Annotated in this window: 817 protein-coding genes, 11 tRNA genes, 2 rRNA genes, 2 other RNA genes, 46 pseudogenes, 1 riboswitch and 2 other annotated features (1 of these 881 running past the window's edge); of the genes and pseudogenes, 411 read left to right on the top strand and 467 right to left on the bottom strand. The window is 57.8% G+C overall.

Annotated features, from left to right (window positions below; translation table 11 throughout):
• The first annotated feature begins 43 nt into the window (after positions 1–43).
• A complete protein-coding gene (locus AC4ANK_RS08805) occupies positions 44–637 on the top strand; it encodes a nitroreductase family protein (RefSeq protein WP_002552605.1) in 594 nt (197 codons plus the stop codon).
• Between the two features lie 65 nt (positions 638–702).
• Here the strand turns inward: AC4ANK_RS08805 and AC4ANK_RS08800 are convergent, their stop codons facing one another.
• From AC4ANK_RS08800 to AC4ANK_RS08775, 6 genes are all read right to left on the bottom strand, one after another.
• Positions 703–1,635 carry a D-2-hydroxyacid dehydrogenase gene (locus AC4ANK_RS08800; RefSeq protein ID WP_031594857.1) on the bottom strand — a complete coding sequence of 311 codons (933 nt, stop codon included), beginning with the start codon at positions 1,633–1,635 and terminating at the stop codon, positions 703–705.
• A 70-nt stretch (positions 1,636–1,705) separates the two neighbouring features.
• The gene (locus AC4ANK_RS08795) at positions 1,706–1,999 is read right to left on the bottom strand and encodes a YcgL domain-containing protein (protein WP_002552603.1); all 294 of its coding nucleotides are present in this window, start codon (positions 1,997–1,999) and stop codon (positions 1,706–1,708) included.
• The gene (gene rnd / locus AC4ANK_RS08790; protein WP_002552602.1) at positions 1,996–3,129 is read right to left on the bottom strand and encodes a ribonuclease D; all 1,134 of its coding nucleotides are present in this window, start codon (positions 3,127–3,129) and stop codon (positions 1,996–1,998) included. Before rnd ends, AC4ANK_RS08795 begins: the two co-directional genes overlap by 4 nt.
• Before the next feature lie 188 nt (positions 3,130–3,317).
• The gene (locus tag AC4ANK_RS08785; RefSeq protein ID WP_002552601.1) at positions 3,318–4,961 is read right to left on the bottom strand and encodes a phosphoethanolamine transferase; all 1,644 of its coding nucleotides are present in this window, start codon (positions 4,959–4,961) and stop codon (positions 3,318–3,320) included.
• Between the two features lie 251 nt (positions 4,962–5,212).
• Positions 5,213–6,940: an NAD-dependent malic enzyme gene (locus AC4ANK_RS08780; RefSeq protein WP_460383144.1), complete on the bottom strand. Its 1,728-nt coding sequence runs from the start codon at positions 6,938–6,940 to the stop codon at positions 5,213–5,215.
• Between the two features lie 70 nt (positions 6,941–7,010).
• The gene (locus AC4ANK_RS08775; RefSeq protein ID WP_044424202.1) at positions 7,011–7,991 is read right to left on the bottom strand and encodes an IS5 family transposase; all 981 of its coding nucleotides are present in this window, start codon (positions 7,989–7,991) and stop codon (positions 7,011–7,013) included.
• A 537-nt stretch (positions 7,992–8,528) separates the two neighbouring features.
• Between AC4ANK_RS08775 and istA (AC4ANK_RS08770) the strand changes: the two genes are divergently transcribed.
• Together istA (AC4ANK_RS08770) and istB (AC4ANK_RS08765) are read left to right on the top strand one after the other, a co-directional pair.
• The gene (gene istA / locus AC4ANK_RS08770; protein WP_054082386.1) at positions 8,529–10,043 is read left to right on the top strand and encodes an IS21 family transposase; all 1,515 of its coding nucleotides are present in this window, start codon (positions 8,529–8,531) and stop codon (positions 10,041–10,043) included.
• Between the two features lie 20 nt (positions 10,044–10,063).
• On the top strand, positions 10,064–10,819 hold the full coding sequence (istB, locus tag AC4ANK_RS08765; protein ID WP_002552598.1) for an IS21-like element ISPsy14 family helper ATPase IstB: 756 nt from the start codon (positions 10,064–10,066) through the stop codon (positions 10,817–10,819).
• 173 nt (positions 10,820–10,992) lie between these two features.
• Here istB (AC4ANK_RS08765) and gvpU read toward each other — a convergent pair whose 3' ends face one another.
• On the bottom strand, positions 10,993–11,475 hold the full coding sequence (gene gvpU, locus AC4ANK_RS08760) for a gas vesicle accessory protein GvpU (RefSeq protein WP_002552597.1): 483 nt from the start codon (positions 11,473–11,475) through the stop codon (positions 10,993–10,995).
• 268 nt (positions 11,476–11,743) lie between these two features.
• Between gvpU and AC4ANK_RS08755 the strand changes: the two genes are divergently transcribed.
• Together AC4ANK_RS08755 and AC4ANK_RS08750 are read left to right on the top strand one after the other, a co-directional pair.
• The gene (locus AC4ANK_RS08755) at positions 11,744–11,992 is read left to right on the top strand and encodes a CopG family ribbon-helix-helix protein (RefSeq protein ID WP_002552596.1); all 249 of its coding nucleotides are present in this window, start codon (positions 11,744–11,746) and stop codon (positions 11,990–11,992) included.
• Positions 11,970–12,281: a type II toxin-antitoxin system RelE/ParE family toxin gene (locus AC4ANK_RS08750; RefSeq protein WP_002552595.1), complete on the top strand. Its 312-nt coding sequence runs from the start codon at positions 11,970–11,972 to the stop codon at positions 12,279–12,281. Before AC4ANK_RS08755 ends, AC4ANK_RS08750 begins: the two co-directional genes overlap by 23 nt.
• A gap of 134 nt (positions 12,282–12,415) precedes the next feature.
• Here the strand turns inward: AC4ANK_RS08750 and AC4ANK_RS08745 are convergent.
• The 5 genes from AC4ANK_RS08745 to dapA all read right to left on the bottom strand — a co-directional run bounded on the left by AC4ANK_RS08745 (position 12,416) and on the right by dapA (position 16,110).
• Positions 12,416–12,505 (bottom strand) — tRNA-Ser (locus tag AC4ANK_RS08745).
• 91 nt (positions 12,506–12,596) lie between these two features.
• Positions 12,597–13,307: a phosphoribosylaminoimidazolesuccinocarboxamide synthase gene (gene purC, locus AC4ANK_RS08740; protein WP_460383148.1), complete on the bottom strand. Its 711-nt coding sequence runs from the start codon at positions 13,305–13,307 to the stop codon at positions 12,597–12,599.
• 28 nt (positions 13,308–13,335) lie between these two features.
• On the bottom strand, positions 13,336–14,094 hold the full coding sequence (locus AC4ANK_RS08735; RefSeq protein WP_002552593.1) for an MBL fold metallo-hydrolase: 759 nt from the start codon (positions 14,092–14,094) through the stop codon (positions 13,336–13,338).
• A complete protein-coding gene (gene bamC / locus AC4ANK_RS08730) occupies positions 14,095–15,213 on the bottom strand; it encodes an NlpB/DapX family lipoprotein (protein WP_002552592.1) in 1,119 nt (372 codons plus the stop codon).
• 18 nt (positions 15,214–15,231) lie between these two features.
• A complete protein-coding gene (dapA, locus tag AC4ANK_RS08725; protein ID WP_002552591.1) occupies positions 15,232–16,110 on the bottom strand; it encodes a 4-hydroxy-tetrahydrodipicolinate synthase in 879 nt (292 codons plus the stop codon).
• 323 nt (positions 16,111–16,433) lie between these two features.
• Between dapA and AC4ANK_RS08720 the strand changes: the two genes are divergently transcribed.
• Complete coding sequence (locus AC4ANK_RS08720) at positions 16,434–16,997, top strand: glycine cleavage system transcriptional repressor (RefSeq protein ID WP_002552590.1); 564 nt, start codon at positions 16,434–16,436, stop codon at positions 16,995–16,997.
• Positions 16,998–17,006: 9 nt separating this feature from the next.
• A complete protein-coding gene (locus AC4ANK_RS08715) occupies positions 17,007–17,480 on the top strand; it encodes a peroxiredoxin (protein ID WP_002552589.1) in 474 nt (157 codons plus the stop codon).
• A 54-nt stretch (positions 17,481–17,534) separates the two neighbouring features.
• Here the strand turns inward: AC4ANK_RS08715 and AC4ANK_RS08710 are convergent, their stop codons facing one another.
• Positions 17,535–18,605, bottom strand: coding sequence for an AI-2E family transporter (locus AC4ANK_RS08710; RefSeq protein ID WP_002552588.1), 1,071 nt, complete (start codon positions 18,603–18,605; stop codon positions 17,535–17,537).
• 34 nt (positions 18,606–18,639) lie between these two features.
• A complete protein-coding gene (locus AC4ANK_RS08705) occupies positions 18,640–18,891 on the bottom strand; it encodes a sulfurtransferase TusA family protein (protein ID WP_002552587.1) in 252 nt (83 codons plus the stop codon).
• Between the two features lie 140 nt (positions 18,892–19,031).
• Here AC4ANK_RS08705 and AC4ANK_RS08700 point away from each other — a divergent pair, with 140 nt between their 5' ends.
• Entirely contained in the window at positions 19,032–20,465 is a 1,434-nt protein-coding gene (locus tag AC4ANK_RS08700) for a M48 family metalloprotease (RefSeq protein WP_002552586.1), read from the top strand.
• 51 nt (positions 20,466–20,516) lie between these two features.
• Here the strand turns inward: AC4ANK_RS08700 and nadA are convergent, their stop codons facing one another.
• Positions 20,517–21,575, bottom strand: a complete 1,059-nt coding sequence (gene nadA / locus AC4ANK_RS08695; protein ID WP_002552585.1) for a quinolinate synthase NadA — start codon at positions 21,573–21,575, stop codon at positions 20,517–20,519.
• A gap of 419 nt (positions 21,576–21,994) precedes the next feature.
• Between nadA and AC4ANK_RS08690 the strand changes: the two genes are divergently transcribed.
• Entirely contained in the window at positions 21,995–23,569 is a 1,575-nt protein-coding gene (locus tag AC4ANK_RS08690) for a glycoside hydrolase family 28 protein (protein ID WP_460385220.1), read from the top strand.
• 177 nt (positions 23,570–23,746) lie between these two features.
• On the opposite strand, the gene AC4ANK_RS08685 is transcribed toward AC4ANK_RS08690, so the two are convergent.
• The 16 genes from AC4ANK_RS08685 to AC4ANK_RS08610 form a co-directional block, all read right to left on the bottom strand.
• A tRNA-Lys gene (locus AC4ANK_RS08685) sits at positions 23,747–23,822 on the bottom strand.
• Between the two features lie 63 nt (positions 23,823–23,885).
• Entirely contained in the window at positions 23,886–24,575 is a 690-nt protein-coding gene (gene queC, locus AC4ANK_RS08680; protein ID WP_002554648.1) for a 7-cyano-7-deazaguanine synthase QueC, read from the bottom strand.
• Position 24,576: 1 nt separating this feature from the next.
• Positions 24,577–25,224 (bottom strand): 7-carboxy-7-deazaguanine synthase QueE, encoded by a 648-nt coding sequence (gene queE, locus AC4ANK_RS08675; RefSeq protein WP_002554649.1) that lies wholly within the window; start codon positions 25,222–25,224, stop codon positions 24,577–24,579.
• Between the two features lie 171 nt (positions 25,225–25,395).
• Positions 25,396–26,214, bottom strand: a complete 819-nt coding sequence (gene ybgF / locus AC4ANK_RS08670) for a tol-pal system protein YbgF (protein WP_002554650.1) — start codon at positions 26,212–26,214, stop codon at positions 25,396–25,398.
• A gap of 6 nt (positions 26,215–26,220) precedes the next feature.
• A complete protein-coding gene (gene pal, locus AC4ANK_RS08665; protein WP_002554651.1) occupies positions 26,221–26,721 on the bottom strand; it encodes a peptidoglycan-associated lipoprotein Pal in 501 nt (166 codons plus the stop codon).
• A gap of 52 nt (positions 26,722–26,773) precedes the next feature.
• Positions 26,774–28,024: a Tol-Pal system beta propeller repeat protein TolB gene (gene tolB, locus AC4ANK_RS08660; RefSeq protein ID WP_216597196.1), complete on the bottom strand. Its 1,251-nt coding sequence runs from the start codon at positions 28,022–28,024 to the stop codon at positions 26,774–26,776.
• Positions 28,025–28,071: 47 nt separating this feature from the next.
• Positions 28,072–29,142, bottom strand: a complete 1,071-nt coding sequence (gene tolA / locus AC4ANK_RS08655) for a cell envelope integrity protein TolA (protein ID WP_005759624.1) — start codon at positions 29,140–29,142, stop codon at positions 28,072–28,074.
• A complete protein-coding gene (tolR, locus tag AC4ANK_RS08650; RefSeq protein WP_002554654.1) occupies positions 29,142–29,606 on the bottom strand; it encodes a protein TolR in 465 nt (154 codons plus the stop codon). The genes tolA and tolR overlap by 1 nt, the downstream gene beginning before the upstream one ends.
• A gap of 14 nt (positions 29,607–29,620) precedes the next feature.
• Positions 29,621–30,316: a protein TolQ gene (gene tolQ / locus AC4ANK_RS08645; protein ID WP_002554655.1), complete on the bottom strand. Its 696-nt coding sequence runs from the start codon at positions 30,314–30,316 to the stop codon at positions 29,621–29,623.
• The gene (gene ybgC / locus AC4ANK_RS08640) at positions 30,306–30,773 is read right to left on the bottom strand and encodes a tol-pal system-associated acyl-CoA thioesterase (protein WP_005733346.1); all 468 of its coding nucleotides are present in this window, start codon (positions 30,771–30,773) and stop codon (positions 30,306–30,308) included. The genes tolQ and ybgC overlap by 11 nt, the downstream gene beginning before the upstream one ends.
• A gap of 133 nt (positions 30,774–30,906) precedes the next feature.
• Positions 30,907–31,968 carry a Holliday junction branch migration DNA helicase RuvB gene (ruvB, locus tag AC4ANK_RS08635; RefSeq protein ID WP_002554657.1) on the bottom strand — a complete coding sequence of 354 codons (1,062 nt, stop codon included), beginning with the start codon at positions 31,966–31,968 and terminating at the stop codon, positions 30,907–30,909.
• Positions 31,969–32,577: a Holliday junction branch migration protein RuvA gene (gene ruvA, locus AC4ANK_RS08630; protein WP_002554658.1), complete on the bottom strand. Its 609-nt coding sequence runs from the start codon at positions 32,575–32,577 to the stop codon at positions 31,969–31,971.
• Positions 32,578–32,664: 87 nt separating this feature from the next.
• The gene (ruvC, locus tag AC4ANK_RS08625) at positions 32,665–33,189 is read right to left on the bottom strand and encodes a crossover junction endodeoxyribonuclease RuvC (RefSeq protein WP_002554659.1); all 525 of its coding nucleotides are present in this window, start codon (positions 33,187–33,189) and stop codon (positions 32,665–32,667) included.
• Between the two features lie 130 nt (positions 33,190–33,319).
• A complete protein-coding gene (locus AC4ANK_RS08620; protein WP_002554660.1) occupies positions 33,320–34,066 on the bottom strand; it encodes a YebC/PmpR family DNA-binding transcriptional regulator in 747 nt (248 codons plus the stop codon).
• A 116-nt stretch (positions 34,067–34,182) separates the two neighbouring features.
• A complete protein-coding gene (gene aspS, locus AC4ANK_RS08615) occupies positions 34,183–35,958 on the bottom strand; it encodes an aspartate--tRNA ligase (protein ID WP_002554661.1) in 1,776 nt (591 codons plus the stop codon).
• Between the two features lie 280 nt (positions 35,959–36,238).
• The gene (locus tag AC4ANK_RS08610) at positions 36,239–36,583 is read right to left on the bottom strand and encodes a ribbon-helix-helix domain-containing protein (RefSeq protein WP_002554662.1); all 345 of its coding nucleotides are present in this window, start codon (positions 36,581–36,583) and stop codon (positions 36,239–36,241) included.
• A 129-nt stretch (positions 36,584–36,712) separates the two neighbouring features.
• Between AC4ANK_RS08610 and AC4ANK_RS08605 the strand changes: the two genes are divergently transcribed.
• Entirely contained in the window at positions 36,713–36,892 is a 180-nt protein-coding gene (locus AC4ANK_RS08605) for a hypothetical protein (RefSeq protein ID WP_032074446.1), read from the top strand.
• Positions 36,893–36,932: 40 nt separating this feature from the next.
• On the opposite strand, the gene AC4ANK_RS08600 is transcribed toward AC4ANK_RS08605, so the two are convergent.
• The gene (locus tag AC4ANK_RS08600; RefSeq protein ID WP_002554663.1) at positions 36,933–37,406 is read right to left on the bottom strand and encodes a Dps family protein; all 474 of its coding nucleotides are present in this window, start codon (positions 37,404–37,406) and stop codon (positions 36,933–36,935) included.
• A gap of 457 nt (positions 37,407–37,863) precedes the next feature.
• Here AC4ANK_RS08600 and AC4ANK_RS08595 point away from each other — a divergent pair, with 457 nt between their 5' ends.
• Positions 37,864–38,472 (top strand): cold-shock protein, encoded by a 609-nt coding sequence (locus AC4ANK_RS08595; RefSeq protein ID WP_460383158.1) that lies wholly within the window; start codon positions 37,864–37,866, stop codon positions 38,470–38,472.
• Positions 38,473–38,537: 65 nt separating this feature from the next.
• Here the strand turns inward: AC4ANK_RS08595 and AC4ANK_RS08590 are convergent, their stop codons facing one another.
• On the bottom strand, positions 38,538–38,744 hold the full coding sequence (locus AC4ANK_RS08590; protein WP_002554665.1) for a SlyX family protein: 207 nt from the start codon (positions 38,742–38,744) through the stop codon (positions 38,538–38,540).
• Positions 38,741–39,172: an HIT family protein gene (locus AC4ANK_RS08585; protein ID WP_002554666.1), complete on the bottom strand. Its 432-nt coding sequence runs from the start codon at positions 39,170–39,172 to the stop codon at positions 38,741–38,743. Before AC4ANK_RS08585 ends, AC4ANK_RS08590 begins: the two co-directional genes overlap by 4 nt.
• Positions 39,173–39,594: 422 nt before the next feature.
• Between AC4ANK_RS08585 and AC4ANK_RS08580 the strand changes: the two genes are divergently transcribed.
• The 4 genes from AC4ANK_RS08580 (at position 39,595) to AC4ANK_RS08565 (ending at position 44,286) form a co-directional block, all read left to right on the top strand.
• Positions 39,595–39,840 carry a hypothetical protein gene (locus AC4ANK_RS08580; RefSeq protein WP_031595976.1) on the top strand — a complete coding sequence of 82 codons (246 nt, stop codon included), beginning with the start codon at positions 39,595–39,597 and terminating at the stop codon, positions 39,838–39,840.
• 196 nt (positions 39,841–40,036) lie between these two features.
• Positions 40,037–41,377 carry an OprD family porin gene (locus AC4ANK_RS08575; protein WP_002554667.1) on the top strand — a complete coding sequence of 447 codons (1,341 nt, stop codon included), beginning with the start codon at positions 40,037–40,039 and terminating at the stop codon, positions 41,375–41,377.
• A gap of 171 nt (positions 41,378–41,548) precedes the next feature.
• Positions 41,549–43,264 (top strand): proline--tRNA ligase, encoded by a 1,716-nt coding sequence (locus AC4ANK_RS08570; RefSeq protein WP_002554668.1) that lies wholly within the window; start codon positions 41,549–41,551, stop codon positions 43,262–43,264.
• A gap of 65 nt (positions 43,265–43,329) precedes the next feature.
• A complete protein-coding gene (locus AC4ANK_RS08565; protein ID WP_002554669.1) occupies positions 43,330–44,286 on the top strand; it encodes a hypothetical protein in 957 nt (318 codons plus the stop codon).
• 40 nt (positions 44,287–44,326) lie between these two features.
• Here the strand turns inward: AC4ANK_RS08565 and dinB are convergent, their stop codons facing one another.
• The gene (dinB, locus tag AC4ANK_RS08560) at positions 44,327–45,388 is read right to left on the bottom strand and encodes a DNA polymerase IV (RefSeq protein ID WP_002554670.1); all 1,062 of its coding nucleotides are present in this window, start codon (positions 45,386–45,388) and stop codon (positions 44,327–44,329) included.
• A 260-nt stretch (positions 45,389–45,648) separates the two neighbouring features.
• On the opposite strand from dinB, the gene AC4ANK_RS08555 reads away from it, so the two are divergent.
• From AC4ANK_RS08555 to AC4ANK_RS08540, 4 genes and pseudogenes are all read left to right on the top strand, one after another.
• A tRNA-Met gene (locus AC4ANK_RS08555) sits at positions 45,649–45,725 on the top strand.
• Positions 45,726–45,956: 231 nt separating this feature from the next.
• Positions 45,957–46,033, top strand: a tRNA-Met gene (locus AC4ANK_RS08550).
• 374 nt (positions 46,034–46,407) lie between these two features.
• Positions 46,408–49,025, top strand: a pseudogene (gene mprF, locus AC4ANK_RS08545) (bifunctional lysylphosphatidylglycerol flippase/synthetase MprF).
• Entirely contained in the window at positions 49,025–50,359 is a 1,335-nt protein-coding gene (locus AC4ANK_RS08540) for a virulence factor family protein (protein ID WP_002554672.1), read from the top strand. The pseudogene mprF and the gene AC4ANK_RS08540 overlap by 1 nt, the downstream one beginning before the upstream one ends.
• A gap of 97 nt (positions 50,360–50,456) precedes the next feature.
• Here the strand turns inward: AC4ANK_RS08540 and AC4ANK_RS08535 are convergent, their stop codons facing one another.
• Entirely contained in the window at positions 50,457–52,352 is a 1,896-nt protein-coding gene (locus AC4ANK_RS08535) for a potassium transporter Kup (protein ID WP_005733333.1), read from the bottom strand.
• A gap of 319 nt (positions 52,353–52,671) precedes the next feature.
• On the opposite strand from AC4ANK_RS08535, the gene AC4ANK_RS08530 reads away from it, so the two are divergent.
• From AC4ANK_RS08530 to tsaA, 6 genes are all read left to right on the top strand, one after another.
• A complete protein-coding gene (locus AC4ANK_RS08530) occupies positions 52,672–53,763 on the top strand; it encodes a catalase family protein (RefSeq protein ID WP_002554674.1) in 1,092 nt (363 codons plus the stop codon).
• Positions 53,764–54,158: 395 nt separating this feature from the next.
• A complete protein-coding gene (gene rimO / locus AC4ANK_RS08525) occupies positions 54,159–55,502 on the top strand; it encodes a 30S ribosomal protein S12 methylthiotransferase RimO (RefSeq protein ID WP_002554675.1) in 1,344 nt (447 codons plus the stop codon).
• Positions 55,503–55,604: 102 nt separating this feature from the next.
• On the top strand, positions 55,605–56,045 hold the full coding sequence (locus AC4ANK_RS08520; RefSeq protein ID WP_002554676.1) for a GNAT family N-acetyltransferase: 441 nt from the start codon (positions 55,605–55,607) through the stop codon (positions 56,043–56,045).
• 92 nt (positions 56,046–56,137) lie between these two features.
• Complete coding sequence (locus tag AC4ANK_RS08515; protein WP_002554677.1) at positions 56,138–56,848, top strand: rRNA pseudouridine synthase; 711 nt, start codon at positions 56,138–56,140, stop codon at positions 56,846–56,848.
• 80 nt (positions 56,849–56,928) lie between these two features.
• Positions 56,929–57,390, top strand: coding sequence for a YehS family protein (locus AC4ANK_RS08510; protein WP_002554678.1), 462 nt, complete (start codon positions 56,929–56,931; stop codon positions 57,388–57,390).
• Positions 57,391–57,403: 13 nt separating this feature from the next.
• Positions 57,404–58,096: a tRNA (N6-threonylcarbamoyladenosine(37)-N6)-methyltransferase TrmO gene (gene tsaA / locus AC4ANK_RS08505; protein ID WP_002554679.1), complete on the top strand. Its 693-nt coding sequence runs from the start codon at positions 57,404–57,406 to the stop codon at positions 58,094–58,096.
• Positions 58,097–58,175: 79 nt separating this feature from the next.
• Here tsaA and fpr read toward each other — a convergent pair whose 3' ends face one another.
• Complete coding sequence (gene fpr / locus AC4ANK_RS08500; RefSeq protein WP_002554680.1) at positions 58,176–58,955, bottom strand: ferredoxin-NADP reductase; 780 nt, start codon at positions 58,953–58,955, stop codon at positions 58,176–58,178.
• A 123-nt stretch (positions 58,956–59,078) separates the two neighbouring features.
• Between fpr and AC4ANK_RS08495 the strand changes: the two genes are divergently transcribed.
• Complete coding sequence (locus AC4ANK_RS08495) at positions 59,079–60,005, top strand: LysR family transcriptional regulator (RefSeq protein ID WP_002554681.1); 927 nt, start codon at positions 59,079–59,081, stop codon at positions 60,003–60,005.
• A 7-nt stretch (positions 60,006–60,012) separates the two neighbouring features.
• Here the strand turns inward: AC4ANK_RS08495 and AC4ANK_RS08490 are convergent, their stop codons facing one another.
• The 3 genes from AC4ANK_RS08490 to AC4ANK_RS08480 all read right to left on the bottom strand — a co-directional run bounded on the left by AC4ANK_RS08490 (position 60,013) and on the right by AC4ANK_RS08480 (position 62,065).
• A complete protein-coding gene (locus tag AC4ANK_RS08490) occupies positions 60,013–60,378 on the bottom strand; it encodes a diacylglycerol kinase (protein WP_002554682.1) in 366 nt (121 codons plus the stop codon).
• Between the two features lie 83 nt (positions 60,379–60,461).
• Positions 60,462–61,109, bottom strand: coding sequence for a response regulator transcription factor ErdR (erdR, locus tag AC4ANK_RS08485; protein WP_002554683.1), 648 nt, complete (start codon positions 61,107–61,109; stop codon positions 60,462–60,464).
• A gap of 245 nt (positions 61,110–61,354) precedes the next feature.
• On the bottom strand, positions 61,355–62,065 hold the full coding sequence (locus tag AC4ANK_RS08480) for a tRNA-uridine aminocarboxypropyltransferase (protein WP_002554684.1): 711 nt from the start codon (positions 62,063–62,065) through the stop codon (positions 61,355–61,357).
• Between the two features lie 278 nt (positions 62,066–62,343).
• On the opposite strand from AC4ANK_RS08480, the gene AC4ANK_RS08475 reads away from it, so the two are divergent.
• Complete coding sequence (locus AC4ANK_RS08475; protein WP_002554685.1) at positions 62,344–62,760, top strand: quorum-sensing-regulated virulence factor family protein; 417 nt, start codon at positions 62,344–62,346, stop codon at positions 62,758–62,760.
• A 193-nt stretch (positions 62,761–62,953) separates the two neighbouring features.
• Positions 62,954–64,075, top strand: coding sequence for an LOG family protein (locus tag AC4ANK_RS08470; RefSeq protein ID WP_002554686.1), 1,122 nt, complete (start codon positions 62,954–62,956; stop codon positions 64,073–64,075).
• 4 nt (positions 64,076–64,079) lie between these two features.
• Here AC4ANK_RS08470 and recX read toward each other — a convergent pair whose 3' ends face one another.
• The 4 genes from recX to AC4ANK_RS08450 all read right to left on the bottom strand — a co-directional run bounded on the left by recX (position 64,080) and on the right by AC4ANK_RS08450 (position 66,423).
• Positions 64,080–64,547 carry a recombination regulator RecX gene (gene recX / locus AC4ANK_RS08465; protein ID WP_002554687.1) on the bottom strand — a complete coding sequence of 156 codons (468 nt, stop codon included), beginning with the start codon at positions 64,545–64,547 and terminating at the stop codon, positions 64,080–64,082.
• Positions 64,548–64,552: 5 nt separating this feature from the next.
• On the bottom strand, positions 64,553–65,617 hold the full coding sequence (recA, locus tag AC4ANK_RS08460; RefSeq protein ID WP_002554688.1) for a recombinase RecA: 1,065 nt from the start codon (positions 65,615–65,617) through the stop codon (positions 64,553–64,555).
• A 93-nt stretch (positions 65,618–65,710) separates the two neighbouring features.
• On the bottom strand, positions 65,711–66,211 hold the full coding sequence (locus AC4ANK_RS08455) for a CinA family protein (RefSeq protein ID WP_002554689.1): 501 nt from the start codon (positions 66,209–66,211) through the stop codon (positions 65,711–65,713).
• An 83-nt stretch (positions 66,212–66,294) separates the two neighbouring features.
• Entirely contained in the window at positions 66,295–66,423 is a 129-nt protein-coding gene (locus AC4ANK_RS08450) for a hypothetical protein (protein ID WP_255872123.1), read from the bottom strand.
• A 273-nt stretch (positions 66,424–66,696) separates the two neighbouring features.
• Here AC4ANK_RS08450 and mutS point away from each other — a divergent pair, with 273 nt between their 5' ends.
• Together mutS and fdxA are read left to right on the top strand one after the other, a co-directional pair.
• A complete protein-coding gene (gene mutS / locus AC4ANK_RS08445; protein WP_460385221.1) occupies positions 66,697–69,264 on the top strand; it encodes a DNA mismatch repair protein MutS in 2,568 nt (855 codons plus the stop codon).
• Between the two features lie 249 nt (positions 69,265–69,513).
• Positions 69,514–69,837: a ferredoxin FdxA gene (fdxA, locus tag AC4ANK_RS08440; protein WP_002554692.1), complete on the top strand. Its 324-nt coding sequence runs from the start codon at positions 69,514–69,516 to the stop codon at positions 69,835–69,837.
• Between the two features lie 248 nt (positions 69,838–70,085).
• On the opposite strand, the gene AC4ANK_RS08435 is transcribed toward fdxA, so the two are convergent.
• Positions 70,086–70,397: a putative quinol monooxygenase gene (locus AC4ANK_RS08435; protein WP_002554693.1), complete on the bottom strand. Its 312-nt coding sequence runs from the start codon at positions 70,395–70,397 to the stop codon at positions 70,086–70,088.
• Positions 70,398–70,477: 80 nt separating this feature from the next.
• Here AC4ANK_RS08435 and AC4ANK_RS08430 point away from each other — a divergent pair.
• The 4 genes and pseudogenes from AC4ANK_RS08430 to xopAF form a co-directional block, all read left to right on the top strand.
• Positions 70,478–70,639 (top strand): annotated as a pseudogene (locus AC4ANK_RS08430) (IS256 family transposase); the annotation flags it as partial.
• 86 nt (positions 70,640–70,725) lie between these two features.
• Positions 70,726–71,475, top strand: coding sequence for an IS5 family transposase (locus AC4ANK_RS08425; RefSeq protein WP_460382697.1), 750 nt, complete (start codon positions 70,726–70,728; stop codon positions 71,473–71,475).
• Between the two features lie 5 nt (positions 71,476–71,480).
• Positions 71,481–72,585, top strand: a pseudogene (locus AC4ANK_RS08420) (IS256 family transposase); the annotation flags it as partial.
• A 353-nt stretch (positions 72,586–72,938) separates the two neighbouring features.
• Complete coding sequence (gene xopAF / locus AC4ANK_RS08415) at positions 72,939–73,793, top strand: XopAF/AvrXv3 family type III secretion system effector (protein WP_002552532.1); 855 nt, start codon at positions 72,939–72,941, stop codon at positions 73,791–73,793.
• Here the strand turns inward: xopAF and AC4ANK_RS08410 are convergent.
• Positions 73,794–74,186 (bottom strand): annotated as a pseudogene (locus tag AC4ANK_RS08410) (transposase); the annotation flags it as partial. It lies immediately after the preceding gene.
• A gap of 75 nt (positions 74,187–74,261) precedes the next feature.
• Positions 74,262–74,405 carry a DUF7079 family protein gene (locus AC4ANK_RS08405; protein WP_155489992.1) on the bottom strand — a complete coding sequence of 48 codons (144 nt, stop codon included), beginning with the start codon at positions 74,403–74,405 and terminating at the stop codon, positions 74,262–74,264.
• 305 nt (positions 74,406–74,710) lie between these two features.
• Between AC4ANK_RS08405 and AC4ANK_RS08400 the strand changes: the two are divergent.
• Positions 74,711–75,080: pseudogene (locus AC4ANK_RS08400) on the top strand (transposase); the annotation flags it as partial.
• Positions 75,081–75,102: 22 nt separating this feature from the next.
• Here AC4ANK_RS08400 and AC4ANK_RS08395 read toward each other — a convergent pair.
• Positions 75,103–76,325 (bottom strand): IS3-like element IS51 family transposase gene (locus AC4ANK_RS08395; protein ID WP_095178853.1). Its coding sequence is split into 2 segments (ribosomal slippage): positions 75,103–76,040 and positions 76,040–76,325, totalling 1,224 coding nucleotides; the frame shifts between segments, so codons are not numbered across the junction.
• Positions 75,931–76,047 (bottom strand) — a sequence feature (AL1L pseudoknot). It overlaps the preceding gene by 117 nt.
• Before the next feature lie 49 nt (positions 76,326–76,374).
• Here AC4ANK_RS08395 and AC4ANK_RS08390 point away from each other — a divergent pair.
• From AC4ANK_RS08390 to AC4ANK_RS08380, 3 genes and pseudogenes are all read left to right on the top strand, one after another.
• A pseudogene (locus tag AC4ANK_RS08390) lies at positions 76,375–77,184 on the top strand (IS3-like element ISPsy29 family transposase); the annotation flags it as partial.
• Between the two features lie 93 nt (positions 77,185–77,277).
• Positions 77,278–77,640, top strand: coding sequence for a hypothetical protein (locus AC4ANK_RS08385; RefSeq protein ID WP_223227283.1), 363 nt, complete (start codon positions 77,278–77,280; stop codon positions 77,638–77,640).
• Between the two features lie 42 nt (positions 77,641–77,682).
• Complete coding sequence (locus tag AC4ANK_RS08380; protein WP_223227284.1) at positions 77,683–77,916, top strand: hypothetical protein; 234 nt, start codon at positions 77,683–77,685, stop codon at positions 77,914–77,916.
• A gap of 438 nt (positions 77,917–78,354) precedes the next feature.
• On the opposite strand, the gene AC4ANK_RS08375 is transcribed toward AC4ANK_RS08380, so the two are convergent.
• The 3 genes from AC4ANK_RS08375 to istA (AC4ANK_RS08365) form a co-directional block, all read right to left on the bottom strand.
• Positions 78,355–78,639: a hypothetical protein gene (locus AC4ANK_RS08375; RefSeq protein WP_255884995.1), complete on the bottom strand. Its 285-nt coding sequence runs from the start codon at positions 78,637–78,639 to the stop codon at positions 78,355–78,357.
• A 486-nt stretch (positions 78,640–79,125) separates the two neighbouring features.
• Positions 79,126–79,935 (bottom strand): IS21-like element ISPsy4 family helper ATPase IstB, encoded by an 810-nt coding sequence (istB, locus tag AC4ANK_RS08370; RefSeq protein ID WP_460383172.1) that lies wholly within the window; start codon positions 79,933–79,935, stop codon positions 79,126–79,128.
• Entirely contained in the window at positions 79,932–80,954 is a 1,023-nt protein-coding gene (istA, locus tag AC4ANK_RS08365) for an IS21-like element ISPsy4 family transposase (protein ID WP_460383174.1), read from the bottom strand. The genes istB (AC4ANK_RS08370) and istA (AC4ANK_RS08365) overlap by 4 nt, the downstream gene beginning before the upstream one ends.
• 119 nt (positions 80,955–81,073) lie before the next feature.
• On the opposite strand from istA (AC4ANK_RS08365), the gene relB reads away from it, so the two are divergent.
• The 3 genes and pseudogenes from relB (at position 81,074) to AC4ANK_RS08350 (ending at position 82,769) form a co-directional block, all read left to right on the top strand.
• Positions 81,074–81,265, top strand: coding sequence for a type II toxin-antitoxin system RelB family antitoxin (relB, locus tag AC4ANK_RS08360; protein ID WP_031598806.1), 192 nt, complete (start codon positions 81,074–81,076; stop codon positions 81,263–81,265).
• Between the two features lie 153 nt (positions 81,266–81,418).
• Positions 81,419–81,739 (top strand): annotated as a pseudogene (locus tag AC4ANK_RS08355) (TetR/AcrR family transcriptional regulator); the annotation flags it as partial.
• A 592-nt stretch (positions 81,740–82,331) separates the two neighbouring features.
• Positions 82,332–82,769, top strand: coding sequence for a DUF3757 domain-containing protein (locus AC4ANK_RS08350; RefSeq protein ID WP_002554777.1), 438 nt, complete (start codon positions 82,332–82,334; stop codon positions 82,767–82,769).
• Between the two features lie 56 nt (positions 82,770–82,825).
• Here AC4ANK_RS08350 and AC4ANK_RS08345 read toward each other — a convergent pair whose 3' ends face one another.
• Positions 82,826–83,401: a DUF1349 domain-containing protein gene (locus tag AC4ANK_RS08345; RefSeq protein ID WP_002554778.1), complete on the bottom strand. Its 576-nt coding sequence runs from the start codon at positions 83,399–83,401 to the stop codon at positions 82,826–82,828.
• Positions 83,402–83,855: 454 nt separating this feature from the next.
• Here AC4ANK_RS08345 and AC4ANK_RS08340 point away from each other — a divergent pair.
• Together AC4ANK_RS08340 and AC4ANK_RS08335 are read left to right on the top strand one after the other, a co-directional pair.
• Positions 83,856–84,401: pseudogene (locus tag AC4ANK_RS08340) on the top strand (BRO-N domain-containing protein).
• Positions 84,402–84,476: 75 nt separating this feature from the next.
• Complete coding sequence (locus AC4ANK_RS08335) at positions 84,477–85,211, top strand: SDR family NAD(P)-dependent oxidoreductase (protein WP_002554781.1); 735 nt, start codon at positions 84,477–84,479, stop codon at positions 85,209–85,211.
• 1 nt (position 85,212) lies between these two features.
• On the opposite strand, the gene AC4ANK_RS08330 is transcribed toward AC4ANK_RS08335, so the two are convergent.
• Positions 85,213–86,091 carry a carboxylate/amino acid/amine transporter gene (locus AC4ANK_RS08330; RefSeq protein WP_002554782.1) on the bottom strand — a complete coding sequence of 293 codons (879 nt, stop codon included), beginning with the start codon at positions 86,089–86,091 and terminating at the stop codon, positions 85,213–85,215.
• A 265-nt stretch (positions 86,092–86,356) separates the two neighbouring features.
• Here AC4ANK_RS08330 and AC4ANK_RS08325 point away from each other — a divergent pair, with 265 nt between their 5' ends.
• The gene (locus AC4ANK_RS08325) at positions 86,357–91,174 is read left to right on the top strand and encodes a M10 family metallopeptidase C-terminal domain-containing protein (protein ID WP_002554783.1); all 4,818 of its coding nucleotides are present in this window, start codon (positions 86,357–86,359) and stop codon (positions 91,172–91,174) included.
• 276 nt (positions 91,175–91,450) lie between these two features.
• Here the strand turns inward: AC4ANK_RS08325 and AC4ANK_RS08320 are convergent, their stop codons facing one another.
• The gene (locus AC4ANK_RS08320; RefSeq protein ID WP_460382697.1) at positions 91,451–92,200 is read right to left on the bottom strand and encodes an IS5 family transposase; all 750 of its coding nucleotides are present in this window, start codon (positions 92,198–92,200) and stop codon (positions 91,451–91,453) included.
• Between the two features lie 136 nt (positions 92,201–92,336).
• Positions 92,337–92,651, bottom strand: coding sequence for a hypothetical protein (locus tag AC4ANK_RS08315; RefSeq protein ID WP_002554784.1), 315 nt, complete (start codon positions 92,649–92,651; stop codon positions 92,337–92,339).
• Positions 92,652–92,718: 67 nt separating this feature from the next.
• On the opposite strand from AC4ANK_RS08315, the gene AC4ANK_RS08310 reads away from it, so the two are divergent.
• The 4 genes from AC4ANK_RS08310 to AC4ANK_RS08295 all read left to right on the top strand — a co-directional run bounded on the left by AC4ANK_RS08310 (position 92,719) and on the right by AC4ANK_RS08295 (position 97,082).
• The gene (locus tag AC4ANK_RS08310; RefSeq protein ID WP_002554785.1) at positions 92,719–93,642 is read left to right on the top strand and encodes a LysR family transcriptional regulator; all 924 of its coding nucleotides are present in this window, start codon (positions 92,719–92,721) and stop codon (positions 93,640–93,642) included.
• A gap of 13 nt (positions 93,643–93,655) precedes the next feature.
• Positions 93,656–94,444 (top strand): alpha/beta fold hydrolase, encoded by a 789-nt coding sequence (locus tag AC4ANK_RS08305; protein ID WP_002554786.1) that lies wholly within the window; start codon positions 93,656–93,658, stop codon positions 94,442–94,444.
• Between the two features lie 139 nt (positions 94,445–94,583).
• Positions 94,584–95,147 carry a peptidylprolyl isomerase A gene (locus AC4ANK_RS08300; protein WP_002554787.1) on the top strand — a complete coding sequence of 188 codons (564 nt, stop codon included), beginning with the start codon at positions 94,584–94,586 and terminating at the stop codon, positions 95,145–95,147.
• 102 nt (positions 95,148–95,249) lie between these two features.
• Complete coding sequence (locus tag AC4ANK_RS08295) at positions 95,250–97,082, top strand: ABC transporter ATP-binding protein (protein WP_460383179.1); 1,833 nt, start codon at positions 95,250–95,252, stop codon at positions 97,080–97,082.
• A gap of 187 nt (positions 97,083–97,269) precedes the next feature.
• Here the strand turns inward: AC4ANK_RS08295 and AC4ANK_RS08290 are convergent, their stop codons facing one another.
• The 6 genes from AC4ANK_RS08290 to fadD2 form a co-directional block, all read right to left on the bottom strand.
• Positions 97,270–98,397 carry a GNAT family N-acetyltransferase gene (locus tag AC4ANK_RS08290; RefSeq protein ID WP_002554789.1) on the bottom strand — a complete coding sequence of 376 codons (1,128 nt, stop codon included), beginning with the start codon at positions 98,395–98,397 and terminating at the stop codon, positions 97,270–97,272.
• Between the two features lie 40 nt (positions 98,398–98,437).
• Positions 98,438–103,330, bottom strand: a complete 4,893-nt coding sequence (locus AC4ANK_RS08285; RefSeq protein WP_095178740.1) for an NEL-type E3 ubiquitin ligase domain-containing protein — start codon at positions 103,328–103,330, stop codon at positions 98,438–98,440.
• A 120-nt stretch (positions 103,331–103,450) separates the two neighbouring features.
• Positions 103,451–104,572, bottom strand: a complete 1,122-nt coding sequence (locus AC4ANK_RS08280) for a beta-ketoacyl-ACP synthase III (protein ID WP_460383182.1) — start codon at positions 104,570–104,572, stop codon at positions 103,451–103,453.
• 241 nt (positions 104,573–104,813) lie between these two features.
• Positions 104,814–108,725 (bottom strand): ATP-dependent RNA helicase HrpA, encoded by a 3,912-nt coding sequence (gene hrpA / locus AC4ANK_RS08275; RefSeq protein ID WP_002554793.1) that lies wholly within the window; start codon positions 108,723–108,725, stop codon positions 104,814–104,816.
• A gap of 367 nt (positions 108,726–109,092) precedes the next feature.
• Positions 109,093–110,784 (bottom strand): long-chain-fatty-acid--CoA ligase FadD1, encoded by a 1,692-nt coding sequence (gene fadD1 / locus AC4ANK_RS08270; protein WP_460383184.1) that lies wholly within the window; start codon positions 110,782–110,784, stop codon positions 109,093–109,095.
• 353 nt (positions 110,785–111,137) lie between these two features.
• Positions 111,138–112,826, bottom strand: a complete 1,689-nt coding sequence (gene fadD2 / locus AC4ANK_RS08265; protein WP_460383186.1) for a long-chain-fatty-acid--CoA ligase FadD2 — start codon at positions 112,824–112,826, stop codon at positions 111,138–111,140.
• Positions 112,827–113,194: 368 nt separating this feature from the next.
• Between fadD2 and AC4ANK_RS08260 the strand changes: the two genes are divergently transcribed.
• Positions 113,195–113,665 (top strand): MaoC family dehydratase, encoded by a 471-nt coding sequence (locus tag AC4ANK_RS08260; protein WP_002554796.1) that lies wholly within the window; start codon positions 113,195–113,197, stop codon positions 113,663–113,665.
• Positions 113,666–113,834: 169 nt separating this feature from the next.
• A complete protein-coding gene (locus AC4ANK_RS08255; RefSeq protein ID WP_002554797.1) occupies positions 113,835–115,409 on the top strand; it encodes a pectate lyase family protein in 1,575 nt (524 codons plus the stop codon).
• A 218-nt stretch (positions 115,410–115,627) separates the two neighbouring features.
• On the opposite strand, the gene AC4ANK_RS08250 is transcribed toward AC4ANK_RS08255, so the two are convergent.
• Together AC4ANK_RS08250 and AC4ANK_RS08245 are read right to left on the bottom strand one after the other, a co-directional pair.
• Positions 115,628–115,783 carry a hypothetical protein gene (locus AC4ANK_RS08250; RefSeq protein WP_002554798.1) on the bottom strand — a complete coding sequence of 52 codons (156 nt, stop codon included), beginning with the start codon at positions 115,781–115,783 and terminating at the stop codon, positions 115,628–115,630.
• Positions 115,784–115,883: 100 nt separating this feature from the next.
• A complete protein-coding gene (locus tag AC4ANK_RS08245; RefSeq protein WP_002554799.1) occupies positions 115,884–116,225 on the bottom strand; it encodes a hypothetical protein in 342 nt (113 codons plus the stop codon).
• Positions 116,226–116,458: 233 nt separating this feature from the next.
• Between AC4ANK_RS08245 and rapA the strand changes: the two genes are divergently transcribed.
• A complete protein-coding gene (gene rapA, locus AC4ANK_RS08240) occupies positions 116,459–119,305 on the top strand; it encodes an RNA polymerase-associated protein RapA (protein ID WP_004667845.1) in 2,847 nt (948 codons plus the stop codon).
• A 595-nt stretch (positions 119,306–119,900) separates the two neighbouring features.
• Here the strand turns inward: rapA and AC4ANK_RS08235 are convergent.
• Positions 119,901–121,275 (bottom strand): annotated as a pseudogene (locus tag AC4ANK_RS08235) (spinster family MFS transporter).
• Positions 121,276–121,507: 232 nt separating this feature from the next.
• Here AC4ANK_RS08235 and AC4ANK_RS08230 point away from each other — a divergent pair.
• Positions 121,508–123,799 (top strand): putative bifunctional diguanylate cyclase/phosphodiesterase, encoded by a 2,292-nt coding sequence (locus AC4ANK_RS08230; RefSeq protein ID WP_031595824.1) that lies wholly within the window; start codon positions 121,508–121,510, stop codon positions 123,797–123,799.
• A gap of 114 nt (positions 123,800–123,913) precedes the next feature.
• Here AC4ANK_RS08230 and AC4ANK_RS08225 read toward each other — a convergent pair whose 3' ends face one another.
• Entirely contained in the window at positions 123,914–124,219 is a 306-nt protein-coding gene (locus AC4ANK_RS08225) for a DUF2288 domain-containing protein (RefSeq protein ID WP_002554802.1), read from the bottom strand.
• A gap of 29 nt (positions 124,220–124,248) precedes the next feature.
• On the opposite strand from AC4ANK_RS08225, the pseudogene AC4ANK_RS08220 reads away from it, so the two are divergent.
• The 8 genes and pseudogenes from AC4ANK_RS08220 to AC4ANK_RS08185 form a co-directional block, all read left to right on the top strand.
• A pseudogene (locus AC4ANK_RS08220) lies at positions 124,249–124,470 on the top strand (hypothetical protein); the annotation flags it as partial.
• A gap of 76 nt (positions 124,471–124,546) precedes the next feature.
• Positions 124,547–125,671, top strand: a complete 1,125-nt coding sequence (locus AC4ANK_RS08215) for a branched-chain amino acid ABC transporter substrate-binding protein (protein WP_002554803.1) — start codon at positions 124,547–124,549, stop codon at positions 125,669–125,671.
• 227 nt (positions 125,672–125,898) lie between these two features.
• Complete coding sequence (gene livH / locus AC4ANK_RS08210; protein ID WP_002554804.1) at positions 125,899–126,822, top strand: high-affinity branched-chain amino acid ABC transporter permease LivH; 924 nt, start codon at positions 125,899–125,901, stop codon at positions 126,820–126,822.
• On the top strand, positions 126,819–128,084 hold the full coding sequence (locus AC4ANK_RS08205) for a high-affinity branched-chain amino acid ABC transporter permease LivM (protein ID WP_002554805.1): 1,266 nt from the start codon (positions 126,819–126,821) through the stop codon (positions 128,082–128,084). The genes livH and AC4ANK_RS08205 overlap by 4 nt, the downstream gene beginning before the upstream one ends.
• Positions 128,081–128,848 (top strand): high-affinity branched-chain amino acid ABC transporter ATP-binding protein LivG, encoded by a 768-nt coding sequence (livG, locus tag AC4ANK_RS08200; RefSeq protein WP_002554806.1) that lies wholly within the window; start codon positions 128,081–128,083, stop codon positions 128,846–128,848. Before AC4ANK_RS08205 ends, livG begins: the two co-directional genes overlap by 4 nt.
• On the top strand, positions 128,849–129,550 hold the full coding sequence (locus tag AC4ANK_RS08195; protein ID WP_460383191.1) for an ABC transporter ATP-binding protein: 702 nt from the start codon (positions 128,849–128,851) through the stop codon (positions 129,548–129,550).
• A 184-nt stretch (positions 129,551–129,734) separates the two neighbouring features.
• Positions 129,735–130,415, top strand: a complete 681-nt coding sequence (locus tag AC4ANK_RS08190; protein WP_002554808.1) for a COG3650 family protein — start codon at positions 129,735–129,737, stop codon at positions 130,413–130,415.
• A 96-nt stretch (positions 130,416–130,511) separates the two neighbouring features.
• On the top strand, positions 130,512–132,125 hold the full coding sequence (locus tag AC4ANK_RS08185) for an NAD(P)/FAD-dependent oxidoreductase (protein ID WP_002554809.1): 1,614 nt from the start codon (positions 130,512–130,514) through the stop codon (positions 132,123–132,125).
• A 185-nt stretch (positions 132,126–132,310) separates the two neighbouring features.
• Here the strand turns inward: AC4ANK_RS08185 and AC4ANK_RS08180 are convergent, their stop codons facing one another.
• The 5 genes from AC4ANK_RS08180 to dinG all read right to left on the bottom strand — a co-directional run bounded on the left by AC4ANK_RS08180 (position 132,311) and on the right by dinG (position 138,555).
• Positions 132,311–132,775, bottom strand: a complete 465-nt coding sequence (locus AC4ANK_RS08180; RefSeq protein WP_002554810.1) for an outer membrane lipoprotein — start codon at positions 132,773–132,775, stop codon at positions 132,311–132,313.
• Positions 132,776–132,922: 147 nt separating this feature from the next.
• Positions 132,923–133,570 (bottom strand): pyridoxamine 5'-phosphate oxidase, encoded by a 648-nt coding sequence (gene pdxH, locus AC4ANK_RS08175; protein WP_031595827.1) that lies wholly within the window; start codon positions 133,568–133,570, stop codon positions 132,923–132,925.
• 296 nt (positions 133,571–133,866) lie between these two features.
• Positions 133,867–134,997: an OmpA family protein gene (locus AC4ANK_RS08170; protein ID WP_002554811.1), complete on the bottom strand. Its 1,131-nt coding sequence runs from the start codon at positions 134,995–134,997 to the stop codon at positions 133,867–133,869.
• 153 nt (positions 134,998–135,150) lie between these two features.
• Positions 135,151–136,299 carry an EstA family serine hydrolase gene (locus AC4ANK_RS08165; protein WP_031595829.1) on the bottom strand — a complete coding sequence of 383 codons (1,149 nt, stop codon included), beginning with the start codon at positions 136,297–136,299 and terminating at the stop codon, positions 135,151–135,153.
• Between the two features lie 111 nt (positions 136,300–136,410).
• Positions 136,411–138,555 (bottom strand): ATP-dependent DNA helicase DinG, encoded by a 2,145-nt coding sequence (gene dinG / locus AC4ANK_RS08160; protein WP_002554813.1) that lies wholly within the window; start codon positions 138,553–138,555, stop codon positions 136,411–136,413.
• Between the two features lie 107 nt (positions 138,556–138,662).
• On the opposite strand from dinG, the gene AC4ANK_RS08155 reads away from it, so the two are divergent.
• The 3 genes from AC4ANK_RS08155 to AC4ANK_RS08145 all read left to right on the top strand — a co-directional run bounded on the left by AC4ANK_RS08155 (position 138,663) and on the right by AC4ANK_RS08145 (position 141,322).
• Positions 138,663–139,127, top strand: coding sequence for a CopD family protein (locus AC4ANK_RS08155; RefSeq protein WP_002554814.1), 465 nt, complete (start codon positions 138,663–138,665; stop codon positions 139,125–139,127).
• Positions 139,128–139,355: 228 nt separating this feature from the next.
• Complete coding sequence (locus tag AC4ANK_RS08150) at positions 139,356–140,264, top strand: nucleoside-specific channel-forming protein Tsx (RefSeq protein WP_369812041.1); 909 nt, start codon at positions 139,356–139,358, stop codon at positions 140,262–140,264.
• A 26-nt stretch (positions 140,265–140,290) separates the two neighbouring features.
• On the top strand, positions 140,291–141,322 hold the full coding sequence (locus AC4ANK_RS08145) for a purine-nucleoside phosphorylase (protein ID WP_005732255.1): 1,032 nt from the start codon (positions 140,291–140,293) through the stop codon (positions 141,320–141,322).
• Between the two features lie 82 nt (positions 141,323–141,404).
• Here AC4ANK_RS08145 and AC4ANK_RS08140 read toward each other — a convergent pair whose 3' ends face one another.
• Positions 141,405–142,163 carry a hypothetical protein gene (locus AC4ANK_RS08140; RefSeq protein ID WP_002554817.1) on the bottom strand — a complete coding sequence of 253 codons (759 nt, stop codon included), beginning with the start codon at positions 142,161–142,163 and terminating at the stop codon, positions 141,405–141,407.
• The gene (locus AC4ANK_RS08135) at positions 142,156–142,431 is read right to left on the bottom strand and encodes a DUF1145 domain-containing protein (protein WP_002554818.1); all 276 of its coding nucleotides are present in this window, start codon (positions 142,429–142,431) and stop codon (positions 142,156–142,158) included. The genes AC4ANK_RS08140 and AC4ANK_RS08135 overlap by 8 nt, the downstream gene beginning before the upstream one ends.
• A 217-nt stretch (positions 142,432–142,648) precedes the next feature.
• On the opposite strand from AC4ANK_RS08135, the gene AC4ANK_RS08130 reads away from it, so the two are divergent.
• Together AC4ANK_RS08130 and AC4ANK_RS08125 are read left to right on the top strand one after the other, a co-directional pair.
• Positions 142,649–143,146 (top strand): DUF6231 family protein, encoded by a 498-nt coding sequence (locus AC4ANK_RS08130; RefSeq protein WP_002554819.1) that lies wholly within the window; start codon positions 142,649–142,651, stop codon positions 143,144–143,146.
• Between the two features lie 3 nt (positions 143,147–143,149).
• Positions 143,150–143,623, top strand: coding sequence for a YchJ family protein (locus AC4ANK_RS08125; protein WP_004664098.1), 474 nt, complete (start codon positions 143,150–143,152; stop codon positions 143,621–143,623).
• Positions 143,624–144,135: 512 nt separating this feature from the next.
• Here AC4ANK_RS08125 and AC4ANK_RS08120 read toward each other — a convergent pair.
• Positions 144,136–146,571, bottom strand: coding sequence for a TonB-dependent receptor (locus tag AC4ANK_RS08120; RefSeq protein WP_002554820.1), 2,436 nt, complete (start codon positions 146,569–146,571; stop codon positions 144,136–144,138).
• Positions 146,572–146,682: 111 nt separating this feature from the next.
• The gene (locus AC4ANK_RS08115) at positions 146,683–147,246 is read right to left on the bottom strand and encodes a hypothetical protein (RefSeq protein ID WP_002554821.1); all 564 of its coding nucleotides are present in this window, start codon (positions 147,244–147,246) and stop codon (positions 146,683–146,685) included.
• 114 nt (positions 147,247–147,360) lie between these two features.
• Here AC4ANK_RS08115 and AC4ANK_RS08110 point away from each other — a divergent pair, with 114 nt between their 5' ends.
• Positions 147,361–147,852 (top strand): LEA/WHy family protein, encoded by a 492-nt coding sequence (locus AC4ANK_RS08110; protein WP_002554822.1) that lies wholly within the window; start codon positions 147,361–147,363, stop codon positions 147,850–147,852.
• Between the two features lie 9 nt (positions 147,853–147,861).
• On the opposite strand, the gene AC4ANK_RS08105 is transcribed toward AC4ANK_RS08110, so the two are convergent.
• The 3 genes from AC4ANK_RS08105 to AC4ANK_RS08095 form a co-directional block, all read right to left on the bottom strand.
• Positions 147,862–148,191 carry a hypothetical protein gene (locus AC4ANK_RS08105; protein WP_002554823.1) on the bottom strand — a complete coding sequence of 110 codons (330 nt, stop codon included), beginning with the start codon at positions 148,189–148,191 and terminating at the stop codon, positions 147,862–147,864.
• Positions 148,192–148,454: 263 nt separating this feature from the next.
• Positions 148,455–148,703: a DUF1654 domain-containing protein gene (locus tag AC4ANK_RS08100; protein WP_002554824.1), complete on the bottom strand. Its 249-nt coding sequence runs from the start codon at positions 148,701–148,703 to the stop codon at positions 148,455–148,457.
• Positions 148,704–148,831: 128 nt separating this feature from the next.
• Entirely contained in the window at positions 148,832–149,488 is a 657-nt protein-coding gene (locus tag AC4ANK_RS08095) for a LexA family protein (RefSeq protein WP_002554825.1), read from the bottom strand.
• Positions 149,489–149,648: 160 nt separating this feature from the next.
• On the opposite strand from AC4ANK_RS08095, the gene AC4ANK_RS08090 reads away from it, so the two are divergent.
• The 12 genes and pseudogenes from AC4ANK_RS08090 (at position 149,649) to pdeM (ending at position 165,592) form a co-directional block, all read left to right on the top strand.
• The gene (locus tag AC4ANK_RS08090) at positions 149,649–149,855 is read left to right on the top strand and encodes an SEC-C metal-binding domain-containing protein (protein ID WP_002554826.1); all 207 of its coding nucleotides are present in this window, start codon (positions 149,649–149,651) and stop codon (positions 149,853–149,855) included.
• Positions 149,856–150,050: 195 nt separating this feature from the next.
• Complete coding sequence (locus tag AC4ANK_RS08085) at positions 150,051–152,525, top strand: penicillin acylase family protein (protein WP_460383200.1); 2,475 nt, start codon at positions 150,051–150,053, stop codon at positions 152,523–152,525.
• A gap of 601 nt (positions 152,526–153,126) precedes the next feature.
• Complete coding sequence (locus AC4ANK_RS08080; protein ID WP_002554827.1) at positions 153,127–154,173, top strand: ligase-associated DNA damage response exonuclease; 1,047 nt, start codon at positions 153,127–153,129, stop codon at positions 154,171–154,173.
• Complete coding sequence (locus tag AC4ANK_RS08075; protein WP_002554828.1) at positions 154,170–155,873, top strand: ATP-dependent DNA ligase; 1,704 nt, start codon at positions 154,170–154,172, stop codon at positions 155,871–155,873. Before AC4ANK_RS08080 ends, AC4ANK_RS08075 begins: the two co-directional genes overlap by 4 nt.
• A gap of 343 nt (positions 155,874–156,216) precedes the next feature.
• The gene (locus AC4ANK_RS08070) at positions 156,217–156,999 is read left to right on the top strand and encodes a transporter substrate-binding domain-containing protein (protein ID WP_002554829.1); all 783 of its coding nucleotides are present in this window, start codon (positions 156,217–156,219) and stop codon (positions 156,997–156,999) included.
• An 80-nt stretch (positions 157,000–157,079) separates the two neighbouring features.
• A complete protein-coding gene (locus AC4ANK_RS08065) occupies positions 157,080–157,808 on the top strand; it encodes an ABC transporter permease (protein WP_002554830.1) in 729 nt (242 codons plus the stop codon).
• Entirely contained in the window at positions 157,805–158,515 is a 711-nt protein-coding gene (locus AC4ANK_RS08060) for an ABC transporter permease (protein WP_002554831.1), read from the top strand. The genes AC4ANK_RS08065 and AC4ANK_RS08060 overlap by 4 nt, the downstream gene beginning before the upstream one ends.
• A 12-nt stretch (positions 158,516–158,527) precedes the next feature.
• On the top strand, positions 158,528–159,646 hold the full coding sequence (locus AC4ANK_RS08055; RefSeq protein WP_002554832.1) for a succinylglutamate desuccinylase/aspartoacylase family protein: 1,119 nt from the start codon (positions 158,528–158,530) through the stop codon (positions 159,644–159,646).
• Between the two features lie 9 nt (positions 159,647–159,655).
• Positions 159,656–160,420, top strand: coding sequence for an ABC transporter ATP-binding protein (locus tag AC4ANK_RS08050; protein WP_002554833.1), 765 nt, complete (start codon positions 159,656–159,658; stop codon positions 160,418–160,420).
• Positions 160,421–160,770: 350 nt separating this feature from the next.
• A protein-coding gene (locus AC4ANK_RS08045) for an IS3 family transposase (protein WP_095077641.1) occupies positions 160,771–162,122 on the top strand; the annotation gives its coding sequence in 2 pieces (ribosomal slippage) (positions 160,771–161,230 and positions 161,230–162,122; 1,353 coding nt in all).
• 328 nt (positions 162,123–162,450) lie between these two features.
• Positions 162,451–164,943, top strand: coding sequence for a ligase-associated DNA damage response DEXH box helicase (locus tag AC4ANK_RS08040; protein ID WP_002554834.1), 2,493 nt, complete (start codon positions 162,451–162,453; stop codon positions 164,941–164,943).
• Positions 164,940–165,592 (top strand): annotated as a pseudogene (gene pdeM / locus AC4ANK_RS08035) (ligase-associated DNA damage response endonuclease PdeM). The gene AC4ANK_RS08040 and the pseudogene pdeM overlap by 4 nt, the downstream one beginning before the upstream one ends.
• A 60-nt stretch (positions 165,593–165,652) precedes the next feature.
• Here pdeM and AC4ANK_RS08030 read toward each other — a convergent pair.
• The gene (locus AC4ANK_RS08030) at positions 165,653–165,874 is read right to left on the bottom strand and encodes a hypothetical protein (protein WP_002554835.1); all 222 of its coding nucleotides are present in this window, start codon (positions 165,872–165,874) and stop codon (positions 165,653–165,655) included.
• Positions 165,875–165,986: 112 nt separating this feature from the next.
• On the bottom strand, positions 165,987–166,553 hold the full coding sequence (gene dcd / locus AC4ANK_RS08025) for a dCTP deaminase (RefSeq protein WP_002554836.1): 567 nt from the start codon (positions 166,551–166,553) through the stop codon (positions 165,987–165,989).
• 319 nt (positions 166,554–166,872) lie between these two features.
• Between dcd and AC4ANK_RS08020 the strand changes: the two genes are divergently transcribed.
• On the top strand, positions 166,873–167,082 hold the full coding sequence (locus tag AC4ANK_RS08020) for a cold-shock protein (RefSeq protein ID WP_002554837.1): 210 nt from the start codon (positions 166,873–166,875) through the stop codon (positions 167,080–167,082).
• 150 nt (positions 167,083–167,232) lie between these two features.
• On the opposite strand, the gene apbC is transcribed toward AC4ANK_RS08020, so the two are convergent.
• Positions 167,233–168,327, bottom strand: a complete 1,095-nt coding sequence (gene apbC / locus AC4ANK_RS08015; RefSeq protein ID WP_002554838.1) for an iron-sulfur cluster carrier protein ApbC — start codon at positions 168,325–168,327, stop codon at positions 167,233–167,235.
• 185 nt (positions 168,328–168,512) lie between these two features.
• On the opposite strand from apbC, the gene metG reads away from it, so the two are divergent.
• From metG to AC4ANK_RS07995, 4 genes are all read left to right on the top strand, one after another.
• Positions 168,513–170,561, top strand: a complete 2,049-nt coding sequence (gene metG, locus AC4ANK_RS08010; RefSeq protein ID WP_002554839.1) for a methionine--tRNA ligase — start codon at positions 168,513–168,515, stop codon at positions 170,559–170,561.
• Between the two features lie 129 nt (positions 170,562–170,690).
• Positions 170,691–171,563: an electron transport complex subunit RsxB gene (gene rsxB, locus AC4ANK_RS08005; RefSeq protein ID WP_002554840.1), complete on the top strand. Its 873-nt coding sequence runs from the start codon at positions 170,691–170,693 to the stop codon at positions 171,561–171,563.
• Positions 171,560–172,198 carry an endonuclease III gene (gene nth, locus AC4ANK_RS08000; RefSeq protein ID WP_002554841.1) on the top strand — a complete coding sequence of 213 codons (639 nt, stop codon included), beginning with the start codon at positions 171,560–171,562 and terminating at the stop codon, positions 172,196–172,198. The genes rsxB and nth overlap by 4 nt, the downstream gene beginning before the upstream one ends.
• A gap of 106 nt (positions 172,199–172,304) precedes the next feature.
• Positions 172,305–172,487: a PA3496 family putative envelope integrity protein gene (locus tag AC4ANK_RS07995; protein WP_002554842.1), complete on the top strand. Its 183-nt coding sequence runs from the start codon at positions 172,305–172,307 to the stop codon at positions 172,485–172,487.
• Positions 172,488–172,646: 159 nt separating this feature from the next.
• Here the strand turns inward: AC4ANK_RS07995 and AC4ANK_RS07990 are convergent, their stop codons facing one another.
• Positions 172,647–173,273 (bottom strand): response regulator transcription factor, encoded by a 627-nt coding sequence (locus tag AC4ANK_RS07990; protein ID WP_002554843.1) that lies wholly within the window; start codon positions 173,271–173,273, stop codon positions 172,647–172,649.
• A 360-nt stretch (positions 173,274–173,633) separates the two neighbouring features.
• On the opposite strand from AC4ANK_RS07990, the gene AC4ANK_RS07985 reads away from it, so the two are divergent.
• Together AC4ANK_RS07985 and AC4ANK_RS07980 are read left to right on the top strand one after the other, a co-directional pair.
• Complete coding sequence (locus AC4ANK_RS07985) at positions 173,634–173,822, top strand: hypothetical protein (protein ID WP_002554844.1); 189 nt, start codon at positions 173,634–173,636, stop codon at positions 173,820–173,822.
• Between the two features lie 746 nt (positions 173,823–174,568).
• On the top strand, positions 174,569–175,096 hold the full coding sequence (locus AC4ANK_RS07980; RefSeq protein ID WP_002554845.1) for a hypothetical protein: 528 nt from the start codon (positions 174,569–174,571) through the stop codon (positions 175,094–175,096).
• A 417-nt stretch (positions 175,097–175,513) separates the two neighbouring features.
• Here the strand turns inward: AC4ANK_RS07980 and AC4ANK_RS07975 are convergent, their stop codons facing one another.
• Entirely contained in the window at positions 175,514–176,731 is a 1,218-nt protein-coding gene (locus AC4ANK_RS07975; RefSeq protein ID WP_002554846.1) for an argininosuccinate synthase, read from the bottom strand.
• A 120-nt stretch (positions 176,732–176,851) separates the two neighbouring features.
• The gene (locus AC4ANK_RS07970; protein WP_002554847.1) at positions 176,852–177,757 is read right to left on the bottom strand and encodes a flagellar protein MotY; all 906 of its coding nucleotides are present in this window, start codon (positions 177,755–177,757) and stop codon (positions 176,852–176,854) included.
• A 149-nt stretch (positions 177,758–177,906) separates the two neighbouring features.
• Here AC4ANK_RS07970 and pyrC point away from each other — a divergent pair, with 149 nt between their 5' ends.
• The 4 genes from pyrC to bfr (AC4ANK_RS07950) all read left to right on the top strand — a co-directional run bounded on the left by pyrC (position 177,907) and on the right by bfr (AC4ANK_RS07950) (position 180,713).
• Positions 177,907–178,950 (top strand): dihydroorotase, encoded by a 1,044-nt coding sequence (pyrC, locus tag AC4ANK_RS07965; protein WP_002554848.1) that lies wholly within the window; start codon positions 177,907–177,909, stop codon positions 178,948–178,950.
• Entirely contained in the window at positions 178,947–179,624 is a 678-nt protein-coding gene (rnt, locus tag AC4ANK_RS07960; RefSeq protein ID WP_002554849.1) for a ribonuclease T, read from the top strand. Before pyrC ends, rnt begins: the two co-directional genes overlap by 4 nt.
• 198 nt (positions 179,625–179,822) lie before the next feature.
• The gene (locus AC4ANK_RS07955) at positions 179,823–180,041 is read left to right on the top strand and encodes a bacterioferritin-associated ferredoxin (RefSeq protein ID WP_002554850.1); all 219 of its coding nucleotides are present in this window, start codon (positions 179,823–179,825) and stop codon (positions 180,039–180,041) included.
• A gap of 201 nt (positions 180,042–180,242) precedes the next feature.
• The gene (gene bfr / locus AC4ANK_RS07950) at positions 180,243–180,713 is read left to right on the top strand and encodes a bacterioferritin (RefSeq protein ID WP_002554851.1); all 471 of its coding nucleotides are present in this window, start codon (positions 180,243–180,245) and stop codon (positions 180,711–180,713) included.
• A 129-nt stretch (positions 180,714–180,842) separates the two neighbouring features.
• On the opposite strand, the gene grxD is transcribed toward bfr (AC4ANK_RS07950), so the two are convergent.
• The 3 genes and pseudogenes from grxD to AC4ANK_RS07935 all read right to left on the bottom strand — a co-directional run bounded on the left by grxD (position 180,843) and on the right by AC4ANK_RS07935 (position 183,791).
• On the bottom strand, positions 180,843–181,169 hold the full coding sequence (gene grxD / locus AC4ANK_RS07945) for a Grx4 family monothiol glutaredoxin (RefSeq protein ID WP_460383211.1): 327 nt from the start codon (positions 181,167–181,169) through the stop codon (positions 180,843–180,845).
• A gap of 88 nt (positions 181,170–181,257) precedes the next feature.
• A pseudogene (locus AC4ANK_RS07940) lies at positions 181,258–183,365 on the bottom strand (molybdopterin oxidoreductase family protein).
• A gap of 132 nt (positions 183,366–183,497) precedes the next feature.
• Positions 183,498–183,791 (bottom strand): hypothetical protein, encoded by a 294-nt coding sequence (locus AC4ANK_RS07935; protein ID WP_002554854.1) that lies wholly within the window; start codon positions 183,789–183,791, stop codon positions 183,498–183,500.
• Between the two features lie 450 nt (positions 183,792–184,241).
• On the opposite strand from AC4ANK_RS07935, the gene argF reads away from it, so the two are divergent.
• A complete protein-coding gene (gene argF / locus AC4ANK_RS07930) occupies positions 184,242–185,162 on the top strand; it encodes an ornithine carbamoyltransferase (RefSeq protein ID WP_002554855.1) in 921 nt (306 codons plus the stop codon).
• On the top strand, positions 185,159–186,232 hold the full coding sequence (locus AC4ANK_RS07925) for an ABC transporter ATP-binding protein (RefSeq protein WP_002554856.1): 1,074 nt from the start codon (positions 185,159–185,161) through the stop codon (positions 186,230–186,232). Before argF ends, AC4ANK_RS07925 begins: the two co-directional genes overlap by 4 nt.
• Positions 186,233–186,240: 8 nt before the next feature.
• Here the strand turns inward: AC4ANK_RS07925 and ybaK are convergent, their stop codons facing one another.
• Positions 186,241–186,711, bottom strand: a complete 471-nt coding sequence (ybaK, locus tag AC4ANK_RS07920) for a Cys-tRNA(Pro) deacylase (RefSeq protein ID WP_002554857.1) — start codon at positions 186,709–186,711, stop codon at positions 186,241–186,243.
• Between the two features lie 340 nt (positions 186,712–187,051).
• On the opposite strand from ybaK, the gene AC4ANK_RS07915 reads away from it, so the two are divergent.
• The 10 genes from AC4ANK_RS07915 (at position 187,052) to aauR (ending at position 199,170) form a co-directional block, all read left to right on the top strand.
• Positions 187,052–187,909 (top strand): MIP/aquaporin family protein, encoded by an 858-nt coding sequence (locus AC4ANK_RS07915; RefSeq protein ID WP_002554858.1) that lies wholly within the window; start codon positions 187,052–187,054, stop codon positions 187,907–187,909.
• A gap of 60 nt (positions 187,910–187,969) precedes the next feature.
• Positions 187,970–189,475: a glycerol kinase GlpK gene (gene glpK, locus AC4ANK_RS07910; protein WP_002554859.1), complete on the top strand. Its 1,506-nt coding sequence runs from the start codon at positions 187,970–187,972 to the stop codon at positions 189,473–189,475.
• A gap of 99 nt (positions 189,476–189,574) precedes the next feature.
• Complete coding sequence (locus tag AC4ANK_RS07905; protein ID WP_031596991.1) at positions 189,575–190,330, top strand: DeoR/GlpR family transcriptional regulator; 756 nt, start codon at positions 189,575–189,577, stop codon at positions 190,328–190,330.
• Between the two features lie 440 nt (positions 190,331–190,770).
• Positions 190,771–192,309, top strand: coding sequence for a glycerol-3-phosphate dehydrogenase (gene glpD, locus AC4ANK_RS07900; protein ID WP_002554862.1), 1,539 nt, complete (start codon positions 190,771–190,773; stop codon positions 192,307–192,309).
• Between the two features lie 347 nt (positions 192,310–192,656).
• The gene (locus tag AC4ANK_RS07895; RefSeq protein ID WP_460383216.1) at positions 192,657–193,571 is read left to right on the top strand and encodes a glutamate/aspartate ABC transporter substrate-binding protein; all 915 of its coding nucleotides are present in this window, start codon (positions 192,657–192,659) and stop codon (positions 193,569–193,571) included.
• Between the two features lie 130 nt (positions 193,572–193,701).
• Positions 193,702–194,448: an amino acid ABC transporter permease gene (locus AC4ANK_RS07890; RefSeq protein ID WP_002554864.1), complete on the top strand. Its 747-nt coding sequence runs from the start codon at positions 193,702–193,704 to the stop codon at positions 194,446–194,448.
• Positions 194,445–195,113: an amino acid ABC transporter permease gene (locus AC4ANK_RS07885; protein WP_170947361.1), complete on the top strand. Its 669-nt coding sequence runs from the start codon at positions 194,445–194,447 to the stop codon at positions 195,111–195,113. Before AC4ANK_RS07890 ends, AC4ANK_RS07885 begins: the two co-directional genes overlap by 4 nt.
• Positions 195,110–195,844: an amino acid ABC transporter ATP-binding protein gene (locus AC4ANK_RS07880; RefSeq protein WP_002554866.1), complete on the top strand. Its 735-nt coding sequence runs from the start codon at positions 195,110–195,112 to the stop codon at positions 195,842–195,844. The genes AC4ANK_RS07885 and AC4ANK_RS07880 overlap by 4 nt, the downstream gene beginning before the upstream one ends.
• Before the next feature lie 55 nt (positions 195,845–195,899).
• Positions 195,900–197,831: a two-component sensor histidine kinase AauS gene (gene aauS / locus AC4ANK_RS07875; protein WP_002554867.1), complete on the top strand. Its 1,932-nt coding sequence runs from the start codon at positions 195,900–195,902 to the stop codon at positions 197,829–197,831.
• A 10-nt stretch (positions 197,832–197,841) separates the two neighbouring features.
• Entirely contained in the window at positions 197,842–199,170 is a 1,329-nt protein-coding gene (aauR, locus tag AC4ANK_RS07870) for a two-component response regulator AauR (protein ID WP_460383219.1), read from the top strand.
• A gap of 131 nt (positions 199,171–199,301) precedes the next feature.
• On the opposite strand, the gene AC4ANK_RS07865 is transcribed toward aauR, so the two are convergent.
• The 3 genes from AC4ANK_RS07865 to AC4ANK_RS07855 form a co-directional block, all read right to left on the bottom strand.
• A complete protein-coding gene (locus AC4ANK_RS07865) occupies positions 199,302–199,949 on the bottom strand; it encodes a DsbA family oxidoreductase (RefSeq protein ID WP_002554869.1) in 648 nt (215 codons plus the stop codon).
• Positions 199,950–200,030: 81 nt separating this feature from the next.
• Positions 200,031–201,023 carry an alpha/beta fold hydrolase gene (locus AC4ANK_RS07860; protein WP_080164866.1) on the bottom strand — a complete coding sequence of 331 codons (993 nt, stop codon included), beginning with the start codon at positions 201,021–201,023 and terminating at the stop codon, positions 200,031–200,033.
• A 123-nt stretch (positions 201,024–201,146) separates the two neighbouring features.
• The gene (locus AC4ANK_RS07855; protein WP_005732226.1) at positions 201,147–201,881 is read right to left on the bottom strand and encodes a 5-methyltetrahydropteroyltriglutamate--homocysteine methyltransferase; all 735 of its coding nucleotides are present in this window, start codon (positions 201,879–201,881) and stop codon (positions 201,147–201,149) included.
• A 106-nt stretch (positions 201,882–201,987) separates the two neighbouring features.
• On the opposite strand from AC4ANK_RS07855, the gene metR reads away from it, so the two are divergent.
• Positions 201,988–202,905, top strand: a complete 918-nt coding sequence (metR, locus tag AC4ANK_RS07850; RefSeq protein WP_002554872.1) for a transcriptional regulator MetR — start codon at positions 201,988–201,990, stop codon at positions 202,903–202,905.
• Between the two features lie 38 nt (positions 202,906–202,943).
• On the opposite strand, the gene AC4ANK_RS07845 is transcribed toward metR, so the two are convergent.
• The 3 genes from AC4ANK_RS07845 to AC4ANK_RS07835 form a co-directional block, all read right to left on the bottom strand.
• Complete coding sequence (locus AC4ANK_RS07845) at positions 202,944–203,354, bottom strand: NUDIX hydrolase (protein WP_002554873.1); 411 nt, start codon at positions 203,352–203,354, stop codon at positions 202,944–202,946.
• Positions 203,351–204,442 carry a D-alanine--D-alanine ligase gene (gene ddlA / locus AC4ANK_RS07840; RefSeq protein WP_002554874.1) on the bottom strand — a complete coding sequence of 364 codons (1,092 nt, stop codon included), beginning with the start codon at positions 204,440–204,442 and terminating at the stop codon, positions 203,351–203,353. Before ddlA ends, AC4ANK_RS07845 begins: the two co-directional genes overlap by 4 nt.
• Positions 204,443–204,593: 151 nt before the next feature.
• A complete protein-coding gene (locus tag AC4ANK_RS07835) occupies positions 204,594–204,875 on the bottom strand; it encodes a type B 50S ribosomal protein L31 (protein WP_002554875.1) in 282 nt (93 codons plus the stop codon).
• A 294-nt stretch (positions 204,876–205,169) separates the two neighbouring features.
• On the opposite strand from AC4ANK_RS07835, the gene AC4ANK_RS07830 reads away from it, so the two are divergent.
• Positions 205,170–206,300 carry an OpgC domain-containing protein gene (locus AC4ANK_RS07830; protein WP_002554876.1) on the top strand — a complete coding sequence of 377 codons (1,131 nt, stop codon included), beginning with the start codon at positions 205,170–205,172 and terminating at the stop codon, positions 206,298–206,300.
• A gap of 65 nt (positions 206,301–206,365) precedes the next feature.
• Here AC4ANK_RS07830 and AC4ANK_RS07825 read toward each other — a convergent pair whose 3' ends face one another.
• Together AC4ANK_RS07825 and AC4ANK_RS07820 are read right to left on the bottom strand one after the other, a co-directional pair.
• The gene (locus AC4ANK_RS07825) at positions 206,366–206,989 is read right to left on the bottom strand and encodes a hypothetical protein (protein ID WP_460237431.1); all 624 of its coding nucleotides are present in this window, start codon (positions 206,987–206,989) and stop codon (positions 206,366–206,368) included.
• Between the two features lie 150 nt (positions 206,990–207,139).
• On the bottom strand, positions 207,140–207,298 hold the full coding sequence (locus AC4ANK_RS07820; protein WP_223216150.1) for a hypothetical protein: 159 nt from the start codon (positions 207,296–207,298) through the stop codon (positions 207,140–207,142).
• 204 nt (positions 207,299–207,502) lie between these two features.
• On the opposite strand from AC4ANK_RS07820, the pseudogene AC4ANK_RS07815 reads away from it, so the two are divergent.
• Positions 207,503–208,217 (top strand): annotated as a pseudogene (locus AC4ANK_RS07815) (hypothetical protein).
• A gap of 178 nt (positions 208,218–208,395) precedes the next feature.
• Positions 208,396–209,067 (top strand): hypothetical protein, encoded by a 672-nt coding sequence (locus tag AC4ANK_RS07810; RefSeq protein WP_460383225.1) that lies wholly within the window; start codon positions 208,396–208,398, stop codon positions 209,065–209,067.
• Here the strand turns inward: AC4ANK_RS07810 and AC4ANK_RS07805 are convergent.
• Both AC4ANK_RS07805 and AC4ANK_RS07800 read right to left on the bottom strand, forming a co-directional pair.
• Positions 209,027–209,776 (bottom strand): IS5 family transposase, encoded by a 750-nt coding sequence (locus AC4ANK_RS07805; protein ID WP_460382697.1) that lies wholly within the window; start codon positions 209,774–209,776, stop codon positions 209,027–209,029. The genes AC4ANK_RS07810 and AC4ANK_RS07805 overlap by 41 nt on opposite strands.
• A gap of 218 nt (positions 209,777–209,994) precedes the next feature.
• Positions 209,995–210,903, bottom strand: a pseudogene (locus AC4ANK_RS07800) (hypothetical protein).
• Positions 210,904–211,263: 360 nt separating this feature from the next.
• Here AC4ANK_RS07800 and AC4ANK_RS07795 point away from each other — a divergent pair.
• The 3 genes from AC4ANK_RS07795 (at position 211,264) to AC4ANK_RS07785 (ending at position 215,825) form a co-directional block, all read left to right on the top strand.
• Positions 211,264–214,383, top strand: a complete 3,120-nt coding sequence (locus AC4ANK_RS07795; protein ID WP_057411623.1) for a transglycosylase domain-containing protein — start codon at positions 211,264–211,266, stop codon at positions 214,381–214,383.
• Between the two features lie 87 nt (positions 214,384–214,470).
• Positions 214,471–215,061, top strand: a complete 591-nt coding sequence (locus tag AC4ANK_RS07790; RefSeq protein ID WP_002554881.1) for a PadR family transcriptional regulator — start codon at positions 214,471–214,473, stop codon at positions 215,059–215,061.
• Positions 215,058–215,825 (top strand): siderophore-interacting protein, encoded by a 768-nt coding sequence (locus AC4ANK_RS07785; protein WP_002554882.1) that lies wholly within the window; start codon positions 215,058–215,060, stop codon positions 215,823–215,825. The genes AC4ANK_RS07790 and AC4ANK_RS07785 overlap by 4 nt, the downstream gene beginning before the upstream one ends.
• A gap of 15 nt (positions 215,826–215,840) precedes the next feature.
• Here the strand turns inward: AC4ANK_RS07785 and AC4ANK_RS07780 are convergent, their stop codons facing one another.
• Together AC4ANK_RS07780 and AC4ANK_RS07775 are read right to left on the bottom strand one after the other, a co-directional pair.
• Positions 215,841–216,497: a Pr6Pr family membrane protein gene (locus AC4ANK_RS07780; RefSeq protein WP_002554883.1), complete on the bottom strand. Its 657-nt coding sequence runs from the start codon at positions 216,495–216,497 to the stop codon at positions 215,841–215,843.
• Between the two features lie 53 nt (positions 216,498–216,550).
• A complete protein-coding gene (locus AC4ANK_RS07775) occupies positions 216,551–216,778 on the bottom strand; it encodes a VF530 family protein (RefSeq protein WP_002554884.1) in 228 nt (75 codons plus the stop codon).
• Positions 216,779–217,222: 444 nt separating this feature from the next.
• Here AC4ANK_RS07775 and AC4ANK_RS07770 point away from each other — a divergent pair, with 444 nt between their 5' ends.
• Entirely contained in the window at positions 217,223–219,640 is a 2,418-nt protein-coding gene (locus tag AC4ANK_RS07770) for a glucose/quinate/shikimate family membrane-bound PQQ-dependent dehydrogenase (RefSeq protein WP_002554885.1), read from the top strand.
• Positions 219,641–219,880: 240 nt separating this feature from the next.
• On the opposite strand, the gene AC4ANK_RS07765 is transcribed toward AC4ANK_RS07770, so the two are convergent.
• The 8 genes from AC4ANK_RS07765 to AC4ANK_RS07730 form a co-directional block, all read right to left on the bottom strand.
• Positions 219,881–221,077 (bottom strand): ABC transporter substrate-binding protein, encoded by a 1,197-nt coding sequence (locus tag AC4ANK_RS07765; protein WP_031594847.1) that lies wholly within the window; start codon positions 221,075–221,077, stop codon positions 219,881–219,883.
• A complete protein-coding gene (locus tag AC4ANK_RS07760) occupies positions 221,074–222,081 on the bottom strand; it encodes a CobW family GTP-binding protein (protein ID WP_002554887.1) in 1,008 nt (335 codons plus the stop codon). Before AC4ANK_RS07760 ends, AC4ANK_RS07765 begins: the two co-directional genes overlap by 4 nt.
• Positions 222,078–222,377, bottom strand: coding sequence for a hypothetical protein (locus AC4ANK_RS07755; protein WP_002554888.1), 300 nt, complete (start codon positions 222,375–222,377; stop codon positions 222,078–222,080). Before AC4ANK_RS07755 ends, AC4ANK_RS07760 begins: the two co-directional genes overlap by 4 nt.
• Before the next feature lie 22 nt (positions 222,378–222,399).
• On the bottom strand, positions 222,400–223,149 hold the full coding sequence (locus tag AC4ANK_RS07750; RefSeq protein ID WP_002554889.1) for an SDR family NAD(P)-dependent oxidoreductase: 750 nt from the start codon (positions 223,147–223,149) through the stop codon (positions 222,400–222,402).
• A gap of 31 nt (positions 223,150–223,180) precedes the next feature.
• On the bottom strand, positions 223,181–223,942 hold the full coding sequence (locus tag AC4ANK_RS07745; RefSeq protein WP_002554890.1) for an SDR family NAD(P)-dependent oxidoreductase: 762 nt from the start codon (positions 223,940–223,942) through the stop codon (positions 223,181–223,183).
• A 10-nt stretch (positions 223,943–223,952) separates the two neighbouring features.
• Entirely contained in the window at positions 223,953–225,293 is a 1,341-nt protein-coding gene (locus tag AC4ANK_RS07740; protein ID WP_002554891.1) for an MFS transporter, read from the bottom strand.
• 27 nt (positions 225,294–225,320) lie between these two features.
• On the bottom strand, positions 225,321–226,202 hold the full coding sequence (locus AC4ANK_RS07735; RefSeq protein ID WP_002554892.1) for a polysaccharide deacetylase family protein: 882 nt from the start codon (positions 226,200–226,202) through the stop codon (positions 225,321–225,323).
• 77 nt (positions 226,203–226,279) lie between these two features.
• Positions 226,280–227,653: an amidase gene (locus AC4ANK_RS07730; protein WP_002554893.1), complete on the bottom strand. Its 1,374-nt coding sequence runs from the start codon at positions 227,651–227,653 to the stop codon at positions 226,280–226,282.
• 347 nt (positions 227,654–228,000) lie between these two features.
• Between AC4ANK_RS07730 and AC4ANK_RS07725 the strand changes: the two genes are divergently transcribed.
• Positions 228,001–228,993: a GntR family transcriptional regulator gene (locus AC4ANK_RS07725; protein WP_369812048.1), complete on the top strand. Its 993-nt coding sequence runs from the start codon at positions 228,001–228,003 to the stop codon at positions 228,991–228,993.
• 440 nt (positions 228,994–229,433) lie between these two features.
• On the opposite strand, the gene AC4ANK_RS07720 is transcribed toward AC4ANK_RS07725, so the two are convergent.
• From AC4ANK_RS07720 to AC4ANK_RS07705, 4 genes are read right to left on the bottom strand one after another with little or no spacing between them, the layout of a single operon-like run.
• The gene (locus AC4ANK_RS07720; protein ID WP_460383231.1) at positions 229,434–229,862 is read right to left on the bottom strand and encodes a group I truncated hemoglobin; all 429 of its coding nucleotides are present in this window, start codon (positions 229,860–229,862) and stop codon (positions 229,434–229,436) included.
• Entirely contained in the window at positions 229,862–230,737 is an 876-nt protein-coding gene (locus AC4ANK_RS07715) for a DUF3034 family protein (protein WP_005746589.1), read from the bottom strand. The genes AC4ANK_RS07720 and AC4ANK_RS07715 overlap by 1 nt, the downstream gene beginning before the upstream one ends.
• Positions 230,738–230,740: 3 nt before the next feature.
• A complete protein-coding gene (locus tag AC4ANK_RS07710) occupies positions 230,741–233,095 on the bottom strand; it encodes a bifunctional diguanylate cyclase/phosphodiesterase (protein WP_010215407.1) in 2,355 nt (784 codons plus the stop codon).
• Positions 233,092–233,766, bottom strand: coding sequence for a methylamine utilization protein (locus tag AC4ANK_RS07705; RefSeq protein WP_002554898.1), 675 nt, complete (start codon positions 233,764–233,766; stop codon positions 233,092–233,094). Before AC4ANK_RS07705 ends, AC4ANK_RS07710 begins: the two co-directional genes overlap by 4 nt.
• A gap of 182 nt (positions 233,767–233,948) precedes the next feature.
• Between AC4ANK_RS07705 and lon the strand changes: the two genes are divergently transcribed.
• The 4 genes from lon to cmoB all read left to right on the top strand — a co-directional run bounded on the left by lon (position 233,949) and on the right by cmoB (position 238,889).
• Positions 233,949–236,366: an endopeptidase La gene (lon, locus tag AC4ANK_RS07700; protein WP_002554899.1), complete on the top strand. Its 2,418-nt coding sequence runs from the start codon at positions 233,949–233,951 to the stop codon at positions 236,364–236,366.
• 330 nt (positions 236,367–236,696) lie between these two features.
• Positions 236,697–237,089 carry a protease inhibitor I42 family protein gene (locus tag AC4ANK_RS07695; protein ID WP_002554900.1) on the top strand — a complete coding sequence of 131 codons (393 nt, stop codon included), beginning with the start codon at positions 236,697–236,699 and terminating at the stop codon, positions 237,087–237,089.
• Positions 237,090–237,189: 100 nt separating this feature from the next.
• A complete protein-coding gene (gene cmoA / locus AC4ANK_RS07690; protein WP_002554901.1) occupies positions 237,190–237,933 on the top strand; it encodes a carboxy-S-adenosyl-L-methionine synthase CmoA in 744 nt (247 codons plus the stop codon).
• The gene (gene cmoB / locus AC4ANK_RS07685) at positions 237,930–238,889 is read left to right on the top strand and encodes a tRNA 5-methoxyuridine(34)/uridine 5-oxyacetic acid(34) synthase CmoB (RefSeq protein ID WP_002554902.1); all 960 of its coding nucleotides are present in this window, start codon (positions 237,930–237,932) and stop codon (positions 238,887–238,889) included. Before cmoA ends, cmoB begins: the two co-directional genes overlap by 4 nt.
• An 8-nt stretch (positions 238,890–238,897) precedes the next feature.
• Here the strand turns inward: cmoB and pdxJ are convergent, their stop codons facing one another.
• From pdxJ to rpoE, 11 genes are all read right to left on the bottom strand, one after another.
• Complete coding sequence (gene pdxJ / locus AC4ANK_RS07680) at positions 238,898–239,638, bottom strand: pyridoxine 5'-phosphate synthase (RefSeq protein ID WP_002554903.1); 741 nt, start codon at positions 239,636–239,638, stop codon at positions 238,898–238,900.
• 59 nt (positions 239,639–239,697) lie between these two features.
• Positions 239,698–240,381, bottom strand: a complete 684-nt coding sequence (gene recO / locus AC4ANK_RS07675) for a DNA repair protein RecO (protein ID WP_002554904.1) — start codon at positions 240,379–240,381, stop codon at positions 239,698–239,700.
• 60 nt (positions 240,382–240,441) lie between these two features.
• The gene (gene era / locus AC4ANK_RS07670) at positions 240,442–241,344 is read right to left on the bottom strand and encodes a GTPase Era (protein ID WP_002554905.1); all 903 of its coding nucleotides are present in this window, start codon (positions 241,342–241,344) and stop codon (positions 240,442–240,444) included.
• A complete protein-coding gene (gene rnc / locus AC4ANK_RS07665) occupies positions 241,337–242,026 on the bottom strand; it encodes a ribonuclease III (protein ID WP_002554906.1) in 690 nt (229 codons plus the stop codon). Before rnc ends, era begins: the two co-directional genes overlap by 8 nt.
• Entirely contained in the window at positions 242,023–242,400 is a 378-nt protein-coding gene (locus AC4ANK_RS07660; protein ID WP_002554907.1) for a DUF4845 domain-containing protein, read from the bottom strand. Before AC4ANK_RS07660 ends, rnc begins: the two co-directional genes overlap by 4 nt.
• A gap of 116 nt (positions 242,401–242,516) precedes the next feature.
• Positions 242,517–243,371 carry a signal peptidase I gene (lepB, locus tag AC4ANK_RS07655; RefSeq protein WP_002554908.1) on the bottom strand — a complete coding sequence of 285 codons (855 nt, stop codon included), beginning with the start codon at positions 243,369–243,371 and terminating at the stop codon, positions 242,517–242,519.
• A gap of 9 nt (positions 243,372–243,380) precedes the next feature.
• A complete protein-coding gene (gene lepA / locus AC4ANK_RS07650) occupies positions 243,381–245,177 on the bottom strand; it encodes a translation elongation factor 4 (RefSeq protein ID WP_010200891.1) in 1,797 nt (598 codons plus the stop codon).
• A 171-nt stretch (positions 245,178–245,348) separates the two neighbouring features.
• On the bottom strand, positions 245,349–246,773 hold the full coding sequence (locus AC4ANK_RS07645) for a DegQ family serine endoprotease (RefSeq protein WP_223216152.1): 1,425 nt from the start codon (positions 246,771–246,773) through the stop codon (positions 245,349–245,351).
• A gap of 298 nt (positions 246,774–247,071) precedes the next feature.
• Positions 247,072–248,031, bottom strand: coding sequence for a MucB/RseB C-terminal domain-containing protein (locus AC4ANK_RS07640; protein ID WP_460383238.1), 960 nt, complete (start codon positions 248,029–248,031; stop codon positions 247,072–247,074).
• An 8-nt stretch (positions 248,032–248,039) separates the two neighbouring features.
• The gene (locus AC4ANK_RS07635) at positions 248,040–248,630 is read right to left on the bottom strand and encodes an anti sigma-E factor RseA C-terminal domain-containing protein (protein ID WP_002554911.1); all 591 of its coding nucleotides are present in this window, start codon (positions 248,628–248,630) and stop codon (positions 248,040–248,042) included.
• A gap of 33 nt (positions 248,631–248,663) precedes the next feature.
• Entirely contained in the window at positions 248,664–249,245 is a 582-nt protein-coding gene (gene rpoE, locus AC4ANK_RS07630) for an RNA polymerase sigma factor RpoE/AlgU (protein WP_002554912.1), read from the bottom strand.
• 497 nt (positions 249,246–249,742) lie between these two features.
• Between rpoE and nadB the strand changes: the two genes are divergently transcribed.
• Complete coding sequence (gene nadB / locus AC4ANK_RS07625) at positions 249,743–251,359, top strand: L-aspartate oxidase (protein ID WP_002554913.1); 1,617 nt, start codon at positions 249,743–249,745, stop codon at positions 251,357–251,359.
• Here nadB and AC4ANK_RS07620 read toward each other — a convergent pair.
• Together AC4ANK_RS07620 and AC4ANK_RS07615 are read right to left on the bottom strand one after the other, a co-directional pair.
• Positions 251,328–251,792 carry a protein YgfX gene (locus AC4ANK_RS07620; protein ID WP_002554914.1) on the bottom strand — a complete coding sequence of 155 codons (465 nt, stop codon included), beginning with the start codon at positions 251,790–251,792 and terminating at the stop codon, positions 251,328–251,330. The two genes, nadB and AC4ANK_RS07620, sit on opposite strands and share 32 nt — an antisense overlap.
• A complete protein-coding gene (locus AC4ANK_RS07615) occupies positions 251,776–252,030 on the bottom strand; it encodes an FAD assembly factor SdhE (protein WP_003378499.1) in 255 nt (84 codons plus the stop codon). The genes AC4ANK_RS07620 and AC4ANK_RS07615 overlap by 17 nt, the downstream gene beginning before the upstream one ends.
• A 154-nt stretch (positions 252,031–252,184) precedes the next feature.
• Here AC4ANK_RS07615 and ygfZ point away from each other — a divergent pair, with 154 nt between their 5' ends.
• Both ygfZ and AC4ANK_RS07605 read left to right on the top strand, forming a co-directional pair.
• Positions 252,185–253,126, top strand: a complete 942-nt coding sequence (gene ygfZ, locus AC4ANK_RS07610) for a CAF17-like 4Fe-4S cluster assembly/insertion protein YgfZ (RefSeq protein WP_044320961.1) — start codon at positions 252,185–252,187, stop codon at positions 253,124–253,126.
• Positions 253,127–253,240: 114 nt separating this feature from the next.
• Positions 253,241–254,062 carry an HDOD domain-containing protein gene (locus AC4ANK_RS07605; protein WP_002554917.1) on the top strand — a complete coding sequence of 274 codons (822 nt, stop codon included), beginning with the start codon at positions 253,241–253,243 and terminating at the stop codon, positions 254,060–254,062.
• A 2-nt stretch (positions 254,063–254,064) separates the two neighbouring features.
• Here AC4ANK_RS07605 and AC4ANK_RS07600 read toward each other — a convergent pair whose 3' ends face one another.
• Together AC4ANK_RS07600 and AC4ANK_RS07595 are read right to left on the bottom strand one after the other, a co-directional pair.
• Entirely contained in the window at positions 254,065–255,447 is a 1,383-nt protein-coding gene (locus AC4ANK_RS07600) for a sensor histidine kinase (protein ID WP_044320954.1), read from the bottom strand.
• Positions 255,440–256,111 carry a response regulator gene (locus AC4ANK_RS07595; protein ID WP_002554918.1) on the bottom strand — a complete coding sequence of 224 codons (672 nt, stop codon included), beginning with the start codon at positions 256,109–256,111 and terminating at the stop codon, positions 255,440–255,442. The genes AC4ANK_RS07600 and AC4ANK_RS07595 overlap by 8 nt, the downstream gene beginning before the upstream one ends.
• A 480-nt stretch (positions 256,112–256,591) precedes the next feature.
• Between AC4ANK_RS07595 and AC4ANK_RS07590 the strand changes: the two genes are divergently transcribed.
• The 4 genes from AC4ANK_RS07590 (at position 256,592) to AC4ANK_RS07575 (ending at position 260,636) form a co-directional block, all read left to right on the top strand.
• Positions 256,592–257,572, top strand: a complete 981-nt coding sequence (locus tag AC4ANK_RS07590; protein ID WP_002554919.1) for a Bug family tripartite tricarboxylate transporter substrate binding protein — start codon at positions 256,592–256,594, stop codon at positions 257,570–257,572.
• 62 nt (positions 257,573–257,634) lie between these two features.
• Entirely contained in the window at positions 257,635–258,093 is a 459-nt protein-coding gene (locus AC4ANK_RS07585) for a tripartite tricarboxylate transporter TctB family protein (protein ID WP_002554920.1), read from the top strand.
• Between the two features lies 1 nt (position 258,094).
• Entirely contained in the window at positions 258,095–259,609 is a 1,515-nt protein-coding gene (locus tag AC4ANK_RS07580; protein ID WP_002554921.1) for a tripartite tricarboxylate transporter permease, read from the top strand.
• On the top strand, positions 259,602–260,636 hold the full coding sequence (locus AC4ANK_RS07575; protein ID WP_002554922.1) for an AbrB family transcriptional regulator: 1,035 nt from the start codon (positions 259,602–259,604) through the stop codon (positions 260,634–260,636). The genes AC4ANK_RS07580 and AC4ANK_RS07575 overlap by 8 nt, the downstream gene beginning before the upstream one ends.
• 21 nt (positions 260,637–260,657) lie before the next feature.
• On the opposite strand, the gene ung is transcribed toward AC4ANK_RS07575, so the two are convergent.
• The 3 genes from ung to AC4ANK_RS07560 form a co-directional block, all read right to left on the bottom strand.
• Complete coding sequence (gene ung / locus AC4ANK_RS07570) at positions 260,658–261,350, bottom strand: uracil-DNA glycosylase (RefSeq protein WP_002554923.1); 693 nt, start codon at positions 261,348–261,350, stop codon at positions 260,658–260,660.
• Between the two features lie 49 nt (positions 261,351–261,399).
• The gene (locus tag AC4ANK_RS07565; RefSeq protein WP_460382697.1) at positions 261,400–262,149 is read right to left on the bottom strand and encodes an IS5 family transposase; all 750 of its coding nucleotides are present in this window, start codon (positions 262,147–262,149) and stop codon (positions 261,400–261,402) included.
• A 252-nt stretch (positions 262,150–262,401) separates the two neighbouring features.
• Complete coding sequence (locus tag AC4ANK_RS07560) at positions 262,402–262,893, bottom strand: hypothetical protein (RefSeq protein WP_002554925.1); 492 nt, start codon at positions 262,891–262,893, stop codon at positions 262,402–262,404.
• A gap of 396 nt (positions 262,894–263,289) precedes the next feature.
• A riboswitch (guanidine-I (ykkC/yxkD leader) is annotated at positions 263,290–263,392 on the top strand.
• A 63-nt stretch (positions 263,393–263,455) separates the two neighbouring features.
• On the opposite strand from AC4ANK_RS07560, the gene AC4ANK_RS07555 reads away from it, so the two are divergent.
• The 16 genes from AC4ANK_RS07555 (at position 263,456) to AC4ANK_RS07480 (ending at position 282,631) form a co-directional block, all read left to right on the top strand.
• On the top strand, positions 263,456–264,523 hold the full coding sequence (locus AC4ANK_RS07555) for a putative urea ABC transporter substrate-binding protein (protein WP_031594841.1): 1,068 nt from the start codon (positions 263,456–263,458) through the stop codon (positions 264,521–264,523).
• Between the two features lie 27 nt (positions 264,524–264,550).
• Positions 264,551–265,366 (top strand): ABC transporter permease, encoded by an 816-nt coding sequence (locus AC4ANK_RS07550; RefSeq protein WP_031594840.1) that lies wholly within the window; start codon positions 264,551–264,553, stop codon positions 265,364–265,366.
• A complete protein-coding gene (locus tag AC4ANK_RS07545) occupies positions 265,363–266,145 on the top strand; it encodes an ABC transporter ATP-binding protein (RefSeq protein ID WP_002554926.1) in 783 nt (260 codons plus the stop codon). Before AC4ANK_RS07550 ends, AC4ANK_RS07545 begins: the two co-directional genes overlap by 4 nt.
• Positions 266,142–266,867 carry an urea amidolyase associated protein UAAP1 gene (locus tag AC4ANK_RS07540; protein ID WP_002554927.1) on the top strand — a complete coding sequence of 242 codons (726 nt, stop codon included), beginning with the start codon at positions 266,142–266,144 and terminating at the stop codon, positions 266,865–266,867. Before AC4ANK_RS07545 ends, AC4ANK_RS07540 begins: the two co-directional genes overlap by 4 nt.
• A gap of 11 nt (positions 266,868–266,878) precedes the next feature.
• Complete coding sequence (locus tag AC4ANK_RS07535) at positions 266,879–267,496, top strand: urea amidolyase associated protein UAAP2 (RefSeq protein ID WP_002554928.1); 618 nt, start codon at positions 266,879–266,881, stop codon at positions 267,494–267,496.
• A gap of 109 nt (positions 267,497–267,605) precedes the next feature.
• Positions 267,606–271,280 (top strand): urea carboxylase, encoded by a 3,675-nt coding sequence (uca, locus tag AC4ANK_RS07530; protein ID WP_057446679.1) that lies wholly within the window; start codon positions 267,606–267,608, stop codon positions 271,278–271,280.
• Between the two features lie 35 nt (positions 271,281–271,315).
• Positions 271,316–273,130, top strand: a complete 1,815-nt coding sequence (atzF, locus tag AC4ANK_RS07525) for an allophanate hydrolase (RefSeq protein ID WP_031594837.1) — start codon at positions 271,316–271,318, stop codon at positions 273,128–273,130.
• A gap of 142 nt (positions 273,131–273,272) precedes the next feature.
• Positions 273,273–276,578, top strand: a complete 3,306-nt coding sequence (locus tag AC4ANK_RS07520; protein WP_460383247.1) for a dermonecrotic toxin domain-containing protein — start codon at positions 273,273–273,275, stop codon at positions 276,576–276,578.
• A 56-nt stretch (positions 276,579–276,634) separates the two neighbouring features.
• On the top strand, positions 276,635–276,859 hold the full coding sequence (locus AC4ANK_RS07515; protein ID WP_460383249.1) for a cysteine-rich CWC family protein: 225 nt from the start codon (positions 276,635–276,637) through the stop codon (positions 276,857–276,859).
• A gap of 35 nt (positions 276,860–276,894) precedes the next feature.
• On the top strand, positions 276,895–277,587 hold the full coding sequence (locus AC4ANK_RS07510; RefSeq protein WP_002554932.1) for a pseudouridine synthase: 693 nt from the start codon (positions 276,895–276,897) through the stop codon (positions 277,585–277,587).
• Between the two features lie 297 nt (positions 277,588–277,884).
• Positions 277,885–278,766 (top strand): alpha/beta fold hydrolase, encoded by an 882-nt coding sequence (locus AC4ANK_RS07505; protein ID WP_002554933.1) that lies wholly within the window; start codon positions 277,885–277,887, stop codon positions 278,764–278,766.
• Positions 278,767–278,917: 151 nt separating this feature from the next.
• A tRNA-Gly gene (locus tag AC4ANK_RS07500) sits at positions 278,918–278,991 on the top strand.
• Positions 278,992–279,509: 518 nt separating this feature from the next.
• Positions 279,510–279,803, top strand: a complete 294-nt coding sequence (locus AC4ANK_RS07495; protein WP_005745585.1) for a metal-sensing transcriptional repressor — start codon at positions 279,510–279,512, stop codon at positions 279,801–279,803.
• 8 nt (positions 279,804–279,811) lie between these two features.
• A complete protein-coding gene (locus AC4ANK_RS07490; RefSeq protein WP_460383252.1) occupies positions 279,812–280,678 on the top strand; it encodes a nickel/cobalt efflux protein RcnA in 867 nt (288 codons plus the stop codon).
• 9 nt (positions 280,679–280,687) lie between these two features.
• A complete protein-coding gene (locus AC4ANK_RS07485) occupies positions 280,688–281,128 on the top strand; it encodes a YqaA family protein (RefSeq protein WP_002554936.1) in 441 nt (146 codons plus the stop codon).
• Positions 281,129–281,278: 150 nt separating this feature from the next.
• Positions 281,279–282,631 carry a Fic family protein gene (locus AC4ANK_RS07480; protein WP_002554937.1) on the top strand — a complete coding sequence of 451 codons (1,353 nt, stop codon included), beginning with the start codon at positions 281,279–281,281 and terminating at the stop codon, positions 282,629–282,631.
• On the opposite strand, the gene AC4ANK_RS07475 is transcribed toward AC4ANK_RS07480, so the two are convergent.
• The 4 genes from AC4ANK_RS07475 to AC4ANK_RS07460 form a co-directional block, all read right to left on the bottom strand.
• A complete protein-coding gene (locus AC4ANK_RS07475) occupies positions 282,623–283,870 on the bottom strand; it encodes a polysaccharide lyase family 1 protein (protein ID WP_002554938.1) in 1,248 nt (415 codons plus the stop codon). The two genes, AC4ANK_RS07480 and AC4ANK_RS07475, sit on opposite strands and share 9 nt — an antisense overlap.
• Before the next feature lie 123 nt (positions 283,871–283,993).
• The gene (locus tag AC4ANK_RS07470; RefSeq protein WP_002554939.1) at positions 283,994–284,440 is read right to left on the bottom strand and encodes a GNAT family N-acetyltransferase; all 447 of its coding nucleotides are present in this window, start codon (positions 284,438–284,440) and stop codon (positions 283,994–283,996) included.
• 24 nt (positions 284,441–284,464) lie between these two features.
• The gene (yiaY, locus tag AC4ANK_RS07465) at positions 284,465–285,613 is read right to left on the bottom strand and encodes an L-threonine dehydrogenase (RefSeq protein WP_002554940.1); all 1,149 of its coding nucleotides are present in this window, start codon (positions 285,611–285,613) and stop codon (positions 284,465–284,467) included.
• A gap of 150 nt (positions 285,614–285,763) precedes the next feature.
• A complete protein-coding gene (locus AC4ANK_RS07460) occupies positions 285,764–286,984 on the bottom strand; it encodes a class I SAM-dependent methyltransferase (protein WP_460383256.1) in 1,221 nt (406 codons plus the stop codon).
• A gap of 296 nt (positions 286,985–287,280) precedes the next feature.
• Here AC4ANK_RS07460 and AC4ANK_RS07455 point away from each other — a divergent pair, with 296 nt between their 5' ends.
• Positions 287,281–288,501 carry an alpha-xenorhabdolysin family binary toxin subunit A gene (locus tag AC4ANK_RS07455; RefSeq protein WP_460383258.1) on the top strand — a complete coding sequence of 407 codons (1,221 nt, stop codon included), beginning with the start codon at positions 287,281–287,283 and terminating at the stop codon, positions 288,499–288,501.
• Complete coding sequence (locus AC4ANK_RS07450; protein ID WP_002554943.1) at positions 288,498–289,514, top strand: alpha-xenorhabdolysin family binary toxin subunit B; 1,017 nt, start codon at positions 288,498–288,500, stop codon at positions 289,512–289,514. Before AC4ANK_RS07455 ends, AC4ANK_RS07450 begins: the two co-directional genes overlap by 4 nt.
• Before the next feature lie 57 nt (positions 289,515–289,571).
• Here AC4ANK_RS07450 and AC4ANK_RS07445 read toward each other — a convergent pair whose 3' ends face one another.
• Both AC4ANK_RS07445 and AC4ANK_RS07440 read right to left on the bottom strand, forming a co-directional pair.
• Complete coding sequence (locus AC4ANK_RS07445) at positions 289,572–290,189, bottom strand: TPM domain-containing protein (RefSeq protein ID WP_002554944.1); 618 nt, start codon at positions 290,187–290,189, stop codon at positions 289,572–289,574.
• Positions 290,190–290,215: 26 nt separating this feature from the next.
• Positions 290,216–290,908: a TPM domain-containing protein gene (locus tag AC4ANK_RS07440; protein ID WP_031594831.1), complete on the bottom strand. Its 693-nt coding sequence runs from the start codon at positions 290,906–290,908 to the stop codon at positions 290,216–290,218.
• 321 nt (positions 290,909–291,229) lie between these two features.
• Here AC4ANK_RS07440 and bglX point away from each other — a divergent pair, with 321 nt between their 5' ends.
• The 9 genes from bglX (at position 291,230) to AC4ANK_RS07395 (ending at position 305,777) form a co-directional block, all read left to right on the top strand.
• Positions 291,230–293,527, top strand: coding sequence for a beta-glucosidase BglX (bglX, locus tag AC4ANK_RS07435; protein WP_002554946.1), 2,298 nt, complete (start codon positions 291,230–291,232; stop codon positions 293,525–293,527).
• 69 nt (positions 293,528–293,596) lie between these two features.
• Positions 293,597–295,354 carry an ATP-binding protein gene (locus AC4ANK_RS07430; protein ID WP_002554947.1) on the top strand — a complete coding sequence of 586 codons (1,758 nt, stop codon included), beginning with the start codon at positions 293,597–293,599 and terminating at the stop codon, positions 295,352–295,354.
• Between the two features lie 7 nt (positions 295,355–295,361).
• Positions 295,362–296,696 (top strand): sigma-54-dependent transcriptional regulator, encoded by a 1,335-nt coding sequence (locus AC4ANK_RS07425; RefSeq protein ID WP_044423595.1) that lies wholly within the window; start codon positions 295,362–295,364, stop codon positions 296,694–296,696.
• Positions 296,697–296,920: 224 nt separating this feature from the next.
• Positions 296,921–299,296 carry a PAS domain-containing protein gene (locus AC4ANK_RS07420; RefSeq protein WP_031594829.1) on the top strand — a complete coding sequence of 792 codons (2,376 nt, stop codon included), beginning with the start codon at positions 296,921–296,923 and terminating at the stop codon, positions 299,294–299,296.
• A gap of 131 nt (positions 299,297–299,427) precedes the next feature.
• The gene (locus tag AC4ANK_RS07415) at positions 299,428–301,122 is read left to right on the top strand and encodes a molecular chaperone HscC (RefSeq protein ID WP_005733487.1); all 1,695 of its coding nucleotides are present in this window, start codon (positions 299,428–299,430) and stop codon (positions 301,120–301,122) included.
• Between the two features lie 5 nt (positions 301,123–301,127).
• Positions 301,128–302,762, top strand: a complete 1,635-nt coding sequence (locus AC4ANK_RS07410; protein ID WP_031594828.1) for a J domain-containing protein — start codon at positions 301,128–301,130, stop codon at positions 302,760–302,762.
• A 183-nt stretch (positions 302,763–302,945) separates the two neighbouring features.
• A complete protein-coding gene (locus tag AC4ANK_RS07405) occupies positions 302,946–304,271 on the top strand; it encodes an MFS transporter (protein WP_002554952.1) in 1,326 nt (441 codons plus the stop codon).
• Positions 304,272–304,696: 425 nt separating this feature from the next.
• Positions 304,697–305,014: a hypothetical protein gene (locus AC4ANK_RS07400; protein WP_002554953.1), complete on the top strand. Its 318-nt coding sequence runs from the start codon at positions 304,697–304,699 to the stop codon at positions 305,012–305,014.
• 139 nt (positions 305,015–305,153) lie between these two features.
• Positions 305,154–305,777, top strand: a complete 624-nt coding sequence (locus AC4ANK_RS07395) for a flavin reductase family protein (protein ID WP_002554954.1) — start codon at positions 305,154–305,156, stop codon at positions 305,775–305,777.
• Here the strand turns inward: AC4ANK_RS07395 and AC4ANK_RS07390 are convergent, their stop codons facing one another.
• Positions 305,778–306,017 (bottom strand): hypothetical protein, encoded by a 240-nt coding sequence (locus tag AC4ANK_RS07390; RefSeq protein WP_002554955.1) that lies wholly within the window; start codon positions 306,015–306,017, stop codon positions 305,778–305,780.
• Between the two features lie 165 nt (positions 306,018–306,182).
• Here AC4ANK_RS07390 and AC4ANK_RS07385 point away from each other — a divergent pair, with 165 nt between their 5' ends.
• Positions 306,183–306,353, top strand: a complete 171-nt coding sequence (locus AC4ANK_RS07385; protein WP_004664028.1) for a hypothetical protein — start codon at positions 306,183–306,185, stop codon at positions 306,351–306,353.
• Between the two features lie 127 nt (positions 306,354–306,480).
• Positions 306,481–307,978 (top strand): annotated as a pseudogene (locus AC4ANK_RS07380) (MDR family MFS transporter).
• Between the two features lie 14 nt (positions 307,979–307,992).
• Here AC4ANK_RS07380 and AC4ANK_RS07375 read toward each other — a convergent pair.
• Positions 307,993–309,126 carry a DUF3396 domain-containing protein gene (locus tag AC4ANK_RS07375; protein ID WP_002554957.1) on the bottom strand — a complete coding sequence of 378 codons (1,134 nt, stop codon included), beginning with the start codon at positions 309,124–309,126 and terminating at the stop codon, positions 307,993–307,995.
• Between the two features lie 480 nt (positions 309,127–309,606).
• Positions 309,607–310,251: an auxin-lysine conjugate-binding transcriptional regulator PmeR gene (pmeR, locus tag AC4ANK_RS07370; RefSeq protein WP_002554958.1), complete on the bottom strand. Its 645-nt coding sequence runs from the start codon at positions 310,249–310,251 to the stop codon at positions 309,607–309,609.
• Between the two features lie 255 nt (positions 310,252–310,506).
• On the opposite strand from pmeR, the gene AC4ANK_RS07365 reads away from it, so the two are divergent.
• Genes AC4ANK_RS07365 through AC4ANK_RS07355 form a run of 3 tightly spaced genes read left to right on the top strand, consistent with a single transcriptional unit; the run spans position 310,507 to position 316,262 of the window.
• Positions 310,507–311,667, top strand: a complete 1,161-nt coding sequence (locus AC4ANK_RS07365; protein WP_460383266.1) for an efflux RND transporter periplasmic adaptor subunit — start codon at positions 310,507–310,509, stop codon at positions 311,665–311,667.
• A 3-nt stretch (positions 311,668–311,670) separates the two neighbouring features.
• Entirely contained in the window at positions 311,671–314,805 is a 3,135-nt protein-coding gene (locus tag AC4ANK_RS07360) for an efflux RND transporter permease subunit (RefSeq protein WP_002554960.1), read from the top strand.
• A complete protein-coding gene (locus AC4ANK_RS07355; RefSeq protein WP_002554961.1) occupies positions 314,802–316,262 on the top strand; it encodes an AdeC/AdeK/OprM family multidrug efflux complex outer membrane factor in 1,461 nt (486 codons plus the stop codon). Before AC4ANK_RS07360 ends, AC4ANK_RS07355 begins: the two co-directional genes overlap by 4 nt.
• 66 nt (positions 316,263–316,328) lie before the next feature.
• On the opposite strand, the gene AC4ANK_RS07350 is transcribed toward AC4ANK_RS07355, so the two are convergent.
• The 5 genes from AC4ANK_RS07350 to pcaR form a co-directional block, all read right to left on the bottom strand.
• Positions 316,329–317,630, bottom strand: a complete 1,302-nt coding sequence (locus tag AC4ANK_RS07350) for an MFS family transporter (protein ID WP_002554962.1) — start codon at positions 317,628–317,630, stop codon at positions 316,329–316,331.
• Positions 317,631–317,842: 212 nt separating this feature from the next.
• On the bottom strand, positions 317,843–319,045 hold the full coding sequence (gene pcaF, locus AC4ANK_RS07345) for a 3-oxoadipyl-CoA thiolase (protein ID WP_170947366.1): 1,203 nt from the start codon (positions 319,043–319,045) through the stop codon (positions 317,843–317,845).
• Complete coding sequence (locus AC4ANK_RS07340; protein WP_170947368.1) at positions 319,042–319,824, bottom strand: CoA-transferase subunit beta; 783 nt, start codon at positions 319,822–319,824, stop codon at positions 319,042–319,044. Before AC4ANK_RS07340 ends, pcaF begins: the two co-directional genes overlap by 4 nt.
• The gene (locus AC4ANK_RS07335; protein ID WP_002554965.1) at positions 319,821–320,678 is read right to left on the bottom strand and encodes a CoA transferase subunit A; all 858 of its coding nucleotides are present in this window, start codon (positions 320,676–320,678) and stop codon (positions 319,821–319,823) included. Before AC4ANK_RS07335 ends, AC4ANK_RS07340 begins: the two co-directional genes overlap by 4 nt.
• A 200-nt stretch (positions 320,679–320,878) precedes the next feature.
• Entirely contained in the window at positions 320,879–321,721 is an 843-nt protein-coding gene (gene pcaR / locus AC4ANK_RS07330) for a pca regulon transcriptional regulator PcaR (protein WP_002554966.1), read from the bottom strand.
• An 836-nt stretch (positions 321,722–322,557) separates the two neighbouring features.
• On the opposite strand from pcaR, the gene AC4ANK_RS07325 reads away from it, so the two are divergent.
• The gene (locus tag AC4ANK_RS07325) at positions 322,558–322,755 is read left to right on the top strand and encodes a hypothetical protein (protein WP_002554967.1); all 198 of its coding nucleotides are present in this window, start codon (positions 322,558–322,560) and stop codon (positions 322,753–322,755) included.
• A gap of 205 nt (positions 322,756–322,960) precedes the next feature.
• A complete protein-coding gene (locus AC4ANK_RS07320) occupies positions 322,961–324,433 on the top strand; it encodes an inorganic phosphate transporter (RefSeq protein ID WP_460383270.1) in 1,473 nt (490 codons plus the stop codon).
• Between the two features lie 49 nt (positions 324,434–324,482).
• Here the strand turns inward: AC4ANK_RS07320 and AC4ANK_RS07315 are convergent, their stop codons facing one another.
• Positions 324,483–324,683 (bottom strand): hypothetical protein, encoded by a 201-nt coding sequence (locus tag AC4ANK_RS07315; RefSeq protein WP_002554969.1) that lies wholly within the window; start codon positions 324,681–324,683, stop codon positions 324,483–324,485.
• 78 nt (positions 324,684–324,761) lie between these two features.
• Complete coding sequence (purU, locus tag AC4ANK_RS07310) at positions 324,762–325,613, bottom strand: formyltetrahydrofolate deformylase (RefSeq protein WP_002554970.1); 852 nt, start codon at positions 325,611–325,613, stop codon at positions 324,762–324,764.
• A gap of 357 nt (positions 325,614–325,970) precedes the next feature.
• Between purU and mvaT the strand changes: the two genes are divergently transcribed.
• On the top strand, positions 325,971–326,351 hold the full coding sequence (gene mvaT, locus AC4ANK_RS07305; protein WP_002554971.1) for a histone-like nucleoid-structuring protein MvaT: 381 nt from the start codon (positions 325,971–325,973) through the stop codon (positions 326,349–326,351).
• A gap of 70 nt (positions 326,352–326,421) precedes the next feature.
• Here mvaT and sbcB read toward each other — a convergent pair whose 3' ends face one another.
• The gene (sbcB, locus tag AC4ANK_RS07300; RefSeq protein ID WP_031597607.1) at positions 326,422–327,852 is read right to left on the bottom strand and encodes an exodeoxyribonuclease I; all 1,431 of its coding nucleotides are present in this window, start codon (positions 327,850–327,852) and stop codon (positions 326,422–326,424) included.
• Between the two features lie 179 nt (positions 327,853–328,031).
• Here sbcB and AC4ANK_RS07295 point away from each other — a divergent pair, with 179 nt between their 5' ends.
• From AC4ANK_RS07295 to AC4ANK_RS07280, 4 genes are read left to right on the top strand one after another with little or no spacing between them, the layout of a single operon-like run.
• On the top strand, positions 328,032–328,757 hold the full coding sequence (locus AC4ANK_RS07295) for an RDD family protein (RefSeq protein WP_002554974.1): 726 nt from the start codon (positions 328,032–328,034) through the stop codon (positions 328,755–328,757).
• Entirely contained in the window at positions 328,754–329,734 is a 981-nt protein-coding gene (locus tag AC4ANK_RS07290; RefSeq protein WP_460383274.1) for a stage II sporulation protein M, read from the top strand. The genes AC4ANK_RS07295 and AC4ANK_RS07290 overlap by 4 nt, the downstream gene beginning before the upstream one ends.
• On the top strand, positions 329,721–331,310 hold the full coding sequence (locus tag AC4ANK_RS07285; RefSeq protein WP_002554977.1) for a DUF4129 domain-containing protein: 1,590 nt from the start codon (positions 329,721–329,723) through the stop codon (positions 331,308–331,310). Before AC4ANK_RS07290 ends, AC4ANK_RS07285 begins: the two co-directional genes overlap by 14 nt.
• Positions 331,307–332,524, top strand: coding sequence for a DUF4350 domain-containing protein (locus AC4ANK_RS07280; RefSeq protein WP_002554978.1), 1,218 nt, complete (start codon positions 331,307–331,309; stop codon positions 332,522–332,524). The genes AC4ANK_RS07285 and AC4ANK_RS07280 overlap by 4 nt, the downstream gene beginning before the upstream one ends.
• Positions 332,525–332,644: 120 nt before the next feature.
• Here AC4ANK_RS07280 and AC4ANK_RS07275 read toward each other — a convergent pair whose 3' ends face one another.
• The 3 genes and pseudogenes from AC4ANK_RS07275 to AC4ANK_RS07265 all read right to left on the bottom strand — a co-directional run.
• The gene (locus AC4ANK_RS07275; protein ID WP_002554979.1) at positions 332,645–334,030 is read right to left on the bottom strand and encodes a GntP family permease; all 1,386 of its coding nucleotides are present in this window, start codon (positions 334,028–334,030) and stop codon (positions 332,645–332,647) included.
• Positions 334,031–334,561: 531 nt separating this feature from the next.
• A pseudogene (locus AC4ANK_RS07270) lies at positions 334,562–334,696 on the bottom strand (D-amino-acid oxidase); the annotation flags it as partial.
• A pseudogene (locus AC4ANK_RS07265) lies at positions 334,684–334,956 on the bottom strand (HAD family hydrolase); the annotation flags it as partial. The pseudogenes AC4ANK_RS07270 and AC4ANK_RS07265, both read right to left, overlap by 13 nt.
• A gap of 293 nt (positions 334,957–335,249) precedes the next feature.
• On the opposite strand from AC4ANK_RS07265, the gene AC4ANK_RS07260 reads away from it, so the two are divergent.
• Both AC4ANK_RS07260 and AC4ANK_RS07255 read left to right on the top strand, forming a co-directional pair.
• Positions 335,250–336,353 carry an AAA family ATPase gene (locus tag AC4ANK_RS07260; protein ID WP_044324659.1) on the top strand — a complete coding sequence of 368 codons (1,104 nt, stop codon included), beginning with the start codon at positions 335,250–335,252 and terminating at the stop codon, positions 336,351–336,353.
• Positions 336,350–337,693, top strand: a complete 1,344-nt coding sequence (locus AC4ANK_RS07255) for a DUF58 domain-containing protein (RefSeq protein ID WP_002554982.1) — start codon at positions 336,350–336,352, stop codon at positions 337,691–337,693. Before AC4ANK_RS07260 ends, AC4ANK_RS07255 begins: the two co-directional genes overlap by 4 nt.
• Positions 337,694–337,721: 28 nt before the next feature.
• On the opposite strand, the gene AC4ANK_RS07250 is transcribed toward AC4ANK_RS07255, so the two are convergent.
• Entirely contained in the window at positions 337,722–338,081 is a 360-nt protein-coding gene (locus AC4ANK_RS07250) for a PilZ domain-containing protein (RefSeq protein ID WP_002554983.1), read from the bottom strand.
• Positions 338,082–338,274: 193 nt separating this feature from the next.
• Positions 338,275–338,670, bottom strand: coding sequence for a tetratricopeptide repeat protein (locus AC4ANK_RS07245; RefSeq protein WP_002554984.1), 396 nt, complete (start codon positions 338,668–338,670; stop codon positions 338,275–338,277).
• 176 nt (positions 338,671–338,846) lie between these two features.
• Between AC4ANK_RS07245 and pyk the strand changes: the two genes are divergently transcribed.
• Complete coding sequence (gene pyk / locus AC4ANK_RS07240) at positions 338,847–340,298, top strand: pyruvate kinase (RefSeq protein WP_002554985.1); 1,452 nt, start codon at positions 338,847–338,849, stop codon at positions 340,296–340,298.
• Positions 340,299–340,418: 120 nt separating this feature from the next.
• On the opposite strand, the gene AC4ANK_RS07235 is transcribed toward pyk, so the two are convergent.
• Positions 340,419–341,357, bottom strand: coding sequence for an iron-sulfur-binding ferredoxin reductase (locus tag AC4ANK_RS07235; protein WP_002554986.1), 939 nt, complete (start codon positions 341,355–341,357; stop codon positions 340,419–340,421).
• Between the two features lie 179 nt (positions 341,358–341,536).
• Here AC4ANK_RS07235 and AC4ANK_RS07230 point away from each other — a divergent pair, with 179 nt between their 5' ends.
• From AC4ANK_RS07230 to AC4ANK_RS07205, 6 genes are all read left to right on the top strand, one after another.
• Positions 341,537–343,060, top strand: a complete 1,524-nt coding sequence (locus tag AC4ANK_RS07230) for a fumarate hydratase (RefSeq protein ID WP_002554987.1) — start codon at positions 341,537–341,539, stop codon at positions 343,058–343,060.
• A gap of 359 nt (positions 343,061–343,419) precedes the next feature.
• On the top strand, positions 343,420–343,908 hold the full coding sequence (locus AC4ANK_RS07225) for an Hcp family type VI secretion system effector (protein ID WP_002554988.1): 489 nt from the start codon (positions 343,420–343,422) through the stop codon (positions 343,906–343,908).
• Between the two features lie 51 nt (positions 343,909–343,959).
• Entirely contained in the window at positions 343,960–344,460 is a 501-nt protein-coding gene (locus AC4ANK_RS07220; protein ID WP_044423591.1) for a type VI secretion system amidase effector protein Tae4, read from the top strand.
• Entirely contained in the window at positions 344,460–344,900 is a 441-nt protein-coding gene (locus AC4ANK_RS07215) for a type VI secretion system amidase immunity protein Tai4 (protein ID WP_044423589.1), read from the top strand. The genes AC4ANK_RS07220 and AC4ANK_RS07215 overlap by 1 nt, the downstream gene beginning before the upstream one ends.
• Before the next feature lie 28 nt (positions 344,901–344,928).
• The gene (locus tag AC4ANK_RS07210; protein ID WP_002554990.1) at positions 344,929–345,369 is read left to right on the top strand and encodes a type VI secretion system amidase immunity protein Tai4; all 441 of its coding nucleotides are present in this window, start codon (positions 344,929–344,931) and stop codon (positions 345,367–345,369) included.
• A 570-nt stretch (positions 345,370–345,939) separates the two neighbouring features.
• Positions 345,940–346,173 (top strand): DUF6124 family protein, encoded by a 234-nt coding sequence (locus AC4ANK_RS07205; protein WP_002554991.1) that lies wholly within the window; start codon positions 345,940–345,942, stop codon positions 346,171–346,173.
• Positions 346,174–346,214: 41 nt separating this feature from the next.
• Here AC4ANK_RS07205 and AC4ANK_RS07200 read toward each other — a convergent pair whose 3' ends face one another.
• The 4 genes and pseudogenes from AC4ANK_RS07200 to AC4ANK_RS07185 all read right to left on the bottom strand — a co-directional run bounded on the left by AC4ANK_RS07200 (position 346,215) and on the right by AC4ANK_RS07185 (position 349,479).
• Positions 346,215–347,372, bottom strand: coding sequence for a phospholipase D-like domain-containing protein (locus AC4ANK_RS07200; RefSeq protein WP_002554992.1), 1,158 nt, complete (start codon positions 347,370–347,372; stop codon positions 346,215–346,217).
• Between the two features lies 1 nt (position 347,373).
• Complete coding sequence (locus AC4ANK_RS07195; RefSeq protein WP_002554993.1) at positions 347,374–347,955, bottom strand: YceI family protein; 582 nt, start codon at positions 347,953–347,955, stop codon at positions 347,374–347,376.
• Positions 347,956–348,036: 81 nt separating this feature from the next.
• Positions 348,037–348,375 (bottom strand): hypothetical protein, encoded by a 339-nt coding sequence (locus AC4ANK_RS07190; RefSeq protein WP_002554994.1) that lies wholly within the window; start codon positions 348,373–348,375, stop codon positions 348,037–348,039.
• Positions 348,372–349,479 (bottom strand): annotated as a pseudogene (locus tag AC4ANK_RS07185) (serine hydrolase domain-containing protein). Before AC4ANK_RS07185 ends, AC4ANK_RS07190 begins: the two are co-directional and overlap by 4 nt.
• Positions 349,480–349,792: 313 nt before the next feature.
• Here AC4ANK_RS07185 and olsB point away from each other — a divergent pair.
• Together olsB and AC4ANK_RS07175 are read left to right on the top strand one after the other, a co-directional pair.
• Positions 349,793–350,548: an L-ornithine N(alpha)-acyltransferase gene (gene olsB, locus AC4ANK_RS07180; protein ID WP_002554996.1), complete on the top strand. Its 756-nt coding sequence runs from the start codon at positions 349,793–349,795 to the stop codon at positions 350,546–350,548.
• Positions 350,548–351,384 (top strand): lysophospholipid acyltransferase family protein, encoded by an 837-nt coding sequence (locus AC4ANK_RS07175; RefSeq protein WP_002554997.1) that lies wholly within the window; start codon positions 350,548–350,550, stop codon positions 351,382–351,384. The genes olsB and AC4ANK_RS07175 overlap by 1 nt, the downstream gene beginning before the upstream one ends.
• Here AC4ANK_RS07175 and AC4ANK_RS07170 read toward each other — a convergent pair.
• Complete coding sequence (locus AC4ANK_RS07170; RefSeq protein WP_002554998.1) at positions 351,342–351,941, bottom strand: acyl carrier protein phosphodiesterase; 600 nt, start codon at positions 351,939–351,941, stop codon at positions 351,342–351,344. The two genes, AC4ANK_RS07175 and AC4ANK_RS07170, sit on opposite strands and share 43 nt — an antisense overlap.
• Positions 351,942–352,105: 164 nt before the next feature.
• On the opposite strand from AC4ANK_RS07170, the gene AC4ANK_RS07165 reads away from it, so the two are divergent.
• From AC4ANK_RS07165 to AC4ANK_RS07155, 3 genes are read left to right on the top strand one after another with little or no spacing between them, the layout of a single operon-like run.
• Positions 352,106–352,420: an ArsR/SmtB family transcription factor gene (locus AC4ANK_RS07165; protein ID WP_002554999.1), complete on the top strand. Its 315-nt coding sequence runs from the start codon at positions 352,106–352,108 to the stop codon at positions 352,418–352,420.
• A gap of 28 nt (positions 352,421–352,448) precedes the next feature.
• Positions 352,449–353,615: an MFS transporter gene (locus tag AC4ANK_RS07160; protein WP_002555000.1), complete on the top strand. Its 1,167-nt coding sequence runs from the start codon at positions 352,449–352,451 to the stop codon at positions 353,613–353,615.
• 21 nt (positions 353,616–353,636) lie between these two features.
• Positions 353,637–354,686: an alkene reductase gene (locus tag AC4ANK_RS07155; RefSeq protein WP_002555001.1), complete on the top strand. Its 1,050-nt coding sequence runs from the start codon at positions 353,637–353,639 to the stop codon at positions 354,684–354,686.
• Between the two features lie 71 nt (positions 354,687–354,757).
• Here the strand turns inward: AC4ANK_RS07155 and AC4ANK_RS07150 are convergent, their stop codons facing one another.
• The 4 genes and pseudogenes from AC4ANK_RS07150 to AC4ANK_RS07135 all read right to left on the bottom strand — a co-directional run bounded on the left by AC4ANK_RS07150 (position 354,758) and on the right by AC4ANK_RS07135 (position 358,568).
• Complete coding sequence (locus AC4ANK_RS07150) at positions 354,758–355,501, bottom strand: hypothetical protein (RefSeq protein ID WP_010205627.1); 744 nt, start codon at positions 355,499–355,501, stop codon at positions 354,758–354,760.
• A 166-nt stretch (positions 355,502–355,667) separates the two neighbouring features.
• Entirely contained in the window at positions 355,668–356,519 is an 852-nt protein-coding gene (locus tag AC4ANK_RS07145; protein ID WP_002555003.1) for a hypothetical protein, read from the bottom strand.
• Positions 356,520–356,603: 84 nt separating this feature from the next.
• Positions 356,604–357,596: an NAD-dependent epimerase/dehydratase family protein gene (locus tag AC4ANK_RS07140; protein ID WP_002555004.1), complete on the bottom strand. Its 993-nt coding sequence runs from the start codon at positions 357,594–357,596 to the stop codon at positions 356,604–356,606.
• Positions 357,597–357,670: 74 nt separating this feature from the next.
• Positions 357,671–358,568 (bottom strand): annotated as a pseudogene (locus AC4ANK_RS07135) (LysR family transcriptional regulator ArgP).
• Positions 358,569–358,662: 94 nt separating this feature from the next.
• On the opposite strand from AC4ANK_RS07135, the pseudogene AC4ANK_RS07130 reads away from it, so the two are divergent.
• The 7 genes and pseudogenes from AC4ANK_RS07130 (at position 358,663) to AC4ANK_RS07100 (ending at position 369,587) form a co-directional block, all read left to right on the top strand.
• A pseudogene (locus AC4ANK_RS07130) lies at positions 358,663–359,254 on the top strand (LysE/ArgO family amino acid transporter).
• Positions 359,255–359,446: 192 nt separating this feature from the next.
• Positions 359,447–360,028 (top strand): superoxide dismutase, encoded by a 582-nt coding sequence (locus AC4ANK_RS07125; protein ID WP_460383285.1) that lies wholly within the window; start codon positions 359,447–359,449, stop codon positions 360,026–360,028.
• A gap of 387 nt (positions 360,029–360,415) precedes the next feature.
• Positions 360,416–362,467, top strand: coding sequence for a putative bifunctional diguanylate cyclase/phosphodiesterase (locus AC4ANK_RS07120; protein WP_002555008.1), 2,052 nt, complete (start codon positions 360,416–360,418; stop codon positions 362,465–362,467).
• Positions 362,468–362,636: 169 nt separating this feature from the next.
• Positions 362,637–363,995, top strand: coding sequence for an imelysin family protein (locus AC4ANK_RS07115; protein WP_002555009.1), 1,359 nt, complete (start codon positions 362,637–362,639; stop codon positions 363,993–363,995).
• Positions 363,996–364,194: 199 nt separating this feature from the next.
• Positions 364,195–365,082 carry a DUF4123 domain-containing protein gene (locus tag AC4ANK_RS07110; RefSeq protein ID WP_031597530.1) on the top strand — a complete coding sequence of 296 codons (888 nt, stop codon included), beginning with the start codon at positions 364,195–364,197 and terminating at the stop codon, positions 365,080–365,082.
• Positions 365,079–368,545: pseudogene (locus AC4ANK_RS07105) on the top strand (toxin VasX). The gene AC4ANK_RS07110 and the pseudogene AC4ANK_RS07105 overlap by 4 nt, the downstream one beginning before the upstream one ends.
• 352 nt (positions 368,546–368,897) lie before the next feature.
• On the top strand, positions 368,898–369,587 hold the full coding sequence (locus AC4ANK_RS07100) for a DUF6708 domain-containing protein (protein ID WP_306102558.1): 690 nt from the start codon (positions 368,898–368,900) through the stop codon (positions 369,585–369,587).
• Between the two features lie 43 nt (positions 369,588–369,630).
• On the opposite strand, the gene AC4ANK_RS07095 is transcribed toward AC4ANK_RS07100, so the two are convergent.
• Positions 369,631–370,260: a pyridoxamine 5'-phosphate oxidase family protein gene (locus AC4ANK_RS07095; protein WP_002555012.1), complete on the bottom strand. Its 630-nt coding sequence runs from the start codon at positions 370,258–370,260 to the stop codon at positions 369,631–369,633.
• A 206-nt stretch (positions 370,261–370,466) separates the two neighbouring features.
• Between AC4ANK_RS07095 and AC4ANK_RS07090 the strand changes: the two genes are divergently transcribed.
• From AC4ANK_RS07090 to AC4ANK_RS07080, 3 genes are all read left to right on the top strand, one after another.
• Complete coding sequence (locus AC4ANK_RS07090; protein ID WP_002555013.1) at positions 370,467–371,894, top strand: di-heme oxidoreductase family protein; 1,428 nt, start codon at positions 370,467–370,469, stop codon at positions 371,892–371,894.
• Between the two features lie 78 nt (positions 371,895–371,972).
• Complete coding sequence (locus AC4ANK_RS07085; RefSeq protein ID WP_031594997.1) at positions 371,973–373,037, top strand: imelysin family protein; 1,065 nt, start codon at positions 371,973–371,975, stop codon at positions 373,035–373,037.
• Between the two features lie 16 nt (positions 373,038–373,053).
• Positions 373,054–374,160, top strand: a complete 1,107-nt coding sequence (locus AC4ANK_RS07080; protein WP_002555015.1) for a DUF1513 domain-containing protein — start codon at positions 373,054–373,056, stop codon at positions 374,158–374,160.
• A gap of 24 nt (positions 374,161–374,184) precedes the next feature.
• Here AC4ANK_RS07080 and AC4ANK_RS07075 read toward each other — a convergent pair whose 3' ends face one another.
• The 5 genes from AC4ANK_RS07075 to colR form a co-directional block, all read right to left on the bottom strand.
• Complete coding sequence (locus AC4ANK_RS07075) at positions 374,185–374,412, bottom strand: hypothetical protein (RefSeq protein ID WP_002555016.1); 228 nt, start codon at positions 374,410–374,412, stop codon at positions 374,185–374,187.
• Positions 374,409–375,131, bottom strand: coding sequence for a lipopolysaccharide kinase InaA family protein (locus tag AC4ANK_RS07070; protein ID WP_002555017.1), 723 nt, complete (start codon positions 375,129–375,131; stop codon positions 374,409–374,411). The genes AC4ANK_RS07075 and AC4ANK_RS07070 overlap by 4 nt, the downstream gene beginning before the upstream one ends.
• A gap of 4 nt (positions 375,132–375,135) precedes the next feature.
• Entirely contained in the window at positions 375,136–375,816 is a 681-nt protein-coding gene (locus tag AC4ANK_RS07065; protein WP_460383291.1) for a class I SAM-dependent methyltransferase, read from the bottom strand.
• A 200-nt stretch (positions 375,817–376,016) separates the two neighbouring features.
• Entirely contained in the window at positions 376,017–377,306 is a 1,290-nt protein-coding gene (locus AC4ANK_RS07060) for a sensor histidine kinase (protein WP_002555019.1), read from the bottom strand.
• Positions 377,296–377,979 carry a two-component system response regulator ColR gene (colR, locus tag AC4ANK_RS07055; RefSeq protein ID WP_002555020.1) on the bottom strand — a complete coding sequence of 228 codons (684 nt, stop codon included), beginning with the start codon at positions 377,977–377,979 and terminating at the stop codon, positions 377,296–377,298. Before colR ends, AC4ANK_RS07060 begins: the two co-directional genes overlap by 11 nt.
• 177 nt (positions 377,980–378,156) lie before the next feature.
• Between colR and AC4ANK_RS07050 the strand changes: the two genes are divergently transcribed.
• A complete protein-coding gene (locus tag AC4ANK_RS07050) occupies positions 378,157–378,897 on the top strand; it encodes a phosphatase PAP2 family protein (protein ID WP_460383294.1) in 741 nt (246 codons plus the stop codon).
• An 80-nt stretch (positions 378,898–378,977) separates the two neighbouring features.
• Here the strand turns inward: AC4ANK_RS07050 and groL are convergent, their stop codons facing one another.
• The 3 genes from groL to AC4ANK_RS07035 all read right to left on the bottom strand — a co-directional run bounded on the left by groL (position 378,978) and on the right by AC4ANK_RS07035 (position 381,713).
• Positions 378,978–380,621, bottom strand: a complete 1,644-nt coding sequence (groL, locus tag AC4ANK_RS07045; RefSeq protein WP_002555022.1) for a chaperonin GroEL — start codon at positions 380,619–380,621, stop codon at positions 378,978–378,980.
• Between the two features lie 49 nt (positions 380,622–380,670).
• The gene (locus tag AC4ANK_RS07040; RefSeq protein WP_002555023.1) at positions 380,671–380,964 is read right to left on the bottom strand and encodes a co-chaperone GroES; all 294 of its coding nucleotides are present in this window, start codon (positions 380,962–380,964) and stop codon (positions 380,671–380,673) included.
• Between the two features lie 254 nt (positions 380,965–381,218).
• A complete protein-coding gene (locus tag AC4ANK_RS07035; protein WP_002555024.1) occupies positions 381,219–381,713 on the bottom strand; it encodes an FxsA family protein in 495 nt (164 codons plus the stop codon).
• Between the two features lie 278 nt (positions 381,714–381,991).
• Between AC4ANK_RS07035 and AC4ANK_RS07030 the strand changes: the two genes are divergently transcribed.
• The gene (locus AC4ANK_RS07030; RefSeq protein WP_002555025.1) at positions 381,992–382,750 is read left to right on the top strand and encodes an SDR family oxidoreductase; all 759 of its coding nucleotides are present in this window, start codon (positions 381,992–381,994) and stop codon (positions 382,748–382,750) included.
• Between the two features lie 53 nt (positions 382,751–382,803).
• Here AC4ANK_RS07030 and AC4ANK_RS07025 read toward each other — a convergent pair whose 3' ends face one another.
• The gene (locus AC4ANK_RS07025; RefSeq protein ID WP_002555026.1) at positions 382,804–383,811 is read right to left on the bottom strand and encodes a DUF481 domain-containing protein; all 1,008 of its coding nucleotides are present in this window, start codon (positions 383,809–383,811) and stop codon (positions 382,804–382,806) included.
• A gap of 164 nt (positions 383,812–383,975) precedes the next feature.
• On the opposite strand from AC4ANK_RS07025, the gene AC4ANK_RS07020 reads away from it, so the two are divergent.
• From AC4ANK_RS07020 to AC4ANK_RS07010, 3 genes are read left to right on the top strand one after another with little or no spacing between them, the layout of a single operon-like run.
• Positions 383,976–384,332, top strand: coding sequence for an MGMT family protein (locus AC4ANK_RS07020; RefSeq protein ID WP_002555027.1), 357 nt, complete (start codon positions 383,976–383,978; stop codon positions 384,330–384,332).
• 54 nt (positions 384,333–384,386) lie between these two features.
• On the top strand, positions 384,387–385,937 hold the full coding sequence (locus tag AC4ANK_RS07015) for an AmpG family muropeptide MFS transporter (RefSeq protein ID WP_002555028.1): 1,551 nt from the start codon (positions 384,387–384,389) through the stop codon (positions 385,935–385,937).
• Between the two features lie 28 nt (positions 385,938–385,965).
• Entirely contained in the window at positions 385,966–386,298 is a 333-nt protein-coding gene (locus tag AC4ANK_RS07010) for a hypothetical protein (RefSeq protein ID WP_002555029.1), read from the top strand.
• 60 nt (positions 386,299–386,358) lie between these two features.
• Here AC4ANK_RS07010 and AC4ANK_RS07005 read toward each other — a convergent pair whose 3' ends face one another.
• Entirely contained in the window at positions 386,359–387,189 is an 831-nt protein-coding gene (locus AC4ANK_RS07005; RefSeq protein ID WP_003363993.1) for a mechanosensitive ion channel family protein, read from the bottom strand.
• A 125-nt stretch (positions 387,190–387,314) separates the two neighbouring features.
• Entirely contained in the window at positions 387,315–387,794 is a 480-nt protein-coding gene (locus tag AC4ANK_RS07000; protein WP_002555031.1) for a YajQ family cyclic di-GMP-binding protein, read from the bottom strand.
• 169 nt (positions 387,795–387,963) lie between these two features.
• Here AC4ANK_RS07000 and AC4ANK_RS06995 point away from each other — a divergent pair, with 169 nt between their 5' ends.
• Genes AC4ANK_RS06995 through AC4ANK_RS06985 form a run of 3 tightly spaced genes read left to right on the top strand, consistent with a single transcriptional unit; the run spans position 387,964 to position 391,559 of the window.
• A complete protein-coding gene (locus tag AC4ANK_RS06995; protein WP_002555032.1) occupies positions 387,964–388,884 on the top strand; it encodes a putative 2-dehydropantoate 2-reductase in 921 nt (306 codons plus the stop codon).
• 44 nt (positions 388,885–388,928) lie between these two features.
• On the top strand, positions 388,929–390,965 hold the full coding sequence (locus AC4ANK_RS06990) for a sensor histidine kinase (protein ID WP_002555033.1): 2,037 nt from the start codon (positions 388,929–388,931) through the stop codon (positions 390,963–390,965).
• A 15-nt stretch (positions 390,966–390,980) separates the two neighbouring features.
• The gene (locus tag AC4ANK_RS06985; protein ID WP_002555034.1) at positions 390,981–391,559 is read left to right on the top strand and encodes a cob(I)yrinic acid a,c-diamide adenosyltransferase; all 579 of its coding nucleotides are present in this window, start codon (positions 390,981–390,983) and stop codon (positions 391,557–391,559) included.
• Between the two features lie 182 nt (positions 391,560–391,741).
• Here the strand turns inward: AC4ANK_RS06985 and AC4ANK_RS06980 are convergent, their stop codons facing one another.
• The 4 genes from AC4ANK_RS06980 to secA form a co-directional block, all read right to left on the bottom strand.
• On the bottom strand, positions 391,742–392,692 hold the full coding sequence (locus tag AC4ANK_RS06980) for a Nudix family hydrolase (RefSeq protein WP_002555035.1): 951 nt from the start codon (positions 392,690–392,692) through the stop codon (positions 391,742–391,744).
• Between the two features lie 2 nt (positions 392,693–392,694).
• On the bottom strand, positions 392,695–393,321 hold the full coding sequence (locus AC4ANK_RS06975; RefSeq protein ID WP_002555036.1) for a glutathione S-transferase family protein: 627 nt from the start codon (positions 393,319–393,321) through the stop codon (positions 392,695–392,697).
• 57 nt (positions 393,322–393,378) lie between these two features.
• Entirely contained in the window at positions 393,379–394,596 is a 1,218-nt protein-coding gene (gene argJ / locus AC4ANK_RS06970) for a bifunctional glutamate N-acetyltransferase/amino-acid acetyltransferase ArgJ (protein ID WP_002555037.1), read from the bottom strand.
• Between the two features lie 109 nt (positions 394,597–394,705).
• A complete protein-coding gene (secA, locus tag AC4ANK_RS06965; RefSeq protein WP_002555038.1) occupies positions 394,706–397,447 on the bottom strand; it encodes a preprotein translocase subunit SecA in 2,742 nt (913 codons plus the stop codon).
• Positions 397,448–397,752: 305 nt separating this feature from the next.
• Between secA and AC4ANK_RS06960 the strand changes: the two genes are divergently transcribed.
• Positions 397,753–398,208 carry a DUF721 domain-containing protein gene (locus tag AC4ANK_RS06960; protein ID WP_002555039.1) on the top strand — a complete coding sequence of 152 codons (456 nt, stop codon included), beginning with the start codon at positions 397,753–397,755 and terminating at the stop codon, positions 398,206–398,208.
• Positions 398,209–398,325: 117 nt separating this feature from the next.
• On the opposite strand, the gene lpxC is transcribed toward AC4ANK_RS06960, so the two are convergent.
• The 18 genes from lpxC to rsmI all read right to left on the bottom strand — a co-directional run bounded on the left by lpxC (position 398,326) and on the right by rsmI (position 417,770).
• On the bottom strand, positions 398,326–399,237 hold the full coding sequence (gene lpxC / locus AC4ANK_RS06955) for a UDP-3-O-acyl-N-acetylglucosamine deacetylase (RefSeq protein WP_002555040.1): 912 nt from the start codon (positions 399,235–399,237) through the stop codon (positions 398,326–398,328).
• 112 nt (positions 399,238–399,349) lie between these two features.
• Positions 399,350–400,537, bottom strand: a complete 1,188-nt coding sequence (gene ftsZ / locus AC4ANK_RS06950) for a cell division protein FtsZ (protein ID WP_002555041.1) — start codon at positions 400,535–400,537, stop codon at positions 399,350–399,352.
• A 100-nt stretch (positions 400,538–400,637) separates the two neighbouring features.
• Positions 400,638–401,894, bottom strand: a complete 1,257-nt coding sequence (gene ftsA, locus AC4ANK_RS06945; RefSeq protein WP_002555042.1) for a cell division protein FtsA — start codon at positions 401,892–401,894, stop codon at positions 400,638–400,640.
• Between the two features lie 14 nt (positions 401,895–401,908).
• The gene (locus AC4ANK_RS06940; RefSeq protein WP_460383304.1) at positions 401,909–402,778 is read right to left on the bottom strand and encodes a cell division protein FtsQ/DivIB; all 870 of its coding nucleotides are present in this window, start codon (positions 402,776–402,778) and stop codon (positions 401,909–401,911) included.
• A gap of 3 nt (positions 402,779–402,781) precedes the next feature.
• Positions 402,782–403,741 carry a D-alanine--D-alanine ligase gene (locus AC4ANK_RS06935; protein ID WP_460383306.1) on the bottom strand — a complete coding sequence of 320 codons (960 nt, stop codon included), beginning with the start codon at positions 403,739–403,741 and terminating at the stop codon, positions 402,782–402,784.
• A complete protein-coding gene (gene murC / locus AC4ANK_RS06930; protein ID WP_002555045.1) occupies positions 403,738–405,198 on the bottom strand; it encodes a UDP-N-acetylmuramate--L-alanine ligase in 1,461 nt (486 codons plus the stop codon). The genes AC4ANK_RS06935 and murC overlap by 4 nt, the downstream gene beginning before the upstream one ends.
• Positions 405,191–406,261: an undecaprenyldiphospho-muramoylpentapeptide beta-N-acetylglucosaminyltransferase gene (gene murG, locus AC4ANK_RS06925; protein WP_002555046.1), complete on the bottom strand. Its 1,071-nt coding sequence runs from the start codon at positions 406,259–406,261 to the stop codon at positions 405,191–405,193. The genes murC and murG overlap by 8 nt, the downstream gene beginning before the upstream one ends.
• A complete protein-coding gene (gene ftsW, locus AC4ANK_RS06920; protein WP_002555047.1) occupies positions 406,251–407,465 on the bottom strand; it encodes a putative lipid II flippase FtsW in 1,215 nt (404 codons plus the stop codon). The genes murG and ftsW overlap by 11 nt, the downstream gene beginning before the upstream one ends.
• Positions 407,462–408,808: a UDP-N-acetylmuramoyl-L-alanine--D-glutamate ligase gene (murD, locus tag AC4ANK_RS06915; RefSeq protein ID WP_002555048.1), complete on the bottom strand. Its 1,347-nt coding sequence runs from the start codon at positions 408,806–408,808 to the stop codon at positions 407,462–407,464. The genes ftsW and murD overlap by 4 nt, the downstream gene beginning before the upstream one ends.
• Before the next feature lie 5 nt (positions 408,809–408,813).
• The gene (mraY, locus tag AC4ANK_RS06910; protein ID WP_002555049.1) at positions 408,814–409,896 is read right to left on the bottom strand and encodes a phospho-N-acetylmuramoyl-pentapeptide-transferase; all 1,083 of its coding nucleotides are present in this window, start codon (positions 409,894–409,896) and stop codon (positions 408,814–408,816) included.
• Positions 409,896–411,266 (bottom strand): UDP-N-acetylmuramoyl-tripeptide--D-alanyl-D-alanine ligase, encoded by a 1,371-nt coding sequence (locus AC4ANK_RS06905; RefSeq protein ID WP_002555050.1) that lies wholly within the window; start codon positions 411,264–411,266, stop codon positions 409,896–409,898. The genes mraY and AC4ANK_RS06905 overlap by 1 nt, the downstream gene beginning before the upstream one ends.
• Positions 411,259–412,722, bottom strand: a complete 1,464-nt coding sequence (locus tag AC4ANK_RS06900) for a UDP-N-acetylmuramoyl-L-alanyl-D-glutamate--2,6-diaminopimelate ligase (protein WP_002555051.1) — start codon at positions 412,720–412,722, stop codon at positions 411,259–411,261. The genes AC4ANK_RS06905 and AC4ANK_RS06900 overlap by 8 nt, the downstream gene beginning before the upstream one ends.
• A complete protein-coding gene (locus AC4ANK_RS06895; RefSeq protein ID WP_002555052.1) occupies positions 412,722–414,452 on the bottom strand; it encodes a peptidoglycan D,D-transpeptidase FtsI family protein in 1,731 nt (576 codons plus the stop codon). The genes AC4ANK_RS06900 and AC4ANK_RS06895 overlap by 1 nt, the downstream gene beginning before the upstream one ends.
• Positions 414,449–414,742 carry a cell division protein FtsL gene (ftsL, locus tag AC4ANK_RS06890; RefSeq protein ID WP_002555053.1) on the bottom strand — a complete coding sequence of 98 codons (294 nt, stop codon included), beginning with the start codon at positions 414,740–414,742 and terminating at the stop codon, positions 414,449–414,451. Before ftsL ends, AC4ANK_RS06895 begins: the two co-directional genes overlap by 4 nt.
• Positions 414,739–415,680, bottom strand: coding sequence for a 16S rRNA (cytosine(1402)-N(4))-methyltransferase RsmH (gene rsmH, locus AC4ANK_RS06885; protein WP_002555054.1), 942 nt, complete (start codon positions 415,678–415,680; stop codon positions 414,739–414,741). Before rsmH ends, ftsL begins: the two co-directional genes overlap by 4 nt.
• Positions 415,681–415,682: 2 nt before the next feature.
• Complete coding sequence (gene mraZ / locus AC4ANK_RS06880) at positions 415,683–416,138, bottom strand: division/cell wall cluster transcriptional repressor MraZ (RefSeq protein ID WP_002555055.1); 456 nt, start codon at positions 416,136–416,138, stop codon at positions 415,683–415,685.
• 307 nt (positions 416,139–416,445) lie between these two features.
• Positions 416,446–416,803: RNase P RNA component class A (rnpB, locus tag AC4ANK_RS06875), an RNA gene on the bottom strand.
• 97 nt (positions 416,804–416,900) lie between these two features.
• A complete protein-coding gene (gene rsmI, locus AC4ANK_RS06870; RefSeq protein WP_002555056.1) occupies positions 416,901–417,770 on the bottom strand; it encodes a 16S rRNA (cytidine(1402)-2'-O)-methyltransferase in 870 nt (289 codons plus the stop codon).
• A 281-nt stretch (positions 417,771–418,051) separates the two neighbouring features.
• On the opposite strand from rsmI, the gene AC4ANK_RS06865 reads away from it, so the two are divergent.
• The 4 genes from AC4ANK_RS06865 (at position 418,052) to AC4ANK_RS06850 (ending at position 421,575) form a co-directional block, all read left to right on the top strand.
• Complete coding sequence (locus AC4ANK_RS06865; RefSeq protein WP_460383311.1) at positions 418,052–419,866, top strand: penicillin-binding protein activator; 1,815 nt, start codon at positions 418,052–418,054, stop codon at positions 419,864–419,866.
• Positions 419,866–420,237 carry a YraN family protein gene (locus AC4ANK_RS06860; protein WP_005745001.1) on the top strand — a complete coding sequence of 124 codons (372 nt, stop codon included), beginning with the start codon at positions 419,866–419,868 and terminating at the stop codon, positions 420,235–420,237. Before AC4ANK_RS06865 ends, AC4ANK_RS06860 begins: the two co-directional genes overlap by 1 nt.
• 169 nt (positions 420,238–420,406) lie before the next feature.
• Entirely contained in the window at positions 420,407–421,000 is a 594-nt protein-coding gene (locus AC4ANK_RS06855) for a phosphoheptose isomerase (protein WP_002555059.1), read from the top strand.
• Complete coding sequence (locus AC4ANK_RS06850) at positions 420,997–421,575, top strand: BON domain-containing protein (protein ID WP_002555060.1); 579 nt, start codon at positions 420,997–420,999, stop codon at positions 421,573–421,575. Before AC4ANK_RS06855 ends, AC4ANK_RS06850 begins: the two co-directional genes overlap by 4 nt.
• Positions 421,576–421,635: 60 nt before the next feature.
• Here AC4ANK_RS06850 and AC4ANK_RS06845 read toward each other — a convergent pair whose 3' ends face one another.
• From AC4ANK_RS06845 to rplM, 4 genes are all read right to left on the bottom strand, one after another.
• Complete coding sequence (locus AC4ANK_RS06845) at positions 421,636–422,046, bottom strand: ClpXP protease specificity-enhancing factor (protein WP_002555061.1); 411 nt, start codon at positions 422,044–422,046, stop codon at positions 421,636–421,638.
• Positions 422,047–422,063: 17 nt separating this feature from the next.
• Complete coding sequence (locus AC4ANK_RS06840) at positions 422,064–422,681, bottom strand: glutathione S-transferase N-terminal domain-containing protein (RefSeq protein ID WP_460383314.1); 618 nt, start codon at positions 422,679–422,681, stop codon at positions 422,064–422,066.
• A gap of 281 nt (positions 422,682–422,962) precedes the next feature.
• Positions 422,963–423,355, bottom strand: coding sequence for a 30S ribosomal protein S9 (gene rpsI, locus AC4ANK_RS06835; protein ID WP_002555064.1), 393 nt, complete (start codon positions 423,353–423,355; stop codon positions 422,963–422,965).
• Positions 423,356–423,369: 14 nt separating this feature from the next.
• Positions 423,370–423,798, bottom strand: coding sequence for a 50S ribosomal protein L13 (gene rplM, locus AC4ANK_RS06830; RefSeq protein ID WP_002555065.1), 429 nt, complete (start codon positions 423,796–423,798; stop codon positions 423,370–423,372).
• Positions 423,799–424,252: 454 nt separating this feature from the next.
• On the opposite strand from rplM, the gene AC4ANK_RS06825 reads away from it, so the two are divergent.
• Positions 424,253–425,200: a GlxA family transcriptional regulator gene (locus AC4ANK_RS06825; RefSeq protein ID WP_162836990.1), complete on the top strand. Its 948-nt coding sequence runs from the start codon at positions 424,253–424,255 to the stop codon at positions 425,198–425,200.
• 58 nt (positions 425,201–425,258) lie between these two features.
• Here AC4ANK_RS06825 and zapE read toward each other — a convergent pair whose 3' ends face one another.
• The 3 genes from zapE to AC4ANK_RS06810 form a co-directional block, all read right to left on the bottom strand.
• Positions 425,259–426,353 (bottom strand): cell division protein ZapE, encoded by a 1,095-nt coding sequence (gene zapE / locus AC4ANK_RS06820; RefSeq protein ID WP_002555066.1) that lies wholly within the window; start codon positions 426,351–426,353, stop codon positions 425,259–425,261.
• A gap of 62 nt (positions 426,354–426,415) precedes the next feature.
• Positions 426,416–427,765, bottom strand: coding sequence for a tryptophan--tRNA ligase (locus AC4ANK_RS06815; protein ID WP_002555067.1), 1,350 nt, complete (start codon positions 427,763–427,765; stop codon positions 426,416–426,418).
• Between the two features lie 39 nt (positions 427,766–427,804).
• Positions 427,805–428,434, bottom strand: coding sequence for an alpha/beta hydrolase (locus AC4ANK_RS06810; protein ID WP_031595000.1), 630 nt, complete (start codon positions 428,432–428,434; stop codon positions 427,805–427,807).
• A gap of 145 nt (positions 428,435–428,579) precedes the next feature.
• Between AC4ANK_RS06810 and AC4ANK_RS06805 the strand changes: the two genes are divergently transcribed.
• A complete protein-coding gene (locus AC4ANK_RS06805; RefSeq protein WP_002555069.1) occupies positions 428,580–429,023 on the top strand; it encodes a Z-ring associated ZapG family protein in 444 nt (147 codons plus the stop codon).
• A 202-nt stretch (positions 429,024–429,225) separates the two neighbouring features.
• Here the strand turns inward: AC4ANK_RS06805 and cysN are convergent, their stop codons facing one another.
• The 3 genes from cysN to AC4ANK_RS06790 form a co-directional block, all read right to left on the bottom strand.
• Entirely contained in the window at positions 429,226–431,124 is a 1,899-nt protein-coding gene (gene cysN / locus AC4ANK_RS06800; protein ID WP_002555070.1) for a sulfate adenylyltransferase subunit CysN, read from the bottom strand.
• A gap of 10 nt (positions 431,125–431,134) precedes the next feature.
• Positions 431,135–432,052 (bottom strand): sulfate adenylyltransferase subunit CysD, encoded by a 918-nt coding sequence (gene cysD, locus AC4ANK_RS06795; RefSeq protein WP_002555071.1) that lies wholly within the window; start codon positions 432,050–432,052, stop codon positions 431,135–431,137.
• Between the two features lie 153 nt (positions 432,053–432,205).
• Positions 432,206–432,964 (bottom strand): Nif3-like dinuclear metal center hexameric protein, encoded by a 759-nt coding sequence (locus AC4ANK_RS06790; RefSeq protein ID WP_460383319.1) that lies wholly within the window; start codon positions 432,962–432,964, stop codon positions 432,206–432,208.
• 111 nt (positions 432,965–433,075) lie between these two features.
• Here AC4ANK_RS06790 and algW point away from each other — a divergent pair, with 111 nt between their 5' ends.
• Positions 433,076–434,236 carry a Do family serine endopeptidase AlgW gene (gene algW / locus AC4ANK_RS06785; RefSeq protein WP_002555073.1) on the top strand — a complete coding sequence of 387 codons (1,161 nt, stop codon included), beginning with the start codon at positions 433,076–433,078 and terminating at the stop codon, positions 434,234–434,236.
• 748 nt (positions 434,237–434,984) lie between these two features.
• On the opposite strand, the gene hisC is transcribed toward algW, so the two are convergent.
• The 10 genes from hisC to AC4ANK_RS06735 all read right to left on the bottom strand — a co-directional run bounded on the left by hisC (position 434,985) and on the right by AC4ANK_RS06735 (position 442,985).
• The gene (hisC, locus tag AC4ANK_RS06780) at positions 434,985–436,037 is read right to left on the bottom strand and encodes a histidinol-phosphate transaminase (protein ID WP_460383322.1); all 1,053 of its coding nucleotides are present in this window, start codon (positions 436,035–436,037) and stop codon (positions 434,985–434,987) included.
• On the bottom strand, positions 436,037–437,383 hold the full coding sequence (gene hisD, locus AC4ANK_RS06775) for a histidinol dehydrogenase (protein ID WP_002555076.1): 1,347 nt from the start codon (positions 437,381–437,383) through the stop codon (positions 436,037–436,039). Before hisD ends, hisC begins: the two co-directional genes overlap by 1 nt.
• A 124-nt stretch (positions 437,384–437,507) precedes the next feature.
• Entirely contained in the window at positions 437,508–438,143 is a 636-nt protein-coding gene (hisG, locus tag AC4ANK_RS06770) for an ATP phosphoribosyltransferase (RefSeq protein ID WP_002555077.1), read from the bottom strand.
• Positions 438,144–438,297: 154 nt separating this feature from the next.
• The gene (gene murA, locus AC4ANK_RS06765) at positions 438,298–439,563 is read right to left on the bottom strand and encodes a UDP-N-acetylglucosamine 1-carboxyvinyltransferase (RefSeq protein WP_002555078.1); all 1,266 of its coding nucleotides are present in this window, start codon (positions 439,561–439,563) and stop codon (positions 438,298–438,300) included.
• Positions 439,564–439,585: 22 nt separating this feature from the next.
• On the bottom strand, positions 439,586–439,825 hold the full coding sequence (locus tag AC4ANK_RS06760) for a BolA family protein (protein ID WP_002555079.1): 240 nt from the start codon (positions 439,823–439,825) through the stop codon (positions 439,586–439,588).
• A 114-nt stretch (positions 439,826–439,939) separates the two neighbouring features.
• Positions 439,940–440,245, bottom strand: a complete 306-nt coding sequence (locus tag AC4ANK_RS06755; RefSeq protein ID WP_002555080.1) for an STAS domain-containing protein — start codon at positions 440,243–440,245, stop codon at positions 439,940–439,942.
• On the bottom strand, positions 440,242–440,892 hold the full coding sequence (locus AC4ANK_RS06750; protein ID WP_002555081.1) for an MlaC/ttg2D family ABC transporter substrate-binding protein: 651 nt from the start codon (positions 440,890–440,892) through the stop codon (positions 440,242–440,244). Before AC4ANK_RS06750 ends, AC4ANK_RS06755 begins: the two co-directional genes overlap by 4 nt.
• A 19-nt stretch (positions 440,893–440,911) precedes the next feature.
• Complete coding sequence (gene mlaD, locus AC4ANK_RS06745; protein WP_002555082.1) at positions 440,912–441,379, bottom strand: outer membrane lipid asymmetry maintenance protein MlaD; 468 nt, start codon at positions 441,377–441,379, stop codon at positions 440,912–440,914.
• Positions 441,379–442,176: a lipid asymmetry maintenance ABC transporter permease subunit MlaE gene (mlaE, locus tag AC4ANK_RS06740; protein WP_002555083.1), complete on the bottom strand. Its 798-nt coding sequence runs from the start codon at positions 442,174–442,176 to the stop codon at positions 441,379–441,381. Before mlaE ends, mlaD begins: the two co-directional genes overlap by 1 nt.
• On the bottom strand, positions 442,176–442,985 hold the full coding sequence (locus tag AC4ANK_RS06735) for an ATP-binding cassette domain-containing protein (RefSeq protein ID WP_002555084.1): 810 nt from the start codon (positions 442,983–442,985) through the stop codon (positions 442,176–442,178). The genes mlaE and AC4ANK_RS06735 overlap by 1 nt, the downstream gene beginning before the upstream one ends.
• Before the next feature lie 304 nt (positions 442,986–443,289).
• Here AC4ANK_RS06735 and AC4ANK_RS06730 point away from each other — a divergent pair, with 304 nt between their 5' ends.
• From AC4ANK_RS06730 to AC4ANK_RS06685, 10 genes are all read left to right on the top strand, one after another.
• Positions 443,290–444,264: a KpsF/GutQ family sugar-phosphate isomerase gene (locus AC4ANK_RS06730; RefSeq protein ID WP_460383327.1), complete on the top strand. Its 975-nt coding sequence runs from the start codon at positions 443,290–443,292 to the stop codon at positions 444,262–444,264.
• Complete coding sequence (locus tag AC4ANK_RS06725; protein ID WP_031595003.1) at positions 444,264–444,803, top strand: KdsC family phosphatase; 540 nt, start codon at positions 444,264–444,266, stop codon at positions 444,801–444,803. The genes AC4ANK_RS06730 and AC4ANK_RS06725 overlap by 1 nt, the downstream gene beginning before the upstream one ends.
• Before the next feature lie 8 nt (positions 444,804–444,811).
• Positions 444,812–445,384, top strand: a complete 573-nt coding sequence (lptC, locus tag AC4ANK_RS06720; RefSeq protein WP_002555087.1) for an LPS export ABC transporter periplasmic protein LptC — start codon at positions 444,812–444,814, stop codon at positions 445,382–445,384.
• Positions 445,371–445,919, top strand: a complete 549-nt coding sequence (gene lptA, locus AC4ANK_RS06715) for a lipopolysaccharide transport periplasmic protein LptA (RefSeq protein WP_002555088.1) — start codon at positions 445,371–445,373, stop codon at positions 445,917–445,919. The genes lptC and lptA overlap by 14 nt, the downstream gene beginning before the upstream one ends.
• The gene (lptB, locus tag AC4ANK_RS06710) at positions 445,920–446,645 is read left to right on the top strand and encodes an LPS export ABC transporter ATP-binding protein (protein WP_002555089.1); all 726 of its coding nucleotides are present in this window, start codon (positions 445,920–445,922) and stop codon (positions 446,643–446,645) included. It begins immediately after the preceding gene.
• Positions 446,646–446,827: 182 nt separating this feature from the next.
• Entirely contained in the window at positions 446,828–448,321 is a 1,494-nt protein-coding gene (locus AC4ANK_RS06705; RefSeq protein ID WP_002555090.1) for an RNA polymerase factor sigma-54, read from the top strand.
• 75 nt (positions 448,322–448,396) lie between these two features.
• The gene (gene hpf / locus AC4ANK_RS06700; protein ID WP_002555091.1) at positions 448,397–448,705 is read left to right on the top strand and encodes a ribosome hibernation-promoting factor, HPF/YfiA family; all 309 of its coding nucleotides are present in this window, start codon (positions 448,397–448,399) and stop codon (positions 448,703–448,705) included.
• 11 nt (positions 448,706–448,716) lie between these two features.
• Entirely contained in the window at positions 448,717–449,181 is a 465-nt protein-coding gene (ptsN, locus tag AC4ANK_RS06695) for a PTS IIA-like nitrogen regulatory protein PtsN (protein WP_002555092.1), read from the top strand.
• A gap of 2 nt (positions 449,182–449,183) precedes the next feature.
• Positions 449,184–450,041 carry an RNase adapter RapZ gene (gene rapZ / locus AC4ANK_RS06690; RefSeq protein WP_002555093.1) on the top strand — a complete coding sequence of 286 codons (858 nt, stop codon included), beginning with the start codon at positions 449,184–449,186 and terminating at the stop codon, positions 450,039–450,041.
• Between the two features lie 16 nt (positions 450,042–450,057).
• The gene (locus tag AC4ANK_RS06685; RefSeq protein ID WP_460383332.1) at positions 450,058–450,330 is read left to right on the top strand and encodes an HPr family phosphocarrier protein; all 273 of its coding nucleotides are present in this window, start codon (positions 450,058–450,060) and stop codon (positions 450,328–450,330) included.
• 172 nt (positions 450,331–450,502) lie between these two features.
• Here the strand turns inward: AC4ANK_RS06685 and AC4ANK_RS06680 are convergent, their stop codons facing one another.
• From AC4ANK_RS06680 to pmbA, 7 genes are all read right to left on the bottom strand, one after another.
• On the bottom strand, positions 450,503–451,114 hold the full coding sequence (locus AC4ANK_RS06680; protein ID WP_460383334.1) for a superoxide dismutase: 612 nt from the start codon (positions 451,112–451,114) through the stop codon (positions 450,503–450,505).
• Position 451,115: 1 nt separating this feature from the next.
• Entirely contained in the window at positions 451,116–451,577 is a 462-nt protein-coding gene (locus AC4ANK_RS06675) for a DUF2753 family protein (protein ID WP_002555096.1), read from the bottom strand.
• A 34-nt stretch (positions 451,578–451,611) separates the two neighbouring features.
• Positions 451,612–452,988 (bottom strand): class II fumarate hydratase, encoded by a 1,377-nt coding sequence (locus tag AC4ANK_RS06670; protein WP_002555097.1) that lies wholly within the window; start codon positions 452,986–452,988, stop codon positions 451,612–451,614.
• Positions 452,981–453,376: a hypothetical protein gene (locus AC4ANK_RS06665; RefSeq protein ID WP_002555098.1), complete on the bottom strand. Its 396-nt coding sequence runs from the start codon at positions 453,374–453,376 to the stop codon at positions 452,981–452,983. Before AC4ANK_RS06665 ends, AC4ANK_RS06670 begins: the two co-directional genes overlap by 8 nt.
• A 562-nt stretch (positions 453,377–453,938) precedes the next feature.
• Positions 453,939–454,694 carry an IS21-like element ISPsy14 family helper ATPase IstB gene (gene istB, locus AC4ANK_RS06660; protein ID WP_460383337.1) on the bottom strand — a complete coding sequence of 252 codons (756 nt, stop codon included), beginning with the start codon at positions 454,692–454,694 and terminating at the stop codon, positions 453,939–453,941.
• Positions 454,695–454,714: 20 nt separating this feature from the next.
• Positions 454,715–456,229: an IS21 family transposase gene (istA, locus tag AC4ANK_RS06655; RefSeq protein WP_054082386.1), complete on the bottom strand. Its 1,515-nt coding sequence runs from the start codon at positions 456,227–456,229 to the stop codon at positions 454,715–454,717.
• An 818-nt stretch (positions 456,230–457,047) separates the two neighbouring features.
• On the bottom strand, positions 457,048–458,394 hold the full coding sequence (pmbA, locus tag AC4ANK_RS06650; RefSeq protein WP_002555099.1) for a metalloprotease PmbA: 1,347 nt from the start codon (positions 458,392–458,394) through the stop codon (positions 457,048–457,050).
• Positions 458,395–458,501: 107 nt separating this feature from the next.
• Here pmbA and yjgA point away from each other — a divergent pair, with 107 nt between their 5' ends.
• On the top strand, positions 458,502–459,023 hold the full coding sequence (gene yjgA / locus AC4ANK_RS06645) for a ribosome biogenesis factor YjgA (protein WP_003364101.1): 522 nt from the start codon (positions 458,502–458,504) through the stop codon (positions 459,021–459,023).
• Between the two features lie 48 nt (positions 459,024–459,071).
• Here yjgA and tldD read toward each other — a convergent pair whose 3' ends face one another.
• From tldD to mreB, 8 genes are all read right to left on the bottom strand, one after another.
• Entirely contained in the window at positions 459,072–460,511 is a 1,440-nt protein-coding gene (gene tldD, locus AC4ANK_RS06640) for a metalloprotease TldD (RefSeq protein ID WP_002555101.1), read from the bottom strand.
• 2 nt (positions 460,512–460,513) lie between these two features.
• Positions 460,514–461,359, bottom strand: a complete 846-nt coding sequence (locus tag AC4ANK_RS06635; protein WP_031596785.1) for a carbon-nitrogen hydrolase family protein — start codon at positions 461,357–461,359, stop codon at positions 460,514–460,516.
• A gap of 48 nt (positions 461,360–461,407) precedes the next feature.
• Positions 461,408–465,223 (bottom strand): YhdP family protein, encoded by a 3,816-nt coding sequence (locus AC4ANK_RS06630; RefSeq protein ID WP_460383340.1) that lies wholly within the window; start codon positions 465,221–465,223, stop codon positions 461,408–461,410.
• A gap of 181 nt (positions 465,224–465,404) precedes the next feature.
• Entirely contained in the window at positions 465,405–466,862 is a 1,458-nt protein-coding gene (gene rng / locus AC4ANK_RS06625) for a ribonuclease G (RefSeq protein ID WP_002555104.1), read from the bottom strand.
• Positions 466,859–467,461, bottom strand: coding sequence for a Maf family protein (locus AC4ANK_RS06620; RefSeq protein WP_002555105.1), 603 nt, complete (start codon positions 467,459–467,461; stop codon positions 466,859–466,861). Before AC4ANK_RS06620 ends, rng begins: the two co-directional genes overlap by 4 nt.
• 67 nt (positions 467,462–467,528) lie before the next feature.
• Positions 467,529–468,020, bottom strand: coding sequence for a rod shape-determining protein MreD (mreD, locus tag AC4ANK_RS06615; protein ID WP_002555106.1), 492 nt, complete (start codon positions 468,018–468,020; stop codon positions 467,529–467,531).
• Positions 468,013–469,080 carry a rod shape-determining protein MreC gene (gene mreC / locus AC4ANK_RS06610; protein ID WP_002555107.1) on the bottom strand — a complete coding sequence of 356 codons (1,068 nt, stop codon included), beginning with the start codon at positions 469,078–469,080 and terminating at the stop codon, positions 468,013–468,015. Before mreC ends, mreD begins: the two co-directional genes overlap by 8 nt.
• 231 nt (positions 469,081–469,311) lie before the next feature.
• Entirely contained in the window at positions 469,312–470,349 is a 1,038-nt protein-coding gene (gene mreB, locus AC4ANK_RS06605; RefSeq protein WP_002555108.1) for a rod shape-determining protein MreB, read from the bottom strand.
• 205 nt (positions 470,350–470,554) lie between these two features.
• Here mreB and gatC point away from each other — a divergent pair, with 205 nt between their 5' ends.
• From gatC to AC4ANK_RS06575, 6 genes are all read left to right on the top strand, one after another.
• Positions 470,555–470,842, top strand: coding sequence for an Asp-tRNA(Asn)/Glu-tRNA(Gln) amidotransferase subunit GatC (gene gatC / locus AC4ANK_RS06600; protein ID WP_002555109.1), 288 nt, complete (start codon positions 470,555–470,557; stop codon positions 470,840–470,842).
• Between the two features lie 14 nt (positions 470,843–470,856).
• Positions 470,857–472,308, top strand: a complete 1,452-nt coding sequence (gatA, locus tag AC4ANK_RS06595; protein WP_004666201.1) for an Asp-tRNA(Asn)/Glu-tRNA(Gln) amidotransferase subunit GatA — start codon at positions 470,857–470,859, stop codon at positions 472,306–472,308.
• 10 nt (positions 472,309–472,318) lie between these two features.
• Complete coding sequence (gene gatB / locus AC4ANK_RS06590; RefSeq protein WP_002555110.1) at positions 472,319–473,764, top strand: Asp-tRNA(Asn)/Glu-tRNA(Gln) amidotransferase subunit GatB; 1,446 nt, start codon at positions 472,319–472,321, stop codon at positions 473,762–473,764.
• A 350-nt stretch (positions 473,765–474,114) separates the two neighbouring features.
• Positions 474,115–474,483, top strand: coding sequence for a septal ring lytic transglycosylase RlpA family protein (locus tag AC4ANK_RS06585; RefSeq protein WP_002555111.1), 369 nt, complete (start codon positions 474,115–474,117; stop codon positions 474,481–474,483).
• A 77-nt stretch (positions 474,484–474,560) separates the two neighbouring features.
• Positions 474,561–475,592 carry a calcium/sodium antiporter gene (locus tag AC4ANK_RS06580; RefSeq protein WP_002555112.1) on the top strand — a complete coding sequence of 344 codons (1,032 nt, stop codon included), beginning with the start codon at positions 474,561–474,563 and terminating at the stop codon, positions 475,590–475,592.
• Between the two features lie 31 nt (positions 475,593–475,623).
• Positions 475,624–476,007, top strand: a complete 384-nt coding sequence (locus AC4ANK_RS06575) for a carboxymuconolactone decarboxylase family protein (protein WP_005733046.1) — start codon at positions 475,624–475,626, stop codon at positions 476,005–476,007.
• On the opposite strand, the pseudogene AC4ANK_RS06570 reads toward AC4ANK_RS06575, so the two are convergent.
• Positions 476,004–476,940: pseudogene (locus AC4ANK_RS06570) on the bottom strand (AEC family transporter). The gene AC4ANK_RS06575 and the pseudogene AC4ANK_RS06570 sit on opposite strands and share 4 nt — an antisense overlap.
• 105 nt (positions 476,941–477,045) lie before the next feature.
• A complete protein-coding gene (locus tag AC4ANK_RS06565; protein ID WP_002555115.1) occupies positions 477,046–478,620 on the bottom strand; it encodes an alkaline phosphatase D family protein in 1,575 nt (524 codons plus the stop codon).
• Positions 478,621–478,777: 157 nt separating this feature from the next.
• Here AC4ANK_RS06565 and AC4ANK_RS06560 point away from each other — a divergent pair.
• From AC4ANK_RS06560 to AC4ANK_RS06550, 3 genes and pseudogenes are all read left to right on the top strand, one after another.
• A pseudogene (locus tag AC4ANK_RS06560) lies at positions 478,778–479,783 on the top strand (class I SAM-dependent rRNA methyltransferase).
• 123 nt (positions 479,784–479,906) lie between these two features.
• Positions 479,907–482,879 carry a DUF748 domain-containing protein gene (locus tag AC4ANK_RS06555; protein ID WP_002555117.1) on the top strand — a complete coding sequence of 991 codons (2,973 nt, stop codon included), beginning with the start codon at positions 479,907–479,909 and terminating at the stop codon, positions 482,877–482,879.
• Entirely contained in the window at positions 482,839–483,234 is a 396-nt protein-coding gene (locus tag AC4ANK_RS06550; protein WP_044423936.1) for a DUF2845 domain-containing protein, read from the top strand. Before AC4ANK_RS06555 ends, AC4ANK_RS06550 begins: the two co-directional genes overlap by 41 nt.
• 138 nt (positions 483,235–483,372) lie before the next feature.
• Here AC4ANK_RS06550 and AC4ANK_RS06545 read toward each other — a convergent pair whose 3' ends face one another.
• The 16 genes from AC4ANK_RS06545 to rlmE all read right to left on the bottom strand — a co-directional run bounded on the left by AC4ANK_RS06545 (position 483,373) and on the right by rlmE (position 499,389).
• Positions 483,373–483,726 (bottom strand): BON domain-containing protein, encoded by a 354-nt coding sequence (locus AC4ANK_RS06545; RefSeq protein WP_002555119.1) that lies wholly within the window; start codon positions 483,724–483,726, stop codon positions 483,373–483,375.
• Positions 483,727–484,014: 288 nt separating this feature from the next.
• Positions 484,015–486,120 carry a polyribonucleotide nucleotidyltransferase gene (pnp, locus tag AC4ANK_RS06540; protein ID WP_002555120.1) on the bottom strand — a complete coding sequence of 702 codons (2,106 nt, stop codon included), beginning with the start codon at positions 486,118–486,120 and terminating at the stop codon, positions 484,015–484,017.
• Between the two features lie 175 nt (positions 486,121–486,295).
• Entirely contained in the window at positions 486,296–486,565 is a 270-nt protein-coding gene (rpsO, locus tag AC4ANK_RS06535) for a 30S ribosomal protein S15 (RefSeq protein ID WP_002555121.1), read from the bottom strand.
• 159 nt (positions 486,566–486,724) lie between these two features.
• Entirely contained in the window at positions 486,725–487,642 is a 918-nt protein-coding gene (gene truB / locus AC4ANK_RS06530; RefSeq protein ID WP_004416157.1) for a tRNA pseudouridine(55) synthase TruB, read from the bottom strand.
• Positions 487,643–487,645: 3 nt separating this feature from the next.
• Positions 487,646–488,062, bottom strand: a complete 417-nt coding sequence (gene rbfA, locus AC4ANK_RS06525; RefSeq protein WP_002555123.1) for a 30S ribosome-binding factor RbfA — start codon at positions 488,060–488,062, stop codon at positions 487,646–487,648.
• Positions 488,063–488,221: 159 nt separating this feature from the next.
• Positions 488,222–490,753, bottom strand: coding sequence for a translation initiation factor IF-2 (gene infB, locus AC4ANK_RS06520; protein ID WP_002555124.1), 2,532 nt, complete (start codon positions 490,751–490,753; stop codon positions 488,222–488,224).
• Positions 490,754–490,780: 27 nt separating this feature from the next.
• Entirely contained in the window at positions 490,781–492,262 is a 1,482-nt protein-coding gene (gene nusA / locus AC4ANK_RS06515) for a transcription termination factor NusA (protein WP_002555125.1), read from the bottom strand.
• A gap of 59 nt (positions 492,263–492,321) precedes the next feature.
• Complete coding sequence (gene rimP, locus AC4ANK_RS06510) at positions 492,322–492,780, bottom strand: ribosome maturation factor RimP (RefSeq protein ID WP_002555126.1); 459 nt, start codon at positions 492,778–492,780, stop codon at positions 492,322–492,324.
• 130 nt (positions 492,781–492,910) lie between these two features.
• A tRNA-Met gene (locus AC4ANK_RS06505) sits at positions 492,911–492,987 on the bottom strand.
• Between the two features lie 95 nt (positions 492,988–493,082).
• Positions 493,083–493,168 (bottom strand) — tRNA-Leu (locus AC4ANK_RS06500).
• Positions 493,169–493,213: 45 nt separating this feature from the next.
• A complete protein-coding gene (secG, locus tag AC4ANK_RS06495; protein ID WP_005733037.1) occupies positions 493,214–493,594 on the bottom strand; it encodes a preprotein translocase subunit SecG in 381 nt (126 codons plus the stop codon).
• 4 nt (positions 493,595–493,598) lie between these two features.
• A complete protein-coding gene (gene tpiA / locus AC4ANK_RS06490; RefSeq protein ID WP_002555128.1) occupies positions 493,599–494,354 on the bottom strand; it encodes a triose-phosphate isomerase in 756 nt (251 codons plus the stop codon).
• A gap of 66 nt (positions 494,355–494,420) precedes the next feature.
• Positions 494,421–495,764: a phosphoglucosamine mutase gene (gene glmM, locus AC4ANK_RS06485; protein ID WP_460383350.1), complete on the bottom strand. Its 1,344-nt coding sequence runs from the start codon at positions 495,762–495,764 to the stop codon at positions 494,421–494,423.
• A gap of 16 nt (positions 495,765–495,780) precedes the next feature.
• Positions 495,781–496,632 carry a dihydropteroate synthase gene (folP, locus tag AC4ANK_RS06480; RefSeq protein WP_002555130.1) on the bottom strand — a complete coding sequence of 284 codons (852 nt, stop codon included), beginning with the start codon at positions 496,630–496,632 and terminating at the stop codon, positions 495,781–495,783.
• A gap of 8 nt (positions 496,633–496,640) precedes the next feature.
• Positions 496,641–498,545 carry an ATP-dependent zinc metalloprotease FtsH gene (gene ftsH / locus AC4ANK_RS06475; protein ID WP_460385222.1) on the bottom strand — a complete coding sequence of 635 codons (1,905 nt, stop codon included), beginning with the start codon at positions 498,543–498,545 and terminating at the stop codon, positions 496,641–496,643.
• Between the two features lie 193 nt (positions 498,546–498,738).
• Complete coding sequence (gene rlmE / locus AC4ANK_RS06470) at positions 498,739–499,389, bottom strand: 23S rRNA (uridine(2552)-2'-O)-methyltransferase RlmE (RefSeq protein ID WP_002555132.1); 651 nt, start codon at positions 499,387–499,389, stop codon at positions 498,739–498,741.
• Between the two features lie 103 nt (positions 499,390–499,492).
• Here rlmE and AC4ANK_RS06465 point away from each other — a divergent pair, with 103 nt between their 5' ends.
• On the top strand, positions 499,493–499,804 hold the full coding sequence (locus tag AC4ANK_RS06465; RefSeq protein ID WP_002555133.1) for a YhbY family RNA-binding protein: 312 nt from the start codon (positions 499,493–499,495) through the stop codon (positions 499,802–499,804).
• A gap of 81 nt (positions 499,805–499,885) precedes the next feature.
• On the opposite strand, the gene greA is transcribed toward AC4ANK_RS06465, so the two are convergent.
• The 8 genes from greA to AC4ANK_RS06425 all read right to left on the bottom strand — a co-directional run bounded on the left by greA (position 499,886) and on the right by AC4ANK_RS06425 (position 510,934).
• A complete protein-coding gene (gene greA, locus AC4ANK_RS06460; protein WP_460383353.1) occupies positions 499,886–500,362 on the bottom strand; it encodes a transcription elongation factor GreA in 477 nt (158 codons plus the stop codon).
• Positions 500,359–503,580 carry a carbamoyl-phosphate synthase large subunit gene (gene carB / locus AC4ANK_RS06455; protein WP_002555135.1) on the bottom strand — a complete coding sequence of 1,074 codons (3,222 nt, stop codon included), beginning with the start codon at positions 503,578–503,580 and terminating at the stop codon, positions 500,359–500,361. The genes greA and carB overlap by 4 nt, the downstream gene beginning before the upstream one ends.
• A 136-nt stretch (positions 503,581–503,716) precedes the next feature.
• The gene (gene carA, locus AC4ANK_RS06450) at positions 503,717–504,853 is read right to left on the bottom strand and encodes a glutamine-hydrolyzing carbamoyl-phosphate synthase small subunit (protein WP_002555136.1); all 1,137 of its coding nucleotides are present in this window, start codon (positions 504,851–504,853) and stop codon (positions 503,717–503,719) included.
• 224 nt (positions 504,854–505,077) lie between these two features.
• Positions 505,078–505,881, bottom strand: a complete 804-nt coding sequence (gene dapB, locus AC4ANK_RS06445; RefSeq protein ID WP_002555137.1) for a 4-hydroxy-tetrahydrodipicolinate reductase — start codon at positions 505,879–505,881, stop codon at positions 505,078–505,080.
• Positions 505,882–505,903: 22 nt separating this feature from the next.
• On the bottom strand, positions 505,904–507,046 hold the full coding sequence (gene dnaJ, locus AC4ANK_RS06440) for a molecular chaperone DnaJ (protein WP_002555138.1): 1,143 nt from the start codon (positions 507,044–507,046) through the stop codon (positions 505,904–505,906).
• Positions 507,047–507,372: 326 nt separating this feature from the next.
• Positions 507,373–509,289, bottom strand: a complete 1,917-nt coding sequence (dnaK, locus tag AC4ANK_RS06435) for a molecular chaperone DnaK (protein ID WP_005733029.1) — start codon at positions 509,287–509,289, stop codon at positions 507,373–507,375.
• A 110-nt stretch (positions 509,290–509,399) separates the two neighbouring features.
• Positions 509,400–509,969, bottom strand: coding sequence for a nucleotide exchange factor GrpE (grpE, locus tag AC4ANK_RS06430; RefSeq protein WP_104720976.1), 570 nt, complete (start codon positions 509,967–509,969; stop codon positions 509,400–509,402).
• Between the two features lie 215 nt (positions 509,970–510,184).
• Positions 510,185–510,934, bottom strand: coding sequence for an IS5 family transposase (locus tag AC4ANK_RS06425; protein ID WP_460382697.1), 750 nt, complete (start codon positions 510,932–510,934; stop codon positions 510,185–510,187).
• Positions 510,935–511,098: 164 nt separating this feature from the next.
• Between AC4ANK_RS06425 and recN the strand changes: the two genes are divergently transcribed.
• Positions 511,099–512,772, top strand: a complete 1,674-nt coding sequence (gene recN / locus AC4ANK_RS06420) for a DNA repair protein RecN (protein WP_002555141.1) — start codon at positions 511,099–511,101, stop codon at positions 512,770–512,772.
• Positions 512,773–512,834: 62 nt separating this feature from the next.
• Here the strand turns inward: recN and fur are convergent, their stop codons facing one another.
• A complete protein-coding gene (fur, locus tag AC4ANK_RS06415) occupies positions 512,835–513,242 on the bottom strand; it encodes a ferric iron uptake transcriptional regulator (protein WP_002555142.1) in 408 nt (135 codons plus the stop codon).
• Positions 513,243–513,340: 98 nt separating this feature from the next.
• Between fur and AC4ANK_RS06410 the strand changes: the two genes are divergently transcribed.
• Positions 513,341–513,862 carry an outer membrane protein assembly factor BamE gene (locus tag AC4ANK_RS06410; RefSeq protein ID WP_002555143.1) on the top strand — a complete coding sequence of 174 codons (522 nt, stop codon included), beginning with the start codon at positions 513,341–513,343 and terminating at the stop codon, positions 513,860–513,862.
• 64 nt (positions 513,863–513,926) lie between these two features.
• Here the strand turns inward: AC4ANK_RS06410 and AC4ANK_RS06405 are convergent, their stop codons facing one another.
• From AC4ANK_RS06405 to AC4ANK_RS06395, 3 genes are read right to left on the bottom strand one after another with little or no spacing between them, the layout of a single operon-like run.
• Positions 513,927–514,241, bottom strand: a complete 315-nt coding sequence (locus AC4ANK_RS06405; RefSeq protein ID WP_002555144.1) for an RnfH family protein — start codon at positions 514,239–514,241, stop codon at positions 513,927–513,929.
• Positions 514,234–514,668, bottom strand: coding sequence for a type II toxin-antitoxin system RatA family toxin (locus AC4ANK_RS06400; RefSeq protein WP_004656689.1), 435 nt, complete (start codon positions 514,666–514,668; stop codon positions 514,234–514,236). Before AC4ANK_RS06400 ends, AC4ANK_RS06405 begins: the two co-directional genes overlap by 8 nt.
• A gap of 7 nt (positions 514,669–514,675) precedes the next feature.
• Positions 514,676–516,079 (bottom strand): sodium-dependent transporter, encoded by a 1,404-nt coding sequence (locus tag AC4ANK_RS06395; protein WP_029240803.1) that lies wholly within the window; start codon positions 516,077–516,079, stop codon positions 514,676–514,678.
• Positions 516,080–516,192: 113 nt separating this feature from the next.
• Here AC4ANK_RS06395 and smpB point away from each other — a divergent pair, with 113 nt between their 5' ends.
• The 5 genes from smpB (at position 516,193) to AC4ANK_RS06370 (ending at position 520,132) form a co-directional block, all read left to right on the top strand.
• Entirely contained in the window at positions 516,193–516,675 is a 483-nt protein-coding gene (gene smpB / locus AC4ANK_RS06390) for an SsrA-binding protein SmpB (RefSeq protein ID WP_002555146.1), read from the top strand.
• A 288-nt stretch (positions 516,676–516,963) separates the two neighbouring features.
• Entirely contained in the window at positions 516,964–517,248 is a 285-nt protein-coding gene (locus AC4ANK_RS06385) for a PA2433 domain-containing protein (protein ID WP_002555147.1), read from the top strand.
• A gap of 111 nt (positions 517,249–517,359) precedes the next feature.
• Positions 517,360–517,747: a transfer-messenger RNA gene (gene ssrA / locus AC4ANK_RS06380) on the top strand.
• A 182-nt stretch (positions 517,748–517,929) separates the two neighbouring features.
• On the top strand, positions 517,930–519,174 hold the full coding sequence (locus AC4ANK_RS06375) for an integrase domain-containing protein (RefSeq protein WP_460383360.1): 1,245 nt from the start codon (positions 517,930–517,932) through the stop codon (positions 519,172–519,174).
• Positions 519,175–519,415: 241 nt separating this feature from the next.
• A complete protein-coding gene (locus AC4ANK_RS06370; protein ID WP_460383362.1) occupies positions 519,416–520,132 on the top strand; it encodes a hypothetical protein in 717 nt (238 codons plus the stop codon).
• 42 nt (positions 520,133–520,174) lie between these two features.
• Here AC4ANK_RS06370 and AC4ANK_RS06365 read toward each other — a convergent pair whose 3' ends face one another.
• From AC4ANK_RS06365 to AC4ANK_RS06355, 3 genes are all read right to left on the bottom strand, one after another.
• Positions 520,175–521,248, bottom strand: a complete 1,074-nt coding sequence (locus AC4ANK_RS06365; protein WP_460383364.1) for a YagK/YfjJ domain-containing protein — start codon at positions 521,246–521,248, stop codon at positions 520,175–520,177.
• A 238-nt stretch (positions 521,249–521,486) separates the two neighbouring features.
• A complete protein-coding gene (locus AC4ANK_RS06360; protein WP_460383366.1) occupies positions 521,487–521,702 on the bottom strand; it encodes a helix-turn-helix transcriptional regulator in 216 nt (71 codons plus the stop codon).
• 707 nt (positions 521,703–522,409) lie between these two features.
• A complete protein-coding gene (locus AC4ANK_RS06355; RefSeq protein WP_460383368.1) occupies positions 522,410–522,655 on the bottom strand; it encodes a helix-turn-helix domain-containing protein in 246 nt (81 codons plus the stop codon).
• A 76-nt stretch (positions 522,656–522,731) separates the two neighbouring features.
• Here AC4ANK_RS06355 and AC4ANK_RS06350 point away from each other — a divergent pair, with 76 nt between their 5' ends.
• Entirely contained in the window at positions 522,732–523,079 is a 348-nt protein-coding gene (locus AC4ANK_RS06350) for a hypothetical protein (RefSeq protein ID WP_460383370.1), read from the top strand.
• 491 nt (positions 523,080–523,570) lie between these two features.
• Positions 523,571–524,539, top strand: a complete 969-nt coding sequence (locus AC4ANK_RS06345) for a DUF932 domain-containing protein (RefSeq protein ID WP_460383372.1) — start codon at positions 523,571–523,573, stop codon at positions 524,537–524,539.
• Positions 524,540–524,939: 400 nt separating this feature from the next.
• Here the strand turns inward: AC4ANK_RS06345 and AC4ANK_RS06340 are convergent, their stop codons facing one another.
• The 9 genes and pseudogenes from AC4ANK_RS06340 to AC4ANK_RS06300 form a co-directional block, all read right to left on the bottom strand.
• Entirely contained in the window at positions 524,940–526,676 is a 1,737-nt protein-coding gene (locus tag AC4ANK_RS06340; protein WP_460383374.1) for a DUF2326 domain-containing protein, read from the bottom strand.
• A complete protein-coding gene (locus AC4ANK_RS06335) occupies positions 526,667–526,927 on the bottom strand; it encodes an ABC-three component system middle component 6 (protein ID WP_460383376.1) in 261 nt (86 codons plus the stop codon). Before AC4ANK_RS06335 ends, AC4ANK_RS06340 begins: the two co-directional genes overlap by 10 nt.
• Complete coding sequence (locus AC4ANK_RS06330; protein WP_460383377.1) at positions 526,911–527,870, bottom strand: ABC-three component system protein; 960 nt, start codon at positions 527,868–527,870, stop codon at positions 526,911–526,913. Before AC4ANK_RS06330 ends, AC4ANK_RS06335 begins: the two co-directional genes overlap by 17 nt.
• Positions 527,871–528,063: 193 nt before the next feature.
• Positions 528,064–530,748, bottom strand: coding sequence for a TnsA endonuclease N-terminal domain-containing protein (locus AC4ANK_RS06325; protein WP_460383379.1), 2,685 nt, complete (start codon positions 530,746–530,748; stop codon positions 528,064–528,066).
• Positions 530,738–531,667: pseudogene (locus AC4ANK_RS06320) on the bottom strand (DNA methyltransferase); the annotation flags it as partial. The pseudogene AC4ANK_RS06320 and the gene AC4ANK_RS06325, both read right to left, overlap by 11 nt.
• Before the next feature lie 56 nt (positions 531,668–531,723).
• Entirely contained in the window at positions 531,724–532,533 is an 810-nt protein-coding gene (gene istB / locus AC4ANK_RS06315; RefSeq protein ID WP_460383172.1) for an IS21-like element ISPsy4 family helper ATPase IstB, read from the bottom strand.
• Entirely contained in the window at positions 532,530–533,552 is a 1,023-nt protein-coding gene (gene istA / locus AC4ANK_RS06310) for an IS21-like element ISPsy4 family transposase (protein WP_460383174.1), read from the bottom strand. Before istA (AC4ANK_RS06310) ends, istB (AC4ANK_RS06315) begins: the two co-directional genes overlap by 4 nt.
• 67 nt (positions 533,553–533,619) lie before the next feature.
• A complete protein-coding gene (locus AC4ANK_RS06305; RefSeq protein ID WP_460383381.1) occupies positions 533,620–534,657 on the bottom strand; it encodes a DNA methyltransferase in 1,038 nt (345 codons plus the stop codon).
• Positions 534,657–536,336 carry a RecB family exonuclease gene (locus tag AC4ANK_RS06300; protein WP_460383383.1) on the bottom strand — a complete coding sequence of 560 codons (1,680 nt, stop codon included), beginning with the start codon at positions 536,334–536,336 and terminating at the stop codon, positions 534,657–534,659. Before AC4ANK_RS06300 ends, AC4ANK_RS06305 begins: the two co-directional genes overlap by 1 nt.
• Before the next feature lie 73 nt (positions 536,337–536,409).
• Between AC4ANK_RS06300 and AC4ANK_RS06295 the strand changes: the two genes are divergently transcribed.
• Positions 536,410–537,390 carry an IS5 family transposase gene (locus AC4ANK_RS06295; protein WP_044424202.1) on the top strand — a complete coding sequence of 327 codons (981 nt, stop codon included), beginning with the start codon at positions 536,410–536,412 and terminating at the stop codon, positions 537,388–537,390.
• 66 nt (positions 537,391–537,456) lie between these two features.
• On the opposite strand, the gene AC4ANK_RS06290 is transcribed toward AC4ANK_RS06295, so the two are convergent.
• The 4 genes and pseudogenes from AC4ANK_RS06290 to AC4ANK_RS06275 form a co-directional block, all read right to left on the bottom strand.
• Positions 537,457–538,743 carry an ATP-dependent helicase gene (locus AC4ANK_RS06290; RefSeq protein ID WP_460383385.1) on the bottom strand — a complete coding sequence of 429 codons (1,287 nt, stop codon included), beginning with the start codon at positions 538,741–538,743 and terminating at the stop codon, positions 537,457–537,459.
• A 543-nt stretch (positions 538,744–539,286) separates the two neighbouring features.
• Entirely contained in the window at positions 539,287–540,738 is a 1,452-nt protein-coding gene (locus AC4ANK_RS06285; protein ID WP_057446309.1) for an amidase, read from the bottom strand.
• 61 nt (positions 540,739–540,799) lie between these two features.
• Positions 540,800–541,732, bottom strand: coding sequence for a SphA family protein (locus AC4ANK_RS06280; protein WP_002555153.1), 933 nt, complete (start codon positions 541,730–541,732; stop codon positions 540,800–540,802).
• Positions 541,733–541,800: 68 nt separating this feature from the next.
• Positions 541,801–542,792: pseudogene (locus AC4ANK_RS06275) on the bottom strand (helix-turn-helix domain-containing protein).
• Positions 542,793–543,104: 312 nt separating this feature from the next.
• On the opposite strand from AC4ANK_RS06275, the gene AC4ANK_RS06270 reads away from it, so the two are divergent.
• On the top strand, positions 543,105–544,184 hold the full coding sequence (locus tag AC4ANK_RS06270) for a GGDEF domain-containing protein (protein ID WP_002555155.1): 1,080 nt from the start codon (positions 543,105–543,107) through the stop codon (positions 544,182–544,184).
• 12 nt (positions 544,185–544,196) lie between these two features.
• Here AC4ANK_RS06270 and AC4ANK_RS06265 read toward each other — a convergent pair whose 3' ends face one another.
• On the bottom strand, positions 544,197–544,631 hold the full coding sequence (locus AC4ANK_RS06265; protein WP_002555156.1) for a GNAT family N-acetyltransferase: 435 nt from the start codon (positions 544,629–544,631) through the stop codon (positions 544,197–544,199).
• Between the two features lie 373 nt (positions 544,632–545,004).
• Between AC4ANK_RS06265 and katG the strand changes: the two genes are divergently transcribed.
• A complete protein-coding gene (katG, locus tag AC4ANK_RS06260; RefSeq protein ID WP_002555157.1) occupies positions 545,005–547,275 on the top strand; it encodes a catalase/peroxidase HPI in 2,271 nt (756 codons plus the stop codon).
• A 90-nt stretch (positions 547,276–547,365) separates the two neighbouring features.
• Here the strand turns inward: katG and AC4ANK_RS06255 are convergent.
• The 9 genes and pseudogenes from AC4ANK_RS06255 to AC4ANK_RS06215 form a co-directional block, all read right to left on the bottom strand.
• A pseudogene (locus AC4ANK_RS06255) lies at positions 547,366–547,632 on the bottom strand (methyl-accepting chemotaxis protein); the annotation flags it as partial.
• Between the two features lie 21 nt (positions 547,633–547,653).
• Positions 547,654–548,373: pseudogene (locus tag AC4ANK_RS06250) on the bottom strand (PAS domain-containing protein); the annotation flags it as partial.
• Positions 548,374–548,760: 387 nt separating this feature from the next.
• On the bottom strand, positions 548,761–549,069 hold the full coding sequence (locus AC4ANK_RS06245) for a hypothetical protein (RefSeq protein WP_002555159.1): 309 nt from the start codon (positions 549,067–549,069) through the stop codon (positions 548,761–548,763).
• Positions 549,070–549,225: 156 nt separating this feature from the next.
• Positions 549,226–550,404, bottom strand: coding sequence for a Na+/H+ antiporter NhaA (nhaA, locus tag AC4ANK_RS06240; RefSeq protein WP_031597071.1), 1,179 nt, complete (start codon positions 550,402–550,404; stop codon positions 549,226–549,228).
• A 157-nt stretch (positions 550,405–550,561) separates the two neighbouring features.
• Positions 550,562–552,076, bottom strand: coding sequence for an ABC transporter substrate-binding protein (locus tag AC4ANK_RS06235; protein WP_002555161.1), 1,515 nt, complete (start codon positions 552,074–552,076; stop codon positions 550,562–550,564).
• A gap of 51 nt (positions 552,077–552,127) precedes the next feature.
• Positions 552,128–553,108, bottom strand: coding sequence for an ABC transporter ATP-binding protein (locus AC4ANK_RS06230; protein ID WP_002555162.1), 981 nt, complete (start codon positions 553,106–553,108; stop codon positions 552,128–552,130).
• Positions 553,105–554,097, bottom strand: a complete 993-nt coding sequence (locus AC4ANK_RS06225; RefSeq protein WP_002555163.1) for an ABC transporter ATP-binding protein — start codon at positions 554,095–554,097, stop codon at positions 553,105–553,107. The genes AC4ANK_RS06230 and AC4ANK_RS06225 overlap by 4 nt, the downstream gene beginning before the upstream one ends.
• Positions 554,094–554,957, bottom strand: coding sequence for an ABC transporter permease (locus tag AC4ANK_RS06220; protein ID WP_031597072.1), 864 nt, complete (start codon positions 554,955–554,957; stop codon positions 554,094–554,096). Before AC4ANK_RS06220 ends, AC4ANK_RS06225 begins: the two co-directional genes overlap by 4 nt.
• Entirely contained in the window at positions 554,954–555,901 is a 948-nt protein-coding gene (locus tag AC4ANK_RS06215) for an ABC transporter permease (RefSeq protein WP_002555166.1), read from the bottom strand. Before AC4ANK_RS06215 ends, AC4ANK_RS06220 begins: the two co-directional genes overlap by 4 nt.
• A gap of 339 nt (positions 555,902–556,240) precedes the next feature.
• On the opposite strand from AC4ANK_RS06215, the gene AC4ANK_RS06210 reads away from it, so the two are divergent.
• The 6 genes and pseudogenes from AC4ANK_RS06210 (at position 556,241) to AC4ANK_RS06185 (ending at position 562,387) form a co-directional block, all read left to right on the top strand.
• The gene (locus AC4ANK_RS06210) at positions 556,241–557,005 is read left to right on the top strand and encodes a LuxR family transcriptional regulator (RefSeq protein ID WP_002555167.1); all 765 of its coding nucleotides are present in this window, start codon (positions 556,241–556,243) and stop codon (positions 557,003–557,005) included.
• Positions 557,006–557,099: 94 nt separating this feature from the next.
• Positions 557,100–558,023 (top strand): proline iminopeptidase-family hydrolase, encoded by a 924-nt coding sequence (locus AC4ANK_RS06205; RefSeq protein WP_002555168.1) that lies wholly within the window; start codon positions 557,100–557,102, stop codon positions 558,021–558,023.
• A 266-nt stretch (positions 558,024–558,289) separates the two neighbouring features.
• Positions 558,290–559,057, top strand: a pseudogene (locus AC4ANK_RS06200) (MCP four helix bundle domain-containing protein); the annotation flags it as partial.
• Complete coding sequence (locus AC4ANK_RS06195; RefSeq protein WP_369812046.1) at positions 559,034–559,915, top strand: methyl-accepting chemotaxis protein; 882 nt, start codon at positions 559,034–559,036, stop codon at positions 559,913–559,915. The pseudogene AC4ANK_RS06200 and the gene AC4ANK_RS06195, both read left to right, overlap by 24 nt.
• A gap of 217 nt (positions 559,916–560,132) precedes the next feature.
• Positions 560,133–560,762: a response regulator gene (locus AC4ANK_RS06190; RefSeq protein ID WP_002555170.1), complete on the top strand. Its 630-nt coding sequence runs from the start codon at positions 560,133–560,135 to the stop codon at positions 560,760–560,762.
• A gap of 46 nt (positions 560,763–560,808) precedes the next feature.
• Positions 560,809–562,387: pseudogene (locus AC4ANK_RS06185) on the top strand (hybrid sensor histidine kinase/response regulator).
• 47 nt (positions 562,388–562,434) lie between these two features.
• Here the strand turns inward: AC4ANK_RS06185 and AC4ANK_RS06180 are convergent.
• The gene (locus AC4ANK_RS06180) at positions 562,435–562,932 is read right to left on the bottom strand and encodes a hypothetical protein (RefSeq protein WP_460383393.1); all 498 of its coding nucleotides are present in this window, start codon (positions 562,930–562,932) and stop codon (positions 562,435–562,437) included.
• 249 nt (positions 562,933–563,181) lie between these two features.
• Positions 563,182–564,450: an OmpP1/FadL family transporter gene (locus AC4ANK_RS06175; RefSeq protein WP_005734217.1), complete on the bottom strand. Its 1,269-nt coding sequence runs from the start codon at positions 564,448–564,450 to the stop codon at positions 563,182–563,184.
• Positions 564,451–564,795: 345 nt separating this feature from the next.
• On the opposite strand from AC4ANK_RS06175, the gene AC4ANK_RS06170 reads away from it, so the two are divergent.
• Positions 564,796–565,296: a GAF domain-containing protein gene (locus AC4ANK_RS06170; protein WP_002555174.1), complete on the top strand. Its 501-nt coding sequence runs from the start codon at positions 564,796–564,798 to the stop codon at positions 565,294–565,296.
• Between the two features lie 13 nt (positions 565,297–565,309).
• Here the strand turns inward: AC4ANK_RS06170 and AC4ANK_RS06165 are convergent, their stop codons facing one another.
• Positions 565,310–565,765, bottom strand: coding sequence for a GNAT family N-acetyltransferase (locus AC4ANK_RS06165; RefSeq protein ID WP_002555175.1), 456 nt, complete (start codon positions 565,763–565,765; stop codon positions 565,310–565,312).
• Between the two features lie 298 nt (positions 565,766–566,063).
• Here AC4ANK_RS06165 and AC4ANK_RS06160 point away from each other — a divergent pair, with 298 nt between their 5' ends.
• The 3 genes from AC4ANK_RS06160 to AC4ANK_RS06150 all read left to right on the top strand — a co-directional run bounded on the left by AC4ANK_RS06160 (position 566,064) and on the right by AC4ANK_RS06150 (position 569,185).
• A complete protein-coding gene (locus AC4ANK_RS06160) occupies positions 566,064–567,887 on the top strand; it encodes a sensor domain-containing phosphodiesterase (RefSeq protein ID WP_002555176.1) in 1,824 nt (607 codons plus the stop codon).
• A 91-nt stretch (positions 567,888–567,978) separates the two neighbouring features.
• A complete protein-coding gene (locus tag AC4ANK_RS06155; RefSeq protein ID WP_002555177.1) occupies positions 567,979–568,764 on the top strand; it encodes a sulfite exporter TauE/SafE family protein in 786 nt (261 codons plus the stop codon).
• A gap of 220 nt (positions 568,765–568,984) precedes the next feature.
• Positions 568,985–569,185 carry a hypothetical protein gene (locus tag AC4ANK_RS06150; RefSeq protein ID WP_002555178.1) on the top strand — a complete coding sequence of 67 codons (201 nt, stop codon included), beginning with the start codon at positions 568,985–568,987 and terminating at the stop codon, positions 569,183–569,185.
• Between the two features lie 251 nt (positions 569,186–569,436).
• Here AC4ANK_RS06150 and AC4ANK_RS06145 read toward each other — a convergent pair whose 3' ends face one another.
• The 9 genes from AC4ANK_RS06145 to AC4ANK_RS06105 form a co-directional block, all read right to left on the bottom strand.
• Complete coding sequence (locus AC4ANK_RS06145) at positions 569,437–569,631, bottom strand: hypothetical protein (protein ID WP_044322962.1); 195 nt, start codon at positions 569,629–569,631, stop codon at positions 569,437–569,439.
• 189 nt (positions 569,632–569,820) lie between these two features.
• On the bottom strand, positions 569,821–570,060 hold the full coding sequence (locus AC4ANK_RS06140; protein ID WP_002555179.1) for a PLD nuclease N-terminal domain-containing protein: 240 nt from the start codon (positions 570,058–570,060) through the stop codon (positions 569,821–569,823).
• Between the two features lie 244 nt (positions 570,061–570,304).
• Positions 570,305–571,858, bottom strand: a complete 1,554-nt coding sequence (gene garD, locus AC4ANK_RS06135; protein ID WP_460383398.1) for a galactarate dehydratase — start codon at positions 571,856–571,858, stop codon at positions 570,305–570,307.
• Between the two features lie 10 nt (positions 571,859–571,868).
• Positions 571,869–573,254, bottom strand: coding sequence for an MFS transporter (locus AC4ANK_RS06130; protein WP_002555181.1), 1,386 nt, complete (start codon positions 573,252–573,254; stop codon positions 571,869–571,871).
• Positions 573,255–573,417: 163 nt separating this feature from the next.
• A complete protein-coding gene (gene kdgD, locus AC4ANK_RS06125) occupies positions 573,418–574,329 on the bottom strand; it encodes a 5-dehydro-4-deoxyglucarate dehydratase (protein WP_004656752.1) in 912 nt (303 codons plus the stop codon).
• A gap of 326 nt (positions 574,330–574,655) precedes the next feature.
• Positions 574,656–575,405, bottom strand: a complete 750-nt coding sequence (locus tag AC4ANK_RS06120) for a FadR/GntR family transcriptional regulator (RefSeq protein WP_002555183.1) — start codon at positions 575,403–575,405, stop codon at positions 574,656–574,658.
• Positions 575,406–575,503: 98 nt separating this feature from the next.
• Positions 575,504–577,237 carry an ABC transporter ATP-binding protein/permease gene (locus tag AC4ANK_RS06115; RefSeq protein WP_002555184.1) on the bottom strand — a complete coding sequence of 578 codons (1,734 nt, stop codon included), beginning with the start codon at positions 577,235–577,237 and terminating at the stop codon, positions 575,504–575,506.
• Positions 577,238–577,326: 89 nt separating this feature from the next.
• Positions 577,327–577,890, bottom strand: a complete 564-nt coding sequence (locus tag AC4ANK_RS06110; RefSeq protein ID WP_002555185.1) for a response regulator transcription factor — start codon at positions 577,888–577,890, stop codon at positions 577,327–577,329.
• Positions 577,887–579,146, bottom strand: a complete 1,260-nt coding sequence (locus tag AC4ANK_RS06105) for an ATP-binding protein (RefSeq protein WP_002555186.1) — start codon at positions 579,144–579,146, stop codon at positions 577,887–577,889. The genes AC4ANK_RS06110 and AC4ANK_RS06105 overlap by 4 nt, the downstream gene beginning before the upstream one ends.
• 192 nt (positions 579,147–579,338) lie before the next feature.
• Here AC4ANK_RS06105 and AC4ANK_RS06100 point away from each other — a divergent pair, with 192 nt between their 5' ends.
• The 10 genes from AC4ANK_RS06100 to AC4ANK_RS06055 all read left to right on the top strand — a co-directional run bounded on the left by AC4ANK_RS06100 (position 579,339) and on the right by AC4ANK_RS06055 (position 592,817).
• On the top strand, positions 579,339–580,052 hold the full coding sequence (locus tag AC4ANK_RS06100) for an SIMPL domain-containing protein (protein ID WP_002555187.1): 714 nt from the start codon (positions 579,339–579,341) through the stop codon (positions 580,050–580,052).
• 136 nt (positions 580,053–580,188) lie between these two features.
• Positions 580,189–581,796, top strand: a complete 1,608-nt coding sequence (locus AC4ANK_RS06095; protein ID WP_460383402.1) for an ABC transporter substrate-binding protein — start codon at positions 580,189–580,191, stop codon at positions 581,794–581,796.
• Positions 581,797–582,052: 256 nt separating this feature from the next.
• On the top strand, positions 582,053–583,681 hold the full coding sequence (locus tag AC4ANK_RS06090) for an ABC transporter substrate-binding protein (protein ID WP_460385223.1): 1,629 nt from the start codon (positions 582,053–582,055) through the stop codon (positions 583,679–583,681).
• 334 nt (positions 583,682–584,015) lie between these two features.
• The gene (locus AC4ANK_RS06085) at positions 584,016–585,608 is read left to right on the top strand and encodes an ABC transporter substrate-binding protein (RefSeq protein WP_002555190.1); all 1,593 of its coding nucleotides are present in this window, start codon (positions 584,016–584,018) and stop codon (positions 585,606–585,608) included.
• 155 nt (positions 585,609–585,763) lie between these two features.
• Entirely contained in the window at positions 585,764–587,179 is a 1,416-nt protein-coding gene (locus tag AC4ANK_RS06080; protein ID WP_002555191.1) for an OprD family porin, read from the top strand.
• Positions 587,180–587,261: 82 nt separating this feature from the next.
• Complete coding sequence (locus AC4ANK_RS06075; protein ID WP_460383405.1) at positions 587,262–588,857, top strand: ABC transporter substrate-binding protein; 1,596 nt, start codon at positions 587,262–587,264, stop codon at positions 588,855–588,857.
• Positions 588,858–588,931: 74 nt separating this feature from the next.
• Entirely contained in the window at positions 588,932–589,942 is a 1,011-nt protein-coding gene (locus tag AC4ANK_RS06070; protein ID WP_002555193.1) for an ABC transporter permease subunit, read from the top strand.
• A gap of 10 nt (positions 589,943–589,952) precedes the next feature.
• The gene (locus AC4ANK_RS06065; protein WP_002555194.1) at positions 589,953–590,864 is read left to right on the top strand and encodes an ABC transporter permease subunit; all 912 of its coding nucleotides are present in this window, start codon (positions 589,953–589,955) and stop codon (positions 590,862–590,864) included.
• 10 nt (positions 590,865–590,874) lie between these two features.
• A complete protein-coding gene (locus tag AC4ANK_RS06060) occupies positions 590,875–591,843 on the top strand; it encodes an ABC transporter ATP-binding protein (RefSeq protein WP_002555195.1) in 969 nt (322 codons plus the stop codon).
• Entirely contained in the window at positions 591,843–592,817 is a 975-nt protein-coding gene (locus AC4ANK_RS06055) for a peptide ABC transporter ATP-binding protein (RefSeq protein ID WP_002555196.1), read from the top strand. The genes AC4ANK_RS06060 and AC4ANK_RS06055 overlap by 1 nt, the downstream gene beginning before the upstream one ends.
• Positions 592,818–592,933: 116 nt before the next feature.
• Here the strand turns inward: AC4ANK_RS06055 and AC4ANK_RS06050 are convergent, their stop codons facing one another.
• Positions 592,934–595,456, bottom strand: coding sequence for a PepSY domain-containing protein (locus tag AC4ANK_RS06050; protein WP_002555197.1), 2,523 nt, complete (start codon positions 595,454–595,456; stop codon positions 592,934–592,936).
• A gap of 342 nt (positions 595,457–595,798) precedes the next feature.
• On the opposite strand from AC4ANK_RS06050, the gene AC4ANK_RS06045 reads away from it, so the two are divergent.
• From AC4ANK_RS06045 to AC4ANK_RS06035, 3 genes are all read left to right on the top strand, one after another.
• Positions 595,799–597,043 carry an alpha-xenorhabdolysin family binary toxin subunit A gene (locus AC4ANK_RS06045; RefSeq protein WP_031596606.1) on the top strand — a complete coding sequence of 415 codons (1,245 nt, stop codon included), beginning with the start codon at positions 595,799–595,801 and terminating at the stop codon, positions 597,041–597,043.
• 7 nt (positions 597,044–597,050) lie between these two features.
• On the top strand, positions 597,051–598,043 hold the full coding sequence (locus tag AC4ANK_RS06040; protein ID WP_031596605.1) for an alpha-xenorhabdolysin family binary toxin subunit B: 993 nt from the start codon (positions 597,051–597,053) through the stop codon (positions 598,041–598,043).
• 112 nt (positions 598,044–598,155) lie between these two features.
• A complete protein-coding gene (locus AC4ANK_RS06035; RefSeq protein ID WP_002555200.1) occupies positions 598,156–598,965 on the top strand; it encodes a hypothetical protein in 810 nt (269 codons plus the stop codon).
• Between the two features lie 62 nt (positions 598,966–599,027).
• On the opposite strand, the gene AC4ANK_RS06030 is transcribed toward AC4ANK_RS06035, so the two are convergent.
• Positions 599,028–600,191: a type III PLP-dependent enzyme gene (locus AC4ANK_RS06030; protein WP_002555201.1), complete on the bottom strand. Its 1,164-nt coding sequence runs from the start codon at positions 600,189–600,191 to the stop codon at positions 599,028–599,030.
• 427 nt (positions 600,192–600,618) lie between these two features.
• Between AC4ANK_RS06030 and AC4ANK_RS06025 the strand changes: the two genes are divergently transcribed.
• A protein-coding gene (locus AC4ANK_RS06025) for an IS3-like element IS51 family transposase (RefSeq protein WP_095178853.1) occupies positions 600,619–601,841 on the top strand; the annotation gives its coding sequence in 2 pieces (ribosomal slippage) (positions 600,619–600,904 and positions 600,904–601,841; 1,224 coding nt in all).
• Positions 600,897–601,013: a sequence feature (AL1L pseudoknot), on the top strand. Its footprint overlaps the gene before it by 117 nt.
• A gap of 46 nt (positions 601,842–601,887) precedes the next feature.
• Here AC4ANK_RS06025 and AC4ANK_RS06020 read toward each other — a convergent pair.
• The 7 genes and pseudogenes from AC4ANK_RS06020 to AC4ANK_RS05990 form a co-directional block, all read right to left on the bottom strand.
• On the bottom strand, positions 601,888–602,976 hold the full coding sequence (locus AC4ANK_RS06020; protein ID WP_223227200.1) for an RHS repeat-associated core domain-containing protein: 1,089 nt from the start codon (positions 602,974–602,976) through the stop codon (positions 601,888–601,890).
• 296 nt (positions 602,977–603,272) lie between these two features.
• A pseudogene (locus tag AC4ANK_RS06015) lies at positions 603,273–603,443 on the bottom strand (glycine/betaine ABC transporter ATP-binding protein); the annotation flags it as partial.
• A gap of 123 nt (positions 603,444–603,566) precedes the next feature.
• Complete coding sequence (locus tag AC4ANK_RS06010) at positions 603,567–603,710, bottom strand: hypothetical protein (RefSeq protein WP_223216187.1); 144 nt, start codon at positions 603,708–603,710, stop codon at positions 603,567–603,569.
• Between the two features lie 283 nt (positions 603,711–603,993).
• A complete protein-coding gene (locus AC4ANK_RS06005) occupies positions 603,994–605,163 on the bottom strand; it encodes an osmoprotectant ABC transporter ATP-binding protein OsmV (RefSeq protein WP_002555209.1) in 1,170 nt (389 codons plus the stop codon).
• Complete coding sequence (locus AC4ANK_RS06000; protein WP_002555210.1) at positions 605,160–605,813, bottom strand: ABC transporter permease; 654 nt, start codon at positions 605,811–605,813, stop codon at positions 605,160–605,162. The genes AC4ANK_RS06005 and AC4ANK_RS06000 overlap by 4 nt, the downstream gene beginning before the upstream one ends.
• 13 nt (positions 605,814–605,826) lie before the next feature.
• Complete coding sequence (locus AC4ANK_RS05995) at positions 605,827–606,720, bottom strand: glycine betaine ABC transporter substrate-binding protein (protein WP_002555211.1); 894 nt, start codon at positions 606,718–606,720, stop codon at positions 605,827–605,829.
• 14 nt (positions 606,721–606,734) lie between these two features.
• The gene (locus AC4ANK_RS05990; protein WP_002555212.1) at positions 606,735–607,448 is read right to left on the bottom strand and encodes an ABC transporter permease; all 714 of its coding nucleotides are present in this window, start codon (positions 607,446–607,448) and stop codon (positions 606,735–606,737) included.
• A gap of 344 nt (positions 607,449–607,792) precedes the next feature.
• On the opposite strand from AC4ANK_RS05990, the gene AC4ANK_RS05985 reads away from it, so the two are divergent.
• Both AC4ANK_RS05985 and AC4ANK_RS05980 read left to right on the top strand, forming a co-directional pair.
• The gene (locus AC4ANK_RS05985) at positions 607,793–609,376 is read left to right on the top strand and encodes a peptide chain release factor 3 (RefSeq protein ID WP_002555213.1); all 1,584 of its coding nucleotides are present in this window, start codon (positions 607,793–607,795) and stop codon (positions 609,374–609,376) included.
• 256 nt (positions 609,377–609,632) lie between these two features.
• Entirely contained in the window at positions 609,633–609,875 is a 243-nt protein-coding gene (locus AC4ANK_RS05980) for a PA4570 family protein (RefSeq protein WP_002555214.1), read from the top strand.
• Between the two features lie 79 nt (positions 609,876–609,954).
• Here AC4ANK_RS05980 and bamJ read toward each other — a convergent pair whose 3' ends face one another.
• Positions 609,955–610,572 (bottom strand): BamJ family beta-barrel-assembly machinery protein, encoded by a 618-nt coding sequence (gene bamJ, locus AC4ANK_RS05975; protein WP_002555215.1) that lies wholly within the window; start codon positions 610,570–610,572, stop codon positions 609,955–609,957.
• A 194-nt stretch (positions 610,573–610,766) separates the two neighbouring features.
• Here bamJ and AC4ANK_RS05970 point away from each other — a divergent pair, with 194 nt between their 5' ends.
• On the top strand, positions 610,767–611,516 hold the full coding sequence (locus tag AC4ANK_RS05970; RefSeq protein ID WP_460382697.1) for an IS5 family transposase: 750 nt from the start codon (positions 610,767–610,769) through the stop codon (positions 611,514–611,516).
• 67 nt (positions 611,517–611,583) lie between these two features.
• On the opposite strand, the gene AC4ANK_RS05965 is transcribed toward AC4ANK_RS05970, so the two are convergent.
• The 4 genes from AC4ANK_RS05965 to AC4ANK_RS05950 all read right to left on the bottom strand — a co-directional run bounded on the left by AC4ANK_RS05965 (position 611,584) and on the right by AC4ANK_RS05950 (position 615,573).
• Complete coding sequence (locus AC4ANK_RS05965) at positions 611,584–611,892, bottom strand: DUF6482 family protein (protein WP_460383413.1); 309 nt, start codon at positions 611,890–611,892, stop codon at positions 611,584–611,586.
• 108 nt (positions 611,893–612,000) lie between these two features.
• A complete protein-coding gene (locus AC4ANK_RS05960; RefSeq protein ID WP_002555217.1) occupies positions 612,001–612,489 on the bottom strand; it encodes a TIGR00645 family protein in 489 nt (162 codons plus the stop codon).
• A gap of 133 nt (positions 612,490–612,622) precedes the next feature.
• Positions 612,623–612,952, bottom strand: a complete 330-nt coding sequence (locus AC4ANK_RS05955; RefSeq protein WP_002555218.1) for a PA4575 family protein — start codon at positions 612,950–612,952, stop codon at positions 612,623–612,625.
• A 185-nt stretch (positions 612,953–613,137) separates the two neighbouring features.
• Complete coding sequence (locus tag AC4ANK_RS05950; protein WP_005733673.1) at positions 613,138–615,573, bottom strand: Lon protease family protein; 2,436 nt, start codon at positions 615,571–615,573, stop codon at positions 613,138–613,140.
• Positions 615,574–615,848: 275 nt separating this feature from the next.
• Between AC4ANK_RS05950 and AC4ANK_RS05945 the strand changes: the two genes are divergently transcribed.
• From AC4ANK_RS05945 to AC4ANK_RS05930, 4 genes are all read left to right on the top strand, one after another.
• A complete protein-coding gene (locus tag AC4ANK_RS05945; RefSeq protein ID WP_002555221.1) occupies positions 615,849–616,337 on the top strand; it encodes a DUF3015 domain-containing protein in 489 nt (162 codons plus the stop codon).
• A gap of 72 nt (positions 616,338–616,409) precedes the next feature.
• A complete protein-coding gene (locus AC4ANK_RS05940; protein ID WP_002555222.1) occupies positions 616,410–618,263 on the top strand; it encodes an Lnb N-terminal periplasmic domain-containing protein in 1,854 nt (617 codons plus the stop codon).
• 135 nt (positions 618,264–618,398) lie between these two features.
• Positions 618,399–618,752 carry a hypothetical protein gene (locus tag AC4ANK_RS05935; RefSeq protein WP_002555223.1) on the top strand — a complete coding sequence of 118 codons (354 nt, stop codon included), beginning with the start codon at positions 618,399–618,401 and terminating at the stop codon, positions 618,750–618,752.
• Between the two features lie 70 nt (positions 618,753–618,822).
• Positions 618,823–619,320, top strand: a complete 498-nt coding sequence (locus AC4ANK_RS05930) for a GreA/GreB family elongation factor (protein WP_004655509.1) — start codon at positions 618,823–618,825, stop codon at positions 619,318–619,320.
• 66 nt (positions 619,321–619,386) lie between these two features.
• Here AC4ANK_RS05930 and ettA read toward each other — a convergent pair whose 3' ends face one another.
• A complete protein-coding gene (ettA, locus tag AC4ANK_RS05925; RefSeq protein ID WP_002555225.1) occupies positions 619,387–621,078 on the bottom strand; it encodes an energy-dependent translational throttle protein EttA in 1,692 nt (563 codons plus the stop codon).
• 193 nt (positions 621,079–621,271) lie between these two features.
• On the opposite strand from ettA, the pseudogene AC4ANK_RS05920 reads away from it, so the two are divergent.
• The 3 genes and pseudogenes from AC4ANK_RS05920 to istB (AC4ANK_RS05910) all read left to right on the top strand — a co-directional run.
• Positions 621,272–622,099, top strand: a pseudogene (locus tag AC4ANK_RS05920) (site-specific integrase); the annotation flags it as partial.
• A gap of 102 nt (positions 622,100–622,201) precedes the next feature.
• Positions 622,202–623,701 (top strand): IS21-like element ISPsy20 family transposase, encoded by a 1,500-nt coding sequence (gene istA, locus AC4ANK_RS05915; protein WP_460383418.1) that lies wholly within the window; start codon positions 622,202–622,204, stop codon positions 623,699–623,701.
• Positions 623,694–624,493: pseudogene (istB, locus tag AC4ANK_RS05910) on the top strand (IS21-like element ISPsy20 family helper ATPase IstB). The gene istA (AC4ANK_RS05915) and the pseudogene istB (AC4ANK_RS05910) overlap by 8 nt, the downstream one beginning before the upstream one ends.
• Positions 624,494–624,638: 145 nt before the next feature.
• Here istB (AC4ANK_RS05910) and AC4ANK_RS05905 read toward each other — a convergent pair.
• Entirely contained in the window at positions 624,639–624,818 is a 180-nt protein-coding gene (locus AC4ANK_RS05905) for a hypothetical protein (protein ID WP_122267614.1), read from the bottom strand.
• Positions 624,808–625,662 (bottom strand): annotated as a pseudogene (locus AC4ANK_RS05900) (type I restriction endonuclease subunit R, EcoR124 family); the annotation flags it as partial. The gene AC4ANK_RS05905 and the pseudogene AC4ANK_RS05900, both read right to left, overlap by 11 nt.
• Positions 625,663–625,707: 45 nt before the next feature.
• On the opposite strand from AC4ANK_RS05900, the gene AC4ANK_RS05895 reads away from it, so the two are divergent.
• Positions 625,708–626,688 carry an IS5 family transposase gene (locus tag AC4ANK_RS05895; protein ID WP_044424202.1) on the top strand — a complete coding sequence of 327 codons (981 nt, stop codon included), beginning with the start codon at positions 625,708–625,710 and terminating at the stop codon, positions 626,686–626,688.
• 124 nt (positions 626,689–626,812) lie between these two features.
• On the opposite strand, the pseudogene AC4ANK_RS05890 reads toward AC4ANK_RS05895, so the two are convergent.
• Positions 626,813–629,017 (bottom strand): annotated as a pseudogene (locus AC4ANK_RS05890) (type I restriction endonuclease subunit R); the annotation flags it as partial.
• A gap of 74 nt (positions 629,018–629,091) precedes the next feature.
• A complete protein-coding gene (locus AC4ANK_RS05885; RefSeq protein WP_031597161.1) occupies positions 629,092–629,283 on the bottom strand; it encodes a hypothetical protein in 192 nt (63 codons plus the stop codon).
• Between the two features lie 1,898 nt (positions 629,284–631,181).
• Between AC4ANK_RS05885 and AC4ANK_RS05880 the strand changes: the two are divergent.
• Positions 631,182–634,160, top strand: a pseudogene (locus tag AC4ANK_RS05880) (sensor domain-containing protein); the annotation flags it as partial.
• A gap of 138 nt (positions 634,161–634,298) precedes the next feature.
• Positions 634,299–634,466, top strand: a complete 168-nt coding sequence (locus AC4ANK_RS05875; protein ID WP_002555228.1) for a hypothetical protein — start codon at positions 634,299–634,301, stop codon at positions 634,464–634,466.
• 313 nt (positions 634,467–634,779) lie between these two features.
• On the opposite strand, the gene AC4ANK_RS05870 is transcribed toward AC4ANK_RS05875, so the two are convergent.
• Complete coding sequence (locus tag AC4ANK_RS05870; RefSeq protein ID WP_002555229.1) at positions 634,780–637,518, bottom strand: HopW family type III effector protein; 2,739 nt, start codon at positions 637,516–637,518, stop codon at positions 634,780–634,782.
• Positions 637,519–637,860: 342 nt separating this feature from the next.
• Here AC4ANK_RS05870 and glyA point away from each other — a divergent pair, with 342 nt between their 5' ends.
• Entirely contained in the window at positions 637,861–639,114 is a 1,254-nt protein-coding gene (glyA, locus tag AC4ANK_RS05865) for a serine hydroxymethyltransferase (RefSeq protein ID WP_005733667.1), read from the top strand.
• 105 nt (positions 639,115–639,219) lie between these two features.
• On the opposite strand, the gene yjiA is transcribed toward glyA, so the two are convergent.
• The 3 genes from yjiA to AC4ANK_RS05850 all read right to left on the bottom strand — a co-directional run bounded on the left by yjiA (position 639,220) and on the right by AC4ANK_RS05850 (position 642,593).
• A complete protein-coding gene (yjiA, locus tag AC4ANK_RS05860) occupies positions 639,220–640,197 on the bottom strand; it encodes a GTPase (RefSeq protein ID WP_002555231.1) in 978 nt (325 codons plus the stop codon).
• A 95-nt stretch (positions 640,198–640,292) separates the two neighbouring features.
• The gene (locus tag AC4ANK_RS05855; protein ID WP_002555232.1) at positions 640,293–640,490 is read right to left on the bottom strand and encodes a YbdD/YjiX family protein; all 198 of its coding nucleotides are present in this window, start codon (positions 640,488–640,490) and stop codon (positions 640,293–640,295) included.
• Positions 640,491–640,517: 27 nt separating this feature from the next.
• On the bottom strand, positions 640,518–642,593 hold the full coding sequence (locus tag AC4ANK_RS05850; RefSeq protein WP_002555233.1) for a carbon starvation CstA family protein: 2,076 nt from the start codon (positions 642,591–642,593) through the stop codon (positions 640,518–640,520).
• Between the two features lie 284 nt (positions 642,594–642,877).
• On the opposite strand from AC4ANK_RS05850, the gene AC4ANK_RS05845 reads away from it, so the two are divergent.
• Positions 642,878–643,252, top strand: a complete 375-nt coding sequence (locus AC4ANK_RS05845) for a PilZ domain-containing protein (protein ID WP_002555234.1) — start codon at positions 642,878–642,880, stop codon at positions 643,250–643,252.
• Between the two features lie 14 nt (positions 643,253–643,266).
• Here the strand turns inward: AC4ANK_RS05845 and radA are convergent, their stop codons facing one another.
• Positions 643,267–644,634, bottom strand: coding sequence for a DNA repair protein RadA (gene radA, locus AC4ANK_RS05840; protein ID WP_002555235.1), 1,368 nt, complete (start codon positions 644,632–644,634; stop codon positions 643,267–643,269).
• A gap of 194 nt (positions 644,635–644,828) precedes the next feature.
• On the opposite strand from radA, the gene mscL reads away from it, so the two are divergent.
• Positions 644,829–645,275, top strand: a complete 447-nt coding sequence (mscL, locus tag AC4ANK_RS05835) for a large-conductance mechanosensitive channel protein MscL (RefSeq protein WP_002555236.1) — start codon at positions 644,829–644,831, stop codon at positions 645,273–645,275.
• 529 nt (positions 645,276–645,804) lie between these two features.
• Here the strand turns inward: mscL and AC4ANK_RS05830 are convergent.
• Complete coding sequence (locus AC4ANK_RS05830) at positions 645,805–646,581, bottom strand: ferredoxin--NADP reductase (protein ID WP_002555237.1); 777 nt, start codon at positions 646,579–646,581, stop codon at positions 645,805–645,807.
• A 336-nt stretch (positions 646,582–646,917) separates the two neighbouring features.
• Here AC4ANK_RS05830 and AC4ANK_RS05825 point away from each other — a divergent pair, with 336 nt between their 5' ends.
• Positions 646,918–647,151, top strand: coding sequence for a helix-turn-helix domain-containing protein (locus tag AC4ANK_RS05825; RefSeq protein ID WP_005745352.1), 234 nt, complete (start codon positions 646,918–646,920; stop codon positions 647,149–647,151).
• 130 nt (positions 647,152–647,281) lie between these two features.
• Positions 647,282–648,406: a methyltransferase gene (locus AC4ANK_RS05820; protein WP_002555238.1), complete on the top strand. Its 1,125-nt coding sequence runs from the start codon at positions 647,282–647,284 to the stop codon at positions 648,404–648,406.
• Positions 648,407–648,491: 85 nt separating this feature from the next.
• Here the strand turns inward: AC4ANK_RS05820 and AC4ANK_RS05815 are convergent, their stop codons facing one another.
• From AC4ANK_RS05815 to AC4ANK_RS05790, 6 genes are all read right to left on the bottom strand, one after another.
• Positions 648,492–648,659 carry a DUF2474 domain-containing protein gene (locus AC4ANK_RS05815; RefSeq protein ID WP_002555239.1) on the bottom strand — a complete coding sequence of 56 codons (168 nt, stop codon included), beginning with the start codon at positions 648,657–648,659 and terminating at the stop codon, positions 648,492–648,494.
• 21 nt (positions 648,660–648,680) lie between these two features.
• The gene (gene cydB, locus AC4ANK_RS05810) at positions 648,681–649,688 is read right to left on the bottom strand and encodes a cytochrome d ubiquinol oxidase subunit II (protein ID WP_002555240.1); all 1,008 of its coding nucleotides are present in this window, start codon (positions 649,686–649,688) and stop codon (positions 648,681–648,683) included.
• A gap of 3 nt (positions 649,689–649,691) precedes the next feature.
• Positions 649,692–651,131: a cytochrome ubiquinol oxidase subunit I gene (locus AC4ANK_RS05805; RefSeq protein ID WP_002555241.1), complete on the bottom strand. Its 1,440-nt coding sequence runs from the start codon at positions 651,129–651,131 to the stop codon at positions 649,692–649,694.
• A 406-nt stretch (positions 651,132–651,537) separates the two neighbouring features.
• Positions 651,538–653,739, bottom strand: coding sequence for a xanthine dehydrogenase family protein molybdopterin-binding subunit (locus AC4ANK_RS05800; RefSeq protein ID WP_002555242.1), 2,202 nt, complete (start codon positions 653,737–653,739; stop codon positions 651,538–651,540).
• Entirely contained in the window at positions 653,736–654,725 is a 990-nt protein-coding gene (locus AC4ANK_RS05795; protein ID WP_002555243.1) for an FAD binding domain-containing protein, read from the bottom strand. The genes AC4ANK_RS05800 and AC4ANK_RS05795 overlap by 4 nt, the downstream gene beginning before the upstream one ends.
• Positions 654,722–655,252, bottom strand: coding sequence for a (2Fe-2S)-binding protein (locus tag AC4ANK_RS05790; RefSeq protein ID WP_002555244.1), 531 nt, complete (start codon positions 655,250–655,252; stop codon positions 654,722–654,724). The genes AC4ANK_RS05795 and AC4ANK_RS05790 overlap by 4 nt, the downstream gene beginning before the upstream one ends.
• A 264-nt stretch (positions 655,253–655,516) precedes the next feature.
• Here AC4ANK_RS05790 and AC4ANK_RS05785 point away from each other — a divergent pair, with 264 nt between their 5' ends.
• The 5 genes from AC4ANK_RS05785 (at position 655,517) to AC4ANK_RS05765 (ending at position 661,468) form a co-directional block, all read left to right on the top strand.
• A complete protein-coding gene (locus tag AC4ANK_RS05785) occupies positions 655,517–656,812 on the top strand; it encodes an NCS2 family permease (RefSeq protein ID WP_002555245.1) in 1,296 nt (431 codons plus the stop codon).
• The gene (gene trmA / locus AC4ANK_RS05780) at positions 656,809–657,894 is read left to right on the top strand and encodes a tRNA (uridine(54)-C5)-methyltransferase TrmA (protein WP_460383427.1); all 1,086 of its coding nucleotides are present in this window, start codon (positions 656,809–656,811) and stop codon (positions 657,892–657,894) included. Before AC4ANK_RS05785 ends, trmA begins: the two co-directional genes overlap by 4 nt.
• A gap of 269 nt (positions 657,895–658,163) precedes the next feature.
• The gene (locus tag AC4ANK_RS05775) at positions 658,164–659,447 is read left to right on the top strand and encodes an MFS transporter (protein ID WP_002555247.1); all 1,284 of its coding nucleotides are present in this window, start codon (positions 658,164–658,166) and stop codon (positions 659,445–659,447) included.
• Between the two features lie 136 nt (positions 659,448–659,583).
• Positions 659,584–660,474, top strand: coding sequence for a KPN_02809 family neutral zinc metallopeptidase (gene ypfJ / locus AC4ANK_RS05770; RefSeq protein WP_002555248.1), 891 nt, complete (start codon positions 659,584–659,586; stop codon positions 660,472–660,474).
• A 4-nt stretch (positions 660,475–660,478) separates the two neighbouring features.
• Positions 660,479–661,468 (top strand): hypothetical protein, encoded by a 990-nt coding sequence (locus AC4ANK_RS05765; RefSeq protein ID WP_002555249.1) that lies wholly within the window; start codon positions 660,479–660,481, stop codon positions 661,466–661,468.
• 240 nt (positions 661,469–661,708) lie between these two features.
• Here AC4ANK_RS05765 and AC4ANK_RS05760 read toward each other — a convergent pair whose 3' ends face one another.
• The 3 genes from AC4ANK_RS05760 to AC4ANK_RS05750 all read right to left on the bottom strand — a co-directional run bounded on the left by AC4ANK_RS05760 (position 661,709) and on the right by AC4ANK_RS05750 (position 663,874).
• Positions 661,709–662,299, bottom strand: coding sequence for an HAD family hydrolase (locus AC4ANK_RS05760; protein WP_031596697.1), 591 nt, complete (start codon positions 662,297–662,299; stop codon positions 661,709–661,711).
• Positions 662,296–663,165, bottom strand: a complete 870-nt coding sequence (gene tesB, locus AC4ANK_RS05755) for an acyl-CoA thioesterase II (protein ID WP_005733652.1) — start codon at positions 663,163–663,165, stop codon at positions 662,296–662,298. The genes AC4ANK_RS05760 and tesB overlap by 4 nt, the downstream gene beginning before the upstream one ends.
• A gap of 139 nt (positions 663,166–663,304) precedes the next feature.
• Positions 663,305–663,874: a GNAT family N-acetyltransferase gene (locus AC4ANK_RS05750; protein WP_460383431.1), complete on the bottom strand. Its 570-nt coding sequence runs from the start codon at positions 663,872–663,874 to the stop codon at positions 663,305–663,307.
• Between the two features lie 120 nt (positions 663,875–663,994).
• Here AC4ANK_RS05750 and AC4ANK_RS05745 point away from each other — a divergent pair, with 120 nt between their 5' ends.
• Positions 663,995–664,912, top strand: coding sequence for a histone deacetylase family protein (locus tag AC4ANK_RS05745; protein ID WP_002555253.1), 918 nt, complete (start codon positions 663,995–663,997; stop codon positions 664,910–664,912).
• 106 nt (positions 664,913–665,018) lie between these two features.
• Positions 665,019–666,257 carry a TIGR03862 family flavoprotein gene (locus tag AC4ANK_RS05740; RefSeq protein ID WP_002555254.1) on the top strand — a complete coding sequence of 413 codons (1,239 nt, stop codon included), beginning with the start codon at positions 665,019–665,021 and terminating at the stop codon, positions 666,255–666,257.
• Positions 666,258–666,480: 223 nt separating this feature from the next.
• Here the strand turns inward: AC4ANK_RS05740 and rhlE1 are convergent, their stop codons facing one another.
• The gene (rhlE1, locus tag AC4ANK_RS05735; protein ID WP_002555255.1) at positions 666,481–667,809 is read right to left on the bottom strand and encodes an RNA helicase RhlE1; all 1,329 of its coding nucleotides are present in this window, start codon (positions 667,807–667,809) and stop codon (positions 666,481–666,483) included.
• Between the two features lie 62 nt (positions 667,810–667,871).
• Positions 667,872–668,786, bottom strand: a complete 915-nt coding sequence (gene yedA, locus AC4ANK_RS05730) for a drug/metabolite exporter YedA (RefSeq protein WP_031596701.1) — start codon at positions 668,784–668,786, stop codon at positions 667,872–667,874.
• Between the two features lie 167 nt (positions 668,787–668,953).
• On the opposite strand from yedA, the gene AC4ANK_RS05725 reads away from it, so the two are divergent.
• Positions 668,954–669,421: an Lrp/AsnC family transcriptional regulator gene (locus AC4ANK_RS05725; RefSeq protein WP_002555257.1), complete on the top strand. Its 468-nt coding sequence runs from the start codon at positions 668,954–668,956 to the stop codon at positions 669,419–669,421.
• Positions 669,422–669,425: 4 nt separating this feature from the next.
• Here AC4ANK_RS05725 and AC4ANK_RS05720 read toward each other — a convergent pair whose 3' ends face one another.
• From AC4ANK_RS05720 to AC4ANK_RS05710, 3 genes are all read right to left on the bottom strand, one after another.
• Positions 669,426–670,037 carry a 3'-5' exonuclease gene (locus AC4ANK_RS05720; protein WP_005745439.1) on the bottom strand — a complete coding sequence of 204 codons (612 nt, stop codon included), beginning with the start codon at positions 670,035–670,037 and terminating at the stop codon, positions 669,426–669,428.
• 21 nt (positions 670,038–670,058) lie between these two features.
• On the bottom strand, positions 670,059–670,535 hold the full coding sequence (locus tag AC4ANK_RS05715; protein ID WP_002555259.1) for an NYN domain-containing protein: 477 nt from the start codon (positions 670,533–670,535) through the stop codon (positions 670,059–670,061).
• A 270-nt stretch (positions 670,536–670,805) separates the two neighbouring features.
• Positions 670,806–671,510 carry a DUF2076 domain-containing protein gene (locus AC4ANK_RS05710; RefSeq protein WP_002555260.1) on the bottom strand — a complete coding sequence of 235 codons (705 nt, stop codon included), beginning with the start codon at positions 671,508–671,510 and terminating at the stop codon, positions 670,806–670,808.
• Positions 671,511–671,707: 197 nt separating this feature from the next.
• Here AC4ANK_RS05710 and AC4ANK_RS05705 point away from each other — a divergent pair, with 197 nt between their 5' ends.
• From AC4ANK_RS05705 to AC4ANK_RS05695, 3 genes are read left to right on the top strand one after another with little or no spacing between them, the layout of a single operon-like run.
• A complete protein-coding gene (locus AC4ANK_RS05705) occupies positions 671,708–672,370 on the top strand; it encodes a YciC family protein (RefSeq protein ID WP_002555261.1) in 663 nt (220 codons plus the stop codon).
• Between the two features lie 33 nt (positions 672,371–672,403).
• A complete protein-coding gene (locus tag AC4ANK_RS05700) occupies positions 672,404–673,546 on the top strand; it encodes an endonuclease/exonuclease/phosphatase family protein (protein ID WP_057446655.1) in 1,143 nt (380 codons plus the stop codon).
• Between the two features lie 49 nt (positions 673,547–673,595).
• Positions 673,596–673,997 carry a hypothetical protein gene (locus AC4ANK_RS05695; RefSeq protein WP_002555263.1) on the top strand — a complete coding sequence of 134 codons (402 nt, stop codon included), beginning with the start codon at positions 673,596–673,598 and terminating at the stop codon, positions 673,995–673,997.
• Between the two features lie 121 nt (positions 673,998–674,118).
• On the opposite strand, the gene AC4ANK_RS05690 is transcribed toward AC4ANK_RS05695, so the two are convergent.
• Positions 674,119–674,886 carry a hypothetical protein gene (locus AC4ANK_RS05690; protein ID WP_002555264.1) on the bottom strand — a complete coding sequence of 256 codons (768 nt, stop codon included), beginning with the start codon at positions 674,884–674,886 and terminating at the stop codon, positions 674,119–674,121.
• Positions 674,887–675,191: 305 nt separating this feature from the next.
• Between AC4ANK_RS05690 and AC4ANK_RS05685 the strand changes: the two genes are divergently transcribed.
• Positions 675,192–675,440 carry a hypothetical protein gene (locus AC4ANK_RS05685; RefSeq protein WP_005734855.1) on the top strand — a complete coding sequence of 83 codons (249 nt, stop codon included), beginning with the start codon at positions 675,192–675,194 and terminating at the stop codon, positions 675,438–675,440.
• Between the two features lie 174 nt (positions 675,441–675,614).
• On the opposite strand, the pseudogene hrpB reads toward AC4ANK_RS05685, so the two are convergent.
• Positions 675,615–677,770 (bottom strand): annotated as a pseudogene (gene hrpB / locus AC4ANK_RS05680) (ATP-dependent helicase HrpB); the annotation flags it as partial.
• Between the two features lie 65 nt (positions 677,771–677,835).
• Here hrpB and AC4ANK_RS05675 point away from each other — a divergent pair.
• Entirely contained in the window at positions 677,836–678,864 is a 1,029-nt protein-coding gene (locus tag AC4ANK_RS05675; RefSeq protein WP_460383436.1) for a hypothetical protein, read from the top strand.
• A 9-nt stretch (positions 678,865–678,873) separates the two neighbouring features.
• Here AC4ANK_RS05675 and istB (AC4ANK_RS05670) read toward each other — a convergent pair whose 3' ends face one another.
• Both istB (AC4ANK_RS05670) and istA (AC4ANK_RS05665) read right to left on the bottom strand, forming a co-directional pair.
• Positions 678,874–679,683 (bottom strand): IS21-like element ISPsy4 family helper ATPase IstB, encoded by an 810-nt coding sequence (gene istB, locus AC4ANK_RS05670; RefSeq protein ID WP_005741073.1) that lies wholly within the window; start codon positions 679,681–679,683, stop codon positions 678,874–678,876.
• Positions 679,680–680,702 (bottom strand): IS21-like element ISPsy4 family transposase, encoded by a 1,023-nt coding sequence (gene istA / locus AC4ANK_RS05665; protein WP_002551322.1) that lies wholly within the window; start codon positions 680,700–680,702, stop codon positions 679,680–679,682. Before istA (AC4ANK_RS05665) ends, istB (AC4ANK_RS05670) begins: the two co-directional genes overlap by 4 nt.
• A gap of 73 nt (positions 680,703–680,775) precedes the next feature.
• Here istA (AC4ANK_RS05665) and AC4ANK_RS05660 point away from each other — a divergent pair, with 73 nt between their 5' ends.
• From AC4ANK_RS05660 to AC4ANK_RS05645, 4 genes are all read left to right on the top strand, one after another.
• Complete coding sequence (locus AC4ANK_RS05660) at positions 680,776–682,119, top strand: hypothetical protein (RefSeq protein WP_460414683.1); 1,344 nt, start codon at positions 680,776–680,778, stop codon at positions 682,117–682,119.
• A 370-nt stretch (positions 682,120–682,489) separates the two neighbouring features.
• A complete protein-coding gene (locus AC4ANK_RS05655) occupies positions 682,490–683,239 on the top strand; it encodes an IS5 family transposase (protein ID WP_460382697.1) in 750 nt (249 codons plus the stop codon).
• A gap of 58 nt (positions 683,240–683,297) precedes the next feature.
• A complete protein-coding gene (locus AC4ANK_RS05650; protein ID WP_460383440.1) occupies positions 683,298–683,687 on the top strand; it encodes a hypothetical protein in 390 nt (129 codons plus the stop codon).
• Positions 683,688–683,788: 101 nt separating this feature from the next.
• On the top strand, positions 683,789–684,214 hold the full coding sequence (locus tag AC4ANK_RS05645) for a hypothetical protein (RefSeq protein ID WP_082301361.1): 426 nt from the start codon (positions 683,789–683,791) through the stop codon (positions 684,212–684,214).
• Between the two features lie 175 nt (positions 684,215–684,389).
• Here the strand turns inward: AC4ANK_RS05645 and AC4ANK_RS05640 are convergent, their stop codons facing one another.
• The 4 genes from AC4ANK_RS05640 to AC4ANK_RS05625 form a co-directional block, all read right to left on the bottom strand.
• Entirely contained in the window at positions 684,390–684,836 is a 447-nt protein-coding gene (locus tag AC4ANK_RS05640) for a DEAD/DEAH box helicase (protein ID WP_002555292.1), read from the bottom strand.
• A gap of 119 nt (positions 684,837–684,955) precedes the next feature.
• Positions 684,956–685,966, bottom strand: coding sequence for a J domain-containing protein (locus AC4ANK_RS05635; protein WP_002555293.1), 1,011 nt, complete (start codon positions 685,964–685,966; stop codon positions 684,956–684,958).
• A gap of 96 nt (positions 685,967–686,062) precedes the next feature.
• The gene (locus tag AC4ANK_RS05630) at positions 686,063–686,686 is read right to left on the bottom strand and encodes a glutathione S-transferase family protein (RefSeq protein ID WP_002555294.1); all 624 of its coding nucleotides are present in this window, start codon (positions 686,684–686,686) and stop codon (positions 686,063–686,065) included.
• A 15-nt stretch (positions 686,687–686,701) separates the two neighbouring features.
• Complete coding sequence (locus AC4ANK_RS05625) at positions 686,702–687,085, bottom strand: RidA family protein (RefSeq protein ID WP_002555295.1); 384 nt, start codon at positions 687,083–687,085, stop codon at positions 686,702–686,704.
• A 166-nt stretch (positions 687,086–687,251) separates the two neighbouring features.
• On the opposite strand from AC4ANK_RS05625, the gene AC4ANK_RS05620 reads away from it, so the two are divergent.
• Both AC4ANK_RS05620 and AC4ANK_RS05615 read left to right on the top strand, forming a co-directional pair.
• Positions 687,252–687,947 (top strand): tRNA (adenine(22)-N(1))-methyltransferase, encoded by a 696-nt coding sequence (locus AC4ANK_RS05620; RefSeq protein WP_002555296.1) that lies wholly within the window; start codon positions 687,252–687,254, stop codon positions 687,945–687,947.
• Positions 687,948–688,287: 340 nt separating this feature from the next.
• The gene (locus AC4ANK_RS05615) at positions 688,288–688,827 is read left to right on the top strand and encodes a DsbA family protein (RefSeq protein WP_002555297.1); all 540 of its coding nucleotides are present in this window, start codon (positions 688,288–688,290) and stop codon (positions 688,825–688,827) included.
• A gap of 9 nt (positions 688,828–688,836) precedes the next feature.
• On the opposite strand, the gene AC4ANK_RS05610 is transcribed toward AC4ANK_RS05615, so the two are convergent.
• Together AC4ANK_RS05610 and AC4ANK_RS05605 are read right to left on the bottom strand one after the other, a co-directional pair.
• A complete protein-coding gene (locus AC4ANK_RS05610) occupies positions 688,837–689,808 on the bottom strand; it encodes an alpha/beta hydrolase (RefSeq protein WP_002555298.1) in 972 nt (323 codons plus the stop codon).
• A gap of 74 nt (positions 689,809–689,882) precedes the next feature.
• Complete coding sequence (locus tag AC4ANK_RS05605) at positions 689,883–690,809, bottom strand: Gfo/Idh/MocA family protein (protein WP_002555299.1); 927 nt, start codon at positions 690,807–690,809, stop codon at positions 689,883–689,885.
• A gap of 182 nt (positions 690,810–690,991) precedes the next feature.
• Here AC4ANK_RS05605 and AC4ANK_RS05600 point away from each other — a divergent pair.
• The 5 genes and pseudogenes from AC4ANK_RS05600 (at position 690,992) to AC4ANK_RS05580 (ending at position 694,689) form a co-directional block, all read left to right on the top strand.
• A pseudogene (locus AC4ANK_RS05600) lies at positions 690,992–691,559 on the top strand (RNA 2'-phosphotransferase).
• A 443-nt stretch (positions 691,560–692,002) separates the two neighbouring features.
• Positions 692,003–692,695: an Abi family protein gene (locus AC4ANK_RS05595; RefSeq protein WP_057421046.1), complete on the top strand. Its 693-nt coding sequence runs from the start codon at positions 692,003–692,005 to the stop codon at positions 692,693–692,695.
• An 89-nt stretch (positions 692,696–692,784) separates the two neighbouring features.
• Positions 692,785–693,054: pseudogene (locus AC4ANK_RS05590) on the top strand (DUF1493 family protein); the annotation flags it as partial.
• A gap of 296 nt (positions 693,055–693,350) precedes the next feature.
• On the top strand, positions 693,351–693,770 hold the full coding sequence (locus AC4ANK_RS05585; RefSeq protein ID WP_002555302.1) for a hypothetical protein: 420 nt from the start codon (positions 693,351–693,353) through the stop codon (positions 693,768–693,770).
• A gap of 25 nt (positions 693,771–693,795) precedes the next feature.
• The gene (locus AC4ANK_RS05580; protein WP_002555303.1) at positions 693,796–694,689 is read left to right on the top strand and encodes a cation diffusion facilitator family transporter; all 894 of its coding nucleotides are present in this window, start codon (positions 693,796–693,798) and stop codon (positions 694,687–694,689) included.
• A gap of 6 nt (positions 694,690–694,695) precedes the next feature.
• On the opposite strand, the gene AC4ANK_RS05575 is transcribed toward AC4ANK_RS05580, so the two are convergent.
• A complete protein-coding gene (locus tag AC4ANK_RS05575) occupies positions 694,696–695,370 on the bottom strand; it encodes a DUF6515 family protein (protein WP_223216206.1) in 675 nt (224 codons plus the stop codon).
• Here AC4ANK_RS05575 and AC4ANK_RS05570 point away from each other — a divergent pair.
• Positions 695,362–695,910: a hypothetical protein gene (locus AC4ANK_RS05570; protein WP_369812040.1), complete on the top strand. Its 549-nt coding sequence runs from the start codon at positions 695,362–695,364 to the stop codon at positions 695,908–695,910. The genes AC4ANK_RS05575 and AC4ANK_RS05570 overlap by 9 nt on opposite strands.
• Positions 695,911–696,258: 348 nt before the next feature.
• Positions 696,259–696,738: an Lrp/AsnC family transcriptional regulator gene (locus AC4ANK_RS05565; protein WP_002555305.1), complete on the top strand. Its 480-nt coding sequence runs from the start codon at positions 696,259–696,261 to the stop codon at positions 696,736–696,738.
• Positions 696,739–696,750: 12 nt separating this feature from the next.
• On the opposite strand, the gene AC4ANK_RS05560 is transcribed toward AC4ANK_RS05565, so the two are convergent.
• From AC4ANK_RS05560 to AC4ANK_RS05545, 4 genes are all read right to left on the bottom strand, one after another.
• Positions 696,751–697,383 carry a pseudouridine synthase gene (locus AC4ANK_RS05560; protein WP_002555306.1) on the bottom strand — a complete coding sequence of 211 codons (633 nt, stop codon included), beginning with the start codon at positions 697,381–697,383 and terminating at the stop codon, positions 696,751–696,753.
• A 79-nt stretch (positions 697,384–697,462) separates the two neighbouring features.
• Positions 697,463–698,926, bottom strand: a complete 1,464-nt coding sequence (gene amn, locus AC4ANK_RS05555) for an AMP nucleosidase (RefSeq protein WP_002555307.1) — start codon at positions 698,924–698,926, stop codon at positions 697,463–697,465.
• 52 nt (positions 698,927–698,978) lie between these two features.
• The gene (locus AC4ANK_RS05550; protein ID WP_002555308.1) at positions 698,979–700,628 is read right to left on the bottom strand and encodes an acyl-CoA dehydrogenase family protein; all 1,650 of its coding nucleotides are present in this window, start codon (positions 700,626–700,628) and stop codon (positions 698,979–698,981) included.
• A 125-nt stretch (positions 700,629–700,753) separates the two neighbouring features.
• Entirely contained in the window at positions 700,754–702,748 is a 1,995-nt protein-coding gene (locus AC4ANK_RS05545; RefSeq protein ID WP_460385224.1) for a sensor histidine kinase, read from the bottom strand.
• A gap of 371 nt (positions 702,749–703,119) precedes the next feature.
• On the opposite strand from AC4ANK_RS05545, the gene AC4ANK_RS05540 reads away from it, so the two are divergent.
• The 4 genes from AC4ANK_RS05540 to AC4ANK_RS05525 all read left to right on the top strand — a co-directional run bounded on the left by AC4ANK_RS05540 (position 703,120) and on the right by AC4ANK_RS05525 (position 706,958).
• Positions 703,120–703,917 (top strand): hydroxymethylpyrimidine/phosphomethylpyrimidine kinase, encoded by a 798-nt coding sequence (locus AC4ANK_RS05540; RefSeq protein ID WP_002555310.1) that lies wholly within the window; start codon positions 703,120–703,122, stop codon positions 703,915–703,917.
• A gap of 23 nt (positions 703,918–703,940) precedes the next feature.
• On the top strand, positions 703,941–704,558 hold the full coding sequence (gene thiE, locus AC4ANK_RS05535) for a thiamine phosphate synthase (RefSeq protein WP_002555311.1): 618 nt from the start codon (positions 703,941–703,943) through the stop codon (positions 704,556–704,558).
• 271 nt (positions 704,559–704,829) lie between these two features.
• Entirely contained in the window at positions 704,830–706,113 is a 1,284-nt protein-coding gene (gene hemL / locus AC4ANK_RS05530) for a glutamate-1-semialdehyde 2,1-aminomutase (RefSeq protein WP_002555312.1), read from the top strand.
• 296 nt (positions 706,114–706,409) lie between these two features.
• A complete protein-coding gene (locus AC4ANK_RS05525) occupies positions 706,410–706,958 on the top strand; it encodes a tetratricopeptide repeat protein (RefSeq protein WP_002555313.1) in 549 nt (182 codons plus the stop codon).
• Positions 706,959–706,991: 33 nt separating this feature from the next.
• Here the strand turns inward: AC4ANK_RS05525 and AC4ANK_RS05520 are convergent, their stop codons facing one another.
• Positions 706,992–707,318 (bottom strand): DUF1820 family protein, encoded by a 327-nt coding sequence (locus tag AC4ANK_RS05520; RefSeq protein ID WP_002555314.1) that lies wholly within the window; start codon positions 707,316–707,318, stop codon positions 706,992–706,994.
• Between the two features lie 131 nt (positions 707,319–707,449).
• On the opposite strand from AC4ANK_RS05520, the gene miaB reads away from it, so the two are divergent.
• The 5 genes from miaB (at position 707,450) to lnt (ending at position 712,867) form a co-directional block, all read left to right on the top strand.
• The gene (miaB, locus tag AC4ANK_RS05515; RefSeq protein WP_002555315.1) at positions 707,450–708,778 is read left to right on the top strand and encodes a tRNA (N6-isopentenyl adenosine(37)-C2)-methylthiotransferase MiaB; all 1,329 of its coding nucleotides are present in this window, start codon (positions 707,450–707,452) and stop codon (positions 708,776–708,778) included.
• 176 nt (positions 708,779–708,954) lie between these two features.
• Entirely contained in the window at positions 708,955–709,977 is a 1,023-nt protein-coding gene (locus AC4ANK_RS05510; RefSeq protein ID WP_002555316.1) for a PhoH family protein, read from the top strand.
• The gene (ybeY, locus tag AC4ANK_RS05505) at positions 709,970–710,470 is read left to right on the top strand and encodes an rRNA maturation RNase YbeY (protein ID WP_002555317.1); all 501 of its coding nucleotides are present in this window, start codon (positions 709,970–709,972) and stop codon (positions 710,468–710,470) included. The genes AC4ANK_RS05510 and ybeY overlap by 8 nt, the downstream gene beginning before the upstream one ends.
• Before the next feature lie 5 nt (positions 710,471–710,475).
• Positions 710,476–711,318 (top strand): CorC family transporter, encoded by an 843-nt coding sequence (locus tag AC4ANK_RS05500; RefSeq protein ID WP_002555318.1) that lies wholly within the window; start codon positions 710,476–710,478, stop codon positions 711,316–711,318.
• A 28-nt stretch (positions 711,319–711,346) separates the two neighbouring features.
• Positions 711,347–712,867 carry an apolipoprotein N-acyltransferase gene (gene lnt / locus AC4ANK_RS05495; protein ID WP_031594977.1) on the top strand — a complete coding sequence of 507 codons (1,521 nt, stop codon included), beginning with the start codon at positions 711,347–711,349 and terminating at the stop codon, positions 712,865–712,867.
• A gap of 48 nt (positions 712,868–712,915) precedes the next feature.
• Here lnt and AC4ANK_RS05490 read toward each other — a convergent pair whose 3' ends face one another.
• Together AC4ANK_RS05490 and AC4ANK_RS05485 are read right to left on the bottom strand one after the other, a co-directional pair.
• Positions 712,916–713,686 carry a YdcF family protein gene (locus AC4ANK_RS05490; RefSeq protein ID WP_002555320.1) on the bottom strand — a complete coding sequence of 257 codons (771 nt, stop codon included), beginning with the start codon at positions 713,684–713,686 and terminating at the stop codon, positions 712,916–712,918.
• Positions 713,687–713,792: 106 nt separating this feature from the next.
• Positions 713,793–714,122, bottom strand: a complete 330-nt coding sequence (locus AC4ANK_RS05485; RefSeq protein WP_002555321.1) for a hypothetical protein — start codon at positions 714,120–714,122, stop codon at positions 713,793–713,795.
• Between the two features lie 311 nt (positions 714,123–714,433).
• Between AC4ANK_RS05485 and leuS the strand changes: the two genes are divergently transcribed.
• The 6 genes from leuS to AC4ANK_RS05455 all read left to right on the top strand — a co-directional run bounded on the left by leuS (position 714,434) and on the right by AC4ANK_RS05455 (position 720,887).
• Positions 714,434–717,040, top strand: coding sequence for a leucine--tRNA ligase (leuS, locus tag AC4ANK_RS05480; protein ID WP_002555322.1), 2,607 nt, complete (start codon positions 714,434–714,436; stop codon positions 717,038–717,040).
• A gap of 89 nt (positions 717,041–717,129) precedes the next feature.
• Positions 717,130–717,735 carry an LPS-assembly lipoprotein LptE gene (locus AC4ANK_RS05475; RefSeq protein WP_002555323.1) on the top strand — a complete coding sequence of 202 codons (606 nt, stop codon included), beginning with the start codon at positions 717,130–717,132 and terminating at the stop codon, positions 717,733–717,735.
• A 41-nt stretch (positions 717,736–717,776) separates the two neighbouring features.
• The gene (gene holA / locus AC4ANK_RS05470) at positions 717,777–718,814 is read left to right on the top strand and encodes a DNA polymerase III subunit delta (protein ID WP_002555324.1); all 1,038 of its coding nucleotides are present in this window, start codon (positions 717,777–717,779) and stop codon (positions 718,812–718,814) included.
• Between the two features lie 6 nt (positions 718,815–718,820).
• The gene (locus tag AC4ANK_RS05465; RefSeq protein WP_080718857.1) at positions 718,821–719,036 is read left to right on the top strand and encodes a hypothetical protein; all 216 of its coding nucleotides are present in this window, start codon (positions 718,821–718,823) and stop codon (positions 719,034–719,036) included.
• A gap of 274 nt (positions 719,037–719,310) precedes the next feature.
• Positions 719,311–719,466 (top strand): alternative ribosome rescue factor ArfA, encoded by a 156-nt coding sequence (arfA, locus tag AC4ANK_RS05460; protein WP_002555325.1) that lies wholly within the window; start codon positions 719,311–719,313, stop codon positions 719,464–719,466.
• Between the two features lie 83 nt (positions 719,467–719,549).
• Positions 719,550–720,887, top strand: a complete 1,338-nt coding sequence (locus AC4ANK_RS05455; protein ID WP_002555326.1) for a lytic murein transglycosylase — start codon at positions 719,550–719,552, stop codon at positions 720,885–720,887.
• A 120-nt stretch (positions 720,888–721,007) separates the two neighbouring features.
• Here the strand turns inward: AC4ANK_RS05455 and lipA are convergent, their stop codons facing one another.
• The 4 genes from lipA to AC4ANK_RS05435 all read right to left on the bottom strand — a co-directional run bounded on the left by lipA (position 721,008) and on the right by AC4ANK_RS05435 (position 724,193).
• Positions 721,008–722,015, bottom strand: a complete 1,008-nt coding sequence (gene lipA, locus AC4ANK_RS05450; protein WP_002555327.1) for a lipoyl synthase — start codon at positions 722,013–722,015, stop codon at positions 721,008–721,010.
• A complete protein-coding gene (gene lipB, locus AC4ANK_RS05445; RefSeq protein ID WP_460383455.1) occupies positions 722,008–722,664 on the bottom strand; it encodes a lipoyl(octanoyl) transferase LipB in 657 nt (218 codons plus the stop codon). The genes lipA and lipB overlap by 8 nt, the downstream gene beginning before the upstream one ends.
• Complete coding sequence (locus tag AC4ANK_RS05440) at positions 722,664–722,939, bottom strand: DUF493 domain-containing protein (protein WP_002555329.1); 276 nt, start codon at positions 722,937–722,939, stop codon at positions 722,664–722,666. The genes lipB and AC4ANK_RS05440 overlap by 1 nt, the downstream gene beginning before the upstream one ends.
• A 93-nt stretch (positions 722,940–723,032) precedes the next feature.
• Positions 723,033–724,193 (bottom strand): D-alanyl-D-alanine carboxypeptidase family protein, encoded by a 1,161-nt coding sequence (locus AC4ANK_RS05435; protein WP_002555330.1) that lies wholly within the window; start codon positions 724,191–724,193, stop codon positions 723,033–723,035.
• A gap of 19 nt (positions 724,194–724,212) precedes the next feature.
• On the opposite strand from AC4ANK_RS05435, the gene AC4ANK_RS05430 reads away from it, so the two are divergent.
• Positions 724,213–724,365 carry a hypothetical protein gene (locus AC4ANK_RS05430; RefSeq protein ID WP_004655649.1) on the top strand — a complete coding sequence of 51 codons (153 nt, stop codon included), beginning with the start codon at positions 724,213–724,215 and terminating at the stop codon, positions 724,363–724,365.
• A gap of 69 nt (positions 724,366–724,434) precedes the next feature.
• Here the strand turns inward: AC4ANK_RS05430 and AC4ANK_RS05425 are convergent, their stop codons facing one another.
• Genes AC4ANK_RS05425 through AC4ANK_RS05390 form a run of 8 tightly spaced genes read right to left on the bottom strand, consistent with a single transcriptional unit; the run spans position 724,435 to position 732,418 of the window.
• Positions 724,435–725,463, bottom strand: a complete 1,029-nt coding sequence (locus AC4ANK_RS05425; RefSeq protein WP_002555332.1) for a septal ring lytic transglycosylase RlpA family protein — start codon at positions 725,461–725,463, stop codon at positions 724,435–724,437.
• Positions 725,463–726,470 carry a lytic murein transglycosylase B gene (mltB, locus tag AC4ANK_RS05420; RefSeq protein WP_002555333.1) on the bottom strand — a complete coding sequence of 336 codons (1,008 nt, stop codon included), beginning with the start codon at positions 726,468–726,470 and terminating at the stop codon, positions 725,463–725,465. The genes AC4ANK_RS05425 and mltB overlap by 1 nt, the downstream gene beginning before the upstream one ends.
• A gap of 17 nt (positions 726,471–726,487) precedes the next feature.
• Positions 726,488–727,591: a rod shape-determining protein RodA gene (rodA, locus tag AC4ANK_RS05415; protein ID WP_003368803.1), complete on the bottom strand. Its 1,104-nt coding sequence runs from the start codon at positions 727,589–727,591 to the stop codon at positions 726,488–726,490.
• A 31-nt stretch (positions 727,592–727,622) separates the two neighbouring features.
• Positions 727,623–729,518, bottom strand: coding sequence for a penicillin-binding protein 2 (mrdA, locus tag AC4ANK_RS05410; protein WP_005745383.1), 1,896 nt, complete (start codon positions 729,516–729,518; stop codon positions 727,623–727,625).
• Positions 729,519–729,546: 28 nt separating this feature from the next.
• Positions 729,547–730,014, bottom strand: coding sequence for a 23S rRNA (pseudouridine(1915)-N(3))-methyltransferase RlmH (rlmH, locus tag AC4ANK_RS05405; protein ID WP_002555336.1), 468 nt, complete (start codon positions 730,012–730,014; stop codon positions 729,547–729,549).
• 9 nt (positions 730,015–730,023) lie between these two features.
• Positions 730,024–730,410, bottom strand: a complete 387-nt coding sequence (rsfS, locus tag AC4ANK_RS05400) for a ribosome silencing factor (protein ID WP_002555337.1) — start codon at positions 730,408–730,410, stop codon at positions 730,024–730,026.
• A gap of 60 nt (positions 730,411–730,470) precedes the next feature.
• Complete coding sequence (gene nadD, locus AC4ANK_RS05395) at positions 730,471–731,130, bottom strand: nicotinate-nucleotide adenylyltransferase (protein ID WP_161794688.1); 660 nt, start codon at positions 731,128–731,130, stop codon at positions 730,471–730,473.
• Positions 731,131–731,152: 22 nt separating this feature from the next.
• Positions 731,153–732,418 carry a glutamate-5-semialdehyde dehydrogenase gene (locus AC4ANK_RS05390; protein ID WP_002555339.1) on the bottom strand — a complete coding sequence of 422 codons (1,266 nt, stop codon included), beginning with the start codon at positions 732,416–732,418 and terminating at the stop codon, positions 731,153–731,155.
• Between the two features lie 527 nt (positions 732,419–732,945).
• Here AC4ANK_RS05390 and AC4ANK_RS05385 point away from each other — a divergent pair.
• From AC4ANK_RS05385 to AC4ANK_RS05375, 3 genes are all read left to right on the top strand, one after another.
• Entirely contained in the window at positions 732,946–733,617 is a 672-nt protein-coding gene (locus AC4ANK_RS05385) for a DNA-3-methyladenine glycosylase (RefSeq protein ID WP_002555340.1), read from the top strand.
• Positions 733,618–733,620: 3 nt separating this feature from the next.
• The gene (locus tag AC4ANK_RS05380) at positions 733,621–734,937 is read left to right on the top strand and encodes a bifunctional DedA family/phosphatase PAP2 family protein (protein WP_002555341.1); all 1,317 of its coding nucleotides are present in this window, start codon (positions 733,621–733,623) and stop codon (positions 734,935–734,937) included.
• 137 nt (positions 734,938–735,074) lie between these two features.
• Positions 735,075–737,108 (top strand): pilus assembly protein TadG-related protein, encoded by a 2,034-nt coding sequence (locus AC4ANK_RS05375; protein WP_002555342.1) that lies wholly within the window; start codon positions 735,075–735,077, stop codon positions 737,106–737,108.
• Here AC4ANK_RS05375 and AC4ANK_RS05370 read toward each other — a convergent pair.
• Both AC4ANK_RS05370 and AC4ANK_RS05365 read right to left on the bottom strand, forming a co-directional pair.
• On the bottom strand, positions 737,105–739,873 hold the full coding sequence (locus tag AC4ANK_RS05370; RefSeq protein ID WP_002555343.1) for a PAS domain-containing sensor histidine kinase: 2,769 nt from the start codon (positions 739,871–739,873) through the stop codon (positions 737,105–737,107). The genes AC4ANK_RS05375 and AC4ANK_RS05370 overlap by 4 nt on opposite strands.
• Positions 739,863–740,318, bottom strand: a complete 456-nt coding sequence (locus AC4ANK_RS05365; RefSeq protein WP_002555344.1) for a TadE/TadG family type IV pilus assembly protein — start codon at positions 740,316–740,318, stop codon at positions 739,863–739,865. The genes AC4ANK_RS05370 and AC4ANK_RS05365 overlap by 11 nt, the downstream gene beginning before the upstream one ends.
• A gap of 75 nt (positions 740,319–740,393) precedes the next feature.
• Here AC4ANK_RS05365 and AC4ANK_RS05360 point away from each other — a divergent pair, with 75 nt between their 5' ends.
• Together AC4ANK_RS05360 and AC4ANK_RS05355 are read left to right on the top strand one after the other, a co-directional pair.
• Positions 740,394–740,864 (top strand): prepilin peptidase, encoded by a 471-nt coding sequence (locus tag AC4ANK_RS05360; protein WP_031594980.1) that lies wholly within the window; start codon positions 740,394–740,396, stop codon positions 740,862–740,864.
• A 170-nt stretch (positions 740,865–741,034) separates the two neighbouring features.
• The gene (locus tag AC4ANK_RS05355) at positions 741,035–741,823 is read left to right on the top strand and encodes a response regulator transcription factor (RefSeq protein WP_032701664.1); all 789 of its coding nucleotides are present in this window, start codon (positions 741,035–741,037) and stop codon (positions 741,821–741,823) included.
• Between the two features lie 7 nt (positions 741,824–741,830).
• Here the strand turns inward: AC4ANK_RS05355 and AC4ANK_RS05350 are convergent, their stop codons facing one another.
• A complete protein-coding gene (locus AC4ANK_RS05350) occupies positions 741,831–743,486 on the bottom strand; it encodes a response regulator (RefSeq protein ID WP_002555347.1) in 1,656 nt (551 codons plus the stop codon).
• A 301-nt stretch (positions 743,487–743,787) separates the two neighbouring features.
• On the opposite strand from AC4ANK_RS05350, the gene AC4ANK_RS05345 reads away from it, so the two are divergent.
• The 6 genes from AC4ANK_RS05345 to AC4ANK_RS05320 all read left to right on the top strand — a co-directional run bounded on the left by AC4ANK_RS05345 (position 743,788) and on the right by AC4ANK_RS05320 (position 750,698).
• The gene (locus AC4ANK_RS05345) at positions 743,788–744,867 is read left to right on the top strand and encodes a DUF2333 family protein (RefSeq protein ID WP_002555348.1); all 1,080 of its coding nucleotides are present in this window, start codon (positions 743,788–743,790) and stop codon (positions 744,865–744,867) included.
• Positions 744,867–745,412 carry an NUDIX hydrolase gene (locus AC4ANK_RS05340; RefSeq protein WP_002555349.1) on the top strand — a complete coding sequence of 182 codons (546 nt, stop codon included), beginning with the start codon at positions 744,867–744,869 and terminating at the stop codon, positions 745,410–745,412. The genes AC4ANK_RS05345 and AC4ANK_RS05340 overlap by 1 nt, the downstream gene beginning before the upstream one ends.
• A gap of 188 nt (positions 745,413–745,600) precedes the next feature.
• Positions 745,601–745,972 (top strand): translation initiation factor Sui1, encoded by a 372-nt coding sequence (locus AC4ANK_RS05335; RefSeq protein WP_002555350.1) that lies wholly within the window; start codon positions 745,601–745,603, stop codon positions 745,970–745,972.
• Positions 745,973–746,072: 100 nt separating this feature from the next.
• On the top strand, positions 746,073–747,986 hold the full coding sequence (gene speA / locus AC4ANK_RS05330; protein WP_031594981.1) for an arginine decarboxylase: 1,914 nt from the start codon (positions 746,073–746,075) through the stop codon (positions 747,984–747,986).
• Between the two features lie 322 nt (positions 747,987–748,308).
• A complete protein-coding gene (locus tag AC4ANK_RS05325; protein WP_460383464.1) occupies positions 748,309–749,715 on the top strand; it encodes a type VI secretion system Vgr family protein in 1,407 nt (468 codons plus the stop codon).
• Between the two features lie 80 nt (positions 749,716–749,795).
• Positions 749,796–750,698, top strand: a complete 903-nt coding sequence (locus AC4ANK_RS05320) for an alpha/beta hydrolase (RefSeq protein WP_002555353.1) — start codon at positions 749,796–749,798, stop codon at positions 750,696–750,698.
• Here AC4ANK_RS05320 and AC4ANK_RS05315 read toward each other — a convergent pair.
• The gene (locus tag AC4ANK_RS05315) at positions 750,692–752,032 is read right to left on the bottom strand and encodes an MATE family efflux transporter (RefSeq protein ID WP_002555354.1); all 1,341 of its coding nucleotides are present in this window, start codon (positions 752,030–752,032) and stop codon (positions 750,692–750,694) included. The genes AC4ANK_RS05320 and AC4ANK_RS05315 overlap by 7 nt on opposite strands.
• 280 nt (positions 752,033–752,312) lie before the next feature.
• Here AC4ANK_RS05315 and AC4ANK_RS05310 point away from each other — a divergent pair, with 280 nt between their 5' ends.
• Positions 752,313–757,262, top strand: a complete 4,950-nt coding sequence (locus AC4ANK_RS05310) for an alpha-2-macroglobulin (protein ID WP_460383467.1) — start codon at positions 752,313–752,315, stop codon at positions 757,260–757,262.
• Between the two features lie 783 nt (positions 757,263–758,045).
• Here the strand turns inward: AC4ANK_RS05310 and AC4ANK_RS05305 are convergent.
• Positions 758,046–758,339, bottom strand: coding sequence for a hypothetical protein (locus tag AC4ANK_RS05305; protein WP_002555356.1), 294 nt, complete (start codon positions 758,337–758,339; stop codon positions 758,046–758,048).
• Between the two features lie 95 nt (positions 758,340–758,434).
• On the opposite strand from AC4ANK_RS05305, the gene pbpC reads away from it, so the two are divergent.
• Positions 758,435–760,783 (top strand): peptidoglycan glycosyltransferase PbpC, encoded by a 2,349-nt coding sequence (gene pbpC / locus AC4ANK_RS05300; RefSeq protein ID WP_002555357.1) that lies wholly within the window; start codon positions 758,435–758,437, stop codon positions 760,781–760,783.
• A gap of 20 nt (positions 760,784–760,803) precedes the next feature.
• Here the strand turns inward: pbpC and AC4ANK_RS05295 are convergent, their stop codons facing one another.
• Entirely contained in the window at positions 760,804–761,211 is a 408-nt protein-coding gene (locus tag AC4ANK_RS05295; protein ID WP_002555358.1) for a response regulator, read from the bottom strand.
• 96 nt (positions 761,212–761,307) lie between these two features.
• Positions 761,308–761,496, bottom strand: a complete 189-nt coding sequence (locus AC4ANK_RS05290; protein WP_002555359.1) for a Flp family type IVb pilin — start codon at positions 761,494–761,496, stop codon at positions 761,308–761,310.
• Between the two features lie 115 nt (positions 761,497–761,611).
• Between AC4ANK_RS05290 and AC4ANK_RS05285 the strand changes: the two genes are divergently transcribed.
• The 21 genes from AC4ANK_RS05285 (at position 761,612) to AC4ANK_RS05185 (ending at position 785,169) form a co-directional block, all read left to right on the top strand.
• The gene (locus AC4ANK_RS05285; protein WP_460382697.1) at positions 761,612–762,361 is read left to right on the top strand and encodes an IS5 family transposase; all 750 of its coding nucleotides are present in this window, start codon (positions 761,612–761,614) and stop codon (positions 762,359–762,361) included.
• Positions 762,362–762,677: 316 nt separating this feature from the next.
• Positions 762,678–763,637, top strand: coding sequence for a Flp pilus assembly protein CpaB (gene cpaB / locus AC4ANK_RS05280; protein WP_010195236.1), 960 nt, complete (start codon positions 762,678–762,680; stop codon positions 763,635–763,637).
• 20 nt (positions 763,638–763,657) lie between these two features.
• The gene (locus AC4ANK_RS05275; RefSeq protein WP_057425073.1) at positions 763,658–764,908 is read left to right on the top strand and encodes a type II and III secretion system protein family protein; all 1,251 of its coding nucleotides are present in this window, start codon (positions 763,658–763,660) and stop codon (positions 764,906–764,908) included.
• On the top strand, positions 764,905–766,095 hold the full coding sequence (locus tag AC4ANK_RS05270) for a CpaE/TadZ family protein (RefSeq protein WP_002555362.1): 1,191 nt from the start codon (positions 764,905–764,907) through the stop codon (positions 766,093–766,095). Before AC4ANK_RS05275 ends, AC4ANK_RS05270 begins: the two co-directional genes overlap by 4 nt.
• A complete protein-coding gene (locus AC4ANK_RS05265) occupies positions 766,095–767,351 on the top strand; it encodes a TadA family conjugal transfer-associated ATPase (protein WP_002555363.1) in 1,257 nt (418 codons plus the stop codon). Before AC4ANK_RS05270 ends, AC4ANK_RS05265 begins: the two co-directional genes overlap by 1 nt.
• Positions 767,352–767,372: 21 nt before the next feature.
• Positions 767,373–768,254, top strand: a complete 882-nt coding sequence (locus AC4ANK_RS05260) for a type II secretion system F family protein (RefSeq protein WP_122343359.1) — start codon at positions 767,373–767,375, stop codon at positions 768,252–768,254.
• Entirely contained in the window at positions 768,255–769,139 is an 885-nt protein-coding gene (locus AC4ANK_RS05255; protein WP_002555365.1) for a type II secretion system F family protein, read from the top strand.
• 36 nt (positions 769,140–769,175) lie between these two features.
• Positions 769,176–769,877: a tetratricopeptide repeat protein gene (locus tag AC4ANK_RS05250; RefSeq protein ID WP_002555366.1), complete on the top strand. Its 702-nt coding sequence runs from the start codon at positions 769,176–769,178 to the stop codon at positions 769,875–769,877.
• Positions 769,874–770,146, top strand: a complete 273-nt coding sequence (locus AC4ANK_RS05245; protein ID WP_002555367.1) for a DUF3613 domain-containing protein — start codon at positions 769,874–769,876, stop codon at positions 770,144–770,146. The genes AC4ANK_RS05250 and AC4ANK_RS05245 overlap by 4 nt, the downstream gene beginning before the upstream one ends.
• A gap of 111 nt (positions 770,147–770,257) precedes the next feature.
• Positions 770,258–772,048 (top strand): protein-disulfide reductase DsbD, encoded by a 1,791-nt coding sequence (locus AC4ANK_RS05240; protein ID WP_255884794.1) that lies wholly within the window; start codon positions 770,258–770,260, stop codon positions 772,046–772,048.
• A gap of 129 nt (positions 772,049–772,177) precedes the next feature.
• Positions 772,178–772,630, top strand: coding sequence for a type II 3-dehydroquinate dehydratase (gene aroQ, locus AC4ANK_RS05235; RefSeq protein WP_002555369.1), 453 nt, complete (start codon positions 772,178–772,180; stop codon positions 772,628–772,630).
• Between the two features lie 76 nt (positions 772,631–772,706).
• Complete coding sequence (gene accB / locus AC4ANK_RS05230) at positions 772,707–773,162, top strand: acetyl-CoA carboxylase biotin carboxyl carrier protein (protein ID WP_002555370.1); 456 nt, start codon at positions 772,707–772,709, stop codon at positions 773,160–773,162.
• Positions 773,163–773,179: 17 nt separating this feature from the next.
• Positions 773,180–774,523 carry an acetyl-CoA carboxylase biotin carboxylase subunit gene (gene accC, locus AC4ANK_RS05225; protein ID WP_002555371.1) on the top strand — a complete coding sequence of 448 codons (1,344 nt, stop codon included), beginning with the start codon at positions 773,180–773,182 and terminating at the stop codon, positions 774,521–774,523.
• A gap of 138 nt (positions 774,524–774,661) precedes the next feature.
• Positions 774,662–775,540: a 50S ribosomal protein L11 methyltransferase gene (prmA, locus tag AC4ANK_RS05220; RefSeq protein ID WP_002555372.1), complete on the top strand. Its 879-nt coding sequence runs from the start codon at positions 774,662–774,664 to the stop codon at positions 775,538–775,540.
• 24 nt (positions 775,541–775,564) lie between these two features.
• The gene (locus tag AC4ANK_RS05215) at positions 775,565–776,875 is read left to right on the top strand and encodes a DUF3426 domain-containing protein (RefSeq protein WP_002555373.1); all 1,311 of its coding nucleotides are present in this window, start codon (positions 775,565–775,567) and stop codon (positions 776,873–776,875) included.
• A gap of 317 nt (positions 776,876–777,192) precedes the next feature.
• Complete coding sequence (gene dusB / locus AC4ANK_RS05210) at positions 777,193–778,206, top strand: tRNA dihydrouridine synthase DusB (RefSeq protein ID WP_002555374.1); 1,014 nt, start codon at positions 777,193–777,195, stop codon at positions 778,204–778,206.
• Positions 778,203–778,523 carry a DNA-binding transcriptional regulator Fis gene (gene fis / locus AC4ANK_RS05205; RefSeq protein WP_002555375.1) on the top strand — a complete coding sequence of 107 codons (321 nt, stop codon included), beginning with the start codon at positions 778,203–778,205 and terminating at the stop codon, positions 778,521–778,523. The genes dusB and fis overlap by 4 nt, the downstream gene beginning before the upstream one ends.
• Positions 778,524–778,603: 80 nt before the next feature.
• Positions 778,604–780,208 carry a bifunctional phosphoribosylaminoimidazolecarboxamide formyltransferase/IMP cyclohydrolase gene (purH, locus tag AC4ANK_RS05200; RefSeq protein WP_002555376.1) on the top strand — a complete coding sequence of 535 codons (1,605 nt, stop codon included), beginning with the start codon at positions 778,604–778,606 and terminating at the stop codon, positions 780,206–780,208.
• A 117-nt stretch (positions 780,209–780,325) separates the two neighbouring features.
• On the top strand, positions 780,326–781,621 hold the full coding sequence (gene purD, locus AC4ANK_RS05195) for a phosphoribosylamine--glycine ligase (RefSeq protein ID WP_002555377.1): 1,296 nt from the start codon (positions 780,326–780,328) through the stop codon (positions 781,619–781,621).
• A gap of 89 nt (positions 781,622–781,710) precedes the next feature.
• The gene (retS, locus tag AC4ANK_RS05190) at positions 781,711–784,500 is read left to right on the top strand and encodes a hybrid sensor histidine kinase/response regulator RetS (RefSeq protein WP_002555378.1); all 2,790 of its coding nucleotides are present in this window, start codon (positions 781,711–781,713) and stop codon (positions 784,498–784,500) included.
• 72 nt (positions 784,501–784,572) lie between these two features.
• Entirely contained in the window at positions 784,573–785,169 is a 597-nt protein-coding gene (locus AC4ANK_RS05185) for a MarC family protein (RefSeq protein ID WP_004655739.1), read from the top strand.
• A gap of 6 nt (positions 785,170–785,175) precedes the next feature.
• Here AC4ANK_RS05185 and AC4ANK_RS05180 read toward each other — a convergent pair whose 3' ends face one another.
• From AC4ANK_RS05180 to cobG, 8 genes are all read right to left on the bottom strand, one after another.
• Positions 785,176–785,811 (bottom strand): hypothetical protein, encoded by a 636-nt coding sequence (locus AC4ANK_RS05180; protein WP_002555380.1) that lies wholly within the window; start codon positions 785,809–785,811, stop codon positions 785,176–785,178.
• A gap of 35 nt (positions 785,812–785,846) precedes the next feature.
• A complete protein-coding gene (locus AC4ANK_RS05175; protein ID WP_005732151.1) occupies positions 785,847–786,482 on the bottom strand; it encodes a hypothetical protein in 636 nt (211 codons plus the stop codon).
• Positions 786,475–787,173 carry a hypothetical protein gene (locus AC4ANK_RS05170; RefSeq protein ID WP_031597292.1) on the bottom strand — a complete coding sequence of 233 codons (699 nt, stop codon included), beginning with the start codon at positions 787,171–787,173 and terminating at the stop codon, positions 786,475–786,477. The genes AC4ANK_RS05175 and AC4ANK_RS05170 overlap by 8 nt, the downstream gene beginning before the upstream one ends.
• A 60-nt stretch (positions 787,174–787,233) precedes the next feature.
• Positions 787,234–788,058, bottom strand: coding sequence for a hypothetical protein (locus AC4ANK_RS05165; RefSeq protein ID WP_044423910.1), 825 nt, complete (start codon positions 788,056–788,058; stop codon positions 787,234–787,236).
• A 349-nt stretch (positions 788,059–788,407) separates the two neighbouring features.
• Positions 788,408–790,108: a precorrin-3B C(17)-methyltransferase gene (gene cobJ, locus AC4ANK_RS05160; RefSeq protein WP_002555381.1), complete on the bottom strand. Its 1,701-nt coding sequence runs from the start codon at positions 790,106–790,108 to the stop codon at positions 788,408–788,410.
• Entirely contained in the window at positions 790,108–790,842 is a 735-nt protein-coding gene (locus AC4ANK_RS05155; protein ID WP_002555382.1) for a precorrin-2 C(20)-methyltransferase, read from the bottom strand. The genes cobJ and AC4ANK_RS05155 overlap by 1 nt, the downstream gene beginning before the upstream one ends.
• Positions 790,839–791,465, bottom strand: coding sequence for a precorrin-8X methylmutase (locus tag AC4ANK_RS05150; RefSeq protein WP_002555383.1), 627 nt, complete (start codon positions 791,463–791,465; stop codon positions 790,839–790,841). Before AC4ANK_RS05150 ends, AC4ANK_RS05155 begins: the two co-directional genes overlap by 4 nt.
• The gene (gene cobG / locus AC4ANK_RS05145; RefSeq protein ID WP_002555384.1) at positions 791,462–792,802 is read right to left on the bottom strand and encodes a precorrin-3B synthase; all 1,341 of its coding nucleotides are present in this window, start codon (positions 792,800–792,802) and stop codon (positions 791,462–791,464) included. The genes AC4ANK_RS05150 and cobG overlap by 4 nt, the downstream gene beginning before the upstream one ends.
• A 125-nt stretch (positions 792,803–792,927) precedes the next feature.
• Here cobG and AC4ANK_RS05140 point away from each other — a divergent pair, with 125 nt between their 5' ends.
• The 3 genes from AC4ANK_RS05140 to AC4ANK_RS05130 are packed head-to-tail and all read left to right on the top strand — an operon-like array spanning position 792,928 to position 795,958.
• The gene (locus AC4ANK_RS05140) at positions 792,928–794,130 is read left to right on the top strand and encodes a bifunctional cobalt-precorrin-7 (C(5))-methyltransferase/cobalt-precorrin-6B (C(15))-methyltransferase (protein ID WP_002555385.1); all 1,203 of its coding nucleotides are present in this window, start codon (positions 792,928–792,930) and stop codon (positions 794,128–794,130) included.
• Positions 794,130–795,242 carry a cobalt-precorrin-5B (C(1))-methyltransferase gene (locus tag AC4ANK_RS05135; protein ID WP_002555386.1) on the top strand — a complete coding sequence of 371 codons (1,113 nt, stop codon included), beginning with the start codon at positions 794,130–794,132 and terminating at the stop codon, positions 795,240–795,242. Before AC4ANK_RS05140 ends, AC4ANK_RS05135 begins: the two co-directional genes overlap by 1 nt.
• Positions 795,239–795,958 carry a cobalt-precorrin-6A reductase gene (locus tag AC4ANK_RS05130; protein WP_002555387.1) on the top strand — a complete coding sequence of 240 codons (720 nt, stop codon included), beginning with the start codon at positions 795,239–795,241 and terminating at the stop codon, positions 795,956–795,958. The genes AC4ANK_RS05135 and AC4ANK_RS05130 overlap by 4 nt, the downstream gene beginning before the upstream one ends.
• Positions 795,959–796,108: 150 nt before the next feature.
• On the opposite strand, the gene AC4ANK_RS05125 is transcribed toward AC4ANK_RS05130, so the two are convergent.
• Positions 796,109–796,567, bottom strand: coding sequence for an REP-associated tyrosine transposase (locus AC4ANK_RS05125; RefSeq protein ID WP_002555388.1), 459 nt, complete (start codon positions 796,565–796,567; stop codon positions 796,109–796,111).
• 144 nt (positions 796,568–796,711) lie between these two features.
• Between AC4ANK_RS05125 and AC4ANK_RS05120 the strand changes: the two genes are divergently transcribed.
• From AC4ANK_RS05120 to ureC, 15 genes are all read left to right on the top strand, one after another.
• On the top strand, positions 796,712–797,173 hold the full coding sequence (locus AC4ANK_RS05120) for a copper chaperone PCu(A)C (RefSeq protein ID WP_002555389.1): 462 nt from the start codon (positions 796,712–796,714) through the stop codon (positions 797,171–797,173).
• Positions 797,174–797,186: 13 nt separating this feature from the next.
• Positions 797,187–797,621 (top strand): DUF2946 domain-containing protein, encoded by a 435-nt coding sequence (locus AC4ANK_RS05115; RefSeq protein WP_002555390.1) that lies wholly within the window; start codon positions 797,187–797,189, stop codon positions 797,619–797,621.
• An 84-nt stretch (positions 797,622–797,705) separates the two neighbouring features.
• Entirely contained in the window at positions 797,706–799,079 is a 1,374-nt protein-coding gene (locus AC4ANK_RS05110; protein WP_002555391.1) for a PepSY-associated TM helix domain-containing protein, read from the top strand.
• 247 nt (positions 799,080–799,326) lie between these two features.
• A complete protein-coding gene (locus AC4ANK_RS05105) occupies positions 799,327–802,770 on the top strand; it encodes a dermonecrotic toxin domain-containing protein (RefSeq protein WP_460383482.1) in 3,444 nt (1,147 codons plus the stop codon).
• A 250-nt stretch (positions 802,771–803,020) separates the two neighbouring features.
• Positions 803,021–804,286 (top strand): urea ABC transporter substrate-binding protein, encoded by a 1,266-nt coding sequence (gene urtA / locus AC4ANK_RS05100; RefSeq protein WP_002555394.1) that lies wholly within the window; start codon positions 803,021–803,023, stop codon positions 804,284–804,286.
• Between the two features lie 243 nt (positions 804,287–804,529).
• The gene (gene urtB, locus AC4ANK_RS05095; RefSeq protein WP_002555395.1) at positions 804,530–806,119 is read left to right on the top strand and encodes an urea ABC transporter permease subunit UrtB; all 1,590 of its coding nucleotides are present in this window, start codon (positions 804,530–804,532) and stop codon (positions 806,117–806,119) included.
• Positions 806,119–807,198, top strand: a complete 1,080-nt coding sequence (urtC, locus tag AC4ANK_RS05090) for an urea ABC transporter permease subunit UrtC (protein WP_031597722.1) — start codon at positions 806,119–806,121, stop codon at positions 807,196–807,198. The genes urtB and urtC overlap by 1 nt, the downstream gene beginning before the upstream one ends.
• Positions 807,195–808,055: an urea ABC transporter ATP-binding protein UrtD gene (gene urtD / locus AC4ANK_RS05085; RefSeq protein ID WP_002555397.1), complete on the top strand. Its 861-nt coding sequence runs from the start codon at positions 807,195–807,197 to the stop codon at positions 808,053–808,055. Before urtC ends, urtD begins: the two co-directional genes overlap by 4 nt.
• Positions 808,056–808,151: 96 nt before the next feature.
• The gene (gene urtE / locus AC4ANK_RS05080) at positions 808,152–808,850 is read left to right on the top strand and encodes an urea ABC transporter ATP-binding subunit UrtE (protein WP_002555398.1); all 699 of its coding nucleotides are present in this window, start codon (positions 808,152–808,154) and stop codon (positions 808,848–808,850) included.
• 52 nt (positions 808,851–808,902) lie between these two features.
• The gene (locus tag AC4ANK_RS05075; RefSeq protein ID WP_002555399.1) at positions 808,903–809,748 is read left to right on the top strand and encodes an urease accessory protein UreD; all 846 of its coding nucleotides are present in this window, start codon (positions 808,903–808,905) and stop codon (positions 809,746–809,748) included.
• A 303-nt stretch (positions 809,749–810,051) separates the two neighbouring features.
• Positions 810,052–810,354, top strand: a complete 303-nt coding sequence (gene ureA, locus AC4ANK_RS05070; protein ID WP_002555400.1) for an urease subunit gamma — start codon at positions 810,052–810,054, stop codon at positions 810,352–810,354.
• Between the two features lie 10 nt (positions 810,355–810,364).
• Entirely contained in the window at positions 810,365–810,907 is a 543-nt protein-coding gene (locus AC4ANK_RS05065; protein WP_002555401.1) for a GNAT family N-acetyltransferase, read from the top strand.
• Positions 810,908–810,917: 10 nt separating this feature from the next.
• Positions 810,918–811,451: a tabtoxinine-beta-lactam acetyltransferase Ttr gene (gene ttr, locus AC4ANK_RS05060; protein WP_002555402.1), complete on the top strand. Its 534-nt coding sequence runs from the start codon at positions 810,918–810,920 to the stop codon at positions 811,449–811,451.
• Positions 811,448–811,756 carry an urease subunit beta gene (locus AC4ANK_RS05055; protein ID WP_002555403.1) on the top strand — a complete coding sequence of 103 codons (309 nt, stop codon included), beginning with the start codon at positions 811,448–811,450 and terminating at the stop codon, positions 811,754–811,756. The genes ttr and AC4ANK_RS05055 overlap by 4 nt, the downstream gene beginning before the upstream one ends.
• A 331-nt stretch (positions 811,757–812,087) precedes the next feature.
• Positions 812,088–813,788 (top strand): urease subunit alpha, encoded by a 1,701-nt coding sequence (gene ureC, locus AC4ANK_RS05050; RefSeq protein WP_002555404.1) that lies wholly within the window; start codon positions 812,088–812,090, stop codon positions 813,786–813,788.
• Between the two features lie 84 nt (positions 813,789–813,872).
• Here the strand turns inward: ureC and AC4ANK_RS05045 are convergent, their stop codons facing one another.
• Both AC4ANK_RS05045 and AC4ANK_RS05040 read right to left on the bottom strand, forming a co-directional pair.
• Positions 813,873–814,127, bottom strand: coding sequence for a hypothetical protein (locus AC4ANK_RS05045; protein WP_031597719.1), 255 nt, complete (start codon positions 814,125–814,127; stop codon positions 813,873–813,875).
• A 13-nt stretch (positions 814,128–814,140) separates the two neighbouring features.
• Positions 814,141–814,524 carry a thioredoxin family protein gene (locus AC4ANK_RS05040; RefSeq protein ID WP_031597718.1) on the bottom strand — a complete coding sequence of 128 codons (384 nt, stop codon included), beginning with the start codon at positions 814,522–814,524 and terminating at the stop codon, positions 814,141–814,143.
• A 159-nt stretch (positions 814,525–814,683) separates the two neighbouring features.
• On the opposite strand from AC4ANK_RS05040, the gene AC4ANK_RS05035 reads away from it, so the two are divergent.
• Complete coding sequence (locus tag AC4ANK_RS05035; protein WP_002555406.1) at positions 814,684–815,814, top strand: sensor histidine kinase; 1,131 nt, start codon at positions 814,684–814,686, stop codon at positions 815,812–815,814.
• A gap of 75 nt (positions 815,815–815,889) precedes the next feature.
• Here AC4ANK_RS05035 and cbpA read toward each other — a convergent pair whose 3' ends face one another.
• On the bottom strand, positions 815,890–816,834 hold the full coding sequence (gene cbpA / locus AC4ANK_RS05030) for a curved DNA-binding protein (RefSeq protein ID WP_002555407.1): 945 nt from the start codon (positions 816,832–816,834) through the stop codon (positions 815,890–815,892).
• Positions 816,835–817,160: 326 nt separating this feature from the next.
• On the opposite strand from cbpA, the gene AC4ANK_RS05025 reads away from it, so the two are divergent.
• A complete protein-coding gene (locus tag AC4ANK_RS05025) occupies positions 817,161–818,426 on the top strand; it encodes an Hsp70 family protein (RefSeq protein WP_002555408.1) in 1,266 nt (421 codons plus the stop codon).
• A 139-nt stretch (positions 818,427–818,565) separates the two neighbouring features.
• On the opposite strand, the gene AC4ANK_RS05020 is transcribed toward AC4ANK_RS05025, so the two are convergent.
• Both AC4ANK_RS05020 and AC4ANK_RS05015 read right to left on the bottom strand, forming a co-directional pair.
• On the bottom strand, positions 818,566–819,576 hold the full coding sequence (locus tag AC4ANK_RS05020) for an AI-2E family transporter (RefSeq protein ID WP_002555409.1): 1,011 nt from the start codon (positions 819,574–819,576) through the stop codon (positions 818,566–818,568).
• Between the two features lie 188 nt (positions 819,577–819,764).
• Positions 819,765–820,055, bottom strand: a complete 291-nt coding sequence (locus AC4ANK_RS05015) for a PsiF family protein (RefSeq protein WP_005732120.1) — start codon at positions 820,053–820,055, stop codon at positions 819,765–819,767.
• A gap of 152 nt (positions 820,056–820,207) precedes the next feature.
• On the opposite strand from AC4ANK_RS05015, the gene AC4ANK_RS05010 reads away from it, so the two are divergent.
• A complete protein-coding gene (locus tag AC4ANK_RS05010) occupies positions 820,208–821,089 on the top strand; it encodes a DMT family transporter (protein ID WP_002555411.1) in 882 nt (293 codons plus the stop codon).
• Here the strand turns inward: AC4ANK_RS05010 and AC4ANK_RS05005 are convergent.
• Complete coding sequence (locus tag AC4ANK_RS05005; protein ID WP_002555412.1) at positions 821,086–821,319, bottom strand: hypothetical protein; 234 nt, start codon at positions 821,317–821,319, stop codon at positions 821,086–821,088. The genes AC4ANK_RS05010 and AC4ANK_RS05005 overlap by 4 nt on opposite strands.
• Positions 821,320–821,598: 279 nt before the next feature.
• On the opposite strand from AC4ANK_RS05005, the gene osmE reads away from it, so the two are divergent.
• The 5 genes from osmE (at position 821,599) to AC4ANK_RS04980 (ending at position 824,756) form a co-directional block, all read left to right on the top strand.
• Positions 821,599–821,937, top strand: a complete 339-nt coding sequence (gene osmE / locus AC4ANK_RS05000) for an osmotically-inducible lipoprotein OsmE (protein ID WP_002555413.1) — start codon at positions 821,599–821,601, stop codon at positions 821,935–821,937.
• A 194-nt stretch (positions 821,938–822,131) separates the two neighbouring features.
• Positions 822,132–822,620 carry an Hcp family type VI secretion system effector gene (locus AC4ANK_RS04995; protein ID WP_002555414.1) on the top strand — a complete coding sequence of 163 codons (489 nt, stop codon included), beginning with the start codon at positions 822,132–822,134 and terminating at the stop codon, positions 822,618–822,620.
• 9 nt (positions 822,621–822,629) lie between these two features.
• Positions 822,630–823,604, top strand: a complete 975-nt coding sequence (locus AC4ANK_RS04990) for a hypothetical protein (protein ID WP_002555415.1) — start codon at positions 822,630–822,632, stop codon at positions 823,602–823,604.
• Positions 823,601–823,978 (top strand): hypothetical protein, encoded by a 378-nt coding sequence (locus tag AC4ANK_RS04985; RefSeq protein ID WP_031598332.1) that lies wholly within the window; start codon positions 823,601–823,603, stop codon positions 823,976–823,978. Before AC4ANK_RS04990 ends, AC4ANK_RS04985 begins: the two co-directional genes overlap by 4 nt.
• A 406-nt stretch (positions 823,979–824,384) precedes the next feature.
• On the top strand, positions 824,385–824,756 hold the full coding sequence (locus tag AC4ANK_RS04980) for a hypothetical protein (RefSeq protein WP_005730426.1): 372 nt from the start codon (positions 824,385–824,387) through the stop codon (positions 824,754–824,756).
• Positions 824,757–824,855: 99 nt separating this feature from the next.
• Here AC4ANK_RS04980 and AC4ANK_RS04975 read toward each other — a convergent pair whose 3' ends face one another.
• Positions 824,856–824,942, bottom strand: coding sequence for a small membrane protein YohP (locus AC4ANK_RS04975; protein ID WP_441344152.1), 87 nt, complete (start codon positions 824,940–824,942; stop codon positions 824,856–824,858).
• 210 nt (positions 824,943–825,152) lie between these two features.
• Between AC4ANK_RS04975 and AC4ANK_RS04970 the strand changes: the two genes are divergently transcribed.
• Complete coding sequence (locus tag AC4ANK_RS04970; RefSeq protein WP_002555416.1) at positions 825,153–825,692, top strand: ferritin-like domain-containing protein; 540 nt, start codon at positions 825,153–825,155, stop codon at positions 825,690–825,692.
• 303 nt (positions 825,693–825,995) lie between these two features.
• Here AC4ANK_RS04970 and AC4ANK_RS04965 read toward each other — a convergent pair whose 3' ends face one another.
• Positions 825,996–828,062, bottom strand: coding sequence for an AsmA family protein (locus AC4ANK_RS04965; protein WP_002555417.1), 2,067 nt, complete (start codon positions 828,060–828,062; stop codon positions 825,996–825,998).
• Positions 828,063–828,285: 223 nt separating this feature from the next.
• Between AC4ANK_RS04965 and AC4ANK_RS04960 the strand changes: the two genes are divergently transcribed.
• The 5 genes from AC4ANK_RS04960 (at position 828,286) to AC4ANK_RS04940 (ending at position 831,513) form a co-directional block, all read left to right on the top strand.
• Positions 828,286–828,918, top strand: coding sequence for a TetR family transcriptional regulator (locus tag AC4ANK_RS04960; protein WP_002555418.1), 633 nt, complete (start codon positions 828,286–828,288; stop codon positions 828,916–828,918).
• A 186-nt stretch (positions 828,919–829,104) separates the two neighbouring features.
• Positions 829,105–829,605, top strand: a complete 501-nt coding sequence (gene ureE, locus AC4ANK_RS04955; protein WP_002555419.1) for an urease accessory protein UreE — start codon at positions 829,105–829,107, stop codon at positions 829,603–829,605.
• On the top strand, positions 829,602–830,276 hold the full coding sequence (locus AC4ANK_RS04950; protein ID WP_002555420.1) for an urease accessory protein UreF: 675 nt from the start codon (positions 829,602–829,604) through the stop codon (positions 830,274–830,276). Before ureE ends, AC4ANK_RS04950 begins: the two co-directional genes overlap by 4 nt.
• 21 nt (positions 830,277–830,297) lie before the next feature.
• Positions 830,298–830,915 carry an urease accessory protein UreG gene (ureG, locus tag AC4ANK_RS04945; RefSeq protein ID WP_002555421.1) on the top strand — a complete coding sequence of 206 codons (618 nt, stop codon included), beginning with the start codon at positions 830,298–830,300 and terminating at the stop codon, positions 830,913–830,915.
• Between the two features lie 25 nt (positions 830,916–830,940).
• Positions 830,941–831,513, top strand: coding sequence for a HupE/UreJ family protein (locus AC4ANK_RS04940; protein WP_002555422.1), 573 nt, complete (start codon positions 830,941–830,943; stop codon positions 831,511–831,513).
• A gap of 54 nt (positions 831,514–831,567) precedes the next feature.
• Here AC4ANK_RS04940 and AC4ANK_RS04935 read toward each other — a convergent pair whose 3' ends face one another.
• From AC4ANK_RS04935 to nrdR, 9 genes are all read right to left on the bottom strand, one after another.
• Positions 831,568–831,987 carry a hypothetical protein gene (locus AC4ANK_RS04935; protein WP_002555423.1) on the bottom strand — a complete coding sequence of 140 codons (420 nt, stop codon included), beginning with the start codon at positions 831,985–831,987 and terminating at the stop codon, positions 831,568–831,570.
• Entirely contained in the window at positions 831,984–832,601 is a 618-nt protein-coding gene (ribA, locus tag AC4ANK_RS04930; RefSeq protein ID WP_004655834.1) for a GTP cyclohydrolase II, read from the bottom strand. The genes AC4ANK_RS04935 and ribA overlap by 4 nt, the downstream gene beginning before the upstream one ends.
• A 134-nt stretch (positions 832,602–832,735) precedes the next feature.
• Entirely contained in the window at positions 832,736–833,701 is a 966-nt protein-coding gene (thiL, locus tag AC4ANK_RS04925; RefSeq protein ID WP_002555425.1) for a thiamine-phosphate kinase, read from the bottom strand.
• A gap of 16 nt (positions 833,702–833,717) precedes the next feature.
• Positions 833,718–834,215 carry a transcription antitermination factor NusB gene (gene nusB / locus AC4ANK_RS04920; protein ID WP_002555426.1) on the bottom strand — a complete coding sequence of 166 codons (498 nt, stop codon included), beginning with the start codon at positions 834,213–834,215 and terminating at the stop codon, positions 833,718–833,720.
• A complete protein-coding gene (ribH, locus tag AC4ANK_RS04915) occupies positions 834,212–834,688 on the bottom strand; it encodes a 6,7-dimethyl-8-ribityllumazine synthase (protein WP_002555427.1) in 477 nt (158 codons plus the stop codon). Before ribH ends, nusB begins: the two co-directional genes overlap by 4 nt.
• A 129-nt stretch (positions 834,689–834,817) precedes the next feature.
• Positions 834,818–835,909: a bifunctional 3,4-dihydroxy-2-butanone-4-phosphate synthase/GTP cyclohydrolase II gene (ribBA, locus tag AC4ANK_RS04910; protein ID WP_002555428.1), complete on the bottom strand. Its 1,092-nt coding sequence runs from the start codon at positions 835,907–835,909 to the stop codon at positions 834,818–834,820.
• Positions 835,910–835,925: 16 nt separating this feature from the next.
• Complete coding sequence (locus tag AC4ANK_RS04905; RefSeq protein WP_002555429.1) at positions 835,926–836,588, bottom strand: riboflavin synthase; 663 nt, start codon at positions 836,586–836,588, stop codon at positions 835,926–835,928.
• Positions 836,589–836,635: 47 nt separating this feature from the next.
• On the bottom strand, positions 836,636–837,736 hold the full coding sequence (gene ribD / locus AC4ANK_RS04900) for a bifunctional diaminohydroxyphosphoribosylaminopyrimidine deaminase/5-amino-6-(5-phosphoribosylamino)uracil reductase RibD (RefSeq protein ID WP_161795790.1): 1,101 nt from the start codon (positions 837,734–837,736) through the stop codon (positions 836,636–836,638).
• 41 nt (positions 837,737–837,777) lie between these two features.
• Positions 837,778–838,242, bottom strand: coding sequence for a transcriptional regulator NrdR (gene nrdR / locus AC4ANK_RS04895; protein ID WP_002555431.1), 465 nt, complete (start codon positions 838,240–838,242; stop codon positions 837,778–837,780).
• 176 nt (positions 838,243–838,418) lie between these two features.
• On the opposite strand from nrdR, the gene AC4ANK_RS04890 reads away from it, so the two are divergent.
• The 3 genes from AC4ANK_RS04890 (at position 838,419) to trxA (ending at position 840,664) form a co-directional block, all read left to right on the top strand.
• Positions 838,419–838,868: a hypothetical protein gene (locus tag AC4ANK_RS04890; RefSeq protein ID WP_002555432.1), complete on the top strand. Its 450-nt coding sequence runs from the start codon at positions 838,419–838,421 to the stop codon at positions 838,866–838,868.
• Positions 838,865–839,518 (top strand): class I SAM-dependent methyltransferase, encoded by a 654-nt coding sequence (locus AC4ANK_RS04885; RefSeq protein WP_057425042.1) that lies wholly within the window; start codon positions 838,865–838,867, stop codon positions 839,516–839,518. The genes AC4ANK_RS04890 and AC4ANK_RS04885 overlap by 4 nt, the downstream gene beginning before the upstream one ends.
• 273 nt (positions 839,519–839,791) lie before the next feature.
• Positions 839,792–840,664: a thioredoxin gene (trxA, locus tag AC4ANK_RS04880; protein ID WP_002555434.1), complete on the top strand. Its 873-nt coding sequence runs from the start codon at positions 839,792–839,794 to the stop codon at positions 840,662–840,664.
• A gap of 54 nt (positions 840,665–840,718) precedes the next feature.
• Here the strand turns inward: trxA and AC4ANK_RS04875 are convergent, their stop codons facing one another.
• Positions 840,719–841,072, bottom strand: a complete 354-nt coding sequence (locus AC4ANK_RS04875; RefSeq protein ID WP_002555435.1) for a hypothetical protein — start codon at positions 841,070–841,072, stop codon at positions 840,719–840,721.
• Positions 841,073–841,133: 61 nt separating this feature from the next.
• Positions 841,134–841,556: a nuclear transport factor 2 family protein gene (locus AC4ANK_RS04870; RefSeq protein WP_002555436.1), complete on the bottom strand. Its 423-nt coding sequence runs from the start codon at positions 841,554–841,556 to the stop codon at positions 841,134–841,136.
• A gap of 280 nt (positions 841,557–841,836) precedes the next feature.
• Between AC4ANK_RS04870 and AC4ANK_RS04865 the strand changes: the two genes are divergently transcribed.
• The 5 genes from AC4ANK_RS04865 (at position 841,837) to AC4ANK_RS04845 (ending at position 845,794) form a co-directional block, all read left to right on the top strand.
• Positions 841,837–842,424, top strand: a complete 588-nt coding sequence (locus tag AC4ANK_RS04865; RefSeq protein WP_002555437.1) for a DUF2796 domain-containing protein — start codon at positions 841,837–841,839, stop codon at positions 842,422–842,424.
• Positions 842,425–842,493: 69 nt separating this feature from the next.
• Positions 842,494–843,204 carry an ABC transporter ATP-binding protein gene (locus AC4ANK_RS04860; protein ID WP_002555438.1) on the top strand — a complete coding sequence of 237 codons (711 nt, stop codon included), beginning with the start codon at positions 842,494–842,496 and terminating at the stop codon, positions 843,202–843,204.
• Between the two features lies 1 nt (position 843,205).
• A complete protein-coding gene (locus tag AC4ANK_RS04855) occupies positions 843,206–844,471 on the top strand; it encodes an ABC transporter permease (protein WP_002555439.1) in 1,266 nt (421 codons plus the stop codon).
• Positions 844,472–844,479: 8 nt separating this feature from the next.
• On the top strand, positions 844,480–845,004 hold the full coding sequence (locus AC4ANK_RS04850) for a DUF3299 domain-containing protein (protein ID WP_002555440.1): 525 nt from the start codon (positions 844,480–844,482) through the stop codon (positions 845,002–845,004).
• A gap of 103 nt (positions 845,005–845,107) precedes the next feature.
• Positions 845,108–845,794: an OmpW/AlkL family protein gene (locus AC4ANK_RS04845; protein WP_002555441.1), complete on the top strand. Its 687-nt coding sequence runs from the start codon at positions 845,108–845,110 to the stop codon at positions 845,792–845,794.
• Positions 845,795–846,078: 284 nt separating this feature from the next.
• On the opposite strand, the gene AC4ANK_RS04840 is transcribed toward AC4ANK_RS04845, so the two are convergent.
• The 3 genes from AC4ANK_RS04840 to AC4ANK_RS04830 all read right to left on the bottom strand — a co-directional run bounded on the left by AC4ANK_RS04840 (position 846,079) and on the right by AC4ANK_RS04830 (position 850,342).
• A complete protein-coding gene (locus tag AC4ANK_RS04840; protein ID WP_460383500.1) occupies positions 846,079–847,008 on the bottom strand; it encodes an NAD-dependent epimerase/dehydratase family protein in 930 nt (309 codons plus the stop codon).
• Positions 847,001–847,885 (bottom strand): sugar nucleotide-binding protein, encoded by an 885-nt coding sequence (locus AC4ANK_RS04835; RefSeq protein WP_002555443.1) that lies wholly within the window; start codon positions 847,883–847,885, stop codon positions 847,001–847,003. Before AC4ANK_RS04835 ends, AC4ANK_RS04840 begins: the two co-directional genes overlap by 8 nt.
• Positions 847,886–848,038: 153 nt before the next feature.
• Complete coding sequence (locus AC4ANK_RS04830) at positions 848,039–850,342, bottom strand: mechanosensitive ion channel family protein (protein WP_005734480.1); 2,304 nt, start codon at positions 850,340–850,342, stop codon at positions 848,039–848,041.
• A 277-nt stretch (positions 850,343–850,619) separates the two neighbouring features.
• On the opposite strand from AC4ANK_RS04830, the gene AC4ANK_RS04825 reads away from it, so the two are divergent.
• Entirely contained in the window at positions 850,620–851,438 is an 819-nt protein-coding gene (locus tag AC4ANK_RS04825; RefSeq protein ID WP_005734479.1) for an alpha/beta fold hydrolase, read from the top strand.
• Positions 851,439–851,487: 49 nt separating this feature from the next.
• On the opposite strand, the gene AC4ANK_RS04820 is transcribed toward AC4ANK_RS04825, so the two are convergent.
• A complete protein-coding gene (locus tag AC4ANK_RS04820) occupies positions 851,488–852,336 on the bottom strand; it encodes an ureidoglycolate lyase (protein WP_002555446.1) in 849 nt (282 codons plus the stop codon).
• A gap of 411 nt (positions 852,337–852,747) precedes the next feature.
• Between AC4ANK_RS04820 and AC4ANK_RS04815 the strand changes: the two are divergent.
• From AC4ANK_RS04815 to AC4ANK_RS04800, 4 genes and pseudogenes are all read left to right on the top strand, one after another.
• Positions 852,748–853,122, top strand: a pseudogene (locus tag AC4ANK_RS04815) (ligand-gated channel); the annotation flags it as partial.
• A gap of 89 nt (positions 853,123–853,211) precedes the next feature.
• A complete protein-coding gene (locus tag AC4ANK_RS04810) occupies positions 853,212–853,961 on the top strand; it encodes an IS5 family transposase (RefSeq protein WP_460382697.1) in 750 nt (249 codons plus the stop codon).
• A 14-nt stretch (positions 853,962–853,975) separates the two neighbouring features.
• Positions 853,976–855,913, top strand: a pseudogene (locus AC4ANK_RS04805) (TonB-dependent receptor); the annotation flags it as partial.
• 229 nt (positions 855,914–856,142) lie between these two features.
• A complete protein-coding gene (locus AC4ANK_RS04800; protein WP_003317071.1) occupies positions 856,143–856,382 on the top strand; it encodes a hypothetical protein in 240 nt (79 codons plus the stop codon).
• Positions 856,383–856,554: 172 nt separating this feature from the next.
• On the opposite strand, the pseudogene AC4ANK_RS04795 reads toward AC4ANK_RS04800, so the two are convergent.
• Positions 856,555–856,980: pseudogene (locus tag AC4ANK_RS04795) on the bottom strand (EAL domain-containing protein); the annotation flags it as partial.
• A 61-nt stretch (positions 856,981–857,041) separates the two neighbouring features.
• Between AC4ANK_RS04795 and AC4ANK_RS04790 the strand changes: the two are divergent.
• Positions 857,042–858,022, top strand: a complete 981-nt coding sequence (locus tag AC4ANK_RS04790) for an IS5 family transposase (RefSeq protein WP_044424202.1) — start codon at positions 857,042–857,044, stop codon at positions 858,020–858,022.
• Positions 858,023–858,088: 66 nt separating this feature from the next.
• Here AC4ANK_RS04790 and AC4ANK_RS04785 read toward each other — a convergent pair whose 3' ends face one another.
• The 3 genes from AC4ANK_RS04785 to AC4ANK_RS04775 form a co-directional block, all read right to left on the bottom strand.
• Positions 858,089–860,635 carry a putative bifunctional diguanylate cyclase/phosphodiesterase gene (locus tag AC4ANK_RS04785; RefSeq protein ID WP_460383504.1) on the bottom strand — a complete coding sequence of 849 codons (2,547 nt, stop codon included), beginning with the start codon at positions 860,633–860,635 and terminating at the stop codon, positions 858,089–858,091.
• Positions 860,636–860,666: 31 nt separating this feature from the next.
• Positions 860,667–861,488 (bottom strand): phosphate/phosphite/phosphonate ABC transporter substrate-binding protein, encoded by an 822-nt coding sequence (locus AC4ANK_RS04780; RefSeq protein WP_031597931.1) that lies wholly within the window; start codon positions 861,486–861,488, stop codon positions 860,667–860,669.
• Between the two features lie 292 nt (positions 861,489–861,780).
• On the bottom strand, positions 861,781–862,911 hold the full coding sequence (locus AC4ANK_RS04775) for an ROK family transcriptional regulator (protein WP_031597933.1): 1,131 nt from the start codon (positions 862,909–862,911) through the stop codon (positions 861,781–861,783).
• Between the two features lie 165 nt (positions 862,912–863,076).
• On the opposite strand from AC4ANK_RS04775, the gene AC4ANK_RS04770 reads away from it, so the two are divergent.
• From AC4ANK_RS04770 to AC4ANK_RS04725, 10 genes and pseudogenes are all read left to right on the top strand, one after another.
• Positions 863,077–864,393, top strand: coding sequence for an extracellular solute-binding protein (locus tag AC4ANK_RS04770; RefSeq protein WP_031597936.1), 1,317 nt, complete (start codon positions 863,077–863,079; stop codon positions 864,391–864,393).
• Positions 864,390–865,283 carry a carbohydrate ABC transporter permease gene (locus AC4ANK_RS04765; protein WP_002555448.1) on the top strand — a complete coding sequence of 298 codons (894 nt, stop codon included), beginning with the start codon at positions 864,390–864,392 and terminating at the stop codon, positions 865,281–865,283. Before AC4ANK_RS04770 ends, AC4ANK_RS04765 begins: the two co-directional genes overlap by 4 nt.
• Complete coding sequence (locus tag AC4ANK_RS04760; RefSeq protein ID WP_002555449.1) at positions 865,280–866,173, top strand: ABC transporter permease subunit; 894 nt, start codon at positions 865,280–865,282, stop codon at positions 866,171–866,173. Before AC4ANK_RS04765 ends, AC4ANK_RS04760 begins: the two co-directional genes overlap by 4 nt.
• Positions 866,170–867,276, top strand: coding sequence for an ABC transporter ATP-binding protein (locus AC4ANK_RS04755; RefSeq protein WP_002555450.1), 1,107 nt, complete (start codon positions 866,170–866,172; stop codon positions 867,274–867,276). The genes AC4ANK_RS04760 and AC4ANK_RS04755 overlap by 4 nt, the downstream gene beginning before the upstream one ends.
• Positions 867,277–867,282: 6 nt before the next feature.
• Positions 867,283–868,044 (top strand): glycerophosphoryl diester phosphodiesterase, encoded by a 762-nt coding sequence (locus AC4ANK_RS04750; RefSeq protein ID WP_002555451.1) that lies wholly within the window; start codon positions 867,283–867,285, stop codon positions 868,042–868,044.
• The gene (locus AC4ANK_RS04745) at positions 868,041–868,784 is read left to right on the top strand and encodes an inositol monophosphatase family protein (protein WP_002555452.1); all 744 of its coding nucleotides are present in this window, start codon (positions 868,041–868,043) and stop codon (positions 868,782–868,784) included. The genes AC4ANK_RS04750 and AC4ANK_RS04745 overlap by 4 nt, the downstream gene beginning before the upstream one ends.
• Positions 868,784–869,896, top strand: coding sequence for an endo-1,4-beta-xylanase (locus tag AC4ANK_RS04740; protein WP_031597938.1), 1,113 nt, complete (start codon positions 868,784–868,786; stop codon positions 869,894–869,896). Before AC4ANK_RS04745 ends, AC4ANK_RS04740 begins: the two co-directional genes overlap by 1 nt.
• Before the next feature lie 706 nt (positions 869,897–870,602).
• On the top strand, positions 870,603–870,941 hold the full coding sequence (locus tag AC4ANK_RS04735; RefSeq protein ID WP_058886618.1) for a hypothetical protein: 339 nt from the start codon (positions 870,603–870,605) through the stop codon (positions 870,939–870,941).
• A gap of 40 nt (positions 870,942–870,981) precedes the next feature.
• Positions 870,982–872,133 (top strand): annotated as a pseudogene (locus tag AC4ANK_RS04730) (IS3-like element ISPsy29 family transposase).
• A 17-nt stretch (positions 872,134–872,150) separates the two neighbouring features.
• Positions 872,151–872,647 (top strand): annotated as a pseudogene (locus tag AC4ANK_RS04725) (IS5 family transposase); the annotation flags it as partial.
• 147 nt (positions 872,648–872,794) lie between these two features.
• Here AC4ANK_RS04725 and xopD read toward each other — a convergent pair.
• The gene (xopD, locus tag AC4ANK_RS04720; RefSeq protein WP_460383510.1) at positions 872,795–875,050 is read right to left on the bottom strand and encodes a Ulp1 family type III secretion system effector isopeptidase XopD; all 2,256 of its coding nucleotides are present in this window, start codon (positions 875,048–875,050) and stop codon (positions 872,795–872,797) included.
• 181 nt (positions 875,051–875,231) lie between these two features.
• Between xopD and AC4ANK_RS04715 the strand changes: the two are divergent.
• Positions 875,232–875,333 (top strand): annotated as a pseudogene (locus AC4ANK_RS04715) (helix-turn-helix domain-containing protein); the annotation flags it as partial.
• A 162-nt stretch (positions 875,334–875,495) separates the two neighbouring features.
• Here AC4ANK_RS04715 and AC4ANK_RS04710 read toward each other — a convergent pair.
• From AC4ANK_RS04710 to AC4ANK_RS04695, 4 genes are all read right to left on the bottom strand, one after another.
• Positions 875,496–876,896 (bottom strand): site-specific integrase, encoded by a 1,401-nt coding sequence (locus tag AC4ANK_RS04710; RefSeq protein ID WP_460383512.1) that lies wholly within the window; start codon positions 876,894–876,896, stop codon positions 875,496–875,498.
• A gap of 171 nt (positions 876,897–877,067) precedes the next feature.
• Entirely contained in the window at positions 877,068–878,174 is a 1,107-nt protein-coding gene (locus AC4ANK_RS04705; RefSeq protein WP_002555457.1) for a site-specific integrase, read from the bottom strand.
• 132 nt (positions 878,175–878,306) lie between these two features.
• A complete protein-coding gene (locus AC4ANK_RS04700; protein WP_002555458.1) occupies positions 878,307–878,870 on the bottom strand; it encodes a single-stranded DNA-binding protein in 564 nt (187 codons plus the stop codon).
• Positions 878,871–878,879: 9 nt separating this feature from the next.
• Complete coding sequence (locus tag AC4ANK_RS04695) at positions 878,880–880,274, bottom strand: MFS transporter (protein WP_460383515.1); 1,395 nt, start codon at positions 880,272–880,274, stop codon at positions 878,880–878,882.
• A gap of 129 nt (positions 880,275–880,403) precedes the next feature.
• On the opposite strand from AC4ANK_RS04695, the gene uvrA reads away from it, so the two are divergent.
• Entirely contained in the window at positions 880,404–883,238 is a 2,835-nt protein-coding gene (gene uvrA / locus AC4ANK_RS04690) for an excinuclease ABC subunit UvrA (RefSeq protein WP_002555460.1), read from the top strand.
• 93 nt (positions 883,239–883,331) lie between these two features.
• Here uvrA and bfr (AC4ANK_RS04685) read toward each other — a convergent pair whose 3' ends face one another.
• Positions 883,332–883,796, bottom strand: a complete 465-nt coding sequence (bfr, locus tag AC4ANK_RS04685) for a bacterioferritin (protein ID WP_002555461.1) — start codon at positions 883,794–883,796, stop codon at positions 883,332–883,334.
• A 154-nt stretch (positions 883,797–883,950) separates the two neighbouring features.
• Positions 883,951–884,829: pseudogene (locus tag AC4ANK_RS04680) on the bottom strand (catalase); the annotation flags it as partial.
• Positions 884,830–884,912: 83 nt separating this feature from the next.
• On the opposite strand from AC4ANK_RS04680, the gene istA (AC4ANK_RS04675) reads away from it, so the two are divergent.
• Both istA (AC4ANK_RS04675) and istB (AC4ANK_RS04670) read left to right on the top strand, forming a co-directional pair.
• Positions 884,913–885,935 (top strand): IS21-like element ISPsy4 family transposase, encoded by a 1,023-nt coding sequence (gene istA / locus AC4ANK_RS04675; protein WP_460383174.1) that lies wholly within the window; start codon positions 884,913–884,915, stop codon positions 885,933–885,935.
• Complete coding sequence (istB, locus tag AC4ANK_RS04670) at positions 885,932–886,741, top strand: IS21-like element ISPsy4 family helper ATPase IstB (RefSeq protein WP_460383172.1); 810 nt, start codon at positions 885,932–885,934, stop codon at positions 886,739–886,741. Before istA (AC4ANK_RS04675) ends, istB (AC4ANK_RS04670) begins: the two co-directional genes overlap by 4 nt.
• A gap of 47 nt (positions 886,742–886,788) precedes the next feature.
• On the opposite strand, the pseudogene AC4ANK_RS04665 reads toward istB (AC4ANK_RS04670), so the two are convergent.
• The 50 genes and pseudogenes from AC4ANK_RS04665 to AC4ANK_RS04420 all read right to left on the bottom strand — a co-directional run.
• Positions 886,789–887,364: pseudogene (locus AC4ANK_RS04665) on the bottom strand (catalase); the annotation flags it as partial.
• 167 nt (positions 887,365–887,531) lie between these two features.
• Positions 887,532–887,918, bottom strand: coding sequence for a 50S ribosomal protein L17 (rplQ, locus tag AC4ANK_RS04660; RefSeq protein ID WP_002555463.1), 387 nt, complete (start codon positions 887,916–887,918; stop codon positions 887,532–887,534).
• A gap of 41 nt (positions 887,919–887,959) precedes the next feature.
• A complete protein-coding gene (locus AC4ANK_RS04655; protein WP_002555464.1) occupies positions 887,960–888,961 on the bottom strand; it encodes a DNA-directed RNA polymerase subunit alpha in 1,002 nt (333 codons plus the stop codon).
• Positions 888,962–888,983: 22 nt separating this feature from the next.
• Positions 888,984–889,604 carry a 30S ribosomal protein S4 gene (gene rpsD, locus AC4ANK_RS04650; RefSeq protein ID WP_002555465.1) on the bottom strand — a complete coding sequence of 207 codons (621 nt, stop codon included), beginning with the start codon at positions 889,602–889,604 and terminating at the stop codon, positions 888,984–888,986.
• A gap of 18 nt (positions 889,605–889,622) precedes the next feature.
• Complete coding sequence (gene rpsK / locus AC4ANK_RS04645; RefSeq protein WP_002555466.1) at positions 889,623–890,012, bottom strand: 30S ribosomal protein S11; 390 nt, start codon at positions 890,010–890,012, stop codon at positions 889,623–889,625.
• A 30-nt stretch (positions 890,013–890,042) separates the two neighbouring features.
• Positions 890,043–890,399, bottom strand: coding sequence for a 30S ribosomal protein S13 (gene rpsM, locus AC4ANK_RS04640; protein WP_002555467.1), 357 nt, complete (start codon positions 890,397–890,399; stop codon positions 890,043–890,045).
• Between the two features lie 130 nt (positions 890,400–890,529).
• Positions 890,530–890,646: a 50S ribosomal protein L36 gene (gene rpmJ / locus AC4ANK_RS04635; RefSeq protein ID WP_002555468.1), complete on the bottom strand. Its 117-nt coding sequence runs from the start codon at positions 890,644–890,646 to the stop codon at positions 890,530–890,532.
• A 28-nt stretch (positions 890,647–890,674) separates the two neighbouring features.
• Complete coding sequence (gene secY, locus AC4ANK_RS04630; RefSeq protein ID WP_002555469.1) at positions 890,675–892,009, bottom strand: preprotein translocase subunit SecY; 1,335 nt, start codon at positions 892,007–892,009, stop codon at positions 890,675–890,677.
• Positions 892,010–892,444, bottom strand: a complete 435-nt coding sequence (gene rplO / locus AC4ANK_RS04625) for a 50S ribosomal protein L15 (protein ID WP_002555470.1) — start codon at positions 892,442–892,444, stop codon at positions 892,010–892,012.
• A 3-nt stretch (positions 892,445–892,447) separates the two neighbouring features.
• Positions 892,448–892,624: a 50S ribosomal protein L30 gene (rpmD, locus tag AC4ANK_RS04620; protein WP_002555471.1), complete on the bottom strand. Its 177-nt coding sequence runs from the start codon at positions 892,622–892,624 to the stop codon at positions 892,448–892,450.
• Between the two features lie 2 nt (positions 892,625–892,626).
• Positions 892,627–893,127, bottom strand: a complete 501-nt coding sequence (gene rpsE / locus AC4ANK_RS04615; RefSeq protein ID WP_003317099.1) for a 30S ribosomal protein S5 — start codon at positions 893,125–893,127, stop codon at positions 892,627–892,629.
• Between the two features lie 3 nt (positions 893,128–893,130).
• Positions 893,131–893,481 carry a 50S ribosomal protein L18 gene (rplR, locus tag AC4ANK_RS04610; RefSeq protein WP_002555473.1) on the bottom strand — a complete coding sequence of 117 codons (351 nt, stop codon included), beginning with the start codon at positions 893,479–893,481 and terminating at the stop codon, positions 893,131–893,133.
• Positions 893,482–893,491: 10 nt separating this feature from the next.
• On the bottom strand, positions 893,492–894,025 hold the full coding sequence (gene rplF / locus AC4ANK_RS04605) for a 50S ribosomal protein L6 (protein WP_002555474.1): 534 nt from the start codon (positions 894,023–894,025) through the stop codon (positions 893,492–893,494).
• A gap of 12 nt (positions 894,026–894,037) precedes the next feature.
• Complete coding sequence (rpsH, locus tag AC4ANK_RS04600) at positions 894,038–894,430, bottom strand: 30S ribosomal protein S8 (protein ID WP_002555475.1); 393 nt, start codon at positions 894,428–894,430, stop codon at positions 894,038–894,040.
• 213 nt (positions 894,431–894,643) lie between these two features.
• Positions 894,644–894,949 (bottom strand): 30S ribosomal protein S14, encoded by a 306-nt coding sequence (rpsN, locus tag AC4ANK_RS04595; RefSeq protein WP_002555476.1) that lies wholly within the window; start codon positions 894,947–894,949, stop codon positions 894,644–894,646.
• A 13-nt stretch (positions 894,950–894,962) separates the two neighbouring features.
• Positions 894,963–895,502 (bottom strand): 50S ribosomal protein L5, encoded by a 540-nt coding sequence (gene rplE, locus AC4ANK_RS04590; RefSeq protein WP_002555477.1) that lies wholly within the window; start codon positions 895,500–895,502, stop codon positions 894,963–894,965.
• Positions 895,503–895,522: 20 nt separating this feature from the next.
• A complete protein-coding gene (gene rplX, locus AC4ANK_RS04585; protein ID WP_002555478.1) occupies positions 895,523–895,837 on the bottom strand; it encodes a 50S ribosomal protein L24 in 315 nt (104 codons plus the stop codon).
• A gap of 11 nt (positions 895,838–895,848) precedes the next feature.
• A complete protein-coding gene (gene rplN, locus AC4ANK_RS04580) occupies positions 895,849–896,217 on the bottom strand; it encodes a 50S ribosomal protein L14 (RefSeq protein WP_002555479.1) in 369 nt (122 codons plus the stop codon).
• Positions 896,218–896,240: 23 nt separating this feature from the next.
• Positions 896,241–896,507 carry a 30S ribosomal protein S17 gene (rpsQ, locus tag AC4ANK_RS04575; protein WP_002555480.1) on the bottom strand — a complete coding sequence of 89 codons (267 nt, stop codon included), beginning with the start codon at positions 896,505–896,507 and terminating at the stop codon, positions 896,241–896,243.
• A gap of 2 nt (positions 896,508–896,509) precedes the next feature.
• Positions 896,510–896,701, bottom strand: a complete 192-nt coding sequence (rpmC, locus tag AC4ANK_RS04570) for a 50S ribosomal protein L29 (protein ID WP_002555481.1) — start codon at positions 896,699–896,701, stop codon at positions 896,510–896,512.
• Complete coding sequence (gene rplP / locus AC4ANK_RS04565) at positions 896,701–897,114, bottom strand: 50S ribosomal protein L16 (protein ID WP_002555482.1); 414 nt, start codon at positions 897,112–897,114, stop codon at positions 896,701–896,703. The genes rpmC and rplP overlap by 1 nt, the downstream gene beginning before the upstream one ends.
• A gap of 12 nt (positions 897,115–897,126) precedes the next feature.
• The gene (gene rpsC, locus AC4ANK_RS04560) at positions 897,127–897,813 is read right to left on the bottom strand and encodes a 30S ribosomal protein S3 (RefSeq protein WP_003176422.1); all 687 of its coding nucleotides are present in this window, start codon (positions 897,811–897,813) and stop codon (positions 897,127–897,129) included.
• Positions 897,814–897,826: 13 nt separating this feature from the next.
• The gene (gene rplV, locus AC4ANK_RS04555) at positions 897,827–898,159 is read right to left on the bottom strand and encodes a 50S ribosomal protein L22 (RefSeq protein ID WP_002555485.1); all 333 of its coding nucleotides are present in this window, start codon (positions 898,157–898,159) and stop codon (positions 897,827–897,829) included.
• A 13-nt stretch (positions 898,160–898,172) separates the two neighbouring features.
• Positions 898,173–898,448 carry a 30S ribosomal protein S19 gene (gene rpsS / locus AC4ANK_RS04550; protein WP_002555486.1) on the bottom strand — a complete coding sequence of 92 codons (276 nt, stop codon included), beginning with the start codon at positions 898,446–898,448 and terminating at the stop codon, positions 898,173–898,175.
• Between the two features lie 16 nt (positions 898,449–898,464).
• A complete protein-coding gene (rplB, locus tag AC4ANK_RS04545) occupies positions 898,465–899,289 on the bottom strand; it encodes a 50S ribosomal protein L2 (RefSeq protein WP_002555487.1) in 825 nt (274 codons plus the stop codon).
• A 14-nt stretch (positions 899,290–899,303) separates the two neighbouring features.
• Positions 899,304–899,603, bottom strand: coding sequence for a 50S ribosomal protein L23 (gene rplW, locus AC4ANK_RS04540; RefSeq protein ID WP_002555488.1), 300 nt, complete (start codon positions 899,601–899,603; stop codon positions 899,304–899,306).
• A complete protein-coding gene (gene rplD / locus AC4ANK_RS04535; protein ID WP_002555489.1) occupies positions 899,600–900,202 on the bottom strand; it encodes a 50S ribosomal protein L4 in 603 nt (200 codons plus the stop codon). The genes rplW and rplD overlap by 4 nt, the downstream gene beginning before the upstream one ends.
• 12 nt (positions 900,203–900,214) lie before the next feature.
• Positions 900,215–900,850 carry a 50S ribosomal protein L3 gene (rplC, locus tag AC4ANK_RS04530; RefSeq protein WP_002555490.1) on the bottom strand — a complete coding sequence of 212 codons (636 nt, stop codon included), beginning with the start codon at positions 900,848–900,850 and terminating at the stop codon, positions 900,215–900,217.
• 81 nt (positions 900,851–900,931) lie between these two features.
• On the bottom strand, positions 900,932–901,243 hold the full coding sequence (gene rpsJ / locus AC4ANK_RS04525) for a 30S ribosomal protein S10 (RefSeq protein WP_002555491.1): 312 nt from the start codon (positions 901,241–901,243) through the stop codon (positions 900,932–900,934).
• 141 nt (positions 901,244–901,384) lie between these two features.
• Positions 901,385–902,578: an elongation factor Tu gene (gene tuf / locus AC4ANK_RS04520; protein WP_004658287.1), complete on the bottom strand. Its 1,194-nt coding sequence runs from the start codon at positions 902,576–902,578 to the stop codon at positions 901,385–901,387.
• A gap of 31 nt (positions 902,579–902,609) precedes the next feature.
• A complete protein-coding gene (gene fusA, locus AC4ANK_RS04515; RefSeq protein WP_031596243.1) occupies positions 902,610–904,715 on the bottom strand; it encodes an elongation factor G in 2,106 nt (701 codons plus the stop codon).
• A 30-nt stretch (positions 904,716–904,745) separates the two neighbouring features.
• Positions 904,746–905,216, bottom strand: a complete 471-nt coding sequence (rpsG, locus tag AC4ANK_RS04510) for a 30S ribosomal protein S7 (protein ID WP_002555493.1) — start codon at positions 905,214–905,216, stop codon at positions 904,746–904,748.
• A gap of 122 nt (positions 905,217–905,338) precedes the next feature.
• The gene (gene rpsL, locus AC4ANK_RS04505) at positions 905,339–905,710 is read right to left on the bottom strand and encodes a 30S ribosomal protein S12 (RefSeq protein WP_002555494.1); all 372 of its coding nucleotides are present in this window, start codon (positions 905,708–905,710) and stop codon (positions 905,339–905,341) included.
• Between the two features lie 198 nt (positions 905,711–905,908).
• Positions 905,909–910,108, bottom strand: a complete 4,200-nt coding sequence (gene rpoC, locus AC4ANK_RS04500) for a DNA-directed RNA polymerase subunit beta' (RefSeq protein ID WP_002555495.1) — start codon at positions 910,106–910,108, stop codon at positions 905,909–905,911.
• Positions 910,109–910,172: 64 nt separating this feature from the next.
• The gene (gene rpoB / locus AC4ANK_RS04495; protein WP_003317110.1) at positions 910,173–914,246 is read right to left on the bottom strand and encodes a DNA-directed RNA polymerase subunit beta; all 4,074 of its coding nucleotides are present in this window, start codon (positions 914,244–914,246) and stop codon (positions 910,173–910,175) included.
• 221 nt (positions 914,247–914,467) lie between these two features.
• Positions 914,468–914,833 (bottom strand): 50S ribosomal protein L7/L12, encoded by a 366-nt coding sequence (rplL, locus tag AC4ANK_RS04490; RefSeq protein ID WP_002555497.1) that lies wholly within the window; start codon positions 914,831–914,833, stop codon positions 914,468–914,470.
• A gap of 79 nt (positions 914,834–914,912) precedes the next feature.
• Entirely contained in the window at positions 914,913–915,413 is a 501-nt protein-coding gene (gene rplJ / locus AC4ANK_RS04485; protein WP_002555498.1) for a 50S ribosomal protein L10, read from the bottom strand.
• Positions 915,414–915,614: 201 nt separating this feature from the next.
• Positions 915,615–916,310 (bottom strand): 50S ribosomal protein L1, encoded by a 696-nt coding sequence (gene rplA / locus AC4ANK_RS04480; RefSeq protein WP_002555499.1) that lies wholly within the window; start codon positions 916,308–916,310, stop codon positions 915,615–915,617.
• A complete protein-coding gene (gene rplK, locus AC4ANK_RS04475; RefSeq protein WP_002555500.1) occupies positions 916,310–916,741 on the bottom strand; it encodes a 50S ribosomal protein L11 in 432 nt (143 codons plus the stop codon). The genes rplA and rplK overlap by 1 nt, the downstream gene beginning before the upstream one ends.
• A gap of 119 nt (positions 916,742–916,860) precedes the next feature.
• Positions 916,861–917,394, bottom strand: a complete 534-nt coding sequence (gene nusG / locus AC4ANK_RS04470) for a transcription termination/antitermination protein NusG (protein WP_002555501.1) — start codon at positions 917,392–917,394, stop codon at positions 916,861–916,863.
• A 9-nt stretch (positions 917,395–917,403) separates the two neighbouring features.
• On the bottom strand, positions 917,404–917,772 hold the full coding sequence (gene secE, locus AC4ANK_RS04465) for a preprotein translocase subunit SecE (protein WP_002555502.1): 369 nt from the start codon (positions 917,770–917,772) through the stop codon (positions 917,404–917,406).
• A gap of 46 nt (positions 917,773–917,818) precedes the next feature.
• Positions 917,819–917,894: transfer RNA gene (locus AC4ANK_RS04460), tRNA-Trp, on the bottom strand.
• A gap of 165 nt (positions 917,895–918,059) precedes the next feature.
• A tRNA-Thr gene (locus AC4ANK_RS04455) sits at positions 918,060–918,135 on the bottom strand.
• A 26-nt stretch (positions 918,136–918,161) separates the two neighbouring features.
• Positions 918,162–918,235, bottom strand: a tRNA-Gly gene (locus AC4ANK_RS04450).
• A gap of 24 nt (positions 918,236–918,259) precedes the next feature.
• A tRNA-Tyr gene (locus AC4ANK_RS04445) sits at positions 918,260–918,344 on the bottom strand.
• A 142-nt stretch (positions 918,345–918,486) separates the two neighbouring features.
• Complete coding sequence (locus AC4ANK_RS04440) at positions 918,487–918,915, bottom strand: hypothetical protein (RefSeq protein WP_002555503.1); 429 nt, start codon at positions 918,913–918,915, stop codon at positions 918,487–918,489.
• 7 nt (positions 918,916–918,922) lie between these two features.
• Positions 918,923–919,672, bottom strand: coding sequence for a pantothenate kinase (locus AC4ANK_RS04435; protein ID WP_031596235.1), 750 nt, complete (start codon positions 919,670–919,672; stop codon positions 918,923–918,925).
• Complete coding sequence (gene birA / locus AC4ANK_RS04430) at positions 919,662–920,621, bottom strand: bifunctional biotin--[acetyl-CoA-carboxylase] ligase/biotin operon repressor BirA (RefSeq protein ID WP_002555505.1); 960 nt, start codon at positions 920,619–920,621, stop codon at positions 919,662–919,664. Before birA ends, AC4ANK_RS04435 begins: the two co-directional genes overlap by 11 nt.
• A gap of 145 nt (positions 920,622–920,766) precedes the next feature.
• A 5S ribosomal RNA gene (rrf, locus tag AC4ANK_RS04425) occupies positions 920,767–920,882 on the bottom strand.
• 160 nt (positions 920,883–921,042) lie between these two features.
• Positions 921,043–922,746: ribosomal RNA gene (locus AC4ANK_RS04420) — 23S ribosomal RNA — on the bottom strand; it runs 1,189 nt beyond the window's last position.

Below are 922,746 nucleotides of genomic sequence, written 5' to 3'. Positions count from 1 at the left end.
ATCAAGCCACGCTCGTTTTTCACCTTCGCTATCAAGGACTTTCATGAGCACGAACCCTCGCATCGCCGATCACCCTATCGACCCGCAATTCACCGAACGCTGGTCGCCACGTGCATTCAGTGGCGAAAGCATCGATCAGGAAACCCTGCTGAGCTTTTTCGAAGCGGCACGCTGGGCACCCTCGGCGTATAACTCGCAGCCCTGGCGCTTTCTCTATGCACGTCGCGATACGCCAAACTGGGAGCGTTATCTGGGCCTGCTGAACGAGTTCAACCGCAGCTGGGCGCAACATGCAGCAGCATTGGTGATCATTGTCTCCAAGACCACCTTCGTCGCGCCAGGCGCAACCGAAGAAAGCCCGGCCTTGTGGCACACCTTCGATACCGGCGCGGCCTGGGGTTATCTTGCGCTGCAAGCGAGCCTGAGCGGCTGGCACACCCACGGCATGGCGGGCTTCGATCAGGACCTGACCCGCAAGGAGCTGAACATTCCAGAGGATTACGCACTGCACGCTGCCGTAGCCATCGGCAAAATCGGTGACAAGTCGACGCTGCCGGAATACCTGCAAGGCCGCGAAGCGCCAAGCCCGCGCAAGCCACTGGCAGAACTGGCTGCTGAGGGTGATTTTTCGCTGTAACTGACTGTTCTCTGCAATCGATGCCGACGAGCCGACGCCTAAACGTCGGCTCGTTCGGAACGGCTTCAATAACCTCGCGAAAAATCGACCTCTCCGCGCAGTGCTTCTCCAGCCTGAAACGCCTTGAGGTTTTCAACGAAAAGCTCGGTCATGGCTACCGGCGATGTCGGTGCCGAACTGTGACCGGTCAACAGCAGACCATAGGCGGTCCAGAATGGATGGCGCTGCGGCAAAGGCTCCTGACGGCAGACGTCAATGACCGCACCGGCCAGATGGCCTTCCTTCAACGCCTCGACCAGATCTGCGTCCACAACCGCTACACCGCGCCCAACGTTAATGAACAGCGCCGTTGGCTTGAAGCTGGCGAACAGCTTCGCGTCATACAGGTCGTGGGTCTCAGGTGTGTTGGGCAGTAGATTGATGACGTAATCCATCTCGCCAAGCAGCCGCGTCATGTCAGACAGCGCTGTTACCTCGATGAACGGCGCCTGAGTGCGCGCACTGGAGGCCACGCCGTAGACGTGCACACCGAACGGCAAAAGAAACTCGGCGACACGCTGGCCGATATCACCGGCGCCCACGATCAATACCTTGCGACCAGACAGGCTCTGGCCAGTACGATTGTCCCACTTGCGCTCGACCTGACTCATCAAACGCGCCAGCACCTCACGCTCGTGACCGAGCATGTAGGTCAAAACGAATTCGGCCATGACCTGACCGAAAATCCCGACTGCACGCGTCAGGCGATATTCGCGCGACAGGCTGTCGGCTAGCAGTGGCGTGATGCCCGCCCAGGTGGATTGCAGCCACTGAGGCTTGTGCCCTTGACGCAGCAGGTTGGCCATGAGGTCCGGCTGTCCCAGCCAGACCGGGCAATCGCTGGCCATTCGCGACAGCTCGGCAGAGTCGCCCGTACTGAAGACTTCCAGATCAGGCGCAGCCTGGTGCAACAATTGGGTGTAAACGTGATAATCGTGCTCGGCAATCAGAACGCGCATGTTTCAAAAACCTTAAAAACAGGACAGGCAGCCCACGGCGATGTGGACCGCTTTACAACGTGAGCAACCATTACATCGGATCGTTGCGGCGCAGCAGCTCTTCCGGCAAATGCTCGATGTAGTCATCTTCGGCAGGGGGCATCTGCAGGTGATAGCCCTGGCTGTCGAGATTCTCCAGCACCGCATTGATGTCCTCGCGCGACAGCGCACGCTCGGGACTCAGGACCAGGTCAAATGCATGAACCGGCTTGCCAAACGCGACCAGCAGTTCAGGCGGCACGCGTTTGAGGACATCGCTTTTCAAGACGTAAAGGTACATCTCGTTTCTTTTCGGGCTGCGATAAATCGAGCAGATACGCTTCAAGACTGTTCTCCGGGGGTGGCCAGGCTGTCCAGCAGCGCCTGACCCATCAACTCGCGACGCCAGCCACGCAGCGAGTCGGGCAATTGGTAAGGACCGTCGGGGTAGCCGCTCTTGAGCAGCGCTTCTAGAGTCTTCTTGCGCAGCATCAACTCCGGGGCCATGTCCAGTTGCTCGGCGTATTGCTGACCGATTGCACGCAGACGCTTGATCGACCCGGCCGCATCAATGGGCAGTGGCTCAGGCAATGCAGGCGGCCACTCTTCTGGCGGAAGCGTGCCTGCGGTCTTTATCAGCTCAAGCAGAAACTCGCCGTCATGGCGAACGGTGCGCGGGTGCATGTCTTCGATACGCCCCAGTGCGGCGAGGTTATCCGGCTGCGTCTTGGCCAATGGCCACAGCGAGTGCTCACGCACAATGCGGTTGCGCGGCAGGTTGCGGGCGCGCGCCTCGCGCTCACGCCAGGCACACAACTCACGCAGCACCGCCAACTGGGCACGGGACAGTTTCCAGGCCAGTTTGGCCTCACGGTACACCTCGTACGGGTCAACTTCGCGGCGCAGGTTGGCGACCAGTTCGGCACCGTCATCCAGCAGCCAGGCGTATTTGTCATCGGACAAACGCGGACGCAGGATGGCGAACAGTTCGGCAAGGTGCACAGCATCTTCGGCGGCGTAACTGATCTGCGTCTCCGACAGCGGACGTTGCAGCCAGTCAGAACGGGTTTCGCCCTTGGGCAGGTCGATGTTAAGGACCTCCTGCACCAGACGCGAATAGCCCATGGAAAAACCGAGGTTCAGGTAAGCGGCTGCCAACTGGGTATCAAACAACGGCACCGGCAGGCTGCCAGTCAGACGCAGCAAAACTTCGAGGTCCTCGCTGCACGCGTGCACCACTTTGATGACGTCGGGGTTTTCAAGCAACGCGGACAGCGGCCGCCAGTCGTTGATCAGCAAAGGATCAATAAGCCAAGCGCTTTGCCCGTCGCCAATCTGCAGTAGCGCTGCTATCGGATAAAAAGTATCGACCCGCATAAACTCGGTGTCGAGCGCGACAAAAGGCAGCAACTGCCATTCTGCGCAATGCCGGGCGAGGCTGTCGTCGTCGCGAATCCAGTGAATATCGATGGCCACACGGCTCTCCCTTCAACAATGGCGCGCAGTATATATCGTGATGGGAGATTATCGCGCGTCTGTCGTCCCGGTCTGGCGTATCTTCACGCAAATGACGGACAGGAGGAACTGTTGCCTGGCAAAAGGGCCAAGGATGAGCGTCCCCACGCAAGCGTGGAAACGATCTCTATCCTGAGCAAGCACAGATTTTACTGCTTGTCAGCGGCCGCCAGCTCAGTGCGGCACCCGGAGAACATATCCAGGCTTGGGTTGTAGACCTGGGTGTCGACTTTCAACAAGCCGAGCATTGAATGAAAGAGATTGTCCTGGCTCAACGGCGCATTGCGCTGTTTGGCCAGGCACTCCGGGCTGACTGCAAAGGACTTCTGATAGGTATCGGACAACCAGATAAGCATCGGCACATGCTTTTGCTGATCAGGAGCCAGTACATACGGTGTGCCGTGCAAGAACAAGTTGTACTCGCCAAGCGACTCACCATGGTCCGACAGGTACACCATGGCAGTGTCGACCTTGTTTTGATTACTGCGCAACAGATCAATCAACGTGGCCAGTACGTGATCGGTATACAACAGTGTGTTGTCGTAGGCATTGACGATGCTGTCCCGGCTGCAATTGTTCAAGGCATTGCTTTCACACACCGGCGTAAACTTTTCAAACTCTTTAGGGTAACGCTTGAAGTATTCAGGGCCATGGCTACCCATCTGGTGCAGCACCAGAACAGTGTCCTTGTCGAGGCTGTCGATAAAACCCTGCAGGTTTTGCAACAGTATCTCGTCGCGGCATTCATGGCTGTTGCACAGCAGCGGGTCCTTGAGATTACTGACATCCTGGAAGGTCACTCGATCACAGGTCCCTTTGCAGCCGGCCTGATTATCACGCCACACCACTTCTATACCGGCACGTTTCAGGACATCCAGCAAACCTTCCTGATTACGGGCCTTGGTTGCGTTGTAGTTCTTGCGACCCATGTTGGAGAACATGCACGGCACCGACACTGCGGTTTCGGTGCCGCACGAGTAAACATCGGTAAACGCCACCAACCCGCTCTCCTTGTTCAGGTTGGGCGTGGTGTCGCGACCATAGCCAAGAATCCCGAAGTTTTCGGCACGGGCACTTTCGCCCACCACCAGTACGGTCAACGACTTACGGGCATGCGTGGCCCAGTCCGCCGACCGTTTGGCGTCCTCGCCAATCTTGACGAACGGGCGCTGTGCGGAGATCACCTGCTCGCTCAGGTAGCCAATCGAGGCACCGATGTAATTGCTTGGCACGACCATCAGGCGCAATTCGTGATGGTTGCGGAACAACGAGGACAAGCCTTGATAATTCGCCAGCGCAACGCCGCCTATTGCCACGCAACAGACCACGCCTACCACCAGCTTGCTGAACAGTTCCAGGTGCCAGCGACGGTAGCTGATCGGCAGTTTCCATAGAATCAGCGAAGGCAGTACGCCCAACAGAACGATATACAACGCCAGTTTAAAAGACAGCAGCCCTTGCACTTCCGTCACGTTGGTTTCGGCGAAGTTTCGGAACATCCCGGCGTCAATCATGACACCGTACTCGGTCATAAAATACACCACCCCGGCGCTGATCATAAACAGAGCGATCACCACAGGCTTAAACACACGGCGAAATGCCAACAGCGTCAGAACGATATTGAATACGCAGAAAATCATCAGCCCGAATGCAAAACGCATGGCCAGGCCTTTGGCATCGGAGCTGGTAATCGCGAAAAGATGCTGCCACAGATTTATATTGAAACCCAGTAACAGAAAGGCGCTGGCAAGTAAGGTAACAACCTCTGGACGAACAGTTCTGGGTGTCGGCATCGTGGTCTGCTTATCGAATTAATATGCATCGGGCATTTAGGAGCCAGATAACTCCCGATGGCGCGCACTGTAGGCAGCGCTTCATCAATTTTATGTGAAAACGGTGAGAGGATTGGGTTGAATGAAGCTTATTTCACCGTGAAGCAATACGCGCCCATAAACGTGCACTTACTCCGCCAACAAAGCGTCTGCGCAAGCAAGCAAGCAAGCAAGCAAGCAAGCGCAGACGCTGTCACTCTGGAAACGCTCGATCAGACCGAACGACGGCGATAGGCACGATAGCCCGGCAGCCAGAAATTACGCTCGATGGCTTCAAGCAGTGCCTCTTCGGAAGTTTCCAGTGCCAAGCCTTCAGCCTGGGCCTCTTTGGCAACAGCCAGCGCAATTTTACGACTCACTTGCTGAATTTCCTTGAGTGGCGGCAACACCGCATCGCCCTGCCCCGTGACCATCGGCGAACACTCGGCCAGCGCATTGGATGCCGCCATCAGCATACGGTCGGTGATGCGCGACGCCTTGCAAGCCACCACGCCGAGGCCGATGCCCGGAAAGATATAGGAGTTGTTGCACTGAGCGATGTGCACGGTGCGACCGTTGATCTCCACCGGCGCGAACGGACTGCCGGTAGCAACCAGCGCATTGCCATCCGTCCAGCGCAGGATTTCTTCCGGCGTGGCTTCTACCTTGGAAGTCGGATTGGATAGCGGCATTACCAGTGGTTTGGCGCAATGTTTGTGCAGTTCGCGAATCACTTGCTCGGTGAACAGACCACGCTGCCCGGACACGCCGATCAACACCGTGGCCCCGGCGTTCGTCACCACGTCGAGCAACTGCGGGAAGGCTTCTGTGCCAGCAGTCCAGCCAGACACATCGGCGGTCTTTTGCGCCAGGCGCTTCTGGAAATCGAGCAGGTTATCCATGCTTTCGGTCAGCAGGCCGAAGCGATCAACCATGAAGATACGTTTGCGCGCTTCGCTTTCGCTCAGGCCTTCAATTCGCATCGCTGCGATGATGTGCTCGGCGATCCCGCAGCCCGCCGAACCGGCACCGACAAACACCACTTTCTGCTGGCCAAGGGTTTCATTCTTGGCCTTGCAGGCCGCCAGCAATGTACCCACGGCAACCGACGCAGTGCCCTGAATGTCATCGTTGAAGCAGCACAGCTCATCCCGATACTTCTCAAGCAACGGCATGGCGTTGGACTGGGCAAAATCTTCGAACTGCAATAACACGTCGGGCCAGCGACGCTGCACCGCGTCGATGAACAGCGCGATAAAGTCTTCGTATTCCTTGCCTGATACCCGCTCGTGACGCCAGCCCATGTACATCGGGTCATCCAGCAGCTCACGGTTGTTGGTGCCCACATCCAGCACGATCGGCAGCGTGTAGGCAGGGCTGATTCCGCCACAGGCGGTGTACAGCGACAGTTTGCCAATCGGAATGCCCATGCCACCGATACCCTGGTCGCCCAGACCGAGAATTCGCTCGCTGTCGGTCACGACAATGATTTTGATCCGGTCCTTGGTGGCGCTACGCAGAATGTCATCGATGCGGTCGCGCTCGGGGTAGGAAATGAACAGGCCACGGTGCGTGCGGTAGATCTTGGAGAATTCCTGACACGCCTGACCCACCGTCGGGGTGTAGATAATCGGCAGCATCTCGTCCAGATGCGAGTCCAGCAGGCGGAAGAACAGGGTTTCGTTGTTGTCCTGGATCGAACGCAGGTAGATATGCTTGTCCAGATCGCTCGCGCACTGCTTGTACTGGCTGTAGACCCGGGTGACTTGCTCTTCGATAGTCTCTACGTTCTGCGGCAGGAGCCCGATCAGATTGAATTCGACCCGCTCTTGCGGGGTGAAGGCACTGCCTTTGTTCAGCAGGGGCATTTCCAGCAGTGAGGGTCCTGCATAGGAAATATACAAAGGGATGCTCCGATCAACTTGCCGCGCAGCGGTGGCAAGCCGTAATTTGCCAGGCACATAGCGCTATTTTTCTGAAAACGGTCTGATGCAGTGTGAGTCGAGCGCGTTTTTCGCTCGGTTTTCCGTGTTAAGCGCGCAACTCACCCAAACCCATTAGTCGCTTTCGAGCCATCCACAGGTTCGACAGGGCGAACAGCGTGGTCAGTTGGGCCGTGTTTTTCATCAGCCCACGAAAGCGTACTTTCACGTAACCAAACTGGCGCTTGATGACCCGAAACGGATGCTCGACCTTGGCGCGTGTCTGCGCTTTGCAGTACTCGATCTTGCGCTTGGCTTTGTACAACAGGCTGCGTTTGTTCAGCTTGGAATACGTGCTGCGCCGCGCCGCGATTTGCCAGATCACGTTACGATTTTCGTGCTCTTCACGCTTCTCGACACCGGTGTAGCCAGCGTCCGCATAGACCGCGTTTTCTTCCCCGTGGAGCAGTTCGGCGACTTGAGTGACATCGGCCACATTGGCCGCAGTGCCATGGACGTGATGAACCAGTCCAGACTCAACGTCAGCGCCGATGTGGGCCTTCATACCGAAGAAATACTGGTTACCCTTCTTTGTCTGATGCATCTCGGGATCACGCTCGCCGTCTTTGTTCTTGGTCGAGCTTGGGGCATGAATAATGGTGGCATCGACGATGGTGCCCTGGCGCAGCGACAGGCCTTTTTCCTGCAAATAACCGTTGATGACCGCGAGGATTGCAGGAGCCAGTTGATGTTTCTCCAGCAGGTGCCGGAAGTTCATGATCGTGGTGTCTTCCGGTATCGGCGCACTCAACGTCAGGCGTGCAAACTGGCGCATGGGGGTGATTTCGTAGAGCGCTTCTTCCATGGCCGGATCACTCAGGGAGAACCAGTTCTGCAGCAGGTGAATGCGCAGCATGGTTTCCAGCGGATAAGGTTTTCTGCCACCGCCGGCCTTGGGGTAGAACGGTTCGATCAGGCCCAGCAGACCTGTCCAGGGGACGACCTGATCCATCTCGGCGAGGAAGCGTTCGCGGCGTGTCTGCTTGCGCTTGCTGGCATATTCGAAATCGGAAAAGCTCATCTGGCTCATGGGAGGCTCGGATCAGGTGGTCAGGCGATTTTCGCATAACCGGGACTTGTTCGGAGATTCCAAAGGTCGCGAAGTTTTGGTCATTTTCTCTAATCGCCTTTTTCGTCTACTCATTAATTCTTTACGTCGACCGAGGCGGGCAGCCTGGCTCGTTTCTTGTTATTTTTTCTTGTCGCCAGTTCTCTATCAGGCCATGCCGAAAACCATTCGGCGTGTAAGGTCAGGGCGAACATATTACCCGGCTAAAGGCCCATTGCGACATTTTGTCGCGCAAAGAATGGCTAAGTGACGCTACTACCGGCGCAGCCTTCCTGACCAGCGGGTGCACATAGCACTGCGGATTCCACGACTATCCGGACACCCATTCCACCAACATCCGGACACTGATTCCATGCTGATCCGGACACTCATTCCACAAGCATCTGGACACCGATTCCACGGCCATCCGGACACTTTCAGGCAGGCAGCAACGCAGGACTATTCACTACTATCGACCTCTTTTTTCGAAGCGAAGAGGTCGTCGTGGAGCGTTTATCCATGCGTAAAATCCGAGAGGTACTACGCCTAAAGTTCGACGCTGGCCTGTCCGTGCGCAAGATCGCCGCCAGCTTATCCATCGGCCATTCGAGTGCAGGGGATTACCTTTGCCGGTTCGCCGCCAGTGGGCTTCAGTGGCCCATCGATATTTCTGACGCGGAGTTGAATCGACGGCTGTTTCCACCGGCAGTGCCAGTGCCGACCGACCAGCGCCCAATGCCTGACTGGGCATGGGTACACGCGGAGTTGCGCCGCCCCGGCGTCACTTTGGCCTTGCTCTGGCAGGAATATCGACTCGCTCACCCGCAAGGCTTCCAATACAGCTGGTTCTGCGAGCACTACCGCCTTTGGACCGCCAAGGTCGACGTGGTCATGCGCCAGGAGCATCGTGCTGGCGAAAAGCTGTTCGTCGATTACGCCGGGCAAACAGCGCCGGTCATCGACCGACAAACCGGCGAGATCCGTCAGGCTCAGATCTTCGTCGCCGTTCTCGGCGCGTCCAGCTACACCTTTGCCGAGGCCACCTGGTCGCAGAAACTGCCCGACTGGCTGGGCTCGCACGTCCGATGCTTTGCTTTTTTCGGCGGCACAACGCAGATCCTGGTGCCCGATAATCTGCGCAGTGGCGTGACTAAAGCGCACCGTTACGAGCCGGATATCAACCCCAGCTACCGCGATCTGGCCGAGCATTACGGCGTCGCCGTCTTGCCTGCTCGCTCGCGCAAGCCCAAGGACAAAGCCAAGGTCGAAGTCGGCGTGCAAGTGGTCGAACGCTGGATCCTGGCGGTGCTGCGCAACCGCCAGTTCTTCTCGCTTGGCGAACTCAACACAGCCATCGCGCTACTGCTGGATCGCCTCAACCACAAGCCCTTCAAAAAGCTGCCCGGCTCACGCCGGTCAGCCTTCGAGGCCATCGACCAACCGGCCCTGGAAGGCCTGCCGGAACACCCGTACGTCTATGCCGAATGGAAAAAGGTACGCGTCCATATCGACTATCACGTTGAGGTCGATGGCCACTTTTACTCGGTGCCGTACCAGCTGGTGAAGCACCAAGTCGAAGTGCGGCTCACGGCCCAGACCGTCGAGTGCTTCCACGCCAACCAGCGCGTGGCCAGCCACCTTCGCTCGCAGCACAAAGGCCGCCACACCACCCAAACCGAGCACATGCCCAAGAGCCACCGCGAGCACGCCGAATGGACACCGCAACGGCTGATCCGCTGGGCAGAGCAGACCGGGCCTAACACCGCCGGCGTCATCACCTACATCCTCGAACGCCGAATCCATCCGCAACACGGCTTCCGCGCCTGCCTGGGCATCCTGCGCCTGAGCAAACAGCACGGCGAAGCGCGGCTGGAAGCCGCGTGCCAGCGGGCGCTGGCACTGGGCGCATGCAGCTACAAAAGCCTCGAGTCGATCCTGCGCCAAGGGCTGGAGCGCCTGCCGCTGGCCCAGCAAAACCTGCCGCTGCTGCCTGACGAGCACATCAACCTGCGTGGCCCGGGCTACTACCACTGACCTGAGAAAGGAGCTTCGAAATGCTACCGAATCCAACGCTCGACAAGCTACAAACCTTGCGCCTGCACGGCATGATCAAGTCGCTGGGCGAACAACACGCAACGCCTGATATCAATGATCTGAGCTTCGACGAACGCTTCGGTCTGATGGTCGATCGCGAGCTGACCGAGCGCGAAGACGCCCGCCTGACCACCCGCCTCAAAGCCGCGCGGTTGCGCCACAACGCCTGCCTGGAAGACATCGACTACCGCAGCCCGCGTGGCCTGGATAAGGCCTTGATCCTGCAACTGGGCAGCGGCCAATGGCTGCGCGATGGCCTGAACCTGATCATCGGCGGGCCGACGGGCGTAGGTAAAACCTGGCTTGCCTGCGCGCTGGCTCACAAAGCCTGCCGCGACGGTTACAGCGTGCGCTATCTGCGTCTGCCGCGCTTGATGGAAGAACTAGGCCTGGCCCACGGCGATGGCCGCTTCGCCAAATTGATGGCCGGCTACGCCAAGACTGACCTGCTGATCCTGGACGACTGGGGCCTGGCACCGTTTACCGCCGCGCAACGGCGCGACATGCTTGAGCTGCTGGACGACCGCTACGGCAACCGCTCGACGCTGGTGACCAGCCAAATGCCAGTGGACAAATGGCATGCGTTGATCGGCGATCCGACCTTGGGCGATGCGATCCTCGACCGGCTGGTGCATAACGCTTATCGAATTGAACTGAAGGGTGAATCGATGCGCAGGCGCGCAACGAAATTGACGGCGGCAGGGGCTTCAGACTAACAATGCAAACCTGCGTCGCTGCGCTCCGACTGCCTGTCCGGATAAGCGTGGAACGAGTGTCCGGATGTTGGTGGGCTGAGTGTCCGGATGACGTGGAATTCGCACATAGCACGCTGGAGACCGTCATCAGAATGGATGAGAACGCCCCGACGAAAGCCGGGGCCTGAAAAAGGTCAGGACACGCCTGGTTTTTCAGCGATGAGCCCGATGGTGAAGCCGTCCACCGCCGAGATCCTGCCGCGCCACAACACACCTGCGTCGCAAATCGGATTACCGTCAGTGGAATAGGTCCGGCAATCCTTCAGGTGAATGAAATGGAATGCTGGCGTGTCTTCGGAAGACTCTCCCGGCTTGAAGGACAGAATCATTTCTTTCATCGTCGCGTCAGTGCCATTGGCAAACGAACTGAACGGCGCCGAAATATCATCGGCCAACTGCTCAAAATAGGTGTCGTGAGAAATCAGGTGCCCGGAAACCAGATTCCCGCCCACCGATAGCGTCACGCCCAGCTCCACCTTGGTGTTCGCGACAAACTTGACCAGCCATTGCAGCAACCAGTCGATCTGCTTGCCCTGCCACTTGAACTGGGCAATCACATCATCATGGCTCTGACTGGGAGAAGGTTGCGACTTTTGTACCTGATCTACGTCCGACATCTGATAGCTCCTCGCCTCACAAAACGTTGAACCCAAGGTATAGATCAGAAAGGGCTAAAGGGGAAACCGGGAGGGGTGAATAGTTTGGGAGTGGTGATGGGGCGGCATCGTCCCGACTTCGCTCAAGCGTTCGGGGTTGCTGTCGATTTCCAAAAAGTGAATAGCAACTCGGCGAAAAGCACACAAATTTGTTGCGCAATCAAAGCCTCAAGTATACTTTTCAGGATTCTGTATACACTGTTTACAATCACCACCCGTGGAGGCCAATATGGCATCGCCTGTTTTGTCATTCCGTGTCGAAGAAGGCTTGGTCGAAATGCTCGACCAGCTAGCGCTTGCCACGGACCGTGATCGTCAGTACCACCTGAAACGTGCTTTGTCTCGCTATGTCGAAGCAGAAGCCTGGCACCTGAAAGCCATTGACGAAGGCTTAGCCGACATTGATGCAGGAAAGACGATCAATCTGGAAACGGTTAAAGCCAAGTGGGTAGCACGTGCCGCAAATCGAGTTAAGTGAAAAAGCCGATAGCGATCTGGAAGCGATTCATGAGCATTATGCGGGGCTGATGGGCCATCAGAGAGCTGACGAAGTCGTCAGCACCATTCTGGAATCCATTGAGCAGCTCGCAACGTTTACAGGTATGGGACGCCCTTCCCAAGCCCCGGACGTACGCGAGCTGGTACTTACTCGCTACCCCTTCTTAGTGAGCTATGTGGTTCGCAGCCAGGTCGTGTTCATCGTCCGCGTGCTGCATGAACGGAACGAGCGCCTGAACACTTCAAAAATCCCGGATCAATTCAGCTAGTTCTGACCGGCCAGCTATCTTCGACTGCGGAAAAAACGGAGTCGGGGAAGGGAAAAATCTGGGAACGAGGGAGGTAGTACAGCCTGAAAACAAAAAACCCCGTGAATCAAATATTCACGGGGCTTTTCAAATAATGGCGGAGAGATAGGGATTCGAACCCTAGGTACCGGTGAAGGTACAACGGATTTCGAATCCGTCCCATTCGGCCACTCTGGCATCTCTCCAACGGCGCGCATCATAACAGCATCAACGCAGAAGGCGAAGCCCTTCTGCTGTTTTTTTTCGTGCTATCAAGCGCTTGCGTGTTTTTTCCGCTTACAGCGGCACGCCCAGACGGTTTGCGACTTCTTCGTAAGCTTCGATGACATCGCCCAGACCCTGGCGGAAGCGGTCCTTGTCCATTTTCTTGCGAGTGTCCTTGTCCCAGAGGCGGCAGCCGTCCGGGCTGAATTCGTCGCCGAGGACGATTTCACCGTGGAATACGCCGAATTCGAGTTTGAAGTCGACCAGCAGCAGGCCAGCGTCGTCGAACAGTTTGGTCAGGACTTCATTGACCTTGATCGACAACTCTTTCATGCGAACCAGTTGCTCGGCAGTGCCCCAGCCGAATGCCACAACGTGGGATTCGTTGATGAACGGGTCGCCCTTGGCGTCGTCCTTGAGGAACAGTTCGAAGGTGTAAGGATTGAGCCTGGTACCCTCTTCGATGCCCAGACGTTTGACCAGGCTGCCGGCAGCGTAGTTACGCACGACGCATTCGACCGGGATCATGTCGAGCTTCTTGACCAGGCACTCATTGTCGCCCAGCAGCTTGTCGAATTGGGTCGGAACGCCCGCTTCTTCAAGCTTTTGCATGATGAAGGCGTTGAACTTGTTGTTCACCATGCCTTTACGGTCCAGTTGTTCGATGCGCTTGCCGTCGAACGCCGAAGTGTCGTTACGGAACAGCAGGATCAAGCGGTCAGCGTCGTCGGTCTTGTAAACCGATTTGGCTTTGCCGCGGTAGAGTTCTGCACGTTTTTCCATGATGGGCTCCGCTTGCTAAGTAGTTGGGCTAGGCGATATGTCGCCAGTCGAGCCCTGAATCTTGATCGGCCAGTTGCAGCCAGTCCGGGTCGCACCCAAGGGTGTCGACAAAACATTGCCGGGCCAGATGCGGCAGGTTGTTCTTGCTGCTCAGATGCGCCAGCACCAGGTGCTGAAGGTCCTGCCATCCCAGCTCGCTCACCAGGCTGGCGGCCTGATGATTGTTCAAATGACCTGTTTCACAGCCAACGCGCTGCTTGAGAAAGACCGGATACTGGCCTCGGGCAAGCATGTCGCGACAGTGATTGGCCTCGATCATCAAGGCATCCAGGCCTTGATAACGCTGCAATACGTTGGAGCAGTAAGAGCCCAGGTCGGTCAGCAGACCGAAGCGGCGCTTGCCGTCATTGAAGACAAACTGCGTCGGTTCAAGCGCATCATGAGCGACAGACACTACATCGATGCCCAATGCGCCCACCTGCAAGCTCTCCCCGCCCGCCAGCAAACCGGCAACTTCAACCGGTTTTCGCATACCGCGCAAGGTACCGCTGCTGAGGTAGACCGGTACATTGTAGCGCCGCGACAGCAAACCCACGCCATGCACATGATCGGCATGCTCGTGGGTTACCAGAATCGCACTCAACTGGTTTGCAGCGACGCCCAGACGCGCCAGGCGCCGCTCGGTTTCCCGCAGGGAGAAACCGCAATCGACCAGTACGTATGTATCGTTGCTTGCGACCAGCGTGCCGTTGCCACGACTGCCGCTGCCGAGAACCGCGAAACGCACTTAACCCAGGTTGTCTTGAATAACGCTCAACACCCGACGCGCGATATCCGCAGGCGCAACGGTGTTGATGTTCTTCTCGACGGTCACTTGAACGTTGTCACCCACCTTGCTCAGGCGAACCTGATAACGCTCGGCACGGGCATCGATCTCTTCCTTGCTCGACTTGCTGCCAAACAGGCGACCGAAGAAACCAGGCTCGTTTTCAGGCGTTTTGGCCTTTTCGGCCAGGTTGATGTAGTACAGACCCAGGCTGCGGTTGATGTCCTCGACGCGCCAGTCACCCTGATCCAGCGCGCGGCCGACACTCGACCACGCACGGTCGAGATCGGCACCGAGGTTCAATACCGGGTTGCCGCTACCGTCTTCGCTCAAGGCAACACGGCTCGGGGTGTCGTAGTCACGTGCCGCCAACAGGGAAATAGAACCGCCCTTCTCGGCGTTGCGACCCATGCTGGCCAGCAGATCGTCGGTCAGTGCGGCATCAAGCCCCAGGTTGGTGGTACGGGTCGGGAAGGCCACATCGGCAGTGCTGCCGGCAGGACGCTCGACGCTCACCACATAGACTTCACTGGTATTGCGCTGCACGCCCGGCTCGATACGAACCCGCACGCGGGTTTCAGCGTCGGCTGAAACGCCAGCGGCGCTCAGGCGCTTGGCAACCGAAGCGGACAGTTCATCAAGACGCTGCCACGAGGAGCTGAATTCGCCAGTCTGCGGGCGCTCTTCAGCGATACGGAAACCATTGTCTTCAAAGTATTGATGAGCCACCGGCCAGACTTCGGCTGGCTGACGCTGAGCCAGAATCCAGCGCGCATCGCCGCTTTTCTGCTGGCTGAAATCGCTCGACTCGGAAGTCGTGCCCAGTGGCAGAGGACGAGGAACCGTGTATTCGCCTTCTTTCTGGGTGCTGTCAGCCACATTGCGCGGGATCGGCAGCAACGGGTCGAGGCGCTTGACGCCGGACACATCGGCAGGCACCTGCATGGGTGGGGTCTGGGTAGCCTGGAGGTAATCGCTACCGCGATCACGGAAGTAACCATCTTCGCCCCAGAGCCAACCGCAACCGCTGGTGCTGGAGATAATAAGAGCAAGTGCGGAAAGTCCGGCCAATCGCTTCATTGCGTGATACTTCCTCAATTAAACCAGGACGCCGGACTGGCGCAGGGCCTGACGCAGCGGTTCGTGACAGGCTTCGCTGAGCCAGGTAAGCGGCAGACGGATACCGGCTGGCATCTTACCCATTTCATGCAAGGCCCACTTCACGGGGATAGGGTTGGATTCGATAAACAGGGTGTTGTTGAGCGGCATGAGCTTTTCGTGAATCGCCCGCGCCGTCTCGGCATCGCCACGCATGGCCGCTGCGCACAGATCGCTCATGAGGCGCGGTGCAACGTTGGCAGTGACGGAAATATTGCCCTTGCCGCCCAGCAGCATCAACTCGACTGCCGTAGCGTCGTCACCGGAGTACACCAGAAAATCACTGCTGACGCTGTCCAGAATGTCCTTGGCGCGCTGCAGGTTGCCGGTGGCTTCCTTGATGCCGATGATGTTTTTTACCGCAGACAGACGCGCAACAGTCTCTGGCAGCATGTCGCAAGCCGTACGGCCCGGCACGTTGTAGAGGATCTGCGGGATGTCTACGGCGTTGGCGATGTGGCTGAAATGCTGAAACAGGCCTTCTTGCGTCGGCTTGTTGTAATAAGGCGTTACCAGCAGGCACGCATCGGCGCCAGCGGTCTTGGCGTTGGTGGTCAGCTCGACGGCTTCGCGCGTCGAATTGGCGCCTGTACCGGCGATGACCGGAATACGTCCTGCAACCTGGGCAACCACACGGCGGATGACCTCGATGTGTTCGCTCACATCCAGCGTCGCCGATTCACCGGTGGTGCCGACGGCAACAATGGCGTTGGTGCCCTCTTGCAAGTGGAAGTCAACCAGTTTGCTCAGGCTGTCCCAGTCCAGACGACCTTGTGCATCCATTGGTGTGACCAGTGCCACCATACTGCCCGCAATCATGCAACCGCTCCTGCCGGAAAAGAGAGCCGTAATGGTACTGGCGCTATCAGCCTTGTACAAGCGAAGTACCGCGCTCTGAGCATTCCCCTGAGCGATGGTTTTCGCTACCCTTCGTCCTTTGATCGGTACTGGTCACCTGCGCACCTCGCTCAATCGGTCGAATTTGTCGCCAGAAGCCCTGCCCCAGTGCACTCCAGCCCGTCATGGTACTTCCATGCAAGGCAGGCGCTCCGGGACCCGGGAAGGTATCTCGCGCCATCGATTGTCGAAACAGCCCCGCAAGTCCGAAAAAGTACCGACCGCTCATCGTCTAGGAATGCTGCATGTCGTCCACCCCCACAGTTCGCGAACAATTCCTTGTCATCAGTGCCCTTGGCGCAAACCCCATGGAGCTGACCAACGTCCTGTGCCGTGCCAGCCATGAAAACCGCTGCTCGGTAGTCACCTCGCGCCTTACTCGCCACGGTGAGTGCAGTGCGCTGATTCTTCAGGTGTCAGGCAGTTGGGACGCTCTGGCGCGCCTCGAAACCAGCCTGTCGAGCCTCTCCAAGAAGCATGCGTTCACCACCAGCGTGGTACGCAGCGCTACCCTGGAGAACCGCCCGGAAGCCCTGCCCTACGTGGCTTACGTCAGCTCGGCGTACCGCCCGGACATCATCAATGAGCTGTGCCAGTTCTTCATTGACCACAACGTCGAGCTGGAAAATCTGATCTGTGACACATATCAGGCTCCGCAGACCGGTGGCACCATGCTTAATGCCACATTCACGGTGACACTGCCTGCCGGGACCCAGATCAGCTGGCTGCGCGATCAATTCCTCGATTTTGCCGACGCGCTGAATCTCGACGCACTGATCGAACCCTGGCGCCCACAAGCCCCAATGTAAGGAGTTCCCATGACCGTCACAGTAGATCAACCGGTTCCCGACTTTCAGGCACCCGCGACCAGCGGACAGACCGTAGAGCTGTCCGCGCTCAAGGGTCAGCAGGTCGTGATTTATTTTTACCCGAAAGACAACACGCCCGGCTGCACCACGCAGGGTCAGGACTTTCGTGACCATATCGCGCAGTTTCAGGCGGCCAATACGGTTGTGCTCGGTGTTTCACGAGACAGCCTGAAAACCCATGAAAACTTCAAGGCCAAGCAGTCTTTCCCGTTCGAGCTGATTTCGGACAAGGACGAAGCCGTCTGCCAGCTGTTCGACGTCATCAAGCTCAAGAAGCTGTATGGCAAGGAATACCTGGGCGTTGACCGCAGCACCTTCCTGATCGACAAGGAAGGCGTACTGCGTCAGGAATGGCGCGGCGTGAAAGTGCCGGGCCATGTGGCTGAAGTACTGGCGCAGGCCGAGGCCCTGAACAAAGGCTGATATTCCGATAAGCGTTGCGGCACGCAAGGTGCCGCAACGATCCAGACTTGCTGCTTAAAGCAGTGGTGCCACAGTGGGTTCATTACGCGGCCAGGCATCGAGGACGGCCTTGAACAACGTGGCCAGCGGAATCGCAAAGAAGATCCCCCAGAATCCCCACAGCCCGCCAAACAGCAGCACGGCGCAAATGATTGCAACCGGGTGCAGGTTGACGGCCTCGGAAAACAGCAACGGCACCAGAACATTGCCATCCAGCGCCTGAATGATGCCGTGGGCAATCATCAGGTAGATGAACTGATCACCCCAGCCCCACTGGAACAATCCGATCAACGCCACCGGCACTGTGACCACCACCGCGCCAACGTAAGGCACGACCACAGATATGCCGACCAGCATCGCCAGCAGCGCTGCGTAGTTGAGCCCGAGCGCGGCGAACGCGATGTAGGTCACGCCACCACAGATGAAAATCTCGATGACCTTGCCGCGAATATAATTGGCAATCTGACGCTTCATCTCATCCGCCACCCGGTTGATCAACGCACGCTCGCGAGGCAGATAGCCGCGCGCCCAGCGGCCGATCATGTGCCGATCCTTCAGAAAGAAGAACACCAGAATCGGCACCAGCACCAGGTAGATCATCAGGTTGACCAGCAATGGCAGGCTGGAGATCGAGAAGGTCAGCGCCAACTGACCGATCTTGCCCACTTCACCACGGGCGACTTCGATCGCCAGCAACACTTGCTCGTCGGAAACCAGATGCGGGTAACGTTCGGGCAGCAACAGCAGTACAGACTGCCACTTGGCAAGCATGCCCGGTGCTTCGTTGAACAGCGTGATCAACTGGTGCCAGAGCAGTGGTACCAGCACCAGCAGGAACAGCAGCAGCACACCGATGAACAGCGTGAAGACCAAGCCGACTGCGGCCATTTCAGGCAAGCGCAGGCGCTCCAGAACACTGACCAACCCGTGCATCAGGAAGGCCAGCACCAACCCCGCAATGACCGGCGCGAGCATTCCGCCCAGGGTCAGGACAAGGGTAAACGCCAGAAACAGCAAGACCGCCAGTACCACCGCCTCCTCATCGGAGAAGTAGCGTTGCACCCAATTGCGAAGCACATTGAACATCAAACATCCTTTTCAAAAAAACGGCGGTGGCGGTTCAAGCCTTGCGTAGCCAGTAAAGATAAGTGCCAGCGTCGACCTCTTCATGCAGCAACTCATGCCCGGAAAGTCTGGCAAAGGTTCGAAAATCCCGCTGTGACCCGGCGTCAGTCGCGATCACCTTCAGCACCGCGCCGCTGGCCAGACGATTGAGTTCCATCTTGGCTTTCAGCAGAGGCAGCGGACAGTTGAGACCACTGGCATCCAGTTCGGCGTCGCACACCTCGGGGCGCACTACAGCGTCAGACATCGTTTCCCTCCAGGCGGACACATCGAATTACAAACCATGTCCGAAAAGGCATGGCGGATAAGGCGGCAAGAATACCTCACTCTGGTCAGCACGCCATTGAGCCAGCTACAGTACAGGTTCTTCTGACCAGAGCTTCGTGCATGAATTTTTTGCGTCCTACACTGCTCACCCTCGCTTGCCTGTTCGCTACGCATGGCATGGCTGATGACCTGCCTTCACTTGGCGACGCCAGCTCCTCGATTGTCTCTCCCGAACAGGAGCACCGTCTGGGCCGTGCGTGGCTGGGGTTGCTGCGCGGCCAGGTGGCGCAGCTGTCGGACCCGCAACTCAAGGACTACGTCGAGACCTCGGTGTACCGCCTGGCCGAGACCAGCCAGGTTCAGGACCGGCGTCTTGAATTTATCCTGATCAACAGCCCGCAACTCAACGCCTTTGCCGCACCCGGCGGGATCATCGGTGTCAACGGCGGCCTGTTCCTCAACGCCCAGACCGAGGGCGAATACGCGTCGGTACTGGCCCACGAGCTGGCTCACTTGTCGCAACGCCACTTCGCCAGAGGCATGGAGGCCCAGCAGCGTATGCAGGTGCCGGTAATGGCCGCGATGCTGGCGGGTATTGTCATGGCTGCCGCAGGTGCCGGTGATGCCGGTATCGCAACCATCGCCGGCTCACAGGCGGCTGCAATCCAGGAGCAACGTCGCTTTTCGCGCCAGAACGAGCAGGAGGCCGACCGTATCGGCATTCTCAATCTGGAGAAGGCCGGTTATGACCCGCGCAACATGCCCACCATGTTCGAGCGTTTAATGCGTCAGTATCGGTTTGATGCAAGGCCACCGGAGTTTCTACTGACTCACCCGGTGAGCGAATCGCGGATCGCTGACACACGCAACCGCGCCGAGCAGGCCAAGCCTGGCGGCAAGGAAGACAGCCTGCTGTATCAACTGATGCGCGCCCGCGTTGCGTTGATATACGAAGAAACACCTGGTATCGCCGCCAAGCGCTTTCGTGCGCAACTGGTTGAAAACCCGAAATCCGATCCAGCTCGCTATGGTCTGGCCATCGCACAGATCAAGGGTGGGCAACTGAACGAAGCCAGAGAAACCCTCAAGCCATTAATCGAAAAAGCGCCAAACGACATCACCTATAATCTGACGCAGATCGACCTGGACATCACCAATAACCGCTTGGCCGATGCCCAGCAACGGGTCGATCGCATGCTGACGCTGTACCCTGGCAGCTACCCGCTCAATGATGTGCGTATTGACGTGCTGCTCAAGCAGAACCGCACCGCCGAAGCCGAAAAAAGCCTTGAAGCGCTGCTCAAGACCCGCCCGGATGATCCCGACATCTGGTACGTCGTGGCGGAAACCCGTGGCCTGAACGGCAACACCATCGGCCTGCATCAGGCGCGCGCCGAATATTTCGCACTGGTCGGCGATTTCCGTCAGGCAATCCAGCAACTGGACTTTGCCAAACGCCGTGCGGCCAACAACTTCCAGTTGGCGTCACGCATTGATGCACGGCAAAAGGATCTGATTGAACAAGAGCGGATGGTCAAGGACATGATGAACTGATGTCCGAATGAGAAAGCCCGACGCAAGCGTCGGGCTTTTTCATTACGGCTGTCAGGCATTGCCCGCTTGTCGCAAGCGCGCCGCTTGGGTGAAGTCCAGCATGCGCTGCAACGGGCGTACGGCGTTGGGGATCAGCGCCGGGTCAACGAATATCTCATTGCTACCCTCGCGCAGGCACTGCAAGGTGCGCTCAAGCGTATTCATCGCCATCCACGGGCAATGTGCACAGCTTCGGCATGCAGCGCCGTTACCGGCCGTAGGCGCCTCGATGAAGATCTTGTCCGGGCACAACTGCTGCATCTTGTAAAAGATGCCCCGGTCGGTGGCCACAATGAACGTCTTGTTGGGCAAGCGCTGCGCGGCGGCAATCATCTGACTGGTGGAGCCGACAACGTCAGCCAGCTCGATCACTGCTTCCGGCGATTCCGGGTGAACCAGAATCGCAGCCTCGGGATACAAGGCTTTCATGTCTTCAAGCTGCTTGGATTTGAATTCTTCGTGGACAATGCAGGCACCGTCCCACAGCAACATATCGGCACCGGTTTCACGCTGGATATAGCGGCCCAGATGCTTGTCTGGAGCCCAGATGATTTTCTCGCCGTTGTCCATCAGGCTTTCGACGATCTCCAGCGCGCAGCCAGAGGTCACTACCCAGTCCGCACGGGCTTTGACCGCTGCAGAGGTGTTGGCATACACCACCACGGTACGCTCCGGGTGCTGATCGCAGAACGCGGAAAACTCATCGACCGGGCACCCTACGTCAAGCGAACAGGTGGCTTCGAGCGTTGGCATGAACACGCGTTTTTCCGGGTTGAGAATCTTCGCGGTTTCGCCCATGAAACGCACGCCTGCGACCAATACAGTACTGGCAGCGTGGTTATTGCTGAAGCGGGCCATTTCCAGAGAGTCGGCCACGCAACCGCCGGTTTCCTCGGCCAGGGCCTGAATGACCGGGTCGCAATAATAGTGAGCGACCAGCACGGCATCCTGCTTCTTGAGTTCGGCAGCAATGTCGGCTCGGTAACGCGCCTGCTCTGCCGGGCTCAGCGCCTTGGGCTGCTTCGCATCGAGATGAGCCTGCACCAGGAAACGTTCGGAGATCTGTGTCATGTTCGCGGGACCTGAAGGCGCTAGAGCGCGAAAGGCAAGTTTACACCCGAAATACAGGCAATAAAAAAGCCGGAAACCCTTATCAACCAAGGCCCTCCAGCTTTACGCATACATCGCCTGACAAAGGCTGCGCCATGTGCAATCAAGCATATGGCTGATATTCAGTAAATATCGGCCCGACTTCTGAAGGCGCGCCGATTCTAACGCCAAAAAACCGATTTACCAGAAGTTTCTGGCTTGCCCATAGCCGATGAGAATCGTTCTTGAAACCGTCTAGAGATCCATTAAATAGCGAAACATGACAAAGAAATAATTTGTAGCGACTTTCTATTTGACACATCTCTAAAATATCTTGGTCGACCCAACATGGTTACTCACTATCACAGGTCTCATAGATGCCAGGTCCCCTACACTTCGCCATGCACACTTTTCGGCAGACCTCCTGGATGGCCGCTTCCGCGGCTATGTCACTGACCCTCATACTGCCCGCGCAGGCGGCCAGTGAGGCAGCCGTGGTGACGCCATGGGGCACTATAAGCGAGCCAACCAGCCCACCAGTCTGTAAGCAACTTCAAGCGCACCTGACTCCCAGAGACGGCTCGCTGGACAGCGCTGACGGTTCGGCGCTCGACTCCAGGCCTGACCAGGAGAATATCCAGAATGCAATCAATGGGTGTGCTGCCGGACAAGCCGTAAAGCTTGTAAAAGGTGACGGCGACAACTCGGCATTCCTCAGCGGGCCGCTGCAATTGAAATCCGGCGTCACGCTCTGGATAGACGAGGGCGTAACGTTGTTTGCGTCACGTAACCCCAAGGACTACGACAACGGCAAAGGCACTTGCGGCGTCACTACAGTTGCCAATCAGGATGCCTGCAGTTCACTGATTTCGGCCAAAAACACCCACTCCAGCGGCGTCATAGGCAAAGGCGTTATCGATGGTCGCGGCGGCAGTCTGCTTACCGCCGGGGCGAATGCCAATCTGCGCAGCTGGTGGGACCTTGTTTATCAGAAGACCTTGTCCAACGTTTATCAACAAAAGCCGCGCCTTATACAGGTCAGTGGCGGAACGGACTTCGTTATCCAGGGGCTGACGCTGCAAAACGCTCCGGACTTCAACATTGTGACTGACGGCGTGACCGGGGTGACTGTATGGGGGATCAAGATTCTGAATCCAAGCCGGGTCTACAGCGTAGAGGGCTACCACTGCCCAAGCGGCTCGACGCCCGACCAGAAGACCCCTGGGACCTGCTTTACCCCGGAAACCGTGAAGAACACCGACGGCTTCGACCCCGGTCAATCGAACAAAGTATTGCTGGCCTATTCCTACATCAGCACAGGTGATGACAACGTAGCGATAAAGTCCAGCCGAATCTCCGGCAGTCGGGACCTGATGTTCGCGCACAATCATTTTTATTATGGCCACGGCCTGTCCATCGGCAGTGAAACCAACGGTGGCGTACACAATGTCAGCGTTGTGGATTTGGCGGCAGATGGTAGAGACAGCCAGGACGGCATCGGACTGAGAATAAAGACGAGTGCCAAGAACGGTGGAAAGGTAGACGGTATCCGTTACGAAAACGTGTGCATGCGTAACGTCAAATTCCCGCTGGTGTTCGACACCAACTACGGCAGTGCCAGCGGAACCTCGGACCCTGATCTCAGCGACATCACAGTGAAGGGCTTCCACTACCTGAACAGTCCGCGATTCGGTGGCGGCAAAATGACCTTCGCCGGCTACAGTGACAATGGCCAGAAACGGCCGATTCTGATCAAGCTGGATAACGTTGTCTTTGACGGCACTCAACCAGCCTTCACAGCGCTTACCGCCACCCACTTCACAATTGGCCCAGGGCCGGTAAGCTTCTTCAACAAACTGGTGCCTTCGATAAAAGACGACGTCACGGTGTCCGGCAGTCCAGGTGACGGTGCCCCGGTCGATTGCACGGCAGCGTTTGTGCCGATGAAATCAGTGGTGCCTTGGGCTCCGTTTTAACGGACGTTTGTTGTCGGACAGCGCTGCGGGGGCTTGGAGTTCCCCGCAGATGGCTGCCAGCTTAAGGGCACGGGATGGCGGGTCATTCCGGCGCGTGCTGATCTGGGTACCTGAATAAAAGACAGGCAAAAAAAACCTGGAAATCCGCATTTTCATGGGCCTTCCAGATTTTCGAAATGGTGGGTCGTGTGGGATTCGAACCTACGACCAATTGGTTAAAAGCCAACTGCTCTACCAACTGAGCTAACGACCCTCTGTTGTGTGGCGCGTATATTACTGATTTTTATCAGTAATTCAACACCTTTTTCAAAAAACTTTAAAAATAACGTGTCGGGTCTGCCATGCCGGCGGCTGTGAAGCCCTCGGCGCGTAGGCGACAGCTGTCGCATTTGCCACAGGCTCGGCCCTGGTCATCAGCCTGATAGCAGGAAACCGTCAGTGAGTAATCGACCCCCAAAGCAGCGCCTGCCTTGACGATGTCCGACTTGCTCAGGTTCTGCAGCGGCGCTCTGATTGTGAACCCCTGCCCTTCCACACCAGCCTTGGTCGCAAGGTTGGCCATGCGCTCGAACGACTCGACAAACTCGGGACGGCAGTCGGGATAGCCTGAATAGTCCACGGCATTGACGCCGATGAAGATATCCCGTGCACCCAGCACCTCTGCCCAGCCCAGCGCCAGCGATAGGAACACCGTGTTGCGTGCCGGTACGTAAGTTATCGGAATGCCTTCAGAGGGCGACTCCGGCACGGCGATGGAGCTATCGGTCAATGCCGAGCCGCCAATGCCGTTGAGGTTCAGGCCAATGACCTTGTGCTCGACTGCACCCAGATCGCGGGCAACGCGCGCTGCGGCATCCAGTTCGGCGCGATGACGCTGGCCGTAGTCGAAGCTCATGGTGTAGCAGGCGTAGCCTTCTGCGCGGGCCATGGCGACGACGGTTGCAGAATCCAGCCCACCGGACAGCAGGATCACGGCTCTTTTTTCGGTATTGGTCAATTCACTCATGTCAGCGCCCCGGCTCGTCATCCCAAAGAATTTTATGCAACTGCATCTGCAACCGTACCGGCAGATTGTCGGCAACGATCCAGTCCGCCAGATCACGACCTTTAAGCTCGTGGTGACTGGCAGAGAACAGGACTTCGCCCGCACGGCGTTCAAGACCGTACTGAATCAGCTTGGAGACGGCCCAGTCATAATCTTCGCGCGAGCAAATCACGAATTTTACCTGGTCATTTCTCGTCAGCAGCTCGATGTTCTCGTAACGGTTACGCGAGACTTCCTTTGACCCAGGGGTCTTGAGGTCCACAACGCGACTTACACGAGGATCGACTGCCGAGATATCCAGCGCGCCGCTGGTCTCCAGTGAGACCTCATAGCCAGCATCACAAAGACGCTTGAGCAACGGGATGGCATTGGGCTGAGCGAGCGGCTCACCGCCGGTCACACAGACATAGCGAGGACGATAGGCCGCCACTTGCCCAACGATGTCATCCAGCGTCTGGATGGTCCCACCGCTGAATGCGTAGGCACTGTCGCAATACTGACAGCGCAATGGGCAGCCGGTCAGGCGGACGAATACGGTAGGCAGGCCAGCCGTACGGGTTTCACCCTGCAACGAGTGAAAGATTTCGGTGATGCGTAATGTGTCTTGCATATCAGCCACGGGCGTAACAGCTAAACAGGCCGTCCGCCTCCGTCAGGCACTTCAAAGGACCCTGCAATCGCAGAATCCGGAAAAGCGTAGGGTGTACCGGAATTTCGGGTGCGAGATTCTAACGAAAAAAGCCGCGACTAGCGCGGCTTTCTTGATCAGCGGGTCAGAACATCAAAGACGCTGAAGATCTCGTTGCGCCAATTGTGCAGCTGAGGTGCCCGGATACTGGGCGACTACTTGCTGCAATATGCCTTTTACCTTGTCGGTGTGACCGAGACGACGCTCGACGTCAGCCAGCTTGTACAGCGAGTCAGGCACCTTGGCATGCTTCGGATACTGCTGACTGACCTTGGCGAACGCCTGACCGGCACCCTGAAGGTCACCTTTGGCCAGATTCACTTCACCCAGCCAGTATTGGGCGTTGCCCGCGTACGAGCTGTTCGGGTATTTGCGCAGGAAAGCGGTAAAGGCCTGACTGGCCTTGTCGAAATCTTTTGCCTTGATCAAATCGAAGGCCGCTTCGTAATAAAGCTTTTCCTTCGTCGGGTCAGGAGGCTCGGTGCCTGCTGCCGGTGCCTGCTGAGCCGCTGAGGCCGAAGGCGTCCCACTGGCGTCGATAGCGCCACCAGAAGGTTGAGAATTATTGGTAGCCGGAGCGGCTGCGCCACTGGCTATGCGTTGATCGAGTTCCTGATAACGCTCCAGAGCTTCCTGCTTCATGCGCTGGATATCATTCTGCTGGACCTCGACAACACCGCGCAAACGCGCGATTTCGTCCTGCATTTGCTGCAATTGCATGAACAGCTGACCTTGTGCCGAGGCAGGGGCAGTAACCCCTCCCCCGGCATAGGCGCCGGACGTGCCATAACCCGCTGGCGGATAACTGCTGCTGCCAGAGCCAGAATTGTTATCGACCACAGGTGCCGCACCCAACGCTGAAAGCGGAAGGGCGAGGGCCAAAACGGTTAGAGCACGTCGGCACGTTCGCATGTCAAATTACTTACGCAGTTCGACGCGACGGTTTTGAGCCCAGGACTGCTCGTCGTTGCCGGTAGCAACTGGACGCTCTTCGCCGTAGGAAACCAGTTCCAGCTGAGCTGGGGAAACACCTTGCAGAACCAGGTAGCGTTGAACGGCTTTCGCACGACGCTCGCCCAGTGCCATGTTGTACTCGCGAGTACCACGTTCGTCGGTGTTGCCTTCCAGAACAACGCGAGCGCCGTTAGCTTTCAGGTCTTTTGCGTGCACGTCCAGGGAGCGCATGGCTTCTGGCTTCAGGTCCGAACTGTCGTATTCGAAGTAGAAGGTAGTGATTGCGCGCAGAGCAGCTTCTTCGCTCAGGGAGCCGTCAACTGCACCAGTGTTGGCGCCGTAACCAGCGTTAGGGTCAACAGCACCGCCTGCACCGGCATTGTCGCCGCCTTTGGAAGAGCAACCTACAGCTACAGCCATGGCCAGAGCCAGCGCAGCAAATTTACCAAACTTCAGCATTTCCATCTTGAAACTCCTAATGAACCCCAGTGTGTTAAGCAAATCGTGTAGCGCCGCGTCAGTTCAGGTAAGGGGACCAGGAAGGTTCTCTGACTTCGCCTTGAGCGGTAGGAAGCGGGAGCCTTACGCGTCCATTAATGGACACGAGCATCAAGACTCCCCGGCCCTGCTGGCGGGTGGCGTAGATTACCATGGTGCCGTTGGGCGCAACAGTAGGCGACTCATCAAGGTTGCTATCTGTGAGGATTTTTACGCTACCGCGGGCCAAATCCTGCACTGCCACCTTGAAATTAGTGAAGCCGTCCTGCCGGTGAATCATTACCAGCGTCTTTTCATCCGCTGACAATTTCGGGTTGGCGTTGTAGTTACCCACGAACGTTACACGTTCGGCACCGCCGCCATTAATGTTTGTCTTGTAGATCTGTGGCTTGCCGCCACGGTCCGACGTGAAGTATAGCGTAGACCCGTCCTTTCCGAAGAAAGGTTCAGTATCAATCGAAGAATCGTTGGTGACGCGGCTCAATTGACGCGAAGCCAGATTGATCACATAGATCTCCGGATTACCGTCCTTGGACAGAACGAATGCCAGCTTGCTGCCATCCGGCGACCATGCAGGCGCGCCATTCAGGCCTTCAAAATTGGTGATCTGCTCACGGCGACCGGTATCAATGTGCTGAACAAAAATGCGCGGGCGCTTCTGTTCGAACGATACATAGGCAATACGCTTGCCGTCCGGCGCGAAACGTGGCGACAGGATTGGCTCACGCGATTGCAGCAGGGTTACTGCCCGAGCACCGTCGTAATCCGAACGCTGCAAGGTGTAACGCGTGTTGTTCTCAGAGAAACGCTCGGCCGTCACGTAAAGCATGCGGGTAGAAAACGCGCCCTTGATGCCGGTGAGCTTCTCGAACGACTGGTCGGCAATGTAATGCGCCATGTCCCGAAGCTGGTCATTGGTGCCTGACACGTTACCGGTCAGAACCTGCTGCTCGGTGGCTACGTTGAACAGCGCGTACTGGATCTGCAGACGTCCGCCGGCAGGCGTGATGTTGCCGACCATGACGTACTGGGCACCCAGCGCTTTCCAGTCACGGAAAATGACTTCACTGGCCTGGGTCGGCAAGCTGATCATGTTCTGCTTTGGAATCGGCGCGTAATAGCCGGAGTTGCGCAGATCGTTGCTGACGATTTCCGCCATGTCTTCCGGCAGTACGTTACCGCCCTGCCATCCGAATGGCACAACAGCAATCGGTGCTGCACGGTCACTGCCGCTGGTGACCAGAATGTTCTTTTCTTCTGCCGACACCATTGCGGATGCGAAACAGAGAACGACCAGCAGTCCTCGAAAAAGGTTGATCACAAGGCTAGATCTCCAGGTGTGAATGTCATCTTGAATGAACGATAGGGAGCGAAGTCAGCCGGCTTCAGACCCTGCATTTCTGTCAAACGTCCAATGTTCTTCACCGCAGCAACCGCAGAGCTGTCGAACGGCCCGTCACCACTGGACTTGGCAATCGATACTGAAGCAATCGTACCGTCCGGCAACATGCCGATCTGCAACGTTACCGACATGTTGTTACGTGCCGATGGTGGACGACTCCAGCCTTCGGAAGCCCTGACACGAATCAGGTCATCGAAACTGCCAGCCGTTTCATCGCCCCGCTCGTCAGCCAAAGCCTGTTGCCGTTCCGGTTTATCGGACAGCAAATCGGCCAGTGCCTGCGCCTTCTTGTCTTCAGCGGATTTGCGAGCTGCTTCCTGCGCCTTCTTGGCGGAATCTGCAGCAGCTTTTTTCTTCGCGTCCTCGGCAGCCTTTTTCTTGGCGTCTTCTGCGGCCTTTTTCTTGGCCTCATCAGCAGCCTGTTTCTTGGCTTCCTCGGCAGCAGCTTTCTTGGCGTCTTCCTCGGCTTTTTTCTTCGCCTCTTCTTCGGCCTTTTTCTTGGCTATATCAGCCTGCTGCTTCTCTTCAAGCTTTTTGGCGTCGGCAACCTTCTTGGCTTCATCGGCTTTCTTGGCATCGTCAGCCTTTTTGGCCTCCTCTGCTTTCTGTTCGGCCTTTTTGGCTTCGTCGGCAGCTTTCTGCTCTTCGGCTTTTTGAGCAGCCTCTTCTTTCTTTTGTTCCGCAGCTTTTACAGCTTCCTGTTTGAGCTGCTCGATCTTTTTCTGCTCCAGCTGTTCGACTTCAGTTTGTCGCGCAGCGGTTTTCTTCGCCTCACCGGCAATCTTCTGGTTGGTCTGGGTAGTGGCCTGGCTCTTGGACTTGAGCTGATAGAGCGTTGCCTGAACGATAGGCTTGGCTTCGGGCAGATCCGGAGTCATGGCAAAGCTGACGAACAGCATGCCAAAGATCAGAATATGCAATGCCACGGCCCAGACACTGGGCCAGAAGTAGCTTTCCGAGGCGGACGGCTCTCGAATCGGCTGCATCAGGGTGCCTCGGTAATCAAGCCAACATTCCCGACCCCAGCCTTCTGCAGCCCGCCCATCGTGCCCATGACCGAGCCGTAATCGACGGTCTTGTCACCACGAATGAAAACCTGCGTCTGCTTGCCTGCGTCACGACCGGCAGCGACGATCTTGGTCACTGCGGCAGTCAGTTGCGGCAGGGTCATTGCCTTGTCCATCTGTTTGTCGGTATCGACTTCGCTGCCAAGGTTCCAGTAATAGGTCTTGTCAGCCTTGATCGAAATGGTCAGGACCTGATTGTTGTTGTCTTGCGGCAAAGCCTCGCTGGAGACCTTGGGCAAGTCGACTTTCACGCCCTGGTTGATCATGGGAGCCGTCACCATGAAAATCACGAGCAACACCAGCATCACGTCGATGTAGGGCACTACGTTCATTTCGGCGACCGGCTTGCGTTTTCTGCGACGATCTCGAGCGATTAAAGCCATGGGGAATTACCTGCTCACTCTTCGCTGGTGTGCACTTTACGGTGCAGGATGGCCTGAAACTCGTCAGCGAACGTGTAGTAACGGCTGATCAAGGTCTCACTGCGCGCGGCGAAACGGTTGTAGGCAATAACGGCCGGGATGGCTGCGAACAGGCCGATGGCCGTTGCAATCAGTGCCTCGGCAATACCCGGTGCCACGGTAGCCAGCGTTGCCTGCTGGGCAGTTGCCAGACCGCGGAAGGAGTTCATGATCCCCCAGACAGTACCGAACAGACCGACATACGGGCTGGTGGAGCCCACGGTCGCCAGATACGGCAGACCTGCTTCGAGCTTTTCTTCCTCACGGGAAATAGCTACACGCATGGCGCGCGCCACACCTTCCATGACCGCATCGGGATCGACACCGGACTGCTGACGCAGGCGGGAGAATTCCTTGAAACCAGCACGAAAGATCTGCTCTACGCCAGAGTCCGGATCGGGATTGCTGCCCGCCTGACGGTACAGCTTGGACAGATCGATACCCGACCAGAAACGCTCTTCAAAGCTATCCAGTGCGCGCCGACCTGCGCGCAGCATATTGCTGCGCTGAAAAATCACGATCCACGAAGTGACCGAAGCGGCCACCAGAATCAGCATTACCAACTGAACAACAATGCTGGCATTGCTGACCAAACTCCACATGGAGGAATGGTCGACGACGTTAGCTTCCACGCTTTATCTCCTGCTCTGAATGTATGCCCGCGCCGCCCTGGTCGGCAAAGGCCGCTCGCAGAGCTTCGGGAATGGCCCGGGGTTTAAAACTATCGGCGCGTACACACGCCACCAGGAACTGCCCTTCACAGAGCAGCGTTGCATCCGACGCCCGCCTGATCTGCTGTTGAAAGCGCAGGCTGACACGGTTCAATTCGGTTACTTCTGCACTGACAAGCAACTCGTCATCCAGCCGCGCGGGCTTGTGATAACGCGCGTCACTGGAGTGCACGACAAATAAAAGGTTTTCCTGCGCCAGTTCGGACTGGGCAAAGCCCAATTCCCGCAGCCGCTCGGTACGAGCCCGCTCCATGAATTTCAGATAATTGACGTAGTAGACGATGCCGCCAGCATCGGTGTCCTCGTAATAAACGCGACAGCGATGTGCGAACGACTGAACCCCGTTTTGCGCGCGCATACTCTAGAGCTTACTCCTCAGGTTGCCAATCGGGTCAGGCAACTGTTTTTCAACGTTTTGCCACTTATTACCGGTATCGGCGGCAGGACTGGCAATGTGACCACGCCGACCGCAAATAAATTGCAAAACATTGCTATAAATCCGCCGGATCATCGACCACATCGTCCGCCACCGGCATCTCCCCCATCCTGGAGGGAATATTCAGCCCGAAATGCAGGTACGCATGACGGGTGACCACACGTCCACGCGGCGTGCGCATGATATAGCCTTGCTGGATCAAATAGGGCTCGAGCACATCCTCAATTGTGTGACGCTCCTCGCTGATGGCCGCCGCAAGGCTGTCGACACCGACAGGCCCGCCATCGAACTTCTCGATCATGGTCAGCAGCAGACGCCGGTCCTGATGATCGAAGCCATGCTCGTCGACGTCCAGCAGGTTCAGGGCCTTGTCGGCGGTCTGCCGGGTGATCTGCCCATTGCCGCGCACCTCGGCGAAATCCCGTACTCGACGCAACAAACGGTTGGCGATCCGTGGCGTACCACGGGCGCGCCTGGCGATCTCGAAAGCGCCTTGCGGCTCGATGACCAGCCCCAGAATGCCCGCCGAGCGCGACACGATCGTCGACAAGTCGGCAATATTATAAAACTCGAGCCGCTGAACGATCCCGAAACGATCACGTAACGGATTGGTCAGCATGCCCGCGCGCGTAGTCGCACCGACCAGCGTGAACGGTGGCAGATCAAGTTTGATAGAGCGCGCGGCGGGACCCTCACCGATCATGATGTCGAGCTGGAAGTCTTCCATTGCCGGATACAACACTTCTTCGACAATCGGCGACAAACGATGGATCTCATCGATGAACAACACATCGTTGGGCTCAAGGTTGGTCAGGATTGCGGCCAGATCACCGGGCCGCTCGAGCACCGGCCCGGAGGTGCTCTTGATCGAGACACCCATTTCCTGAGCGATAATATTGGCCAGCGTGGTCTTGCCCAGACCGGGCGGCCCAAAGATCAATGTGTGATCCAGCGCCTCATTGCGGCCACGGGCAGCCTGGATGAACAGTTCCATCTGCTCGCGTACGGTCGGCTGGCCGATGTAGTCCGCAAGGCTCAGTGGCCGAATCGCACGGTCCATCTGTTCATCACGATCACGGCCGCCAGCGGCGGTTATCAGACGGTCGGCGTCTATCACTTAACCCATCCCCTTCAACGCACGGCGAATCAGATCCGCACTGCTCAAATCTTTTTCCTTGATGGCGGAGACAGCCTTGCTCGCCTCCTGCGGCTTGTAACCCAGCGAAATCAGCGCGCTGACTGCGTCGGATTCGGCCGACGCCACAGGCTCGGCCTGATTCGGACCATTGGAAACCAGCGTAAAGGTGCCTGGCAAGGACTCCCAGGCCTTGAACCGATCCTTGAGCTCGACCAGCAGACGCTCGGCGGTTTTCTTGCCTACACCGGGAATACGAGTCAGCGCCGATGCGTCCTGCGCCTGAACGCAACGCACCAGCTCATCGACCTCCAGGCCCGACATCAACGCCAGCGCCAGCTTGGGGCCGACCCCGTTCAGTCGGATCAATTCACGGAACAGCTCGCGCTCGCGTTTTTCATAGAAGCCATACAGCAGATGCGCGTCCTCGCGGACCACCAAATGGGTGTGCAATGTCACTGTTTCGCCGACATGCGGCAACCGATACAGCGTCGTCATCGGCACTTCCAGCTCATAGCCGACACCATTGACATCCAACACCAGATGCGGAGGCTGTTTTTCGGCGAGAGAGCCGCGTAAACGTCCAATCACGTTTCAGATCCTTTCGTGTTGCCTGTCGCTTGCGCGAAGAAGAAATTGAACACAGTCATCGTAAAGACACAGGTCCTCGTGATTCAGTCACAGACGCAAACGGCCGCCGCGGCTGCGCGCGGTACTCAACCCGTGAGGAATCAGGCTGGAGCGCGTGTGCGCATGACACAGCGCGATAGCCAGGGCGTCGGAGGCGTCAATCTGAGGCTTCTGGGTCAGTTTGAGCAAATGCATGACCATCATCATCACCTGCTCTTTATTGGCACCGCCAGTCCCTGCCACTGCCTGCTTGACCTGAGTGGCAGTGTACTCGGCAATTTCCAGCGCCTCCTCGGCACCCGCCACAATGGCCGCGCCTCTGGCCTGCCCCAGCTTCAGGGCTGAATCGGCATTGCGCGCCATGAAAACCTTTTCGATGCCCATCGTCACCGGTCCGTAGGTCTTGATGACCTCCCGCACCCCGCGATAAACGATCTGCAAACGTTCGTGCAATTCACCACTGCCGGTACGAATGCACCCGGAAGCGACGTAGATACAACCACGCCCGGTGTCACGTACCACGCCATAGCCGGTAATTCGCGAACCGGGGTCGATACCAAGAATAAGAGTCATAACGCCTGCAGCTTGAGAAGGTGACGCAAAACAATAGGTGCAGCATAAAGGCAGAAGCCGGAGGCCGATAGCTGCGTAATGCTCACAGCTTCGCTCCCCCGGCTTCTGACTCGGTGTTACCTGTCGGCGATCAGCCCAGTTGCTCCATGACGTCGTCCGGAATTTCCGCGTTTGAATAGACGTTCTGCACGTCATCCAGGTCTTCAAGCATGTCGATCAGCTTGAGGACCTTCTCGGCGGTCTCCAGATCAAGCACTGCGCTGGTTGTCGGCAACATGACGATTTCTGCGTCGGAAGCCTTGAAACCTGCGGCCTCAAGAGCGTTACGCACGGCATAGAACCCGGAGAACGACGTAAACACATCGATCGAGCCATCGTCGTTGGTCACGACATCATCGGCGTCAGCTTCCATGGCAGCCTCGATCAGGGAATCCTCATCGACGCCGGCAGCAAAGGAAATCTGACCCTTGCGATCGAACAGATAAGCCACGGAGCCATCAGTACCGAGGTTGCCGCCACACTTGGCGAACGCATGGCGAACGGCCGCGGCGGTACGATTACGGTTGTCAGTCATGGTTTCGACCATGATTGCCACACCGCCCGGGCCGTAGCCCTCGTAACCCAGCTCCTCGACATCGTCACCGTCGGACGCGCCCACGCCTCGCGCGACCGCACGATCAATGGTGTCACGGGTCATGTTTGCACCAAGCGCCTTGTCCAGCGCCAAACGCAGACGCGGGTTGGAGCCAGGATCGCCGCCGCCCTGACGCGCAGCAACGGTCAGTTCACGAATCCACTTGGTGAAAATCTTGCCTTTCTTGGCATCCTGACGCTCTTTGCGGTGCTTGATGTTCGCCCACTTAGAATGACCTGCCATTTTTCGCTCCAGATTCTTTTTGAAACACCTTCACCTTTCGCCCTGAACAACGAGGCAAAAAGCTTCACTCAATAAGGGCAGATACAGGGCGTATCGACGATACGCCCTGCCCGGCATCACTCAGCCTTCGGCTGCTCGCGCAGACGGATATGCAGCTCGCGCAACGCTTTGGCATCGACAACGCCAGGCGCCTGGGTCATGACGTCGGCGGCGCTCTGGGTTTTCGGGAACGCAATCACTTCACGAATCGATTGCGCGCCGGTCATCAGCATCACCAGACGGTCCAGACCAAACGCCAGACCACCGTGCGGCGGAGCGCCGTATTTCAAGGCGTCGAGCAGGAAGCCGAACTTCTCCTGCTGCTCGTCTTCGGCGATACCCAGCAGACGGAAGACCGCCTGTTGCATTTCCTTGCGGTGGATACGAATCGAACCGCCGCCCAGCTCGGTACCGTTAAGCACCATGTCGTAGGCACGCGACAGCGCCGTCGCCGGATTGGCTTCCAGCTCTTCGGGCGTGCACTTGGGTGCCGTGAAGGGATGGTGCAACGCTGTGAAGCTGCCGTCGTCGTTTTCTTCGAACATCGGGAAGTCGACGACCCACATCGGTGCCCACTCGCACGTGTGCAGCTTGAGGTCGTTACCGATCTTGATACGCAGCGCGCCAAGGGCTTCGCTGACGATCTTGAACTTGTCCGCGCCGAAGAAAACGATATCGCCATCGACCGCACCCACGCGATCAAGGATGACGTTCAGGTTGTCTTCCGGGATGAACTTGACGATCGGCGACTGCAAGCCTTCCGGCCCCTTCGCGCGCTCGTTGACCTTGATGTAGGCCAGGCCCTTGGCACCATAGATGCTGACGAATTTTGTGTAGTCGTCGATCTGGCTGCGCGCCATGCTGGCAGCGCCCGGCACACGCAGTGCGGCAACACGCCCCTTGGGGTCGTTGGCCGGACCGCTGAACACCTTGAACTCGACGCCGGTAAGCTGGTCGGCAACATCCACCAGTTCCAGCGGGTTACGCAGGTCTGGCTTGTCGGAGCCGTAGCGGCGCATGGCTTCTTCGAAGGTCATGTGCGGGAAATCACCGAACTCCAGGTCCAGCACTTCCTTGAACAGCTGACGAACCATCTTCTCGGTCAGACCGATGATGTCCTCTTCATTGAGGAAACTGGTCTCGATGTCGATCTGGGTGAATTCCGGCTGACGGTCGGCACGCAGGTCTTCGTCGCGGAAGCACTTGGCGATCTGATAGTAGCGGTCAAAGCCAGCCACCATCAGCAATTGCTTGAACAACTGAGGCGACTGCGGCAGGGCGAAAAAGCTGCCCGGGTGTGTGCGACTTGGAACCAGATAGTCGCGAGCACCTTCCGGTGTGGCGCGGGTCAGGATCGGCGTCTCGACGTCGAGAAAGCCGTTGTCATCCAGATAGCGGCGGATGCTGGTGGTGATGCGCGAACGCAGACGCAGCTTCTCGGCCATTTCCGGACGGCGCAGGTCGATAAAGCGATAACGCAGGCGTGTTTCCTCGCCGACGTCGGAATATTCATTCAGCGGGAATGGCGGAGTCTCGGACTCGTTCAGCACTTCGAGTTCGTAACCCAGAACCTCGATGGCACCCGACGCCATGTTCGCGTTCACGGCACCTGCCGGACGAGCACGAACCTTGCCCACGACCTTGACCACGTACTCGCTGCGCACGCGGTCAGCGGCGGCGAAGCTGTCGGCACGATCAGGGTCGAACACGACTTGAGCCATGCCTTCACGGTCGCGGATATCGAGGAAGATAACGCCTCCGTGGTCACGACGACGGTGGACCCATCCGCAAAGGGTAATTTCCTGGCCTTCCAGACTCTCGTTCAGTTGGCCGCAATAATGGCTGCGCATCATGATGGTGTTTTCACTTCTCGTAATTCGAATTCGGTGGCGCTTTCGCTCCTGGCTTGCGCTCAGTGGTACACGGCACCGGCACAAGACTAAAGCCAGCCCTGGCCCACGCAGAGTCACGCCCGCTAGCAAGACGGAGGATTATATAGAGTTAATTGGCACCGTGCAGCCGAACGAACCTATCACGGCCGGATAAGTTCGTGACCGCCCCCAGCTCGGTCGCGCTACGAGGGAAACGCAGGCACGCCGAAGCGGGCCTGCAGGAATGAGGGTGAAGACCACTCTAAACGTGGGTATTTTCCACGTGAGCATCCTTCAGCAGATGCGCAACACAGACAACGCGAATCAGACCGCTGAAGTTTTTTACACCTCCATGACGTAAGTGAACCTCTCGATCAATGTAGGACAATACCGCATTAACAGAACACTCATTGGAACTTGCAATGCCTGACAGAATGTTCCAATACACGTTCTCCAGGCGCAGGCAGGTGGCCAGACCATTTAGCCGAACGGATTTGGAATGAGGCTGCGCCAGGGTCATGTTGAAATTTTCGACAAAGGGGTCATGGCGTATCTCCACCTCCCGATGTAAAAACTTAAGCTCTCGCTCAGCACTTCGTAACATCATAACGATCACCTTCGAATCATAAACTTTAAACATTAAAAGAAATATTCAAAAACAAATAAATACCCTGATGTATAAAACATGATTCGAGATTTTATATCCAGCCGCTCTAATACTTTATCACTGTAGGAGATGGCTACAGAAATCAGCGGAATATCGTTTAACCCTGAAGGCATAATGAAGAAGAGCAAGGAATATGGCTGGATGATATGCGTGACAACGGGCGACGACCAAGCCTTCATGTGCCTGAGCGCTCAAGCAGCGGAGGCCAAAAAGGCGAAGATCAGGCGCTGCCTGCAAGGCAACATATGAAGAACAGGCGAGTGACGCTTAGCGTCACTCGCCCCGGTCGTTATTTCGACTCAAACATCGAGCGCAACATCCAGGCAGTTTTCTCATGAACCTGCATACGCTGCGTCAACAGATCAGCCGTCGGCTCGTCGCTGACCTTGTCGAGAAGAGGAAAGATACTACGCGCAGTACGGACAACGGCCTCTTGACCCTGAACCAGACTTTTGATCATATCTTCGGCACTTGGCACGCCCTCTTCTTCCTTGATGGAAGACAGGCGAGCATACGTCGAATAAGTGCCAGGAGCAGGGAAGCCCAACGCACGAATACGCTCAGCGATAGAGTCAACTGCCAGTGCCAGTTCGTTATACTGTTCTTCAAACATCAAATGCAGCGTGCGAAACATCGGCCCGCTGACATTCCAGTGAAAGTTGTGAGTCTTGAGGTAAAGCACATAAGTATCCGACAGCAGATGCGACAGACCGTCCACGATCGATTTACGATCCTCTTCACTGATACCAATATCGATTGCCATGTTTCATGCCCTTTTAGTGAGGATTGAAAAGCAGTAAAGACCACTACTCTATCAAGAGAACCCGAATGGCGCAGCTTTCCGTTGGTCGATGCCACAAACCTGCAACGATTCATGGACGTACCAGGGTGCTTTGCGACGCGTCACCACAGGTGCCACGGACAGAAAATTCCTGCACTTCCTCAATAGTCATCAGCAAAACCAGCCTGAACGCTCTGTTTCAACCCCTGTAGCGGCACGGGCTATCAAAGCAGGGCAGGCAGGAGGGCCGTTATTGATTGCTGATTTGAGTAGCATCAGGCTTTGCTGTTAAATACACGACGTGTCGCCAACGAGTTGCCATTCAGCGCTGGCGCATAGGCTGGCCCTGCGCCCGTGCATCACGCCTCATCTTGTTCAGAAGCGTACCGGGCGTTACCAGCTATTTCTTGTAATCCTTCTTGCATGTGAGCTTTTTAAAATGTTGAAAATCGTCCATCTGGTAACGGGAGCAGCAGCCCTGTTGCTCTCTTTCATACCTAGCCTGCGTAGTGAAGCGGTCTCTCTCTACCTGCAAAACCCTGACGCCATCTGCCTGGCATTTCTCGGGCTGCTTAACCTGATACTCGCTCCGGTAATCCCTTACTGGAATCGAGGCCCACGTCATAATCTGCAAAATCTGGTCAGTGCCCTGCTTGTCATTGCGGTAATCGTACAAACGCTGACCTTGCTCGTTCCTCTGCCCGGCATCGCAGGCCAACCGGCAATTCTGGTTAGCCTGAGCATCGCCATCGTGGCCGTCGCCTTGCACTTGGGCGTCAGCTTTTACAGGTCTTACACTCCATCCTCCGCACCTCAAAACCACGACATGGGAAATCGTGATACTGGCACCGTAAAGTGGTTCAACACCTCCAAGGGCTTCGGCTTTATCTCCCGGGATTCCGGCGACGATATTTTTGTGCATTTTCGTGCCATTCGCGGTGAAGGCCATCACGTACTGGTCGAAGGCCAACGCGTCGAGTTTTCCGTGATGAACCGCGACAAAGGCCTGCAGGCCGAAGACGTTATTGCAGCCCTGCCCCGCCGCTGATTTTTTTCGGGCAACAAAAAACCGCGACCCTCCAAAGGAAGTCGCGGTTTTTTTATGGCAACAGATCAATAGTGAGGTGGCGGCGCTTCTTCCTCGAAGGTATCGAACTGACTGCCCATCTCCTCCTGACGCTTGATCATTGCTGCCATCTGCTGCTGTAGATGATCAAACTCGCGCCGCTGCTTTACCAGCACATCATTGAGTGCCTGAATTGTATCGTCCTGAAAGGCCATGCGGCTTTCCAGCTCCATGACTCGCTCTTCAAGGCTCATGACTGCTCCTCCTCAAATCGAAAATCATTCGTCAATACCGGCCTGAGCTGCCGGCAGATTGCCGAGAGCTGCTCGTCGGTGTAAGCAACTGCAGCATGCTTGCCCCACACGGGCGCAGGCCAGGCCGCATCGTCACGATTGCGCACAATTACGTGCATGTGCAACTGACTGACCACATTGCCCAAGGCAGCAATGTTGATTTTATCCGCATCGAACAGCTCTTTCAGCACCTTGGCCAGAACACTGGTCTCCTGCCATAGCTGCAACTGATCTGCAGCGCTCAACTGAAACACCTCAGTGATATCAGCCCGACGCGGTACCAGAATGAACCACGGGTAATGACTGTCATTGGAGAGCAGTAACCGGCACAGCGGAAAGTCGCCAATGGGCAAGGTGTCTTGTTGAAGACGAGAATCCAGAACGAACACGATAAAAAACTCCTGACTGCCAGGTGAATGTACCTGCCCTGTCGGTAACAGGGTGCTGCGAGGCCCGCAGGATACTAGGGTTCGCACGGCGCTTCACCTGCCCGCCCCCATGCGCACCAGAATGAGTCCGGCATAACGGTGACCGCACCGATTTGACGCTCGCTAAGGTTGTAGAACCGCCAACCATGAATTCTTTCATTGAAACGCCGCCTGACAATTGCCTGCTTCAGGTACATGAAAATGAAACAGCCCTGGCCTCACCATAGTGACCAACCAGAGCATTGCTCCAGGTTCAGGCGAACCGGGCACGCACTGCACCAAAATCACACACTGCTGTTGCGACAACAACACAACGCATTCGTTTTCTACTCAAAGGGAGCTGATTCGGGTAACGCTTTTGCGAGAAAGAACCGCCCCCAACCATGACACGTAAAATCCATCGATATTTTTACAAAATTGAAATATTCATAAAAATCATATGGATAAATCAAAAAGGCGATGCTGATTCTGATTTTTCACAAAATTTTTTCATTTTCGGAAATTTTGTGCACGCTTGTTGCTTTATGACCCATATGATCACGCCACCCCCGGCGGAAAACGAGGGTGACAGCATCAAGGGAAACAAGGCTCGCGACCTTGGGGGACGTGTTTGGCAGACTGCGTATTGATCCATTCGATCAAGCACAGATGCCACTACGGGCTAGCCTGGTGCCATGTCGTAAAGAATATGAAAGGATAGAGCTGTACCTATAGCAACCAGCGTCAGCGTGATATAGATTCCGCCGACCAAAAATAGAAAGAGCCGCCCAGATAAAAAAACAGGTGGACGGCAAAAATCTTCTAAAAACCAAAGGAGCAATCACGATGAGAGTGATGAAGTGGAGCGCAATCGCACTGGCCGTTACGGCAGCCAGCACCCAACTGGCAACAGCGGCACCTTTCGTTAGCGATCAGGCTGATGCCAAGGGCTTTGTGGAAGGCAGCACGCTTGACCTGAAGTTGCGCAATTACTATTTCAACCGTGACAACAAAAACGGCAGTAGTGATTTGAGGGACTGGACCCAAGGTCTCTGGGCGAATTTCAGTACCGGTTACACTCAAGGCACGGTCGGTGTTGGAGCTGAAGCTTTTGGCTATTTCGGCATGCAGCTCTGGGCTCCGGACGCATACTCGGGTTCCACTAACCTGGCATTCAACCGCACTACCGGCGAAAACGAAAACTCTCTTGGCAAGCTCGGCGGCGCCGTCAAGTTCCGCATCTCGAAAACAGAGCTGAAAATTGGCGACATGCAGCCCACTAGTCCTGTATTCGCAGTTGGCGGCTCTCGCTTGCTTCCGCAAACAGCAAGTGGTTTGAGCTTGCAAAGTAGTGAAATCGCTGGCCTCGATCTTGAAGCTGGCCACTTCTACTCCGGCACCAGCCAGAACGACACAAGCCATGACGGCGGGATTTTTGCCAACTATGCTGGCGTTGAGTCCAATAGCGCGGACTTCGCTGGCGGCAAATATGCAATCACCGACAGTTTGGGCGTTGCATTCTATGCGGCCAAGCTGGAAGACATCTGGGATCAATACTACGGTAACGTGAACTACGCCCTGCCACTGGGTGGAGATCAGTCTCTGGCATTTGATGCGAACATCTATCGCACCGTTGACGAAGGCAGCGCCAAAGCCGGCTCGATCAGCAACACCGCATTCTCCGGTTCCGCAGCTTACTCGTTCCTTGCTGCCCACACCGTAACTCTGGCGTTCCAGAAAATCAACGGTGACACCCCGTTCGACTACATCGGTATAGGTGACAACAACCGCGGTGGCGACTCGATCTTCCTGAACAATTCGATCCAGTACTCCGACTTCAACGGTCCAGGCGAAAAATCCTGGCAGGTCCGCTATGACCTGAACATGACTCCGTACGGCGTTCCAGGCCTGAGCTTCATGACCCGCTACATCAAGGGTACTGATATCGACGGCACCAATATTTCCGCAAATTCGGCTTATCGCAAAAACGACGGCTCACCTCTCTACGGAGCGGACGGCAAGCACCACGAAACCAACCTCGAAGCCAAATACGTAGTGCAAACCGGCCCGGCTAAGGACTTGTCCTTCCGCGTCCGTCAAGCATGGCACCGCGCCAACGCCGATCAGGGCGAAGGCGACGTCAACGAGTTCCGCCTGATTGTCGATTACCCGATCTCGATCCTGTAATCGCAGCTCAGCACTCGTTAATAGAAGAAGCCCGGCTCATGCCGGGCTTTTTCATTTGGCTCTGAAAGAACTCCCCTACCCTCTGCAAGCCTGCCCCGCCCTGTACGCGACCGGAACACCGCCGTACAATGCCAGGTCATATCCAGTCTCAGCAACCGACAACGGCCAACCATGCGCACCAGTCAATTTTTGCTCGCCACACAGAAAGAAACCCCTTCCGATGCGGTCGTGGTCAGCCATCAGCTGATGCTGCGCGCTGGCATGATCCGCAAGCTGGCATCCGGTCTTTACACCTGGCTGCCCATGGGCCTGCGCGTGCTGCGCAAGGTCGAAGCGATTGTTCGTGAAGAAATGGACGCCGCTGGCGCACTCGAAATTCTAATGCCCGGCATTCAGCCTGCAGAACTCTGGCAGGAATCCGGTCGCTGGGAACAATACGGCCCGGAGCTGATGCGCCTGGTCGACCGCCACAACCGTGAGTTCTGCCTGGGCCCGACCCACGAAGAAGTCATCACCGATCTGGCACGCAATGAGCTCAACAGCTATAAACAGCTGCCGATCAACATGTACCAGATCCAGACCAAATTCCGTGATGAGATTCGTCCACGCTTCGGCCTGATGCGCGGACGCGAATTCGTCATGAAAGACGCCTACTCGTTCCACGCTGACCACGCGTCGCTGCAGGTCACCTACGACCGCATGCACCTGGCATACAGCAACATCTTCACCCGCCTGGGCCTCAAATTCCGCCCGGTCGAAGCTGACAACGGCTCGATTGGCGGCGCAGGCTCGCACGAGTTCCATGTGCTGGCCGAATCCGGCGAAGACGATATCGTGTTCAGCGATGGCTCCGATTACGCAGCCAACATCGAAAAAGCCGAAGCAGTACCTCGTGAGAAAGCTCGTCCGGCCGCTACTGAAGAATTGCGTCTGATCGATACTCCGAACGCCAAGACCATCGCCCAACTGGTCGAAGGTTTCGATTTGCCGATCGAGAAAACCGTCAAGACGCTGGTGGTGCATGCTGCCGAAGAAGGCAAGCTGATTGCCCTGATCATCCGTGGCGATCACGAGCTCAACGAAATCAAGGCCAGCCAGCTTGAACAGGTTGCCAGCCCGTTGGTGATGGCATCCGAAGCCGAACTGCGTGATGCCATCGGTGCAGGCGCAGGCTCGCTGGGTCCGTTGAATCTGCCGCTGCCGTGCATCATCGACCGCTCGGTCGAGCTGATGAGCGACTTCAGCGTCGGCGCCAATATCGATGACAAGCACTATTTCGGCGTCAACTGGGAACGCGACCTGCCGGTTCCGACCGTCGCAGACCTGCGTAATGTTGTTGCGGGCGACCCAAGCCCGGACGGCAAAGGCACGCTGGAAATCAAGCGCGGCATCGAAGTGGGCCACATCTTCCAGCTGGGCACCAAGTACAGCGAAGCGATGAAGTGCCAGGTGCTGGGGGAAAACGGCAAGCCGGTCAATCTGGCGATGGGTTGCTACGGCATCGGCGTTTCCCGCGTGGTTGCCGCCGCAATCGAACAGAACAGCGACGAAAACGGCATTATCTGGAACGACACTCTGGCGCCTTTCCAGATCGCCTTGATCCCTCTGCGCTACGAAACAGACGCGGTTCGTGAAGCGACAGACAAACTGTACGCCGAGCTGACTGCCGCCGGCTTTGAGGTATTGCTCGATGACCGCGACAAGAAAACCAGCCCCGGCATCAAGTTCGCTGACATGGAACTGATCGGTATTCCGCATCGCATCGTAGTCAGCGACCGTGGTCTGGCCGAAGGCAATCTGGAATACAAGAGCCGTACCGAGTCGCAACCGCAAGCCATTGCAGTCGCGGATGTGCTGTCGTTCATCCAGGGCAAAGTGAACCGCTGAGTCAAAAGGCGCACCTGTTCGAAGGTGCGCCGCTCGTCACTCGCCCAATCCGCATCAGAGATCCCATGCTCAAACGAAGCACCTTAAGCCTCGGCAGCGCCGTCCTGTGCGGCTCGTTTCTCGTCGGCGGCTGTGCCAATCAGCTATCACAACGCAGTGAGCACGAGGAGCGCGTCGAACGCAAACTGCTCGAACACACACTGCAAGTCGATATCGGTGAACCCAAAACGCTGGAGTTACCGCAACGCCGCGTGCGGATTCACGAGCACAAATCGTTCGAAGTTACCGATTTTGAAGTCACCCGCCACTATGACCGCTATACGCCTTACCAGCCCTGGCGGGAGATCTACGAGATCCCCCTCGGCGCGGTCGCTGTTGTAGCAGGCGTCGGGGCGAATGTGGTCAACGTCTTTGCACTGGGCAATTTGCCGGAAAGCATGACCCGGGACTGGATTCACTACGGTGTGGCAGGTCTGAACCCGTTCATGAACGCTCCCTCTCACGGGCGCGCCCAGCAGAATCTGGCGAGCATTGACGAAGTCCAGAAAGACAAACGGATCGAGAACTCCACGCTGCCGTGGAATGAACGCCCGGTGATGGTCAAGGCCGGTAACGAAACTCATGAAATGAGCACCGACCGCAACGGCATTCTGCGCCTGAACCTGCTGGACAGTCCTTTTGCCGAACAGGACCTGAGCCGTATCACGCGCATTTATATCAACGTCGAAGACGACCAGGACAGCGCTCACGCGAATGCCAGCTTGCCGATCAGCCACTCTCTGCGCGGCAAGCTGCTGGAAGCCCACGCACTGATCTACGACGATCTGGAAGATGACGAGGTCAGCCAATGGGTGCATCGCGTCAAACGCCTTTCTGACCTGGGGCTGGAAGAAGAAGCCAGCGAGCTCGAACAGAGCCTGATTGAACTGACACGCAACGATCCGCAGTTGCAGGGTGAATTTCTCAAATCACTCGCCAGGGACGCTGGCCGTCTGGTCGCCGTTCCCGCCCAGAGCCAGTAATGTGAAAGGCTGCGGTATGTAACCGCAGCCGATCATTTCATTATTGCGAGAACAACTCCAATTGTTCATGAGCTGCGCGCAGGTCGTGCAGACGCACACCTATACCCAGAAGCCGAACAGGCTTGGCACCCCGGGCAAACGCCTGCGCCAGCAACTGTTCGTAACTGCCCAGATCCCTTCCGGCTCCGGACTGCTCCAGAGTTGTCTGAGTGAAGTCGTGAAACTTCACTTTGACGAAGGGCTTGCCGGGCCGGTACTGCCCTTCCATTCTCGCCATCCGGTTACCGAGGGTTTCCAGCAGGGCCGGCAGCTTTTCCAGGCAGGCAGCCAGATCAGGCAGATCCGTGTCGTAGGTATTTTCTACGCTGACTGACTGACGCCGACTGTCGTTCTGCACCGGACGGTCATCTATTCCGTGCGCCAGACTCCAGAGACGCTCACCGAAGCTGCCAAACTCACGGACAAGCGCAAGCTTGCTGCGGCCTCGCAGGTCGGCACAGTCGACAATGCCCAGCCGCCCCAGCTTGTCTGCAGTGACTTTCCCGACGCCGTGGAGTTTGGTAACGGGCAAAGAGGCGACGAAATCCTCGACCTGATCCGGAGTAATGACGAACAAACCGTTGGGCTTTTTCCAGTCGCTGGCGATCTTGGCCAGAAATTTGTTCGGCGCGACGCCAGCCGAAACGGTGATATGCAGCTGATTCGAGACCCGGCGCCGGATGTCCTGGGCGATGCGCGTGGCGCTGCCCGAAAAGTGCCCGGCATCCGATACGTCGAGGAACGCCTCATCCAGAGACAAAGGCTCTATAAGGTCGGTGTAATCCCGGAATATCGTATGGATTTCCCGTGACGCCTCCTTATAAGCCTCCATGCGCGGCTTGACGATGGTCAGGTCCGGGCAGAGTTTGAGTGCATGCCGGGATGACATGGCTGAACGCACCCCATACGCGCGCGCCTCATAATTACAGGTCGCAATCACCCCGCGCCGCTCTGCAGAGCCCCCCACCGCCAGCGGCTTGCCAGCGAGTTCGGGCTCGTCACGCATTTCAATGGCTGCATAAAAGCAGTCACAGTCGATATGGATGATTTTGCGCTGCGTCATGACCTGATGGGATTTTGCAATCAATGGCTGAGCAGTATCTCATTCGTACCGGCAAGTAACATCCAGTGATGCGAAAGGTCGCCGTGAAAAACAGTGAAAAGTCCCTGACGCGTGGTCGAAAAAGCTGCGCAGCCCCGCCATACAGGCGTCAGAGCCGAACAAACTCATAAGCGGCGACGCTAACCAATTGAAGAAAAAGCACTTTTTTAAAACTAACCATTGACACCTCGCCATCTCTCTGTAGAATGCCGCCACACAGACGCGGGATGGAGCAGTCTGGTAGCTCGTCGGGCTCATAACCCGAAGGTCGTCGGTTCAAATCCGGCTCCCGCAACCAAACATCAAAAAAGGCTACTCGAAAGAGTGGCCTTTTTTGTGCCTGCGTTAAAAGTACCTTCTCATGCCCTGCCACTGACACCCCTTCATTGCAGCCTGATCAGCGCTTTCACATTGAGGCGCAAAAAAGGCAGCATCATTGGCAAAGGTGCACAATCTGCTACTCATTTGCCTGCTTTCAGGATTAAGGGTTGACACTTCAGCGTTCGGCTGTAGAATGCCGCCACACAGACGCGGGATGGAGCAGTCTGGTAGCTCGTCGGGCTCATAACCCGAAGGTCGTCGGTTCAAATCCGGCTCCCGCAACCAAACATCAAGAAAGGCTACTCGAAAGAGTGGCCTTTTTTGTTTCCGGTGAAAAAACATTTCAGGCGACCGCTAACTGCCTGAGAAAAAAGACTATTTTCCAAGCCCTTTGAAACCCTATCATCACATCTGTAACGTAATGCTTTCATTGACGACAGTTTTTGCATGCGCTGCCGATAGGTGTTACTAAGCTGAATCACGACTGAACCTCGGCTGAACAGCATCGCCTGGCCGGATTCGCTATTCGCTCGTTAGACGTTGACGCGCTAACATCCTGAAATATTTTCTGCGTAGGGATTGGTAACTTGGCTGCATACCTCCATCCTGTCGCGCACGATCCAAGGAGTGATTGATGCGCGACAACATGTCCGATTCCAATGAAACCGTTGATGCAGAGCAACCCGGCAGCCCACCACGCCAGAACTGGCGGGAGCTGCTAAGCAAATACCGGCAGCCTATCGGGCTGGCGGTGATGCTGCTGTTGTTCAGCCTGGCCCTTATTGCCTGCCGCCACATGCTGGTCGAAATGGACTGGTATGCGCTGCACGACTCACTGTTCGCAGTGCCCCTGCCCGCTCTGGGCGGCGCGCTGCTCGCGGCAATCGTCGGCTATATCATCCTGATGGGCTACGAACTGTCCGCCAGTCGCTATGCCAATGTCGATCTGCCCATCAAGACGCTGCTTCTCGGCGGCTTCACCTCGTTTGCCATCGGCAATGCGGTCGGCCTGTCGATGCTGTCCGGTGGCTCGGTACGCTACAGGCTTTATTCACGCCATGGCGTAGGCGCAATCGAAATCGCCCGCATGACCGTATTCGCCAGCCTTTCGCTAGGCTGTGCGTTGCCGCCACTGGCGGCACTGGCCACGCTGAGCAACCTGTCCGGCGCGTCACTGGCGCTCAAGCTTCCAGTAGACGTACTGGCCGTCGTTGCCACGGCGGTACTGGTGGGTAGCCTGCTGCTGGCGGTCTTTGTCTACCGTCGCCGCCTGCCGGAACAGGACATCCCGCACAATATTCTGGTTCGTCTCGGTCGTCGTACCTTGCGCCTTCCAGACTTGAAGCTGACGCTGATCCAACTGGTGATTACCGCGCTGGACGTCGCTGCGGCGGCGATGGTGTTGTACCTGCTGCTGCCGCACGCGCCGCCTCTCGGTGCGTTCATCCTTATTTACCTGCTGGCTCTTGCTGCAGGCGTGCTCAGCCATGTTCCTGGCGGCGTCGGCGTGTTCGAGGCCATTCTGCTCGCAGCCTTTGCCAACGAACTGGGTGCCGCCCCGCTAGCCGCCGCGCTGCTACTTTACCGCTTGATCTACGTGATCCTGCCGCTGCTGCTGGCCTGCCTTACCCTACTGTTTACCGAAGCCCAGCGCCTGCTGCCGACCAAGCAAGCCATGCGCGTTGCCTCGGGGCTGGCGGCACCGATTCTGGCCCTACTGGTTTTCTTGTCGGGGGTGGTGCTGCTCTTCTCTGGCGCCACCCCTGAAATCGATACCCGACTGGAAAACGTCGGCTTCATGATCCCGCATCGGCTGATCGACGCGTCGCACTTCGGAGCAAGTCTTGTGGGCGTGCTGTGCCTGCTGCTTGCCCAGGGCCTGCGTCGTCGGCTGTCTGCGGCCTGGATGCTGACCTCTATTTTGCTGCTGGTCGGTGCAGTGCTGTCGATACTCAAGGGCTTCGACTGGGAAGAGGCCAGCATGCTGCTGCTGACCGCCTGCCTGCTGCTCACGTTCCGCCGTTCGTTCTACCGCCCAAGCCGCCTGCTGGAGCTGCCGTTCTCGCCGGTCTACCTGATTGCCAGCATTTGTGTAGTCGGTGCCTCGATCTGGCTGCTGCTGTTCGCCTATCAGGACGTGCCTTACAGCCATCAGTTGTGGTGGCAGTTCACACTGGATGCAGATGCCCCACGCGGCCTGCGCTCGGCCCTTGGTAGCGCGGTGCTGTTGGTGGTGGTCTCGCTGACCTGGTTGCTGCGTACTGCCAGACCGGTCATCAAACTGCCCGACGCGGCAGATCTGGACAAGGCAGCCGAGATCCTCAAGGCATCCAAACAGCCGGATGGCGGTCTGGTGCTGACCGGCGATAAGGCGATCCTGTTCCATCCGGCTGGCAATGCGTTCCTGATGTACTCGCATCGCGGCCGCAGTCTGGTAGCGCTTTACGACCCGATTGGCCCGACCCAGCAGCGTGCCGAGCTGATCTGGCAGTTCCGCGACCTGTGCGACGTGCACCATGCTCGCCCGGTGTTCTATCAGGTGCGCGCGGAAAACCTGCCGTTCTACATGGACATCGGCCTCACCGCCATCAAGCTGGGCGAGGAAGCGCGCGTTGACCTGCGACGCTTCGATATCGACGCCAAAGGCAAGGAAATGAAAGACCTGCGTTACACCTGGAACCGAGGTGGCCGCGATGGGCTTTCGCTGGAAATCTACGAGCCGGGCCAAGCGCCTATCGATGAGCTGAAAGTGATTTCCGATGCCTGGCTAACCGGCAAGAATGTCCGCGAAAAAGGCTTCTCGCTGGGCCGCTTCAGCACTGAGTACCTCAAGTACTTCCGCATTGCCATCGTGCACTTCCAGGGCAAACCAGTCGCGTTTTCCAACCTGCTGGAAACCACCAGCCCGGAACTGGCCAGCCTGGACCTGATGCGATCTCACCCGGACGCCCCCAAGCTGACCATGGAATTCATGATGGTCGGCCTGATTCTGCATTATAAAGCCCAGGGTTATGCGCGATTCAGCCTGGGAATGGTGCCTTTGTCGGGGCTGCAGCCACGACGTGGCGCGCCGATCACTCAGCGCCTGGGTTCGATGATCTTTCGTCGTGGCGAGCAACTGTACAACTTCCAGGGGCTGCGTCGCTTCAAGGACAAGTTCCAGCCCGACTGGGAACCTCGTTATATGGCCGTGCCTGCCGGACTTGATCCGCTCGTGGCACTGGCTGACACCGCCGCCCTGATTGCGGGCGGCCTGACTGGATTGGTGAAACGCTGATGATTCGACGCTCCTGGCGCCTTTTGCTTGCAGCTCTGGTAATTGTTCTTTTAGTCGTAGCACTGGGAATATGGATCTGGAACCGCCCTGCCCCGCCCGCATCGCTGGAACACTTGAACCTTGACGGTGGCGCGCCACTGACCAGCGTGACACCGGCCACCAGCATCAAGACCCGCATTGCGCTGGCCGTCACCGCTGAAGAAATGCTCACCGACAAGCAGTTGCTGGCGATCAGCAAGGACGCTTCGGCACGCATCATTCAGGTGGTATTGCCCAAGGACGACTGCGTCCTGCAACAGAAAACCTTTCAGGAAGCCCTGGCGAAGCTTGACGGCCCCGCGAAGGTTGTCGGTGGCATAGGCCCTGGCGCAACTCTGGCGTGGCGCTGGCTGGCCGAGCAGACCGACGACAAGGCGCAGGCCATTTCCGTCGGGTTTGCGCTGGAGCATGTTTCGAATCCGCCGCCTGTTCTGGAGGAAGACGAGAAACCGCCGCAGATCTGCGACGTGCCGCTGCCGCAAAAAGCTCCGCACGGACACTGGCTGGCCGCCTGGAACGACGCCCCGGATGATCCGAGTGCAGCGTTCGTGCGTGACCAGACCAATGCCGACACCAGCATCAGCGACTACGACATTCCGCTGCCTCAGGTGCTCAACACCGAGCTGCGCCACCTGTTACTCGGTGAAAACGACAGTGGCGGCCTGGGCATCCCGGTCGTCGAAGTCCCGGCCAGCCAGCCTTCCGATACCGTGACACTGTTCATGTCCGGTGACGGCGGCTGGCGCGATCTGGACAAGGTCGTGGCAGGCGACATGGCCAAGATGGGCTATCCGGTGGTGGGCATCGACGTGTTGCGCTACTACTGGGAACACAAGACACCGGAGCAGACCGCTGTCGATCTCACCGACCTGATGAACCACTACCGTCAGAAATGGGGCACCAAGCGCTTCATCCTGGCTGGCTACTCGTTCGGCGCGGACGTGATGCCCGCGATCTACAACCGCCTGGCTGCGGATGATCAGAATCGGGTCGACGCGATCATTCTGCTGGCCTTCGCCCGTACTGGCAGCTTCGAGATTCACGTCGACGGCTGGCTCGGCAACGCAGGCAAGGAAGCCACCACCGGACAGGAGATGGCCAAGCTGCCAGCCGCCAAGGTGTTCTGTGTTTATGGTGTCGAAGAGAAGAAAGACAGCGGTTGCACCGACACTACCGCAGTCGGCGAGGCCGTTCAGTTGCCTGGAGGTCACCACTTCGATGAAGACTATCCGGCACTGGCCAAGCGCCTGATCGACGCCATCAACAAGCGTCAGGGCAAGGCTACCGCTCAGTAAGCGCCGCCAGATAGAAGTCTGAACGGCATAAAAAATCCCGGCACCGTGAGGTCGCCGGGATTTTTTTATCCACGCTGCCAGCCTTGCCAGCGAACGCTTACATCTCTACTTGCGTACCCAGCTCGATCACCCGATTGAACGGCAGCTTGAAGAAGCGCAGGTTGCCGTTGGCATTCTTGAGCATGAACGCGAACAGCGCCTCACGCCAGCGCGCCATGCCATCCATCTTCGACGGAATCACCGTTTCGCGGCTGAGGAAGTACGTGGTGCGCATCGGACTGAAATCCAGCTCCGGCAGATCACACAAGGCCAGCGCAGCAGGCACATCGGGCTCATCAATAAATCCGAAGTGCAGGATCACCCGGTAAAAGCCTTCGCCATAGGATTCCACTTCAACGCGCTGAGCGGCAGGCACACGCGGTGAGTCCTCATACACCACCGTCAACAGCACCACTTGCTCGTGCAGTACCTGGTTGTGCAGCATGTTATGCAGTAGCGCATGAGGCACGGCATCCGAACGTGCGGTCAGGAACACCGCCGTGCCCTGCACGCGATGCGGCGGCTGAACGCGAATACTGCCGATGAAGATCGGCAACGGCAGGCCGCCCTCGTCAATCCGCTCCGCCAATAGTTGCTTACCGCGCTTCCAGGTGGTCATGAGGATGAACAGCACTGCACCTGCCAGAACCGGGAAGGCACCGCCCTGGAAGATCTTCGGTACGTTGGCCGCAAAGAACAGGCCATCCACCAGCAGCAGGCAGATCAGCAACGGAACAGCCAGCAACGGCGGCCATTTCCAGAGCATCAGCATCACCGTCGACACCAGAATGGTGGTGCAGAGCATGGTCCCGGTCACTGCCACGCCGTACGCAGATGCGAGCGCGCCAGACGATTCGAAGCCGATCACCAGCAGAATGACACCCGCCATCAGCGCCCAGTTGACGGCACCGATGTATATCTGGCCCTGCGCATCACTGGAGGTGTGCTGGATATGCATGCGCGGAATGTAGCCCAGCTGGATCGCCTGCAGCGTCATCGAGAACGCGCCGGAGATTACCGCCTGCGAGGCAATGATGGTCGCCATCGTCGACAGGCCAATCAATGGCAGCAACGCCCAGCCCGGTGCCAGCAAATAGAAAGGGTTGCGAACCGTTTCAGGGTTGCCCAGCACCAGCGCACCCTGGCCAAAATAGTTGAGCAGCAGTGCTGGCAGCACAAGGATGAACCAGGCACGCGAAATCGGCTTGCGACCGAAGTGCCCCATGTCGGCATACAGTGCCTCGGCACCGGTCAGGGCCAGCACCACAGCACCAAGAATGGCAACGCCAATACCCGGATGGATGATGAAGAAATTCACACCCCAGGCCGGATTGACCGCTTTGAGCACTTCCGGCGACTGCATGATGCCGTAAACGCCCAGCGCGCCGAGCACCAGAAACCAGGTCACCATCACCGGGCCGAACAGCACGCCGATGCGTGCCGTGCCGTGGCGCTGAATCAGAAACAGCCCCACCAGCACAATCAGCGCCATGGGCACGATCCAGTGATCGAGGCCATCGAAGGCCAGTTCCAGCCCTTCCATCGCCGACAATACCGAGACTGCCGGGGTAATCATGCTGTCACCGTAGAACAGCGCAGCACCGAACAACCCGAACACCACCATCATCATTTGCAGTTTGGGGTGTTTGGCCGATGCTCGACGCGCCAGCGCCATCAACGCCATGATGCCGCCCTCGCCCTGGTTGTCAGCACGCAGAACAAACGCCATGTACTTGAACGAAACAACCCAGATCAGCGACCAGAAGATCAGTGACAACACCCCGAGTATCGCGTCATGCGTGACTTCCACGCCGTAACCGCCCTGAAACACTTCCTTGAGGGTGTACAGCGGGCTTGTTCCGATATCGCCATAAACCACCCCCACTGCCGCGATCAGCAACCCGATAGGCTTGGCAGTGCCTGCGGCCTCCCCATGACTGTTTGTTTGACTCATCCACTACTCCCGGAAACCAGACATGAGGTTCAACACTGAGAACATCACAACGCGTAACAATTCAGATTCAGCCAGACATTGACATGCCTCGGCGCGATGGCGCGAAGCATAACGCAGCACTCGTTGTAATTCTTGGTGAAACGCAAACGGCGAAAATAATCAGGCCAGCGCGCCCCGTCTTTCAGGCAGTTTACGGGGAGATATTTCTCATTGAACGACGCAAATACCGGCCGGTCATTACTTAAGCCTGCCGCCTGAAAGTTCATCAAGAACCGCATCGACGTCCGGGTACCCTGATCCCTCTGACCGAGATGCCCTGATGACTACAAAAAATCTGACTGTTCACCCATTACGCTTCCAGCCCTCATTTGAAGTCGTCCCCGACGATGAAGCGCAAACCAGCAAAGAGCTGGTGGAAGCCATGCATTCCATTCTTGAAACCACTCTGCGAGACACCGGGCACGCCATTCGCAGTGTGCATGCCAAGGCACACGGGTTACTTCGCGGGCAGATTCAGGTCTATGACGACCTGCCCGAGCCGCTGGCTCAAGGCGCGTTTGCGAAACCTGGAAATTTCCCGCTCTTCATGCGGTTCTCAACCAACCCGGGGGATATTCTTGACGACAAGGTCTCAACGCCCAGGGGGCTGGCGATCAAACTTGTGGGTATCGAAGGCACGCGCTTGCCCGGCAGCGCCGACGCATCGACCCAGGATTTCGTCATGCAGAACGCCAAGGCCTTTACTGCCAGGGACCCCAAGGCTTTTTTGAAAACCTTGAAGTTATTGGCCAAAACAACTGACAAAGCGCCGGGCATGAAGAAGGCACTGTCTGCAGTCCTTCGCGGTATCGAGTCCGCTATCGAGTCTGCCGGGGGCGAGAGTGGCACACTGAGAAGTCTCGGCGGGCACCCGATGACTCATATTCTCGGCGAGACGTTCTACACCGTCGTACCTTTTCTGTACGGGCCCTACTACGCCAAGCTGAGCGTAGTCCCCATTTCCCCAGAGTTGATGGCGCTGACCGACAAGGCTGTGGACCTGAAAGACAAGCCGGATGGCCTGCGTGAGGCAGTCAAAGCGTTTTTCCTCGAAAACGATGCCAGCTGGGAGGTTCGTATCCAACTGGCCACGGACCTGGAGAAGATGCCGGTAGAGGATGCGTCGGCGATCTGGCCGGAAGACCTCAGCCCCTACGTGGCAGTCGCTCGAATCGATGTCCCCCGCCAATCCTCGTGGTCAGAGCAAAGCATTCAGGAAATCGATGAAGGCATGTCATTCAGCCCATGGCATGGTCTTGAGGCGCACCGTCCGCTGGGCGGAGTGATGCGAGTGCGCAAACCTGCCTACGAACACTCGGCGGGCTTTCGCAGTCAGCACAATGGGTGCCCGATGCACGAGCCACGGGGTTAACAGGTCAATCGGCCCGAGGTTAGATCCTTATGGCGATGGCTCCCGTTTCATCAGTGCGCATCTGATGAAACGGAACAGCCTTCAGGCAAATACGACTTCAACTCGCGGCCGAGAGCGTAGCCAGATACGTCCTGCATATCCTGAAGGTCTCAACCAATGCGCCTCCCTCCCGAACCTGACAATTGCGCACACAAAGTATGCAGGCTCGCGCAACAGCCAAGCGCTCTTTGAGCATAAATCCTCTCCTCGCCTGACATACGTCGCAATTCTCATCCAAACGCTGGTCATCGCGCCCGCTCACCGCTAGAATTGCGCACTTTTTGATCAGAGGCGCAGCAAGCGCCCAGTCAGCGCCTGCGCTTCGCGTTCGGGTGCCCTTCACGCCGAGGTTTGCCATGTCCACCGTCACCACGCCGTCCGCCCCAAAGGTCGGATTCGTTTCACTGGGTTGCCCGAAGGCACTCGTTGATTCCGAACGCATCCTGACCCAGCTGCGCATGGAAGGTTACGAAGTCGTTGCGACCTACGAGGATGCCGACGTGGTCGTGGTCAATACCTGCGGCTTCATCGACACCGCCAAGGCCGAGTCGCTGGAAGTGATCGGCGAAGCAATCAAGGAAAACGGCAAGGTCATCGTGACCGGCTGCATGGGCGTTGACGCAAATGTCATTCGCGATGTGCACCCCAGCGTGCTGTCGGTGACCGGCCCGCAGCAGTACGAACAAGTGGTCAACGCAGTGCACGATGTCGTGCCGCCCCGCAAGGACCACAATCCGCTGATCGACCTGGTGCCACCGCAAGGAGTCAAGCTGACCCCGCGCCACTACGCGTATCTGAAAATTTCCGAAGGCTGCAACCATAGCTGCAGCTTCTGCATCATCCCGTCGATGCGCGGCAAGCTGGTCAGCCGTCCGGTTGGCGATGTACTGGATGAGGCCAAGCGTCTGGTCAAATCCGGCGTGAAGGAGCTGCTGGTTATTTCCCAGGACACCAGCGCCTATGGCGTTGACGTCAAATACCGCACCGGGTTCTGGGACGGCCAGCCGGTCAAGACCCGCATGACCGAGCTGTGCCAGGCGCTGGGTTCGATGGGCGTCTGGGTTCGCCTGCATTACGTTTACCCGTACCCGCACGTCGACGAACTGATTCCGCTGATGGCGGCCGGCAAGATCCTGCCGTACCTGGACATCCCGTTCCAGCACGCCAGCCCGAAAATCCTCAAGCTGATGAAGCGGCCAGCCTTTGAAGACAAGACACTGGCACGCATCAAGAACTGGCGCGAGCAGTGTCCTGATCTGATTATCCGCTCGACATTCATCGTCGGCTTTCCCGGTGAGACCGAAGAAGACTTCCAGTACCTGCTGGACTGGCTGACCGAAGCCCAACTGGACCGCGTCGGCTGCTTCCAGTATTCGCCGGTTGAAGGTGCTCCTGCCAATCTGCTGGATGCGGCCATCGTGCCGGATGACGTCAAGCAGGACCGCTGGGATCGCTTCATGGCTCATCAACAGGCAATCAGCGCTGCGCGCCTGCAAATGAAGATCGGCAAGGAAATCGAAGTACTGATCGACGAAGTCGATGATCGTGGCGCCGTAGGCCGCTGCTTCTTCGATGCTCCGGAAATCGACGGCAACGTGTTCATCGGTCTGGAAGAGGGCAGCACCGTTCAGCCAGGCGACAAGATCATGTGCCGCGTTACCGATGCTGACGAATACGACCTGTGGGCCGAGATGCTGTAAGCACAGCCCCTTGCCGTAACCGAAAGCCCTGCCCTTGAACCGGCAGGGCTTTTTCGTCTCTGGCCGTTGTCTATGCAAGACTGGCCGAAAGGAGAACGCGAGATGCGGTTATATACCCCGGACACCAACGATTACCCGGAGATGAGCGAGGTGTGGGAGCGCTCGGTGCGCGCCACCCATGACTTTCTACCGGACGCCTACATCATCAGGCTCAAGGGGTTGCTGACACAGTATCTGGACAGCGTGACGCTGTTCTGCACCCGGGATGAGCAGCTCAACATCACGGGCTTCGCGGGCGTGAACAAAAACCGACTGGATATTCTGTTCATCGACCCGAACCATCGCGGGAAAAAGCTGGGCACGCAGCTGCTGACCCACGCAATCGAGCACTTCGACATCCGTGAACTGGACGTCAACGAGCAGAACACTCAGGCACTGGGGTTTTACCTCCGGCATGGTTTCGACGTTGTCAGCCGTTCTGAAGTCGACGGCTTGGGTCAGCCTTATCCGATGCTCAGAATGCGCCTGACCCGTCGTAACTGACATCGATTACAGCGCAAATGCAATGTTGCCGCGATTAACCAGCGTGAGGCGGTTACAATGGCGCCTTTCCCATCAGTAAACGGCTTTTCTTCATGACAGACCCCATTCGCCTTTCCAAACGCCTTATCGAGCTGGTCGGTTGCTCCCGCCGGGAGGCCGAACTGTTTATCGAGGGTGGCTGGGTTACTGTGGACGGCGTGGTCATCGAAGAGCCGCACTTCAAGGTCAGCACCCAGAAAATCGAGCTCAGCCCGGATGCCAAGGCCGACTCCCCTGAACCGGTCACGATAATCCTGCACAAACCTGCCTCGGCAAGCGCCGAAGAGGCTTTGCAGATGATCACGCCGGGCACGCTCTCGGTCGAGCACAGCTACAGCAAGCGTCCGCTCAAGGGCCACTTCATGCGCCTTGAGGCGATTTCAAGCCTGCAAGCCAATGCCAGCGGCTTGATGGTGTTCAGCCAGGACTGGAAAATCCTGCGCAAGCTCACCGATGACCGCAGCAAGATCGAGCAGGAATACGTGGTGGAAATCTCGGGCGAAATGGTTGCTCATGGCCTGAACCGGCTGAATCACGGCCTGACCTACAAAGGCAAGGAACTGCCCGCCGTAAAGGCCAGCTGGCAGAACGAGAACCGCCTGCGCTTTGCAATGAAAAACCCGCAGCCCGGCATCATTGCCCTGTTGTGTGAAGCCGTTGGCCTGAAGATCGTCGCCATTCGTCGCATCCGCATCGGCGGCGTGTCCATGGGCAAACTGCCCGAAGGCCAGTGGCGCTACATGACGACCAAGGAAAAGTTTTAACTCCCTCGGCACCCGACCTTATTACCGCGCGCATGACCATCGTCACGCGCCGCCATACGACTTATCAGGAAACACGCCTCATGATGAACAACGACGTACTGCGTAGCGTGCGCTACATGCTCGATATCAGCGACAGCAAGGTTGTCGAAATCATCGGTCTGACCGGTTTTGAAGTGTCCAAAAGCGATGTCATCGCTTTCATGAAGAAAGAGGAAGAAGAGGGCTATCTGGATTGCAGCGATGAAATCATGGCGCATTTTCTCGATGGCCTGGTTTACTTCAAACGTGGCAAGGACGAAAGCCGTCCGCCGCAGCCGATTGATCTGCCGATTACCAACAACATTGTTCTGAAGAAACTGCGCGTGGCCTTCGAACTGAAAGAAGACGACATGCATGCCATCCTGAAATCCGCAGAATTTCCGGTTTCCAAGCCAGAGCTGAGCGCACTGTTCCGCAAGGTCGGACACACCAACTACCGCGCCTGTGGCGATCAACTGCTACGCAATTTCCTCAAGGGTCTGACCCTGCGCGTGCGTGGCTGAACCGGTCGGCACCATGAGTTACAACGTCTCCCCTGTCGGCTTCGTACGCTCCTGTTTCAAGGAGAAATTCGCCATCCCCCGCCAGCCACAGCTGGCCCCGGCAGCACGTGGAGTGCTGGAGCTGGTGGCGCCTTTCGATCAGGGTGAGGCTGTTCAAGGGCTGGAAGAGGTCAGTCATGTCTGGCTGCTGTTTCTGTTCCATATGGCGCTGGAAGACAAGCCGCGCCTGAAGGTTCGCCCTCCGCGTCTGGGCGGCAACCAGTCGATGGGGGTATTTGCCACGCGCGCGACGCACCGCCCCAATGGCATCGGCCAGTCGGTGGTCAGGCTGGACAAAGTCGAAGCCGGTCGCCTGTGGCTGTCCGGCATCGACTTGCTGGATGGCACACCAGTGCTGGACATCAAGCCATACGTACCCTACGCCGATGCAATCGCCGAGGCGACCAACCACATCGCCAGCGCTGCGCCGGCCCTGATACCGGTGCAGTGGCAGGACGCCGCCCTGCTGCAGGCTCGCGAACACGCACTACGCCTGAGTGAGCCGCTGGTCGAGCTGATCGAGCAATGCCTGGCGCAGGACCCGCGCCCGGCCTATCAGCTACCGACGCCGGAACGCCGCTACGGCGCTCAATTCTGGGATCTGGACGTACGCTGGCACTACCCGCAGGCCGGTGTGATTTGCGTGCTTGAAGTCCTGCTGGCCTGAAGGGATGCCAGCGACAAATCCCGAGCAATAAAAACCCGCCTGATCCCTTCAGGGACGAGGCGGGTTTTGTAAGGCCAACTTACTTCTCGACGAATGCACGCTCGATCAGATAGTCGCCGGGCTCACGCATGCGTGGCGAAACGGTCAGACCAAAGCTGTTGAGCACTTCGCTGGTCTCGTCGAGCATGCTCGGGCTACCGCACAACATGGCGCGGTCGTCCTGTGGGTTGATCGGTGGCAAGCCGATATCGCTGAACAGTTTGCCACTGCGCATCAGATCGGTCAGGCGACCTTCGTTCTCGAACGGCTCGCGGGTGACAGTCGGGTAGTAGATCAGCTTGTCACGCAGCGCTTCACCAAAGAACTCGTTCTGCGGCAGATGCTCGGTGATGAATTCGCGATAGGCGACTTCGTTCACGTAACGCACGCCGTGGCACAGGATGACTTTCTCAAAACGCTCGTAGGTTTCAGGGTCCTGAATCACGCTCATGAACGGCGCCAGGCCAGTACCCGTGCTCAACAGGTAAAGATGTTTGCCCGGCTTGAGGTCGTCCAGCACCAGCGTACCCGTAGGCTTTTTGCTGATGATGATTTCATCGCCTTCCTTGAGGTGCTGCAACTGCGAAGTCAGGGGACCGTCCGGCACCTTGATGCTGAAAAATTCCAGATGCTCTTCCCAGTTCGGGCTGGCAATCGAGTAGGCGCGCATGAGCGGACGACCGTTTGGCTGCTGCAGACCGATCATGACGAACTGACCGTTCTCGAAACGCAAACCAGGGTCGCGGGTGCACTTGAAACTGAAGAGGGTGTCGTTCCAATGGTGGACGCTGAGGACACGCTCGTGGTTCATGTTGCTCATGTACGTGAAGACTCCTGAAAAAATAGTGCGCGCAGAAGCATTGCGCTATTGCGCGACATTCTAGTGGCAGACACAATATCTGTTAAATGAATTATCAAGATATAGGTTATCGGTTATATAGATATGCGATTTACTCTCCGCCAGCTCCAAGTGTTCGTTGCCGTCGCCCGGCAGGAAAGCGTCTCCAAAGCAGCCGTGCTGCTTTCGCTTTCGCAGTCGGCTGCCAGCACCTCCATCACCGAGCTGGAGCGCCAATCGAGCTGCCAGCTGTTTGACCGCGCCGGCAAGCGGCTAAGCCTTAATGCCACGGGCAGGCAATTACTGCCGCAGGCCGTCGCTCTGCTGGATCAGGCAAAGGAAATCGAAGACCTGCTGAACGGTAAATCAGGCTTTGGCTCGCTGGCAGTCGGGGCCACACTGACGATTGGCAATTATCTGGCGACCCTGCTGATCGGCGGCTACATGCAGCGTCACCCGGAAAGCCAGGTCAAACTGCACGTCCAGAACACCGCGCATATCGTGCAACAGGTTGCCCACTACGAGATTGATCTGGGCTTGATCGAAGGCGATTGCAGCCACCCGGACATCGAAGTGCAGTCCTGGGTCGAAGACGAACTTGTGGTGTTCTGTGCTCCACAGCATCCACTGGCCAAACGCGCCCATGTAACGCTGGAAGAACTGACCCATGAAGCCTGGATACTGCGAGAACAAGGTTCAGGCACGCGTTTGACGTTCGATCAGGCCATGCGTCACCACCGCAACGGGCTGAATGTCCGACTGGAGCTGGAACACACCGAAGCCATCAAGCGGGCAGTGGAATCCGGACTGGGCATTGGCTGCATTTCCAGACTGGCGCTACGCGACTCGTTTCGTCGCGGCAACCTGGTGGAATTGGCCACGCCTGAGCTGGATCTGGCGCGTCAGTTCTATTTCATCTGGCACAAACAGAAATATCAGACGTCAGCCATGCGCGAATTCCTCGAACTGTGCCGCGCGTTCACCGCCGGAGTGAAGCGCAGCGACGAGATCGTGCTGCCAAGCCTGTATTGAACAAGCCCTAACCCAGCAGCACAATGCCCCACACCAGAGCGATCATGCTCAAGGCGATGAACTGGGCAGCGCTGCCCATGTCCTTGGCGTTCTTGGACAACGGGTGCAGGTCCAGAGAGATTCGGTCGATGGCAGCCTCTACAGCTGAGTTGAGCAATTCTACAATCAGGGCCAGCAGGCAAACGGCGACCAGCAAGGCATGCTCGGCCTTGCTGACGTGCAGGAAAAACGATAGCGGGACCAACACTACGTTAAGCAGTACCAGCTGGCGGAAAGCGGCTTCACCTTTGAAAGCAGCTGACAGACCGTCCAGAGAATAGCCTGCGGCATTGAGGATACGTTTTAGACCGGTTTGGCCTTTGAAGGGCGACATAGAGAGGCTGCTGTGTAAAAAAGATGAGGAAAGCTAAGGCACTAAAGGTCAAAAAAGCGTGAATGCTCGCAACCTGAACACCGTTAACTGGACGAGATGGACTCAAGCTGCTGTAACAACAACGCTGCCTGAGTTCGCGTGCGCACGCCAAGCTTGCGGAAAATCGCCGTGACGTGCGCCTTGATAGTGGCTTCGGAGACGCTGAGTTCTGAGGCAATCTGCTTGTTCAGCAGCCCCTCACAGACCATCGTCAATACTCGAAACTGCTGGGGCGTGAGGCTGGCAAGGCCAGCGCTTGCAGCCTTCGCTTCATCCGAAACACTGATCACTTCATTGACCTGCGGCGGCCACCAGACGTCGCCATCGAGCACGGTGCGCACCGCCTGCTGAATGACTTCAAGGGGGCTGGATTTAGGAATGAACCCGCTGGCACCAAACTCTCTGGAACGCACCACTATCGACGCCTCTTCCTGAGCCGAAACCATCACCACCGGTATCTGCGGATATTGGCCGCGCAACAGGACCAGCCCGGAGAAGCCATAAGCCCCTGGCATGTTCAGGTCCAGCAGAACCAGATCCCAATCAGCCTTCTCTCCCAGACGGGATTCAAGCTGGGCAATGCTTTCTGCCTCGACGAGCCGCGCTTCAGGCCCCAGGCCAATGCTCAGCGCCTGATGCAGCGCACTGCGAAACAGGGGATGATCATCAGCGATCAGGATGTCGTAGGTCATGTAGTGATCCTGTTTTTATAGTGAGGGCCGACAGAATCGGCCACCCAGCAAGACTGGCGAATGCGCATCGCGACAACCCGAAAAGAGCGTCGGTGCCACACCAGACAAGATGAATCGGCTTCCAGGCGGCGCCAAGCATGCCCAGCAAGACCATGACGGTCAAGCGCGAAGCGTCATTGCCCGAGAACATGGATGGCAATTAGCCCATACAGGGCAGATCCGCAACACTGCGTGATAGAAAGCCTTCAAATAAAAGCCTTCAAATGAGTGTGGGCCGCGTCGTCAGGGTCTATCGGCTTGAGGTACTTGGCACCCAGATAATGAGCGCTGAAGACATCCAGATAAGCATCCAGTACACCACTGGCGCAGGTATCCCCGGCCAGCTCCAGACAAAGCGCGGCGACTTCGGCAGTACAGAAGTGATCGTCTCGCCTTGATCGGCGCAAACGGTAACGCGAGATCTGCTCGGGCTCCAGCGTCAACACCGGAAACCTTTCCAGATACGGGCTTTTGCGGAACATCTTGCGCGCTTCGGTCCAGGTGGCATCCAGCAGAATGAACAGCGGACGCTTGCCATCCATGCGCGACACCTTATTGACCACACGCTCCTCGGCAACGAATTCACCGGGAAAAACGATATACGGCTGCCACTGCGGATCGTCCAGCAAGGCGAGCAATTGCTCGTCGACATCTATTCGCGACCAGCCGAAGGCGTGGGTGTCCTTGATGACATCGGCGATCAGCCAGCCGGTGTTGGTCGGCTTCAAAGGCTCGGTGTCGTACATCAGCAGGCACATGCCTGACTCGGCAGTCACGGCAGGTCGCCACGCGCACAGGCAATAACTGGAGATAACCCGGCAATCCGGACAGCGCGGCGCGCGCGAACCGCGAGCAATAAAGGGCTTGGTACTGCGGGCCAGACGCTCGTCGCGCAGACGGGAAACGGCATGACTCATTACAGGACACGCCTGCGGGGGGAATACATCGACACCACAAAGACTCGGCAGGATTAAAGTGCGCGCAGTTTATCAGAGCCCCGGCACTTCAACCCGCTTTCGGTCCTCGAGCTGTTCCCGCTTCAGAGAGACCGTGTTGAAACGGGTACAGCCCCTAGGCCCGATGAAGACTCCTGCTCTATACTGCTGCGCCATTGCAACCCGCGTTATCGGCGGGCTGCCCGGAACGCACTTTGAAGTCGCTGGTCCAACGGCCAGCCACTTAATCAGGAGAGTTTATGCTGCGCCTTATCGTACCCACCCTTACGCTTTTGCTCGTTGCTCCGCTATGCGCCCAGGCGGCGTCGAAACAGGAGTTCGAACTCAGCAAGATGCTGGAAAAAGTGGCTAAGGAAAGCAGTGTCGGCACGCCAAGAGCGATCAACGAAGACATCCTCGATCAGGGCTATACCGTCAGTGGCAACGAATTGATCAACCACTTGAGCGTACGCGAAGGTCAGGCCCAGCAAATGCGCGCCAACCCGGACGTGATGCGCAACCAGTTGGGCAACAGCGTTTGCCACAACAACGGTTTCCGCCAGTTGATGACCAAGGGGGCCGTCCTCAAGTATCAGTTCACCGAGTACAAGACCAACCGCCCGGTTGCGACCCAGACCTTTCAGGCGTCGGATTGCACTGTAAAGCCGAAAAAGTAAGCCACCCCGGCACGTAGCCCCCTCCCCGCGCGCCTGTCCCTCAGGCGCGTCAGTTCAGCAACGCTCAAGACATCCTGCAATGAATCCGCCCTGGCAATGAACAGGGAATGGGTAGCCTTTCTCTGCAAACCGGGACATCATCGATTCAACACGCCCCACCGGGCCATTGATTCTGCAGGAGGATAAACCCCGAATGCCGTATGTACCTGACGATCTTCTATCCCGACACTTTCAAAGCAACGGGCTCGACCTGACCAGCAAAATTGAAGAGCACATCAACGAGGTTGCTCCTGGTACCAGAAACCTGCCGCTGTATCGCGACATGATGCTCACGGTGCTACGCATGGCCCAGGACGACCGCAATCGCTGGGACGTCAAGATAACGCTGCAAACCCTGCGCGAACTGGACAAAGCCTTTCGGGTGCTCGAGCGCTTCAAGGGCCGCCGCAAAGTCACCGTATTCGGCTCTGCTCGCACCCCTCAAGAGCACCCCCTTTACGCACAGGCCAGAGAGCTGGGCGAAAAGCTTGCCCGCTCGGACATGATGGTCATCACCGGCGCAGGTGGCGGCATCATGGCGGCAGCCCACGCAGGTGCAGGTCTGAAACACAGCCTGGGGTTCAACATTACCCTGCCCTTCGAGCAGCACGCCAACCCTACGGTGGAGGGCACGGAAAACCTGCTGCCTTTCCACTTCTTCTTCACACGCAAGTTGTTCTTCGTCAAGGAAGCCGACGCGCTGGTGCTGTGTCCAGGCGGGTTTGGAACCCTGGACGAAGCGCTGGAAGTGCTTACATTGATACAGACCGGCAAAAGCCCTCTGGTGCCCGTCGTGTTACTGGACACCCCTGGCGGCAGCTTCTGGCAAGGTGCACTGGACTTCATCAAAAACCAGTTGCAGGACAACCACTACATTCTGCCAGCCGATATGAAACTGATGAGACTGGTCTACAGCGCCGATGACGCCGTGGAAGAGATCAACCAGTTTTATGGCAACTTCCACTCCAGCCGCTGGCTGAAGAACAAGTTTGTGATCCGCATGCGCCACGCGCTCAGCGCGAAGGCTCTGGAGCACATGCAGGAAGCTTTCGCCGATCTGTGTATCAATGAAAACTTTCATCAGCACAGCTATCAGGGCGAGGAGCACGATGAAGTTCAATTCAGTCACCTGACACGACTTGCGTTTACCTTCACAGGACGCAATCAGGGCAGGCTTCGTGAACTGGTGGACTACATCAATCAACAGGAAAACTGGGAGGACGCCTCAGCGACAAGAGATGGCGCGCAGGATCAAGCGCCACAGAAAACGCTCTGATACCTCAGTCATCCCCGCCACGGCCGCTTAACAAGCGGCCGATCATATCCAGCGGATAGCCGCGATAACTCAGAAACCTTCCCTGCCTGGCTCGCTCACGAGCATCAACAGGCAAAGCACCGGCAAACTTGCGCTGCCAGAGCTCGTGAAGCTTCTCCTGCCAATCAATGCCGCACTCCCTGAGCGCCTGCTCAATGTCGGCACGTTGCAAGCCACGCTGATTCAGCTCTTCTCGAATACGAACAGGACCGTAGCCCGAACGTGCCCGGTAAGAAACGAAGCTTTCAAGGTAACGGGATTCAGAGAGCAGGCCTTCCTCGACCAGACGGTCGAGTGCTGCATCGATAAGCTCAGGGGGAGCGCCGCGCTGACGCAGTTTACGCGTCAACTCGACTCGACCGTGCTCGCGACGTGCGAGCAGGTCCATTGCAGTGCGCCTTACGGCGACGGGTGTATCGAGTACGGCAGGCATGGCTATCAGATATCGACATCTGCTTCAGACATATCATCGGCAGCCACTGCTTCACGTGAGCCAACAGCTTTGGTGTCGACGCCAGGGGTGAGCAACTTGTCGCGAATCTGCTTCTCGAGCGCTTTGCAGATTTCCGGATTGTCTGCCAGGAATTTGGCCGAGTTGGCTTTACCCTGACCGATCTTGCTGCCCTGGTAGCTGTACCAGGCGCCGGACTTCTCGACAAAACCATGCAGAACGGCCAGATCGACGATTTCACCGTTCAGGTAGATACCCTTGCCGTAAAGAATCTGGAACTCGGCCTGACGGAATGGCGGAGCCACCTTGTTCTTCACGACCTTGACGCGGGTTTCGCTGCCGACAACCTCGTCGCCTTCTTTCACTGCGCCTGTACGGCGGATGTCCAGACGTACCGAAGCGTAGAACTTCAGGGCGTTACCACCGGTAGTGGTTTCCGGGCTACCGAACATCACGCCGATCTTCATGCGGATCTGGTTGATGAAGATCACCAGGCAATTGGCGTTCTTGATGTTACCGGTGATCTTGCGCAGCGCCTGCGACATCAGACGTGCCTGCAGACCCACGTGCATATCACCCATTTCGCCTTCGATCTCTGCCTTAGGCACCAGCGCAGCAACGGAGTCGACAACGATGACGTCGATGGCGTTGGAACGTACCAGCATGTCGGTGATTTCAAGCGCCTGCTCACCGGTGTCCGGCTGCGAAACCAGCAGGTCGTCGACATTGACGCCCAGTTTGCCGGCGTATTCCGGATCAAGCGCGTGCTCGGCGTCGACAAACGCACAGGTAGCACCCATTTTCTGGGCTTGCGCGATGACCGACAACGTCAGCGTGGTTTTACCGGAAGACTCTGGACCGTAGATTTCCACGATCCGGCCTTTCGGCAGACCGCCGATGCCCAGTGCGATATCCAGACCCAGCGAGCCGGTGGAGATGGCAGGAATAGCCTGGCGATCATGGTCGCCCATGCGCATCACGGCACCTTTACCGAACTGACGCTCGATCTGACCCAAGGCCGCAGCCAAGGCTTTCTTCTTGTTGTCGTCCATTGAAGTCCTCACGTAATCAAATTCAATTAGGGCCTTGATGGCCACAACACCTGTATAAGTAGACAGTATTATTCCACAGCGATGAGCGCGCGCCTACCCCTGTTTTGGCATTTCTCCACGCGCAAGCTGTATAAGCCCTTGCAGCGCGGCTTCGACCGTCTGTCGACGGACCTGATCCCGGTCGCCATCGAACTGGCGACGCTGTGCGACAAGCGCATCATCCTTGCCCCAACACAGCCATACGGTACCGACCGGTTTATCCGGCGAACCACCGCCAGGCCCTGCAACACCGCTGACTGCGACGGCGAATCGCGCGCCGCTTTCACGCTGCGCACCTCGCACCATGGCTTCGACAACAGGCTGGCTGACCGCCCCGGCCTCTACGAACAGTGCCTCGGGCACGCCCAATTGCCGGGTCTTCTGGGCATTTGAATAAGTCACATAACCCGCTTCGAACCACGCCGAGCTGCCAGCGATGCGTGTGATCGCTTCGGCGATTCCGCCTCCCGTGCAGGATTCGGCGGTGGTCACTTGAGCGTTCATTGCGTCGAGAAGCCTGCCAAGTGTATCGGCCAGCCCGGTTATCTCGTCCACGGTGTCCTCGTTCATGCTGGAAGCCTGTAAAAGTGATTCCTGAGACAAGGCAGCCACCTTGAAGCGGGTCTGCCATTGCCGGTTTATCGCGCATCTTTCCTGCGTTCCGGCTTTTTGACCGTTTCGACCGTCGTTTCTCTCGGCCTTTTTCTGGCTTCTTCCAGCGGGATGAAGCGACCGTTGACGGAATCCCTTGCTCGTTTGTTTTTCATATAAAAGTCCTTTTTTATAGCGTGCCGCCCGGTTATCGAGTAGCAGCGATGAAAGTCTATACGCCAAATCGAGGTTGATGGCTGTCAGGAAACGCCCGGTCACCAATAAGCGGAAGGTACGCTCTAACTGCACCGCATGATTGAGCGTGATAACCTTGCGACCATCGCACATACCCGGCAGACGCCCCTCGATTCAAGGAGGGACCACCCGTCATGCCTCAAGGTTGCCTCACTCCTCTCAAGAACTTGCCTAAGCCACTGATGAATAAAGCAATTTCCGACCTGTCCTCACATACTCCGATGATGCAGCAGTACTGGAAACTCAAAAACCAGCACCTGGATCAACTGATGTTTTATCGCATGGGCGATTTCTACGAGATCTTCTACGAAGATGCGAAGAAAGCCGCCAAGTTGCTGGACATCACCCTGACCGCGCGCGGTCAGTCGGCAGGCCAGAGCATCCCCATGTGCGGGATTCCTTATCACGCCGCCGAAGGCTATCTGGCCAAACTGGTTAAGCTGGGCGAATCGGTCGTGATCTGTGAGCAGATCGGCGACCCGGCCACCAGCAAGGGCCCGGTGGATCGTCAGGTGGTCCGCATCATTACGCCCGGAACCATCAGCGACGAGGCCTTGCTCGATGAGCGCAGGGATAACCTGATTGCCGCCGTACTGGGTGACGAACGCCTGTTCGGCCTTGCCGTGCTGGACATTACCAGCGGCAACTTCAGTGTGCTGGAGATCAAGGGCTGGGAGAATCTGCTGGCCGAGCTTGAACGCATCAACCCGGTCGAGCTGTTGATTCCGGACGACTGGCCGCAAGGTCTGCCTGCCGAAAAACGCCGTGGTGCGCGACGTCGTGCGCCGTGGGATTTCGAGCGCGACTCAGCCCATAAAAGTCTGTGTCAGCAGTTTTCAACCCAGGACCTGAAGGGTTTTGGTTGCGAAAACCTGACACTCGCCATCGGTGCTGCGGGCTGCCTGCTCAGCTACGCCAAGGAAACCCAGCGTACCGCCCTGCCCCACTTGCGCAGCCTGCGCCACGAACGCCTCGACGATACGGTAATCCTCGACGCAGCCAGTCGGCGTAACCTTGAGCTGGACACCAACCTCTCCGGTGGCCGCGACAATACGCTGCAATCGGTCATGGACCGCTGCCAGACGGCGATGGGAACGCGGCTGCTGACCCGCTGGCTGAACCGGCCGTTGCGCGACCTGACAATTCTTCAGGCACGCCAGACGTCCATTACCTGCTTTCTGGAGCGCTACCGCTTCGAGAACCTGCAACCGCAGCTCAAGGAAATCGGCGATATCGAGCGGATTCTGGCGCGTATCGGCCTGCGTAATGCGCGACCACGAGACCTTGCGCGTCTGCGCGACGCCCTGAGCGCCCTGCCCGAACTGCAGCAGGCGATGACCGACCTAGAGGCCCCGCATCTGCAGCAACTTGCGCAGACCGCCAGCACCTATCCGGAACTCGCCGATCTGCTGCAGCGCGCAATCATCGACAATCCGCCTGCCGTGATCCGCGACGGCGGTGTTCTGAAAACCGGCTACGACGCGGAGCTGGATGATCTGCAATCGCTGAGTGAAAACGCCGGTCAGTTCCTGATCGATCTGGAGGCCCGCGAAAAGGCCCGTACCGGTCTTGCCAACCTGAAAGTCGGTTACAACCGCGTGCACGGCTACTTCATCGAGCTGCCGAGCAAACAGGCCGAGCAGACCCCGGCTGATTACATACGCCGCCAGACCCTCAAGGGCGCCGAGCGCTTTATCACGCCTGAACTCAAGGAATTCGAAGACAAGGCGTTGTCGGCCAAAAGCCGTGCACTGGCACGTGAAAAGATGCTCTACGAAGCGCTGCTTGAAGACCTGATCGGCCATCTAGCGCCGCTGCAGGACACGGCAGCGGCGCTGGCTGAACTGGACGTGCTGAGCAACCTTGCGGAGCGCGCGCTGAATCTGGACCTCAACTGCCCACGCTTCGTTGCCGAGCCTTGCATGCGCATTGAGCAGGGCCGTCACCCGGTCGTAGAACAGGTACTAAGCACTCCGTTTGTCGCCAACGACCTGGCGCTGGACGACAGCACGCGCATGCTGGTCATAACCGGCCCGAACATGGGCGGTAAATCGACCTATATGCGTCAGACGGCGCTGATCGTACTGCTGGCGCATATCGGCAGTTTCGTGCCCGCTGGCAGCTGCGAACTGTCGTTGGTCGACCGGATCTTCACCCGTATCGGCTCCAGCGACGACCTGGCCGGCGGGCGCTCGACGTTCATGGTGGAAATGAGCGAAACGGCAAACATCCTGCACAACGCTACCGACAAAAGCCTGGTGCTGATGGACGAAGTCGGACGCGGTACCAGCACCTTCGACGGCCTTTCTCTGGCTTGGGCAGCGGCGGAATGTCTGGCGCAACTGCGTGCTTATACACTGTTCGCGACGCACTATTTCGAGCTGACAGTGCTGCCGGAAAGCGAACCGCTGGTGACCAACGTGCACCTGAATGCTACCGAGCATAACGAGCGGATCGTCTTCCTGCACCGCGTACTGCCAGGACCAGCCAGCCAGAGCTATGGCCTGGCCGTGGCCCAGCTTGCGGGCGTTCCGGGCAAGGTAATCACGCGCGCCAAAGAGCATCTGCAGCGCCTGGAAACCACCAGCCTGCCGCACGAACAGCCTAAAGCCAAGCCCGGCAAACCCGCGGTCCCGCAGCAGAGCGATATGTTTGCAAGCCTGCCTCATCCGGTGCTCGACGAACTGTCCAAGATCAAAGTCGACGATATGACTCCGCGGCAGGCGCTGGATTTGCTATACACATTGCAAACTCGCCTGTGACGCGAAGCGTTACATACTGTTAGAATCCCGCGCGGTTTGGGACGCTCTCGGCTTTTAGCCTGGCCGAGGCGTTTTTCGAGCCGCGTGAAAATGCAGCGAACCACTGGTAGGTAGCAGGCGACGCAGTCCCACTGCCTCAAGGCCACCCACCAAAAGCACGTATTTTCATAGGGCCGGGAAACCTCCCGAACCTGGCAACCCTGTCTGGAAGGGCTCTGCCACAGCAGCCGCCTGAGGAGAAAATTAGAAATGACCTTCGTCGTCACCGACAACTGCATCAAGTGCAAGTACACCGACTGCGTAGAAGTCTGTCCGGTGGACTGCTTTTACGAAGGCCCGAATTTCCTGGTGATCCACCCGGACGAGTGCATCGACTGCGCGCTCTGCGAGCCTGAGTGCCCTGCCGTGGCCATTTACTCGGAAGACGAGATTCCTGCTGGCATGGAAAATTTCATCGAGCTCAACGCTGAGCTTGCCGAGGTCTGGCCCAACATCACCGAAAAGAAAGATGCGATGCCGGATGCGGCAGAGTGGGATGGCAAAACCGGCAAGATCGCTGATCTGGAACGCTAGATTCCAGACAGACAAAAGGCCCTCGATAGGGCCTTTTTTGTATGCGTCCGCTGAACACATGTTGCGTGATTAGGAGGATGCCCATCCAAGCTTAAGACATGCGCCTGTCAACTACGAGCTGTCTTTTTTGACAGGTGATTGTCACATCCGTTTATCTGAAAGCCTACTTCTCAAAACCCGCAATGATGAGATTGACATAGACCAGCAACAGCTCCCTTGGGCACTGTGCCCAAGGGAGCGAATTTCTATCAGCCAACTGTCTGATAGAAATTTACTCTGGCCTCGTCAAGGTAGTCGAGGATTTTGGACGGCAAACGTTCAGTCGGCTTAGCCGGACCGAAGGCTTTGTAGAGAGTCTCGAAATGGGCATGCAGATCTTCGACGCTTTCCCATTGCTCATTCAGGAAAAAGCGATTTGCATTCTCTTCGTCCCGATGCCATTGGTAGACCACTGCCTTATCATGCTGAAGGGTGAGTTTTTGCGATACGGCTGCGATGTCGCGGTAAAACTCTTCGGTTTTGCCGTCTTTGATAGTGCCGCTGAAAACCATATAAAGCATGTCGTGTCCTCGTAAGTAGGTGTTTGCGAGACTGTCAGAAATTTTGTGTTCGGGCATAACATGTAGCTAGAGGTGCATGTATGCCGACCAAAAAGAAGTCCGCCAATGCAACAGCGAGGGAGTTGCCCTCGATTCCCCAAGAGCTGATCGAGCAGTTTGTTAAAGGCCCGATGAGCGCCGAAGCCATTCAAGACGCGTCCATGGCGTTCAAGAAGGCTCTGATCGAGCGTGCGCTAGGGTCTGTTCCCGTTTCGACGTAACCCATTGATCTCTATGAGAACAGGCCCGTATTGTTGGAGTTCTCACACAACACCAATACGAGCCTGCAATGCCCCGATTAATGCTCAGTGATGAGCACTGGCCGAAGCTTCGAGAAATTTTGCTGCACGAATCGATCTACAACAAGCGAGATTTGCGCACCACGGTTGAAGGCATGCTGTACCGCATGCGTGTGGGTTGCCCTTGGCGAGACCTGCCGAAAGCGTTTGGAAACTGGAGCAAGGTCTACAAGCGGTTCAATGCCTGGTCTGCTTCAGGCAAGTGGGTCAAGGTGCTTGAGGTGCTGATGACCGATCCTGACATGGAGTGGGTTTTCATTGATGGCAGCTATGTAAAGGCTCATCAGCACAGTGCAGGTGCTGCCAGCACGCAGGACCAGGCCATCGGAAAAAGCCGAGCCGGTAACACCAGCAAGATTCACCTGGCTGTAGACGCTTGTGGGCTGCCCATTGCATTTGACGTGACCGGAGGCCAGACCAATGATTGTTCGCAGGCGGCCTCGTTGATTGCCAAGATGCCCAATGCAGAAGTGATCATTGCGGACAAGGGCTACGACACTGAAGCGATACGCGCTCAGGTCGAGCAGCAAGGCAGCAAAGTGGTGATTCCACGAAAGCGCAATTCTCTGAAAGGGAACGCAGATCTGGACAAAGGGTTATATCGCAATCGACATCTCGTAGAAAACGCCTTTGCCCGGTTGAAGCATTTCCGGGCGGCGGCTTCTCGGTTCGACAAACTCAAGAGAAACTATGAAAGCGTCATAGCAATGGCCTGCGCTTTTCTGTGGCTGCCAATGTGAAACGGGAACAGACCCTAGGCGCCGAGCTGGGTCACCACCTTGGTTACCCTCAGGGCGCGGAGCGCCCTGAGGAGTCGACCAATCAGCGTAATGGCAAAAGCAGCAAGACGGTTCTGACCGACGACGGGCCGCTTCGCCTGGATATCCCCAGAGACCGCGATGGTAGCTTCGCCCCGATCCTGATTCCCAAGCACGAACGACGTTTTACAGGCTTCGACGACAAGATAATTGCCATGTACGCCCGGGGCATGACGGTGCGTGAGATCCGCGCTTTTCTATCTAACTAACGTGTCCCATGACTTCATCAGCTCAGTCACCGATGCGGTCATGGAAGAGGTGGGCACTTGGCAGCAACGACCCTTGGAACCGATGTATCCGGTGATCTTCTTCGATGCGTTACGGGTCAAAATCCGGGACGAGGGGTTAGTGTGCAACAAGGCTATTTATCTGGCGCTGGGGGTATTACCTGATGGCACGCGCGACATTCTGGGTATATGGATCGAGAGCACCGAGGGTGCCAAGTTTTGGATGAAGGTGTTCAACGACCTCAAGACTCGTGGCGTTGAAGATGTTCTGATCGCCGTCACGGATGGCCTCAAAGGAATACCGGAGGCGTTGGGGGCGGTTTTTCCTGCCACGACGCTGCAAACCTGCATCGTGCATCTGATCCGCAACAGCTTGGACTATGCCGCTTGGGATAAACGTCGGGCACTGGCCAAAGCACTCAAGCCGATCTACCAGGCGATCAATGCAGATGTGGCTGAGCAAGAGCTTAACGCCTTTGAAGCGGGCCCCTGGGGCAAGCAGTATCCGACTGTGGTTGCTGCATGGCGTCGCGCCTGGGATCGGGTTATACCGTTTTTTGTTTTCCCGGCGGGCATCCGCAAAGTGGTTTACACGACCAATGCCATCGAGAGCATCAATGCCCAGTTACGCAAGATCATCAAGACTCGAGGGCACTTCCCGACCGATGAGGCCGCGACGAAACTGATATGGCTTGGGTTGCGCAACATCACCGCCAACTGGGGTCATGCGGCACACGACTGGAAAGTGGCAATGAATCAATTTGCGATCCTGTACGGAGACCGATTTACCAGACCGAGCTGGTAAAACAAGGGCCTGCCTGACGGCAGGCCCTAACCAGCCCGAACACAAAAAAACTGATACTCCCGGATATGGAACCGCTGAAGAGTTTTAGCCACTCAGTAGCTTTCTTTTTTGAGCTACACGCATGCGCGTATCCAAATGTTCAGCACATACGATCAAACATACCATTCAAACGTGTGCCGCCCGCTCGACATTGAGCAGTGTCGCAATCGAAATCCAAGCATCACATAACCAACGGAAAGCAAACTAGCGAATTCTATATATTAGCCATGTGGAGCGTGGCAACGACCATATTAATTTTTCGGTCATGTCGCTGCGCGCCTATCGCTTAATCCTACATCGAAGAGAGAACCGTCATGGGACTATGTATTTCAAAACACTCTGGCAGCAGCTACAGCTACAGTGATAGAGACCGCTGGGAGGAGCCCGTAAACCCTTCAAACGTCAGAGCCGTATCCAGTCATCAAACGGCATCTGCGAGCGATAGAGCCTCAGACAAGGTGGACGAACGTCCTGCAACATTTTCTCATTTTCAACTCGCGCGGTGCGGCGAAGATTATACTCTTAGTATGGTTTCTTTAGCAGCTTATCAAGCAGAAAGACGGCATCGCGGTAATTTAATAAAAGATCGTAGTCAATCCGCACTTCCCTGGGTGCAGGTATATCACTCTGAAACAGGCCTGAATTACAGTTTCCAGATTGACAGAACCACGACTGTCAAAGTGGCCGGATTCAACTACAATGTCCCCAATGATGGAAAGACTCGGCATTTATACAGCGCCGGCACGAGCCAGGTAAATATGCCTGTCATCGCAGACAACATGAGTGCGTGCATTGCTGTCGCGTGTGCGGCGGAAAACGTAGATGCCGGCACGGGTGAACGTAGGCCGGGGGCGAAAGTTCGCGTATTCCATCTGCTCCCTTTTCGTCGCGAAGACCTTATGCCAAAACAAGTTTTAGCGTCTGTGCGCGATTATCTGCGGGATATTAAGGAACAGGGGCTAACAATGCGCGCAGCCCTGCATGGAGGAAATAGAGAGGGTGATTTCTCAGTCAGCACTGCGGAGGCATTGAAAAGCCTGTTTGCTGATGAAGGAATCCCGCTTGAATTCGACGAAACTTGTGCAAACCGAACATCTGAAACACTGCTTGGCGCCGTTATTCTTAATGACAACTCGACTCAATTCATAAAGCATTTGGTCGCTTTATGACACGATACTGCAGCTGTCGGCAGCGCTTCGATTTTGCCTGAACAGTTCGTAGACGAACCCGTGTTTTTTTGGGGGTGGGGGTGGAGCCCGACGTCGCAAGCAATGGTCGTAGTAGCAAGAGCGAGGTGTCCTTTTTAAAACGGATTTCTCCCGCTCAAGACGGGCAATCCGGGCTTCCAGTTCTTGGATTTTCTGCTGCTCTGGCGTCAGGGCTTTGCTCTGCGGGATTACGCCATTGCGCTCCTGCTAGAGCTGGCTCACCCAGCCACGCAGCGCAGACTCGACAACTCCCAGCGAACGTGAGGCCTCGATGTGGCTGTAGCCTTGATCAAGCACGAGGCCTGCTGCCTCACGCTTGAATTCAGTGGAAAGGTTACGGCGTTGTTTGGTCATCAGACACCTCTATCTGGCGATATTCTCGCCTAAATGAGTGCCCGGAATCTTTAGACCACTACACTACCGGGTACCTCATTGCACCTGCGCCGGGTTGTAATCGCTCTCCCCAATCGACTTGACCACCTGATCATAGGTCGCCTGATAGACCTCGGTGCCCAAGAAAAATTGTGATAGCGCTTGCCAGACTTTCAATCGGTTTGAGTCGACGGCGTTCATCAAACCTCTTGATCGGTAGCTGTCCAAAAGCCCTCCCCCGCATTACCCTTGATCAACTCGATGGGGCATCAGTGAGTGCGGTGATTATGAAAACCAGTGATGAAGCTAAAGCCCAAGCCAAGGTCTATGGCTTTAACAGTCTATTAGCGTAGAAATTATCTGGACGGGCTGACGGGAAAGACTTTGGTTCGGTTATCCTGGTCGAACCTGAGCGCTGCATACTCAGTCGCAGATGCCACAATCTGAATCGCCCCGGGTTTTGTAGACACCTCCATGCCTTAAACTGAGGCCAATCAGGAGGTGCCATGAGCAACCCACGTTATCCCGAAGAATTCAAAATCCAAGCGGTCAATCAAGTGACCGAAAAGAAGCTGCCTGTCGCTGATGTGGCGGCGCGTCTTGGCGTGTCGACGCATAGCCTCTATGCCTGGATAAAGCGCTACAGCAAACCTCAGGCAGAACGGCAGAACGGCAGCAAGACGATGATCAGCACGCTGAACTGCGTCGTCTGCGAGCGGAACTCAAGCGGGTCACTGAAGAGCGAGACATCTTAAAAAAGGCCGCCGCGTACTTTGCCAAGGAGTGCGGCTGAAGTACGCCTTTATCAAGCAGCGCGCGGGCGACTACTCCATTCGACGGCTTTGCCTGACGCTGAAAGTGAACCGCCCCGGGTTTCTCGGAGACCCTTTTGTTTGAGTCATGCCACCTGGGCAGACTCGGTGAGTTGCTGATAATAGATTGCTTCTGCTTCGACCGGTGGAATATGACCGATTGGCTCCAGCAGGCGGCGGTGATTGAACCAGTCCACCCATTTCAGGGTTTCCAGCTCCACCGCCCCCCGTGTGGGCCAAGAGCGTCGATGAATCACTTCAGCCTTGTAAAGACCATTGATGGTCTCAGCCAAAGCATTGTCGTAAGAGTCACCGACACTCCCGACCGATGGCTCAATACCGGCTTCGACAAGACGCTCGGTATAGCGAATGGACACGTACTGCACGCCACGGTCACTGTGGTGAATGAGTCCACCCTGCTTGACTGGGCGACGGGCGTAAAGGGCTTGCTCCAGTGCATCGAGTACAAAATCGGTACGCGCTGAACTGGACACCTTCCAACCGACGATGAATCGGGCAAAGACATCAATGATGAAGGCCACGTAAACAAAACCCTGCCAGGTACTGACGTAGGTAAAGTCCGATACCCATAGGGCGTTCGGGCACTCAGCCACAAACTGACGGTTGACATGATCCTGCGGGCACGGCCTGGCTTGGTCGCTGACCGTCGTCTTGACGGGCTTGCCGCGTACCACGCCTTGCAGGCCCAGCTCTCCCATCAGACGTTGCACCGTACAGCGGGCGACTTGCAGTCCGTCACGCAGCAATTGTCGCCAGACCTTGCGCACGCCATATACCTGGAAGTGCTCATCCCAGACTCGCTGGATGTGCTCACCCAGTTCCTGGTCACGCTGCGCACGCGCTGACTGCTGGCTGGGGTCAGCCTGCTGAGCAGCGTACCGGTAGTACGTCGACGGGGCGATTGGCAACACCTTGCAAATCGGCTCGACCCCGTAAGACTGGCGGTTTTCATCAATAAACGTCTTCATCGTTTGAATGGGCGGTCGAGCTCCGCCTGGGCAAAATAGGCTGAGGCCTTACGCAAGATCTCGTTAGCTTGACGCAACTGACGGTTCTCACGCTCCAAGAGCTTGACTCGCTCACGTTCGACTGTGCTCAGCCCATCACGCTGGCCGCTGTTGCGCTCAGATTGGCGAACCCACAGCCGTAATGTCTCGGGCGTGCAGCCGATCTTGGGGGCAATGGCACTGATGGTGGCCCACTGCGACTCGTACTCAGGAAGGTGTTCGAAAACCATCCTGATGGCCCGCTCACGGACCTCTGGGGAATACTTCGGTAGTTTTTTCATCGCTCCATCCTCTCAAAGGTTGGAGTCTCCGAGAAACCCGGGGCGGTTCAAAGTCCATCCCAGTGGTTATTACGCTTGGTTGTCTGAGCCGCAATCTGCACGCGCTAAAGACGACCAGCGATTGCTCGGTTTGATCAAGCACTCGTGGCTGGAGAGCGGCGCAGTTTATGGCTATCGCAAAATCCATGACGACCTGCGCGAGGTCGGTGAAGATTGTGGTCGGCATCGTGTGGCGAGGTTGATGCGTCTTGAAGGTCTGCGCTCTCAGACAGGGTATCGACGTCGCCCTGGAAAGTACGGCGGTAAGCCAGCGGTCGCCTCACCCAATTTACTGAAGCGCGAGTTCGATGTCGTGGAACCCAACAAGGTTTGGGTCACCGACATCACCTACGTTCGTACGTATGAAGGCTGGCTGTATTTGGCGGTGGTGCTGGATCTGTTTTCTCGTCAGGTCGTTGGCTGGTCAATGAAGTCGCAGATGACCAGTGATTTGGCCATTGATGCGTTATTGATGGCGGTTTGGAGGCGAAAACCGAAACAAGAGGTGATGGTTCACTCCGACCAGGGCAGCCAGTACAGCAGCTCCGATTGGCGCAGTTTTTTGAAGGCAAACAATTTGGTTGTCAGCATGAGCCGCCGAGGCAATTGTCATGACAACGCCGTGGCTGAGAGCTTTTTCCAGCTTCTGAAACGGGAACGAATCAAGCGGAAAATCTACACCTCACGGCAAGATGCTCGTAGTGATGTGTTCGATTACATCGAGATGTTCTACAACCCAAAACGCCGCCATGGTTTCAACAATCAGCTGTCACCGGTAGAGTTTGAAAAACGTTACGCAATGAGCTTGCAAGGTGTCTAGAGAATCCGGGGCGATTCATTTCGCCAGGCAGTAAGCAAGCGTAAGCCGATTCTGGTTTTCATCCAGCAGACAGACTTTGATCCGAAGCAGGCTGTGTTCGTTAATGAGGTGTCCGACTACAAGCTGGGTTTTTTCAGAGCTTCATTCTCTGATCCCCAAGAGCTGTTGAAAGCTATCGTCCAAGGCCTGAGCAGGATGGAAAAATCCAAAAACTCACTTCCAGAGAAAGCTTTTCACGAGCGCATCATGGAGGCATCAGGCGCTCGTTCGTACAGTGGGCACTCTGCGCCAAAACTTGAGTTTGCCTTTTTGCCACAGCCCGTCGAGCAGCATGCTGTGCACGGGACTACCCAACGCCGTGATGATATTTTCCAAAGCCTTCATAATCTGGGCTTAGCGAAGTTTAAGCAGGGCTATGAAGAATGGGATGACAGGTCGTTCACGGGTTTGAAGTAGGGAGAAACGTCCTGGCGTGTTTTCGACGACGGTCTCATCCTGTTGGAAACTGATGCAAGTGTGCCGGTGGAGGGGCGTACTGCTGGTCTCTATTTCGTTTCTCCGAACAGCCTGTCCAAGCTGATTATGTCCTGCTTCGAAATGGCCGCATTCAACAGTGGCTGGTATCGCATTACGTTGAAGAACTTAGAAATGGCGAAGATAGAAGAGCCACCAGCGACTGCCTCCAACAGCTATACAATGCCGATGCGTCGTGAAAAGTTTGTCAGCGAGTGACGACTTTTCATACCTGCCACACGTCCCATGGTGGAGCAATGGACACAGGAAAGCATCGTAAGAATGGCCAGAAGCTTGGCCTATTGATCTGTGTACCCCAAACACGCGCCTCGGTCACCATGAGCCGAGGGATCCTGTTCAGCCTTCAATGTGCCATAGGCCCCCAACAGCGTTTCCGCATAACTCCAACTGCCGACAGTCATTAAGGTTACCTAGTGGTCCGCATTGACGCCATCTGGCTCTCCACCGAACCGATGGATACGCGTGCAGGTATGTCGAACGCGCTGGCTAGGTTGCCGACGTAGCGGCCAGTGAGATTGGCCAATTGCTATCGCATCGTCAGCGGATGCCTGCCTGAGTCACGTATGACTTTCGTGAGCGCTTAGCGCTAATGTCTTCTGGTCCCATAATCTCGGATCCAGCCTCAAAACGAGAACGCTATCGGCCAAGCACGCTCGCGAACCAGTTGCAGTCCTGAAACTGGGCAGTAAACTCAAGCAATTCCCGGTTGATCTGGTCCACTGTTCCAACTATCCCGCTCTCAGCCAATGAATAAGCATCCTCGAAATAGCCGCACAGGCTAAGAGCGTCAGGAAAGTCGTAATTCGATCGAAACCAGGATTGGTACATTCCCTCTGCTAAGACCTTTCCAAAATCAGGATCTACAAGTAGTTTTTCATGTGCCTTGGCGAGCACATAGGGCAACACCTCTGCGCGGCTCAAGGAGGGAGTCCCGACTCGAAGTAACTGATTTGCGGTGTCGTACCGATTCGAGTCACTCATCAGCGCGAGCTCTATCAGTTCATAGGTAGGATTTTCCCGTGCAGTGATCTGATCGTCCGCCCATTGCACAATGTCCGAAACCTCAAGAAGACGTAGCTCTAACGCTTCTCTTAGGTAAGAGATCTGGTCATCAAAGGGCTATGAATGTTGCTTGCCATGCGTTCTTTCCGACTTTCCTATAAATAACTGTATTCTAATTCAGTAGGAAAACATTGTCGTCTGCTCTCGAAAAAACGAAGGTAATGGAAACTCTAGAAATCGTGCCAATTGTAAGTTGCAGGGGGCGTCAGCGCTGCTCGGGGCTGATCCGGCGACAGAGCCGTTTCCTACAGAAAATCAGGCAGATAGGCGCAGATAATGCGCCGCTGAGCACCTAAGTGTCAACGCCAACTAAAAAGTGACCCCCTTCCGTGCTAAATCGCCAACTTAGTTTTGACCCCCCTCGGGTTCATATTTTCGAGCCGGTTCGGCCCGAGACGATTTGATTCCTGCTTTGCGCTTGTCCTTGAGTCGATAGCTTTCACCTGTCATCTGCACGATATGGGCATGATGTAACAGCCTGTCCAGCATGGCCGCTGTCAGTGTTTGATCATCCGCAAAGGTTCCGGCCCACTGGGTAAACGGCAAGTTACTCGTGAGGATCAGGCTGCCTTGCTCGTAGCGCTTGGCGACAACATTGAAGAACAGGTTGGCTTCATCACGACCAAACGGCAGGTAACCGATTTCATCGATGACCAACAACCCGGGGGCCATCACCACACGACTGAAGTATTCCTTGAGCCGTTCCTGGCGGTGCGCAGCGGTCAGTTGCAGCATCAAGTCAGCCGCAGTGACGAAGCGGGTTTTGATACCGGCCATCACTGCCCGGTAGGCCAGGGCGATGGCCAGGTGGCTCTTGCCTACACCACTAGGCCCCAGGAACACGATGTTCTCGGTACGCCCAACAAAACTCAATGCTGCCAGCTCCTGGAGCTGTGCCCGGGGGACGCCGGTGGCAAACGCGAAGTCGTATTGCTCCAGCGTTTTCACGGCGGGCAGCGCGGCAGTTTTCAGCAGGGCCTGTCGAGAGCGTTCACTTCGGGCATCGGTCTCGGCAGCCAGCAGCTTTTCGAGGAAGTCGGCAAAGCTGTCTTCGCCGCTTGCTGCTTGTTGGGCAAGGTGCGGCCAGTCCACCCCGACGCGCTCAAGCTTTAGCCCCTTGCATAGTTCTGTCAGGCGAGCATGTTGAAGGTTCATGCTCTCACCTCCAGCAGTTGCTCATAAACCGACAGCGGATGCTGCAAGCTCTCGTACGGCAGGACCCGCCCCAGGCGTAGGCCTTGGGCGGGTTGTGGGCGCAGGCTCTGTGTTGGCAGTGGTAATAGTACCTGCTGCTCTTCGGCCAGACGTACCGCTGGTTGAACACCCGTCGTGCCGTGAATCCGCTGATGAGCGACTTCGTCGAGCCATTGGCCGATATGTGCGTTGGCCGTCACCACATCCAGCGTCAGACCCGCACTCTTGAGCGTAGCGGCCAACGGGGTAATGAAACTGCCCTTCAGATACCCGTTGAAGCGCTCAACCTTGCCCTTGGTCTGGGCACGGTAAGGGCGGCAGACCTTGGGAATAAAACCAAACTCATCGGCCAGCGCAGCCAATCGGGGATGCCAACGGTGCAGGCCCTCCCCAAAAGCGTCTCGCTCGGTGATGATGGTTCCGGCGTTATCAAACAATGCCTGCTCGGGCACGCCGCCAAAGTAAGCGAACGCTTCCCGAAGCCCTGTCAGCCAGGCTTCGCTGTCCTCTCGCTCGGAGAAACGGACAAAGCTTGCTCGACTAAAACCAAGTGTCGCCACGAACGCCTTAAGCGGCTGACGGCCTCGTCGAATGGTGGTGAAGTCCACCTGCATCTGCTTGCCGGGCAGAGTTTCGAAACGTACCACCGGCTCTTCTGCCTTACGTTTGAAGGGGCGAATATAAGCCTTCAGACGACTGACGCCGCCGCTGTACCCCAATGCCGTGATCTCACGCAGCAGGACGGTCGCCGGAATCCAGTGCGGGCGCGCTGCCTCAATACGCTCATGCAGGTAGTCCTTGAAGGGGTCGATTTTGCACGGACGTGCGGGTCTCACCTTGTCACTGGGTAGCGACCGGGCCTTTCGCAGGTACTTGCGCACGGTGTTACGCGAAATACCCAGCTCACGGGCGATGAATTTGATGCCATGGCCCTGACGGGCCAATACTTTAATTTCCACAGACTGCTCCTGGGTCAACATATTGGCAGCTCAAAGCCGCCAGTTTTACCCAGGGGGTCAATTCTAGGTTGGCGTTAGGGGGTCATTTTTACAGTGGCGGTGACACCTAAGATGGATTCACAACCAATAGGAGCTGGATCATGAGCGTTCGAAGTTCTCCAATCGTGTCGGAATTTGAAACTGAGAAACAGGTCACCCGCTATGACAAGTGGTTTCGTACGCAGGTCCAAGCCTCAATCAACGATCCAACGCCCAATATTCCACACGATCAGGTCATGGCCGAGATGCATGTCTTTCTAGAGTCGAAGCAGACCCCGCCAGATGCTGGCTGAGTGGCTGTCGGCAGCGCGAATTAACCTGTAGCAAATCCTTTCCTACATTGCAGACAGAAACGTACGAGTAGCCAGCGAGCCGGGAATGGTAAAAGCAGTAGCCACTTCAGCTCTACTCCCTTACTTATAAAGCTATAAGCGAGTGCCTGGAAGCAGCTCTATCCGTCGATTTTCCGTAAATCCCTGGCGAACAGGAATAGGTTGTGCATCTCGAGCTTCATGGCCGCCGAGTTTGAAGACCTTCCTGATCAAGTGTCCAAGGAAGTGAAGGCGTTCGCAGACGTGAACATAAAGTGGCTTGCGGACGTTCTCGCTGACAGCAAATGGGGTGACACTAAAAGTTGTGAACGACGTGCTCGTGCGATCTAAACAGCCGTAGCAGGCGCTCAGCTCATCGCTAGAACGCGAGAGGATATCCAGCTGTTTGACGATTTGATTTTAAGCTATCAGGAAGCAGGATTGATTCCCGCTTGAGGATGAGGAGTAACGACTGCTCTTTGCTATTAAGCCGCGAGAGTAGTCAACACCTCTACAACCGCCCCAGTTAGGGGGCAAGCTATAACTCGCAAATTAGTGACTTCGCTTCCCGCGCAATATCACTACCCCGCAAACCAAATCCGCTGAGAACATCGCCAGGTAGAAATGTCCGATGATCAAATAATGTCGCAATTCTAAAGCCTACCGCGCTCATCCCTTCGAGCCGTCATCCCGTGCGTCGCTTGCAATACCTATGTGAACAGGGTTTCAGAAATAATAAGCCAGCCCATTATCCCCACACAAACCAACGCCATTTCCTACAAACAATTAAGGCCTGAAGGTGCAGACAATAAACACTCTAGCGCCTAAGATAAATTCATCCACACTGGATACGATCAAATATTTACTAAAATACGCACACCTTTAACAACGAAACAATAAGCAACAAAACCACTGCCACACACCAAACAGAAACATGCAACCAACTGGCGTACCTGACAACAAACACGCGCTGTGCAACTGCGTCAAATATCCGCACTAACGGCCATATAAACACATCAAGAATTAAATTCTCAATTAAAGGAATATCATGAAAAAAGTATTAATCAGCGCCGCAATTGCTACCTGCCTGCTGGGCATGTCCATGACCTCTCAAGCGGCGGAAAACTGCCCTGCCGTCGAGAAGATCGAGCAGGTCTCACCCGGTGTTTACCGGGCGAGCGGTAATGACGGCGAGTGGACCGGCGTGATGCAAGGCGTTGTGAAAAAGAAAATGCCTGCGCAGTCCTTTGACTTGGCCCTTATTATTCAAGAGGGCCCAGACACGCCTCAGATGCTGCAATACTGTACCTACAACATCGGTGGGCGCGAAGCGCTGGACATGCGCTTCATCGCTAATAAAAATAAGACTTTCACCGTAAAAACTGCAAGCGGTGCCTGGAAGAAAGAAAATGGGCCTTTTGGCCTTGTTTATAACGTGTGTGAGAAAACATCACCTGAAAACTGCAAGTTCACTGTCGTTCAGTAACACAAGATAACCCTGTCGTTCTTCAGCGGGCCTGCAATGGCTCGCTGAAGAGCAACTCACGTCAGATCATGCAAATCCTTGCCCAGTGCATGCATCACCTCGAAATGAGAGAACACCACTTCCAGCCCTCCCCGCTCCGGACTGCAGCACATCGGGCCTACTGCATAAACATCACTCGCTGGAAATGGCGCAAGGCGCAGCAGCGGCCAGCGCAGCGCGTCGCTGGAGTGCTGAATACGCATAACGCCATTGGCGACAGTGACTCGCAGCCAGAGGCCGGATGATGACCCATCAAAAGCACCCGTCGCCCAATCCGATTGCCCGCAGGTTAGAACGCTGCCCAGCATCAGGGCTCCGTCGCTGACTTCAACGCCGGTTTTGACCCAGTTGCGCTCGTCAATGCGGACCATCAAGCCCGCCTGATCGTAAAGCGTCTTGAAATCACCCTGCACATGCACTTGCGCAGTGAAATCACCTGTCACCGAAACACCCAGAAAATGACCAGTGTCGCGGCAAAAGCCATAGTGCGTCTGTTGCCAGAAATCGGTTTGCGGATCTGTGGTGACTGTCAGACGCCCTTCCGCCACGTTCCAGTGCCGGGGCTCGTTCAGCCAGATGCCTTTGTCGAACATGTTGCCTCCTGTGTGAGATTGTCGAGGGTGATGAAGGCGTTACCGGGTGGCGTGACCTCATCTAACCCATGCAGATGGGCACCCTCCAATAATAAACATCAACCGACAAGACGATATCTGAACACAACCTAAAAACTCACACATCGCAGCCGCCGCAAAAAATGCCGTTTCCTACACTTCAACCCCACACCCTTGCCACCCTACCCTCACCACGCGAACCTCCCCGCCGTTCGCTGCCAAATCAGCGGCCGGATTTGACGATCCGCTCTATCCAGGTGTGTCAGCGCCCCACCCACTGCATCAAGCCAGACTTGAGGCACGTGCTATGGCGGCTGTGCGTCGGAGACCCTCGGGTCTGCCGGTTTCCTGGATACCGGTTCGTCAACCTTCGCACAGCTGCCACCCATTCGTTTGACGACGTCTTGTGGCAGTCTCATATCCAGGAGCTGCACCCATGCTCACCGTCACCCCCTGTGCGCCACGCACACCCCACTTCGAAGCCACCCTCTTCCTCCGTCACAGCCGCATGCTGCGCGCCATTTTTACCGACGCCCAGGCATGGTTTTGCCTGGCCGACCTTGCCCGTCTGATGGGCAAGGCGTTGGACGAGCGCGCCACGCTCAAGCTTGATGCCGATCAGCGTCGCGAGGTCTGATTGCAGGCCAATGGCGAATGCCAGCGGCAGCTGATGATCAGCGAATCCGGCGTGCTGGCGTTGCTGGTTCATCATTACGTGCCGGAAAACCGCGCGCTGCGTCAGTGGCTGACGCATGAGGTGCTAACGGTGCTGCATGATCAGCAGAGCGTGACGCTGGATAACCCCAGAATGAGCCAGTTGCAGTGGCCGGGCACCTCGCTGAGCGTGCTGCACTGGCGCAGTGAAACCTGGATTCGCTTGCGAGATATGCCGACTGTGGTGAGCGAAGCAAAACCCCAGCCGAAGCGGGCAATATGGCACAGGGTCTTGAGGCGGATTAACCGCATACGTTCTGCGGCCTGACACCGGACAAACAGCGTTGACACCCCGCCCGCCAAAAAACATGATGCATCCACCCTCAAAAACCGGAACGCACTCATGGGCGACAAGAAAAAGCTGTTGCTGACTGGCGCAAGCCGGGGGATCGGTCATGCCACGGTCAAGCATTTCAATGCCGCAGGCTGGGAAGTTTTCACGGCGTCCAGGCAGAACTGGGTGGATGACTGTCCGTGGACTGAAGGTCTGCTCAATCATATCCATCTGGACTTGGAAGATATCGATAGCGTCAGCGCGAGCATGGCGGCGATCAAGGACAAGCTCGGCGGGCGTCTGGATGCGCTGGTGAACAATGCGGGGGTTTCGCCGAAGACGGCGGAAGGCGGTCGCATGGGCGTTCTGGAGTCTGATTACAGCACCTGGATCAAGGTGTTCAATGTCAACCTGTTCTCCACGGCGCTACTGGCTCGCGGGCTGTTTGACGAGTTGAAAGCGGCCAAGGGCAGCATCATCAATGTCACCTCGATTGCCGGCTCGAAGGTTCACCCTTTTGCCGGGGTCGCCTATGCCACGTCCAAGGCGGCACTGTCGGCGCTGACCCGGGAAATGGCCTTCGATTTCGGCCCGCACGGGATACGGGTCAATGCCATCGCACCGGGCGAGATCGATACGTCGATCCTGTCACCCGGCACGGCGGAAATTGTCGAGCGGCTGGTGCCGATGCACCGGCTGGGCAAGCCCGAGGAAGTCGCTTCGCTGATCTACTTCCTGTGTACGGCTGGCGCGTCCTACGTGAACGGTGCGGAGATTCACGTCAACGGCGGCCAGCACGTCTGACTCAACGTGTGCCGGAAACGCTCTCCGGCACGCGCCGCACGCCCAGGCGACTGATCCACACCGACGCCACAATCACCCCGCCGCCGATCAGCAGGCGGGTGAAGTCCTCATGCTGGTTCCAGATCAGCAGATTGATCAACAGCCCCAGCGGCAAATGCAGGTTATTCATGACTGCCAGTGTGCCGCCATTGACCATGCACGCGCCTTTATTCCACCAGTACATGCCCAGCGCCGTCGAACACAGGCCGAGGAATAGCAGTACGATCCACTGGGTCGGCGCTTCGGGCAGGTGTTGCGGGTTGCCGAACATCAGGAACGCGGGCAATACCACCGCCAGTGCACCCAGGTAGAAATAACCGAAACGTCGGTAATGCGGCAGATCGCTGGGGTGCCGCGCCACCAGATGTTTGTACAGCACTTGCCCGGCGGCGTAGGTGAAGTTGGCCAGTTGCAGTAGCAGGAAACCGCCGAGGAAGTCGCCGTCCAGACCGTCGTAACGAATCACACCCGCACCCAGCACAGCGACCATCGCCGCGAGCAAGGCCCAAGGGTTGAAGCGCCGGTTCAGCGCGTCTTCGATCAGCGTCACGTGCAGTGGCGTGAGGATGGTAAACAGCAACACTTCGGGCACGGTCAGCCCCCTGAAACTCAGGTACAGACAGACATACGTGACGCCGAATTGCAGCGCGCCGATCAGCAGCATGCCACGCATGAAGCGGGGTTCAACCTGACGCCAGCGGGTCAGCGGGATGAATACCAGACCGGCGAGCACCACGCGGATCAGCACCGCGAAATAGCTGTCGACGTGCCCGGCCAGATAGACACCGATCAGGCTGAACGAAAACGCCTGAATCAGTGTGACGATAAGTAGATAACCCATGCCTGCCCCCATTTTTGAAGGGCGCGACCATAGCGGCTGCGTCACTCACTGTCCACTCGAAGGCCGCCGCTTTTTGACGCCAACCCGTCGCCGCGCCCCGCGTTACCCGTCACAAATATGACAGTCGTATGTTTGACGCACATGTCGTCGGTTTCGGCGAAAATATAGCCTATATCACGCAACTTTTCCTTAATGGAGGGTCTTACTCCGGGGCGCTGCAATATTGACTTCATCACCTAAAATCCTCGTCGCCCGGAGTAACACCATGATATTCAACACAAAAGACTTTGGTGCAGTGGGCGACGGCGTCACGGACGATACAGCAGCCATTCAGGCCACTATTGATGCAGCTGCAGCGGCTGGCGGTGGAGAAGTTGTGCTGGCAGCCGGGACCTACATTGTGTCCGGTGGCGAGGAGCCTTCCGACGGCTGCCTGATGCTCAAAAGCAACGTGACCCTATCGGGCGCGGGCATGGGCGAGACAGTCATCAAGCTGGCGGATGGCTCGGACACCAAGGTCACCGGCATCGTGCGTTCCGCCTACGGCGAAGAAACCCACGACTTCGGCATGAAGAACCTGACGCTGGACGGTAACCGGGACGCCACCACCGGCAAGGTGGACGGCTGGTTCAACGGCTACATTCCAGGTTCTGACGGCAAGGATTCGAACGTTACGCTCGACAGCGTCGAGATCAAGGACTGCTCGGGCTACGGCTTCGACCCGCACGAGCAGACCGTCAACATGGTGATCAAAAACAGCGTATCCCATGGTAACGGCCTGGACGGCTTCGTGGCCGATTACCTGAGCGACAGCGTGTTTGAAAACAACGTTGCGTACGACAACGATCGTCACGGCTTCAACGTGGTCACCAGCACCCACGACTTCACCCTGAGCAACAACGTTGCCTATGGCAATGGCAGCACCGGCATCGTGGTGCAGCGCGGCAGTGAAAACATCCCCTCGCCTGCCAATATCACCATCACCGGCGGCGCGGTCTATGGCAACGGTGCTGAAGGCGTGCTGATCAAGCTGTCCAGTCAGGTCTCTGTCAGTGGCCTGGACATTCACGACAACGGCAGTGCCGGTGTGCGCATCTACGGCAGTTCCGGGGTGGATGTGTTTGATAACACCCTGAGCAACAACTCCCTCGGCGCCCCGGTGCCGGAGATTATCATCCAGTCTTACGACGACACTTCAGGCGTTTCCGGCAAGTATTTCAACGGCAGCGACAACCTGATCCGCGGCAACGTGATTACCGGCAGCGACAACTCCACCTACGGCGTTGCCGAGCGCAACGAAGATGGCACCGATCGCAACAGCATCGTGGGCAACACCATCAGCCACACCAGCAAAGGCCTGACGCTGGTTTATGGTGACGGCAGCTTTGCCGGTGATTCTTTTCCGCTGGTCACCGTGCAGGGTACCGACGCCAACGATGCGATCACCGGTGGCGCAGCCAATGAAATGATTCTCGGTCTGGCTGGCAAGGACACGCTCAACGGCGCTGCGGGCGACGATATTCTGGTCGGCGGTGCGGGAGCCGACAAGCTCACCGGTGGCGCGGGTGCCGACACGTTTCGCTTCGATCAGTTGACCGACAGCTACCGTACAGCGACCACCAGTTCCACCGATCTGGTCACCGACTTCGATATCAGCCAGGACCGCATCGACCTGAGCAACCTGGGCTTCACCGGGCTGGGCAGCGGCAAGGGCGGCACGCTGAACATCAGCTACAACGCCACGCTGGACCGCACTTACGTCAAATCACTCGACGCCGATGCCAGCGGCAACCGATTCGAGCTGGGCCTGAGCGGCAACCTGAAAGACACGCTCAATGCCAGCCATTTCATCTTCCAGCGGGTCATCGAAGGCACTGCGGGCGGCGATACCCTGACCGGCACCGACGGCAACGACGTGATGAACGGCAACGCCGGTACAGACCGCATCAATGGCGGTGCCGGTGCAGATCTCATCAATGGCGGGGCTGATGCCGATATTCTGACCGGTGGCGCGGGCGCGGACCTGTTCATCTACAACTCGCGCCTGGACAGCTACCGCAATTACAACGCCAGCGGCACCAAGCAGAGCGACACGATCACCGACTTCAACCCTGCCGAAGACCGCATCGATCTGTCCAGCATCGGCCTGCGCGGCCTGGGCGATGGCAGCGCCAACACCATTTACCTGTCCGTCAATGCCGACGGCAGCAAGACCTACATCAAGACCAATGCGGTCGACACCACCGGCAATCGCTTCGAGATTGCACTGGAAGGCAACCTGCTCGACAAACTGAGCGCGTCCAACTTCATCTTCTCTACAGCCTCAGCCGCCAATCAGGCCCCGGTACTTAATACACCGCTGATGGATCAGAACGTTACCGAGTTGAAGGCGTTTTCCTACGCGATACAACCGGGCAGTTTCAGTGATCCGGACAGCAACACGCTGACCTACAGCGCGACCCTGACCGATAACAGCGCCCTGCCCGACTGGTTGAAGTTCGACAGCAAGACCCTGACCTTCAGCGGCACGCCGGGCGGCACGGCATCCGGGCTTTATTCGGTATTGCTGACCGCGAGCGACGCCACCGGCGCTTCGGTGGCCGACAGTTTTGCCATCAATGTGGGCAACGTGACGCCAGGGACCCTCACCGGCACCGAAAATGCGGAAGCGCTGTATGGCACCGAAGGTGACGACACCATTCTCGGGCTGGGTGGCGACGATACGCTGCGTGGCGATACCGGTGCCGACATCATCAACGGTGGCGCTGGCCGCGACGCATTGTACGGTGGAGACGGTGCCGACACGTTCGTCTACAGCACACTCACCGACAGCTACCGCGATTACGATGCTGGCGGGCTGACGGCCACCGACACAATCTATGACTTCACCCCCGGCCAGGACAAAATAGACGTCTCTGCTCTGGGTTTCCTGGGGCTGGGCAACGGTGAAGATCACACCTTGTACATGACCCTCAACGAAGCCGGCGACAAGACCTATGTCAAATCCGCCACGCCGGATGCCGACGGCAATCGCTTCGAAATCGCCCTGAGCGGCAACCTGATCGACACCCTGACCGATGCGGACTTCGTGTTCGGCCAGCGCGAGGCTCAGGAGATTCTCTATCTGCCGATGCTTGGCCAGTCCAACGCACGCCTGCTGCGCATGACCGAAGACGACAATCAGTCCGGCACCTCGGAAATGGTCAAGGACCTGGCCCGTTACACCGATTATGACGTGCGCAGCCAGTTCACCGACGCCAACGGTGATGGCATCGACCTTGCCGTAGGCGGCAGCACCGTGGTCGGCTATTCGACCGGCACGCAGGAAGAACAGCGTGTTTCGTGGTGGCTGGTGGATACCGATCAGCCAGGCCCTGCGCTGCTGCGTGCAACCGAACTGCTCAAGTCGCAACTGACGTCACTAACGGCTATCGACAAAGTGACCACCGGGATTATCTGGGGTCAGGGTGAAGAAGCCGCGCAGGAAATAGCCCGCGCCACGGACAAGCAGGCTGCAGCCGACCTGTACAAAGCCTCGACCCTGAAGGTGTTCGATTACCTGCACGCGCAGATAGGCGACTTCACCGTGTACATGGCCGAAACCGGCCACTATCAGACCGAGGCGGCCAAGGCACGTGGCTACACCGAAGAAAAGATCAACGCTATTGTCGAGGGTGCCGGATACGTCAGAAACGCTCAGGAAGCCATCGCCAATGAGCGTGCCGACGTCAAGCTGGCAGTTGACTACACCGACCTGCCGTTGCGTTACGAGGTCAACCCGCTGGTCTACCCCGATGACGTCTGGCACCTGCACGAAGAGTCCGCCGAAATCGTCGGTCAGCGCCTGGCCGACTTCATTGCCGATGACCTGGGTTTTCGTGGCGATGCCAGCGACAACAACGACCCGACCGCCATTTTCGAGAGTGGCCAGAATGAAGGCGGCAACATCTTCGGCACCAGTGACGACGACACATTGGTGGGCAGCGCCGGCAATGACGTGCTGGATGGCGATCAGGGCGCAGATGACATGACCGGCGGGGACGGCAACGACATCTATGTAGTCGATAACGCACTCGATACCGTCACCGAGAGCAATGATTCGCCATCGCAGGTTGATACCGTGGTGTCTTCCGTCAGTTGGCAGTTGGGGGCGAACGTGGAAAACCTGCTGCTTACCGGCGTATCTGCCATCAACGGCACCGGCAATGCGCTGAAAAACGTCATCACCGGCAATGCCAGCAACAATGTTCTCGACGGCGCAGCGGGTGCCGACCTGCTGACCGGCGGCGACGGATCGGACAGTTATTACGTTGACGATGCAGCCGACCGAGTGGTCGAGACCAACGCAGATCAGCAGGTAGGCGGCATCGACACGGTGCTCAGTTCGCTGGCCAGCTACACGCTGGGGGCCAACCTGGAAAACATCGTCATCACCGGCACAGGGGCGGCGAACGCAACCGGCAATACCCTTGATAACCTGATCTACGCAGGCGCTGGCGACAACGTCATGGACGGTCGTGACGGCAATGACACGGTGTCTTATCTGTTTGCCACGGCAGGCGTTACGGTTGCGCTGAACACCAGCGCTCAACAGGCCACCGGCGGCTCCGGGTTGGACACGCTCAAGGGTACAGAGAACCTGACTGGCAGCCAGTTTGCCGACACGTTGACCGGCAACAAAAACGCCAACGTCCTGAACGGCGGCAGTGGCAATGACACCTTGTCCGGCGGCGCGGGTGAAGACGTACTGATCGGCGGGTCAGGCGCTGATACGCTGATTGGCGGCACCGGTGCAGACCGTTACGTGTTCAACAACAGCAACGAGACAGGCCTGGGCGGCCTGCGCGACATCATAAACGGCTTCAAGGCAGCCGAAGGCGACAAGCTGGACTTCACAGGCTTCGATGCCCGACCCGATGCGTTCGTGTTCATTGGCAACGCGGCGTTCAGCGCCAACAACACCGGCGAGCTTCGCTTCGCCGATGGGGTGCTGTACGGCAATCTCGATGACAACATCGGGGCGGACTTTGAAATCCAGCTGACTGGCGTGCAGAGTCTGCAAGCGGCCGATATCATCGTCTGATTGTGCCCAGCGTATTGCACAAGTCCTGAAAGCCCGGAACAAGGAGCTTTCAGGCTTCTGCCCCAAGGACGTGGGAGCGAAGCGGCGACGCTTCGCCTGTTCGCGAAGACGGTATTTCAGCCGATGCATTTTCGGCGATCATACCGGCCCTTTCGCAAACAAGTTCGCTCCCACAGTCTTCGGCCACAATTGCGTATAACGCAACGGGGGACCCCGTTATAAAATCGATTTATCGATTAAAAACTTCAAGCCCCTCGCCTAGGGTCTGTTCCCGTTTCACATTGGCAGCCACAGAAAAGCGCAGGCCATTGCTATGACGCTTTCATAGTTTCTCTTGAGTTTGTCGAACCGAGAAGCCGCCGCCCGGAAATGCTTCAACCGGGCAAAGGCGTTTTCTACGAGATGTCGATTGCGATATAACCCTTTGTCCAGATCTGCGTTCCCTTTCAGAGAATTGCGCTTTCGTGGAATCACCACTTTGCTGCCTTGCTGCTCGACCTGAGCGCGTATCGCTTCAGTGTCGTAGCCCTTGTCCGCAATGATCACTTCTGCATTGGGCATCTTGGCAATCAACGAGGCCGCCTGCGAACAATCATTGGTCTGGCCTCCGGTCACGTCAAATGCAATGGGCAGCCCACAAGCGTCTACAGCCAGGTGAATCTTGCTGGTGTTACCGGCTCGGCTTTTTCCGATGGCCTGGTCCTGCGTGCTGGCAGCACCTGCACTGTGCTGATGAGCCTTTACATAGCTGCCATCAATGAAAACCCACTCCATGTCAGGATCGGTCATCAGCACCTCAAGCACCTTGACCCACTTGCCTGAAGCAGACCAGGCATTGAACCGCTTGTAGACCTTGCTCCAGTTTCCAAACGCTTTCGGCAGGTCTCGCCAAGGGCAACCCACACGCATGCGGTACAGCATGCCTTCAACCGTGGTGCGCAAATCTCGCTTGTTGTAGATCGATTCGTGCAGCAAAATTTCTCGAAGCTTCGGCCAGTGCTCATCACTGAGCATTAATCGGGGCATTGCAGGCTCGTATTGGTGTTGTGTGAGAACTCCAACAATACGGGCCTGTTCTCATAGAGATCAATGGGTTACGTCGAAACGGGAACAGACCCTAACCCATCCATAAATTTGTTTTATCCATAAGAGCGCTCTACTCTCAGGCTGGCTGGCAGGTGAGCCTGATTCGCAACTTGATGATGCTGCGATTGAACGTGGATGAAGCGTCGACACTCTGACCTGCGCCAACCTGCATACGCCGGGTTCGCGGCGCCTCTGGCCCGTTGACGAACACCACCGAACATTTGGCGTCTACATCCCCGTAGTTGCTGACGGTGATTGACCCGATGTTGTGATAAACGTCGTGCGTCACGTAATCGATCTTCACGCCCTGATACTGCTTTTCGACCTCGATGGGGTACGCAAAAGCCGTCACAGGCAACATGACCAGCAGTACACAGCACAGTCGATTCATTCGGCGATCTCCGAAGCGGGATTGTCAGAGTAGAACAAATAGCCAGCACATTAAGAGGAATTACAGCATGAAAGCGCCCCGCGTGACTCTCGACCAGTGGCGCACATTACAAGCCGTAGTCGACCACGGTGGCTTTGCTCAGGCCGCCGAGGCGCTGCACAGGTCGCAGTCATCGGTGAGTTACACCGTGGCGCGCATGCAGGAACAACTCGGCGTGCCGCTGTTACGCATTGACGGACGCAAGGCTGTGCTGACCGACGCCGGTGGCGTACTGCTGCGCCGTTCACGGCAACTGGTCAAACAGGCCAGCCAACTGGAAGACCTCGCCCACCATATGGAACAGGGCTGGGAGGCAGAAGTGCGGCTGGTGATTGATGCGGCCTATCCTTCGGCACGCCTGGTCAGGGCGTTGACCGCGTTCATGCCGCAAAGCCGAGGCTGCCGGGTGCGGTTGCGTGAAGAAGTGCTTTCGGGTGTCGAGGAGGTGTTGCTGGAAGGCGTCGCGGACCTGGCCATCAGCGGCTACAGCATTGCCGGGCATCTGGGCACCGAGATGAGCTCCGTCGAGTTCGTCGCCGTCGCTCATCCGGACCACGCCCTGCACCAGGCCAATCGCGAACTGACCTTTCAGGACCTGGAAAGTCAGCTGCAAGTGGTGATTCGCGACTCAGGCAGACAGCAACCACGGGATTTCGGCTGGCTGGGCGCGGAGCAGCGCTGGACGGTCGGCAGCCTCGGTACAGCCGCCACCTTCGTCAGCAATGGCCTGGGTTTCGCCTGGCTGCCTCGCCACATGATCGAGCGTGAACTGCGCGAGGGGCTGCTCAAGCCGCTGCGCCTGGACAAGGGCGGCAGCCGCAACCCGACCTTCTATCTTTACTCCAGCAAGGACAGGTCGCTGGGCCCGGCCACGCAAATTCTCATCGATCTGATCCGCACGTTCGACACCGCACCACTGACCACGGCACTCACTGCTCCCCAACACGCCTGACAGGAGTAGGCACATGGCTTTTTTCGAACACGACGACTGTTCGCTGCACTATGAAGAGTATGGTCTGGGCGACCCCGTCCTGTTGTTACATGGCCTGGGTTCCAGCTGTCAGGACTGGGAATATCAGATCCCGGCACTGGCCAGTCAATACCGCGTCATCGTCATGGACATGCGTGGCCATGGTCGCTCGGACAAACCCTACGGGCGCTACAGCATTCAGGCCATGAGCAATGACGTGGAGGCGTTGATTGAACACCTTCGTCTGGGTCCGGTACACCTGATCGGCCTGTCGATGGGCGGGATGATCGGCTTTCAGTTGGCGGTCGATCAACCGCACCTGCTCACGAGCCTGTGCATCGTCAACAGCGCGCCACAGGTCAAGGTCAGAAGCGCAGGCGACCTTTGGCAATTGGCCAGACGCTGGACCCTGTCACGCATCGTCAGCATGCGTACTCTGGGCGAGGCGCTGGGCAAGCTGTTGTTTCCAAAGCCGGAGCAGGCCGACCTGCGGCGCAAGATGGCCGAGCGTTGGGGCAAGAACGACAAGCGCGCCTATCTGGCCAGTTTCGATGCCATTGTCGGCTGGGGCGTGGAAAACAAACTGGGGCGCATTACCTGCCCGACGCTGATCATCGCAGCCGAACACGATTACACACCGGTCTCGCTCAAGGAGGCTTACGTCAAACGCCTGCCCAATGCGCGGCTGCTGGTCATCAAAGACTCCCGGCATGCCACGCCACTCGACCAGCCCGAGCAATTCAATCGCACGCTGCTGGAATTCATGGCCAGCATCGGAGTCTGAAAACCTTGTGCAGCCCAATAGGTGCGCTGGCTGATGGCATGAAGCCGCGCAAACCCTCTAACACGCTGGGCAAAGAACGCCAAACGTGGTTACCTTGCCGGCCACAGTCGATATCTCTTACCGAAGGACCTGTTGCCACATGCTGAAAAAAATCGCCCTCACCGCCTGCTCCGTATTGTTCGCCGCCAACCTGATGGCTGCCCCGGATAAAGCCACGCACGTGGTACTCGATACCAGCTTCGGCCAGATTGAAATCGAACTCGCAGACACCAAGGCACCGGTCAGCACCCAGAACTTTCTGGGTTACGTCGACAGCGGCTTCTACAGCAACACCATTTTTCACCGAGTGATTCCGGGCTTCATGGTGCAAGGTGGCGGTTTCACCCAGCAACTGGTTCAGAAGCCGACCAAGGACCCGATCAAGAACGAAGCACAGAACGGTTTGCACAACGTGCGTGGCACCATTGCCATGGCCCGTACTTCGGACGTTAACTCGGCTACCAGTCAATTCTTCATCAACACCAACGACAATGCCATGCTCGACAACGGCACACGTGACTTCGGTTACGCGGTGTTCGGTAAAGTCGTCAAGGGTATGGACGTGGTCGACAACATCGTCAACGCCCGCACCACTACTTCGAAAGGCATGCAAAACGTGCCAATCGACCCGATCCTGATCAAGTCCGCCAAACGCGTCGACTAAGCAGGAAACCTGCACCGCATAAAGCCTTCGGGCTTTGTGCGGGCTGGACGGGAGAGCCTCCACTTATCAAGGAGAACCCACGTCGCGTGGGTGTGATAGCCAATGCTTTATCGTCGTTTTGAAAAACTGATCGATATCTTCAAAGACGCCCCTACCCCTGCCCCTCCCAACACCGTCTTCGCGTTTTACATGTATTACCTGCGTCAGGTATGGCCGACGTTTCTCGCGCTTCTGGTCGTGGGACTGATCGGTGCGCTGATCGAGGTGTCGCTGTTCAACTACCTGAGCCGCATCATCGACCTGGCGCAAACCACGCCGCCCAAGGATTTTTTCAGCGTTCATGGCCCGGAACTGATCTGGATGGTGGTGGTGGCCCTGCTGCTGCGCCCGATCTTCGTCGGCCTGCACGACCTGCTGGTGCATCAGACCATCAGCCCCGGCATGACCAACCTGATTCGTTGGCAAAACCACAGCTACGTGCTCAAACAGAGCGTCAACTTCTTCCAGAACGATTTCGCCGGGCGTATCGCCCAGCGCATCATGCAGACCGGCAACTCGCTGCGCGACTCGGCGGTGCAATCGGTGGATGCGCTGTGGCACGTACTGATCTACGCGATCAGCGCCATGGTACTGTTCGCCGAGGCCGACTGGCGCCTGATGATCCCGCTGGGCACCTGGATCGTGGCGTTCATACTCTCGCTGATGTACTTCGTCCCCAGGGTCAAACAACGCTCGGTGGAGTCGTCCGATGCGCGCTCCAGACTCATGGGCCGGATAGTCGACGGCTACACCAACATCACCACATTAAAACTGTTCGCGCACACCAATCATGAGCAACAGTATGCGCGTGAAGCGATGCGTGACCAGACCGAGCAAAGCCAGCTGGCTGGCCGTGTCGTCACGTCGATGGACACCACCATAACCACCATGAACGGCGTGCTGATTGTTACCACCACCGGGCTGGCCCTGTGGTTGTGGACCCAGTCGATGATCTCGGTGGGTGCCATCGCGCTGGCCACAGGCCTGGTGATTCGTATCGTCAATATGTCCGGCTGGATCATGTGGGTGGTCAATGGCATTTTCGAGAACATCGGCACCGTGCAGGACGGCCTGGAGAGCATCTCGCAGCCTGTCACGGTGAATGACCAGCCCGGCGCCCTGCCGCTGAAGATCGAAAACGGCGGCGTCCGGTTCGATGGCGTTGATTTCCATTACGGCAATGGCAACGGGATCATTCATAACCTCAATCTGGACATCAAACCGGGCGAGAAAATAGGTTTGATCGGGCCTTCAGGCGCAGGTAAGTCGACGCTGGTGAACCTGCTGCTGCGCATGTATGACGTTCAAGGCGGCAGGATCCTGATCGACGGTCAGGATATTTCTGAAATCACCCAGGAAAGCCTGCGTGCGCAGATTGGCATGATCACCCAGGACACGTCGCTGCTGCACCGTTCGATTCGCGAAAACCTGCTGTATGGCAATCCTGACGCCACTGACGAACAGCTTTGGGAATCGATCCGCAAGGCCCGTGCCGAAGAGTTCATCCCGCAGTTGTCGGACTCCGAAGGCCGCACCGGTTTTGATGCCCATGTGGGAGAGCGCGGCGTCAAGCTGTCCGGCGGTCAGCGCCAGCGAATCGCGATCACCCGTGTACTGCTCAAGGACGCACCGATCCTGATCATGGACGAAGCCACCTCTGCACTTGATTCGGAAGTTGAAGCAGCCATTCAGGAAAGCCTGGAAACCTTGATGCAAGGCAAGACCGTCATCGCCATCGCGCACCGCTTGTCGACCATCGCCCGTATGGATCGTCTGGTGGTACTGGAAAAAGGCCAGATCGCCGAAACCGGCACCCACGCCGAACTGCTGGCCCGCGGCGGGCTGTATGCGCGGTTGTGGCAGCATCAGACGGGTGGGTTTGTAGGGGTGGATTGAGTATGGGGAGATTGCTGGCCTCTTCGCGAGCAAGCTCGCTCCCACAGGATCTTCAGAGGCCAGTGATCTACCCGCTGCCATGTATACCCATGACTATCGTGCCAATGCTCCGCGTTGGCATGCATTTCGTGACGCTCCGCGTCACAAGTCTCGCGCCGATGCTCCACGCGGGAAGGCATATCCTCCGCTACTCCGTCTGCCGGTACGGCAACGCACTCCTCGCCTCATCGGCATACGCCAGTACACCGACGCGTTCCTGCTCGAGAAACTCACTGACCGCGTCTTTCAACCCTGGGTGCATCAGGTAATGCCATGACCGGGTGATCTGCGGTTCGAAGCCACGAATCAATTTATGCTCACCTTGAGCGCCGGCATCGAATCGTTGCAGACCATGGGCGATGGCGTAGTCCATGCCCTGATAGAAACAGGTCTCGAAGTGCAGTCGGTCAAACTCGGCCAGGCAACCCCAGTAGCGCCCGTAGAAACTATCGTCACCGATCAGGCTGAAAGCCATCGCCACAGGCCGTGAGCCCTGCAAGGCGATGACCACGCGGATCGATTCGGGCATACGCTCGGCCAGCAGACTGAAAAATTCGCGTGTCAGGTATGGCGCCTGCCCGCGAATTTCGTAGGTATTGGAATAGCAGGCGTAGACGAAGTCCCACAGCACTTCGCTCATCTGCGCGCCTTCGAGCCATTCAAACTCGATGCCCTGCCCCGCCACCTGTTCACGCTCCTTGCGCATCTGCTTGCGCTTGCGCGAACTCAATGCGTCCAGAAAGTCCTGAAAGTCGCGGTAACCCCGGTTATGCCAATGAAACTGACAACCAAAGCGCTGCAACCAGCCCGGTTGCGATTCAAGCAAGGCATCGGCAGCCGGGTCGGTGAAATTCACATGGGCGCTCGACAGCCCCTCGCTCTGCAGATAGGCCGGCAGCTCGCTGAGCAACTCCATGCCGCCTTGAGGCGTTGCCGACAGGATGCGTGAGCCGCCAACCGGGCTGAACGGCACCGCGACCAACAGTTTGGGGTAATAGGCGATTCCGGCGCGACGGCAGGCGTCTGCCCAGGCGTGATCGAACACATATTCGCCGTACGAGTGCCACTTCCGGTAGGCCGGCAATGCCGCAACCAGTTGATCGTTTTCGTAGTGCAGCACATGTTCGGCACGCCAACCGGAGCGTGGCCCGAGGCTGCCGCTGTCTTCCAGCGCGCTGAGAAAGGCATGCCGCAGGAACGGCTGATTGCCCGGCACCAGTGCGTCCCATTGAGCAGGGGCAACGGTGCTTAGGTTGTCGATAACGTGAACGGGCATGCAGATTCCCCGGATTGTCAGGCGTTATGGAGAGTATCCCTTATTGAGGCCCTGCGTTCACAGCGTCCGAAAGCTGTATGGAAAGTTTGATCGCACACGCCTTGATCGCACGCATGCGTTGCTTGGTGATCTGTTTTACCCGGTCAAGGTATTGTTGATCGGATTGCATATCCGGCGACAGCTCATCCAGAACGGCGAGACGCTCAGCAAAAGGGCGCTTTACCGGCTCAAACTCGTGGGCGTAGCGGATTTCCAAATAATCCATCCAGAACTCCCTGGCAATCAGTGACTCGAAAAACGCAGGAGTACTTTCACGCGCAATTATCTCGCGGTAGGCGGAATCCAGATCGGCGTCACTCACCCCCGCCAAAGTCCTGAACAGCATGGATCTGGACCGGCTGGCCAATCCAAGCCGTACCTGCAAACCCGTTCGATAGGCCAGTCGTACTTCGGCTTCATCTACCGTTTTATTGCTTTTCATCCGAAGAGCAATATCGCGACGGGCAATTTTTTCCACCTCATCGAGACGGTCGAGACTGCGGGTCATCTTGAACAGCTCCAGTGGCCGTGCGGCTTCCGGCGTGGATGACGTAATCGCGAACACCCCAACGCGAACTTCCATGTCCCCGAATATTAACGCCAGACCATCGCCACAGGTTTGAGGATGGGCGGCAAGATCAAACAATTGCCGACGCAGCTCCCCATTTTCAGCAGCCGCTTCCATCATCGTCCAGACCCGTGTCGTGAGCGCTTTACGATCGTTGAAAAAGTCTGCTGAAGTGGTCAGGTCGCTCAGCACCTGAAAAAAATCCGTAGAACCGGAACAGTCCTGCACATTATGCCAAAGCTCTGTCCGTGCAGCCAGTTGCTCACCACTCGCACTGCCAAGCCAGGTCTTAAGGGCAGGCGTTTCCTGATGCAACAAGCGGTTATGGCTGATACCCAAACGGGACTGATACCGTTGCTCACGCAGCACTCTGATCCGTTCATGCGTCTGCACACTCAGCGGATTACCATTCAAATGTATATTCAGACGATTATCGCTGAGGGAGCGATCAATAAGGGCGAGCGCCTGGGTAGTTATGTCCGAGATATGGTTGTCACGAAGGTCGAGAAGCATCAGATCAGAACTGCGCCAGTTCCACTCTGGCACCCTTTCAATACCTGTAGAACGTAAAAAAAGCATGCGCAGTGCGTTGAGCGGACTCAGCCGCGTGCTCCGCCCAAGCGAGCAAAAACTGAGGTCCAGAACTTCCAGTCGGCTCAGATTGCGCAAACCGGCGTTGCACTGGTCGGTCCAGACCAACGGGTTGTGTCTGAGTGACAACTCTCTGAGTCGAGTCATCCGCCCTATCGACTCTGGCAGGGATTGCAGCGCATTGAAATCCAGGCTCAATGAATGCAGGTTGCTGAAATGCTTAAGTAATACATCAGCCTGTGAATGGGTAAGCCGCATGTTTCGAGCGTTTAAAACCGCCACATGACTGAAGTCAGCCAATACCTGCGGCATGTTTCCTATCCGTAGACCCTCCAGATCAAGCGAATACCCCAAAAACTCACCCTGATAGTTTCTGCAGTGAGCGCTCAGGCGCCTCCAGCAATTGCGAATTCGCAACGCCGCGATTGCCCTCGGTCTAAGCAGTGACGAGGGCTCAGCTTGCAGTACCCAATTGTCCAGGCCGGTTTGCAAAGTGCTCAGTTCCTGAGCGAGGCCTTGCAGCCTTTGTCGAACAAAGTTCGTCAATTGCGAGGCAGAACCTGTGTGCTCTGCACGCAGAGCCTGAAGAAACGTCGTAACCTGCTCTTCGGAAAAATCCGGATACAGGCTTTTTACCGCAAGCTCTGGCGAGTGGCTGGGCGCACCAATCCCAAGCCTGCGGAAGAGGCCACGCAAACGTCCGCTCAGGGGGTAACCCACACGGCCATCGTGCAGTCGTTGCGGCCATTTGATGCCAGGCTTGATCGGCTGCAACTGCAGGATTTCCGCTATCCGGTCACGTCTGTCAGATGCGATACGACACAAAAGACTGCGCAGGTGCTGCTCATCCGCATTCACTGGCAATTCGATGTTGACACGCACGTCATCAGGAAGCGCGTTCAGCAGAGCACTGAAAAAGCTCTGACCAGCCTCACCTATAGACTCACCCAACTGATTGAAGGGCTGAAATACCTCTTCGGTTCTGATCAGAACCCGATGCACGACAGTCGTCTGGTCACTTTCAAGGCTCGCGATCTCATCGCCCTCCAGCGTGTCTTTCAGCAGATCGATTGAAACGTCGCCACGCCAGCCCTGCGTGTACGGCAACATGCCAAGCCCAGTCGCACAGGTGTCCGGATTACCCGACGAGCGTCGGTAGAAGCCTTCGATGGCCCTGTTTATTCGCAGTTGCTGCTGATACTCACGAGCATGCTCGGCAAGCTCAAGAGGGATACGTTTTTCCGAGATCATCCGTGCGGTGTCTGCATCGCTCGCCATCTCGATGAGTTCCAAAGCGATGCTGTCCGACACACTGCTGAAATCGCGTTGAATCAGCTTGACCAGCGGCTCACTGCTGCGGTTGTGCAGTGCATAAACCTCGTCAAGCAACGGCCCCATGTGAAGTTGCGCACAGTCGGCCAGATAACGTTTGAAACCTTGAACCTGCGAAGTTTTATCTGCACCGCTGGTTCCCGTCAGATGACTGACTTCATCGGGTGTCAGCCCTTCCAGCAATTGGCCGAGCGCCTGCGTGAGGTCTTCTGTCACGCCCACGACACTCGATGAAAATGTCATATGCGCCCCCACGTTCCAGGCGTCGATCATGGTTCCGTCTGCGTCTAACACTAACAACCCTCGGCTCTTGTGCCAGTGCGGCGACGACACCAGCAGCTTCATCCATGGCTCGATATGAGTGACAGGCACTGGCGAGGACTCTTCTGCCTTGAGGGCGTCTATGCAGGCTTGCAAGCCCCGCTCGATTTCCATGCGCTGGATGGCATCTCTCAGAAGAGCTGGAAGCGGGTGACTTTCGACATGTATCTGACGCAACAACGCCTCGTTGCTGCCCGTAATGCTCAAGACCCGCGAGATCTCTTCTTCGGTGAACGCATCACACGTCACATTAAGCCGCCTGAACGCTGTGACTTCATCCCAGCCCATGGGGTTTTCCCACTCGTGACGCCAGGCACCGGCCCCGTTGTGCTCAAGCTTAGGCGAGTAGGCGTGCTGATCCTGCGGGTGCCTGATACGCCAGTTTTTTCCGGTTGCGTCTGCTTCAACGCGGTACAGCTTGCCGTTCATTGGCAGCCACGTCTTGCTGTCGAATTCGTAAAGCCCCAGCGGATTGGCACGCAAACCGTCAGGCACCGTAACCGTATCCGCATAACCGCCAACAGTCGGCTTTCCAAGACGAACCGATCCATCCACCCTCTTCTGCACCAGGCTTTCGATAAACATCGACGGTTCCAGCCGATCGAGCGCGCCAATGACGCTGCCCACCACCACTGTCTGAGCGACGTTTTCGGCGATGTTATAAACATGTTGCATGGCCTCTTCCACTTCCCCGTGCGTCCAGTCTTCGTAGGCAACGAACGCTTCGCGGACAATCTGATAGAGAGCAACCACGGCCATGACTTCACCCAGCACAGGCACAAAGAGCCCGGCCGCATTGAGTATGTCCATGCCACTGTTTTTCAGGTTGTCGATCAGCGCATCCCTGGCTAGCTGATCAGCCTGCGCAGACGGCACCGCTATGGTCCGTGAATCAACGTAGGTTTTGGCCAGCAGGTGGTCGTAAAGCAACTCGAACGGGGGCTTGGAAAATGGCTGCGCCTGCAACACCAGGTCGGCATTGACGTCCAGCGTGTGTTCCTGGACCGGGTAGAGCCGCGATTTCAGCTTCGCAAAAAACTCCGGACTTTGGCCAAGGCTGACGAAGCGGCTGAAATAGCGCCTGTAACTGTCACTGTCGAGCGCTGCCACGAGGCTGTCGTTGAAAGCCCGGAGTGACGCGAACTGTTTGAGCGGGTGTGACGGCTCTGAAGGCATATAGACAAGACAAGGCTCACTGTCAGGGTCAGCAATATCCTGCTGAATCAGCAAAGCCCCGTGTAACAGGCAGCCCGAAAAAGCGTAGGTATCGAGCATATGCAACTGACAATAGCGCAACCCCCTGCCCCCCCATTGCGCATGGACGTCGGGCTTCACTACGCTCAACAGCATCTGGTAAGCGGCTTCGCTGATATCGCCCTTCATCATGGCAATGTGCGCAAGCACCTCGACAGAATCGCGCTCACCGTCGATAAAAACAGTGGCAACCGCTTTCGCAGCGCCTGGCGTGGAAGGCTTGAATACACTGTCCAGATGCGCCTGATACTGGCCACCAAGATCCAGTTCATGACAAAAATCAGCGAATTGCTCAAGGTCGATATCAAGACGGTCCTTGTATTCCACCTTGTACCTGCGCTGAGCACTGTCGATAAGCCAGTAACGCAGGCCTCCAGTACGAAGTATTGCCGAGTACGGATCGAAGCGGCTTCGGTTACTGGAGGCGAAGTTCTGCAAGGCGGCCTGCAACAGCGTCTGTTCAAGGGGATTCGGCTTCCAGGAACCGTCATAACGCCAAGTCATCAGTTGAAAGGCTTCGACATCCAAGGGAAGTTCGAAGCGTTCGAAAAACGCTTGCGTCAGCAGAGGCGCTGCGAATGCTTGTGCTGATAAAAGACGATTGCGAACGGGCCCAAGCGCATGCGTGGAACGCAGGGTTTTCTGATGACTGGCGTGCAGTGCCTGGCGCAAGGTCGCCGGGGCGTTCAAATACCAGTCAGGCAGGCTGCCTCTGATGAATCCGGCATTTGGATGCTCAACGTCGAATGGCGCAGAGTCGAGTTGTCGTGAGGAAGGCAGGGAACCAGGCGAGGCTGGCGTTCCAGACGTGGTGTAGGCGGTAAACATGATCGATACCCGTGATGGCTTCGTAAAAAGCCAACACAATAAAGATCCGCCGGGGTGCAGGTTACATAACGGGATATGACAGGCAGCGTCTGATATGCAGACGCTGCCCATAAAGCGCTATCAGCGCTTGCGCAGAATCACGCTGCCAATCGAGTAACCGGCACCGAACGAGCTGAGCACGGCGAGCGCGCCCTCGGGCAAGTCATCCTGATAGGTATGAAACGCAATGACCGAGCCTGCCGAGCTGGTGTTACCGTACGTGTCGAGAATCACCGGCGCTTCCTCTACGGTGGCATCACGACCCAGCAGCTTCTTGACGATCAACTGGTTCATGCTCAGGTTGGCCTGATGCAGCCAGAATCGTTTGACGTCAGTGATGTTGATACCGTTGTCCTGCAAATGCGCCGCGACCAGCTCGGCGACCATCGGGCACACCTCGCGGAACACCTTGCGGCCTTCCTGCACGAACAGCTTGTCCGGCGCATTCTGGCCCTCGTCCGAGGTACGGTTGAGGAAACCGAAATTGTTGCGGATGTTGTTGGAGAATTTGGTCAACAAACGAGTACTGACGATATCGAATTGGTAAGGCGAGGTGGCGAGATCCGCGCGCTCGACCACAACGGCTGTGGCCCCGTCGCCAAAAATGAAATGGCTGTCACGGTCACGGAAATTAAGGTGCGCGGTGCAGATTTCCGGACTGATCACCAGCAAGGCGCGGGCCTGCCCCAATTGCACGCTGTTGCAGGCTGCCTGAATGCCGAAGGTGGCCGAAGAACAGGCCACGTTCATGTCGAAACCATAGCCCGCGACACCCAGCGCTTCCTGAATCTCAATGGAAATCGCCGGATAGGCGCGCTGCAAGTTGGAGCAGGCAACGATTACACCGTCGATATCGGCAGCGGTTTTGCCTGCACGTTGCAAAGCCTGCTCGGCCGCAGCAACCCCCATCTGGCAGAGGATCGACCATTCATCATTGCCGCGCTCCGGCAGGTTGGGCTTCATGCGCTGCGGGTCGAGAATGCTTTGCTTGTCCATGACAAAGCGGCTTTTGATGCCCGATGCTTTTTCGATGAACGCGGCGCTGGATTCACTGAGTGCTTCCACTTCACCACGTTCGATAGCCGCTGCGTTGTCGCTGTTGAACTGTGCGACATAGGCATTGAAAGACTGCACCAGCTCTTCGTTGGAGATGCTGTTGGCCGGGGTAAACAGGCCTGTGCCACTGATGACGAAGTTGTGCACGGTCGTTCCTCTCTTATTGAGTTGCAGGTAAACACCTGCTCAGGCACGGTGTTCGGAGGCCCTCTGTTTTTGGGACCAACGTACCAGTGCGACTGTAAAAGCTGCCCGCAACAGAGAGCAGCATTTCATGACACGGTGAAGACAGGCGCGGAGTGTGCCACAGAGCCCGGTTTTGGCGCTATCGGGCCAATGAATATAGGCCTGATAGCGACAATTGACTGTGCTGAAGGCCGACGCAGGATCAGCCCTCCACCTGACTCCACTGCTTGCTCAACCGTTTGTCCGACACCGGCATTTTGGTGCCTAACTGCTGAGCGAACAGCGACACGCGATACTCCTCCATCCACCAGCGATACAGCGCCAGTTCCGGGTCGCGCTTGCCTTCCTGGGCGTGCTTGTCGGCACGTGTCTGGTATTGCGTCCACAGGCCTGCCAGCTCGATGCTCCACACCCGGTCTTTCTGCACCTGACCTGGCAGTTTTTCCAGACGCATCTCGATAGCCTTCAGGTAGCGCGGCAGTTCCTTGAGCCACACCGCCGGGGTTTCACGCACGAAACCGGGGTACACCAGTTTGCTCAGTTGCGCCTTGATATCGTTGAGGGCAACCGCCTGCGACAGGTCAATCTTGCCTTTGAAGCGCTTTTGCAGTCCGTGCCACAGCTTGAGAATCTCCAGCGTCAGCTTCGCCAGCCGTTCGGCGTGTTCGGTCCAGTCGGCGCGCTTGCGCTCAGCCAGCGACAACAGGCCGGCACCGTCGCGCGGCAACTTGGCTTCACCTTCCAGCACGCAACTGTCGAGGCTGGCCAGCAGGATGTCCTCTATCAACGCATCGATGCGGCCAAGCTCGCGGTGCAACAAGGCCAGCTCGGTCTGCCCCGGCAGTTTGTTACGCAGGAACTTCGCCGGTTCAGCCAGCTGTTGCAGCAACAAACGCTGCAAAGCACGGCGATGCTGATATTCAGCTTCGGCCTGCGTGGAGAACCGGCCTTCCTTGACCGCTCCGCCCTCTTCGACCAACGCGGGATAAACCGTCATCGACAACCCGGCGATGTTCTGCTGAGTCTTTTGCGCCACCGCAGCAAAGGCCTTGGCCTGCACCGGCTGCTGGCTTTTCGCGGTTTGAGGTACGGCCAGTGCGGCCTGGCTCGCCTCGGCAAAGCGCGCCGTCAGCTCGGCCAGATCACGACCCTCACCGAGAAACTTGCCGCTGCCATCGACGATTTCCAGGTTCATCTTCAGGTGGCCTTCAAGCTGCTGCGCGGCTTCAGCCCAGCCCTCTTCGCTGACCCGCACGCCGGTCATGCGCAGAAGCTCACGCCCCAGCGCCTGGGGCAATGAGCCCTCGCCGAAGGTAATACGTTGCAACGCGGCCTTGATGAAATCCGGGACCGGCACGAAGTTCTTGCGCACCGCTTTGGGCAGGTTGCGCACCAGCGCAATGCTCTTGGTCTCGAGCAAGCCCGGCACCAGCCACTCCAGGCGCTCGGCAGGCAGCGACAGCAACAGGGGCGCAGGGACGCGCAAGGTCACGCCGTCACGTGGGTGGTTGGGCTCGAAGTGGTAACTCAGCGACAGACTGAGGTCGCCCAGGTGCAAGGTATCCGGATACTGCGCGGCGGTAACTTCACTGGCCTCGCGGGCCAGCACATCCTCTTCGCGCATGATCAGCAGTTGCGGGTTCTTCTGGCTTTCAGTCTTGTACCAACTGTCGAACGTGGCCGTCTGATGAATCTCGGCCGGGATTCGCGCTTCATAGAAGCTGAACAAGGTGTCTTCGTCAGCCAGAATATCGCGACGTCGAGCCTTGGCCTCCAGCTCATCGAGCTGCTCCAGCAGGCGGGTATTGGCACTCAGGCATTTGGCCCGCGACAGGATGTCACCGCGCACCAGACCTTCGCGAATGAACAGCTCGCGCGACACCACCGGGTCAATCGGCCCGTAATGCACCGGACGGCGACCAACCACGATCAGGCCGAACAGCGTAATCTGCTCGAACGCTACGACCTGCCCGCGCTTCTTCTCCCAGTGCGGCTCGAAATGATTTTTCTTGATCAGGTGGCCAGCCAGCGGCTCGATCCAGTCCGAATCGATCTTGGCCACCATGCGCGCGTACAGCTTGGTGGTTTCCACCAGCTCAGCGGTCATCAACCACTGCGGGCGCTTCTTGCCGAGCCCGGAAGACGGGTGAATCCAGAAGCGCCGCTGCCGTGCGCCAAGGTAGTCACCCTCGTCGGCCTTTTGCCCGATCTGACTCAGCAGACCAGAAAGAATGGCCTTGTGGAATTTCGGGTAATCGGCCGGTTCCTTGTTGACCGTCAGTTGCAGATCGCGGCAGATCAGGCTCAGCTGTCGATGGGAATCACGCCACTCGCGCAGGCGCAGGTAATTCAGGAAATTGCGCCTGCACCAGTTACGCAGCGGGCTGGCCGTCAGGGTCTGGCGCTGCTCTTCAAAACCGCGCCACAGATTGACCAGCCCGGCGAAGTCCGAGTCGGCGTCTTTCCATTGCGCATGGGCCTGATCAGCCGCCTGCTGACGCTCGGGTGGACGCTCACGCACATCCTGCACGGACATGGCACTGGCCACGATCAAGACTTCCTGCAGGCTGCCCTGCTTCGCAGCTTCCAGAAGCATGCGACCCATGCGCGGATCCACTGGCAGGCGCGCCAGTTGACGGCCCAGCGGGGTCAGCTGATTTTCGCGATTGACTGCCGACAGCTCCTGCAACAGGTTGAAGCCGTCGCTGATCGCCTTGCCATCCGGCGGCTCGATGAACGGGAAATCGGTGATCTCACCCAGACGCAGGTGCAGCATCTGCAGGATGACCGCTGCCAGGTTGGTGCGCAGTATCTCGGGGTCGGTGAATTCAGGTCGACCGTTGAAATCCTCTTCGCTGTACAGACGCACGCACAAACCGGGCTCGACGCGCCCGCAACGGCCTTTGCGCTGGTTGGCGCTGGCCTGCGACACGGCTTCGATCGGCAGGCGCTGGACCTTGGCGCGATAGCTATAGCGGCTGATGCGTGCAGTACCGGTATCGATCACATAGCGGATGCCCGGCACGGTCAGCGAGGTTTCGGCCACGTTGGTGGCCAGCACCACACGACGACCCGGATGGGACTGAAAGATACGCTGCTGTTCGGCAGGCGAAAGGCGTGCGTACAGCGGCAGAATTTCGGTGTGCCTGAGCTGCGCCTTGCGCAGTACCTCGGCGGCATCGCGAATCTCGCGTTCGCCGGGCAGAAACACCAGCACGTCGCCCGGGCTCTTGCGCTCGCTACGCTCAAAGGACGCCAGCTCATCCAGCGTGGCCAGAATGGCCTGATCGACTGTCAGGTCTTCTTCGACGCTGTTGCCTTCCTCGTCCTGCTCGCTGGTCAGCGGGCGGTACCAGAGGTCGACAGGGAAGGTACGCCCGGACACTTCGATCACCGGCGCATCGTTGAAGTGCTCGGAAAAGCGCTGCAGGTCGATGGTCGCGGAGGTGATGATGACTTTCAGGTCCGGACGACGCGGCAGCAGGGTTTTCAGGTAACCCAGCAGGAAGTCGATGTTCAGGCTGCGTTCGTGGGCTTCGTCGACGATGATCGTGTCGTAGCGCTCAAGAAAGCGATCATGCTGGGTTTCGGCCAGCAGAATACCGTCGGTCATCAGTTTGATCAGCGTGTTGCTGTCGCTCTGATCTTCAAAGCGCACCTGATAACCGACCAGCGCGCCCAGCGGTGTGCCCAGCTCATCGGCCACCCGGCTGGCCACGCTGCGTGCGGCGATCCGGCGCGGCTGGGTATGGCCGATCAGACCGTGCTGGCCGCGACCGATTTCCAGGCAGATTTTCGGCAATTGGGTGGTCTTGCCGGAGCCGGTTTCACCGGCAATGATCAGCACCTGATGCTTGAGCAAGGCCTCCTTGATCTCATCGCGTTTGGCGGCGATGGGCAGGTTGTCGTCATAACGGATCGTCGGCACGCTCTCACGCCGCGCCGTCACCTGCGCACAGGAGGCTTGAACCCGCGCTACCCACTGCGCCAGCTTCGCCTCGTCAGGCTTTTTGCGCAGGTCATGCAACTGACGGCGCAGGCGATGACGTTCGCTGATCATCGCTTGGTCGAGGTTTTTCAGAAGTTGGTCGATAGAGGGCGATTCGTCGGTCATCAGGCGCGCAGGGTCTTTTTTCAAATGGCAGGTGCGGATTGTCGCAGATTGTGGCGGGTCGTGACGAATGGCCTGAATGCCAGGCTATCCATCGCGGTCATGGTTTGCCGGCAGCACTGCTCAATTACAACAAAGTATGAGGTACGAAATACCGGACGCTCCGCGTCCTTTTTGCGACGCAGAGCGTCGAGACCTGCATTCCCACGCTGGAGCGTGCGGAACGATAATCTCAACTATCGTGCGGCGCTCCGCGTTGCATGCCTTTAGGGACGCTCCACGTCCTCATTGCGACGCAGAGCGTCGAGACCTGCATTCCCACGCTGGAGCGTGCGGAACGATAATCTCAACTATCGTGCGGCGCTCCGCCCTACTTCTTCACGCCCAGCTTCTTCAATTCCTCATCACGCAGCTCGCGACGCAGGATCTTGCCGACGTTGGTAGTGGGCAGAACCTCCCGGAATTCCACGCTACGCGGCACCTTGTAGCCGGTCAGGTTGGCGCGCATGTGCTCCATGACCTGTTCCTTGGTGAGGGTAACGCCCGGTTTGGCCACGACGAAAACCTTGATGGTTTCGCCTGACTTCTCGTCCGGCACGCCGATCGCCGCGCATTGCAACACGCCCGGGAGCGTGGCCAGCACGTCTTCCAGTTCGTTGGGGTATACGTTGAAACCGGAGATCAGAATCATGTCTTTCTTGCGATCGACAATCCGGATGTAGCCATCGGGCTGGATGATTGCGATGTCACCGGTCTTGAGCCAGCCATCACTGTCGAGCATTTCATCGGTGGCTTCCTGGCGCTTCCAGTAGCCTTTCATGACCTGAGGGCCCTTGATGCACAACTCGCCGGTTTCACCGGACGCCAGCTCGTTGCCAGCATCGTCGATAACCTTGCACAGCGTCGACGGCACAGGAATACCGATAGTGCCCATCTGCACGTCTTTAGCGGGATTGACCGTAGCCACCGGGCTGGTCTCGGTCATGCCATAGCCTTCGCAGACCTGGCAGCCAGTGACCTGCTTCCAGCGTTCGGCAGCGGACTGCTGCAGGGCCATGCCGCCGGACAGGGTAACTTTCAACGCCGAAAAGTCGAGGTTGCGGAAACCCTCGTTATTGCACAGGGCCACAAACAGCGTGTTAAGGCCGACAAAGCCGCTGAACTTCCATTTCGAAAGCTCCTTGACCATGGCCGGCAGGTCACGAGGGTTGCTGATCAGGATGTTGTGATTGCCAAGCAGCATCATCGCCATGCAATGAAAGGTGAAGGCATAGATGTGATACAGCGGCAGCGGCGTGATGATGATTTCACAGCCTTCGCCCAGATTTGACGCCATCAGCGCGCGGCATTGCAGCATGTTGGCGATCAGGTTGCGGTGCGTCAGCATTGCCCCCTTGGCCACCCCGGTGGTGCCGCCGGTGTACTGCAGCACGGCAACATCGGCGCTGCCGGGCGACACGTCGGTCACTGGCTGACCACGGCCCTTGCCAAGCACATCGTTGAATTTGATGGCCTTGGGCAAGTGATAGGCCGGGACCATCTTCTTCACGTACTTGATGACGCTATTGATCAGCAAGCGCTTGAACGGCGACAGCATGTCGGCCACTTCGGTGACAATCACCTGCCTGATCTGCGTCTTGGGTACGACCTTCTCGGCCAGATGGGCCATGTTTGCCAGACACACCAGCGCCTTGGCACCGGAGTCGTTGAACTGGTGTTCCATTTCCCGCGCGGTGTACAGCGGGTTGGTGTTGACCACGATCAGCCCGGCGCGAATCGCACCGAAGACGGCAATCGGGTACTGCAATACGTTGGGTAGCTGCACGGCGATACGGTCACCCGGCTGCAGGTCGGTATGTTGCTGAATCCAGGCGGCAAACGCGCCGGACAGCTCATACAGCTCGCCGTAGGTGATGGTCTTGCCCAGGTTGCTGAACGCCGGCTTGTCGGCGAAGCGCTGGCAGGACTGCTTCAGGACCGCCTGGACGTTAGGGTACTCGTCGGGGTTGATATCGGCAGGGATACCGGACGGGTACTTGTCCTTCCAGAAGTTATCAATCATTCAGTCGGCTCCGTAGCGATAGCGAATTCTTCACATCGCCTGAAGCGATGATTTTCTTGTGCTTGGAATTATGCAGTAGACGCTTTTTCGCTTTATGACTGATCAAAAAGCGCGCCGAGAGTAGCAGCTTTGCCAAAGGCCGACTAGAGGCAGAAGCAGGCCACACAGTCACGAATACGACCAGAAACCAATAAACAGTCACTTTAAATTCATTTAATAAATTTTCATCATCACGCCGAAAGTACCGAAACAGAGCGGCCAATCAATATAATCGCCTGTTTCCGAAAAAAACTGACCCCGTTTACAGCGTTCTGCAAACGGGGCCAGGTACACACATGGAGACGATTAAAGGGTCAGGCGATGTCCCGAAGCTCGCGTCGCAGAATCTTGCCCACCGGAGTCATCGGCAATGAATCACGCAGAACGATCTGTCTGGGCACCTTGTAGCCGGTGAAATTCTCTTTGCAGAAGGCCTTGAGCTCTTCAATGCTCAGCTGCGGGTCTCGCGCCACCACGAACAGCTTCACGGCCTCCCCCGAGCGCTCGTCCGGCACGCCGATACAGGCGCAGTTGGCGACTTTCGGATGGGCCATGACCACGTCTTCGATTTCATTGGGGTAGACGTTGAAGCCGGACACGATGATCAAGTCTTTCTTGCGGTCGACGATACTGACGAACCCGTCAGCGCCAATCACGGCAATGTCACCGGTCTTGAACCAGCCTGCGGCGTCCAGGCATTCGGCCGTGGCATCAGGCTGGTTCCAGTAGCCTTTCATGACCTGCGGCCCCTTGATACACAGCTCGCCACGCTCGCCGAAAGGCAACTCGATGCCATCGTCATTAATGACTTTCATCGCGGTGCCGGGCACGGGCATGCCCACGGTTCCCAGGCGTGCCAGGGCGCCATAGGGATTGGCGCTGGCGACAGGCGACGTCTCGGTCAGGCCGTAACCTTCGACGATCGTGCAGCCGGTGATCTGCGCCCAGCGCTCGGCCGTGGCCTTGACCAGTGCAGTGCCACCGGAGTTGGTGCTTTTCAGCGCCGAGAAATCCAGATTCTTGAATTCCGGGTGGTTCATGAGCGCCACGAACAGCGTGTTGAGGCCGATCATGGCAGTGAAGCGCCACTTGCCCAGCTCCTTGATGAAGCCGCCGATATCGCGAGGGTTGGTGATCAGGATGTTGTGATTGCCGCTGATCATCATGCACATGCAGTTCGCCGTGAACGCATAGATGTGATAGAGCGGCAACGGCGCAATCATCACCTCCTTGCCCTCTTCAAACAGCGATCCGCCTTGCGGTCCTTGCTGGCGCATGCAGGCATAGACTTGCTGCATGTTGGCGACCAGATTGCCATGGGCGAGCATCGCGCCTTTGGCCAGCCCCGTGGTGCCACCGGTGTATTGCAGAACGGCAACATCCTGCAGACCTCGCGGTACGACCTGCATGCGGCTCTCGCGCCCCAGGCGCAGCGCGCGCTTGAAGCCGACGGCCTGAGGCAGATGGAATTCGGGGACCATCTTCTTGACCTTGTCGACAAGGGTATTGACCAGCCAGCCCTTGGCCGCCGACTGCATGTCGCCCATTTTTACTTCGATCAGGTATTCGATGGCCGTGTCCGGCAGCACTTCCTGCACCAGCTTGCCGAACAGGTTGAGGTAAACCAGCGCTCTGGCACCAGAGTCCTTGAATTGATGGCGCATCTCGCGTGCGGTGTACAACGGGTTGGTGTTGACCACCGTCAGACCGGCGCGCATCGCACCGAATACGGCGATCGGATATTGCAGGATATTGGGCATCTGTACGGCAATGCGATCACCCGGCACCAGTTGAGTATGCTGCTGTAGATACGCGGCGAAGGCGGCGGAGTGACGCTCGAGTTCCGCGTAAGTCAGCGTCACGCCCATGTTGCTGAACGCAGGCCGGTCGGCGAATTTCCTGCAGCAGCGCTCGAACACCTCGACGACCGATTGGTAGGTTTGCAGATCCACCTCGGCGTCGACACCCGCCGGACGCTTGTCATCCCAGAAGTCAGCTTGCATTATTTTTATCCTTTTTCCCTGCATGGGTCTGGGCGGACGTTAGCAGTTAAAGTGTCTCAGGCAAATGATCGTCCGGGCCTCATCAGCAGCATGAATCTTGTCTCTGTTCAGACTGAAATCTGTCGTCGGCGATACACTGCTCACGGCAATCGGGCTGGTAAAGATACTTGCCCGATCGCTCAGTAGCCGTATTCACATGGCGTTTGCTTATTATTTGCCTTGAATGTGATCCGGGGAGCGCCAGCAAGCGTCTGAATGATCTTGTCCGCGCATTGGCGGCGACAGGTCATCAAGTGTTACAAATCAAGGCCAGGTCGGATTGCACGAACCGGCACGCTTCAATTCATTTTTATTGTCAGGACAGCCACATGACTCAAGTCACCAACACGCCTTACGAAGCTCTTGAAGTCGGTCAGACCGCCAGCTACAGCAAGACAGTGGAAGAGCGTGACATTCAACTGTTCGCCGCCATGTCCGGAGACCACAACCCGGTCCACCTGGACGCCGAATACGCCTCCAAGACCATGTTCAAGGAGCGTATTGCCCACGGCATGTTCAGCGGCGCACTGATCAGTGCGGCGGTTGCATGCAAGTTGCCTGGCCCTGGCACCATCTATATCGGTCAGCAGATGACCTTCCAGAAGCCGGTGAAACTGGGCGATACCCTGACTGTGCGCCTGGAAATCCTGGAAAAACTGCCGAAATTCCGCGTGCGCATCGCCACCCGTGTTTTCAATCAGAACGATGAGCTGGTTGTAGACGGCGAAGCCGAGATTCTCGCCCCGCGCAAGCAGCAGACCGTCGACCTGACCGTATTGCCCGAGATCACTTTCGGCTGATACCCGGAACCGGCGCGCGCACCTGCGGCCGCGCCCGGGCTCCACTGCTGACCTGAACACAAATTCATGATGCCCTCGGAACTGTTTTGGCTGCGCTTTCCACTCAGGAAACCAGCGCTACCTTATCCGGATCACGAATCGTTCATTCCTGCAGGCAGGGCAATCACCCATGAATATGATCACCCGAAATTATTATCCCGTCTCCGGGCAGCCAACCCAGGGCATAAACCCGCAAGCCGATAACAGTCCGCCACCTCAGGTCACGTCCGGCAATGGCAGCAAGCTGGTCGACTTCGCACCGCCGCAGCAGGCAACAAGGTTGCAGTCGTCGTTCAATGGCCTTGGCTCCAGGGCGCAAACGCCCGCTACAAACGCAGCCTCGGGTGCAACTGAAAACCCCGTCGAGTTGTTGCTGAACAAGCTGGTGGAAGCCATTCGCACCATCCTCAAGGATCTGTTTTCCAGATCACAAGGGCATCAGCAGGACGGCTCGACACCGGCACCTGCGCCGTCTGAACGGGAACAGGCGCCGACCTCCCTTCAGTCTTCATCAGCCCCCTCTTCAGGGTCGCCGTCATCGTCCGGCAACACAGAAAAGCCGTTCGTGGTGAAAAACGATTATCCGACCGACAAACCGGTCTCGCTGCAAAAGAGCGCCACAGCAGCGCCGTCTGATACGGCGCGCACTTCGGCGTCAGCCCAAGGCAATACGCCAGCCGCCAATCAGTCTGCGCCCGCCAAAACGTTGCCAACCGCCACAGACAGATCTGAGACCACAGAAAAAGTGGCGCAACCCGCGCACCGAGCGGGCAACGGTCCTGGGGCCGACATGTCCGGAATGGTCGGCTTCGCCAAACAGGCGAACACCACCGGCGGTAATGGTGGCGAAGTCGTCACGGTCAATACCGTAGCGGACCTCAAGAAGTACATGGAGGACGACAAAGCCCGTACCGTCAAACTGGGGGCCAACCTGTCTGCCGACAGCAAGGTGACCATCAACTTTGGCGCCAACAAGACCCTGCTGGGTACCGACAAGGGCAACAGCCTGCACAACATCTACCTGGCCAGCGGCAAGACCGCCAGCAATGACATCTTCCAGAATCTGAACTTCGACCACGACAGCCGTTATCGCGAAAACGGTGACATGCAGATGTTCATCAGCAGCGGTCAGAAATACTGGATCGATCACAACACCTATTCAGGCACCAAGGATCAGAACGCCAAAGGCCTGGACAAACTGCTTTATGTCGGCGGGACGGCAGACAACGTCAGTCTGACCAACTCGAAACTCCAGAACAACGAATATGGCGTGATTCTCGGTCAGCCGGACGACTCCGCTCAAGCCAAGGCCGAGTACAAGGGTTACCCGCGCATGACCATCGCCAACAATGTGTTCAGCAACCTGGATGTTCGGGCACCCGGCCTGATGCGGCATGGCGACTTTGACGTTTACAACAACTCGATCGACAACTTCCATCTTGGCTTCACCGCGACGGGGGATGCGACCATCCTCTCGCAGGCCAACTATTTCGCAAAAGGCGTGGATGTTTCCAACAAGGCCAGCAACTCCGGCGCGCTGGATGACTATGGCGATGCGCACTTCAAGGACATCGGCAGCAATGTCAGCTTCACCCAGAAGTCACCGGTGACCGCCTGGACGCCCAGCTATCAGCGCGACATCAAGACCGCCGAAGCCGCCAGAGCCTATGACTTGGCCAATGCCGGCGCCAAAACCGTGAGCTGATAGCGCCCGGCGTCCGATGCAGGGCGTGGCATGCAGACGAAAAAAAGGGCGACCGAAGTCGCCCCAAGTGCCTTGCGTGCTCATTGAATGCATGCAGGCGCGTGTCCGCCCACAACGCATTCGATGGAGCAAGATTAAGGCAGCGAACATAACGGCGAGTTGATCCAGATCAGCTGTTGCTGAACCAGACTGATCAGATCAAGGGTGTGGCGGCTGGATCAGCGTTTTTTGGGCTTTTTCTTCGGTTTTTTGCTGCTCAATGGCATCGCCTGTTCGAAGGCGTTACGCACTTCATTGAGGCGCTTGTCATTCAGATCGTGGATACGCTTGGCGCGCTCGGCACCCAGGTCGATCAGTTGTGCATCGTCGCTCATGGCTTGCGGTTCTCGAACACGGGAAATCAGGGCCAATAATGCTCAATCGCAGCAGCCCTGACCAGTCCCGTGATCAGTACAGCCCTGGGCGGTGCAGCAATCAGATCTGAATATCCACCCAAAGCCCCTGGCGCGGCTCGTCGTCGATGAGCGGTACAACGGGTACGGTGTTGTCGGCGTTCAGCGAATCACCCGGGACCACCAGTCCCACGTATTCCTCGGCTTCTCCGCCGCCATGAGCCTGCTGCTGTTGCTGCTGGCGCTGTTGCTCTTCACGCAACGGCAACGCGCTGCGTTCAGTATCTTCATTGCGCAGGTCGATGGAGGTCTCGCTGGAGCTCTCCTGCACCGGCGCTACAGGTGGAATGTCCGGCATGCGTTTGGCCGGATCCAGCTGTGATGTCACAGGCACCACACTTAACGGAAGCATAGGTTGCAGCATGGTTTTACCTCCTCTTACCGGGGTTTCGGCCGTGCACGAGGCAACTTGAACCGGGCTGAAAGAGCCAGTGGTGGTTTATAAGATCTTTTTTGACCCCTCTCAGTGAAATAAGTGTCATGGAACCAAAAATTCGATAGGTTCCGGCGCTGACCATGAGTTTTTTCACGCTGCCTTTGGCCTTCGGGGCGTGTTCCGTTAACATACTCAGCTTTTTCAAGCGGGAGACAGGCAGCATGGCGCAGCAGTATCAACCGGGGCAACGCTGGATTAGTGACAGCGAAGCCGAGCTGGGTTTGGGCACCGTTCTGGCACAGGACGGCCGCTTGTTGACCGTGCTCTATCCGGCCACTGGCGAAACACGTCAGTACGCACTGCGTAATGCGCCGCTGACCCGCGTGCGTTTCTCCCCTGGCGACGTGATCACGCACTTCGAAAACTGGAAAATGACCGTTCGCGAAGTCGACGATGTCGATGGCCTGCTGGTCTACCACGGCCTGAACGCGCAGAACGAAGTGGTGACACTGCCGGAAACCCAACTGTCGAACTTCATCCAGTTCCGTCTGGCTACCGACCGTCTGTTCGCTGGCCAGATCGACCAGTTGTCCTGGTTTTCGTTGCGCTACAACACGCTGGAGCACACCAGCCGCCAATTGCAGTCCTCGCTGTGGGGCCTGGGTGGCGTGCGGGCACAGCCTATCGCCCACCAGTTGCACATCGCTCGCGAAGTCGCGGACCGTATCGCGCCGCGCGTTCTGCTGGCCGACGAAGTGGGTCTGGGCAAAACCATCGAAGCCGGTCTGGTGATCCATCGCCAACTGCTGTCGGGCCGCGCCAGCCGCGTGCTGATTCTGGTCCCGGAAAACCTCCAGCACCAGTGGCTGGTGGAAATGCGTCGCCGCTTCAACCTGCAGGTCGCGCTGTTCGACGCCGAGCGCTTCATGGAAAGCGATGCAGGCAACCCGTTCGAAGACACCCAGCTTGCACTGGTTGCCCTGGAATGGCTGGTCGAAGACGAAAAAGCCCAGGACGCCCTGTTTGCGGCAGGCTGGGACCTGATGGTAGTCGACGAAGCCCACCATCTGGTCTGGCACGAAGACAAGGCCAGCCGCGAATACTCGCTGGTCGAACAACTGGCCGAAGTCATTGCCGGCGTACTGCTGCTGACCGCGACCCCGGAACAGCTGGGTCAGGACAGCCACTTCGCCCGCCTGCGCCTGCTGGACCCGAACCGTTTCCACGACCTCAAGGCCTTCCGCGCCGAAAGCGAGAACTACCGTCCGGTGGCTCAGGCCGTTCAGGAGTTGCTCGATAAGGGCAAGCTGTCTGCCGAGGCGCAGGAAACCATTCACGGCTTCCTGGGTGCCGAGGGCGATTCCCTTCTGGCGGCCGTGAATACCGGCGACGACGAAGCCAAGGCGCGCCTGATTCGCGAACTGCTGGACCGTCACGGCACCGGCCGCGTGCTGTTCCGCAACACCCGTGCCGCCGTGCAGGGCTTCCCGGAGCGCAAGCTGCATCAATACCCGCTGCCCTGCCCTGTGGAATACCTTGAGTTGCCGGTTGGCGAACACGCCGATCTATACCCGGAAGTCAGCTTCCAGTCGCAGCCGGAAGTCAGCGAAGAAGAGCGCTGGTGGCGCTTCGACCCACGCGTCGACTGGCTGATCGACACGCTTAAAATGCTCAAGCGCGTCAAGGTGCTGGTCATCTGTGCCCACGCCGAAACCGCCATGGACCTGGAAGACGCGCTGCGCGTACGTTCCGGCATTCCGGCCACGGTCTTCCACGAGGGTATGAACATCCTTGAGCGCGACCGCGCGGCTGCTTATTTTGCGGACGAAGAATTCGGCGCTCAGGTCTTGATCTGCTCGGAAATCGGCAGCGAAGGCCGCAACTTCCAGTTCTCTCACCATCTGGTGCTGTTCGATCTGCCATCGCACCCGGACCTGCTGGAGCAGCGTATCGGACGTCTGGACCGGATCGGCCAGAAGCACACCATCGAGCTGCACGTACCTTTCCTGGAAACCAGCCCGCAGGCACGCCTGTTCCAGTGGTATCACGAGGCGCTCAATGCGTTCCTCAATACCTGCCCGACCGGCAACGCCCTGCAGCATCAGTTCGGCCCGCGCCTGCTGCCGCTGCTGGAAAGCGGTGACGACGACGAGTGGCAAAGTCTGATCGACGAAGCGCGCACCGAGCGCGAACGCCTGGAAAGCGAACTGCACACCGGTCGCGACCGCTTGTTGGAACTCAATTCCGGCGGCGCCGGCGAAGGCGAAGCGCTGGTTGAAGCCATTCTGGAACAGGACGATCAGTTCAGCCTGCCGATCTACATGGAAACCCTGTTCGACGCCTTTGGCATCGACAGCGAAGACCATTCGGAAAACGCCCTGATCCTCAAGCCAAGCGAGAAAATGCTCGACGCCAGCTTTCCGCTCGGCGACGACGAAGGCGTGACCATCACCTACGATCGCAATCAGGCGCTGTCTCGCGAAGACATGCAGTTCATCACCTGGGAGCACCCGATGGTTCAGGGCGGCATGGACCTCGTGCTGTCCGGCTCGATGGGCAACACCGCCGTGGCACTGATCAAGAACAAGGCGCTCAAGCCGGGCACTGTCCTGCTGGAACTGATCTACGTCAGCGAAGTGGTTGCTCCTCGCTCGTTGCAGCTGGGGCGCTACCTGCCTCCTGCCGCGCTGCGTTGCCTGCTCGACGCCAATGGCAACGATCTGTCGAGCCGTGTGTCGTTCAACACCCTCAATGATCAGCTCGAAAGCGTGCCTCGTGCCAGCGCCAACAAGTTCATCCAGGCGCAACGTGACCAGTTGACCCCGAGAATCAATGCAGGCGAAGAGAAAATCACCCCAAGACACGCAGAACGTGTGGCCGAAGCACAGCGTCGTCTGGCAGCAGACACTGAAGAGGAACTGGCTCGCCTGACGGCATTGCAAGCGGTCAACCCGACCGTGCGCGACAGTGAACTGGTCGCCCTGCGCAGCCAGCGCGAACAAGGCTTGGCCATGCTTGAAAAAGCAGCCCTGCGCCTGGAAGCGATCCGGGTACTGGTTGCGGGTTGAAGCCTTGATACGCTCCGCGTCCGGTCTTGAGTGTGCGGCGCGGCGCAGATTTGTGACGCGGAGCGTCACGCACGGCATTCCCACGCGGGAGCGTGCGGAACGATAATCCAACTATCGTGCGACGCTCTGCGTCGCATGCCGTTCTGGACGCTCTGCGTCCGATCTTGCGTGTGCAGTGCGGCGCAGATTTGTGACGCAGAACGTCACGCACGGCCTTCCCACGCTGGAGCGTGCGGAACGATGACCTTAACTATCGTGCGACGCTCCGCGTCGCATGCCTTTCTGGACGCTCCGCGTCCGATCTTGAGTGTGCGGCGCGGCGCAGATTTGTGACGCAGAGCGTCACGCAAGGCATTCCCACGCTGGAGCGTGCGGAACGATGACCTTAACTATCGTGCGACGCTCTGCGTCGCATGCCGTTCTGGACGCTCTGCGTCCGATCTTGCGTGTGCAGTGCGGCGCAGATTTGTGACGTAGAGCGTCACGCACGGCATTCCCACGCTGGAGCGTGCGGAACGATGACCTTAACTATCGTGCGACGCTCTGCGTCGCATGCCGTTCTGGACGCTCTACGTCCGATCTTGCATCTGCGCGATCACTGCCTGGCCACCACAATTCCCTGCGCCAACTCCTCCACCGGCTCGTCAGCCGCCATTCTCGCCTTCATCCGCTCGGCATCCCGGCTGAAACAGCGCGAAGCCTGATACAGGAACAGCAAGGTCAGAAACAGCGCTGCCGGGATCAGGTACATGGCATCGTGCAAACCGATGGCTTTAAAGCTTTCGCTCATCACCTCGACACCTGCAACGCCCATCGCAGCATGGGCAAAGTGATCAGACAGCAAACCGACCACCACCGGCCCCAGCCCTCCACCCAGCAAATAAAGCCCGGCAAAGAACAGCGCCATGGCCGTGGCCCGCAGGCGCGGTTCGATTACGTCCTGAATAGCGGTGTAAACGCAGGTATAGAAGTTGTAAGCGAACAGCCAGACTGAATACCCCCACGAACACACCGATCCCGATCTGCCCTGCATGCAGCGCATAGCCTGTGGCCAGTGCGGCGATCAACATGCTGATGGTCGCAAACAACAGCCGTCCATTGGAAAAGCGCTGGTGCAGTTTGTCGGCTATCCAGCCCCCAAGCGTCAGACCGATCAGCCCGGTTACGCCGACAATAACCCCGGTCGCCACTGCAGCTTCCTGCAAGGGCAGCAGAAAATAGCGCTGCAGCATCGGCACCATGAATGAATTGCAGGCGTAAGTCGCAAAGTTGAAGGTCAGACCGCCCAGCACCAGCCAACGAAAGGTCGGAATCGACAGCACACGGCGGATCGGCTTTTCAATCTTCGCCTCTGACATCCGCACGCTTTCAGCCGCGCCGCGCCTGGGCTCCTTGATGAAAAAGATGAACACGACCAGCAACAGACCAGGAACCGCAGCGATAAAGAACGGTGCGCGCCAGCTGTCAAACGCCTTGACCATAGCGCCGATGGTAAAGAACGCCAGTAGTAGACCCAAAGGCAGACCCAGCATGAAAAGCCCCATGGCCCGCGCACGCCGATGGGCTGGAAACAGATCACCGATCAGTGAGTTGGCAGCAGGCGCGTAGCTGGCCTCACCTATGCCGACGCCCATTCGCACCAGCAGGAAGGTCCAGAAACTGCCCACCATGCCATTGACCGCAGTCAACCCGCTCCAGACCGCCAGCCCGCAGCCCATGAGTTTCTTGCGCGACCCGTTATCGGCCATGCGCCCCAATGGCAGACCGGCGAAAGCGTAGACCAGCGTGAATGCGGTCCCCAGCAACCCCAGTTGAAAGTCACTCAAATGCCATTCCAGACGAATGGGCTCGACGATAATCGCCGGGATGGTGCGATCAAAGAAGTTGAACAGATTGGCCAGAAAAAGCAGGAACAGCACGCGCCAGGCATTGGCAGCCTGAGTAGCGTTTTCAGCCTGGAGCGTGTTCATAAGGCATCCATCCCTTGACTCTCAGTCACTTCAATCTAGAAGCAGAAGCGCTATCTGTCTGTAAACATTCGTAACTACGCACGGAACATGATGGCCTTTTATAACTATTCGTTATTGAGTCAATATCAAAATGGCCGCTCGCAGGGGTGGCAGGTTGTAAACAGCTTCTATACTCAGCTCAAATCGCCAGGTCCTGAGGCTTGGCGCTCTTGTAGTGAGAATAGGGCGCGCTATGGAGTGGCTGGGTTTGAACGTATTCGCTGGCCTCCCAGCGGACGGGCAATTATTGATCGACTGCAGTCATAACCTGTTTCTGGTAGCGCTGGCTTACGGTGTGGCTTGCGCCGCATCCTTCGCCACGCTGGATATTGCCGACCGTGTCATTCAGGTCGACGCCATCAAGAGCCGTCGCCTGTGGAAAGCACTGGGCGCGTTATGCCTGGCGGGCGGCGTGTGGGCAATGCATTTCATCAGCATGCTGGCGTTTCAGGCCCCACTGAAAATCTCTTACGACCTGACCGTCACGCTGGCTTCCCTGCTGATCGTGCTGATCACTGCACTGGTGGCCATGAGAGCCCTGACCATCCCTGAGCTGACGCTCAGGCGCTGTCTGATCAGTTCGCTGGTCATGGGGACCGGCATCAGTGTCATGCACTATCTGGGTATGTCGGCGATGCGCTCCGCTGCCACGCAGTACTACGAACCGCGGATGTTCGCGCTGTCGATCGTGGTTGCCGTCCTTTCCAGCATTGCTCTGCTGACACTGTCCCGGCATCTGCGTCAGTACAACGGCATGTTTCATCAGATGTTCCGCTACGGGGTGAGTCTTCTGCTGGGTGCGGGTTTGCTGACCATGCACCTGATGGGCATGAGGGCATTGCGACTGGTCATGCCCGAAGGCGCCACGCTGCACATCCCCGGCACCGAAAACAGCCAGCAGCTTGGGCTTACCATTGCCGCCATCACCCTGCTTATCATCGCCGGCAGCATCAGCGCGGCAATGGCCGACAAGAAACTGCAAGGCAAGGAGCATGACCTGCAACGCGTCAACGCGCTGCTCAGCCAGCTGGATCAGGCCCGCGTCTCGCTTCAGCAGGTGGCCCATTACGACCCGTTGACCAACCTGATCAACCGCCGGGGCTTCAATCAGATATTTGCCGAAAAGCTGCAGGAGCACACCTACAACAACGGCATGCTTGTAGTGATGTTTCTGGACATCGACCACTTCAAGCGCATCAACGACAGCCTGGGCCATGACGCCGGTGACGAACTGCTCAAGGTGATTGCCGAACGCATCCGCAGCGCCACCCGTGTGCAAGACGTGGTCTCCCGTTTCGGGGGCGATGAATTCTGCATACTGCTGAGCATTCCGGACTACGAGGAGGCACGACACCTGGCCTATCGGGTCATGCAAAAAATGAAGGAAACCATCGCGCTGGCAGGAAGGCGCATGGTCATGACGACCAGTATCGGTATCGCCGTGTTCCCGCGTGACGGTTCAACCTGTGATGAACTGCTCAAACACGCAGACCTCGCGCTTTACCAGTCCAAGGACAACGGGCGCAACAGGGTCAATTTCTTCAGCCCCGCGCTCAAGACCAGGGCCAGCCTGGAGCTGCATCTGGAGGAGGAACTGCGCAATGCCCTGCGCGAAGAGACCGGCCTGCAGGTCTACTATCAGCCTATCGTCGACATGCATACTGGCCACGTTGCCAAGCTGGAGGCACTGGTGCGCTGGAATCACCCGCAACACGGTTTGCTGGCTCCCGGGCGCTTCATCGGCATTGCCGAGGCCAACGGTCTGATCGCCGAGCTGGATAACTGGGTGCTGCGCCGCGCCTGTCACGACCTGCGCACACTGCGTCAGGAAGGGCTGGAACAGCTGATCATCACGGTCAACTGCTCGGCACTCACGCTGGGCCGCGACGAACTGGTCGAAGAGGTCGAGCAGGCACTGGCCGACGCCGACGTTGCACCTGGCCGACTGGAACTGGAGGTGACCGAAAATGCGTTGATGGGCAATATCAGCAATACCATTCTGATGCTCAAGCACATTCGCAGCCTGGGGGTCTCCCTGTCGATTGACGACTTCGGCACCGGCTACTCATCACTTGCCTATCTCAAGCGGCTGCCACTGGACACGCTGAAGATCGATCGATCATTCATCATTGATATTCCCCAATCCCCACAGGATATGGAAATCGTCCAGGCGATTCTCGTCATGGCTCATACCCTGCACCTGAAAGTCGTCACGGAAGGCGTGGAAACCCCGGCTCAACTTGAGTTTCTCAGCCGATTCGGCAGTGATTACGTACAAGGCTATCTGTTCAGCAAGCCTCAGCCACTGGAGCGAATCCTGCCCCTTGCCAGACAGATGAACGAGCGCGAACCGACTACCCGTTGGTCTGCCCTGCCACCACCGCACATGCACGGCCCGGACATCGACGTTTCAGAACCTGCCGATGTGTTTGCCGACCTGACCGACAATGACGAATTTGCCAGTCACAGGCCCGTCCGTACCTGACGCTACGCTTTGTAGTCACTGGTGGGCAGGTGTGGTTTTACGCTACGTCGACGCTGGGACAGTTACCTTCCAACTCACTCCAGCAAATCGTCAGACACCTAAATGGTGCGCAAATCAATCCTGCGCTCTGTTTTGAATCAGAACCCAAGGTGCCACCACTACAGCCCAGAGCGAAGGATCGGTCTCCACCAGCTCAAGCGCCTTGCTTTCCGAGACCTTTCCGACCTGTCCTTCAGCCAGCCATGCAGACACCCTCACTGCATCATTTTCGGCCACGGCCTCGGCAACTTCGATCAAATCCAGGGGCAGCTCGACCCACAACAGGGCACCCTTGGCAAAGAATGGTTGCAATTCAGTCCAGGTGATTGATGCGGTTTCGCCAAGCAGTTTGGCATAGAGGGTGCTAGGTTCTTGCGTCATGGGTTTTCACCAGAAAGAAAATCGGCGCAATGATAGCGCCGACTTTCCCATCGGCAAGCCCAGAAGCAGGTGATTTATCGCGGGAAAGTGCAGATAACCTTATGGATCTGAAGCGATTTCAGGGCCTCAGGCGGTTTGATTCTGTAACTTTCTTTCGATTAAGCGACACGCATCGGTTTGTCCCCAAACGCCCGGCTTTCCAAGCCAACGAGCGGCACTCTAAACTGTTCCGGTACAGTTGGCGGCGTGGGAGAACCGGTGATCGAATCCGGTCCTGGAGCCTTGGCCATCAGGATTATAAAAACTACAACGCAAGAGTGGAGCATCATGACTAAGGGTACCAATAAGCTTTCAAGGCTGTTTGCCGCACTGGTTATGGCGGGGGTTGCCAGCCATTCGTTCGCAGCTGACACCATCAAGATCGGCATCGCCGGCCCCAAGACCGGCCCGGTTGCCGAATACGGCACCATGCAGTTCAACGGTGCCAAAATGGCCATCGAGCAGATCAACGCCAAAGGCGGCGTGGATGGCAAAAAGCTTGAAGCCGTCGAATACGATGACGCCTGCGATCCGAAACAGGCCGTTGCGGTCGCCAACAAGGTGGTCAACGATGGCGTGAAATACGTGGTCGGTCACCTGTGCTCCAGCTCCGCCCAGCCAGCGTCCGACGTTTACGAAGACGAAGGTATCATCATGGTGACCCCGGCGGCCACCAGCCCGGAAATCACCGCACGCGGCTACAAACTGGTATTCCGCACCATCGGTCTCGACAGCGCCCAGGGCCCGGCCGCAGGCAACTACATTGCCGACGTCGCCAAGCCGAAAATCGTTGCTGTGATTCACGACAAGCAGCAGTACGGCGAAGGTATCGCGACAGCAGTCAAGCAGACGCTGGAGAAAAAAGGCGTCAAGGTTGCTCTGTTCGAAGGTATCAACGCAGGTGACAAGGACTTCTCGTCGCTGATCGCCAAGCTCAAGCAAGCCAACGTCGACTTCGTCTACTACGGCGGCTACCACCCGGAGCTGGGTCAGATCCTGCGCCAGTCCAAGGAAAAGGGCCTGAACGCGAAGTTCATGGGACCTGAAGGCGTGGGCAACGAGTCCATCTCGCAGATCGCCGGCGATGCTTCGGAAGGCCTGCTGGTCACCCTGCCAAAATCCTTCGACCAGGACCCGGCCAACCAGGCTCTGACCGAAGCCTTCAAGGCCAAGAAAGAAGACCCGAGCGGCCCGTTCGTCTACCCGTCCTACTCCGCCGTTCAGGTCATTGCTGATGGCATCGCCGCCGCCAAGTCCGAAGACACCGCCAAGGTGGCTGCTGCCATCCATGCTGGCACCTTCAAGACCCCGATGGGCGAGCTGAGCTACGACGACAAAGGCGATCTGAAGAACTTCCAGTTCGTGGTTTACGAGTGGCACTTCGGCAAACCGAAGACCGAAGCCGCCAAATAAGCTGCTTGCGTTAACCCTCAAAGCCCACTGCCAGCGCAGTGGGCTTTGTTTTACGAATCCAGGCCCGTACGCACATTTCGGCGACCCGAACTGCATGCACGAGGCCCCCTGAAAATCTTAAAACCGTCAACAGCGGTTCCCTGACAGCGCGACAGGCTACGCATCGACAGAATGCCACCCCGGCGCAGGTCAGAGAAATGCAGATCAGGTTTTTAGGAGCGCGGTAAATGCCCGAGTTATTCCACTACATGCAGCAGCTGGTCAATGGCCTGACCATTGGCAGTACGTATGCATTGATCGCCATCGGCTACACGATGGTGTACGGCATCATCGGAATGATCAACTTCGCCCATGGCGAGGTGTACATGATCGGTTCCTATGTAGCTTTCATGGCGCTCGCCGGTCTGGCGATGCTGGGTATTCACAGCCTGCCGTTGCTGATGATTGCCGGTTTCGCCGCAGCCATCGTCGTAACCAGTGCCTACGGATACAGCATCGAGCGTGTGGCCTACCGTCCGTTGCGCAACAGCAACCGTCTGATTCCACTGATTTCTGCAATCGGCATGTCGATCTTCCTGCAGAACTCGGTTCAGCTTTCTCAGGGCTCCGGCAACTTCGCCATCCCCAACCTGCTGCCCGGCAGCCTGTCGTTCGGGCCCGGTGGCGCTCAGGAAGTGCTGATCTCCTACATGCAGATCGTGGTCTTTGTCGTCACCCTGCTGGCGATGACCGGCCTGACCCTGTTCATCTCCCGCTCACGCATGGGCCGCGCCTGCCGCGCCTGTGCCGAGGACATGAAAATGGCCAACCTGCTGGGGATCAACACCAACAACATCATTGCCCTGACCTTCGTGGTCGGTGCTGCACTGGCTGCCGTCGCGGCGATGCTGCTGAGCATGCAGTACGGCGTGATCAACCCGAGCGCCGGCTTTCTGGTCGGCCTGAAAGCCTTCACTGCTGCCGTACTGGGCGGTATCGGTTCGATCCCGGGCGCTGTGCTCGGTGGCCTGGTACTGGGCGTCGCCGAAGCCTTCGGTGCCGACATTTTTGGTGATCAGTACAAGGACGTCGTGGCCTTCGGCCTGCTGGTTCTGGTGCTGCTGTTCCGACCGACCGGCATCCTGGGTCGTCCGGAGGTTGAGAAAGTATGAGCAAGTCTTTCAAACAGGCGCTGTTCAGCGCCGCACTGGTCTGGGCCGTGGCCTACCCGGTGTTCGGCCTGAAACTGGCCTTTTCCGGCGTCACCCTTCAAGTGCAGAACGCCAGCCCGCTGACCCTGACCATCATTGCCTTCTGTTCGGTCATGCTGTTCTTGCGCGTACTGTTCGCAGAACAGATCGGCAGCATGCGCCGCGGTACCGAAAAGCCGTTGATCTCGCAGAAGACCAGCGATTTCCTGACTCAGCCGAAAACCCAACGCTGGGGCCTGGCCGCATTGATCGTGCTCGCGTTCATCTGGCCATTCTTCGGGTCGCGCGGTGCGGTGGACATCGCCACGCTGATCCTGATCTACGTCATGCTCGGCCTGGGCCTGAACATCGTGGTCGGTCTGGCCGGTCTGCTGGACCTGGGCTATGTCGGTTTCTATGCAGTCGGTGCCTACAGCTACGCCTTGCTGTCCCACTACTATGGGCTCGGCTTCTGGATCTGCCTGCCGATTGCGGGCCTGATGGCGGCGCTGTTCGGGTTCTTGCTGGGGTTCCCGGTGCTACGCCTGCGCGGTGACTATCTGGCCATCGTGACGCTGGGGTTCGGCGAGATCATCCGCATCTTCCTGCGCAACCTCACCGAGCTGACCGGTGGCCCGAACGGCATCAGCAACATCGACAAGCCGACCTTCTTCGGCCTGACGTTCGAGCGCAAGGCCGCCGAGGGCATGCAGACCTTCCACGAGTTCTTCGGCCTGCCTTACAACTCGATCAACAAGGTCGTCTTCCTTTACCTGATCGCCCTGCTGCTGGCGCTGGCGGCACTGTTCGTCATCAACCGCCTGCTGCGCATGCCGATCGGCCGGGCCTGGGAGGCGCTGCGTGAAGACGAGATCGCCTGTCGTGCGCTGGGGCTGAATCCGACCGTGATCAAGCTCTCGGCGTTCACCCTTGGCGCTGCGTTCGCCGGTTTCGCAGGCAGCTTCTTTGCCGCACGTCAGGGTCTGATCACCCCGGAATCGTTCACCTTCATCGAATCGGCAATCATCCTCGCCATCGTCGTGCTCGGTGGTATGGGCTCGCAGCTTGGCGTGATCCTGGCCGCCATCGTGATGATTCTGCTGCCTGAGCTGATGCGCGAGTTCAGCGACTACCGCATGTTGATGTTTGGCGCGCTGATGGTGCTGATGATGATCTGGCGTCCTCAAGGCTTCCTGCCCATGCAACGGCCTGAAATGAAATTGAAAACGGAGCTGCCGAAATGAGCCGCCCATTACTGCAAGCCACCGGCTTGAGCATGCGTTTTGGCGGCCTGTTGGCGGTCAATGGCGTTGCCCTGACCGTCAATCAAGGGCAGGTCGTGTCGATGATCGGCCCCAACGGCGCGGGCAAGACCACCGTTTTCAATTGCCTGACCGGTTTCTACCGGCCAAGCGCAGGCACTATTCTGCTGGACGGCGAGCCCATCCAAGGCCTGGCCGGTCACCAGATTGCTCGCAAGGGCGTGGTGCGTACGTTCCAGAACGTGCGCCTGTTCAAGGAAATGACCGCTGTAGAGAACCTGCTGGTTGCCCAGCATCGGCATTTGAATACCAACTTCCTGGCCGGTTTGTTCAAAACCCCGGCGTTCCGTCGCAGCGAACGCGAAGCCATGGATTACGCCGAGCACTGGCTGGAAGCCGTCAACCTCAAGGAATTCGCTAACCGCCCTGCCGGTACACTGGCCTACGGTCAGCAACGCCGTCTGGAAATCGCCCGCTGCATGATGACGCGCCCGCGCATTCTGATGCTCGACGAACCGGCAGCCGGGCTGAACCCCAGAGAAACCGACGACCTGAAAGCCCTGATCGGCGTGTTGCGCAGCGAGCACAACGCTACGGTCCTGTTGATCGAGCACGACATGAAACTGGTGATGAGCATTTCCGACCACATTGTGGTGATCAATCAGGGCACGCCTCTGGCAGACGGAACGCCGGAACAGATTCGTGACAATCCTGATGTGATCAAAGCCTATCTGGGGGAAGCGTAAATGCTGCAGTTCGAAAACGTTTCCACTTTCTACGGCAAGATCCAGGCGCTGCACAGCGTCAACGTGGAAGTGCGTCAGGGCGAAATCGTCACCCTGATCGGCGCCAACGGCGCAGGCAAGTCCACGCTGCTGATGACCCTGTGCGGCTCACCACGCGCGCACAGCGGCAGTATTCGCTACATGGGCGAAGAGCTGGTCGGCCTGGAGTCGTCGATCATCATGCGCAAGAGTATCGCCGTAGTACCGGAAGGCCGTCGCGTGTTTGCGCGTCTGACCGTTGAAGAGAACCTGGCGATGGGCGGTTTCTTCACGGAAAAGGCTGGTTATCAGGAGCAGATGGACAAGGTCCTGCAGCTCTTTCCGCGCCTCAAGGAACGCTTCAATCAACGCGGCGGCACCATGTCCGGTGGCGAACAGCAGATGCTGGCCATCGGTCGTGCGTTGATGAGCAAGCCCAAGCTGCTGTTGCTCGACGAGCCTTCGCTGGGCTTGGCTCCGATCATCATCCAGCAGATTTTCGAGATCGTTGAACAGTTGCGTCGCGATGGTGTGACGGTGTTTCTGGTCGAACAGAACGCCAATCAGGCGCTGAAAGTCGCCGACCGCGCTTATGTACTGGAAAACGGTCGTGTGGTGATGCAAGGCACCGGTGAAGAACTGCTGGTCGATCCGAAAGTGCGAGATGCGTATCTGGGCGGGTAAGCGCTGCGAAGCGCATTAACGTTCAGAACCAGGATGGGCCACGATGATTCTCATTACCACGCTCTGCGTGGTAATGCCTTTCGTGATGCTCCCCGCGTCACACTGCGGCGCAGGTCTGGCCGTTCCCCCTTGTGATGCACCTCCAGTCTGAGTAACGTGGCGACACTTGTCTGGAGACCACACCATGTTTGCTGCCCGTTCCGTCCTCGTATTTGCCCTTCTGCCACTGTTCGCCGGGTGCCAACTGCTCGGCAAACAGACCGAGGAACCCAAGGTTTCCACTGCAGGCATGCTCCGTATGCAGGGCGACCTGACGGGCAGCAATGGCCAGTTGCTGTTCAAACCGTGCAACGAGCAGCGGCGCTATGTGGTCAAGGATCGCGGCAATACCGGCATCTTGCAGGAAGCTGCTTCACTGGCAGACAGCAAGGGCACGGTATTCGCCGATCTGCGCGGTAACTTTGCTGCGAGCAAAGCGGCCAACAGCGATGGTCAGCTGGACCTGCATCAGCTGTACCGCGTCGAGCGTCCCGGCCAGGCCTGTGAAGACGCCAATTTCAAACGTCTGACCTTGCACGTCAATGGCAATAAACCCGCCTGGAACGTCAACGTCAGTGGCAAGGGCATGGTGCTGGAGCGCGAAGGTCTTGCACCGCTTGCCTTGCCTTACGTGGAAGAGAAACTGCCCGACGGCAGCTTCAGCGTCAGCAGCGAAGCCAACAACCAGCGCATCGAGATCTGGGTGGCGCCACAACGCTGCGTTGACAGCGTCAATGGCTCGGTACAACACCTGACGGCCGAACTGCGTATCAACGGCCAGGCCCAGCGTGGCTGCGGTTATTATGGCGGTTCGCGCGACGAGTGATCAGGCAGGCTCGCCGCCAAAGGGGTTCAGCGCTTATAATCGCCGGTCTTGTAGTGCTGTCGGGCTGAACCTGCGGCCCGAAAACTGGACCCCTTAATGTTACGAATCACCGAACTCAAGCTGCCGATCGATCACCCGGAAGAAGACCTGCGCGTTGCACTCTTGCAGCGCCTGGGCATCGACAGCAGCGAACTGCTGGACTTTACCCTCTTCAAACGCAGTTACGACGCGCGCAAAAAGTCATCCGAGCTGTGCTTTATCTACACCATCGACTTTCAGGTCAGTGATGAACAGGCACTGCTGCGCAAACTGGGCGATGACCGCCACGTCGGCCCTGCACCTGATGTCAGCTATAAAGTGGTCGGTCACGCTCCCGAGGGGCTTACAGAGCGCCCGATCGTCGTGGGTTTCGGCCCATGCGGTATCTTTGCCGGGCTGCTGCTGGCGCAGATGGGCTTCAAGCCGATCATCCTTGAGCGTGGTACCGAGGTGCGCCAGCGCACCAAGGATACCTGGGCGCTGTGGCGCAAAAACGTGCTCAACCCCGAGTCCAACGTGCAGTTCGGTGAAGGCGGTGCCGGGACCTTTTCTGACGGCAAGCTTTACAGCCAGATCAAGGACCCGAAGTTTATTGGCCGCAAGGTGCTGCACGAGTTCGTGAAAGCCGGTGCGCCGGAAGAAATCCTCTACGTCAGCAAGCCGCATATCGGCACGTTCCGCCTGACCGGCGTGGTCGAGAACATGCGCCATCAGATAGAAGCGCTGGGCGGCGAAGTGCGCTTTCAGCAGCGCGTGACCGACCTGATGATCGAGGACGGCCAATTGCTGGGCGTCCAGCTCGACAGTGGCGAGCAGATCGAATCCCGGCACGTCATTCTGGCGCTGGGCCACAGTGCCCGCGACACCTTCCGCATGCTGCATGGCCGTGGCGTGTTCATGGAAGCCAAGCCGTTTTCGGTGGGTTTCCGTATCGAGCACCCGCAGTCGCTGATCGACCGCGCGCGGCTGGGCAAATACGCCGGGCACCCGAAGCTGGGCGCAGCTGACTACAAACTGGTGCACCACGCCAGCAACGGTCGCTCGGTCTACAGTTTCTGCATGTGCCCTGGTGGCACTGTCGTAGCCGCCACTTCAGAGCCGGGGCGCGTGGTCACCAATGGCATGAGCCAGTATTCGCGCAACGAGCGTAATGCCAACTCGGGCATTGTGGTCGGTATTTCTCCGGAACAGGATTTCCCCGGCAGCCCGCTGGCCGGTATCGAGTTGCAGGAACGCCTGGAGTCTCATGCGTATCTGCTCGGCGGCAGCAGTTATGAAGCGCCGGCGCAGTTGGTCGGCGACTTTATCGCTGGCAGGGCCTCGACAGCACTGGGCAGCGTTGAGCCCTCATACAAGCCGGGCGTGAAACTGGTGGACCTGGCCGACGCCCTGCCCGCCTTTGCCATTGAAGCCATTCGTGAAGCATTGCCTGCGTTCGACAAGCAGATCAAAGGCTTCTCGCTGCACGATGCGGTGCTGACCGGCATCGAAACCCGTACCTCGGCCCCGCTGCGCATTACCCGCGGACCGACCCTGCAAAGCCTGAACACCAAAGGCCTTTACCCGGCCGGTGAAGGCGCTGGCTATGCGGGCGGGATTCTCTCGGCTGGCGTAGACGGCATTCGGGTTGCCGAAGCATTGGTGCGGGACATGCTGGGGATTGAGGGCTGACCTCAGAATGACCATCGTTATACATAAGTCTTGTGGGAGCGAGCTTGCTCGCGAAGAGGCCGCGACCCCCCCAAGAAATAGGGCGTTCGATACATCGTCTTCGTGAGCATTGGCACGATATTCACGCCTGGCAATAAAAAACCCCGAGCATTGCGGCTCGGGGTTTTGCTGTGCGGTGCTGCAAATCAGTGAGTGACGCGGCTCGTGCCGTTGATACTCATGATGCGTACGCGCTCGCCGACACGGAAAATCTCGTTTTCCTGAACCTGCTGCACATAGGCACGCATGCTGCCGTCATCTTCACGCACGGTGATTTCAACACCCTGCGTACGGGTCAGGCCTTCTTCGGTCGCTGAACCCAGCAGACCACCGGCCACCGCGCCGATTACCGCAGCCACGATGCTGCCGCGACCGCCACCGATAGCGCTGCCACCTACGCCGCCGACGACCGCACCCGCAGCCCCGCCAATCGGAGTCTTGGTGCCTTCGATTTTAACCGGACGCAAGGATTCGATAGTGCCCATACGGACGGTCTGTACGGTCCTGGCCTCATCGCGGGAATAGGAATCACCGGTCAGGTTTGAGGCACAGCCGCCCAGCATCAATGCCATGGCAGTGAACGAAGCAACCAGAAGAGCGGACTTGCGCATAAGGGAATCTCCAGAGGAATCAGTGGCCATTAGACTACCTGACAAAGGTGCTGTCACGGCCCCGATCCTGCAATTTAAGTTCATTCAGGCGGCATACAGCGGCCCACCTGCATAACGCTCAGACGATGGCCCGGACGAATAATTCAATCAGGGCGCAAGGCGCTCGCGCGTCCACCTGCCGTCTACCGAACGATAGTTCAAACGGTCGTGAAGTCGACTGGAGCGACCCTGCCAAAACTCGATTCGCTCAGGCAAAAGGCGATAGCCCCCCCAGTGCTCGGGGCAGTGTGGCTGGGTGTCTGCGAAGCGTTGTTCCGTCTGTCTGATCAGACCTTCCAGCTCTTCACGATCTGCGATCACGCGACTTTGGGGTGAGGCCCAAGCCCCCAAACGGCTGCCCAGAGGACGCACCTGGTAATAAGCATCGGACTCCTGCGCGCTGACTTTCTCGACCGGGCCTTCGATACGCACCTGACGCTCCAGCGTTGGCCAGAAGAACGTCATGGCCGCGAATGGACGTGCAGCCAGTTGCTGGCCCTTGGCGCTTTCGTAGTTAGTGAAGAACGTGAAACCCTGCGTGTCCAGCCCCTTGAGCAGCAAGACACGGCAATGCGGACGTCCTTGCTCATCAACCGTTGCCAGGGTCATGGCATTGGCCTCGACAGGTGGTTGTTCGGTCTTTACAGCGTCGGCAAACCAGGTATGGAAGAGCGCGAAGGGCTCGTCCGGTGATTGCGCTTCGGTCAACCCGTCGCGGGTGTAATCACGGCGCATGTCGGCCAGGGTCTGAGTCATGGTTTCATTCCTGCGCAGATATCATGAACGTTAGCTAACTCTCGTTACGAGGCTCGGCGCTCGCCGTTATCACACATTCGTTTTTGATTCTGGCCGAAGGCCGTGGGAGCGAACTTGTTCGCGAAGACGGTGATTCAGACGATACGTTTCGGAGACTGTACCGGCCTTTTCGCGAACAAGTTCGCTCCCACGCCCTCCGGGCAGAAGCCTGAAAGCCTTGTTTTTCAGGCTATTCAGGACTTGTGCACAACGCAAAGCGCGGAGCGTGGAGACGAAAGTCGTGAGGTAACCAGGCCTCAGTTACTGGCCTGGCTGTCATCTTTCTTGGCGGGCGCCTTGGCCGGGGCCTTGGTCGCTGCCGGTTTTTTAGCTGCTGCGGTGGTCTTGGCAGGCGCGGCCTTTTTGGCAGTGCTGGCCTTGGCCGTGTCTTTCTTCGCCACGGCGGCTTTCTTGGCAGGCGCGGCAGCAGGTGCTGGCGCTACTGGCTTGACGTCCTGGGTGGCAACCATGACTGGAGCAACCGGCGGCAACGCATAACGGGCCATCAGCGCGCGCATGGTGTCCTGCGGCGTCATGAGGATTTCAACACGACGGTTGAGTGCACGGCCTTGCAGGCTGTCGTTGGCGGCACGTGGCATCACGGCACCCATCCCACGCTGGCTCAGACGATTACGCTCCAGGCCACTGAGACGGAAAATCGCGGCAACAGACTGCGCGCGTTCCTGGCTGATCTTCTGGTTGGCTTCGGTAGGCCCCGATGTGTCGGCATGACCGAGAATCAGCACGGCAGTTTTCTGATCGCCTTCGACCACCTTGGCCAGTCGCGTGATCGGGCCCAGCGTGTTGGGCAGCAGCATCGCAGGACGGTCAGGGTTGAACGAGCTGTCGACCGGTGCAGTGATTGCCAGCAGGTCTTCGCGACGCTCCAGCTGGAACGGGCTGTCCTTGATTGCAGCGCGCAGACGCGGCTCGTACTCGTCCAGCCAGGCCTGGGTCACTTTCGGATCAGGCATCGGCAGCGCTTTAGGCTCGTCCTTCTTGCCCTCGCTACCGAACGGCCACCACCACTTGCTATCGGTTTCCGACTTGGCTACCAGCGCAGGCGCAGCTGGCTTGTCGGCAGGCTTGTCGGCCACGGCATCAGGTTTGGCCTGCGCGTTATCTTTCGAGCCGAACGGCCAGTACCAAGGCGCGCTGTTTTCAGCGCCAGCGGCAGGTGCTGCTGGTGCCGCAGCGGCCTTGGCGACCGGAGCAGGTGCCGGGCTCGGTGCCGGAGCCTTTGCAGCAGCGCCTGCATCAGCAGACTCGCTGCCTGAACCGAACTGCCACCAATGGCCTCCGGTTGCAGCAGAGTCGGATTGAGGGGTTTGAGCACAGCCGGTCACAGCGATGCACAGGGCGAGAACGAGGCTTTTATTAGACGACATGGATAACCCGCAACGGTTTTGATCAGACAGAAGGACGTGACTACGCCGGTATAACATGCATAAAGATGCAGTTGGAAAAAGAAACCGTCGTACGGTTCCTGTTACAGCCATTTAACTGACAGTCGGTATGAAACAAGCACTTATGGCCGATACTTACTGCAAACAATCACGCAGGATCCCGACCATTTTCTGCGCACGCGGGTCCATCAGAATGTACGGCCCCAGGGTGTTGGTAACGAAGCCAAAAGCGACCTCGTAATCAGGATCGGCGAACCCGACCGAACCGCCTGCCCCGGGATGGCCAAACGCCTTGGGGCCAAGACCATAGGTCGCGTTGGCAACGGTCGGTTGGTCAAGCATGCAGCCTAGGCCCAGACGGGTCGAGGTCAGCAGAGTCCTGTCCTGACCGAGGCTGTGCTCACGGGTCAGCTCGTTGAGCATGTCTGCTTCAAGCAGGCTGCCATCCAGCAAACCGTTATAGAAACCGGCAAGACTGCGCGCATTGCCGTGGCCGTTGGCCGCTGGCTGCTGCATGCGGCGCCATTCGGGTTTATTGGTGCTGGTCATGATCGACGGCGGGTTGGTGAACGCCTTGGCAGTGATGGAGGCGGGCTCACGCATCGTCGCCTGCAACACGCGCTGGGCAGCGTCGTCACCGGCATTGCCTTTGCCGCGCGCGATATGGGCGACACGATGAAACTGGTCATCCGCCAGGCCCACATGAAAATCCAGCCCCAGCGGGCGAGAAATACGCGCGGCAATGGATTCCCCCGGGCCTCGACTATCGGCACGACGCAGCACCTCGCCTACCAGCCAGCCATAGGTGATTGCCGCGTAACCGTGACCCTGCCCCGGCGTCCACCAAGGTTCTTCGGCCGCCAGCGCCGCCGTCATGGTGTCCCACTGGTAAAGCGCTTCGGCAGGCAATTGCTCGCGCAGCGCAGGCAAACCGGCCTGATGGCAGAGCAGCTGACGCAAAGTGATCGATGCCTTGCCCGCCGCGGCGAATTCGGGCCAGAGCCTGGCGACGGGTTCGTCCAGCTTCAACTTGCCTTCTTCAACCAGCTGCAATACCGCCACGCTGGTAAAGGTCTTGGTGCAGGAGAACAGGTTGAGAATGGTGTCGGTGTGCCACGCCTCGGCACCGTCCTTGTCGGCCGTGCCCGCCCACAGATCGATGACGGTCTGGCCGCCGACCTGAATGCACAAGGCAGCGCCGCGCTCCTGAGGGTCGTCAAAGAGCGCCGCAAAGGCTTCACGTACTGCTTCGAATTGAAGTTCGTAATGACCCTGGATCTGCAACGGCTGACTCCTGACTGACGGTACTGGGCCTGATGACAGGCCGAATGGGCGCATATTGTTCCAGCGATCGGGCGCTTTGGGAACAGACCCGAGTCAACCGACAGCTGTTATTCAGGAAATCTCGCGGCGAAACGGCGGCAATGCGTTGAGAATCGCCTTGCCGTAACGCTGGGTGACGACACGTCGGTCCAGCAACGTGATAGTGCCGCGGTCCTCTTCGGTACGCAGCAAGCGGCCACAGGCCTGTACCAGACGCAAAGAGGCATCCGGCACGGCGATCTCCATGAACGGGTTGCCACCACGCGCTTCGATCCACTCGGCCAGAGCGGCCTCGACCGGGTCATCCGGCACCGCGAACGGAATCTTGGCGATGACCACGTGCTCGCAGTACGCACCGGGCAAGTCCACACCCTCGGCGAAGCTGGCCAGTCCGAACAGTACGCTGGACTCGCCGCTGTCGACGCGGGCCTTGTGCTTGTTGAGGGTTTCCTGTTTGGACAGGTTGCCCTGGATGAACACCTGCTTGCGCCAGTCACGGTCCAGGCCGTCGAAAACGTCCTGCATCTGCTTGCGCGACGAATACAGCACCAGCGTGCCTCGCGAACCTTCCACCAGCCCGGGCAGGTCACGAATGATCGCTGCGGTATGGGCCACCGAGTCACGCGGGTCGGCCTTGAGGTCCGGCACGCGCAGCACACCGGCATCGGCGTGATGGAACGGGCTTGGCACCACGGCGGTCACCGCCCCTTTGGGCAGGCCGGCACGCATGCGGTAACGATCAAACTTGCCCAGCGCGGTCAGGGTCGCTGAAGTCACCAGCGCCCCGTAGGCAATGTTCCACAGGTTGCGACGCAGCATTTCCGCCGCCAGGATCGGGCTGGCATTGACCTCGATATCGAACATTGCACCGCTGTCGGCCAGGGTCAGCCAGCGCGCCATGGGCGGGCTGTCTTCCGGGTCTTCGGCGGTAAAGGCGGTCCACAGTTCCCAGTTACCGTGGGCGCGGGCCAGCAGGCTGCCGAACAGCGGGTACCACTCTTCAGCCTGATGGCTGGCGATACCGATGTTGACTTCGCCATCCATGCCTTCCTTGAGCAGCTCGGTCAGGCGCGTGAACAGGTCGTCCAGGCGCGCAAAGCCCTTCTTGAGCTCGATGCCCATCTCGCGGATGTGCTCGGGGATCACGCCGCCGACAAAGCGGTGACGGGGCCGCTCGCGACCCTGCATGTCTTCGCCGGCGCGGAAATCTGCCAGTTGCTCGCAGGCACCGAACATGAACTGCTGATGCCCCTTGATCTCGCGGGCCAGTTCCGGCACCTGCTCGATCAGCTTGCCCAGATCGCCGGGCAGTGGGTGTTGGGCCAGCAGCTTGGCGAGGTTCTTGGCTGTCTGTTCAAGCCAGTCAGCGGTGGATTTCAGTCGGGTGTAATGAGCGAAGTGGCCGATGGCCTTGTCGGGCAGGTGATGGCCTTCGTCGAACACGTACAGCGTGTCACGCGGGTCTGGCAGCACGGCGCCGCCGCCCAGCGCGAGGTCAGCCAGCACCATGTCATGGTTGGTGACAATCACGTCAACCTTACCCATGCCTTCGCGCGCCTTATAGAAAGCGCACTGCTGAAAGTTCGGGCAATGCCGGTTGGTGCACTGGCTGTGATCGGTGGTCAGCCGCGCCCAGTCCTGATCGGCGAGTTCCTGAGGCCAGCTGTCGCGATCACCGTCCCACTTATTGCCCGCCAGCTTCTGCAGCATGCTGGTGAACAGCTTCTGACTGGCTTCATCGACCTCGATCTTGAAGCCTTCTTCCTCGAAAAGCTGCGCAGTCGCGTTGGTCGCGTCGCTCTCCTGCAGCAACGCGTCGAGTTTCGACAGGCACATGTAACGGCCGCGGCCCTTGGCAAGCGCGAAGGTAAAATTCAGACCGCTGTTGCGCATCAGGTCCGGCAGGTCCTTGTAGACGATCTGCTCCTGCAAGGCGACGGTCGCGGTGGCGATTACCAGCCGCTTGCCTGCCGCCTTGGCGGTGGGGATCGACGCGATGGCATACGCCACGGTCTTGCCGGTGCCCGTCCCGGCCTCGACGGCCACTACCGCAGGATCGCCCGAACGACGGCCCTCTTCATCGGTGTCAATGTCCCCCAGCACCTTGGCAACTTCAGCGATCATCAATCGCTGGCCATAGCGTGGCTTGAGGCTCTTGGCTTCGAGGAAACGCGAGTAAGCGCCCTGGATCTGGGTTTTGAGTTCGGTACTGATCATTGGCTTCGGTTCGGGGGCACGGCTAAAAAGGCTGGATAAATTTTCAGTAGTTCTGAGTGGGCGCTATCATAGCGCGCTAAATCCATCCGCGCAGAACGGAGTGTCCGATGACCGCTTTTTCTACTGTTTATACGCTGCATCTGCTGGTTGCCCTAGTGTGGGTTGGCGGGATGTTTTTCGCCTGGATGGTCTTGCGTCCAGCAGTCATTGCAGCACTTGAAGGCCCTTCTCGCTTGAAAGTGTGGGTCCAGGTGTTTCCACGCTTCTTCGTCTGGGTCTGGGCAGCCGTGGTGCTGCTGCCGATTACCGGCATCGGCATGATCCAGCTGAACTTCACCGGCTTTGGAACTGCGCCGCGCTATGTGCAGATCATGATGGGCCTGTACGTGGTGATGGTTGCGCTGTTCCTGCGTATCCATTCATTGCAGTTGCCGGAGTTGCGTCGCGCCGTGGACGCCGAACAATGGGCCGAAGGCGCAGCAGCACTCGGTCACATTCGCCGGCTGGTCGGAATCAACCTGATTATCGGCCTGGCAGTGGTGATATTGGCAGCCGCCCGTCCGGGCCTTTGAGGCAAAACGGAACATCGCGGGGCACTGGCGGTGACACCGCGCACAGCTTGCGGGCAGTTTCCTGCCCGATCGGTCATCTTCTGTGCCCGATATCCAAGCCATTCAACATCTTGAAACACTTTGGCATGGGCTGTGCAAACGTTTGCGATCAGCAGTACGCGCCCACGAAAAGGAGCTTCAATGCCACAGCCGCCATTCACTCGATCCGCAACGCCCTCAAGATTCCTCATGCCTCTGTTGTTCGCCGCCGCTGCGGCGCTGCCATGCACCAGCGTCCTGGCACAGCCCGCCGCCGAAGACTCGGCTCAAGGCGAAGCACTCAGCCCGCCCGCCTCGCCCAAGGAAGGCAAAGGCGCGTACTTTTCAGACTGGTTCAACCAGGACCTGACGCTGATCGGCAGCAAGGACATCAGCTTCGGCCCCAAGCCCAACGATGACATTTATCTGGAGTATGAGTACTTCGGCCGCAAGGGGCCGTTTGAGCTCTATGGCTATGTCGACGTACCGAAGATTCTCGGCATCGGCAATGATAATGACAAAGGCGTCTGGGACCATGGCTCGCCATTGTTCATGGAGCATGAGCCACGTATCTCCATCGACTACCTCGCCGGGCGCAGTCTGGCCGTCGGGCCGTTCAAGGAATGGTACGTCGCCTTTGACTGGATCTACGACCACGGCAGCAACTCGGCCAACCGTGCCAACACCCTGTACAGCGGCCTGGGCACTGACATCGACACCCACTCGCGGGTCAATCTGTCGGCCAACTTCTATGGCCGCTACCAGTGGGAGAACTACGGTGCCAGCAACGAATATTCTTGGGATGGCTATCGCGCCCAGCTCAAATACATCGTACCGATCAGCAAATTCGACAACGGCGCTTCGCTGACGTACATCGGCTTCACCAACTTCGATTTCGGTTCGGACCTCAAGAACGATCCGGCACGCACTGGCAACTCCACAGTAGCCACCAACGTGCTGCTTTACGCCTTCACGCACCTGCGCTTCACCCTGGTGGGTCGTTACTTCCACAACGGCGGCAACTGGCAGGACGGCAGCGAGCTGAACTTCGGCGAAGGCAACTTCCGTGCGCGCTCCGACGGCTGGGGATATTACGCAGGCGTGGGTTACCAGTTCTGAAACTGATTATGACGACAGGAGTTTTCATGAAACACATCACCCGCAACACACTTGGCGCCACACTGGCCCTGCTTAGCCCTGCCCTCTGGGCAGCCACCGCGCCGGTTACGCCAGTCACGCCCAAGGTCATGCTGGTCGCCATGTTTGCGCCCGAAGCGCAGAACTGGATCGACCGGCTGCATCTGACCAAGGAGATCCAGGTGCCCGGCCTTGCCGCCGAGTATCCTGCCATCCGCTGCAACGCTCAGGACGTCTGCCTGATGGTCACCGGCATGGGTCAGACCAATGCCGCAGCATCGACTCTGGCCCTGGCCCTGTCGCCGCAATTCGATCTGCGCAAGACCTACTTCATCGTTGCTGGCATTGCCGGCATCAACCCGCACCACGGCACGCTCGGCACCACTGCGTGGGCGCATTATCTGGTGGAGTTCGGCACGCAGTGGGAAATCGATTCGCGCGACGTGCCCAAGGACTGGCCGACCGGTTACCTGGGTATCAACACCAAAGGTCCGAACGAAAAGCCGCCGCTGGACTACAAGACTGAAGTCTTCGAGCTGAACCCCAAACTTCAGGCCAAGGCCTTCGCCCTGTCGCAAAAAGTGACGCTCAGCGAGAGCAAGGAATCTGCCGCCTGGCGTGTCAAATACCCTTACGCCCCGGCCAATCAGCCGCCGCAGGTGACGCAGTGCGATACGCTGGCGGGCAACACGTGGTTTTCCGGAACGCGTCTGAGTGAGCGGGCGGAAGTCTGGACCAAGCTGCTGACCGACGGCAAAGGCGTGTATTGCACCACCCAGCAGGAGGACAACTCGACGTACGAAGCCCTGTTACGCGCCAGCAAGGCAGGCAAGGTAGACGTCAATCGACTGGCCGTGGTGCGCGCAGGTTCCGATTTCGACCGTCCGTATCCGGGTTACAGCGAGGTGGACAACCTGCTCAAGTACGCCGATCAGGGCGCCTTCGTACCAGCACTGGAAAACCTGTACCGTACTGGTAACCCGCTGGTGCAGGCCATTGTCGGTGACTGGAAGAACTGGGAAAAAGGCGTGCCGCAGTAAGCGCGCTGCCATAATGACTGCCCGGATCATGGCCTTGCGCCTGATCCCGGGCAGTCTCTAGAAGGACGACAGCTGGTGAAGGTTACAGGCGCTGCAGAATCAAACTGCCTGCTGGCCCTGCAACGCCTGGCAGGCCAGGTTCGCCCGGTCTGCCAGGCTTGCCGCCATCCGCGCGGTAGACGATGCAGCCCTTCGAAGCGCCGCCCTTGCCTGCCTTGCCGCCTTCACCGCCCTTGCCTGCCGCGCCACCCGCAACATTCACCTTGATACGCTCGGCCGGAAAGCTTTGTGGCAGCTCGAGACGAACCTGCGCACCTGCTGCGCCGTCGTGGCCGTTGCCGCCACTATCGCCGTTGTAACCACGCCCAGCCTGGCCCCAGGTACAGCCCGGCTCTTCGCCCGTGCCGCCATCGAGCCCGGCGTAGCCTGGGCTGCCCGCGCCGCCGCGTGCATCGATCGACAGTTGTTCGGCATTCAGGCTCTGTAGACGCAGGGTCAGGTTGCGCCCCGGCAGTGCCGGCTTCTCGAAGGTACCCGGAGCGCCTCGCGCAGTGATCTGGCTGCCGGTGCCGAATTCACCATGCACCACGACGAGGTTGAACGCCTGTACACCGGGGACGATGGCAATCCGCGCTTCGTGCCCTAGCACCAGTTCGCCGATCTTCACGTCATCGATACCGGCCGGTATCAGCAGGGTGCCGTAGTCGGCCACTTCAAGGCGCTCGACCTGCAGAACGCTGCTGTTGCCAGGCAGACGCATGAGCGAGTGTGGCGCAACGATAATCGCCTGAGCCATGGCCAGAGGGCTGAACAGTGCTGCCAACAGAACGAGCTTACGCATGAGAGTGCCCTGTAGTCGAACGGCCGATGGATTGAACGTGAAAGATGCCGAACAGAATGATTTTGCCCCGGTCGCGCCAGGGATGCCTGCGACCGCGCAGGCTGCCGTTGAACAGGATCAGTTCGAGCAAGTGAGTCAAAAACAGTACGGCACCCGCCATGTCGATCATCACGCCAAACGGGCTGGGCGCTTCAATGACCGCATTGGCCAGGACTACCAGCCAGAAGCCCAGCATCAAGATTTTTCCCAGCCCCCAAAACACCTTCATCGCCTGCCCCCTTGTCATGATCCGTTACGAAAGCGCAGTCTGCGCGCGCTTTTCGTCGCCGCACAGTAGACGTGCTGTACGCCGAATATGCCAGCAGTGTATTGAAAAAGATCAAGCATAGATCGTTGTCGTCAGTCTGTGGGCGTTCGCCTGATACTGACGGCTGTTCAGAGCGGGTCCGGCAGGCTAGTCTTGTCAGTCAACCAGAGGACTTTCGATGACCGTCGGCTACTCCACCCGCACGCCGCAGCAAGCGCTGGCTGCCCTGCTCGACCGTTACGCACCCCAGCGTCTGCTGTTGATCGGCGCTCAGGCGTTCCCTGCGTTGCAAGCCTTTCAGGAAGCACACCCGCAGACCGAGGTGGCGCTGGCCGAACCCGGCCCCCTGCCCGCAAATCTGGCGGCGCAACGTTTCGACCTGGCGCTGGTGGTCGATTGCCTGGAGCACATCCCCAAGCGCACCGGTCTGGAGCTGCTGGGCGGTATCCGCAACCTTAACGCCAGCCGCATTGCGGTGCTGGCCGACTTGCAGGCCTGCGGCTGGCAGGAGACCGACTTTTTCTCGCTGGCCCTGCAATCCAGCGAACGCTTCACCCGCGACGAGCAGGTCCTCAACCTGTTCACCTACGACCTGCGCGAATACAAACAGGTGCCCGACTGGCTGAACGCGAAGTATTGGGCCAACCCGGAGAATTTTGGAAAGTATTGGTGGTGACCTATGAGTAGTGCTATTTGCCCGTGCGGCAGCGGCGATCTGTTGCTGGCCTGCTGCGGTCGCTATCACGCAGGTCAGCCTGCGCCTTGCGCGGAAAAGCTGATGCGCTCGCGGTACAGCGCCTACGTGCTGGGGCTGACTGATTATCTGGTCCAGACGACGCTGCCTGTTCAGCAAAGCGGGTTGAACCGTGAGGCCATTGCCCAGTGGAGCGCGCAGAGCACCTGGCTGGGGCTGGAGGTAGAAAGTTCGGAGGTATTTGGCGGCAAGCCCGAGCATGCTTTTGTGACCTTCACTGCCCGCTGGCACGACGGTAACGGTGAACACAGTCACAAGGAACGCTCGTCGTTCGTGCAGAATCAGGGCCGCTGGTACTTTATCGATTCCACCGTCCCGCTCAAGGCCGGCCGCAATGACGCCTGTCCGTGCGGCAGCGAACAGAAATTCAAGAAATGCTGCTCGCCTTACGTGGTTTGAGATAGTCGAGATGATCGTTCCGCACGCTCCAGCGTGGGAGTGTCGTGCGTGAGCCCTGCGCCGCACCATCAAGAGCGTTCAGAACGTCGCACGATGGTGAATATCGTTCCCACGCTCCGCGTGGTAATGCCTTTCGTGACGCTCTGCGTCACACAGTTCTGCGATTCAGTGAGATTCAGGCTCGACTTGAGTCACCTTTTCGCCCCTCGGCGACCTACTTTGATGGGGCCAAAGTAGGCAAATCCCCTCGCTCCTGTTTCCGGCCCGACTTCGTCGGGTTCCTTCGCCCTGACACTGATCCGGGGGTCGCCGCACCGGGCCATCCTTGGCCCGGTGCGGCTTGCTCGGCGTCCTGCCTCGCATCCCCCGGATCAGCGCCAGGACTCAGCCGTCACTAACGTCGCACTCTGCGTCGTCAGTACCATCGTGATCGAAAAGCACTTCCTGTGGCAGTGGCCAGCCCACGCTCTACATCACACAGCGGTCTGCCGTATCAGGTGGATCGGGTTGACTCAGAACTCCAGCTGCGCCGAGAACGCTACAGTGCGCGGGTCGCCCAGGTAGCTGCTGTTGAGCCAGTATTCCTTGTTGGTCAGGTTGCTGACATTGACCCGCAGGGTCAGGTCGTTTTCCGAGACGCGCATGCGGTAGCGGGCACCGGCGTCGAAGGTGGTAAAGGACGGCAGGTCGTTTTCGTTGCTTTGGTCGGTGTATTGCTTGCCGGTATAAAACGCTCCACCGGTTACTGCCAGCCCAGGCACAGGGTTGATGTCGTACTCGGCATAGACCTTGGCCAGTTGCTTGGCGACGTTGGTCGGTGCGTTGCCTTCATCCGCGGCGATGCCGGTTTTCTTGATCTTCGGGTCCAGCAAGGTAAAGCCGCCGACCAGTGTCAGCTCCGGAACGACTTTGCCGGTCACGCTGAACTCCAGGCCATTGTTTTCCTGACGTCCGTCCACCACGTAAATATTCGAGGCTGTGGTGTAGCCGTTGGGCTTCTCGATGTTGAACAGCGCCAGGGTAAACAGGGTTTCACCCAACGTCGCCTTGGCACCGATCTCGTATTGCTCGCTGACTTCCGGTGCGAATGCCTGGCCGGCATTGGCTGCGCCGCTCGGGGCGACACCTCCGGATTGCAGACCTTCTATATAGGTGGCGTAAGTGGTCAGCCACGGCAGTGGCTTGTAGACCAGCGAGATATTCGGCGAGGTCTTGCTTTCGTTGTATTTGGTCTCGGTCTCTGCGGAGCCGAAAGCCTTGGCGTAAACGAACTCGTTGGCGTAAGTCTTGATCTGCGTGTTGGTCACGCCAAGAATCGCCGACCATTGCTCGTTGAAGGTGATGATGTCGCCAATCAGGAAGTTGTTGCTCTCCGAGCTATTGGCTAGACGCTGGTTGCCGTGGCCAATCGAGTACGACGGTTTGCCGACCTGAGGTGTCTGGTCGAGCGGTATCGTGCCGACTGGCGAGGTGTATTGCGGACCAGGCTGACCAGGCGTGTATGGGATGTGGTCTTCGTACTGCTTCTGGCGAGATGTATTGCCCTGGTACCCCATCGTGACTTTGTGGCCGAGAAAGCCGGTATCGAATGCTGCATCCAGAAACAGCGAGCCGGTCTTTTCTTCGGTTTCGATCGGTGCGAAGGCGTATAACGGCTGCGAATACAGACCCGCGCTGTAAACCGTCGGCCCGGTGTAGGTGTTTTCCGAAGTGTACTGCTGGGCTGCAAAGGCCGCGCGCAAGGTGAATGTATCGTTCAAGCGCCATTTGGCGCGTACGCCCGCCTTGTCGGATTCATAATCGGAAAACGACCACTTCTGGCTGTAGAGTTTGTCGTTGTCCAGCGAGGCTGCGCTTGGGCGTAACGACTGATCACCAAAGTACCAATAGCTGGTCAGGCCGCGAATTTCGGTCTTTTTGTGTGAAGCGTCGAACTGCACCAGCAGGTCGTCGGAGACGTTCCAGTCCAGCGCCAGGGAAATCATTTCGCGACGACGCTTGTTCATGTCGACAGCGGTTTCGCCATCCTGAGTCAACACGTTCAGGCGATAGGCAAACTTGCCCTCACTGTCGATCGGCCCGCCGAAATCGCCATGCAGGTAGTAGTTCTCGCCACCGGCATTGCCCAGCGTGACGCTGTTATAGCGTTCGTAAGTGGGGCGCTTGATGACGTAGTTGACCAGCCCGCCTGGCGAGGCCGGGCCATACAGGAAACCGGTCAGGCCGGTGATGACTTCCAGCTGTTCCATCTCTTCAATGTAGTTGCTGCCATCAGCACCATTGGTAAAGCGCAAGCCGTCATTGGCGATGTTCAGGCTGCCCGCGCTGCTGAAACCACGAATGTTGACGGCGCTGGCATAACCGGCGCTGGTCGGCGAGTACATCTGGGTGAATGGGTTGTGCTTGATGACATCGTCCAGCGAGGTGGCCTGAATGTTTTTCAGTAGAGCCTGAGGCGTCACGCTGATGGAATAAGGCGCGTCCTGCAGTTTCATGCCGCCCAGTGCACCGACGCTGCTGATGTTCTCACTGCGATAACCGGCTGCTTCCGAACCTTCGGCGGGCGCGCTGTTGGCATTGATGTTCACATCCGACAGGTTCAAGGCGTTTTGTTCCATGACCATCAGCGTGTAGGTCCCGGCGCTGCTCTGCACCAGTTGCAGGCCGCTGCCACGCAACGCCTCACGCAAGGCTGTCGCAGCGTCGAAATTCCCCTTTACCGCCGCGCTTGTTTTGCCAGCAACCAGCGCAGGATCGAGGCTCAATGCCAGACCACCCTGGCTGGAAATCTGGTTCAGCATGGTCGCCAGAGGGCCTGCAGGCAGGTCATAGGCAACCACGCTGGCCTGCTGCGCGGCCATCAGCAGCGGGCTGACCAGAGGCGTGCACAGTGCAATCGCCACGGCCAACAGACTGGGACGCAGAAGGGTGTCTAACGAACGGGACATCGGGCAACTCCTGATGGAATATTTCTCAATGCCTGTTAGCCGAGCGAAAGTTCGAAAGTAACAGAGCTGATTGAAAATAATTCCGTTTCAGGATTCAGTTGGCCTGCGGCATTACTCCGGAATGACCTTCAGGTGAGAAGTATCGGGAGCAGCTTGTGACTCGGGCCTTTCGACATGGCCCATGTCGCTGCCCACCGGTGCCAGGCTAAATCGGGAAAGATCCAGCAGCGGCGCAGCGGGCTGAGGTTTGGCAGGCAACAGGTCGACCCCCGCTTCGGCCACCGAATAATCCGGCGCATCGACACTTTCGAAAGCAGCCATATACGCGTCACGCGGTTTGATCTGCAGACGGCCCGTACCCGACTGCGGGGTGGCCTGGGATTTACGCAACCAGGTAGGAGCGTCGGGCGGCGGTGCCAGTTCGACCTCTTCCATGGGCAGCGGGGTATTCATTTCCAGCACATGGACCCGTGCGCCTGCACGCTCCAGCGTTGCGCGGTATTTTTCAGCGGTTGCCGCGTCGAGGTTGTTTTTCAGGACCAGTCGGCGCCCGGAGAACAGAAGCTCCAGACGCTCGGCATCGGCATTGAATAGCTTGCCAAGGTTGGCCCTGACCTTCTCGGGCTGGGCTCCGGCGACCAGTTCGGCACTGAAGACAATTTCGTAGACACTCATGGAGACACCGGTAAGCACGTCAATAAAAAGTATGGCGTAGCGTCAGACAGCGCAACAAGCGCGTTACCCTTGACCGTCGAGTTGGTAGACTCAGGCGTCAAACGGAGCACATCCATGTTTTTTCAGGCGCACATTACAAGAATCATAAGCCTCGCGCTGATCATGTTCGGTCTCAGCGGATGCTCGTTACTGAGCTTTGACAGCGTCCAGGATCCAGAAGTGCATTTGCTCAAAGTCCAGGTGGTCAAGGCAAGGCTGACACAACAGGATTTCAAGCTGTATTTCGAGGTCGATAATCCCAACGACTCGGACCTGTTCGTGCGCGGCCTGAACTACAAGATCTCGCTCAATGACGTTGTGCTCGCAGACGACCAATTCAGTGATTGGTTTTTCGTCGATGCGCATAGCCGGAAAACCTTTGTGGTGCCTGTTCGTACCAACCTTTGGCGGTACGCGAAATACATCGCTCAACTGCTGAAAAAACCTGATGAGCTGATCCATTACCGGCTTGAAGGCAAGCTCAAGACCGGCATGCTGTTCAGGCACAACGTACGGATCGGCAAAACCGGCGATGTTGCACCAGAGGAGCTGATTCAACGAAAATAAGCAGGCGGCCTAACCGCCCAGCTTGCCCTTGATCAGCTCCAGCAGAAACTTCCAGATATCCGCCGCCCACAATGCCCGATTGATTGCGCTGATCAGCGCTCCACCAAACGAGCCCAGCAGAAAGCCCACGCCTGTGGTGTTGCGAGGGTCGGCCACGCCCAGATAATCACTGGCAATGCCGGTGAGAAACACCGCACAGGCCACGCCAGTGATCAAGAAAACCAGCCAGGCACGCCAGTCGAGCAAGCCTGCCTTATGCCACCAGCCTGAGATGATTGCACCCACCAGACCGGCGACCAGCCATTCGCCCCTGTCTGCCAAACCATTCAAGATATCCATCGGACCTGACTCCGCTCAAGAGATACAGCCGTTCACGAACACAGAAATTCAGACGCTGAGAGCCTGCCATTCGAATGGCAGGGAACGGGTTGATGAGGGTCATCCTGGTTGACGTTCGGGCCCGCCCTGCCCTTGATCGCTTCCTTGCGCGTATTGCGGGTCGATGCGGCGGCGGTATGTAAAGCTGGAACCAAAAAATTAAGCATGCTTAAAAATAAAGTGAAACGCTTGCCATCAAACGTGGGGCAGCACCTTATAAACGCTCAGTTATCGATATAGCGCTGCCAGCCGATCCTTACCGAACCGTCTGGCTGAGGATCGACCTCGATACCTTCGGTTTCTTCGATTTCCCGAAGCACCACGTTCCAGCTGTCCTCAGGTTCATCGTCGCGTCGGGCTACGATGACCCACTGGGTCTTTTGAACATTCGGCGCAGATACCAGCCGTTGAATACGCTTGCCGATCTGTTCATAAGACGACGCGCCTGTCGGCCCATTACGAGTGCCAGTCATGACTGCCTCCCGGAGATAACTGTATATAAATACAGTATTCCAGCTGCAAGACCTGCGCAAGCACTTCGTAGGACGCGCTCCGCTTCACGTCGCGACGGATAACGTCCGCAAGCCTTGTACAACAAGGCTCATAGCCTGGCGGTCATTCTCACCGCTACGCCAATGATGCGACAGTCGGCACCGCACTCGATCATTTTGTACGCAGGATTCAAGGGCTTCAGGTAGCGTGTGCCGCCGTCCTCGACCAGCTTCTTGAAGGTTGCCTCGTTGCTGGCGGGCAGCTTGGCGATAACGAGCCTGCCGGGCTGCACATCGGCTTCTGTATCAACCAGAATCATCATCCCCTCTGGCACGCTGATGCCGGTGGGTGCAGTCATCGAGTCGCCCTTGACCTCCAGCCAGAACGCCGGCCCCTTGGAGTCGTAATCGGAGATTTCATAGCGATCGGAAAAACCGTCGGGGTAAGGCTCGACGGCCTCCTCCCAGGAACCTGCCGACACCCAGCTGATTACCGGATAACGAAAGGACATGTTCGGCTGATCGATCAGGGCAACGTTGGCATCAAAGGGGGCGTCCTTTTCAGGCCCTTCTCCAATCGCCAGCCATTCGGCACGAAAGCCCGTGGCCCGCGCCAGTGCATAGAGGTTTTCTGGCCGCAGGCTTTTGCTTTCGCCGCTAATCCATTGAGTGACGGCAGAATTGGCAACGCCGCACTGTGCGGCAATTTCTCCTTTCTTCATGCCGCTGGCGGCAATTGCCCTGGCAATACGCTCTTGTCGGGTCATAAGGTTGGCTCTGCGCATGAGAATACAAAGACGCTGAAAAACGCCCGAAAAAAATAAGCATACTTAAATTTGCAATCATATGTGAATCGAAATATGCCGATACTGCTTCGTCCCGATTTGCTGGATAATGCGCGCCAGATTTATTTGCGGAGTAAAACCGATGAACCAGCAAGCCCATGTTCATGGCCCCGATTGCAACCACGACCATGATCACGATCATCACGACCACCAGCATGGCCATGTGCACGGTCCGAACTGCGGGCATGCCCACCAGGAGCCGGTGCGCAACACCCTGAAAGATGTAGGTCGCAACGACCCTTGCCCGTGCGGCAGCGACAAGAAATTCAAGAAGTGCCACGGCGCGTAAAGCGTTGAGCGCTCTTCTGACGGCCTGCATAAGCAGGCCGTTTTCATTTGCGCGCGTCTTCACACGCAATGGAGCGAGAGGCGTGTGGCCAGCTTCTGCAAAATCCTGAAATAAACTCGCCCTCACCGCTTGCGCGCTGACGGCCTGCTCTCTAACGTAGCGACTTTTGTACGTTACCCCTCCAGGAGCTTGCCCATGGCCTCGCCAGCCCTTCGTCATTTTCTACCCCGATTCGGCGCTGCCGCCGCTGCGGCGAGTTTCCTGAGCCTTGCCGGCTGCCAGTTGGGCGGCGGTGATCCCGAAACCGTACTGCCTGCTTCCGGGACGTTCCCGCTCAAAGGGCTGGCGCAAAACGTTTCCGTGCGCCGCAACAACATGGGCATGCCGCTGATTGAAAGCAGCACGTATCACGATGCGCTGTTCACCCTCGGATACATCCATGCCGGTGACCGCATCGGTCAGATGCTCGGCATGCGCCTGCTGGCCCAGGGCCGTTTGTCGGAAATGGCCGGGGCGGACGCGCTGGAAGTCGACCGTTTGATGCGCTCGGTCAACCTCAAGCAAAACGCCAGCGACCTGTATAACGCCGCCTCGCCTCGCTTGAAGCGCTTCTTCGACGTCTATGCGCGCGGCGTTAACGCTTACCTGTTCCGCTACCGCGACAAGCTGCCGGCCGATGTCGCCAATTCGGGCTACAAGCCGGAGTATTGGAAACCGGAAGACTCGGCGCTGATCTTCAGCCTGCTCAATTTCAGCCTGTCGGTGAACCTGCAGGAAGAGCTTTCGGCGCTGGTGCTGGCGCAGAAAGTCGGGGCAGACAAACTTGCCTGGCTGCTGCCGACCTACCCTGACGAAGAACTGCCATTTGCCGAAGCCGACAAGCTCAAGGGCCTGAACCTGAATAATCAGGTCAACGGCCTGAGCGACCTGAACAAGATCGCCTTGCAGCTCTCGGACCTGAACATGCTTGGCGTTGCAGCCTCCAGCAATTGGGCCATCGCGCCGCAACGCAGCCGAAGCGGCAAGAGCCTGCTGGCCAGCGACATGCAACTGCCTGCCGGGCTCAACTCTGCCTGGAGCTTCGTGCAGATCCGAGCGCCGAAATATCAGGTGTCCGGTGTTTCCATCGCAGGCTTGCCGTTGGTCCTGAGCGGTTTCAACGGCAAGCTGGCGTGGAGCATGAGCAACGTCAAGGGCGACAACCAGGACCTGTTTCTAGAGAAGATCAAGCGCGAAGGCAACCGCGTGTCTTATATGGCTGACGGCAAATGGCTGCCCGCCACTGCCCATCAGGAGACCTTTCTCGTCAAGGGTGGTAGCCCGCTTCGCGAAACCGTATACGAAACCCGCCACGGCGCGCTGCTCAACGCATCTGCAACGCCACCGGACAATGGCTTGAGCCTGGCGCTGCAAGTACCGAACTTCAAGGACGACAAGAGCCTGGACGCATTCTTTGATCTGTCCCGCGCACCTAACGTCGAGAAGGCCTTCGACACCAGCCGCGAGATTCGTGCGATTACCCTGAACATGATTTTCGCCGATGCCTCGAACATTGGCTGGCAGGTCACCGGCCGCTTCCCGAACCGCCGTGAAGGCCAGGGCCTGCTGCCTTCGCCGGGCTGGGATGGCAAATACGACTGGGACGGTTTCGCCGACTCGATGCTCCATCCTTACGACCAGGACCCGCGTCAGGGCTGGCTCGCGGCGGCTAACCAGCGCACGATTCCGAAAGGCTATGGCATGCAGCTTTCCAACTCGTGGGGCTACCCGGAGCGTGCCGAGCGTATCGCCGAGCTGGCCAACAGCGGCAAGCAGGACCTGCACAGCACCATCGCCATGCAGTACGACCAGACCACGACATTCGCGGCCAAACTCAAGACCATGTTTCAGGCACCGGGCATGAGCAAGCCGCTCAAACAGGCCATCGACGCCCTGCCGGAAGCGGATCGTAACAAGGCCCGTGAAGCGTTCACGCACCTGATGGCATTCGATGGCAAGCTCAGCGCAACGTCGGCTGACGCTGCGCTGTACGAGCTGTTTCTGCAGGAAAGCGCCAAACAGATTTTCCTTGATGAGCTAGGCCCGGAAACCAGTCCTGCCTGGCAGGCGCTGGTGGCCAACGCCAGCTCGTCGTATTCGCCGCAAGCCGACCATTTGCTGGGCCGTGATGACAGCCCGTACTGGGATGACATCAAAACCCCGCAGAAAGAAGACAAGCCAGCCATCCTGGCGCGCAGTCTGGTGGCTGCAGTCAACAGTGGCGACAGCCTGTTGGGCAGCGATCACAAGGCTTGGCAATGGGGCAAACTGCACCGCGACAACTGGACCTCGACCAGCCCGCTCGCCAAACAGTTGGGTGGCGGCGAGTTCAATCGCGGTGCCTCACCGGCAGGTGGTGACCACAGCACGCTGAACGTGTCCGGTTTCGAGTGGGGTAAAGGTTTCGATACACACGTGGCCCCCGGCCTGCGCATGATCGTCGACTTCAGCCTTGTCGAGCCTATGACCGGCCTGATCAGCACCGGCCAGTCCGGCAATCCGGCCAGCCCGTATTACGCCAATAGCATCGAGCCGTGGCAGAAGGGGCAATACATGTCGATCCCGCTGCAACAGCAGAACTATGAGAAGGGCTACGGCAAGCAACGCCTGACGCTGACGCCGGGCAAGTAAGCGCCGAAAGCCGGACGCGGAGCGTCCAGAACGGCGTACCCACGCGGAGCATGGGCACGATAGTGTTCTCCCGAACGCCTATCCTTCCGAATGCTCCAGCGGGAATAGCCACGAGGAGCAGGCTCCCGAACGCCTATCGTTCCCACGCTCCGCGTGGTAATGCATTTCGTGACGCTCTGCGTCACACCGTTCTGCGATTCAGTGAGATTCAGGCTCGACTTGAATCACCTTTTCGCCCCTCGGCGACCTACTTTGATGGGGCCAAAGTAGGCAAATCCACTCGCTCCTGTTTCCGGCCCGACTTCGTCGGGTTCCTTCGCCCTGACACTGATCCGGGGATCGCCGCAACGGGCCATCCATGGCCCGGTGCGGCTAGCCTGGCGTCCTGCCAGGCTACCCCCGGATCAGCGCCAGGACTCAGCCGTCACTAACGTCGCACTCTGCGTCGTCAGTGCCATCGTGATAAAAAAGCGCTTTTATGCACGATAGTGTTCTTTTGGACATTTATCGCACCTCACGCTAAGCAGCCCTCACGCAAACTCCCCGAACTTCCCGCCCTGCCCCGGCTCATAGCTAACAAGCCCATCCATACGGTTGCCTCATGGATCTTGTCGTTGCTCGTCCCGAAGGTTTGTACTGCCCACCCGGTGATTTCTATATCGACCCGTGGCGCCCGGTCGAACGGGCCGTCATCACCCATGCGCATGGCGACCACGCCCGTACCGGCAATCAGCATTATCTGTCGGCGGCAAGCGGCGAGGGCATTCTGCGTTCGCGCCTTGGCCAGGACATCAACCTGCAGACCCTGGAATACGGCGAAACCATCACCCACCATGGGGTAAAACTCAGCCTGCACCCGGCCGGGCATGTGTTGGGGTCGGCGCAGGTGCGGCTGGAGTACCAAGGCGAAGTCTGGGTGGCTTCCGGGGATTACAAAGTCGAACCCGACGGCACCTGCGCGGCGTTCGAACCGGTGCGCTGTCACACCTTTATCACCGAATCGACCTTCGGCCTGCCGATCTATCGCTGGGCACCGCAGTCGCAGATTTTCGAAGGCATCAACCAGTGGTGGCGTGGCAATGCGGCCCAAGGCAAGGCCAGCGTGCTGTTCGCCTACTCGTTCGGTAAGGCGCAACGCATTCTGCATGGCATTGATTCGCAGATCGGGCCGATTCTGGTGCATGGCGCTGTCGAGCCGTTGAACCGGGTCTATCGCGAAGGCGGCATTCGTATTCCGGAAACCCAATACGCTGGCGATTTCAAAAAGACTGATCCGGCCCTGCGTCAGGCATTGATTCTCGCCCCGCCCTCGGCCGGTGGCAGCAGTTGGATGAAGCGCTTCGGCGAATACAGCGATGCGTTTGCCAGCGGCTGGATGATGCTGCGCGGCACGCGACGTCGGCGTGGCGTGGATCGCGGCTTTGTGCTATCCGATCACGCTGACTGGCCAGGCTTGCTGTGGGCCATCGAACAGACTGGTGCCGAGCGGGTCATGGTCACCCACGGTTCGGTCGGCATATTAGTGCGCTATCTGCGCGAACTGGGGCTGGATGCGCAAGGCTTCAGCACCGAATACGGCGATGAAGAAGACAGCAATCCAACGACGGCAGAGCCTGAGGCGGTAACTGCGGGGGAGGCTCAGTCATGAAAGCCTTCGCGGAACTCTACGCAAAACTGGACGCAACCACATCGAGCAACGCCAAACTCGCCGCGATGCGTGATTATTTCGAGAAAGCGGCTGCAGAGGATGCTGCCTGGGCTGTGTACTTCCTGTCCGGTGGACGCCCCAGGCAACTGGTGCCGACCCGCGTGTTGCGCGAGCAGGCAATGACTCTGGCGAATCTGCCGGAGTGGCTGTTCGAAGAAAGCTATCAGGCGGTCGGCGATCTGGCGGAGACCTTGTCGCTGTTGCTGCCCCAGGCCGATCACAGCAATGACGAGGGCCTGGCCACCTGGATGGAAGACAAGCTGCTGCCGTTGCGCGGCCTGCCGCCCGAAGAGCTGGCAGAACGCCTGCCGATGTTCTGGTTGCAACTGGACCGCAGCAGCCTGATGGTCTGTATAAAACTGATTACCGGCAGTTTCCGGGTTGGCGTATCGAAACTGCTGGTAACGCGCGCACTGGCTGCGCTGGCGGACATCGACAGCAAGCGCGTCGCCCAAAGGCTGGTGGGCTATACCGACCTGTCGCATCGGCCCAGCGCACAGCGCTACCTGAAACTGATCGCGCCCGAATCCGAAGATGAGCACGCACAACGTGGCGGTCAGCCCTATCCGTTTTTTCTTGCCCATTCTCTGCAACAGCCCGCCGACCAGTTCGAGGAGTTGCTCGGGGCGGCCGAGAACTGGCAGGTGGAGTGGAAGTGGGACGGTATTCGCGCACAACTGGTCAAACGTGACGGACGCTTATGGATCTGGTCGCGTGGCGAAGAGCTGGTCACCGACCGTTTTCCCGAGCTGCACAGCCTGGCGCAGTGCCTGCCTGACGGCACGGTGATAGACGGCGAAATCGTCGTCTGGAAAGCTCCCGACCCAAGCCCCGATGGCAGCGCTGAATTTGCGTTGAACGGTGATGCCACCACAGCATCACCTTCGGTTCAGCCCTTCGCCCTGTTGCAACAGAGGATTGGCCGCAAGACACTCGGCAAGAAGATCCTCGCCGACGTTCCCGTGGTAGTGCTGGCCTATGACCTGCTTGAATGGCAAGGCGATGACTGGCGCAGCCGGCCGCAACATGAACGTCGCACGCAACTGGAAACCTTGATCGAAAGCGTCCAGAGCGAGGTGCTGATGCCCTCCCCGGTACTCACTGGCAAGGATTGGCTTGATCTGGCGACGCAACGTGAAGCCTCTCGCAGTCTGGGCGTCGAGGGCATGATGCTCAAGGCCCGCGACTCGCTGTACGGCGTCGGTCGCACCAAGGACATGGGCGTGTGGTGGAAATGGAAAATCGACCCGTTCAGCGTCGATGCCGTGCTGATCTACGCGCAACGCGGCCACGGCCGACGTGCCAGTCTGTACAGCGACTACACCTTTGCGGTGTGGGACGGCCCGCCCGACGCCAGTGAGCGCACGCTGGTGCCATTCGCCAAAGCCTACTCAGGGCTGACCGACGAGGAAATGCGTAAGGTCGACGCCATCGTTCGTAAAACCACCGTGGAAAAATTTGGGCCGGTGAGCAGCGTCACGCCGACGCTGGTATTCGAACTGGGCTTTGAAGGCATTGCCTTGTCAAAGCGCCACAAGAGCGGCATTGCGGTGCGCTTCCCGCGCATGTTGCGCTGGCGGCAGGACAAGCCGGTGGCCGAAGCCGACAGCCTGGCGTCATTACAGGACCTGCTGAACTGACGCACCGAAAAAGTGCGCGTAAATTGACGCGCACCTTTTTGAAACACTGCCTGCCACCAGGGTTTGCCTGCCCGCAACAACCGTTCTCTTTCGTTACCATTCTGCCGCTCGCCGCGAGCCTAATGGGGGTGTGGTTTAAGTCACAGAGAACAACATCCCGCCCATAAACATGCCAAGGCGGCAGATTGCCAGCCATTTATACGAAATAGCGACAACGCCTTACATTTCAAACGCACGTTCATCGCTCTGGTTCGGAAATTGCTACCTTCTGCCAGTCTGGCACTTGCCGGTAGCAAGCTTCGCGTGTTCCCAACGCCCCATTTAAGGTTTTAAGGACTGAACAATGAAAAAAGCATGGCTGACTCTTTCTGCACTGGCTCTGTGCCTCGCCGCCGGTAATACGATGGCCAAGGAATACAAGGAACTGCGCTTCGGCGTTGATCCGTCCTATGCGCCGTTTGAATCCAAAGCCGCCGACGGCAGCCTGGTCGGCTTCGATATCGATCTGGGCAACGCGATCTGCAAAGAGCTGAAGGTCACCTGCAAATGGGTTGAAAGCGATTTCGACGGCATGATTCCCGGCCTCAAGGCACGCAAGTTCGACGGCGTGATCTCCTCGATGACCGTGACCCCTGCTCGCGAAAAAGTCATCGACTTCTCCAACGAACTGTTCTCCGGCCCTACTTCGCTGGTGTTCAAGAAAGGTGCAGGCTTTACCGCCGACCCGGCCAGCCTGAAAGGCAAGACCGTTGGCTATGAGCAAGGCACTATCCAGGAAGCCTACGCCAAGGCCGTACTGGACAAGGCCGGTGTATCCACCAAGGCCTACGCCAACCAGGATCAGGTTTACGCCGACCTGACTTCCGGTCGTCTGGACGCTTCGATCCAGGACATGCTGCAAGCCGAACTGGGTTTCCTGAAATCGCCAGCCGGTGCTGATTACGAAGTCAGCAAGCCTATCGACAGCGAATTGCTGCCAGCCAAAACCGCCATCGGCATCGCCAAGGGCAACAAAGAGCTGAAAGCGCTGCTGGATAAAGGCATCAAAGCGATGCACGACGACGGCACCTACGCCGAAATCCAGAAAAAGCATTTTGGCGACCTGAACCTGTACAGCGGCAAATAACACCCCGACGCCCATCGATTTCGGCGATGATTCGCCGCCCAATCGATGGGCGTCTCTGTTTTTGAAAGCAAGGCCTATCCATGCTCGATGCACTCATGCAAAACCTGGGACTCTCGGCGTTCAGCCTGAAGGGCTTTGGCCCGCTGTTGCTGGAAGGCACCTGGATGACCATCAAACTGGCTGTGCTGTCCCTCGCACTGAGCATCCTGCTCGGGCTGATCGGGGCAAGTGCCAAACTGTCGAGCTCGGCGCTGCTGCGCGTGCCGGCACAAATTTATACAACACTGATCCGCGGTATCCCGGATCTGGTGTTGATGCTGTTGATTTTCTACAGCCTGCAAACATGGCTGACCATGCTCACCGACGCGATGGAATGGGAATACATCGAGATCAACCCGTTTGGCGCGGGTGTCATCACTTTGGGCTTCATTTATGGGGCATATTTCACCGAGACGTTTCGCGGCGCGATTCTGTCCGTGCCTCGCGGTCAGGTGGAAGCAGCGACGGCCTATGGACTGAAACGCGGCCAGCGATTTCGCTACGTTGTGTTCCCGCAAATGATGCGTTACGCACTGCCGGGGATCGGCAATAACTGGCAGGTACTGCTCAAGGCTACGGCGCTGGTATCGATCATCGGCCTGGCTGATCTGGTCAAGGCCTCGCAGGACGCCGGCAAAAGTACCTATCAGTTGTTCTACTTTCTGGTGTTGGCGGCATTGATCTACCTGCTGATCACCAGCGCCTCGAACTTCGCCCTGCGTTGGGCTGAACGGCACTATGCCGCAGGCAGCCGGGAGGCACAGCGATGATCGAATTGTTACAGGAATACTGGAAACCCTTCCTTTATACAGACGGCGTAAATATCACTGGGCTGGCCATGACCATGTGGCTGCTCAGCGCCTCTATCGCCATCGGCTTCTGCGTGTCGATCCCGCTGTCGATTGCACGGGTGTCGAAAAACCGCTGGGTACGCTGGCCAGTGCAGTTCTACACCTACCTGTTTCGCGGCACGCCTCTCTATATACAGTTGCTGATTTGCTACACCGGCATTTACAGCATTGCTGCGGTGCGTGAACAGCCGATGCTGGATGCGTTTTTTCGCGATGCGATGAACTGCACAATCCTGGCCTTCACCCTGAACACCTGTGCGTACACCACAGAGATCTTTGCCGGTGCGATCCGCAGCATGGCCCACGGCGAAGTCGAAGCGGCCAAAGCCTACGGTCTGACCGGCTGGAAGCTTTACGCCTACGTGATCATGCCGTCGGTGCTGCGCCGGTCGCTGCCGTACTACAGCAATGAAGTGATCCTGATGCTGCACTCGACCACGGTGGCCTTTACCGCCACGGTGCCGGACATATTGAAAGTGGCGCGGGATGCCAACTCTGCCACTTTCATGACCTTCCAGTCCTTCGGTATCGCCGCCGTCATGTACCTGACCGTGACGTTCATTCTGGTCGGGCTGTTCCGCCTTGCCGAACGCCGCTGGCTGGCCTTTCTCGGCCCGGCCCATTAATCAGGACTGAACATGCACCATCACACCCATGACTTGCTGTCGCCAGTGCCAGGCACTGCCCGGCAGGTCCACAGCTTTCACTACGGCCCGCAAAACGGTTCCGGCAAGGTTTATATCCAGGCTTCGCTGCATGCGGACGAACTGCCGGGCATGCTGGTTGCCTGGTACCTGAAGCAGCGTCTGGCAGAACTGGAAAGTGCTGGTCGCCTGCTGGGTGAAGTCGTCGTGGTGCCGGTCGCCAACCCGATTGGTCTGGAACAGGTCCTGATGGACACACCTTTGGGCCGCTACGAGCTGGAAAGCGGCCAGAATTTCAATCGCTGGTTCAGCGACCTTGGCGCGCAGGTCGGCGATGATATCGAAGCCCGGCTGACTGCTGATGCAGAGCACAACGTCGCACTGGTGCGGGACAGCCTGAGAGCGGCGCTGGATGCCGTACCCGCAACCAGCCAATTGCAATCGCTGCGCCTGACCCTGCAGCGCCTGGCTTGCGATGCCGACATGGTGCTGGACCTGCACTGTGATTTCGAATCGGTCGAGCATCTGTACACTACGCCCGAAGCCTGGCCGAAAGTCGAGCCGCTGTCGCGCTACCTGGGCGCGCAAGCCAGCCTGCTGGCGACCGACTCGGGTGGTCAGTCGTTCGACGAATGCTTCACGCTGGTCTGGTGGCAATTGCAGCAACGCTTCGGTGAGCGCTTTCCGATTCCCATGGGCAGTTTCTCAGTGACGCTCGAGCTACGCGGGCAAGGCGATGTGAACCATGCCCTCGCCAGCCGTGACTGTCAGGCCATCATTCATTACCTGATCGACGCGGGCATCATCGACGGCGAACGCCAGCCTCTGCCCGAACTGCTCTACCCCGCTACGCCATTGGCAGCGGTCGAACCGGTGACCACGCCGGTCGGCGGCCTGCTGGTGTTCTGCGCGATGCCCGGCGAACACGTCGAGGCCGGCCAACTGATTGCCGAGGTCATCGACCCGATCAGCGACACCGTGGCCTGCATCCATGCCTTGAATGCGGGGCTGCTGTACGCGCGCTCGCTGCGCCGCATGGCGACTGCCGGCATGGTCATTGCGCACATCGCCGGCACCCAGGCCTATCGCAGCGGCTATCTACTTTCTCCTTGAGGACCTGTCATGTACAAACTGACCATCGATGGCCTGCACAAAAGCTATGGCGACAACAAAGTGCTCAAAGGCGTATCGCTCAAGGCCAGCAGCGGTGACGTGATCTGCCTGATCGGCGCCAGTGGCTCCGGCAAGAGCACCTTTCTGCGCTGCATCAACTTTCTCGAACAGCCCAATGACGGGGCAATGAGCCTGGATGGCAAGCAAGTGCGCATGGTCAGCGACAAGGACGGCATGCGCGTTGCCGACGCGGATGAACTGCAGCGCATCCGCACGCGGCTGGCGATGGTGTTTCAGCACTTCAACCTGTGGGCGCACATGACCGTGCTGGAAAACATCACCATGGCCCCGCGCCGCGTACTGGGCGTGCCCAAGGCCGAAGCCGAGGCCCGCGCGCGCAAATACCTGGAAAAGGTCGGTCTGCCGGAGCGTGTTGCCGATCAGTACCCGGCGTTCCTGTCGGGCGGCCAGCAACAGCGCGTGGCCATTGCCCGTGCGCTGGCAATGGAGCCGGAAATCATGCTGTTCGACGAACCTACCTCGGCACTGGACCCGGAACTGGTCGGTGAAGTGCTGAAGGTCATTCAGGGCCTGGCCGAGGAAGGCCGAACCATGATTCTGGTGACACACGAGATGGGCTTTGCGCGCAAGGTTGCGAGCCAGGTGGTGTTCCTGCACCAAGGCCAGATCGAAGAATCCGGCCACCCGGACGAGGTGCTTAACAATCCGAAAAGCGAGCGCTTGCAGCAGTTTTTGAGTGGAAATCTGAAGTAGCGCTTTTTGTGTATGAAGCCGGAAACGCCTGGTAACCGGAACTGAAATATCCACGACTATAGCCCCCACTCCAGCGTGGGGATGCAGTGCTAGAGGCTCTGCGTCGCCAAGAGGACGCGGAGCGTCCGGAAAGGCATGCGACGCGGTGCGGCGCACGATATTGAGATCATCGTTCCTACGCTCCAGCGTGGGAATGCAGGTCTCGACGCTCTGCGTCGCCATGAGGACGCAGAGCGTCCGGAAACGCATGCGACGCGCAGCGCCGCACGATATGGAGATCATCGTTCCTACGCTCCAGTGAACTGCCCCCAAGAAGTTGGACACCAATCCGACCTCACGGGGGTGTTCAAATGGGTAAGTATTCAGAGCAGTTCAAGCTCACTGTCGTCAAAGCGTATCTTGAAGACAACATGGGCTTTCGTATGGTAGCCCGCCAGTTCTCGATCGATTTCAGCCTGCTTCGACGCTGGGTCGCTAACTACAAGAGTCATGGTCACACCGGCCATCGCAAGCCTGGTCTTCGATACAGCGAAGCTTTCAAGCGCTCAGTGCTTGAGCACAGGCGTGAACACAAGCTATCGCTCCGTCAGGCCGCTGCGCATTTTGGTATCGGGGATCCCGGCCAAATAGTCATTTGGGAAAAGCGGCATTACAGTAGCGGTACAGCCCCGTATGTTCCTGCCAGAAGAAAGCCTGTCGCCATGCCAAAGAAGCCTTATCCCGCCAAACCAGTAACCGCCGACGATACGCAGAAGACGCGCGACCAGTTGATGAGCGAGCTTGAATATCTGCGCATGGAGAACGCTTACCTAAAAAAGTTGGAAGAGCTGAAGGAGCAGAAACGACGGCAACCGAAAAAGCCCTGAGCATCAAGCAACTGAGGGGCCGGTTCCCGCTTTGCGCTCTGCTGAGGCTGGCGGGCTTGGCACGCAGCACGTTTTACTATCAGGTTCAGGTGCAATCCAGACCCGATCCCTATGCTGCTTTGAAACAGTTAGTCGAAAGCATTTACCACGAGGAGAAAGGCCTTTATGGCGCTCGGCGTATCACGGCGGTCATTCGCACTGCAGGTATTTTGGTCAACAAGAAGGTTGTAGAACGACTGATGGCAGAACTGGGCCTGCGATCAGTGGTGCGCCCCAAAAAATACCGCTCCTATAAGGGCGTAATCGGAACCATTGCGCCGAATTTGCTGGAGCGCAATTTCAGCGCGCAACGCCCGAACCAGAAGTGGGTGACCGATGTGACTGAGTTCAAGGTAGGCAATCGAAAGCTGTATCTCTCACCCGTGATGGACTTGTACAACGGTGAAATCGTGGCGTATGAAGTGTCGACAAGGCCGAGCTTTGAGCTGGTCACCAGCATGCTGGACAAGGCGCTTCAGCAGTTGCAGGACGAGCCGAAGCTTGTGATGCACTCGGACCAGGGCTGGCAGTATCAACACGCGCAGTATCGCCATAAGCTATCGGTACGAGGCGTCAAACAAAGCATGTCCCGTAAGGGCAACTGCCTGGACAATGCGGCAATGGAAAGCTTTTTCGGTACACTGAAATCCGAGTTTTTCTACCTGAAACAGTTTGAAAGCATCGATGAGTTGAAAGCAGGTCTGGATGAGTACATCCACTACTACAACCATGACCGCATCAAGCTGAAGCTCAACGGCCAAAGCCCCGTAAAATACAGGGCTCAGGCGGCAAGCTAAAACCGTCCAACTTTTGGGGGGCAGTTCACCAGCGTGGGAATGCAGGTTTCGACGCTCTGCGTCGCCAGGAGTACGCGGAGTGTCCGGAAAGGCATGCGACGCGCAGCGCCGCACGATATTAAGATCATCGTTCCGCACGCTCCAGCGTGGGAATGCAGGTCTCGACGCTCTGCGTCGCCATGAGGACGCAGAGCGTCCGGAAACGCATGCGACGCGCAGCGCCGCACGATCGTTGAGATTCCGCATGCTCCAGCCATATAACCATTTAAAACTATTACCCTTTCTTCGCTGTCTCTGACTTAACGCCACTCAGAGCACACGCAAACGGATGAGCAGACCCACCGATTTCGCTCGACGATGGTTTCTCGCCCGCGGCTGGAAGCCGTTCGCTTTTCAGAAGGAGGTTTGGGCGGCGGTGAAGAAAGGTGAGTCCGGCCTGCTGCATGCCAGTACCGGCTCGGGCAAGACCTACGCCGTATGGTTCGCCGCGCTCAACCGCTTCGCCAAAGCCAATACGCTCACCGCTGACAACAAACCTCGTAAACGTAAACCGCTCGCTGAACCGCTGAGTGTCCTGTGGATCACGCCCATGCGCGCCTTGGCCGCCGATACCGCCAGAGCCCTTGAAGCACCATTGGCCGAATTGGATATCCCGTGGTCGGTGGGCTTGCGCACCGGCGATACCAGCGGCAGCGAACGCGCCCGCCAGAGCCGGCGGCTGCCCTCAGCGCTGATCACCACCCCAGAGAGCCTGACACTGCTGCTGACCCGTGCCGACGCTCAGGTCGCCTTGTCGACACTGAAGATGGTGGTGGTGGACGAATGGCACGAGCTGATCGGCAACAAGCGCGGCGTGCAGTTGCAACTGGCCCTGGCGCGCCTGAGGCGCTGGAATCCGCAACTGATCGTATGGGGCATTTCCGCGACGCTGGGTAATCAGCAACATGCGCAGCAGGTGCTGATCGGCGACGGCGGCGTGACCGTGCAAGGCAAGATCGTCAAGGACTTACAGGTCGATACGCTGCTGCCGCCGTCCATCGAACGCTTCCCGTGGGCCGGGCATATGGGCTTGCGCATGTTGCCGCAGGTCGTCACCGAGGTGGAAAGCAGCGCGAGCTGTCTGGTGTTCACCAACACTCGGGCACAATCGGAAATCTGGTATCAGGCGCTACTGGAAGCCCGCCCCGACTGGGCAGGATTGATTGCCCTGCATCACGGGTCGCTGGCGCGAGAGGTCCGAGACTGGGTCGAGCGCGCGTTAAAAGAAGGCGCACTCAAGGCTGTGGTGTGCACCTCCAGTCTGGACCTGGGCGTGGACTTTCTACCGGTGGAGCGCGTTTTGCAAATCGGCTCACCCAAAGGTGTCGCGCGCCTGATGCAGCGCGCCGGACGCTCAGGCCATGCGCCGGGCCGCCCTTCGCGTGTCACGCTGGTGCCGACCCACAGCCTGGAACTGGTCGAAGCAGCCGCCGCCCACGACGCCGTCGCCGCGCGGATGATCGAGCCACGCGAATCGCCGCAGCAGCCGCTGGACGTTCTGGTCCAGCATCTGGTCAGCATCGCACTGGGCGGTGGCTTCCTGCCCGATGAACTGCTGACCGAAGTGCGCAGCGCCTGGGCCTATCGAGACCTCAGCGACGAGCAATGGCAATGGGCGCTGGCCTTTGTGCGCAACGGCGGTCACTCACTGACGGCCTACCCCGATTACCGCCGCGCCGAACCGGATGAACAGGGTGTCTGGCGTGTACCCGATGCGCGTCTTGCCAGGCGACACCGCATGAGCGTCGGCACCATCGTCAGCGAAGCTACCGTTAACCTGAAGTACTGGAAAAAAGGCGGCGGTGGCGGCTCGTTGGGCAGTGTTGAAGAAGGTTTCATCGCCCGGCTCAAGCCTGGTGACGGCTTTCTGTTCGGCGGGCGCTTGCTGGAGCTGGTCCGAGTGGAAAACATGACGGCCTACGTCAAGCGGGCTGCTGGCAAGAAAGCCGCAGTGCCACGCTGGAACGGTGGGCGAATGCCCCTGTCCAGCGAACTGGCAGACGCCGTGGTGGAGAAGTTCGATGCGGCGGCGCGGGGTGAATTCACCAGCCCTGAAATGCAAGCCATCAAACCCTTGCTGGAAGTGCAGCAACAATGGTCCGGGCTACCGCAACGTGACACGCTGCTGGCTGAAACCCTTAAATCCCGTGAAGGCTGGCACCTGTTCCTCTACCCGTTCGCCGGCCGTCATGTGCATTTGGGGCTGGGCAGCCTTCTGGCCTGGCGCCTGAGCCAACATCGGCCGCTGACCTTTTCCATCGCCGTCAACGACTATGGGCTGGAACTGCTCAGCGCCAGCGAGATTGACTGGGCTCAGGCGTTGCGGGCTGACCTGTTCAGCGAGACGGATCTTTTGGCCGACATTATTGCCAGCCTGAATGCGGGCGAACTGGCACTGCGGCGCTTTCGCGAAATCGCTCGCATCTCGGGGCTGGTGTTTTCCGGCTACCCGGGAGCGGCGAAAAGCAATCGACAGCTTCAGGCATCGAGCGGGCTTTTTTTTGAGGTATTCAAGCAATACGATGCTGACAACATGCTGCTGACCCAGGCCGAACAGGAAGTGCTACGCCAGGAGCTGGATCTGCAGCGTCTGGAGCTGACATTACGCCAGATCAACAGTCGCAGGCTGGACCTGCATGCGATAAAACGCGCAACCCCGCTGGCGTTTCCACTGCTGGTCGAGCGCTTTCGCGAAAGTCTCAGTTCGGAAAAACTCGCTGACCGCATTGCGCGCATGGTCCGCGACCTGGAGAAAGCCGCAGGTCCGGAGCATGAGCAATGAAGCCGTACGTCGCGATAACACTGGCGGGAGAAGAGCTGTGGCTGTTGGCCGACAAGGCCGTCTACTACCCCGCAGAACGATCCTTGCTGATTGCCGATGCGCATTTTGGCAAGGCAGCGGCCTACCGCAAGCTGGGTCAACCAGTGCCACATGGCACCACCCAAGCCAATCTGCGGCGACTGGACAGCCTGCTCGATGCGTATGCCTGCGATCATCTGATTTTTTTGGGCGACTTTCTGCACGCGCCGGAATCACACGCAGCGGGCACGCTCGCGGCACTGGAACAATGGCGGGGCGAACACCCGGCGTTGCGCATCACCCTGATCCGCGGTAACCATGACAAACGGGCGGGCGACCCACCCATCTGGGCATAGATGTAGTCCCCGAACCCCTGACGCTGGGGCCCTTTGCCTTGCAACACGAGCCTGACCCACACCCTCAATTGCACGTACTGGCCGGGCACGTTCACCCTGTTTACCGGCTGCACGGGCGTGGCAGGCAAAGCTTGCGACTGGCGTGCTTCTACCTGGGCCAACGCGTCAGCCTGCTGCCAGCGTTCGGTGAGTTTACGGGCGGGTTTCAGATTCGTCCGGCGCAGGACTGCTCAGTCTATGTGACAGGCGGTGATGCCGTGTGGCGAGTGGTATAGCGTCGCTGGCCGCCGCATACGAGGCCCTGCCCCTCAAAAGGAGAAGCAGGGAGCTGGTAATCAGGCAACCGGCGCAGGTGGCGGCTCGTCAGGAACGGTAGGTCCACCTGGCTCAGTGGGCTCCGGATAGGGAGTATCTGGCCCTGGATCACCCGGAATGCCACCACCGACCACATTAAGCTCGGGAAGCAGATCCGAATGAGCCATCAATGACCAGGCAAGCAACCCGATCTCGTTAAGCGGAGATTGAACCTGTTCAGAGATTTTGAAAGTAGTCTTCATAGGGCACTCCAGATCAAAGGCCGTCGCACATATCGATTATGCGAAAGCATGTGAGCAGATAGAGTGCGAAATAGAGTATTAATTCAATTCCACTAATCACCTGACCGGCAAATCAGGTACGTGGCAGGGTGACGCCACGCTGGCCCTGGTATTTGCCGCCTCGATCCTTGTAGGACACTTCACATTCCTCATCGGACTCGAGGAACAGCATCTGTGCCACGCCTTCGTTGGCGTAGATCTTGGCCGGCAATGTCGTGGTGTTGGAGAACTCCAGCGTCACATGGCCTTCCCACTCTGGTTCAAGCGGCGTGACGTTGACGATAATGCCGCAGCGCGCATAGGTGCTTTTGCCCAGGCAGATGGTCAGAACGTTACGCGGAATGCGGAAATATTCGACGGTGCGTGCCAGCGCGAACGAGTTGGGGGGGATGATGCATACGTCGCTCTTGATATCGACGAAGCTTTTTTCATCAAAGTTTTTCGGATCGACAGTGGCCGAATTGATGTTGGTAAACACCTTGAATTCGTCTGCGCAACGCACGTCGTAGCCGTAGCTGGACACGCCGAAGGAGATCACCCTGTCAGCTCCTTCGCCACGTACCTGGCGCTCCACAAAGGGCTCGATCATCCCGTGTTCCTGCGCCATGCGGCGAATCCACTTGTCCGATTTGATGCTCATGGCGGTGTCCTGAATAGCGAGGTAAAAAAGATATCCGGCATCTTACCGGGCCGGGGCCGACGGTTCAAAGGCAACAGATAGCGAGTTTGTGTGACGAGCCGGGCTCTTTCGCTGCGAATGGAAATAATCATCAACAGACCATTGGCACGTTCGGAAAAAAGGGTTAAGGTGGCGTCACTGTGTTGCTTGTGTCACTGAGAATCTCTACACGATGTTGAATTTCGATCCAACCATCTCCATGAATTTTCCAGCTCTTTGCACTCAGTCTCGGCCAGGGCTCTTCCTACGCCGCAGTTAACTTTGTCCAAGGAGATATACTATGTCTAATCGCCAAACTGGTACCGTTAAGTGGTTCAACGATGAAAAAGGCTTCGGCTTCATCACTCCACAATCCGGTGACGACCTGTTCGTGCACTTCAAAGCTATCCAATCCGACGGCTTCAAAAGCCTGAAAGAAGGCCAACAGGTTTCTTTCATCGCTACCCGCGGTCAGAAAGGCATGCAAGCTGAAGAAGTTCAAGTTATCTAACTTGTCCTGATTCGCTTAAAAACCCCGCCCTTAAAAGCGGGGTTTTTTATTGCCTGTCGTTTGAGCATTTGCGTACCCATCAAGCCATGCATAAGCCTGACCGAGAGACGTCAATTGGCTGCGCCTCCCCGCCAGAGCACCGCTACAGAATCAATCGTCGCTGACAGAAATGGTCGGCATCGCCGGGCTTGCAGCTTCCTGCAAGACGATTCGTGCGCCCACGTGACGTGCCAGCTCTTGATACACCATCGCAATCTGACTTTCCGGCTCGGCAATAGCGGTAGGCTTGCCGCCATCTGCCTGCTCGCGAATCAGTATCGACAACGGCAGTGATGCCAGCAGCTCGACATTGTACTGCGACGCCAGCTTCTCACCGCCGCCCTCACCAAACAGATGCTCCGCATGGCCGCAATTGGAGCAGATGTGTACCGCCATGTTTTCCACAACGCCCAGCACCGGGATGTTGACCTTGCGGAACATCTCGACACCCTTCTTCGCATCCAGCAAGGCCAGATCCTGAGGCGTGGTGACAATCACAGCACCGGCAACCGGGACCTTCTGCGCCAGCGTCAACTGGATATCGCCCGTGCCGGGCGGCATGTCGATAACCAGATAGTCCAGATCATTCCAGGCAGTCTGCGTGACCAGTTGCAGCAACGCCCCTGACACCATAGGCCCGCGCCAGACCATAGGCGTGTTGTCATCGGTCAGAAACGCCATCGACATCACGTCAATGCCATGAGCCTGGACCGGCACGAACCACTTCTGGTCCTTGATCTTCGGCCGCGTGCCTTCAGCAATACCGAACATCACACCCTGACTCGGCCCATAGATATCAGCATCGAGAATACCGACCCGTGCGCCCTCGCGAGACAGTGCCAATGCCAGATTGGCCGCCGTGGTGGACTTGCCGACACCGCCCTTGCCCGACGCAACGGCCACGATGTTTTTCACATTGGCCAGACCGGGGATCTGGCTCTGTGCCTTGTGCGCGCTGATCACGCTTTTAATGGCAACCGTGGCCGAGCTGACGCCGTCCAGGTTCTCGATGGCGGTTTTCAGCACTTGCGCCCAGCCGTTCCTGAACAGGTCGGCGGCATAGCCCAGTTCGAGTTGCACGCTGACCTGTGCACCCTGGATATCGATGGACCGCACGCAACCGGCACTGACCGGGTCCTGATTCAGATAAGGGTCGGTGTACTGGCGAAGAATCGTCTCCACCGCTGCGCGATTGACTGCGCTCATGGGCTTACTCCGTAAAAGACTGAGTGAAACAGCCGACTATCGTACCTGTTCTGTCCGTAGCCGACATGATTTCACTGAACCCTGCCCAACCACTCAGGAGTATTCCCACAACCGAGCGGGGTGAAAAAAATCGCTCAGACCTTTATAGTGGCCGGTCTCCGTTTCACTTCAAGTAGCCGAGCCCCATGTCCGAGCCACGCAAGATTCTCGTTACCAGCGCCCTGCCCTATGCCAATGGTCCCGTTCACCTTGGCCACATGCTCGAGTACATCCAGACCGACATGTGGGTGCGTTTTCAGAAGCACCGCGGCAACCAATGCATTTATGTCTGCGCGGACGACGCTCACGGTTCGGCAATCATGCTGCGCGCTGAAAAAGAAGGCATTACGCCAGAACAGCTCATCGACAACGTCAAGGCCGAACACAGCGCCGACTTCGCCGACTTCCTGGTGGATTTCGATAATTTCCACTCGACGCACTCGGACGAAAACCGCGAGCTGTCGAGCATGATCTACACGCGCCTGCGCGACGCAGGTCATATAGCAACCCGTTCGGTGACCCAGTATTTCGACCCGGAAAAGAAAATGTTCCTGGCCGACCGCTTCATCAAAGGCACCTGCCCGAAATGTGCGGCTGAAGATCAGTACGGCGACAACTGTGAAAAGTGCGGCGCAACCTATGCCCCGACCGACCTGAAAAACCCCAAGTCGGCAATTTCCGGGACCACACCGGTACTCAAGGACTCGAAGCACTTCTTCTTCGACCTGCCTGCATTCGACGCGATGCTGAAAAGCTGGACGCGCAGCGGAACCCTGCAGGACGCTGTCGCAAACAAGATCGCCGAATGGCTGGACAGCGGCCTGCAACAGTGGGACATCTCCCGCGATGCGCCGTATTTCGGCTTTGAAATCCCCGATGAGCCAGGCAAATACTTTTACGTATGGCTGGATGCGCCGATCGGCTACATGGCCAGCTTCAAGAACCTGTGTGCACGTCGTCCGGACCTGGACTTCGACGCGTACTGGGGCAAGGGTGCGACCACCGAGCTCTATCACTTCATCGGCAAGGACATCGTCAATTTCCACGCCCTGTTCTGGCCAGCCATGCTGGAAGGTGCAGGGTTGCGCACACCGACCGGCATCAACGTTCACGGCTACCTGACCGTAAACGGACAGAAAATGTCGAAGTCACGTGGCACCTTTATCAAGGCACGCACCTACCTCCACCATCTGCCACCCGAGTACCTGCGCTATTACTACGCGTCGAAACTGGGTCGTGGCGTCGACGACCTGGATTTGAACCTCGAAGACTTCGTGCAAAAGGTCAACTCTGACCTGATCGGCAAGGTCGTGAACATCGCCAGCCGTTGTGCCGGGTTTATTCACAAAGGCAACGCCGGTGTGATGGGCGAGGCCAATGCAGCGCCCGAATTGACCGATGCATTCCTGGCGGCCGCGCCGAGCATTGCCGACGCCTACGAAGCCCGAGATTTCGCCCGTGCCATGCGTGAAACCATGGCTCTGGCGGATCGCGCCAACGCCTATATCGCGGAAAAAGCGCCGTGGGCGCTGGCCAAACAGGAAGGCAAACAGGATGAAGTCCAGGCAGTCTGCTCGCTGGGTATCAATCTGTTCCGCCAACTGGTCATTTTCCTCAAACCGGTATTGCCGAATCTGGCCGCCGACGCAGAGAAGTTTCTCAACGTCGAACCATTGACCTGGGAAGACCACAAGACCTTGCTGGCCAATCATCAGCTCAACCCGTTCTCGGCACTGATGACCCGCATAGATCCACTCAAGGTAGAAGCCATGGCTGCTGCCTCCAAGGAAGACCTGACCGCTACCGACACTACCGCGAGCAGTGCGCCCGCCGGTAATGGCGAACTCGCCAAAGACCCGCTGTCGGCGGAAATCGACTTTGACGCTTTTGCCGCTGTAGACCTGCGCGTTGCCCTGATTCTCAAGGCCGAACATGTGGAGGGTGCCGACAAGTTGCTGCGCCTGACTCTGGACATCGGCGACGAGCAACGTAATGTCTTTTCCGGCATCAAAAGCGCCTATCCGACCCCGTCCGAGCTCGAAGGCCGTCTGACCATGATGATCGCCAACCTCAAGCCAAGGAAAATGCGTTTCGGCATTTCCGAAGGCATGGTGATGGCGGCAGGCCCTGGCGGCGAGGAGATCTATCTGCTCAGCCCGGACAGTGGTGCAAAACCCGGCCAGCGCATCAAGTAAACCCGGACAAGGCCCGGTATCCAGCCATCAGGCGGATACCGGGCCTTTGCGCATTCGCAAACCTCCCGATCTGTCCGATAATGCTGCACCCTCGATAGACAGAACACCTGTTGGTCACCTGGCAAGATCATGACTGAATTGATTCGCCTGCTTCCCGACGTGGACCTTATCCGCAGCATCGACGCCCTTCTGCCGCAGACTCAGTGCGGCAAGTGCGGCCACCCCGGCTGCAAGCCCTACGCAGAGGGCATTGCCGGCGGCGAAGCCATCAACAAATGCCCACCGGGCGGGGACGAAACAATAGCCCAGCTGGCAGAGCTGCTTGCGGTTCCGGTTCTGAGGCTGGATATGGAACGCGGTGCAGCCCCTGCGCAGGTTGCGTTCATTCGCGAAGCAGAGTGCATTGGCTGCACCAAATGCATTCAGGCCTGCCCCGTGGACGCCATTGTCGGCGCTGCAAAGTTGATGCACACCGTGATTGTCGATGAGTGCACTGGCTGCGATCTGTGCGTTGCGCCATGCCCGGTAGACTGCATTGAAATGCATCCGCTGCCGATGGCGAGTGTCACGCCCATCATAGGCGGCCTGGCACCCACCCCTGATCTGCAAAAAGCTCGTCTGCGCAAGCGTACCCACGCCCGGCTGCGTTTCGAAGCACGCAATGCACGCTTGTACCGCGAGCAACAAACCCGGCTGGCCGAGCGTATCGCCCGGTCACAGCGCGCTGAACCAAGTCGTGACGCTTTACAGTCCGCCGCCAGACACGCCCAGAACGACAAGCCTGCCACGCCGGACGAGGCCCTGAAAAAAGCCCGGATTGCCGTGGCCATGAGTCGTGCGCAGCTCAACAAGTCGCTCAAGGCTTTCGGCCATCCGCCGATTGCCGAGCAGGCCGCCAGGCTCGTGGAGTTGCAACGCGAATATGAAGCAGCCGAACAGGCACTTGCAGCGCTTCTGCAAGCACCCGTACAGACTCATCCTGAGGAAAATCTCCGCCCATGAATGCTGCAAAACGTCAGGAAATCTTTCGCAGGCTGCATGAGGACAATCCGGACCCGAAAACCGAACTGGCCTACACCACGCCTTTTGAGTTGTTGATAGCCGTTATCCTTTCTGCCCAGGCCACTGACGTGAGCGTCAACAAGGCCACGGCGAAGCTGTACCCGGTCGCCAACACGCCACAAGCCATATATGACCTAGGCGTTGAAGGGCTGTCCGAGTACATCAAGACAATTGGCCTCTACAACAGCAAAGCCAAAAACGTAATTGAAACCTGCCGGATGCTGGTGGAGTTGCATAACAGCGAAGTACCGCAGACCCGAGAAGCGCTCGAGGCCTTACCGGGCGTAGGACGCAAGACTGCCAATGTCGTGCTCAACACCGCTTTCCGTCAGGTCGCAATGGCTGTAGACACTCACATCTTTCGCGTCAGCAACCGTACGGGCATCGCACCAGGGAAAAATGTGGTGGAGGTCGAGAAGCAATTGATGAAATTTGTGCCCAAGAACTATCTGCTCGATGCGCACCACTGGCTGATCCTGCACGGACGCTACGTTTGCCAGGCACGCAAGCCCAGATGCGGCAGTTGCCGTATAGAAGACCTGTGCGATTACAAGGAGAAAACGTCCGACGATTGAGCCAGCCCGGTAATTGCTGCTCTGTCGATTGAAAAAATCTTTTTTACCCGCTTGTGGATTGTCGATATAAGAAGCGCCAGAGAGCCCAAGCCCTGGAGTCGACTTCATGAGCACTGACAACGAGCAACTGGACGTGGACGATGACCTTGTTGCCGTCGATACGGACGAAACCGAAACTGCGACCGTAGAGCCGGCAAAGACCAATCTGAGCAAACGACGCACCATCGACAACCTGCTTGAAGAGCGGCGCTTGCAGAAACAACTGGCCGATTACGATTTCGACTTCTAGACAAGCGCAAAACCTCGCACCGGCTTCCTGGAACCTAACGTTCTACTCTGGCATTTGAAGCCTCTCGCAGAAGAGGCTTCAATACGTGAGATGGCTGCTCGTCACTCGCTCCATACACGTGGACATCAGGCACACGCCCTTCTCAAACAGGCCGGCTACTCAGACCAGCCCGTTACGCTGGGCGAGCTCGATCAGGTCGACCAGTGAATGCGCGTTGAGCTTGAGCAGCAAACGCGTTTTGTAGGTACTGACGGTTTTATTGCTCAGAAACATACCGTCTGCAATTTCCTTGTTGGTCTTGCCTCTGGCCAGTTGTTGCAGAACCATCATCTCCCTGCCGGAAAGTCGGTCAACCATGTCCGACTCGCTCGCGTTGCCCATACTGGAGCGAACAGTATGCAATGCCTGATTGGGAAAGTAGCTGTACCCCGAGAGTACCGCCTTGATAGCGCTGAGCAGCTCGGTCAGGTCCTGTTGCTTGCAGACATATCCGGCGGCCCCTGCCTGCATGCAGCGCATGGAAAAGTGGCCGGGTGCCTGAGACGTCAGAATCAGGACCTTGAACGGCAATGTCATGGCTGACAGGCGGGCAATGACTTCCAGCCCGTCGAGCTTGGGGATACCAATATCAAGAATGACGATATCAGGAAGGTGCTCACGAGCCAGTTGCAGCGCATCCACACCGTTGTCAGTCTCCGCGATGACCTCATAGCCATGACGCTCCATCAGCATGCGTACAGCAAGGCGAATGACGGGATGATCATCCACGATCAGCACTTTATTCATGGGCAGTACATTTTTCGCTATTCGAATTTTCAGAGCCAGCACAATAACTTAGTCGTTTACTGCTTTGCATGGCGCTCACCCTTGTGGACTGACAGCCAAAGACCATTCCTACAATTACAGCAGAAACTTCCTACAAAACTCGGCAGGAACGTACATTTTTTATTAATTTTCACAGAGCCTTCCTTTTCGGAATCTGGTGATTTTTTATTGCTGGCGGCTACGGCATAAGCATCGCAGCGCCAGTCAGTAAATGCATGCAGCAAAACCCGGCCAAACTTTTACGTTCAAAAATGACCTTGCTGCATCTGTTAAAAGTATCGCCACACTATTTTTGCATCACCGTCAGAACACGCCTGACACATGGCTTATCGCCAGCAAAAACAGCTGAAAACCCTTGAGCTGAATCATTTGAAGGCAGGCCACTACCTGTACGCCAGGAAAATGCAGGACTGCCATCAGTTTTCATCGATCTTTGTCTCGCCGCTCGCACATCGATATAGGGCGCTGGCAGGCATTACAGCCTTTATCCAGATAGCCAGCCAACTATAGAGGCCTTGCATCCGGATGCCTTACCCGAAACCCCATGATGGAAAATCAGTGAATACACACCACGCATTACATACGTAAACGGGGATTAAAAATTACACATCTATTACGGAATTTCGTACAAATATTTATTTAAGGACACACCCTACAGGCCTGAAAGAAAAGTCCTACAACAGAAGCGCACAACATAAACGCGGCCTGCCATATTGGGCCACTGTCGACAAACGCTAAATAATGGTAATCCACCAACCTTTGCACTGTCGCAAAATCTTACACACACCATAGCATAACCCTACATCATTCAAGACCATAAGTAGCTCTTTCGGCAAGTAGCAAATACCATTTTTTATTTCAGGTCCAGACACAGGGAATCGAATAGGAAACGTACTACAAAATTCACGGACGCAACATTACAACACGTAAGACTTTATAAAGAACGACACATCAATTCTGGAGACACGCCATTTTTCACTTGCAAATTTTATTATCAGTCGTTACTTTTTTAACAGAAACTTTATTATTTACTGCCATTAACTATGTGCAGCCCTATGAAACCCTATCATTAGGTAATACAGCTTTGCAGTTCATGAGCGGCGCGTTTACACGAACTCGGTGTATCACGCGAACCGGCTGAATTCAGGTGTTACGTACACGGCTCATCAGGCGAGCTGCTGCGTGACAAACACTGAGTGCCTGGCAACTCTTTTGAATGGGCTCTGTGTATAACCATGTTCAAAAAGGGACACACCATGAATACTAGATATGCGCGCACGCGCTCATCAATACCCACCGCCTCTGAGTTAATCACCGCTGTGGAAAACTTTGTTGCCAAAGGCGGTATTATTGCAGTCATACCCGATGGAGAGGTGGCAGGCGCATCAAACCCTTCCTCAACTGATACAGCGCCAACCCTGCCAGACGGGCCTGAACACGCTGGCAAGCTTGAACAACTCAAATACCTGGCCGCCAAGGGCGCAGGCTTCACAGCGCTGCAATATTCATTACGCATGAATAAAAAAGACGTTCGCCAACTGGCCACCGAAAACGGTGTGACGATCGCTGTCAGTCAGCCCATGCTCACCACCCGCAGGGACGCCCGTCATGACACGACGGATATCGACGACGTGGTGGCCGGCCACGCCATGCATTACTCGGCGCTGGGCTATACCGCAGCCGAGATTGCCCAGGTACTGGACCTGAGCCTTCGCCAGGTATGGAATATCGGCAAAGCCTATCGATTCGAGTTCAGGCAGCAACGCGATAGCGACACGCCCTGAGGCCAGACTCTAAAACAGGTACCGAGTGCATAAGTTTCGACTGCCACGCAGAAAGCACCAGGCCCCCTGCTTTTAACTTCGACAGCTACTGTAGGAAAAAACCAAAAGCACACCTGCGCTTTTCGCCATGAACGGTAAGAACGGATTTAATGAGTACATAGGCGGTGGTATATGATCGCCTGCACCCGGCTAAAGAATTCTTACATGACTTGCCGAAGGAAATACGCTGTCAATATCAAACGCGCACTGCAACACCGAAAACACATTGAGTGTCCGGCAGGACGGTTTCGAAACACTTATGAACAATGAGTAACTTGTCAGGGAGACTGAATTTGAGAAATGGCTACAGGCGTGACGGGGAACCCGGGTTTAAAGTGCAGCCCCGCGAGGGCTGCACTCATCGAACAACCAGCAGTATCAGAACAGCTTGCGGCCTTTATTCGCAGCAATACGCATACGCAAGGCATTGAGCTTTATGAAGCCTGCCGCATCAGCCTGATCATAGGCGCCTGCGTCATCTTCAAAGGTAGCAATATTGGCATCGAACAACGAATCGTCCGACTTGCGACCGGTGACGATCACATTGCCCTTATAAAGCTTCAGACGTACAACACCGTTCACATGGGCCTGAGACGCGTCGATCATCTGCTGCAGCATAAGACGCTCCGGGCTCCACCAGTAACCGGTGTAGATCAGGCTGGCGTACTTGGCCATCAGTTCGTCCTTGAGGTGGGCGACTTCACGGTCCAGGGTGATCGATTCAATGGCGCGGTGAGCGCGCAGCATGATGGTGCCGCCAGGTGTCTCGTAGCAGCCACGGGACTTCATGCCCACGTAGCGGTTTTCAACGATATCCAGACGTCCGATGCCGTTTTCGCCACCGATGCGGTTCAGGGTCGCCAACACAGTGGCAGGCGTCATCTCAACGCCGTCCAGCGCAACGATGTCGCCATTGCGGTAGGTCAGCTCCAGATAAGTTGCAACGTTCGGCGCGTCCTCAGGGGACTTGGTCCAGCGCCACATGTCTTCTTCGTGCTCGGTCCAGGTGTCTTCCAGCACGCCGCCCTCATAGGAGATGTGCAGCAGGTTGGCATCCATCGAGTACGGGGATTTCTTCTTGCCGTGGCGCTCGATCGGAATGTTGTGCTTCTCGGCGTAGTCCATCAGCTTTTCACGAGAGAGCAGGTCCCATTCACGCCACGGAGCAATCACTTTGACCCCTGGCTTGAGCGCATAGGCGCCCAGCTCGAAACGCACCTGATCGTTGCCTTTGCCGGTGGCACCATGGGAAATGGCATCAGCGCCGGTTTCGTTGGCGATCTCGATCAGGCGCTTGGCGATCAGCGGGCGAGCGATGGAAGTGCCCAGCAGGTACTCGCCTTCATAGACGGTGTTGGCACGGAACATCGGGAACACGAAATAACGCACGAACTCTTCGCGCAGGTCATCGATGTAGATTTCTTTCACGCCCATGGCCTGAGCCTTGGCGCGCGCCGGCTCGACTTCTTCACCCTGACCCAGGTCAGCGGTAAAGGTCACCACTTCGCAGTTGTACGTATCTTGCAGCCACTTGAGGATTACCGAAGTATCCAGGCCACCGGAATACGCGAGAACTACCTTGTTTACGTCCGCCATGCCATCACTCCACCGGGTTGTACGGAAAACCGCTGATTCTACCGTTCAAACCAGCAAATTTACAGGGGCGCGACAGCTTGTGACGACAAGGCGACGTTTGGCAGGAGCGTTATGCAGCCCTCAGGACGTGTGCGCTGCACTGACCGCAGAGGCTACAGGTACCGGACGCTCATCGGGCGCAACACGCTCCAGATGCACGTTCACGCGGCGGTTGCGCGCACGATTGGCCTCATTGGTGTTGGGCACCAGCGGGTAGCGTTCGCCGTGAAAACGCAGGGTGATTTGCTGCTCGGGGATACCCTGAGCCTTGAAGTAGTCCATGACCGCCAGCGCACGGCGGCGGGAAAGGTCACGGTTGGTGAGTCGATTGCCACTGTTATCCGAATGGCCGTCAAGCTCGATACGGTTAACCGTCGGGTCGGCCTTCAGATAGGCCACCATGTTGTCCAGACGCGCCTTGGCACGGGCATCCAGCTCAATACCGCCACCGGGAAATCCTACTTCAGCCTGTTTGACCTGATCGAAGTTCATCGGCAGAAGTTTGGCTGTGCACGCCTGGTAATCGCTGAACGCCTTGCTGAACTTGACCGGCAGCAGGCGCACTTCCATCTGGCCACCGTCACGGGTGTAGTGACGGATAAGCGGGCTGCGACCGTCCATCAGACCACTGATCAGGCGCCCGGCCTGTACTTGGGAAGTATTGAAGGGTATGTCGCCATTGCTGACGCGCACCGAACCCAGATTGATATCACCGCGCCCCGGCTGCCACGGTGCTGCGGCGGCCAGCAGCGTTGCGGAACCGTTGCCCAGCATGTTGTATGAAGCCTTGAGGCGAAACGTCGCCTGCTCACCGGCACGGCGCACGAACTCACCGGCACCGAAGTCGGTGATCGGCTGAGTCAGGCGGCATTCGAACTGATCGCCTTCGACCTTCCACTCGATGCTCTCCAGACGTGTCTGGAAACTGATAGCCATCGCCGGGAGGCTGGCAAACATGCTGAGCAGGGCTAAATATCGCTGGCGCACGGGAGGCTCCACTGAAAATAAACGCGAAACAAAAAATGACTGACTGACAAGGGGGCTATCGGTAACTTCGTGCAAAACTTGATAGCGGATGCCTGAGAGAGTCTTTTCCGGTAGCATTCCCAGCGAGTTTGACCCGCCTGGAATCCCCAATGTCTGACCGCCTGACCCTCCTGCGTCCCGACGACTGGCACATTCACCTCCGTGACGGAGCTGTCTTGCCTCATACCGTTGCTGACGTAGCGCGAACTTTTGGCCGCGCAATCATCATGCCCAACCTCGTGCCTCCGGTGCGCAACGCGCAGCAAGCCGATGCCTATCGTCAGCGCATTCTGGCTGCACGCCCGGCCGGTAGCCGCTTCGAGCCGTTGATGGTGCTGTACCTCACCGACCAGACCACGCCTGAAGACATCCGTACCGCGAAAGCCAGTGGCTTCGTGCACGCCGCCAAGCTGTATCCGGCCGGTGCAACCACCAACTCCGATTCCGGTGTCACCAGCATCGACAAGATCTTCCCTGCCCTCGAAGCCATGGCTGAAGTCGGCATGCTCCTGCTGGTACACGGGGAAGTGACGCGCGGCGAGATCGACGTATTCGATCGCGAAAAGGTCTTCATCGATGAGCACCTGCGTCGTGTAGTCGAACGCTTCCCGACGCTAAAAGTGGTGTTTGAACACATCACCACCGGTGAAGCGGTGCAGTTCGTCAATGAAGCATCAGCCAATGTCGCGGCCACCATCACCGCGCATCACCTGCTGTACAACCGTAATCACATGCTGGTTGGCGGCATTCGCCCGCACTTCTATTGCCTGCCCATTCTCAAGCGCAATACGCATCAGGCCTCCCTGCTCGACGCCGCCACCAGTGGCAGCGGCAAGTTCTTCCTGGGTACCGACTCGGCACCGCACGCCCAACACGCCAAGGAAAACGCTTGCGGTTGCGCCGGTTGCTACACCGCCTACGCGGCCATCGAATTGTATGCAGAAGCTTTCGAGCAGCGTAACGCTCTGGACAAACTGGAAGGCTTCGCCAGCCTTCACGGTCCGGCGTTCTATGGCCTGCCCGCCAATCAGGACACCATCACGCTGGTGCGTGACGAGTGGACCGCCCCTGCCAGCCTGCCGTTTGGCGAGTTGACCGTTATCCCGCTGCGCGCTGGTGAAAAACTGCGCTGGCGTCTGGAGGAACACGCGTGAGTGAAGATCATTTTGACGACGAACACGAAGGCCACGGCGGTGGCGGCGGTTCTCGTCACCCGATGGCAGCACGCTTTCGCGGCTACCTGCCCGTGGTCGTCGACGTAGAAACCGGCGGTTTCAACTCAGCCACCGACGCACTGCTGGAAATTGCTGCCGTGACCATCGGCATGGATGAAAGAGGCTTCGTGTTCCCGGAACACACCTATTTCTTCCGCGTAGAGCCGTTCGAAGGTGCCAACATCGAAGCCGCTGCGCTGGAGTTTACCGGTATCAAGCTGGATCACCCGTTGCGCATGGCGGTCAGCGAAGAAACCGCAATGAACGACATCTTCCGCGGCGTGCGCAAGGCTCTCAAGGCCAATGGCTGCAAACGCGCCGTGCTGGTCGGCCACAACGCCAGCTTCGACCTCGGCTTCGTCAATGCCGCTGTCGCGCGAATGGACATGAAGCGCAACCCGTTTCACCCGTTCTCAAGCTTCGACACCGCTACCCTCGCAGGCCTGGCCTACGGTCAGACCGTGCTGGCCAAGGCCTGCCAGGCTGCCGGAATCGACTTCGACGGCCGCGAGGCCCACTCGGCTCGCTACGACACCGAGAAGACTGCAGAGCTGTTCTGCGGCATCGTCAACCGCTGGAAGGAAATGGGCGGCTGGGAAGACTTCGACGACTAAGGTCGGCACGCCAGTGAACGGACCGGCTTCGCGCCGGTTTTTTCATGCCTGTCTGGAACGGGATATCTGGATACGCTGACTCTGAAAACAACCACTCATCGTTGTACCTGAATCGAACCCAAAACAGTTTTGACAAGCATTCTCATTAACATTAAGCTCCTCGGCACCAAGCAATAAACCAGCGACGGTCAATAGCTTATGTATGTTTGTCTTTGCCAAGGTGTCACAGACGGTCAAATCCGGGATGCAATTCTGGAAGGCTGCTGCAGTTATCGTGAAGTCCGTGAAACGCTGGGTGTTGCGAGTAAATGCGGAAAATGCGCCTGCCTTGCGAAGGAAGTGGTGCGTGACACGCTGACAGAACTGCAAACCACTCAGGCATCGCTGGCCTATCCAGCAGAATTTTCAGCCGCCTGAATACCCCTCTTTTAAAGAACCGGGCACCCTGCCCGGTTTTTTTATGCCTGTAATTCAAGCGCTTAGCGTCAAGATGCGGAACTCAAACATTCTTATTCCTATTTAAATTCACTTATTATTCAACAACTTAGGTTTGACAGGCGTTTAAGCGCGGCTCACACTCGGCGCTTATATACACAAGCCACCGGCAGGACCTCGAACATGAAAGGCGACATTACAGTCATCCAGCATCTCAACAAGATCCTCGGAAACGAGCTGGTCGCCATCAATCAGTATTTCCTGCATGCGCGCATGTATGAAGACTGGGGTCTGAAAAAGCTCGGCGGCCATGAGTACAAAGAATCCATCCATGCGATGAAGTATGCCGACAAGCTGATCAAGCGCACGCTGTTCCTTGAAGGGCTGCCAAACCTGCAGGATCTGGGCAAGATCCTGATTGGCGAGCACACCAAGGAAATGCTGGAGTGCGACCTGAAGATCGAGCAAAAAGGTCTGGCCGATCTGAAAGCCGCGATCGCTCACTTTGAGACAGTTGGTGACTTCGGCAGCCGTGAGCTGCTGGAAGACATCCTCGAGCCCAAGGAAGAGCAAATCGACTGGCTCGAGACCCAGCTGGGTCTGATCGTCAAGGTCGGTATCGAGAACTACCTGCAGTCGCAGATGGGCGACTGATTTACCGGTTGCGTTGCAATGAAAAAGCCCGCCTCAATCGAGAGCGGGCTTTTTCTTGTGCGTAAAACCAATGCTTGAGCGCAGGGCACGATAATCTCGACGATCGTGCCCACGCTGCAGCGCAACGCTTTACTCGGCTTTGGCGGCCGATGCTTCCTTGACCAGAGTTTGCAGCGAACCATCAGCCATCATTTCGGTGATGATGTCGCTACCGCCGACCAGTTCGCCAGCCACCCACAATTGCGGGAAAGTCGGCCAGTTGGCGTACTTTGGCAGGTTGGCGCGAATTTTAGGGTTTTGCAGAATGTCGACGTAGGCAAATTTTTCGCCACACGCCATCAATGCCTGGGAAGCCTTGGCCGAAAAGCCGCATTGAGGGGCATTCGGAGCGCCTTTCATGTAAAGCAGAATGGTGTTGTTGGCAATCTGCTCTTTGATCGTTTCGATGATATCCATGGAGCACCTCGGCTGAAATATCCGACTCAGTTGTCGGCACGGTGGCGCATTGTAACGAAATCCCGAGCATGACGCTCTGTCTTGAGCCTTAACAGGCAGCCACCTGTACCGGCACACCGTTCAACGCCGCATTGCCGGAGAGTACGTCGAGTTGCCGTTCGTCGGTCAGGTCATTGGCGCTCACCCCTGGCTGACTCCGGGCAATATCCATTTTCACCCCCGCACGCGAATGCCCCCAGCCATGCGGCAGGCTGACCACTCCGGGCATCATGTCCAGACTGCCCAACACCTGCACCTCGATCGTCCCGACCCGGGAGCTGACCCGAACCTGCTGGCCATCGCTCAAACCACGACAGGCAAGATCGTCAGGGTGCATCAGCAATTGATGCCGGGGCTTGCCTTTTACCAGCCTGTGATAGTTGTGCATCCACGAATTATTGCTGCGCACGTGCCGACGACCAATCAGCAACAATGCTCCGGAATCGGGAGCGGGATCGGCAGCGAAGCGCGTCAGGTCGGCCATGATGACCTCTGGGGCCGCCTGAATCCGCCCATTGGCGGTTTTCAGGCGCTCGGTGAGGTTAGGCTTCAACGCGCCCAGATCAAGCCCATGCAGGTGACTGGCCAGCGTTTCCAGTGACAGTTTGTGCGGCGATGCATCGCCATAGAAGCCTGCGCGCAACCCGCGATCAATCATCTGCGCGGGTGGCAGGGTCGGTTTGAGTTCACGCTGCGCCTGGGCTGCAAATGATCTGGCCAGACCGACAAAGATCTCCCAGTCATGCAGCGCATCTTCGGGCTTGTCGAAAATGGCCTGATTGAAGCGAGTGACGTTGCGCACTGCGAGGGTATTGAAGGTGGTGTCGTAGTGATCGTTTTCCAACGCTGAGGTGGACGGCAGGATCAAGTCGGCGTGGCGGGTAGTTTCGTTGATGTACAGATCAATGCTGAGCATGAACTCCAGACCTTCGAGCGCCTGTTCCAACTGACGGCCATTGGGGGTGGACAGAACCGGGTTACCCGCGACAGTCACCAGCGCGCGAACCTGCCCTTCCCCGTCCACGAGCATTTCCTCGGCGAGCGCTGAAACCGGCAACTCGCCGCCGTACTCAGGCAGGCCGGACACCCGGCTTTGCCATAGATTGAAATGGCCGCCCGAAGTCGAACTGACGAGGTCAACTGCGGGCTCCGTACACAGCGTTCCGCCCACGCGATCCAGGTTGCCGGTCACCAGATTGATCAGTTGCGCCAACCAGTGACACAGCGTGCCGAAGGCCTGGGTCGACACCCCATTCGGCCATAACAGACCGCCTTGTCGGCTGCAGCAAAATCCCGCGCCAGTTGCCGGATCTGCTCGGCAGCAATGCCGCAGCGTGGGCTCATGGCCTGCGCAGTGAAACCTGCAATGGCGTATCGCACCTGATCCAGGCCATCGATAGGCAAGTGACTCTCGCGAGTCAGGCCTTCTTCAAACAGAGTATTGAGCAGCCCGAACAGCAGCGCTGCATCACCGCCCGGACGCACGAACAGGTGCTGGTCGGCGATGGCCGCCGTCTCACTGCGGCGCGGGTCGATGACCACGAGTTTACCGCCGCGCTGCTGGATGGCTTTCAGACGCTTCTCAACATCCGGCACGGTCATGATGCTGCCGTTGGACGCCAATGGGTTGCCACCCAGGATCAGCATGAAGTCGGTGTGATCGATATCCGGAATCGGCAACAGCATGCCGTGGCCATACATCAGAAAACTGGTGAGGTGATGCGGCAACTGGTCAACCGAGGTCGCCGAGAAGCGATTACGAGTCTTGAGCAGCCCGAGAAAGTAATTGCTGTGGGTCATCAGCCCATAGTTGTGCACACTGGGGTTACCCTGATAAACCGCTACCGTGTTCTGCCCATGGCGCTGTTGAATGGCGTAAAGCCGCTCTGCCACCATATCGAACGCGGCCTGCCAGGCAATCGGCCGCCATTGATCACCACTGCGCAGCATCGGCTGACGCAAGCGGTCGGGGTCGTTCTGGATGTCTTGCAGGGCAACAGCCTTGGGGCAGATGTGGCCACGGCTGAAAGTGTCCAGCGGGTCACCCTTGATCGAGGTGATGCGCGGGGCAGAATCCGGCTCGGTAACGGTCTCGATGGCAAGACCGCAAATGGCCTCGCACAGGTGGCAGGCGCGGTAGTGTTCAGTCCGGGTCATCACAGCCTCAGATCTTGTCGTGGCAATCCGGTTGATTGCCTGACAAGCACTATGGCCGCTACCAATACCCCGCGCCACTGACGTTTGTCATGTGAATCGGGGAGCATCAGGCGCGCCGATGAGTAGACCGTATCAGCCGCCGATAGGCGTGACGACCTTGCGCTGCAGCTGGATTTCAGTGACGGTTTCGACCTGCTCCTGAGCCAGGTGAACACCGGTCAGGTCACCGATCAGGCGCCAATGCTCGTCGAGCCCTGAGCTGATGGTCGCCATGCGATCAATCATGCGCCGCCCCGCATTACGCGTGACTTCGTCCTCGCTGCGCAGCAACTCAAAGGACATCGAGGTCATTGAGGCGGTCAGATGGGTAAGCGTGCGGGCGGTCAGCCCGAGTAACTCCGTTAGTTGACGCTCTTTTGAGTCCATTCCCCACCCCTCGATCAGTAATGTATCGGCAACGATTTATAACCTACGCCCGGCATTAAAGAAACGGTCCTTGTTTCCAGCCCGTGAAGCGGGTCGCATTCAGCGCACCCGCGCAAACCCGGACTGTTGCAGGATTGGTACTAATTGCCAAGCGCTATTTGAGCAGTGTACAAATGCTGCCTTCGGAAAAAGCAGAGATGGCTATTGGCCTCATCAGCTTAGCCAGTTTTTAACTCGTCAACAAAGAATAACAGTGCCCCCTGAAAGGGAGCGCCAGTGACATAGGTGTTTCAGAAAACAGCATGCTATTGGTAAGACGCGACATTTTTTTATACTATCGCGCCTTTCTTATTCGTCGCCTCGTGCGGCTTCCGCCGCAGGTCTCGCCCGTTTTCCCGATAAAAACCGGCTTTGATAACCTGCGGTCTGTTGCAAAAAAGGTAGTTAATCATGAACGCCAGGCACTTTCTCTCGATGATGGATTACACCCCAGATGAACTCCTGGGCTTGATCCGTCGTGGCGTAGAGCTCAAAGACCTGCGAAATCGCGGTGAGCTTTTTGAACCGCTGAAGAACCGGGTATTGGGGATGATTTTCGAGAAATCCTCGACACGTACCCGTCTTTCTTTTGAAGCAGGGATGATTCAGTTGGGTGGCCAGGCCATCTTTTTGTCCCATCGCGACACCCAATTGGGCCGTGGCGAGCCAATTGCCGACAGCGCAAAAGTGATGTCACGCATGCTCGATGCGGTAATGATCCGTACCTACGCGCACAGTAATCTGACCGAATTCGCCGCCAATTCCCGCGTTCCGGTTATCAATGGTCTGTCGGATGACCTGCACCCATGCCAGTTGCTGGCCGACATGCAAACCTTTCTGGAGCATCGCGGCTCGATCAAAGGCAAGACCGTCGCCTGGATCGGCGATGGCAACAACATGTGCAATAGCTATATAGAAGCGGCCATTCAGTTCGACTTCCAGTTGCGCGTGGCCTGCCCTGCCGGTTACGAGCCGAACCCCGAGTTCCTGGCGCTGGCAGGTGAGCGAGTGACCATTGTTCGCGACCCGAAAGCAGCAGTCGCCGGTGCACACCTGGTCAGCACCGACGTGTGGACCTCCATGGGTCAGGAAGAGGAAACCGCTCGGCGCATGGCGTTGTTCGCACCGTTTCAGGTAACGCGCGCCTTGCTCGACCTGGCCGACAAGGACGTACTGTTCATGCACTGTCTGCCTGCCCACCGTGGCGAAGAAATCAGTGTAGATCTGCTGGATGATTCGCGTTCGGTCGCATGGGATCAGGCAGAGAATCGCCTGCACGCACAGAAAGCGTTGCTGGAGTTTCTCGTCGCGCCGTCTCACCAGCGCGCATGAGCCATTTGCTGCTGAACCTGCGCAATCTGGCGTGCGGCTATCAGAATCAGCGCGTGGTGCAGGAGTTGAATCTGCACCTTAACGCGGGCGATATCGGCTGCCTGCTGGGATCATCGGGCTGCGGCAAGACCACCACACTGCGTGCGATTGCCGGTTTCGAGCCGATACATGCAGGGGAGATAACCCTGGCGGGCGAAGTCATTTCCCGTCCGGGCTGGACTCTGGCACCGGAGAAGCGTCGCATCGGCATGGTGTTTCAGGATTACGCGCTGTTCCCGCACCTGAGCGTCGCCGAGAACATCGCATTCGGCATTCGCAACCACCCGCGGCTGGATCAGGTAGTCGCCGAGTTGCTTGAACTGGTCAACCTCGGCGCCCTGGGCAAACGCTACCCTCACGAGTTGTCCGGTGGGCAGCAGCAACGAGTGGCCCTGGCCAGGGCGCTGGCACCGGAGCCACAACTGTTGTTGCTCGATGAACCCTTCTCCAACCTGGATGGCGAGTTGCGTAGACGTCTGAGCCATGAGGTGCGCGATATTCTCAAGGCGCGTGGCACCAGTGCCATTCTGGTGACCCATGATCAGGAAGAGGCTTTTGCGGTCAGCGATCATGTCGGCGTATTCAAGGAGGGTCGCCTGGAGCAGTGGGATACGCCTTACAACCTGTATCACGAACCTCGCACACCCTTTGTTGCCAGCTTCATTGGACAGGGGTATTTCATTCGCGGGCAGATGATAGACCCCGAATCGGTGCGCACCGAACTGGGTGTTCTGCGTGGCAACCGGGCATATCCGGGCGTCAGCGGCAGCGCCGTGGATGTCTTGCTGCGACCTGACGATATCGTCTACGCGCCGCAAAGCGACCTGAAAGCGCGGGTAATCGGTCGAACATTTCAGGGCGCATCGACGCTGTATCGCCTGCAGCTGTCTACCGGCAGCCAACTTGAAGCCATTTTCCCCAGTCATGCCGATCACAGCCAGGGCGAGGAAGTCGGTATTCGGGTGGCAGCTGACCATCTGGTGCTGTTTGCAGCGCCAGGCAGCGTCGCGGCGCATACGGTCAATCACTGAGCCCCAGCTTATTCCCTGCCAATCGGTGCGAACCGAGCCTGCGTATGCTCGGCCAGCACGGCTGCCGAAAGCTCAACCTCCAGCCCCCTCCTCCCGGCGCTGACGTAAATACTCTCAAAACCCTGCGCTGTGCCGTCAATGAACGTACGCAGGCGCTTCTTCTGGCCCAGTGGGCTGATGCCACCCAACAGGTAGCCCGTTGAGCGCTGCGCCGCCGCGGGGTCAGCCATTTCGGTTTTTTTCGCCCCGGCGGCCTGTGCCAGAGCCTTCAGATCAAGCGTTCCGACGACCGGCACTACGGCGACCAGTAACTCGCCCTTTTCGGTACTGGCCAACAATGTCTTGAAAACCCGCGCGGGCTCCAGCCCCAGCTTTTCCGCTGCTTCCAGCCCATATGACGCTGCTTTGGGATCGTGTTCGTAACTGTGGATACGATGTTCGGCGCGAAGTTTTTTCAGTAAATCCAGTGCAGGGGTCATGCAACGCTCCTTAGGCTTCCGACTGCCTGCCACTTTAAGCCAAGTAAAGTGAACATGCCTTGATTCACGCCACCTGCAACACTGATGGCTTTTTGGTAACAGCCATAAAATCCCGGTATAAAGCGGCTGTGCGGGCTCGTATCCACTCCATGACCGTTCGGTTCCGACCTTTGACAGCGTTGTTTCTTGTCTATATTTTTTCGTTTACGAATATTATCGAAAGCGGTTTTTCGGTATAACTCGCACCAGCGATCAGAAATGGGGTTTTTCTGATACGCACGAATAACGAGCACCCACGCCTGTCTCAGGGTGCCGAGACAAAAACAAAAATGAGGTATCCATGACCATCGCACTAAAACAACCGACACTCACCGGGCAATGTGTAGCTGAATTTCTTGGCACAGCCCTGATGATTTTTTTCGGCACAGGATGCGTTGCTGCGCTCAAGGTCGCGGGAGCCACTTTCGGCTTGTGGGAAATCTGCATCATCTGGGGCATGGCCGTCAGCATGGGGATCTACCTCAGCGCCGGTATTTCAGGTGCCCACCTCAACCCGGCCGTCAGCATCGCGCTGAGTCTGTTTGCCGGTTTCGAAAAACGCAAATTGCCTTTTTATATCTCGGCGCAAATCGCAGGCGCGTTCTGCGGAGCTGGCTTGGTATACCTGTTGTACATCAGTCTTTTTTTCGACTTCGAACATGCGCACCACATCATTCGCGGCAGCGAACAGAGCCTTGAACTGGCGTCGGTGTTCTCGACCTATCCAAACCCTGCCATTTCCGTGGGGCAGGCATTTCTGGTCGAAGTGGTCATCACCACTATTCTGATGGGCGTCATCATGGCTCTGGGTGATGACAGCAACGGTTTGCCGCGCGGCCCGCTGGCACCCTTGCTGATAGGCCTGCTGGTGGCCGTGATCGGCAGCTCGATGGGCCCGCTGACCGGTTTTGCCATGAACCCGGCGCGCGACTTCGGTCCAAAGCTGATGACGTTCTTCGCTGGCTGGGGTGAAATAGCCTTCACCGGTGGTCGTGACATTCCTTATTTCCTGGTTCCGATTTTTGCGTCCATCCTGGGTGCCTGCCTTGGTGCTGCTGGCTATCGCGCGCTGATTGCGCGTCATCTGCCGAGCGCCGATCCTGTTGAAAACGAAAAAAATGCTCCAGTGGTTCGCGGCAAAGTTCAGGCTTCATCTTGAATTTCACTCAATTTGAATCTCACCCAACTGAATCCCACCCAACAATGCAAGGCAATCGACATGACTGACACACAGAACAAGAACTACATCATTGCTCTTGACCAGGGCACCACCAGCTCGCGCGCCATTATTTTCGACCGCGATGCCAACGTGGTGAGCACTGCCCAAAGCGAATTCGTACAGCACTATCCGCAGGCAGGCTGGGTAGAGCATGACCCGATGGAAATCTTCGCCACTCAGACTGCGTGCATGACCAAGGCGCTGGCGCAGGCTGATCTGCACCATAACCAGATCGCCGCCATCGGTATCACCAACCAGCGTGAAACCACGGTCATCTGGGAGCGCGACACCGGCCGCCCGATCTACAACGCAATCGTCTGGCAGTGCCGCCGCAGCACCGAGATCTGCCAGCAGCTCAAGCGCGACGGTCTTGAGGAGTACATCAAGGACACCACAGGTCTGGTGATTGACCCGTACTTCTCCGGCTCCAAGGTCAAGTGGATTCTGGACAACGTCGAAGGCAGCCGCGAGCGCGCCCGCAAAGGCGAGCTGATGTTCGGCACCATCGATACCTGGCTGATCTGGAAATTCACCGGCGGCAAGGTTCACGTCACCGACTACACCAACGCCTCGCGGACCATGCTGTTCAACATCCATACGCTGGAATGGGATCAGCGCATGCTCGATGTGCTGGATATCCCGCGTGAGATCCTGCCAGAAGTCAAAGGCTCCTCCGAGGTCTACGGCCACAGTAAGAGCGGCATCCCGATTGCCGGTATCGCAGGCGACCAACAGGCGGCGCTGTTCGGCCAAATGTGTGTCGAACCCGGCCAGGCCAAGAACACCTACGGCACCGGCTGCTTCCTGCTGATGAACACCGGCAAGAAAGCGGTGAAATCGGCGCATGGCATGCTGACTACCATTGGCTGCGGGCCTCGCGGTGAAGTGGCTTACGCACTGGAAGGTGCCGTGTTCAACGGTGGCTCGACCGTGCAGTGGCTGCGCGACGAACTCAAACTCATCAACGACGCGCTGGACACCGAATACTTTGCCAGCAAGGTAAAGGACAGCAACGGCGTGTATCTGGTGCCCGCGTTCACCGGTCTGGGTGCGCCCTACTGGGACCCGTATGCACGAGGCGCACTGTTCGGCCTGACCCGTGGCGTGAAGGTTGATCACATCATCCGTGCAGCGCTGGAATCCATCGCTTATCAGACCCGCGACGTACTTGATGCGATGCAGCAGGACTCCGGCGAACGCCTCAAGTCACTGCGTGTAGATGGCGGTGCGGTAGCCAACAACTTCCTGATGCAGTTCCAGGCGGACATTCTCGGCACCCACGTCGAACGCCCGCAAATGCGTGAAACAACAGCCTTGGGCGCCGCGTTCCTGGCCGGTCTGGCGATCGGGTTCTGGAGCAGCCTGGACGAGTTGCGCAACAAGGCGGTGATCGAGCGCGTGTTCGAACCTTCCTGCGAAGAGGCCCACCGCGAGAAACTCTACGCGGGCTGGCAAAAAGCTGTCGCGCGCACCCGTGACTGGGAACCGCACGAAAACGAAGAGTGATACCCGCTGTTGTGCGGAGGGGACAGGATTCCGGCTGACAGGTCACACTTGCCTGCGGCATGATGGGCGCCATTTGCAGAGGGCGCTCAAGGAAAAACAATGAACCTGCCTCCCCGCCAACAACAGATCCTCGAACTGGTCCGTGACCGTGGTTACGTCAGCATTGAGGAAATGGCGACGCTGTTCGTCGTGACCCCACAAACCATCCGCCGTGATATCAATCAACTGGCGGAAATGAATCTGCTGCGTCGCTACCACGGCGGCGCGGCCTATGACTCCAGCATCGAAAACACCGCCTACGCCATGCGTGCGGATCAGATGCGCGACGAAAAACAACGGATCGCCGAGGCCATCGCCTCGCAGATCCCGGACAACGCCTCGTTGTTCATCAATATCGGCACCACCACCGAATCCATCGCACGCGCCCTGCTCAACCACAACAACCTGAAAATCATCACCAATAACCTGCATGTGGCATCGATCCTCAGTACCAAGGATGATTTCGAGGTCCTGATAGCTGGCGGCAATGTGCGTCGTGACGGCGGCGTCGTGGGCCAGGGAAGTATCGACTTCATTACCCAGTTCAAGGTGGACTTCGCGCTGGTCGGCATCAGCGGTATTGATGAAGACGGCAGCCTGCTGGATTTCGATTATCAGGAAGTACGGGTTTCCCAGGCGATCATCGCCAACGCACGCAAAGTGCTGCTGGCGGCTGACTCCAGCAAGTTCGGGCGTAATGCGATGGTCCGCTTGGGGCCAATCACCCTCATCGACTGCCTGGTAACCGACCAGCCCCCTGTGCCCGCGCTGCAGCAGTTGCTGAATCAGCACAAAATTCGTCTGGAAGTAGTGTGATTGTCAGGAACGAGTGGTTTCCGCGATTACACATGCCGTTCTGGACACTCTGCGCCCTATCCTGAATATGAGGCACGGCGCAGATGTGTAACGCAGAGCGCCGAATATCGTGCGACGCTCCGCGTCGCATGCCTTTCTGGACGCTCTGCGTCCTCGTGCGGCCAGAGCGTCGCGATCTGCATTCCCGCTGGAGCCTGAGACACGAGAGGTGTCTAGGCTGGCACGTGCAGAACGAAAAGCATCAGAAAATACGATCATCCCGCGCATAACATCCCGCCCTACAATGTTCATTTTTGTTCTTTTCCTGACTCCACCATCAGTATTTTCAATCGATACGTGCTGGCAAGGGCAATTTTATTGAGCTATTATTTTCGAAAGTGAACATTAATGTTCAGATTCGCCTTTCGAGCTTTGCTCACGAATTGTCCAGGAGGCCACCAATGCCCCACACTACCGTGCCAACCCAACCCCTCTCCGAGGTTTACGACATCGCCGTTATTGGCGGTGGCATCAATGGTGTCGGTATTGCGGCGGATGCCTCCGGTCGCGGCCTGTCGGTTTTTCTTTGCGAGAAGGACGACCTGGCCAGCCACACGTCCTCGGCCAGCAGCAAGCTGATTCATGGCGGCCTGCGCTATCTTGAGCACTACGAATTCCGTCTGGTCCGCGAGGCGCTCGCAGAGCGCGAAGTGCTGCTTGCCAAAGCGCCGCACATCGTCAAACCCATGCGTTTTGTCTTGCCTCACCGCCCGCACCTGCGTCCAGCGTGGATGATTCGTGCCGGCATGTTCCTGTATGACAACCTCGGCAAGCGCGAAAAGCTGCCCGCTTCGAAAACCATTCGTTTTGGTGCGGACAGCCCGCTCAACTCGAGCATCACCCGTGGCTTCGAATACTCCGATTGCTGGGTCGACGACGCTCGTCTGGTGGTGCTCAACGCCATGGCCGCGCGTGAAAACGGCGCGCACATTCATACTCAGACTCGCTGTGTCAGCGCCCGCCGTATCAAGGGCATGTGGCACCTGCATCTTGAGCGCAGCGACGGCAGCCTGTTCTCGATCCACGCCAAGGCATTGGTCAATGCGGCAGGCCCGTGGGTGGCCAAGTTCATCCGTGAAGACCTCAAGCTCGATTCGGCTTACGGCATCCGCCTGATTCAAGGCAGCCACCTGATCGTGCCGAAACTGTACGAGGGTGAGCACGCGTTCATTCTGCAGAACGAAGACAAGCGCATCGTGTTCACGATTCCGTACCTGGAGCACTTCACCATCGTCGGCACCACCGACCGTGAGTATCAGGGCGATCCGAACAAGGTGGACATCACCGAAGGCGAGATGGATTACGTGCTGAAAGTGGCCAACGACCACTTCAAGAAACAGTTGAGTCGCGCAGACGTGCTCCACACATTCTCTGGCGTGCGCCCGCTGTGCAACGACGAGTCCGATAATCCGTCTGCCATTACCCGTGATTACACGCTTTCGTTGTCAGGCGGCGCGGACGAGGCGCCAATTCTGTCGGTGTTCGGCGGCAAGCTGACCACCTACCGCAAACTGGCCGAATCGGCGATGACGCAATTGGCACCGTTCTTCAAGCAGATGAAACCGAGCTGGACGGCCAAGGCAGCACTGCCAGGCGGCGAAGACATGACCACGCCAGAAGCCCTGGCAGCAGAAATGACTCGCCGCTTCAGTTGGCTGCCCGCGCCTATCGCCAAACGCTGGGCGATTACCTACGGCAGCCGCAGCTGGCGTTTGCTGGAAGGCGCGCAGGGTCTGGAAGACCTCGGCCAGCATCTGGGTGCAGGTCTGTACACCCGAGAGGTCGATTACCTGTGCGACCAGGAATGGGCTACCAGCATCGAAGACATCCTGTGGCGCCGTACCAAGCTTGGCTTGTTCACCACGCCTGAAGAACAGGCCGCTGTGCGCAGCTATCTGGAAACCGTTGTGCGCAACAAGGCCGCTATCGAGGCTGCCTGATAGCTCGCATACCACCTGTTCGCCCATCGCGCGGCGAACAGGTTTGTTCCTCTGCACCGCCCTCCCCTGAATACCCGGTTGCATTCGGTTTTCCGAACATTTCGCTCTGCCTGATTCGGCTTCCCGGACGCTTCGATTCCGGGCGTCGCGTTCAATCACGAATAAAATCTTTTAAATTCATAGCCTTGATTGATTCAAGCTGCTTGGCACGATTCATGCTATACACTCTGAACCGAGCGTTTCGACAGGGCGTGTGTCTGGATCAGGACGCCGTTGAAGCATTCGCCAAGAAGCGGGCTGCCTCCCATTGCGGCCCCATCAATAAAAATGAAATCAAGGATTCATCAATGCGCATCGTTCCCCACCTGTTGGGCGTAACAATCACTGTCGCTCTGATCAGCACCCCGGTTTTCGCCGCCGAACTTACCGGCACCCTGAAGAAAATCAAGGAATCCGGCACCATCACGCTGGGCCACCGTGACGCGTCCATTCCGTTTTCCTACATCGCAGACGCTTCTGGCGTACCGATGGGCTACTCGCATGACATCCAGCTGAAAATCGTCGAAGCCATCAAGAAAGACCTCGACATACCTGACCCCAAGGTCAAGTACAACCTGGTAACGTCTCAGACCCGTATTCCGCTGGTTCAGAACGGCACCGTCGACGTTGAATGTGGTTCGACCACCAACAATGTCGAGCGTCAGCAGCAGGTCGACTTCTCCATCGGCATCTTCGAAGTCGGCACGCGCCTGCTGTCGAAAAAAGACTCCAGCTACAAGGACTTCGATGACCTGAAAGGCAAGAACGTAGTGACCACCGCGGGCACAACGTCCGAGCGCATCCTCAAGGCGATGAACGCCGACAAGCAGATGGGCATGAACGTGATCTCGGCCAAGGACCACGGCGAATCCTTCCAGATGCTTGAGTCTGGCCGTGCGGTCGCATTCATGATGGACGACGCGCTGCTGGCCGGCGAGATGGCCAAGGCCAAGAAGCCGGATGACTGGGCAGTGACCGGTACTGCGCAATCCTACGAAATCTACGGCTGCATGGTCCGCAAGGGCGATGCCCCGTTCAAGAAGGCAGTGGATGACGCCATTATTGCCACCTACAAGTCTGGCGATATCAACGCCATCTACAGCAAGTGGTTCATGTCCCCCGTCCCGCCTAAAGGGCTGAATCTGAATTTCCCGATGAGCGACAAGCTCAAGGAACTGATTCAGAACCCGACCGACAAGGCCGCAGAAGACAAGAAAGCCTGAGCAACCGGTTCAGCCAGCCTGAACTGATCGCATCCCGAGCAGGCAAAACCTGTTCGGGACCGGCTCCTCACTCTCGAAGTCCGACAGTGCGTACATCTCGATATAAATAGAAAAATAGGGGGAGACCCTGATGAATTACAACTGGGACTGGGGCGTGTTCTTCAAGTCCACCGGCGTCGGCAGCGAGACCTATCTGGACTGGTTCATATCCGGCCTGGGCTGGACCATCGCCATTGCTGTCGTTGCCTGGATCATTGCCCTGATACTGGGTTCGGTACTGGGCGTCATGCGCACCGTACCAAGCCGTCTGGTATCGGGTATTGCCACGGTATACGTGGAAATTTTCCGTAATGTGCCACTGCTGGTACAGCTGTTCATCTGGTACTTTCTGGTGCCCGACCTGCTGCCGGAAAACCTGCAGGAGTGGTACAAGCAGGACCTCAACCCGACTACCTCCGCGTTCCTGAGCGTGGTGGTCTGCCTGGGTCTGTTTACCGCTGCACGGGTCTGCGAACAGGTGCGTACCGGCATTGAAGCACTGCCAAAGGGCCAGGAATCGGCCGCGCGTGCAATGGGCTTCAAGCTGCCGCAGATCTACTGGAACGTGCTGTTGCCACAGGCTTACCGGCTCATCATTCCGCCGCTCACTTCCGAATTCCTGAACGTGTTCAAGAACTCGTCGGTAGCATCGCTGATCGGCCTCATGGAGCTGCTCGCGCAGACCAAACAGACCGCCGAGTTTTCCGCCAACCTGTTTGAAGCCTTTACGCTCGCCACCCTCATCTACTTCACGCTGAACATGAGCCTGATGCTGCTGATGCGCATGATCGAGAAGAAAGTCGCTGTACCCGGACTCATCTCGCTGGGGGGCAAATAATGGACTTCACTGGAATCGTTCCGGCCATTCCCGGCCTGTGGAACGGCATGGTCATGACCCTCAAGCTGATGGCAATGGGTGTTGTCGGCGGCCTGGTGCTTGGCACTTTGCTGGCGTTGATGCGCCTGTCATCAAACAAGCTGCTGGCCAATGTGGCTGGCGCTTACGTGAACTACTTCCGTTCGATCCCGCTGCTGCTGGTGATCACCTGGTTCTACCTCGCAGTGCCATTCGTGTTGCGCTGGATTACCGGTGAAGACACGCCCATCGGGGCCTTCGCTTCCTGTGTCGTGGCCTTCATGATGTTCGAAGCCGCGTACTTTTGCGAAATCGTCCGTGCCGGCGTGCAGTCGATTTCCAAAGGACAGATGGGCGCAGCCCAGGCGCTGGGCATGAATTACTCGCAGATGATGCGACTGATCATCCTGCCCCAGGCGTTTCGCAAGATGACGCCGCTGTTGCTGCAACAGAGCATCATTCTGTTCCAGGACACCTCTCTGGTGTACACCGTGGGCCTTGTGGACTTTCTCAATGCATCGCGCTCCAGTGGCGACATTATCGGGCGCGCCAACGAGTTCCTGATCATTGCCGGTCTGGTGTATTTCACGATCAGCTTTGCCGCCTCGCTGCTGGTGAAGCGTCTGCAAAAAAGGTTTGCCGTATGATTTCCATCAAAAACGTCAACAAATGGTATGGCGACTTTCAGGTGCTGACCGATTGCAGCACCGAGGTCAGCAAAGGTGAAGTGGTTGTGGTGTGCGGGCCCTCCGGTTCCGGCAAGTCGACCCTGATCAAATGCGTGAATGCGCTGGAACCGTTTCAAAAAGGCGACATTGTCGTCGACGGCACATCGATTTCCGACTCGAAGACCAATCTGCCAAAACTGCGCTCGCGGGTCGGCATGGTGTTTCAGCACTTCGAACTGTTCCCGCACCTGAGCATTGTCGAAAACCTGACCATCGCGCAGATCAAGGTACTGGGTCGCAGCAAGGCCGAAGCGACCGAAAAAGGCCTGAAACTGCTGGACCGCGTCGGCCTGTCCGAGCATGCGCACAAGCATCCCGGGCAGCTTTCCGGTGGTCAGCAACAGCGTGTTGCCATCGCTCGCGCCCTGGCGATGGACCCGGTGGTCATGCTGTTTGACGAACCGACGTCTGCGCTGGACCCCGAAATGGTCAACGAAGTGCTCGACGTGATGGTGCAACTGGCGCACGAAGGCATGACCATGATGTGCGTGACCCACGAAATGGGCTTCGCTCGCAAGGTCGCCAATCGGGTGATTTTCATGGACAAGGGACAGATTGTCGAAGACTGCGAAAAAGAAGAGTTTTTCGGTGACGTCAGCGCACGTTCGGAACGCGCTCAGCAATTTCTCGCCAAGATTCTCCAGCACTAGGTAATGCCGGCTGCCCGCGCATTCGCGGGCAGCTGTTCGGCTCAGGACGACTGTGATGAAATGCGACCCCACTCTGTATCGCGCCGCGCCGCCATCACTCGCCGTGAAACCTCGTCTGATACGCCAACTGTTTTTACCGCCACTGATCCTCATGCTGATGATCGGACTGGGCTATATCGCCTACCTGATCAGCGAACACAGCGGTATCAAGAGCCTGCGCGAGACCGGTGAGCGCCAGCTGGAGCTGCATGCCCGCACGGTCGAGAGTGAAATCAGCAAATACACCTATTTACCCAGCGTGCTGGAGCTTGAATCCAGCGTGTCGCAGTTGCTCAACGAACCGAGTCCCGAGCTTCAGCAGCAGGTCAACCGCTATCTGGAAGGGATGAATCGACGCAGCCGCAGCCGTGCCATTTATGTGATGGACACCACCGGTCGGGTGCTGGCCACCAGCAACTGGCGTGATTCCGACAGTTATCAGGGTGAAGACCTGTCCTTCCGCGCCTACTTTCAGGACGCCGTGCGCGGCCTGCCCGGCCGTTTTTACGGGATTGGCACCACCACGGGCGAATCGGGTTACTACCTGGCCCACGGGTTGGAAGACAAAGGCCGGATCATCGGCGTCGCCGTGATCAAAGTACGCCTTGAAGCACTGGAAGAACGCTGGCAGCGTGCGCGCCTGGAGGCGTTTGTCAGCGACGAGAACGGCATCATCATCCTCTCGAGCGACCCGGCTCGGCGCCTGAAGTCAGTACGACCGCTCACCCCGCAGGTCAAGGAACGCCTGGCCCGTAGCCTGCAATATTACTGGTGGCCGCTTAACGAACTGGTGCCACTGGAGCGGGAAACCCTCTCCGAAGGCGTCGAAAAGCTTGTTTTCCCGGCCAACGTCAGTGTCGATCGGGAACACAAGCAGGTCAGTTATCTGGCCCAGAGCCGTCCGCTGAGCGATACCGCCTGGCACCTGACGCTGCTTACTCCACTGGAAGACCTACGCCGTGAAGCGGCCAATCAGGGCATGCTGGTAGCTGTGGCCTGCGCGCTAGTGACCTTTCTGCTGATTGCCTGGAACGAGCGGCGCAAGGTGATCTCGACCCGACTGGCGGCCAGAGAGGCGCTGCAGGCTGCGAACAATGAGCTGGAACGCAAGATCGCCGAGCGTACCGAACACCTGCGAGCCAGCAACGAACGCCTCAAGGCGCAGATTCGCGAACGAAGACAGGCTGAAGACACCCTGCGCAGAGCCCAGGACGAGTTGGTGCAAGCTGGCAAGCTGGCGGCCATCGGCCAGATGTCGACCAGCATCGCTCATGAATTGAACCAGCCTCTGGCGGCATTGCGCACCTTGTCCGGCAATACCGTGCGTTTTCTTGAGCGAGGCGCGCTGGACACCGCCAGTGCCAACCTGCGCACCATCAATGATCTGGTCGACCGCATGGGCCGCATTACCGCCAGCCTGCGCGCATTCGCCCGACGCGGCGACGATCAGGGCCAGGCGCAACTGAGCAAGGCCGTCGAGGCGGCGGCGCAGTTGCTGGGCGTACGCCTGGAGCAGTCTGGCCTGACGTTACACCGAGACTTCGTCGACGCCACCCTGAGCATCGACCAGACCCGCCTGGAACAGATCCTGGTCAATCTGATCGGCAATGCGCTGGACGCCATGTTCAACCAGCCAGCGCCCGAGTTGTGGCTCACCGGGTCAATTGAAGACGGGCGTTATCGCTTGCGGGTACGTGATAACGGGCACGGCATCGATACCAAAACCCGCAAGCACCTGTTCGAACCTTTCTTCACCACCAAACCCGGCGAACAAGGCCTGGGACTGGGCCTGACCCTGTCGGCGAGCCTCGCCGCCGCAGCCGGGGGCAGCCTGAGCGCAGAGCACCCAGGTGACGGCGGCACAACATTTTTCCTGAGCCTGCCATTTGTCCCCGATGCCCCGACCGACAATCGCCCGAGCGGCCCCGGCCCAGGTGGACTGACATGAGACGACACCCATGAGCATCAACAGCGACCTGACCGTGCTGATCGTCGAAGACGACCCGCATGTGTTGCTCGGCTGCCAGCAGGCGCTGGCGCTGGAAGACATTGCCAGCGAAGGCGTATCAAGCGCCGAAGACGCCCTCAAGCGCATCGGTGACAATTTTGCCGGTATCGTCATCAGCGACATTCGTTTGCCGGGTATCGACGGGCTGGAATTATTGAGCCGCCTCAAGGCGCGTGACAACAGCCTGCCGGTGGTGCTGATCACCGGCCACGGCGACATCACCATGGCCGTCAACGCAATGCGCGATGGTGCTTACGATTTCATGGAGAAACCCTTTTCTCCCGAGCGTCTGGTCGACGTCACCCGGCGCGCGCTGGAGCAGCGCGGGCTGGCCCGTGAAGTCTGGGCGTTGCGCAAGCAACTTGCCGAACGCGATTCGCTGGAAGGCCGGATCATCGGCCGCTCCCCCGCCATGCAAAACCTGCGCGCATTGATTACCAACGTCGCCGATACGTCGGCCAATGTGCTGATCGAAGGCGAGACCGGCACCGGCAAGGAGCTAGTCGCGCGCTGCCTGCACGACTTCAGCCGACGCAAGGACAGTCAGTTCGTGGCACTCAATTGCGGCGGGCTGGCAGAAAGCCTGTTCGAGTCGGAAATTTTCGGTCACGAAGCCAATGCATTTACCGGCGCGGGCAAGCGGCGCATCGGCAAGATCGAACACGCCCACAATGGCACGCTGTTTCTCGATGAAGTGGAAAGCATGCCGGTCAACCTGCAGATCAAACTGTTGCGCGTCCTCCAGGAACGAACTCTGGAGCGGCTTGGTTCGAACCAAAGTGTTGCAGTGGATTGCCGGGTCATTGCGGCGACCAAATCCGACCTCAATGCACTGAGCAAGACCAGTCAGTTCCGCAGCGACCTGTATTACCGTCTGAACGTCGTCACGCTGGAGCTGCCGCCATTGCGTGAGCGCCGCGAAGACATTCTGCAACTGTTCGAACACTTCCTGCAGTTGTCGTCATTGCGCTTCGACCGTGAGCCGCCGACGCTGGACAGACAGACCAGTTCAAGCCTGATGAGCCACGACTGGCCGGGTAACGTGAGGGAGCTGCGCAACGTAGCCGAGCGGTTTGCCTTGGGTCTGCCGGCGTTCAAACAGGCAGGCACGGTCAGTGAAAATCAAAGCCTGGGGTTTGCCGAAGCGGTTGAGGCCTTCGAACGATCCCTGCTCAGCGAGGCCCTGCAACGCAGCGGCGGCAACCTCAGCCAGGCCAGTCAGGAACTGGGCATGGCCAAGACCACCTTGTTCGACAAGGTCAAGAAATACGGGCTTTGAGCACTGTGTCCAATCTTGAGTGTGCGGTATCGCGCATATCTGTGACGCAGAGCGTCACCCACTGCATTCCCACGCTGGAGCGTGCGGAACGATAGGCGTCCGCACGACACCGACCCTGCACAGGCAGTACCTTACTTCGACTCGCTGAGCATCTGCCGGATCGCGCTGACGAACACTTCAACCGGCTGCCCGCCCGATACCGCGTACTGGTCGTTGAAGACCATGGTCGGCACGGAGGTGATACCGCGGGATGTCCAGAGTTGCTCGGCTTCGCGGACCTCTGCGGTGTACTCGCCGCTGTCGAGGATGGCCTGAGCACGCAAACGGTCCAGGCCGACCTTCTGCGCTACGTCTGCCAGGGTCTGGTGGCTGGACGGATCTTTCAGGTCACTGAAATAGGCTTCGAACAGCGCCTGCTTCAATGCGTACTGCTTGCCTTGTTGTTCGGCCCAGTGTAACAGGCGATGAGCATCGAACGTGTTGTAGATACGTCGCTCGCCCTTGGCAAAGGTGAAGCCCAGCTCGGCACCGCGCTCACGAATCGTCTCGTGAATGCTTTCGATCTGTTCTGGCGTAGAGCCATATTTTTCGGCGATGTGCTCTTTGATGTCCTGCCCTTCGGCAGGCATGTTCGGGTTCAACTCGAAAGGCTGGAAGTGGATGTGCGCTTGCACTTCATCCCCCAGCGCCTCCAGCGCCTGATCCAGCGCGCGCAGGCCGATGACACACCAGGGGCAGGAAACATCGGAGATGAAATCGATCTTCAGTGCAGTCGTCATGTCGGCCCTTTTCAGTCAGCAGATTCAATAAGCAAGGGCCATACGATACACCTCTGTCAGTGCCTGACAACCGGGCAGGCTTTACAGTTGGGCAAGGCTGCGACCGTCTTCATGCTGGGCTTTCAGGTACGGCAGCACAGCCCCGAGCAACGGTGCCTTGAAGGCTTCCTGAAAACGGTGAGCCAGCCCCGGAATCAGGCGCAACTGGCTGCCCTGAATGTGCGCGGCCACATGCACACCATGCATGACCGGCAACAATGGATCAGCCGTGCCATGCACGACCAGCACCGGCAGGCGCAGACGGTTCAGCAACTCCACCCGGCTCGGCTCGGCCAGAATCGCCATGATCTGACGCTTGACGCCCTCGGGATTGAAGGCCCGGTCGTAGGACACCGCAGCCTGATGCAGCAATTGCTGGCGATCATCCTTGACCTGCGGGCTGCCCAGCGCTGCAAGCAGATCGGCCTGCTGCTCGATGGCCATTTCCCGGTTGGGTGCGCCGCGCCGCGCCAGCAGTTGCATCAACGCCGCACTGGGCATAGGCAAGCCCTGCGCACCGGAGCTGGTCATGATCAGCGTCAGGCTTTCGACCCGCGACGGGGCCAGATCGGCCAGGTGCTGGGCAATCATGCCGCCCATGCTCGCGCCAAGAACGTGAAACTGGCGAATCTGCAAGGCGTCCATCAGGCCCAAGGCATCATCGGCCATATCGGTCAGCGAATACGGCGCAGAGACCGGCAGGCCCAGCTTGTAGCGCAGCACTTCAAAGGTCAGGTTGGCCTCGGCTGGCTGTTGCACCCAGGTAGACAGACCGACGTCGCGATTGTCGTAGCGAATCACCCGGTAGCCCTGCTGACACAGCGCAACCACAACCTCGTCCGGCCAATGAATCAACTGCCCGCCAAGGCCCATTACCAACAGCAAGGCAGGGTCGGACTCACTGCCGATGCTTTGATAGGCAATTCGTACCTCTTTAAGGTCAGCATGCTGTACAGGAACATCGACATCACAACGATCGGCCGCAAAAGACGGCAAGCCGCACAGAAGCGCGGCCAGAAAAATTAAAACCCGCATGAAAAACACCAAAAAACAGATCCCCAGTAGGCCGCGAGTCTGATGATGTTTCCCCAAGCGCGCTGCCACACTTGCGTGACAGTTTGATGAATGGCGCTGAGCGGTCGTTAATCGGGTGTTGCGTTACGCGGCGAACTGATCCGCCACCATCAGGTTTTTTCCAAAACGGGCGCGCGCTTCGAGGAGTGACTCCTGGTGCCAGCCCGAATGCGTGTCGCACTCGCCCAAGGACAGGACCTTGTAAACCGGCAGACGATCAAACACCGGAGCCAGCAGCTCCGGTTCGGTCACGCTGTCCAGATGCAACCCTGCAACCGGCAACAAGGCCGCGATACCCAGGTTGGGCCGCAGGTCACCGTGATAAAGACCAATGAGCTTCTTCAACGGCGAATACTGAAGAATGTGATAGGCACGTTCGAAGGCGTTGCTCCATGCCAGCGGCAGGTCGAGCGCCAGGATCGGTTCGTCGATCTGAATCCACTCGACACCGCGCGCCGCCAGACGCCCGAAGATCTCGCCATACACCGGCAGCAGATGCTCCAGCAGGTCGAGCCGATCTACCTGGTCACCCTGAACGTCACTTAGCCAGAGCAGTGTCAGAGGACCGATCAATGCGGGCTTGCGGCCTTGCTCGCACGCTTCAGCGACGCTCGCCAGCAGCGGTGCCCAATCAGGCTGAAAACGCTGGTCGCGTTTCAGGTGTGGCACCTGCTGCGGGTAACGCGCCATCAACCAGCTGCGCAGTTCGGCGTCAGTTGTCGCAACACCCTGATCCTGTTTCCAGAAAGCCTGCAGAGCGTGCTGCAATTCACGGTCTGCGCCAATGTGAAAATAGTCAGGGTGTTGAGTCAGGGCCACGATGCGTCCTCCATAAAAGATGGGTCTATTGTCGACAGCTGACACAACATGAGACAAACTCATTTTTTTCGTGTTGATCACAAATACTGCTCATGGAGCACTGACGGTGCTTGAAATACGCCACCTCAAAACCCTGCACGCCCTGCGCGAGGCCGACAGCCTTGTGGAGGCCGCCGAACGCCTGCATCTGACGCAGTCGGCGCTGTCCCATCAGTTCAAGGAACTGGAAGAGCGCATGGGCATGCCGCTGTTTGTGCGCAAGACCAAACCGGTACGGTTTACCAGCGCCGGTCTGCGCCTGCTGCAATTGGCCGATTCCATGCTGCCGCAACTGCGCAGTGCCGAGCGTGACATCGCCCGTCTGGCAGGCGGCACCGCGGGAAGGCTGCACATGGCAATCGAATGCCACAGCTGTTTTCAATGGCTGATGCCGACCATCGACCAGTTCCGCGATGCCTGGCCCGAGGTCGAACTGGACCTGTCTTCCGGCTTCTCGTTTGCACCATTGCCCGCGCTGGCGCGTGGTGACCTGGACTTGGTGGTGACGTCCGACCCGCTGGAATTGCCCGGCATCACCTACGTGCCGCTGTTCACCTATGAAGCGATGCTGGCGGTGGCCAATCAACACGCGCTGGCGGGCCGGCCGTACATTGTTCCAGAAGACCTGCTCAGCGAAACGCTGATCACCTACCCGGTGGAGCGCGACCGACTGGACATCTTTACCCGTTTTCTGGAGCCCGCCGATATCGAGCCTGCACAGGTACGAACCTCGGAATTGACGGTGATGATGATGCAACTGGTCGCCAGCGGACGCGGGGTCTGTGGGATGCCGCACTGGGCGCTGCATGAATACAGCTCACGCGGTTATGTGAAGGCCAAGCGCCTGGGTGAGAAAGGGCTGTTCGCAACGCTGTATGCCGGTATTCGCGCCGACATGCTCGACGCACCGTACATGCGCGATTTCCTGCTGACCGCCAAGGACACCTCGTTTTCGACGCTGGACGGGGTTAGCGTGGTTCGCTGACAGTATAGTCCTGCGCCAAGGCACAGGACGACACGGGTTCAGTTCGCTCGGGTTTGCCGCTGGCGGTACAACGGCAGGATCAGGTCGCGTGTCAGCGGAGCCAGATGCACATCCGCAAGACTGTCTGCGCCGACCCAGAGCACTTCTTCGATCTCGGCGGCGGGCAGAACCTGGGCATCAGTTCTGACCTCGTAAAGCTGACAACACACCTCAAAACCCGGCTCATTGGCAGCCGGTGCAACGAACTCGCCGAGAAACAGCGCCTGCTGCGGATCGATGATCAGCCCGAGTTCTTCTTCAAGCTCCCTGGCCAGCGCCCGCGGTGCCGGTTCGCCAGGTTCGATCTTGCCGCCCGGTTGCATGAATGCCTGAGTGCCGCGCTTGCGCACCAGCAGGGTCCGGCCGTCTGTGCCGATCAGCAGCGCCGCCGCGATGCGGATTATCTTCATGCAAAGATTTCCGTTTTCAGCAAACGTGCCTGATCAGCGCGCTCAAGGGCCAGCACGATCAGGCGATGGATCAGTTCGGCGTAGGTCAGACCGCTGGCCTGCCAGAGCTTGGGGTACATGCTAATGGAAGTGAAGCCAGGCAGCGTGTTGACCTCATTGATGATGATGTCACGCGTGTCGGTAACGAAGAAATCGACCCGCGAAAGCCCTGCGCAACCCAGCACCTTGTAAGCCTGCAACGCGACTTCACGCACCTGATCACTCAGATCGGCAGGAAACTCGGCGGGTATCGCGATGCGCGCCTGATCACCATTCAGGTACTTGGTGTCGTAGGCGTAGAACTCGTCGTTGGCAATCACTTCGCCACAGACACTGACCTGCGCATCGAAGTTACCCAGTACCGCGCACTCCACTTCCCGGCCGACGATGCCCTGCTCGATCAGCAGCTTGTGGTCAAATTCGAAACCCAATGCCAGCGCAGCCACGAAGCCAGCCTCGTCAGACACTTTGCTGACGCCCACCGACGAGCCTTGATTGGCCGGCTTGACGAACATCGGCAGGCCCAATTGCGTGGCTGCATCGGCGAACGACAGGGTTTCCGCACGGCTGAGCACCATGAACGGCGCGACAGCAATGCCTGCATCGCGCAGCAGACGCTTGGTCACGTCTTTGTCCATACACGCCGCCGAGGCGAGTACGTCAGCGCCGACAAACGGAACGGCCAGCATGCGCAGCACGCCTTGCAACGCACCGTCCTCACCAAACGCGCCGTGGATCAGCGGAAATACCACGTCAATGGCTGCCAGTGGCTTGCCTGTCTCGACCTCGACAAACTGGCCACCAGTGCTGCCAGGCAACAGCGACAACTGCTTGCCGGATGCGCTCAGTTTGATCCGCGCAGGATCATTGGCATTGAGCAGGTAGTCGCCCTCGTCGAAGCGCAACCAGCGGCCCAGCTTGTCGACGCCGATCAGGGTCAGCGTATAGCGTTCACGATCAATCGCATTGATCACGTTGCGTGCCGACTGCAACGAAACCTCATGCTCGCTGGATTGCCCACCGAAAACGATGGCGACTGACTTTTTCAAAGCGGTTACTCCTGTTTTTCAGGCCGCGAAGATAAAAGCAATGTTGGCTGTTAGTCCAGCAGATGATTGGCCATACGCCTGGAATTCAGGCAAAAAAAACCCGGTGGTGGGCAATCCATGCGAAATGCCCATCACCGGGAGGTCAGACAGCTCATTGAGCCGCTGCGGTTTCTTTCTTGCCGCCAGAGCCGAAGGTGGCGAAACGCTTGTTGAAACCCGCGATCCGGCCCTCGTTGGTGGTCTTGCGCTGCTGCCCGGTATACATCGGGTGCGAGGCGCTGGACACGTCTAGCGCGACATAAGGATAGGTGTTGCCGTCGGTGTGCTGCTGCGTACGGTCTGTGTCTACGGTCGAGCCGATCAGGAAGTAGACGTCGGCAGCGGTGTCGTGGAACAGCACAGTACGGTAAGCGGGATGGATGTCGGGTTTCATGGTTAGCTCTCCGGTGAGTTGACTGCAATCGTTATACAGTAACATAACAGAAGATGAGAATGATTGCTGTTGATTGCTATCATTGGCGAGCTTGATCGAACGCGCGCGTGCAGCAGCTGTCGTCCTGCAACCGCCAGAACCAGCGCGCCAGAGACATTCTGTAATAGCGTGCTTTTGCAATCGGGCCGAATTAACGGCACCCTGCCGCGCCGCCGAACGTCACTGGTCGCTGGCCTGGAACCTGAGCCTCTGTGGCCGATCTTTACTCATTAGCACTTTCAAGAGTCCACCGTTATGACTAACGGACGCGATCATCGAATCGACTTCTTTCGCGGCCTGGCGCTGATCTTCATATTCTGGGATCACGTGCCGGACAACCCGCTCGCGCAGTTGACCGTACGCAACTTCGGCTTCAGCGACGCAGCGGAAATCTTTGTCTTTCTTGCCGGTTACGCATCGATCATGGCCTATGGACGCATCGCCCGGCGCGACGGCATGCTGGTGGCTGGCGTGCGGATCCTGCGCCGCACCTGGGTGCTGTATGTGGTGCATATCTTTCTGCTGACCCTGCTGATGGGCATAGTCTTCGTCGCCAACAACCATGTCGAGACGCGCGACATGGTCCAGCAGATGGGCCTTGAATACTTCGTCGGCAACCCGCAACAGGCATTGGCCGATGAACTGTTGCTGCGTTTCAAGCCCAACCTGACCGACCCGTTGCCGCTGTATATCGTGCTGTTGCTGACCTTGCCGCTGACCTTGCCATTGATGCTGCGCAAACTGGAACTGGCGGTCGGCCTGTCGATTGCCCTGTACCTGATGGTGCCGTTGCTCGGCTGGAACCTGCGTGCCTATGAAGGCGGTGGCGTGTGGTATTTCAATCCGGTGGCCTGGCAGTTGCTGTTCATTCTCGGCGGTGCCTGTGCATTGCGCAGCGAAACAGCCACACCCGCCGTACACTCTCCGTTGCGCCAACAACCGCTGTTCCTGATGGCCGCCGTCTACGTGTTGATCGCCGGGATGCTGACCTTCAGCGAAAAATGGCCCGGCCTGCACAGCGCACTGGTCTCGACCCTGCACCTCGACGCCTTGTACCCAATCAGCAAAACCGACCTGGCACCCGCGCGCCTGCTGCACTTCCTTGCACTGGTCTACGTCGTCGCCCGACTGCTGCCGACCTCAAGCACCTGGCTCGAAAACTGGCCCGCCCGCCAGACCTGCCGCATGGGCCGTTATTCGCTGGAAGTCTTCTGCCTGGGCGTATTGCTCGCGCCACTGGCAGACATGGCAAATGCACTGGCAGGTGATACATGGCCTATGCAGGTGACTACCGCGATTGTCGGGCTCGGCTTGATGATGCTGATGGCCAATGGGCTGGAGTTGAATAAGCGGCTGGGGAGATATAAGGCCGCCATAGCGGTGTAAAGGAAGGAGCATTGCAAATGCAAAGACTGGCAAAACGCATTTGCCAGTCTTCTTTACACATTTACTTACGGGGTACTTTTGATCAGTCTCTGATGACAGATATGTCCGACTTGCCCTTTATCAGGATGAGGTGTGTCAAGGCCAGTATTTAAAGCATAAGGATTATCCACCACCCAACTACCTTCAAAATATTGGGTGCGCCAAATATGTGTCCATCTGTCTTTCTCTGCAAAAACATCCGCATCGTTACCACCGACGCAGCGGCCAATATCTACCACTGTGCGGACTTTACCGGATGCGTCAGTCTTCACAAGGCCAGTGGGACGGGACTTATCGGACTTCGGCAGATCAATTGAGTATGACGCAATGCCCCCTTCCAGGGGCGTCCCTGTCGAATCAGTCATATCGATCTCCAGAACAACGTTGCTTATTCCTTGAGCAGATAACGGCCCCAGGGTAGACGCATCCGGAGGTATTCTTGACATACCATATGGCTGATCTCGCAGGCGAGCATAGGTGACCTTTGGAAATGAACCCAGTATCAGGCCACAGGTAGAACCTTGTACAAAAGTACTGGACTCGTTATGAGAAACCCGAACAATTACATCCTGCCCAAGAGTCAAAGAAGGGAGCACCATTTTCTGACCACTGGCGAGCATATTCCATTTAGCGCCATCGTGAATTTCCAACTGAGCAGATCCGGACAGATGCCCTTGAATCAAAACCTTTTGCCCGCGCAATGCTGTGAAGCCGTAATAGTGGCTGTCCGCTGCGCTTACCAATGAATCCTTGATAATATTAAATTTGTCAGGCAGCTCAGTAAATTTAGGTTCTACAGCCTATTCCGTTCTAACCTCGCCAGATCCCTCTAAAACTTCCGCCTCACTTGCCTGCTCATTTAAAATATTCCGCCCCACTTCGTGTGCTATCGCTTGCGGGTGTAAAGCGCATGCCAACAACGAAAATGCCAAAATCTTTGCTGCCTTGAGATTATTCATGTGACGCTCCTAATATTAATAAAACACCTAAAACAGGACGTAATAGAAATCCAACCTCAAGGTCAATAGCAAAACGAAAAATAAAGAAACTTCCTACAAAACAATTGCCACCCCAGCAACCTGGGAATATTCCTACACTCTTCTCAGCGCAAGTTTTCCCTGTTCGTGCCGTTAGTAAATTGACTACAGAAAATCAGGTGCACAATGAATATCGGCCCTAACTACATCTCCGCACAAGAATGGCAAACCCTGTTTGATAAAAAAAACGAGATAGCCTCGCCCCTTTTGAACAAGCTCCCTACAGAGCCAGAACAAAAAAAAACCGCGTGACCCGAACGCTGAATTCTATACAACCGAAGAGACACCTTGGTTTTCCAGCTACAAAAATTCGGCGGCAGGACGCGCTATTTTAGAGAACATGTCTGAAAAGGAAGCAAAAGATATCCGAGGCAGGTATCTGGAAAACTACATTAAGGATTTTGACCAAACCATATGCCGTATGTACGACAATTTCCACGATTTCAAGCAGCAGCTTTTTTACCTCAATACAGAGCTGTCAAAAAAGCATTTCGGCTTCACGCTGGGCTTTAATCAGGACATTCAGGTGACCGACCCGGACGAGGTTCTCACCCCGGCAGAGTTCACGTACCTGACCGAGAAGCTGAACGAACGTCAACAACTGAAAGAGGATCTGCGTGCGCACGCAAAAATTGTGATGACGCTACTCGACCATTACACGGAAAAATTCGGTAACCAGCACACCCTCAATCTGGAGAGTTACAGCAAAGTCATCGACTACGGACAGATCTTCAGCCGCAACCATATTGGCAATTTCATGGACACGATTATTTACCAGATCGAGCGCTATGCGCCGAAGCGTGAGGAAGAACCAAAACCTCTGGTTGATGTGCACGTTTGATGAATGCAAATACAGGCCGTTGATATTTCGCTCGGAATAACCAGTGACATGCAGTTGGTTCGTGACGCAGATCACACAAAGCCTGTGACCAGGAATTTTCCCACAGCTTTATCAGCCCAAGTATCCAGCCCATTCACCGATAACAAGAAAGATACAGTCATTCAGCAAGGAGCAGAAAATGTACATTAGCACTATTACTTCCGACTTTTTACTTCCTCCGTCGCGCCCCTTGACCCACCTCCAAACAAAACCCCTCCCACGATCGCCTGAGGATAAACCGGCACTGAGTAAAAAAGAAGAGTTTGCAAATGCTTTCTACACGCGTGAGGAAGAGCCGTGGCTGCAATTCACCTCCAACCATCCCGACGAGAAAGACCCGACTAAAAAAGTCATTCGCCCAATGACAAAAGAGCTTTATCTAGAGCACCTTAATGTGGATGCATTGCTCATGTCGGAATTACAATCCTGTTTCTACCAGGAGTTCAGAGCGGAGCTTATAGATTTGCGGCCCGACCTGACGGGTAAAAATTTCAGCTATACGATAGGCGATGATGCCGAGCTTAAAATAATAGACTTGGACGATAAGTTAGGCACCAATGAAATCAAGTATTTATCAGATGCCATCAACCAAAAAACCCACCTCAAGGATGCTGCGATCACGCATGCCAAAATCCTCATGACGCTGGCTGACCATGACACAGACACATTCAAAGGAACCTATAAACTTGACCTGCTAAATTTTCAAAACATCATTGATCTTGGAAAAATAGCACTCAGCAAAAAAGATGACCCTAGGGTCTGTTCCCGTTTCACATTGGCAGCCACAGAAAAGCGCAGGCCATTGCTATGACGCTTTCATAGTTTCTCTTGAGTTTGTCGAACCGAGAAGCCGCCGCCCGGAAATGCTTCAACCGGGCAAAGGCGTTTTCTACGAGATGTCGATTGCGATATAACCCTTTGTCCAGATCTGCGTTCCCTTTCAGAGAATTGCGCTTTCGTGGAATCACCACTTTGCTGCCTTGCTGCTCGACCTGAGCGCGTATCGCTTCAGTGTCGTAGCCCTTGTCCGCAATGATCACTTCTGCATTGGGCATCTTGGCAATCAACGAGGCCGCCTGCGAACAATCATTGGTCTGGCCTCCGGTCACGTCAAATGCAATGGGCAGCCCACAAGCGTCTACAGCCAGGTGAATCTTGCTGGTGTTACCGGCTCGGCTTTTTCCGATGGCCTGGTCCTGCGTGCTGGCAGCACCTGCACTGTGCTGATGAGCCTTTACATAACTGCCATCAATGAAAACCCACTCCATGTCAGGATCGGTCATCAGCACCTCAAGCACCTTGACCCACTTGCCTGAAGCAGACCAGGCATTGAACCGCTTGTAGACCTTGCTCCAGTTTCCAAACGCTTTCGGCAGGTCTCGCCAAGGGCAACCCACACGCATGCGGTACAGCATGCCTTCAACCGTGGTGCGCAAATCTCGCTTGTTGTAGATCGATTCGTGCAGCAAAATTTCTCGAAGCTTCGGCCAGTGCTCATCACTGAGCATTAATCGGGGCATTGCAGGCTCGTATTGGTGTTGTGTGAGAACTCCAACAATACGGGCCTGTTCTCATAGAGATCAATGGGTTACGTCGAAACGGGAACAGACCCTAGTGAAATCTGGATAAGTCAGATCAAAGAAAAAGCAGAAAAAGATTCGACACACTTGATCGATACAAGGGCCTGACGGTCAGAAAACGCTCTGTAGCGCCTACGGCAGACAGAGCGTTTTTTAAATCAGTTCCTTGACCAGTTGATCAGCCAGCGATTGCAAATCAGCCCCAAGTTGTACACATGAGGTTTATCCGCCAATTGTTCAGCGAGCCTATTATTAGCCCAATACTTTTTTGGCCCGTAGCGAGTACTCCAGGTTTCTCGCCCGTTTTCACTTAAGTGAGTGAAGTTATCAGCGAGCAAACCACCCTCGCAGCGTTTAAACGTTACCCGCTGCATTATTTTCCCCGAACTGTCCGAGGTGTATTGTCCGTTAGCCTGGTGATGTTTGATACTGAGCTCGAAATCAAATACACCGCCCTCCAGCGGAAAAGCCTTGCTGTCGGTAAACGTAACCTCGAGCATTGCCTCTGTGAGCGCTTGTGTCGCCAGAAAAGCGGGTTTGGTGAAACCATACGGAATCAACCCTGAAGCCCTCTTCGTGGTGTAAGTCATAACGCATATGAGGAAACGAGCCAAACACCACGCTGTAATCAGTGGTATCAAACCTGGCACCGTCAGTCGCGACAATACGTATATTGAGACTTGTGAACCAGGATTAAGCCCTTCGATTCTCTGCGCCGATGAATGACGCTTGGGCTGCCACCGGCCGCCATCAACCTGATACTCCAACCTCCATTTCTGGTCGTAATCCGAATCCGGCGTTGTAATCAGTACATTCTGGCCGCGCGCAGCGGTGAAATTATACTGATGAACTGCCGAGGTATTCTCCAGAATATGACTGATCTGATGAATCTTGTCCGACAGCACCACAGGATTCGAATGGCTTGGGTTTTGTACAGCCCGTTCCTGCAACATTGGTTGTTGACTGACGACAGGAGCTCCTTCTACTTGACCCATGGCGTGATAAGACATTGCCGAGAGCAATCCAGACACAAACGCACGACCTGCCTTGTTTTTCTTGTTTTTCATTTTGTTGATCTCGATAGGGATTAACTAATCAGGGCATCATTGCCACTGACAAAACCGGACGTAATCACCTGTTTAATTCGAGATCAAGCGTTGGAAACAATTATCGGAAACGTCCTACAAATAACCAATAATATTTTATAAGTCCAACGCCTGGATTTATAAAGAATGCTTTTCAGGCGCTTATCTATGACTGATATTTTTTCAGTCAAACCCTGTGCTTAGACGAAAAAGCATACAAGCCATGCCAGTCCAGGCATCGCCTCAGCCAATCTCGAAAACCACCACACAATTCCCCCCACATTCCCATCCAGCGTCTAAGCTTGGGTCAGGTGCGTTGAAAGGATGACCGGACAATCGACTATGGGCGTATTTCGGCATTCCGATAGCAAGCATGAAGCGCTGTCAGCTGACCGCCAGGATGACCCACGCGCGCCAAAGCGTCCGCGTCGCAAGCGATACGGGTGGTGGGTGTTTTGGGTGATTGTGGTGCTGGCCTGCATTGCGCTGGGTGTTGCAATAACGGTGGAGAGCCGCAGTTCAAGGCTGCAGGCGCGGGAGTTCAGCCGCTTTGCCGCGAGCCTGAGTTATTCGATGCAGCCTGGGCCGAGTCATGATGTGGTGTATCCAGGTGACGGGCCGTTCGACAGGCGCCTGGGCTATTCGTCGCTGGATGAGTTCCTGCAGCGTCTGCTCAAGCGCGATTATGTGATTACTCGCCAGACCCGTTTCTCACCAGAGCTGATGCGCTACGTTCAGCATGGCTTCTTCGTGCCTTACGAGGAAAAGACCCAGGCTGGCCTGTCGATCACTGATTGCCGAAACGAACCGTTGTATGAGTTCAGATACCCGCAGCAGTTTTATCCGACCTTTACCGCTATTCCGCCACTGCTGGTGAACAGCCTGCTGTTTATCGAAAACCGCGACTTGCTGGACCCGCAGCAACCCTTGGCCAACCCGGCAGTGGACTGGCCACGCTTCGTGAAGGCCGCGTGGTCGCAACTGGCGAAGATGTTCGCCCTCCCCGGCCAGTCGGCTGGCGGCAGTACGCTTGCCACTCAACTGGAAAAATATCGCCATTCACCCGACGGGCTGACGCTGTCGGGTTCAGAGAAGTTGCGGCAGATGATTTCCGCCAGCGTTCGCGCTTATCAACCGGGCACCGAGACCCTCGCGGTACGCCAGCGGGTGGTCCGTGATTATCTGAACAGTGTGCCGTTGTCCGCGGTGCCGGGGCACGGTGAAGTGCATGGGCTGGCCGAAGGGTTGCGGGTGTGGTTCGGTGCGGATTTTGCCAAAACCAATGACTTACTGGCCTCCAGCCCCACAGACAAACAGCGGCTGGCCGACAAGGCGCTCGCCCTGCGCGAAGTGCTGTCACTGGTCATTGCCCAGCGTCGTCCGTCGCACTATCTGGCCAAGGGCCGCCTAGAACTGGCGGACCTGACCGACAGCCATCTACGTCTGCTGGCCCAGGCCAATGTCATTGATCAACCGCTGGCCGATGCCGCGTTGGCAGCCCAGGTCACCTACCGCGACTGGGCGCAGCAGCCGACCATTCAGCCTATCGAAACCAATAAAGGCATCAGTGTCGCGCGCACTCGTTTGTCGAACCTGCTCAATCGCCCGCTTTACGACCTGGACCGTCTTGATCTGTCGGCCACCAGTACCCTGCATGGCGAATTGCAGCGCAGCGTCAGCCAGTACCTGCGTGACCTGGCCAACCCTGAGTTCGCTGCAAAAACCGGCTTGATGGGAGAGCGGCTGCTGACCCCGGCCAGTACCACCCAGGTACGCTATAGCTTCACGCTGTTCGAACGCGGCGTGGATGGCTCGCGGGTCAGGGTGCAGACCGACAGCACTGATCAGCCGTTCGACATCAACGAAGGCAGCAAGCTGGAACTGGGTTCGACCGCGAAGATGCGTGTGCTGACCACTTACCTGGAGATCATCGCCGAGCTGCACGGGCGGTATGGGAATCTGAGTACCGCGCAACTGCGCAAGGTGCCTGTCGAAGAACCTGACCGGCTGACTCGCTGGGCGGTGGATTACCTGCTGATTAGCAAGGACCGTGATCTGGCGAAAATGCTCTCGGCCGCGCTGGATCGCACCTATTCGGCCAGCCCGGCAGAGGCGTTCTTCACCGGTGGCGGCATGCACCGTTTCAATAACTTCAGGCGCGAAGACAACGAGCGGATTCCCACCCTGCGCGAGTCGCTGCGTGAGTCGATCAACCTGCCGTTCATTCGCCTGATGCGCGATGTGGTGCGCTACAGCACGTATCAGGCGCCCAACAACAGCGCCGAGTTGCTCAAGGATGACGACAACCCGCGCCGTCAGGAATACCTCGCGCAGTTTGCCGACCGCGAGGGCACGGTGTTCCTGCTGCGCTTCTGGAAACGCTACAAGGAAAAGACCACTCAGGAACGCCTCGATACTTTTCTGGACGGTATCCATCCCACGGCCATCCGCTTGGCTGCCGTGCATCGCTACTTGCTGCCTGGGGCTGATCAAGCGACGTTCAACGCGTTCATCCGTGCGCATCTGGATGAGCCGAAAGCAACCTCAAAGCTGACCGACAAGCGTCTTGCCGACTTGTACAAGGGCTATGGGCCGGGCACTTACGACTTGCCCGATCAAGGCTACATCGCCCGCGTCCACCCGCTGGAACTGTGGCTGGTGGGCTACCTGCTCAAACACCCTGAAGCACAATTCAAGGACGCGGTGGCCGCCAGTCGTTACGAGCGTCAGGAAGTCTACGGCTGGCTGTTCAAGAGTCGCCACAAAAGCGCTCGCGACAGCCGCGTACGGACCATGATGGAGGTCGAAGCGTTTCTGGATATCGAACAGCGCTGGCAGCGCGTGGGCTATCCGTTCGACCATCTGGTGCCATCGCTGGCAACGGCTATCGGCAGCTCGGGTGATCGCCCGGCGGCGCTGGCCGAGCTGATCGGCATTATCCAGAACGACGGCATCCGTTTGCCGCCCGTGCGTATCGACAGTCTGCATTTTGCCGCTGGTACACCTTACGACACCGAACTGACCATCAACCCGGAGCTGGGCCAGCGCGTGCTGCCAGCAGAAGTTGCCGCGGCAATGCGCGAAGCCTTGTCGCAGGTGGTGGATGGCGGCACCGCCAAGCGTGTACAAGGCACCTTCAAGATGCAGGACGGCAGCGTGCTGGCGATGGGCGGCAAGACTGGCACGGGTGATAACAGGATCGAGAGCATCGGCGCAGGCGGACGCATTCTCAGTTCCAGGGCGATCAATCGCACGGCGACCTTTGTGTTTTATATCGGCGACAACCACTTTGGCGCATTGACCGCGTTCGTACCGGGACGCGCCGCCGAAGGCTTTCGCTTCACCTCGGCGTTGCCGGTGCAGGTACTCAAAGGTATGGCTCCGATCCTGACCCCGTACTTGGAGAACCACGGACAGGCGATGTGCAATGCCCCGCTTGCCGACCCGCCCAAGGGTGTTTGACCGGCAATGACCGCTCGTCTGCCAGCTCTGTGATTACAATAAGATATATCTTAAGGTATATCTAACTTGTAACCAGAGATCAAAAACATGCGTGAAGATAAACACCCTCCCCACCACCGTCCGCCGCATCCTCGTGAACCAGGTGAAGATCGCGACGGTTTTGAAAAACGCCCAGGCCGTGAACGCGGTGGACGTGGCCCTCGGGTTTTCGCCCCTGGCGATCTGAAATTACTGCTGTTGGCACTGATCGCCGAACAGCCCGCACACGGCTATGACCTGATCCGCAAGATCGAAGGTCTGTTCGAGGGTGCGTACTGCCCCAGCCCCGGCGTTATCTACCCCACCCTGACGTTTCTTGAAGAAAGCGAAATGGTGGTCGGCGATGCCCAGGCTGGCAAGAAGCTCTACACCATCACCGATGCGGGTCGCCAATCCCTGGAAGATCAGGCCGTGGCGCTGGAAGGTGTGCGCATGCGCATCGATGTCAGCAAGCGCTCACTGCGCGGCCACGATCGTCCGCCGGAAATCCACGAAGCGGTGCACAACCTGCGCCACGCACTGCAGATGCACCACGGTCGCTGGACCCCGGAAGAAATTCTGCGGGTCAGCGAGTTGCTCAACAGCACGGCCAAGGCTGTCGTCGATGGGCCTCAACCTACCTCGGAGGAGTCGGCATGAATTCGCCCCAGTCAATCCATCGCGTCATGCATGAAATCAAGCGTCGCAAACTAAAAGTGTTGCGAGTCACAGAGCTGACGCCGCTGATGCGCCGCATTACCTTGCAGGGCCCGGAACTGGCAGGCTTCATCAGTCTAGGCACAGACGACCACGTTAAACTGTTTTTCCCGCAGACAGCGCAAGAACAGGCTGCCCTGGAAGACCTGGCCGCTACCAGCGACAAGGACGCACCACGTCCACCGATGCGCGATTACACCCCGCGTCGCTATGACGAAAGCAGCGGTGAGCTGGATATCGACTTCGTTCTGCACGGCGAAGGCCCGGCTGCCACCTGGGCGGCTCAGGCTGAACCGGGGCAATTTCTGCACATCGCAGGGCCAAAGGGTTCAATGGTAGTGCCGGACATGTTCGACAGCTACCTGCTGATCGGCGATGAAACGGCGATTCCCGCCATCGCTCGACGCCTGGAGTCGCTGCCCGCCAACCGTGCTGCGCTGGTGGTGGTCGAAGTGGCCAACCCGCAGGAACAGCAGGTGTTCGACAGCGCCGCACAGGTCGACGTGATCTGGATCGTACGCGGCGAGCAGAGCCTGGTGGATGTCACGCGTCGCCTGGAGATGCCCGAGGGCAAGCTGTACGCGTGGGTCGCGACCGAATCCGCGCTGTCACGCAAGCTGCGCCGTGTGCTGCTCGATGAGTTCGGCCTGCAAGAGGATTTCGTCAAGGCCGCTGGCTACTGGAAGCTGGACGGCACTGAAGAATAGGCAAGCCTGGGCGACTCACATCGTGCGACGAGCCGCCCATCTGTCGACCCCAAGCAGCAACAGTGCAACCAGCAAGAACCCGAGCAGCACGCCCAGCGCGTTGATGAATGCCTTTGGAAAACCGATCGTGCCGACATCGATGAATGGATACAGGTAGTCACCAAGCATGTGGCCACGCAGCAGGACGTAGGCGAAGTAGATGATCGGATAGATCGCCCACAGCGGTACATGGCGCAAGCGCAACGCGCCTTTGGGCACGTACAGCCACCAGTACAGTACGAACGCCAGCGGCATTATGTCGTGCAGCAACTCATCGGCCACCCACTGCCAGCCTTGCGGGTGCCACAGATGGCGCAACAGAATGTTGTAAGCGATGCCCACCAGCGCAATGCTCACCGCAATGCCGCCGCATACCACCGGGTGCCGGAAAAAACGGTGGCCTGCCGACTGCCGCGCCGTCAGGGCACAACTCAGCGCGACAGCTGCCAGGGTGTTGGTCAGTACGGTAAAGAAACTTAAAAACCGCACCAGCCCGCCCAGCAGACTGGCGTGATCGGCATAACGGCCAATGAAGATCAGGTACAGCTGGATGACCAGCCCCGACCAGCCGAGGCAGGCTGCAACAAGGGTGTAATAGCGCTGTCCCTGCGCAGTTGAGTGTTCGCGGTGCATCAATCGTTATCCTTGAGTTCCAGCGTCCATGCCGGGCTTTTCTGGCGGGCCTGTTACCAGCCTTTGCCGCGATGCAACTTCACATACAACGCTTCAACCTTTTCACGCGCCCAGGGCGTCTTGCGCAGAAAAGTCAGACTGGATTTGATGCTCGGATCGCTTTTGAAACAGCGAATGTCGATGCGCTCGGCCATGCCGGACCATTCGTAATGTTCGACCAGAGCCCTGAGAATCTGCTCCAGCGTGACGCCGTGCAGCGGATCGGAATTGGGTGTTGTCATGATGAGCCTTGAAGCTGATGAAGAGGGATAGCAGCCTGAACAGCTTCCTGGAGCGCGCAGGTCTTCCCGAAAAGTCTGCCATTGTAAGCGCCGCGCTTTCATAAAACACAGTCGACTTGAGCCACTGTTGCCGACCTTGCAATGATCCATGTCAGGTTTATCGCTTTTAGAAAAATCGTTAGCGTCCTATCATTGCGCGTTTAAGGACTTCAGGTTTCCTTTCTGAAGAGGCTCCGCTGAATAAACACCTATGCACGAATTCGGGCGGCAATGGTCTACGAATCAATGACCGGGCCGCGCTGAATGGCCAACCGTGTTCTGTGTGATGTTGAATTCGACCGTCGGTGATTCGTTTCAATAAACAGCCTCAAGGAATGCTGCCAGGGTCGGCGGCGTACATGAAAACAAGATATCAACTACTTATTTCTCGCGGAGATTCGCATTATGAGCACTGACAGTGCTTCAAATAGAAATCGCCTGTTGCCGACCCTGCTCGGGCTGGTGATCCTGTTGATGGGGCTGGCCTTGCTGGTCGGTGGTGCCCGACTGCTGCAACTGGATGGCTCGTTGTATTACCTGTTGGCCGGTATCGGCTTCGCCGTGACCGGCGTGTTGCTGATCACTGGTCGCGCGGCTGCGCTGGGCCTTTATGCACTGCTGCTGTTCGCGAGCACTGTATGGTCGTTGTGGGAAGTCGGTCTCGACTGGTGGCAATTGGTACCACGCCTGGCGCTGTGGTTCGCACTGGGCATCGTCCTGCTGCTGCCGTGGTTCCGCAAGCCACTGCTGCGCAATGGCCCGGCGCGCCTGGGCACTGGCGCACTGAGCGTTGCTGTCGTGCTGGCCGGTCTGACCGCGCTGGCGAGCCAGTTCACCAACCCTGGCCGTATCGAAGGCCAGTTGGACCGCGAAACTGCCGGCACCACCAACACCGCTCCGGCCATGCCTGACGGCGACTGGCAGTCCTACGGCCGTACCGCATTCGGTGACCGCTACTCGCCTCTGGCGCAGATCACCCCGGAAAACGTCAACAAACTGGAACCGGCCTGGACCTTCCGCACTGGCGACATCCCTGGGCCGAACGACCCGGGTGAAACCACTGCCGAGAACACACCGCTCAAGGTGAACGGCATGCTCTACGTGTGCACGCCGCACAGCCAGGTGATCGCACTTGATCCGGATTCGGGTAAGGAAATCTGGCGCTTTGACCCGAAACTCAGCACCCAGAATGCGAAAAACTTCAAAGGCTGGGCGCACATGACCTGCCGTGGCGTCACTTATCATGACGACGCAGCCTATGCAGCCAGTGCCCCGGCACAAAGCCCGGCAGCACCGGCCGCAGCCAGCGCCACTTCAAATGCATGCCCACGCAGAATCTTCCTGCCGACTGCCGACACCCGTCTGATCGCGCTGAACGCCGATACCGGCAAAATGTGTGAGGACTTCGGCAACAAGGGTTCGGTTGACCTGACTGCCAACATGGGTACGTTTGCTCCGGGCGGCTATTACTCCACGTCGCCACCGGCAGTGACCAAAGACCTGGTGATCATCGGCGGCCACGTTACCGATAACGTCTCTATGGACGAACCGTCCGGCGTGATCCGTGCCTACGACGTGCACACTGGCCGTCTGGTCTGGAACTGGGACAGCGGCAACCCGGATGAGACTGCGCCGATTGCCGAAGGCAAGATCTACACGCGCAACTCGCCGAACATGTGGTCCATGTTCAGCGTCGATGAAAAGCTCGGCATGATCTACCTGCCGATGGGTAACCAGACGCCTGACCAATGGGGCGGCGATCGTACGCCGGATTCCGAGAAATACAGCGCGGGCCTGGTTGCACTGGACATCGCGACGGGTCGCGTACGTTGGAATTACCAATTCACCCACCATGACCTGTGGGACATGGACGTGGGTGGTCAACCGACCCTGCTGGACATGAAAACGGCTGATGGCGTGAAGCCGGCGGTATTGGCATCGACCAAGCAGGGCAGCATCTACGTGCTGGACCGCAGCACCGGTCAGCCCATTGTGCCGATCAACGAAATACCGGTTCCGCAAGGCGCTGTTGCAGGCGATCACACCTCGCCGACCCAGCCCAAGTCCGACCTGAACTTCATGCCGCCGCCGCTTAAAGAGCGCGACATGTGGGGCGTGACGCCATTTGACCAGATGATGTGCCGAATCGACTTCAAGTCGCTGCGCTACGACGGCCCGTTCACGCCGCCATCGCTGCAGGGTTCGATTGTTTATCCAGGTAACTTCGGTGTGTTCGACTGGGGCGGTATTTCCGTCGACCCGGTTCGTCAGATTGCCTTCGTCAACCCGAGCTACATGGCGTTCCGTTCAAAGCTGGTGCCTGCTGCCGAAGTCGAAGGCGGCCCTGGCCGCAAGAGCGAAACCGAAGGCGTGCAGCCGAACAAGGGCGCACCTTATGGCGTGATCCTGGAAGCACTGCTGTCGCCAATGGGCCTGCCGTGCCAGGCACCGGCGTGGGGTTACGTGGCGGCGGTCGATCTGACCACCCACAAAACCATCTGGATGCACAAAAACGGTACCGTGCGTGACAGTTCGCCAATCCCGATCCCGCTGACCATGGGCGTTCCAAGCCTGGGTGGCCCGATCACAACGGCGAGCGGTCTGGCCTTCCTGAGCGGTACGCTTGACCAATACCTGCGCGCCTACGATGTACGTAACGGCAAACAGCTGTGGGAAGGTCGCCTGCCAGCAGGCGCCCAAACCACACCGATGACCTACACCCGCAAGGACGGTCAGCAATACGTGCTGGTCGTGGCGGGCGGTCACGGTTCATTGGGCACCAAACAGGGTGACTACGTGATGGCATTCAAACTGCCGAAGTGATGCATTAGTGCGGTAAATGGAAAGCGGCTATCGAGAGGTAGCCGCTTTTTTTGTTGCTACTGAAACCTTGTCTCGGCTGCATTTGCTACCGGACAAGGCTGTAGATCTATGACGCGGAGCGTCACGAAATGCATGCCAACGCAGAGCATTGGCACGATGGTGCTCTGACGATTATCGTTCCGCACGCTCCAGCGTGGGAATGCCGTTCTGGACGCTCTGCGTCCGCTTTTGAATGCGTGCCTAACGCGCTTTGGCGCTGCTTTTGCCACTGGCGCGCAGGATATCGTTCCAGCGGCGGACCAGGTAGTTGTGTTCGTTCATGACCGAGTTCCACACTGCAATGTGGCCCATGCGTTCCTCGTAGGAACCGCCGTCGCGGATCTCTCCGGCGTCGATCAGTGGCAGGCCGTCGCTGCCGAGCAGTTGCTCGCGGGCGGGCAGACCGGCGTACCAGTAATCCCATTCTGCGGCACTCAGATGATCACGACTGCGCGCCGGATTGCCGATGTAATACCCCTGCCGCGCCATCACTGCGCCCGGCCAGCCGGACAGCCACCAGTTCAGGTAGGCGTAGGCTGCATCCAGCACCGGGCCTTTGGCGTGGCGCGATAAAGACAGCCCGCCGAACCAGCCGCGATAACCCTCTTTGGGCACTGCCACGCGGTACTTCACACCCGCGCGGTGCAACCTGACCAGGGTCGGTGACCAGAGGCTCTGAATGTCGATGGTCGGGCTGAGCATCAGTTCGGCGGCTTCTTCGTCGTCTGACCAGAACGCGCCAAAATGCCCTTGCTGCTGTTTACGCACCAGCACGTGGGCCAGCACGTCGATTTCTTCGATGCTCATGTTGCCGATGTCCTTGAACGCCGCCAGCCCCGCGCCCTGCACGGCCAGTGCGGCATCCAGTGCGCCGATAGCAGCGTCGCTCTGCAAGGCGATGCGCCCACCCCACACAGGGTCGAGCAACCAGCCCCAACTTTCGTCAGCAGGACTCAGCCCATCCGGCAAACGCTCGGGGCGATAGGCGAAACTGTCGGCGTTGTGAGTCAGCGGCAACATACTGATGCGCTCAGTCACCGCACTGCCCAAGCTGCCATCGTGCTGCACGAACAGACGTTCGCTGGGCACACTGCCGCTGCCCGGTTGATCGGTGGGTCTTAGTCGCCCCTGTTTGGGCAGGTCGTTGATTTCGTGCCAAAGCGCGATGCGCCGCGTATCGATGGGTTGAATGGCCCGCGCAGGCCAGACGAAATCAACGTTATGAAACCACTGATCGTAAAGGTCGTAGCTGTCGGGCTGCATGACCGCGATGCGTTGCGCGGTCTGCACGTCATGGATCTGATAGATCAGCTTGATGCCCAGTTCCTGCTCGGCCCGCTCACGCAAGGACTCCAGCAAGGTCACGGACGTACCCAGCACACGCAAGGTAATGGTCATGCCGCAGACTCGCTGAGTGATGGCGCGAAGCTGCCGGAAAACACTTCGAATGAACGACGCAGCAACTCGGGATCAAGACCGCGCAGGATGAACACCAGCCGGGAAGTACGATCCTCTCCTGGCCAGGCTACAAGATGCACCGGCGCATGCAGGCAATGCTGCACACCATGAATCACGATGGGAGCCTGGTTGTCGTTCACGTTGAGCAGTCCTTTGACACGGAGGATTCGGTCACCGTGGCATCTTAACAGCATCGACAGCCACACCCCGAAACCGACCCAGTCCAGAGGCCGCTCGAACGTCAGGCAACAGACCTGCGCATCACCATGCCGCGCGGAAGTCGACAGCACCCGATGCAGTTGCCAATGCGTCACTTCAGCGGCCGGTTCGTCGCTGCGCATGCCCTCGCCCAGCAACAGTTGATCGCCACTGTGGATCTGCGCAGTATCCCGCAGCGGTGCAGAGAAATTCAGCGCTTGCAGGTGCTGACGAAGCGCATCCAGTGCGGGCTGATCGACCAGATCGGTCTTGCTCAACAACAGCCGGTCCGCCGCCGCGATCTGAGCCAGCCACTCCGGATGCAGACGCTCTTGCAGTGTTGCGTGGCAGGCGTCCACCAACGTGACGATCAGGCCGATATGAAAACGCCCGCGCAGTTGCGGGTCATTGCTCAGCGTGGTGAGAATCGGTGCGGGATCCGCAAGGCCGGTGGTCTCCAGGATCACCCGGCGAAACGCTGGAATCTCGCCACGATTACGTCGCTCCAGAAGGCCGAGCAACGCATCTTTCAGCTCCCCCCTGACGGTGCAGCAGACACAACCGCTGGGCAGCAGAACGGTATCCGGAGCAACCTCTTCAACCAGCAGATGATCGATACCGACATCGCCGAATTCGTTGATCAACAGCGCAGTTTCGCCCATGTCTTCATCGGCCAGCAGGCGTTTGAGCAACGTGGTCTTGCCGCTGCCGAGAAAGCCGGTAATCACATTGAGAGCAAGGCTCATGATGACCTCTGCAGATGGTCGAGCAAACGGGAATCCAGCGGGTCGAGCGGGCGACCAATCAGTAACTCGGCTTTCTGCCAGAGCTGCTCCAGGCCGGTCGCCAGTTCCTGCTTGCCGGTGGCCCCCAGCAGAAGGTAGGAAACGCCCTGAAAGTCCTCGACCTTAAGGCGAAAAGGAGCCACCACCTTGTTGATCGCGGCGATACGCCGCAAACGCTCACGCCGCCAGGGCAGTTCGGCAGCCAGTGGGTCGCTCCAGTGCACATCTTCGCCCAACAGCCCGCACAATCCACACATCAGGTGTTCTCCAGCAGTTTGCTCATGGCATGACGTCGCCGGAATTGGGGCCTAGCGTCTGGCCGACGAACAGGTTGCCACCCGGCTCGCTGGCCAAGAGCACCGCCACCGGCGCAACTTCCTCGGCCAGACCGAAACGCCCCAGCGGCAACTCGGCAGCCTTGGCGGTTTTCCACGCGCTGCTGATCCCGGCGACCAGCGGTGTTTCGATAGGGCCGGGAGCGATGGCATTGACCAGCACGTTGTCCTTGGCGACTTCCAGCGCAAGGGATTTGCTGAAACCGATCACCCCGGCCTTGGCAGCAGCGTAATGGGTCAACTCGGCACCGCCTTTGATGCCCAGTTGCGAGGCAACATTGATGATGCGTCCCCAACGCTGGGCAATCATGTGCGGCAAGGCGCGCTGGCTGGCCACAAATACGCTGGTCAGGTCGACGCGCAGCATGTCATTCCACATCTGGATGCTCAGGTCGACGCAACGTGCCTGGGTCAGCATGCCGGCGTTATTGACCAGAATGTCGATGCCGCCAAAATGCTCGACACAGGCATCGACACTGGCCTGCGCCCCCTCGACGCTGCCGACGTCGGCCACGCATTCGTGCACCTGCGCGCCGAGCTGACGGCAGTGTTCGGCAACCTTGGCCAGAGTGACCGGATCACGATCGCCCAGCACCAGATGCGCACCTTCACTCGCGTAGGCAAGCGCGATGGCAGCACCAATGCCGCTGCCTGCACCGGTGATCACCGCACGTTTTTGTTTGAGCTGTTGCATGGGTCGGGTTCCTTGGTTGAATTTGCGCGATCTACCCCGGCCAGCGCACGGTCAGGCCGCCGTCGATCACGATGCTTTGCCCGGTCAGGTAACTGGCTTCGTCGCTGCACAGAAAACGTACCAGCGCAGCGACTTCGTCCGCTCGGCCTACTCTACCCAGCGGAATGGCCTTGGCCGCCTGCGCCAGACCCTCAGGGCCCAGCGAGTTCTTGCTGTCCAGCGACTGTGGCGTTTCGATCAAACCGGGAATCACCGCATTGCAGCGGATGCCCTTGGGCGCCAGTTCCACTGCCAGCGAGCGACACAGCCCTAGCACACCCGCCTTGGCGGCGGCGTAATGGGAATGGTCCTGCCAGCCGTAGACACCACCGGCAATCGATGAGATCGCCACCAGCGAACCGCCCTCGCCCATATGCCGGGCGGCGGCGCGGAAAGTACGCATCACCCCGGTCAGGTCCACGTCGAGCATTTCGTCCCAGCGTTCGTCGGTCATTTCCAGCAAGGGCGCACGACGCAACAGTCCGGCATTGGCCACTGCGTAATCGATTCGGCCATAGGCCTTGATCGCAGCCGCAGCCAGATCGTCGACCGACTCGGTGCTGGTCACGTCCAGCGGCAGCATCAGGCATTCGCCACCCGCCGCCTCCACCAGCCTGCGGGTTTCATTCGGATCATGCGGGTCAGCCGGATAGAATCCGCCTGCCACCGCCACACCGTGCCGGGCAAAAGCCACTGCCAGTGCCTGGCCGATGCCGCTGGCGGCACCGGTTACTACTGCAACTTTACGAATCATGTGTTGCTCCTCATTTCACGGTTTCAGGTCGCACATGCCTGGCCGCAAACATCAGTGCACCCGACAGGAAGCAAGGCAGCGCGCCGAAATACAACGCCGAGGTCTGCCAGTCTCCGCCTGCACTCAATACCGACGTGGCACCGAAGCCTGCGACCACAGCACCGAGCGGGCCCATGGCGTGGATGATTGCGCCGCCCGTTGCACGAATGCTGGTCGGGAAGCTTTCGCTGATGAAGAACAAGGCCGCCGAGTAAGGGCCGATCAGAAAGAACAGCCCAAGGCTGTACAAGCCAACGACCGTCACCATGTTGCTAGGCCCGTAGAGCATGCCGGCGAACGCCAGACCACCCAGCATCCAGCCAAGACCGATCACGTTACGACGACCGATTCGGTCGCCCATCCAGCCGTGACACAGGTAACCGCAATAACCCACCAGGTTGGACAGCACCAGAATGATCAGCGAGTTCTCGAACGAGATGTGGTGAACGCTGACGATCACCGTTGTGCCCAGCACACTGAACACCTGAATCGCCGCCCAGTTGAGCAGGATCGCAGCACCGATCACCAGCGTGGCGCGGCACGAAGAACCGCGGAAGGCCGCGCCGATACCGGCCTTGCTGTGCTCGTCGTAATCGACCCCGTAGGTTTGCGCCACAGCCTGTGCCTGGCTCACGTCGCCCTTCTTGCGCAACTGAGTAATACGTTGATGGATCTGAAACTGCGGGCTCTCTTTGAGCTTGCGCGCCAGGATCGCGATGACGATGGCCGGGATGGCCGCGAACACGAAGCAACCCTGCCAGCCAATGATCGGCAGCAGCACGGCGGTCAGCCCTGCTGCGATCAAAGCGCCGACCGGCCAGCCGCCCTGCACCAGGCTGTAGATGAAGCCACGGCGCTTGGCCAGACGCGGGTCGTCGGATGCCGCGTAGATTTCGCTCAGGTAGGTCGCGTTGACCGTTTCTTCGGCATAACCCAGACCGCCCAGCGCACGAATCAGGATCAGTGGCGACTTGCCCCATGATCCGCCGATGGCCGTGAGCGCCGAGCAGATCGCCGAACCGCTCACGGTGAAAATGATACCCACGCGCCGTCCCAGGCGATCTACCAGCGGACCGATGGCCAGTGCCACCACCGCTGTGCCGACCGCGACCCAGGTCGCAATTTCGGCCTGTTCGACCTCACTCCAGCTGAAGTGCCGACCGATTTCCGGTAACAGCGTGCCAAACAGAATGAAGTCATATACCGCAAACACCCACGCGAAAAACGCAATCCATGTGGCGAACCGTACTTGCTCCGGAGTCAATTGCTCAGGTTTCCAGCCGGTCAGGTCGAGCTTGTTGTAAATGGACATGAGTGACGCCTCGGACAGGGCAATGTATCAACGGGTACGGGGGTTACGACGCACGAAGTCGTCGGCAATCTCGTCGAAAGTGACGAACTTGACGCCTGCATGGCTTTGAATGTGCTCGATCAAGCGCTCCAGCATCAGCAGCACTTGCGGGCGACCAGACACGTCCGGGTGAATGGTCATGGTGAATACGGCGTGTTCATGCTCGCGATAGACCCAGTCGAACTGGTCGCGCCACATTTCTTCCAGGTGCCGAGGGTTGACGAAACCGTGGCTGTTGGGTGCCTTCTTGATGAACATCATTGGCGGCAGATCGTCCAGGTACCAGTTGGCCGGAATTTCCACCAGATCGGTTTCTTCGCCACGTACCAGCGGCTTCATCCAGGTATCCGGATGCTGGCTGTAATCGATTTTGGTCCACTTGTCGCCCACCCGAACGTAGTAAGGGTGGAAGTCGTTGTGCATCAGGCTGTGGTCGTACTTGATGCCTTTCTTGAGCAGCAGCTCGTTGGTGACGTTGCTGAACTCCCACCATGGCGCGACATAGCCGGTCGGGCGCTTGCCGGTCATTTGCGTGATCAGGTCGATGGACTTGTCGAGGACGATCTCTTCCTGCTCCGGGGTCATCGCAATCGGGTTTTCATGGCTGTAACCATGCACACCGATTTCATGCCCGGCATCCGCCACGGCTTTCATCTGCTCGGGGAAGGTCTCCATGGAGTGCCCCGGAATGAACCAGGTGGTGCGCAGACCGTAACGCTCGAACAGCTTGAGCAGACGCGGAGCGCCGACTTCACCGGCGAACAGGCCGCGGGAAATGTCGTCCGGCGAATCCTCGCCGCCATAGGAGCCCAGCCAGCCAGCAACGGCATCCACATCCACACCAAACGCACACAGAATTTCTTTGGCCATCGTTGTTCTCCCACGGGTTAATCAGATCGGCTTCGCGCTGTACGGCACGCGGGCCGGTTTCAAAATTCACAGGTTGTTCAAGGGGCTGCGATCAGTGCTTCCACGGCCAGCGCTGCGCGTAGCAACCGTGCGTCTTCCCCCGCCGGAGCGCTAAGCAACACTGCGGTGGGCAGGCCCGAGGCATCACTGCCGCTGGGCAGCGACACGCCGGGCATGTTCAGCAGGCTGCCTGGCATGGTCAGGCGCAGCGTGGCGAGGTTGGTTTGAATGAACAGCTCTTCGTCGTTCAACAGGGGCACGAGCGGCGGCGCCACATGAGCAACAGTTGGAGTAATCAGCAGCGCGCCATCGAGTTCGAGGGTCAATTGCTCCTGCAAACGTTCGCGCGCGGCGTACAGATTGACCAGCAGGCTGGCGGGCATGTGCCGTGCGGCCTCCAGACGCTTGCGCACTCTGGGGTCGAGCTGGCTGGCGGCGTCGCTGTCGAGCAACGGCTGATGCAGCGCGAATGCCTCGGCTGCACCAAGCCAGCCCTGTTGCTGGGTTAACAGCAACGTGGCCTGAAATGCCTGGCAAGGCTTGACCTCGATCAGCGCACCGCTTGCACGCAAGGCTTCAACAGCACGCAACAGGTTGTCGCGAACGGCCGGCGTGACGCGTTCGTCTTCCAGCACCGCCTGATCGAGCAGGAAACGTTGACCGGCCAGGCTGCGTGGTATCAACGATGAAGGTTTGCTGCGCGCACAGAGCAGATCGTCGATCACTAGAGCGTCGCGCACACTGCGGGTCAGTGGCCCGACGCTGTCCAGCGTCAGCGCCAGCGGGAAAACGCCGTCGCGGCTATAGCGGCGGCTGGTGCTGCGAAACCCCACCAGACCGTTGAGCGCTGCCGGCACACGAATAGAACCGGCGGTATCGGTGCCCATGGCGATCGGTACGGTTCTGTTGGCGACGGCGACTGCCGAACCCGAAGACGAACCGCCAGGAATACGTGGCGAGCCGTCGCTGTTGGGGTTGATCGGCGTACCGAAATGCGGGTTCAGGCCCAGCCCTGAATAAGCGAATTCACTGAGATTGGTCTTGCCCAGGCTGACCATCCCGGACCGTGCCAGCAGCCCGACACTCGGCGCATCCAGCAGCGCGGGGGACAGGTTGTTGCGCACCGCAGCACCGGCGGTTGTGACGCTGCCTGCCACGTCGAAAAGATCCTTCCAGGCGATGGGCACGCCGTCGAAGGGGCTCAATGGCTGCCCTTGCTGCCAGCGGGCCGCAGACGCTTCGGCTTCCCTGCGTGCCCGTTCGATACTCATGGAAATGAACACATGATCGGCGCGTGCCGCCTGTTGCAGCGCCTTGTCCAGAGCCTGCACAGGGTCACTGCGCCCTTGGGCAAAATCCTCGGCCAGTGCGCAGGCATCACCGGTAACGCTGTGACTCCCGGTATCGGTCATGGACATCACACCCTCAAAAATGTACTTATTAATAAAATGTACATTTAAAAAAGGCAGATTCCATGCCAATCTGCATGTCGCGACGCCCTGACCCGATCAAGCTGACGGCCCTTTCGCGCTGGAAACGCCGTACTAGAAACCTTTCTGCAAAGGCATCAATCAGTTGCGATAAGGCGTCGTGGGCGAACAGGATCGTCATAAAGAAATAATGTATCTTTTACAAAAGGTACATTTCAGTGCAAAAAAGTAACGGTGGCCCCATGAGCGAGCATCAGGACGTGGCCCAGGGTGACAACGGCGCATCTGTGCGAGAATTGCCCGTCAACCGCCAGAAGTGTATGAAACCGATGTCAGAAGAGGACACGCGCACCGCGTCGCGTTACGCCACGATCCGTGAGGTGTTGCGTAACGCAATCGTCTCGGGTGCGGCTGCCAATGGACTGGTGCTGCTTGAAGCACCGTTGGCAGAACTGTTCGGCACCAGCCGGGTGCCGGTGCGCAAGGCGCTCAATCTGCTGCATGAAGAAGGCTTGATCAGCCGTTTCGATGGCCGGGGTTACCTGGTCAATCCTGACGCCGGGGAAGTCGAGCCGTTGCGGTTGAGCCTGAGCCACAAGCAGTTCGGGCTGGACAGCAGCGAAGAGCTGGTCGACACCCGCCCACTCGGCGAACGTATTCATGACGAGATCGGCGCGGCGCTGTCGGCCTGTATCGCCTTTGGTCATTATCGGCTGGATGAACAAAGCGCCGCGCAGCACTACGGAGTGAGCCGCGCAGTGGTTCGTGAGGCGCTGATGCGTCTGCGGGATCGCGGCCTGGTGGAAAAAGAGCCTTACTCGCAATGGCTGGCGGGGCCGTTGACGGCCCGGGAAATCACCGAAGACTACGAACTGCGCGCCTGCCTTGAGCCCGAAGCCCTGCGCCAGACCGCGCCGCAGCTGAGTCGCGAAACTCTGGAGGCCATGCTGGCCAGAGTCATTCAGGCGCAAAATGCCGAACAGTGCAGCCTGGAGGAAATAGAGCGCCTTGAGGACGACCTGCATCAGCAGTGTCTGAGCGGCCTGCAAAACCGCAAGATCGCTACTCTGATCAGTCAGGCGCAGAGCCCGATGATCATCAACCGGATTTTCTACCGGTTGCTGGAAATTGGCGCGGATGAAGCGATGCTGGCCGAGCACCGGCTGATCATTGAGTTGCTGCTGCACGGTGCTTTCGACGCCGCGGCCTTGAACCTCAAGGAGCACCTGCAACGCGCCCGACAGCGCATGCTCCAGCGCCTGAAAGTGCTATCGGTACTGCCGGAGCAGGAAGTGCCGGGGTACCTGACGCGGTTGAGTTGAGATGGGGCAAAGTTGGAGTTAACGCGACAGAGACTATCGTTACCACGCTCCAGCGTGGCAACGCAGTTCTGGACGCTCTGTGTCCGATCCTGAACACGCGGCGCGGCGTCGATTTGTGACGCGGAGCGTCACGAACGGCATGCCAACGCGGAGCATTGGCACGATAGTGTTCTCGCGCAAGTGCTCTCCCTGAAGATTATCGTTCCGCACGCTCCAGCGTGGGAACGCTGTTCTGGATGCTCGGCGTCCAATCCGGAGCGCGCGGCGCGACGGCGATTTGTGACGCTGAGCGTCACCAACGGCATGCCAACGCGGAGCATTGGCACGATAGTGTTCTCGCGTAAGCGCTCTCCCTGAAGATTATCGTTCCGCACGCTCCAGCGTGGGAACGCCGTTCTGGACGCGGAGCGTTGGCACGATAGTCAGAGTGCATTTAAAGATTACTTGCCAACCACGTCGCCACGCATTGGCGCCAACCGGGCGATCAAACGGTTCTGGACCGGAACCGGGACGTTCTCGGTGTCCATCGCTGCGATCAGGTTTTCAACCAGCGCGTTGAAATCGCTGGGGGTAAGGTTCTGGCCCTTGTGCGACTCGGCCATGCTGTCACCGGTGTAGCGGCACGGGCCGCCCGCTTCGACACAGAGTTGCTCGACCAGTTTGTCGCGCAGACGCACGATGTCGACTTTCTTGAAGTGCTCGACAATCCGGTCATCCCTGGCCACGTTCATGAGCATGCCTTCGACGATGCGCTGGATGCCGGCACGCTGGCCAAGGCCTCGATAAAGACTGTCATCCTTGGGGGGCTGTTGCTGTTGGGCGCAACCGGCCAGCACCGTCAGCATCAGACAGATCAGCAAGCGTCTCATCAGAAACTCCCCTGCACAGACAGATAAGTGCCGTTCTGGTTATCCAGCGTGGCGATTTCGCCCAGACGGGCGTAGGCCAATACAACGGACAGATGCTTGTTGGGGAAATAACCGAGAAACACATCTGCCCAGTCGCTCTCGCCAGCAAACGAAAGATTATCCGGCTTTTCGCGATATTCGACGCCAAGCGCCCAGCGCGGATTGAACAGCACCGCTACCGAGCCCTCCTTGAGCAGACTGCGACTGTCACGCCGGTCCCCGCCAAACCCTAGCAGACCGGTTTCGTTGGCGCGGCTATAACGCATGCCACCGTTGACCACGACGTTGTAGCCAAACGCCGCGCCCATGAACAGCCGACTGGCCGTCAGATACCCTTCGACATCCGAATCACGCTTGGCCCCCACCAGACTCGGGATCAGGAAATCGTTCTGATGCTTGTACTGCACGCCCAGGGAAACCTGCGGCAGGCTTTCATAGATCAGGTCGCCGAACAGGCGCACTTTGACGCCGAACACGTCCTGGCTGAGGTTGTCGTCCGGCAGGCTGAGCCTGTGCTGCAGGTTGCTGATATCGAAACGTTGGTGAGCATAGGAAAACTCGACGCGGTTGCCATAGGCGACGGCGAGGCCTGCCACATCAAGGTTGTAGTCCGGCAGATTGATGTGCGTGGCGAAGGCTGTCGCCCCCCACTCGCCTTGCTCGCTGTAACCGGTGATCACCGCCCATGGGGTGATACCGCCACCGGCGCTGCCCTCAATACTGGTTGCGCCACCCGTGGCGATAAGTCGGCCGTTGTCGCCCAGCGCGAGCGTCGGGGCAACCCCTGCCACACCCGCCAAAAGATAACCCAACAGTAATGATGTCTTGTAGGACATGGATTAATTCACCATAAGACTGGGTGATGCCTGATACGTAGCAATCCATGCCTCGAATGCTGACGCCGTCAGCGGCCGACTGATCAGGTAACCCTGGGCCGTATCGCAATGCCAACGCCGGAGCAGGTCCAGACTGTGTTGGTACTCGACACCCTCTGCCACCACCTTGAGTCCGAGGTTATGGCTCATTTCGATGGTCGACCGCACGATCACCGCGTCTTCGCTGGTTTCATCCAGGTTGCGCACGAAAGACTGGTCGATTTTCAACTCCTGCACTGGCAGACGCTTCAAGTGGGCCAGTGACGAGTAACCGGTGCCGAAGTCATCGACCGACAGGCTGATACCGCAGTCGCGTAGACGATGCAGAACCACCAGGGCTTTCTCCGGCTCGCTCATGACCGCGCTCTCGGTTATCTCGAATACCAGTTGTTCGGCAGGCACCGCGTATTGCTTGAGCAGTTTCATGACATAACCGGCCAGATCGTCGCCCAGCAGGTCGTCGGCGGAAATGTTGACCGATACCTGCAGCACCAGACCGCGCTGGCGCCATTCGGCCAACTGACGCATTGCCTCTTCGATAACCCAGTTGGTCAGCAGGTTGATACTGCCGGTGCGCTCGGCGAGCACAATGAATTCGGCTGGCGAAACATTGCCAAAGCGCGGGTGAGTCCAGCGCAGCAGGGCTTCGGCCTGACGAACATAGCCCTGACGGATATCCAGTTTGGGTTGGTAATGGAGCATCAGTTCGCCATTCTGCGGAGCCTTGCGCAGGTCGCGGATCAGACATATCTGACGCTGGTGAGCGAGGTCACGTCCGTCCTGGTAGATCTGCAGGCGACCGGGAATGAACGCTGCGTCCTTGCGTGCAATCGCCGCACGGTTGACCAGTTCCTGAGCCGAATCACCGTGTTCCGGATAAACCGTGATGCCTATGCAGCACTCAAGCATCAGATCATGGTTGTCGATACGTTGCGGCTCGCTGAGCAAGCGCTGCACGGCGTCGGCCATGCCCACCGCGCCGTCACTGGCAGTGTTGTCCAGCAACAGCAAGAACTCGTTGGCACTCAGCCGTGCCACCGTGTCGCCAGACCGCAAATTGCCCTGCAAACGCTGCCCCAACTGGCGTAACAGTTGCTCAACGCCTTCGGCACCCGCACTTTCGTTGATCGTGGCCAGGTTCTCGATGCCTAGGTACAGCAAGGCGACCGTGCGATTTGCCGCAATCAAACTGCCAAGACGTTCCATCACCAACGCTCGATTGGGCAGGCCGGTCAGGTTGTCGTGCAGAGCGTTGTGAGCCAACTGGCCTTCGCGCACGGCGATACCCTGTTGCATGGTGTTGATCGCGTCGGCGAGCATGCCCAATTCGTCACTGCGCACCAGGGTTACCGGCGTTTTATAGTCGCCATCGCCAATACGTTTGGCCGCAATAGCCAACTCCTGCACCGGCAGCGACACGCTGCGGGCCAGCGCCAGCGTACCAAGCAGCGACGCCAGCAATGCGATCATGGAAATCCAGAAAATCTTTTCATTCAGCGGTGCAAACGCTTGATAAGCCTTGTCCAGCGGGCTCTGCAACAGCGCGATCACTTGTCCGTCGTCGCCATTGCTGCTTTTGGCCAGCATCAGCGTTTGACTGAGAAAGTTGAGGTTCGCTTGCTCGGTCAGCAGCATCTGCCCTTCAGAGGAACTGCGCATCAGCTCGATCAGACCAGCGTACAAGGCTTTCGGCTGGGTGCTGATCAGTTCCCCGGACTGGCCGTTTTCCACCGTGAGAAACGACACTTCCAGCCCACTGAGAGAACGCAGCTCTTCGGCAATGCCACTGTCGATGGTGAAGCCCATCACTACGCGGCCTATCGGCAACGGCGCAAGCACGGTACTTTCCACCAGCAAATGAGGTATTCCGCCACCCGGAATAATAAGCACTGACTGACCGGCAAGCTTGGCGTTGCGCAACGCCTGGTCATAGACAAACCTGGACCCCTCCGGCACCGCTGTCTCGGTACTGGCAACCACCACGCCATCCATGCCCAGCAGGAACATATCGCTGGCGTTGATGCGTTTGCCATGATTGAGCAGTACCGATCGAATGGTCGATGAATCGGCACTCGCTACAGCATCACGAAACCCGAAGTCGGCCGCCAACAGTTGCACGGCGTCACGCAGACGCTTGCCGCGCAGATCAATCAGCCGCTCGAACACACGGCTACCCACTTCCAGCTGCGCCTGGGCCTGAGTGCGCACCGCGTCGTCGGTCGCAACCTTGACGGCGAGATAGACCGCACTCACGACAATCAGCAACAGGACAATCAGAACCCCGGCAATGCGTGCCTGAAAGCTGGCTCTAAATTTCATTCATGTGCGGCCTTGTGAAAAGCGTCGCCGAAACCGCCGGGGGCCGGCTTGCCGGGTTTATCCTCGGCCTTCACTTCGACCGCGAGGTTGAAACGCTGGGTGAGGCCCGATGCGGGCACATCGAATTCACCGCCCGATACAGGCTGCATGTCTTCAATTTGCGGATGCCAGAGCGTGGCAGCGTAGTGTCCGGCTGGCACCTGATCGAGTTTGAGCAGGCCATTGCTGTCCGTCACGCCGAACCAGGGTTCGTCCGTGACATAGATGTAGCCGACCATCCAGTCATGGATGTTGCAGCCCAGCACTACCACACCAGGCTTGTCGAACAACAGCGGTTCCGAGGGGGTGCCTTCGTAAAGTCGCAACTCGAAACGCTTGGCCGGGGAAAAGGAATAAACCTGATGGCGGATGTTGTCGCTGTTGGGAAACTTGACCTGCGTGCCGGTATGTACAGCCAGCACATGGGGTGCAAACTCCTGGTCGCGCTGGTCCATGGCAGCCTTGAGCACAGCGGGCGACGGATCAGCCGGGCCTTTGAGCGTCACGACTGCATCTGCAAGGGGCTTGCCCTGCTTGTCGAATACCTGTGCGGTAAAGGCAGAAGCCGATGCATTAGCAGCCGATGCCATCCATAGTCCAGCCAGTAATGCCGAAATAAATACGTTGGTCATACCTGATTCAACCCATAACGGCAGCGCCGTAAATGAAATAAGCCAGCGCTGGCCAGCACGGACTGGACCAACAACTAATAAATGACAGTTTTGCACACGCTTTACAGACTATCGACCAAGACTATTGAAACCTGAGGGCTGCTGCCCCATCTAAGAAGCATGTTCAACTTCTCAGGTGCCCCATGAGCGACCAGCAGACAGACTCGCCAGATTTGCCCGATGACGCAGACGAGCACAACGTGTCTCTGAGTTCCGACAGCACCTCGCTTGCCTTGCCCGGCCAGAACCTGCCCGACAAGGTTTACATCATCCCGATCCACAACCGTCCGTTCTTTCCGGCGCAGGTCTTGCCGGTTATCGTCAATGAAGAACCGTGGGCCGAAACGCTGGAACTGGTCAGCAAGTCCGAGCACCATTCGCTGGCGTTGTTCTTTATGGACACTCCTCAGGAAGACCCGCGCCACTTCAAGACCGATGCGCTTCCCGAGTACGGCACTCTGGTCAAGGTTCACCACGCCAGCCGCGAAAATGGCCGGTTGCAGTTTGTGGCGCAAGGCTTGAGCCGTGTGCGCATTCGTACCTGGCTCAAGCATTACCGCCCACCGTATCTGGTGGAAGTTGAATACCCGCAGCAACCCAACGATCCGACCGACGAGGTGAAGGCTTACGGCATGGCTTTGATCAACGCGATCAAAGAGCTGCTGCCGCTCAACCCGCTGTACAGCGAAGAGCTGAAGAATTACCTCAACCGCTTCAGCCCCAATGATCCTTCGCCGCTCACCGACTTCGCCGCGGCCCTTACCTCGGCCACCGGCGTCGAGCTGCAAGAGGTACTCGACTGCGTGCCGATGCTCAGGCGCATGGAGAAAGTCCTGCCGATGCTGCGCAAGGAAGTCGAGGTCGCCCGCCTGCAGAAGGAAATTTCTGCCGAGGTCAATCGCAAGATCGGCGAGCATCAGCGTCAGTTCTTCCTCAAGGAGCAGCTCAAGGTTATTCAGCAGGAGCTGGGGCTGAGCAAGGACGACCGTAGTGCCGACATCGAACAGTTCGAACAGCGACTGGAAGGCAAGACCCTGCCACCGCAGGCGCGCAAGAAGTTCGACGAAGAAATAGGCAAGCTCAAGGTGCTGGAAACCGGCTCGCCGGAATACGCCGTGACACGTAATTATCTGGACTGGACCAGTTCGTTGCCGTGGGGTGTCTACGGCGAAGACAAGCTGGACCTCAAGCACGCTCGTAAAGTGCTCGATCAACACCATGCCGGCCTGGATGACATCAAGGCGCGCATTCTCGAGTTTCTTGCAGTGGGTGCCTATAAAGGCGAGATCAGCGGCTCGATCGTCCTGCTGGTGGGCCCACCGGGTGTCGGCAAGACCAGCGTCGGGCGCTCGATTGCCGAGTCGCTGGGGCGACCATTCTATCGACTGAGCGTGGGCGGCATGCGCGACGAGGCCGAAATCAAGGGCCACCGCCGTACCTACATCGGCGCCCAGCCAGGCAAGCTGGTGCAGGCGCTGAAGGATGTAGAAGTCATGAACCCGGTCATCATGCTCGATGAAATCGACAAGATGGGCCAAAGCTACCAGGGCGACCCGGCGTCTGCGCTGCTGGAAACCCTGGACCCGGAACAGAACGTCGAATTCCTCGATCACTACCTGGACCTGCGTCTGGACCTTTCCAAAGTCCTGTTCGTGTGCACCGCCAACACCCTGGACTCAATCCCCGGCCCGCTCCTTGACCGCATGGAAGTGATTCGCCTGTCCGGCTATATCACTGAAGAGAAGCTTGCGATTGCCAAACGCCACCTGTGGCCAAAGCAATTGGAGAAAGCCGGTGTTGCCAAAAGCAAGCTGAGCATCAGCGACAGCGCCCTGCGCGCCGTCATCGAAGGCTACGCTCGCGAAGCCGGTGTGCGGCATCTGGAAAAACAACTGGGCAAGCTGGTGCGCAAAGCGGTGGTCAAACTGCTGGATACGCCTGACTCGGTGATCAAGATCGGCCCGAAAGACCTTGAAGCGTCATTGGGCATGCCGGTGTTTCGCAGCGAACAGGTGCTGTCGGGCACCGGTGTGATCACAGGCCTGGCCTGGACCAGTATGGGCGGCGCGACGTTACCGATTGAAGCAACGCGCATTCACACCCTGAATCGCGGCTTCAAACTGACCGGGCAACTGGGCGATGTCATGAAAGAGTCGGCTGAAATTGCCTACAGCTACGTCAGCGCCAACCTGTCGAAGTTTGGCGGCGACGCGAAGTTCTTCGATGAGGCGTTTGTACACGTACACGTTCCCGAAGGTGCAACCCCGAAAGATGGCCCTAGCGCGGGCGTTACCATGGCCAGTGCCCTGCTGTCCCTGGCGCGTAACCAGCCGCCGAAAAAAGGCGTGGCCATGACCGGCGAACTGACGCTGACGGGGCACGTATTGCCTATCGGCGGGGTGCGCGAGAAAGTCATTGCCGCGCGACGTCAGAAGATTCACGAACTGATCCTTCCGGAACCTAACCGTGGCAACTTCGAAGAACTGCCGGACTATCTCAAGGAAGGCATCACCGTTCACTTTGCCAAACGCTTTGCAGATGTGGTGAAGGTGTTGTTTTAAAGATTGATGCGGGGGCACGTCTCACACTGACTCGCTCCCGCGCCCTTCGGGCAGAATCAAAAGCGGACGTGTGTTTAACGCTGAATGATCTGACCCACAATGGGGCTTCTGCCCGCAGGGCGTGGGAGCGGACTTGTCCGCAAAGAGGATGCTTCAGACGACGTATTTTCGGCGATCATAGTGGCTCTTTCGCGGACAAGCCCGCTCCCACGGCTTTGACTATCTGATCTGATCAACTGATTCCGATCCTGAGCGGTATACCTGCCGTACTCCCCCCTAAAACCCTGATCGGTTATCCTTGCGTCTCGTCTCGCAAAACCGGAACTTGCCATGACCCCTGCCCGCTTCCTTGCACCGTTGAGCCTTGCGCTGCTGACGGCGTGTGCGCAAACACCGAAAAACATCGTGTCCATCGAGGCTGAAAACGACTGCCCACTGACGCTCCAGAGCGGACAGACGCTGATCCTCACCCTGCCCAGCAACCCGACAACCGGCTTTCGCTGGCTGACCCAAAACCCGGCGCAGAACATCCTGCGCAGCCTCGGGCCGGAGGTGTATGCCAACGCCGAGAGCAAGGAGATGGTCGGCAGCGGCGGGCAGTCAGTCTGGCGCTACAAGGCAACCGACGCAGGGACCGGGCGACTGGTGATGACCTACCAGCAGCCGTGGGCTCCGGAAGTGGCGCCGGAGCAGACTTTCGAATGCGCAATCACGGTGAACTGACCGTTTGCCCGCGGCTTGTCCGAAGGCACGCGCTGCACCATGCATCACGGCGACAACTTGGCTAGAATGCCCGCTTTTCAAAGCCTTCGCCGGAACCGCCGTGAGCAAAGAAACCGACCGCATTTTCGCCCAGCCACTGGCCCAGGTGCCTGACTTCGCCTTCAACGAAGACGTGGTGCGGGTCTTCCCGGACATGATCAAACGCTCGGTGCCCGGCTATCCGACGATTGTCGAAAACCTCGGCGTACTTGCCGCGCAGTTCGCCCAGCCGGATACCGTACTTTACGACCTTGGCAGTTCGCTGGGTGCCGTGACTCAAGCCTTGCGTCGCCATGTACGCAGCGAAGGCTGTGAAGTCATTGCGATAGATAACTCCAGTGCGATGGTCGAGCGCTGCCGTGAGTACCTCAATGCGCAGAACTCCATGTTTCAGGAGCTGTTGCCGGTGCAGGTCATCGAAGGTGACATTCTGGCGCTGGAGTTCAAGTCCGCGTCGGTGGTCGCGCTTAACTTCACCCTGCAATTCATCGCCCCCGAGCAGCGCCTGACATTGCTCGGGCGCATTCGTGATGCGCTGGTGCCAGGCGGCGCGTTGATCCTTTCGGAGAAACTGCGTTTTGATGACGAACAGGAGCATGCGCTGCTGACGGATCTGCACATCGCTTTCAAGCGCGCCAACGGCTACAGCGATCTGGAAATTGCCCAGAAGCGCAGTGCCATCGAAAACGTGATGAAGCCCGACAGCCTGGAAGAACATCGCCAACGTCTGCTCGCCGCCGGTTTTTCCAAGGTGGTGCCCTGGTTTCAATGCCTTAACTTCACCTCGTTGATTGCCCTGCCATGATTGATCTCGCTCCTCTTGTCCGCCGTCTGGCGGGAACCCCTCTGGCTGATTGGGCAAACGGCTTGCAAGCCCAGCTTGATACGAAAATGGCCAAGGGTCATGGTGACTTGCAGCGCTGGCAAAGTGCGCTGGATGCGCTTCCAGACCTGCAACCCGAGCGAATCGATCTGCTCGATAGCTTTACCCTGCAAGCCGAGTGCAACGGCGAAACCCGAACCGTGCTGCGCAAGGCGTTATTAGGCCTGTCGCCTTGGCGCAAAGGGCCGTTCAATGTGTTCGGCGTACATATCGACACCGAATGGCGCTCGGACTGGAAGTGGTCACGGGTATCGCCGCATCTGGACCTGAAGGGCAAACGGGTTCTGGATGTTGGTTGCGGCAACGGCTATTACCAGTGGCGCATGCTCGGTGCCGGGGCTGACAGCGTGATTGGTGTTGACCCCAACTGGCTGTTCTTCTGCCAGTTTCAGGCCATGCAGCGCTACCTGCCTGACCTTCCTGCCTGGCATCTGCCCTTCGCACTTGAGGACTTGCCAGCCAACCTGGAAGGCTTCGATACGGTGTTCTCAATGGGTGTTCTGTATCACCGCAAATCGCCCATAGATCATTTGCTGGCGTTGAAAGATTGCCTGGTAAAAGGCGGCGAGCTGGTGATGGAAACTCTGGTAGTGCCGGGCGATGTTCATCAGGTGCTGGTGCCGGAAGACCGTTACGCACAGATGCGCAACGTCTGGTTCCTGCCGTCGGTCCCCGCGCTGGAGCTGTGGATGCGCCGCGCAGGCTTCACCGATGTGCGCTGCGTCGACGTCAGCCATACGACGATCGAGGAACAGCGCAGCACCGAATGGATGCGCTTCCAGTCACTGAGCGACTATCTGGACCCTGCCGATCACAGCAAGACCGTCGAAGGCTTGCCTGCGCCGATGCGCGCTGTGATTGTGGGGCGCAAGCCCTGAGGGATTAGTTATCTGGCCGCCGCCACGATCAACGCTTTCATCTCGGCCACTGCCGACTTGAAGCCGACGAACAGAGCATGAGCCACCAGCGCGTGGCCGATGTTCAGTTCGTTGATGCCCTTGATCGCTGCGACCGCTTCGACGTTGTGATAATGCAGGCCGTGACCGGCGTTGACGATCAGGCCCTGGGCGAGACCAAATGCTACGCCGTCGGCGACCCGCTGCAGTTCTTCGGCGACTTCAGTCGGGGTCTGAGCATCGGCATAGCGACCGGTATGCAGTTCAATGGCTGGCGCACCGACGCGCTTTGAAGCGGCGATCTGGCGCTCATCGGCGTCGATAAACAACGAGACCTCGCAGCCGATTTTCGCCAGCCGCTCGACCGCTGCCTTGATCCGCGCTTCCTGGCCCGCGACGTCCAGCCCGCCTTCGGTAGTCAGCTCCTGACGTGTCTCCGGCACCAGGCAGATATGCGCAGGACGAATGCGCTCGGCAAATGCGAGCATTTCCTCGGTCACGCCCATCTCGAAGTTCATGCGAGTCTGCAGCACGTCCTTGAGCAGCAGGACGTCGCGCTCCTGAATATGCCGACGGTCTTCACGCAGGTGAACGGTGATGCCGTCGGCACCTGCCTCTTCGGCGTCCAGGGCAGCCTTGACCGGGTCCGGGTAGCGCGTGCCACGGGCCTGACGCAAGGTGGCTACATGGTCGATGTTCACGCCGAGAAGGATGCGAGTGCTTTGGGTCACGGTTGTCTCCAGAAAAATGGGCGAGCTGGTCGAAGCAGGCTGTAGAGAATAAAGCCTGATCAAGGCTTGCGAAACAGTTCACGACTGACAAGTGGGCGGCCGCCCAGATGCACAGCCAGCGCCTGACGCATCAGACGCTTGGCAGCAGACAACGCACCGGGGACGCTCCAGTCCGCCTCGGACATGGCCAGCAATTCTGCGCCTTGAAACAGGCCGGGCTGAAGCAGGTAAACACGCTCAAGCCCGGCATCCACTTGCAGGCGGTACATGCCATCAATTGCCAGCGGCTCGCCGTTGATGTCGGCGTCCATGGCAAAGCCGTAGCCCAGATCATCCAGCAACCGCCATTCGAACGAACGCAGCAACGGTTCCAGCGGACGGCCCAGTGCGAGGGCCAGCAATGTGGCGGCGTAATGTTCGAATACAGCTGGATGCGGATCTTCGGCAGGCAACAGGCGAATCAGCAGTTCGTTGAGGTACATGCCGCTGAACAGCGCCTCGCCGGTCATCCAGGTAGCAACGCCTGCGCTTTCCATGCGGCCGACATTCTTTAGTTCGCCACGCCCTCGAAACTCGACTTCAAGGGGCACGAACGGACGCGCCAGCGAGCCTGCCTTGCCTTTGGCACTGCGCAGCACGGCACGTAGCCGCCCTTGGGGCGTGAGGAAATCGACCAGCGCGCTGTTTTCGCGATACGCACGGCTGTGGAGCACATAAGCAGGTTGGCCGGTGGGCGCGCTCATCAGGCTGGCTCGAAAGAGAAGTGTTCGCCCAACCGCAGACGGGTCAGGCGAAAGGGCAGCTTAGAGGTCGCCGTAGCCGAGCGAGCGAAGGGCGCGCTCGTCATCGGACCAGCCACCTTTGACCTTGACCCACAGGTTAAGCATGACTTTGGAGTCGAACAGCAGCTCCATGTCGCGACGCGCATCACTGCCGATGCGCTTGATACGGTCGCCCTTGTCGCCAATAATGATTCTCTTCTGCCCGTCACGCTCGACAAGAATCAGCGCATGGATATGCAGGGTGCGGCCCTGCTGCTTGAACTCTTCGATCTCGACGGTGATCTGGTATGGAAGCTCGGCACCCAACTGACGCATGATCTTCTCGCGAACCAGCTCGGCAGCCAGAAAGCGGCTGCTGCGATCAGTGATCTGATCTTCCGGGAAGAAGTGATCATTCTCGGGCAGGTGCGAGGCAATCAGGCTTTCCAGCGCTTCCAGGTTGTGGCCATGCTGCGCGGAGATAGGCACGATGGACGCATTCGGCAGTTGGCCTTGCAGCCACTCCAGGTGCGGCATCAGATCGCTCTTGTCTTCAATGCGATCGGTTTTGTTGATCGCCAGAATGACCGGGCCTTGCACGTACTGAACACGCTCCAGAACCATCTGGTCTTCGTCGGTCCAGCGGGTGCGATCCACGACGAAGATCACCACGTCGACGTCTTTCAACGCAGCCGAAGCAGTCTTGTTCATGTAGCGGTTGAGCGCTTTCTCGCCATTCTTGTGCATGCCGGGAGTGTCGACATAGATCGCCTGCACGGCACCCTCGGTCTTGATCCCGAGCATGTTGTGACGCGTGGTCTGCGGCTTGCGCGAGGTGATCGCCAGCTTTTGACCCAGAATATGGTTGAGCAGCGTGGACTTGCCTACGTTGGGACGGCCGACAATGGCAACATAGCCACAGCGTGTTGCGGTTGTATCATTCATGACCGTTCTCCACGCCCAGGGCAATAAGTGCTGCTGCTGCGGCTACCTGTTCGGCAATCCGGCGGCTGACACCCTGTCCTCGGCTTTTTTCATTCAATAGGTTGATCTCGCATTCGACGAAAAACGTCCGGCAATGCGGTTCACCCTGGATATCCACCACCTCGTAACGCGGCAGTTCGCAGGCCCGCGACTGGAGAAATTCCTGCAGTCGGGTCTTGGGGTCCTTGTTGGTGTCTACCAGCGTCAGGCTGTCGAACTCGGTTGTCAGCCAGGCCAGAACGCGCTCGCGCGCAGCCTCCATGCCAGCGTCCAGATAGATCGCCCCGATCAGCGCTTCAAGGGCGTCGGCGAGAATCGACTCGCGACGGAAACCACCGCTTTTCAGCTCGCCGGAACCCAGGCGAAGGTACTCGCCCAGATCGAAACCACGGGCCAGCAACGCAAGGGTTTCACCCTTCACCAGGCGCGCACGCAAGCGCGACAGCTGGCCTTCGCGGGCCTGAGGGAAGCGTTCGAACAACGCCTCACCCGCCACGAAGTTGAGAATGGCATCACCGAGAAATTCCAGACGCTCGTTGTTGCGACCGGCAAAACTGCGATGGGTCAGGGCCAGGACCATCAGTTCCTGATCCTTGAAGGTATAGCCGAGCTGACGCTCAAGGCGGCTCAAGGATACGCTCACGGTTTACCCACACTGAATTGCTTGTCGAACTTCATCACCAGATCGATGTTCTGGAACCACGGTTCACGCTGCTCATAGTTCAAATGAGCTTTGAACGCATTGTTCTCCACCGTCACTTTCAACGCCTTGTTCAAATCTATATCCCGAATGCTGTTGACCTGCATGTTCTTACCGACATAACCGTAGAAATCGTCGACCGTGGTAATGTCCAGGGCCTGATTGGTGTCGACCGTTTCGATGATTTTCTTCATCGTCATGTAGTCGAGGTAATGCGGGACCAGCTTGAAGGCCGTGCTCGTCGCGAACGCGACAAGCGCCAGCACCAACAGCCATCCCACTAGCGAAAAACCTTTTTGAGAAGTAGAGAACGTCATGTTCGACTTCAACCTCGAGAGTTCACTGCCTGCCCGACCGGGTCGACTCAGGGTTCAGAGGCGTTTCCAGTCAGCCCAAATGACATACGGCGCTGCTCCAGGCAGCGCCGCATCGATTACTTGATCAACCCTACGCGTGCAAAATTAGGGAAGTGGCTCAATTTCGGTTCCGGCCAGCTCATCCAGACGGCGAACGCCTTGCCTACGATGTTCTTGTCCGGGACCATGCCCAGTTCGTCCTTGGGAATATTGGGATCATCCCAGTAACGGCTGTCATTCGAGTTGTCGCGGTTGTCGCCCATCATGAAGTAGTGCGCAGCAGGCACTGTCCATTCACTGTCAGGCGGCGCGCGGTATCGGCTCATTTCCTGACGGATCTGATGTTCGACTGCGCCCAGTTGTTCTTCGTACAGTTCTGCACTGCCCAGTGTACCGGGCTCGGTGCCGATCAGTTTCTTGGCAACCAGCTCACCGTTGATGAACAACCGCTTGTCGCTGGTATAGCGAATGCGATCACCCGGCAGACCGACGACACGCTTGATGTAGTTGACGCTTGGGTCGCTTGGGTAGCGGAACACCATCACATCGCCACGCTGCGGATCACCGAGCTGGATGACCTTCTGATCCAGTACCGGCAGGCGGATGCCATACGCGAACTTGTTGACCAGAATGAAATCACCCACATCCAGCGTCGGCTTCATGGAGCCCGAAGGAATCTGGAACGGCTCTACCAGAAACGAACGAAGCACCAGCACGATAAACAACACCGGAAAGAACGATTTGCCGTACTCAACCAGCAAAGGCTCTTTGTTCAAGCGCTCTACGACAGCAATGTCAGGTTCGCCGACGCTTCCCTGATAGTTCGAAATGGCAGCCCGGCGACGAGGCGCCAGGATGACCAGATCAATCAGTGCAAGCACGCCACAGACGAACACAGCGATGACCAACAACAGCGGAAAATTTAGTGACATAGGACCTGACTATTCCAACCTGAGCACTGCGAGGAAGGCTTCCTGTGGAATTTCCACGTTACCGACCTGCTTCATGCGTTTCTTACCGGCCTTTTGCTTCTCCAGCAATTTACGCTTGCGGCTGACGTCGCCGCCGTAGCATTTGGCCAGTACGTTCTTTCTAAGCGCCTTGACGGTTGTCCGGGCCACGATCTGACCGCCAATGGCGGCCTGAATTGCCACGTCGAACATTTGTCGAGGGATCAGCTCTTTCATCTTCTCGGTCAACGCACGCCCTTTGTAATGAGCGTTGTCGCGGTGAACGATCAATGCCAGGGCATCGACCTTCTCGGCGTTGATCAGAACGTCGAGCTTGACCAGGTTGGCCGACTGGTAACGATCAAAATGATAATCCAGCGAAGCATAACCGCGGCTGACAGACTTGAGACGATCGAAGAAGTCCAGAACCACTTCGTTCATCGGCAAATCGTAGCTCACCTGAACCTGGGTGCCGAGGAACAGCATGTCGTGCTGTACGCCACGTTTTTCGATGCACAACGTAATGACGTTGCCCAGGTGCTCCTGCGGCACAAGAATATTTGCGCGAACGATAGGCTCGCGCATGTCTTCGATGGACGACAGGTCAGGCAGTTTGGACGGGTTATCGACATAAATTGTTTCGCCGGTCTTCAGCAACAGCTCGAAGATTACGGTTGGCGCAGTGGTGATCAGGTCGAGATTGTATTCACGCTCAAGACGCTCCTGGATGATCTCCATGTGGAGCATGCCGAGGAAGCCACAACGGAAGCCGAAGCCCAGTGCATCGGAGCTTTCAGGCAGGTATTGCAGCGAAGAGTCATTCAGCGTCAGTTTTTGCAGGGCTTCACGGAAGTCTTCGAAATCGTCGGAGCTGACCGGGAAAAGGCCGGCGTATACCTGAGGCTGGATACGCTTGAAGCCGGGCAGCACGTCTACATCGGGCGTGGTGCTCAGGGTCAGGGTGTCACCAACCGGCGCTCCGTGAATGTCCTTGATACCGGCAATGATAAAGCCCACTTCGCCGGCTTTCAGATCAACGGTTGCCGTGTGCTTGGGGTTGAACACCCCAACGCTGTCGACCAGATGCAGCTTGCCGGTGGACTTGACGAGGATCTTGTCGCCTTTCTTGACGCGACCGTGGCGCACGCGCACCAGAGACACGACGCCCAGGTAATTGTCGAACCAGGAATCGATGATCAACGCTTGCAGCGGATCTTCGATGTTGCCGGTCGGTGCGGGAATGGTTGCTACCAGACGCTCGAGGACCTCGTCCACGCCCATACCGCTCTTGGCGCTGCACGCCACGGCATCGGTGGCGTCGATACCGATGATCTTCTCGATCTCTTCCTTGACGCGGTCCGGATCGGCCTGCGGCAAGTCCATCTTGTTCAATACCGGCATGACCTCTAGGCCCTGCTCGATGGCGGTGTAGCAGTTGGCGACCGATTGAGCCTCGACGCCCTGCCCTGCATCGACCACCAGCAACGCACCTTCGCACGCGGCCAACGAACGGCTGACTTCATAGGTGAAGTCGACGTGCCCCGGGGTGTCAATGAAGTTCAACTGGTAGGTGATACCGTCTTTGGCCTTGTAATACAGGGTAACGCTATGGGCCTTGATGGTGATCCCGCGCTCGCGCTCAAGATCCATGGAGTCGAGCACCTGGGCTTCCATTTCGCGCTCGGACAGGCCGCCGCACATTTGAATGAAGCGGTCGGCCAGCGTCGACTTGCCATGGTCAATGTGGGCGATGATGGAGAAATTGCGGATATGACTCAAATCACTCACGGATCAACACTCAAAAAGGTTGCAGGCAGATTGCCCGCCGAAAAATAGCCGGGAATTGTACCTGAACTAAGCAAGAGGCGTCACGCTTACAGGTACCCGGATAGGCGCAAGGTAAACAAACAGGTACAAAAAAGGGTGGCCGCAGCCACCCTTCCCGGTCAAACCGCCCTGTTACTCGGACAGCTTGAAGGTGATGAACGTCGCACGGCCCTGACGCAGAACACGCATCGAAACAGAGCGATCCTTGGGCAGGCTTTTCGCCACCTCAGTGAACTGCTTACTGGACGTAATCGCCTGGTTGTTCAGATGAGTGATCACATCACCCGGCTGCAGGCCAATCAGCGAAGCCGGACCACCTGTGACTTCCTTGATGGCCACACCGCCCTTGAGGTCCAGGGATTTCTTCTGCTCGGCAGTCAGTTCGATCACCGACACGCCCAGACGGTTGCTGCTGCGTTCGGCGCCCGTGCCAGCAACATCGCCCATTTCCTGACCTTCGTCAGGCAGCGCGCCAACAGTGACCGTCAGCTTCTGACGCTTGCCGTCGCGAATCACTTCTAGTTCGGCTTTGCTACCGTCTTTGAGGTTGCCTATCAAGTGCGGCAGGTCAGCCGACATGATGATTGGCTGGCCGTTGGCACTCAGAATCACGTCACCGACCTGCAGGCCACCCTTGGCAGCCGGGCCATCTTCAAGCACCTGAGCAACCAGCGCACCGGCAGGCTTGTCCAGACCAAACGATTCGGCAAGGTCCTTGTTCACTTCCTGAATAACCACACCCAGCCAGCCACGGCTGACTTTGCCGCTGGCCTTGAGCTGGTTGGCCACATCCATGGCGACGTCAATCGGAATCGCGAACGACAACCCCATGAAACCACCGGAGCGGGTAAATATCTGCGAGTTGATCCCGACTACCTCACCCGCCATGTTGAACAGCGGGCCACCCGAATTACCCGGGTTGATGGCAACGTCCGTCTGAATGAACGGCACATATGTGTCGTTTGGCAGACTACGACCCTTGGCGCTGACAATGCCTTTGGTCACGGAGTGATCGAAGCCGAATGGCGAGCCGATCGCCAGCACCCACTCACCCACCTTGAGCGTGTTGGAGTTGCCCAGTTTCGCTGTAGGGAGGTCCTTGCCGTCAATTTTCAGAACCGCAACGTCGGTGCGCGAGTCGGTACCGATCAGCTTGGCTTTCAACTCGCTGCGATCAGAAAGGCGCACAAGAATCTCGTCGGCACCGTCGATCACATGATTATTGGTCAGAATGTAACCATCGGGGGAAATGATAAAGCCCGAGCCCAGTGACTGGGCTTCGCGCTGACGATCACCCTTGCCGGCTCCCGGCGGACGCGACCCTGGCGGCATGCTGCGCTCGAGAAATTCGCGCAGCATGGGCGGCAAGCCTTCCAGGTCAGGCATCTGCTGATTGGCTATGGCGCGATCAGGCAGTTTCTGGCGCGTACTGATATTCACCACTGCTGGCGAGGCCTGCTCGACCAGCCCGGTAAAATCCGGCAGGTTCTCGGCTTGAGCCGTAGCAACCTGGCCGAGCATGAGCACAGCGGCAATCAGTGAAAAGTAGGACTTCATGCGTGGTATCGACATATAGCTCCCGTTGGTAACGAGCAAAAAATTAAGCAGTACAAGCAACTGACTCAAAGACCTCAAGCAGCGATGCTCATCTCTGGATCAGCGACATGGCCTCTGGAAACGACAAAAGGCCAAAGCTGCGAGGCTTTGACCTATAGAAAAAAACCAGAGTTTTTGCAACGTGCAAACCTCACCAAACATTTCAGTACCTGCGCCCAGGCCAGGTTGAATGCGCCCTGGCGACTCTTGAAACCCAGGATGAAAATTTTTACATCCTGGAATTCGTGACTTCAAATGTTTATTTTTTGGCTGGAGATTCGTCGTTACGCATCGACAAGGCTATACGCTCGGCGGTGCCCATCGGTATTTCTCCGACGACCGTCACCATCATGTCGCCCTGCAGTGTTGTGAGACGACGCGAGACCGCCACTGTCGGGCCTAGCTGTGTGCGAATATCCGAAGATGCGCCGCCTTTCACTGCCTCGATGAACACTGAAAAACGCGCCAGACCGTCGCCATACATCAGATGGGTAACGGAGGATTGCGTGGAGGAGTCCTTGCGCACACCACTGCTGCTGACTTCGAAACCAGGCGGCAGCCAATCAGAATGCCATGCCACAGAACTTATGGACGGCTCAGGCTTGGCTTTCAACACAGACACGGGCTTGCAGTCGACGCTAGTGTTGAGCATTTGCTCGGACAGAACGCCGGCGGTATCGAGATCGGTAAACTGGAAACGTTCGAGCAGTTGCCCCTTCTCGCTCAACAGAAGCGACTTGAGCACAAGACCGGTTTCGTTATCCAGGTGAAGTTCAAGGCCGTATCGATGCTGGTCCTTGGGGGACAGCGCAACGATAGTTGCCTGACGACCGGCCACTCTGGATTTTCCGACAATTTTTATGTCGTACCAGGCGGAAAGTCTTTTGACATCGAATGCGCGGGCAGATGAGTCGGCCGGATTGGCCACACCCGCTTCAAGCGTGCCGCTGACGCACTGTGTAAGCCCGTCAACACGCAGAACTTCCTGAGCAGAGCCATCAAGCTGCAACAAACGCTCCTGAACATGCCCATCCGCTATGCGGTGCCAGATTCGATGGGTAGAAAAACTACCATTGCGTTCGTATACAAAGGTGCCTTGATAGCTCTGCTGCTGATCAACCTTGGCAAGACGATTGATTGCGTCTTGCGCATCATCAGCCTGTACCGGGAGGGCAAGCCATCCACCAAGCAGTAATGGCAGTAGAGGGACGGCTCGCATGATCCTCCTTAACGGTTTTCCAGACTCGCAGCACGTGCGTAAGGCAGCGCGCTTTCAGTACCTTTCAACGCTGCTTCCTGGGCGTGCTGACGCAGGTAGCCAGGCAGACGTTGATCACCTTGACCAGCACCCTGCAACACGCCGTTGGCCATAGGGCCAGGCGCCTGCTCGGTACTTTCAGTGTAGCCAGCCAGTACGGCAGGGCCTTTCACTTGTGGAACAGTCAGGTTGGCAGGCTGTTGGGTCTGCTGTGCCAGTTGTGCACCGGCGATATCGTCCTGGTTGTACAGGCGGACACCGGCCAGAACGGCTACGGTAACCGACGCTGCAACAGCCAGACGACCCAGCGTGCGCCAAGGTCCACGTGCTGCTTTGAGCGGGCTGACTTCATCGGCGATCGCGGCAGATACAGCAGCCGAAATATCCAGATGCGGGATCAGCAGCTCTTCGTGCATAGCTGCACGAGCAACTTGGTAACGCGACCAGGTAGCGCGAGTATCGGCATCGTCAATGGCATTCAATACCCGACGTAATTCCAGTTCGTCCGCTTCGTTATCCAGTACCGCGGACAGCGATTCCTGCAGGGCTTCACGACTCATGGCGGGTTCCTCTCTTGGGCTATCGCCGCTGTCTCAGGATTCCTGCAACAACGGCTGCAGGGCTTTATCGATGGCTTCCCGAGCGCGGAAGATCCGAGAGCGCACGGTACCAACAGGACACTGCATGACGCTCGCAATGTCTTCATAACTCAGACCATCGAATTCACGTAAAGTTAGCGCCGTACGTAAATCTTCCGGGAGAAGCTGGATGGTCCGATGGACGGTGCCCTCGATCTCATCTCTCAACAATGCACGTTCCGGCGACTCGATGTCCTTGAGGCCATGATCGCCGTCGTAGAACTCCGCGTCTTCAGACCTTACATCGCTATCCGGTGGACGCCGACCTCGCGACACCAAATAGTTTTTCGCCGTGTTAATGGCGATGCGATACAGCCAGGTATAAAAAGCACTGTCACCGCGAAAGTTTCCGAGAGCACGGTAAGCCTTGATAAAGGCTTCCTGTGCAACGTCCTGAGCCTCATGGGTGTCGTGCACGAATCGCACGATCAACCCTAGAATTTTGTGCTGATACTTCAGCACCAACAGATCAAATGCTCGCGTATCGCCACGCTGTACGCGCTCGACAAGCTGCTGATCCTCTTCCTGGGTTAGCATGAACACTCCTCGTTAAGCATGAAGGAGTGCTGCAACTGACATTGTTCAGGCTCGCAAACATAGACTCGGGCTTTTCGCAAAAGTTCTCCCCCTTCAAGCAAGTTTCCTGCGGGCCATCGTAAAGCCTGCACGAAAAACGCAGCGCGACACGGTCGGCTGCGTGAATAGTCTTGTCGCCGGTTTCGCAGCTGATGATCACTTATCTAACCCTGCGAAAACGACGCTGTTCCTGTGTAGGCAACCTGCTATTGAGCATGGATCCTGGCAAAAAGTTCCATTGGCACAATCACAGGCGTGAGCCGCAGACTGCACAAAGCTCTTTGAAATCAGTGCACTGGAGCATTTCCAGTAACAGATAACAGGGAAAACAATATGCATGACATCCGGGACTGGAGCACAATCCATACCCGCTGTGGTCTCACATTGCCATGTAGGCGTGGCTATTGTGCCGTTACCCCAATACTTATACTAGTGGTCGCCAAGGGCAGAATTCGTAGATGAGTCAACATTTTCAGCATGACGTACTGGTAATTGGCAGTGGCGCTGCCGGATTGAGCCTGGCACTGACGCTTCCCGGACACCTGAGCATCGCAGTGCTGAGCAAAGGCGATCTGGCCAATGGCTCGACATTCTGGGCCCAGGGCGGTGTGGCAGCAGTACTGGATGACACCGATACCGTGCAGTCTCATGTTGAAGACACGCTGAATGCCGGCGGCGGCCTTTGCAACGAAGAAGCAGTGCGTTTCACCGTCGAGCACAGCCGCGAGGCCATTCAGTGGCTGATCGATCAGGGCGTGCCTTTCACTCGGGGCGATGACGCAGATACCGACGAAAGCGGCTTTGAATTCCACCTGACACGCGAAGGCGGTCACAGCCACAGGCGGATCATCCACGCCGCCGATGCCACAGGCGCAGCGATCTTTCGTACCCTGCTTGAACAAGCCCGTAAACGGCCGAATATCGAACTGCTCGAACAGCGCGCCGCCATCGACCTGATCACCGAACGCCGTCTCGGGCTGGAAGGCCAGCGCTGCCTGGGCGCTTATGTACTCAATCGCAACAGCGGTGAAGTGGACACCTACGGCGCGCGCTTTACCATCCTCGCGTCAGGTGGCGCTGCCAAGGTTTATCTGTACACCAGCAACCCCGACGGTGCCTGCGGCGATGGCATCGCCATGGCCTGGCGTTCCGGTTGCCGGGTGGCGAATCTGGAATTCAACCAGTTTCACCCCACCTGCCTGTATCACCCCCAGGCCAAGAGTTTTCTGATCACCGAAGCACTTCGCGGTGAAGGCGCTTACCTCAAGTTGCCCAGCGGCGAACGTTTTATGCCACGGTTCGACGAACGGGCAGAACTGGCCCCTCGCGATATTGTTGCCCGTGCGATAGACCACGAAATGAAGCGACTGGGTATCGACTGCGTTTATCTGGACATCAGCCACAAACCGGAAGCCTTCATCAAGACCCACTTTCCAACCGTCTACGAGCGCTGCCTGGAATTCTCCATCGACATCACTCGTCAGCCGATTCCGGTGGTCCCGGCGGCGCATTACACCTGTGGTGGTGTCATGGTAGACAGCAAGGGCCACACCGACGTGCCTGGCCTGTACGCCATCGGCGAGACCAGCTTCACCGGCCTGCACGGTGCCAACCGCATGGCCAGCAACTCACTGCTGGAGTGCTTCGTGTATGCACGCTCGGCAGCGGCAGACATCGAGCAGCAACTGGCCGACGTACAGATGCCCACCGACCTTCCGGCGTGGGACGCCAGCCAGGTCACTGATTCGGACGAAGACGTGATCATCGCGCACAACTGGGATGAACTGAGACGATTCATGTGGGACTACGTCGGCATTGTGCGTACCAACAAGCGCCTGCAACGCGCTCAGCACCGTGTGCGTTTGTTGCTGGATGAGATCGACGAGTTCTACAGCAACTACAAGGTCAGCCGTGACCTGATCGAGTTACGCAACCTGGCGCAGGTGGCGGAACTGATGATCTGTTCGGCCATGCAGCGCAAGGAAAGCCGTGGCCTGCATTACACGCTGGACTATCCCGACATGTTGCCGGAGGCGCTGGACACTATTCTGGTACCGCCCACTTACGTCGGCTGAACTTCAGGCGCACACGCAGACGCCGGTGCGTGTCCGGCGTGAGCGCATCAAGCGGGATGCAGCAGCTTTTTATCGAGCGGCCCGGCCGGCCTGCGACAATCGGGCGAAAACGCAGAATCACGACCAACGGTAACGCGAGGCTGTCCGGACATAACTGCACGGGCTGCCAGCCGTCGCGTTGATTCCACAATCGCCAGCCTTGATGATCGCGCTTCAGCGCAGTGAAGGCTGCCGGATGACTGAGCAGGATCGAGCGCGGCAACGTCCAGGCAGCATGCATCAGACAGAACAGCACACCCAGTGCCAACGCCAACGAAGCGATGTTCAGCCAGGACAACGCGATCAGCGCCAGCAGCTGAACGGCGAGATACGCCGTCAATAGCAGGCGCGAGGCCTGCCAGTGACATTCAAATCGATCACTTGGGCTGGACACGATCCAGAATCATGCGAACCATACGTTGCAATTCAGCATCCTCGGACTCGGCGCGCTGCATGAACCAGCCGAACATGTCCTGATCTTCACAAGTGAGCAAACGGCGATACAGATCGCGGTCCACGTCATTCAAATGCGGATAGACCTCCCGGACAAACGGCACCAGCAGCACGTCCAGTTCAAGCATGCCACGGCGGCTGTGCCAGTAAAGGCGGTTGAGTTCGACGTCTTCGACCATGGAGCGCTCCTCAAAGTAGGCGGCAAGTATACAGCCGTGAGCCGGGCACGCGAATCTTGCAATGGTCGCAGCAGTTTTCACGTACCCCGGTATGCATAACCTCGACTCGGCACTATGATGTGCCCCCGGACTTTTTTCCCAATCTGCGATGACCATGACCCAAAAAGCTTTTTTCTGCACGCTATCCCATGAGGGCGTTCTCGCCGTTCGCGGCGTGGATGCCAGCAAGTTTCTTCAGGGTCAGCTGACGTGCAACCTCAATTATCTGAATGAAGACAAGTCCAGCCTCGGTGCCCGCTGCACGCAGAAGGGCCGGATGCAGTCGAGTTTTCGCATCGTTTTCGAAGGCGACGGTTGCCTGCTGGCGATGGCCAGCGAGCTGATCGAGCCGCAACTGCTGGACTTGCGTAAATACGCAGTGTTCTCCAAATCGAAACTGACTGACGAAAGCGCAGAATGGGTGCGCTTCGGCCTGCAGGATGGCGACAGTGCCCTGGTCGGCCTGGGCCTGGACCTGGCGCAGGAAACCGATGCGGTGGTACGAGCCAATGAGCTCATCGCAATCCGCGCCTCCCCGGGCCGCGCCGAACTCTGGGTACGCGCCGGGCAGGCAGACAGCGTCAAATCGCAGCTGGCTTCGCAGTTGAGCGAAGGTCCGCTCAATGACTGGTTGCTGGGTCAGATACGGGCCGGCATCGGCCAGGTATTCGGTAGCACCCGCGAGGAGTTCATCCCGCAGATGATCAACCTGCAGGCGGTCGGCGGCGTCAGCTTCAAGAAGGGCTGCTACACCGGCCAGGAAATCGTTGCGCGCATGCAATACCTGGGCAAACTCAAACGCAGGCTCTACCGCCTGACGCTGAGCAGCGAAGAAATCCCCGAGCCGGGTACGGCACTGTTTTCGCCGGTACACGCCAGCGCGGTGGGCAACGTGGTCATCGCCGCACAGTCCGGCCAAAATGTTGAACTGCTCGCCGTATTGCAGGGCGATGCGGCAGAAAATGGCCATATAAATCTTGGCTCGCCAGAAGGCGCAGCGCTGCAAATGAGTGATCTGCCCTACATACTGGACAGCAAACTCGAAACTCAGCGCTAAGCCAGACGAACACATTCAGGTTCCTAGTGTCTTTAGAGCGTTCCAGTGCACATGCTGGCGCTCTGCGGAGCGCGCGGAAAACTCTGGACACCCCCAACGGCTGCGAGATGCAACATGAGCAAGATGGCTGACGAGGTGCAGAGAAACTTGATCAAGGCCATCGACAGAGATGCCTTGTTTCTGCCTACCCTGCCGGAAGTAGCACTGAGAATTCGCCTTGCCGCCGAAGACACCGAAATCAGCATTTCGGCCCTGAGCAAGGTCATCGGTAGCGATACAGCCCTTTCCGCACGCCTGATAAAGGTCGCGAACAGCCCTCTGCTGCGCCCGAATTTTGAAGTCAGCGACGTCACCACCGCGGTTCGGCGCCTGGGCGTCAATTACACCTGTAACTTGGCTATCGGCCTGGTGGTCGAGCAGATGTTCCACGCGAAGTCTCCCGTCATCGAGCAGAAGATGCGCGATATCTGGAAGCAGAGCCTGCAGGTTGCCGGCATCAGTTACACACTGTGTCAGAACTACACGAATCTCAAACCCGACCAGGCCACACTCGCCGGGCTGATCCACTTGATCGGGATTCTGCCGATCCTGACGTATGCCGAAGACCATTACGAGCTGCTGGCCGATCCGATCAGCCTCAACCACGTGATCGACAGCATTCACCCGGTCATTGGCGAACGCCTGCTGCGCTCATGGGACTTTCCCGAGCCGCTGGCCTGCGTGCCGATTCAGTTCCAGAACTTCGCGCGCGTATCGAAAAGTCCGGACTACACAGATCTGGTGCAGATCGCCACAGTGCATATCCACAGGAACACCGACCACCCCTTCAGCCTCATCGAGATGGTCGACCTGCCTGCGTTCAGCCAACTGAGGCTTGCCAGGGCTGAAGGCATGCTGAGCGCCCAGATGGACGAAGCGAAGAGCATGCTTTACTAGGATCAGGGCGCACTGAAACTGACCCGAACCTTCAAACCCCGCTCGGCACCATCGTGCAAGGTGATTCTGGCCAGATGCGCACGGCATATCTCTCCCACAATAGCCAGACCGAGCCCGGCACCGCTGCCCTGCTGACTGCGACGGTAGAAACGCTCGAAAACCCGCTCCCGCTCATCTGCCGGAATGCCAGGGCCATCATCCTCGACCTCCAGAACACCCGGCGCATACACCCGCAACACCACGTTACCGCCCGGTGAAGTGTGAGCCAGCGCATTGTCGATCAGGTTGCTCAACAGTTCGTTCAGCAACGTCGGCTCGCCACGCAGCCAGACCGGCTCGTCAGCCTCCAGCGCCAGCGCGACGCCGCGTGAATGAGCCAACGGCGCCATGGCCATGCCCAGCTCTCTTGCCAGCTGGCTGAGGTCCAGTTGTTGCGCGACACCTTCGGCAATGGCCCGCGCGCCGTTTTCAATCCGCGCCAGTGACAGCAACTGATTGGCCAGATGCGTGAGCCGATCCGTGCCAAGTGCGGCTGATTCCAGCGTACTGCGCCAATGTTGCGGGTCGCGCTCACGCAGGCCCAGCTCAACCCGCGCCTTGAGCGCGGCCAGCGGCGTGCGCAGTTCATGGGCAGCATCGGCGATGAACTGCGCCTGGCGCTCGAACTGCAGGCGCAGCCGCTCGGTAAAGTGGTTCAGCGCCCCTACCAGCGGACGTAGTTCATGCTGCACCTCAACCATTGGCAATGAGCGCAGATCATCCGGCTGACGCTCTTCTACTGCGGTGCGCAAGCGCTCCAGCGGTCGCAGTGCCGCACTGACCGTGAACCAGACCAGCAGCAGTGCGCCCCCACCGAGCATGCCCAGACGCAGCAACGTGTCGGCCATCAGGCTGCGCGCCATGCCCTTGCGCGCCTCCTGGGTTTCGGCAACACGAATTTCAGCCGTGCCGTTCATGCCTGGATCAGTCACCGGCTTGAGCAGGCTGACCACACGCACATCCTGCCCTTGATAAATCCCGTTATAAAACTTCGCCAGCGCAGGGTAATCGTCGGTACGCAAAGTGCCCGGTGGCGGCGAAGGCAGATTTTCATAACCGGAAATCAGCTTCTGATGGATGTCATTGACCTGATAATAGATTCGTCCTTCGCTGTCGTAGGCAAAGGTATCCAGCGCCACATAGGGAATATCGGCGCTCAGCGTGCCATCACGCTGGGTCAGGCCGGCAGCGATGGTTCTTGCTGACGCCAGCAACGTGCGGTCGTAGGCGGTATCGGCCACTTCGCGGCCATTCCAGTAAGCGCTCATGCCGCTGGCCAGCATCAACACCACCAGCAGCAACGCCAGGTTCCACAATAACCGCCAGCGCAGGCTGTCGTTAATCATCGCGGCTTTCAAGCAGATACCCCAGACCCCGAAAGGTCACGATAGCCACAGAATGCCCGTCGAGCTTCTTGCGCAGGCGATGGACGTAGATTTCGATGGCGTCAGGGCTGGCCTCCTCGTCGAGGCCGAAAACCTGCGCGGCCAGTTGCTCCTTGCTCATCACCCGACCTGGCCGGGCGATAAGCGCTTCCAGCACCGCCTGTTCGCGAGACGTCAGGGCCAGCAGCTCCTCGCCGAGCGTGAAACGCCGGGTGTCCAGATCATAGGCCAGTACGCCGCAGCGCTGTTGCCGCTCGCCACCCAGCACGCTGCGACGCAGCAATGCCTTGACCCTGGCCTCCAGCTCGGACAGCTCGAAAGGCTTGGCCAGGTAGTCGTCGGCCCCCAGGTTCAGGCCATGAACGCGATCCTTGACGTCGCTGCGCGCGGTCAGCATCAACACCGGAAGGTTTTTGCTGCGCGCCCGCAGACGCGCCAGCACTTCAAAGCCGTCCATACGCGGCAAGCCGACGTCGAGAATGGCGACGGCGTATTCCTCGCTGCTCAACGCCAGGTCGGCGGCAACGCCATCATGCAGTACATCAACGGTCAAACCTGCGCTTTTGAGCGCCTGCGCGACACTTTCAGCCAATTGCAGATGATCTTCCACAAGAAGAACACGCATCGCCGTCTCCTGATTGTCACTGTTGTTATCGATCTGGGCATCGAGGCTTGTGGCGGTGGAGTTTACAGGCAGGCCGCCGCCTGTGAAGGACAGAAACGATTCGCGGCCCTTCAATTGCGACATGAAAGGTAGCTGAAAGGTTTGCGAAAGGTTCGTCATTTAGGATCGCCAGACGACCCGGCAAAAGGGTACGTACAAAACAGGCGCCCGGATGCGTCTGGACAATAAAAACAATAAATCGCTAAACGGAGTCACGTCATGTCTATGCCAGCCCAGGCTTGCCAGTCCATTGAGCACAGCCCGTCGCGGTTTTCCCCGCACCCGTCGCGCCCCTGCTCCACCTTCCTGCAAAACATCAGCGCCCACCGCTGTACCGATGGCACTTGCGTGTCAGCCAACAGGTCTCGTGGTGCGCGAGACAAAAGCATCTGCTGAACAGCTTCTCTCTTCCAAAAACAAAAATATCTCTGGAGACTGAACATGAAATCCCCTCTGCGTCAGATAGCCGCCACCGCCGCCTGCATGCTGGTTGCCAGCCAGTTGTTTGCTGCCGAGCCAAAGCGTCCGGAATGCATTGCACCCGCCTCACCAGGTGGCGGATTCGACTTGACCTGCAAGCTGGTGCAAAGCGCGCTGATCAACGAAAAGATTCTGACCTCGCCCATGCGCGTGACCTACATGCCTGGGGGCGTCGGCGCAGTGGCCTACAACGCAGTTGTAGCTCAGCGCCCCGCAGATGCTGGCACGCTGGTCGCGTGGTCCAGCGGCTCGCTGCTCAATCTGGCGCAGGGCAAATTCGGCCGTTTCGATGAAAACGCAGTACGCTGGCTCGCCGCCGTGGGCACAAGCTATGGCGCCATTGCAGTGAAGAGCGACTCGCCATACAAGAACCTCGACGATCTGGTCAAAGCGCTCAAGGCCGACCCGAGCAAGGTAGTCATCGGCTCAGGCGGCACCGTAGGCAGCCAGGACTGGATGCAGACCGCATTGATCGCCAAGGCTGCAGACATCAACCCGCGCGCCTTGCGTTATGTCGCGCTGGAGGGCGGTGGGGAAATCGCTACTGCCCTGCTTGGCGGCCACATTCAGGTGGGCAGTACCGACATCTCCGACTCCATGCCGCACATTTTGAGTGGCGACATGCGCCTGCTCGCCGTATTCGCCGAGAAGCGCATCGACGAACCCGAAATGAAAGACATCCCCACCGCCAAGGAGCAGGGCTACGACATCGTCTGGCCTGTGGTGCGTGGCTTCTACCTCGGGCCGAAGGTCAGCGACGAAGACTACAACTGGTGGAAAGCCTCGTTCGACAAGATCCTGGCCTCTGAAGACTTCGCCAAGCTGCGTGATCAGCGCGAGCTGTTCCCCTTCGCCATGACCGGCTCGGAGCTGGACACCTACGTAAAGAAGCAGGTTGCCGACTACAAACTGCTGGCCAAGGAGTTCGGCCTGATTCAGTAATTGAACTCAATTGACTGACGTTAAGTTGCGCCCGCACAGCGGGCGCGACTCAGGAGCTTCTCATGGTCATACAACGCATTTTTGCTGCCGTAATGCTACTGGCATGCGCAGGTCTGGCCCTTATGGCCTGGCCTTATCAAGCGCCGTTCTCCTATGAACCAGTCGGACCACGCGCTTTCCCGCTGCTGATGCTCGGGTTGATGGGTGCCGCCCTGCTGTACCTGCTGATTCGGCCCACACCCATTGTCCACACCGAGGAAGAACCGGCACTGGACCGTGAAACCCTGATCAAGATTGGCGCATGCATCATTCTGCTGCTGATATTCGCCGGGCTGTTCGAACCCCTGGGCTTCATCCTCAGCAGCATCCTGATCGGCATTCCCATGGCACGCCTGTATGGCGGACGCTGGCTGCCGAGCGTGGTGGTGGTGATTCTGATGAGCGTCGGCCTTTACCTGTTATTCGACAAGGCCATGGACGTTCCCTTGCCTTTAGGCCTGCTCAGCGTTCTGGAGAACTGATATGGATACTTTCAGCTACCTGGGCCAGGGGTTCGGCGTCGCCCTCACCCCTTACAACCTGATCACCGCACTGTCCGGCACATTGATTGGTACCGTCGTCGGCCTGCTGCCGGGGCTTGGGCCTATCAACGGGGTGGCGCTGCTGATCCCCATTGCCTTTGCGCTGGGCCTGCCGCCTGAATCGGCACTGATTCTGTTAGCGGCCGTGTACCTGGGCTGTGAATACGGCGGACGTATCAGTTCGATCCTGCTGAACATTCCGGGCGAAGCGTCCACCGTCATGACCACGCTGGACGGCTATCCAATGGCACGCCAGGGGCTGGCCGGCGTCGCTCTGTCGCTGTCAGCATGGAGTTCGTTCATCGGTGCATTCATCGCCACTTGCGGCATGGTGCTGTTCGCGCCGTTGCTCGCCAAGTGGGCGATTGCCTTCGGTCCGGCGGAATATTTCGTACTGATGGTGTTCGCCATCGTCTGCCTGGGCGGCATGGCCGGTGACAGGCCATTGAAGACATTCATTGCCGCGCTGATCGGGCTTTTCCTGTCTGCGGTAGGCATTGATGCCAACAGCGGGGTGTACCGTTTTACGGGCGACAACATTCATCTGACCGACGGCATTCAGTTCGTGGTGCTGGTCCTGGGTCTGTTTTCAATCAGTGAAATCCTGTTGCTGCTGGAAAAGACTCATCGCGGCCAAGAGGCGGTCAAGGCCACTGGGCGCATGATGTTCAACGTCAAGGAAGCCGCTGCAGTGTTCGTGGTGAACATTCGCTGTGGTCTGCTGGGCTTCATTCTTGGCGTACTGCCGGGTGCCGGTGCGACACTGGCCAGCGCAGTCGCTTACATGACGGAAAAACGTATCGCCGGCCCTGGCGGCAAGTTTGGCCAGGGCGACATGCGCGGTCTGGCAGCTCCCGAGACCGCCATCGGGGCAACCGCTTGCGGCGCATTGGTGCCGATGCTGACGCTGGGTGTTCCGGGCTCGGGCACCACGGCGGTGATGATCGGCGCGTTGTCGCTGTACAACATCACGCCCGGTCCGATGCTGTTCCAACAGCAACCGGACATCGTATGGGGCCTGATCGCTTCGTTGTTCATCGCCAACATCATGCTGGTGATCCTCAACATCCCGATGATCCGTATCTTCACGCGCATCCTCGCCGTGCCGAACTGGGCGCTGGTCCCGGTGATTGCGATCATCACCGGGATCGGCGTGTATGCAGTGCACGCTACCACCTTCGACCTGTTCCTGATGGTCGGCATCGGCATCTTCGGTTACATCCTGCGCAAGCTGGATTTCCCGCTGTCGCCGATTCTGCTCGGTTTCATCCTCGGTGGTCTGATGGAGCAGAACCTGCGACGCGCCCTGTCGATCTCCAACGGCGAACTGGGGATTCTCTGGGCCAGCCCGATCACCCTCGGGGTCTGGGTGGTGACCGTGTTCATGCTGCTGTTTCCGCTGATCCGTATCTGGCGCAAGCGCGCAAAACAGCAGGCTGCCGCAACGCATGGCTGATTCGTCACTGCGTCAATGGTGGGCAACGCCGCTGGTCGGCCTGCTCGGCAGCTACCTCGCCAGCCAGGTTGGCTGGCCGCTGCCGTGGATGGTTGGCTCGTTGCTGGCAATCATCCTGGTGCGCTGCCTGACACCCTGGCAACTGGCGCAGATTCCGGGTGGCCGTAAATGCGGGCAACTGATCATCGGTATCGGCATCGGTTTGCATTTCACGCCAGTGGTTATCGAGCAGGTGCTCGCGCATTTCGGGCTGATTTTCATCGGCGCGCTGGTCACCAGTCTGTCGTGTCTGGTTGGCGTCTGGCTGATGCTGCGCACCGGAGAAGATCGCCCTACGGCGTTCTTTTCGAGCATGCCGGGCGGTTCCGGGGAGATGGTCAACCTTGGCGCACGTAACGGTGCAACGCTAAGCAGCGTCGCAGCCGCGCAAAGTCTTCGGGTGCTGGCAGTAGTATTGTGCGTGCCGGCGATCTTCAAATACCTGCTGGGTGACGGTACGCCTTCACTGCATGCCACGGCGGTCGATTGGCGCTGGCTGGCATTCCTGCTGCCGGTCGGCGCAGCTCTGGCCTGGCTGTGGCAACGTCTCAAGCAACCCAACCCGTGGCTGTTCGGCCCTCTGTTGCTCAGTGCCGTAGTGAGCGTGGTCTGGGACCTGAAAATCGGCTTGCCCAACGGTGCCAGCCAGCTGGGTCAGCTACTGATCGGCAGCGGGCTGGGTTGTCATTTCAATCGGGCATTCTTTCGGCGTGCGCCATCGTTCCTCGCGCGCACGCTGTTGGGCACCGCGCTGACCATGTTGATTGCCGCACTGGCTGCGCTGGGGCTGAGCGCCCTCACCCACCTGGATCTGCGCTCACTGACGCTGGGCATGATGCCCGGTGGCATTGCCGAAATGAGCCTGACAGCAGAAGTGCTGCAACTGTCGGTCCCCCTGGTGACGGCCATGCAGGTCATGCGCCTGCTGTTCGTGCTGTTTCTTGCTGAGCCGCTGTACCGGCGCTGGGACAAGCGGTTCGCTGACTGAGCCCAATCAGAAGCACTTTGATCAGAGAACGGGCAAGCGCCAGTCGATTGGCTCGATGCCGTTTTGCTCAAGGTACTTGTTGGCACGCCCGAAATGCCCGTTACCCAGGAAGCCTTTGTAGGCTGACAACGGCGAAGGATGGACGGAGGTCAGCACCAGGTGCTTGGTCGCATCGACCAGTTTCTGCTTACTCTGCGCATGAGCGCCCCACAGCAGGAACACCAGATGCGGCTGATGCTCGCTGACCACTTGAATGATCCGGTCCGTGAAGTGCTGCCAGCCTTTTCCCGCATGCGAAGCTGCGTTGGCGCGCTCGACGGTAAGAGTCGTGTTAAGCAACAGCACGCCCTGATCAGCCCATGATTGCAGGCAGCCGTGATTGGGAATGTCGATATTCAGGTCGCGTTTGAGTTCTTTATAGATATTGACCAGTGACGGCGGCGTCGGCACGCCTGGCTGCACCGAGAAACACAGACCGTGAGCCTGATTCGGACCGTGATACGGGTCCTGACCGAGGATCACCACTTTCACATTGTTGAGCGGCGTCGAATTCAGCGCATTGAAAATCAGCGGCCCAGGCGGATAGATCTCTTTACCCGCGGCATGCTCCTGGCGCAGAAACTCGCGCAACTGCGCCATATAGGGCTGCTCGAATTCATCGCGCAGCGCTTCCTTCCAGCTGGGCTCAAGCTTGATGCGGTCGTCGCTAGTCATGGTTACATCCGGTAAAAACAATGCGCGGACACTAGGGTCTGTTCCCGTTTCACATTGGCAGCCACAGAAAAGCGCAGGCCATTGCTATGACGCTTTCATAGTTTCTCTTGAGTTTGTCGAACCGAGAAGCCGCCGCCCGGAAATGCTTCAACCGGGCAAAGGCGTTTTCTACGAGATGTCGATTGCGATATAACCCTTTGTCCAGATCTGCGTTCCCTTTCAGAGAATTGCGCTTTCGTGGAATCACCACTTTGCTGCCTTGCTGCTCGACCTGAGCGCGTATCGCTTCAGTGTCGTAGCCCTTGTCCGCAATGATCACTTCTGCATTGGGCATCTTGGCAATCAACGAGGCCGCCTGCGAACAATCATTGGTCTGGCCTCCGGTCACGTCAAATGCAATGGGCAGCCCACAAGCGTCTACAGCCAGGTGAATCTTGCTGGTGTTACCGGCTCGGCTTTTTCCGATGGCCTGGTCCTGCGTGCTGGCAGCACCTGCACTGTGCTGATGAGCCTTTACATAACTGCCATCAATGAAAACCCACTCCATGTCAGGATCGGTCATCAGCACCTCAAGCACCTTGACCCACTTGCCTGAAGCAGACCAGGCATTGAACCGCTTGTAGACCTTGCTCCAGTTTCCAAACGCTTTCGGCAGGTCTCGCCAAGGGCAACCCACACGCATGCGGTACAGCATGCCTTCAACCGTGGTGCGCAAATCTCGCTTGTTGTAGATCGATTCGTGCAGCAAAATTTCTCGAAGCTTCGGCCAGTGCTCATCACTGAGCATTAATCGGGGCATTGCAGGCTCGTATTGGTGTTGTGTGAGAACTCCAACAATACGGGCCTGTTCTCATAGAGATCAATGGGTTACGTCGAAACGGGAACAGACCCTAGGAAAGCCCGGCAGCAAAGTCAATGCCGGTTTCTACATGCGCCTTTACGATCGGACGCAGAGCGTCCAGAAAGAAGTGCCGACGCGGAGCGTCGGCACGATAGTCAGTTCGCAGCAGCCAGCTCACCGCTCTGGCATGGCAGTGAGCGCAGGTTTCAGCTACCGATGCCCGCCCCGACCATCACCGCGCCCGCCTCGTCCATGATCACGGCCATCGCGTCCGCCTCGACCGCCATGGTCCTCCCAGCCGCGGTTGCCTCGGTCGCCGCGGAAGCCGTCATTGCGTCCGAAACCACCATTGCCTCGAAAGCCGTCATTACGCCCAAAACCGCCATTGCCGCGAAAGCCGTCGTTTCTCCAGCCATAACCCGGTGGGCGTCCCGGCTGGTAGTAGCGTGGCACTGGCGGCGGCGCGTAATAACGCGGTGCCGGGGCGTAGTAGCGTGGTTGGGTGTAATAGCGTGGCTGAGGCGCTACATAGATGCGCTGCTCCTGATAGTAGGTGGAGCGGTAGCCATTGTCGTACGCGTAAGCGCCACCGACGACGGTTGTCGGCTGCGTGTACACATCGGATTCGTAGTAACCAGGGCCTGCGTAGCAACCGGCAAGGAAAAGGGTCAGCAACGTGATAAGCAAGGGTCTTCGATACATGGCGGCCTCCTGGACCGCGATTGGGCACGAATCAGCGACGCTGATCGGCGTCCGCCAAAGCAGTTGACGGACAGAAGTTCAGACACCGAAAAGGGAATCTAGTGCGTTGGCGCAGCGTGTAAACCCTAGTAAAGATGATGGCCATCCTTCACTCAAGGGCTCTAAAGCCGGGGCATGCAGGCATGTTTCGACTTCCTGCAAAGATGCTACAAAACATTTCAAAGCACCCATGCATCAACACAGTGCGGTTACGCACCAGCACAAGGCAGTTTCCCTCGGGGCTGACCTGCGATGGTCCGGGCAGGCCTTGAAAAACAAAGGCCTTGGCGAGTTGGCACAAGTCTCGCTTGATGAATGGCGTGCAGGAGTCAACACAGGTTCGCGGCACCACAATTTGCAATAGCCGACTAGGGTTCCGGCTTGCCGACAGGCAAGTGGCTGGTCCGAGAGTTGGCGACCTCCAGTAGAGGTTACACGGCGGGACAAAAGCCCGGGAGACAGGGACACCAGTGGTGTCACGTTGCTCCTGGCCGCCTTTTTTCACTACTGGAGATTTCTCAACATGCAAAAGTCTCGTCTCTTCGGTCTGCTCACGGCAGGCCTGCTTGCTGCGTTGAGCCTCTCGGCGAATGCCGCCCAAAAAGATCACTTCAATGTCTGCTGGACCATCTACGCAGGCTGGATGCCGTGGGAATACGCAGGTAGCCAGGGCATCGTCGACAAGTGGGCGAAAAAATACGGCATCAAGATCGATGTCACCCAGCTCAATGACTACGTCGAATCCATCAACCAGTACACCGCTGGCCAGTTCGATGGCTGCACCATGACCAACATGGACGCACTGACCATTCCGGCTGCGGGCGGTGTGGAAAGCACGGCACTGATCGTCAGCGATTTCTCCAATGGCAACGACGGCATCGTGCTCAAGGGCGAGGGCAAAAAAGTCGCCGACCTGAAAGGCATGGACGTCAACCTGGTCGAACTGTCGGTGTCTCACTACCTGCTGGCCCGGGCGCTGGACAGCGTCAAGCTCAGCGAAAAAGACCTGAAGGTCGTCAACACCTCGGATGCCGATATCTCGGCTGCCTTCAATACCGATGATGTGCAGGCCGTTACCACCTGGAACCCGATGCTGTCGGACATTAAAGCCAAACCCGGCGTGACCGAAGTGTTCAACTCCAGCCAGATTCCTGGCGAGATCATGGACATGATGGTCGTCAACACTCAGACCCTGAAGGACAACCCGGCGCTGGGCAAAGCCCTGACCGGTGCCTGGTTTGAAGTGGTCGCGCTGATGAACGCCAAAAACGCCCAGAGCAAGGCAGCGCTGGAACACATGGCCAAGGCATCGGGCACCGATCTGGCCGGCTTCCAGGCGCAACTGGACACCACCAAGCTGTTTGCCACACCCAAGGAAGCGCTTGAGTTCGCGACCAGCAAACAGCTGCCGGACACCCAGCGCAAGGTGGCTGACTTCTCGTTCGCCCATGGTTTGCTCGGTGAAGGCGCACGCGATGCCAACGCGGTCGGCATGTCGTTCGCCAATGGCGTGATGCTCGGCGACAAGGGCAATCTCAAGCTGCACTTTGACCCCAGCTACGTGCAGATGGCCGTCGACGGCAAGCTGTAAATCACGTTCAGTAGAAAGGTCATTGCCATGCGTTTGATAAACCGCCATCCGGACCGTGCCGGTCGCCTGATTCTGGTGATCCTGCCGTTCGCCCTGTTGCTGTTCGCCTACTTCATGGGCTCGGCCACCCGGCTTGCGGAAAACCCCACCGACAAACTGCTGCCCAGCGCCGTACAGATGGCCGATGCGGTCAAACGCATGGCGTTCACCGCCGATACCCGCAGCGGCGACTACCTGCTGTGGCAGGACACGGCATCGAGTCTGCACCGTCTGGCCATCGGCCTTGGGATCAGCGCGCTGTTGGGACTGTGCCTGGGCATTGCGGCGGGCATCCTGCCGCTGTTCGGTGCGCCGCTGTCGCCCTTGCTGACGGTAATGTCGATGGTGCCGCCGCTGGCGATCCTGCCGATTCTGTTCATCGTCTTTGGTCTGGGCGAGCTGTCGAAAGTGATGCTGATCGTGATCGGCATCACGCCGATTCTGGCCCGGGATCTGGAACAGCGTGCCCGGGAAATTCCGGTCGAGCTGCTGATCAAGGCGCAGACCCTCGGCGCCTCGACCTGGACACTGATCCTGCGGGTGATCCTGCCGCAATTGCTGCCACGCCTGTTGATCGCCCTGCGCCTGGTGCTGGGTTCGGCATGGCTGTTCCTGATCGCCGCCGAGGCGATTGCCTCGACTGACGGTCTGGGCTACCGGATCTTCCTGGTGCGGCGCTATCTGGCGATGGACGTGATTCTGCCGTATGTGGTGTGGATCACCCTGCTTGCCTGGCTGATGGACTGGGGCCTCAAAGCCCTGACCCGACGCGCCTTTCCCTTGTACGAAGGGGCGCGGGCATGAGCTTTATCTGTGTGCGCAATGTCTGGCAACAATACGATGATCAGGTGGTGCTTGAAGGCCTGAATCTGGACGTGGCCGAAGGTGAGTTCTGCACGCTGGTCGGCGCATCGGGCTGCGGCAAGTCGACTTTTCTGCGCCTGCTGCTGGGTCAGGAAACTCCGAGCCGTGGACTGATCACGCTGGACGGCAAGGCCCTGCGCAATGAGCCAGACGCCTGCCGTGGCGTGGTGTTTCAGCGCTATTCAGTGTTCCCGCACCTGTCGGTGCTGGACAACGTGGCGCTGGGTCTGGAACTGCCCCGCTCGGCGTGGCTGGGCCGACTGTTCGGCCAGGCAAAAAGCGAGGCACGCGAGCACGCCGCGCAACTGCTTGGCAAGGTTGGCCTGGGGCATGCGCTGGATAAGTACCCCACGCAATTGTCCGGCGGCATGCAGCAGCGTCTGGCCATTGCTCAGGCGCTGATCATGAAACCCCGCGTGCTGCTGCTGGACGAGCCCTTCGGCGCGCTCGACCCCGGCATTCGCAAAGACATGCACCACTTGCTGCTGGACCTGTGGCGCGAAACGAAGCTGACCGTGTTCATGGTCACTCACGACCTGTCCGAAGGTTTCAACCTCGGCACCCGCCTGCTGGTGTTCGACAAGGTCCGCCACGACCCGCACGAACCCGGCGCGTATGGCGCGCGCATCACTTACGACATTCCCCTCAACAGCGAACGCCGCGCCGAACGCGCAGCCATCGATTCGCTGCTCAACGTTTCAGAGGAGCCCGTTCAATGACTGACTCAATCACGCTGTACCCGGTTTTCGCCGAAGAGATGCTGCCCGGTGGCGGCCATCGTTCGTTCATCCTCAAGCGCGGCGAACTGCTGCGCCTGACCGACCTGCACGGCAACGCCAACGTCAGCCTGACCCTGCTCAACGCTCACGAAAAAACCGAGCGGCTGAACCTGCCCGACAGCCTCAAATGCCAGCACACCGCCAGGTTAAGCAACGGCCATTGCCTGTATTCGGACATGGGCCGAGTGCTGGCGGCCATCGTCACTGACACCTGCGGCTGGAGCGACAGCATCGGCGGCGTGCTCAATGCGCAGGAAGTCGCTGAAAAATACGGCCAGGGCCGTTATCAGGAATTGCGCAACGGCTTCTTCCGCAATGGCGTCGACAACCTGCTGGTCGAGCTGGGCAAATGGGGGCTGGGGCTGTCCGACCTGTTGATGACCCTCAACCTGTTCAGCCGTGTCGATGTCGACGAGACAGGAACCCTGCACTTCGCGCCGAACAACTCCAAGGCCGGTGACTACATCGAACTCTACGCACCAATGGACACGCTGGTGGTACTGACCGCGCTGCAACACCCGATGGACCCCAACCCGGAATATGCCCCGCAACCGCTCAGACTCAGCTGGATGAAGGCCGACGCCAGCGTTGCCGAGCACTGCCGTACATCGCGCCCGGAAAACGAGCGCGGCTTCATCAACACCGACCGCCTGTTCGCCTGAGGAGCCCTGTCATGAATTCACACACTCACCTTTGCTGCGACGCAACCATACCGGCAGGCGAGCCGTTCCTGGCCGAAGTCAAGGCCGGGCAGACCGTGCGCATCCTCGATCTGCAAGGCAACCAGGCCGTCGACACGCTGTTTTTCAGCCTGAGCAACCCGCGTGAGCGCTACGATGTGCAGCGCACCCTGCGCCGCCAGAACAGCGTGTACCTGACCACCGGCAGCGTGCTGTTTTCCAACCTCGGCCAGCCGATGCTGACCATTGTCGATGACACCTGCGGTCGCCACGACACACTCGGTGGCGCGTGCGCGCAAGAGAGCAACACCGTGCGCTACGCCCTGGAAAAGCGCTACATGCACAGCTGCCGCGACAACTACCTGCGCGCCTGTGTGCATGACGGCCGCCTGAGCAAGGCCGACATCGGCCCCAACATCAATTTCTTCATGAACGTACCGGTGACAGCCGAAGGCGGCCTGACCTTCGAAGACGGTATTTCCGCGCCCGGCAAATACGTCGAGCTGCGCGCTGAAATGGACGTGATCGTGCTGATTTCCAACTGTCCGCAGCTCAACAACCCCTGCAATGGCTACAACCCTACGCCTGCGCAGCTGTTGATTCGCGACTGACCCGGCACCTGCCCTCAGCAACGGACGACCGTTGCGTAGATTGATCAATAGCGGGACGGCCCGCTTCCCATCACGAAACCGAGCGCGACTGGGTTTCCGGGGTTATGCCATGTTCGACAAACTGCTGATCGCCAACCGTGGCGCCATTGCCTGCCGCATCCTGCGGACCCTGCGTACCTTGCAGGTCAAGGGCGTGGCGGTGTATTCCGAAGCCGACGCTGCCAGCCTGCACCTGATGCAGGCCGACGAAGCCCACAGCCTGGGCGAAGGTGGCGCAGCCGGAACCTATCTGGCGGTGGACAAGATCCTCGCCATTGCCAAAGCCAGCGGCGCCAAAGCCATTCATCCCGGCTACGGGTTCCTCTCCGAAAACGCCGCGTTCGCTCAAGCCTGCGAAGACGCCGGTATCGCCTTCGTCGGGCCAACGCCCGAGCAACTGCGCGTATTCGGCCTCAAGCACACTGCTCGCGCACTGGCCAGACAGCATGGCGTGCCCATGCTCGAAGGCACCGAACTGCTCGACAGCCTGGAATCAGCCATCGCAGCGGCGCGTGATATCGGCTATCCGGTCATGCTCAAGAGCACTGCAGGCGGTGGCGGCATTGGCATGCGAGTGTGCCGCAGCGCTGAAGAGCTGGCACATTCGTTCGAGGCGGTAAAGCGCCTCGGCCAGAACAATTTCAGCGACGCGGGTGTGTTCATCGAGAAATACATTCAGCGTGCCCGCCATCTGGAAGTGCAGGTGTTTGGTGATGGTCAGGGCGAGGTGCTTGCGCTCGGCGTACGTGACTGCTCGGTGCAACGCCGCAACCAGAAAGTGCTGGAAGAAACCCCGGCCCCCAACCTGCCCGACGGCATGGCCGAGGAACTTTGCGCGGCAGCCATCAAACTCGCCAGAGCGGTCAATTACCGCAGCGCAGGCACCGTCGAATTCGTCTTCGACAGTGAGGATCAGCGCTTCTATTTTCTGGAAGTAAATACTCGTCTGCAGGTCGAACACGGCGTCACCGAGCAGGTGTGGGGGGTAGATCTGGTCAGCTGGATGGTACAACTGGCTGCCGGAGACCTGCCGCCACTGGAGCAATTGCAGGCCGGCCTGAAACCGTCCGGCCATGCCATTCAGGCACGGCTGTATGCTGAAGATCCGGGCCGTGACTTCCAGCCCTGCCCCGGCCTGCTGACGGCGGTGAATTTTCCGCCTGCCGATGGCCATGCAATGCGCATCGACACCTGGGTTGAAGCGGGCTGCGAGATACCGCCGTACTTTGACCCGATGATTGCCAAGCTGATCAGTTGGGCGCAGACCCGCGAGCAGGCCAGCACCGGGCTGATCGATGCGCTGAACGAAACGCGCCTGTACGGGGTCGAGACCAATCGCGACTACCTGCGCCAGATCATTGCCGACACGCCGTTCGCCAGCGGCCAGCCGTGGACCCGCTGCCTGGAAGGTCTGGTGTATCACGCTGACACCTTCGAAGTGTTGAGCGGCGGCACGCAGACCAGCGTTCAGGATTATCCGGGGCGGCTGGGTTACTGGGCGGTCGGTGTACCGCCATCCGGGCCGATGGACAGCCGCGCGTTGCGCCAGGGCAATGGCCTGCTGGGCAATGCCGAAGGATGCGCTGCGCTGGAAATCACCATGAGCGGGCCGTTGCTGCGCTTTAATACCGATGCCGTGATTGCCGTGACCGGTGCGCAGATCCCGATCACGCTCGATGGCGACCCCCGCGCCATGAACGCCGCGCTGCTGGTGTGCGCAGGCTCGACCCTTGCGCTGGGCACCATTGCAGGTGCCGGCGTACGCAGCTACCTGTGCGTACGTGGCGGGCTGGACGTGCCGGATTATCTGGGCAGCAAAAGCACCTTTACCCTCGGCCAGTTCGGCGGGCATGGCGGGCGGGCGTTGCGGGCCGGTGATGTGTTGCACATTGCGCCATTGGTGGATCGTAGCGCGGGCCAGCGGATTGCCGATGACGCACTTGAGGCGCTGCCTGACATTCGCCGTATAAGGATCATTTACGGCCCCCATGCTGCGCCGGAATACTTTACCGAAGCGTACATAGAGACGTTTTTTGCAACCGACTGGGAAGTGCATTTCAACTCCAGCCGTACCGGCGTGCGCCTGATCGGCCCGAAACCCGAATGGGTGCGCGCTGACGGTGGCGAGGCAGGTCTGCACCCGTCCAATATTCACGATAACCCCTATGCGATCGGCGCGGTGGATTTCACCGGCGATATGCCCGTGATCCTAGGTCCGGACGGACCGAGCCTGGGTGGGTTCGTATGCCCGGTGACTATTATCGAAGCGGACTTGTGGCAGCTGGGGCAGTTGAAGGCTGGCGACAGGGTCCGATTCACTCCGGTAAGCGTCGAGGCGTGTCATGCAGAACGGTGTAGGAGCGAACTTGTTCGCGAAGGCTATATTCCAGACGCAGAAAATACATCGACTGTACCGCCCTCTTCGCGGACAAGTCCGCTCCCACAAGGCATCGCAAACTCCCGTGGGAGCGAAGCTGTGCGCATAGAGGATTTGCCCTCCCCGGTCATTCTCGACATAGGTCAGGACGATAAACGCTTGGTCGCACGCCTGTCCGGCGATACCCACCTGCTGCTGGAAATCGGTGCGCCAGAGCTGGATCTGGTGCTGCGTCTGCGCGGCCATGCCTTGATGCTGGCGCTGGAGGCCAAGCAACTGGGGGGCGTGATTGACCTGACGCCAGGTATTCGCTCGCTGCAAGTCCATTACCGCCCCGAACAACTGCCCCTCCGACAACTGCTCGACATCGTCGCTGGAGAGTGGGACGCAGTGTGCGCAGCGAAAGACCTGCAAGTGGCGTCGCGCATCGTTCATCTGCCGTTGTCCTGGGATGATCCGGCCTGTCAGCTGGCCATCGAGAAGTACATGACCACCGTGCGCAAGGACGCACCGTGGTGCCCGAGCAATCTGGAATTTATCCGGCGCATCAACGACCTGCCCAATCTTGACGAGGTGCAGCGTACGGTGTACGACGCCAGTTATCTGGTCATGGGGCTGGGCGATGTGTACCTCGGCGCACCGGTCGCCACGCCTCTGGACCCGCGTCATCGATTAGTGACCACCAAGTACAACCCGGCGCGCACCTGGACCGCCGAGAATTCGGTCGGCATCGGCGGTGCCTACATGTGCGTGTACGGCATGGAAGGCCCCGGCGGCTATCAATTCGTCGGCCGCACGCTGCAGATGTGGAATCGCTACCGCAACGTTGCCGCCTTCGAAGGCAAGCCATGGCTGCTGCGCTTTTTCGACCAGATCCGCTTCTACCCGGTCAGCGCCAACGAATTGCTACGCATCCGTCGCGATTTCCCGCTGGGCCGCTTCGATCTGAACATCGAACACAGCACCTTGAACATGGCTGACTACCAGGCCTTCCTGACCCGCGAAGCCGAAGGCATCACGGCATTCCGTGCTCAGCAACAGTCCGCGTTCAACGCCGAACGCGAACGCTGGATCGCCAACGGCCAGGCCAACTTTCAGAGCGATGAAGGCGTCGCGCCAAACACCGAAGAGTTGCCACTGCAAACGGGCCAACAAGGCGTCGACAGCCACATCGCTGGCAATCTCTGGCAGGTCCAGGTGCAACCCGGCGAGCGTGTCGAAGCGGGTGATGTGCTGGTGATTCTGGAGTCCATGAAAATGGAAATCCCCCTGCTCGCGCCAGTCGCAGGTGTGGTGCAGGAAGTCAGGGTGCAACCCGGCTCGGCAGTACGCGCAGGGCAGCGGGTGGTGGTGCTGGCAGCAGACTGAACCGATCAACTTTTCACTTTCAATGGAATTGCGTCATGAACGACTCAGCACTGCCCAACGACCTGCGCCTGGATACCGTACGCACTGCTTACCTATCCGGCCAGATTTCCCCACGCCAGCTGATTCTGGCGCTACGGGAAAAAGCCGCAACGCTCAATGCGGATTACCACCTGTTCATTCACCTGCTCAGCCCGGCTGAACTGGAGCCCTATCTGGCCGCACTGGAAAATCGCGATATTCAAAGCCTGCCACTCTATGGCGTGCCCTTCGCGATCAAGGACAACATTGATCTGGCCGCCATTGCGACCACCGCTGCCTGCCCGGCGTACGCCTACACGCCAGCGCGCTCGGCGACCATCGTCGAGCAATTGATCGCGCTGGGGGCGGTGCCCATGGGCAAGACCAATCTGGACCAGTTCGCCACCGGCCTGAATGGCAGCCGCTCGCCCTATGGCGCCTGCCCCAACAGTGTCTTGAAAGAGTACCCGTCCGGCGGCTCAAGCTCAGGTTCGTCACTGGCCGTAGCGCTGGAGGTCAGTAGCTTCTCGCTGGGCACTGACACGGCGGGTTCGGGCCGTGTGCCCGCAGCGTTGAACAATCTGGTGGGGCTGAAAGCCAGCAAGGGGCTGATTTCCACCGCTGGTGTCGTACCCGCTTGCCGCACGCAGGATTGCGTGTCGATCTTTACTGCCACAGCAAGGGAAGCCAGCCAGTTGCTGGGGCTGGTTGCCACGCTTGATCCGCACGATGAATACAGCCGACGCAACCCGCAGTGGAATGACCTTTCGGCATTCGGCGCACCTCGACCGTTTCGCTTCGGCGTACCACGCGCTGAAGACCTGGAATTCTTTGGCTGTAACGAAGGACCGAGGCTGTTCAGCGCGGCCATCGCCCATCTCACTGCGCTGGGCGGCGAAGCTGTCACGGTAGACCTGTCACCGTTTCTCGAAGCGGCGCGGTTGTTGTACGAGGGGCCGTGGGTGGCCGAACGCTACAGCGTCGCCGGGCAGTTAATGGAAGAACACCCTGACGCGGTATTGCCGGTGATCCGCGACGTGCTGGCCAAGGCACCCCGGGTCAGCGGGGTCGATACGTTTCGGGCGCAATACCGTCTGCAGGCGCTCAAGGTGATTTGCGATCGGGCGCTTGAAGGGCTGGATTGTGTGGTAACGCCGAGCATCGGCCGCCCGGTAACTTCAGCAGAACTGGCTGCCGAGCCAGTGCTGCGCAATTCGGAGCTGGGCTATTACACGAACTTCGTCAACCTGCTCGACTACGCCGCCATCGCCGTACCCAGTGCCTTCATGAGCAACGGTCTGCCGTGGGGCATTACGTTGTTCGGACGGGCATTCACCGATCAGTACCTGCTCAGTCTGGCCGATGCTTTCCAGCGGCACACCGCCCTGCCTTTGATCGGCGGTGCAGCACCTCGATTGCCCGCGCCGAAGACCTTAGCAGGTAACGATATGGCCCGGCTGGTGGTCTGCGGCGCGCACCTGGACGGACTGGCGTTGAACTGGCAGCTCAAGCGACGCGGTGCCCGTTTGCTGGAGTGCACACACAGCTCAGCCGACTATAAATTGTTCGCGCTGGCCGGTGGCCCGCCTTTTCGTCCAGGCATGGTACGGGTGGCCGAAGACGGTGTGGCCATTGAGGTGGAAGTCTGGGAGTTGCCCAGTGTCGAGCTGGGTTCGTTTCTGACCGGCATTCCGGCACCGCTGGGCCTGGGGAAGGTGCAACTGGCCGATGGCCGCTGGGAGACCGGGTTTATCTGTGAAGCCTACGGCCTGACAGGTGCTCGCGACATCAGCCATCTCGGCGGCTGGCGTGCACACTTGCAACAGATGTAAGCGAAAAGGCGGCATGCTCTGACGTGCCGCCCTTTCTGAAACAGCTCTGTTACTCCAAAGGCTCTGCCACTACTACATAGTTATGTCATGTTCGGACGGTCTTGCCGACATAGTACGCATCCACTCACTTCGACCAGCCGTCATGAACCACATCTGGAGTCCGCTTCGCCAGGACACCCTCTTTCACGCCTCATCGTTTCTGCTGGAACAGCCAAGCGTTCTGCTGCCCGAGCACAGCAACAGCCGACACGATACGCTCAATGCCTGGGCGCCCTTGGCCCTGCCTGCGCTCCGGTTTCCACCCCGTGAACAACCACTGCCACCGCTGGCCGAAAAGCACGCTACGCAAGATAAGACCGCACGCATCGAACGCACGCTCGAAGCACTGCGCAAAAGCCCGGGTTTCCAGCTGATCGCCAACTCGGCGTTGCTCCTTGAAGCGTGCCAGCTGGATATGGACTTCCCGCCGACTCGAAAACACTATGTCCACCAACAACTCGTCATGCTGCTCGAACAAAAGACCGGCAAGACGCTGGACCCGGACACGCTGCGGATCACGTTCAGCACGCAGACCCTGCCCGCCCTGAACGACGAGGGGCATGAGCGTTACAGCATTGACATGTCGCTGACCAACGTAGCACTGGCGGTCTTCGATCCAGAACAGTTCATGGCCCTGTATCGCAGTGAAATCATCGACACGCCCTTGTCCGAGGAAGCCCCGTCACTGAGCGCAAGGCAGATGCTCAAGTGGCTCAGCGAGACACCGCTGGATCGCGACTACAGCATGGCTCTGGAGGCTTTCAGGACACGACACACAGTCACCTGCCGCACCTTGTCGCGGTTGGGTTTTCTGGATGGGCTGGCTCACCGGTTCTTCCACGGGCACATCAGCCGCGACGGCTATTTCCTGACGCTGGACGCTCTGGGGCTCAGTGATTTCCCTGCCGACGTAGCGACACTGGAACAGAGCGGCCGCGGTGAGAAATCCGAGGTTCGAATCTTGTCACTCAACGGCAAAACGGTGCCGGGAATTTTTCAGGTCAGGTCGAAAACCACCTCCCACTGTTTCATTCACATACTGAGTGCCAAGGGCAACGTCATCGAATACATCAGCGATGATCCGGACCAGATGACCAACAGGCTGCTGGCGGCCCTGAATGCCTCGAGGCTCTATGGCTACGCGTTGCATGCGCTTGATCAGGACGCAGGCATAGTTGCCAGCGCGCCGCTGCTCGCAGAAGACGTTTTTACCGAACTGACCCAGGCATCATTTGCCGAGACACAGCTCAACAGCCAGAACATCGACCTGCTCAAGACGGTATCGCGCAGCCTCAAGCTGGCCGGGGCGGTAGACCTCTGGCAGGCCAACCCTGCTCTTCTGGAACCCATCCCCTCGGCTTCCAGAATGGCTGCGCAGGTCATGGAGACTTATCTGCTGGAACATCACGGTCTGACGCTCAACCCTGACCACGTGTTCATCGCCTATCAATCCGGTAACTCTATCAGCCCGCTGGGCGGAGCCCGCAATCCACCCACGCATGTTCACACGCCCGATGAAAAACCGATCAGCCTGAGCGAAGCGCTGGTGATCAACTACCGGGTGGATGCTCCTCAGGGCTACATTGATCACGACGGTATTACAGATGTCTTTCTCGACACCACCGGCCAGGGCGTACGCGCTCAGGGCCAGAGTTTGGCGATCACGCCGCAGGCACTTGAAGACTATATCAAGGCATTCGATTTTCTGAACTGGATGACCAAACGTATTCAAGAATTCTGGGGGCAGCAAAAAGAAGCCATCGAACAGGCACTCAAATCAGCCTTCATCCATCAGGCGCTGATCAGCCTGAAGCGCGGCAGCCTCAAACGCAGCGGTTTCGATCAAGTCGTTGAAGCGCTCGCCCCTTCTGCGCCCAATCACTGGCTGGTACTTGGCTTCTTCGTTCAGGGCTCGCTGATCGACGGCATGGAACATCAATACACCGGGCTGTTGATACTTGAGCAACCCGGTAAACCGAAGATGCTCTATCAGCCTGGGTATCCCGAAGCCTTTATCGAGTTTACGGACGGCGATGCACTTGAACGCTATCTGAACCTGAAGACCGCCCAACCGGACTGGCGTGAAGCCGTGATGCGCTACATTCCCGTGCGCCATCACCAACGTCTGGACTACCTGTTCAAGCTATGGGGCGGCGTTCAGGCACCCGGTCCGCCCGTCTCCATCCTGCGCCCGTGGGCGGATGCGCTGTACAACCCTGACACTCGAAAAGCCCTGCACCACTCATTGTGTGAAAAAAAACTGGAGGGCTCGCCGTTCGGTTATCTGCATCAACTCCTGAAACAGAATTCGCTGGCTGATGCAGAAGAGCAGATCGCGACCTCCGCACAGGTTTCGCTGGCGTACTGGACAGACCGTCTACACCATTTACAGCGTTTGCTGGTGCCCATGTCTCTGTTGCTGACACCGGCGTTTTTAGCGTCGCTGGCAGCGGATGTCGGCCTTACTGCACTGAGCGTTGCCTCCGCGAATTTGCCGGGCAGTCGTTACGCAGAAAAGAATCAGGCGCTGCAGGCAACATTATCGCTGGGCTTGTTACAGCTTGGGCCGCAGACACCGAGACTACTGCGCACACTGACCAAAATCGTCAAACCTGCCGGTCATACAGCGGGGGCGTCTTTAGTGTTGTCCGGTGGCTCACGAGGCTCCAGTCATTTAGGCGCGCGGCCATTAAAACCGCGCCATACACGACTGGAAAAATTCTTTCATACCGACGCCCTGCTAAAACGCTGGACCATCACCAGCATAGTGTCGCCCGGTTTGGTGCCGGTGCATGCCTGGAAGCTGGTCCGCCGCTTCCTGCTCTGGACGTCGGACAGAGGTCAGGCGCGGACACTGGTGGTCAGCACCCACGGGTACTACACCCCGTGGACTGCGACGGTGAAGATCCCCAACGGCACGGAGATCCGCACCTATGCGCCGCATGGTTATGAATTGGTCGACCCCAAATTGCACCGTATCGTCAACAAGAATGCCCGGCCGTTTGCCATTTCCAATACAAAGGAAAATATCCTGATGTATCCAGTAGCCGCGCATGAGCCATTGCTGATGACGGACAAGATAATCGCGGGCACTTCACTGCCCGGCAGGCTGAAGAACTACAGCCTGTCCAAGTTCCAGACAGCCAGTTACGAAACCTATGACGATATTGCACGGGTGGTAGGCAACTCGAACGCATCGCCCCTCAAGGGCTGGTTACCGCCAACGCCAATGGATGTACTGACGGTACGCAACCGCTTCGGCAAGGCGCCCCCTTCGTTGAGCGACCTGTTCCACAGCCTGTCGACACAGGGCATTCATTACGACAGGGTGCTGCTGGTGCACTGCCGATGCGCAGCAATATCTGCACTGTTGCGCCGCGCACCGGTTTATCATCCCCCTGCAACATAGCCAATTGGCAGAAGCGCCTGAACCAACTGCCCCGATCATCGAGCAAGACAATCGCCATGAACGACACCCGCCTTTGCCCTCTGTGCGGTTTCAGCAACCAGTGCAGCCTGGCTGACCCGCTTACGGCAGATCAGGCCTGCTGGTGCTTTTCGGAAAGCATCGACCCGGCTTTGCTTGAAGCCCTGCCTGCGGACATCCGCGATAAGGCGTGTCTGTGTCCGCGTTGCGCCGGGATCCAGGAGGCCGCATCCGACCAGTCTGCCGACCGGATCAACAAGTAAGATGCGCCCCCCATCCCCTATCAGCCGCTGTTGCTATGCGCCTTGATCGCTTCCTCAGTAACCTGCCAAGCCTCAATCGCAAAAGCGTGCGCCTGGCGCTGGCCAGCGGGCGGGTGCAGGTAGACGGGCAAACAACCAGCGACCCGCACCACGAAGTGCGCGAGTTCAGTCGCGTAGCGCTCGACGGGGAAATACTGCAAGCCGGCAAAGCTGCCCGCTATTTCATGCTGCACAAACCTGAAGGCTGCGTCAGCGCGACAGTTGATACACAGCACCCGACAGTCCTCGACTTGCTGGACGAGCCTGACAGACACGAGCTGCATATCGCCGGGCGGCTGGACTTCAACACCACTGGCCTGATGCTGATTACCAACGATGGTCAATGGTCACGACGCCTCACCCAGCCGCAGACCAAAATGCCCAAAGTGTATTACGTCGAGACCGAACAACCGATCGACGAACGCTACGCAGCCACATTCGCTGCCGGTATGTATTTTTCATTTGAGAACATCACCACGCAACCGGCGCAATTAACCCTGCTGGGGCCACGTAGCGCACGCCTGACTATTGTCGAAGGTCGTTATCACCAGGTGAAACGGATGTTCGGTCACTTCAATAACAAAGTGCTGCGCCTGCACCGGGAGAATATTGGCGCGCTGGCGCTGGACCCTGCCCTGGCACCCGGCGGCTACCGGGCGTTGCACGCTGCGGAAATCAGCCTGTTCTGAAAAGTCACAACCGTTTGGCGGATTACGCAAACAAGGTACGAATGACACTTGCGGGTTAACGGATCGACTGCTTGACTGGGATTGTCAATCCTTATGCGACTGATGAGTCAATCCATTATTCCAAGAAACACTTTGTCGTATCGAGCCGCTGGTTCGCGACACATTGCCCGCCAATAACAATACCTGTCGAACAGCTTATCGGATCGACATGGGCCTTTAATCGGCTATCGCCTGCCTGTCACGAAACTCGTGCAACGTCATGTGCACGTCTACCTGTTTACGCCAGGAGTTACACCTATGTCGCCAGAAAAAGCAGTGCTGGACATACAAGGACAGTTTCGGGTTTATACCGAGTTCTATCACACCGATGCCGCCGCAAAGACCATCATTCTGGTCAACGGCTCACTGGCCACCACCGCGTCATTTGCTCAGACCGTCCGCAACCTTTACCCCACCTTCAACGTGGTGCTGTATGACCAGCCTTACTCGGGCAGGTCCAAGCCACATAACGTGCACGGCGCACCGCTGACCCGGGAAGAGGAAGGTCAGCTGTTGCTGGAACTGATCGACCATTTCAACGCCGAGCACGTTCTGTCCTTCTCCTGGGGCGGCGCAGCTACGCTGGTTGCGCTGGCGCATCAACCAAGACGCATCGAAAGCGCAGTCATCAGCTCGTTCTCACCGGTCATCAACGGCCCAATGCGCGAGTACCTGGACAAAGGCCTCGACTACCTCGGCGCACATAGCCGTTACGACATGGGGCATTTGATCAACAACACTATCGGCAAGCACCTGCCGGCTCTGTTCAAGCGCGTCAACTATCGCCATGTCAGCAGCCTGGACGGTCATGAATATGACCAGATGCACCATCACTTCAGTCAGGTACTGGAGCTTGACCCGGACAACTACCTGACAGCAGGGCAGCGCATCAAGGTGCCGGTGCTTTTCATCAATGGTGCCTGGGACGAGTACACCTCCGCGAACGACGCCGCGCAGTTCTCCCGATACCTGCAGAACTGCAGCTTCAACACCATCGAAGCCACAGGCCACTTTCTGGACATGGAACACAAGGCCGCCTGCCGCGACTCGAAACAGGCGCTAATGAACTTCCTGCAACCGGCACAAGCGTCATCCAGCGTCTACAACCGGGTTCAGGGCCACCATGCTTTCGCCTTCTGAAACCCGTGAGCGCCTCTCCGTCAGCCCACACGCATGTGCAGCTGGCGGGGGGGGGGGGTGATCAGGAGGGAAATCGCTGCGCGGTGAAATTAGCGCTTCAAATCAAGGCAGGGTTCTGGTACAAAGTCAGCCGCTCAGAGCAGCTCCCAGAGCGGGTATAGTTTAGTGGTAAAACGAAAGCTTCCCAAGCTTTAGTTGAGGGTTCGATTCCCTCTACCCGCTCCATATTTTTCCTAACTCGTTAATTCTCCTCAAATCTCCGAATGGCACGTAGCGTGACAACCTCTACCGCTGTCCGAGCGGGATCTACGCTCCTTCGCATAGCTGCTCATGTTCGGTATCGCTTCTATCTTCAGTCAGACTGATATCCATACATCAACGCATTCCAGCCACCTGATCGCCGAAAAAGCGATAGTACGCAGCGTCAGGAATGACGACTTACCAAGCTTGGGTACATGCTAACGACTTGGCAGGAAGCACGTGCTCGTGCCAGCTGAAGCTTCAGAACCCTGGAAACTGAATTCAACTACTTGACTGTTTTTTGAAGATGGCCTGCGAAGGTTAACAGGCCACTATCCGTTGCCCCTAAGCCATCAAGTTCAGAGGGGCCTGAGAGTAACCAACATCCCGCCAGTCCCATCCTCAATCAACCAAATAGCACCGTCAGGCGCAACACCTTTGACCTTATCCCCCCGGGGAGGATAAGGTGTCAGCCTGGATCATTCACCCAACAGGCTCAAGCGATGAGTGAGCACGAACATCCGTATGACCATACGCACCAGTCACACGAGGCGATCATCAAACGTCTCAAGCGTGCAGACGGCCACTTGCGAAGCATCATCACCATGATCGAAGACGGCCGCGAATGCGTGGACATTGCTCAACAGCTTCATGCCGTCGAGAAAGCGATATGTCAGGCGAAACGCACGCTGATCCAGGATCATATCGATCACTGCCTTGAAAACACCATGGGGGCTCTTGCCAAAGGCGAGCGAGCGCCACTTGAAGCCTTCAAGCAAATCACTAAATACCTGTAAGGCCTCACATGCCCGACTTTGCCGATTTATTGCAGCGAGGCGGTGCCAACGCTTGGCTGTACTTCCCCAGCGCCGTCCTTTTAGGGGCATTGCACGGCTTGGAGCCGGGGCACTCCAAAACCATGATGGCGGCATTCATCGTGGCCATTCGGGGATCGGTGAAGCAGGCTGTCATGCTCGCGCTGGCGGCAACGCTATCCCATACTGCTGTTGTCTGGTTGGTCGCTATCGGCGGCATGTATCTGGGTCAGGGCCTGGATGCCGAAACGACCGAGCCCTACTTTCAGCTTGCGTCCTCAGCGCTGATCATCGCCATTGCGCTGTGGATGTTGTGGCGCACATGGCGCGGCGAGCAGCTGTTTAATGGCCACAGCGATCACCACGACCACGAAATACACCATCACAGCCATGACCATGACCATGACCAGGAACACCACCACGGCCTTAGCCATGATCACAGCAATCCGCACAGATTCACGCTGGCTGCCGAGGGTTATCAGGATGCTCATGAGAAGGCCCATGCCGAAGACATTCGCAAGCGGTTCACCTATCGTGAGGTCAGCAACGGTCAGATCCTGATGTTCGGTTTGACCGGTGGGCTCATCCCTTGCCCAGCTGCAATCACTGTTTTGCTGTTGTGCCTGCAAGTGAAGCAAGTCACGCTAGGGGCCGCGATGGTGCTTTGTTTCAGCATTGGTTTGGCAATCACTTTGATGACTGTCGGAGCCGCTGCCGCTATCGGCGCTCGCAAAGCATCAAACCGTTTTCCCTGGCTCAATGCAGCTGCCCGACGAGCCCCGTATCTTTCCAGCGTATTGATCATTTGCGTCGGCGTGTACGTGGGTGTCCACGGCTGGAACGGATTGTATTCGTGAGATGACATCGTGTTCGAGCTGACCAGCTATCTGGGCCTCTTTGCCGTGGCATTTGGTGCCGCAACGCTTCTGCCGCTGCAATCTGAAGCGGTATTGGCTGGCATGCTCCTTTCGGAACATTACGTGACGGCACTTCTGTTGCTGACTGCAACTACGGGCAATGTTCTGGGGTCGGTCGTGAACTGGTATCTGGGGCGCTCGGTTGAACGCTTTCGGCACAAGCGCTGGTTCCCCATCAGCGAGCGACACCTCGACAAAGCTCAAATCATTTACAGACGCCATGGACGCTGGGCATTGTTGCTAAGTTGGGTGCCTATCATCGGTGACCCGATCACCATGATCGCCGGTGTCCTGCGTGAGCCGCTTTGGAGCTTTCTGCTGGTTGTCACTTTTGCAAAAGCTTTACGCTATTTGACGCTGACAGCGCTCACGCTGGGGTGGGCGGTATAGAGGAGATCGGCGGTGGTGACTCGAATAGTGGGTAGACACTCCAGATAGAGTGCCCGGTTTCGCTTTGATACTTATTTCAATTTTGCAAAAAATTGAAATAAACCCCCAACCTCCGTACTCTCCATCTCAAATTCCTGGAAATTTGAAATCATGGTCAAGTCGCCGCCTGCGCTCATCCAGAATCCGTTCGCCATGATTATCAGCGACCACGCCGATCAGGCAGACGCCTATCTTGAGCTTGCGCAGCCCTTCGATGCGCAGGGACGTTATCTGCATTTCGATAAACTGCGTTTCAGATTTCCGAAATCGCTGGATGCAGCTCTGGCCTGGTCGGTCGTCAGGCAAGCCAGAAATCGCCAGCTAGTCACGGCCATATCTCTGGGTGAACCATCTCGGCCCTGCGGCTTTCTCTATACGCCTGCAATGCAAATGGCTGTCTCTGCCGGTGACCAGAATACGACCACAGCGGCGCTGGAATGGATGTGCTCCAGAATTGGAGAGTCCAGGCAACTGACGTACCTGCTTAACGATCTGGTCGAAGACGAGGCGATCAGCAGCAGCCAGCTTGAGGGGGCTGCAACGACTACCAAAGCAGCAAAGGAGTTGCTGAAAAGAAAGCGTAGCGCCCGGACTCCCGACGAAAAGATGATCATCGGTAATTTCCGGATGATGCAACATGCGTGGGAATGCCGGGACCAGGAACTGTCGCTTGAGCTGATAACCGACCTGCATCAGGTGGGTGTCGAAGGGATAGAAGACGAGCGTTATTATCCAGGCGAATTACGGTCAGTGGATGACGTTGTTGTCGAGGATGGAAACGGAAACATTGTTCATCAGCCACCGCCCGCTCAAGGCATTCAGAAACGGCTTCTGTCGGTTATTGCGTGGGCGAATAGCGAGCACTCGGACCTGGACAGTCCAACCTACATTCATCCGTTGATAAAAGCGGTCATCCTCCATTTCGTGATTGGTTATGAGCACCCATTTCACGATGGCAACGGTCGAGTCGCCAGGTCGTTATTTTATTGGTACCTGTTCAAATGTGGTTTTGGCGGATTCAGGTATATCGCCATCAGCACGCTTCTGAAAATCGCTCCGATCAAGTATGGAAAAAGCTACCTGTACACCGAAACGGATGACATGGACCTGACGTACTTCATCGACTATCAATGCCAGGTCATTGCACGGGCCATCAAAGAGTTTACGAGAAATCACGAAGCGAACGTGGCTGCAATTGATCGCTTCAACGCGTTCCTTTACGAGTCGGGGCTGTACACGAAGCTGTCCGACAAACAACGAATCATCTTCAACGTGGCCAACTCATCAGACATAAAGTCTTTCACCGTGACCGATGTCAAAAACAAGCTGGGGTGTGCTTACAATACAGCGGCAACTGTACTGAATGGTTTGGTGGACCTGAAACTGTTTCACAAAATGAAGACCGGCAGTGAGTCGGTTTATTCGATGATCGATACGACTCAACTATTGAAATCATCATCGTAAACCAACACCTACCTTCCCCACGCCTGCGTCTTCCGGCACGCGCGCCCTGGCCTCTTGCGCCGAAACCGGCGCCACCAGAAACTGCCGATAATCCCTGAAAGCCTCCAGCACAGATGTGTCCTGAGGACGATAGTCATCGCCACTCATCTGCTGCTGATTCGCCACACATGCTCTTCCAATAACACTCATACATACATCGTTTGCGCCAGCTGAACCCGGCCCAAACAAAGCAAACGCGGTACCCGGCTGATCCGTATCGTTGAACAGTGGATGAGCTACGTTTTCAAAATCGTTTCCTTCCACCAGCAACTGTGAGGATGAAGTCCGCGACATGATTGCGCCCTGGTAGGTCATGCGCTGAAAAACGTTATTGACCAGTTGAGCGCGGACTTGCGCATTATTCATGCCTCCGGAGTGCGGCGCTCTTCCCGAGGCGTCGTGTATGTAGTTTTTTGACAGCGTCAGCGTGTCCTGACTGCCGAGGAACAGCCAGACCCAGTAATGATGGCCATCGCAGGTCGACGAGTAAGGCGTGCGACCATCGAACTCATTGCTGGAAATGGTGACGTGTGAAGCAGTGCCCCAGCCTGTCACGATCATTTGTCTGCCGATACGGGCGAAGGTGTTGTGGTCAATCCACACGCCATCGGCTTTGTTCAGAGTGAGCGCATCTCCGCCCCATACGACACTCGGGTTGATGTCTGAAAGCGTCAGGTTACGGACAATCACGTTATGCGCGCCGTCACCGATGAACAGTCCTGCACCTTGGATACCGGCCTTTTTGCCCACGCCTATCAGGGTCTTGTTCGATCCGACTTTCAGTGGCTTCAGCCCTGCATTGTCGTAGGTCACCATGACCGGTGGCCTGGATTGGCAGAAGTTGTTGGGACCATTGAGAGCAAGCTGCTCGCCGCCATGCGGACACTGCTTGACCATGCAGCCCGGTTCGGTGGTTTCGGCGCTGCCTTTGGCAACGAGACTCCCGCGAAAGTCGAACAGGTGCTCCAGCACAATGACCCGCGGGGTTTCATCGGTACAGGCACCGCGCGAGTCGTAAGACGCGCACAGTGCAGACCGAAGCTGGTCAAGCGTTGAAGGGTGTACTGCCGCGGCGGCTCCGCCACCCGTAACCCCTTTGGCAAAACCTTCCGGCAAGTCCGCTGCCTCCAGGTATTGCGCACCCGACAGCATCAGGAACAAAGCAGAAACGCATTGCAAAAGAGCACCCCAAAGCCTCATTTGTTGAACTTCCAGTCCTATTCGCGAAGGGTCGCGAAAACAGTCTGAATGCTAAACGCAGAGCGGCCTGCCTTACTCGTATTCTGTAGCCTTGGTCAGGCTCTGTTCAGCCGCGAGCATCCCTCACGAAAACGCGAGCTCCATTCTGATACTGTCGATTCCAGGACCATGCCCGTCCACTTCGACAGAGGTCACGACAAACCCCAGATTCAAGTAGAAGCCCTGAACGTGCTGGCTGGTATCGATGTGGGAACGTGTAACGCCCGGTAATGACCTTACGACATCAAGTCTCGCCTGGGTCAGAAACCTCCCCAGGCCGCTACCGTGTTGCTCACCGTGGACCATGCCCCATGTAAGCTCGGCCACTGACGGGTCTGACAGCACGAGGTATCCTCCGCAAGCCAGAACATCGCCATCACGCTCGACAACGAAGTACTGACCCAACGGTGCCATCAGGAAGCTGGCAAATTGCTTGCGCTCCGCAGGATCAAAGTAACGCGGTACGTTGCTGTCGAAAATATCCAGACAGATATTCCGGGCCGAAAGTGTGTAGGGTAAGAGCGTTGCCATTTTTAGCCTGTCTGTTGCGGTTAATCACATTGCCTGACGAAATATCTCCTTAATCTGCTCAAGATCGGCACGACGCGGATTGGTCAGACCGCACGCATCTTTCAGGGCATTGGTGGCCAGGATCGGGAAATCCTCTTCCTTGACGCCAAGCACCGCCAGCCCCGCCGGGATTTCCACGGCAGCCGACAGTGCGCGAATGGCCTCGATTGCCGCCTGAGCACCTTCTTGCGGAGAAAGACCACGAATATTGCAGCCCATCGCATGCGCAACATCAGTCAGGCGCGCAGCGCTGACGCTGGCGTTGAAACGCTGAACATGAGGCAACAATACGGCGTTGCACACACCGTGCGGCAAATCATAGAAGCCGCCCAGTTGATGCGCCATGGCGTGTACATAGCCCAATGATGCGTTGTTGAACGCCATGCCGGCCAGAAACTGTGCGTATGCCATGTTCTCGCGTGCAGTAATGTTCGCTCCATTGGTGAAGGCATCGCGCAGATTGTTGGCAATCAGTGCCATGGCCTGCAACGCGCAGGCATCCGTGATCGGATTGGCAGCCGTCGAGACATAGGCCTCTATCGCGTGAGTCAAGGCATCCATACCGGTGGCGGCGGTCAGTGACTTGGGCATGGCAATCATCATGTTCGGGTCGTTTACGGATAACAGTGGCGTTACGTTACGGTCAATGATGGCCATTTTTACGTGGCGCGCTTCGTCGGTAATGATGCAGAAGCGGGTCATTTCGCTGGCGGTTCCGGCGGTGGTGTTGATCGCGATCAGCGGCAACTGCGGTTTTGCCGAACGGTCGACGCCTTCATAGTCGCTGATATGCCCACCGTTACTGGCGCACAGGGCAATGCCCTTGGCGCAGTCGTGAGGTGAACCGCCGCCCAGAGAAATCACGAAATCGCACTGGCGTTCCCGCAGCAAGGCCAGACCGTTCTCGACGTTGGCGATGGTCGGGTTGGGTTTGGCACCGTCATATACCACCGAGTCGATGCCCTGCTCCACCAACAGCCCCGCGACCTGACTGGCCACACCGGCCTTGGCCAGCCCTGCGTCGGTCACGATCAGCGCCTTGAGAAATCCGTATTTGCGAATGGCGAGCATGGCTTCATCAATGCAGCCAGTGCCGATGATGTTCACTGCGGGGATGAAAAAGGTGCTGATCATGACGGACCCTCGTGGGTAGCTCGGATGCTTGGGTGATAGCCCAAGCATCCGCCGTGTGCGAGGCACAACCATTGACCTGGCGCAATGAAGCAGCCTGATAGCAGACCGTTGGTCGAAGACTCTTCGGTCTACGTGTGCAGGGTGGCTGTTTCAGCCGATGAAGCCGTCCGCCCTCAGCAGCGTTTCAAGGCACTGCTCGCTGATGCCGTAAAACGTCTTCAGCTCCTGGATACGCGCGATCAACAGGTCCGGGTTGACCGGTTCGGCGCACTTGACCGCCAGTATCATCTTGTTCTTGTTGGTGTGCTCCAGAGAGATGAACTCAAAGACCTTGGTTTCGTAACCGCACGCTTCCAGGAACAAGGCACGCAGGCTGTCCGTGACCATTTCTGCCTGCTGGCCCATATGCAGGCCGTATTGCAACATCGGTTTCAGCAAGGCCGGGCTCTGGATCTGCAGGCGAATCTGTTTGTGGCAGCACGGCGAGCACATGATGATCGAGGCGCCGGAACGAATGCCCATATGAATGGCGTAGTCGGTTGCGATGTCACAGGCATGCAGCGCGATCATCACATCCAGCGCGCTGGGCGCGACAGTACGCACATCGCCGTGCTGGAACGTCAGGCCGGGGTGTTCAAGACCCGCCGCAGCGTTGTTGCACAAGGTGACCATGTCCTCACGCAGCTCGACACCGGTCACCTGCCCTTGCGCCTGCAAGGTATTGCACAGGTAGCCATGGATCGCGAAGGTCAGGTAGCCCTTGCCTGAGCCGAAGTCTGCCACCTTGATCGGCTGATCTAGCTTGAGTGGCGATGAACTCAAGGCATGGGAAAACACTTCGATGAACTTGTTGATCTGCTTCCACTTGCGCGACATCGCAGGGATCAGTTCATGCTGCCGATTGGTGACACCCAAGTCGGCCAGGAACGGGCGGCTCAGCTCCAGATAGCGCTTTTTCTCACGATCATGCCCGGCCGAAGGAGCTTCACGCTCCTGCTGAGCCTTGCTTTTGAACAGCGTGCTCTTGCCCTTCTTGCTGAACTCCAGCTGCACCTCGTCGGTCAGCGACAGCAGGTGCGCGTTCTTGAACGATTCAGGTATCAGGCTGGCAATAGCGCCCACCGCTTCTGCAAGCGGAAAATTCTTGGTGATATCGCGGGTCTTGTAGCGATACACAAAGGTAAGGCATGGCTGTTCCTTGACGGTCAGCGGTTTAATGATGACCCGCTGTAATTCGGCCTCGCTGCCCACATATTTGGCCAGCACCAGCTTGATCAGCGAGTTTTGCGACAGGCTGGTGTCCAGCAGGCCGAGAAACTGCGCGCGGTGATCGGTCGCAGTGTTGGATGACGTGGGGGTAATGACTGACATTGAAAATGTGCCTCAAACGTCCCGGCCGGGACTCGAAAAATCAGACCGGCATTTTAGGCGCGTCGACGCGTCAAGGGCACCCCTATTTTTCAAAGACTACACACACTGTTTGCACGGCCCTACACACCAAAGAGAAACACACACAAACCGTAAAACAATCCCTGCCGAAAATCACGAGCCATTACTTGTAGCGCGCAAAAACACCTTTATAGTCGCCATCACTGATGACAGACGATCAGATCTCACTCCTGGAGCTTTTTGCTCTAACAGAATAACTTGTACAAGGAACGTGCAGTATGTTGAGTCAAGCAGCACTCTTGGAAAACGAAGATATCGCACGGGTTACTTTAAAACCCGTAGAGTACTTGAGCGTCATACTCGATGATGAAAAAATCGGAGGCCGGAGCGCGGCACTTATTTTGACCAGGGAAGACATCCTCAGTCTTAAGCGTTACGAGCGTCACGCCCTGAACATTCCCACCTCGCTTAATCGTGTCGAACAGCAATTGGGTTTTACAAGAAGTTACATTCCCGGACTTGAGCCTAAAGATATGCTGGTGACTTACCAGGCCATCAATAATCATGGCAAGAGCTGGCTCAGTATCGAGGATGGCATCAAACGCAGCGGGTTCGCCATTGAATTGTTTGCCACCCAATTCTCGAGACAGGGCGAACAGATCATCAACTACATCGAAAAAATGGATTTTGCCAGACAACTGGACCTGACCGTTGCCGATTTAAACATTGAAGAGGTCCGTAACACTGCGCCGGTACCACTGGGTGAAACCGATCAGAGGGTGTGTATCACGCTGGCAGAGTTTCTGAAGAAAACGGCGTCACAAATAAAAAACCATCAGCACGCTGCGCAAACCCTGGCGGACCACATCGATACGTTCAGCACCGTCCTGAGCGTCCAGCTAATTCCCGGCATCAATGACAAGGTGAAACTGGCAAATTGTTCTGATCTGGACCAGCAGATCCAGGATCTGGAAAAAGATATCGAACAACTGACGACGGAAATCGAGCAGAAAAACAACGAGTATAAAACCGCCCTGTATAATATTGCCTGGGGTCTTTTCGGCGGGGCCATCGGGGTCGCTATCACGGGGGGCATTTTTGGCGCCCAAGCGGAGGAAATCCGAAAAGAAAAAAATCGAATGGTGGCTTCCAAGAACCAGAAAGTTCAAAAACTCAAAGAAAAATCTCCTTTGTCAGCCGCCGTGCGCAGCCTGCAAATACTGTTTGAAGACATGAATATTCGTATGATGGACGCTCACCAGAGCGCCACCCATTTGAAAGACCTCTGGACCATGCTGGCGGCGTATATCGACCGTTCTGCCAGTGAACTTTCAGCGATCACGACTGATCAGGCGCTGATGATTTTCGCTATGCAGTTTCAAGGGGTAGTCACACCTTGGCGGGAAATAAGAGGCATGGCAAATCAGTTACTCAAGATATTTGATAGTGCACTGGATCAGTTTCAACGCGAACAGCAATCCGGCAAGAGAGGACAATGATCATGAGCACTGAAACCCTGAGTGAGCCGTTGGTCCTCACCCCTCCTGACAATAAAGTCATGACAGCCGCCCGCCAGAATATTCTTGCGCAGGTGAGCACTTCGAAGCTGAACTTTCTGCCGGCCATGAAAGAAAAAATGCTGCCGCTTCAAGACGTATTGATTAGCGCAGACAAGGTCTATCGCCAGGAACTGGCCAATATCACCGTGCAGTTGAATACTGTAAACCTGAAACCGATCGATCAGAAACAACAACTGATTGAGGCCGACGCAACGCTCAGCGACAAACAGAAACAACAAGCGATCAACCTGCTGAACGGGCAGCGCATTCGCCAGGTATCGAATATCACAGCAGCGGTACGCCGCAGCGCGGCGGCCATTGCCGAGCACAGCGACAATGTGGCGCAGATAAACCTGACGCTGGAAAGCAATCGTTTGCTGGAAACACTCCAGCAACAGATCGACAGCATCACCCAACGATCAGCCACGTTAGAAAGCGCAATGGCTTTAATCGCTGAAGACCGACGCCTGCTTGACGCAACGATCAGTACGCTTGAAAAGTACAACATTGCCGACCTGTTCAAGGAACTACTGCCTACCCAGGAGGAGCTACAGCTCATCATCACACCATCGCCAGAACTTGCGCTGGTCTCCGCAGGGATTGCCAGACTCGAAAAACTACTCGACAAGATCAGCAGCGCCCTGACTTACCTTGATCTTACTCGAGAACGCGACAGGCTGAGGTCGCGCTATAACGCCCTGCTCGACGACTCCCGCATGTCTACCCAGGAAACAAAGGTAATCAAGGAAAAACTCGACGAGTTGACAGGGCTCGCTGGCGTCGCTCAGAGCAAAGCACTTTGGGTACAAGAAGCGAAAAAGGTTTATCAATCGCTCTATCATTTTCTTGATCAGATAACATCGCCAGGTGATGCTTCGGCGTTGATCAGCCAGCATGTCGAACAACTGAAGACCTACATAAAATCGTTTTATGACGTAAAACGTATCGTCTGACCCGGACGATTTTCAAGCAAGGCAGATGTCGATAAAATCGACATCTGCCTTTTGCCGTTACCCCAACACCACCAGCCGATTCGGCAGCTCATTCCTGCCGTACGTCACTGGAACGTGATCGGCAAGCAACTCGCCACAGGCATGGATACAGCCAAGAAACCCCTGCAAGGTCTGCCCGTCTCTGACCTGCTGGGTAAATACGTCGACCATCGCCTTCCAGGTATCGTCATGCAGACGACTGGCAATGCCATGGTCAACCAGAATTTCGACATACCGTTCGGCCTCACTGACAAAAACCAGAATGCCGGTTCCGTCATGGGTCTTGTGCAGGTTTTGTTCAAGAAACTGCCGACGTGCCAGATTTCCGGCTCTCCAGCGCCGAACCGAAAGCGGCACCAGCAAGGCCGACACGTTCGACACGCGGCAGACCAGCGCCACAACAATGAACGTACTCATTTGCGCCAGCATCAGTTCGTCCGCGCTCAACCACTGAACGCAGTAATTGACCGTGCCCGGCAGCAGCAGGCCGATCAACCCGGCCCAGATCAGCGGCATGTACGCGTAGTCGTCGGCACGAGCAGCCAGTACCGTAACCAGTTCGGCATCGGTGCGCTGCTCGACGCGATCAATCGCTTCGGCGACCTGCCGCTGTTCATCTCTGTTCAATAACGCCATGCTTCCCTCATTGACCAATCGATCCGCTACCAGTTGCCCGAAGCCCCGCCACCGCCAAAGCGACCGCCATTGCGGTCAGCGGCCCTGTCACGTGCAGGCCGGGCAACGGCCCCGCGTTTGATACTGATGATCACGATGCCCAGCACGATGAGGGTCAGAACAATCGCGATCAGCCAGACCTGATCGTCACTGGCCTGCTCTTCATATTCGGACATCTGTCTCGTCGGTTCGGGATAATCCGGTATCTGACCGCCCAAAGCCGCGATAACCGCCCGTGTACCGCGCTCGATGCCGACCGCAAAACGATTGTCGTCAAACTCGGGCGTCATCAACATATCGATGATCAAGGAGGCCTGGGCTTCATTGAAACGATCCTTCAGGGCAGCACCGACTTCCATGAATACCTTGCGCTTGTCACGGTAAACCACCAGCAGAACGCTGTCGTCTTCGCCGTGCGGCCCAAGGCTCCAGGCGTCACCGAGTCGGGCTCCGAACTCTTCGATGCTTGTACCTTGCAGATCGGCCAGGGTCACCACTACAACGCGCTCGCCGGTGGCTTGCTCGTGGGCACGCAGAAGTCTGGCCAGACGAACTGTGGTCTGACTGTCGAGCATTTGTGCAGCATCGACCACACTGCCGGTCATTGGCGGAAAAACCAGCGCGGTTGGCTCCGCCTCGGCACGCAACCCACCTCCCAATAGCATCACCACGTACAACATCCATTGTGAAACAGACTTCAAAATCAGACCTCCGGTGCTTTTTTTGAAACTATTGAAACGACACGCCTTAGCCAAAACACAAGTTCCCCGGCATAATCCATCGCCAACGCCTGATGCGGTCAATAATTGATCGAACAGGGTTTGTACAAAAATCAATCAAACCACCATTTTCGTACACACCTTGGGGGGACTTCGTACAGTGAAGCGGATGGCAACTATCCTTGCGCCCTGTACGAACCATAACGCCAAAGGTCCATAACCCAAAAACTGGCTGTCGGACATTAAACGCGAGTTGCTGACAAAAGCCTTGAGAAATCATTCATGAATAAGCTGTGTTTATTAGGTTTGCTGGTCGGGATGGCCAGTCAGTCGGTGATGGCCCAAAGCGCCGCCGCCACGGACAATACAACGCTTCAAGCCAAGAATGCCTTCATCGGCAAACTCATGAAACAAATGACCCTGGACGAAAAGATCGGCCAGTTGCGTTTGATCAGCATCAGCGCCGACATGCCACAGCCGCAAATTCTCAAGGAAATTGCTGCCGGAAGAATCGGCGGCACGTTCAACTCCGTTACCCGTTCGGAAAATCGTCCGCTGCAGGAAGCTGCTGTCGCCAAAAGCCGTCTGAAAATTCCGATGTTTTTTGCCTACGACGTGGTTCACGGTCATCGTACGATTTTCCCGATCAGCCTGGGCATGGCCGCCAGCTGGGACATGGACGCCGTCGCACTGATGGGCCGGGTTTCGGCTAAAGAGGCAAGTGCTGACAGTATCGACATGACATTCGCGCCCATGGTCGATATTTCCCGCGATCCACGCTGGGGCCGCAGCTCCGAAGGCTTTGGCGAGGACACCTACCTGGTGTCACGCATTTCCGATGTGATGGTCCGGTCTTTCCAGGGCAAGAACATCGCAGCCAATGACAGCATCATGGCTGCCGTCAAGCACTTCGCTCTGTATGGCGCGGTCGAAGGCGGACGCGACTACAACACCGTGGACATGAGCATGACGCGCATGTATCAGGACTACCTGCCGCCCTACAAGGCTGGCATCGATGCAGGAGCTGGCGGCGTGATGGTTGCGCTCAACTCGATCAATGGTGTCCCGTCGACCGCCAACAAATGGCTGATGCAGGATCTGCTGCGCAAGGACTGGGGCTTCAAGGGCGTGACCATCAGCGACCATGGCGCGATCAAGGAACTGATCGACCACGGCGTGGCCAAGGACTTTCGCGAGGCCGCCAAGCTGGCGATCAAGGCTGGTGTCGATCTGAGCATGAACGACGTGGCCTATGGCGAGCAGTTGCCCGGACTGGTCAAGGACGGCGAGGTTTCCATGAAGGAAATCGACAGCGCCGTGCGTGAAGTACTGGGGGCCAAGTACGACATGGGCCTGTTCGCCGCTCCTTACGGCCGAATCGGCGTCGCTGCCGATGACCCGGCAGACACCTATTCCGATGACCGCCTGCACCGTGCCGAGGCTCGCGATGTTGCGCGCAAGACACTGGTGCTGCTGAAGAACCAGAACGAAACGCTGCCGTTGAAGAAACAAGGCACCATCGCGGTTATTGGTGGATTGGCTCAAAGCCACCTCGACATGCTCGGCAGCTGGTCGGCAGCGGGCCGTGCCAATCAGTCGGTCACTGTGTATGAAGGACTGGCCAACGCGGTCGGCGACAAGGCCAAACTGGTTTACGCCCGTGGTGCCAACGTCAGTGACAACGAGCACATCCTCAACTATCTGAACTTCATCGAGAAGGAGGTCGAGGTCGACCCGCGTCCAGCGCAGGAAATGATCGACGAAGCGGTCAAGGTCGCCGAGCAGGCTGATGTGATTGTTGCCGTGGTAGGCGAGTCGCGCGGTATGTCCCATGAGTCGGCCAGCCGCAGCAGCCTGAACATTCCGGGCAAGCAGCGTGACCTGATCAAGGCACTCAAGGCCACGGGTAAACCACTGGTGCTGGTGTTGATGAATGGCCGTCCCCTGGTACTGGTCGACGAGCAGGAACAGGCCGATGCCATGCTCGAAACCTGGTTCCCGGGCACCGAAGGCGGCAACGCGGTGGCGGATGTACTGTTCGGCGACTACAACCCGTCGGGCAAGCTGGCCATGTCGTTCCCGCGCTCGATCGGTCAACTGCCGGTCTACTATGCACACTTGAATACCGGCCGTCCGTATCGTGAAGACAAGCCGGGCAACTATACCTCGCACTATTTCGAGGAGCCCAATGGCCCGCTGTTTCCGTTCGGTTACGGTCTGAGCTATACGCAGTTCGACGTCTCGGACATCAAGCTGTCTGACGCCAGCATGACGCGCAAAGGCAAGCTCACTGCCAGCGTAACCGTGAAAAACACCGGCAAGGTTGCAGGCGCGACCGTGGTGCAGTTGTATCTGCATGATGTGGCTGCGTCGATCAGTCGCCCGGTGAAAGAACTGAAGAACTTCGAAAAAGTGATGCTTGAGCCTGGCGAGGAAAAAGTCGTTAACTTCACGCTCAGTGAAAACGACCTCAAGTTCTACAATAGCGAGCTCAAGTACGCTGCGGAACCTGGTGAATTCAAGGTCATGATCGGCCTGGACTCGCAGACCGTGAAAGAAGCGACCTTCAATCTGTTGTAACGCTCGTCCATGGCGCGTTCGCAGGCATCGATCTGCAAACGCGCCAGCGGAGTCCGATCAGGCCGCAACATGACGCTCAAGCATCGTTACTGGCGCATTACCCTGTACATGCTGCTGATCATGGCCGGTGCGGTGCTGTGCGCCGGGCTTGCGATGCATCAGGCCCAGCGTCACGCGCTATCAGAAGATGCGGTGCGTGCCGAGGGGCAACTGGCACTGTATGCCAATACCCTGCATACCCTGATCGAACGTTATCGCGCCCTGCCCTCTGTTCTGGCACTGGACCCGGAGATACGTGCGGCGTTGAGCGGTCCGGTAGCCGCTGACGTGCAGAACGCGCTCAATCTCAAGCTGGAAAAAATCAACAATACGGCGCATTCATCGACGCTTGAATTGCTCGACCTGCACGGTCTGGCGATCAGCGCGAGCAATTGGCGCGCACCCAACAGCTATGTCGGCCACAACTACGGCTTTCGCCCCTACTTTCTGCAAACACGGGCTCAGGGTACCGGGCGCTTTTACGCGGTCGGTGTGACCACCGGAATCCCTGGGTACTTCTTGTCCAGTGCGGTGGTGAACGATACGGGTGCCTTCATCGGTGCGATGGTCGTGAAGCTGGAGTTTCCAGACCTTGAGCAGGAGTGGGGCCAAGGTGACGACCTGCTATTGGTCAGCGACGAAAAAGGCATCGTTTTCATTGCCAATCAATCGGGCTGGCGCTATCGGGAACTGCTGCCTATTTCTGTAGAGGACCGTGCCGACCTGCTGCGCACTCGCCAATACGACAAGAAGGTACTTTCCCCGCTGCGCAGTCGGGTCATGGACAGCTTCGGCAAAAACAGTCATTTGAGCCGTGTAGAAGGCCCGGATGGCACCACGGATTATCTCTGGCAGTCGCTGCCGCTGCCCGATGAAAACTGGACCTTGCACCTGTTGCGCAAGCCACCTACGTCCAGCGAGGACATTCGCAATGCGGGCATCGCCGCAGCGGGTATCTGGCTGGCACTGGTATTTCTGGCGCTGTTTCTCTATCAGCGCTGGCGACTGGCGCGATTACGGGAGCGCAACCGGGACGAACTGGAGCGTCTGGTGCAAGAGCGCACCCGTGATCTGCAAACCGCGCAGGACGGTCTGGTGCAGTCGGCCAAACTGGCGGCACTGGGGCAGATGTCGGCAGCGCTGGCCCACGAAATCAACCAGCCGCTGACTGCCCAGCGCATGCAACTGGCGACCGTGCGACTGCTGCTGGATCAGGGCCGAATCGATGAAGCCTGCAAAGCGCTGGTTCCAGTCGATCAACAACTGACACGTATGGCCGCCTTGACCAGCCACCTGAAGACCTTTGCCCGCAAGAGCCCCAGCGGTTTGCGCGAAAGACTGGACCTGGCCACGGTAGTCGATCAGGCCTTGCTGTTGCTCGACCCACGCCTGCGCGAGGAGCACATCGACTGCGTGCTGCATCTGTCACGTCCCGCCTGGGTGCGTGGCGATGCCATACGTCTGGAGCAGGTGCTGATAAACCTGCTGCGCAATGCACTGGACGCCATGCGCGAGCGCCCGTCCAGGCGCCTTGAAGTGCGTATCGACGCCATCGACAAGCAATGGCGGCTCAGCGTCAAAGACAACGGAACGGGGATCGCCGAAGAAAACCTGGCCAGTATTTTCGATCCGTTTTTCACCACCAAACCTGTGGGCGATGGTCTGGGCCTTGGCCTGGCCGTGTCGTACGCCATCATTCACGAACTGGGCGGGCAACTTACGGCGCAAAACCATGCCGAAGGTGCTGTGTTCTGGTTCAGCCTGCCCAATGACTTTCTGGAGGCCTGAACCCGGCATGTTGAACTCGGTCATCGTGGTAGACGACGAGGCACCCATTCGGCAAGCCGTCGAGCAATGGCTGACGCTGTCGGGGTTTGAGGTGCAAGTCTTCGCCCGTGCCGAGGAGTGCCTGGCACAGCTGCCGGAACATTTCCCCGGTGTGGTGCTGACCGACGTACGCATGCCGGGCATGAGCGGTCTGGAACTGCTGAGCCGACTGCAAGGCATGGACCCGGACCTGCCGGTCATCCTCCTCACCGGCCATGGTGATGTGCCGATGGCTGTAGAGGCGATGCGCGAAGGTGCCTATGATTTTCTGGAAAAGCCCTTCAGCCCTGAAACGCTGATCAGCAACCTGCGGCGCGCGCTGGAGAAACGCCAACTGGTGCTGGAAAACCGCCGTCTGCATGAACAGGCCGATGCCAGAACCCGACTGGACGCCACGCTGCTCGGCGTGTCGCCCAGCCTGCAGACCTTACGCCGTCAGGTGCTTGAGCTCGCGCAACTGCCGGTCAATGTAATCATTCGGGGGGAAACCGGCAGCGGTAAGGAACTGGTCGCTCGCTGCCTGCACGACTTCGGGCCGCGCGCCGGCAAACCTTTTGTTGCGCTTAATTGCGCGGCCATCCCGGAACATCTGTTCGAAGCCGAGTTGTTCGGGCACGAAAGCGGCGCGTTTACCGGTGCACAGGGTAAACGTATCGGCAGACTGGAGTATGCCGACGGCGGCACCGTGTTTCTTGACGAAATAGAGAGCATGCCCATGGCGCAACAGGTCAAGCTGCTACGCGTTCTGCAAGACAAGCGCCTTGAACGGTTGGGCTCGAATCAGAGTATTGATGTCAACTTGCGGATCATTGCTGCGACCAAACCGGACCTGCTTGAAGAGGCCCGCGCCGGGCGCTTCCGTGAAGATCTGGCCTATCGCCTGAACGTTGCCGAGCTGCGCCTGCCGCCGTTGCGCGAACGCCTTGAAGACATCGCGCAACTGTTCAGCCACTTCGCCCGAGCAGCCGCCGAGCGTATGGGCCGCGAATCGCCCGCCCTGAGCGCCGCACGCCTGAGTCAGTTGCTCAGCCATGACTGGCCTGGCAACGTACGCGAGCTGGCCAATTCGGCTGAGCGGCAGGCGCTGGGCCTGGAACTCACCTCGCCGCAGCCCGATACTCAATTGCAGGGACACTCTCTGGCAGCACGCCAGGAAGCCTTCGAAGCACAATGCCTGCGCGCTTCGCTGGCCCGTCACAAAGGTGATATCAAGGCTGTGCTCAACGAGCTGCAACTGCCGCGACGGACGCTGAACGAGAAAATGCAGCGCCATGCTCTGGTACGGGAAATGTTCCTGAACTGATGGCTGCGCATATCCTGTATGGCTTCTTCCGGCGATAACCGAACATTTCCCGCGCTGCCGGGTCTGCATACTGTCCCGGCTATGTAAGGCCGTGATGGCTGGATAGTTTAAAGGCATAATGACATCATTCCCGCCTGGCTATTCAAGCTCACATTGGCAGTCCGAAAGTTGGGGCATTTTCTACCGTGAATACTCCCCTCGACCTCCCACTGGGAGGCGGCGATATGGGCCGACTTATCCGAGAGACAGACTGGTCGACGTCTGCGCTGGGACCGAAGCAAGCATGGCCTGCAGCGTTACTGTCATCAATGAACCTGATGCTCAGTTGCCCTGACAGCATGTACCTGCTTTGGGGGGCGGACTTTGTCCTGTTCTTCAATGACGCCTATTCCCAGGTTTTGCCCGTTGCAGCAGAGCAGGCACAAGGACAACCCATTGCCTCGGTGTGGGGTGATGCCTGGGAGGCCGTGCGCCCGCTGGCTGAGCAGGCGCTTGGTGGGCACAGCCGCCGGTCTGACGATATTCAGCGCACCATTGTGCGCAACGGCAGGCCCGAGCAAACCTGGTGGTCCCTTTCCTATTCGCCGCTCTACGGCGATAACGGCCTGATCGAGGGCGTGTTCTGCCGGGTCAATGAAACCACCTCCCAAGTCATTGCCCAGGTCCGGCAAAATGAAAACGAAGCGTTTACCGACCGTGTTCTGTCGAGCATCAATGATTGCATCAAGGTGCTGGACCTCGATTCGCGCCTGACCTTCATGAGCGAAGGCGGCCAGCAGATCATGGAAGTCAGCGATTTCAATGCGATTCGCGGCTGCCCCTGGCCCGATTTCTGGCAGGACCAAGGCAATCTGGACGCCATCGCGGCGGTCGAAGCGGCCCGCGCGGGTCAGAACGCCAGTTTCATGGGATCGGCGAAAACTCTGACGGGCACAGTCAAGTGGTGGCATGTGCAAGTCAGCCCGATTTTCGGCAAGGACGGCAAGCCGGAGAAAATCCTGTGTGTGTCCCGTGACATGACACAGCTCCGAGACGCTGAACAAGCGCTGATGTCTCTCAACGAAACGCTCGAGCAGCGCGTGATTGAGCGCACCCGTGATCGTGATCGCATCTGGCGCCTGTCGACTGACCTGATGCTGGTGGCGCAGTTCGACGGCATTATCTCGGCAGTCAATCCGGCCTGGACTCAAGCTCTCGGCTGGTCGGCAGAACAACTGCTCGACAGCCAGTTCCTGGGGCTGGTGCACCCCGAAGACGTGGACAGTACGCTGGCCGCCATGAGCGGACTGGAAAATGGCCAGACCATTCCTCACTTCAAGAATCGCTATCGCCACCTGGATGGTTCGTACCGGACCATCTCGTGGACTGCCGTACCGGACAAACAATTCATCCATGCCGTCGGCCGTGACATTCAGGCCGAAGAAGAAGCCAATGAAGCGTTGCGGCTGTCCCAGGACGCCTTGCATCAAGCGCAGAAACTGGAGGCTATCGGCCAACTCACTGGCGGTGTGGCGCACGACTTCAATAACCTGTTGACGGTGATCCGCTCCTGCAGCGACCTGTTGAAGGCACCTAACCTTGAAGAGCATCGCCGTGTGAAGTACGTCGAGGCGATTTCCAGTACGGTAGACCGGGCGGCTCGCTTGACCGGTCAGTTGCTGGCCTTTGCCCGCCGTCAGGCCTTGCAGCCGGAAGTGTTCGATGTCTGCAAGAGCGTAGCGCGTATTGGCGAGATGATGGATACGCTCACCGGCGCACGCATTCAGGTGAACATCGACCTGCCTGCCGAGCCGTGCTTTATCTTCGCCGATGGCAGCCAGTTCGACACTGCGCTGGTCAACATGGTGGTTAACGCCCGCGATGCAATGTCGGGCGCAGGCCGACTCAGCATAAAAGTTGAATGCGCTGCCTGCCCCACTGCCGATCAGCCCGCCTCACTCAGCGATGGCGATTATGTGACGGTGTCGCTGACCGATACCGGCGCGGGTATCGCCAAAGAAAAACTGGGCCTGATCTTTGAACCGTTCTACACCACCAAAAGCGTGGGACAGGGTACAGGGCTGGGGTTGTCGCAGGTATTCGGCTTCGCCAAACAATCGGGCGGCGAAGTGCTGGTTGAAAGCGAACTGGGCAGAGGCAGCTGCTTCAGGCTGTGCCTGCCGAGTGCAAAAAATCACGAAGTCGTCGCGCAAGACAAGCATTACGCGCCCATCGCGTTGCCCGGTCTGTGCGTTTTGATGGTCGAGGACAATCAGGACATCGGCACTTTTACCCGACCGATGCTTGAGCAGCTTGGCTTTCAGGTGCTATGGGTCAAAAGTGCCGCCGAGGCGCTGCATGAATTGTCCGGTAACCCGGAAAACTTTCATGTGGTGTTCTCGGATATCGCGATGCCCGGCATGAGCGGGCTGGAACTGTCTGCCGAAATCGAGGCGCGTTACCCCTGGATGCCGGTCGTCCTCACCACCGGTTACAGCACTGAATTTGCGACGATCGCCAAGGACGAGGCACACCGCTTCGACCTGTTGCAAAAGCCCTATTCCAGAGAAGATCTGGCGGCGATCCTGCACAGGGCGGTGAGCCGTACCGGGGAACAATAATCCCGAAAAGGCATCCTGAGGCAGGACGCAACCAGGTATTCCCGACGCATAAAACGAAGACAACACCGGTTGCCTTGATTCAGAATCACGCAAAACATTGCAACAATCCTTGAGCAGGGAGCATTTTTGAGATGATCGTCGGTATTGACCTGGGCACCACCAACAGCCTGGTGGCTGTCTGGCGCGACGGCAGCAGCGAGCTGGTTACCAATGCGTTGGGAGAGACGCTGACTCCAAGCGTTGTCGGACTGGACGACGAAGGGCAGATTCTGGTCGGCAAGGCGGCGCGCGAACGTCTGCAAACTCACCCGGAAAAAACCACGGCGCTATTCAAACGTTATATGGGCAGCGCTCAGGAGATTCGCCTGGGATCTGCCACCTATCGTCCGGAAGAGTTGTCCTCGCTGGTACTCAAGAGTCTTAAAGCCGACGTCGAGCGCGCGTTTGGCGAGCCTGTCACCGAGGCGGTGATCAGCGTTCCGGCGTACTTCAGTGACGCTCAGCGTAAAGCGACGCGCATTGCCGGTGAGCTGGCCGGCCTCAAGGTCGAGAAGCTCATCAACGAGCCGACAGCAGCAGCCCTGGCCTATGGACTTCATCAGAAGGAAGGCGAAACCTCGTTTCTGGTCTTCGACCTGGGTGGCGGCACGTTCGACATCTCGATCCTCGAACTCTTCGACGGCGTGATGGAAGTGCGTGCCAGCGCGGGCGACAACTTTCTGGGGGGTGAAGATTTTGACCGCCTGCTGGTCGAGCACTTTCTGACCCTGCACCGAGATGAGCAGGACTTCCCCGGCAAGGAACTGGTAACGCCTTCGCTACGACGTGAAGCCGAGCGCGTGCGCAAGGCGCTGGGCCAGGAAAACAGTGTCGATTTCGTGCTGCGCCATGCCGACCGCGAATGGCGCAAGACAATCACGCAAGAGCAGATGAATGATCTGTTTGCGCCTCTGCTGGCCCGCCTGCGCGCGCCTATCGAGCGAGCCTTGCGCGATGCGAAAATTCGCGTCGCAGATCTGGACGAAATCCTGCTGGTGGGCGGCACTACACGTATGCCGCTGATCCGCAAACTGGCCGCGGGGATGTTCGGCCGTTTTCCGGCCATCACACTCAACCCGGATGAGGTTGTCGCGCAGGGTGCTGCAATTCAGGCAGCACTCAAGCAGCGCGATGCGGCGCTGGAAGAAGTCGTTTTGACCGACGTGTGCCCCTACACCCTGGGTATCGAAACCACACAATACGTGTTCAACGGCTATCAGTCCGGGCATTACCTTCCGATCATCGAACGCAACAGCGTGGTACCGGTCAGCCGGGTGCGTACCGTAAACACGGTTGCCGATAATCAGGAGCACGTTCTGCTGCGGATTTTTCAAGGTGAAAGCCGCCTGGTCAAAGACAACATCGCGCTGGGCGAGCTGAATATTCCCGTGCCGAAAGCCAAGGCTGGCGAGGTCGAACTGGACGTGCGTTTCACATACGACAACAACGGCCTGCTGGAGGCCGACGTGCGGATCCAGATGACCGGCGAAAATCACAAGCTGGTTATCGAGAACAACCCCGGAGTCATGACACCCGCCGAAATCCGTGAACGACTCAAGGTGCTGGAAGCACTCAAGGTTCATCCTCGCGAACAACAGGTCAACACTCACCTGACAGCACGTCTGGAACGGCTCTATCAGGAGTATCTGGGCGAGGCACGTGAAACCATCGGAGTCTGGGCTGCACAATTCCAGCGCGTGCTGGAAACCCAGGATGACCGGCAGATCAATGAACTGCGCAAACAGCTTGAACAGGAAGCAGACCGTTTCGAACGAGGTGAATGGTGACGGCAATGGATTGCTGGAGCGTACTGGATCTGGGCCATGATGCCGACGAGCGCAGCATCAAGCGCCAATACGCCAGGCTGTTGAAAACCACGCGTCCCGACGACGACCCGGCTGCCTTTCAGGCGCTGCGCGATGCTTACGAGCAGGCGCTGGACTGGGCAAGAAATCGTGCCGAAGACGATGGTGAGGGCAGTGACGTCTGGTCAAATGCTGGCCATCCCCTCGAATCGCTGCCCCTTGATGAGCCTGTATTGGTAGTCCGACCGGACCATCGACAGGTACACCCGGCATTCGACATGGCCGAGCCTCCTGCCCGACCGGCAGTAGAGTTGAGCTGGTATGAGCAAGCCAGTCAGACCACACCGGAAAACCTGCACTCACAACGTCAGATAGCCCAGGATCAAGGCTGCGATGAGCTCTTCCAGCAACATCTGGCCCGGCGTTGCCTGCTGGACCCGGAGGACAATCAGGCGCTGATCAAGGCCGCCGTCGAACAACTGCATTGGCTGACACCCTGGCAAAAAGTACAGCTCAGGACTCATCAGGCGCATCGGCTGACTCAGGCACTGCTGGACAGCTCGCTTGAGTCATTTCATGCCATGCTCGAAAACAACGAGGAACGTGCCTTTCTCGATACGCTCAAGGCACTCCGGCAGCAGCCATGGCTGACATCATTTGATCGCCAGGAGCAACTTGAACAGTGGACCATGACACTGCTGCTCAACAACCATGACTGGCCCCCTGCCCTGTTCGAACGCGTGAGCAGCCTTTTTGCCTGGGATCAGAAACATGACGTGTATGCAGGGCCGCTTTCCCTGTGGATGAATCTGGTCCAGCGTTGTGAAAAGAAGGCATTCGTCGCACGTCAGCAGAAACTGCTCGAAGCCTCACAAGACAGTCCCGAGACCATGGCTGCGCGTCTTCTTCTGCAACCACCACCCCTGGATGAAAGGCTGCGACTGGCAAGGCACGGTAATCAAGAGCTGTGGCAAGCCTGCGAAAAACTGGCGTCCGACCTCACTCACCGATTCCCGGATGCCATACAAGAATTCCCGGACGCCGACGTACAATCCTGGCGTAAATTGCCTGAGCAGGTGTCATCCAATTTCAATCTCAGGGCCTATTTTTTCGGCGTATTGACGATCTTCACGACGGCATCACTGGACCCTTCCGGCAGCAACGCCACTTGGTACGAAATAGCTGGCCTTGCGCTGACCGCGCCGATTTTCCTCTTGCTTGTCATCCATATATTCATGTCGTTCTGGCGCCCTTTCGCTGAGCGTATCAAGCCGGTGGATACGCGCTGGAGTGCGCGCTTGCTGCCCGATTACCTGAGCTGGCCCGGTTATCAGGCGCTGGCGCTGCGCCACGGTATTCCGATCGTCACGCTAGGCTATATCTGTGTACAGAAAGGGCCCGTACTGGCAGCGCTGTATGGCGCTGTCCTGCTGCTATGGATCGTGCTGTCGCCCTACCGGATTTCAGGTTTTCAGGACGCCATCTCCATCAGAACCGGAGGCTGGGATAGCGTAAAAGCCTTCTGCGTCAGAAATACCTTCAAGGCAATCATGATCGTTCTGGGTCTGATGCTCGCTTTCGTCGTGGGCGTGATTGTGTTCGGGCCGGCACGCGGTCACTAACCTCGCTTGAGCACCCATCGGCAAGAATCCGCTTATCTATTTTGTACAGATAAGCGGATTCTCGCTCATCAAAATCTCGCAACCGCTCTAGAACAGGCTCTCATGGTGTGGCACAGCTCCTGCTATGTCACAGGCAGGGCAGCCAATGCCTCCTTCCAAAAATAATGAAAAACAAGGAACACCATGGAAACTTCCAATCCCGCCTCCCGTGGGTCGGCTGCTACTGCTGCCGGCCAAAAAACCACTTCCAGCCGTTTAAAATCCATTTTCAGCGGCTCGGTCGGTAACATGGTCGAGTGGTACGACTGGTACGTCTACGCCGCTTTCTCGCTGTACTTCGCCAAAGCGTTCTTCCCCAAGGGCGACACCACCGCACAGTTACTCAACACGGCCGCGATTTTTGCCGTCGGCTTTCTGATGCGGCCTATCGGTGGCTGGCTGATGGGGCTTTACGCTGACTACAAGGGGCGCAAGGCTGCGCTGATGGCATCGGTGCTGCTGATGTGTTTCGGCTCGCTGATCATTGCCCTGACCCCGGGCTATGAGAGCATCGGCGTCGGTGCCCCGATCCTGCTGGTGTTCGCCCGACTACTGCAGGGCCTGTCTGTCGGGGGTGAATATGGCACCTCAGCTACCTACCTCAGCGAAATGGCCACCAAGGAACGTCGCGGCTTCTTTTCCAGCTTCCAGTACGTCACGCTGATTTCCGGCCAACTCATCGCGCTGGGCGTGTTGATCGTGCTGCAGCAGACGCTGACCACCGAGCAACTGTATGCCTGGGGCTGGCGTATCCCGTTTGTCATCGGTGCCCTGTGTGCAGTCGTCGCGCTGTTTCTGCGTCGTGGCATGGAAGAAACCGAGTCGTTCACCCGCAAGAAAAAGGAAAAGGCCAAGGAAAGCCTGATGCGCACATTGATGCGTCATCCCAAGGAACTGATGACCGTAGTCGGTCTGACGATGGGCGGGACCCTGGCTTTCTATACCTACACCACGTATATGCAGAAGTATCTGGTCAACACCGTCGGCATGAGCATCACCGACTCGACCTCGATATCAGCCGCGACGCTGTTTCTGTTCATGCTGTTGCAGCCGGTGATTGGCGCCCTGTCCGACAAGGTCGGGCGGCGTCCGATCCTGATTGCGTTTGGCGTACTGGGAACGCTGTGTACCGTACCGATCCTGACCACGCTGCATACCATTCAGACCTGGTGGGGCGCGTTCTTCCTGATCATGGCGGCGCTGATCATCGTCAGCGGTTACACATCGATCAACGCAGTGGTCAAGGCCGAGCTGTTTCCGACCGAGATCCGTGCGCTGGGTGTCGGCCTTCCATACGCACTGACGGTGTCGATTTTCGGTGGTACTGCGGAATACATCGCACTGTGGTTCAAGAGCATCGGCATGGAAACCGGCTACTACTGGTACGTAACCGCTTGCATCGCCTGTTCGCTGCTGGTGTATGTCTTCATGAAAGACACGCGCAAACATTCGCGGATCGAGACAGATTGATCACTCTTCATTAACCCGCTTGAGTGGCATGCCAACGCCTGAGTTGGCGTGCCGTTTCCACACCGGTGTGAGGAACATCAATATCGGTTACATCGATACAACTGCCATCAATGCCCCCTGGAGCGACATGAGCACTTGCTACAAAGTGTTTCAATACAGTGCACACTTTCGAGACCAATCAGCGATAAGACATTGAAAAAATTACACTTCCATTTTGTCAAGAGGCTTTATTACAAGATTTTTCAAAATATGCACTTCAATAATGCAATATCGCCCACAAAGCCCGAAATCAGAGCATTACAGCCAACTATCATTTTCAGCGATGGTCGCTAGCAATCCGATTAACTTCTTAATAATCCGCTGGCGCGTAGCATTGCCTCCATACCGGGATGACAACTCACCCGACACTCATTGGAGACATCATCATGAAAACCACTAAATTGATCTTCGGCCTGGCTTTCTCTGTTCTGGCTTCCAGCGCCTTTGCACTTCCAGTCACAACTGTTCAAAGCGATATGTCCCGCTCGACCATCGTTGCTGAAGGCGGCACCAAACACACTAACGTCGGTTCAATTCGCGTAGCTGCTGACGGCGCAGACCGTGTCGGTCCAAATCGTCAGGCTGCCGATGGTGCAGACCACGTCGGTGCCAACCGTCTGGCCTCTGATGGCGCGGACCGTGTCGGTGCAAACCGTCAGGCCGCTGATGGCGCAGACCACGTCGGCGCCAATCGTCTGGGCTGATAGTCCACGCAACACCCCAAGCCCGGCCGATGTCGGGCTTCTTCATGTCTGGCGCAGGCTAAAATACACGCTACTCTGGCATCCTCTGCAAATGCGCAGCACTATGTCCGCACCCTATAGAGCCCATCAGGAATCAAGCATGTCAGACGCTATTCACTCCTACGAGCCGTCCAAGGGTCACGGCCTGCCGCATGACCCGTTCAACGCGATTGTAGGCCCACGCCCGATCGGCTGGATTTCATCGCAGGATGCCAACGGCAAATTGAATCTGGCACCCTACAGTTTCTTCAATGCTTTCAACTACGTGCCCCCCATCATTGGGTTCTGTAGCGTTGGTCGCAAGGACAGTCTGAATAACATCGAGCAGACCGGTGAGTTTGTCTGGAATCTTGCGACCCGCTCGCTGGCCGAAGCCATGAACCAGAGCTGTGCCCCGGTAGCGCCGGATGTCAGCGAGTTCGAACTGGCCAACCTCACGCCGCTGGCCTCTCATATCGTCTCGGTCCCACGTGTGCTTGAGACGCCGGTGTCGTTTGAATGCAAAGTCACGCAGATCATTCAATTGCAACGCGCCGACCAGGAACTGGTGCCCAGCTGGCTGATTCTGGGCGAAGTGGTAGCCGTACACATCGAGAAATTCCTGCTCAAGGACGGTGTTTATGACACCGCAGCCGCCGAGCCGATCCTGCGTGGCGGCGGTCCTGCAGATTACTTCCAGCTTGGGCCGGAAGCGCTGTTCAAGATGTTTCGCCCAGGCGCCTGATCAGGAATCGCCCCATACAGGCTCGCCCTCGGCATCAATGTCGATCAGCCGCTGCAGCTCCTGTACAGCGGCCAGGTCGGCATCATCGGCGGTCTTGAATTTCTGATCCGGCAGCAGCGCATGAAAGCGCGGCGCTCCGCCTGCACCCAGCGCCTTGATGGCAATTGCCGCGTTGTACCCCTGCTCGGAAGGAATGACTGCCGACACCACTTCAAACCCGTTGTATTCCTTGCGTGCCATGCGTATGGACCCTGCTCATAAATCAAAGCGCGAATTCTAACGCGTCTTCCAGGGCATTCGTCACGCAGCAAACGCAGATGATGACTACCGACGCAAACTCCAACCTTGTCCTACACTTTAATCAGTTCTTTCAAACTGCTCTGTAGCCGAGGTAAGGAGTGCGTCATGAAAGTCAGAACAAGAAAATGCATGGTTGTCGTCGGTGCTCTAGCGGTCCTGGCGGTATACACCGCAGGGGCCTATCGTAACGAGCTGGCTCGTCAGGCCCCACAGGTCGCCAGTTGCACGTTTGGCCATTGCGTGCCGACCGACGCAACCTTCAGCGCCTTGCGATGACGCTTGTGTAGCGTGAATTGCGTCATCGTTCAGCAAAGGCAGCTATCGATTAGCAAGCTATCGGATTAGACTGGTCAGACTCTCCCGCCTCACTTGCGGCGGGTCAACACTGCCATCAGGTTTTGCCTTGACCAGTCTTACTCAAACGCCTCCGGCCATTCGCAGCATTCTGTTCGCGTTGATGATGGCGGTATTGCTCAGCGCTCTGGATCAGACCATCGTTGCTGTTTCGATGCCTGCCATTTCCGCCCAGTTCAGGGACATCGATCTGCTGGCGTGGGTCATTTCCGCGTATATGGTTTCACTGACCGTAGCAGTGCCGATCTACGGCAAGCTGGGCGATCTTTACGGACGGCGTAAACTGATGCTGTTCGGCTTGGGGCTTTTCACCCTCGCCTCGCTGTTCTGTGGCATGGCGCAGAGCATGGAACAACTGGTGCTGGCGCGCGTCCTTCAAGGCATCGGTGCAGGCGGTATGGTTTCGGTAAGCCAGGCAATCATCGCCGACATTGTTCCGCCTCGTGAGCGGGGCCGCTACCAAGGCTACTTCAGCAGCATGTACGCCGTGGCCAGCGTCGCAGGCCCGGTCTTGGGCGGCTTGATGACCGAATACCTGTCCTGGCGCTGGGTGTTCCTGATTAATCTGCCCTTGGGAGCAGCCGCGCTGATCGTCGCATATCGAACCCTGGTCGGCCTGCCAGTGCCGCAGCGCAAACCGATTATCGACTACCTGGGTACGGTGCTGATGATCATCGGCCTGACCGCGCTGCTGCTGGGAATTACCGAAATTGGGCAGGGGCATGGTCTGGGCGATTTCGAGGTTCAGTTGTTACTGGGCACCGCCCTGCTGACGCTGGGCATTTTCGTCTGGTACGAACGCCGTGCCGCCGAGCCCCTGTTGCCCATGCACCTGTTCACCAATAAAAGTGCCGTGCTTTGCTGGTGCACGGTGTTCTTTACCAGTTTTCAGGCTATTTCCCTGATTGTCCTGATGCCGTTGCGTTACCAGACCGTCACCGGTGGCGGTGCAGACAGTGCCGCCCTGCACCTGCTTCCGCTGGCGATCGGCATGCCGATGGGTGCCTATTTCGCCGGGCGACGCACCGCGCAAACCGGGCGCTACAAACCGCTTATTCTGACCGGGGCGTTGCTGATGCCCATCGCGATTCTGGGCATGGCCTTCACGCCTCCCCAATCGCTGATAGCGATGAGCCTGTTCATGGTCCTTACCGGCATCGCCACCGGCATGCAGTTCCCCACCTCATTGGTCGGCACCCAAAACTCGGTTCAGCCAAGGGATATGGGCGTGGCCACCAGCACAACCAATCTGTTCCGCTCGCTGGGGGGTGCAGTAGGCGTGGCATTGATGTCGGCGCTGCTACTGGCTATGTTGCAGCATACCGGTGTCGGCCTGCTCGGCTCGGGAGCACTGGGTGGCGAAGGCAGCTCCGGTAATGTCCTGCTCGACAGCCTTAATGCAGCAACCGGACCGGCACTGGAAACACTGCGAGCCGAACTGGCGCTGACCTTCAGAAACCTGCTGATCACCAGTGCGGCCATTTCGCTGCTCGGCCTTGCCGGCAGCAGTAGCAATGCCCAATACGCTATTGCGAGGCCGGGATTAGCTCGACGCGCTGAATCAGGAAGGCATGCCGGCCCAAAACCACTGGGTTTTCTTGCTTTTTATATGGTTGAACGCCGGCATGAGTTCACCTTCGTCGAAATGTCGACGAGAGCCAAACTGTGCGCTGCTGAACCAGCAGCCTGATCGAGGGCATGCCTGCCCCGCATCAACTGGCGGCAGCGGTTTTTCATCAAATCGCGCATACCATTGCGCAGTGGTTTCCTCGGTAAAGCCGATACCGGGAGCAAGGTAGGGATGAAGGTTGCCGGTGTCCTGCAGGCGAACCGGTTTGATCATCCGGTTGACCGTCACATAGGGTTGCGGCGGTGGCAGGCCTCGACCACCCAATTCAGGCACCGCACCCGCCCGAATGATCAACCCGTTGCGATAGCTATGGAACACGATGTCGCTGTGCGCGCTCATCTCGCCCCGCAATCTGTCGCTCCCTCCCAGCTGCCTGACAAACCCTTCGCCCAGCACCGTGTACCAACTGACGCCCTTTATACGGTCCAGCAAACGCAGGCTTTCAATGTGCGGACCGGGATCGACCATCAACCCTATGTAGTCCTGAGCCAGTCGATACCCCCAGGGTAAATACTGATGACCATCGCAAGGCAGTACACAGGCGAGCCCGCCAAAGCCATGCTCGGCCTGCACTTCGCTGCTTAGATAGCGGATCCAGGCCTCGTAGTTCTTCAAACCGTCGGGCTCGGTCAGGCAGGACCAGGGCAATACCATTTTCAGACAAGAGCGATCGTTATCGGCCTGCCCCTGCGGGGTGTTCATGACAAACAGGCTGTACATGGCGACCTCGGCCTGGGTCGCACTGGCGATAGACCAGATGAACTGCTCGTCCGGGAGGCTTTCGACAACCTGACGCCGGGTCGATGCAAAACCCGATGCGCTCAAGCGACGCATACGCTTGAACAGCTGCCATTTGAGTTTCGGCTTGAACGCGTCATAGAAGCGCGAAAAGCAGGCTTCGACCCGACGCTTCATCTCCAGCGTGTGGCCATTGCGGAAATACAGCGTGGTGATCAACCCAAGTCGAATGACGGGCGTCCCCAATTCAGAATCCATGGCGACCCGTTCGGATTGCTGCGCGACTCCGGCCAGTAGCCTCACAGCATCAGTTGTAGTGTCCGACATGCTCCGCCCTCCCTTTGATCGAGAGACGCGGATTTACGCTAACGCCTGCATGCCCTTTGCATGTTTCGATCACGCCCGACACAGACCTGCGCTCATGCAAGTCACGGCCCTGTCCACGCTCGTACACTTCAGCGGATCTGGCGATGACTTCAAGGCACATAGGCGCAAGATTCGGCAAAAACATGCAACCTTCCTCTCTTCTGATCTTTCCGGAAGCGAAGAGTGAAGGGAGTTTTCCCGCGGGGCAATACTCGGAAATTACTTTGGGAAATCAGCTACATGTATCAGGAAATGTCCTACCTGCCTCCTACAATATTTTGTCGGATCAAGGTCTGATCGGCGGCAACCGGCGGGGGCAATCGATGAGGACGGGTAAACAGTCAGTAAACACACTGTATAAAAAGCAAGAATTGGAGTTAGGCTTTGTGGGAAAGACAACGGCCCGACCGAACCGGCAGGCGCTAAGACCTGTCATCTCCGTCAGGAAGCCTTGCTGATTCTTAGCGTAGGGCTGAAGCGCAGCATGTCCAGACACACATCAACCAGTTGCTCGGCCTCTGCCGGCAATGAAAAGCTGTCTGGAACCAGCAGCCATTGATAAATGATGCCGTTTACGTAAGAAAACAGGGCGACTGCGGCACGGGCCGTGTCGAGATCTTTTGGAAGTTGCCCCTGACGTACGGCATTGTTCAGCCCCAGGGTGATCCGGTCGTGGCACTGTATGGCGTTGTCCTGGCGCTGACGACGAAAATCACACATCTCGTCAGTAAACTCGCATTTGTGAAACAGGATTTCATTGATGCGACGGGTTTTCGGGTCCAGTGCGAGCTCATGAAACAAATGAATCAAAAGATTTCTCATACAGCCCAGTGGGTCTTCTTCCTCTTCGCTCTGACTGGCCTGCGCCATTTCATCGAGTGGTTCCTGAAGACTGTCGAGCATTGCCTGGACCAGATCGGCCTTATTGTTGAAGTGCCAGTAAATGGCTCCTCGCGTCACACCAGCAAGGGTTGCGATGTCAGCCAGCGTGGTGCGGGCGACGCCTCGCTCATAAAAAGCCTGCTCGGCAGCCTCCAGAATCTGGCTGCGAGTGATCTGAGCTTCCTCTTTGGTGCGACGAACCATGGCAATAAAACCTCAAAAAATTTACCTCAGGCATACGTCTGGTGGCAGGCCTGGAGATATGACCGGGCGGCATTTGTCTCGCCTTGTCCCGAATTGGCTGTCGGCACTGTGAATAGTGGCCGAATGCGCACAGCGGGTGTTTACAAACAGCCGCGAATGTAAGTATATTCCTTAGCATGCTACTTATCTAGCCGAAATATTTTTTAACACTTCAACGTACTGTTGAGACAACAGGCTCCTGCCCCGAGGATCTTCATGCAATTCAAGCCAGCTGTTACCGTTCTGGTCACTGCCGTCGCCCTGGCAACCCTGCTCAGTGGCTGTAGCAAGAAGGAACAGGCGGCCCCGCCTGCGCAAACCCCTCAGGTCGGCGTCGTTACCCTCAAAGCACAGCCCTATACCCTGACCACCGAGCTGCCAGGCCGGACCACCGCATTCCGCGTCGCCGAGGTACGCCCTCAGGTCAACGGCATCATTCTCAAACGTCTGTTTACCGAAGGTGGCGACGTCAAAGCCGGTCAGCAGCTCTATCAGATCGACCCGGCTGTCTATGAGGCCAATGCCAACAGCGCCAAGGCGACCCTGCAGTCTGCCAAGTCGATGTCTGATCGCTACAAGCAACTGGTCAGCGAGCAAGCGGTAAGCCGTCAGGAATATGACACCGCCCAGGCATCGACGCAGGAAGCTCAGGCCGCCTTGCAGACCGCCCAGATCAACCTGCGCTACACCAAGGTGCTGGCACCTATTTCAGGTCGTATCGGCCGCTCCGCAGTGACCGAAGGCGCACTGGTCAGCAGCGCCCAGACCGAAGCAATGGCAACCATCCAGCAGCTCGACCCGATCTACGTGGATGTGGTTCAGTCGTCTGCCGACATGCTCAAGCTGTGCAATGACCTGGAAAGCGGCAAGCTGCAGAAAGCCGGCGACAACGCGGCCAAGGTCAAGCTGACGCTGGAAGACAACAGCGTCTATGGCCAGGAAGGCAAGCTGGAATTCTCCGAAGTATCGGTTGACCAGACCACAGGCTCGGTCACCTTGCGCGCCGTATTCCCGAACCCGGAACATCGCTTGTTGCCTGGCATGTTCGTCCACGCGCAATTGCAGGCTGGCGTCAGTGCGAAAGCCATTCTGGCACCGCAGCAAGGCGTGACCCGCGACCTGAAAGGCACGCCGACCGCCATGATCGTCAACCAGGACAACAAGGTTGAAATGCGTACGCTGGTGGCCAACCGCACCGTGGGCAGCGACTGGCTGATCGAAGACGGCCTGAAAGAAGGTGATCGGGTCATTACCGAAGGCTTGCAGTACGTCAAACCAGGCGCCGAAGTGAAAGTCGCCGAAGCGACCAACGTCAAAGGAGCAAACCCGGCACCTGCCCCGGCCACTGATAAAGCCGCAGGCAGCAAAGGGGAGTAACCCATGTCGAAATTCTTTATTGATCGACCCATTTTTGCCTGGGTTATTGCCCTCGTGATCATGCTGGTCGGTGCGCTGTCGATTTCCAGCCTGCCGATCAACCAGTACCCGAGCATCGCACCGCCAGCCATCGGTATCCAGGTCACCTATCCGGGCGCCTCCGCTCAGACGGTGCAGGACACTGTGGTGCAGGTGATCGAGCAACAGCTCAACGGTATCGACAACCTGCGTTATGTGAGCTCGGAAAGTAACTCCGACGGCAGCATGACCATTACCGCGACCTTCAATCAGGGTACCAACCCTGATACGGCGCAGGTTCAGGTGCAGAACAAGCTCAACCTCGCGACCCCGCTGTTGCCACAGGAAGTGCAGCAACAGGGTATCCGCGTGACCAAGGCAGTGAAGAACTTCCTGATGGTTATCGGCCTGGTGTCCGAAGACGGCAGCATGGGCAAGGAAGACCTGGCCAACTACATCGTGTCGAACATGCAGGACCCGATTTCCCGGACCTCCGGTGTGGGTGACTTCCAGGTGTTCGGTTCGCAGTACGCCATGCGTATCTGGCTGGACCCGGCAAAGCTGAACAACTTCCAGCTGACTCCGGTGGACGTGAAAAACGCGATCACCGCGCAGAACGTCCAGGTATCGTCCGGCCAGTTGGGTGGCCTGCCGTCCATCAGCGGCCAGCAGCTGAACGCCACGATCATCGGCAAGACGCGTCTGCAGACCGCCGAGCAGTTCGGCAACATCTTCCTCAAGGTCAACACCGACGGTTCGCAGGTTCGCCTCAAGGACGTCGCGACTGTCGGCCTGGGCGCAGAGAACTACAGCACCGACTCGCAGTTCGACGGTAAACCGGCATCGGGTCTGGCAATCAAACTCGCGACCGGTGCCAACGCACTGGACACCGCCAAGGCTATTCGCGCGACCGTTTCGTCGCTGGAGCCGTTCTTCCCGCCAGGCATGAAAGTCGTGTACCCGTATGACACCACGCCAGTGGTCAGCGAATCGATCAATGGTGTGGTGCACACCCTGATCGAAGCGATCGTGCTGGTGTTCCTGGTGATGTACCTGTTCCTGCAGAACTTCCGCGCCACGGTCATCACGACCATGACCGTACCGGTAGTATTGCTGGGTACGTTCGGCATCCTCGCGGCATTCGGCTTCACCATCAACACCCTGACCATGTTCGGTATGGTGCTGGCCATCGGCTTGCTGGTGGACGATGCGATTGTGGTGGTAGAAAACGTCGAGCGGGTCATGGAGGAGGAAAAGCTCTCCCCGCGCGACGCCACGATCAAATCCATGACCCAGATCCAGGGGGCGCTGGTCGGTATTGCGCTGGTGCTGTCGGCGGTTCTGCTGCCCATGGCGTTCTTCGGCGGCTCTACCGGGGTGATCTACAAACAGTTCTCGATCACCATCGTCTCGGCCATGGCCCTGTCGGTGGTTGTCGCCCTGATCTTCACCCCGGCGCTGTGCGCCACCATGCTCAAGCCTATCGACGAGAAGACCCACGGCCAGCCAAAACGTGGTTTCTTCGGCTGGTTCAACCGCACCTTTGACCGCAGCGTTCTGAGCTACGAACGTGGCGTCGGCAACATGCTCAAGCACAAATGGCCGGCGTATCTGGGCTATATCCTGATCTGCGCAGGCATGGTCTGGATGTTCATGCGTATCCCGGCCGCGTTCCTTCCGGAAGAAGATCAGGGCGTCATCTTTGCCCAGATCCAGACCCCGGCAGGCTCCTCTACCGAGCGTACGCAGGAAGTCATCGACAACATGCGTGAATACCTGCTGACCAAGGAAAGCGGTGCAGTGAAGTCGGTGTTCTCGGTAAACGGCTTCAACTTTGCGGGCCGCGGTCAAAGCTCGGCGATTGCGTTCGTCATGCTCAAGCCGTGGGAAGAACGTGATTCCAACAACAGCGTCTTCGAACTGGCCAAGCGCGCTCAGGGCTATTTCTTCAGCCTGCGCGACGCAATGGTGTTCGCGGTCGTTCCACCGTCTGTTCTCGAGCTGGGTAACGCCACAGGTTTCGACGTTTACCTGCAGGATCAGGGCGGCGTGGGTCACGACAAACTGATGGAGGCGCGTAACCAGTTCCTCGGCATGGCAGCGCAGAGCAAGATTCTCGCAGGCGTGCGTCCGAACGGGCTGAATGACGAACCGCAATACCAGTTGATCATCGACGACGAACGCGCCAGTGCGCTGGGCATTACCCTGTCGGACATCAACAACACACTGTCCATCGCGTTGGGCGGCAGCTACGTCAATGACTTCATCGACCGTGGCCGTGTGAAGAAGGTGTACATCCAGGGCGATGCGGGTGCCCGTATGACGCCTGAAGACCTCAAGAAGTGGTACGTGCGCAACAGCTCGGGTGAAATGGTGCCGTTCTCGGCCTTCGCCAGCGGCAAATGGACCTACGGCTCACCGAAACTGTCGCGCTACAACGGCGTGGCAGCAGAGGAAGTGCTCGGTACTCCTGCCCCGGGTTACAGCAGCGGCGAGGCGATGGCCGAGGTAGAAGCCCTGGCCAAGAAACTGCCGCAAGGTATCGGCATTTCGTGGACCGGTCTGTCCTACGAGGAACGTTTGTCCGGCTCGCAGGCCCCTGCCCTCTACGCGCTGTCGTTGCTGGTGGTGTTCCTGTGTCTGGCGGCGCTGTATGAAAGCTGGTCGATCCCGATCGCGGTCATCCTCGTGGTGCCGCTGGGGGTTATCGGTGCACTGATGGCAACCAGCCTGCGTGGCCTGTCCAACGACGTGTTCTTCCAAGTGGGCTTGCTGGTGACGGTGGGTCTGGCGGCGAAGAACGCCATTCTGATCGTCGAGTTCGCCAAAGAGCTGCACGAACAGGGCAAGAGCCTGGTCGACTCGGCAATCGAGGCGTGCCGCATGCGTCTGCGCCCGATTATCATGACGTCCATGGCGTTTATCCTCGGCGTTGTGCCGCTGGCAATCTCCACGGGCGCAGGTTCAGGTAGTCAACATTCGATCGGTACTGGTGTAATTGGCGGTATGATCACCGCCGTTATCCTGGCGATCTTCTGGGTGCCCCTGTTCTTTGTCTCGGTTTCAGGGCTCTTCAAGAGCAAGAAGAAACATATTTCACACGATGAGGCTGGCCAATGAGCAAGTCATTGATCTCTCTTGCAGTTACCGCGTTCATTCTCGGCGGCTGCTCTTTGATCCCCGAGTACAAGCAGCCGGAAGCACCGGTCGCCGCTCAATATCCGCAAGGGCCGGCGTACTCGCCGGTCGAAGGCGCCAAAATGGCTGCCGCGGAGCAAGGCTGGCGGCACTTCTTCAATGATCCGGCGCTGCAACAGCTGATTCAGACTGCACTGCTCAACAACCGCGACCTGCGGGTCGCGGCCCTGAACATTGACGCTTACCGTGCCCAGTACCGTATTCAGCGCTCGGACCTGTTCCCTGCTGTTTCGGCGACAGGTAGCGGTACTCGTCAACGCGTGCCAGCCGACCAGTCGCAAACCGGTCAAGCAGGCATCACCAGCAGCTATTCGGCAACGCTGGGTGTCAGCTCGTACGAGCTGGACCTCTTTGGCCGGGTGCGCAGCCTCAGCGAGCAGGCGCTGGAGACTTACTTCTCCAGCGAAGAAGCGCGTCGCAGCACCCAGATCAGTCTGGTGGCCAGCGTCGCCAATGCCTACATGACCTGGCAGGCCGACAAGGAACTGCTCAAGCTGACGCAGGACACCCTCAAGACCTACGAAGAAAGCTATCGCCTGACCTCGCGCAGCAATGAAGTCGGTGTTTCCTCGGCCCTGGACCTGAGCCAGTCACGCACCGCCGTCGAAAGCGCGCGTGCCAAACTGGCTCAGTACGAGCGTCTGGTTGCACAGGATCAGAACAGTCTGGTTCTGCTGCTCGGCACCAGCCTGCCTGACAACCTGCCGGCCAGCCACTTGCTGGATTCCGACATGCTGACCGAAATGCCGTCTGGCCTGCCGTCCGACCTGCTGCAGCGTCGTCCGGACATTCTGGAGGCCGAGCATACGCTCAAGGCAGCCAACGCCAACATTGGCGCAGCACGCGCAGCGTTCTTCCCCAGCATCAGCCTGACGGCCAGTGCCGGAACCAGCAGCAGCGAGCTGTCCGGCCTGTTCAAGGGCGGATCGGGTGCATGGCTGTTCCAGCCAAGCATCAACATCCCGATCTTCAACGCCGGCAACCTGCGCGCCAGCCTGGACTACTCGAAGATCCAGAAAGAAATCAGCGTCGCCAACTACGAGAAGGCGATTCAAACCGCCTTCCAGGAAGTGTCTGACGGCCTGGCTTCACGCAAGACCTACGACGAGCAGCTCCAGGCGCAACGTGACTTCGTCGCGGCCAACCAGGACTACTACCGTCTGGCCGAGCGTCGCTACCGGATCGGTATCGACAGCAACCTGACCTTCCTCGACGCCCAGCGCTCGTTGTTCAGCGCGCAACAAACGCTGATCACCGATCGTCTGTCGCAGCTGACCAGCGAGGTCAATCTGTACAAGGCCCTAGGCGGCGGCTGGTACGAAAGGACCGGGCAGACCGAAACCATCTCCAAAGAGAAGCCTTCGGTTCAGCTGTTCTGATTTAAAGCGGCACACAAAAAAACCACCTGATCAGGTGGTTTTTTTGTGGCCGAAACAAGCCTGCGATCAATGATCCTGATGCAGGTACTTGGGCTCTTTGGGCAGGCGCAGACTGAACAGAAAGGCCACAGCCATCATTACGGTCACGTACCAGTAGAAGCTGTTTTCCATCCCGGCACTTTTGAGTTTCAGTGCGACAAATTCGGCAGAACCGCCGAACACTGCGTTGGCAACCGCATAAGCCAGCCCGACACCCAGTGCGCGGACCTGAGGCGGAAACATCTCGGCTTTGACCAGCCCGCTTATCGAGGTGTAAAAGCTGACAATTGCCAACGCCAGGGTAATCAGCGCAAAGGCAATGAACGGGTTGGTGGTGGTTTTCAGGGTAATCAGAATCGGCACCGTGCACAGTGTACCCAGCGCGCCGAACCACAACATCGAATTACGACGACCGATGCGGTCCGCCAGCATGCCGAAAAACGGCTGCATGCACATGTACAGAAACAGCGCGCCGGTCATGATGTAGCTGGCGGTCTTGGCTTCCATGCCTCCGGTGTTGACCAGGTATTTCTGCATGTAGGTCGTGAAGGTGTAGAAAATCAGCGACCCCCCGGCGGTGTAGCCCAGCACGGTGATGAAGGCCGCTGCGTGATGCTTGAACAGTGCGGCAATACTGCCTGCGTCTTTGTCCTGACGGCTTTCGGCGGTAGTGGTTTCATTGAGTGTGCGACGCAGCAACAAGGCAATGACAGCGGCGGCCGCACCGATCACGAACGGGATACGCCAGCCGTAGTCACGCAGCTCTTCGGTGGTCAGAAACTGCTGGAGGATGACCACTGTCAATACGGCAAGCAACTGACCGCCGATCAGGGTGACGTACTGGAACGAGGCATAAAAACCGCGCTGCCCGCGCAAGGCCACTTCACTCATGTAAGTGGCCGTGGTGCCATATTCACCGCCCACCGACAGGCCTTGAAGCAAGCGCGCCATGAGCAGCAAGGCCGGTGCCCAGGCACCGATCGAAGCGTAGGTTGGCAAGCAAGCGATGATCAGCGATCCCGCGCACATCATGGTGACCGATATCAGCATGGAGTTCTTGCGGCCATGCTTGTCCGCCACACGGCCAAACAACCAGCCGCCAATCGGGCGCATCAGAAAACCAGCAGCAAACACGCCTGCGGTGTTGAGCAACTGTACCGTCGGATCATCGGAAGGAAAAAAGGCAGGTGCGAAATAGATCGCGCAGAAGGCGTAGATATAAAAGTCGAACCATTCGACCAGGTTGCCGGATGAAGCACCGACAATGGCGAAAATTCTTTTGCTTCGCTCCTCGCCGGTGTAATGCGGTGCTTTTGATGTTGTAGTCATTATTTTCCCCAAGCAGAACTGTCCATAAGAAACAATCTGTAACACCGTCTTTAATCGAGCACAATAAGTCAGAGCAATTCAGCCACCAGGAAAAATCGGCAGGGTTGAACATCCAGTGCCCGGACGAACAACAACCCGGATCATCGGCCCGCCTTTTCGTGGAGGCAGACAAACGATCCGGGTTGCTGGACAACAGGTTGAAACGGGAGCGCTTACCGCTCGATGGCCAGCGCAAGGCCCTGCCCTACGCCGACGCACATGGTTGCCAGGCCTTTGCGCCCCCCGGTTTTTTCCAGGTGGTGCAACGCCGTCAGCACCAGCCGCGCGCCGCTCATGCCCAGTGGATGGCCGAGCGCAATAGCCCCGCCGTTCGGGTTGACCTGCGGTGCGTCATCCGCCAGGCCCAGTTCGCGCAGAACTGCCAGACCCTGGCTGGCGAAGGCTTCGTTGAGCTCGATGACGTCGAAATCAGTCACCGCCAGACCCAGCCGCTCGACCAGCTTGCGTACCGCAGGCACCGGGCCGATGCCCATCACCCGAGGCGCAACCGCCGCGCTGGCCATGCCCAACACACGGGCGCGTGGCGTCAGGCCGTGCTTTTTAACAGCGTCGGCCGAAGCCAGAATCAATGCAGCAGCCCCGTCGTTGACCCCGGAGGCATTACCTGCGGTGACAGTTTTGTCCGCGCCGTTGACCGGCTTGAGTTTGCTCAGGGTTTCCAGGCTGGTATCGCTGCGCGGATGCTCATCCTTGTCGACGATGGTTTCGCCTTTTTTGTGCGCAACCCGTACCGGCACAATCTCTTCCTCGAAAAAGCCCGCAGCCTGGGCAACGGCAGTGCGCTGCTGGCTGCGCAGGGCGAAAGCGTCCTGATCGGCTCGAGAAATCCTGAAGTCGGTTGCAACGTTGTCGCCTGTCTCGGGCATTGAGTCCACGCCGTACTGTGCTTTCATCGCCGGATTGATGAAGCGCCAGCCAATGGTGGTGTCTTCCAACTTCATGTTGCGCGAGAACGCTGCATCAGCCTTGCCCATCACGAACGGTGCACGGGACATCGATTCGACGCCACCGGCAATCGCCAGCTCGATCTCGCCGGAAGCGATGGCACGGAACGCGGTGCCGATGGCGTCCATCCCGGAAGCACACAGGCGATTGAGAGTCACCCCCGGCACGCTCTCCGGCAGCCCCGCCAACAGCGCAGCCATGCGCGCAACGTTGCGGTTGTCCTCACCGGCCTGGTTGGCACAGCCGAAGAACACTTCGTCGATCTCTTCCCAGTTGACTGATGGGTTGCGCTCCATCAGTGCCTTGATCGGCACCGCGGCCAGGTCGTCGGCACGCACCGAAGACAGCCCCCCGCCAAAGCGACCGATGGGTGTGCGAATCGCATCGCAAATAAATACTTCACGCATCACGCTTCTCCTGCAACCTGACCATGAGCGGCGGCAGTCCGGGCTTCCAGATCACGCAGCGCCGTCAGCTCGACCTCGGTAGGCTCTTCGGAAACGACCACTGTGTCGGCAAAGCGGATCTCCCAGCCCGTGGCAGCAATCACCTGCTCGCGGGTCACGCCAGGGTGCAGCGTGGTCACAACGAACTCGTTGGTGTCAGCTTCCGGCTCCATGATGCACAGGTCGGTAATGATCCCCACCGGGCCGGCACCGGGCAGCCCCAGGCGCTTGCGAGAATCGCCGCCCTCGCCGTGGCCGACCGAGGTAATGAAGTCCAGCTTGTTGACGAACGAACGCGCCGACTGCTTGAGAATGATCAGCACTGACTTGGCCGAACCGGCGATTTCCGGCGCGCCACCGGCACCCGGCAAGCGCACTTTGGGATGATGATAATCACCGACAACGGTGGTGTTGATGTTGCCGAAACGGTCCACCTGCGCTGCGCCGAGAAAGCCGACGTCGACGCGCCCGCCCTGGAGCCAGTAACGAAAGATTTCGCTGGTGGATACCACCGTGTCGGCGGTTTCCGCCAACTCGCCATCGCCAATCGACAGCGGCAACACGGTAGGTTTGGCACCAATCGGGCCGGACTCGTAGATCAGCACCACGTCGGGCGCTGATGTCAGACGCGCCAGGTTCGCAGCCTTGGAGGGCAGACCGATGCCAACGAAGCACACCGAGCCATTACGCAGACGACGGGCTGCTGCAACGGTCATCATTTCACTGGTGGAGTAAGTCATTATTTGGCCTCCGAAGCGCGAGCCAGCTTGCTCTGGAATTCACTGAAATCTGCGGTGCCGTGGATATATTCGTCAATCCACGCGGTGAAGGTTTCACGGTCCCGGGCAATCGGGTCCCAGGCCTGGTAGAACGGGTTGTCACGCTCGTAATAGCCGTGCGCATAGGAGGGGTGAGCACCACCGGGCACCAGGCACACGGCGCTCAATGCCCAGGTCGGCAGTACACAGGAATTCATCGGCGCTTGCAGGTCATCGACAATTTCTTCCACCGTCACAATGCATCGCTTCGCAGCCAGCGCGGCCTCTTTCTGCGCGCCGAGAATCCCCCACAGCAGCACGTTGCCTTTGCGGTCGGCTTTCTGCGCATGGATAACAGTCACATCCGGGCGTACCGATGGCACAGCCGCCAGCACCTCACCGGTAAACGGGCAGGTTACCGTCTTGATCAGCGGGTTGACCTTGGGCAGGTCGGACCCGGCGTAGGCGCGCAGCACTGCGAACGGCAGGCCCGACGCACCAGCCACGTAGGCGTTGGCGAGGTCGGCATGGCTGTGCTCTTCGATTTCCATCGCGCGCGGCCATTGCTTTTCAACCGCATCACGCAGACGGTGTAGAGAACCGACGCCGGGGTTGCCGCCCCACGAAAAAATCAGACGCTTCGCACAACCGGCACCGATCAACTGGTCGTAGATCAGGTCAGGCGTCATGCGCACAAGGGTCAGGTCTTTTTTACCCTGACGGATAATTTCATGACCAGCGGCCGTGGGGATCAAATGCGTGAAGCCTTCCAACGCAACGATGTCGCCATCGTTGACCAGTTGCTTCACCGCATCGCGTAGAGAAAGAATGTCTGCCATGAGGTGCTCCGAACCCAACATCACGTTCAATGAACAGCGCGAAGACCTGCGCCGGAATGAAAATGAGGTTATGCCTGAGCAGACAGGCAGACAATCCGATAATCGACTAACCGTTCGGTAACCGAACAAATTCAGCTAACTAACAATCGCTCACGAGCTCGGATAACCAGGCCCGTTTAACCATACCCAGGCAAACAAGGTCAGGTAAACAGCTGCGTACTCAGGTCGCGACTGGCATCGAGCATGATCGGCAAAAAGCGCTGTTCCAGCTCGCTGCGTGCCACACGCCCGGCGCTGGTACTGACATTCAGCGCAGCCAGCACCTGGCCCGACGCATCATAGACCGGCACGGCAATCGAGCGCAGCCCCTGCTCCAGCTCCTGATCGACAATACACCAGCCTTGTTGACGAACCAGTTGCAGACGCTCGAGCAGCGCTTCCGGCGTGCGAATGGTACGACTGGTCTTGGGCTGCAGATCGACATGATCAAGGTATTCATGCAACGACACATCATCCAGCGCGGCCAGCAGAATTCGGCCCATGGACGTGCAATATGCCGGAAGGCGGCCGCCCACCGAGAGGTCGACCGAGATCAATCGCTGCGTGGTCGCCGAGCGCGCGATATAAAGGATGTCGTCACCTTCCAGCGTGGCCATGTTGCATGCCTCGTGCAACTGATCGCTCATACGGTCCAGATACGGCTGCGAAGAGGTCGCCAGAGGCGTCGATGACAGATAGGCGTGGCCCAGGGTCAGCACTTTGGGCAGCAGCGAGTACGTACGGCCATCGGTGGTCGCGTAACCCAGCTTGATCAACGTGTGCAGACAACGACGTACCGCAGCGCGGGGGATTTCCGTCCGGTGGCTGATCTGTGCAATGGTCAGGTGCCGCTTGCGCTCCTGAAAAGCATGAATAACGGCAAGCCCGCGCGCCAGCGAAGTCATGAAATCCGGGTCGCCGGTCAGCGCCTGAATGCGCTTTGCGGGTGACGCCACGATGGGCGGTGCCAATGAGGCAAAAGATTTACGCAGTTCATCGTTCATTGACACACCCTCTGTAACTCCCTTCAGCCCCTGTGGAGCGCAGGTTTCAGGTCTATTGGAAGCAGTGAAGACAGTCTCTGCCTGTGCGATTATCGAACAGGTGGCCGATAATCGCAATTGACCCGCCGTAAATATACTTATACCTTTACCTCTGCCACGAAGTGACTTCTTGGAAATTACTGGTCAGGTACCCACTGAGAAGTCCAAGGCAGCGGCCTTGCTCACCAAGCAAGGCCGTTTTCATTGCGGCAGCGCCTGCTGCGCATGAACACGCCCCGCCTGTCGAACCCCCGCATCACAACTCCAGATATCGTGCATATAAAACTCTCTGAATTCCATCGTCAGGGTTTTGTCACCAGGTGTGTAAAATTTGTTTTATAAAAGTTCCGTCATATAAATGGCTCACTAAAACTTCGGAACAATCGTACAAAAAAACCAGACCTGTGAACTTATTCAACCTCTGTTGTTGACGTAACAGAACTTCTTGGAGATAGTATCCATCAGTGGGTTGGCAACACCCTCGCAAACGATTGATCCGTTCACCCGATTTCTGCCTCGATTATCCCGTCGAAGCGCTGTCACGGTGCACCATCGCCGCGCGATCAAAGGGAAGCCTGCCAGCGCAAGCCTTGCGCTTGAAATCACACACATGTCGCTACGACAGCTGTTTCTCTGGTGTACGTAGCCGCAGGCAATAACAGGATGCTCCGCAACCTCTTCGGGTAATGGCCCGAGCAGGTCTCTGGCTGTATCTGGTATACAGTCCGAATGGCGTGAACATACTTGCATTGTTTTGCGTCATCACCAGAACTCAATCGACTCGATCAGGTATTACAGTGACTAAAGATGAACTGCGCGCGGAACTTGAGCGCCAGGAACAACGTTACAAGGATGTCTACGGCGGTGAAATCACCACCTACGCCGCGCAACCGGAACCGGAACGCAAGCCTTGGCGCAAAAGAGCCAGCCTGCTGGACCAGGCGTTCAAGCAAGAATTGCAAAAAATGGAAGAAGGCCTGAAAGAAGAGCCGTGACATCGTGGGTCTCATGATCCCCGACTGCTCATCTCTGCCTTCCTGCCCCTGGAATTACCCGCCTTACAGCCTCATTGAGTATTCAACGGGGCGGCGCTCATGCGTCTTTTTTTTGGTTTGAGGCGACACCTCGCAGTGACGACAAGTCGTTCGGTATTTTTTCTGTCATAATCGCGCCCCCTTCAGACCCGGTCAGAAAACCTACATGATCGATTTATTCAGCGGGCTTGATGCCTGGGTGCTTGTGAGCCTTTTGCTCGCCCTGGCTTTTGTCCTCACCTTCGAGTTCATCAACGGCTTTCATGACACCGCCAACGCGGTGGCGACAGTCATTTACACCAAAGCCATGCCGCCTCATCTGGCCGTGTTCTTCTCTGGTGTATTCAACTTCCTCGGCGTGCTGCTGGGCGGTGTGGGTGTTGCCTACGCAATCGTCCATCTGCTGCCGGTCGAACTGCTCATCAACGTCAACACCGGACATGGCCTGGCCATGGTGTTCTCGCTGCTGGCGGCGGCCATTACCTGGAACCTCGGTACCTGGTACTTCGGCATCCCGGCCTCCAGCTCGCACACCTTGATCGGTTCGATACTCGGTGTCGGTCTGGCCAATGCACTGATCAACGGCACCCCGTTGGCCGACGGCGTCAACTGGCAGAAAGCGATCGACATTGGCGCTTCGCTGGTGTTCTCGCCGCTGGCCGGCTTCATCGTTGCAGGCCTGGTGCTGGTTGCGCTGAAATGGTGGCGCCCGCAGTCGAAGATGCATAAAACCCCGGACCAGCGTCGCAAGCTGGACGACAAAAAGCACCCGCCATTCTGGAACCGCCTGGTGCTGGTCATTTCCGCAATGGCGGTCAGCTTCGTACATGGTTCGAACGACGGCCAGAAAGGCATCGGCCTGATCATGCTGGTGTTGATCGGCATCGTGCCCAGCCAGTTTGTACTGGACCTGACCAGCACGACCTACCAGATCGAACGTACCCGCGATGCGACCCAGCATCTGAGCCAGTTTTATCAACGCAACAGCAGCACGCTGGGCGAATATCTGGCCATGGGCAAAGCTGAAAAAGGCGACTTGCCGTCCAGCTCTGCCTGTAATCCGAAGCAGACCGAACCCACCATCGACGCGTTGCTCGACCGCCTCAAAGGCGTATCCGACTACCACTCGCTGGCCCCTGAAAGCCGTATCGAAGTGCGCCGCTATCTCTTGTGCCTGGACGACACGGCCCGCAAGGTCGGCAAACTTCCAGACCTGTCGGCGCGTGAAAAGTCCGATCTGGAGAAACTTCGCAAAGACCTGACCACCACCACAGAATACGCACCGTTCTGGGTAATTCTGGCGGTCGCACTGGCACTGGGCATCGGTACCATGGTTGGCTGGAAACGTGTGGTACTGACGATCGGCGAGAAGATCGGCAAACAGGGCATGACTTACGCACAGGGCATGTCGGCGCAAATCACCACCGCCTGCGCAATCGGCCTGGCTAACGTGTTCAGTCTGCCGGTTTCCACCACCCACATCCTGTCATCAGGCGTTGCCGGGACCATGGTCGCCAACAAGAGCAGCCTGCAAGGCGGAACGGTTCGCACCATCCTGCTGGCCTGGGTGCTGACCCTGCCTGCAACGGTCGCCTTGTCCGCAGCGCTGTTCTGGCTGGCCTCCAAGGCACTGTCCTGACTCAGAGCCCTTCAGGTGGTGCAGCCTTGCACTGCCTGAAGGGCTTGATTCACCCCTCTCCCTCCACACCTTTCTCGACAAGCCTTTCAGCGGGCATTTCCGATTGCTGCAACTCACGCCATAGCGCTGCTGCACCGTCGAAATCGGCACCGTTTTCCGGAGTCAGGGCGGCGGGGTCATAGCGGCTGAGACAGCCCTCGCCAAGCGTGGCGGGAGCGGTGGATGTGGCTTTTTCGAAAGGATCGGTCATTGGCTGTCACCCTGAGCGTTGCACCATTGCCGACGAGCCAGGTCGGGAGCGCGACAGGCGCACTCCCGAAAAGATAGATCAGTCGAAGACGACTGTCTTGTTGTCGTGTACCAGAACACGGTCTTCCAGATGAGCGCGCAGGCCGCGGGCCAATACCATCTTTTCCACGTCGCGACCGAAGCGCACCATGTTTTCGATGCTGTCGCGATGGCTGACGCGCACCACATCCTGCTCGATGATCGGGCCGGCATCGAGCTCTTCGGTCACATAGTGACAGGTCGCGCCAATCAGCTTGACGCCACGCAACGACGCCTGATGATAAGGCTTGGCGCCGACGAAGGATGGCAGGAAGCTGTGGTGAATGTTGATCACCTGATGGGCATATTCACGGCACAGCTGTGGCGGCAGAATTTGCATGTAACGCGCAAGGACCACAACGTCCGCCTGATGATGCCCGACCAGACGCGAGACTTCGGCAAATGCAGGCTCCTTGTCTTTCGGGTCCACCGGGACATGGTAATAAGGAATGTCATGCCACTCGACCATGCTGCGCAGGTCCTGATGGTTTGAAATCACACAGGCTATGTCACAGTCGAGTTCGTCGCTGTGCCAACGGTGCAGCAGATCGGCCAGACAGTGCGATTCGCGGCTTGCCATGAGCACGACGCGCTTCTTCTGCGCCGAGTCGGTGATGCGCCAGTCCATCGAAAACTCTTCCGCGATCAGCGTGAACGCTTCACGGAACCCGTCCAGGTCAAAAGGCAGGGTGTCGGCACGTATTTCGTGACGCATGAAAAACCAGCCGCTGAGATTGTCCGAATGATGACTCGCTTCGGTGATCCAGCCGTTATGGGACGCCAGAAAGTTACTGACTTTGGCAACGATGCCTACACGGTCCGGGCAAGCAATCACCAGACGAAAAGTGCGCATTGGGGGAAACTCCAGAACTTCGCAAAGCCGCTATTCTAGCGGCTGCGCAGCAAAACTGCAGTATCTTTGCTGCCTGAATGTGCAGGCAGAAAAGGACACCGCCCAGGCAAAAGATTGCACCGTGCCAGTATCGACTTTTACCACCCGCGACGCCTAACAAAACCTATATAAAGAAGGGCTTTATAGCGAGGATCTTTTGAAGGGGGCTCGGCGCTTGCCTAGTTCAGACGTCTGTAGGACGCGTGTATATTGCTAAATAATTCAAATAAAACTTTTATTTAATGTTTACTTGCTCATTTACAGTGACTATTATTGCCCCACTGTATCCCTGCAACCTACACAACATAAGGTCTCCTCATGTCCCTGATCAACGAATACCGCGCCACAGAAGAAGCCATCAAAGAACTGCAAGCCCGTTTGAAGAACCTGTCGCAAGACGACAAACTGCAAACCGAGCTGGAATTCGAAGGTAAACTGCGTACGCTGATGGGCGAATATCAAAAGTCGCTGCGTGACATCATTGCCCTGCTGGATCCGGATGCCAAGGTAAACAAAGCCCCCCGTGGCGGCGCTGTTAAACCTGCCGGTACCAAACGCGCCCGCAAGGTCAAGCAATACAAGAACCCGCACAACGGTGAAGTCATCGAAACCAAAGGTGGCAACCACAAGACATTGAAAGAGTGGAAAGCCAAGTGGGGCAGTGACGACGTCGAAAGCTGGGCCACTCTGCTGGGCTAAGCTTCAAACGGTCGCGCTTCATTGCGATTGCAAAAACGCCAGCCTGCTGGCGTTTTTTATTGTCCGTTATTTATACACCCAGACGTTTACTCAGCGCCTGCGCGTAATCCTGCCATTGGCGCAATACCTCCAACTGCTCTGGCGCGGCACTAAGAGAGCATTCAGCCAGCGCAGTCGCAAGGTCCTTCAGGGTATTGGGCGCCCCCCGTTCCGGGTCGCTCAGCCGCTGCTGACAGAAGTCCTGCCACCGCTGTTGCTCTTCACTGCTCAAGGTGTCAGGAAAGTTACGAGCGCGGTACCTGAATAACAATTCAGGCAAGCGGGCGTCATCAAACGGCCACGCGTCACGTGCCAGTTGTTCGGGCTCGGCTTGCCGAACTTGCTCGCACAGTCGACGATCACGGTCACCGATAAAACCGTCATATAACTGCTGTTCTGGATCCTCACTTGCAGCAAAATCTTCCTTGCCATAAAGGACGCTCAGTTTATCCTGCCAAACTTCCCGGCTTTCACTCAACTGCGTTGCGCGTGCCTGGTAGCCCGCCATGTCCAGTTGCAGCCGCTGCTGATCTTCGCTGCGTAGCACCCCCAGGGGGGCTATCACCGGGCAACGGTTTATATGCAGTAATTTGAGAGGCACCGGCAATTCGCCTTCCCCCAGCGCTTCATGCCGGGTATATAAACGCTGCTTGAGTATTTCAGCGTCGTCTTGCAACAACGGTGAAGGGTCAAGGTGCAGGTCACAGACGATCAGCGCGTTGCGGTTATGCGGGTGCCATGCCAGCGGAAGCACCACGCCAAGGTAATTGCGTGCCGCAGAAAAACGTCCCGATATATGCACCAGTGGCTGCATCAGACGAACCTGCTCCTGGACTTTCTGTTTACTGCGTAATGCGAACAGGTAGTCATAAAGCTTCGGCTGTTTTTCACGAATCAGGCGCGCCAGGGCAATAGTTGCACGCACGTCGGATAACGCATCATGCGCCTGTCCATGATCAATGCCGTTGGCAGCAGTCAGTCGTTCCAGCTTGAGTGTGACGCGACCGTCCTGTTCGGGCCAGACAATGCCGTCGGGGCGTAATGCATAGGCCGCGCGCACGACATCAATCAGATCCCAGCGGCTGTTACCACCCTGCCACTCGCGTGCATAAGGGTCGAAGAAGTTGCGATAAAAACTGTAACGCGTGACTTCATCGTCAAAACGCAAGGTGTTGTAACCCGCACCACATGTCCCTGGCGCAGATAGTTCGGCATGTACGCGGGTCATGAAATCCGCCTCGCACAAGCCTTTTTCCGCCAGCGTGGCCGGCGTTATTCCGGTAATCATACAGGCAACGGGATGGGGCAGAATGTCGTCACTTAGCTGGCAATGAAGATTGACCGGCGGCGCGATTTCATTGAGTTCGGTATCGGTGCGGATGCCGGCCATCTGCAGCGCACGGTCATTGCGCGGGTTGATGCCGGTGGTTTCGTAGTCGTACCAGAAAATGCTGGAAGTCACGGGCTGATCCTGAACAAAAGACCCGCGAAGTGTAGGGCGTGACAGGTGTCATTGCCTAATCGGGTAATATCCGGCGTACCGGGAAATGTTTTCTTACAGCCCGCGTCTTGAATGGTCGGTTGCTTAGCTCCGCTGCGATAGCTAGCATCAGTTTTCGTTTTCAGGCGCGTCCTCCGACAATGTCATCCCTTCCCGCTTCGCCAAGGAATGCAGCGCTGCCCACGCCACTGGACACCCGCATTGAAATCGAGACGCCGGAAGGCATCGATATGGTTCTTCGCCCTGCCGGACTGGTTTCCCGCGCATTGGCGTTCGGAATCGACTTCGCCATTCGCGCAGCCGTTATCGGCGTGTTCTTTTTACTCTTGCAGTGGTTTGACAAGCTCGGCATGGGCCTGGCCGCCATCGTGTTTTTTCTGGTCAACTGGTGGTACATGGTGCTGTTTGAAGTGCTGAGTCAGGGGCGCACTCCCGGAAAGCGGGTCCTCGGCCTGCGGGTGGTGCACGATGACGGCACGCCGATAGACTGGTCCGCGTCGTTGATACGCAACCTACTGCGTTTCGTCGACATGCTCCCGCTGGGCTACGGGCTAGGTGCAATCAGTTGTCTGAGCCATCCATTGTTCAAACGGCTGGGTGATCTCGCAGCCGGGACGCTGGTTATCTATAGCGACCAGCCTGTAACGCGCCCCACCCTGCCAGAGGCAGAACCGGTGATTGTGCCGTTCGCCCTGCATCTGGACGAACAACGGGCAGTGCTCGGTCTGGCGGAACGACAAGGTGAACTGTCCATTGCCCGCACCCGGGAGCTGGCCGCAATTCTTGCTGAACCCTTGCACATCCCCGCTGATCAGGCGGTCGCTCATGTAAACGGCATCGCCCGCAACCTGCTGGGGCCGAAATGAAGCAGAGCCTCTTTGAAACCCGCCATAAAGATGAGTGGCAACGTTTTGGTCAGCGCCTTGATGCGCTGGAAAACGGCAAGGCCGATGTCAATGCTTGCGAAACATTCCCCTGTGATTATCGACGCGTCTGCCACCACCTGGCGCTGGCACAGGAGCGTGGCTACAGCAGCCACCTGGTCGACCCCCTGCATCAACTGGCCATGCGTGGCCATCAACAACTTTACCGCCACCGCAGCGCGATGGGCGCTCGTCTGCTGGGCTTTGTACTCGGAGGTTTTCCGCGACTGGTGCGCGCCGAGTGGCGTTTCGTCCTGGTCGCCAGCCTGTTGTTCTTCGGCAGCCTGATCGGCATGGGGTTGTTGGTCTACGGTTTTCCGCAACTGATCTACAGCATCGTCAGTCCTGAGCAACTGGCCGACATGCAGAGCATGTATGACCCATCGGCCAGCCGGATCGGACAACCCGCCGAAAGAGCTTCCGACGCAGACTGGATGATGTTCGGCTACTACATCATGAACAATATCGGTATTGCCTTTCAAACCTACGCCAGCGGTTTGCTGTTCGGGCTCGGCAGCCTGTTTTTTCTGCTGTTCAATGGGTTGATGACAGGCGCAATTGCCGGTCATCTGACCGACATAGGCTTTGGGCAGACATTCTGGACATTCGTCATCGGTCACAGTGCTTTCGAGCTGACCGCCATCGCCATGGCCGGGGCGGCGGGTCTGAAGCTGGGATGGGCTTTGCTGGCCCCAGGAAGACTGACGCGCAGTACCGCGCTGCGCATTGCGGCCAGGACCAGTGTGCAACTGATCGGCGGGGTCATTCTGTTCCTGCTTATTGCGGCATTCATTGAGGCTTACTGGTCATCGATGACCTGGCCCGGACCGCTGCTCAAGTACCTTGCAGGTGCCGCCCTATGGTTGCTGGTCGCCGCGTATCTGACCCTGGCAGGACGTACCCCTCATGCGCCTGACTGAGTCAAACGTCGCCATACGTCCTCGATCCCCTTGGGAAGCCATAGACCTGGGCGTGCTGTTGGCGGGTCGGCACCGCGGTCTGCTGATGAGCAGTTGGGCAATCGTCACCCTGCCCGTTTTTTGCCTGCTCAGCGCACTGCTATGGGACTATCCCACGGCCGCCATTCTGCTGTTCTGGTGGCTCAAGCCTGCGTTCGAACGCTTGTCGCTGCTCATCCTGTCGCAGTCACTGTTCGGGACAACGCCTACGCTCGGGCAAGCCCTCAAGGCGTGGCCCGCCACTTTGAAAAGCCAGCTGTTGCCAAGCCTGTTGTGGCGAAGACTCAGCCTGAGTCGCAGCTTTCAGTTGCCGGTGCAGCAACTGGAGCATCTGGCAGGTACGGAGCGCGCCCTGCGCATCAGCCTGCTCAGCCAGAAAGACCTGCGCGCCGCACGGCTGCTTACCATCGTCGGCGCACACCTGGAATACTCATTGTGGATAGGCCTGCTGATTATGCTTTACGCGTTTATTCCGCAGCAGATCCAGATCGACTGGCACTGGATGAGTCTGCTCGAAGTTGAAAACCAGTGGCTATGGATCGACCACCTGACCAACCTCTTTTATGCCCTGGCGCTGGTACTCTGGGAACCCATCTATGTTGCGTGCGGCTTCACCCTGTATCTCAATCGCCGTACGGTCCTTGAGGCGTGGGATATAGAGCTGGTTTTCAGACGCCTGCGTCAGCGCCTGATCGGCAGTGCCTATGTGTTGTTGATCGGCGTCGGACTGGCGCTTTCGACAGCACCAGCAACGGTCTGGGCAGAACAACAGAGCTACAGCTGCCCGCTGCCCGATAGCAGCGCGACAGAACCGCCCGCCACCCTCGCAGCACCGGACACGCCGCGCCTGATCCGTCAGACACTGACCAGCGAAGCAGCCCGCAGCGAAATACACGGCATCCTGCAACAGCCGCCCTTCAAGAACCCCAAAACCGAGACAGGCTGGCACTTCCCTGAACAACAGAAAAGCCAGTCTGTGGTTCGGGACACTCACGACCAGGGCTGGCTGATTACCTGGCTCAATCGGCTTCTTCGGGCCGCAAGCGCCCTGGCCAGCCTGATTGAAGTGCTGCTCTGGGGCGTGGTTATCGGCCTGACCGGGCTGGTGCTTTGGTATTACAAAGACTGGTTCAAAACCTTTGCAAGCAGGGCGCCCGGCAGAACAAAAATCGCCCGCCCGGCTCCCCGGCAGCTACTGGGCCTGCAAGTGAATGCCGAAAGCCTCCCTGAAGATGTCGCCGGCCGGGCCGAACAGCTTTGGAGCAGCCAGCCCCGTGAAGCCCTGAGCCTGTTGTACCGCGCACTGCTCAGTCGCTTGCTGAACGACTATCGACTGCCGTTGAAAAGCGCCGATACCGAAGCTCAGGTATTGGCGCACATCGCTGCGCTGAACCAGCCGCTGCTCAGTGAATTCAGTCATGACCTGACCATGCACTGGCAGAACCTTGCCTACGGGCATCGACTGCCACCGGCCCATGCCCGGCAGCAACTCTGCGATGGCTGGCGTCGCCTGTTCAACCCGGCGGTGCAGGCATGAGCCGCCGTAGCGGAATACTGATCGGGCTACTGGCCCTTTTACTGCTGGCAGGCGCAGGGCTTTACCTGAGCCGTCACCTGGAGCGCTACGAGAAAACCGTGGATCAGGGCCCCTCGCCACAGGCAAAGGCCAATCCCTGGCTTGCGGCCGAATACTTCCTGCGTGGCCTCTCTATCCCGGTAAACACCACTGACACGCTGGCCCGACTTCCCGACCCGAGTCAAAGTACCCAGACGCTGCTATTGCTCAATGACCGGGAAGACATGACACCTGCACAAACCGAACGGCTGCTGAACTGGGCCGAAGCGGGCGGGCACCTGCTGGTAGTGGCCGAGCAACTCTGGAATGAGAAAAAAGGTCGCAGCGGCGATCTGTTGCTGGACAGGTTGCAGGTTCATCAATACCTCACTACGGACATCAATGCGCAGGAACAACAGCTGAACGACGCTCAGCCGCCACTGCCCATCCCGTTGATAACGCCCTCCGCCAAACGCAAAAAAGAGCCCTGGCCGGAATTGACCCGCCTGTATCTGGAAAACGAAAGTGCCCCGGCATACATGAGCTTCGATCCGGCGTTCCATCTGGAAGATCCGCAAGACCATGCACAGTCGTGGGCCAACAGCGCCGATGCCACACACCTGCTGCAAATAAACCGTGGTAACGGATTGATCACGATTGTGACTGACGCCAACCTGTGGAAAACCCGCTCGATCGGCAACTATGACAATGCCTGGCTGCTCTGGTATCTGACCCAGGGCAGTGAAGTGACCCTGGTGCTGCAAACCGAACACGACAACCTGCTGACCCTGCTGCTGCGCAACTACCCTCAGGCACTGCTGACGCTGGCGTTGCTGATTGGCCTGGGCCTCTGGCACATCGGCCTGCGCGAAGGCCCGATGCGACGGCCCGCCCCCCTTGCACGTCGCCAACTGACCGAGCACCTGCGTGCCAGCGCCGAGTTCCTGCGCAGACGCAGCGGGCAACAAACGCTGATAAAGAGCCTGCAACAAGACATCCTGCGCCGCGCCCGCCAGCTTCATCCAGGCTTCGAGCGGCTGGCTGTCGCAGAACAATGGCAGGTGCTTTCGCGCCTGACGCGGCAGCCCACCAGCGCCATCAGCGACGCTCTGCGCCCTCGCCCGCCGCAACGCGTCTCACACAGTGAATTCACCCGTCAGGTAGCCCACCTGCAAACGCTCAGGAATGCCCTATGATCCTGCACTGGCGAATCGTTGGATATCTGCGATATTGAAATCAAACCTTTAGAAGCTCACGGGTACGTAGTGTTGGATACCTCATTTGGGCAGGCTTCGGCGCTGCGAATGAATCCCGACTCAACTTACTGTAATAACCGCATTCAAGATCAACACCACAACCAATCCGACCACCGCCACAATGGATTGAACCACCGAGATAGTCTTCGTCGCCTCCCCCATTGTCATGCCAAAGGACTCCTTCACCATCCAGAAGCCTGCATGATTCGCATAGTTGAAAAACAGCGAACCGCAGCCGATTGACAATGCCAGCAAGGGCAAGTTGAGGGTGGGATCAGCACCCGCAAGCGGTGCCAAGAGGCCTGCAGCCCCTACGATACCCACAGTTGCGGAGCCAGTAGAGACCGAGAGTAACATCGCAATCAGCCAACCCAGGATTAACGGAGGGAAGGCAGACTGCTGGGTCAGGTGCACGATAGCATCGCCTACCTTGGCACTGGTTAGCATCTCCTGAAATGCCCCGCCTCCTGCGATGATCATGATGATGGAGGCAATAGGCTTGAGGCTTTTACCCAGTGAATCACGCACCTTTTCGGCGTCGCCACCGCGCGCCAGTACCAGGCTTGCGCCGGCGAAAAGCACGCCTAAGAGCATGGATATCAAAGGGTTGCCCACGAAACTGGCCATTTGCAGGATCGCATTGCCCTTTGGTAGCACCATCTCGGCGACGGCATTGATCAGCATCAGGATCGCCGGTAGCAAGGCTGCCAGTACGCCGAGCAAAACGCCGGGACGGGGTTGATTGTCGGTTTTTTCGGCCAGAGTGAACTGATCGAGTAATGCCTGATCAGGCCTGGTGCTCATGCGCTTCGAAATGAACGCGCCATAAAGTGGACCGCCCAAAATCATTGCTGGAATAGCGGCGAGAAAACCGTAGAGCATTGTGGGCCCCACTGAGGTTTTGAGTGCAGCGATGGCCGTCAACGGGCCAGGGTGCGGCGGTACCATGCCATGCATGGCGGCGAGCGCCGAAATCACTGGAACACCCACATACACATACGCCGAGCCTTTGAAGCGAGCCTGGCTTTCCAGCTTTCGCGCCACACTGAATATCAGCGGCAGCATAATTACCAAACCCACCTCGAAAAACATGGGTATGCCAACTACAAACGCAACCATCATCATTGCCCAAGGTATCAGGCGATCCGGGGTGCGCTTGAGGATGACCTCGGCCAGCTGCTCCGTGACGCCAGCATCAGCCAGGATTTTGCCTAGCATCGCGCCAAGCGCGATCACAATCCCAACTGCCCCTAGTGTCTTTCCGGCACCGGCGATCAAGTGAGCGACGATACTTTCTGGCTGCATTTGGGTAGCAAAGCCCACACCAACAGAAACTACCATCAGGGCCAAAAGCGGGTGCATCTTGAGGCGCGACACGATCAGTGCCACCAATACCACGACGCTGACAAGCGCGGTCATTAGAAGCTGTATATCTAAGGTAGTCATGAAAATATCTCAGTTGGGCTGGCGCTGAGGCTGCACTCAGCATTTGAAAAACCGGTTCGAGACGTAACGCTCGACGGAGCACGCAAAAAACCAGACAGCGTATGGGTGCCTTCACGTGCAACACCCGTTTCAGGAAAGGCAAACACTTCGCAACCTGCTGCCATGTCACTGCTGTCAGGTAGTTCAGTCAGGAGGTCAACATGGAAATGGGCATGAGAGCGACGCCACTCTAGCGGGATGTCGGCGTAGTCACGGGCCAGGGTGCCAGTGATTGGTTGCAATCTGCTGGGCCAACTGGTCATGAAGACGTTGATACAGCGGCAAACGGGCATCGTTGGACAGAGCATTCATTGACCTATTCGCCTTGTTATATAGTCATATATATGAATTGCAGCAAAGTATTTCCCCAATGACAAAAACTTGTCAAGACTGATCTTCTTTCATAAGCAAGATCAGGTCGTAACTGCAGACAGAGGGCAGATGCAAGCTGCGTTCAGGGACGCCAGCTAATCTGCGGAGCAATGCAGTCGATCAGAAGTCCGCCACTTTACTCCAGGCTGATTTCCGGAGTCGGCCCGGGTGAGACGGTCGCGGATCAACGATAGGGGGTGCGCAGCTGACAATATCGGCAATCAAGTGACCCGCGCCGGGGCTTAAAGACCGACCAATCCTGGCAATCCGCCAATGTCCGGGATCTGGTGGTAGCCGAAGGCGACATCCGCCGGCTGCTCATGGCCGCGGGCGACGAAGGCTTTGTGCTTGATTTTCATGTCATGGGCCGACATCAAGTCATAACGGAAGCTTGAAGATACGTGCAGCACATCTTCAGGTGCGCAGCCAAGGCTATCGAGCATGAACTCAGACGCTGCCAGGCGCGGTTTATAGGCTTGAGCCTGTTGAGCGGTGAACACTTTGTGGAACGGCGCTACTCCTGAATAAAGCCGGAGGGGCACTGCCTGTGAGTGCCCGATCCTGGTCGATTGCTGTCTTTACGTAACAGGCACGCAAACGCACCTGCCTTTCAGACAGAAAAGGCATCCTTGCGTAGATATCTATCTTTGGTGCAGACGGCAGCTATGTCAGCGCAATTGAATGGCATGCACCAATACGCCGCATGCCCTGAGCGGTTACCATGGAAATAATGCTCGGCAAGAGAAAAAACATTCAGTCGCTGCGCAAAAAAATTACGAAAAAGCCAAATCAGGTAAGTAATTGATTTATGGACGATAAATCTAATATAAAAGTTAGTGACGCTCCAGAAGTCGCGAGCGATCAAACGCCCGAAACATCAGGCAGCACCGGGCCCTTTATCGAGCCTGCCATCGAACCGGCCAGCCCGACGAGCGCCGCGAGCACTCAGTTGCAGCAGCGGCAACGCGCCAGCCAGCTGGCTCAGGCGTTGCGTAACGAGTTGCAAAAGGCTGTGATTGGCCAAAACGCAGTGATCGAGGACGTGCTGACCGCCCTGATCGGCGGCGGGCATGTGCTGCTGGAAGGCGTACCGGGGCTGGGTAAGACGTTGCTGGTCCGGGCGCTTGCCAGTTGCATAGGCTGTGAGTTCGCGCGCATTCAATTTACGCCGGACCTGATGCCCAGCGATGTCACCGGTCATGCCGTGTACGACATGCAGACCGAGCAGTTCAAGCTGCGCAAGGGGCCGCTGTTCACCAACCTGCTGCTGGCCGACGAAATAAACAGGGCACCGGCCAAGACGCAGGCCGCGCTGCTCGAAGCCATGCAGGAGCGACAAGTAACCCTCGAAGGTCGGGCGCTGCCCATCCCGCAGCCGTTCATGGTGCTGGCAACCCAGAACCCCATCGAACAGGAAGGCACTTACCCACTGCCGGAAGCCGAACTGGATCGTTTCATGCTCAAGCTGCGCATGGACTATCCCGAAGCGCTGGAAGAGCTGAACATGGTGCGCCAGGTCACCCGCTCGACCCGTGCCGACATGCTGGATGTGCGACCGCTGCGGGTCATCATGCAGGCTCGGGAGGTTCAGGCACTGCAACGCATTGCCAGCGAGCTGCCCATTGATGAACAGGTGCTGGACTACGCCGTGCGCGTGGCGCGCAGTACGCGCACCTGGCCAGGTCTTAGCCAGGGCGCAGGGCCGCGCGCTTCAATTGCACTGGTGCGTGGCGGGCGGGCCAGAGCATTGTTGCGCGGCGGTGAGTTCGTTACTCCGGACGACATCAAAGGCTGCGCGCTGGCTGTGTTGCGACACAGGGTCAGGCTGTCACCGGAACTGGACATCGAGGGCCTTTCGGTGGATCAGGTGCTTCGGCAGATCCTTGACCAGGTCTCGGCACCGCGCCTGTGAAACAGGTTCTGAAACCGTCGGTTCTGATGCTGCGCTGGCTCGGTGGGTTCATGTGCGTTGCGTTGCTGACAGGAACGCTCCATGCGCTGGGCATCGAGTATCCGGCAAAAATCGACGAGCTTTATCGGGCAGCGCTGCTGGCTTTCGCGGGTGTCAGCCTGCTCGATGCATTCTGGCTGCTCAGGCGTCCCTCGCCACGCGTGCAGCGTGAGCTTGCGGGCAGCCTGGCGCTGGATCGATGGAACGAGGCGCGGCTCGACCTCCAACACAACGGCACCAAGCCAGTCACCATGCAGGTGTTCGATCATGTGCCGCATGGCCTGGAACATGAAAACCTGCCGCAGTCCATCATCCTGCTGGCACGCGGCCAAGGCAGCATCGGTTACCGTCTGCACCCCTCGAGCCGGGGCCATTTTACCTTTGAGCAGTGCGAAATCAGCCTGCCGGGGCCTTTGGGTTTGTGGACGGCACGCCGCTATCTTCCGGTACACAGCACGACCCGCGTCTACCCGGACTTCGCCCGGCTTTACGGTGGGCAACTGCTGGCGGTGGACAACTGGCTGAGCCAACTGGGGGTGCGCCAGTTGCAACGTCGCGGGGCAGGAATGGAATTCAATCAGTTGCGCGAGTTTCGTGAAGGCGACAGCTTGCGCCAGATAGACTGGAAAGCTACCGCCCGCCAGCGCTCCCCCATTGCTCGCGAGTATCAGGACGAGCGGGATCAACAGATCGTTTTCATGCTCGATTGCGGACGTCGAATGCGCAGCCAGGACGGTGATTTGTCTCACTTCGATCACGCGCTGAATGCCTGCCTGCTATTGAGTTATGTCGCACTGCGTCAGGGTGACTCGGTTGGCCTTGCGACGTTTGCGGGTGAGCAGGACCGCTATCTGGCCCCCGTAAAAGGGCCGGGGCAGCTCAACCTGTTGCTCAACTCGGTCTATGACCTGCAGACCACCCGGCGACCCGCTGACTACAGCGCCGCCGTTCGCCAATTGATGGTGCGCCATAAAAGACGTTCACTGGTGGTACTGATCACCAACCTGCGCGATGAAGACGATGAGGAACTGGTGGCTGCTGCAAGACAGCTTGGCAAGCAGCACCGGGTGCTGATTGCCAGCCTCAGGGAGGAAGTGCTCGATAGTCTGCGTCAGGCCCCCGTACAAACCTATGATCAAGCGCTGGATTATTGCGGAACCCTGAATTTCCTCAACGCTCGCGCTTCGCTACACGACCGCTTGAGTGCTCAAGGCATTGCAATAATGGATGCTCGACCAAGGGAGCTGGGGCCGCAGCTGGTCAGCCGTTATCTGGGCTGGAAAAAGGCAGGTACGCTATAAGCGAAACCTTGCGAGTCAGCCAGCAGCCTCAGGCTGAGGCTTCATAAAAGGGGTAGAAACAGAAATACTCCCGCAAGAGCTGGACGAACGCCAGGTATTCTGTCGAGACCTGAGACAACTCGAAACCGGAGTCGTAGCTCCCTGGCGTCTCGTCTTCGTGGCTCCAGAGGCACTTGGCGCTAAGATCTATTGATTGCCCGATATTGCCATTCGGCATTTTCAGACACAGATCGAACCTGGCCCCTACCAGAACGGGCAGTTCGCTGATCAGCATCAGCCCTTCCCCGGACACATTCCCCAGACACCCCATCAGCCTGCCAGTATGACGATTGAAGACCTGCAGGTAATCCTGCAATTGGTGCCGTTCTATTTTCCGCTCTTTATACATGGCAGGCTGCCTTCCAAGACCACTGTTGCGATCACGTAACACCGTTCGCTGGCTGCGGACTTCAAAAACGAGGCACTGCGCGATAACCGCCTCGGTCTAGAGCTCTGCAGCTCATCCACTATGTGATCACAGCCTAGCTCAGAATTTTTCAAAATCCACCCGAACACGGCGCCTGCCATTCAAATGAGGGTAACTATTTTGATACGGGAGCGTTTCGAACAGGTGCAGGGATCGGTCTGGCAGGCTGAGCCTTGGGGTAGAGACCCGTTTGTGCGAGCGTATCGAGCCTGGCCCGTGCACGGAACGCGTATTCGCTCTCTGGATACTGAGTCATCAGGAATTGATAGGTCTGCGCAGCGTCGACATACAGTTTCTGCCGCTCCAGGCACTGGCCACGCAGCATCGACACTTCCGGCTGAACATAACGGCGCGAACGGCTTTGACGCTCGACCTTGGAAAGATCCAGCATGACCCGGTCACAATCACCTTCCTGATAGGCACGGTAAGCGTGATCGAGGTTGGAATTCATCGCCCAGCGGGTGCAACCGCTGAGCGCAGTCAGTAATACAACAATCGTTACAATACGCATGGGACTCTCCTGTTCTCTGCCCTGTATCGGCGTCACAGCCTGTTTCTTCAAGTAAATCGCACACCGACCGTCAGCCGATTGCCCTCCCTGACAGCAACACGGTAGTGCAAAGGAACAATGACTAAAGACCCAGACAGGAGTAGCCTCTCGCTGCGCTTCAATTAAGGAGTTTGTGCATGACCGTTCGCCGCACCAAAATCGTCGCCACACTTGGCCCTGCCAGCAACTCGCCGGAAGTCATCGAACAACTGATCCTTTCGGGTCTGGACGTTGCTCGTCTGAACTTCTCTCACGGTACTCCGGATGAGCACAAGGCACGCGCCAAACTGATCCGCGAAATCGCCGCCAGACACGGGCGCTTCGTCGCTCTGCTGGGCGACCTGCAGGGTCCTAAAATTCGTATCGCAAAGTTCACCGACAAGCGAATCGAGCTGAAGGTCGGTGACAAGTTCACCTTCTCCACCGCTCATCCGCTGACCAGTGGCAACCAGCAAATCGTGGGTATCGACTACCCGGATCTGGTCAAGGATTGCGGCGTAGGCGACGAGCTGCTGCTCGACGACGGTCGCGTAGTCATGCGCGTCGACACCCAGACGGCTGACGAACTGCATTGCACCGTGCTGATCGGCGGTCCGCTGTCCGATCACAAGGGCATCAACCGTCGCGGCGGTGGCCTGACGGCTCCGGCACTGACCGAGAAAGACAAGCAGGACATCAAGCTCGCTGCCGAAATGGACCTGGATTACCTGGCCGTTTCCTTCCCGCGCGATGCCGCCGACATGGAATACGCTCGCCAGTTGCGCGACGAATCCGGCGGTACAGCCTGGCTGGTGGCCAAGATCGAACGCGCCGAAGCCGTTGCCAACGACGAAGTGCTCGATGAGCTGATTCGCGCCAGTGACGCTGTCATGGTTGCGCGTGGCGACCTGGGCGTTGAAATCGGTGATGCCGAGCTGGTTGGCGTACAGAAACGCATCATTCTGCACGCACGTCGCCACAACAAGGCGGTGATCGTTGCCACGCAAATGATGGAGTCGATGATCTCAAGCCCCATGCCGACGCGTGCCGAAGTGTCCGACGTGGCCAACGCCGTGCTCGACTACACCGACGCCGTCATGCTGTCGGCGGAAAGTGCTGCAGGCTCCTACCCGATCGAAGCGGTTCAGGCGATGGCGCGTATCTGCATCGGCGCTGAAAAGCACCCGACCGGCAAGACTTCCAGCCACCGTATCGGCCACTCGTTCACCCGTTGTGACGAAAGCATCGCGCTGGCGGCCATGTACACCGCCAACCACTTCCCGGGTGTGAAGGCGATCATCGCACTGACCGAAAGCGGCTATACCCCGCTGATCATGTCGCGCATCCGCTCCTCGGTGCCGATCTACGCGTTCTCTCCGCACCGTGGTACTCAAGCGCGTGCAGCGATGTTCCGTGGCGTCTACACCGTGCCGTTCGACCCGGCAGCCCTGCCACCGGGTCAGGTCAGCCAGGCCGCAGTCGACGAACTGCTCAAGCGTGGTCTGGTCGAGCAAGGTGACTGGGTCATCCTCACCAAGGGCGACAGCTACCACACCATCGGTGGCACCAACGGCATGAAGATTCTGCACGTCGGCGACCCATTGGTCTGATAGCAGAACGCTGCAAGCCAAGGCCCCGTCTCGCAAGAGTCGGGGCCTTTTTGCATTGTGTATGCCTGACGAATCTTTGTGATTAATCGTGCCGAACGAGAGCTGTGACTAACATGCACCTTATTCCCGCGCCACAAACACATCCGCCAGCAATTGATTACGCGGCAGACCTGCCAGATACAGCCGCTTGGCAAATATCTCCACGCTCTCGGCACTGCCACACAACAACGCCATCGCATGCCGCGACAACAGGCGCAGCTCGGCCAGGGTCGTCTCCAGCGCCTGCACGGTAATCAGTTGAACAAGCAACTGTGGATAACGCTCAGCCAGGGCTTGCAGCTCATTGGCCAGATAGTGCTGCTGGCTGTCATGGGCCAGATGAATCAAGCGGATGGTGCCCTGATGCTCCTGACGCAACGCCTCACGCAATACGCCCCACAACGGGCCCAGCCCGGTACCGGCAGCCAGCAAGAGCAGAGGTTTTTCCTGCCAGTCAGGGTCATAGCGCAGTGCCCCTCCGCGCAGTTCGCCGAGCCTCAACGTGTCACCGACCCGCAGCTGTCGGGCGACATCGCGGAAGGCCCCGGGCTGGTGGCAGTCGATATGAAATTCCAGAAACGGGTCCTCGCCCGGAAGGCTCGCCAGCGAATAAGGCCGGGCGACACCGCTGTCAGTCCACAACACCTGGTGTTGCCCGGCGCTATAGCGCAGAGGTCGCGCAGGCTCCAGACGCAAACGCAGCACGGTCGGGCAGAGCCAGTCGCAGCCCACTACTGTCGCAGGCAGGCCGTCACGCTGCGGGTCAAACACCTCGACAGCCAGGTCACCGACCAGTCGGCACTGGCAGGCGAGCCGCCAACCCTGCTGGCGCTTTTCAGCGGGCAAGGCGTCGGGCAACGCGTCCTCAGGCTCACCTTTGACACAGCGCACCAGGCACGCATGGCAACTGCCGGCACGGCAGCTATAGGGAACCGGCACACCGGCATGGTTCAGGGCGTCGAGCAGATTGCTGGCCGATGCCACCGACCAGCTACGCTCACCAACATGCAATTGAGGCATTCAGGCGGCCTGTGCAGAAAATAACGGCGATTGTACAGACTGGCCTGTCGGGCGGGTTATACTGCCGCGCCTTTTTGCGCCCGCTACGGCTAACCTGACAGCTCTGGTTCAAGCCGCAGTTCCAGACTGCCGCCGATAGCGTAATTGAATGTTCCCGTCCTTACAGAGGAGCGCGCCGCATGACCGTGATCAAGCAAGACGACCTGATTCAGAGCGTTGCAGACGCACTGCAGTTCATTTCCTACTACCACCCCGTGGATTTCATCCAGGCCATGCACGAGGCGTATCTGCGTGAAGAGTCGCCTGCCGCTCGCGACTCCATCGCCCAGATCCTGATCAACTCGCGTATGTGCGCGACCGGTCATCGCCCGATCTGCCAGGACACCGGCATCGTCACCGTTTTCGTACGCGTGGGTATGGATGTTCGCTGGGATGGCGCCACCATGGGCCTGGACGACATGATCAACGAAGGCGTGCGTCGCGCTTACAACCTGCCTGAAAACGTGCTGCGTGCCTCGATCCTCGCCGACCCGGCAGGCGCTCGCAAAAACACCAAGGACAACACCCCGGCTGTTATCCACTACTCCATCGTCCCAGGTAATACCGTGGAAGTGGACGTCGCGGCGAAAGGCGGCGGTTCGGAAAACAAATCGAAGATGGCGATGCTCAACCCGTCCGATTCGATCGTCGACTGGGTCCTGAAAACCGTGCCGACCATGGGCGCAGGCTGGTGCCCACCGGGCATGCTCGGCATCGGCATCGGCGGCACCGCGGAAAAGGCAGCGGTCATGGCCAAGGAAGTGTTGATGGAGTCCATCGACATTCATGAGCTGAAGGCCCGTGGCCCGCAGAACCGCATCGAAGAGATGCGTCTGGAACTGTTCGAAAAGGTCAACCAGCTGGGCATAGGTGCTCAGGGCCTGGGTGGTCTGACCACCGTGCTCGACGTCAAGATCATGGATTACCCGACCCATGCTGCGTCGCTGCCGGTGTGCATGATCCCTAACTGCGCGGCCACCCGCCACGCGCACTTCGTACTCGACGGCAGCGGCCCTGCCTCGCTGGAAGCGCCGTCGCTGGACGCCTACCCGGAAATCGTCTGGGAAGCCGGCCCATCGGCCCGCCGCGTCAACCTCGACACCCTGACCCCGGAAGAAGTGCAAAGCTGGAAGCCGGGCGAAACCGTGCTGCTCAATGGCAAGATGCTTACCGGACGCGACGCCGCGCACAAGCGCATGGTCGAAATGCTCAACAAGGGCGAAAGCCTGCCGGTCGACCTCAAGGGTCGTTTCATCTACTACGTCGGCCCGGTTGATCCGGTACGCGAAGAAGTCGTTGGCCCGGCAGGCCCGACCACGGCCACGCGGATGGACAAGTTCACCCGTCAGATCCTCGACCAGACCGGCCTGCTGGGCATGATCGGCAAATCCGAACGCGGCCCGACCGCCATCGAAGCGATCCGTGACCACAAAGCCGTGTATCTGATGGCCGTCGGCGGCGCTGCATACCTCGTGGCTCAGGCGATCAAGAAATCCCGAGTCGTGGCTTTTGCCGAGCTGGGTATGGAAGCGATCTACGAGTTCGAGGTCAAGGACATGCCGGTTACCGTTGCCGTAGACAGCACCGGCGAATCCGTGCACATCACAGGCCCGCAGATCTGGCAGAAGAAGATCAGCGACAGTCTGGCGGTGGAAGTGCAGTAAATTCTGATCTGCAAGACAATAAAAACCCGGCGCAAGCCGGGTTTTTATGCGGATTAACTTACTGTCCCTGCGATCTTCCAGTGCGATCCGGAATAGACCGTTCAGCCTGTGGCCAATATAACAAGGCAACTTATCCCCGATAAACAATACGACTCACTGGTAATATACATCGCACCCTGCGATCAGTCCGTAATACATTTCAGACAATAAACCGAGACAGTTCGCTACTCCCCAGAGGTTCAATACCCCTTCCCCTCCCTGAAAGACAGATTATTCTTCTGCTGGCTGTAAACCATTGAGCGCATGAAAAATAAATGTACTTCTCAGGCATACCGCCTGATAAACAGGGAGATTTCAAAATGGCTTTTGACGCCTATATCAAGATAGAAGGCATTCCAGGCGAAGCGCTGGATGACCGCTACAAGGACTGTATCGAGATCACCGGGTATGGCTTCGGCATGCATCAAAGTACTTCCGCCACGGCGAGTTCTTCCGGTGGAGCATCGTCCGGAAGGACTTCCTTGAGTGATTTCTCGTTCACCAAATCACTGGACAAATCGAGCTGCAAGCTCATGGAAACCTTGTGCGCGGGCAGACACCTGAAAGAAGTTGTTTTGTCACTGCATCGTGCAGGCGGAGAAAAGGTCAAATACTTTGAAGTGCTGCTGGAAGAAGTCATCATTTCCAACTACACCCAGCATGCCAATGATGGCATACCCAGTGAAACGATCAGCTTGAATTACGGGAAAATAAAAACCACCTACACACAGCAAAAAAGATCGGATGGTGCGGGTGGAGGAAATGTCTCGGGTGGCTGGAACCGTATCAACAACAAGGTCTATTCCTGATTTTTTTGAACGCTCATGCATTGAACCTTACAGAACGATCAGGGAAAGACTATGGCACGGCCATTTTTTACTGCCGCGTGGGCGGCTTCGCAACATATTTATGATCCGGTGGCACCGAAAAAAAGAGTGGCGGAGGTGATTGGAGGGTTTGTGGCGCAGAATATAAATAATCCTGATGCGTTGGCAAGATGGAAAAATACCTGCGCCGTAAGAATGAGCTACATTCTAAATTACACAGGAGCAAAAATCCCAAAAACACCAGACCAGACAGTATCCGGAGAAGATCAAAATCAATATTTTTTCCGCATTAATGATCTTAAAAACTTCCTGATGAGAAACTGGGGAAAACCAGAAATCGTCAAATACCCGCCTTCTGATAGCGGACCATTGGCCAGCAAAAAAGGCATCATAGTATTTGAAATATCAGGCTGGTCGGACGCTCGAGGACATGCGACTTTGTTTGACGGCAGTATCTGCTACGACCATTGCTATTTCAACGAACCTGGCGTCAACTATCGGACAGACCAAGCAAATTTCTGGAGCCTCACGTAATGCAGTCGTTTCGTGCAGCCATCCTAATTTCTTTTACCCTCGCCACACCTAATATCTTTGCATCTGCCATGTCACCGTCACTGTCACCAGAGGGAATGTATCGAACCCATGCACAAAACTACAAAGACCTTGTTCTTGCAACCTGCATTGCAAGCGCTTATAGATATAATGAAAACGTCGGAATAGATGCTGGCAGCAGTATAACCGCGCTACGCGACTGGGCCCATTATGACTGGGAAAAAAGCCCCGAAAAGCTTGGAGAACTCGTGGGCAAATATCTCGCCAGAGACTATACAAACCCGCTGGTCGAGTCCGAGGTAAGAGGCGTGAGATTCGACTTCCTTAAGTGCCTTGACCTTTACCATAGCAAAAAGCTGGATGTACTGACAAAAAACGTGGTAATCGATCCTACGCACACCGACATACAAGACTATAAATAATACCAAGCAACACAAGGAGCAAAGTGCCATGAGGCTATTTCTTGCAGCCACGAAAATATTCGTCGTGCTAGCAACATCCAATTGTTTTGCCTATACACCAACATCATCGCCTGAAGGAATGTACAGAACCTTTGAAAAAAACTACAAGGACATGGCCCTCGCCACCTGCATAACCACCGCTTATAAATATGATGTGAACGTCGGCATTGACGCGGGCAGTAGTGTCAGCGCGATGCGTGACTGGACCTACTATAACATGGAAAAAAGCCCCCTTGCGGTCAAGGCATTGGTTGAAAAATACCTCGCCAGAGACTACACAAACCCTTTGGCCGAATCCCAGATAAAGGGAATAAAATTCGACCTGCTGAAATGCCTGGACATGTATCACAGCAAGGAACTGGACGCGTTGACGAAAAAGGTCGTGACTCACCCGAATCAGACCTACATGCAGAATATCAAAAAGCCTTAACTACTCCCTCCGCGCTTCAAGCCTGTCCAGCAAACGCTGCACAGGCTATTTTCATTGCAAGTACTCTACTCCGCACATTATCTGTAGGGCGGAGACACACCATGCTGACTCAATGTAATCCGATAGCTTTTTAACGTCTCCCCCTCGGTGATGTACTGCTTGCTGAGATACTGATAAACAGCGCCAGTCACTTCCCCGCCTATACGGCGAACATCCTCAGAAAACCTTTTTCGATAACTCTTGTAAGAATTAGCCGCAGGACACCTCCCTTCCATTTGAAGGAAATTTCCGAGAAAATCCCGGCCTCTTGCGCTTGGCTATTCAGGTCTCTAGCCTTCAACGGTCGCTGTCCAATCAGCGATCAGGTTTGGTAGACCTGAGTGACCTGTGCGCAATGCGCCACCTTCTACAGGGCGCATTCTTACGGCCTGCGTTTATGGTGGCCGTGCGCTTGGCGTTTTCGGACGCACCGGCTTGCCTGGTCACCGGTCTACCAACCTGCGTACGGCCGCCACCCTGATCGTTTGGTAGCGAACAGGGCGGCTCCTTCAATGATCAGGAGTTGCAAACATGCCCCATAAAATCGTCCCCGACCCGCCCACCGCCCTGTTCACCGTCAACGCATCCGTCAGCCAGGAAGAGGCGCTCAACTACGCTTCGGACTTGCTGCGCTGCATCATTACGACAGCGTATGAATCCGGCGACAGCACCCAAGGCACCAGCCGCGATCTGGCGTTTTCGGTATTGCACATGGCCGAGATGGCCAAAGCCATGGTTGACCGCTCACTGGAATGCATCGTTTGACCAGATGACAACCCGGGGCCACGCTCGGCCCCGCGTACACCTCAATTACGCTGATCCAGCAGGTTCACCACCAGCCGGTCGATCCAGCCCCACAAGCGCTGTTTGACGCGTCGCCACAGCGGTCTGGCCTTCCAGTCTGCCAGTGTGGTTTCGGCGCTCAGGGCGAAGTCTTTTTCGAAACTGGCGACCACATCGCGGGTCAGCCCTGGGTCCAGGGCTTCGAGGTTGGCTTCAAGGTTGAAGCGCAGGTTCCAGTGGTCGAAGTTACACGAACCGATGCTCACCCAGTCGTCGATCAGGACCATTTTCAAGTGCAGAAAACACGGCTGGTATTCGAAGACCTTGACCCCGGCCCGCAGCAAGCGCGGGTAGTAACGGTGACCGGCGTAGCGTACCGACGGGTGATCGGTGCGTGGCCCGGTCAGCAGCAAACGTACATCGACGCCGCGCGAGGCTGCCCTGCGCAAGGCGCGGCGAACTTTCCAGGTGGGCAGAAAGTAAGGGGTTGCCAGCCAGATGCGCTTTTGCCCGGTGTTCAGCGTGCGCACCAGCGATTGCAGAATGTCGCGGTGCTGGCGAGAGTCGGCGTACGCCACACGGCCAAGGCCTTCACCGGCTACCGGGGCGGTGGGCAGATGATCCAGACCGAAGTTTTCTTTCGGACGCCAGGCGAAACGTCGGGCATTGGCGTGAAACTGCCGGTTGAACAACGCTTGCCAGTCAAGAACCAGCGGCCCGGTGATTTCCACCATCACTTCGTGCCATTGGCTGACATCCTTGTCTGGCTCCCAGAATTCATCGGTTACACCCGTACCGCCGACCACCGCCAGCGTCTTGTCGACCACCAGTAATTTGCGATGGTCGCGGTAGAAGTTGCGCACGCCGCGTCGCCAGTGAATAGGGTTGTAGAAACGCAGAATCACACCGGCATCGGTCAGTTGCTTGCGCAGGCCGGCGTCGAAGGCTTTTGAACCGAAGTCGTCGAACAGGCAGCGCACGATCACACCACGCCTGCCAGCCTCGACCAGCGCCCGCACGATGGCATCGGCGCAGCCCCCGGCTTCGACCAGGTACAGCTCCAGGTCAACCTGCTGCTCGGCCCGGTCAATGGCTGCAATCATGCGTGGGAAGAACGCAGGACCGTCGATCAGCAATTGAAAGCGGTTGTTTTCACGCCACGGAAAAATCGCACCGTTCATATCAGCGCGCCGTGAAGATCAGGACAGCCCCGACCGGGACTGACAGACTGACCGCCGACAAGCCTGCCGCGCTGCGCAGGGCATTGAAGTCCGAAACCATATCGAAGTCCTGAGCATGAATCACCAGCGGTTCGAGCGTCACAACCTGAAAGCGGCGCTCGTCTAGGCGCGTCGCCAGCAGTTCGGCGTTATAGCTGTGACTCTTGCCGCGCAGGCTGACGGTCAGTGGTAAACGCAATTCCAGTTGCGCGCCGGGGGCAAGGTTATTGATCGGGCGCATGTCGAGCTGGGCATTGATCTGCGCAGCGGGAAACTTGCGTACCTGAAACACCTGCTCCCGCAGGCGCTCGTCACGCAGGGGAATACCGGTGCTAATGGACTCCGTTTCGACTTCCACCTCAGCCAGCCCTTTGGGGTCGACCTTGCCATGCAGCACAAGGAAGCGATGCACCTCGGCAATATCGGCATTTTTGGTTGACGTGAACGAGAGCCGCGACGACTCATTATCCAGATACCAGTTCGCATGGGCAGGTAACGCCACTGCGGCCAGCATGACCAGCAGCAGGCGATTCATAGTGAGCATGCAGACTCCAGACGTGCAATTGAGGGCTACCTTATCCGCCTGTCTGACCTCTGGCAAACCACGACGTTCGGCAGCAATCCATCAAGGCTCGGACGGCAACAGTCGGCAGCCTTGCCGCTCACCCTGCCACGACGCACTGCTGGTTCGCCCAAGGCCGTTGGCAATGACCTTTTTCTGGCTGCTGTCGTCGATCAGCGTGCCAGGCACGTACTGTTTGACGTAGCCCAGGCAATACGCCTCGGGGTTGTTCATGACGTACCTGCACGAGCAGTATTCCTTGGCGGTGTAGGCACTGATGATGGTGGGGAATGCCTGCAGGTTAACGCGGTACTGCCAGGCAAGTACCGCGAGCGCAGCAAGGATCAGCAACAGCAGGCTGCTGAAGGGTCGACGCAGGATGAACATTCGACGACTGCTCATTGCCCGCCCTCCTTGCCAAAGGCTGCCTGTATGCGCTTGAGCATCTGATTGTGGTCGTAACTACCGTCGCGGTCATCGGCATAGCGCACGATCACCAGCTTCCGGTCAGGGATCACGTACAGCGCCTGCCCCCAATGGCCCAGTGCGGCAAAGGTATCAGGGGGCGCATCCGGCCACGGCCCCCTGCCGCCATCGGCAGTTCGATTGAGCCACCATTGGCCGCCAGGGACTTCGACATTGGCATCTATCTGCTCGCCTGCAAACGGCGTCAGCACGCAGTTCATCCATTCCTTGTTGAGCAACTGCCGAGCCTGCCATTGCCCGCCGCGCTGCATCAGCAAGCCGATGCGTGCCAGGTCGCGGGCGGTCATGTAGGCATAGGACGACCCTACAAATGTACCCACGCCATCGGTTTCCCAGACGGCACTGCGGATGCCAAGCGGGTCAAACAGTGCGGTCCACGGATAATCCGCATACGCCTGTGGCCCGACGATATTTTTCAACGCAGCAGCCAGAACCGTGCTGTCGCCGCTGGAATACAGGTACGCCTTGCCGGGGGATCTGGCTGCGTGGTGCTCGGCGGTGAAGCGCGCCATGTCGTCACGCCCACGGGTGTAGAGCATGGCGACTACGGAAGAGTTAAGCGGTGCATATTCGTAATCTTCCTGCCAATTCAGCCCCGAAGCCCAGTGCATCAGGTCTTTGATGGCGATATCGGGGTGCGCCTTGAACGGCGGGTAGAACTTCGCCACTGGATCATTGAGTTGAAAGCGCCCGTCGGTAAACGCCACGCCCAACACTGTCGCCATCACGCTCTTGCTGATCGACCAGGTCAGGTGCGGGGTTTGCGCTGTGGTCACACCGCCGTAGCGCTCATACACAACTTCGCCATCACGAATCACCAGCAGCGCATCGGTGCGAATGCCCTTGCGTGTGGCGTCGTCACCGGGGCGGGAAGGCGTAGGCCTCGAGTTCTTCGATTGCCGCAGATCGCGGCGCAGGCTGAGATGACCATTGCTCTGTCGGCCATGTTTGAGCAACGACGCCCTGGGCACTGAAGCCCAGGATCAAAACCAGACACAGGCGGAAAAATCTACGCGGCATGACAGAGCCTCTACAGAGTAATCCGCATACCGTATCAGGGCTTCGTGACAGTCAGCCATCACCCCGGGACAGGACGCAGAGCGTCCAGAACGGCATACCCACGCGGAGCATGGGCACGATAGTGGTCCTTCGTACGCCGCTCGCTCCTCCCGCTCCACCAGCGTGGAAATGCCCACAGCGTTGCCCGTCACACAACCATCACCAAAGCTTCACAGGCATGACACGCCATCTCCCTAGCCTGCAAGTACGGCAAAGCGCCTGGACAAATCAGTCAACCAGCCAAACTCTGCATGGCTGGCTCATGGAGATTCGTATGACCCAGATCGCCCGCATTCGTGACAACACTTCTGAACGTCGTCTTCAGGCCGAGCGCCTGATTGGAGCGAGCGCCTTGCAGGAAGCACAGGCGTTGCGTTTCAGTGTGTTCAGCGAAGAATTCAACGCCCGTCTCAACGGTGCTGAACAAGGCCTGGATATCGACGATTACGATGTTCACTGCTCGCACATTGGTGTGCGTGACCTGAACACCGGGCGTCTGGTTGCCACTACCCGGCTGCTCGACCACAATGCCGCCAGCACGCTGGGGCGTTTCTACAGTGAAGAAGAATTCAGCCTGCACGGTCTGGTTCATCTGCAGGGTCCGATTCTTGAGCTGGGCCGTACCTGCGTAGACCCGGCCTACCGCAACGGTGGCACCATCGCGGTGTTGTGGAGCGAGCTGGCCGAGGTGCTGAACGAAGGCGGCTACAGCTACCTGATGGGCTGCGCGAGCATCCCGATGCACGACGGCGGCATTCAGGCGCACGCGATCATGCAACGCCTGCGCGAGCGCTACCTGTGCAACGAACACTTGCGCGCCGAGCCGAAAAACCCGCTGCCGACGCTCGATATCCCGAGCAATGTGATCTGCGAGATGCCGCCACTGCTCAAGGCTTACATGCGCCTGGGTGCCAAGATCTGTGGCGAACCTTGCTGGGACGAAGATTTCCAGGTCGCCGACGTCTTCATCCTGCTCAAGCGCGACGATCTGTGCCCGCGTTACGCCCGCCACTTCAAGGCGGCCGTGTGATGAGCCGGGCACGCGGCTATGCCCGCGTAGTCCGGGTGCTGCTGGTCGTGGCGCTCGGCTTGACGATTGCCGGAGCGTTCGCGGTTCTGGAACGCACCAGAATCGGTGGGTCGATGGAGCGCAGGCAGCGCTGGAGCCGTTGGTTCATGGCGCGCCTGACCAATGCCCTGCCGTTTCGCGTCACCGTGACAGGTCAGTTGCCAACCCAGCCCATGCTGTGGGTCAGTAACCATGTGTCGTGGACCGACATCGCCCTGCTGGGCATGCTGGCACCGCTGTCGTTTCTGTCGAAGGCCGAAGTCCGGACCTGGCCGGTAGCGGGCTGGCTGGCACTGAAGGCAGGTACGCTGTTCATTCGTCGCGGGTCGGGCGACAGCCGTCTGATTCAAAAGCAGATGTGCAATCACCTGCAACAAGGCAATGCACTGCTGATCTTCCCGGAAGGCACCACCGCCGATGGCAGAAGCCTGCGCACCTTCCACGGCCGTCTGCTGTCCAGTGCCATTGAAGCCGGCGTGCCGATCCAGCCAGTGGCCATCGGTTACTCGCGTGACGGTAAACCGGACCCGATTGCCCCGTTCATTGGCGACGACGATTTGCTGTCCCATTTGCGCCGGTTGTTCGCCAATGAGCAGAGCGATGTGCACATCCACCTGCTGACCCCGATTCCGACGGCGGATCAGGAGCGCGCTGCACTGGCGTTCAAGGCCCAGCAAGCCGTTCAGGTGGCGCTGTTCGGTGAACCTGTCACGGGGGAGTCAGTGATCGGTAAACAAGTATCCGGCGAGCCTGCTCAGCCGAGCGAAGTGGCTTCGCGCTCGGCCAGGGCAGCCTGAGCAAAATCCTCCAATAGCGGATAGAACTCGGCGAAATCCGCACTCAAGGGCTGGTAAAGCGCCTGCAGTTCCTGCATGCCGCCTGCCAGCCCTTCGGGCCGTGACAAGCGTCGCGATATCCCGCTCAGCACTTGCCCCAGCACGTCGAAATTCCGATACGAACCCAGCCAGTCCTGCGCGGCCATGCGCGGCGCGATCAATGCGAGCCGCTCGGGCAATTGCGGCTCGGCGGCCAGCGTGCCATAGACTTTGCCAGTGAATACGTCCAGCGGCAGATCGGCATAGCAATGCCAGTCGCGAGCCAGACAATGATCGAAAAAGACGTCGAGCATAATGCCTGCATAGCGTCGCCGCTGGGATGGAAAGCGGGCAATGGAAGCCTTGATCAGCGGGTGGCTGTCAGTGAAAGCGTCAATGCTGCGATGCAGCCGAATGGCCGCTTCAAGCTCTGCAGGAAAACGTCCCGACAGCGGACCTTTGACGAAGTCGCCATACAGGCTGCCAAGCAATTGAGCAGGCCGATGCCCGCCGAGATGAAGATGTGCCAGATAGTTCATGCCTGCAAGCCTACGCCGCTTTCAAGGCCGAGGTCTATATATCGATATAACCCGATATAGCGATTTTGCCAGTCCTAAGCACAAAATCATATTTGTATATCGCGAAATACAGATATAAGGTTCGCCCTATCGCGATATATCACTACACCGCCTGTGAGAACGACATGCCTATCGACCTCGACGACATAATAAAAGCCCTGGCCCATCCGGTCCGCCGAGAAATCCTGACCTGGTTGAAGGACCCCCGCGCGAGCTTTCCTGCTCAGCAATACTCGATTGAACACGGCGTGTGCGCCGGACAGATCGATCAGCGTGCAGGATTGTCCCAATCCACTGTCTCGGCCCATCTGGCGACCTTGCAACGCGCTGGCCTGATCAGCAGCAAGAAGGTTGGCCAATGGCATTTCTTCAGACGCAACGAAGAAGTCATACAGGCATTCGTTCAGGCGCTGGTTGAAGAGCTGAACAACCCGACCTGATTTTCCAACGTTTACCAGGAACTGCCCCGTGCCTCTTTCGCTACTTATTCTGGCCCTGAGCGCCTTTGCCATCGGCACCACCGAATTCGTCATCATGGGCCTGCTGCCCGATGTGGCGGCTGACCTTGGTGTATCCATCCCCGGCGCAGGCTGGCTGGTCACCGGCTATGCGCTGGGCGTGGCCGTCGGCGCTCCGTTCATGGCCATGGCCACGGCAAAACTGCCACGCAAGGCTGCGCTGGTCACGCTGATGGGCATTTTCATCATCGGCAACCTGCTCTGCGCACTGGCCAGTGACTACAACGTATTGATGTTCGCCCGCGTGGTTACAGCGCTGTGTCATGGTGCGTTCTTCGGCATCGGTTCAGTAGTTGCTGCTGGGCTGGTGCCTGCCAATCGCCGCGCTTCGGCAGTAGCGTTGATGTTCACCGGTCTGACCCTAGCCAACGTGCTGGGCGTGCCTTTGGGTACTGCATTGGGTCAATACGCAGGCTGGCGCTCGACCTTCTGGGCGGTAACAGTCATCGGCGTGATTGCGCTGATCGGCCTGATCCGCTTTCTGCCGACCAATCGCAATGAAGAAAAGCTCGACATGCGCGCCGAACTGGCCGCACCGAAAGGTGCCGGTATCTGGCTGTCGCTGACCATGACCGCGCTGTTTTCAGCGTCCATGTTCACCCTGTTCACCTACATTGCCCCGCTGCTCGGCGAAGTCACCGGCGTATCGCCCAAGGGCGTGACCTGGACCCTGCTGTTGATAGGCCTGGGCCTGACCGCAGGTAACGTGATTGGCGGCAAGATGGCCGACCGCCGTGTGTCATCCACGCTGATTGCCGTGTTCGTCTCGATGGCGGTGATCTCAACCGCTCTCAGCTGGACCAGCGCCGCGCTGATCCCGACTGAAATCACCCTGTTCCTCTGGGCGGTCGCTGCCTTTGCCGCCGTCCCGGCTCTGCAGATCAACGTGGTGACCTTCGGCAAAGCCGCGCCCAACCTGGTTTCAACCCTGAACATCGGCGCTTTCAACGTGGGCAACGCGCTTGGTGCCTGGGTCGGTGGCAGCGTCATCGCCCACGGCCTGGGCCTGACCAGCGTACCGCTGGCCGCTGCCATGCTGGCAGTGCTCGCGCTGCTGATCACACTGATTACTTTTCGTCAGACCGGCAACCCCGATCTGGCACCTGCTACACATTGATCAATCACGAGGATTCGACACATGACGACTATCTTTGACCCGATCACCATTGGCGATCTGCAACTGCCAAACCGCATCATCATGGCGCCACTGACGCGCTGCCGCGCCGACGAAGGTCGCGTGCCCAATGCATTGATGTCCGAGTATTACGTGCAGCGTGCTTCTGCAGGCCTGATCCTGACTGAAGCCACATCGGTCACGCCGATGGGTGTTGGTTACCCGGACACACCCGGCATCTGGTCCAACGACCAAGTACGCGGCTGGAGCAACATCACCAAGGCCGTGCATACCGCTGGTGGCCGGATTGTGCTGCAGCTGTGGCACGTTGGCCGCATCTCCCACCCGGCGTACCTGAACGGCGAAACTCCGGTGGCCCCTAGCGCTATCGCAGCTGAAGGCCACGTCAGCCTGATGCGCCCGATCACCCCGCTACCGACCCCGCGCGCGCTGGAACTGGCAGAAATCGGTGACATCGTCGAGGCCTATCGCGTCGGTGCGGAAAACGCCAAGGCTGCGGGCTTCGACGGCGTGGAAGTACACGGTGCCAACGGCTACCTGCTGGAACAGTTCCTGCTGACCGGCTCCAACCAGCGCACTGACGAGTACGGCGGTTCGGTAGAAAACCGTGCTCGTCTGCTGCTGGAAGTGACTGATGCGGTCATTGAGGTGTGGGGCGCTGGTCGCGTAGGCGTACACCTTTCGCCTCGCTTCGACATGCACGACATGAGCGATGCTAACCGCACTGAAACCTTCAGCTACGTGGCCAAAGAGCTTGGCAAGCGCGGTATCGCGTTCATCTGTGCCCGTGAGCGTGACGCCGAAGACAGCCTCGGCCCGCAGTTGAAGAAGGATTTCGGAGGCGTCTACATCGCCAATGAAAAATTCACCAAGGACACCGCAAATACCTGGCTGGCAGAAGGCAAGGCCGACGCTATCGCATTTGGTGTGCCTTATATTGCCAACCCGGACCTGCCTGAGCGTCTGGCCAGCGATGCGCCTCTGAATGAAGCGCATCCCGAAACGTTCTACGGCAAAGGGCCGGTCGGCTATATCGACTACCCACGCCTGTAACACGGCGCTGCAACAGCAAAAAACCCTGACTCGTAAGAGCCAGGGTTTTTTATCGTCCGTACTTATTACTGTTACAGTTTAGCCTCAGGCCCGACTGTACCTAGCACATTGCCTTCGGCATCAGTGATAGTCCCGTCCGGTAACTTCCAGCGACCGTCGGGGTAGTTGACAGAGCCATCTGCCATAACCCAGGTGCCGTCCTTGTGTTGAACATCGCCGCCGGGGTGCTCGACCGAACCGTCGGCATGCACGGTGGTGCCATCCAGGTGTTGAACAGTGCCATCCGTGTGCTTCAAGGACTGGCCATCTGCCGCCGCAACACTTCCATTCGGATAACTGACCGTACCATCGGGGTTGAAGACACTGTTTAGCGGGTGGACCAGTTGTAAAACACCGGTGACCGTGCTTGTGACTGCCAGCAGCTTGTCCAGGCGCGAAGGTGCCTCAGGGGCCGGCGGTAACTTTTGCGCAACGGGTGCTTTGATAACAGGTTTGACGGGCGGTTTTACAGGTGGCCTCACTGGCTTTTTCACCTTGACCGGGGGTTTCACGGGCGGTCTCACGGGCGGCTTCACCGGACCTGCCCCCTTGACCGGAGGTTTTACAGGCGGCTTTACAGGCGGTTTGACAGGTGGTTTTACAGGCGGTTTGACCTTCACCGGTGGCTTGACCTGCTGGCGTACCAAATCTTCCGGATAATCCGGTACGTCGGCGTAAGTGGGCAACGGCGTCCTGGAAACTTCGTCTACTCCCTGGTCTGAGTCTTCAGCCGGGATGTTATTTTCGGTCGTTTCTTGCGGGGCATCGGTGTACATCTCATTGATTCCATTCATTGTTGAAACTCCAATTTAGTTAACAGCCAAGCAAGCGTAAGCCTTCCTTCTATTGGCAAGTACATATCTATTTAACGAGTACAAAAAAAAATGTCAGGAAATTTGCCAGCGGCTATCTGCTATGGACAGCCGCCGGCAAGTCTTGCCTTCAACGACGCGCGTTGAGCTGTTGCGACAGATTCTGGATCTGGCTGGTGAGGGTATTGATATTGCGGGTGACCTGAGCACGAAACGCGTCGAACTCGGCTGTATTGGCCTCTGCTGAAGGGGCCGGTCGGTTTTCCTGTTCGCTTTTGAGGACCATCAGGTCCTGCTCCAGGCGCTCGACAGCAGCCGACGGGTTGCCCTGTTTCTTCAATGTCGCAACATCGGCTGCCACGCTTTTGATTTGCGCATCCAGCTTGCCCTGATCGACCTGTGCGGTTTTCAGATCGGGCAGCGCGGCTTTCAGCGTGGTCAGCTCAGCAACGACGCTTTTGAGCTGCTCCTGCAACTGCGCGCTTTCACTGTGCTGCTGGGCGGTTTGCGCGGCCATCTGCTCCAGGCGCTTGTCGAGACTGCCCTGCTGGCCTTCAACGCCCTCGCGCTGTTTGTCCTGATCTTCCAGTTGCGCTTCCAGCAGCTTGATGCGCTGCTTGAGCGCCTCGCCATCGCTGGACAGCGCCTCGGTCGCAACGACTTTGCCGGAAATATCCTGCAGGCGTCCCGCCGCTTCTTCGCTGATGCGCGCAAAGCTCTCCTGAGTGGCCACCAATTGCTGTTCCATGAGGGAGACCTGCTGAAAGCTCCACCAGCCCAGACCGCAAAAGGCAATGAACAGCGCGCCGACCAACGCCCATAGCGGTCCGGTGCTCGGGCCCTTTACCTTGACCACCGGTGTGGTACGCGAATAGACCGTGGTGCGTTCGCGTGCACCATTGCCCGGCGCGAAGTCGTCATCGTCGTCCTTGGCGCTCAGGCTGGGAACGTCATCGACGTCGTCGTATGGATCGTTGCGCATGAATAACCCTTCAGGAAGCTGTTAAACCAAAGTCGGGCAGTATAACAACAGCGCGTAACCAATCTCACTATGCCACTACCGCATTCAGATTGCGTGCTGTGCCTGCCACCAGCCACAGAATTCATCCAGCGCTGTCCACAGGCTGACCTGAGGCTGATAATCCAGATAATGCCTGGCGCGGCTGATATCAAGCGTAAAATCCCTGTTCATGACCTGCATGCCCATTCTTGACAGGGTAGGTTCAGGTCGGCCCGGCCACAGCAGGCAGGCACCCTCGTTGATTGCTGCGGCACTGTAGGCCAGTCCGTATGAACGATAACGGGTGACTTGAGGCAGATGCATCTGGCGCATCACATAATTGATTGCGTCCCACAGCGGGACCGGCGTGCCGTTGCTGATGTTGTAGGCCTTGCCCAGCGCCGAGCCGGTTGCCAGCAAGCTGCTCAGCATGGCTTCGTTGAGGTTGTGCATACTGGTGAAATCCATCACGTTCAAACCGTTGCCGACAATCGACAGACGCTTCTTGCGCTGCATGTGCAGCAAACGCGGGAAAATACTGTTGTCGCCCGCGCCAGTGACAAAGCGCGGCCGCAGGGCGATCACTTCCAGACCGAACTCTTCGGCACCAAAGACCTTTTGCTCGGCCAGGTATTTGGTCGCCGCATAGTGATTATGGAAACGCTTGGGCACCTGCTCTTCCTTGATGCCGCGGTGCGATTTTCCATCAAAGTAGATCGAGGGCGACGAAAGATGAACCAACCTTCGCACCCTTTGTTTCAGGCAGCCCTCGACGATGTTTTCGGTAAGCTGCACGTTGCCCTGCATGAAATCCTGGCGGCGTCCCCACAGGCCGACGGAGCCTGCGCAGTGCACCACCGCTTCCACGTCATCGCACAGCGCCCGCACCAGATAAGGGTCAGCGAGGTCGCCCTGGATGAACTCGGCGCCACGCCTGACCAGGTGCTCGACACCTTCGGCACGACGGCCATTGATCCGCACGCTCATGCCCTGCTCAAGGGCAAAACGCGCAAAGCGTCCGCCGATGAAGCCGCTCGCGCCGGTGACCAGAATCTTCATTTACCGCTCCGTTAACGCATCTGCAGAAAAGGGAAAACCCTGCCTGCATGGATTACACATGATCATGTTGACGATCATTCCTCGCTCAGCGGCACCAGCCAATCGGCCGAATGTTGCGCAAGATGTTCGGTAAGCTGCGTCAAGAGCTGCCCGCCATTGCGCCAATGGTGCCAGTACAACGGCACATCGATGCAGCGCTCCGGCAGCAATTCAAGCAGGGTGCCGCTGCGCAATTGGTCGCGCACCTGCAACTCGGGCGCCAGGCCCCAGCCCATCCCGGCCTCGATCATACGTATGAAACCTTCGGACGACGGGCACAAATGATGCTCGAAGCCGTCCTGAACGCCAAGAAGTGCCAGATAACGATGCTGCAAAAGGTCGTCCGGCCCGTACACCAGTGCTGCCGATCTGGCCAGATTTGCCGGGCTCACGCCGTGCGGAAAATGGCGGGCGATGAATGAAGGACTGGCCAGCGCCCGATAGCGCATGGCCCCCAGCAACTGGCTGCGCGCCCCGGCCACCGGACGCTCGCTGCCACACAGGCAGGCCGCGACCTCGCCTGCACGCATGCGCTTGAGCCCTACGTCCTGATCTTCGACAACCAGATCCAGCAACAGTCGGTGTTCCGTGCAAAACGCGCCGATGGCCGGTGCCCACCAGGTCGCCAGACTGTCGGCATTCAAGGCGATTCGCAGACGCTCGGGCATGCCCTCTTCATCCAGCGCCGGCACCTGACTCTGCAAGTCGCGCTCCAGCAAACGGACCTGCTGTACATGATTGAGCAGGCGGCGTCCGATGTCGGTCGGGCTCGGTGGCGTCGCGCGCACCAGCACCGGCAGACCAATGCGTGCCTCCAGCAATTTGATGCGCTGCGAAACCGCAGATTGACAGCCCCAGCACCTGAGCGGCACGCTCGAAACCGGCTTGCTCGATCACAGCCGCCAATGCAGATAACAATTTGTAGTCGAACATCAGTTTTCCTAATGAGCGATGAGTATTATTTGTTTTCCTTATAGCGCTCACCCTCTGAGAATGGCTACCTGAATCTGCTCAATGGAACATCCTCATGTGGCAAAGCTACCTCAATGGGCTGCTGATCGCGGCAGGCCTGATCATGGCTATCGGTACTCAAAATGCTTTTGTGCTGGCTCAGGGCCTGCGTCGTGAACATCATGTGGCCGTGGCGGTGCTGTGCATTGTCTGCGACGTCATTCTGGTGGCGGCAGGCGTCTTCGGACTGGCCAATGTGCTGGCGCAGAATCCGACGCTGCTGGCGGTGGCGCGCTGGGGCGGCGTGATATTCCTGAGCTGGTATGGCCTGCAGGCATTACGCCGCGCCTGCTCACGGCAGAGCCTGGAACACAGCGCAGCGGTTGGCAGAAAATCACTGCGCACCGTGTTGCTCAGCGCATTGGCCGTTACCTTGCTCAACCCGCATGTCTATCTGGACACCGTGCTGCTGATTGGCTCGCTCGGGGCACAACAGGACGTGCCGGGGGCGTACTGCCAGCGCCTCGCTGCTGTGGTTCTCAAGCCTGGCACTAGGTGCGGCATGGCTCGCGCCCTGGCTGGCCCGCCCCGCCACATGGCGCATGCTGGACGTGATGATCGCCGTGATGATGTTCAGCGTGGCCTTTCAGTTGATCCGCTCAGCCTGACGGGTTTCATGACCTCGAGGTCAAACGCGTTGGAACCTCTATCCCACACAGTTGTTGCGTGGTTAAGCCGCAGACCCGGTGCTATGATCCGGGGTCTGCGCCGCAAAAGAGTAAAACTCCCGGTGCATGCTGTATCTGGCCGCCCGTGATCGGCCGTGCGACTACCGCAATTGACCTGAAAGGAGATAAACCATGGCTTTTGAATTGCCGCCACTGCCCTACGCCAAAGACGCTCTGGTGCCGCACATTTCTGCGGAGACTCTGGAATATCACCACGACAAGCACCACAACACCTACGTCGTGAACCTGAACAACCTGGTGCCAGGCACCGAGTTCGAAGGCAAGACCCTGGAAGAGATCATCAAGACCTCCTCGGGCGGTATCTTCAACAACGCCGCTCAGGTCTGGAACCACACGTTCTACTGGGAATGCCTGGCCCCTAACGCTGGCGGCGAGCCTACCGGCGCTCTGGCCGAGGCGATCAACACTGCATTCGGTTCCTTCGACAAGTTCAAGGAAGAGTTCAGCAAAACCTCCATCGGCACATTCGGCTCCGGCTGGGGCTGGCTGGTGAAGAAGGCTGACGGCTCTCTGGCTCTGGCCAGCACCATCGGTGCCGGCAACCCGCTGACCAGCGGCGACACCCCGCTGCTGACCTGCGATGTGTGGGAACACGCCTACTACATCGACTACCGCAATCTGCGTCCTAAGTACGTAGAAGCGTTCTGGAACCTGGTGGACTGGGACTTCGTGGCCAAGCAATTCGAAGCCTGATTCCAGCCTCATCGAAAAACCCGGCCTCGCGCCGGGTTTTTTATGCTCCAGGTTTACACCTGTAGTCTTTCCAGATTCGTGTTTAATAAACGGCGTCAGACTTCGACCTGCCAGTCAGGTGAACAGCAAATGTTTTTTCGCCTGCCGCTGTTACTTTGTGTATTGTCAGAAACGCTAGCTGACTCGCATCACGACGTAATTCTTTACAGTGTTCTGCTCAAGTTACCCACCTGGCCACCCGACACACGCAGGTGGCTTGGGCCAGTAGGTGCAAGGAACGCGAAGATCAGCCAGACGCACCGTTTCTGACCACGTCACGACGGGCGGATCTGGCTTTTCGAGGGTCATGGGGCGATATGTCCTCCGACACGAACTAAGGAACGGCCATTGAAGCTGGAACTCAAGAATAGCCTTTCGGTAAAGTTGCTGCGCGTCGTACTGCTTTCGGCGCTGCTGGTAGGCGTCGTACTAAGCTGTGCGCAAATCGTTTTCGACGCCTACAAGACGCGTCAGGCCGTGGCGAACGATGCCGAACGAATTCTCGGAATGTTCCGCGATCCCTCCACGCAGGCCGTTTACAGCCTGGACCGCGAAATGGGCATGCAGGTCATCGAAGGCCTGTTTCAGGACGACGCGGTACGCATGGCATCGATAGGACACCCCAACGAAAGCCTGCTCGCAGAAAAAGACCGCCCGCTGAAAAGCTCTCCAACCCGCTGGCTGACAGACCTTATCCTCGGCCAGGAGCGCAGCTTCACCACGCAACTGGTCGGTCGCAGCCCCTACAGCGAGTATTACGGCGACCTGCGTATCACGCTGGACACTGCCAATTACGGCGAAAGCTTTCTGGTCAATGCCGCAATCATCTTCATCGCTGGTGTATTGCGTGCATTGGCAATGGGGCTGGTGTTGTACCTGGTCTATCACTGGTTGCTGACCAGGCCACTGTCGAAAATCATCGAACATCTGATCGCGATCAACCCCGACCGCCCCAGCGAACACCAATTGCCACTGCTCAAAGGCCACGAGAAAAACGAACTGGGGATTTGGGTCAATACCGCCAACCAGCTGCTGGCCTCCATCGAGCGCCACACTTATCTGCGCCACGAGGCGGAGAACAATCTGCAGCGCATGGCGCAATACGATTTCCTGACCGGCCTGCCCAACCGGCTTCAGTTGCAGATCGGTCTGGACAGAATTCTCGAAGATGCGGGGCGTCAGCAGCACCGGGTCGCGATTCTCTGCGTTGGCCTGGATGACTTCAAAGGTATCAACGAACAGTTCAGCTATCAGGCAGGCGATCAACTGTTACTCGCGCTGGCTGACCGGCTACGCGCCCACAGCGGGCGACTCGGCGCTCTGGCGCGATTGGGCGGCGATCAGTTTGCACTGGTGCAGGCCAAAATCGAGCAACCCTATGAGGCAGCAGAGCTGGCGCAGAATATTCTGGATGAGCTGGAGGCCCCGTTTATAGTCGGTGAACAGCAGATCCGCTTACGAGCGACCATTGGCATCACGCTATTTCCCGAAGACGGCGACAACACCGAGAAACTGCTGCAAAAAGCTGAACAGACCATGACGCTGGCCAAAGCCCGCTCGCGTAACCGGTATCAGTTCTACATCGCCAGCGTCGACAGCGAAATGCGCCGCCGTCGTGAACTCGAAAAAGATCTGCGCGAAGCCTTGCCGGGCAATCAGTTGTACCTGGTCTATCAGCCGCAGATCAGCTATCGCGATCACCGCATCGTCGGCGTGGAAGCCTTGATCCGCTGGCAACATCCAGAGCATGGTCTGGTGCCGCCGGATGTATTCATCCCGTTGGCCGAGCAGAATGGCACCATCATCGCCATCGGCGAATGGGTGCTTGATCAGGCCTGCCGCCAGTTACGCGAATGGCTTGATCAAGGCTTCACCGACTTGCGCATGGCGGTCAACCTGTCGACCGTGCAACTGCACCACGCGGAACTGCCGCGCGTGGTCAACAACCTGTTGCAGATCTACCGCCTGCCACCGCGTAGCCTGGAACTGGAAGTGACCGAAACCGGCCTGATGGAAGATATCAATACCGCCGCCCAGCACCTGCTGAGCCTGCGACGCTCCGGCGCCTTGATCGCCATCGATGATTTCGGTACCGGTTACTCTTCACTGAGTTATCTGAAAAGCCTGCCGCTGGACAAGATCAAGATCGACCGGAGTTTCGTTCAGGACCTGATTGACGACGACGATGACGCCACCATCGTGCGGGCCATTATCCAGCTGGGTAAAAGCCTTGGCATGCAGGTCATCGCCGAGGGTGTGGAGACGCTCGAGCAGGAAGCCTATATCGTCACCCAGGGCTGTCACGAAGGCCAGGGCTACCTGTACAGCAAGCCGCTGCCCGGTCGGGAATTGCTGGCCTACCTGAAACAGTCGAGAGAGCATAACGCCGCCAGCCTTTGAACGGCAGTGCTCTTTCGAGCCATCTTGAAACCGACTGTTACAACCTGCTGAATACCTGAACACGACCGCAAAGGCGTTTTGCCTTTACATCGAATGCAAATCTTTCGCATCATGTCGCAGATTTTCTGGGCGCACCCCGCCATCAACTTTATCGACGCAGGATTCCGTCATGATTCGTATGCCTCTGGCAACCGCTAGTCTGTTGGCCATCGCTATCTCTCTCGCCGGTTGTGGCGAAGGCAAGGACAAGGCTGCCGCCCCGGCACCCGCGCCAGCCGCTGCTCCTGCGACTCCCGCGGCGACGCCTGCTGCCCCTGCTCCGGCCGCAGCCTCCCAGACTGACGACGCGGCGGCCAAGGCTGTGGTCGCGAATTACGCCAACATGGTGTCTGCGGTGTTCGACGACGCCGAAGCTGGTGCGAAAAAACTGAGCACCGCCGTCGACGCATTCCTGGCAAAACCCAACGATGAAACTTTGAAAGCCGCACGGGATGCGTGGGTAGCTGCGCGTGTGCCTTACATGCAGAGCGAAGTCTTCCGCTTCGGCAACACCATCATCGACGACTGGGAAGGACAGGTTAACGCCTGGCCCCTGGACGAAGGCCTGATCGACTATGTCGCCAAGGATTACCAGCACGCGCTGGGCAACCCTGGCGCGACTGCCAATATCATCGCCAACACCGAAATTCAGGTCGGCGAAGACAAGGTCGACGTGAAGGAAATCACCTCCGAAAAACTTGCCAGCCTGAACGAGCTGGGCGGCTCCGAAGCGAACGTTGCTACCGGCTACCACGCCATTGAATTTCTGCTGTGGGGCCAGGACCTGAACGGCACCGGTCCTGGTGCCGGGGCTCGTCCAGCCAGTGACTACCTTGAAGGCGCCGGTGCGACCGGCGGCCACAACGACCGCCGCCGCGCCTACCTCAAGGCCGTTACCGATCTGCTGGTCAGCGATCTGGAAGAAATGTCCGGCAACTGGAAGGCCGGCGTTGCCGACAACTACCGTGCCACGCTGGAAGCCGAATCCGGCGAAAGCGGTCTGCGCAAAATGCTCTTCGGCATGGGCAGCCTGTCGCTAGGTGAACTGGCGGGCGAGCGTATGAAAGTCGCACTGGAAGCCAACTCCAGCGAAGACGAACACGACTGCTTCAGCGACAACACGCACAACTCGCACTTCTACAACGGCAAGGGTATTCGCAACGTTTACCTGGGCGAATATACGCGCACCGATGGCAGCAAAGTCAGCGGCCCGAGCCTTTCGTCTCTGGTTGCCAAGGTAGACCCTGCCACCGACGCCACCTTGCGCGCCGATCTGGACGACACCCAGGCCAAGCTACAGGTCATCGTTGATCACGCCAACAAGGGTGAGCACTTCGACCAGTTGATCGCTGCCGGCAACACGGCAGGCAATCAAGTGGTGCGTGACGCCATTGCTGCGCTGGTCAAACAGACGGGGGCTATCGAACAGGCCGCTGGCAAGCTCGGCATCACCGACCTGAACCCGGACAACGCTGATCACGAGTTCTGACAGGTACTGTTTGCGGTAACAACCAATGCCGGTCAGTTCGCTGACCGGCATTTTTTATGCCTGACCGATATGCGCATCAGGTCTGGCCAGCGATATTTCGGCGATCTTTGTAGGGCCTTTCCCAAAGTCATTTCTGCGTATTGAAAACGTTTCCCATACCGCCGAATATCCGCGCCCCTTGCCCCATCAAAGCGCGCACATGTTTGAATTTGAATCAGGCCCTGGCGGTCTGTCATGGTCGAAAAACGCTTATCTGCTGCTCAACGCCATCAATCTCCCACAGTTGAGAAGAAAGCTTTTCGAGTGGAATCCAGCGCCGATCTGCGCGCTGCTTTTTCTGCAAACCCGCTTCAGCGAATTACTGGATCACTCGCCCGCCCTGGTTCAGATCGACGGCCCACACGACCCGACTTTTTCAAATTTTTTGACTTGCGCGCGCGAAGAATGGGGTCTGCTGCTGTTCAGCGACGCCGACCACAAGACAGTGGCTGATCACCTGCGCTGGCTGGTGTTCGTTGATAAACCAACAGGCAGGGCCTGCCACTTGAACCTTTCCGACCCGCCTGTCGCCAACGCGCTGTTCGGGCTTCATCCGGAGCACACCGACAATAGGCTGTTTGGCCCTATCGACAGCGTTTATGCAGTAGATGTCATTACTGAACACTGGGTCCAGCACGAGCGCCGTGGGGAGCCAGCCGGTCATGACAAAACTGTTCTGTATCGGATGAACGACCGGCAGATGGAGGCCATGAATGACGTCGCGTTTCGCCTGATCGTGATCAGTCTTGACCAGCACTTGCGCACATTTTTTCCGGCCTACCTCACATCCACGGGTTTGAAGTCGCGATACAGCCATGTGCATGCGCTGGCCGTCACAGCCTATGAAGCAGGCTTCAACAGCGAAGCGGATATTTTCCACTACGCCAACGTCACCTGCTTTCTGGCTACCCAGCCGGTCGAGTCGCATCTCGATATCAGATCGCTGATGAATGAAAAGTCCTCATTGACGCCATCCCGGCGTATTCAACAGGCCAACTGGCTGGCAGTGAAACGCAGTCGCGAACCGCACGGAGCAACCCGGCCATGAGTCGCAAGACACTTTCCCCTGTGGACAAAGCCTATTGGGAGTCCAGAGCAAAAAGCCATATTGATGCCCGCAACAGTACGAGCAACTGCCCGTTGATGGGCACCAAAGTCCAGCTATTGCCACTGCGTTACGGCCGCGTGGAACGGCTTCATAACCTGCCGGATACCTCGGGTTACAGAGACTTGAAACGACCGCTCGGCTTGCGCCTGGTGCGTGACGGCTATCTGTATGTGATTGATGAAAGCAGTGGTTACCTGCATGAGTATCGCCTAGACAACGGCGTGCCGACCAAACTGCTCTGGCAGGACCGGGAAGTCGCTCAGGATGTCAGGCAGACCACAATTGGCGAGCACACCCTGATCTTTGCCCGCGATACAACATTGCATGTTGCCTATGCCGAACTGCAATGGACCGCCGCCAAATGCACCCATGTGCTGGCCAGCGCTGCAGACCGTTTCTATTTCATGCAAAAAGTGAATCTGGCTGCAGCCGATTGCCAGCAAGGCGGTGTCCACCTTCGCGTCGAACAGCAGGTCAGAGAGCAACTTGCCGAGCTCGCCGAGTTGCCGGCACAGCAATGCACTACACCCGAGATGCCCGAAGGAGAACGCCAGGACTATGTCTGGGAGCATCTGCCACTGTTTCGCGAGGCGCACATCGGCGAGTTGAAAAATACACTCAACCCGTTCTACGAACTGAATCACCTGTATCTGGTGCTCGACGACAGCATCGGCATTCTGCGTGACCTTGCGCAGGAGCAGGACGAGGTAGTGGGCTGGCTCAACCAGTGGCGTGAGCGCAACAACAATGAAATGCGTTACATCACCGCCAGCTACATTGACACACTGATGAGCGTTGGCGAAAACACTGCCCGGCAGACAAGCCCTGCTCGAAACTGCTGAAGAACACAACGCCCGAACAACGCACGCGCATTTACGATTACCTGAATGCGCGCAATGACTGGCATCGGGAACACCATCAAGGGCCTGTGCCAGCCACTACTTCAGCGGGGCAGTATTCCGCCATGCGCGGGGGTGCGCACGCCGAGCGGCCGCAAACCAGGTTTGCCAGACTCGACGTGGAAAACAAGCACTCACAGATGGTGCTCATACTTGGCAAACCACTCCATGAAGAACTGAAAGACGACATTGAAGCGCTGGAAGAGAACAGCCAAGGCACGCTAAATGGTGTGGGCCTCGGCTCACGAGGTATTTACGACCTTGTTCGTCACCAGGAAATGCAAGCCTATCTGACTCAGGAGCGCTCGCACCTTCAACGCTGGACGCAGCGCCTGGACGATATCACCCATGATCGCGTGCGCCTGTTCACTCAAGGGGAGCTCTTTCGAAGTGCCTGGTACTTCGACCCAGACCATCCCGACCAGTTGAAAAGCGCCTTGGCGATGGAGCTCAACTGCACCCGCGACCTGTGCCGCACCGACGAAAGCCTGCGCAGGGTCAGCGACTACTTTCACGACAACCCCCACTACATTCTGCCGGTGTTCTACGGGCGTCTGGACATGGACTTTCTGCGCGCCAAATCAGGCAGCCTGCTCAAGTGGCTGGATGATATTCACAACTTCAGCGACGGACTGGCCGATGCGCAAAGGCGCGTCGCTGATATCAGCCACATCATGGGCAATCACTGGACCAACAGTCTGAACCTGGCCCCCGCCGCCCTACCCTTTCATCAAGCCGTCAATGCCAGTTACATCCCGGCCGTCGCCCTGCACCTGGAGCGCTGGCTGATTGAAATGCAAAAGCAGTTGAACAGCCCGCAGCTACGCCAACACCTGGATAACTTCAGCAAGGCAAGCAATCGAGCACAACGACTGGGCATGCTGGTGGCGCTGCAACAGGAAGCCGTCACCCTGAGAGTTGCAAACGAAACCGACGTGACAAAATTTCGCGACAACTTCGTGCGCTTGAATCAGCTGCTTGCTACCGAAGACGACCTCATCAGAGAGCGCAACCGCCTCACCAAACTTATCAACCGCCGCACACTGACAGCGGATCAACATCAAGGTCTGCTTTACGAAAGGCAATACACCAACAAACGGCTGCTGCAGACCCGCAACACGCGCGACGCGCTGCGCCGAGACCTGGAAAAAGCCATTACCCCGACCGGTAACCCGCACAACGGCGCGATTGGCGTTCGACTGGATATCACTGACCCGCAACTGCACGCGCTCAATGCCGAAATTGACAGGCTGCGTGCTGGTGCGTTTGGGGGGTATGCGACTCAGGGGGCGGCTGCAGCGGCGTTGAAGGGTAGTTTCTTTCCTTTACTGGCGGTGTATTTACAGGTTGGGAATCTGGGGGAGGCTTGGAGTGTTTGGAAAGCATCAAAGGGAAATAGATCTGTAAAAGAAAACTTTATATGGGCAAGTACACTATCTTCAGTTGCCTCAGCCTCTATTTCAGTATTCCAAGCTGTATATCTAGCGATGACCAGCGAAGCTTTTAAGGCAATAACCGAAAACAGTTCCGAAACAAGAGGTATGCTGTTCGGAGTTCGTATGGGACAGTGGGGCATGGGGTTAGGAGCTATCATTGCCCCCTTAAGCCTCGTAGGTGCCGCAGGAACAACTTGGAATAACGTTGAAAAGTGGAAGAGCGGTTTGATAAGCGGCAACTCTGGAGAAAAGTCAGGTGCTTTCACCGCAATGAGCGGCGATATTGGAGGAACCGGAATTAGTGCTGTGTTGACAGGGCATGCAGGCAAAGAGCTGATAGGCTTTCTAAAAGACATTTACCCTGAAACCGGAGATGCCAGGAAGAAGGCCGCAAGCATTGCTTGGGCAACCCGTGGATCACGCTTTCTGCAGCTTTCGATGCGACTTACTCCATGGGGACTTATTTTCACAGCCCTGCAACTTGGCGGTGAAGCACTTTACAACTACTCGAACCTGGACGAAGAGCAGCGATGGCTACTCCATTGTCTATGGGGTAACGAGCCCCTGGGTTGGGACTGGAGCACGCACTCACAAAAACTTGCCGAGACTACTCTGCTGCCCACGGTTCTCGATCAAGGCATTAGCAGGTGCCAGCTGGATGGACAAGCTGTACGCAGCCTGCATCTGATATTACCGGGACTTACCGAGTCCAGCTTTGACGACACTTCCTTGCGCTGGTTGGCCGAGTTAATAGAAGCCCCCCATAGGCAGGATGTCAGCAAAGGACTTCGCCAAGGACTGTCCGTTGCCTCTGCATCACCTTTGACACTGGCGCTGGAGATCCCCGAGGACTGGCAGGGACATAACGTACTGCTGTTATTGCGGCTCGCCGTCAAACCGGCATTAGCCAACACTTACCTGAAAGCGGATCAGGGATACCTGAATTACCGTATTCCACTGAGCATGGGCTCACTAAGCAAACCCATCCATGCATCGTCAAGCGTTACCGACGAGGGTATGACATTACCTGTTTTACCTATCGAGAGAGACCATCTTTTTGAATTCTAGCAAATACGAGCAATCTCCATGTGCAGGCGATACAGAGCATGAGGCCGACACAGAAGTCTTCTACCTTGCACCACGTCCCTTGCCTACCGGGGTATCGGCGTCAAACTTACAGAACATCGACAGAATGGCTGCCGACACTTATCTAGACTTCCATTTGACCTCTGCGTCACTGGAGTTCGCAGTGCGCTGCTACACGGCTTCAGTAGCAAGCATTATCATGATGTTCCTTTTGACCGGCATTGGTACAGGCATTGCCGAATATTTTATTTCCAACACCCCCATTCTTGAAACAGCAATACCTTTCATTTTTCCCAATTGGGCTCTGTGGCTGTTTGTGTTCCTTCTGGCATCAATGTATGGCTACTTTTTCTTCAAGGCAGTGTACCAACTCACCAGCACGCCCCCCATCCGCTTCAACCGTCAGCGCCGCGAGGTGGCCTATGTCGCCAAGCATGGCCAACCGCCCCGGTTTATCCCTTGGGAAGAAATAATTGCCTGCGTCAGCAGCACAGTTGCAACGCAATACGGCACTCAGCAGAAATTCGCTCTGATGATCGGCTTCGTAGACGCCTCGGACGGCCAGGTGATGTGGCTCACGTTGCCTACTTCCACGCTTGGTATGGCAGTCAGCGAGTGGGAAGCGATCCGCGCCTACATGGAAGAAGGCCCGAGCGCCCTGCGAAAGTCCATGATGGGCACTGACCTAGAGGAAGGCACTGTGGAGTTTTTCCACATGTGTCGCCGTGACTACCTGCTTGACCACGGCTGCTTGCGCTACCTGTTCGGCTTTCTGCTGATCCAGTTTTTCAGCGGCTGGACTTTGCCCTGCCACGTCGCCAGTTGGGTCAAGCGACTGCCGAAAACGGCATTTCCAAAAGCAGTACAAGACTGGTCCAAACCCCTACCCCGCGAACAATGGCAAGCCCCCAGCGCCGAACTGATCGCGCAAAGCGAAGAAGTTCGCAAAATCCTGCGCAAGGGCATGAGTATCTTTGACTACTTTCTTGAGAAGGAAAGAAATCAGAACAAAACCGGTAGCTGATCGAGCCATGACCACAAGAAGCGCAATACGGTATCAGCCATGATCAATACAACGTATCCGCAATGCGTCCCGGCAAAGCCTTGTCATAGGCGTCACCGTCGATCTGCTCGGCCGAAACCGCTTTTAGTATTTGCCCGGCAGTCGGCAGCGTGCTGCGTTCGATATGCCGGGTTGCATCCCATAAACCGGACCTGATGGTTGCCCTGCTGCATTGGAAGTACACGCTGGTCACGAAGATGCGCAGCACTGACCTGGGCAGTTGGCCGTTCACCTCGAAACGCGACAACAGTTCGGGCTGAACCGATATCTGCGCTGTTCCGTTGACCCGCAAGGTCTCACCTACTCCTGGTACGAGGAACAGCAACGCGACGCGTGGGTCGCTGATGATATTGCGCAGGGTATCGATGCGGTTGTTGCCGCGCCGGTCAGGCAGATAAAGCGTCTTGCTGTCCTCGATATGCACGAAGCCCGCCTGATCACCACGCGGGGACGCATCAAGGCCGTCAGGCCCGGCAGAGGCCAGCACAACAAAGGGTGCCGACTCGATGAAGGGCCGGTAAACCGCGTGAATATGGTCAACTTCCTTGATCATGGAAGGAGGAGCAATCGGGCCATAGAGCGCTTCCAGCGTCTCGATTGTGGTCACGAGCGCGCTGTTTTCCGGGTTATCCATTGATGTGGCCTCTGCTGGGCATGTTGTCTGTGTGTGCTGTCAACTTCGACATGTGCAGCATAGGCAAAAATGCCGGGACCGGACCAGCCTCAGAGATTCGTAACAACGCATTACGTCAGAGCGGGCAAACGATAATCCCTCTTATTCAAACCGCACGAGGCTGATAAGCTTGCACGCCCCGATTTTCGCCTCGTTGCAGGATGTGTATGAGTACGCGGCTCCGTCTATCCCTCGCCTTGCTTACGACTCTGGCCGTGAGTGCATGCGATGACGCCCCGCGTTTCACTCATGCCGAGCCGGGAGAAGCCTTGTCCGGAGGCAGTGCGACGGTCAGGAAGAGCGATCAAAATGCCTTTTCCATGCCCTCGGCCAACTTGTCGCCCGTGCGGCGGCTGGACTTCAGTGTCGGCAACAGTTTTTTCCGCAGTCCGTGGGTGATTGCGCCATCGACCACGACCGCTCGCGACGGGCTTGGGCCGTTGTTCAACACCAACGCTTGCCAGAACTGCCACATCAAGGACGGTCGTGGTCATCCGCCAGAAACTGGCGACAGCAACGCCGTGTCGATGCTGGTCAGGCTGTCGATTCCTGATGACCCGGCCTACGCCGATCTTGTGCAGCGCAATGGCGTGCTGCCTGAGCCGACTTACGGTGGGCAGTTGCAGGACATGTCGAACCCCGGCGTGGCCCCCGAGGGCAAGGTGCGGGTCGAGTACGATGCGCTGGCGGTCGAGTTTCGCGATGGCACCTCAGTCGAGCTGCGCCAGCCGACCCTCCGAATCACCCAGTTGGGTTACGGACCAATGCACCCCGATACCCACATCTCGGCGCGCATAGCCCCGCCGATGATCGGGCTGGGGTTGCTTGAGGCGATTGCCGATGAAGCAATTCTTGCCAATGCCGACCCGGATGACAAGAACGCCGATGGCATATCGGGACGCCCAAACTGGGTCTGGGACGATGCACAGCAAAAAGTCGTCATGGGCCGATTCGGCTGGAAAGCCGGGCAACCCAACCTGAATCAGCAGAACGTGCACGCTTTTTCCGGCGACATGGGGCTGACTACCAGCCTGCGCCGCTTTGATGACTGCACGCCAGCCCAGACCGACTGCCTGGCAGCGCCCAACGGCAATGGCCCGAACGGCGAGCCGGAGGTCAGCGACAACATCCTGCGTCTGGTGGAGTTCTACACACGCAACCTGGGGGTTCCGGCACGCCGCAAGGTCGATGACCCTCGGGTGCTGGCGGGCAAGAATCTGTTTTTTCAGGCGGGTTGCCAGCAATGCCACACGCCCTCGTTCAAGACTCGTAGCGACGCCGTCGAACCTGAGCTGGCCAATCAGGATATTCGCCCTTACAGCGATTTGCTGCTGCACGACATGGGCGAAGGGCTGGCCGATAACCGTACCGAGTTCCAGGCCACTGGCCGCGAGTGGCGCACGCCCCCACTGTGGGGGCTGGGCCTGACCGGAACGGTGAGCGGGCACACCCAACTGTTGCACGATGGTCGCGCCCGCAATGTACTTGAGGCGATACTGTGGCATGGCGGCGAAGCCCAGGCAGCGCAGCGGCAGGTTCTTGCATTTGACGCGCAACAGCGTGAAGCGCTGTTGGCGTTTCTGAATTCGTTATGATTGCTCCCATTCCAGAATCGTCTCGTTCAACATTATTTTTTCAAAATCATCTTTCGAAAATAAAATAAGGAGCCGGACATGTTCCGACCCAAGTTGTTGCTGACCAGCCTTGCGGCGCTTGCATTGGGTGCCTGCTCGCCATCCGACCCTCAGGCGGTCACGTCCGCAGCCATTGCCAGACAGGTAATCCTGCCGACCTACAGCCGTTGGGTCGATGCTGATCGTCAGTTGGCAACCAGCGCACTGGCGTTCTGTCAGGGCAAGACTGATCTGGCCACAGCACGCGCCGACTTTCTCAAGGCGCAGAAGACCTGGGCCGAGCTGCAACCGCTGCTGATCGGCCCTCTGGCCGAGGGCAATCGCGCCTGGCAAATACAGTTCTGGCCAGACAAGAAGAACCTGGTTGGCCGGCAGGTCGAGCAACTGGTGACGGCACAGCCGCAGATCACTGCTCAGGAGCTGTCCAAGGCCAGCGTCGTGGTGCAAGGTTTGTCCGCTTACGAATACATTCTGTTCGACGCGGAAATCGACATGGCCAATACCGAACAGAAAGCCCGCTACTGCCCGCTGCTGATGGCAATCGGCGAGCGTCAAAAGCAGCTTGCCGAGGAAATCCTCAGCAGCTGGAACAGTACCGACGGCATGCTTGCGCAACTGAGCAAATTCCCCAACCAGCGCTACGCCGATTCTCATGAAGCCATCGCCGAACTGCTGCGGGTTCAGGTCACGGCCCTCGACAGTCTGAAGAAGAAACTGGGCACGCCACTGGGTCGCCAGAGCAAGGGCCAGCCGCAACCCTTCCAGGCAGATGCATGGCGCAGCAAATCGTCGCTCAGCAGCCTGGAAGCCAGCCTGATCAGCGCCGAAACGGTCTGGACCGGTGTCGACAACAAGGGCCTGCGCAGCTTGCTGCCAGCCGAGCAGAAACCGCTGGCTGACAAAATCGATGCGGCCTACGCTACCAGCCGCAAATTACTGTCGGAACTCAAGCCGCCACTCGCCGACCTGCTGGCCACCGAAACAGGACGTCAGCAACTCAATGCGTTCTACGACAGCCTCAATGCGGTGCACCGCCTGCACGAAGGCGAGCTGGCCAAGGCATTGGGCATACAGTTGGGCTTCAACGCCAACGACGGCGATTGATCAAGAGGTACACGTGATGTTGCGACGTCAGGCCATGGCCCTCGGCAGTCTCTTGCTCAGCGCTTTCACGCTGGGCGGCTGGACGCTGTTCAGGCAAAAAGACGCACCCCCTCTGCTGCTCTCCGCTCGCGACGATGGCGAAGGCAAACACTACGCGGTGGGTTTCCATCTCGACGGAACGCAGGTATTTGCCACCCAGGTGGGCCAGCGCTGCCACGACATCATCAATCATCCCGACCTGCCGATTGCAGTGTTCATCGCACGTCGTCCAGGTACTGAAAGCTATCTGATCGATTTGCGCGATGGCCGCTTGCTGCAAACCATCGCTTCGCAGCCGAATCGACACTTCTATGGTCATGCGGTGATTCACCGCGATGGCGAATGGCTATATGCGACGGAAAACGACACCCTTGACCCAGGCCGAGGGCTACTGGGCGTCTATCGATTCGTTGATCAGCGACTGGTGCACTCGGCTGAAATTCCTACGCACGGTATCGGTCCGCATCAGGTTTCGTGGATGCCGGATGGCGAAACGCTGGTAGTCGCGAACGGCGGTATTCGCACCGAAGCGGAAAGCCGGGTAGAGATGAACCTGAATGCCATGCAGCCCAGCCTGGTGATCATGCAGCGTGACGGTACATTGCTGAGCAAGGAGACTCTTTCCCAGCAGATGAACAGCGTGCGTCACATGGGCATCGCCAGCGACGGCACCATCGTGGCAGGCCAGCAGTTCATGGGCGACAGCCACGAAGTAGCCGAGTTGCTGGCAATCAAACGGCCGGGGCAGCCCTTTCAGGCCTTTCCGGTGGCAGAAGAACAACTGCGGGCGATGGCTCATTACACTGCAAGCGTTGCAGTGCACAGTGATCTGCGCCTGGTAGCCCTGACAGCGCCGCGTGGCAACCGGTTCTTTATCTGGGATCTGGACAGCGGTGCATTGAAGCTGGATGCGCCGCTACCGGACTGCGCAGGCGTGGGTGCGGTAGCCGATGGGTTTGTCGTGACTTCGGGCCAAGGGCGTTGCCGCTTCTATGATTGTCGCAAAGCGCAACTGCTGGCCAAACCGCTGGACCTGCCAGCAGGGCTGTGGGACAACCACCTTCATCTGGCTCAAGCAGGATAGTCAGAAGTCAGGCAGCAAAGCGCCTCAGTTCCTGACCCCAGCCCCTTGCGCCAGGCTGTACATGAACAGCAACAGGTCATGATCAGGCTGCACGCTCACCAGACTCTTGGCCACACGCGGCAACGGGCAATATCCCTCGCCGTGCTGTGTCGTGAGTATCTGGGTAGACGGTTGTTCAAGCGCTGCCACTGCGACGGTGGCAATTGCCAATGCACCGAAGATAAACAGACCTCTTGCCATTTCTAGCTTCATGACTCTAAACCTTTGATAGAGCTGCCAAACGCTGCTTGATAAAAGTAGATCAACTTTTGCCAGTCTGCAGCGCTGAATGACGAATGGCGTCGTAGCTGTTTCATATCATGCTGGGCCGCCCCTTGCGCTGTCAGGCGGCGCCGGCCTTTTTCGAGGTCCAGCAAGGCAACCTCGACTTTGGCATCCGGCCCCTCACCGGTCACACGTACAAATATGTGCTTGATATACAGGCAGCTATGCTGCCAGCGGCCAAGGTGCATGCGGGCCAGGGTGGCCGCCACTTCCTTGAGCACGAGCTCATAGAACAGCTCGCCATGCCGCTCGCGTCCTCCGCCAGCCTGCCACTTTTCTATCTCTTCGAAACCTTCCAGCGCAACCGTGACCAGCAATGCCCGCCAGGCATTGTCCTCGCCACGCTCGGCACCACAAAACACCACTTCCGGCACGACTACGCCAAGCTTGCGCAGACCTTCAAGCGCTTCACGCTCACGCAATACAGTCGGTCGCCCCAAAGGGTGCAGCAAACTGCGGTATATATGCCCTGTCTGACGCTTGGCATAAAGCGTTTGCCCGTTGTCCATCGTGAGCCGCTGTACACCACTTTCTCCACCTCGACGGGAATTGGGTTCTTCAACCCATTCGCCGTGCTGACTCCAGAAATGGTTGAACTCATCCTGCACCGAGTTCACAACTGGCTCTTTCAAGGACTGCAAACCCATCTGTTTACCTTTTACGTAAGACGTAGACACGCCACATGGCGTACATCGGCAGAAAATCCATCCGGTTCTGGATACGAAATCCTGCCTGTTCAAATTCGGATTCTGCGGTAGCAACCGGTAACACAAAACGATTCTGGTAACTTTCCTGCCCGTTTTTCTGCAGGCGCTGTTTCTCAAGGCGTGCACGCTTCCATGCTTTGAAATTGCCATCGACCCACAATGAGACAATCACACTGTCACGGGTTACGCGCTGGAACTCACGCAATAGAGCCATCCGGTCGCTTGATTGGCCGACATGGTGCAGCAGGCGCATGCAGAAGATGCTGTCTACTGCGTTATCAGGCAGGTCGATGTCAAAGGCAGATGTCTGCAAAGGTTGTACCCTTTTTACAACTTCTGCCGGCTGTGATGCACAAGCGGTACTGAGCATGTCTGCGGAGTTGTCAGCACCGATGATCGAGCGGTTCGGTTTCTCGGCCAACAATGGCCAGAAACGCCCCGCACCGCAAGGCAGGTCCAGCACCAGGCCAGGGTCACCGGCTAGGTGAAGCGCTTTTCTCGCCAGTTGTTCATCGCGATGATGCGACAACTTGCGCCAAAGACCGTCCTGATGCTTTTCAAGGTACTGACGAGCATGCGACTTTTCGTACTTGCGGGAAAACTCGAGTTCTATACGGTCGCTCATGGGAGCCGCTCCTGACGTTGATGCGGGCCAAACTAAAGGCACCGCTGTCACTGTCAGGTCATCTGAATGTGAAAATATTGTTACCTTTGTACTTCAGATGTTTCGAGATTTTACAGAGAGTTAAACGCCAAGTGTGACTCATCGACGAAGTGCGGTCGATTTACCGCCACACACTGAGGTGGATTTGCTCAAAATGAACGTCAGGTTTTGTTCAGGTTCAGTGTCACTTCGAACCGGCAACCGTGCGGCTCCATGGGCGTGAGATCGACGCTCCATCCCTGGTTGGCGCAGATGCGCTGCACCAGTGACAAACCAAGGCCCAGGCCTTCCCCGCGCTGCTCATTGCCACGCACAAATGGCTCGAACATGGCCTCGCGTTTTTCCTCTGGAATACCGACGCCACTGTCTTCCACGGTGAAACTTTCGGCGTGCAGGGTCAGCGCAATGAATCCGTAATCGGTGTAGTGCAGCGCGTTGCGCAGCAAGTTGCCCATCACGGCATGGAGGAAGGTCGCGTTGTAACGAATTTCGGACAGCTGGTCATCGGCAGGTGGCGTGTAGGTCAGTTGCAGCCCCTTGCCTTCTATTGGATCACGCCATTGAGAGATCAACTGTTCAGCCACCCCGACCAGCGTGGCCTTGGGCGTCATGGCCGGATCCTCACGCTGTGTGCGGGCGAGCATGAGGAACGTTTGCACCAGATCACGCATCTCCTCGCAGGCGCGGCCAATACGCTCGACCTGACGACGCCCTCGCAGGTCGAGCGCAGGGTTTTCCAGCAGCAGCTCGCAGGAGCTGGCCAGCACCATCAACGGGGTGCGCAACTCATGACTCACGTCACTGGTGAACATGCGTTCACGAATCAACGCTTGCCTCAGACGCCCCAGCGTTGCATCGAACGCCACCGCCAGCTCGCCGACCTCATCAGCGGCGTAGTCAGGCGCCAGTGGCGGTGCCAGCCCCAGCAACTGGTCACGGTGACGAACCTGCCTGGCCAAACGCACTACCGGCGCCATCACCCGGCGGGCCAATACCCAGCCGAGAAATACCGCCAGTGCCAACGCCAGAACAAAACCAACCAGCACGACCGCGAACAGGACCCGCTCACGCTCTTCAAAATCGCTCTGATCCTGAAGCAGAGCGTAATGCCGACCGTCCACCACCTCGATCATGGCGTGGTACGACAGTGGCCCACGGAAGACCTCATGAAAACCGGGTTCAAGGTGCCGAAGGTCTTTGGGCAGATCGAAATCGCCCGGACCGTTGCTGAAGTAGAACAACTGATCGGGCTTGGGCCGGTGGCTCCAGTCACTGACACTGTCCATCAGCATCAGGCGATTAAGATCGCCGCCGAGGCCGGCAGAAATCAGTTTTTCTTCGACCAGATGGACCGTGGAGATGATTCCGATGGCGAAAGACCCGGCGACCAGTGCGCTCATCAATGCAAAGGCAATTATGATCCGTTGGGCAAGACTCTGTTTAAACTCCATCCCGGCCCTCGGCCAAGCGATAGCCCACACCGTGCACGGTCTGCAACAGCGGTTTGCCGAACGGTTTGTCGATCACCTGACGCAACTGATGCACATGGCTGCGCAGGCTGTCGCTGTCCGGGCAGTCGTCGCCCCACAGAGCCTCTTCCAGAATCTCGCGGCGCAATACATGCGGGCTTTTCTGCATCAGGACGGCGAGCAGTTTGAGCCCGACCGGGTTGAGCTTGAGCATCCGGCCTTCACGCGTAACCTCAAGGGTGTCGAGGTCATAGACCAGATCGGCCACCTGCAAGGTACGCCGTCCGCCGCCCTGGGCACGGCGCAACACCGCTTCGATGCGCGCGGCCAGTTCGGACAGGGCGAACGGCTTGAGCAGGTAGTCATCAGCGCCAGAGCGGAAGCCTTGCAGACGGTCGTCCAGTTGATCGCGTGCGGTCAGCATGATGACCGGGGTATCACGACGGGCATCTTCGCGCAGACGCTTGCACAGCGTGTAGCCGTCGATGCCCGGCAGCATGATGTCGAGGACAATCAGGTCATAGTGCTCGGTGGCTGCCAGGTGCAGTCCTGAGAGGCCATCCTGAGCGCAGTCGACGGTATAGCCTTTCATGCCCAGGTAATCGGCCATGTTCGCCAGGATGTCGCGGTTGTCTTCAACCAGAAGAATTCGCATAACGCACTCTCATATGCAGTTTGGGCTGGCGCAGCTTAAGACGAAGTGAGCTTCAGGGCCAGCGCCGATATGGTATGACGATTTTTTCACCTATGATTTACAAAGCACATGACACACTTTGAGACAAACCGTCGCACACAATGAACGCGGCATGCCTTTCACCGATCTGGATTCGATATGTCGAAAACCGTCGCCCCACCCTACTCTCGCCCAATCAATCCGTGGATTTATCTGGGTATCCCCGCTGTTGTCGCGCTGATCCTCGTACTCCTTGAGCTGACTTCGCTGGACATGGACATCGCCAGGCTTGCCTTCGATCCCGTCAGTGGGCAATTCATTGGCAGGCACAGCTATTTTCTGGAAGACGTCCTTCACGACCGCGCCAAACAACTGGTGATGGTTTTCGGCGTACTGGCCATGATCGGCTTTGCTGCGTCGTTCAAGGTAGAACGTCTGATCCCCTGGCGCAGAGAACTGGGTTGTCTGGTGTTGTCCATGGCGCTTTCAACCGCCTTCGTGACGCCAGTAAAAGTGATAACCTCGGTGCAATGCCCCTGGAGCCTCACCGAGTTCGGCGGCCAGGAAACCTACAGCGAATTGTTGAGCCCGCGCCCTGCCACCGACAAGCCAGGGCGTTGCTGGCCAGGTGGTCATGCAGCCACCGGTTTTACCCTGTTTGCCCTGTTCTTCGCCTTGCGCGACCGCCGCCCGAGAATGGCGAAAATGGGGCTGGCCCTGGCCTTCGGTTTGGGAACAGTGTTCTCTATCGGCCGAATGCTGCAAGGCGCGCACTTCTTTTCCCATAACATCTGGACTGCAGTGTTTTGCTGGTTGATCTGTCTGGGGGTTTACTACTTTGTACTTTACCGCCCCGAACCCAAGGGCCTCGATAACAGCAAAGTACAACCGACGCACTGATTGATCCGGAACAGCAAGACAAAAAAACCCCGCACAAGGCGGGGTTCTTTATGGGTGTGGCTTTTCGGGGTAAAGCCGGCTTACATCATGCCGCCCATACCACCCATGCCGCCCATGTCCGGCATGCCGCCGCCTGCTGGCTTGTCTTCAGGCACGTCAGCGATCATCGCTTCGGTGGTGATCATCAAGCTGGCGATGGAGGACGCCGCCTGCAGAGCAGAGCGAGTCACTTTGGCCGGGTCCAGGATACCCATTTCAATCATGTCGCCGTATTCGCCGGAAGCAGCGTTGTAACCGAAGTTACCCGAACCCTGCTTGACCTTGTCGACAACAACGCTTGGCTCGTCACCGGAGTTGGCAACGATCTGGCGCAGAGGTGCTTCAACGGCGCGACGCAGCAGAGCAATACCGACGTCCTGATCAGCGTTGTCGCCTTTCAGACCTTCGATAGCTTGCAGGGAGCGAACCAGTGCTACGCCACCGCCAGGTACCACGCCTTCTTCGACGGCTGCGCGGGTTGCGTGCAGGGCGTCTTCAACGCGGGCTTTCTTCTCTTTCATTTCAACTTCGGAACCGGCACCGACCTTGATCACTGCAACGCCGCCAGACAGCTTGGCCAGACGCTCTTGCAGTTTTTCCTTGTCGTAGTCCGAGCTGGTGTCGCCGATTTGCTGACGGATCTGGGAGATACGCGAGTCGATATCGGTTTTGACGCCAGCACCATCGATGATGGTGGTGTTTTCTTTGTTCAGGATGACGCGCTTGGCATTACCCAGGTGTTCCAGGGTAGTGGTTTCCAGGCTCAGGCCGATCTCTTCGGAGATAACGGTACCGCCGGTCAGAACAGCGATGTCCTGCAGCATGGCCTTGCGACGATCGCCGAAACCTGGAGCCTTGACAGCTGCAACTTTCACGATACCGCGCATGTTGTTGACAACCAGAGTTGCCAGCGCTTCGCCTTCAACGTCTTCAGCGACGATCAGCAGAGGACGGCCAGCCTTGGCGACTGCTTCCAGAACCGGCAGCATTTCGCGAATGTTGGAGATCTTCTTGTCGACCAGCAACAGCAGCGGGCTGTCCAGCTCGGCAACCATGGTGTCTGGCTTGTTGATGAAGTACGGAGACAGGTAACCGCGGTCAAACTGCATGCCTTCTACAACAGACAGCTCGTTTTCCAGGCCCGAACCTTCTTCAACGGTGATAACGCCGTCTTTGGTCACTTTTTCCATGGCTTCGGCAATGATGTCGCCGATGGAGTGATCAGAGTTGGCCGAAATGGTGCCGACCTGAGCAATTGCCTTGGTGTCGGTGCAAGGCTTGGACAGCTTCTTCAGCTCTGCAACGATGGCGATGGTCGCCTTGTCGATGCCGCGCTTGAGGTCCATCGGGTTCATGCCGGCAGCGACAGCCTTCAGGCCTTCGTTGACGATAGCCTGAGCCAGAACGGTAGCGGTGGTAGTACCGTCACCGGCGTCATCGTTGGCACGGGAGGCAACGTCTTTGACCAGCTGCGCGCCCATGTTTTCGAAACGGTCTTTAAGCTCGATTTCCTTGGCAACCGACACACCGTCTTTGGTGATCAGCGGAGCGCCAAAGCTTTTCTCGATGATAACGTTACGGCCTTTAGGGCCCAGGGTCGCTTTAACTGCGTCAGCCAGGACGTTTACACCGGCGAGCATTTTTTTGCGGCCAGAATCGCCGAATTTAACTTCTTTAGCAGCCATGATCATTATTCCTTGAATACTTTGTAGTAACGGAAATCAGCGGGAGCACTCAGCCTTCGACGACAGCAAGAATCTCGTTCTCGCTCATCACCAGCAGGTCTTCGCCGTCTCCTTTCACTGTGTTGCTGCCGGAATAAGGGCCGAACACAACCTTGTCACCCACTTTCACAGCCAGCGCACGTACTTCGCCGTTGTCCAGCACGCGGCCGGTACCCACAGCAACGATCTCGCCGCGGTTAGGCTTTTCAGCAGCCGAACCTGGCAGAACGATACCGCCGGCAGTTTTCGTTTCTTCTTCACTGCGACGGATTACGACGCGGTCATGCAGAGGACGAAGCTTCATTGTCGATCTCCTGATTATGTTTGTTTGATCGTCCGGTGAGTGCACCGGCCGGTTTAAATCCGGACTTGCCGGTTACGGTTCGACGCGCGAACCGCAGAATACGGTCTGGCCTTCATGCCAGAAACCTTGCGGTGACCCATACATAAGGGCGAGCAAAGTGATTACAAGTCTTGGGCAAAAAAATTTTACAGCCCAATTGCCACCCCAAAACGAGCGCGGCACCCGAAGGTGCCGCGCTGCCGGGGGTGTAACGGCTACTTGTCGCGATGTTCGAACTCGCCTTCGATCACATCCGGCTCGCGGGTCGGCTGGTGAATGGCATTCGGGCGATGGCTGGCAGGTCCCTGATTGGCCTGAGTCTGCAGATCATCGGCGAAGGCGCGCTGACGCATAGCCTGATCCTCTGCACGGCGACGAACCTTGTTGATCAGCAAACGACGAGTAATCGGCAGCAGACAGATCACACCCAGAATGTCACTGATGAAGCCGGGCAACAGCAGTAGACCGCCACCGACGGCGACCATCAGGCCTTCAAGCATTTCCTGGGCAGGCAGCTCGCCACGCGCCAGGCTTTCGCGCGCACGCAGCGCCGTGGCAAAACCGGCTACCCGCATGACGAACAAGCCGAGCATGGACGTCGCGACGACCAGCAAGAAGGTCCAGAGAAAGCCGATGGACATCCCGACACGAACCAGCAGAAACAGCTCAAGTACCGGGAATAATAAAAACAGCAGCAAAAAAACACGCATCAAATGAGTTCCTCAAGGGAAGAATGCCTTCCGAGTAGACCGTATGTGATGTCAGAAGGTCGTTAATTCAAGCTCCCTGCGCTTGGGTAACAGCTCAATTATGCGCATAAGTCAGCTGAACCTGGGCTTCACAAACGTGTATCGGTGTATTTCAGGGCTGGGTGGCAGAGGCGAGACGAACGGGCGAAAACAGCCTATAACGTGCTCTGGCTATGGCATAAGCACTCGCATCAAGCCAGTGATGCCATGGAAACGATCAACTGTGATTGGGCACGCACATGGAATTGAAAGACAAGCTGATAATTATCACCGGCGGATGCCAGGGGCTAGGCAGAGCCATGGCCGAATATCTGGCTGGCAAGGGCGCGAACCTGGCACTGCTGGACCTGAATCAGGACAAACTTGATCAGGCCGTCGTAGCCTGTGAGGCGCTCGGGGTCAAGGCTCGCGCCTATCTATGCAATGTCGCCAATGAAGAACAGGTCGTCGACACGGTCAATAAGGTCGCCGAGGATTTCGGGGCCATTCATGGCCTGGTCAACAACGCCGGTATTTTGCGTGACGGCCTGCTGGTCAAGGTCAAGGATGGCGTGATGACCAAACTGAGCCTGGCGCAATGGCAATCGGTGATTGACGTCAATCTGACCGGCGTATTCCTCTGCACGCGCGAGGTGGCGGCGAAAATGATCGAGCAGAAGAGCCAGGGCGCGATCATCAATATCTCGTCGATTTCACGGGCGGGGAATATCGGACAAACCAACTACTCGGCAGCCAAGGCCGGCGTTGCCGCCGCGACCGTTACCTGGGCAAGGGAACTGGCACGCTACGGAATCCGCGTGGCGGGCGTGGCACCTGGGTTCATTGAAACCGAAATGACCGGCAGCATGCGCCCCGAAGCACTTGAGAAAATGACCTCGGCCATCCCGCTCAAGCGTATGGGCAAGCCCGACGAAATCGCCCACTCGGTGGCTTACATTCTTGAAAACGATTATTTCAGTGGCCGCATACTGGAGCTGGACGGCGCGATGAGAATCTAGTCAACGCATCCTGGCAGAACGATGCACACGGTGTGCATCGCTCGCCACATTGTTTACCAGCTCACACCGAAACCGGCGGTGTAGCGGGTCTTGTCCACGTCGCCGTTATCCGAGCCACTGATGATGTTTTTCTCGGCTTTCAGGTTAAGCGACGCCCAGTCGGTAACCTTGTAGCGCAGCCCGGCTTCGACATCCATGGAGTAATCGGCAACGCCGCTTAACGGTTTGCCCAGCTCGCCGTTGCTAAAGAACTCGAACTTCTTGCCGATCAGGTAGCGGTTGTAATCCCAGGTACCTGCGACCGAATAGAAGTTTTCCTTCTGGCCATTGGAGAATTCGAAATCTGTGCGGTTAAGCAGCGCACCGACCTTGAAGGCTCCCAGCTCGTCATCCCACAGCTGGTAACCAGGACCTGTACCGACAACACGCTGACGCGACAGGTCTTCGATCTTGTCGCGCTTGTAGGTGACACGAGCATCCCAGAAGAATTTCTCGGTCAGGAAGCGATCCAGCGAGTATTCGGCGCTCCAGTTGTCGGTGCCGACCACATCATCGGTCGTTTCGCGGTTGTAATCGCCTTTGGCGTTATGGCGCCATTGGCCGTGACGCGCCGAAGTCTTGAAGGCAATGTTGTAGTCATTGGTGTCGTTTTCTGCCTGCTGGAAATCCAGCGCCGCATCGATATTGCCTTTCCAGACAAGATCAGTGATAACCGGCTTGGGCTTGATGATCTGATGAATGCTTGCCAGTTCGACGGTCTTGGGTGCATCGCCATTAGCCAGCACGACCTTGCCATCATCGGCAGCCTGCAACGACTTGGAGACTTCGCCTGTGTGCTCATCCTGCTTTACCAGCAGTGGCTGATCGCTTTGCAGGGTTTTGACCTGCTTCCAGTCCAACGGAATAGCGCCGCCGTATTCGGTCTGCAATAGCAGCTTGCCACCGTCGAACACTTTGATTGTGCCAGTCAGCCTATCACCGTTCTTCAACCAGACAGTGTCGGCAAGCAATGGAGTGGAAACAGTAGTAATTGCGAGGCACAGCAGGGTTCTGGACAACATAAGCGGTAATCAGGCTCTGTTTGGCGGGAAGGCGGGCATCATCCTGCAGAAAAACATCAAGGCGATCTCAATCCATGGAGCGCCGGACACGGTGGTAACAGACAGCAGCGATCGACCAAAGTTCCGCGAACGACAATCAATATCGTTTTATACAGGATAAACGCGTGACCGACCCGGACTTGACACTTCTTTACCCTGGCGAGCCGTCAGCTGCCGAAATGCGACGTACGGCCCTCTACCTGACGATGGCGCAAATACCGGAGGGCAAAGTGGTCGCCTACGGTCAACTGGCTGAACTGGCAGGGCTGGGCAAAGCTGCGCGCTGGGTGGGCCGTACATTGAGTCAGTTGCCGGACGGCTCTTCCCTGCCCTGGCATCGGGTGTTGGGGGCCGGCGGTCGGCTCAGCCTGCCCGCTGGCAGTGTGTCCGGTGACGAACAGCGAGCCCGTTTACGCGCCGAGGGCGTTACCATTCGGAATAATCGGGTGGATATGCAGCGCCATGGCTGGCGTCCCCTATAGCACAGCGGTTAGAGTGCGCCCTTTGTTTTCGTAACCTGAGGCAGATTCCAGCCCATGCCCCGTAAAACCTGGCGCGCCGCGCTCGCCGCATATGCCAGCCCGTCGACATTAGTGTTACTGCTGCTCGGATTCGCTGCGGGCATGCCTTATATGCTGGTCTTTTCGACCTTATCCGTGTGGTTGCGCGAAGCCGGTGTTGCTCGCGAGACCATCGGCTATGCGAGCCTGATCGGTCTTGCCTACGCCTTTAAATGGGTCTGGTCGCCCTTACTCGACCAATGGCGCCTGCCGTTTCTGGGCAAGCTGGGGCGGCGGCGCTCCTGGTTGGTGCTTGCACAGAGCCTGGTGATTCTCGGCCTGATCGGTATGGGTTTCTGCGATCCGCAGAAGCATTTGTCCTGGCTGATCGCAATTGCCGTAGTAGTGGCCTTCGCCTCCGCAACGCAAGACATCGCCATCGACGCCTATCGCCTTGAAATCGCCCAGGACACCCAGCAGGCCGCCCTCGCCGCCAGCTATATGTCCGGCTATCGGGTGGCCGCACTGTTGGCGACCGCGGGCGCGCTGTACTTCGCTGAAGGTTTCGGCTCAACAGGCTTTGCCTACAAGCATTCGGCGTGGACCGGCACCTATGTGCTGTTTGGCCTGCTGATGCTGCCAGCGCTGGTCACTACGCTGATCATGCGCGAGCCACCCGTACCGTTGCGCACCCAACTGTCGGCAGCGCGCTATGGTTTTACCCACCAGTTGGCCTCGGTGTTCGTGCTCATTGTGCTGCTGGTTTCAGTACCGGCAATGTTTACCCAGCTTTACAACACCGACTTCGCCAGCGTGCTGTTCAACGGCACCAGCTGGATGGACCTGTTGCTGGAAGACCGGGCTTTCCTGCGCGCCATTCTCTACACGCTTCTGACCTTCGCCTGTCTGTCGTCAATGGGTCGTCGCGGGCTGGCACCGGTGCTTACGCCGATCAACGACTTCATCATGCGTTATCGCTGGCAGGCCCTGCTGTTACTGGGCCTGATTGCGACCTATCGAATGTCGGACACGGTGATGGGCGTCATGGCCAACGTGTTCTACATCGACCAGGGCTTCACCAAGGACCAGATCGCCAGTGTCAGCAAGATCTTCGGCCTGATCATGACCCTGCTGGGCGCTGGTGCCGGTGGTCTGCTGATCGTACGCTTCGGTATCATGCCGATCCTGTTCATCGGCGGCTTCACCTCGGCAGCGACCAACATCCTGTTCCTGTTGCTGGCGGACATGGGCCCGAACGTGAAGATGCTGATCCTGACCATCTCACTGGACAACCTCAGCTCAGGGCTGGCGACATCAGCGTTTGTCGCCTACCTGTCGAGCCTCACCAACCTTAAGTTTTCCGCCACTCAATACGCACTGCTCAGCTCAATCATGCTGCTGTTGCCGCGTTTGCTGGGCGGTTATTCCGGCGTGGTGGTGGAGAAATTCGGTTATCACAATTTCTTCCTGATCACCGCTTTACTGGGCATTCCAACGCTGGTGATGATCATCCTGCAATGGAGCCGCGAGATACGCACCGCGAAGGCCGAGGCACCGACAGCAGTTTCAGAGATTGAGAAGCCCTGATCGCCGGATCACTCATCAAGGAAAAAAAGTGGACACCGAAAACCAAACACGCCCTTTCAACCCCATCCCACTGATTCTTATCAGCCTGGGGATCTGGCTACCCATCATCGGCACTCTGCTGACATATTATCTGTCGCGAGACGCTGATGGCCTGTCCGGATCAATGGCCTTGGGCAGTGCGGTAGTCCTACTCGCGCAGGTGGAAATCTTCGCGATCATCTTTCTGCTGATTTATGCGTTCGCCGTAAAGCCATGGAGACTGTCCAGAAAGATACGCACAGTGTTCTCCATCAACGCAGTAGCCGCCACTGTCGCGGGCATCGGCATTATCATCACGCTGGCCAATATAAGCCTGCAGTAATCGCCGAATAAAAAAGCCCCGACTCTCACGAGCCAGGGCTTTGTCTTACCGCACAAACCACTATTCCTGAACCACCCGAACAATCCGTTGCGGCAATGGAATCTCGATGCCTGCGTCCTTCAAGCGGTCGCGCGCTTCGATGTTGAACATCGACGTCACGTCGCCCATATCGCCACTGCTGGTCCAGACACGCAGGGACAAGGTAATTGCGTTCTCCCCCAGCGCTGCCACCACGGCCTGTGGGGCCGGGTCCTTGAGTACGCGTGGGTCGTCTGCCATGTCCAGCAGGACCTGCAATGCTTTTCTCAAATCCGCATCGTGGCTGACGCCGATATCGAAGGTGATCTTGCGGGTTGGCTGACGGTTGGTGTTGGTGATGATGCCGTTGGACAGGTTGCCGTTGGGAATGATCACCGTACGGTTGTCGCCGGTGCGCAGCACGGTGTGGAAGATCTGGATGTTGTCGACAGTTCCCGACACACCCTGGGCTTCGATCCAGTCACCGATGCGAAACGGACGGAACAACAGAATCAGCACACCACCCGCGAAGTTCGCCAGGCTGCCTTGTAATGCCAGACCAATCGCCAGGCCGGCAGCACCGATAGCGGCCACGAACGAGGTAGTTTCGACGCCGATCATCGACGCGACGCTGACCACCAGCAGGATTTTCAGAATGATGTTCGCCAGGTTGCTGACGAAGCCCTGCAAGGCCAGGTCGGCGTGTCGCAAGGCCAGCAACGCGCCCAGTTTTCCGGTCAGCCGGTTGATCAGCCACCAGCCCACACACAGCGTTACGACTGCCAGCAGCAAGCGGCTGCCGTACTCCATGATCATCGGAATCCAGGCCTGTGACGCTTGCCACAGATGACCGACTTCTGCGTTTAAATCCATCGTTATCTCCTTACCCGCCATGAACTGCCATCGAAACCACGGCGGCCTGCCGTCATTTCAATGCTCAAGGCGATTCGGACTGGCCGGGGGACGCAGGGTTCCCCGGCTTTCAGTGCAAATAAATATTAGTCGCGGAAGTTGTTGAATTGCAGCGGCATGCCCGAATCATAGGCACGCAGCGCTGCGATCGCTTCTTGCAGGTCGTCGCGCTTCTTGCCGGTAACCCGCACTTGCTCGCCCTGAATGGCGGCCTGGACCTTGAGTTTGGCCTCTTTGATATGGGCGACGATTTTTTTCGCCAGTTCCTTGTCGATGCCTTCGCGCAGGGTGACTTCCTGCTTCATCAGTTTACCCGAAGCGTAGGCATCCTTGATCTCGAGGCATTTTGCGTCGATCTTGCGTTTGACCAGCGCCAGCTTGAGGATTTCGATCATGGCCTCCAGCTGAAAGTCTGCTTCTGCGGTCAGCGTGACAGTCAGTTCCTTGAACTCGAAAGTACCTTTGCCTTTGAGGTCGTAGCGACGGTCCAGCTCTTTGATGGCATTGTCGACGGCATTCGTGACTTCGTGTTTATCCAATTCGGACACTACGTCGAACGAGGGCATGTATGTTCTCCAGATAAACGGCGTGCGCACGATTCGGGCACGCGTGACTTGACGGTTTGAAAGAACGCTCATTATAACGAGACTTTTCCTGCATTCACTGTGAGCCTTTCATGCACATCCTTGTTTTCACCTTCAGCAGACCGCTTCAACGCCTTAACGTGCCTCACTGATGGGGGTGACATGGCATGTTCTCGGCGCGGGAAGTCTGGGCACTCTGTGGGCGGCGCGACTGGCGCGCGCAGGTCTGCCGGTGCGGTTGATTCTTCGCAATGCTGAACGGCTGGCGGCGTATAACACCAGTGGCGGTAGCGTGACACTGGTCGAAAACGATATCGCCTACACGTACTCGGCCGAAGCACAGACCGCCGAACATCACCAACCCATCGAGCGGCTGCTGGTCGCCTGCAAGGCCTACGACGCTGAGCAGGCTGTTGCGCAGTTGGCACCGCATCTGGCGGCACATGCCGACGTCATCCTGCTACAAAACGGCCTGGGCAGTCAGGACGCTGTGGCTGCAAGAATCCCCCACATCCGCTGCGTGTTCGCCTCCAGCACTGAAGGCGCGTTTCTGGAGTCGGACTGGCGTGTCAGGTTCGCTGGCCACGGCTTCAACTGGCTTGGCGATGTATCGAACCCGACGGCACCCGCACTTCTGCAGGACTTGCACGCCAGTGGCATTCCCCACGAATGGACACCGGACATCCTGACGCGGCTGTGGCGCAAGCTGGCCCTGAACTGCGCGATCAACCCGCTGACGGTCCTGCACGACTGCCGTAATGGTGGCCTGCTCGAGCACGCCTGCGAGGTCGCAACACTGTGCGCCGAGCTGAGCGATTTGCTGGGCCGCTGCGGCCAGCCAGCGGCAGCGCATGACTTGCATGCTGAAGTGCTGCGGGTCATTCATGCGACCGCCGCCAATTACTCATCCATGTATCAGGACGTGCTTCACGGGCGACGCACCGAAATCAGCTACCTGCTGGGTTACACGTGTGCGGCAGCCATGCGTCATCGCTGTCCGGCAGCACACCTGCAGCAATTGCAGACACGTCTGACAGCCCATCTGGCACACAAGGGTTTGCGTACTGACTAGCGCGCGCTACCCTGCTCGCATCACACGTCACTGCGACCTTCCCAATGCCTTTGCGCCAACGCCTGGAAAACCTGCCGGTAGGTCAGAAACTGCTGGCCGCCCTGCTGGTCCTGATGACCACCGTGCTGCTGGTTGCGAACCTGACCTTCATCAGCGCGGCTTATTACATCTCTCAGGAAGCGATGGCCCCGCAGGCCCTGCAGACCATTGGCCGTCTGATCAGCAGCGCCAATCTCAACGAGCGCGCCTTGAACTCGCCTGCCGATGCGCGTGCCTTGCTCAAGGAACTCAAAAGCTACGGCCCGCTACGTGCAGCGGCCATATACGACAACGACGGAGAGCGACTTGAGCAGATGCAACAGGGCGAGGGCCTGCAACTGCCCAGGCACTACAAGGACCTCGAAAGCTGGCGGCTTACCGAGTTTCGCAGCACGCAGGTCATTACCGTACCGAAAGGCGACGAACCGCCCGGGCACATGTTACTGGTTGCCAGCAGCGAGCTGCCTCCCGCGTTCTACACCGGCACACTGACCGCGAGTCTGGGCATTCTGGTGTTCAGCGTGTTGCTGTGGCTGGTGGTGGCCCGGCAGATCCGGCGCTTGATCACAGAGCCCATTTATCAGTTGGAAGAACTGTCGCGGCAGGTCACCCGCGAAGAAAACTACGCACTGCGCGCAGAGCCCGGCAACGAGGATGAAATCGGCAGTCTGGCCGAGGCATTCAATACCATGCTGTCGCGTATCGAAGCGCGTGAGCAACAACTCAAGCGCGCTCGAGATGACTCCCAGGAAGCTTACGATCAAGCACAGGGGCTGGCCGAGGAAACCCGCCACACCAACCGCAAACTGGAACTGGAAGTCCAGGTGCGCAGCAAGATCGAGAAGAAGCTCACCGGCTTTCAGAACTACCTCAACAGCATCATTGATTCGATGCCCTCGGCGATGATCGCGCTGGACGAGCAGCTGTACGTCACCCAGTGGAATCAGGAGGCGACAGCGCTGTCCGGAACCACGCTGGACGAAGCGTTGAACCAGCCGATCTTTCTGGCCTTCGAGCCGATGCGCTCGTTTCTGCCGCAAATCAAGCACACCGTCGAGCGCCACAGCGTGACCAAGATCGAGCGCGTGACCTGGATCAAAAACGACGAGTCGCGCCACTATGCGCTGACGTTCTACCCGCTGACCGGCGATGCCGGGCGTGGCGTGGTGATCCGTATCGATGACATCACCCAGCGTATATCGCTGGAAGAAATGATGGTGCAGTCGGAGAAGATGTTGTCTGTCGGCGGTCTGGCAGCGGGCATGGCCCACGAGATCAACAACCCGTTGGGCGCCATTCTGCACAATGTGCAGAACATCAGGCGGCGTCTGTCCCCGGAACTGCCGAAGAACATTGAGCAGGCCGAAGCCGACGGTATCAATCTGGCGCAGGTCAATCATTACCTGGAAAGCCGCGAAGTACCAAAACTGCTCGATGGCATCCAGCAAGCGGGTGCCAGGGCAGCAAAGATTGTCAGCCACATGCTCAATTTCAGCCGCTTGAGCAGTCGTCAGCTGTCAGCCTGCGACTTACCGGCATTGATCGATCAGGCAGTGGAAATTGCCAGCAACGATTTTGACCTTACCGTCGGTTTCGACTTCAAGGGCCAGCACATCATCCGTCAGTTCGACCCGGAACTGGGTCCGGTACCGTGCATCGCCAACGAACTGGAGCAGGTGCTGCTGAACCTGCTGAAGAACGCCGCCCAGGCCATTCACCAGCGCCCGGAGAGCGAGGAGCCTGGACGCATCATCCTGCGTACCCGTCTCAACCCGCCCTGGGCCGAAATTCAGGTGGAGGACAACGGCATCGGCATGTCCGAAAACGTCCGAAAACGTACTTTCGAACCGTTCTTTACCACCAAGGAAATCGGCCAGGGCACCGGGCTGGGTCTGTCGGTGTCGTATTTCATTGTTACCAATAATCATAAAGGCCAGATGGAGGTGCATTCCTCTCTCGGCACAGGCACCTGCTTTACGCTGCGTCTACCGCTGGTGGCCAACCAGGTAAGCGTTCAGCAGCAGGTTATTTCCAAGTCTTGATCAGGAATCGCAGCAATGGGCTTTCGTTTGTCGAAGATTTACACACGCACCGGTGATGCCGGAGAGACCGGTCTGGGCGACGGTCGACGGGTGTCCAAGGATCATCCGCGCGTCGAGGCCATTGGCGAGGTCGATACGCTCAACAGCCAGCTCGGCCTGTTGCTGGCCGGGCTGATCGATGAGGCCAAAAGCGTGCCGGCTCTCAACGAAGTGATCGAGGTGCTCGCGCCTTGCCAGCATCGGCTGTTCGATCTGGGGGGCGAACTGGCAATGCCGACTTACAAAGCGCTGAAGGACGCTGAGGTTGAGCGGCTGGAAGCGGCAATCGATGTGTGGAATGAAGAGCTGGGGCCGTTGGAAAATTTCATCTTGCCAGGCGGATCATCACTGATCGCTCAAGCGCACATCTGCCGCAGCCTGGCGCGCAGTGCCGAACGCCGTTGCCAGCATTTGAATGCGGTCGAGCCACTGGAAGGCGCCGGGCTGGCGTATATCAACAGGCTGTCGGATTTGTTGTTCGTCGCAGCTCGGTTGATCGCCAGAAGACAGGGCATCGCGGAAATACTCTGGCAGCCCGCGCCCAAGCCGGTTTGATGAGCATCCGAATGGCTGCGCGGCGCAGATTTGTGACGCGGAGCGTTTTCACGTTGAAGCGTAGGGGCATTTGTGGGGAGCGGACCGGGCGACGCTTCGCGGACAAGTCCGCTCCCACGGCCTTCGGCCATAGTCAAAAGCGGACGTGTATAACGATGAGTGCTCTGGGTCAGCTGTGCGACTCAGACGATTTCGTCAGGCCAGAACGCGCGGATCCCGGCCACGCCCTGTGCGCCGCTTTCCCAGGCCTGCTGACGCTCGGAAGGGCCAACGCCGCCCAGCAGAAAAACCGGTTTGTTAAAGCCTGCAATCAGTTGCGCCGCCTGCTGCCAGCCCAGCGGCTGTGCATCGGGATGAGTCAGGGTGGGCTGAACCGGTGACAGGGTGACGAAATCCACGCCCATCTGCTCTGCCAGGGCCAGCTCTTCGGCGTTATGGCACGACGCCGCCAGCCAGCGGTTCTCAGGGAACGGACGTCCACGACTGGCGTACTTGCGCAGTTGCTCCGCCGTCAGGTGCCAACCGGCGGACGGAAAGTCGCCCAGCCACTCCAGAGGCCCTTTGAGCATGAGCTGCGCCTTGCCGGCACACAGCCCGGCCGCATCCACGGCCAGGTCACGGTACTTGGGGTCGTAACCACCCGGCGCACGCAACTGGACCAGTTTGATGCCGCCTGCGATGGCTTTCTGCATACCGCGCAACAGCTCGATATTGTCCAGCCCGTCAGGCGTGATCAGATACTCGCCGGGCAAACGTGCCGCTGCAACAATTGGCTGGTTGGCGGCCGGAAAGTCGTAGTCAGGCAGCTCTCGCGGAGCCGCCCAGACCAGTGGCTGCCCTTCAGCACCATGCGGCTCGCCGGTAAATGCCGAAACTTCCCAGACATCCAGCAATACCTGCTTGTCCGCATAATCGTGACCGACCTTGATCAACGGACGCGCTGCCGTGACCTGAATCCCCAACTCTTCCTGAAGCTCACGTGCGAGTGCGGCCTGAACGGTCTCACCCTCTTCGACCTTGCCACCGGGAAACTCCCAGAGGCCACCTTGATGCTGAGTGTCGGCACGTCGGGCAATCAATACACTGCCGTCAGCGCCACGAATGACGGCGGCAGCCACATGAACTCGTTTCACGATCAGGACTCCTGCAGGCCTGCCTGCTGCCAGCGCTTGAAGGCGGGCCACTGGTAGATGGTTTCGATATACGCCAGTGCCTCTGCTGGCAACTGGACGTGATAGCCGCGCAGACGAATAGCCACCGGTGCGAAGAACGCATCAGCAATGCTCGGCTTGCCAAACAGAAAAGGACCACTTTCGGCAGCAGCAGCGCGACATTCGGCCCACAGCTCGACGATACGGTCGATATCGTTCTGGGTATCAACGGTGATCACTTCCAGCGCCTTATCCTGACGCAGGTCCATTGGCATGTTCGAGCGCAGATTGACGAAACCGCTGTGCATCTGCGCACACGCCGAACGGGCCTGGGCACGGGCAGCGATATCACGCGGCCACAGCTCGACGTCCGGGAAGCGCTCGACCAGATATTCACAGATCGCCAGCGAATCGATGATCGTGCCGTGCTCACACTGAAGCGCAGGCACCTTGCCGGTCGGCGAATACTTGAGAATATTCTCGCGGGTGTCCGGCAGGTTCAGGCGGATGACCTGATCGGTGAACGCAGCACCGGTCATTTCCAGCACCAGCCAGGGACGCAGCGACCAGGAGGAATAGCGTTTGTCGCCGATAATCAGATGCAGGCTCATGGTTCAGCTCCATTGAGCCCGGCGCGAGGGCAGGATGCCCGCGCGCCGGGCATTGAATCAAGTGCGATATTCCGCGTTGATCTTCACGTATTCGTGAGAAAGGTCGGTGGTCCAGATGGTTTCGCTGCAATCACCGCGACCCAGCTCGATACGAATGGTGATCTCTTCTTCAGCCATTACCGCCGAGCCCTGCTCTTCGGTGTAGGTCGTGGCGCGGCAGCCCTGGCTGGCAATGCATACGCCGCCGAGGAATACGTCGATCTTGCTCACGTCCAGGTCCGGCACGCCAGCGCGGCCGACAGCCGCCAGAATACGTCCCCAGTTCGGATCGGAGGCGAACAGCGCGGTCTTGATCAGCGGCGAGTGGGCCACGGCATAACCGACATCCAGGCACTCCTGATGATTGCCGCCACCGTTGACTTCTACCGTCACGAACTTGGTCGCACCTTCGCCATCACGCACGATGGCCTGAGCGACATCCATGCACACGTCGAACACGGCTTTCTTCAACGCGTCGAACAACGGGCCCTTGGCCTCGGTGATCTCGGGCAGATCAGCCTGACCGGTGGCAATCAGCATGCAGCAATCGTTGGTCGAGGTATCGCCATCGATAGTGATGCGATTGAAGGATTTGTTGGCTCCGTCGCGAATCAGGTCCTGCAGTACGCTCTGCGACACTTTGGCGTCGGTAGCGATGTAGCCAAGCATGGTCGCCATGTTCGGGCGAATCATGCCTGCGCCTTTGCTGATGCCGGTTACTGTAATGGTTACGCCATCGTGGGTGAACTGACGGCTCGCGCCTTTGGGCAGGGTGTCGGTGGTCATGATGCCGGTCGCCGCAGCGGCCCAGTTATCCACAGACAGATCATCAAGCGCGGCTTGCAGCGCGCCTTCGATTTTTTCCACAGGCAACGGCTCGCCGATCACGCCCGTTGAGTAAGGCAGCACTGCTGATGCATCGACGCCGGTCAGTTGCGCCAGCTTTTCGCAAGTACGTCGCGCAGAAACCAGACCTGGTTCGCCCGTGCCCGCGTTGGCATTGCCGGTGTTGGTCAGCAAATAACGCACCGTCCCCTGAACACGCTGTTTGGCCAGAATGACCGGCGCGGCGCAGAACGCATTCAAGGTGAATACACCGGCAACGCTGGAGCCTTCGGCACAGCGCATGACCACAACATCCTTGCGCCCCGGGCGTTTGATGCCGGCAGAAGAAATGCCAAGTTCAAAACCGGGAACCGGGTGCAACGCAGGCAAAGGACCAAGACCAACAGCCATCGGGGTGCTCCTCAAGGAGTATGGCGCCGTCCGCATCGGTACGGCGATCAATGAAAAAACGCCGCGACGGGCAAGCCGGTCGCGGCGCAGGTATTACACAGTCAAAGGCTTAGTTGATCTGGCCGTGACAGTGTTTGAATTTCTTGCCCGAACCACACCAGCACAGCTCGTTGCGACCCAGCTTCTGGTCGTTGCGAACCGGCTCGGATGCGACGGCCACAGGCGCTTCGCCACCCTCTTCATCCGGCAGCGGCTGGTCGATGCCCGGCGCAGGAGCGTGTTCGAACTGCATACGACTGGCCAGTTCTTCGGCTTCCTGACGCAGGCGCGCCTCTTCTTCCTCTGGATCTTCGCGACGAACCTGAACATGCGAAAGCACACGGATGGTGTCGCGCTTGATCGAATCCAGCAGCTCCTGAAACAGCGTGAAGGACTCGCGCTTGTATTCCTGCTTCGGGTTCTTCTGAGCGTAGCCGCGCAGGTGGATACCGTGACGCAGGTGGTCCATGGTCGACAGGTGATCTTTCCACAGGTCGTCCAGCACGCGCAGGAGGATCTGCTTCTCGAAGGAACGCAGGGCTTCGGCGCTGGCCTGGTCTTCCTTCTCGTTGTACGCCACCAGCAACTGCGCCATGATTTTTTCGCGCAGGCTGTCTTCGTGCAGGTTGTCGTCTTCGTCCAGCCACTGCTTGACGGGCAGTTTGACGGCAAAGTCGGTGTTCAGCGCGGCTTCCAGACCGGCAACGTTCCACTGCTCCGGCAGGGATTGCGGCGGAATATGCTGACTGATGAGATTGTTGAGCACTTCCTCACGGAAGTCAGCGATGGTCTCACCAATGTTCTCGGCAGCCAGCAGCGTGTTACGCATGTGATAGATCACTTTGCGCTGCTCGTTGGCCACGTCATCGAACTCGAGCAATTGCTTGCGGATGTCGAAGTTGCGACCTTCCACTTTGCGCTGCGCTTTTTCGATGGCGTTGGTCACCATGCGGTGCTCGATAGCCTCACCGGACTGCATGCCCAGCGCCTTCATGAAATTCTTCACGCGGTCCGAGGCGAAGATACGCATCAGGCTGTCTTCGAGCGACAGGTAGAAACGGCTGGAACCGGTGTCACCCTGGCGGCCGGCACGGCCACGCAGCTGGTTGTCGATACGGCGCGATTCGTGGCGCTCGGAGGCAATAACGTGCAAGCCACCCGCTTCGATCACCTGCTGATGGCGTTTCTGCCAGTCAGCCTTGATCTGTGCGATCTGCTCAGGGGTCGGATCTTCCAGATTGGCGACCTCTACTTCCCAGTTACCGCCCAACAGGATGTCGGTACCGCGACCCGCCATGTTGGTAGCAATGGTCAAAGCACCCGGACGACCGGCCTGCGCGATGATTTCTGCTTCTTTTTCGTGGAACTTGGCGTTCAGAACCTTGTGATCGATGCCTTCCTGCTTGAGCAGGTTGGACATGTGTTCGGAGGTTTCGATGGTCGCCGTACCTACCAGCACCGGACGGTTCTCTGCAATGCAGGCCTTGATGTCGGTAACGATGGCTGCGTACTTCTCTTCCGCCGTCAGATAGACAAGGTCGTTGAAGTCTTTACGCGCCAACGGCTTGTTCGGCGGGATGACCATGACGGCCAGGTTGTAGATCTGGTGGAATTCGAACGCTTCGGTGTCAGCCGTACCGGTCATGCCGGACAGTTTGTTGTACAGACGGAAGTAGTTCTGGAACGTGGTCGATGCCAGGGTCTGGCTTTCGGCCTGAATGTTCAGGTTTTCCTTGGCTTCGATGGCCTGATGCAGGCCCTCGGACAAGCGACGGCCCGGCATGGTGCGGCCGGTATGCTCGTCGACCAGCAGAACCTGGCCGTCTGCAACGATGTACTCGACGTTGCGGTTGAACAGTTTGTGCGCACGCAGACCGGCATAAACGTGAGTCAGCAGGCCCAGGTTGTGCGCCGAGTACAGGCTCTCGCCTTCAGCCAGCAAACCGACTTCGGTGAGCATTTCCTCGATGAACTGGTGACCGGCTTCGTTCAGCTCAACCTGACGGGTTTTCTCGTCAACGGTGAAGTGGCCCGGTTTGGTGACTTCGCCTTCCACTTCCTCGATATGCTGCTCGAGCTTGGGGATCAGGCGGTTGATTTCGGTGTACAGCTTGGAGCTGTCTTCGGCCTGACCAGAGATGATCAGCGGCGTACGCGCTTCGTCGATCAGAATCGAGTCGACTTCGTCGATTACGGCGAAATTGAGTTCGCGCTGGAACTTGTCGTCCATGCTGAACGCCATGTTGTCGCGCAGGTAATCGAAACCGTATTCGTTGTTGGTGCCGTAAGTGATATCGGCAGCGTAGGCGGCGCGCTTCTCTTCCGGCGGCTGGAATGGCGTGACAATGCCTACGGTCAGGCCGAGGAATTCGTACAGCGGACGCATCCAGTTGGCATCGCGGCGAGCGAGGTAATCGTTCACGGTAACCACGTGAACGCCCTTGCCGGACAATGCGTTGAGGTAGACAGCCAGCGTACCGACCAGGGTTTTACCTTCACCGGTACGCATTTCCGCGATCTGACCTTCGTGCAGGGTCATACCGCCGATCAACTGAACGTCGAAGTGGCGCATGCCCATGACACGCTTGCCCGCTTCACGAGCGACAGCAAAGGCTTCAGGGAGCAATTGATCGAGGGTCTCGCCTTTGGCTATGCGGGCCTTGAACTCTTCGGTCTTGGCGCGCAGTTGCTCGTCCGAAAGGGCCACCATTTGCTCTTCGAAGGCATTGACGATCTGTACCGTCTTGAGCATGCGTTTTACTTCACGCTCGTTCTTGCTTCCAAAAAGTTTTTTCAACAAAGGCGCAAACATATCGACAGGATCTTCCACACATAGGAATGGAGGGCGGCCCCGTGAGTCGCCCGTGCAGCCCAGATGGCCGCATGCGAACGAGCATTCTACCCGGAAACGATGGTGAGGAAAGTGGCGTTATTCCACGATGCTGGCACAGCGCTGTGACGGGGCAGGTTTACAATGGGGCCATTTTCAAGCACTTCAACCCGTTATCCGGGGAAGTTACTCATTGATTTGCATATGAAAGCACGGAAATGCCCTGAAAAGCAGCCGTCAGAACGCTTTCTGTTAAGATGTTCATCTTGTTACCCAGGCATCCCTCCATGGCCTTTCGTCCTCTGAACGCCCGCCCGCCCGCGGTTTTGCTGCGTGAAGCCAAGCCCCTGAAGGCTATATTTCGTCACGCCGAGCGACTCAGCCACTTGCAGCGCCTGCTCGAAAGCCAGCTGCAACCAGCGGCCCGGGAGCATTGTCGCGTGGCATCGTGGCGCGAAGGTACCTTGTTGCTGATCGTGACAGACGGTCACTGGGCCACGCGCCTGCGCTACCAGCAGAAACGCCTGCACCGGCAAATGATGGCCTTCGACGAATTCATCAACCTGACCCGCATTGTGTTCAAGGTGCAGCCGCCTGAAGCGCCACGCGGAGCTGCCACGCACACCATCGACCTGTCTTCGATTGCCGCCGAGAACATTCAGGCCACCGCCGATGGCATCACTGATCCCAAGCTGCGGGCAGCACTTGAGCGGCTTGCCAGCCATGCCAAGGACAAGAAATAACGTCTGAGTGATTTTCGCCAGATCCTCTGCGCAACTGGCTTTGCCCAATGAAGCCGATAAAAAAAGGCCACCCGAGGGCAGCCTTTAAAGAACAAAAGGAAAGAGAGTAAAGCTTGCCTACACGGCCGCGACAGGGCGCATGTAGGAAATAGGTGCCGTACTGGCATCCTCGAAAGTCACCACTTCCCAAGCGTCTTTCTGCTCGATCAACGTGCGCAGGAGACGATTGTTCAGTGCATGCCCCGATTTGAAGCCACGGAACTCACCGATCAGGCTATTGCCCAGCAGGTAAAGGTCACCGATGGCGTCGAGGATTTTGTGTTTGACGAATTCGTCCTCGTAACGCAGGCCGTCTTCGTTCAGTACGCCGTCCTTGTCGACCACGATGGCGTTTTCCACACTGCCGCCGAGTGCGAGGTTGTGCTTGCGCAGGTACTCGATGTCACTCATGAACCCGAAGGTCCGGGCACGGCTGACTTCCTTCACGAAGGAAGTGCTGGAAAAGTCCACGCTTGCACTCTGGGTGCGATCACGGAAGACGGGGTGATCGAAATCGATCTCGAAACTGACCTTGAACCCTTCGAAAGGCACGAAAGTAGCGCGTTTACCGCCCTCCTCCACTGTGACTTCACGCAGGATGCGGATGAATTTCTTCGGCGCGTCCTGTTCTTCCAGGCCAGCCGATTGAATCAGGAATACGAAAGGGCCTGCGCTGCCGTCCATGATAGGAACTTCGGAGGCAGAGAGCTCGACGTAGGCGTTATCGATGCCAAGGCCAGCCATGGCCGAGAGCAGGTGTTCTACCGTGTCAACTTTGACATCACCATTGACCAGAGTGGTCGACAGAGTGGTGTCGCCGACGTTTTCCGCACGCGCAGGGATCTGCACGACGGGGTCAAGGTCAGCTCGGCAAAACACAATGCCGGTATTCACAGGTGCGGGCTTGAGGGTCAGGTAAACCTTCTCCCCGGAGTGCAGGCCTACACCTGTGGCACGGATAATATTTTTCAGGGTGCGTTGTTTAATCATGGCATGGGCCGCTTCAGCGCAAGTTGCGAACTGGTATCAACAAAGGCTGGCGATGATAGCAGACCATGCCTTTGCTGAACACCAATCACCCTAATACCCCTGATACATTTCATCAATCGGCCTGACGACGCAGGAAAGCCGGGATATCCAGGTAATCCAGATCATCGTTAGGGTTCATCTTCGCCGCTGCCGTAGCGCCTGCGTGTGCCTGATTGCGCATCACGGTAGGACGGTCCAGATCGCGGTAGTTGACAGAAGGTGCTTCCTGGCGCGACGCCTGCTGGGCAGGAGCCTGCTGGGTGGTCTGCAGCGTGTTGTCGATGACCTTGACCGGCTTCTCGATTTTCGCGCCCAGGCCGGTGGCAACCACAGTCACGTGCAACTCGTCACGCATGTCCGGATCGATAACCGTACCGACCTTGACCATCGCGTGCTCGGAAGCGAACGCTTCGATGATGCTACCCACGTCCGAGTACTCACCCAGCGACAGGTCAGGACCGGCAGTGATGTTGACCAGGATGCCGCGAGCGCCCTGCAGGTTGACGTCTTCGAGCAACGGGTTGCGAATGGCCGCTTCGGTGGCTTCACGCGCACGGTTAGGACCGCTGGCGCAGCCAGTACCCATCATCGCCATGCCCATTTCGCTCATCACGGTGCGGACGTCGGCGAAGTCGACGTTGATCATGCCCGGACGCTTGATGATGTCGGAGATACCGCGAACGGCACCGGCCAGTACATCGTCAGCCTTGGCGAAAGCCGACAGCAGGCTGGCGTCCTTGCCCAGGATGGTCAGCAGCTTCTCGTTGGGGATGGTGATCAACGAGTCGACGCTTTCGGACAGCATGCGGATGCCTTCATCGGCGATCTGCATACGCTTGCGACCTTCGAACGGGAACGGACGGGTCACGACTGCGACCGTCAGAATGCCCATTTCCTTGGCCACTTCAGCAATGATCGGTGCTGCACCGGTACCGGTACCGCCGCCCATGCCAGTGGTGATGAAAACCATGTTGGTGCCCTGCAGAACTTCTGCAATGCGCTCACGATCTTCCAGTGCGGCCTGACGACCGACTTCAGGGTTGGCGCCAGCGCCAAGGCCCTTGGTCACGCCGGTGCCCAGCTGCAGAATGGTCCGCGCGCCGATGTTTTTCAGCGCCTGAGCATCGGTGTTGGCGCAGATGAATTCCACGCCTTCGATGTTGCTCTTGACCATGTGATTGACAGCGTTTCCGCCACCACCGCCTACACCGATAACTTTGATAACCGGGCTTTGCGGGACGTTGTCTACGAGTTCGAACATTTCTCTCTCCTTCCGCTTTCTAGTTAGTTTTGCCTACTGCCTGCCGATATTGCTTTTGAAGCCCTGAATCTGAAGCTGTGAAACTTTTAAACGTTGAAACTTAGAAATTGCCCTGCACCCAACGCTTGATACGCTCAAGCACCGGTGCCTTGGTTTCGTCGCTGTAACTGCTGTTGCCGACCATCCCGGACAGCGAAATGCCGTCCGACTGTTTTTGCAGCCCGTACATCAACAGGCCTACGCCGGTCGAGTAGATCGGGTTGCGCACGACATCAGCGAGCCCTTTGACGCTGTGCGGCACGCCAAGGCGCACCGGCATGTGGAAGATTTCCTCGGCCAGTTCGACCGCACCTTCCATTTTCGCTGTGCCCCCGGTCAGCACGATGCCAGCCGGGATCAGGTCTTCGTAACCGCTGCGGCGCAGCTCGGCCTGGATCAGGGTGAACAGCTCGTCGTAACGAGGCTCTACCACTTCGGCCAGGGCCTGACGCGACAGCTCGCGAGGTGGACGGTCGCCCACACTCGGTACTTTGATGGTTTCACCGGCACCGGCCAGTTTGGCCAGGGCGCAGGCGTAGCGAATCTTGATTTCTTCGGCGTACTGGGTCGGGGTACGCAACGCCATGGCGATGTCGTTGGTGACCTGATCGCCCGCAATCGGGATAACCGCCGTGTGACGAATGGCGCCTTCGGTGAAGATCGCGATGTCGGTCGTACCGCCACCGATATCCACCAGGCACACGCCCAGCTCTTTCTCGTCATCGGTCAGTACGGAATACGCCGACGCCAGTTGTTCAAGAATGATGTCGTCGACTTCCAGACCGCAGCGACGCACGCACTTCTCGATGTTCTGCGCGGCATTCACTGCGCAGGTCACGACGTGAACCTTGGCTTCCAGACGTACACCGGACATGCCCAAAGGCTCACGCACGCCTTCCTGGTTATCGATCACGTAATCCTGAGGGAGGGTGTGCAGCACGCGCTGGTCGGCAGGAATGGCCACCGCCTGAGCAGCATCGAGCACACGCTCCAGGTCCGCAGAACTGACTTCGCGATCACGAATCGCCACGATGCCGTGCGAGTTCAGGCTGCGAATATGGCTGCCTGCAACGCCGACAAATGCCGAGTGAATACGGCAACCCGCCATCAGCTGCGCTTCTTCGATTGCGCGCTGGATCGACTGCACGGTCGACTCGATATTCACTACCACGCCCTTCTTCAGGCCGCGGGAGGGATGGGTACCGATACCCACGATTTCCAGCGAGCCATCGGCCGCGACTTCGCCTACCAGTGCCACCACCTTGGAGGTACCGATATCCAGCCCGACGATCATTTTGCCGCTTTGCACGTTTGCCATGGTCCTGCCTCTTATCAATTCTTCGCGACGGCGGGTTTGTCCGTCGTTGCCGCTGCCTGTTCGCGCCAACCGACCGCAAGGCCGTTGGAGTAACGCAAGTCGACGCGCGCGATATTCGTGATTTGTTCTTTCAGCGTTTTGTCGTAAATCGCGATGAAACGGCGCATTTTTTCGACGAGGTGGTCGCGTCCAAGCAACAATTCGATTCCCGGGCCAGCACTACCGGCGCCTGTCGTCAGGAACCAGCTGCCGCGCTCGCGCAGCTCCAGGCGCACGATGGAGAAGCCCAGCGGGCGCAACATCTGACTCAACACCTGATACTGCTGCATCACCTGCTGCTGGGCCCGCTGCGGGCCAAACAACTGGGGAAGATGTTCGTAATTGGACAGTTCACGCGGCGTGAAAGCCTGCCCCTGGTTATTCAACAGCGCTTCATCACCCCAACGGGCAACCGGCAACTGCTCCTCAAGACGAATCACAACCTGATCCGGCCATACACGACGAACTTCGGCGTGGGCGATCCAGGGCATCTGCTCAAGCTCGGTGCGCATGCCGGTCAGATCGATCTTGAAAAAGCTCGACGCCACATAAGGCGCAATCCGCTGTTGCACAGCCTGCTGGCTGATGTAACTCAAATCGCCCTGCACATTGATGCGGGTAATCGGACGGTCGGCGTACGGCAGCAGACGTTGCGCTGCCTCATAAGTGCCGAAGCCCAGAACCACCAGCAACACAGGCCAGAGCAAACGCTTCAGAAAACTGAAGTTGGCCTTGGGCAGGCGCGCCGACAAGGGCTCCTTGGCCACCATACGGCTGGCGCCGCGCGGCACCGGCTTGTTGCGGCTGGGAGCAGGTGGCTGAGGACGTGTCGACGCGCCGTACATGCCTTACCCTCTCGCCTGAACACTGTCGGCCAGAATCGCCAACACCAGTTGTTGAAAATCCAGACCTGCAGCACGCGCAGCCATTGGCACCAGACTGTGATCGGTCATGCCGGGCACGGTATTCACTTCCAGTAACCAGAACTTGCCTTGTGCGTCCTGCATGACATCCGTGCGCGCCCACCCTGCAATACCGATGGCGTCGCAAGCGCGTGCTGCAAGTTGTTTGAGTTCCTGTTCCTGCGCATCGCCAAGCCCGCAAGGGATCCGGTACTGAGTATCGGACGCCAGGTACTTGGCATCGTAATCATAAAAACTGTGAGGAGTGCCCAGGCCAATGGGAGGCAACACCTGGCCACGCAGAAACGCCACAGTGAACTCAGGTCCCTGAATCCACTGTTCGACTAATACTTGCGAATCGTAGGTACTGGCGGCTTTCCAGGCGGCGATCAATTCATCGACGCTGTTCACCTTTGCCATACCGATACTTGAACCTTCATGGGCCGGTTTGACGATCAAAGGGAAGCCCAGTTCCGTCGCTGCGCAAATACAATCGCTCTCGTTTCCAAGAACAGCATGCAAGGGCGTTGCAAGGCCGAGACTCTGCCAGACCTGCTTGGTGCGCAACTTGTCCATCGCCAGCGCGGAAGCCAGTACACCACTGCCGGTATAAGGGATTTCCAGGCATTCCAACAGGCCTTGCATGCTGCCGTCTTCGCCGCCTCGCCCGTGCAGAACAATGAAGGCACGGTCGATCTTTTCACTGACCAGTCGCTGCAGGAAGTCATCGCCCACATCAATGCCGAACGCATCCACGCCAGCATCGAGCAGTGCCTTGAGCACGGCATTACCCGAGTTCAGGGAGACTGCACGCTCGGCACTCTTGCCACCAAAGAGCACGGCGACACGGCCGAAGCTTTTCGGCTCGAGTGTCGAGCGCAGGGACGGCTGGGCGACGGCTGTCATTTCAGCTTCCCTTCGGTGGGGGCCACTTTGGCACCGGCGAACAGTGGGCTTTTCAGCAGCTGTGGCGCAAGACCAGCGATGTCGCCAGCGCCCTGACACAACAGGATGTCGCCGGCACGCAACAGCGGCTTGACCAGCGGCGCCAGCTCGACACCACGCTCGATGTAGATCGGGTCCAGCTGGCCACGCTGACGAATGCTGTGGCACAGGTTGCGGCTGTCCGCACCAGGAATCGGTTCTTCACCGGCCGGGTAGACTTCCATCAGCAGCAGCACATTGGCGTCTGCCAGCACCTGGACGAAATCGTCGTACAGGTCACGGGTGCGGCTGAAACGGTGTGGCTGGTAAACCATCACCAGACGACGGTCAGGCCAGCCGCCACGCACAGCGTTGATAACGGCAGCGACTTCGCGCGGATGGTGACCGTAGTCATCGACCAGCATCACGTTGCCGCCGTCAACCGGCAGCTCGCCGTAGACCTGGAAGCGCCGACCGACGCCCTGGAACCCGGAAAGGCCCTGAACGATGGCCTCGTCGCTGACGCCCTCGTCGGTGGCGATAGCGATGGTCGCCAGCGAGTTGAGTACGTTGTGATTGCCGGGCATGTTCACCGACACATCCAGCGGCTCGCGGTCGCGGCGCAGTACGGTGAAGAATGTCAGCATGCCGTCCTGACGCACATTGATTGCACGTATATCGGCAGACTCGCTGAAGCCATAGGTCAGCGTCGGACGCTTGACCAGCGGCAGAATTTCACGCACCACCGGATCGTCGATGCACATCACCGCCAGCCCGTAGAACGGCAGGTTGTGCAGGAACTCGACAAAGGTCTTCTTCAGTTTGTTGAAGTCGCCTTCGTAGGTCGCCATGTGATCGGCGTCGATATTGGTGACCACAGCGACCAGAGGCTGCAGGTGCAGGAAGCTGGCGTCGCTCTCATCGGCTTCGGCGATCAGGTAGCGGCTGGTGCCCAGCTGCGCATTGGTGCCCGCCGCGTTGAGACGGCCGCCAATCACGAAGGTCGGGTCCAGGCCGCCGGCAGCGAATACCGAAGCGATCAGGCTGGTGGTGGTGGTCTTGCCGTGCGTACCGGCAACAGCGATGCCGTGGCGATAACGCATCAGCTCGGCGAGCATCTCGGCACGCGGTACGACCGGAATGCGGCGCTCCAGCGCGGTGGCCACTTCCGGGTTGGAGGTGTTGACGGCACTGGACACTACCAGCACGTCGGCACCGATGGTGTTCTCGGCACGATGGCCGATAAAAATCTGTGCGCCGAACGATTCCAGGCGCTCGGTCACGGCCGAGCCCTTCAGGTCGGAGCCCGAGACTTCGTAACCCAGGTTCAACAACACCTCGGCGATCCCGCACATGCCGACACCGCCGATACCGACGAAGTGGACACGACGGATACGGCGCATTTCAGGTTGTGGCATGGCGCGTTGATTCTCAACCATGGGCCACCTCCACGCAGACGTTGACGACGGTGTTGGTTGCATCAGGCTTGGCCAGGCTACGTGCAGTGCGGGCCATGCTGTTCAATTGTTCGGGTTGCATCAAAACCTCTTTCAGGCGTGCTGCCATCTCGGCGGCGCCAGTTATCGCTTGCGGCATGACGAAGGCTGCGCCTTCGCGAGCCAGATAGTCAGCGTTACGTGACTGATGGTCATCAATCGCGTGGGGCAGCGGTATCAGCAACGACGGCAGACCGGCGGCGGCCAGTTCGCTGATGGTCAATGCGCCTGCGCGGCAGACCACCAGATCGGCCCAGCTATAGGCTTGGGCCATGTTCTGGATGAACGGCGCAACCTGCGCCTCGACGCCCACGTTGCGATAACGCTCGGCGGTGACTGCGTCGTGATTCTTGCCCGACTGATGAAACACTTCGGGCTGGATGTCCTGAGGCAACCGGGCCAGCGCCTCAGGCAGCAATTTGTTCAACGGCTCCGCGCCCAGGCTGCCGCCCAGTACCAGCAGACGAGCCTTGCGTCCGGCCAGCGCCTGACGCGGTGTTTCCAGAAACAGTTCGACACGCACCGGGTTGCCGGTGGTGCGGCGTTTGGACGAGGCCGCAAAGGTGTTCGGGAACGCCTCGCACACGCGGCTGGCGAACGACGCCAGGCTGCGATTGGCTGTACCGGCGACGGCATTCTGCTCGTGAATGATCAAAGGTACGCCTGCCAGCTTCGCCGCCAGACCGCCAGGGCCGGTGACGTAGCCACCGAAGCCAACCACGCAGACCGGCTTCACCTGACGCACAACCTTGCGCGCCTGCATCAGGGCCTTGAGCAACATGAAAGGCGCCTTGAGCAGCGACAGCCGGCCTTTGCCACGCAGCCCGGTGACATTGATCAGGTGCAACGTCAGACCGGCCTGCGGGACCAGTTCGTTTTCGATTCCGCGTGGAGTGCCCAGCCAGTGGACCTTGTAGCCACGTGCCTGAAACTCGCGCGCACAAGCCAGCGCCGGGAATACATGCCCGCCGGTGCCGCCAGCCATGATCAGCACATTAGCGTCCATGGGGCGTCTCCTCGGCGAAGTCGCTTTCCTTGAACTCGGCTTCTTCACTGCCCATGTTGTTGCGCGATTCCCACTCGATGCGCAGCAGCAGGCCAAGACTCGCGCAGCAGATCACCAGCGAGCTGCCGCCGTAGCTGAGGAATGGCAGAGTCAGACCCTTGGTCGGCAGCAGACCGACGTTCACACCGATGTTGATCAGGAACTGGCCGATCCACAGGAACGATAGACCGTAGGCCACATAGGCACCGAAGAACTGCTTGGCACGCTCGGCCCACATACCTATGTACATACCGCGAATACTGACAAACAGAAACAGTGCGACGGTGATCAGCGAACCCACCACGCCCAGCTCTTCTGCAAGCACCGAGAACACGAAGTCGGTGTGCGCTTCCGGCAGATAGAACTGCTTCTGCACGCTGTTGCCCAGCCCGACACCGAACCACTCGCCACGACCGAAGGCGATCAGCGCCTGGGTCAATTGATAACCGGAACCGAACTGGTCAGCCCACGGGTCGGTAAAGTTGGTAAGACGCGCCATCCGGTAGGGCTGGGCCTGGACCAGAACAACGACCGACGCCACAGCCAGAACCACCATCAGCGAGAAGCGGAACAGACCGACACCACCGAGAAACAGCATGGCTGCGGCCGAGCCCATCATTACCACGGTCGCACCGAAGTCAGGCTCCATGAGCAGCAGACCTGCCATCGGCAAAAGCACAATGAACGGCTTGAAAAAGCCCATCCAGCTTTCGCGAACTTCCTGCTGCTGACGAATCAGATAGCCCGCAAGAAAGATCACCACAAACACCTTGGCGATTTCCGACGGCTGCACGTTGAACGCGCCGAAGCCGATCCAGCGCATCGAACCGTTTACCTCGCGCCCGATTCCCGGCACCAGTACCAGCAGCAACAGGCCGAACGCGCCAAGCAGCATCATCCAGCCCAGGCGTTGCCAGGTGGCGACCGGAATCATCATGGTCACGCCGCAGGCACCCAGACCGATCAGCAGATAAACCAGGTGACGGGTCATCATGTACAGCGTGTTGCCCGACTGAACTGCAGCAACTTCCGACGAGGCGGAAGTAATCATTACCAGCCCAAGGCCCAGCAGCGCCAGGCAGCCGACCAGCATCGGGAAGTCGAGGTCAATGCCGCGCCCGCTGATCAGTGGCGATGGATAAGGCTTGATCACACCGAAGATCATGACAAGCACTCCACTGCCTGCGCGAACACACGTCCGCGCTCTTCATAATTCTTGAACATGTCCAGGCTGGCGCATGCAGGCGAAAGCAATACCGCATCGCCCCGCTGCGCCAGCTTTGCACTGTGCTCGACAGCAGCCTGGACGGTGTCGACACGCACCAGAGGAACGGCATCACCCAATGCCTGGGCAATCAGCTCGGCGTCGCGGCCCAGTAACACCGCAGCGCGGCAATGCTCAGCGACTGGCGCACGCAATGCGCTGAAGTCAGCGCCTTTGCCATCGCCGCCAGCGATCAGCACCAGCTTGCCGTCGATATCCGAACCCAGACCTTCGATGGCAGCCAGTGCGGCACCGACGTTGGTGGCCTTGGAGTCGTTGTAGTAATGAACGCCGCCATGCTCACGCAGCCACTGGCAGCGATGCTCCAGGCCGGTGAATTCGCGCAGGCTTGCAAGCATCGCATCGGACGGCAGGCCAACCGCATGCCCAAGCGCCAATGCAGCAAGGGCGTTGGCCTGATTGTGAGCACCACGAACTTTCAGCTCACGTACCGGCATCAGGTTTTCGAACTGGAACGCCAGGTATTTTTCGCCGTTTTCTTCACGCAGACCAAAGCCGTGGAAATCAGGCTTGTTGAGACCAAACGTCCAGCAAGGCAGGCCTTCACCGATCAGCGGACGTGACAGCGCATCCTGACGATTGACCACCACTTGCCGCGCGCCACGGAAAATCCGGTGCTTGGCCAGGTGATAAGCCGGCAGGCCGCTGTAGCGGTCCATATGGTCTTCGCTGATGTTCAGCACGGTTGCCACTTCAGCATTGAGCTGGTCGGTGGTTTCGAGCTGAAAGCTGGACAGCTCCATTACGTACAGTTCGACATCGTCGCTGAGCAGGTCCAGCGCCGGAGTACCGAGGTTGCCCCCGACCGCAACGCGTTTGCCTGCAGCGACGGCCATTTCACCCACCAGCGTTGTCACGGTGCTTTTCGCATTCGAACCGGTGATGGCGATGACCGGTGCCTTCGCGTAACGCGCGAACAGCTCGATGTCACCGGACAGCTTGACGCCACGCGCGTGCGCCTGCTGGAGGGCCGGTGTGGCCAGCGCCAGACCGGGGCTGACATACAACTCGTCGGCACGGCAGAGGAAATCCACGTCCAGCTCGCCACAACGCACTTCCACCTGCGGATAGTCACGACGCAAGGTCGCCAGCTCAGGAGGATTCTCCCGCGTGTCGGCCACGGCAAAGGACACGCCCCGGTTCGCCAGGAAGCGAACCAGGGACATGCCACTTTTGCCAAGCCCCACAACAATGCGGAAGCGGTCGGAGACGATCAGGGACACTCGTTCTACCTCAGTTTCAGTGTGGCAAGGCCAATGAGCACCAGAATCACGGTGATGATCCAGAAACGGACGATCACGCGTGGCTCGGGCCAGCCTTTGAGTTCAAAGTGGTGGTGAATCGGCGCCATGCGGAACACGCGGCGACCGGTGAGTTTGAAAGACGCAACCTGAATGACCACTGAAAGGGTTTCCATCACGAACACGCCGCCCATGATGAACAGGACAATTTCCTGACGCACGATCACAGCCATGGTGCCCAGCGCAGCGCCCAGCGCCAGCGCACCGACGTCACCCATGAACACCTGAGCCGGATAGGTGTTGAACCAGAGAAAACCCAGTCCCGCGCCAATCAGTGCACCAGAGAAGACAATCAGCTCACCTGCCCCCGGTACGTAGGGAATCAGCAGGTATTCAGCAAACTTCACGTTACCCGACAGGTAGCAAAATATGCCCAGCGCACCGCCCACCATCACCGTCGGCATGATCGCCAGACCGTCCAGGCCGTCAGTCAGGTTGACTGCGTTGCTGGAGCCGACGATCACGAAATAGGTCAGCACGATGAAACCGATACCCAACGGAATGCGCACATCCTTGAGCATCGGCACGATCAGCGTGGTTTCGGTAGCCGACGGTGCAGTCGTATAAAGGAAGATCGCTGCACAGAGGCCGAATACCGACTGCCAGAAATACTTCCAGCGGCTCGGCAGGCCACGCGAGTTCTTTTCGATCACTTTGCGGTAGTCATCGACCCAGCCGATGGCCCCGAACAGCAGTGTCACCAGCAACACAACCCAAACGTAACGATTGCTCAGGTCAGCCCACAACAGCGTACTGATGCCAATGGACGAGAGGATCAGCGCGCCGCCCATGGTCGGCGTACCCGATTTGGACAAGTGCGACTGCGGACCGTCGTTGCGGACAGACTGGCCGATCTGGCGCATCTGCAAGGTACGAATCATCCAGGGGCCCAGGCACAGCGACAGTGTCAGCGCAGTGAGCACACCAAGGATCCCGCGCAAGGACAGGTACTGAAAGACCGCGAAGCCTTTGTAGAACTGTTGTAAGAACTCGGCCAACAGCAGCAGCATTAATGTTTCTCCAGGCTAGAACCGCACAAGGCAGCCACGACGTTTTCCATCGCAGCGCTACGCGAGCCCTTGATCAGTAAAGTGGTATTAGGGTCCTGCTCGGCGCCCAGCGCCGCGATCAGCTCTGCCTGACTGGCAAAGTGGTACGCATGTTCACCAAAGGCGCTGACGGCATGAGTCATCAACGGGCCGACGGCATACAGCGCCGAGACCTTGCCAGCGGCATAGGCCCCTACGTCGCGATGGCCTTGTTCGGCCCACTCGCCCAGCTCGCCGATATCGCCCAGCACCAGCACGGTACGACCGGTAAAACCGGTAAGGATGTCGACGGCTGCGTTGATCGAGGCAGGGTTGGCGTTATAGGTGTCATCAATGACGCGCGTGCCGTTGCTGGCGATTTGCACAACCGCACGGCCCTTGACCGGCTGCACGTTGTTCAAGCCCGCGACAATGCCTTCCAGCGTCACGCCCAGTGCGCAGGCTGCAGCCGCGGCCGCCAGGGCGTTGGTCACGTTAAGCGCGCCCAACAGATTCAACTGAACCTGGGCGACGCCGAGCGGGCTGTTGATGGTGAAGCCCGGGCAGCCGCGGGCATCATTACTAAGGTCGCTGGCGTGCAGATCCGCCGCAGGGTCAGCCAGTGCGAAGGTCAGAATGTTGCGATTGCCGGCACGCTTGCGCCAGACAGGGAAAGCCTTGTCCTCCAGATTCAGCACCGCGGTGCCGCTGGCATTGAGTCCTTCCAGAATCTCGCCCTTGGCCTCGACAATTTTGTCCGGCCCGCCAAACTCGCCGACATGGGCGGTTCCAGCGTTGGTAATGATGGCAACGTGTGGCTTGGTCAGGCTCACGGTGAAGGCAATTTCGCCCACCCGCGATGCGCCCAGTTCGATGACCGCCGCACTGTGCTCGGGAGCCAGCTCCAGTAACGTCAATGGCACGCCCAGCTCGTTGTTCAGATTGCCACGAGTGGCCAGCACAGTGCCGCGCGTACGCAGGATGCTCGCGAGCATTTCCTTGACCGTGGTCTTGCCGCTGGAACCGGTCATCGCTGCAACCGGCTTGTCGATGAACGCATTGCGGTTCATTGCGCCCAATTGCGCGAGCGCCTTGCGGGTATCGAGCACGACCAGTTGCGGCAGGCTTGCGCCCTGCACTTCGCGCTCGACCAGAGCACCGACCGCACCTTTGGCAGCCACCTGCTCAAGGTACTCATGGCCGTCGAAGCGCGGCCCGGTCAGGGCCACGAACAGCTGGCCCGGCTGGATACCACGGCTGTCGGTGCTCACACCGTCAAAGCTGCAGTCGCCAGCGACCAGACGGGCGTCAAGTGGCACGACCAGTTCGCTGAATGTCATTGACTTAATCATTCGCAGGCCCCCACGCAGCAAGCGCCTTGGCAGCTTCTTGCAGGTCAGAGAACGGATGGCGCTGACCGTCGATCTCCTGATAATCCTCATGCCCTTTACCGGCCAGGACTACGACATCATCGGCATTGGCGCTGGCGATCAACTCGGCAATGGCCTGGCCGCGACCTTCGATGAAGCGCACCTTGTCAGCAGCAGCGAAGCCAGGGCGGATATCGTCAAAAATAATGGCTGGCGATTCGGAGCGCGGGTTGTCGTCGGTGACCCACACACCGTCGGCCAGGCGTTCGACCACTTCAGCCATCAGCGAACGCTTGCCGCGATCACGATCACCGCCGCAGCCGAACAGGCACAACAGGCGGCCTTTGGCGTGCGGGCGCAGTGCCTCGAGGACTTTTTCCAGCGCATCCGGAGTATGCGCGTAGTCGACGACCACCAGCGGCTTGTCGGCACCGCCCAGACGTTGCATGCGCCCGACCGGGCCTTCGAGTTTCGGCAACACCTTGAGAATTTCGTCCAGCGCGTAATCCAGGCCCAGCAAAGCGCCGACCGCAGACAGCACGTTGCTCAGGTTGAAGCGACCCAGCAGGCTGCTGCGCAGGAAGTGCTCGCCCTGAGGCGTGACCAGCGTAGCGCGCACGCCATCGTCATCGAATTTCGCATCGCGGCAATACAGGTAGGCCGAGCTGTCCAGCTGGCTATAGGTGATCAACCGCGACTCTTGCTTGATACCGGCCAGTTCACGACCGAAAGCATCATCCAGATTGATTACCCGGCATTTCAGGTTGGACCACGCAAACAGCTTGGCCTTGGCGGCAGCGTACGCTTCCATGGTGCCGTGATAATCCAGATGATCACGGGACAGATTGGTCAGCACCGCCACATCAAACGCCAGCGCCGTCGCCCGCCCTTGATCCAGCCCATGAGACGACACTTCCATTGCCACTGCGCGCGCACCGGCCTTTTTCAGGTCGGTCAGCGTCGCCTGAACGGCTATCGGGTCGGGCGTGGTATGACGGCCGCTTTGCAACGCGCCGTAGAAGCCTGTGCCCAGCGTGCCGACGATGCCGCAGTGCTGACCCAGTGCATCAAGCGCCTGGGCAACCAGTTGAGTGACGCTGGTCTTGCCGTTGGTGCCGGTAACGCCTACCAGATTCAGGCTGCGGCTCGGATCGCCGTAGAAGCGGCCGGCAATATCGGACAACTGCGCGGCGAGCCCCTTGACCGGGATCAGCGGCACGTCGGTGATCGGCAGAACGGTCGAGCCTTCTACTTCGTAAGCCACAGCCGCAGCGCCACGCTTGAGCGCGTCGGCAATATGCGCACGGCCATCGACCTTGATACCCGGCACGGCCAGAAACAGATCACCCGGACGGACATTGCGGCTGTCGAGAGTCAACTCGCGAATCAAGGGGTCGCGATCGGTGTGAGCGAAAATCTTGCTCAGATTAAAGGCCATCAACCACGCCCTCCTTTGGCTGCCGGTGCTGCATTGACTTGTTCCGGTGGGGCAAGGTTGTCAGGCGTGACGTTCATCAGACGCAACGTACCGGACATGACCTTGCTGAATACCGGAGCCGAAACCAGACCACCGTAGTAACCGCCCTTGCTCGGCTCGTCGATGACCACGACGATGGCATAACGTGGGTTACTCATCGGGCCGAAACCGGCGAACAGGGAACGATAGGAGTTCTCTGCGTAGCCCTTGGTGCCGATGGACGTCTTACGCGCCGTACCACTCTTGCCGCCGACGTGATAGGACGGCACACGGGCGCGATACACACCGCGCGGGTCTTCGATAACCTGCTGCAACATGCCCTGCAAAGTCTTGGCGGTTTTCTCGGGAATGGCCTGGGTCGATTCCGGCTCTTTATCCGTTTTCAAAATGGTCAGTGGCACGATGCGGCCGTTATTGGCCAGCGCGCCATAGGCGTGTACCAATTGCAAAGCGGTAACTGACAGACCGTAGCCATAGGACAGCGTGGCGGTCTCGGCCTTGCGCCACTCGCGATAGTTGGGCAGGTTGCCAACGCGCTCGCCAGGGAAGCCGAGGCCGGTGTACTGACCAAAACCAACGCGTTGCATGGCACGGAAGATCGCTTCGCCGCCCACATCGAACGCGACCTTGCTCATGCCAACGTTACTGGAGTTGATCAGGATGCCGGTCAGATCGAGGATCGGGCCCTCGGTCTTGGTCACGTCACGAATCGTGTACTTACCGATCTGCAGTGTGCCTGGATAAACCTCGACCTTATCGGTGGGCTTCCAGCGGCCACTGTCCAGCGCTGCAGTCATGGAGATCGGTTTCATGGTCGAGCCCGGCTCGAACACGTCAATGATTGCCCGGTTGCGCATGGCAGCAGGCACCATAGTGCGGCGATTGTTCGGGTTATAGGTCGGCTGATTGACCATCGCCAGAACTTCACCGGTCTTGACGTCCATGATCACCATGCTGCCTGCCTTGGCCTCGTTTTCCACGATGGCGTTGCGCAGTTCACGGGTTGCCAGGTATTGCAGACGCAGGTCAATAGACAAAGCCAAGGTCTTTCCGGCCTTGGCATTCTTGCTCACCTGAACATCCTTGATCAGTCGGCCGCGCCGGTCCTTGATAACCTGACGCTTGCCGGGCACTCCCGCAAGCCAGTCGTCATAAGCCAACTCGACACCTTCGCGACCGTGGTCATCAAGGTCGGTAAAACCAACCATGTGCGCGGTAACATCCCCTGCCGGGTAGAAACGGCGGAATTCTTCGATGCCGTAAACGCCAGGGACTTTCAGATCCAGTGCTGCCTGGCCCTGCTCCGGCGTCATGCCACGAACAAGGTAGATAAATTCCTTGGTGGATTGCGATTCCAGGCGATCAGTCAACGCTTTCAGATCCTGCCCGGTAGCCGCTGCGAGCATCGGCCACTTGGACTTGTCCTGCTGCATTTCGCGCGGGTTGGCCCACAGCGTCGTCACCGGAGTACTCACGGCAAGCGGCTCGCCGTTGCGGTCGGTGATCAGGCCACGGTGAGCCGGAATCGGGATATGCCGCAGGCTGCGGGCATCGCCCTGCTCCTTGAGAAAGGTGTGGTCGATAACCTGCAGGTCAACGATGCGCCAGCAAATGGCGAGCACAAGGGACACCAGCAGCCCCACGACCACGCGAAAACGCCACGGATAAAGCGCGCCTTCAAGTTTCATCATGGCGCCACCATCCGCACTTCGGCAGCGCTTGGAATGCGCATTTTCAGCTGTTCGGTGGCCAGATTCTCGATGCGGCTGTGTGCAGTCCAGGTGCTCTGCTCAAGGATCAGCCGGCCCCACTCTGCCTGCGCCTTGTCGCGCACGCTCATTTCCGAGTACAGCGAGTTGAGCAGTTGACGATTCCAATGTGCGCTATAGGAAACGCCAATCGCTGAAATCAGGACAGCAATGAACAGCAGCAGCATAATGAAGCTGCCGCCGGGCAAAGGTTTCAGAAACAGACGGCTCACCTGAGCTTCTCCGCTACGCGCATGACAGCGCTGCGCGAACGCGGGTTGGCTTTGGTTTCGGTATCCGAGGCGAATTGAGCCTTGCCGTGAATTTTGATTTTCGGTTCGAACGGTTTGAACTGGATCGGCAGATTGCGTGGCATGTTGTCGGCTTCGCCCTTGGCGAGCTTGCGCATGAACAATTTGACGATACGGTCTTCCAGCGAGTGAAAACTGATGACGACGAGGCGACCACCGACTTCAAGGGCATCCAGTGCGGCTTCAAGACCGGCTTCCAGATCACCCAGCTCGTTGTTCACGTGAATACGCAGCCCTTGAAAGGCTCGCGTTGCAGGATTCTTGCCCTTCTCCCAGGCAGGGTTGGCGACCTTGAGCACTTCTGCCAGATCAGCGGTACGCTCGAAAGGCTGGACTTCACGGCGCGCGACGACGGCATTAGCCATGCGCTTGGCAAACCGCTCTTCGCCGTATTCCTTGAATACGCGGGCAATTTCTTCAGCGGGTGCAGTCGCGATGAACTCGGCAGCGCTCACGCCACGGGTTGGGTCCATGCGCATGTCCAGCGGGCCGTCGTTCATGAAACTGAAGCCGCGCTCGGGGTCATCCAGCTGCGGGGACGAAACGCCCAGATCCAGCAGAATACCGCTGACCTTGCCCGCCAAACCGCGTTCCTGAGCCTCGGATCCCAATTCGGCAAAGCTGCGCTGCACAATGACAAAGCGGCCGTCTTCGGCCGCTAGCGCTTGCCCTGTGGCAATCGCTTGAGGGTCCTTGTCGAACCCAAGAAGCCGACCATCAGGGCCAAGCTGGCTCAATATCAGACGACTATGCCCGCCACGTCCGAACGTGCCGTCCAGATAGCAGCCATCGGCACGCACCGCGAGAGCCTCCACGGCTTCTTCAAGCAGCACGGTGATGTGGGTAAAGCCGCTGTTCATAGTCACAGGATCAAATCACGTAATTCGTCGGGCATAGCGCCAGGTTTTTGAATGGCAGCCAGGTCAGCATCAGCAAGAGCGTTCCAGGCGTCCTCGTCCCACAGTTGAAACTTGTTGAGCTGGCCCACCAGCATTACGCGCTTATCCAGCCTGGCGTATTCGCGCAAGCGTGGCGGCACCAGAAAACGCCCGCTGCCATCGAGTTCCAGATCGACAGCATTACCAATCAAAAGCCTTTGCAGACGACGGTTCTCTTCACGAAACGTCGCCAGATCACGAAGTTTTGCCTCTATCAGCTCCCATTCGGAAAGCGGGTACAGGCAAAGACAGGGATCAACGGCATCAATGGTCACGATAAGTTGCCCGGCACTACGCGAATCCAACTCGTCACGGTACCGGCTCGGCATAGCGAGACGGCCCTTGGCATCGAGATTGATCGCGTTGGCACCACGGAACACAGGCGCATTCTCCGAATTTTAGCTTTTTGCGCTGAAAAAACCCACTTCGTGCCACTTTCTGCCACTTGTGCACACTATAGGAACGCGCCCACCACACCGTCAAGGCACGGTCTTAAGGAAAACCCTTACATTTCGGAGATTTAGGAGAGGCATTGGGTATAAAAGGGTAATTTTACGAACGATCTGACAGATAAATCCCACACAACTCAAATCGTTGCGATTCAAAGTTAATGTGATTTATGAGCTGTAAGATTTTTTTGGTATTACGAGAGGGTTTTGCTGCTTGAAACGAAGGGTGAGAAAAAAGGTGGAGAGTCGATCTGTAAGCCGGGTTCTGTCGAGAACAGTCATTCCTCTACGACGGCCATCACTGGACGTCTTTAGCAACCTACCCGGTTCCAGCGCGGGCCACGCCTAGGAACCCTATTTGGTCTTGCTCCGAGTGGGGTTTACCTTGCCACGAACTGTTACCAGACGTGCGGTGCGCTCTTACCGCACCTTTTCACCCTTACCGGCACCGAAGTGCTTAGGCGGTTATTTTCTGTGGCACTTTCCGTAGGCTCACGCCTCCCAGGCGTTACCTGGCACTCCGCCCTATGGAGCCCGGACTTTCCTCCCCCCCCTGTTGCGGAACAACAAGAGGCAGCGACTGTCCAATCGACTCTCCGCCGCCAAGGTTAGCGGCACATGCCTTCAAGAACAAGCTTTAATAGCACGTGGGGCGCACTTGTCCCCGTTACCCCCCCCTTTAAAGGCAACCCATCATTCCTTCTGTTTCTCCAGTGCCACCTGATAAAGCAGGTTCTTGCGCACGCCGGTTATTTCGGCTGCCAAGGTTGCGGCGCGCTTGAGAGGCATCTCTGCAAGCAGTAAATCCAGTATGCGGCGCGCCTCCTCACCAATGACATCCTCGTCCTCGGGTGGCGTCCAGCCGGCTATCAGCACCACGCATTCGCCACGCTGCTGATTACTGTCAGCCTCGACAAAAGCCCGCAGCTCACCCAAAGGCAGACCCTTGAGCGTTTCAAAGGTTTTGGTTATTTCACGTGCCAGCAAGGCCTGACGGTCGGCACCGAAGACTTGCTCCATGTCTTGCAGACACTCAAGAATCCGGTGCGGCGCTTCATAATAAATAAGCGTGCGCGGCTCTTCCTTTACTCGCTCAAGCTTTGCCTTGCGCCCTGCAGCCTTGGCGGGAAGAAAGCCCTCGAAAATGAATCGGTCCGAAGGCAGCCCGGCCGCAGAAAGAGCGGCGATCAGGGCGCAAGCGCCCGGCACGGGCACAACCGGTACACCTACAGCACGCGCCTGACGTACAAGGTGATAACCGGGATCAGAAATCAGCGGCGTGCCCGCGTCGGAAATCAGCGCCACATCATCGCCAGCCAGCAGACGCGTTATGAACCGACTACCCTCATCACGTTCGTTATGCTCGTGACAGGCGGCCAACGGAGTGGATATCCCGAAGTGCTGCATCAGCCGTGCAGAATGGCGCGTGTCTTCAGCCGCAATCAGCGCGACTTCACGCAACACCTTCAATGCCCGCACGCTCATGTCGTCCAGATTGCCGATAGGAGTCGCCACTACATAAAGCGAGCCCGGAGTGGAATTCGAAACAACCGGAACAGTCAAAACGCAAACCTCACAGGTTAAAGCTGATACTTGGAAAGAATGCATTGTACAGGCTGAAGCACGGCCGAGCGGTTCGCGCATCAGGGATGCCGATAAAAAAGGAATAAATACATGATCAAGGCCGGACACAACACAACGCAGCCCCCTCGAATTGAACGATTTGGCCGCCAGATGCCCCTAACGCGACCAATATCACGGCTTTAAACACCTTCGACATCGCACCCCGGCCAGCGCTTGGGTACAATTCCCCGTTAATTCGCTCGAGTTTCAGGAACATACCAATGATCGCTTGTCTGCGGCTGCTCTCTGCCCTCTGCCTCGCTGCCCTTCTCGCAGCCTGTGCCAGCTCGCCCTCGTCCAGCCTTGGCGAGCTGCCTCAAACCCCTGACGCCAGCATCGAGCAGTTGCTTGATCAGGCCGCCACAGCCAAAACACCCGAGCAGGCTGCAACGCTGCGCTTGAGTGCAGCCGACCTGGCCGCCCGCCAGAATGACGCAGGACGCGCTGCGCAGATCCTCGGACAGGTGCAAATCGATCAACTCAAACCCGGACTGCAGGTTTTCGCCAGCACATTGTCCGCAGAGCTGGCGATGGGCCGCAATCAGCCCAAGGCAGCACTGACCGCACTGAACCACCCAAGCATGCAACGCCTGGGCGAACTGTCGGTCGAGCAGCAGGTTCGCACCCACATGGTCAAGGCGCGCGCCCTGGAGGCCGATGGCCAGGCCCTGGCGGCCGTCAATGAGCGAGTATTCGCCGGCCCTCTGCTGCAAGGCGCAGAGGCCAGCGCCAACAATGATGCAATCTGGACGCTGGTCTCCGCTCTGCCGGCCGAGCAGCTGCAAAGTACCGCCAGCGGCGATATGGGCGGCTGGCTGAATCTGGCCCGCTCGATCAAAGGCGCAGGCACACTTGAGCAGCAACAGGCGGCCATCGACAACTGGAAAGCCCAGAACCCGAAACACCCGGCAGCGCTGCAACTGCCTACCGCCCTCGCCCAACTGCGCGCCCTGACCAGCGAGCCGATTACCAAAATCGCTCTGCTGCTGCCGCAGGACGGTCAACTGGCCGCAGTTGCCAAAGCGTTGCGCGAAGGTTTCATGGCCGCGCACTTCCAGGCACAACAAGCAGGACAGAATCCACCCGCCATCCAGGTGTTCGACAGCTCGCGCGTTACCTCGATGGATGAGCTCTACCGTCAGGCCCAGGCCGCTGGCGTACAGCTGGTCGTAGGTCCGCTGGAAAAGAACCTCGTCAAACAACTGAACAGCCGCCAGCAGCTTCCGATCACTACCCTGGCGCTGAACTACAGCGACACCAGCAACGAAGGCCCCGCTCAGCTGTATCAGTTTGGTCTGGCTGCCGAAGACGAAGCCCGCGAAGTTGCCCGTCGCGCCTGGGCCGATGGCAAGCGCAGCGCCGTAGCAATGGTGCCGAAAGGCGAATGGGGCGACCGCGTACTGGATGCCTTCCGCAAGAGCTGGCAGGCCAAGGGCGGTACGCTGATCGCAGCCGAGCACGTTGACCAGCCCGTAGAACTGGCACAACAGGTCGCCGATCTGTTCCAGTTACGCAACAGTGAAGGCCGCGCCCAGCGCCTGCAGAGCACTGCCGGTACTCAGGTAGCCGCGCAGCCAAGCCGTCGCCAGGACATTGACTTCATGTTCCTCGCCGCGACGCCGCAACAAGCGCAGCAGATCAAGCCAACCATGGTTTTCCAGTACGCAGGCGATGTTCCGGTCTACGCCACCTCGCACCTGTTCACCAACAGCAACGATCATGCGCAGTACATGGACCTCAACGGTGTGCGCTTCTGCGAGACGCCGTGGCTGTTGAACGCTGAAGACCCACTGCGCCAGCAAGTCACCGCGCAATGGCCACAAGCTGCTGGCAGCCTTGGCCGCCTGTACGCAATGGGCATCGACGCCTACCGCCTGGCCCCACGCCTTGCGCAACTCAAGGCGATGCCTGACAGCCGTATCGATGGCCTGTCGGGCAGCCTGAGCATCAACCCTGGCCGTCGCGTCGAGCGCCAGCTGCCATGGGCGGAGTTCGTCGACGGCAAGATCCAACGCCTGCCGGACACAGCGCCTTGATGCCACGCAGCAGCCGCCAACAAGCAGGGCGCGAGGCTGAAGCCTTCGCCCTGCAGTTTTTGCAACAACAGGGGCTGCACCTGATTGAACAAAACTGGTTATGCAAACGCGGCGAGCTTGATCTAGTCATGCTTGACGGCGATACAGTAGTATTCGTCGAAGTTCGCTACCGGCGCCATTCAGGCTGGGGTGGAGCCACGGAAAGCGTTGATTTTCGCAAGCAGGCAAAACTTGTCACTGCCGCACAGCTTTTTCTGCAGCAAGCAACAGACTGGGCCAGTCACCCCTGCCGTTTCGACGTGATCGCCATTGAAGGCCAGCCTGGCAACGCTGCACCGCTGAACTGGATCAAGAGTGCTTTTGACAGCTGACCTTGCGCTCGAGCAAAGCAGCTCCGCCGTGCTGATGATCTGCAATAGCTTCTACGCTCACCGATTTCGCTATTTGTTTTGCCGGCTGCACACCTTGTGTGCCGGATAGCTCCCGGGAGAACCCGGCGCATCCGTCCCGCCGCCGTACGCTCTAATTAAGGTCACATTGATGGACATGCAATCCCGAATTCGCCGGCTGTTCCAGGCCAGCATCGAAACCAAGCAACAGTCGATGGAAGTCCTTGCACCCTATATCGAGCAAGCCAGTCAGGTCATGGTCAATGCCCTGCTCAACGAGGGCAAGATGCTCGCGTGTGGCAACGGCGGGTCGGCTGGCGATGCACAGCACTTTTCCTCGGAACTGCTCAACCGTTTCGAGCGCGAGCGGCCGAGCCTTCCAGCCATCGCCCTGACAACCGACAGCTCGACGATCACCTCGATCGCCAACGATTACAGCTACAACGAAATCTTTTCCAAGCAGATCCGCGCACTGGGCCAGCCAGGTGATGTGCTGCTGGCCATTTCCACCAGCGGTAACTCGGCAAATATTATTCAGGCCATCCAGGCCGCACATGATCGCGAAATGATTGTCGTAGCATTGACGGGACGCGACGGTGGCGGCATGGCTTCCCTGCTATTGCCCGAGGACGTGGAGATCCGCGTACCTGCCAATGTCACGGCACGCATACAAGAAGTCCATCTGCTGGCGATCCATTGCCTTTGCGATTTGATCGACAGCCAACTGTTCGGGAGTGAAGAATGACCCCTAATCGTCTCAGCCTATTGGTTCTGACACTGTGCCTGAGCGTCACCGGATGCAGCTCGGTGATCACGGCCACTCGCGACAAGCCGATCGAAGATGATCGCGGCACCCGCACCTTCGGCAGCAAGATCGATGACTCGCTGATCGAGACCAAGGCAGCCGTCAACATTTCCAAAGCCAACCCTGATCTCGCAGAAGGCTCGCACATCGTTGTGACCAGCTTCAACGGCATCGTGCTGCTGGCTGGCCAGACACCCCGCGCCGACCTCAAGGCAATTGCCGAACAGGCCGCCAGCTCGGTCCAGCGCGTCAAGAAGGTCAACAACGAGTTGCAGGTCATGGCGCCCTCTTCGCTGCTGGCGCGTAACAACGATGCCTGGCTGACCACCAAGATCAAGAGCCAGATGATTGCCGACGCATCCATCCCCGGCTCGCGCATCAAGGTGGTGACCGAGAACGGTATTGTGTTCCTGCTGGGTCTGGTGACTCAGGATGAAGCCAATCGCGCCACCAACCTGGTACAGGGCGTTTCCGGCGTGCAGAAGATCGTCAAACTGTTTGAGTACATCGACTGACGGGTAACTGGCAGGCGAAAAAAAGGCGATCCGGAGATCGCCTTTTTTATTGCGCATTTTTTACTTCACGACCTTCAGACTCGGCCGGCCACTCGGGCGCGGTGGCTCGCTGTCGGGCGGAGTATCATCTTCGATCTCGATTTCCTCACCATCGTCCATGGAAGGCTCCAGATCGAAAACCATACCCTGACCGTTCTCAAGGGCATAAATGCCCAGGATGGCAGCTACAGGCACATAAAGCGTGTGTGGCACACCGCCGAAGCGGCCTTCGAAGCTGACGGCCTCGTTATCCATATGCAGATGACGCACCGCACTTGGCGAAACATTCAGGACAATCTGCCCGTCATTGGCAAACCCTTGCGGGACCTGCACCGAGGGGTAATCCGCATTGACCAGCACGTGCGGGGTGCAATCGTTATCGACGATCCACTCATAGAGAGCGCGAACAAGATAAGGGCGACTGGAGTTCATTAACGGCTCCTTAAGCCTTAGCGCATTTCACGTTCGGCAGCAGACAGACTCGCCTGAAAAGCCTCACGCGCAAATTGGCGCTCCATATAATCAAGCAACGGCTTGGCAGGCCGCGGCAATTCAATACCCAAAATTGGCAAACGCCAGAGTATGGGGAGTAGACAGCAGTCAACAAGACTTAGCTCGTCGCTCATGAAAAAAGCTTTTTCCGCGAACAACGGTGAAACCCCGGTCAGACTTTCACGAAGCTCCTTGCGCGCCTGAACACGAGCAGGCTCTTTGCTGCGCGTATCAAGGATCAGGTCCACAAGGCCACACCAGTCTCGCTGGATGCGATGGATCAGCAGACGGCTGTTGGCGCGGGCCACGGGATAGACAGGCAGCAAGGGCGGATGCGGATAGCGCTCATCCAGGTATTCCATCACCACCGTCGACTCGTACAACGCCAGGTCACGATCAACAAGAGTCGGCAAGCTGCCATACGGATTTACTTCAATCAGCTGCGGCGGATGACGAACTGCCACAACCTCAATGATTTCGGCGCTGACACCCTTCTCGGCGAGCACAATACGCACACGATGAGAATAGTGGTCGGCGGGGTCGGAGTAGCAGGCCAACCGGTTGGTCACGCCCATGGCGATCCTCCTCGCTTGTTAAAATTTATCGGACAGACGAACGAATACGCCTTAAGGGCGCATCCGATAATGAACGCAACAGGACAGGTGTTCGTCGCGGGCCACAAGATAGCTCATTTACGCGATGTAAATTCTGTAATCTTCGCCGACAGGCTTATAAATCTCGCAATATCGACGTGACACGCCAAGCTTGAAAACACCTCGATCGCAAAAATCACACCCATAAAAAAACGCCCAGCCCCGCGAGGGGATGGACGTTCTTTCTTTGAACGAAGAACGAATTAACGCTTCGAGTACTGCGGACGCTTACGCGCTTTACGCAGACCGACTTTCTTACGTTCAACTTCACGAGCATCGCGAGTCACGAAGCCTGCTTTACGCAGAGCGCCACGCAGAGTCTCGTCGTATTGCATCAGAGCGCGAGTGATACCGTGGCGGATTGCGCCAGCCTGACCACTTACACCGCCACCGATAACGGTGACGTAGATGTCGAACTTTTCAACTGTCTCGGTCAGTTCCAGCGGCTGACGAACTACCATGCGGGCAGTTTCGCGGCCGAAGAAATTGTCCAGGGAGCGGTTGTTGATCGAGATGTTACCAGTACCCGGACGCAGGAAAACGCGAGCGGTTGCGGTCTTGCGACGGCCAGTGCCGTAATTTTGAGTCGCCGACATAATGAACTATTCCGTTAAAACTTCAGTTCTTGGGGCTGCTGAGCAGTATGAGGGTGTACAGCGCCCGCATAGACTTTCAGCTTACGATACATGTCGCGACCCAGCGGGTTCTTAGGCAGCATGCCTTTGACCGCGGTCTCGATCACGCGCTCAGGAGCTTTGGCGATCAGCTTTTCGAAGTTGATCGACTTGATCCCGCCCGGAAAACCGGAGTGTGAGTAGTAGATCTTGTCGGTAGTTTTGGCACCAGTAACGCGGATCTGCTCGGCATTGATCACGACGATGTAGTCGCCGGTATCAACGTGCGGAGTGTATTCCGGTTTGTGCTTGCCACGCAGACGGCTCGCGATTTCGGTGGCCAGACGACCCAGGGTCTGACCAGCAGCGTCGACGACGAACCAGTCGCGCTTAACTGTTTCCGGTTTAGCAGTAAAAGTTTTCATTCTTTATAGCCTCAGGGGCCGCCCTGAAAATTAGACGGCGGATCTTACTGAATAGTGCGTACTTTGACAAGTCAAAGGCAGCCGGAAACAGACGCTATCGGGGGCTCGGGTCAGCGCGTCCGTTATACGGCAAGATTCTTCGGCAGACGGCGCATCACTTCCACTGCAAAGAGCTGGCGGATTATACAGACTGTAAAAATAACCTCAACCGGATTTTTTGTTCACATTCTGTTTATTGCCTGCGAGGCGTGGATTGGCGGATATTTACCCGCTTAGCACAAAGCCATCATGCGCACCTCTCGCAGAGATCCTGGCATGAGGAGGCTGGACACACCCGACAAAAAATAAGACGATCCAGCCGTTGCTTGACCATTTACCCATAATAAGAATAACGATTATGCCGATCCAACACGCTACTCTGCTGCGCCGCGTAAGCATTCTGACCACCGACAAGATGTTTGCCTCGACGGTCATGCAGGCCAAAGACTTCTTCCACTTAGCCAGCCTGCGCTACAGCAAACAACTGGGCCAGGGCCTGGTGCCCGCTTTCGAAACCCGCCTCGTCAGCCCGGACGGACTCTCCGTCAGCAGCTTCAGCGACGTCACATTGCCAGTCGACGGCGTGCTGTGCCAAAGCGACATCATCGTTATCCCGGCCTTTTGGGATGATTTTGAAACCCTGTGCGAACGCTACCCGCAGATCCTGCCCTGGCTGCGTGAGCAACACGCCAACGGTGCCGTACTCTGCGCCGAAGCCACCGGGGTCTACTGGCTTGCCGAGGCAGGATTGCTCGACGGCAAGGAAGCGACTACCTACTGGCGCTTCTTCGGTGCATTTGCCGAACGCTACCCCAAGGTGCTGCTCAACCAGGAAAAGCACCTGACTGACGCCGATAACGTGTACTGCGCAGGGGGCACGACGTCAGCGTGCGACCTCTACATCTACCTGATCGAGCGGTTCTGCGGTGCCAACGTCGCGCAGGCCGTGGCCCGCGATATTCTTTACGAGGTACGCCGCACCTACTCACCGGGCCGCATAGGCTTTGGCGGGCAGAAACTGCATCAGGACGTGGTGATTCTGCAGATTCAGCACTGGCTGGAAGAGCACTTTGCCGACAAGTTCCGCTTTGAAGATGTGGCCCGAGAGCACGGTATGAGCATTCGCAATTTCATGCGCCGCTTTCAGACCGCAACCGGTGACAAGCCGCTGCATTACCTGCAACGGCTGCGGATCGAAACGGCAAAGGGATTGCTGTCAGGGTCTCGCAAAAGCATCAAGACCATCAGCTACGAGGTGGGCTATGACGACGCCAGCTTCTTCGCCCGGCTGTTTCGCCAACACACCGAGCTGTCACCCAACCAGTACCGGCAGCAGTTCGAGAGCCAGAAGGAAAAGCTGTGAGCTGCAGCATGGGCGAGCTTCAAGCGTGCAGCTTGAAACTTGCCGCTTGCAGTCGCTGCTAGGGCTTGTGCGCCCGCGAGAGGAATTCGTGGGATTGCATTTCCAGCAGACGGCTCAGGGTGCGTTGAAACTCGAACATCAACCGGCCACCGGTGTACAGGTCCTTCAACTCAACCTCGGCTGAAATGATCAGCTTGACGTTGCGATCGTAGAACTCGTCGACCATGTTGATAAAACGTCGGGCGATGTCATCGGTAGAAACGTCCATCTGCTCGACGCCACTGATCAGCACAGCATGAAAGATCTTGCCCAGCTCGATGTAGTCGTTCTGGCTGCGTGGCCCGTCGCACAGCTCGCGGAAGTCGAACCAGGCCACATCATCACAGGTACGCAGAGCACGGATCTCGCGGTTTTCGATCATCAACACATCGTTTTCGATGGTTTCGGCGCAATCCGGGGTCAGGGCCTTGAAGCTTTTGCGCAGGCTTTCCTGCGCAACTTCGTTAAGCGGGAAGTGAAACAGCTCAGCCTGTTCCAGGTGACGCAGACGGTAATCGACGCCGCTGTCGACGTTGACGATGTCGGTGTTCTGTTTGATCAGCGCAATTGCAGGCAGGAAACGCGCGCGTTGCAGGCCGTCCTTGTACAAACCGTCCGGAACGATATTGGAGGTTGCCACCAGCGTTACGCCATTTTTGAACAGTTCTTCCATCAGCGTGCCCAGAATCATGGCATCGGTGATGTCGGAAACAAAGAACTCGTCGAAACAGATAACCCGTGCCTCGTCGGAAAAACGCTTGGCGATGATCGTCAGCGGATTTCGCTCGCCCTTGAGGGTCTTCATCTCTTCGTGCACGCGCTTCATGAAGCGGTGGAAGTGCGTACGGACCTTGTCCTGAAACGGCAGCGCGTCAAAGAACGTGTCGACCAGGTAGGTCTTGCCACGGCCCACGCCACCCCAGAAGTACAACCCCTTGACCAGGGTCGGCTCTTTCTTGCCGAACAGCTTGCCGAACAGGCCGGGCTTGCTGTCGTGAGCGGCAACCAGATCGTCATACAGGCGCTGCAAATGGCGCACAGCGTTTTCCTGCGCGGCATCGTGAAAGAAGTCCGGGCGTTTCAGATCAGATTGATATCGTTCTAGGGGCGTCATAATTCGTTAGCAAGGCAACAAAAACGGGTCGTCACTGTAGCGACGACCCCGGGGATTGGCAATCAGTCCTGTTGAGGAGCAAGTGCCAGCTTAAGGGTTTGAATCGCGTTGTCGCGCGCAATGGCATCGGCGAACTCCGGGCTATCGGCTACACACTCGCCGTCCAGCCACAGCGTGAAACCATTGGCTTCACTGCGCAGATCCAGCTCACCGCCCTGCTGCAACTGCTTGCTGGCGATGCCGGCCGCCTTGCCGTCGGCAAAATTGCGCGACAACAGCAGCTGCTCGCCATCGGCGGCCAGCAGGCGGAAACGGAAGCTGCCGTCGTCTTCACGGAAACTGACGAAACGCGCGCCCTTGGTGGCCTTTTTCTTGCCGGTATCGGCGTTTTGCACCGTGGCGCGGAACGAGCGCAGGCCCACCGCCTCACGCAGTTCCTCCAGAAACGGCGTGGCAACCCGGCGTGCCTTCTGCGCGCCGGCGAGCAGGATATCTTCGAGATCGGCAGGACGCTCGATCAGCCTCAGATATTTTTCACGGGGCTCACTCAATTGCGCATCCAGCAAGGTGAACAGACGATTCTTCGCTTCGCCCCAGCCCAGCCCCTGCAATAGATCGGAACGGAATTCAGCGCACTGCTCTGCCGTCGAAAACGCTTGATACAGGGTGAACAGGTGCGAGGTGTCCGGATCCTTCGCTTCACCCGGCGCGCGCGAGTCGGTGACGATGCGCGATATGGCGCTTTTCATCTCCTTGGCGCTGCTGAACAACGGAATGGTGTTGTCGTAGCTTTTCGACATCTTGCGCCCGTCCAGACCGGGTAGCGTGGCGACGCTCTCTTCGATCAAGGCCTCGGGCATGACAAAGAATTCCTTGCCATTGCCAAACAGGTGGTTGAACCGCTGGCCGATGTCGCGGGCCATTTCAACGTGCTGGATCTGGTCGCGCCCCACAGGAACCTGATGCGCATTGAACATCAGAATGTCAGCGGCCATCAGTACCGGATAGCTGTACAGCCCCATGGTGATGCCCGCATCCGGGTCCTCGCCACCTTCGACGTTCTTGTCCACTGATGCCTTGTAGGCGTGCGCGCGGTTAAGCAGGCCCTTGGCCGCCACGCAGGTAAGCAGCCAGGTCAGTTCCGGGATCTCTGGAATGTCCGACTGGCGATAGAAGGTCACACGATCAACGTCCAGGCCAGCTGCCAGCCAGGTCGCAGCGATTTCCAGACGCGAGCGCTGAATGCGCAGCGGGTCATCGCATTTGATCAACGCGTGGTAGTCGGCCAGAAAGTAGAACGAGTCGAAATCGCTCTGACGGCTGGCGACAATGGCCGGGCGAATCGCGCCCGCGTAGTTACCCAGATGGGGAGTGCCGGTGGTCGTGATACCGGTCAGGATACGAGTGGTCATGGCAGGTCGCTTATCTAAAGGATGCAATACGGGCTGCAATCAGTTGGAAAGTCGCGGCAGAAGCAGATCTTTCAGATCGGTCAGCTTGCCGTGAAAAAAGTGTCCGCATTCTGCCACTTTCAGCAGCTCATGGGGGCGTTGCAGCGCGACCGACCACGCATAGACCGTTTCAGGATCGATCACTTCATCGTCTTCTGGCTGAATGATCGTCAGCGGACAACCTTGCGGCAAGACGCTTTGATCCTTGAGCCGCGAGGCCGCTGCAGCAATCAGAAACAAATGCGTCAGTTTTTCGCCCTGCCCTTCAAGGCGACCACCCAGGTTGGCGGCAACGTAGCCACCGAAAGAAAAACCGAACAGCGTCATGGGCAGATCAGGATGTTGCGCACGCAGCCACTTGGCGGCAGCCTGGGCATCATCGATCTCACCTGGCCCGGCGACCGACGTACCGGCACTGGCACCGACACCGCGATAATTGAAGCGTAAGGTGATCAGACCTTGATCCCTTGCGGTACGCTGCAACGTCGAGACGACTTTATTGAGCATCGTTCCGCCCTGTATCGGGTTAGGATGGCAGATCAGTGCAAGGCCTCGGGCGTCAGGTACATCCTGATACAGCGCTTCGAGCTGGCCTTCTGGGCCATCGATAAATAATGGGGTTTCACGCATGAGCAAAACAGAACTCCGTGACCTCGAAATGGGTCGACTCGTCTAGCTGATTGTCTGCGGCTTGCATATCAACGATACGTCGCGGGTATACAGCGCCGGTTCCAGCCGTTAACGTAAAGCAAAGCCGTTTATAGAGGAAGGACTCGTGGAACACTCGCTCTTAGTCTGGTTGTTGCCGACGCTCGCCCTGGTGGCCGGTGTCGTCATTGGTTTTCTGGTAGCACGCCTGCTGCCCAACACCGTTCCGAACAGCACCCAGCGCCAGCTGGATGACATTCAGGAGCGTTTCGACACCTATCAGAACGAGGTAGTCACGCACTTCAACAGCACGGCCAATCTGGTACAGAAGCTTTCGCAGAGCTATCAGGATGTTCAGGAACACCTTGCCGAGGGCGCCAACCGTCTGGCTCTCGACGAGCTGACCCGCCAACGCTTGCTGGCCGCCCTGCACCCTGAGGCCAATCATGCGCACCGCGATCATCGCGACCGCCTGACCCCTCCGCGCGACACCGAGACACCCAAGGACTACGCCCCCAAGTCGCCCAACACGCCTGGAATGCTGGATGAGCATTACGGCCTGAAAAGGTAAGGATTCACAGCCACACAAAAGCCCGCTACAGAGAACATCTGCAGCGGGCTTTTTTGTGCCCTACCCCTTCGCGAGCAATGCGGATTGCCACGCCGGTCGCTCCCACAAGATCGTGCGTGCGCACCATTGTGGGAGCGAGCTTGCTCGCGAAGAGGCCAATGCAGGCGCTGAAAACCATTGGGCTTTCACGCCTGCATGCGTATCAGATCACGCTGCGGCTGCGCAGCAGATCCAGCACCTGTTTAACGCTTTCTTCCAGGTTGAGTGTCTGCGTATCGATCACCAGATCGGCATTCAGCGGCACGTCATACGGAAAGGACTCGCCAGGAATGTTGTCGCCATCAGCGGCATACAGGCCTTGCGGGTCACGCTCGCGGCAGACTGCTGGCGACGCCTGAACATAGACGGTCAGCAGACGATCCTTGCCGATCAGCGCCTTGGCGCGCTCACGGCCCTCGGCATCCGGCGCCACAAAGGCAGCCAGGGTCAGCAGGCCCGCTTCGTTGAACTGGCGCGCCACGTGGGCGGCACGGCTCCAGTTCTCGGTACGCCCGGCACGGTCCTGTGGCAAGCCCTTGTTCAGGTCATGACGCAGGTTCTGACCGTCCAGCACATAGACCGCACGGCCCATGTCGAACAACTTACGCTCGACCGCATACGCCAACGTACTTTTGCCTGCGCCGGACAGGCCGCTGAACAATACGGTAGCCGGCTGCTGGCCGAAACGCTGCGCACGCTCTTCAGTCGAGACGTGGGCCAGCTCGCCATGATGCTGCGAGCCACCGCCTGAAACCGGCTTGGCAATGATCATGCCCGCTGCCACAGTGCCATTGGTCAGACGATCGATGACGATGAACGAGCCAGTGGTGGGGTTTCTGTCATAGCCGTCCAGCGCGATGGGCGCATCGAGGCTGACTTTGACGCGTCCGATCTCGTTCAACTGCAACGAGCTGGCAGGGCCTTCCTGCAGCGTGTTCACATCGACCCGATGAGTAATGCTGGCAATAGAGCCAGGCACATAGCTGGTAGCGCGCTTGATGTCGTACTTCTTGCCCGGCAGCATGGGCTCTTCGGCCATCCACACCAGCATCGCGTCGAACGCATCGCTGACCTGTGGGACGTTGTCGGCATGCACCAGCAGATCACCGCGGGAAATGTCGATCTCGTCTTCCATGGTCAGCGTCACGGCCTGCCCCGGACCGGCCTGCTCCAGCTCGCCTTCAAAAGTGACGATGGACTTCACACGGCTGCTCTTGCCCGACGGCAGCACGACGATCTCGTCGCCCTTGTGCACGATACCGCTGGCCAGCGTACCGGCGAAACCGCGGAAGTTCAGGTTTGGACGGTTGACGTACTGCACCGGGAAACGCAGGTCCGCATAGTTGCGGTCGCTGGCGATTTCGACGGTCTCGAGAATTTCCATCAGCGACTGGCCGGTGTACCAGGGCGAACGCTCGCTCTTGTTCACCACGTTGTCGCCCTTGAGCGCTGACATTGGAACAAACGCCATGGTGGTCGGCTTGAACGCGATACCCTCGGCGAACTTCAGGTAATCGGCCTTGATCGACTCGAACACGCCCTCATCGAAGCCGTTGAGGTCCATCTTGTTGATGGCGACGACGATGTGCTTGATACCCAGCAGAGAGGCGATATAGCTGTGACGACGGGTCTGGGTCTGCACGCCATAGCGCGCGTCCACCAGAATGATCGCCAGGTCACAGGTCGAAGCGCCGGTGGCCATGTTACGGGTGTACTGCTCATGGCCCGGTGTATCGGCAATGATGAACTTTCGCTTGGCCGTGGAGAAATAGCGATAGGCAACATCGATAGTGATGCCCTGCTCCCGCTCGGCCTGCAGACCATCCACCAGCAACGCCAGATCGACGTCATCGCCAGTGGTGCCGGACTTCTTCGAGTCCCGGGTGATGGCTTCAAGGTGATCTTCATAGATCATCTTCGAGTCATGCAGCAGACGCCCGATCAGCGTGCTCTTGCCGTCATCGACGTTGCCACAGGTAAGAAAGCGCAGCATTTCCTTGCGTTCGTGCTGGCCCAGGTAGGCGAGGATGTCCTCGCTGATCAAATCAGATTGATGCGACATGTGACACCCCTTAGAAATAACCCTGACGTTTCTTTTCTTCCATCGAGCCAGCGCCGTCATGGTCAATGACCCGGCCCTGGCGCTCGGAAGTTCGCGTCAGCAACATTTCCTGAATGATGTCGGTCAGGCTGGTCGCTTCGGACTCGACAGCACCGGTCAGCGGGTAGCAGCCGAGGGTGCGGAAACGGACCTTTTTCTTGACGATGCGCGACTTCTCTTCATCGGTGAGATGCTCGAGGATGCGCTCGTCGTCGATCATGATCAGCGTACCGTTCTTCTCGATCACGTCGCGCTCGGCGGCGAAGTACAGCGGCACGATAGGGATGCCTTCAAGGTAGATGTACTGCCAGATGTCCAGCTCGGTCCAGTTGGAGAGCGGGAACACCCGGATAGACTCGCCTTTGTTGACGTTGCCGTTATAGACATTCCACAGCTCGGGGCGCTGGTTTTTAGGGTCCCAGCGATGTTTGCTGTCGCGGAACGAATAGACGCGTTCCTTGGCCCGGGACTTTTCTTCGTCGCGCCGGGCACCGCCGAAAGCGGCATCGAAACCATGCTTGTCGAGCGCCTGCTTCAGGCCCTCGGTCTTCATGATGTCGGTATGTTTGGCGCTTCCGTGGGTGAAGGGGTTGATGCCCTGCGCCACACCATCGGGGTTGATGTGAGTGATCAGGTCCAGGCCCATTTCCTCGACCATCTTGTCGCGAAAACGATACATCTCCTGGAATTTCCAGCGAGTATCGACGTGCATGACCGGGAATGGCAATTTACCGGGGAAGAATGCCTTGCGCGCCAGGTGCAGCATCACGGCCGAATCCTTGCCGATCGAGTACAGCATCACCGGGTTATCGAACTCGGCGGCGACCTCGCGGATAATGTGGATGCTTTCCGCCTCCAGCTGTTTCAGATGCGTCAGTTTGTCAACCATGGCTACTCACGGATTGCGTTCGTTATGGACCGGGAAACCCCGGGGCGGCCTGCGGGCCGTATTCGAGCCGAGCACTTTAACATGCGTGATATCGCTAATCAGCGATGCAGCTAGATCGAAACGATCTATGCATATGCCCTGCTGTTTGATCGTTCAAATCGGGTTCGGGCAGTCGATGAAGATATGCTCGAGTGCAAAGCGTCGGGCCAGGTAGTCACCCAGGGCCTGAACGCCATATCGCTCGGTGGCGTGATGACCGGCCGCGATGAAGCTGATGTCGTTCTCCCGTGCGCTGTGGAATGTCTGCTCCGACGCTTCGCCACTCAGGAACAGATCGACGCCTTCCAGCACTGCCTGATCAATGTAGTTCTGACCACCGCCCGTGCACCAGCCGACACGGCGAATCATCTGACTGCCTTCGATAAGCAATGGCTCACGCCCCAGCGCATCCTGCACGCGACGGGCAAAATCCCGCGGCGTCATGGGTTCGGACAACGAACCGATCAAGCCGACCACTCGCGAATTTTCGGGGTCCAGCGGGCCTTCGACAGTGATGTCCAACTGACGTGCCAGCTGCACGTTATTGCCCACTTCAGGGTGCACGTCCAGCGGCAGGTGGTAGGCAAGCAGGCTGATGTCGTGCTTGAGCAGAGTTTTCAGGCGACGCTGCTTCATGCCGACAACACAGCGGTTTTCGCCTTTCCAGAAATAACCGTGATGGACCAGAATCAGATCAGCCTGAGCCTCTACGGCAGCGTCCAGCAATGCCTGGCTGGCCGTCACGCCGCTGACGATGCGCATCACTTGAGGCCGACCCTCGACCTGAAGGCCATTAGGGCAATAATCCTGAATCCGGGCACTGTTCAGATAGCGGTCGGCTTCTTCGACCAGGGTGCTCAGGGCAACAGCCATAAAAGACTCCTAAATATGCAGTTCAGAGCTGCGTTGTACTCGTATAATGCCCGCCATTATGGCGCACCCGTGGCAAAACTTTCTGCGCCTGCAACCATCAGGACTTGTTAAATGTTCAAGGCACTGCGTTTTTTCGGCTGGCCATTGCTGGCTGGCGTGCTTATCGCCATGCTGATTATTCAGCGCTATCCGCAGTGGGTCGGCCTGCCGAGCCTGGATGTCAATCTGCAACAGGCTCCGCAGACCACCAACGTCATGCAAGGTCCGTCGTCCTATGCCGATGCGGTCATTGCCGCAGCGCCCGCGGTGGTCAACCTCTACACCACCAAGATGGTCAACAAGGGCAACAACCCGCTTTTCGAAGACCCGCAGTTCCGGCGCTTCTTCGGCGACAACACGCCCAAGCAGAAGCGCATGGAGTCGAGCCTTGGCTCTGGCGTCATGATGAGCCCCGAAGGCTACATACTGACCAATAACCACGTCACCACAGGCGCGGACCAGATCGTGGTGGCGCTAAAAGACGGCCGCGAAACCATTGCCCGGGTCATCGGCAATGACCCGGAAACCGACCTGGCGGTGCTCAAGATCGATTTGAAAAACCTGCCCGCGATTACCATCGCGCGCTCTGACAGCATTCGCATCGGCGACGTTGCACTGGCGATCGGCAACCCGTTCGGGGTCGGTCAGACCGTGACCATGGGGATCATCAGTGCCACCGGGCGCAATCAATTGGGCCTCAACACTTATGAAGACTTCATTCAGACCGATGCGGCCATCAACCCGGGTAACTCGGGCGGTGCGCTGGTAGACGCCAGCGGCAATCTGATCGGTATCAATACCGCGATTTTTTCCAAGTCCGGCGGCTCCCAGGGCATCGGCTTCGCTATTCCGACCAAATTGGCAATGGATGTCATGAAGTCGATCATCGAGCACGGCCAGGTCATTCGTGGCTGGCTGGGCATCGAAGTTCAACCGCTGACCCAGGAACTGGCCGAATCCTTCGGGCTGAAGGATCGTCCAGGTATCGTTGTGGCCGGCATCTTCCGCGACGGACCGGCGCAGAAAGCCGGCCTGCAACTGGGCGACGTGATCCTGAGCATCAATGGCGAACCTGCCGGCGACGGTCGTCGCTCGATGAACCAGGTGGCGCGCACCAAACCCAAGGACAAGATTGCTATCGACGTGATGCGCAACGGCAAGGAGATGCGCCTGAGCGCCGAGGTCGGCCTGCGCCCACCACCCGCCCCGACACCCGCCGCAGCGCCGGAGTGATGCGCCATTACCTGAAAGTGCGGTACAGCACAGATCTGTGACGCCGGGAATAAAGGGCATCCGGGCTTCTGCCCGAAGGGCGTGGGGGGGCGAGCTTGCTCGCGAAGAAAGTGTTTCAATCGATGCATTTTCGGCGCTAGTGCAGGCCCTTTCGCGAGCAAGCTCGCTCCCACAGATCCGAGTGTTTTCAAACCATGCGAGACACTCACACAGGTCCTGGGTGTTTTCAAGCCATGTGAAACACTTACACAGGTCAGGGGTGTTTCAAGCCATGTGGATGCTCTGCGGCAGCGATGATCTGGTGGGAGCGAGCTTGCTCGCGAATACGGTGTTTCAGTCGATGCATTTTCGGCGCTTGTGCAGGCCCTTTCGCGAGCAAGCTCGCTCCCACAGATCCGGAGTGTTTTCAAACCATGCGAGACACTCACACAGGTCCTGGGTGTTTTCAAGCCATGTGAAACACTTACACAGGTCAGGGGTGTTTCAAGCCATGTGGATGCTCTGCGGCAGCGATGATCTGGTGGGAGCGAGCTTGCTCGCGAAGGCGGATTACCTGATCAATGGAGTTTCAGCGGCTGCACGGGCTTCTTCGCGAGCAAGCTCGCTCCCGCAGACCCGGAATGTTTTCGAGCCATTTGGATTACTCACATAGGTCGGCGGTGTTTCCAGGCCATGCGGATGCTCTGCGGCATCGATGATCCTGTGGCAGCGCAAGGTCAGCCCGTTTTCGGGCTGACCGATCCGCGTCTCAGATATCGCTCAACCCTTCCAGCAACGCCTGATGCTGCTCTGGCGTGCCGATGCTGATGCGCAGGAACTGGGCGATTCGCTGCTGTTTGAAGTGGCGAACGATGACGCCCTGCTCGCGCAGTTTCGCAGCCAGGGCTGCAGCATCGTGTTGCGGGTGGCGGGCGAAGATGAAGTTGGCTGCCGATGGCAGCACTTCAAAGCCTTTGCCCTGCAACTGTTCGACCAGCGCCTCGCGGCTTTCGATGACCTTGTTGCGCGTCGACTCGAAGTGCTCGCGATCCTCGAAAGCTGCCGCACCACCCACATTGGCCATACGGTCCAGCGGATAGGAGTTGAAGCTGTTCTTGACCCTCTCCAGCGCTTCGATCAGATCAGGATGCCCCACCGCCAGGCCGACACGCAGACCGGCCAGCGAGCGCGACTTTGACAAGGTCTGAGTGACCAGCAGGTTCGGGTAGCGATCAACCAGCGTGATCGCGGTCTCGCCACCAAAGTCGATGTACGCTTCGTCAACGACGACCACTGAATCCGGGCTGGCCTTGATAATCTGCTCGACCTTGTCCAGACCGAGCAGGCAACCGGTCGGTGCATTCGGGTTAGGGAAAATGATCCCGGCATTGGGTCTGGCGTAGTCTTCGGCACGAATCTGGAACTGATCGTCCAGCGCGATCAGTTCGTAATCGATCCCGTACAGACCGCAGTAGACCGGATAGAAGCTGTAGCTGATGTCCGGAAACAGCAGCGAAGCATCGTGCTGAAACAAAGCGTGGAAAATGTGCGCCAGCACTTCATCCGAGCCATTGCCCAGGAACACCTGATTGGGCTGCACCTTGTAGTAATCGGCGACAGCGTGCTTGAGCAGGTCGCTGTTGGGGTCCGGGTACAGACGCAAGTCGTCGGTCAGCGCGGCACGCATGGCCTCGACAGCCTTGGGCGACGGGCCATACGGGTTTTCATTGGTATTGAGCTTGACCAGCCGGGTCAACTTCGGCTGCTCGCCCGGCACATAAGGCACCAGATCGCTGACGAAAGGACTCCAGAATTTGCTCATTATTTGCCGTCCTCTGTATTGCCTGCTTTCCAGTCGGGATCAGTAATTCGATATTCAGCACTGCGGGCATGGCCGCTAAGGGATTCGCCACGAGCCAGCACCGACGCTGTCTTACCCAGCTCGGACGCACCCTGCGGCGAGCAGTAGATGATAGACGAGCGCTTCTGAAAATCGTACACGCCCAGCGGCGAGGAAAAACGTGCCGTGCCGGAGGTCGGCAGTACGTGGTTGGGACCTGCGCAATAGTCGCCCAGTGCTTCGGAGGTGTGGCGCCCCATGAAGATCGCACCCGCATGGCGGATCTGTGGCAGCCAGGCTTCCGGATCGGCGACGGACAATTCAAGGTGCTCAGGCGCAATGCGATTGGCAACTTCGATGGCTTGCGCCATGTCTGCCACTTTTATCAATGCGCCGCGACCGTTGATCGACGTTTCGACGATAGCCGCGCGCTCCATGGTTGGCAGCAGACGCGTGATACTGGCGGCAACCTTGTCGAGAAAATCGGCATCCGGGCTGACCAGAATGGCCTGGGCATCTTCATCGTGCTCGGCCTGGGAGAACAGGTCCATGGCAATCCAGTCAGGATCGGTCTGGCCGTCACACGCCACAAGAATCTCGGAAGGACCGGCGATCATGTCGATCCCGACCTGACCGAATACGTGGCGCTTGGCGGTGGCCACATAAATATTCCCGGGGCCGACAACCTTATCGACCTTTGGCACGCTTTCAGTGCCGTAGGCCAGCGCTGCCACAGCTTGCGCACCGCCGATGGTGAACACCCGGTCGACACCCGCAATACAGGCAGCGGCCAGCACCAGTTCGTTGATTTCACCACGCGGTGTCGGCACGACCATGACCACCTCGGTCACGCCCGCCACTTTGGCCGGAATGGCATTCATCAATACCGAAGACGGGTACGAGGCTTTGCCACCGGGCACATACAGGCCTGCGCGGTCCAGCGGCGTAACCTTCTGGCCCAGCACCGTGCCATCGGCCTCGGTATAGCTCCAGGAATCCTGTTTCTGTTTCTCGTGGTAGCTGCGCACACGCTCGGCGGCTTTTTCCAGCGCCTCGCGCTGGACCGGCGTGATGCGGGTCAATGCCAGTTCCAAGCGCTCGCGAGGCAGAATCAGGTCGGCCATCGACGCGACCTGCAGCCCGTCAAACTTCTGGGTGAACTCGACCAACGCCTCGTCGCCGCGCTCACGTACCGCCTTGATGATGTCGAGCACGCGCTGGTTGACCGAGTCGTCAGACACGCTTTCCCAGCTCAGCAGGTGATCCAGATGTCGTGCGAAATCCGGGTCAGCAGCGTCGAGTCGGCGAATTGCAGTGGGCGTGGTCATAGCGGGGGCCTCAATAATTGGCGGATGCTCAGGAGCCTAAAGCTACCAAGCTATCCGCGCAGGCACCTGAGAAATTTGGCTATGACACGGATAGCTGGACGCAACTCAACGTTGCGTGAATGAATCAGCTACGGTGTCGCGACTCCACTGCCTTGCGCAGGGTGTCGATGAGGGCCTGAATGCGTGCGTGCTGCATCTTCATGGAAGCCTTGTTGACTACCAGACGCGAGCTGATGGTAGCGATCAGTTCCTGAGGCTCAAGGCCATTGGCTCGCAAGGTATTACCGGTGTCGACTACGTCGATGATCTTGTCTGCCAGACCGATCAGCGGTGCCAGCTCCATGGAACCGTACAGCTTGATGATATCGACCTGACGACCCTGTTCGGCGTAGTAACGCTTGGCAACGTTGACGAACTTGGTCGCCACGCGCAGACGGCCCTTGGGCTCGACCGCACCGATGGCACCGGCAGTCATCAGCTTGCACTTGGCAATCTGCAGGTCCAGAGGCTCGTAAAGGCCCTGGCCGGTATATTCCATCAACACATCCTTGCCCGCGACGCCCAGATCGGCGGCACCATGCTCGACATAGGTCGGCACATCGGTGGCACGCACGATCAGCAGGCGCACATCGGCCTGAGTCGTGGGGATGATGAGCTTGCGGCTCTTGTCCGGATTCTCGGTCGGCACGATGCCCGCTTCAGCGAGAAGCGGCAGGGTGTCGTCAAGAATGCGGCCCTTGGACAGTGCGATGGTCAACATGGGAAACGTAAGTCCTTATCAGGAAACTTTTGTCACGACGCAAGCGGCGCATGACAACCCTCAAGCGTGTTCGGCCTGAAGTGAAACGAATCAGAAATCACACCCGCGACAGAACAGGCGGCCCCGATGCCAGTGGCATCAGGGCCACGCGCTACTAGCCCGGAACGCGGCGGATCTTGGCGCCCAGCATTTGCAGCTTCTCTTCGATGCACTCGTAACCACGATCGATGTGGTAGATGCGGTCGATCAGCGTGTCGCCCTGGGCAACCAGCGCAGAGATCACCAGACTGGCCGATGCACGCAGGTCGGTCGCCATGACTGGCGCGCCCTTGAGCACTTCGGTGCCGGTGACAATGGCAGTGTTGCCTTCAACCTGGATCTGAGCGCCCATGCGGTGCATTTCATACACGTGCATGAAGCGGTTTTCAAAGATGGTCTCGATGACCGCACCCGTACCTTCGGCAATCGCATTGAGCGAGATGAACTGCGCCTGCATGTCGGTCGGAAACGCAGGATACGGCGCGGTACGCACGTTGACAGCCTTTGGACGCTTGCCGTGCATGTTCAGCTCGATCCAGTCTTCACCGGTCGTGACTTCGGCACCGGCTTCCTGAAGCTTGAGCAGCACCGCTTCAAGGATGGTCGGATCAGTGTCCTTGACCTTGACGCGACCACCGGTAACGGCAGCGGCTACCAGATAGGTGCCGGTCTCGATACGGTCAGGCATGACCTTGTAGGTGGCCGGGCCCAGACGCTTGACGCCATCGATAGTGATGGTGTCGGTGCCTGCGCCGTGAATTTTTGCGCCCATCGCGATCAGGAAGTTGGCCAGATCGACAACCTCGGGCTCGCGAGCAGCGTTCTGCAGAACGCTGCGGCCGTTGGCGAGGCTGGCGGCCATCATGATGTTTTCAGTACCGGTCACACTCACGGTATCGAAGAAGAAGTTGGCACCACGCAGGCCACCCTCGGGTGCCTTGGCCTTGATGTAGCCACCCTCGACATCGATGATCGCGCCCATGGCCTCAAGACCGCGGATATGCAGATCAACCGGACGCGAACCAATGGCGCAGCCGCCTGGCAGCGCCACTTCGGCCTCGCCGAAGCGAGCGACCATCGGGCCCAATACCAGAATCGACGCACGCATGGTTTTCACCAGTTCGTACGGGGCGACCAGAGTCTTGATGGTGCGCGGGTCGATCTCGACGCTGAGCTTTTCATCGATCACAGGCTCGATGCCCATGCGACCGAACAGCTCGATCATGGTGGTGATGTCGTGCAGGTGGGGCAGGTTCTGAACAGTAACCGGCCCGTCAGCCAGCAATGTGGCGGCAAGGATCGGCAAGGCAGAGTTCTTTGCCCCGGAGATGCGAATTTCGCCATCAAGACGAACGCCGCCGGTAATAATCAATTTATCCATTAGAGTCTCGACACCAATTGGCTCAGGAACGCTCGGCCCATGCAGCGCGGCTGAAAAATTTCATGGTCACCGCGTGGATGCTGCCATCGGCAATCCAGGGGTTCAGATGGGTATAAATCTGTTGCTGACGCTTGACCGGACTCAGGCCGGCCAACTCGTCGCTGATAATATTCAGCTGGAAGTTGCAGCCTTCGCCTTCGACTTCCACTTTGATTTCCGGCAGCTTTCCTTCAAGGAAGCTTTTAACTTCTACGGCCTGCATGCTTAACCTCGATCGGCGCTGTACGCGCGCGGGCCGACCATCATACAAAAAAGCCCATGTTATGCGAAGCCCGACAAGCAGGTCCCGGATAAAGGGCTTTTTCGATGACGCCTGTCAGTGGGTGTCCAGTAGCTCGGTCAGACCTGATACACGGGCTATCTGACGCATGTCTTCAGGCATCGAGCGGACAGTGATCGACTTGCCTGCCTCCTGTGCATCACGCATGAAAGCCAGCAGCAAGGCGAGGCCTACACTGCTGGATTTCTCGACGCCCGAGCAATCAAGTGTCAGATCGGCCAGATCACCCGACTTGATCAGCGCCGCACCCTGCTTGCGCAGCTGTGGCCCGGTGCGGTAATCCAGCACACCAATCAGCCTGAGCTCGCCAGGCCCGACGAGGCGGACGGCGGACTCTGTCATTGTGCAGGCTTCTGCGCAGCGTCTACGGTGGACTTGGTCTTGGCCACTTCGCCAGCCCAGTTGTTGATGGTGGTATCCAGGTTGTTGCCGTTGCGCTGCATGGCATCGGCGAACTGATCACGGAACAGCTTGCCGATATTGATACCGTTGATGACAACGTTACGCACTTTCCACTCGCCGTTCAGCTTGACCAGCGTGTAGGAAACCGGATAGATCGCGCCGTTATTGCCTTTGACCTGCATGTCAACGCTGGTGCGGTCATCGCCTTCGTCCTTGGCAGGTGCGACGGTGATGCCCTGGTTGTTGAATTCAAGCAAGGCATTGCCGTAGAACTGCATCAGGCTGCGCTTGAAGTTTTCCTCGAAACGCTTCACCTGTTCAGGGCTCGCCTTGCGGGAGTACTTCACGGTCATGATGCTTTTGGAAATGCCATCGGCATCCACGACAGGACCGACAATGCGGTTCAGTGCATCGTAGAAGGCACTCGGATTCGACTTGTACTGCTCACGGTTGGTCGCCAGGTCACTCAACAGCTCCTTGGTGGTACGTTCCACCAGATCGTGAGCTGAGGGCGTTGCCGCAGCGTTGGCCAGCATCGGCAAGGTGGCCAGCAATATCAACAGACCACGGCGCAGGATAGAGATCATTTAAAGCTCCTTACTTGGCTTACTTGGCGTCTTTGCTTACGGTATTGAGCAGGAATTTCCCGATCAGGTCTTCCAGCACAAGCGACGACTGCGTGTCATGAATGGTTGCACCGTCTTTGAGCAGCTTGTCATCGCCACCGACGCTGAGACCAATGTACTTCTCACCCAGCAGGCCAGCAGTCAGGATCGACGCCGTGGAATCGGAAGGCAGGTTATCGACCTTCTTTTGAATCTCCAGCGTGACGCGACCGGTGAAGGTGTCGTGATCCAGATCGATCGCCGTCACCTTGCCGATCGTGACGCCAGCCATGCTTACCTTGGCTCTGACAGTCAAACCGGCAATATTGTCGAAGTAGGCATAAAGTTTATAAGTGTCGGTGCTCGCGCTCGTGCTCAGACCACTGACTCGCAGGGCCAGCAGGAGCAGAGCCAGTATCCCCGCCAGCAGGAACAGACCGACTCCGGTTTCGATGGCACGGTTTTGCATCAGAAATCTCCAAACATCAATGCGGTCAAAATAAAGTCCAGTCCCAGCACGGCCAACGAGGCGTAAACGACGGTTCTGGTCGTCGCGCGGCTGATCCCCTCGGAAGTAGGATCGCAATCGTACCCCTGGAAAACGGCAATCCATGTCACCACGAAGGCAAATACGACGCTTTTGATCACCCCATTGAGCACATCGTTCGTGAAAGAAACGCTGTTCTGCATGTTCGACCAGAAAGAACCGTCATAGACGCCCAGCCAATCGATCGCTACCCAGGAAGCGCCCCAGATACCGACCACACTGAAAATCATCGCCAGAATCGGCATCGAGATGAAACCTGCCCACAGGCGTGGCGCAACGATGTACTTGAGTGGATCGACACCGATCATCTCAAGGCTCGACAACTGCTCGGTGGATTTCATGTTGCCGATCTCGGCGGTCAGCGCAGAACCTGCACGCCCGGCGAACAGCAGGGCTGTAACCACAGGCCCCAGCTCACGCAGCAGGGTCAGTGCGACCATCTGGCCAACGGCCTGCTCGGAGCCGTACTTGGTCAGAATGCTGAAGCCCTGCAGCGCCAGCACCATGCCGATGAACATGCCGGACACCACGATGATGACCAGCGACATGACACCGACCGAATACAGCTGCCTTACCAGCAGTTGAAAACTGCTGCCCGCACCGCCGCGGCCAAGCAGGGCGTTTACCAGAAACAGACCGGAACGGCCCAGAACAGTAACAATATCAATGGCCGAACGCCCTAACAGGCGTACCCGGTCCATCAGTGACTTATTGCGCATCAGCGCTTCCCCAATAGATCTTCGCGAAAATCCAGCGCCGGATAGTGGAACGGTACAGGGCCATCAGGCTCGCCGGTCATGAATTGACGAATGCGTGGGTTGTCCGAGGACATCAGTTCTTCAGGCGTGCCCTGCCCCAGCACCTGCCCGTCACCCACTACATAGAGATAGTCGGCAATGCTCGCTGTCTCGCTGAGGTCATGGGACACCACGATACTGGTGATGCCCAATGCGTCGTTGAGCAAGCGGATCAGGCGTACCAGCACGCCCATCGCAATCGGGTCCTGCCCTACGAAGGGCTCGTCATACATGAGAATCTGCGGATCGAGAGCGATGGCCCGGGCCAGCGCGACACGACGCTTCATACCACCCGACAGTTCGTCGGGCATCAGTTCGACCGCACCGCGCAGGCCCACAGCCTGAAGCTTGAGCAGCACGATGTCGCGGATCATTTCTTCCGGCAGTTCAGTGTGCACGCGCAAGGGAAAAGCGACGTTTTCGAAAACGTCCAGATCGGTAAACAGTGCTCCGCTCTGAAACAACACGCCCATCTGCTTGCGAGCATCGAACAGATCACTGCGCGACAGCTCAGGCAGGTTCTGACCATTGACCCACACCTGCCCTTCGCTTGGACGCAACTGAGCCCCCATCAAGCGCAGCAAGGTAGTCTTGCCACAACCGGACGGCCCCATGATCCCGGTGACCTTGCCCCGCGGAATACGAATATCAACGTTATTGAAAATGCTGCGCGTACCGCGTTTGAAAGACACACCTTTCAACTCGACCGCATAGGCGTCATCAGGACTCATCTAAACTCCTTGCGATACAGCCTCCGCCCTCAGCCGTCGGTTCTTGGAGGCCGACCAGCTGTCCAGGCGCGCCGAACAGGCCGCGAACTATACCACCGCCGCCACCCGCCCCCAAGAAGAGAACCGAGCGGTTCAGGTAATCGTTGAATTATTCTGTACCACAATGTTATGGCATCAGGCGTGGATACAGACCCTCAAGTGCGTAGGAAATTCGTTTAAAAACAACACAACGACGATCAGACGTGAGGGAATCGTTCATTACCGCTATAATCGCCGCCTTTCAGCAGGCTGACCCTTTCCAGACATGAACCAATCCAGTGACCTGATCCAATCGGCGCAACGCACCATTCGCCTTGAGATAGAAGCCATACAAGGCTTGCTTGAACGTCTTGACGGCGATTTCGTGCGCGCGTGCGAAATGATCCTCGCCAGCAAGGGCCGAGTTGTTGTGGTCGGCATGGGCAAGTCCGGACACATCGGCAACAAGATTGCCGCCACACTGGCGAGCACGGGCACTACCTCTTTTTTCGTGCATCCAGCTGAAGCCAGTCATGGCGACATGGGCATGATCACCCGCGATGACATTATCCTGGCCCTGTCGAACTCCGGCAGCACCCACGAGATCGTGACCCTGCTGCCACTGATCAAGCGTCTGGGCATAAAGATGATCAGCCTGACCGGCGACCCCGAGTCCATTCTGGCCAAGGCTGCCGACATCAATCTCAACGCTCATGTCGTGCACGAGGCCTGCCCGCTCAATCTGGCACCGACCTCTTCGACCACCGCCGCACTGGTCATGGGCGACGCGCTGGCCGTGGCGCTGCTGGACGCACGGGGTTTCACCGCTGAAGACTTTGCATTCTCCCATCCGGGTGGCGCGCTGGGCCGTCGCCTGTTGCTCAAGGTCGAGAATGTCATGCACTGCGGCGACGCACTGCCCAGCGTTCAACGCGGCACGCTGCTCAGGGATGCGCTGCTGGAAATGACCCGCAAGGGCCTGGGCATGACCGCGATTGTCGAAGCTGACGGCACACTGGCCGGTATCTTCACCGACGGCGATTTGCGCAGAACGCTGGACCGCCCCGTCGATATTCGCCAGACCATCATTGATGAAGTCATGACCCTTCACGGCAAGACGGCCCATGCAGAAATGCTGGCCGCCGAAGCGCTGAAAATCATGGAGGACAACAAAATCAGTGCGCTTGTTGTCGTAGACCAGTACGACCGGCCGGTTGGCGCGTTCAACTTGCAGGATCTTTTGCGCGCAGGCGTCATGTAATGGAAACCGAAACGATGACCCAGGACCTCATGCAACGCGGCAAGGCTATCAAGCTGGCCGTTTTCGACGTCGATGGCGTACTGACCGACGGCCGCCTTTACTTCATGGAAGATGGCCGCGAGATCAAGACATTCAACACTCTCGACGGCCAAGGCATAAAAATGCTGATAGCCTCAGGCGTCACAACAGCCATTATCAGCGGCCGCAAGACTGCGATAGTCGAGCGCCGGGCAAAGAGCCTGGGCATTGAACACCTGTTTCAGGGACGTGAAGACAAGTTGGTAGTACTGGACAAACTGCTCGCAGAACTCCAGCTTGGTTACGAACAAGTCGCCTATCTGGGTGATGATCTGCCAGACTTGCCAGTCATCAGGCGCGTCGGTCTGGGCATGGCGGTTGCCAATGCCGCGAGTTTTGTACGCGAGCATGCACATGGAATAACCAGAGCGCGGGGCGGCGAAGGTGCGGCACGCGAATTCTGCGAACTGATTCTGAGTGCGCAAGGCAACCTTGAAGCGGCTCACTCCGTCTATTTATAGAAGCCATTATGTTCACTAAAAAAATTCGCAAGTTCCTGCTGCTCGGGGTACTGGCGCTGCTGCTGGCAGCGGTCGGTTACTGGAACATCAGCCCGGAAAGTTTTATGGATCAGCCGGTGTCGACCGTTGACGACACGGTCATCGACTACTATGCGATCAATGCCCACAGCGTGCAGTACCTGCCCGATGGCACGCTTCAGTACGACATGACCTCCGACAAGGTCGAGCACGTGAAAGCCACTGACGTGACCCTGTTGACCACGCCCGACCTGCACATGTACCGCGGTGGCGAGTTTCCATGGCACGTACAGAGCAAGAAAGGCGAAGTTTCGTCCGGCGGCGACCAGGTCGAGCTGATCGATTCCGTTCGTGTCGAGCGTACCGATGAAAAACAACGTACGACTATTATCACTACCAGTCGAATGACCGTATTCCCTCAGAAGCAATATGCGCAGACCGAGCAAGACGTTAGAATCGACGGCGCCGGCGGTGTGACTACGGCCAAGGGAATGAAAGCATATTTGAAAGACAGCAGGATGGACCTGCTGTCCAACGTAAGAGGACAGTATGAGGCTCGTTAAAACTCTTCCTTTATTGCTCGGCCTGGGCGCAGCACTGGGAAGCGCGAGCGCCTGGTCCCTGCCAACCGACCGCGATCAGCCGATCCACATCCAGTCTGACGATGCTCAGCTCGATGACAAGAAAGGCGTAGCAACCTACAAGGGCAACGTCATCATCACCCAGGGCTCGATGAAGATCACCGGTAACACTGTGACGATCACGCGTAATGCCCAGGGCGAAGTGGATGTGTTCACCTCTGTCGGCAATCTGGCCTATTACGAGCAGAAGCCTGCCGTAGACAAACCGATTGTGCAGGCCTATGCCGTCACTATTCAGTACTACGCCGGGCAGGACCGTATCGTCCTCATCGACAAGGCCAAGGTCATCAATGATGGCAATACTTCCGAAGGCGAGAAAATCGTTTATGACACGGTCAGACAGGTCGTCAGCGCCGGTCGGGCCAATGGCGGTGCCAAGGTGACCACACCACGTCCGCGTATCGACATGGTCATCCAGCCGAAAAAGAAAACCGACCAACCTCAGAAGGCCCAGTAAATGGCGACGCTCAAAGCCCAGCATCTGGCTAAAAGCTACAAAAGCCGGCAGGTCGTGCGCGATGTGAGCATTTCCATCGACAGCGGCCAGATCGTCGGCCTGCTGGGCCCCAACGGTGCCGGCAAGACCACCTGCTTCTACATGATCGTAGGTCTGGTCCAGGCTGATCAGGGTCGCGTGCTGATTGACGATCTGGATGTCAGCCATCAACCCATGCACGGTCGCGCCCGAGCCGGCATCGGCTACCTGCCGCAGGAAGCCTCGATTTTCCGCAAGCTTTCAGTGTCCGACAACATCATGGCGATTCTCGAGACCCGCAAGGAACTCGATGCCGGAGCACGCCGCAAGGAGCTCGAAAGCCTCTTGCAGGAGTTTCACATCACCCACATTCGCGACAACCTGGGCATGAGCCTGTCGGGCGGCGAGCGCCGCCGCGTGGAAATTGCCCGCGCCCTGGCCACTGCGCCGAAATTCATCCTGCTGGATGAACCTTTCGCAGGCGTAGACCCTATTTCGGTAGGTGATATCAAGCAGATCATTCACCACCTCAAGGCCAAGGGTATCGGCGTACTGATCACCGACCACAACGTCCGTGAAACGCTGGACATCTGCGAAACTGCCTACATCGTCAACGATGGACAGCTGATCGCAGAAGGCGATTCCGAGACCATTCTGGCGAATCAACTGGTGAAAGAGGTCTACCTCGGCCACGAATTCCGCCTTTAATCGACTGCCCTTTGCGCTTAGCGGCCGATTGATGCCAGTGCAGTGTGTTGACAATATTTTATTTGTCATACCACTCTAGGCAAAGGTACAGGTTTCAGGCATATAATTTGCTTAAGTTGGCGCTCCGGCGCCTGTAGTAGATGGCGCATGAGCGCCGGCGAATAAGGTGTTTAGCCCCTGCCATGAAACCATCGCTAGTCTTGAGAATGGGCCAGCAGCTGACGATGACACCGCAGCTGCAACAGGCAATCCGCTTACTCCAGCTTTCCACACTGGACCTCCAGCAGGAGATCCAGGAGGCGCTGGAATCGAACCCCATGCTGGAACGGCAGGAAGAAGGCGACGACTTCGACAACTCCGACCCGCTTGCCGACAACATCGAACAAAAGCCCAACCCCGACGTTCAGGAACCGACCTACCAGGAATCCGCGCCTACCGTGGATAACCTTGAAGACGGCGAATGGAACGAGCGCATTCCCAACGAACTGCCCGTCGATACCGCATGGGAAGACATCTACCAGACCAGCGCCAGCAGCCTGCCAAGCAACGATGATGACGAGTGGGACTTCACCACACGCACATCTGCAGGCGAAAGCCTGCAAAGCCACCTGCTGTGGCAATTGAACGTCGCCCCGATGTCCGACAAGGACCGCCTGGTGGCGGTTACGCTGATCGACTGCATCAACAACCAGGGCTATCTGGACGAAACCCTCGAGGAGATTCTCGAGTCTTTCGATCCCGAGCTGGACATCGAACTCGACGAAATCGAAGCCGTACTGCACCGCATCCAGCAGTTTGAGCCGGCAGGCATCGGCGCCCGAAACCTGAGCGAATGCCTGCTCCTGCAGCTTCGCCAGTTGCCAGCCAAAACACCTTGGCTGATGGAAGCGCAACGGTTGGTCACCGACTACATCGACCTGCTGGGAAGTCGCGATTACGGCCAGTTGATGCGGCGCATGAAGCTCAAGGAAGACGAGCTGCGCCAGGTCATCGAGCTGGTCCAGAGCCTCAACCCGCGCCCTGGCTCACAAATCGAATCCACAGAAGCCGAGTACGTCATTCCCGATGTAATCGTGCGCAAGGACAACGAGCGCTGGCTGGTCGAGCTCAATCAGGAGTCCGTACCGCGCCTGCGCGTCAATCCGCAATACGCAGGTTTTGTACGCCGGGCCGATACCAGCGCAGACAACACCTTCATGCGCAATCAGTTGCAAGAGGCGCGCTGGTTCATCAAGAGCCTGCAAAGCCGCAACGAGACACTGATGAAGGTCGCCACCCAGATCGTCGAACATCAGCGCGGCTTTCTTGAGTACGGCGACGAGGCGATGAAGCCGCTTGTCCTGCACGACATTGCCGAGGCAGTGGGCATGCATGAATCGACCATCTCGCGCGTGACCACCCAGAAGTTCATGCACACGCCACGCGGCATTTACGAGCTGAAATACTTCTTCTCGAGCCATGTGAGCACTTCCGAGGGCGGTGAATGCTCGTCCACGGCAATTCGCGCAATCATCAAAAAACTGGTTGCGGCGGAAAATCAGAAAAAGCCGTTGAGTGATAGCAAGATCGCTGGTTTACTGGAGGCACAAGGCATTCAAGTAGCCCGTCGCACAGTCGCCAAGTACCGCGAGTCACTCGGGATAGCGCCTTCCAGTGAGCGTAAGCGGCTGATGTGATGCAGGCCCAGCCACAGCGTCCCAGAGACAGGCGCCATGCCTGCCTCTTTATGCACTGGCAAAGGAGAAAGCTGTATGCAAGTCAACATCAGTGGACACCAACTGGAAGTGACCAAACCCCTTCGTGAATACGTTGAGCTCAAGCTCAAAAAGCTCGAGGGGCATTTTGACAAGATTACCAACGTGCAGGTCACGATGACGGTCGAAAAGCTCAAGCAGAAGATCGAAGCCACGTTGCACATCCATGGTGGAGAGGTCGTTGCCAATGCTGAACATGACGACATGTATGCTGCCATCGACCTGCTCACTGACAAGCTAGACCGACAATTGCTCAAGCATAAGGAAAAGCAGCAAAGCATCCTCAAAGGTGCGGCCGCTCGCTAACGCCCATTTAAATGATCCGAATCGAAAATATCCTGACCCCCGGCCGCTCCCTTGTGAACGTGCCGGGTGGCAGTAAAAAGCGTGTACTCGAAGAAATTGCCAACCTGATCGGTCGTGAAGTACCGGGCATGGTTCCGGACACAGTATTCGCAAGTCTTGTTGCCCGCGAAAAACTGGGTTCAACCGGTTTCGGCAACGGTATTGCCATCCCTCATTGCCGCCTTGCTGACTGCAGCGAGCCTGTCAGTGCAGTCATTCACCTCGCTACCCCCGTGGATTTCGACGCCATCGATGGCGCGCCGGTTGACCTGCTGTTTGTATTGCTGGTCCCGCAAGCCGCTACTGATGAGCACCTGGAGTTATTGCGCCAGATCGCCAGCATGCTTGATGACAAAGATGTGCGTAAGCGCCTGCGCAGTGCCAAAAGTGCCGAAGCGCTTTATCAAGTGGTGCTGGACGTGCAGAACGGAAACTGAACATGCGCATGATCATCGTCAGCGGCCGTTCCGGCTCGGGTAAAAGTACAGCCCTCGACGTGCTGGAAGACAACGGTTTTTACTGTGTCGACAACCTGCCTGCCGGACTGCTGCCGGAACTGGCCGAGCGAGCGCTGATCAATACTGAACTGGCCGAGCCCTTGCTGGCGGTGTCCATCGATGCGCGAAACCTGCCCAGTCACCTGACCCGCTTTCCGCAAATGCTGGATGAAGTCCGCTCACGCAACATCCAGTGCGACGTGCTTTACCTTGATGCGGATGAAGCAACCCTTCTCAAACGCTTCTCGGAAACCAGGCGTCGTCATCCTTTGAGCACGGCAGATCGTTCGCTTGCCGAGGCGATACGCGACGAGACAACGCTGCTGGGCCCGATCATCGATCTGGCCGACCTGAAAATCAACACCACCCACCTGAACCTCTATCAGTTGCGCGACGCACTCAAGCTTCGCCTGCTGAACAAGCCCGAGCCAGGCACTGCGTTTCTGATCGAATCCTTTGGTTTCAAGCGTGGCATGCCCGTCGACGCAGATCTGGTATTCGATGTGCGCTGCCTGCCCAACCCGTACTGGAAGCCTGAACTGCGCGACCATTCCGGGCTTGAACAACCGGTTATCGACTACCTGTCGGTGCAACCCGATGTTGAAGAGATGTTTCAGGACATCTTCGCTTATCTGAACAAATGGTTGCCCCGGTTTGCAGCCAGCAACCGTTCTTACGTTACCATTGCCATTGGCTGCACCGGCGGACATCACCGCTCCGTCTACCTGACCGAACGGCTCGGCCAGGTCTTGCAACAATCACTCAAGAACGTTCAGGTTCGCCACCGCGACCTTAGCTGAAAGGATTTTCACTGCGATGCCCGCTCGTCAAATCACCATCATCAACAAATTGGGCCTGCATGCCCGCGCTGCCGCCAAATTCGTCAGCGTCGCAGGCAAGTTCCCTTGCACGATCAGGGTTGGCCGCTCTGAGCAGACCATGGTCGATGGTAAAAGCATCATGGCCGTGATGATGCTGGCGGCAGGCAAAGGCACCGAAATCCATCTGAAAACCGAAGGCGAATTCGAGCAGGAAGCGCTCGATGGCCTGGTTGAACTGATCAACAACAAGTTTGATGAGGGCGAGTAAGCCCTCAAATACGCCCCTTCCAAGGTCACCAGCAGTGCATCCGCAACCAAGCAATCAGTAACGACATACCTGCCAACAGCAGCCCGGTGCCTACGACGAGCCGCAACAACCGCACACCGCTGAGAGCGAATATTCCTGAGCGCATAAGCTGCCTTGAGCCCGGTTACGGGAGTCAGGCCAGAGCGGCCTGATAACGTCGAGACACTTCATACCAATTGATCACGTTGTAGAACGCGTTGATGTATTCGGGGCGACGGTTCTGATAGCGCAGGTAGTAAGCGTGCTCCCATACATCCAGACCCAGAATCGGCGTATTGCCATTCATCAACGGGCTGTCCTGATTACCGCTGCTTTCAACCACCAGCTTTTTGTCGGGGGTGACGCTCAGCCATGCCCAGCCGCTGCCGAAACGGGTCAATGCGGCTTTGGTAAACGCTTCCTTGAATCTGTCGTAGCCACCCAGCTGCTCGTCGATGGCCAAAGCGACAGGGCCTTTGGGCAAACCGCCTCCGCCTGGCACCATCACCTCCCAGAACAACGAATGATTCGCGTGACCGCCACCCTGGTTGATGACCGCCGGACGCAGGTTTTCAGGCAACTGCTTGATGCTGGCCACCAGCTTCTCGATGGACCAGTCAGCAAACTCGGTGCCTTCGATCGCAGCATTAAGGTTGTTGATGTAGGTCTGGTGATGCTTGGTGTAATGGATCTCCATGGTTTGCGCATCGATGTGCGGCTCCAGGGCATCGTATGCGTAAGGCAGTGCAGGCAAGGTATAAGGCATTTCAATGTGCTCCGTAGAAAAGTCCGGAAGTGGCTGCCGAGTGGCGCTGCAACGATGAGCGCGTGTGCTCGCTGCTGCTGTTCAACAACCGATGAGTGCGCGGGTATTCGCCGTGTTCACTGATAAAGCTCAGCAACTCGGCGTAGGTTTTGCTGCTGTGGCGCAAGGCTGCCTCACGGAGCGCCGGAGGAAGACGCTGATCCTGCATGGTCCGCAACAGATGTTGATGAATGGCACACAGGTATTCAGCGCTTTCCTCAGGCTGATCGAGGCTCAGGTGCAGGTCCGCCAGGTTGTGGTGAGAAATCACACAGGCCGCGACGGCCTCGTCGACATCCGCCCAACGCTCGAACAACACTTGCGCCAACGCCAGCGCCTGAAGGTAAAGCTCGCGGGCTTCGACCCACTCGCCCAGATTGAAACAGCGATTGGCCTGCTCGATAGTGCGTTTCCAATGCTGCATGGTCATACCTCCAGGGGACGTTGGCTGGCTGGAATCAAATACCGCCAGCGGTGAGTTTTTCAGGGTTGAGCAACACTTCCAGTTCGCTACGTTGCAAATCAGTGTGCTCAAGGGCGACGTCAATGACCGGACGGCCCTGCTTGTAAGCGGTCTTGGCGATTTCGGCGGCTTTCTGATAGCCAATGATCGGGTTGAGGGCCGTCACCAGAATCGGATTACGCGACAGCGCTTCCTTGAGCTTGGATTCATTGACCTTGAAGCTCGCAATCGCTTTGTCAGCCAGCAGCCGACTGGAATTGGCCAGCAGCTCGATGCTGCTGAGCAGGTTCTGGGCGATGATCGGTAGCATCACGTTAAGTTCGAAGTTGCCGGACTGCCCCGCCACGGTAATCGTCGCGTCGTTGCCGATCACTTGCGCGGCAACCATGGCGGTGGCTTCCGGAATGACCGGGTTGACCTTACCCGGCATGATCGATGAGCCCGGCTGCAATGCCTCCAGCTCGATCTCACCCAGCCCTGCCAGTGGCCCCGAATTCATCCAGCGCAGGTCGTTGGCAATTTTCATCAGCGATACCGCCGTGGCCTTGAGCTGGCCGGATACCGCGACCGCGGTGTCCTGCGAACCGATCAACGCGAACAGGTTCTTGCCAGGTGCGAATTGCACACCGGTCAACGTGCTCAACTGACGACTGAAACGAGCCGAAAACTCAGGATGCGCGTTGATCCCGGTACCGACTGCGGTGCCGCCCTGTGCTAGTGACTGAAGGCTCGGCTGGAGACCTTGCAGATGCTCGACGTTGGCGCGAATCTGCTGTGACCAACCGTTGAGCACCTGGCTCATGCGCACGGGCATGGCGTCCATCAGATGCGTACGACCAGTCTTGACGAAGGCATGGACCTGCTCGGCTTTGTGTTCGGTCACTTGCACCAGATGGGCCAGCGCAGGCAGCAGTTGTTCGTGCAGAGCCAGTGCAGCGCTCACATGAATCGTGGTCGGGATAATGTCGTTGCTGCTCTGCCCGCAGTTGACGTGGTCATTGGGGTTGACCTCTTCGCCCAGCACACGCGTGGCCAGCGTGGCGATCACCTCGTTGGCGTTCATGTTGGTACTGGTGCCGGAACCGGTCTGAAAGATATCCACCGGAAAATGCGCCATGTAGTCACTGGCCAGCAGGTCTTTCACGGCACTGACAATCGCCCTGCTCTGCCCCTCGCTGATCTGCTCCAGCTCCAGGTTCGCCTGCGCTGCAGCCGCCTTGGCCAGCAACAGGGCACGAATGAATTGGCGGGGCATGCGTTGATGGCTGATCGGAAAGTTTTCCACCGCACGCTGAGTCTGCGCGCCGTAAAGGGCCTCGACCGGGACCTGTAGCTGGCCCATGCTGTCGCGTTCGATACGGGTATTACTCATCGCAATGTCCTTGCACCAGTTCAGAGAGGGAAATCGAGGGCTGTAGCACGCAGGTCGCCAGTTGATGAACACAGGCTTGCCAGCGCTGACGCCGCGCAGGCGTGGAGGCGATTGCCTGTAAATCACGCAGCGGACGCCAGGCCTGATCCAGACACAGGCAGCGCCAGTGCCACGGCAATGCCGTATCGCGTGCGGTGTCTATCAAAAGACGGAAAGTGGTTTCGGCAATCATGGGCTGGGGCGCGGCGGTAAAACGCGCCAGATAGCGCCCTTCGGCGAGGTAATGCTCGATCAGCCGAGGCTCGTCGGGCTCAAGGGCGCAACGAATCCGCAGACTCAATCCACGCCAGTTTTCCAGATAAGACAGCTCGTGCAGAACGGACCCCATGACCACAGCTCATCTTAATAATGATATTCATTATTAAATGATATAAAGAATCATTACAAGCGCGATCTTGAGCGAGTGCGTCATACACAGGTGCTGAGATGCCCGCTTTGCTGCCGGTTCCCGGCAGTTCGCGGACGAGTCCGCTCCTACAAAACCTGGATATCGCGGACCAGCGTAGGGCTGCTTCGGCCCGGAGGGCGTGGGAGCGGACTTGTCCGCGATAGGCTGCAAAGCGGCCTTAAAACAGGCCACCTTGGCTGTATCTGGTGCACCGAGGCGCTTGGTTTTGCTGCCGGTTCCCGGCAGTTCGCGGACGAGTCCGCTCCTACAAAACCTGGATATCGCGGACCAGCGTAGGGCTGCTTCGGCCCGGAGGGCGTGGGAGCGGACTTGTCCGCGATGGGCTGCAAAGCGGCCCTAAAACAGGCCACCTTGGCTGTATCTGGTGCACCGAGGCGTGCGAATTCCACGTCATCCGGACACTCAGCCCACCAACATCCGGACACTCGTTCCACGCTTATCCGGACAGGCAGTCGGAGCGCAGCGACGCAGGTTTGCATTGTTAGTCTGAAGCCCCTGCCGCCGTCAATTTCGTTGCGCGCCTGCGCATCGATTCACCCTTCAGTTCAATTCGATAAGCGCTATGCACCAGCCGGTCGAGGATCGCATCGCCCAAGGTCGGATCGCCGATCAACGCATGCCATTTGTCCACTGGCATTTGGCTGGTCACCAGCGTCGAGCGGTTGCCGTAGCGGTCGTCCAGCAGCTCAAGCATGTCGCGCCGTTGCGCGGCGGTAAACGGTGCCAGGCCCCAGTCGTCCAGGATCAGCAGGTCAGTCTTGGCGTAGCCGGCCATCAATTTGGCGAAGCGGCCATCGCCGTGGGCCAGGCCTAGTTCTTCCATCAAGCGCGGCAGACGCAGATAGCGCACGCTGTAACCGTCGCGGCAGGCTTTGTGAGCCAGCGCGCAGGCAAGCCAGGTTTTACCTACGCCCGTCGGCCCGCCGATGATCAGGTTCAGGCCATCGCGCAGCCATTGGCCGCTGCCCAGTTGCAGGATCAAGGCCTTATCCAGGCCACGCGGGCTGCGGTAGTCGATGTCTTCCAGGCAGGCGTTGTGGCGCAACCGCGCGGCTTTGAGGCGGGTGGTCAGGCGGGCGTCTTCGCGCTCGGTCAGCTCGCGATCGACCATCAGACCGAAGCGTTCGTCGAAGCTCAGATCATTGATATCAGGCGTTGCGTGTTGTTCGCCCAGCGACTTGATCATGCCGTGCAGGCGCAAGGTTTGTAGCTTGTCGAGCGTTGGATTCGGTAGCATTTCGAAGCTCCTTTCTCAGGTCAGTGGTAGTAGCCCGGGCCACGCAGGTTGATGTGCTCGTCAGGCAGCAGCGGCAGGTTTTGCTGGGCCAGCGGCAGGCGCTCCAGCCCTTGGCGCAGGATCGACTCGAGGCTTTTGTAGCTGCATGCGCCCAGTGCCAGCGCCCGCTGGCACGCGGCTTCCAGCCGCGCTTCGCCGTGCTGTTTGCTCAGGCGCAGGATGCCCAGGCAGGCGCGGAAGCCGTGTTGCGGATGGATTCGGCGTTCGAGGATGTAGGTGATGACGCCGGCGGTGTTAGGCCCGGTCTGCTCTGCCCAGCGGATCAGCCGTTGCGGTGTCCATTCGGCGTGCTCGCGGTGGCTCTTGGGCATGTGCTCGGTTTGGGTGGTGTGGCGGCCTTTGTGCTGCGAGCGAAGGTGGCTGGCCACGCGCTGGTTGGCGTGGAAGCACTCGACGGTCTGGGCCGTGAGCCGCACTTCGACTTGGTGCTTCACCAGCTGGTACGGCACCGAGTAAAAGTGGCCATCGACCTCAACGTGATAGTCGATATGGACGCGTACCTTTTTCCATTCGGCATAGACGTACGGGTGTTCCGGCAGGCCTTCCAGGGCCGGTTGGTCGATGGCCTCGAAGGCTGACCGGCGTGAGCCGGGCAGCTTTTTGAAGGGCTTGTGGTTGAGGCGATCCAGCAGTAGCGCGATGGCTGTGTTGAGTTCGCCAAGCGAGAAGAACTGGCGGTTGCGCAGCACCGCCAGGATCCAGCGTTCGACCACTTGCACGCCGACTTCGACCTTGGCTTTGTCCTTGGGCTTGCGCGAGCGAGCAGGCAAGACGGCGACGCCGTAATGCTCGGCCAGATCGCGGTAGCTGGGGTTGATATCCGGCTCGTAACGGTGCGCTTTAGTCACGCCACTGCGCAGATTATCGGGCACCAGGATCTGCGTTGTGCCGCCGAAAAAAGCAAAGCATCGGACGTGCGAGCCCAGCCAGTCGGGCAGTTTCTGCGACCAGGTGGCCTCGGCAAAGGTGTAGCTGGACGCGCCGAGAACGGCGACGAAGATCTGAGCCTGACGGATCTCGCCGGTTTGTCGGTCGATGACCGGCGCTGTTTGCCCGGCGTAATCGACGAACAGCTTTTCGCCAGCACGATGCTCCTGGCGCATGACCACGTCGACCTTGGCGGTCCAAAGGCGGTAGTGCTCGCAGAACCAGCTGTATTGGAAGCCTTGCGGGTGAGCGAGTCGATATTCCTGCCAGAGCAAGGCCAAAGTGACGCCGGGGCGGCGCAACTCCGCGTGTACCCATGCCCAGTCAGGCATTGGGCGCTGGTCGGTCGGCACTGGCACTGCCGGTGGAAACAGCCGTCGATTCAACTCCGCGTCAGAAATATCGATGGGCCACTGAAGCCCACTGGCGGCGAACCGGCAAAGGTAATCCCCTGCACTCGAATGGCCGATGGATAAGCTGGCGGCGATCTTGCGCACGGACAGGCCAGCGTCGAACTTTAGGCGTAGTACCTCTCGGATTTTACGCATGGATAAACGCTCCACGACGACCTCTTCGCTTCGAAAAAAGAGGTCGATAGTAGTGAATAGTCCTGCGTTGCTGCCTGCCTGAAAGTGTCCGGATGGCCGTGGAATCGGTGTCCAGATGCTTGTGGAATGAGTGTCCGGATCAGCATGGAATCAGTGTCCGGATGTTGGTGGAATGGGTGTCCGGATAGTCGTGGAATCCGCAACCGAGGCGCTTGGTTTTGCTGCCGGTTCCCGGCAGTTCGCGGACGAGTCCGCTCCTACAAAACCTGAATATCGCGGACCAGCGTAGGGCTACTTCGGCCCGGAGGGCGTGGGAACGGACTTGTCCGCGAAGGGCTGCAAAGCGGCCCTAAAACAGGCCACCTTGGCTATATCTGGTGCACCGAGGCGCTTGGTTTTGCTGCCGGTTCCCGGCAGTTCGCGGACGAGTCCGCTCCTACAAAACCTGAATATCGCGGACCAGCGAAGCGTCGCTTCGGCCCGGAGGGCGTGGGAGCGGACTTGTCCGCGAAGGGCTGCAAAGCGGCCCTAAAACAGGCCACCTTGGCTGTATCTGGTGCACCTAGGCGCTTGGTTTTGCTGCCGGTTCCCGGCAGTTCGGACGAGTCCGCTCCTACAAAACCTGGATATCGCGGACCAGCGTAGGGCTGCTTCGGCCCGGAGGGCGTGGATGGGCTGCAAAGCGGCCCTAAAACAGGCTACCTTGGCTGTATCTGGTGCACCGAGGCGCTTGGTTTTGCTGCCGGTTCCCGGCAGTTCGCGGACGAGCCCGCTCCTACAAAACCTGGATATCACGGACCAGTGAAGCGTCGCTAGGCTCAGCTACCCGCTACGGTCATACGCTCGATCAGCACCGAGCCGGTACGGATGTTGCTGCGCAGTTCAAGATCGCTACCAACGGCGACGATCTGCTTGAACATGTCACGCATGTTGCCGGCAATCGTCACTTCCTGAACCGGAAATTGTATTTCCCCGTTCTCGACCCAGAAACCTGCTGCGCCCCGCGAATAGTCACCGGTAACCATGTTCAGGCCGCTGCCCATCAATTCGGTTACCAGCAAGCCACGGCCCATACGTCGAATCAGCGCGGCCTGATCTTCCGAACCATGGGTGACGAACAGGTTATGCACCCCGCCCGCATTGGCAGTGCTCGGCATGCCCAGCTTGCGACCGGAATAAGTGCTCAGCACATAGGAAACCAGATCGCCGCCTTCCACGAACGGTTTGGCAAACGTCGCCAGACCGTCGCTGTCGAACGCCGAACTGCCCATTGCGTGCTTCAAGTGCGGACGCTCATCAATGGTCATCCACTCCGGGAACAGCCGCTGACCCAGGGCCCCCTCCAGAAATGACGATTTACGGTACAGGTTGCCACCGGAAATGGCACCGAGAAAGCTGCCGAACAGGCCACCTGCCAGTTCTGCGGCAAACAGCACCGGCACTTCACAGGTCGGCACAGGACGCGCACCCAGACGGCTCGCCGCACGCAACGCAGCCTTGCGACCAATGCTCTGGGCATCAGCCAGCAGCTCACCCTGGCGATTGACGTCGTACCAGTAATCACGCTGCATCTGGCCTTCGCCCTCGGCGATCATCACGCAACTGAGGCTGTGCCGCGTTGATGCATAACCGCCGATGAAGCCGTTGCTGTTGCCATACACACGGCAGCCCTGATGGGTATTGAGCGTGGTGCCATCGGCGTTCTTGATCCGGCTGTCGGCGTCGAAGGCCGCGGCTTCGCAGATCAGCGCTTTCTCGATGGCCTGCTCGGGCGTTATATCCCAGGTGTGATAAAGATCGAAATCCATGATCTCTTTGGCCATCAGCGCAGCATCAGCCAGCCCGGAGCTTTCGTCTTCGGAGGTGTGCTCGGCAATCGCCAATGCAGCGGCAACGGTTTCACGAATGGCATCGGCACCTGTGGCCGAGGTGCTGGCCGAGCCCTTGCGCTGCCCGACATACAGGGTGATACCGAAACCCTGGTCGCGGTTGAACTCTACGGTTTCAACTTCACGCTGACGGACCGATGTCGACAGTCCCTGATCCACCGACACTGCGACTTCGCAGGCGCTGGCGCCCTGACGCCGGGCTTCGGCGATAATCTGCTCGACCTGTTCCTGCAGTTCGGGCAAGGCTTGCGGACCGACGCTTTGGGTTGCACTCATGACTTTCTCCATCAAATTCTTCTTTCAGCACAGGCCGAATACCGACCGGGCCGGACAAGCGGCCCACGACTGGTTATCATGGCGGCGTTTCTTTGCGGACTGCCCCCATGGTTGATTCTTACGACGACTCCCTCGACGGGGAGAAAAGCAAAACCCAGGTCAAACGAGAGCTGCATGCTCTGGTCGACCTCGGCGAGCGACTGACAACACTCAAAGCCGATGTGCTGGCCAAGTTGCCGCTGACCGACGCTTTGCGCAAGGCCCTGGCCGAAGCGCCCAAGCACACGGCGAACATCGCGCGAAAGCGGCATATTCTGTTCATTGGCAAGCTGATGCGCGATCAGGACCAGGAAGCCATTCTGGTGTTGCTGGACCAACTCGATGCCTCCACTCGCCAATACAACGAACGTTTTCACAATCTGGAGCGCTGGCGTGATCGCCTGATCGCGGGTGATGACGCCGACCTCGAGAAATTCGTTGTCGAATACCCCGATGCCGACCGTCAGCAGCTGCGCTCGCTGATTCGTCAGGCGCAACACGAAGTTGCACGTAACAAACCGCCGGCCACCAGCCGCAAAATCTTCAAATACATCCGTGAGCTGGACGAACTTCAACGCGGTCTGCGTTGATTTCAACCGCGGGGCCGGCAGCAGCAAGCGGCCAGCCCCGACTCACCTTCAGCTACCCGTACCACCCACTGTGATCGCATCGATTTTCAGCGTGGGCTGACCCACACCGACCGGCAGAGACTGGCCGTCCTTCCCGCACGTCCCCACGCCGCTATCGAGCGACAGGTCGTTGCCCACCATCGATACCCTGCTCATGGCTTCCGGCCCGTTACCGATCAAGGTCGCACCCTTGACCGGCGCAGTGATTTTGCCGTCCTCGATCAAATAAGCCTCGCTGGTCGAAAACACGAATTTGCCGCTGGTGATATCCACCTGACCGCCACCCAGATTGGCGCAGTAAATACCGCGCTTCACCGAGGCGATGATTTCCTGCGGGTCGCTCTGCCCGCCCAGCATGTAGGTATTGGTCATACGTGGCATCGGCAGGTGAGCGTAGGACTCTCGACGACCGTTACCAGTCCGTGCGACACCCATCAAGCGGGCATTGAGCTTGTCCTGCATGTAGCCCTTGAGCACGCCGTTCTCAATCAGTGTGGTGCACTCGGTCGGTGTGCCTTCGTCATCGACACTCAGCGAGCCGCGACGCCCTGCAAGGGTACCGTCGTCAACAATCGTGCAAAGTTTCGATGCAACCATCTCGCCCATGCGCCCGCTGTAAGCCGAACTGCCCTTGCGATTGAAGTCACCTTCAAGGCCGTGACCAACCGCCTCGTGCAGCAGCACGCCTGACCAACCGGAACCCAGCACCACCGGCAATGTGCCTGCCGGAGCAGGAATCGCTTCCAGGTTGACCAGCGCCTGACGCAGCGCTTCACGCGCGTAGCCCATGGCACGATCATCGGTCAGAAAATAACGGTAGTCCGTACGCCCGCCACCGCCATGCCCGCCCCGCTCGCGGCGGCCGTTCTGCTCGACGATGACACTGACGTTGAAGCGCACCAGCGGACGCACATCGGCGGCCAGACTGCCATCGGCTGCGGCCACCAGAATGCGCTCCCAGACACCGGCCATGCTCACAGACACCTGCTGGATACGCGAGTCCAGCGCGCGCGTCGCGACGTCAATGCGTTTGAGCAGTTCGACCTTCTCGGCGCGGCTCAGCACTTCCAGAGGATTATCCGGGGCGTACAACTGGGCCACATCCTGCGAGGTAAAAGCCTGCACCCGGCCATTCTGCCCAGCGCGGGAGATGGAACGGGCAGCACGGGCAGCGGTGCGCAGTGCGTCCTCAGTGATGGCATTGCTGTAAGCGAAACCAGTCTTTTCGCCCGATTGAGCGCGCACGCCCACGCCTTGATCGAGATTGAAACTGCCTTCCTTGACGATGCCGTCTTCGAGCGACCAGGACTCGGAGATCATGCCCTGAAAATACAGATCAGCCGCGTCGATACCCGGCCCGGCAAGCTCTCCGAGCACCGATTGCAGGCTGTCGAGGCTCAGGCCACCAGGGGCCAGAAGGTGTTCGCTGACTGAGGACAGATCACTCATATTCACTCCGAAGCAGGCCGCATGGCGTCCTGCGAAAAAAAGCGCCGGTGACTGGACACCGGCATCCGCGCCCGTATGGACGCCTGTTCTTCACTGTCGCGCCTGGCCAGCAGCACGGCTTCACCCTGTGCCTGCTCGGCCAGTACGCGGCCCCATGGATCAACGATGGCCGCGTGCCCGTAAGTCTCGCGAGGCCCCGGATGGACCCCGCCCTGTGCCGCCGCCAGCACGTAACACTGGGTTTCGATGGCGCGCGCCCGGATCAGAATGTCCCAGTGCGCAGCACCCGTTACCGCAGTAAAAGCTGACGGCGCGGTAATCAGTTCAGCACCGGCCTCCCGCAGCGCGGTGTACAGCTCGGGGAAGCGCAAGTCATAACAGACTGTCAGCCCCACGCGCCCTACAGGTGTATCGGCCACCACCACATTGTTTCCGTGAGCATAGTCATCGGATTCACGGTAGCGGCCCCGATTGTCAGCAACATCCACATCAAACAGATGCAGCTTGTCATACCGGGCCACCTGCTCACCGTGTTCATCGATCAGCAACGAACACGCCGTCACCTTGCCATCGGGTCGCTCATCCGGCGGCAGTGGCAAGGTTCCGGCAACAATCCATAACTTGAGGTCGCGAGCGGCCAGTTTCAACCATGGCAGGATCGGCCCGTGCCCATGAGCTTCGGCACGACCGATGTCGGCCACGTCACGCCGCCCCATGGCAACAAAGTTTTCGGGCAGCACCGCGAGCCGCGCGCCACCTTCGGCTGCCTGCTCCAGCAAGCGGCGAGCGCTGACCAGATTAGCCTGGACATCGCTTTGGCTGACCATCTGAATCACAGCAAAGGACATGGCGACCCGCTCCTTGATGACCTGGCCACCACTGTACTCCATGCGGCGCTATTGGGGCTTTTCAAATGGCTTGTCGAACGTGATCTTCGGCTCTTTCCAGGGCCCTTCGACCTTGTATTGCACGCTGGCGAAGCGGGCAACCCTGTCGCCCAGCAGCTTGTCGACCAGGAACAGCGCGCCGCCAATGGCGGGCGCACCGACAATCAGTGCCGCGATCGGCAGGTTGTTGGTCACCGGCAAGGTCACCAGCAGCTTCGCATCAACGCGGTCGCGGACCATGTCCAGCGTACCGATGAGCTCAAGATTACTCGACGGCCCGGTCAGGGTAATCGGGTTGCGCGTCACATAAACACCGTCGCTGGCGACCAGCAGCCCTTTGACCCGGTCGTAACTGAGCCCTTTGCCCAGCAGGTCGGAGAAGTCCAGGCGCAAGCGACGGCCGATGGAGTTGAAATTCAACAATCCAAACACCCGCAGCGCCTGAGCACCGCCTTCTACCTCGACAAACTGGCCTCTGTTCAACGTCGCATCCAGGCTGCCGGAATAGCGCTTGAGGCCCACCCAGGCAGGCGAACCCGGCCAGCGTCCGTCGACATTCATTTCGAAACTTTCACTGGTGACCGTCGGCGCGAAGTTCCAGGCCTTGAGCACGTCTGCCAGATTCTTGCCTGCCACACGCCCCTTGAACGAGCTGCTGCTGGACCCCGGAGTGCCCTCCCAGGCACCATCGCCCTCGAGCAAAATACCTTTGAGCCCCAGACTCAGGTCGGACATGCGCATACCGGTCGCCGTCGGGCGGGTTTTCAGCGACCAGGCACCCAGTAACTGGTCGCCCTGAAACAGCTGGGCAATCTTCACGTCCAGCGCAGGAATATTGTGCGGGTCGATATCCGCCAGAGGGTCAGGCGCGTTCTCGACGACCGCCGCATTCGGATCAGAGGCAGGCAGTCGCACGTAGAGCATGTTAATACCGATCGGCGCGGACTTCGCGTCGGGCAGCACGGCAGTGCCCTTGGCCAGCGCGCTGTCCAGCGACAAGGCCCAAGCCGCAGCATTGCGCTGCAATTGAACACGTACGTTATCCAGCGTGGTGCCCATCGCCGTCAGCTTGCCGATCTGCAGGTCGACGCTGTTGAGCAGTTGTTTTGCGCTGCCGCCCGGATCATTGCCGGTATATCGTCCAGCCAGCTCCTGCCAGGGCGCTACGTCCAGCTCAGACAATTCGCCACGAATCCGCAGCCCTTTGGCGTCCGGCACTATCGCCCCGCCGCGCCCGAGATAAAGCTCGCCGCGACCGTCGGCAAACTTGCCATTCGGTGCGGCAAAAGCAAAGTTGGCCTGATCGTTATACGCCGCGCCAAGCCTGCGCTCCGCGCCTTGCAGGGTCATGCGGAACTCGCTGAGACGCTCCTCCTCGGCAATCTTGCCAAACGGTGCAGGCAGATCGATTGCCACGCCTTTGAGCGTGGAATTGATCACCAGCGGGCTGTCCTTGCTGTCCAGAGTCAATTGCAGCTGATACGGCAAGTCACCCGACACCGGCAGTGGCTGGGTAACGCTCAGCCAGTCGGTCAGCCGCTTCACGGTGATCTGCCCGTTTGCCACAATGCGTGTCACGTTGTCGCCTGGCTTGCCTTCGGCAGCGATTTCTGCGGTCACGGGACGATCAAATGCCTGCGCCTTGATGCCCTTGCCGCTCAGCCCTTTGGCGCTGTCAAAGCGGAAATCGCCCTTGAGGCGAGTCAATTCCAGCACCGGGTCAGCCAGTTTCAAACGCGCATTGTCGGTACTGAAATCCACCACAACCTTTGGCTCGACGCCCTTGGCCAGCGGAATATCCAGCTTCAGCTTGCCATCCAGCGGACCATCGCCGGTCCAGCCGGCAAACGTGCTGGCCGTGCCGATAGGCGCTTGCTGGAGAATCTTAAGGCCATCGATCAGATTGCCGGAGAAACTGCCATCGACCAGCAGGTGGCTGTCCTGACCTGCCGGGACGTGGGGAATATTGACCAGCACGTTGCTTATTTTGGTATCGAGCAACTGCCCTTTGCTTGCCTTGACTCGCACGCCGCTGTTTTCGACGTAAACCTTGCCGTCGACTCCGGTCAACGAAGGCCAGCCCGGCTGGAACGCCAGCGTTGCGTTGCTGACATCGAAAAACAGGCTGATGACGCGTGCGGTGTCGGGCGAACTCTTGTTCAGCGACCCTTGATACTGAAAGAAACCCTGCTTGACCGCACCACTCACCACGGCGGTGCGCAGCCAGTGATCAAGCTCGGGACTGAGGGCTGTAGGCAAATACTTGCTGGTGTAACGACCATCGCCGTCGACCATGCCGACCCGCAGGTCCATGTAGTCTTCCTGCTCATGGCTGAGATGAATCCTGATCAGAAAGTCTGCCGCGATCTTGCCTTCGTCGCCGAGCACTTTGATATACGGCGCGATCAGGGTGAATGCCTGATCATCGAGCTTCCAGGTCAGACGGGCATTGGCCTTCTGGTAGCGCCAGGGCTTGGCGAAGATAGGGTCCAGATGAAGCATAAAGTCATTGGTGTCGAGCCGCAGTTCGCCCTGGCCCAGATCGCCGCTGATGGCCCCGGTGACATTTCCGGCCGCCGGGGCCCCGCGATAGGCGTTGAACCCCACTTTGTCCAGATTGGCGGCAAAGCTCAGGCGCTTGTCGCCGGCTGCCTGTGGCCGGTAATCCAGCAACACGTTACGCAGCCCGCCTGTCACCTTGAGACCGTCGACCACTGCCATGGCTTTCTCCGGCAACGGTGCGAGGGAATCAATAAGCGGCGTGAGCGGCGTCAGGTCCAGGCGATCGGCCTGCACATGCCAGAGTTCTTCGCTGTCGGGCGTCGCAGCGGTTTGCGTGAGTTGTAGGCGGCTTTCCCAGCGCTTGTCGCCCAGGCTCATCGCCAGTGAATCGAGGTTCAGGTCGAAACCTGTGTCAGTGCGCGCAAACCAGGCGTTGAGCGCGAGGTTGTCGACAGTCGAGGGTTTGCGACCGGCATAAACGCCTTTGACATGCGGCGCATTAAGCCGCGCAGTCGCGCTTTGCACAGTGCCCTTGCCCCAGCTCATCCACAGCTCGCCACCGGCCTGCAGCTTCGACAGTGTCCATTCCCGGGTGAGGCTTTTTGGCAACCACCTGGCCCAGTCGCTTTGCGGCAGGCTGGCGTAGACATCTGCCTCGCCGTCCTTCCACTGACTGGCCTGGATACGTGAACGCACATTCAGGGCAAACGGCTGGCCATCCGGCAGCGTCAGGCGTGCATCAAGGCGCTGGTGATAACTGCCTGTGGCCAGACTGAGGTTTACATAGGTCAGGGTCAGCGGCGCGGCGTCAAACGGTTGCACAGTGACCTGGCTGTCGAGCAGCGACAAGTGCGAGACCATCTGCATCTGCTCAAGCACTTGCCCGGGGTCGAACGGGCTGTCGTTGCGCACTGGCAAGCCCTGTACCGACCAGTTGCCCTCCTTGTCCTGCCTGAGCATGAACTGCAGGCCGTCCACCTCGAGATGAGCGATGCGCACTTGACGCGCCAGCAGGCTTTCCCAGAGGTCGGGAACAACCCTTACACGATCAAGACGCACAGCACTGGAACCCTCTCCGACCATGACGTCGTGAGCCAGAAAAACCGGGGCAAACCGGCTCCAGCTACCTTCCAGACTGCCAATGCTCAACGGCATGCCAAGCGCGCTGCTGGCCCTGGTTTCCACATCCACACGGTATTCGGCAACCAGCGGCGTGAGCTGACGCCCGAGGCTTACGTACAACGCCGCGAGCACCAAAACCAGTGCGCACAGGCTCAAACCCCAACGAGTCAGGGTTGCAACAAGGCGAGGAAGACGACCCATATCAGGATGCCCTCCGCTGCGGGATACAAGCAGCGGAATCGGCGAATCGATTCCGGCTCAGGTGTGCAGGTGCGTTCAGGTACAGGTTTTGCTCATTTCCCACGCATCATTCTCGATAAAACGGCATACCTGCCGGAAACCCGAAGGGCACTTGTCATCATATTTCAAACGATCAGCACCCTCAGAGCAGCACCACGTCGTATTGTTCCTGCGAGTACATGGTTTCTACCTGAAAACGGATGGTCCGGCCAATGAAGCTCTCCAGTTCAGCCACGTTGCCCGACTCCTCGTCGAGCAAGCGATCGACCACGCGCTGATTGGCCAGAACCCGATAACCCACCGCCTGATAGGCTCGGGCTTCTCGCAGGATCTCGCGAAAGATTTCATAGCAAATGGTCTCGGGGGTTTTCAGCTTGCCCCGACCCGCGCAGCAATGGCAGGGCTCGCAGAGCACTTGCTCAAGACTTTCACGGGTGCGCTTGCGGGTCATCTGCACCAGGCCAAGCTCGGTGATACCGATGATATTGGTCTTGGCGTGATCGCGTTCCAGCTGTTTCTCCAGCGTGCGTAACACCTGACGCTGATGCTCACCGTCTTCCATGTCGATGAAATCGATAATGATGATGCCGCCCAGATTGCGCAGGCGCAGCTGCCGGGCAATGGCTGTAGCGGCTTCCAGGTTGGTTTTGAAGATGGTTTCTTCAAGGTTGCGATGCCCCACAAACGCGCCGGTATTGACGTCGATGGTGCTCATCGCCTCGGCCGGATCGACCACCAGATAACCACCGGACTTGAGCGGCACCTTGCGTTCGAGAGCTTTCTGGATTTCATCCTCGACCCCATAGAGGTCGAAGATCGGCCGTTCGCCCGGATAATGCTCCAGCCTGTCGGCAATCTCCGGCATCAATTCGGCCACGAACTGGGTGGTCTTCTGAAAGGTTTCCCGCGAGTCGATGCGGATTTTTTCGATACGCGGGCTGACCAGGTCACGCAAGGTACGCAGGGCCAGGCCCAGGTCCTCGTAAATCACCGTGGGCGGGCTGACGGTCTTGATCTGCTCGCCGAGCTGATCCCAGAGCCTGCGCAGATAGCGGATATCCATGAGGATTTCATCAGCACCGGCACCCTCGGCCGCGGTACGCAGAATAAAGCCTCCGGCCTCTTTGATACCTTCCAGGGCGACACAATCGCTGACAACTTTTTTCAGTCGTTCACGCTCTGCCTCGTCCTCGATTTTCAGGGAAATGCCTACATGCGCAGTGCGCGGCATGTACACCAGATACCGTGACGGAATGGAGAGCTGGGTAGTCAGCCGCGCGCCTTTGCTGCCGATGGGGTCCTTGGTGACTTGCACCACAAGGCTCTGGCCGTCATGCACCAGCGACGCAATGCTCTCGACGGCAGGCCCTTCACGCATGGATATTTCCGAGGCATGAATGAATGCAGCGCGGTCCAGACCGATATCGATGAACGCCGCCTGCATGCCGGGAAGCACCCGCACTACCTTGCCTTTGTAGATATTGCCGACGATGCCGCGGCGCTGGGTACGCTCGACGTGCACCTCTTGCAGAACACCGTTTTCTACCACTGCCACCCGTGATTCCATCGGGGTGATGTTGATCAGGATCTCTTCACTCATGACTCGTCACCTTCCAGGCATTGCCAGCAGGGTATGCCGAAATGGCCAAGCAGTTCTGCGGTTTCACACAGAGGCAGACCAACCACCCCAGAATAGCTGCCTTGCAGGCCCTCGACGAAAATCGCCGCCAGCCCTTGAATGGCATAGCCTCCGGCCTTGTCGGCAGGCTCGCCACTGGCCCAGTAGGCTTGGGCCTCGTGGGGTTGAATCGGGCGAAAGCGCACGCGACTGGTCACAATACGGGTTTCACTGCGATGCCGATCACTCAGCGCGACGGCGGTCATCACTTCGTGCTCGCGCCCGGACAGGGCCGTCAGCATGGCCAGAGCATCCGCCTCATCGGCCGGCTTGCCGAGAATGCGCCCATCAAGCACCACCGCCGTGTCAGCGCCCATCACGCAGGCCTGTTGTTCGGCCGCCAGCACAGACAGCCCGGCCTGGGCCTTGCCGAGCGCAAGACGCTCGACATAGGCAGCCGGGGTTTCGTGGTCGAAGGGAGTTTCGTCAATCTGAGCGTTCAGTACGGTAAAGGACACACCGATCTGAGTCAGAAGTTCGCGGCGGCGCGGCGAGCCAGAAGCCAGATAAAGCGAGGGCATAAGGACATCTCCGTGTCTGTTCGGGTGAGCGCCAGGGACGCAGCGGGGCGTCGCGCTCACCTTGCGCTTAATTGATTTTCAAACGTTTGCGCAATCCACGCAGGCCATAGCTGATCCAGGGCCACAACAGGGCACTAACCAGCGCGGGTAGAACCAGCGCCAGCGTAGGCTGACGGTTGCCGGTCAATGCACTCAGCCAGAGCTGCGCAAGCTGCGCCAGACCGAATACGACCAACAGCACCAGACATTGCTGCCACATGGGGAACATACGCATACGCTGCTGCAGGGACATCACCAGAAACGTGATCAGGCTGAGGATCAGCGCATTCTGGCCAAGCAATGTGCCATACAGCACATCTTCCATCAGCCCCAGTATCCACGCAGTGGTCATACCATATTTGTGCGGCAGCGCCAGAACCCAGAAGGTCAGCAACAGGGCCAGCCACAAGGGCCGGAAGATTTCCATGAATTGCGGCAGCGGCGAAACGCTCAGCAACAGACCGATCGCAAACGTCAGCCAGACCACCCAGCCATTGCGCCCGGAAACATGACTAACCATCGATAGGCTCCCGAGCAGTGGAAGGTCTTGAAGCAGGCGGCTGTGAAGCAGCAGGCCGGGCGGCAGGCCTTGCCGGTGTCACAGGCGCTGCAGCCGGCGCAGGCGTTGTCGATTGCGCAGCAGGCTTGTGCGTTGCAGTGCTGCCCGGGAATACCGGAACAGTTGCTTGCGGCCACATCGGGAAAGCAGGTGTCGGCGGCGGCAGGGTCGCCATCACTGAAGGCTCGATACCCTTGTCGATGGATTCCTGCGCTTGCGCCGCGTCGGCAGCCCGCTCTTCCGGCGAACGACCGTCCGAGAACACCAGCAGCAGATAACGGCTGCGATTCAATGCGGCGGTTGGCACGGCACGCACGATTGCGAACGGCTGGCCGGAGTCGTGAATCACTTCCTTGACCGTAGCCACCGGGTAGCCAGCCGGGAAGCGCTGCCCCAGGCCGGAACTGACCAGCAGATCACCCTCTTTGATGTCGGCAGTATCTGCCACATGCCGAAGCTCAAGCCGTTCAGGGTTGCCGGTGCCGCTGGCGATAGCACGCAGGCCGTTGCGATTCACCTGCACCGGAATGCTGTGGGTCGTATCAGTCAGCAGCAGGACCCGCGAGGTGTACGGCATCAGCTCGACAACCTGGCCCATCAGGCCACGCGCATCGAGCACCGGCTGGCCCAGCACAACGCCGTCGCGCTCGCCCTTGTTGATGATGATGCGATGGGTGAAGGGGTTCGGGTCCATGCCGATCAACTCGGCGACCTCGACCTTTTCGTTGACCAGCGCAGAAGAGTTCAGCAACTCACGCAAACGAACGTTCTGCTCGGTCAGTGCCGCCAGCTTTTGCAAGCGACCTTGCAGGAGCAACGCTTCGGTCTTGAGTTTTTCGTTTTCGGCGATCAGCTCTGTGCGGCTGCCGAACTGACTGGCAACGCCTTGATACAAACGTTGTGGCAGATCAACGATCCAGTAGGACTGCATGAGCACCATCGACATCTGGCTGCGCACGGGCTTGAGGATCGTAAAGCGGGCGTCGACAACCATCAACGCAACCGACAGAACGGCCAGCACCAGCAGACGTACGCCCAGCGAAGGGCCTTTTGCGAAAAGCGGTTTAATAGGCCGCTCCTCCGGGGCATGCGATCGTTGGATCGAACTTCGATTGGCAATTATTCATGCGGTATGTAACCGGCCTGGACAAATGAAAGAGATAGGCACCCTGTTTCGGTGTCAGCACGATGCATACAGGTAGCACATACGCCACCTGCATACAAAAGACTCCGTGAAAGGCACTCCGGCGAATTACTCGCTGGAGAGCAGATCCATGGTGTGCTTATCCATCATTTCCAGCGCACGGCCACCGCCGCGGGCTACGCAGGTCAGCGGGTCTTCGGCAACGATCACCGGCAGACCTGTTTCCTGAGCCAGCAATTTGTCCAGATCACGCAGCAATGCACCGCCACCGGTCAGGACCAGACCACGCTCGGCGATGTCCGAGGCCAGTTCCGGAGGCGACTGCTCCAGAGCGCTCTTGACCGCCTGAACGATGGTCGCCAATGACTCTTGAAGCGCTTCAAGCACTTCGTTGGAGTTCAGGGTGAACGCACGTGGCACGCCTTCAGCCAGGTTGCGGCCGCGGACGTCGACTTCACGCACTTCACCGCCCGGGTAGGCCGTACCGATTTCCTGCTTGATGCGCTCGGCGGTGGATTCGCCGATCAGGCTGCCGTAGTTACGACGCACATAGGTGATGATCGCTTCATCGAAACGGTCGCCGCCTACACGTACGGATTCGGCATACACCACACCGTTCAGGGAAATCAGCGCGATCTCGGTGGTGCCGCCGCCGATGTCGACAACCATCGAACCGCGAGCTTCTTCCACCGGCAGACCGGCACCGATTGCAGCGGCCATTGGCTCTTCGATTAGGAATACTTCGCGTGCACCTGCACCCAGGGCAGATTCGCGAATGGCACGACGCTCAACCTGGGTGGATTTGCACGGAACGCAGATCAGCACACGAGGACTGGGCTGCAGAAAGCTGTTTTCGTGGACCTTGTTGATGAAGTACTGCAACATTTTTTCGCAGACGCTGAAGTCGGCGATAACGCCGTCTTTCATTGGACGAATGGCTGCGATGTTGCCTGGAGTACGGCCCAGCATGCGCTTGGCTTCGGTACCGACGGCCACGACACTCTTCTGGTTGCCGTGAGTACGAATTGCAACGACAGAGGGTTCATTCAGAACGATACCGCGCTCACGCACGTAGATAAGGGTGTTGGCAGTGCCCAGGTCGATGGATAGATCACTGGAAAACATGCCACGCAGTTTCTTGAACATGGGAAAGGGACCCTAGGGAACGCGTGGTAAAAAAAGTGCGGCAAACTCTAACAACGACAGGGATTTTGGGCAAGGAGCCAATATGCTAAATTGGCGGTTTTCCGAACATGACCCTCGACGTTAGCGGCTTGAGACAGTAATAACGCGATAGTGTTCCGCAATTGGCAACAAAGCAAATCCATAAGCATTCCACTGGAGATACCCCATGGCGCTTGAACGCTCCGACGTGGAAAAGATCGCTCATCTGGCCCGACTGGGTCTCAATGACGCCGATATCCCGCGTACCACCGAAGCACTTAACAGCATTCTCGGACTGGTCGATCAGATGCAAGCGGTCGACACCACTGGCATCGAACCTCTGGCCCATCCGCTGGAAGCCACCCAGCGCCTGCGCGAAGACGCCGTCACCGAGCGAAATCGTCGTGACACTTACCAAGCCATCGCACCAGCGGTCCAAGACGGCCTCTATCTGGTTCCGAAAGTCATCGAGTAAGGGAAAGCGCCTGCATGCATCAAATGACTCTGGCCGAGATCGCTCGCGGACTCGCCGAAAAAAAGTTTTCTTCTGAAGAGCTGACCCGCGTTCTGCTGTCGCGTATCGCGACGCTCGACCCGCAGCTCAACAGCTTCATCAGCCTCACCGAAGACCTGGCCATCACTCAGGCCCAGGCGGCAGACGCTCGGCGCGCCGCCGGTGAGAACGGCCCGCTGCTCGGCGCCCCGCTGGCGCACAAGGACCTGTTCTGCACCCAGGGCATTCGTACCAGTTGCGGCTCCCGGATGCTCGACAACTTCAAGGCGCCGTACGACGCCACGGTTGTGTCGAAACTGGCTTCGGCAGGCACGGTAACGCTGGGCAAGACCAACATGGACGAATTCGCCATGGGTTCGGCCAACGAATCCAGCCATTACGGCGCGGTGAAAAACCCGTGGAATCTGCAATGCGTGCCCGGTGGCTCTTCCGGTGGTTCGGCAGCGGCGGTTGCTGCACGCCTGCTGCCTGCCGCAACCGGCACCGACACCGGCGGCTCGATTCGCCAGCCTGCGGCACTGACCAACCTCACCGGCCTCAAGCCTACCTACGGCCGTGTTTCGCGCTGGGGCATGATCGCCTACGCTTCAAGCCTCGATCAGGCAGGGCCAATGGCGCGCACCGCCGAAGATTGCGCACTGCTGCTGCAAGGCATGGCCGGCTTCGACCCGCAGGACTCGACCAGCATCGACGAGCCGGTTCCGGACTACTCCGCCAGCCTCAATACCTCGCTCAAGGGGCTGCGTATTGGCGTACCGAAAGAGTATTTCAGCGCAGGCCTGGACCCGCGTATCGCGCAATTGGTGCATGAAAGCGTCAAGGAGCTGGAAAAACTCGGTGCGGTCGTCAAGGAAGTCAGCCTGCCAAACCTGCAACACGCAATCCCGGCCTACTACGTCATCGCGCCGGCTGAGGCCTCGTCCAACCTGTCGCGCTTCGACGGCGTGCGTTTCGGCTACCGCTGCGAAGACCCGAAAGACCTGACCGACCTTTACAAGCGTTCCCGCGCTGAAGGCTTTGGCCCGGAAGTCCAGCGCCGCATCATGGTGGGCGCCTATGCGCTGTCGGCGGGCTACTACGACGCTTATTACCTGCAAGCGCAGAAGATCCGTCGCCTGATCAAGAACGATTTCATGAGTGCATTTGCCGAAGTCGACGTAATCCTCGGCCCGACCACGCCCAACCCGGCCTGGAAAATCGGCGCCAAGACCAACGATCCGATTGCCGAATACCTGGAAGACTTCTACACCATCACCGCCAACCTGGCGGGCCTGCCCGGCTTGTCCATGCCCGCAGGCTTTGTCGATGGCCTGCCGGTCGGCGTGCAGTTGCTCGCTCCGTATTTCCAGGAAGGCCGTCTCTTGAATGTGGCGCATCAGTATCAGCAAGTCACCGACTGGCACACTCGCGCACCTGAAGGCTTCTGAGGAGAAACACATGCAATGGGAAGTCGTCATCGGGCTGGAGATTCATACCCAGCTTTCGACCCAATCAAAGATTTTTTCCGGTAGCGCCACCACGTTCGGCTCCGAGCCCAACACCCAGGCCAGCCTCGTCGATCTGGGCATGCCCGGCGTTCTGCCGGTGCTGAACAAGGAAGCCGTGCGCATGGCCGTCAAGTTCGGCCTGGCGGTGGATGCCGAAATCGGCCAGCACAACGTGTTTGCCCGCAAGAACTACTTCTACCCCGACCTGCCCAAGGGCTACCAGATCAGCCAGATGGAGCTGCCGATTGTCGGCAAGGGCCACCTGGACATCACTCTGGAAGACGGCACAGTCAAGCGCATCGGCATCACCCGCGCGCACCTCGAGGAAGATGCAGGCAAAAGCCTGCACGAAGACTTCCAGGGCATGACCGGTATCGACCTGAACCGTGCCGGCACGCCGCTGCTGGAAATCGTTTCCGAGCCGGACATGCGCAGTGCCAAGGAAGCCGTGGCCTATGTAAAAGCCATTCATGCGATTGTCCGTTATCTGGGCATCTGTGACGGCAATATGGCCGAAGGCTCGTTGCGTTGCGACTGCAACGTGTCGATTCGCCCGAAGGGCCAGGTCGAGTTCGGCACACGTTGCGAGATCAAGAACGTCAACTCGTTCCGCTTCATCGAGAAGGCGATCAACAGCGAGATCCAGCGCCAGATCGATCTGATCGAAGACGGTGGCAAGGTTATCCAGCAGACCCGCCTGTACGATCCGAACACCAACGAAACCCGCGCCATGCGCAGCAAGGAGGAAGCCAACGACTACCGTTACTTCCCCGACCCGGACCTGTTGCCGGTGATCATCGAGGATTCGTTCCTCGAAGAAACCCGCGCCACATTGCCGGAACTGCCGCCGCAGAAGCGCGAACGTTTCCAGAGCCAGTTCGGCCTGTCGACCTACGATGCCAGTGTGCTGGCCTCCAGCCGCGAGCAGGCCGACTACTTCGAGCAGGTGGTCAGCATCAGCGGTGACGCCAAGCTGGCCGCCAACTGGGTCATGGTCGAACTGGGCAGCCTGCTGAACAAACAGGGCCTGGAAATCGAACAGTCGCCGGTCAGTGCCGAGCAACTGGGCGGCATGCTCAAGCGCATCACCGACAACACCATTTCCGGCAAGATCGCGAAAATGGTTTTCGAGGCGATGGCCAATGGCGAAGGCAGTGCCGATGAAGTCATCGACAAGCGCGGCCTGAAGCAGGTAACCGACAGCGGTGCCATCGAATCGATGCTCGACGAGATGCTGGCTGCCAATGCGGAGCAGGTCGAACAATATCGCGCCGCCGATGAAGCCAAGCGCGGCAAGATGTTCGGTTTCTTCGTCGGTCAGGCAATGAAAGCCTCCAAAGGCAAGGCCAACCCGCAGCAGGTCAACGAGTTGCTGAAGGCCAAGCTGGAGGGCTGATACCGAGCACGCGGTGCAACACCAAGTTGTGACGCGGAGCGTCACGAAATGCATGCCAACGCGGAGCATTGGCACGATAGGTGTTCTCGCGCGCACCTATCGTTCTTCACGCTCCAGCGTGGGAGCGCCGTTCTGGAAGCTTTGCGTCCACTGTTGGGTACGCGGTGCAACACGCGCACCTATCGTTCCTCACGCTCCGCGTGGGAATGCAGTTCTGGACGCTCTGCGTCCGCTGTTGCGTGCGCGCTGCGACACCGAGTTGCGACGCGGAGCGTCAGGAAATGCATGCCAGCATGGAGGATTGGCATGAGAGTCAACCACACCTACTCCGGCACTCAGGAACCCAACCCATGCGCCGCCTTATTTTTGCCTGCAGCCTGCTGACGTTACTGGCAGGCTGCGCCAATCACATCATCGACCCTCACGGTTATGACGAGACCGGCACAGCCGCTTATTACGGTGCCCGCCATCATGGCAATCGCACAGCCAGTGGCGAACCCTTCAATCAGAACGCGCTGACTGCCGCACACAGGCAGTTGCCATTCGGCACGCGCGTCAAGGTCACTAACCTGGACAACGACAGGTCAGTGGTCGTACGCATCAATGATCGCGGCCCTCACACGCGTGGTCGATTGATCGATGTCTCTCGCGAAGCAGCCGAACAACTGGGTATGCTACGTAGCGGCACCGCGCCAGTGCGTGTTCAGGCCCTTGATTAGCCTTAATCCCGTTCAACACTAACAAGGACATTCGTATTCTCCAGCTATCGGCCCTGCCCGCCCCCGCGCTCATTCAAATGTTCAGCGGCCTGCTATTGCTGCTGATAGGGGCAGAACTTTCAGTGCGTGCGGCAGTGCATCTGGCGGCGATTTTCAAGGTCAGGCCATTGCTCATTGGCCTGACCGTGGTGGCGATGGGCACCAGCGCGCCGCAAATGGCGGTAAGCCTGCAAGCTGCGTTTGCCGATAACACCGACATCGCCGTAGGCAGCGTCATCGGTGGCAACATCTTCAATGTCCTGGTGATTCTTGGCCTATGCGCGCTGATCATCCCGTTACGCGTTGCCCGCCAGGTGCTGCACATCGATATTCCGCTGATGATCGGTGCCTGCCTGCTGGCCATCGGCCTGTCATGGAACGGCGAATTCAGCAAATTTGACGGTGCACTGCTGCTTGCAGGTTTGCTGGTCTGCCTGATTGTCATCATCCGCCAGGGCGGTCACACGCCGCGCCACGGCCATGCCGAAACAACAGAGAAACCACGCACCTTCACGCGCATCCTCATGCTTGCCGCAGGCTTGCTGCTGCTGACCGCTGGCGGGCACTTGCTGGTTGACGCGTCGGTCGTGATCGCCATCCATCTGGGGCTTTCCGAGCGCATCGTCGGCCTGACCATCATCGCCATCGGCACCTCACTGCCGGCCCTGATGACCTCGCTGATCGCGGCGTTTCGTGGCGAACGGGATATTGCAGTGGGGAATGTGATCGGCAGCAATCTGTTCAACCTGCTGGGGGTATTGGGAGTGACTGCACTGTTCGCCCCGGTGCCGCTGACGATCTCGCCGAATGCAATGGTGTTCGACCTGCCGATCATGCTCGGTGTTTCGCTGCTTTGTGTGCCGCTGTTCTATTCCGGCTACCGGATAGACCGCATGGAAGGGGTGTTTCTGCTGTCGCTGTACCTAACGTACGGGCTGCATATTCTGGCGATCAGCACTGGAATGGCACTGGCCGAAAGGCTCGAGACAAAAATGCTTACTCTGGTTCTGCCTGTGCTCGGCGTTGTTGTTGCCTGGGGCACGATCCGCGCCTGGCGACGCCAGCACTGACCTCAATCCGCATCGATACAAGGGGAATGCCATGACAGACAAGACAATCAGCGAAGGCGAGCAGATCCGTCGTCAGGTAATGGGCGATGTCTACGTCGACCGTGCGCTGGGTAACGCAACCGAGTTCAGCCAGCCGCTGCAGGACTTCGTCAACGAGCACGCCTGGGGCAGCGTCTGGAGTCGTGAGGGTTTGCCGCTGAAAACCCGCAGCCTGATCACCCTGGCCACCCTCACCGCCCTGAAATGCCCGCAAGAGCTAAAGGGCCATGTTCGTGGAGCACTGAACAACGGTTGCACGGTGGAGGAAATTCGCGAGGCGCTGCTGCACTGCGCGGTCTATGCCGGCGTGCCAGCAGCCATCGACGCGTTCCGTGCAGCACAGGAAGTCATCGACAGCTACGTCAAGCCGGACTAGATCCAGCCGCCCCATTGCAGAATGAAAATTCCCACGTTGGTGGTGACCGCTGCGGCCAGTGTGGTGATGACGATGATCGCGGCGGCCAGTTCGTAGTTGCCGTTGGCGGTGCGCGCCATGATGTAGCTGGCAGCGGCCGTCGGGCTCGCGAAGTAAAGGAACAGAATGCCCAGTTCCGCGCCGCGAAAACCGACCAGCCAGGCGGCCAGCGTGCAGAGCAGCGGCAGCGTGATCATTTTCATGACGCTGGCACTGATCGCCAGACTGCCACTTTTACGCAGCGAGGCCAGCGACAGCGTGCCGCCGATGCAGATCAGCGCCAGCGGCAGGGTCATTTGCGCCAGATAACTGCCGGACGTCTCCAGCCACCTGGGCAGGCCTATGCTGAAGTAAGCGAAAGGCGATGCGATGATGACGCTGATGATCAGCGGGTTGGCCAGCACACTTTTGAACACGCTCCAGGGGTCGGACTTGATCACCGGGCTGTAAACCGCCAGCACAATTGTCGACAACGTGTTGTAGAAGACGATGACCAGCGCGGCCAGAATCGCCCCCAACGAAATGCCATAAGGGCCGTACATGCTCGCCGCCAGCGCCAGGCCGATTACCCCGTTGTTGCCACGGAACGCGCCCTGAACGTAAACGCCACGCTCTTCTTGCGGGCAGCGCCAGATCGCCCAGCCCCAGGCGAATGCGAAACTCAGTAGCGTCGCGACACTGGATGAGCAGTCCGGGTTGCAGAGCCGCGCGCAAATCAGCGTGAATGATGCCCAGAAACAGCAGCGCAGGCATCGTGACGTTGAACACCAGCCCGGAAGCCGCGACGATAAACCCGTCGTTGATAGCACCGATGCGTTTGAGCAATACGCCCAGAAACAGCATGGCAAACACCGGGGCGGTGATGTTCAGGGTTTGGAGAAAAATAGCCAGCATGCAACACACCCGGTCCCGTCGTTAGGTAGCTCATGATAGGCCACACATGACAAGCATGTTGCAAGGAATTTCCGAAAGGGTTACCTGAACAACCCCGATTCTCTGTCAGACAATGCGGCTAATCTCCACGGTCGGCTGCAATTTGCGCTCGAACACTGAAACGCCATCAAGATCGCGCAGGGCAACAGACATCTCGCCGGTCTGCCCGTCGATATTCACTTCGCCAAAGAACTGATAACCCGCAAAAGGCGAGGTGTTCTGTGCAGGGGGCGCCTTCTGGAACACCAGTTCCGGACCGAACGTCTTGTCCAGTACATTGGGACCGAAGCTGCCCGCATTCAGCGGCCCGGCGACGAATTCCCAGAACGGGTCGAAGTCCTGAAACACGGCACGATCCGGCTGGTAATGATGCGCGGCGCAATAATGGACATCGGCCGTCAGCCAGACACAGTCGCGAATCTTCTGCGCGCGCAGGTACGCCAGCAATTCGGCAACCTCCAGCTCGCGGCCAAGCGCCGGTCCGTCATTGCCGTTGGCGATGGCTTCCCAGCGCGCCACACCGGGGCTCACCTCGCCATCCGGTACGCCAAGGCCGATGGGCATGTCAGCAGCAATGACCTTCCATTGCGCGCGCGACGCATTGAGTTCGCGCTTGAGCCAGTCAAGTTGCTCACGACCAAGAAATGCGGTGGTCGGACCCGGTTTTTCGGCCAGATTGGCATCATTGCCGTCGCGGTAGCTGCGCATATCGAGGACAAAAACGTCGAGCATCGGACCGTAGGGAATCTTGCGATAAATGCGTCCGCCATTTTCGGCTTGCTGCAAGCGCAGCGGCGCGTACTCCAGATAAGCCTGGCGGGCACGCGAGGACAGCAGCTGGATATCCTTGACCTTGTAACGCTCATCAAGCTGCTTGCTGGGCGACCAGTTGTTGGTGACTTCGTGGTCATCCCATTGCCAGATCTGCGGCACTTCTGCGTTGAAGCGGCGCAGATTTTCATCCATCAGGTTATAGCGGTAATTGCCTCGGTACTCGTCGAGGGTCTCCGCCACCTTGCTTTTCGCTTCGGTGGTCAGGTTGCGCCAGATCCGCCCGCCTTCCGTGGTGATCTGCTCGGGCACTGGCCCGTCGGCGTAAATGGTGTCACCGCTGTGGATAAAAAAGTCCGGCAAGCGCAAGCGCATCGCCTCATAGATACGCATGCCACCAACGTCAGGGTTGATACCGAAGCCCTGCCCCACCGTGTCGCCACTCCAGACGAAGCGGATGTCACGACGCTGTTGGGGCGTGCTGCGCAGATGGCCGAACCAGGGCTCGCTGGCGACACCGCTCTGAGCATCCTCGAACGAGACGCGGTAGAAAATCGCCTGATCGACCGGCAGCCCGCTCAACTCGACCCGCGCGGTGAAGTCGGTACGCGGATCGGCGAGCGCCGAGACCACGCGCCGTGGCTGAGTAAACATACTGCGTGTGTCCCATTCGACCACCATCCGTGAAGGCCGGTCGCTGCGGCTCCAGACCATGGCCTTGTCGCCGAGCACATCTCCGGACTGCACACCATCGACCATTTTCGGGCGGTCCTGCACCGAAGCGATCACCGCAGGCGCAAGCCCCGGCAACAGCAAACCGGCCCCCACGGCCTGGATGACACGGCGACGCTTGAGATCGAACTGGCTCACGGTTATCCCCTCGCTGACAGGCAAAAAAGTACCGTAGCAGGGGAATGTTGGCGCTGTATGACAACACAGGGCCGGAATAACGCACCTGACGCCAAAAACCTTCAGCGCCCGCTAGCTGTTAAACTCCCGCGCCTTATTCCAGCCCGAGGCGCTTAGCATGTCTTCCTTGAATCAGGCGCTCAGCGTCGCCCTCGATAATCGTCAATCGTTGCTGGGCGAACTGCATCAGCAGGGCACGGACTGCTATCGGCTGTTTCACGGAAGTCAGGAAGGCGCCAGCGGGCTGACCATCGACCGCTACGGCCCGCAGTTGCTGGTACAAAGCTTCCACACCCGCCTGGATCGCGATGCATTGCTTGCGCTGCACGAGCAAGTCAACACACGACTGGGCCTGGAAACGCTGCTGGTCTATAACGATCGCTCGCAAGGCAACTCACGCGTGGATCGCCAGGATACGGTCTACAAGGCTGACGAAGCGGCGCTGGCCGACCATATCGGGCATGAGTGGGGGCTCAACTATCGGGTCCGTGGCCGACATGCAGGCCAGGACCCGTTGTTGTTTCTGGACCTGCGCAACACGCGTGGCTGGGTCAAACAGCACAGCGCCGACAAAAGCGTGCTGAACCTGTTCGCCTATACTTGCGGCGTCGGTCTCAGCGCTGCGGCCGGTGGCGCGAGCGAGGTGTGCAATCTGGACTTCGCCGAGGGTAATCTGGCCGTGGGTCGAGAGAATGGTGCGCTTAACCCGCAACTGCCACCCATGCAGTTCATCCAGTCGGATTATTTTCCGGCAATCCGCCAACTGGCGGGGCTGCCGATTGCAGCGCGGCGTAGCCAACAATTGCCCAGCTACATGAAGCTGCAACAGCGCCAGTATGATCTGGTCCTGCTTGACCCACCTGCCTGGGCCAAAAGTGCGTTCGGCACCGTTGACCTGTTGCGCGACTATCAAAGCCTGCTCAAGCCGGCGCTGTTGACGACGGCAGACGGCGGCGTGCTGATCTGCTGCAACAACCTTGCGAAGGTCAGCATGCAGGACTGGCGTGAGCAGTGCCACCAAGGCTGGACGCCCGGTACGCGACTGCCAGGAGATGCTTCCTGCCAAGGACTTCCCGTCTCTGGATAATCAGCCACCCCTGAAAACGCTGATCCTGCAACTCTGATCCGGCGGCTGGTATCGCAAAGCACTATCGGAAAGTTCCTACGAGCGGCGACGGCAGTGCCTTGGGAACCGAACAGGCATGCCATACTCCAAGGGCTTCCAAAAGAGAGAGACGCCGCTGCCCATGTCCAGAGGATTGAAACGCACACTTGGCTCCTTGCTGACTGTGATCGTGCTCTACAGCTTGCTGGGGTTCTTCATTCTTCCCGGTGTCGCTCTGCGGATCGCCAATCAGCAATTGGCCAATTACGCCACCGTGCCGGCGAAGCTTGAACGCCTGGAATTCAATCCCTACACGCTGGAGCTGACGCTCTGGGGCCTGAACATCGGCACACCGGGCAAGGAACAGGTCGCGTTTGAAAAGCTTTATGCCAACCTGCAAATCGACAGCCTGTGGACACGGGCCCTGCACCTGCAACGCATCGAGCTGATCAAACCCAAGACCGAGCTGTTGTTCGACAAGCAAGGCAAGCTCAATCTGGCGCAACTGTTCAAGCTGCCAGCCAGCGAACCTGCCAAGGACGAACCACCCGGCAAGCCGTTCCCGCTGCGTATCGACGAAATAAAACTGGCCGATGGCTATGTTCACTTTCAGGATATGCGCCCAAGCCAGCCCATCGAATTTCTCTACGACACACTCAATTTCGAACTCAAGAACCTCAGCACATTACCCGAAGACAATGCCGACATGACGCTGGTCGCGGCAGGTCCGGATGGCGGGCAGATCGACTGGGTCGGGCGTATCAGCCTGATACCGATCACCTCGGAAGGGACGCTGAAAGTCACCGACAGCAAGATGAAGCTGTGGTGGCCTTACGTGCGTGATGCGTTGCCGCTGGCGCTTGAGGACGGCGTGCTGAATTTCAGCACGGCATACACACTCAATCTGGCCAAGGAAACCGAGCTGAAGTTGACCAATGTGTCGGCCAGTGTCGCGCCCTTCGCGTTGAACACGCCAGACGGTCGCCCTCTGGTACGCCTGCAACGCCTGGACGTGAGCGAAACATCAGTCGATCTGGCAAAGCAGCTGGTGACCGTAGGCAAGATCCGCAGCCAGAAACTGGAAACCTGGGCAGCGCGCGAAGCCGACGGGCAACTGGACTGGCAAAAGCTGTTTGCCAGCCAGCTGGGCAAGCCAGCGGCACCGCAAACACCGGCCGTGGACGACAAGGCGGCTGAACCGGCACCCACGACCGACGCCTCTGCCAAAGCCAGCGCCAAGCCCGCCACGCAAAGCACACCATGGCAGGTGCTGCTGCGAGATGTGCAGTTGCGCAATTACATGGTCCATCTGGCAGATCGCGTACCTCAAGAGCCTGTTGCTCTGGATGTTGGCCCGCTGAATCTGGACATCCAGAATTTCGACAGCCTTAACAAATCCCCCTTCACGCTCAAGCTTGATACCGGGCTGGGCAAACAGGGCAACCTCACTGCAGCCGGCGATGTGAACCTCAACCCGGTCAGTGCACAACTTAACGTAACTACCCGCGACATCGACCTGCGCCTCGCCCAAGCCTACATCAGCCCGTTCATTCGTCTGGAAATGCGCAGCGGCATGCTGGGCAGCGATCTGGCGGTCAACCTGAAAAGCACCGAACCGCTGGCGTTCAGCGTTACCGGCAAAGCACAGGTCAATCAGCTTCACACACTCGACACGCTCAAACAGCGCGACTTCCTGAAGTGGCAGCAACTGCAACTCGAAGGGCTGGACTACCAGCACGGCACGGGCCTTTCGATTGCCAAAGTCAACATGGATCAGCCTTACGCACGCTTCATGATAAATGAAGACCGGACCACCAATGTCGACGATCTGCTGATTCCGCAGCCTGATGACAAGACCGCATCGCAGCCAAAAACAGCCAGAACACAGCCCAAGGCCAAGGCAGATAACCCTCTGGCGATTTACGTCGGCGAAGTGAATATCATGGATGGCTCGGCAAACTTTGCCGACATGACCCTGACCCCCAACTTTGCCACCGCCGTGCAGCAGCTCAATGGTCGTATCGGCACCATCGACAACCGCAAGGCGACACCGGCACCCGTGGACATCCAGGGCAAGGTCGATCGCTACGCGCCTGTGACCATCAAAGGCAGCCTCAACCCTTTCGACCCGATGGCCAGCCTGGATATCACCACCAGCTTCAAGCGTGTCGAGCTGACCAATCTGACCCCTTATTCCGGCAAGTTCGCCGGTTTCAGAATCCGCAAGGGCAGGCTCAATCTCGATCTGCACTACTTGATCACCAAAGGTCAGCTCAAGGCGCAGAACAAGGTGCTGGTTGAACAGTTGCAACTGGGTGAGCGTGTCGACAGCCCGGATGCGCTGGACCTGCCTATCCGTCTGGCGGTCGCGCTGCTCAAGGATACGCAGGGACGAATTTCCCTGGAGCTGCCGATCGAGGGCGATCTGAACAACCCGCAGTTCAGCGTGATGCCAATTGTCTGGCAAACCCTGCGCAATCTTGTGCTGCGTGCTGCGCAGGCTCCGTTCAAGATGCTCGGCGGGCTGGTCGCCGGTGGAAGCTCCGAGGATCTCGGCAGCGTGAGTTTCGCGCCGGGCTCCAGTGATTTGTCGGCCGAGGCGCAAAGCGCCCTGGACAAGCTCTCGGTGGCGCTCAAGGAGCGCCCGGACCTGAAGCTGGAGATCGAAGGCACCAGCGCTGCAAGCAGTGACGGTCCTCTGATTGCCCAACAGCGGCTGGAGCGGGAATACCAGTACACCTATTACAAGATCCTCCAGCGACGCGGCGACAAGGTTCCAGCCAGAGCCGGTTTGATACAGGTCCCTGAGGATGAAAAAGCTCCTATGCTTGAAGGTATCTACCGCACACGCCTGAAACAGCAACCGCCTGCCGAATGGGCAAACCTGGGCAAGGAACAACGTGCAAACCAGATGCGTGCCGCCGTGCTCAAGTTCTGGAGCAGCAATGAGGTATTGCTGCGTGAGCTGGGCCAGGGCAGAGCCAGCAGCATCAAGGACTACCTGGTAGACAAGGGCAAGCTGGAAGACGCTCGTGTGTACTTCGTCGATGCCCGCCTGGGTCAGGCCCAGCCAGATGGTAAAGTCATCAGCCCCCTCCACCTCGACAGTGAATGAAGCCTTGGCACGTACCCGAATCAAACTGCTGATCAACCTGACCCTTGCCGCTATGGCCGGGTCAGTTACTGCCTCTTCATATGCCACGTCAACGCTGCGCTGCGGCAACCAGCTGGTCAGCACGGGGGACCGGGCATTCGAAGTGCAGCAGAAATGCGGAGAGTCCGTAAGCCAGGAAGTGCTGGGCACTCAGGAGACCTTCAATAGTAACTACCGAAGGTCCGAAGCCGTGAGAATCGAGGAATGGATCTACGGACCTGATAAATGGATCTACGGACCTGATAACGGCATGTATCAGTACCTGCGCTTCGAAGGGGGTCGCCTGGTGAGGATTGAAAGCAAGCGTCGCACCTGACTCTCCCAAGCGTCTGTTTGTCACCGCCATAGAAAAGGCCCCGACTCTTCAGTCGGGGCCTTTAATGGCTACATCCTTGCAGCCTCGCATGAACTTTCCATCAATCAATGACTGCGGCTGTTCATGGGCAGTATTCGATTACTCGGCTTTCAGGCCAGCAGCCGATACGTCTTTAACACCTTTGATTTTCTTGGTGATAGCGACGGCGGTGTTTTTCTGAGCTTCGGTAACTTTTACCATGGAGGACAGGGAAACCACACCTTTGTTGGTCTCAACCTTGATGTCCGAACCTGGGATGCCTTTCTCGGTCAGCAGGTCAGCTTTGACCTTGGTGGTGATCCAAGTGTCAGAAGTATCTTCTTTGACTTCTTGAGTAGTGGTGTTGGCTGCCAGAACCATTGGCGCTTGGGCCGAGGTCTGTGCGAAAGCAGCGTTGGCCATGGTCAGAGTCAGGGCAGTAGCGGTAGCAGCGGCAATAGCGAACTTCTTCATACGATAACTCCTGTTTTTCTCGAAATCTGCACCAGCGTGTGGTGGCAGGGTTAACAGGTATATCGCAAGCGGTGTGCCAAAAACCAAATATACTAAAAATCCTTTAAAATCATATAGTTGAGTTTTTTCATTTTTAGCCGGGTCGTGCAGTTTGCCCGTTCCTCACTTATTGTGCTTGCAAGATGCATGTTTATACCGAGCAGTTTGCATGCCCCGCTTGTAACCCTCTAATTGCGCTCATAAAAAAAGGACTCCGAAGAGTCCCTTTTCACATGCCGCTCAGATCAATCAGACGCCCGACGCTTTCGCTGCCGCTACGTCTTTGATCGACAGCTTGATACGACCGCGGTTGTCCACGTCCAGTACCAGCACTTCGACTTCCTGACCTTCCTTGAGGATATCGGTCACTTTCTCTACGCGAGCATCGCTCAGCATCGAGATGTGAACCAGACCGTCCTTGCCCGGCAGGATGTTGACGAATGCACCGAAATCGACGATGCGCTCAACCTTACCGACGTAGATCTTGCCGATCTCGGCTTCTGCGGTAATGCTCAGAACGCGCTGACGTGCTGCCTCAGCCGCTTCCTTGGACTCGCCGAAGATCTTGATCGAGCCGTCGTCTTCGATGTCGATCGAAGCCTTGGTCTCTTCGCAGATAGCACGGATGGTTGCACCACCCTTGCCAATCACGTCACGGATCTTGTCGGTGTCGATCTTCATCGCGATCATGGTCGGAGCGTTGGCCGACAGTTCGTTACGCGACTGACCGATGATCTGGTTCATCTGACCGAGGATGTTCAGGCGAGCTTCCAGGGCCTGACCCAAGGCGATCTCCATGATTTCTTCGGTGATGCCTTTGATCTTGATGTCCATCTGCAGCGCGGTAACACCTTTGGAGGTACCGGCTACCTTGAAGTCCATGTCGCCCAGGTGATCTTCGTCACCCAGGATGTCGGTCAGAATGGCGAACTTCTCGCCTTCCTTGACCAGACCCATGGCGATACCGGCAACCGGTGCCTTCATCGGAACACCAGCGTCCATCAGTGCCAGGGAAGCGCCGCAGACCGAAGCCATGGAGCTGGAACCGTTGGACTCGGTGATTTCCGACACGACACGGATGGTGTACGGGAACACGTCGGCGCCTGGCAGCATGGCCTGAACGCTGCGACGGGCCAGACGGCCGTGACCGATTTCACGACGGCCCGCGCCGCCCATGCGACCACACTCGCCCACAGAGAACGGAGGGAAGTTGTAGTGCAGCATGAAGGGGTCTTTTTTCTCGCCTTCAAGGGTGTCGAGCAGCTGTGCGTCGCGCGCGGTACCCAGCGTTGCAACAACCAGCGCCTGAGTTTCGCCACGGGTGAACAGTGCCGAACCGTGAGTCTTCGGCAGAACGCCGACTTCGATATTCAGAGGGCGAACGGTACGAGTATCGCGACCATCGATACGCGGCTTGCCGTTGACGATGTTTTCGCGAACGGTGCGGTATTCGATTTCACCGAAAGCAGCTTTGACTTCGCTGGCAGACGGGCTGCCTTCTTCAACAGCCAGCTTGGCAACGACCTGATCTTTCAGCTCGCCCAGACGCGCATAGCGGTCGGCTTTGACAGTGATGGTGTAAGCCTGGGAGATCGCGTCGCCGAACTCGGCACGGATAGCGCCCAGCAGTGCGGTGGCTTCAGGCTTTGGCTGCCAGTCCCAGACAGGCTTGGCGGCTTCTGCAGCCAGTTCCTTGATGGCGTTGATCACCACCTGGAATTCGTCATGGGCGAACAGCACAGCGCCCAGCATCTGGTCTTCGGTCAGCTCTTTGGCTTCGGATTCAACCATCAGAACGGCTTCGGAAGTACCGGCTACGACCATGTCCAGGCTCGAAGCCTGCAGTTGCTCGTAAGTCGGGTTCAGCAGGTAGCCGGTGCTTTCGTGGAAAGCAACGCGCGCAGCACCGACCGGACCGTCGAACGGAATACCGGAGATGGCCAGTGCAGCCGAAGTACCGATCATCGCAGCGATGTCCGGATCGATTTTCTTGCTGGTGGAGACGACGGTGCAGACAACCTGCACTTCGTTCATGAAGCCTTCTGGAAACAACGGGCGGATCGGACGGTCGATCAGGCGCGAGGTCAGGGTTTCTTTCTCGGAAGGACGGCCTTCACGCTTGAAGAAACCACCAGGAATCTTGCCGGCAGCGTAGGTTTTTTCCTGATAGTGCACGGACAGAGGGAAGAAGCCTTTGCCAGCGTCAGCCTGTTTGGCGCCGACCACAGTCACGAGTACGCTGACGTCGTCGTCAACGGTGACCAATACTGCGCCAGAGGCTTGACGGGCGATACGGCCTGTCTCGAGGGTTACGGTCGATTGACCGAACTGAAACTTTTTGATTACCGGGTTCACGGTTTCCTACCTTTCTTTGTGGCTCTTGGGGAACTGGTTTCTTGCGAATTCTTGGGCAGCGTGGGGAATCGGCCCCTTCCACAGTCCAGATAAAACTTGAGGCTGGGAGCCTGCCAGAACCACCGGGAAAACCCGACGGATCGTGACAGACAACCAACCTCTAGCAACGTCGTTATTAGCGACGCAGACCCAGACGACCGATCAGGGCGCTGTAACGGCTAACGTCCTTACCTTTCAGGTAATCCAGCAGCTTGCGACGCTGGTTTACCATACGGATCAGACCACGACGCGAGTGATGGTCCTTACCGTTGGCCTTGAAGTGGCCTTGCAGTTTGTTGATGTTGGCGGTCAGCAGTGCAACTTGCACTTCTGGCGAACCAGTATCACCAACAGCTTGCTGGTAGTCGGTTACGATCTGAGCTTTTTCTTCAACGCTGAGTGCCATGTGGGCAATCCTTTTGTTCAAGGAAGCGCTTCCGGAGAAACGTTTCCAACAGGCCGAGGACAGATCCTCGTATTAAAAAAGGAGGTATGACCGTGCCTGTTGACAGCCATCCTCGTTCCACCCCGCTCGCAGGCTAGCCTGCGGACGGACTGGTTCCGGTCACTCTGACCGAATCAATCGACGCGGCGCAATACGCCCGTCTTCGGCGACTTCACCGATACCGATGAAGCGACCTTCGTGATCCTGCACGCGAACCATACCGAATTTCGGTGCGTCCGGCGCGCGCACTGGCTGCCCGTGCAACCAGTAAAACGAACTGTGCTCCGAAAACTTCAGCAGCGGCCAGTCCAGCAGACCGCTGTCCGATGGCATCAGGAAGCGGTCAACCGCCTCATTGCCGCCGTCGGCATGCACTTGCTCCAGCTCTTCCAGCGTAACCGTCTGAGCCAGCGTGAAAGGCCCCGCCTGGGTACGGCGCAGCTCTGCGACGTAAGCACCACAACCGAGCTTTTCACCAATATCCTCGACCAGCGTACGGATATAGGTGCCTTTACTGCAATCGACGGACAGACGTGCTGTGTCGCCTTCGCAAGCAAGTAATTCCAGGCGCGCAATAGTAACAGAACGGGGCTCGCGCTCCACTACTTCCCCTGCACGTGCCAGCTTGTAAAGTGGCTGGCCATCACGCTTGAGGGCCGAGTACATGGGAGGTATCTGGCTGATTTGCCCACGAAAATGCGGCAACACTGCTTCAATATCGTCGCGACCAACGGTCACCGGACGCGTGAGCAAAACCTCGCCCTCAGAGTCGGCGGTCGTGGTGGTCTTGCCCAACTGCGCCAGAGTCTCGTAGGACTTGTCCGAATCGAGCAGGTACTGGGAAAACTTGGTCGCTTCGCCAAAGCACAACGGCAAAACACCCGTTGCCAGAGGATCAAGACTGCCCGTATGCCCGGCTTTCTCGGCATTGAGCAGCCAGCGAACCTTTTGCAAAGCGGCGTTGGAAGTGAAACCCAGTGGCTTGTCGAGCAGGATGATCCCGCTGACATTGCGGCGTATACGCTTGACCTGAGCCACCCTTTATTCCTCGGTACTTTCAGGCTTTGCATCTGGCGATGCCGAGCCTTCCTGATGCTGACCGTCTTGCGCTACCGCACGCTCGATCAGTGCCGAGAGATGCGCACCACGCACGACGCTTTCGTCGTAGTGGAAATGCAGTTGAGGCACGCTGCGCAGCTTCATTTCGCGTGCCAGCTGCATGCGCAGGAAGCCTGCGGCAGAGTTGAGCACCTTGATGGTCTGTGCGATCTCTTCCGCGCTGTCCTGGCCCATGACGGTCATGAAAATCTTCGCATGACCCACGTCACGGCTGACGTCTACGGCGGTGATAGTGACCAGACCCACGCGTGGGTCCTTGATTTCGCGACGGATCAGTTGCGCCAGTTCGCGCTGCATCTGATCGCCAATACGTTGGGTACGGCTGTATTCTTTTGCCATGCTTGTTACCTGTTACTGATCCGGGACCAAACCCTGACAGTCTGAAAGCGGCAAACGCCCGGCCTGACAATTGCCAGACCGGGCGTTGCGTTTAGAGCCCATGGGGGAAGCAGGGCATTTGCATGCGAAGCTCCCACCATGACTCCTGAAGCTCGCGATTTAGAGGCTGCGAGCCACTTGGACCTTCTCGAAGACTTCGATCTTGTCACCGACCTTGACGTCGTTGTAGCTCTTGACGCCGATACCGCATTCCATGCCTGCACGTACTTCGGCAGCGTCGTCCTTGAAGCGGCGCAGGGATTCCAGCTCGCCTTCAAAGATAACGATGTCTTCGCGCAGAACACGAATCGGACGGTTACGGTAGACAGTGCCTTCCAGAACCATACAGCCTGCGATCGCGCCGAATTTCGGCGAACGGAACACATCGCGGACTTCGGCGATACCCAGGATATTCTCCCGAACGTCGCTGCCAAGCATACCGGTGAGGGCTTTCTTGACGTCTTCGATGATGTCGTAGATCACGTTGTAGTAACGCATATCCAGACCTTCCTGCTCGACAATCTTGCGCGCGCCAGCATCGGCACGCACGTTGAAGCCAAACAGTACAGCGTTGGAGGCCAGTGCCAGGTTGGCGTCGCTCTCGGTGATACCACCGACACCGCCACCGACTACGCGCACTTGCACTTCGTCGTTACCCAGGCCGCCCAGGGCGCCCTGCAATGCTTCCAGAGAACCGCGGACGTCGGATTTGAGGACGATGTTAAGCGTCTTCTTCTCTTCCTGACCCATGTTCTCGAAGATGTTCTCCAGCTTGCCGGCATGAGCGCGAGCCAGTTTGACCTCGCGGAACTTGCCTTGGCGGAACAGAGCGACTTCGCGGGCTTTCTTCTCGTCAGCCAGCACCGACATCTCGTCGCCAGCATCCGGAGTACCGTCAAGACCCAGGATTTCGACCGGGATCGAAGGACCTGCTTCTTTGACCGGCTTGCCGTTCTCGTCAAGCATGGCGCGGATGCGGCCGAAGTTCGAACCGACCAGAACCATGTCGCCCTGACGCAGCGTACCGTCCTGAACCAGAACAGTAGCGACCGGACCACGGCCCTTGTCCAGACGGGACTCGACAACAACGCCACGACCCGGGGCCGAAGGAGTTGCCTTGAGTTCCAGAACTTCGGCTTGCAGCAGAACAGCTTCCAACAGCTCGTCGACGCCAGTACCCATTTTCGCGGATACCGAAACGAAAGGCGTATCACCGCCCCACTCTTCGGACGTCACGCCATGGACCGACAGCTCGCTGCGGATACGATCGAGGTCAGCACCAGGCTTGTCGATCTTGTTCACCGCAACAACCAGCGGAACGCCAGCCGCAACAGCATGCTGAACAGCTTCGATGGTCTGCGGCATAACGCCGTCGTCAGCTGCAACCACCAGAATCACGATATCCGTTGCCTTGGCACCACGAGCACGCATGGCGGTAAACGCGGCGTGACCAGGGGTGTCGAGGAACGTGACCATGCCGCGTTCGGTTTCAACGTGGTAGGCACCGATGTGCTGGGTGATGCCGCCAGCTTCGCCAGCTGCAACCTTGGCACGACGGATGTAGTCGAGCAGCGAGGTCTTACCGTGGTCGACGTGGCCCATTACGGTCACAACCGGTGCACGGGAGAACGACTCACCTTCGAACTTCAGCGATTCGGCCAGGGAATCTTCCAGGGCGTTGTCGCTGACCAGCGTGACCTTGTGGCCCAGCTCTTCGGCGATCAACTGGGCAGTTTCCTGATCCAGTACCTGGTTGATGGTCACCGGAGTGCCCATCTTGAACATGAACTTGATGACTTCAGCAGCCTTGACCGACATCTGTGCCGACAATTCGCCGACAGTGATGGTCTCGCCGATGGCAACGTCACGGATCACAGGGCCGGTAGGGCTCTGGAAACCATGTGCATTGCGCTTCTTCAGCTTGGACTTGCCGCGACCACCACGACGGAAGCTGTCGCTTTCTTCGTCGGTAGTACGAGGAGCAACGCGAGGGGCCGGAGCCTTCTCCTTGACCGAAGCGCGATGCGGAGCGTTTTTACGCTCCCCGTCGCCGCCGCGGGCATTGCGGTCGTCAGCACGAGGCTTGTCAGGGCGACGCTGTTCGTCACGCTTGCGAGCGTCAGCAGACGGCGCTGCGCTGGCAGGTGCCGGAGCAGCCGCTGCTGGTGCTGGCGCTTCACGCACAGGCTCAGCTGCAGCAACAGGTTGCGCGGGTGCCGAAGCAGGCTGGCCGGCGGCAGGCTGATTGCGCGCATCTTCTTCAGCGCGACGCTTGGCTTCTTCTTCAGCCTTTTGACGAGCGGCATTTTCTACCGCACGGCGTTCGTCCATCTCGCGCTTGCGCTCGGCTTCGATCTCTTCCGGGCTACGCTGCACAAAGACTTTCTTTTTGCGCACTTCAACGCTGATGCTTTTGCTGCCAGCAACGCGCAGGGTGCTGGTGGTCTTGCGCTGCAAGGTAATCTTGCGAGGCTCTTCCACCTTGGTCTTGTGACCGCTTTTCAGGTGCGTCAACAAGGCTTGTTTTTCGTTATCGGTCACAACTTGCTCGGCGGCGGTGTGCGGCAGACCTGCCTCACGCATCTGCTGTAACAGGCGCTCTACCGGTGTGTCGACCACTTTGGCCAGTTCTTTCACCGTGACTTGCGTCATGCACTTCTCTCCTCAGGCCGCGCCCAATTACTCGAACCAGTGGGCTCGGGCGGCCATGATCAACTTGCCGGCACGATCATCGTCAATGCCGTCGATGTCGAGCAGGTCATCTATAGACTGCTCGGCCAGGTCTTCGCGGGTAATTACGCCGCGCACCGCCAGTTCCATCGCCAAATCCTTGTCCATACCCTCAAGCGAGAGCAGGTCTTCGGCCGGATGGGCGTCTGCCAGCTTTTCCTCTGTAGCGATGGCTTTAGTCAACAAACGATCCTTGGCACGAGCGCGAAGCTCGTTGACGATTTCTTCGTCAAAGCCGTCGATGTTGAGCATTTCTTCCAACGGTACGTAGGCAATCTCTTCCAGGCTGGTGAAGCCTTCATCAACCAGCACCTGTGCCAATTCTTCATCGACTTCGAGTTCTTCGATGAAATTGCGCAGGATGTCACCGGTTTCAGCTTGCTGCTTGGCCTGGATGTCCGATTCGGTCATTACGTTCAGGGTCCAGCCAGTCAGCTGACTTGCCAGACGCACGTTCTGACCGCCACGACCAATAGCCTGGGCCAGGTTGTCCGCTCCCACTGCGATGTCCATTGCATGCGCGTCTTCATCTACGATGATTGCCGCTACTTCTGCAGGAGACATTGCATTGATCACGAACTGCGCCGGGTTATCGTCCCAAAGAACGATATCCACACGCTCGCCACCCAGCTCGCCGGAAACAGCCTGAACTCGCGAACCGCGCATGCCGATACAGGCACCTTGCGGATCGATTCGTTTATCCTTGGAGCGAACAGCGATTTTCGCACGAGAACCCGGGTCACGGGAGGCAGCCATCACCTCGATGAGACCTTCGGCAATTTCCGGCACTTCAATGCGGAAAAGCTCGATCAGCATTTCTGGCGCAGTACGCGACAGGATCAGCTGAGGACCACGGTTTTCGGTACGAATTTCCTTCAGCAAAGCACGGACGCGAACACCGACACGGAAAGTTTCCCGGGAAATGATGTCTTCACGAGCCAGCAAGGCTTCGGCATTGTTACCCAGGTCAACGATGACATTGTCACGTGTAACCTTTTTAACAGTACCAGAAATGATTTCACCCAGACGCTCACGGTAGGCATCGACTACCTGAGCACGCTCGGCTTCACGAACTTTCTGCACAATGACTTGCTTGGCGGTCTGTGCGGCGATACGACCGAATTCGATGGAATCGATTTTCTCTTCGATCAGGTCGCCCGCAACGGCACCTGGCTTCTTGACTTGAGCCTGGTCTACGGCCAATTCGTACGCAGGATCGTCCAGATCTTCGTCTTCGACAACTGTCCAGCGACGGAAAGTCTCGTAGTTGCCTGTCTGGCGATTGATCTCTACACGCAGTTCTACTTCATCTTCAAAACGTTTCTTGGTAGCGGTGGCAAGAGCCAGCTCCAGCGCTTCAAAAATTACACTTGCCGGAACGCCCTTTTCATTGGACACCGACTCAACAACCAGCAGTACTTCTTTGCTCATCGTACGCCTCGCCTTTCGCAAGCCATTGGATCCGCGGGATCCGCAGTAACCGGCACGTCTCAGTCAAACGTGGGAATAATGTTGGCCTTGTCGATCATGTCGATCGGCAACAGGAATTCATGGTCTTCAACCTGCACCACGACATCCTGCTCCTCCACCCCGCGGAGAAGGCCTTGAAAGTTGCGTCGCCCTTCGAAAGGTGAACGCAGCTTTATTTTCACTTGTTCCCCGGCGTACGAAGCAAACTGCTCAATAGTGAACAGCGGGCGCTCCATGCCAGGAGACGATACTTCAAGGGTGTATTCAGTGCTGATCGGATCTTCTACGTCCAATACACCGCTGATCTGGCGACTTACGATTGCGCAGTCGTCGACCAGCACACCACCTTCCTTGTCAATATAAATGCGCAGCACCGAATGCTTGCCCTGGGAACTGAAATCGATCCCCCAGCATTGATAGCCAAGGGCCACGACCACCGGGGCCAACAAGTCCTGCAACTGTTCTAGCTTGCTCGACACCTGAACCCCCTCGTGCATGCTTTAGAAATAAAAAAATGGGCAAAAGCCCATCCCTGAAAACGCCGCTGAACATCGACGTCATGTACTGTCCAGCTAACAAAAAGCCCCTTAAAAGGGGCTCCGCTAAAACTGGTTGCGGGGGCTGGATTTGAACCAACGACCTTCGGGTTATGAGCCCGACGAGCTACCAAACTGCTCCACCCCGCGACAAAGCTGGGGCGGAAGTATACGACCGATCCATTGCTGGGTCAATCCAACATCCACCTACAAGAAAGCCCGCTAATGCGGGCTCCCTTGTTAATTGGTACCGAGAAGGGGACTCGAACCCCTACACCCATTGGGCACAACCACCTCAAGGTTGCGTGTCTACCAATTCCACCACCTCGGCATTACAACTCTTTGGCGACCTCACGAAACATCGCCGAATTCTTTTTTACTTCTTCTCTGGGGCTTGAGGTACGTCAGCTGGAACAACGGCTGGCTTTTGCCCTTCGAGAACCGGTACATCATCTGCTGCCGGCTTTTGCTTCACTTCCAGTGCTGCGGGATCTGGCAAACCTACTTGAGTCAGCTGTTGAGCTTTCTCTTTAGCAAAGTAACCTAACCCCAAGCTGGTTATGAAAAAACATGCTGCAAGTATAGCAGTAAACTTACTGAGAAAGGTAGAGGTTCCTTGACCTCCGAAGACAGTATTTGATGCACCTGCTCCGAACGACGCACCGGCGTCAGCACCTTTACCCTGTTGCAGCAATACCAGAGCAACAACGCCCAGAGCGCCCAACAGGTGAAAAACGATTACGACTGTTTCCAGCATTTTTTCAGTTTCCCGCGGCGCGACAGATCGCACCGAACTCATCTGCATTCAGGGAAGCTCCACCAATGAGCCCCCCATCGATATCCGGCATGCTGAAGAGCTCGACCGCATTGGCCGCCTTCACGCTGCCGCCATAGAGAAGTCGCACGCCTTGTGCGACTTCGGCATTCTCTTTTGCCAGCTGCGCACGGATTGCTGCGTGCACTTCCTGCGCCTCTTGAGGCGAAGCAGTCAATCCGGTGCCAATGGCCCAGACCGGCTCGTAGGCAATTACGGCATTGATCAGTGCGCTGACGCCAAACTCGGCGATGACACTGTCCAGCTGACGCCCGACAACTTCAAGCGTCTGCCCTGCCTTGCGCTCTTCAAGCGTTTCGCCTATGCAAAGCACAGGTGTCAGCCCGCTTGCCTGGATCGCCGCAAACTTCTTGTTAAGCACATCATCCTGCTCGCCAATCAGCTGACGACGTTCGGAGTGCCCGACAAGTACCAGTTTGCAACCTGCATCAGCCAGCTGACTCGACGCGATCTCACCGGTCAGCGCGCCCTGCTCAGCCTGAATGGCTGCATCCTGCGCACCGACAATGATCGATGTTGCCTGAAGCCCTTCGATCACCTGATTGGTAAACAGACTTGCAGGCATTACGGCGATATCGACGCTGCCTGGCAACACCTGCTTGCCCAGACCCTCGATCAGCTCAGCGACGCTGGCGCGGGTACCGTGCATTTTCCAGTTACCAGCTACCATTGGGCGACGCATGCTACACCTCGTGGGTCAAAGTGGGCGCAGATGTTACCCAACACTTCCGACACTGGCAAGCCGAAATCAGGCGCAAACTTCAGCAACCAGTTTTGCGAGCTCTTCGGCGTACGATCTGACCTGGGTTTCATCCTCACCTTCGACCATCACGCGCACCAAAGGCTCTGTGCCCGACTTGCGCAGCAGTACCCTGCCCCGTCCGGCCATCTGCTCGGTAACACGCGCACAGGCTTGCTGGACCGACGGGTGCGAAACGGGATCTACACCTGAACCTGCAAAGCGCACATTGATCAGGATCTGCGGGCATTTGCGCAGCTTCAAGCGCGCTTCGGCGAGACTGATGCCGCTGCGACGCAGGGCCAGTATTACCTGCAACGAAGCAATGATCGCATCACCGGTGGTGGCGTGCTGGAAGCACACGATGTGGCCAGAGTTTTCACCGCCGATCTGCCAGTTGCGCTCAAGCAACTCGGCGATCACATAACGGTCACCGACGTTGGCGCGAACAAACGGGATGTTCTGTTCGGCCAGGGCCAGTTCAAGCCCGAGATTACTCATCAACGTGCCGACGACACCACCCTGCAAGCGTCCACGTTCATGCAGATCACGGGCAATGATGTAAAGCAGCTCGTCGCCATCGACGATGGTCCCGGTATGGTCAACCATCAACACGCGATCGCCGTCACCGTCGAAGCCGATGCCCATGTCGGCATGCTCTGCGACCACTGCCGCCTGCAAGGCTTCCATGTGAGTGGAGCCGCAATTCTTGTTGATATTGAGCCCGTCAGGCTGCGCAGAAAGTACGACAACCTGCGCTCCGAGCTCACGAAAGACGTTGGGCGCTACCTTGTAGGTCGCACCATGCGCGCAGTCGATAACCACCTTGAGGCCGGCGAAATCGGTGCTGGTCGGCACGCTGCTTTTGCAGAATTCGATGTAACGCCCTGCGGCATCGTTGATTCGCGAAACCTTGCCAAGATTCTCGGACTCCGCCACGGTCATCGGCGCATCGAGCAGCTCTTCGATCATCATTTCGATCTCGTCAGGCAGTTTGGTGCCCTGACCAGAGAAGAACTTGATGCCGTTGTCATAGTGCGGATTATGCGAAGCACTGATCACGATGCCTGCTTCGGCATGAAACGTACGCGTCAGGTAGGCAATGGCTGGTGTCGGCATAGGCCCCAGCAGTAGCACGTCAGCACCGGCCGCAGAGAGCCCGGCTTCAAGGGCGGATTCGAACATGTAGCCAGAGATGCGCGTGTCCTTGCCGACGAGAATCCGGCAGGCGCCCATCCTGCGAAAGGCCATGCCTGCAGCCCAACCCAGTTTCAGCATGAACTCGGGCGTAATCGGAAATTGCCCTACACGACCACGAATGCCGTCGGTTGCGAAATATTTTCTGGTAGTCATGGATGCCCCACTGTTGTTATTCAGCTGCCTGGACAGCTGCGATCATGCGCACCACGTCAGCCGTTTCGGCGACATCGTGCACACGTAGAATTCGGGCCCCCTTGGTCATAGCCAAAGCAGCCAGGGCCAGCCCGCCGGATAGACGCTGATCTACGGGTCGCCCCAGCACAGCACCGATCATACTCTTGCGCGAAACGCCCACCAGCAAAGGTTGACCGAGCGCATGCAGCGCTTCCATGTGCTTGAACAGGCTCAGATTGTGCTCCAGTGTCTTGGCAAAGCCAAAGCCCGGATCAAGAATGATCTTTTGCTGATCGATCCCCGCCGTAGCACACTGATTCATGCGCTCGAGCAGGAAAGCGCCCACTTCGCCCACAAGGTCGTCGTAATGCGGATCATCCTGCATGGTTCCGGGCTCACCCAGCATGTGCATGAGACACACCGGCAAACCAGTGCTTGCAGCCGCCTCAAGCGCGCCTGGCCGCTGAAGCGAGCGGACGTCATTGATAAGCCCGGCACCCAGGCCAGCCGTCGCCAGCATGACCTCAGGCGTGGAGGTGTCCACAGAGATGATCACATCCAGCTCGCGCGCGATGACCTCAACCACCGGCGCCACACGCTCGACCTCTTCTGACGCAGACACCGGACGCGCACCCGGGCGCGTCGACTCGCCGCCGACGTCGATCAGTGTGGCACCGGCCTGCACCATTGCTTCGGCATGACGCAAGGCAGCATCAAGCTGGCTGTAGCGGCCGCCATCGGAAAAGGAGTCCGGGGTTGCGTTGAGGATACCCATCACGTGTGTATGGGCCAAATCAAGAACCCGGTTGCCGCAAGGCAACCGGGTTGGGTACAGCGCAGATGTCATGTCAGACCTTAGTGCTCGGCAGCAGGGCCGCCAATCGGAGTTTCCGGACGAGGGTCAGGTGTGATCGGAGTACCGTTGGTACCCGAACCACCGCCCCAGTCACGCGGTTCACGAGGCACGCGACCGGTCATGATGTCGTCGATCTGATCGGCATCAATGGTTTCATACTTCATCAGCGCATCGGCCATCGCTTCAAGCTTGTCACGATTGTCCGTGAGCAACTGCTTGGCAGTGCCGTAGCAGTGATCGATGATGCTGCGCACTTCGGAGTCGATGAGCTTGGCAGTATCGCCGGAAACACTGGAGTTCTGGCTGCTGCCGCGCCCCAGGTAACCCGCATCTTCGTCTTCCGAATACATCAGCGGGCCGAGCTTTTCAGACAAGCCCCATTTGGTGACCATGTTCCGGGCAATCTGACTGGCACGCATGATGTCATTGGATGCACCGGTCGTAACGCCATCGAAGCCCAGGGTCATTTCTTCCGCGATACGACCACCGTAAAGCGAGCAGATCTGGCTGATCAGCGCGCGCTTGGACAGGCTGTAACGGTCTTCTTCAGGAAGAAACATGGTTACACCCAGGGCGCGACCGCGAGGAATGATCGAGACCTTGTAGACCGGATCATGCTCAGGCACCAGGCGCCCTACGATAGCGTGACCCGCCTCGTGGTAAGCCGTGTTGCGCTTTTCCTTTTCGGACATGACCATCGATTTGCGCTCGGCGCCCATCATGATCTTGTCCTTGGCCAGTTCGAACTCTTTCATCTCTACGACGCGCTTGCCGGAGCGAGCAGCGAACAGCGACGCTTCGTTGACCAGGTTAGCCAGATCGGCACCGGAGAAGCCCGGTGTACCGCGAGCGATAACGCCTGCATTGACGTCTTCGCCCATTGGAACCTTGCGCATGTGAACCTTGAGGATCTGCTCGCGGCCACGAATGTCCGGCAGACCTACAACCACCTGACGGTCGAAACGGCCCGGACGCAGCAGCGCCGGGTCGAGCACGTCAGGACGGTTGGTAGCGGCAATGACGATGATGCCGTCATTCATTTCAAAACCGTCCATCTCGACCAGCAACTGGTTGAGAGTTTGCTCTCGCTCGTCGTGACCACCACCCATGCCAGCGCCACGATGGCGACCGACCGCATCGATTTCGTCGATGAAGATGATGCAAGGAGCATGTTTTTTGGCCTGTTCGAACATATCACGGACGCGGCTTGCACCGACGCCCACGAACATCTCGACGAAATCAGAACCGGAAATGGTGAAGAACGGCACTTTCGCCTCGCCGGCAATGGCCTTGGCGATCAGCGTCTTACCGGTACCCGGAGGACCGACCATCAGAACGCCACGCGGGATACGGCCACCCAGACGCTGGAACTTGCCCGGATCACGAAGAAACTCGACAAGCTCGCCGACTTCTTCCTTGGCTTCGTCACAACCGGCAACATCGGCCAGGGTGGTCTTGACCTGATCTTCGGACAGCAGACGCGCCTTGCTCTTGCCGAAGCTCATCGGGCCGCCCTTGCCGCCCGCCCCGCCCTGCATCTGGCGCATGAAGAACATGAACACCGCAATGATCACCAGGATGGGGAAGCTGGCCACCAGTAACTGAGTCCAGATGCTCTGCTGCTCAGGCTGCTTGCCTTCAATCACGACGTTGTTGCTGACCAGATCACCGATCAGACCGTTGTCCGGGATGTTCGGGCGGATGGTCTTGAAGGTGTCGCCATCACTGCGCTTGCCCGTAATGACGTAGCCGTCGACAGAGACCTTCTCGACCTTGCCATCCTTGACCTGCTGGATGAACTCGGAATAGTTGAGGTTCTGCGTCTCGTTAGGGCTGGAGAAGTTGTTCATCACCGTCACCAGGACAGCCGCGATGATCAACCACAGGATCAAATTCTTTGCCATATCGTTCAATTAGCTACCCTCTGAAGCAAGCTCCACGCAGCAAGCGTGCCTCGCATGATATTCACCGGCCTAACTTACTACAGAACCTACAGATACGGCAGACACCGTCTGTAACCCTTTGTGAAACTTTGACAACACAATGTTCAGTCATGCTGCATCGGTAACGCCATTTGAAAAAAGCTATCGTGCCCCTTCAAAAACGCTCGATGCTGGCTGCCCCGTCGATTCCACGAAAGCCGCGAGCCAGCAGGTATTGCTCGCGTGACCTGTCGCGGGATGACGAAGGTTTGCGCATCTGCACCTTGTCAAACAGCTTGCGAATATCCTTGTGGTAGATATCGAAGCCTTCACCCTGGAAGACCTTGATCAGAAAATCGCCACCGGGACGTAGTACCCGACCGGCCAGATCGAGCGCCAATTCACAGAGAAACATCGCACGCGGCATATCTACAGCGCTCAATCCACTCATATTGGGGGCCATATCGGAAATCACAAGGTCTACCTGCGTATTACCGACTGCCTCAAGGATCTGCTCGAGAATCTTGTCCTCGGTAAAATCCCCCTGAATGAAGGTCACATCCGGGATGCTGTCCATTTCAAGAATGTCGGAAGCAATCAGACGACCTTGACCGCCGATCAGACGACTGGTCACCTGCGACCAGCCTCCCGGCGCAGCACCGAGGTCGATAACGGTCATGCCCGGACGGATGAGCTTGTCCTTTTCCTGAATCTCGAGCAGCTTGTAGCTGGCACGCGAACGGTAGCCGTCCTTCTGCGCCATTTTGACGTACTTGTCGTCGAAGTGTTCTTTGAGCCAGTTATGGCTTGTCTTGGAACGGGCCACGGGGCACCTCAAAAATAAACGAGTCGTGATTAACTGGGCGGTCCCGGACTCGCTCGGGTAAACTGGCCGCCGCTTTTAAAAGATCAGACGCAGAGGTCAGATTATGCCGCTCACTCCAGAGCAGAAGAAACAATACAAATCCATTGGCCACCATCTGAAACCGGTGTTGATCGTGGCTGACAATGGTTTGACTGAAGGTGTACTTGCAGAGCTTGAACGCGCATTGAGCGATCACGAGCTGATCAAGATCAAGCTCAACATCCTTGATCGCGAGAGCCGCCTGGGCGCCGTTGCAGAACTGTGCAAGGCCGGTTCGGCGGATCTTGTACAGGTCATCGGCAAAATGGCGCTGATCTACCGCAAGAACCCAAAGGTAAACAAGCAGCTCTCCAACGTCCACCGCGCGCACGGATAAAAACAGAAGTCAGGGCCGCCAAAAGGCGTGCCCTGACTCTTTTTTGCTGCTGACTGCGCCCGCCAAAGCGGGCGACAGGCATCAGATGTGACGCACTTCGATGATTTCGTATTCGATAACGTCGCTAGGCGTTTTCACGACGACGACATCGCCCTCTTCCTTGGCAATCAAGGCGCGAGCAATGGGCGAACCCACTGAAATCTTGCCCTTCTTGATATCCGCCTCGTCCTCACCAACGATCTGGTAGACAACGCTTTCGTCGGTTTCGACGTTGGCGATTTCGACTGTCGTGCCGAAAATCACCTTGCCAGTGTGCGGAATAGTCGTAACGTCGATCACCACAGCGTTCTGCATGCGGCCTTCAATATCACGAATACGCGCCTCGACCATACCTTGCTGCTCGCGGGCAGCGTGGTATTCAGCGTTTTCCTTGAGGTCGCCCAGTTCGCGCGCAGTACCGATGTCCTGGCTCAACTTGGGACGGATCACCTTGGTCAGGTGAGTCAGCTCTTCTTCCAGGGCGCGAGCGCCCTGAACGGTCATTGGGTATTTGATCATGCCTTCAATCCTGCATGGAGATCCTGCAAGCGACGTACGGTCTTCTCGGGACCGAATTTGAGCGCTTCACAGATCGCTTCGCCTGCTGCAATGGTAGTGGTGCAGTAGATCTTGTGCTGCAAGGCGTTGCGACGGATGGAGTAGGAATCTGCGATCGACTGACGACCTTCGGTGGTGTTGATGATCAGGGTGACTTCGTCATTCTTGATCATATCGACCACGTGTGGACGCCCTTCGGTCACCTTGTTCACACGACGTACTTTCAGGCCTGCCGCTTCGATCAGCTTGGCAGTACCTGCGGTAGCAACGATTTCGAAACCCAGATTGATCAGGTCACGGGCGACTGCTTCAACCAGAGGCTTGTCATCGTCACGCACACTGATGAAAGCAGTACCGCCAGTCGGCAGCACTTCGCTCGCGCCCATCTGAGCCTTGGCGAACGCTTCACCGAAGGTATCGCCCACGCCCATCACTTCGCCGGTCGATTTCATTTCCGGGCCGAGGATCGGGTCAACGCCAGGGAATTTGGCAAACGGGAACACTGCCTCCTTCACGCTGTAGAAGTTCGGGATAATTTCCTTGGTGAAGTTCAGCTCTTTCAGGGTTTTACCTGCCATCACGCGGGCAGCGACCATCGCCAGGGAAACACCGATGCACTTGGAAACGAACGGCACGGTACGCGATGCGCGCGGGTTGACTTCAATGACGTAGATGTCTTCGCCCTGAAGCGCCAGCTGCACGTTCATCAGGCCGACAACGCCCAGCTCCAGAGCCATTTTCTTGACCTGTTCGCGCATCTCGTCCTGGATGTGTGCAGGCAGCGAGTACGGCGGCAGCGAGCATGCGGAGTCACCGGAGTGAACGCCCGCCTGCTCGATGTGCTGCATGATCGCGCCGATCACCACGTCAGTCCCGTCGCAGACCGCATCGACGTCCATCTCGATGGCACAGTTCAGGAAATGGTCCAGCAGCACCGGGCTGTCGTTGGACACCTGAACTGCTTCGCGCAGGTAACGCTTGAGTTCGTCTTCCTGATAAACGATTTCCATCGCGCGGCCGCCCAGTACATAGGACGGGCGCACCACCAGCGGATAACCGATCTTCGCCGCAGCACGAATGGCTTCGTCTTCGCTACGCACAGTAGCGTTTGGCGGCTGACGCAGGTTGAGGCGCTCGACCATCTGCTGGAAGCGCTCACGGTCTTCGGCACGGTCAATGGCGTCAGGGCTGGTGCCGATAATCGGCACACCGGCTGCTTCAAGGGCACGTGCCAGTTTCAGCGGCGTCTGGCCACCGTACTGGACGATCACACCTTTCGGCTTCTCGACCCGCACGATTTCCAGCACGTCTTCCAGGGTGACAGGCTCGAAGTACAGGCGGTCAGAGGTGTCGTAATCGGTGGAAACGGTTTCCGGGTTGCAGTTGACCATGATGGTCTCGTACCCGTCTTCACGCAGCGCCAGGGCGGCGTGTACACAGCAGTAGTCGAACTCGATACCCTGGCCGATACGGTTAGGGCCACCGCCGAGGATCATGATCTTGTCGCGCGTCGAAGGGTTGGCTTCGCACTCTTCTTCGTACGTCGAGTACAGATACGCGGTGTCGGTTGCGAACTCGGCAGCGCAGGTGTCGACGCGCTTGTAGACCGGGAACACGTCCAGCTTGTGACGATGCGTACGCAGGTTCTTTTCGGTGACGCCGACCAGCTTGGCCAGGCGCGCATCGGAGAAGCCCTTGCGCTTGAGGCGGAACATCAAGTCACGATCGATTGCCGACAGGCCCAGCGTCTTGACCTTCTCTTCGTCCTTGACCAGATCTTCGATCTGCACCAGGAACCAAGAGTCAATCATGTTCATGGCGAAGATTTCTTCAACCGTCATGCCTGCGCGGAAGGCGTCGGCGACGTACCAGATACGCTCTGCACCCGGCACAGTCAGCTCGCGCTTGAGCGTGCTCATGCTTTCAGGGTGGCTCAGATCCAGCTTCGGATCGAGACCGCAAACGCCGACTTCCAGGCCGCGCAAGGCTTTCTGCAGGGACTCCTGGAAAGTGCGGCCGATGGCCATGACTTCACCGACCGACTTCATCTGAGTGGTCAGACGCGCATCCGCCTTGGCGAACTTCTCGAAGGCAAAGCGCGGTAGCTTGGTGACGACGTAGTCGATCGACGGTTCGAACGAAGCCGGGGTCTTGCCGCCGGTGATTTCGTTCGACAACTCGTCAAGGGTGTAGCCCACTGCCAGCTTGGCGGCAACGCGTGCAATCGGGAAGCCGGTCGCCTTGGAGGCCAGCGCCGAGGAACGCGATACGCGCGGGTTCATCTCGATCACGACCATACGGCCGGTGTCCGGGCAGATGCCGAACTGAACGTTGGAACCACCGGTTTCAACGCCGATCTCGCGCAGCACTGCCAGCGAGGCGTTACGCAGGATCTGGTATTCCTTGTCGGTCAGGGTCTGTGCCGGAGCAACGGTGATGGAGTCGCCGGTGTGCACGCCCATCGGGTCGAAGTTTTCAATCGAGCAGACGATGATGCAGTTGTCCTTTTTGTCGCGGACAACTTCCATTTCGTACTCTTTCCAGCCGATCAGCGATTCGTCGATCAGCAGCTCTTTGGTCGGCGACAGGTCCAGACCGCGAGCGCAGATTTCTTCGAACTCTTCACGGTTGTACGCGATACCGCCGCCCGTGCCGCCCATGGTGAACGATGGACGAATGATGCACGGGAAGCCGAGCTTTTCGAGAACCGCGTTGGCTTCTTCCATGCTGTGCGCGATACCGGAACGCGGGCACGCCAGGCCGATAGACTTCATGGCCTTGTCGAAACGCGAGCGGTCTTCAGCCTTGTCGATGGTATCGGCGTTGGCACCGATCATCTCCACGCCGAACTTCTCCAGAACGCCTTCGCGCTCCAGATCCAGTGCGCAGTTCAGAGCTGTCTGGCCGCCCATGGTCGGCAGCAGTGCGTCAGGACGCTCTTTTTCGATGATCTTGGCAACGGTCTGCCACTTGATCGGCTCGATGTAGGTCGCGTCGGCCATGGCCGGGTCGGTCATGATGGTGGCCGGGTTGGAGTTCACCAGGATGACGCGGTAACCCTCTTCGCGCAGTGCCTTGCAGGCCTGGGCGCCGGAGTAGTCGAATTCACAGGCCTGGCCGATCACGATAGGGCCGGCGCCGAGAATCAGGATGCTTTTAATATCTGTACGTTTTGGCATGGGTTGTCACTCAAATCCGCAGGTCAGTCGGCAAGCCGTCTTGAACATTTCTTTGAGGTGGCCTGGGCGGCAGCAACCGGACACTTGATCCGGGGCCGCCCAGGGCACCTGCGTATTACAGTCTCAAGGCAACCGGTCAGCGTCGCTTGGCCATGGCTTCGATAAAGCGATCAAACAGAGGCGCGACGTCATTCGGGCCCGGGCTCGCCTCAGGGTGACCCTGGAAGCTGAATGCGCTCTTGTCGGTCAGCTCGATACCCTGAAGGGTGCCGTCGAACAACGACTTGTGAATGGCGCGAACATTGCCCGGCAGCGTGGCCTCATCAACAGCAAAACCGTGGTTCTGGCTGGTGATCATGACCACACCGGTGTCCAGATCCTGAACAGGGTGGTTTGCACCGTGGTGGCCATGGCCCATTTTCACGGTCTTGGCACCGGCAGCCAAGGCCAGAAGCTGGTGACCCAGGCAGATACCGAATACCGGCACTTCGGTTTGCAGCACTTCCCTGATCGCCTTGATGGCGTAGTCGCACGGCTCGGGGTCGCCAGGGCCGTTGGACAGGAAAACACCGTCGGGTTTGTAGGCAAGCACATCGCTGGCAGGCGTTTGCGCAGGCACCACAGTCACCCGGCAACCGCGCTCGACCAGCATGCGCAGAATGTTGACCTTGACGCCGTAGTCGTAAGCGACCACATGATAGGGCAGCTCGGAAGCGGCGATTTCAGGGTGGCTGTCGGTCTTCAGGTTCCAGACGCTGGAACGCCACTCGTAGGTGTCCTTGTTACTGACTTCCTTTGCCAGGTCCATGCCCTTGAGGCCGGGGAACCCGCGAGCAGCAGCGATGGCTGCTTCTTCGGAAATGTTGTCGCCAGCCATGATGCAGCCGTTCTGGGCGCCTTTCTCACGCAGGATGCGGGTCAGGCGACGCGTATCGATGCCGGCGATGGCAACGACATTATTGGCTTTCAGGTAATCACCGAGGGACAGCTTGTTACGCCAGTTGCTGGCGACCAGCGGCAGGTCACGGATGACCAGGCCAGCGGACCAGACACGATCGGACTCTGCGTCTTCAGGCGTGGTACCGGTATTGCCGATGTGCGGGTAAGTCAGGGTAACGATTTGCTGGGCGTAGGAAGGATCGGTAAGAATTTCCTGATAGCCTGTCATTGCGGTGTTGAACACCACCTCACCAACGGTCTGACCGTCGGCTCCAATGGCTTCGCCGCGAAAAATGCTGCCATCAGCAAGGGCGAGTATGGCTGGCTTAGTCAAGAAGACCTCCCGTAAATAAAACCTGAAAGGGCGATCGCAGGCTGCAAAAAAGCGGAATGACGTAGTTACGTCACCCCGCTTTCTTATGGAATCATCTGCGCGCTTTGCTTTTTTTAGTGGACACACTAAAGCTGTAGCTTACAGAAAAGGCCCTTTTTGGTCTACCACCAATGAGCCTGAAATGCGGGAAAATGCGACAGGGCCACGAATGGCACTGTATGAAATCAATGCAGACCCAGTACATCCTGCATGTCGTAAAGCCCTGGCGCCTTGCCGTCGAGCCACATTGCAGCCCGCACGGCACCCTTGGCAAAGGTCATGCGACTGGATGCCTTGTGGGTGATCTCGACCCGCTCGCCGTCTGCTGCGAACAGCACGGTATGGTCGCCGACAACGTCACCGGCACGAATGGTCGCAAACCCGATGGTCTGACGATCACGCGCGCCGGTCTGGCCTTCACGGCCGTAGACAGCGACTTTTTCCAGGTCGCGACCCAGCGCACTGGCAACCACTTCACCCATGCGCAAGGCGGTGCCGGACGGCGCATCGACCTTGTGCCGGTGGTGCGCCTCGGTGATTTCGATATCGACCTCATCACCCAGAACACGCGCGGCGGTGTCCAGCAACTTCAAGCAAAGGTTTACACCAACGCTGAAGTTGGCAGCGAACACAATCGGGATGTCTTTACCCGCTTCGACCAGACGCTGCTTCTCTTCGGCACTGAAGCCAGTCGTGCCGATAATCATGGCCTTGCCGGCCTTACGGCAGAACGCTAGATTTTTCAGCGTTACCGAAGGGTGGGTGAAGTCGATCAACACGTCGAACTCATCCGCCACTTTTGCCAGGTCGCCCGACAACGGCACACCGATACGCCCCAGCGCAGCCAGCTCGCCTGCATCCGCACCCACCAGCGTGCTGTCAGGACGATCGATAGCGGCGGTCAACCCGGCACCCGGTGCCTGCTGAACCGCCTCGATCAAAGTCTTGCCCATGCGCCCGGCGGCGCCCACTACAGCAATACGTCGCATGCCCTGCTCCCGTTGATAAGCCTTACAGATCGCCGAAGAAACGCTTCACACCCTCGAACCAGCCACTGGCCTTGGGAGAGTGGGACTCGTCGTTTTCAAGCGAAGTGCGGAACTCTTCAAGCAGCTCGCGCTGACGCTTGCTCAGGTTGACCGGAGTTTCGACCGCTACACGGCACATCAAGTCACCAGCACCGCCGCCACGTACCGGAGCGACACCCTTGCCACGCAAGCGGAACTGCTTGCCGGTCTGGGTACCTTCGGGGATTTTCAGTTTGACGCGACCATCAAGGGTCGGTACTTCAAGCTCGCCACCCAGCGCGGCATCGGTAAAGCTGATCGGCACTTCGCAGAACAGGTGCTTGCCGTCACGCTGGAAGATCGCGTGTTCGCGCACATTGATCACGACATACAGGTCGCCGGTCGGCCCACCCTGAGTACCCGCTTCGCCTTCGCCAGACAGACGAATGCGGTCACCGGTATCGACACCTGGCGGCACCTTGACCGAAAGCGTCTTGGACTCTTCGACACGACCTTCACCGTGGCACGAATCGCACGGGTCGGAAATAATCTTGCCGTGGCCATGGCAGCGTGGGCAGGTTTGCTGCACAGAGAAGAAACCCTGCTGCATGCGAACCTGACCGATACCACCGCAGGTAGGGCAGGTAACGGGCGACGAGCCTTTCTTGGCACCGCTGCCATCGCACGGCTTGCAGTTGACCAGTGTCGGAACGCGGATATTCACGTTAGTACCGCGAACCGCTTCTTCCAGATTCAGCTCCAGCGTATAGCGCAGATCGCTGCCGCGCTGGGCACCGCCACGCCCACCGCCGCCACCGCCGCGGCCACCGCCAAAGAAATCACTGAACACATCACCGAAGATGTCGGAGAAATTGGCACCACCGGCACCACCACCAAAACCGCCGCCGCCACCCATGCTCGGGTCGACACCAGCATGGCCATACTGATCGTACGCAGCGCGCTTGCTGGCATCGGACAGCACTTCGTAGGCCTCGTTGGCCTCTTTGAACAGCTCTTCCGAGGCTTTGTCATCAGGGTTACGGTCGGGGTGATGCTTCATCGCCAGACGGCGATAAGCCTTTTTCAGGTCCGCCTCGCTGGAGCCTCGCTCCACTCCCAACACTTCGTAATAATCACGCTTTGCCATAGTTCTTCCGCACTCTTGAGGACGTTCGGCAAGACCCTCCTGAACCCTGCCAAACTCGTTGAGCCCCATACAGGCCCTGGACCCAACTCACGTCAATTCAACGATCCTGGTCTTCGTTCAACAACCAGATAGGTCTGGCCGAGAAAGCGGCAGAATGATTCGCTACGCAGGAGCGTAGCGATCTTGCCACATGGCTTGCGGAGCAAATCCGCACGCCGAAATTTTGCTTGTTCCAGACACGCCAACGCGGGAGCAAGCTCCCGCGCGGCGACATCCTACCAGTCAGCGCTCGAAAGAGGTCAACCGGCGTTCAAGTGAGCCTGCGCTTACTTGTGGTCTTTCACTTCTTCGAACTCGGCATCGACAACGTCATCAGCCTTGGCATTTTCTTCAGCAGGCTTGGCCGCTGCTTCAGGGTTTTCGGCCTGCTCGGCGTACATCTTCTGAGCGATTGGCGCGGAAACCTTCGACAGCTCTTCAACCTTGGCTTCGATAGCAGCCTTGTCGTCGCCCTTGATAGCGGCTTCCAGAGCAACCAGTGCAGCCTCGACAGCCGTTTTCTCTTCAGCAGTGACCTTGTCTCCTGCATCAGCGATCATCTTGCGAGTCGAGTGGACCAGCGCATCACCCTGGTTACGGGCAGAGGCCAGCTCTTCGAACTTGCGATCTTCTTCGGAGTTGACTTCAGCATCGCGGACCATTTGCTGAATTTCTTCCTCGGACAGACCGGAGTTGGCCTTGATCACGATGGACTGCTGCTTGCCGGTCGCCTTGTCTTTCGCGCCAACATGCAGAATGCCGTTTGCGTCGATGTCGAAGGTTACTTCGATCTGTGGCACGCCACGTGGAGCAGGTGGAATCTCGGCCAGGTCGAACTTGCCCAAGGACTTGTTCTGACCGGCTTGCTTGCGCTCACCCTGCAGTACGTGGATGGTTACCGCGTTCTGGTTGTCATCGGCAGTCGAGAACACCTGGGATTTCTTGGTAGGAATCGTGGTGTTTTTCTCGATCAGCGCAGTCATCACGCCGCCCATGGTTTCGATACCCAGAGTCAGCGGGCTGACGTCGAGCAGCAGAACGTCTTTGACATCACCGGCCAATACAGCGCCCTGGATAGCAGCACCCATTGCAACGGCTTCGTCAGGGTTGACGTCTTTACGTGCTTCTTTACCGAAGAACTCGGTTACCAGCTTCTGCACCAGCGGCATACGGGTCTGACCACCGACCAGAATCACGTCGTTGATCTTGCTTCTGTCGATGCCAGCATCTTTAAGCGCCATTTCGCAAGGAGCGATGGTGCGCTGAACCAAGTCCTCAACCAGCGATTCCAGCTTGGAGCGCGAAATTTTCACGACCAGGTGCTTTGGACCGGTTGCATCTGCAGTGATGTACGGCAGGTTGACTTCGGTCTGCGTGCTGGAAGAAAGCTCGATCTTGGCTTTCTCGGCAGCTTCTTTCAGACGCTGCATGGCCAGCGGGTCACCCTTGAGGTTCATGCCGCTTTCTTTCTTGAATTCGTCGACGAAGTAGTCGATCAGACGAATGTCAAAGTCTTCACCGCCCAGGAACGTGTCGCCGTTGGTGGCCAACACTTCGAACTGGTGCTCGCCATCAACTTCGGCAATCTCGATGACCGAGACGTCGAACGTACCGCCACCCAGGTCATAAACGATGACAGTGTGATCGCCCTTGGCCTTGTCCATACCGTAAGCCAGAGCGGCCGCGGTTGGTTCGTTGATGATGCGCTTGACGTCCAGACCGGCAATACGGCCGGCGTCCTTGGTTGCCTGACGCTGACTGTCGTTGAAGTAGGCCGGAACGGTGATGACCGCTTCGGTAACCGCTTCACCGAGGTAGTCTTCGGCGGTCTTTTTCATTTTCTTCAGGATTTCAGCGGAAATCTGAGGAGGCGCCATTTTCTGGCCATTCACTTCAACCCAGGCATCACCGTTGTCAGCCTTGACGATCTTGTAAGGGACCATCTGGATGTCTTTCTGAACGACATCCTCTTCGAACTTACGACCAATCAGACGCTTTACCGCATACAGCGTGTTGTGCGGATTGGTAACGGCCTGACGCTTGGCGGACTGACCAACCAGGATCTCACCGTCATTGGCATAAGCAATGATCGAAGGTGTAGTACGAGTACCTTCTGCGTTCTCGATAACCTTGACGTTACCGTTTTCCAGAATGGAGACGCAGGAGTTGGTAGTCCCCAGGTCGATACCGATAATTCTGCCCATCTTGACTCTCCCGAAACTTGCAAAACTTGGATTTGGTTGCCGCCAGTGCGTTTACACCGTGCGGTAGCTCTTAAACGCTTGACCTTTAAATGGGGGCCTTACAGCTGATTTCAAGCCTGCTCGTTGATTGACGGCGTTGCAGGCGACGGTGCCTTGCTGACCACGACCATGGCCGGGCGCAACAGGCGACCATTAAGCTGATAACCCTTCTGGAATACCTTGAGCACAGTATTAGGCTCGACGTCGGCACTTTCCTGCATGGCCATCGCCTGGTGCTGGTCGGCACTGAACGGTTGACCATGTGGATCAATGGCTTCCAGCTGATAACGCTTGAGGGTGTCCTGAAACATCTTCAAGGTCAGCTCGATGCCTTCACGCATCGGGCGAATGCTTTCATCGTCCGGATTGGACAGATCAAGGCCTCGCTCCAGACTGTCGATGATCGGCAACAGATCACCGGCAAATTTTTCCAGCGCAAACTTGTGCGCCTTTTCAACATCCTGCTCGGCACGGCGGCGGACATTCTGCAGATCCGCAGCCACGCGAAGGGATTGGTCCTGCGCAGCAGCCAGTTGCTCTTCGAGCACCTGCACACGGGTTGTCAGTTCTTCACCCGCGCCCGCCTCGGCAGCCTGATCCTGATCCTGAGCCTGCGCATCCAGATTCTGTTCGTCAGCCATACATGTTCTCCTCTAAAAACGTCCGCGATCCCGATTCGCGCTTCTGCCCATCTATATGGGATCGGATTTTCCGGCTTCAAGGGTTTCATGTGATCGAGATACGCATTCCCTGACAAATAATGCGGATTCCGGACGAGCGAAAAATTGCGGGTCGACACAAGAGCGACTAAAAACCACTGCAAACCGATCAAATCGAGCTAGGGTCTGTTCCCGTTTCACATTGGCAGCCACAGAAAAGCGCAGGCCATTGCTATGACGCTTTCATAGTTTCTCTTGAGTTTGTCGAACCGAGAAGCCGCCGCCCGGAAATGCTTCAACCGGGCAAAGGCGTTTTCTACGAGATGTCGATTGCGATATAACCCTTTGTCCAGATCTGCGTTCCCTTTCAGAGAATTGCGCTTTCGTGGAATCACCACTTTGCTGCCTTGCTGCTCGACCTGAGCGCGTATCGCTTCAGTGTCGTAGCCCTTGTCCGCAATGATCACTTCTGCATTGGGCATCTTGGCAATCAACGAGGCCGCCTGCGAACAATCATTGGTCTGGCCTCCGGTCACGTCAAATGCAATGGGCAGCCCACAAGCGTCTACAGCCAGGTGAATCTTGCTGGTGTTACCGGCTCGGCTTTTTCCGATGGCCTGGTCCTGCGTGCTGGCAGCACCTGCACTGTGCTGATGAGCCTTTACATAACTGCCATCAATGAAAACCCACTCCATGTCAGGATCGGTCATCAGCACCTCAAGCACCTTGACCCACTTGCCTGAAGCAGACCAGGCATTGAACCGCTTGTAGACCTTGCTCCAGTTTCCAAACGCTTTCGGCAGGTCTCGCCAAGGGCAACCCACACGCATGCGGTACAGCATGCCTTCAACCGTGGTGCGCAAATCTCGCTTGTTGTAGATCGATTCGTGCAGCAAAATTTCTCGAAGCTTCGGCCAGTGCTCATCACTGAGCATTAATCGGGGCATTGCAGGCTCGTATTGGTGTTGTGTGAGAACTCCAACAATACGGGCCTGTTCTCATAGAGATCAATGGGTTACGTCGAAACGGGAACAGACCCTAAGCGAAGGCATTGTCAGCAACAAATAAAACACTGTATAAATAACCAGACAAACAGCCCGGGAGCCGCTCAATGCTGGTGCACCTTTCCGTACACAATTACGCCATTGTCGAACACCTAGACCTTGAACTGGATCGAGGCATGAGCGTCATCACCGGCGAAACCGGCGCTGGCAAGTCGATCATGCTCGACGCCCTGGGTCTGACCCTGGGCGACCGTGCCGACAGCGGCGTGGTCCGGCCGGGTGCCGACAAGGCCGATATCCTGGCCACATTCGACCTGGGCGACATTCCCGAGGCACAGACCTGGCTCAAAGAGCGCGACCTGGACAACGACGGCCCCTGCATCCTGCGCCGGGTCATTACCGCCGAAGGTCGGTCACGCTCGTACATCAATGGCTCGCCCTGCCCTCAGGGAGATTTGAAGGCACTGGGTGAACTGCTCATTGATATCCACAGCCAGCATGAGCACCAGTCGCTGCTCAAGACCGACACCCACCGACGCCTGCTGGACGAATACGCTGGCGCTACCGAGCTGGCCCGTCAGGTCCATCTCGCCGCACAGCGCTGGCGGCAGACGCGACAAGAGCTGGAGCGCCTTTCCAATTCAGGGGACGAGCAGCGCGCACGCCATCAACTGCTCAGCTATCAGCTCGAAGAGCTGGAAAGCCTGAGCCTGGGCGAAAACGAGCTTGAACAGCTCGAGCAGGAACACAAAGACCTGACCAACGCCGAAAGCCTGCTGAGCATTTGCCGACAAGTGGTCGAGCAGTGCAGTGAAAGCGATTCCGGCAACGTGCTCAATGCCCTGACTGCCAGCCTGCATCGGCTGGGCAGCGTCGACCATTCGCCGTCCGCACTGAGCGAGGCCACTGGTTTGCTGTCCAGCGCGCAGATACAGGTAGAAGAAGCGGTAGGCGAACTGAACCGTTTTCTGGATCACTTCGATGCCGACCCGGCCAGACTGCAACAGCTTGAAGAGCGTCTTGATGCAATCTATACACTGGCGCGCAAGCACCGCATTCAGCCAGGTGAAGTGGCCACGCTGCAGCAAAAGCTGCTGGATGAAATAGAAACACTGAATGCCAATGATGAATCCATCGAACGCCTGGAGCACGAAGTGCAGGCATTTGCCCGGCACTATCAGGAGAAGGCCCGCGAACTGAGCGACCTGCGCCGCAATTCGGCAACTACACTGGCCAGCGCCGTAGAGCAGGAAATTCATCGACTGGGCATGCCCGGCGGTCGTTTCCAGATCGACCTCAAAGCTAACGCCAACGTAGAACCGTCGCCTCATGGGCTTGAGCAGGTAGAGCTACTGGTCAGCGCCAACCCCGGCCAACCACTGAAAGCGCTGGCCAAAGTCGCGTCGGGTGGCGAGCTGTCGCGTATCAGCCTTGCGATTCAGGTCATTACTGCACAAACCTCGCGGGTGCCGACGCTGGTATTCGACGAAGTCGATGTGGGCATTGGCGGGCCGACCGCCGAGATCGTGGGGCAATTGCTGCGTCGTCTGGGCGAGCGCGGGCAAGTCATGACCGTCACCCACCTGCCGCAGGTTGCCGCGCAGGGCCATCAGCATCTGTTTGTGCACAAGGTCCGCGACAACGACGCCACGCGTACGGCGGTTTCCAAACTCAGCAAGACCGAGCGCATAGAAGAAGTGGCCCGAATGCTGGGGGGCATCGACCTGACCAAGGAGTCTCTGGCGCACGCCAAAAAGATGGTCGTTACCGCTAAAAGCTGAACCGCAGAAAGCACAAAGGCGACCCGGGGTCGCCTTTGGTGCTGGTTTTTACGCCGTCTGGCTTACGCCTTCTTGTTGCGGACGTAGAGCACCAGATTGTGGTCAACCAGGTCAAAGCCGTGTCTTTCGACAATAGCCTTTTGAAGCTTCTCGATTTCTTCGTCGAAGAACTCGATTACCTCACCTGATTCCACGTTGACCATGTGGTCGTGATGGCCGCCATCAGCCAGCTCAAACACAGCATGACCGCCGTCGAAATTGTGGCGCACCACTAATCCAGCGGCTTCAAACTGGGTCAGAACACGGTAAACCGTGGCCAGGCCGACGTCCTCGCTTGCCTCCATAAGCGCCTTGTAGACATCCTCGGCACTCATGTGGCGCTGCTCGGCAGAATCGAGCATTTGGAGTATTTTAACCCTTGGTAGGGTTACCTTTAGTCCTGCTTTACGTAGTTCGCTATTTTCAACCATGGTCAGCTTTCTCGCAGACGCTGCTTCGCAGCTTCTCTTAATGCAGGTATGATCGGGGTTTACGTTGTCCCAGCCAAGATAGTGGAAGTCGCCCACCGATGCAAAACACCAAGCTCTTGCTAACCAGTTTCACCTTCGTGGGACTGCTCGCACTCGCCGGTTGTTCATTCCCCGGGGTTTACAAAATCGACATCCAGCAGGGTAATGTCGTCACGCAGGACATGATAGACCAGTTACGCCCCGGAATGACCCGACGGCAAGTACGGTTTATCATGGGCAACCCCCTGTTGACCGACACTTTCCACTCCGATCGGTGGGATTACCTGTACAGCCTGCAGCCAGGTGGCGGTGAACGCCAGCAGGAGCGTGTCAGCCTTATATTCAACGGCAATGACCAGCTTGTAAGCCTGTCTGGCGACTTCATGCCCGGTGTCAGCCGCGATGAAGCCATTCTCGGCAAAGGCAGCGATACCACTGTCCCGGCAGAGAATCAGCCGGTGCAGAAGCCTGAAGAGCCGGCCAAGCCAGGTTCGTTGCTGGACAAGATCCAGAAAGACGTGGACAGCGTCGAGACCGTACCTGTCCCGACCCAAGAGCCTCTGGACACCAACTCTCGTTAGTCCTCAGCGCTCAACAAAAAGCCCGGCATGCCGGGCTTTTTTGTGCCTTTCGTTCAGTCAGCGTTCAGCCGGGAAGCGTCCGTTTCTCCCGTGCCCTGGCGGCACGCAGACGCCTGATCTCCATGGGATCGGCCAACAGCGGACGATAGATCTCGATTCGCTCACCCGCCTCCAGCACCCGCGTGGAAGGATCAGCCACAACCTTGCCGAAGATGCCAACGGCACACTGCGCCAGATCAAGCTCGGGAAACTCCCTGTCCATGCCACTGAGAGCCAGTGCCTGACGCACCGAAGAGCCTGCCGGAACATCCAGCGTCATTAACACCTGACGCTGCACAGAGGCGTACACCACCTCAATCTGAATCACTGCTTCAGCCATGCAGCTCTTTCGCTCGCTGACAGAACGCATCCACCAGCGTATTGGCCGCCTGATTGAACAGCGGCCCGAGGGTGGCGCGAACGATAGAGCCGGCATAATCGAAGGACAGATCCAGGCTGATCTTGCAGGCCTTCTCGCCCAGCGGCTTGAATGTCCAGACGCCATGAAACTGCTCGAATGGCCCCTCAACCAGGTCCATCACGATCGACTCGCCTGGGGTAAGCGTGTTGCGCGTCATGAACTTCTGGCTCAGACCGCCCTTGGCAATTTCCAGGCTGGCGCGCATCTGCGCTTCGCTGGACTCCAGCACGGTAGCGGAAGAGCACCACGGCAGAAACTCGGGATAACGAGCCACATCATTGACCAGGTCATAAAGGAACCCGGCCGGGTACGGCAGTAAAGCAGAGCGTTGTATATGCGTAGTCATGTGAGCGTCATTTCCAGAGCTGAGCGGCAAACACCACAAGAATGCCGAGCGGCGCCACGTAGCGCATCAAAAAAAACGTCAGGTTGAAGAGCAACGGACTGCGAATCGACAACTCGTCACGCACCGTCTCACGGCTCATCACCCAACCAGCGAATACCACAAAACACAACCCACCCAACGGCAACATGATCCGCGAAGTGAAGAAATCAATGACTCCAAAGAAGTCCAGGCCAGTCGATGCGCCCCACTGGTAGAGGTGGAATACACCTCCATCGTTCACGAAAAACTTGGCTTTTTGCCAGATATTGAACGAGAACACCGTTCCCAGCCCTACAAACCAGCAGGTAAATGCCAGCCAGAACGTCACCCAGGCGCGGCGAATACGGGTGCGCTCAACCAGATAGGCAACCATGGGTTCAAGCAGCGAAATCGCCGAGCTCCAGGCCGCTACAGCCACCAGCACGAAGAACACGACGCCCATCAACTGCCCGAATGCCACGTTGCCGAACGCGTATGGCAACGTTACAAACATCAGGCCCGGCCCCTCACTCGGGTTCAGGCCAGCAGCAAAAACGATAGGGAACAGCGCAAGGCCCGCCAGCAGCGAAACAAAGGTGTCGAGCAACGCGATACCGACGACCGTGGTGCTGATAGACGCGCCCTTGGTCATGTAAGCGCCGTAGACCATGATCGAGCCGACACCGACGCTCAGGGAAAAGAACGCATGCCCCATCGCGGGCAGCAAGCCGTCCAACACCTTGTCGGGATTGAAGTCGAACATGAAATGCACGCCTTCCATGAAGTGCCCGGTGGTCAGGCTATAGCCCAACAGCGCCAGCATCAGCAGGAACAGCATCGGCATCATGATGCGCAGGCTCTTCTCCAGACCGGCCTCGACACCCTTGCCGATCACCACCGCCGAAAGCAGCATGAAAATGGTGTGCCACAGAATAAGACGCCATGGGTCGGCAATCACCGCGCCGAAATAGGCACCGACCTGATCCGGCGAAACACCCTGAAAATCGCCGCGCCCCATGTCGATGATGTAATCCAGCGACCAGCCGCCCACCACACTATAAAAGGAGAGAATCAGCAAAGCCGTGATCATTCCGGCAAAAGCCCCCCATGACCACCGCGCCGAATGCCCCGCCTCCAGCGCCAGCGTCTTGAGCGCATTCGCAGGACTGAGTCGGGAACGACGGCCAATCAGCGTCTCGGCGATCATCACCGGAATGCCGATCAGCGCGATGCACGCCAGAAACACCAGTACAAATGCACCGCCGCCATAGGCACCGACCATGTACGGAAATTTCCATATGCTGCCCAGCCCCACGGCAGAACCTGTGGCAGCCAGGATGAACACCCAGCGGCTTGCCCAGCTACCGTGGACTGAAACCTTGTCCGTCGACATTATCGAAACGCCCAGCCAAAAAAGATCGCGCATTGTCCGGGATTCAACCTTTGTGCTCAAGCACGCGCTTTCCCATAGCCGACATTGATGCAACTCCCTATAATGCGCCCCCTATGGCTAAGCTCAAGAAAAACCCTACAGGGACCATCGCGCAAAATAAAAAGGCGCGTCACGATTACTTCATCGAACACAAGTTCGAGGCCGGTCTGGTCCTGGCTGGCTGGGAAGTAAAAAGCCTGCGTGCCACCAAGGTACAGCTGGTCGACAGTTACGTGCTGCTCAAGGATGGCGAGGCCTGGCTGATGGGTTGCCACATCACGCCTCTCAAGACTGCCAGCACGCACGTCATCGCTGACCCGACACGCACCCGAAAACTGCTGCTGAACAAGCGCGAGCTCGAAAAGCTCACCAGCTCGGTTCAACAGAAAGGCTATGCCTGCGTGGCCCTTTCCGTTTACTGGAAGGAGCACTTGATCAAGTGCGAAATCGCGCTGGGTAAAGGTAAAAAGGAATACGACAAGCGCCACACCGAGCGTGAACGCGACTCGGACCGTGAGCTGCAGCGTGCCGTGCGTTCCAAGGGCAAGGACGACTAACTCCTTGCCTGTGCCGAATGCCTTGAACGGGCATTTGGCACCGCGCACCTTCAATCCATCCGCCTCTCATCCACCCCGCACAATCACAACCCCAACGCGAAGATCGCCCCACTTTGGTGCCTTAACCGCCCAATGTGGCTTTTTCGCATCTGTCTGAAAATAAAATAGAACGCCTGCGCTACAGCACAGTCAATCCTTTAGGCCCTGAACATGAACGGGCTTTCAAACCCTCGGGCGACGGCCTCAACGACCGGCCATACCGAGTCCACAGGTTATAAGGAGAGACACATGATGCGTACCGCCCTCACTGGATTGTTCCTCAGCGCCGCCCTGTTGGCTTCGCCGGTTTTTGCCGCCGATGATTTGTGCGCTGCAAACATCAAAACGATCGAAAATGCTCAGGTTTCTTCCGGCACCAACCTGAGCCCGGAAAACAAGACAATGCTAGAAACCACTGAGAAAAACGCCAAAGCGGCTCAAGCTCAGAACGACGAGAAAAAATGCGTCGAAATCACCACCAAGGTGATCACCTCGCTGAAAAACACCGGCTCAGGCAGCGAAGGCACCAAGTAACCCCCCTCGATCAGGCCCGCCACCCGGCTAGCCTGATCGATTGCAGCAAACGGGTCGACGTGACACGCCAATCGGCGTACACTGCGGCCCAGCGATTGCGAAAGCAGTCTCGGGGCCGATTTGGATTCGACGCCGGTGATGAAACTTTAGGTGCATGCCGAGTTGGTAACAGAACTCGTAAATCCACTGTTGCAACTTTCTATAGTTGCCAATGACGAAAACTACGGTGCTCAACTAGCTGCGTAAGCAGCCTAGCCGCACTTCTGGTAGCTTCGGCTCCAGCAATCATCAGGGGATGTCTGTAAACCCAAAATGATTGTCATATAGAACAGAATCGCCGTGCAGTACGCTGTGGACGAATCGGCTAAAACTTACACAGCTCGCCCAAAGCACCCTGCCCGTCGGGTCGCTGAGGGTTAACTTAATAGACACGGCTACGCATGTAGTACCGACAGCGGAGTACTGGCGGACGGGGGTTCAAATCCCCCCGGCTCCACCACTTTTACATCTAAAGACGTCCAAGGGCGTCTTTTTTTGTGCCTGAAATCCAGTAAATACAGGAGTTTAAGGTCCAAAGGGGTCCGATGGTGTCTGAGCTCATCCTACAATTCGTGTATTCCACGTGGTATTCCAAGCCCACGACTGCTATTTTTTGGAATACACGCAGTATCGGAGATTCTCATGGGTGCCCAAGCTACGCGGCTTTCAGATGTCAAAGTCAAAGCAGCGAAACCAAAGGAAAAAGACTACATCCTCACCGACGGCGACGGCCTTCAGATGAGAGTGAGAGCCAATGGCTCAAAGCTGTGGAATTTTAACTACATTCACCCAGTAACCAAAAAGCGGATCAATATGGGGCTGGGTACGTTTCCGGAGGTGAGTTTGGCCCAAGCCAGGAAACGGACGGTCGAGGCCAGGGAGCTGGTGGCGCAGGGGCTCGATCCGAAAGCGAAGCGTGACGAAGATCGTCAAACATTAAGAGCGACTACGGAACATACCTTTAAAAACGTAGCAACTGCATGGTTCGAGCTTAAGAAAGACTCGGTTACTACTGCTTATGCTGAAGACATCTGGCGGTCGCTCACGCTGCACCTCTTTCCCGACTTGGCCGCTACCCCGATCTCAGGGATCACTGCTCCGGCGGTCATCAAATTGCTTAGGCCACTTGAGACCAAAGGCAGCCTTGAAACCGTGAAGCGACTGAGCCAGCGCCTGAACGAAATCATGACTTATGGGGTGAATTCCGGCTTGATTCACTCGAACCCCCTCAGCGGGATTCGCTCCGTATTTAAGAAACCAAAAAAGAAAAACATGGCGGCACTTGCGCCCGATGAGCTGAAAGAACTCATGGTTACAGTTGCCAATGCCAGCATAAAAAGGACTACTCGCTGTCTGATCGAATGGCAGCTTCACACCATGACTCGTCCGGCGGAGGCAGCTACAGCACGCTGGGAAGACATCGACGTAGAGAAGAAGATCTGGACAATACCGCCAGAGCGAATGAAAAAGCGGCGCACACACATCATCCCGCTCACGGAACAGACTCTGGGGCTCCTGCACGCGATAAAGCCGCTTAGTGGGCACCGCGAGTATGTCTTCCCGGCTGATCGCAATCCCCGTACCCACTGCAACAGCCAAACAGCGAACATGGCTCTGAAGCGTATGGGGTTCGAAGGCCGTCTGGTTAGCCACGGCATGCGCTCGATGGCCAGTACCATCCTCAACGAACACGGGTGGGATGCTGAACTAATCGAGGTCGCGCTGGCTCACGTGGACAAAGATGAGGTGCGCAGCGCCTATAACCGGGCTGATTACATCGAACGCCGAAGGCCAATGATGAAATGGTGGAGCGAGCATATTCAGGAAGCTGCTATCGGAAGCCTTTCGATGTCCGCGATCAATGACAATCTGGATATAGCCCGGTAACGCAGTAACTTCGGCGGTGCATTACATCAATTGCGCGGGACTTTCCAGGCATAGTTGCCGGTCTTAAATTGGGACTAGGCGCGTAAATCCCCATCATTCTCACCAAGGTTGTAAGATAGCGCTAGCGTATGACGAGCGAGACCAGACTGAAGTTGTCTATTCGCTAACCGCCGTCATTAATAAACGACGCTTAATCATGTATAACTAGGCTAGGCTAGGCTCTTAACGAAGTGGACCAATAATGACCGAACTTAACAAGCTTCCACGTGACAGCTTTTTCCCAAACATTCCTAGAGGACTAGCAGATACCATCCAGTGGCAATATGAAAAGCTACAAGAAGTAAGCCTCGCCATTAATGACCCTGAGAATCTCGATAAGTACCTAGACAAGCTTACTCAAGAAATCGAGAGTGGTGTTTTCACTCAAGATACCTTAGCAGACATAAATGCTGATGCAATATTTTCTAAAAATATAATAGTCCGTTATCAAGCTCTGTTTAAAAAATCTTCCGTCGCATTCATATATGCGAAAAAGAAGGTTCATAAAGTTCAAGAGACGGCGGTGTGGCCGCTGCTATGCAACGTTAGCTACCTGATAGCAACAGCGGAATCAGCCGCAGGTATAGTTCATCAGGAACAAGAAGCTCAACGAGTCTTAAAAAATGGAGAACCGGGTAGGCAAAAAGGCGGCAAAGCAACTAGCGAATTATATCGTCCGATTCGTGATCGCATGATTGAACTGCTGAGAGATCGTAAGCCTATTGGAGGATGGCGCACTAAGAAGCAAGCTGTCGAGGCAATCCATGAAGATTTAAAAGCATTTATATCGAACGCTCCCGAGCTAAAGGTCGTAATTTCTGACGTTTATGAGACAGCAGACAAGTGGCTAAAAAGCACAGGAAACCCGGAAATAATTGAGGCTTACAAAGCGAATGCTGCACCTGCAAAAGTAAAATGAGAGATCAGAAATAAGAATGGCGCCCTAATTAGGGCGCCATTTTTATTTCTCTCTTGGACGACCGCGATTAGATTTAACTTTAGGGATTTCAGCTCCTTTCCCGAAAGCCCTTCCTTTCCCAGGTATCGCAGACCGAATATAGTAGTCAGCCTTGACCAGATAACTCGCTGCTTTTTTTAAATTGGCCATTAGCTCTGGAGAGCTGTGTGGTATTTCTCCTATCCCACATTCCCGATAGCCACTCTTGTTCGCATTACAGTTCCAAAATCTCCCTTTCCCTCCTGTAACTACATCTTCCCAATGACGACCAATTCGCCATCCGGCGTTAATATCTCCACGAACCTTAGAGGCATCTAGAAATATCAGCATGTGGTAGTGAAACGTGTTCATCAAACCGTACTCGAGCTTCCAAACGAATCCGACGAAAGAGCCTTTATATAAACGCTTCCTCAAGTCACTAATTAAAACCTCTCGATGCCTGACCGCCTCTTCGTACTTTATAGGTGCATCACTATCAAGACCATGCTCTCGCCCATACTCCAAATCGACGCGAATTACACGGAGTTTAGATTTGTGGTAAAACAGCTTATCTATAAAAGCATTAAGACTTGCTTGGTTCTTATTTGAGTTCCTAGCGTGATGCCGAATTTCCTTCACAAACGCCTGCGCTTTAGCTGCCTGGCGAACATTATCAACAAATTGATTCAGCTTTACCGCAGAGCTCTCTGATTCTTCCTCGCTAATAGGATGAAGCAGTTTATTTTCCTCTAGGAGATTCAGTTCAAGAGCCTGGACTTGCTTTTTGAAGATTCCAAAGTACGGATTCAGTTCGCTATATGGAAATAGGGTGTCGAATTTGTCATAGTCAATGCTTATTGCTGCTTTAATAGAGGCCGCCAACGACTTGACTTTACGGTCCTGCTTAATTCCTTTCTTGGACGTATTGAACAACGTGCCACTTGAACCAGCTATCAGCTTTGTTGCTGCAACAACATTCGCTAGGTCCCCGATCGCATTTATAGCATTCGATAAGTCTTGGGACGTTTTATCAGAAGTAACCGACTCTAACAGGAGGTCGTCAATATGGGAATTCAGGATTTCTTCTGGGGTTAGCATTTTCTTGTTTCAATGTAATGATCGGATAAGAAGCCATCACCCCTTTGAAGGGTGAGCACTCCACGACATCAAAACCATACACCTTCAGGTGCTTATCCCTACAGGGTAATAACATAAGATCCTAAATTCGAAATATGAATAATCGTACCAACAAGCAATATTCCGCCAGCAAGACACAAACAATTCAACATAGCTATAAAAAATCAAAACTAAAGTTAGTACCTAGCGCCCTCCAACGCTACTGGCTAAAACGTTGCTTCAACCATTCAGTGATAGCAGATTCAAACCAGCCAATAGCAGATGCGCCTAACTTCACAGGACGGGGAAACGTGCTATCGAAGCGAGGTGAATTTGGGTCCATGCGATCGTAGATCGTGGAGCGACTAAGGCCAATCCGGTCCTGGACCTGACGCAGGCGCAGTATCTTCAAAACGTCGCCAGTGGCAGCTTTCATGTCTGTCTCCTATAGGCCGCAAGTTGGGTGTGTTTCCAGCTTATGCGACTGTCCTACCGGAGCGTAGCCAAGCGCTGCCGTGTATTTTTTTACCGCAGCGAACCAATCGCGCAGCCCAACCTGGAGCGCTGTCATCCATCGGTGTCGACGTGGCCTCTGCCAGAGCACTCCAGCTCGCAAAATTGGTTCCTACCTCCCCTAAAGTTAGATCCTTAGCCCGCCAACCTGGGCCTACGCTGGTAATCCCAGCTGAGAAGCCAGCCTAGAAAAAATTGGACATATATCACCCATCTGAGAGCTGGCAATTTCATTTGAATTAGCAAACCACCGCTTTCACGACCAATCAAAACATCACCTAAGGGTATAAAAAATGATTTGTTCAAGCTGCGATTCCACTCACGTGAAAACGAAGAACTACGGGAAAAAGGTAGGGGGTGCTGTAGGGGGCGTCACGGGCGCCGTTGGAGGCTTGACCGGCGCAATGAGCGGTGCCGAAGCAGGAGCGCTTATCGGCTCATTCGCGGGTCCTATCGGACTGACGTTAGGGTCAGTAGCTGGCGCTATCTTTGGCGGGCTGTTGGGCGGGGCAGCGGGCGGGGTCGCAGGAGCGAAGTTGGGCCAGGCCGTCGACGAAGAAGTGCTTGATAACTTCGAATGCTTGGATTGCGGCTTCTGCTTCAGCAGCCGTGTATAGCCCAATTCAGAGCCTACAGTCCTGCATCGTTCAGCAAATCCGAAGGCTTGCAGGCCAAGGATTCTGCGATCTTAACGATATTCAGGAACGTGACGTTCCTTTCCCCTCGTTCAATCTTCCCCATGTGGGACCGGTCAATCCCCGCAAGATCGGCGAGCGCCTCTTGAGAGAGGCACAGGACGTTGCGTCGAGCACGCACCGCTACCCCGAACCGGGCCAGGTTAGCATCTTCGTCGCGCGCACCGGAGACTCTTGTCATGGCGACGATGGTGTAGATATGATGCCTATACGGCCACGGTATTTACGACCCATTTTGAGCCGTCTTAAGGAGTAATGTGAAAAAGGTACTTTCTTTTATCGTGATAGGTTTCCTCGCGGCGAGTGGTGCAAATGCCTCAAGCCATGTTGGCCAATGCGTATTCCCGAAAACCAAAATCCTACCCAACGGCAATCTGTCGTTTGTACATGCCATCGACATCTCTGATCAGCCGTCACCACAGGCAGCTATCAAGCCGCTTGTTTCAATGGAGGCTTATCAAATCAGCGCTGAAGAGAAAGGCTTTATTAAGCTCGTTACGGTTCCGGACTATTCGCTGGCCGACCCACAGGTCAACGCTGGAAAAATCGTAGGGTGGGGAAAGATTCGTGACTTTGACTTCCAAGCACAACGTAATTGCAACTAACACGTACGACCGCCGCACTTATCAGACTTCTTTTGGGTCTAGACCAATCTCGGAGAGACGATGAGACCTATATTCGGTCCTTTGCTATTGACCACGCTAATGTCCATATCGGCTTGCTCAAAAGCGGATAAACTACCACTCGAAATATCTGTTGGCGAAATGCAAGGCGTCCCAACGATAGTGGTCACCTCAGTCGCTGACAAAGTAAAATTGCTGGGATACACAATAAACAGGGGCAATTGCATCGGCAGATCTGTTTATCAAATGCCGGTAGACATTCTGTTCGGCGGCGAGTTAAAAATATTTGCTAATGGCGGCTGCAATATTCGGGAAGTTACTCTAACCACAGATACTGGCGAGTTTACGTATTCGAATTAACACTTAAATACGACCCGCTCCAGCCCCCAATAATTGTACCAAGCGGCGCGGTAATTACTCACAAGAGGCCAGACTATATGTCTGGCCTTTTTTATGTCTGTCGGGAGAAAATAATGTCGCACCTAATTGCAAATATGGCGTACACCGGAGCTACCCCATGGCACGGCCTTGGAAACAGACTATCCGAAAAACAACCTATTGAAGTATGGCAGCGTGAAGCAGGCATGGACTGGAAAATTCAGGACAGTCCAGTCCATTTCAAGTCCAACAGCGTCGGTGTTGTAGGGTCGATTCATACCTACCCTGAACAGAAAGTACTTTACCGCTCAGACACTAAGGCGCCGTTGTCAGTGGTTTCTCAGCGCTACCAGGTCGTGCAGCCGCGTGAGGTATTGGAGTTTTACAGGGATCTTACCGAAGTCTCAGGCTACGAATTGGAAACTGCTGGAGTGCTAAAAGGCGGTCGTAAGTTCTGGGCTTTGGCCCGTACTGGACAAGGTGCGACATTGAAGGGTACCGACCAGGTGAATTGTTATTTGCTTCTAGCCACCTCCTGTGATGGTACCTTGGCTACAACCGCAACGCCTACCACCGTGCGTGTAGTTTGCAATAACACCCTGGCCATCGCCCTAGATAGTAGCCCTTCTGCAATCAAAGTCCCGCATAATACTCGCTTCGATCCGCAGGCAGTAAAGAAGCAACTGGGCGTCGCAGTCTCTCAGTGGGACGAGTTCATGTACCGCATGCAAGCATTGGCGGAACGCAAGGTGCAATGGCATGAGGCTATCGGCTTTTTCATGAATGTGCTTTGTGGCACTGCACCAGAAAAAACCATACCAGAAGTGATACCTAATGAGCGTGCTCTTCGTAGAGTACAGAACCTCTACGAGGGTGCTGGAAGAGGTGCAACCATGCCTTCCGCTAACGGTACGGCTTGGGGTCTTCTGAATGCGGTGACGGAATATATTGACCACGAACGCCGAGCTAGAAGCACTGAGTATCGGATAGACTCTGCATGGTTCGGACAAGGGGCGTCCCTCAAGCAACGAGCGCTTTCCGCTGCATTACAACTGGTGGCGTGATGAAGACAATAAACTTTTCAGCAATCTCACAATAAACGACAAAGGCATTTGCAATCAGAAGCAAAGTTCGCAACAAAAACATCAAGTGTGGTGCTTCCGGATGAGCTCTCTTCCGGAAGCCATCGCCTTTACTACAAATACCAAACAATTAAAGGCAGAGTACGGGCCACCATGATCATTATTTTTCATCAAATCCGCCTCGGATGGATGATCCATCGCCATGCACGAATTTTACCGGTTTATTCAACGCCAAAAAACGCTGCTTAACCCTATCACTCAGCACCGCTCAAACCAAAACCTAACAATAACAGACACTTAGAGCTGTAGCCCTGATACGATAAATACCATTAGGGCGGTCGCTATTTTTTTAAACACAATCATCCTAAGGACAGACAAAAAATTACTGATAATGCATATCCACCTGAAGCCCTAAAAGCTTACCCTCAGGGCCATCATCGCTTAGTTTCAGAACAATACTTTCAGAAAGCTCTTGCTTTTGTTGCTCGGACAGTTCTGGAAGGATTGTATCAATCTGGTCTTCATTGACAGTCGCTATATATTGGAAGCCATATTGTTTAGATAGCTGCATCGCCACCTGAAACAGAACTGCACGCTGCCTTGGATCGATATCACTAAAGAGACGGCTATCATGCCAAATAAACCGTACATTGTGATTTGCTCGTAATATCGCTACAGTTAAGTCATAGCAAAAAAGCTTAACGGCATTTATACCATCTGATCCATCAGCTTCAATACGGACATCAAAATCGTAGCGAATCTTATTGTCCCCAGAATTGTTATTCAAAACAATTCCAGCGGGAGCTTCCGGATAAAACCGTTTTGCGAGCTTCGAAAATACCGAGAGTTTTTCACGGCGCTCAACATCAGTATCATCAAGATATGTATTTGTTTTTATATTTTGTTCGGCCAACGATATTTTGACCTGAGCAGCTTCCTCTCTACTCTGATGTAGCAGTTGTTGATAGTCCATTAGCTTATGTAGTTTTGCTTTAACATCCGATAGCTGAGCGCTGACTGCAGCATATTGATCTAACGCTCGTTTATCTGAAAGATAAGAGAGCTTCTGATCAAGACCTAGACTTTTTACCTTAATGTCAGAATCAATACTACTCAACTCTAACTCTATACGGCTTCGCTCTTGGCTGAGGCGGGCGACGCGGTTTTTTATAATACTTTTATGGAACGCTTCGACTTCCGCAAGGCTTTTTAAAGCTTCAGGCTTGAATGCACTGAGCAGCTCCCCATAGACGCTCTTGATAGTCTCGAGTGGGATATCATTTCGAGTTTCCAAGCTTCGAATTATATTTTTTATCGCGTTCTCTGCAATCACCCGCCGATTCTTAAGCTCCCTTAACTCAGCTGCGAGTTGGTTCGCCCATTTTTCAATATCGTAAAAGTCATCCGCAACGGTGAATTTTTCTAAATCACTAGAGAGTCTTGCAACTTGCTCTTCGAGGAAACCAGACTGCAATGACGCATCTTTGTTACCGGTGTAATACTCTTTGATAAATGGGTCTGCCTTGAAATTCTTCTCAAAAAGCTCAAGCTGCGTCTGCCGAGATCTAAGCTGGAATTTTTTCTCAATCAGAGAAACGTCTACACCTAATAGAAAAAGATTCCTCAAAAGGACAGTATAGGGTTCCCTATCAGAAGTCGTAATTCTAGGGTCATTGTAATCAGACTTTGCACGTCTAATAAAACGTGAAACAAGCGCTCTAAACGTGAGCTGGCTACTGCTGATGGAGTCCGAAAACTGGAACGTATTCCTGGCCAAAAAATCCGTGTAGCTTTTTAACTTTAGAGCCTTACCATCAATGTAAACTTCTCCTTGCTTACTAGTTGACCTGACAATCTGTACCTGACGCTCCCCCAACAATGTAATCAGGGTGAATTCCCACCCGGGCAAGTGCTCCTTGAACGCCTTGCTTGTACTTCCTCCTAGGCAGAAATGAATTATTTCTACAAGAAGCGATTTGCCTACTCCGTTATAAGACTTTGTATCATCATCTAGATGCAGAGGATCCCTACGCGAGCCGACCACTAAAGACGCACCGGCTTCATTAAACTTTACGCGCTTGAAGCTAGAGCGATTAGCATACAGCTCAATTAAGCGCATATAGAAACATCCACTTCCCGCCGTTCAAGCTCACCATATTCATTAATACTCACTACTCCAATGGCATATAGAGCATCAATCGCGAGAACTAAATTTTCGAAATTTTGATAAGACGGATAGTTTTTTGAATCTCGCTCAAACACTCGCCACACTTGATCAACAGTCATAGGTTCGGATAGCTTCGCCAGTACAAATGACCCAAGACCGAGAAGCGACTCAGCAAAAGTGATGTGTTTAGCTGGCAAAAACATTTTTTGGCTCCTCGAAAATATCACACGTTTCGAAATATTTAGACATAAGCACCAGCGCTGCATCCTTTCTCAGTCGGTCAACCGAAGGGGAAGGATGGTGCGGTGCTATCTTCTCTAAGATGTAGGCGAATCGCAAGTCACCAGCGGAGCTTCCGGCGGACGCGGAGGGAACGGAAATAACGCTCTCAGCATAGTACGCTGCCAATGAGTCTCGTAAAGTCTGCTTTGCAAAATCACTGTTTTTAGAAAAATAATCGTCTATCTGCCAGACTTCCCGCTGCTTAGCTCTAAGCCAATCGCCATTATGCTCCAGATCATTAAAAACAATTTTCTCGTCAAAGTCTGGGCTTATCAGCTTCGAATTCCTGCTGAAGGGTGAAGGAGTTTCAAGTATGTGTTTAATTACGCCAGCTAAGACTGTGTAGTCTAGGTAGTCGGAGCTATCAATATTTGGAATGCCTCCAACAACCATAAAAATCATATCTTCATCTAGCTTGATGAATTCATCTTCTAGATGGCTACTCAAGAAACATTCAGCTACAGCTAGCCCATGAACGACCTTAAGATTCGCTAGAACCTTTTCGATCTCTAATATGGTGCCGCCATACTTATCATTGAGAACAAAAAAGTACTCTCTTGGCACGCAAAATCCCCCCCAATATGGAAGTAATTTTTTCGCGAAATCGGTATGAACTTTTTTGATCGCCGCAGACTTACTAGCTTTTACATTTTCTGGCGCGAATACCTGATAATACCGCCCTATATCAGGCTCATAGGCATCATTCCCACGATCTCCCTGGTTACCGTATGGTTTTACCTTTCGGAAACGAGGCCTTGCATACCCCATGATCTGACCGAAAAGGTTCTCATACTCAAAACCGTCCGAGCGATAAACTTTCAGCTGAAACATAGTCCTAGCAAGCTGCTTACGCTGGGGGGTCATATGCCGTGCCTTGCTAGATGATGAGGTTTTAGAATAGAACGCAGCTCATTTTTCTTACGCTGCGGCATCCACTGATTATCACACTGACCGTCGCGCAAGGACAGCCTGATACCTGCACCATGGGAGAAAACGCTGACCTAGGACCTCGTATGGTAGCTCTAGGTCAGCGTATCTGCTTGTTAGCCGTCTGTGACTACAGCAACGCCCTGAAGTGGCGCTTGTCCGCATCCGATGACTTCAGAATGCGGTATTCCATTCCGCTAGCGACTGCGATCTGCTGGGCGAAATCTTTCTTCGCCTGCACCACGGCGTCCTCGATTTGGTAGTCAGCCTTTACCTCGACGATCACGTATTTAAGGCTGCCGTCCGGCTCCTCTCGCTGAAAGATAAAATCCGGGTAGTAGCTGCGGACCGTACGCGAATCGGGATCGATGTACTGAATGAAAAAATCGGATTGCCCGTGGGTCAGCATCCCGGTGAAGTAGAGCTTCTTCACACGCTGCTCACGTAAGAGGTCCCAAAATAGCCAGTTTTCCGACCCAGAGTCGAAGCAATAAGTATCGAGGTGGAAGCTTTTGGCACGTTCGACTTCGCTAATTTTTGGATCCTCACGCCGCACGATCTTATCCTTAGCTGCAGTCATTTCGTAGTAGCCACTGATCGGCACTTTAATTAGATCAATCTCCCGCTCCTCCGTTTCCTGGGTTTCATCCAGATCGTAAAGTAGTCGAAACAGACGGGGAATGATTTCGTCATAAAGAAGCTCGTTGAAATGGTTGGTCATAACTACCAACTCGTCAGTGCCTTCTTTGGTCGAGCCTAGCAGTTCCTCGATCTCCAACGGGCTACGATTTAGATAACGCGACACCTCAGCTACCAGAGTGATGGACGAGAAAGTGCGCTTCTCGCGGCGTACCGTCAGGTCAAAGGTGCGGCTACCCGACGCACGAGCAGCATCGGCGGCAGTCAAACCATCCTGCTGCGTCTCGATCAACCGGTACTTTTCAATGAGTGTATTCCAGCCTTCCTTATCGCCACGATCTAGGCCCAATGCTTGACCGGGGATTAATTTTTTCTCCCTAACTTGAAACTGCTTTCGAACGCGCACCAGTTTTATTTTTACCGGCGGTTCAGTCACGCGCACTTCTACCCTCTCTTTGTCACTACCTGTCTTTTGCAACTCATCGGCGCTGATTCGGAAATTCTGCTGCAACTCGTCATTCAGGATGTTTAGGTTTTCTTTAGATAAGAAAACATGTCCGGTGTGCTGAGCTTCGCCAATAGAGCGCAAACAGCGCATCGTCGCTTGCAATACAAACACCTTCGACTTAGGTGCCCGAAATAGTCCTACACCAAATAACGAACGACAGTTCCAACCCTCCCGCCCTTTATTCACTAAAAGGATAAACTGCTTTTCGGAGCTTTCAGTATCGAGCCGGTTAAACTCGCGAATATCGTCGTTGTTAGTTAGCTTATTGTCACCAACGTTGATCAGAATACGCGAAGTCGGAATACCGTGTTTCAGCAACGCGCGTTCGACAGCAGGCTTTAACTCGCTAGTCAGCTCATCGACGGTCGCTGCAAAAAAGGCCAGCTTAGGCAATAGGCCCTCTGGGCGGAGATCAACTGTCTCCCTAAGGAAAGCTTCTATGGCGATGCCTACAAACTCGTCCGTGCGAGTATTCGCATAGCCATGCAGCATCACTTTCTTGAGGTAGCCTTTGTCGACGGCCTCTTTCAGACCATACGCGTATACCACCTCGGGAAGTACCTCGTTCCCGACGTAAGGAGTACCAGTATAGTTGTAACAAGCAACGACCCTCGTGCCTGCTGCATTAAGGCTGGCTGCGAGTATGTCAATAGTAGTGCGCAGGCTGGTGTCGGCTTCTTTGGCCCCAACACCCATATCCTTAGCGAGCGCCTTGCCAAAGGCGTGGTGTGCCTCATCCACATAAATCCCGAGTTGCTCCAGTCGACGTAGCTTCTCAAAACGCTGGTTAGTGGTGAGTTCGCCTTCTTCCTCAGGCTGATCAAAATTGTATAAGTCTGCAGCATCAGCGTAAACACCCGTAGCAGCCAGAGTTTCACCGGTTTTGCCAAACAACTTATCGACAGAGTTCTTTTCCTTGTGCTTGCGCTTAAGGATAATCTTTTGCGTATTCGAGACAATTATGTTGAATCGCGAACGGTCCAGAGTATCTAGAGATGAGCCGGCCTCTTCAAGATAGTGGAATCGCAAATGCATGGTCAGGAAATTTACATATTCTGGCGGTACCACTCGAGTGAGGTCGAAGGACTCAATCTCCTTCAAAGATTGAAGAACAGTCTTATCCGGTGCAAACACTAGAGCGTTGTGGCAATAGCGCGCATCTTTTTCAAACTTGTTACCCAGCAAAAACTCATAAAAGATGCAGGTCGCCATCAAAATTGTTTTGCCAGTACCCATCGTCAGCGCGAATATATAATTCGGGTAGACACGGGAGTTCTTCCGCATTGCCGTGAAAACGGACTTATACTGATCTTGAGTAATCTTGTCGAAAAGTCCCACTTGTCCTGAGTTACCGGTCGCAACCCCGCCCTCTGTGCGATCTGCAAAACGGCCTTGCTTTTGGAACCACTGTTGAAAAATTTCCTCGACCTTGGCGTTACCTAAGAATTCCTTGAGGAAAACGTAGATTTCTAGTGCCTCGAACTGTGGCTGTCGCAAAAAAGCTTTAGGATTTCTTTCCGGATTATTAAAATCGAGAAACTTACGAGTGAGCTCTTTATAGTTCTGGCGGACGACACCGCGGTTGGCTTGGTAGAACTGCCATAGAAACTGAAAGAAAGCGAAGTCTAATGACGCGCTCACAGTCTTAACTGCACGCTTAACCGCCATGACTGATGCTCCCTTCCCAAGACTCCGAAAGTAGATCGGTGATCTTCACGCGAATGGTGCCTGCGTCCTCCGGCACTTTATAAGACCCCTTAACTAGCTCGTTCTTGCCCGGAACGTCTACCACCGTTGGCTGCAACACCGCACCGTCGTAGTTCCAGTCAATTAGTACTGACTCTGCCAGCTCTTTCCAATCGACCACAGACTCTTTCTGCAGCGAGAGCTTCTGCAACAGATTCATTGGATAGAACTTCTCAAGGATCAGTTCCCCCCCTTTTAAGGCGATCTGTGCCTGCGAATCACGTTTGAACTCTAGGTTAGCCTTATCACGTAGTATATCCACCACCTCCACTTCGATCTTGAAGGGCTTTGCGGCTATTTCTAGTTGAGCGGCTAAGTCCCGCTCGTGCCCCATGCAGACGAGCGTTATTTTCTCGACCGGTCGATTCGGACTTTCGTTTTGCTTTCGCTCCCAGGCTTTGTAATCGAATCCCGCAATTAGCTCATTCAAATCCGCACGAGTGGCGATACGGTTGACGGGCATGATCTTGACCATAAACCCGTCTTTTTCACCGTCGAAAACGGTACTGAACTGCAACTTCTGCACCTCCAATGCCTCGATCAGAAGTTCTTTGGCCTGAACTGGATTTCGGAAGATGTCGTAGTGATTGACGTTATAGGTCTCAAACCCTGTGAAATATTTAGTTTCGGGATCAAGCGACTTCTGACGCAGGCCATTAGCAACAGTGATGAGACGTTTGGTTGTTGTCTGAATGGATCCTAAATTAATGTCTACCCCAATAAATCGACGTCCAAGCTTCATAGCTGCAGCTTGGGTCGTACCTGACCCCATGAAACAGTCAAGTACCAAGTCACCGGGATTCGAAGCAGCCCGAACAATCCGCTCAACTAATGATTCAGGCTTCTGTGTGTCAACGCCAACTAAAAAGTGACCCCCTTCCGTGCTAAATCGCCAACTTAGTTTTGACCCCCCTCGGGTTCATATTTTCGAGCCGGTTCGGCCCGAGACGATTTGATTCCTGCTTTGCGCTTGTCCTTGAGTCGATAGCTTTCACCTGTCATCTGCACGATATGGGCATGATGTAACAGCCTGTCCAGCATGGCCGCTGTCAGTGTTTGATCATCCGCAAAGGTTCCGGCCCACTGGGTAAACGGCAAGTTACTCGTGAGGATCAGGCTGCCTTGCTCGTAGCGCTTGGCGACAACATTGAAGAACAGGTTGGCTTCATCACGACCAAACGGCAGGTAACCGATTTCATCGATGACCAACAACCCGGGGGCCATCACCACACGACTGAAGTATTCCTTGAGCCGTTCCTGGCGGTGCGCAGCGGTCAGTTGCAGCATCAAGTCAGCCGCAGTGACGAAGCGGGTTTTGATACCGGCCATCACTGCCCGGTAGGCCAGGGCGATGGCCAGGTGGCTCTTGCCTACACCACTAGGCCCCAGGAACACGATGTTCTCGGTACGCCCAACAAAACTCAATGCTGCCAGCTCCTGGAGCTGTGCCCGGGGGACGCCGGTGGCAAACGCGAAGTCGTATTGCTCCAGCGTTTTCACGGCGGGCAGCGCGGCAGTTTTCAGCAGGGCCTGTCGAGAGCGTTCACTTCGGGCATCGGTCTCGGCAGCCAGCAGCTTTTCGAGGAAGTCGGCAAAGCTGTCTTCGCCGCTTGCTGCTTGTTGGGCAAGGTGCGGCCAGTCCACCCCGACGCGCTCAAGCTTTAGCCCCTTGCATAGTTCTGTCAGGCGAGCATGTTGAAGGTTCATGCTCTCACCTCCAGCAGTTGCTCATAAACCGACAGCGGATGCTGCAAGCTCTCGTACGGCAGGACCCGCCCCAGGCGTAGGCCTTGGGCGGGTTGTGGGCGCAGGCTCTGTGTTGGCAGTGGTAATAGTACCTGCTGCTCTTCGGCCAGACGTACCGCTGGTTGAACACCCGTCGTGCCGTGAATCCGCTGATGAGCGACTTCGTCGAGCCATTGGCCGATATGTGCGTTGGCCGTCACCACATCCAGCGTCAGACCCGCACTCTTGAGCGTAGCGGCCAACGGGGTAATGAAACTGCCCTTCAGATACCCGTTGAAGCGCTCAACCTTGCCCTTGGTCTGGGCACGGTAAGGGCGGCAGACCTTGGGAATAAAACCAAACTCATCGGCCAGCGCAGCCAATCGGGGATGCCAACGGTGCAGGCCCTCCCCAAAAGCGTCTCGCTCGGTGATGATGGTTCCGGCGTTATCAAACAATGCCTGCTCGGGCACGCCGCCAAAGTAAGCGAACGCCTCCCGAAGCCCTGTCAGCCAGGCTTCGCTGTCCTCTCGCTCGGAGAAACGGACAAAGCTTGCTCGACTAAAACCAAGTGTCGCCACGAACGCCTTAAGCGGCTGACGGCCTCGTCGAATGGTGGTGAAGTCCACCTGCATCTGCTTGCCGGGCAGAGTTTCGAAACGTACCACCGGCTCTTCTGCCTTACGTTTGAAGGGGCGAATATAAGCCTTCAGACGACTGACGCCGCCGCTGTACCCCAATGCCGTGATCTCACGCAGCAGGACGGTCGCCGGAATCCAGTGCGGGCGCGCTGCCTCAATACGCTCATGCAGGTAGTCCTTGAAGGGGTCGATTTTGCACGGACGTGCGGGTCTCACCTTGTCACTGGGTAGCGACCGGGCCTTTCGCAGGTACTTGCGCACGGTGTTACGCGAAATACCCAGCTCACGGGCGATGAATTTGATGCCATGGCCCTGACGGGCCAATACTTTAATTTCCACAGACTGCTCCTGGGTCAACATATTGGCAGCTCAAAGCCGCCAGTTTTACCCAGGGGGTCAATTCTAGGTTGGCGTTAGGGGGTCATTTTTACAGTGGCGGTGACATCTGTGTTGGGTATCCCACTGCCTCGACAGCTAAGTTGTGCAGCTTGTTGATATCTATCCATAGATCCTGAATTACCGTCCCTTCATGCTCGCTCTCATAGCGCTTAAGACGAGGAACCCCCCCCGACTTCGGATAATGGATGCGCCCCTCACGGTCATAAGCTTCCATTTTGGCCTTGGTCGTTGCCCATGTACGCCCTGCTGATGGCCAGACACCCTTCCACTCATATACCAGGTTTCCCCCGTCGCCGTGACGGGGCGCATCCATCGGGAGCCGGTTGTATCGCTCATTTCGCTCCGTATCGAACGAATCGAAAAATGTTTCGACGTACTCCTTATCAATTTTTTGAAGTACTTTGTTCCACGTGCGATCCGGAGACTTGGAAAAGTAATAAATAGTGTCGTGAATGCTTCCGCATCGCCCCGGATCGTTATGCGCAAAAGCCTTGCGCCAAATTATCTCGTTTACGAAGCGCTCCTTGCCGAAGATTTCCTCGAGGATGCAGCGTACAAAATGGGTTACTCCGGTTCCAACATGAACGAAAATTGCTCCCGTTTCTGAAAGAAGCTCCCGCAATAGAACCAGCCGCTCATAGAGAAATTGGAGATACTCATCGTTGTTCCAAATGTCAGTGTATTGCTTTTCCTCGAATGAGGACTGGTCGCCGACGGCCTTCTCGGACTTCAGTTGAATTGATTTTTTGTAATCTGCTTTTGAGTCGAAAGGCGGGTCGATATAGATCAGATCCACCTTGCCTCGGTATTCCTTGAGCAGATGACTCATCACCTGAAGGTTATCGCCCCAGTAAACCTTGTTGCGCCACCCGTCTACCTCTTCGCCGTGAATTTCTTTCAACTGCGCAGGGTAGTACTGAGTAGAAGAGAACGGGCGTTTACCGCGCCAGTTGAGCATCGGATAGCCCTTGATAGGCTCGAACTGATACTTCTCGACGTTGATGGATCCGTCATCAGGTGCAGACATCTGCAAACTCTGCTGCTCTGGAGTAATATTTTTAGTCACTAGTCGTTGTTCCTGAATTTCCAATTCTTGGTGTCGCAGTAGGCGCGCATGTCACAGCTCTGGCAGAGCTTGGCAGGACGCATAGCGATGCGGTAGTCCTGATGCTCGATGCGCGCAACGATGTCGTCGAACTGCGCGATGGTCTTTCCAATGGAGCGGTCGTCCTTGCTGAAAGAAACGTAGGGGTTGCCTCCGTCCTCACCTGTGTAATAGAGATGCATCCGACTCACCTTCTGGCCGGTGCGCTCCTCCACCAGGTGGGCATAGACCTCCAACTGGTGCCGGTACTGCTGGAGGCGGCTCCGATCCTTTTCCATGTCGGGCTTTTTCTCCGACTTGAAATCGATAATTTCAACCGTGTCATGCTCTCCCCGAATGAGGTCGACGCTGCCTTTAAGGATGTAATTATCCTTCACTAGCGAAATCTCGACCTCGGCCTCCTTGATGCGATCCCAATTTCCGCTTTCACGCTCGAAGTAGCGCATCACATGCAACAATGCCGCCTGCTGCGAGCTAGGGGCCAGGTATACGCGTTCCTTCTTCGAAATCTGGGCATAATTTCCCGAGAACCAGGAGGCAACGCGCTCTCGAGATAACGTACTTTCTTCGCCACGCAAAACAGTTTTGTGGATGTCTTCGATAGTTTGATGGACAAGTGTACCGAACAGCATCGGGCTTTCACGGATTGGCGCGAACTCCAGTTCCTTGAAGAAGCGATACTGTTCGGCGCAGTTTTCGAACACGGTGATGTGAGAGGTGAACGAGTACTCGCGCTTGAGACTAATCTGCTTGACCTCCTCGTAGCTGAGGGACTCGAGATCAACATCACGCCAGCTTGGCAGCTCGTAGAACAACCGCTCGAAATATTTGGACGGAGATTTACCGTGCCCTTGCTTTTCTTGAGTCGCCAACACCAGCAGATTCTGCGCGCGGGAGAATGCGGTATAAAACAGCCTCCAAAAATCAAAGTTTTTGATGTGATCGAGAGGTTCAAAACGTTTCTTCGAGAGGTAACCTCCGTCTTCTAGCAGCACATCTAGCGCGCTGTATTGCTTCCGTGGCACCGCCTCCAGGGATCCGCAGATCACCACAGGGAACTCCAGCCCCTTGGATTGATGAATAGTGAGGAAAGATACGCAGCCCTTAGGCGCGTACTCTGTCTCGTCCTCATACTCGCCAATACCTCCATCCACCAGAAAGCGTAGAAACTGGTTGAACAAGTCACGGATGTTCTTCTCCAGCCATTCCGGGTTGAGCACACTGACGAAATGTAGGTACTCAAACTTCATGAGCAGCTTGGAAAATGTACCGAGGTTGCGCGCTGAGCGGCCTTTATCCACCCCTCGAACTGCATCTTCGGAGAGAAAGTGTGCAAATAGGGGGAACTGGAGCAGCTGATAAAACAGGCCAGAGAATGCATAGTCGGTGTTCTGGGTCAACGCCGCATGGCGTTTGGCCAACGGGCGAGCCCAATCCAACAGAGGCTTATTCTCCGGCTTTCGCAGTTCCGTGATAAAGGCTGCGAAACACTGTCGATCGTAGTATTCCCAGATTGGTAGAGTGATACCTTCTGCCCACGCCCGCACCTTGGGGAACTGCGGAAACAGAAAGATCAGCGCGCCGATCATTAGGCGGATTTCTTCACGCGCGAAAAACATGTTTGAGCGCGGCGAGAACACGGGCACACCTTGGGAATCTCCGAACAAGTCCCGGTTATGCGAAAATCGCCTGACCACCTGATCCGAGCCTCCCATGAGCCAGATGAGCTTTTCCGATTTCGAATATGCCAGCAAGCGCAAGCAGACACGCCGCGAACGCTTCCTCGCCGAGATGGATCAGGTCGTCCCCTGGACAGGTCTGCTGGGCCTGATCGAACCGTTCTACCCCAAGGCCGGCGGTGGCAGAAAACCTTATCCGCTGGAAACCATGCTGCGCATTCACCTGCTGCAGAACTGGTTCTCCCTGAGTGATCCGGCCATGGAAGAAGCGCTCTACGAAATCACCCCCATGCGCCAGTTTGCACGCCTGACGTTGAGTGCGCCGATACCGGAAGACACCACGATCATGAACTTCCGGCACCTGCTGGAGAAACATCAACTGGCTCCTGCAATCCTCGCGGTCATCAACGGTTATTTGCAGGAAAAAGGCCTGTCGCTGCGCCAGGGCACCATCGTCGATGCCACCATTATTCATGCCCCAAGCTCGACCAAGAACAAAGACGGCGAGCGTGATCCCGAGATGCATCAGACAAAGAAGGGTAACCAGTATTTCTTCGGTATGAAGGCCCACATCGGCGCTGACGTTGAGTCTGGACTGGTTCATCACGTCCATGGCACTGCGGCCAATGTGGCCGATGTCACTCAAGTCGCCGAACTGCTCCACGGGGAAGAAAACGCGGTCTATGCGGACGCTGGCTACACCGGTGTCGAGAAGCGTGAAGAGCACGAAAATCGTAACGTGATCTGGCAAATCGCGGCGCGGCGCAGCACGTATTCCAAGCTGAACAAACGCAGCCTGTTGTACAAAGCCAAGCGCAAGATCGAGTACTGCAAAGCGCAGACACGCGCCAAGGTCGAGCATCCGTTTCGGGTCATCAAGCGCCAGTTTGGTTACGTGAAAGTACGCTTTCGTGGGCTGATGAAAAACACGGCCCAACTGACCACGCTGTTCGCCCTGTCGAACCTGTGGATGGCTCGAAAGCGACTAATGGGTTTGGGTGAGTTGCGCGCTTAACACGGAAAACCGAGCGAAAAACGCGCTCGACTCACACTGCATCAGACCGTTTTCAGAAAAATAGCGCTATGTGCCTGGCAAATTACGGCTTGCCACCGCTGCGCGGCAAGTTGATCGGAGCATCCCTTGGGTTTCGAGAAAGCGCGCGAGCGCGACCGCCTTTTCGCTCTTCACCGAGCGAAATAGAAAAGCGATCTGATTCCAGTCCGTCAGCTTGCCCGTAGCCTTCATGTTGTTTAGGAAGGACAACATTTCGGCGTGCCAATTGTGGTTTTCGTCATTGCCGTCAGCGGCAGCAAGTCGTACCACCGTAGGCACGTCGGGGAAGTCGTCCTCACGGGGAACGATTTGCTTGGCGAAGCGGAAGGTATGCGTGCCGTCGTCCCACGTCTGCTCGCGCATCCACTCGTTGTAAAAGCGGATGATGTCTGGATGCGAGCGGTAGTTGACAGTAAGGGCAACCTGCTTGCATTGCCCCTCATCAAAGAGCGACGGAAACTCTAGGATGTTGCGAATGGTCGCCCCACGAAAGCGATACAGACCTTGATCATCATCACCCACAACGCATAGGTTGCGCTTCTCACCCGCCAGTATCAGGAGGATACGCTCCTGAATGGTGTTGGTGTCCTGGTACTCGTCCACCATCAGGTAAGTCAGTTTCTTGCGCAATTGCGCCGCCACTTCCGGATGCTTTTCAAGCAATTGCAGCGCCTCGAACTGGATACCAGAGAAGTCGAGAGAGTTGTTTGCATGCAACAGCTCCTGATACTTGAGGAAGCACGTGACCAGCGCACGGATCTCCACTTCAGAAGCCGCCGACAGCGTCGTGAGGTCGAGGGCTTCTTCGCCGACTTTGTTAAGCCACTTGAGCAGGCTCTCTGACTGTGCCCAGCGGCCCGATTGATCGATCCCCATGATGAGATGAGAGTCAGCCAGCACACGGAAATCCTTGATGTGCTGGTAGATAAAGTATTGCTGATCGAACTGATCGAGTAGCGTGAAGCTGCGTTTGAGCCGTGTGAACTCGCGGAAGTCCTCTAATATCCGTAGACAGACAGAATGGAAGGTACCGAGGTACATTTCATTCAAATTGAAACGGATGCCGAGTTCGGCGAGACGATTCGAGATACGAGTGGTCAGTTCCCGCGCAGCTTTGTCAGTGAAGGTCACTACGAGTAAAGACTCTGGTGATACCCCTTTTTGTGTGATCAGGTAGACAATGCGTTCTACTAGAGTGAAGGTCTTACCAGATCCCGGACCGGCAATGATGAGCACCGGGCCATCGGTGGCCAGGATCGCTTCAAGTTGCTGTGGATTCGCTTTGCTTTGAAGGTGGGTCTCGCCGGAGGTCATTCCGTTTCCTCGTTATCTACCGCCCCCGTAACGGGACGACTTTCAGCCCACCAATCTAGGTCCTTGGGAGGAGGCACCTGAATCACCTAGGTACAGACCCCTCAGATTACCATCCGCAGCAATACGATAAATAGGGCTGACCATCCAGAGACTATTTCTCAAGCACGATCATGACTGGTAGAGCCGCAAGGGTGGGCTAGGTGTACATAGGTGTGAATGGGTATCGAAAGGGGCATATGCTTCGATCGGACCAGGTGAATGGCATCGGAATAGATGATCAAGGCTCAGGGCGTCACTAAAGGACTCAGTATTCCAAAGGGTATTCCAAAGAAAATATTAAAAAATATAAATCCACTAAATTCAACAAGTTATAAGCGCGGTTCAGATTACCCCGGCCCAAATTGCAGATGAAATCGCCTAGGGACGTCTTGTCCTATGCTCCTTGATCCGGCGCCCCGTGCCCTCCTGAAACCGGCCAGCATTGCGGATCGCTCCGCCGCCGACTCCAGAGCGCGCACGCCACACAGCCCAACCACCCCCACCTCAAACCCCACACCCACTAACCCCCGGCACCCGCCCCCGCCAAGGCCTCACCCGCTCCAACTGCCCAGCCAACCCCAACAACACCCCCTCCTCCCCAAACCGCCCAGCAAAATGCGCCCCCATCGGTAGCCCCGCCGCACTCCAGGACAACGGCACCGACATCGCCGGTTGGCCGCTCGCATTAAACAACGCTGCAAAAGGCGAATACCGATGCGACCGCTCGATCATGTCCTCAAGACTCAGGCTCTCGTCGGGCACGACCAGCTCACCAATGCGTGCCGGCTCGCGTGTCAGTACTGGCGAGAGGATCACGTCGTAATCCTGCATGAATGTCGCCAGTTGGCGGCCCAGGGCGTGTATCCATTCGACGGCGGCGGCGTATTGCGCGCCGCTGACGCCGCCTTTGTCGCGCAGGATGATGCGTGTGCGCGCTTCCAGCTCGGAGTCTTGCACGTCAAAGCCACGCATGCGGCCCAGCATATCGACGTGGTTGCGGGTGTTCGCGCCGATGATGGTGAAGACGTGGTCGAGGAATTCCGGCAACACCACTGGCAGGCTGACGGGTTCGATGCGGTGCCCGAGTGACTCGCATAACTGCGCGACATCTCGTACGGCGGCCAGGCTCTCGGCGGAGGTTGGCCAGGTGCCTGATTGTTCGATGAGCGCGATGCGCAGGGTTCCGGGGTCGCGGTGGACGGCGCTTACGTAAGGCAGGCTCTGAACCGGGCCTGCGTAAGGCGCGCCGAGGTCCATGCCTGCTGTGGCGTCGAGCAAGGCTGCGCTGTCGCGTACGGTCAGGGTGATGGCGTGCGCGGTGCTCAGGCCTGCCCAGCCCTCGCCGACCATCGGGCCGGAAGGCATGAGGCCGCGGCTGGGCTTGAAGCCGAATACGCCGCAGCAGGATGCAGGCACTCTCAACGAACCACCGCCGTCGTTGCCGTGGGCAAAGGGCACTACCCGCGCGGCCACCAGCGCGGCAGCTCCGCCACTTGAACCTCCGGCGCTGTGCTCGAGGCTCCACGGGTTGCGGGTCGCGCCGAAGCGTGTGGACTCGGTGGAATAGGATGTGCCGAACTCCGGTGCAGTGGTCGTCCCGGCAAGCACGCAACCGGCACGCCTCAGGCGGCTGACAACTTCGGCTTCAAAGGGGGCACGGAACTCGCCCATGGCCAGGGAGCCATTGCTCATCCCCGCGCCATTGACCGGGGTAAACAGGTCCTTGATCAGCGTTGGCACACCTGCGAAAACGCCTTGGCTTTTTGCCGCATCCAGCGCCGCGCTGCGGGCTGAGTCATACAGTCGCTCGGCGACGGCGTTGAGTTGCGGTTCAACGTGCTCGATGCGTTGAATCACCCCCTCCAGCAAATCGATCGGCTGGACCTCGCCGCGCCGGACCCACTCGGCCAGGCCGGTGGCGTCTTCATCGTTCAACAACGTTTGAATGTCTTTCATAGGAAGGTTCCTGATGGCCTGAATTCGAATTGAAACAAGATCGCCGAGCTTGCAACCATTTTTAGAAACTGTGGCCTACCCGTAACGCCACGGTGTAACCCTCGGTGCGGTTGCGTGCGCCGAATTCCTTGTAAATGTGAAACCACGCCGCAGGCATGCCGGGCGTGAAGTAACTGATCGCTGGGCCGGCTGCGACCACTCGGGCGCGGTTGCCGGCTTCCAGTCCTGGCGCATCGTCATCGGAGAATTGCCGATAATAGAACCCGCCCAGCCCCAGCGTGAAAGGACCTGCGTGCTGGCCCACGGCAAACTCGTGACGGTATTCGACGCCGCTCTTGTAGTCGGTCGCCGGGTTGCGGGTGTTGATGTCAGTCTGAAAGCTGCTGGACACTTCAAAACCGCTGTCGCTGATGTAGGTCGCGTTGACGGTGGGAGAAAACGTCCAGTGATTCAGCCCCGGCGAAATAGGACGATTCTTGTCGTAGTCGCCGGTAGGTGTCTGAATCTGCATCTGTGCGTTCACGAACAGGTTGGGGGAAAGGTCCCATTGCAGTATGAGCGGTGACACCGAAATGTCGGCCATCCTGAACGGATCCGCCTTCAGGTCCAGCGGGCCGCCAGGCGTCTGGACCCGGAACGAGGCATCCATCTGGAAGAAAGGCACCGCCACGCTGTAGCCATAGCGCGCACCCAGTATTCTGTAATCGGTCATGCGAAAGTACGCAACGCCGATGGACAGAACGTCCAGGGAAAAATTGTTGTCCAGCGAGCGACCGTGGCGGTCTTTCTGCACATTGGTCGAATAGAACGCCACGCGCATTCCCAGCGTACCCACGGGGGTCGACGGAGGCAGGATGCCTGCACCGAAATCGTAAACACCGAAGGAGGTAGTCGGTGCTCCGTTTTCAGTTGCCTGAACCGTGGCAGCAAGGCTCATCAAGCCGAGCGTCAAGAAAGTGAAGCGTCTGATATTGGAATTATTGTTATGACTCATCGCATGCCCCTGACCACGAAGGTGATGGGGTCATGCTATTGAGTCATGCTTTATGCCGTTATCCGTTTTCAGCAAAGATGTTTGCGCTGCAAGGTCTGCGAGGGTGTTTCCCCGAACAGTGTCCGGTAGTCACTGGAAAACCGGCTCAGGTGCCAGAACCCCCAGCGCGCGGCGACCGTCTGCACGAGTTCGATCCGGCTGCTTTCGCGCAACTCGCGCCGCGCTGCGTTGAGGCGCAACGTGCGCAGAAAAGCCACCGGGTTGATGCCCAGCGTCTCCTGAAAACAGTACTGAAGTTTGCGGCGACTGGTGCCAATGTGGTTGCACACATCCAGAATCGACAGCGGTTCATCCAGATGCGCCAAGGCATAATCGCGGGCCCGATCGACCATTCTCTTGCGCGCCGTGGGATTTAGCGGCGGCGCCTGATCAGGTGCCACAAGTTCCAGCACCTGCAACATTACGGCATCCCGAATGCCACGCCGGATCGACTCGTACTCAAGCTTCTGCAGGCACGCCTGCTCTCCATTCAACAGGTTATCGAACAGCGCAGTGAACCTCGTTCGGACCATTGAATCGGTCAAACGGTAACACTTGGGAAGATCGGTAATTTCAAAACGGCTGCCCTGACGTTCCAGTGCGTGAGCCAGGGCACTCTCTTCAATCGCAATGCCCAGTGCATCCAATTGCAGCGGCGTACTCAATTCCGGAAGATTCTCGCCGTGCGCGACGATCATGCTCGACTCTGGAAGCGTGTGCCCGGCACAGAACGCAGGACCGTTGGCACTCAACGGCAAGGCGAAAATAATCGCCCCCTTCCAGGCTGTACCACTCTTGACCAAGGCCTGATTAGAGCGGTCGCGGACCAGTTGCAGCCAGTCCGAACGGAATTCCGTCAGCTCGCCTTCAAAGCCACCGGGCGTCACTTGGTCGTAACGAACCTGCCAGCCGCTGAGGTTGCGACCGTGCTCGTCGATGTCACAGTTTGAAAACGCCGCAGGTGAGGTGGCGGTGCCGCGTCAATCGAAGCCTTGTTTGTCTCCACATAACGACTACTCATCGGCCTTGCCCCTTAATACGTCTCAAGGTCATTCGGCTAAGTGAAGGCAAGTTTCATTCCGGCAGCAAGGAGTTTGGGTGATTAATACAGCGAAGCTACCAAACTGCTTTCAAGCTTAATAAAAACTATACTCGCTTCAAATAGAAAGCGTCCCGTTGAGTCATGGTGTAGGCCCACTCGCTGTCACAGCAAGACAAGCGGCCATCGCTCTCGAGTACTGATCACGTATACTGGCAATATATCATCACGCATCTCGACCAAGGCATGTGCCGTCGATTACGCTTCAGCTGGCATAAGTATGGAAAACAGCACATGCCACAAAGAAGAAACCTGAAAGACTCTATTTTCATACCCTTGAAGCTGTCTCAGCTGATCGGCCTTTTCAGTTGGATTATCAGCTGGTATGTGAATCCGTCTATTGAGCAATTACTGGATATATTTATTTATTGCGCTCTGGCGGGGGCGACGCTGTCAATCATTGTCACTTCCAACAGCAGAAGCATGACGACGTGGCGCCTGTTCGGCATTATCTACATGACCTCACTTACCGTTCTGTTCAAGGTACAGATCGAACGCATGGGCGTAGAGGCGTCGATGTGGGGATTGGTTGTCACTTCCCTGCTCATCACGGGAATGAGCGTATTCTTCGTCAAGTTTATTGACTACGTCGCTGCGGCTGCTCTGATCTGGTTGATCATGTGGCAAACGGACCTGACGGCAGTCGGCGTCGACCATGCGCCTTTGTCTTATGTTTTCCTGATCAGCTCGACCTTGTTGGGCGGCTCCCTGAATGCAACCTTCCTGAGCCTGGTCATGCAGACCATGGCGGCGAGTGATCGCTACCAGAAGCTGTCCGAAACCGACACGCTGACGAACGCCCCAAATCGCCGTGCTCTGGTCACCAGCCTGGACAACGCACTGACGTCAGATGATAAGTCCTCGCTGTGGTTCGCCATGCTGGATCTGGATAACTTTAAAAGCATCAACGACAACCATGGCCACGACGTGGGTGACAATGTCCTTATATGTTTCGCAACACTCATAAAAAGCACAACGGGGCTGGTCAGCTTTGGTCGCCTGGGGGGAGAAGAGTTTGGCGTGATGTTATCCGCAGCAAACGCAGCAGACGCCATAGCGGCAATGGATCATTTATTGATGCACGCCCAAAAAGACCAAGCAGCGAAAATGCCCTATTCATTCAGTGCAGGTATTGCGAGTTTGGCTCGGGCAAAAAACGTCAATGACCTGTTAAAAGAAGCCGATGAAAATTTGTATCTCGCCAAACGGAGCGGCAGACAATGTATTGCCTTTGAAGGCAGGATAGTTTCCGCGACCGCTGGAAGTGTGGAAAAGCAGAACCAAGGGGTGAAATCGGTTAATACCCATGCATAGCGCTCGGTTCTCTCAAGCATTCTCGCCGCCCTGCCGAACCATCGAATAGCGGTCAATATCTTCTCGCAATGTCCACCCCTGCCCCGACCAATATCGGCCAGCCGCCTCGTTAACCTTCAGCACATCCAGATGACACTTATAAATTCCCAGCGCTTCCAGACACTGAAGGCAGCGCTCGACCAACTCGTGAGCTATCCCCTGTCGACGATACTCCGGCAGCACAATCAAATGGTGTAGATAACCCCGGCGGCCGTCATGCCCACACATGACACAGCCGCACACAGCCCCCTCCGCCTCGGCAACGAAGCTCATATCGGGGTTTCTGTCGAGGTAGCGTGCCGTCGATTCACGCGAATCGGCATCTCGCAGAGAGATGCCCGGTGTATTGCGCATCAGTTCGATGACCGATTCGTAATCCTTGATTGTCATGCGGCGAATCGTGATCACTGGCTATGCCCGGCCTGTTATTCCAATGGCGGAGCAGATTAACAGGGCATTTCGCTGATCAGATGACAGCGCTGCCAGAGTTTGCCTATCAACCCATAACGTTCTTTCTATTAGAAATATCCACAAAGAAGGCTAATCTGCAAGAGCATCGGCGAAGGCCGTGCGGCTTTACCCTGATAAGGAGATAAGAATGAGCTCAAGTTTTCTGTGCACGTTGTGGGCTCGTATCGCAGCAATCCAATGATCGCTACTGGCCTGATCGTTGATCGAGCGGCCGGTACGAACCCAGTGCTATGGAGTTCCGTCATCACTGTCTGAAGCCCCGCGAGTGGGCTGGATGGCCGGATGCAAATGACAAAAAGGTGTATCAAGCATGTCAACTGAATCGAAATGCCCCTTCAACCACGCTGCTGGCGGCGGCACCACCAACCGTGACTGGTGGCCCAAGCAGCTGAATCTGAAGATTCTGCATCAGCATTCCTCACTCTCCGACCCGATGGGCGAGAGCTTTGATTATGCCAAGGAGTTCAAGAGCCTTGACTTCGAAGCGGTCAAACAAGACCTGCGCGACGTCATGACCCGGTCGCAGGACTGGTGGCCGGCCGACTTTGGCCATTATGGTCCGCTGTTCGTTCGCATGGCCTGGCACAGCGCCGGTACTTACCGTACAGGCGATGGCCGTGGCGGTGCAGGTGCTGGTCAGCAACGTTTTGCGCCGCTCAACAGCTGGCCTGACAACGTCAGCCTGGACAAGGCACGTCGCCTGATCTGGCCAGTCAAGCAGAAGTATGGCCGCAAGATCTCCTGGGCCGACCTGATTGTGCTTACCGGCAACGTCGCGCTGGAGTCGATGGGCTTCAAGACGTTCGGTTTTTCCGGTGGTCGCCCGGATGTCTGGGAACCGGAAGAAGATGTGTACTGGGGCTCCGAGACCACCTGGCTGGGTGGCGAAGAACGCTACGGCGCACAGAAGAAAATGCAGCAGCCGGGCGACGGCACGCTGGTCGCCGAGCCGGAGAACCATGCCAACGAAGAAAGCCGCACCGCGAGCGGTGAGCGCAATCTGGAAAACCCGCTTGCCGCTGTGCAGATGGGCTTGATCTACGTGAACCCGGAAGGGCCTGAAGGCGTGCCGGACCCGGTCGCTTCGGCGAAGGATATCCGTGAAACCTTCGGTCGCATGGCGATGAACGATGAAGAAACCGTAGCGCTGATCGCCGGTGGTCACGCCTTCGGCAAGACCCATGGCGCAGGCCCTGCCGACAACGTCGGTCCGGAGCCGGAAGCAGCCGGTCTTGAAGAGCAGGGGCTTGGCTGGAGAAACAAATTCGGCAGCGGCAAGGGTGGCGACACCATCACCAGCGGCCTGGAAGTGACCTGGACTTCGACTCCGACCAAATGGAGCAACGAGTACCTGGAAAACCTCTTTGGCTTCGAGTGGGAGCTGACCAAGAGCCCGGCAGGCGCGCATCAGTGGACGCCGAAGAACGGCGCAGGCGCGGGCAAGATTCCGGATGCCCACGATCCATCCAAACGTCATGCGCCAAGCATGCTGACCTCTGACCTGGCGCTGCGCTTCGATCCAGCTTACGAGCAGATCTCCCGTCGCTTCCTGAACAACCCTGAGCAACTGGCCGACGCGTTCGCCCGCGCCTGGTTCAAGCTGACTCACCGTGACATGGGCCCGCTCGCGCGCTACCTCGGCCCGGAAACACCGGCCGAAGAGCTGCTGTGGCAAGACCCTATTCCGAATGTTGATCATGCGTTGGTGGATGATCAGGATGTTGCCGCGCTCAAAGGCAAGATTCTGGCTTCGGGGCTTTCTGTCTCGCAGCTGGTTTCAACCGCATGGGCAGCCGCTTCTACTTTCCGTGGCTCTGACAAGCGCGGCGGTGCCAATGGCGGCCGTCTGCGTCTTGCTCCGCAAAAGGACTGGGCGGTTAACCAGCCTGCACAACTGGCGGGCGTACTGAAGACGCTTGAGGGGATTCAGAGCGAGTTCAACGCCGCTCAGTCGAGTGGCAAGCAGGTTTCCATTGCGGACCTGATCGTCCTGGCCGGTAGTGCAGGTGTCGAGCAGGCTGCGAAGAACGCTGGTCATCACGTCACGGTGCCGTTCACACCAGGCCGTGCCGATGCATCGCAGGAGCAGACGGATGTCGAGTCGTTCAGCTTCCTTGAGCCGATCGCCGATGGCTTCCGCAACTATCAGAAGGCGCACTACAAGGTCTCGGCAGAATCGCTGCTGGTCGACAAGGCGCAACTGCTGACCCTGACGGCACCGGAAATGGCTGTGCTGTTGGGCGGCCTGCGGGTCTTGAATATTAACGTTGGACAGAGCAAGCACGGCGTCTTCACCGACAAGCCTGAAACCCTGAGCAACGACTTCTTCAAGAACCTGCTGGACATGGCCGTTGAGTGGAGAGCGACTTCAGGTGCCAACGACACCTTTGAAGCACGTGACCGCAAAACCGGCGCAGTCAAATGGACCGGCACCCGTGTCGATCTGGTATTTGGCTCACATGCCCAACTGCGTGCGATTTCCGAGGTGTACGGCAGTTCGGACGCTAACGAGAAGTTCGTCAAAGACTTCGTGGCCGCATGGACCAAGGTGATGAACCTGGACCGCTTCGACCTGGCTTGATGTGTTTGATGTGCTGAGTTGAAAAAACGCCTCCCTTGCGGAGGCGTTTTTTTTACGGCTATCAAAAAGCGAAGGCTGGTTTTATCAGCGACTCATCATGCTTGCCGCCTGCTCCGTCGCTTCAGTCGTTCGAGTCGCCAGCTTGCGCACTTCGTCAGCTACCACCGCAAAGCCCCGTCCAGCTTCCCCGGCACGTGCAGCTTCAATCGCGGCATTGAGCGCCAGAAGGTTGGTTTGGCTGGCAATGCTCTGGATAGTGCCGACTATCTGGGTCAGTTGAGTGATGTTCTCTTCCAGGTTTTTCTGATGCTGTGCTTCGGTGTCGCGAAGAGCATCCTGCTCATGCTTCAAATGCACATCCACCAACGCACCGACCACCCTCAGCGGAATACCTTCGGGATTGCGACGAGTCTGGCCGCGTGCACGGAACCAGCGGTACTCGCCGGTTTTCATCTTCAGGCGGTACTCGATATCGAACGGCGTCTTGCCAGTCCGGTCATTCAAGTGCGCACCGAATGCCGTCAGACTGCGCTCCTTGTCGTCAGGGTGCAGCCGTGATGCCCAGCTATCCAGTACGTCAGGAAACTCTTCGACTGTTTCGAAACCCAAAAGCCGCCTGAACTGTGGAGACCACCAGAACGGGTTTCTCGCATTGACCGGGTCGCCAGCAATGACCTCCATGTCCCAGAGCCCGTCGGAGAGCATCTCCCGGGCCAGTTCGAATCGGGTAATGATCACATCGTGTTCCAGATCACGTTCAAGCTCATCGTGAATATCACGAAGCGAGCCGGCGACACGCAGCGGCGTTCCGCGTGCGTCTCTTAACGTTTCGCCTTGGGCATAGAACCAGCGATAAGTGCCGTTCTTCATCGCCAGACGATTCTTGACTCGGTACGGCGTGTTACCCGAGCGATCATTCAGATGCTTGGCAAATGCGTCGAGCGTGGCTTGTTTATCCTGCGGATGAAGCCGGTCTGCCCAGCTCGCCAGTACGTTAGGGAAATCTCGCTCGTCGTTAAAACCGAGAAGCGTGCGAAGTTGCTGCGACCACCAGAATCGATTGTTCGGGTTGACCGGATCGCCTGCTACGACCTCCATATCCCAGAGGCCCTCGCTCGACGCACGGTTGACCAGATCAAAGCGGGTCTCATAAGCGGCGGCCGAGGCAGAGGCTTCACCCAGAAGGTGGCGGGCGGTTTCCAGTTCCTGCTCAAGATCGGCGATACGTTGCTCGTCGAGACCACGCTGGGCACTCAGCGAACTCCAGCACTCAAGTACGCTGTTCTCTTCAGCGCAGCCTCTTACCACCGGCTCGCCAGCCCCCTTGAGAGAGGCAATAAGTTGTTGAAGGGCTTTTCTGTCACGACGTGGTCGGAATAAGTGAAACATGCACAGGGCTCTCAAAATAAAGTCAGATTTGCCGAGTCCCTGGCATGTCACTTCTTTATCGACATGCCGTGCGGTTTCTGAATCGTCAGATTGCAATCAGGTAATGGTCACTTGTTCCAGAATCAACTTCACGGCTTGCTGATAGGTTTGCGCCCCGGCCATCAACTCCGCTACCCAGCCGCAACCGGACTTCTCCAGATGAACTCGCCAATCACCGGGCCAGTTCTCAAGCCCGGCCAGGTTCAGAAATATACAGCCACCCCGCTCAGCATGCCCGCCGGTAATTGACTGTTCAAAACAGAACGGTTTATCGGCTCCGGATGTGTCGACACTGAATAGGTACACATCGTGTTTCGGGTCCTCAAGCGAAGGCGCGCAATTGAGCTGACTGATCAGCTTCAACATTTTTCAATCTACTCCTGGCTATATGATTGACTGTGACGTCCATTACTTCGGGAATGCAGTTCGCGACGGTTTACGTCGCGAAGAGGACGCAGAGCGTCCAGACCGGCATGCCGACGCGGAGCGTCGCACGATAGTTGAGATTATCGTCCCCTACGCTCACCCCCTCGCTCCAAACCTGCGCAACACCACAACCCCAAGCAGCGCCGATAACACCGACCCGATCAGTACGCCCACCTTGACCTCATCCACCAGCTCCGGTGCGCCCGGGAAGGCCAGTGCGCCGATGAACAGGCTCATGGTGAAACCAATACCGCACAGCGCCGCAACGCCATAAAGCTGGCCCCAGTTGCTGCCGTCCGGCAAGCGGGCCAGGCCCGCGCGGATGGCCAGTGCAGCGAGGGCGAAGATGCCGACCTGTTTGCCGATCAGCAGCCCCAGCGCGACGCCCAACGGCACCGGGTCCAGCAGTTTGTCGACAGTGATGCCTGACAGTGAAACGCCGGCATTGGCGAATCCAAAAACCGGTACGACGGCAAAGGCCACCCACGGGTGCAGTTTTTCTTCCAGATGCAGCAGCGGCGAGCTGGCTTCTTCATCGGGTTTGCCGAGCGGAATGCACAGTGCCAGCGCTACGCCCGCCAAGGTGGCGTGAATACCGGACTGGAGCATGAAGAACCACAGCAGCGCGCCGACAATCAGGTAAGGCAGCAGCTTTTTAACGCCCAAGCGGTTCAGCGCAACGAGCACGGCGATGGAGCCAAGTGCGGCCAGCAGCATGGGAATGGACAGATCGCTGGTGTAGAACAGCGCGATGATCAGCACAGCGCCGAGGTCATCGAGAATTGCCAGTGCCGACAGGAATATCTTCAGCGACAACGGCACACGCTTGCCCAGCAATGACAGCACACCCAGGGCGAATGCGATGTCGGTCGCTGCCGGAATGGCCCAGCCGCCAATGGTGTCTGACTGGCCCCAATTGAATGCCACGTAGATCAACGCCGGAACCACCATGCCGCCCAGCGCCGCGAAGCCCGGCAAGGCGCGCTGGCTCCAGGACGCCAGCTGGCCGGCCAGCATTTCGCGCTTGATCTCCAGGCCCACCAGCATGAAGAAGATTGCCATAAGGCCATCGTTGATCCAGTGCGCTACCGACATCCCGGCGAGCACGGTATGCAGCGCTGCAAAGTAGCTGTCGGCCAGCGGCGAGTTGGCGACGATCAGAGCTGCAAGCGCAGCTGCCATCAGGATCAGACCGCCAGCGGCCTCAGCGGCGAAAAAGCGCTTGATGAACGCCAGCGCGCTCGGGGATTCGGTACGGGGGGTGGGGTTGTGCATGCAGGGCTCCGCAGGGTACAGCGCAAAAAGGCCGCAACCTTACCACTCGCAGAGCCTGCCACAGCGCAGGTAAACCTGAGGATACAAATTAACGCGCATGCCCATCATGGCTTGAGGAATCAGGGCTCCTGTCTGCCAGACAACAGCCCTGCCCGCTTCACTTCTTGACGGTTTCTTCAAGCGTGAACCGGCCCAACGGGTTCTGGCCGAAGTGCTCGATGTTCTTGCGTGAAACACTGATGTAAGGGCTGTAGTACAGGTCGATCCAGTTGACGTCGGCTTTGGCCATTTTCTGCAGGTCGATGTACATCTGCTCACGCTTTTTGGGGTCCATTTCAACCCGTGCAGCAGCAACCAGCTCCTTGACCTTCTCGTTCTTGTAACGGGTCATGTAGTTGTTGTTGGTGTCATGGCCAAGCACGAAGGTGGTTTTCTGATCCGGGTCGAGGATGTCGTTGGTCCAATACATCACGGAGATGTCGTAGTCACCGGCAATCAGCATGTCCCAGCTCTGGCTCGGGTCGACTTTCTGTAGCGTGGTGGTTACGCCAACCTTGGCCAGCTGCTGTTGCAGCATGACCGCAATTTGCTCGTCGACTTCGTTGCCAGCATTGACTACATAGTTGAGCTTCAGGTCTGACGCACCGGCATCCGCCAGCATCTGTTTGGCCTTGACCGGGTCATACGGGCGTTGCAGGTTATCGGCGTAGTGATACAGCGCGCCCTTGGGAATGTAGGAATTGGCTACTGTGCCCAGCCCGAAGGTGGCGGCCTCGACCAGCGATTTCTTGTCGATAGCCATGTCCAGTGCCTGGCGTACCTCAGGCTTGGCCAATGCGCCGTGCTCATGGTTGAGCAACAAATGATCTTCACGGGTGGACGGGTCAAGGTGAACCACCAGATCAGGGTTCTTTTTCAGGTTTTCGACACGGGAGAACGGCACATAGATCGCTGCATCCAGTTCGCCCTTCTGGACCATCAGCATACGGGTGTTGTCATCCGGCACCGAGATCCACTCGACACCATCCAGGCTGACGCTCGGCGCTTCCCAGAAGTCGGGGTTCTTCGCCAGGATCACCCGATCACCGCGCCGCCATTCTTTCACTGTGAAGGCTCCCGAACCGACAGGCTTTTCGGCGTAAGCCTCTTCGCCCAGGGTCTTCATGGCCTTCTCGGAGAGAATCGACACGTTGGGCAGCGCCAGTTGCGAGAGAAACGAGGCCGATGGATTCTTCAGGGTGATGACCAGCGTACGCGGATCTGTTGCGACGGCTTTGTCGATAATCTTGTAGGAATCGCTCCACAGCGAGCCCTTGTCGTCGCGAATTCGCAGCAGGCTGAATACAGCGTCGCTGGCGGTCAGCTCCGAGCCATCAGAGAATTTGGCCGGGCGTATCTTGAGTGTATAGGTCAGCCCGTCGGGCGAAATCGACCAGCTTTCGGCCAGTCCTGGCACCAGCTTTGTACCCTTGTCGTCAACCCGGATCAGCACATCGTAGACGTTGGAAAATACCCAGTTGTCGATGTTTTGCGCGCTTTTGATCGGGTCGAAGGTAGTGCCGTCCTCACGACGGCCGATGGTCAGCACGCCCGCGGCTTCCGCCACTCCCGCTGCCAGGGAACAGGCCGCCAGCATGGCGACGGTCAGCATTTTCATTGGTCGAGCTTTCATACAAATGAACTCCTTGCCGGTGTCGGGACAGATGTTTGTTGTAGGTCTGGATCAAAAAACGGGTGCATCAAGTACACAGTCGTAGCGCTGCTCGCCGACATGCCGGGTGGGTGGCGCGACGCTGGAGCAGGTCGGTCTGGCAAACCGGCAACGCGGATGAAAGGCGCAGCCAGCGGGTAAATTCAGGGGGCTGGGGGGCTCGCCCTGCAAGGGTTCACCGGGCAGCGGACGATCCGGATCAATCTCCGGAATAGCCTGGATCAGCGCCGCGGTATACGGATGACGCGGTTTGAGAAAGACCTCTTCGACCGGGCCCTCTTCAACGATTTTGCCCAGGTACATCACCGCCACCCGGTCACACAGGCGGCGCACGATGGCGAGATCGTGAGCAATGAACAGAATTGCCAGGTTCATGCGCTGGCGTAGTTCCAGCAGCAGGTTAATGATCTGCCCCTGAATCGACACGTCCAGCGCCGCCACACACTCGTCGGCGATGATCAGCCGCGGCTCGATGGCCAGTGCGCGGGCAATGCCGACACGCTGACATTGCCCGCCGCTCAAGGCACCCGGTTTGCGTTCGGCAAATTCGGGGCGCAGACCGACCATGTCGAGCAACTCGATGACCCGCGCCGGAATCTCGGATGCGCTGACCTTGCGTTGCACTTTCAGCACCTCGGCCAATGTGGCACCGACGGTCATGCGCGGGTTGAGCGAGGAAGACGGGTCCTGAAAGATCATTGCTGTTTCACTGCGCAAACGCTGCAGACTGATACCGCTACCCTGGGCCATGTCGACGTCATCGAAGACGATCTGCCCGGAAGTAATGTCGTTCAGACGCAGAATGGCGCGCCCCAGCGTGCTCTTGCCGCTGCCAGACTCACCCACCAGCCCCAGCGTTTCACCCTCACAAATGCTCAGCGACACACCGTTGACGGCATGCACCCAACGCTTATTGAGACCCATGAAGCCTGATCCGGGGGCCGGGAAGCGCACCACCAGATCGTTGACGCTCAACAGCCTGTAGCCGCTCATGATACGGCCCCTCGGGAATCTGCCAGCGGATAGTGACAGGCCGCTTCATGGGCAACCCCCATCGACCGCATCAGGGGGAGCGTCTCGACGCAGCCTGCGCCCGCATGACCGCAGCGCGCATGAAAACGGCAGCCAGCGGGCAGCGCATCGAGCAATGGCGGCTGTCCGGGAATGGTGCGCAGCAGGCCACTGCCCGCGCTGCTGGCAGGCTGGCAGTCGATCAGGCCGCGGGTGTAAGGATGACGGGCGCGGGCCAGCACGTCGCGCTTGCTGCCGTGTTCACACAAGCGACCGGCGTACATCACCGCGATGGAGTCGCAGGTTTGCGCTACAACGCCCAGGTCGTGGGTAATCATGATCAACGACAGCCCGTGACGGTCACGCAGGTCCAGTAACAGCCGCAGGATTTGCGCCTGCACCGTCACGTCCAGCGCGGTGGTCGGTTCGTCAGCGATCAGCACCTGCGGCCCGCAGCCCAGCGCCACGGCAATCATGGCGCGCTGGCGCATGCCGCCGGAAAACTCATGGGGAAAGTTATCCACACGCGAAGCCGGGTCGGGAATGCCGACCTGACGCAGCAGATCAATCGCCTGCGCCCGAGCCTCACGTTTCGAAGCCCCTTGGTGCAGACGAAAGCCTTCGGCAATCTGCTCGCCGATACGCATCAGCGGGTCCAGATGACTGCTGGGGTTCTGGAAGATCATGCCGATCCGCCGCCCGCGCATGGCACGCATGCCGGCTGCATCGAGTTTCAGCAGGTCGACATCATTGAGCAGCACCGAACCACCGCGCACGTGCAGGTCCGGCGATGGCATCAGTTGCATCAATGCCCGGCAAGCCATGGTCTTGCCAGAGCCACTTTCGCCGACCAGCCCGAGAATCTCGCCCTGCTGCAGATCGAACGACAACCGGTCGACCAGCGTTACCTCGCGCCCCCGACTGTTCGCAATCACGCTCATCTCGCTGACTTTCAGCACCGGCGTACTCATTGCCGCTCTCCGAGGGTTTCGGCAACGCCGTCCGCCAGCAGGCTGAAACCCATGGCCAGCGTCACGATGGCCAGCCCCGGAAAGGTGCAGATCCACCACGCAGACGTCAGAAACGCCTGCCCCTCGGCGACCATCGTGCCCCACTCAGCCAACGGTGGTTGCACGCCCAGGCCCAGGTAGCTGACCGAAGCGCCACTGAGCAACACCAGCACCGCATCGGACATGGAAAACACAATCGAGCCGAACATCGCGTTGGGCAGCAGATGGCGAAACAGAATACGCAGGTGACCAAACCCCAGGCTCTTGGCCGCCAGGGCGAAATCGCTTTCCTTGAGGACCAGAATCTGTGAACGGATCAGCCGCGCATAAGACACCCAGCCCACCAGCGCCATGGCGATGTAGAAACTGCTCAGGCCAGGGCCGAGAATCGCAATGATCGCCAGCATCAGCACCAGAAACGGAAAGGCCAGAACGATATCGATCACGCGCATGCACAGGTTGTCGAAGCGACCGCCTATATAGCCCGACAATGCGCCTACAAACGTGCCGATGATGAACGGGAAAACCACCCCGAGCACACAGATCTGCAGGTCGATGCGTGCCGACCAGATGACTCTGGACAGAATGTCGCGACCAAAATTGTCGGTGCCGAACGGATGCGCGAGGTGCGGCGCGAGCATGCGCAGTTCGGTGTTCTGGTAAATCGGGTCATAGGGTGCCAGCCACGGCGCGAAGAGTGCCAGCAGCAGCCACACGCCAAGCAATGAGGCACCCAGCAGCATCGCCAGTCGGCCGTTGCGCAAGCGCAGGCGAAGCCGCGAACGCCAGTGTGGGCGCAGATGGACGTGGGCGATGGTCATTTGATGTTCACCCGCGGGTCTATCGCGACAGTGGCCACATCAGCGAGAAAGTTGACGATTACCGTGGCACAGGCGAGCACCATGGCTACCCCCTGCACCACCATGTAATCGCGACTGAAGATGCCGCGCACCAGCAGCTGGCCGATGCCGGGGATGGCAAACAGGCTTTCGATAACGACAGTGCCGCTGATCAGCCAGCCGATGTTCACTGCCAGCAGGTTGATTGACGGCACCAGCGAGTTGGGCAATACGTGACGGCGAAACACTGCGCCCTCACTGACGCCACGTGCCCGCGCCGCAGTGACATGATCAGCCAGCAGTTCCATGAGCATGCTGGCGCGCAGGTTGCGAATCAGCACTGCGGACAGAGCCAGGGCAATGGTCAGGCATGGCAGCACCATGTGGTGGGCCTTGTCCAGCCAGTCACTGCCGTAACCTGACACCGGAAACCAGCCAAGCTGCACACTGAACAGCAGAATCAGCATGATGCCCAGCCAGAATGCCGGCATGCCCAACCCCGTGGTGGTGAAGACACGAATCAGGTTATCGCCCCAACTGCCCTTGTTGCGTGCAGCGACCGTGGCCAAAGGCACGGCGATCAGCAGAGCCAGCAGGACGCTGCCACACACCAGAAATACGGTAGGCTCCAGCCGGGTAACGATCAGTTTGAGCACATCGATCTTGTACAGCAGCGATTTACCCATATCGCCCTGCAAGAGGTTTTTCATGAAGTACACATACTGCGTCCACAAGGGTTCATCCAGCCCGTATTGGGCGCGGATGTTGGCCAGTGCCTGCGGTGTGGAACGTGCGCCCAGCAGAATGCGCGCCGGGTCACCGGGGATCGAGCGCACCAGAATAAAGGTCACCAGACTGATGCCGAACAGCACCGGCAGCAACTGCAACGGACGCTGGAGAATAAAACGATAACGACCCAGATTCATCAGACGCCCCGATGCTGTGACAGAGAATTCAGCAGGACCGGAAAGTACGCCGCCACCCCTTTCACGCAAAAGGGCAGAGCGAAGTTGTAGTCGAACATTGACCATCCGTCGACTTTGATTGTTTTGCGCTCATCCGCCTTGCTCGCATACCCCATCGCACCTCACCTTTGCGGACGTCGCTCATGGCCTCAACCCTATCGCGCAGCGCCATGGCAAACAGCTAGCAATTCTTATAGGTTTTACACGACTGACAGCCGGTTGGACGCAGGCGTGGCACTGTCCTTGCTAATTGCTATATTAAGCCCCCTACACCGGCTCTATGACAAAGGAGGTCAAGCCATGCATATCAGGTTGTCGGATTTCAATTCGCGTCTGCAATCGGCATCTACAGTGGATCAGCAAATGGATTGCGCACTGTTACTGGCCTCGGATCTAGGATTCGATGCAGTGATTTACGATTACAGCCCGGTGCCTGTGTCCCATGATGGAGCACTGATCACACCTTCGTTGCTTTCATTGCGCAACACCCCGGCAGATTGGCACGCACTCTGGTGCAGCCAGGGGTACTACCAGATCGACCCGGTGCAACACCTGGCCGTGGCCAGCGTTTCGCCTTTTGTATGGTCATACCAGCCCAAGGCTGAAACGGTGCTGCAAACCTTTATCACCGACATGCACAAGCCGGTGGTGCGCTATCTGCATGACTCACACATGACGTGTGGCGTGACAGTGCCTATCCACATGCCCAAGGGCGGTTTTGCCACCCTGACAGGCCTGTGTTCCGACAGCAGCGACGCTGCACTGGAAGATGCCCGGCAGAGCCTGGCCGAGTTCGGTCTGCTGGCTCAGGCCTTTCAGGAAGTCGCCTACCCGCTGTTTGACCAGAAGATGCGCTCCTGTAATGCGATCAAGCTCACCCGCCGTGAGCGTGAATGCCTGAGCTGGTCTGCCGAAGGGCTGACGGCCAGGGAAATCGCCGATCAGCTCAACCGTTCGGTCGCCACGGTGACGCTGCATCTGAATTCGGCCATGCAGAAACTGGGTGCCAAAAACCGTGTGCAGGCAGTCGTGCGTGCCGTTCACTACCGTTTACTCGACCAATGACCGGTTCATCAGCCAAAACCTATCATTTTCTATAGTTTTAAGATGCCACGCGCAGCGCTATGGTGCCCCGAACTATCCAGCAGGGACAGGCGACATGGCAGACATGACGATCAAGGAAGGTTTTGCGCCGTTCGGCGACTATCAGACGTGGTATCGCGTCACCGGCAACTTGCAAGGCCCGCGTACACCGTTGGTCATTCTGCACGGCGGCCCCGGCTGTACCCATGATTACGTGGACTCGTTCAAGGACCTCGCCAGTACCAGTCAGGCGGTGATCCATTACGACCAGTTGGGTAACGGAAAGTCGACTCGCCTGCCCCATGAGAGTCGCGAATTCTGGACAGTCGATCTGTTCCTGAGAGAGCTGAACAACCTGCTTGCCCACTTGGGCATCGAAGGCAATTACGCGTTATTGGGCCAGTCGTGGGGCGGCATGCTGGCTTCGGAGCATTCGGTGCTCCAGCCCAAAGGGCTGAAAGCGCTGATTGTCGCCAACTCCCCGGCAGATATGCAGACCTGGGTAAGCGAGGCCAACCGACTGCGCGAGGACTTGCCTGAAGCTGTGCAAGCTGCGTTGCTCAAGCACGAACAGGCAGGAACGTTGACTGACCCTGAGTACCTTGAAGCATCGCGGGCATTTTATGACCGTCATGTATGCCGCATCACACCCTGGCCGGACGAGGTGAAACGCACCTTTGACCAGATCGACGCGGACCCGACCGTGTATCACGCCATGAATGGCCCTACCGAGTTTCACGTTATCGGCACCCTGAAAAACTGGACCATTGTCGACAGGCTGGAACACATCAAGGTCCCGACATTGGTGATTTCGGGGTTTTACGACGAAGCCACCCCACTCGTGGTGAAACCCTACGTGGAGAACATCCCTGACGTTCGCTGGTCGGTGTTCAGAGAGTCCAGCCACATGCCCCATGTGGAAGAAAGAATGGCGTGCATGGGCTGCGTAGCAGGTTTTCTGGATAAGTTATCTGTGGCCGCTACCGTGTCAGCGGCTTAGTCCTGCAGTCCCGACTGAACACAGACCTCAACCCCCTACAACTAGAGTTAATACTTTAGAAATAGTGAACTGTGTAAACCGTTAACATTATTCACTCTGTGACGGGGACTTTTAGCGCCTGATGCTTAACAGAACCCACATGGCATTATGTCCATCATGAAATAACTTTCATCGCGATTAATTAAAGCTCCTCAGGCGTCAGCAGAAAAACAGATATCGGAAAGGAACGTATTGCCCTTCCGCCTGTTTTGCCGCTGGAGGCAACCATGAACATCAGATCGCTGAATATTTCACGCAGGGCATCCCTGTTTTTTGGCGTGATTACCTTGCTGCTGATTGGCCTCGGAGGATTCTCCTACGTGCAGATCGACCATCTGCGCACGGCCGAGCAGAACATCGAAGAAAACTCGTTGCCCAGCATTCAGGTCGTCGACGACATTCAGATCGCCCTGCTTCACGCTCGTCTGGAAAGCATCAGGATGCTCGCCAGTACGGATCCTGCCGTGCATAGCACAGCAGAAGCCAAAGCCCGGGAAGCGATAGCGGCGCTCCGGTCGAACAGCGAGTTTTATCGGAAAAATCTGATTTCGGGCGAAGCCGACCGTGCGCAATTCGAAGACGCCAACAGCAAGATGGGGGCCTACATCGACGGCGTGAAACAGATCATCGCCATGGACAGCTCCGATCATGAAAAAGCTGTTTCCTTTGCTAACGCAGAACAGGTTCAGCGCGCCAATGCCTATCAGGAAAAACTCACCACCCTGCGTGGGCACAACGCTGAAGAAGCCGTGAGCTCCGGAAAAGATGCAACCGACGTGTACAACCACAGCGTCAATGTATTGCTGACCGTTGTTATTGCAGCGTCCCTTCTGACTGTGGTTCTGGCGATTACCCTGACACGCAGTATTGTCGATCCGCTCAACGCTTCCCTCAAACTGGCAGAAGACATCGCCGCAGGCGACCTGACCCGGCAACTGGGCATTACCGGCAGCGACGAAGCATCACGCTTGATGACGGCCCTCAACACCATGTCGGGGAACCTGCGTACCACCATTCATGAGATTTCCGGCGCATCCGCCCAATTAAGTACCGCTGCCGTCGAGATGACGTCAATCACCGAAAGCGCCGACCGTACACTGCAGCAACAGAACAGCGAAATCGAACAGGCCGCCACTGCTGTAAACGAAATGAGTGCTGCCGTAGAAGAGGTCGCTCGTAATGCTACGTCTACCTCCCAGGCCGCCCAACAATCCAGCCTCTCTGCCGATCTGGGCAACCAGCGCGTGACCGAAACCCTGACCGCCATGCACAACCTGACCGGCCTGGTCGAGGGCTCCTCTGCACAAGTCACTGCCCTGGCCGGCCAGGCACAGGACATCAGCAAAGTGTTGGGCGTGATTCGCGGAATTGCCGAGCAGACCAACCTGCTGGCATTGAACGCAGCCATCGAAGCCGCGCGTGCCGGTGAACAAGGCCGGGGGTTTGCCGTGGTGGCTGATGAAGTACGCGCGCTGGCGCACCGCACACAAACGTCCACTCAGGAAGTCGAACAGATGATCTCGGCGATTCAGGCCGGTTCTTCGGCCACAGTCGAGTCCATGCAGAAGAGCACTCAGGAAGTCCACAGTACTCGCAAGACAGCAGAAGACGCCGGGCAATCGCTGCGCCAGATCACCGACTCGGTACTGGAGATCAATAATCGTAACCTGCAGATCGCTGCGGCATCGGAACAACAGGCGCATGTAGCACGTGATGTAGACAGAAGTCTGATCAGCATCCGTGATCTGGCCGTACAGAGCAGCGAAGGCACCCGGCAAACACTGATTGCCAGTACCGAACTTTCGCAGTTGGCAGTCAACTTGAATGATCTTGTACTGCGCTTCAAGACATGATGCGAAACGGGATCCATAACTATCAGGCATGGCGACAGGACAGCGGATTCGTCTGTTGCACCTTTTCATAGCGCTAGTGCCATTTCTGGCAAAAAAAACAATAACAAAATGCCAGCACTCGACTGCCATTAAAGTTGCATTTCATGTGTTTCATTAACGATACAAATACCTTCTATCAGGTATGATGCGCGCTACTTTAATACGGGAAGTATGAGGTATGCCGTGCAGAATCATTGTGGCCGACGATCACCCGCTGTTTCGTGAGGGCATGCTGCGTACTATCGAGCGGCTGATACCCGAAGCGATTATTGAAGAAGCAGCCAATCTGGATGAAGTACTCACCCTCGCACGCCGGGGTGATGAGGTCGACACACTGGTGCTAGACCTGCGCTTTCCGGGGCTCACTTCGATGCAGACCATCGGCAGCCTGCGCAGCGAGTTCAAACGCACTTCAATCATTGTCGTCTCGATGGTCGATGATCTGGACACCATTTCACAGGTCATGTCTCAGGGTGCGGATGGCTTCATTGGCAAAAATATAGACCCCCTGGAAATTGCCGAATCCATCATCGCCATCCGCGATGGCGAAGTGGTGGTCAAGTACAAGCCCGAAGGTTCGTTACTGAGCGATCTGGACTCTGGCGCAATCAGCCATCTGACCGTGCGTCAAAGAGAAGTACTGGGGCTTGTGGCGTCGGGAAAAACCAACAAGGAAATCGCCAGGGATCTGGGTATTTCACCCTTTACCGTGCGTATTCATGTCTCCAGCCTGCTCAAGGCGCTTGGTGTGCCCACCCGATCGGCTGTCGCTGCACAGTTTTCCAGCCTGGCCGGCAAACAGCACTGAGACGGTAGCCGTCATGTCATTACTGCCCCCACGAATAGATCTGGAAATGACTCAGGCGCTGCTGCGCATGGCGGTCATTGCCTTACGCACTGATCGCGTATGGGATGGGTGAAATGTCAGAGAACAAGCTATTTGTGATCCTGGCTTATTGCATGGGCTTCGGCGTCGTCACGGTGGGGCTGATCATACGCATTGCCCAGCGCCCGGGTGCCTCCGGCAGACGACGTCTGTTTGCCCTGGTGACCGATAATCTGGCGGGAATCGTAACGATCTCGGTTGGCGGCGAGGCCATGTTGCCGGTGTACTCGGTAATGCTGAGCATGACGGTCGGCTACGGCATGCGCTATGGGCGCAACTACCTGCTGCTGGCAACCGGCTTTTCCATGATTTCGTTGATGATCATCATCGTGCTCACGCCGTTTCTGCGTGAACACCATGCTGTGGCCGTCATGATGATCCTGACCATGCTGGTCCTGCCGCTGTTTGTCTATTTTCTGCTTGGCCGACTGCACATGGCCCTTGAAGAAACCCAGGCGGCCAATCAGGCCAAGTCAAGGTTTCTGGCACAGGCCAGCCACGACCTGCGCCAGCCGATCCACTCCATCAGCCTGTTTACCGCCTGCCTGCGCGATGCGCCTTTGGGCGATAACGAACAACGTCTGGTAAATAACATCGACCGGGCATTGAGTGCGGTAGAACAACTGTTTCGTTCGTTGCTGGACATCTACACCCTCAACCAGGGCGAAGTCGCACCGCGCCCCGAATCAGTCGACCTGGATGCACTGCTCAACGGGCTGGCCGCGCAGAACAGCGAGGCTGCTACCTGGGCTGGCGTGGATATTCGCGTACACAGCGGCAACCATCACGTCTGGACCGACCCGGCATTGCTGCGCACGCTGTTGCAGAACCTTGTCTCCAATGCTTTCAAATACGCGCCGGGCAAACCGATTCTGATTGGCTGTCGCCGGCAAAAAAGCACAGTCAGCATTGGTGTTTATGATCGGGGTCGCGGCATACCCGCAGAGCACTTGCCGCACTTGTGCAACGAGTTCTATCGCGTCCGCGAGAAGCGTGACCGCGACATTGAAGGTGTTGGCCTGGGGCTGAGTATCGTCAGCCGTATCGCCAGGCTCATGAATCTGCGGGTCAATATCAGTTCAGTGCCCGAGCGCGGCACTGCGGTAACCGTCAGCGGCCTGAAAGCCGTGGCCGCCAGCCAGCCGGTGAACAACATCGAAATCAACTGGAATACCCGCCTGCTTTCCGGTCTGCGCGTCATGCTGATCGAAGACAATCGCAACGTGCTTGAAGCCACCGCCATGTTGCTACGCAGATGGGGCTGCGAGGTACAGACCTTCAGCAGCATCCCCGAGATCAGTGTCGACTGTGATCTGGTAGTCACTGACTTCGATCTGGATCGTACGGCCTCGGGCGCCGACTGCATTGCCTACCTGAGCGGGCTGCAGGGAAGACGCATACCCGCCATCGTGATTACCGGCCATGAGCTTTAGCACGTCCGGCAGACGCTGAACGATCCGGATATCCCCGTTCTTTCAAAACCGGTGAGGCCGGTCGAACTGCGCTCGCTGCTGCTGAGTTTCAAGGCCGGTTCGGCGGTGTACTGACAGTCGTTGGAATGTGTTGCTTGCAGACGTTGGGCAGCGAGCTGTGGTCAATCAGTTGTGAAGCGCTCAACCACATTGCCCTTGAACTTGATGAAGATACGCGTAATCGACGCTTTTCTTCCGGTAGCTTGCGTGCCGCTCAGTGTGCTTGCGTCGCCCATTATTTCCTGTGCATCGCCCATACGCGATTGCCCTTGAAGCAAGGTGGATGCTGCGTCTCCAGAACCATATCGGTTAGAGTACTTGACCGCCATCTTGGTCAATGAGTTAAGACCTGATTCGTTACGGTCGTAGTACCACTCAGAGCTGTTATCGGACACATTGTCCTGCGCCGAATAAGGCGCACCAAACGCCTGGCGAATCTGTTCCTTGGTCGACTTGCGGGCAATGATGTTGGCTTTTATATGGTCAGGCGCATATTTGTAATAACCGGTCAGGGTATCGAGCGGGTTGCCGCCACCGGTCGAACAGGCCGTCATGGTTGCTGTGACCAGCGTAATCGCCGCCAACCCCCTTATGTTTGCCAAATGGCGAGAAATACCCATGCGCGCTCCCTCTGAAAACAAAGTCTGTTGTGAGTGATCCGTTTACACCACTGCAAGACCTGTTACGGTCGCGCACGCGCGGCCGGCGACGTTATAAAAACGTCGTCTGCCATCGACAAGTCAGGGTGTTATTCAGCGCGTTAGCTTAAGTGGCCGACCCAGGGCCAGCCATAGTACGGATGTACTAGTAACAGTACGGATGTACTAGTAACAGTACGGATGTACTGCCTCTGCAGATTTACAACTTTCTCAGAAACGGTAAGTCGCCCCCACGCCCAAAAAGCTGGCGCGGTTCTGATAGCGCGCGCTGTAACTGGCCAGCGCATTGGCACGGCTGACATCAACGCTTTCTTCTTTAAGATAGGCGTAGGCAACATCAAGGGTCAGTTCTTTGCTGACGTCATAACCCGCCCCCACACTGAAGATCGTACGGTCGCCGGTCGGTGTGCGTGGCGAGCGATTGGTATTGCTGGTCGGTGACTGATCCAGACGGATGCCGGTACGCAACGACCAGTGTGAATCCAGTCGATACGATGTGCCGAGCGCATAGGCCCAGGTATCGTGCCAGTCCAGCCCGCCAGCGATAGCGCCAGACAAGGACGCAGCAAGTATCCCTCCACGCGCAGGGCTGATGTTCTCGGTGCTGAAACTCAGGTCCTTCATGCGGCTCCAGCGCGTCCAGGTCGTCCCCGCATAAAGTGTCCAGGCATCGGTGAGCTTCTGGGTGACTGACAGCTCGTAGGATTCAGGAGTATCGACCTGTAGCGAGCAGTCATAGCGATTGCTGCTCAGCAACTGGGCTGGCGTACCGGCACCTGTGGCAACCTCGGTGTGGCAATCCAGGTCGTAGCGCACTTTGGAGTGGTAGGTCAAACCAGCCTGCGTGGTATCAGTCAGGCTGGCCAGAACGCCGATATTGAAGCCCAGCGCGACATCCTTGCCCTTCACCTTCACATTACTGTCGGCGATGGCCGGGTTAAGCGTCAGGTCCGACTCCAGCGAGCCGGAAAACTGATTGATGGTCGGCCCGAAGCCCACCGATACCCTGTCATTGAAGGCATAACTCAATGTCGGTTGCAGGGTCAGAACTTTTGCATCGCTCTTGCTGGCAAAGGCGCGCCCTTGAAAACCGCGTTCGTAATCCGTCGCCAGGCCGAACGGCACGTACGCGCCAAGGCCGATGGCCCAGTGTTCATTCAGCCTGCGAGTATAAAAACCGAACGGGATGGCCTTGAATGGCACCATGTCGCCATCGTTGCTGCCGCTCGAACGTCCACTCGCGTGGCTGATATCCGTCGATGCATCGATAAAGGTAGCGCCACCGGTGACCTGCTGGCCGGCCAGACGCGCCATGCCTGCAGGGTTGCCGTATACCGTGCCGGCATCTTCGGCGGCAGAGGCCCGGCCCGCAAACGCTGTGCCCATGCCGCTTATACCTTGCTCGTTAAGCGCAAAGCCACCTGCATACAAGTGCGTGGAAATCATGGCAACCGTGAAGCCCAGGGTCGTCTTGTGCATGGTGTTCAATGCTCGCAGTAAAGGGGGTCCGGTCAACCCGTTTGAAGGGGAAACTGCCTGCATACACCTGCAAAGTGTTTTCAGGCATTCCATGCGCTGGCAAACCTGCGATTTTATCAACGCAAAAATAGGATCCCTATAGTACACATGTACTAGTACACACCTCCTGGATAAGTCCTTAACGTTGACAAGGGCATTAAACTCGTTAAATAGTTGGAGGCGAGGAACACAATATTTTATGTAAGCCACGATCAGGTATGGCACGATCACTTCCTGCACAAGATCGGCAGCGCCAGGCGTACTGCCAAGGCTGCATCAGTGCTTTTATGACCAGGGTGACGCATTTTGAACAACAAATTGACTTCAGCAGAGCTGGCAGTCATCAGTGAGATCGAGGCCACTTCCAGCCTGTTAAGGCTGGTGACCCGGCTGACCGGCCTGAGATTCGCGGCAATTGCCAAAGTAACCGAAACCAGCTGGACGGCATGTGCCGTGTACGACGAGATCAAGTTCGGACTGGAGGCCGGTCACGAGCTCAAACTGGAAACCACGCTGTGCAATGAGTTACGCCAGCACAAGCGTCCTATCGTAATCAACGAAGTTGCCACGGATGCGGTCTACGCAGAGCACCCCATCCCGAAACTCTACGGTTTTCAGAGCTATTTCTCGTTGCCGATCATTTTCCCCAACGGAGACTTTTTCGGCACGCTGTGCGGTCTGGACAACCTGCCGACGCCACTCGACGACGCCGATACGCTAGATACCCTGAAAGTCTTCTGCACGTTGATCGCCAGCACGCTGTACGCGCACTACCAACTGCAGGAAATGCAGGAAGTCACTGCTTAAGGCATGGAATGCCTCAGGTGCGCAATTGCCGTTCCATGATCAATGTGCGCTCCTCCCCTTCCTGATGCTCTCGCACCAACCTGAAACCCAGCGCCTTGTAAAACTCCTGCGCAGTCAAGGATGACGGCACAATCAGCAGCCCTATATCAATCTCCAGGGCGACACGTTCCAGCTTTGCCATCAACAAACGCCCGACGCCCCGACGATGCCAGTCAGGGTCGACAAACACCGAGCGCACAACCTGACCCTCCAGGCTGGCAGTTCCGACAACCACCTCCCCCGCCACCGCCACAAACATCCGACGTTGCTGCATGAGCCGCTCAATGGCAGACGGGCTGAAACTCAATTGCACGCGCTCGATCACCCTGACCGGGTAATCCCTGGCATTGCTGGTGCGCAAGGCAGCCAGCACCACTCGACTGATGGCGTCAGCGTCTGCTCTCCGTGCGGGTCGAACCTTGATGTCCATTTTTCGTACCTGGGCAGATAAACCGCACATGAAGAGCACAGTGAAAGCCGGCTTCGTTGATACCGAGCCATGACCGTTTTGCTGATGTGCAACCAAACGACGAATGGCATTTTTTGTAACACTCTGCATACAAACGAGCAGGCCCTTTATCTTATGGGGCTGCGCGACCGATAACGCTTAAAAAGTAGCCGTCTGCGGCCGATTAACCTGTACTTCGCCTGTAATTGAATTTTTTTCATCTGTTAAAGTCGGCTCCGTGATGTCATATAGTCATCACCGAACACCCATCGAGAATTTTATGAACGCCAGTGCCCCCATTCCGCTGAATGAAACGCAACGTCTGTTGCGCATCAGGGAGCTGTGCGTACTTGAAAACACCTCTGACGACGTGTTCGATGAAATCGTGGCGATGACCGCCGATTTCTTCCAGACGCCGATTGCGTTGATCTCGATTGTCGATGAACACCGTCAGTGGTTTCGCGCCAGAGTGGGTTTGAATGCCCAGGAAACGCCACGCAACGTCTCCTTCTGTGCTTACACGATCCTTTCCGACTCGCTGTTTGAAATTCCGGATGCGACCCTCGACGACCGGTTCATGAACAATAGCCTGGTGACCGGCCACCCCGATATTCGCTACTACGCGGGTGCCCCGCTGATTACCGATGACGGCATCGCTCTGGGCAGCCTGTGCGTGATCGACACCAAGCCGCGTGAACCGATGAGCGAGCATCAGACGCAGATGCTCAAGCGTTTCGCCTCATTGGTCATGAAACGCATAGTCGGCTTGCGTCTCAGTTGCTTCATTGACCAGCCGACCGGCTTGTATAACCGCTCACGTCTGCAGGAAGACATCCATCAGGCACTGGCATCGAGCGTTGATTATCAGTTGGTCGTGGTGGACATGATCACCTCCGCGTTCCTGAACGACATTGTCAAGGCTCTGGGCTACAGCTTCTCTCAGGACCTGGTGACAGAAATCAAGAGCCGCCTGGAGCATCTGCTGCCGCCAACCTGTTCGCTGTACAAGGTCAGCCCTACCCGCTTCGGCTTTCTGCTGCCCGGAGAAAGAGCGCCTGATCATCTGTTTCGTACCATTCTCGAAGACTTCGAGACACCGGTAGAATGCCGGGGCATCCCGGTGCAGATGCAGGTGGGTCTGGGGGTTGTCACCCTGAACCGCGACCCGACCGAAGAGCAGGACTGGATGCGCATGGTCATCAGCGCTGCCGATGATGCCCGCGACCGGAATCTGGGCTGGGCGATGTATGAGCCGCACTTCGATGCCGCCCAGCAACGTGCTTTCAAACTGCTCAGTTCGTTGACCAGCGCAGTCCACTCGCATGATCAACTGCGCCTGGTCTACCAGCCGCGCATCGACCTCGCCTCTGGCTTGTGCACCTCGGTAGAAGCCTTGCTGCGCTGGAACCACCCGACGCTCGGTCCCATCGGACCTGCCGAATTCGTGCCGCTGGCCGAGAAAACCGCACTCATGCGTCCGCTGAGTCTGTGGGTGCTGACAAGCGCAATCGAGCAGGCCGCGCGCTGGCAGCAACAAGGCTTCGATTTCCGTATTGCGATCAACGTCACCCCGGAAGACCTTACCGGTCCGGCTTTCACTGACCGGATGATTCGCCTGCTGGGTCAGCACAAGATCGACCCCACACGCTTTGAGCTGGAGTTCACCGAGGGCGCGTTGATGCACAACCCGGCCGAAGTGCGTCACCAACTGGAACGCATGCGTCAGATGGGCATGGATGTGGCGATCGATGACTTTGGTACGGGCTACAGCAACTGGAACTACCTGCGGCAATTGCCCGCGACCACCGTCAAGCTCGATCAGTCGCTGATTCGCAATCTGGCTTCCGACAAGACCGATCAGCGTCTGGTCAAGGCACTGATCGGTCTTGCCAAGAAGCTGGGTTATTGCGTGGTGGCCGAAGGCATCGAAACAGACGACATTCGCCGTCTGGTCAAGCAATGGGGTTGTGACGAGGGTCAGGGCTATCTGATTTCCAAGCCTATGGAAGCCGAAGCCGTACTGAACTGGCTAGGCCCTGACCGCCGCCTGCAAACGGTCACTGAAGCCGCCGAAGCCGCCGTCATCCGCGACAAACGGTTATAACCTTAGAACACTTCTTCATAACCGTTTGCAACACAAGCCGTTATGCTGCCCGCCACTTTTTGCCTGATGCGTTTGCTTGAATGGGTTGGTTATGGAAGCGGGTGGTCTGGGGTTTGTAGTTGCAGGGTTGGTAGTCGGTTTTATCGTTGGCATGACCGGGGTCGGCGGCGGCTCGCTGATGACGCCCATTCTGTTGTGGTTCGGCATCAACCCGGCCACAGCGGTCGGCACGGACCTTCTGTATGCGGCGATTACCAAATCCGGCGGGGTTCTGGTACATCGCAAGAATGACAACATCGACTGGAAAGTCACCGGTCTGCTGACCCTGGGCAGCGTCCCTGCCGTGCTCCTGACGCTGTGGTTCCTGAGCACGCTGCACACCGCACCTGAGGCCCTGAACGCGATCATCAAGCAGGCGCTGGGCTTTGTGCTGCTGCTCACTGCCCTGGCCGTTCTGCTCAAGAAAAAGCTGCTGGCCTTCGCTCATGGTCGCGGGGACGGGCATTCGTTTTTCAGCGGTACGAGCCTGACTGTATTAACGGTCATCACCGGTTTGATCCTCGGCACCATGGTCGCACTGACCTCCATTGGTGCGGGCGCGCTGGGTACCGTGGCGTTGTTCATCCTCTATCCATTGCTGCCGACCCGGCGTCTGGTGGGTACGGAAATCGCCCACGCCGTCCCTCTCACGCTGGTTGCAGGTCTGGGCCACGCGAGCATGGGCAACATGAACTGGGAATTGCTGGGCTGGCTGCTGATGGGCTCATTGCCGGGCATTTACCTGGGCAGCCACATGGCGGGCCGCGTTTCCGACGACCTGCTGCGGCCTTTCCTGGCCATCATGCTGGGCATGATCGGCTTCAAGCTGGTGTTCTGATCGGCGCCTATCCATCAGCCTGTCACATTTCTGAGTCAGGCTTGCCCACGAACACAGTCTCGAAAGCCGCAGAGCCGGTTTGCCTGCAGGCCGTGCGCACTCATCGGGAATTGTAATTTTTTGTAGCGAGACACCGATTTTCGGCGCAGGATTTCGTGCGTCAGCTTCAGCGCCGATGACCCGGCACAGACTTACCCTCACTTGAAAGGAGATGCCAACAATGCTCATCCGAATTGAAGAAGGTGTATATGGCGACGCTTGGGTTGTAATACTGGACGACTATCCGGTCAAATGCCGGAGCTGGCAGGAAGCCAGAGAATTTGCCGACCGCATGAAATCCAGAATCGACGCGCCTCATTCGCTGCCGCACATGACACGCCGCGCAGCCGCCGAAATAAGCGTTCAGGCGGCCGCCCGCTAGACCGACTCCATCCCCGCGAATCACTCGACACAGCGTTGCCACGCAACCGGCGACGCTGTTTCACCCCGTCACGACGCCGCTTGAATTATCGAACTACTTCTCGTTTCCATGACATCCGTTTCACATCCTCTTCACGTCCGCCTGCGTAAATTGACCCTACTCCTTTGATGAATCCCATTTGGCCCACCCCGTTGTGGGCCATTTTTTTGCCTGTAGAAAAGTACCAGCACTCCTCCATGGATCAGGCCGGGTTATTCGCTTCGCACTGTTTGCGACGAAGAAGCAGTCAGTACCGGACTGCTCAGGACACCAGCACTCAGCTCCGCCAAGCGATCATTGCCTGTACCGTTGGCCATGTTGTTGCTCCAATTCGCTGTCGTCGTTGCCACCCAGCCCAGCACAAACAATGCAACCGCCTGCAACGCCCACCTGGTAATGATCGACATGTGCTCTCTCCTTGTTCGGGTCTGGATGGCGAGCATGTAAACACCCCACCATGACAGAAGAATTGCAGAGATTTTTATTTTTGCCAGCCACAAGCCCGTCTTTGTGAAAAGAATGTTTGCGAAACGGGAATGAGCGGTCTGCAAGAGAAATACCCACACCCGCAGGTGGGGTATTTCCGAAAGGCGGGGTCAGTACTTGGTGCTTTGCTGCTCAGGCCTGGCAGGCGTGTCCACATGGCGCGGACCAGCGACCAGCAGGGCCAATACGCCAGCAATCGGCACGGCAACAACAACGATGATCCACATCAGCTTGTTGCTGGATTGTGTCTTGCTCTTGCGAATACGCATGACTGCCCAAATGTCCGAAATCACGATCAGAGCAGTCAGCGCTGCAAACAGCCACAAATGATTTTCCGATATCCAACCCATTTGAAATCTCCTGCACCATCAACGAAGGCAGCCAGACCGGCTGCCCTACTGTAGAAGAGGCCGGAAAGCGGCCTAAAGTTCAGAGAATCTTTCGGATTGTGCCCGGGTGCTCAGCTCAGAGGCAAGAGCGTCCAGAACGGCACACACAAGCAGAGCATGAGCACGATAGGCGTATTCCTCTGCACATCGTTCCTCACGCTCCAGCGTGGGAATGCCGTTCGTGACGCTCCGCGTCACACTCCCGTCAGGTAATCGGTGCCGGGTTGAACAGCGTGATGTCGTTGTGCAGCCGGTAGTGCTCGGTCCAGGTCTTTTTCTTGCCGCTGGCCACCTCCAGATAGAAGTGGAAAAGCTCCCAGCCCAGGTCCTCGATGCTTGCGCGTCCAGTCGCAATGCGTCCGGCGTCTATGTCGATCAGGTCAGGCCAGCGCTGAGCCAGTTCGGTGCGGGTCGAGACCTTCACCACCGGTGCCATCGCCAAACCATACGGCGTACCGCGTCCGGTAGTGAACACATGCAGGTTCATGCCGGCCGCCAATTGCAACGTACCGCAGACGAAGTCACTGGCAGGCGTAGCGCAGAAGATCAGCCCCTTGCCGTTGACCCGCTCACCAGGGCCGAGCACGCCATTGATGGCGCTGCTGCCTGATTTGACGATAGACCCTAGAGACTTCTCGACAATGTTCGACAACCCGCCTTTCTTGTTGCCCGGCGTAGTGTTGGCGCTGCGATCTGCCTCGCCTTTGGCCAGGTAACGGTCGTACCAGTCCATTTCCCGCACCAGAGCCTGCGCGACCTCCTGATCCTGCGCGCGGGATGTCAGCAAATAGATGGCGTCGCGCACTTCGGTTACTTCGGAAAACATCACCGTCGCACCAGCACGCAGCAACAGATCCGAGGCGTAGCCCAGCGCAGGGTTGGCGGTGATGCCGGAAAACGCATCACTGCCGCCGCACTGCATGCCAAGGATCAACTCCGAGGCAGGTACTGTTTCACGACGACGCAGGTTCAGCTTCTGTAGACGCGTCTCGGCCAGCTCCATGATCTGTTCGATCATTTCGTTGAAGCCGTGACTGGAGTCCTGAAGCCGATACAGCCAGGGCTCGCTGAGGTCCACCGAGCTGTCGCCCTCATGCATGACCTGCCCGGCCTGCAACTTCTCGCAGCCCAGGCTGATCACCAGCGCCTCGCCACCCAGGTTCGGGTTGCGTGCCAGATTGCGCACAGTACGAATCGGAATATAGGCATCGGTGGCAGTGATTGCCACGCCGCAGCCGTAGCTGTGAGTCAGGGCCACGACGTCATCGACGTTCGGGTATCTGGGCAACAGCTCGTCGCGGATGCGCTTGACCGCGTGGTCGAGCACACCGGTCACGCACTGCACGGTGGTGGTGATACCCAGAATGTTGCGGGTACCCACGGTGCCGTCAGCGTTGCGATAGCCTTCGAAGGTATAACCCTCCAGCGGGGCCTGTTTCTCGGGCACCGCGTCGGACATCGGCAGGCTGTCGAGCGCAGGTGCCGAGGGCATGCGCAGTTGGTCTTCCCTGACCCAGCTGCCACGCGGTATCGGTTGCAGCGCATAGCCAATGGTGTGGCCGTAACGAATCACGGCCTCGCCCACGGCGAGGTCAACAGTACTGACCTTGTGGCTCTGCGGGACGTTATCGACAGTCACCAGGCCGTTGTCGAATTCGGTTCCGGCCGGCACGCCCTTGTCGTTGACCACGGCCACGACGTTATCCAGCGGATGCAGCCGGATATAGCGCGGCGAATCGGCATGTTGAATCAGGTTCATCACGGTTTCCTCAGGATTTCGCTTCGGAAAGGTCGCTGACCGAGTCGTTCAGCAATGGCCCCTTGGCAGGCGGCTCTTTCAATTCCACACGCTTGATTTCACCCACGATGAAAATGTAACTGATTACCGCCAGCAGCGCGTTGGCGCCCACGAACACCAGTGCCCATTTGAACGAGCCGGTGCTGCTGATGATGTAACCAATCACGATCGGAGTGGTGATCGATGCAATGTTACCGAAGGTGTTGAACAGACCACCGCTCAAACCGGCAATCTGCTTGGGTGAAACATCGGACATAACAGCCCAGCCCAGTGCACCGACGCCTTTGCCGAAGAATGCCAGGGCCATGAAGCCTACCACCACCCATTCGATATCAACGTAGTTGCAGGTCACGATCGAGGTGGACAGCAGCAGGCCACCGATGATCGGCGCCTTGCGGGCGAAGGTCAGCGAGTGGCCCTTGCGCAGCAGGTAGTCGGAAATGATGCCGCCCAATACCCCGCCGATGAAGCCGCAGATAGCCGGCAACGAGGCAATGATGCCCGCCTTGAGGATGGTCATGCCGCGCTCCTGAACCAGGTACACCGGGAACCAGGTCAGGAAGAAGTAGGTGATGCCGTTGATGCAGTATTGGCTGAGGTAGATACCCAGCATCATGCGGTTGGTCAGCAACTGGCGAATGTAATCCCACTTGGGGCCGCTGCTGGCTGTTTTTTGCGCGCCTTTACCCTTGTCCTGATCCAGATCGACCAGCGCGCCATTGCTGGAAATGTGCTCCAGTTCGGCCTCGTTGATCATCGGGTGGTTGCGCGGGCCGTAGATGACCTTCATCCAGATCATCGAGAACAGGATACCGACTGCGCCCATGACCACGAATACGTGCTGCCAGCCGTAGGTGTAGACGATCCAGCCCATCAGCGGAGCGAACAGAACGGTGGCGAAGTATTGCGCCGAGTTGAAGATCGCCGAGGCCGTGCCGCGCTCGGCGGTCGGGAACCAGGCGGCGACGATGCGGGCGTTGCCCGGGAAGGAAGGCGCTTCAGCCAACCCGACCAGAAAGCGCAGCATGAACAGCGCGACGATGGCGGTGGAAATACCGAACTCACCCACATAGCCTTGCAGCAGGGTGAATAGCGACCAGGTGAAAATGCTCATGGCGTAGACTTTCTTCGACCCGAAACGGTCGAGCAGCCAGCCACCGGGGATCTGACCGGCCACGTAGGCCCAGCCAAATGCAGAAAAGATATAGCCCAGAGTGACCGGAGTAATGCCAAGGTCTTTCTGGATGCTGGAACCAGCGATAGCGATGGTGGCACGGTCGGCGTAGTTGATCGTGGTGACCAGAAACAGCATCAACAGAATCAAATAGCGGACGTGCGTCGGCTTGGACTTTTGCATGGTAGAGCTCCCACTGATTATTTTTTTACGCGGGTAAAGCTGTTTTTGGGTGTTGCATTACAGGCCCCTTGGCAGTGTCGCGGCGACGACAGCTACCACCTGTAAGGGTCATGCATTCCAACGACAAAACCGCTGATCGCTCAGCGGTTTTGTCCTGGGGGTGTTACTGCTTGCCTTGTTTGTCCATCAGCGCGGCGAGCATGTCGCACTCGTCCGGAGTCAGGTCAGTCAATGGCGCACGCACCGGGCCTGCGTCGTAGCCGGCGATTTTTGCGCCCGCCTTGACGATACTCACGGCGTAACCGGCCTTGCGATTGCGGATTTCCAGATACGGCAGGAAGAAATCGTCGATGTACTTGCCGACCGCCTCGTGATCGTCACGGGCAATGGCGTGGTAGAAGTCCATCGCCAGCTTCGGCACGAAGTTGAAGACCGCAGACGAGTAGACCGGCACGCCCAGCGCCTTGTAGGCAGCGGCATAGACTTCAGCGGTCGGCAGGCCGCCCAGGTACGAGAAGCGGTCGCCGAGACGGCGGCGGATCGAAACCATCAGCTCGATATCACCCAGACCGTCCTTGTAACCGATCAGGTTCGGGCAACGCTCGGCCAGTTGCTCCAGCAGGGTTGGGGTCAGGCGGCAGACGTTACGGTTGTAGACCACCACACCGATCTTCACCGCCTTGCACACCGCTTCAACGTGGGCGGCAACGCCGTCCTGACTGGCTTCGGTCAGGTAATGCGGCAGCAGCAGCAGACCTTTGGCGCCCAGACGCTCGGCTTCCTGAGCGTACTCGATGGCCTGACGGGTCGGACCGCCTACACCGGCCAGAATTGGCACGCTGGTGGCGCAGGTGTCGACGGCAGTCTTGATGATTTCGGAATATTCGCTGGCAGCCAGGGAGAAAAACTCACCTGTGCCGCCCGCAGCGAACAGAGCGCTGGCGCCGTACGGAGCCAGCCACTCGAGGCGTTTGATGTAGCCCGCGCGATGGAAGTCGCCCTGAGCGTTGAAATCGGTAACCGGGAAAGACAGCAGACCGGATGAGAGGATGGACTTCAGTTCTTGTGGATTCATTATTCGAACACCCTGGAGGACATAATTGTTAGAGGATCACCGGGTCAGCGCCGATGTCGTAAGTCATCGTACAACTGATAATAAAATCACTCAACAGGGATTTTCGGGTTTTTTCAGAGGGAGAGCACCGGGGCCGTTTTTGGCTCACGCGATGCCGCGTAGATTTGTGACGCAGAGCGTCACGGCAGGCCTTCCCACGCTGGAGCGTGAGGAACGATAAGCCTGACTATTGTGCGAGAGCGTGCGGATAACCTCAATCCACCTAACCTATCGTGCGACGCTCTGCGTCGCATGCCGTTCTGGACGCTCTGCGTCCTCTTTAATCGTCAGGCCCGCTGCGACTCGGCTTCTTCGTGGGCGTGGCGCAGGCGTTCGCGGCTGTTGGTCAGATGCAGGCGCATGGCGGCGCGAGCCGCATCGGAGTCCTGACGGGCGATGGCGTCGAAAATTTCTTCGTGCTCGCGGCTCAGGCGGTCCATGTAGTGCTGCTGATCATCATGGGCCAGACGCGCAGAGTTCAACCGTGTGCGCGGGATGATGCTGGTGCCCAAGTGGGTCATGATGTCCGTGAAATAGCGATTGCCGGTCGATAGCGCAATCTGCAGGTGGAACTGGAAGTCAGACGCCACCGCATCCGTGGCGTGTGCGGCACTTTCATTGAGCGCGTCCAGCGCCGAACGCATCGCCGCCAACTGCTCGTCACTGCGCCGCTGGGCTGCCAGCCCGGCCGACTCGACTTCCAGGCTGATACGCAATTCGAGAATAGCCAGCACATCACGCAGAGTGACAATGGTGGCCGGATCGATACGGAACCCACTGGGGCTTGGCGTATCGAGAACGAAGGTGCCGATGCCGTGGCGGGTCTCGACCAGACCGGACGCTTGCAGGCGCGAAATCGCCTCGCGTACCACGGTGCGGCTAACGCCCTGCTCTTCCATGATTGCGGATTCGGTAGGCAGTTTGTCGCCACGCTTGAGCTGACCGCTGCGAATTCGCTCGGACAGCTCAGTCACCAACTCCTGCGCGAGGCTGCGGTGTTTTCTACGGGCGCGGGGCGGAGCGCTTTGATTTTCCATCCAACATCGATCTCTGGACTGCTAAACATGGGCTAATCATAGCTCAGCGGTTGTATGATCACACCCTCAAAAGCGCCACCCGCCCAACAGCACTAACCTCAAACCGCTGCTGGTGTCGGTTGCTCGAGCAGTTTTGCGCCCTCGATACGCACATGCCGACCATGAAAGCGTTTGAGGCTGCTGCGATGTCCGATACTGACCAGCGTCAAACCGGGCAGGCCATCAATGATTGCGCGGTGCATGGCAGCCTCGTCATCCTCATCCATGGCCGAGGTGGCCTCATCCATATACAGCCAGCTTGGCGCGACCAGCAAGGCGCGAGCAAACGCCACTCGCTGCTGCTCGCCGGGCGACAGAAAGCGTTGCCAGTGATTGCTTTCATCCAGTCGCGGTATCAGGCGCTCCAGACGACACTGGTTCAGCACCTCTGCAAAGCGTTCTGCCGGGTAGCGTTGCGCAGGTTGTGGATAACTCATTGCCTCACGCAAGGTGCCGATGGGCAGATAAGGCCGTTGCGGCAGGAACAGCGCCGTCCCTGTGGGCAAGCAAATCTGGCCCGAACCGTGCGGCCATAGACCACCGAAAGCCTTCAGCAACGAGCTTTTGCCACTGCCCGAGCGACCACTGAGCATCACTCGCTCTCCCGGACCGATATGCAGATTGGCATCGCTCAACAGTTGACGCCCCCCTGCGAGGCTCAATTCCAGGCCACGCAGGTCCAGTGTGTCGTTAGCGTGAACCCTTTCAATGGCCGGTTGCTGCGCTTCATGATCAGTCATGGCCTGAAGGAAGCTCAGCAGGCGGTCACAGGTGGCGCGCCATGAGGCCAGCGTGCTGTAGGCGCTGATGAACCAACTGAAGTTCTCCTGCACATTACCGAATGCCGAATTGATCTGCATCAGATCACCCAACTCGATCTTGCCCGAAAAATACCGCGGCGCAGCCACGATGAAAGGAAAGATCAGGGCAATCTGCGAATAACCCGATGTGAAGAACGTCAGTCGCTTCTGGACTTTCATGGATGCCCGGAAGTTATTCCAGATCATCATGAAGCGCCCGCTGAGGCGCTGGTTTTCATTACGCTCGCCCTCGGACAAGGCAATACTTTCGGCGTTTTCCCGTACACGCACCAGAGCAAAACGCAGGTCCGCCTCAAAGCGCTCCTGTTGGTTGTTCAATGGGATCAGCCGCTTGCCGATCCAGTGCGTTAACAGGCTGCCGATAAGCGCGTAAAGCAGGGCCGCCCAGAACATATAGCCGGGTATGGTGACCCCGAACAGTTCGATGCTGCCCGACACGCCCCAGAGAATGACCGAGAACGAGACAAGACTGACGACCGCACTCATCAAGCCAAGCCCCAGACTGAGGGTGCTGGTGGTGAACTCGTTGAGGTCTTCGGACAGACGCTGGTCGGGGTTGTCGGTATACCCGCCCTGCTCCAGGTGGTAGTAGTTCTTGTCTGCCAGCCAGCGGGCGAAGTGCTGTTCAGTCAGCCAGCGACGCCAGCGGATAGTCAGCAACTGGGTCAGGTACAGACGATAAACCGCTGCCAGAATGGCGATCGCGGCGATACCGCTGAAGTACAGGATCAGGTGGGTGAAGGCAGCCAGGTCCTTATTCTCCAGCGCGTTGTAAAAATCCCGATACCAGCTGTTGAAGAAGACCGACACTTGTACGCTGAACAGCGACAGCGCAATCACCGAAACCAGCAACAGCCAGGCGGTGACCTTTTCCTCACTGCGCCAATACGGCGTTATCAGCTTCCAGACGCGGTGTAGAAACGCCCCTTTCACAGTGTCGTTGACGGCAGAATATTCAGCATTGCGATTCATGTAGGTCAGGCTCGCTCTCTTTGAAAGTACGATGCCTGATCACAATGAAGCAAAAAAACGCCTATACGACCACTATGAAAAAACCTTCATTAACGCCGCACAGGGCGCTTCTGCAACTTGCGTTGCAAGGTCCGGCGATGCATGCCCAGCGCCCGGGCTGTGGCGGAAATATTGCCCTCGTGCTCGGTCAGCACGCGCTGGATGTGCTCCCACTGCAAGCGATCCACCGACATCGGATTCTCGGGGACCAGCGTGTCGAGGTTGGCGTGTTCGGACAGCAGAGCCGCCAGCACATCATCGGCATCAGCCGGTTTGCACAGGTAATTGCACGCGCCGCGCTTGATGGCTTCGACCGCCGTGGCAATGCTCGAATAACCGGTGAGGATCACCACACGCATGTCCGGGTCCATTTCCAGCAGCTTGGGCAGCAGCACCAGACCTGAATCGCCATCCATTTTCAGGTCCAGCGCGGCGTATTCAGGAATGTCCTGCTGCGCCAGCGCCAGGCCTTCCTCGGCTGAACCTGCGGTGCTCACGCGAAAACCACGACGGCTCATGGCCCTCGCCATTACACGGGTGAACGTCGCGTCGTCATCGACCAGCAACAGGTGCGGCAGCTCTTCGCCTTCAACCTGGATGTCTTCGTCACTCATGCTTCTTCTCCTCGCGTATCTCGGGGCAGGCGCAGCTCGGTGAGCGTACCGCCTTCTTCATGACTGTAGAGCTTTACCGAGCCACCCGCACGGGTGACGCTGGCCTTGCTCAGAAACAGACCCAGGCCGAAACCTTTGCCCTTGGTAGTAAAGAACGGCTTGCCGATCTGTTCGGCAATTGCCAGCGGCACACCTGCGCCGTGGTCGCGAATACTGATACAGACTTCTGTGCTGTCCCAGTTCAGGTTGACTTCAAGGCCATCGGGGCAGGCGTCGGCCGCGTTGTTGAGCAGGTTGAGCAGCGCCTGGGTAAGGTCCGGTGGCGGGGCCAGCATCGGCACCTCGCCCTTGCCCAACTGGTAAAAGCGGTAGCTCACTTCCGGGCGCATCAAATGCCAACGGTTGAGGGATTCGTCCAGCCAGCGGGTGGCAGGCTGCTGTTCAACGGCCATGCGCCGGTTGGCTTCGGCGGCACGCACCAGTTGCTGAAGGGTCTGTTTGCACTGCTTGACCTGCTCCTGCAACACCGACAGGTCGTCCTGCAAAGCAGGGTCACCGTGGTCCTGGCGCATTTCCTTGAGCAGCACGCTCATGGTCGCCAGTGGAGTGCCCAGTTCATGGGCCGCGCCTGCGGCCTGAGTCGCGACGGCAAGCAGCTGTTGATCGCGCAAGCCCTCCTCCCGGCGCTCGGCGCGCAACTGCTCCTGGCGACGCAGCTCTTCGGCCATCTTTGCCGCGAAAAAGGTGATGACGGAAGCCGCCAGCGCAAAACTCAGCCACATGCCGTAGACCTGCATGTTTTCCCGGGCAATGGAATCGGTTTCCAGCGGGTAGGAACGCACCATCAGCAAGGTGTACATGCTCAGCGCAAAGCCGGACAGAATCAGCGAGTAACGCCACGGCAGCGTGGCGGCGGCAATGGTCAGCGGCACCAGATAATAAGACACGAACGGGTTGGCCGAGCCGCCCGAGTAATACAGCAGCGCGCTGTGAATCAGCAGGTCCAGCGCCAGTTGCAGCGCATATTCAAGCTCGGTGAGCGGCAGCGAGGTGCGCAGACGAATGACGGTCAGCCCGCAGAGCACCAGCGAACAGCCCAGGGTGATCGACAGTTGCAGCCACGGCAGTGGCAGAAAGTCGAACAGCCAGGCCATACCTACCGAGCCGGCTTGCGCGGCCAGCACCAGAATACGGATGAATGTCAGGCGCCACAGGTTTTGACGTGTGGCCGAAAGCATTTGAACGGGGGCGAGCATGAGCTCTCCTGATGAGTGCTCCAGGCGGATCGCAGCGAGTATAACCAAGCGAGAGGCAAAACTGGAAAAGTGCGTCAACGCACCGCACACCAGAGCAGTCCGGCATCGCAGGAACCGGGCCAAAGCGCTACAGTCAGAACACTTTGCGCCGAGCGACACGTGTCGCAGGCCGTTTGATAACAAGGAGCTCTCATGTTCAATCTTCGCCCTGCTGCCACGCTCGTCGCGCTGGCCGCCGCCCTGTCCAGCCTGCCGGCCCTGGCTGAAGAAGCCCGGTACAACCAGATTTCCTTGCGCGCCGAGGTCAATCAGGAAGTCCAGCGCGACCTGATGCTGGTTACCCTTTATACCGAAGCACAGGACAGCGACCCGGCCAAACTGGCAGCTCAGATCACTGAAACCCTGAACAAGGCTCTGGGCCAGGCGCGGCAGGTCAAGGATGTGAAGATCCGTCAGGGCAGCCGCAACAGCTATCCGGTTTACGACGACAAAGGGCAGAAGATCACCGGCTGGCGTGAACGCGCCGAGCTGCGTCTGGAAAGTGCGGACTTTGCGATACTTTCGAAGCTGACCGGCGAGCTGCTGACGGATCTGAAAATGGGCGGCATGGACTTCTCGATCTCGCCATCGACCCGCAAGGCCAGCGAAGACGCCCTGCTCAAGGACGCCGTGACTGCGTTCAAGGCCCGAGCGCAACTGGTCACAGAAGCCTTGGGCGGCACGGGTTACAAGCTGGTTAACCTGAACCTGAACACCTCGGGCTACCCGCAGCCGTATCTGCGCGCACCGGTGATGATGATGGCAAAATCCTCGCGGGAAGACTCAGCGCCAACACCCGATGTCGAAGCGGGCACCAGCCAGGTCAGCGTTGCAGCCGATGGCGTGATTGAAGTCGCGATTCCCTGAGAAACGGTCATCATTTATTCCGAGCCCGGAAACCGGAGCTCAATCAGCACAACTATCGCTCCCATGCTCTGCGTGGGAATGCAGTTACCGACGCTCTGCGTCCAATATTGAGAACGCAGCACTACGCGAGGGATCCATGGGACACACACTCTTCAAACCGCTGCTGCTGACCTCCGCTCTGCTGGCCTGCGCACCTCTGGCCCAGGCGGCCAGCACACTGGTGTATTGCTCTGAAGCCAGCCCGGCCGGTTTCGACCCCAGTCAGTACACCAGCGGCACCGACTTCGATGCCTCGGCCGAAACCGTCTTCAACCGCCTGACCCAATTCAAGCGTGGCGGCACGGAAGTGGAGCCAGGCCTGGCTACTCGCTGGGACGTCTCGCCGGATGGCCTGACCTACACGTTTCACCTGCGCGACGGCGTGAAGTTCCACACCACGGACTATTTCACTCCTACTCGCGCATTCAACGCGGACGACGTGCTGTTCACGTTCAACCGCCTGCTCGACGCCAACCATCCGTTCCGCAAGGCCTACCCGTCCGAATCGCCCTACTTCACTGACATGGGCCTGAACACAACGATCAAGAGCGTCGAGAAAGTCGACCCACTGACCGTCAAGTTCACCCTGAACAACATTGACGCTGCGTTCGTGCAGAACCTGGCCATGAGCTTCGCGTCGATCCAGTCCGCCGAGTACGCAGACAAATTGCTCAAGGAAGGCAAGGCCGAGGAGTTGAACCAGAAGCCGATCGGCACTGGCCCGTTCGTCTTCAAACGCTACCAGAAAGACTCGCAGATCCGTTACGCGGGCAACACCGAGTACTGGAAGCCCGAGGACGTGAAGATCGACAATCTGATCTTCTCGATCAGCAGCGATGCCGCAGTGCGCATGCAGAAGCTCAAGGCTGGCGAATGTCAGGTCAGCGGCTATCCGCGTCCGCAGGACATCGAAGAAATGAAAAAGGACCCGAAACTCAAGGTCCTCAGCCAGCCGGGCTTCAACCTGGGGTTCCTCGCCTACAACGTCACCCATGCGCCGCTTGATCAGCTCAAGGTGCGCCAGGCGCTGGACATGGCTATCGATAAACCGGCGATTATCAAAGCGGTTTACCAGAGCGCCGGTCAACTGGCCGAAAACGCCTTGCCGCCGGGTCAGTGGAGCTATGACCCGACGATCAAGGATGCCCCTCACGATCTGACCAAGGCAAAGCAACTGCTCAAGGAAGCAGGCGTGGCACCGGGCACGAAAATCGACCTGTGGGCCATGACCGTACAGCGCGCCTCGAACCCCAATGCGCGCATGTCTGCACAGATGATTCAGTCCGACTGGGAAAAGATCGGCATCAAGGCCAACATCGTCAGCTACGAGTGGGGCGAATACATCAAGCGCGCCAAGGCAGGCGAGCATGACGCGATGATCTACGGCTGGACCGGTGACAACGGCGACCCTGACAACTGGCTAGGTGTGCTGTACAGCTGTGCAGCCGTCAAAGGCAGCAACTACGCCAAGTGGTGTGACCCGGCCTACGACAAGCTGGTGCAGCAGGCCAAGCTGACCAGTAACCGCGACGAGCGCACCAAGCTCTATCAGCAGGCCCAGCACATTCTCAAGCAGCAGGTACCGATCACACCTATTGCCAACTCGAAGGTGTTTCAGCCGATGCGCCAGGAAGTGCAGGACTTCAAGATCAGCCCATTCGGTCTGACACCCTTCTATGGTGTCAGCCTGGGAACAGTGAAGTAACAACATGGCTCCAACCGGGTGCATTTTTCTCACCCGGTTGCGCCTTAACGGTGCGTAAAACGTTTCAAAAAACGACACGCAAACGATCAACAGGGTCGAAAATTACACTTTCGCGACATTCCTGTACGATCGTGCCACTCTTTGTCGCTTCTTTGGCGTCACTGTCTTGCTTTGGGTATGGCCCCTGCATAAGTATCGGATGGATCGGCTCACGAGGTCGTTCCCTCTAATCAAAATGACAACAACTGAGGCAACCATGCTCAAACACGCGGTCATTCCGTTTCTGGTCGGCGCCAGCCTGCTCGCCAGTGCTCCTTTCGCTCACGCAGCTTCGAATCTGGTGTTCTGCTCCGAGGGCAGCCCTGCCGGATTCGATCCGGGTCAATACACCACAGGTACTGACTTCGACGCCGCAGCAGAGACCATTTTCAACCGCCTGAGCCAGTTTGAACGCGGCGGCACCTCCGTGGTGCCCGGCCTGGCAACCAAGTGGGACATCTCTGATGATGGCCTGATGTACACCTTCCACCTTCGCGAAGGCGTCAAGTTTCACACCACGCCCTACTTCAAGCCGACCCGTGAATTCAATGCCGATGACGTGCTGTTCACGTTCAATCGCATGATCGACAAGGACATGCCTTACCGCAAAGCGTATCCGACCGAATTCCCGTACTTCACTGATATGGGTATGGACACCAACATCACCAAGATCGAAAAAGTCGACGACCACACCGTCAAGTTCACTCTTGGCAAAGTCGACGCTGCGTTCATCCAGGACATGGCAATGAGCTTCGCGTCCATCCAGTCCGCAGAGTACGCCGCCAAGCTGCTCAAGGAAGGCAAGCCGGAGCTGATCAACCAGCAGCCTATCGGCACCGGTCCGTTTGTGTTCAAGAGCTACCAGAAAGACTCCAATATTCGTTACACCGGCAACAAGGACTATTGGAAGCCTGAAGACGTCAAGGTCGACAACCTGATCTTCGCCATCACCACCGATGCCTCGGTGCGCATGCAGAAGCTCAAGAAAAACGAATGCCAGATCACCGCTTACCCACGTCCTGCCGACCTTGAGCCACTCAAGGCCGACAAAAACCTGAAGATGCCTGATCAGGCTGGCTTCAACCTGGGTTACATCGCCTACAACGTGATGCCTGAGATCAAGGGCGAAGACCATCCAAATCCCCTGGCTCAGTTGAAAGTGCGCCAAGCGCTGGACATGGCGGTCAACAAGCAGCAGATCATCGACTCGGTTTACCAGGGTGCAGGTCAATTGGCGGTCAACGCCATGCCGCCGACCCAGTGGTCCTATGACACCACCATCAAGGATGCCAAGTACGATCCCGAGAAAGCTCGCGAGCTGCTCAAGGAAGCGGGCATCAAGGAAGGCACCGAAATCACCCTGTGGGCGATGCCGGTTCAGCGTCCTTACAACCCCAACGCCAAACTGATGGCCGAAATGCTCCAGAACGACTGGAAGAAGATCGGTATCAACGCCAAGATCGTCAGCTATGAATGGGGCGAGTACATCAAGCGGGCCAAGAATGGCGAGAACGGCGCCATGCTGATTGGCTGGAGCGGCGACAACGGTGACCCCGACAACTGGCTCGGCACCCTGTTCGGCTGTGACGCCCTGAACGGCAACAACTTTGCCAAATGGTGTGACAAGCCGTTCGACACGCTGATCCATCAGGCCAAGGAAACGTCCGATCAGGCCAAGCGCACCGAGCTGTACAAACAGGCGCAACACCTCCTGAAAGACGCAGTGCCGATGACGCCTATTGCGCACTCGACTGTCTACCAGCCCATGCGCACTAGCGTACAGGACTTCAAGATCAGCCCGTTTGGCTTGAATTCCTTCTACGGCGTGAGCGTAACCGGGAAATAAAACCGGCGGCAGGCTGCGCCGCCCAACCGGCGCAGCCTGCCGTTCTACCTGAACATGAGCCCCGAGCAGTTGGTTGAAAAAGTGTCGATATTGGCACTCTTCGACTATCACTAAGATATTTCCTACGCACTTTGCTGCCTGCGAGCCTATATACCGCGCGTCTTTGGCGAATTACCGTCCTGAGGTCGCGGCAACTGGCAGGAAGCCAGCCGCTTCGTGGCCGTTGTAACCCAATGTGTGCGGACAGGTTGTTCGGAAATCTTTTTCGGGTCAGCGCCTTCGGGCCAGTTAGACATTCGAGCCTCGGCTCGTCCTTTGAAGGATAGGGATCATCATGCGTAAAACTCTTGCGATGACGTCGTGCCTGGGACTGTTGGCACTGGCCCCGTTTGCCCAGGCGGCAAGCAATCTGGTGTTTTGCTCCGAAGCGAGTCCGGCTGGCTTCGACGGTGCTCAATACACCTCATCCACCGATAACGATGCATCCGAGCCGATCTATAATCGACTCACCGAATTCAAGCAGGGCGATACCAGCGTGGTTCCGGGGCTGGCTACTTCATGGGATGTTTCGCAAGACGGTCTGACCTACACGTTTCATCTGCGCGAAGGCGTGAAGTTTCACAGCAACAAGAACTTCAAGCCCAGCCGTGATTTCAATGCCGACGACGTGCTGTTCACCTTCAACCGCATGCTCAACCCCGACCATCCGTTTCGCAAAGCCTACCCGACCGAGTTCCCCTACTTCACCAGTATGGGCCTGAACAAAAAGATCAAATCCATCGACAAGACCGACCCGCTGACCGTGGTGTTCACCCTCAATACGGTCGATGCAGCGTTCATCCAGAACATCGCGATGAACTTCGCCGGGATCCTCTCCGCCGAATACGCCGAACAACTGATGGCCAAGGGTGATGTGCGCGACATCAACCAGCAACCGATTGGCACGGGGCCTTTCGTGTTCCAGCGCTATCAGAAAGACTCGCAGATTCGTTACAAGGGCAACAAGGAGTTCTGGGACCCGAGCCGGGTGAAGATCGACCAGTTGATTTTCGCCATCGTGACCGACGCCTCTGCCCGCATGCAGAAGCTCAAGGCCAACGAGTGCCAGGTCTCGGTCAACCCGCGTCCGGCAGACCTTGCCAGCCTCAAGGAAGACAAAAGCCTGCAGATCATCGAGAAGCCAGGCTTCAACCTCGGTTACATCTCCTACAACGTACGCCACGAGCCGCTAGGCAAGCTGGAAGTGCGCCAGGCGCTGGACATGGCCGTCAACAAGCAAGCAATCATCAACGCGGTATATCAGGGCGCAGGACAACTGGCAGTCAATGCCATGCCGCCAACCCAGTGGTCCTACGATGACAGTATCAAGGACGCGCCTTACGACCCGGAAAAAGCGAAAACCCTGCTCCGCGCGGCTGGCGTCAAGGAAGGCACCGAACTGACCCTCTGGGCCATGCCGGTCCAGCGTCCTTACAACCCCAACGCCAAGCTGATGGCCGAGATGCTGCAGGCCGACTGGGCCAAGGTCGGCATCAAAGTCCGGATCGTCAGTTACGAATGGGGTGAATACCTCAAGCGCACCAAGAATGGCGAACACGATATCTCGCTGATCGGCTGGACCGGCGACAACGGTGACCCGGACAACTGGCTGGGCACGCTGTACAGCTGCGCCGCCATTGGCGGTAACAACTACTCGATGTGGTGCGACGAAAAATACGACCAGCTGGTCAAGGCCGCCGTCGCTGTCACCGACCGCGAGCAGCGCACCGACCTGTACAAACAGGCGCAACGCTACCTCAAGGAACAGGTGCCGATCACCCCGATTGCCCACTCGACGGTCAATCAGCCGTTGCGCGCCGAGGTCAGAGACTTCCACGTCAGCCCGTTTGGTCGCAACAACTTTTCAGGCGTCAGCATCGCCGACTGATCAGCAACCACGCATGCCCTCGCCGTCTTGTGTAACGGCGAGAGCCAGCACTTGCGCGTTTATACCGATAACAACGCAGGGCCCAAGGCCCTGCACCACCAAAAGCCAGGCTTAAGAACTGGCATATAAAAAAGTGATAAAGGGAGCTGCACATCGTGAAAACAACAAGTACTGCGTTATTGGCCTTATCTCTCTCGTCGTTCGGCGCATTGGTTCAGGCAGAACCAGCCAGCCAGACGTTCATACCGACCGAGCTGAGCTCCAAGAACGCACAGGCTGACGCCAACGGCTTTATCGAAGATCAACACCTGACCGGCACGACCCGCAACTGGTACGCCAACGAACTGAAGCGTCGTGGCGAGGTTTTCCGCTACAACGACAACGGCGTCGCTGAGCAGACCTCGCGTCGTATCAACTGGCAGCAGGGCACCATCGTCAACTACACCTCGGGCTACACGCAGGGTGTTGTAGGTTTCGCCACCGAGCTGGCACTGTACAACGCCATTGCGCTGGACCGTGACACCGATGACTTTGCCGGCAACTCCAACCGTACCCTGGCACACAGTGACGGTGATGCAGTGGGTCAGTGGAGCAAGATGGGCCTGGGCAACGTGAAGGCGCGGGTTTCCAACACCGTCCTGACCATGGGTCGCCAATCGGTGAACACCCCGGTCATCGCCTTCATTGGCAACCGCGCACTGCCTTCCAGCTTCCAGGGTGTTGCCGTACAGAGCGACGAGCTCAACAACCTGTCGTTTCAAGCCGGTAGCTTCGACCGCGTATCGCCACGTATGGAACAGAGTCTGGACAAGTTCCGCTCCGAGTACGGTGATCGCAGCCAGACCGCCGACCGCCTGGACATGTTCGGCGCTGACTACAAGCCGACCGACAGCCTGACTACCAGCTTTTATGCATCGAATCTGGAAGATTTCTGGCACCAGTACTACTTCGGCTTCACCCACGAACTGGGTGACAGCAAGGCACTGGCGCTCAGCACCAACCTGAACTACTACAAGACCAAGGACTCCGGTCAAAGCAAACAGGGCCCTATCGACAACGATACCTACAGCCTGTCGTTCACCGGTACGCATAACGCTCACAGCATCAGCCTTGCCTATCAGCAAGTGTCTGGCGATGAGTATTTCGACTATGCGCACGACACCAACGCAATCTTCCTGGCCAACTCCCTGCTCTCGGACTTCAACGGCCCGAACGAGAAATCCCTGCAGATCGCCTACGTACTGAACATGGCCGAATATGGCGTGCCGGGCCTGAAGTTCAACATTTACCAGGCGCGCGGCTGGGACATCGACGGTACCAAATATAAAGGCAACGTCTACGGCGACGTCCAGACAATCAATGGCGTTCGGACAGCGAGCGGCGTAAACGCAATGGACGGCGAGACTCACTACGAATACGGTATCGGTACGTCGTACTCCGTGCAGTCCGGCCCGCTCAAGGCCACTGCCATCCGCGCCACTTACACCACGCACCGCGCCAGCGAGAATCAGGCTGATGGCAACATCAACGAATTCCGTCTGGTGACCACCGTTCCGTTCAACATTCTTTGATTCGCTGAAAACCGTTCTGGTGCAAGGCAACAGCCTTGCGCCAGAACATCACCATCGGCGTCAACTCTATGGAGGGTTCACAATGAAACTGTTATCGCTACGCAACTCGATCGCCCTGGCCCTGCTCAGCGTCGCCGTCAGTGTTTCGGCAAAACCCCTGGTGGTCTGCACCGAAGCCAGCCCCGAAGGCTTCGACATGGTGCAATACACAACAGCCGTGACGGCCGACGCCGTGGCTGAAACCGTATTCAATCGCCTGGCGGATTTCAAACCCGGTACCACGGAAGTGATTCCTGCGCTGGCTGAATCCTGGGACATCAGCGAAGACGGTCTGACCTACACTTTCCACCTGCGCAAAGGCGTCAAGTTCCACACCACAGACTATTTCAAACCGACCCGCGACATGAACGCCGACGATGTGCTCTGGAGTTTCCAGCGTCAGCTGGACCCGAAACACCCGTGGCATGACAAGTCGAGCGTTGGCTTCCCCTACTTTGAAAGCATGGGCTTCAAAGAGCTGCTGAAAAGCGTCGAGAAAACTGACGACTACACCGTCAAATTCACCCTGACCCGCCGCGAAGCACCATTCCTGGCCGACCTGGCCATGGCGTTCGCCTCTATCTACCCGGCAGAATATGCCGACCAGTTGTTGAAAGCCGACAAGACCAACGATCTAAACAGCAAGCCAATCGGCACCGGCCCATTCATCTTCCAGCGCTATGCCAAGGATGCGCAGGTACGCTTCAAGGCCAATCCGGACTACTTCCGCGGCAAACCGCCTGCCGAAGCATTGATTCTGGCCATCGCCACCAACAACAACGTGCGCCTGCAGAAACTCAAGGCCAACGAATGTCAGATCGCGCTGTACCCAAAGCCGGACGACGTGCCGAGCATCAAGAAAGACCCGAATCTGAAAATCGATGAAATGGAGGCCATGACCACCGGCTATATTGCGATCAACACCACGCACAAATATTTGAGCGATGTGCGGGTACGCAAAGCCATTGACATGACGTTCGACAAGAACGCTTATGTCAACGCGGTGTTCGGCAAGGGTAATGCGCTGGTAGCAGTCAACCCGTATCCGCCGACCCTGCTGGGTTACAACAACAGCCTGAAGAATCCGCCGGTCGACCTCGACAAGGCACGCGCCTTGCTGAAGGAAGCAGGCGTGCCGGAAGGCACCACGTTTACCCTGTTCACCCGCAACGGCGGTGGCCCGACCAACCCTAACCCGATGCTCGGCGCGCAAATGATGCAGTCCGACCTGGCAAAGATCGGCATCAAGATCGACATTCGTGTCATGGAATGGGGCGAAATGCTCAAACGCGCCAAGAACGGCGAACATGACATGGTGTCTGCCGGCTGGGCAGGCGACAATGGCGACCCGGACAACTTCCTGACCCCGATGCTTAGTTGTGAAGCGGCGAAAAACGGCGAGAACTATGCACGCTGGTGCAATGCCGAATTCCAGACGCTGATCGACAAGGCCCGCGAAACAGTGAACCCGCAGGAGCGTGCGACGCTCTATGAGCAAGCTCAGGCAATATTCAACAAGGACCAGCCGTGGATCAGTATGGCTCACACCAGAATGTTCACGGCCATGCGTAAAAATGTGGAGGGCTACCAAATCAGCCCGCTCACAACCAACAACTTCGCCACTACCCAGGTGAAGTAGAAAAATAATCCGGCGAGCTCATAACCCGAGACTCGCCGGAGCACGCCTAACCGGCTGATGAGGTACACACCAAGATGTTTAGTTTTATCGCCCGCCGAGTGGGGTTGCTGATACCCACTTTCTTCGGCATCACCTTATTGACCTTCGCCCTGATTCGCCTGATTCCGGGCGACCCGGTCGAAGTCATGATGGGTGAGCGCCGGGTCGATCCGGAAATGCACGCTCAGGCCATGGAACGTCTTGGTCTGAATAAGCCACTGTATGCCCAGTACATCGATTACATCGGCAAGCTCGCCCACGGCGACCTCGGTGAATCGCTGCGTACGCGCACCAGTGTCTGGAGCGAATTCACCTCGCTGTTCCCGGCAACCCTTGAGTTGTCGCTGGCGGCACTGATTTTTGCGGGTATTCTCGGGTTGCTGGCCGGGGTCATCGCCGCACTCAAGCGAGGGTCCCTGTTCGACCATGGGGTCATGGGGATTTCCCTGGCGGGCTACTCCATGCCGATCTTCTGGTGGGGCCTGATCCTTATCATGTTCTTCTCGGTATCACTGGGCTGGACGCCGGTATCCGGGCGGATCGACCTGCTGTACGACATTCCGCCGGTCACCGGCTTCATGCTGATCGACACCTTGCTCAGTGACGAACAAGGCGCGTTTCTCGATGCTTTGCATCACCTGATTCTTCCGGCCATCGTGCTGGGCACCATCCCGCTGGCGGTAATCGCCCGGATGACCCGCTCTTCGATGCTCGAAGTACTGCGTGAAGACTACGTGCGTACTGCACGGGCCAAAGGCCTGTCGCCAGCACGCGTGGTATTCGTTCACGGCCTGCGCAATGCGCTGATTCCAGTGCTGACCGTATTCGGCCTGCAAATCGGCACATTGCTGGCCGGTGCGGTACTGACCGAAACGATCTTCTCTTGGCCCGGTATCGGCAAGTGGCTGATCGAAGCCATCGGTGCCCGGGATTATCCGGTCGTGCAAAACGGCATTCTGCTGATCGCCTGTCTGGTGATCCTGGTCAACTTCGTGGTGGATATCCTCTACGGCTTTGCCAACCCACGCATCCGTCATCAGCGCTGAGATCATCGATATGAGCACCCCTACTCCTGCGGTAGCAGTCGATCAAAGCCTGCTTTACCCATCCCCGTACAAAGAATTCTGGCAAGCGTTCTCGAAAAACAAAGGCGCGGTTGCCGGCCTGCTGTTCATGATCCTGATCGTGTTCTGCGCCCTGTTCGCCCCATGGGTTGCGCCCCATGACCCGAGCGAGCAATACCGTGACTTCCTGCTGACACCTCCGGTGTGGCTTGAAGGCGGTCAATGGCAATTCATCCTCGGCACCGACGAACTGGGCCGCGATCTGCTGTCGCGTCTGATCCAGGGTTCGCGCCTGTCGCTGCTGATCGGTCTGGCATCGGTGGTCATGTCGCTGATCCCGGGCATCCTGCTGGGCTTGCTGGCGGGCTTCTTCCCGCGCGTGCTGGGCCCTTCGGTCATGCGCCTGATGGACATCATGCTGGCCCTGCCATCGCTGCTGCTGGCTGTAGCCATCGTGGCAATTCTCGGCCCTGGCCTGATCAACACCGTGATCGCCATCGCCATCGTGTCGCTGCCGTCCTACGTACGTCTGACCCGCGCTGCGGTAATGGGCGAGCTGAACCGTGACTACGTGACGGCTGCGCGTCTGGCCGGTGCCACCCTGCCACGCCTGATGTTCATCACCGTGCTGCCCAACTGCATGGCACCGCTGATCGTTCAGGCAACGCTGAGTTTTTCCTCGGCCATTCTCGACGCCGCAGCGCTGGGCTTCCTGGGCCTTGGCGTACAGCCACCGACGCCTGAGTGGGGCACCATGCTCGCCTCGGCGCGCGACTACATCGAACGTGCCTGGTGGGTCGTAAGCCTGCCCGGTCTGACCATTTTGCTCAGCGTGCTGGCAATCAACCTGATGGGCGACGGTCTGCGCGATGCGCTGGACCCGAAACTCAAGAACGCCGCCTGAGGAGATTCGCATGTCACTTCTTGAAATCAAGAATCTCAACGTCCGCTTCGGCGACGCCAAGGCCGTACCTGTTGTGGACGGCCTGTCCCTGAGCGTCGAAAAAGGCGAAGTATTGGCCATCGTTGGCGAATCGGGGTCCGGTAAATCCGTGACCATGATGGCGCTGATGGGGCTGATCGATTCACCCGGCATCATCACCGCCGACGCGCTCAACTTCGACGGCAAGGACCTGCTCAAGCTGAACGCACGGCAGCGTCGTCGCATCATCGGCAAAGACCTGGCGATGGTTTTCCAGGACCCGATGACCGCGCTGAACCCCAGTTACACCGTGGGCTTCCAGATCGAGGAAGTGCTGCGCCAGCACCTGAACATGTCGGGCAAGGCGGCACGCCAGCGCGCGCTGGAACTGCTGGAAAAGGTCGAAATCCCTGGTGCGGCTGCACGCCTGAATGCCTACCCGCATCAACTGTCGGGCGGCATGAGTCAGCGTGTAGCAATTGCCATGGCCATCGCCGGCGAACCGAAACTGCTGATCGCCGACGAACCGACCACCGCGCTGGACGTGACCATTCAGGCGCAGATCATGGAGCTGTTGCTGAGCCTGCAAAAAGAGCAGGACATGGCGCTGGTGCTGATCACTCACGACCTGGCGGTAGTGGCTGAAACCGCCCAGCGCGTCTGTGTGATGTATGCCGGTCAGGCCGTCGAAGTCGGTCAGGTGCCTGGTCTGTTCGAGGTCCCTGCCCACCCGTACAGCGAAGCCTTGCTGGCTGCTATTCCCGAGCACAGCATGGGCGCCGAACGCCTCGCCACGCTGCCGGGCATGGTTCCGGGTCGCTATGACCGGCCACAGGGTTGCCTGCTTTCACCGCGCTGCCCGTATGTGCGCGACAACTGCCGGACCGAACGTCCTGGCCTGGACCCCAAGGCCCATAGTCTGGCGCGCTGCTTCTATCCCTTGAATCAGGAGGTGGCGTAATGAGCGTCGTACTTACCGCCCGCGACCTTACCCGTCACTACGAAGTCTCCCGAGGCCTGTTCAAAGGCACAGCGCTGGTGCGCGCGCTTAACGGTGTGTCCTTCGAACTGGAAGCCGGCAAGACCCTGGCTGTGGTCGGCGAGTCCGGCTGTGGCAAGTCGACACTGGCCCGCGCGCTGACACTGATTGAAGAACCTTCATCGGGTTCGCTGAAAATCGCTGGCCAGGAAGTGGCCGGTGCCAGCAAGTCCGAGCGCAAGCAGTTGCGCAAAGACGTGCAGATGGTATTCCAGAGCCCTTACGCGTCGCTCAACCCACGCCAGAAAGTCGGTGACCAGCTCGGCGAGCCGCTGTTGATCAACACCAAACTGTCGGCGGCAGAACGTCGGGAAAAAGTGCAGGCGATGATGGCTCAGGTCGGTTTGCGCCCCGAGCACTATCAGCGCTACCCGCATATGTTTTCCGGCGGTCAGCGTCAGCGTATCGCGCTGGCCCGGGCGATGATGCTACAGCCCAAAGTGCTGGTCGCGGACGAACCGACTTCGGCGCTGGACGTGTCGATTCAGGCACAGGTGCTGAACCTGTTCATGGATTTGCAGCAGGAATTCAACACCGCCTACGTGTTCATCTCCCACAACCTTTCGGTGGTGCGTCATGTCGCCGATACGGTATTGGTGATGTACCTGGGGCGGCCAGCGGAAATGGGTCCCAAGGAAGAGATCTACAACCGTCCGCTGCACCCTTACACTCAGGCACTGTTGTCAGCGACCCCGACCATCCACCCGGACCCGCTCAAACCGAAGATCAAGATCGTCGGCGAGCTGCCCAACCCGCTCAACCCGCCAAGCGGCTGCGCCTTCCACAAGCGCTGCCCTTACGCGACGGAACGTTGCGCAACAGACGTACCGGAGCTTCGTCTGGTGGATAACCGTCAGGTGGCCTGCCACTATGCCGAGCAATTTGTAGCGGCATAGGCTGAAGCTAGAAGCTAGAAGCTAGAAGACTATCGTGCCCACGCTCCAGCGTGGGCACGCAGTTCTGGACGCTCCGCGTCCGATCTTTCTCAAAGACTTCCGTATCGGCACGCCGATCAATACACATCCCGCCGATAACGTCCTTGCTCGATCAGCTCACTGACTCTCTGCTCTCCCAGCACATCCTTCAAAACCTGATCCACCCCCGCCGCCATACCGATCAGGCTGCCACAAATATAGATCGCGGCACCGTCGTCCAGCCATTTTTGCAGTTCATCAGCCGCATCACGCAAGCGATCCTGCACGTAGATTTTCTCAGCCTGGTCACGTGAGAAGGCAAGATCCAGTCGATTCAGATGACCAGCCTCCAGCCAGTCCTCCAGTTCGTTACCACAATGAAAATCGTGGGCGCGGTTACGTTCGCCGAATAGCAGCCAGTTGCGCATCTGCCCTTGAGCGATGCGAGACTTGAGCAGACTGCGCAAACCGGCCAGCCCCGTACCATTGCCCAGCAAGATCAGCGGGACGGAATCGACAGGCAAATGAAAACTGCTGTTGCGGCGCAAACGCAGACTGATCGCGCTGTCGAGGTCGGCATGAGTGGTCAGCCAGCCGGAGCCCAGCCCCAGACTGCCGTCAGGATGAACCTCCTGACGCACGATGAGTTGCAGACGTCCGTCTTCCGGAATCGAAGCGATCGAATATTCACGAGCAGATACCGGCGCCAGCGCGTCGATCAGCGCCTGCGCGTGCAGGCCCACCAGATGCGCACGATTGTGCGGCAGTTGGCGGGTTGCCAGCGCCTGACTGAGCGGCTCCTGCAAGCCATTCACGGTTACCGGCGTGGCAGGATCGACACCCAGCCCGGCGAGAAAGGGTTCAATGACCTGCGCCGCATTGCGCGGCATCACCTCGACCAGATCCCCCGCCTGCCAGCTCGCTGACGTCGACGCTGTCAGGTCCAGCAGGTAAACCTTCGAACCACTGCTGCCCGGGTTCAAATGCTCGCGCCGCGCCAGCGTCCAGTTCTCGAACACCGGTGCCTGCCAGTGCGTTGAAGGCACGGAGCCAGTCAATTGTCCCAACTGCTGCTGCCAGTGTTGCAGGGCTGCTGGATCAGCGCTGTCCACTTCAACAGGCGGGAACAACGTGCGCCCGCCACGCTCAGCCAACCAGCCATGCAAACGATGGGCAAAACCGCAGAAATGCGGGTATTGACGATCGCCCAGGGCCAGAACGGCGTAATCGAGCTGCTTCAGTTCCAACGGACGACCCAGCAACTTACGCTCGAAACCCCGCGCGCTATCGGGCGCCTCGCCCTCACCAAAGGTGCTGACGACGAACAGCGCCTTACGACTCTGACTGAAATCCTCTTCGGTCAAATCGCCCAGCCGCTTCACGCGCACAGACACTCCTGAAGCCTGCAACTGGCCAGCAGCCTGCCAGGCCAACTGCTCGGCAAAACCGCTCTGGCTGGCGAAACCAATCAGCCAGGAAGCAGCATCATCTGCCCCTTCACTCTGAACCTCGCCGCGCGCACTTCTTACAGCACGCTGCTTGCGACGTCGATCCAGGTACAACAACCAGCCAGTGATAAAGAACAGCGGCATCATCAACGATGCTGCCGTCATGATGAGCCGGCCGACGAGGCCGAAATAGCTACCAACATGCAGCGCATAGTTGCTGGCCAGCAATTGCGCGCCGAAACTGCGCTCTGCATAGCGTGAAACCGAGCTGACCTGACCGTTGGCCGGGTCAAGCGTGATGCTGCTCAAAGCCCGTGGATGAGGTGAGTCCTTGAGCAGGTAGAACACCGTGGCCGGTTGGCCGCCAGAAGCAGGCAAACGCAAGTTATAAGCACGTAGTTCAGGCCCGGCGGTTTTCTGCACACTGTCCCAGATGGCAGCATAATCAACCAGCAACGGCGCGGATTGGCTGGAAGGGGCCACAGGGGCTTTGCGCTGAACAGGCAGCGAATCTCCCAGCAGCCTGTTCAGACCATTGCTCACCCAGTCATAAGACCAGTTAAGGCCCGTGATCGCGAACAGCAGGTAGAACAACAGGCACCAGGTACCAAACACCGAATGCAGGTCCCAGTTGAAACTGCGGCCCTTTTTAGCCCAGTCCATCATCAGCCAGACACGCCAGTTCAGCGCGTTGCGAGGCCAACGCAGGTAGAGCCCGGACAGGCAGAAGAACACCAGAACCAGCGTGCAGGCCGCAGTGATCTGCTTACCCACCTCACCGGCAGCCAGATAACGATGCAGTTGCAGGACAAAGTCGAAAAAGCCCTCACCCATCGCCTCGCCTTTCAGCTCGCCTGTATAGGGATCGAAATTGCGTTTGGGACCGCGCCGTTCGCCCGGCTTCGGGGTGAAATACACCTGAGCGGCACGATTGCCCAGCGTATCGACACGCAGCATAGCGACGGTCAGCCCGGTCGCTGCCTCCAGCCTGTGAACAAGCTCAATAGGCGGCAAGGTAGCCGTACGCTCATGCACGAGCAGAACGTCTGGGTTCAGAACATCAAGAATTTCGTCTTCGAACGAATACAGCGCGCCGGTAATCCCCATGAGGGTCAGCACCAGACCTGCCGTGACCCCAAAGAACCAGTGCAGTTGAAACAGAACTTTCTTCAACGCCGACGCTCTCCCCTCTGCAGGCTGCGGCGCGCAGTATGCTCCAACCGCGACGCATTCTCATCTTAAAATCGAGGTAACGTGGGTTTCCCTGTTCATTCGTGCCGCTGACGGGAACAAAACATCTTTATTAAAAGCATTGAATTTATACATGTACCACCTCTGTAAAAAAGGGCAGCCGCCCACGGCAGACTGGCTGTAAAGAGTCATTTATCTTACATCTTTAATCCATGTTTATGCTTTGACGCCCTCACCCTTAAACACTAACCTTTTTCAACACGAGAACATTAACGTGTTGAGGAGATCAACATCTGTTCTCCCAGTGGAAATAAGGACATACCCATGAACCCAATGTTTTACAACGTCATGCAGGCGTTACCTTTATCCGGAGACCTGAAGGCGGATGAGGCGATAAAAACGGCCGAACTGTTCAGTACGATGTCGTCTGCCAATGATAAGCACGTCACCCGTGCACCCGGTTTGATTCTGACCAAAGAGCAGATTATCAATCTCAAGAAATATGAATTGGCGGGCCTCGCCCTGCCCGTTGAGCTGGAGGACGTCATTGTTTATCTCGGCTATTCAAAAGGCGCCGGTGCAGGGCTTGAACCTGAAGACTTCATGAAAAGTTTCAACCTTATCCACCGGCATGCGCGTCGCTGGAGTCCTCTGCGCACCGACCTTCTGGGCATCGGCAGCAAACTGAAGGTCTTCGCAGGCAAGATGCTGGTGTACGGCCAGAGCATGGAGGAGATCAACGGCGACGTCAGGGCCGGGAAAATCGTTGACCATCATCAGATCAAGACACTGGAGGATGTAACACGCTTGAGTCTTGAACTGGGCAAGGACTTCCCGGGCATCGAGCTGGATGAAAACGATAAGGAGATCACCCAGGAAATCGGCTCCCACCTCACCGATATACTGGACTTGATTGCAGCCAATCTGGCCGATGCCCAAACCATCAAGAAGGAACTGGATCAGTTTGGCCTGGACCTGTCGCTGCATGTCGGGCCCGAGATACAGCGCAAAATGGTTGCCATCGACAACAGTTCACTGCCGGCCGACGTGGCGAAGCTGAACCTGGATATCGAACAGCGCGCAAAGGATATCGATGAAAAGAACAAAGAATACAAGGCGGTGGTACAACAATCGTTGAATTCGGTCAGTAGCTTGAACATTGTGGGCTTGGCATTGGGCATTTATTTCGGCGTAGAAGCTGAAAATGTCAGGGCCGCACGCAATGAATTAATGGCGCAACAAACCGCCGACATAGACACCTTGCAAGACAAGAACACTATTCTGGGCTCATTGAGCAGGGTAAAGTTTAACTTGCAGAACCTGGCAACGATTGTGGTCGATGCCGACGTGGCGACTAAAAACCTGATTACCGTATGGAACAAACTGTTTTTGTTTATTGAGGCGTCTGCGGTATCGGCGTCCGAGATAAACGATGCCTTGTCCTTACGGCAATTTATGAATCACTTCAGACAAGTCGTTCACCCCTGGAAGACCATCGAAGTCGACTCGGACGCCTTGCTTAATGTGTTTAAGGAAGCGGATGAAGAATATAAACGGATTTATGGATAACTCGACAATGAAAAATACGTTCACGCCCAATGACACAGCCTTCACTGGTCAAGTACCCGACCGCGATATCATGACTCGCAGTCTTCACCTCATGCGTAACAGCCTGATAAAGGCAGACCTTCTGTTTGCCAAGACCCAATACCTGCCCAACCTTTATGAAAAGCTCACACGCCTGAACACCCTGGCCGTCACTGAACAACATCACCTCGGAGAACACGCTGAACGGCTGATCATCGATATCGAGTCGAAGACCGCCCTGCTGAGGCAGTACGCTCAACCCTCCGCCACTCCCATCGATGCCGAAGAGCTGAAAGATATCGACGTTCAGTGTCAGCGCCTCGTGAACAATGCCACTGCCACAGCCCAGCAACTGGCCAGTGCTCTGAGTGGCATGACACAAGGTATTGATCGACAGCAGACCGCTGAGTTTGGGCAGAGTCTGCAAGGTGACATGGCAAACGCAGGCACCAGACTCGACGTTTTACACACCACCCTGGCGAAGTTGAACGAAGAGCGTCAAGTGCTGAGTACCGCTATTGACGCCTTGGAAAGCAAGGGCGCGACGAGTATTGCCAAGGACACGTTGATCACTGCAGACAAGGTGCTTAGCCTGGGAATGCAGCCCCCTGAACTCGCAGTGATCATGCTGGCGCTCGAGCAAATGAAGGCGACCCTGGAAAAGGGTGAGGCGGGAATCAACCTCATCGCGATGATCAAACGCCGTGATGGTTTTCGCGAGCGCATCAATGCCCTGTCCCAGCAACTGGCAGGCATGGACAAGGAAAAAATGGCGCTCGCACAGCGCATTGAGCTGATTGAATGCTTCAACGCTTTTGACGAACAGCGCGCCGCTTATGTCGAGCAATACCAGAAAATCAAAAACACTCTGGACAGCTTTCTGGTCGTCAACACCAAGGGTGCATCCGATGACAGGCAACGCAGCATGCGCCTGATCGAATCCGGCCAACAGTTGATCGGCTACTTGAACCGCATTCGCTGACGCCACCGCAGGCCACGTTGCAAGGGTAATGGCCTGTACGCCCTTGCAACCTGCGTTTATGCAGCTGCCGTTAAACGGCAGCCAAACAGCTATCAATTCTCAAGGGCCCAGCATGACAGGACAACTCTTGTACCAGAGCGACTTCAAGGACCTCACCACTTACCTGCAGGTTTTGCAGAGGCTTCCGGCATTGACCCGCTCGTTCAAGGTCCATCTTGATCAGGTGCCGTTGGCCAGACACAGCACCTATCCCATTCCCGAACTACGCAATGTGCTTGAAAGGGCCAATAGGGATTGGTCTGGCTGGTCGGCGCTTCTGCCCAAGCTGATGGCGATGCACAGACGACTCGACGCCATGACGGCAGAGCTCACACAGTTTTCCGGAAGTGCAACGCAGGACTACAAGCTGGCCGAGCACCTGAGGGGCTCCGCAGGCGATCGGCTGATAGCGTTCGAGAGCGAGTTCGATAATGAGGAACAGACAGTACAGAAACTGACCCTGGGTATCTGCACCATTCTGCCGCGACTTATCGACTTCCTGAACGACGCCATCTCGCGTTATAGCCGCAAGTTCGGTCTGAAGCCGGGCGACCCTCACAGGGAAAACCTGGCAAACGCCCTGCCCCTGTCATTCGGTACGCAGGATGCGATCGACGCGCAAGAGCGACTGTTTCGTGCACAAGGTTATGCGTACAGAGCGTTGGGCTGGTACATCCGCGCTTACACGGCCGCCAGAAATCTGGGAGCCTACCTGTTGCGAATGTGGGCACTGCTCTGGGCCTGTGTAGGCAGCATTATCGGCGTACGCAAAGCTGAAACACCTTTGCGTCGCCGCCTGGAGACGGGACTGCTACTGGTCAACGTGCGGGAAATCCAACGCCTTTCAAAAGCGTTCGACACTGGGCAGGATCTGGCTGTCTGAACCCTGGATGAAACGCAAAAAAAACCCGCGATCACTCGCGGGTTTTCATATCAGGACAACGCTTACAGATAGAACGACTTCAATGGCGGAAAGCCGTTGAATTCCACTGCGCTGTAGCTGGTGGTGTAGGCACCAGTCGACAACCAGTACATACGGTCACCGATGGCCAGGTTGAGTGGCAGACCGTACTTGTAGTTCTCGTACATGATGTCGGCGCTGTCGCAGGTCGGACCGGCAATGACCACTTCTTCCATTTCGCCCTTCTTCTCGGTCCAGATCGGAAACTTGATAGCTTCGTCCATGGTTTCGATCAGGCCGGAGAATTTACCCACATCGGTGTACACCCAGCGCTCGACAGCGGTGCGCGACTTGCGCGCGACCAGCACGACTTCGCTGACCAGAATACCGGCATTGGAGATCAACGAACGGCCTGGCTCGAGAATGATTTCCGGCAGGTCATCGCCGAAGTCTTCCTTCAGGAAGCGGATGATCTCTTCAGCGTAGGTTTCCAGGCTGTTGGTGCGGGTGATGTAGTTGGCCGGGAAGCCGCCGCCCATGTTGATCAGCTTCAGAACGATGCCGTCTTCTTCTTTCAAACGCTCGAAGATCACTTTGACCTTGGCGATGGCAGCGTCCCAGACGCTGATGTCGCGCTGCTGCGAGCCGACGTGGAACGAGATGCCGTAAGGCACCAGACCCAGGTCGCGAGCGAGGATCAGCAGGTCCATGGCCATGTCGGTCTGGCAGCCGAACTTGCGCGACAGCGGCCAGTCGGCGGTGGTCGAGCCTTCGGTCAGAATACGCACGTAGACTTTCGCACCCGGCGCAGCCTTGGCAATGTTGCGCAGATCCGCTTCCGAGTCGGTGGCAAACAGACGCACGCCCTTCTCGTAGAAATAGCGAATGTCCTTGGATTTCTTGATGGTGTTGCCGTAGCTGATGCGCTCCGGACCAACGCCACAGCTCATGACCTTGTCCAGCTCGTAGATCGACGCGATGTCGAAACTGGAACCCTTGTCCTTGAGCAGATTGATGACTTCGACGGCCGGGTTGGCTTTGACAGCGTAATAGACCTTGGCAAACTCGAAGCCCGCACGCAGGTCGTCGTAGGCTTTACTGATGATGGCGGTATCAATGACCACGAACGGAGTTTCTTGCTTGTCAGCGAACGCCTTCATTTTCTTGAAGGTTTCGGCTGAATAGTAGTCTTCGACATTGATCGACATGCTGCTGGAACTCCTGATGGCAAGCGGTATTGGTAAATGGGTGCAAATGAACGCCCTCCGTATCCCCACTTTGGTTCGCCTACTTCCCAAGGCATGTCGCCGAAAGCAAAAAGGCCCTGAAGGGCTGCCTTCCTGGCCTTGCTGTCTCGTCGTCAGTACTTGAGCCGGATGGATCGTTTCCAGCATGGACGTTCGGCGCGAACTTTAGGACCTGAGGGGCCGGATATCAACAAAAAATGTCGCGTTTTTGCACAGAGCGCTTGAGTTGCCTTCCCAAGGACCTGTTTAACCGACCTGCATGACAGGCAGATGTTCCTCACGGCGCGATAAACCGGTAAAGCCTTTTCGCTTGCAAGGGTCTATCAAGAAATCAGTAGTGAACCGCCCCGGGTTTCTCGGAGACTCCAACCTTTGAGAGGATGGAGCGATGAAAAAACTACCGAAGTATTCCCCAGAGGTCCGTGAGCGGGCCATCAGGATGGTTTTCGAACACCTTCCTGAGTACGAGTCGCAGTGGGCCACCATCAGTGCCATTGCCCCCAAGATCGGCTGCACGCCCGAGACATTACGGCTGTGGGTTCGCCAATCTGAGCGCAACAGCGGCCAGCGTGATGGGCTGAGCACAGTCGAACGTGAGCGAGTCAAGCTCTTGGAGCGTGAGAACCGTCAGTTGCGTCAAGCTAACGAGATCTTGCGTAAGGCCTCAGCCTATTTTGCCCAGGCGGAGCTCGACCGCCCATTCAAACGATGAAGACGTTTATTGATGAAAACCGCCAGTCTTACGGGGTCGAGCCGATTTGCAAGGTGTTGCCAATCGCCCCGTCGACGTACTACCGGTACGCTGCTCAGCAGGCTGACCCCAGCCAGCAGTCAGCGCGTGCGCAGCGTGACCAGGAACTGGGTGAGCACATCCAGCGAGTCTGGGATGAGCACTTCCAGGTATATGGCGTGCGCAAGGTCTGGCGACAATTGCTGCGTGACGGACTGCAAGTCGCCCGCTGTACGGTGCAACGTCTGATGGGAGAGCTGGGCCTGCAAGGCGTGGTACGCGGCAAGCCCGTCAAGACGACGGTCAGCGACCAAGCCAGGCCGTGCCCGCAGGATCATGTCAACCGTCAGTTTGTGGCTGAGTGCCCGAACGCCCTATGGGTATCGGACTTTACCTACGTCAGTACCTGGCAGGGTTTTGTTTACGTGGCCTTCATCATTGATGTCTTTGCCCGATTCATCGTCGGTTGGAAGGTGTCCAGTTCAGCGCGTACCGATTTTGTACTCGATGCACTGGAGCAAGCCCTTTACGCCCGTCGCCCAGTCAAGCAGGGTGGACTCATTCACCACAGTGACCGTGGCGTGCAGTACGTGTCCATTCGCTATACCGAGCGTCTTGTCGAAGCCGGTATTGAGCCATCGGTCGGGAGTGTCGGTGACTCTTACGACAATGCTTTGGCTGAGACCATCAATGGTCTTTACAAGGCTGAAGTGATTCATCGACGCTCTTGGCCCACACGGGGGGCGGTGGAGCTGGAAACCCTGAAATGGGTGGACTGGTTCAATCACCGCCGCCTGCTGGAGCCAATCGGTCATATTCCACCGGTCGAAGCAGAAGCAATCTATTATCAGCAACTCACCGAGTCTGCCCAGGTGGCATGACTCAAACAAAAGGGTCTCCGAGAAACCCGGGGCGGTTCAGTAGCGCTCAGACTCCACCGCCACTCATCGCCAGAACTTGCGCAACCTGAAGCCGAATTTCAGCGTTTTCTGGAGGTGTTTGATAGCCGACTCTCTGAAGAGGCGATTTCCCGGACCATATCCGACTTGTGGTCCATACAAATCGAGGCTCTCTTATCAGATTGGCCTGCACATAGGAAAACGGAATACCTTGGCGACTTAGGAACATCGGCGCAATACCCGTCACCTCACCGTGATGGATTTCGTCGAGCTTTTTCAACCACGGTTGAAAAGCCAGGTCGGGGATATTCAGTCCATTGAACTGACGCGCTGAAGCAGCCATCACCACGCTTTCGAAGTCCTTGGAAGTGCGTGCCAGGTTTGCGGCGTCAGAACCGGGCAAAGCACCCGCAATCGTTTCTTTTATGTGCGGTGGCATGTCGGCAAGAACGGCATCTGGTTTGCGAAAAATACCCTTGGACGGCTTATTTCTGATCGCAGGCACTCCGCGCTTTCTGGAACCTCCTAACGCTTGGCTCGCTATACTTCTCATCAGCCGCGTACCTGGTGCCCGGTGGAGTAACTTACTAATGGCGACAAACATATGCCCGCCAGGGTCGCTCCGGTTCACCGGGTCACCCGCACAATAGCCATAGGCATTAAGCCCGCCTTCGCCAAAAGGGCTGAAGCTATCGGGGCTGTTGAAGCGCATCAAGACCGGATTGTAGGCCCGGTAACCGTTGCCAAACAGGTAGTGACCGGTAACTGTGTCAATCTGCTCTCCATTGAAGCCCGGTACCTCTGGGTTTCTCGCAGCTTTTTCACTGTAACCATAAGGTGTGTAGGCAATAGCCGTTCTCTGCTCGATACCGCCCGCATGCAATACATTTTGTTGCTGATCTGCAGCATCCAAAACAACAAGGCGCTTTCCATTGGCAAGGGTCTGCTGCGCCAGAGGCATTCCTCTCACGCGAAAAAGTGTGCGCTGCTCGCCATCAAGCACTTCGGTTGTCAACTGCTGGCCGCCATAGAACCGCTGCCTCATCGCCTGAGCCAGAGGAGTCAGACTCGCAAGGCGATCCAAAGGGTCATACCTGTATCGACAAAGCTCGTTCATCATCAGTACCTCGCTGCGCTTCGGCCAGAAGAAACTAAATCAACCGCTGCCCAAAGTGCTACTGACAGAAATGCCAGTAGCCTGCACAGGCAGAAACGCAGCGAGAGCAGCACGAACTTTACGTCAACGACCTCCATTCATCCGGGATCACTGACGGTAAGGCGTGCCCTTCCAGCTTGAACAAACGGAGAGGCAGGATCAGTAGCAAGAAATTTGATGAAGACGGCCACTGCAACGTGGAGAAACGGGTGGCAACGGCTACCGCCAGTCACGAAGACTGGCGGTAATGCCAAAAATCAGGAAGCAACCTGATCCGCAGGCGAAACAATACTGGTCTTCATCCCACGCGAACGGCCCGAACTCAGGTAAGCCGCAATGGACTCTTGCGTCACTTCACCCAGGAACACGTTCTCGGCGTCCAGCACAGGCAGCCAGGCGCGGTTGAACTCGTACATGCGCGACAACAGCGCGAATCTTCACTCTTCAGATTGCCTGAACAGCCCACATAAAAAAGCCCTGACCTGATTAAGAAAGGGCTTGAAATGAAGCCGTTTATGACGCCTACGGCCAGCGAAGAAAATGCCGTGCCTTTAATTACCCAAATCGTTCTCGTAGTCGGTTAAAAATTCGTCCCAGCTTATTTCATCGTTACCATCTGAGTTGATCTTGGCAAGTAAGGCCTTAAAGTCTTCTGGGGTAAGGTATTTCTCCATCGTTGAACTAAACTCTGCCACTGTTACCTTTTTGTCGCCATTCGTATCGTACCTGTCAAAGTCTTCGCGCGCGCGCTAACTGCTTTTCCGTCAGCTTAGTCATTGCCCATTCCTCCAATCAACATGAATTAGCACATGCAGCAACATCATTGAAAACTTACTGCGTCAAGCAACGATACGCTCACAGCCACTGCACGACTACTGACAGACCTGATAGTTGACATTACCGGTGAGGCCTGAAGGGATGACACTGTCCAATCAAGCTAGCCCAGGCCATTGCAGCACTGGACTAGCTTTTTTCAAATTAAACCTGTGCGTCTGCCGCAGCCGTTTCAGCCGGCGAAACAATACTGGTCTTCATACCACGCGAACGGCCCGAGCTCAGGTAAGCCGCAATGGACTCTTGCGTCACTTCACCCAGGAACACGTTCTCGGCGTCCAGCACCGGCAGCCAGGCGCGGTTGAACTCGTACATGCGCGACAGCAGGATGCGCAAGTGCTCGTCGTAAGCGGCGGTTGCGTTGAACTCACGCAGGAACTGCGCGCACGTGCCCTGCTGGCGATGCAGGTCACGGCGACGTACGTAGCCCATTGCCTTGTTCTCGCTGTCTGTGACAACGATGTAGCGACGGTCATTTTCGTCCATCACGTCCAGCGCATCGGCCACCGGGGTTTCCGGGCTGACCGACGGCGCGTTGTCGGCTGCATCTTCGGCCTTGACCAGCAGCAGGCGCTTGAGGGTGCTGTCCTGGCCGACGAAGCTGCTGACGAAGTCGTCAGCCGGATGTGCGAGCAAGGTGTCCGGGTGATCGATCTGCAGCAGTTTACCGCCACGGAAGATGGCGATCTTGTCGCCCAGCTTGATGGCTTCATCAATGTCGTGGCTGACCATGATCACGGTCTTGTTCAGCGCGCGCTGCATCTCGAAGAACTCGTTCTGGATCATCTCGCGGTTGATCGGGTCGACCGCACCGAACGGTTCGTCCATCAACAGCAAGGGTGCTTCTGCAGCCAGTGCACGGATCACGCCGATACGCTGTTGCTGACCACCGGACAATTCACGCGGGTAGCGATGCAGGTACTGCTTGGGCTCCAGCTTGATCATGCTCATCAGTTCACGGGCACGGTCATGGCAACGCTGCTTGTCCCAGCCGAGCAGCTTGGGCACCACCACGATGTTTTCTTCGATGGTCATGTTCGGGAACAGACCGATCTGCTGAATCACGTAGCCGATGTTGCGACGCAGGGTCACTTCGTCCAGATCAGTGGTGTCTTCACCATTGATCAGCACTTTGCCGGAGGTCGGCATGATCAGGCGGTTGATCATTTTCAGCGTGGTGCTCTTGCCGCAGCCCGAAGGGCCAAGGAAGACGCAGATTTCGCCTTCGTTGACCGTGAGGCTGACCGAATCGACAGCCTTCACTTCTTTGCCGTTGCTCTGGAAAGTCTTGGAGAGGTTCTGGAGTTCGATCATTTCAGTAATCCTTTTGGAGTCAGCGTGCGTTGCAGCCATTGCAGGAGAAGGTCGGCGATGATGGCCAGAATGCTGACCAGTACCGCGCCGACGATCAGCATCGACATATTGCTGCGGCTGATTGAAGCGAGAATGAGTACACCCAGACCACCGGCACCGATGGTCGCGGCGATGGTCATGACACCGATATTCATCACCACGGCGGTGCGCACACCGGCGAGGATTACGGGTACGGCGATAGGCAGTTCAACCATGCGCAGGCGCTGGCCGAAGGTCATGCCGATGCCTTTGGCGGCCTCGCGGATACCCGGTTCTACGCCAGTCAGGGCCAGGTAGGTGTTACGCATGATCGGCAGCAGCGAATAGAGAAACACTGCGGTAATAGCCGGCATCGGGCCAAGGCCCTGGCCGAATTTGGAGTAGAACGGCAGCAACAGGCCGAACAAGGCAATCGATGGCACGGTCAGCAGCACGGTGGCGCTGGCTTGCAGCGGGCCGGCAAGTGCCGGAAAACGGGTCATCAGTACGCCCAGCGGGACGCCGACCAGAATGGCCAGGGTCACGGCAATGCCGACCAGGGTGATGTGCTGCGTGGTCAGATGCAGCACCTGAGCCCAGTCGATCTGGGAGAAAACGTTGAAAAAACTCATGTCGTCTCCGTCCTTAGTTAAGTGGGTGCTGACGCAGGAAATCTGCGGCAACTTTGGATGGACTCTCGTGACCAACATCAATGCGGGCGTTGAGGTCGATCATGGTCTGGGTGTCCAGCAGATCAGCCAAAGGCTTGAGCAACGGGGCAATATCCGGGTGCTTGTCCAAGTAATCCTGACGGATCACCGGCGCGGCGGTGTAGTCCGGGAAGTAACGTTTGTCGTCTTCCAGCACCTTGAGCTTGAAGGCGTTCAAGCGACCGTCAGTGGTGTACACCAGGCCCGCAAACACCTGGCCGTTCCGAAGCGCGGTGTAAACCAGCCCCGCGTCCATCTGGCGGGTGTTCTCACGACCGAGATTCATGTCGTAATGCTTGACCATGCCGAGCAGACCGTCGGAACGGTTGGCGAACTCAGTGTCCAGCGCTACGAGATGCCCCTCTTTGGCTTCGTCTTTGAGGACTTTGGTCAGGTCGGTCATGGTGTTGACCTGTGGGTACTTGTCAGCGATTTTCTGCGGCAACGCCAAGGCATAGGTGTTGCTAAATTTCGACGGGGAAAGCCAGACCAAGCCTTTTTTCGCGTCGAGTTCTTTCACCCGAGCGTAGGTTTGTTCGCTGTCGAGCTTTTCATCAACGTGGTTGTAATTCACCAGCGATACGCCGGTGTACTCCCAGATCAGATCCAGTTGAGCACTTTCCTGCGCGCTACGCGCCAGGCTGCTGCCCAGGCCGCCGGTGACTTGAACGTCATAACCCTTTGTACGCAGGTATTGCGCAGTGAGTTCAGACAGGATGGTTTGCTCGGTGAACACACGAGCGCCGACGCGCAACAACGGCTTTTCCGCTGCCTGGGCAAATGCCGGAAACAGCAAGGCAAAGCCTAAAAACAAGCATATTCTTTTCATGATAATTCCTTCGCTCAGCGAGCCAGACCGCGTTCCAGCCATAGACGACTCGCCAGTATCACCAGCCCGTCAAGCAGCAGCGCCAGCAGAGCGGTACACGCCGCACCCAGCACCAGTTGCGGCTGGTTGTTCAAGGCGATGCCGGGGAAAATCAGGCTGCCCAGGCTGTTGGCACCGATGAGGAACGCCAATGGCGCGGTCCCGACATTGATCGCCAGCGCGACACGCACACCACCGATGATGATCGGCACGGCGTTAGGCAACTCGACACGCCACAGCACCTGACGCGGGGTCATGCCGATGCCGACCGCAGCTTCCTTGAGTGAACCCTGAACGTTTTTCAGGCCTTCATAGGTGTTACGCACGATGGGCAGCAAAGAGGCGAGGAACAGCGCGAAGATCGCAGGCCCGCTGCCGATCCCGAGTATCCCGAGGGCAATGGCCAGAACGGCGAGAGGAGGAACGGTGTTGCCAATGTTGAAGATCTGCATGAAACGTTCGGCGCGGCCAACCATGCTCGGTCGGCTGAGGGCGATGCCTGCGGGGATACCGACCACCAGGGCCGCCAACATTGAAACCAGAACCAGAATCAGGTGAGCCTGAAGGTAGAACAGCAGGTCATCCTGGTATTGCTTGATAGTACTGATGCCGATCCAGTGGATCAGCAGGGCCAGGAGTGCGATCACAACCGCACCTCCCAATAGCCCCTTGCCATAGCGATTAGCCACAGGCGGACTCCTTATTTCAGTCGGCGAACGCGTTGACCAGGGCGTCCGCAAAGGACACCGGCAATAACGTTCGCGAAGAGCAGCGGGTGGGTCGCCGGTAAGGGTTTAACCTCGGCGAAAACACAAGCCATAAGCGCAGCTTCGTCAAGCCAACATGCTGATGAATCAGCCCCTTGCGTTGGCTTCGTTGCGAGCCTTGACGGGGGAGTGGACGTCTCCACGACCTGAAAGGTTCCCACACGAGACATTATCTGGCCATCGTTTATTGTCTGAACGGTTCGGTTATTGCCGCGAGTTGAGCTATAATCTGCGCCCTTTTTCAATACCGTCTCAGGCGATTTCCCATGACCCAACAGGCCGCCGAAGTCGCGAAACGCCGCACTTTCGCCATTATTTCCCACCCGGATGCGGGTAAAACCACCATCACGGAAAAACTCCTGCTGATGGGCAAGGCCATTTCTATCGCCGGTACGGTCAAGTCGCGTAAATCCGACCGTCATGCCACATCCGACTGGATGGAAATGGAGAAACAACGCGGTATTTCCATCACCACATCCGTGATGCAGTTTCCGTATCGCGAGCACATGATCAACCTGCTCGACACACCGGGTCACGAAGACTTCTCCGAAGACACCTACCGCACCTTGACAGCCGTTGACTCGGCGCTGATGGTCCTCGACGGCGGTAAAGGCGTCGAGCCACGCACCATTGCGCTGATGGATGTCTGCCGCCTGCGCGACACGCCTATCGTCAGTTTCATCAACAAGCTCGACCGCGACATCCGCGACCCTATCGAGCTGCTTGATGAAATCGAAGCCGTACTCAAGATCAAGGCTGCGCCGATCACCTGGCCGATTGGTTGCTACCGGGACTTCAAGGGTGTCTATCACCTGGCCGACGACTACATCATTGTGTATACAGCAGGTCATGGCCACGAGCGTACGGAAACCAAAATCATCGAGAAGCTCGATTCGGACGAAGCCCGCGCCCATCTGGGTGACGAGTACGACCGCTTTGTCGAGCAACTGGAACTGGTGCAGGGTGCCTGCCACGAGTTCAACCAGCAGGAATTCATCGACGGCCAGCTGACCCCGGTGTTTTTCGGCACCGCGCTGGGCAACTTCGGCGTCGACCATGTACTCGATGCCGTGGTGAACTGGGCTCCCAAGCCACTGGCACGCGTGGCCAACGAGCGCACCGTCGAACCGGCCGAAGAGAAATTCAGCGGTTTCGTGTTCAAGATCCAGGCGAACATGGACCCCAAGCACCGCGACCGTATCGCGTTCATGCGTATCTGTTCTGGCCGTTACGACAAGGGAATGAAAATGCGCCACGTGCGCCTGGGCAAGGACGTGCGGATCGGTGATGCGCTGACGTTCTTCTCGTCGGAGCGTGAGCAACTGGAAGAAGCCTATGCCGGTGACATCATCGGTTTGCACAACCACGGCACCATCCAGATCGGCGACACCTTCACCGAAGGCGAAGCACTGGGCTTCACCGGTATTCCGCACTTCGCACCGGAGTTGTTCCGCCGCGTGCGCCTGAAGGACCCGCTCAAATCCAAGCAACTGCGTCAGGGCCTTCAGCAGCTGGCCGAAGAAGGCGCCACGCAGGTGTTCTTCCCGCAGCGCAGCAACGACATCATCCTCGGCGCCGTCGGTGTGCTGCAGTTCGATGTGGTCGCCAGCCGTCTGAAGGAAGAATACAAGGTCGAGTGCGCCTACGAGCCGATCACCGTGTGGTCTGCCCGCTGGATCGACTGCGCCGACAAGAAGAAGCTCGAAGAGTTTGAGAACAAGGCTGTGGAAAACCTGGCAGTGGACGGCGGCGGTCACCTGACCTACCTCGCCCCTACCCGCGTGAACCTGGCACTGATGGAAGAACGCTGGCCCGACGTGAAATTCCGCGCCACCCGCGAGCATCACTGATAATCCAGACTATCGTGCGACGCAGAGCGTGGGGAACGGCATTCCCACGCTGGAGCGTGAGGGACGATAAGCTTAATGGCGACTATCGTGCGACGCTCTGCGTCGCATGCCGTTCTGGACGCTCTGCGTCCAACCCTTCCTGAACATCCACTGACCTGGATCAACCATTCAGCGCAAAATGAGAATTAATCTCAATAGAGCCTTGCTATTATCCCAATAAGAATTATTCTCATCTGACTTGCACAGGAGATGAGACATGACCTATTTGATCGATGCATGGCTGGACAGGCCCCACCCTTACCTGAGAATTCTCCACCGCGAGACGGGGGAAGTGTGTGCCGTACTGGAAGAGGAAGCGCTGGAGGAGTTACGCGATCAGGGCGATCTGGATGTGTGCAGTTTGAGTTCCAGCGAGCCATTGGTGCTCAAGGAACTGGTGAGAAACCTGTTTCTGTTCTGCTATGCGCGGGCGTTGCGCCCGATGGGTGAGTTGCACTGAGCATGGAGCATCAGCACAACCCCGCCGCTGAACGAATCAGCGCGATTCGTTCAGCGACCCTCTGGATCGACTGGGTCGATTACAGAACGTCGAGCAGTTCCACGTCAAACACCAGCACGCTGTGCGGTGCGATGCTGCCTACGCCCTGAGCGCCGTAAGCCAGCTCGCTCGGTACGTGCAGACGCCATTTGCTGCCAGCGTTCATCAGTTGCAGCGCCTCGGTCCAGCCAGCAATCACGCCGCTGACCGGAAATTCCGCAGGCTCGCCACGATCATAGGAGCTGTCAAAGACGTTACCGTCGATCAGCGTACCGTGATAGTGCACGCGCACCTGATCTTCACGGGTTGGCTTGGCCCCAGCGCCAGCGGTCAGCACTTCGAATTGCAGACCCGAGGCCAGCGTGGTCACGCCTTCGCGCTTGGCATTTTCAGCCAGGTAAGCCTTGCCGGCACCCGCAGCCTGTTCAGCCTTGGCGGCCGCTTCGGCCTGCATGATTTCACGGATGACCTTGAAGCTGGCGGACATCTCTTCCTGACCCACACGGCTTGGCTGACCGCCAAATGCATCACGCAGGCCTGCCACGATGGCTTCCAGGTTGACACCCGGTGGCGGGTTGTCGCGCAACTGATCGCCCAACTGACGGCCAATGCCGTAGCTGACGCGGGTTTCGTCGGTGGACAGATTGACTTCGGACATGACACTGCTCCGCAGAGGGGCACGCAGTCGGTATCGCGCAAAACCTGAACGGCAATCACGCTATACGCTGATGCGCCCCGAACCAAAAGGCCGAGCAGCCTAGGGTCTGTTCCCGTTTCGACGTAACCCATTGATCTCTATGAGAACAGGCCCGTATTGTTGGAGTTCTCACACAACACCAATACGAGCCTGCAATGCCCCGATTAATGCTCAGTGATGAGCACTGGCCGAAGCTTCGAGAAATTTTGCTGCACGAATCGATCTACAACAAGCGAGATTTGCGCACCACGGTTGAAGGCATGCTGTACCGCATGCGTGTGGGTTGCCCTTGGCGAGACCTGCCGAAAGCGTTTGGAAACTGGAGCAAGGTCTACAAGCGGTTCAATGCCTGGTCTGCTTCAGGCAAGTGGGTCAAGGTGCTTGAGGTGCTGATGACCGATCCTGACATGGAGTGGGTTTTCATTGATGGCAGCTATGTAAAGGCTCATCAGCACAGTGCAGGTGCTGCCAGCACGCAGGACCAGGCCATCGGAAAAAGCCGAGCCGGTAACACCAGCAAGATTCACCTGGCTGTAGACGCTTGTGGGCTGCCCATTGCATTTGACGTGACCGGAGGCCAGACCAATGATTGTTCGCAGGCGGCCTCGTTGATTGCCAAGATGCCCAATGCAGAAGTGATCATTGCGGACAAGGGCTACGACACTGAAGCGATACGCGCTCAGGTCGAGCAGCAAGGCAGCAAAGTGGTGATTCCACGAAAGCGCAATTCTCTGAAAGGGAACGCAGATCTGGACAAAGGGTTATATCGCAATCGACATCTCGTAGAAAACGCCTTTGCCCGGTTGAAGCATTTCCGGGCGGCGGCTTCTCGGTTCGACAAACTCAAGAGAAACTATGAAAGCGTCATAGCAATGGCCTGCGCTTTTCTGTGGCTGCCAATGTGAAACGGGAACAGACCCTAGCACAATTGCCGCTACAGCCCCTACCGCAGCAGCAATACGCGGCTGGCGATCAGGACCAGGAGGAATGAAACGAGATCGGCAGGCGCATTTCAGAGCGGTCATGGACCGGCATGCCGCACAGCTCGTCATGGACCACACAATGGACCAGGTAAAAAGGCAGCACCGGTATGTCCTTGAGCAAATCCCGCGCATGCTCCACCGAGCGAAGATGCAGGGTCTTGCCTGCCGGGTCCTTGAGCATCACCGAAGTGCCATTCATGCGCACATCCAGCAGATAGATGCCGCCTTCGATGGAGATCAGGTTCAGCTCATCGACCCGCCCGGCCTGGGCGTGTTCGATAAATTCCTGATAATTCATGATCGAACCTCCTGCGCAAATGCCTGATGCATCGGAACGGACGTTTTACAACACACAGCGCCGACATGCCAGAAACGATAACGCCCGCCCCTTTCATCGCGCGTCGCCTTAGTGCTTGGTGACCTTGTCCAGATAGCCCATCGCAAACGCGGATATCACGAAGGTCATGTGGATAATCACGTACCACATCAGGTATTCAGGCTTGATGTTGGTGGCATCCATGAATACCCGCAGCAGGTGGATGGAGGAGATTGCCACAATGGAGGCCGCCACTTTCATCTTCAGCGAAGACGAATCCATGGTGCCCAGCCAGTTGAGCTTTTCCTTGTCCTCATCGATGTCCAGCTGCGATACGAAGTTCTCGTAGCCGGAAATCATCACCATCACCAGCAAACCACCCACCAGCGCCATGTCGATCAGCGACAGCAGCACCAGAATCAGATCAGCTTCGGCCAGCGAGAAAATGTTGGGGATGACGTGAAAGATTTCCTGGAAGAATTTCACACACAACGCCAGCAGCCCAAGGGAAAGACCGAAATAGATCGGCGCCAGCAGCCAGCGCGATGCGTACATGGCATTTTCAAAAAAACGTTCCATTGATACTCGCAAGGTGTTTTGAAGGAGCGGGCGAGTATATCAGCGGTAACGCGCTGCTCTGGAGATGCGACAAAATATCGCACAGCGCACATATATGCACTGTCAGGAGACCGGCATGCGTAGCGCAGACTGGCTAGAAAAGCGATGAGCGCTCACACACCATCATGCCACTGTTGATGCGTCGCAGTTCGGCTTGAATATGCAAGGTCCATATCGGTACATCATCGGCGCATTGATAACCATGCAGCGATAGGCTCTCGATAATGCTCGTCAATACCGCCTGCGCCGCTGGCAGGCCGTTGAACGGTCCTTGGGATTTGATCGCAGAGGGCTGTTCTTCAGCCATGCCGGCTGCGAAGAGCACCATCCATTGTCCACCATCGTGGGGAAGAGGCCGAATGACACATTCGATGCGGGTCATCAGCCCCATGCATTCTCGGGTAAGGCAAAGGCTACGCTGCATGATGCGCTCCTGATCAGCAACAGTATTCATCCGTCTGGCAAAGCAGGATGTGCGCCAATCCGATTGGCCACTGCGGTCATGATCAAGATTAGAAGAAAACCGTCCCGCGGGAAATATCCCTGATGAACGGATCGCTGGTGAACGCAATACCGGGCGGCGTCAGCACCGCCCGGCTAGCGCCGTTGTCAGACCTTCAGTTCAGGTTGTAACTGGGCTGGCTCCTTCTCCAGCTCTTCCTTGAGGTCTTCGTCGCTGAGCATTTCCGCGATGTCGCGCAAGCGCTCGACCACACGTGCATTCACGCTGCCTTCCGGAAACTCGCCATTCTCGTCAGGCGCACCGGCAGGCTCGCCGACCAGCAGGCTCAAGGCCTCATCGGCCTGACGTACCGCATAGATATGGAATTGCCCGTCACGCACGGCCTGTACCACACGCTCATCCAGCATCAGCGTGGTGACGTTGGCGTGCGGAATGATAGCGCCCTGCTCGCCCGTCAGCCCACGAGCCTCACAAAGACGGAAGAAGCCTTCGATTTTCTCGTTGACCCCGCCCACCGCCTGCACTTCGCCGAACTGGTTGATGGAACCGGTGATTGCGAAGCACTGCTTGAGCGGTGTGCGCGACAACGCTGAAATCAGCGTACAGGCCTCGCCCAGCGACGCACTGTCGCCGTCCACGTAACCGTAGGATTGCTCAAGCGCAATACTGGCTGATATCGCCAGCGGGAATTCCTGAGCGTAACGGCTACCCAGGTAACCGGTGAGAATCATCACGCCCTTGGAGTGGATCGGCTGGCCAAGATTGACCTCGCGCTCGATGTCGACAATCCCGCTGCCACCCGGATAGACCGTGGCGGAAATACGCGCAGGCACGCCAAACGCCGAATCACCGACTTCCAGAACCGTCAAGCCGTTGCATTTGCCGACCGCGGCACCGTCAGTGTCGATGAGGATCACACCCGCCATCATGTCATCGAGAATCCGCGCGGAAACCCGCCCAGTGCGCGTGGCCTTGGCCTTCAACGCTCGCTCGATATGCCCGGCGTCGGTCTTGTCGTCACTGGCCAGCTGGCGGATGAAGTCTGCCTCGCTGACCAACTGGAACAGATCGCCGATACGCGCCGACAAACGCCCCTGGTGTTCAGCCAGTCGAGCGCTGTAGGTTGCCAGTCGCGCCACCGCATCGGCGGTCAAAGGTGCCATGCCCTCTTCTGACGTTCGGGTTTTCAGCAACTGAGCGAATTGCTCGAGCGTTTCATCGACCATCGGAATTTCTTCGTCGAAATCGACCAGTACCCGAAACATTTCCTGAAAGTCAGGATCGAGGTCTTGCAGGGTGTAATACAGCGAGCGCGAACCAATGATGATGATCTTGACGTTCCACGGAATAACCTGCGGCGTCAGGCTCACGGTTGCCACGCGCCCCAGCTCGCCCAGCGGTGATTCCATCTTCAGCTTGCGCGACTGCAAGGTGCGCTTCAGCGCGTCCCAGACGAACGGCTCGCCGAGCATTTTTTCGGCTTCCAGAATCAGAAAGCCGCCATTGGCGCGATGCAGCGCACCGGGCCGCAACTGGCGATACGTGGTGTACAGCGCGCCCTGATCAGTGCTGTATTCAATACGCCCGAACAGGTTGTCATACGTAGGATGCTGCTCGAAAACCACCGGCGCGCCGCCGTCGCGGGTATTGCCGACCACCAGGCTCGGGCTGTACTGCTCTTCCAGTAACTTGCGTGCCTGAGCGTCGGTCTTGGCATCGTCGACCAGTTGCTCGACCAAGGTCTTGAGCAGGTACACCTGCATCGCTTGAAGGTACGCACAGACCGCAGCGTTCTCGGCGTATTTTTCCGAGAGCGGTGCCAACAGTGGCTGCAAGGTCAGCGTGATGGTTTCTTCGTTCAACTGACGAAGCTGGTTGTTCGACTCACGCTTCCACTGCGGCAGGCTGGCCAGCTCTTCGTTGAGGCGTTCCTCAAGGGCGGAGATATCTTCGTGAAAACGCTCCCGATCAGCCTCGGGCAACTGCGAAAACTCGGCCTCGTCCAGCGCCTTGCCATCGGCCATCGGCGTGAAGGCGATGTTGGAGCTGTCGCGATACAGCGCGATGTCCTTTTCCAGCGACAGGCGCTCGATCACATCCAGTGCGCGGTCGTAGCGCTGATTGAACGCACGGTCGATCGAGCTTTTCTTCTGCTGATAGGACGGGTGCTCGAAAACCGCCGGAAAGGTCACCAACAGGTTATCGATCAGGCCACCGATGTCGGCCGTGAATTCATGCGCAGTGCCCGGTGGCAGTTCCAGCGCCTTGGGCTCGCGGGGCTCATCGAAATTATTGACGTAAACCCAGTCCGAAGGCGTCTTCATCCGCTTGCCTTCAGCCTTGAGGTAGCGTTTGACGAACGAAAAGCGGCCAGTGCCGGGTTCACCCATGACAAATACGTTGTAACCGGGGCGCGGCATGGCAACGCCGAACTGCAAGGCCTCTACGGCACGCTCCTGGCCTAGTACACCGCGAAAGGGTTCAAGCTCGTTAGTGGTCGCAAAGCTGAACTGCTCAGCGGAAAACGGACGGGTCAGCGCATGTGGCGCCAGGCGTAGGTTGGCTGCGACAGAATCGGGCATCAGTAATCCTTACATCAGGCGGGGCAGATGTCGGCATTCTGGCGCTCGCCGTACAAGACTTGCAAGGCAGGAAAAACCGAAAGGCGGCTACAGGCTCAAAGCAATTGCCCGCGGCCCGGAAAATTTCTATTTTCGGCAATAATCTGTAATAGCTCACGGAACCCTTGGAACCCGCCTAAGCTCCAAACTGCACAGGTGGTTGCTGGTTGGCCGTCTGTCTTGATGTGACTACTCAAGAAACTCGACCCTTGGCTGAACTAAAAAGAGAAAAAGCTATGAAACGGATTCTTCTTGGAACGCTCTTCGCCGCTGTATCCATCAACGCTATGGCTCAAGCGCCAGGCGGTCCGGACTGCGGCTGGGGCAACATGCTGTTTGAAGGTCAACGCGGCACTCCAGCTCACTTCCTGGCCTCAACCACCAACGGCACCTCGGGTAACGCCACCTTCGGCATGACCTCCGGTACCAACGGCTGCTCGACCAACGGCGCACTGACTTACGGCGGTAAATCCTGGCTTGCCATGAACGGCATGATGGATGAACTTTCCAAGGACATGGCGATGGGTCAGGGCGAAGCACTGACTACCTACGCTGTGGTATTGGGCGTTGCACCAGAAGATCGTGAGCACTTCGCTGCGGTCACTCACGAGCACTTCTCGCAAATCTTCAGCAAGGCCGACGCCACCGCTGAAGACGTTCACACCAACACCGTCAACGTTCTGAAAAACGATCCGACTCTGGCCAAGTACGCTACCCAGGCTTAAAGTCGTTCGCCCGCCTTTTCATCGCAAAAGGCGGGATCACCTTTCCTGACTTCTCTTGACTAGTTGCCCTCTATGCTCAAACGTCTTGTCTCGCTGGCGCTGTTTGTCTGTGCCCCCTTGTCTGCGGCACCTCATGCTACCGCTGACCGTTTGCAGCAATTGGCCAATGAGCCGTTCTGGATTTCACTGGGTCACTACGAGGCAGGCAAGCTCGGCGGTTGGCGCAGCTATGTGACAGACCCGAAATTCTTTCTCGCTGCGGACGGTGCACACGACCCGAAGGCGGAATTGAGCGCGACACTTGACGCCATATACGCCCCCGTAACCAACGAACAGACCCACGCCCAGTGTATATACCCAGCACGCACCCGCTGGCTGCGCGACCAGTTGCAACTGACTGACCTGCCGACGCCGGACTGCAAAGAGTTCAAGGCTTGGTACAAGGATGTGGCACCGGACAGCACCGTACTGATTTTTCCGGCCGCGTACCTCAATAGCCCCTCGTCGATGTTCGGCCACACGTTACTGCGCATCGATCCGGCCAGCGCGAAAACCAACAACACCACGTTACTCAGCTATGCGATCAACTTCGGTGCCTACATTGAAGGCATGGACAACAGCATTCTGTATGCCTGGAAAGGCTTGGCTGGCGGCTACCCTGGATTGTTTGCGCTGGTGCCCTATCAGGAAAAGCTCTCGGAATACCGCAGCCTGGAAAACCGTGACCTGTGGGAATACCGTCTGAACCTTACCCCGGAAGAAACCGGGCGCATGGTTGAACATGTCTGGGAATTGAAACAGATTCGCTTCAGCTATTTCTTCTTCGACGAAAACTGCTCGTACCGTCTGCTGGAATTGCTGCAGGTCGCACGACCCGGGCTGAATCTCACCGAGCAATTCGGCCTGACTGCGATCCCGACCGATACGGTCAAGGCGATCAAAGCCGCAGGGCTGGTTGAAAAGATCGACTATCGCCCTTCTCGCGAGCGGGAATTGCTGAGCCGCGCCGAGCCCCTTGATGCCGACGAACAACAGTGGGTGCTGAAAGTCAGCGCCGATCAGAAACAACTGCAAAACAGCGAGTACCTCGCCCAGCCGAAAGAACGACGCGCGTTGATTCAGGACGCGGCCTACCGTCTGGAGCGCTACCGCGCCAACGGGCTTGAACGCGACACGCAGCGCTCGCAACGCAGTTTCGAGTTGCTGCAGGCGATCAATCAGAACCCGCCGCCACAGCTGGACATCCCGCGCCCCGGCCTGCCGGAAGAAGGCCACGAATCACGTACCTGGCAACTGGGTGCGGGCACACGCGGTGACAAAGCGTTCGCCGAATATGGCCTGCGCATGGCCTATCACGACCTGAACGACAACGCTTACGGCTTTCCGCTGGGTGCGCAGATCGAGATTCTTCAGCTCAAGGTGCGCCAATACGAAGGTAACGACTGGCAAGTTCAGCAGTTGGACCTGGCCACCATTCGCTCCCTGACCCCGCGTACCGAGCTGCTGAAACCCTGGTCATGGCAAGTCACCGGCGGGCTGGAACGGGTACTTGGCAAACATGGCGATGAAAACCTTGTCAGCCACGTCAACGGTGGTGGTGGCGGTACCTGGCAATTGGGCGACGAAGTGCTGGGCTTTGCGCTGGGCACCGTGCGCGTCGAGCACAACAACGACTTCGCCGAATTCATCTCTCCCGCTGCTGGTTTCAACACTGGCTTACTGTGGCGCAACCCGCTGGGCAACCTGAGCCTGGAAGCCAAGGGCGACTACTTCACCAACGGCGAAGTACGCCGCAGCGTCAGCCTCAATCAGCAGTGGGAGCTGTCGCGCAACCTCGGCCTGCGCCTGAGTGCCCAACGCGAGTTCAGCCAGATGAGCTCGCCGCAGAACGAAGTGATGCTTGAGGTGAAGTGGTATCACTACTGACAGGATGAGTGCAAAAACTGCGGGCGGCGCTGGCTCAAAATAAAGGCACGCTGCCATCACTTATTCCCTACATCGCTTTTACAAATAACTCACAAATTACCTTCTAGACTCCTCTCATAAGTAGAGGGAACCACCATGAAGCGGTATTGGGTGTTGTTGTCGCTGGCCATCGTGCTGGCAGGTTGTCAGTCCACCCGTGACCAGATGTTGGCCGAGGGTTATCCGCCGGGTTTTGCAGACGGTTATCAGGATGGTTGCAGCAGTGGCAGGGACGCAGCAGGTGCCAGCACCGGTCAATTCAGAAAAAACGTACCCCGCTATCTGAAGGACAAGCTCTACGCCCAAGGCTGGACTGACGGTTTTCGCCAGTGTCAGGCCTCGCAGGATAACCGCGACCGACTCGACCCCGGCCAGGTCTTCAACGATCGTGATCGTGCCTGGGAGCGGGAAAAGACCCGCAGTGCAGCCAAGGCCTATCGCCCAAACTGACGCACGCGGGAAGATCGACGAAACCAATGATGCCCTCTTGTGGCCCAAAGCTCATTAGGGAGGACACCTCATGAGCCGCGCATTTGTAAACGAAGACAACGCTGCCGCCGATGCCGAGCAACCGGTAGAGCGGCTGGTCAGCGCACAGACCAATTACGTCACCGCCGAGGGCCTGAAGTTGCTCAAGAAGCACGTCAGCAGCCTGCAGGCGCAGCACAGTGCGCAAACTGCATTGGGAGACGCCGCCGATAAACAGCGCCAGGCTGACCTTGAACGCGACCTGCGTTACTACACCCAGCGCCTGCAAAGTGCGCAGGTTGTAACGACGGCCGTGTCGACCGAAAAGGTACAAATTGGCAGTTGGGTCACGTTCGCGGATGAAGAAGACAACCGCCAGCGCGTGCATCTGGTCGGGGAGGATCAGGCGGATGCCGCCAAAGGGCTGATCAACTGGGGCTCGCCACTGGGACGTGCATTGATCGGTGCGCAGAAAGGCGATGAAGTGGTGTGGGAGCGGCCGGCGGGAAATCAGTCGATTGAAATACTGCTGATCGAGCCGGATGCTTAAAGCGTGCTGATGAACAATAACGGCAGCGCCGTTCCCGATCAGGAACGGCGCGTGCCTAAACGCTGATCAGGCCAGCTTCTTGTGACGCACACGATGCGGCTGGGCAGCGGCTTCGCCCAGACGTTTCTTGCGATCCGCTTCATACTCGGTGTAGTTACCCTCGAAGAAGATCGCTTGCGAATCGTCTTCGTACGCCAGGATATGCGTCGCCACACGGTCAAGGAACCACCGATCGTGGGAGATCACAATGGCGGCACCCGGGAAGTCCAGCAGCGCTTCCTCCAGCGAACGAAGGGTTTCAACGTCAAGGTCGTTTGACGGTTCGTCGAGCAGCAGCACGTTGCCGCCCTCTTTCAGGGTCAGCGCCAGATGCAGACGGCCACGCTCACCACCGGACAGGTCCTTGACGAACTTCTGCTGATCGCCACCCTTGAAGTTGAAGCGGCCAACGTAGGTGCGCGACGGGATCTCATAGTTGCCGATACGGATCACATCGGAACCATCGGACACCGCCTGAAACACCGATTTGCTGCCGTCCAGGTCATCACGGCTCTGGTCCACGCAGGCCAGCTGTACGGTTTCACCGACTTCGATGCTGCCCGAATCCGGCTGTTCCTTGCCCATCAGCATACGGAACAGGGTCGATTTACCGGCACCGTTACCACCGATCACGCCAACGATGGCGCCTTTAGGCATGGAGAACGACAGGTTGTCGATCAACACACGGTCGCCGTAGCCCTTGGTAACGTTCTTGAACTCGATGACCTTGTCGCCCAGACGCGGACCGGCCGGGATATAGATCTCGTTGGTCTCGCTGCGCTTCTGGAATTCCTGCGACTGCATTTCTTCGAAGCGTTGCAGACGCGCCTTGGATTTGGACTGACGCGCCTTGGCGCCCTTGCGGACCCATTCCAGCTCGTCTTTCATGGCCTTTTCGTGGGCGGTCTGTTGCTTGGACTCCTGAGCCAGACGGTCGGACTTGGCTTCAAGCCAGCCGGAATAATTACCCTCGTAAGGAATACCCGCACCGCGGTCGAGTTCCAGAATCCAGCCGGCTACGTTATCCAGGAAGTAACGGTCGTGCGTGATCGCAACCACGGTGCCCGGGAAGTCGTGCAGGAAATGCTCCAGCCAGGCGACAGAGTCGGCATCCAGGTGGTTGGTCGGTTCGTCGAGCAGCAGCATGTCTGGTGCCGAGAGCAACAGGCGGCACAGCGCAACACGGCGTTTTTCACCACCCGACAGGACCGAAACCTTCGCATCCCAGGCGGGCAGACGCAGTGCGTCGGCGGCTACTTCCAGCTGGCGTTCCAGGTTATGACCGTCGCTGGCCTGCAGGATCGCTTCAAGCTTGGCCTGCTCGGCTGCCAGCTTGTCGAAATCAGCGTCCGGCTCGGCATATTCGGCGTAAACCTGATCAAGACGCGCCTGGGCGTCCTTGATGACGCTGACCGCCTCTTCAACCACTTCACGGACCGTCTTGTTCGGGTCAAGTTGTGGCTCTTGCGGCAGATAACCCACATTAAGCTCGGGCATCGGACGTGCTTCGCCGTCAAACTCGGTGTCGACGCCAGCCATGATTTTCAACAGCGTGGACTTGCCCGAACCGTTGAGACCCAACACGCCGATCTTGGCGCCGGGGAAGAAAGACAGAGAGATGTTTTTCAGGATTTCACGCTTCGGCGGCACAACTTTGCTCAGCCGATGCATGGTGTAGACGTAAGAGCCTGTTTTGCCTGCTTTGTCACTTTTTGACATGGTTTGATTCGCCTTTAATCCTGTTTTTCAGTGCTTTAATGGTAGCGATAACGCTTAAATCCGGGGGAAGTGAAACGTTAGGTTTTGCGCTGACCAGCCTATATCCCTGACCATACCAAAAAAGTCAGGTTTGCGTTGACCTCACTCCATTCATGTCTACACTTAGAAAAGCTACGTTTTATGAGGGAGCGACATGGGTTTCCAGGTCATAGAGCAGGTGGTGAATGCTGCGCGAAGAAAGCTGCTGGTGCAAGACTACATCCCGGTCTACTACCCAAACTTATACGTCACCATGGAGCACTCTGGCAGAGCCCTCGATACGACCAAGAAGTACCTTGAGCATCTGGCCGTGCTTGAGGAGTTTCTGTTTTTTTCCTCCATTGATCTGATTTGTCACCTCGAACAGCGCCCTCATAGCCAATACCTGACAGACAATGAGCTTTCTAGGTTTGTGTCGGACGCAGGGTTTAGCAAAGAAACCTTGGCCATGAAGTATGCGGGGATACGTTTACATCCGACTGCATACAAATCCGTTGGCAAAGTCCATGCGCAGCAGCGAATTGAAGCGGTACGCGACTATCTGGCCTTCCTCTATGACAAGTTGGGTGATCACTCAACACGATATGAGGCAGTTGACGATCTGAAGAAGCGCATCAACCGCAAGATCAAAGCGGCCAGACCTGCGTGGAAAAAAATGCGAACGGACAAGATGAAGGGGCTTACGAGCAAGGAGCGAACTCGATTGCTGGAAATCATGCATCCGGATAGCGCCGAGAACCCCTTTTCAGATGAAGCCATCAGGCGGCGTAACTACATCATTTTGCTGCTGGGTCTCGACATGGGGCTGCGCCGCTCCGAGATGCTGCTGATCAAGACCAGCGATATTCACTGGCACAGTCGTCAACTAGCGATTGTTAACCTGGAGGATGAGAGCCTAGATCCACGAACGATGGCCCCGCAATTCAAAACCAACGAGCGCATGCTGGTGATGACCGATGACCTGTATGATGTTGCCGCTGACCGAAAACTGACCCAGTAGAGGCTGTTCTGCCGACTGAAAACTGACCCAGGTGTTCAACTGCTTCTGCTCACTTTTTGAGCAGGAGAACACAGGGTGATCAGCATGGAAATGTTGGGAAAAATCCGGCGGATGTACTTCCGCGACAAGCTCTCGCTGCATCAGATAGCCAAGCGTACCGGGCTGTCGAGAAACACCATCCGAAAATGGGTCAGAGCGCCCGAAGCCAATCAACCAGCGTACCAACGGTGCGCATCCTTCAATAAGCTCAACCCTTTTCACGAGACCTTAGAGCAGGCGCTCAAGGCTGATTCGTTCCGGCCAAAACACAACCGTAGGAGCGCCAAGGCACTTTTTGAGCAGATCAAGGCCGAGGGTTATGACGGCGGTTACAGCCAGCTCACGGCGTTTGTCCGCTCTTGGCGGTGCGAGCAAGGCAAGTTTGTACGCGCTTTTGTACCGCTGACTTTTGCCCTCGGTGAGGCCTTTCAGTTTGACTGGAGCGAAGAAGGCCTGCTGATCGGTGGCCTGTTTCGACGTATCCAGGTCTCCCATATGAAGCTGTGCGCAAGTCGCGCGTTCTGGTTGGTTGCGTACCCCAGTCAAGGCCACGAGATGCTGTTTGATGCCCATACACGTTCGTTTGGAGCGTTGGGTGGCGTGCCACGTCGCGGCATCTACGACAACATGAAAACGGCTGTCGACAAGGTTAACAAAGGCAAAGGCCGCACGGTCAATGCCCGGTTTTCCGTGATGTGCGCGCACTATCTGTTCGATCCGGACTTCTGCAACGTGGCCTCTGGCTGGGAGAAAGGCATCGTCGAAAAGAACGTGCAAGACAGCCGGAGGCGAATCTGGCTCGATGCTCAAAATTGCATGTTCCATACCTTCGAGGAGCTGAACGTCTGGCTCGGCCAACGCTGTCGTACGCTCTGGGCTGAACTTGTACATCCGCAGTACAACGGTTTGACGGTGGCAGAAGTCCTGGAGCTGGAGCAGGCTGAAATGATGCCGATGCCGACGGCCTTTGATGGCTACGTGGAACGCACCGTCCGTGTCTCTAGCACCTGCCTGATCAGCGTGGCGCGCAATCGTTATTCGGTGCCTTGCGAGCGTGTGGGTCAATGGGTCAGCAGCCGTTTGTACCCTTCGCGAATCGTGGTCATTGCCGACGAAACGGTGATCGCCAGTCACGAGCGCCTCTTTGATCGAGATCAGATCGGTTTTGACTGGCAGCACTACATCCCACTCATCGAACGCAAGCCTGGTGCACTGCGCAATGGCGCTCCATTTGCTGATCTGCCAAAACCGTTACAGCTTCTTAAACGCGGACTGAGGCGTCACACCAACGGTGATCGAATCATGATGCAGGCACTGGCTGCTGTGCCCATCGCCGGTCTCGAACCAGTGCTGGTGGCGGTGGAGCTGGTACTTGAATCGGGAAGTCTGAGCGCCGATCACATCCTCAATGTCGTTGCCCGCCTGACCTCCACCGCACCACCTCCCTGTGTAGAAACCAGCCTGCAACTCAAAGTGGCGCCGGTTGCCAATACAGCACGCTACGACCGGCTCCGTACGACCGATGAGGAGAATCGCAATGCGTGACCTAATGACTGAACTCAAAGAACTGCGCCTGCACGGCATGGCCAGTGCTTGGGAAGAACTGGTCTCTCAAGGAACAGCGTCGACGGCTTCATCGAAATGGCTGCTGGAACATCTGCTTCAGCAGGAACATGCGGATCGCGCGGTGCGCTCGGTGAATCATCAGATGAACATGGCAAAACTCCCCATGCACCGTGACTTAGCTGGCTTTGACTTCAGCGCTTCCAGCGCTGATGCCCGGCTGGTCAGCGATCTATCCAGCTTGGCGTTCACTGAAACCGCGCAGAATGTCGTGTTCATCGGCGGCCCTGGCACCGGGAAAACACACCTGGCCAGTGCCTTGGCTGTATCCGGAATCACGGCCTACAACAAACGCGTGCGCTTCTTTTCCACGGTGGATCTGGTGAATCTGCTGGAGCGTGAGAAGTACGATGGCAAGGCAGGGCGAATCGCCCAGGCACTGCTGCGCACAGACCTGGTGATACTGGATGAACTCGGATATTTGCCCTTCAGCCAAAGCGGTGGCGCCCTGTTATTTCACCTGCTGTCCAAACTGTACGAACACACCAGCGTGGTCATCACCACCAACCTGAGCTTCTCGGAATGGTCGAGTGTGTTTGGCGACGCCAAGATGACCACCGCGTTGCTGGATCGGCTGACACACCACTGCCACATCGTCGAAACGGGCAACGAGTCCTACCGCCTACAACACAGCACATTGGCTGCCCAGACATCAAAACACGCGAACGAAAGCGAAAGGACGGAAATGATATCGAGGACGATGAGCCATTTTGATCCGCACCATAAATGCCCTGCTGCATGCGGTGGGGCTTGATGCGTCTTCAATCGGAACACTGCTGCTAAGCTTATCCACAATTGCTGGGGCAAAAATCAGCAATCCGTCCTGGGTCAATTTTCAATCGGCAGGGTGGGTCAGTTTTCAATCAGCGCCAACATGTTCACCTTTGACATTCTTTTTAGTGGAGCGCGCGGCCAATTTTCTAAGCGGCTCAACCTTCCAGTCTCCCGCGTCTAGAAATTCAGAAAACCGGAGCCGCGGCACCAGAGTCGGCTTTTCGTTGCTCTTTAAGCCCATTTCGGTCGTGTCCTTATTGCTCATATGCATTCAAACCCGAAATTTCCCGCCCTTGGGCGAGTTTTTGCAGCAGTGGCGTCAAGTCTTCCATCAACGCCAACTCTTTTTGCGTGCGCGCTTTCCAACCTAGGCCTAGAGGAACCATTAGCTCGCTCAGGGCATCGCCGTCAAAGATGCAGCGGCGCACCACGTCATTGACAAAAGTTTGCAGCACGTCGGAAGCCAGCCCATGCTTGGCGGCGATGTTGGCAAGTTCGCGAGTGTTCTTCTCGACCTTGAAGTGCTCGTAACCGGTCCGGATTTGTTTGTCTTCCAAAGCCTCACCCACGGGCAGGCCACGGATGTATTCGGCAATGTCCTCACGCTCATCGATGAACTTAGAGTCCGATTGGATGAGACCGATAAGCTGCTCTCGATTCATTGTGAGTTTGCCGGGCACTTGCTGCGTCATGCGGGCAATCAAGCTCATGATGTAGTCGTAGTCGATAACGGCGGACGCAAACAGCACAAACTCGAAATCGAGCTGCTGCACCTCTGGTGGGATCTGGTCGCCTGACTTGTCCTGCTGTTCCTTCAATCGTTTGGCAGTTTCCAGGTATACGCCTTTGAACCCCTGCATTTTGTCGGGCGGTAAGACCTGGGCGATCTCCTGTTTTTGCTCTTCGCTTAGGTCAGTGTACTGATCAAGCTGGGTCTTTAGGCGCTGCAATTCCTTAAAAAGGTTGACGAATTGGCTACGTGCAGCATCGCCTTTGAGGTTGACCACTTCCTCCGGTGCGTGGGATAGGCCCTGCGATTGCATGAAGTCGGCCAGCTTTTGGTTGGCGTCTTGTAAGCTTTCGATGACCTTAGGGAATCTCCGAACAAGTCCCGGTTATGCGAAAATCGCCTGACCACCTGATCCGAGCCTCCCATGAGCCAGATGAGCTTTTCCGATTTCGAATATGCCAGCAAGCGCAAGCAGACACGCCGCGAACGCTTCCTCGCCGAGATGGATCAGGTCGTCCCCTGGACAGGTCTGCTGGGCCTGATCGAACCGTTCTACCCCAAGGCCGGCGGTGGCAGAAAACCTTATCCGCTGGAAACCATGCTGCGCATTCACCTGCTGCAGAACTGGTTCTCCCTGAGTGATCCGGCCATGGAAGAAGCGCTCTACGAAATCACCCCCATGCGCCAGTTTGCACGCCTGACGTTGAGTGCGCCGATACCGGAAGACACCACGATCATGAACTTCCGGCACCTGCTGGAGAAACATCAACTGGCTCCTGCAATCCTCGCGGTCATCAACGGTTATTTGCAGGAAAAAGGCCTGTCGCTGCGCCAGGGCACCATCGTCGATGCCACCATTATTCATGCCCCAAGCTCGACCAAGAACAAAGACGGCGAGCGTGATCCCGAGATGCATCAGACAAAGAAGGGTAACCAGTATTTCTTCGGTATGAAGGCCCACATCGGCGCTGACGTTGAGTCTGGACTGGTTCATCACGTCCATGGCACTGCGGCCAATGTGGCCGATGTCACTCAAGTCGCCGAACTGCTCCACGGGGAAGAAAACGCGGTCTATGCGGACGCTGGCTACACCGGTGTCGAGAAGCGTGAAGAGCACGAAAATCGTAACGTGATCTGGCAAATCGCGGCGCGGCGCAGCACGTATTCCAAGCTGAACAAACGCAGCCTGTTGTACAAAGCCAAGCGCAAGATCGAGTACTGCAAAGCGCAGACACGCGCCAAGGTCGAGCATCCGTTTCGGGTCATCAAGCGCCAGTTTGGTTACGTGAAAGTACGCTTTCGTGGGCTGATGAAAAACACGGCCCAACTGACCACGCTGTTCGCCCTGTCGAACCTGTGGATGGCTCGAAAGCGACTAATGGGTTTGGGTGAGTTGCGCGCTTAACACGGAAAACCGAGCGAAAAACGCGCTCGACTCACACTGCATCAGACCGTTTTCAGAAAAATAGCGCTATGTGCCTGGCAAATTACGGCTTGCCACCGCTGCGCGGCAAGTTGATCGGAGCATCCTTAGGCGCCGGATCTACCAGCCAAATCTCGCGCGGGTTGTCGATCTTCTCACCTGAGAACATCGCGATGGCTTGGTTCACCGGATCTTGCTGCTGGCGGAAGTCGAGGATGTTGCCGTAGGGCTTGCTGTCATTTAATACGCGATTAGTGCGTGAGAAGGCTTGGATCAGTCCGTGGTACTTGAGGTTCTTGTCCACATACAAGCTGTTCAGGTATTTGGAGTCAAACCCGGTGAGCAGCATATCCACAACAAGAGTGATATCGATCTTCTGGTTGTGGGGAAGATCGGCGTTAGTGTATTGCTGATCTTTGATACGCTTTTGCACATCCTGATAATACAGGTCGAACTCACCGATGCGGTGGTTAGTGCCGAAGAGCATGTTGTAGTCATCAATGATAACCTTGAGCGCCGCCTTTTTACCTTCCGGGTCTTGCTGGTTGTCGACTTTTTCCTGCGCCAAATCTTCCTGCAGTTGCTTGACGTCGGCGGCATTTTTCTGGCTTGGGCTGTCGCCGTCCTTGGACAACGCTTGCGCTGGCGGCGAGAATACGCAGGCGATGTTCAGTGGCACGAAGGAATCGTCCTCTTCCTGTTTCTGGGCTTGGAGGGTCTTGAATGCTTCGAAGTATTCGATGGCGTCGTTGATGTTGGCCGTGGCTAATAGAGCGTTGAACTTGCGCCCATTTGTGGCCGCGTCGTGCTTGGCAAGGATGGTTTCAATGACTTTTGACTTGGGTAGACCTTCGCCCGGCTTGGGCGGGTTCTTGCCCTCAGGCTTGAAATAATCAATGTGAAACTTGAGGACGTTCCGGTCGTCGATGGCGTGGGTGATGGTGTACTGATGCAGGCAGCGCTCGAACAGGTCGTCTGTTGTACGAAGGCTGGCCTGTTGACCCTCGATTTGCTGGTAGCTGGCGTTCTTATCAAAGATGGGCGTTCCCGTGAAGCCAAATAGTTGGGCCTTAGGGAAGAATTCCTTGATCGACTTGTGGTTCTCGCCAAACTGTGAGCGGTGGCATTCGTCGAAGATGAACGCTACACGTTGTTCGCGTAGCGGTTCTAAGCGCTGCTTGTAAGTCTCTTTTCCCTGTTTTTCTTTTTGCCTATTGCGCTTGCTATTTTCATCCAGAGCGAGCCCCAGCTTCTGAATGGTGGTGACTATCACCTTATCGGCGTAATCGTCAGATATTAGGCGACGCACCAACGATTCAGTGTTGGTGTTCTCTTCGACGCAGCCTTCCTGGAAACGGTTGAACTCCTCGCGAGTTTGACGATCTAGGTCTTTGCGATCTACCACGAAAACGCATTTGTCGATGTCCGGGTTGTCCTTCAATAGAGTGGCTGCTTTGAACGAGGTAAGCGTCTTACCACTCCCGGTGGTGTGCCAGATGTAGCCATTGCCGCAGTTCTGGTTAATGCAGTCCACAATAGCCTTGACGGCGTAAATTTGGTAAGGCCGCATCATCAACAGCTTCTGCTCACTGGCCACCAACACCATGTAACGGCTGACCATTTGGCCCAAGATACACTTGGCCAAGAACTTCTCAGCAAAGTGGTCCAGTTGCGTGATTTTTTTGTTGTTATCGCTGGCGAACTGGTAAACGGGCAAGAAGCGCTCGTCAGCGTTGAAGCTGAAGTGACGCGCATTGTTGTTGGCGAAGTACCAGGTGTCAGTGCGATTGCTGACAATGAACAGCTGAATGAAGCACAGCAGCGTCTTACCATAGCCGTTGCCAAGGTCGCTCTTGTAACTTACGATCTGCTGCATAGCCCGCCGCGGGCTAACGGCTAAGGTTTTCAGCTCGATTTGCACCACGGGCACACCGTTGATAAGCAGGATCACGTCATAACGATGATGGCTGTTATCGGTGTTCATCCGCAACTGGTTGACTACCTCGAAGTCGTTCTTACACCAATCGCGAATGTTGACGAGGGTGTAGTTTAGCGGCGTGCCATCGTCGCGTTCGAAGCTGTTGATGTTTCGCAGCGTCTGGGCGGCGCCGTAGACGTCGGGCGTGATGACGCTGTCGAGCAGGCGCTGAAACTCGCTGTCGGTCAAATGCACCCGGTTGAGTGTTTCGAACTTTTCTCGGAAGTTTTTTTCAAGCGCAGAGCGGTCACGTATGTCGGGACGTAGTGTGTACTTGAGATCGGCCAGCTTGACGATTAAATCCTGCTCGATCTGGTTCTCAGTGGCGCTCATGCATTATTCCTATCATCAATGTCATGGGGTCTTGCATTTTTGATAGGGCTGTTACTTCGGTAGCAACTGCCATCTCAATCGACTTCCTTGCGTCTATCATCCACGGGGCGCTCTAGCCTTACCTCATGTTCCTTCGCGTAATCCAATACAAGAATTTCGATCATGGAAGCAACCGAGCGTCTCTCACGCTCAGCAGCCATTCGTAGCAGTTGCTTGATCTCGGCAGAGGTTCGTATAGAAAGTGTTTCGTCTTTCAGGCGTGACATGGTGGCGCCCCTGAGAATGATGTAACGCAAATGTACTGCGTTTTACAGTGCCTGACTAGTGATAACCTGCGCCTCCGAGGTTCAGGAGACCGAATTCGTTTCTCGACACCGGGAGGTGTTGCCACGTATTGGATGCGGATATCACGTCGTTTTTTGATGAGATCGACCATGAATGGATGCTTATGTTTCTGTGACACCGAATTGCAGATCGGCGCCTGCTTGGACTTATCTGCAAATGGCTTCAGGCGGGAATAATGGAGGAAGGCCGTAGGGTGGCTGCGGCCATGAGTCTAACCTAGACGTCCGTCATCACTTCACCTGCACCGCTAGAATTTTCTCTATAGCGTCGCGGGCTTGTGGATGCCCTGAGAAGTAATGAGCCTCTTCTATAAGAAGAATTTTATTTGCTGCTTCATCACAGGACATCTGCGGGCGGTACCTGGCAAGAAGTGATCAAAGGAAGACTTCGAAAAAGTTAAGTTTTGATGCCTAAATTTGACCCAAAATCAGCAAAAGCTAACGAAAAGCTCTGCCCTGACACAGGATTGAGAGGAAAAACATACTGTATAGGCTGGAAACCCAGTAACCATGAGGGCTCAACTGCAAATCGCAAAACATGACTAAAAACTAATAAGGTAGATAGCTCTATTGAGCCATGAAATGAAAACCTAGCGTCTGTGATGAGGACCGATTTAGAACGCGAGCTTAAAGCTCCGGCCGGAAAAAAGCTTTTATTTGTCCGCAAGACTTGCCGCGAGACCGTTCCGAGCCTTGAATGAACCCAGGCAGAAACAGATCGGGGCCGTGCTGACACATATAAAGCCTGGTCGATATTGCAAAAAGTGGAGTCACTCATGCAGGAGTCGGTGGATACCACGCGTTGCGCAAAGCTACCCGAATGCAGCGTGCAGGGCAAACGATCCGGCCCAATGGGGCTGGCACTCTGCCACAAGTAAAGGCATGCTAGCCGCCCTCTTTGGGCGGCCCGCTCATTTTACATAAAGCATCGCTGCTTCAGTCCAGCAGTCAGGAACAACGATTTGCCCACTTCAACGCCTCTGCCGTCATCCAGTGTCGCTACAGACAGTGCGACCAGGCCTTTGCGCGGCTCAGTGAAAGGTATATTGGCCGCGCTGGTGTTGGTGGTGCTTGCACTGCTGTTCTGGCAATTGATCGAGCAGTTTCATCAGACTCAGGAACGCCAGCGTCAGCGCAGCCTGGAGTACAGCATCCAGCTTTCCGACCGGATGAGTCTGAACATGGCACTCAAGGCGCAAATCGCCATGAACCTGCTGGACGAGGCGCAATCCTCCGGAGACCGGCTGGAGCAGCCGACGGCACTGGCAAGCCTCCGTACTGCCCTGCCCGCGCTGCGCAGCGCCGCGCGGCTGAACCCGACGGGTGACATTGTCGGTGACAGCGCCGAGGCATCCCGCGACGGAGAGTTTCTCCGACAGGCCATGAAAAAGGCCCAAGGCCACCCCTATTTCTACACCGTCACCGAAGACGTCAAACAGATTTATATACTGATTCGCCAAGGCGGTGGCGTTAGCGGCGATTACTGGGCGCTACGCATGGCACCCGACGCCTTGAAGGACCTGGCAAGCCAGCCAACTCAGGACTTTCAACATATCTGGCGCCTGGAGCAACGCAAGACCCAGCGGGTTCTCCTCCGTGAACCGGCGCCCTCCAACGAGGCGGACAGCGGTCTTTCCGATACCGTTCTGCTTCAGCCACTGAGTAACAGCGACTGGCAACTGCGTGGCCTGTTCGATACCTACAAGGCCCGCAGCGAGCTGCTTGCGCCTCTGATCGGCAAGTGTCTGATCGGCCTGCTGCTGTCGATCCTGCCATTGATCGCGCTGATGAGCCTGCGCAAACGCCAGCGCCAGATGCTGCAAAGCCGCCGCCGCTATCGCGATATCTTCGAGGGTGCGGGCGTTGCGATCTGCGTCATGGACATGTCGGGTCTGCAAGAGCAACTGGAAGCACTCGAAGTCAGAACGGACGAAGACTTCGAACTTCTGCTCAAAAGCCAGCCAGCCTCGCTGAAAAGACTGTTGCAGCAGTTGCGAATCAACGAACTCAACGAAGTTGCTCTGGGCCTGCTGGAAATCGAACACAGTGAACAGGCGTGGCAGCCGTTGATCGAGGGCGAATCGCGCTCGCGCCCCGGCATCGGCGTTCAGGTTATTCAGGCTGTTCTCGCCGGGCTGCCCAGGCTGGAACTGGAAATATGCCTGACACGCGCGAGCGGCCAGGACCAGCATCTATGGCTGGTCATGCGCCTGCCCGAGTCACGTAGCGACTTCGATGCCGTTATTCTCAGCATCGGCGATATCACCAGCCGCAAACAGATCGAGCTGTCCTTGCTGGACCGCGAGAGCTTTTGGTCCGACGTGGTGCGAACCGTGCCGGACCACCTGTACGTTCAGGACGTACTCAGCCAGCGAGTGATCTACAGCAACCACCATTTCGGCTACACGCTGGGCTACAGCAAATCCGAGCTGCGCGCCATGGGCGAGTTCTTCTGGGAAATCCTGCTGCACCCTGACGACGCCAGAAGCTATCAGGACATGCGCCTGCGCCAGCGCCATCACGGCCATAACGAGTTACTGCAATGCGTGCTGCGCTTTCGGGATCGCGAGAACAACTGGCGCTGCTTCGATGTGCGCGAACAGGCGCTGGCCTGGGACGCAGAAAACCTGGTCACCCGCATCATCGGCATCGCCAAGGACATTACCGAGCAGGTCGCGTCCAGCCAGTCGCTGCGTGACAGCGAACAGCGTTACCGGATGCTCGCTGAAAGCATCAGCGATGTGATCTTTTCCACGGATGGCCAGTTGGCAGTCAATTACGTCAGCCCCTCGGTGGAACGCGCACTGGGATACAGCGCCGAGTGGATTCTCCAGAACGGCTGGTCCGCCGTCATTGCCAACCCTCAACAAGTGATCGGTTTCGATGCGCTCATCAGCCGCATCGGCAAGGTGCTGCACAAACCTCAGGAACTCGCCAGATTGCGCGAAGAAGTGACGACCAGAATGTTTCTGTTCGACTGCCTGCGTGCAGACGGTCGCAAGATCCCGGTGGAATTGCGGGTGGTTCTGGTGTGGGACGAAAACGGCAATTTCGAGGGCATCTTCGGGGTCGGCCGGGACATCAGCCAGCAGCGTCGGGCAGAAAAAGACCTGCGCATGGCCGCCACCGTATTTGAACACTCGACATCGGCGATCCTCATTACCGACCCTGCCGGCTACATCGTTCAGGCCAACGAGGCGTTCACCCGCGTCAGCGGCTATGAAGTTGCCCAGGTGCTCGACCAGCTACCGGGCATGCTCACGGTGGAATCGGAACAGGAAAACCACCTGCGCTACATCCTCAAACAATTGAACGGCCAAGGCACCTGGGAAGGTGAAATCAGGCTCAAGCGCCGTAACGGCGAACACTACCCGGCCTGGGTCGGCATTACCGCAGTGCTCGACGATGAAGGCGATCTGGCGAGTTATGTGTGCTTTTTCAGCGATATCAGCGAGCGCAAGGCCAGTGAAGACCGTATCCACCGTCTGGCCTACTACGACGCCCTGACTCACCTGCCCAATCGCACCCTGTTTCAGGACCGCCTGCATTCGGCGCTGCAACACGCCGAGCGCCAACAGGCCTGGGTGGTGCTGATGTTTCTCGACCTGGACCGCTTCAAACCGATCAATGACTCTCTGGGCCATGCCGCTGGCGACCGGATGCTTCAGGAAATGGCCACGCGGCTACTCGCCTGCGTGTCTTCCGATGACACCGTGGCGCGTATGGGCGGGGATGAGTTCACCCTGTTGCTGCAGCCGGACACCTCGCGCGAAGCCGCACTGACTCGCGCCATTCACGTGGCCGAGCGGATTCTGACCAGTCTGGTTACGCCGTTTGTGCTTGAAGGCCGCGAGTTCTTTGTCACTGCCAGCATCGGCATCGCACTCAGTCCGCAGGACGGCAAGGAACTGAGCCAGTTGATGAAGAACGCCGACACGGCGATGTACCACGCCAAAGAACGTGGCAAGAACAACTTCCAGTTCTATCAGGCGGACATGAACGCGACCGCTCTGGAGCGTCTGGAGCTGGAAAGCGACTTGCGGCACGCCCTGGAACAGCAGGAGTTCACCCTCTATTACCAGCCGCAGTTCAGTGGTGACGGCAAACGCCTGACGGGCGCGGAGGCCCTGCTGCGCTGGCGCCATCCACGTCGAGGGCTGGTGCCGCCGAACGACTTCATCCCGGTGCTCGAAGAGCTTGGGCTGGTGGTGGAAGTCGGCGACTGGGTGCTCACCGAAGCCTGTCGCCAGCTCAAGCACTGGCATCAGGCGAAAGTTCGCGTACCCAAAGTGTCGGTGAACATCTCGGCGCGGCAATTCTCGGACGGCCAGCTGGGTAAACGCATCGCCCACATACTGGAGCAGACCGGCCTGTCGCCTGCCTGTCTTGAGCTGGAACTGACCGAAAGCATCCTGATGCGCGAGGTCAACGAGGCCATGCAGATCCTCGACGGCCTGAAAAACCTTGGCTTGAGCATCGCCGTCGATGACTTCGGCACCGGTTACTCGTCGCTGAACTACCTCAAACAGTTCCCGATTGACGTGCTGAAGATCGACCGCACCTTCGTTGATGGCCTGCCCTCAGGCGAACAGGACGCCCAGATCGCCCGCGCCATCATCGCCATGGCCCACAGCCTGAACCTCTCGGTCATCGCCGAAGGCGTAGAAACCCACGAGCAACTGGAGTTTCTTCGCGAACACGACTGCGACGAAGTCCAGGGCTACCTGTTCGGCCGCCCGATGCCAGCAAGCCAGTTCGAAGCGCAATTCAGCAATGATGCGCTGTTCATGCTGGATTGAGGGCCAGCCTTGCGACCCGGCCATCGTCCATTTGAACGATAGCCGAACCCTTGAACATGAGTAGACTTGAGCCACTGCCTCGCACAGCTTCAATGACAGCGAGCGCTCTACCCATAACAAAGAACACAAGGGGGTAGCATGATCAGCGATACAACGTCCCTGGACAGTGTTTCCTGTCAGGTCGTCGAAGTCTTGAACAAGGTGATTCTCGAGCTTCAGACCGAGGTCAGCAGCGCGTCGATCTCTACATTCCATCAACAGGCGCTTGAGCGGGTGCGCGCACTGGTGCAGTTCGACAAGGCCTGATGGGGAATATCACCATGGCCGGCAGAACCAGAGGCCCTGGCTGCACTGCAACACACTGCGGCCTTGCTGGAGGCGCTCGGGCATATTGGACAGCCGATTCGCTGCCGCTGGGTTCTCACTTTGCCGCGCGGTTTGGCGACGAACTGACCTTGCTGAGCCTTGCCGGGCAACTGGAGCGCGCCCAGCCGTGGGCCGCACGCAGGCCGCAGTTAAACGCTTACGCGGTTGATGCGAAGGGATTATTGGCGGTGATGGTGGTAAGCCAGGCAAGACCACCGCCTGCGTTGCTGGCGGCGGTCTACCGGCTCCAGGCTTATGGCTCGCCAGCCGCTTGCGGTGCAGGCGCCGGGTGCGACCAGGTCAGGTACCGGAAGCGGTCGTAGAGACCCGCCACTACCTGCCCGCCTGCAATCCTGCCCGGAATTGCCGTTTGCAGGGTGCCGATCGCGCTCCCCAAACGCGAGGTGCTGACGTAATCTCCGGCCCAGGACGCTGCCGCCCTGCCAGCCTGATGCGCCGCCTTGCCTTTGTCAGTCAGGTAGCTCAACCCCTTGCCGGCTGCTGCGCCAGCCACTTCTCCAACCATACCGGGAAGTGTGAGGTTGGCTGCGGTCAGGACCGCAGCACCGGAGGCGTAGCCTTTGATCCCCTTGTCGAGAAAATTCCAGACTTTGTTGACGCCCAGAAACCCCGTCATCACCAGATTCAGACCGACGATTTCCTTGAAGACCTGAACCGCCTTTTGCATATCGACTTCAGGGTTCATGGCCAGTTTGAGCATCTCCGATACGCACCAGACGCCATCCGCCGCGTAATCGGCTTTGCCGACCATGCTTTTCATCAACATCACCAGCGCCGCACCGATACTCGCCGTCAAGGCCACCAGGCCCAGCTTGGTGTAGAAGTCAGGGTCCGCCTTGCGCTCCCCCTCGGCCAGTTGCAGCCCTGCGCGCAGGGCATCGGCGACTTCGAACCTGGCCTGGAACTCGCTGCTTTTGGTGCCCAGGTATGTCAGGCTCGAGTTCATGATGTCGGTGATGCTTTTGTCTTGCTTGTACAATTCGGTCGCCACTTTCATCTGCTGGGCAAAATGCTCGCTGACGTCGAAATGCTTGACCACGGCCAGATGGTCTTCCTCCGGGATGCGGGCGTTCCCGGTGTCTTGCCTGGCAAGCTTGCTCTTGGCGAGCTTGAAGGCAGCGACGATCGATTCACGGTTGAATACGCCCAGCGTGGCTGCGCCCGATGCCACGGCCGTTGCGATACCGAAGCCGACCTGCTCCAGCAGGTGTTCGTTCCTGGCAAAGGTGGGCTGCGCCACGATGGCGTTGGCCAGCACGGTGACGAAGTAGCGGTTCAGGCCATGATCGACATTGGTCCGCGCGTTGGTCAGCTCGTTCATCATCAGGCCAGCCATGAACACCGCGTTCTTGGTGAAGTGGGCAACCAGCGATGAGCTGTAGGAGTTGTCCTTGCTGACGAACGCCACGGCCAGTGGCAAGGGTGCCAGCGCGAGCAGCATCGCCGGGCTTGCAAGGACGCGACTCTTGAGCGAGGCGCCGTTTTTGAGCGTGCCCAGTTCGGCATTCATGCTTTTGTTGAGGCTGAGCAACTCGTCTTTCACATCAGAGGGCAGCCCCGAGCGGCTCAACACTGCTGGCAACTGTTCGTTGTGAGCGCGCCAGGCGTCGAGTTGCCCCTGAGCATTGGCCTGAACGATTGCGCCCAACATGTCACGCTCGGCTTCGCTCAGCGCAGACGATGGCTTTTCAAGCAGCGTCTGCACAACGTCGGACGTCGTGGTAGCGGCACTTGGCAAATCACCAAGACGGGCCAGTTGCTCCTCGCTCAACACCAGCGAACCGTTGGCCAGCGCCAACCGCAGTTTTTCATCGAAACCCATGCCGCACCTGGCCTCAATGTCTTCTTCAGGGGCGAAGGGCAGCGGGGTATTGCTGACGATATCGCGTTGTTCTTGCGTGAGATGCAGCACATGCTTGTTCAGGAAGGCATGCATCTGATCGGGCGACAGGTGTGGCGCCGGGGTGCGCATCAAAGCCAGCAACGCCTTGTCATCCATCGGCGCGAGCGCCCCGTAGGCATCAAACTTGCGCACCAGATTGCCGCCGGCCTTGAGCAAGGCCTGGCGTGTGGTCAGCCTGGGCTCGGCAGGCTCGTGGCCAGGTGCAGGTGCCTCGCCTGGCTCGATGGAGATTTCCTCCAGCCTCGGCAAAAGATCGTGTTCGCGCAATAGCTGCAGCAGCGCCCCCGCTACTTCCGCCAGCTCGCGCAATTCATTGCAGGCTGGCGCGTCCTGGCAATTTTCGGTCAATGCCTGCAATGCGCCCGGCAACATCTCCAGATCATTGAGCGTGTCGGCATGTGAGCGCAGCAGACTGACGACCGCGTCGGGTTGACGCTGGAGGCTGTCATTCAAATCCGCCGTACGCTGCTTGGCCGTGCGAACGAAATGACTGAAGAGCGTGTAAGACGAAACAACGGGGGGCTCTGCGCCCAGCGTCTCGGGATCCAGATGAGTCAACGTCAGCAGATCCGGAATCGCCCGGGCCAGGGCGGACGGTCGGGCAGCCAAATGAGCGACGGATTGGTGCAGCCGCGCCGTCCTGAGCCCTTCACAGGCCTGCGACAGCGAGTCGTGAGATGCGTGAGCAGCCGGCATATCGGCCAGCCGGTGAGTACAACGGTCAAGCAGTTCTCTCAGCGCCGACACCTGATCCTCGCTTGCCAGTTGATGCCAGCCCTGCTCGGTCGTGCCGACCTCGGCGACGCTCTGACAGAGTTGAGCAACGGTGTGCCAGGACGGATGCTGTTTATCCAGCTCACGCTGAAGAGCAGACAACAGACGCACAGAGTCCTGCTCTGGCGCAGCCGAGGTGCGACCAAATGCCACGGCCAGCTCGCCGGAGGCAAAAAACGCTACGGTACGAGCCTGCTGCGGAGTTTGCTCACTAACGCCGGTTGCATCGCCGGACGCAGGAGCAACCTCCGGCAATGAGGAATGAGAGGAGCGCGTGATCTGAGAGGGCATCATGGCGTTTTTACCTACTGTCGGTGGATATGGGCAACAGACCGACTGAGTGTCGTCCGGCCCGGAACGGTTCCGGCAGTTGAAGGGAAATAGATGCGTGATCGCTGAAAATTCGAGTGGATGTGCCCGGTTCACGCCGCCGATGACTAAATCGATCTCGACCCTCTCATGTGGGCGAGCACCCCACAGAAAGAGCCTTGCGCCTGCGGCATGTCCATGATTTCAGGCCTTGTCGAAACCCGCGTGAACGGCGTCACTGGTCAAGATGACTGCCTTTCATATGCCAGATAAAACCCGATGGGGTAGAATACCCGCCTTTTCCGCCATGCCCCCTTGAGGACTGCCATGTTCAGCCGTGATTTGACTATCGCCAAGTACGACGCCGATCTGTTTGCCGCCATGGAGCAAGAAGCTCTGCGTCAGGAAGAACACATCGAGCTGATTGCCTCGGAAAACTACACCAGTCCGGCCGTCATGGAAGCTCAGGGCTCGGCCCTGACCAACAAGTACGCCGAAGGCTATCCAGGCAAGCGCTACTACGGTGGTTGCGAGTACGTCGACGTTATCGAACAACTGGCCATCGACCGCGCCAAGGAGCTGTTCGGCGCTGATTACGCCAACGTCCAGCCACATGCGGGTTCGCAAGCCAACTCGGCGGTCTACCTGGCCCTGCTGCAAGGCGGCGACACCATTCTGGGCATGAGCCTGGCTCACGGTGGTCACCTGACCCACGGCGCCAGTGTTTCGTCCTCGGGCAAGCTGTACAACGCCGTTCAGTACGGTATCGATGCCAACGGCATGATCGACTACGACGAAGTCGAGCGCCTGGCTGTCGAGCACAAGCCAAAAATGATCGTCGCCGGTTTCTCTGCCTACTCGCAGATCCTCGACTTCCCGCGCTTCCGTGCAATCGCTGACAAGGTCGGTGCCTACCTGTTCGTCGACATGGCTCACGTAGCCGGTCTGGTCGCCGCAGGCGTCTACCCGAACCCGGTGCCATTCGCCGACGTCGTGACCACCACCACACACAAGACCCTGCGCGGTCCACGTGGCGGCCTGATCCTGGCGCGCGCCAACGCCGAAATCGAGAAGAAGCTGAACTCCGCGGTATTCCCTGGCTCTCAGGGCGGTCCGCTGGAGCACGTCATCGCAGCCAAGGCCGTGTGCTTCAAGGAAGCGCTGCAGCCTGAGTTCAAGACCTACCAGCAACAAGTGGTCAAGAACGCCAAGGCAATGGCCGGTGTGTTCATCGAGCGCGGCTTCGACGTGGTTTCCGGTGGTACTGAAAACCACCTGTTCCTGCTGTCGCTGATCAAGCAGGACATCTCCGGTAAAGACGCCGACGCCGCCCTGGGTCGCGCCTTCATCACCGTCAACAAGAACTCCGTACCGAACGACCCACGCTCCCCGTTCGTCACCTCCGGCCTGCGCTTCGGCACCCCGGCAGTGACCACTCGCGGCTTCAAGGAAGCTGAGTGCAAGGAACTCGCGGGCTGGATCTGCGACATCCTGGCTGACCTGAACAACGAAGCCGTGATCGAAGCCGTTCGCGAGAAGGTCAAGGCCATCTGCGCGAAGCTGCCAGTTTACGGCGCTTGATAAGCCTGGTTTAAACGCAGTACCAAAAGCCCCGGTTCGTGAGAGCCGGGGCTTTTTGTTGGGCAGATCACTCTATGGGCAGAAGCTCAGCCGCTGCCTGACCTCTCAGCCGCATACCCTCTCGAACCCCGCCCGGATCTTCTCCTCCGGCAATTCATCGGCAATAAACACAATCACACTCTCACGCTGCTCGCCTTCGGCCCACTCGGTATCCCAGTCGAAGCCATACAGTTTAAGCACCCCTTGAAACACCATCTTGCGCGGTTCGTCTTCGATGTTGAGCACGCCCTTGTAGCGCAGCAGTTGCTTGCCGTGGTCCTCCAGCAGTTCGTTCATGAACTCGCTGAGGCGGTCCAGGTTTAGCGGTTTTTCGCTGCGCAGGACGAGGCTGGTGATGCGGTCGCCTGAATTGCCGACAGGGGCCAGTGGGCGCAGGATCATACCGCCGCCGAGGTCGGCGTTGAGGTTGAAGCCGCGCACATCGAGCAGTTCGGCAAGGTCGATGTTGCCATGTTCGACGATGCGGATCGGGGCGCGGCGGTTGATGCGGGTCAGCCGTGCGCTGAGGGCATCGAAGGTTGCGTCGTCGACCAGATCACGCTTGCTCACCAGCAATCGGTCGGCAAAGCCGATTTGCGCCTGGGCGATGGTTTGCGCCAAGTGGGTATCGGCGTGTGCAGCATCGACCAGGGTGATGATGCCATCGAGGATATAGCGCTCGCGCAGCTCTTCATCGATGAAGAAGGTCTGCGCGACGGGTGCAGGATCGGCCAGGCCGGTGCACTCGATCACCAGCCGGTCGAAAGCGATTTCGCCACTGTCCAGGCGCTCCAGCAACAGGTAGAGCGCCTTGGTCAGGTCGGTGTGGATGGTGCAGCACACGCAGCCATTGGACAGGGTCATGATCTGTACGGGATCAGTGCCGAGCAACTGGCTGTCGATACCTGCATCGCTGAATTCGTTTTCAATCACGGCGATTTTCAGGCCGTGCTCGGCCTTGAGCAGGTGGCGCAGCAAAGTGGTTTTGCCTGCCCCCAGAAAACCGGTCAGCACGGTCACGGGGATGGGTTGCAACTCAGTCATAAGGCTCCTGGCGTGATGCATTCAGCTGAAATGAAAACGCGCCACAGGTGATGGCCTGCGGCGCGTCGGATCAAACAATAACGCAGTTCAGAGGATCAGCAGCACTTCGGACCGCCCTTGCCGCCGTAACGTGCCTCTTGCCGCTCCCGGAAGAACTGCTCGTAGGTCATCATCGGCTTGTCCGGGTGGGTGTTCTGCATGTGCTCTACGTACGTGTCGTAGTCAGGCATGCCCACCATCAGACGCGCGGCCTGACCGAGGTATTTCCCGAGGCGACTCAGGTCATTGAACATGGGCAAATCCTCTGTGGGTAACCATCATCACACCTGCGACGCTGGCGGCATGGCCTGGTAAGGAGCTTCCTTGTCGGTACGCGCCTTGGTGGTCCACGCCGCACGGCCTACTTTAAGGGCGTAGAACAGAATGCTGAACACCACGAACAGGAACAGCACGGTCAGCCCGGCATTGGTGTAAGCGTTGAAGATCACATGCTGCATCTGGTCCATGGTCTTGGCCGGGGCCAGGATCTGGCCGGCATCCGCCGCCGCGCTGTATTTCTTGGCCAGGGCCAGAAAGCCCACCGCAGGATTGGCGTCGAACAGCTTGATCAGACCAGCCGTCACGGTGCAGATCAGCAGCCAGGTGGCAGGCAGCATGGTCACCCACACATAGCGCTGACGCTTCATCTTGATCAGCACGACGCTGGCCAGCATCAGGGCAATACCGGCGAGCATCTGGTTGGAGATGCCGAACAGCGGCCACAGGGTATTGATGCCGCCCAGCGGGTCGATTACGCCTTGGTACAGAAGATAGCCCCACAGCGCCACGCAACCACCGGTGCCGATGGCGTTGGCCGTCCACGACTCGGTGCGTTTCAAAGCCGGAACGAAACTGCCCAGCAGATCCTGCAGCATGAAGCGTCCGGCTCGTGTACCGGCGTCGACTGCGGTCAGAATGAACAGCGCCTCGAACAGAATCGCGAAGTGGTACCAGAACGCCATGGTGTTTTCACCCGGCAGCACCTGATGGAGGATCTGCGCGATACCAACCGCCAGCGTCGGCGCACCACCGGCACGCGCCAGCACAGTGTTTTCACCGATGTCTTTCGCAACAGCAGTCAATTGCTCCGGCGTGATGGCAAAGCCCCAGCTGGAGACAGTCTGCGCGACAGTCACCACGTCACTGCCAACCACCGCAGCCGGGCTGTTCATAGCGAAGTACACGCCTGGCTCGATCACCGAGGCGGCAACCATTGCCATGATGGCCACGAACGACTCCATCAGCATGCCGCCGTAACCGATGTAACGAGCGTTCTTTTCGTTATCCAGCAGCTTGGGCGTGGTGCCCGAAGAGATCAGCGCGTGGAAACCCGATACCGCACCGCAAGCGATAGTGATGAACAGGAACGGGAACAGTGCGCCCTTCCAGACCGGGCCTGTGCCGTTGGTGAACTGGGTCAGGGCCGGCATTTTCAGCTCGGGAGCCAGAATCAGGATGCCGATTGCCAGTGCCAGAATGGTGCCGATTTTCAGGAAGGTCGACAGGTAGTCACGTGGCGCAAGCAGCAGCCAGACCGGCAGCATTGCTGCTACAAAACCATAGCCCACCAACATCCAGGTGATCTGCACGCCGGTGAAGGTGAACATCGGCCCCCAGGTCGGATCGGCCGCTACCATGCCGCCGACCCAGATCGAACCGAGTAGCAGAATGACACCGATAATGGAGATTTCACCGATACGACCCGGGCGGATGTAGCGCATATAGATGCCCATGAACATCGCGATCGGGATCGTCGCCATGACCGTGAACATGCCCCACGGGCTCTCGGCCAAGGCCTTGACCACGATCAGCGCCAGCACCGCCAGGATGATGATCATGATCAGGAAACAGCCGAACAGGGCGATGGTGCCGGGAATACGGCCCATTTCCTCGCGAACCATGTCGCCCAGCGAGCGACCGTTACGGCGCGTGGAGAGGAACAGGATCATGAAATCCTGTACCGCACCGGCCAGCACCACACCGGCGATCAGCCAGAGCGTACCGGGCAGATAACCCATTTGCGCGGCCAGTACCGGGCCGACCAGCGGGCCTGCACCGGCGATGGCAGCAAAGTGATGACCGAAAAGGATGTGTTTGTTGGTCGGCACGTAGTCCAGACCATCGTTGTTGACCACCGCCGGTGTCGCGCGCAGCGGATCGAGCTGCATGACATGGGTGGCAATGAACAGACTGTAGTAACGATAGGCAACCAGATAGATAGCCACCGCAGCGACCACTATCCACAAAGCGTTGATCGCTTCTCCGCGACGCAAGGCCACGACCCCAAGGGCACATGCCCCGACAATTGCAACGATGAGCCAGGGAACATGGCGCATCAGACTATTATTATTTTTCATTTTTTATTCCAGCAGAGTTGACTAGAAGGCAAGCAGTCCGAGTTTAGCGCCGGATCAGCGAAAGACCACCCCCAACCATGGTCTAGAGCGAAATTTGATCAATTGCGGCAGATACCCGGCATAGAGGGCTGGAATGGCCTCGACAGATGGTTGCCGGATCACAAAACAGTGATGCGGAACTGTTCTGTAATGGCTTTCAGGTCTATCGTGCAGGAACAACAGAATTGATCAGATAACGACCTGCCCGCTGACCTCCGGTGGCGGTCAACAAGAGAGTTCATTCGATGACCGACTCACCTGCAGATCGCCGTCGTTTCAAGCGCATTGCCTTCGACGCCAAAACCGATTTGAAGCAAGGCGATCAGACCTGGAAGGTTCAACTGGTCGATCTTTCCCTGAAAGGGTTGCTCATCGAGCGGCCTGATCCGTGGAACAGTGATCAGACGCAGCCCTTTGAAGTCGACATCATTCTAAGCAACGACGCCCACGTAAAAATGGGTGTCAAAATCACCCATGACAACAGCCGCCAATTGGGATTCGTTTGCCGGCACATAGGGCTGGAGTCAATCAGCCACCTGAAGCGGCTGGTCGAATTGAACCTCGCAGACCCCGAGGAACTGGATCGGGAACTGGCAGCCTTGATCGAACTGCAGGGATAATCCTCGGGGCGAGGTTATTCGAACAACGCATCCAGTGCCTGCTCCAGACGCGTGACGGCAATGATCTGCAAACCGGGTGGCGCTTCCTTCGGCGCATTGCCTTTAGGTACGATGGCCCGCTTGAAGCCATGCTTGGCGGCTTCCTTGAGGCGCTCCTGGCCGCTGGGCACCGGCCTGACCTCACCCGACAGCCCCACTTCGCCAAACACCAGCAAGTCATGCGGCAGCGGACGATTGCGCAGGCTGGACATCACCGCAGCCATCAAGGCCAGGTCGGATGCGGTTTCCAGCACTTTCACACCGCCCACTACGTTGAGAAACACGTCCTGATCGTGAGTCGGAATACCGCCATGTCGATGCAGGACCGCCAGGAGCATGGCCAGACGGTTCTGGTCCAGACCCAGCGTTACACGACGCGGGTTGGACATGTGGCTGTCGTCCACCAGCGCCTGAACCTCCACCAGCATCGGCCGCGTGCCTTCCCAGGTGGCCATGACCACACTGCCCGGCACTTCTTCCTGAGCACGGGTGAGAAAAATCGCCGACGGGTTGGAGACTTCTTTCAGGCCCTTGTCGGTCATGCCGAACACGCCCAGTTCGTTCACCGCGCCGAAGCGATTCTTCACCGCCCGCAGCAGACGCAGACGGCCATCCGACTCGCCCTCGAAATACAATACGGTGTCGACCATGTGCTCAAGCACACGCGGGCCGGCAAGCGCGCCCTCTTTAGTGACGTGACCAACCAGAAAGATCGCCGTGCCGCTCTGTTTGGCGTAGCGCACCAGCAAGGCCGCGCTTTCGCGAACCTGCGACACGCCGCCCGGTGCTGACTGCAACTGTTCGGTGAAAATCGTCTGGATCGAATCGATCACCATGACCTTGGGCTTCTCGACCTTGGCAGTGGCAATGATGGTTTCGATACAGGTTTCAGTCATGACGCGCAGCTTGTCCTGCGGCAGCCCTAGGCGTCGGGCACGCATGGCCACCTGCTGCTGGGATTCCTCGCCGGTGACATACAGCGCGGGCATGCGCTGGGCGATATTGCACAGTGTCTGCAACAGAATTGTCGACTTGCCGATGCCGGGGTCGCCGCCAATCAGCACCACCGAGCCGTCAACCAGCCCGCCGCCCAGCACTCGGTCGAGCTCGGTGGAGTTGGTGGAGAAGCGCGGAATCTCTTCGACACTGACTTCTGCCAGGGTTCTGATTTGCGCCTGTGAACCGGTCCAGCCGGTACGCCCGGTGGGCGGCGCAGCAGCGCCACTCTCAATCATCGTTTCGACCAGTGTGTTCCAGGCACCGCATTCGCTGCACTGGCCCGCCCACTTGGGAAATGTCGCGCCGCACTCGGTGCAGCCGTACAAGCGTTTGGCCTTGGCCATGACAACCCCAGTCGTAAAAAACGCCCATGATAACGCAGGTTGCGCCAGCAGTTACCTGCGCAGCGAACCATGACTTTCAAAACCGGATAAAACTTACACAAGCCGCTCCGGTCGATTGAACGTAGAACGGACGACAACTGTAAGGCTGGACTACACTCTCCCGGATCACTTTTATCTGTAACAAGGAATTACCCATGAGCGTACTTAGCGAGTTCAAGGCCTTCGCGGTCAAAGGTAACGTGGTCGATATGGCCGTCGGTATCATCATTGGCGCGGCATTCGGCAAGATCGTTTCGTCGTTCGTCGGCGATGTGATCATGCCACCGTTAGGCTTGCTGATCGGCGGCGTGGACTTCAGTGACCTGGCCATCACCCTGCGCCCTGCGCAAGGTACGGCACCGGCAGTGCTGCTGGCTTATGGCAAGTTCATCCAGACGGTTATCGACTTTATTATCGTCGCGTTCGCGATCTTCATGGGCGTCAAGGCCATCAACCGCCTCAAGCGCGAAGAAGCCAAGGCACCGACCCTGCCACCAACGCCTTCCAAGCAGGAAGTGCTGCTGAGCGAGATTCGTGACCTGCTCAAGGAACAGAACAAACCGGCCGCGCCAGTCACTGTAGACCCTACGCGTCCGCTTTGATCGAATAAGGCCTGGACCTGCTGACTATCGTCCCCACGCTCCGCGTGGGGATGCATTTCCAGACGCTCTGCGTCCAGCCTTTAGCGCGGGGAGAGTCATTACTTGATTCTCGTTCCCACGCTCCGCGTGGTAATGCATTTCGTGACGCTCCGCGTCACACAGTTCTGCGATTCAGTGAGATTCAGGCTCGACTCGAGTCACCTTTTCGCCCCTCGGCGAGTTACTTTGATGGGGCCAAAGTAACCAAAGCCCCTCGCTCCTGTTTCCGGCCCGACTTCGTCGGGTTCCTTCGCCCTGTCACTAATCCGGGGGTCGCCGCAACGGGCCATCCATGGCCCGGTGCGGCTAGCCTGGCGTCCTGCCAGGCTACCCCCGGATCAGCGCCAGGACTCAGCCGTCACTAACGTCGCACTCTGCGTCGTCAGTGCCATCGTGATAAAAAAGCGCGTCTATAAGCACTGAATACGTGCAAGACATAACATCGTGCCGCATCAATGAGGTATGACGCAGAGCGTTCTGCCTTCCCCACTTACCAATACGTCTCCACCGCAACCTGCCCCGGCTTGCGTGACAGGCTCAGGCGCATGTCACGCTGTTTGAGCAGTGCACGTGTGTCGTCGATCATCTGCGGGTTGCCGCACAGCATTACCCGGGAATGCTCAGGTGTCAGTGCGATGCCTGCCGCGCGCTCAAGCTCGCCGTTTTCAATCAACTGCGTAATGCGGCCACTTAGTGCGCCCGGATGCTGTTCGCGGGTCACAGTCGGTAGAAACAGGAACTTGTCTGCGTATTCAGCCAGATATTCACGCTGCATCAGTTCGCCAATCAACTGCTGATAGGCCAGTTCGCGGGACTCACGAACGCTGTACACCAGAATCACCCGCTCGAACTTCTCCCAGACCTCGAAATCCTGAAGGATCGACAGAAACGGCGCGACACCTGTACCTGTGGATAACAGCCAGAGGTCACGGCCATCGACAAAACGGTCCAGGGTCAAATAACCAAACGCCAGTTTTTCCACCATCAATTCGTCGCCTTCGCGCAGACGACTCAGTTCGCTGGTGAATTCGCCATCCGGCACCACGATGGAAAAAAACTCCAGAAACTCGTCGTGCGGTGAAGACACCATCGAGTAGGCCCGCCATACGGTGGTGCCGTCGGCCTTGGTCACACCGAGGCGCGCAAACTGTCCTGCCCGAAAGCGAAAACCAGGGTCGCGCGTGGTGCGCAGGGTGAACAGGTTGCTGGTCAGCGGCGTGACACGCTGCAGTGTCTGTCGGGTGAATTTGTCGTCACTGACGGTCATGGTGTGCTTTGAACTCCTGAATATGAAAAGCAGAACCCAGTGTCCCGCAAAGCGGGTCCGATAAACACCGGCTGTTTGTGGTGAATTACCCGGTCAGCAGCGCTGCGGCTTAGAGTATTTGGTTCTTGAGTCCGCAAATACCTGACCGAACCTCTACAGGGCAAATTGCCGCGACCTCTCTTGCACAGGGGTTCCAGCCAAAAGGCCGATAACACGCTGCCAAGTGCCATCAGCCCATCCGTCCGGGTAATGCGCGCAGGCGCAGTTTGCGGTGTTTTTGTTCCTAGACTGGATAAACGAACAGCAAGGTCTGGACACGTACTGCAAGGAGGCTACATGAACACAATGGAAATAAAATTTTCACAGCCCTCGCCAGCAAAAAACCTGACTCAGAGAGAAATTGAAGTCCTCAAGTGGTCCGCCGAAGGCAAGACAGCTGGCGATATCGCAATGATTCTCTGCCTGAAGGAGCGCACCATCCACTTTCACATTGCCAGCGCCATTCAGAAAATGGGCGTTTGCAACAAGACGGCTGCTGCCGTACAGGCCGCACTGAGCGGGATGTTCTGATAAAGCACGCAGCCGAACCGCAATCAAACAGGTATGAAAACGAAAAAATACGTAAAATCGTCTGCCTCGGCGAGCCCACCTGTCTTCGGGCTCACTGACATACTTTCGATTGCACAGAGTTCTCCCGCCAATGCCCCTGCTCATCAGTCCTTTCGCTGAACTTGATCTCATTCGCCAACCCGAGCAACAGGATGAGCCGTTGCAGGCATTCGATGCTGCTGACGAGTACCTGCTCAATCATGTTGCAGAAACCGGACTGAGCCTGCAAAGCCGGGTGCTGGTGCTCAATGACAGTTTCGGCGCACTGGCGGCGAGTCTGGCGTCTCATGCCACGGTGGTCAGCAGCACCGACTCTTTCCTGGCTGCAAAAGGTCTGGAAAAGAACCTGGCACGCAATGGCATGAGCTATGACGCGGTACCACACATCCCGGCCAGCGAGCCCTTGAACGGGCCATTCGACTGGGTGCTGATCCGGGTGCCGAAGACCCTGGCGCTGCTGGAAGAACAACTGATACGCCTGCAGGGTCAACTGGCACCGGGGGCTCGCGTGGTCGCGGCAGCCATGGTCAAGCATTTGCCACGTTCGGCTGGCGACCTGCTGGAGGAATACGTAGGGCCGGTGCAGGCCTCACTGGCGGTGAAAAAAGCCCGGCTGCTGTTCGCCACGCCGCAGCCCATGGAAGTGCGGACTTCGCCCTACCCGACCCGTTACCGTCTGGACGAGCCGGCCATCGAACTGCTCAACCACGCCAATGTATTTTGCCGCGACGGGCTGGACATCGGTACCCGGGCATTCCTGCCTTATCTGCCGAAAAACCTCGGCACCGCAAGGGTCGCCGACCTGGGATGCGGCAACGGCGTGCTGGCTATTGCCAGCGCGCTGGACAACCCGCAGGCGCACTACACGCTGGTCGACGAGTCGTTCATGGCCGTGCAATCGGCCACCGAGAACTGGCGCGCAACGCTGGGCGAACGTGCGGTGGCAGTTCGGGCAGCCGACGGGCTGGACACTCAGGAGCCCGACTCGCTGGATGTGGTGCTGTGCAACCCGCCCTTCCATCAGCAACAGGTGGTGGGAGATTTTCTTGCCTGGCGCATGTTCCTCCAGGCGCGTGCCGCACTGGTTAACGGCGGCGCGCTGTATATCGTCGGCAACCGTCACCTGGGTTATCACACCAAGCTGTCGCGCCTGTTCCGCGGTGTCGAGCAAGTGGCGGCCACGCCGAAATTCGTGATCCTGAAAGCACGCAAGTAATCCACGGCGCAAAAAAAGACCCTCTTGCCAGCGGGTGGCAAGAGGGTCGCAAAACGTGTCCGCAGACACGAACGGGAATTAGCAATCAGTGTGTCGTCAGGCCCGCTGCGCTCATGAACATGCGCATCAGGCTGGCTACGATAAACAGCGCAAATACGCTGCCCGCCCAGATCCCGACCAGCCAGGCCAGGCGTTGCCAGAGCGGTTTGCTCAGTGCCGGATCAGGATCGTGCATGGAATTTTTACCAGACATCGTCAATCTCCTCGGTTCGAACTAGTGATAACCGTCTGCAGCCGTCACCTTGCCGCGGAACACGTAGTAGCTCCAGAAGGTGTAGCCCAGGATGAACGGAATGATGAACAGTGTGCCCACCAGCATGAAGCCCTGGCTCTGCGGCGGCGCGGCGGCTGCCCAGATCGATACCGAAGGCGGAATGATGTTTGGCCACAGGCTGATGCCAAGCCCGCTGTAACCCAGAAATATCAGCAACAGGGTCAGCAGGAACGGCGTGTAGTGGGCATTGCGGGCGACAGCCTTGAACAAACCGTACATGGTCACCAGCACCAGAACCGGCACGGGCATGAACCACAGTAGATTGGGCATGCTGAACCAGCGATGGGCAATGTCCGCGTGAGCCAGCGGCGTCCACAGGCTGACCACCGCCATGACCGCCAGCACAGCCAGTGCCAGAGGGCGGGCCAGATCATGCATCGCCTTCTGCAGCGAACCTTCGGTTTTCATGATCAGCCAGGTACAGCCCAGCAGCGCATAGGCGACAATCAGGGCCAGGCCGCAGAACATCGGAAACGGCGCGAGCCAGTCCAGTGAACCGCCAGCGAACTGACGATTGACCACCGGAATTCCTTCGATGTAGGCGCCCAGCGCCACGCCCTGAAAGAAGGTTGCAGCCAGCGAACCGCCAATGAACGCCTTGTCCCAGAGGTGGCGTTTCTGTTCGGTCGCCTTGAAGCGAAACTCGAACGCCACGCCGCGAAAGATCAGGCCCATGAGCATGAACATCAGCGGCAGGTACAGCGCAGACAAGACCACCGAGTAGGCCAGCGGGAATGCACCGAACAGTGCCGCACCGCCCAGCACCAGCCAGGTCTCGTTGCCGTCCCAGACCGGCGCGACGGTATTCATCATCACGTCACGGTCGGAACTGTCTTTCATGAACGGGAAGAGAATCCCGATGCCCAGATCGAAGCCGTCCATCACCACGTACATCATGATGCCGAAGACGATGATGATGGCCCAGATCAGCGGAAGATCGATACCCATGGCTTAAATCCCCTTGCCGAGACGGTCAGGATGGTCGCCATCTTCTTCGCCTTCAACAGCAGCGGAGAGCGGACGGGCCGGAGTGCGTTGTTGGCCGGGACCACCGTGAGGCACATGTTCGACATAGGCTTTTGGCCCCTTGCGAACCAGGCGCATCATGTAGCCAAGACCTGCACCGAACAGCACGAAATACACGACCACGAACAGCACCAGAGTGATGCTCATCTGCGCCACGCTGTGGCCGGACGATGCATCGGCGGTGCGCATCAGGCCATACACGACCCACGGCTGACGACCGATTTCGGTAGTAAACCAGCCGGCGAGAATCGCGATAAGGCCAGACGGCCCCATCCACAGCGCCAGGTACAGGAACGGACGCGAGTTATACAGCGTGCCGCGCTTGCGCAGCCACAGGCTCCACAGGCCGGTGAAGATCATCAGCATGCCGAGGGCGACCATGACCCGGAACGACCAGAATACGATTGTCGAATTAGGGCGATCCTCAGGCTTGAACTCCTTGAGCGCCGGCACCTGCTTGTCGAGGCTGTGGGTCAGGATCAGGCTGCCCAGGTACGGAATTTCCACCGCGTACTTGGTACGCTCTTCCTTCATGTCGGGAATGCCGAACAGGATCAGCGGGGTCGGTTCGTCACCGACGTTTTCCCAGTGGCCTTCAATGGCGGCGATCTTCGCCGGCTGATGCTTGAGCGTATTCAGACCGTGGAAGTCACCGACCACTGCCTGAATAGGTGCAACCAGCAAGGCCATCCACATGGCCATCGAAAGCATTTTGCGTACGGCGGGTGTATCGCGACCGCGCAACAGGTGCCAGGCAGCCGATGAACCGACGAAGAACGCAGTGGCCACGAATGCGGCAATCGCCATGTGCGTCAGGCGGTACGGGAACGAGGGGTTGAACACCACTGCGAACCAGTCGGTCGGAATGACACGGCCGTCGATGATCTCGAAACCTTGCGGCGTCTGCATCCAGCTGTTGGACGACAGAATCCAGAACGTGGAGATCAGCGTACCAATGGCAACCATCACCGTGGAAAAGAAGTGCAGCTTACGGCCGACACGGTTCCAGCCGAACAGCATGACGCCGAGGAAACCCGCTTCAAGGAAGAAGGCGGTCAGTACCTCGTAGGTCAGCAGCGGGCCGGTAACAGCACCTGCAAAATCGGAGAAGCGGCTCCAGTTGGTGCCGAATTGATAGGCCATGACCAGCCCGGAGACCACGCCCATGCCGAAGTTGACGGCAAAGATCTTCGACCAGAAGTGGTACAGGTCACGGTAGATGTCATCGCGGGTCTTCAGCCACAGACCTTCGAGCACAGCCAGGTAACTTGCCAGACCAATAGTGATGGCAGGAAACAGGATGTGAAACGAAATGGTGAATGCGAACTGAATTCGGGCGAGATCTATAGCCTCTAAACCGAACATAATATGTTCCTCTCTCAGATGAAACCTGCTGCTGGCTGTGAGCCAACAACGATTGCTCCCACGGTAATGAGTGCTTATGTTTCTTTATTCTGGCGTTTCCGATGGCGAAAACGCTGGCCGAAGCACTGATCACTGCCTGAACGCAATGATGCAGATCAATCGACCATGAAAGAGTAGTCCTGTTCAGCCGCTAAAGTCGTGTGGTCTATTGTCGCGTGGCGAGTTGTCTCACCGGTAGAGCACTTGCAGACGCCCACCGCTCCTCACGCTCTAGCGTGAGAATGCCGTTCGTAAAGCTCCGCGTCACACCTGCGCCGCACCACCTACGCAAGAGGACGCAGAGCGTCCAGAACCGCATGCCAACGCAGGGCGTTGGCACGATAAGCAGTTGGATTTGCGCGCGCGATTACAACAACTTGTCCAGCGTGATCGGAAACTCGCGGATCCGCTTGCCGGTGGCGTGGTAGATCGCGTTGGCAATCGCTGCCGGTACGCCCACGATGCCGATCTCGCCGACGCCTTTGGAACCCAGCGCGTTGACGATCTCGTCGTGTTCTTCGACAAAAAGCACGTCAATGTCGCCGATATCAGCGTTAACCGGAATATGGTACTCGGCCAGGCTGTGGTTCATCGGGCGACCCAAGGTGTGATCAAGCATCGCCTCTTCCTGAAGCGCCATGCCCATCCCCCAAACAACACCGCCCAGAATCTGGCTACGCGCCATCTTCGGGTTAACCACCCGGCCCGCTGCCACGGCACTGACCACGCGATTGACCTTGATCGTACCCAGGTCCTCGTCGACCAGCACTTCGACGAATACCGCCGAGTGCGTCGCCGCTGCGTAGGCTTCACGCTTCTTGTCCGGCTCGGCATCAACTTGCACTTCAATCGCACCACTGGCTTGAAAGGCAGCCAGCTCTGCCATCGACAGCGCCTGCTCGCCCACATACAGCTTGCCCGCTTCGAAACGCACCTCATCCGGCGTGGCAGATGCGAACTGCGGATGAAGCCCTTTGGCAACTTCCAGCACCTGACGCTGCAGGGCCTGACACGCCTGCTGCACCGCTGTACCCACTGAAGACACAGTAAACGAGCCGCCCTGCAAAGGCGCGGTCGGCAACGAAGAGTCACCCAGTAGAAAGGTGACATTCTGCACATCGATGCCCGAGGCTTCAGCAGCGATCTGCGTCATCACAGTGTACGTACCCGTACCGATGTCAGTCGTGGCACTGCTGACTACTAAACTGCCATCAGCCTCAAGACGCGCCTTGGCGCTGGCTTTCATCTGCATGGCTTCCCAGACACCGCCCGCCATGCCCCAGCCGACCAGTTGGCGACCTTGACGCATGCTGCGCGGCTCGGGGTTGCGACTTTCCCAACCAAAACGCTCGGCGCCCTGGCGATAGCACTCGCGCAGCTCTTTGCTGGAGTAAGGTTTGTCTTCATTACCGTTGCGTTCGGCGTAATTGGTCAGGCGCAGGCGCACAGGGTCGATGGCCAGCGCACAGGCCAGCTCGTCCATGGCGCACTCCAGACCGATCATGCCCAATGCAGCGCCCGGCGCACGCATATCCAACGGCGTAAACACGTCCAGCGGCACCAGCTTGTAGGTCAGTTGCACGTTATCGCAGTGATAGAGCATGCCGCTCCACTCAACAACATGCTCGCTGAAGTCCTCGAATCGCGAAGTCTGGCCGATGGCTTCATGCCCAATGGCCAGCAGACGACCGTTGGCAGCCGCCCCCAGACGCAAGCGCTGCACGGTGCGCGGGCGATAGCCGAAGGTGAACATCTGTTGTCGGGTCAGGGTCAGGCGCACCGAGCGCTTCAGATGCAACGCCGCCATCACCGCCAATGGCAGCTGATATTGCGGGCGCAGGCCTGAACCGAAGGCACCGCCGACGAAGGCTGCCAGCACGCGGATCTTGTCCTTTTCCAGACCGAAGACCTTATGCAGGTAGTCCTGACAGTTCTGCGTGCCCTGGGTCTTGTCGTGAATCTGCAGGCTGCCGTCAGCCTGATACAGGACGGTGGAAGCATGCGGTTCCATCGGGTTGTGGTATTCGCTGGGCGTGCTGTAGGTCACGTCAACGCTGAGCGCAGAACTGGCCAGCTCACCCTCGAAGTTGCCACGCGGCGGCGGCAGTTCGGCAGGCGCGTCATGGGCAGTGTCGAGCATGACCTGCAAATCGGTCTCGTGAGCCTGCTGTTCATATTCGATACGCACCAGCGAACCGGCGTGCCGTGCCAGCTCCAGCGTATCGGCAACGACCAGCGCAAGCGGCTGGCCGCTGTACATAACGTTGTCGTTGTAAAAAGGCCGAAACGGCGAACCGTCGGCCGAGTCAGCGTCTTCGTAGTTTTCGTCGTAGCTGGCCACTGAAGGACGATTGGTATGGTCGATGACGGCGACGACACCCGCGACTTTCAACGCCTCGCTGGTATCGATGCTGACGACGCGACCGTTGGCGATGGTGCTGGAGACCACGCTGGCATACAGCAGCCCTTCTTCAGGGTACTCACCGGCGTAGCGCGCGCCGCCTGTCACTTTCAGTCGGCCGTCGACGCGGTCTACCGGCTTGCCCATTGGCGAAAATGGCTGGTTCATCGGGCGCTTCCTCCTGTTGCGGCATCGCTCAAGGCGCGAATGATCGCGCGGCGGGCCAGCCTGACTTTGAAACCGTTGTGCTCCAGAGGCCTGGCATCTTCAAGCATGGCGTCTGCCACAGCGGCGAAGTGCTCGCGAGTGACCGGTTTACCGATCAACAATGCCTCGACCGCTTTGTCGCGCCACGGCTTGTGCGCGACGCCACCCAGCGCCAGACGCACGTCGCGTACCACGTCACCGTCCAGATCAATGGCAGCAGCGACCGATATCAGGGCAAACGCATAGGATGCGCGATCACGAATCTTCAGATAAGCGTTGTGACTGGCAAAGCCCTGTGCAGGCAGCTCGACCGCGATGATCAACTCATCATCGGCCAATTGGTTGTCGCGTTGCGGCGCATCACCCGGCAGGCGGTGGAAATCCGCGAACTCGATGGTGCGGCGACCGGCACGTCCTTCGACATGCACCACAGCCTCCAGCGCAGCAAGGGCCACGCACATGTCGGATGGATGCGTGGCGACACATTCGTCACTGGCACCGAGGATTGCGTGAATACGGTTCAGACCTTCACGCGCCGGGCAGCCGCTGCCCGGTTCACGCTTGTTGCACGGCACACCGGTGTCATAGAAGTAATAGCAACGGGTCCGTTGCAACAGGTTGCCGCCAGTGCTGGCCATATTGCGCAACTGTGGCGAGGCACCGGCCAGGACGGCTTTGCTCAGCAACGGGTACCGTGCCTCGATCAACGGGTGATACGCCAGGTCGGCATTACTCACCAGGGCGCCGATCATCAGTCCGCCAGAAGCCGTTTCGCTGACCTTCCTTAATGGCAGGCCGGTGATATCGATCAAATGTTCAGGCGTTGCGACGTTTTCTTTCATCAGGTCGAGCAGGTTGGTGCCGCCAGCAATGAAACGCGTGGCAGGCCCGCTCAGGTTGACCGCTGCGGTGATGTCGGTCGGCTTGCTGTAGGTAAACGGATTCATGCGTTCACCTCCGGCTTCGGCGCTGCATTGTGAAACTGTGGCAAGGCCTCTTCGACCGCCGCAAGAATATTGCTGTACGCACCGCAGCGGCACAGGTTACCGCTCATCAGTTCCTGGATCTCGGCACGCGTGCTGGCGCGCCCCTCGTTGGCCAGCCCGACAGCCGAGCAGATCTGCCCGGGCGTGCAATAGCCACACTGGAACGCATCGTTCTTGATGAACGCCTGCTGCATTGGATGCAACTGATCGCCGTCGGCAAGACCTTCAATGGTGGTCAGTTCGGCGCCGTCGCACATGATCGCCAACGTCAGGCAGGCATTGATGCGCGTACCGTCACGCAGTACGGTACATGCACCACACTGGCCGTGGTCGCAGCCTTTCTTGGTGCCGACCAGGTCGAGCTGATCACGCAGCAGATCCAGCAGGGTGGTCCAGGGCAGCACGTCCAGCTGGCGCTGCTGCCCGTTCAGGGTAAGAGAAATCGCGTGGGTCGCGAAATCCTTCGGGTTCGGGGTCGTTGCACTCATGGAAACCTCACGGTAGGCGTTCGCTTAGCGCATTTTTATGCGTCTTAAGGGGTCGGACTTCGTGAGGTTTGCAACGTTCAGGCTTTCTTGATGAGCGCACTTGTCATCGAAAGGCCCTTATCCACAGGCAGCCATCCTGACCCGCTGCTGGTATGATGCGCGGCTTTTTCCGACCCGCAGAAATCAAACGGGCTGCCTCGCAGTCTGTGCTTTGCTGTTGGAGTCGATCATTCACGACGCGCGCCGCGTCACGGAGAGCCAGACATGCTGGAAAGGCTGTTTCAACTCAAGGCACACAACACCAACGTGCGGACCGAGATTCTCGCGGGCGTCACGACTTTCCTGGCGATGGCCTACATCCTGTTCGTCAACCCGAGCATCCTCGGCGAAACCGGCATGGACAAGGGCGCGGTATTCGTCGCCACCTGCCTGGCAGCCGCCATCGGCTCGACGGTGATGGGGCTGATCGCCAACTACCCGATCGCCCTCGCACCGGGCATGGGCCTGAACGCCTTCTTTACCTACACCGTGGTCCTGCACATGGGTCACAGCTGGCAGGTCGCGCTGGGTGCAGTGTTCATCTCGGCGGTGATGTTCTTCATTCTGTCGATCTTTCGCATCCGTGAATGGATCATCAACAGCATCCCTCTGCCCCTGCGTTCGGCCATTGCCGCTGGTATCGGCCTGTTTCTGGCACTGATCGCCCTGCATAACGCCGGAATCGTGGTCAGCAACCCGGCCACCATCATTGGCATGGGCGACCTCAAGCAGCCTGCTCCGGTGCTGGCTACCCTGGGCTTCTTTCTGATCGTGGCGCTGGACCACCTCAAAGTGCGCGGCGCGGTGCTGATCGGCATCCTCGCGGTCACCCTGGTGTCCATCGTGCTGGGCTTCACGCCGTTTGGAGGTGTGGTGTCGATGCCGCCTTCGCTGGCACCGACCTTCATGCAGCTGGACATCATGGGCGCGCTGGACGTTGGTCTGGTGAGCATCATCTTCGCCTTCCTGTTCGTCGATATTTTCGATAACTCCGGCACCCTGATCGGCGTGGCCAAACGCGCCGGGCTGATGGGCAAGGACGGGCACATGCCGAAAATGGGCCGTGCGCTGATCGCCGACAGTACTGCCGCGATGGCCGGTTCCCTGCTGGGCACCTCGACCACCACCAGCTACATCGAGTCGGCTGCGGGCGTCAGCGCGGGTGGCCGCACCGGTCTTACCGCCGTAGTGGTCGCCGTGCTGTTCCTGCTGGCGCTGTTCTTCGCCCCGCTGGCCGGCAGCGTGCCCGCCTTTGCCACCGCACCGGCGCTGCTGTTCGTCGCCGTGCTGATGGCGTCCGGCATGGCTGAAATCGACTGGGACGACATCACCGTCGCAGCGCCGGTGGTGATTACCGCTCTGGCGATGCCGTTCACCTACTCCATTGCCAACGGCATTGCCTTTGGTTTCATTTCCTGGACAGCGATCAAGCTGTTGTCAGGACGCTGGCGCGAGCTGAATTCCGCGCTGGTGATCCTGTCGATCCTGTTCGTGATCAAGCTGGGCTGGCTCAACGCATGAGTGTTCCTTTCGACCCTGCGAGCTACGACCGTCAGCTCGAAGAAAAAACCGTTCGCCTGCGCGAGTTGCTGGCGCCGTTCGATGCACCTGAGCCGCAGGTGTTTGATTCACCGCGCGAGTACTATCGGCTGCGCGCCGAATTTCGCCTGTGGCGCGAAGACCAAAAGCGTTATTACGCGATGTTCGCGCCGGGCGACAACAGGACACCGATCCTGCTGGAAGGCCTGCCGATCGCCAGCGAGCGCATCAACGCGCTGATGCCGGTGCTGCGCGAGCGCTGGGAAGCCAGCCCGACGTTGAATCACAAGCTGTTTCAGGTGGACTTCCTGACCACGCTGGCGGGTGATGCGATGATCACCATGTGCTATCACCGCCCGCTGGACGCTGAATGGCAAGCCGCTGCCGAGCAATTGGCGGCTGAGCTGAACGTGAGCCTGATCGGTCGTTCCAAGGGCCAGAAGCTGATCATCGGCCAGGACTACGTGACCGAGAAGCTCGACGTGGCTGGCCACACCTTCAGCTACCGCCAACCGGAAGGCGCTTTCACCCAGCCCAACGGCACGGTGAACGGCAAGATGCTCAACTGGGCCTTTGATGCGCTGGGCGAGCGGCAAGACGACCTGCTGGAGTTGTACTGCGGCAATGGCAACTTCACCCTGCCGCTGGCCACCCGCGTGCGCAAGGTGCTGGCGACCGAAATCAGCAAGACCTCGGTCAACGCGGCGCTGAGCAACCTGGATGACAACGGCGTGGACAACGTCACGCTGGTGCGCCTGTCAGCCGAAGAACTGACCGAAGCCCTTAATGAAGTGCGCCCGTTCCGCCGTCTGCACGGTGTGGACCTGAAGAGCTACGACTTCGGCAGCGTCTTCGTCGACCCGCCACGCGCCGGCATGGACCCGGACACCTGCGAACTGACGCGCCGCTTCGAGCGCATTTTGTACATCTCCTGCAACCCGGAAACCCTGGCCGCCAACATCGGCCAGTTGCACGACACCCACCGGGTCGAGCGCTGCGCCCTGTTCGACCAGTTTCCGTACACCCACCACATGGAATCGGGTGTACTGCTGGTTCGCCGTTGAAGCTCCCCGGACGCCACTATCGTGCGACGCGGAGCGTCACCCAAGGCATTCCCAAGCTGGAACGTGAGGAACGATTATCTCGACTATCGTGCGGCGCTCTGCGTCGCATGCCGTTCCGGACGCTCCGCGTCCTATCCTGTACATGCGGCGCGGCGCAGATTCTTTCATACCCGTCACGGCGAAACTGTCAGAATATTTATTAGCTTCCTATCGATACGCTAAGGTATAAACCGAAAACGTGAATTAGCCGCTTCAATGGGATCCCTTTCTTGAGCTCTGAGTCTTCCGCCTCCCCTGCCCCGGTCAAGTTGTCCAGCCAGCCCGGTTTCGTCAGTTTTATCCTCTCGCGCCTGATGGCTGTGTTTGCCATGCAGATTCAGGCAGTGGTGGTCGCCTGGCAGGTCTATGACATGACCCGCGAGCCAATGGCACTGGCGTATGTCGGCCTTGCTCAGTTTATTCCCATGTTGCTGCTGTTGATGCCTGCCGGGGACCTGATCGACCGCTACAACCGCAAGGTCATCCTGATGATCAGTTGGGGCGTGCAGGCGTTCTGCGGCACCATTCTGTTTGTGTTTTCGGCCCTCAAGCTGCAAGACCTGCGGCTTATCTACGCCGCGCTGATGCTATACGGCTGCGCCCGCGCCTTCACCGGCCCGGCCCTGCAAAGCCTGCTGCCACAGATTGTCCCGCGTGACCAACTGCCTTCGGCCATTGCCACCAACAGTGTGATCATGCGCTGTTCGACCGTTGGCGGCCCGCTGATCGGCGGCTATCTGTATTGGCTGGGCGGCGCAGAACTGACGTATTCAGTCTGCGTGGCAGCATTCATAGCTGGCATCCTGTTTCTGGCCCCTGTAGCGACGCCCTTTGCCGGCAAGCCAGTGGAACTTGGCTCCAGCGCCTGGGGCCGGTTCACCGCGGGAATTGCCTTCATCCGCTCGCGACCGATCATCCTCGGCACCATTTCGCTGGACCTGTTCGCCGTGCTGCTCGGCGGCGTGGTGGCGCTGCTGCCGATTTACGCCCATGAAGTGCTGAATCTGGGCCCCCAAGGGCTGGGCATGCTGCGTGCGTCGATGAGCCTGGGCGAGCTGGGCGTCGGTATTTACCTGAGCATGCACCCGCTGCAGCGCAACGTCGGCATGACCATGTTTATTGCCGTCGGCCTGTTCGGCGTAGCGAATCTGGTGTTTGCACTGTCGACACTGTTCTGGCTGTCGTGCCCGGCCCTGCTGGTCGCGGGCGCGGCGGACATGGTCAGCGTGTTCATTCGCTCTGCGCTGGTGCAGTTTTCGACGCCGGACAACATGCGCGGCCGGGTCAATGCCGTGAACATGCTGTTTATCGGTTCATCCAATGAGCTGGGCGAGTTTCGCGCAGGCACCAGCGCCTCGCTGGTCGGCGCCATACCTGCGGCAATCATGGGTGGCGTCTGCACATTGGGCGTGGTCGGCGCATGGATGACGTGCTTCAAATCACTGCGGCAGGTCGACCGTTTTGCCGATGCGTCGCCGCCTGACATGTTGCAGGCGCAGCCCGTGAAAAGCTAGACACGGACTTCCCGAACCAATCGGCTCTCTCGCACCTCTATACCCTCGCATCCTGCACACGCTGGCCGGACCGCCAGACTGGCGCAGACCTGTATCAGCAGCGACACTCATTGCACGAAAAGAAGAGGGATCCGACATGCTCTGGAAAAAAGGCCGACGTAGCGACAACGTAGTCGATGCGCGCGATGGCGGCAGCAGTGGCGGCGGCGGTGGCATGCGCATCGGTGGCAAGGGGCTGGGCCTGGGCGGCATTGTGATCATCGTTGCCATCGGCCTGCTGACCGGTCAGGACCCGATGCAGATTCTCGGGCAACTGACCGGGCAAGGCACCGAGCAAAGCGCTCCACCCAGCGCGCAAACGCGTCAGGCGCCACCGGCCAACGACCAGCAAGCCGAATTCGTGCGCAGCATCCTCGGCGATACCGAAGACACCTGGCGTGCTGTGTTTGCTCAGAACGGTCGCGAGTACAAGGACCCGACGCTGGTGCTGTTCAGCGGCCAGGTCAACTCGGCTTGCGGTCGCGCCACCTCGGCGACCGGCCCGTTCTACTGCCCGGCTGACCAGCAGGTCTATCTGGACATGGACTTCTTCCGCGAAATGGCCCAACGCTTTTCCGCCGCTGGAGACTTCGCCCAGGCTTACGTGATTGCCCACGAAGTCGGGCACCATGTGCAGACCCTGCTGGGCATTTCTGCCAAGGTCGACAAGGCTCGTCAGGCCGGGCAAAAAATGGAAGGTGCCAACGGTTTACTGGTCCGCCAGGAGCTTCAGGCGGACTGCTTTGCAGGTGTTTGGGCGTACAACGCACAAAATCGTTTGAACTGGCTTGAGCCGGGTGATATTGAAGAGGCATTGAATGCGGCCAACGCTATCGGCGATGATCGCTTGCAACAGCAAAGCAGTGGTCGAGTCGCTCCGGACTCCTTTACTCATGGGACGTCTGCCCAGCGTGTACGCTGGTTCAAGGCAGGCTTTGCCCAAGGCCAAATCAATCAATGCGATACATTCGCCGCCAAGAGTCTCTGAACACATGATTAAACCGCTTCTGGTCCTGTTGTTGAGCACTGCCTTCGCGAGCCTCGGGGCGCATGCCGAGGATCAAGCGGTTACGTCTATCAGTCCGGATCGCCTGGCCATCAATGGTGCAGAGGCGACACTGGGGCTTAGCCAGGAATGGGTACACCCCAAGCCGAAGATCGAGCGCGCGGTGATCGTGCTGCACGGCCGCCTGCGTAATGCGCAAACCTACCTGCGCAGCATCGAACGTGCTGCCAATCAATCCAAAGAGCGCAGCAAGACCTTGCTGATCGCCCCGCAATTTCTGGATGAGAAGGACATTGTCGCGCATCACCTGCCGGAGTCGATTCTGCGCTGGCGCCAGAACAGCTGGATGGAAGGCGCAACCGCCACCAATCCCAAGCCCGTCAGTTCGTTTCTGGTCCTGGACCATATCCTCAAGCGTCTGAGCGACAGCAAGCTGTTCCCGAATCTCAAAGAAGTGGTCATTGCCGGGCATTCCGGTGGTGCCCAGGTGGTGCAGCGCTACGCGATGATCGGCGGCAAGGAAGATGCTCTGCTGCAGCGGGAAGGCGTGAAGCTGCGTTATGTGATTGCCAACCCGTCGTCCTATGCCTATTTCGACGCAGAGCGGCCTGAACCGGTAACGGCGCAGAGCTGCCCTGATTTCGACGAGTGGAAATACGGTCTGAACAAGATGCCGTTCTATTCGGGAAAGGAAAAGCCGGCTGACATCGAGAAGAATTACGTGAAGCGCGACATCACTTACCTGATGGGCGAGCTGGACACCGACCGCAACCACCCGGCGCTGGACAAGACCTGTGCCGCCGAAGCGCAAGGTCCCTACCGCCTGATTCGCGGACAGAACTACTTCAACTATCTGCAGAAGCGTCACCCGGAAGGGCTGAACCAGCGTCTGGTGATCGTGCCGAAAGTCGGCCACAACGGCGACGGGATCTTCACTTCACCGGAAGGCCAGGCGGTGCTGTTCAAGCCGTTTTGAGTGATAGGGATATAACTATCGTCCCCACGCTCCGCGTTCAACGCTACATACAAGTCCGCTTTTGATTCTGGCCGGAGGCCGTGGGAGCGAACTTGTTCGCGAAAGGGTCAACATAATCGTCGAAAATGCATCGACTGAAATACCGTCTTCGCGAGCAATGCGGATCGCCGCCCCGGTCGCTCCCACAAACACTTGTGGATAACGGTGAGCGCTCCGCATTGGCACGGTAGGCAGCCCAGATCACCCCAACATCCCGCGCAGCACTGTGCAATCCTCCGCATGCCAGTCAGTCAGCTCCGGCCAGGGGTTGTCCTTCAGGTTGACCAGAACAGTCTTGGCGCCCGCCGCACGGCCGCAGTTCAGGTCATGCATGTAGTCGCCGATCATGACCATCTTCTCCGGCTCGACACTCCAGCGAGCGGCCAGCGTCAGCAAACCCGCCGGATCCGGCTTGGGGGTCGCTTCGTCGCGGCCCAGTACATCCTCGACAGCAAAGCAGTCAGCGAGGCCGATGGCTTTCAAGGTGATGTACGCGAGCTCTTGAGCGTTGCGGGTCAGTATTCCCAACCGATAGCCGCGCGCCGACAACTCACGAACCAGCTCGACCGCGCCCTCGGCAGGCTGCGAAGCCAGCGCCAGATCGCGCTCGTGCTCAAGCAGCCAGGCGTGTTTGGCCGCCGATTCCTCAGCGGGCAACGCGGCAAGATGCCACAGAATGTCGTCGTCCTGAAGGATGCCCAGTTCACGCTTGATTGCCGGGAAGTCGTGGACCGGGATGGTCAGGGTGCCATCCATGTCAAACACCCAGTGCTGTATGCCGTCGAGTGTCATGCCCAATCCTTGCGATGGCGGATCAGCCCTTCCTGGCTGACCGATGCAACCAGTTGCCCGGCGCGGTTGAAGATACTGCCGCGTGAGAAACCGCGGGAGTTGCCTGCCCAGGGACTGTCCATTGCATAGAGCAGCCAGTCATCGGTGCGCAGGTCGTTGTGGAACCACAGCGAGTGATCGAGGCTGGCGACCTGCATATCGCGCTGCCAGACCGTCTTGCCATGCGGCCGTAACGAAGTGGTCAGCAGGTTGAAGTCGGAGGCATAAGCCAGCATGTAACGATGCAGCGCCTGCATGTCCGACAGGCTGCCATCGGCGCGAAACCACACGTACTTCACCGGCTCGCCTGGCTTGGGATCGTACGGGTCTTCGGATGTCACGGGGCGGAACTGAATCGGTTTGGGGCGCAGAAACTTGTCGTGCATCGCTTCGGGGATCAGGTGTGCTCGGCCCGTCAGCAGCTCTAGCTCGGACGGCAGGTTTTCCGGACCGACAATCTGCGGCATCGACGCCTGGTGCTCAAAGCCCTCTTCGTCGTACTGAAAAGAGGCGCTGCACGTGAAAATCGGCTTGCCCTTCTGAATGGCAGTCACACGGCGCGTGCTGAAACTGCCGCCGTCGCGCACGCGGTCCACTTGATAGACCACCGGCAGGCCTGCATCGCCAGGGCGCAGAAAATAGCCGTGCAGCGAGTGAACGTGGCGATCCTCTTCGACGGTCTGACTGGCGGCAGACAACGACTGCCCCAGCACCTGACCGCCAAACAGCTGGCGAAAACCCAGGTCCTGGCTGCGGCCGCGAAAAAGATTCTCTTCAATGGCTTCCAGCGTCAGCAACTCAACCAGATCATCCAGCACTTGGCTCATTCTCACTCCTCTTGCACATCGACTCTGCACTTTTACGGCAACGGCAGTCGCTGCATTTTCCGACAGGCCTCTGGCCCATCCCACTGGAATGGAATGATACAGATTTAAGATGGTTGGCTTAATTCAATCTACACCCTGATCAAGGCTTCAGCGTCCTGAGCCACTGCTCATGGCTGATCCGGTACAGCACGTGCGGCTTGAGCGGATGGCCGTCATCCAGATTGGGATGATCGAAGTTGCCGGACTCATCCTGCTGCATACCGATTGCCTGCATAACTTTTTGCGACGGCTGATTATTGACCGCGGTAAACGACACGATCTCCTTCAAATTCAGGCGCTCGAAACCACAGCCCAGCGCGGTCCATGCCGCCTCGCTGGCAAAGCCCAGGCCCCAGTGGTCATAAGCCAGCCGCCAGCCGATTTCCACGGCCGGCGTAAAAGGTGCCTTGAAACCCACAACATGCAGACCGGTAAAACCGATGAATTCGCCGGTATCCTTACGCTCCAGCGCCCAAAACCCGAAGCCCAATTCGGCAAAATGACCACGTAACCGTCCGATCATGGCGGCGCTTTCAAGACGGCTCAGCGGTTCGGGGAAATAACGCATCACGCTCGGGTCCGCGCACATCTCGGCGAATGCTGGCAAGTCATCGTCGCGCCACTGCCGCATCAGCAGCCGGGCGCTGTCTAGCTTGAGTATCGGTTCCATCGATTCCCCCGTGTAACGAGACATGAGTGGGCGTCAGTGTAGTTATCCACTACGCCAGACAACTGGGCGTGCGCATGCTTTGCTGGCACTATCGGGCTTCGACCTGTCAACGGACGCAAAATGTCCCTACCGCTTATCTACCATGAAGACTACAGCCCGGACTTCCCGGCAGATCACCGCTTCCCGATGGACAAGTTCCGTCTGTTACGTGACTACCTGGTCGACAGCGGCCTGACCAGTGACGTTCAATTAATGCGTCCCGAGTTATGCCCGGCGGACATTCTGGCGCTGGCTCATGACCCGTCCTACATCAGCCGCTACCTTAATGGCGACCTGTCCCGTGAAGACCAGCGGCGTCTGGGCCTGCCCTGGAGCGAGGCGCTGGCACGTCGCACGGTTCGTGCCGTGGGTGGTTCGTTACTGACTGCCGAGCAGGCCTTGAAGCACGGTATGGCTTGCCACTTGGCGGGCGGCACCCATCATGCGCACTATGATTACCCGGCCGGTTTCTGCATTTTCAACGACCTGGCAGTGATCAGTCAGTACCTGTTGCAAAGCGGCCGCGTGGACAAGGTGCTGATCTTCGACTGCGATGTGCATCAAGGCGACGGTACCGCACGTATTCTGGCCGATACCGAAGACGCCATTACCGTCTCGCTGCACTGCGAAAAGAATTTCCCGGCACGCAAGGCGCAGAGCGACTGGGATATCCCGCTGCCGATGGGGATGGGCGACGCCGATTACCTCAACGTGGTCGACGATCTGCTCAACTACCTCTTGCCGTTCTACAAGCCGGATCTTGTGCTGTATGACGCAGGAGTGGACGTTCACAAGGATGATGCGCTGGGCTATCTGCAACTGACCGATCAGGGCGTGGCCAATCGCGACGAAGCCGTGTTGCGTCATTGCCTGAGCCGCGACATTCCGGTCATGGGCGTGATCGGCGGCGGCTACAGCAAGGACCGTCAGGCGCTGGCAAGACGCCACGGGATCCTGCATCACAGTGCGCAACGGGTCTGGGACGACATGGGCTTATGACAACGCGTTGCGCCTCATCGCAATTGCAGCCAATGAGTTGCACCACATCTGAAAACAACGCTCGGGTAGAATGCCCGCATCTTCTGCTATCAATACTTCACTGACCATGACCGACCTCGCCTCTCCTGCTTCCCGAACCGTCGCCATTATCGGAGGCGGCCCTGCGGGGTTGATGGCAGCAGAGGTGTTGAGCCAGGCAGGGCTGAACGTCGATCTGTATGACACCATGCCCTCAGTAGGGCGCAAGTTTCTGCTGGCCGGGGTTGGCGGCATGAACATAACGCACTCCGAGCCCTACCCGGCTTTTTTGTCGCGCTACGCTGAACGTTCGCCGATGATCGCGCCTTTTTTGCGTAGTTTTAGTGCCGATCAGCTGTGCCAGTGGATTCATGCGCTGGGTATCGAGACGTTTGTCGGCAGCTCGGGCCGTGTTTTCCCCACTGACATGAAAGCCGCCCCGCTACTACGCGCCTGGCTCAAGCGGCTGCGTGATGCGGGCGTCACGATCCATACCCGTCACCGCTGGCTGGGATGGAACCCCGATGGCAGCCTGCGCATTGCCTGCGCTGATGGAGAAAAGGCGCTCAACCCTGCGGCCACGTTGTTGGCACTGGGCGGTGCCAGTTGGGCCCGGCTGGGGTCTGACGGGGCCTGGCTGCCATGGCTGCAAGCAAGGCAGGTCGAGGTTGCACCTCTGCAGGCCGCCAACTGTGGTTTCGAAGTGAGCGCCTGGAGCGACCTGCTGCGCGACAAGTTTGCCGGTGCACCATTGAAAAATATCGCCATGGGTCTGCATGGCCATGCCCTGCGCCTGGGCGAATGCGTGCTGACCGGGACGGGCGTGGAAGGCAGTCTGGTGTATGCACTGTCGGCGCAGATTCGTGAACAGATCAACCTTCGCGGCTCGGCGACAGTGGACATTGACCTGCTGCCCGGCAAAACGCTGACAGACATTCAAAAAGCCCTGAGCAAACCACGTGGCTCGCGCTCGATGTCCAAGCACCTGCACAGCCAATTGGGCCTGGACGGCGCAAAGGCAGCGCTTTTACGCGAGCTTGCGCCTCGTGAAGCGTTTGCCGATCCGCTGTTGTTGAGTGAAGCCATCAAGGCGTTGCCACTGCCCCTGATCAAACCACGCCCCATCGATGAGGCCATCAGCACCGCCGGTGGCGTGACCTTCGAAGCCATGGACGAGCGTCTGATGCTCAGGCAATTGCCCGGCGTGTTCTGCGCAGGCGAAATGCTCGACTGGGAAGCCCCTACAGGCGGCTACCTGCTGACCGCCTGCTTCGCCAGTGGCCGCGCTGCGGGGCTGGGGATGGTGGAGTGGCTGAACTCACAGTGATTCCTGTGCGTATGCTCTGCACTCAGCGTTATACATAAACCCTTTCTGTGGGAATTTGTTCGCGAAGGCTATATTCCAAACGCAGCAAATTCGTCGACTGCGCTGCCCTCTTCGCGAACAAGTTCGCTCCCACAAAGCCCACGGATAACCTGTGGGAGCTTGCTCACGTTATACATAAATCCTTCTGTGGGAGCGTCGCCCGGCTCGCGCCCACATGCGTATATCAAGGCTTCTTCTTGCGCGGGCCGGTGTTGAAGACCGGCACTTTACGTATGGGTTTGACCGCTGGCGCAGGCTCTGACTCGCCGCTGTCGACCCATTTGCCCAGGTTACGTTTGCTGCCCGAGACCTTGGGCTTTTTCGGTTTCTTGGGTTTTTTCAGGATCTGGCCGCTGGCATCTGTAGTCGGCACCCGGTGCTCAGGCTCAAAGTCCTGTTCTTCCTTGCGCTCAAGCGTCTGGCGGGTCAGCACTTCGATGGCCGACAGCAGTTCGACTTCATCGGCACACACCAGCGAGATCGCCTCGCCCGTCAGGCCCGCCCGGCCGGTGCGGCCAATACGGTGGATGTAATCCTCGGCCACAATCGGCAGGTCCAGATTGACGACCGTCGGCAGATCATCGATATCCAGACCACGAGCCGCCACGTCGGTGGCAACCAGAATCTTCACTTCATTGCTCTTGAAACGATCCAGCGCACGCTGGCGAGTAGCCTGCGGCTTGTCGCCGTGAATGCCATCAGCGTTCAGACCCAGACCCTGCAAACGGTCCACTAGTTGATCAACGCCAACCCGGGTCTTGGCGAACACCAGCACCTGGCCCCAGCGATGCTTTTTCATCAGATGGATGAACAGATCAGCCTTGCGCTTCTTGTCCACGGTCACAACCCATTGCTTGACCGATGACGCCGCCACGTTGCGCGGGCTGACCTCGATGGTCAGCGGGTCATTGAGCATCTGCGCGGCCAGCAGACGAATTTCGTCGGAAAAGGTCGCGGAGAACAGCAAGGTCTGGCGCTGCTTGGGCAGTACCGCGTAGATGCCACGCAATTCCTCGGCGAAGCCCAGATCAAGCATGCGGTCGGCTTCATCAAGGATAAGAGTCTGCAACTGCGAGAACTTGACTGCATTCTGACGATGCAGGTCGAGCAGACGTCCCGGTGTCGCAACCAGCACGTCCACGCCCTTGCGCAGCTTCATCATTTGCGGGTTGATGCTCACGCCACCGTAGGCTGCGTAAGTGCTCAACGGCAGGTGCTCGGCATACTGACGAATGCTTTCGTGAACCTGATCGGCCAGTTCGCGGGTCGGGGCCAATACCAGCGCGCGAACGCAATTAGGCGCGACTTTCGGCCCTTCCATGGTCAGGCGCTGCAACAGCGGCAAGGCAAAACCTGCGGTCTTGCCGGTGCCGGTCTGGGCAGCTGCCATCAGATCGCGGCCTGCCAGTACCGGAGGAATTGCCTGGGTCTGTACAGGCGTCGGAGTCTGGTAACCGAGCGCTTCAAGAGCGCGCAGCAAGGGTTCGATCAGGCCGAGAGAGGCGAATGTCATGGAAATACCGTAGGAAAAATTCAACGCAAGGCGCGCAGTTTAACCTGTCCGGCCCGCCTCGGTTAGCTTGTGCGTGTCGATCCGACCTTTCGTACCGCCGACCTGCGCCATTGCGGCAGGCCAATCAGCACGACAGCGCTGATAATCACCACCATGGCCAGGCACTCTTCAATACCGATAGTCTCTCCCGCAAACACCACGCCAAGCATCACCGCCACTGCCGGGTTGACGTAGGCATAGCTGGTTGCGGCTGCCGGGCGCACGTTCTTGAGCAGGTACATATACGCGCTGAACGCGACGATAGAGCCAAACACCACCAGATACAGCAGCGCGCCCCAGCCCGCCGCAGTCGGCATATGCGCAAGACGCTCGCCGCTCAAAGCGCTACCGATCAGCAGCGTCGCTCCGGCAGTGATCATTTCCGCCGCACTGGCCATCGGTCCTTTGGGCAACGGCATATGCTTGCTCAATACAGAGCCGAACGCCCACGACGCAGCGGCAAAGAGCACCAGCGCAGCGCCATAAGGGCTGGCTTGCAGATTGGAGCCGAGATTCAGCAGGCCGATACCGATCAGGCCCAGCACGATGCCCGCCCACTCCAGATTAGTGGTGCGATTGCCCCAGAACAGGCCGAACAGCAAGGTAAACAGCGGCATGGTCGCCACCGCCAGCGCCGCGACGCCTGATGCAACGCCTGCGTGCTCGGCCAGCGTCACACCGCCGTTACCGCATGCCAATAGCAGGAAGCCAATCACAAACGCCGCCTTCCACTCGCGCCAGGTCGGTGCTGGCACGCCGCGATAACGCAGGAAACCGTACATCAGGCACCCGGCAATCAGAAAACGCACGCCAGCCATCATCAGCGGCGGCCATGACTCTACGCCAATACGGATGACCAGATAGGTAGAGCCCCAGATCAGGTACAAGGCCAGAAAAGCACCAATGAGCAACGGCGAAACACGAACGGACTGAGGCATGGCAAGGCTCTGGGATCATTGTTATGGTGGACCTATTGTATGAAGGCCAGATGCGGATATTAAGCAGACAAACCTGTTTAAACCGCACTGAAACTTACGATTCAATGCTTGTAAGGTCTGCTTTCCTTTTATTTTAAAATGACCCATCGCACAGCACGAGGCACGTCATGACGCTGGATAAATACGATCGGATTCTGCTCGATGAGCTGCTGAAAAATGGCCGGGCGTCTTTTGCGCAGCTGGCGAAACTGGTCAACCTGTCCGCGCCCGCCGTGGCCGAGCGGGTCGCCAAGCTTGAGGCCAGCGGCGTGATCACTGGTTATGAGGCGAAGGTCGATCTGTCAAAGGTCGGCTTGCCGATTCAATGCCTGATCGAGTTGCGCATGGGCAGTCACGGCAATCAGCAGGCGTACAAGGAGCTGTGGCAGGTCCCTGAACTGATCCAGTGTTACCGGGTGACGGGCGACCCGTGCGTGATCATGAGGGCTGCGGTGGATTCGATGCCGCACCTGGAAGACCTGATCAATCGGATCGCCAGGTTTGGCTTCAGCAAAACCTCAATCGTGCTGTCGACAGCAGTGGAGCGCAGCCTGCCGGCCGATTATCTGACCAGCAACGGCAAGCAGGAACACTAAAAGATCAGAAGCCGCGCTGACGCTTGAGTGTTTCGCCGATCTTGGCGGCGGGGACTTTCTGCAGCGAGCAGAGCATCTGGTGGGAGATTGCGGCGATACCGTGGGTGTTGCGCAGTTCGTTGGTCAGATACGCCGTGAGGTTAGCGGCCATTTCCGCATCCGCCATCGCCCGGTGAGCCTTGCCGGTATTGGGCAGGCGCGCGTAGCTGGTCAGCGTGCCAAGCTTGTGATTCGGTGCGCCAGGCATCAGGCGTCGGGCCAGCAGCATCGAACAGGCGAAGCTCTGTTCGCGCTTGCGCTGAATGCGCGACAGTTCGTAGTCCCAGAACTTCTGGTCGAACGAGGCGTTGTGCGCGACCAGCGGCGTGGCGCCGACGAAATCCGCTACATCGCCCATCACCCGCTCGGCGCTGGGGGCGGTACGAATCATGTTGTTGCTGATGCCGGTCAACCCTTCGATAAACGCAGGAATACGCACCCCGGCATTCATCAGGCTCTGAAAGCGCTCGACGATACGCCCCTGCTCCATGATGACCACGGCAATCTCGGTTGCCCGGCAGCTATGGCCCGGGGAGATGCCGGTGGTTTCAAAGTCGATGACTGCAATACGTTCCAACACTGGCCTGGCCCTGTAAATTCATTTCAACAACAACGCGCCTTCGATCGGCACGTAACGGCTGGCGGCGCGGATCAACGAGTTCGCAGTCAGCCCCGGCACGCCATAGGCCACCGCCTCAACACCATGTTTGCTGATCACACGTTCGAGCAACATGTCGAAATCGCCATCACCCGACGCCAGCACGACTTCGTCCACTTGCGGCGCGAAATCCATGATATCGATGGTGATGCCGACATCCCAGTCCCCTTTCGCCGAACCGTCGCTGCGCTGGATGTACGGCTTGAGCCTGACGGTAAACCCCAGATTGCGCAGGATCTGCTGGAACTGCTGTTGTTTGCTGTCGCCACGATCGATGGCGTAGGCAAACGCGTGAACAATCTCGCCGCGCTTGCTGATATCCGCCCACAAGGCGGCGTAATTGAAATGACAGCCATGCGCCTGGCGCACGGTGTAATACAGGTTCTGCACGTCGGCGAACACCGCGATCTTCTTCACCGCAATTCCTCATGGCGGGCAACACGCCCACTGGTTACAGCGATCCGGAATGTGAATCGGCGCCCAGTATGCCAGCTTGGGAACGGAATTGAGCTTCAACTATCGTGCGACGCTCCGCGTCGCACGCATTTCTGGACGCTCCACGCCCGATCTTGAATGGGCGGCGCGGCACAGACCTGTGACGCGGAGCGTCACCCAAGGCATTCCCTCACAGGAGAGTGCGGAACGATAATTGTCTGTTCTGGAGCGCGAGAAGCGCTCACTGCGTCCTCAAACAAACGAATCATCATCAGAAAACATGTCGCCGCCATCGTCAAAGCTGTCATCGGCCGTGTACTGCTGATCCGGCTGTCCCCAACCGCCCTGATCATTGAACGAGCCGGTGTCCTGAGCCTGTGGCGCGTCGTGAATGACCTCGACGATCTCCTGCGGCTGGCTGTGGTGGCTGAACATGCTGCTGATGCCCTCTGCCAGCAGCACACCGCCCGCCACACCGGCAGCGGTCTTCAACGCACCGCCGAGAAAGCCACTGCCCGCAGCCGGAGCAGGCGCGGCATAACCGCCCTGCGGCGCTGCGGGCGCAGGGGCTGGATTGAAACCGGCACCGTCGCGCCAGCCACCACCCGACGTCTGGCCCGGCTGAGCCTGAGGCGCTCGCGAGACGCTGCTGCCGAAAATACTCGACAGAAACCCGCCGCTGGCCGGCGCTGACGAAGATTGCCCCTTGGCCTGCTGAAGCTCAGCCTGCAACTGCTGGATCTGCTCGTCGCGCTGTTTCACCTGCTGATTGAGCTGATTGACCGCAGCTTCCTGCACCAGAATCGCCTGCGTCATGTAATACGGCGCAGCGGGCTGGCGAGTCAGATGCTCCTTGATGCGCGCCTCGGCCGCAGCATCTCGCGGAGCGGATGCCGTCTCGGCGTCTTTCAGTTTCGAGAAAAGACCATCAATCAGGGTTTGCTCTTCGCTGTTCATGACCACCTCACTGAGTTGCCACTGGAATTCTTTCCTGCCGCACCGGCAGGACCATGCTCAGAAAATGGGGCCTCATCCACCCGCTTCAATGACATGAAGAAAAAGATAAGAAGATCTCGGCCCACCACCACTGCGCTTGGTTCGGCAGGGGCCATGGGCTAAAGTGTGCGCCTGCTTTTAGCCTGCGATCTATCTACATGAACCCGTTGACCGTCATCCAGGATTCGCTCTATTTCTTTCGGCGCAATCTGGGCAGCATTATGCTGCTGTGCCTGCCTGTCGTGATACTCGAGGTGCTGGCCAAACAAGCGCTGAGCAACGCCATGCCCGCCGACACGTCGCCTGCCTACGAATTGGTCATCGGGCTGTTTTTCTACCCTATCTATACAGCGGCACTGATCCTGTTTCTCGACGCACGCAGCCGTGGCGAAGACGTCTACACCCGCGACCTGCTGGCCATGGCGTTGCGCCTGTGGCCCACCTTCGCCGTGCTCTCGGCAATGAGCACTCTCCTGATCATGTTCGGCCTTTCGCTGTTCGTGGTCCCCGGCCTCTGGGTCATGATCAAGCTGGCGTTCTGTGAATACCTGCTGGTCCTGCGCAAGCTCACGCCGTTCATGGCCATGCGCGAAAGCATGCTGATGACCACCGGGCACTTCACCCGCATTCTGGTGTGCGTACTGAGCGTCTACATTCCCCTGTGGCTGCTTGAGGGCGCCAGCCTGTACCTGTTTCCGGAACCGCAAAGCGCAGCGGTTTCCGTGATCACCGACAGCATCGGCAGCTTCCTGCAACTGTTCACCACCATTGTGACGTTCCGCCTGTTCATGCTGATCAGCGAGCCCGCGCACAGGGCCTGAACCAACAGCTGACGCCAGACGCACCGATTCGGTATGCTAAATACCGAATCCCTCACCGAGCGCCAGGCGCTCCAAGTCGAGCCGATGCCACGTCTACTGCTACGTCTGACCCTGTACAGCCTGCTGCTGGTCGCCGTATTGCTGGTAATGGTTTACCAACTGACGTGGCGCCCTCCAGCTCGCGAGTTACTCCCGGCCAGCTGCAATCCTGCGGTTCAAGCGCCCAAGCTGGTGCCGGGGCAAGCCCTCAAAGTCATGACCTGGAACATCCAGTACCTGGCGGGCAAGCGCTATGTGTTCTGGTACGACATGGCCGACGGCAGCGGCCCGGACGAACGCCCGACCCATGAAGACCTTTCCTATAACCTGGATGAAGTGGCGCGGGTCATCCGTGACGAACAGCCTGACATCGTGCTGCTGCAAGGGGTCGACGATGGTGCCAAAAACTCCGATTACGAAGACCAACTGGCATTGATCAAAGAGCGAGTGGCGGACCTCTACCCCTGCAGCACGCAGGCGTTCTACTGGAAATCGGAGTTTGTACCCAACCCGCATATCTGGGGCAGCGTCGGCAGAAAACTGGCGACCCTCAGCCGCTTCCACATCGACAGTGCCGAACGCGTGCAACTGCCGGTGCCAGACGCCAACATCATCAGCCGTCAGTTCCAGCCCAAGGATGCCTTGCTGGTCAGCTACCTGCCCCTGCGTGACGGCGGCAAACTGGCCGTCATCAACACCAGCCTGACCACCGCCAGACACACCGGCGACACCGCACAAAAACAGATCGTCGCCACTGAAAAGCAGTTGGACAAACTGGAAAGCGGCGGCACACCATGGCTGATCGGCGGCGACTTCAACCTGCTGCCGCTGGGCCAATACCAGCGCCTCCCCGAAGAACAGCGCCTCGGCTACGCCGCCGACAGCGAGCTGCACGAGCTGTGGGAGAAATACCCGATGATCCCCGACAACGCCGAATCCAGCGGCATAGACCGCGGCAAATGGCTGACGCACTTCCCCAACGACAGCCGCATCAACGGGCCGGACCGGACGGTGGATTACCTGTTTTACAGCCCGAGTTTGAAGCGGGTCAGTGCGAGGGTACGGCGGGACGATACTTTGTTGATCTCTGATCATTTGCCGGTGATTGGGCGGTTTTTGTTGCCGGTTTTGCCTTGAGGGGTTCCTGCTCTGTAATCAGATAGTTTTCTAAAATAAGGATATTGAGTTGAAAAAACTTAACGTTGCTAAAACTATTTTGGGGGGCGCTGCAGCACTTTGCTTCATAACTCCCCTCTGGGCTAAAGATGGAAACGAAGCACTGGCGGCGGTAATCGATCAGCAAAAGACACAGCTTCCCATCATGCTGGACCTTATGACCCGAATAGACACGATTGCCTATGCTGATCACACCGTCCTCTACAACCTCACGATCAATGGTTACAACGGAAGGCCTGGCGAAAAAGTCTACTACGACAGCTACCTGACTCAGCAAATCCAAGGCAGCTTGTGTAAGCAGACAGCCTATCTATTGGTGCTGGAGCTGGGTAACAAAATCACTTATTCGTACTCCAGCTCGACAGGCGAGTTCATTACATCGATCACGCTTTCACGCAAAGACTGCGAGTAAAGCAACAGGTGCGTCTTTGTGCTCGCCCTGAAAAAAGACAGGACGCTCATGAGCGTCGGGTTGTAGATATGGGCCTGCGTTATAGCACGCACCTGATAATTGAAGCGTATCCCCCGCTACGTCAGTCCGCGCCGCTCCACATCGCATCAAGCGCCCGCTCAAGCGTAGGTGTCTTGATCTCGATGCCATCGCCGTACGCCGCCGTGCCACGAGCGCAGTCGATAATCACCGTGATTCCAGCACCGGTGAGCCGTCCGGGGTATTTGCGCAGGGTCAACTCAACACATGAGCAATCCAGCCAGCGTGCCTGATCGGCTGACCAGCCATTGTCTTCGAAAGCAAACACGCGGATGTCGCGCCTGATGTCGATTATCTCGGGTGGGTAAATCCATTGCGTGGCAAGTGCCTCGTAAGGCGTCGTCTGGACACGATAGCGAGCACTTGGGGACAGGGCGATCACTTCAATGCGCTCTCCGCGCATGGTGTCGCCTTCATGCTCGGAGCTGGCAAATATGGGCTCATAACCTTTCCCGGTGAACGTAAAGAATTTCGTTTTTCCATCAGCCTTCAACTGGGCCAGAGCTGCGCTCACCAACGGGAGAGACCTATCGTCAGGCTCAAGCGCTCGGTCATATCCGTCAAACTCGATACCCATAAAGTTGGCTTCATCAGCATCATCCGTGTAGCAGCGCGCGGCGAGGGACAGAGTGCCCTCCGTGAAGTAGTACATGTCGTACTCATAGTAATAGTCGTAGAAGCCGTCCTTATCCTGCTCGCTGGCGTCGATATGGTGATACCGCTCCATGCGGATTGAACCCGGGCCTTGGGATGTCCACTCGGGTTTGAGCTCGCCGTCACGGTGGTACTCACGTGAAAAGATGTTTTTCATCCAGCGCTTGATAAGGGATTTGAAAACAAATCTGGCAGTGTTCAATGTCCTTCCCTGGTTACCCGGTTGCTCGGAAACTTTCCGTGATCGATTCCTGAGTATTCGCGTGATTGAAAATACCTGAGCCGAGTGCGAATGGCAGCCCTATAGCCCGCAATAAGCTGGCGAGTCGCCGAGCATCTGAATGTCGTCCTTCAGCAACTGAAAGGGTCAAAACAGTTTGAACCGTTTTCAGACGCGCTCGCCTAATGATTAGCCTGTGGATACTCCCACAGGCTACGTGCCAATACCGGCATACCCAAAGGGTGATCAACGTGGCTAAAGACGACAAGAAAAGCAAAGGCGAAGCCTCAAAAGCCAGCAAGGATCTGAAAGACAAGAAAGCATCACCGGCCAAGAAATCTGAAGCGGCCTCGACGCTTTCCAAGTCTTCCGAAAAGAAGGACAAGAAAAAAGACGCCGAGCCAAAGAAAGCTGCCAAAAAAGCTGATAGCAAGCCAGACAAAGCCAAGAAGTCAGACAAGGCGGAAAAGCCGGTTAAAAAGAAAAAGTGATGTTTGCTGCCTGCCAGGGCGTTGCGCCCTGGTGTTCTCCGGGTCTGTTGCGTTGGGTATCCAATATCTGATCAGGTGTTTCAGACTGGGTACTTGAGCAGCAAGAGTGCGCCGCTATCCCATCGATCCCCCTCGTCTTTAGCTCACAAATAGCCTGCTGAATGCTGCGCGACTTTACGTCCCCCTCGGCTTAACCCTAGCCGTAGCCTCCGCCACCAATGGATCATCCGGCCAGTAATGCTTCGGATACCGCCCCTTCAAATCCTTCTTCACCTCAATATAGGTAGACCGCCAAAAGTTGGCCAGATCCTGCGTCACCTGCACCGGACGGCGTGCTGGAGACAGCAAATGCAGTTTCAACACCTGCCGCCCATTGGCAATGCGCGGGGTGTCAGATAACCCAAACAACTCTTGCAGCCGCACCGACAGAATCGGCGGGTGTTCGCTGTAGTCGATACGGATATTCGAGCCAGACGGCACCTGGATGGTCTGCGGGGCCTGCGCTTCCAGTTGTTGCGGCATTGGCCACGGGAGGAGGTTGCGCAGGATGGAGGACAGGTCGAGCTGGCTGAAATGGCTGAGCCGGGTGACTTTGCCCAGGTAGGGCATCAGCCAGTTTTCGAGTGTCGCCAGCAGTTGCGCGTCACTCAGGTCGGGCCATTCGCTTGCTGCGCTTTTGTCGATGTCCAGGTTGCGTAGCAGCGCGACACGCTCCTGCCACTGGCGCAGTTCGGGTGTCCACGGCAGCAGTTCCAGGCCTTTGCGACGCACCAGCGCCAGCAATGCCTGGCTGCGGGCTGCGTCATCGAGGCCGGTCAGCGGTTCGCGGCTGATAATAAGCTCGCCCGCCTTGCGCTGCCGTTCTGCGCGGAACACGCCTTCGCGCTCATCCCAGTCTATCTGGTCCACCGTGATGACCTGCTCGGCCAGCACAGAGTCGAACAGCGCTGGATCGAATTCGGCAGCGAGGTAGATGCGTTCCTCACGCTGCCCCTGACGGCTGCCTAAATCCGCGATGACCAGCCAAGGCTGCTTCATCAGTGCGTCGGCCTCGGCGAAAAGTGCCGCGCGACCGTTGGCCAAGCGATATTCAGCACCACCCGGACGACGTTGCTGTGCCACGCGATCCGGGTAGGCCAGCGCCAGTAGAGCGCCCAGCCAGCGAGAGTGATCGGGATCGCTGACCGGGCTTTTTACGGTGCCGCGCAGATTTGCCGTGCTAGCTGTTTAGCTCGCTGCACGCCGCCCTGTGCGCCACGCGCAGCACGCTCGGTGCCCGCCAGCAAGGTCAGGCGGCTGTGCAGATCGGCCCCGCCGCCGCGCAGAATATCGCGCTCGCCCAACAGTGCGGCCACGTCACACGCCAGTTCGCCCAAGCCCAATGCATGACCGCGTAGCAACAGGTGCGCGATGCGCGGATGGGCCGACAGCTCGGCCATCGCCTGACCGTGGGGCGTCAGCGCTGGCGGTTGGCCCGGCTGATTGCTCAGCGCCTCAAGCCGCACCAGCAAATCCTGCGCCTGTGCATAAGCCGCCGCTGGCGGGACATCGAGCCAAGCCAGTTGCGCAGGCATGACGCCCCAGCGCGCCAGTTGCAGCGCAAGCCCGGCGAGATCCGCCTGAAGAATTTCTGCCGCGCCGTAGGCGGCCAGTTGATCGTGTTGCGCTTCTGACCACAGCCGGTAACACACACCCGGCTCCAGCCGCCCTGCCCGTCCGGCACGCTGGGTGGCGCTGGCACGGGAGATACGCTGGGTTTCCAGACGCGTCATGCCGCTGCCCGGATCGAAACGCGGCACCCGCGCCAACCCGGCATCGATCACCACACGCACGCCGTCGATGGTCAGGCTGGTCTCTGCGATATTGGTCGCCAGCACCACTTTGCGCGTGCCCTTGGGCGCCGGTTCGATAGCAGCGCGTTGCGCATTCAGATCAAGCTCGCCATGTAAAGGGCAAAGCAGGATGTCGGCGCGTTCGCCCAGCGCTTCTGCCAGTTGCTGGTTGACCCGACGAATCTCGGCCTGCCCCGGCAGAAATACCAGCAGGCTGCCGGACTCGCTGCCCAGCGCATCCAGTACCGTCTGCACGACACGCGGCTCGATGAATTCACCCGGCTGAAAAGGACGCCCCCACTGCATCGTCACCGGAAACATCCGCCCGTCGCTGCGCACAACCGGCGCATCGTCCAGCAACGTCGCCAGCCGCTCGCCTTCCAGCGTGGCCGACATCAGCAGAACCTTCAGCGGCTGATCGTCACGAAACAGCTCACGACCATTGAGGCTCAGGGCCAATGCCAGATCAGCATCCAGACTGCGCTCTAACATTTTGTCACTTGCACTGACTTGTCAAATCAATGAGAATATAGATATCACAAGGGCTATGGACACGCAATACCGTGGATAAAAAATTGACAATCATCAAAGGAATGCTTGCCTTGGTGAACTATCCGTTCACCACCCTCCCGGAGGACGTCGTAGCCCTGATGACACGCACCTACGCTCCGATCGCCATGGACGGGATGAGCCAATTGATCAAGCTGTTCGATGCGTACTGCAACGTCACCACGGCGGAAATCACGTACCTGGGGATGTCTTCGCCCAGCTTCGAAGGCACAATTCGCGGCTTCTTGGGAGCCTTGTCAGATGACACCTTTATTGGTGTGAGCCGTGGCCTTCGAACGAGTTATGCAAAGGAATTCGTTCGGTTGATCCACGAGATGGCGAAAGACGTTCCTCTGCTTCCGACCTTTGAAGGTAAAGATGGCTGGCCTATGCCCAATGCAAAATACTGGGCAATTGCCAAAGAAAATCTCGATCCGTCAGCGGTTAGGTTTTGGAACGGCTGGCCCGTAGAAAGCGCCGACGGCAAGACTATCTACATGTCCTGTGCCAATCTTTGGATCTCTCATGGGCCGGAGTTTACGGAGCAGGTGTACAAAGCCCTTTGCCAGTGGGCGATCAAGATGCGGCGCCCAAGATGCAGTGAGTTCAGTGCATTCCTAAATTTTGTATCAGAGCGGGCCAATAGCTGGCCTGTGGAAACATTCCGAGATCCTATTCAAATCAAACACCTGTTCTTGGATTTCATGGTTTGGTACTTCAAAGACCAGCTGGCCGAAGGCAACGATCTTGCGACGGCTACAAAGTCATATGCTGCTTTCATCAACCTGATCAGTTCTACCATGCTGGCTGGGGGATCGTGGGTGAAGCCGTTCACGGGAAGTTTGCCAAAACCAAAAGTTATCAATGTTGCCGGTGTGGACACGAATAAAAAGAAGAATAGCAAAGGTGAGATCATCAAGGCGAAACTCATTACCGAGATTCCGTATGAAGTAACCGATACACAAGCTATCGAACTATTGTTTAAGCTCATCAAAGCTGACAATTGTCAACGCCAACTAAAAAGTGACCCCCTTCCGTGCTAAATCGCCAACTTAGTTTTGACCCCCCTCGGGTTCATATTTTCGAGCCGGTTCGGCCCGAGAAGATTTGGTTCCTGCTTTGCGCTTGTCCTTGAGTCGATAGCTTTCACCTGTCATCTGCACGATATGGGCATGATGTAACAGCCTGTCCAGCATGGCCGCTGTCAGTGTTTGATCATCCGCAAAGGTTCCGGCCCACTGGGTAAACGGCAAGTTACTCGTGAGGATCAGGCTGCCTTGCTCGTAGCGCTTGGCGACAACATTGAAGAACAGGTTGGCTTCATCACGACCAAACGGCAGGTAGCCGATTTCATCGATGACCAACAACCCAGGGGCCATCACCACACGACTGAAGTATTCCTTGAGCCGTTCCTGGCGGTGCGCAGCGGTCAGTTGCAGCATCAAGTCAGCCGCCGTGACGAAGCGGGTTTTGATACCGGCCATCACTGCCCGGTAGGCCAGGGCGATAGCCAGGTGGCTCTTGCCTACACCACTAGGCCCCAGGAACACGATGTTCTCGGCACGTCCAACAAAACTCAGTGCTGCCAGCTCCTGGAGCTGTGCCCGGGGGACGCCGGTGGCAAACGCGAAGTCGTATTGCTCCAGCGTTTTCACAGCGGGCAGCGCGGCAGTTTTCAGCAGGGCCTGTCGAGAGCGTTCACTTCGGGCATCGGTCTCGGCAGCCAGCAGCTTTTCGAGGAAGTCGGCAAAGCTGTCTTCGCCGCTTGCTGCTTGTTGGGCCAGGTGCGGCCAGTCCACCCCGACGCGCTCAAGCTTTAGCCCCTTGCATAGTTCTGTCAGGCGAGCATGTTGAAGGTTCATGCTCTCACCTCCAGCAGTTGCTCATAAACCGACAGCGGATGCTGCAAGCTCTCGTACGGCAGGACCCGTCCCAGGCGTAGGCCTTGGGCGGGTTGTGGGCGCAGGCTCTGTGTTGGCAGTGGTAATAGTACCTGCTGCTCTTGGGCCAGACGTACCGCCGGTTGAACACCCGTCGTGCCGTGAATCCGCTGATGAGCGACTTCGTCGAGCCATTGGCCGATATGTGCGTTGGCCGTCACCACATCCAGCGTCAGACCCGCACTCTTGAGCGTAGCGGCCAACGGGGTAATGAAACTGCCCTTCAGATACCCGTTGAAGCGCTCAACCTTGCCCTTGGTCTGGGCACGGTAAGGGCGGCAGACCTTGGGAATAAAACCAAACTCATCGGCCAGCGCAGCCAATCGGGGATGCCAACGGTGCTGGCCCTCCCCAAAAGCATCTCGCTCGGTGATGATGGTTCCGGCGTTATCAAACAATGCCTGCTCGGGCACGCCGCCAAAGTAAGCGAACGCCTCCCGAAGCCCTGTCAGCCAGGCTTCGCTGTCCTCTCGCTCGGAGAAACGGACAAAGCTTGCTCGACTAAAACCAAGTGTCGCCACGAACGCCTTAAGCGGCTGACGGCCTCGTCGAATGGTGGTGAAGTCCACCTGTATCTGCTTGCCGGGCAGTGTCTCGAAACGTACCACCGGCTCTTCTGCCTTACGTTTGAAGGGGCGAATATAAGCCTTCAGACGACTGACGCCGCCGCTGTACCCCAATGCCGTGATCTCACGCAGCAGGACGGTCGCCGGAATCCAGTGTGGGCGCGCCGCCTCAATACGCTCGTGCAGGTAGTCCTTGAAGGGGTCGATTTTGCACGGACGTGCGGGTCTCACCTTGTCACTGGGTAGCGACCGGGCCTTTCGCAGGTACTTGCGCACGGTGTTACGCGAAATACCCAGCTCACGGGCGATGAATTTGATGCCATGGCCCTGACGGGCCAACACTTTAATTTCCACAGACTGCTCCTGGGTCAACATATTGGCAGCTCAAAGCCGCCAGTTTTACCCAGGGGGGTCAATTCTAGGTTGGCGTTAGGGGGTCATTTTTACAGTGGCGGTGACAGACAATGATATTTTGTACCGCTGGGCAAATGCTCAGGCCTGGAAAACCTCGAACAACCGAAAAGCCAGAGAACGCCTAGCCAAGTCCGGAAGTTCTGACAAGGTTATCTATGCCACACATTCTCAACCCCATGATCTCAACCCTGCCGACGTGTGTGCAGCTTTCCAAGAACATGGCTTTGACTACGTCAAACGAGACTTCTCAAAGCGGTTTGGGAAAAATGTCAACCGCGAATTCTTGAATGGCTTTCTAAATGTTCCAACACCTGATGATCTGTATCCATTCAAGCTACTCCTGGTACATGCTTACCCTTGTATCACGCAATCGTTCATCGATAACTTGGAGCTATATAACGAGCAGGGCGTACTCCATGGCTTTGTGAAGCTAGAGGGCTATTATCAGCTCACTGGCTACAAAGACCGAAGAGGCGGGAAACTCAGTGAGATCAAGGTCAAGCTGACGCCTCGGGACGCGGTGCGTGTGCGGCAGGTGATCAGGGCGACACAGCCCCTGAGAGATTACCTCAGAGACCAGGACGACGACGCATGGCGATATCTTTTCATAGCCTGCTCTCGCGGCCTGACGCACCCCACGAAAATGGCAGCGACGAACTGGAGTTCAGGCACTTTGGCAACCCGCTATCAACACCTTTTCGACGAATTCTCCCCCTACCTGAACCGCCCGAGGGAGGAGGTGGAGGACTACATCTGCCGGATCTCGATTACGTCACTAAGGGCGACCAGAGCGGTTCTCACCTACATCGAGAGCAACAGCATCACGGACACAGCGAAGGCACTCGGGCATTCCGACGTGTCGCTCGATCTGCTTGAGCGCTATCTACCTGAGCCGATCCTGGCTTTTTTCCAAACAAGATGGATCCGAGTCTTTCAGAGAGGAATAATTTGCATGGCCATGAAAGACAGTAAGTATTTGCTGAAAGTCTCGAATTTTCAAACCTTCGATGAGCTTCATACCTTTCTGGAGAACAATGCATTGAAGGACATTCCAGAAAGCATGCGTGACCCAGAGGCCCTGAAGAATCCAAAGCTCTCAAGATCGTCCCCCCAGGACAAAGAAGCAGCAGATCGGGTCGTCATCTCGCTCGACGTCGGGATCTTGACCGCGTTGCTCTCCATTGAGGAAGCCGTTCGGATGTCTACCCGCCGCGATGAGATCAATGCTAAGGCGCTGTACTGGGCAAAACTGACCAGCCTTCTTGTCAACGATATCGCAGACGGGAACGAGTTTGACCTGCAGGACTACTTGGCAACCGCGCGCGGTCAAGTCGACGCAGCACAAATGGAGGCCATCATTTATGCTACTGCCGCCTGAACTCGCTTTCTTGGCCCCCCTGCTCCGATCACCTCGTGAGGAGTATAAGTCAGCAGCTTGGCTGATCAGTGACTTCGACAGCACAATATGGCAGTACTCTTTTGAGTACAAAAAGGCCCCAAAGGAGCTGGACTGGAATGTCCCTTTGTCCGATGGCAGCTCGCTTCTCGACGAAAAAAACAGAGACACGCTGTTGGGGTTTAAGTACTTCCTTACCTGTAGCACTCGCAACGAAAGTGATACTGGCGAAACTAATGATCTCAAAGGGCAACAGGCTAGGGTCTGTTCCCGTTTCGACGTAACCCATTGATCTCTATGAGAACAGGCCCGTATTGTTGGAGTTCTCACACAACACCAATACGAGCCTGCAATGCCCCGATTAATGCTCAGTGATGAGCACTGGCCGAAGCTTCGAGAAATTTTGCTGCACGAATCGATCTACAACAAGCGAGATTTGCGCACCACGGTTGAAGGCATGCTGTACCGCATGCGTGTGGGTTGCCCTTGGCGAGACCTGCCGAAAGCGTTTGGAAACTGGAGCAAGGTCTACAAGCGGTTCAATGCCTGGTCTGCTTCAGGCAAGTGGGTCAAGGTGCTTGAGGTGCTGATGACCGATCCTGACATGGAGTGGGTTTTCATTGATGGCAGTTATGTAAAGGCTCATCAGCACAGTGCAGGTGCTGCCAGCACGCAGGACCAGGCCATCGGAAAAAGCCGAGCCGGTAACACCAGCAAGATTCACCTGGCTGTAGACGCTTGTGGGCTGCCCATTGCATTTGACGTGACCGGAGGCCAGACCAATGATTGTTCGCAGGCGGCCTCGTTGATTGCCAAGATGCCCAATGCAGAAGTGATCATTGCGGACAAGGGCTACGACACTGAAGCGATACGCGCTCAGGTCGAGCAGCAAGGCAGCAAAGTGGTGATTCCACGAAAGCGCAATTCTCTGAAAGGGAACGCAGATCTGGACAAAGGGTTATATCGCAATCGACATCTCGTAGAAAACGCCTTTGCCCGGTTGAAGCATTTCCGGGCGGCGGCTTCTCGGTTCGACAAACTCAAGAGAAACTATGAAAGCGTCATAGCAATGGCCTGCGCTTTTCTGTGGCTGCCAATGTGAAACGGGAACAGACCCTAGCGAAAAGGGTAGAATATGGCTCTCGGGAGATGATCGCGAGATGCTCGAAGACTTCGGCCACTACGTTATCAACGGTAGCGAATATCTTTTGGCCTTGGCAGCAAAACTAGGAACCGGTGGCCGTGGCGGAGAAGACTACCGGCTGCGGTTACGTACCATTGGAATTCCGACCATCCTGGAAGTGGACATCCCGATTGACTTGGTTCCGCCCCTGCAGCAGTTAGAGGTAGCAAGAATGCTATTGTCCGAATGGGGGCAGCTTCGGACAAAGACACCACTCGGGATGTCATCTACCCCCTGCTACGTGGTGCGCTCGGATATTCCAAGCGAATGCATCAAGGCACATTACCACCCAGCGAGGATCAGAGACTTCCACCATTATGTACCCACCTATATCAACAAGATCGTGCGATGTGAGCACTGCCTGTGAGCCGAAATCTGACCCGGCATCTATACAAGTAAGTGGGTGGAAGCAAACCTACACAAGCCCTTGCTTAATTACAATTCAATAAGCTTTAAGATATACACGCAATGGATATTGATTTTATAACAGAAGCAGAACGAAAAAGGATGATCGCTGCAGGTTATGCCAGTACAAAACACATTTCACTGGCGTGCGCCTATGTGACTCCACAACATTTGGAGCAAGCAATTGAGCCATTAACATTCAGCTTCTTTGAAGATCACTGTGACGAACGCGCTGCCATTGATTTTTCACAAATCCCAACGCTACACCGAGTAACGCTTTATCGGGCTTTGGAGAACGCGGATGAAGTTCAAGGAATAGGTTTCGGCTTTCCTGGCATGCGGGGGCCAGGGGAGCATAAAGATCAGATCGTACCTATCAATGGCTGTGCGCTACTGCAGCTAGCACGTCACCTGTTGTCCAAGGTTCCTGCCCACGCATTTCCGAAAGGCGAGATTGATACTAAGTTCTCCATTGATCTCGGATTGTGAACGCACCATACATGTGGTCTTTGGCTTTCTTGGAGCTGCTGACGCACATGCCCACTTGGAACCTTCCGCTCACTTTGGCTCGGCGGCGGTTTCGGGGACGTGGCACCTACCGGGGGTGGGGCTAACTACCAGAATGGTCGGACAGGAGGGTTAGCTTCTCGGTTGGCTGATGGAATTAGGCAAAGGCACGGGGCTGTACGATTTGACAAAATACAGGTTTTTTCGGTGCAGGTGACAAAACGTGAAACTCATCGAAAATCAGCAACCCGACGCCTTCCAGCGCAGGGTCGTCCTGCAAACGACGCGTGAGAATCCCCTCAGTCACCACTTCAATACGCGTCTTCGGACCGACCCGGCTTTCCAGACGAATCCGATAACCCACCGTCTCGCCGACCTTCTCGCCCAGCTCACTGGCCAACCGCTCGGCGGCTGCTCTTGCCGCCAGTCGCCGAGGCTCCAGCATCAGAATGGTCTGCCCGGCCAGCCAGGTTTCCTCAAGCAGCGCGAGCGGCACACGCGTGGTCTTGCCCGCGCCGGGAGGGGCTTCGAGTACGGCTTCATGGCGCGTGGTCAGGGCCTGGCGCAGGGCTGGCAGGACGGCATCGATGGGTAACGAGATCATGGGGGCTCCCGGAGAGATGCGGGGAGTATACCGGGGTGGGGTTGGGGAATCAGGCGGCGTGTTTTAGCTGAACGGCAGTCGCCAGAAAGACTGCCGCAAGCATGCCAGACGTCGAAAAATCAGACCTGGACTTCGTCACCTTTCTCATCAATAAGGCCATTGTCGTATTTCTTGCGCAATTCTGGATCGGACAAAATCTTGAACGCATTTGAAATCACTTTGAAACGCTCAGTCGCCTCAGCCTCCTTACCGACATTCTTATCAGGATGATTCTTCAGCGAGGCTTTCCTGTAGGCCGTTTTGACTGCGGAGAGGTCTGCCGTCATGTCCGAGAGGCCCAAGTGTTCGTACAACGGCTTGACGGGTGGCTTGGCGGGGACGGAATCGCCCACCTTCGAGGAAGCGTCAGCGGCTGGTGTGTTGTGGGGCCGTTGCGTTGACGGCCGCTCAGCGCCTGCATTGGGCTTTGCTTTCGGTGGCGGCGGTGTGCTGTTGGCCTGCGGGCGAGTGCGTGGAGGCGTTTGCGGATGTGCTTGCTGTTGGGCGCTTTCAGGTCTCCAGGATGGGCCCGGTGTGGGTCGTCGTACGCGATCGGTGTTCGACTGACGAATCTCGTTGATCAACTGGTCAGCGATGTCGTTCATCAGCTTGTTCAGCTTCAGGTTGCTGGAGAAGAACGCGTGGTGCGCCTCACAGTTGTCCTTGCCCTGCGCGGGCTCAGGCTTGGCCATCGCGTCGGCCAGCTTCTTGCCCAGAGAGAACAACATCTTGCCTTGGCTGTCGCTGACGCCCAAAAAGCTCATCACGTTATGCATCGACTTGTCGCGCTCCCAGACAACGCTGGCTACGTCGAAGGCAGCTCGTGCCAGATTGAATCGGCCTCCGCCTTCGTGAGTCTCGACATTGGTCACCGGTTCCTTGCCGCGCAATGCGTCCAGGATTACCGCGAGGCCTTTCTGCTGACGCTCGTTGAGCCGGCCTTTCTGCTCCAGCAATGAGCTGTTGACCTGCAACGCCACTTTGCCAGCGATATGGCTAACGACGTTCATCGCGCGATCTATCGTTGGCTTTGTCGAATCGCTGAGCGCTACACGCGCCAACGAAGATGCAATGCTGGTGAGGTTGATCATATGCTTTCCCGGAAACTCATTGTCGTCTTGGTGGCAAGCAACAGGATCTGGTTCCACGGGCGAGTCAATATTCGATGCAGGGCTCGGGTATAAGGCTCACGGCGTTCCGTTTCGGCCGTGCAAGCGGTAGCCGGGACGTTCGCTCAGTCGTTCGTAATAGGCCTTCACTGCCGGGAAGTCCGGATGACTTAACGGGGTTTCAAACCAGCGATTTACTGAAAGGCCCATCGGGATGTCTGCCAGCGAAAACTCGCTGCCGCTAACGTACGCCCCGGTAGCATCAAGCTGTCGATCCAGGATCGCCATGTGTCGGGTCCATTGACGGCATCCGGCAGCCAGCGCGTCAGGGTCTTGATGGGCGACGCTGTGCCTGACCAGCGACATGAAGGCATAACCCCAGGATTTGTTGAGATCTGTGGCCTGCCAGTCGATCCATTGATCCACTCTGGCTCTGGCTATTGCGTCCGCTGGATAGAGATGCACGGCGTTGCTGCGGTTCGCCAGGTACCTGATGATCGTGTTCGACTCCCACAGAACGAAGCCATCGTCCTCAATGACTGGAACCATCGCATTAGGGTTGAGTGCCATGAATTCAGGCGTGTTGGTTTCCCTGAAACCAGAGCCCCAGTCCTGCCGTTTGAACGGGATGTCCAACTCTGCACAGGTCCAGAGCACTTTGCGGACATTGATCGATGAGGCTTTGCCCAGTATCTGTAGCATTCCATCTCCTTATGGTCAGCCCGCCTTGGCCGCCATCGCCGTTACTTCCACGCGCATACCTTCAACCGCCAGCGATGCCACGCCCACTGCTGCGCGCACTGGCCACGGTTTTTTGAAGAAGCGTTTGTACACTTCGTTGAAAGCGGCGCGATCTGCCATGTCGGTCAGGTAGATGGTCAGGTGCATGACGCGGTCCATCGAGCTGCCGGCTCGTTCCAATGCATCTTTCAGGGCCCGCAGGGTGCATTCGCTCTGCTCGGTGATGCCGCCCAGCTCCAGGCTGCCGTCCGGATGGGTCGGGATCTGGGTGCTGACCAGCACGCCGTTGAAGTCGGCGACGTCCGAGGAGATGGAGTCCGCATCGGGATCGGGGGTGAAGATGATGTCTGCGTTTGCCATAAGATCTCTGTTTTGCAAGGGACGGAAAACGCCAAGCCTACGCGAGCGTCAGTTAGGGGTCGAGTCGCGGGCTATGTCGCGGAAAGTTGAAATACGCTGCATTGCTCTACAGAATCGCGCCCGGACCCGGCCGTGCTGCCGGACGCTTGTGCTGAAAGGGTTGCCGTTGAACGAACAGAGATTGTCCATGCGCCTGGAGCGTGTGGCGACGCACGTACCCGCCGGTGCGCGGCTGGCTGATATCGGCTCGGATCACGGTTATCTGCCGGTGGCGCTGCTGAACCGTGGTGCCATCTCGGCGGCGGTGGCTGGCGAGGTGGCGTTGACGCCGTTCCACGCAGCCGAACGCACCGTGCGCGAGAACGAACTGGAGCAACAGGTCTGCGTGCGTCTGGCCGATGGTCTGGCGGCGATTGAGGCGGAAGACGGGATAACGGCGGTCAGCATGTGCGGCATGGGTGGCGAGACGATCCGCGACATCCTTGAACGTGGCAAAGCGCGCCTGAGCGGTCAGGAACGTCTGATCCTGCAACCCAATGGTGGTGAGCAGCCGTTGCGCCTTTGGCTGATGGAGCATGATTACCGCATCGTCAGCGAAGAAGTGCTGCGGGAAAACCGTTTCGACTACGAAATCATCGTCGCCGAGCGCACCGGGCCCGTGACCTACACCGCCGAGGAACTGTATTTCGGCCCGCTGCAGATGCAGGCGCGCAGCCCGGCATTTCTGCTCAAGTGGCAGCGTTTATTGGGCAAAAAACAGAAAACGCTGAACAACTTCGAAAGGGCACAGAAAGGCGTGAGCGAAGAAAAATGGCGGGAGGTTGCGCAGCAGATTCGCTGGATCAGCGCATTGCTGGCCTGAAAATCGAACTCGTGCACGAACTTGCTCTCAAATCCGCATGATCCACAGTTCAGGCTTTATGGCGCCTTCATCTGGTGGCGTCAAAGTTGCAATGTGACGCGGAGCGTCACGAACTGCATTCCCACGCGGAGCGTGAGGAACGAGAGGTGTCCGGGAGATTACTTCTCGCTACCATGCCCGGCGCAAGGCAAATCAGCCGGGCGCGCCTTGTTTATCTCGCGCCAATGCTCTGCGTGAGGAACGAGAGGTGTTCGCGAGAACGCTTCTGGTGACCATGCTCGGCGCAATGCAATCAGCCCGGCGCGTTTTCTGCACAACCATCGACGGGAGCAACACGACCATGTATTCAGACGTACTTTCCTGGGGCCACGGGCCTCGTCTGTTCGAAGTCTTCCTTGAGCCAACCTGCCCTTTTTCAGTGAAGGCATTCTTCAAGCTCGATGAACTGCTGGCTCAGGCCGGAGAAGACAAAATCACTGTCAAAATCCGCCTGCAATCCCAGCCCTGGCACATGTTTTCGGGCGTTATCGTGCGCTGCATACTCGCGGCTGCAACGCTGGAAGGCGGCAAGGAAAGCGCCAAGGCCGTCATGACAGCGGTTGCCTCGCACCGTGAAGAGTTCGAGTTTGAACATCACGCAAGCGGCCCGAACATGGACGCGACGCCCAATGACATCATCGTGCGTATCGAGCGTTACAGCGGCCTTGCGCTGGCTGACGCATTCGCCAATCCCGAGCTTGAGCACGCCGTGAAATGGCACGCTAAATACGCCCGCCAGAACGGCATACACGTGTCGCCGACCTTCATGATCGACGGTCTTGTGCAGCCGGGCTTGAGCAGTGGCGACCCAGTATCGAAGTGGGTCACGGAGATAGGCTGAGAGGCGAGCTCAACCCAGCGCGTCGATCCGCTCATTGATCCATTCACGGCTGCGCACCAGAGCCTTGCGCGCCAAGGTAGTCGGGAAGTGGATGAAGCCGTGCGGCGACTCGGGCATGAGGTGCATTTCGACCTCTGCCGAGTCGGCCCAGCGCTCGGCCATTTGCAGTGTGTCATCCAGCAGCGGGTCGATCTCTCCAACGAACATCAGTGCAGGCGGAAGGCCAGTCAAATCGCCATACAAAGGCGATAGTGGCGGCTCGCGGCGTTTATCGTCGCTTCGGTCGGGGGTAAGCAAACGCATTGCACCGACCATGCCCGGCCCGTCCAGCACCAGCGTCTCCGGCCCTGCGGTACGCACGCTCTTGGTGCCCGTCAGGTCGTAGACGCCGTAGTACAGGACCGTACCCACTATTCGCTCGAGCAGATCAGGTCGGCTTTTCAATTTCAGAAGCGTGGCTGCGGCAAGATGCCCGCCAGCGGATTCGCCGACCACGATAACCGGCAGGCCGGCAAACTCCTCGCAGTCTTTGCCCAACAGCCAGCAGGCGGCAGAAAAGCAATCTTCCATCAGGCCTTCAATGGGGGTTGTCACCGCCAGCCGGTAATCGACCGAAACCACTGCAACATTGCAGGCGTTGACCATGCCGACGTTGAGCTCATCGTTCATCTGGGCGTTGCCAATCACCCATCCGCCACCGTGAATATCGAACACCACGCCTCTGGGTTTGCCTTTGGGCCTGATGATACGCACGGGGACCGGTACGTTATCCGTGCTGACCGTTCTTTTTTCAATCTGCAGCCCATGCCCTCCCGGTTTGAAAGCGCTGCCAATCTGAGCCGCACGCAATAACGCCTGAATCAACCGGGGTGTAACACGATTGCGAATCTGGAAACGCGGCATTCGCGCGAGGGTTTTATTAAACCGTCGCACTTCTGACAACTCCTGCTCACTGCAAGGCCAAGGCTGTTTTTTGTCCAATTTCTGCTCTCTTGTCAGGCTGACGTGTGCGGGGGCCGACAAAGCGCTTGCCCCCACCTGTACCTGAGAGGCTCTTAGTCGTAGAACGGTTCAACGGATGCCCGACTGCCCACGAAAAAACTGTCCGCGACCAGCCGCAACGGTTGCAGGTCCAAATCACTGGCCTTGTTGCCGATCAACTGTTGGAAGTGTTGATACACCGCCGCGTACTCGCCTTCCTCCGAAACCGTCTGGCGCACGCCATCGATACTCAACAGTGCGCCGCCGTTATCCAGGCGCAAGGTGCCTTCGGCGCAACGAATCTCGATGCTCCAGAGTTCGTCATGACCGTGATCGAAGTCGAACTCGGCATGAATATCGAGGTGGCGCGTGTCGGACATCTTGATAGAAGCGGCAATTGGCGACTGGCAGTTGCTCGGCACGCGCAGTTCGGCAGATTCGACGAACAATGGAAGTGGCAGCAGGTGAGTCACTATCGACAGGGCGTTGATACCCGGATCGAACACACCCAGGCCACCGGGCTGCCAGATCCACGCCTGCCCAGGGTGCCATTTGCGCACATCTTCCCTCCAGTCGATCTGGACACTTTGCAGAGTACGGGTGGACAACCACTCACGCGCCGCTTCGATACCCTGCGCGTAACGCGAATGCCAGGCGAACAGACCACTGACGCCCTGCTCCGACACGTGCTCCACCAACGCCATCGCCTCACCCAGCGTCGCACATGGCGGTTTCTCGACCAGCACGTGTTTGCCTGCCGCCAACGCCTCTTGCACCAGAGCAAAGCGGCCTTGCGGGGGCGTACAGAACGCAATAGCGTCAACCTGCACTCCACTCTCGAGCAACTCGCCCAGCGACTTGAAGTTCTCCACCCCGGCACACGGCTGCCCTTGCGTAGCGACAGCCACCAGCTCAAATGCGGGGTTGGCGTGGATGGCAGGGACGTGTTGATCCTGCGCAATCTTGCCGTAGCCCACCAGACCGAGACGAATCGGTTGCATACATGACTCCTGAGTTTTTGTAATTATCGTGGGCACAGTAAACCAGATGTTAATAGTGGGCGGTAAGGGGACACTGGCAAAGCGGGAGTGTTTTCGGTCAAAGACCGTCTGATGAGAGCATGGAAGCCGTTTAACGTTTGTCTTTAGACTTGGCGCACACCCAAATGAAAAAGTGCACGTCCTTGAACAAAAAGCAACGTGACGAAATCAGCAAATTGCTCAGCTACCTGCTGCGCCACGCCCCCGAATCAATGGGCCTGACCTTGGACCGCGACGGCTGGAGTGATGTCGATGATCTGATCCGGAAAGCAAACGCGCATGGCCATGCTTTCGACCGCCAGGCATTGAATGAAGTGGTTGAGACCAACGAGAAAAAACGCTTCACGCTATCCGAAGATGACCAGCGCATTCGTGCAGCACAGGGCCACAGCACCGTTCAGGTTCAAGTGCAGCACGCCGAAAAGGAACCGCCAGCTACGCTTTATCATGGCACCGCAAGTCGCTTCATGACCTCCATCGAGACACAGGGGCTGATCGCAGGCAGTCGACATCATGTTCATCTGACTGAGGATCCAGATGACCGCAATGAGCGTCGGCAAACGATACGGGCAACCGGTGCTTCTTGCCGTTGACGCGAAGGGTATGTTTGAAGCCGGGGTACGGTTTTTTCAGGCAGATAACGGGATTTGGTTGGTGAAAGCGGTGAGTCGAGATTCACTCACAGTCCTGCATTTGCCCATACCTGAATAGCCGCGCAGTACAGGTGATTGTGAGCAGGCAAGAACCAGAGCCGAGCGTCGGAAACGATACCCGCCGTTACCAAACTGCGAAAACGAGGAGGCCCCGCAAGCGGGGCCACAACTTAACCTAGTCTCATCACCGTTTCTTGTGGCACGGGAGTGGAGTTTCCAGGGCAGCGACGTAAATTTACCACACTACGAGACAACGTCAACTCCCAAGATAGGATTTGAAAGCGCCTGACCTACCTATCGCGATCAGAACGAGCACCTTAGGCTGCTTGCCCAACTCCAGCACACGCCAAGACAGGGCTCACTTCGCTTTCTCGCTCGCGCCTCGATAATTTTCCAGATACAGCTATGGGCTTCTAAGAGAAATCCTTGACGTGTACCCTTTCGGTTTTGGCCCAAGGAATGCCTACCGGCCATCATTACACTCAGGAGCAGTGAGTCGCTATGGTTTGGCAAACGCTGGAGGCGAAGCTTTCTACGCCAAGGATGTCCCGCTACCTGAAAGGCAACCGAGGCAAGGACCGAGCCGCAGAGGCTTACGTCCACAATATGAAAATTGCCGAGTCTCTCGTTTCAGTTTTTCATGTTCTTGAGGTAGCTGTGCGTAACGGAATTCAGAAAGAAATGGCCTTGGAGTACGGCCGGGATGACTGGTACGAAGAATGGAATGGTACTGGCAATGCAAATTTCCAGAAACTTTATGACAAGATTTCAGAGGCCAAGAATGAGCTTCGTAATCGAAGGGTTGAGCTTACGCCAGACAACATCGTAGCCGAGCTAAGCTTCGGCTTCTGGACGTCTCTATTCAACCGGGCGACCATCATCAACCTGTCAAAACCGCTAATGCGGGTTTTCTATTTCTGCCCTAAAAGCATGCGACAACCCGACAACATTCGCACTCGCCTGAACAAGGGACGTGACCTGCGGAACCGTTGCTTCCACCATGAGCCGCTTTTGTGGCAACCGCTCTATGAACTGCATAGAGATGTATCTGAAGTCATCAAGTGGATCGAACCTGGATTACATGCATGGATAAAGATCCACGATCGAGTACCTGCCACACTCGGCGACTGGATAAAGTGGCGAGACTCACCGGAGCCAGCTCAAGCTGAGAGCATTATCGGCAGCAACGAATAAGCAGAGTGTAAGCGGCATTCCAAGAAGTGCTTATCCAGCAGCTGATCTGAAAATCGCTTGGTAGATGTTACCAAACGGAATGATGACATTTCATGGAGGACTTCTTTGATCACTTCAATGTGGGTCAGGGCGATTACGACCACTGTCGATACTTCAAACCGGAAGGTACAGATATTTTTATGCTGTTCCGAGCCAAAGACAGGCGCGCCAAAACGCCTCTGACACTGGGAATTCTGTACGAAGCGACCAGAATGAAGGTATGGAATTGCCAGACGCTAGAGGAAATGACGTTTAGCTCAATGCCTACTTACGGTCGTACCGAAGATACACCGGTTAAAATATTTGAGATCAAAACCCGGCAACCTGCGTCCTTATACAGTATGGGTTGCTTGCGGATGCCGAGCCTTGGCACGACGAAAGGCGCTCTCCCGGACACCTCTCGTTCCCATGCCACCTAGCTCATATTCATACACAAGTCCCCATGACGCCGGGAAACGTGGCTCAAGCCAATATGATGACCGTTACTACGCGTGGTAACGCAGAGCTGCAGCACGAAATCAACATTCATCAACCGCAGAACCACGCCATCACTCAATAGTCTTAGCCTTGCAGCCATTGCCTTGTATAGTTGCCCTCTTCATCTCAGGAGCTTTCCATGCGCATTCCTTCTCGCTTGATCGGTGGCGTTCTGGTCGCCACGTTGCTGACTCAGATTTCTGCCTGCGGCAGTATTTTCTATCCTGACCGTCGCGGTCAGATTGATGGCAAGGTTGACCCGGCCATTGCGGCGCTGGATGCTTTTGCGCTGCTGTTCTATATCGTTCCCGGGGTGATTGCGTTTGCAGTGGACTTCGCGACGGGCGCGATCTATTACGCACCCGGCGAGCATGCGCAGATCGATCCGCAGAAGCTGCAAAAGGCGATCAAGGCTGACGGCAGCGTCGACAACACCAAGCTGCAAGCCATCATTGAAACCGAGCTGGGCCGTTCCCTGCCACTGAACGACCCACGCCTGATTCAGCACAAAGGCAGCGTGGAACAACTGGCAGCCTTGGGCCTGGTCCCGGCAGCCTGATATCGATACGGTTCAAGGAAGCGTCATGAGCACCACTGCCGAACATTCCCGACTGCTGCGTCTGGCGACGCGGGCCTCGCTGGCGGTTGCCGTGACGCTGATCCTGGCCAAGGGCGTTGCCTGGTGGCTCAGTGGTTCAGTGAGCCTGTTGGCCGGCCTTACCGATTCGTTGCTTGATGGCGCGGCCTCGTTCCTCAATCTGCTGGCGGTGCATTACGCGTTGCGCCCAGCCGATGAGGATCATCGCTATGGTCATGGCAAGGCGGAAGCGCTGTCGGGTATGGCGCAGGCGCTGTTCATCACCGTCAGTGGCGTGCTGATCGCTGTTCAGGCGGTCGAACGCATCCAGAACCCGGAGCCGCTGGGCGCGCCGCTGTTGGGTATGGTGGTGATGGTGATTTCCATCGCACTGACGCTCGCACTGCTCACCTTGCAATACCGGGTGATCAAGGCGACAGGCTCGGCGGCCATCCGTGCCGACTCGCTGCACTACCGTTCCGACTTGCTGCTGAACGCCAGTATTCTGGTGGCGCTGACCCTTGCCTATTTCGGCTGGCAACAGCTGGACGCGTATTTTGGTCTGGGCATCGCGCTGTACATCTTGTGGAGCGCTTTGCAGATCGCCCGCGAGACAGTGTCGGTGTTGATGGATGAAGAATTGCCCGCCGATGTCAGCACGCGCATGCTGGCGCTGGCGTGCGACGTGCCTGGCGTGCTTGGGGCGCATGATCTGCGTACACGGATATCCGGCAATCACTGGTTTGTGCAGCTACATCTGGAGTTGCCGGGCACACTGACCCTGTCGGTCGCCCATGCGCTCTGCGACAAGGTCGCCGATGCTATTCACGAGCAATTCCCGAAGGCCGAAGTGCTGGTGCACGCCGACCCTCAGGAAGTCGTCAAGCAGGCCAATGTCTGATCAGCGTCAATTGACGCTGACGTTGTAGCCACGCCCTGCCAGACAGTCACCCATCGAGCGACGATAGGCATCCACCAAGTCCGGCGGCGGCTGGCCGCTGACATTGGCCGGGTCGAAGCCGCTCTGCTGCGCGGCCTGCAAATAGCACTGATAGTGATCCAGTTCGACCTGTTGCGGACTCTGGCCATTGGCAGGGTAGGCAACCGGGTCGTAGCCATTGACCTGCTGTCCAGCAGGGGCCTGATACACCGCCTCGTTCTGCGGCGGGTTGACCACTACGTAGTCCTGACTGTCAGGCTGGTAGGCATAATAAGTACCGGCTGCCAGAAACAGCAGACTGCTGCCGATCCACACTTCCTGCGAGTAGGACGGTAGTCTGCTGACACGTACCCCGTAAGGCGGTGTCACCACGACATAACGCGGGCCTTGCGGGCGATACCAGTAACCACCCGAGTAGTAATAGTCCTGACCACGATAGGGAATACGCGAGTAGCCACCCGGTACGCGATCTATCGCATAGCCAGGCCGATATTGCGGGCCTGGCCCCCAGCCATTGCCACGCCCGTCGGGACGCCCTTCCCAACGGTCATTGAGGCGACCGTTACCGGCCTGCCAGTTGCGGTTGTTGCCACGCGGGATGTCCTGATAGTAGCCCTGACGCGGCTGCTGGGTTTGCCACACCTCTCCAGGACCACCCTGGATCGGCAGGTTGTTCTGGCTTTGGCGCAACTGCTGGCGCTGCTGGTTTTGCTGCTGCTGAATCTGACGCTGCTGATCACGTTGTTGCTGATCGATCTGCTGTTGCTGCTGACGCTCGACGTTGCGCTGCTGGATCTGCTGTTGCTGGATCTGCTGCTGTTGCTGGCGCTCAACCTGACGCTGCTGGTTCTGCTGTTCCTGAATCTGACGTTGCTGATTGATCTGCTGCTGGTTGATCTGTTGTTGCTGCTGACGCTCGACCTGGCGCTGCTGATTCTGCTGCTGTTGGATCTGACGCTGCTGATTATTCTGTTCCTGGAAGCGCTGCTGTTGTTGCTGACGCTGCTGCCCGTTTTCGCCAGAGCTGTTGTACAACTGATTGCGCGGCGAATCATCACGTTCGTCGGCCAATGCCTGAGCGCTGATGCTCAGACACAACAGACTCACACCCGCAAACTGCCAGATGCCAGATTTCATGCTTTCCTCACTAGAGCGCGGGTTGACGTCATTAAGACTGTTTAAGCGTAGCGCCGTTCTGCGCACTTTATCAGCAGACAAAGAAAAGGGGACCAAATGGCCCCCTTGAGATACTTCGCCCTGGCGCAACGCTTTTGACGTTGGCTCACCTCATGCCGTCTTCTGGACAGTATGTAGCCCGGGGGCCTGGCACACCCTGTTGGGTGGGAGGCCGCGACTGGCCTGATTCGGCGAGTCGCGCTGGACGCTGTGTCCGGGCAGTGATTCTGGTTAAAAGAATAGGCCTGAGGCTAAGGCAGAGGATTGCTAATATTGCGGATTAAAACATTACTTGCGCAATTTTTGACTTCAGATGAATAATCCAGCGCAATTGAATTGATAAAGGGGTGCATCGTGAGCAAGCTCGACAGATACGACCTGAGCATTTTGGCTGAATTGCAACGTGACGCACGCATATCCAACCAGGAATTGGCCGAACGCATCGGTCTGTCACCCTCACCCTGCTCGCGCCGGGTCAAGCAACTGGAGGACGACGGTTACATCGTGCGCCAGGTGGCCCTGCTGGATCGCAAGAAACTTGGCCTGAACCTCACCGCCTACGTGCTGATCGGCATGGACCGGCATACGCCCGAGCGATTCGAGAATTTCGAGCAGCAAATCCGTAACCTGCCTCAGGTTCTGGAATGCAGCCTGGTGACCGGCATGGACGCAGACTACCAACTGAAAGTGGTGGTGCCGGACATGGATCACTACCAGAAACTGCTACTGGGCCATCTGACGCGGATCGAGGGCGTGACCAGCGTCAAGTCCAGCTTTGTGCTCAATCAGGTGCTGGCCAGCACCGAAATGCCGCTGACTCACTTGCGCAACTAAGCCCGCTCGACCTCACAGCTTTGCGGCGACTTCCCGGTATTGGCCCTGATCCAGCCCATCCAGCGTCCAGTCGCCAATTCTGACCCGCACCAGCCGCAGGGTCGGCAAGCCGACGGCAGCAGTCATGCGCCGCACCTGCCGATTACGCCCTTCCTTGATCACCAGTTCCAGCCAGCTGGTCGGCACGCTCTTGCGAAAGCGCACAGGCGGGTTGCGCGGCCACAGTTGCGGTTCATCGAGCTGCCGCGCCTCGGCGGGCAAGGTCGGGCCGTCGTTGAGCTGGACACCGTCGCGCAACTGCTGCAACTGCTCATCGGTCGGCTCACCCTCGACCTGCACCCAGTAGGTCTTGGCCAGTTTGTGTTTCGGGTCGGCGATGCGCGCCTGCAACTGGCCGTCGTTGGTCAGCAGCAACAAGCCTTCACTGTCGCGATCCAGTCGTCCGGCCGGATAAATGCCGGGGATCTTGATGAAGTCCTTGAGCGTGGCGCGCCCTCCTTCGTCACTGAATTGAGTCAGCACATCGAATGGCTTGTTGAAGAGGAACAGCTTCGGCTCGGCCGTTGGCGCTTTGGCGACACGCCGGGCAGCGCCTGCCGGGTTGGAGGCAGGACGGCGGGAAACGGGGCGTTGGGTGCGGGACATGGGAATTAGGCAATCAAAAAACAGAAAGGGCCACTTTAGTGGCCCTTCGTGCAAATACCAATCTATTAACGGAATGCTATTAACGGAATGGCGGCTCGTCGAAGCTGCGCAGTTTGCGCGAGTGCAGCGAGTTCAGCTCGGTGCGCAGCAGGTCCAGCGCGGCGATACCGATCTTCAGGTGCTGGCTGACCGCACGTTCGTAGAACGCATTGGCCGAACCCGGCAGCTTGATTTCACTGTGCAACGGCTTGTCGGATACGCACAGCAACGTGCCGTAAGGCACCCGCAGGCGATAACCCTGAGCGGCGATGGTGCCACTTTCCATGTCGACCGCCACGGCACGCGACAGGTTGATCAATGGACGTTCCTGAGCCCAGCGCAGCTCCCAGTTACGGTCGTCATAGGTCAACACCGTGCCGGTGCGCAGGCGCTTCTTGAGCTCTTCGCCGCGTTCGCCGGTGATCTGCGCCGCCGATTCCTGTAAGGCCAGTTGCACTTCGGCGAGCGCCGGAATCGGGATATGCGGCGGCAACACGCGGTCGAGAATGCCGTCGCGACGCATATAGGCGTGGGCCAGTACGTAATCGCCGATGGTCTGCGACTGACGCAGGCCGCCGCAGTGACCAATCATCAGCCAGCAATGCGGACGCAGGACTGCCAGGTGATCGGTGATGTTCTTGGCGTTGGACGGGCCGACGCCGATGTTGACCAGTGTCACGCCATGGCCGTCTTCGGCGATCAGATGGTAGGCCGGCATCTGATAGCGGTGCCAGACCACGCTGGCGACGATGGCCTGGGCTTCATCCAGGCTCATGCTCTTGTCGACCACCACATTGCCCGGTAGAACCATACGCACGAAACGCGGGTCTTCGCGGAGTTTTTCCAGCCCGTGCAGGATGAACTGGTCGACATAGCGGTGGTAGTTGGTCAGCAGAATCCACGGCTGCACATGACGCCAGTCGCTGCCGGTGTAATGCACCAGACGGCGCAACGAGAAATCCACCCGTGCAGCGTCGAACAGCGCCAATGGCAGCGGGTCGACATTGGCCCAGTCATAAAGGCCGTCGGCAATACCATCGGTGGCAGCCGACAGGTCGGTGCTGGGGAATACCCGCGCCAGCGCCGCTGCGGTAACACCAGTGCCGGCCAGCTCATCGCCCTGCTCGACCACGTAAGGATAAGGAATGCTCTGCTCGCTCATGCCGACTTCAACCGTCACGGTGAAATCTTTCATCAGCGGGACAAGTTGTTCGAGCAGGTACTTCTTGAAGGCCTTGGGCTGCGTGACGGTAACGCTGTAAGTACCCGGCAACTGCACCTTGGCGTAGGCACGAGTGGTTACCGGCACTTCGCCCTTGCATTGGTAGACCAGGCGCAGTTCCGGGTAGCTGAATTGCGCTCGCTCCTCGGCAGTGGGCTCGACGCGGTCTTTCAAATAGCGCTTGAGCGCCTGGCTCAGCGCGCTGGTCGCGCGCTCATGCAGCTCGGCGAGCCGCTCTACGGCCTGCTCGGCGGTGTCGACAACAACAAAGGCTTGGGTCACGATTCATGTCCTGTCTGATCTTGCAGACGTGCATCGTAACGGGTTCGCGTGCTCATGCCACCTGTGGCGAGGACCTGAGCAGCAATGTTTCGACATCGACACCACGCGGCAATGTGCCATACACCCGCCCGCCAGAGGCTATTCGCCCCGCGATAAAGCCATCGCTGACAGCGGCATTGCCCGCTTCCAGCAATAGCTTGCCCTGCAAGGCGACGGCAATGTTCTCGGTCAGTTGGCGGGCGCGGTACTGAATATCGCTCGTGTCCTGAAACGCACCTTTCAATGCAGCTATATGCGCCGCCAGATGCCGATCGCCGTGCCCGTCGCCCAGTTCGTCGAACAGCGCATCGAGCGCGCCTGGTTCTTTGGACAGGGTTCGCAGCACATCCAGGCATTGCACATTGCCCGAGCCTTCCCACGTGGAGTTGACCGGGGCTTCGCGGTAAAGCCGGGGCAGAATGCTGTCCTCAACATAACCGGCACCGCCCAGGCATTCGGCGGCTTCGTTGATCATGGCCGGAGCCCGCTTGCAGATCCAGTATTTACCCACTGCCGTGACCAGACGGACAAAGCGTTTTTCGTGATCATCATCGAGATGGTCCAGCGCACGGCCCATGCGCAGGGTCAGGGCCAGCGCAGCCTCGCTTTCCAGCGCCAGGTCCGCCAGAACGTTCTGCATCAACGGTTGCTCGGCCAGCAGCCGGCCGCTGACCGCACGATACGCGCAATGATGCGCGGCCTGCGTCAGCGCCTGACGCATCAAGGCGCTGGAGCCAATCATGCAGTCGAAACGGGTCATGGCGACCATTTCAATGATGGTCGGTACGCCGCGCCCTTCCTCACCGATCATCCACGCCAACGCGCCGCGAAACTCGACTTCGCTCGATGCGTTGGACCAGTTGCCGAGCTTGTTTTTCAGGCGCTGGATATAGAACTCGTTGCGGGTGTCGTCCGGTCGGTGGCGCGGCAGCAGAAAACAGCTGAGGCCCTTATCGGTCTGCGCCAGGGTCAGAAACGCGTCGCACATCGGTGCCGAGCAGAACCACTTGTGTCCGACCAGCTCATAAGCCTGGCCGGGGCCACCCGCGCCTACCGGGAACGCGCGCGTGGTATTGGCGCGCACGTCGGTGCCGCCCTGTTTTTCGGTCATGGCCATGCCGATGGTTGCGCCACGCTTGTGCGCAATGCCCACGTTACGTGAGTCGTACTCAGTCGACAGCACCTTGGGCAGCCATATTTCAGCCAGATCCGGTTGCAGCCTGAGCGCAGGAACACTGGCGAACGTCATGGTCAGCGGGCAGCCGCTGCCCGGTTCTGCCTGCGTATGCAGATAGCTCATGGCAGCGCGCGCCACATGAGCACCGGGTTGCGGATCGGTCCATGGCAACGACGGGATGCCATGCTCGATGGCCGTGCTCATCAACTGATGGTACGCCGGGTGAAATTCGATCAGATCGATGCGGTGCCCGTAACGGTCATGGCTGGCGAATGCAGGCTTGTTCTGATTGGCCAGAAAGCCAGCCTCCATCAGCGGGCCGCCTGCAAGGGCACCGTAAGCGTCTATGCGCGGTTGCGCCCAGCCCGCACCGAAGCGGCTGCTCCACTCCTGAAGCGGCACGTCGATACGGTAGAGGTTCGCCCCGTCCAGCGGTGGCGGTTGATTGGTGACTTCGTGGGTTTCGGCGAATTGATTCAGGTTCATGAGTCATCTCCTGCCTGTGTGCACGCGCAACATGCAGACAGTGAATCACGCGCCCGACACTTGCAAAAGTGCCGTAGCCGCCGAAATCTCGGCGCTTTTACCTGATGCGCGTATCAAATGACGCTTTATATACCCCACTGGGCCTTGAGTTCTGGGGCTCTGCGCACCGCGCCCGGTACGGCCATCAGCATCGGGACGTTCAAGGTAAAGCAACTGCCCTTGCCTGGCTCGGAACGATGACTCAGCTCGCCACCCTGCAACTCGACCAGTTTCCGGCAAATCGCCAGACCGATGCCCAGCCCGCCGTATTCGCGGGTCATGGAGCCGTCGACCTGAAAGAAGTGTTGATACAGTTGGGCTTCGTCCAGTCGGCTGAAACCGATGCCGCTGTCCATCACTTCAACCCGCAGGTGCATGCGCTCCAGATCCTGCGGGTGCCCGCTGAAGCGCACTTGCACCGCGCCCTTACGGGTGAATTTGATCGCGTTGTCCACCAGGCACTCAATGCACTGGTAGAGCTTGTCGATGTCGCCACGCAGGCACGGCGGCAGCTTATCGTCCAGATCAAGCGTCAAAATCAGCCCCTTGGACTGAGCGGCGCCCAGGAAGCGATTGCGTAGCCTGTCGGCGAGGTCTTCGGGCGAAAAGGCATTGCAGTCGGCATACAGCACACCGGCCTGAAGTTCGGTGAGGGTCAGAATGCCGTTGATCATACTCATCATGTCCCGCGCGGAACTGGCAGCCGTTTGCCGATACATCTCCAGCTCGTCATCCATATCGAGTGTCTGCATCACTTCCAGCGACCCGATCACACCGTTCATCGGCGTGCGCAGCTCATGGGTAAGCGTGGCAAGGAACTCATCTTTCAGCCGGTTGCTGTTGGCCAGTTGCTGGTTGAGACGCTCCAGATCCTGACCTGCCGCCAGCAGCGTTCGCGCCTGCTGGCATCGGGCATGGTTGATACGGTCGGCAAGCGCCATGGAGAGGAATGCCATTTCCAGCACCGTGCCGATGTGCGAGGCGTACATGGTCAGGAAGGTGTTGGGCAAATAGCCCAGCAGCATCAGCCCGAAGATCAACCCGCTGACCATGAAGACCGACCAGGCCAGCACAAAATAGCGCCCTACCCGCTCGCCTTTCATGATGGCGACAATGCCCGCCAGGTAGATCGTCACGGCCCCTGTCATGACCAGTTGAGTGGCCCCGCGCAGGGCTGGCCCGTAGCCCAGGAACAAGGCCATGCCCATCACCAGCACAGCAGCGCCGATGACTATCAGCAGCAAGCGGTCCAGCCAGCGCGCCAACTGTGCCGTACCCAGAAAACTGCGGGAAAACTGGCACGCGAACAGCGTGGCCAGCGCCATCAGAAAGGGCGTCGACGCATTTGCCCACCAGGGGCTGTCAGGCCACAGGTATTCAATTGCGACGCCGTTGATCGACATCTGGTAAAGCCCGAACGAGGCGACATACAGCAGGTAGTACAGGTAATCCACCTCACGGACGCTGAGGTAGATGAACAGGTTGTAGACCAGCATGCCCAGCAGCACGCCGTAGATCAGCCCGAAAACGTAAACCTTGGTGGGCTGCGCCTCGAGGTAGGCGTGAGTAGACCAGAGATTGAGCGGAGCCTGAACCGACCCTTCGCTGCGTATGCGCATATACAGGGTTCGCGTCTGACCCGCTGGCAGGTCCAGCTGGAAAAGGTAGTTGTTCTGAGCGAACTGACGGCTGGAGAACGGCAACATGTCGCCGGTCTGCCAGACCCGCCCGGGATTCCCGTCGGCATCCGGGACATAGAAATCAACGTGGTCCATTGGCGGATAGGCCAGTTCCAGCAACCAGTCGTTATGGATGCTGGCGTCTATCGGGCGATAGGTCAGCTCGACTTTCAGCCAGAAGGCGGAACGCGAATACCCGGCGTTGAAGGTCCCGGCAGGCACGGACTGAAAGGCACCGGCGTGAGCGGCGGCGCTGACGCTTTCAATGGTCGCATCGCCGGTCGGGTCTTCGAATACCTGAATGGCACGACCCAACGGCAGAAAACGAGTGTTTTCATCAAACTCGACTGCATGACTCTGCAACGGCAGCCAAAGAGCCAGAATGATCAACAGATAGCGCATTGAAGCCCCAAGGTAGGTCGTCGCGTTCAATCCATCCATTGATTACGACGTCCCGCAATTTTCTGTCCTTGAAACAGGCTAATGATTCAAACAGACCATTGAACGTTGGGATGACCTGGCTGGCATCGGTATAAAAAACGATGCAAACCGTCGGTAATCGGTCTGACCACACAAGCATAGCCGCTAATAGCGTAAAGACAGTATCGCGATAAAAATCAAGGCAATAGCTCTACATCGGCTATTTCAGGCCAAACATGAGTATTTTTTGCAGGTTTGTCGAATCTGCGACAGTCGCCGACGGACCATCACCAGCAAGAAAAACCTGGCACCCCGAGCGGCCCGCGAAAGGTTTAGTGATAAGCTCGCGCACCATGAATATCTATAGCTCCCGCCCCGTTGTCCTTTGCCTCTCCGGCCACGACCCTAGTGGCGGTGCCGGTATGCAGGCCGATATAGAAGCCCTGCTCGCCCAGGGCTGTCACGCCGCTCCGGCGATTACTGCGCTCACCGTGCAAGACACTGTAGATGTCAGTGATTTTCGCGTGCTCGATCGCGAATGGGTCATGGCACAGGCCAATGCCGTCCTCAACGATTCGAACGTAGCCGCCGTCAAGCTGGGCATGCTCGGTTCGCTGGGGATGGTCGACACTGTCGTCGACCTGCTCCTTGCTCACCCGCATTTGCCAATGGTCTGCGACCCGGTGCTGCGTGCTGGCGGCGGCGGACGGCTGGGCAAGGACGAAGTCGGCTACGCCATGCGCGAACGGCTGCTGCCTTTGTCGACCATCGCGACCCCCAATCTTCCGGAAGCACGCATTCTTGCCGAGCTGCCTGAGGGTACTGCGGACGAGTGCGCCGACAAGCTACTGCTGTTTTGTGAATACCTGTTAATCACTGGCGGTCATGGTGACGAACAGCAAATCCATAATCGTCTTTATGTGCGTGGCGGCCAGACCCACACTTTCATTTGCGAACGCCTGCCCGGCAGCTACCACGGTTCAGGCTGCACACTGGCCAGCGCACTGGCCGGGCGTATTGCCCAGGGAGAAGAACTGGTCAGCGCGGTAAGATCGGCGCTGGACTACACCTGGCGAACGCTCAGGGACGCCGAACAGCTGGGCCGCGGGCAATTTGTGCCTCGTCGGTTGCCGCTGGATTTTTGCTCGTAACACATCGCCATGAGGCTCGATTCATGAAACTACGTGGCCTGTATGCCATTACCGACAGCCAGTTGCTGTCCGGCAAATTTCTCTCGTACGTCGAAGCTGCGCTGGATGGCGGCGTGACGCTGCTGCAATACCGCGACAAGACCAGTGACGAGTCCCGCCGTCTGCGCGAAGCGACCGAGCTGCTCAAACTCTGCGAGCGCTACAAGACGCGACTTATCATCAACGACGACGCCGAACTGGCGGCGCGTCTGGGCGTGGGTGTGCATTTGGGCCAGACCGACGGCTCGTTGCCGGATGCGCGTGCCCTGCTGGGGCACAAGGCGATTGTCGGTGCCACCTGTCACGGCAGCCTGGAACTGGCCGAGCAGGCAAAGGCTGATGGCGCGACGTACGTAGCATTTGGCAGGTTCTTCAACTCCCTGACCAAGCCCGGCGCCCCCGCAGTACCGCTGGACCTGATTGCTCAGGTGCGTGCCAGGGTTCACTTGCCGATTGCCGTGATCGGCGGCATCACCCTGGAAAACGCCCCGCAACTGGTCGAACATGGAGCAGACCTGCTCGCCGTGGTACACGGCCTGTTCGGCGCTGAAAACGCCCAGGAAGTCACTCGCCGGGCAAAAGCCTTCATGGCGTTGTTGTAAAGCAGAATTGCTGTGGGAGTGACCGGGGCGGCAATCCGCATTGCTCGCGAAGGCGATGGTTCAAAATGCTCTGTTTTCGGGGCCTGCACCGCCCCCTTCGCGAGCAAGCTCGCTCCCACGAGTACGTGGATCCTTCTTCATTTGATATAGTGCGCGTTCCTGCGCCTTCTCTGGCTCATGCCACTCAATAAAGCAGCCTGCTCTAAAGCTGCCCGCCTCGGCTGACCCCAGCGTAGACACGAATTCCCCGTTTCAAAGCAGAGACCCGATCATGTCCCGTTCCGAAACACTGTTCGCCAACGCCCAAAAACACATCCCCGGTGGCGTCAATTCGCCGGTTCGTGCTTTCAAAAGCGTGGGTGGCACGCCGCTGTTCTTCAAGCACGCTGCGGGCGCTTACGTGACTGACGAAGACGACAAACGCTATGTTGATTACGTTGGCTCCTGGGGGCCGATGATTCTTGGCCATAGCCACCCGGAAGTGCTCGATGCCGTGCGCAGCCAGCTGGAACACGGCCTGTCTTACGGCGCACCGACGGCCATGGAAACCGAAATGGCCGATCTGGTCTGCGCACTGGTGCCGTCCATGGAAATGGTCCGCATGGTGAGCTCCGGCACTGAAGCGACCATGAGCGCGATCCGTCTGGCCCGAGGCTTTACCGGCCGCGACAGCATCATCAAGTTCGAGGGCTGCTACCACGGTCACTCCGACAGCCTGCTGGTCAAGGCCGGCTCCGGTGCCCTTACCCTGGGCGTACCCAGTTCGCCTGGCGTACCGGCAGCGTTTGCGAAACACACTCTGACCGTGCCCTTCAACAACCTCGACGCCGTGCGTGACCTGTTGGCTGAAGTGGGTCAGGAAGTGGCGTGCATCATCGTCGAGCCCGTTGCTGGCAACATGAACTGCGTGCCGCCCGCGCCTGGCTACCTGCAAGGTCTGCGCGACCTGTGCGACGAGCACGGCGTGGTGCTGATTTTCGATGAAGTGATGACCGGTTTCCGCGTAGCCCTCGGTGGCGCACAGGCTTACTACGGCGTGACGCCCGACCTGAGCACCTTCGGCAAGATCATCGGTGGCGGTATGCCGGTCGGCTGCTTTGGCGGCAAACGCGAAATCATGTCGCACATCGCACCGCTTGGTCCGGTCTATCAGGCGGGCACCCTGTCGGGTAACCCGTTGGCGATGGCCGCTGGCCTGACTACCCTGCGCCTGATCAGCCGCCCGGGCTTTCACGATGAATTGAGCGACTACACCCGTCGCCTGCTTGAAGGCCTGCAACAGCGCGCCGATGCAGCAGGTATTGCGTTCGTGACAACCCAGGCGGGTGGCATGTTCGGCCTGTACTTCAGTGAAGCGCGTGAAATCGTAACGTTTGAAGACGTGATGACCAGCGATGCCGAGCGTTTCAAACGTTTCTTCCACTTGATGCTGGAGGGCGGCGTGTACCTCGCGCCGAGCGCATTCGAAGCCGGCTTCACCTCCATCGCCCACGGCGATGCCGAGTTGAAACTGACACTAGATGCCGCGGAAAAAGCGTTTGCTGCGCTGAAATAAGCTCGTCAGACTCACCCGCGCCGGGTGTCATTGAACCGGCGCGAGTGATGCCTGTGAATGAAACGGAACGCTAAGTACGTATTTTGCTTCTACAATGCAGTGCGGATGCTGCAAACACAGGTCACTGGAAGTGTTGTTTCAGGTAATGCCCCCCTAAAGAAGGGCGTTTTCAACGCCGTGCAGCAGAAAATCCGTAAAGACTTTGTAAGGTTGGCTCTGCTTATTTCATAATGCGCAGCCAGCACGTTTAGCTGGTCGGGCATGCCCGCACCTTTTTCAGAGGTAAGTCGACTCCCATGAACCGCACCGGCCGCACCCTTGTATTGGGCTGCCTGTTGCTTGTCTATCCCCTGCTGGCGACTGCTGGCGGCAACTCGTTGTTAATCCCGGCGATGGGTCGTTGCACCCTCAATACCCAGCCAGAGAACCTGCCCGCTGCGCTTGAAGCGTGCCAGCAGGCCGCCAAGGGTGGGGATGCGCAGGCGCAGTACGAGTTGGGTGAGTTCTATTACGAGGGCAGAAATGCACCTCGCGATTTGCCGCAGGCGCTGAATTACTTCGAGCAGGCCTCCTTGCAGGGCCATGCCCAGGCGCAGTATCAACTGGGCTTGATGTTCAGCCGTGGTGAAGGGGTGCAGGCCAATAATATTCAGGCTTATATCGTGCTGAAGATGGCAGCAGTCAATGGCTCGGAAGAGGCGCTGGATGCCGCCGACGAGGTATCGGCAAAGATGCAGCGCGACGAACTGGAAGTTGCCACCCAGGTGCTGGGGCAGATCTTCCGCAAATACCTGCTTGAACTGCAAACCGCCGAAGGGCGCAGCCCATTCTCTCCGCTGCCCTGACCAGCAATAGCTCAGGGCACTTGCGATTCAGACTTACTTTTCCGGCATCGGCATGGGAAACGGCATTACGTTGCTGCTGCCGCGCGCTTCGCTGATCTTCGGCACGCCCATGCGCTCGACTTCGTCGATGCGCACAATCGAATGCATCGGCACGAAACTGCGCACCACGCCTTCAAACTGAGCCTTGAGTTTCTCTTCGCTCGGGTCCACCACAACCGTCGTGCGTTCGCCGAAAACGAATTCTTCAACTTCCAGAAAGCCCCACAGATCACTTTGATAGATCTGCTTGGCGTACATCTCGAACACCTGTCCCTGGTTGAGGAAAATCACCTTGTAGATTGGAGCTTCGCGTTTGGTCATAACGGGCGGGTAACGATCGGAGATGGAAAAAGGGGCACGGACTATAGCATGTCCATCGGACAGCCAACGCTAGGAACCCAAGCCCTTCATCCTTATAATGCTCGGTTCACTGATACGGTTGATGATCACGCATGACCAAGAAGCTTTATATCGAAACCCACGGTTGCCAGATGAACGAGTACGACAGCTCGCGCATGGTCGATCTGCTGGGCGAACATCAGGCCCTGGAAGTCACCGCTCGCGCGGAAGACGCCGACGTGATCCTGCTCAATACCTGCTCGATTCGCGAGCGCGCCCAGGACCGGGTGTACTCCCAGCTTGGCCGCTGGCGTGAATTGAAGCTGGCCAATCCCGAGATGGTGATCGCTGTCGGTGGCTGCGTAGCCAGCCAGGAAGGCGCAGCCATTCGTGATCGCGCGCCCTATGTGGACGTGGTGTTCGGCCCCCAGACCTTACATCGCCTGCCGGAAATGATCGACGCAGCGCGTATCACCCGCTTGCCGCAGGTCGATGTCTCGTTCCCGGAAATCGAAAAATTCGACCATTTGCCAGAGCCGCGCGTCGATGGCCCGAGCGCTTATGTGTCGGTGATGGAAGGCTGCAGCAAATACTGCACGTTCTGCGTGGTGCCCTATACCCGTGGCGAGGAAGTCAGCCGGCCATTTGACGATGTGCTGAGCGAAGTCATCCACCTCGCCGAAAACGGCGTGCGTGAAGTCACCCTGCTGGGGCAGAACGTCAACGGCTATCGCGGAACCACCCACGACGGGCGGGTTGCAGATCTGGCGGACCTGATCAGGGTGGTTGCCGCGGTCGATGGCATCGACCGCATTCGCTACACCACCTCGCACCCGCTGGAGTTTTCCGACAGCCTGATTCAGGCCCATGCGGAGGTGCCGGAGCTGGTCAAACACCTGCACTTGCCGGTGCAGTCGGGTTCCGACCGCATTCTGGCGGCCATGAAGCGCAACCACACCACGCTGGAATACAAGTCCCGCTTGCGCAAGCTCAGGGCGGCCGTGCCGGGCATCAGTATCAGTTCCGACTTCATCGTTGGCTTCCCCGGCGAGACCGAAAAAGATTTCGACAACACCATGAAGCTGATTGAAGACGTGGGTTTCGACTTCTCGTTCTCGTTCGTCTACAGCCCGCGCCCGGGTACGCCTGCCGCAGATCTGAAAGACGACACGCCAGAAGCGCTCAAGAAAGAGCGCCTGGCCGCGCTGCAACACCGCCTGAACCAGCAGGGTTTCGAGATCAGCCGGCAGATGGTGGGCAGCATCCAGCGCATTCTGGTAACCGACTATTCGAAGAAAGACCCTGGCGAACTGCAGGGCCGCACCGAGAACAACCGGATTGTGAATTTTCGCTGCAACAATCCGAAACTGATCGGGCAGTTTGCCGACGTACACATTGATGATGCGCAGCCTCACTCTCTGCGTGGCTCGCTGCTACAGTAAACCTTGAATGTCGCCGCAGAAACGAATCGCCGAATGAATTCGGTTCTGCGCGGTCCCTACCATTGAGCACGGTGAATCCCTGGCGCGGCCTTTAACAAGGCAAAGCTTTCACACAATCAGCGCCAGGGGTATTCTTCAATACATCTCAATTGCCGCCGGACGGCCATTAAACGACCTTGAACGCACCCATAGAACCTCATCGTTTCACCCTCGAGTCTTTCGAGGCCCATCGTTTCGCCAACCTGTGCGGGCAACTCGACGAGCACTTGCGCCTGATCGAGCAACGCCTGGACATCGAGATCCGCAATCGCGGCAATCAATTCGAGCTCATTGGCGATTCAAAACAAAATCACTCCGCCGAGAATCTTCTGCGCCGCCTGTACCGGGAAACCAAGGGTACCGAGCTGACGCCGGACATGGTCCACCTGTTCCTTCAGGAATCAGGCGTGGACGGCCTCGACAACCACCCTGCCGCCGAAGTCGGCGTCTCGCTGCGCACCAAAAAGGGCATGATTCGCCCGCGCGGCCTGAATCAGCAGCGTTACGTCAAGGAAGTCCTCAGCAACGACATCAACTTCGGCATCGGCCCTGCGGGTACTGGCAAGACGTACCTGGCGGTTGCCTGCGCAGTCGATGCGCTGGAACGCGAGCAGATTCGTCGCATCCTGCTGGTGCGTCCGGCGGTCGAAGCGGGCGAGAAACTGGGCTTCTTGCCCGGCGATCTGGCCCAGAAGATCGACCCGTACCTGCGCCCGCTGTATGACGCGCTGTACGAGATGCTCGGTTTCGAATACGTCGCCAAGCTGATCGAGAAGCAGGTCATTGAAGTGGCACCGCTGGCTTACATGCGCGGACGTACCCTTAATAACAGCTTCATCATTCTCGACGAAAGTCAGAACACCACTGTCGAGCAGATGAAGATGTTCCTGACCCGTATCGGCTTCGGCTCTACCGCCGTGATCACCGGCGACATCACCCAGGTCGACCTGCCCAAGGGCACCCGGTCGGGGCTGACGCATGTCATTGATGTGCTCAAGGACGTGCCGGGCATCAGCTTCACGCATTTCAAACCCAAGGATGTGGTTCGCCACCCGCTGGTGCAGCGCATTGTCGAGGCCTATGAGCGCTTCGACGATCAGCTCAGCGACGGTTCGTCGGGCAACAACAGTTACCCACGGGACAAGAACCGCGATGCTTGAGCTGGACCTGCAGATTGCAAGCGAAACAAGCGCCCCCGACGAAGCCCGATTCCGCCTCTGGTGTGAAATGGGCCTGCGCCAGCGCAGTGCCGATTCCGAGCTGACCATCCGCCTCGTCGACGAAAACGAAGGGCGCGAGCTCAATCACACTTGGCGACATAAAAATTACGCTACAAATGTGCTTTCATTCCCGGCGGATGTTCCAGACGACATGCTGGACATCCCGTTGCTGGGCGACCTGGTCATCTGCGTCCCGGTGGTCAACCGCGAAGCTGCTGAACAAGGCAAGTCCGTCGACGCGCACTGGGCACATATGGTCATTCATGGCTGCCTTCATCTGCTGGGTTACGACCACATCGATGATGAAGAAGCCGAAGAAATGGAAGCACTGGAACGAACGTTGCTTGAGGAGCTGGGCTACCCCGACCCTTACGCAGAAGATGAAAGTGCCGACCACCCCCATTCAGACACACCAAGCAAGGACCACGAGTAAGGGCTATGAGCGAAGACCGATCGAGCAACGGGCAAAAGTCATGGTTGGGTAAACTGACCCAGGCCTTTGTCCATGAGCCGAAAAACCGCCAGGAGCTGCTTGAGCTGCTGCGCGAAGCCCACCAGAACAAACTGCTGGACAGCGAAGCGCTGGCCATCGTCGAGGGCGCCATTCAAGTGGCTGACCTGCAAGTGCGCGACATCATGGTGCCGCGCTCGCAGATGATCAGCATCAAGGCGACCCAGACACCCCGTGAGTTCCTGCCTGCGGTCATCGATGCTGCGCACTCGCGCTACCCGGTGATCGGCGAGAGCCACGATGACGTGCTCGGTGTGCTGCTGGCCAAGGATCTGCTGCCTCTGATCCTTAAAGCCGACGGCGACAGCGACGACGTCAAGAAGCTGCTGCGTCCCGCTACGTTCGTGCCCGAATCCAAGCGCCTCAACGTGCTGTTGCGCGAGTTTCGCGCCAACCACAATCACATGGCCATCGTCATTGACGAATACGGTGGTGTGGCAGGTTTGGTGACTATCGAAGACGTGCTGGAACAGATCGTCGGCGATATCGAAGATGAGCATGACGTCGAGGAAGACAGCTATATCAAGCCACTGCCCAGCGGTGACTTTCTGGTCAAGGCCCTCACGCCGGTCGAGAATTTCAACGAATTCTTCGACAGTGCGTTCTCCGATGACGAGTTCGACACCGTGGGCGGTCTGGTGATGAATGCCTTCGGCCATCTGCCCAAGCGCAACGAAATCACTGAAATCGGTGCGTATCGTTTCCGCATCCTGAGCGCTGACAGCCGTCGCATTCATTTGCTGCGCGTGACTCCCATTTCACGTCCGTAACCACTTGATGCTGTTTTAAGGAATCTACATGCGCTGGATAACCCGCCCCGGCTGGCCCGGTAACCTGCTGGCCCTGGCGGCTGGCGGGCTCACGACCCTGGCCCTGGCGCCCTTCGACTTCTGGCCGCTGGTGCTGGTGTCAGTGGCCCTCTTCTATCTGGGGCTGCGCGAGCTGAATCCGCGCCAGGCGCTGGCTCGTGGCTGGTGTTACGGCTTTGGCCTGTACGGCGCGGGCACCAGCTGGATCTACGTCAGCATCCATACCTACGGTGGTGCTTCGGTACTGCTGGCCGGGCTGCTGATGCTGCTGTTCATCGCCGCAATTGCCCTGTTTTTCGCCCTGCCCGCCTGGGTCTGGGCGCGCTGGCTACGGCGCAACGAAGCGCCGCTGGCCGATGCACTTGCGTTTGCAGCACTATGGCTGTGGCAGGAGGCATTTCGCGGCTGGTTCCTTACCGGCTTCCCGTGGCTTTATTCCGGTTACATCCAGCTTGACGGACCACTTGCCGGGCTCGCCCCGGTCGGTGGTGTATGGCTAATCTCGTTCTCGCTGGGCCTGACTGCCGCACTGTTGTGCAACCTGCACCGCTTGCGGGCACGCAAATCGTTCCTGGCGACGGGTGTGGTGCTGTTGCTGGCACCCTGGATCGCAGGCCTGGCACTCAAGGACCATGCCTGGACATCACCGTCCGGCCCGCCGCTGAAAGTCGCGGCGATGCAGGGCAACATTGAACAAAGCATGAAGTGGGACCCGCAAAAGCTCAATGATCAGCTCGCACTGTACCGGGACATGACCTTCCGTTCACAGCAGGCTGACCTGATCGTCTGGCCGGAAACCGCCGTGCCGGTGCTCAAGGAAAGCGCAGAAGGCTACCTGGCGATGATGGGCAAGTTCGCTTCGGACCGCGGCGCAGCGCTGATCACCGGCGTGCCAGTGCGTGAGCCGACCGGGCGCGGCGAGTATCGCTATTACAACGGCATCACGGTTACCGGCCAAGGCGATGGCACCTACTACAAGCAAAAGCTCGTGCCGTTCGGTGAATACGTGCCGCTGCAGGACCTGTTGCGCGGGTTGATTTCCTTCTTCGACCTGCCGATGTCGGACTTCGCCCGCGGCCCGAACGACCAGGCGCTGTTGCAGGCCAAGGGTTATCACATCGCGCCGTTCATCTGCTACGAAGTGGTTTATCCAGAGTTCGCCGCAGGCCTGTCGGCGCAAAGCGACCTGTTGCTGACGGTCAGCAATGACACTTGGTTCGGTACCTCGATCGGTCCGCTGCAACACTTGCAGATGGCCCAGATGCGCGCCCTTGAAGCGGGCCGCTGGATGATCCGCGCCACCAACAACGGCGTGACCGCGCTGATCGACCCGTTTGGCAGGATTACGGTACAGATTCCGCAGTTCGAACGCGGCGTGTTGTACGGCGAAGTGGTACCGATGCACGAACTCACGCCCTACCTGCGCTGGCGCTCATGGCCACTGGCAATTGTCTGCCTGCTGCTGTTTGGCTGGGCGTTGATGGCGGCACGGATTGCCAAAACCGTCTGAGTGCACGAAACCGGTATCGCCTGTTTTCAGGCGATACCGGCTAAAGAGTCAGTGGCTGGGCGGATAAATCCACGGATAAACCAGCAAGCCTGCCGCTTCATTAAGCAACACGCCGCTTTGCGTGAACACACGACTTTCAGGCAGCCAGCCTCCAAAGGGGCGAGCGTTGTCGACACCGAGAAAGCCGACCGGCGCACTCACCACGATAAAACCAGCCTTCTCGAAACTCCAGCGCGCTCGTTGCATATGCCAGGCTTGCGTGACCAGCACCACGCGCTTGATGCCTAGCGGTTGAAGAACCGCAGCGGTCATTGTCGCGTTTTCCCATGTCGTTCGGCTCAGCCCTTCCTGCCAGCGTGCCGTCACACCAAAATCATCGTGCAGCGACTGCGCAATGATCGACGCCTCGCTGGGCGGCTGATCAAAGTGCAAGCCGCCGGTGGTCAGTATTGGCAGCCCGGACGTTTTCGACAACCGCGCCGCCAGACGCAATCGCTCCAGCCCCAGACCAGTCGGTGTATCTGTGCCCCACGTCGGAGAATTGCGCTCACGGCCATTGCCCAGTACCACGATGGCGTCCGCCTGCTGCGCCAGTGTCGCCCACTGCTGCTGCGGCAAGGGCGGGACCCGCTCCATTTTACGGGCAGCGAATTCCACCGCTACCGGCAGGCTCATCAACCACAGCCCGCCAAGACCGACCGCAAAAAATGCCGCTGCCAGGCTCGGACGGGAACGACGCAACCACCAGCCAAGAATGAGCAGAACAAACAGGATACCGGGCGGCAACAGGAGGGTTTTGAGCAGGTAGCGCAAAGGCATCGGGACATCTCCATGGATGTCCGCAGCCTAGAATGTTTGAAGCCAGGCGACAACGCCTGAAGTAAGCAGGCCCTTCGCCTGCGCGCAGAAGCGAGATTTTAAATACTTAACTGTTGCGACCCAACCGTGCCAGGCCCTTGCCTCGTCGCCTGTCTTTCAGCCAGATGATAGTCGCTGACGCTCTGGACGGCCTGCCGAGATCCGGCTGGAAGACCAGCTGCTCCCTGACAGCGACGTCCGCAGCCCTCAGGCCTTTTTCCAGATAGGCTTCGATCAGCTGGAGTTCGGCACTGCTCAAGCCCTTGAGTTCAAGCTCGGCTGGCGACTCGTTTCGGAGCCGGACCGAGGTACTCGCCGTCTCGAGCGCAAGCCCGAGGCGGTCGATCAGACGCTCATACAGTTCGGACAGGCTTACTACATGCTGCAACTCGGTCATCCGCTCACCTCATCGAAGATAATCATCACCCTCGAAATTGAGCTTAGCGCTGCTGTGCAAACCGGCATGGAACTGCGACCAACGGGCAGATAGGGCTTTCAGCCGGGCTTTGAGCCCTGCGAGGCGCAATCAGGGTTTCCCTCGATAGACAGCCCTCATGTATGCTACTGCGCTTCCTGTAATTCCACTTCCGTGCTCTTGAGCCCGAACGCACCGCACAGACAGTTGCAATTGTCCGCCACGCGGTGCCGACCTGACTCGGCGAAGCAATGAAGAGGTCAAGGGTCACTAATCTTTAGTAAAAAGTAGCCATGCACGAACTCTATCAGCCCCGCGAAATCGAAGCCGCTGCCCAGACATTCTGGGATGAGCAAAAGTCTTTTGAAGTCAGTGAACAGCCAGGCAAGGACACTTTCTATTGCCTGTCGATGTTTCCTTACCCGAGCGGCAAGCTGCACATGGGTCATGTGCGCAACTACACCATTGGTGACGTGATCTCCCGTTACCAGCGCATGCTGGGCAAGAATGTCCTGCAGCCACTGGGCTGGGACGCGTTCGGCATGCCGGCCGAAAACGCCGCCATCGACAACAACGTTGCGCCGGCCAAGTGGACCTACGAAAACATCGCCTACATGAAGAACCAGCTCAAGAGCCTGGGTCTGGCGGTCGACTGGTCGCGCGAAGTCACCACCTGCAAGCCTGATTACTACCGCTGGGAACAATGGCTGTTCACTCGCCTGTTCGAAAAAGGCGTGATCTACCGCAAGAACGGCACCGTCAACTGGGACCCTGTCGACCAGACCGTACTGGCCAACGAGCAGGTCATCGACGGCCGCGGCTGGCGTTCCGGCGCGCTGATCGAAAAGCGCGAAATCCCGATGTACTACTTCAAGATCACCGCCTACGCAGACGAGCTGCTGGAAAGCCTCGACGAGCTGCCGGGCTGGCCTGAACAGGTCAAGACCATGCAGCGCAACTGGATCGGCAGGTCGCGCGGCATGGAAGTGCAATTTCCGTACGATCAGGCCTCGATCGGCGAAGCCGGTGCACTGAAAGTCTTCACCACTCGCCCTGACACCCTGATGGGCGCGACCTACGTCGCCGTTGCCGCTGAACACCCGCTGGCGACCCTGGCCGCGCAAGGCAACCCTAGGCTGCAAGCGTTCATCGATGAGTGCAAAGGCGGCAGCGTTGCCGAAGCTGACGTTGCCACTCAGGAAAAGAAAGGCCAGCCGACTTCGCTGTTCGTCGAGCACCCGCTGACCGGCGAAAAACTGCCGGTGTGGGTCGCCAATTACGTGTTGATGCATTATGGCGATGGCGCAGTCATGGCCGTGCCGGCACACGATGAGCGTGATTTCGAGTTTGCCACCCAGTACGGTCTGCCGATCAAGCCCGTAGTACGCACCAGCGCCGGCGACCAGACGCCTGCCCCATGGCAGCCGGCCTACGGCGAGCATGGCGAGCTGATCAATTCCGGCGAGTTCACCGGCCTGAATTTCCAGGCCGCATTCGATGCCATCGAAGCGGCACTGGTGAAAAAATCCCTCGGTCAGTCGCGCACCCAGTTCCGCCTGCGTGACTGGGGCATCAGCCGCCAGCGTTATTGGGGTTGCCCGATCCCTATCGTGCATTGCGATACCTGTGGCGACGTGCCGGTTCCTGAAGACCAGTTGCCGGTTGTCCTGCCTGAAGACGTAGTGCCTGATGGTGCTGGCTCGCCACTGGCGCGCATGCCCGAGTTCTACGAATGCAGTTGCCCGAAATGCGGCGCACCGGCCAAGCGTGAAACCGACACCATGGACACCTTCGTCGAGTCCTCGTGGTACTACGCTCGCTATGCGTCGCCGCATTACGAGGGTGGTCTGGTCGAGCCGAATGCTGCCAACCACTGGTTGCCGGTGGACCAGTACATCGGCGGCATCGAACACGCCATTTTGCACCTGCTCTATGCGCGCTTCTTCCACAAGTTGATGCGTGACGAAGGCCTGGTGACCTCGAACGAGCCGTTCAAGAACCTGCTGACCCAGGGCATGGTCAACGCCGAAACCTACTTCCGCATGGAAACCAGCGGCAAGAAGACCTGGATCAACCCGGCCGACGTGACTCTCGAAAGAGACGCCAAGGCCAAGGTTATCAGCGCGAAGCTGACCAGCGATGGCCTGCCGGTGGAAATCGGCGGCACTGAAAAGATGTCGAAGTCGAAGAAAAACGGCATCGACCCGCAAACCATGATCGATCAGTACGGTGCCGATACCTGCCGTCTGTTCATGATGTTCGCCTCCCCGCCCGACATGAGCCTGGAGTGGTCCGACTCGGGCGTCGAAGGCTCGCATCGCTTCCTGCGCCGCGTGTGGCGTCTGGCTCAGGCGCATGTCGCTCAAGGCGCATCGACCGGTCTGGACATTGCGGCACTGACGGATGACCAGAAAACCATCCGCCGCTCGATTCACCAGGCGATCAGACAGGCGAGCCAGGATATTGGCCAGAACCAGAAATTCAATACCGCCGTCGCACAAGTGATGACGCTGATGAACGTCCTGGAAAAAGCCCCGCAGGTCACCCCGCAGGATCGCGCGCTGCTGCAGGAGGGTTTGGAAACGGTCACCCTGCTGCTGGCACCGATCACGCCGCACATCAGCCACGAGCTGTGGACGCAACTGGGCCACAATGAGCCGGTCATCGACGCTGGCTGGCCTGCATTCGATGCAAATGCGCTGGTTCAGGACAGCCTGCAACTGGTGATTCAGGTCAACGGCAAGCTGCGCGGCCATATCGAAATGCCCGCCAGCGCCAGCCGCGAAGAAGTCGAAGCGGCCGCACGTATCAACGAGAACGTATTGCGCTTCACTGATGGCCTGACCATTCGCAAGGTGATCGTCGTGCCTGGCAAGCTGGTCAACATCGTCGCAAGCTGATTGGATCGGGCGCCAGGCAAACGCCGGGCGCCGAACATATTTCCAGGGTACGCACTGGCGGCCCAAACGGATTCAAGGGGAGCATCAAGATGATCAAACGCAATTTGCTGGTGATGGGCCTGGCTGTTCTGTTGAGTGCCTGTGGCTTCCAGCTGCGTGGCACCGGCACCACCGAGCTGGCGATCAAGGAGCTGGATGTCAGCGCGCGTAACGCCTATGGCGAAACCGTGACTCAACTTACTCGCCTGCTGACCAGTTCCGGCGTAAAGGTCTACACCGGCGCGCCTTACAAGCTCATGCTGACCAACGAAGCCGAAACCCAGCGCACCGTCAGCTACTCGGGCTCGGGCCGCTCGGCTGAATACCAGCTGACCACCACCCTGACCTATGAAGTGCATGGCGACAGAGATCGCTTCCTGCTCGGCGACAAGGTCAGCACGGACCGCTCCTACGTTCACGATGGCAACAATCTGACCGGTTCCGATCAGGAAGCCGCCCAGGTTCGTCAGGAAATGCGCAACGACCTGATCCAGAAATTGATGGCGCGCTTGCAGCAGATGACGCCGGCACGCCTGGAACAGCTGCAGGCCAAGGCTGACGCAGTTGCCAAGGCTGAAGCCGACGCACAGGAAGCCGCTCAGCGGATCCGTGACGAGACGCCTCAGCAGTCGCCCGTCGAAGTACCGGCCAGGTAAGTGTCCGGGGCCAGTCATCTGGCCCCGACATGCTCTGACTCATGAAACTCGCCCCCGCCCAACTGGGTAAACACCTGCAAGGTGCTCTTGCGCCTGTCTACGTGATCAGCGGTGATGACCCGCTGCTCTGCCAGGAAGCTGCTGACGCCGTGCGCGCCGCTGCGCGCCAGCAAGGCTTCGATGAGCGGCAGGTATTCAGCGCTGACGCCAGTTTCGACTGGGGTACGTTGCTTCAGGCCGGCGCCAGCATGTCACTGTTCGCCGAGCGCCGTCTTCTGGAACTGCGTTTGCCCTCCGGCAAACCCGGTGACAAAGGCGCTGCGGCGCTCATGGAATACTGCGCAAGGCCGGCCGAAGACACCCTGCTACTGATCAGCCTGCCCAAGCTCGATGGCAGTGCGCAGAAAACCAAATGGGGTAAGGCACTGGTCGAGGGTGCGCAAACCCAGTTCGTGCAGATCTGGCCGGTAGACATTGGCCAACTGCCGCAATGGATTCGCCAGCGCCTCTCTCAGGCAGGGCTTGCTGCGACCCAGGACGCTGTCGAATTGATCGCTGCCCGGGTCGAAGGCAACCTGCTGGCAGCCGCGCAGGAAATCGAAAAGCTCAAGTTGATGGCCGAAGAAGGCCAGATCACCGTCGAGACAGTACAGGCGGCCGTGGCCGACAGTGCACGCTTCGATGTATTCGGTCTGACCGATGCAGTGCTCAACGGCGAAGCAGCCCATGCGTTGCGCATGCTGGAAGGCCTGCGCGGCGAAGGGGTCGAAACCCCAGTGATCCTTTGGGCGCTGACTCGCGAACTGCGTGCACTGGCCAACATGTCCCAGCAGTTCAGTCAGGGCGTGCCACTCGACAAAGTGTTCAGCTCGGCCCGCCCGCCGATCTGGGACAAGCGCAAGCCACTGATGAGCAAAGCCCTGCAACGCCATTCGGCAAAACGCTGGAGCCAGTTGCTGATGGACGCACAGCGCATCGACGCACAGATCAAGGGGCAGGCGCCAGGCTCGCCGTGGAGCAGCCTCAGCCGACTGGCGCTATTGATGGCAGGTCAACGGCTGGCACTGCCTGCGGAGTGAGCTGTCATGTCCGAGCTTGTTCAAGAGTTACTCGAAGTAATCCTTCGTGCGATCTGCTATCCCGTTGGCTGGCCCATCGTGCGACTGTTGTCACGCGGTAGATATCCATCCAGAGGGTCGTGGTTTTCAAACACCGCAGAAGCAAACTGGACGGTAGCAACAGGGCTCGCAATTCTGGTGATCACCATGATGGCGTTGCTTCATCAATTCGATATGCCCTGATCGGCCTGCATTTCACACCCTCGTTATTACACAGCGGCCAAGCGCGCTTTTCAGCACCATACACATATCTCGTGGGAGCGAGCTTGCTCGCGAAGAGGTCAGTGCAGCCCCTGAAACTCGAGCGTTCGGACGATTGCCTTCGTGAGCAAGCTCGCTCCCACAGGTATTGCATTCAAGTCCGCCTCCCGCGTCATAGCACACGACTATTAGACACAAGCGCCGTTCTGCCCGATTATTTGCATCGCTTTACAACACCCATCAGGAGCACCCCGCCATGAGCAAGCCAAAGCGGCCGAACAAGGCCAAATCCATCATCGCCCAGCCATTGTTCCGCAGTCGTCAGGAACAACCCGCCAAGGGCAAAGGCAGCTACCGCCGCGAAGCCTTCCAGTCTAAAAGCTGGGAGGCTTCCTGCTTTATGGCGGCATGATATCGAGCAACATCTCCGGGGCGCTTTCAACCGCTTAGCCGTGTTATGGTCTGCACCTAACGGTAATACCCTTGGACTCAAGCATGCCTTCTCGTTTTACCCATCGCCCGCAGCTGCGCCAACTCATCGCTGCCTCCAGCCTTGTTGCCTTGGTAGCCTGCGCAGAAAAACCCACTGCAGCCGATGCCACGCCTCTTCAATCCAGCAAAGCACAGACAAACGCTCCTGCCGTAGCCCCTACGCCTGCGCTGGTCGTTGATGACAGCCTCACGATTCAACCCGCCGTCAGCTTCAGCGAATGGCAGGCCGGTTTTCGTGTTCAGGCGTTAAAGGCAGGTATCCGGGCGGATGTATTCGATCAGGCATTCGCCGGTGTCACTCCCGACATGAGCGTGGTCAAGGCCGACCGCAGCCAGCCTGAGTTCACCCGTCCGATCTGGGAATATCTGGACGGTGCCATCTCCGCCGCACGCGTGCGCAAGGGGCAGGCGCTGCTTTCGCAGTACGCTGACGACCTGCAGAAGATCGAGCAGCAGTATGGTGTGGATCGTCAGGCGCTGGTCGCGGTATGGGGCATGGAAAGTAATTTCGGGTCGTTCCAGGGCACGCAATCCGTCATTCGCTCGCTGGCTACGCTGGCCTATGAAGGTCGCCGTCCCGGTTTTGCACAGAGCCAGTTGCTGGCCGCGCTGGAAATCATCCAGCATGGCGACATCACACCGGACAAGATGCTGGGTTCGTGGGCCGGTGCGATGGGCCAGACCCAGTTCATTCCGACCACCTATAACACTCATGCCGTCGACTTTGACGGCGATGGCCGCCGTGACATCTGGAACACTCCCGCCGATGCCCTGGCCTCCACTGCGCATTACCTGCAAAGCTCTGGCTGGCAACGCGGTCAGCCCTGGGGCTTTGAAGTGGTACTCGGCTCCGGGTTTGATTACTCGCTGGCAGATTCGACCACTCGCAAGAGCCTCGCTGAATGGCAACAACTGGGCCTGAAACAGCCGGACGGCTCGGCGATTCCAGTCGCAGCCAGCCAGCAGCAAGCCGCCTTGTTGTTGCCAGCCGGTTATCGCGGGCCAGCCTTTCTGGTGCTGGATAACTTCCGAGCCATTCTCAAGTACAACAACTCCACCTCGTACGCACTGGCGATCAGCCTGCTTTCTGACCGGTTCAAAGGGGCCGGGTACGTAGTAGGTGCATGGCCACGCGGGGACACTCCGCTGAGCCGCTCTGAACGCATTGAACTGCAAACCCTGCTCTCGGCACGTCAATATGACGCAGGCGCACCAGACGGCATTATCGGTGCAAATACGCGCAAGGCCATTCGTAGCGCGCAGCAGTCATTCGGCTGGCCGGCAGATGGTTACCCGACGCATGAATTGCTGGAGGCCCTGCGCAAGCCTGTAGGGCAATAATCGGGAGGACGCAGAGCGTCCAGAACAGCATGCCCACGCGGAGCGTTGGCACGATAATCAACCGCAAACAAAAAGGGCCAGGTATCGCTACCTGGCCCTTCTTGTTTTTGCGGCGTGCTGTCAGAGCATTGCCTTGGCGATCTTGGCTTGCTCGTCGGCATGATACGAAGAGCGTACCAGCGGCCCGGATGCGACGTTCTTGAAGCCCATCTTGTAACCTTCCTCGGCAAACCAGGCAAAGGTGTCAGGGTGGACAAAGCGCTGCACCGGAAGGTGGTTGCGCGATGGCTGCAGGTACTGACCCAGCGTCAGCATGTCGATGTCGTGCTCGCGCATGCGCTGCATGACTTCGATAACCTCTTCGTCGGTCTCGCCCAGGCCCAGCATCAGCCCTGATTTGGTCGGTACATGCGGGACCATCTGTTTGAAGCGCTGCAGCAGGGTCAACGACCACTGGTAGTCCGAACCCGGACGCGCAGCCTTGTACAGACGCGGAACGGTTTCCAGATTGTGGTTGAACACATCCGGTGGCTCGGCAGCGGTGATTTCCAGCGCTACGTCCATGCGGCCACGGTAGTCGGGCACCAGTGTTTCAAGCTGTACGCCCGGCGACAGCAGGCGGATTTCGCGGATGCAGTCGGCAAAGTGCTGAGCACCGCCGTCACGCAAGTCGTCACGGTCCACCGAGGTGATCACTACGTACTTCAGACGCAGGTCGGCAATTGCGATGGCGAGGCTCTTCGGTTCGTTGACGTCGAGCGGCTTCGGACGACCATGGCCCACGTCGCAGAATGGGCAGCGACGGGTGCAGATGTCGCCCATGATCATGAACGTTGCGGTGCCACCGGAGAAGCATTCGCCCAGGTTCGGGCAGGACGCCTCTTCACAGACACTGTGCAGCTTGTGCTTGCGCAGCAATTGCTTGATACGGTCGACTTCCGGAGAAACCGGGATGCGCACACGAATCCAGTCGGGTTTCTTCGGCAGATCTACCGTTGGAATGATCTTGACCGGGATGCGCGCAACCTTTTCCGCTCCGCGAAGCTTAACGCCCGCTTCGACTTTCGGACGGGCCACTCGCTCGGAAACATCCAGCGTCGGGATCAGGGTTTGCACGGTGTCAGTCATAATGGTTTATTCCGCCCGTAAGGGTCGCCTGCTCAGCGTAGTCGAGGTGTTTGACGAGCTGCGCACGCAGTCGGGCACTTACCTCGGAAAATTCTATCTGCCCTGCCTGATCGCTCAGTTGGGTCATGGCCAACCCGGCGTATCCGCAAGGGTTGATGCGGCGGAACGGCTCCAGGTCCATGTCGACGTTCAACGCCAGACCATGAAACGAGCAGCCGTTGCGAATGCGCAGACCGAGCGACGCGATTTTCGCGCCGTCGACGTATACACCCGGTGCATCGGCCTTGGCGGCTGCCTTGACGCCGTAGTCGGCGAGCAAGGCGATAAGGGTATTCTCGATCCGTGTTACCAGATCGCGAACACCGAAACCAAGGCGCCTGACGTCCAGCATCAGGTAAGCCACCAGTTGGCCCGGGCCATGATAAGTCACTTGGCCGCCACGATCGACCTGTACGACAGGAATATTGCCCGGCAGCAGCAAATGTTCGGCCTTGCCGGACTGTCCCTGGGTGAAAACCGGGGGGTGCTGGACCAGCCAGACCTCATCGGCAGCCTCGCGGCCACGCCCATCGGTAAAGCGCTGCATGGCGTGCCAGGCGGTTTCGTAATCGATCAGGCCCAGATCACGAAAACCCAGCACAACCGTCATCAGAGCACCATGTGCACGAAACCCGTAGCGCGAAGGGCACTATTGATATCGCGCAATTGATCTTCGCCTGTAGCGACGATGTGCAACTGGACGGTGGTGTATTTGCCGTTGCTGCTCTGACGCTCGGCGAGTGTCTTGAGGTCGACCTGAGCGTACTTGTGCAGGACTTCCATAACAGCAGCAGTAAAGCCCACGCTGGTGTCACCGATCACCTTGATCGGATAGTCATCGCAGGGGAATTCGATTTTGTGCGACTTGATGTCGGTATCAGTCATGGCAGTAAAGGTCTCACAAGCCGTGACGACGGACACGCGGCCCGCTCAGATCATGAGCAGGCCGCGAGAAGGTCGGCAGTAGTTACTGGAGGGTCAGTTGAACAAGCCGTAGAAGAACAGGCGGATGCTATCCCACACGCGGCGGAAAATGCCACCTTCCTCAACTGCATCAAGCGCAATCAGGTTAGCGGTATGAACCACCTGATCGTCTTTCTTGACCTCGACCTTACCGATCACGTCGCCCTTGGCGATTGGCGCAACCAGTTGCGGGTTCATGGTCATGCTGGCGGACAGCTTCTTCATGTCGCCTTTTGGCATGGTCATGCTCAGATCTTCAGCCAGACCGGCCTTGACCTGACGCTCAGTGCCTTTCCAGACGGTTGCCTGAGCCAGCTCGGTGCCCTTCTGATAGAAGTTCTGGGTTTCGAAGAAACGGAAGCCATAGGTCAGCAGCTTCTGGGTTTCAGCCGCACGGGCCTGCTCGCTGTTGGTGCCGAACACTACTGCGATCAGACGCATGCCGTCACGTACAGCCGAAGACACCATGCAGTAGCCGGCCTCGTCGGTGTGGCCGGTCTTCAGACCGTCAACGGTCTTGTCGCGCCACAGCAGCAGGTTGCGGTTAGGCTGCTTGATGCCGTTCCAGAAGAACTCTTTCTGCGAGTAGATCGCATAGTGAGCCGGGTCTTCGTGAATGATTGCACGCGCCAGGATCGCCATGTCGTGAGCCGACGAGTAGTGCTCGGGGTTCGGCAGACCGGTCGGGTTCATGAAGTGGCTGTTGGTCATGCCCAGATCGCCGGCGGTCTTGTTCATCATGTCGGCAAATGCATCTTCGCTGCCGGCAATGTGCTCGGAGATCGCGACGCTGGCGTCGTTACCCGATTGAATAATGATGCCGTGCAGCAGGTCGCTGACCGTCACCTGGCTGCCCACCTTGATGAACATCCGCGAACCGCCTGTGCGCCAGGCATTTTCACTGATGGTCACCGGATCGTTCTCGCCGATCTGGCCGCGACGAATTTCCAGGGTCGCGATGTAGGCAGTCATCAGCTTGGTCAGACTGGCAGGTGCCAGACGCTGGTCACCGTTGTTCTCGACCAGAACGTTGCCGCTGGTGGCATCCATCAGTACGTAGGACTTGGCTGCCAGTTGCGGCGCAGCAGGCGTCATCTGCTCTGCCGCCCAGACGGTCGGGGTGATAATCAGTGGAACAAGCAGGCACAAACGTTTTGCAAAGGTGGTGATGTTCATCCGTCTCTCGAGAATCCTAATGGGCAAACATGCCCTTGCGGGCAAAACTGAACAGACCGGCGAGGCGAAAACGCCTCGGTACGGCTCGTGGCGCCAGGCTGTAACCCTGGCTGACAAAGTCGCCTGTTCGACACACGACCTTGTGGGCAGTTACCTGCAACGCTGGCCCTGATGGCAAAGCTGCGCTGCCTGCGACTGCATATCGTCCTCCGTTGTTGCTGGAAAACGATTGTCGAAAAACTTATTGATCCGATGTCACTACGCTTGGCTGACCCAGATTGGCCGACCTGACGCTGTTTTGCAGTTGCTGGGCTTCACCCGGCGTGTCGATCGGTCCCATCCGGACCCGATAGAGCGTTTGCTGATTGCGAGCTATCGAGCTGACGAACACCGGCGCTCGAACCATCCCGCTCAGTTTCGACCTCAGGAGCTCCGCAGCGTCCGGGTTGGCGAAGGCTCCCACCTGGAGAAACAGCCCAGCGGCTTGTCCTGAAGCGTTTTTTTTTGCGTCAACCTGCAACGGCACGACAGGTGCGGCATGTTGCTGCGGTGGCGGCGTGTATTGCTCGACGGTTCCGGTCGATGTCGACAGCGCGGGCGGCGTGGCCTGAGCCATCACTTGCGGCTGATTGAGCATCAGCGGTGCCGGACGGCCACGTTGCGCCCACCATTCCTGCGGGTCGATACCTTCGACCTTCACCCGGGCGGTGCCGGTTTCGGCATAGCCCAGCTTTTTGGCGGCGGCGTAGGACAAGTCGATAATGCGGTCCGAATAGAACGGCCCGCGGTCGTTGACGCGCAGAATCACCGTGCGGTTGTTGTCCAGGTTGGTCACTTTGACATAGCTGGGCAGCGGCAGGGTCTTGTGCGCGGCGCTCATGCCATACAGGTCATACACCTCGCCGTTGGCGGTGTTCTGGCCATGAAACTTGGTGCCATACCAGGAAGCGGTGCCCGAAGCGACGTAACGCTTTGAATCGCTCATCGGGAAATAGGTCTTGCCCAGCACCGTATACGGGTTCGCCTTGTAGGCACCGGTATGCAGGGTCGGCGTTGCATCGGGGATGCGCGAGACATCCACGTCCCACCACGGCGCGCCGTCCTTGTGGGCACGGTTAATGTCCAGCCCCGGCATCGAGCGCACAGCGGCACCGCCTTTTGGCGACTGCGACGAGGTTGTGCGTGACGGCGACGAGCAACTGGCAACCAGCACTGCCAGGCCGGTCAGCGCCAGAAGCTTGAATGTTTGCAGAATCGGCAATGCCCGCATTACTTGACGCCTCGAGCTTGAACCAACGATTCAGACAGCTGATACACGGCCATGGCGTACATCACACTGCGGTTATAACGGGTGATAGCATAAAAATTGTTCAAACCCAGCCAGTATTCAGGACCATTGTCGCCTTCAAGACGGAACGCCGTTACCGGCATATCGTCGCGCAGCGCATCATGACTCGCCCAGCCCAGCTGTCGCAACTCCCCGACCGACATTACCGGATCAAGCGCAGGGCTCAACCCTTCGTCAACCCGGTCGCCACGTGCGGTCGCGCGGCTGACTACCGGCTGACCGGCTACCCAGCCATGACGCTTGAAATAACTGGCAACGCTGCCGATGGCATCGTCCGGGTCGGTCCAGATGTTGATATGGCCGTCGCCGTCGAAATCCACTGCATATGCGCGGAAACTGCTCGGCATGAACTGCGGCAGGCCCATTGCTCCGGCGTACGAGCCTTTGAGAGTCAAGGGGTCAACCTGTTGTTCGCGAGCCAGCAGCAGAAACTCACGCAATTCCTTGCGGAAGAACTGTGCGCGTGGCGGGTAATCGAAACCGAGCGTCGACAATGCATCGATCACCCGGTAATTGCCGGTGTTGCGGCCGAAAAAGGTTTCCACGCCAATGATCGAAACGATGATCTGCGCCGGTACACCATATTCCTGCTCGGCGCGGGCCAATGCGGCCTCGTGCTGACGCCAGAAATCGACACCGCGGGCGATGCGCGTATCGGTGATGAACATCGGCCGATACTCTTTCCACTGCTTGACCCGTTCGGCCGGGCGGGAAATGGCATCGAGAATGGCCTGCTTGCGCTCCACCTCACGAAACAGGCTCATCAACTGCTCACCGGCAAAACCGTGATCGCGGGTCAGCTCACCGACGAATTCCGCTACCTGGGGCGAACCCTCATAGTCGCCGGCCAGCGCCTCTTGCACCGATCCAAGGATGCCTACCAGACCGACCACCGGAGCATATCGAGCCCAGTTACGCATTGCTTGCATTGAATAGTTCACCTTAATCAAACTTGAGCAATCCATTTACGGTGTGTATGGATCGACATCAAAACCCCAAACGCTGACAGTAGGGTCACCAGCGAAGTTCCGCCGTAGCTAATGAAGGGCAATGGCACCCCCACCACTGGCAGCAGGCCACTGACCATACCGATGTTGACGAAAACGTAAACAAAAAACGTCATGGTCAACGCTCCGGCCAGCAGTTTGCCGAATAATGTCTGCGCCTGTGCAGTGATCACAAGCCCGCGGCCGATCAGCAGCATATAGATGATCAGCAGCGCGCAGATGCCTACCAGACCGAACTCTTCACCCAGCACCGCGATGATGAAGTCGGTGTGGCTTTCCGGCAGAAAGTCCAGGTGAGACTGAGTGCCCAGCAGCCAGCCTTTGCCGAAAACGCCGCCCGAACCGATGGCTGCCTTTGACTGAATGATGTTCCAGCCGGTGCCCAGCGGATCGCTTTCCGGGTCAAGGAAGGTCAGCACGCGCTGTTTCTGGTAGTCGTGCATAAAGAAGAACCACATGGCCACCGCCGCAGGCACAGCGGCCGCCAGCACACTGATAATCCAGCGCCAGCGCAGGCCGGCCATGAACAGCACAAAGGCACCTGAGGCCAGAATCAGCAGTGACGTCCCCAGGTCAGGCTGGCGAACGATCAGAATGAACGGCACACCGACCAGGGCGAGACTGACCGCTACATGCTTCAAATGCGGGGGCAGCGTGCGCTTGGACAGATACCAGGCGATGGTCGCCGGCATGATGATCTTGAGAAACTCCGAAGGCTGGAAGCGGATCACCCCGGGAATGTTAATCCAGCGCGTCGCCCCCATGGCGTTGTGACCCATGACATCCACCACTACCAGCAGCAGGACGCCGATGACATACAGTACCGGCACCCAGCGCGCCATGAAGCGCGGCTCCAACTGGGCGATCACCACCATCGCCACCAGACCGATACCAAACGAGCTGGCCTGCTTGATGAGCAGGTCCCAGTTCTTGCCGCTGGCCGAGTACAGGACAAACAGGCTGCCAGCCGCCAGGGTCAGCAACAGGATCAACAACGGGCCATCGATATGAATGCGCTGCAGAAACGTGGCACGGCGGCGCATCACGTCTTCGCTGGACAGGATGCGGTCGAAATTACTCTTCACGGGCCGCAGCCTCCAGATTCAGGGAACCGGCATACTCAGGCTTGAGATGGCCGTTTTCGTCGAGCAGCCAGGCGTCCATCACCTGACGCACAACGGGTGCAGCAACGCCGGAACCGGACTCGCCGTTCTCGACCATCACTGCAACAACGATTTTTGGATTGTCGGCCGGTGCAAAGCCGACAAACAGAGCGTGGTCACGGTGACGCTCCTGAACCTTGGTGCGGTCGTATTTCTCGCCCTGCTTGATGGCGACAACCTGAGCCGTACCGCTCTTGCCCGCGATCCGGTATTGCGCACCGATGGCAGCCTTGCGCGCCGTACCACGCGCGCCATGCATCACTTCCTGCATACCGTGGTTGACTCGCCCCCAGTTGGCCGGATCACGCAGTACGATGTTCGGCATCGGGTTTTCATCCACAGGTGCCTTGCCTTCGATGGTTCTTGCCAGATGCGGACGGTTCCACACACCTTTGTTGGCCACCAGTGCGGTCGCCTGGGCCAGTTGCAACGGCGTTGCCTGCATGTAGCCCTGCCCAATGCCGAGAATCAGGGTTTCGCCAGGGAACCAGGCCTGGCGACGGGTCGCACGCTTCCATTCACGGGACGGCATCAGACCGGGGGATTCCTCGAACATATCCAGCGACACTTTCTGCCCGATGCCGAACTTGTTCATGTAGGTGGAAAGCCGATCAATGCCCAATTTGTGCGCCAGATCGTAGAAGTACGTGTCATTGGAACGCATGATCGCGGTGTCCAGATCCACCCAGCCATCGCCGGTGCGGTTCCAGTTACGGTACTTGTGATCGTAATTGGGCAGCTGGTAATACCCTGGGTCGAACACTCTTGAGCCGGGCGTTACCGCACCGGCGTCCAGCCCGGCAATCGCCACGGCAGGCTTGATGGTCGAACCGGGCGGGTAAAGGCCGCGCAGAATGCGGTTGAACAGCGGCCGGTCGATGGAATCGCGCAGCTCGGCGTAGGCCTTGAAGCTGATACCGGTGACAAACAGGTTCGGATCGAAACTCGGCGCGCTGACCATCGCCAGCACTTCTCCGGTGGCCGGGTCCAGCGCGACTACCGCGCCACGACGCCCACCCAGTGCGGCCTCGGCAGCTTCCTGAAGGTTGATGTCCAGACTAAGAACGATGTCCTTTCCAGGGATCGGGTCGGTGCGTTTGAGCACGCGCAGCACGCGGCCACGGGCGTTGGTCTCGACCTCTTCGTAGCCGACCTGACCATGCAGATCGGGTTCGTAAAATCGCTCGATACCGGTCTTGCCGATATGGTGCGTGCCGCTGTAATTGATCGGATCGAGGCTCTTGAGCTCTTTTTCGTTGATCCGCCCCATGTAACCGACCGAGTGAGCAAAATGCGGCCCTTGCGGGTAGTGCCTGACCAGTTGCGCAACCACTTCGACACCCGGCAGGCGGAACTGGTTGACCGCAATCAGGGCGATCTGCTCTTCGCTCAGCTCGAACAGGATAGGCACCGGCTCGAACGGCCGACGCCCCTGCTTCATACGCTTTTCGAAGATGATGCGATCATCCGGGGTGAGCTGGAGGATCTCGACAATGGTGTCGAGCACACTGGACCACTCGCCGGCACGCTCACGGGTCATGCTGAGACTGAAACTGGGCCGGTTGTCCGCAACCACCACGCCATTACGGTCGTATATCAGCCCACGGCTGGGCGGAATCGGCTGAACGTGAACGCGGTTGTTTTCGGAAAGTGTGGAGTGATACTCGTACTGGATGACCTGCAGGTAATACAACCGGGCAATCAGCACGCACACCAGCAACACCACCGCCACGGCACCGAACACGACCCTGCCGCGCACCAGGCGTGCGTCCTTTTCGTGGTCTTTGAGGCGGATCGGTTGAGACATTTAGGCCGTATTCACAGTAAAGACGATGCTACTTGTGATAAGGGTGCCCGGACAGGACTGTCCAGGCGCGATACATCTGTTCGCCGATCAGAATGCGCACCAGTGGATGCGGCAGGGTCAGCGGCGACAGGGACCAGCGTTGTTCACTGCGGGCACAGACTTCAGGTGCCAGCCCCTCGGGGCCGCCGACCATCAGGTTGACCGTGCGTGCATCGAGACGCCAGCGATCGAGTTCGACCGCCAGCTGTTCGGTGCTCCACGGTTTGCCATGCACTTCAAGCGTGACAATCCGCTCGCCCGGCTGCACTTTCGCCAGCATCGCCTCGCCTTCCTGACGGATAAAGCGCGCAACATCAGCGTTCTTGCCCCGGGTATTGAGCGGGATTTCCACCAGTTCAAGCGCAAGCTCGGAGGGCATCCGCTTGGCGTACTCGTGCCAACCTTCTTCCACCCACTTGGGCATGCGCGACCCCACAGCAATCAGACGCAAACGCACATCAAGGCCTTATTCGTTGCCTGGAGTGTGGTGCGCAGCGCTGGCGGCACGGCTTTGTTCAGCGCCCTGCCACAAGCGTTCCAGGTCGTAGAACTGGCGTGCCGCAGCGGTCATTACGTGAACGATCACATCGCCCAGGTCCAACAGAACCCAGTCGCTGTCGCCCTTGCCTTCTTCGCTCAGGGACTTCAGGCCGGCTGCCTTGACCTTGTCACGGACGTTATCGACCAGTGCATTCAACTGACGGTTGGACGTACCGGTGCAGATCAGCATGTAGTCAGCGATGCTGGTCTTGTCACGCACATCGATGGTCAGGATGTCTGCACCCTTGACTTCTTCAAGGGCTGCAATCGCAACATTGATGACTTCTTCACTGCTCATTTTTTGCTTTGTCATATAAAACTCATTCAGCTCGTATGTGTGGGACCGTTCAAACGCTTATCGATCAAAGCAGTTTCAGGACGACCCATCAGTGTTCGGCGCGCGGTAAAGTCCGCGTGCGTCGATATAGGCCAGTACCGCGTCTGGCACCAGAAAACGTACCGACTTACCGCTGGCCAGCAGTTGACGGATCTGGGTGGCAGACACCGATAAAGGCGTCTGCCAGACGAATGTAATGTGTCCACCCGGCCCTTTCAGGGCCTTGGGGTCGCTGACCGCGCGTGCCGCCAGCAGATTGCGCATGGCATCCGGCGACTCGCTGTCCGCGTCCGGGCGTTGCAGCACCACGATATGGCAGTGCTCCAGCAGTTCTTCCCACCTGTGCCAGGTCGGCAGCCCACAAAAGGCATCCCAACCCAGCAACAGGAACAGCTGGTCCTGAGGCGCCAGTTCGGCGCGCATCGATTCCAGTGTGTCGAGGGTATACGACGGTTTGTCCCGCTTCAGTTCACGGTCATCCACCGTCAAGGGCGACACACCCGCAACCGCGCTCTGAACCATCGCCAGACGGTCCTCGGCGGTGACACTCGGCATGTCACGATGCGGAGGCCTGGCGCTGGGCGTCAGGCGCAACTCATCGAGTTCCAGCAGTTCGGCCACTTCGAGCGCACCGCGCAAGTGACCGATATGAACCGGGTCAAACGTACCCCCAAGCATACCGATACGTCTGGGCAGCGCTGTCGTGGGGTTGTTCAAGTCAGGCTTGTCCGCGCAATTGACCATCACCGATCACGATGTACTTCTCGCAGGTCAACCCTTCAAGCCCGACTGGACCGCGGGCGTGCAGCTTATCAGTAGAAATGCCGATCTCGGCACCCAATCCGTATTCGAACCCGTCCGCAAAGCTGGTCGGTGCATTGACCATGACCGAACTGGAATCGACCTCGGCCATGAACCGGCGAATCTGACTTTGATGGTCGGAAACGATGGCATCGCTGTGATGCGAACCATAATGGTTGATGTGCTCGATGGCTTCGTCCAGCCCTGAAACGACGCGAATCGACAGGATTGCAGCCAGGTATTCGGTGTGCCAGTCGTCTTCGGTGGCCGGAATTACGTCGATCAGGTCACGGGTGCGCTCGCAACCGCGCAACTCGACGCCCTTCTCGCGAAACTGCGCGGCCATGGCAGGCAGGAAATCGGCGGCGATGGTTTGATCGACCAGCAGGGTTTCCATCGCGCCGCAGATACCGTAGCGGTACGTCTTGGCATTGAAGGCAATCTTCTGCGCCTTGGCCAGATCGGCGTGGGCACTGACATACACATGGCAGATGCCGTCCAGATGCTTGATGACCGGCACGCGCGCATCGCGGCTGACCCGCTCGATCAGGCCCTTGCCGCCACGCGGAACGATGACGTCAACGTACTCGGGCATGGTGATCAATGCGCCAACCGCTGCACGGTCGGTGGTTTCAACCACCTGCACCACAGCAGCAGGCAGCCCGGCCTCGGCCAGACCACGCTCGATGCAGGCGGCAATGGCACGATTGGAATGAATGGCTTCGGAACCGCCGCGCAGGATAGTCGCGTTACCGGACTTCAGGCACAGACTGGCCGCATCGATGGTCACATTCGGACGCGACTCGTAGATGATTCCCACAACACCCAGCGGCACACGCATCTTGCCGACCTGAATACCCGAAGGCCGATAGCTCATGTCGCGGATCGCACCGACCGGGTCTGCCAGACCTGCTACCTGACGCAACCCGACGATCATGCTGTCGATACGCGCGGGGGTCAGGGCCAGTCGTTCCAGCATTGCCGGCTCAAGGCCATTGGCCTGACCATTGGCCAGGTCCAGCGCATTGGCGGCAGACAGCTCGGCGCGCGCTTCATCCAGAGCAGCGGCAGTGGCTTGCAGGGCGCGGTTCTTCTGCGCAGTGCTGGCACGACCGATCACTCGCGAGGCTTCGCGGGCGGCGCGACCCAGGCGGGTCATGTAGTCAAGAACGGACTCAGTCATGGTCTCAGAGGTCTTGGCAAAGAGGAAAGCGGCTGATTATAGCTGTCGTGCCGCACGAACGACAGCGCAGACAGGCGGATGGTCGATATCAGTGCGCAGATTTATTGCGCAGACCGATGCCTATCCCCCTCAGCCCTCATCGTTACATACAAAGTCCGCTTTTGATTCTGGCCGAAAGCCGTAGGAGCGGACTTGTCCGCGAAAGGGCCGTGACATCCGCAAGAGATGTATCGCCCGAAATAAAGCTTTCGCGAACAAGTTCGCTCCCACGCCCTGTGGGCAGAAGCCTGAACACCCCCATTTTCCGGGCTCGTCAGGACTCGTGCATAACGATGAGCGCTCAGCCTGCGCGCCCTCTCGACCAGCGTCGCAATGAGACGCACGCACAAAACGCTCTTATGGGTTAACCGGTTTGTCATGCCTCAGTCACTTTCAGAAACAACAAAGCCGCTAATCCAGACACATTCAGCTGCAATTAAAGTTGCGCTTGTTATTATCGGGCACCTTCTCAACGTACCTGCCTGACTATGCCTGCTGCTCTTCCGGATCATTTCTTCCATCGCGATGCCCAGTTGCTGGCCCGCGATCTGCTGGGCAAGATCATTCGGCATAAAGTGGGCGAGCTGTGGCTGGCCGCCCGCATCATCGAAACAGAAGCGTACTACTGCGCTGAAAAAGGCAGCCATGCTTCGCTGGGCTATACCGAAAAGCGCAAAGCGCTGTTCCTCGACGGCGGGCACATCTATATGTACTACGCGCGCGGCGGTGACTCGCTGAATTTCAGCGCCGAGGGGCCGGGCAATGCAGTGCTGATCAAATCGGCATTTCCCTGGACCGACGCAACCAGCGACGAAAACGCCCTGGCGCAGATGCAGTTGAACAACCCCGACGCCAGCGGGGCAATCCGCCCGCCGCAACGGCTCTGCGCTGGCCAGACGCTACTGTGCAAGGCACTTGGCCTGAAAGTACCGGAGTGGGACGCCAGACGCTTCGACCCACAGAGGTTGCTGGTCGAAGACATCGGCCAGGCACCCGAGCGCATTATCCAGACCACCCGTCTGGGCATTCCTGCCGGGCGCGATGAGCACTTGATGTATCGCTTCGTGGATGCCGGTTACGCCCGTTTCTGCACACGGAACCCTCTCAGACGCGGTCAGGTCGAAGGCCGCGACTACTTATTTCTCGATCAAGGAAACTGACCGATGGGCGATCTGCTCAATGGCATGACCGGCTGGCTGACAGCGAATCCTTCCTGGGTGGCTGTCGCGATTTTTTTGGTGGCCTTCACTGAATGCGTCGCGATCGTCGGGATCGTCGTGCCGGGCACGGTCATCATGTTTGCCATCGCCGCCTTGGCGGGCAGCGGCATACTGCCGTTGAGCGAAGTGCTGTTACTGGGTTTTCTCGGCGGGCTGTTGGGGGACGCAGTGTCGTACTTCATAGGCCGACGCTTTCATCAGAATATCCGTCAGTTGCCCGGCTTGCGCACGCACCCGGAGTGGATGGAAGGTGCGGAAAAATACTTCCACCGTTACGGCATCGCCAGTTTGCTGGTCGGGCGCTTCATCGGACCGCTACGCCCGATGCTGCCAATGATTGCCGGCATGTGCGACATGCCGCTCCCGCGCTTTGCGGCCGTCAGTGTACTGGCCGCGGCAGGCTGGTCGATTGCCTACCTGATGCCGGGCTGGGCGGCGGGCGCGGCCATTCGCCTGCCGCTGCCGGAAGGCTTCTGGCCTGAGGCGGCAGTGGTCGGTGCCGGTCTGGCGATTCTGTTCGGGCTGAGTATTCAGAGCAGCATTCGCCAGAAGCGCTATGCAACCAAACTTATTTCCGTGCTCAGCCTGACGCTGGTCGCGGCGCTGTTCATCGGCTGGCCCTATCTGGCGGACTTCGACAACGGCCTGATGACGCTCATTCAGGAGCATCGCAGCGAGGCCGCACAGAACATCGTGATCTTCGTCACCAGCATCGGCGACTTCAAGGCCCAGTTGCTGGCGGCCTCCCTGCTGATCATCGTGCTGGCCGTTGCCAGACAATGGCGTCACGCAGCTTTTGCCCTGACCGCAACACTGGGTACCGCGATTGCCAATGGCACCCTGAAAACGTTCTTCGCCCGCGCTCGCCCGGACGTTCTGGTAGAGCCGCTGACCACTTACAGCATGCCCAGTGGCCATAGTTCTGCGGCCTTTGCGCTGTTCATGACGCTGGCGGTGCTGGCCGGACGCGGCCAGCCCGTGCGCCTGCTCCTGAGCTGGATGCTGGTCGGTGGCATTCCGGCACTGGCCATCGCGCTTTCCAGGGTTTACCTCGGCGTTCACTGGCCAACCGACATCCTCGCTGGAATGCTCCTGGCGTTCTGTGTCTGCGCCGCCAGCCTGGCGTTCATTCAGCGCAACGCCCCCTTGCCCGCCATGTCGGTCCGGGTATGGTGGCTCATCGTCCCGGCAATGACCGCGCTGCTCGGCATTTTTGCGGTGCGCGCCCTCTCGCACGCAGTACTGCGTTACCAGTACTGATCGGCATACCTGATCGCGCCCGTACAAATCGGGTGCGACACTTCTCAAATCTGGCACCTTGCCAGTGCTCTTTCGAGGCGTTGACTACACTCCCCTGAAGCAGGTGAGTGAGCAACGGCGTGGCCGAAGGAGTGCTGATGTCCCCACTGGATGGTTATACGGCAATGCCCGCCCGGCAACGCGGCGCCATAGGCATGATGGCCGCGCTCACATTGGGATTGGCGCTGCTGTGCACACTGATAGTGGTCGACAGCGGCAGGCTGTATCTGGAGAAACGCTCGTTGCAGCGGGTTGCGGACATCGCCGCCCTGGAAGCTGCGGGGCGCAGGGGAACGTGCAGCGGGGCGGCCACCGCCCCCGGTTTCGCCACACAAAGTGCCACGCGTAACGGCTTTACCCCGAATACCGGAGGTCGAACGCTAACCATCCTCTGCGGCACCCTTACAGTGGGCCTGCAGAGCCAGCGCGTATTTGTCGCGGACTCCACCCAGGCACTGGCCATTCAAGTGGTCGCGGCGCATCCGGTGCCACGAAGTATTGCTGCCGGTATTGTTGCCCTGTTCGAAAAAACTCCCTCCCCTGCGAACATCACGATCAGCGCCACAGCCGTGGCTGCCAGTGCCGCGCCACTGGCGGCACTCACCATTCGCAGTGCGGCCGTAACAATGGACAGCACTCGGGCGGCCATTCTGAACCCACTCATCGGCAGCCTGCTCGGTGGCACACTCAACCTGAGCGTAGCGAACTGGCAGGGCCTCGCCAGCACCGACCTCAGCCTGTTGAGCTATCTGAACCGACTCAAGACCGACCTTAACCTGACTGCGGTCGGTTACAGCGAGGTGCTCAACACATCGGTTTCTGTCAGCCAGTTGATCCAGAGTGCTATCCATGTGCTCGACCCCGGCGCGACCTTGAACGGTACGGCCACCATTGCGGGCCTGCAGGCCTTGAAACTGGCGGCTGGCGCAACCACTGTGTTGCTCGGCGACGTGCTGTCGATACAGGGCAGTTCGGACCTCGCTGCATTGAATACCAACCTGCGCCTTCTGGACCTGGTTCAAGGCCTTGCGCAACTGGCCAACGACAAGACCGGCATATCGACAGCTGCGCAGATAAATGTAGGCACCCTGGCACAGGTCACCACACGATTTCAGGTCGTTGAGCCGCCTCAGTTATCGGCCATCGGCGACCCGAGCAAGATCGACCCGCTCAATCCCAAAATCGGTGCCAACCGGATCTACGTGCGCACCGCGCAGATGCGCGCGCTGGTGTCGATCAATCTGCCGGTGCTGGGCACCATCACGTCATTGGCCAACACTGCGGGCTCTGTGGTCGGCAGCCTGACACCGATCCTCAATAGCGCGTTGAGCCTGAACATCGCGGGCCTGGTGACATCAGCCACCTGCGCCGCAGGGCTAAACAGTTGTATGGTCACCGATTTCAAGTTTCTGACCTCGGACTCTTCTGCCAGCGCCGGCCCCAGGATAGATCTGAGCCTGTCGCTGGCCAGCGCCGACACCTATGTCACCGGCTACACCTGTACCAGCAACACCAGCAAAACCTTGAGTGTCAAAACAGATGCAGGATTGCTCAGCGCCAAGGTTGGCTGGATTGACAGCACGGCAGCGTTTCCTGCCAGCACTGACCCCTCGGCAATCACCGTACTGCCTCTACCGGTGCTGGATATAGGCACCAAGACCTGCCAGAAGATAGCGGGACTGTTGGGCAACTGCACCGCCCGCACCCCCTTCGGCGGTGGCGGCATAGGTCTCACGTTCGACACGGTAAGCCAGTCGCCGCTGGGCAGCTCAACGGTCGTCAGTACAACCTTCAGCTCGCCCAATCTGCCGGAAATCAACAGCGCGCCCTATTTCCTGACAAGCGTTGCGCACACCAAACCCAGTACGTTGCTGAACGGCACGGTTTCCAGCGTAAAGGTGAATGTCTATAAACCTGCGACCAGCAATGTGCTAGGCAACGTCATTACTGGAGCAGCTGCAACGCTGAACAGCCTGACCGTTGCGCTGGACGCTATTGTGGAGAACACGCTGACCGGCTTGCTGACATCAGTCGTCGACCCGCTGTTCGAGTCACTTGGCCTGAATCTGGGTGCCACCGATGTGGGTGCCAATTTAAGCTGCAACATCGGTCAGGCGACACTGATTATCTAACCGGCGTTGAATATCGGCAGCTCGATCTGGAAACGAGCGCCCTCCCCGACGTTGCCGACGCTGAGCTGGCCGCCCATCTGGTCGACGATGCCGTAGCTGACAGACAAGCCCAGTCCGGTGCCGACACCGACAGGCTTGGTGGTGAAGAACGGCTCGAAAATGCGCTCCAGCAAACGCGGATCAATCCCCCCGCCGTTGTCCTGAACCGCCAGCCGGATGATATTTTCGTCCCGCTCGGCCTCGACGCTGATCCACGGTTCGAAATCCCGGTCTTTTTCCCGACGTGACAACAACGCATCACGGGCGTTGACCATCAGGTTGATCAGCACCTGCTCAAGCTGATCGACATGCCCGCGAACCTGCACGTCTTCGATCATGGTGCCGACCCGCAACTGCACACCCTTGCCTTTCATGCCTTCGGCCAGCATCGAGAGGGTGCCTTCCACCGCCTGCGCCGGATCGAACAGCTGCTCCTCCACTTCAGAGCGCCGACCGAATACCCTCATATGGTCCACCACGCGGGCAGCACGCTGTACCTGCGCGTCGATACGGTTGAGCTTTTCGGTGAGGTATTCGATGTCCACGTCCCCGCGCCCAAGACGCTTGAGGACGTTGACCACCGCCATGCGCATGACATTGAGGGGCTGATTTATCTCATGGGCGAGGCCTGTGGACATTTCGCCAAGCGTGGCCATTTTCGCGCTCTGGTTCAATTGCATCCTGGAGCGGCGCACATCCGTGTTATCACGGCCGACGGCCTGAACCTCGACCAGCGTGCCGTGCTCGTCGAATATTCCCCGGTCGGCCCAGACCCACCAGGCATACTCACGGCCGGGCAGCTCGATACAGATTTCTTCGGTGCTCACCGGCGCTTGCGGGGTGAGCTGACCAATGCGCCGAATGAACGCCTCGCGCTGCTCGTCCGAAAGCCAGTCCCCCAGATTGATCCCGGTCAGTTGTTCCGGCGTGCATTCCATGTAATTGGCCAGTGGACGGTTGCCGAAACTCAGTACCAGATCCGGAGAATAGCGGCAGATCATGGCCGGTGAGTCTTCGACCAGAATGCGGTATCGCTCTTCGCTCTGGCGCACGTGCTCGGCCGCCAGAGTGGCTTCGGTCACGTCCAGCCACAGGCCGACCGCCTCCACGGGCATGCCGAGGTCGTCACGCAACAATCGCGCTTCGTCCAGCAACCAATGGTAGTGGCCGTTCTTGTTGCGCAACCTGTAACGCCGACTGACAACGCCTCCGCGCAACAGCTGCCGGTTACGCTCGAACCAGATGTCGCGGTCTTCGGGGTGAATGTATTCCGCCAGCTGGCCATCTACGCAGTCAGCCAGCGTCCAGCCCAGCAAGGGCGTGAGACTGTCACTGAAAAAGGTTGGCTCAAGGTTGCCGTGATCGTAGCGCTGCACGTAAATCACGGCCGGCGAGCTGGCAATGAGGTTATCCAGCCGGGCGTGAGCGGCCGCTGCTTCGGTTTCCTGATTCTTGATATCACTGACATCGAGCATGAAACCCAACACTCGCTGAACCTGACCACTGATCAGCGCCTGGCCCTGAATACGGTACCAGAGGGTTTCCTGGGCGGAATCGCTCTGTGCCAGACGCACGCAAATCAGCAGCGGCGTGCCTTTGTCACGTAACTGCGCCAGACGACTGGAAAGCTCTTGTCGATCAGCCGGATGAATCAACGCCAGCCAGTCTTGACGCGACAGACTTTCGACCCGGTCACCCAGACGCAGACTGCGCGCCAGTTGCGGTGCCAGCAGGATTTCGTCACGAGCAGGCATCAGCTCCCACCAACCGGTGCCCAGCAGATCCTGAAGCACCGCCAGGCGCTCTACATGGTGACGGTTGTGCTGCTCGGACAAGCGAAAAAGCACCGGCCCGGCCAGCGCCGAACACAGGTTGAGCCACTCGCGCTCACCAAGATCCGGAGCCTGCTGTTGCGGGTTATAGAAACCGAACATCAGCCATGCTTTAGCAACGTTGTCACGGCTGTGGGGGATCAGAAAACCGTCCGCGTTGCCGAAGGCACTCTGCAACGGCCCTTGGTCGACGCCGCCGCCAAACCTGAGTTGATGGGTGATATTGGCATCGAATCGATCCAGCGCATTGCCCAGTCGCTGCCCAACCTGCCATAACTCCGGTGCGGTGTGGGCGCTGTACTGGCAGTAGACACGCCAGCCAGCGCCGCTGACTTCCGGCAATACCAGCGCCAGACAGGGAACGCGCCATAGCTGCGCCAGTTCCTCGAGTTGCTCGGTCACCACGGCAGTCAGCCGGTCTACGTTGCACACGCGCACACGTTCGGCCATTTGCCCGGCAAAGCGCAGGCATTGCTGGCGGCTGCGGGCGGCACTGGCCTCCTCCATCAAGTCGCTGATATCCAGCAGCTGCAACAGCCAGCCCTTGCCATGCGCCTGCACCCAGCCACGGGCGTGCAAGGTATGCGCATCGGCACTCTTGAAGTCCAGGTCCAGCATGTGCCCCAGCCAGTCATGCGGCACGCCTTCAATGACCAGCGCGCTGTTTGGCAGCAACAGATTCATCAACCGCTGCGCAGCTGACAGCGGAGCGGCAATGCCCAACCGCGCAAGCAACTGCGGGCTGATGCTCTGTATCCGTCCTTCGTCATCGAGCAGCACATAAAGGTCGACCCCGACCGGGCCCGGCTCGCGTGACACGGGCACAGCCTGGGATACCGGCGGCGCTTCACCACGGCCCAGCCAACGGCTCAGACGATTTTTTTCAAGGGGCAAGTTGCAGACTCGCTTGTGCAGTAAGGTTGGTCGGCAAGCGCGGAACCTCGCCGATGCCAGGGATCGTCAATAAAGGGAGTACCTGGGTCAATCGGGTCTTGGGGTACTGGATGGTCACCGTCAGAACACCGGCGGTGTAGGTCACGTTGGTATAACTGGCGTTGAAACCCAGCGCAGGCGGCATCCATGACAGCTGATTCATGACGACACTCTGCGCTTGGCTGACCAACAGAGTGTTATAGCCACTCACTGTCGGGCTAAGGGCGACACTTCGGCGCACGGCTTCACTGGCCGCCGCATTGAAAGACTGCATCATAAGCAACGGCAGGCTATAACTCACCACGCCATAGAACACGGCAAAGAAAACAACGAACACCGCAGCGAACTCAATAGCGGCGGCACCTTGCTGCCGATGAGGCAAGGCATGCTGCAGAACGGTTTTCATATCAACGTCTACCCTGACATTTACGGCTTCAACAGAGCATAGATTCTTTCAGGAAAACAGGATGTTTTTTGCTTGATGAAATTATTTCTTCTGCTTGTCTGGTTTGTAATTTGCGCCGAACAGGATGCGCGACGCAAGCACATTTCAAACGGGCTGACACTGGGCGCAACAGCACTGGCGGCCGCCTGGCTGGCAGGCACCGGAACGAGCTGGCTAGGCGCCCCGCCACTGGAAGCCGCGCTGGCACTGGCGCTGGCACTGGGCTTGACGTTGCCTGGTTATGCGCTCGGCAAGCTGGGCGCCGGAGACGTCAAGCTGATGGCCGCACTCGCGCTCGCCTCCGACAGCGTCTATTTACTGTGCACGTTTATCGGCGCAGGCATCGCCGCGCTGACCTGGGTGTTGCTCGCCAGGAAAGTGCAGCATCATATAAACCAACGAGTTGCGCGGCGTTACGCCTATATGTTCCCTGACGCGCCAGATAAATATCCTTTTTCACCTTTTTTATTGGCGGGCTTGCTGCTGACAGTAGCGTTGCTCCATTAGTCGACTCTCGGCCAATTGAAAGTTTAATGCTATGTACATAGTCGGAAAGTACGACTACGGTTAACACATCGCTGTGGCGTACTGTCATTGAACTACCCGAAACGGGTCATACAACGCTTAATCATGTTTTGCTGAATGGATAAAGGTTCCGGTCTGCCGGCCTTAACAGCATGGAGTTGCATGTGGATAACTACCCGGTCACGAAAGTTCTGGTGGTCGACGACCAGCCTCTTATTGTTGAAGAACTCTGTGAGTTTCTGGAGAGCAACGGCTATGCGTGCGTGCGCTGTCATTCAAGCCTTGAGGCCATCGAGCATTTCAGCAGCGACAGCGCTATTGGCATCGTACTTTGCGACCTGGAAATGCCAGGCATGAATGGGATCGAGATGGTCGAAGCCATGAAGATGGCTGGCGGCAAGACGCATCTGTTCGAGGCCATCATGCTGACCGGACAAGCCGAGAAAAAGGACGTCATCAAGGCTCTGCGAGCCGGCATCGCCGATTACTACCAGAAGCCGGTCAACCTTGAAGAGTTGCTTGAGGGTGTCCAGTTGCAGGTGGAAGCGCTGCACGAACGGCAGAAAAACCGTCAGCAATTGGGCCTGCTCAACGAGAAACTTCAGTTTCTGGCCGCATCCATAGACGACCTCTATCAAAATCTGGATAACGTTCAGAACAGGGCGCAGTCCGAGCGCAAAACCAGCCTCGAGAGTGATGCACAGATGCCCGTATCGCTGGCCAAATTGTCACCCCGCCAGCTTGACGTCGCGCGCCTGGTCAGCAAGGGGCTGACCAATTACCAGATTGCCTGCGAACTGGGCATTACCGAAAACACTGTCAAACTCTACGTGTCCCAAGTGCTGCGCTTGACCCACATGCATAACCGCACCCAACTGGCCTTGGCATTTTCACCCGGCAAATCGGCAGAGCGGCAAAAGCTGATCGAAAGCCAGGACTGAAACCGAATCAGGCCTCGATTTCCGTCAACACGACGTTATAGGGCACATCCACCAGGGCCGAATGCACCTGATTGCGGCCCGCGTGCTTGGCGCAGTACAACGCAGTATCCGCCTGTGACGCAAGGCTCAGACTGTCGTCATTAGCCCCCAGAGAAACGACCCCGGCGCTGAAAGTGCAAAACAGATCGGTCGGCTGCGCGGGGTAATGGATCTCCGCAAAGCGATGGCGGATCTCATCAAGCACTTTATGGGCACTTTGAATGTCGGTATCGGGCATGACGATGGCAAACTCCTCACCACCGTAACGACCGATGAAGTCGGTCTTGCGCAGGCGCTGCTTGAGAAACAGCGCCAGGCTTTTGATGACGCGATCTCCCATAGGGTGACCGTGGCTGTCGTTGACCTTCTTGAAGTGGTCGATATCGAGCATGGCAAAACACAGCGGCTTACCCTCGCGTCGCGAGCGAAAGCTGCAATCTTCCAGCAGTTGCAGGATGTGCGTGTGATTGTAGAGCCCGGTCAGGCTGTCACGAACCATGCGCGCCTTGAGGCTGCGGGCTCTGGCGGCGCGATTGCGAACCGTGGTGATCAGGTGGCGTGGCTTGATCGGCTTGGTGAGGAAGTCATCGCCGCCCTCGCTCATGGCGTCAAGCTGCTTGTCCTGATCATCCTCGGCCGACAGGTAAATGATCGGCACGCTGACATAGCGGTCATTATGGCGAATGACCTTGGCCAGCTCAGTCCCGGTGCAACCAGGCATGTACATGTCGAGAATGATCAGGTCCGGCTGAAACTCCGCCAGTTCGGACATTGCCTGAATCGGGTCGAGCAGAACCCGCGTAACAATTCCGGCTGCATTCAGAATGCGTTCGGTGTGCATTGCCTGAGCGCGGGAATCGTCGATGATCAGCACTTTATAGGGTTCGTATTGAGCGACGCAGGTCAAGACTTCGATTTTTTCCAGCAGACTCGACGCTTCCAGCGCGCCGGTCAAAAACTCTTCGCCACCGGCCCGCACTGCTGCGAGGCGGGTGGGCGTATCGGTTTCGTTAAGGCTGAAAAACAACAGCGGAAGCTTCTGCTCCAGGCCTTCCTGAGCCTGTGAAGCCAGCTTCAGACCCTGACCGGCCCCGCTGAAATCGACATCCATGACAATCGCCGCCGGATGCCGTTGCGCCATTGCGCGCTGAAACTCGGCAACACTGTGCAACGACAGAGCTGCCAGACCGAAAAACTCCAGCTGCTTGGCCAGACGCTCGGCCCGCTCATGGTCCTGAAGCACCACATAGACCGGCTTGCGCAGCGGAGGCAGCGACGTTTGCTCAAGCTGGTCGCCATGCCGCAGCCCGGTGCGGGAGAGACGTTGCATCAGACGATTGAGGTCAGTGATGACGCGGCTGTTGAGGCGACCGCGATTGGCTTCGACAGCCTCAAGTGCCTGGTTGATGTCATGCGCCAGTGAAATGTGTTCAACCTGCTCGAAGCGCTCGGCAAAGCGCAGTAAACGCAACGTCGACTCCTTGAGCTCAGCCATGTCGCCAGCCGACCACTCGGCTTTCTGCAGACGTTGCCACGTCTCCAGAATCTGGCGTGCCTGGTGGATGACCCTTTGGGCAAAATGATGCTTCAGGCGATCTCGGCTAGGGTCTTCTGGCTCGGTCATATTGAGACTACTGTGGTTTTACTGAGCGATACGGCTGATGGCGCTATGCTAGCACCTCCGTTACAACAGAACAGTGCCGTAAGTCACTTATTTGACAACATTTTGATGGCGCTTAGCCATTACTCAAAATCAATCGACTGATAAAGCCTGGCTATAGGCCTTGAGTTGCAACCTGGAAGTTGAAAGCAATTCGCTTTTGGCTTGAAGCTCGAAGCTTGCAGCTGCCCCGATCGCACCTTAGGGTAAGGTTGCGGTCGAACCCCACGTGAAGCATTCAACTCAAGATCGAAAGGACCCTACCATGCTGGATTGGAAGAACCGCGCAGGCAGCGCGGGTGAGCGCACCGCTGACACTTCATCGGTCAAACGCCGCGGTTACCTGGGTAACCTGTTCTATAGCCGCGCTCTGGGCGCCTTGATCTTGATTTACCTGCTGGTTGCACTGGTAGTCGGCTGGTACTGGAGCAAAGAGCCTGCACTGTTCCCTGTACAACAGAACGCTCAAGCCGCCGCCGAGCGCGAAGGCAAGCCAATGGTTATCGGCTACACGACGGTTGAAACGCTCAAGACCGTGGCTGGCACCCTGCTCAACAAGCGCGGTGGATATCTGTCCAACGACCGCATGCCACCGGGCTTGTGGCTGGACAACATTCCAAGCTGGGAATACGGCGTACTGGTGCAGGTGCGTGACTTGAGTCGTGCGCTGCGCAAAGACTTTGCCCGTTCCCAGTCTCAATCTGCCGAAGATGGCGATCTGGCTCGCGCCGAGCCGCTGTTCAACTTCAACAATCGCAGCTGGATCCTGCCTTCCAGCGAGTCGCAATACGCCGAAGGTATCAACTCTCTGAGTCGCTACCAGGCACGTTTGTCCGACCCGAACCAGAAAGGCGCGCTGTTCTATGCCCGCGCCGACAACCTGAACAACTGGCTGGGTGATGTCGGCACCCGCCTGGGCTCGCTGTCGCAACGCCTTTCGGCCAGTGTCGGTCGGGTCAAACTCAACAGCACGCTGAAAACCGAGGCCGCTGTTTCGGTCAAGCCTGGCGAAGTACCGCAGGTAGACGAGGAAATCGTCGAGACCCCGTGGCTGGAAGTGGACAACGTGTTCTATGAAGCGCGCGGTCAGGCCTGGGCTCTGTCGCATCTGCTGCGCGCCATCGAGGTCGACTTCGCCGATGTACTGGCCAAGAAGAATGCGACCGTCAGCGTGCGTCAGATCATTCGTGAGCTGGAAGCGTCCCAGGAACCGCTGTGGAGCCCGATGATTCTGAATGGCAGCCCGTTCGGTGTGTTCGCCAACCACTCGCTGGTCATGGCCAACTACATCTCGCGTGCCAACGCCGCGGTCATCGACCTGCGCCAGTTGCTGAATCAAGGCTGATGTCTATTCCCGCCAACGAGGCCGCGCACCGTGCCGCCTCGGATGCCGAGCAGATCGCCTGGGTCGACGAGCAGGACCGACTGCTCGGCTCGCGGGTCCGCGCCGACTTGCGCGAGCGCGGACTGATCGGGCGCGGCACTTATATCCTGCTGTTCAACAGTGCCGGTGAGCTTTGCGTGCATCGGCGCACACTGAGCAAAGCGATTTATCCCGGTTATTGGGATGTCGCCGCAGGCGGAATGGTGCAGGCGGATGAAAGCTATGACGAGTCCGCTGCCCGGGAACTGGAAGAGGAGCTGGGCGTCAGTGGCGTACCGTTGCAGGCCCACGAACGGTTTTTCTTCGATCAGCCGGGCAACCGGCTCTGGTGCGCCGTGTTTTCAGCCGTGTGGGACGGGCCCTTGAGATTGCAGCCCGAAGAAGTGCTGGAAGCGCGCTTCATGCCCATCGCCGACGTTCTGCATCAGGCTGAAAAAATCCCTTACTGCCCGGACTCGCTCGCGGCGCTGAAACGCTACCTGCAGCAGATAGAGAATGCTCAGTAAGCCAGTGTTCAGAAATTGGCGTATCCAGCCCCTTAGCAACCGGTCTGTTTGCCGTTACACTGCGCGACCTTTTCAAACTGGACCGGCCCTGCCGTTTCAGTAGCGCTGCCCCTGCCAGAGTGGGGCTTCGCGGTCGATGGTTCGTGTGAGCCCGACCCATCTTCAGTCCTCAACAAGAGGATTTTTGCGTGGCTAAAAAAGCCGCTTCTCTCGCCGCCCTTGGTGGCCTGGTGTTTTCAACCGACGCAGGGCGTCACTGCCCGGATTGTCGTCAGCCCGTTGCCGACTGCACCTGCAAACAGACCGCCATCCCCGAAGGGGACGGTATTGCCCGCGTGCGCCGGGAAAGCAAAGGCCGCGGCGGCAAGACCGTGACTACCATCAGTGGTGTCCCGCTGGCAGAAGAGCCGCTCAAAGAACTCGCCAAGGCCCTCAAGCAGCGCTGTGGCACAGGCGGATCGCTCAAGGACGGCGTAATCGAGATTCAGGGCGATCACGTCGAACTGCTATTGGCAGAGCTGATCAAAAAAGGCTTCAAGGCTAAAAAGTCCGGCGGCTGAATCCGCGTAGCGGGCAGCGAATCAAATCGTCATTTCAACTCATTACACTGCGCCCAGCTGGCTATTGGCTGGCGCAACGACTTCTTTATAGGGGACTTCGATGTCCGTACGACGCACACGCAAAGACGATGGCAGCCAATGGACAGTTGCGGACAGCCGCAGCGTTTATGGTATTCGCCATTGGGGCGCGGGTTATTTTGCAATCAACGAAGCAGGTCGCGTTGAAGTCCGTCCCAATGGGCCGGACAGCTCGCCCATCGACCTTTACGAACAGGTCGACAACCTGCGCAAGAGCGGCCTGTCGCTGCCCTTGCTGGTGCGCTTCCCCGACATTCTGCAAGACCGTGTGCGTCAACTGACCGGTGCATTCGACAGCAACATCGCGCGCCTGGAATACCAGAGCCAATACACCGCGCTGTACCCGATCAAGGTCAACCAGCAGGAAGCGGTGGTGGAAAACATCATCGCCACGCAGAACGTCTCCATCGGTCTGGAAGCGGGTTCCAAACCGGAGCTGATGGCCGTGCTGGCATTGGCGCCCAAAGGCGGCACCATCGTCTGCAACGGTTACAAGGACCGTGAGTTCATACGTCTGGCGCTGATGGGCCAGAAGCTGGGCCACAACGTATTCATCGTCATCGAGAAAGAATCCGAAGTCGAGCTGGTGATCGAAGAAGCCGCCGAGCTGAAAGTCGCCCCTCAGGTAGGCCTGCGCGTGCGTCTGTCTTCCCTGGCGTCGAGCAAATGGGCGGACACCGGCGGCGAGAAATCCAAGTTCGGTCTGTCGGCCGCACAATTGCTGTCGGTGGTCGAGCGCTTCCGCAAGGCCGGGCTCGATCAGGGCATCCGCCTGCTGCACTTCCACATGGGCTCGCAGATCGCCAACCTGGCTGATTACCAGCACGGCTTCAAAGAGGCTATCCGCTATTACGGCGAACTGCGCAAACTCGGCCTGCCGGTGGATTACATCGATGTCGGCGGCGGTCTGGGCGTCGACTACGACGGCACCCACTCACGCAACGCCAGCTCGATCAACTACGACATGGACGATTACGCAGGTGTGGTGGTCGGCATGCTCAAGGAGTTCTGCGATGCGCAAAGCCTGCCGCACCCGCATATCTTCTCGGAAAGCGGCCGCTCGCTGACCGCCCACCACGCCATGCTGGTGGTCCAGGTGACCGACGTCGAGAAGCATAACGACGAAGTGCCGGAAATCTCCGACAAGGAAAGCCTGCCGGAAACCGTGCAGTGGCTGGTGGACCTGCTGGGTCCGACCGACATAGAAATGGTCACCGAAACCTACTGGCGTGCCACGCACTACATGAGCGACATCGCTACCCAGTACGCCGATGGCAAAATCAGCCTGGCGGAGAAAGCACTCGGCGAACAATGCTACTTCGCCGTCTGCCGCCGCCTGTACAACTCGCTGAAGGCACGTCAACGCTCACACCGTCAGGTGCTCGACGAACTCAACGACAAGCTGGCCGACAAGTACATCTGCAACTTCTCGGTGTTCCAGAGCCTGCCCGATACCTGGGCCATCGGCCAGGTGCTGCCGATTCTGCCCTTGCACCGTCTGGACGAAGAGCCGGTGCGCCGCGCCGTGCTTCAGGACCTGACCTGCGATTCCGACGGCAAGATCAAGCAGTACGTCGATGAGCAGAGCATCGAGACCAGCATGCCGGTGCACTCGTTGAACGGAGGCGAAGACTATCTGCTGGGGATCTTCCTGGTAGGCGCCTATCAGGAAATTCTGGGGGACATGCACAACCTGTTCGGTGATACCGACTCGGTGAACATCTACCAGAACCCGGACGGCAGCGTTTACCACGCGGGCATCGAAACCCACGACACCATCGAAGACATGCTGCGCTACGTGCATTTGTCGCCGGAAGAACTGATGACCCATTACCGGGACAAGGTCGCCAGCGCCAAGATTACCCCGCGCGAGCGTACCTACTTCCTCGACGCCCTGCGCCTGGGGCTGACACGCTCTTCGTACCTGTCGTCCTGATTCCAGGATTTGCGATGGGGCCTGCAATTGGGGCCCCATCTACTGTGACTGTGGTGCCAATGCTGTGCACTCATCGTTACAGGCAAGTTCTGATAAGCCAGGAGAACGAGGCCAAACGCCTTGTTTCGGGGTGCGTTCCGGCCTCTTCGCGAGCAAGCTCGCTCCTACGAGACTTATGCGTTGGCGCGATGGTCATGCGCACATCGTAAGCCGCTACCAACATTCCCTGTAGGCAACGTCCTGTTCTACCTGCAGCCCTCTACCCTGCCCGTTTTCTACGCCAGAATTCGCGGTCGCATTCCCGGTAGAGAAGCACTCCATCATGCCCGACCCCACCAGCGCGCCGCTCTTTCGTCTGGAAATTGCCCGCCTGCAGCGCTGCTTCACTGTCATATCGTTCAGCGCAAGCGAGGCGATCAGCCAGCCTTTTACATTTGAACTGGACATTCTTGGCGACGGCCTGGATCTGGACCTGACCGGCCTGATGTACAAACCTGCCTCGCTGAGCTTCGGAAGCCGGAAGAACTTTCACGGTCAGATTCAAGGCGCGACACGCAAGCATTACCAACCCGGCCCGGCGTGTTACACGCTGATAATGGGGCCTCGACTGGCCTGTCTCGGGTTACGCCACCAGTCGCGCATCTTTCAGCACATGACCGCCACCCGGATCATCACCCATGTGCTCGAAGAACATGGCCTGAAGAACTGTTTCCGTTTTGACCTGCCGACCGAGTGCCGCGAACGCGACTGTTGCGTGCAGTATCAGGAATCCGACCTGCAACTGGTCCAGCGCCTGTGCGCAGAAGAAGGCATTCACTACCACTTTGTCCATTCACGGCATCGCCACGAACTGGTATTCGGCGCCAACCTGCACGGGTTTGCGCGCAGCCCTGTCGCACGCTGGCGTCAATTCGCGCAACAGTCCGGGGTGACCCGGTTTGCCGTCACCGAGCATGCAACGGATCTGCCCGGCAGCCGCGCAGCCCAGCACGCGACAGGCGAGAGTACCTTGCCGTTCGTGACTTGCGCAGAACTGCTGCCGCTGGCCGACCATCCCGAGAAGAACTGGAACCACATGTGGCTGATCACCGAAGTCCGGCATCGCTTTGGCATCGTTGATGGCAATGACCGCGGGGCATCGGAACGCTACTCGAACCAGTTCAAGGCCATACCATGGGAAGTCGGCTTCAGAACGCCTGCCCCGGCACCGTGCGCGCCCACTGCGCATCTTCAGCGAGGCTGGATCATCGGCATCAGCGGCGAACCGGCAAGGCTTGATGCGGCAGGCCGGGTGCGCGTCTGGCTGGAATGGGAGTGGCAGCACCCGAATGATCCAGGCAGTGGCTGCTGGCTGCATCTGGCGCCGGGGCTGGATATCGAATGTCGCGCCGGTATGTCAGTGGCGGTGAGCTTTTCTGAGGATGACACACACCCACCACTGATCATCGGCGGTCTGCCGGCGCAGGAGGCGCGTCGCGAGAATGATCCAGCGCCTGTCGAAAACGTTCAAATGCACCTCGACCGGCAAATGTTCATTGGCGCTGACCGACTGCTGCAACTGGCAGACGGGGTCTGCCTATACCTTGGTGAAGGCAGCAAAGTCACACTGGATGCGGGGTCCAGCACGGTGCAGATCGACGATGATGGCCTGACACTGAGCAGCCCGCGCATCAGCTTTGCCAGCAAGGCGAATGGCCGTTCTTCGGGTGATCCGGACGCTATTGAATGACGTAGCAGTAACTATGCGGCACTGGGGCGAAGCGCGACGGTCTCAGGCATATCCGACTTATCTGCCAGAGCCCTTCCCTTATGATACGAGTGATTTTCCTGACACTGATGACGGGTGCCGTACTGGCAGCATTGTCCGGTTGCTCGCCCTTGAAGCTGCTCAACACGTTGAATCCGACCGGCCCTGTCGATCATGTCTACGGGGTGGCCTACGGGCAGGATCCACGCAACACGCTGGACGTTTACACCCCACAGACTAAACCGGCCAATGCGCCAGTCGTGGTGTTTTTCTATGGCGGCAGCTGGAACACCGGTTCGAAAGCCAATTACGCCTTCGTCGGCGAAGCATTGGCTGCGCGTGGCATGGTCGTCGTGATTGCCGACTACAGGCTCTATCCGCAGGTGCGCTACCCAAGCTTTCTGGAAGATTCAGCCAAGGCGCTGGCCTGGGCGCACAAGCATGCAAAAACCTACGGTGGCGATCCTGACCGCTTGTACGTGATGGGCCACAGTGCAGGTGCCTATAACGCTGCGATGCTGGCGCTCGACCCCCGCTGGCTGGCCCGTGAAGGCTTGTCGCCGTCCATTCTCAGCGGCTGGATCGGGCTGGCCGGGCCGTACGACTTTCTGCCTATCGAGAACGCCGATGTGAAACCGGTGTTCTTTTTCCCCGACTCACCGCCTGACTCGCAACCCATCAACCACGTCAGTTCCAGCGCGCCCCCTGCGTTGCTGATGGCCTCGAATACGGACTCGCTGGTCAACCCCAAACGCAACACCGGTGGCCTGGCGCGGGCATTGCGCGAGGCGGGTGTGCCGGTACGCGACCTGTATTTCTCGCGCACCAATCACGGCACGCTGGTCGGCGCATTTGCCAAGCTGTTAAGCGGCCTGGCACCGGTGGTCGACGAGGTCGACATGTTCGTCAATCACACCCCGCAAAGGCTCGCGGAAAAGAACCGTGCGGTCTTGAAGACTCAGTGAACGAACCAGCCGTCCCGGCGCGTCAATCGCCAGGCAATGGCGCCAAGGCTCAGGCCGCGCAGCAGGGTAAAAGCCAGAAACGTCAGCCATAGCGCGTGATTGCCGTGGCTGGAAGCCAGATAAGCCAGCGGCGCGATGCCTGCTGCGCTGAACAGCATCGCGTTGCGCATTTCACGCGCACGGGTGGCACCGATGAACAGCCCGTCCAGCAGGTAACTCCAGACGGCCAGCAGTGGCATCAGCGCCAGATATGGCAGATAGGTCATGGCCGTGGCGCGAACCTCAGGAATATCGGTCTGCACGCTGACGAACCCATGCCCGCCCACCAGAAACAACAGCGCAAATGCCACGCTGGCAATCAGTGACCAGCCTCCCGCGACCACCAGCGAGCGCCGCAGCGTATCCCGGTCACGCGCACCAATGGCATGGCCGCACAGAGCCTCGACTGCATGCGCCAGCCCGTCCAGTGCATGGGCAGTCAACAGCAGGCCGTTGAGCAACAATGCGTTGGCGGCAACCGTTGCGTCACCCAGACGAGCGCCCTGCACTGTGATCAGGAACATCACCGATTGCAGCGCCAGTGTGCGCAGAAAGATGTCTCGATTGACCGCCAGCAAGGGCCTCCATTTGCTCCACAGCCTCAGGGCTGACCAGACGATCTGCCCCGGCCAGGCGCGCAAGGTCTTGCGGGCCAGCAGCAGACCGAGCACTACGCCGGTCCACTCTGCCAGCACCGAGGCACGCGCCGAACCGACCACGCCCCAGTCCAGGCCGATGACGAACCACAGGTTGAGCGCGATATTGACCAGATTGGTGATGAGCAGAATGGCCAGTGGCGCTCTGGCGTTCTGCGCGCCGAGAAACCAGCCGACCAGCGCATAACTGGCCAGCGCCGCAGGCAGGCCGAACAGCCGGGTGTGGAAGAAATCCAGGGTCATTTGCTGCAGATCGGCAGACGGCTGCATCATCGCCAGCGCCAGATGGCTGAACGGCAAGGCGATCACACCCAGCAACAACGCCAGCCCGACGGCCAGCAACAGCCCCTGCAACAGGATCCGGCGCAGCGCAGCACTGTCATTGCGCCCTGCCGCCTGCGCGGCAAAACCGGTGGTGCCCATGCGTAGAAAACCCATGGCCCAGGCAAGGAAAGTGTAAAGCGTCGACCCGACCGCGACGGAACCCAACTGATGTGCGTGCGGCAGATGACCGATCACTGCGCTGTCGACCAGCGCTACCAGCGGAACGGAAATATTCGACAGAATCATCGGCGCAGCCAGCGCCCAGACACGACGATGGGTTGAGCGATGACGCCAATCGTTGAGCAACGTGGACATGAGAACTCCCGGCAAGGCGAGCATTGTAGCCAGAGCGCCAAGGCTTTGCTGTGCAGATGATGGTGGCCCGGTCGTGAATGTGCGGCGCGGCGAACATTTGTGACGCGGAGCGTCACCCAAGGCATTCCCACGCTGGAGCGTGAGGAACGATAGCCAGGCTCTACGTCCTGCGCTGGCGTGTGAGGAATGCCAGGGACTACCTGTTCAATCTGACAGTAATACTTGTCATCACGACTGTTATATAGTCGCACCCTCTCTACCGTTGCCGATGAGTGCCACCATGTTCAACAAAGGATTGTTTCTGGCTTGCGCGCTTGCGTTGCTGAGCGCCTGTGATTCCTCCTCCCCGGATAAACCGGCGCCAGCCGCGGCAGCAACGACCCAGGCAGCGGTTACCGATACAAAGCCCAAACCCGCAGTCGACCTCGCCGCGCTGAGCAAGCGCTACGCAGGGCGCGAACTGACCGTCATCGACGTGTCGGAAATCCAGATCGACGGCGCAAGCGCCCTGTCGGTGAGCTTTTCCGTGCCGCTCGACCCGGAGCAGAAGTTCGGCGAAAAACTTCATCTGGTGGACAGCAAGAACGGCAAGGTCGACGGTGCCTGGGAGCTGTCGGACAACCTCATGGAACTGCGCCTGCGCCACCTTGAGCTGCAGCGCAAACTGGTGCTGACCGTCGATGCCGGTCTGCAGGCCGTCAACAAGGCCACGCTCGCGGCCGAATACATCAGCCGTCTGGAAACCCGTGACCTGCAAGCCACCGTCGGCTTCGCCAGCCGTGGTAGCCTGTTGCCGACGCGGCTGGCCGAGGGCTTGCCGGTCATCGCCCTGAACGTCGACAAGGTGGATGTCGAATTCTTTCGCGTCAAACCCGACTCGATGCCCAACTTCCTCGCCCAGTGGGACGGCGCGTCGAGCCTGTCCAGCTACAGCTCCGAAGAGCTGTTGCCTATGGCCGAACTGGTCTACAGCGGTCGTTTCGACCTCAAGCCTGCGCGCAATACCCGTGAAACCCTGCTGCTACCGATTGCCGGTATCAAACCTCTGCAACAGCCGGGTGTTTATCTGGCAGTCATGCGCGCGTCGGGGACCTACAGCTACTCGCAGCCGGCTACCCTGTTCACCCTCAGTGATATCGGTCTGTCGATACACCGTTACAGCAACCGTCTGGACGTCTTCACTCAAGCGATCGAGGGCGGCAAGGCCCTGAGCGATGTGAGCGTCGATGTGTACGACGACAGCGGCAAGGTTGTCGCCCAGGGCAAGACCGACAGCGACGGCCACACTCAACTGCCGCTGCCAGCCAAGGCGGCGGTGGTACTGGCGCACAAGGACGAACAGACCAGCATGCTGCGTTTGAACAGTTCGGCGCTGGACCTGGCCGAGTTCGACATCTCCGGCCCGCAGGCTCACCCGCTGCAATTCTTTATTTTCGGCCCGCGTGACCTGTATCGCCCCGGTGAAACCGTGCTGCTCAACGGCCTGCTGCGTGACAGCGACGGCAAGAACGTCAAGCCACAATCCATCACCGTCGAAGTGCGCCGCCCTGATGATCAGGTCAGCCGCAAGTTCGTCTGGGAAGCCGACAGCAGTGGGTTCTACCAGTATCAATTGCAACTCGCCGATGAAGCGCCGACCGGTCGCTGGCAACTGGTGTTCGACCTGGGCGACGGCAAACCGCAGCTTTACGAATTCAAGGTTGAAGACTTCCTGCCCGAGCGCCTGGCTCTGGAACTCAAGGGCAGCGACACGCCGGTTGCGCCTGCTGACAACCCCGAGTTCGATATCACTGGTCGCTACCTGTACGGCGCGCCCGCCTCGGGCAATACCCTGACCGGTCAGGTCTACGTACGTCCGCTGCGCGAAGCCGTGCCGAAACTGCCGGGCTATCAGTTCGGTTCGATCACCGAAGAAGACCTCAAGCATGACCTGGAGCTGGAGCCGGTTACGCTTGACGCCGAAGGCCACTCGACGCTTGCCGTGCAGAGCGAATGGGCGCAAGCCAAATCGCCACTGCAACTGATTCTGCAAGCCAGCCTGCAAGAGTCCGGCGGGCGTCCGATCACCCGTCGTCTGGTGCAGCCGATCTGGCCTGCCGAGCACTTGCCCGGCGTGCGTGCGTTGTTCGGCAGCAGTACAGGCAGCGATGACTACGACGACGAAGCCGACAAGGGCGAGGCGCAGACCAACGGCGACGGCCCGGCCGAATTTGAAATCGTGATGGCCGATGCCGCTGGCAACAAACTGGCCGCTGATAATGTAAAAGTCAGGTTGATTCGTGAGCGCCGCGACTACTACTGGAATTATTCGGCCAACGATGGCTGGAGCTACCACTTCAACGAGAAATTCCTCAACCTGAACGAGGAGACCCTCAACATCACCAAGGACTCGACAGCCAAAATCAGCTTCCCGGTCGAGTGGGGCCCTTACCGTGTCGAAGTGGAAGACCCGTCCACCGGTATGGTCAGCAGCCTGCGCTTCTGGGCGGGCTATCGTTGGCAGGACAACACCGATGGCGGCGCGGTCAGGCCGGATCAGGTCAAGCTGGCGCTGGACAAACCGGCCTACAACGACGGCGACACCGCCACGGTGACCGTCACGCCACCCGCTGCGGGCAAGGGCTACCTGCTGGTCGAGTCCAGCGAAGGTCCATTGTGGTGGAAGGAAATCGACGTGCCGGCCGAGGGCAAATCGTATGAAATCCCGCTGGACAAAAAGTGGGCGCGCCACGATCTGTACGTCACCGCTCTGGTCATACGCCCCGGCGAGCGCAAGGCCAACGTTACACCGAAGCGCGCTGTAGGTGTGCTGCACCTGCCGCTGGACCGTGCGCAACGCAAACTGGCGCTGACGGTCACCGCACCGGAGAAAATGCGCCCCAAACAGCCGCTTAAACTCAAGATTGTCGCCAAAAATGCCGATGGCAGCGTGCCAAGGCAGGTGCAAGTGCTGGTGTCGGCAGTGGACGTCGGCATTCTCAATATCACCCGCTACGCCACGCCCGACCCGTTTGCCAGCCTGTTTGGCCGCAAGCAGTATGGCGCGGACCAACTGGACATCTACGGCCAGTTGATCGAAGCCGGTCAGGGACGTCTGGCCAGCATGGCGTTCGGTGGCGATGCGCTGGCCAAAGGCGGCAAGCGTCCGGACACCAGCGTGACCATCGTGGCACTGCAAAGCGCGCCGGTTACCCTGAACGACGCGGGTGAAGGTGAAGCGAGTGTCGACATTCCAGACTTCAACGGCGAACTGCGGGTCATGGCTCAGGCCTGGACCGACGACCGCTACGGCATGGCCGAGGCGAAAACCGTGGTGGCTGCGCCGATCATCGCCGAGCTGTCGACGCCGCGCTTCCTCGCAGGTGGCGACCAGACCAGCGTCGCGCTTGACGTCTCCAACCTGTCGGGCAAAGCGCAAAAGCTGGACGTGAAGATCAGCGCTGAAGGCCAGTTGAGCATTCCTGGCGGCGATCAGATCAAGCCCTTGCAACTCAAAGAGGGTCAGCGCGTCACCCTTAAAGTGCCGGTACTGGCGCGGGGTGGACTGGGTCAGGGCAAAATCAAAGTGCTGATCGAAGGTCTGGACCTGCCCGGTGAAACCCTGCCCGCCTTCACTCGCGAGTGGAACATCGGTGTACGCCCAGCCTACCCGGCGATGCTCAGGCATTATCGCGCCACTCTCAACGAGCAAAGCTGGAGCCTGCCGGACGGTGCACTTGAAGCCTTCGAGCCTGCCGGTCGCGAAGCCATGCTGTCGCTGTCGAGCCGCCCACCGCTGAACATCGGTGAGCAGATTCGGGCACTGAAAGCCTACCCTTACGGTTGTCTGGAGCAGACCGCCAGCGGCCTGTATCCATCGCTGTATGCCGACGCGGCGACCCTCAAGCGTCTGGGCCTGACCGGCGAACCGGATGCCGAACGCAAGCGCAAGGTCGAAATCGGCATCGAGCGCCTGCTGGGCATGCAACGTTACAACGGCAGCTTTGGCCTTTGGGGTTCGGACAGCGACGAGGAATACTGGCTGACTGCCTATGTCACCGACTTCCTGCTGCGCGCCCGCGATCAGGGCTTTGCCGTACCACCGGACGCGCTGAAGAAAGCCAGTGAACGCCTGCTGCGCTATTTGCAGGATGCCGGGCAGATTCAGGTCAATTACAGCCAGAACGCCGAACATACGCGCTTCGCCGTGCAAGCCTATGCGGGGCTGGTGCTGTCACGCAGCCAACAGGCTCCGCTGGCGGCCTTGCGCAGCCTGTTCGACCGACGCAGTGACGCCCGCTCCGGGCTGCCGCTGGTGCAACTGGCGGTCGCGCTGGAAAAGATGGGCGACAAACCGCGTGCCGATCTGGCCCTGAGCGCCGGCCTGGCAGTCAGCCGCAAAAATGAATGGCTGGCCGACTACGGCAGCTCGCTGCGTGATCAGGCGCTGATTCTGGCCTTGCTGGAAGAAAATGATCTCGCCAGGGAAAGGCGTGACGAGCGCCTGTTTGCCTTGGCCGATGAAGTGGCCGCCAATCGCTACCTGTCCACTCAGGAAAGCAACTCGCTGTTCCTTGCCGGTCGTAACCTGCTGGGTAAAGCGGAGAAGGACTGGACCGCCAGCCTCGCCAGCGGCACTCAAACCCGCGAGCTAAGCAACAAACAGCCGGGCCTCAAGCTGGACGGTGGGCTGCTGGCTTCGCCGCTTTCAGTACACAATCAAGGCAGCGAACCGCTCTATCAGCAACTGACCGTTTCCGGTTATCCAACCCAGACGCCTGCAGCCGGTGGCGAAAACCTGAGCATTCGTCGCGAATACCTGAGCCTGAGCGGCGCGCCACTGAACGTCGGAGCCCTGAAAACCGGGCAACTGGTGCTGGTGCATCTGGAGATTGGTGCCAAACAGCGCGTACCTGATGCGTTGGTGGTGGACTTGCTGCCTGCGGGCCTGGAGCTGGAAAACCAGAACCTGGCGCAAAGCTCGGCAAGCCTGGAAGACGCCAGTGAAGAAGTGAAGACGATCCGCGAGTCGATGGAAAACGCCGGGATCAAGCATCAGGAATACCGCGGTGATCGTTACGTGGCGGCGCTGGATATCGACGGCAGCAGCACCGTGCACCTGCTCTACCTGGCCCGCGCAGTCACGCCGGGAACATACCGCGTGCCGCCGCCGCAGGTCGAATCGATGTACCGCCCGAACTGGCAGGCACTGGGTGATGCACCCGCGCAGATGGTGGTAAAGGGCAAATGATCGCTGACTGATTGTTTGGTTGGTTGGAATGCGTACCTGTGGGAGCGACCGGGGCGGCGATCCGCATTGTTCGCGAAAGGGCCGGTACATCCGCTGAAGATGTATCTTCAGGAATAAAGCCTTCGCGAACAAGTTCGCTCCCACAAGGAGTGCGCGTTATCTCAAAAGATTCCGGTCGCTCCCAAATATGGATGCGCAGTGGTGGTGAAGGGCAAATGCTTGACTGGAATGCGTACCCGTGGGAGCGATCGGGGCGGCGATCCGCATTGTTCGCGAAGGGGACGATACATCCACTGAGGATGTATCGTCAGGAATAGAGCCTTCGCGAACAAGTTCGCTCCCACAAGGAGTGCGCGTTATCTCAAAAGATTCCGGTCGCTCCCAAATATGGATGCGCAGTGGTGGTGAAGGGCAAATGCTTGACTGGAATGCGTACCCGTGGGAGCGACCGGGGCGGCGATCCGCATTGTTCGCGAAGGGGACGATACATCCACTGAGGATGTATCTTCAGGAATAGAGCCTTCGCGAACAAGTTCGCTCCCACAAGGAGTGCGCGTTATCTCAAAAGATTTCGGTCGCTCCCAAATATGGATGCGCAGTGGTGGTGAAGGGCAAATGCTTGACTGGAATGCGTACCCGTGGGAGCGACCGGGGCGGCGATCCGCATTGTTCGCGAAGGGGACGATACATCCACTGAGGATGTATCTTCAGGAATAGAGCCTTCGCGAACAAGTTCGCTCCCACAAGGGCACGCGCTTACGGCGTGGAGGCGGAGTTAGCGCATCAATGAATGATCCAGCTCAGCAACCACAGGCCCAGCGCCAGCCAGATGATCCCGAGGATGATCGAGGCGCGCATGAATGCCCGGACAGCCGAGTAAAGCAGCATCAGGCCGATGATCAGTGCGACGATGCTGATCAGTGAAGTGTCCATGCCCAGCGTGCGGGACAGGCCATCGACAAAATTTCCTCCAGCATGGGTAAACCCGTTGAACAACCACGCCAGACCGTCGACGAAGAAGCGAATCACCGCGCCGATGGCCTGCCCGAGCCATTCAAAAAAGCCTTCTACCTGCATATGTACGTCCTGATTGGGGTCGTGAAGAAAATGATCTGTCCGCTTTGGCCGTCGCAAGGCGTGTCAGGTTCCGTGGATCATAAAGGCTCTTTGTGTTGAAACCTGAATTTCTTCTGCGTCTGCGGCAAAAACTCAAGTGGCTGGCAGGCGCGATCATGCTGCTGATCGCCCTGCTTTGGCTGGCGGATCGCCTGTGGCCGTTGCCACTGCCCAAAGACGATCTGGCCCGCGTCGTGCTGGCCGAGGACGGCACACCGCTGTGGCGCTTTGCCGATGCCAATGGCGTGTGGCGCTATCCGGTCAGCAACGAGCAGGTTTCGCCTTATTACCTTGAAGCCCTGCTGACCTACGAAGACCGCTGGTTCTACAGCCATCCTGGCGTGAACCCGCTGGCGCTGGTGCGCGCCACCTGGCAAAACCTCAGTGGCGCGCGCGTGGTCTCCGGTGGCAGTACGCTGTCAATGCAGGTGGCGCGGCTACTCGACCCGCACTCGCGAACCTTATCCGGCAAGTTTCGCCAGTTGTGGCGCACCTTGCAGCTTGAGTGGCACCTGTCCAAGGATGAAATCCTCAGCCTGTACCTCAATCGCGCGCCATTTGGCGGCACGTTGCAAGGGGTGGCGGCCGCCAGTTGGGCATATCTGGGCAAATCCCCACACAATCTGACTCGCGCCGAGGCTGCATTGCTCGCGGTGCTGCCACAGGCGCCCAGTCGGCTGCGGCCGGACCGTCATCCACAACGGGCGCAAGGTGCCCGCGACAAGGTCCTAAGGCGTCTCGCCGAGTTTCAGGTATGGCCGCAAGCCAGCGTGGACGAGGCTCTGGAAGAGCCGTTATGGCTGGCACCGCGACAGGAGCCCAGCCTTGCGCCGCTGCTGGCCCGACGCCTTAATCGCCCCAACAGCCCGCCGCTGATCCGCACCACGCTGGATGCCTCACTGCAACGGCGCATGGAAGACCTGCTGATGGGCTGGCGCGCGCGCCTTCCGGAACGGACCTCGGCAGCGATTCTGGTGGTCGAGGCAGAAAACATGGCCGTGCGCGCTTATGTGGGTTCAGTGGACATCAACGACGCCAAACGTTTCGGGCATGTGGACATGGTGACGGCGCTGCGTTCGCCCGGCTCCACCCTCAAGCCATTCCTGTACGGCATGGCATTGGATGCCGGACTGATTCACTCCGAATCACTGATGCAGGACGTACCGCGTCGCTACGGTGACTACCGGCCGGGCAACTTCTCAACCGGTTTCGGCGGACCTGTGGCGGCCAGTTCGGCGCTGTCGATGTCGCTCAACCTGCCTGCCGTGCAGTTACTGGAGGTTTATGGGCCGAAACGCTTCGCCGCCGAACTGCGCAATGGCGGCGTACCGCTGACCCTGCCGCCGCTGGCCGAGCCGAATCTGGCGCTGATTCTGGGAAGTGCGGGCAGTCGGCTGGAGGATTTGGTGACGGGATACAGCGCCTTCGCTCGTGGCGGGCGAAGCGCCGATGTTCGATTGCAACCGCAGGACCGATTGCGCGAACGGCAGATGATGTCGCCAGGGGCCGCGTGGATCATCCGGCGCATCCTCAGCGGCCAGTCGCGTCCGGACATAGACCCGCGCGCCGAGCTGGTGCAGCGCCCGCAACTGGCCTGGAAGACCGGCACCAGCTATGGCTTCCGCGATGCGTGGGCGATTGGTGTGGGGCCGCGTTTTCTGGTCGGTGTATGGATCGGTCGCCCGGACGGCACACCGGTGCCGGGGCAGTTCGGGCTGGCGTCGGCAGCGCCACTGATGCTTCAGGTTCATGATGTGCTGGTCAATCGCGACAGCCAGCGCGGGATCGCTGCGCCGGTGCAACCGGTGCCGCTGAATGTCGGCGTGGCAGCGATCTGCTGGCCGCTGGGGCAACCGATGAGCAAAAGCGACCCGAACTGCCGTCGACAGCGCTTCGCCTGGACACTGGACGGCACCACGCCGCCAACCTTGCAGGCGGCCGATCAACCGCTCGGCCTGGGCTTGCAGGAACGTGTCTGGATCAACGCCAAGGGGTTACGCGTGGCGGCCGGTTGCCCCGACGCTCAAGCGCAGGACATCGCGCTTTGGCCTGCCCCTCTGGAACCCTGGCTGCCCAGGGCCGAACGACGCGAAGCCCGCCTGCCACCCGCCGACCCGGACTGTCCACCACAGAACCTCAACCAGGCACCGCCGCTTAGCATCGTCGGCGTGCGCGAAGGCGACAACCTGCGCCTGCCAGCGAGCAGCCGTCAGGCGCTGCGCCTGAGACTCTCGGCCCTGGGCGGCAGCGGACATCGCTGGTGGTTCATTGACGGCGTGCCACTGGCGGACACCGACACCCGGCAAGACTTCACCCCGACCCTTAGCAAACCGGGCCGTTATCAATTAAGCGTGCTGGACGAAAGCGGCCAGACCGCGAGGGTTGAATTCAGCGTGGTGGAGTGAAGGTTACGAAAACGCTGTGGTCACTGAACCTGAAAGATTTTCGGCTCGGGGAACAGGTTGTTGAGCGTTTCCAGCAAACGAACGTGGTAGATGGGTTTGCGGAACAGGTCCAGCACGTGCAGGCGCAACAGATCGCTGACGTCGTCCATGTCGGCGTGCCCAGAGGTCACGATGACAGGCAGGTGTTGACGCGACGTGTGCTCGCGCAGGTGGCGGATCAACTGGATACCGCTTTCCTCCGGCATCCGCAGATCGGTAATCACCAGCGCGATGTCCGGATGGGCTGTCAGCTGGTGCAGGGCCATTTTCACGGACGACGCCGTGAAACAGCAGAACCCCTCGCCTTCGAGCAGTTCTGCAAGCTCCTCGTTCGCGTCCTCTTCGTCATCAACCAACAGCAGCTGTTGGCGGGTAGGATGGACAGCCATTTTGACACCTTTAAACGTGAATAAATGCGATCAGGATATCCAGATTACTCCTGTTGAAAAAGGCTATCTACTGACATATCTCCATCTGTGCTCAACTCACAACGCATTCTGAATAGTTGTAAACATTGCAGTGATCCTGCCGCTTATCGTGGGAACAAAAGCAACGATAGCCACTGCAACCATCGCTGCGATCAAGGCGTACTCTATACCCGAAGCGGCTTCACGGTCTTTGATAAAGGATTTAACCCGGATATAGGTACCTACGTATAGCCGTGTAAGGGACATCTCATTTCTCCTTGTGCCTTCTAGGGTCTGTTCCCGTTTCGACGTAACCCATTGATCTCTATGAGAACAGGCCCGTATTGTTGGAGTTCTCACACAACACCAATACGAGCCTGCAATGCCCCGATTAATGCTCAGTGATGAGCACTGGCCGAAGCTTCGAGAAATTTTGCTGCACGAATCGATCTACAACAAGCGAGATTTGCGCACCACGGTTGAAGGCATGCTGTACCGCATGCGTGTGGGTTGCCCTTGGCGAGACCTGCCGAAAGCGTTTGGAAACTGGAGCAAGGTCTACAAGCGGTTCAATGCCTGGTCTGCTTCAGGCAAGTGGGTCAAGGTGCTTGAGGTGCTGATGACCGATCCTGACATGGAGTGGGTTTTCATTGATGGCAGCTATGTAAAGGCTCATCAGCACAGTGCAGGTGCTGCCAGCACGCAGGACCAGGCCATCGGAAAAAGCCGAGCCGGTAACACCAGCAAGATTCACCTGGCTGTAGACGCTTGTGGGCTGCCCATTGCATTTGACGTGACCGGAGGCCAGACCAATGATTGTTCGCAGGCGGCCTCGTTGATTGCCAAGATGCCCAATGCAGAAGTGATCATTGCGGACAAGGGCTACGACACTGAAGCGATACGCGCTCAGGTCGAGCAGCAAGGCAGCAAAGTGGTGATTCCACGAAAGCGCAATTCTCTGAAAGGGAACGCAGATCTGGACAAAGGGTTATATCGCAATCGACATCTCGTAGAAAACGCCTTTGCCCGGTTGAAGCATTTCCGGGCGGCGGCTTCTCGGTTCGACAAACTCAAGAGAAACTATGAAAGCGTCATAGCAATGGCCTGCGCTTTTCTGTGGCTGCCAATGTGAAACGGGAACAGACCCTAGGCGCGAACATGCGTGTCACATGCGAAACTGTCTGCCTGCACAGCATTGTCTCCAATCCGTAAACCCACAATCTCAACAAAGCATTAACCGGAAAGTTATAAGACTGGCCATCCCCTGCGTCTGGCGTGGTCAAACGCTATGTTGTTCACGCAACAGCATTTTTATACCAAAGCACAATGGCATTCTGAGTGCCATGAGCTAACGTCACATAACGGACGGGAACGTCGTCCGCCGCGCCACATTGCGAAGTTGTCGCACCGGTTTGAAGTTGTCCTGCAATGACAAAGGGAACGTTGCCATGAGCAGTCGCATTACCACGGTGCTTGCTGTCCTGTTTTTGCTGGGAGCGTTGATTGCCGGTTATCTGGGAATCGCCGTCAGCAAACCGGCCGAGGCACCTGCAGTTGTCACGCCGCCCACGGTGCCTGACGCCACCGAAATATCGACCCAGACGCCCCCGACTCCGCCCGTCGAGGATGCGCTGCGCCACAACGTAGTGGTTTTGGCCCGGGACGTACCGGCCTATACCCCCATCACGGCTGAAGACCTGACCGTAGAGCGCCTCAAGGTCGCGCCGCCTGGAAGTTTCGAGCACATCGACAAACTGGTGGGCCGCAGCACTTGGCGAACACTGACGGCCGGAACCTGGCTTAGCGAGAACAGTTTTGAAGCAGGCGGCACACTGGCGCGGATGATTCGCCCTCATGAACGAGCGCTGGCGTTGCAGGTTGACGAGGTGATTGGCGCATCCGGGCAGCTCAGCCCAGGCGACTATGTGGATGTGCTGCTTTACCTGCCCGAGGACACCAGCAACCTGAATCGCTCTAGCCAGGTTGTCGTACCCGCCCTGCGAGTTCTCGGGGTTGGCGGGCTGCTCGGCCCGGATCGCAACGGCAAGCCGGTGCAGGACATCAACGCTGACGAACGCCTTAAACAGGAACAGCTGCGGATCAACGCGCGAACCGTCACCGTCGCGGTACCGGAAGCGTTGCTGGCACGGCTGATGCTTGCGTCGCAAACCGGTGTCCTGCGTCTGGCCGTGCGCAGCGCCGACGAGGGCAACCTTCAGAATTACTGGGCGAGCGAAGCCGGTAGCCGTGATGCCGCCGAACGACTGGACTCTGCCAACCGCCAACTGGTCAGCTTCAGACAATTGAGCCTGGGCCCGGCCAACTCGCCGACACAGGGCGCAGCCACTCGCACGCCTCGCGCAGTCGAGGTCATACGCGGTAACCAGATCACGCAACAAACTCCCTGATTGAGCAAGGATTGCATTTGATGAGCTGTTGTTCCGTGCCAGTAACAAAACCCCGGCTGCTGGCGTTAGCCTTCGCGGCGCTGTCTGCACAATCAGCCTGGGCCGCTTCCGGCAGTTGTGCAGGACTTGCTGCAATGCCAGCGGCGGTGGAAATCGATCAGGGCATTCAGCAGGAAGTGCGCTCACCTGTGGCCATCACCCGCATTGCCGTCGGCGCCCCGAAAATTGCCGATGTGCATGTCAACGGTACGGATGGTTTTCTGTTGACGGGCGTTGCGCAGGGCACGACCAGCCTGATGGTCTGGACCGCCTGCGCCACCGCCCCGCGCCAGAGCATGGTATTCGTACGCGGCCGGGCCACGGCATCGATGATAGAGAGCGTCACTGCGCCATCTGCTGATGCGGAGTTACCCAGCCAGGTGCAGACCGACATCCGCTTTATCGAAGTCAGCCGCACCAAACTCAAGGAGGCCAGTACCTCGATATTCGGCAAGGGCTCGAACAACTTTCTGTTCGGCGCGCCTGGCACGGTTCCCGGCGTAAACGTCACCCCCGGTACGGTGAGTGGCACAAGGCCGAGCATTCCGCTGAACAACAGCAATTTCAATATTGTCTGGGGCGGCGGCAGCAGCAAAGTGCTGGCCATGCTCAACGCCATGGAAAACAGCGGCTACGCCTACACCCTGGCCCGCCCCAGCCTTGTTGCGCTCAATGGGCAAAGTGCAAGCTTTCTGGCAGGGGGCGAGTTCCCGGTGCCTGTGCCCAATGGCGAGGGCAATGGTATTTCCATCGAGTACAAGGAGTTTGGCGTACGCCTGACCCTGACGCCGACAGTAGTGGGCCGTGACCGAATCCTGCTAAAAGTTGCCCCCGAAGTCAGCGAACTGGATTTCTCTGCCGGTATCACCATCGCCGGCACAAACGTGCCGGCGCTTAACATACGGCGTACCGACACCAGTATCGCGCTTGCCGACGGAGAAAGCTTTGTGGTCAGTGGGCTGATCAGCTCCAGTAACGTCGGCTCCGTAGGCAAGTTTCCCGGCTTGGGTGACATTCCCATTCTCGGCGCGTTTTTCCGCAATTCGCAAATCCAGCGCGATGAACGCGAACTGCTGATGATCGTCACCCCGCACCTGGTTCAACCGCTGGCCGCCAACGCGCAATTGCCCTCGCTGCCGGGTGAGGGGCTGCGCACCTACGATCCAAGCTTTCCGCGCCTGTATTTTCTGGAAAACGGCGACTTTGACCGTCGCGACGGGTTATCCAAATGAGCCAGAGCCTGAGCCAGACCTTCCTGGCAATCACCCGTAACAACACTGATCTGGAATGGCTGCAAAGTGCCTTGGGCTCACTGGGCCAAGTGGTCAGCGCAGGCACCGGCAGCCTCGACGATCTGCTCGCGCTGGTGGACGTGACCTTTGCCAGTGTGGTGTTCGTCGGGCTGGACCGTGAGCATCTGATGACCCAGAGCGCCCTGATCGAGAGCGCGCTGGAAGCCAAGCCGATGCTGGCCATCGTCGCGCTTGGCGATGGTATGGATAACCAGCTGGTGCTCAACGCCATGCGTGCCGGGGCGCGGGATTTCGTCGCTTACGGCTCTCGTTCGAGTGAGGTCGCCGGCCTGGTCAGACGCTTGAGCAAGCGCTTGCCTGCCGTGACGCCCAACCCGAACATGAGCGGCCTGTCAGTGCTGTATGGCGCGCAAGGCGATGACGACGGAGCCTTGATCGCGACGCACCTGGCGATGGTGGTGCACAAGACCGGGCAACGCACGCTGCTGCTGGACCTCGGCCTGCCGCGCGGCGACAGCCTGCTGATGCTCGGCCTTGAATCCACATTCAGCTTTGGCGATGCCCTGCGCCACTTGCGCAGGCTCGATGCAACGCTGATCGACAGTGCGTTCACCACCAGTGAAAGCGGTCTGCGCATTCTGGCGTACAGCGAAGCCGACGATCATCTGGAGCAGTCCAGCGCAGCGGAGCTTTATATGCTGCTCAGCGCCCTGCGCCAGCATTTTCAACATGTGGTCGTGAACCTCGTGGGCCAGCCGGACAGCGAGGCACTGCGCTCGCTGGTCAGCCATTGCGATCAGTTGCTGTGGTACGCCGACCAGAGCGTACTGGGCTGTCGACGCAACCTGACGGTGCTTAATAACTGGCGTGAGAAAGGCATGAGAATGCAACACGCCAGCCTGCTGATTGATCGCTATCAGCGCTCGGTCGCACCCAATTCGGAAACCGTGGCCAAGACCTTCGGCCTGCCGGTGCAGGCCGTATTGCCGCTGGCACCAGAGCTGCGCCTCAACGCCAAAAACCAGGGAGTGACGCTGTTCGAGCTGGCCTCACGCGACGCGTTGTGTTCCGGGCTGCGTCGGCTTGGCGAGCATCTGGCACGCAATGCCGAGGCTCACGATAAACCCGATCAGGGCTGGCTCGCTCGACTGTGGGGGAACAGGTAATGGCGGAAAAACTGTTTGGCGTCTCGTCCCGTGGCAGCGGGCAAGCCGATGACGGCCAAGGCCTGAAACTGGTGTTGCACCGTTACATCATCGACGGCATCGAAGAAAGCGGCAAAAACCTGCTCGAAGGCTCACGACCGGCACTGGCGCAATTTGTCATCGACAAGGTGGCCGAATACGTTGCGCGACTGCGGCTGGCTATTTCGCGCTATGAAATGGAGCGACTGGCCGAAGAGCTGGTCGATGAGCTGACCGGTTTCGGCCCGCTTGAAGTGTTGCTGCGCGACACGTCGGTCACGGAAATTCTGGTCAACGGGCCGGGCAAGGTATTTGTCGAACGTGATGGCGTGCTGCACCACACCGACCTGCGCTTTATCGACTCGCACCACGTCGAGCGCGTGATGCAGCGCATCCTCGCGCCACTCGGGCGGCGCCTGGATGAATCTTCGCCTATGGTCGATGCGCGTCTGCCCGACGGCAGCCGGGTCAATGCCATCATCCCGCCGATTGCGCTGGATGGCCCTTGCCTGTCGATCCGGAAATTTCGCAAGGACATGCTCAAGAGCGCAGATCTGGTGGCCATGCAAACCATCGATCAGTCCATTTTCGAATTTTTTCAGGAAGCGGTCGGCAAACGCTGCAACATCCTCGTCAGCGGCGGTACCGGCACAGGCAAGACCACCATGCTCAACGTGCTGAGCCAGTTGATCGACAGCAACCAGCGCCTGGTCACTATCGAGGACGTTGCCGAGCTGCAGCTCAGCCACCCGCACGTGGTGCGTCTGGAAACCCGCCCGCCCAATGCCGAGGGGCATGGCGAGGTGCGCGCCAGCGACCTGATTCGCAACTCGCTGCGGATGCGCCCGGACCGCATCATCCTCGGCGAGATCCGTGGTGTCGAAGTGCTCGATGTATTGACGGCGATGAACACCGGCCACGACGGTTCCATGAGTACCGTTCACGCCAACAATGCTCAGGATGCTCTGCTGCGTCTGGAAACGCTGGTTGGCCTGACCGGGCGACTGATACCGGAAAAAACCCTGCGCCAGATGGTCTGCGCGGCGCTGGATGTGATTATCCAGCTGGCGCGCCTGCCTGATGGCCGACGCTGTGTCAGCGAAGTGGTGGAGGTAGTCGGCATACGCGATGACATCTATGTCACCAATACATTGTTCCGCCTTGATCGCCGCACCGGGGTCGGCTTCATGCGCGAAGCTGCACACGCCGCAGGCGACAAGCTGCGGCCAGGCTACTGACGTGCTCAGGGAGGCGGCGCAATGAATGCATCACTGGTACTCGGCCTGATCTCCTTGCTGCTGACTGCGTCCATTCGCATGTTCTACCTCGCGCTCAATCAGGGCGCCAGTGAACGGGTCAGGCAGCGTCTGACCGCCGGACAGGTTCAGCCTGTGGTTGAAAAGGCTGGATGGACCTACCTGGATCGGGCCTTTTTGCGTGCAGGGTTGGGTCGACCGACCGAGCGCATGGGCCTGGCTTTGTCGCTCTATGCCTTGTTGATTCTGATCGGCTACGGACTGGGCGGCGGCATCGGCGCGGTCAGCGCGCTGCTGGCGGTGCCGCTGACCCTGCGCCTGTTTGTGTCGTGGCGCTATGAGGTGCGTGTGCGCCGCATGATCCAGCAATTGCCGCAACTGCTCGACCATACCGTACGCAGCCTCAAATCAGGCAGAACCCTCGCCGACGCGGTGCTGCACGGCATCGAAGCAACGGATCAGCCACTCAAGGACGGCATGAGCCGTATCGAGCGGAACGTGCAACTGGGCGTCAGCCTGCCGGATGCCGCGAGGGATTTCGCCGAGCTGTATGAACGCGACGAGTTTCATCTGTTTGCCCTTGGCTTGCGGGTCAATCATCGATATGGCGGCAATGCCAGCGAGCTGATGGAAAACCTGATCAAGCTGATTCGTGACCGGGAACAGGCCGGTCGCCAATTGCGCGCAATGACCGGTGAAACCCGCATGACAGCGCTAGTGCTGGCGCTGCTGCCAGTCGGCATGGCCGGCTACTTTCTGACCGTGAACCCCAGCTATCTGTTGCATATGTGGAACGATGACAGCGGGAAGATCATGTTGAGCATGGCCTTCGTCCTGCAGGCAACAGGGTGTGTGGTGCTGTGGCGCATGTTGAGGAGCATTTAGATGGAACTGTTACTCGCTGCCGTGATGCTCGCCGCTGCCGCATTTCTGCTGCTGTCCGGCATGGCTCGGCAACGCCGTAACGAACGCTTGGTGGCAAGACGATTGAGGGGCCAGGTGATTCGCGAAAGCCGCATCGGCAGCCTGTTGCGGTTGCTCGGCGATACCCGCATTGGCCAGCGCAGCATCAGCCTGGACTCGGAAACCCAGATGTTGCTCAATCGAATCGGCTGGCGGCGCGCCAGCAAACGCTCATTGTTTGCCGCATGCCAGGTCGGCGTTCCGGTCGGCCTGATGGTCGTGGTCATTGTGGCCCAACTGCTGCTTTTCAAAGGCGTCGAGCAGCCGCTCATAGCGCCGGTATTTGCCTTGGGAATCGGTTATCTGCTGCCCAAACGAATTCTCGCGGCCGTCGCTCAGCGCCGCCAGAAACAGGTGGTGGTGGAAATTTCTACGTTTATCCCGTTGCTGCGCATCCTGTTCGAGTCCGGCATGGCCGTCGAGCAGGCGCTACGCGTGCTGAGTCTTGAAGGTAAAGACTTGCTGCCGGTGCTCTCCGAGGAAATTCGTGTGGTGCTGGTGCGGGTCGACTCCGGCCTGGAACTGGGCGAAGAACTGCGAAAAACCGCGGCCTTGCTGGCCGTCGACGAATTGAGTGACACATGTGTGATCCTCAATCAGTTGATTCATCAGGGCGGCGGCGCATTGAAGTCTCTGCTCACGCTCAAGCAACTGATTGACGACCGACGCCTGACCCGCCTGCAGGAATATATTTCCAAACTGTCGGCAAAGATGTCGGTGGTCATGATGGTGTTTCTGTTTCCAGCCCTGCTGATCGTGTTGGCGGGCCCTGGATTTATCGCCATAAGTCGCGCACTGGGCAGTTGAATCCAGTGTTACCCGTGCACGAAAGGACGCATTGCAATGAAACCAGTGATCGCACTACTCGGGCTGCTGTTGCTGAACGGATGTACCAGTGATGGCAGCGCGCTCTGGACACAAGCCACGGCTCAGTCCGGCCAATGCCCCAAACTGACATCGGATCAGGAGTTCTCCCTGAATCTGGCTCAGAGCATGGCAGATGAGGGACGCTTGCATGCCAGCCTCGCCAATCTGGAAAGCCTGCCGGACAGCCTGGGCGAGGTTCGCCTGCGCAAGGCACGGGTATTGCGGCTGTTGGGCAGCAACGAAGCCGAGCCGCTGTATCGCAGCCTGCTGGGCACCTGTCGGGCAGCCGAGGGTGAGCATGGGCTGGGACAACTGGCTGCGGCGCGTGGCGACAATGCGCTGGCTCAGCAACATCTGCTCATGGCCAGCAAACTGCAACCGACTGACGAAAAAATCCGCAACGACCTGGGGGTTGTCTATCTCAATCAGTTGAAACTGGAACAGGCGCGCTTCCAGTTCCTCACCGCCATGGAGCTCAAACAGTCCGATCCGCTGGCGGCAATCAATCTGGCCACCTTGCTGATCTACCAGAACAAATGGAAGCAAGCAGCCGAACTGGCCTCTCGAGCCGGACTGACGCCCGAGCAGATCACCGAGGCTCAGGCGCGTGCCGAAAAAATCGGAAAAACCCGCGCCACGCCACTCGCGTCCGCCAGTACAACAGGAGCACAACCATGAAAGGCGCACTCGTCGGCAGCATTTTCACCCTTTTTATCGTCAGCAGCGCCTGGGCTGCGAGCGACGAGCAATCACCTTACGCGCAGAAACAGACTGAAACCTGGCTGCAACTGCAAGCCAGCGGCAAGGCTGCATCGCCGACGCTACAAATCAATACCGCCGCCGAGCGTGACCTGAGCCTGCAACGCTGGCTGGAAACCTATAAGTACAAAATCCCCGAGTACTACGAACAGGAGGCTAGCGGCAAGTTTTCAGCGGGTAGCAAGTAGCCTCGCGGGGTGGTTCTGTCACCTGAATGACACTGCACCTTACAAACCTCCTGTCAGCAGGCCGCGAAACACTCCGCTATCATGCGCGGACTTTCGAGATTCGAGACTGCCATGCGCCGTTTGTTATACCTGATGTTATTGATCCTGGCCCTGCCCGCCTTCGGTGCCGGTCTACTGGACAGCCGCCCATCGTCAACCCTGGGCGGCGGCTCGCTGGATAACAGCAAGGACTTCCTACCCGTGCGGCAGGCTTTTCAGTTGAGCCTGATCGAAACCACGCCAGAATCGATCAAGCTAAGGCTGGTCGCCACCGATGGCTATTATCTGTATCGCCATCGTTTCCAGTTTCGCACCGAGCCTGCTGATATAGGCCTGGGTGAAGCACAACTGCCCAAGGGCGAACAGAAACACGACGAATACTTTGGCGATGTCGAGGTCTATCACGGCATTCTCGACATCGACCTGCCACGCAAACCCGGTGAACAACGCCCCTTCAGGCTCGCTGTCACCTATCAGGGCTGCGCCGACAAGGGCCTGTGCTACCCGCCTGAAACCGAGCGTTTGAACATTGGCGATGTGGCCACCAGCCCTGCCGTCTCGGCATCCGCCACTACAGCAGCCACCTCAGCCGCCTGGAGCTGGAAAGAACTGGCGCTGTTTTTCCTCGCAGGCGTAGGTCTGACCTTTACCCCCTGTGTACTGCCGATGCTGCCGATTCTGTCCGGCGTGGTGCTGCGCGGCAAGGTTGGCGGCCTGCGCGGCCTGAGCCTGTCACTGGCTTACGTACTGCCGATGGCGGCCTGTTTTGCCTTGCTTGGCGCGCTGATGGGTATGTTTGGCGCGAGCCTGAACCTGCAGGCACGCCTGCAATCGGCCTGGGTTCTGGTGCCGTTTTCAGCGTTTTTCGTGATCTTTGCCATCGCCATGTTTGGCGCTTTCGAACTGCGTCTGCCGCAGTCGATCAGTTCTCGTCTGGACCGTATCGCCGGCAAGACCGAAGGCGGATCACTATGGGGCGCAGCCGTGCTGGGCGTGGTTTCCAGCCTGCTGGTCTCCCCCTGTGTTTCCGCCCCTCTGGCCGGTGCGCTGCTGTATATCAGCGCCAGCGGCGACGCCGTTGGTGGCGGGCTGAAACTATTTGCGCTGGGCCTGGGCATGGGCGCGCCATTGCTGTTGATAGCCACCGGTGGTGCTGCATGGCTGCCGAAAAGCGGGCCTTGGCTGGTCACGGTGAAAAATGCAATCGGTGTACTGCTGCTGGCGCTGGCCATCGGTTTGCTGAGCCGCGTTTTGCCGGGCCAGATCACCTTGTTGCTGGTCGGCCTGCTGTCTGCGGGTGTTGCGCTGTTTCTCGGCGCACTGGAGTTCACTGAAAAGACCACTCGGCAAAAGCTCGCTCAACTGCTCGGTCTGGCGCTGTTGGTTTATGCGCTGGCCAGCTGGTATGGCGCGCTGTCCGGACAAACCGACCCGCTGCGTCCGCTGGGGCGCGAATACGCCACGGCAAACAACCCAACAGTCACATCAAGCTCGAACCAGTGGCAAAACATCACCACCTCAGCCGAACTGGACCGCGTGATGCAGGAAGCGCGAAACGCAGGCAAACCGCTGTTGCTCGACTGGTACGCTGACTGGTGCATCAGTTGCAAGGTCATCGAGCACGAAGTTCTGCCCGATCCTGGGGTCGTTGCCGGATTATCGGGTTACAGCCTGGTTCGCTTCGACATGACAGACAGCAATGCAGAGCAACGCGCCCTGCTCGACCGCTACAAGCTGTTCGGTCCTCCCGCGCTGCTGTTTTTCGCTAAAAACGGCGAAGAGCTGCAAAATGTGCGAGTCGTCGGCGAAATCGACGCCGCAGGCCTGATTGAACGCTTGAACAGGGCAAATGACCAAAACTAAACGGTGAGTCACAAACTTTGCGCGAATATCGCTCATCGTGCTGGCTACTGTTGTTAACTGGACAGTCCACTGCCCTTCCGGCATAGTCGCCGGGCGTAAACCGCTCGCAGACAATAAAAGGAACACGCAATGGCGACTATCCTGGTCCTTCACGGGCCCAACCTGAACCTGCTGGGCACTCGGGAACCCGGGGTCTACGGCACCATCACCCTGCCCCAGATCAATCAGGACCTGGAGCAACGCGCGCGCGATGCCGGTCACCACCTGATGTATCTGCAAAGCAATGCCGAGTATGAACTGATCGACCGTATTCACGCCGCGCGCGGTGAGGGTGTGGACTTTATTTTGATCAATCCGGCTGCTTTTACGCACACAAGCGTTGCAATACGTGACGCGCTGATGGGAGTGAGCATCCCATTCATCGAAGTGCATTTATCAAACGTGCACAAACGCGAACCTTTCCGCCATCACTCCTACTTTTCAGATGTCGCTGTAGGAGTGATCTGCGGCCTGGGAGCCAGCGGATACCGCCTGGCCCTGGAAGCCGCCCTGGAACAACTGGCCGCCAGTGCCAAGCCATGACGAGTCCAGCCTGACGCTGACCACATCGCTTGAAACGGCCGACAAATTGCCCTTACAGAACCTTGGGAGTTGATTAATGGATATTCGCAAAGTCAAGAAGCTGATCGAATTGCTGGAAGAGTCCGGCATCGACGAGCTGGAAATTCGTGAAGGCGAAGAATCCGTACGGATCAGCCGTCACAGCAAGACTCCAGCGCAGCCTTACTACGCGCCAGCCCCGGTTGCTGCGCCTGTCGCCGCACCGGCTCCAGCAGCCGCTCCGGCCGCAGCAGAAGCACCATCGGCTCCGAAACTGAACGGCTTTGTGGTCAAGTCGCCAATGGTCGGTACGTTCTACCGCACCCCGGCACCTACTTCGCCTGCATTCGTCGAAGTGGGTCAGACCGTCAAGAAAGGCGACACCATCTGCATCGTTGAAGCGATGAAAATGATGAACCACATCCAGGCAGAAGCCAGCGGCGTGATCGAATCCATCCTGGTAGAAAACGGTCAGCCGGTTGAGTTTGACCAGCCGCTGTTCACAATCGTTTGACCCGGGGAGAGCCTGCGATGTTGGAAAAAGTTCTAATCGCCAACCGCGGCGAAATTGCCTTGCGCATCTTGCGTGCCTGTAAAGAACTGGGCATCAAGACCGTCGCTGTACACTCCACGGCAGATCGCGAGTTGATGCACCTGGGCCTGGCAGACGAAACCGTCTGCATTGGTCCGGCACCGGCCAATCTGTCCTACCTGAACATTCCGGCGATCATCTCGGCTGCCGAAGTGACCGGTGCCACGGCGATCCACCCTGGCTACGGCTTCCTCGCTGAAAACGCCGATTTCGCCGAACAGGTCGAAAAATCGGGTTTTGCCTTCATCGGCCCGAAAGCAGACACCATCCGCCTGATGGGCGACAAGGTTTCTGCCAAGGACGCCATGAAGCTGGCCAACGTGCCAACCGTTCCGGGCTCCGACGGCCCGCTGCCGGAAGACGAAGCAACCGCTCTGCGCATTGGTCGTGAAGTGGGTTACCCGGTGATCATCAAGGCCGCCGGTGGCGGTGGTGGTCGCGGCATGCGTGTGGTTCATCGCGAAGAAGACCTGATCGAAGCCGCCTCCCAGACCCGCGCCGAAGCTGCGGCCTGGTTCAGCAACCCGATGGTCTACCTGGAAAAATACCTGACTAACCCGCGTCACGTGGAAGTCCAGGTCATTTCCGACGGCCAGGGCCAGGCGATTCATCTGGGCGACCGCGACTGCTCGCTGCAGCGCCGTCACCAGAAGGTTCTGGAAGAAGCACCGGCACCGTTCATCGACGAACAGGCGCGTGCGGATGTTCTGGCTGCCTGCGTCAAGGCGTGTATCGATATCGGCTATCGCGGCGCGGGTACTTTCGAGTTCCTGTACGAGAACGGTCGTTTCTACTTCATCGAGATGAACACCCGTGTTCAGGTGGAGCACCCGGTATCCGAAATGGTCACCGGTATCGACATCGTCAAGGAGATGCTCAGCATCGCCGCCGGCAACAAACTGTCGTACACCCAGGATGACGTGGTCATCAAAGGGCATGCGCTGGAATGCCGGATCAACGCCGAAGACCCGAAAACCTTCGTTCCAAGCCCAGGTCTGGTCAAGCACTTCCACGCACCGGGCGGCAACGGTGTGCGGGTCGATTCGCACCTGTACAGCGGCTACAAGGTTCCGTCCAACTACGACTCGCTGATCGGCAAAGTGATCACCTGGGGCGCGACCCGCGAAGAAGCCATGGCACGCATGCGCAATGCCCTGGACGAAATCGTGGTCGACGGAATCAAGACCAATATCCCGCTGCACCGTGATCTGACCCGTGATGAAGGCTTCTGCGAAGGCGGAGTCAACATCCACTACCTGGAGCACAAACTGGCCAATCAATAAGCCAGTGTGTTTCAGAACGACAAAGCCGCAGCGATGCGGCTTTGTTGTTTGCAGCGCATAGCAGTAAACTTGCCCGCTTCCTGCGGCCGTGCCGGCCGTGCAAGCCGCACTTAATTTCCGAATCGAAGGTAATCCGCCATGCCTTGGCTGCAAGTCCGTCTCGCCATCAGCCCAGAACAAGCCGAAACCTACGAAGACGCCCTTCTTGAAGTCGGCGCCGTGTCCGTGACATTCATGGACGCCGAAGACCAGCCGATTTTCGAGCCTGAACTCAACACCACGCCGCTATGGACACACACCCATTTGCTGGCGCTGTTCGAAGCCGACACCAATGCCGAAATGGCCTTGGCACACCTGAGCCTGCTGACCGGCGAAGAACTGCCCGAGCACAGCGCCGAAGTCATCGAAGATCAGGACTGGGAGCGCAGCTGGATGGATAACTTCCAGCCAATGTGTTTCGGCAAGCGCCTGTGGATCGTGCCAAGCTGGCATGCTGCACCGCAACCGGATGCCGTGAACCTGCTGCTTGATCCTGGCCTGGCATTCGGCACCGGCACCCATCCGACCACCGCACTGTGCCTTGAATGGCTGGACGGCCAGGACCTCAAAGGCTGCAACGTGCTGGATTTCGGTTGCGGCTCGGGCATTCTGGCCATCGCCGCTCTGCTGCTGGGTGCCGAACAGGCCGTGGGCACTGACATCGACGTGCAGGCACTGGAAGCCTCTCGTGACAATGCCGTACGCAATAACATCGCTGCCGAGCGCTTCCCGCTGTACCTGCCCGAGGACTTGCCACATCAGCAAGCCGATGTGCTGGTCGCCAACATTCTGGCTGGCCCGCTGGTTTCCCTGGCACCGCAACTGGCATCGCTGGTCAGGACCGGCGGTCGCCTGGCGCTGTCAGGCATCCTGGCCGAACAGGGTGAGGAAGTCGCTGCGGCCTATGCTGACAGCTTTGATCTGGACCCGATCGCAAACCGAGATGGCTGGGTACGCATCACGGGACGCCGCCGTTAACCGCCGCTTCAACCGGACAGCCGCATGACCGACAGTTTTGTCACCCAGTGCCCGCACTGCCAGACCAGTTTCAGAGTCAGCCACGCTCAACTGAGCGTGGCCCGCGGCGTGGTGCGATGTGGCGCCTGCCTGCAGGTTTTCAACGCAGCCCGGCAGTTGCTGGAGCAGCGCGCCATAGTCGACTCCGAAAAGGAGGCCCTGAGCGCCGCACCGGTGGTCATAGCGCCGCCCCAACCAGAGCCTGCGTCGACGCCTGAACCCGAATTGAAGCCTGAACCGGAAAAGGCCCATGAAGACGATGACCCCTGGCAGGTCAGCGAGCTGGATCTGGACAATCTGAACCTGGACGAAGAACTGGCTCGCCTCGAACAGCGCGAGACCCGACGACCCGACACCTTCGCCCGCCCGGCCAGCGACAACGGCACTGACGATGAGAACCTGACGGCGAAGCGTGACAATCGCCAGACCGACGAGGCTGCCTGGGTCGGCACGCTGCACAACGACGATGTCGAACGTCTGCCCGAGCTGCACGCCGAGGTCATCCCCGCCCCGGATCCGCCCGAAGACCCGGAGGCTTTGCCCGACGACAAAAGGACCGAGCCCTCGCTGTCACTGGACAAGCACCTGGACGATGACGAACCCGTCGTGCTTGTTACCACACCGCGCAAGGCCCTGCCTGCCGAAAAAGTGCAACGCTGGTCAGCCGTGGATGACGACGAAGATCATGACGACGACGAACCAGAACCTGAACCACGTGGCAGACGCAGCCGTAACGAACCTGCAGTGCGCGAGCAGGCACTGCTTGACCTGACTGACGACCCTTTGCAACTGGACTGGCAGCCGCCCAAACCGCGCTGGGGCCGACGCTTTGCGTGGGGCCTGTTGATCGTACTGGCTTTGGCGGGTCTGGTAGGTCAATACGTCTGGTACCATTTCGATCAACTGGCGCGCCAGGATCAGTATCGCCCGTGGTTCCAGCAGATTTGCCCGCAAATTGGCTGCAAGGTGCCGACCAAGGTGGACATATCCCAGCTCAAGAGCAGCAACCTGGTGGTACGCAGCCATCCTGAGTTTCAGGGGGCTCTGGTGGTAGACGCGATCATCTACAACCGTGCCTCGTTTTCCCAGCCGTTCCCGCTGCTGGAGCTGCGTTTTTCCGATACCGGCGGTCAGTTGATTGCCAGTCGTCGGTTCAAGCCCGGTGAATACCTGAGCGGCGAAATGGCCGGCAAGGAAGAGATGCCACCGCAAACGCCGATCCATATCGCGCTGGATATCCTTGATCCAGGCGCCAAGGCCGTGAATTACAGCCTGAACTTCCGTTCGCCGGAATGACAGGCCTACTGCCATAACGTCGGCTTTACTTGATCCAATACAGGCTCGTTAGGCCAGGGAACGCTGCATGATCGCAGAATTTACAGCGCCAGATGCCGTGTAATCGTTCTCTGCAAGCGCTACAACCAGCTGTTCAGATTTTATCCAATTCAGCCTTTATCCAGTCATCGAGAGCGGGTATCATGCCAACCCTTTTTCAAACTCTCGGTTCGATCTGACGGTGGCGCAAGCGGCTGGCGGGACGGGCCGTTGCAGACCGGGTGAAACGGTTTTTTACACGGCCTGCGGATGATTTGGCCTCCACAACAGGTAAGGCTATGTCGGCAGTACGCATCGGCCCATATACAGTGCAAAACGGCTTGGTCCTAGCCCCGATGGCGGGCGTCACCGACCAGCCTTTCCGTCAGCTGTGCCGACAACTCGGTGCCGGCCTGGTGGTTTCGGAGATGGTCACCAGTGACATGAGCCTGTGGAACAGCCGCAAATCGCGTCTGCGCATGATCCACGAAGGTGATCCCGAGCCGCGCTCGGTACAGATCGCCGGCGGTGATCCGCAGATGCTGGCAGACGCAGCACGTGCCAATGTCGAACTGGGTGCCCAGATCATCGACATCAACATGGGTTGCCCGGCCAAGAAGGTCTGTAACAAGGCAGCAGGTTCGGCGCTGTTGAAAGACGAGCAACTGGTGAACGACATCCTGCAAGCCGTCGTGGCTGCGGTCGATGTGCCGGTTACGCTGAAGATCCGCACCGGATGGGATCGCGACAACCGGAACGGCCTGACAGTGGCGAAAATCGCCGAGCAGGCCGGTATTCAGGCACTGGCGGTACACGGGCGAACCCGTGCCGACCTTTACACCGGCGAAGCCGAGTACGACACCATTGCCATGATCAAACAGGCAGTGTCGATACCGGTGTTTGCCAACGGCGACATCGATTCACCCGAAAAAGCCCGGCGCGTGCTACAGGCCACCGGCGCAGACGGGTTACTGATTGGCAGGGCCGCCCAAGGGCGTCCCTGGATTTTTCGCGAGATAGAACACTTCCTGCGTACCGGAGAAAAACTCCCGGCTCCGCAGTCGAGTGAAGTGGAACGTATTCTGCTTGAGCATCTGGCAGCGCTCCACGTTTTCTATGGAGATGTGATGGGCGTGCGTATTGCACGCAAACACGTCAGTTGGTATCTCGCAACCCTGCCGGGCGCCAGAGAGTTTCGCGCCCACTTCAATCGTTTGGAAGATACGGAAGCACAGTGCGCCAACGTCCGGGAGTTCTTCAGCCAAGGCTGCAAGGGCCCGGATAACGAGAATGATAAAGAGGTGGCCGCATGACGATGATGACCGAGACTTTAGTGAGTGGAACAACACCCGTGAGCGACAACGTCAATTTGAAACAGCACCTCAACACGCCGAGCGAAGAGGGTCAGACCCTGCGCGGAAGTGTCGAGAAGGCGCTGCACAATTATTTCGCCCACCTCGAAGGCGCATCCGTCACTGACGTCTACAACCTGGTGTTGTCGGAAGTCGAGGCTCCGCTTCTGGAAAGCGTGATGAACTACGTCAAGGGCAACCAGACGAAGGCTTCCGAGCTGCTGGGACTGAACCGCGGCACGCTGCGCAAGAAACTCAAACAGTACGATCTGCTTTAAAGCATTCAAAACAGAAAAGGCGACCTTGCACCGCGGTCGCTTTTTTTTGCTGACTTCTTTTGCTTTTGATGGAAATCGAGATGACCGACCAGACTACCCGCCTGCCTATCCGTCGCGCCCTGATCAGCGTATCCGACAAGACAGGAATCCTTGAGTTTGCCCGCGAGCTTGAAGCGCTGGGCGTCGAGATTCTTTCCACTGGCGGTACATTCAAACTGCTCAAGGACAACGGTGTCGCGGCAGTCGAAGTGGCTGACTATACCGGCTTCGCTGAAATGATGGATGGCCGGGTCAAGACTCTGCACCCCATGATCCACGGCGGCATTCTGGGTCGTCGCGGCATCGACGACGCCATCATGACCGAGCACGGCATCAAGCCGATCGATCTGGTTGCAGTCAACCTGTATCCGTTTGAAGCCACTGTATCCAAGCCGGGCTGCGACCTGCCGACCGCCATCGAAAACATCGATATCGGCGGCCCGACCATGGTCCGTTCCGCTGCGAAGAACCATAAAGATGTTGCAATCGTGGTCAACGCCAGTGACTACGGTCAGGTATTGGAAAGCCTCAAGGCTGGCGGCCTGACCTACGCACAGCGCTTCGACCTGATGCTCAAGGCGTTCGAGCACACCGCCGCCTACGACGGTATGATCGCCAACTACGTGGGCGGCGTCGACCAGACTGCCGAAACCCTGAGCACCGAAGGCCGCAGTCAGTTCCCGCGCACCTTCAACACCCAGTTCGTCAAGGCCCAGGAAATGCGCTACGGCGAGAACCCGCACCAGAGCGCGGCGTTTTACGTTGAAGCCAAACCTGCCGAGGTCGGCATTGCCACGGCCACCCAGTTGCAAGGCAAGGAACTGTCGTTCAACAACGTCGCCGATACCGACGCCGCGCTGGAATGCGTCAAGAGCTTCGTCAAACCGGCCTGCGTGATCGTCAAACACGCCAACCCATGCGGTGTCGCGGTCTGCCCGGATGATGAAGGCGGCATTCGTCAGGCGTACGAGCTGGCCTATGCCACCGACTCCGAATCGGCATTTGGCGGCATCATCGCCTTCAACCGCGAGCTGGACGCAGCAACGGCCAAGGCCATCGTCGAGCGCCAGTTCGTCGAAGTGATCATCGCGCCAAGCGTCAGCGCCGAAGCGCGTGCCATCGTGGCCAGCAAAGCCAATGTGCGCCTGCTGACCAGCGGCCAGTGGAGCGAGCGTCTGCCTGCCTGGGACTACAAACGCGTCAATGGCGGCTTGCTGGTACAGAGCCGCGATATCGGCATGATCACTCAGGCAGACCTCAAGGTCGTTACCCAGCGTGCCCCTACCGAACACGAAATGCACGACCTGATCTTTGCCTGGAAAGTCGCCAAGTACGTCAAGTCCAACGCCATCGTCTACGCCCGCAACCGCCAGACCGTCGGCGTCGGCGCAGGCCAGATGAGCCGCGTGAACTCGGCACGCATCGCCGCCATCAAGGCCGAACATGCTGGGCTGCAGGTACAGGGCGCAGTCATGGCCTCCGATGCGTTCTTCCCGTTCCGTGACGGTATCGACAACGCGGCCAAGGTCGGCATCACTGCCGTCATCCAGCCCGGCGGCTCGATGCGTGACAACGAAGTGATTGCAGCAGCAGATGAAGCAGGCATCGCGATGGTCTTCACCGGCATGCGCCATTTCAGGCACTAATCAGAAAAACGGCCGCACTGGCGCAGGCGTCTGCTGCGCCAGTGCGGTCTCGTACGGAGGTTGGGTCGCCTCAGGCACACCGCGTACTCCAGAATCAGCGTCATCGAGGTTTTTGAAATGAATGTTTTGATCATTGGCAGCGGCGGTCGTGAACACGCCCTGGCATGGAAAGTCGCTCAGGACCCACGTGTGCAGAAGGTGTTTGTCGCACCCGGCAACGCGGGCACGGCCATCGAAGCCAAATGCGAGAACGTGGCTATCGACGTTCTGGCACTGGAGCAACTGGCGGATTTCGCTGAAAAGAACGTTTCACTGACCATCGTCGGTCCTGAAGTGCCGCTGGTTGCAGGCGTTGTCGACCTGTTCCGCAGCCGTGGTCTGGACTGCTTCGGTCCGACCGCCGGCGCTGCGCAGCTTGAGGGTTCCAAGGCATTTACCAAGGACTTCCTGGCGCGCCACAAGATCCCTACTGCCGACTATCAGAACTTCACCGAGATCGAGCCTGCCCTGGCCTATCTGCGTGAAAAAGGCGCTCCGATAGTCATCAAGGCCGACGGCCTTGCAGCAGGCAAGGGCGTGATCGTCGCCATGACCCTGGCAGAAGCCGAAGATGCCGTGCGTGACATGCTCGCTGGCAACGCCTTTGGCGAAGCCGGCTCCCGCGTCGTTATCGAAGAGTTTCTCGATGGCGAAGAAGCCAGCTTCATTGTCATGGTCGACGGCAAGAATGTGCTGCCCATGGCCACCAGCCAGGATCACAAGCGCGTCGGCGACGGCGACACCGGCCCGAACACCGGTGGCATGGGGGCCTACTCCCCTGCCCCGGTGGTCACCGCCGAAGTTCATCAACGTGTCATGGATCTGGTTATCTGGCCGACCGTCAGGGGGATGGCTGATGAAGGCAATGTTTACACCGGATTCCTCTATGCTGGTCTGATGATCGACAAAGCTGGCAACCCGAAGGTCATCGAATTCAATTGCCGCTTCGGCGACCCGGAAACCCAGCCGGTCATGCTGCGCCTGCAATCAAGTCTGGTACTGCTGGTTGAAGCAGCGCTGGCGCAGGCGCTGGACAAGATCGAAGCACAGTGGGACCCCCGTCCAAGCCTGGGGATCGTCCTGGCCACTGGTGGCTACCCCGGCGATTACGCCAAAGGCGCAGTTATCGAAGGCCTGGAGGCTGCTGCACAGTTGGAAGGCAAGATATTCCACGCAGGCACTGCCTTGCAGGATGATCGTGTCGTGACCAGCGGCGGTCGTGTACTGTGTGCTACGGCACTGGGTGACAGTGTTGGCAATGCGCAGCAAAATGCCTATGCGTTGGCTGCCAAGGTTGATTGCCAAGGATGTTTCTATCGCAAGGACATTGGCTACCGTGCCATTGCCCGAGAGCGTGGCGAAGAGCTGGAATAATCGATCAGGCCTGCCTCTTCAATCAGAGGCAGGCCGATTGAACCGGCATTCGCGGTTTACCAGGCATTCACTCACGAAGGGATTTCATTGTGCGCTGGCTCAGGATTGCCATAGCCTCAATCGCTGGACTGCTGACCCTGCTGTTCATGCTTTCGGCACAGGCCGAGCATGGCGCAGGTTGGTCGACGCTGCTCGACGAAAAGGCTCACCTGACGCTGGATGAAATTCGTTCGGCGCGCTATCAGAATCAATTCAGTCCTACCGAGCTGGAACGAGTCACTGCAGCGGAACGTGACAGTGCGGTATGGCTGCATTACCGCATGCTGCCTACCCAGCACGAGCAGCTTCTGCGCATCTTCGCTCCGGACCTCGCCAGCGCGGACATGTATGTCATGGATGGCGATCAACAGATTGATCACCTGCGCACCGGCAACGAGGTGCCCAAGGAAGATCAGCGTCTGCCTTCGAACGATTTCCTGCTGCCGATCCCGCAGAGTTCGAACACGCTGGATATCTACCTGAAGCTGGTCTCCACCCAGAAAATGCGCCCCAGCATTACCCTGGAGCCGGCCATCAAAAGCGCCGCCGACGAGACCGAGCCGTTCCTGTTCGGGCTGCTTTTCGGTGCGCTGTCGATGCTCATTGTGCAGAACCTGACGCGCTACGGGCATACACGTTCGCGTAGCAATCTATGGCTCGCCGCCTGTGAAGCACTGCTCGGGCTCAGTGCCCTGTTGCTGCTTAACCTGCTGCGACCGATTGACCCGTGGAATATCGCACAGACTCCCAGTGCGCACATTGCGCTGTTGCTGGCGGCTGTCGCAGGCCTGATCTACACCTACTGCTTCTTCGTCCATCGCAACGCCCGCAAACTGGATCGTCTATTGCTGGGCAACGCCGTGCTCATGGGCATCGGTACTGTGCTGGTACTGCTGGACGACAGACTGCCGATCAATATTCTGACTTTCGGCCTGGTCTCGTTGACGACGTTGAGCATTCTGGCGGTGTCGATGTGGCACTGGCAGAAAGGCTATCGTTCGGCGCGTCTGTTTGTCCTCGGGATGATCATTTTCAACATTGGTTACATGGTGGTTCTTCCGGGCCTGCTGTGGCTGAGTCTGGTGCCGCCACAGTGGCTGATACTCGCGCTGCTCAGCGTGTTCTGCATCAGCGGTCTGTCGATGAGCCTGGCCCTTAGCGAACGCCATCGCAGCATCACCGAAGACCGTTTCAGCCTCAGCCGTGATCAGGCTGCGAGTACCGCCGAAATCAACGCCAAAGCCGAATTTCTGGCCAAGATCAGTCACGAGATTCGCACCCCCATGAATGGCGTGCTGGGCATGACCGAACTGCTGCTCGGTACGCCGCTGTCAGTCAAGCAGCGCGACTATGTGCAGACCATTCACAGTGCCGGTAACGAACTGCTGACGCTGATCAACGAGATTCTGGACATCACCAAGCTCGAGTCAGGGCAGATAGAACTGGACGATGTGCAGTTCGACATCGGCGCGCTGGTCGAGGACTGCCTGAACATCTTCCGCGCCAAGGCCGAGCAGCAGCAGGTCGAGCTGATCAGCCAGATCCAGCCCCAGGTGCCACGGGTTATCAATGGTGACCCGACTCGCCTGCGCCAGACGCTGTTGAGCCTTCTGGAAAATGCCCTGAAGAAGACTGACGAAGGTGAAATTCTTCTGGCCGTCGCCCTTGAGTCTTCGAAAAACGGAAAGACGCGTTTGCGTATTTCGGTGCAGGACAGCGGTGAATCGCTTTCCGACGAAGAACGTGAAGAGTTGCTGCACGCCGAACTGCACAGCCGGAACTTCCTGGCCAGCAGCAGGCTCGGTGGTCACCTGGGGCTGGTCATCGCCCGCCAGTTGATCATCCTGATGGACGGTGAATTCGGTATTCAGAACAGCGGCACCCAGGGCAACACGTTATGGCTGAACCTGCCGCTGGACGCAAAGCTGCTGGAGCAGCCGACCATCGATCTGGACAGCCCGCTGAAAGATGCCAGAGTGCTGGTGGTTGACGACAACGATACCTGCCGCAAGGTGCTGGTCCAGCAATGCAGCGCCTGGGGTCTGAATGTCAGTGCAGTGGCGTCCGGCAAGGAGGCACTGGCCTTGCTGCGGACCAAGGCGCATCTGCGCGACTATTTCGATGTGGTCCTGCTCGACCAGAACATGCCCGGCATGACCGGCATGCAACTGGCCGCCAAGATCAAGGAAGACCCAAGTCTGAATCATGACATTCTGTTGATCATGCTTACCGGTATCAGCAATGCCCCAAGCAAGATCATTGCTCGCAACTCCGGTATCAAGCGCATTCTGGCCAAACCGGTGGCGGGCTACACGCTCAAGACGACGCTGGCAGATGAACTGACCCAGTTGAACAAGGGAGTTGCTGCACAAAAGCCTGGCCCGGTCATCAATACGCCGGTCAGCGTACCGGGCGACTTCCGGATTCTGGTAGCCGAAGACAACAGCATTTCGACCAAAGTGATCCGCGGCATGCTCGGCAAGCTCAACCTGAATCCCGATACGGCGAGCAACGGCGAAGAAGCGCTGCGTGCCATGAAGGCGCAGCGTTATGACCTGGTACTGATGGACTGTGAAATGCCGATACTCGACGGTTTCTCGGCAACCGAGCAATTGCGTGCCTGGGAAGTCGGCAATCAGCGGGTGCGCACACCGGTCGTTGCACTGACTGCGCACATTCTCACTGAGCACAAGGATCGTGCACGCCAGGCAGGTATGGATGGTCACATGGCCAAACCTATCGAGCTGTCGCAACTGCGCGAACTGGTCGAACACTGGGTAGCACACCGCGACAAGGCTCGCGGACTGCCTTCGGACGGTGAGCAGTATCGAAGAAACTGACAGCAACGGGAAAGGCACACAGTGGCCTGATAGACTGGCGCTGCCATCCACCTGCTGCTGTGAGTCGAAGCCATGCTTCACGTGTTGTTCAGCGTCTATCTGAAAATGCTGGTGCTTTACAGCCCGTTTTTCGTTCTTTCCTGCTTCATCAGCCTGACCCGCGGTCACTCGCGCAAGGAACAGCGGCGTCTGGCCTGGAAGGTAGCGCTGGCGACACTGATTTCCAGCATCTTGCTGTATCTGTTCGGTAGAGTGATTTTCGATGTATTCGGAATCACGGTCGATGCCTTCAGGATTGGGGCTGGCAGCGTGCTGTTCATATCCGCGCTGGGTATGGCCCAAGGCAAATCGGCCGTCCAGACCGATAATATCCAGCAGGATGTGACCATTGTTCCGCTGACCATTCCCCTTACCGTCGGCCCCGGCACCATTGGTGCGCTACTGGTCATGGGCGTCAGTCAGCCTCATTGGGATGACAAACTCACTGCCATCCTGAGTATTGCACTGGCCAGCCTCACGGTTGGCGTGGTGCTTTACCTCTCCAACCGTATCGAACGTATCCTGGGCGATCAGGGTTTGCAGATTGTCAGCCGCCTGATGGGGTTGTTCGTCTGTGCGTTGGCGGCACAAATCATCTTTACCGGTATAAGGGGCTATCTGCTGCCCTGATACAACTCAGATACGTGCAGCCCGCACCAGCCCTTGCGCCCTGCCGTCCAGATACCGCGTTACATCATTACGATGTGCGGCGTAAATCTTGCGGTCAAAGGTGTAACTGCCGCCCTTGACGTGAAACAGCAGCCGTCGGCTACCTGCCGCGTGCTCGTCCACGCTCAGATGCAGACTGCACAGCAACAGAAGTACCCGATCAGGTTCATACTTCTCGCAGGGCACTACCTGGAAGCTGCCCAGACGGCCTTGTTCAAAGCCGTTTTTAAAGTAAGACTCTGCCGCCTGATTCACTCCCAATGCTGCGACAGCGCGCTGCACCATGCCGCCAAGGCGCTTGCGGTCCGCTGGACTGCTGACCTTGAAGGTCGCCTGTAACAAATCATCGACATTGCTTACGACCAGTGAGTCGCCCAGAACCACGCCTTTTTGCTGTATGCCACGTGTCTTGAGCCGGCTGCGGTAGTAATGCATCCAACTGCTCCACTGCGTCTTGAAATCAAACTGCTTACCTGCGAACAACTGCGCATCCAGAAGTACATCCTGAATGTCCGTGCGCTCCTCACTTGTAAGCCCCGGAAGAAACGTCACCATACTGGGGATATCGCCCAGATACGCCGCATTGCCTGTGCCTGCTTTCATTTGAGTAACTCCCTTCCATGGGAACTTGACCGTCGTTATAAATTGATGATTTCAGCGGCAGCACGATCAGCCAGCATGTCCTGAACAGTCTGGCGAAAAGGTTCGAAGCTCTTGCGACTGAACCGAAACGCAGTACCAACAGCATGTACTTGCATTTCTCCGCCAAGAATCTGCCAGAAATAAAGCGCTGGCCTCGACGCAACGGTGGTCATCTGCAGGCTGCACAACAGGATCATCACCTCGTCTTCGCTGTGCATTGCACAAGGCATGAGTTGAAAGCTTTCAGAACGTCCAGACGTAAACCAGCTGCTGAAAAATGTCTTCGCATGGTTACTGCTCAGCAGCCTGTCGAGTGAGCTGCGATAGAGCCGGCGAAGCTCGACGGAGTTATTGACCATTGGAAGCTGCAATTTGCCAATGTCCCTGAAACTGTGAATTCTCAAGCGCACGTCGTTAATCACCGCACTGCGCCGTCCACCCGTTGCAAGAATGGCTTGCTGGTAAGCGTCCAGCCATGAACGCCAGGCCATGCGCGGGGAATGCTGGTCATCGGCGACAAGTTTCGCGTGATGCAGACAGTCCTGTACGTCCTGACGCAAACCGGGCTCGACGTTACGGGCGAACGACAGGAGATTGGCCCCTGCCAGCAGGGTCTCATCCAGATCAGACATAAGGCGTTTCCCCAAGCGACATGATCATGCCGGGACGCCTGCTCGACAACGCCTTGTCGATGTCATCGCGAAACTGCGAATAGACCTGTTCAATCAATTGCATTTTATAAACGGTCACAGCGATGTTGCCGTAGACACTTTGCGGTTCGAGTACTTCGAAAAGAAAACCGGATGGCAACGGCTGACGTGTGGCGAACTGAAGCTGCGCCAGCGTCAGGTTGTGCTGATCGTCGAAGAACCCCAGTTGCAGGACTACGCCGACCTGCAATTTTCCCGCATGATTCAAACCGCTCTGTACCGTCTGGCTACGCAGCAACTGAAGCGCCGTGTTATGAGCCGATTGCTTGCACACTTTACGCATCAATGTTTCTGCGTCCTGCAGGGTCTGCGCTGACACTGACGGTGCAAGGGCACGCTCGAGGCAACTCCATACGGTTCGGACAGCATCTACCGGCAAAGGCTCGCTGACGTGTTCGCTGGCATTCAGCACCCAGCCGAAACGCAGAGCCGCAGCAAGGCGGCTTTCATTCCATTTTCCGAACTCGGCGAACCTGGGGTGCTGCTTCGATGCTGCCAACTGCACATACAGCATCGAGTCCAGCACATCGTTTTTCGGCGCGACCTGCTGCGACGTGGGGAAAAACAGCAAACAGCCGGCATTGACGACTGCGGCATCCAATTCCTGCTTCATGGGAGAAATTCCTTTTTATCCCGAAAGCGGAGGCAACCCGTGCCTCCGCAAATAACCCGATCAGATTTCAAACTCTTCGATCGCGCTCTTGGCGTTGTCGCTCAGCTTTTGCTGGATCAGGTCGCGATGGCGCGAATACAGGCTCGTGTTGAGCACCAGGTTGTCCTCGCCTTTCCAGGTTTCAACGTTTGTGTCCTGCCACTCCCAGAACAGGACATTGGTGACATCACTGTCGGTCTGGAAGCTGACCGCGCCCATGGACAGAGTCACGGTCTTGTCATCGGACTCGATGCACGAGGCAATACGGAAACTGCCTCCGCGGTGGGTTTTTGTCTGGCCTTCAAACAGGCGCAGAGGCTCTTTTTTAGCTTTCAGTGCAGCGATGGCACCCGCAGCGACCTTGAGCATCAGCAGCGATGCAGGCCCAGGCAAAGCGGCAGCCGCAACAGCCGAGCCAAGGATCTCAAGGCCGACTTCGTCCATGGTGAAACGCTGCTGGGTAGCACGATAGCGGGCATAGTTCCAATGGGTGGAAAGCCAGCCAACCTTCGAGAGTACTTCGTTGAATTTGTCGTACCACTGATCACCCTGGGTTTCAGGGCTGAACGCCTTGTTGGCCACAAGGGTGGCAAACAGAAAGGAGTCCATGACGTCTTGCTTGCTCTGCCGCGAAACGCCCTCGGCAAATGCCAGCAGACTGCTTGCAACCACAGCACCCTTGGCAGCTTCATCGCCTGGGTCAAAGTCAGTCTCGTCACTGGCCAGAAGCAATTCAGGCTTTATGGCTGCTGCGTGGGCGATGGACGAAGCAGGGCATTCAGCCAGCTCACAAGCGGCAATGTAATCAAGGTTGTCGGTCATGCTCATCGTATTGTCCTGTTTCATTTCATTTAGTCCTTTAATTCGTGAGTCCTTGTGGACAGATACGAGACTAATCAAATAAATCAGGCCGTTTTTCCGGCACTTTCGAGCGGTCTATTGATGGCTTTTTCAACTGCCGCGGCAACACTCGATGGCGCGCGCAAAACTCAAGCTGTGCTCAGCCCTCGGTAAACAGCGGGCGAAAGAAAAATCCGTGGCAGGACAGAGAAAAAAGCCACAAGCCTGGCAACTTGAAGAACATCCGTTCGCGCAAGCAGCCAGGCCGAAAACTCGGCCTGACTGCCTGTTGATACGCAGAGGTTTCAGCACTTTCCCACAGTAAATTCGATACAGGTACGACAAGCCTATGGGCTCAGGCTGTAGGTTTCGCGCCATACCAGCGGGGCGTGTAGACCCAATTGCCGCCTTCGTTGCGAGGAAAGGTGCAGGTCAGGGAAGAGCCGATCAGCACCATGGTTCGCATGTCCACCTGCTCCGGCGTCAGCTCACCCAGCGTAATGACGCGCAGTGTCTGGCCAGGACGACCGATGTCGCGCCCAAGCGTGACGGGCGTTTCAGGAGTGCGGTGCTGGCGAACTATCTCCAGCGCACGCCCCAGTTGCCAGGGTCGTGAACGGGAAATCGGGTTGTAGAAGGCCAGCGCAAGGTCTGCCTGACAGGCAAGGTCCAGACGCTTTTCGATGATCTCCCAAGGCTTGAGGTTATCGGACAGCGACAACACACAGAAATCATGCCCCAACGGCGCACCAGCCTGAGCGGCGGTTGCCAGAGAAGCCGAGACACCCGGGAGAATCTCCAGCTCGACCGAGTGCCAGTGCGGGTTGCCGGACTCGTGCAGCGCTTCAAGCACTGCCGAGGCCATGGCGAACACGCCCGGATCACCGGACGACACCACAACCACCGAACGACCTTGCGCGGCCAGTTCGAAGGCATGCCGGGCACGCAGCATTTCTTCGCGATTGTCGGTGCAATGCAGTACCTGATCGGCACGAAACGGCCCGGCCATGCGCACGTAGGTTTCGTAACCCAGCACATCATTGGCGCGTGCCAGTTCAGCCTTGACGGCAGGCACCATAAGGTCCTCTGCGCCGGGGCCCAGGCCGATGACTGCAAGCCGGCCACGCCCACGGCCGATGTTCTGCACATCCAGCGGTTGAGTCGCGACGGCAATCGCCATGTCGTCGACGCTGAGTGGCGGCAACCGTTGCGGCACGCAGCGGGAGGCCATTTCGCTGGCCGCCCCAGCCTTGTCGAAGCGCACCGGGACGCCCAGCTCGCTGGCTGCCTGATGCAACTGCGCATTGGCCATCTGCTCTTCGCTGGCCAGCAGGCAAGCCAGGGATTGCTCGGCAATGCTTGCGTCGTGCAACGCCGAGCGGACCCGCATAGCCAGTTCAGCGGTTATTTCGCTGACGGCGACCAGTACACTGCGCGGGTAGATCAGTAATTCATGGGGAGCGGGCTCACGTAGGGCGCAGCCGACATGAATCGTCAGCTCAGCCTGCGGGTCTTCGGGCAGTTGCGCTCGCTCCAGCCAGGGAGCCTCGCCTTCAATGCGCACCGGTTCGCCGGAGAGCAAGTCGGAAACAAAACGCTTGCCCAGCTCCAGGTCGCCCAGTGCATAGCCGCTGGGCGGGTTGAGCAGGCAGGTGCCGAAGCGCAATTCGCCGCTGGTGGTGATTGCCGGTGCAACGCCAAGCCCGTTGGCAATGCTGCGCGCCATGACATTGACCCCGCCCAGGCCACCAAGCAGTGGCACCACTGCACTACCGTCCTCAGCTACGGCGAGTACCGGCGGCTCGACGCCCTTCTCCAACAGCAGCGGGGCCAGGGTGCGAATCACTATGCCAGCGGCACACAGGGCGATAATAGGGGTGTTTTGCTGATACAACTGACGCAGCGTGCTACCGAATTCGCTGTAGGTAATGTCAGCGTTCTGCACACGCTCGGCCAGGCCATGAATCTGCGCATCGGGAAACAGCTGCTGAATGCGCCGCGCGGTAGCCAGGCTGCCATTGCCGAGAATGACGATGGCTGGAATGTTGAGAGTCATCAGCCTTGCCACCTGTCACCCGGAACGATAATCAGCGAAAAATACGGCGAAGACATCGGGTCTACCTGATCCAGCGGGACGATTTTCTGGTTGGCCATGGTTGCGCGCTCGACATACAGCGCACGCCCGGCCATGCCCAGTTCGGTCAGCACTTCACGGACCTTGTGGAAGTTGCGTCCCAGTTTCATGATCACTGCTGCATCGGCATCAGCCAGCTTGCGTTTCAGGTCCTCGTGGGACAGCACGCCGGACAGCACCGACAGGCTCTGGTTGCGATACACCAGCGGCGCGCCCAGTACCGAAGCGCCACCGAGCATCGAACACACACCCGGAATCACTTGCGCCTCGTAGCGCTCGGCCAGGCGGTCGTGCAGGTACATGTAGGAACCGTAGAAGAACGGGTCGCCTTCGCAGATCACCGCGACATCGCGCCCGGCGTTCAGGTGCGCCGCAATGTGCAGGCTGGACTCGTCGTAGAAGTCGCTGATGACTTTTTCGTAGGACAGCGGCGCTGGCAAGGCTTCGGTGGTGACCGGGTAGACCAGTGGCATCAACGTTTGAACGTCCTGCAAGTGCGCTTCGATAATGCCGAATGCGTTGCCCTTTTTACCCTTGGCCACGAAGTACGCCACCACAGGCGACTCCCGCAGCAGGCGCAGCGCCTTGACGGTAATCAGCTCCGGGTCGCCGGGGCCGACGCCCAGGCCAATCAATCGACCGCGTGCCTGCATCATTCGATCTCCGTGGCCAGTGCATTGACAGCGGCCACGGCCATGGCGCTGCCGCCACGACGACCCTGCATGATCACAAATGGCACGCCACGGCTGTCTGCGGCAAGCATGGCCTTGGACTCGGCAGCGCCGACAAAGCCAACCGGAAAGCCGAGAATCAGCGCTGGTTTCGGCGCGCCTGCATCGAGCATTTCGAGCAGATAGAACAGCGCAGTCGGCGCATTGCCGATGACCACTACGCTGCCTTCCAGGTACGGACGCCACAGCTCCAGCGCCACCGCAGAGCGCGTATTGCCCAGTTCGAGCGCCATTTCCCGCACGCCTTCATCGTGCAATGTGCAGATGATCTGGTTGTTGGCGGGCAGCCGGGTACGGGTGATGCCTTCTGAGACCATGCGTGCGTCGCAGAGGATCGGTGCACCGGCGGCCAGGGCATTGCGCCCGGCCGTACCGGCACCCGGCGAGAAGCGCAGGTCTTCAATGACTTCGACCATCCCGCAGGCATGGATCACGCGCACGGCGAGTTTTTCCAGGTCGGCGGGGATCGTGTCCAGGCGCGCTTCGGCGCGAATGATCGAGAAGGAGTTGCGATATATCTCCTGACCATCGCGGATGTAATCAATCATGCAATGTTGCTCCGTGAGTCGGCGTTCAACTGCGCACCGACTGCTTCAATAGTAAGGTCACGCGCGCGCAGCACACCGAAACCGGCATGCGCTGCGTCGCGAAAATAAAGGTCGTAACGGCCGGGCGAAACGGCCAGCAAGGTTACCGGCGCTACGTGAGCAGCAGCGCAGGAACGCGTGCAACCGCTTAAATGAACGGCCTGACTGGCAACAAGGCCGGTAGCCAGTTGCAGCGCATCAGCCTTGGTATCGGCCAGCCCTTTTGCACAGCCGGCAGAACCGGTACACGCCACCATCTGCGCCAGTGGCTGTTCGGCCGAACAGATCAGACCCGCGGCCTGCAACGCCGTCATCACTGTTGCAGCGCGCTCGACCGGCACATTGGGCAACAGCAGGCTCTGCCAGGGCGTCAGGCGCAAAGTGCCGTCGCCCTGCTCTTCTGCCAGTTGCGCGACGATGGCGAGCGTGGCGGCATCAAGACGCCCCAGCGGAACCACCGCCCCCACCGCAACCCGCGCAGGCTCGGCCTGTGGATAAATACCGATATGCCGATTGCCCTGAATGGCCGGGCGCTGCCAGCCGGTGACGGCTTGATCCACCCGCAACGCGCAGTCCAGCCGGGTAGAAAGCTCGCGCAACACATCGTCGGTCGACACCTCGGCCAGCAGATGCCGCATCCGGGTGTGCTCCGGGCGGGCCAGATCGAGGAACAATTCCAGCAACCCGACAACCAGCGTTTCTCCAGCCGCCAGCGGCACAGCGGCCAGCGGTCGATCATTGGCCGGGCAACCGGCCAGCCCGAACGCCAGCAGCACTTCGCCGTCGAGGTTCAGCGCCGACAGCCACACATCATGCGCGTGTTCGAGCATCACCAGCGCTTCACCAGCATCCAGCGACAACGCAAATTTGGGTGACAGCTCATGGAAGCGCGGGTGATTTTCCAGCGCATCGAGAACCTGCGCCGCCAACGGTCGGGCATCGAACAGCATGCGCGAATCCAGCCCCGCGGTCGGGCTGAGCATCAGGTTGCGCACATCGTCACTGGCAGGGTTGGCCGGGCCGAGTCCTGCCGCCATCAATGCCTTGATCAACCCATCGTGATCAGCGCCGATGCCGCGAATTTGCAGGTTGGCGCGGTTGGTGGCTTCGATAACGCCCTGTGCATAAGTCTGCGCAGCCTCTGCAACCGCTATTGCCTGCACACTGCTGATGACCCCGCCCGCCAGCTTGATCCGGCAGATCCCGCCGTCCAGTGCCGGGACGATACGCAGCAACCCCGGACAGGCCGAGGGGCGTAGCGTTGCAGAGGATGTGCGAGCGGACTGCGGCTCGTTCAATGGATCACCCGGTATGAACTGGACGTGGATTAGAGCACTTGTACCCCGTCGGGCGCGGTATTATGCCTGCTTTGTCCGCAGGCATGAAAAGGCGCTCTGTCGGAAGTTCGGATTGAGGTAGGTACATGTCGCCGTGGCTGACAGTCGTGGGAATCGGAGAAGACGGTTACAAGGGCCTGGGCAAGAACGCCCGGCACGCTCTGCTGCACGCTGATCAGGTGTTCGGCGGTCCGCGCCAGCTGGCATTGCTGCCGCCGTGCATTCGCGCCGAGCGGCGTGCATGGCCGAGTCCATTTTCGCTGAACCCGGTGTTGGAACAGCGCGGTGCCGAAATCTGCGTACTGGCCAGTGGCGATCCGATGCTGTTCGGCGTCGGCGCCAGCCTGGCACGCGTAGTCGCCATCGACGAAATGCGTATTCTGCCCGCCCCTTCTTCTTACTCTCTGGCCGCCGCTCGTCTGGGCTGGCCGTTGCAGGAAGTCGTTACCTTGTCAGTGGTTGCCCGTCCGGTAGCCGCATTGAACGCTCATTTCCATCATGGCGTACGTCTGCTGGTGCTGAGCAATGATGGCAGCAGCCCCGCAGTGATTGCCGGTTTGCTGCGCGAACGAGGCTTTGGCCCTAGCCGCATGACGGTCCTGGAGCACCTGGGAGGTGAAGCCGAACGGCGCGTCGAGGGGCTGGCCAGTGAATGGGGCAATCCCGAGATCGCTGCGCTGAACCTGGTTGCCGTCGATTGTCGCGCCGACGCCAGCGCCATTCGCCTGAGTACAGTGGCCGGTTTGCCAGACAGCGCTTTCGAGCATGACGGCCAGTTGACCAAACGCGACGTGCGGGCGATCACCCTTGCCCGCCTTGCTCCGGTGCCGGGTGAACTGCTTTGGGACGTCGGCGCGGGCTGCGGCTCCATCGGCATCGAATGGATGCGCGCGCACCCAACCTGCCGGGCGATGGCCATAGAAGCGGACGAAGGCCGTCAGCAACTGATCGAATTCAATCGCGATGCGTTGGGCGTGCCGGGCCTGCAATTGGTCCGTGGCAGCGCGCCACAGGCGCTGAGCGGTCTGGAGCGTCCGGATGCGATTTTCATCGGCGGTGGCGTGACCCGTATCGGCGTGCTGGAAACCTGCTGGGAGCAGTTGCGCTCCGGCGGGCGGCTGGTCGCCAATGCAGTAACCCTGCAAAGCGAGGCTGCACTCATGGCCTGGCGCGAGCGGCATGGCGGCGAACTGACGCGTATTCACGTCGCCCATGCTCAGCCTCTTGGCGAGTTCGATACGTGGCGTCAGGCCTTGCCGATCACTCTGCTGGATGTAGTCAAACCCTGATGCGCGAAGAAACCGCCGAACAGCCTGCTCCGCTGCGCAGTGGCCTGACCACCGGCAGCTGCGCCACAGCAACCAGCCTCGCGGCAGCGCGGCTGTTGCTCAGCGGGCAAATCAGCGATGCGGTAGAGATTGTGTTGCCCAAGGGCAAACAGGTGCAGATGCGCCTGGAATTCTGCCGCCTTGTGGATAACTTCGCCGAAGCCGGAACACTCAAGGATGCCGGGGACGATCCCGACGTTACTCACGGCGCGCTAGTGTTTGCGCGCGTCAGGCTGGAAATGGCACCCGGCGTGCGCTTCGTGGCAGGCGCAGGTGTAGGCAGCGTGACCCGCCCCGGCCTGGTGTTGGCGGTGGGCGAGCCCGCCATCAACCCGGTGCCTCGACGCATGATGACCGAACACTTGCTGCAGCTGGCGGAAGAACTCGGCTACAGCGGTGGTTTCGAGGTTACGATTGGCGTCGAGGGCGGCGAAGCGCTGGCGCTCAAAACCATGAATCCGCGCCTCGGTATTCTCGGCGGACTGTCGATTCTCGGCACCAGCGGGATTGTCCGGCCCTTCTCCTGCGCGGCTTACATCGCGTCGATCCATCAGGGCATCGACGTCGCCACCACCAACGGCTATCGGCATATTGCCGCCTGCACCGGCAACGCCAGCGAAGACACCATGCGCCGCGTGTACAACATCCCGGATATCGCCCTGATCGAAATGGGCGATTTCGTCGGTGCAGTGCTCAAGCACCTGCGCAAGGTGCCTGTGGATAAGTTGAGCCTGTGCGGTGGCTTCGGCAAGATCAGCAAACTGGCCGCAGGCCACATGGATCTGCACAGCCGCCATTCGAGCATCGACCTGCCGCAACTGGCGCTGTGGGCGGCGGATGTCGGCGCGGACGCAGACCTGCAACAACGTGTTCGCGATGCCAATACCAGCCAGCAGGCGCTGGCGATGTGCGCAACGGCGGGCGTGCCGCTGGGCGATGAGGTGTGTCGTCATGCGCTGGCTTTTGCCCGCAGCGTGGTGCCTGCACAGGTTCAGGTCGAAGTGTTCGCCATAGACCGTCAGGGCGGTATCGTCGGTCAGGCGGGCGTTGCGTTATCGAAGGAACACACATGAAACGAATTCTGCTGTTGGGCGGCATTACCGAAGCGCTGGCGATTGCACGCAGGCTCGGGCCTGAGCATATCTATAGCCTGGCAGGTGTGGGTCGAGTGCCGGCAGATCTGGCCTGTCAGTTGAAAGTTGGCGGCTATGGCGGCGCAGAGGGCATGGCGCAGTACATTCGTGACCAGGGCGTCGATTTGCTGCTGGACGCAACCCATCCGTATGCTGCGCAAATCAGCCGCAACGCTGCTTGTGCGGCCCGGCTGACTGGAATTCCCTGCTGGGCCTTGCGCCGCACTGCCTGGCAGGCTGGTGCGGGTGATGACTGGGGCGAAGTGGCCGACTGGTCAGAACTGGTCACGGCACTGGCGCCCTTCAAGCGCCCACTGTTCACCTTGGGGCGCGAGCCTTTGCAGCATCTGCACGAGATTCCGGAGCATCAATTCTGGACGCTTCGGGCATTGGACAGCTACCCCGGCAATGACCACTGCGAAGTGATCGGCGCGCGCGGCCCGTTTGCCCTGGAAGACGAACGTCAGCTGTTTGAACAACGCGATATTGATGTGCTGATCAGCAAAAACAGTGGCAGCAGCTCCACCGAACCCAAGCTTGAAGTCGCCCGCGAGCGCGGCCTGCCCGTCCTGATCCTGAAACGCCCGGAGTTGCCTGAGGTGGATCGGATTTTGTGGAGTGTGGATGAGGTGCTGGAGGCGTTGGGGCTGGAGTGAATGAACCGTCTTCAGTCCTCATGAAAATCGTGAAACAAGCCGACCAGTGGGAGTGAGCTTGCTCACGAAGAGGCCGGTATAGCCGCTGAAAATCAATTGATCCGTTAATCCGCCTTCGCGAGCAAGCTCGCTCCCACAGGGTCGTTATTTTCAAAGCCAAATTGCGTCCCATAAGGGATAATCACGCACGCTTTTGACCAAGCCGGCTCGAACAGGATTGGCAACAATATAACGGGCGAAATTTAAAAGGCTTTCTTCAGTGCGGATGCCTACGTCGTGGTATCCGCTTTGCCAAAAAGGTCCACTGCAGCCGCTGGCTCTGTTTATGGTGATCGCGCTTTTCGATTTGACGCGCTGTACAACTCTGGATAACGAGTGGCTATTCAACTGCAGCAGCCAGTGAATATGGTCCGGCATGACGACCCACGCTAATGAATCGGCCAGTTGCTGCTCCTGGACTTGCCGAAGCTCATCGACGAAGAGACGCCCCATGCGCCAGTCAGAAAAAGCAGGTTTTCTCTGGAGTGTTTTCGCGGTGACCAGATAAATCTGGCCTGTACCGGAGATCCGTCCGATGCGCAAACGATGCGACTTTGCCCTCTCACTCATCCCATCACCTTATGGCTGCGTGCTTGGGAGCGACTCTACAAAGCGCGCACACTTAGCGTGTGCTTAAAGGTTTACCTGAGTGTTTCGTATGTCCAGTCGAGCTGCCCTTCACTCTTTTTCTAAAACCTCCGGAGAACCCCCTCAATGCTCAAAAACGCACTCCTGCTGGCCGCATTACTGCTGCCAGCCTGCTTTGCCCAGGCCCATGAGTACAAGGCTGGGCCGTTGCTGATTGGCCATCCCTGGTCAATGGAGCTGCCGCCCAATGCGCCGACGGTCGCGGCGTATTTCACTGTCGAGAACAAGGGCGACAGCGCAGATCGTCTGATCAGCGTCGACAGCCCCATCGCCGGGCAAGCGCAGTTGCATGAACATATACACGCCGACGGGCTGATGAAGATGCAGCACGTTCAGGCGGTCGACATCCCGGCCGGTGCGAAGGTGAGTTTCGCGCCGATGGCCTGGCACGTGATGCTGCTGGACCTGAAAGACCGTTCGAAGCTGGTCACCGGCCAACGCTTCCCGATGACCCTGCATTTTGAAAAGGCGGGAGATGTCGAGGTGCAGGTCGTGGTACAAAAGCAGGCTCCGGAACACCAGCACTGAGTCGTTTTACAAAGTGAGCACATTGCGCCGCGTTCGCGACAGATCAGCCACCCGTAACAAACGGGGCGCATGGCTGAGTCTGTTCGCCATGTTGATGATCTTTATCGGTCCACTGGTTTCCCAGTCGATGCCGATGGATCATCACGTCGGCATGTCGATGTCCATGCCAGCCAGTATGGATATGTCGGCAGACAGCCACGCCCATCACGGCGGCGAGCATTCCATGCCTGCCGATGCGGGCATGAGCGATCACGCGCTGTGGGCAAAATGCGGCTATTGCACACTGCTATTCAGTTGCCCGGCGCTGCCCCATGTGCTGGAACTGGTCGCAGCCCCGCCGCCAAGGCCGGGTGATTTCTTTGCCTCGCAGCCGCTGCCGGGGCATGCACACAAGGCTATATTCCCCAATGCCCGAAGCCGGGCACCGCCAGCGCTCACCACGGCATAACCCGAAAAAAAGATTCCACGACGGCGCGCAGCTCAAGGCTGCGCGCCATTCGTGCTGTGTTATCCCTATTGGGGAGCGTTGAACGTGTCCAAACCTGATGTCTCTTTTTACAACCTTGCCTGGCGATGGCATTTCTATGCAGGGCTGTTCGTCGCGCCGTTCATGATCCTGTTATCGCTGACCGGCATCATTTACCTGTTCAAGCCGCAACTGGACAACCTGATGTACCACGACCTGCTCAGCGTGGCACCGGCCGAGCACCGCCTCACTGCCGACGAGCTGCAACAGCGGGTAAAGAGTGCTTACCCACAGGCAGCCATTGGCAAGTATTTCCCGCCGTTAAACGCCGAGGGCAGTGCGCAGTTTGTGATCAGCGAGCAGGGCCGCGAGGTGAATGTCTTCATTGACCCCTATCGCGGCGAGGTTCTTGGCACCCAGGACGCCAAAAAGAACCTGCAGGCGATTGCCCGCGCACTGCATGGCGAGCTGATGATCGGTACGCTGGGTGACCGGCTTGTCGAGCTGGCGGCTGGCTGGGGGATTGTGCTGGTGGTCTCCGGCCTTTATCTATGGTGGCCCCGAGGCCGCTCGGCCGCCGGCGTGTTCTGGCCACGCCTGACCGCCAAGGGGCGCGTGCTGTGGCGTGATCTGCACGCGGTGACCGGTTTCTGGGGCGCGTTTTTGCTGTTGTTCATGCTGTTGAGCGGCATGACCTGGACCGGGCTATGGGGCAAACAATACGCTGCGGTATGGAACACCTTCCCGGCAGCCATGTGGACTGACGTGCCCAAGTCCGACAAGCAGGCTGGCGAGTTGAACAATGCCAGCGTGCAGACCGTGCCATGGGCCATGGAAAATACGCCGATGCCGGTTTCAACCGGCGAGCACGCCGAGCACATGGACCACATGCATATGTCCAGCGCACCGGCAGCGCCAACCGTGTCATTGCAGCGAGTTGTCGACATTGCACGCGCCAGAGAGATCGTACCGGGCTACAGCATCACCCAGCCTAAAACAGCTGATGGCGTGTTCACCGTGTCGGTGTTCGCCGACGACCCGCGCGATGACGCGACGCTGCATATCGATCAATACACCGGCAAGGTGCTGGCCGACGTGCGCTACGTTGATTACAGCGCAGTGTCCAAGGCCACCGAGCTGGGCGTGATGCTGCATGAAGGTAAATTTTTCGGCTGGATCAATCAGTTGCTGATCCTGCTGGTCTGCCTGATGGTACTGCTCAGCTCGGTCAGTGGGTTGGTGATCTGGTGGAAGCGCCGACCTCGGAGCGGGCTGGGTGTACCGCCATTGCGCCACGACCTGCCACGCTGGAAAACCGCGACAGTGGTCATGATTGCCCTGGGCGTCATATTCCCTCTGGTGGGTATTTCGATGCTGATTGTCTGGGTGCTTGATCGAATAGTGCTTTCACGCTTTGCCAAAACAGCGGCAACAGCTTAGATTGCTCGCTGCGGGGCCTGAAACCATTGAGTGGCGTTGTGATGAATTCCTCCTCATACCCGGTTTCAGGTCCCGCCCTGCTTTGAACCTTCCATGCCCCCGAAACTTCCTACCGACCAGATCGCCAATGCTGCCTTCACCGACCTGCGCTGGCCGATAGCCGTGCGCCGTCAGCCCTGACTACATGAAATGAACCGCCCGGCCAATGCCTTAAGCGGATCATCCATCATGCAGGCGAATCGGCACCATGAACCTACCGCTCATAACATCAGCACCACCTCCACAACGTTCGCTTGCCAGCGACACGTATCCACCTGGTTTCAGCAAAGCAACCCAGGAGCTGGCCAGTACCCTGCTCTCCCCCCTCAAACCCGAGCTGGATGTGCAGACAACATGGCTGACCTACCTTGACAGCAAAGAAATACCGGACAAGGGAGCCAATATTCACAGTGTTCCGCTGATCCCCAGTCTGATCGAGCACTTCACCGGCCTTCTGAACTGGACCGACCATGATGTGCAAGGCCTTTACCCGACTCCGTCGTCCACTTCGCAAACACCAGCCATCCAACCGCTGGGCCGCGCAGCTATCGCGACTTTCTATACCCAGGTCAGCCAGCAACTGGAACAGTTCTATAGCCAGAAACTTGCGGACTACTGGAGCATTGCAACATCGGATGGCGAAACCAAGGGACACCAGTTTGTCGCCGAGCAGATCGAGTGCATGAAATCTGAATGCGCGGTGCAGATTGCCCTCGAAAAAATGACGACCGGGCACTACAGCCTGCTGTCGGCAGCATTGGCAGCCTGCGCCCCTGACCCCGACGGAAATACTGCCGAGCTGCAGCCACACAGCGTTTATGGACTTTCGGCAAGCGCTGGTGATAGCCCTCCGCTTTCGCTTTACGGGGCGTTTGTAATCGCAAGACGTCTTCGTGATGAACCTGTGCAGATCGATCAGGAGGAGCTTGAAGATGTGCTGCTGTTCACCCCGCATGACGGGCTGGAAGCATTTGCATCCTTGACACAAATGAACGAAGCCCTTGCTCGACGAGGGGCTGAACCTGATTACAGACGACGTCTGCTGGCTGATTCCGAGGCTGACCAACCAGTCCAGGCTGCACCTGACAGCAACATCTTGCAGTGGCAATACACTTTGCTGGAAGGCAACTTTCTAAGCCTGTTGCATACACGCCAGATCACCAGACAGCAATCTATGTTCGCTCAGGCCGTACAGCTTGCCCGCACCCAACGAATGGATGCGGTTTGTTTCGAGCAATCGATAGTGCAACTGCTGGGATCAGAAGTTTACTTCGACCACCATTGGCGCCTGGACCGGCTCGATAACGATCTGGTGGAAAGCCAGATGCCTGCATGGTGGAAAACCATGAAGCAGTCGCAGCGCATTGAATGGCATGAGCAGGCGCAGCGGTTTGGCCAATCGGTTGTGAATATTCGCAAAAACAGCAAGGACCACTTCGGTCAGCCGGATAACGACAGCCGCACTTACTTCACGCGCTATATCGACAAGCAGCTCGAGGACGTATTGAAACGAGCCTCAGTGGAGGTAGCAGCGCAGCACATTATTGTTTCACTGACCTATACAACCGGCACTGAAGTGCTGGATATTCCCGGCGCGCCTATGATGCCCGCAACCGAGACCGCGAAGACTTCGCTATGGCAGTTGGCACACACCCATGCCTACCGGGCCAAAGCTAAGGATGCATTGCTGATCCAGGCTATGGATAGTGAAGGCGCAGTCATCAGGAAACTGGACAAAGCCACCATCAAGGAATTGGTTACAACCATTGAGGCCCCCCAACACCTCAGCGAGTACCTCGACCTAAATCTGAAAACATCGGCGTATGCGCAACAACTCAAGCAGTCACGAAAAGTCATGCTGGAAGCTCAGATGAAGATGATGCTGCTGGAGATCGAACAACTGGCGTTTGCGCCAGCGGGTCGAGAGTGGATCAAAGCAGTGCTGGATTCGCCAGCACCGCAAGGGCGCCGAACCATCAAAGATGAAGCCATCGAAGTCAGGTTTTTCACTGTCAATCAATTCAAGATGACCAATGTCATGCTGATCGCTCCCGCGGGGAAATTCGATAAGGGACCGCTTGTACTGTGCACACTGAATGCTTCCGACGGCATCGTTTTCCGCTGGTTCAACAGCATGTTTCATCTCACCACCACCTTTCTGGAAGAAGTCTCGTTTCAGCAGTACCTGCTTAAGCAAATACCGCTGTCCAGGCGTCTGGAGACGCTGCGTGCCATGCAGTACGAGAAAGAGGCAAAGCACTGGCGCCCGCCACAGGTACTTACTCAATTTTCGCTGATACCGATCCCTTCAAGGCTGCTGCATCCAGTCGTTTTTATCCGCCAGAGCAAAGATATTTACGAGGAAATTCACGAGACCAGGATCACTCAGTTGATCAGCGAAGCCAAGCGGCATATGAGCCAGGAAACCAATCAGGGGCAAGCCGGCCGAAGCTTCGATCTGATCGCCGGTATCGCAATTCTGTTTCTGCCTGAACCGATCATGATGCCTGTTGCGCTGGGCGTGGGCCTGTATAAAACCTGGAACGCCTTTTCGAAAATAGACGAAGGCGACCACGAAGGAGCCGCCGAGGAGTTTCTGAGCGCCATTGGCTATCTTGCCACTGCTCTCATTGGCCATGTGGCGCTAGCCCTTAAACCGGTAACGCATGCCTCCGGAGCAGCAAGAAGTCCGCACCTGATTCGCAGGGTGGGTCGCGATGGGCAGATGCAGATTGGCTATCTCCTGTCGCATTCCAAAGCCCCACGTTTTGCAGACTCTAAATTAATCGTCGCTATGGACCCTCACCGCTTCACTGCCATCGAGATAGAGGGCCAGACCTGCTTCATAAGCCGTCGTGCCAACATGTTCGGCCACTCGCGCCTTTATCGGCCGAACCCCATGGATGCAACGCAGTTGGTGCATGAGCAGGAATTTGCCTTGCGTACTACCAGCGGTGCCTGGAAAACCGTGGGAAAACAAATACCGCGGCTGAGTCAGCCAGCCATCCGCAATGCCCAAGCACACCTGACCAGCCTGACAACTGCCTGGCCTGCGTCCCTGGAAGAAGCAAGCAGCGCTGAACGTTTGAAGTTCGAGGCCGATTACCTCGCCCTGAGTAAAGCGTCCAACGCAGAAAGCTTTTCGGAAATAGCAGCTTATACAGAGGGAGGTTCGGCAGCCATCAATCCTGTATTGCGAAACGGTATGCGCAACGCCACCACAAGCAGGTTTCTCCGCCAGTTCTACAAACTCAAGCCATGGCATGGCACTGCCTTTGGCTCCACGTATGTATCCAGCGAAGGAGTGGCATGTCTGGAACGCGAGATAGGTGCGGTGTTTACAGATAATGGCGTGCAGTCCGCATCGGTATCGCGAGCCAATGCCTCCAGATGGAGCCAGGATGGATTTGTGAGCAGTAACGCTAACTCGGAAAATCACCCGGTATTCTTTATCTTCGCGCCTAATGTGCCCAAGAAGAACATGTTTACCGGCTTTCTCGGTGATCACGTCGCCATCCCGCCTGGAACTCGCGTGCAACTGGGTGCGACAACACGGGTCAACGGCCAGCTGTTCGCCTGGTTCGATGCTCCCGAGCGACTCGTTGACCAGACCTACGATCTTTACACCGGAGCACAGGAGTTCTGGGTATGAGGCGCTTGGCCGTTTGAACACAACGGCAGTAGAGACAATGCTGGTATTTCATGGTCCGCACCATTGCAGCGCATAGCGCACGCCCTCTTCCTGCCCCCGTTCCAGGTTGGTGCGCATACCCTTTACTGCGCGACACATTCGTTCCATTTTGCGACGCGCTTAGGTTGGCCCAGACCTTGCTAACGGTTGAAAGAGCAACGTAATGCACCGCCGCAGACCTATCAAAAAAATGAACCAAGGGAGCTAGTCAATGAAGCGTCGCAGCCTGATCAAAGCCTTTACCCTGTCCGCATCGATCGCCGCCATGGGGTTGACCTGGACCGTTCAGGCTGCCGAAACCATCAAGGTCGGTATTCTGCATTCGTTGTCCGGGACCATGGCGATCTCCGAGACCTCGCTCAAAGACATGGCCTTGATGACCATTGACGAGATCAACGCCAAAGGCGGCGTCAACGGCAAGATGCTCGAAGCAGTGGTTGTCGACCCGGCTTCCAACTGGCCACTGTTCGCCGAAAAAGGCCGCCAATTGCTGACCCAGGACAAGGTGGCGGTGGTCTTTGGTTGCTGGACATCGGTATCGCGCAAATCGGTACTGCCGGTCTTTGAGGAACTCAACGGCTTGCTGTTCTACCCCGTGCAGTACGAAGGCGAAGAGATGTCGCCCAACGTGTTCTACACCGGTGCCGCGCCTAACCAACAGGCGATCCCTGCGGTCGAGTATGTAATGAGTGAAGAAGGCGGTTCGGCCAAGCGCTTCTTCCTGCTCGGCACCGACTATGTCTACCCACGTACCACCAACAAGATTCTGCGTGCATTCCTGCACTCCAAGGGTGTAGCGGATAAAGACATCGAAGAGGTCTACACCCCGTTCGGTCACTCCGACTATCAAACCATCGTGGCCAACATCAAGAAGTTCTCTGCAGGTGGCAAGACAGCGGTTATCTCCACCGTTAACGGCGACTCCAATGTGCCGTTCTACAAAGAACTGGCCAACCAGGGCCTGAAAGCCACCGACGTACCGGTTGTAGCGTTTTCGGTAGGCGAAGAAGAACTACGCGGCATCGACACCAAACCACTGGTAGGCCACCTCGCCGCCTGGAACTACTTCCAGTCGGTGGAAAACCCGGTCAACAAGAAGTTCGTCGCTGACTGGACTGCCTACGCCAAAAAGAAAAACCTGCCAGGCGCTGACAAAGCGGTGACCAACGACCCGATGGAAGCTACCTACGTCGGTATTCACATGTGGGCACAGGCAGTCGAGAAAGCCAAAACCACTGACGTGGACAAGGTACGCGAGGCAATGGCCGGACAAACCTTCGCAGCACCGTCGGGATTCACCCTGACCATGGACAAAACCAACCACCACTTGCACAAGCCGGTAATGATTGGCGAAGTGGAGGACAACGGTCAGTTCAACGTCGTCTGGCAGACCAAAGAGCCGATCCGCGCCCAGCCATGGAGCCCCTACATTCCTGGCAACGACAAAAAGCCTGATCATCCCGTGAAGAGCAACTGATGTGACGGGGCTGAGAGCACAACAACTCTCGCCCCTACGCTCCAGCGCTAGTCGTACGCACACGTTCGCTCGGCCTCAGGGTGGAAAGCATTTTTTGTAGGAGCGGACTTGTCCGCGAAGGCGGCTGTTCAAACGATACATCTTCAGTGAATGTAACGGCCCTTTCGTGAACAAGTTCACTCCCACGGCCTTCGGCCAGAATCAAGAGCAGACGGCGCCACACTCAATCAAGGCCATATTGATATGCCTTCCTACTTCTACCGTTTCATCCTCGCTATCAGCCTGCTGCTGCCCCTTGCAGCTCAGGCCAGCGATGCCAGTGATTTTGTCGCAGCCAGTTCTGCACAACAGGCCGAGCTGCTGGAGGCCTGGGCAGCCAAGCCGACAGCGGAACGCGTTGAACTGCTTGAAGCTCTGCGCGATGGCCGTGTTGCCGCCGACAGCAGCAAGCGCGCCTGGATCGAAAACAACGATCAATACGTGCCGGCCGATGCACAAGCCCCTGCAGCAGCCGACGCCCCAACTCCTGACGAACCGCGCAAACTGCGCCTGAACAACCGGCTGCGTGGTCTGATTGAAACAGCGCTGGCCAGCCACCAACTGCTGGCAGCCGATACGCAACTGCGCATGGCAGCAGCCCTGCAATTGCAAAAAAGCGCTCGCCCTGCACAACTGGAGCTGCTGACCGAACGTGTCGCCAGCGAAACCGATTCCAGCGTCAAAAGCGCGCTGGCCCTGGCGCTGGCCAACCTGCAAATGGTCGACTCCATCCCGACAGTACGTCTGGCTGCCGTGCGACTGCTGGGTGAAACCGGTGACCCGCTGGCGCGTACCCGTCTTGAATCATTGCTGGCGCCCGGCGTGGAAACCGACGCTTCGGTACGCGTGGCGGCTGAAACCAGCCTGGCACAGGTGAAGCGCAAGCTGATGATCGGCGAAATCCTCGGTCAGGCGTTCAGCGGCATGTCGCTGGGGTCGATCCTGCTGCTGGCGGCGCTGGGCCTGGCGATCACCTTCGGCCTGCTTGGGGTGATCAACATGGCCCATGGCGAGATGCTGATGCTGGGCGCCTATTCAACCTATGTCGTGCAACTGATGCTGCAGCGCTATGCGCCGGGCGCCATCGAATACTATCCGCTGATCGCACTGCCGGTGGCGTTCTTTGTCACCGCCGTGATCGGCATGGCCCTGGAACGTACGGTCATCCGTCACTTGTATGGCCGTCCACTGGAAACCCTGCTCGCCACCTGGGGCATTAGCCTGATGCTGATTCAAGCCGTACGTCTGGCCTTCGGCGCGCAGAACGTTGAAGTCGCCAACCCGCAATGGCTGTCAGGCGGCATTCAGGTGTTGCCTAACCTGGTATTGCCTTACAACCGCATCGTGATCATCGCCTTCGCCCTGTTCGTGGTCGTGTTGACCTGGCTGCTGTTGAACAAGACCCGACTGGGTCTGAACGTGCGCGCCGTCACCCAGAACCGCAACATGGCTGCCTGCTGCGGTGTGCCGACCGGGCGCATCGACATGATGGCATTCGGTCTGGGCTCGGGCATTGCAGGTCTGGGCGGCGTCGCCCTGAGCCAGATCGGCAACGTCGGCCCCGACCTTGGCCAAAGCTACATCATCGACTCATTCCTGGTGGTGGTGCTCGGCGGTGTCGGACAACTGGCCGGTAGCGTGATGGCGGCCTTCGGGCTGGGCATTGCCAACAAGATTCTCGAACCGCAAATCGGCGCTGTATTGGGCAAGATCCTGATACTGGCGCTGATCATTCTGTTTATCCAGAAACGTCCGCAAGGCCTCTTCGCATTGAAAGGACGGGTGATCGACTGATGAGCCAGCCATTGATGGTAACTGCCGCACAAAAAGTCGGCCCCAAAGGCACGTTGACCGCAGGCATTGTGATACTGGCTGTGCTGCTGGCACTGCCGTTGCTGTCGTTGTTGCCTGCCGATAACAGCTTTCAGGTCTCGGCCTACACCTTGACCCTGGTGGGCAAAATCCTCTGCTACGCCATTGTCGCCCTGGCGCTGGATCTGGTCTGGGGCTACGCCGGGCTATTGTCGCTGGGCCACGGCCTGTTCTTCGCACTGGGCGGCTATGCCATGGGCATGTACCTGATGCGCCAGGCCGCAGGTGATGGTTTGCCTGCGTTCATGACGTTCCTGTCGTGGACCGAACTGCCGTGGTACTGGGCAGGCACCGACAATTTCCTCTGGGCGCTGTGTCTGGTGGTCCTCGCACCTGGGCTGCTGGCGCTGGTGTTCGGCTTCTTCGCCTTCCGCTCGCGGATCAAAGGCGTGTATTTCTCGATCATGACCCAGGCCCTGACGTTTGCCGGCATGCTGCTGTTCTTTCGCAACGAGACCGGCTTTGGCGGCAACAACGGGTTTACCAACTTTCGCAGCATTCTGGGTTTCAGCATCAGTTCCCAAGGAACCAGAGCAACGCTGTTCCTAGCGACAGTCTTATTGCTGATTGCCAGCCTGTACATCGGCTGGCGCCTGGCGCAGAGCAAGTTCGGCCGGGTTCTGACGGCGTTGCGTGATGCGGAAAACCGCCTGATGTTCTGCGGTTACGATCCGCGCGGCTTCAAGCTGTTTGTCTGGGTCTTGAGTGCCATACTGTGCGGCCTGGCCGGGGCCCTGTATGTGCCGCAGGTCGGCATCATCAACCCCAGCGAAATGTCGCCGACCAACTCTATCGAAGCAGCAGTGTGGGTAGCATTGGGCGGCCGTGGCACGTTGATCGGCCCATTGCTGGGCGCGGGTCTGGTGAACGGCATGAAAAGCTGGTTCACCGTGGCTTTCCCGGAATACTGGCTGTTCTTTCTCGGCGCGCTGTTCATCATCGTCACGCTGTACCTGCCCAAAGGCGTGATCGGCTTGCTGAAGAAAAGGAGCGAGCAATGAAAACCACTCCTACCCCGTCGTTCATGCTTGAACCGGTTCTGGCACCCAACTCTGATGCAGGCACCAGCCGCGATGCGGTAGGCCTTGGCAAAAGCGCTGGTAAAGGGCTGAACACACGACACGGCACGATCCTGACGCTGGAAGACATCAGCGTCAGCTTCGACGGTTTCAAGGCACTGAACGATCTGAATCTGTACATCGGCGTGGGCGAGCTGCGCTGCATCATCGGCCCCAACGGCGCTGGCAAGACCACGCTGATGGACGTCATCACCGGCAAGACCCGCCCCAGCCACGGCAAGGCCTGGTTCGGCGAAACGCTGGACCTGACGCAGATGAGCGAAGTGCAGATTGCTCAGGCCGGAATTGGCCGAAAGTTCCAGAAGCCGACGGTGTTCGAAGCCTTGAGCGTGTTCGAGAACCTTGAACTGGCTCAAAAGACCGACAAATCGGTATGGGCCAGTTTGCGTGCGCGGTTGAGCGGCGAACAGCAGGACCGGATACGCGAAGTCCTGGAAACCATTCGCCTGACCACCTCCATGCACCGCCCGGCGGGCTTGCTGTCTCACGGCCAGAAGCAGTTTCTGGAGATCGGTATGCTGCTGGTTCAGGACCCGCAATTGCTGCTGCTCGACGAGCCGGTGGCGGGCATGACCGACGCCGAAACCGAATTCACCGCCGAGCTGTTCAAGGGCCTGGCCGGCAAACACTCACTGATGGTGGTCGAGCATGACATGGGCTTCGTCGGCTCGATTGCCGACCACGTCACCGTGCTGCACCAAGGCAGCGTATTGGGCGAAGGCTCGCTGAACGACGTGCAGGCCGACGAACGCGTAATCGAAGTGTATTTAGGGCGCTGACGCAACGAACTGATCGGCGCGCGGCACGGAAATACCTATCCAGACGCCCCGCGTCCCAACATTACGATTACGCTGCAACCGACGAGAACATTCACCATGCTCCAGGTCGAAAAGCTTCATCAGTATTACGGTGGCAGCCACATTCTTCGTGGTCTGTCGTTTGATGTGAAGGTCGGTGAAGTCACCTGCCTGCTGGGCCGCAATGGCGTAGGCAAGACCACGCTGTTGCGTGTGCTGATGGGCTTGTTGCCGTCGAAGGAAGGCTCGGTGCAATGGGAAGGCAAGGCCATCACCCAGTTCAAGACGCATCAGCGGGTGCATGCCGGGATTGCTTATGTGCCGCAAGGCCGGGAAATATTCGGCCGGCTGACGGTCGAGGAAAACCTGTTGATGGGCCTGTCACGCTTTCCGGGCTCCGAAGCCAAGGAAGTGCCGGCATTTATCTACGAGCTGTTCCCGGTGCTGCTGCAGATGAAACATCGGCGTGGCGGCGATCTGTCCGGTGGTCAGCAGCAGCAATTGGCGATAGGCCGGGCATTGGCGAGTCGTCCACGCTTACTGATTCTCGACGAACCCACCGAAGGTATTCAGCCCTCGGTGATCAAGGAAATCGGCGCAGTGATCAAAAAACTGGCCGAGCGCGGCGACATGGCGATTCTGCTGGTCGAGCAGTTCTACGACTTCGCGGCGGAACTGGCCGATCAATACCTGGTGATGTCGCGGGGAGAAATCGTCCAGCAGGGCCGTGGCGAGAACATGGAGACCGAAGGGGTTCGCGGTCTGGTGACTATTTAATTAATGCGCCAATCCGTTATCGTGCTGCACTCGACAAGCCAATGAAGACACCATGAATCTGCCTGCCAACACCGCCCTTTTTACCCCCAGCTGGCATGCCGAGCTGGAATTGGGTTATGGCCGTTTCGATGACTGCACACGCCCGACCCAACGTCGCCACAAAGGGCCGCTGCGGGTGCAAAAGCATCTGTATGCCGAAGGACCGCAGGTGTGCCAGCACATCATCGTTCACCCACCGGGCGGTATCGCCGGGGGAGACCGGCTGGACATTTCAGCCACGGTCGGTGCCGATGCCTGGGCACAACTGACCAGCCCCGGCGCAGCGAAATGGTATCGCGCCGCCAGCCCGGCCTTTCAGCAACTTGAACTGCACGTCCACCCCGGCGCGACACTGGAATGGCTGCCGCAGGAAACCATCGTCTTCAGCAATGCCCAGGCAGAACTTACCACCCGCATAGAACTACACGGTGACGCGAAGCTATGCTACTGGGATGTAGTAGCACTGGGCCGTCCGGCCAGCGGCGAGCGTTTCGAGCAGGGACATTTTCAGTCGCATCTGGATATCCGCCGCGACGGCACATTGCTCTGGCACGAACGGCAACGCATTATCGGTGGCGACGGGCTGCTGGACTCGCCCATCGGCCTGGACGGCAAAACGGTATTCGCCACCCTGCTGCTGACCGGTGAAGTGAGCAGCGATCTGCTTGAGGCCTGTCGCTCGCTGTCGATGCCCAACCCGGTACGCGGTGATCTGACCCAATTGCCGGGCCTTGTAGTGGCTCGCTGCTTGGCAGACGAAGCATTGCACGCGCGCGCCTGGCTGATACAAATCTGGAAATACCTGCGCCCTGCCCTGCTGGGACGCGAGGCGGTAACGCCAAGAATCTGGAACACCTGATTGATGACTGGACGCTCTGCATTCCAGGCTACACCCTCGGCGCTGATACACTCAGCGTGATACATAAGTCCTGAAAAGCCCGAAAATCGGGGGCTTTTAGCGCTTCTGCCCGCAGGGCGTGGGAGCGAACGTGTTCGCGAAGACAATGTTTTAGGCGCTGCATTTTCGGCGACTACACCGGCCCCTTCTCGAACAAGTTCGCTCCCACGGCCTTCGGCCAGACCCCAAAACAGACTTATACATAACGATGAGGGCTCAAGCCTGGGAACGATCAACCACCGAATTTGAACAAACGGAAGCCCCATGGACCTGACACCACGCGAAAAAGACAAGCTGCTGATATTCACTGCCGGACTGGTTGCCGAACGGCGTCTGGCGCGCGGCGTGAAGCTCAATTACCCGGAAGCCATGGCCTACATCTCTGCGGCGCTGCTTGAAGGTGCGCGTGACGGGCAGACCGTCGCTGACCTCATGCACTACGGCACGACCCTGCTGACCCGCGATCAGGTCATGGAAGGCATTGCGGAGATGATCCCGGAGATTCAGGTGGAAGCCACCTTCCCGGACGGCACCAAACTGGTCACCGTGCATCAGCCGATTGCCTGAGGGAGTGATCATGCAAGACGTGATTCGCGATGCCCTGCCGGTCGATCTGCCAGGCATTCTGGCCATCTACAACGACGCAGTGCTCAACACCACGGCTATCTGGAATGAACAACCGGTCGACCTGGCCAACCGCCAGGTCTGGTACGCAGCTCGCCAGAGTCAGGCGTATCCAATTCTGGTGGCCGTCGACCACGCAGGCGAGGTGCTGGGCTACTCATCGTTTGGCGACTGGCGCCCCTTCGAAGGGTTTCGCCATACGGTGGAGCATTCGGTCTATGTTCGCGCAGACCAGCGCGGCAAGGGGCTGGGGCCGCGCCTGATGGCATCGCTGATCGAACGAGCCAGAGACTGTGAGAAACACATGATGGTAGCCGCCATCGAAAGCGGCAACGCGGCCTCCATCGCCCTGCATGAACGCCTCGGCTTCAAGACTACCGGACAGATGCCGCAAGTCGGCACCAAGTTCGGCCGCTGGCTGGACCTGACCTTCATGCAACTGGATTTGTCGCCCGGTGTTCCGGCACCCGCGTCACAAGCACCCAAGCCCTTCTAGAGAGCACGCCATGAACCATGCACAACTGCGACGTGTTACCGCTGAAAGCTTCGCCCATTATCGCCATGGTCTGGCGCAGTTGCTGTTTGAAACGGTTCACGGCGGCGCATCGGTGGGGTTCATGGCTGATCTGGATATGCAGCAGGCGTACGCTTGGTGCGATGGCCTGAAGGCCGATATCGCCGCAGGCAGTCTGCTGCTGTGGGTGGTGGCCGAAGACGATAATGTGCTGGCCAGCGCGCAGTTGTCACTGTGCCAGAAGCCCAATGGCCTGAACCGCGCCGAAGTGCAGAAACTGATGGTGCTGCCCAGCGCCCGAGGTCGTGGTCTGGGCAGGCAACTGATGGACGAAGTCGAGCAGGTTGCAGTAAAACACAAACGCGGGCTGCTGCACCTGGACACCGAAGCGGGCTCGGTGGCTGAAGCGTTCTATAGCGCGCTGGCCTACACCCGCGTCGGCGAACTGCCAGGCTACTGCGCCACACCGGACGGTCGCCTTCATCCGACCGCCATTTATTTCAAAACCTTGGGGCAACCGACATGATCCCTGGTCAATACCAGATCCAGCCCGGCGATATCGAACTCAACGCCGGACGCCGTACCCTCAGCCTGACGGTTGCCAACAGCGGCGACCGGCCGATTCAGGTGGGCTCGCATTTCCACTTTTTCGAAACCAATGACGCACTGACCTTTGATCGCGCCGCCAGCCGCGGCATGCGCCTGAATATCCCGGCCGGCACCGCCGTGCGCTTCGAGCCGGGCCAGTCCCGTGAAGTCGAGCTGGTGGACCTGGCCGGATTGCGCAAGGTCTACGGCTTTGCCGGACGGGTAATGGGCGATCTGGATTGAAGCCTTTTTGAATACCGTTCCTACGCTCCGCGTTCATCGTTACATACAAGTCTGCTTTTGATTCTGGCCGAAGGCCGTAGGAGCGAACTTGTTCGCGAAGAGGCCGGTACAGCCTCCAGAAACAGGGCGTTCAGACTAACGTCTTCGTGAGCAATGCGGATCGCCGCAACGGTCATGCAGGCATCCAATCGGGACGTGTGTATGACGATGGGCACTCGGCACGAGGATCAAAAGCTTTGACGACTAACGACTTGCAGCTCGCCGCTGGTCGCTTTGAAAAACTTACAGTTTGCGGCCTGCAGCTTGCCGCTCTGAATCCGAGGTACGAAAGATGAAGATAAGCCGACAAGCCTACGCAGACATGTTCGGCCCCACCGTCGGCGACAAGGTTCGCCTGGCCGACACCGAGCTGTGGATCGAGGTCGAGAAGGACTTCACCACCTATGGCGAAGAAGTGAAGTTCGGCGGTGGCAAGGTCATCCGTGACGGCATGGGCCAAGGCCAGCTAATGGCCGCCGATGTGGTCGACACGCTGATCACCAACGCCCTGATCATCGACCATTGGGGCATCGTCAAGGCTGACGTCGGCATCAAGAATGGACGCATCGCAGCCATCGGCAAGGCCGGTAACCCGGACATCCAGCCAGACGTGACCATTGCGGTCGGCGCGGCCACCGAAGTCATTGCCGGTGAAGGCATGATCCTCACCGCTGGCGGCGTCGACACGCACATCCACTTCATCTGCCCACAACAGATCGAAGAAGCGCTGATGAGCGGCGTGACTACCATGATCGGCGGCGGCACCGGCCCTGCCACTGGCACTAACGCCACCACGGTCACGCCCGGTCCGTGGCACATGGCGCGCATGCTCCAGGCTTCGGATTCGTTTCCGATGAACATTGGCTTCACCGGCAAGGGCAACGTCAGCCTGCCCGGCCCGCTGATCGAGCAGGTCAAGGCGGGCGCTATCGGTCTGAAGCTGCACGAGGACTGGGGCACCACACCCGCAGCCATCGACAACTGCCTGAGCGTTGCCGATGAATACGACGTGCAGGTCGCGATTCACAGCGACACGCTGAATGAGTCAGGTTTCGTCGAAACCACCCTCGCCGCGTTCAAGAACCGCACCATCCACACCTACCACACTGAAGGTGCAGGTGGCGGCCACGCGCCGGATATCATCAAGGCCTGTGGTTCTCCGAACGTGCTGCCCAGCTCGACCAACCCGACCCGGCCTTTTACCCGTAACACCATCGACGAACACCTGGACATGCTCATGGTCTGCCACCACCTGGACCCGAGCATCGCCGAAGACGTGGCATTCGCGGAAAGCCGTATACGCCGGGAAACCATCGCCGCCGAGGACATTCTTCACGACCTGGGTGCCTTTTCGATGCTCAGTTCCGACAGCCAGGCCATGGGCCGGGTTGGTGAGGTGATCATGCGCACCTGGCAAACCGCCGACAAGATGAAGAAGCAGCGGGGCCCCCTGCCGCAGGACGGTCCCGGCAACGACAACTTCCGCGCCAAGCGCTACATCGCCAAATACACCATCAACCCGGCGATCACCCACGGCATCAGCCATGAGGTGGGCTCCATCGAAGTCGGCAAGTGGGCGGACCTGGTGCTGTGGCGTCCGGCATTCTTCGGCGTCAAACCGACCCTGATCCTCAAGGGCGGCGCCATTGCCGCCAGCCTGATGGGCGACGCCAACGCTTCGATCCCGACACCGCAACCGGTTCACTACCGCCCCATGTTCGCCAGCTACGGCAGCTCGCTGCATGCCACCAGCCTGACCTTTATCAGCCAGGCGGCATTCGACGCAGGCGTACCGGAGTCACTGGGCCTGAAGAAGCAGATCGGCGTAGTCAAAGGCTGTCGCACCGTGCAGAAGAAAGACCTAATCCACAACGACTACCTGCCGGACATCGAAGTTGACCCACAGACCTATCAGGTCAAGGCCGACGGCGTGTTGCTATGGTGCGAACCGGCCGATGTGCTGCCGATGGCACAACGGTATTTTCTGTTCTAGCAAAGCGCTCGAAAGTGGGGGCTCTTGTTGAGCCCCTGCTGCTCGACGTACAAACTGGATTGACGTACAAACTGGATTAAAGCCCTAAGGCTCAAGACGCTCCAGGAATGTCTCTTTAGAGTTCAGTATCTGCAACGACTGCAGCGAGTCGTTGATGGCGTCGAACATGCCCAGATCCTGTTCAGTCGGTTTACCCTGCAACACCCGATGCAGAGCAAGAAAAACGCTGAGTTTGCCTCCCGACATATAGTTCCGTTTGCTTACTTTTGCATCTGCCAGTATCTCCCCCGCCAGCGCGATCTGCTCTTCGACGAACGCTGCAAACTCTGTCTTCAACATGCTGAATCTCCGGTTATGAGGTGAGTAGCAACTCATCCAGCACTTGCACCATCCGCTCCCTGGTTTGCTGCCCTACAAGGTCTTCCCGTACTCTTTTGCCATCCTTGAAAAAAACCATCGTCGGACCGTGATTTATCTCGTACTCGTTCGAAGTCACGGGGTTCAAAGAGTCTTTGAGATCCGAATCCAGCTCGATCTCTACTCTGATCAGGCTTACCTTTTCGGCGTATTTCTCTTCCAGCGCATCAAAAATGGCATCCATTCTGGCGCTGGCGTTTTGATCACCTCGTTTACTGACTTTTCCTTTCGTCGAGAACTCCACCGCCACAAGCCTGTGGCAGCTGGCATCGACAACCTCTTTCTGGAAGGTTGAATCGGTAGCAGTGATGACACTCATGTTCAGGCCCCTCATTCAATTAATCGCTGATTGAACATAGGCCTGCAAAAAAAGGGAGTCTACTGACAGAAATGACAGTAAACGCCCTGTTTGTCGTGTCATGTAAAAGCGATAATATGCGCCATCTTCCGTCACGCTCCTCCAACAAGGTAGTCGGCCATGCGCCTTTCCGAGTTCATCGTTGTTCATGTGGATCGCATTGTCGATGAATGGGAAGACTTCGCCAGGACTCTGAAACCTGCCGCCGACTCGATGAGCAAGCTGGAGCTGCGCGATCACGCCAAATCGATTCTGCTCGCAGCTGCACGGGACATGAAAACTGTGCAGAGCAAAAGCGAGGAGATTGCCAAGGCCAGAGGCGAAGAGCTGAACAAGACGCCAAGCCTGGACGAAGCAGCCAGCAGCCATGGCGAGTTGCGTCATGAGGTCGGCTTTGATCTGGTGCAGATGACGTCGGAATTTCGCCATCTGCGCGCCAGCGTCATCCGCCTCTGGGTAGAAAGCCTGGCAGCGCCGCAACTGGCCGATTTTCAGGACGTGATTCGTTTCAACGAAGCCATCGACGAGGCGCTTGCCGAATCCACCGCTGCCTATGCGGAACGGGTTGGCCGTTCACGGGATATATTTCTTGCCATTCTGGGTCACGATCTGCGCGCGCCGCTGCAGGCCGTCAGCATGTCGACGGAATTGCTGGCACGCAAGATAGCGCTGGACGAAAAGACCCAGTCCTATGTTTCACGTATCCAGACCAGCACCCGCCATATGGGCTCGATGGTCAGCGATCTGCTGGAATTCGTGCGCAGTCGCTTGGGCGCCGGGCTACCGGTTGAACGCAAATACATGGATTTGGCCAGTGCTTGCCGTGAAGCCATCGAGGAAGCCTGCGCCGGGCGACCGGACTCTGTTCCGGTGCTGAACATCGAAGGCAACACCAAGGGGCACTGGGACGCCGGGCGGATCAGCCAGATGCTACAGAACCTGATCGGCAACGCCCTGCAGCACGGTGCGGCCAGTCACGAGATAACGGTCAGTGTTACGGGTGCCGAGAAAGCGGTGATATTGGTGGTACACAACGAAGGCAAGCCGATTGCCGAAGACGCTATCGGGACGATCTTCGATCCGCTGGTGCGCAGCACCGAGGAAAACAGCGAAACACGCGGTACATCGACCAGCCTGGGTCTTGGCCTGTTCATCGTCAAGGAAGTGGTCAACGCCCACGGTGGCAGCATCACTGTGACCTCGACCATTGGTGAGGGCACGACCTTCAATGTGGTGCTGCCGAAAAACTGAGCGAGGCTGATTGCCTGCTGATGCGGGTGGCGCATCAGCCCATTCAGAAAAGACAGAATCGCAAGACCGCTATGCTCAACCCTTCCACTGCGCGCGAGGATCGAACGACGAACTGTCTGCCAGTTTCTGCCAGAGTGCCCGGGTTGCCTCGTCGGTGTGCTTGGGCACGACGATTTTCAGCTGGGCGTAAAGGTCGCCCCGCTCGCCACTCTTGTTCATCAAGCCGTTACCCTTGATCCGCAGACGCTGACCGTTCTGACTGTCCGGGCGGATGGTCAGGTTGATCCTGCTGTTCAGCGTCGGTACCGCCACCTTGGTGCCCAGCACTGCTTCCCAGGGTGCCAGTGGAACGGTGATGACCAGATCATGGCCCTCGACCTCGAACAGAGGGTGCGGTGCAAGGCGAATGATCAGGTACAGATCGCCATTGGCACCCCCGCCCACTCCAGGCGCGCCCTGGCCCTTGAGACGAATGCGCTCGCCGTCAACGACGCCCGCTGGAATCTTCACATTCAGGGTCTTGGTGATATCGCTCATGCGCTGCCCGTTGGGGCTGTGCTGCGGCACCTTGAAACTGACCTGCTTGGATTCACCCGACAAGGTCTCCTCAAGGAAGACTGCCAGCTCCATCTCAACGTCCTGCCCGGTACGCCCGGGGTTGCGGGTACGGCCGCCCTGCTGTGGCCGGCCGCCGAAAATGGAGCTGAAAAACTCTGAAAAGTCTGCCGTTTCCTCGAATCCTCCAGCGCCTGCGCCAGCCCGGCTTTGCCAGCCTGGCGGAGTCTGGAACGGACGACCCTGCCGACCGTACTTGCGCAGCTCATCGTACTCGGCGCGCTTGTCAGGGCTGCTGAGCACTTCATAGGCTTCGGACGCTTCCTTGAATTTGTCTTCAGCGCCTGCTTCCTTGCTGACGTCAGGGTGATACTTGCGCGCCAGTTTGCGATAGGCGGTCTTGATCGCCTTGTCGTCCGCAGTCGGCTCAACGTCAAGTATCTTGTAGTAGTCTTTGAAATCCATGTAACGATCACCCATCCGAATTATCCGGCAAAGCCAGATACGCTGGCGTCACGCGCCCAGCTCCCTCTATTTACGAGGTATCTGGATTACCTAACGTCGAAAATTTATAGATAGCCGGCCGTCTTTGCAGACGGGTCGATCACTCGACAACATCGTGTTCGACAGCCAGGTCTACCGAGAATCCCTTCAAGATTGGGGGTAACGGGCTTCAGTTCAAGCCTTGACGGTAAATACAGTCAGGTAAATATAAGCGACGTGTCGCGCTACGCAATTGGCGCGCGCTGACATAAACTGCGCGGCCGTTTTTTGACTGGAACGTAAAAGACATGAATGACCAATCCCCGGCCCGTGCCTGCGGCATCGATTTCGGCACGTCCAACTCCACAGTCGGCTGGCAACGACCCGGCGTGGAATCGTTGATCGCGCTGGAGGACGACAAGATTACTCTACCGTCGGTGGTGTTCTTCAATATGGAGGAGCGCCGCCCGGTGTATGGCCGTTTGGCGCTGCACGAGTATCTGGAAGGTTATGAAGGCCGCCTGATGCGCTCGCTCAAGAGCCTGCTGGGCTCAAAGCTGATCAAGCATGACACCAGCGTGCTGGGCACGGCGATGCCGTTCAAGGATTTGCTGGCGCTGTTTATCGGCGAGCTGAAAAAACGCGCCGAGCACACGGCCGGACGCGAGTTCGAGCAAGTGGTACTGGGCCGCCCGGTGCATTTCGTCGATGACGATGCACAGGCCGATCAGGAAGCCGAAGACACTCTGGCCGAAGTGGCCCGCAAGATCGGCTTCAAGGACGTATCGTTCCAGTTCGAACCTATTGCTGCGGCATTCGACTACGAATCCACCATCAAAGACGAAGAGCTGGTACTGATTGTCGACATCGGCGGCGGTACGTCGGACTTCTCGCTGGTGCGCCTGTCACCCGAGCGACGCCAGCACGATGATCGCCAACAGGACATTCTTGCCACGGGCGGCGTGCACATTGGCGGCACCGACTTCGACAAGCAGCTGAGCCTGCAAGGCGTGATGCCGCTGTTCGGTTACGGCAGCCGTATGAAAAGCGGTGCCTACATGCCGACCAGCCACCATATGAACCTGGCGACCTGGCACACCATCAATGCGGTGTACTCGCAAAAGTCGCAGCTGGCGCTGGGCAGCATGCGTTATGACATTGAAGACACGGGTGGCATCGACCGCCTGTTCAAGCTGATCGAACAGCGCGCCGGGCACTGGCTGGCCATGGAAGTGGAAGAAACCAAAATCCAGCTGACCCACGCTGAAAACCGCCATCTGCCAATGGACCGGGTGGAAGCAGGATTGAGTGTGGACCTGAGCCGGGTGATGTTCGAGGCGGCAATCGACGCTCAGCTTGAGCGCGTGCGCAACAGCGTGACGAACTTGCTCAGCGACGCGGGCGTGAGTGTCGAACAGGTCAACACGGTGTTCTTCACCGGCGGCTCCAGCGGCATCCCCGCCCTGCGCAACAGCGTCTCGGCCATGCTGCCCAACGCCCGCCACGTCGAAGGCAACATCTTCGGCAGCATCGGCAGCGGCCTGGCGATTGAAGCGAAGAAGCGCTACGGCTAGTGGTATGACTCGGAGCGCAGGCACGGTAGTTAAAGAACTATCGTTCCTCACGCTGCAGCGTGGGAATGCCGTTCGTGACGCCCTGCGTCACAGATTCCAGCCGCAACGCAGACTCTAGCCAGTCAGATATCCACGCGCCCTAGACCAACCCTTCCTTCTGCAGTTCGCTCTTCAAATACGCATAGTAAATCGGCCCTGCCACCACACCCGGCAGGCCGAATGCGGCTTCGAACAGCAGCATCGCCAGCAGCAACTCCCACGACTTGGCATTGATCTGTCCGCCGACGATGCGTGCATTGAGGAAATACTCGACCTTGTGAATCACGATCAGGTAACCCAGCGCAGCCAGCGCTACCCAGATCGAGATCGACATGCCGACAATGAAAATGAGCGTATTCGACATCAGGTTACCCACCACCGGCAACAGGCCGAGCAGGAAGGTCATGATGATCAGGGTCTTGGTCAGCGGCAGGTGAATCCCGCACAACGGGAGGACGATGGCCAGGAATACCGAAGTAAACGCCGTATTGAGCAGGGAAATCTTGATCTGGGCGAAAACGATGTTGCGAAATGCGCGACTGACCAGATACAGACGATCGAACAGTGCGGCCGCCAGCGGCTTGCGCGCATGGACATCGGAAATACGCTGCAAGGCGATGATTGCCCCCAGCACCATGCCGATCAGCATGGTAACGAACATGTGTGCTGCGCCCTTGCCGATCAACTGCAACTCGCCGACGTGCTTCTGCAGCCACTGCCCAAGAGAGACCTGAAACTCCGCCGCACTGGCAGGCAGATAGGCATCAATGAACGGCGGCAGCTGACCGCGCGCGCGATCCACCAGGGTCATGAACTTGTCCAGCGAGGCCCCGGGGTTTTCGGCTTCGTGCAGCACAAAGCTGATGACACCGGCAAAAATCAGTGTCAGCAGGCTGACCACCACAGTACCCAGTAGCGCTACCGCCAGCCAGCGGGCGCGTTCGCCAGAGATCAGACGCTGCAACTTGGGGGTCAGCATGTTGACCAGTTCGAACACCAACAGTCCGGCCAGCAGGCTGGGCAGCAACTTGAATGGCAACACCAATAACAGACCGCCAAATACAAGAATCCAGCTGGCTATTAACACCTGACGCGCAGAAAACGTTGGCATAGACCCTCAACGGGCAACACAAGGAAGGTGGGCAGTCTGCCAGCCTTCTCAGTCGAGAACCAGTGATCCGAAAGCCGGAAAAAGTGCGGCGCAATCATCTGCCCGATGATCGGCTCGATAACGGCGCCAAAGTGCAGTGTTTACTGCACCCGCGCGCCTTGTCTGTAGCGATGGCTCTGGCTGGAAAATTATTTCTTCTTGAGACAATCGCTCATGAAACTCTTGCGAGCGTCGCCCTTGAGTGCCTGAGTACTGGCGGTCGCATTGCAGGTCTTCATCTTGTCCTGCTGGGTAGCTGCCGGCGTTGGTGCCGCTTTCAGGCAAGTGCTCATGAACGCCTTGCGCTCATCGCCCTTAAGCGATTTGGCGCTGGCGTCGGCATTACAAGTGGTCATTTTGTTCTGCTGCGCAGTCGCCGCGAACCCCTGAGCAGACAGCATCAAGCCAACGAGCAATAAAGGAATACCGAGCTTCTTCATCGATCCACTCTCCAGAACCACCGCACCGGACGGCGCAGGCTGTGATTCAGTGTAGTCAGATGTTCCGACCCATGACGGGGCACACTGCATCGCCGCTGGCATTCTCGACCAACAGGCGGATAATTACGCCTCGCTTTAACGATGATTCCCTCATGCAATACGCTTTTCCACTGATTACAGTCCTTATCTGGGCGATCAATACGGCCGTCACCAAGGCGTCTGCCGGAGTGATCTTTCCGGCTGAAATAGGCTTTTATCGCTGGGCGCTGGCAGGCTTGCTGTTCACACCCTTCATGCTCAGGCCTGTCTGGGCAAATCGCGCCGCGATCAAACCGGTGCTGGGTAAAATTTTCATTCTTGCCGTGCTCGGCACTGCGATGTATCAAAGCCTGGCGTATTTCGCTGCAAGCCTGACGACCGCCACCAACATGGGGATCATTCAGTCGCTGGTGCCCATGATGGCGCTGGGGCTGTCGATAGCCTGCCTGGGCAATCGCCTGACCCGTGGCGCACTGCTGGGCGCTGTGCTGTCATTCGTGGGAGTGGTAGTGGTGGTGTCGGCGGGCAATCCCGCTGGGCTGATCGATCATGGCGTCAATCGGGGCGATGCGATGGTGCTGGTGGCCGCAGCGTCGTACGCGGTCTACAGCACGCTGCTGAAGAAGTGGCAATTGTGCCTGCCGCCCCTGCAATTGCTTTACGTACAGATTCTGCTGGCGCTTATCGTGTTGCTGCCGCCTTTTATCCTGTCGGCAAAAACCGGCTTGAATGCCAGCAACATTCCGATGGTGCTGTATGCAGCCATTCCGACTTCCATGCTTGCGCCATGGTTGTGGATGACCTCGATCATGCGTCTGGGGCCCAGCCGCACAACGCTGTTCTTCAACCTGATGCCGATCGCCACGGCATTGATCGCCGCGGCGACGCTGGGCGAACAACTTGCGCTCTATCACCTGTTCGGCGGAGCGCTGACCCTGTGCGGCGTCATCCTTGCAGAACGCTGGACGACCCCGCTGCGGTCAAAGACGAGTTAGGCAGTCGCGCTGCCCTCACTGCCCTCCACACTATGAATCGACACATCGGTGATTCCGGCGGCGTGAGCCATGCCGGCTTCACCGACTGAAAGATCGTCCAGCTCGACATGGTGCTTGAGCGCCAGCTCGTGTACCACTTCGATGATGGGCACATCCAGATTCTCGATGACGTCTACGTGGTGCTCGCCCAGCAAGGTGTACTCGATTTCATACAGTTCTTTATCGCTCATCGCATCTTCCTGGCCGTCACTGAGGAGCGGCTGATTAACGAACTACGGTCCGACAACCGATGACCGAGCCCAGGGCCGGACCCTAATGTCCGACCGTGCCATCAGATTGACCTCGCGGTTTCGGGAACGTGCTGGCGAATATTCAAAGGGCCACCTCGCGGTCAGGGATTGTCGCGAGAGGTACTGCCGTATCGCCATCTTTTTTTCGAACTCTTAGCCCGGTTTCCTGCTCAAAGCGCTACCGGGCCAAGACCGGCTCTGACATGTGGAGCAATGACGATGTACAAGAAAATCTTCGCGGCGACTTTTGTATTGGCGACGATGGCCGGCTGCAGTAACACAACCGTGCAGAACCCGGTGGATTACGTCACTTATCGCAACGAACCGCTGGTCAAGCAGGTTGAGAACGGCATGACGCGCCAGCAGGTCCTGACCATCGGCGGCGAGCCGTCGAGCACCATCGAGCGTAAGGTCAACCCAGGCACCTGCAACAATTACGTCCTGGCCAAAGATGGCCACAAACAGGTTTACCACGTCAGCTTCAACAGCGACGGTCGCGTGACCAACAAAGGTTTCATGACCTGCGAACAACGCGAGAAAAACGAAAAAGCGATGTAACGGAAATAACTTACAGACGCCCGACGCGCAATGCGCCGGGCATTTCTATTTTGATGTTTAAGTATTAAACCCGTCATTAGACATTGCGTTTCAAACCACCGCTTGCGCCTTGAAACCCATGTACAAATTTGCTGTCATAGCCACTCATCTTAAAATCACTACACCGCATCACTAATGACCAAGGAAAGGTTCATATGGCTTTCGACGCTTTTATTCAGATCGCAGACATCCCGGGCGAGGCGCTGGACGAGAAGTACAGCAAGTGGATCGAAATCACCGGCTATAACTTTGGCGTCAACCAAAGCACCTCTGCCACCGCCAGTTCCTCGGGCGGCGCTTCATCCGGTCGCACCACCATGACCAACTTCACGTTTACCAAATACCTCGACAGCGCCAGTTGCAAGCTCATGGAAGCCAGCTGCGCAGGCCAGCACCTCAAGGAAGTGAAGCTGGTACTCTGCCGCGCAGGCACCGACAAGCTCAAATACTACGAAGTGGTTCTCGAGGAAGTCATCATCGCCGACTACACCCAGAGCGCAAGCGCGGGCATCCCCATCGAAATCGTACAGCTCAATTACGGCCGCATCAAAACCACCTACACCCTGCAGAAACGTGTCGATGGCACAGCAGGCGGTAACGTGACTGGCGGCTGGGACCGGATCAACAATAAAAAGTACTCGTGAGGCACGACCATGGCCGAAGCACGATCCTTCATCAACTCCAGAACACAGACCTTCGATTCTTTGAACGCCAACCTTGCGCTGCCAAAGAATGCCAAAGCCAAATTCGTCGCCCTCAATTCCCACATCTCGGGCGGCGTCGTACTGGCCGGTGAGCTGGTCATCGTCGGCGACGCGTCCACGTCCTCGTCTACCGCCCAGGAAGCCTTCCTGATGGCCAAGGCTGCGGAAGTGCATACAGCGTTGCTGGTGAATGGCGTGGAGGGAGATGACTTTTTTCTTGAGAATTTTGAGTTGCTCAAGCAGACGATTTCTTATACGTCCATGGGGATAGGCGCCACGAGTGATGGCTGGGCCAAGCATATGGACGAGATCAAGAAAGCCCTTCAACAGATCGAAAAACTTTATCGGGAACACATGGGCTCCGGCACGATGACCCAACGAGACGCTTTCTACGCCAAACGAACTGAGTTGTTCATGAAGCTTGATAAGCTGCTGAACAATTTTCTGGCGTATGGATCCGGACTGCGCAACGAAGGCTCGATCAAACGACTGCTTGGACTTTCGACTAATAGCTACATGCACACAGGAGAAATCGCGGGATACGCTGACAAGGTATCTGGCGTGGCCAAAGCCTCCAAATGGATCAAGAGAGGAACGTATATAGGGACTGCGCTTGAGGTGGGCGCCACAGGGCTTTCGATTCATAAGGCCTGTACGGTAGGCCGCGAGGAGCAATGTCAAAGGGCGAAATATGTGGAGGGGAGCTCATTACTGTTTAGTATCGGAGGCTCCACTGTTAGCGGGGCTGGGGGTGGGTACATAGCTGGCGGTATATGTCTTGTGGCGCTAGGTATCACAACAGGGCCTGGGGCACTGGCTTGCACTATAATCGGGGGTGCAGCTGGAGGATGGGTAGGCGGAGAAGGAGGCCAATGGGTCGGCGAGCGAATTGGAGAGTACATTTATGAGGCAGTTTCAAAATGACAAATATCCCAGTAGGCTTGATCGGTATACTCATAATGGTACCTATGATACTCAACCTTTTCGCCACCGCTATCATTGCGCATAAGTACGTTGAGATCATTGAGGAGCAGCTACCAAACTGCTCTTCCGTACAGACCATTAGAGAGGCATGGTCGGGTGGAGGCCTGCTCGGAAAGGTTATGCGCGGCGGCGTTATTTCAGTAGTGCTAATGTTACCAAAACTAAGCGCCAGAAGAGGAATCATTGATGCCTCGGAGGTTGAACGCCTTCCAGCACGTTACAAAAACCTCTTGATCATTCCGACAACCATAACCTTTATTTTATTCACAGCGATGATGGCGCTCAGAATCGCCGGACACTACCTAGGACTTTAAGGTACTAGACGAGATCAAAAATTGACCAGTATCGAGTCAGGATTAGCAGACATTATTATCTTTACAATTATGGCGCTCAGCTTGCCCTCTATTATTTATGTAGCGCACATTTACACAGGTGGAATCGAATCACAGCTACCAAAATCCTCATTCGTCTCATCAAACCGAAAAGTACTGTACGCAGGTGGCTTACCCGGCAAACTTAAAGGCTGACTGATGCAGATGAGTTGAACAAATTCACTGGCCATCTCAAGAGGAGATTACTAATACCCGGACAATTCCATTGGCGTGCGCCGCAGCGCCGAGTCATCTTCTAGCGCACTGATTAAGCTTCAGGGCATTGTAATTCTCACATCATCTAAAGTTCAGAGTCGCAAAAAATCAGCTCAAACAGGGAGCCAACGTATTGAACACTGTAGAGCCTGGCATCATAGCCGGCATCATCATGGCTTCAGTATTTCTAAATTTGATTACAATGGCATATACAGCACATCGGTACATCGACACTGTCGAGTCACACCTATCGAACTGTCAGTTTGTAAATGATTATAAGCGACTGTATGCAGGTGATGATTTACGCAGCAAAGTACAGCGCCTTTGGATGGCTGCATTGGTTTTATCGACGCCGGGCCTGCTTATCAGAAGGAAACTCGTCGATCCTCAGGATCTTAAAAACTTTCCTGCGGAGCTCAAAGTGCGCATTCTGGCGGCGTGGATGATCGGCATGCTAGCCATGACGGCATCCGTGATATTTTATTTCTGGACCAAATACCTCTAACGAGCAGCGTCTGACGCCCAGTCCATTTCTAAAAAATCATTACCGCGCCCCAAAGAATCCTTCAGAGCGCAGTGACCACGCCAACCAGCAGGTTGACGCTTAGAAAACCAGCTTGAACAGGGCGATGACCACGACCAGGCCGATCAGAAAGATGATGCCGACGGTGCTTCCGAGAAACTTAAGCATTGTGTATCTCCACGATTTATTTGGGTCTCATGGTTGGGACCGCAGCGTTCTGCACTCGTTTCTTATATTTTTACATTCAGTCACAACCGTCCGCACCGGCGAAAATCCGATAAAACTTTTCCCCTCCTCCAGCACTCACAACCTTTGCTGATCCTGCCGGGCAACACACAGAGCGGGACAGCAAAACCTGATGAACCCTGGAGATAAATGATGATTTCTGCACCGCAATCACAGCTTTCCGATGTAAATACTCTGCGCCAGCGTGCGCGCCAGAACGTTGAGAATGGTGCTGTGACTGAAGGTTACAGCGCTGACCGCGAAACCGTGCTGCGCCTGCTCAATGAGTCACTGGCGACCGAGCTGGTCTGTGTGCTGCGCTACAAACGCCACTACTACATGGCGTCCGGCCTCAAGGCGAGCGTGGCGGCAGCCGAGTTTCTGGAGCACGCTGAACAGAAAGCACAGCACGCCGACAAGCTGGCCGAGCGCATCGTGCAGCTGGGCGGCGAGCCGGAATTCAACCCGGACCTCCTGTCGAAGAACTCCCACGCACAATACGTTGCGGGCAACACGCTGAAGGAAATGGTGTACGAAGATCTGGTTGCCGAGCGCATCGCGGTCGACAGCTATCGCGAGATCATTCAGTACATCGGTGACAGCGATCCGACCACCCGCCGCATCTTTGAAGAGATCCTTGCTCAGGAAGAAGAACACGCCGACGACATGTCGGACATCCTCGAAGGCCTGTAACAAGCGGCGACAAATGAAAAGCCAGGACCTGTGTCCTGGCTTTTTTGTGGACAACTGGAATGCGTGATCGACGCACGACTATCGTTCCCTGTGCTCCCTTTGCATGCCGATCGTGACGCTCTGCGTCACAAGCCTGCATCGCACCGCGCATCAAGACCGGACGCGGAGCGTCCAGAGCGGCATGCGACGCGGAGCGTCGCACGATAGTTGAGATTATCGTTCCGCTCGCTCCAGCGTCGGAATGCATTGCGTGACGCTCTGCGTCACAGATCTGCATCGCACCGCTGATCCTTGAGTGTGCAATCACTTCACCGTCTTCGGCGCCTTGCCGGTGCGCATCTGCTCCAGTAGCGGGCCGCATTGGTTCGGTGCGCTATCGCCGGTCGCGACCAGCGCCAGCAGACCGGCCACCGGGCCTACGGTTGCACCGAGCAGAACCATACCGGCGCCGCGTAGCAGTAACGGGCCAGACTGCACGCCTGCATTGGGCTTGGCGAACGGGCCGTTGACGTACAGTGGCGAGCGTAACGAGAACACGCGGAAGCCCTTGGACTCCGGGTTGATCTGCAGGTCCAGTTGCTCAGTCTTCATGTTTGCGGTGCCATTGATGTAGATGATGGCGTTCTCGGTATCGAAGACGAACAGCCGACTGGTCGCCAAGCCGTCCTTGATGCCGAAATCAGAAGCCGCGCAATTGATCTTCACGTCCTTGTCGCCAAACAGCTTGCCCACCACGTAGTTGCCCACGTTGAGCCCGGCAATTTCCATCAGGCCACGGCTGATCGCGCCGTCGTTGACCAGCATTTTCATTTCACCGTTGGCGGTGCCGAGCAAAGCGGCAATCGAGTTGCCTCCGCCACTGATGTCGGCATCGCCATTCAGCTCACCGAAGCTGGTTTTCATCGGTTCAAAGGTCGGGAACAGCTGCTTGAGCTTGAAGTTGCGCGCCGACAGCTTCGCCCTGCCCTGCAACGGCTTGTTGCGGCCGTCGAGGCGGATATCCGCATCCAGCTTGCCGCCTGCCACTCCAAAGCGCAGCGGCTCCAGGCTCAATTGACCATCGTTGAGAATCAGATGGGTATACAGGTCGGTGAACGGTAAGTCCGGGCTTTGCACAATGCGCTTGCCGGTGAACTCCACGTCGGCATCCATCGCGCGCCAGCGGTCGGTCTGAAATTCTTCTACGGGCAGGACTTTGCCCGATGGCTGCTTGCTCTCGCCACCGCGCTTTTTCTGAGCGGCATTCGAGTCCGCACCAATCAGCGGCGCGAGGTCGCTGAACAACAACTGATTGGACACCAGCACGCCGCTCAGCTTCGGCCGTGGCTGGCTGGCGACGTAACCCAGATCGCCGTGGATATCGCTGTTGCCGATCTTGCCGTTGAAGCCTTCGTAACGAAAGTTGGCTCCTGCCGGGTCATGCAGTTTGGCGATCAGGCGGCCATCGGTGGAGTAAGCCGGAGAGTCCGGCAGGGTCACGCCGGTCAGCGGGTACAGATTGCTCAGGCTCGCGCCGGAAAGTTTGAGGCGCAGATCCAGCGCACCCAGGTTCTGTGGGTCGGTCAGGGTCCCGGCGATGACCGCGTGGGTATCACCGACCTTCACATCGGCCTGCACCGGGAAAGGCTGACTGGCATCCTTGAGTGCGAGAAGGCCACCCACCTTGCCGGTGCCGCTCAGTTTCTGACCATGGTACTGGCCTGTTACAGCCAGACCAAACGCATAGTCCTGAGGTACTGCGCCCTTTTTCTGGGCCTTTTGCGCTTCCTTGCTGCCAACGATTTCGCTGAACGGGATCGGCTTGCCGAGCAGGTCAATCACCACATCCAGATTGGCATTCAGTGTCTGGTCATTGAAACTCACCAGCCCCTTGTCGAACTTGATGGCCCCGATATCCACCACCCACTTGGAAGGTTCAGCGTTCGGGTCGGATTTGGGCAGATCGAACACCCAGTTGGCGCGACCATCGGCCAGCCGCTCAAGCTTTGCCTCTGGACCGGTCAAATCGATACGCGGGATGACCACTTGCTGAGCCAGCAGCGGCAACAGCGAAAGACGAAACTCAACGTGCTTGAGAGTGACCATCTGCGGAGTTTTCGACCACTCGGGATTACCCAGTGTCAGGTCATCGGCCACGAAGTGCGGCGACGGCACCCAGGCACGCCAGCCGCCGAGTTCGGGCTCGCGCGTCCAGCGCACATCCAGGTCACCATTGATGGCGAACGGGCGATGCAGCGCTTCGCTGACTTTCTCATTGAGGGTGGGTTTGATGCGGTTCCAGTCGAACGTGACAAGCACAATGACCAGTATGGCCAGCACCACCAATAACGTGGCACCTGTCCAGGCGAAAATCTTGCGGCTGCGCGTCATGCGTGACTCTCCAGAAAACAGCGCCCCGACCCTGGCGCGCTGAATACGACATGAATGTTCGACTGACAAACGCGCCGAGGGTTTGATTTGAATACGAAATCGCACCAAAGGCCAGCACCCGCGCTGCAGCGCACGTAAAAGAGTCTGAATGAAAACCCTTTCGACGCAGGTAAAGCGCATTTGCTAAAGTGCAGCCCAGCCTAATCCAAGAATCGTTTGAGCCATGCTGCCCCGCGCCGAACAGAAACAACAGACCCGAAGAGCCTTGCTTGATGCTGCCCATCAGTTGATGGAAAGCGGGCGCGGCTTCGGCAGCCTGAGCCTGCGGGAAGTGGCGCGCACGGCGGGCATCGTGCCGACCGGGTTTTATCGCCACTTCGAAGACATGGACCAGTTGGGCCTGGCGCTGGTGAGTGAGGTCGGCCAGACCTTCCGCGAAACCATCCGGCTGGTGCGCCACAATGAATTCGCCATGGGCGGGCTGATTCGCGCGTCGGTGAAGATATTTCTAGAGCGTGTAGCGGCCAATCGCTCGCAGTTTCTGTTTCTGGCCCGTGAACAGTATGGCGGCTCTCTTAAAGTGCGTCAGGCGCTGGGGGCTTTGCGCGAGGGCATCAGCGCCGACCTGACGGCCGACCTGGCAAAAATGCCCAAATGGCAGCACCTGAACGCTGACGCGCTGTCGATCATCGCCGACCTTGTGGTCAAAAGCGTGTTCGCCATGCTGCCGGAACTGATCGACCCTCCACCCGCTTCGCTTGCACCGCACCTGACACCTCAGGCCAAGATTACCCAGCAACTGCGCTTCATCTTTATCGGCGCACGGCACTGGCGTGGGCTCGGTAGTCACGATTGAGCGTCAGTTGAAGCCAGCTAGAGCACCAAAACAGGTCGCTTTTTTCGTTGCGCACCATTAGTGATCAAGGCAAGGCCGTGCACAATTAAAAAGTAAGGCATTTCCGCCAGCGATTTCCTACAGCCTGCCCTGTTGGCAAGCCCCTTGCTCTGATTTGAAGCATCGCAATTGGCTGGAAGCTATCTAATGCTGGTGATTCACAACCGAATCGAACCTCAGGCCGAATGGGCCGCCGAGCTGCATTTGAATTTCGAGGCACGCAGCAAGAGTCGCCTGCGCTGCTTCAGTGCGGAAAACGAAGACGTCGGCCTGTTTCTGCAACGCGGTCAATCGCCCCTGCGCGATGGCGAGTTTCTACAGGCCGAAGATGGCCGCGTGGTACGTGTCTGCGCTCGCCCGGAAAAGCTGATGCACGTTACTTGCAGCAGCACCTTCGAACTGACCCGCGCGGCCTATCATCTCGGCAATCGTCACGTAGCCCTGCAGGTCGGCGACGGCTGGTTGCGCCTGCTCGATGACTACGTGCTCAAGGCTATGCTCGATCAACTCGGTGCCACCGTCGAAACCATCGAAGCGCCGTTCCAGCCGGAACATGGTGCCTATGGCGGCGGGCATCACCACTCGCGTGCAGGCGAAGAGGATTTCAACTATCCGCCGCGCATGCACCAGTTCGGCGTGCGCAAGTGAACAGCGCCTGGGCGCTTTTGCGTCTGGCCAGCCCGCAGCTGCCGATTGGCGGCTACAGCTATTCACAAGGGCTGGAAATGGCCGTGGAGCAGTCCATCGTGGTGGACCCGCAGACTGCAGGGCGCTGGATAAGCGATCAGCTGTTGCTCAATCTCGCTCGCTTTGAGGCACCCTTGCTGCTGGCCCATTGTGAAGCAGCGTCAGCCGGTGACTGGGGCCAACTGCTGCAAGTCAGCGAGCAACACCGCGCCAGCCGCGAAACGCGCGAGCTGCATCAGGAAAGCCGGCAGATGGGTTATTCCTTGCAACAACTGCTCAATGGCCTGCCTGAGCTGGATCGCGATGCGCGCCACTTTCTTGAACAGACTGCAGAGCCGCACCTGGCCCTGGGCTGGGCGCTGGCCGCACGTGCCTGGCAGATCAGCCCGCAAGACGCGCTGGCCGCATGGCTGTGGAGCTGGCTGGAAAACCAGCTGGCCGTGCTGATGAAAACCCTGCCACTCGGCCAGCAAGCTGCGCAACGCCTGACCAGCGAGCTGTTGCCGTTACTGCAGCAAGCGCAGGTCAATGCCACCCGACAAGATACCCACCATGCCGGCAGCGCAGCCTTCGGCCTGTCCCTGGCGAGCATGGCGCATGAACGTCAATACAGCCGGTTATTCCGGTCCTGATCAGTATTTATGGAGAACTCAATGAACAGCCAACCTCTGCGCGTCGGCATCGGTGGCCCGGTAGGGTCCGGCAAGACAGCCCTGACCCTGGCGCTGTGCCTGGCATTGCGCGACCGCTATAACCTGGCGGTCGTGACCAACGATATCTATACCCGCGAAGACGCTGACTTTCTGGTGCGCAACGAGGCACTGGCCCCTGAGCGCATCATCGGCGTTGAAACCGGTGGTTGCCCGCATACCGCAATTCGTGAAGACGCGTCGATCAACCTGGAGGCGGTTGACCAGCTCAATCGCCGCTTTGAGGGCCTGGACCTGATCATTGTCGAATCCGGTGGCGATAACCTTTCCGCAACGTTCAGCCCGGAGCTTTCCGACCTGACGATTTACGTGATCGACGTATCGGCAGGCGACAAACTGCCTCGCAAAGGTGGCCCGGGTATCTGCAAGTCCGATCTGCTGGTAATCAACAAGATAGACCTCGCACCGCTGGTGGGCGCGTCACTGGAAATGATGGACAGCGACACGCGCAGGATGCGTGGCGAAAAGCCGTTCGTGTTCAGCAACCAGAAAACCGGTCAGGGTCTGGAACAGATCATTGCCTTCATTGAACGCCAGGGTCTGCTCACTGCAGGCGCCTGAATTCACAACCAAAAGGAACCCGTCGATGAACTACAAAAAAGCCCTTGGCGCCCTCGCGCTGCTGCTGATCCCGACCCTGGCGCTGGCCCACCCCGGTCATGGCGATAACGGTCTGATAGCGGGTATCAGCCACCCGATTGGCGGTCTGGATCATTTGCTGGCAATGCTTGCCGTCGGCTTGTGGGCCGCACAACAGCAAGGTTCCGCACGCTGGGCGCTGCCCTGCACTTTCGTCGGCACCATGCTGATCGGCGGCGTGCTGGGCTTTGAAGGTCTGAACCTGCCAGCACTGGAAAGCGGCATTGCCGCGTCGGTACTGGCGCTGGGTCTGGCTGTGGCACTGGCAGTGCGTCCGCCCTTGGCACTGGCCGTTGCAGCGACAGCACTGTTTGCGTTGTTCCACGGTGTGGCGCATGGCCTTGAGCTTCCGGACATGTCCAGCCCATGGGCTTACGCAGCAGGCTTCGTGGCAGCGACTGCAGCCTTGCATGCGGCAGGTTATGCCGTGGTTCGCGTATTGCCTCAGGCGGCAGCACCGCTGGTGCGCATCGCAGGTGCAGCTTCTGCGGCAACGGGTGTGTGGTTGCTGGCGGGCTGATCGGATTTCCGGCTGGTCGTACCCACTTCGTCTGGAAAAATCAGCCAGGGTCGATCAGCGGGAAAGCGCAGGAATGCGGTATAGGTAGAGCAGGACTGCGCTGGCAAACGCCAGCAGGCAGACCGGCAAAGGGTGCAAGCCGAACAGCACTGCGATGGCGGCGATCCACGCGGGCAGCCCGGCAGCGAGAAAGGCCATACGGCGGACAGCAGCGAGTTTGAGCCATGCTGCCGGCTCTTCCGGCGTGTCGAGTGCAGCCTGGGTAGCCGTCAGCGCACGCTTGTAAGCCCCGAACGGCTTCAGGCTGACGAACATCGAGCCTATCCCGGCAATGAACAGCGGTATCGCCAACACAGGAATGAGCGGCTCGCTGGCACCGAAAAACACACAGACCACCAGCAATGGTGCCAGGGTCAGACCCAGTTGACGCCACCACGCCATTTCCAGCTTTTGACGCACCTCGCTGCGTGTCACGCGGGGCCGACCTCGCTTTGATGCTCGTTACCCATCATGTGTCCCAACTTGCCCGCCTTGGTCGCCAGATAAAGGCGGTTGTGCGGGTTTTGTCCGGTGTGCAACGGCACACGCTCGGCGACCGTGATGCCCATGTCGGTCAAGGCCTTGACCTTGCGCGGGTTATTGGTCATCAGACGCAACGATTGAACGCCCAAGTGCTGAAGCATCGGCAGGCAGATCGCGTAATCGCGCTGGTCGGCAGCAAAGCCCAGACGCTCATTGGCCTCTACTGTGTCAGCGCCGCCATCCTGCAGCTCGTAGGCGCGGATCTTGTTCATCAGGCCGATACCGCGCCCTTCCTGACGCAGATACAGCAATACGCCGCGCCCTTCGGTAGCAATGGCGCGCAGGGCGGCTTCAAGTTGTGAACCGCAATCGCAACGCTGACTGAACAGGGCGTCGCCTGTCAGGCATTCGGAATGCACGCGGCCAAGAACCGGCGCACCGTCCGCCACATCGCCCAGACTCAGGACGACATGTTCACGGCCGGTTGCCGACTCGATAAAGCCGTGCATGGCAAACTCTGCAAAGGGGGTGGGCAGTTTGGAAGCGGCGACAAATACGACGGGCACCGTGTGCTCCTGATCAGTATGAAGACTGGAAATTCGCAAGATTCGCATTGTAACAGCAGGTTCCTGCGGACGCTCAGGCTGAATTCTCGGGCATTTAGATCATAAAGTTCGATAGATAGACGCAGTGCATCGCTTCACTGCGCGCTGTCGAAATGCTGGTAGCCACGCGTATCGGGCGTGACATCCAGCCCTGCGCCGTCGACAACAACGACACCTTGGCCCTTTTCTACCCGGCCAATCACATGCACCGGCCAGCCTTCATCCAGCAAGCTGGCAAGGTGTCCGGACGGCAGCGTGAAAGCCAGGATGTAATCGTCGCCACCGCTGAGCGCAGCCTGCCGGGCAGACGGCAGATCGAACAACGTCAGCAACTGATCAGACATCGGCAGCCTGTCACGCTCGACGACCAGCCGGACGCCTGATGCACGGGCAATGTGTCCGCAATCAGCCAGCAGCCCATCGGAGATGTCCAGCGCCGACGTCGCCCTGCCCCGCAATGCCTGCCCCAGCGCTAGCTGAGGTTGCGGCGACCAGTAGCGGGCCAGCAACGCCTCGGCAATCGAAGCCTCGGCGCTGCGTTGCTTCAATACCAGCGGCAACGCGCCTGCACCATCACCCAGCGCGCCGCCAACGCAGAGCAAATCGCCGGCGCAAGCGCCGCTGCGCGTCAGGGCCGAGCCGGCTGGAACAGCGCCGAACACCGTCAGCGTAAGGCTCAAGGGCCCGCGTGTGGTATCGCCGCCGATCAAACGCAGCGAACAGCCCAGCGCCATGTGATTGAGGCCGCGGGCAAATGCCTGCAGCCAGTCGGCATCGACCTGCGGGAGGGTCAAGGCAAGGGTAAACGCGACAGGACGAGCGCCCATGGCCGCCAGATCGCTGGCAGATACCGCCAGCGCGCGCTGGCCAAGCAGAAAGGGGTCGCAGACATCAGGAAAATGCACCCCGGCAACCAGGGTATCGGTCGAGATCGCCAACTGCTCGCCGGGCGCTAACGCCAGCAGCGCGCAGTCGTCGCCGATCCCCAGGGCAACTTCCTCGCCCACCTGCGCACAGGGCGCGGCGGCGAAGTAATTGCGGATCAGCTCGAACTCTCCCATAAAGGTCAGGCGCGAATCAGCGCTTGTGGGCCTTCACTTCGACTTCACGCAGGCGCGGCGCCAGCTTGTCCAGCACACCATTGACGAACTTGTGGCCGTCAGTAGAACCGTAGACTTTGGCCAGCTCGATGCCTTCGTTGATTACAACGCGGTAAGGCACGTCGATGCGCTTGAGCAGCTCGAAGGTCGACAGGCGCAGGACGGCCAGTTCAACCGGGTCGAGTTCTTCGATGGTCAGGTCGAGGCAAGGCGAGAGCGCGGTGTCGATCTCGGTCTTGTTGGTGGCCACACCGTGCAGCAGTTCACGGAAGTAGGCGCCGTCGACATTGCTGAAATCGTTGTCTACACGAAACTGTGCTTCGATCTCGTTCAACGCATGGCCAGCCATGTGCCACTGATAAAGGGCCTGAGTAGCCATCTGCCGCGCTTCGCGACGTTTGGCACTTTTGCCCTTGGCAGCTTCCGGCGATTTGGCGTCGCGCGGGTTGAACTGGTCGGTATCGTCGGAAATCACTTGGCCTCCAGCTGCGACAGCAGGCTTACCATTTCAATGGCGGACAGAGCAGCTTCAGCGCCCTTGTTACCGGCCTTGGTGCCGGAACGCTCGATGGCCTGCTCGATGGAGTCGACGGTCAGTACGCCGAAAGCGACCGGAACGCCGAACTCCATGGACACCTGAGACAAGCCTTTGACGCACTCGCCTGCAACGTATTCAAAGTGCGGAGTACCGCCACGGATCACCGCACCCAGCGCGACGATGGCCGCAAATTCGCTGCGCTGGGCAACTTTCTGCACGACCAGCGGAATTTCGAACGCACCCGGCGCACGGATGATGGTGATGTCGCTTTCGCTGACACCGTGGCGTACCAGCGCATCAACGGCACCGCTAACCAGGCTTTCCACGACGAAGCTGTTGAAACGGCCCACTACCAAGGCGTAGCGGCCTTGTGGGGCGATGAAGGTACCTTCGATGGTCTTCAAGGTCATTCGGTGAGTCTCGTATTAAAGAGCAAGCCCGCCTTGGGGCGGACTTTGAGGGATATTAGGCCACGAATCGCAACTGTCAGGCCAAAAGCTGCGAAAAACCGTCTTTCGCACGCCCCGACCTGCCGGTATTTATTCGGAGGACACGTATTCTACAACTTCCAGATCGAAACCGGATATCGCATTGAACTTCATCGGTGAACTCATCAGGCGCATTTTGCGCACGCCGAGGTCACGAAGGATCTGCGAACCGGCACCCACCGTGCTGTAAGTGGTCGGCGTCTTGATCGGTTGCTGCCCTGCGGTTTCGCGGATATGTGCCAGCAATACATCGCCATCCAAGGGGTGACCAAGCAACAGCACAACACCGCTGCCCGCCTCGGAAACCGCTCGCATGGCGGCGCGCAGGCTCCAGCGGCCGGGCTGTTTGACCATCAGCAGGTCGCGCAGCGGGTCCATGTTGTGCACGCGAACCAGCGTGGGTTCTTCTGCGCAGATCTTGCCCAGGGTCAGCGCCAGATGCACGTCGCCCTCGACCGAATCGCGGTAGGTCACCAGGTTGAAACTGCCCAGTTCGCTGTCCATCGGCTGCTCGGCAATCCGCTGAACGGTACGTTCATGGATCATCCGGTAGTGAATCAGGTCGGCAATGGTGCCGATCTTGATGTCGTGTTGCCGGGCAAATTCTTCAAGTTCGACGCGACGCGACATGGTGCCGTCGTCGTTCATGACTTCGCAGATCAGCCCCGTCGGTTCGAAGCCTGCCATGCGCGCCAGGTCGCAGGCCGCTTCGGTATGACCGGCGCGAGCCAGGGTGCCGCCAGCCTGAGCCATCAGCGGGAAGATGTGCCCAGGACTGACGATGTCTTCTGCTTTGGCTTCTTTGGCAGCGGCGGCCTGAACGGTGCGTGCCCTGTCGGCTGCGGAGATACCGGTGGTCACGCCTTCCGCGGCTTCAATGGAGACGGTGAACTTGGTGCCGAAGCCGGAGCCGTTACGCGGTGCCATCAGCGGCAGTTTGAGAGTTTCGCAGCGCTCGCGGGTCATCGGCATGCAGATCAGGCCACGGGCGAAACGCGCCATGAAGTTGATGTGCTCGGGCTGCACACATTCGGCGGCCATGATCAGGTCGCCTTCGTTCTCACGGTCTTCGTCATCCATGAGGATGACCATCTTGCCCTGGCGAATGTCTTCAACCAGTTCTTCGATAGTATTGAGCGCCACGCGGCACCCCCTTGATTCAGGATTTGAGGTAGCCGTTCTCGGCCAGAAAGCTTTCGGTGATCGTGCCGTGGCCCGGCTCGGCGGCCTTGTCGCCCAGCAGCAGGCGCTCCAGGTAACGTGCCAGCAGGTCTACTTCCAGGTTGACCTTACGGCCAGGCTGGTAGTCGGCCATGATGGTTTCGCTGAGGGTGTGCGGCACGATGGTCAGTTCGAACTCGGCACCATTGACCGAGTTGACCGTCAGGCTGGTGCCGTCGACCGTGATCGAGCCTTTATGGGCGATGTATTTGGCCAGCTCGCGCGGAGCACGCACCGTAAACTGAATGGCGCGGGCGTTATCGGCACGGGAAACAATTTCGCCCACGCCGTCGACATGGCCGCTGACCAGATGGCCGCCCAGACGCGTAGTCGGGGTCAGGGCCTTTTCCAGGTTGACCCGGCTGCCGCTCTTCAGATCGACGAAGGCAGTTACGGTCAGGGTTTCACGACTGACGTCAGCCCAGAAGCCGTCGCCGGGCAATTCGACGGCGGTCAGGCATACGCCATTGACGGCAATGCTGTCGCCAAGCTTGACGTCGCTCAGGTCGAGCTTGCCGGTCTCCACGTGAACGCGGACGTCGCCGCCCTTGGGAGTCAGGGCGCGGATGCTGCCGATGGATTCGATAATGCCGGTAAACATGGGTCCTCCGGGAGAACAAGGGCTGCGCGCAAGGCGAAAGCCGGGAATTATACGCCGGGTGCGCGCACAGGGAGAGCGATGACTCGCCAGTCATTACCGACGGCACGCATTTGCACGATGTTCAGCTCCAGCGCTTCGCTCATCTGCGCCAGCGGCAGGTCGAGCAGCGGCCGGGCCGATGAGCCGAGAAACTTGCCGGCAATGAATATCTGAAACTCGTCGACCAGCCCGAGACGCGCAAAGGCACCCGCCAGCCGCGGACCGGCTTCGACCAGCACTTCATTGACGCCACGCGTGGCCAGTTCGCCCATCAACTTGCGCAGGTCCACATGACCGGCGCTGTCAGCCAGTGCCAGCATTTCGTGGCCTTCTTCCTGATAGCGACCTCGCGCCGACGCCGCAGCACAGGTCACGACCAGCGCACTGCCCGCCTGAAAGAACGGCGCGTCCAGCGGCACGCGCAGACGACCGTCAATCAATACCCGCAGGGGCGGACGCGCAGCGGCCAGCGCGGTCAATTCTGCATTGAGACCCAACTCATCGGGGCGCACGGTGAGGCGGGCCTTGTCGGCCAGCACCGTATCGGCTCCGGTCAGCACTACGCTCGACTGCGCGCGCAGACGCTGAACGGCGGAACGCGCCTCGGGACCGGTGATCCACTGGCTTTCGCCGCTGGCCATAGCGGTTCGGCCATCCAGGCTCATGGCCATCTTCACGCGTATGTAGGGCTGTCCGGTTTCCATGCGCTTGAGAAAGCCTTTGTTCAGCGCTCGCGCTTCGCTTTCCAGCACGCCGCATTGAACGCCGATACCAGCATTCATCAGGCGCAACAGGCCACGACCGGACACGTCAGGGTTGGGGTCCTGCATGGCCGCGACGACCCGCGCCAGCCCGGCGTTGACCAGCGCATCGGCACAGGGCGGCGTGCGCCCCTGGTGGCTGCACGGTTCAAGGGTGACATAGGCGGTCGCGCCTCTGGCAAGTTCGCCGGCCTGGCGCAGGGCATGCACTTCGGCATGCGGCTCGCCAGCCCGTACATGCCAGCCCTCACCGACGATCTGGCCGTCACGCACAATAACGCAGCCGACGCGCGGGTTGGGGTGCGTGGAGTAGAGCCCGTTACGCGCCAGCTCCAGCGCACGCGCCATGTAATGAACGTCGAGAGCCGCCTGTTCAGTCAGCAATGCACTTATTCCTTACCCGGCTCGCGGGCCAGACGGTCGATTTCTTCACGAAATTCGTTGAGGTCCTGAAAGCGGCGGTACACCGAGGCGAAGCGGATGTAGGCCACTTCATCGAGCTTTTGCAGCTCGGCCATGACCAGTTCGCCAACCACCAGCGATTTGACTTCGCGCTCGCCGGTCGCTCGCAGCTTGTGCTTGATGTGCACCAGTGCCGCCTCAAGGCGCTCGACACTCACCGGACGCTTTTCAAGCGCACGTTGCATACCGGCGCGCAGTTTTTCTTCATCGAAAGGCTGACGACTGCCATCCTGTTTGATCAGACGCGGCAAAACCAGCTCGGCAGTTTCGAACGTCGTGAAGCGCTCGCCGCAGGCCAGACACTCGCGTCGGCGGCGTACTTGCTCGCCTTCGGCGACGAGGCGGGAGTCGATGACTTTGGTGTCATTGGCACCGCAGAAGGGACAGTGCATGGTGGCTGGCAACGAAAGAATGAGGAGCGCCATGTTAGCGCATCCTGCTGGCAAGACAAGGCTGAGGGTTTACGGTATATAGACGCGCATTAAAGCGATGTGAAATTGCCTGCGCTCGGTAATACTGCATGCATGGCGTCACTCAGCCTTTCGATTTTTGTCTTGTGGAGCTCTTGATGACGTTACGCCCCGTTATTCTACTCGGCCTCATTGGCTTGCTGGCCGCGTGCAGCAGCAATGACGCGCCAAAACCGGCTGCGGCACCGCCCGTCGCCCCGGCAATCAAAGTGCCTGCCGGGCCCGGCCCGCTGCAACCGTACCAACGTGAACTCAGCGGGCAACTGCTCGGCGTACCTGCCGGGGCCGAGGTCGAACTGGCGATGCTGGTGATCGACGAGCGCGGTCGTCCACAGAAGCTGCTGACCAACACCTTGCTGAAGGGCAACGGCCAGTCATTGCCGTTCCAGTTACGCTTCAACCCGGAAGCCTTTCCGGTAGGCGGGCGTGTCGAACTGCGCGGCCGTGCCAGTCAGTCGGGGCAATTGATACTGCACCTGCCGTCGATGCGCATCGACCAGCCCACCACTCAGGCACTGGGGCAATTGCAATTCGTCAAGGCGCCATGACTGCTCCGCGACACCTTCAGGACGCGCTGAGCGAACTGCTCGGCGACGCCCGGCTGGTTGTCACAACGTTGCCGGGCACTGAGCTGAAACTGTGGCTGATCGACGATGCCAACATGGACCGTGCCTTCAGCCCGGATGAAACGCGCCGCATTCTGGAAGAGCCACCGTACTGGAGCTTCTGCTGGGCCAGCGGCCTGGCTCTGGCGCGCTTTCTGGCCGAAAACCCGTACTGGGTAGAAGGCAAGCGGGTACTGGATTTCGGTGCTGGTTCGGGCGTGGCAGGTATTGCCGCGCTGAGGGCCGGGGCACTTGAGGTGGTGGCCTGTGATCTCGACCCGTTGGCGATCGCTGCCTGCCGGGCCAATGCCGAACTCAACCAGGTGCAGTTAAGCTACTCGACGGATTTTTTCGCCGAAGCGGATCGCTTTGATCTGATTCTGGTTACCGACGTGCTGTACGACCGCGCCAACCTGCCGCTGCTGGATCAATTTCTGTCCCGGGGCCGCGAAGCACTGGTGGCAGACTCCCGCGTGCGCGACTTCAAGCACGCTGCTTACCAGCGCCTGACGATGCTGCATGCGCACACCCTGCCGGACCTGGCTGAACCCCACGAGTTTCGGGATGTGAGTCTGTATCATGCGGCGCGGTGAGCGCTAAATAACAGCTCGGGAGCGCTCAGCTAAACGGTCTCTGTAGGAGCGAACTTGTTCGCGAAGGAGGTCGTTCGAACGATAACTTTCCAGAGCGTTTTCCGTCCCTTTCGCGAACATGTTCGCTCCCACGGCCTTCGGCGAGAATCACAAGCAGATGTGTGGATAGCGCTGAGCGTGCGGGGCAAGGACGATGCCCCACCGCCGACGCCGCTTTCAGCATTGCCCTGCGGGCTTTATAGTTGGCGGCATTCAGATTCTTCGAGACGTGCAATGAGCCAGGAAACTGCTTACATCTTCGACGCAACCGCCGCGAACTTTGATCAACTGGTGATCGACAAATCGTTCGACCAGCCCGTACTGGTCGATTTCTGGGCCGAGTGGTGTGCGCCCTGCAAGGTCTTGATGCCCCTGCTGCAGCAAATCACCGAGAGTTATCAGGGCGAATTGCTGCTGGCCAAGGTCAATTGCGACATCGAGCAGGACATTGTTGCGCGCTTCGGTATTCGTAGCCTGCCGACCGTGGTGCTGTTCAAGGACGGCCAGCCGGTGGATGGTTTTGCCGGAGCCCAGCCTGAATCGGAAATCCGCAAGATTCTCGAACAGCATGTCGTCATGCCGCCTCCGCCGGCCGCCGATCCACTCAAGCAAGCGCAAGAGCTGTTTGCCGAAAGCCGTTTTGCCGAAGCCGAAGCACTGCTCAAGGTGCTGTTGGGCGAAGACAACACCAATGCCGCAGCACTGATTCTGTATGCGCGCTGCCTGGCAGAACGTGGCGAACTGAGCGAGGCAAAGGCAGTGCTGGACGCCGTTACCGGTGATGCACACAAAGCCGAGCTGGCGGGTGCCAAGGCGCAACTGACGTTCCTGGCACAAGCGGCCACCCTGCCGGATGTGGCCGAACTGAAAAGTCGTCTGGCGCAAAACCCTCAGGATGACGAAGCGGTGCATCAACTGGCGATTCAGCAATTGTCGCGTCAACAGTACGAAGCCGCGCTGGATGGCCTGCTCAAACTGTTCATTCGCAATCGCAATTACGCCGAGGGCCTGCCGCACAAGACGCTGCTGCAAGTGTTCGACCTGCTGGGCAATGAGCATCCACTGGTGACCGCATACCGTCGCAAGCTGTTCGCCGCGCTGTATTAAGCCAGCTTGCCACCGGCACCGCACGGGTGCCGGTGACTGAACAACCAGGTCAGATCACGTCGCGTCGACCCAGCTGTACAGCGGCGCATCCCCGCCGCTCTCGACCTTCACGTTCGCAGAGTGACGCAGGCGCACCAGCAAATGCTTGCCTGCCGCGGTACTGCTGGCCAGCCCTTCCAGTTGCCCCAGCAGATCCGGCCCACTCATCTGCCCGGCCTTTTGCAACAACTCCTGTGCGACCTGCCACAGCCTGTCGTCCTGGTTGAGCGGCTTGCTCTCGACCACGGCGGCCGATAAGTCGGGAGCTGCCGCCTTGAGCTGCGCGCCCAGTTGCGCCCAGTCGCCTTCGTCCAGCTCAAGAGTCAAATCCACCGGCCACTGGCCTACGGTTCCACGAATACGCAACATGATGTGTACCTGCTGACAGTCAGGCATACATGCTCCCACAGGCTGGCGCGCATGCCCATGATCAACCGTAACGCCACTGGCTGATGACCGGCTCTTTGCCGTTCATGAAGTTGCCAAGCGCCCGCACGTCATAGACATTTTCCCAATGCTCGACAATTTTGCCATCACGAAACCGCCACAGGCCGCAAAACGGCATGATGATCTTCCGGCCCTCGCAACTGGCGCGCATCTCTCCCAGCACCGAGCCATAGTGCTCGTTGGCAATGATGTCGTGGACATCCATGTAGAGGGTCTGACGTGTGCGCCTGATCAGATTGATTTCGTGGGAAAGCACTGCGTCCTTGCCAATGGCTATGGACAAGCCAACACCAGCGCCCTGATCGGCTTTGTGCAGCACAATGTCAGCGTCGGCGAATTCGGTAATTCGAGTTGGATCCTTGTACACCGCACGCAGGATTTCTCTATTCGGATGGAGCTTGTTCATGAGTATCTTCCCTGATGTCACACTCGGCTGGCGATGAAAACCCTCCCGGCGCATCCGGCGCAGGTACAGCGATTTTCATTTTTCAGAGTAGGACCTGATGACGCAAAGGCTGAGACTACTTCAGCATAAGCACGGGCCAGGGTATTCCAGATAACGCCGCCAGATAACGGTCCATGAAGACCGGATAGTCCAGTGCTTGAACAAAAACACGTCCACGCACACCGGCACTTGTTATAAGATCACATAACAAATTTCATCAATATTGTCCCCGGAGTCCGCTATGCGCCGTTTGCTACTCGCCTTGCCTTTCGCCCTGTTGCCACTCGTTGCTGCCCACGCAGCCGAAGTACATGACCATGATCACGGCGATGAACACGGCAGTCTGGGAGCCCACGAGCATGGCGTAGGACGTCTGGATGTGGTGCTGGAAGGCAAGACGCTGGAATTTGAATTCGACAGCCCGGCCATGAATATCGTCGGTTTCGAGCACGTTGCAACTTCGGATGAAGACAAGGCCAAAGTCGCCAAGGCGCGCGAGTTGCTACTCAAGCCCAACGCGCTGTTCAGCATCGCCGATGCTGCCAATTGCTCGGCCACCTCGGTGAAACTGGAAAGCCCGCTGTTCGGCGACAAGGATGACGATCACGATGAGCACGCCAAGGGCGGCGATGCCGATCATCATGAGCACAGCGAAATTCACGGCCACTACAAGTTCGTCTGTGACGCACCGGCCGTTCTGAAGAGGCTCGACCTGTCACAAATCTTCAAAACCTTTCCCGACACCAAGAAGCTTCAGGTACAACTGATCTCGCCAGGCGGCCAATCGGGCGCAGAAGTGATCGCAGCCAACCCAACGCTGAAATTCTGATCGCACTCTGCGGTACAACGACCGGGCCTGGCCCGGTCTTTTAATTTCCAACCTAGCGTGAGTCAGCCCATGACCCAAGCACTGATCGAGCTATCGAACCTGAGCTTCAACTGGCCAGGCCATCCGCAGTTACTGGACATCCCCGAATTTCGCCTGCAAACCGGCGAAACCCTGTTCCTCAAAGGCCCCAGCGGCAGCGGCAAAACCACTTTGCTGGGCCTGCTGGGCGGCGTGCAAAAACCTGTCAGCGGCAGCATTCGCCTGTTGAATCAGGACCTGTCGACACTGTCGGCGGCAGCACGTGATCGCTTCCGAGTCGATCACACCGGCTACATCTTTCAGCAGTTCAATTTGTTGCCGTTTCTGTCGGTGCGAGAAAACATCGAGCTGCCCTGCCATTTTTCCAGCGTCCGCGCCGAGCGTGCGAAGCAACGCCACGGCAGCGTCGAAAAAGCGACCACCACCCTGCTCGCCCACCTGGGCCTGAAAGACCCGGCGATGCTGACACGACGTGCCGACTCACTGTCCATCGGCCAGCAACAACGCGTGGCCGCGGCCCGTGCGCTGATCGGTCAACCTGAACTGGTGATCGCCGACGAACCCACTTCGGCGCTGGACGCCGACTCTCGCGAAGCGTTCATTCGCCTGCTGTTCGCCGAATGCCGCGAGGCCGGGGCCAGCCTGCTGTTTGTCAGTCATGACCAGAGCCTGGCACCGCTGTTTGATCGCAACCTGTCGCTCAGCGACCTGAATCGCGCCGCCGTCGCCGTGGAGATTTGAGATGTATCTGTTTCGTCTGGCCATGGCCAGCCTGGCCAACCGCCGTTTCACCGCGTTTCTCACTGCCTTCGCCATTGCGCTGTCGGTGTGCCTGCTACTGGCCGTAGAGCGGGTGCGCACCGAAGCCCGCTCCAGCTTCGCCAGCACCATCAGCGGTACCGACCTGATCGTCGGTGCGCGCTCCGGCTCGATCAACCTGTTGCTGTACTCGGTGTTCCGCATCGGTAATGCCACCAACAACATTCGCTGGGACAGCTTTGAGCATTTTGCCCAGAGCAAACAGGTGAAATGGGCGATCCCGATTTCGCTGGGCGACTCCCATCGTGGCTATCGGGTAATGGGCACCAACGAAGCGTATTTCGAGCATTATCAGTTCGGTCGCCAACAACATCTGGAAATGGCCGAAGGACGCGAATTCAAGACCGATCCCTTTGAGGTAGTGCTGGGCTCGGAGGTCGCCAAGGCGCTGCATTATAAATTGGGCGACAAGCTTGTACTGGCGCACGGTGTGGCAGCGATCAGTCTGGTCAAGCATGACGACAAGCCGTTCACCGTGGTCGGCATACTCAAGCCGACCGGTACACCGGTGGACCGCACGCTGCATATCAGCCTGGGCGGCATGGAAGCCATTCATATCGACTGGCACAACGGCGCACCGGCGCGAGGCAACGAGCGTATCTCTGCCGATCAGGCACGCAATATGGATCTGACGCCGACTGCGATCACCGCCTTCATGCTGGGTTTGAACAGCAAGATCTCAACCTTCAGCCTGCAACGCGAAATCAACGAATACCGTGGCGAACCCATGCTGGCGATTCTGCCCGGCGTGGCGCTGCAAGAGCTGTGGAGCCTGATGGGCACCGCTGAAAAGGCACTGTTCGTAATTTCGCTGTTCGTGGTGCTAACCGGTCTGATCGGCATGCTGACCGCGATTCTCACCAGCCTCAATGAACGACGCCGGGAGATGGCCATCCTGCGCTCGGTCGGCGCACGGCCCTGGCATATCGCAAGTCTGCTTATACTTGAAGCCTTCGCCCTGGCACTTGCGGGTGTCATCAGCGGCCTCGCACTGCTCTATATCGGCATCTTCGTGGCCAGAGACTACGTGCTCGACAACTACGGTCTGTACCTGTCGTCTATGCCACCTGGCCAATATGAATGGACCCTGCTCGGTGCCATTCTCGGTTGCGCGCTGTTGATGGGAACCGTGCCAGCCTGGCGAGCCTACAGGCAGTCACTGGCCGATGGACTGTCGATTCGTTTATGAGGACCTTCATGATGCGGCGCATGCTACTCACTCTGCTGCTTTCGGTTTCCACTCAACTGTGGGCCGCCGAGCCGCGTGAACTGACCTGGAATGACATGATTCCACCCGATGCACCCGTGGTGAAGCCGGTAACGGCTCCGATACACGATATGTCCAAGCTGTCCGATGCACTGGCCATGGAGGCAGCGCCTGCGGCCCATCAACTGGCTCCGCATGCGCCAGTGGTCAAGGCACTGGATGGAAAGCTGGTGCGTTTACCGGGCTACATCGTGCCACTTGAGGTCAGTGAGGAAGGCAGAGTGACGGAGTTTTTGCTGGTGCCGTATTTCGGTGCCTGCATCCATGTGCCGCCGCCGCCAGCGAACCAGATCGTGCATGTCACGAGTGAGCTGGGTGTGAAGGTCGATGAGCTGTATCAGCCGTACTGGATCGAAGGACCGATGCAGGCCAAATCGTCTACCAGCGAACTGGCAGAAGCGGGTTATCAGATGCAGGCAGACAAGATACTTGTCTACGAGTTGCCGGATTCATAAGGATGACGAGGTTCCCAGCGATTTCATTGAGCTGAGTCAAAGTCGCCGCTCGACAGCGCTTTAACATTATGCCCATAAATTTTGACTGATCTCTGGAGCCTCCATGAACAAGCACTTGCTACGCGCGTCTGTTGTCGCGCTTGCCATCGCCGCCCCGGTCGCGGCACATGCCTACGAGCCTGGCGACTTCATCGTTCGCGCCGGTGTTGCGCACGTCCAGCCCAATGAAGACAGCGGCGAAGTCCGTCTGGACGGTGCCAAGGTCTCCGGCACCAAAGCCACTGTCGATGGCGAAAACCAGCTCGGTCTGACCTTCGCTTACATGCTGACCCAGCATGTCGGCATCGAGCTGCTGGCTGCTACACCGTTCAGCCACACCGTTTCAGTAAAAGGCCTGGGGCCAGGCCTGGACGGCAAGCTGGCTGATATCAAGCAACTGCCGCCGACGCTGTCGTTGCAGTACTACCCGATGGAACCTTCGTCGAAATTTCAACCGTATGCGGGCGTGGGTATCAACTACACCACCTTCTTCGATACCGACCTGACCGGCAATCGCAAGGATCAGGGTTTCAGCAACCTCAAGCTCAAGGACTCGGTTGGTCTGGCTGCTCAGTTGGGCATGGACTATATGATCACTGACAACGTACTGGTCAACGCCTCGGTCTGGTACGTCGACATCGATACCAAAGCGACTGTGGACGGCCCTTCTGCCCTGGCCGTCGGCAAGACCAAGGTCGACGTGAATATCGACCCGTGGGTATACATGGTGGGCGTGGGTTACAAGTTCTGACCTGCACACCTTCAAGCGCCACACACACAAAGGCACCCTTATCGGGTGCCTTTGTGTTTTGTGGTTTGAACTCTGCGTGCTGGATTCCTGATTATCGTGCCGTTATTTAACCCGCGCCCGGACTCCTGGCTATCGTGCCGATGCTCCGCGTCGGCATGCAGTTCGTGACGCTCTGCGTCACAAATAGGCGCTGCACCGCACGCTCAAGAGCGGACGCAGAGCGTCCAGAAATGCATCACCACGCAGAGCTTGGGGACGATCAGCACTTACAGTCGATGCGGGGCTCATTGCCCCATCAGCAACTCAAGCCCACGAACCAGTGGTGTCGGCTCATCAATGCTGAAGTGCTCCAGCAGACGCTGGTTACTGGCCCGTGAATGCTTGATGTCGCCCGAGCGCGGTGCCTGATAGCTCACTTCCGGCTGTTTCCCGACCACTTGCGAGAGCGCCGACAGCAGCTCGTTAAGCGAAGTGGTCTTGTTCAGGCCGACGTTTATCGCACCTTCGATGGCGTTTTCCCGTGACAGGGCCTGCAGCAGCAGCTTGAGCAGGTCGCCCACGTAGAAGAAATCGCGCGTTTGCTCGCCGTCGCCAAACACGCTGATCGGCAGGCGTTTCTGGATGCGTTCGGCAAAGATGCTGATCACGCCCGAATACGGCGACGACGGATCCTGGCGCGGGCCGAAGATGTTGAAGAAGCGAAAGATCACCGGCTCCAAACCATGCTGACGGCGGTAGAAATCCAGGTAGAACTCGCTGGCCAGCTTGTCCGATGCGTACGGAGTCAGCGGTGCTTTGGTGGTGTCTTCGGTGATCGCTTCGCCTTCGCCGTTGTTGCCGTATACCGCCGCGCTGGACGCGAAGATCACGCGTTTGATGCCCGCTTCGCGCATGGCCTCACAGACATTCAGTGTGCCGATGAAGTTGCTTTGATGGGTGCGTAACGGGTCGTCAACTGACGCCTGAACCGAGGCCACCGCTGCCAGGTGCACCACGGCCTTACAGCCTTGCGCAGCGCGCTTGACCAGCTCGGCATCGGCTACGTCGCCTTCGATCAGTTCAACCCGCGGGTTGTCGAGCGGCAGATTGCTGCGCTTGCCCGCCGAGAGGTTGTCGAGGATACGCACGCAATGCCCGTCGGCAAGCAATGCATCGGTCAGGTGCGAGCCAATGAAACCCGCACCTCCCGTAATCAGAACAGGGGCGTCAGACATGTCGATAATACCGGTCCAGCAGGCTTGGCAAGCCGGCCCGCCAGGCGCGGGGCTTGATGCCGAAAGTGTGGAGAATTTTCTTGCAGGCCAGCACCGCGTGCTGCGGTTCCTCGGCTGCATCGGGACGCGCGGCGTGAGCCTGTGCGGTGGGCGATTCAATGGCCAGCGGGTGCAGCAGACGTGCTTCGGTGAGCACCGCCTGACCCAGCGCCAGTGGCGTGGTCGCTTCGTGCCCGGCGTAGTGGTACGTGCCCCACAGCGGCGCTTCGCAATCGAGTTGCTTGACGATTGAAATAATCACCCGCGCCGCATCATCGACCGGCGTCGGGTTGCCGCGTCGATCATCGGCCAGCAGCAGCTCTCCGGGTTCTTTGGCGCGCGAAAGAAAGCGGCCAAGCACGCCATCAGCGCTGTCATCCAGCAACCAGCCAAAACGCACAAGCACATGTTGCGGACAGGTGGCGCGCACGCTTTGCTCGATACGCCACAGCGCCTGACCGCGCAGACCCAAGGGCACTGGCTCGTCTTTTTCGCTGTAGGCAGTCGCGCGCGAGCCATCGAACACACGATAACTGGAAGGCTGGACCAGCGTGATGTTGTGGTGCTGACACAGTTCGGCCAGACGCTCGACAGAGCGCTCCTGGTGGGTCAGGCGCGCTGCGCTCACGGTCTCCGCCTGAAACCAGTCGAAGTAGTAAGCAAGGTTTATCAGGGCATCGGGGCGGGTGTCATCAAGCAGTTGCGTGAGGCTCGCCACGTCCCAGCCGTCTTGCGGTGGACGTGGTGCGAGGAAACCAATGTCTTCCTCGGCACCCAGACGAATCAGCGCCTGCCCGAGGGCATTCCCGCCGCCCAACAGCATAAGGCGCATTCGCATAGAGTCAGCAGGCTCGGTATCAGATAATCAAACGAACAATTGAAAAACGCCTGCAAACATAACACGTTGCCTGCCAACCCCCAACAGTTGCGCAGCCTGGCGGGACAATGACGCCGCCACAATGCGTTGCAGCGTCTCATGCCGCCCGATTGATTACTGAGCTGCCGGACCCGGCGGGCTGTTGCCCTTGGGCAAACCAAGCGGTGCAGGTGTCGGCGCAGAAGGTGTCGCAGCGGCAGGGTCCGAGGGCGCAGGAGGCCCCTCGGCTTCGACACCAGCCTGCGGGTTGTTGAAGCCCGGCCCCATGACCATCTGTGGATAAGTCTGCGCGAAACGCACGTTCGGGTTTTTATCCACAAGACGCTTGAGGCGCTCGTTGAAGGCGCGCCCCACTGCGTACTGACCACCGGAAGAGGTGCGGAATTGCGCGGTCAACACCATGCCGTTCAGGTTCATGCTGTCGACGCCGAACACCTCCAGCGGTCCTTGCAGGTTGTGCTTGAGCAGAATGTCATCGCTGATCGACTGCCCGGTTTCGCGGATCAGCGCCAGCGCATCATCAATATCCGAGTCATAAGTGAACTGCACCGAGAAGAACGCATAAGCGAACTGCCGCGACTGGTTGGTGACCGCCTTGATCTGCCCGAACGGCACGGAATGGACAAAACCCTTGCCGTCACGCAGGCGCACGGTACGGATGGTCAGGCTTTCCACCGATCCGGAGTGGCCAGTACTGAGCACTACCCAATCGCCCACCGAGAAAGTGTCTTCGATGATGATGAACAGACCGGTGATCACGTCCTGCACCAGTTGTTGCGAACCGAAACCGATGGCCAGACCGACAACCCCGGCACCCGCCAGCAGCGGTGCAACGTTGATGCCCAGGTTGGCCATGGTGGTGATCGCGCAGATCACCACCAGAATGATTTTCACCGCGTTGCGCAGCAGCGGCAGAATGGTCTTGATTCGCGTGCTCGGCTGGCGGCCACTGCGATGGTTCGCTGGTGGTTTGAGAGCTTCCTGAATGGCCGTGTCGAGCACCACCCACAGCAGCCAGGTGACCACAAAGATCAGGCCGATACTGCTCAGCGAATCGCTGATCACGCGACCCAGCGTGTTGCGCTGGGCAAACTCGAACATCGAGAAGCCCCAGATACGCCCCAGTATCTCGATGAACCCGATGGCAAGCGCAATGCGCAGCACCGCGTACACCAGGCTCAGCAGACGCGCCTTGTACACATGCCCGCCGCGCCCCAGGGACTCGGTCGGTTTGAACAGGTGCTGGAACACTGTGCTCAAAAATACCGTGGCGATCAGCAGAATGGTGGTGAACAACGCACAACGCAGCGCTTCCTGACTGTCTTCACCGGCTCCGATCAGGTTGATCGCCGAGACCAGAATCATCAGCAGGATTGGCAAGTGCCACAGGTTGGAGAAGATTTTCAGCGACTGCTGCAGTGCTGGCCGTTGCAGGCGGCTGCTCAAGGAACGGTTACGAATCAGGTGCGCCACCGGGCGGCGCACCTTGATGATCAGCATGCAGAACACCACCGACGCAAACAGCCCGGTGAACACCGCAACGCTGGTGGTGACGTTGCTGCCCAGTTGGCGGGCGATCTGCGGGCTGGTCAGTGCATCGCTCAGCGCCGCCAGAAAACCGACCACAAACAGTGGCCTCGGCGCGTAGCGGCGAATCATGCGTACCGCGGCGCGCTTGTGCCCGGAGTTGAACATCACAATCACGCAGAGCAGCACCGAGGTCGACACGATGCCACTGCTGGTCGCATAGGCGAAGCACAGCGCCAGCGCACGGCCCACTGAAGACGGCATGAAGTGGCTGACGTAGAGAGTCAATGGCAGACAGACGATGGCTGGCAAGGTGAACGGCAACACGTATTTGAGCAGCGCCTGACTGCGCTCGCGCACCCGCATGAACGGCGTCCGGCACAAGCGCACCGCCAGAAAACGACCCAACGAGGTCAGAACGGCAAACGAGCCGATCCAGACAAACGACAAGGCGAGGAAGTCCCCGGCAACACTCCACGGAGAACGTGTAGTGCGCTTGTTGACCAGCTTCTCCAGCTCGTCGGCTGCACGGTCGGCGCGCAGCTGCCAGGCGTCGAAGAGGTTGTCGTCAAGATTGAGCTTTTCCTGGACGTCATCAATGCTGGAACTGATGGCACCGAGCAACCCGCCCTGCACCAGAAGCTCCGGGGCCTCTGCCGCCGCTGGCTCGCCGCCGTCTGCCGGTTTCGCATCCGCCTTTTCAGCGGCCTTGTCATCCGCTTTCGCTGCAGGTTTGTCAGCTGCTTTGCCATCGGCCTTTTCGGCCGCCTTGTCGTCGGTCGGCACCGCAGCGCCCATTGGCAAAGCAGGTACATCGGCTGCCTGGAGATTGAAACTGCCTGCGAATAGCAGCAGACCCGACAGGATCAAGATTTTCAGCTGAGACGCCACGCAGTTCTCTCCTTCAATGGACAAATACAACCATGCACAGGCCAAAGCGCGCTTTGATCCCAAGGAACTGATTCCCTTATGCCCGGCAAGTTCGGTTCCGGCAGGGAAATACGATGAGCCGATGTTTCAAAAAATTGCGCCAGAACAGTACGCTCATTCTTCCCGACTGAACTATGCAAAGCGCCAACTGCCGGAATTATCGGCGGCTGCCGAAGGCATGCATGAGCCTGTGCACCAGAGCGCTTGCCCGATCAACCCGACATCGAGAGGAATCTGCATGAGCACGTTCAACGCAAAAGATGGCACCGAGATCTATTACAAGGACTGGGGCGAGGGTAAGCCGGTACTGTTCAGCCACGGCTGGCCGCTGGATGCGGATATGTGGGAATACCAGATGGAATACCTCAGCAGCCGGGGCTATCGCACCATTGCCTTCGACCGCCGAGGCTTCGGTCGTTCCAGCCAGCCGTGGACCGGTTATGACTACGACACCTTCGCTGACGATATCGCCGAGCTGATCGAGCATCTTGATCTGCACGACGTGACGCTGGTGGGCTTTTCCATGGGCGGCGGAGATGTGACGCGCTATATCGCAAAATATGGTAGCGAGCGAGTTGCCAAACTGGCCTTGCTGGGCTCGGTCACACCGTTTTTCCTCAAGACTGACGACAATCCGGAAGGCGTCGACAAATCAGTGTTCGATGGCATCAAGGAGGGTCTGCTCAAAGACCGCGCGCAATTCATCAGTGATTTCGCCACGCCGTTCTACGGCCTGAACAAAGGACAGAAGGTTTCCGAGGGCGTACAGGCCCAGACCTTGAATATCGCCCTGCTCGCCTCGCTCAAAGGCACGCTGGATTGCGTGACGGCGTTCTCCGCAACCGACTTCCGTGCGGACATGGCGAAAATCGATGTGCCGACCCTGGTGATTCATGGCGATGGTGATCAGGTTGTGCCGTTCGAAGCATCAGGCAAGCGCGCCGCCGAGCTGATCAAGGGTGCAGAGTTGAAGGTCTATCCCGGCGCGCCGCACGGCTTTGCCGTGACCCATGCCGAGGCACTCAACAAAGACCTGCTGGCGTTTGTGCAGGGCTGATATTTTTATGTAACAGGGAGTCGGTTGCCGACTCCCCGCAGGCAGCGAATCAGTCGGCCTGAACGGTCAACTGATTCTGCTCGCCCAGCCCCGCAATCCCCAGGCGCATGCGTTGCCCTGCGCGCAGGAAGACAGGCTCTGGCTTGACGCCCAGGCCCACACCCGGCGGCGTACCCGTGGAGATGACATCACCCGGTTGCAGGCTCATGCAACGGCTCAGGTAGGCGATCAGTTGCGGCACGTTGAAAATCAGCGTGCGCGTATTGCCATTCTGATAACGATGACCGTCAACCTCCAGCCACAGGTCGAGTGAGTGAGGGTCGGTAACCTCGTCGCGGGTCACCAGCCAAGGGCCTATCGGACCAAAGGTATCGAAGCCTTTACCCTTGTCCCAGGTTCCGCCGCGCTCAAGCTGCCACTCGCGCTCCGACACATCATTGACTACGCAATATCCGGCAACGTGCTCCATGGCAACGGCTTCGTCGATATAACGCCCGCCCTTGCCGATGATCACGCCCAGCTCGACCTCCCAGTCAGTCTTGAGCGAACCGCGAGGAATTTCGACGTTATCGTCCGGGCCGCAAATTGCGCTGGTCCACTTGTTGAATATGATGGGTTCCTTGGGCACTTCCATCCGCGATTCGGCTGCGTGGTCGGCGTAGTTCAGGCCTATGCAGATAAACTTGCCGACCTGCCCGACGCACGCCCCGATGCGCGGTCGGCCCGCCACCAAAGGCAGGCTTTCGGGATCAAGCGCGGCCAGGCTGGCAAGGCCTGCCGGGCTCAACACCTCGCCAGCGATGTCCGTGACATGCGCGGACAGATCGCGGATCTGGTAGGCAGCATCAAGCAGGCCTGGCTTTTCCTGGCCCTTTTCACCGTAACGAAGCAATTTCATCGAGTTCTCCCGTTTCAGTCCAAGGTGCAAACCGCGGATTCAGAGGGTGATGCCCTGTTGCCCGGCCTTCGGAAATACGTATTCACGATTGGGCTGAACCCACTGAGTCTGGACAGATAGCATCGCAACGGACGCCTTGCCTAATGAAATTTACGACCAACTGCCAACGCGCCGAGTCGGCATTGACCGGCAGAAAAATCGGGATAACGCGCCACTGGTCATAATTAATACACACAGTGAGTATTAATATCACCCCCAGTTCAAACGAGCCCTTTCGTTGAAACGAGCCCCTCGAAAACACGACGGACTCGTACGTCTTGAAGGGCGAACTGGACTCATGTCAACGCTAACACCGTCCTGCAGATTCCCCGTCGCAAGCGCGGCGCCCTGACGCCCCAGGAAAACCTTTTCATGAACAATCGATCGATACCGCGTGCTTCTCGATTCCCGATAACGGGCCTTGCGTTGCTGGTTTCATTGAATTCACTGTGCCTGATCAGCCCGTTCATTCAGGCCGATGACGATGTGCCCACCTCAGTGACGGCGCCCGCCAGCGACGACACCGCTGCCGTGACACTGGGCACGGTGTCAGTGATTGGCCAGGGCGAAACCCGGCAGGTGCAACGCGTCACGCAAAAGGACGTAAGCGCTTATTCCGCAGGCACCAGCCCGTTGAAAGTTCTGCAACGACTACCGGGTGTCAACTTCCAGTCCGGCGACCCGCTGGGTCGTGAAGAAGGCAGCCAGCGCATCAGCCTGCGCGGTTTTGACATGCACCACCTAGGGTCTGTTCCCGTTTCGACGTAACCCATTGATCTCTATGAGAACAGGCCCGTATTGTTGGAGTTCTCACACAACACCAATACGAGCCTGCAATGCCCCGATTAATGCTCAGTGATGAGCACTGGCCGAAGCTTCGAGAAATTTTGCTGCACGAATCGATCTACAACAAGCGAGATTTGCGCACCACGGTTGAAGGCATGCTGTACCGCATGCGTGTGGGTTGCCCTTGGCGAGACCTGCCGAAAGCGTTTGGAAACTGGAGCAAGGTCTACAAGCGGTTCAATGCCTGGTCTGCTTCAGGCAAGTGGGTCAAGGTGCTTGAGGTGCTGATGACCGATCCTGACATGGAGTGGGTTTTCATTGATGGCAGCTATGTAAAGGCTCATCAGCACAGTGCAGGTGCTGCCAGCACGCAGGACCAGGCCATCGGAAAAAGCCGAGCCGGTAACACCAGCAAGATTCACCTGGCTGTAGACGCTTGTGGGCTGCCCATTGCATTTGACGTGACCGGAGGCCAGACCAATGATTGTTCGCAGGCGGCCTCGTTGATTGCCAAGATGCCCAATGCAGAAGTGATCATTGCGGACAAGGGCTACGACACTGAAGCGATACGCGCTCAGGTCGAGCAGCAAGGCAGCAAAGTGGTGATTCCACGAAAGCGCAATTCTCTGAAAGGGAACGCAGATCTGGACAAAGGGTTATATCGCAATCGACATCTCGTAGAAAACGCCTTTGCCCGGTTGAAGCATTTCCGGGCGGCGGCTTCTCGGTTCGACAAACTCAAGAGAAACTATGAAAGCGTCATAGCAATGGCCTGCGCTTTTCTGTGGCTGCCAATGTGAAACGGGAACAGACCCTAGGCTACACCCTGGACGGCGTCACGCTTGGCAACATGAGCTTCGGCAACTTCAACGGTCTGAGCATCACCCGGGCGATCATCGCGGAAAACATCGCCGCCAGCGAAGTGGCTCCAGGCATCGGTTCGCTGGGCACGGCATCGAACAGTGACTTGGGCGGCACCATCCAGTTCACCAGTTCCAATCCGGACAAGGAATTCGGCGCGCGACTGTCACAGACCCTGGGCAGTTACGACACCTCGCGCACTTTCATGCGCGTCGACACAGGCGAATACAACGGTCTGTCCGCTTATGTGTCGGGAGAAAAGTACGACGCCGATGCCTGGAAAGGTCACGACAACCCGCAAAAATCCGACGCTGTGAACGCCAAGGTCAATTACAACTTCGGCGAAAACCGCGTGAGCTTTTTCCACAGCACCTCGTCTCACGACGAAGCCAATCTGCCCAGTCTGTCGAAGAGCATCATCCAGCGCCTGGGCTACAACTGGAGTTACTACACGCCGGACTGGACCCGCGCGGTCAATGCGGCCAACGGCATCTACACCGGCGGCGTAACCAGCGCAGGCGATGCGACCTACAACGCCAGTAGCCTGCGCGACGACGAACTGGACATCCTCAACGGCAATTTCTCGCTCACCGATGATCTGGTGCTGGACGCGACGGTCTATCACCACCATGACTCGGGCCGGGGCAATTCGTACTATCCGTTCATCTTTACCAGCGGCTCGACCACTGTCCCCAGCAACTCGATTCGCAGCACGGTGTATGGCATTGATCGAACCGGCTTCCAGAGTTCGCTGACCTACTTCCTGAGCCAGCATGAAATTCAGGGCGGGTTCTGGATTCAATCGAACAAGAACGACATCGCCCGTTACCTGTTCGATACCACCAATGCGACTCCGCAAAACCATATCGTCAAAACCAATGGCCTGAGGCAGGCGGCGACAGTACTGGACCAGAGCTACAACGACCTGACCCGACAGTTTTTCCTGCGCGACACCTATACCCTGCTCGATGACCGTCTCAAGCTTGAGTTCGGCGCAAAGAACACTGTCACCACCTCCACTGCCGAAGGTAAAGGCGGCGGTTATGCCAGCGGTTCGCTGGAAGCGCGGGACAGGTTTTTGCCGCAAGTGGGCGCAACCTACACACTCAATGACAGCGATGAAGTGTTCACGTCTTATTCGGAAAACATGGCGGCCTTTCCGAGTGGCGGTTACAGCCCGTTCTTCACCACGCAGACCGCAGTGGATGCGCAGAACGGCTTCAAGGACCTCAAACCCGAAACCTCGAAAACCGCTGAACTGGGCGTGCGCCGCAGCACAAAGCTGTATTCGGCATCCGCGGCGGTCTACAACACCAAATTCGACAATCGCCTGGTGGCCATCACCAACTGTACCGGCATCGTCATCTGCCAGAACGGCGTTGCCAACGTCGGCTCTGTCACCAGTCGGGGCCTGGAACTGTCATTCGGCCTGACGCCCGACGAGCACTGGCGCTGGTCCAACTCCATGTCCTACAACCACAGCACTTATGACGACGACTATGCCAGCGGCGGCAGCACCGTTCATGTGAAAGGCAAAACCGTCGTCGATACGCCCAAGCTGATGTATTCCAGCAACCTGGACTGGAATTGGGAGCACTGGAATGCCGGCATGCAGGGCAACTACATCAGCAAGCGCTATTACACTTACACCAACGACTCCAGTGTCAGCGGCTACTGGGTAGCGAACGCCAACCTCGGTTACGACTTCGGCAAACTCGGCGCCGTCAAAGACACCACCGTCTCGCTGAACATGGTCAACCTGTTCGACAAGCGTTACATCTCCACCCTCAACACCGACGCCAGCGCAGCGACCGACCCGGCGGGCAATTTGCAGATTCTGCAGGTGGGCACGCCACGCAGCGCGTTTGTAACACTGGGCGTGAAACTTTGATTGATGCTGACTGAAAGCGGGCGAAGGATCGCCCCATCTGCCACTTACATTGAATTACGTCGCCCGGCTTGCTCTTGGAGACAGGCTCTTGTGGGAGCGAGCTTGCTCGCGAAGGCAATGTACCTGTCTCTGCAAGACCGCGTGGGTTGCCAACCTCAATGGCGACGAATACCCCATCGTGCTGCATACTCCCCTGACATACAGCGCCTGACCTTCATCTGGACACCCCATGACACCCAACGCAGAACTCTATAACCCGTCCACCGAATATGCCGACAAGCTGATTTCGCGCATCGGACAAACACCTTCGTGGATCGCAAAACGCATTGGTGTGACTGACAAGCGCATTCGCTACATTCTGGATGGGGAAAGGACCGTCAAAGGCGAAACCACGCCGATTCAGATGACCTATACCGAGCAGTTTGCACTGGAGTGTCTTGTGGCAGAGGCTATAGCGCTGAGGATGTAGGACCCGCTGGCTATCAAGCATTGCCCTTGAATCTGAGGTTCCTGATAATCACGCCCTCAAATAACTCAGGCAAGGAAATGCAGTGAAAGGAAATCTAGTATTGGTGGCGTTGCTTGCCCAAGCTTGAGTGCGGTGAAGTCTTTGCTACGAATAACTCTCATGCTCGCGGTTCTCAAGCAGGTATGTCCAACAGTTTCAGACTACGTGACGATTTAATCATAGAAGCACACTCTTCAATGATGACAGGCTTACTAAAAAGATAACCCTGCATTTGATCGCAGCCATACGTCACAAGCAGCGCTAACTGGTCGACTGTTTCGACGCCTTCTGCAATGACTTTAAGACCCAATTCGTGCGCCAACACGATGACCGCTCTGGTGATAGCGGCGTCCTCATGATTGCTCGTTATATCTTTTATGAACGCCCTGTCAATTTTGAGGGCGTCAAGAGGGAATCGTTTCAAGTAAGCCAAACTCGAATAGCCCGTTCCGAAATCATCGACCGAAAGGCTTATACCATACGATTTTATATCTCGAAGTATGTTAACCGCCGACTCGGGATCGATCATCAGCATTGACTCGGTCAATTCGAATTCTAAGGAATCTCCGAACAAGTCCCGGTTATGCGAAAATCGCCTGACCACCTGATCCGAGCCTCCCATGAGCCAGATGAGCTTTTCCGATTTCGAATATGCCAGCAAGCGCAAGCAGACACGCCGCGAACGCTTCCTCGCCGAGATGGATCAGGTCGTCCCCTGGACAGGTCTGCTGGGCCTGATCGAACCGTTCTACCCCAAGGCCGGCGGTGGCAGAAAACCTTATCCGCTGGAAACCATGCTGCGCATTCACCTGCTGCAGAACTGGTTCTCCCTGAGTGATCCGGCCATGGAAGAAGCGCTCTACGAAATCACCCCCATGCGCCAGTTTGCACGCCTGACGTTGAGTGCGCCGATACCGGAAGACACCACGATCATGAACTTCCGGCACCTGCTGGAGAAACATCAACTGGCTCCTGCAATCCTCGCGGTCATCAACGGTTATTTGCAGGAAAAAGGCCTGTCGCTGCGCCAGGGCACCATCGTCGATGCCACCATTATTCATGCCCCAAGCTCGACCAAGAACAAAGACGGCGAGCGTGATCCCGAGATGCATCAGACAAAGAAGGGTAACCAGTATTTCTTCGGTATGAAGGCCCACATCGGCGCTGACGTTGAGTCTGGACTGGTTCATCACGTCCATGGCACTGCGGCCAATGTGGCCGATGTCACTCAAGTCGCCGAACTGCTCCACGGGGAAGAAAACGCGGTCTATGCGGACGCTGGCTACACCGGTGTCGAGAAGCGTGAAGAGCACGAAAATCGTAACGTGATCTGGCAAATCGCGGCGCGGCGCAGCACGTATTCCAAGCTGAACAAACGCAGCCTGTTGTACAAAGCCAAGCGCAAGATCGAGTACTGCAAAGCGCAGACACGCGCCAAGGTCGAGCATCCGTTTCGGGTCATCAAGCGCCAGTTTGGTTACGTGAAAGTACGCTTTCGTGGGCTGATGAAAAACACGGCCCAACTGACCACGCTGTTCGCCCTGTCGAACCTGTGGATGGCTCGAAAGCGACTAATGGGTTTGGGTGAGTTGCGCGCTTAACACGGAAAACCGAGCGAAAAACGCGCTCGACTCACACTGCATCAGACCGTTTTCAGAAAAATAGCGCTATGTGCCTGGCAAATTACGGCTTGCCACCGCTGCGCGGCAAGTTGATCGGAGCATCCCTAAAAGAGCGGGGTTGATACCGTACCCCTCAACAATGTGCTTGATGGTCTCAGCCAGGCCTTTTACCTGAAGCTGCCTGACGGACAGATTGATGGCGATCGGTACCTGCATGACATTATTTTCTTCCCAGCTTTTTATGGTTTCACAGACGTTGCGGATAACCCACTCGCCGACAGGAATTATCAGGCCAGTGTCCTCAAGAATAGGGATAAACTCAGCCGGAGAAACCATACCCTGCTCCGGGTGATTCCACCGCAGCAAAGCCTCCAAACCACTTATCCTGCCATCGGTGAGGCTGACCTTTGGCTGAAAATGTAGAATAAACTCATCACGATCAAGCGCACCCCGCAATAGCGTTTCAGTTTGCAAGCGCCGAACCAAACTTTCATTCATTGTGGCGTTGTAAAACTTGTAGTTATTACGGCCACTTTTTTTCGCATGGTACATGGCGGTATCCGCATTCTTCAGGATAACGCCAGTGTCACGCCCATCAAACGGATAATTGGCAATACCGACACTCGCTGAAACAAATACATCCTGACCGCCCAGATTGAATGGTTTCCCCAACGCTTCAACAACATGGTTCGCAAGGGCTTTTATAAGGCTTTCGGAATAAACATGATGGGTAACGACGATAGAAAACTCGTCGCCTCCCAGCCGCGCAACCACACTGTTTTCATCAATGCAGTCTTTCAAGCGTCGACCCGCCTGTATAAGCAATTGGTCGCCCACTGAATGCCCCAGGGTGTCATTCACTGCTTTGAATCTGTCCAAATCGATGAATATGACGCTGACTGCATCTGGCACTGACGTTTTCCGACTGATTATCTCGCGCAGATAATTGCTAAGAAACCAGCGATTAGGCAGATGGGTGAGCGAATCATTTTCGGCCAGATAGATTAGCTTTTTCTTGGCGTCATACCGCTCAAGCGCGGCGGCCAACAGGTTAGCAAGTGTTTGAAGGTAGCTCACATCTTCACGTGTAAAGGAGTAGTCAGTGCTGGCATACACCCCAAGAACGCCCTTGAAAACCTCCCTGCAGGATATCTCAATCTCTAGACCACTTCTAATACCGCAAGCCTCCACTGTTTCACCCGGCAGCAGCGTGTACCTGTTATCAGGTGTATCAGAATTAATGACACACCCGGTGGAAGAAGCTGTACCGTTCAAAAAATCATTGTGATAACCACTGCGGACTTCCACGTGGTTCAAGCCAACCTCCGCGTTGAGGATGACCCCATGACTCACTCGATCAACGACTAATAAAGCCGCCTTGCTCAATGTTAATCCTTGCGCAGCAGTCAGTGCTGCCAGCTCACCCAGCGCACTGACGTTTTCTTCTGTCAATGCCTGCTGACCAAACAAGGCGATAAGGTTTTGCCTTCTGGAGTTATCCAGAATCGCGACCTCAAACTCCTTTCGAACAGTAATATCGATATCGATGCAAATATATTTTTCAACGCCGCCCATGTCATCGAGAATAGGTATTATGGTGCGTCGATGCCATGCGTCCTTACCGGTACGCCCCGAAAGCCTGACCTCACCGTTCCACACCTCATTTTCAGGTACCCATCGCCACGGCTCAGAGGCTGAAGACATGCCGGTCCAGACTTCATCGATCTTCAGCTCTAAAAGCTCAGCTCGCGAATGCTGCGAGCTTTTTACGAATCGTTCGTTAACGTAGGTGATACGTCCGGAGGCCGAAACTTCGCAAACGATTGAAACTTCATCAAGGGCATTTTTATGCTGCACCAAGGTATTCATCAGCGAGTCGATACGCAGGCCAAAGTGATTGCGCATACTGGCGGCAGTGCGGTTTACCGCTTTTATAGCCTCCTGTATTTCCATGGGGGCATCAGCGACCAACATAGCTTCAGCGGCCACTGCGCCTGAAGCGATTTCTGCCTCATACGAATGAAGTTTGCCCAGATGGGCAAGCGAACGCTTGATCATGAACCCCATTAAAATCAGACTGATCAGTAAAAAAAATATTGCAAACAGTGTCGCCTGAATCACCAGGCTATAGAGTTCGGTAGCAATTCTCTCGGCATTAAAAGACAGACGCATCACGCCATAATCTTTCCCGCCGACCGTAATCGGGCGATTGACATCGAATAATCTCGCAGCGACTTCGGACTCTATCCACGCAGGGCCCCTTCCAACAGGCGCACTGGCTGCCTGCAGGCGAATGACGCCACCCGACAGGTCAATGAACACGGCCGACTTGAACGGCGAGCGAGCCAAGGTTTTTTCGAGGGTCCTTTTGATGGTGTCGTAATCACCGATGACAACACTTTCCTCTACAGCTTGCGCGGCAACCTCAATGAGCATGTTAGCGGTGTCTTGTATCTCTTCAATATGCTGAAGCAGCTGGTTTTTATAAAACAGCCCCAGCCCTGACGTCAAAAAAGTCAGTATCAGAATGGACAACATCGCCAGTATTCGCGACGTCAGTGATTTGGGCAGCAGGCTTTTAAAGAAATTCATTAACAGCCTCTCCAGCTAAAGTTGAAATTATTTACTTAAGGTTTGCTGGCAAACTGTTATAAAAATCACGATAGGACGCATAATCCGCTTCCGTCGCAGGAATGAAGGTAATCGGTGCCGGTGCATGGACCAGCTCGGTCGCCTCACGAAGAACCCTGCTACCGTCGGGATCGTTTTGCATATTAAAAAATGCGTTGGCTACCGCATCACGTTCTTTTTTAGAAACCCGAGGGGATGCCATGAGGGCCAGGTCATTGAACGAGGCCGAACTCCACAGCACGCGGAACGACTTGCCTTCTCTCTCAGTGTAGCCACTTACAAGCTGTGAGTTGGCCCCCATCGCTTGAGCCTTGCCACTAAAGAGTTGGCTGAAAGCGCCATCCATGTTTCCGGCAAACACGGTAGACGTACTGATCCCTTTCTTTACCAATTCCGAGTTTGTGACTTTATAAGCGATGAACGCTTCCGGTCCCGGATACACAACTTCCTTGCCTTCTAGCTCCGAAAGGCTATGAATGGGCGAGTCGGCAGGTACCACGATCTGCCCCTCGAGGGCAGGCGCGTCACGGCGACCAAACACCGTCCAGCCCATCTTGTCGCGTTCCGGGCTAAAAAGATGGTTAGTAAAAGCGAAATCAACTTCTTGCGCGAGCACATAACTTGTTGTATCAGAGGATGTCCGCCCTAATTTCAGCGTGAGATTCACGCCGCTTTTGTCGGACACATACTTTATGATTGGATTCCAAAAACTGGCTGAAAGATTAAGATTGTACTGATTGACAGGCGAAAAATTGTAAACCTTAAGTTCTTCAGACGCGGCCACATTTGACAAGGAAAACGACAGGACAACCATTATAGCTTTGCAGCCCAGGCATAACTTCACTTGTCAACTCCACATGCAGACTAACGTCTTACCCAACGGTGATGAGCAATAACTTAAGCTCAGTAATACAGTATGATCGGCCGACAACCTTGAATCTTAAGCACCGACTGCATGAAGAAATATTAATCGGCCAGCCCATACACCTGCCTGCCGCGGCTGCGCGATAGTCTTGAACTGTACAGGCCGAGGTGGCTTCTTCTGCATGACCATTGCCTTGGCCGCAACGTGCAGTACCCAGCAATGAGCTATTGCTGACGACAGATCAAACAAAAAACCGCTCTTTCAACGGCACCAGTGCCGCACCGATAGCCGCCGCATCGCCATTGGTCTCACTCAGCAATAACTGAGGCCGAGGCGGTGGCGCGTTGTAGCGGTGGGCTCCCCAGAAAGTCGTTGCCGCAATCAGGCGTCTGCCCAGCTCTGGCGGTAATTGCCCGCCAAACACTACCGCCTGTGGATCGAACAGGCCCGCCAGTGCGTTAACCAGACGATCCAGGGTTGGTTTGACGCGTGCCAGCCAGGTGTCCACGCCGGGCCAGTCAGGGTCGAAGCGCAGGCGCAGGTCTTCGATTGAATCTACCTGTACGCCGTTCTGATGCAATTCATCCAGCAGGTAACGCAAGGCCGGACGGTTTATCGACTCTTCGTCGTTGTAGAGGGTGATCTCGCCCGCGTTGCCGTGGCTGCCGAAATACGGTTTGCCGTTGATCACCACGCCTGCGCCGAAACCGAAGTTGAACGACAGGTAGATGAAGTTGCTGGCCCAGGCCCCCACGCCCACCAGGCTTTCACCGATGGCCGCAGTGGTGGCGTTGTTTTCCAGCCAGACCGGCATGCCGAAGCGCTCTTCGAGTATCGGTTGCAAGTCAATCAATGACCAATCGCGCAGCGGTTCGGGTGCGTTGATCTGGCGGTTCTCAAGAAAAAAACCGGCGATGGCGAAGCCCATGCCAATCACTCGTTGCGCCTCGATGCCATTGCGCTGAAGCATGCGTTCGATGGTCTGATCAAACGAATCCAGCGTGCTGTTGCGGCTCAACGGCGGCGTACGCAAGGTGACCTGTTCCAGCACATTGCAGCCCAGATCGGCGATGCAGACCACTGCCGAATCGGTATTGATCGATACGCCGATGACATACACCGCCTCGTTGACCAGCTCAATGCGCGGGCTGGGCTGACCACGGCCGTTCTTCACTCGCTCGCCGCTGCGCAGCAGGCCTCGGCTGATCAGTTCTTCGATCAGGCGGTGCACCGACTGCTGAGCCAGGTCCATCTCGGTCGAAACCGTGGCGCGGGTGATCACACCTCGACGGCGAAGGATATCCAGCAATTTGCGTTCATTCAGGCTCAGCGGTTGGTGCGCATGAAGTGGCGTATCGAGGTCGAGGGGCATGGAATCTACAAATCAGGGGAGGATTAAAACAGTGGGCGTGTAAAGCAGTGTATCGCCCGCCACCCATTGCACACTTCCATCATGAAAATTTAATAAAAGTCGCGCAGGTCACAAATACTACACACAAGCTGTATTAAATGGCACTGAGTTCTCGTGGGTGTCCTCATGCCTTTCATCAGTAAGACGCTTTCCATGCTGGCGCTGCTGCCGTTCGCTGCTCAGGTCTTCGCCGCCCCCGCCGAGTTCTGGTATAGCCACGGCGGCGCGGCCGGAAGTGCCATCGCAGATTTGTGCAGAAGCTTCAATGCGCAGCGTGAGGATGGGGATCGCCTGCACTGTATCCGCCAGGGCAGTTATGAGCAGACGCTGCAGAAGACCGTCGCAGCGTACCGCGCAGGCATAGGCCCGGCGCTGGTCGAAATTTACGACGTGGCCACGCCTGACATGCTGCTGGGCGGTGCCACTCTGCCTGTCGAGGCCATCATGGCCGGTCATCAAAGGGCCTATTCCGACGACACCTTTCTGCCAGCCTTGCGCCGCTATTACTCCGATGATCACGGCGCTCTGGCGGCCCAGCCTTTTGCGGCGTCCACCGCCGTGCTCTACACGCACCGAAATGCCCTGGCCGCGGCAGGTATCAGCGAGCCCCCCGCCACTTGGGAAGCATTTGCTACCGCCTTGCGGGCCTTAAAGAAAAACGGCCACGCATGCCCTGTCGTCAGCGAATTTTCGCCGTGGATCTGGCTGGAGCAGACCAGTGCAGCGCAAGGCACCGAAGTTGCGGTTCGCGCCGCTGGCACCGAACGCTATCAGTTCGACAAAGGTGCCCACCTGCGCTTGATGAACGACCTGGCGCAATGGACCGCCGAAGGTCTGGTGGTGCACGAGGATTCGACCCGCAGCGGCCAACAGGCGCTGGCTTTCGCCACCGACGACTGCGCCATGCTGATCGACTCCACCGGTGCCTGGAATATCGTGCACAGCACGCTCAAATCCGATATCGATGTCACAGCACTGCCGATTTACGCCAACACCCAACGTCGTACCAACGCTCCCGGAGGTTCCTCGCTGTGGGTGATGCGTGGGCATGCAGCTCGGGATTACAGGCTGGTCTCGGAGTTTCTGGCGTTCGTACTGCAACCGGATAATCAGTTGGTGTTCAGTGCCCGGACCGGCTACCTGCCAGTTACTCAGGCGGCAGCGGCACGGTTGCAATCCGCAGGCAGAGAGCCGTCGGCCGTAATGGTCGGGCTTGCGGCACTTCACGACATTGACGGCCAGCCTTCTAAGCCTTTGCGCTGCGGCTTTATCACGCTGATGCGTCTTGTTTGGTCGCAGGAAATGGAAAACGCGCTCGCCGGTCGCCAGAGCGTTGAACACGCCCTGCGTCAGACAACGCTGCGTGCCAACGAATTGCTCAGTCTGTTTCAGCAGATGCATCAGGCCCAGGCCAGCAACGAGTCAGACGAGGCAACGCCATGAAGCCTCGTGCGCATTTTCCGCAACCGCGCCTGGCGCAGCTGTTTGCCCTGCCCCAATTGCTGGCACTCGGGTTGTTCTTTTATTGGCCTGCAGTCCAGGCAATCTGGTGGTCGTTTCATCTGGTGCCGCCCTTCGGCGGTAACGAAATCTTTGTCGGCCTGAGCAACTATTGGCGAGTGTTGAAAGACCCTGGTGTGCTCGCGTCGCTAGGCTCGACGCTGGTGTTCAGCCTGTCGAGCGTTGTGCTTTCGATCCTCATCGCACTGGTGCTTGCGCTGTGCCTTGAACTGAAACTGCGCGGCAACGCAGTGTTTCGCAATCTGCTGATCTGGCCCTACGCGGTATCGGGCGCCACCATCGGCATTGTCTTTCACGTGCTGGCCAATCCGGTGATGGGTATTTTCGCCTGGCTTAACGCGATTGCCCCCGGCACCTGGGCACCCTACGCCAGCCCGATGCAGAGCATGTTGTTGCTGATCGTGGCGTATGCGTGGTGCCTGGTGCCGTTCAACTTCGTGATGCTGGTCGCCAGCTTGAAGTCCGTCCCCGATGGCTACCTCGCCGCCGCCGCACTGGATGGAGCAGGCCCGTTGCGACGCATGCTCGACATACAGCTGCCGCTGATTGCGCCCTATCTGCTGTTCATGTTTGTCATCGACCTGCTGGAAAGCCTGTCGAACAGCTTCGGACTGGTCGACACCCTCACCCACGGCGGGCCCGGCGATACCACCAATGTGCTGGCCTACAAGATTTACACCGACGGTTTCATGGGCCTGGATCTGGCAGGTTCGTCGACACTGTCAGTGCTCATGTTGCTTGCAGTCGTAGCGCTGAGCATCGCTCAGTTCAAACTCTTGTCCCGCTTCCAGCGCCGTGGGGTGAAAGCATGATCGAGCGTCACCGTTTGCTCGATACGGGCGCTTATCTGCTACTGACGCTCGGTTTGGTGTTCGCGCTGGGGCCGCTGTACGTCGCAGTCTGCTCGGCAACTGTGAGCAACCCACAACTGTTCGCCCACGGCCTTGCGCTGATACCCGGCGACCAACTGCTGGAGAACCTGCAACAAGTCACCCGACGCCTCGACCTGCTGCGCTTGCTGGGCAATAGCCTGCTGGTCGCCACGCTCGTGGTAATCGGCAAGCTGACACTTTCGGCGCTGACAGCATTTGCCGTGGTGTACTTTCGCAGCCGCTACACCTCGGTGATCTTCTTTGCCGTGCTGGGCGCTCTGCTGCTGCCGCTGGAAGTACGCATCATCCCCACGTATGCGGTGGCCAGCGACCTGCTCGGACCGCTACGCAACCTGTTGCAATGGCTGGGCATCCAGTGGCTGCCGGTGCCGACCATCAACCTGCTCGACAGCTACACCGGGCTCGCCTTGCCGCTGATTGCCTCAGCCACCGGCACCTTTCTGTTCCGGCAGTTTTACCAGACGCTGCCCGCCGAACTGGTCGAGGCTGCACGTATGGATGGTGCCGGGCCCTGGCGTTTTTTTGTCGACATTCTGCTGCCGCTGTCGAAGACCAACTTCGCGGCACTCGGCACGCTGGTGTTCATCGGCGCGTGGAAAGACTACCTGTGGCCGCTGGTCGCGACCAATCGCGAGGACATGCGCACGCTGGTGCTGGGCGTCGCCAGCTTTCTGCCGACCGATGCAACCCAGGTCCCCGAATGGAACCTGCTGATGGCCGCCGCCGTGGTCAGTATGCTACCCCCCATCCTCGTCATTGCGCTCATGCAGCGATGGTTTGTCAAAGGCCTGATCGGAGTCGGTAAATGAACGCGCTCACCCCTATTGCCTGCGCGCCGGATATCGTCCTCAAGGGCCTGCACAAAACCTATGGCTCAGGGCACATCCTTCATGGGCTCGATCTGGTTTTCAAGGCGGGCGAGCTTAACGTCATCCTCGGCCCATCCGGGTGTGGCAAGTCCACGTTGCTGCGCATGGTCGCCGGGCTGGAGGACGTCAGCAAAGGGCAGATTCTGATGGGTGGCCGCGACGTGACGCGTCTGCCGCCCAAAGAACGCGGCTGCGCCATGGTGTTTCAGAACTACGCGCTCTACCCGCACATGAGCGTCGCCGACAACATCGGTTACGCGCTGAAGCTGGCACGCATCTCACGCAAGGAGCGCGAACAGCGTATTCGCGAGTGTGCCAGTTCGCTGGGGCTGGAGGAGTTGCTGCAACGCAAGCCCGGAGAGCTTTCCGGCGGTCAGCGTCAGCGCGTTGCGATCGGTCGGGCGCTGATCCGCAAACCGCCGGTGCTGCTATTCGATGAACCGCTGTGCAATCTGGACAGCGCGCTGCGCCATGAAATGCGCCTGTTGATTCGTAATCTGCACCAGCAGACCGGTGCGACGATTCTGTATGTCACCCATGATCAGACCGAGGCCATGACCCTCGCCGAGCGTGTGGTGATTCTCAACAAGGGCCATGTCGAGCAGATCGGCACGCCCACCGACATCTACGATCAACCCGCCAGCATATTCGTCGCCAGCTTCATCGGCACCCCGCCCATGAACCTGCTGCCTGTGCACTGCCTGGACGACAATGTTCTGATACTGGCCGACGGACAACGCCTGCCCATCAAACTCGGCATTGCCAGCAACCGGACAGGCAAATGGCTGATGGGCCTGCGCCCCGAGACCGTCGTGCTCGCCCAGACAGGCGTCACCGCCACCGTGGAGTCCTCCGAAAATCTCGGCAGCCACAGCCTGCTGTATTGCCAGTTGGCCGGAACACGCTGTGTTGTAAGTCTCGCCGAACGGCAGCATCTGATGCCCGGCACCCAGATTCGACTCACCATCCATCCCGCGCCCTTGCTGTTCGATATCGAGAGTGGCCAACGCCAGCTCGTTTCCTTCTCCCAAACCACCAAGTGACCCGCCATGCTCAAACCTGCGCCCCTCGTCCGCTCGTCCCTGATTGCCCATCGTGGTGCCAAGGCTTACGTGCCGGAAAATACCCTGCTGGCCCTGGAGAAAGCCGCCGAGTGCGGCGCCGAGTGGGTCGAGATCGACGTGAAGCTGACCCGCGATGGCCAGCCTGTCGTGATTCACGACGACTTGCTGGACCGCACCACCAACGGGCGCGGCGCTGTCGTGCTTCACGAACTTGAGGCCATCCGCAAACTGGACGCAGGCAGCTGGTTCGCGCCTGAATTCGCGGGCCTGCAGATCCCGACCTTCGAAGAGATCGTGGCCTGCGCGCTGCGCCTCAATCTGGGTTTGCAAGTCGAACTCAAACCGACCATTGGCGACGATATCGAGACGGCGGAAGTGGTGATGCCAATCCTCAAAAGCCTGTGGCCCGCCGACAATGATCGGTTGTTCGTCTCCAGCTTTTCGGTGCGCTCGCTAACTGCCGCCCGCCGCTTGTGGAACGACGTACCACTGGCCATCGCCTCGGTGGTCGCGCCTGCTGACCCGGTCGCTTTGCTGGCCGAATATGACTGCCGAATACTTCACGTACTTGACGACATGCTCGATGACCATCACCTTGTTCGCCTGAAAAGCAGCGGCGTCGAATTCGCCGTGGCTACCATCAACAGCCCGAAACGCGCGCGTTACCTGCTGGAACACGGCGCGCAGTCGATTCTCAGTGATTACCCGGACCTGTTGAACCTGCCGAACGGAGGCTGTCTGCAATGAACAACCGACTCAGCGTCGCCATGCAAGCTGTAGAAAAGGCCACTGGCCTGGCCATGGCGTATTTTAACGACCGCCACACCCTCGACATCACCACCAAAAGCGCGCAAGACCTCGTCTCTCGTGCCGACTTTGAAGTGGAACAACTGCTGCGTGCAGAACTGAGCAAACACTTCCCCGACGATACAATCCTCGGCGAAGAAATGGGCGGCGAATTCATCACCGACGGCTGGGTCATCGACCCCATTGACGGCACCGGCAACTACCTGCGCGGCACCCCATTGTGGGGAATCGCGGTGGCGTACATGTCGGCAGGTGAACCCGAAATCGGCGTCGTCGCCTACCCGGCATTGGGCTACACCCTCGCAGCCCGCACGGGCGATGGCTTGCTGCGCAACGGCGTCCCTTTTGTCCGCCCTCGACCACCCGAGCACCTGCGCATCGCCGGCGTCGGCGAAAACACCCGCTGGGACGCCGAAGAGATGGGCAAACTGCACCTGAGCCTGCGCCGACAGGGCTGGGGCCTGGCAGGCTATCGCTGCGCAACCATAGGCCTGGCGTTCGCCGCGTTGGGGCAAACGGATGGGTACATGGAGAAATTCACCAGCCTGTGGGACATCGCGGCAGGCGCAGTGATTTGTCGAGAAGCTGGATTGCTGTGCACGATTGAAGGCGAGCAGAAGCAAGGGTCAATGACTGTGATGGTCGGGCGTGAGGAGTTGATGGAGATTTTTGGTGCGTAATGCGCCGGGCTAATCGACGCAGTTTTCTGACTGCGTTTGTCCGGCTGCTGGCGTGCCTGCCCTTCGTCAACAGCAGGCTGCTGGCGGCAGAAACCTTTCCCGCATTGCGCCAGCCTGCAGCCGAGAAAGGTATCCGGTTCGGCTTTGCGGTTGATCCGGCAAAGCTGAATGACGATGCGGCCTATCGGCAACTGGTCGCCCGTCAGGCCAGCATCGTAGCGCCAGAAAACGCCTTGAAGTGGCAGACCGTCCACCCCGAACCAGAGCGTTACAACTTCGCACCCGCCGACGCAATCGCGGGGTTTGCGAAAGCGCATGAACAGCGTATGCGCGGCCACACTTTCTGCTGGCATCGCTCTTTACCCGACTGGGTTCACCAAACCGTCACCCCGAAGAACGCCGAAGCGGTGCTGACGGCGCACATCAGTACCGTCGCCAGCCATTATCGCGGTCTCATCAGCGCATGGGACGTCGTCAACGAAGCCATCCAGTTGGAGGATGGCCAGCCTGACGGGCTGCGCAATTCATTCTGGTATCAGATGCTCGGGCCTCGCTATCTGGACATAGCCTTCAAGGCTGCGCACAAGGCCGACCCGGACGCCCTGCTCTGCTACAACGATTACGGCCTGGAAAAGGATACCCATTACGGCGAAAGCAAACGCACTGCCGTGCTCGCCCTGCTGCGCGGGCTCAAGCAGCGCGGCATTCCGATACACGGCCTTGGCATTCAGTCCCATCTGCGTGCAGGCGACACATTTGGTCCGGGCCTTTCCCTTTTTATTCTTGCAGTGCGTGATATGGGGTTGTCGATCCACATCACGGAACTGGACGTCGACGACAGCCTCTTCACGGGGTCCATCGCAGATCGTGATGGATCAGTTGCAGCGACTTATAAGCGGTATCTCGACGTGGTGCTTGCCACGCGCTCGGTATCTACCGTTGTTACGTGGGGTGTTTGGGACAGCCCGCATGTTGCAGGCGCCACGGCCAGCAACGGGCCGTTGGCACAGCGGGCATTAGCGTTTGGCCCGCGAGGTGAGGTGAAGCCGGCGAGCTGGGTGATCGCGCATTGTTTCGAAAACGCGCAAACACAGAAGGATGCGCGGTTTTAGGCGTCAAGGCAGCAGTGCTGCCATAGTGGTTCAGCGCTTTCTGATACCTGAAAACGACGAAGCCCCCGATAAACGGGGGCTCCGGGTCTGGACCTGAACAGCAGGGTCCAGCGATATCCTAGAACGGTTCTACTCACTAAAAAACTGTCAACAACGCAGATTTCCTTTTAGATCAGGCCTGTAGAGTTCAGCAGCGTGACAGCTTTCAAAAAACCGTAAACACAGCGAGACTTGAGGCACGAGTTGTTTACATATTCCTGATTCAGTTCGTCGCCCGCTAGCCCGCAACCGGACCGCGACTGCCAAGTCTGGGCGGTCCTAGACGACACAAAAACGCGCTCACGCTCACCCGGTTAATGACCTTTTCAACTGCAGGAGCAGGCCATGGGATTCCCGGGCGCACATTTGTCGCAATGGGTTTCCCAAGCGAGGTAGAATTCCTCCACCATCTTTTGGCATCCAGTGGTAGTTGGAAAACCACCCCAACAACGCAACCCTACGAATTGCGTTCAGCAAACGCTGATCTGGCCAAGCGTTGAAATCCACTCGAAAGCGTTAGAGCGCGAATCCGTGAGTAGTCTGGTGCCCTCCTCGGAGCCTAGAAAACCAAGCGCCAGGGCCCAGAAATGCAATCAAAGCGGAGTATGGCAGCTACGCCCATAATGATATCATCGCGACACTAGGCACCAACCGAAGGGATTTCACGTTGAGCGAGTTAGCAGAGCCAAACAGCGCAATTTCATCATGGAGTGGTTTCGTATATCAGGGTAAAGTTGCCCTCTACTACTCTTTAAAATTACTCACTGAAGGCGTAAGAGACTTCGAGCTACAGTTAGACAGCACCGACGACTTCGCAATATATAAAGACGGAAAACTTCTGAGCGCCCACCAAGTTAAAGCAAAAGTTGGCTCAACCAGAGGCAGCTACACCAGCGCACTAAAAAAGTCTGCAGAAGTTGATGACCATAGAAAAGCTGGAACCAATCGATACATACACGTGTCCGTGAAGATAGACGACACCTCTGAATCGCCCCGGGTTTTGTAGACACCTCCATGCCTTAAACTGAGGCCAATCAGGAGGTGCCATGAGCAACCCACGTTATCCCGAAGAATTCAAAATCCAAGCGGTCAATCAAGTGACCGAAAAGAAGCTGCCTGTCGCTGATGTGGCGGGCGCGTCTTGGCGTGTCGACGCATAGCCTCTATGCCTGGATAAAGCGCTACAGCAAACCTCAGGCAGAACGGCAGCAAGACGATGATCAGCACGCTGAACTGCGTCGTCTGCGAGCGGAACTCAAGCGGGTCACTGAAGAGCGAGACATCTTAAAAAAGGCCGCCGCGTACTTTGCCGAGGAGTGCGGCTGAAGTACGCCTTTATCAAGCAGCGCGCGGGCGACTACTCCATTCGACGGCTTTGCCTGACGCTGAAAGTCCATCCCAGTGGTTATTACGCTTGGTTGTCTGAGCCGCAATCTGCACGCGCTAAAGACGACCAGCGATTGCTCGGTTTGATCAAGCACTCGTGGCTGGAGAGCGGCGGAGTTTATGGCTATCGCAAAATCCATGACGACCTGCGCGAGGTCGGTGAAGATTGTGGTCGGCATCGTGTGGCGAGGTTGATGCGTCTTGAAGGTCTGCGCTCTCAGACAGGGTATCGACGTCGCCCTGGAAAGTACGGCGGTAAGCCAGCGGTCGCCTCACCCAATTTACTGAAGCGCGAGTTCGATGTCGTGGAACCCAACAAGGTTTGGGTCACCGACATCACCTACATTCGTACGTATGAAGGCTGGCTGTATTTGGCGGTGGTGCTGGATCTGTTTTCTCGTCAGGTCGTTGGCTGGTCAATGAAGTCGCAGATGACCAGTGATTTGGCCATTGATGCGTTATTGATGGCGGTTTGGAGGCGAAAACCGAAACAAGAGGTGATGGTTCACTCCGACCAGGGCAGCCAGTACAGCAGCTCCGATTGGCGCAGTTTTTTGAAGGCAAACAATTTGGTTGCCAGCATGAGCCGCCGAGGCAATTATCATGACAACGCCGTGGCTGAGAGCTTTTTCCAGCTTCTGAAACGGGAACGAATCAAGCGGAAAATCTACACCTCACGGCAAGATGCTCGTAGTGATGTGTTCGATTACATCGAGATGTTCTACAACCCAAAACGCCGCCATGGTTTCAACAATCAGCTGTCACCGGTAGAGTTTGAAAAACGTTACGCAATGAGCTTGCAAGGTGTCTAGAGAATCCGGGGCGATTCATGGAGTGGGTCTTCATTGATGGCAGCTATGCCAAGGCTCATCAGCACAGCGCAGGTGCTGCCAGCACGCAGGACCAGGCCATCGGAAAAAGCCGAGCCGGTACACCAGCAAGATTCACCTGGCTGTAGACGCTTGTGGGCTGCCTATTGCATTTGACGTGACCACAGGCCAGCCCAATGATTGTTCGCAGGCGGCCTCGTTGATTGCCAAGGTGCCCGATGCAGAAGTGATCATTGCGGACAAGGGCTACGACACTGAAGCGATACGCGCTCAGGTCGAGCAGCAAGGCAGCAAAGTGGTGATTCCACGAAAGCGCAATTCTCTGAAAGGGAACGCAGATCTGGACAAAGGGTTATATCGCAATCGACATCTCGTAGAAAACGCCTTCGCCCGGTTGAAGCATTTCCGGGCGGTGGCTTCTCAATTTGACAAACTCAAGAGAAACTATGAAAGCGTCATAGCAATGGCCTGCGCTTTTCTGTGGCTACCAATGTGAAACGGGAACAGACCCTAGGTCAATCGTCCGCGTTGGAACTCAACGTAAAACCGGGAGCATACAAGGGGACGCCTGAGAAAACGGATTTTAAAGTACTTTAAGCTGATTTCAGTCGTCGTAATGGTCGAAATCTTCCTCCACAGCGCACTATTCGGTTCGTTTCAATATCTCGACGACATGATCCCGATTTGGTCTAACTCCTTTGAGGTCCATACCTTCAGGTTGAAATATCTGGCCGCTAACCGTCCTGCGCGCTAATGCCTCAATTCCAGTGAGAACATGGTCAGCGCACGAGTATGTGTCTCTCTGCCGAGCAATCGGCATGCCCATTGGGGCATTTGCTACACCCATACTCATTGCTATTCGTCTTGCCAAGAAGTACTGAGATGTATTAGTGGCGAGATGGGCTGTCTCGGGGGAAACCATTGAGTCATAGTGAAAGGCTTGTCCTGTTTGTCTATTGACGCAAAGCAGCGACCAGTGCTGATTATTATTATTTACAGGCATTAGCAGAATCGGTGGCGTATTGCGGCCTGTGAGATGAGGAAGAACTTCATTGCGTAGCCGTTGGTCTCCTTCTACCAAAAGTCGAACTTGTTGAGGATCAACGAAATTCAGTAGAGCCGCCCGAGGGTGACCTTGCAATTCTGCCTCAACGTATCTAGTGTATCTAACGATGTCACTGTCCCAAAGCCAAGGATCGTTAGCCAAACGTTGGATAATGTCAATGGTAGCCCTAGACGATGAACTGTCCACATCTAAAACTTCATGCTGTTGAGAGGGACCTGTGACGTCCTGGTAAGATAAGGAATTGATTGAAGAAAGATCGCCAAATATAGAGTCCGACATTTCTGTATCAGGCTGCTGTAAAGGCCCGGTTATTGCCTGCGGCGTATCTGGATCCCAGCCCCAACCTGACCAATCTGAATTTGGCAACGTAACAGATGAGTGCTCAAGTTGGGCTGACCACGAGTCTTGAGGTACCAGGGGCCAACCACTCAAAGGTGTGGGCGGAAACATTGAAGAATAGGAGGATTTCGCTGGTGAATCAGGGTACTGGTTTACGGATCCCCCCGAAGCGGATGGCTCCGCTCCACCTTGGCTTTCAAGCCAAGACGGATGCAGGCTCAATTGGCTGAAGCCGGTAAAGCCGGAGACATGGTGGATGGAATCAGTCTGGGAGTCGGCCACCATTTGCCGAGCTCGACGTAGTGTTGTTCTCATAGTCCTGGCAAAGCTCGCGCTCTTTGCATGCGTATAGAGATCCAATTCGATATCCAAGCCTTCGTCCCTGTTTTGAAGACGGGACGCCAAGGATATCGGCGCGTGCCTTTCCTGTTGCAGCCAAGCACTAAACGAACGCAATGAGCTTGCCTGCACGGAGGCGCCATCTTCTTTACCGCGACGGTTAACCTTCCCGCCATATCCCTGCTTTCTCAACCAAACTGCAAATCGCTCACTGAGTAGCCGATCGGCCTCTGGAAGCACACGGGTGTTTCTCTTGACGGCATACACCTTAACTCCTGTAAGGTCAAAGTGTCGCAGATGCTTCAGTGCCGGAACCAGCTTGTCAGGGCCCGTTGCTTCTTTGGTGTACATTCTAGCCAGGGCTGTCAAATGGCCCGAGTGCAGGCTATCCTCTTCGCACAACCCTTGTTCGCCCCTTTCACCGAGCCATGTGCTAAAGCGTTTCAAGTGATCTAAGTAACCTTTAGAGGTCACATCATCTTCGGGAAAAGCCTCACTGATTAGCCATTCATCTTCATTTGTAATTTGAATAGACTCCCGATCGAAGCCCTGGATAGTCACCGCTCCACTTTTGTTAGTGACCGACTCCCTAAGATAGTTCAATACCGTTAATGGAAAATGCCATTTTTGCGTCCGCGCTACAAATTCTTTTAGGTCCTCCGCTAGTCCATCATCAAACAGCCGGGCATGCAAACCAGGCTTGCCGGCCATCCTGAGCCAAGTGCTAAACTTAGTCAGGGTTTTTTTGTAAATTAGCACGGTGTTCTCGTTACTCTCACCAGCGTCGGCGCTTATATGAAACCTTGCGATGAGTTCCTCATCCTCCGGATATGGATTTTTTCTGCCGCCATTTCTAAACGATATATTTTCAAGGTGTTCGGGAACAGAATGCATCCCTGCTATTATCTCTGGCGTTTTTGAATGCACGTGCTGAGCATAAGCCTGTATTTCTGCTTGTTCAACTAGATGTCGGCCGCGGTATTCTTCTTGCTGAATGAGGTGCCGATGACTTTTCTGCCGGTCCTGTGACTCTATACCCTCGGCATGAACTGTCAAAGTGCTATCGAGTGGAGGGAGTTCTTCAGTCCCGATTTGCGCCTCTTGGAGTCTCCGGTATGCATCTAGATTGTTGCTCCAGTTGTTAAAGTTCCACATTGGATTATCCTTAAAGTCAAAGGTTTTAGCAAAAACCGTTCAGATTTAAACTATCACATACCGCATTTCATGCCAATGAGATACCACTAAAACCCGGTAATTGAATTATAGTTCTCTACTCAAAAGGAAAGGCGGCCGCAAAAACTGAGTGCAACACCCCTACCTCAGGTAAGGTGCGGCAATGTCTTATACCGAACTCAGCATAGAAGAACGCGTCGCCATTCAAATCGGACAATACCGAGATCTCAGTCAGCGAGAGATTGCTCGTCTGCTGGGGCGTAGTTGTAACGACCTGCAATCGAAATGGCCTCGACCTGCCCCCATCCGCTTCGACCTGCAATCGAGCACAGCCGAGCAGGATTAATTGCGACTGAAGGCTGTCGACTGTGGCAACTATCGAGCTTAAATTCCTATCTTTTCGACACAACCTGACAAATCTATAGAATTAATCCTCAGGAAAAAGAACTTCGTCTGGTTTTATACGTAAGTGCCCCATAAAACCACACGGTCCGTCGCGACCACAGTTTCCCATTGGCTTCATAGTTTCGTCGAAGCGGGGGTCGACAATGCGGCTCGTTGGGTCATCGCCACGGGTTGCCGCTGACTCGCTAATAATGACGGCGCCCGCAAAGGCGTGGGCGAGCGGAGCCATTCGAAGCGCCACGGCACGATCAATCCGCTCGATGATTTCCGGCGTAGCCTTTACATAGATTCCGACATTTTGAGTGTCGCTGTGGTCGAGCAATTCAGCGATGATCAGCTCGCCATGGCCTTCTCTTGCCGCAGACGTTGCCACTGTATGTCGTAGCCGTTTCGAGGTAATTTTGATGTGCTCGCCGGTTCGCTCCGAATACACCCGCAAAGCCTCAAAAACCGATCTGACTCTGTTACCGATTTCCTTAGGTGAAGTGTGTTGCTGAAAACCTGGACGAACTTTTTTTGTCGTCTTCTTTTGGGGAAACAGCGGCGCTTGCGATGGCCCAATGGTGAACTCGTCGCCATCCCCGAATCGTGTGCGCACACTACTCGCGTAGTCTATGAGCATTTTTCCGATGCTGGGGGTGATCAGTCGCTCCTTGAACTGCTCCCGTCGGGCCTCCGCCCGCCCCTGCTTAACCCTAGGCACACGAAGTACATACTCGGTAGCCCCATCAGCCTTCGTAATTTCCCTGACATCGCCTACCTTCAACATTGCGTATTGGATGTTCCTCTGTCCCAAGAGCAAACAAAGCCAGGCCAAAAGATAGTCATCCAGAGCAATCGTCCTGGCGGCAAAGGCATCGTTCAGTGCCACTTGCGTGGCCGAGCGCTCAATTTCAGTAAGCGGTCCTTTGAGCGGGTCCATCGTCAGGACTGCAGTGCCCTTGCGGTTCCCTTTGAGGCGAATACTTTTCAGAAAGTGCACGGCAGATTTCGTCACGCCAAGGACGCCCAAACCCTCCCATTTCTTGAAAAAGGCGCTCAAGGCTCCCAACTTCCACTCGGTTTCCTTTGTTAGGGAAGCTCGAAAGCTAGCGAGCGGCGGCGCATCGATGATGCTGACCGGCCGACCCTGAGCAGCAGATATCGATTCCAGCAATCGCCTAAAATGGTCAAACAGGCTTACAACCGTCATCGCCTCCGCGTTTTCGGCATACCACATCAAGGGAAATTTCGCAGCTGCGATTAACTCATCTGTCGCACATTCCCTTAGCCTCTCGAAATTCACACTGATTGAGTAGAGACCATCATGGAACGTCCAGCGCTTGGTTCTCGGATCGAAAACTGCTCCGCTGAGCGCCTTCACGGTGTGTGGCAGGGTCAGACTACCCAACGGTTGGCTGGTAATCGCTGGTTTTTCAGGCATCACTCAGTACACCCTCAACTTGCTTAGTTTGCATCGCCAAAGACACTTGCTGAGCTTTCAGCCGGACGTGCCGACGGGTGTAATTGACAGAGGTCTTCGAGGTCGGTGCCCACCCCATCAAGAACGAACGCATGCGCTCCTCTTCGGCTTCGGAGACCTTCGCTATGTCCATTATCTCCGAGAAGCGATCATTCCACGTGTGGCGAAGACATGCGGAGTCACAGCATCGAACTCGCCATTAAATGCATTCCGAAGTTCGGCGAAGATCGCATTTACGGCACTGAGCGACAGAGGCGCACCTGTGCCCATGGCGATGAACAGGAATGGGTGAAGTCTTGCGCCCTCAGTGGTTCGGCGTGTGTTCGTTATGTATTCGTACGTCAGTTTGCAAAGGCCGGGGGACAACGGAATCTTTCGATCACGGGTCTTGACCAGTGGCTGGTCCTTTCGAGGGTCTTCCGGATCGTCTGCTCGCCTGACCACCGTCAGCTCCTCCGACTGAAAGTTAATGTCGGGAATCTTTACGTTCAACACTTCGCCGCGACGAAGGCCAAGCTCATAGAACCACCGCACCAGCAGAGCGTTTCGAATGCATGTGCCTTCTCCTTTCCAAGGATTCTCCGGCGATGTTGGCGACGTAATATTGAGAAGTCGCTCCGCCACCTGTGGCTGAAGCCCTTCCCGCTGCCCGACGGTATTCCGGCCTTTATGACGTGGCAGCCGCGCGTCCAGAGCATCTTTGCAGGACGTCCATTCATTCCAAAGCCGCTCACCCTCAGCCGCACCCGAGTGATAGCGAGCCATGTGGTATCTCACCAGCCAATCAAGATAGTCGCGGATGACCCGAATACGGTTAGCTGCGGTATGGCCCGCCACCTCAGTTGGTGCAGGTTGTCGTTGAACAAGGCGCACACTTTCCCCGGAGATTCTTCGAACGGATTTCTGGGAAGGAGGAATTGAATTTCGCTTCAGTTGATCAGCGACAGGCCGCTTGCAGTGCCGGACAAGTTCGTCGAGCTCGCTTAGACGAAAAACTCTGCTCTGTCGGATCCGCTGCTCAATATCAATCCCACTCGAGTCGAGGAATAGCTGCAATACCATGATCGACCGCAAGACTTGGTCAATCGTATTGCTCGCTCTGTTGGTAGCCCGAATCTCGCTGAGCACGTAAACAGACGGCTCGAATAGGGGAGCACCCGTGGCCATTGCAATCAGCACCGGTAAGCGCTCCCCGGAAGTCAACACGAGTGTCTTTACCGCGTAGGGATTGAGGGCCATTTGTTTACACCTTCTAAAGGTAAACGCTTAACAAATGTAGCTCTTATCCCGCAAAAATCTGTAAACAATAAAAAAGCGAAGCCAAATCAATGGCTTCGCTTCACATGTTTACTGTTCTGAAGAACCTACACTTCAGAACGGAATATCATCATCAAAGCTATCAAAGTCAGCAGCTGGCTGCGGCGCTTGTTGTTGCGGCGCCGGGCGCGAGTCGCGCTGTGGCGGCTGCTGGTTGTAGTTCTGCTGAGGTGCAGACTGCTGCGGCGCCGATTGCTGAGGGCGCGACTGCTGTGGACGCGGTGCGGACTGGTTGTAGTTGCCGCCGCCCTGACCTTGTTGGGAGTCGCCTTGTGGACGGCCGCCCAGCAGTTGCATGGTGCCCTGCATGTCGACGACGATTTCAGTGGTGTAACGCTTGATGCCGTCTTTTTCCCATTCGCGGGTCTGCAGCTTGCCTTCGATGTACACCTGCGAACCCTTGCGCAGGTATTCGCCAGCGATTTCGGCGACCTTGCCGAACATCGATACGCGGTGCCATTCGGTCTTTTCGACTTTCTGACCGCTCTGCTTGTCAGTCCATTGTTCGCTGGTTGCCAGACTCAGGTTGGTCACGGCGTTACCGTTAGGCAAGTAGCGAACTTCGGGATCCTGGCCGCATGTACCGACCAATATGACTTTGTTAACCCCACGGGCCATAACGTTCTCCTAGGCTTCGCACGCTTCTGACGCTGGATTGACCAGCTTTTCGAGAGAGGCACGATCCAATAATTTTGTGTCGAGTTTTATGTAGATGGCTGCCTCTTCCGCAACCACCACTGCATCTGTCACGCCTGCTACGGACATTAAACGCTCTGCCAGGCCTGCTTCACGCTGCGCCTGCGGCGACAACGGCAGACGTAGGCTGGTCACGTAAGGCGGTTCTCGCATGGTCACTGCGAAGGCGAGCCAGACGGCGGCCATGGCTGCACCACCCAGGAACACCACATCGAGCCCACCGTGCTGGAACAACCAGCCGCCCAGTATCCCACCTGCGGCCGAACCAAGAAACTGGCTGGTGGAATAAACTCCCATTGCCGTGCCTTTTCCGTCGGCCGGTGAAACCTTGCTGATCAGCGACGGCAACGACGCTTCCAGCAGGTTGAACGCAGTGAAGAATACCACTGTCCCGATGACCAGTGCCCGCAACGTGTCGCCGTAGGCCCAGAAGAATAGCTCAGCCAGCATTAAAACTGTGACGGCGCCCAGCAGAACGCGCTTCATTTGACGTTTCTTCTCGCCATAGATGATGAACGGGATCATCGCGAAGAAGGAAACCAGCAAGGCGGTCAGGTAGACCCACCAGTGCTCTTCCTTGGGCAAACCGGCTTTTTCGACCAGCGCCAGCGGCAACGCCACGAAGCTCGACATGAGCATGGCGTGCAACACGAAGATACCCAAATCCAGGCGTAGCAGGTCGGGATGACGCAAGGTCGCCCCAAGGGCCTGTCTGGCAACGCCGGATTCGCGGTGCATCAACGGGCCATTGGCCTTGGGCACCACAAACGCGACGATCAGAAGACCAAGCAAGGCCATACCGCCTGTGGCCAGGAACAATCCCGAAAGACCGAACATGCCGGTGATCACCGGGCCGACCACCATGGCGATGGCGAACGACAGACCAATGGTCATGCCGATCATGGCCATGGCCTTGGTGCGATGCTGTTCGCGGGTCAGGTCAGAGAGCAAGGCCATGACCGCGGCGGAAATCGCGCCGGCACCCTGCAGGATGCGCCCGGCGATGATTCCCCAGATCGAATCGGCATTTGCCGCCACCACGCTGCCAATCGCAAAAATGATCAGCCCAAGGTAAATAACCGGTCGCCGTCCGATACGGTCGGAAATGATCCCGAACGGAATCTGCAGCACTGCCTGGGTCAGGCCATAAGCGCCAATCGCCAGACCGATCAGTGCAGGGCTCGCGCCCGCCAGGTCCATGCCATAGGTTGCCAGAACCGGCAAAACCATGAACATGCCAAGCATGCGGAACGCGAACACCAGGGCCAGACCGCCTGCTGCGCGGGTCTCGCCGCTACTCATACGCTCGCTGTGGGTATCGTGCATGGAATAACCTCGTGTGAACCGGCGGCGATTCTACCAGTCCCATCGTGGTACAGCACATACGCGACGCTTTGCCGCGTAATGGCTCGGAGCCTTATACTCCGTCGTTTATGCCCGCCAAGCGAGGCCGCAGTGGACAAGATCCTGATACGTGGGGCACGAACCCACAACCTGAAAAATATTGACCTGACACTTCCCCGCGACAAACTGATCGTTATCACCGGGCTCTCCGGCTCAGGCAAGTCTTCACTGGCTTTCGATACGCTGTACGCCGAAGGGCAACGCCGTTATGTCGAGTCGCTGTCTGCCTACGCCCGGCAGTTCCTGTCGATGATGGAAAAACCGGACGTCGACACGATCGAAGGTCTGTCGCCGGCGATTTCCATCGAGCAGAAGTCTACTTCGCATAACCCGCGCTCGACCGTGGGGACGATCACCGAAATCTACGACTACCTGCGTCTTTTGTATGCGCGCGTCGGCCAGCCTCGCTGCCCGGACCACGATATCCCGCTGGAAGCGCAGACCGTCAGCCAGATGGTCGATCTCGTGTTGACCCAGCCCGAAGGCAGCAAGTTGATGCTGCTTGCGCCGGTTATCCGTGAGCGCAAGGGTGAACATCTGTCGGTCTTTGAAGAGCTGCGCGCGCAAGGTTTTGTTCGCGCGCGGGTCAACGGCAAGCTGTGTGAGCTGGATGAGCTGCCGAAGCTGGACAAGCAGAAGAAGCACTCGATTGATGTGGTAGTGGACCGTTTCAAGGTCCGCGCCGATCTGCAGCAGCGCCTGGCGGAATCCTTTGAAACCGCCTTGAAGCTGGCCGACGGCATTGCGCTGGTCGCGCCCATGGACGATGAACCGGGCGAAGAAGTGATTTTCTCTGCCCGCTTCGCCTGCCCGATCTGTGGCCATGCGATCAGCGAGCTGGAGCCGAAGCTGTTCTCCTTCAACAACCCGGCCGGCGCATGCCCGACCTGCGACGGTCTGGGCGTAAAGCAGTTCTTTGATATCAAGCGGCTGGTAAATGCCGAGTTGACGCTTGCCGAAGGCGCGATACGAGGCTGGGACAGGCGTAACGTCTATTACTTCCAGATGCTGGGGTCGCTATCCAAGCACTACGGTTTCAGTCTGGAAGTGCCGTTCAAAGAAATCCCGGCCGACATGCAGAAAGTTCTGCTCAACGGCAGCGGCTCGCAGAGTGTCGACTTCCGCTATCTGAACGACCGCGGCGATATCGTCAAGCGCGCGCACCCGTTCGAAGGCATCGTGCCGAATCTGGAACGTCGCTACCGGGAAACCGAATCAGCGACTGTGCGTGAAGAGCTGGCCAAGTTTCTGGGCACGCAGCCCTGCCCTGATTGCCGAGGTACCCGCTTGCGTCGTGAGGCGCGCCATGTGTGGGTAGGTGAAAAGACCTTGCCTGCGGTGACCAATCTGCCGATTGGCGATGCCACGCATTACTTCGAAACGCTCAAGCTGACCGGACGGCGCGGCGAAATTGCCGACAAGATTCTCAAGGAAATCCGTGAGCGTCTGCAGTTTCTGGTCAACGTGGGCTTGGATTACCTGACACTGGATCGCAGCGCGGACACCCTGTCCGGCGGTGAGGCTCAGCGTATCCGCCTGGCCAGCCAGATCGGTGCGGGCCTGGTCGGGGTGATGTACATCCTCGATGAGCCGTCCATTGGCCTGCACCAGCGCGATAACGATCGTTTGCTGGGCACGCTCAAGCACCTGCGCGACATAGGCAACACCGTGATTGTGGTCGAGCACGATGAAGATGCGATTCGCCTGGCCGACTATGTGGTCGACATCGGCCCGGGCGCGGGTGTGCATGGTGGTCATATCGTTGCCGAAGGTACGCCGGACGAAGTGATGTCGCATCCCGACTCACTGACCGGCAAGTACCTGTCGGGCCGTGTGAAGATTGCTGTACCCGCCAAGCGCACGCCGCGTAACAAGAAGCTGTCGCTGACGCTCAAAGGTGCGCGTGGCAACAACCTGCAGAACGTCAATCTCGATATTCCGATTGGTCTGCTGACCTGCGTGACGGGTGTTTCCGGGTCGGGCAAGTCGACGCTGATCAACAACACACTGTTTCCGCTGAGCGCTACGGCGTTGAACGGTGCCACGACGCTTGAGGCGGCCGCCCACGATAGCATCAATGGCCTGCAGCATCTGGACAAGGTCGTCGACATTGACCAGAGCCCTATTGGTCGTACGCCGCGCTCCAACCCGGCGACCTATACCGGGCTGTTCACGCCGATTCGTGAACTGTTTGCCGGTGTACCGGAATCGCGTTCACGGGGCTACGGTCCGGGACGGTTCTCGTTCAACGTCAAGGGCGGACGCTGCGAGGCGTGCCAGGGCGACGGGCTGATCAAGGTTGAGATGCACTTTCTGCCGGACATCTACGTGCCCTGCGATGTGTGTAAGAGCAAGCGTTACAACCGCGAAACGCTTGAGATCAAGTACAAAGGCAAGAACGTACACGAAGTGCTGGAGATGACCATCGAGGAAGCGCGTGAGTTCTTCGACGCCGTTCCTGCACTGGCGCGCAAGCTGCAAACCCTGATGGATGTAGGACTTTCCTATATCAAGCTGGGGCAATCGGCGACAACCCTGTCAGGCGGCGAGGCGCAGCGGGTCAAGCTGTCGCGTGAGCTGTCCAAGCGTGACACTGGCAAAACGCTGTACATCCTCGACGAGCCGACCACGGGCCTGCACTTCGCGGATATTCAGCAGTTGCTGGATGTATTGCATCGCCTACGCGACCACGGCAACACAGTGGTGGTGATCGAGCACAACCTGGATGTCATCAAGACGGCGGACTGGCTGGTGGACCTGGGGCCGGAAGGCGGTTCAAGAGGCGGGCAGATCATTGCGACCGGCACACCTGAACAGGTCGCCGAGATGGAGCAGTCGTACACCGGGCATTACCTGAAGCCTCTGTTGATCAGAGACAGGGCTTAACCGGCGTTGCGAAAACGGGTCTGGCTTCGGTCAGACCCAGGTACAAAAAAGCTCCTGTCACGTAAGTGCAGGAGCTTTTTTATGGCTATCGAATCAGAACTGCGATTGCAGGTAGTTCTGCAGGCCAATGGACTTGATCAAGCCCATCTGCTGTTCAAGCCAATAAGTGTGGTCTTCTTCCGTATCGGCCAGTTGCACACGCAGGATTTCACGGGTCACGTAGTCACCGTGCAGCTCACAAAGCTCGATGCCCTTGCACAGCGCAGCACGAACCTTGTATTCCAGACGCAGATCGCTGGCGAGCATCTCAGGCACTGTGGTGCCGACATCCAAGTCATCCGGACGCATGCGTGGCGTGCCTTCAAGCATCAGGATACGACGCATCAGCGCATCAGCGTGTTGTGCCTCTTCTTCCATCTCGTGGTTGATACGCTCATAGAGCTTCGAAAAGCCCCAGTCTTCGTACATGCGCGAGTGAACGAAATATTGGTCACGAGCCGCCAGTTCGCCCGTGAGCAACGTGTTGAGATAATCGATTACTTCGGGGTGGCCTTGCATCGCACCAGACTCCTGCTTCAAAGCCGATAGTTTGAACCAAGCGCCGCGCAAGGTCACTGAGAAAAACGCAATAAACCGACGAAAAGTGGCGAAATTACGCCGTTAAGAAGCGAAAAACCGCCCAAATGAGGGCGGTTCTGTTTCTCACTTCGACTCAGCCCAGTTTTATACCCAGAGCGTTGGCAATGCCTTCCCCGTAGGCCGGGTCAGCCTTGTAGAAATGCTGCAACTGACGCTGCACGATGTCACTGGAAACACCACCCATCGCGCCGGCAATGTTACTGATCAGCAGCGCTTTTTGATCAGCGCTCATCAGGTTGAACAACTTGCCCGTCTGACTGTAGTAATCGCCGTCCACGCGATGATCATGACGAACTGCGGCACCGCTCAAAGTCAGCATAGGCTCTGCATAGCGTGGATCTTCTTTCGGTGCATCCGAATAGCTGTTTGGCTCATAGTTCGGAGCCGCCCCGCCATTGGTACCGAAGGCCATCGACCCGTCGCGCTGGTAGCTATGCACTGGGTTCCTCGGTGCATTGATCGGCAATTGCTGGTGATTGGTACCTACGCGATAACGATGTGCATCAGCGTACGCAAACACGCGTCCTTGCAACATGCGGTCCGGCGACAAACCAACACCGGGCACCATGTTGCTGGGACCAAACGCTGCTTGCTCAACCTCGGCAAAGTAGTTGAGCGGGTTACGGTTCAGCTCCAGTTCACCGACTTCAATCAGCGGATATTCTTTCTGCGACCAGGTCTTGGTCACGTCGAACGGGTTCTCGTGGTGGTTCGCAGCCTGGGCTTCGCTCATCAGTTGAATGCAAACCTGCCACTTGGGGAAGTCGCCCCTCTCGATAGCAGTGAACAGGTCGCGCTGGGCGTAATCGGGATCAGTGCCCGCAATGCGCGCAGCCTCGGCTGGCGTGAGGTTCTTGATGCCCTGCCGGGTCTTGTAGTGCCACTTCACCCAATGACGCTCACCTGCAGCGCTGATCAGGCTGTACGTATGGCTACCAAAGCCGTGCATGTGTCACCGCCACTGTAAAAATGACCCCCTAACGCCAACCTAGAATTGACCCCCCTGGGTAAAACTGGCGGCTTTGAGCTGCCAATATGTTGACCCAGGAGCAGTCTGTGGAAATTAAAGTATTGGCCCGTCAGGGCCATGGCATCAAATTCATCGCCCGTGAGCTGGGTATTTCGCGTAACACCGTGCGCAAGTACCTGCGAAAGGCCCGGTCGCTACCCAGTGACAAGGTGAGACCCGCACGTCCGTGCAAAATCGACCCCTTCAAGGACTACCTGCATGAGCGTATTGAGGCAGCGCGCCCGCACTGGATTCCGGCGACCGTCCTGCTGCGTGAGATCACGGCATTGGGGTACAGCGGCGGCGTCAGTCGTCTGAAGGCTTATATTCGCCCCTTCAAACGTAAGGCAGAAGAGCCGGTGGTACGTTTCGAAACTCTGCCCGGCAAGCAGATGCAGGTGGACTTCACCACCATTCGACGAGGCCGTCAGCCGCTTAAGGCGTTCGTGGCGACACTTGGTTTTAGTCGAGCAAGCTTTGTCCGTTTCTCCGAGCGAGAGGACAGCGAAGCCTGGCTGACAGGGCTTCGGGAGGCGTTCGCTTACTTTGGCGGCGTGCCCGAGCAGGCATTGTTTGATAACGCCGGAACCATCATCACCGAGCGAGACGCTTTTGGGGAGGGCCTGCACCGTTGGCATCCCCGATTGGCTGCGCTGGCCGATGAGTTTGGTTTTATTCCCAAGGTCTGCCGCCCTTACCGTGCCCAGACCAAGGGCAAGGTTGAGCGCTTCAACGGGTATCTGAAGGGCAGTTTCATTACCCCGTTGGCCGCTACGCTCAAGAGTGCGGGTCTGACGCTGGATGTGGTGACGGCCAACGCACATATCGGCCAATGGCTCGACGAAGTCGCTCATCAGCGGATTCACGGCACGACGGGTGTTCAACCAGCGGTACGTCTGGCCGAAGAGCAGCAGGTACTATTACCACTGCCAACACAGAGCCTGCGCCCACAACCCGCCCAAGGCCTACGCCTGGGGCGGGTCCTGCCGTACGAGAGCTTGCAGCATCCGCTGTCGGTTTATGAGCAACTGCTGGAGGTGAGAGCATGAACCTTCAACATGCTCGCCTGACAGAACTATGCAAGGGGCTAAAGCTTGAGCGCGTCGGGGTGGACTGGCCGCACCTTGCCCAACAAGCAGCAAGCGGCGAAGACAGCTTTGCCGACTTCCTCGAAAAGCTGCTGGCTGCCGAGACCGATGCCCGAAGTGAACGCTCTCGACAGGCCCTGCTGAAAACTGCCGCGCTGCCCGCCGTGAAAACGCTGGAGCAATACGACTTCGCGTTTGCCACCGGCGTCCCCCGGGCACAGCTCCAGGAGCTGGCAGCATTGAGTTTTGTTGGGCGTACCGAGAACATCGTGTTCCTGGGGCCTAGTGGTGTAGGCAAGAGCCACCTGGCCATCGCCCTGGCCTACCGGGCAGTGATGGCCGGTATCAAAACCCGCTTCGTCACTGCGGCTGACTTGATGCTGCAACTGACCGCTGCGCACCGCCAGGAACGGCTCAAGGAATACTTCAGTCGTGTGGTGATGGCCCCCGGGTTGTTGGTCATCGATGAAATCGGTTACCTGCCGTTTGGTCGTGATGAAGCCAACCTGTTCTTCAATGTTGTCGCCAAGCGCTACGAGCAAGGCAGCCTGATCCTCACGAGTAACTTGCCGTTTACCCAGTGGGCCGGAACCTTTGCGGATGATCAAACACTGACAGCGGCCATGCTGGACAGGCTGTTACATCATGCCCATATCGTGCAGATGACAGGTGAAAGCTATCGACTCAAGGACAAGCGCAAAGCAGGAATCAAATCGTCTCGGGCCGAACCGGCTCGAAAATATGAACCCGAGGGGGGTCAAAACTAAGTTGGCGATTTAGCACGGAAGGGGGTCACTTTTTAGTTGGCGTTGACATGCATGTGACGATAGCCGTCCGGGATGCCTCGGTCCGAGAACAGAATAGTGACCTGGTGCAGCGCCTCAGGCGAGTGCGACCAGAAATCCCACATCATTTGCGGACTTTTCAGGTTGGTTTGCGGAAGACGTTTCTGCGTGTGGATGAAGTCAGGAAATTTCAGCGGGTCACGGATAAAGAACACTGGCGTGTTGTTACCCACGATGTCCCAGTTACCTTCCTCGGTGTAAAACTTGATTGCAAAGCCGCGCGGGTCACATTCGGTATCCGCCGAGCCACGCTCACCACCTACAGTGGAGAAACGTAGAAAAATCGGGGTCTGCTTGCCGATCGTATCGAACAGCTTGGCGCTGCTGTATTGGCTGATATCACGGGTAACGGTGAATGTGCCATGAGCACCCGATCCTTTGGCGTGTACACGACGTTCCGGAATATTCTCACGGTTGAAGTGAGCAAGCTTTTCGATCAGGTGGAAATCGTCGAGCAGTAAAGGACCACGTGGGCCTGCCGAGCGGGAGTTCTGGTTGTCGGCGACTGGTGCACCGCTGGCGGTCGTAAGGGTCTTCTGGCTCATGTAAGTCTTCCTCTGGCGTGTATAGCCGGTTAATTGGCTTGAGAGGAAGTATTGTGGAAAACTATTGCAGCATCGAATTCATTAAGCCATGACTATCGATAGGTTTTTTTAATCCCAGACAACAAAAAACCGGGCGCAAGGCCCGGTCTCTTGTTCAAACTGATGTCTTATTCAGCGGCTTCTACAGAGCCACCGACAGGACGATCAACCAACTCGACGTACGCCATTGGCGCGTTGTCGCCAGCGCGGAAACCGCACTTGAGGATACGCAGGTAGCCGCCCTGACGGGTTGCATAGCGCTTGCCCAGATCGTTGAACAGCTTGCCGACGATTTCTTTCGAACGAGTACGGTCGAAAGCCAGACGACGGTTAGCAACGCTGTCTTCCTTGGCCAGGGTGATCAGCGGCTCGGCAACGCGACGCAGTTCCTTGGCTTTCGGCAGGGTAGTTTTGATCAGCTCGTGCTCGAACAGCGACACCGCCATGTTTTGAAACATGGCTTTACGGTGAGAGCTGGTACGGCTCAGGTGACGTCCACTTTTACGATGACGCATGGTTCATTCCTTACCAAACTCGCGTTCGGTGATTACGACGATCAGGCCGTAGCCTTGTCGTCCTTCTTAAGACTTGCCGGCGGCCAGTTGTCGAGGCGCATGCCGAGGGAGAGACCACGAGAAGCCAGAACGTCCTTGATCTCGGTCAAGGATTTCTTGCCCAGGTTCGGAGTCTTCAACAGCTCTACTTCGGTGCGCTGAATCAGATCGCCGATGTAGTAGATGTTCTCCGCCTTAAGGCAGTTGGCCGAACGCACGGTCAGTTCCAAATCGTCAACCGGACGAAGCAGGATCGGATCGATCTCGTCTTCCTGTTCGATTACCACTGGTTCGCTGTCGCCTTTGAGGTCCACGAACGCAGCCAGCTGCTGTTGCAGGATGGTTGCAGCGCGACGGATAGCCTCTTCAGGGTCCAGAGTACCGTTGGTTTCCAGATCAATAACCAGCTTGTCCAGGTTAGTACGCTGCTCGACACGGGCGTTTTCCACCACGTATGCGATACGGCGAACCGGGCTGAACGAAGAATCAAGCTGCAAGCGACCAATGCTGCGGCTTTCGTCTTCATCGCTTTGACGCGAGTCTGCCGGCTCATAACCACGACCACGAGCTACGGTGAGCTTCATGTTCAAGACGCCGTTAGACGCCAGGTTAGCGATTACGTGATCGGGGTTAACGATCTCGACATCATGATCCAGCTGAATATCGGCAGCGGTAACCACCCCCGAACCCTTCTTCGACAAGGTCAGCGTAACTTCGTCTCGACCGTGCAGCTTGATAGCCAGACCTTTAAGGTTCAACAGGATTTCAATGACGTCTTCCTGTACACCTTCGATGGCGCTGTACTCATGGAGTACACCGTCAATCTCGGCCTCGACTACTGCACAGCCGGGCATGGAGGACAACAAAATGCGGCGAAGCGCGTTGCCCAGGGTATGGCCGAAACCACGCTCGAGAGGCTCGAGAGTGATCTTGGCGCGGGTTGGACTGACAACCTGCACATCAATATGGCGGGGTGTCAGGAACTCATTTACCGAAATCTGCATGGATGCACCTATTTTCTAGCCCTTACTTGGAGTAGAGCTCGACAATCAGGCTTTCGTTGATGTCGGCGGATAGATCACTGCGAGCTGGAACGTTCTTGAAAACGCCCGATTTCTTCTCAGTGTCTACTTCTACCCATTCTACGCGGCCACGTTGGGCACACAGATCGAGAGCCTGGACAATACGCAGCTGATTCTTAGCTTTTTCGCGGATAGCAACAACGTCGCCAGCACGAACCTGATAAGAAGGAACGTTAACGGTTTTGCCGTTTACGCTGACCGACTTGTGCGAAACCAATTGACGGGATTCGGCACGCGTCGAGCCGAAGCCCATGCGGTATACAACGTTGTCCAGACGGCATTCGAGCAGTTGCAGCAGGTTCTCGCCTGTTGCACCTTTCTTGCCGGCGGCTTCTTTGTAGTAGCCGCTGAACTGACGCTCGAGAACGCCGTAGATACGACGGACTTTTTGCTTTTCACGCAGCTGAGTACCGTAATCGGACTGGCGACCGCGGCGTTGGCCGTGGATACCTGGAGCTGCTTCGATGTTGCACTTGGATTCGATAGCGCGAACGCCGCTCTTCAGAAAGAGATCGGTGCCTTCACGACGAGCAAGTTTGCATTTTGGACCAATGTAACGAGCCATTTCTTACAGTCTCCTGGATTACACGCGGCGCTTCTTCGGCGGACGGCACCCGTTGTGCGGGATTGGCGTCACGTCGGTGATGCTGGCGATCTTATAGCCACAGCCGTTCAATGCACGGACAGCGGATTCACGACCTGGGCCTGGACCCTTGACATTGACGTCGAGGTTCTTCAGACCGTACTCCAGCGCAGCTTGACCAGCACGCTCAGCAGCTACTTGAGCAGCGAACGGGGTGGACTTGCGCGAACCACGGAAACCCGAACCGCCGGAGGTAGCCCACGAAAGAGCGTTACCTTGACGATCGGTAATGGTGACGATTGTGTTGTTAAACGACGCGTGGATGTGGGCGATGCCATCAACCACTGTCTTTTTAACTTTTTTACGAGGACGAGCAGCAGGTTTTGCCATGACTAAATTCCTGTCGTTGCGCTGGTGCGATTACTTGCGGATCGGCTTACGCGGACCTTTGCGAGTACGCGCGTTGGTCTTGGTACGCTGACCGCGTACTGGAAGACCACGACGATGACGCAGACCGCGGTAGCAGCCCAGGTCCATCAAGCGCTTGATTTTCATGTTGATTTCGCGACGCAGGTCACCTTCAGTGGTGAACTTCGCCACTTCGCCACGCAGCTGTTCAATCTGCTCGTCGCTCAGATCTTTGATTTTCACCGCCGGGTTTACACCGGTGGTTGCACAAATTTTCTGTGCAGTGGTGCGACCAACACCATAGATGTAGGTCAGCGAGATAACAGTATGCTTGTTATCTGGAATGTTAACGCCTGCAATACGGGCCATTCAGTGGGACTCCAATTGACAGCTACCTACGCCCCGGAAGCCAAGAAATAGGGCGCGAGATAATATCGCTGTAGTAACAAATAATCAACCCAGCAGCGCACTAGCTGCTGGGCTTAAGCACAAATCACAATCAGCCTTGGCGCTGCTTATGACGTGGTTCCGCGCTGCAAATTACTCGAACCACACCTTCGCGGCGAATAATCTTGCAGTTACGGCACAGCTTTTTCACCGATGCACGAACTTTCATCACCAACTCCTCGAACCTTAGGGGTGCTTCAGCGCAGCATACCGCCGCTGCCACCGTAGCCCTTCAGGTTGGCTTTCTTCATCAGGGATTCATACTGGTGCGAAACGAGGTGAGATTGCACTTGCGACATAAAGTCCATCACAACCACGACCACGATCAGCAACGAGGTCCCGCCAAGGTAGAACGGTACGTTTGCCGCAACCACCAGAAACTGGGGAAGCAGACACACGGCCGTCATATATAGAGCACCGAACATGGTCAAGCGAGTCAAAACGCCATCAATATAGCGCGCCGACTGCTCGCCTGGACGAATACCCGGAATAAAGGCACCGGACTTCTTCAGGTTTTCCGCTACGTCTTTCGGATTGAACATCAACGCCGTATAGAAGAAGCAGAAGAAAATAATCCCTGCACTAAACAGCAGAATATTCAACGGCTGACCAGGAGCGATCGACTGCGAGATGTCCTGCAACCAGCCCAGACCTTCAGACTGACCAAACCAGGACCCCAACGAAGCCGGAAACAGCAAAATGCTGCTCGCGAAAATGGCTGGAATAACGCCAGCCATGTTCACTTTCAGCGGCAAGTGGCTTGTCTGTGCAGCGAAGACCTTGCGGCCCTGCTGACGCTTGGCGTAGTGAACAGCGATACGACGCTGACCACGCTCAATAAACACCACGAAACCGATGATCGCTACCGCCAGCAAACCGATAGCGACCAGAGCGAAGATGTTGATATCACCCTGACGCGCAGACTCGAAAGACTGCCCAATTGCTCTCGGAAGACCAGCGACGATACCTGCGAAGATCAACATCGAGATACCGTTGCCGACACCGCGCTCGGTAATCTGCTCGCCCAGCCACATCATGAACATCGCACCTGCCACGAAGGTAGTTACGGCCACAAAGTGGAAACCCAGGTCCCCAGAAAACGCGACGCCCTGACTCGCCAGACCAACGGACATGCCGATAGCTTGAACAAGAGCCAGGACAACGGTGCCATAGCGGGTGTACTGGCTTATCTTGCGACGGCCAGCTTCACCTTCCTTCTTCAACTGCTCCAGTTGCGGGCTGACGGCGGTCATCAACTGCATGATGATCGATGCCGAAATGTACGGCATGATCCCCAGCGCAAAGATGCTCATCCGTTCCAGCGCGCCACCGGAAAACATGTTGAACAAGCTAAGAATGGTCCCCTCATTCTGTCGAAACAGTTCTGCGAGTCGGTCAGGGTTAATACCTGGAACCGGGATGTGTGCGCCTATTCGGTAGACGATAATCGCCAGGAACAGAAAACGCAGACGAGCCCAGAGTTCAGACATACCGCCTTTGCCGAGCGCAGAGAGAGCACCTTGCTTAGCCATTTATTCCTCGAACTTGCCGCCAGCTGCTTCGATAGCCGCACGCGCACCTTTGGTGGCGGCGATACCCTTGATAGTGACAGCGCGAGTAACTTCGCCCGACAGCATGATTTTCACACGCTGAACGTTCTGGTTAATCACGTTGGCATCTTTCAGGGACTGCACAGTTACGATGTCGCCTTCCACTTTAGCCAGCTCGGACAGACGCACTTCTGCGCGGTCCATGGCTTTCAGGGAAACGAAACCGAATTTTGGCAGGCGACGATGCAGCGGCTGTTGGCCGCCCTCAAAGCCCGGAGCAATAGTGCCACCGGAGCGGGAGCTTTGACCTTTGTGGCCACGGCCACCGGTCTTGCCCAAACCGCTACCGATACCACGGCCCGGACGATGCTTTTCGCGACGGGAACCCGGCGCTGGACTCAGATCATTGAGTTTCATCGATTAACCCTCGACTCGCAGCATGTAGTAAGCCTTGTTGATCATCCCGCGATTTTCGGGAGTATCCAGGACTTCTACAGTGTGACCGATGCGACGCAGACCCAAACCCTTAATGCACAATCTGTGATTAGGGATGCGGCCGGTCATGCTTTTGATCAGCGTTACTTTAACGGTAGCCATGATCAGATGATCTCCTCAACACGCTTGCCACGTTTGGCAGCGATGGACTCAGGAGACTGCATGCCCTTCAAACCCTTGAAAGTGGCGTGAACCACGTTTACCGGGTTAGTCGAACCGTAGCACTTGGCCAATACGTTCTGGACACCAGCAACTTCCAGCACTGCGCGCATAGCGCCGCCAGCGATGATACCGGTACCTTCAGAAGCAGGCTGCATGTACACCTTCGAGGCGCCATGAGCAGACTTCATTGCGTACTGCAGGGTAGTGCCGTTCAGATCAACCTGAATCATGTTGCGACGAGCAGCTTCCATCGCCTTCTGGATCGCAGCAGGCACTTCACGTGACTTGCCACGGCCGAAGCCAACGCGCCCTTTACCATCACCCACTACGGTCAACGCAGTGAAAGTGAAGATACGGCCGCCTTTTACGGTTTTGGCCACGCGGTTAACTTGAACCAGCTTCTCGATGTAGCCTTCGTCGCGTTTTTGGTCGTGATTTGACATAACTTAGAACTCCAGCCCGCCTTCACGAGCAGCATCAGCCAGCGCTTTGACACGGCCGTGGTACTTGAAGCCAGAACGGTCGAAAGCGACTTGCGATACACCCGCGGCTTTCGCGCGCTCGGCGACCAGCTTGCCAACCTTAGTGGCCGCGTCGATGTTGCCAGTGGCGCCATCACGCAGTTCTTTGTCCAAAGTCGAGGCGCTTGCCAGGACTTTGCTGCCGTCGGCCGAGATGACCTGGGCATAAATGTGCTGCGAAGAGCGGTGCACGCAGAGACGCACGACTTCTAGCTCGTGCATTTTCAGGCGTGCTTTGCGAGCGCGACGCAGTCGGGTAACTTTTTTGACGGTCATTTGCTATGCCCTACTTCTTCTTGGCTTCTTTACGGCGGACGACTTCGTCTGCGTAACGCACACCTTTGCCTTTGTAAGGCTCAGGACGGCGGAAGTCGCGGATCTCAGCGGCCACTTGACCAACCAACTGCTTATCGATACCGCGAATCAGGATATCGGTCTGGCTGGGGGTCTCAGCGGTGATGCCATTCGGCAATTCGTAGTCCACTGGGTGCGAGAAGCCAAGTGCAAGGTTCAGTACCGTGCCTTTTGCTTGCGCCTTGTAACCAACACCGACCAGCTGGAGCTTGCGCTCGAAGCCTTGGCTCACGCCTTGGACCATGTTGTTTACCAGTGCACGAGTGGTGCCTGCCATTGCGCGGGTTTGTTGATCGCCATTGCGAGCAGCGAAACGCAGCTCACCAGCTTCTTCAACAATCTCAACGGACGAATGGATGTTCAGTTCTAGAGTGCCCTTGGCACCCTTCACCGAAAGCAGCTGGCCGACGAGTTTGACTTCGACGCCGGATGGCAGCTTAACGGGGTTCTTAGCGACGCGTGACATGCTTATCCCCCCTTAGAACACAGTGCAAAGCACTTCGCCACCGACACCGGCAGCGCGCGCAGCACGATCCGTCATCACACCTTTACTGGTGGAGACGATAGACACACCAAGACCGCCACGAACTTTCGGCAGATCATCGGAGGACTTGTACTGACGCAAGCCTGGGCGGCTGACGCGCTTAACCTCTTCGATGACCGGACGGCCTTCGAAGTACTTAAGCTCGATGGACAGCGAGGATTTAACTTCGCTGCTGATCTGATAACCCGCAATGTAGCCTTCGTCCTTCAGGACTTTTGCTACAGCAACCTTCAACGTGGAAGATGGCATGCTTACGACGGGCTTTTCAGCCATCTGGGCATTACGGATACGAGTTAGCATGTCCGCTAACGGGTCCTGCATACTCATGGGCTAGACGCTCCTAAAACAAAATAATTAGCCTTGCGGCTACAGCTTGATCGCCGAGAACTTCCGGGCAAGTAAAAACACGGGCTCAGGCGAGCCGACAATTCTAGTCCTACCCCGGAAATGAATCAAGCCCCAAAAGGGGCTTGATTCAAATTCAGGCACCATCCCGACCGGTGACTTGCGTAGCCGGCGGGAGGGCGCGAGAGGTGCGCCTTACCAGCTGGCTTTAACCAGACCTGGAACGTCGCCACGCATTGCTGCTTCACGCAGCTTGTTACGGCCGAGGCCGAACTTGCGGTAGACGCCGTGTGGACGACCAGTGATGCGGCAACGGTTACGCATGCGCGCAGCGCTTGCGTCACGTGGTTGCTTCTGCAGGGCTACGGTCGCTTCCCAACGTGCTTCTGGACTTGCGTTCAGATCAACGATGATAGCTTTCAGCTCTGCACGCTTCTTGGCGTACTTGGCAACGGTAAGCTGACGCTTCAGCTCACGGTTTTTCATGCTCTTCTTGGCCATTTTCCTACTCCAATCAGTTGCGGAACGGGAATTTGAAAGCACGCAGCAATGCGCGGCCTTCGTCATCGTTCTTGGCAGTGGTGGTCAGGGTAATGTCCAGACCGCGGAGAGCATCGATCTTGTCGTAGTCGATTTCCGGGAAAATGATCTGCTCTTTCACGCCCATGCTGTAGTTACCACGACCATCGAAGGACTTGGCATTCAGGCCGCGGAAGTCGCGAACCCGAGGCAGGGAGATCGACAGCAGACGATCCAGGAATTCATACATACGATCGCGGCGCAGAGTCACTTTGACGCCGATCGGCCAACCTTCGCGGACTTTAAAGCCAGCGATGGATTTCCGAGCGTAAGTCACAACGACTTTTTGACCGGTGATCTTTTCCAGGTCAGCAACAGCGTGCTCGATGACTTTTTTGTCGCCGATCGCTTCGCCCAGACCCATGTTCAGGGTGATTTTGGTAACGCGCGGAACTTCCATCACGTTCGAAAGCTTAAGTTCTTCCTTAAGTTTCGGAGCGATTTCCTTCCGGTAAATCTCTTTTAGTCGTGCCATGGTCTTCTACCTAGCAGTGTTCAAGCATCAACCGCTTTTTGGGTCGACTTGAAGACACGAATTTTCTTGCCGTCTTCAACTTTGAAACCAACGCGGTCAGCCTTGTTGGTTGCGCCGTTGAAAATGGCGACGTTGGAAGCGTGCAGTGGCGCTTCTTTCTCGACGATACCGCCCTGTACGCCCGACATCGGGTTTGGCTTGGTATGACGCTTCACCAGGTTGATCCCACCAACGACCAGACGGTCGTCAGCGAGAACCTTGAGCACCTTACCGCGCTTACCTTTGTCTTTGCCGGCGATCACGATGATCTCGTCGTCACGACGAATCTTTTGCATGTCGGATCTCCTTAAAGCACTTCAGGGGCGAGCGAGACGATCTTCATGAACTTCTCAGTACGAAGTTCACGGGTCACTGGCCCAAAGATACGGGTACCGATCGGCTCTTGCTTGTTGTTCAACAGAACAGCAGCGTTGCCGTCAAAGCGGATGATGGAGCCGTCTGCACGACGAACACCGTGGCGAGTGCGGACTACAACTGCAGTCATCACCTGGCCTTTTTTCACCTTACCGCGCGGAATTGCTTCCTTGACGGTCACTTTGATGATGTCACCGATACCAGCGTAACGACGATGGGAGCCACCCAGCACCTTGATGCACATAACGCGGCGTGCGCCGCTGTTATCGGCCACATCGAGCATGGATTGAGTCTGAATCATATAATTTCTCCGACCCCTAGCCCTTAGACTTCCACAGCGCGTTCGAGGATATCAACCAACGCCCAAGACTTGGTCTTGGCTACCGGACGAGTTTCACGAATCGTGACCTTGTCGCCGATATGGCATTGGTTGGTTTCGTCGTGCGCGTGCAGCTTAGTCGAACGCTTAACGTATTTACCGTAGATCGGGTGCTTTACGCGACGCTCGATCAGAACGGTGATGGTCTTGTCCATCTTGTCGCTGACAACACGGCCAGTCAGCGTACGGACAGTTTTTTCGGCTTCAGCCATGATTACTTACCTGCCTGCTGGTTGAGCACAGTTTTCACGCGAGCGATGTCACGCTTAACTTGCGAGAGCAGATGAGACTGCCCCAACTGGCCAGTTGCTTTCTGCATACGCAGATTGAACTGGTCGCGCAGCAGGCCGAGCAGTTGCTCGTTCAACTGCTGTGCTGATTTTTCACGAAGTTCATTCGCTTTCATCACATCACCGTCCGCTTAACAAAGGAGGTGGCGAGCGGCAGCTTTGCAGCAGCCAGGGCGAAAGCCTCACGCGCCAGCTCTTCAGTAACACCCTCGATTTCATACAGGACTTTGCCTGGCTGAATCTGGGCAACCCAGTACTCCACGTTACCCTTACCTTTACCCATCCGAACTTCGAGTGGCTTTTTGGTAACAGGCTTGTCCGGGAACACACGGATCCAGATCTTGCCGCCACGTTTAACGTGACGGGTCAGAGCACGACGCGCTGACTCGATCTGACGAGCGGTGAGACGACCACGAGCAACAGACTTCAGCGCGAACTCGCCGAAGCTGACTTTGCTACCGCGCAGTGCCAGACCACGGTTGTGGCCGGTCATCTGCTTGCGGAACTTCGTACGCTTTGGTTGCAACATTTGGCGTACCCCTTACTTAGCAGCTTTTTTACGAGGCGCTGGTGCTTGTGGTTTCAGTTCTTCTTGGCGACCACCAATTACTTCGCCTTTGAAGATCCAAACCTTTACACCGATCACACCGTAAGTGGTGTGAGCTTCGTAGTTGGCATAGTCGATGTCGGCACGCAGGGTGTGCAGTGGCACACGACCTTCGCGATACCATTCAGTACGTGCGATTTCAGCACCGCCGAGACGACCGCTCACTTGGATTTTGATGCCTTTGGCACCAATGCGCATGGCGTTCTGAACAGCGCGCTTCATAGCGCGACGGAACATTACACGACGCTCCAGCTGCTGAGCTACGCTCTGCGCAACCAGCATACCGTCGAGCTCCGGCTTACGGATCTCTTCGATATTGATGTGCACAGGCACACCCATTTGCTTGGTCAGGTCCTGACGCAGTTTCTCAACATCTTCACCTTTCTTCCCGATAACGATACCTGGACGAGCGGTGTGGATGGTGATACGTGCTGTCTGAGCCGGACGATGGATATCGATACGGCTGACGGACGCGCTTTTTAATTTGTCTTGGAGGTACTCACGCACTTTCAGATCAGCGAACAAATAGTCCGCATAAGTCCGACCGTCTGCGTACCAGACGGAGGTGTGCTCCTTGACGATTCCCAGGCGAATGCCAATGGGATGTACTTTCTGACCCATCTCTTCGACTCCGTTACTTGTCAGCAACCTTGACAGTGATATGGCAAGACCGCTTGACGATGCGATCAGCACGGCCTTTAGCACGTGGCATGATGCGCTTCAGCGAACGCCCTTCGTTGACGAAAACGGTGGAGACCTTAAGGTCATCAACGTCTGCGCCTTCGTTATGCTCGGCGTTGGCTACAGCCGACTCCAGCACTTTCTTCAGGATCTCGGCGGCTTTCTTACTGCTGAAAGCCAACAGGTTGAGCGCTTCGCCCACCTTCTTCCCGCGGATCTGGTCGGCGACCAAGCGGGCTTTCTGGGCGGAGATTCGAGCGCCCGACAACTTAGCGGCTACTTCCATCGTTCCTTACCCCTTAACGCTTGGCTTTCTTGTCTGCCACGTGCCCACGATATGTGCGGGTACCGGCAAACTCGCCTAGTTTATGGCCGACCATGTCTTCGTTCACGAGAACTGGAACATGTTGACGACCGTTATGCACTGCAATGGTCAGACCGACCATTTGTGGCAGGATCATCGAACGACGCGACCAGGTTTTAACTGGTTTGCGATCGTTCTTTTCCGCCGCCACTTCGATCTTCTTCAGTAGGTGAAGATCAATAAAAGGACCTTTTTTCAGAGAACGTGGCACTGTCGTATCCCTCTATTTACTTGCGACGACGGACGATCATTTTGTCGGTACGCTTATTACCACGAGTCTTCGCGCCCTTAGTCGGGAAGCCCCACAGCGATACCGGATGACGACCACCAGAGGTACGACCTTCACCACCACCATGTGGGTGGTCAACCGGGTTCATGGCAACACCACGAACGGTTGGGCGAACGCCACGCCAGCGTTTGGCACCCGCTTTACCCAGCGAACGAAGGCTGTGCTCGGAGTTCGAGACTTCGCCCAGCGTTGCACGGCACTCAGACAGTACTTTACGCATTTCACCGGAGCGAAGACGCAGGGTTACGTACACACCTTCACGAGCGATCAGCTGTGCCGAGGCACCAGCGGAACGAGCGATCTGTGCGCCTTTACCTGGCTTCAGTTCGATGCCGTGTACGGTGCTACCAACTGGAATGTTGCGCAGTTGAAGAGCGTTGCCCGGCTTGATTGGTGCCAGAGCACCTGCAATCAGCTGGTCGCCAGCACTCACGCCTTTAGGGGCGATGATGTAGCGGCGCTCGCCGTCTGCGTAAAGCAGCAGAGCAATGTGAGCAGTACGGTTTGGATCGTATTCGATACGCTCGACGGTGGCAGCGATGCCATCCTTGTCGTTGCGACGGAAGTCGACCAGACGATAATGCTGCTTATGGCCACCACCGATATGACGGGTAGTAATACGACCATTGTTGTTACGACCACCAGACTTCGATTTTTTCTCGAGCAGCGGTGCGTGAGGAGCGCCTTTATGCAGCTCCTGGTTGACCACCTTGACCACAAAACGGCGGCCAGGGGAAGTCGGTTTGCATTTAACGATTGCCATGATGCACCCCTTCCTTACTCAGCACTGCTGCTGAAATCGAGATCTTGGCCTGGCTGAAGGGAGATAACTGCCTTCTTCCAGTCATTACGCTTGCCCAGACCGCGAGCAGTGCGCTTGCTCTTACCCAGAACGTTCAGGGTAGTAACACGCTCTACTTTCACGCTGAACAGGCTTTCGACGGCCTTCTTGATTTCCAGCTTGGTTGCGTCAGTAGCAACCTTGAAAACGAACTGACCTTTTTTGTCTGCAAGAACCGTAGCCTTTTCGGAAACGTGCGGACCAAGCAGAACTTTAAATACGCGTTCCTGGTTCATCCCAGCAGCTCCTCGAATTTCTTCACGGCCGACACGGTGATCAACACCTTGTCGTATGCGATCAGACTAACTGGATCGGAACCTTGAACATCACGTACATCAACGTGTGGCAGGTTACGAGCAGCCAGGTACAGATTCTGGTCAACAGCGTCAGACACGATCAGGACGTCAGTCAGGCCCATGCCAGTCAGCTTGTTAAGCAGATCTTTGGTTTTCGGTGCTTCAACAGCGAAGTCCTGAACCACGACCAGACGATCAGTACGAACCAGTTCAGCAAGGATGGAGCGCAAAGCAGCGCGATACATCTTCTTGTTGAGCTTCTGAGTGTGATCCTGAGGACGAGCTGCGAAAGTGGTACCGCCGCCACGCCAGATTGGGCTACGGATAGTACCGGCACGAGCACGGCCAGTACCTTTCTGACGCCAAGGGCGCTTACCGCCACCACGAACGTCGGAACGGGTCTTTTGCTGCTTGCTGCCCTGACGACCGCCAGCCATGTAGGCCACGACTGCCTGGTGAACCAGCGTCTCGTTGAATTCGCCGCCAAATGTCAGTTCGGAAACTTCGATTGCCTGAGCGTCATTTACATTTAATTGCATGTCAGCTTCCCCTTAACCGCGAGCCTTGGCTGCCGGACGTACAACCAGGTTGCCGCCAGTAGCGCCAGGAACAGCACCCTTGACCAACAACAGATTGCGTTCAGCGTCCACGCGCACTACTTCCAGGGACTGCACGGTCACGCGCTCAGCGCCCATATGACCGGACATTTTTTTGCCCTTGAATACACGACCAGGAGTCTGGCACTGGCCGATAGAGCCTGGGACGCGGTGGGAGACGGAGTTACCGTGGGTATTGTCTTGACCACGGAAATTCCAACGCTTGATCGTACCCTGGAAGCCTTTACCCTTGGACTGACCGGTTACATCAACCAGTTGACCAGCGGCGAAGATTTCAGCGTTGATCTGATCGCCAGCCTGGTAGTCGCCTTCTTCAAGACGGAATTCCATGACGGTACGACCGGCGGCAACGTTCGCCTTAGCGAAGTGGCCAGCCTGAGCGGCTGTAACACGCGAAGCACGACGCTCGCCGACAGTGACTTGCACTGCACGATAGCCATCGGTTTCTTCGGTTTTGAACTGAGTGACGCGATTCGGCTCGATCTCAATGACCGTGACCGGAATGGAGACACCTTCTTCGGTGAAAATACGGGTCATACCGCATTTACGACCGACTACACCAATAGTCATGTTGTAAACCTCATGAGTGTACGGGGCTTTCACCCGCTATGGCCGCCCATTTCAGAGCGTTACACGACTAAGACCCAAGTCTTAGCCGAGGCTGATCTGAACTTCCACACCGGCCGCAAGATCAAGCTTCATAAGCGCATCAACGGTTTTTTCCGTTGGCTGAACAATGTCCAGAACACGCTTGTGAGTACGGATCTCATACTGGTCGCGCGCGTCTTTGTTGACGTGCGGAGAAACCAGAACGGTGAACCGCTCTTTACGAGTCGGCAGTGGAATCGGACCACGCACCTGTGCACCAGTACGTTTCGCGGTTTCCACGATTTCCTGGGTTGATTGGTCGATCAGGCGATGGTCAAAAGCCTTCAACCTGATACGGATTTGCTGGTTTTGCATTGGATTCAGACTCCAGATTGCTGTTCCCACCGAGCGCAATACGCCCGTTAAAAGGAGGCGCAATTCTATAGACGACCTCACTAGGTGTCAACCCAATAAAAAAGCCCCCGCGTTGCGGGGGCTCTTTTTGGGAATCAACGCTTACGCGATGATTTTGGCCACGACGCCAGCGCCGACGGTACGACCGCCTTCACGGATTGCGAAACGCAGACCGTCTTCCATTGCGATTGGCTTGATCAGGGTAACGGAAACTTTAACGTTATCACCTGGCATAACCATTTCTACGCCTTCCGGCAGTTCGCAGCTACCAGTTACGTCGGTAGTACGGAAGTAGAACTGTGGACGGTAGCCTTTGAAGAACGGAGTGTGACGACCGCCTTCTTCTTTGCTCAGAACGTAGATTTCAGCTTCGAACTGAGTGTGCGGCTTGACGGTGCCTGGCTTGACCAGAACCTGGCCACGCTCAACGTCGTCACGCTTGGTACCACGCAGCAGAACGCCGCAGTTCTCGCCAGCACGACCTTCGTCGAGCAGTTTGCGGAACATTTCAACACCGGTGCAGGTGGTGACGGTAGTGTCACGCAGACCAACGATTTCCAGTGGATCCTGAACCTTGACGATACCGCGCTCAACACGACCAGTCACAACAGTACCGCGACCGGAGATCGAGAACACGTCTTCGATTGGCATCAGGAATGGCTTGTCGGTCAGACGAACTGGCTCTGGGATGTAGCTGTCCAGTGTTTCAACCAGTTTACGAACGGCAGTGGTGCCCATTTCGTTGTCGTCTTTGCCTTCCAGAGCCATACGAGCAGAACCGATGATGATCGGAGTGTCGTCGCCCGGGAAATCGTAAGTGCTCAGCAGATCGCGCACTTCCATCTCAACCAGTTCCAGCAGCTCAGCGTCGTCTACCAGGTCAGCCTTGTTCAGGAAGACCACGATGTACGGAACGCCTACCTGACGGGACAGCAGGATGTGCTCACGAGTTTGTGGCATCGGACCATCAGCAGCCGAACAAACCAGGATAGCGCCGTCCATCTGGGCAGCACCGGTGATCATGTTCTTCACGTAGTCAGCGTGACCTGGGCAGTCAACGTGAGCGTAGTGACGGGTCAGCGAGTTGTATTCAACGTGCGCAGTGTTGATGGTGATACCACGAGCTTTTTCTTCCGGTGCGCTGTCGATCTTGTCGAAGTCAACACGAGCCGAACCGAAAACTTCGGAGCAGACGCGAGTCAGAGCAGCGGTCAGCGTGGTTTTACCGTGGTCAACGTGACCAATGGTGCCAACGTTGACGTGCGGGAGGGAACGATCAAATTTTTCTTTAGCCACGACAAATAACTCCTAGCCTAAAGGCGCTGAATCAGCCTTGTTTTTTGGTTACAGTTTCGACGATGTGCGACGGAGCTGTATTGTATTTTTTGAATTCCATAGAGTAGCTTGCGCGACCTTGGGACATGGAGCGAACGTCGGTCGCATAACCGAACATCTCACCCAACGGAACCTCGGCACGAATTACTTTGCCGGACACCGTATCTTCCATACCCAGGATCATGCCGCGACGACGGTTAAGGTCGCCCATCACGTCACCCATATAGTCTTCAGGCGTAACAACCTCTACCGCCATGATCGGCTCAAGCAACTCACCACCGCCCTTCTGGGCCAGTTGCTTGGTCGCCATGGAAGCAGCCACCTTAAACGCCATCTCGTTCGAGTCGACGTCATGGTAGGAACCATCAAACACGGTAGCCTTCAGGCCGATCAGCGGATAGCCGGCAACAACGCCGTTCTTCATCTGCTCTTCGATACCCTTCTGGATAGCCGGGATGTATTCCTTGGGAACAACACCACCTACCACTTCGTTTACGAATTGCAGACCTTCCTGACCTTCGTCAGCAGGTGCAAAACGGATCCAGCAGTGACCGAACTGGCCACGACCGCCGGATTGACGAACGAACTTGCCTTCGATTTCACAATTCTTCGTGATGCGCTCACGATAGGAAACCTGAGGCTTGCCGATGTTGGCTTCGACGTTGAACTCACGGCGCATCCGGTCAACCAGGATGTCCAGGTGCAGCTCGCCCATGCCAGAGATGATCGTTTGACCAGTCTCTTCATCAGTCTTGACGCGGAAAGAAGGGTCTTCCTGAGCAAGTTTGCCCAGAGCGATACCCATTTTTTCCTGGTCATCCTTGGTTTTTGGCTCAACGGCAACCGAAATAACCGGCTCCGGGAAGTCCATGCGAACCAGGATGATTGGCTTGTCAGCGTTGCACAAGGTTTCACCAGTGGTGACGTCCTTCATGCCGATCAAGGCCGCGATGTCACCAGCGCGAACTTCCTTGATTTCTTCGCGGGCGTTTGCGTGCATTTGCACCATACGACCCACACGCTCTTTCTTGCCTTTCACCGAGTTGATCACGCCGTCGCCGGATGCCAACACGCCCGAGTAAACGCGGACGAAAGTCAAGGTACCCACGAATGGGTCGGTAGCGATCTTGAACGCCAAAGCCGAGAACGGCTCGTTGTCGTCTGCATGACGCTCCATCAGGACTTCTTCGTTATCAGGATCGGAACCCTTGATAGCTGGAATGTCGGTCGGAGCCGGCAGGTAGTCGATCACGGCGTCGAGAACCAGGGGAACACCCTTGTTCTTGAAGGAAGAACCGCAAACAGCAAGAACGATCTCACCAGCGATAGTACGCTGACGCAGAGCGGCCTTGATTTCCTCGTTGGTGAGCTCTTCACCTTCGAGGTATTTGTTCATCAGCTCTTCGCTGGCTTCGGCAGCAGCCTCAACCATGTTGCTGCGCCACTCGTCAGCCAGTTCCTGCAGTTCAACAGGGATAGGCTCACGACGTGGAACCATACCCTTGTCGGCATCGTTCCAGTAAACAGCTTCCATGGACATCAGATCGATCTGACCCTGGAAGTTGTCTTCGGCACCAATGGCCAACTGGATCGGCACCGGGGTGTGGCCCAGACGCTGCTTGATCTGAGCGATTACGCGCAGAAAGTTTGCACCAGCACGGTCCATCTTGTTCACGTAAACGATACGTGGAACACCGTACTTGTTGGCCTGACGCCATACGGTTTCGGACTGCGGCTCTACGCCGGAAGTGCCACAGAACACAACGACCGCGCCGTCGAGTACACGCAGGGAACGCTCAACTTCAATGGTGAAGTCAACGTGGCCCGGGGTGTCAATAACGTTGAAACGGTATTGGTCTTTGTGTTGCTTCTCGGAACCCTGCCAGAAGGCAGTAATAGCAGCAGAAGTAATGGTAATACCACGCTCCTGCTCCTGAACCATCCAGTCCGTGGTCGCGGCGCCGTCATGCACCTCGCCCATTTTGTGGCTTTTGCCGGTGTAAAAAAGGACGCGCTCGGTGGTGGTAGTTTTACCAGCATCCACGTGAGCAACGATACCAATGTTACGGTAGCGGCCAATCGGAGTAGTACGAGCCATAAAGCCCTCGCAAAATTAGTGACGCTGAAATTAGAAGCGGTAGTGCGAGAAAGCCTTGTTGGCCTCAGCCATACGGTGCACGTCTTCACGCTTCTTGACCGCAGCACCTTTACCTTCGGCGGCGTCCAGCAGTTCGCCAGCCAAACGCAGCGCCATTGACTTCTCACCGCGCTTGCGCGCGAAGTCTACCAGCCAACGCATTGCCAGAGCATTACGACGGGACGGACGAACTTCGACAGGAACCTGGTAAGTAGCACCGCCTACACGGCGCGACTTTACTTCGACCAGCGGAGCGATGGCGTCGAGAGCTTTCTCGAAGATTTCCAGGGGGTCGCTGTTCTTGCGTTCTTTAACCTTTTCCAGCGCGCCATAAACGATACGCTCGGCAACGGCTTTCTTGCCGCTTTCCATAACGTGGTTCATGAACTTGGCCAGGATCTGGCTGCCGTATTTTGGATCGTCAAGCACTTCGCGCTTGGCTGCTACGCGTCTTCTTGGCATGGATAAGCCCTCAAACGGTCTTCAGGTTAGCTCGGGACCACCATCCCGCAAGGGATGCGCCCGACCTTACTCTTATCGACTCAGAAAAATAGAAATCTGCAATTTCACACAGAAGCCAAAAACTATTTAGGCTTCTTGGTACCGTATTTCGAGCGACCCTGGTTACGGCCTTTAACGCCGGAAGTATCCAGAGAACCACGAACGGTGTGATAACGAACACCTGGCAAGTCTTTTACACGACCGCCACGGATCAGTACCACGCTGTGCTCTTGCAGGTTGTGACCTTCACCACCGATGTACGAGGAAACCTCGAAACCGTTGGTCAGGCGCACACGGCAGACTTTACGCAATGCCGAGTTAGGTTTTTTCGGCGTGGTGGTATACACACGAGTGCACACACCGCGACGTTGCGGGCAGTTCTGCAGCGCAGGCACGTCGGATTTCTCGACGATACGCTTACGCGGCTGACGTACCAGCTGGTTGATAGTTGCCATCTACTAGCTCCACTGTTGTCTTGCGACGCTATTGTCTTACAAGAAAAGCAAATGACAGGGCACAAGCCCCGCCAAATTTAGGGGTACAAGAGTCTAAAGAGGATCCCGCCCCCAGTCAAGACAAAGCCCCGACATCCTCAAGAGGCAAACAACACGAAAACGTGCTGTCTGCCAGATGAAAATGCCGAGGCTTTAGTCTCAATTACCGCTGGAGTTCAACGCTTCAGTCAGAGCGGCTTCTACTTCGCTCGCGCTGACACGGGTCGGTTTGTCCATTTCACGACGACGCTTGCGCTCGCTGTGATAAGCCAGACCGGTACCGGCCGGGATCAGACGACCCACAACCACGTTTTCCTTCAGGCCGCGCAGATAATCGCGCTTGCCAGTCACAGCCGCCTCGGTCAGCACGCGGGTTGTCTCCTGGAAGGAGGCCGCGGAGATGAACGACTCGGTGGACAGCGATGCCTTGGTGATACCCAGCAACACGCGAGTGAACTTGGAGACAAACTTGTCTTCCGTGCTCAGACGCTCGTTTTCTACCAGTACGTGAGTCAATTCCATCTGGTCGCCCTTGATGAAACTGGAATCGCCAGACTCGGCAATTTCAACCTTGCGCAACATCTGACGCAGAATCGTCTCGATGTGCTTGTCGTTGATCTTCACGCCTTGCAGGCGGTATACATCCTGAATCTCGTTGACGATGTACTTGGCCAGCGCACTCACACCCAGCAGACGCAGGATGTCGTGTGGATCGCTAGGACCGTCGGAGATAACTTCGCCGCGGTTCACTTGTTCGCCTTCGAAGACGTTCAGGTGACGCCACTTCGGAATCAGCTCTTCGTACGGATCGCTACCGTCGTTCGGGGTAATGACCAGACGGCGCTTGCCCTTGGTCTCTTTACCGAATGCGATGGTACCGCTGACTTCTGCAAGGATCGACGCCTCTTTCGGACGACGGGCTTCGAACAGGTCGGCAACACGCGGCAGACCACCGGTGATGTCACGAGTCTTCGAAGTTTCCTGCGGAATACGTGCGATAACATCACCGATCGCGATCTGCGCACCGTCAGCCACACCGACCAGGGCGTTTGCCGGCAGGAAGTACTGAGCAGGTACGTCAGTACCCGGCAACAGCAGATCCTTGCCATCCAGACCGACCATCTTCACAGCAGGACGGATGTCCTTGCCGGCAGCCGGACGGTCTTTGGCGTCAAGCACTTCAATGTTGGTCATACCGGTCAATTCGTCTGTCTGACGCTTGATCGTGATGCCTTCTTCCATGCCGACGTAGGTAACAGTACCTTTCATCTCGGTAACGATTGGGTGAGTGTGCGGATCCCACTTGGCCACGATCGAACCAGCGTCGACCTTGTCGCCTTCCTTCACCGAAATCACTGCACCGTATGGCAGCTTGTAACGCTCACGCTCGCGACCGAAGTCATCAGCGATGGCCAGTTCACCGGAGCGGGATACCGCAACCAGGTGACCGTCAACACGCTCAACGTGCTTCAGGTTGTGAAGACGGACAGTACCGCCATTCTTCACCTGAACGCTGTCGGCTGCCGAGGTCCGGCTTGCCGCACCACCAATGTGGAACGTACGCATTGTCAGCTGGGTACCCGGCTCACCGATCGACTGTGCAGCGATTACGCCGACAGCTTCACCGATGTTAACCTGGTGACCGCGAGCCAGGTCGCGACCGTAGCACTTGGCACAGATGCCGTAGCGCGTTTCACAGCTGATTGGCGAGCGAACGATCACTTCGTCGATGCTGTTCAGCTCGATGAACTCGACCCACTTCTCGTCTACCAGTGTACCAGCAGGAACGATGACGTCTTCTGTGCCCGGCTTGAACACGTCACGGGCGATAACCCGACCCAGTACGCGCTCACCCAGCGGCTCTACAACGTCACCGCCTTCAATGTGCGGAGTCATCAGCAGACCGTGCTCGGTACCGCAATCCACCTCGGTAACGACCAGATCCTGAGCAACGTCTACCAGACGGCGAGTCAGATAACCGGAGTTAGCGGTTTTCAGTGCGGTATCCGCAAGACCCTTACGAGCACCGTGAGTGGAGATGAAGTACTGAAGTACGCTCAAACCTTCACGGAAGTTCGCAGTAATCGGCGTTTCGATGATGGAGCCGTCAGGCTTGGCCATCAGACCACGCATACCAGCCAACTGACGAATCTGGGCAGCAGAACCACGCGCACCGGAGTCAGCCATCATGTACATCGAGTTGAAGGATTCCTGGTCAACTTCGACGCCATGACGATCGATGACCTTCTCTTTCGAGAGGTTCGACATCATTGCCTTGGACACTTCGTCGTTGGCCTTGGACCAGAGGTCGATCACCTTGTTGTACTTCTCGCCCTGGGTTACCAGGCCGGAGGCGTACTGACTTTCGATCTCTTTAACTTCTTCGGTGGCCGCGTCGATGATGCGAGCTTTTTCATCCGGGATAACGAAGTCGTTAACGCCGATGGAAACACCCGAAATGGTCGAGTAGGCAAAACCGGTGTACATCAACTGGTCAGCGAAGATCACGGTCTCTTTCAAACCAACCACGCGGTAGCACTGGTTGATCAGCTTGGAGATCGCCTTCTTCTTCATAGGCTGGTTGACGACGTCGTAGGACAGGCCGGCCGGAACCACCTGGAACAGCAGCGCACGGCCGACAGTGGTGTCGACGATACGGGTGTTCTTGACGCTGCCACCGTCACGGTCGTTGACCGTTTCGTGGATACGAACCTTGACCTTGGCATGCAGAGCCGCTTCGCCGGCGCGGAATACGCGGTCGACTTCCTGCAGGTCCGCAAACACACGACCTTCGCCCTTGGCGTTGATCGCTTCACGAGTCATGTAATACAGACCCAGTACAACGTCCTGCGAAGGAACGATGATTGGCTCACCGTTGGCTGGCGACAGAATGTTGTTGGTCGACATCATCAGTGCACGCGCTTCGAGCTGGGCTTCCAGCGTCAAAGGTACGTGAACGGCCATCTGGTCGCCGTCGAAGTCGGCGTTGTACGCAGCACAGACCAGCGGGTGCAGCTGAATAGCCTTACCTTCGATCAGTACTGGTTCAAACGCCTGGATGCCCAGACGGTGAAGCGTTGGCGCGCGGTTCAGAAGCACCGGGTGTTCGCGAATTACTTCAGCAAGAACGTCCCAGACCTCTGGCAGCTCGCGCTCGACCATCTTCTTGGCAGCTTTGATAGTCGTGGCCAGGCCACGCATTTCCAGCTTGCCGAAGATGAACGGCTTGAACAGCTCGAGAGCCATTTTTTTCGGCAGACCGCACTGGTGCAGACGCAGGGTCGGACCTACGGTAATTACCGAACGGCCCGAGTAGTCAACGCGCTTACCGAGCAAGTTCTGACGGAAACGACCCTGCTTACCCTTGATCATGTCAGCCAGGGACTTCAGAGGACGCTTGTTCGAACCCGTGATCGCACGACCGCGACGACCGTTGTCGAGCAGCGCATCGACCGCTTCCTGCAGCATGCGCTTTTCGTTGCGCACGATGATGTCGGGAGCAGACAGATCCAGCAGACGCTTCAGACGGTTGTTACGGTTGATCACTCGACGATACAGATCGTTGAGGTCGGACGTCGCGAAACGGCCACCGTCAAGCGGAACCAGAGGACGCAGATCTGGCGGTAGAACCGGCAGAACGGTCAGCACCATCCACTCAGGGAGGTTGCCGGAACCCTGGAAGGCTTCCATCAATTTCAGACGCTTGGACAGCTTCTTGATTTTGGTTTCGGAATTGGTTTGCGGAATTTCTTCACGCAGACGGCCAATTTCGTGCTCCAGATCAATAGCGTGCAGCAGTTCGCGGACAGCCTCGGCACCCATGCGGGCGTCGAAGTCATCACCGAACTCTTCGAGGGCTTCGAAGTATTGCTCGTCGTTCAGCAGCTGACCTTTTTCAAGGGTAGTCATGCCTGGATCGATAACGACATAGCTCTCGAAGTAGAGAACACGTTCGATATCACGCAGGGTCATGTCCATCAGCAAACCGATACGGGACGGCAGCGATTTTAGGAACCAGATGTGAGCAACCGGCGAAGCCAGCTCGATGTGAGCCATGCGCTCGCGACGAACCTTGGCCAGTGCTACTTCAACACCGCATTTTTCGCAGATGACACCACGGTGCTTCAGGCGCTTGTACTTACCGCACAGGCACTCGTAATCTTTTACCGGGCCAAAGATCTTGGCGCAGAACAGACCGTCACGCTCAGGCTTGAACGTACGGTAGTTGATGGTTTCCGGCTTTTTAACTTCACCAAACGACCAAGAGCGGATCATCTCAGGCGATGCAAGTCCGATACGGATTGCGTCGAACTCTTCGACTTGACCCTGGTTTTTCAGCAAATTCAGTAGGTCTTTCAAGGCTTTTCCTCCTGGCGGAGCAGGGAGCAGGCAATACCGCCCTGCCCCCGATTCGCGTCACGTGTTATTCGGTTTCCAGATCGATATCGATACCGAGCGAACGGATTTCTTTGATCAACACGTTGAAAGACTCGGGCATGCCCGGCTCCATACGGTGATCGCCGTCCACGATGTTTTTGTACATCTTGGTACGACCGTTCACATCGTCCGACTTCACTGTGAGCATTTCCTGCAGAGTGTACGCCGCGCCGTATGCTTCCAGCGCCCACACTTCCATCTCCCCGAAACGCTGACCACCGAACTGTGCCTTACCACCCAGCGGCTGCTGGGTAACCAGGCTGTACGAACCAGTGGAACGCGCGTGCATCTTGTCGTCCACCAAGTGGTTCAGCTTCAGCATGTACATGTAGCCAACCGTTACAGCACGTTCAAACTTGTTGCCGGTACGACCGTCGAACAGCTGCATCTGGCCGCTTTCCGGCATATCTGCCAGCTTGAGCATTGCCTTGATTTCGCTTTCCTTGGCACCGTCGAAAACCGGGGTAGCCATCGGTACGCCGTTACGCAGGTTCTTCGCGAGGTCCAGAATCTCGTTGTCGGTGAGGTCTTCCAGAGACTCCTGACGACCGCCGATTTCGTTATAGATCTCGTTGAGGAACTTACGCAGCTCAGCAACTTTACGCTGCTCTTCAAGCATGCGGTTGATCTTCTCGCCCAGACCTTTGGCCGCGAGGCCCAGGTGAGTTTCGAGAATCTGACCAACGTTCATACGCGAAGGTACGCCCAGCGGGTTGAGGACGATATCGACCGGCGTGCCATTGGCATCGTGCGGCATGTCTTCAACCGGCATGATCACGGAGACCACACCCTTGTTACCGTGACGACCGGCCATCTTGTCGCCCGGCTGGATGCGACGACGGATTGCCAGGTAGACCTTGACGATTTTCAGAACGCCTGGAGCCAGGTCATCGCCTTGCTGCAGTTTGCGTTTCTTGTCTTCGAACTTGTCATCCAGAAGACGGCGACGATCAACGATGTAGGCCTGAGCTTTCTCAAGCTGCTCATTCAGAGCATCTTCAGCCATGCGCAGTTTGAACCACTGACCATGCTCAAGACCATCGAGCACTTCGTTGGTGATCTCCTGGCCCTTTTTGAGGCCAGCGCCGCCTTCAGCTACACGGCCCACCAGCGCAGAGCGCAGACGTTCGAAAGTAGCGCCTTCGACAATACGGAACTCTTCGTTCAGATCCTTGCGGATCTCGTCGAGTTGCGACTTCTCGATGGACAGGGCACGCGCATCACGCTCGACGCCATCACGGGTGAAGACCTGAACGTCAATGACAGTACCCTTGGTGCCGGTCGGCACGCGCAGGGAAGTATCTTTAACGTCGCTTGCTTTCTCACCGAAAATCGCGCGCAACAGTTTTTCTTCCGGAGTCAGCTGGGTCTCGCCTTTCGGAGTGACCTTGCCCACCAGGATGTCACCAGCGCCAACTTCGGCACCTACATAAACGATACCGGCTTCGTCCAGCTTGTTCAGAGCCGCTTCACCCACGTTCGGGATGTCGGCGGTGATCTCTTCAGGCCCAAGCTTGGTGTCACGAGCCACACAGGTCAGTTCCTGAATGTGGATCGTTGTGAAGCGGTCTTCTTGAACTACACGCTCGGAGAGGCAGATGGAGTCTTCGAAGTTGAAACCGTTCCAGGCCATGAACGCGATGCGCATGTTCTGACCCAGAGCCAGCTCACCCATATCGGTAGACGGACCGTCAGCCATGATGTCGCTACGCTGAACACGGTCACCCTTGCTCACCAGAGGACGCTGGTTGATGCAGGTGTTCTGGTTCGAACGGGTGTATTTGGTCAGGTTGTAGATGTCTACACCTGCTTCACCTGTTTCTACTTCGTCATCAGCAACGCGAACAACGATACGGCTGGCGTCGACAGAGTCGATCACGCCGCCACGACGAGCCACGACGCAAACGCCGGAGTCGCGGGCAACGTTGCGCTCCATGCCAGTACCTACCAGCGGCTTGTCGGCACGCAGGGTCGGTACAGCCTGACGCTGCATGTTCGAACCCATCAATGCGCGGTTGGCGTCATCGTGCTCGAGGAACGGGATCAGCGATGCGGCTACCGACACAACCTGCTTGGGCGAAACGTCCATCAGGGTGACATCGGCTGGTGCCTTGACGGTGAATTCGTTCAAGTGACGCACAGCAACCAGCTCGTCGATCAGCTCTTGCTTGTCGTTCATTGCAGCCGAAGCCTGAGCAATGACGTGGTCCGCTTCTTCGATCGCCGAAAGGAAGACGATTTCTTCGGTGACCAGACCTTCCTTGACCACACGGTACGGGCTCTCGAGGAAGCCGTACTGGTTGGTGCGGGCATAGGCCGCCAGGGAGTTGATCAGACCGATGTTCGGACCTTCAGGCGTCTCGATCGGGCAAACACGGCCGTAGTGAGTCGGGTGAACGTCTCGAACTTCAAAGCCGGCGCGCTCACGCGTCAGACCGCCAGGGCCGAGCGCGGAAACACGACGCTTGTGCGTGATCTCGGACAGCGGGTTGTTCTGGTCCATGAACTGGGACAGCTGGCTGGAACCGAAGAACTCCTTGACCGCCGCCGCAACAGGTTTGGCGTTGATCAGGTCCTGAGGCATCAAGCCTTCGCTTTCTGCCATGGACAGACGTTCTTTGACAGCGCGCTCGACACGGACCAGACCTACACGGAACTGGTTCTCGGCCATCTCGCCAACGCAACGAACGCGACGGTTACCGAGGTGGTCGATGTCATCGACGATGCCTTTGCCGTTACGGATATCAACGAGGGTCTTGAGGACCGCTACGATGTCTTCCTTGCACAACACACCCGAACCTTCGATTTCGGTACGACCGATACGACGATTGAACTTCATCCGGCCTACAGCAGACAGGTCATAACGCTCAGGACTGAAGAACAGGTTGTTGAACAGCGTTTCGGCTGCATCCTTGGTTGGCGGCTCGCCAGGACGCATCATGCGATAGATCTCGACCAGCGCTTCCAGCTGGTTGCTGGTGGAGTCGATCTTCAGCGTGTCAGAGACGAACGGACCGCAGTCGATATCGTTGGTGTACAACGTCTCGATGCGAACAACCTGAGCCTTGGCGATCTTGGCCAGGATTTCAGTGTTCAGCTCAGTGTTGCACTCGGCAATGATCTCACCGGTTGCCGGATGCACGATGACCTTGGCAGTGGTACGACCCAGGACATAGTCCAGAGGTACTTCCAGCTCTTTGATCCCGGCTTTTTCCAGCTGGTTGATGTGACGAGCGGTAATACGGCGACCCTGCTCGACAATGACCTTGCCCTTGTCGTCCAGAATATCCAGAACGGCAATTTCACCACGCAGGCGCTGAGGCACCAGCTCCAGACTCAGGTTTTCGCCGCGCACATGGAATACGTTGGTGGTGTAGAAAGCATCAAGCACTTGCTCGGTGGTATAACCCAGAGCGCGCAGAAGTACGGATGCAGGCAGCTTGCGACGACGGTCGATACGGACGAATACGCAGTCTTTCGGATCGAACTCGAAGTCCAGCCACGAACCGCGGTAAGGAATGATACGAGCGGAGTAAAGCAGCTTACCGGAGCTGTGCGTCTTGCCACGGTCGTGGTCGAAGAATACGCCAGGCGAGCGGTGAAGCTGAGACACGATAACGCGCTCGGTGCCATTGATTACAAAGGTACCGTTTTCAGTCATCAGGGGGATTTCACCCATGTAGACTTCTTGCTCTTTGATGTCCTTGATCGCTTTGTTCGACGATTCTTTGTCGAAAATGATCAGACGGACCTTGACCCGCAAAGGTACTGCGTAAGTCACACCGCGCAGCACGCATTCCTTGACATCAAATGCCGGTTCGCCCAAGCGATAACCTACATACTCCAGCGCAGCATTGCCGGAGTAGCTGATGATCGGGAAAACGGATTTGAAGGCTGCATGCAGACCGACGTCGCGGAACTGATCTTTGGTCGCTCCCGCCTGCAGGAATTCGCGATACGAATCCAGCTGGATGGCCAAGAGATACGGCACATCCATTACGTCCGGCAACTTGCTAAAGTCCTTGCGGATACGTTTTTTCTCAGTATATGAGTAAGCCATCAGCGTTCCCCAGCTTGGTCACCTGCTTGTTTGGCTCCCTCCCGACGGAAGCAGCCAGAAAATCTTGCAAACCCCTTGGTTTGCGCCACCGCCATCGGTGGATACAGCACATTACAAACGTTGACAGCGCCAATCGTCTATAACGGAAAAAGGCCGGTGGCAAAAGCCACCAGCCATCAGCCTTTCGCTAATCGCGTGGGCTGGACACTCAAAGTCGATGCTTATTTCAGCTCGACTTTAGCGCCTGCTTCTTCCAGAGTAGCTTTGGCTTTGTCAGCTGCGTCTTTGGCAACAGCTTCCAGAACCATTGCTGGCGCGCCGTCAACGACTGCCTTGGCTTCTTTCAGGCCCAGACCGGTCAGTTCACGTACTGCCTTGATCACGTTAACTTTCTTCTCGCCAGCTTCCAGCAGCATGACGTTGAATTCAGTTTGTTCTTCAACAACAGCAGCAGCAACAGCTGGACCAGCCGAACCGGCAGCAGCGGTAACGCCGAACTTCTCTTCGAACGCCTTGATCAGCTCTACAACCTGCAGAACGGACATTTCAGCTACGGCGTTAAGGATATCGTCTTGAGAGATGGACATGACTCAATTTCCTGAATTGGGGGACGGCCTACGCGACCATCAAAATAAACAAAAATACGCGAAAAGATCTGACTCAGCCTTAGGCTGCAGCTGCTTCTTTTTGGTCGCGAACAGCCGCCAGAGTACGAGCCAACTTGCTGGTAGCGCCTTGAATCACGCTCATCAGCTGAGAAATTGCTTCGTTACGGGTCGGCAGGCTTGCCAGTACATCGATCTGATTAGCTGCGAGGAACTTGCCCTCGAACGCAGCTGCCTTGATCTCGAACTTGTCCTGACCTTTGGCGAATTCCTTGAACAGACGGGCAGCAGCGCCAGGATGTTCGTTGGAGAACGCAATCAAGGTCGGGCCAGTGAACACGTCGTTGAGGACACTGAATTCAGTGTCAGCAACAGCGCGCTTGAGCAGGGTGTTACGTACAACACGTACGTAAACGCCAGCTTCACGAGCCTCTTTACGGAGTCCGGTCATAGCGCCGACCGTCACACCACGGGCATCAGCCACGACAGCGGACAGACCAGCTTTGGCAGCCTCGTTGACTTCAGCGACGATGGCCTTCTTGTCTTCGAGTTTAATTGCCACGGGTTTAACTCCTGCTTGTTACCGTTTCATCCGACCGGAGTCAGATGTCGTTTTGGTGTCTGATTCGGTAAGGAACCGGGAGCACCATCTGCGTAGGCTTGAGGTTTAAGACTTGCGTCGCCTACGGTCTTGGATAGCCCCCGCCAGGCAGGGACCCCAATCTTTCAAACGGTACGGCGTCAAAACCGCACCGCTTCTGTCTTACGCTTCCAACGAACCCTGGTCGATGACCAGGCCGGGGCCCATAGTGGTGCTCAGGGTGATGCGCTTGACGTAAATACCTTTCGAAGAAGCAGGCTTGATACGCTTAAGGTCAGCGATCAGGGCTTCAACGTTTTCCTTCAGCTTGACAGCGTCGAAACCGACCTTGCCAACGGAAGTGTGGATGATGCCGTTTTTGTCGGTGCGATAACGAACCTGACCAGCCTTGGCGTTCTTGACGGCGTTAGCCACGTCAGGAGTAACGGTGCCGACTTTCGGGTTAGGCATCAGACCACGAGGACCGAGAACCTGACCCAACTGCCCCACAACGCGCATTGCGTCCGGGGAAGCGATAACGACGTCATAGTTCAGATCGCCCGCTTTCATTTCAGCAGCCAGATCGTCCATACCAACGCGATCAGCACCGGCAGCCAGAGCAGCTTCAGCAGCAGGGCCCTGGGTGAACACTGCAACGCGTACAGTTTTACCAGTGCCGTGCGGCAGTACGGTAGCGCTACGAACAACCTGGTCGGACTTACGAGGATCGACACCCAGGTTAACAGCAACGTCTACAGACTCGCTGAACTTGACGGTCGACAGCTCGGTCAGCAGGGCTGCGGCGTCTACGAAATTGTAAGACTTACCAGCTTCGATCTTGCTGGCGATTGCCTTTTGACGCTTGGTCAGCTTAGCCATTACACACCCTCCACGTTAAGGCCCATGCTACGAGCGGAACCGGCGATAGTACGCACGGCCGCTTCCATGTCAGCTGCAGTCAGATCCGCGTTTTTTGCTTTAGCGATATCTTCCAGCTGAGCACGAGTCACGGTGCCAACTTTAACGGTGTTCGGGCGAGCCGAGCCGCTGGTCAAGCCTGCAGCTTTCTTCAGCAGAACCGATGCAGGGGTACTTTTTGTTTCGAAAGTGAAGCTACGGTCGCTGTATACAGTGATGATCACTGGAGTCGGCAAGCCCGGCTCAATACCCTGAGTACGGGCGTTGAACGCTTTGCAGAATTCCATGATGTTCACACCGTGCTGACCCAGAGCAGGACCAACTGGCGGGCTTGGGTTAGCCTGAGCGGCTTTCACTTGCAGCTTGATGTATGCGGTTATCTTCTTGGCCATGAGGCACTCCAATTACGGGTTCAAGCGCCAATAAAGGCTCCCCAGTTACTTACGCGTATATCCCAGTGACGAAAAAACCCCACAGCCTTGGGCTGCGGGGGTATGGGATTCCAGCTCAGTTATGCCTTTTCGACCTGACTGAACTCTAGCTCTACCGGGGTAGAGCGTCCGAAAATGAGCACCGCCACTTGAATCCGGCTCTTTTCGTAGTTAACTTCTTCAACCGTGCCATTGAAATCGGCGAACGGACCGTCGGTGACACGAACAACCTCACCCGGCTCGAACAGCGTTTTCGGCTTCGGCTTGTCGCTACCATCAGCAACGCGACGCAGAATTGCTTCTGCCTCTTTGTCAGTGATCGGAGCAGGCTTATCTGCGGTACCGCCGATGAAGCCCATGACACGCGGGGTGTCCTTGACCAAGTGCCAAGTACCCTCATTCATGTCCATCTGAACAAGCACATAACCTGGAAAGAACTTGCGTTCGCTTTTGCGTTTCTGGCCATTACGCATTTCAACCACTTCTTCAGTGGGAACCAGAATTTCGCCGAAGCCATCTTCCATGCCTGCCAGCTTCACACGCTCGATCAACGAGCGCATGACATGCTTCTCGTAACCCGAGTAAGCATGCACTACGTACCAACGCTTAGCCACGGGACACCCTTAGCCAACTATCAAGGAAACAAGCCAGCCGAGCAGGGAATCAAGCCCCCACAACAGCAACGCCATAACCAGCACAACTGCCACAACGATCAACGTGGTTTGAGTGGTTTCTTGGCGAGTAGGCCATACGACTTTACGAATCTCAGCGCGAGCTTCTTTCGCCAAAACGAAGAAGGCTTTACCCTTACCGGTCTGCAGCGCGACAAATGCAGCTGCAGCAGCAATCACAAGGAGAGCAAGAACGCGGTACAGGATCGGCTCAGCAGAATAATACTGATTACCGACAACACCCACGACAACCAAAACGACTACCAGGAGCCACTTCAGCATATCAAAGCGAGAGTCTGATGCTTCAGCCTTGGGATTCATCTACGGAGATCCTGTGAAAAGAAAGCCAGATTACATCTAGGAAATCTGGCAGGTCAGGAGGGAATCGAACCCCCAACCTACGGTTTTGGAGACCGTCGCTCTGCCAATTGAGCTACTGACCTAAAAGCAAAATCAGGCCGACCATTATGCGGACCTGACGAGAGTTTTTCAACACCTTATTCAGGGAGCGCCTTACAGGTGACGCACTCCGAACAAGCTTCAAGCGGATCACGCACAGCGCAACCACCTAAAACAAAGGCAGATATTTTCATATCTGCCTTTAGCAATGGAGCTCTTGAGCGGATTTGAACCGCTGACCTCACCCTTACCAAGGGTGTGCTCTACCAACTGAGCTACAAGAGCAAAACACAATGCATGAACCACAAACCTGGAGCGGGTAGCGGGAATCGAACCCGCATCATCAGCTTGGAAGGCTGAGGTTCTACCACTAAACTATACCCGCGCAATTTGCAGATCGCGCCAAATCTGGTGGAGGGGGAAGGATTCGAACCTTCGAAGTCGTAGACGTCAGATTTACAGTCTGATCCCTTTGGCCGCTCGGGAACCCCTCCTAAGCGAGGCAGAATTCTCAACTCATGCCGCCCTTCTGTCAACCTTTTTCTCAGTAAAAACCTGAGGTTACATGCGTTGACTACTACCACCCCGTTCGCGAGACTTTCACCTCGCTGCGAAGCGGGCGCCATTCTATGTAAACTACTCAGCAGTTGCAATGCCCTCGCACGACATTATTTGATTTTTTAATTGCGGGAAATCCTGACTCAATTGATTGATCACACCTACCTCCACAAGACGTCGGCTTTCCGGGGCAATCCTTAACCAGTAGGCCGTCGCCCCATTCGTTTGCAGCGACTGAAATTGAGACTGGATATCCAGACTGTTCAAGCGCTGCTCCACCAGGCGAGCATCCTCTTGCCTCGCAAAGCCACCGACATACAGGCACTTCGTGTCGGCATCATGCGACATGCGCCCCGCATCCGACTCACTAAGCAGGCGAATATCCTGCTGGGGAGCGCGATGCAACGACAATGGCATGACCTCTTTAGCCCTAAGCGGAGCCTCCTGCTGATGCCAGAGGTAATAAAAGGCATTAAGCATCAACAGCAGAAGAAATAACCAACGCATAGAGACCTCAACGCAAAGGGCAAGCCAGAGCCAGACCCACGAAGACCAGATCAGGAACAATACGAGCCCCCGGCAGTACATCCGCAACCAGCGCAGCATCCCCGCCAGTCACAAAAATAGCAAAATCGTTGCCCCAGTACCCCTGCGCTATCTCAATCTGAGTCAATGCAAACCCACGAAGCATCAACGAGCAGCCGCGCTCTACAGCCTCTGCAGTCGCACGCCCGGGAACAAGACGGGCAAGGGCTTTTTCAGCCTCTGTGTTGTCATATCTGATGCGACGGGTATGGGTACGCAACTGATTGCGCATCAAGGGCATTCCAGGACAGATAAAGCCACCGAGATGCGCACCACCGGCGTCGACAAAATCAGACGTCACAGCAGTTCCCAGGTCAATCACCAGGCACGCGCTTCTGGCGAGATGGTAAGCACCTACGAAAGCCAGCCAGCGGTCCAGCCCCAGACGCGCGAAGTCGTCATAGCCATTTGTCACGCCAGCAAGCTCTTGAGCAGGTTCCGCGCAGACAGGCGCAACGGAAAAGGTGTCAGCCAGCAAAGAGACAAGCCTCGCCGTTTCTTCGGCACTACGCACACTCACCAGACGGCAGTCAGTGAATGATGTGTCAGGCAGACTACTCAAGTGCATCAGCAAGGCAGCATCGGAGTCCACAACGCCGCCGCTAATCACTGCCGCATCGTTCTTCGCCGTTATCCGCCACTTGATGAAGCTGTTGCCACAGTCGAGCTCAAGAATCATCTCGCAACCTCAGGCTGAGCTCGCCACCACTAAAGCTCTTTTCTACCCCATTCACTTCCAAACGCAACGCTCCAAGCGAGTCGACCCCCAACACTAGCCCTTCAACTGCCTCAGCGCCTGAAAGCAATCTGACAGCAGCTCCCTGCCATAAATGTCCGCGCTCCCACTCACCCTGAAAAGCCACGAAGCCTTCTTTGCGATGAACTGCCAGAAGAGACTCAAGCTGACTGCTTATAAGGGCTGCAATCCGATTCCGATCAGCAAGGCTGCCCGTTTCGAGTCGAATCGACGTCCATAGTTGATCCACTTCGCTCGATGACCGCATGTTCACGTTCACCCCTATTCCGATGATCACATGACAAACGTCTGCCGGATCCCCAACAAGCTCGAGCAAAATGCCAGCAATCTTCTGTCTTCCGACCAGCACATCATTAGGCCATTTCAGGCCCGCGCCTTGAACCCCAATGTCGCGCAGTACGTTCATCACAGCCAATCCGACCAAAAGGCTGAGACCTTCCAGCTGACGCATTCCACCATCAATGCGCAGGACCAGACTGTAATAAAGGTTCTCGGCAAATGGACTTACCCACTTTCGCCCCCGCCTCCCCCTTCCCGAGGTTTGCTGCTCGGCCACTACCAGTAAAGGCATGGGAGCCCCGTGAGCAATCAGACGCGTGGCCTCTGCATTGGTTGAGTCGATAGTGTCGTAAGTGCGTACAGACCAGCTGGCGGGGAATCCGCACTGAGCTATGCCAGCGGGGCTTAAAAGCGAAATAGGCGTTGCCAGTCGATAACCCCGTCCGCGCACTTTATGCACCTCTATGCCTAGGTCAGCTTCAAGCTGCTGAAGCTGCTTCCAGACCGCACTGCGGCTTATGCCGAGGGCATTGCCTAATACCTGTCCAGAATGAAATGCACCATCGGCAAGAAGCTTTAACAAGGTCAGCATTTGGAGTCGCCCGGCAATGAGGCACGCATAATAGCCACGCAGAGGCATGCTGCATAGAAACGAAAACGTATTTTCATGGCAGTTTTTGTGCAGCAGAAAAACAAAAACCCTCAACGCGTAAGCGATGAGGGTTTCTGGAATTTAATCTTGACGATGACCTACTCTCACATGGGGAAACCCCACACTACCATCGGCGATACATCGTTTCACTGCTGAGTTCGGGATGGGATCAGGTGGTTCCAATGTTCTATGGTCGTCAAGAAATTCGGGTACCGAATCGTGCCATGCGGCGCGCTTCAGCAAATCGGGTATGTGATAGCTCGGTGCGGTTGTGACGCAAACCTTCGGTTCATGTCATCTTCACAGTCACCGCAATCTGATGCTCCTGTCAGGAAGTCCACTCAAATTGCTTGGGTGTTATATGGTCAAGCCTCACGGGCAATTAGTATTGGTTAGCTCAACGCCTCACAGCGCTTACACACCCAACCTATCAACGTCGTAGTCTTCGACGGCCCTTTAGGGAACTCAAGGTTCCAGTGAGATCTCATCTTGAGGCAAGTTTCCCGCTTAGATGCTTTCAGCGGTTATCTTTTCCGAACATAGCTACCCGGCAATGCCACTGGCGTGACAACCGGAACACCAGAGGTTCGTCCACTCCGGTCCTCTCGTACTAGGAGCAGCCCCTCTCAAATCTCAAACGTCCACGGCAGATAGGGACCGAACTGTCTCACGACGTTCTAAACCCAGCTCGCGTACCACTTTAAATGGCGAACAGCCATACCCTTGGGACCGGCTTCAGCCCCAGGATGTGATGAGCCGACATCGAGGTGCCAAACACCGCCGTCGATATGAACTCTTGGGCGGTATCAGCCTGTTATCCCCGGAGTACCTTTTATCCGTTGAGCGATGGCCCTTCCATACAGAACCACCGGATCACTAAGACCTACTTTCGTACCTGCTCGACGTGTCTGTCTCGCAGTCAAGCGCGCTTTTGCCTTTATACTCTACGACCGATTTCCGACCGGTCTGAGCGCACCTTCGTACTCCTCCGTTACTCTTTAGGAGGAGACCGCCCCAGTCAAACTACCCACCATACACTGTCCTCGATCCGGATAACGGACCTGAGTTAGAACCTCAAAGTTGCCAGGGTGGTATTTCAAGGTTGGCTCCACGCAGACTGGCGTCCACGCTTCAAAGCCTCCCACCTATCCTACACAAGCAAATTCAAAGTCCAGTGCAAAGCTATAGTAAAGGTTCACGGGGTCTTTCCGTCTAGCCGCGGATACACTGCATCTTCACAGCGATTTCAATTTCACTGAGTCTCGGGTGGAGACAGCGCCGCCATCGTTACGCCATTCGTGCAGGTCGGAACTTACCCGACAAGGAATTTCGCTACCTTAGGACCGTTATAGTTACGGCCGCCGTTTACCGGGGCTTCGATCAAGAGCTTCGCTTGCGCTAACCCCATCAATTAACCTTCCGGCACCGGGCAGGCGTCACACCCTATACGTCCACTTTCGTGTTTGCAGAGTGCTGTGTTTTTAATAAACAGTCGCAGCGGCCTGGTATCTTCGACCGGCGTGGGCTTACGCAGTAAATGCTTCACCCTCACCGGCGCACCTTCTCCCGAAGTTACGGTGCCATTTTGCCTAGTTCCTTCACCCGAGTTCTCTCAAGCGCCTTGGTATTCTCTACCCAACCACCTGTGTCGGTTTGGGGTACGGTTCCTGGTTACCTGAAGCTTAGAAGCTTTTCTTGGAAGCATGGCATCAACCACTTCGTGTTCTAAAGAACACTCGTCATCAGCTCTCGGCCTTGAGATCCCGGATTTACCTAAGATCTCAGCCTACCACCTTAAACCTGGACAACCAACGCCAGGCTGGCCTAGCCTTCTCCGTCCCTCCATCGCAATAACCAGAAGTACAGGAATATTAACCTGTTTTCCATCGACTACGCTTTTCAGCCTCGCCTTAGGGACCGACTAACCCTGCGTCGATTAACGTTGCGCAGGAAACCTTGGTCTTTCGGCGTGGGTGTTTTTCACACCCATTGTCGTTACTCATGTCAGCATTCGCACTTCTGATACCTCCAGCAAGCTTCTCAACTCACCTTCACAGGCTTACAG

The sequence above is a fragment of the Pseudomonas sp. Pmew2 genome, assembly GCF_058129885.1.
The sequence above is the reverse complement of the archived record's forward strand: the minus strand, read 5'-3'. Positions and strand labels throughout refer to the sequence as shown.

Excerpts from the sequence above, each read along its gene's own strand:
- AC4ANK_RS08805 (WP_002552605.1), top strand. The coding sequence starts at position 44 with ATGAGCACGAACCCTCGCATCGCCGATCACCCTATCGACCCGCAATTC.
- AC4ANK_RS08800 (WP_031594857.1), bottom strand. The coding sequence starts at position 1,635 with ATGCGCGTTCTGATTGCCGAGCACGATTATCACGTTTACACCCAATTG.
- AC4ANK_RS08785 (WP_002552601.1), bottom strand. The coding sequence starts at position 4,961 with ATGCCGACACCCAGAACTGTTCGTCCAGAGGTTGTTACCTTACTTGCC.
- AC4ANK_RS08775 (WP_044424202.1), bottom strand. The coding sequence starts at position 7,991 with ATGAGCCAGATGAGCTTTTCCGATTTCGAATATGCCAGCAAGCGCAAG.
- istA (WP_054082386.1), top strand. The coding sequence starts at position 8,529 with ATGCGTAAAATCCGAGAGGTACTACGCCTAAAGTTCGACGCTGGCCTG.
- istB (WP_002552598.1), top strand. The coding sequence starts at position 10,064 with ATGCTACCGAATCCAACGCTCGACAAGCTACAAACCTTGCGCCTGCAC.
- gvpU (WP_002552597.1), bottom strand. The coding sequence starts at position 11,475 with ATGTCGGACGTAGATCAGGTACAAAAGTCGCAACCTTCTCCCAGTCAG.
- AC4ANK_RS08755 (WP_002552596.1), top strand. The coding sequence starts at position 11,744 with ATGGCATCGCCTGTTTTGTCATTCCGTGTCGAAGAAGGCTTGGTCGAA.
- purC (WP_460383148.1), bottom strand. The coding sequence starts at position 13,307 with ATGGAAAAACGTGCAGAACTCTACCGCGGCAAAGCCAAATCGGTTTAC.
- bamC (WP_002552592.1), bottom strand. The coding sequence starts at position 15,213 with ATGAAGCGATTGGCCGGACTTTCCGCACTTGCTCTTATTATCTCCAGC.
- dapA (WP_002552591.1), bottom strand. The coding sequence starts at position 16,110 with ATGATTGCGGGCAGTATGGTGGCACTGGTCACACCAATGGATGCACAA.
- AC4ANK_RS08720 (WP_002552590.1), top strand. The coding sequence starts at position 16,434 with ATGTCGTCCACCCCCACAGTTCGCGAACAATTCCTTGTCATCAGTGCC.
- AC4ANK_RS08715 (WP_002552589.1), top strand. The coding sequence starts at position 17,007 with ATGACCGTCACAGTAGATCAACCGGTTCCCGACTTTCAGGCACCCGCG.
- AC4ANK_RS08710 (WP_002552588.1), bottom strand. The coding sequence starts at position 18,605 with ATGTTCAATGTGCTTCGCAATTGGGTGCAACGCTACTTCTCCGATGAG.
- AC4ANK_RS08705 (WP_002552587.1), bottom strand. The coding sequence starts at position 18,891 with ATGTCTGACGCTGTAGTGCGCCCCGAGGTGTGCGACGCCGAACTGGAT.
- AC4ANK_RS08700 (WP_002552586.1), top strand. The coding sequence starts at position 19,032 with ATGAATTTTTTGCGTCCTACACTGCTCACCCTCGCTTGCCTGTTCGCT.
- nadA (WP_002552585.1), bottom strand. The coding sequence starts at position 21,575 with ATGACACAGATCTCCGAACGTTTCCTGGTGCAGGCTCATCTCGATGCG.
- AC4ANK_RS08690 (WP_460385220.1), top strand. The coding sequence starts at position 21,995 with ATGCACACTTTTCGGCAGACCTCCTGGATGGCCGCTTCCGCGGCTATG.
- queC (WP_002554648.1), bottom strand. The coding sequence starts at position 24,575 with ATGAGTGAATTGACCAATACCGAAAAAAGAGCCGTGATCCTGCTGTCC.
- queE (WP_002554649.1), bottom strand. The coding sequence starts at position 25,224 with ATGCAAGACACATTACGCATCACCGAAATCTTTCACTCGTTGCAGGGT.
- ybgF (WP_002554650.1), bottom strand. The coding sequence starts at position 26,214 with ATGCGAACGTGCCGACGTGCTCTAACCGTTTTGGCCCTCGCCCTTCCG.
- pal (WP_002554651.1), bottom strand. The coding sequence starts at position 26,721 with ATGGAAATGCTGAAGTTTGGTAAATTTGCTGCGCTGGCTCTGGCCATG.
- tolB (WP_216597196.1), bottom strand. The coding sequence starts at position 28,024 with ATGGTGTCGGCAGAAGAAAAGAACATTCTGGTCACCAGCGGCAGTGAC.
- tolA (WP_005759624.1), bottom strand. The coding sequence starts at position 29,142 with ATGCAGCCGATTCGAGAGCCGTCCGCCTCGGAAAGCTACTTCTGGCCC.
- tolR (WP_002554654.1), bottom strand. The coding sequence starts at position 29,606 with ATGGCTTTAATCGCTCGAGATCGTCGCAGAAAACGCAAGCCGGTCGCC.
- ybgC (WP_005733346.1), bottom strand. The coding sequence starts at position 30,773 with ATGCGCGCGCAAAACGGGGTTCAGTCGTTCGCACATCGCTGTCGCGTT.
- ruvC (WP_002554659.1), bottom strand. The coding sequence starts at position 33,189 with ATGACTCTTATTCTTGGTATCGACCCCGGTTCGCGAATTACCGGCTAT.
- AC4ANK_RS08620 (WP_002554660.1), bottom strand. The coding sequence starts at position 34,066 with ATGGCAGGTCATTCTAAGTGGGCGAACATCAAGCACCGCAAAGAGCGT.
- aspS (WP_002554661.1), bottom strand. The coding sequence starts at position 35,958 with ATGATGCGCAGCCATTATTGCGGCCAACTGAACGAGAGTCTGGAAGGC.
- AC4ANK_RS08610 (WP_002554662.1), bottom strand. The coding sequence starts at position 36,583 with ATGATGTTACGAAGTGCTGAGCGAGAGCTTAAGTTTTTACATCGGGAG.
- AC4ANK_RS08605 (WP_032074446.1), top strand. The coding sequence starts at position 36,713 with ATGGCTACAGAAATCAGCGGAATATCGTTTAACCCTGAAGGCATAATG.
- AC4ANK_RS08600 (WP_002554663.1), bottom strand. The coding sequence starts at position 37,406 with ATGGCAATCGATATTGGTATCAGTGAAGAGGATCGTAAATCGATCGTG.
- AC4ANK_RS08595 (WP_460383158.1), top strand. The coding sequence starts at position 37,864 with ATGTTGAAAATCGTCCATCTGGTAACGGGAGCAGCAGCCCTGTTGCTC.
- AC4ANK_RS08590 (WP_002554665.1), bottom strand. The coding sequence starts at position 38,744 with ATGAGCCTTGAAGAGCGAGTCATGGAGCTGGAAAGCCGCATGGCCTTT.
- AC4ANK_RS08580 (WP_031595976.1), top strand. The coding sequence starts at position 39,595 with ATGACACGTAAAATCCATCGATATTTTTACAAAATTGAAATATTCATA.
- AC4ANK_RS08575 (WP_002554667.1), top strand. The coding sequence starts at position 40,037 with ATGAGAGTGATGAAGTGGAGCGCAATCGCACTGGCCGTTACGGCAGCC.
- AC4ANK_RS08570 (WP_002554668.1), top strand. The coding sequence starts at position 41,549 with ATGCGCACCAGTCAATTTTTGCTCGCCACACAGAAAGAAACCCCTTCC.
- AC4ANK_RS08565 (WP_002554669.1), top strand. The coding sequence starts at position 43,330 with ATGCTCAAACGAAGCACCTTAAGCCTCGGCAGCGCCGTCCTGTGCGGC.
- dinB (WP_002554670.1), bottom strand. The coding sequence starts at position 45,388 with ATGACGCAGCGCAAAATCATCCATATCGACTGTGACTGCTTTTATGCA.
- AC4ANK_RS08540 (WP_002554672.1), top strand. The coding sequence starts at position 49,025 with ATGATTCGACGCTCCTGGCGCCTTTTGCTTGCAGCTCTGGTAATTGTT.
- AC4ANK_RS08535 (WP_005733333.1), bottom strand. The coding sequence starts at position 52,352 with ATGAGTCAAACAAACAGTCATGGGGAGGCCGCAGGCACTGCCAAGCCT.
- AC4ANK_RS08530 (WP_002554674.1), top strand. The coding sequence starts at position 52,672 with ATGACTACAAAAAATCTGACTGTTCACCCATTACGCTTCCAGCCCTCA.
- rimO (WP_002554675.1), top strand. The coding sequence starts at position 54,159 with ATGTCCACCGTCACCACGCCGTCCGCCCCAAAGGTCGGATTCGTTTCA.
- AC4ANK_RS08520 (WP_002554676.1), top strand. The coding sequence starts at position 55,605 with ATGCGGTTATATACCCCGGACACCAACGATTACCCGGAGATGAGCGAG.
- AC4ANK_RS08515 (WP_002554677.1), top strand. The coding sequence starts at position 56,138 with ATGACAGACCCCATTCGCCTTTCCAAACGCCTTATCGAGCTGGTCGGT.
- AC4ANK_RS08510 (WP_002554678.1), top strand. The coding sequence starts at position 56,929 with ATGATGAACAACGACGTACTGCGTAGCGTGCGCTACATGCTCGATATC.
- tsaA (WP_002554679.1), top strand. The coding sequence starts at position 57,404 with ATGAGTTACAACGTCTCCCCTGTCGGCTTCGTACGCTCCTGTTTCAAG.
- fpr (WP_002554680.1), bottom strand. The coding sequence starts at position 58,955 with ATGAGCAACATGAACCACGAGCGTGTCCTCAGCGTCCACCATTGGAAC.
- AC4ANK_RS08495 (WP_002554681.1), top strand. The coding sequence starts at position 59,079 with ATGCGATTTACTCTCCGCCAGCTCCAAGTGTTCGTTGCCGTCGCCCGG.
- AC4ANK_RS08490 (WP_002554682.1), bottom strand. The coding sequence starts at position 60,378 with ATGTCGCCCTTCAAAGGCCAAACCGGTCTAAAACGTATCCTCAATGCC.
- erdR (WP_002554683.1), bottom strand. The coding sequence starts at position 61,109 with ATGACCTACGACATCCTGATCGCTGATGATCATCCCCTGTTTCGCAGT.
- AC4ANK_RS08480 (WP_002554684.1), bottom strand. The coding sequence starts at position 62,065 with ATGAGTCATGCCGTTTCCCGTCTGCGCGACGAGCGTCTGGCCCGCAGT.
- AC4ANK_RS08475 (WP_002554685.1), top strand. The coding sequence starts at position 62,344 with ATGCTGCGCCTTATCGTACCCACCCTTACGCTTTTGCTCGTTGCTCCG.
- AC4ANK_RS08470 (WP_002554686.1), top strand. The coding sequence starts at position 62,954 with ATGCCGTATGTACCTGACGATCTTCTATCCCGACACTTTCAAAGCAAC.
- recX (WP_002554687.1), bottom strand. The coding sequence starts at position 64,547 with ATGCCTGCCGTACTCGATACACCCGTCGCCGTAAGGCGCACTGCAATG.
- recA (WP_002554688.1), bottom strand. The coding sequence starts at position 65,617 with ATGGACGACAACAAGAAGAAAGCCTTGGCTGCGGCCTTGGGTCAGATC.
- AC4ANK_RS08450 (WP_255872123.1), bottom strand. The coding sequence starts at position 66,423 with ATGAAAAACAAACGAGCAAGGGATTCCGTCAACGGTCGCTTCATCCCG.
- fdxA (WP_002554692.1), top strand. The coding sequence starts at position 69,514 with ATGACCTTCGTCGTCACCGACAACTGCATCAAGTGCAAGTACACCGAC.
- AC4ANK_RS08435 (WP_002554693.1), bottom strand. The coding sequence starts at position 70,397 with ATGCTTTATATGGTTTTCAGCGGCACTATCAAAGACGGCAAAACCGAA.
- AC4ANK_RS08425 (WP_460382697.1), top strand. The coding sequence starts at position 70,726 with ATGCCCCGATTAATGCTCAGTGATGAGCACTGGCCGAAGCTTCGAGAA.
- xopAF (WP_002552532.1), top strand. The coding sequence starts at position 72,939 with ATGGGACTATGTATTTCAAAACACTCTGGCAGCAGCTACAGCTACAGT.
- AC4ANK_RS08405 (WP_155489992.1), bottom strand. The coding sequence starts at position 74,405 with ATGAACGCCGTCGACTCAAACCGATTGAAAGTCTGGCAAGCGCTATCA.
- istB (WP_460383172.1), bottom strand. The coding sequence starts at position 79,935 with ATGAACCTTCAACATGCTCGCCTGACAGAACTATGCAAGGGGCTAAAG.
- istA (WP_460383174.1), bottom strand. The coding sequence starts at position 80,954 with ATGTTGACCCAGGAGCAGTCTGTGGAAATTAAAGTATTGGCCCGTCAG.
- relB (WP_031598806.1), top strand. The coding sequence starts at position 81,074 with ATGAGCGTTCGAAGTTCTCCAATCGTGTCGGAATTTGAAACTGAGAAA.
- AC4ANK_RS08350 (WP_002554777.1), top strand. The coding sequence starts at position 82,332 with ATGAAAAAAGTATTAATCAGCGCCGCAATTGCTACCTGCCTGCTGGGC.
- AC4ANK_RS08345 (WP_002554778.1), bottom strand. The coding sequence starts at position 83,401 with ATGTTCGACAAAGGCATCTGGCTGAACGAGCCCCGGCACTGGAACGTG.
- AC4ANK_RS08335 (WP_002554781.1), top strand. The coding sequence starts at position 84,477 with ATGGGCGACAAGAAAAAGCTGTTGCTGACTGGCGCAAGCCGGGGGATC.
- AC4ANK_RS08330 (WP_002554782.1), bottom strand. The coding sequence starts at position 86,091 with ATGGGTTATCTACTTATCGTCACACTGATTCAGGCGTTTTCGTTCAGC.
- AC4ANK_RS08325 (WP_002554783.1), top strand. The coding sequence starts at position 86,357 with ATGATATTCAACACAAAAGACTTTGGTGCAGTGGGCGACGGCGTCACG.
- AC4ANK_RS08320 (WP_460382697.1), bottom strand. The coding sequence starts at position 92,200 with ATGCCCCGATTAATGCTCAGTGATGAGCACTGGCCGAAGCTTCGAGAA.
- AC4ANK_RS08315 (WP_002554784.1), bottom strand. The coding sequence starts at position 92,651 with ATGAATCGACTGTGCTGTGTACTGCTGGTCATGTTGCCTGTGACGGCT.
- AC4ANK_RS08310 (WP_002554785.1), top strand. The coding sequence starts at position 92,719 with ATGAAAGCGCCCCGCGTGACTCTCGACCAGTGGCGCACATTACAAGCC.
- AC4ANK_RS08305 (WP_002554786.1), top strand. The coding sequence starts at position 93,656 with ATGGCTTTTTTCGAACACGACGACTGTTCGCTGCACTATGAAGAGTAT.
- AC4ANK_RS08300 (WP_002554787.1), top strand. The coding sequence starts at position 94,584 with ATGCTGAAAAAAATCGCCCTCACCGCCTGCTCCGTATTGTTCGCCGCC.
- AC4ANK_RS08295 (WP_460383179.1), top strand. The coding sequence starts at position 95,250 with ATGCTTTATCGTCGTTTTGAAAAACTGATCGATATCTTCAAAGACGCC.
- AC4ANK_RS08290 (WP_002554789.1), bottom strand. The coding sequence starts at position 98,397 with ATGCCCGTTCACGTTATCGACAACCTAAGCACCGTTGCCCCTGCTCAA.
- AC4ANK_RS08285 (WP_095178740.1), bottom strand. The coding sequence starts at position 103,330 with ATGTTTACCGCCTACACCACGTCTGGAACGCCAGCCTCGCCTGGTTCC.
- hrpA (WP_002554793.1), bottom strand. The coding sequence starts at position 108,725 with ATGACCGACGAATCGCCCTCTATCGACCAACTTCTGAAAAACCTCGAC.
- fadD1 (WP_460383184.1), bottom strand. The coding sequence starts at position 110,784 with ATGATTGATAACTTCTGGAAGGACAAGTACCCGTCCGGTATCCCTGCC.
- fadD2 (WP_460383186.1), bottom strand. The coding sequence starts at position 112,826 with ATGCAAGCTGACTTCTGGGATGACAAGCGTCCGGCGGGTGTCGACGCC.
- AC4ANK_RS08260 (WP_002554796.1), top strand. The coding sequence starts at position 113,195 with ATGACTCAAGTCACCAACACGCCTTACGAAGCTCTTGAAGTCGGTCAG.
- AC4ANK_RS08255 (WP_002554797.1), top strand. The coding sequence starts at position 113,835 with ATGAATATGATCACCCGAAATTATTATCCCGTCTCCGGGCAGCCAACC.
- AC4ANK_RS08250 (WP_002554798.1), bottom strand. The coding sequence starts at position 115,783 with ATGAGCGACGATGCACAACTGATCGACCTGGGTGCCGAGCGCGCCAAG.
- AC4ANK_RS08245 (WP_002554799.1), bottom strand. The coding sequence starts at position 116,225 with ATGCTGCAACCTATGCTTCCGTTAAGTGTGGTGCCTGTGACATCACAG.
- rapA (WP_004667845.1), top strand. The coding sequence starts at position 116,459 with ATGGCGCAGCAGTATCAACCGGGGCAACGCTGGATTAGTGACAGCGAA.
- AC4ANK_RS08230 (WP_031595824.1), top strand. The coding sequence starts at position 121,508 with ATGGAGTGGCTGGGTTTGAACGTATTCGCTGGCCTCCCAGCGGACGGG.
- AC4ANK_RS08225 (WP_002554802.1), bottom strand. The coding sequence starts at position 124,219 with ATGACGCAAGAACCTAGCACCCTCTATGCCAAACTGCTTGGCGAAACC.
- AC4ANK_RS08215 (WP_002554803.1), top strand. The coding sequence starts at position 124,547 with ATGACTAAGGGTACCAATAAGCTTTCAAGGCTGTTTGCCGCACTGGTT.
- livH (WP_002554804.1), top strand. The coding sequence starts at position 125,899 with ATGCCCGAGTTATTCCACTACATGCAGCAGCTGGTCAATGGCCTGACC.
- AC4ANK_RS08205 (WP_002554805.1), top strand. The coding sequence starts at position 126,819 with ATGAGCAAGTCTTTCAAACAGGCGCTGTTCAGCGCCGCACTGGTCTGG.
- livG (WP_002554806.1), top strand. The coding sequence starts at position 128,081 with ATGAGCCGCCCATTACTGCAAGCCACCGGCTTGAGCATGCGTTTTGGC.
- AC4ANK_RS08195 (WP_460383191.1), top strand. The coding sequence starts at position 128,849 with ATGCTGCAGTTCGAAAACGTTTCCACTTTCTACGGCAAGATCCAGGCG.
- AC4ANK_RS08190 (WP_002554808.1), top strand. The coding sequence starts at position 129,735 with ATGTTTGCTGCCCGTTCCGTCCTCGTATTTGCCCTTCTGCCACTGTTC.
- AC4ANK_RS08185 (WP_002554809.1), top strand. The coding sequence starts at position 130,512 with ATGTTACGAATCACCGAACTCAAGCTGCCGATCGATCACCCGGAAGAA.
- AC4ANK_RS08180 (WP_002554810.1), bottom strand. The coding sequence starts at position 132,775 with ATGCGCAAGTCCGCTCTTCTGGTTGCTTCGTTCACTGCCATGGCATTG.
- pdxH (WP_031595827.1), bottom strand. The coding sequence starts at position 133,570 with ATGACTCAGACCCTGGCCGACATGCGCCGTGATTACACCCGCGACGGG.
- AC4ANK_RS08170 (WP_002554811.1), bottom strand. The coding sequence starts at position 134,997 with ATGTCGTCTAATAAAAGCCTCGTTCTCGCCCTGTGCATCGCTGTGACC.
- dinG (WP_002554813.1), bottom strand. The coding sequence starts at position 138,555 with ATGATCAGTACCGAACTCAAAACCCAGATCCAGGGCGCTTACTCGCGT.
- AC4ANK_RS08155 (WP_002554814.1), top strand. The coding sequence starts at position 138,663 with ATGACCGCTTTTTCTACTGTTTATACGCTGCATCTGCTGGTTGCCCTA.
- AC4ANK_RS08150 (WP_369812041.1), top strand. The coding sequence starts at position 139,356 with ATGCCTCTGTTGTTCGCCGCCGCTGCGGCGCTGCCATGCACCAGCGTC.
- AC4ANK_RS08145 (WP_005732255.1), top strand. The coding sequence starts at position 140,291 with ATGAAACACATCACCCGCAACACACTTGGCGCCACACTGGCCCTGCTT.
- AC4ANK_RS08140 (WP_002554817.1), bottom strand. The coding sequence starts at position 142,163 with ATGCGTAAGCTCGTTCTGTTGGCAGCACTGTTCAGCCCTCTGGCCATG.
- AC4ANK_RS08135 (WP_002554818.1), bottom strand. The coding sequence starts at position 142,431 with ATGAAGGTGTTTTGGGGGCTGGGAAAAATCTTGATGCTGGGCTTCTGG.
- AC4ANK_RS08130 (WP_002554819.1), top strand. The coding sequence starts at position 142,649 with ATGACCGTCGGCTACTCCACCCGCACGCCGCAGCAAGCGCTGGCTGCC.
- AC4ANK_RS08125 (WP_004664098.1), top strand. The coding sequence starts at position 143,150 with ATGAGTAGTGCTATTTGCCCGTGCGGCAGCGGCGATCTGTTGCTGGCC.
- AC4ANK_RS08120 (WP_002554820.1), bottom strand. The coding sequence starts at position 146,571 with ATGTCCCGTTCGTTAGACACCCTTCTGCGTCCCAGTCTGTTGGCCGTG.
- AC4ANK_RS08115 (WP_002554821.1), bottom strand. The coding sequence starts at position 147,246 with ATGAGTGTCTACGAAATTGTCTTCAGTGCCGAACTGGTCGCCGGAGCC.
- AC4ANK_RS08110 (WP_002554822.1), top strand. The coding sequence starts at position 147,361 with ATGTTTTTTCAGGCGCACATTACAAGAATCATAAGCCTCGCGCTGATC.
- AC4ANK_RS08105 (WP_002554823.1), bottom strand. The coding sequence starts at position 148,191 with ATGGATATCTTGAATGGTTTGGCAGACAGGGGCGAATGGCTGGTCGCC.
- AC4ANK_RS08100 (WP_002554824.1), bottom strand. The coding sequence starts at position 148,703 with ATGACTGGCACTCGTAATGGGCCGACAGGCGCGTCGTCTTATGAACAG.
- AC4ANK_RS08095 (WP_002554825.1), bottom strand. The coding sequence starts at position 149,488 with ATGACCCGACAAGAGCGTATTGCCAGGGCAATTGCCGCCAGCGGCATG.
- AC4ANK_RS08090 (WP_002554826.1), top strand. The coding sequence starts at position 149,649 with ATGAACCAGCAAGCCCATGTTCATGGCCCCGATTGCAACCACGACCAT.
- AC4ANK_RS08085 (WP_460383200.1), top strand. The coding sequence starts at position 150,051 with ATGGCCTCGCCAGCCCTTCGTCATTTTCTACCCCGATTCGGCGCTGCC.
- AC4ANK_RS08080 (WP_002554827.1), top strand. The coding sequence starts at position 153,127 with ATGGATCTTGTCGTTGCTCGTCCCGAAGGTTTGTACTGCCCACCCGGT.
- AC4ANK_RS08075 (WP_002554828.1), top strand. The coding sequence starts at position 154,170 with ATGAAAGCCTTCGCGGAACTCTACGCAAAACTGGACGCAACCACATCG.
- AC4ANK_RS08070 (WP_002554829.1), top strand. The coding sequence starts at position 156,217 with ATGAAAAAAGCATGGCTGACTCTTTCTGCACTGGCTCTGTGCCTCGCC.
- AC4ANK_RS08065 (WP_002554830.1), top strand. The coding sequence starts at position 157,080 with ATGCTCGATGCACTCATGCAAAACCTGGGACTCTCGGCGTTCAGCCTG.
- AC4ANK_RS08060 (WP_002554831.1), top strand. The coding sequence starts at position 157,805 with ATGATCGAATTGTTACAGGAATACTGGAAACCCTTCCTTTATACAGAC.
- AC4ANK_RS08055 (WP_002554832.1), top strand. The coding sequence starts at position 158,528 with ATGCACCATCACACCCATGACTTGCTGTCGCCAGTGCCAGGCACTGCC.
- AC4ANK_RS08050 (WP_002554833.1), top strand. The coding sequence starts at position 159,656 with ATGTACAAACTGACCATCGATGGCCTGCACAAAAGCTATGGCGACAAC.
- AC4ANK_RS08040 (WP_002554834.1), top strand. The coding sequence starts at position 162,451 with ATGAGCAGACCCACCGATTTCGCTCGACGATGGTTTCTCGCCCGCGGC.
- AC4ANK_RS08030 (WP_002554835.1), bottom strand. The coding sequence starts at position 165,874 with ATGAAGACTACTTTCAAAATCTCTGAACAGGTTCAATCTCCGCTTAAC.
- dcd (WP_002554836.1), bottom strand. The coding sequence starts at position 166,553 with ATGAGCATCAAATCGGACAAGTGGATTCGCCGCATGGCGCAGGAACAC.
- AC4ANK_RS08020 (WP_002554837.1), top strand. The coding sequence starts at position 166,873 with ATGTCTAATCGCCAAACTGGTACCGTTAAGTGGTTCAACGATGAAAAA.
- apbC (WP_002554838.1), bottom strand. The coding sequence starts at position 168,327 with ATGAGCGCAGTCAATCGCGCAGCGGTGGAGACGATTCTTCGCCAGTAC.
- metG (WP_002554839.1), top strand. The coding sequence starts at position 168,513 with ATGTCCGAGCCACGCAAGATTCTCGTTACCAGCGCCCTGCCCTATGCC.
- rsxB (WP_002554840.1), top strand. The coding sequence starts at position 170,691 with ATGACTGAATTGATTCGCCTGCTTCCCGACGTGGACCTTATCCGCAGC.
- nth (WP_002554841.1), top strand. The coding sequence starts at position 171,560 with ATGAATGCTGCAAAACGTCAGGAAATCTTTCGCAGGCTGCATGAGGAC.
- AC4ANK_RS07995 (WP_002554842.1), top strand. The coding sequence starts at position 172,305 with ATGAGCACTGACAACGAGCAACTGGACGTGGACGATGACCTTGTTGCC.
- AC4ANK_RS07990 (WP_002554843.1), bottom strand. The coding sequence starts at position 173,273 with ATGAATAAAGTGCTGATCGTGGATGATCATCCCGTCATTCGCCTTGCT.
- AC4ANK_RS07985 (WP_002554844.1), top strand. The coding sequence starts at position 173,634 with ATGGCTTATCGCCAGCAAAAACAGCTGAAAACCCTTGAGCTGAATCAT.
- AC4ANK_RS07980 (WP_002554845.1), top strand. The coding sequence starts at position 174,569 with ATGAATACTAGATATGCGCGCACGCGCTCATCAATACCCACCGCCTCT.
- AC4ANK_RS07975 (WP_002554846.1), bottom strand. The coding sequence starts at position 176,731 with ATGGCGGACGTAAACAAGGTAGTTCTCGCGTATTCCGGTGGCCTGGAT.
- pyrC (WP_002554848.1), top strand. The coding sequence starts at position 177,907 with ATGTCTGACCGCCTGACCCTCCTGCGTCCCGACGACTGGCACATTCAC.
- AC4ANK_RS07955 (WP_002554850.1), top strand. The coding sequence starts at position 179,823 with ATGTATGTTTGTCTTTGCCAAGGTGTCACAGACGGTCAAATCCGGGAT.
- bfr (WP_002554851.1), top strand. The coding sequence starts at position 180,243 with ATGAAAGGCGACATTACAGTCATCCAGCATCTCAACAAGATCCTCGGA.
- grxD (WP_460383211.1), bottom strand. The coding sequence starts at position 181,169 with ATGGATATCATCGAAACGATCAAAGAGCAGATTGCCAACAACACCATT.
- AC4ANK_RS07935 (WP_002554854.1), bottom strand. The coding sequence starts at position 183,791 with ATGGACTCAAAAGAGCGTCAACTAACGGAGTTACTCGGGCTGACCGCC.
- argF (WP_002554855.1), top strand. The coding sequence starts at position 184,242 with ATGAACGCCAGGCACTTTCTCTCGATGATGGATTACACCCCAGATGAA.
- AC4ANK_RS07925 (WP_002554856.1), top strand. The coding sequence starts at position 185,159 with ATGAGCCATTTGCTGCTGAACCTGCGCAATCTGGCGTGCGGCTATCAG.
- ybaK (WP_002554857.1), bottom strand. The coding sequence starts at position 186,711 with ATGACCCCTGCACTGGATTTACTGAAAAAACTTCGCGCCGAACATCGT.
- AC4ANK_RS07915 (WP_002554858.1), top strand. The coding sequence starts at position 187,052 with ATGACCATCGCACTAAAACAACCGACACTCACCGGGCAATGTGTAGCT.
- glpK (WP_002554859.1), top strand. The coding sequence starts at position 187,970 with ATGACTGACACACAGAACAAGAACTACATCATTGCTCTTGACCAGGGC.
- AC4ANK_RS07905 (WP_031596991.1), top strand. The coding sequence starts at position 189,575 with ATGAACCTGCCTCCCCGCCAACAACAGATCCTCGAACTGGTCCGTGAC.
- glpD (WP_002554862.1), top strand. The coding sequence starts at position 190,771 with ATGCCCCACACTACCGTGCCAACCCAACCCCTCTCCGAGGTTTACGAC.
- AC4ANK_RS07895 (WP_460383216.1), top strand. The coding sequence starts at position 192,657 with ATGCGCATCGTTCCCCACCTGTTGGGCGTAACAATCACTGTCGCTCTG.
- AC4ANK_RS07890 (WP_002554864.1), top strand. The coding sequence starts at position 193,702 with ATGAATTACAACTGGGACTGGGGCGTGTTCTTCAAGTCCACCGGCGTC.
- AC4ANK_RS07880 (WP_002554866.1), top strand. The coding sequence starts at position 195,110 with ATGATTTCCATCAAAAACGTCAACAAATGGTATGGCGACTTTCAGGTG.
- aauS (WP_002554867.1), top strand. The coding sequence starts at position 195,900 with ATGAAATGCGACCCCACTCTGTATCGCGCCGCGCCGCCATCACTCGCC.
- aauR (WP_460383219.1), top strand. The coding sequence starts at position 197,842 with ATGAGCATCAACAGCGACCTGACCGTGCTGATCGTCGAAGACGACCCG.
- AC4ANK_RS07865 (WP_002554869.1), bottom strand. The coding sequence starts at position 199,949 with ATGACGACTGCACTGAAGATCGATTTCATCTCCGATGTTTCCTGCCCC.
- AC4ANK_RS07860 (WP_080164866.1), bottom strand. The coding sequence starts at position 201,023 with ATGCGGGTTTTAATTTTTCTGGCCGCGCTTCTGTGCGGCTTGCCGTCT.
- AC4ANK_RS07845 (WP_002554873.1), bottom strand. The coding sequence starts at position 203,354 with ATGAAGATAATCCGCATCGCGGCGGCGCTGCTGATCGGCACAGACGGC.
- AC4ANK_RS07835 (WP_002554875.1), bottom strand. The coding sequence starts at position 204,875 with ATGAAACCCGACATCCATCCCGCTTACCGTACTGTGCTGTTCCACGAC.
- AC4ANK_RS07830 (WP_002554876.1), top strand. The coding sequence starts at position 205,170 with ATGACTAACGGACGCGATCATCGAATCGACTTCTTTCGCGGCCTGGCG.
- AC4ANK_RS07820 (WP_223216150.1), bottom strand. The coding sequence starts at position 207,298 with ATGAATAATCTCAAGGCAGCAAAGATTTTGGCATTTTCGTTGTTGGCA.
- AC4ANK_RS07810 (WP_460383225.1), top strand. The coding sequence starts at position 208,396 with ATGTACATTAGCACTATTACTTCCGACTTTTTACTTCCTCCGTCGCGC.
- AC4ANK_RS07805 (WP_460382697.1), bottom strand. The coding sequence starts at position 209,776 with ATGCCCCGATTAATGCTCAGTGATGAGCACTGGCCGAAGCTTCGAGAA.
- AC4ANK_RS07795 (WP_057411623.1), top strand. The coding sequence starts at position 211,264 with ATGGGCGTATTTCGGCATTCCGATAGCAAGCATGAAGCGCTGTCAGCT.
- AC4ANK_RS07790 (WP_002554881.1), top strand. The coding sequence starts at position 214,471 with ATGCGTGAAGATAAACACCCTCCCCACCACCGTCCGCCGCATCCTCGT.
- AC4ANK_RS07785 (WP_002554882.1), top strand. The coding sequence starts at position 215,058 with ATGAATTCGCCCCAGTCAATCCATCGCGTCATGCATGAAATCAAGCGT.
- AC4ANK_RS07780 (WP_002554883.1), bottom strand. The coding sequence starts at position 216,497 with ATGCACCGCGAACACTCAACTGCGCAGGGACAGCGCTATTACACCCTT.
- AC4ANK_RS07775 (WP_002554884.1), bottom strand. The coding sequence starts at position 216,778 with ATGACAACACCCAATTCCGATCCGCTGCACGGCGTCACGCTGGAGCAG.
- AC4ANK_RS07770 (WP_002554885.1), top strand. The coding sequence starts at position 217,223 with ATGAGCACTGACAGTGCTTCAAATAGAAATCGCCTGTTGCCGACCCTG.
- AC4ANK_RS07765 (WP_031594847.1), bottom strand. The coding sequence starts at position 221,077 with ATGACCATTACCTTGCGTGTGCTGGGTACGTCCGTGACCTTGCTGGAG.
- AC4ANK_RS07760 (WP_002554887.1), bottom strand. The coding sequence starts at position 222,081 with ATGAGCCTTGCTCTCAATGTGATTACCGGCTTTCTCGGCAGCGGCAAG.
- AC4ANK_RS07755 (WP_002554888.1), bottom strand. The coding sequence starts at position 222,377 with ATGTGTGGATTGTGCGGGCTGTTGGGCGAAGATGTGCACTGGAGCGAC.
- AC4ANK_RS07750 (WP_002554889.1), bottom strand. The coding sequence starts at position 223,149 with ATGCAACAGCTCAAACAAAAACGTGCGGTGATCACCGGTGCAGGCAGC.
- AC4ANK_RS07745 (WP_002554890.1), bottom strand. The coding sequence starts at position 223,942 with ATGATTCGTAAAGTTGCAGTAGTAACCGGTGCCGCCAGCGGCATCGGC.
- AC4ANK_RS07740 (WP_002554891.1), bottom strand. The coding sequence starts at position 225,293 with ATGTCCATTTACAACAAGCTCGACCTGACCGGCTGGAAACCTGAGCAA.
- AC4ANK_RS07735 (WP_002554892.1), bottom strand. The coding sequence starts at position 226,202 with ATGGCCAAAGAAATTCTGTGTGCGTTTGGTGTGGATGTGGATGCCGTT.
- AC4ANK_RS07730 (WP_002554893.1), bottom strand. The coding sequence starts at position 227,653 with ATGACCGATACCGGGAGTCACAGCGTTACCGGTGATGCCTGCGCACTG.
- AC4ANK_RS07725 (WP_369812048.1), top strand. The coding sequence starts at position 228,001 with ATGTCAGAAGAGGACACGCGCACCGCGTCGCGTTACGCCACGATCCGT.
- AC4ANK_RS07720 (WP_460383231.1), bottom strand. The coding sequence starts at position 229,862 with ATGAGACGCTTGCTGATCTGTCTGATGCTGACGGTGCTGGCCGGTTGC.
- AC4ANK_RS07715 (WP_005746589.1), bottom strand. The coding sequence starts at position 230,737 with ATGTCCTACAAGACATCATTACTGTTGGGTTATCTTTTGGCGGGTGTG.
- AC4ANK_RS07710 (WP_010215407.1), bottom strand. The coding sequence starts at position 233,095 with ATGAAATTTAGAGCCAGCTTTCAGGCACGCATTGCCGGGGTTCTGATT.
- AC4ANK_RS07705 (WP_002554898.1), bottom strand. The coding sequence starts at position 233,766 with ATGACCAACGTATTTATTTCGGCATTACTGGCTGGACTATGGATGGCA.
- lon (WP_002554899.1), top strand. The coding sequence starts at position 233,949 with ATGAGCGACCAGCAGACAGACTCGCCAGATTTGCCCGATGACGCAGAC.
- AC4ANK_RS07695 (WP_002554900.1), top strand. The coding sequence starts at position 236,697 with ATGACCCCTGCCCGCTTCCTTGCACCGTTGAGCCTTGCGCTGCTGACG.
- cmoB (WP_002554902.1), top strand. The coding sequence starts at position 237,930 with ATGATTGATCTCGCTCCTCTTGTCCGCCGTCTGGCGGGAACCCCTCTG.
- recO (WP_002554904.1), bottom strand. The coding sequence starts at position 240,381 with ATGAGCGCGCCCACCGGCCAACCTGCTTATGTGCTCCACAGCCGTGCG.
- era (WP_002554905.1), bottom strand. The coding sequence starts at position 241,344 with ATGAATGATACAACCGCAACACGCTGTGGCTATGTTGCCATTGTCGGC.
- AC4ANK_RS07660 (WP_002554907.1), bottom strand. The coding sequence starts at position 242,400 with ATGACGTTCTCTACTTCTCAAAAAGGTTTTTCGCTAGTGGGATGGCTG.
- lepB (WP_002554908.1), bottom strand. The coding sequence starts at position 243,371 with ATGTCACTAAATTTTCCGCTGTTGTTGGTCATCGCTGTGTTCGTCTGT.
- AC4ANK_RS07645 (WP_223216152.1), bottom strand. The coding sequence starts at position 246,773 with ATGAAGTCCTACTTTTCACTGATTGCCGCTGTGCTCATGCTCGGCCAG.
- AC4ANK_RS07640 (WP_460383238.1), bottom strand. The coding sequence starts at position 248,031 with ATGCGAGCCGTCCCTCTACTGCCATTACTGCTTGGTGGATGGCTTGCC.
- AC4ANK_RS07635 (WP_002554911.1), bottom strand. The coding sequence starts at position 248,630 with ATGAGTCGTGAAGCCCTGCAGGAATCGCTGTCCGCGGTACTGGATAAC.
- rpoE (WP_002554912.1), bottom strand. The coding sequence starts at position 249,245 with ATGCTAACCCAGGAAGAGGATCAGCAGCTTGTCGAGCGCGTACAGCGT.
- nadB (WP_002554913.1), top strand. The coding sequence starts at position 249,743 with ATGAGTCAACATTTTCAGCATGACGTACTGGTAATTGGCAGTGGCGCT.
- AC4ANK_RS07615 (WP_003378499.1), bottom strand. The coding sequence starts at position 252,030 with ATGGTCGAAGACGTCGAACTCAACCGCCTTTACTGGCACAGCCGCCGT.
- ygfZ (WP_044320961.1), top strand. The coding sequence starts at position 252,185 with ATGACCCAAAAAGCTTTTTTCTGCACGCTATCCCATGAGGGCGTTCTC.
- AC4ANK_RS07605 (WP_002554917.1), top strand. The coding sequence starts at position 253,241 with ATGAGCAAGATGGCTGACGAGGTGCAGAGAAACTTGATCAAGGCCATC.
- AC4ANK_RS07600 (WP_044320954.1), bottom strand. The coding sequence starts at position 255,447 with ATGATTAACGACAGCCTGCGCTGGCGGTTATTGTGGAACCTGGCGTTG.
- AC4ANK_RS07595 (WP_002554918.1), bottom strand. The coding sequence starts at position 256,111 with ATGCGTGTTCTTCTTGTGGAAGATCATCTGCAATTGGCTGAAAGTGTC.
- AC4ANK_RS07590 (WP_002554919.1), top strand. The coding sequence starts at position 256,592 with ATGAAATCCCCTCTGCGTCAGATAGCCGCCACCGCCGCCTGCATGCTG.
- AC4ANK_RS07585 (WP_002554920.1), top strand. The coding sequence starts at position 257,635 with ATGGTCATACAACGCATTTTTGCTGCCGTAATGCTACTGGCATGCGCA.
- AC4ANK_RS07580 (WP_002554921.1), top strand. The coding sequence starts at position 258,095 with ATGGATACTTTCAGCTACCTGGGCCAGGGGTTCGGCGTCGCCCTCACC.
- AC4ANK_RS07575 (WP_002554922.1), top strand. The coding sequence starts at position 259,602 with ATGGCTGATTCGTCACTGCGTCAATGGTGGGCAACGCCGCTGGTCGGC.
- ung (WP_002554923.1), bottom strand. The coding sequence starts at position 261,350 with ATGACTAGCGACGACCGCATCAAGCTTGAGCCCAGCTGGAAGGAAGCG.
- AC4ANK_RS07565 (WP_460382697.1), bottom strand. The coding sequence starts at position 262,149 with ATGCCCCGATTAATGCTCAGTGATGAGCACTGGCCGAAGCTTCGAGAA.
- AC4ANK_RS07560 (WP_002554925.1), bottom strand. The coding sequence starts at position 262,893 with ATGTATCGAAGACCCTTGCTTATCACGTTGCTGACCCTTTTCCTTGCC.
- AC4ANK_RS07555 (WP_031594841.1), top strand. The coding sequence starts at position 263,456 with ATGCAAAAGTCTCGTCTCTTCGGTCTGCTCACGGCAGGCCTGCTTGCT.
- AC4ANK_RS07550 (WP_031594840.1), top strand. The coding sequence starts at position 264,551 with ATGCGTTTGATAAACCGCCATCCGGACCGTGCCGGTCGCCTGATTCTG.
- AC4ANK_RS07545 (WP_002554926.1), top strand. The coding sequence starts at position 265,363 with ATGAGCTTTATCTGTGTGCGCAATGTCTGGCAACAATACGATGATCAG.
- AC4ANK_RS07540 (WP_002554927.1), top strand. The coding sequence starts at position 266,142 with ATGACTGACTCAATCACGCTGTACCCGGTTTTCGCCGAAGAGATGCTG.
- AC4ANK_RS07535 (WP_002554928.1), top strand. The coding sequence starts at position 266,879 with ATGAATTCACACACTCACCTTTGCTGCGACGCAACCATACCGGCAGGC.
- uca (WP_057446679.1), top strand. The coding sequence starts at position 267,606 with ATGTTCGACAAACTGCTGATCGCCAACCGTGGCGCCATTGCCTGCCGC.
- atzF (WP_031594837.1), top strand. The coding sequence starts at position 271,316 with ATGAACGACTCAGCACTGCCCAACGACCTGCGCCTGGATACCGTACGC.
- AC4ANK_RS07520 (WP_460383247.1), top strand. The coding sequence starts at position 273,273 with ATGAACCACATCTGGAGTCCGCTTCGCCAGGACACCCTCTTTCACGCC.
- AC4ANK_RS07515 (WP_460383249.1), top strand. The coding sequence starts at position 276,635 with ATGAACGACACCCGCCTTTGCCCTCTGTGCGGTTTCAGCAACCAGTGC.
- AC4ANK_RS07510 (WP_002554932.1), top strand. The coding sequence starts at position 276,895 with ATGCGCCTTGATCGCTTCCTCAGTAACCTGCCAAGCCTCAATCGCAAA.
- AC4ANK_RS07505 (WP_002554933.1), top strand. The coding sequence starts at position 277,885 with ATGTCGCCAGAAAAAGCAGTGCTGGACATACAAGGACAGTTTCGGGTT.
- AC4ANK_RS07495 (WP_005745585.1), top strand. The coding sequence starts at position 279,510 with ATGAGTGAGCACGAACATCCGTATGACCATACGCACCAGTCACACGAG.
- AC4ANK_RS07490 (WP_460383252.1), top strand. The coding sequence starts at position 279,812 with ATGCCCGACTTTGCCGATTTATTGCAGCGAGGCGGTGCCAACGCTTGG.
- AC4ANK_RS07480 (WP_002554937.1), top strand. The coding sequence starts at position 281,279 with ATGGTCAAGTCGCCGCCTGCGCTCATCCAGAATCCGTTCGCCATGATT.
- AC4ANK_RS07475 (WP_002554938.1), bottom strand. The coding sequence starts at position 283,870 with ATGAGGCTTTGGGGTGCTCTTTTGCAATGCGTTTCTGCTTTGTTCCTG.
- AC4ANK_RS07470 (WP_002554939.1), bottom strand. The coding sequence starts at position 284,440 with ATGGCAACGCTCTTACCCTACACACTTTCGGCCCGGAATATCTGTCTG.
- yiaY (WP_002554940.1), bottom strand. The coding sequence starts at position 285,613 with ATGATCAGCACCTTTTTCATCCCCGCAGTGAACATCATCGGCACTGGC.
- AC4ANK_RS07460 (WP_460383256.1), bottom strand. The coding sequence starts at position 286,984 with ATGTCAGTCATTACCCCCACGTCATCCAACACTGCGACCGATCACCGC.
- AC4ANK_RS07455 (WP_460383258.1), top strand. The coding sequence starts at position 287,281 with ATGTTGAGTCAAGCAGCACTCTTGGAAAACGAAGATATCGCACGGGTT.
- AC4ANK_RS07450 (WP_002554943.1), top strand. The coding sequence starts at position 288,498 with ATGATCATGAGCACTGAAACCCTGAGTGAGCCGTTGGTCCTCACCCCT.
- AC4ANK_RS07445 (WP_002554944.1), bottom strand. The coding sequence starts at position 290,189 with ATGGCGTTATTGAACAGAGATGAACAGCGGCAGGTCGCCGAAGCGATT.
- AC4ANK_RS07440 (WP_031594831.1), bottom strand. The coding sequence starts at position 290,908 with ATGTTGTACGTGGTGATGCTATTGGGAGGTGGGTTGCGTGCCGAGGCG.
- bglX (WP_002554946.1), top strand. The coding sequence starts at position 291,230 with ATGAATAAGCTGTGTTTATTAGGTTTGCTGGTCGGGATGGCCAGTCAG.
- AC4ANK_RS07430 (WP_002554947.1), top strand. The coding sequence starts at position 293,597 with ATGACGCTCAAGCATCGTTACTGGCGCATTACCCTGTACATGCTGCTG.
- AC4ANK_RS07425 (WP_044423595.1), top strand. The coding sequence starts at position 295,362 with ATGTTGAACTCGGTCATCGTGGTAGACGACGAGGCACCCATTCGGCAA.
- AC4ANK_RS07420 (WP_031594829.1), top strand. The coding sequence starts at position 296,921 with ATGGGCCGACTTATCCGAGAGACAGACTGGTCGACGTCTGCGCTGGGA.
- AC4ANK_RS07415 (WP_005733487.1), top strand. The coding sequence starts at position 299,428 with ATGATCGTCGGTATTGACCTGGGCACCACCAACAGCCTGGTGGCTGTC.
- AC4ANK_RS07410 (WP_031594828.1), top strand. The coding sequence starts at position 301,128 with ATGGATTGCTGGAGCGTACTGGATCTGGGCCATGATGCCGACGAGCGC.
- AC4ANK_RS07405 (WP_002554952.1), top strand. The coding sequence starts at position 302,946 with ATGGAAACTTCCAATCCCGCCTCCCGTGGGTCGGCTGCTACTGCTGCC.
- AC4ANK_RS07400 (WP_002554953.1), top strand. The coding sequence starts at position 304,697 with ATGAAAACCACTAAATTGATCTTCGGCCTGGCTTTCTCTGTTCTGGCT.
- AC4ANK_RS07395 (WP_002554954.1), top strand. The coding sequence starts at position 305,154 with ATGTCAGACGCTATTCACTCCTACGAGCCGTCCAAGGGTCACGGCCTG.
- AC4ANK_RS07390 (WP_002554955.1), bottom strand. The coding sequence starts at position 306,017 with ATGGCACGCAAGGAATACAACGGGTTTGAAGTGGTGTCGGCAGTCATT.
- AC4ANK_RS07385 (WP_004664028.1), top strand. The coding sequence starts at position 306,183 with ATGAAAGTCAGAACAAGAAAATGCATGGTTGTCGTCGGTGCTCTAGCG.
- AC4ANK_RS07375 (WP_002554957.1), bottom strand. The coding sequence starts at position 309,126 with ATGTCGGACACTACAACTGATGCTGTGAGGCTACTGGCCGGAGTCGCG.
- pmeR (WP_002554958.1), bottom strand. The coding sequence starts at position 310,251 with ATGGTTCGTCGCACCAAAGAGGAAGCTCAGATCACTCGCAGCCAGATT.
- AC4ANK_RS07365 (WP_460383266.1), top strand. The coding sequence starts at position 310,507 with ATGCAATTCAAGCCAGCTGTTACCGTTCTGGTCACTGCCGTCGCCCTG.
- AC4ANK_RS07360 (WP_002554960.1), top strand. The coding sequence starts at position 311,671 with ATGTCGAAATTCTTTATTGATCGACCCATTTTTGCCTGGGTTATTGCC.
- AC4ANK_RS07355 (WP_002554961.1), top strand. The coding sequence starts at position 314,802 with ATGAGCAAGTCATTGATCTCTCTTGCAGTTACCGCGTTCATTCTCGGC.
- AC4ANK_RS07350 (WP_002554962.1), bottom strand. The coding sequence starts at position 317,630 with ATGACTACAACATCAAAAGCACCGCATTACACCGGCGAGGAGCGAAGC.
- AC4ANK_RS07335 (WP_002554965.1), bottom strand. The coding sequence starts at position 320,678 with ATGGCAGACATTCTTTCTCTACGCGATGCGGTGAAGCAACTGGTCAAC.
- pcaR (WP_002554966.1), bottom strand. The coding sequence starts at position 321,721 with ATGAACGATGAACTGCGTAAATCTTTTGCCTCATTGGCACCGCCCATC.
- AC4ANK_RS07320 (WP_460383270.1), top strand. The coding sequence starts at position 322,961 with ATGATCGATTTATTCAGCGGGCTTGATGCCTGGGTGCTTGTGAGCCTT.
- AC4ANK_RS07315 (WP_002554969.1), bottom strand. The coding sequence starts at position 324,683 with ATGACCGATCCTTTCGAAAAAGCCACATCCACCGCTCCCGCCACGCTT.
- purU (WP_002554970.1), bottom strand. The coding sequence starts at position 325,613 with ATGCGCACTTTTCGTCTGGTGATTGCTTGCCCGGACCGTGTAGGCATC.
- mvaT (WP_002554971.1), top strand. The coding sequence starts at position 325,971 with ATGTCCCTGATCAACGAATACCGCGCCACAGAAGAAGCCATCAAAGAA.
- AC4ANK_RS07295 (WP_002554974.1), top strand. The coding sequence starts at position 328,032 with ATGTCATCCCTTCCCGCTTCGCCAAGGAATGCAGCGCTGCCCACGCCA.
- AC4ANK_RS07290 (WP_460383274.1), top strand. The coding sequence starts at position 328,754 with ATGAAGCAGAGCCTCTTTGAAACCCGCCATAAAGATGAGTGGCAACGT.
- AC4ANK_RS07285 (WP_002554977.1), top strand. The coding sequence starts at position 329,721 with ATGCGCCTGACTGAGTCAAACGTCGCCATACGTCCTCGATCCCCTTGG.
- AC4ANK_RS07280 (WP_002554978.1), top strand. The coding sequence starts at position 331,307 with ATGAGCCGCCGTAGCGGAATACTGATCGGGCTACTGGCCCTTTTACTG.
- AC4ANK_RS07275 (WP_002554979.1), bottom strand. The coding sequence starts at position 334,030 with ATGACTACCTTAGATATACAGCTTCTAATGACCGCGCTTGTCAGCGTC.
- AC4ANK_RS07260 (WP_044324659.1), top strand. The coding sequence starts at position 335,250 with ATGGACGATAAATCTAATATAAAAGTTAGTGACGCTCCAGAAGTCGCG.
- AC4ANK_RS07250 (WP_002554983.1), bottom strand. The coding sequence starts at position 338,081 with ATGTATAAAGAGCGGAAAATAGAACGGCACCAATTGCAGGATTACCTG.
- AC4ANK_RS07245 (WP_002554984.1), bottom strand. The coding sequence starts at position 338,670 with ATGCGTATTGTAACGATTGTTGTATTACTGACTGCGCTCAGCGGTTGC.
- pyk (WP_002554985.1), top strand. The coding sequence starts at position 338,847 with ATGACCGTTCGCCGCACCAAAATCGTCGCCACACTTGGCCCTGCCAGC.
- AC4ANK_RS07235 (WP_002554986.1), bottom strand. The coding sequence starts at position 341,357 with ATGCCTCAATTGCATGTTGGTGAGCGTAGCTGGTCGGTGGCATCGGCC.
- AC4ANK_RS07230 (WP_002554987.1), top strand. The coding sequence starts at position 341,537 with ATGACCGTGATCAAGCAAGACGACCTGATTCAGAGCGTTGCAGACGCA.
- AC4ANK_RS07225 (WP_002554988.1), top strand. The coding sequence starts at position 343,420 with ATGGCTTTTGACGCCTATATCAAGATAGAAGGCATTCCAGGCGAAGCG.
- AC4ANK_RS07220 (WP_044423591.1), top strand. The coding sequence starts at position 343,960 with ATGGCACGGCCATTTTTTACTGCCGCGTGGGCGGCTTCGCAACATATT.
- AC4ANK_RS07215 (WP_044423589.1), top strand. The coding sequence starts at position 344,460 with ATGCAGTCGTTTCGTGCAGCCATCCTAATTTCTTTTACCCTCGCCACA.
- AC4ANK_RS07210 (WP_002554990.1), top strand. The coding sequence starts at position 344,929 with ATGAGGCTATTTCTTGCAGCCACGAAAATATTCGTCGTGCTAGCAACA.
- AC4ANK_RS07205 (WP_002554991.1), top strand. The coding sequence starts at position 345,940 with ATGCCCCATAAAATCGTCCCCGACCCGCCCACCGCCCTGTTCACCGTC.
- AC4ANK_RS07200 (WP_002554992.1), bottom strand. The coding sequence starts at position 347,372 with ATGAACGGTGCGATTTTTCCGTGGCGTGAAAACAACCGCTTTCAATTG.
- AC4ANK_RS07195 (WP_002554993.1), bottom strand. The coding sequence starts at position 347,955 with ATGCTCACTATGAATCGCCTGCTGCTGGTCATGCTGGCCGCAGTGGCG.
- AC4ANK_RS07190 (WP_002554994.1), bottom strand. The coding sequence starts at position 348,375 with ATGAGCAGTCGTCGAATGTTCATCCTGCGTCGACCCTTCAGCAGCCTG.
- olsB (WP_002554996.1), top strand. The coding sequence starts at position 349,793 with ATGACCCAGATCGCCCGCATTCGTGACAACACTTCTGAACGTCGTCTT.
- AC4ANK_RS07175 (WP_002554997.1), top strand. The coding sequence starts at position 350,548 with ATGAGCCGGGCACGCGGCTATGCCCGCGTAGTCCGGGTGCTGCTGGTC.
- AC4ANK_RS07170 (WP_002554998.1), bottom strand. The coding sequence starts at position 351,941 with ATGAACTATCTGGCACATCTTCATCTCGGCGGGCATCGGCCTGCTCAA.
- AC4ANK_RS07165 (WP_002554999.1), top strand. The coding sequence starts at position 352,106 with ATGCCTATCGACCTCGACGACATAATAAAAGCCCTGGCCCATCCGGTC.
- AC4ANK_RS07155 (WP_002555001.1), top strand. The coding sequence starts at position 353,637 with ATGACGACTATCTTTGACCCGATCACCATTGGCGATCTGCAACTGCCA.
- AC4ANK_RS07150 (WP_010205627.1), bottom strand. The coding sequence starts at position 355,501 with ATGTACACCGATGCCCCGCAAGAAACGACCGAAAATAACATCCCGGCT.
- AC4ANK_RS07145 (WP_002555003.1), bottom strand. The coding sequence starts at position 356,519 with ATGCGCAACGATCCATACGACGACGTCGATGACGTTCCCAGCCTGAGC.
- AC4ANK_RS07140 (WP_002555004.1), bottom strand. The coding sequence starts at position 357,596 with ATGAAGATTCTGGTCACCGGCGCGAGCGGCTTCATCGGCGGACGCTTT.
- AC4ANK_RS07125 (WP_460383285.1), top strand. The coding sequence starts at position 359,447 with ATGGCTTTTGAATTGCCGCCACTGCCCTACGCCAAAGACGCTCTGGTG.
- AC4ANK_RS07115 (WP_002555009.1), top strand. The coding sequence starts at position 362,637 with ATGATTCGTATGCCTCTGGCAACCGCTAGTCTGTTGGCCATCGCTATC.
- AC4ANK_RS07110 (WP_031597530.1), top strand. The coding sequence starts at position 364,195 with ATGTTTGAATTTGAATCAGGCCCTGGCGGTCTGTCATGGTCGAAAAAC.
- AC4ANK_RS07100 (WP_306102558.1), top strand. The coding sequence starts at position 368,898 with ATGTATGGCTACTTTTTCTTCAAGGCAGTGTACCAACTCACCAGCACG.
- AC4ANK_RS07095 (WP_002555012.1), bottom strand. The coding sequence starts at position 370,260 with ATGGATAACCCGGAAAACAGCGCGCTCGTGACCACAATCGAGACGCTG.
- AC4ANK_RS07090 (WP_002555013.1), top strand. The coding sequence starts at position 370,467 with ATGAGTACGCGGCTCCGTCTATCCCTCGCCTTGCTTACGACTCTGGCC.
- AC4ANK_RS07085 (WP_031594997.1), top strand. The coding sequence starts at position 371,973 with ATGTTCCGACCCAAGTTGTTGCTGACCAGCCTTGCGGCGCTTGCATTG.
- AC4ANK_RS07080 (WP_002555015.1), top strand. The coding sequence starts at position 373,054 with ATGTTGCGACGTCAGGCCATGGCCCTCGGCAGTCTCTTGCTCAGCGCT.
- AC4ANK_RS07075 (WP_002555016.1), bottom strand. The coding sequence starts at position 374,412 with ATGAAGCTAGAAATGGCAAGAGGTCTGTTTATCTTCGGTGCATTGGCA.
- AC4ANK_RS07070 (WP_002555017.1), bottom strand. The coding sequence starts at position 375,131 with ATGGGTTTGCAGTCCTTGAAAGAGCCAGTTGTGAACTCGGTGCAGGAT.
- AC4ANK_RS07065 (WP_460383291.1), bottom strand. The coding sequence starts at position 375,816 with ATGAGCGACCGTATAGAACTCGAGTTTTCCCGCAAGTACGAAAAGTCG.
- AC4ANK_RS07060 (WP_002555019.1), bottom strand. The coding sequence starts at position 377,306 with ATGGAGTTTAAACAGAGTCTTGCCCAACGGATCATAATTGCCTTTGCA.
- colR (WP_002555020.1), bottom strand. The coding sequence starts at position 377,979 with ATGCGAATTCTTCTGGTTGAAGACAACCGCGACATCCTGGCGAACATG.
- AC4ANK_RS07050 (WP_460383294.1), top strand. The coding sequence starts at position 378,157 with ATGTCGAAAACCGTCGCCCCACCCTACTCTCGCCCAATCAATCCGTGG.
- groL (WP_002555022.1), bottom strand. The coding sequence starts at position 380,621 with ATGGCTGCTAAAGAAGTTAAATTCGGCGATTCTGGCCGCAAAAAAATG.
- AC4ANK_RS07040 (WP_002555023.1), bottom strand. The coding sequence starts at position 380,964 with ATGAAGCTTCGTCCTCTGCATGACCGCGTCGTAATCCGTCGCAGTGAA.
- AC4ANK_RS07035 (WP_002555024.1), bottom strand. The coding sequence starts at position 381,713 with ATGCGTGTTTTTTTGCTGCTGTTTTTATTATTCCCGGTACTTGAGCTG.
- AC4ANK_RS07030 (WP_002555025.1), top strand. The coding sequence starts at position 381,992 with ATGGAATTGAAAGACAAGCTGATAATTATCACCGGCGGATGCCAGGGG.
- AC4ANK_RS07025 (WP_002555026.1), bottom strand. The coding sequence starts at position 383,811 with ATGTTGTCCAGAACCCTGCTGTGCCTCGCAATTACTACTGTTTCCACT.
- AC4ANK_RS07015 (WP_002555028.1), top strand. The coding sequence starts at position 384,387 with ATGCCCCGTAAAACCTGGCGCGCCGCGCTCGCCGCATATGCCAGCCCG.
- AC4ANK_RS07005 (WP_003363993.1), bottom strand. The coding sequence starts at position 387,189 with ATGGATTTAAACGCAGAAGTCGGTCATCTGTGGCAAGCGTCACAGGCC.
- AC4ANK_RS07000 (WP_002555031.1), bottom strand. The coding sequence starts at position 387,794 with ATGCCCTCGTTCGACGTAGTGTCCGAATTGGATAAACACGAAGTCACG.
- AC4ANK_RS06995 (WP_002555032.1), top strand. The coding sequence starts at position 387,964 with ATGGGGGTGACATGGCATGTTCTCGGCGCGGGAAGTCTGGGCACTCTG.
- AC4ANK_RS06990 (WP_002555033.1), top strand. The coding sequence starts at position 388,929 with ATGCCTTTGCGCCAACGCCTGGAAAACCTGCCGGTAGGTCAGAAACTG.
- AC4ANK_RS06985 (WP_002555034.1), top strand. The coding sequence starts at position 390,981 with ATGGGCTTTCGTTTGTCGAAGATTTACACACGCACCGGTGATGCCGGA.
- AC4ANK_RS06975 (WP_002555036.1), bottom strand. The coding sequence starts at position 393,321 with ATGAGCCTGCATCTGATTATCGGCGACAAACGCTATTCCTCCTGGTCG.
- argJ (WP_002555037.1), bottom strand. The coding sequence starts at position 394,596 with ATGGCTGTTGGTCTTGGTCCTTTGCCTGCGTTGCACCCGGTTCCCGGT.
- secA (WP_002555038.1), bottom strand. The coding sequence starts at position 397,447 with ATGTTTGCGCCTTTGTTGAAAAAACTTTTTGGAAGCAAGAACGAGCGT.
- AC4ANK_RS06960 (WP_002555039.1), top strand. The coding sequence starts at position 397,753 with ATGGCCTTTCGTCCTCTGAACGCCCGCCCGCCCGCGGTTTTGCTGCGT.
- lpxC (WP_002555040.1), bottom strand. The coding sequence starts at position 399,237 with ATGATTAAACAACGCACCCTGAAAAATATTATCCGTGCCACAGGTGTA.
- ftsZ (WP_002555041.1), bottom strand. The coding sequence starts at position 400,537 with ATGTTCGAACTCGTAGACAACGTCCCGCAAAGCCCGGTTATCAAAGTT.
- ftsA (WP_002555042.1), bottom strand. The coding sequence starts at position 401,894 with ATGGCAAACGTGCAAAGCGGCAAAATGATCGTCGGGCTGGATATCGGT.
- AC4ANK_RS06940 (WP_460383304.1), bottom strand. The coding sequence starts at position 402,778 with ATGTACGGCGCGTCGACACGTCCTCAGCCACCTGCTCCCAGCCGCAAC.
- AC4ANK_RS06935 (WP_460383306.1), bottom strand. The coding sequence starts at position 403,741 with ATGACAGCCGTCGCCCAGCCGTCCCTGCGCTCGACACTCGAGCCGAAA.
- murC (WP_002555045.1), bottom strand. The coding sequence starts at position 405,198 with ATGGTTGAGAATCAACGCGCCATGCCACAACCTGAAATGCGCCGTATC.
- murG (WP_002555046.1), bottom strand. The coding sequence starts at position 406,261 with ATGGACGCTAATGTGCTGATCATGGCTGGCGGCACCGGCGGGCATGTA.
- ftsW (WP_002555047.1), bottom strand. The coding sequence starts at position 407,465 with ATGATCTTCGGTGTGATCAAGCCTTATCCATCGCCACTGATCAGCGGG.
- mraY (WP_002555049.1), bottom strand. The coding sequence starts at position 409,896 with ATGCTGCTGCTGTTGGCCGAGTTCTTACAACAGTTCTACAAAGGCTTC.
- AC4ANK_RS06905 (WP_002555050.1), bottom strand. The coding sequence starts at position 411,266 with ATGATTAAGTCAATGACATTCAGCGAACTGGTCGTGCCACTTGACGCC.
- AC4ANK_RS06900 (WP_002555051.1), bottom strand. The coding sequence starts at position 412,722 with ATGGCCTTTAATCTGAGCAAGATTTTCGCTCACACCGATCGCGACCCC.
- AC4ANK_RS06895 (WP_002555052.1), bottom strand. The coding sequence starts at position 414,452 with ATGATGAAACTTGAAGGCGCGCTTTATCCGTGGCGTTTTCGCGTGGTC.
- rsmH (WP_002555054.1), bottom strand. The coding sequence starts at position 415,680 with ATGAACAGCGGCTTTACCCACATCACCGTGCTGCTTGAAGAAGCCGTG.
- AC4ANK_RS06865 (WP_460383311.1), top strand. The coding sequence starts at position 418,052 with ATGATCGCTTGTCTGCGGCTGCTCTCTGCCCTCTGCCTCGCTGCCCTT.
- AC4ANK_RS06860 (WP_005745001.1), top strand. The coding sequence starts at position 419,866 with ATGCCACGCAGCAGCCGCCAACAAGCAGGGCGCGAGGCTGAAGCCTTC.
- AC4ANK_RS06855 (WP_002555059.1), top strand. The coding sequence starts at position 420,407 with ATGGACATGCAATCCCGAATTCGCCGGCTGTTCCAGGCCAGCATCGAA.
- AC4ANK_RS06850 (WP_002555060.1), top strand. The coding sequence starts at position 420,997 with ATGACCCCTAATCGTCTCAGCCTATTGGTTCTGACACTGTGCCTGAGC.
- AC4ANK_RS06845 (WP_002555061.1), bottom strand. The coding sequence starts at position 422,046 with ATGAACTCCAGTCGCCCTTATCTTGTTCGCGCTCTCTATGAGTGGATC.
- AC4ANK_RS06840 (WP_460383314.1), bottom strand. The coding sequence starts at position 422,681 with ATGGGCGTGACCAACCGGTTGGCCTGCTACTCCGACCCCGCCGACCAC.
- rpsI (WP_002555064.1), bottom strand. The coding sequence starts at position 423,355 with ATGTCGGCGACTCAAAATTACGGCACTGGCCGTCGCAAGACCGCAACC.
- rplM (WP_002555065.1), bottom strand. The coding sequence starts at position 423,798 with ATGAAAACTTTTACTGCTAAACCGGAAACAGTTAAGCGCGACTGGTTC.
- AC4ANK_RS06825 (WP_162836990.1), top strand. The coding sequence starts at position 424,253 with ATGTTTGCCTCGACGGTCATGCAGGCCAAAGACTTCTTCCACTTAGCC.
- zapE (WP_002555066.1), bottom strand. The coding sequence starts at position 426,353 with ATGACGCCCCTAGAACGATATCAATCTGATCTGAAACGCCCGGACTTC.
- AC4ANK_RS06815 (WP_002555067.1), bottom strand. The coding sequence starts at position 427,765 with ATGACCACTCGTATCCTGACCGGTATCACGACCACCGGCACTCCCCAT.
- AC4ANK_RS06810 (WP_031595000.1), bottom strand. The coding sequence starts at position 428,434 with ATGCGTGAAACCCCATTATTTATCGATGGCCCAGAAGGCCAGCTCGAA.
- cysN (WP_002555070.1), bottom strand. The coding sequence starts at position 431,124 with ATGTCGCATCAATCTGATTTGATCAGCGAGGACATCCTCGCCTACCTG.
- cysD (WP_002555071.1), bottom strand. The coding sequence starts at position 432,052 with ATGGTTGACAAACTGACGCATCTGAAACAGCTGGAGGCGGAAAGCATC.
- AC4ANK_RS06790 (WP_460383319.1), bottom strand. The coding sequence starts at position 432,964 with ATGGCTGTTGCCCTGAGCACCCTGGTCGAAGAAGCCGACCGCTATCTG.
- algW (WP_002555073.1), top strand. The coding sequence starts at position 433,076 with ATGTTCAAGGCACTGCGTTTTTTCGGCTGGCCATTGCTGGCTGGCGTG.
- hisC (WP_460383322.1), bottom strand. The coding sequence starts at position 436,037 with ATGAGCAAATTCTGGAGTCCTTTCGTCAGCGATCTGGTGCCTTATGTG.
- hisD (WP_002555076.1), bottom strand. The coding sequence starts at position 437,383 with ATGACCACGCCCACTGCAATTCGCCGACTCGACGCTGCTGACCCGGAT.
- hisG (WP_002555077.1), bottom strand. The coding sequence starts at position 438,143 with ATGTTGACCATCGCACTGTCCAAGGGCCGCATTCTTGACGACACCCTG.
- murA (WP_002555078.1), bottom strand. The coding sequence starts at position 439,563 with ATGGATAAATTGATTATTACCGGCGGCGTTCGTCTTGATGGCGAAATT.
- AC4ANK_RS06760 (WP_002555079.1), bottom strand. The coding sequence starts at position 439,825 with ATGCAGGCCGTAGAAGTTAAAAGCTTCCTTGAAGGAAAGCTGCCGGAA.
- AC4ANK_RS06755 (WP_002555080.1), bottom strand. The coding sequence starts at position 440,245 with ATGACAGAGTCCGCCGTCCGCCTCGTCGGGCCTGGCGAGCTCAGGCTG.
- AC4ANK_RS06750 (WP_002555081.1), bottom strand. The coding sequence starts at position 440,892 with ATGATCTCTATCCTGCGCCGTGGTCTGTTGATATTGCTGGCCACCTTG.
- mlaD (WP_002555082.1), bottom strand. The coding sequence starts at position 441,379 with ATGCAAAACCGTGCCATCGAAACCGGAGTCGGTCTGTTCCTGCTGGCG.
- mlaE (WP_002555083.1), bottom strand. The coding sequence starts at position 442,176 with ATGCGCAATAAGTCACTGATGGACCGGGTACGCCTGTTAGGGCGTTCG.
- AC4ANK_RS06735 (WP_002555084.1), bottom strand. The coding sequence starts at position 442,985 with ATGAGTCCTGATGACGCCTATGCGGTCGAGTTGAAAGGTGTGTCTTTC.
- AC4ANK_RS06730 (WP_460383327.1), top strand. The coding sequence starts at position 443,290 with ATGAACCAATCCAGTGACCTGATCCAATCGGCGCAACGCACCATTCGC.
- AC4ANK_RS06725 (WP_031595003.1), top strand. The coding sequence starts at position 444,264 with ATGGAAACCGAAACGATGACCCAGGACCTCATGCAACGCGGCAAGGCT.
- lptC (WP_002555087.1), top strand. The coding sequence starts at position 444,812 with ATGTTCACTAAAAAAATTCGCAAGTTCCTGCTGCTCGGGGTACTGGCG.
- lptA (WP_002555088.1), top strand. The coding sequence starts at position 445,371 with ATGAGGCTCGTTAAAACTCTTCCTTTATTGCTCGGCCTGGGCGCAGCA.
- lptB (WP_002555089.1), top strand. The coding sequence starts at position 445,920 with ATGGCGACGCTCAAAGCCCAGCATCTGGCTAAAAGCTACAAAAGCCGG.
- AC4ANK_RS06705 (WP_002555090.1), top strand. The coding sequence starts at position 446,828 with ATGAAACCATCGCTAGTCTTGAGAATGGGCCAGCAGCTGACGATGACA.
- hpf (WP_002555091.1), top strand. The coding sequence starts at position 448,397 with ATGCAAGTCAACATCAGTGGACACCAACTGGAAGTGACCAAACCCCTT.
- ptsN (WP_002555092.1), top strand. The coding sequence starts at position 448,717 with ATGATCCGAATCGAAAATATCCTGACCCCCGGCCGCTCCCTTGTGAAC.
- rapZ (WP_002555093.1), top strand. The coding sequence starts at position 449,184 with ATGCGCATGATCATCGTCAGCGGCCGTTCCGGCTCGGGTAAAAGTACA.
- AC4ANK_RS06685 (WP_460383332.1), top strand. The coding sequence starts at position 450,058 with ATGCCCGCTCGTCAAATCACCATCATCAACAAATTGGGCCTGCATGCC.
- AC4ANK_RS06680 (WP_460383334.1), bottom strand. The coding sequence starts at position 451,114 with ATGCCTTATACCTTGCCTGCACTGCCTTACGCATACGATGCCCTGGAG.
- AC4ANK_RS06675 (WP_002555096.1), bottom strand. The coding sequence starts at position 451,577 with ATGCAGCATTGGAAACGCACTATCGAGCAGGCCAATCGCTGTTTCAAT.
- AC4ANK_RS06670 (WP_002555097.1), bottom strand. The coding sequence starts at position 452,988 with ATGAGTAATACCCGTATCGAACGCGACAGCATGGGCCAGCTACAGGTC.
- AC4ANK_RS06665 (WP_002555098.1), bottom strand. The coding sequence starts at position 453,376 with ATGGGGTCCGTTCTGCACGAGCTGTCTTATCTGGAAAACTGGCGTGGA.
- istB (WP_460383337.1), bottom strand. The coding sequence starts at position 454,694 with ATGCTACCGAATCCAACGCTCGACAAGCTACAAACCTTGCGCCTGCAC.
- istA (WP_054082386.1), bottom strand. The coding sequence starts at position 456,229 with ATGCGTAAAATCCGAGAGGTACTACGCCTAAAGTTCGACGCTGGCCTG.
- pmbA (WP_002555099.1), bottom strand. The coding sequence starts at position 458,394 with ATGAGTGCAACCCAAAGCGTCGGTCCGCAAGCCTTGCCCGAACTGCAG.
- yjgA (WP_003364101.1), top strand. The coding sequence starts at position 458,502 with ATGGTTGATTCTTACGACGACTCCCTCGACGGGGAGAAAAGCAAAACC.
- tldD (WP_002555101.1), bottom strand. The coding sequence starts at position 460,511 with ATGAGTGATCTGTCCTCAGTCAGCGAACACCTTCTGGCCCCTGGTGGC.
- AC4ANK_RS06635 (WP_031596785.1), bottom strand. The coding sequence starts at position 461,359 with ATGTCCTTTGCTGTGATTCAGATGGTCAGCCAAAGCGATGTCCAGGCT.
- AC4ANK_RS06630 (WP_460383340.1), bottom strand. The coding sequence starts at position 465,223 with ATGGGTCGTCTTCCTCGCCTTGTTGCAACCCTGACTCGTTGGGGTTTG.
- rng (WP_002555104.1), bottom strand. The coding sequence starts at position 466,862 with ATGAGTGAAGAGATCCTGATCAACATCACCCCGATGGAATCACGGGTG.
- AC4ANK_RS06620 (WP_002555105.1), bottom strand. The coding sequence starts at position 467,461 with ATGCCCTCGCTTTATCTGGCTTCTGGCTCGCCGCGCCGCCGCGAACTT.
- mreD (WP_002555106.1), bottom strand. The coding sequence starts at position 468,020 with ATGGTTAGTCATGTTTCCGGGCGCAATGGCTGGGTGGTCTGGCTGACG.
- mreB (WP_002555108.1), bottom strand. The coding sequence starts at position 470,349 with ATGTTCAAGAAACTGCGTGGCATGTTTTCCAGTGATCTATCCATCGAC.
- gatC (WP_002555109.1), top strand. The coding sequence starts at position 470,555 with ATGGCGCTTGAACGCTCCGACGTGGAAAAGATCGCTCATCTGGCCCGA.
- gatA (WP_004666201.1), top strand. The coding sequence starts at position 470,857 with ATGCATCAAATGACTCTGGCCGAGATCGCTCGCGGACTCGCCGAAAAA.
- gatB (WP_002555110.1), top strand. The coding sequence starts at position 472,319 with ATGCAATGGGAAGTCGTCATCGGGCTGGAGATTCATACCCAGCTTTCG.
- AC4ANK_RS06585 (WP_002555111.1), top strand. The coding sequence starts at position 474,115 with ATGCGCCGCCTTATTTTTGCCTGCAGCCTGCTGACGTTACTGGCAGGC.
- AC4ANK_RS06580 (WP_002555112.1), top strand. The coding sequence starts at position 474,561 with ATGTTCAGCGGCCTGCTATTGCTGCTGATAGGGGCAGAACTTTCAGTG.
- AC4ANK_RS06575 (WP_005733046.1), top strand. The coding sequence starts at position 475,624 with ATGACAGACAAGACAATCAGCGAAGGCGAGCAGATCCGTCGTCAGGTA.
- AC4ANK_RS06555 (WP_002555117.1), top strand. The coding sequence starts at position 479,907 with ATGTCCAGAGGATTGAAACGCACACTTGGCTCCTTGCTGACTGTGATC.
- AC4ANK_RS06550 (WP_044423936.1), top strand. The coding sequence starts at position 482,839 with ATGGTAAAGTCATCAGCCCCCTCCACCTCGACAGTGAATGAAGCCTTG.
- AC4ANK_RS06545 (WP_002555119.1), bottom strand. The coding sequence starts at position 483,726 with ATGAAGAAGTTCGCTATTGCCGCTGCTACCGCTACTGCCCTGACTCTG.
- rpsO (WP_002555121.1), bottom strand. The coding sequence starts at position 486,565 with ATGGCACTCAGCGTTGAAGAAAAAGCTCAGATCGTAACCGACTACCAG.
- rbfA (WP_002555123.1), bottom strand. The coding sequence starts at position 488,062 with ATGGCAAAAGAATACAGCCGTACCCAACGTATTGGCGATCAGATGCAG.
- infB (WP_002555124.1), bottom strand. The coding sequence starts at position 490,753 with ATGACGCAAGTCACGGTGAAAGAACTGGCCAAAGTGGTCGACACACCG.
- nusA (WP_002555125.1), bottom strand. The coding sequence starts at position 492,262 with ATGAGCAAAGAAGTACTGCTGGTTGTTGAGTCGGTGTCCAATGAAAAG.
- secG (WP_005733037.1), bottom strand. The coding sequence starts at position 493,594 with ATGCTGGAAACAGTCGTAATCGTTTTTCACCTGTTGGGCGCTCTGGGC.
- tpiA (WP_002555128.1), bottom strand. The coding sequence starts at position 494,354 with ATGCGTCGCCCAATGGTAGCTGGTAACTGGAAAATGCACGGTACCCGC.
- glmM (WP_460383350.1), bottom strand. The coding sequence starts at position 495,764 with ATGACTACCAGAAAATATTTCGCAACCGACGGCATTCGTGGTCGTGTA.
- folP (WP_002555130.1), bottom strand. The coding sequence starts at position 496,632 with ATGACATCTGCGCTGTACCCAACCCGGTTGCCTTGCGGCAACCGGGTT.
- ftsH (WP_460385222.1), bottom strand. The coding sequence starts at position 498,545 with ATGGCAAAGAATTTGATCCTGTGGTTGATCATCGCGGCTGTCCTGGTG.
- AC4ANK_RS06465 (WP_002555133.1), top strand. The coding sequence starts at position 499,493 with ATGCCGCTCACTCCAGAGCAGAAGAAACAATACAAATCCATTGGCCAC.
- greA (WP_460383353.1), bottom strand. The coding sequence starts at position 500,362 with ATGATCAAATACCCAATGACCGTTCAGGGCGCTCGCGCCCTGGAAGAA.
- carB (WP_002555135.1), bottom strand. The coding sequence starts at position 503,580 with ATGCCAAAACGTACAGATATTAAAAGCATCCTGATTCTCGGCGCCGGC.
- dapB (WP_002555137.1), bottom strand. The coding sequence starts at position 505,881 with ATGCGACGTATTGCTGTAGTGGGCGCCGCCGGGCGCATGGGCAAGACT.
- dnaJ (WP_002555138.1), bottom strand. The coding sequence starts at position 507,046 with ATGGCAAAGCGTGATTATTACGAAGTGTTGGGAGTGGAGCGAGGCTCC.
- dnaK (WP_005733029.1), bottom strand. The coding sequence starts at position 509,289 with ATGGGCAGAATTATCGGTATCGACCTGGGGACTACCAACTCCTGCGTC.
- grpE (WP_104720976.1), bottom strand. The coding sequence starts at position 509,969 with ATGGCTGACGAACAGAATCTGGATGCGCAGGCTCAGGATCAGGATCAG.
- AC4ANK_RS06425 (WP_460382697.1), bottom strand. The coding sequence starts at position 510,934 with ATGCCCCGATTAATGCTCAGTGATGAGCACTGGCCGAAGCTTCGAGAA.
- recN (WP_002555141.1), top strand. The coding sequence starts at position 511,099 with ATGCTGGTGCACCTTTCCGTACACAATTACGCCATTGTCGAACACCTA.
- fur (WP_002555142.1), bottom strand. The coding sequence starts at position 513,242 with ATGGTTGAAAATAGCGAACTACGTAAAGCAGGACTAAAGGTAACCCTA.
- AC4ANK_RS06410 (WP_002555143.1), top strand. The coding sequence starts at position 513,341 with ATGCAAAACACCAAGCTCTTGCTAACCAGTTTCACCTTCGTGGGACTG.
- AC4ANK_RS06405 (WP_002555144.1), bottom strand. The coding sequence starts at position 514,241 with ATGGCTGAAGCAGTGATTCAGATTGAGGTGGTGTACGCCTCTGTGCAG.
- AC4ANK_RS06400 (WP_004656689.1), bottom strand. The coding sequence starts at position 514,668 with ATGACTACGCATATACAACGCTCTGCTTTACTGCCGTACCCGGCCGGG.
- AC4ANK_RS06395 (WP_029240803.1), bottom strand. The coding sequence starts at position 516,079 with ATGTCGACGGACAAGGTTTCAGTCCACGGTAGCTGGGCAAGCCGCTGG.
- smpB (WP_002555146.1), top strand. The coding sequence starts at position 516,193 with ATGGCTAAGCTCAAGAAAAACCCTACAGGGACCATCGCGCAAAATAAA.
- AC4ANK_RS06385 (WP_002555147.1), top strand. The coding sequence starts at position 516,964 with ATGATGCGTACCGCCCTCACTGGATTGTTCCTCAGCGCCGCCCTGTTG.
- AC4ANK_RS06375 (WP_460383360.1), top strand. The coding sequence starts at position 517,930 with ATGGGTGCCCAAGCTACGCGGCTTTCAGATGTCAAAGTCAAAGCAGCG.
- AC4ANK_RS06370 (WP_460383362.1), top strand. The coding sequence starts at position 519,416 with ATGACCGAACTTAACAAGCTTCCACGTGACAGCTTTTTCCCAAACATT.
- AC4ANK_RS06365 (WP_460383364.1), bottom strand. The coding sequence starts at position 521,248 with ATGCTAACCCCAGAAGAAATCCTGAATTCCCATATTGACGACCTCCTG.
- AC4ANK_RS06360 (WP_460383366.1), bottom strand. The coding sequence starts at position 521,702 with ATGAAAGCTGCCACTGGCGACGTTTTGAAGATACTGCGCCTGCGTCAG.
- AC4ANK_RS06355 (WP_460383368.1), bottom strand. The coding sequence starts at position 522,655 with ATGACAAGAGTCTCCGGTGCGCGCGACGAAGATGCTAACCTGGCCCGG.
- AC4ANK_RS06345 (WP_460383372.1), top strand. The coding sequence starts at position 523,571 with ATGTCGCACCTAATTGCAAATATGGCGTACACCGGAGCTACCCCATGG.
- AC4ANK_RS06340 (WP_460383374.1), bottom strand. The coding sequence starts at position 526,676 with ATGCGCTTAATTGAGCTGTATGCTAATCGCTCTAGCTTCAAGCGCGTA.
- AC4ANK_RS06335 (WP_460383376.1), bottom strand. The coding sequence starts at position 526,927 with ATGTTTTTGCCAGCTAAACACATCACTTTTGCTGAGTCGCTTCTCGGT.
- AC4ANK_RS06330 (WP_460383377.1), bottom strand. The coding sequence starts at position 527,870 with ATGACCCCCCAGCGTAAGCAGCTTGCTAGGACTATGTTTCAGCTGAAA.
- AC4ANK_RS06325 (WP_460383379.1), bottom strand. The coding sequence starts at position 530,748 with ATGGCGGTTAAGCGTGCAGTTAAGACTGTGAGCGCGTCATTAGACTTC.
- istB (WP_460383172.1), bottom strand. The coding sequence starts at position 532,533 with ATGAACCTTCAACATGCTCGCCTGACAGAACTATGCAAGGGGCTAAAG.
- istA (WP_460383174.1), bottom strand. The coding sequence starts at position 533,552 with ATGTTGACCCAGGAGCAGTCTGTGGAAATTAAAGTATTGGCCCGTCAG.
- AC4ANK_RS06295 (WP_044424202.1), top strand. The coding sequence starts at position 536,410 with ATGAGCCAGATGAGCTTTTCCGATTTCGAATATGCCAGCAAGCGCAAG.
- AC4ANK_RS06290 (WP_460383385.1), bottom strand. The coding sequence starts at position 538,743 with ATGACCTCCGGCGAGACCCACCTTCAAAGCAAAGCGAATCCACAGCAA.
- AC4ANK_RS06285 (WP_057446309.1), bottom strand. The coding sequence starts at position 540,738 with ATGAAAGACATTCAAACGTTGTTGAACGATGAAGACGCCACCGGCCTG.
- AC4ANK_RS06280 (WP_002555153.1), bottom strand. The coding sequence starts at position 541,732 with ATGAGTCATAACAATAATTCCAATATCAGACGCTTCACTTTCTTGACG.
- AC4ANK_RS06270 (WP_002555155.1), top strand. The coding sequence starts at position 543,105 with ATGCCACAAAGAAGAAACCTGAAAGACTCTATTTTCATACCCTTGAAG.
- katG (WP_002555157.1), top strand. The coding sequence starts at position 545,005 with ATGTCAACTGAATCGAAATGCCCCTTCAACCACGCTGCTGGCGGCGGC.
- AC4ANK_RS06245 (WP_002555159.1), bottom strand. The coding sequence starts at position 549,069 with ATGTTGAAGCTGATCAGTCAGCTCAATTGCGCGCCTTCGCTTGAGGAC.
- nhaA (WP_031597071.1), bottom strand. The coding sequence starts at position 550,404 with ATGCACAACCCCACCCCCCGTACCGAATCCCCGAGCGCGCTGGCGTTC.
- AC4ANK_RS06235 (WP_002555161.1), bottom strand. The coding sequence starts at position 552,076 with ATGAAAGCTCGACCAATGAAAATGCTGACCGTCGCCATGCTGGCGGCC.
- AC4ANK_RS06230 (WP_002555162.1), bottom strand. The coding sequence starts at position 553,108 with ATGAGCGGCTACAGGCTGTTGAGCGTCAACGATCTGGTGGTGCGCTTC.
- AC4ANK_RS06225 (WP_002555163.1), bottom strand. The coding sequence starts at position 554,097 with ATGAGTACGCCGGTGCTGAAAGTCAGCGAGATGAGCGTGATTGCGAAC.
- AC4ANK_RS06220 (WP_031597072.1), bottom strand. The coding sequence starts at position 554,957 with ATGACCATCGCCCACGTCCATCTGCGCCCACACTGGCGTTCGCGGCTT.
- AC4ANK_RS06215 (WP_002555166.1), bottom strand. The coding sequence starts at position 555,901 with ATGAATCTGGGTCGTTATCGTTTTATTCTCCAGCGTCCGTTGCAGTTG.
- AC4ANK_RS06210 (WP_002555167.1), top strand. The coding sequence starts at position 556,241 with ATGCATATCAGGTTGTCGGATTTCAATTCGCGTCTGCAATCGGCATCT.
- AC4ANK_RS06205 (WP_002555168.1), top strand. The coding sequence starts at position 557,100 with ATGGCAGACATGACGATCAAGGAAGGTTTTGCGCCGTTCGGCGACTAT.
- AC4ANK_RS06195 (WP_369812046.1), top strand. The coding sequence starts at position 559,034 with ATGACGGCCCTCAACACCATGTCGGGGAACCTGCGTACCACCATTCAT.
- AC4ANK_RS06190 (WP_002555170.1), top strand. The coding sequence starts at position 560,133 with ATGCCGTGCAGAATCATTGTGGCCGACGATCACCCGCTGTTTCGTGAG.
- AC4ANK_RS06180 (WP_460383393.1), bottom strand. The coding sequence starts at position 562,932 with ATGGGTATTTCTCGCCATTTGGCAAACATAAGGGGGTTGGCGGCGATT.
- AC4ANK_RS06175 (WP_005734217.1), bottom strand. The coding sequence starts at position 564,450 with ATGCACAAGACGACCCTGGGCTTCACGGTTGCCATGATTTCCACGCAC.
- AC4ANK_RS06165 (WP_002555175.1), bottom strand. The coding sequence starts at position 565,765 with ATGGACATCAAGGTTCGACCCGCACGGAGAGCAGACGCTGACGCCATC.
- AC4ANK_RS06160 (WP_002555176.1), top strand. The coding sequence starts at position 566,064 with ATGAACGCCAGTGCCCCCATTCCGCTGAATGAAACGCAACGTCTGTTG.
- AC4ANK_RS06155 (WP_002555177.1), top strand. The coding sequence starts at position 567,979 with ATGGAAGCGGGTGGTCTGGGGTTTGTAGTTGCAGGGTTGGTAGTCGGT.
- AC4ANK_RS06150 (WP_002555178.1), top strand. The coding sequence starts at position 568,985 with ATGCTCATCCGAATTGAAGAAGGTGTATATGGCGACGCTTGGGTTGTA.
- AC4ANK_RS06145 (WP_044322962.1), bottom strand. The coding sequence starts at position 569,631 with ATGTCGATCATTACCAGGTGGGCGTTGCAGGCGGTTGCATTGTTTGTG.
- AC4ANK_RS06140 (WP_002555179.1), bottom strand. The coding sequence starts at position 570,060 with ATGGGTTGGATATCGGAAAATCATTTGTGGCTGTTTGCAGCGCTGACT.
- garD (WP_460383398.1), bottom strand. The coding sequence starts at position 571,858 with ATGAACCTGATTCAACATGCCGATTCGCCGCGCTATATCCGGCTGCAT.
- AC4ANK_RS06130 (WP_002555181.1), bottom strand. The coding sequence starts at position 573,254 with ATGCAAAAGTCCAAGCCGACGCACGTCCGCTATTTGATTCTGTTGATG.
- kdgD (WP_004656752.1), bottom strand. The coding sequence starts at position 574,329 with ATGAATCCACAAGAACTGAAGTCCATCCTCTCATCCGGTCTGCTGTCT.
- AC4ANK_RS06120 (WP_002555183.1), bottom strand. The coding sequence starts at position 575,405 with ATGGAAAATCAAAGCGCTCCGCCCCGCGCCCGTAGAAAACACCGCAGC.
- AC4ANK_RS06115 (WP_002555184.1), bottom strand. The coding sequence starts at position 577,237 with ATGAATCGCAATGCTGAATATTCTGCCGTCAACGACACTGTGAAAGGG.
- AC4ANK_RS06110 (WP_002555185.1), bottom strand. The coding sequence starts at position 577,890 with ATGAGTGACGAAGACATCCAGGTTGAAGGCGAAGAGCTGCCGCACCTG.
- AC4ANK_RS06105 (WP_002555186.1), bottom strand. The coding sequence starts at position 579,146 with ATGCTCGCCCCCGTTCAAATGCTTTCGGCCACACGTCAAAACCTGTGG.
- AC4ANK_RS06100 (WP_002555187.1), top strand. The coding sequence starts at position 579,339 with ATGTTCAATCTTCGCCCTGCTGCCACGCTCGTCGCGCTGGCCGCCGCC.
- AC4ANK_RS06095 (WP_460383402.1), top strand. The coding sequence starts at position 580,189 with ATGGGACACACACTCTTCAAACCGCTGCTGCTGACCTCCGCTCTGCTG.
- AC4ANK_RS06090 (WP_460385223.1), top strand. The coding sequence starts at position 582,053 with ATGCTCAAACACGCGGTCATTCCGTTTCTGGTCGGCGCCAGCCTGCTC.
- AC4ANK_RS06085 (WP_002555190.1), top strand. The coding sequence starts at position 584,016 with ATGCGTAAAACTCTTGCGATGACGTCGTGCCTGGGACTGTTGGCACTG.
- AC4ANK_RS06075 (WP_460383405.1), top strand. The coding sequence starts at position 587,262 with ATGAAACTGTTATCGCTACGCAACTCGATCGCCCTGGCCCTGCTCAGC.
- AC4ANK_RS06070 (WP_002555193.1), top strand. The coding sequence starts at position 588,932 with ATGTTTAGTTTTATCGCCCGCCGAGTGGGGTTGCTGATACCCACTTTC.
- AC4ANK_RS06065 (WP_002555194.1), top strand. The coding sequence starts at position 589,953 with ATGAGCACCCCTACTCCTGCGGTAGCAGTCGATCAAAGCCTGCTTTAC.
- AC4ANK_RS06060 (WP_002555195.1), top strand. The coding sequence starts at position 590,875 with ATGTCACTTCTTGAAATCAAGAATCTCAACGTCCGCTTCGGCGACGCC.
- AC4ANK_RS06055 (WP_002555196.1), top strand. The coding sequence starts at position 591,843 with ATGAGCGTCGTACTTACCGCCCGCGACCTTACCCGTCACTACGAAGTC.
- AC4ANK_RS06045 (WP_031596606.1), top strand. The coding sequence starts at position 595,799 with ATGAACCCAATGTTTTACAACGTCATGCAGGCGTTACCTTTATCCGGA.
- AC4ANK_RS06040 (WP_031596605.1), top strand. The coding sequence starts at position 597,051 with ATGAAAAATACGTTCACGCCCAATGACACAGCCTTCACTGGTCAAGTA.
- AC4ANK_RS06035 (WP_002555200.1), top strand. The coding sequence starts at position 598,156 with ATGACAGGACAACTCTTGTACCAGAGCGACTTCAAGGACCTCACCACT.
- AC4ANK_RS06030 (WP_002555201.1), bottom strand. The coding sequence starts at position 600,191 with ATGTCGATCAATGTCGAAGACTACTATTCAGCCGAAACCTTCAAGAAA.
- AC4ANK_RS06020 (WP_223227200.1), bottom strand. The coding sequence starts at position 602,976 with ATGAACGAGCTTTGTCGATACAGGTATGACCCTTTGGATCGCCTTGCG.
- AC4ANK_RS06005 (WP_002555209.1), bottom strand. The coding sequence starts at position 605,163 with ATGATCGAACTCCAGAACCTCTCCAAGACTTTCCAGAGCAACGGCAAA.
- AC4ANK_RS06000 (WP_002555210.1), bottom strand. The coding sequence starts at position 605,813 with ATGAGTTTTTTCAACGTTTTCTCCCAGATCGACTGGGCTCAGGTGCTG.
- AC4ANK_RS05995 (WP_002555211.1), bottom strand. The coding sequence starts at position 606,720 with ATGAAAAGAATATGCTTGTTTTTAGGCTTTGCCTTGCTGTTTCCGGCA.
- AC4ANK_RS05985 (WP_002555213.1), top strand. The coding sequence starts at position 607,793 with ATGACCCAACAGGCCGCCGAAGTCGCGAAACGCCGCACTTTCGCCATT.
- AC4ANK_RS05980 (WP_002555214.1), top strand. The coding sequence starts at position 609,633 with ATGACCTATTTGATCGATGCATGGCTGGACAGGCCCCACCCTTACCTG.
- bamJ (WP_002555215.1), bottom strand. The coding sequence starts at position 610,572 with ATGTCCGAAGTCAATCTGTCCACCGACGAAACCCGCGTCAGCTACGGC.
- AC4ANK_RS05970 (WP_460382697.1), top strand. The coding sequence starts at position 610,767 with ATGCCCCGATTAATGCTCAGTGATGAGCACTGGCCGAAGCTTCGAGAA.
- AC4ANK_RS05965 (WP_460383413.1), bottom strand. The coding sequence starts at position 611,892 with ATGAATTATCAGGAATTTATCGAACACGCCCAGGCCGGGCGGGTCGAT.
- AC4ANK_RS05960 (WP_002555217.1), bottom strand. The coding sequence starts at position 612,489 with ATGGAACGTTTTTTTGAAAATGCCATGTACGCATCGCGCTGGCTGCTG.
- AC4ANK_RS05955 (WP_002555218.1), bottom strand. The coding sequence starts at position 612,952 with ATGCAGCGTAGCCTTTGCCTTACCCGAGAATGCATGGGGCTGATGACC.
- AC4ANK_RS05950 (WP_005733673.1), bottom strand. The coding sequence starts at position 615,573 with ATGCCCGATTCTGTCGCAGCCAACCTACGCCTGGCGCCACATGCGCTG.
- AC4ANK_RS05945 (WP_002555221.1), top strand. The coding sequence starts at position 615,849 with ATGAAACGGATTCTTCTTGGAACGCTCTTCGCCGCTGTATCCATCAAC.
- AC4ANK_RS05940 (WP_002555222.1), top strand. The coding sequence starts at position 616,410 with ATGCTCAAACGTCTTGTCTCGCTGGCGCTGTTTGTCTGTGCCCCCTTG.
- AC4ANK_RS05935 (WP_002555223.1), top strand. The coding sequence starts at position 618,399 with ATGAAGCGGTATTGGGTGTTGTTGTCGCTGGCCATCGTGCTGGCAGGT.
- AC4ANK_RS05930 (WP_004655509.1), top strand. The coding sequence starts at position 618,823 with ATGAGCCGCGCATTTGTAAACGAAGACAACGCTGCCGCCGATGCCGAG.
- ettA (WP_002555225.1), bottom strand. The coding sequence starts at position 621,078 with ATGTCAAAAAGTGACAAAGCAGGCAAAACAGGCTCTTACGTCTACACC.
- istA (WP_460383418.1), top strand. The coding sequence starts at position 622,202 with ATGGAAATGTTGGGAAAAATCCGGCGGATGTACTTCCGCGACAAGCTC.
- AC4ANK_RS05905 (WP_122267614.1), bottom strand. The coding sequence starts at position 624,818 with ATGAGCAATAAGGACACGACCGAAATGGGCTTAAAGAGCAACGAAAAG.
- AC4ANK_RS05895 (WP_044424202.1), top strand. The coding sequence starts at position 625,708 with ATGAGCCAGATGAGCTTTTCCGATTTCGAATATGCCAGCAAGCGCAAG.
- AC4ANK_RS05885 (WP_031597161.1), bottom strand. The coding sequence starts at position 629,283 with ATGTCACGCCTGAAAGACGAAACACTTTCTATACGAACCTCTGCCGAG.
- AC4ANK_RS05875 (WP_002555228.1), top strand. The coding sequence starts at position 634,299 with ATGATCAGCGATACAACGTCCCTGGACAGTGTTTCCTGTCAGGTCGTC.
- AC4ANK_RS05870 (WP_002555229.1), bottom strand. The coding sequence starts at position 637,518 with ATGATGCCCTCTCAGATCACGCGCTCCTCTCATTCCTCATTGCCGGAG.
- glyA (WP_005733667.1), top strand. The coding sequence starts at position 637,861 with ATGTTCAGCCGTGATTTGACTATCGCCAAGTACGACGCCGATCTGTTT.
- yjiA (WP_002555231.1), bottom strand. The coding sequence starts at position 640,197 with ATGACTGAGTTGCAACCCATCCCCGTGACCGTGCTGACCGGTTTTCTG.
- AC4ANK_RS05855 (WP_002555232.1), bottom strand. The coding sequence starts at position 640,490 with ATGTTCAATGACCTGAGTCGCCTCGGGAAATACCTCGGTCAGGCCGCG.
- AC4ANK_RS05850 (WP_002555233.1), bottom strand. The coding sequence starts at position 642,593 with ATGAAAAATAATAATAGTCTGATGCGCCATGTTCCCTGGCTCATCGTT.
- AC4ANK_RS05845 (WP_002555234.1), top strand. The coding sequence starts at position 642,878 with ATGACCGACTCACCTGCAGATCGCCGTCGTTTCAAGCGCATTGCCTTC.
- radA (WP_002555235.1), bottom strand. The coding sequence starts at position 644,634 with ATGGCCAAGGCCAAACGCTTGTACGGCTGCACCGAGTGCGGCGCGACA.
- mscL (WP_002555236.1), top strand. The coding sequence starts at position 644,829 with ATGAGCGTACTTAGCGAGTTCAAGGCCTTCGCGGTCAAAGGTAACGTG.
- AC4ANK_RS05830 (WP_002555237.1), bottom strand. The coding sequence starts at position 646,581 with ATGACCGTCAGTGACGACAAATTCACCCGACAGACACTGCAGCGTGTC.
- AC4ANK_RS05825 (WP_005745352.1), top strand. The coding sequence starts at position 646,918 with ATGAACACAATGGAAATAAAATTTTCACAGCCCTCGCCAGCAAAAAAC.
- AC4ANK_RS05820 (WP_002555238.1), top strand. The coding sequence starts at position 647,282 with ATGCCCCTGCTCATCAGTCCTTTCGCTGAACTTGATCTCATTCGCCAA.
- AC4ANK_RS05815 (WP_002555239.1), bottom strand. The coding sequence starts at position 648,659 with ATGTCTGGTAAAAATTCCATGCACGATCCTGATCCGGCACTGAGCAAA.
- cydB (WP_002555240.1), bottom strand. The coding sequence starts at position 649,688 with ATGGGTATCGATCTTCCGCTGATCTGGGCCATCATCATCGTCTTCGGC.
- AC4ANK_RS05805 (WP_002555241.1), bottom strand. The coding sequence starts at position 651,131 with ATGTTCGGTTTAGAGGCTATAGATCTCGCCCGAATTCAGTTCGCATTC.
- AC4ANK_RS05800 (WP_002555242.1), bottom strand. The coding sequence starts at position 653,739 with ATGAACCAGCCATTTTCGCCAATGGGCAAGCCGGTAGACCGCGTCGAC.
- AC4ANK_RS05795 (WP_002555243.1), bottom strand. The coding sequence starts at position 654,725 with ATGAATCCGTTTACCTACAGCAAGCCGACCGACATCACCGCAGCGGTC.
- AC4ANK_RS05790 (WP_002555244.1), bottom strand. The coding sequence starts at position 655,252 with ATGAGTGCAACGACCCCGAACCCGAAGGATTTCGCGACCCACGCGATT.
- AC4ANK_RS05785 (WP_002555245.1), top strand. The coding sequence starts at position 655,517 with ATGCTGGAAAGGCTGTTTCAACTCAAGGCACACAACACCAACGTGCGG.
- trmA (WP_460383427.1), top strand. The coding sequence starts at position 656,809 with ATGAGTGTTCCTTTCGACCCTGCGAGCTACGACCGTCAGCTCGAAGAA.
- ypfJ (WP_002555248.1), top strand. The coding sequence starts at position 659,584 with ATGCTCTGGAAAAAAGGCCGACGTAGCGACAACGTAGTCGATGCGCGC.
- AC4ANK_RS05765 (WP_002555249.1), top strand. The coding sequence starts at position 660,479 with ATGATTAAACCGCTTCTGGTCCTGTTGTTGAGCACTGCCTTCGCGAGC.
- AC4ANK_RS05760 (WP_031596697.1), bottom strand. The coding sequence starts at position 662,299 with ATGACACTCGACGGCATACAGCACTGGGTGTTTGACATGGATGGCACC.
- tesB (WP_005733652.1), bottom strand. The coding sequence starts at position 663,165 with ATGAGCCAAGTGCTGGATGATCTGGTTGAGTTGCTGACGCTGGAAGCC.
- AC4ANK_RS05750 (WP_460383431.1), bottom strand. The coding sequence starts at position 663,874 with ATGGAACCGATACTCAAGCTAGACAGCGCCCGGCTGCTGATGCGGCAG.
- AC4ANK_RS05745 (WP_002555253.1), top strand. The coding sequence starts at position 663,995 with ATGTCCCTACCGCTTATCTACCATGAAGACTACAGCCCGGACTTCCCG.
- AC4ANK_RS05740 (WP_002555254.1), top strand. The coding sequence starts at position 665,019 with ATGACCGACCTCGCCTCTCCTGCTTCCCGAACCGTCGCCATTATCGGA.
- rhlE1 (WP_002555255.1), bottom strand. The coding sequence starts at position 667,809 with ATGACATTCGCCTCTCTCGGCCTGATCGAACCCTTGCTGCGCGCTCTT.
- yedA (WP_031596701.1), bottom strand. The coding sequence starts at position 668,786 with ATGCCTCAGTCCGTTCGTGTTTCGCCGTTGCTCATTGGTGCTTTTCTG.
- AC4ANK_RS05725 (WP_002555257.1), top strand. The coding sequence starts at position 668,954 with ATGACGCTGGATAAATACGATCGGATTCTGCTCGATGAGCTGCTGAAA.
- AC4ANK_RS05710 (WP_002555260.1), bottom strand. The coding sequence starts at position 671,510 with ATGAACAGCGAAGAGCAAACCCTGATTGATGGTCTTTTCTCGAAACTG.
- AC4ANK_RS05705 (WP_002555261.1), top strand. The coding sequence starts at position 671,708 with ATGAACCCGTTGACCGTCATCCAGGATTCGCTCTATTTCTTTCGGCGC.
- AC4ANK_RS05700 (WP_057446655.1), top strand. The coding sequence starts at position 672,404 with ATGCTAAATACCGAATCCCTCACCGAGCGCCAGGCGCTCCAAGTCGAG.
- AC4ANK_RS05690 (WP_002555264.1), bottom strand. The coding sequence starts at position 674,886 with ATGAAAAACATCTTTTCACGTGAGTACCACCGTGACGGCGAGCTCAAA.
- istB (WP_005741073.1), bottom strand. The coding sequence starts at position 679,683 with ATGAACCTTCAACATGCTCGCCTGACAGAACTATGCAAGGGGCTAAAG.
- istA (WP_002551322.1), bottom strand. The coding sequence starts at position 680,702 with ATGTTGACCCAGGAGCAGTCTGTGGAAATTAAAGTGTTGGCCCGTCAG.
- AC4ANK_RS05655 (WP_460382697.1), top strand. The coding sequence starts at position 682,490 with ATGCCCCGATTAATGCTCAGTGATGAGCACTGGCCGAAGCTTCGAGAA.
- AC4ANK_RS05650 (WP_460383440.1), top strand. The coding sequence starts at position 683,298 with ATGCTCGAAGACTTCGGCCACTACGTTATCAACGGTAGCGAATATCTT.
- AC4ANK_RS05645 (WP_082301361.1), top strand. The coding sequence starts at position 683,789 with ATGGATATTGATTTTATAACAGAAGCAGAACGAAAAAGGATGATCGCT.
- AC4ANK_RS05640 (WP_002555292.1), bottom strand. The coding sequence starts at position 684,836 with ATGATCTCGTTACCCATCGATGCCGTCCTGCCAGCCCTGCGCCAGGCC.
- AC4ANK_RS05635 (WP_002555293.1), bottom strand. The coding sequence starts at position 685,966 with ATGATCAACCTCACCAGCATTGCATCTTCGTTGGCGCGTGTAGCGCTC.
- AC4ANK_RS05630 (WP_002555294.1), bottom strand. The coding sequence starts at position 686,686 with ATGCTACAGATACTGGGCAAAGCCTCATCGATCAATGTCCGCAAAGTG.
- AC4ANK_RS05625 (WP_002555295.1), bottom strand. The coding sequence starts at position 687,085 with ATGGCAAACGCAGACATCATCTTCACCCCCGATCCCGATGCGGACTCC.
- AC4ANK_RS05615 (WP_002555297.1), top strand. The coding sequence starts at position 688,288 with ATGTATTCAGACGTACTTTCCTGGGGCCACGGGCCTCGTCTGTTCGAA.
- AC4ANK_RS05605 (WP_002555299.1), bottom strand. The coding sequence starts at position 690,809 with ATGCAACCGATTCGTCTCGGTCTGGTGGGCTACGGCAAGATTGCGCAG.
- AC4ANK_RS05595 (WP_057421046.1), top strand. The coding sequence starts at position 692,003 with ATGGTTTGGCAAACGCTGGAGGCGAAGCTTTCTACGCCAAGGATGTCC.
- AC4ANK_RS05585 (WP_002555302.1), top strand. The coding sequence starts at position 693,351 with ATGCGCATTCCTTCTCGCTTGATCGGTGGCGTTCTGGTCGCCACGTTG.
- AC4ANK_RS05580 (WP_002555303.1), top strand. The coding sequence starts at position 693,796 with ATGAGCACCACTGCCGAACATTCCCGACTGCTGCGTCTGGCGACGCGG.
- AC4ANK_RS05560 (WP_002555306.1), bottom strand. The coding sequence starts at position 697,383 with ATGTCCCGCACCCAACGCCCCGTTTCCCGCCGTCCTGCCTCCAACCCG.
- AC4ANK_RS05550 (WP_002555308.1), bottom strand. The coding sequence starts at position 700,628 with ATGAACCTGAATCAATTCGCCGAAACCCACGAAGTCACCAATCAACCG.
- AC4ANK_RS05545 (WP_460385224.1), bottom strand. The coding sequence starts at position 702,748 with ATGCGCTATCTGTTGATCATTCTGGCTCTTTGGCTGCCGTTGCAGAGT.
- AC4ANK_RS05540 (WP_002555310.1), top strand. The coding sequence starts at position 703,120 with ATGAATATCTATAGCTCCCGCCCCGTTGTCCTTTGCCTCTCCGGCCAC.
- thiE (WP_002555311.1), top strand. The coding sequence starts at position 703,941 with ATGAAACTACGTGGCCTGTATGCCATTACCGACAGCCAGTTGCTGTCC.
- hemL (WP_002555312.1), top strand. The coding sequence starts at position 704,830 with ATGTCCCGTTCCGAAACACTGTTCGCCAACGCCCAAAAACACATCCCC.
- AC4ANK_RS05525 (WP_002555313.1), top strand. The coding sequence starts at position 706,410 with ATGAACCGCACCGGCCGCACCCTTGTATTGGGCTGCCTGTTGCTTGTC.
- AC4ANK_RS05520 (WP_002555314.1), bottom strand. The coding sequence starts at position 707,318 with ATGACCAAACGCGAAGCTCCAATCTACAAGGTGATTTTCCTCAACCAG.
- miaB (WP_002555315.1), top strand. The coding sequence starts at position 707,450 with ATGACCAAGAAGCTTTATATCGAAACCCACGGTTGCCAGATGAACGAG.
- ybeY (WP_002555317.1), top strand. The coding sequence starts at position 709,970 with ATGCTTGAGCTGGACCTGCAGATTGCAAGCGAAACAAGCGCCCCCGAC.
- AC4ANK_RS05500 (WP_002555318.1), top strand. The coding sequence starts at position 710,476 with ATGAGCGAAGACCGATCGAGCAACGGGCAAAAGTCATGGTTGGGTAAA.
- lnt (WP_031594977.1), top strand. The coding sequence starts at position 711,347 with ATGCGCTGGATAACCCGCCCCGGCTGGCCCGGTAACCTGCTGGCCCTG.
- AC4ANK_RS05490 (WP_002555320.1), bottom strand. The coding sequence starts at position 713,686 with ATGCCTTTGCGCTACCTGCTCAAAACCCTCCTGTTGCCGCCCGGTATC.
- AC4ANK_RS05485 (WP_002555321.1), bottom strand. The coding sequence starts at position 714,122 with ATGACCGAGTTGCAGCATGTAGTAAGCCTGTCCGAACTGTATGAGCGT.
- leuS (WP_002555322.1), top strand. The coding sequence starts at position 714,434 with ATGCACGAACTCTATCAGCCCCGCGAAATCGAAGCCGCTGCCCAGACA.
- AC4ANK_RS05475 (WP_002555323.1), top strand. The coding sequence starts at position 717,130 with ATGATCAAACGCAATTTGCTGGTGATGGGCCTGGCTGTTCTGTTGAGT.
- holA (WP_002555324.1), top strand. The coding sequence starts at position 717,777 with ATGAAACTCGCCCCCGCCCAACTGGGTAAACACCTGCAAGGTGCTCTT.
- AC4ANK_RS05465 (WP_080718857.1), top strand. The coding sequence starts at position 718,821 with ATGTCCGAGCTTGTTCAAGAGTTACTCGAAGTAATCCTTCGTGCGATC.
- arfA (WP_002555325.1), top strand. The coding sequence starts at position 719,311 with ATGAGCAAGCCAAAGCGGCCGAACAAGGCCAAATCCATCATCGCCCAG.
- AC4ANK_RS05455 (WP_002555326.1), top strand. The coding sequence starts at position 719,550 with ATGCCTTCTCGTTTTACCCATCGCCCGCAGCTGCGCCAACTCATCGCT.
- lipA (WP_002555327.1), bottom strand. The coding sequence starts at position 722,015 with ATGACTGACACCGTGCAAACCCTGATCCCGACGCTGGATGTTTCCGAG.
- lipB (WP_460383455.1), bottom strand. The coding sequence starts at position 722,664 with ATGACGGTTGTGCTGGGTTTTCGTGATCTGGGCCTGATCGATTACGAA.
- AC4ANK_RS05440 (WP_002555329.1), bottom strand. The coding sequence starts at position 722,939 with ATGACTGATACCGACATCAAGTCGCACAAAATCGAATTCCCCTGCGAT.
- AC4ANK_RS05435 (WP_002555330.1), bottom strand. The coding sequence starts at position 724,193 with ATGAACATCACCACCTTTGCAAAACGTTTGTGCCTGCTTGTTCCACTG.
- AC4ANK_RS05430 (WP_004655649.1), top strand. The coding sequence starts at position 724,213 with ATGGGCAAACATGCCCTTGCGGGCAAAACTGAACAGACCGGCGAGGCG.
- AC4ANK_RS05425 (WP_002555332.1), bottom strand. The coding sequence starts at position 725,463 with ATGCGGGCATTGCCGATTCTGCAAACATTCAAGCTTCTGGCGCTGACC.
- mltB (WP_002555333.1), bottom strand. The coding sequence starts at position 726,470 with ATGCAAGCAATGCGTAACTGGGCTCGATATGCTCCGGTGGTCGGTCTG.
- rodA (WP_003368803.1), bottom strand. The coding sequence starts at position 727,591 with ATGCGCCGCCGTGCCACGTTTCTGCAGCGCATTCATATCGATGGCCCG.
- mrdA (WP_005745383.1), bottom strand. The coding sequence starts at position 729,518 with ATGTCTCAACCGATCCGCCTCAAAGACCACGAAAAGGACGCACGCCTG.
- rsfS (WP_002555337.1), bottom strand. The coding sequence starts at position 730,410 with ATGACAAAGCAAAAAATGAGCAGTGAAGAAGTCATCAATGTTGCGATT.
- AC4ANK_RS05390 (WP_002555339.1), bottom strand. The coding sequence starts at position 732,418 with ATGACTGAGTCCGTTCTTGACTACATGACCCGCCTGGGTCGCGCCGCC.
- AC4ANK_RS05385 (WP_002555340.1), top strand. The coding sequence starts at position 732,946 with ATGCCTGCTGCTCTTCCGGATCATTTCTTCCATCGCGATGCCCAGTTG.
- AC4ANK_RS05380 (WP_002555341.1), top strand. The coding sequence starts at position 733,621 with ATGGGCGATCTGCTCAATGGCATGACCGGCTGGCTGACAGCGAATCCT.
- AC4ANK_RS05375 (WP_002555342.1), top strand. The coding sequence starts at position 735,075 with ATGTCCCCACTGGATGGTTATACGGCAATGCCCGCCCGGCAACGCGGC.
- AC4ANK_RS05365 (WP_002555344.1), bottom strand. The coding sequence starts at position 740,318 with ATGAAAACCGTTCTGCAGCATGCCTTGCCTCATCGGCAGCAAGGTGCC.
- AC4ANK_RS05360 (WP_031594980.1), top strand. The coding sequence starts at position 740,394 with ATGAAATTATTTCTTCTGCTTGTCTGGTTTGTAATTTGCGCCGAACAG.
- AC4ANK_RS05355 (WP_032701664.1), top strand. The coding sequence starts at position 741,035 with ATGGAGTTGCATGTGGATAACTACCCGGTCACGAAAGTTCTGGTGGTC.
- AC4ANK_RS05350 (WP_002555347.1), bottom strand. The coding sequence starts at position 743,486 with ATGACCGAGCCAGAAGACCCTAGCCGAGATCGCCTGAAGCATCATTTT.
- AC4ANK_RS05345 (WP_002555348.1), top strand. The coding sequence starts at position 743,788 with ATGCTGGATTGGAAGAACCGCGCAGGCAGCGCGGGTGAGCGCACCGCT.
- AC4ANK_RS05340 (WP_002555349.1), top strand. The coding sequence starts at position 744,867 with ATGTCTATTCCCGCCAACGAGGCCGCGCACCGTGCCGCCTCGGATGCC.
- speA (WP_031594981.1), top strand. The coding sequence starts at position 746,073 with ATGTCCGTACGACGCACACGCAAAGACGATGGCAGCCAATGGACAGTT.
- AC4ANK_RS05325 (WP_460383464.1), top strand. The coding sequence starts at position 748,309 with ATGCCCGACCCCACCAGCGCGCCGCTCTTTCGTCTGGAAATTGCCCGC.
- AC4ANK_RS05320 (WP_002555353.1), top strand. The coding sequence starts at position 749,796 with ATGATACGAGTGATTTTCCTGACACTGATGACGGGTGCCGTACTGGCA.
- AC4ANK_RS05315 (WP_002555354.1), bottom strand. The coding sequence starts at position 752,032 with ATGTCCACGTTGCTCAACGATTGGCGTCATCGCTCAACCCATCGTCGT.
- AC4ANK_RS05310 (WP_460383467.1), top strand. The coding sequence starts at position 752,313 with ATGTTCAACAAAGGATTGTTTCTGGCTTGCGCGCTTGCGTTGCTGAGC.
- AC4ANK_RS05305 (WP_002555356.1), bottom strand. The coding sequence starts at position 758,339 with ATGCAGGTAGAAGGCTTTTTTGAATGGCTCGGGCAGGCCATCGGCGCG.
- AC4ANK_RS05295 (WP_002555358.1), bottom strand. The coding sequence starts at position 761,211 with ATGGCTGTCCATCCTACCCGCCAACAGCTGCTGTTGGTTGATGACGAA.
- AC4ANK_RS05290 (WP_002555359.1), bottom strand. The coding sequence starts at position 761,496 with ATGTCCCTTACACGGCTATACGTAGGTACCTATATCCGGGTTAAATCC.
- AC4ANK_RS05285 (WP_460382697.1), top strand. The coding sequence starts at position 761,612 with ATGCCCCGATTAATGCTCAGTGATGAGCACTGGCCGAAGCTTCGAGAA.
- cpaB (WP_010195236.1), top strand. The coding sequence starts at position 762,678 with ATGAGCAGTCGCATTACCACGGTGCTTGCTGTCCTGTTTTTGCTGGGA.
- AC4ANK_RS05275 (WP_057425073.1), top strand. The coding sequence starts at position 763,658 with ATGAGCTGTTGTTCCGTGCCAGTAACAAAACCCCGGCTGCTGGCGTTA.
- AC4ANK_RS05270 (WP_002555362.1), top strand. The coding sequence starts at position 764,905 with ATGAGCCAGAGCCTGAGCCAGACCTTCCTGGCAATCACCCGTAACAAC.
- AC4ANK_RS05265 (WP_002555363.1), top strand. The coding sequence starts at position 766,095 with ATGGCGGAAAAACTGTTTGGCGTCTCGTCCCGTGGCAGCGGGCAAGCC.
- AC4ANK_RS05260 (WP_122343359.1), top strand. The coding sequence starts at position 767,373 with ATGAATGCATCACTGGTACTCGGCCTGATCTCCTTGCTGCTGACTGCG.
- AC4ANK_RS05255 (WP_002555365.1), top strand. The coding sequence starts at position 768,255 with ATGGAACTGTTACTCGCTGCCGTGATGCTCGCCGCTGCCGCATTTCTG.
- AC4ANK_RS05250 (WP_002555366.1), top strand. The coding sequence starts at position 769,176 with ATGAAACCAGTGATCGCACTACTCGGGCTGCTGTTGCTGAACGGATGT.
- AC4ANK_RS05245 (WP_002555367.1), top strand. The coding sequence starts at position 769,874 with ATGAAAGGCGCACTCGTCGGCAGCATTTTCACCCTTTTTATCGTCAGC.
- AC4ANK_RS05240 (WP_255884794.1), top strand. The coding sequence starts at position 770,258 with ATGCGCCGTTTGTTATACCTGATGTTATTGATCCTGGCCCTGCCCGCC.
- aroQ (WP_002555369.1), top strand. The coding sequence starts at position 772,178 with ATGGCGACTATCCTGGTCCTTCACGGGCCCAACCTGAACCTGCTGGGC.
- accB (WP_002555370.1), top strand. The coding sequence starts at position 772,707 with ATGGATATTCGCAAAGTCAAGAAGCTGATCGAATTGCTGGAAGAGTCC.
- accC (WP_002555371.1), top strand. The coding sequence starts at position 773,180 with ATGTTGGAAAAAGTTCTAATCGCCAACCGCGGCGAAATTGCCTTGCGC.
- prmA (WP_002555372.1), top strand. The coding sequence starts at position 774,662 with ATGCCTTGGCTGCAAGTCCGTCTCGCCATCAGCCCAGAACAAGCCGAA.
- AC4ANK_RS05215 (WP_002555373.1), top strand. The coding sequence starts at position 775,565 with ATGACCGACAGTTTTGTCACCCAGTGCCCGCACTGCCAGACCAGTTTC.
- dusB (WP_002555374.1), top strand. The coding sequence starts at position 777,193 with ATGTCGGCAGTACGCATCGGCCCATATACAGTGCAAAACGGCTTGGTC.
- fis (WP_002555375.1), top strand. The coding sequence starts at position 778,203 with ATGACGATGATGACCGAGACTTTAGTGAGTGGAACAACACCCGTGAGC.
- purH (WP_002555376.1), top strand. The coding sequence starts at position 778,604 with ATGACCGACCAGACTACCCGCCTGCCTATCCGTCGCGCCCTGATCAGC.
- purD (WP_002555377.1), top strand. The coding sequence starts at position 780,326 with ATGAATGTTTTGATCATTGGCAGCGGCGGTCGTGAACACGCCCTGGCA.
- AC4ANK_RS05185 (WP_004655739.1), top strand. The coding sequence starts at position 784,573 with ATGCTTCACGTGTTGTTCAGCGTCTATCTGAAAATGCTGGTGCTTTAC.
- AC4ANK_RS05180 (WP_002555380.1), bottom strand. The coding sequence starts at position 785,811 with ATGAAAGCAGGCACAGGCAATGCGGCGTATCTGGGCGATATCCCCAGT.
- AC4ANK_RS05175 (WP_005732151.1), bottom strand. The coding sequence starts at position 786,482 with ATGTCTGATCTGGATGAGACCCTGCTGGCAGGGGCCAATCTCCTGTCG.
- AC4ANK_RS05170 (WP_031597292.1), bottom strand. The coding sequence starts at position 787,173 with ATGAAGCAGGAATTGGATGCCGCAGTCGTCAATGCCGGCTGTTTGCTG.
- AC4ANK_RS05165 (WP_044423910.1), bottom strand. The coding sequence starts at position 788,058 with ATGAAACAGGACAATACGATGAGCATGACCGACAACCTTGATTACATT.
- cobJ (WP_002555381.1), bottom strand. The coding sequence starts at position 790,108 with ATGACTCTCAACATTCCAGCCATCGTCATTCTCGGCAATGGCAGCCTG.
- AC4ANK_RS05155 (WP_002555382.1), bottom strand. The coding sequence starts at position 790,842 with ATGATGCAGGCACGCGGTCGATTGATTGGCCTGGGCGTCGGCCCCGGC.
- AC4ANK_RS05150 (WP_002555383.1), bottom strand. The coding sequence starts at position 791,465 with ATGATTGATTACATCCGCGATGGTCAGGAGATATATCGCAACTCCTTC.
- AC4ANK_RS05140 (WP_002555385.1), top strand. The coding sequence starts at position 792,928 with ATGTCGCCGTGGCTGACAGTCGTGGGAATCGGAGAAGACGGTTACAAG.
- AC4ANK_RS05135 (WP_002555386.1), top strand. The coding sequence starts at position 794,130 with ATGCGCGAAGAAACCGCCGAACAGCCTGCTCCGCTGCGCAGTGGCCTG.
- AC4ANK_RS05130 (WP_002555387.1), top strand. The coding sequence starts at position 795,239 with ATGAAACGAATTCTGCTGTTGGGCGGCATTACCGAAGCGCTGGCGATT.
- AC4ANK_RS05125 (WP_002555388.1), bottom strand. The coding sequence starts at position 796,567 with ATGAGTGAGAGGGCAAAGTCGCATCGTTTGCGCATCGGACGGATCTCC.
- AC4ANK_RS05120 (WP_002555389.1), top strand. The coding sequence starts at position 796,712 with ATGCTCAAAAACGCACTCCTGCTGGCCGCATTACTGCTGCCAGCCTGC.
- AC4ANK_RS05105 (WP_460383482.1), top strand. The coding sequence starts at position 799,327 with ATGAACCTACCGCTCATAACATCAGCACCACCTCCACAACGTTCGCTT.
- urtA (WP_002555394.1), top strand. The coding sequence starts at position 803,021 with ATGAAGCGTCGCAGCCTGATCAAAGCCTTTACCCTGTCCGCATCGATC.
- urtB (WP_002555395.1), top strand. The coding sequence starts at position 804,530 with ATGCCTTCCTACTTCTACCGTTTCATCCTCGCTATCAGCCTGCTGCTG.
- urtC (WP_031597722.1), top strand. The coding sequence starts at position 806,119 with ATGAGCCAGCCATTGATGGTAACTGCCGCACAAAAAGTCGGCCCCAAA.
- urtD (WP_002555397.1), top strand. The coding sequence starts at position 807,195 with ATGAAAACCACTCCTACCCCGTCGTTCATGCTTGAACCGGTTCTGGCA.
- urtE (WP_002555398.1), top strand. The coding sequence starts at position 808,152 with ATGCTCCAGGTCGAAAAGCTTCATCAGTATTACGGTGGCAGCCACATT.
- AC4ANK_RS05075 (WP_002555399.1), top strand. The coding sequence starts at position 808,903 with ATGAATCTGCCTGCCAACACCGCCCTTTTTACCCCCAGCTGGCATGCC.
- ureA (WP_002555400.1), top strand. The coding sequence starts at position 810,052 with ATGGACCTGACACCACGCGAAAAAGACAAGCTGCTGATATTCACTGCC.
- AC4ANK_RS05065 (WP_002555401.1), top strand. The coding sequence starts at position 810,365 with ATGCAAGACGTGATTCGCGATGCCCTGCCGGTCGATCTGCCAGGCATT.
- ttr (WP_002555402.1), top strand. The coding sequence starts at position 810,918 with ATGAACCATGCACAACTGCGACGTGTTACCGCTGAAAGCTTCGCCCAT.
- AC4ANK_RS05055 (WP_002555403.1), top strand. The coding sequence starts at position 811,448 with ATGATCCCTGGTCAATACCAGATCCAGCCCGGCGATATCGAACTCAAC.
- ureC (WP_002555404.1), top strand. The coding sequence starts at position 812,088 with ATGAAGATAAGCCGACAAGCCTACGCAGACATGTTCGGCCCCACCGTC.
- AC4ANK_RS05045 (WP_031597719.1), bottom strand. The coding sequence starts at position 814,127 with ATGTTGAAGACAGAGTTTGCAGCGTTCGTCGAAGAGCAGATCGCGCTG.
- AC4ANK_RS05040 (WP_031597718.1), bottom strand. The coding sequence starts at position 814,524 with ATGAGTGTCATCACTGCTACCGATTCAACCTTCCAGAAAGAGGTTGTC.
- AC4ANK_RS05035 (WP_002555406.1), top strand. The coding sequence starts at position 814,684 with ATGCGCCTTTCCGAGTTCATCGTTGTTCATGTGGATCGCATTGTCGAT.
- cbpA (WP_002555407.1), bottom strand. The coding sequence starts at position 816,834 with ATGGATTTCAAAGACTACTACAAGATACTTGACGTTGAGCCGACTGCG.
- AC4ANK_RS05025 (WP_002555408.1), top strand. The coding sequence starts at position 817,161 with ATGAATGACCAATCCCCGGCCCGTGCCTGCGGCATCGATTTCGGCACG.
- AC4ANK_RS05020 (WP_002555409.1), bottom strand. The coding sequence starts at position 819,576 with ATGCCAACGTTTTCTGCGCGTCAGGTGTTAATAGCCAGCTGGATTCTT.
- AC4ANK_RS05015 (WP_005732120.1), bottom strand. The coding sequence starts at position 820,055 with ATGAAGAAGCTCGGTATTCCTTTATTGCTCGTTGGCTTGATGCTGTCT.
- AC4ANK_RS05010 (WP_002555411.1), top strand. The coding sequence starts at position 820,208 with ATGCAATACGCTTTTCCACTGATTACAGTCCTTATCTGGGCGATCAAT.
- AC4ANK_RS05005 (WP_002555412.1), bottom strand. The coding sequence starts at position 821,319 with ATGAGCGATAAAGAACTGTATGAAATCGAGTACACCTTGCTGGGCGAG.
- osmE (WP_002555413.1), top strand. The coding sequence starts at position 821,599 with ATGTACAAGAAAATCTTCGCGGCGACTTTTGTATTGGCGACGATGGCC.
- AC4ANK_RS04995 (WP_002555414.1), top strand. The coding sequence starts at position 822,132 with ATGGCTTTCGACGCTTTTATTCAGATCGCAGACATCCCGGGCGAGGCG.
- AC4ANK_RS04990 (WP_002555415.1), top strand. The coding sequence starts at position 822,630 with ATGGCCGAAGCACGATCCTTCATCAACTCCAGAACACAGACCTTCGAT.
- AC4ANK_RS04985 (WP_031598332.1), top strand. The coding sequence starts at position 823,601 with ATGACAAATATCCCAGTAGGCTTGATCGGTATACTCATAATGGTACCT.
- AC4ANK_RS04975 (WP_441344152.1), bottom strand. The coding sequence starts at position 824,942 with ATGCTTAAGTTTCTCGGAAGCACCGTCGGCATCATCTTTCTGATCGGC.
- AC4ANK_RS04970 (WP_002555416.1), top strand. The coding sequence starts at position 825,153 with ATGATTTCTGCACCGCAATCACAGCTTTCCGATGTAAATACTCTGCGC.
- AC4ANK_RS04965 (WP_002555417.1), bottom strand. The coding sequence starts at position 828,062 with ATGACGCGCAGCCGCAAGATTTTCGCCTGGACAGGTGCCACGTTATTG.
- AC4ANK_RS04960 (WP_002555418.1), top strand. The coding sequence starts at position 828,286 with ATGCTGCCCCGCGCCGAACAGAAACAACAGACCCGAAGAGCCTTGCTT.
- ureE (WP_002555419.1), top strand. The coding sequence starts at position 829,105 with ATGCTGGTGATTCACAACCGAATCGAACCTCAGGCCGAATGGGCCGCC.
- ureG (WP_002555421.1), top strand. The coding sequence starts at position 830,298 with ATGAACAGCCAACCTCTGCGCGTCGGCATCGGTGGCCCGGTAGGGTCC.
- AC4ANK_RS04940 (WP_002555422.1), top strand. The coding sequence starts at position 830,941 with ATGAACTACAAAAAAGCCCTTGGCGCCCTCGCGCTGCTGCTGATCCCG.
- thiL (WP_002555425.1), bottom strand. The coding sequence starts at position 833,701 with ATGGGAGAGTTCGAGCTGATCCGCAATTACTTCGCCGCCGCGCCCTGT.
- ribH (WP_002555427.1), bottom strand. The coding sequence starts at position 834,688 with ATGACCTTGAAGACCATCGAAGGTACCTTCATCGCCCCACAAGGCCGC.
- AC4ANK_RS04905 (WP_002555429.1), bottom strand. The coding sequence starts at position 836,588 with ATGTTTACCGGCATTATCGAATCCATCGGCAGCATCCGCGCCCTGACT.
- ribD (WP_161795790.1), bottom strand. The coding sequence starts at position 837,736 with ATGGCGCGTGCGCTGGAGCTGGCGCGTAACGGGCTCTACTCCACGCAC.
- nrdR (WP_002555431.1), bottom strand. The coding sequence starts at position 838,242 with ATGCACTGTCCCTTCTGCGGTGCCAATGACACCAAAGTCATCGACTCC.
- AC4ANK_RS04890 (WP_002555432.1), top strand. The coding sequence starts at position 838,419 with ATGACGTTACGCCCCGTTATTCTACTCGGCCTCATTGGCTTGCTGGCC.
- AC4ANK_RS04885 (WP_057425042.1), top strand. The coding sequence starts at position 838,865 with ATGACTGCTCCGCGACACCTTCAGGACGCGCTGAGCGAACTGCTCGGC.
- trxA (WP_002555434.1), top strand. The coding sequence starts at position 839,792 with ATGAGCCAGGAAACTGCTTACATCTTCGACGCAACCGCCGCGAACTTT.
- AC4ANK_RS04875 (WP_002555435.1), bottom strand. The coding sequence starts at position 841,072 with ATGTTGCGTATTCGTGGAACCGTAGGCCAGTGGCCGGTGGATTTGACT.
- AC4ANK_RS04870 (WP_002555436.1), bottom strand. The coding sequence starts at position 841,556 with ATGAACAAGCTCCATCCGAATAGAGAAATCCTGCGTGCGGTGTACAAG.
- AC4ANK_RS04865 (WP_002555437.1), top strand. The coding sequence starts at position 841,837 with ATGCGCCGTTTGCTACTCGCCTTGCCTTTCGCCCTGTTGCCACTCGTT.
- AC4ANK_RS04860 (WP_002555438.1), top strand. The coding sequence starts at position 842,494 with ATGACCCAAGCACTGATCGAGCTATCGAACCTGAGCTTCAACTGGCCA.
- AC4ANK_RS04855 (WP_002555439.1), top strand. The coding sequence starts at position 843,206 with ATGTATCTGTTTCGTCTGGCCATGGCCAGCCTGGCCAACCGCCGTTTC.
- AC4ANK_RS04850 (WP_002555440.1), top strand. The coding sequence starts at position 844,480 with ATGATGCGGCGCATGCTACTCACTCTGCTGCTTTCGGTTTCCACTCAA.
- AC4ANK_RS04845 (WP_002555441.1), top strand. The coding sequence starts at position 845,108 with ATGAACAAGCACTTGCTACGCGCGTCTGTTGTCGCGCTTGCCATCGCC.
- AC4ANK_RS04840 (WP_460383500.1), bottom strand. The coding sequence starts at position 847,008 with ATGTCTGACGCCCCTGTTCTGATTACGGGAGGTGCGGGTTTCATTGGC.
- AC4ANK_RS04835 (WP_002555443.1), bottom strand. The coding sequence starts at position 847,885 with ATGCGAATGCGCCTTATGCTGTTGGGCGGCGGGAATGCCCTCGGGCAG.
- AC4ANK_RS04825 (WP_005734479.1), top strand. The coding sequence starts at position 850,620 with ATGAGCACGTTCAACGCAAAAGATGGCACCGAGATCTATTACAAGGAC.
- AC4ANK_RS04820 (WP_002555446.1), bottom strand. The coding sequence starts at position 852,336 with ATGAAATTGCTTCGTTACGGTGAAAAGGGCCAGGAAAAGCCAGGCCTG.
- AC4ANK_RS04810 (WP_460382697.1), top strand. The coding sequence starts at position 853,212 with ATGCCCCGATTAATGCTCAGTGATGAGCACTGGCCGAAGCTTCGAGAA.
- AC4ANK_RS04800 (WP_003317071.1), top strand. The coding sequence starts at position 856,143 with ATGACACCCAACGCAGAACTCTATAACCCGTCCACCGAATATGCCGAC.
- AC4ANK_RS04790 (WP_044424202.1), top strand. The coding sequence starts at position 857,042 with ATGAGCCAGATGAGCTTTTCCGATTTCGAATATGCCAGCAAGCGCAAG.
- AC4ANK_RS04785 (WP_460383504.1), bottom strand. The coding sequence starts at position 860,635 with ATGAATTTCTTTAAAAGCCTGCTGCCCAAATCACTGACGTCGCGAATA.
- AC4ANK_RS04780 (WP_031597931.1), bottom strand. The coding sequence starts at position 861,488 with ATGGTTGTCCTGTCGTTTTCCTTGTCAAATGTGGCCGCGTCTGAAGAA.
- AC4ANK_RS04775 (WP_031597933.1), bottom strand. The coding sequence starts at position 862,911 with ATGCCCCTCGACCTCGATACGCCACTTCATGCGCACCAACCGCTGAGC.
- AC4ANK_RS04770 (WP_031597936.1), top strand. The coding sequence starts at position 863,077 with ATGCCTTTCATCAGTAAGACGCTTTCCATGCTGGCGCTGCTGCCGTTC.
- AC4ANK_RS04765 (WP_002555448.1), top strand. The coding sequence starts at position 864,390 with ATGAAGCCTCGTGCGCATTTTCCGCAACCGCGCCTGGCGCAGCTGTTT.
- AC4ANK_RS04760 (WP_002555449.1), top strand. The coding sequence starts at position 865,280 with ATGATCGAGCGTCACCGTTTGCTCGATACGGGCGCTTATCTGCTACTG.
- AC4ANK_RS04755 (WP_002555450.1), top strand. The coding sequence starts at position 866,170 with ATGAACGCGCTCACCCCTATTGCCTGCGCGCCGGATATCGTCCTCAAG.
- AC4ANK_RS04750 (WP_002555451.1), top strand. The coding sequence starts at position 867,283 with ATGCTCAAACCTGCGCCCCTCGTCCGCTCGTCCCTGATTGCCCATCGT.
- AC4ANK_RS04745 (WP_002555452.1), top strand. The coding sequence starts at position 868,041 with ATGAACAACCGACTCAGCGTCGCCATGCAAGCTGTAGAAAAGGCCACT.
- AC4ANK_RS04740 (WP_031597938.1), top strand. The coding sequence starts at position 868,784 with ATGCGCCGGGCTAATCGACGCAGTTTTCTGACTGCGTTTGTCCGGCTG.
- xopD (WP_460383510.1), bottom strand. The coding sequence starts at position 875,050 with ATGTGGAACTTTAACAACTGGAGCAACAATCTAGATGCATACCGGAGA.
- AC4ANK_RS04710 (WP_460383512.1), bottom strand. The coding sequence starts at position 876,896 with ATGCCTGAAAAACCAGCGATTACCAGCCAACCGTTGGGTAGTCTGACC.
- AC4ANK_RS04705 (WP_002555457.1), bottom strand. The coding sequence starts at position 878,174 with ATGGCCCTCAATCCCTACGCGGTAAAGACACTCGTGTTGACTTCCGGG.
- AC4ANK_RS04700 (WP_002555458.1), bottom strand. The coding sequence starts at position 878,870 with ATGGCCCGTGGGGTTAACAAAGTCATATTGGTCGGTACATGCGGCCAG.
- AC4ANK_RS04695 (WP_460383515.1), bottom strand. The coding sequence starts at position 880,274 with ATGCACGATACCCACAGCGAGCGTATGAGTAGCGGCGAGACCCGCGCA.
- bfr (WP_002555461.1), bottom strand. The coding sequence starts at position 883,796 with ATGCAAGGCCACCCCGAAGTAATCGATTATCTCAACACGTTGCTCACG.
- istA (WP_460383174.1), top strand. The coding sequence starts at position 884,913 with ATGTTGACCCAGGAGCAGTCTGTGGAAATTAAAGTATTGGCCCGTCAG.
- istB (WP_460383172.1), top strand. The coding sequence starts at position 885,932 with ATGAACCTTCAACATGCTCGCCTGACAGAACTATGCAAGGGGCTAAAG.
- rplQ (WP_002555463.1), bottom strand. The coding sequence starts at position 887,918 with ATGCGTCATCGTAAAAGTGGACGTCACCTGAGCCGTACCAGCTCTCAC.
- AC4ANK_RS04655 (WP_002555464.1), bottom strand. The coding sequence starts at position 888,961 with ATGCAGATTTCGGTAAATGAGTTCCTGACACCCCGCCATATTGATGTG.
- rpsD (WP_002555465.1), bottom strand. The coding sequence starts at position 889,604 with ATGGCTCGTTACATTGGTCCAAAATGCAAACTTGCTCGTCGTGAAGGC.
- rpsK (WP_002555466.1), bottom strand. The coding sequence starts at position 890,012 with ATGGCAAAACCTGCTGCTCGTCCTCGTAAAAAAGTTAAAAAGACAGTG.
- rpsM (WP_002555467.1), bottom strand. The coding sequence starts at position 890,399 with ATGGCCCGTATTGCAGGCGTTAACATTCCAGATAACAAGCATACTGTT.
- rpmJ (WP_002555468.1), bottom strand. The coding sequence starts at position 890,646 with ATGAAAGTTCGTGCATCGGTGAAAAAGCTGTGCCGTAACTGCAAGATT.
- secY (WP_002555469.1), bottom strand. The coding sequence starts at position 892,009 with ATGGCTAAGCAAGGTGCTCTCTCTGCGCTCGGCAAAGGCGGTATGTCT.
- rplO (WP_002555470.1), bottom strand. The coding sequence starts at position 892,444 with ATGAAACTCAATGATCTGAGTCCAGCGCCGGGTTCCCGTCGCGAAAAG.
- rpmD (WP_002555471.1), bottom strand. The coding sequence starts at position 892,624 with ATGGCTACCGTTAAAGTAACGCTGATCAAAAGCATGACCGGCCGCATC.
- rpsE (WP_003317099.1), bottom strand. The coding sequence starts at position 893,127 with ATGTCAAATCACGACCAAAAACGCGACGAAGGCTACATCGAGAAGCTG.
- rplR (WP_002555473.1), bottom strand. The coding sequence starts at position 893,481 with ATGACCGTCAAAAAAGTTACCCGACTGCGTCGCGCTCGCAAAGCACGC.
- rplF (WP_002555474.1), bottom strand. The coding sequence starts at position 894,025 with ATGTCACGCGTCGCTAAGAACCCCGTTAAGCTGCCATCCGGCGTCGAA.
- rpsH (WP_002555475.1), bottom strand. The coding sequence starts at position 894,430 with ATGAGTATGCAGGACCCGTTAGCGGACATGCTAACTCGTATCCGTAAT.
- rpsN (WP_002555476.1), bottom strand. The coding sequence starts at position 894,949 with ATGGCCAAGAAGAGCATGAAAAACCGTGAGCTGAAGCGTCAGCTTACC.
- rplE (WP_002555477.1), bottom strand. The coding sequence starts at position 895,502 with ATGGCACGACTAAAAGAGATTTACCGGAAGGAAATCGCTCCGAAACTT.
- rplX (WP_002555478.1), bottom strand. The coding sequence starts at position 895,837 with ATGCAAAAGATTCGTCGTGACGACGAGATCATCGTGATCGCCGGCAAA.
- rplN (WP_002555479.1), bottom strand. The coding sequence starts at position 896,217 with ATGATTCAGACTCAATCCATGCTCGATGTGGCCGATAACAGCGGCGCA.
- rpsQ (WP_002555480.1), bottom strand. The coding sequence starts at position 896,507 with ATGGCTGAAGCCGAAAAAACTGTCCGTACGCTGACTGGCCGTGTTGTC.
- rpmC (WP_002555481.1), bottom strand. The coding sequence starts at position 896,701 with ATGAAAGCGAATGAACTTCGTGAAAAATCAGCACAGCAGTTGAACGAG.
- rplP (WP_002555482.1), bottom strand. The coding sequence starts at position 897,114 with ATGTTGCAACCAAAGCGTACGAAGTTCCGCAAGCAGATGACCGGCCAC.
- rpsC (WP_003176422.1), bottom strand. The coding sequence starts at position 897,813 with ATGGGTCAGAAAGTACATCCCATTGGCATTCGCCTGGGAATCGTCAAG.
- rplV (WP_002555485.1), bottom strand. The coding sequence starts at position 898,159 with ATGGAAGTAGCCGCTAAGTTGTCGGGCGCTCGAATCTCCGCCCAGAAA.
- rplB (WP_002555487.1), bottom strand. The coding sequence starts at position 899,289 with ATGGCAATCGTTAAATGCAAACCGACTTCCCCTGGCCGCCGTTTTGTG.
- rplW (WP_002555488.1), bottom strand. The coding sequence starts at position 899,603 with ATGAACCAGGAACGCGTATTTAAAGTTCTGCTTGGTCCGCACGTTTCC.
- rplD (WP_002555489.1), bottom strand. The coding sequence starts at position 900,202 with ATGCAATTAAATGTAAATGACGCTCAGGCAATCGAAGTTTCCGAACTG.
- rplC (WP_002555490.1), bottom strand. The coding sequence starts at position 900,850 with ATGACTATTGGTGTAGTCGGTCGTAAATGCGGTATGACCCGTATTTTC.
- rpsJ (WP_002555491.1), bottom strand. The coding sequence starts at position 901,243 with ATGCAAAACCAGCAAATCCGTATCAGGTTGAAGGCTTTTGACCATCGC.
- fusA (WP_031596243.1), bottom strand. The coding sequence starts at position 904,715 with ATGGCTCGTACTACTCCGATTGGCCGCTACCGTAACATTGGTATCGTT.
- rpsG (WP_002555493.1), bottom strand. The coding sequence starts at position 905,216 with ATGCCAAGAAGACGCGTAGCAGCCAAGCGCGAAGTGCTTGACGATCCA.
- rpsL (WP_002555494.1), bottom strand. The coding sequence starts at position 905,710 with ATGGCAACTATCAACCAGCTGGTACGTCAGCCGCGTAAGCGTATCGTC.
- rpoB (WP_003317110.1), bottom strand. The coding sequence starts at position 914,246 with ATGGCTTACTCATATACTGAGAAAAAACGTATCCGCAAGGACTTTAGC.
- rplL (WP_002555497.1), bottom strand. The coding sequence starts at position 914,833 with ATGTCCATCTCTCAAGACGATATCCTTAACGCCGTAGCTGAAATGTCC.
- rplA (WP_002555499.1), bottom strand. The coding sequence starts at position 916,310 with ATGGCTAAGCTGACCAAGCGTCAAAAGGCAATCGCCAGCAAGATCGAA.
- rplK (WP_002555500.1), bottom strand. The coding sequence starts at position 916,741 with ATGGCCAAGAAGATAACCGCATACATCAAGCTGCAAGTGAAAGCCGCT.
- secE (WP_002555502.1), bottom strand. The coding sequence starts at position 917,772 with ATGAATCCCAAGGCTGAAGCATCAGACTCTCGCTTTGATATGCTGAAG.
- AC4ANK_RS04440 (WP_002555503.1), bottom strand. The coding sequence starts at position 918,915 with ATGCGTTGGTTATTTCTTCTGCTGTTGATGCTTAATGCCTTTTATTAC.
- AC4ANK_RS04435 (WP_031596235.1), bottom strand. The coding sequence starts at position 919,672 with ATGATTCTTGAGCTCGACTGTGGCAACAGCTTCATCAAGTGGCGGATA.
- birA (WP_002555505.1), bottom strand. The coding sequence starts at position 920,621 with ATGCTGACCTTGTTAAAGCTTCTTGCCGATGGTGCATTTCATTCTGGA.